A 909,656-nucleotide genomic window follows, 5' to 3' on the forward strand; every position below is an offset into this window, starting at 1 on the left:
GTGCAGCTCGAGGACTTCGGCGGCGAGATCACCTGCATGTTCATGGGCAAGGCGTACCAGGAGTTCGCGCCGGCCCTGCAGGGCGACACCGTCGTGGTGATCCGGGGCCGCGTGTCCACGCGCGACGACGGCATGAACATCCACGCCTTCTCGATGTTCCAGCCCGACCTCGGGCAGAGCCTCGGCTCGGGTCCGCTGCTCATCAGCCTCGCGGAGAACCGCGCGACGACGGAGACCGTGATGGGCCTCAACGACGTCCTCATCCGCCACTCGGGCGACACCGAGGTGCGGCTGCAGCTCGTGAAGGGCGACACGGGGCGGGTGTTCGAGATCCCGTTCCCGGTCACGGTGAGCGCGGACCTCTACGGCGAGCTGAAGTCGCTGCTCGGGCCGAACTGCCTGGGCTGATCCGCGGGGTCCCGTCCCCGGATGTCGGGGCCGGGGGAGCCGTCGCTCAGGCCTCGTCGCCCGGCCGCAGGTAGCGGCGGGCGTGGTAGACGAGCGGCTCGTCGTCGACGCCCGCCCCGCCGTCCTCGATGCGCACGATCACCACGATCGCGTCGTGCACGTGCACCCGCTCGACGATCCGGGCGACGAGGAGCGCCGTCCCGCCCGCGAGCACGGGCAGGCCGTGCGGGCCGGCGGACCAGTGGTCGCCGGCGAACCGCTCGGACGCCGGCCCGCTGAGCCGCTCCGCGAGGTGCCGGTCGCGGGCGCCGAGCACGTGGATCGCGACGTGGTCGGCGGTCGCGATGGCGGCGGCGCTCGACGCCGTACGGGCCAGGCTGAAGCTCGCGAGCGGCGGATCCGCGGAGACGGAGGCGAGCGACGTCGCCGTGAATCCCACGGGGGAGCCCTGGGCGTCGCGCGCCGTGACGACCGCGACGCCGGCGGCATGGCGCCGGAACGCGGCGCGGAAGGCGGCCTGGCCTGCGGCCTCGGCGAGCGTGGTGGCGGGGTGCGCGTCCATGCCAGGAGACGCTAGCCGCCGGATCCGCCCGACGCCCGATCGGTAGACTTCCGGAGTCATGATGCGCATCCAGGACCTCCGCGGCACCACGCCCAGCACCGCCGACCTTCTCGACCTCCTCCCGCGTCCGGTCACCGACGTGGCCGTCGCGCTCGACGTGGCGCGCGAGATGGTGGACGACGTGCGCACGCGGGGGAGCGCCGCGCTCCTCGACCAGGCCGAGCGGCTCGACCGGGTCCGTCCGGAGTCGCTCCGCGTCCCCGCCGGAGCCATCGCCGCGGCCGTCGACGCCCTCGATCCGGCCGTCCGCGCCGCCCTCGAGGAGGCCATCCGCCGTGTCCGCCTGGGCTCCGCCGCGCAGGTCCCGCCGGAGACCACCACCACGGTCGTCCCCGGCGGCACCATCGTCCAGCGCTGGCAGCCCGTCCGCCGCGTCGGCCTCTACGCGCCGGGCGGCAAGGCCGTCTACCCGTCGAGCGTCGTGATGAACGTCGTCGCGGCGCAGGTCGCCGGCGTCGCGAGCATCGCCCTCGCGTCGCCCGCGCAGGCCGCGCACGGCGGATCCGTGCACCCCGTCATCCTCGGCGCCGCGGGCCTCCTCGGCGTCGACGAGGTCTACGCCATGGGCGGCGCCGGGGCCATCGGCGCCTTCGCGCACGGCGTCCCGGATCTCGGCCTCGAGCCCGTCGACGTCGTCACGGGCCCCGGCAACATCTACGTCGCGGCCGCCAAGCGCGTCGTCCGCGGCGTCACCGGCATCGACTCCGAGGCCGGCACGACCGAGATCCTCGTGATCGCCGACGCGCACGCGGACGCGCGCCTGATCGCCGCCGACCTCGTCAGCCAGGCGGAGCACGACGAGATGGCGGCATCCGTCCTCATCACCGACTCGCCCGAGCTCGCGCGCGCCGTCGATGCCGAGGTCGAGGCGTCGGCCGCCACCACCCCGCACGCGGCCCGCGTCGGCCAGGCGCTCACCGGCCCGCAGTCCGCCATCCTCGTGGTCGACGACCTCCCCACGGCCGCGCGCTACAGCGACGCCTACGGACCCGAGCACCTCTCCGTGCAGACCGCCGACCCCGACGTGCTCCTCGCGCACCTGCACAGCGCCGGCGCGATCTTCCTGGGCCCGCACTCGCCGGTGAGCCTCGGCGACTACCTCGCGGGATCCAACCACGTGCTCCCCACGGGCGGCCAGGCGCGCTTCGGCTCCGGCCTCGGCGCGTACACGTTCCTGCGCCCGCAGCAGGTCGTGCGCTATGACGCCGACGCGCTGCGCGAGGCGGAGCCCATGATCGTCGCGCTCAGCCGCGCCGAGGACCTGCCCGCCCACGGCGACGCGGTGACGGCGCGCCTCACCCGCTGACGTATCCTGGCCATACGATGTTCTGCCCCTTCTGCCGCCACCCCGACTCCCGCGTCGTCGACTCCCGCACGAGCGACGACGGCCTGTCGATCCGCCGGCGTCGGCAGTGCCCCGAGTGCGGCCGCCGCTTCAGCACCACCGAGACCGCGAGCCTCAGCGTGATCAAGCGCAACGGCGTCGTCGAGCCGTTCAGCCGGGAGAAGATCGTCACGGGCGTCCGCAAGGCTTGCCAGGGCCGTCCCGTCACCGACACCGACCTCGCGGTCCTCGCGCAGCGCGTGGAGGAGGCGATCCGGGCCACGGGCGCGTCGCAGATCGAGGCGAACGACATCGGGCTGAGCATCCTGCCGCCGCTCCGCGAGCTCGACGAGGTCGCGTACCTCCGCTTCGCCAGCGTCTACCAGGGCTTCGACTCGCTCGACGACTTCGAGGCGGCCATCGCGCAGCTCCGCGTCGCGCACGCCGCGACCCCCGACGCCGACGCTCTCTGACCTGGCCGCCGAGCGGTCCGCGGCACCCGGCGGCACGTCACGCAGGCGCTAGCCTGGTGCCGATGTATCCCCTCCTCTTCCGCACGGTCCTGTCCCGCATGGACCCGGAGGACGCCCACCACCTCGCGTCCACGGCCATCGCCCTCCTCCCGTCGTCCGGCCTCGGCTGGATCGCCCGGCGGTTGACCGCACCGGATCCGGCGCTCGCGGTCGACGCGCTCGGCCTCCGCTTCCCGTCCCCGTTCGGCGTCGCCGCGGGCTTCGACAAGGACGCCCACGCCGTGCTCGGCCTCGGCCAGCTCGGCTTCGGCCACGTCGAGGTCGGCACCGTCACCGCCGAGGCGCAGCCCGGCAACCCGCGCCCCCGCCTCTTCCGGCTCATCGAGGACCGCGCGGTCATCAACCGCATGGGCTTCAACAACGGGGGAGCGGCAGCCCTCGCGGATCGCCTCCGTCGTCTGCGGACCCGGCGCGACCGGCCGCTGATCGGCGTCAACATCGGCAAGACCCGTGTGGTGGCGGTCGAGGACGCCGTGGCCGACTACGTCCGGTCCACGCGCCTGGTCGCCCCCGTCGCCGACTACCTGGCCGTCAACGTGAGCTCGCCGAACACGCCGGGGCTCCGCGGTCTGCAGGAGATCGAGCTGCTCCGGCCGCTGCTCACGAGCATCCGCGACGCGGCGGACGGCGTGCCCGTCCTCGTCAAGATCGCGCCCGACCTGCAGGACGCCGAGGTGGAGCGCATCGCCGGTCTGGCGACGGAGCTGGGCCTCGCGGGCGTCATCGCCACGAACACGACCCTCTCTCGCGCGGATCTCCGGACGGATGCCGCTGCGGTCGAGGCGGCCGGCGCCGGCGGGCTCTCCGGTGCGCCGCTCGCACCGCGCGCGCTCGAGGTCCTCCGGATCCTCCGCCGCGTGCTGCCGGCCGACGCGTGCATCATCTCCGTCGGCGGCGTCGACACGGCCGAGGACGTGCAGGCGCGACTCGACGCGGGCGCCACGCTCGTCCAGGGGTACACGGCGTTCCTGTACCGCGGCCCGCTCTGGGCCCGGTCGGTCAACGCCGGGCTCGCCCGGATGCGTCGACCACGCTGAACGGGTCCTGCTGACCGCCCGTCCGGGCGGGACGACGTCCGGTCAGCTGAAGGTGACGTCCTCGCGCCGCTTCACCTGCGGCTTGGGCAGGCGCATCGGCCGCATCTGGATGGTGCGCATGCCCGTGTACCAGCGGATCCCGCGCTCGACGCGGTCGGCACCGACGCGGGCGACGATCGCGGCCCGGACGCGACGACCGGTGAAGTAGGCATCGATGATCGCGGCGATGACGAACACGTAGATCGACAGCAGCGGGATGGCCGACAGGTTCGGCAGCACGAACGTGAGCACGACCACGACGCCCATCACGGGCAGCAGCAGCTCGCCGACGCTCCAGCGCGCGTCCACCACGTCGCGCGCGAACCGCTTCTGCGGGCCCTTGTCGCGGACGGGCAGGTAGCGCTCGTCCCCGGCGGCCATGCCGGCGTTGGCCCGGGCACGCGCCTCGCGTGCCTTCTCCTTGGCCTGCTGCGCCGCCAGCTTGCGGTCCTGGGGCACGAGCGGGCGGAGGTTCGCGGCCTCCCGCTCCCGACGGGTCGGGGTGGGGCCCTTCTTCCCGTCGGCCGTGCGGCCGTCGACGGGCGTCGGGACGCTCGTCTCGGAAGGGGTCTCTGCGGGGGTCTGCTGCTTCGCCACGTCTCTCGTCCTTGCCTGGAGTGAATCTAAGATTACCTGCATGACGCCTCCCGACACCTCCGCAGACGCCGTGACCGCACCGGACCAGGAGGCCGTCGACCGGCTCGCCGCCGCCGTCGCGGGCGGGCTGCCCACCACGATCGCCGACCTCTCGGCCCTCGTGCGCATCCCCTCCGTGTCGTGGCCGGCCTTCGACCCGACGCACGTCGTCGCCAGCGCGGACGCCGTCGCGGGCCTCCTCGCGGGGCTCGGCGTCTTCGACGACGTCTCCGTCCACCGCGCCACGACGCCGTCGGGCGACGACGGGCAGCCGGCCGTCCTCGCCACGCGCGCCCCGCGGAACGGCAAGCCCACGGTCCTCCTCTACGCCCACCACGACGTGCAGCCCCCCGGAGCGGACGAGCACTGGGAGACCCCGCCCTTCGAGCCCACCCTCCGCGGCGATCGGCTGCACGGCCGCGGCGCCTCCGACGACAAGGCCGGCATCATGACCCACGTCGCGGCCATCCGCGCGCTCGTCGAGGCGGAGGGCGACGACCTCGAGCTCGGCCTCGCCGTGTTCATCGAGGGGGAGGAGGAGGCCGGATCCCGCTCCTTCGCCGACTTCCTCGCCACGCACCACGACGCCCTCGCCGCCGATGTCATCGTCGTCGCGGACAGCGACAACTGGGATGTCGACACCCCCTCCATCACCATCGCCCTCCGTGGCAACGTCACCTTCCGCCTCACGGTGCGCACGCTCGACCACGCGTCGCACTCCGGCATGTTCGGCGGCGCCGTCCCCGACGCGATGATGGCGGCCGTCCGCCTCCTCGACTCGTTCTGGGACGCGGACGGGTCCGTCGCCGTCGCGGGCCTCACCTCGACGGAGATGGACACCCCCGCGTACGACGACGCCCGCCTGGCCGAGGAGGCCGCGCTCCTGACCGGCGTCTCCCCGATCGGCACCGGCCCGATCCTCACGCGCCTGTGGGCGCAGCCCTCCATCACCGTCACGGGGATCGACGCGCCCTCCGTCGCCAACGCGAGCAACACGCTCCTGCCGGAGGTGTCCGTGCGCATCAGCGCGCGCATCGCCCCGGGCCAGACGGCGGCGGACGCCTACCGCGCCCTCGAGGAGCACATCCAGGGCAACCGTCCCTTCGGGGCGCACGTGGAGATCAGCGACGTCGACCAGGGCGATCCGTTCCTCGTCGACACGACCGGCTGGGCGATGGCCGAGGCCACTGCCGCCATGACGGCCGGCTGGGGTCGCGCCCCCGTGCAGGCGGGCATCGGCGGATCCATCCCCTTCATCGCCGACCTCGTCGAGGCGTTCCCGTCCGCGCAGATCCTGGTGACCGGGGTCGAGGACCCGGACACGCGGGCCCACAGCCCGAACGAGTCGCAGCACCTCGGGGTGCTGCAGCGGGCGATCCTCAGCGAGGCCGTCCTCCTGTCGCGCATCGCCCGGCGCGCCTGACGGTCGTCGACGGGTCCTCGGAGCGCGTGGCGGACAGGGCCGGCCGACGGGAACACCCGGGTGACTCCCGCGGTTGCACGACGTAGACTCCACCGGAGTCGCCCGACCGCAGATCCCACCACCCGAGGAGTGCTCATGACCGACACCACGCTGACCGAGACCGCCCAGGCGGCCCACCGCGTCGGACTCACGGACACCGCGGCGAGCAAGGTCAAGAGCCTGCTCCAGCAGGAGGGCCGCGAGGACCTCCGCCTCCGCGTCGCCGTCCAGCCCGGCGGCTGCTCCGGCCTCATCTACCAGCTGTACTTCGACGAGCGCGAGCTCGACGGCGACGCCACGGTCGACTTCGACGGCGTCGAGGTCATCGTCGACAAGATGAGCGTCCCGTACCTCGACGGCGCGACCATCGACTTCGAGGACACCATCCAGAAGCAGGGCTTCACCATCGACAACCCGAACGCGGGCGGCTCGTGCGCGTGCGGTGACTCGTTCCACTGACACACGGAACGGTAAGCGGATCTGGGCCCGGAAACACGGGCCTCGAGCAGGGAGTCGTCCTTCGGGCGGCTCCCTGTCGCGTAGTGTGGAACCCGTCACATCCGGTTCTTCGAAGGGTCTGCACGTGCGCTTCACTCGCCGTCAACGTTGGCTGACGATCCCCGTCGCCCTGGGCATCTCGGTACTCCTCGCAGGGTGCACGCAGCAGCAGCTCCAGGGCTTCCTGCCGACGGAACCGGGCACGACCAACCACGTCGACTCGGTCATCGGCCTCTGGGTCACCGCCTGGATCGTCCTCCTCGCCGTCGGCGTCCTCACCTGGGGCCTCACCATCTGGGCCGCGGTCGTCTACCGTCGCCGCAAGGGCCAGACCGGCCTGCCGGTGCAGATGCGCTACAACATGCCGATCGAGATCTTCTACACGATCGTGCCGCTGATCCTCGTGCTCGGGTTCTTCGCGTTCACCGCCAAGGACCAGGCCGCGATCGAGGCGCGCTTCGACAAGCCCGAGGTCAAGGTCCAGGTCTTCGGCAAGCAGTGGGCCTGGGACTTCAACTACAAGGGCGGCGAGACCGAGGCGGGCCAGGCGCTCGAGGGCGGTGCCTACGAGCAGGGCGTCCAGGCGGTCGACGACCCGACCGGCCCCCAGGGCTCCATCGACAAGGACAAGCTCCCCACGCTCTACCTGCCGGTCAACACCAAGGTCGAGCTCGAGCTCAACACCCGCGACACGCTGCACTCCTTCTGGGTGGTGGACTTCCTCTACAAGAAGGACCTCATCTCCGGCAAGACGAACTACATGACGTTCATCCCGGAGAAGATCGGCACGTACAACGGCAAGTGCGCCGAGCTCTGCGGTGAATACCACTCCCTCATGCTGTTCCAGGTGAAGGTCGTGTCCATCGAGGACTACAACGCCTACATCGAGAGCCAGAAGGCGGCTGGATTCGCGGGCGACCTCGGCAAGGACTACGACCGCCTGCAGAACCTCCCCGGCACGGACGTGCCGGCCACCACCGAGTCGTCCGAGAAGTAGGGCACACATCGTGACATCGACACTGAATCGTCCCACCGCGATCCCCGCGGGTCAGGCGAAGGTCCTCGACGGTTCCGGCAAGGCCGAGCGTCGTGGGAACGTCGTGGTCAACTGGATCACCTCCACCGACCACAAGACGATCGGGTACCTGTACCTGATCACCTCGTTCCTCTACTTCTGCCTCGGCGGCGTCATGGCCCTCGTGATCCGCGCGCAGCTCTTCGAGCCGGGCCTGCACGTGGTGGAGACGAAGGAGCAGTACAACCAGCTCTTCACCATGCACGGCACGATCATGCTGCTCATGTTCGCGACGCCGCTGTTCGCCGGCTTCGCCAACGTGCTCATGCCGCTCCAGATCGGCGCTCCGGACGTCGCGTTCCCGCGCCTCAACGCGTTCGCGTACTGGCTGTTCAACTTCGGCTCGCTCATCGCGGTCGCCGGCTTCCTCACCCCCGCGGGCGCTGCCTCGTTCGGCTGGTTCGCGTACGCGCCATTGTCGAGCACGACGTTCTCGCCAGGTCTGGGAGGCAATCTCTGGGTGATGGGGCTCGCGCTCAGCGGATTCGGCACCATCCTCGGCGCGGTCAACTTCGTGACGACCATCATCACGATGCGCGCCCCCGGCATGACCATGTTCCGCATGCCGATCTTCACGTGGAACATCCTCGTGACGTCGATCCTCGTGCTGATGGCCTTCCCGGTGCTCGCCGCCGCGCTCTTCGGCCTCGGCGCCGACCGCATATTCGACGCGCACATCTACGACCCCGCCAACGGCGGCGCCATCCTCTGGCAGCACCTCTTCTGGTTCTTCGGGCACCCCGAGGTCTACATCATCGCGCTGCCGTTCTTCGGCATCGTGTCCGAGGTCTTCCCGGTGTTCAGCCGCAAGCCGATCTTCGGGTACAAGACGCTCGTCTACGCGACCATCTCCATCGCGGCCCTCTCGGTCACGGTCTGGGCGCACCACATGTACGTCACGGGTTCCGTCCTCCTCCCGTTCTTCTCGCTCATGACCATGCTCATCGCGGTCCCCACCGGCGTGAAGATCTTCAACTGGATCGGCACCATGTGGCGCGGCTCGGTCACGTTCGAGACGCCCATGCTCTGGGCGATCGGCTTCCTCATCACCTTCACGTTCGGCGGCCTGACCGGCGTCATCCTGGCGTCGCCCCCGCTGGACTTCCACGTGTCCGACACGTACTTCGTCGTGGCGCACTTCCACTACGTGGTGTTCGGCACCGTCGTGTTCGCCATGTTCTCCGGCTTCTACTTCTGGTGGCCGAAGTGGACGGGCAAGATGCTCAACGAGCGTCTCGGCAAGGTCCACTTCTGGCTGCTGTTCATCGGCTTCCACACCACGTTCCTCATCCAGCACTGGCTGGGCGTCATGGGCATGCCGCGTCGTTACGCGACGTACCAGCCCGAGGACGACTTCACGTGGATGAACCAGCTGTCCACGATCGGCGCCGGCATCCTCGCGCTGTCGATGATCCCGTTCTTCCTGAACGTCTGGATCACCGCGCGCACCGCGCCCAAGGTCACGGTCAACGACCCGTGGGGCTACGGCCGCTCGCTCGAGTGGGCGACGTCGTGCCCGCCGCCCCGACACAACTTCACGTCGATCCCGCGGATCCGCTCCGAGGCCCCGGCCTTCGACCTGAACCACCCCGAGGCGGGCATCCCCGTGGGAATCGGTCCGGCCAAGGACGCTCCCGATGCCGCGACCTACGACATCTCCAGCGACAAGGTGAAGTGACGTGCGCGCCAATAGGAACCTCTTCTACGTCCTCGCGGCCTTCTTCGTGGTCGCCGCGGCCGCCTATACGACCTGGCACCTCATCGACCAGGGCACGGTCGAGTGGGTCGGCACGCTGGCCATCGCCCTCTCGGGCGTCCTGGCCGCGTTCATCGGCTTCTTCGTGGCCCGCCTCTACGCCGCGCAGAACGGCGAGCTCCCCGAGGACCGCAGCGACGCCAACGTCGACGACGGCGACCCGGAGCTCGGCTTCTTCAGCCCCTGGAGCTGGTGGCCCGTGATCCTGGCGGCGGGCGCCGCTTCGGTGTTCCTCGGCCTCGCCGTGGGCATCTGGATCGCCATCATCGGCGGTGGGCTCGCGATCATCGCGCTCGTGGGCTGGACCTACGAGTACTACCGCGGCTACTTCGCGCGCTGATCCGATGGTCGACATCCGGCATGCCCAGGCCTCGGACGGCGATGCGGTGTTCGCGCTGTGCCAGCAGCTCGACATGATCAACGCCCCGGCGACGCGCGACGACTTCGACGTCACGTTCTTCCACATCCTGCGTGCCAACAAGGATGTGGGCCGCGACGTGCTCCTCGTCGCGGAGGACGGGGGCGAGGTCGTGGGCTACGCCTACCTGGTGGTGTCGAGGCTCCTCTACGCGGGTGGTCTCAGCGCGCATCTCGAGGAGCTGGTGGTGGACTCCACGTCGCGCAGCGCCGGCTCGGGGTCTGCCCTGGTCCGCGCGGTGGAGCGACTGTGCGGGGATCGCGGTGTCGGGCAGATCACCATGAGCACGCGTCGGGCCGGCGAGTTCTACAAGCGCCTGGGCTACGAGCGCACGGCGGAGTTCTACAAGAAGCTCCTGCGCTAGACGCTCGGTAGTCCGTCACGGATGCCCGGCCCCTGAGGTGGCCGGGCATCCGTGCGTTCGCGGGTGCGACGGGGTGGAGAGGAGGGCGGCGACGCGCACGGTGCGCACCGGGTCGCGAGACCGAGGAGCGCGGTGGCCGGGTCCAGGTGGGAGGGCGTGCCGGCCGGTTGTGAGCGCTCGGGTATCCGCCGACATGCACCCGCACAGGTCCCCGCGGACGCCTGACCGACGTCTGCGGATGGGCGACGGCTACGGCTGCGGAGGAGGGGCGCCGGCGGCCCCGCCACCGGCTTTCGCCGACGAGTCCGGCCGTCGGGCTTTGCTCCGTGCCCGGGCAGGCATCACGTGCCGCAGGCGGACCGGGGAGCCACCCCTGACGCGGGGGAACGTGGCCCTGCGCGGGCGGATGGCACGCTGATGCCGCGCCGCAGGCGGCGGCGTGAGCGGCCCGCGGGAGCCGCGTCAGGCCGGCGGATGTCCGGGGGCGCGCGCTGCAGGAGAAGCCCTGCCCCCTCGTCCGGGCACGCCGGGGGATCCGGAGGAACGGCTGCCCTCGGATCAGGCCGGGGCGTGCAGCTCGCGCCGCCGGAGGACGTGGATCATGACGTCGATCGTGACGCGCCGGCCCGTGGCGTCAGGCTCTGCCGTCCCGTCGATGGGGGAGGGCGGCGCGAGCTGATGCGCGCCGTCCTGGTGGTGGGCGGAGGGTCCCATGCCCAGAAGCGACTGGACATCCGTGCCCGACAGCTCCAGCACGCGGTGCACCCGCGACTCTGACACGCTGACGAAGAGCGGTGCGGCTGCCTCGAGGATCCGCTCGCGCTTGTCCTCCTGGACGCCCACGGCTCGTCCCTCTGCGCGGAGCTCGGAGAGGTGCTCCGGGCCGGCGGCGACGATGGCGACGTGCCCGCCGACGGAGAGCGCCCGGTGGAACTCGGGCAGGTTCCGCGGCGCGAAGACGTCGAGGATGACGTCGACCGCTCCGTCGCGCACGGGAAGCGCCGCCCACGTGTCGGTCACGAGGCCATCGACGTCAGGTCTCCCGCGTACGGCGATGGCGACGGCGGCGGGGGAGAGGTCGGCTGCGAGGCCGATGGAGCGGGGGAACCGGTCGAGGACGCGGTGGAGGTAGTGGCCCGTGCCACATCCCGCGTCGAGGACGCGGAGTCCCTCGGTCTCCGCCGGCATGGCACCCGCCAGCATCTCCCCGTCACCGCGCGTGGCTGCGACGATCGCGTGGATCAGCTCCTCGACGAGCGGTGCGTAGTGACCGCGCTCGAGGAACGCGTCGCGCGCCGCGAGCATGCCGGCCGAGTCGCCGGTGACACGGGTACCCGGCGCGAGCAGGGTGGCGTATCCGCGCTTGTTGACGTCGACGGCGTGACCGCGGTGGCACCGCAGCACGAGCGGCGGGACGGCGCCGAGGTCCGCACCGCAGGTGGGGCAGCGGAGCCACGATGCGAGCCGGACGAGATCCACGGGTGCTCCTCGAGCGGATGGCGGACGCGACAGGTGAACGTGCGAGAGCCGGCCCGGCATGGCGCCGGACCGGCTCTCGAACGGCGTCCGCTGGTCGACGCGGACGGGGTGAAGCCTAGTGGTGGTCTCCGTGGCTGCGCTCCACGTCCTTCGTGGTGACCGGGGAGATCCGGTCCTCGAAAAACCACTTGGACAGCGCCGCACGGGCCCGCTGGTTGACCGTGATGCGTCCACGGCTGTCCGGGCGGATCATGAGCGGCTTGTAGTCGTCGAAGCTCACCAGGCGCCAGCGCTCGTACTCGTCCAGCTGCTCGTGCACCTCGATGAACTCACCCCCGGGCAGCTTCACGATGCGGCCGGACTCGACGCCGTGGAGGGCGATCTCGCGGTCCTTCTTCATGAGCGCCAGGCAGATGCGCTTCGCGACCTGGTAGGCGATGACCGGTCCGAGGATCAGCAGCGCCTGGAGCGTGTGGATGACGCCCTCCATCGACACCTTGAAGTGCGTGGCGATGAGGTCGGAGCTCGCCGCGGACCAGAGGACCGCGTAGAACGTGACGCCGGCTGCGCCGATCGCCGTGCGCGTGGGGGCGTTCCGAGGGCGATCGAGGATGTGGTGCTCGCGCTTGTCTCCCGTGATCCACGCCTCGATGAAGGGGTAGAGCGCGACGAGCACGATGAACAGACCCAGGACCGTGATCGGCAGGATGATGTTGAACGAGAACGTGTGGTCGAACAGCACGAACTCGAGCCCCGGCGGCACGAGGCGCAGCGCGCCGTCCGCGAAGCCGATGTACCAGTCGGGCTGCGTTCCCGCCGACACCGGCGACGGGTCGTAGGGGCCGTAGTTCCAGATCGGGTTGATCGTGAAGAACGACGCCATGACGACGATCACGCCGAAGACGACGAAGAAGAACCCGCCGGCCTTCGCGGCGAACGTGGGGAGCACCGGAACGCCGACCACGTTCTCGTTCGTGCGGCCGGGGCCGGCGAACTGGGTGTGCTTGTGCACGACCACGAAGAGGAGGTGGAGCGCCAGGAACGCCACGAGGATCGCCGGCAGCAGCAGGATGTGCAGCGTGTAGAGCCTCGGGATGATGTGCGTGCCCGGGAACTCCCCGCCGAAGAGGAGGAAGGAGATCCAGGTGCCGATGACCGGGATGCCCTTCACCATGCCGTCGATGATGCGCAGGCCGTTGCCGGAGAGCAGGTCGTCGGGGAGGGAGTAGCCCGTGAAGCCCTCGGCCATCGCGAGGATGAAGAGCACGAAGCCGATGAACCAGTTGAGCTCGCGCGGCTTGCGGAACGCACCCGTGAAGTAGATGCGCAGCATGTGCAGGCCGATCGAGGCCACGAACAGCAGGGCCGCCCAGTGGTGGATCTGCCGCATGAGCAGTCCGCCGCGGATGTCGAACGAGATGTCCAGCGACGACGACATGGCCACGGACATCTCGACGCCCTTGAGGGGCGCGTACGAGCCGGCGTAGTGCGTCTCCGCCATCGACGGGTTGAAGAAGAAGGTCAGCCACGTGCCGGTGAGCAGGATGACGACGAAGCTGTAGAGCGCCACCTCGCCGAGCATGAAGGACCAGTGGTCGGGGAAGATCTTCCGCCCGAACTCCTTGACGGCGACGCTGACGCTGGTGCGCTCGTCGAGGTAGGTGGCGGCGGCGGCGGTGAGTCCGCCTCCGCTCTTGGCGGCGGGCGCGGTGGCACCCGTCGTGGTCGGATCAGCTGTTGTAGTCACCACGACGCTCCCAGAAACTCGCCCCTACGGGCTCGGTGAAATCACTCTGTGCAATGAGGTAGCCCTCGTCGTTGACGGCGATGGGCAGCTGCGGCAGGGGCCGCTTGGCCGGTCCGAAGATGACCTCGCAGTGGTTGGTCACGTCGAACTGGGACTGGTGGCAGGGGCAGAGCAGGTGGTGGGTCTGCTGCTCGTAGAGCGCCACCGGGCAACCCACGTGCGTGCAGACCTTGGAGTATGCGACGATCCCGTCGTAGGACCAGCCCTTGCGCTCCGGAGCCTCGACGAGGTCCTCGGGGCGGAGGCGCATGAGCAGCACCGCGGCCTTGGCCTTCTCCTCGAGCTTGCCCTCCTCGAGCTCCATCAGGGAGGCGGGGATGACGTGGAACGCGGACCCGATCGTGACGTCCGAGGCCTTGATGGGCGTGCCGGAGGGATCGCGGGTGAGGACCTCGCCCTTCTTCCACAGCGTGTGGCTCAGAGCGGAAGCGGGCTCCTCGGCGCTGCCCGGGTACAGGTCGCGGAACAGGATCACGGCCGGCAGCGGGAAGGCGACGAGGGCGCCGATCAGGCTGTTGCGGATGAGGGAGCGACGACCGAAGCCGGACTCCTCGTTCGCCTGGGCGAAGATCTCCACGGCGCGCGCCTGCGTGGCGGGCGAGCCGCCCTGCGGGTGGCGCTCGTCGATCAGCTCGTGGTCGCTCATGAGCGCCTTGGACCAGTGGATGGCGCCGATGCCGAGGCTCAGGAGCGCGAGGGCGATGCCGACGCCGAGGAAGAGGTTGTTCAGCCGCACGCTGCCCGGGTCGTCCGCGTAGATCGGGAAGCCGAAGTAGGCGCCGATCGCGAACACGCTGCCCACGATGGACAGGTAGAACCAGGTGTAGACGACGCGTTCGGCCGTCTTCGCCTTCTTCGGGTCCTTGTCGGTGACGCGGAGGCGGTGCTCCGGGAAGCCGGGGTTCTGGAAGCCGTCGCGCGTGGCGACGGCGGTGCCGCCGGCGAGGACGACGTCGCGACCGGCCGGCTCGAGCTCGCCGGCGTCGGAGCCCGCGGGGACGACGGCCGACTCGTCCTTATCGTCGTGTGCCATGTGCGTGCCTCTCCTGAGTTCTGGTGCGGGTCATCGATGCGGGCGTCAGTTGGACTTCGCCGTGAGCCACACGGTCAGGGCGACGATGCCGCCGAGGCCGAAGATCCACATGAAGAGACCCTCGGACACCGGGCCGAGCCCGCCGAGGTTCGCGCCGCCGACCGTGCTGTTCTCCTGGATGTACTGCAGCGACGTGATGATGTCGCGCTTGTCCTCGGGGGAGATGTTCGTGTCGTTGAAGACCGGCATGTTCTGCGGGCCCGTGACCATCGCCTCGTAGATGTGGACCGGGGCCACGCCCTCGAGGCTGGGGGCGAACTTGCCCTCGGTGAGGGCGCCGCCGGCCGCGGCCACGTTGTGGCACATGGCGCAGTTGATGCGGAAGAGCTCCGCGCCGTTCGCCGCGTCGCCCTTGCCGTCGAGGTACTGGCCGTCGGGGATGGCCGGGCCGGGGGCCAGGGAGGCGACGTACGCCGCGAGCTGCTTGACCTGGGTGTCGGTGAACTGCGCGGGCTTCTCCGGCGCCTGGACGGTGGTGCCCTGCAGCGGCATGCGGCCGGTGCCGACCTGGAAGTCGACGGAAGCGGCGCCGACGCCGATGAGGGTCGGGGCCACGCCGGTGCCGGTCGCGTCCATGCCGTGGCACGTCGCGCAGTTGGAGCCGAAGAGCTTCTGGCCCTCGTCGATGGTCTGCGCGGACTTCAGGTCGACCTCGGCCGACGCGCTGCCCGACTGGATCATCGAGTAGGCGGCGCCCGTCGTGATGAGGCCGATCGCGAGGAGGGCGATGGTGGTCAGGGGGCTGCGGCGACCGGTTCGACGGGCGCGTGCTGTCTTGGTGCTCATGCTGTGGTTGTTGCTCCCGCTCGGTGCTATTTGAGGACGTAGATGACCAGGAAGAGCCCGATCCAGACGACGTCGACGAAGTGCCAGTAGTAGGACACGACGATGGCGCTCGTCGCCTCCCTGTGCCCCATCGACCGGACGGCGAAGATGCGCCCGATGACGAGGAGGAAGGCGATGAGGCCACCGGTGACGTGCAGGCCGTGGAAGCCCGTGGTCATGTAGAACGCCGAGCCGTAGGCGTTTCCGGCGAGCGTGATGCCCTCGGTGACGAGGGTCGCGTACTCGAAGATCTGGCCGACGACGAAGATGGCGCCGAGGGCGTAGGTGAGGAAGAACCACTCGACCGTGCCCCACTGGCTGGGCTTCCATCCCGTGGCGCGCGCCTGCAGGCGCTCGGCCGCGAAGACGCCGAACTGGCAGGTGAACGAGCTCGACACGAGGATGAGCGTGTTCACGAGGGAGAAGGGCACGTTGAGGCGACCCGCCTCGAACTCCCAGAGGGCGCCGGACGTGGAGCGGAGGGTGAAGTAGATCGCGAAGAGACCCGCGAAGAACATCACCTCGCTGCCGAGCCACACGATGGTGCCGACGGCGACCGTGTTCGGCCGGTTCACCACCGGCGCGGTCGATACTGGGGAGATTGAGGTGGTCGTCACAGGTTCCATTATGACCTAGGCCGACGACACCCGACGCCCACCCGGGCCGCCCGTGAGATCCGATCCAGCCGCTCGTTAGGCTGATCGCCATGCCCTCCGCCCCGACCTGGCCCGCTCTCATCACCACGCTCATCGAGGGACGTCACCTGTCGGTGTCGGAGTCCACCTGGGCGATGCGCCAGGTGATGCGCGGGGAGGCCACCCCCGCGCAGCTGGGCGGCCTCCTGGTCGCGCTGCGCGCCTCGGGCGAGACGGTCGACGAGATCGTCGGCTTCCGCGACGCGGTGCTCGAAGAGGCGCTCCCGCTCGACGCGGATCCCCGTGCCCTCGACATCGTGGGGACGGGAGGCGACCCTTACGGCGCCGTCCTCAACATCTCGTCGGTGGCCTCCATCATCGCCGCCGCCTCCGGGGTGCCCGTCATCAAGCACGGCAACCGCGGGGCGAGCTCCTCCTCGGGGGCGTCGGACGTGCTGACGGCCCTCGGGGTCGACCTGACCATCGCGCCCGAGCGCGTCGCCGCCGTGCTCCGCGAGACGGGCATCACGTACGCCCACGCCGCCCTCTTCCACCCGGGCTTCCGCCACGCAGCGGCCACCCGGCGCGAGCTCGGCATCTCGACGCTGTTCAACGTGCTCGGCCCGCTCTGCAACCCGGCGCGCCCCGAGGCGTCGGCCGTGGGCGTCGCCGACCTCTCGCGCGTCCCGCTCATGGTCGGCGTGTTCCGGACCCGCGGTGCCACCGCGCTCGTGTACCGGGGCGACGACGGCATCGACAAGCTCACCACCACCGGGCACAGCCACATCTGGGAGGTGAGTCGGGGTGCGGTGACCGAGCACGATCTCGACCCGCTCGAGCTCGGGATCCCGAGAGCTCCCATCGAGGCGCTCCTCGGCGAGGGGATCGAGGAGAACGCGCAGGTGATCCGCCGCGTCCTCGCCGGCGAACCGGGTGCGCAGCGCGACGTCGTGCTGCTGAACGCGGCCGCGGGCCTCGAGGCCTTCGACCTGATGGGCGACCCGACGCGCGTCCAGCAGCCCATGGCGCGGCGGCTCCGCGAGAAGGTCGCCGTCGCGGCCGATGCCGTGGACTCCGGCCGCGCCGCCCGGAAGCTCGAGGAGTGGGTGGCCGCGACGCGCGCCTGATCCGCGCCGCCGCCGGCGATGTCCGGGGCGCGGCGGATGATGGACGCATGTGCGGGAGATTCGTGGTGGCGCGGGCGACGGGCGACCTCGTCGGCGACTGGTCGGTGGACGACGTGGAGGGCGACGATCCGTCCCCCTCGTGGAACGTCGCGCCCACGACCACGGTCCGCATGGTCGCCGACCGCCATCCGCGTGACGATGCCGCCGGCGCGGTCCGCCGCGTCCTCACCGGCGCCCGGTGGGGCATCGTCCCGCCGTGGGCGAAGGCCGTGCAGGGGGCTCCGCTCATCAACGCGCGCGTCGAGACGGTCACGGAGAAGCCGACGTTCCGCCGCGCCGTCCTCACGCGGCGTGCCGTCGTCCCGGCGGACGGGTACTACGAGTGGCAGGCCACCGCATCCGGCAAGCAGCCCGTCTACCTGCACGGCGCGGACGATCAGCCGCTGGCGTTCGCCGCCGTGTACGAGCACTGGCGTGATCCGGCGGTGCCGGACGGGGAGCCCGGCGCGTGGCTGCGGAGCCTCGCGATCATCACGTCCGCCGCGAGCGACGCGCTCGGGCACATCCACGACCGCACGCCCGTGATCGTCCCGCGCGAGCGACTGGACGACTGGCTGGACGCGGGCACGACGGCCGTGGACGACGTCCGGCACCTGCTCGGCTCGCTGCCGGAGCCGCACCTCGTGCCGCGGCTCGTGTCGACGCGCGTCAACAGCGTGCGGAACGACGGGCCCGACCTCGTGGCGCCCCTCGACGAGGGATCCATCGGCGACGGGCAGCCGACGCTGATCTGACGCGCCCCGCGGCCGCGGCCGCGGCCGCGGCGCCGGCGACGCGCCCCGCGGACGACGCACGCCCCGTCACCGAGGGCGACGGGGCGGGCGGATCGTGCGGTGCGGTCTACTGCACGTCGTCGTCGACCCAGTCGAAGGTCTTCGTGACGGCCTTCTTCCAGAGGCGCAGCTGGCGCTCGCGCTCGGCGTCGTCCATGTCCGGCGTCCAGCGGCTGTCCTCCTGCCAGTTCTGGCGGAGGTCGTCGAGGTCCTTCCAGAACCCGACGGCGAGGCCGGCGGCGTACGCGGCGCCGAGCGCGGTGGTCTCCGCGACGACTGGGCGGACGACGGGCACGCCGAGGATGTCGGCCTGGAACTGCATCAGCAGGTTGTTCGCGATCATGCCGCCGTCGACCTTGAGCTCGGTGAGGTCGACGCCGGAGTCGGCGTTGACCGCGTCGAGCACCTCGCGCGTCTGGAAGGCCGTGGCCTCCAGCGCGGCGCGGGCGATGTGGCCCTTGTTGACGTAGCGCGTGAGGCCCACGAGCGCACCGCGCGCGTCCGAGCGCCAGTACGGCGCGAACAGGCCGGAGAACGCGGGGACGAAGTACACGCCGCCGTTGTCCTCGACCGTGGCCGCGAGCGCCTCGATCTCCGCGGCGCTCGACACGAGGCCGAGGTTGTCGCGCATCCACTGCACGAGCGAGCCCGTGACGGCGATGGAGCCCTCGAGCGCGTAGTGCGGCTCCTGGTCGCCCAGCTTGTAGCCGAGCGTCGTGAGGAGGCCGTTCTGCGAGTGGATGATGTCGGTGCCGGTGTTGAAGATCAGGAAGTTGCCGGTGCCGTACGTGTTCTTCGACTCGCCCTGGTCGAAGGCCGCCTGGCCGAAGGTCGCCGCCTGCTGGTCGCCGAGGATGCCCGCGATGGGCACCTCGCGGAGGAGGCTGGACGACTCGACCTGGCCGTAGACCTCCGAGGAGCTCTTGATCTCGGGGAGCATCGAGCGCGGCACGTCGAAGGCCTTCAGGATCTCGTCGTCCCACTGGAGCGTCTCGAGGTCCATGAACAGCGTGCGGGAGGCGTTGGTCACGTCGGTGACGTGGACGCCGCCGTCGGTGCCGCCGGTGAGGTTCCAGAGGACCCAGGTGTCGGTCGTGCCGAACATGAGGTCGCCGGCCTCGGCCTTCTCGCGGGCGCCGTCGACGTTCTCGAGGATCCAGACGATCTTCGTGCCCGAGAAGTAGGTGGCGAGCGGCAGCCCGACGGTGGGCTTGAAGCGCTCGACGCCGCCGTCGGCCGCGAGGCGGTCGACGATCTTCTGGGTGCGCGTGTCCTGCCAGACGATGGCGTTGTAGACGGGCTTGCCGGTGGTGCGGTCCCAGACGACGGCGGTCTCGCGCTGGTTGGTGATGCCCACGGCCTCGACGTCGTGGCGCGTGATGTCGGCCTTGGACAGCGCCTGGCCGATGACCTCGCGCGTGTTGCGCCAGATCTCCATCGGGTCGTGCTCGACCCAGCCGGCGCGGGGGAAGATCTGCTCGTGCTCGAGCTGGCCGGTGGAGACGATGGATCCGCTGTGGTCGAAGACGATGGCCCGCGTGCTGGTGGTGCCCTGGTCGATGGCGACGATGTACTTCTCGCTCATGTGGTCTCTCCTATGAGGTGTGGGGGATCTAGAGGATGGGGAGCAGCGCGTAGGACGCGAGGCCGGCGAGCAGTCCGCCGATGGCGGGGCCGACGACGGGGACCCACGCATAGGACCAGTCGCTCGAGCCCTTGCCCTTGATGGGGAGGAACGCGTGCGCGATGCGGGGACCGAGGTCACGGGCCGGGTTGATGGCGTAGCCGGTCGGCCCGCCGAGGGATGCGCCGATGCCGACCACGAGGAGCGCGACGGGGATGGCGCCGAGGGCCGAGAGTCCGGCCGGGGTGGACGCGTCGGGGTCGGGGTTGTTCGCGAGGCTGAAGCCGAGGATCACGATGACGAGCACGAAGGTGCCGATGATCTCGGTCACGAGGTTCCACGCGTAGTTGCGGATGGACGGGCCGGTCGAGAACACGCCGAGCTTGGTGGCCGCGTCGGGCTCCTCGTCGAAGTGCTGCTTGTAGGCGAGCCAGCAGAAGACCGCGCCGATGATCGCGCCGACCATCTGGGCGAGGATGTAGACGGGGACGCTCGCGACGTCCTCGATCTTGCCGGCCGCGAGGAGGCCGAGCGTGACCGCCGGGTTGAGGTGCGCACCGGACGCGTACGAGACGGTGACACCGGCGAAGACCGCGAGGCCCCAGCCGAAGTTGACCATCAGGGTGCCTCCGGCGAGCCCCTTCGACTTGATGAGCGCGACGTTCGCCACGACTCCGCATCCGAGGAGGACGAGCAGGGCGGTGCCCACCGTCTCCGACAGGAATATGACTCCAAGATCCACTGCGTGGTGCTCCGATCGTTCGTCGAGGCGCGGGTACGACCTCTGCCGCATCATCGCGGTGGGTCCAATCTAGTGCCGGTGGAGGCGGCTGCCCTGTCGCGCCTGGCCGCTGTGCGACGCGGATCCCCGCTCGCGCGCGAGGGCCGGCCGGAGGCTGTCGGAACGCGTCGGGCCGGGCGTATGTTGGCGGCACACCCGAGTCGCCGCCGACCGAGTCCCGTCCTCGATCCGGCTCGGATGCGCGGCTGTCTTCCGGCCGCCCGAGACCCGCGAGGAGCCGGCCGTGAAGAAGCTGATCAACGACCCGAGGGCGGTGGCCGACGAGGCCGTCGCGGGCTTCGCCGCCGCCCACCCCGATCTGGTCGCGCTGAGCGCGGATCCGCTGTTCGTCCGGCGCGCGGAGCCCACCCGCGCCGGCCGCGTCGCCCTCGTCAGCGGCGGTGGCAGCGGTCACGAGCCGCTCCACGCCGGGTTCGTGGGCCACGGGATGCTCGACGCCGCCGTCCCCGGACCGGTGTTCACGAGCCCCACCCCGGATCCCGTCGTCGCCGCCACCCTGGCCGTGGACGGCGGGGCGGGCGTGCTCCACATCGTGAAGAACTACACGGGCGACGTCCTCAACTTCGAGACCGCGGCCGAGCTCGCGGAGGCGGAGGGCGTGCCGGTGCGGACCGTCGTGGTCGACGACGACGTCGCGGTCACCGACTCCCTCTACACGGCCGGGCGCCGCGGGGTGGCGGGCACCGTGCTGGTGGAGCGCATCGCGGGTGCCGCCGCGGAGCGCGGGGACGACCTGGACGCGGTCGCGTCGATCGCCGAGCGGGTGATCGGGCAGGTGCGGAGCATGGGCGTCGCCATCCGCGCCTGCACGGTCCCGCATGCCGGCGAGCCGAGCTTCGCGCTCGAGGACGACGAGATGGAGATCGGCATCGGGATCCACGGCGAGCCCGGTCGCGTCAAGCTGCCGCTCGAGCCCGTGGACGCGATCGTCGAACGACTCCTCGACCCCGTCCTGCAGGATCTGGCCGCGCCGGCCGGCAGCCGCGTGCTGCTGCTCGTGAACGGGATGGGCGCGACGCCGCTGTCCGAGCTCTACATCGCCTACCGCCGCGCTGCCGCCGTGCTCGAGGAGGCCGGTCTGACGGTCGCGCGCAGCCTCGTGGGAGACTACGTGACGGCCCTCGACATGGAGGGACTGTCCCTCACGGTGCTCCTGCTCGACGACGAGCTCGTCGACCTGTGGGACTCGCCCGTGCAGACCGCCGCGCTGCGGTGGGGGAGGTAGCTCATGGCACTCGGGACCGAGTGGGTCGTCGCCTGGATCACGGAGGCGGCGCGGGTCGTCGCCGACCAGCGCGGTGCGCTCATCACCCTCGACCGCGAGATCGGCGACGGCGACCACGGCGAGAACCTCGACCGGGGATTCGGCGCCGTCACGGAGAAGCTCCGGGTCATGGGGCCGGGCGCCGCTCCCGCCGACGTGCTGAAGACCGTCGCCACCACGCTCATCTCCACCGTCGGCGGCGCATCCGGCCCGCTGCTCGGCACCGCGTACCTCAAGGCATCGGCGGCGGTCGCGGGCCGCTCCGACCTCGACGCGTCCGCGATCGCCGACCTCCTCGAGGCGGCACTGGGCGGGATCGTCCTCCGCGGCAAGGCCGAGCGGGGCGACAAGACGATGGTGGACGCCTGGGGTCCCGCCGCCGAGGCCGCGCGCGCGGCCGCGGACGCGGGATCCTCGCCGGTCGACGCCCTGGAGGCGGCTGCGGACGCCGCCGCGCGCGGGGCGGAGGCGACGGAGCCGCTCGTGGCCCGCAAGGGACGCGCGTCCTACCTGGGCGACCGCGCCATCGGCCACCGGGATCCGGGTGCCCAGTCGTCCGCGCTCATCCTGCGCGCCGCGGCCACGACCGCCCGCGCCTCCGACGGGGCCGCCTCGTGAGCGTCGGCCTCGTCCTCGTCTCCCACAGCGCCCTCATCGCGCACGGGCTCGTCGACCTGGCGCGCCAGATGGCGCCGACGGTCGCGCTCGTGCCCGCGGGCGGATCGGGCGACGGCACGCGCGCCGACGCGGGCATCGGCACGAGCTTCGACGTGGTCTCCGCGGCTCTCGCGGAGGCGGAGGGCGGCGACGGGGTCGTCGTGCTCGCCGACCTGGGATCCGCGTACCTCACGGCCGAGACCGCCATCGACCTCCTCGACGAGGACGCCGCCGCGCGCGTGGTCGTCGTGCGCGCGCCGTTGGTGGAGGGCGCGGTCGCCGCGGCGGTCGCCGCCGAGACGGGCGGGTCGCTCGACGACGTGGCCGCGGCCGCCGCCTCGGCCGCGAGCGCGGACGCCGCGGAGGACGCCGATGCGGGCATCGCGCCGGATCCACGCGCCGACGGCACGGAACCCGCTCCCGCGTCGGGTGGGGGCACCGTCCGCGGCGAGGCCACCCTGGTCAACCGCGACGGCCTGCACGCGCGGCCCGCGGCCGACTTCGTCACGCGCGCGTCCGCCTACTCGGCGGCCGTCACCGTCAACGGACAGAACGCCGCGTCGCTCCTCGGCGTCATGGCCCTCGGCCTCACGCGCGGCGCGCACGTCGTCATCGAGGCGACGGGCGACGACGCCGAGGAGGCCCTCACCGCGCTGGTCGAGCTGATCGAGTCGGGGTTCGGGGAGGCCTGACGTCCGGCGCCCGGGGGCGCACCCGTCAGAGGGCGTCGAGGTAGACCCAGGATCCCTCGTGCCGGACGAAGCGGCTCGCCTCGCGCTGGCTGCCGCGCTCCCCGTCCTGCCGGTAGGCCGCCTCGAAGTCGACGACGCCCGTCGTGTCGTCGGGCCCGCCCCGCGACGTGCCGTGGATCGTGAGCCGGAACCAGCGCACGGACGGGTCGAGCTCGATCTCCTCGGGCCGTGTCGACGGATGCCAGCTGCGCGCCAGGTAGGCCGAGTCACCGCGGGAGTAGGCGGCGAAGCGGGAGCGCATCAGCCGCTCGGCGGTCGGCGCCCCAGCGCCCCGGTGCAGCGGACCGCAGCACGCGCCGTACGGATCGCCGCTCGTGCAGGGGCACCAGGAGTCGTCGTCGGGCGTCGACCACTGGGCGTCGGGGGAGAGGCGCGTCATCCTCCGAGCCTCCCACGCCGGGAACCGGAGCAGGATGGGGGAGCGGCCGCCCCGCGGACCCGCGCGACCCACGACCCGAGGAGCGCACCATGACCCCCGCCACCGACCTGCTCGTGGACGCCTACGGGCGCATCGCCGAGATCGTGCGCGACGCTCTCGACGGCCTCGACGCCGACGACCTCGCCTTCCGCCCGGATCCGGAGGCCAACTCCATCGGTTGGCTCGTCTGGCACCTCGCCCGCGTGCAGGACGCCCAGGTCGCCGATGTCGCGGGCCGGGAGCAGACCTGGTCGAGCGGCGGATGGGCGGAGCGCTTCGCCCTGCCGTTCGACGAGACCGCGACCGGATACGGGCAGTCGCCCGAGGACGTCGCGGCTCTGGGCGGCGTCACGTCCGAGTTGTTGATCGGCTACCTCGACGCCGTGCAGGCGGCCACTCTCGCCTCCCTGGCGGGGCTCGGCGACGCCGAGCTGGACCGCGTGGTCGACGCGGGCTGGACCCCGCCCGTGACGCTCGGCGCCCGCCTCGTCAGCGTGCTCTCCGACGACCTGCAGCACGCTGGGCAGGCGTCCTACCTCGCGGGTCTCCTCGCGCGTCGCCGCTGATCCGCAGCGGTCACCCGGTCGGCGCGGCCGCGGCCGCGGGCGCCGGCGGTGCGCTCAGGCGGGCAGCTCGGATTCGATGAGCGACACGATCTCGGGCGCGTCCGGCTCGACGGTCGGCCGGAAGCGGTGCACGGCACCCGACGGCGTGACGACGAACTTCTCGAAGTTCCACTTGACGCGGCCGGCCTTGCCGTCCGCGTCGGGCGTCTTCGTCAGCTCCGCGTAGACGGGGTGCGCGGAGCGGCCGTTGACCTTGACCTTCTCCATCATCGGGAAGGTGACGCCCCACGTGGTGGAGCAGTACTCGTCGATGGCCTCCGCGGATCCGAGCTCCTGCAGGAACTGGTTGCTCGGGAAGCCGATGACGGTGAACCCCCGCTCCCCGTAGGTGCGCTGCAGCTGCTCGAGCTTCTCGTACTGCGGCGCGAGGCCGCAGCGCGAGGCGACGTTGACGACGAGCACGACCTTGTCGGCGTACGCGCCGAAGGTGGTGTCCTCGCCCTGGAGGGTGGTCAGCGGGATCGGGTCGAGCCGGGGATGGGTCATGGCCCGAACCTAGACCCGTCCCCTGACAGCGGCTCCCGAGACGACGGGAGGCCGGCCGCCCCTCGGCGACCGGCCTCCGATGCGGATGCGCTCCGCGCGGCGTCTCGCTAGTTCGCGAACTCGGTGACGGTCGCGTCGGCCGCGACCTTCGTGGCGCCGACGTCGACGCCGTGGTACGTCCGCAGCGTGTCGACGGTGTCCTGGATCTCCGCGTCGCGCTCCTCGCCGGTCCAGCCGAGCGCGTCCTGGAGCACGTCCGCGATCTCCGCGAGCATCTCGTGGGTCACGCCGCCGACGAACGCGAGGTTCGTGCGACGCAGCACGACGTCGGCGAGGTGCACCGCGTCCTCGTGCGTGGCGAAGTACGCGATCTCGGCGCGCGTCAGCTGCGGGTCGGTCGCGAGCGGCGTCGACGGCTGTCCGGAGAGGACGTCGATGACGCTCGTGGCACGGGTGCCGTAGCGGTTCAGCAGGCGGTCGACCTGCTCGGTGCCGATGCCCTCCGCGCGGGCGGCCTGCGTGGCGATCCAGCGGGCGCGGGCGGTGCTGGAGGACGGGAAGTCCTTGCCGCCGCCGATGGGCATGCCCGTCGTGTCGACCGAGCGCTCCACGCCGAGGCGCGTGGTGGCCTCCGTGGAGAGGTGCGCGGACAGTGCGCGGAACGTCGTCCACTTGCCGCCCACGAGGCTCAGCACCTTGCTCCCGGTGAGACCCGCGATCTCGGTCTCGACGATGCGGTAGTCGCGTGACACGAAGCCGGGCGCCGTGTCCTCGTGGCGCGGAAGCGGGCGGATGCCCGAGTACCGGTACACGATGTGGTCGCGGCTCAGCTCGATCTGCGGGAAGACGTGCTTGACGAGGTCGAAGAAGTAGTCGACCTCCTCCTCGGTGCACACGGCCGGCTCGCTCGGGTCGGCGTCGATGTCCGTCGTGCCGATGAGCACGCGGCCCTTGAGCGGGTAGATGAGGACGATGCGGCCGTCGTTGTTCTCGAAGAAGATCTCGCGGCCCTTGGTGGCCTCGAGCAGCTCGGCGTTGTCGACGACGATGTGCGAGCCCTTGGTGCCGCCCATGAACTTCGTGTCGCCGCCCAAGGCCTCGTTGGTGAGGTCGGTCCAGGGTCCGGACGCGTTGACCACGACGTCCGCCTTCACGACGAACTCGGTGCCCGAGATCACGTCGCGCAGCTTCACGCCGCCGTCCGCGACGCCCACGGCCTCGAGGTAGTTCGCGCTGCGGGCGTGGTCGCCCGCGGCCAGGCCGTCCTTCAGCACGTCGAGCGCGAGGCGCTCGGGCTCGTGCACGGAGGCGTCGTAGTAGGTGCCCGTGAACTTGACGTCCTTGTTGAGCGCCGGCATGTCCTCGCGGGCCGCCTTGCCGATGCGGAAGCGGTGACGGGGGACCGAGCCGCCGTCGCGCGAGAAGGAGTCGTACAGCGTCATGCCGACGCTGATGAGCAGCGCGCCGCGCTCCTTGGTGGAGCGCTGCTTGTGGGTCAGCATGCGCAGCGGGGCGTTGAGGATGCCGGAGAAGGTGGAGAAGATCGGCATGGTCGTCTGCAGCGGCTTCACGTAGTGCGGCGCGATGCGGATCAGGCCGTTGCGCTCCTCGACGGACTCGCGGACGAGACGGAACTCGCCGTTCTCGAGGTAGCGGATGCCGCCGTGGATCATGTGCGAGCTGGCCGCCGAGGCGCCGGAGCCGTAGTCGGCGCGCTCGACGAGCACGACGTCGACGCCCTGGAGCGCCAGGTCGCGGAACGTCGCGATGCCGTTGATGCCGCCGCCGATGACGAGCACCTGCGCGCTCGGGCGGTCGTGGATGCGGGCGACGTTGTCCCGCAGGTCGGTCTTCTTCGACGTGGTCACGAGGAGGCTTCTCTCTGTTCGATGCGTGCGTGGTGCGCGTGCTGTGCGACCATCATCCGCCCGCGAACGGATCTCGCGAAGCCCGTGCACGGATGTGCAACCATGACCGGATGGTCGACGGCATCGCGCACGAGCGCACCCAGGACGCCCTGCGCGCGGCGCACCTCTACTACATGCAGGACCTGACGATGGAGGCCATCGCCCGGGAGCTCGGCAATAGCCGCTCGTCGGTCTCCCGGCTCCTCTCCTTCGCCCGGGAGACGGGGCTCGTCGACATCCAGATCCGCTCGCCGCTCGACCTCGCCACGGTCCTGGGGGAGCAGCTGCACGAGCGGTACGGCGTGGTCGCGCACGTCGTGCCGGTGCCCGACCAGACGAGCGACGTCGACCGCGTGGACCGGGTGGCCCTCTCGGCTGCACGGATGCTCACCCAGTACGTCGACTCGAACATGGTGGTGGGTGTCGCGTGGGGGTCGACCGTGAGCGCGGTGAGCCGCTACCTCGTGCCGAAGCCCACGCACAACACGCTCGTGGTGCAGCTGAACGGCGCGGGCAACGTGCGCACCACGGGGATCATGTACGCGAGCGAGATCCTGCGCCGCTTCGGACAGGCCTACGGCGCGACCGTGCAGCAGTTCCCGGTGCCGGCCTTCTTCGACGACCCGGCGACGAAGCAGGCGCTGTGGCGCGAGCGGAGCACGAAGAGGGTGCTCGAGCTGCAGGAGCGGATGGACATGGTGCTGTTCGGCGTCGGCTCCCCGGTCGCCCTCGTGCCGAGCCACGTCTACTCGGGCGGCTACCTGGAGAGGTCGGACCAGCGCGCGCTCGATGCCGACGGCGTGGTGGGCGACGTCTCCACCGTCTTCTTCCGGGAGGACGGGTCGTCCGCCGACATCGCCATCAACGCACGGGCGAGCGGCCCCGACCTGGCGACGATCCGCAGGGCTCCGCGGCGTGTGTGCGTGGTCGCCGGCGCGTCCAAGGCGCGCAGCGTGCGCGGGGCCCTGGCCGCCGGGCTCGTGACGGACATCGTGCTCGACGAGGGGACGGCGCGCGCGCTGCTCGCGTGACAGGAGGAACCCCGGACGCCGCGGGATGGACCTGCGCGGGGAGATGCAATGCTGCGGTGGGCGATACCGGACTCGAACCGATGACCTCTTCCGTGTGAAGGAAGCGCGCTACCAACTGCGCCAATCGCCCGTGCTCGCACCGCGGACGGTGCGGATCCATGATGCCATACCGCGGGGGCGCTCGCGGTCACGGGGCGGAGGTCGCGACGCCCCGTGATCGCTCCGTCGCGACACGCCCGGGTCGTCGAGGAGCGCGCCTCCACCCGATCCGCGTGAACACGGGGAGAACGACGCGCGAGCCGGCCGCCCGGGGTGCTCGCACGGGCGTCGTTTTGCACCGGCGACGGGAGATCGGCTAGAGTCATCGAGCACGCAGGGTTGCCGGGAAGCCGGGAGCAGGGCGCGAAATGCGGATGTGGCGCAGTGGTAGCGCATCACCTTGCCAAGGTGAGGGTCGCGAGTTCGAATCTCGTCATCCGCTCGAACAGGGGCCCCGAAGGGGGTCCCTTTCACAAGGTGGGAACCACCGGTGGTGGGGTGGCCGAGAGGCGAGGCAGCGGCCTGCAAAGCCGTCCACGCGGGTTCAAATCCCGTCCCCACCTCGAGCAAGAGCATGAGCGATTGGCGCAGCGGTAGCGCGCTTCCCTGACACGGAAGAGGTCGCTGGTTCGATCCCAGTATCGCTCACCACCAGAAGGCCCCGGGAGACCGGGGCCTTCTGCTTTTCCCGGCCCACCCGAGGCGTCGTCGGGGCCGGCCCATCGAGTGGATCCGCGCTCCTGGCGTCGAGGAGGCGCGGTCGCGCGCCGGTAGTCTGGGTCGGTTCCGTCCCCGTCCCGCAAGGAGCCCTCAGTGGTAGACGCCGCCCAGCCCGAGATCCATGACGAGGCCGCGCCCGCGGAGACGACCGGGCAGCCGGTCGAGGCGACGGAGGCGGGTACCGGGTTCACGCTGTTCTCCGACCGTGCCGTGGTCGCGATGCGCATCGGCGGGGAGCTGAAGGACCTCGCGGCCGAGGTCGCTCCGGGCGACGTCGTCGAGCCCGTCCGCATCGACTCGCCCGACGGCCTCGCGATCCTCCGCCACTCGGCCGCGCACGTCATGGCGCAGGCCGTGCAGCAGATCAACCCGGAGGCGAAGCTCGGCATCGGGCCGCCCGTCACCGACGGCTTCTACTTCGACTTCGACGTCGCGGAGCCGTTCACCCCCGAGGACCTCAAGGCCATCTCCAAGAACATGGAGCGCATCGTCCGCCAGGGGCAGCGCTTCACGCGCCGTGTGGTCACCGAGGACCAGGCCCGCGAGCTCATGGCCGACGAGCCGTACAAGCTCGAGCTCATCGGCCTGAAGGGCGGATCCAGCGAGGAGCTCGGCGAGGACGGCGAGTCCGTGGAGGTCGGCGGCGCCGAGCTCACGGTCTACGAGAACGTCGACGGCAAGACCGGGGAGGTGTTCTGGCACGACCTCTGCCGCGGCCCGCACCTGCCGAGCACGCGCATGGTCGGCAACGGCTGGGCATTGTCGCGCGTCGCCGCCGCCTACTGGCGGGGATCCGAGAAGAACCCGCAGCTGCAGCGCATCTACGGCACGGCGTGGCCGACCAAGGACGAGCTGCGTGCGTACCAGGGCCGCATCGAGGAGGCGCTCAAGCGCGACCACCGCCGCCTCGGCGCCGAGCTCGACCTCTTCTCCTTCCCGGACGAGATCGGATCCGGCCTCGCGGTCTTCCACCCCAAGGGCGGCATCATCCGCCGCGAGATGGAGGACTACTCGCGCCGTCGCCACGAGACGGCCGGCTACGAGTTCGTCTACTCGCCGCACATCACGAAGTCGAACCTGTTCGAGACGAGCGGCCACCTCGACTTCTACAAGGACGGCATGTTCCCCGCCATGCACCTCGACGAGGCGCGGAACGACGAGGGCGAGATCACCCGCCAGGGCGCGGACTACTACCTCAAGCCCATGAACTGCCCCATGCACGTGCTGATCTACCGGTCGCGCCAGCGCTCGTACCGCGAGCTCCCGCTGCGCCTGTTCGAGTTCGGCACGGTCTACCGCAACGAGAAGTCGGGCGTGATCCACGGCCTCACCCGCGTCCGCGGCATGACGCAGGACGACGCGCACATCTTCACGACCCGGGAGCGCATGGCCGACGAGCTGAAGGGCACGCTCGAGTTCGTGCTGTCGCTCCTGCGCGACTACGGCCTCGACGACTTCTACCTCGAGCTGTCGACGAAGGACCCGGAGAAGTTCGTGGGCTCCGACGAGGTGTGGGAGGAGGCGACCGAGACGCTGCGCCAGGTCGCGGTCGACACGGGCCTCGAGCTCGTGCCGGATCCTGCCGGCGCCGCGTTCTACGGCCCCAAGATCTCGGTGCAGGCCCGCGACGCCATCGGGCGCACGTGGCAGATGTCCACCATCCAGCTCGACTTCAACCTGCCCGAGCGCTTCGGCCTCGAGTACACGGCGAACGACGGCACGCGGAAGCAGCCGGTGATGATCCACCGCGCCCTGTTCGGGTCCATCGAGCGCTTCTTCGGCGTGCTCACCGAGCACTACGCGGGCGCGTTCCCCGTGTGGCTGTCGCCCGTGCAGGTCGTCGGGATCCCGGTGGCCGAGGACTACGAGGCGTACCTCGGCGGCGTCCTCGACCGGCTGCGGGAGGCGGGGGTGCGCACGCAGCTCGACACCTCGGACGACCGCATGCCGAAGAAGATCCGCACCCACACCAAGCTCCGCGTGCCCTACCAGCTGATCGCGGGCGAGGACGACCGGGCCGCGGGATCCGTGAGCTTCCGCTTCCGCGACGGAACCCAGGTCAACGGCGTGCCGGTCGACGAGGCCGTCGAGCGGATCACCGGCGCCATCGCGCGTCGCGAGCAGGTGGTGACCGCGTGGCCCGCCTGACGATTTCGGACCACGAGTCCGGGGGAGAGGACGAGCGGGCCGAGGTGCGCGTCGACGACCCCGGCCACCTCGCGGGTGTGCCCGACGAGTTCCAACGCCTCTGGACCCCGCACCGCATGGTGTACATCGAGAAGGGCCAGCAGCCGGACCGCGACGAGTGCCCGTTCTGCATCGCGCCCTCCATGTCGGACGAGGACGCGCTCATCGTCGCGCGCGGCGAGCGTGCTTACGTGCTGCTCAATCTCTTCCCCTACAACAGCGGTCACCTGCTCGTCTGCCCGTACCGTCACATCGCGACGTACGACCTCGCGACCCCCGAGGAGGTCGCCGAGATCGGGTCGCTCACGCAGACCGCCATGCGGGTCGTGCGCGAGGTGTCGCGGAACGACGGCTACAACATCGGCATGAACCAGGGGCAGGTGGCGGGCGCCGGCATCGCCGAGCACCTCCACCAGCACATCGTGCCGAGGTGGGGGCAGGACGCCAACTTCCTGCCGATCATCGCGAAGACCAAGGCGCTGCCGCAGCTGCTGGGCGACGTGCGCGCATCCATCGCCGCCGCCTGGCCCGCCCCGGCGGCCGAATAGGATAGGGACCACAATGACTGACACCAACACCACCGGACAGGTCGGCTCGAGCCGCGTCAAGCGCGGACTCGCGGAGATGCTGAAGGGCGGCGTCATCATGGACGTCGTCAACGCCGAGCAGGCGCGCATCGCGGAGGACGCGGGAGCGGTCGCCGTCATGGCCCTCGAGCGCGTGCCAGCCGACATCCGCTCGCAGGGCGGCGTCGCCCGCATGAGCGACCCCGACCTCATCGACCAGATCAAGGCCGAGGTCTCCATCCCCGTCATGGCGAAGGCCCGCATCGGCCACTTCGTCGAGGCGCAGGTCCTCCAGTCCCTCGAGGTCGACTACATCGACGAGTCCGAGGTGCTGAGCCCGGCCGACTACGTGAACCACATCGACAAGTGGGGCTTCACCGTCCCCTTCGTCTGCGGTGCCACGACGCTCGGCGAGGCGCTCCGACGCATCACCGAGGGCGCGGCGATGATCCGCTCCAAGGGCGAGGCCGGCACGGGCGACGTCTCCGAGGCCACCAAGCACATCCGCACCATCAAGTCCGAGATCCGCGCGCTCAGCGCCCTCACGCACGACGAGATCTACGTCGCCGCGAAGGAGCTCCAGGCGCCGTACGACCTCGTCCTCGAGGTCGCGAAGACGGGACAGCTGCCCGTCGTCCTCTTCACCGCGGGCGGCGTCGCCACGCCGGCGGACGCCGCGATGATGATGCAGCTCGGAGCCGACGGCGTGTTCGTCGGATCCGGCATCTTCAAGTCGGGCAACCCGGTCGCGCGCGCCAAGGCCGTCGTCACGGCGACCGCGCTGTTCAACGACCCCGACGCCATCGCCGAGGCGTCGCGCGGGCTGGGCGAGGCCATGGTCGGGATCAACGTCGCCGACGTCCCCGCCCCGCACCGCCTCGCCGAGCGTGGCTGGTAGCACCCCGGCTCCGCACGGCGACGGCCCGCTGGTCGGCGTCCTCGCGCTGCAGGGGGACGTCCGCGAGCACGTCCGCGTGCTCGAGGGCTTCGGCGCCCGGACGCGGCTCGTGCGCCAGCCGAAGGACCTCCCCGGCCTCTCCGGGCTCGTGATCCCGGGCGGCGAGTCCACCGTGATGGACAAGCTCTCCCGGCAGTTCGGGATCGCGGGGCCGCTGCGTGCGGCGATCGACGACGGCCTCCCCGTCTACGGCACCTGCGCGGGCCTCATCATGCTGGCCGACGAGATCGTCGACGCGATCCACGACCAGCGGAGCATCGGCGGGCTCGACGTGTCGGTGCGCCGCAACGCGTTCGGATCCCAGACCGCGTCCTTCGAGGTCGACCTCGACGTCCCGGCGCTGGGGGCCCCGCCCGTGCACGCCGTGTTCATCCGCGCGCCCGTGGTGGCCTCGGTCGGCCCCGCCGCGTCGGCGCTCGCCTCGCTCGAGGACGGCCGCGTCGTCGCCGTGCGGCAGGGGTCGCTCCTCGGCACCTCGTTCCACCCGGAGGTCACGGGCGACCTCCGGTTCCACCGCCTCTTCCTCGACATGGTCGAGGACGCGGGCCGCACCCTCTGACCTCTCCGGTCGTCGGCGGCGTGCCCCGATGGTCCATCATTGACAGCGAGCAGACGCCGCGTAAGGAGAACCACCCGTGTCCGGACATTCCAAGTGGGCGACCACGAAGCACAAGAAGGCGATCATCGACTCGCGGCGCGCCAAGTCGTTCGCGAAGCTGATCAAGAACATCGAGGTCGCCGCCAAGATCGGCGGCGCGGACATGTCCGGGAACCCGACCCTCGTCGACGCGGTGCAGAAGGCCAAGAAGACCAGCGTCCCGAACGACAACATCGACCGTGCGGTGAAGCGCGGCGCGGGCCTGCTCGGCGAGGTCGTCGACTACCAGACGATCATGTACGAGGGCTACGCCGCCAACGGCGTCGCGATGCTCGTCGAGTGCCTCACCGACAACAAGAACCGCGCCGCCGCCGAGGTCCGCACGGCCATGAGCCGCAACGGCGGCACGATGGCCGATCCGGGCAGCGTCGCCTACAACTTCCACCGCAAGGGCGTCATCGCGGTGCCGCACGCCGAGGCCCCCAGCGAGGACGACGTCCTCGCGGCCGTGCTCGACGCGGGCGCGGAGGACGTCACCGACCACGGCGAGGTCTTCGAGATCCGCTGCGAGCCGTCGGACATGGTCGCCGTGCGCCAGGCGCTGCAGGAGGCGGGGATCGACTACGACTCGGCCGACGTGGAGTTCGTGCCGCAGGTGAAGGTCGAGGTCGACATCGAGACCGCGCGCAAGGTGAACAAGCTCGTCGACGCCATGGAGGACCTGGACGACGTCCAGAACATCTACGTCAACAGCGACGTGCCCGCCGACGTGCAGGCCGCGCTGGACGACGAGGACGAGGAGTAGGACCCCATCGCCGGGGCGCGGGGGAGCGGCGCGGCGGTCTCCGGGCCGTCCGTGCGGATCCTCGGGATCGACCCCGGCCTCACCCGCTGCGGCGTCGGCGTGGTGGACGTCTACGCCGACCGGACCGCGCGGCTCGTCGACGTGCAGGTCGTGCGCACGAGCCCGACGGCCGAGCTGCACCACCGGCTGCTCGCGGTCGGCGACGGCATCGAGGAGCTCGTGGACCGGCACCGGCCGTCCGTCGTCGCCATCGAGCGCGTGTTCGCGCAGGACAACCTCTCCACGGTGATGGGCGTGGCCCAGATCACGGGTGTGGCCCTGGTGGGCGCGGCCCGGCGCGGGCTCGACGTCGCGCTGCACACGCCGAGCGAGGTCAAGGCCGCCGTCACCGGGTACGGGCAGGCCGACAAGAGGCAGGTCGCGACGATGGTCGCGCGGATCCTCGGCCTCGACGAGCTGCCCACGCCCGCCGATGCGTCCGATGCGCTCGCGCTCGCGATCTGCGCCGGCTGGCGCGCGGGGATGTCCCGGGCGGGCATCGCGGGGACCCCGGAGCCCGCGGCGCGCACGTCCGCGCCGGACGCCGTGGCGGGAGCGGGACCGACCGCGGCCCAGGCCGCGTGGCTCGCGGCCGAGCGTGCGCAGCGGGGTCGGCGCTAGCTCGTAGGGTGGGGGCGTGATCTCCTCCCTCCGCGGCACCGTGCTGTCCGTCTCCGGTCAGACCCTCCTGCTGGAGGTGCACGGGGTGGGCTACGGCGTCTCCGTGACGCCGCGGCACGCGCTCGAGCTGCGGCACGGATCCGAGGCCACGGTGCTCACGTCGCTCGTCGTCCGCGAGGACTCGCTCACCCTCTTCGGCTTCCCGGGCCCGGACGAGCTGCGGGCGTTCGAGCTCCTCTGCGGCGTCACGGGCGTCGGCCCGAAGTCGGCCCTCGCGGTGCTCGAGCACCTGGATCCGGAGGCCATGGCGCAGGCCGTCGCGACCGAGGACGACGCGGCCTTCCGCCGCGTCTCCGGGATCGGCCCCAAGACCGCCAAGCTCATCGTCCTCCAGCTCGCGGGCAAGCTGTTCGTCACGCAGCCGCGCGCGCGCTCGTCGGCATCGGCCGCGTCGACGGTCACGGCCGACGTCGTCACGGCCCTCATCGGCCTCGGCTGGTCGGAGCGCGTCGCCCGCACCGCGGTCGACGACGCCGTGGCCGCGGCGGCCGAGCAGGGCCAGCCCGCCGACATGCCCCGCTTGCTCCGCGTGGCGCTCGGGATGCTCGGGCCCCAGCAGCCCGCGGGCGCGACGGCCGACCGGTGAGCGACCTCGCGCACGGCGACGCGTCCAGCCCCGTCCCCGAGTCCGACGCGGAGCTCGCCTTCGAGGGCGCGCTCCGTCCGCGGTCGCTCTCCGAGTTCGTGGGCCAGGTGAAGGTGCGCGGCCAGCTGGAGCTGCTGCTCACGGCGGCCGCGATGCAGAACCGCTCGCCCGACCACATCCTGCTCGCGGGCCCGCCCGGGCTCGGGAAGACGACGCTCGCCATGATCGTGGCGGAGGAGAGCCGCCGCCCCCTGCGGCTCACCAGCGGTCCGGCGATCCAGCACGCGGGCGACCTCGCGGCCGTGCTGTCGGCGCTGGTGCCGGGCGAGATCCTGTTCGTCGACGAGATCCACCGCATGGCGCGCTCCGCGGAGGAGATGCTGTACCTCGCGATGGAGGACTTCCGCATCGACATCATGGTCGGCAAGGGCGCGGGTGCGACCTCCATCCCCCTGGAGCTGTCGCCGTTCACGCTGGTGGGCGCGACGACGCGCTCGGGCATGCTGCCGAGCCCGCTCCGCGACCGCTTCGGCTTCACCGCGCACCTGGAGTTCTACGAGACGCACGAGCTCGAGCAGGTGATCGAGCGCGCCGCGCGCATGCTGCACCTGGAGATCGAGCACGAGGCCGTCGCGGAGATCGCCGGACGCTGCCGGGGCACGCCCCGCATCGCGAACCGCCTGCTCCGCCGGGTGCGCGACTACGCGCTCGTGCACGGGACCGAGGCGGGCCTCGCATCCGTGCGCGCCGCGCTCGATCTGTACGACGTGGATCCGCTCGGCCTCGACCGCCTCGACCGCGCGGTCATGCGCGGCATCCTCACGCGCTTCGGCGGCGGGCCAGTGGGGCTCAACACCCTCGCCGTGTCGGTGGGGGAGGAGGCGGAGACGATCGAGTCGGTCGTCGAACCGTTCCTCGTCCGCATCGGATTGGTGACGCGCACGCCCCGCGGCCGCGTCGCGACGCCGGCGGCGTGGGAGCACTTCGGCCTCCAGCCGCCCGCCGCCCCGGGGCCCCACGCCCGCGGCGCCGGGCCGTCGGCAGCTGCCGGGGCCCTCTTCGGCGATGAACTATGATTCAAGCTGGCCTCCCGCGGAACGTCGCCGGTTCGTCGTGTCCGTCACCTCCCAGCACCTGAAAGGCCCGTCCCGCATGGACCCGTTCACCCTGATCATGTTCGCCGTCCTGGCGCTGCTCATCTTCTTCATGTTCCGCAACAGCCGGAAGCGCCAGAAGGACCTCGCCGCGCTGCAGACGCAGATGGTCCCCGGTGCCGAGGTCATGACCGCGTCGGGCGTCTACGGCACGCTGGTCTCCTTCGACGAGGAGAACAACCTCGCCTACCTCGAGGTCTCGCCCGGCACGGTGCTGAAGCTGCACCGCCAGACGATCGCCCGCGTGGTCGAGCCGACCGTCGCAAACGACGCGTCCGAGCTCGTGGACGACGCACCGGCCGCGGACGTGGTCGACGAGACCGGCGCGAGCGACGTCTCCCGCCGCAGCGACGAGGGCGACGCCCCCACCGCGCGCTCCTGATCCTCCGAGCGGGCGGCCACCGGTCGCCCGCTCCTCCCGGGCGGCTCCCCGCCCGGACCCGCTCACACCCCTCCATCCGGAGCGCCGCGCGGATCCCGCCGGCCCACCGCGAAGAAAGTCGAGTGTCCAGGTGGCCAAATCGCCCACACCGGTACGCAAGGCCAGGCGCAAGCTCATCTGGCTGCTGGTCATCATCGGCCTCCTGGCCGCCGGAAACGCCGCCAGCGTGGCGTTCAGCAACGGGTCATGGGCCCCGAAGCTCGCGCTCGACCTCGAGGGCGGGACGCAGATCATCCTCGCGCCCCAGCTCGACGGAGCGTCCTCCGGGCCCACGAGCGAGCAGCTCGCCCAGGCGGTGTCGATCATCCGCCAGCGCGTCGACGCGAGCGGCGTCTCCGAGGCGGAGATCACGACGCAGGGCGGCAGCAACATCGTCGTGAGCCTGCCGGGCGAGCCCGACGCGGCCACCATGCAGCGCCTGCAGTCCTCCGCGAAGCTCGAGCTGCGCCCCGTGCTCATCGGCGCGGCCGGCACGGCGTCGGTCGCCCCGACGCCGACGCCCACGCCCACCGACGGATCGGCGCCCGCTGACGGGTCCACCCCCGCGCCGGAGACGCCGGCGGCGGAGGCCACCCCGGATCCCTCGACCCTCTCCGACGAGCCGACCGCGGCGCCCACGGGCCCGAGCGACGTCTCGTGGGTCACGCCTCGCCTCCAGGCCCAGTTCGCCGCCTACGACTGCGCGACCGCCCCGGAGAGCGACGGCCAGGCTGCCCCGGCCGACCGGGCGATCATCGCCTGCTCCGACGACGGCGCCGCGAAGTACGTGCTCGGCCCGGTCGAGGTCGACGGCAGCACCATCTCCGACGCGACGAGCGGCCTGCAGCAGTCGAGCCAGGGCGTCAGCACCGGCACCTGGTCGGTCAACCTGGTCTTCGACGGCGACGGCACGAAGCAGTTCGGCGACATGTCGACCCGCCTCATCACGCTCGAGTCGCCGCGCAACCAGTTCGCCTTCGTGCTCGACAACGAGGTCATCTCCGCGCCCGTCACGCAGGGCGTCGTCACGAACGGCAAGCCATCCATCACGGGCAACTTCACGCAGGAGAGCGCCAAGGCGCTGGCCGACCAGCTCAAGTTCGGCGCCTTGCCGCTCAGCTTCACGCTGCAGAGCTCGGACGTCATCTCGGCGACGCTCGGGTCATCGCAGCTCACCAGCGGCCTGATCGCGGGTCTCATCGGACTCGTGCTCGTGGTGCTCTACTCGCTCGTGCAGTACCGGGTGCTCGGCACCGTGACCATCGCGTCGCTCGTGATCGCCGCGGTGATCACGTACCTCCTCATCACGCTGCTCAGCTGGCGGGAGGGGTACCGGCTGTCGCTCGCCGGGGTGGCGGGGCTCATCGTGGCCATCGGCATCACGGCGGACTCGTTCATCGTCTACTTCGAACGCATCAAGGACGAGCTGCGCGACGGCCGCGGGCTCGTCTCGTCGGTCGAGCAGGGGTGGAAGCGCGCGCTGCGCACGATCATCGCGTCCGACACGGTCAACTTCCTGGCCGCTGCCGTGCTGTTCATCCTCGCGGTCGGCAACGTCAAGGGCTTCGCGCTCACGCTGGGGCTCACGACGATCATCGACCTCATCGTCGTCTCGCTCTTCACGCACCCGATCCTCCAGCTCCTCGCCGACCGGCCGTTCTTCGCCGAGGGCCATCGCATGAGCGGGCTCGACCCGCGTGCGCTCGGCGCCGTGTACCGCGGCCGTGCGACGTTCCGCACCCCCACCGCCACGGCGGGGCGCAACGCCGCCGCGGCCAAGGAGGCCGCGCGCCGGCAGACCATCGCCGAGCGCAAGGCCACCCAGGGCCAGGCGACCGGATCCACGAAGACCGCGACGATCGACGCACCGCGGGCCGACGACACGAGCAGGGACGACTGATGGCTGGCTTCTCCGAGTTCGGCAACGACCTCTACACGGGCAAGCGCTCGTTCGACATCGTCGGCCGACGACGCCTCTGGTACTCCATCGCGGCCATCTGCATCCTCGTCTCCGTCCTCGGTCCCCTCGTGCGCGGCGGCTTCACGTTCGGCATCGAGTTCACGGGCGGATCCGAGTACACCGTGAGCGGGGTGCAGTCGCAGTCGCAGGACATCGCGAGCGAAGCCGTCGCCACCGTCACCCCGGTGCCCGCCCGCGTGTCGTCTGTCGGATCCGACGCCGTCCGCGTGCAGACCGACCAGCTGCAGCCCGACGCCAGCTCGGCCGTCCGCCAGGCGCTCGCGACGGCGTACGGCGTCGAGACGTCCAGCGTCACGGAGTCGTTCATCGGGCCGTCGTGGGGCCAGGACATCACACGCCAGGCGCTCTGGGGCCTCGTGGTCTTCCTCGCGCTGGCGGCGCTCGTCATGTCGGTCTACTTCCGCACGTGGAAGATGTCCGTCGCCGCGATCATCGCGCTCCTGCACGACCTCGTGCTCACCGCGGGCATCTACGGCATCACCGGCTTCGAGGTCACTCCCGCTGCCGTGATCGGCTTCCTCACGATCCTCGGCTACTCGCTCTACGACACCGTCGTGGTGTTCGACAAGATCCGTGAGAACACCGCGCAGGACGGGCAGGAATCACGACGCACCTTCGGGCAGTCGGTGAACCTCGCCGTCAACCAGACGCTGGTGCGCTCGATCAACACGTCGATCGTCGCCATCCTCCCGGTCGGCTCGATCCTCTTCATCGGCGCCGTGGTGCTCGGGGCCGGCACGCTGCGGGACATCGCGCTGTCGCTGTTCATCGGCATCATCGTCGGCACCTACTCGACGATCTTCATCGCGGCGCCCCTCTACGCGCACCTCCGCCAGGGCGAGCCGAAGGTCAAGCGCGGCGACCAGCTGGCCGCCGCGGCGGCCAGCCGGGCCCAGGCCGAGCGCGCCGCCGTCACGGTGGAGTCGTGACCAGCGCGCAGGGCTCCGGCGTCCCCGAGGACCTCGACGCTGCCACGGCCAAGGCCCGAGCCACCACGGGGGACTCCTGGCTCCTGGACGTACGCGAGCCCGACGAGTGGGAGGCGGGACACTCCGCCCTGGCGCACCACATCCCGATGGGCGAGCTCGAGGCCCGCGTCGGCGAGATCCCGACCGACCAGCACATCGCGGTCGTCTGCCGCTCCGGGCACCGTTCCTCGCTCGCCACGCAGGGGCTCCTGCGCGGCGGATTCGCGGCCTCCAACATCACGGGCGGCATGCACGCCTGGTCGGAGATGGGCGGCGACGTCGTCACCGACGACGGGCAGCCCGGCCGCGTCGCCTGACCCGGGCCGCCTGGGCCTCGCCGGCCGCGCCGCGCGTGCGCGGCTGCCGTGGTCCTCGGCGCGCCCCCCGGGTGCCCGCCGGCCGTCCGTGGTCGGGAGCTCTCGAGCGCGGTGATAATTTGGTCTCCAGCACACGCCTGGGAGGCTGAACGATGACGGAGACGACCTCGAGCACGGCTTCCCTCCGGCGCCTGGTGCCCCGCCTCTTCTCCCGGGCGCAGCCCGCCGGGGCCGTCGAGCAGCTCATCCGCACCGCCCGCCTGCACCACCCGAAGGCCGACATGAGCCTCATCGAGCGGGCGTACGCCGTCGCCGAGCGGGCCCACGAGGGGCAGAAGCGCAAGAGCGGCGAGCCGTACATCACGCACCCGGTCGCGGTGGCGCAGATCCTGGCGGACCTCGGCATCGGCCCCAAGACCCTCGCGGCGGCGCTCCTGCACGACACGGTCGAGGACACCGAGTACACGCTCGACATGCTCCGCCACGACTTCGGCGACGAGATCGCGATGCTCGTCGACGGCGTCACCAAGCTCGACAAGCTGAAGTACGGCGACAGCGCCCAGGCCGAGACGGTGCGCAAGATGGTCGTCGCGATGTCGAAGGACATCCGCGTGCTCGTGGTCAAGCTCGCCGACCGCCTGCACAACGCGCGCACGTGGGGCTTCGTCGAGTCGGCGTCCGCGGAGCGGAAGGCCAAGGAGACCCTCGAGATCTATGCGCCGCTCGCGCACCGCCTCGGGATCTCGACCATCAAGTGGGAGCTCGAGGACCTCTCGTTCGCGGTGCTCTACCCGAAGATCTACGTCGAGATCGAGAACCTCGTGAAGCAGCGCACGCCGCAGCGCGAGGAGTTCGTGCAGCAGGTGATCGACAGCGTCAACGACGACCTGCGTGCCGCGAAGATCCGCGGCAAGGTGGCCGGACGTCCCAAGCAGTACTACTCGATCTACCAGAAGATGGTCGTGCGCGGGCGCGAGTTCGACGAGATCTACGACCTCGTCGGGATCCGCGTGCTCGTCGACTCGCTCCGTGACTGCTACGCCGTGCTCGGCGCGATCCACGCCAGGTGGACGCCGGTGCCCGGGCGCTTCAAGGACTACATCGCCACGCCCAAGTTCAACCTGTACCAGTCGCTCCACACCACGGTCATCGGGCCCAAGGGCCGGCCGGTGGAGATCCAGATCCGCACGCACGAGATGCACCAGCGCGCCGAGTTCGGCGTCGCCGCGCACTGGAAGTACAAGGAGCGCATGAACGGCGGGCGCGCCGCCGAGGTGTCTCCGCAGGGGGACACCGACCTCGCCTGGCTCGCGCACATCTCCGACTGGCAGTCCGAGACGGCGGATCCCGGGGAGTTCCTCGACTCGCTCCGCTTCGAGATCGGTGCGAAGGAGGTCTACGTGTTCACGCCGCACGGGAAGGTCATCGGCCTGCCCGCGGGCGGGACGCCCGTCGACTTCGCGTACGCCGTGCACACGGATGTGGGCCACCGCACGATGGGCGCCAAGGTGAACGGGCGGCTCGTGCCGCTCGAGAACCCCCTCGCCACGGGGGACGTGGTGGAGGTGTTCACCTCGAAGAACCCCGACAGCGGTCCGAGCAAGGACTGGCTCGCGTTCGTGAAGAGCGCTCGCGCGCGCAACAAGATCAAGCAGTGGTTCACCAAGGAGCGGCGCGAGGAGGCGATCGAGCAGGGCAAGGACGCCATCGCCCGGGCCATGCGCAAGCAGAACCTGCCGCTGCAGAAGCTGATGAACCAGGACGCGTTCTCGGACGTGGCCCAGAGCATGAAGTACGACGACGTCGCGGCGCTCTACGCCGCCGTCGGCGAGGGCCACGTCTCCACGCAGTCGGTGATCGAGAAGGTGCTCTCGTCCATCCAGGGCGACAGCGGCGGGGAGGCCGAGGAGGTCTTCGCCGTCACGCAGCGCTCGCGCGTGTCGCGGAACAGCGACTCGGGCGTGCTCGTGCGCGGGGCGCCGGACATCCTCGTGAAGCTCGCCAAGTGCTGCACGCCGGTGCCGGGCGACGAGATCATCGGGTTCGTGACGCGCGGCGCGGGGGTCTCCGTGCACCAGGCCAACTGCCACAACGTGGACTCGCTGCGGGCGGAGCCCGACCGCATGATCGAGGTGGAGTGGGCCCCTTCGTCCAAGAGCCTGTTCCTGGTGCACATCCAGGTGGAGGCGCTCGACCGCTCCGGCCTGCTCAGCGACGTCACGCGCGTCCTGTCCGAGCACCACGTCAACATCCTCTCCGCGTCCGTGTCGACGTCGTCCAACCGGCTGGCCATCAGCCGGTTCGTCTTCGAGATGGGTGACGTGACGCACCTGGACCGCGTGCTCAACGCCGTGCGTCGCATCGACGCGGTGTACGACGTCTACCGCGTCAACGGCGGCTGACGGGAAGCGCGCGGCTCTCCGGCCGTGTCATCCGGCGACGCGGTGCGGCGGACCAGGGCGTCGAGCCGGGACAGGGCGCGGCGCTTGTCGGGCAGCGCACCGGAGGAGGCGAGCAGCTCGCGCGCAGCAGCGTCCGTGACGCCGGGCAGCGTGAGCAGTCCTTGGCACGCGGCCTCGTGGGACGGCGTGAAGTCGGCGACCGTGCGCGCGATGTCGCACAGCGTGCGCAGCGGGGTCGTGACTCGGAGGCCGGCCAGCGTGGTCGTGTCCCGCTCGTCGAGCACCACCTCGCGGATGCGCACGTTGCGCAGCGCCGGCGGATGGCAGCGCGCGACGCTGTCCACGCAGTACTCGTGCGTACGCGGGGGCGTGCGGATGGCTCCGTGCACCCACGCCGCCGTCGACCGCTCCGCGATGAGGCGGGACGGGACCTGCGCCGCGAGCGCCGCGGCACGGAGCCAGGGCGAGGCGAGCTCGTCGACGGGGGAGTAGCAGGCGTCGACCTCGTACACCTCGCCGTCGAGGCGGGCCGAGCAGAGCTCGGCGAGCGGGAGGTCGAGGACGGAGAGGACCGGGGCGAGGCGGGGAGACATGGGCGCACCATGCCATCGCCCGCAGCCGGACGGACGACGGCCCGGGATCCTGTGGAGGATCCCGGGCCGTCGCCGTGCTGCGCAGGGGGCGCGCTAGGAGCCGAGCGCGTCCAGCCAGACGCGTCGGGCGGCGAGGGCCTCCTCAGCGTCCTTGATGCGCCGCGCGTCGCCGTCGGCCTTGGCCGCGTCGAGCTCGCGCTGGAGCTTGTCGATGGCCGCGCCGAGCTGCGAGGCGAGGCCCTCGGAGCGCGCCTTCGTCTCCGGGTTGTTCTTGCGCCAGAACTCCTCGTCCAGGGTGCGCACGTGGGTCTCGACCTTGCGGAGGCGGTCCTCGACGGTCTTGACGCTGTCGCGCGGCACGCGGCCGATCGCGTCCCACCGCAGCTGGACGGCGGTGAGCTTGTCGCGCGCCGCGGTGCGCTCCGTGATCTGCAGGATCGGCTCGGCCTCGTCGAGGAGGGCGAGCTTGGCCTGGAGGTTGGCCTGCTGCTCCTCGTCGTCCGCGGCGTCGACCTCGGCCTTGGCGCCGTAGAGCACGTCGCCCGCGGCCTTGAACTGGGCCCAGAGCGCGTCGTCGTAGCGCTTGCCCGCGCGCCCGGCGAGCTTCCACTCGTCGAGGAGCCGGCGATAGGCGGGGATCCCGCCGACGCCCTGGGGCTCGAGCGCGCGCGCCTGCTCGACGATGGCCTGCTTCTTCGCGCGGGCGTCCTTGTGGGCGTTGTCGAGCTCGGCGAAGAACGCCTTGCGCTCGGTGTCGATGGTGGAGCGCGCGGTGCGGAAGCGCTTCCACAGCTCGTTGGCGTCGTTCTTGGGGAGGCGCGGGCCCGTCTGCTGGTGCTGCTGCCAGCGGCCGAACAGCGCGTCGACCTCGGCGGTCAGCTGCTTCCACTGGACCTTCGAGAAGTCCTGCGTCGCGAGGCGCTCGGTCTCCTCGACGATCGCGGTGCGCTCGGCGATGGCGCCCTGCACCACCTGGCGCTGCTCCTCGCCCTGCTTCTCGGTGAGCTCGCCCACGGTCGCGGCGAGGACGTCGAGCCGTGCACGGAGGGCGGCGAGGTCGCCGACGGCGTTCGCGCCGTCCACGGCCTCGATGAGGTGCGCGACGGCCTTGGACACGTCGGCGGCCGGGGCGCCGCGCTTGGCGCGCTGCTCGAGGAGCGTCACCTGCCCCGCGAGGTCGGTGAACTTGCGCTGGAAGTACGCCAGCGCCTCCTCGGGGGTCCCGTCGGGGTACTGGCCCACGGCACGTTCGCCGTCGCCCTCGCGAAGGAAGACGGTGCCCGTCTCGTCGACGCGGCCCCAGGGGGTCTGATCGTTGTCAGCCACGGATTTCACCTTGTTCGTAGGACCGGCCGGACCGGTGCGGAGACGTGCACGTCAGCCTAGAGCACGCCCTCAGCGGGGGATCGTCCCGTGACGGGCGCTGGCCGACCTGTCGATCATGCCCCAGGGCGGGGCGGGCCTGCGCGGCTCGGCGCCGATCGGCCTCGCCTCGCAGACGCTCGTGAGGACCGGCTGGCCGGATCGGCGGCTCAGGGCGTGGGGGTCGCCTCCGGCGCGGGGGCGGGGTCGGCGGTCGGGGTGGCGTCCGGCGTCGCGGGCGCGGGGGCGTCGGGGGAGGCGGGGGTGGAGGACGACGGCACGGGTGCGGGAGCGCCCGGGCCCGCCTCGTAGGCGAGCTGCGCCCCGACCGCGAGCGCGGCGACGAGGACCACGGCGACGATCGCGAGCAGGTCGTCGCGACGACGGCGTCGGACGGAGCGGGCGTGGAGCTCCTGGCGGGCCGCGTAGCGGCGGAGCCGGGCCTGCGCCTCACGGGCTGCGCGGTCGTTCTTCGGGGCCACGGCGTCCTCACGGTCGGTCCCGCCCGAGGCGGCGGTACGGGAACCCTAGCCGGTCGCGCCTACCATCGAGATCATGACCGACACGCGACCGGGCCTCCGTTCCGGGGCGACGCCCCTGGCCGTCCGGATGCGTCCCCGCAGCCTCGACGAGGTCACCGGCCAGCGGCACCTCCTGACGCCCGGCTCGCCCCTCGTGAGCCTCGCCTCGGACGTGGCCGGGGAGCAGGGATCGGTCTCGATCATCCTGTGGGGCCCTCCCGGGACGGGCAAGACGACGCTCGCGCAGGCCATCGCGCACGGATCCAGCCGCCGCTTCGTCGAGCTCTCGGCGGTGACCGCCGGCGTCCGCGACGTGCGCCAGGTGATGGAGAAGGCGCTGAGCGACCGCGACCTCTTCGGCGTCTCGACCGTGCTCTTCCTCGACGAGATCCACCGCTTCACCAAGGCCCAGCAGGACGCGCTGCTGCCGGGCGTGGAGAACGGCTGGGTGATCCTCATCGCGGCCACCACCGAGAACCCGTCCTTCTCGGTCATCTCGCCGCTGCTGTCACGCAGCCTGCTGCTGACCCTCGAGCAGCTCGACGACGACGACCTCGGCGTCCTCGTGGACCGCGCGGTCGCCGACGACCGCGGCCTCGGCGGGCGGTTCGCGCTCGACGACGATGCGCGGGCCATGATCATCCGCCTGGCGTCCGGGGATGCGCGGCGCGCGCTGACGGCGCTCGAGGCGGCGGCGGTCTCGGCCCAGGCGGACGCGTCGGGCAAGGCCCGCGCCACGGCGGCGGACGACGACGACAACGAGGACGACGACGAGGACGACGCCGGCGAGGAGCGCGCGGGCGGCGGGGTCGCGTCCGCCGAGGATCCCGCGCCCATCCCCATCTCCACCGAGCAGGTCGCGCTCGCGGTCGACCGGGCGCTGCTCCGCTACGACCGCAACGGCGACGAGCACTACGACGTCATCAGCGCCTTCATCAAGTCGATCCGCGGATCCGACGTCGACGCCGCTCTGCACTACCTGGCCCGCATGATCGAGGCGGGGGAGGACCCGCGCTTCATCGCCCGGCGGATCATCGTCTCGGCCTCCGAGGACATCGGGCTCGCCGACCCGCAGGCGCTCGTCGTGGCGGTCGCGGCGGCCGACGCGGTGCAGCTCATCGGCATGCCGGAGGGACGGATCCCTTTGGCCCAGGCGGTCGTGCACCTCGCGACCGCGCCCAAGTCGAACGCGTCGTACCTCGGCATCGACCAGGCCATCGCGGACGTGCGCGCCGGCGCATTCGGCCGCGTGCCCCTGCACCTGCGCGACGCCCACTACCCGGGCGCGAAGCGGCTCGGCCACGGCGCGGGCTACCGCTATCCGCACGACGCGGACATCGGCGTCGTGACGCAGCAGTACCTGCCGGACGAGCTCGTCGGCCGCACGTACTACTCGCCCACGCAGCACGGGCATGAGCGGGACCTGTCCGCCCGGCTGGAGAAGCTCCGCCGCATCGTCCGGGGCGGGTGATCCTCGCGCGGCGCGGCCCCGGGATCACGGCGATCCCGTGCTACGCTTGCTGACGCCTCAATCGGGTGTCGCGTGCGGCTGCGTCGACATCATGATCAAGGGACACGTCCTGTAGCCGGACGACCCGTGGCGAATCCCTCTACTTCCGCAGGACACCGCATCAGCGGTCTCGTGTCGTCGCGCGCCCATGCGTGTGCGCGGACGCCCTGCATCATCCGTAGTCAGAGACTTTCTCCCTGGAAGGAAAACGTGTCCACCAAGTCACGCACCCGTAGCAAGACCCGCCTCTCCCGCGCGCTGGGCATCCCGCTCACGCCGAAGGCGGCCAAGTACCTCGAGAAGCGCCCCTACGCGCCGGGCGAGCACGGCCGGTCCAAGCGCAAGCAGGACAGCGACTACGCCGTCCGCCTCCGCGAGAAGCAGCGTCTGCGCGCCCAGTACGGCATCCGCGAGGCCCAGCTCAAGATCGCCTTCCAGGAGGCGCGTCGCACCCAGGGCCTCACCGGTGAGAACCTCGTCGAGATCCTCGAGCAGCGCCTCGACGCGCTCGTCGTCCGCTCCGGCCTCGCGCGCACCACGGCGCAGGCCCGCCAGCTCGTCGTGCACCGCCACATCATGGTCGACGGCAAGATCGTCGACCGCCCCTCCTTCCGCGTGAAGGCCGGCCAGATGATCCACGTCAAGCCGCGCTCCGAGGGCACCGAGCCCTTCCAGGTCGCCGCCGCCGGCGGTCACGCCGACGTGCTGCCGAAGCTCCCCTCGTACCTCGAGGTCGAGCTCGACAAGCTGCAGGCCCGCCTGGTGCGCCTGCCGAAGCGCGCCGAGGTCCCCGTGACCTGCGAGGTCCAGCTGGTCGTCGAGTACTACGCGGCCCGCTAGAACCCGCATCACCGTCCGCGAGGCGGGTCGCCCATCCGGGCGGCCCGCCTCGCGGCGTATCCGGCCCCGGCGCGCACCGGCCGGGCCGGGGAGGCGCACGGCCCGGCCGGTAGGATCGCCCTCGGCCCCGAAGGCCGCCCGCCCGTCGCGTCACCTCCCGGAAGGGGAGAAGCATGAAGAACCTCGTCCTCATCGCCGTGGGGGTCGCCCTCGGCTTCGCCGTCGCCCACGTGGTCGACCGCACGCCGGCCGGGCACCGCCTCTTCCAGGACGTCGACGCCCGGGCCCGCCGCTTCGGCGAGGCCGTCGAGCACGGCTACCGCCGCCGCGAGGCCGAGCTCCGTTCCGCCGTGGGCGAGGCCGAGGACACCATCACCGAGCTGGGAAAGCAGTAGACCGCATGCAGACCGCAGACATCCGCAACGCCTGGCTGACGTACTTCGGCGACCGGGGGCACACCGTCGTGCCATCGGCGTCGCTCGTGAGCGAGGACCCCACGCTGCTGTTCACGGTGGCCGGCATGGTCCCGTTCGTGCCGTACCTCACGGGCGTCGTCCCCGCGCCGTTCGCGCGCGCCACGAGCGTCCAGAAGTGCATCCGCACCCTCGACATCGAGGAGGTCGGCCGCACGCCCCGCCACGGCACCTTCTTCCAGATGAACGGCAACTTCTCCTTCGGCGACTACTTCAAGGAGCAGGCCATCGCGTACGCGTGGGAGCTGCTCACGACGAGCGAGGCCGACGGCGGCCTCGGGTTCTCGCCCGACGACCTCTGGGTCACCGTCTACCACGAGGACGACGAGGCCCGGCAGGCGTGGAAGCGCGTCGCGGGCCTGCCGGACGAGCGGATCCAGGGCCTCGGCCGCGACACGAACTACTGGCACACCGGGCAGCCCGGCCCCGCGGGTCCCTGCTCGGAGATCTTCTTCGACCGCGGCCCCGCGTACGGCGCCGACGGCGGACCGGCGACGGACGACGACCGGTACGTGGAGATCTGGAACCTCGTCTTCATGCAGTACCTGCGCGGGGCCGGCACGGGCAAGAGCGACTTCGAGATCCTCGGCGACCTGCCGCAGCGGAACATCGACACCGGCATGGGGCTCGAGCGCGTCGCCTTCATCAAGCAGGGCGTCGAGAACATGTACGAGATCGACCAGGTGCGTCCGGTCCTCGACCGCGCGGCCGAGCTCGCCGGCCGTCGCTACGGCGCCGACCACGAGGACGACGTGCGCATGCGCATCGTCGCCGACCACGTGCGCTCCTCCCTCATGCTCATGTCCGACGGCGTGCGCCCGTCCAACGAGGGCCGCGGCTACATCCTCCGCCGCCTCATGCGCCGCACCGTGCGCGGCATGCGCCTCATGGGCGTGGACACCGCCACCTTCGGCGAGCTGTTCCCCGCGTCGCGCGACGCGATGAAGGCCGCCTACCCCGAGGTGTCGGACGACTTCGACCGCATCTCGCGCCTCGCCTACGCGGAGGAGGAGACCTTCCTGCGCACGCTCTCCGGCGGCACGACGATCCTCGACGTGGCCGTCGGCGAGACGAAGGCGGCCGGCGGCGAGCGCATCGCCGGCGACACCGCGTTCCTGCTGCACGACACGTTCGGCTTCCCCATCGACCTGACGCTCGAGATGGCCGAGGAGAACGGCCTCACGGTCGACCGCGAGGCCTTCGACCGGCTGATGCTGGAGCAGCGCACGCGCGCCAAGGCCGACGCCAAGTCCAAGAAGACGGCGCTGGCCGACCTCACCGTCTACAGCGCGTTCCGCGCGGCCGGCGAGACGCGCTTCACCGGGTACGACGAGCTGGAGACTGGGACGACGATCCTCGGCCTCATCGTCGGCGGCCACAGCGTCGACCACGCGGTCGCGGGCGACATCGCGGAGGTCATCCTCCCGGAGACGAGCCTCTACGCCGAGTCCGGCGGCCAGGAGGCCGACGCGGGCAGCATCGTCGGGAACGGCTTCGACCTCGAGGTGCTCGACGTGCAGAAGCCCGTGAAGGGCCTCATCAGCCACCGCGTGCAGGTCCGCTCCGGCGAGGTCGGGGTCGGCGCCGCCGCGACCACCGTCGTCGACGCCGACTGGCGCCGCGGCGCCACGCAGGCGCACTCCGGCACGCACCTCGTGCACGCCGCGCTCCGCCAGGTGCTCGGCCAGGACGCGCACCAGTCCGGCTCGTACAACCGGGCCGGGTACATGCGGCTCGACTTCGCGTGGAACCAGGCGCTGAGCCCGGAGACGCGCAGCGAGATCGAGGACATCGCGAACGGCGCGGTGCGCGACGACCTGCAGGTCGTCACGCGCGTCATGCCGATCGACGAGGCGAAGAAGCTCGGCGCCATGGCGCTGTTCGGCGAGAAGTACGGCGACACCGTGCGCGTCGTCGACATCGGCGGGCCGTGGTCGCGCGAGCTCTGCGCGGGCACGCACGTGTCGTCCAGCGCGCAGATCGGGCTCATCAACGTGGTGGGGGAGTCGTCCGTCGGATCCACCAACCGCCGCATCGAGTCGCTCGTGGGCCGCGAGGCGTTCCAGGACCTCGCGGTCGAGCGCGCCATCGTGTCGCAGCTCACGTCGAGCCTCAAGACGCCGCGCGAGCAGCTGCCCGACCGCATCGCCGACCTGATGCAGAACCTCAAGACGGCGGAGCGGCGCATCGCCGACTTCGAGGCGCAGGCGCTGCAGCAGCGCGTGCCGGCGCTCCTCGCGCAGGGGTCGCGCGTCGGATCCGTGACGCTCATCCAGGAGTCGCTCGGCAGCGTGCGGTCCGCCGACGAGGTGCGGCAGCTCGTGACGCTCGTGCGCGAGCGCGCCGGATCCGAGCCCGTGGTGGTCGCCCTCGCGGGCGACGCGGGCGGCAAGCCGACCGTCATCGTGGCCACGAACCAGGCCGCGCGGGACGCCGGCGCCCGGGCCGGGCAGCTCGCCCGCGCCGCGGCGGCCGTGCTCGGCGGCGGCGGAGGCGGCAAGGACGACCTCGCGCAGGGCGGCGGATCCGACGTGTCGGCCATCGGCGACGCGCTCGACGCGGTCCGCCGGTCCCTCGACTCCTGATGCGGATCGGCTCCCGGCTCGCGGTCGACGTGGGGAAGGCCCGGATCGGCCTCGCCCGGTCGGATCCGCACGGGTTGATCGCGACGCCCGTCGAGACGGTCCCGCGCGACGCCGGGGGCTCCGCGGACGTGCGGCGGATCCTCGAGGTGGCGGCCGAGATCGACTGCACCGAGCTCGTCGTGGGCCTGCCGCTCGCGCTCTCGGGCCGCGCGACCGCCTCCACGGACGACGCGGAGGGGTTCGCCCGGCGCCTCGCGGACGCCACGGCGATCCCCGTGCGGCTGGTGGACGAACGCCTCTCGACGGTCTCCGCCCAGGGCGCCCTGCGCGCATCGGGCAGAGGCTCCCGTAAGCAGCGGCCCGTGATCGATCAGGTGGCGGCGGTTATAATCCTTCAACACGCGCTCGAGACCGAGCGCGCCGCCGGCTCCCCACCCGGTGCTCTCGTCCCGAGGAACCGAGTCGATCCTGACCGACACGCCTGAGACCGATCCCACCCGACGCGCCACGGCGGCCGCGGGTGGCGGTGGCGACCCCTTCGAGAGCCTCTTCGGCGACCACGTCGGCGACTCCTCTGCACCTGCACCTGCGGCCGCGCCGGCACCTGCCCCGCGCGGCGACGGGCCCGGCATCGGCACCGGTGCGCCCATGACGCGACGCGAGCTCCGCGCGCTGCGGGAGGCGGCCGAGGCGCAGGCCGCGGCCTCCGCGCCCTCCGGGGTCGCTGCCCCGCGGCCGACGGCGTCCGACGAGCGTCCCGCCCCCCTCGCGACCACCCCCGTGCCCACGGCCGCCGCTCCGCGTCCCGCGTCCGACGAGCGGTCGCGGACCGCCTCGGCGACCGCGTCGAGCGCACGGGGTCCCGCGCGGACCGCCCCGACGCCGATCACGCCGACCCGCCCGGCAGCGGACGACGGGCGCGGGACGCCGCCGCGCCGGGAGGTCCTCGTCGCCCCGAAGCCGAAGCGCCGCCACCCCAAGTGGCCCTACGTCGTGGTCCTGCTCATCGCGCTGTTCGGCGGCGCGGGCGTCATCGCGACCTCGATGTTCGGCCCCGTGGTCGCGGCGCTCCTGACGCCCGCCGAGCCCACCGACTACGACGGCGACGGCTCCGGAGAGGTGCAGGTGGTCGTCAAGACGGGCGACACCGGGAGCACCATCGGCGACACGCTCGCCGCGGAGGACGTCGTGAAGACATCGAAGGCGTTCTACCGGGCCGTCGTCGCGTCCGGCGGCGAGATCGTCTTCCAGCCGGGCACCTACACGCTGCGGAAGCAGATGAGCGCGGCGTCCGCGCTCGCGATGCTGCAGGATCCGGCCAGCCAGATCCAGGCCAAGGTCACCATCCCCGAGGGCCAGACCGTCGCGCAGGCCTTCGAGCTCATCGCGGAGGGCACCGGAACCCCCGTGGCCGACCTCGAGGCCGCGGCCGCGGATCGCGCCGCCCTCGGGATCCCCGCCGAGGCGCCGAACATCGAGGGGTACCTCTTCCCGGCCACGTACGACTTCCCGCCCGGCACCTCCGCGACGGACATGGTCAAGGCGATGGTCAGCCGCACCTTCGAGGCGCTCGACCAGGCCGGCGTCGCGCCCGCCGACCGCCACCGCGTGCTCACGCTCGCCGCGCTCATCCAGAAGGAGGCCCGCTTCGAGGGCGACTTCTACAAGGTGTCGCGCGTGTTCCAGAACCGCATCGCCATCGGGATGCCGCTGCAGTCGGACGCGACCGTCGCCTACGGCGCGCAGTCGGTCGGCCGGGTCACGACCACCGACGCCGAGCGCGCCGACGACAACCCGTGGAACACCTACGTGCACCCGGGGCTCCCGGCCGGCCCCATCTCCAACCCCGGCGACCTCGCGATCAAGGCCGCGATCGCTCCCGCGGACGGGCCGTGGCTCTACTTCGTCACCGTCAACACCATCACGGGTGACACCGTCTTCTCCCAGACCTACGAGGAGCACCAGAAGGCCGTCGCCCAGTGGCAGCAGTTCATGAAGGACAACCCGGGCAATGGCTGATCCGCGGACGCCGGCCGTGCGGCTGGCGGTCCTCGGCAGCCCCATCGCGCATTCCCTGTCGCCGCGGCTGCACCGGGCGGCGTACGACGTGCTCGGGCTCGACTGGTCCTACGAGGCGGTGGAGTGCACGGGGGCGGACCTCGGCGCGTTCGTCGCGGGCCTCGGATCCGGCTGGCGGGGCCTGTCGCTCACGATGCCGCTCAAGCGGGACGTGCTGCCGCTCCTCGACCTGATCGACGACACGGCACGCCTCGCGGGCGCGGCCAACACGCTGCTGCTCGAGGAAGGCGACGACGGGGGGACGCGCCGTCGCGGCGCCAACACGGACGTCGCGGGCATCGTCCGCGCCTTCGCCAGGGCCGGCGTGGGGAGCGCGCAGCGCGCGGTCGTCATGGGCGCCGGATCCACGGCGCGCTCGGCCGTCGTCGCGCTGGCCCGCATGGGCGCCCGCGAGGTCGTGGTCGCGGCCCGGCGTCCCGCGCAGGGGCAGGAGCTCGCGCCCCTGGCCGACGAGCTGGGCCTGGCGCTCCGGACCGCGCCGCTCGCGGACGCGGCGGACGCGCTCCGCGACGCCGACACGGTGATCAGCACCCTCCCGGGCGACGCCGCCGCCTCCGTGCCGCTGCCCGCCGCATTGGCCGAGGCGACCGTGCTCCTCGACGTGACGTACGCGCCATGGCCCACCGGCATCGCCGCCGCGTGGCAGCGCGCGGGCGGTCGCGTCGTGCCGGGCATCGACATGCTCGTGCACCAGGCCCTCGACCAGGTGCGCCTGTTCGCGCACGGCGACGACACGCGGCCTCTGCCGGGCGAGGACCGCGTGCTGGCCGCGATGCTCGCGAGCGTGGGACGGGATCCCCGGAGGCCCTGGACGGGAGCCTGACCCGCGGGTCAGGTGCTTCCGCAGCGCGAGGCCGGAGGGGATCCTGCTCGCGGGTCCGACCCTGCCGCTGTGGGAGGATGGGGCCATGCTGCGTTGGCTCACCGCCGGGGAATCCCACGGCCCCGAACTCATCGCCGTCCTGGAGGGCCTGCCCGCGGGCGTCCCCGTCAGCCTCGACGGCATCCGCGCCGACCTCGCCCGTCGCAAGCTCGGCTACGGCCGTGGCGCGCGCATGGCGTTCGAGCAGGACGAGCTGAGCCTCTCGACCGGCGTGGTCCACGGGCGCACGCTCGGCAGCCCCATCGCCGTGCGGATCGGCAACACGGAGTGGCCCAAGTGGGTCGACATCATGAGCCCGGAGCCGGTGGATCCCGAGAAGCTGCGGGGCGCGCGCGCCGCGGCCCTCACGCGTCCCCGGCCCGGCCACGCCGACCTGGTGGGCATGCAGAAGTACGACTTCGACGAGGCGCGTCCCGTGCTCGAGCGCGCGAGCGCCCGCGAGACCGCCGCCCGCGTGGCGCTCGGCGCCGTCGCCCGCGCGTTCCTCGCCGAGCTGGGGATCACCCTCGTCAGCCACACGCTGGCCATCGGCCCCGTCCGCGTGCCCGAGGGCGCGCCGCTGCCGACGCCGGCCGACGTCGACGCCCTGGACGCGGATCCGCTGCGCTGCTTCCACCCCGAGACGAGCGCGCGCATGGTCGCGGAGGTCGACGACACGAAGCAGAGCGGCGACACGGTCGGCGGCGTCGTCGAGGTGCTCGCGTACGACCTGCCGCCGGGCCTCGGCTCGCACGTGCACTGGGACCGCCGGCTCGACTCCAAGCTCGCCGCGGCGCTCATGGGCATCCAGGCCATCAAGGGCGTCGAGGTCGGCGACGGCTTCCTCACGACGACGCGCCGCGGATCCGAGGCGCACGACGAGCTTTTCTCCACAGACGCCGGCATCGGCCGGTCCACGGACCGCGCTGGCGGCACCGAGGGCGGCATGAGCACGGGCACGGTCCTCCGCGTCCGCGCGGGCATGAAGCCCATCGCGACCGTGCCGCGCGCCCTCCGCACCATCGACACCGCCACGGGCGGCGCCGCCCCCGCCCACCACCAGCGCTCCGACGTGTGCGCGGTCCCCGCCGCGGGCGTGGTCGCCGAGGCCATGGTCGCGCTCACGCTCGCCGACGCGGTGCTGGAGAAGTTCGGCGGCGACTCCGTGGGCGAGACCCTGCGGAACCTCCGCGGCTACCTCGACGCGATCCCCGAGGGCCGCCGCACGGGCGCCGACCTCGTGGACGAGGCGGACGCCGCGCCGCCCGCGCCTCCCGAGTCCTGAGCATGCCGGTCGTCCTGATCGGTCCGCCCGGCGCGGGCAAGACCACGGTCGGCCGCCGCGTGGCGAAGGGCCTGGGGCTGCCGTTCACCGACACGGACCGGGCCATCGTCGAGGCCCACGGATCCATCGCCGACATCTTCCGCGAGCACGGCGAGCCGCGCTTCCGCGAGCTCGAGCGGGCCGCGGTGGCCGCGGCCCTGGCGGACGACGGCGTCGTCTCGCTCGGCGGGGGAGCCGTCCTCGACCCCGCGACGCGCGCCGACCTGGCACCGTGCACGGTCGTGCTGCTCACCGTGAGCGAGCCCGCCGTGCGCGCGCGGATCCGGGGGGACGACCGCCCGCTCGTCGACGGCCTCGACAGCTGGCGGCGCCTCGTCGCCGACCGCGAGGAGCTCTACCGCTCGCTCGCCGACCTGACCATCGACACCTCCGACCGCCCGCTCCCGCGCATCGCCCGCGAGATCGAGCGCTTCGCCCGGGAGAGGCAGCCATGACCGAACCGACCCGCACCGAGACCGACGCGCGCGCGACCGCCGCCGCCGAACCGGACGCGCCCTCCGTGATCCCCGTCTCCGGCACGCCCGGCTACGACGTGACCGTCGGCCGCGGCCTCGTCGCGGGCGTGGGCGCGCTGCTCGGCCCGCGCGTGCGCAAGGTGCTCATCGTGCACGCGCCCGCCCTCGCCGAGGAGGCGTCGCGGCTCCGCGAGCGCCTGCAGGGCGACGTCGAGGTGTACCTCGCCGAGGTGCCCGACGCCGAGGGGGCCAAGCGCGTCGAGGTCGCCGCGTTCTGCTGGAAGATCATGGGCACCACCGACTTCACGCGCTCGGACGCCGTGATCACGCTCGGCGGCGGCGCCACCACCGACCTCGGCGGCTTCGTCGCGGCGACGTGGCTGCGCGGCGTCATCCTCATCCAGATCCCGACGACGGTGCTCGCCATGGTGGATGCGGCCGTGGGCGGCAAGACCGGCATCAACACGTCCGAGGGCAAGAACCTGGTGGGCGCCTTCTACGCGCCGACCGCCGTGGTCGTCGACCTCGACCTGCTCGCGACCCTGCCGCGGAACGAGCTCGTCACGGGCTTCGCGGAGATCGTGAAGGCCGGGTTCATCGCCGTGCCCGAGATCCTGGACATCATCGAGCGGGACGTGGCGCGCGTCACGGATCCCACGTCACCGGAGTTCCGCCGCGTCGTCGAGCTGGCGATCGCGATGAAGGCCGAGGTCGTGGGGGAGGACTTCACCGAGAAGGGCCGCCGCGAGATCCTCAACTACGGCCACACGCTCGGCCACGCGATCGAGCACGCCGAGCGCTACCGCTGGCGGCACGGGTCGGCCGTCGCCGTCGGCATGGTCTTCGCGGCGGAGCTCTCCCGCCTCACGCGGTCGCTCTCGGACGAGGCGGTCGACCGGCACCGGCGGATCCTCGACTCGCTCGACCTGCCCACCAGCTACCCCGTCGGCCGCTGGCCCACGCTCGTCGCGAGCATGAAGCGCGACAAGAAGGCGCGCGGCGACATGATGCGCTTCATCGTGCTCGACGGCGTCGGCCGCGCCAGCGTGCTCAACGGGCCCGAGGAGGCGCTGCTGTTCGCGGCGTACCAGGAGATCGGGTCGTGACGGATCCCGCGCATCCGGATGCGCCGCGGCCCGTCGCCCTCGTCACGGGCGTCGGCCGGGTCGCGGGGCTCGGAGCGGCCATCGCCGAGGACCTGGCGCTCGGCGGCTGGGACGTCGCCTTCTCATACTGGTCCGCCTACGACGCGCGCATGGCCTGGGGCCCGCAGCCCGACGACCCCGAACGGGTCGCCGCGGCCGTCGCGCGCGCCGGCGGACGCGCGCACGCGATCGAGGCCGACCTCATGGACACCGACGCGGCCGAGCGGATCCTCGAGGCCGCCGAGCAGGCGCTCGGTCCCGTCACGGCGCTCGTGCTGTCGCACGCGGAGGCGGTCGACAGCTCGCTGCTGGAGACGAGCGTCGAGAGCCTCGAGCGGCACCTCGCCGTGAACGTGCGGGCGTCGCTGCAGCTGATCCAGGGCTTCGCGCGCCGCTACCGGGCGCTCCCGGGTGCCGGCCGCATCATCGCCCTCACGAGCAACCACGTCGTCGGCAACGTGCCATACGGCGCCAGCAAGGCCGCGCTCGACCGCATCGTCATCGCGGCGGCGCGCGAGCTCGAGGACGTGCGCATCACGGCGAACCTCGTCGACCCGGGACCCATCGACACGGGCTGGTTCACGCCCGAGATCCGGGCCCACCTGCAGGAGACGACGCCGCGCGGCCGTCTCGCCGAGCCCCGGGACGCCGCCGCGCTCGTCTGCTTCCTCGCCTCGGCCGAGGGCGGCTGGATCAACGGCCAGCGCATCCGCTCGGACGGCGGCCAGAGCGTCGGCTGACCCGCCCCTAGGCTGGGCGCATGTCACGCGTGCTCGTCCTCAACGGCCCCAACCTCGGACGGCTCGGCAGCCGCGAGCCCGACGTGTACGGCACCGGGTCGCTGGATGACCTCCGCCGGGAGCTCGTCGCGTTCGCGCCCGACGACGTCGAGATCGACCTCCGCCAGACGGACGACGAGGCGACCCTCATCGGTTGGCTGCACGAGGCCGTCGACACCGCGACCCCCGTGATCATGAACCCCGCCGCGTTCACGCACTACTCGTACGCGCTCCGCGACGCCGCGGCGCTCGTCACGAAGGCCGGCATCACGCTCCTCGAGGTGCACATCTCCAACCCGCACGCGCGCGAGGAGTTCCGGCACACCAGCGTCATCTCGCCCGTCGCGACGGGCGTCATCGCGGGGCTCGGGCAGGGGTCGTACCTCCTCGCCCTCGCGCACGTCGTGACCGGCACCCGATAGGCTGGTCCCTCAGGAAAGCCGCACGCGCCCACCGCGCCCCCGCGGCACCCCCTCGCGCCGGCACCTCTCGCCGCCGCCGCACCTCCCGCTCGTCGAACAGGCAAGGACCCTCCCCGCATGGCCTCTACCGCTGACATCAAGAACGGCGTCGTCCTCAACATGGACGGCCAGCTGTGGACCGTCATCGAGTTCCAGCACGTGAAGCCGGGCAAGGGCGGCGCGTTCGTGCGCACCAAGGTCAAGAACGTCATGAGCGGCAAGGTCGTCGACCGCACGTTCAACGCGGGCGCGAAGATCGAGACCGAGACGGTCGACCGCCGCGACTTCCAGTACCTCTACGCCGACGGCGAGAACTTCGTGTTCATGGACACGAGCGACTACGACCAGATCACGCTGTCCGCGGCGCAGGTCGGCGACGCGAAGAACTACATGCTCGAGAACCAGGACGTGACCGTGGCGCTGCACAACGGCGAGGGGCTCTACGTCGAGCTGCCCGCGTCCGTCGTGCTCACCATCACGTACACGGAGCCGGGCCTGCAGGGCGACCGCTCCACGGGCGGCACCAAGCCCGCGACGGTCGAGACCGGGCACCAGATCCAGGTCCCGCTCTTCCTCGAGCAGGGCACGCGCGTCAAGGTGGACACCCGCACGGGCGACTACCTCGGCCGCGTCACCGACTGACCCCGTGAGCGCACGCACCAAGGCGCGCAAGCGCGCCCTCGACGTCCTCTACGTCGCGGACATCCGCGGCGAGTCCATCCCCGCGACCCTCGCGGTCGAGCAGCAGCGCGCGGCCGCGGAGCCCGACCGGCAGGCTTCGTGGGCATACGCCCGCGAGATCGCCGAGGGGTTCGTGGAGCACCAGGACGAGATCGACGAGCTCATCGAGACGTACTCGGTGAACTGGACCCTCGCCCGCATGCCCGCGGTCGACCGCGCGATCCTGCGCATCGGCATCTGGGAGATCCTCTTCAACGCCGACGTGCCCGACGGCGTCGCGATCTCGGAGAGCGTCGACCTCGCGTCGTCGCTCTCGACGGACGAGTCGGCCTCGTTCATGAACGGCATGCTGGCGCGGATCGCGGCGACGCAGGCGTAGGCATCGCGCGGCGTGCGTCCCGCCAGCCCGTTACGTCGCGTGACGCCCCGCGACCGCGTGTGACGCGGGACGGTCCGAGTGTGCTCGGGCCGTCCTAGCGTCGGGTCATGCCCGTCACCGCATCCGCCCCGCGACCCGACCGGACGACGGCCGCGTCGCCTGCTCCCGCCCCGGATGCGGCCGCGGGCTCCGCCGGCGCGGTCGAGCTCCGCGGGGTCGGACGGTCGTTCGCCGGCGATGGATCCCGGGCTCGGCGCACGGTGCTGCGGGACGTGGACCTCGACCTCGCCGCGGGCGACGTCGTGGCGATCCTCGGGCCGTCCGGCTGCGGGAAGTCCACCCTCCTGCGCCAGGTGAGCGGGCTCGACCGCCCCGACGCCGGATCCATCCGCATCGACGGCACTGCCGTGCGCGAGGTCGACCAGCGCTCTGCGGTCGCGTTCCAGGAGCCGCGCCTGCTGCCGTGGCGCACGATCCGCGCCAACGTGCGTCTCGGCCTGCCGCGCGACGTGCCGCGCGCCGAGGGCGACGCCCGCGTGCGCGACCTCCTCGAGCTGACGGGCCTGGCCGAGGCGGCCGACCTCCGTCCCCGCCAGGTCTCCGGCGGCATGGCCCAGCGCGCCTCGCTCGCCCGCGCGCTCGCCCGGCGGCCCCGCATCCTCGTGCTCGACGAGCCGTTCGGCGCGCTCGACGCCCTCACGCGCCTCCGGATGCAGGACCTCCTCCTCGACGTGCACGCCGCCATCCCGACCACCGTCCTCCTCGTCACGCACGACGTGGACGAGGCCCTGCACCTCGCCGACCGCGTGGTGCTGCTCGGCCCGGATCCCGCGGAGGGCGCCGCACCCGGCGCGACCGTCCGACGCGTGCTCGAGGTGCCCGGCGCCCGGCCACGCGACCGCGGCGACGCCACCCTCGCCGCCCTCCGCGCCGAGCTGCTCGCGGGGCTCGGCGTGCCGGGCCACCGCGCCGCCGGCTGAGCCGGACCCCCGACCCCCACACCGCCCGCATCACCGACACCGCACCGAGGACCCACCGTGACCCGTCTCCTGCCCCGCAGATCCATCCCCGCCCTCGCGCTCGCGGGCGCCGCCGCCATGCTCCTCGCCGGATGCGCCGCGGGGGAGGGTTCGGCCGTCGCCCCCGCCGCCGGCGCGTCCGCGGATCCCGCCGGCTGGAGCGCCGACACCGTCACCCTGGACTGGGCCACTTACAACCCGCTCAGCCTCATCGTGAAGGACCAGGGCCTCGTGGAGAAGCGGCTCGGCTCGGACGTCACGGTCGACTGGGTGCAGAGCGCCGGATCCAACAAGGCCAACGAGCTGCTGCGCGCGGGGGCCGTCGACGTGGGATCCACCGCCGGATCCGCCGCGCTCCTCGCCCGCGCCAACGGCTCGCCGATCCGCACCATCGACGTGTACTCGCAGCCCGAGTGGACCGCGATCGTCGTGCCGAAGGGATCGCCCATCACGCGCGTCGACCAGCTCCGCGGCGCCGACATCGCCGCCACGAAGGGCACCGACCCGTACTTCTTCCTGCTGCAGACGCTGGAGGAGGCGGGCATCCCCGCCTCCGACGTCACCATCCAGAACCTCCAGCACGCCGACGGCCGCGCCGCCCTGGAGAACGGCTCCGTCGACGCGTGGGCCGGGCTCGACCCGCTCATGGCCGCGAGCGAGGCCGAGGCGGGATCCACGCTGCTGTACCGCAACGTGGACTTCGCGACCTACGGGTTCCTGAACGCCACGCAGTCGTTCCTCGACGCGTCGCCGGACCTCGCGCAGGCCGTCGTCGACTCGTACGAGGAGGCCCGCGCGTGGGCCGTCGACCACCCCGACGAGACCGCGGCGATCCTCGCGCAGGCCGCCGCGATCGACCCGGCCGTCGCATCCACCGTCATCGACCGCACGAACCTCGGCGTCGACCCCGTGCCCGGCGACGCGCAGCGCACCGTGCTGGAGCGCGTCGGCCCGATCCTCGTCGAGTCGGGCGACGTGCCGGACCAGGGGAAGATCGACGCCGCGCTCGACGAGCTGTTCGAGCCGCGGTTCGCCGAGGCCGCGGATCCCGCGTCCGGGTCGGCCCGATGACCGCGCTCCGGCCCGCGCGGGCGGACGTCCGCGGCGAGGGCCGCACGGGCGCCGCCGCCCCGGACCCCAAGGGCGCCCTCGCGCGGCGCACCCCCGCCCGCGCGACGGGCGGCGCGCTCCTCCGGGTCGCCGTCGGCCTCGTCGTCCCCGCCCTCGTCGTCGGCCTCTGGGCCGTGGTCACCGCGACGGGCGCCGTGCCCGCCCACCTCCTCCCCGCGCCGCTCGACGTGGTGCGCGCCGGGGTGCAGCTCGCCCAGCAGGGGATCCTCGGGCAGTACGTCGCCATCTCGCTGCAGCGCGTGCTGCTCGGCTTCGCCCTCGGCGCCACGGTCGGCCTCGTGCTCGGCGCCGTGGTCGGCCTGTCGCGCATCGGCCGGCTCCTGCTCGCGCCGACCGCGGGCGCGTTCCGCACGGTGCCCTCGCTCGCCTGGGTGCCGCTGCTGCTGCTCTGGATGGGGATCAACGAGGACTCCAAGGTCACGCTCGTCGCCATCGGCGCCATGTTCCCCGTGTACACGACCGTCGCCGGCGCGCTCCGGCACGTGGACCCGCACCTCGTGGAGGTCGGGCGCGCGTTCGGGCTCACGCGGATCCCGCTGCTCGTCACCGTGCAGCTGCCGGCCGTGCTGCCCGCCGTCGTCTCGGGACTGCGGCTGGCGCTCGCGCAGTCGTGGCTGTTCCTCGTGGCGGCGGAGCTGCTGGCCGCGTCGATGGGGCTCGGCTACCTGCTCACGGAGTCGTCGGCGAACGGGCGCGTCGACCGGGTGCTGCTCGCGATCGTGCTGCTCGCCGTGCTCGGCGCCGTGACCGACGCCGTCGTGGGCCTCGCGGAGCGGGTGCTCGTGCGGCGCTGGGGCTGACGCCGGCGTTCCGTGTCGTCGCGTGACATCCCGGTTCCGGATCGAGGCGGCGCCGCACGTAGCGTCGGCGCATGACCTCCGCGCGCACCGAGCAGGCCGCCACCGCCGTCCCCGAGGGCGACGCCGACACGACCGTCGAGCAGGCGCTCTTCCCGCCGCCGGCGTACCTCCAGGCGCAGGCGAACGTCACCGCCGAGGCGTACGCGCGCGCCGAGGCGGATCCGGTCGCCTTCTGGGAGGAGGCCGCCCGCCGCCTCGACTGGGAGACGCCGTGGGAGACCGCGCACACGTGGATCCCGCCGGTCGCCGCGGACGGCACCCCGCAGGTCCCCGCCGCCACGTGGTTCGCGGGCGGCCGGCTCAACGTCGCGGCCAACTGCGTGGACCGGCACGTCGCCGCGGGGCGGGGCGAGAAGGTCGCGCTGCACTTCGAGGGTGAGCCGGGGGACCGCCGCACGATCACCTACCGCGACCTCCAGGAGGAGGTGTCCCGCGCCGCCAACGCCCTCATCGCCCTCGGCGTCGGGCCGGGCGACCGCGTCGTGATCTACCTGCCCGTGCTCGTGGAGACGATCGTCGCGACGCTCGCGGTGGCGCGCATCGGCGCCGTGCACTCGCTCGTCTTCGGCGGCTTCTCCGCGGAGGCCCTGCGCTTCCGCGTCGAGGACACGGGCGCGAAGCTCCTCATCACGAGCGACGGCCAGAACCGGCGCGGGCAGGCCGTCGCGACCAAGCCGCAGGCCGACGAGGCCGTGGCGGGCGTCGCGTCGATCGAGCACGTGCTCGTCGTCCGCCGCACCGGGCAGGACGTGCCGTGGACCCCGGGACGCGACGTCTGGTGGCACGACGCCGTGGGATCCGCGTCCCCCGTGCACGAGCCGGCCGCCTTCGACGCCGAGCACCCCCTCTTCATCATCTACACGTCGGGCACGACCGGTCGCCCCAAGGGCCTCGTGCACACCTCGGGCGGCTACCTCGCGCACGCGTCGTGGGCGCACTGGGCGCACTTCGACGCGAAGCCCGACGACGTGCACTGGTGCACGGCCGACCTCGCCTGGGTCACCGCGCACACCTACGAGATCTACGGCCCGCTCTCCAACGGCCTCACGCAGGTGGTCTACGAGGGCACGCCCGACACGCCCCACCGCGGGCGGCACCTCGAGATCATCGAGCGGTACGGGGTGACGACGTACTACACGGCGCCCACGCTGATCCGCTCGCTCATGGGCTGGTTCCCCGACGGCGTCGCGGGGCACGACCTGTCGAGCATCCGGCTGCTGGGATCCGTGGGGGAGGCCATCAACCCGGCCGCGTGGCGCTGGTTCCACCGGGAGATCGGCGGCGGTCGCGCGCCCGTGGTCGACACGTGGTGGCAGTCGGAGACCGGGGCCGCCGTCATCGCGCCGCTGCCGGGCGTCTCGACGCTGAAGCCCGGCGCCGCCGGCCGCGCCCTGCCCGGGTTCCGCGTGGACGTGGTCGACGACGACGGCGAGCCCGCCGCGCCCGGGGAGTCCGGGCTGCTGGTGATCCAGCGCCCCTGGCCCGGCATGGCCCGCACCGTGTGGGGCGACCCGGCCCGGTACCGCAGCGCCTACTGGGAGCGGTTCGCCGAGCGCGGCTGGTTCCTCGCGGGCGACGGCGCCCGGCGCGACGCCGACGGCGACGTGGCCCTGCAGGGCCGGATCGACGAGGTCGTCAACGTGTCCGGCCACCGGCTCTCGACCATCGAGATCGAGTCGGCGCTCGTCGCGCACCCGCGCGTGGGGGAGGCCGGCGTCACGGGCGTCGCCGACGACCTCACGGGCCAGCGCGTGGTCGCGTTCGTCGTGCCGCGCGGCGACGACCGGCCCGCGGACGACGACGCGGAGGGCTGGGCGGCGCTCGCCGCGGAGCTGGGGCCGCTCCTCACGGCGCACGTCGCGCGCGCGATCGGGCCGGTCGCGAAGCCCCGCCGGATCGTCGCGGTGCCGGACGTGCCGAAGACCCGCTCGGGCAAGATCATGCGCCGCCTCCTCGCCGACCTCGTGGAGGGCCGCACCCTCGGCGACGCCACGAGCCTGCAGGACGCCGCCGTGCTCGGACGGATCCGCGCGGTGCTCGACGCGTCCGAGCGCTGAGGACACGCGCGGGCTGCGCGACGCACCCCGCGCACGGGGGACACCCGCTAGAGTGACCGGCGGAACAGACCACCTTTAACATCCGTCCCGAGAGGCGGGGAAGGAGGTCGGATTGCCTCAGCGCATCGTGCTGCAGCCCTCTGACATCACCCGTGCGCTCACGCGCATCGCCCACGAGATCCTCGAGTCGAACCGCGGCCCGCACGGCCTGCTGCTCCTCGGGATCCCCACCCGCGGCACCGTGCTCGCCGAGCGCATCGGCCGGATCATCGCCCGCCTCGAACCCGAGGCGCCCGCCGACCTGGTGGGCTCGCTCGACGTCACCATGTACCGCGACGACCTCCAGCGGAACCCCACCCGGGCGCCCGCCCCCACGCGCCTGCCCCCGGGTGGCGTCGACGGGCGCACCGTCGTGCTCGTCGACGACGTGCTCTTCTCCGGCCGCACCGTGCGCGCCGCCCTCGACGCGATCGGCGACCTCGGACGCCCGACGGCCGTGCGGCTCGCCGCGCTGGTCGACCGCGGCCACCGGGAGCTGCCCATCCGCGCCGACTTCGTGGGCAAGAACCTGCCGTCGAGCCTCGCCGAGCGGATCTTCGTGCGCCTCGAGGAGACCGACGGCGAGGACTCGGTGAGCATCGCCGGCCCGGACGGCGACCCCGCGACCGCGGCGGACGGGGCGACCCGATGAGGCACCTGCTCTCCACCCGCGACCTGTCCCGCGACGAGGCGATCCACATCCTCGACGTCGCCGAGGACATGGCCGACGTCGGCACGCGCGAGATCAAGAAGACCCCCGCGCTCCGCGGCCGCACGGTCGTCAACCTCTTCTTCGAGGACTCCACCCGCACCCGCATCTCGTTCGAGGCCGCCGCCAAGCGCCTGTCGGCCGACGTCATCAACTTCAGCGCGAAGGGGTCGAGCGTCTCCAAGGGCGAGAGCCTCAAGGACACCGCGCAGACGCTCCAGGCCATGGGCGCCGACGGCGTGGTCGTCCGGCACCCCGCCTCGGGCGCGCCGCACACGCTCGCCGGCAGCGGCTGGATCGACGCCGGCATCGTCAACGCGGGCGACGGCACGCACGAGCACCCCACGCAGGCGCTGCTCGACGCGTTCACCATCCGTCGCCGGCTGCACGGATCCGCCGCGCGCGGGACGGGCCTCGACGGCACGCGCGTCGTCATCGTCGGCGACGTCCTGCACTCCCGGGTCGCCCGCTCGAACGCGTGGCTCCTCACGACGCTCGGCGCCGAGGTCACGCTCGTCGCGCCGCCCACGCTCGTGCCGGTGGGCGTCGGATCCTGGCCCGTCACCGTCCGCTACGACCTCGACGCGACCCTCCGCGAGGGGAAGCCCGACGCCGTGATGATGCTCCGGATCCAGGCCGAGCGCATGCGCGCCGCCTTCTTCCCGAACCCGCGCGAGTACGCGCGCATCTGGGGCCTCGACGACGCGCGCCTCGCGCTCCTCGGGCCCGATACGATCGTCATGCACCCGGGGCCGATGAACCGCGGTCTCGAGATATCCGCCGCCGCCGCCGACTCGGAGAGGTCCACGGTGCGCGAGCAGGTCGCCAACGGCGTCTCGGTGCGCATGGCCGTCCTCTACCTCCTGCTGTCCGGCGACGGGAAGGCCGACCGATGACCCAGAACGCGAAGAGCGTGCACGACACCCACCTCATCCGCGGCGCGACCCTGCCATCGGGCGAGCGCGCCGACATCCTCGTCGCCGACGGGCTCATCCGCGAGATCGGCCCCGACCTCGTCGTGCCGGAGGGTGCGCGCGTCATCGAGGCCGCGGGGCTCATCGCGCTGCCCGGCCTCGTCGACCTGCACGTGCACCTCCGCGAGCCCGGCTACGAGCAGAGCGAGACCGTGCTCACGGGATCCCGCGCAGCGGCCCTCGGCGGCTTCACCGCGGTGTTCGCCATGGCCAACACGATGCCCGTGCAGGACACCGCGGGCGTGGTCGAGCAGGTCAAGGCCCTCGGCGACGCGGCCGGCTACGCCACCGTGCGCCCCATCGGCGCCGTCTCCGTGGGCCTCGCGGGCGAGTCGATGGCCGAGATCGGCGCCATGGCCTCCAGCCGCGCCGCCGTCCGCGTCTTCTCCGACGACGGCAAGTGCGTCTCGGACCCGCTGCTCATGCGCCGCGCGCTCGAGTACGTGAAGGCCTTCGACGGCGTCATCGCGCAGCACGCGCAGGACCCGCGCCTCACCGAGGGCGCCACCATGAACGAGGGGGAGCTGTCCGGCGAGCTCGGCATCACGGGCTGGCCCGCGGTCGCCGAGGAGTCGATCATCGCGCGCGACGTGCTGCTCGCCGAGCACGTCGGATCCCGCCTGCACGTCTGCCACGTCTCCACCGCCGGTTCCGTCGACGTGATCCGCTGGGCCAAGGCCCGCGGCGTCGACGTGACCGCCGAGGTCACGCCGCACCACCTCCTCCTCACCGAGGACCTGGTCGCCGGCTACGACGCGCGCTACAAGGTGAACCCGCCGCTGCGCCGCCGCGCGGACGTCGAGGCCCTCCGCGCCGCGCTCGCCGACGGCACGATCGACGTCGTCGCCACCGACCACGCGCCGCACCCGACCGAGGCCAAGGACTGCGAGTGGGACGCGGCCGCGTTCGGCATGGTCGGCCTCGAGTCCGCGCTCTCCGTCGTGCAGCTCGCCATGGTCGACACGGGCCTCCTCGACTGGCAGGGCGTCGCGCGGGTCATGTCGCACGCGCCCGCGCGCATCGGCCGGCTCGCCGAGCACGGGCACGCGCTGGCCGGCGGATCCCCGGCCGACATCACGCTGTACGACCCGTCCGCGTCGCGCGTCTTCGGCCGCGACGACCTCGGCGGGCTGAGCGGCAACTCGCCCTACCTGGAGATGACGCTGCCCGGCCGCGTCGTCGCGACCTTCCACCGCGGCTACCCGACCGTGCTCGACGGCGCGCTCGTCGACCGCGAGACCGTCGCCCGCGCCGCCGTCCTCCGCGACCGCGCCGACGCCGACGCGCGCGACGCCGCCACGGCCGCCCCCGGGAGCGTCGCGTGAGCGGCCGCCTCGTGCCCGCGATCACCGTGATCGCGCTCCTCGTCCTGCTGCTGGCGCTCATGGTGCTCGGCTGGCGCGCGCGCCGTCGTCGTCAGAGCGCGCTGCCCGAGCCGCCGCGTCCGCCCGCGGGGCTCGGTGCGCCGCGACTCGAGGTCGACGTGCTCTACGTCGCGACGACCACGGCCGGCCAGCCGCTCGACCGGCTGACGGTGGCGCCCCTCGGGTTCCGGGGCCGCGCCGCGGCCCGGGTGCACGACGCGGGCCTCGTGCTCGCGATCGACGGCGAGCGCGAGGTCCTCGTGCCCGCCGACCGCATCACGGGGTCCGGCCTCGCGACCTACGCGATCGACCGCGTCGTGGAGGAGGGCGGCCTCGTGGCCGTGACCTGGTTCCTCGACGAGGCCGCAGGCACCCCGGTCGACACGTACCTCCGGGTGATCGACCCGCGCGAGAAGACCGCGCTCGTCGACGCCCTCCAGCGGATCCCGCGCATCGCGCACGACGACGACGACAACGAAGGGAAGTGACCGACATGGCCCGACACGAACGAGCCGTCCTGGTGCTCGAGGACGGACGGAGGTACGTCGGACGCGCGTACGGCGCCCGCGGCGTGACCCTCGGCGAGGCCGTCTTCGCGACCGGCATGACCGGCTACCAGGAGACGATCACCGACCCGTCCTACGCGGGCCAGATCGTGCTCCAGACGGCGCCGCACATCGGCAACACCGGCATGAACGACGACGACATGGAGTCCCGCCGCATCTGGGTGGCCGGCTACGTCGTCCGCGACCCCTCCCGCGTGGTCTCCAACTTCCGCGGGCAGCGCACGCTCGAGGACGACCTGGTCGCCCAGGGCGTCGTGGGCATCTCCGGCATCGACACGCGCGCCGTGACGCGCCGGATCCGCGACGAGGGCGCCATGCGCGCCGGCGTCTTCTCCGGCGACGCCCTCGCGCTCGACGACGAGGAGCAGCTCGCGCAGGTGCGCCAGGCGCCCGACATGGCCGGCCGCAACCTGTCAGCCGAGGTCTCCACGCAGGAGACCTACACGATCCCGGCCGTGGGGGAGCGCATCGGTTCCGTCGCGGTCCTCGACCTCGGGATCAAGACCGCCACGGTGAAGCACCTCGCGGCCCGCGGGCTCGACGTGCACGTCGTCCCGCAGTCGATCACCACCGAGGAGCTCGCCGCCCTCGCGCCCACGGCCGTCTTCTACTCGAACGGCCCCGGCGATCCCGAGGCCTCGCAGTACCACGTCGAGCTCCTGCAGGACGTGCTCCGGAAGGGCATCCCGTTCTTCGGGATCTGCTTCGGCAACCAGCTCCTCGGCCGCGCCCTCGGCTTCGACACCTACAAGCTGCCGTTCGGCCACCGCGGGATCAACCAGCCCGTGCTCGACCGCCGCACCGGCCGCGTCGAGATCACGAGCCAGAACCACGGCTTCGCGGTCTCCGCGCCGCTCGACGGACCCGTGGACAGCCCCGCCGGCTTCGGCCGCGCGGAGGTGAGCCACGTGTCCCTCAACGACCAGGTGGTCGAGGGGCTCAACTGCCTCGACATCCCTGCCTTCAGCGTCCAGTACCACCCGGAGGCGGCCGCCGGCCCGCACGACTCGTCGTACCTCTTCGACCGGTTCGTCCAGCTGATCCACGACGCGTCGGGCACCGCCCCCGCATCCGCCGCGACCCCCCAGGAGACCGTGTAATGCCCAAGCGCGACGACATCAACAGCGTCCTCGTCATCGGCTCCGGGCCGATCGTCATCGGCCAGGCCGCCGAGTTCGACTACTCCGGCACGCAGGCCTGCCGCGTGCTCCGCGAGGAGGGCGTGCGCGTCATCCTCGTGAACTCGAACCCCGCGACGATCATGACCGACCCGGGCTTCGCCGACGCGACCTACATCGAGCCGATCACGAGCGAGGTGCTCGAGAAGATCATCATCAAGGAGCGCCCCGACGCGGTGCTCCCGACCCTCGGCGGCCAGACGGCGCTCAACGCCGCCATCCGGCTCGACGAGCTCGGCATCCTCGCCAAGCACGGCGTGGAGCTCATCGGCGCGAAGGTCGAGGCCATCCAGAAGGGCGAGGACCGCCAGCTCTTCAAGGACCTCGTCATCGAGTCCGGCGCCGACGTCGCCCGCTCGCACGTCGCCAAGACGCTCGAGCAGGCCGTGGAGTTCGCCGAGGACCTCGGCTACCCGCTCGTGATCCGCCCCTCGTTCACCATGGGCGGCTTGGGCTCGGGCTTCGCGCACACGCGCCAGGAGCTCGAGCGCATGGTCGCCGACGGCCTGCAGTCGAGCCCCACCACCGAGGTGCTCCTCGAGGAGTCCATCCTCGGCTGGAAGGAGTACGAGCTCGAGCTCATGCGCGACACGGCCGACAACACGGTCGTGGTGTGCTCCATCGAGAACGTCGACCCGGTCGGCGTGCACACGGGCGACTCGATCACCGTCGCGCCGGCGCTCACGCTCACCGACCGCGAGTACCAGCACATGCGCGACATCGGCATCGACATCATCCGCCGGGTGGGCGTCGACACGGGCGGCTGCAACATCCAGTTCGCGGTGGACCCGGCGGACGGCCGCCTCATCGTCATCGAGATGAACCCGCGCGTCTCCCGCTCGAGCGCGCTCGCGTCGAAGGCCACGGGCTTCCCCATCGCGAAGATCGCCGCGAAGCTCGCCATCGGCTACCGCCTCGACGAGATCCCCAACGACATCACCAAGGTCACGCCCGCGAGCTTCGAGCCCACGCTCGACTACGTGGTCGTGAAGGTGCCGCGCTTCGCGTTCGAGAAGTTCCCCGCCGCGGACGCCGAGCTGACCACCACCATGAAGTCGGTCGGCGAGGCGATGGCCATCGGCCGCAACTACTCCACCGCGCTGCAGAAGGCCCTGCGATCGCTCGAGAAGCGCGGATCCTCGTTCCACTGGGCCGCCGAGACGCGCTCGGTCGACGAGCTGCTCGAGGTGAGCCGCACGCCCACCGACGGCCGCATCGTCACGGTGCAGCAGGCGCTGCGCGCGGGGGCGACCGCGGAGCAGGTCTTCGACGCCACCAAGATCGACCCCTGGTTCATCGACCAGATCGTGCTCATCAACGAGGTCGCGGACGCCGTGCGCGACGCGGACTCGCTCGACGCCCTCACCCTCCGCGAGGCCAAGGACCACGGCTTCTCGGACGCGCAGATCGCCGAGATCCGCGGCCTCACGGAGCAGGAGGTGCGCGACGCGCGCCACGCGGCGGACATCCGCCCGGTGTTCAAGACGGTCGACACGTGCGCGGGCGAGTTCCCCGCCCTCACGCCGTACCACTACTCCAGCTACGACTCCGAGACGGAGATCGTGCCGTCCGACCGCCGCAAGGTGATCATCCTGGGCTCGGGCCCGAACCGCATCGGCCAGGGCATCGAGTTCGACTACTCGTGCGTGCACGCGTCCTTCGCGCTGTCCGACGCGGGCTTCGAGACGATCATGATCAACTGCAACCCGGAGACGGTCTCCACCGACTACGACACGAGCGACCGGCTCTACTTCGAGCCGCTCACGCTCGAGGACGTGCTCGAGATCGTGCACGCGGAGCAGCAGGCGGGCGAGCTCGTCGGCGTCGTCGTGCAGCTCGGCGGCCAGACCGCGCTCGGGCTCGCCAAGGGCCTCGAGGCCGCGGGCGTCCCGATCCTCGGCACGAGCCCGTCGGCCATCGACCTCGCGGAGGAGCGGGGCCTGTTCTCCGGCATCCTCGACGCCGCGGGCCTCGTCGCGCCGCGCAACGGCACGGCCGTCGCCATCGACGAGGCCGTGGTCGTCGCGGAGGAGATCGGCTACCCCGTCCTCGTCCGCCCGAGCTACGTGCTCGGCGGCCGCGGCATGGAGATCGTCTTCGACACCGCCACGCTGCACGACTACTTCCTGCGCATGGCCGACCAGGGGATCATCGGCGAGGGCAAGCCCCTCCTCATCGACCGGTTCCTCGACGACGCCATCGAGATCGACATCGACGCCATCTACGACGGCACCGAGCTGTACGTGGGCGGCGTCATGGAGCACATCGAGGAGGCCGGGATCCACTCGGGCGACTCGAGCTGCACCCTGCCGCCCGTGACCCTCGGCCGCGGCCAGATCCAGCAGGTCGTCGACGCCACGCGCGCCATCGCCGAGGGCGTCGGAGTGCGCGGCCTCCTCAACGTGCAGTTCGCGATCGGCGCGGGCGTGCTCTACGTCCTCGAGGCGAACCCGCGGGCGAGCCGCACGGTTCCGTTCGTCTCCAAGGCGCTCGGCATCCCGCTCGCGAAGGCCGCGTCGCTCGTCATGGTCGGCACCTCCATCCAGGAGCTGAAGGCCCAAGGCCTGCTGCCCGAGCGCGACGGATCCGACGTGCCGATGGACTCGCCCGTCGCCGTCAAGGAGGCCGTGCTGCCCTTCAAGCGGTTCCGCACGAAGGACGGCCTCATCGTCGACTCCGTGCTCGGCCCGGAGATGCGCTCCACGGGCGAGGTCATGGGCATCGACCGGGACTTCCCGCGTGCGTTCGCGAAGAGCCAGGAGGCGGCGTTCGGCGGCCTCCCGCTCTCCGGCACGGTGTTCGTGTCGGTCGCCGACCGCGACAAGCGCTCCATCGTGCTGCCGGTGCTGCGCCTCCAGCAGCTCGGCTTCGAGGTGCTCGCGACCGAGGGCACGGCGGAGATCCTCAGCCGCAACGGGATCCAGACGCGCGTCGTGCGCAAGTACAGCGAGACGCCGGCGGCGGGGGACTCACCCTCGATCGTCGACCTCATCAACCGCGACGAGGTGGACGTCGTGATCAACACGCCGTCGGGCCGCACCGCGCGCGCGGACGGCTACGAGATCCGCGCGGCGGCCGTCGCGGCGGACAAGCCGCTGTTCACGACCATCGCGCAGCTCACCGCAGCGGTGGCGTCCTTCGATGCCATCCGCGCCGGCTTCGACGTGACGAGCCTGCAGGACTACGCGATCGCCCGCGAGGCGCGCAGGTGACGACGGCCGACGGCGGGGCGGCCACGGTCGCCCCGCCGTTCGGCGCGCGCCTCGCCCGCGCGTTCCGCGAGCGCGGGCACCTGTGCGTCGGCATCGACCCGCACCGGTCGCTGCTCGACGCGTGGGGGCTCGCCGACGACGCGCGCGGCCTCGAGGAGTTCGGGCTGCGCGTGGTCGAGGCGACCGCGGGGCGCGCCGGGATCGTCAAGCCGCAGGTCGCGTTCTTCGAGCGCCACGGATCCGCCGGGTACGCCGCCCTCGAGCGCGTGCTCGCCGCCGCGCGCGACGCCGGCCTCCTCGTGATCGCCGACGCCAAGCGCGGCGACATCGGCTCCACGGTCGACGCGTACGGCGCCGCGTGGCTCGCGCCCGACAGCCCGCTGCGGGCCGACGCCGTCACGCTCACCGCCTACACGGGCGTCGGATCCCTCGACGGCGTGCGCGCCGCCGCCGACGGCTGGGGCGCGGGCGTCTTCGTCCTCGCCGCGACCTCGAACCCCGAGGCGCGCGACCTCCAGCGCGCCGTGCTCCCGGGCGCCGGATCCGCGTCCGCCGCCCGCACGGTCGCCCGCGGGATCCAGGACGCCGCGGTCGCCGCGAACGGGCCGGTCGACGACCCGTCGGCGGATCCCGGGTCCTTCGGACTCGTCGTCGGCGCGACGGTCGACCCGGCCGACGCCGGGCTCGACCTGGCGATGCTGACCCGCACCCCGATCCTCGCGCCCGGCTTCGGCCACCAGGGAGCGCTGCTCGGCGATGTCCGGTCGCTGTTCGGACCGGCCTCCGGCGTTGTGATCGCGGCCGCCTCGCGGAGTATCCTCGCGGCAGGGCCACGGCGTGTCGCGGAGGCCGTCACCGACCACGCCGGACGACTCGAAGAGGTGCTGCCATGAGGCCCGAACCACCCGAGGTCGACCGGGTCGCCGCGTCGCAGGCCGCCGTCGCCGCCCGCCGCGCGCGCGCCCAGGTGAAGCACGACATCGTCACGGGGGAGCGCACGCCGCTCGGCGTGCTCGACGCGTCCGCGGATCCCGCGCGCCGCGCCGAGAGCACCCTCCGCGTCACCGAGTTCCTCACGAGCATCCCGAACATCGGCCCCACCAAGCTCGAGCGGATCCTCGGCGAGCTCGGCATCTCCACCGCCAAGCGCCTCGGCGGCCTCGGCGTGCACCAACGCGTGCGGCTCACGCGCTTCCTCGAGGAGTGGCAGGCGGCGAAGCAGATCATCGAGCCGAGCCGGCTCGTCGTGCTCGCGGGCCCGACCGCGGTCGGCAAGGGCACCGTGTCCACCTTCATCCGCGAGAACGAGCCCGACGTGCTGCTCTCCGTCTCCGCCACCACGCGCGCGCCGCGCCCCGGCGAGGTCGAGGGCGTCAACTACTACTTCGTCTCCGACGCCGGGTTCGACCGCATGGTCGAGCACGGGGAGCTCCTCGAGTGGGCGACGGTGCACAACGCCCACCGCTACGGCACGCCGCGCGCGCCCATCGACGCCGCGCTGGCCGAGGGGCGCAGCGTGCTGCTGGAGATCGACATCCAGGGCGCGCGCCAGGTGCGGGCCGCGATGCCCGAGGCGCGGCTGGTGTTCCTGCTGCCGCCCACCTGGGAGGAGCTCGTGCGCCGCCTGGTCGGCCGCGGCACCGAGGGGCCCGAGGAGCAGCAGCGCCGGCTGGACACCGCGAAGGTCGAGCTGGCCGCCCAGGACGAGTTCGACCACCTCGTCGTCAACCGCGATGTCGCGGAGGCGGCGCGCGAGGTCGTAGACTTGATGAAATCCAGGAAGGCCGTCGGTCCATGACACGGACCCGTGCGGCCTTCTTCCATGCAATGAGGAAGCGGCACATCCATGGTTGACAAGACCCAGGGCATCATCGACCCGCCCATCGACGAGCTCCTCTCGAAGGTCGACTCGAAGTACGCGCTCGTGATCTTCGCCTCCAAGCGGGCCCGCCAGATCAACGACTACTACGCCGACCTGCACGAGGGCAGCCTGTTCGACAACGTCGGACCGCTCGTCGACTCCACCATCGACGACAAGCCCCTCTCGGTCGCCATGCACGAGATCAACGAGGACAAGCTCGTCGCCACGCCCATCGTGGAGCCCGCGGCCTCCTAGCCGCCCGCCGTCCCGGATGCCCCGCGCCGACCGCACGCCGCACGCCGCTCCCGCCTCCGGGCACCGGAGCGCCGCCGCATGATGGTGGTCGTGGGGATCACGGGCGGGATCGCGGCCTACAAGGCCGTCGGCGTGGTCAGGGGCCTCGTGCTGCTCGGCCACGACGTGCACGTCGTGCCCACCGAGGCGGCGCTCCGCTTCGTCGGGAAGCCCACCCTCGAGGCCGTGAGCCGGAACCCCGTCACGAGCGACCTCTACGACGGCGTCTCCGAGGTCCGCCACGTGGCGCTCGGCCAGAAGGCCGACCTCATCGTCGTCGCGCCCGCCACCGCGCACACGCTCGCGACCATGGCGCTCGGCCTCTCCGACGACCTGCTCGGCACCACCATCCTCGCCAGCCGCGCGCCCCTCGTCGTCGCCCCCGCGATGCACACCGAGATGTGGCAGCACCCGGCGACCCAGGCCAACGCGGCCCTCCTGCGCTCCCGCGGCGCCACCCTCGTCGGCCCCACGTCGGGCCGCCTCACCGGCACGGACTCCGGGCCGGGCCGCATGGCGGAGGTGGAGGACGTGATCGCCGCCGCCCTCGCCGCGGTGCGCCCCGGCGGGCGCGACCTCGAGGGGCGCCGCATCGTCATCTCCGCGGGCGGCACGCGCGAGCCGCTGGATCCCGTGCGCTTCCTCGGCAACCGCTCCTCCGGCCGGCAGGGGGTCGCCCTCGCATCCGCCGCCCGCGACCGGGGTGCCGACGTCGTGCTCGTCGCCGCGCACCTCGAGGTGCCCGCGCCCGCCGGCGTCCGCGTCGTGCCGGTCTCTACCGCGCTCGAGCTCTCCGACGCCATGGTGCGCGAGGCCGCGGACGCCGACGTCGTGATCATGGCCGCGGCCGTCGCCGACTACCGGCCCGTCGCCGTCTCCGCGGGCAAGATCAAGAAGGAGGAGGCGGGCGACGCGCTCTCCGTCGAGCTCGTCCGCAACCCCGACATCCTGCAGCGGCTCGCGGCCGACGCGGCGGCCGACGCCGCCGCCCGCCCGGACGGCTCGCGTCGCCTCGTCGTCGGCTTCGCCGCCGAGACCGAGGAGGACCCGGCCGAGCTGCTGCGGATCGGCCGCGCGAAGCTCGCCAGGAAGGGCTGCGACCTCCTCGTCCTCAACAGGGTGGGGTGGTCCGAGGGGTTCGCCACAGAGGGCAACACGGTCACGGTGCTCGGGATCGCCGGCGATACACTGGCGGAGGCCTCCGGCTCCAAGGAGCAGGTGGCCCATCGAATTCTCGACGTAGTGGGTCAGCCGGCTCCGCGGTAGCGACCGGCTGTCGACCACGCGATCCCCTGGAGCGACCCGTGACCGACCTGCGCCTGTTCACCTCCGAGTCCGTCACCGAGGGTCACCCCGACAAGATCTGCGACCAGATCTCCGACAGCATCCTCGACGCCCTCCTCACGCAGGACCCGACGAGCCGCGCCGCCGTCGAGACGCTCGTCACCACGGGCCTCGTGCACGTGGCGGGCGAGGTCACCACGAGCGGGTACGTCGACATCCCGCAGATCGTGCGCGACCGCATCCGGGACATCGGCTACGACTCCTCCGAGGTCGGCTTCGACGGCAGCAACTGCGGCGTCACGGTGTCCATCGGCGCGCAGTCGCCCGACATCGCGCAGGGCGTCGACCGGTCGTACGAGTCCCGCTCGGGATCCGCGTCCACCGACGCGCACGACCTCCAGGGCGCCGGCGACCAGGGCCTCATGTTCGGCTACGCGTCACGCGACACCCCCGTGTTCCTGCCGCTGCCCATCTACCTCGCGCACCGCCTCGCCGAGCGCCTCGCGGCCGTCCGCCACTCGGGCGAGCTCGCGTACCTGCGGCCCGACGGCAAGACCCAGGTCACCATCGGCTACGACGGCCTCGTGCCGCGCACGGTCGACACGGTCGTCCTGTCCACCCAGCACGGCCCGCAGGTCTCCCAGGAGGACCTCCGCCGCGAGGTCGAGGAGCACGTCATCCGCCCGGTGCTCGCGCAGGCGGCGGAGATCGGCATCGAGCTCGACTCGCGCGACGCGACCCTGCTCATCAACCCCACCGGCAAGTTCGAGATCGGCGGCCCGAAGGGCGACGCGGGGCTCACCGGCCGGAAGATCATCGTCGACACGTACGGCGGCTTCAGCCGGCACGGCGGCGGCGCGTTCAGCGGCAAGGACCCGTCGAAGGTCGACCGCAGCGCCGCGTACGCCATGCGCTGGGTCGCGAAGAACGCGGTCGCCGCGGGCCTCGCCGACCGGCTCGAGGTGCAGGTGGCGTACGCGATCGGGAAGGCCGCGCCCGTGGGCCTCTACGTGGAGACGTTCGGCACGGCGCACGTGCCCGAGGAGCGCATCGTGCGCGCCATCCGCGAGACCTTCGACCTGCGTCCCGGCGCCATCGTCGAACGGCTCGACCTGCTCCGTCCCATCTACGCGCAGACCGCCGCCTACGGGCACTTCGGCCGTGAGCTGCCGGACTTCACCTGGGAGGCGCTGGACCGTGTCGCCGACCTGCAGAGCGCCGCGGGCCTCTGACGCGCGCCGCCGCCCGGAACCCGGCATGACCGGGAGCGCCACGTGACCGCGGGGGATCCGCCGCCGCCGCCCTCCTCCGACGTCCCCGCGGGCACGCGCCCGCCCGTCGTGCGGGTCATGGTCGACTCCCCGCTGCCGCAGCTCGACCGCCTGTTCGACTACGCCGTGCCCGAGGCGCTGCGGGCGACGTGCGTGCCCGGCGTCCGCGTGCGCGTCCCGCTGCGCTCCGCGGGCCGGGTGGCCGACGGCTACGTCATCGAGGTCGGCGACGGCGGGGGATACGACGGCGCGCTCAGCGAGGTGGAGCAGGTCGTGTCGCCGCTGCCGGTGCTGCGCCCGGAGATCTGGACGCTCGCGCGGGAGGTCGCCGACCGGCAGGCCGGGACGGCGTCCGACGTCATCCGGCTCGCGGTGCCGCCGCGGCAGGTGCGCGTGGAGAAGGCGCACGTCGCGGCCCTCGCGGCCGCGGCGGAGGCGGATGCGGATGCCGCCGAGCCCGTCGCGGACGCCGCACCCGCCGCCGATCCCGCGGCTGCCGTCGTCGACCCCGCCGTGCTCCCGTCGATCGACGGCTACGCGCCCGGCACCCTCGACACCGCGGTCGACGCGTCCGGGCGCGTGGCGGTCGACGCCGTCCCCGAGGTCGTCGAGCTGCCGGGCGGCGTCTGGGCCGGCCGCTGGGCCGTCACGCTCGCGCAGGCCGCCGCGCGCGTGCTCGCGTCCGGTCGCAGCAGCGTCCTCGTGGTGCCCGACTACCGCGACCAGGACCAGCTGGAGGCGGCTCTCGCCGCGCACGCCCCCGACGGATCCGTGCTGCGCACCGACGCGCGCCAGTCCGGCCCCGACCGCTACCGCTCCTTCCTCGCGGGCCTCGGCGACGCACCCCGCATCGTGGTCGGCAACCGCTCGGCCGTCTACGCGCCCGCGCCGCGCCTCGGCCTCGTCGCGATGTGGGACGAGGGCGACCCGCTGCACGCCGAGCCGCTCAGCCCCTACGCCCACGCGCGCGACGTCGCCCTCCTCCGCAGCCGGCAACAGGGCACCGCGCTCGTGCTGCTCGCGCACTCCCGGAGCACCGAGGTCGAGCGCCTCGTCGCGATCGGCTACCTCGCGAGCGTGTCGCCCGCCGCCACCCGGACCCCGCGGGTGATCCCCACCACGTCGCAGACGGGCGACGAGGGGTTCGCCCGGCAGGCGCGGATCCCGTCGGGCGCGTGGCGCGCGGCGAAGGACGCCGTGGAGCACGGGCCGGTCCTCATCCAGGTCGCCCGCCCGGGCTACGCGCCGCTGGTCGCCTGCCGCGCCTGCCGGCAGGCCGCCCGCTGCACCGTCTGCACGGGTCCGCTCGGCATGTCCACCGCGACGAGCACGCCCACCTGCGGCTGGTGCGGGCACCTCGCGGGCGACTGGCGCTGCGCCAACTGCGGATCCGACGAGCTGCGCCTCGTCACCATCGGCGCGGGCCGCACCGCGGAGGAGCTCGGCCGCGCGTTCCCCGGCGTGCAGGTGGTGCTGGCCGACGGCGAGCGCCACGTGCAGGAGGTGGACGCCGAGTCGCGGCTCGTCGTGGCCACGCGCGGGGCCGAGCCCGTGGCGGCGGGCGGCTACCGCGCGATCCTGCTGCTCGACGGGGAGCGGATGCTCGCCCGCGAGAGCCTCCGGGTGGGGGAGGACGTGCTCCGCCAGTGGTCGAACGCCGCCGCCCTCGCCGCGCCCCGCGCGCCCGTGATGCTCGTGGGCGTCGGCGGGCAGGTCGCGCGCGCCCTCGCCACCTGGCAGCAACCGCGGTACGCGCGCGAGGAGCTGCTCGAGCGCCGGGCGCTGCGCTTCCCGCCGGCCGTGCGGGCCGCGAGCGTCGAGGGGCTCCCGGACGCGGTCGGCCAGGCGGTCGAGCGGCTCGGCGGGATCGACGGGGTCGACGTCCTGGGTCCGGTGCCGACCGAGCAGGGGCGCGTGCGGGCCATCGTCCGCCTCGACTACGCGAGCGGACCGGACGCCGCGCGGGAGCTCCGCGCGGCCGTCGTGCGCAACGCCTCGAGCCGCCGCAAGCCCGTCGCGGGCCGCACCGGGTTCCGGCCCACGGTCCCGCTCCGTGTACGGTTCGACGACACGGGGCTGTTCTGATCCCCGGCCGCCGCCCGGCCCGCGCGCCCGGCCGCGTCGCCCCGGCATCCGCCGCCCCCGCCCGCACCGTCCACCCGCACGCCGTCCCCGAGAGGGCTTTCGCAATGAGACTCGTCTTCGCCGGCACGCCCCTCGCGGCCGTGCCGTCGCTCCAGCTGCTCGCCGCGTCCGGCCACGAGGTCGCGCTCGTCGTCACGCGCGCCGACGCGCCGCTCGGCCGGAAGCGCGTGCTCACCCCGTCGCCCGTCGCCGCGGAGGCCGAGCGGCTCGGCATCCCGACGCTCCGCGTGAACCGCCTCGACGAGGAGGCGACCGCCCGGATCGCCGCGGTCGGGGCGGACCTCGGCGTCATCGTCGCCTACGGCGGGCTCGTGCGGGAGCCGCTGCTCTCGACGCCCGCGCACGGCTGGATCAACCTGCACTTCTCCCTGCTGCCCCGGTGGCGCGGCGCCGCGCCCGTGCAGCGGTCGATCATGGCGGGCGAGCGCGTCACGGGCGCGAGCGTGTTCCAGCTGGAGCGCGGCATGGACACCGGCCCCGTCTTCGCGATGGAGGAGCGGCCCACGGGCGACCACGAGACGGCCGGCCACGTGCTCGACGCCCTCGCGGTCCAGGGCGCCGGCCTCCTCGCGCGCACCGTCGACGCCATCGCCGCCGGCACGGCCGTCGCGCGCCCGCAGGAGGGCGAGCCGACGCTCGCGCCGAAGACGACGATCGACGACGGCCGGGTCGACTGGTCCCGGCCCGCCGACGAGGTGCTCGCGCGGATCCGCGGCGTCACGCCCGAGCCCGGCGCGCACACGTCCGTGGACGACGTGCGCCTCAAGATCCACCGCGCGGCCGCCCTCCGCGACGCCGCGACGCTCGAGCCCGGGGCGATCGCCGCCGTCGACGGCCGCGTCGCGATCGGCACCGCCAGCCACCCCGTCGAGCTCATCCAGGTGCAGCCGGCCGGCAAGAGCGCCATGCCCGCCGCCGACTGGTGGCGCGGCGTCACGAGGAAGGACGTCAGCGCACGATGAGCGAGAGCACCGGATCCCGCGCCCGCCGACCCGGCGGCCGCCGCCCCGCGGGAGGCGGCCGCCCCGACGTCGGCGGCCCGTCGTCCGTCAGCCCCGCGCGCCGCGTCGCCTACGAGGTCGTGAGCGCGGTCCGCGAGTCGGACGCGTACGCGAACCTGCTGCTGCCCGTGAAGATCCGCCGCGCGGCCCTCAGCGCCCAGGACGCGGCGCTCGCCACCGAGCTCACCTACGGCACGCTGCGCATGTCCGGGTACTACGACCGCGTGATCGAGCTGGCCGCCGGCCGCTCCGTCACCGCGATCGACGCGCCGATCCTCGACGTCCTGCGCCTCTCGGTGCACCAGCTCCTGAGCATGCGCGTCGCCACGCACGCGGCCGTGAACGAGGGCGTGGACATGGCGCGCGCGGTCGGATCCCGCTCGGCCACGGGCTTCGTCAACGGCGTCCTCCGCACCATCACCCGCTCGGAGCCCGACGCGTGGCGGCAGCGCGTCCTCGACAGCGCCGCGAGCGACGACGAGCGGCTCGCCCTCGAGCACTCCCACCCGCTGTGGGTGCTGCGCGCCCTCCGCCAGGCGCTCGCCCGCGAGGGCCGCGCCGACGAGCTCGAGGACCTGCTGCGCGCCGACAACGCCGCGCCCGCCGTCAGCCTCGTCGCGCTCCCCGGCCTCGCGACGGTCGAGGAGACGGGCGAGCAGCCGGCCGCCTTCTCGCCCGTCGGCGCCTACCTCGAGGGCGGCGACCCGATGGACGCGCCCGGCGTCGCCGCGGGCCGCGTCCGCGTGCAGGACGAGGGATCCCAGCTCGCCGCCCTCGCCCTCAGCCGCGCGCGTGCCGTCACCCCCGGCGAGCGCTGGCTCGACCTCTGCGCCGGTCCCGGCGGCAAGGCGGCGCTCCTCGCCGCCGAGGCGGGCCGCTCCGGTGCGCTGCTCACCGCGAACGAGCTCGTCCCGGCGCGCGCCGGCCTCGTCCGCGACGCGCTCCGCGCCGTCCCCGGGGACACCGAGGTGTGGGAGCTCGACGGCACGACCGTGGGGGAGAGCCACCCGGGGGAGTTCGACCGGATCCTCCTCGACGCGCCCTGCAGCGGCCTCGGCGCGCTCCGCCGCCGTCCCGAGGCGCGCTGGCGGAAGACCCCGCGCGACGTCGCGGGCCTCGGTGCCCTGCAGGCCGGCCTCATCGACTCCGCCATCGGCGCGCTCGCGCCCGGCGGGATCCTCGCCTACGTCACGTGCTCGCCGCACCTCGCCGAGACCCGCGCCATCGTGCAGGCCGCGCTCCAGCGGCACCCGGATGTCAGCGCGCTCGACACGGGCGCGGTGCTGCAGGAGGTGGCCGACGGCGACCTCGAGCTGCCGGCGGCCGACCCCGACGCCGGGGCCCGCGGATCCAGCGTGCAGCTCTGGCCGCACCGGCACGGCACGGACGCCATGTTCATCGCCCTGCTGACCCGCCGGTAGGGTCGGGAGCATGCCCGTCCGCATCGAACCGAGCATCCTGTCCGCCGACTTCGCGAACCTGGAGCGCGAGATCCAGCGCCTCGCCACCGCCGACCTCGTGCACGTCGACATCATGGACAACCACTTCGTGCCGAACCTCACATTCGGGCTGCCGATGGTCGAGCGCCTCCAGCAGGTGACCCCGGTGCCGCTCGACATCCACCTGATGATCGACGACGTCGACCGCTGGGCCCCCGGCTACGCGGAGGCCGGCGCCGCGAGCGTCACCTTCCACGCCGAGGCCACGCGCGAGCCCGTCGCGCTCGCCCGGCGCCTCCGCGACATCGGCGCGCGCGCCGGCATCGCGCTGAAGCCCGGCACGCCCGTCGACGACTACCTCGACCTGCTCGGCGAGTTCGACCAGGTGCTCGTGATGACGGTCGAGCCCGGCTTCGGCGGCCAGTCCTTCATGCCCGAGACCATGCCGAAGCTGCGGGCGCTCCGGTCGCGGCTCCGCGAGTCCGGCCAGGACGTCTGGCTGCAGGTGGACGGCGGCATCGACGTCGAGACCATCGGCCGCGCGGCCGAGGCCGGCGCCGACACGTTCGTCTCCGGATCCGGCGTCTTCCGCGGCGGCGACCCCGAGGCGGCGATCGCGGAGCTCCGCCGGGCCGCCGAGGCGCACACCCACGCGCACTGACGGAAGGCCCGCGCGGATCTGCTTGACTGGATCCATGACCGACACCACGAAGCCCGAGGTCGAGCCCGTCGACGGCCCGGCCCCCGCAGAGCTCACCATCTCCGACATCACCGTGGGCGACGGCCCCGAGGCCCAGCCCGGCGACACCGTCGACGTGCACTACCTCGGCGTCGACTTCGAGTCCGGCGAGGAGTTCGACTCCTCCTGGAGCCGCGGCCAGTCCGTGCGCTTCCCGCTGCGCAGCCTCATCGCCGGCTGGCAGCAGGGCATCCCCGGCATGAAGGTCGGCGGACGCCGCCAGCTCGTCGTCCCGCCGGAGCTCGCCTACGGCCCCGCGGGCGGCGGCCACCGCCTCTCCGGCCGCACGCTGATCTTCGTGATCGACCTGCAGGGCGTCGGCTAGCACCCCGTCCACCGCGCCAGCATCACCACCGGGAGGCCGGGAGCATCGCGCTCCCGGCCTCCCGTCGTCGTGCCGGGCGCCCGTCGTGCGGCTGTACCCTGGAGCACGTGAAGACCTTCGATGACCTGTTCGGCGAGCTGACCCGGATCGCCGCCGAGCGGCCCGAGGGGTCCGGCACCGTCCGCGAGCTCGACGGCGGCGTGCACGCCATCGGCAAGAAGGTCGTCGAGGAGGCCGCCGAGGTCTGGATGGCGGCCGAGCACGAGTCCGACGACCGCGCCGCCGAGGAGATCTCGCAGCTGCTGTACCACGTGCAGGTCATGATGATCGCGCGCGGCCTCACCCTGGAGGACGTCGGCCGACATCTGTGACGCTCCCCGTCACCCGTGTCGTCCCCTCCATCGGAAGAAGTGATCCCCATGCTCCGTGTCGCCGTGCCCAACAAGGGCTCGCTCTCAGAGACCGCCGCCCAGATGCTCGCCGAGGCCGGGTACGCCGGCCGTCGTGACCCGAAGGAGCTCTACGTCCTCGACGCGCGCAACGACGTCGAGTTCTTCTACCTCCGCCCGCGCGACATCGCGACCTACGTCGGATCCGGCGCGCTCGACGTCGGCATCACCGGCCGCGACCTGCTCATCGACTCCGCGTCCGAGGCCGCGGAGACCGCGGAGCTCGGCTTCGCGGGATCGACGTTCCGGTTCGCCGGCCCCGTGGGCCGCTTCGCGGACCTCGCGGACCTCGCCGGCGTGCGCATCGCCACCAGCTACCCCGTCCTCGTCGGCGGATTCCTCCGCGAGCACGGCGTCGAGGCGCAGCTCATCCGCCTCGACGGCGCGGTCGAGTCGGCCATCCAGCTGGGCGTCGCGGACGCCATCGCCGACGTGGTCGAGACCGGCACCACGCTGCGGAAGGCGGGCCTCGAGATCTTCGGCCCGGTGATCCTCCGATCCACCGCCGTGCTCATCTCGGGCGCCGAGGAGAAGCCGGGCGCCGCCACGCTCCTCCGCCGCCTCGAGGGCGTGCTCGTCGCGCGCCGCTACGTGCTCATGGACTACGACGTGCCGCTGTCGCTGCTGGACGCCGCCACGGCCATCACGCCGGGCATCGAGTCGCCCACCATCTCGCCGCTGCAGGATCCCGCGTGGGTCGCCGTGCGCTCGATGGTGCCGCGCGACGACACGAACCAGATCATGGACCGCCTGCACGAGGTCGGCGCGCGCGCCATCCTCGTCAGCCCCATCCACGCCGCCCGGATCTGACCGTGGCCCCCGCTGGATCCGCCGCCCCCGGCCACGCCGCGCAGCTCGCCGTCCGTGTCATCCCGTGCCTCGACGTCGCCGCCGGCCGCGTCGTCAAGGGCGTCAACTTCCTCGACCTGCAGGACGCGGGCGACCCCGTCGAGCTCGCGCGCCTCTACTACGAGCAGGGCGCGGACGAGCTCACGTTCCTCGACGTCACGGCCACGGTCGAGGACCGCGCGACGATGTACGACGTCGTGAGCGCCACCGCCGAGCAGGTCTTCATCCCGCTCACGGTCGGCGGGGGAGTCCGCAGCGCCGACGACGTGGCGCGGCTGCTCGCGAGCGGCGCCGACAAGATCGGCGTCAACAGCGCGGCCATCGCCCGCCCCGACCTCGTGGGCGAGATCGCCGACCGGTTCGGCGCCCAGGTGTGCGTGCTCTCGCTCGACGTGACGCGCGGCGACACGGAGTCCGGCTTCGTCGTCACCACGCACGGCGGCCGCACCCGGACGAGCATCGACGCCGTGGCCTGGGCCCGCGAGGCCGTGGAGCGCGGCGCGGGCGAGCTGCTCGTCAACTCCATCGACGCCGACGGCACGCGCGACGGCTTCGACCTCGAGCTCGTGGCCGCCATGCGCGCCGCCAGCCGCGTGCCCGTGATCGCCTCGGGCGGCGCGGGCGAGCTCGACCACTTCGCGCCCGCGATCGAGGCCGGCGCCGACGCCGTGCTCGCCGCGAGCGTCTTCCACTCCCGCCGGTTCACGATCGGCGACGTCAAGGGCGCCCTCGCGGACGCCGGTCAGGTGGTCCGACGATGAGCGCAGCCCCGCTCGACTCCCCGGTGCACGGCGTCCCCGACGTCGACGGCATCCTCGCCCGCGCGTCCTTCGCCGACGACGGGCTGCTCCCCGCCGTCATCCAGCAGCACGACACGCGCGAGGTGCTCATGCTCGGCTACATGGACCGCGAGGCCCTCCGCCGGACGCTCACCACGGGCCGCGTCACCTTCTGGTCCCGCTCCCGGAGCGAGTACTGGCGGAAGGGCGACACGTCCGGGCACGGCCAGTACGTGCGCGACGCGGCCCTCGACTGCGACGGCGACACGGTCCTCGTCCAGGTCGACCAGGTAGGAGTGGCCTGCCACACCGGCACGCGCACCTGCTTCGACGCCGACCACCTCCATCCCGTCGCGGGCGCGCGCCCCGCCGCCGACGAAGGGCCCACCCCATGACCGAGTCCCCGCGCGCCGCCGCGCCGTCCACCCCCGAGCCCGGCACCACGACGCGGGAGGCGTTCCGCGTCCTCGCCGCCGACCACCGGGTCATCCCCGTGCTCCGCGAGGTCTTCGCCGACGGCGAGACGCCCGTGGGCGTGCACCGCAAGCTCACCGCCGGCCGCCCGGGCAGCTTCCTGCTCGAGTCCGCCGGCCAGGGCGGCATCTGGACCCGCTTCTCGTTCGTCGGCGTCTCGTCCTTCGGCGTCCTCACGCAGCAGGGCGACGTCGCGCGCTGGCTCGACTACGGCATCGACGCGCAGCGCGCCCTCGGGGACGACGCGCCCGACGGCCCGCTGGCCGCCCTCGCCGCGCTCTACGCGCGCTGGGAGACGCCGCGCATCCCGGGTCTCCCGCCGCTCACCGGCGGCCTCGTCGGCTTCATCGGGTGGGAGGCCGTGCGGCAGATCGAGCGCCTGCCCGACCGCCCGCCGGCCGAGGTCCCCGTGCCCGGCCAGGCGCTCAGCTTCGTCTCCGAGCTCGCGGTGCTCGACCACCGCCGGGGCACCGTCACGCTCGTGGCCACCGCCCTCAACGACGGCGTGGACGACGCGGACGCCATGTGGGCCGACGCGCAGGCGCGCCTCGACCGCATGCAGGCCGACCTCGCCCGCCCGTCCGAGACGTTCCTCGCCGAGGTGGACCTCCAGGCGCAGCCGTCCGCGACGCTCCGCACCACGCCGGCCGACTTCCACGGGGCGATCGCGCGGAGCAAGCACCACATCCACGAGGGCGACGTCTTCCAGGTCGTGATCTCGCAGCGCTTCGACCAGCCGACCACGGCCGACCCCATCGACGTGTACCGCATCCTGCGCGTGCTCAACCCGAGCCCGTACATGTACCTGCTCACGCTCGAGGACGCCGACGGGAAGCCGTACTCCATCGTCGGATCCTCGCCCGAGGCGCTCGTCACGGTCACCGACGACCACGTCTACATGCACCCCATCGCCGGCTCCCGCCCCCGCGGCGCGACCGTCGAGGAGGACGTCGCGCACGAGGAGTCGCTCCTCGCCGACCCGAAGGAGCGCGCCGAGCACCTCATGCTGGTGGACCTCGCGCGCAACGACATGCTGAAGGCGTGCGCCCCGGGCTCCGTCGAGGTCACCGAGTTCATGCGGGTCGAGCGGTTCAGCCACATCATGCACCTCGTCAGCTCGGTCGAGGGGACGCTCCGGCCCGGCGTCTCGAGCATCGACGTCTTCCGCGCCACGTTCCCGGCCGGCACGCTCTCGGGCGCGCCCAAGCCGCGCGCGCTGCAGATCATCGACGAGCTCGAGCCCGCCCAGCGCGGCGTGTACGGGGGAGTGGTGGGCTACTTCGACTTCGCGGGCGACGCGGACCTCGCCATCGCGATCCGCACGGCCACCATCGTGGACGGCATCGCCCACGTGCAGGCCGGCGGCGGCATGGTCGCCGACTCCGACCCGGACGCCGAGTACCTCGAGTCGCAGAACAAGGCCGCCGCCCCGCTGCGCGCCGTGGCCGTCGCCGAGGCCATGCGGCGCGTGCGCTGATGCGCGTCACCCGCCGCACGAAGTCCCTCGCCCTCCTGCTCGTCCTCGCCACGAGCGCGGCCACCTTCCTCGGCTGGTCGCAGGACTGGTCGACGCTCCGCATCGGCGGCCAGGCGCCCGCGCTCGTGCCCGTCGCGGGCAGCGTCGCCGCCCCCGCGCTCAGCGCCCTCGCGCTGTCGAGCCTCGCCCTCGCCGGCGCGCTCGCCATCGCGGGCCGCGCGCTCCGGGTGGTCCTCGGGATCCTGGAGGCGCTCATCGGGGCGACGGTGGCGCTCACGGCGTTCGCCGCGACCGCGGATCCCGTCCAGGCGGGCGAGGCCGCGGTCACGACCGTGACGGGCGTCGCGGGCTCATCGGCCGTGGCGGGGCTCGTCGACGGATGGACCACGACCCCCTGGGGTCCGGTCACGCTCGTCGCGGGCATCGCGTCCGCGCTGACGGGCCTCTTCGTGGCGATCACCGGACCGCGCTGGCCGACCCGCCGGTCCCGGTACGACGCCCCCGACCCGGCGCCGACCCGCCGGATCGTCCCGCGCGAGGATCCCGTGGCCGCCTGGGACAGCCTGAGCGGCGGCGCGGATCCCACCCGCCGCGAGCCCGGCGACGCGGACGACGCCCCGACCGGCGGAGCCGCGTGAGGCTCACCTGACGGGCCCCGCCCGCCGTCCCCATCCCGACGGCCGCCCCGACGCCGCCCGGTAGACTCGATCCGTCCCGATCGCACGAACCCCGAGGAGCACGCATGTCCACAGAGTCCGCAGAACCCGGCCACGGCAACTCGCCGGCGGCCTGGACGGCTGTCGTCATCATGCTCGTCGCGTTCACCGTCGGCACCATCGCCTTCTGGTTCGCCATCGAGCCCGTCGTGTGGGCCTCCGCGGTCCTCGCGATCCTCGGCTGGATCACCGGCGGCGTCATGAAGAAGCTCGGCTTCGGCGTCGGCGGGCACCGCACGGTCCCCACCCACGCGAAGGCGCACTCCTAGATGCTGGGCGATCTGCTCGCCGGTGCCCTCGAGGACGCGGCCGCACGCCGCGAGACCCGTCCCCTCGCCCAGGTCGAGGCCGAGGCGCTCGCGCGTCCCGCCGCCCTCGACGCCCTCAGCGCCCTCGCGCCCGCCGACCGCGTGAAGATCATCGCGGAGGTCAAGCGCTCGAGCCCGTCGCGCGGCGCCCTCGCCGAGATCCCGGATCCCGCCCTCCTCGCGTCCCGCTACGAGACCGGCGGCGCCAGCGCCATCAGCGTCCTCACCGAGGGCCGCAAGTTCCGCGGCTCGCTGCACGACCTCGAGCAGGTGCGCGACACCGTGTCCATCCCCGTCCTCCGCAAGGACTTCATCGGCGAGCCCTACCAGGTGCTGGAGGCGCGCGCCTCGGGCGCCGACCTCGTGCTGCTCATCGTCGCGGCGCTCGACCAGAGGACGCTCGTCGAGCTGCACGCCCTCGTGAACGAGCTCGGCATGACCGCGCTCGTCGAGACGCACTCGGCGGAGGAGGTGTCGCGCGCGCTCGACCTCGGCGCGCAGGTCGTCGGCGTCAACGCCCGCAACCTCACCACCTTCGAGCTCGACCGCGACCTCTTCGGATCGCTGGCCGACTCCATCCCCGCCGGCGTCGTGCGCATCGCGGAGTCCGCGGTGAAGACCGCCGACGACGTGGCGCACTACCGCCGCGCGGGCGCCGACGTCGTCCTGGTGGGCGAGGCGCTCGTCACGGGCGATCCCGTCCGCACGCTCGGCGAGTTCCTGGACATCCGCGCATGACCGACCTGCGCAGCGCGACCGGTCCCTACTTCGGCGACTTCGGCGGGCGATACGTCCCCGAGTCCCTCGTCGCCGCCCTCGACGAGCTGGCCGAGGCGTGGGAGGAGCTCAAGGTCGACCCCGCGTTCATCGAGGAGCTGAAGGAGCTGCACCGCAGCTACACCGGACGCCCGTCCCTCATCACCGAGGTGCCGCGGTTCGCCGAGCACGCCGGCGGCGCCCGCATCATCCTCAAGCGCGAGGACCTCAACCACACGGGCTCGCACAAGATCAACAACGTGCTCGGCCAGGCGCTGCTCACGAAGAAGATCGGCAAGAAGCGCATCATCGCGGAGACGGGCGCGGGCCAGCACGGCGTCGCGACCGCGACCGCCGCCGCGCTCTTCGGGCTCGACTGCGTCATCTACATGGGCGAGGTCGACACCGAGCGCCAGGCGCTCAACGTGGCGCGGATGCGCCTGCTCGGCGCCGAGGTCATCCCGGTCCGCTCGGGGTCGCGCACCCTCAAGGACGCCATCAACGACGCCATGCGCGACTGGGTCACCAACGTCGAGACCACGAACTACGTGTTCGGCACGGTCGCGGGCCCGCACCCGTTCCCGGCCATGGTCCGCGACCTGCAGAAGGTCATCGGCGAGGAGGCGCGCGAGCAGGTCCTCGCGCTCACCGGGCGCCTGCCCGACGCCGTCGCGGCGTGCGTCGGCGGCGGGTCCAACGCCATCGGCATCTTCCACGCGTTCCTCGACGACGCCGACGTGGCCCTCTACGGGTTCGAGGCCGGCGGCGACGGCGCGGACACCCCGCGCACCGCCGCCACCATCACCAAGGGCCGGCCCGGCATGCTGCACGGCGCGCGCAGCTACCTCCTGCAGGACGAGGACGGCCAGACCATCGACTCGCACTCGATCTCCGCCGGCCTCGACTACCCGGGCGTCGGCCCGGAGCACTCCTGGCTGTCCGACCTCGGCCGTGCCACCTACCGTCCCGTCACGGACGACCAGGCCATGAGCGCGCTGCGCCTGCTGAGCCGCACCGAGGGCATCATCCCGGCCATCGAGTCCGCGCACGCCCTCGCCGGCGCGCTGGAGCTCGGCAAGGAGCTGGGCCCGGAGTCGATCATCCTGATCAACCTCAGCGGTCGCGGCGACAAGGACATGGAGACCGCCGGGAAGTACTTCGACCTCATCGACGCCGGGGCGGAGCAGTCGTGACCGCGGCAGCCCACGCCGCCGCGCCCGCGGGCAGCCCCGTCGAGCGGACCATCGCGCTCCGGCGCGAGCAGGGCTCTGGCGCCCTCGTCGGGTACCTGCCCGTCGGCTTCCCCGACCTCGCCACGAGCATCGAGGCGGCCGTCGCCCTCGTCGAGAACGGGGTCGACGTCATCGAGCTCGGCCTGCCGTACAGCGATCCGGTCATGGACGGCCCCGTCATCCAGCGCGCCACGCAGACGGCGCTCGCGCAGGGCTTCCGCCTCCGCGACGGCTTCGACGCCCTGCACGCGATCACCCAGCGCGTGGACGCGCCCGTGCTCCTCATGACCTACTGGAACCCCGTCGTCCAGTACGGCGTGGAGCGCTTCGCGGACGACATCGTCGCCGCGGGCGGCGCCGGCCTCATCACGCCCGACCTGATCCCCGACGAGGGCGGCGACTGGCTCGCCGCGTCGGAGCGCACGGGCCTCGACCGCGTGTTCCTGGCGGCTCCGTCCTCCAGCGAGGCCCGGCTGCACCAGGCGGTCGAGCGGAGCCGCGGCTTCGTGTACGCGGTGTCCACCATGGGCATCACGGGCGCGCGGCAGGACGTCGACCAGGCCGCGCGCGGCCTCGTGTCGCGCCTGCGCGACGCGGGGTCCACGAGCGCCTGCGTGGGCATCGGCATCTCCACCGGCGACCAGGTCCGCGAGGTGCTCGGCTACGCCGACGGCGCCATCGTCGGGTCCGCCCTCGTGGCGGCCCTCGCCGACGGCGGCGTGCCCGGCGTGGCCCGCGCCGCGGCCGATCTCGCGCGGGGAACCGCGCTACAGTAGCCCCGGCCCGCGGTCCCGCCGCGCCCGCCGATCCCCCTGCGAAAGTGAGCGCCATCCGTTGTTCGTCCCGATGAGCATCCCCAGCCCGGATCCGTCCGACACCCGGTTCGACGTCACGGCGTGGCTCCAGGGCTTCGGCATCGACCTGCCGCTCACCTTCGTCATCCACGCCTACGCCGTGTGCATCCTCGTCGGCATCCTCATCGCCGCGTTCCTCACGAACCGCCGCCTCGTGGCGCGCGGCGTCGAGTCGGGCACGGTCATCGACTTCACGCTGTGCGCGCTCGTGCTCGGCATCGTCGGAGCGCGCGCGTTCCACGTGCTCACCCACCCCGGCGACTACTTCTACGACGGCGCGGACCTCTGGCGCGTGCTCTACGTGTGGGAGGGCGGCATCGCCATCTTCGGCGCGCTCATCGGCGGCGCGCTCGGCGTGTGGCTCGGCTCCAAGTGGACGGGCGTCCGATTCTGGACCTTCGCGGACGCGCTCGCGCCCGGGCTCCTCCTCGCGCAGGCCGCGGGCCGCATGGGCAACTACTTCAACCAGGAGCTGTTCGGCACGCCGACCACGCTGCCCTGGGGCCTCGAGGTCGACCCGACCAACGCCGCGTTCCCTGCCGGCCTGCCGGCGGGCACGCTGTTCCACCCGACGTTCCTGTACGAGATCGTGTGGAACGTCGCCGGTGCGCTCGTCATCATGGCGCTGGGTCGCGCCGTGCGCCTGCAGTGGGGCCGCGGCCTCGCCGTGTACCTCATGTGGTACGGCCTCGGGCGCATGGTCTTCGAGTCGATCCGCATCGACCCGAGCGAGATCTTCTTCGGCGTGCGCACCAACGTCTGGGCCGCGTTCTTCGCGGTGGCCATCGGCCTCGTGCTCTTCCTCGTGCAGACCCGGCGCCACGTCGGCAGCGAGCCGAGCCCGTACCTGCCGGGTCGGACCCCGGATGACGTAAGCGCCCGCGCGAAGGCGGGCCGCGACGGCGAGGTAGCATCGGTCTACACGGATTCGGATTTCGCCGACGTCGACGACGATCGGGCATCCACCGGTTCGGACTCCCACGCTCTCCCCGCCACAAGCGGACGCGGCGCCTAGTTCCCAGCGCGGGCACCCCCGCGGTCACCGCCTCCTCTCGCGAGGCGGTCCTCACCACAGGGCCAGCGACGTCCCTCCGCAGTGCATCTAGGACGGTTCCCATGGCGTTCTCCTCCACCTCCCCTCCCGGCGGCTCGTTCCCCGCGAAGCAGGGCCTGTACGACCCGGCGTTCGAGAAGGACGCGTGCGGCCTGGCCATGGTGGCCACCCTGCGCGGCACCCCCGGCCACGACATCATCGTCAACGCGCTGGACGCGCTCCGGAACCTGGAGCACCGCGGGGCCATCGGCTCCGACGCGGGCACCGGCGACGGCGCCGGCATCATGACGCAGATCCCCGACGCGTTCCTCCGCGGCGTCGCCGGCTTCGAGCTGCCGCCGATGGGGGAGTACGCGGTCGGCATGGCGTTCCTGCCGACGGACGACGCCGAGCGCGAGGAGCTGCAAGCGGGCATCGAGCGGATCGCCGGCGACGAGCGCCTGCGCGTCCTCGGCTGGCGTGAGGTGCCCGTCGACGCGACGCACCTCGGCAACCTGGCGCGCAAGGCCATGCCCGCGTTCCGCCAGCTGTTCCTCGCGTCCGACGCCCGCGAGCCGTCCGACCGACCCGCGGGGCTCGCGCTCGACCGGCTGGCATTCCGGCTGCGCAAGCGCGCGGAGCGGGAGCTCGGCGCCTACTTCATCTCGCTGTCCTCGCGCACCCTGGTCTACAAGGGCATGGTCACCACGCTCCAGCTGGAGCCGTTCTACCCCGACCTCTCCGACGAGCGCTTCGCCTCGAAGCTCGCCATCGTGCACTCGCGGTACTCGACGAACACCTTCCCGTCCTGGCCCCTCGCCCAGCCGCTGCGGATGATGGCGCACAACGGCGAGATCAACACGGTCGCGGGCAACCGCAACTGGATGCGGGCGCGACAGTCCCAGCTCGAGTCGGAGCTGCTCGGCGACCTCTCGCCGCTGATGCCCATCGTCACGCCCGGCGCGAGCGACTCCGCCTCGTTCGACGAGGTCCTCGAGCTCCTCAGCCTCAGCGGCCGCAGCCTGCCGCACGCGATGATGATGATGGTCCCCGAGGCCTGGGAGAAGCAGTCCGACATCGACCCCGTCCGCCGCGACTTCTACGAGTACCACTCCATGGTCATGGAGCCGTGGGACGGTCCGGCCGCCCTGACGTTCACCGACGGCACGCTCGTCGGCGCGACCCTCGACCGCAACGGCCTGCGCCCGGGCCGCTACCTCGTCACCCACGACGGCCTCGTGGTGCTCGGCAGCGAGATCGGCGTGCTCGAGATCGACCCCGCCCGCATCGCGCGCAAGGGCCGCCTCCGCCCCGGGAAGATGTTCCTCGTCGACACCGAGGCCGGCCGGATCATCGAGGACGACGAGATCAAGGCGCAGCTCGCGGCGAGCGCGCCGTGGGGCGAGTGGCTCCGGAACCGCATCCACCTGGCCGACCTGCCCGAGCGCGAGCACGTCGTGCACACGCCCGCGTCGGTCGTCCGCCGCCAGCGCACCTTCGGCTACACCGAGGAGGAGGTGCGGATGCTCCTCATGCCCATGGCGAAGGTCGGCGCCGAGCCCCTCGGCGCCATGGGGTCGGACACGCCCATCGCCGTGCTCTCGCAGCGCCCGCGCCTCCTGTTCGACTACTTCACGCAGCAGTTCGCGCAGGTCACGAACCCGCCGCTCGACTCCATCCGGGAGGAGGTCGTCACCAGCCTCCGCCTCGGCCTCGGGCCGCAGCGCAACCTCCTCGACGCCGGGCCCGAGCACACCAAGCAGGTCGTGCTCGACTTCCCCGTCATCGACAACGACGAGCTGGCCAAGGTCATCCACATCGACCACCGCCCGGGCAGCCGCACCACCACGATCGTGAGCGGTCTCTACCGCGTCGACGATGGGCCGCTCGCGATGCAGAAGCGCATCGACGCCATGTGCGACGAGGTCGACCGCGCCATCGCCCACGGCGCGCAGTTCATCGTCCTCTCGGACCGCGACAGCACCCGCGACCTCGCGCCCATCCCGTCGCTCCTCATGATCGCGGCCGTGCACCACCACCTCATCCGCTCGCAGACCCGCATGAAGGTCGGCATCGTGGTGGAGGCCGGCGACGTGCGCGAGGTGCACCACGTCGCGCTCCTCATCGGCTACGGCGCCTCCGCGGTCAACCCGTACCTGGCGATGGAGTCCTGCGAGGACCTCGTCCGCAGCGGCATGCTCACGGGCGTGACGCCGGAGAAGGCGACGCGGAACCTCATCAAGGGGCTCGGCAAGGGCGTGCTGAAGATCATGTCCAAGATGGGCATCTCGACGGTCTCCTCGTACGCCGGCGCCCAGTGCTTCGAGGCGGTCGGCCTGTCGCAGCAGCTGGTGGACCAGTACTTCTCGGGCACCACCACGCGCCTCGGCGGCGTCGGGATCGACGTCATCGCGGCCGAGAACGCCGCGCGCCATCGCAGCGCCTACCCGACCGACGGCGCCGTGCTCTCGCACGAGCGCCTGCAGACGGGCGGCGAGTACCAGTGGCGTCGCGACGGGTCCCCGCACCTGTTCAACCCCGACACGATCTTCCGGCTGCAGCACGCCACGCGCACGCGCCGGTACGACATCTTCCGCGAGTACACCTCGATGGTCGACGCGCAGTCGAAGGACCTCATGACGCTCCGCGGCATGTTCCGGCTGCGCACCGGCACGCGTCCGCCCGTGCCGCTCGACGAGGTCGAGCCCATCTCGGACATCGTGAAGCGCTTCTCCACGGGCGCGATGAGCTACGGCTCCATCTCCGAGGAGGCGCACGAGACGCTCGCCATCGCGATGAACCGCCTGGGCGCGAAGTCCAACACGGGCGAGGGCGGCGAGAACGTGGAGCGCCTGCTCGACCCCGAGCGCCGCAGCTCCATCAAGCAGGTCGCCTCCGGGCGCTTCGGCGTCACGAGCATGTACCTGACGCACGCCGACGACATCCAGATCAAGCTCGCCCAGGGCGCCAAGCCCGGCGAGGGCGGGCAGCTGCCGCCCGGCAAGGTGTACCCGTGGGTGGCGCGCACGCGCCACGCGACCGCGGGCGTGGGCCTCATCTCCCCGCCGCCGCACCACGACATCTACTCGATCGAGGACCTCAAGCAGCTGATCTTCGACCTCAAGCGCGCGAACCCCTCCGCGCGGATCCACACCAAGCTCGTCAGCCAGTCGGGCATCGGCGCGGTCGCGGCGGGTGTCGCGAAGGCGCTGAGCGACGTGATCCTCGTCTCGGGCCACGACGGCGGCACGGGTGCGAGCCCGGTCAACTCGCTCAAGCACGCGGGCACGCCGTGGGAGCTGGGTCTCGCGGAGACGCAGCAGACCCTGCGCCTCAACGGCATGCGCGACCGCGTGGTCGTGCAGGTCGACGGGCAGATGAAGTCCGGCCGCGACGTCATCGTCGGCGCGCTGCTGGGGGCCGAGGAGTTCGGCTTCGCCACGGCGCCGCTCGTCGTGTCCGGCTGCATCATGATGCGCGTCTGCCACCTCGACACCTGCCCGGTCGGCGTCGCCACGCAGAACCCGGAGCTGCGCAAGCGCTTCCCCGGCAAGGCGGACCACGTCGTCAACTTCTTCGAGTTCATCGCCCAGGAGGTGCGCGAGCACCTCGCGGCCCTCGGGTACCGCTCGCTCGACGAGATCGTCGGCCGCAACGACCTGCTCGGCGTCGAGGACGCGGTGGACCACTGGAAGGCGTCGGGCCTCGACCTCACGCCGATCCTGGTCGGCCCGACCTTCGCCGACGACGAGCCGATGAAGCACGGCCGCTCCCAGGACCACGAGCTCGAGGCCCACTTCGACAACGAGCTGATCCGCCTCAGCCGCGACGTGCTCGACCACGGCGGCCGGGTGGAGATCGACCTGCCCGTGCGCAACACGGCGCGCGCGGTCGGCACGATGCTCGGCCACCTCGTCACGAAGGCCCACGGCGAGGACGGGCTCCCGACGGGATCCATCGACGTCACGCTGCGCGGTTCCGCGGGCCAGTCCTTCGGCGCGTTCATGCCGTCGGGCATCACGCTCCGCCTCGTCGGCGACAGCAACGACTACCTCGGCAAGGGCCTCTCGGGCGGCGACATCGTCGTCCGCCCCGACGAGAAGGCCGGCTTCCCCGCGGAGGAGAACGTCATCGCGGGCAACGTCATCGGCTACGGCGCCACCCAGGGCACCATGTTCATCCGCGGCATGGTGGGGGAGCGGTTCCTCGTCCGCAACTCCGGCGCCACCGCCGTCGTCGAGGCCGTGGGCGACCACGCGCTGGAGTACATGACCGGCGGGCTCGCGCTCGTGCTCGGCGGCACCGGCCGGAACATCGGCGCGGGCATGTCGGGCGGCACGGCGTACGTGATCGACCTCGACCGCGACCGCATCAACACCGACGCGCTCGCGTCGGGCGAGCTCGAGCTGCACCCCCTCGGGAGCGCCGACGTCGAGATCGTGCTCGACCTCCTCCGCCGGCACCTCGCCGAGACCGGATCCACCGTGGCCGAGCGCCTGCTCGCCGACCCGGAGACCTCCATGGAACGCTTCACCAAGATCCTGCCGCGGGACTACGCGGCCGTCCTCGCCACCCGCCAGACCGCGGTCGACGAAGGCATCGACCCCGACGGCGACGTAGCCTGGAAGCGCATCCTGGAGGTGACCGGTGGCTGACCCCAAGGGCTTCCTCAAGGTGACGGAGCGCGAGCTCCCCAAGCGCCGACCCGTCTCGGTGCGGCTCATGGACTGGAAGGAGGTGTACGAGCAGCAGGAGCGCGGCGAGCTCGTGCGCCAGGCCGGCCGGTGCATGGACTGCGGCATCCCGTTCTGCCACCAGGGCTGCCCGCTCGGCAACCTCATCCCGGAGTGGAACGACCTCACGTGGCGCGGCGAGGGCCGCCAGGCCATCGAGCGCCTGCACGCCACGAACAACTTCCCGGAGTTCACGGGTCGCCTGTGCCCGGCCCCCTGCGAGAGCTCGTGCGTCCTCGGCATCAACCAGCCGCCGGTCACGATCAAGCAGGTGGAGGTGTCGATCATCGACGACGCCTTCCAGAACGGCTGGGTCGAGCCGCACCCGCCCGAGCGTCTCACGGGCAAGACCGTGGCGGTCGTGGGATCCGGCCCCGCCGGCCTCGCCGCCGCCCAGCAGCTCACGCGCGCCGGGCACACGGTCGCGGTCTTCGAGCGCGACGACCGCATCGGCGGCCTGCTGCGCTACGGGATCCCCGACTTCAAGATGGAGAAGAAGCACCTCGAGGCGCGTCTGGCGCAGATGACCGCCGAGGGCACGCGCTTCCGCGCGGGCGTCGACATCGGGAAGGACATCACCTGGTCCGACCTGCGCCTGCGCTACGACGCGGTCGTGGTCTGCACGGGCGCGCTCGTGCCGCGCGACCTCGACATCCCGGGCCGCGACGTCGACGGCGTCCACTTCGCCATGGACTACCTGCGCCAGTCCAACCACGCGACGGCCGGCGACCAGGTGCCCGAGCAGATCCACGCCGAGGGCAAGCACGTCGTCGTCCTCGGCGGCGGCGACACCGGCGCGGACTGCATCGGCACCGCGCACCGCCAGAAGGCGGCCTCGGTCACCAACCTCGCCATCGGCCAGCAGCCGCCGTCGGAGCGCCGCCCCGACCAGCCGTGGCCGACGTACCCGACGCTCTTCGAGGTGTCGAGCGCGCACGAGGAGGGCGGCGAGCGCCAGTACCTCGCCACCACGGTGGAGTTCCTGAAGGACGACGACGGGCACGTGCGCGCCGTCCGCGTCGCCGAGACGGAGTTCCGCGACGGCCGCCGCGTGCCGAAGTCGGGCACCGAGCGCGAGATCCCCGCCGACCTCGTCCTCCTCGCCCTCGGATTCACCGGCCCCGAGAAGGCCGCCCTCGAGAGCCAGCTGGAGGTGCCCTTCGACGCGCGCGGCAACGTCGCGCGCGGCGAGGACTACCAGACCGACCAGGCCGGCGTCTTCGTCGCGGGCGACGCCGGTCGCGGCCAGTCGCTCATCGTGTGGGCCATCGCGGAGGGACGTTCAGCGGCCTCCGCCGTCGACCGGTACCTTGAGGGGGACACGGAGCTCCCGTTCCCGGTCCGGCCCACGGACCGCGCTCTCTCCATCTGACCCGGCCGCCGCGCCCGCGCGCGCGACCGCGACCACTCACCCGAACCGCGTCCGTGTGCGACGCAGAAACGCGAGACAGACAGAGCATGACCAGACGAGCGAAGATCGTCGCGACCCTCGGGCCCGCGACCAGCTCCTACGAGAGCATCCGCGCCATCATCGACGCCGGCGTGGACGTGGCCCGGATGAACCTGAGCCACGGCACCTACGACGTCCACGAGGGCATCTACTCCACCATCCGGAAGGCCGCCGACGACGCGGGCCGCGCGGTCGCGGTCCTCGTCGACCTGCAGGGCCCGAAGATCCGGCTCGGCAAGTTCTCCGACGGCCCGCACGACCTGGCGTTCGGCGACACCTTCGTCATCACCGTCGAGGACATCCTCGGCACGAAGGACATCTGCTCCACCACCTACAAGGGCCTCCCCGGCGACGTGAAGCCGGGCGACCCGCTGCTCATCGACGACGGCAAGGTCACGCTCCGCGTGGTCTCCACCGACGGCACGCGCGTCACGACCACGGTGGAGGTGGGCGGCGCCGTCAGCAACAACAAGGGCATCAACCTCCCGGGCGTCGCGGTCAACGTGCCCGCGCTCTCCGGCAAGGACGAGGCGGACCTCCGCTGGGGCCTCCGCCTCGGGGCCGACCTCATCGCGCTGAGCTTCGTCCGCGACGCGTCCGACATCATCCGCGTGCACGAGATCATGGACGAGGAGGGCCGTCGCGTCCCCGTCGTCGCCAAGGTCGAGAAGCCGCAGGCCGTGGACGCGCTCGAGGAGATCGTCGACGCGTTCGACGCGATCATGGTCGCCCGCGGCGACCTGGGCGTCGAGCTGCCGCTCGAGGCCGTCCCGATCGTGCAGAAGCGCGCGGTCGAGCTCGCCCGCCGCAAGGCGAAGCCCGTCATCGTCGCGACGCAGATGCTCGAGTCGATGATCACGAGCCCTCGCCCCACGCGCGCCGAGGCCTCCGACTGCGCCAACGCGGTGCTCGACGGCGCCGACGCGCTCATGCTGAGCGGCGAGACGAGCGTGGGCGAGTTCCCCGTCGTCACCGTGAAGACCATGGCCCGCATCATCGAGTCGACCGAGGAGCACGGGCTGGAGCGCATCCCCAAGCTCGGCACGCGTCCCTTCACGCAGGGCGGCGCGATCACGCTCGCGGCCGCCGAGGTCGCCGAGTTCGTCGAGGCGAAGGCCCTGTGCGTCTTCACCGAGTCGGGCGACTCCGTCCGCCGCATGACGAGGCTCCGGAACGGCATCCCGATCCTGGCGTTCACGCCGAACGAGGGCATCCGACGTCGCCTCGCGCTGTCGTGGGGCGTGCAGACCTACCTCGTGGAGCCCGTCACCCACACCGACCAGATGTTCCACCAGGTCGACGACGTGCTCCTCGCGGAGGGCCTCGCGGAGGTCGGCCAGAAGGTCGTCGTCATCGCCGGGTCCCCTCCCGGCATCGCGGGCTCCACCAACGAGCTGCGCGTCCACGTCGTCGGCGACGCCGTGAACGAGGCCGCTCCCGCGTACGAGAAGTAGCGGGAGCAGGCGGGGGTCCGGCCCCCGCCCCGACGCGGAGAGGGCGGGCGACCACGTGGTCGCCCGCCCTCTCCGCGTCCCTCGCGTGATGCGGTGCCGGATGTGGGACTCGAACCCACACGCCCTCACGGACAGAGCATTTTGAGTGCTCCGCGTCTGCCATTCCGCCAATCCGGCGCACCCCGGTGGACGTGGGGAACGGGCGGTGATCCGCCGTCCCGGCGCGCACCGGCCCGCCCGACGATACCGTAGGCTCCTATCCGTGAGTGACCAGGAAACAGCCCCCGCAGCCCCCCGCCGTGTCGTCGTCGCCGAGGACGAGTCGCTCATCCGCCTCGACATCGTGGAGACCCTCCGCGACAACGGCTTCGAGGTCGTGGGCGAGGCGGGAGACGGCGAGACCGCGGTCGCGCTGGCCACGGAGCTCCGGCCCGACCTCGTCATCATGGACGTCAAGATGCCCCAGCTCGACGGCATCTCCGCGGCCGAGCGGCTGAACCGCAACCACATCGCGCCCGTGGTCCTCCTCACGGCCTTCAGCCAGAAGGAGCTCGTGGAGCGCGCGGGCGAGGCCGGCGCGCTGGCCTACGTGGTCAAGCCGTTCACGCCGAACGACCTGCTCCCCGCCATCGAGATCGCGCTGGCCCGCTACGCCCAGATCATCACGCTCGAGGCCGAGGTGTCCGACCTCGTCGAGCGCTTCGAGACCCGCAAGCTCGTCGACCGGGCCAAGGGCCTGCTCAACGAGAAGATGGGGCTCACGGAGCCCGAGGCCTTCCGCTGGATCCAGAAGGCGTCGATGGACCGCCGCCTCACCATGCACGACGTGGCCCAGGCCATCATCGAGCAGCTGAGCGCCAAGAAGGCCTAGCCGCCGCACCGCCGCACCGCCCCCCGATCGGGGCGCCCGGGTCAGCGCCCGGAGCGCTCGCGGATGATGTTCGTGATGCGCACGGTCGAGAGGCGTCGTCCCTCGTCGTCGGTCATGACGATCTCGTGCGTCGTGAGCGTGCCGCCGAGGTGGATCGCGGTGCAGGTGCCGGTGATGGTGCCGGACGACGCCGAGCGCGTGTGGCTCGCGTTGAGCTCGATGCCGAAGGCGACGCGGTCGGCGCCGGCGTGGACGTTCGCGGACATGGATCCGAGCGACTCGGCGAGCACGACGTACGCGCCGCCGTGCACCACGCCGTAGGGCTGCGTGTTCCCCTCCGCGGGCATCGTCGCGACGGATCTCTCGGGGCTCAGCTCGTGGAAGACGATGCCCATCTTCTGGGCGAGCGCGCCCACGTCCTGGGGCTGGCGGAGCAGCCGCGCGCTGGCGGACGGCTCGGGTGCGGGCTGGGTCATGGGGGATCCTCCAGGGCCGGTCGGACGTCGGGAGCCCTCTATAGGCTGGACCCGTGCCGAACTCGGAAAAGCCTACCCTCCTCGTCATCGACGGCCACTCCCTGGCGTTCCGGGCCTTCTACGCCCTGCCGGCGGAGAGCTTCCAGAACCGCGAGGGCCAGCACACGAACGCCGTGCACGGCTTCATCGCCATGCTCATCAACCTCCTGCAGAAGGAGAAGCCCACGCACGTGGGCGTCGCGTTCGACATCTCGCGCTTCTCGTTCCGCACCCGCGAGTACCCCGAGTACAAGGGCACGCGCGGCGAGACGCCCGTGGAGTTCACCGGCCAGGTGCCGCTGCTCGAGCGGGCGCTGAAGACCATGAACATCCCCACCCTCACCAAGGAGGACCACGAGGCGGACGACATCCTCGCGACCCTCGCCACGCAGGGCCGTGAGCAGGGGTTCCGCGTGCTCGTGGTCTCGGGCGACCGCGACGCGATCCAGCTCGTCAACGACGACGTCACGCTGCTCTACCCGTCCACGCAGGGCGTCTCGCAGCTCACGCGCTACGACGCCGAGAAGGTGTTCGAGAAGTACGGCGTGCAGCCGGAGATGTACCCGGACATCGCGGCGCTCGTGGGGGAGACGAGCGACAACCTCATCGGCGTCGACAAGGTCGGCCCGAAGACCGCGGTCAAGTGGCTCAACCAGTACGGGTCGCTCGACGCCGTCCTCGAGCACCGGGACGAGATCACCGGCAAGGTCGGCGACAACCTGCGGGCGCAGTACGAGAACGTCATCCGCAACCGCCGCCTCAACCGGCTGCTCACCGACGTGGAGCTGCCGCTCGGCCCCCGGGACCTCGAGCGGAAGCCCATCGACGAGCCCGCCCTCCGCGAGGTGTTCCAGGTGCTGGAGTTCAAGCAGCTGCTGGACCGCGTGCTGAAGCTCGAGGGATCCGGGCCCTCGACGTCGAGCGAGGGCACGCCCGTGGGCGCGGTCGAGCGGGAGCCGTCGACGGCGCCCGCCGCCCCGCAGCCGCAGCAGCTGCTCGACGAGGAGCTGGAGAAGTGGATCCGCACCCAGAGCGCGGCGTCGCCCCACGGCCTCGGCCTCACGGTGGAGACGCAGGACGGCAGGCCCGTCGGATTCGGCATCGCCAGCGCCAGCGAGGCGGTGTCCCTGCCGTGGCAGGAGGGCCGTGCCGACTACGCGCCGTTCGAGCGGTGGCTCGCGAGCGATTCCCCGAAGATCATGGCGGACGCCAAGGTGCAGGTGAAGGCCATGCGCCGCGCGGGGCTCGCCGTCTCCGGGCTCGCGTTCGACGTGCTCGTGGCCGGGTGGCTGCTGCGTCCGGGCTTCACCGACAAGACCCTCGCCGCCCTCGTCAGCCGGTACCTCCTGGAGGACCTGCCCGAGCCCGACGCGAACCAGCTCGTGCCGGAGACCGAGGCGCTCACGTCGCCCGTCGAGGCCTGGTACACGCTCCGCGTCGAGCACGCGCTGCGCGATGTGCTCGACGAGCGCACGCTCGGCGTCATGGTCGACATCGAGATGCCGACGCTGCTCGTCCTCGTGGAGATGGAGCTGCGCGGCGTCGCGACCGACCGCGCCGGCCTCGCCGACCTGTCGGCGCAGCTCCAGGAGCGCATCACGGACCTCGCCCAGCGCGCGTTCGCGGAGATCGGCAAGGAGATCAACCTCGGGTCGCCGAAGCAGCTGCAGGAGGTCCTCTTCGACCAGCTGGGCATGCCGAAGACCCGCGCCAACAAGACCGGCTTCTCCACGGACGCCGGCGCCCTCGCCGACCTGCAGGCGTCGAACCCGCACGCGTTCCTCGACCTGCTCCTCGAGCACCGCGACGCGAGCAAGCTGCGGCAGATCATCCAGACGCTCGAGCGCGGCATCGGCGACGACGAGCGGATCCACACCACCTACGTGCAGACCGGCACCACCACCGGCCGCATCTCCTCGAACGACCCGAACCTGCAGAACATCCCCGTGCGCACGGAGGAGGGCCGCCGCATCCGCAGCGCCATCCGCGTCGGCGAGGGCTACGAGACGCTGCTCACGGCCGACTACTCGCAGATCGAGATGCGGATCATGGCGCACCTCTCCGGTGACGCGGGCCTCATCGAGGCCTTCGCGGCGGGGGAGGACCTGCACCGCTTCGTGGGATCCCGCATCTTCGGCGTCACGCCGGCCGACGTGAGCGCCGAGATGCGCACCAAGGTCAAGGCCATGAGCTACGGGCTCGCGTACGGCCTCAGCGCGTTCGGGCTGTCGAAGCAGCTGCGGATCCCGTCGTCCGAGGCGAAGCAGCTCATGACCGACTACTTCGCGCGCTTCGGCGCGGTGCGCGACTACCTGCGCCAGGTGGTGGAGGAGGCCCGCGCCGCCGGCTACACGGAGACGATCTTCGGCCGCCGCCGCCCGTTCCCCGACCTGAACAGCCCGAACCGCGTCCTCCGCGACAACGCCGAGCGCGCCGCGCTCAACGCGCCCATCCAGGGATCGGCCGCCGACATCATGAAGATCGCGATGATCCGCATCGAGGCCGACATGCGCGAGCGCGACATGGCGTCGCGCATGCTCCTCCAGGTGCACGACGAGCTCATCCTCGAGGTCGCCGCGGGGGAGTGGGACGCGCTCGAGGCCATCGTCACGGACCGCATGGCCCACGCGGCGGACCTCCGCGTGCCGCTCGAGGTGCAGGTGGGCCGCGGCGACTCGTGGGCCGCCGCCGCGCACTGACCGGCGGACCCGCCCTCCCCACCGACCCAGCACGAGGAGCACAGCGCATGACGACAGCACGACTCTCCGACCTCCTCGCGGAGGGCTCCATCCGCCTCGACGGGAAGGCAGAGGACCGCGAGTCCGCGATCCGCCAGGCGGGTGACGCGCTCGTCGCGGCAGGTGCCGTCGACACGGGCTACGTGGACGCCATGGTCGAGCGTGAGCGCTCCGTCTCCACGTTCGTCGGCGAGGGCGTCGCGGTCCCGCACGGCACGCTCGCCGCGGGCCGCGACCTCGTGCGCGCCGACGCCATCAGCCTGCTGCGCTTGCCCGACGGCGTCGACTGGGACGGCCACGACGTCCGCATCGTCATCGGCATCGCCGCCACCGGAGGCGGCCACATCGCGCTGCTGTCGCGTCTCGCCGAGATCCTGCTCGACCCCGTGCGCGCCGAGCAGCTGCGCGGCGCGACGGATCCCGCGACCGTCCGGTCCCTCCTGGGAGCAGGTACGGTCGAGGGATGACGACGACGCCGAAGGCCCCCCGACCGCAGACGGACATCGACCGGATCGCCGAGGGGTGGATCGACGCATCGCTCGACCTGCACCCCGAGGAGCGCGTCTACCTCGGTCGCGCCGGTCGCGAGGGCGAGTACGGCGACATGTCGCCCGCGGGCCACGCGGCGCACGCCGATGCGGCTCGCGCGGTCGTCCGGCAGCTCGCCGCCGCCACGCCCGTCGACGCGGTCGACGAGGTCACCCGCATGGACCTCACGCGCGAGCTGGAGCTCGACGTCGAGATGCACGACGCCGGCGTGCACCTCTCCGACCTCAACGTCATCGCCTCGCCCGCGCAGGGGATCCGCGAGGTGTTCGACATCTCGCCGACGGCGACCGAGGGCGACTGGGAGCACATCGCGACGCGCCTGGGCGCCGTCGCGGGCGCGGTCGACGGCTACATCGAGACCCTGCGGGAGGGCGTCCGCCGCGGACAGGTGCCGGCGAAGCGGCAGATCCGCGAGGTGCTCGGCCAGGTCGAGCGCCAGGCAGCGCCCGACGGCTTCTTCCGCTCCTTCGCCGGCGACGCACGGCCCGACGCCGGCGAGCTGCCCGCGTCGCTGCGCCAGGATCTCGGAACCCGGGCCGAGGAGGCCAGGTCCGCGTACGAGCGTCTCGCCGCGTTCCTCGGATCGGAGCTCGAGCCGGCCGGCCGCGACGCCGACGCCGTGGGACGCGAGCAGTACGCCCTCCGGTCGCGCTCCTTCCTCGGCGCCGAGGTCGACCTCGACGAGACGTACGAGTGGGGCGTCGGCGAGCTGGCCCGCATGGTGGAGGAGCAGGAGGCCATCGCCCGCGAGATCCTCCCCGGCGCGAGCGTGCTCGAGGCCATCGCGCACCTCGACGGCGACGCGTCCCGCAAGCTGCACGGCACCGACGCCCTGCGCGCCTGGATGCAGGAGACGAGCGACCGCGCGGTCGAGGAGCTCGGGCGCACGCACTTCGACATCCCCCAGGAGATCCGGGCGCTCGAGTGCATGATCGCCCCCACGCAGGAGGGCGGCATCTACTACTCCGGCCCCGCGGACGACTTCAGCCGCCCCGGACGCATGTGGTGGTCGGTGCCCGAGGGCGTCACCGAGTTCGACACCTGGCGCGAGCTGACCACCGTCTACCACGAGGGCGTCCCCGGCCACCACCTGCAGATCGCGCAGGCCACCTACAACAAGGCGGAGCTCAACACGTGGCGCCGCTTCGCCGGCACGTCGGGGCATGCCGAGGGCTGGGCCCTGTACGCCGAGCGCCTCATGCAGGAGCTCGGCTACCTCGACGACCCGGCCGACCGCCTCGGCATGCTCGACGGCCAGCGCATGCGCGCCGCCCGCGTGGTGCTCGACATCGGCGTGCACCTCGGCAAGACGCGCCCCGACGGGGAGGCCGCCTGGGACGCCGAGTACGCGTTCGCCTTCATGGGACGCAACGTCAACATGGATCCCTCGTTCGTGCGCTTCGAGGTCAACCGCTACCTCGGCTGGCCGGGCCAGGCGCCCTCCTACAAGGTGGGCCAGCGCATCTGGGAGGACCTCCGGGACGAGACCCGGCGACGCGAGGGCGACGCGTTCGACATCCGCGCGTTCCACCGCCGCGCGCTCGACGTCGGCGGCGTGGGCCTCGACACGCTGCGGGCCGCGGTCCTCCGCTGAGCCCGCTACGTCCGCGACGGGTGGCTGGCGCGTCGCGCGGTCGGCGCGCGCGGCGCGGTTGTCCCGCCTCCCGGGCCGGGTCTAAGATCGACTGTCGCACTTCTGCGACGACCCATCCGTCCGCCGCTCGACCGGTACCCGCGCGGGTCCGCGCCAGCGGCCTTATTCATGCCCATCCTGGAGCACTAACTACATGACAATCGCAACGACCGACAAGGCGCCCAAGCAGGTCGCGATCAACGACATCGGATCTGCAGAGGACTTCCTCGCCGCGGTCGAGAAGACACTGAAGTTCTTCAACGACGGAGACCTCATCGAGGGCACCGTCGTGAAGATCGATCGGGACGAGGTCCTGATCGACGTCGGCTACAAGACCGAGGGCGTCATCCCCTCGCGTGAGCTGTCCATCAAGCACGACGTCGACCCCACGGAGGTCGTCAAGGTCGGCGACACCGTCGAGGCCCTCGTCCTCCAGAAGGAGGACAAGGAAGGCCGTCTGATCCTGTCGAAGAAGCGCGCGCAGTACGAGCGTGCGTGGGGCGACGTGGAGAAGATCAAGGAGTCCGACGGCGTCGTCACCGGCACCGTCATCGAGGTCGTCAAGGGCGGCCTAATCGTGGACATCGGCCTCCGCGGCTTCCTCCCGGCCTCGCTCATCGAGCTGCGCCGCGTCCGCGACCTCACGCCGTACCTCGGCCAGGAGATCGAGGCCAAGATCCTCGAGCTCGACAAGAACCGCAACAACGTGGTCCTGTCGCGCCGCGCCCTGCTCGAGCAGACGCAGTCCGAGAGCCGCAGCACGTTCCTCAACAACCTCCAGAAGGGCCAGGTCCGCAAGGGCGTGGTCTCCTCGATCGTCAACTTCGGCGCGTTCGTGGACCTGGGCGGCGTCGACGGCCTCGTGCACGTCTCCGAGCTCAGCTGGAAGCACATCGAGCACGCCAGCGAGGTCGTCGAGGTGGGCCAGGAGGTGACCGTCGAGATCCTCGAGGTCGACCTGGACCGCGAGCGCGTCTCGCTGTCGCTCAAGGCGACGCAGGAGGACCCCTGGCAGGTCTTCGCCCGCACGCACGCCATCGGCCAGGTCGCGCCCGGCAAGGTCACCAAGCTAGTGCCGTTCGGTGCGTTCGTCCGCGTGGCCGAGGGCATCGAGGGCCTCGTGCACATCTCGGAGCTCTCCGGCAAGCACGTCGAGCTCGCCGAGCAGGTCGTGTCGGTCGGTGACGAGGTCTTCGTCAAGGTCATCGACATCGACCTCGAGCGTCGCCGCATCTCGCTGAGCCTCAAGCAGGCCAACGACGGCGTCGACCCCGAGGGCACCGAGTTCGACCCCGCCCTCTACGGCATGCTCACCGAGTACGACGACCAGGGGAACTACAAGTACCCCGAGGGCTTCGACCCGGAGACCAACGAGTGGAAGGACGGCTTCGAGTCGCAGCGCGAGACCTGGGAGCAGCAGTACGCCGCTGCCCAGGCCCGCTGGGAGGCCCACAAGAAGCAGGTCGCGGCGGCAGCCGAGGCCGAGGCGGCCGACACGGGCATCACGTCCGCCGGCCCCGGCTTCACGAGCGACTCGACGGGCGCCGGCACGCTGGCGGACGACGAGAGCCTCGCCGCCCTGCGCGAGAAGCTGTCCAGCTCGAAGTAGCACCACCCTGCACGACGCGGGCACCGCCCGCACCACGACGAGGCCGCTCTCCCTTCCGGGAGGGCGGCCTCCGTCGTCCCCGGGCACCCGGGCCCGCATCGACGGGCGGCGCGTCGCGCCTAGGCTGGATCCATGCAGCTGATCGGACTGACGGGCGGCATCGCCGCGGGCAAGACGGTGGTGGCCGACCGCCTGGCGGAGCTCGGCGCCGTGCGCATCGACGCCGACCGTCTCGCGCGGGAGGTCGTGGAACCGGGCACTCCCGCCCTCGCGGGGATCGCCCGGCGCTTCGGCTCCGACGTGATCGCCGCAGACGGGACCCTCGACCGGCCCGCGCTCGGCGCCGTCGTCTTCCAGGATCCGGACGCGCGCCGCGACCTGGAGGCCATCACCCACCCCGCCGTGCGTGCCCTGTCGGCGGCGCGCATCGCCGCGGCGGGGGAGGCGGACGCCGGCGCGGTCGTCGTCTACGACATCCCGCTCCTCGTGGAGTCGGGCCGCGTCGACGAGTTCGACCGGATCGTCGTGGTCCACGCGCCGCGCGAGGAGCGGATCCGCCGCCTCGTCGAGCTGCGCGGCATGTCGCCCGAGGAGGCCGCGCGTCGCATCGCGTCGCAGGCGACGGACGAGGATCGCCTCGCGGTCGCCGACGACGTCATCGACTCCGGCGTCTCGCTCGCGTCGACGCTGGCGCAGACCGATCGGCTCTGGGCGAACCTGGCCGGCGGTGTCGGAGGCCGCTCGTAGACTCGAGAGCATGCAACCCACACGGTCCGTGCGCCCGTTCAAGGTCGTCAGCGACTACTCCCCGAGCGGCGACCAGCCCACCGCCATCGCCGAGCTGGCGGGCCGGGTCAACGCCGGTGAGCCCGACGTCGTGCTCCTGGGGGCCACCGGGACAGGCAAGTCGGCCACGGCCGCCTGGCTCATCGAGCAGGTGCAGCGGCCCACGCTGATCCTGGCGCACAACAAGACGCTCGCCGCCCAGCTCGCCACCGAGTTCCGCGAGCTCATGCCGGACAACGCGGTCGAGTACTTCGTCTCCTACTACGACTACTACCAGCCCGAGGCGTACGTCCCGCAGACGGACACCTTCATCGAGAAGGACTCGTCGGTCAACGCCGAGGTCGAGCGCCTGCGCCACTCCACGACCAACTCGCTCCTCAGCCGCCGCGACGTCGTGGTGGTGAGCACGGTGTCGTGCATCTACGGCCTCGGCCAGCCCGAGCAGTACATGAACGCCATGGTGGCGCTGCAGGTCGGGATGCAGATCAACCGCGACACCCTCATCCGCAAGTTCGTCTCCATGCAGTACCAGCGCAACGACGTCGACTTCTCGCGCGGCAACTTCCGCGTGCGCGGCGACACCATCGAGATCATCCCGATGTACGAGGAGCTGGCCATCCGCATCGAGATGTTCGGCGACGAGATCGAGGCGCTGTACCAGCTGCACCCGCTCACGGGCGACGTGGTCCGCAAGATGGACTCCGTGTCCGTGTTCCCCGGCTCGCACTACGTGGCGGAGACCGAGGTCATGCGGCGGGCCATCGGCACCATCCAGCAGGAGCTGGAGGAGCGCCTCGCGGTCCTCGAGCGCGAGGGGAAGCTGCTCGAGGCCCAGCGGCTGCGCATGCGCACCAACTTCGACATCGAGATGATGCAGCAGATCGGGTTCTGCTCCGGCATCGAGAACTACTCCCGCCACATCGACGGGCGCGACGCGGGGGAGGCCCCGCACTGCCTGCTCGACTACTTCCCGGACGACTTCCTCGTCGTCATCGACGAGTCGCACGTCACCGTGCCGCAGATCGGCGCCATGTTCGAGGGCGACTCGTCGCGGAAGCGCACGCTCGTGGAGCACGGCTTCCGCCTTCCCAGCGCGCTCGACAACCGGCCGCTGAAGTGGAACGAGTTCACCGAGCGCGTGCCGCAGACGGTGTACATGTCCGCGACGCCCGGCAAGTACGAGCTCGGCATGGGCGACGGCGTGGTCGAGCAGATCATCCGCCCCACCGGCCTCATCGACCCGGCCATCGTGGTCAAGCCCACCAAGGGCCAGATCGACGACCTGCTGGAGCAGATCCGCATCCGCGTCGAGAAGGACGAGCGCATCCTCGTCACCACGCTGACGAAGAAGATGGCGGAGGAGCTCACCGACTACTTCGCGGAGGCGGGCGTGCGCGTGCGCTACCTGCACTCGGACGTCGACACGCTGCGCCGCGTCGAGCTGCTGAGCGAGCTGCGGGCCGGCGTGTACGACGTGCTGGTCGGCATCAACCTGCTCCGCGAGGGCCTCGACCTGCCGGAGGTGTCGCTCGTCGCGATCCTCGACGCCGACAAGGAGGGCTTCCTGCGGTCGTCCACGTCGCTCATCCAGACCATCGGCCGCGCGGCGCGCAACGTCTCGGGCGAGGTGCACATGTACGCCGACGTGCTCACGGACAGCATGAAGCGCGCCATCGAGGAGACCGACCGCCGGCGCGAGAAGCAGGTGGCCTACAACACCGAGCACGGCATCGACCCGACGCCGCTGCGCAAGCGCATCGCCGACATCACCGAGATCCTGGCCCGCGAGGGCGAGGACACGAAGAAGATGCTCGAGGGGCGCGGCGGCGGCAAGCGGTCGCCCACGCCCAACCTCCGCCGCGAGGGCAAGGCGGCCGCCGGGGCGAACGAGCTGGAGGCGATCATCTCCGACCTCAACGACCAGATGCTGCAGGCCGCGGGCGAGCTGAAGTTCGAGCTCGCGGCGCGGCTCCGCGACGAGCTGGGTGACCTCAAGCGCGAGCTGCGGCAGATGGAGAAGGCCGGCCACCTGTCCTGATCCCCGGCGCCGACGGGGGAGGCGGGTGCCGGCGCCCCGCCCCGTCGGCGCTGTCGGTGGCGACGCATACGATGGACAGGTGTCAATCTCCCCCGTCGAGTCCTCCTCCCTCCTCAGCGTGCGCGGCGCTCGCGTGCACAACCTCCGCGACGTCGACCTGGACATCCCGCGCGACTCGCTCGTCGTCTTCACGGGTCTGTCGGGGTCCGGCAAGTCGTCCCTCGCGTTCGACACGATCTTCGCGGAGGGCCAGCGCCGGTACGTCGAGTCGCTGTCCGCGTACGCGCGCCAGTTCCTCGGACAGGTCGACCGGCCCGACGTCGACTTCATCGAGGGCCTGAGCCCCGCGGTCTCCATCGACCAGAAGTCCACGAACCGCAACCCGCGCTCGACGGTGGGCACCATCACCGAGATCTTCGACTACATGCGCCTCCTCTGGGCGCGCATCGGCGTCGCGCACTGCCCCGTGTGCGGCGAGCGCATCTCGCGCCAGACCGTGCAGCAGATCGCCGACCAGCTCATGGAGCTCGAGACCGGCACCCGCTACCAGGTCGTCAGCCCGATCGTGTCGCAGAAGAAGGGCGAGTTCGTCGACCTGTTCGCGGAGCTCGCCTCCGGCGGGTACTCGCGGGCCATCGTCGACGGCGAGCTCATCCAGCTCAGCTCGCCGCCCAAGCTCAAGAAGCAGTACAAGCACGACATCTCGGTCGTGGTGGATCGCCTGGTCGCGAGCGATGACATCCTCGGGCGGCTCACGGACTCGCTCGAGACCGCGCTCCGGCTGACCGACGGCATCGTCATGATCGACTTCGTCGACGTCGACGGACCGGGTGGTCTCCGCACGTACTCGGAGAAGCTGTCGTGCCCGAACAACCACCCCATCCAGCTGACCGAGATCGAGCCGCGCACGTTCTCGTTCAACGCGCCCTTCGGCGCCTGCCCGGAGTGCTCGGGCCTCGGCACGCGCATGTCGGTGGACCAGGAGCTCCTCATCGGGGACGAGTCGCTGAGCATCGCCGACGGCGTCATCCTGCCGTGGACCACCCAGGGCAAGGGCCTCTTCCAGTACTACGAGAAGCTCCTGGCCGGCCTCGCGCGCGACCTCAAGTTCTCCCTCACGACGCCGTGGCGGAAGCTGTCCGAGGAGGTCCGCGAGGCGGTGCTCCGCGGCAACGACTTCGAGGTCCAGGTCAAGTGGAAGAACCGCTACGGCCGCGAGATGACCTACTCGTCCGGCTTCGAGGGCGTCATGCCCTACATCGAGCGGCAGTTCGCCCAGGCCGAGACCGACAACCAGCGCGCGCGCTGGGGCGAGTACCTGCGCGAGATCCCGTGCCCGGTGTGCGACGGCAAGCGCCTGAAGCCCGAGGTGCTCGCGGTGCTCGTGCACGGCGCGAACATCGCCGACGTCGCCGAGATGAGCCTCTCGGACGCGCAGGCGTTCATGGCCCAGCTCGAGCTCACCGACCGCGAGGCGCACATCGCCGCGCAGGTGCTGCGGGAGATCCGCGTGCGGCTCGAGTTCCTCATCGAGGTCGGCCTCAACTACCTCAACCTGGCGCGTGCGGCGGCATCGCTGTCCGGCGGGGAGGCGCAGCGCATCCGCCTGGCCACGCAGATCGGCTCGGGGCTCACGGGCGTCCTCTACGTGCTGGACGAGCCGTCCATCGGCCTCCACCAGCGCGACAACCGCCGCCTCATCGAGACGCTCGTGAAGCTGCGCGACCTCGGCAACACGCTCATCGTCGTCGAGCACGACGAGGACACCATCCGCACCGCCGACTGGATCGTCGACATCGGCCCCGGCGCCGGCGTCAACGGCGGCAGGGTCGTGCACTCCGGCTCGTACGAGGGCCTCATCGAGAACCGCGAGTCGCTCACGGGCGACTACCTCGCGGGCCGGCGCGCCATCGCGACGCCGGCGAAGCGCCGCAAGATCGACAAGAAGAGGCAGATCCAGGTCGTGGGCGCCCGCGCCAACAACCTGCAGAACGTCACCGCGTCGTTCCCGCTCGGCACGCTCACGGCCGTCACGGGCGTCAGCGGATCCGGCAAGTCGTCGCTCGTGAACGACATCCTCTACCGCGTGCTCGCCAACGAGCTCAACGGCGCCCGCAAGGTGCCGGGCAAGCACTCCCGCGTCACCGGGCTCGAGAACCTCGACAAGGTCGTCCACGTCGACCAGAACCCCATCGGCCGCACCCCGCGCTCGAACCCCGCCACGTACACGGGCGTGTTCGACCGGATCCGCAACCTGTTCGCCGAGACCACCGAGGCCAAGGCGCGCGGGTACCTGCCCGGCCGGTTCAGCTTCAACGTCAAGGGCGGGCGCTGCGAGGCGTGCTCGGGCGACGGCACCATCAAGATCGAGATGAACTTCCTCCCCGACGTGTACGTCGCCTGCGAGGTCTGCGGGGGAGCGCGCTACAACCGCGACACCCTGAGCGTGCACTACAAGGGGAAGAGCATCGCCGAGGTGCTCGACATGTCCATCAGCGAGGCGGCGGAGTTCTTCGAGCCGATCCAGGCCATCCACCGCTTCATGAAGACGCTGGTGGACGTGGGACTCGGCTACGTGCGGCTCGGCCAGAGCGCCACCACGCTCTCCGGCGGCGAGGCGCAGCGCGTCAAGCTGTCCACGGAGCTGCAGCGCCGGTCGAACGGCCGGAGCATCTACGTGCTCGACGAGCCGACCACCGGCCTCCACTTCGAGGACGTGCGGAAGCTCCTGCTCGTGCTGAACGGGCTGGTCGACAAGGGCAACACCGTCATCGTCATCGAGCACAACCTCGACGTCATCAAGTCCGCCGACTGGCTCATCGACATGGGCCCCGAGGGGGGCGCGGGCGGCGGGACCGTGCTCGCGACCGGCACTCCCGAGCACCTGGCCACCGTGCCCGAGAGCTACACGGGCGGCTTCCTCAAGGAGGTCCTCGACGCCGAGGCCGAAGCGACGGCCGTCGCGTCCCAGCGTGCGCGCGAGGAGCGCGCGGCGGGCTGATGGCGCGCACGGACACCGTCGGCTACCGCCCGGCCGCGGGGGAGATCCCCACGTCGCCGGGCGTGTACCGCTTCCGCGACGCCGCGGACCGCGTCCTCTACGTGGGCAAGGCGAACAACCTCCGCGCCCGGCTGGCCAACTACTTCGCGCCGCTCGAGAGCCTGCACGAGCGAACCCGGCGCATGGTCACGTCGGCGGCGGGCGTCGAGTGGACCGTGGTCGGCAGCGAGTTCGAGGCGCTCCAGCTCGAGTTCACGTGGATCAAGGAGTTCGACCCGCCGTTCAACGTCAAGTTCCGGGACGACAAGTCGTATCCGTACCTCGCGGTGACCCTCGGCGAGGACCACCCGCGGGTCATGGTCACCCGCAACCGCAAGATCCGCGGCGCCAAGTACTTCGGCCCGTACACCAAGGTCTGGGCCATCCGCGAGACGGTCGACCACCTGCTGAAGGTGTTCCCCATGCGGTCCTGCTCGGAGAGCACCTTCAAGCGCGCCCGGCAGACCAATCGGCCGTGCCTGCTCGGCGACATCGGACGCTGCGCGGCGCCGTGCGTCGGCCGCGTCTCGCAGGAGGAGCACCGCGAGATCGCAGACGACTTCGTGAGCTTCATGGCGGGCAACGACTCGAAGTACGTGGGCCAGCTCACGCAGCGGATGAAGGACGCCGCGGCGGAGATGGACTACGAGGCGGCCGCCCGGCACCGGGACGACATCGGCGCCCTCGAGGCGGCCCTCTCCAAGACCGCCGTCGTGTTCGACGACCGGGTCGACGCGGACGTCTTCGGCATCGCCGCCGACGAGCTCGCCGCGGCCGTGCAGCAGTTCATGGTCCGCGGCGGGCGCATCCGGGGCACCCGCACCTGGGTCGTCGACAAGGAGCTCGACATCGGCATCGGCGAGCTCGTCGAGACCGTGCTGCACAACGCCTACGAGGACGAGGCGCACCCGCCGCGCGAGGTCCTCGTCCCCGAGCTGCCCGCCGACGCCGCCGAGCTCGAGCTGTGGCTCAGCCAGCGGCGGGCGGCGGGGGAGGACGACGGGTCCGTGCGCCGCGGCCGCCCGAGCTCGTGGCAGGTCGACCTGCGGGTCGCCCAGCGCGGCGACAAGGCGGCGCTCGCGCACACCGCTGCCACCAATGCCCAGAACGCCCTCATGCTCTACAAGACGCGCCGCAGCTCGGACTTCACCACCCGGTCGAAGGCCCTGGCCGACATCCAGGAGGCGCTCGGCATGCCCGATGCGCCGCTGCGGATGGAGTGCTACGACGTCTCGCACCTGAGCGGCACCAACATCGTCGCGTCCATGGTCGTCTTCGAGGACGGCCTGCCGCGCAAGGACCAGTACCGCCGCTTCAACATCGCCGACTCCACGGACGACACGGAGTCGATCCACCAGGTGATCACGCGCCGCCTCGCCTACCTGGGCAAGGAGGCGGAGGTGCCGGCGGATGCCGCGCCGCCCGAGCTGGGGGAGGCGCCCCCGGTGAACAGGTTCTCGTACAGCCCCAACCTGCTCATCGTCGACGGCGGCCAGCCGCAGGTCGCGGCGGCGCAGCGGGCGCTCGAGGAGTCGGGCGTCACGGGGATCCAGCTGGCCGGCATCGCGAAGCGCCTCGAGGAGATCTGGCTGCCGGACTCCGACTACCCCATCATCCTGCCGCGCAACAGCGACGCCCTCTTCCTCATCCAGCGCATCCGCGACGAGGCGCACCGCTTCGCCATCACGCACCAGCGGGCCCGTCGGAAGCGCGACATCACGTCCGTGCTCAACGAGATCCCGGGGCTCGGGCCGTCGCGCGTGCAGCGGCTGCTGCAGCAGTTCGGCTCCGTCGCGAAGCTGAAGCAGGCCGAGGTCGAGGAGATCGCGGCGGTCCGCACCATCGGGCCGACGCTGGCCCAGGCCGTCTACGAGCGGCTGCGCTCGTGACCCGCGGCCGGTCGGCTGTCGCGGGTCCCGCCTAGACTGGGCCCATCGACCGGCGCGACGAGAGGTGCATGCCCGCATGAGCGTGGAGATCCCCCAGCAGGACGTCATGATCGTGACGGGGATGTCCGGCGCGGGCCGCTCCACCGTCGGCAACGCGCTGGAGGACCTCGGCTGGTACGTGGTCGACAACCTCCCGCCGCAGATGCTCAAGCCGCTCGTCGAGCTGGCCGGCCGCGCGGGCACCTCCCTGCCGAAGATCGCCGCGGTGGTCGACGTCCGTGGCGGCGACTTCTTCTCGGAGCTGCGCGACATCCTGCACACCTTCGGCACCGGCCCGCGCCTGCGGGTCCTGTTCCTCGAGGCCACCGACGCGGCGCTCGTGCGGCGGTTCGAGCAGGTCCGGCGCCCGCACCCGCTCCAGGGCAACGGCACGCTGCTCGACGGCATCGCGGCGGAACGGGCGCGCATGATCGAGATCCGCGAGGCCAGCGACCTCGTCATCGACACGTCCGAGCTCAACATCCACCAGCTCGCCACCACCATCACCGAGCAGTTCAGCGGCGCGGACGACGCCGGCGTGCGCGTCACCGTCATGAGCTTCGGCTTCAAGTACGGCACCCCGGCGGACGCCGACATGGTGGCCGACATGCGCTTCCTCCCGAACCCGTTCTGGACCCCGGAGCTGCGCCCGCTCACCGGTCGCGACAAGGCCGTCAGCGACTACGTGCTGGGCCAGGAGGGCGCCGAGGAGTTCGTCCACGCGTACGCCCGCGCCCTCGCCCCGGTGCTCGCCGGGTATCAGCGGGAGAACAAGAGACACGCTACGATCGCTATCGGCTGTACCGGCGGCAAGCACCGCTCGGTGGCCGTCTCCGAGGAGCTCACCAGCCTCCTCCGCGCCCTTCCCGGCGTCGCTGTCAGCACCAAGCACCGCGACCTCGGCCGGGAGTAGGGCACCCATCTCATCAAGGGAGTAAGCATTTGCCTCTGACCTCGGACGTCAAGGAAGAACTGTCACGCGTCGAGGTCAGCAAGACCACGGTGAGGGCCGCCGAGCTGGCCACCATCCTGCGCTTCTCCGGCGGGCTGCACCTCATCTCGAACCGCATCGCGGTCGAGTCGGAGCTGGACACCCCGCTCCTCGCGCGCCGCGTCCGCAAGGACCTCGCCGAGCTGTACGGCGTCCGCAGCGACATCTCCGTCATCCCCGCGTCCGGCATGCGCCGGGCCACGCACTACCTGGTCCGCGTGATGGAGGGCGGGGAGACGCTCGCCCGCCAGACCGGGCTGCTCGACGCGCGCCGCCGCCCGATCCGCGGCCTGCCGAACCGCCTCACCACGGGTTCCCGCGAGGAGATCGCGGCCGTCTGGCGGGGCGCGTTCCTGGCCGCGGGCACGCTCACGGATCCCGGCCGCTCGGCCGCGCTCGAGGTCACCTGCCCCGGCAACGAGGCCGCCATGGCGCTCGTCGGCGCCGCGGGCCGCCTCGACGTGAGCGCCAAGGCACGCGAGGTCCGCGGCGTCCACCGCGTGGTCATCCGCGACGGCGACGCCATCGGGCAGATGCTCCGCGTCATGGGCGCGCAGGGGACGGTCGTCAACTGGGAGGAGATGCGCCAGCGCCGCGAGGTGCGGGCCACCGCCAACCGCCTCGTCAACTTCGACGACGCCAACCTCCGCCGCTCCGCGCAGGCCGCCGTCGCCGCGTGCGCGCGCGTCGAGCGGGCCATGGAGATCCTCGGCCCGGACATCCCCGAGCACCTCAAGTACGCGGGCGACCTGCGCCTGCGCTTCCGCGACTCCAGCCTCGATGAGCTGGGCCACCACGCGGACCCGCCGATGACGAAGGACGCCGTCGCCGGCCGCATCCGTCGCCTGCTCGCGATGGCCGACAAGAAGGCCGTCGACGAGGGCCTGCCCGGCACCGACGCGAACCTCCCCGCCGAACTCGACGACGTCTGACCCGCCTCGCGTCCGTGGGCACCGCACGCCCGGCGGGGACGGGGATCGGCGCGACGTCGCGCGTCATCCGGCCAGGTGGCGCGGAGGGCCTCCGGACTAGACTCGATCCGTCACCCACCCCCGGCCTCTGGCCGGGAGCCCCCGGGCAATGAAGAGGAGATACACCTATGGCTGACTACACTCTCGTCGACCTCCCGTACGACTACTCGGCCCTCGAGCCGAGCATCAGCGGCCGCATCATGGAGCTGCACCACGACAAGCACCACAAGACCTACGTGGACGGCGCCAACACCGCCCTCGTGAAGCTGCAGGAGGCGCGCGACGCCGGCGACCTGACCTTCGTCAACAAGCTGCAGAAGGACCTCGCGTTCAACCTCGCGGGCCACGTCAACCACACGGTGTTCTGGAACAACCTCAGCCCCGACGGCGGCGACAAGCCCACCGGCGAGCTCGCCGCGGCCATCGACGAGTTCTTCGGCTCGTACGACAAGTTCCAGGCCCACTTCACGGCCTCCGCCCTCGGCATCCAGGGCTCGGGCTGGAGCATCCTCGCGTGGGACTCGCTCGGCCAGAAGCTCATCATCGAGCAGCTGTACGACCACCAGGGCAACCTCGCCGCGGCGACCGTCCCGATCCTGCTGCTCGACATGTGGGAGCACGCCTTCTACCTCGACTACGTCAACGTCAAGGCCGACTACGTGAAGGCGTTCTGGAACATCGTCAACTGGGCCGACGTGCAGGCGCGCTTCGACGCCGCCCGCACGAAGACGCAGGGCCTCTTCCTCCTCTCGTAGCCGCATCCGCGGGCGGCCGGCGGGGAGACCCCGGCCGCCCGCGGATCCCGCACGGCAGGACTCCCGCGCACCCCGAACCTCCCTCACCCACCGGCGCACGAAGCGCGCAGAACATCAGGAGAACACGTGACCGTCAAGATCGGCATCAACGGCTTCGGCCGCATCGGCCGCAACTACTTCCGCGCCGCGCTCGCCAAGGGCAGCGACATCGAGATCGTCGCGGTGAACGACCTCACCGACAACAAGGCGCTCGCCCACCTGCTCAAGTACGACTCCATCACGGGCCGCCTCGACGCGACCGTCGAGCTCGACGGCGACAACATCGTCGTCAACGGCAAGGCCATCCGCGTCCTCGAGGAGCGCGACCCCGCGAACCTGCCCTGGGGCGAGCTGGGCGTCGAGATCGTCATCGAGTCGACCGGCCGCTTCACGAAGGCGGAGGACGCGCGCAAGCACATCACCGCCGGCGCCAAGAAGGTCCTCGTCTCCGCGCCCGCCACGGGCGACAACGTCGCGACCCTGGTCCTCGGCGTCAACGAGGGCACCTACGACCCCGCCACGCACGACGTCATCTCCAACGCGTCCTGCACCACGAACTGCCTCGCGCCCCTCGCCAAGGTGTTCCTCGACGAGTTCGGCATCGAGCGCGGCCTCATGACGACGGTCCACGCCTACACGGCCGACCAGAACCTCCAGGACGGCCCGCACAGCGACCTCCGCCGTGCCCGCGCCGCGGCCGTCAACATCATCCCCACGTCGACGGGTGCCGCCAAGGCGCTCGGCCTCGTGATCCCCGAGCTCGTCGGCAAGCTCGACGGCTACGCGCTCCGCGTGCCCGTGCCCACCGGCTCGATCACCGACCTCACCATCGAGACCTCGGCCAACGTCACGGTCGAGCAGGTCAACGCCGCGTACAAGGCCGCGGCCGATGGCCCCCTCAAGGGCATCCTCAAGTACACCGAGGACCCCATCGTCTCGAGCGACATCGTCAACGACCCGCACTCCTCGATCTTCGACGCCGGCCTCACCAAGGTCATCGGCAACCAGGTCAAGGTCGCGTCGTGGTACGACAACGAGTGGGGCTACTCCAACCGCCTCGTCGACCTCACCGAGTACGTCGCCGACCGCCTCTAACCGGCCGTGGCACTCCGCACCATCGACTCCCTGGGGGATCTCCGGGGCCGCCGCGTCATCGTGCGCTGCGACCTCAACGTGCCCCTGAAGGACGGGGTCATCGGCGACGACGGTCGCATCCGCGCCTCGCTGGGGACCCTCTCGGGTCTCCGCGAGGCCGGGGCCCGCGTCATCGTGATCTCCCACCTCGGCCGCCCCGACGGCACGCCGGACGAGAAGTACAGCCTGCGTCCCGTCGCGGCGCGCCTCGGCGAGCTGCTCGGCGCGGCCGTGGCGTTCGCCGAGGACACGATCGGCGACGCCGCGCGCGCGGCCGTCGAGGCCCTCGGCGACGGCGACGTCGTCGTGCTCGAGAACCTCCGCTTCCACGCGGAGGAGACGAGCAAGGACGAGACCGTCCGTCGTGGCTTCGCGGCGTCGATCGCCGAGCTCGGGGACGCGTTCGTGTCCGACGGCTTCGGCGTCGTGCACCGCAAGCAGGCGAGCGTGTTCGAGCTCGCGTCGGCGCTCCCCAGCGCCGCCGGCTCGCTCATCGCGAGCGAGCTCGAGGTCCTCGACCGCCTGACGGAGAACCCGGAGCGGCCCTACACGGTCGTCCTCGGCGGATCCAAGGTGTCCGACAAGCTCGGCGTGATCGGCCACCTGCTGCCGCGCGTCGACTCGCTGCTCATCGGCGGAGGCATGCTCTTCACGTTCCTCAAGGCCCAGGGCCACGAGGTGGGCGCGAGCCTCCTCGAGGAGGACCAGGTGGAGACGGTCAAGGGCTACCTCGCCGAGGCGGAGGAGCGCGGCGTGAAGATCGTGCTCCCCACGGACGTGGTCGTGGCCGACGGCTTCTCCGCCGACGCCGCGCACGAGGTCACCCGCGCCGACGCCATCGAGGCGACGCCCGCGGGCGCGAAGGGGCTCGGGCTCGACATCGGCCCCGAGACCGCCGAGGCGTTCGCGACGATCATCCGCGGCTCGACGACGGTGTTCTGGAACGGCCCCATGGGCGTCTTCGAGCTGGAGCCGTTCGCGGCCGGCACGCGGACGGTCGCCGACGCGCTCACCCGCGTCGAGGGGCTGTCGGTGGTCGGCGGCGGCGACAGCGCCGCAGCCGTCCGCGCGCTCGGATTCGATGATGACCGCTTCGGTCACATCTCGACCGGAGGCGGCGCGAGCCTCGAGTTCCTCGAGGGGAAGCGCCTGCCGGGACTGGAGGTCCTCGGATGGCAGTGACCGATCGCCCGCAGGGGCGCACGCCCCTCATCGCGGGCAACTGGAAGATGAACCTGGACCACCTCCAGGCCATCGCGTTCGTGCAGAAGCTCGCGTGGAGCCTCAAGGACGCCAAGCACGACTACCAGGAGGCGGAGGTCGCGGTCTTCCCGCCGGCCACCGACATCCGCAGCGTGCAGACGCTCGTCTCCGCCGACAAGCTCGAGCTGGCCTACGGTGCGCAGGACGTGTCGGAGCACGAGTCGGGCGCGTACACGGGGGAGATCTCCGCCGCGTTCCTGGCGCAGCTCGCCTGCCGCTACGTCATCGTGGGCCACTCCGAGCGGCGCACCCTGCACGGGGAGACGGATGAGCAGGTGGCCGCCAAGTCCGTCGCCGCTGTCAAGCACGGCATCGTCCCGGTGATCTGCGTGGGCGAGACCGCGGCCGACCTCGAGGAGCACGGCGCCAGCGCCGTGCCCGTCGCGCAGCTGCGCGTCGCGCTCCAGGGCCTGGAGGAGGGCGCCGACGTCGTCGTCGCCTACGAGCCCGTGTGGGCCATCGGCTCCGGCCAGGCCGCGACGCCGGAGCAGGCGCAGCAGGTCGCGGCGCCGCTGCGTGCCGTCGTCGCGGAGCTCCTGGGCGACGAGGCGGCGAAGGCCACGCGGATCCTCTACGGCGGCTCGGTCAAGTCCGGCAACATCGCGGGGTTCCTCCGCGAGCCGGACGTCGACGGCGCGCTCGTCGGCGGCGCGAGCCTCGACGTGCAGGAGTTCTCCGCCATCGCGCGGTTCCGCTCGCACGTCGGGGTCTGATCCCCGCGGATCCACGAGCCGCTCGCGTCCATCCGGGCGCGGGCGGCTCACCGCATCCAGGCGCCCGCTATAATCGACAACGGCCCATCGGCCGTTCACCGGTCGGTCTCGGCCACAGCACCGCGCACCCGAAAGGCCGCACGTGGAAATCCTCCAGGTAGTCCTGCAGGTGGTTCTGGGAATCACCAGCCTCCTGCTGACCATGCTCATCCTCCTGCACAAGGGGCGGGGCGGCGGTCTCTCCGACATGTTCGGGGGCGGCACCACGTCGAGCCTCGGCTCGTCGGGCGTGGCCGAGCGGAACCTGAACCGCATCACCGTCATCCTCGGGCTCATCTGGGTCACGTGCATCGTGGTCCTCGGGCTCATCACCAAGTTCGACACCGGATTGTAGGGAGCAGCCACATGGCATCTGGAGGAAGCGCCATCCGCGGTTCGCGCGTCGGCGCGGGCCCCATGGGCGAGCAGGACCGCGGCTTCCACGCGGAGCGCATCTCGATCTCGTACTGGGACGCGCTCGGCAACGAGACCGTCCGTCACTTCGCGGCGAACCTGCCCGAGGAGGAGATCCCCGTCACGATCGACTCGCCCCAGTCGGGCCTGCCGGCCGGGCGCGACAAGGCCAACCCACCCTCGGTCGCGAAGCTCGAGCCGTACAAGACGCACCTCGCGTACGTGAAGGAGCGTCGCAGCGAGGAGGAGGCGAGCCAGCTCCTCGAGGAGGCGCTGGAGCAGCTCCGCGCCCGTCGCGGCACGGTCAAGGCCACCAAGTAGCCCCACCGCACCACCGCACCACCACGCAGAACGCCCCCGTCCTCTCGGACGGGGGCGTTCTGCGTGCGGTGACCCGTTCGGGGCATCGGAGCCGGGCAACGCGTCGGCGGGGGGACGACGAAGGGCGGGTCCCGGAGGACCCGCCCTTCGCGTCGTGCGCCGGTCGGCACCGGCACCGGGATCAGTACGAGGAGAGCCTGAGGTTCTCCGGCACATCCGCCGCGGCTTCGCGGTCGATGAAGAAGACCGTGCGCTTCCGGCCCTTGATGCCCGCGACGGGCACCTCGATGCGGTCGGCGCCCGCGAGGGCGAGACCCAGCGCGAACGCCTTGTCGGGGCCCGCGAGCACCATCCAGATGCGCAGCGACGAGTTGAGCACGGGCAACGTGAGCGAGATCCGCTCCGCCGGCGGCTTGGGCGAGTTGCGCACGGGGATCACGGCGGCGTCCATGGTGCGGATGCCGTCGCTGTCCGGGAAGAGCGACGCCACGTGCCCGTCCGGCCCGACGCCGAGGAACGTGATGTCGAACCGGGGGAGCTCGGTGTCGCCGTTCGCGTGCGCGGCGAGCTCCGCCGTGTACGCCGCGACGGCCTCGTCCAGGCTGAGGCCCGCGTCGCTCGCGCCCATGGCGTGGACGTTCTCCGCGGGCAGGTCGATGTGGTCGAGCAGGGCGGCGCGCACCGTGGTGTCGTTGCGCTCCGGGTCGCCCCGGGGCAGCCAGCGCTCGTCGCCGAACCAGAAGTGGACACGGGTCCAGTCGACGCTGTCGCGCGCCGCGGACTCGTTGACGGCCGCGAGGATGCTCGGGCCGACCGTCCCCCCGGTGAGGACGACGTTGGCGATCTCCTCCTCATCCAGGATGTCGACGAGCTTCGTGAGGAAGCGCGCGGCGACGGAGCCGGTCATGGCCTTCTTGTCGGGGTGCACGAGCACCCTGCGGTCGTTCGTCATCGGTCTCCCGAGTCCTTCCCTGCGGTCGTGGACCCCGTGACGTACCCGTGGCCGGCTGTCGAGCGCTCGAGCCCGTGACGGATCACGTCGCCGTAGAGCGCATCGGGGTCGAGGCGCCGGAGCTCCTCGGCCAGGCAGTCGCGGAGGCTCCGGCGGGGGAGGCTCACGTCGTGCGTCGGCTGGTTCGGCTGCTTGAGCGTCGCCACGTTCGCGATCGGCCGGTCGAGGTCGATGACGCCCGACGCGCGGTGGAGGCGCACGCCGTGGATCCCGCTCGAGCCGGTGGCCCGCGTGGTGACCTCGTGCAGCACCGGCACCTGCAGCTGCAGCCCGAGCCAGGCGGCGAGCAGCACGGTGGAGGGGGAGTCGGCGGCGCCGGACACCTCCACCTGCGTGACGGGCTCGTACGGCGGCTGGTCGAGCACCGCGGCGAGCAGGGCCCGCCAGAGCGTGAGGCGCGTCCAGGCGAAGTCCGTGTCACCGGGGGCGTACGTCTCCGCCAGGTGCTGCAGGGCCACGCGCGGGTTGCTGCTCGTGGACGAGTCCGTGATGCGGCGCTGCGCGATGCGGCCGAGCGGCGACTGGCTGATGACCGCGGGTGCATCGTGCGGCCACCAGGCGACGACGGGCGCGTCGGGGAGGAGGAGGCCCGTGACCAGGCTCTCCTCGTCCTCGGCGGCCGCGCCGTACACGCGGAGCACGACGACCTCGCTCGCGCCGGCGTCGCCGCCCACGCGGATCTCCGCGTCGACCCGGGCCTTCTCCGTGGTGGTCTCCGCAGCGACGCCGCGCTCGGTGGAGATCACGATGACGCGCATGGGGTGCTCCCGCGATGCGTCGTTGGCGGCCTCGATGGCCTCCTCCTCGCTGCCGAGCGAGGTGGAGATCACGAGCGTCAGGACGCGGCCGAGGGCGACGGCGCCGCCCTCCTCGCGGATCTTGACGAGCGCCTTCGAGATCTTGGCGGTGGTGGTGTTCGGCAGATCGACTCTCATGGCCGCCTCCAGGTCCGTCCGTCGCGGGCGAGGAGCTCGTCGGCCGAGGCCGGCCCCCAGGTGCCCGGACGGTACTGCTCGGGCTGGCCCTGCGTGCGCCAGAATTCTTCGATGGGGTCCAGGATCTTCCAGCTCAGCTCGACCTCCTGGTGGCGGGGGAAGAGCGGCGGGTCGCCGAGCAGCACATCCAGGATGAGCCGCTCGTACGCCTCCGGGCTCGCCTCGGTGAAGGCGTGGCCGTAGCCGAAGTCCATGGTGACGTCGCGCACCTGCATGCCGGCACCCGGCACCTTGGAGCCGAAGCGGATGGTGACGCCCTCGTCGGGCTGCACCCGGATGACGAGCGCGTTCTGCCCGAGGGCCGACGTCTGGTCCTCCGCGAACAGGTTCTGCGGCGCGCGCTTGAACACGACCGCGATCTCCGTCACGCGGCGGCCGAGGCGCTTGCCCGCCCGCAGGTAGAACGGCACGCCGGACCACCGACGCGTGTTGATGTCGAGCCGCATGGCCGCGTAGGTCTCGGTCAGGGACTCGGGGTCCATGCCGTCCTCGTCGAGGAAGCCCACGACCTCCTCGCCGCCCTGCCAGCCGCCGGCGTACTGCCCGCGGGCCGTGGCGGTGGAGAGGTCCTTCGGCAGGCGCACCGCGGACAGCACCTTCTCCTTCTCGTCCCGGAGGCTCGACGCGTCGAACGCGACGGGCTCCTCCATGGCCGTGAGGGCGAGGAGCTGCAGGAGGTGGTTCTGGATCACGTCGCGCGCCGCGCCGATGCCGTCGTAGTAGCCGGCCCGGCCGCCCACGCCGATGTCCTCGGCCATGGTGATCTGCACGTGGTCCACGTAGTTGGCGTTCCACAGGGGCTCGTAGAGCTGGTTCGCGAAGCGCAGCGCCAGGATGTTCTGGACCGTCTCCTTGCCCAGGTAGTGGTCGATCCGGAACACGGAGTCCGGCGGGAAGACCGACTCGACGACCGCGTTCAGCTCGCGCGCGGTCTTGAGGTCGCTCCCGAAGGGCTTCTCGATGACGACGCGGCGCCAGTGGCCCTCCTTCTGGTCCGCGAGGCCCGAGCGGCGGAGCTGCTCGGTGACCAGCGGGAAGGACTTCGGCGGGATCGACAGGTAGAACGCGTGGTTGCCCATCGTGCCCCGCTCGCGGTCGAGCTCCTCCGTGATGTCCTTCAGCGTCTGGAACGCCTCGTCGTCGTCGAAGGTGCCCTGCACGAAGCGGATGCCCTGCGCCAGCTGGCGCCAGACGTCCTCGTCGAACTTGGTGCGCGAGTACTGCTTGACGGCCTCGTACACGACCTGCTCGAAGTCCTGGTCCTCCCAGTCCCTCCGGGCGAAGCCGATGAGCGCGAAGCCGGGGGGCAGGAGCCCCCGGTTGGCGAGGTCGTAGACCGCCGGCATCAGCTTCTTGCGCGACAGGTCACCCGTCACGCCGAAGATGATGAGGCTGCTCGGCCCCGCGATGCGGTTCAGCCGTCTGTCCGACGGGATCCGCAGTGGATTGAATTCCGGGGTGATATCCACCGGCGACATGTAACTCCTCGATCTGCCGGACGGATCCGGCGATGCGGTCATTCGAGCGTCGAGAGCAGAGCCCGGGCGTCCGTGGTGGGATCGGTCAGGTTCAGTCGCAGGACGGGACGACCGTGCTCGGCGAGCACCGTGGCGTCGCCGGCGGCCTGCGCCTGGATGAGCTGCCCGAAGGTGAAGGGGCGGTCGGGGATCTCGAGATCCTCGGCCGCGTCCGCGGTGATCTGCAGGAACACGCCGACGGGGGTGCCGCCCTTGTGGAACTGCCCCGTGGAGTGGAGGAAGCGCGGGCCCCAGCCGAACGTGACGGGGCGGCCGACCTTGCGGGCCACCGCGTCGCGCAGGCGCTCGAGCTCGGGGAGCGCGAGGCGGTCGACGAAGGCCTGCACGGCGACGTAGCCCGTGGGGCCGACCTGCGCGAGCAGGGCGTCGATCGCGGAGGAGACGTCGGTCGCGCCGTCGGTGACCTCGCTCGTGCCGCGCACCTCGATGCCGTCCGTCGTGACGACGGGGGCCTCGGGCGCGGGACGGTCGTCGAGCAGTCCGCGCGCGGCGACCTTGGCGGCCTCCACGTCGGGCTGGTCGAAGGGGTTGATCTCGAGCAGGCGCCCCGCCACGGCGACGGCGTACTCCCACGTGAGGATCTGCGCGCCGAGCGTGCCGCTGATGACGATCTCGCCCTCGGCGGCGTCGTGCGCGTCGACGTCGGCGACGAGCCGCGCGATCTGCAGATCGGCGAGCCCGAGGCCCAGCTCGGGCGCGTCGGTCGGCAGCACCACGGGTAGGAGGCCCGTGCCGAGCTTGCCGGTGGACTCCGCGATGAGCTGCTCGACCCAGTCGCCGAAGCCCACGATGTGCGTGCCGTCGGAGACGATGCCGAGCTTGTCCTTCAGCGGCGAGGTGCCGGCGATGGCGGCGCCGAGCACGAGGCCCGGGTTCGACACGTCGTCGACGGCGAGCTGCGCGGACGCGGCCTCCGCCTCGTCCAGCAGGCCGCCGATGTCGACGCCGGCGAGACCGGACGGCACGAGGCCGAACGCGGTCAGCGCGCTGTAGCGGCCGCCGACGTCGGGGTCGGCGTTGAACACGCGGTACCCGTCGGCACGGGCCGACTGGTCGAGCGGGGAGCCCGGGTCGGTGACGATGACGATGCGCGTGGTCGGGTCGATGCCCGCCTCGCGGAACGACTTCTCGTAGACGCGCTTCTGGCTGTCGGTCTCGAGCGTGGATCCGGACTTCGAGGAGATGACGACCGCGGTGGTGGCGAGGCGGTCGCCGAGCGCGGCGAGCACCTGGCCCGGGTCGGTCGAGTCGAGGACCGTGAGCTCGACGCCCGCGGTGCGGGTGATGACCTCGGGCGCGAGCGAGGAGCCGCCCATGCCGCCGAGGACGATGTGGTCGACGCCCTGGCCGCGGAGCTCCTCGCGGAGCGCGGTGATCTCGGCGACGAGGGGACGCGAGACGGAGACCGCCTGCGTCCAGCCGAGGCGCTTGGTGGCCTCGGACTCGGCGTCCGGACCCCAGAGGGTGCCGTCGAGCCCCGTGATGCCGGAAGCGACGTGCGCCTCGACGAGCGCGGGGACGTGGGTCTCGACGGCCGTGGCCGCTGCGCCGCTCAGCGCGATGCGGACGCTCACTTGGCGCCGTCCAGGGCGGTGGTGACGGTCTCGATGAGCTCGCTCCACGACACCTTGAACTTCTGGACGCCCTCCTGCTCGAGGAGCTCGGTGACCTCCTTGTAGGAGATGCCGAGCGCGTCGACCCGGTTGAGGACCTCGTTCGCGGCCTCGTAGGAGCCCGTGATGGTGTCGCCCTCGAGACGTGCGTGGTCGAAGGTCGCGTCGAGCGTCTTCTCCGGCATCGTGTTGACGACGTCCGCGGCGACGAGCTGCGTGACGTAGAGCGTGTCCGGCAGGTCGGGGCTCTTGACGCCCGTCGACGCCCAGAGGGGGCGCTGCTTGTTGGCGCCGGCGCCGAGGAGGCCCTGGGCCCGCTCGGACGCGAAGGACTGCTCGAACGCCTGGTAGGCGAGCTGCGCGTTGGCGACGCCGGCCTTGCTCTTGAGCGCGGTGGCCTCGTCGGTGCCGATCGCGTCGAGGCGCTTGTCGATCTCGGTGTCGACGCGCGACACGAAGAACGACGCGACCGAGTGGATGGTCGACAGGTCGTGACCCGCCGCCTTGGCCTTCTCGAGGCCGGTGAGGTACGCGTTGATGACCTCGCGGTAGCGCTCGAGCGAGAAGATCAGGGTGACGTTGACGCTGATGCCGGCGCCGATGACCTCGGTGATCGCCTCGAGGCCCTCGCGGGTCGCGGGGATCTTGATCATGACGTTCGGCTCGGCGATCTTGTCCCACAGCTTGTGGGCCTCGTCGATGGTCGCCTTCGTGTCGTTCGCGAAGTCGGGGGAGACCTCGATGGAGACGCGGCCGTCGAAGCCGGCGGTGCGGTCGTAGACGGGGCGGAAGATGCGCGCGGCCTCGCCGACGTCGCGGGTGGTGATCTCGAAGACCGCGCGGTCGACGTCGGCGCCGTCGGCCGCGAGCTCGCGGACCTGGGCGTCGTACGCCTCGCCCTTGGCGAGGGCCGACGCGAAGATGGTGGGGTTCGTCGTGATGCCGACGACGTCGCGCTCGGCGATCACCTTCTCGATGCCCTTGGCATCGATGCGCTCGCGGGACAGGTCGTCGAGCCAGATGCTGACGCCCGCGGCGGAGAGCTGCGCGGTGGGGGAAGTGGTGTCGGTCATGTTGCCTTCTTCTCGCTGGTTGTGAGGTTCGGGGGAGGGGCGCACGCGTGCGCCCCTCCGGGTCCCCGGCCGACGCGCCGCGGGGGCGGTCGGTCGGGACGGGCCGGCGGGGAGCGGAGCAGCTCGGCCGCCCCGCTCCTCGTCAGCTTCTAGAGGGAGGCGATGGACTCCTTGGCCGCCTTCACGACGGCCTCCGTGGTGATGCCGAACTCGCGGTACAGGACCTCGTACTCGGCGCTGGCGCCGAAGTGCTCGATCGAGATGCTGCGGCCGTGGTGCCCGACGTACTGCTTCCAGGAGAGCGAGATGCCCGCCTCGACGGAGACGCGCGCGGCGACCGCCTCGGGGAGCACGTGCTCCTTGTACGCGGCGTCCTGCTCCTCGAACCACTCGAGGCTCGGGGCGCTGACGACGCGCGCCTTCACTCCCTCGGACGCGAGCGCCTCGCGCGCCTCGAGGGCGAACTGGACCTCGGAGCCCGTGGCGATGAGGATCACGTCGGGCGTGCCCTCGGTGTCCGCCAGGACGTACGCGCCCTTGGCCACGCCGGCGGCCGACGCGTACTCGGTCGCGGTGGCGTCGCCCGTGCCGCGCTCGACGACCGGCAGGTTCTGGCGCGAGAGCGCGAGGCCGGCGGGTCCCATGCGACGCGTGAGGATGGTCTTCCACGCCTGCGCGGTCTCGTTGGCGTCCGCGGGGCGGATGACGTCGAGGCCCGGGATCGCGCGGAGGCTGGCGAGCTGCTCCACCGGCTGGTGCGTCGGCCCGTCGCCGCCGAGGGCGACCGAGTCGTGCGTCCAGACGAAGATCGACGGCGCCTTCATGAGCGCGGCGAGACGGACCGCCGGGCGCATGTAGTCGCTGAAGATGAGGAACGTGCCGCCGAAGGGGCGGGTGTTGCCGTGGAGGACGATGCCGTTGAGGATCGCGCCCATGGCGTGCTCGCGGATGCCGAAGTGGAGGACGCGGCCGTAGGGGTCGCCCTTCCACATGTCGGTCGAGCGCTCGGCGGGGACGAAGGACGGCGCCGACTCGATGGTCGTGTTGTTCGACTCCGCGAGGTCGGCGGAGCCGCCCCACAGCTCGGGCATGACCTCGGCGATGGCGTTGATGACCTTGCCGGACGCGGCGCGCGTCGAGACGTCCTTGCCCGCGGGGAACACGGGGAGCGCCTCGTCGAGGCCCTCGGGGGCGTCGCCCGCGAGGACGCGGTCGAGGAGCGTCTTGCGCTCCGGGTTCGCCTCGGCCCACGCGGCGAGCTTCTCGTCCCACTCACGGTGCTGCTGCTGGCCGCGCTCGACGGCCTGGCGGGTGTGCTCGAGGACGCCGTCCGGCACCTCGAAGCTCTTCTCGGGGTCGAAGCCGACGATCTGCTTGACGGCGGCGAGCTCCTCGGCGCCGAGCGCCGAGCCGTGGATCTTGCCCGAGTTCTGCTTCTTCGGGGAGGGCCAGCCGATGATCGTCTTGAGGATGATCAGCGACGGCTTGCGCGTCTCGGCCTTGGCGGCCTCGAGGGCGTCGAACAGCTCCTGCACGTCCTCGACGTACTCGCCCGTCTTCTTCCAGTCGACGTGCTGCACGTGCCAGCCGTAGGCCTCGTAGCGCGCGGCCACGTCCTCGGTGAAGGCGATGTCCGTGTCGTCCTCGATGGAGATCTGGTTGCTGTCGTAGATCGCGATGAGGTTGCCGAGCTCCTGGTGCCCCGCGAGGGAGGAGGCCTCGGAGGTGATGCCCTCCTGCATGTCGCCGTCGCCGGCGATCACGTACACGAAGTGGTCGAACGGGCTCTCGCCCGCGGGCGTCTCCGGGTCGAACAGGCCGCGCTCGTAGCGGGCGGCGTAGGCGAAGCCGACGGAGGAGGCGAGGCCCTGGCCGAGGGGGCCCGTGGTGATCTCGACGCCGTCGGTGTGGCCGTACTCGGGGTGGCCCGGGGTCTTGGACTCCCACGTGCGGAGTGCCTGGAGGTCCTCGATCTCGAGGCCGTAGCCGCCGAGGAAGAACTGCGTGTACTGCGTGAGCGAGCTGTGGCCCACCGAGAGGATGAACCGGTCACGACCGATCCAGGTGCTGTCGGACGGGTCGCGGCGCATGACCTTCTGGAACAGGAGGTAGGCCGCCGGGGCCAGGCTCATGGCGGTGCCGGGGTGACCGTTTCCGACCTTCTCGACCGCGTCGGCGGCGAGGATTCGCGCGGTGTCGACCGCTGTGCTGTCGATGGGGTCCCATTGCAATGCTGCCACTTGGTTCTAGCCCTTCTGAAGATGGGGGGAGGCCCAGCCGGACCGCCTATCAGTATAGGGAACACCCACCTCGGCCCAGGTGTTCCGAGCCCGCCCCGACGGGCCCCGGCGGCTCGGCTCGCAGGGGGCGTGGCCTACCATGGGGAGGGAATGTCCGGCGAGTTAGAGGTGCGATGAACGTTGCGGTGCAGAGTCGGGTCGATCGGGAGACGATCGGCGTGGCGAGGAAGACCAAGGCGTACGTCGCACTGACGAAGCCGCGCGTCATCGAGCTCCTGCTCGTGACCACCGCGCCCGTCATGATCCTCGCCCAGGGCGGGTGGCCGAACCCGTGGCTGATCCTCGGCGTCCTCGTGGGCGGCACGCTCAGCGCGGGCAGCGCCAACGCCTTCAACTGCTACATCGACCGCGACATCGACCGCGTCATGAAGCGCACGCAGCGCCGCCCCCTGGTGACGGGGGAGCTGACGGACCGCGAGGCCCTCGTCTTCGCCTGGATCATCGGCGTCGCGAGCATCGTGTGGCTCGGCGTCATCTCCAACTGGCTCGCCGCCGCGCTCTCGCTCGCCGCGATCCTCTTCTACGTCTTCGTCTACACGCTGTGGCTGAAGCGCCGCACGCCGCAGAACATCGTTTGGGGCGGTGCGGCCGGCTGCATGCCCGTGCTCATCGGCTGGGCCGCCGTCACCGGCGACATCTCCTGGGCCCCCGTGATCCTCTTCATGATCGTGTTCCTGTGGACGCCGCCGCACTACTGGCCCCTGTCGATGAAGTACCGCGACGACTACGCGTCGGTCAACGTGCCGATGCTCGCCGTCGTCCGGGGTCGGGCGGCCGTCGGCCTGCAGACGATCCTCTACGCGTGGGCCACGCTCGCCTGCTCGCTGCTGCTCATCCCCGTCGCGGGCATGGGCCTCGTCTACACGCTCGCCGCGCTCGCGGGCGGCGGCTGGTTCGTCTACGAGACGCACCGCCTGTACGACCTCGCGGTGCGGCACGAGACCATCAAGCCGATGCGCGTATTCCACGCGTCCATCTCGTACCTCTCGCTGCTGTTCCTCGCGGTCGGCATCGACCCGCTCCTGCCCTTCTGATCCGCGGGATCGTGCGCCGGTCCGCCTGACGGCGGCGGCGCGCGAGCCGATCTCGAGCCGATCTCGAGCCGATCTTGAGGACGCCGCGGATGCCGCGGATGCCGCCGGCGCCCCGCCCCACGCGACGACGCCCGCCGCGAGCGCTGCTCGGGCGGGCGTCGACGGGACGGACGGGGATCAGCCCACGTGGGCGGAGCGCCGCACCTCCGCGGGCGTGAGCCGGAGCGTGTCGGCGCGTCGCGTGGTGCTCAGCAGCGTCGCCGTCATCGCGGACGCCAGCAGGCACGCCAGCACCATGTGGAGCCCGACGAGGAACTCGGGCAGGCCCGTGCGCGCCTGGATGAGGCCCACGGCGATCTGCGCGAGCTCGACCGCGAGCAGCACCCGGGTCCAGCGGGAGACGGCCGTCCACCTGTTGCGGGCGGCGATGACCACGAGGGCGATCGTGAGGGCGAAGGTCGTGTAGGCCGGCCAGCTGTGGACGTGCTGCAGCAGCTCCGGGTCGAGCCCGTTGCGCGCCGCCCCCTGGTCGCCCGCGTGGGGGCCGGATCCGGTGACGACGATGCCGACCAGGATCGTGACGCCCACGACGACCGAGGTGATGCGCGCGAGGACCACGAACGAGGACGGGACCGAGCGCTCGGCCTCGTCGAGCGGGTGGTAGGTGCGCCAGACGAGGACGGTCGACAGCACGACGAGCACCACCGACACGACGAAGTGCAGGCCCACGACGTAGGGGTTCAGCCCGGTCAGCACGGTGATGCCGCCGATGACGCCCTGCGCGGGGATGCCCAGGCCGATGGCGAGCGCGATCGAGAACAGCCCGCGCCCGCGGTTCCGGAGCCGGACGACGGCGAGGAAGGTGGCGAGCGCGACGATCACCAGCAGGAAGGTGAGCAGGCGGTTGCCGAACTCGATGATGCCGTGCACGCCCATCTCCGGCGTCGAGACGAAGGAGTCCGCGGTGCACCTCGGCCACGTGGGGCAGCCGAGGCCCGAACCCGTGAGCCGGACGAGCCCGCCCGTGCCGACGACGAGCGTCTGCACGACGAGCGTGGTCCAGACGAGGAGCCGCGTCGTGCGCGTGATCCCGTCCGGCAGCCGCTCCCGCAGCCTCCTCGCCACCAGGGTGGCCTGACCTAGCACGCTCCCACTGGGAGACTGCCCCGCATCGGTGCCGTGAGTCACTGCCTGCCTTCCGTGCCCGCTGGATTGCCCGTAGAATCGGGTGGTTCGTGGAACACGTCGGGTCTTGCAGCATCCGGCACGTCAGCGAGGACGGCGGGAACAAGTCCACCCGCGTTCCTGTTCATCCTAAGAGGGGTGCGAGGCGTGAAGTCGCCGCATCCCGGACACCCACAGTCTTCCTCTCGTCACCGAAGCGGCGTCGCCGTGCGGGGGGTACATGCCGATACGGCGCTGATACGCCCAGATCGTCAGGAAAGCAGGTAGCCATGTCAGATGTGCTCATCGACCGACCGGAGCTCGAGAGCCTGGGGCAGTACGAGTTCGGCTGGTCCGACTCGGACGTCGCCGGGGCGTCGGCCAAGCGCGGCATCTCCCCTCAGGTCGTCGCCGACATCTCGCGCCGCAAGGACGAGCCGGAGTGGATGCTCGCCAACCGCATGAAGGGCTACGAGCTCTTCGGCAAGAAGCCCATGCCGACCTGGGGTGCCGACCTGTCCGGCATCGACTTCGACAACATCAAGTACTTCGTGCGCTCCACGGAGAAGCAGGCCCAGACGTGGGAGGACCTGCCCGACGACATCAAGAACACCTACGAGCGGCTCGGCATCCCCGAGGCCGAGCGGCAGCGCCTGGTCTCCGGCGTCGCGGCCCAGTACGAGTCCGAGGTCGTCTTCCACTCCATCCAGAAGGAGCTCGAGGACCAGGGCGTCATCTTCATGGACACCGACACCGCGCTGCGCGAGCACCCGGAGCTCTTCAAGGAGTACTTCGGCACCGTCATCCCGGCCGGCGACAACAAGTTCGCGGCGCTCAACACGGCCGTCTGGTCGGGCGGCTCGTTCGTGTACGTGCCCAAGGGCGTCCACGTCGAGATCCCGCTGCAGGCGTACTTCCGCATCAACACCGAGAACATGGGCCAGTTCGAGCGGACGCTGATCATCGCCGACGAGGGCAGCTACGTCCACTACATCGAGGGCTGCACCGCGCCCATCTACAAGTCCGACTCGCTGCACTCCGCGGTCGTCGAGATCATCGTGAAGAAGGACGCCCGCGTCCGCTACACGACCATCCAGAACTGGTCCAACAACGTCTACAACCTCGTCACGAAGCGCGCGACGGCGGCGGAGGGCGCGACCATGGAGTGGATCGACGGCAACATCGGATCCAAGGTCACGATGAAGTACCCGTCCATCTACCTCATGGGCGAGCGCGCCAAGGGCGAGACCCTGTCCGTCGCCTTCGCCGGCCCCGGCCAGCACCAGGACGCCGGCGCGAAGATGGTGCACATGGCGCCGTACACGCAGTCGTCGATCGTCTCCAAGTCCATCGCGCGCGGCGGTGGCCGGGCCGGCTACCGCGGCGAGATCCGCGTGGACGCGGCCGCCCACCACTCCGCCAACACCGTCCGCTGCGACGCCCTGCTGGTCGACACCATCTCCCGCTCCGACACGTACCCCGCGATCGACATCCGGGTGGACGACGTCCAGCTCGGCCACGAGGCGACCGTCTCGCGCGTCAGCGAGGAGCAGCTGTTCTACCTGATGAGCCGGGGCATGCCCGAGGACGAGGCCATGGCCATGATCGTCCGCGGCTTCATCGAGCCCATCGCCCGAGAGCTGCCCATGGAGTACGCGCTCGAACTCAACAAGCTCATCGAGATGGGCATGGAAGGATCCGTCGGCTAGATGACGACCCCACTCGCCACCACAGAAGCCCCCGTCCCCGCCGACCAGCACGGCGCCCGGGCGCACACCGACGGAGGGTGGGCGACCGTCCCCATCCAGACGCGCTCCGAGCGCTTCACGTCCACGGACGTCGAGGCGTTCGAGGCCGTCACCGGCCGTGAGGCCGTCTGGAAGCTGACGCCCGTCCGCCGGCTCGACGACCTCATCTCGGGTGAGCTCGACGGCGCGCGCTACCCGGTCACCAGCTCCGAGGCCGCCGGCACGTCCGTGACCTGGATCGCCCGCGACGACGCCCGCATCGGCACCGCAGGCGCTCCCGAGGACCGCGCCCAGGCCAACGCCTGGTCGTCGTTCGGCGAGGCGCTCGCCATCGACGTGTCGGGGGAGGAGCGCGTCACCGTCACGGTCGGCCGCTCCGAGCTCGGGTCGAGCCCCCGCGCCGCGCACACCGTCATCACCGCGGCGCCCTTCAGCCGCGGCGTGGTCATCCTCGACAACGTCGGATCGGCGTCCCTCGTCGAGAACGTCGAGATCGTCGTCGGCGACCAGGCCGAGCTCACCGTCGTCACCGTGCAGCAGTGGGACGCGGAGGCGCGCCACCTGGCCGCCCACCAGGCGGTCGTCGGCCGCGACGCCAAGCTCAAGCACGTGGTGGTGACGCTCGGCGGATCCATCGTCCGGGTCAACCCCTCGGCGCACCTCTCGAACGAGGGCGCCGACGGCGAGCTGCTCGGCGTGTACTTCGCCGACGCGGGCCAGCACCTCGAGCAGCAGGTGTACGTCGACCACGACGCCCCGAACACCCGCAGCCGCGTCACCTACAAGGGGGCGCTGCAGGGGAAGGGCGCGCGCACCGTGTGGATCGGCGACGTGCTCATCCGCCGCTCCGCGCCCGGCACCGACAGCTACGAGCAGAACCGCAACCTCGTCCTCACGGACGGGACCCGCGCCGACTCGGTGCCGAACCTCGAGATCGAGACGGGCGAAATCGCCGGCGCCGGCCACGCGAGCGCCACGGGCCGCTTCGACGACGAGCAGCTGTTCTACCTGCAGGCACGCGGGATCACCGAGGAGGAGGCCCGACGCCTCGTCGTCCGCGGGTTCCTCAGCGAGATCGTGCAGCAGATCGGCGTCCCCGACCTCGAGGAGCGGCTCCAGGCCGCCATCGAGGCCGAGCTCGCCGCCAGCCCGTCCGCGGAGGTCGCACGATGACCGCCGTCCGCATCTGCGCCGTCGACGAGCTCGGCGAGAACGAGGCGCTCCGCATCGAGATCGAGGGCCTCGCCATCGCGCTCGTCAAGGACTCCTCGGGCACGGTGCACGCCATCGGCGACACCTGCACGCATGGCGACATCTCGTTGGCCGAGGGCTTCGTCGAGGGCGACACCCTGGAGTGCTGGGCCCATGGGTCCAAGTTCTCCCTCGAGACGGGCAAGCCGCGCACGCTGCCGGCCTACGAGCCCGTCCCCGTCTACCCCGTGTCGATCGTGGACGGCGACATCCACATCGACACCACCCCGAAGAGCTAGAGGAACCGCACGCATGTCAACTCTCACCATCACCGACCTGCACGTCAGCGTCGACACCGAGCAGGGTCGCAAGCAGATCCTCAAGGGCGTCGACCTCACGATCAACGAGGGCGAGATCCACGCGATCATGGGGCCCAACGGCTCGGGCAAGTCCACCCTCGCGTACACGATCTCGGGTCACCCCAAGTACCACGTCGACTCCGGCTCGATCACGCTCGACGGCGTCGAGGTCCTCGACATGACGGTGGACGAGCGCGCCCGCGCCGGCCTGTTCCTCGCCATGCAGTACCCGGTCGAGATCCCCGGCGTCACCACCACCAACTTCCTGCGTACCGCGAAGACCGCGATCGACGGCGAGGCCCCGGCCATCCGCGGCTGGATCAAGGACGTCCGCAGCTCCATGGCGGCGCTCAAGATGGACCCCGCGTTCGCCGAGCGCAACGTCAACGAGGGCTTCTCCGGCGGCGAGAAGAAGCGCAACGAGGTCCTCCAGCTCGAGCTGCTGAAGCCGAAGTTCGCGGTGCTCGACGAGACCGACTCCGGCCTCGACGTCGACGCGCTCAAGATCGTCTCCGAGGGCGTCAACCGCGCGAAGGCGAACACGGGCCTCGGCCTCCTGCTCATCACGCACTACACGCGCATCCTCCGCTACATCCAGCCCGACTTCGTGCACGTCTTCGTCGCGGGCCGGGTCGCCGAGCAGGGCGGCCGCGAGCTGGCCGACCGGCTCGAGGAGGAGGGCTACGACCGCTTCCTCCCGGCTGCGGGTCTCGCGCCCTCGACCACGGTGGACGCGTGAGCACGCAGAGCACGCTGACCCCGCAGAAGTTCGACGAGGTCGAGGAGGCGCTCAAGGACGTGATGGATCCCGAGCTCGGGATCAACGTGGTCGACCTCGGCCTCATCTACGACCTGGCGTGGGACGACGAGAACGACGCCCTCATCATCCACATGACGCTGACGTCGGCGGGCTGCCCGCTCACCGACGTGCTCGAGGAGCAGACGGCCGAGGCGCTCGACGGCGTCGTGGCCGCGTTCCGCATCAACTGGGTGTGGATGCCGCCGTGGGGTCCGGACCGGATCACCGACGACGGCCGCGACATGATGCGGGCCCTCGGCTTCTCCATGTGATCCCCGCTCCACCGCTCGTCGACGACGGCCCCACCCGCTCCCGGGTGGGGCCGTCGTCGCGTCGCCCGTCCCGCCCGGGGAGGCCCGCGGCGCCGACGTCTCGTACACTGGACCGGTCGGGTCCGATGGACGCCCTCGACCGACCGGGCTCGACCCCCTCTGCTGCGGGTCGCCCCTCTCCCACGGACCGTGGGACATCCGCTCAACAGAAGGACCCCTCACCGTGCTCGCTGTACACGACCTGGAGCTGCGCGTCGGCGCCCGCGTCCTCATGGAGGACGTCTCGTTCCGGGTGAGCCCGGGGGACAAGATCGGCCTCGTCGGCCGCAACGGCGCCGGCAAGACGACGCTCACCAAGATCCTCGCGGGGGAGGGCCAGCCCACCGGCGGCCGCATCGACCGGTCCGGCGAGATCGGCTACCTCCCGCAGGACCCGCGCTCCGGCAACCCAGAGGACCTCGCCCGCACGCGCATCCTCGACGCCCGCGGCCTCGGCACGCTCTCGCTCGACATGCAGCGGGCGATGATCGACATGGCCTCCACGGACGACAAGGTCTCCGCCAAGGCGATGAAGGACTACGGCCGGCTCGAGGAGCGCTTCGTCGCGCTCGGCGGGTACGCGGCCGAGGCCGAGGCGGCGTCGATCGCGAGCAACCTGAGCCTCCCGGACCGGATCCTCGACCAGCCGCTCAGCACCCTCTCCGGCGGCCAGCGCCGCCGCATCGAGCTCGCGCGGATCCTCTTCTCCGGCGCCGACACGATGCTCCTCGACGAACCCACCAACCACCTCGACGCCGACTCCGTCACCTGGCTGCGGGAGTTCCTCAAGGGCTACCAGGGCGGGCTGATCGTGATCAGCCACGACGTGGAGCTCGTCGGCGACACCGTGAACCGCGTCTTCTACCTCGACGCGAACCGCATGGTCATCGACATCTACAACATGGGCTGGAAGCACTACCAGCGCCAGCGCTCCGCCGACGAGGAGCGCCGCAAGAAGGAGCGCGCCAACGTCGAGAAGAAGGCGGGCGTCCTCCAGCTGCAGGCTGCGAAGTTCGGCGCCAAGGCGTCCAAGGCCGCCGCCGCCCACCAGATGGTGCGGCGCGCGGAGAAGATGCTGTCCGGCCTCGAGGAGGCGCGCGCCGTCGACCGCGTGGCCAAGCTGCGCTTCCCCGAGCCCGTCGCCTGCGGCCGCACGCCGCTCATGGCGAGCGACCTCAGCAAGAACTACGGCTCGCTCGAGATCTTCACGGCCGTCGACCTCGCGATCGACCGCGGCAGCAAGGTCGTCATCCTCGGCCTCAACGGCGCGGGCAAGACGACCCTGCTGCGGATCCTCGCGGGCGTCGACCAGCCCGACACCGGCAAGCTCGAGCCCGGCCACGGCCTGCGCGTCGGCTACTACGCGCAGGAGCACGAGACGATCGACGTGAAGCGCAGCGTGCTGGAGAACATGGTCTCCTCCTCGCCCGACATCTCGGAGATGGAGGCGCGGCGCGTGCTCGGCTCGTTCCTCTTCACGGGCGACGACTCGGCGAAGCCCGCCGGCGTCCTGTCCGGCGGCGAGAAGACGCGCCTCGCGCTCGCGATGATCGTCGTGTCCGGCGCCAACGTGCTGCTGCTCGACGAGCCCACCAACAACCTCGACCCCGCGAGCCGCGAGGAGATCCTCGGCGCGCTCAACACGTACTCCGGCGCCGTGGTGCTCGTGAGCCACGACTCGGGAGCGGTCGAGGCGCTCAACCCGGAGCGCGTCCTCATCATGCCGGAGGGCACCGAGGACCACTGGAGCCCCGACTACATGGACCTCATCGAGCTGGCCTGATCCTGGTCAGCGCGCCTCGTCGAGGATCCGGTCCTCGACGTCCGCGTCCGACGGCTGCTTCCGGGCGCGCTTGGCCTGCCGGCCCCGCTCGCGGTCCTGCTCCTCGGGGTCGTCCTGGTTGATGATGCGGTACTCGTTGCGGATCGCGACGCCGAGTCCGACGAACGCGATGACGGCGAACACCAGCCACTGGAACGCGTAGGAGAGGTGCGGCCCCTCGTCCTCCTCGGGACGCGGCGTCGCGAACGGCGCGGCGTCGACGGGTGCGGGGTCCTCGGAGATCAGCAGGCCGTAGGCGCCCGTGAACGTGGGCGACCCGACGCGCTCCGCGATGTCGGGCAGGTTGACGGTCGCGATCTGCCCCTCGGGCGCGGAGCGACCCGGCAGCTCCGGCTCGCCCGCCTTGAGGCGCGCCGTGATCGTGACCTCGCCGGCGGGCGGGGCGGGGACGGAGTCGGGGGAGTCCTGCGAGTTGCCGATGGGCACCCAGCCGCGGTCGACCACGAACACGCGGCCGTCGTCGAGGCGCAGGGGCGTGAGGACCTCGAAGCCGGGCTGGCCGTTGAAGGGCCGGTTGCGGGCGAGCAGCTGCTGGTCCACCAGGTAGGTGCCGGTCATCCGGACCGGGGTCCACTTCTGCGTGTCGACGTACGCCGACGTGTCGGCGAGGACCTGGTCGACCGGCTGGGCGGCGCGATCCCAGTTGTCCTCGACCTTGGCGATCTCGGCGAGGGCCTCGTCCCGGCGCGCGAACTGCCAGTGGCTGAGCAGGACGCACGCGATGGCGAAGACGACGGCGACGAGCAGATAGCCCGCCCACCTGCGGTTGAGCACGAAGCGCCAGCGGTTCACGCGATCGCCCCTGCGACGGGGGCGTCGATCCCGGCGACGCGCACGGGGAAGTCGCGCCCGGCGAGGAAGTCGCGCAGGAACTCCACGTGCTCGTCGCACGCGGTCCACGTCTTCACCCGGTCGGCCGCGTGGATGCGGGGGTTCCGCCACTCGACGCGCCACGCGGCGTCGAGGCGGCAGCCGGCGCGCGAGCACTCGACGACGTCGGAGGACGGCCCGGCCGATCCGAGGCCCCAGGAGGCGAGCCCGCTCACGCGTCGGTCGGGGTGTCGGGCGCGGTCGGTCCGCCCGCGGTCGTCGGACGAGCGGTGGGGTCCGGGGCGGCACCGGGCCCGCGACCGGTCTCGTAGGTCGTGAACGGCTCGGGCGTGGTGAACGGCTCGGACGCCTGGAACGGCTCCGACGGCACGTACGGTTCGGACGGCACGTACGGCTCCGCGGGCGGCGGGAAGCCGGAGTGGCGGGCGGACACGACGACCACGCCGCCGGGACGCTCGACCGCGGTGCCCTGGTTGCCGCCGACGTTCGCGAGGATGACGGCGAAGTACGGGAGCACGATGGCGCCGATGGCGGCGACGGCCAGCCACCAGCCCTGGAGGAAGAGGCAGGACAGGATGCAGACCATGCGGATGCTCATCGCGATGGTGTACTTCACCATGCGGGCATGGCGATCCTCCTGGGGCGACCGGGGGAGGCTGGTGACCGACTGCTGCGGAGCTGGCATGCGTGGATGGCGTCCTTCGGGGGAGCGACGCGCTCCCCATCGAGACCAGGGTACGCCCGGCCACCGATAGGCTCGTCCGCGTCCGCACGCCCCCTCCAAGCCGTAATGGAAGGTCCCCCATGAGCACCGCCCGCACCGTCGTCGTCACCGGAGGCAACAGGGGGATCGGGTACGCGATCGCCGAGGAGATGCTGCGCCGCGGCCACCGCGTCGCCGTCACCGCGCGCTCCGGCCAGGGCCCCGACGGCAGCCTCACGGTGCGCGCCGACGTGACCGACGCCGCGTCGGTCGACGCCGCCTTCACCGAGGTCGAGGCCGCGTACGGACCCGTTGAGGTGGTGGTCGCGAACGCCGGGATCACGCGCGACACGCTCATGATGCGCATGAGCGACGACGATTTCACCGAGGTCGTCGACACGAACCTGGGCGGGGCGTTCCGCGTCGTCAAGCGCGCCTCGAAGGGCATGCTCAAGGCGCGCTTCGGCCGCATCGTCCTCATCTCCAGCGTCGTCGGGCTGTACGGCTCCGGCGGCCAGGTCAACTACGCGGCGTCCAAGAGCGGCCTGGTGGGCCTCGCGCGCTCCGTCACGCGCGAGCTCGGCGCCCGGGGCATCACCGCGAACGTCGTCGCCCCCGGCTTCATCGAGACCGACATGACCGCCGAGCTGCCCGAGGCCACCGCGGCCGAGTACAGGAAGTCCATCCCGGCCGGCCGCTACGGCACCGCCGCCGAGGTCGCGGGCGTCGTGGCGTGGGTGTCCTCCGACGAGGCCGCGTACGTCTCCGGCGCCGTGATCCCGGTCGACGGCGGCCTCGGCATGGGCCACTGACCCCGCCCGTCGGGGAGCGCGTCGTGTCCGACCTCCTGGCGGCCTGGGACGTGGGTCCCGCCGCGCTCACCGAGCTGGGGGCCACGCACAACCACGCCTACCGCGTCGACGTCGACGGGGGATCCCGGTACCTGCTGCGCCTGCACGTCGCGCGCCGGAAGCAGCACGAGATCGACCTGGAGCTCGACTGGCTCGACGTGCTCGCGGCGCGCGGCTGGCCCTCGGTGCCCGGGCCGCAGCGCACGCGCGCCGGATCCTGGACGGCGACCGTCGAGGTCGCCGTCCCCGACGACGACGAGGTCGGCCTCCGCCGTGCCGTGGTCGGCGCGTCGGGCCAGCGCGTCGAGCGCCGCCTCGCGAGCCTGCTCACCTGGCACGACGGGGAGATGCTGAGCAGCCTCCCCGCCTCCTCGGACGCGGGGCCGTTCGCGGAGACGCTGGCCGCCCTGCATGCGGCCGGCGCGGATCCGGCCGCGGTCGCGCTCGCGGGCCAGCGCCGCCGCTACGACGCGGACTACGCGACCACGCGTCTCGAGCGCCTCGTCGAGGGCTTCCCCGGGATCATGGCCGACGGGTCGACGGCGGAGGCGCTGGCCGCCGCCATCGCGGAGCTCCGCGCCACGCTCGCCGAGGCCGGGCCGCCGATCATGGTGCACGGCGACTACCACCCGGGCAACCTGATCCAGGGGCCCGCCGGCGTCTCCGTCATCGACTTCGACCGCTGCGGGCTGGGGCCGGCCGGCCTCGACGTCGCCGCGGCGATCATGTACCTGGCGCCCCGGCAGCGCGCGCAGTTCCACCGGGCCTACACGGCGGCGGGCGGCAGCACGGGCGTCCCGGACGAGCGCTTCGGCGCGTTCATCTTCCTGGCGTACCTCGACAACGTCACGCACCTCGCGAGCCTGCCGTCGGAGCGGGAGCGCATGCCCGCCAACATCGCGCAGCTCGCGGCGATCGCGCGGGCGGTCGTCCGGGGCTGACCCGGGCCGATCTCGCGTCCGGGTCCGGGTCAGCGGGGGAGGCCGAGGAGCGCGAGCACCTGCGCGAGGTCACGGCGGTCGACGCACACGTCGGCGCGTCGGCGGACAGCGGGCTTCGCGTCGAACGCCACGGAGAGGCCGACCGCGGCCATCATCTCGAGGTCGTTGGCGCCGTCGCCCACCGCCACGACGCGGGCGAGCGGGATGCCGAGCCCGGCGCTCCACTCCTCGACGGCGGCGCGCTTGGCGGCTGCGTCGATGACCGGCCCCGTGACGCGCCCCGTGAGCCGTCCCTCGGCCGTCTCCAGGCGGTTGGCGCGCCAGAGGTCGAGCCCGAGGCGCTCGGCCAGCGGGTCCAGCAGCTCGTGGAAGCCGCCCGACACGACCGCCACGACGTGGCCCGCCTCGTGCAGCCCGGCGATCATGCGCTCGGCCCCGGGGGTGACGCGGATCCGTGCCCCGACGGCGGCGTGCACCGTGGTCGGCAGCCCGGCCAGCGTGGCGACCCGCGAGCGGAGGCTCTCCGCGAAGTCCAGCTCGCCGCGCATCGCCCGGTCGGTGACCGCGGCGACCTCGTCGAGCGAGCCGGCCTCGGCCGCCAGCAGCTCGATCGCCTCGTCCTCGATGAGGGTCGAGTCCACGTCGAGCACCACGAGCATGCGCGGGAGGGAGCGGGGGGCGGGCGACACCGACCGTGCGGCCAGCGTCACCGGGAGGACGGCGCTCACGGGGTGACGCGCACGCCCTTGCCCACGACGGTGATGCCGCCGTCGGTCACGGTGAAGCCCCGCGCGCGGTCGCGGTCGTGGTCGACGCCGACCGTGGCGCCGGGCTCGACCTCGACGTCCTTGTCGAGGATGGCGCGCGTGACGGTGGCGCCCGCCCCGATGTGGACCTTGTCGAACACGATGCTGTCGACGATGCGCGCGCCCGACTCCGCGATGACCCACGGGCCCAGCACGCTGCGCTCGACGTGGGCGCCGCTGATCACCCCGCCGAGCGAGGTGATCGAGTCGATCATGGTGCCCGTGTTCCCCTGCGCGTCGCGGACGAACTTCGCCGGGGGGCTGTTGAGCTGCTGGCTGAAGATCGGCCAGTCCTTGTTGTAGAGGTTGAACACGGGCAGGGCCGAGATGAGGTCCTGGTGCGCGTCGAAGAACGACTCGATGGTGCCGACGTCGCGCCAGTAGTAGCGGTCGCGGTCGTTGGCGCCGGGCACCTCGTTGCGGTTGAGGTCGTAGACGCCGGCGTTGCCCTGCTCCACGAACCACGGCACGATGTCGCCGCCCATGTCGTGCGCGGACTCCGCGTTCTCGCCGTCGCGCCGCACCGCGTCGATGAGCTGGTCGGTGTCGAAGACGTAGTTGCCCATGGACGCGAGCACCTCGCCGGGGGAGTCGTCGAGGCCCTGCGGATCCTTCGGCTTCTCGAGGAAGGCGCGGATCTGGTACGGGTTCGCGGGATCCACGTCGATGACGCCGAACTGGTCGGCGAGCTCGATCGGCTGGCGGATCGCCGCGACCGTCGCGCCGTGCCCGGAGGCGATGTGCGCCTCGATCATCTGGCTGAAGTCCATGCGGTACACGTGGTCGGCGCCCACCACGACGACGATGTCGGGCTTCTCGTCGTTGATGAGGTTGAGGCTCTGCAGGATCGCGTCGGCCGATCCGCTGAACCACCGCTTGCCGAGGCGCTGCTGCGCGGGCACCGAGGCGATGTAGGAGTTGAGCATCTGGTTGAGCCGCCAGGTCTGCGACACGTGACGGTCGAGCGAGTGCGACTTGTACTGCGTCAGAACCACGATCTGCGTGAGACCGGAGTTGATGAGGTTGGAGAGCGCGAAGTCGATCAGCCGGTACTGCCCGCCGAACGGGACGGCGGGCTTCGCCCGGTCCGCGGTGAGGGGCATGAGGCGCTTGCCCTCGCCGCCGGCGAGCACGATTCCAAAGATCTTCTTCGATGCCATTGGTCCAGCGTAGATGCACGTCGGGGCATGTACTAGCGTTCGACCAATGCGAGCAGACGTGATCACCAAGGAGTACCCGCCCGAGGTATACGGGGGTGCCGGCGTGCACGTGACGGAGCTCGTCAAGGCCATGAGGCAGAGGACCGAGGTCGTCGTCCGGGCATTCGGCGCGCCGCGCGACGAGCCCGGCGTCTTCTCCTATCCCGTCCCGGCGGAGCTGCGCGAGGCGAACGCGACCCTGCAGACGATGGCCGTCGACCTCGCGATCGCGAGCGACGTCGCGGGCGCCGACGTCGTCCACTCGCACACCTGGTACGCCAACCACGCGGGGCACGTCGCGTCGATGCTGCACGGGATCCCGCACGTCGTCACGGCGCACAGCCTCGAGCCGCTGCGCCCGTGGAAGGCCGAGCAGCTGGGTGGCGGCTACCGCGTCTCCAGCTGGATCGAGCGCACCGCGTACGAGGCGGCGGACGCCGTCATCGCCGTGAGCGACGGGATGAAGCGCGACATCCTGCGCTCGTACCCCGCGCTCGACGAGGCCCGGGTGCACACGGTCTACAACGGGATCGACCTCGAGGCGTGGTCGCCCGTGCACGACGACGAGCTCGTGCGCTCGCTCGGCATCGACCCGTCGCGGCCGTCGGTCGTGTTCGTCGGCCGGATCACCCGCCAGAAGGGCCTGCCCTACCTCCTCCGCGCCGCCGCGCTGCTGCCGGCCGACGTGCAGATGGTGCTGTGCGCGGGCGCGCCCGACACCCCCCAGATCATGGAGGAGGTCACGGCCCTCGTCCGCGGCCTGCAGGAGGAGCGCTCCGGCGTCGTGTGGATCGACCGGCTGCTGCCGCGACGCGAGCTGTCCGCCGTCCTCACGGCCGGCACGGTCTTCGTCTGCCCGTCCGTCTACGAGCCGCTCGGCATCGTGAACCTCGAGGCCATGGCGTGCGGCGCGCCCGTCGTCGGAACGGCCACGGGCGGGATCCCCGAGGTCGTCGACGACGGCGTCACCGGCCGCCTCGTCCCCATCGACCAGGCCACCGACGGCACGGGCACGCCCACCGATCCCGAGCGCTTCGTCCGCGACCTCGCGGACGCGCTGACCGAGGTCGTCGCGGATCCCGACGCCGCGCGGCGCATGGGGGAGGCCGGCCGCGTCCGCGCCGAGCGCGAGTTCGGCTGGGATCGCATCGCCCGCCAGACCGAGGCGATCTACGCGTCGATCCTGCGCTGACCGCGCCGCCCGGGTGCGCCCTCCGGCCCGCCCGGCGAACCGCACGGCCGGGAGGCGCAGGGGGCCCGGGCCGGTAGACTCGTGCGCATGAGCCACGTCCTCTCCCTGTCCGGAGTGTCCTTCGTCCGGAACGGGACGACCATCCTCGACCAGGTGGAGTGGACGGTGGACGGCGACGAGCGCTGGGTCGTCCTCGGGCCGAACGGCGCGGGGAAGACGAGCCTGCTGCAGATCGCCTCCGCCATGGCGCACCCGTCCTCGGGCACCGCGACGGTCCTCGACCACGAGCTCGGCCGCGTGGACGTCTTCGAGCTGCGCTCGCGCATCGGCTTCGCGTCGACCGCGATGGCACGCCGCATCCCGGCCGACGAGACGGTGCTCGATGTCGTGCTCACCGCGGCGTACTCGGTCACCGGCCGCTGGAACGAGGACTACGAGGACATCGACGTGCGTCGCGCGCAGCGCGTGCTGGCCGAGTGGCGCCTCGGTCACCTCGAGCAGCGCCGGTTCGGCACGCTGAGCGACGGCGAGCAGAAGCGCGTGCAGATCGCCCGCTCGATCATGACCGACCCCGAGCTGCTGCTCCTCGACGAGCCGGCCGCGAGCCTCGACCTCGGCGCCCGCGAGGAGCTCCTGCAGCTTCTCGGCGGCTACGCCTCGGCGCCCGAGGCGCCCGGCATCGTCATGGTCACGCACCACGTCGAGGAGATCCCGCGGGGATTCACGCACGGCCTGCTCCTGCGCGACGGCGCGGTCGTCGCGGCCGGGCCGCTCGCGGACGTGATCACGGCGGACAACCTGGGCCGCGCCTTCGGCCTCGCGCTCGAGGTCACCCACGACGACGGCCGGTTCACGGCCCGCGCCGTCCGCCCCTGACGTCGACGCGCCACCACCGGCGCGCCGACCCGTTCCCGGCACCCGTCTGGTAGGCTCGTCCACTGGTCCGGTGATCATCCCGGGCACCCACGCTTCCCGCGCACGATATCGAACCGACGAAGGACACTCCCCGATGAAGACCGACATCCACCCCCAGTACGCCCCCGTCGTCTTCCGCGACCTCGCCTCCGGTGCGACGTTCCTCACCCGCTCGACCGTCGGCAGCTCCAAGACCATCGAGTGGGAGGACGGCAACACCTACCCCGTCATCGACGTCGAGATCTCGAGCGAGTCCCACCCGTTCTACACGGGCAAGCAGCGCATCATGGACTCCGCCGGTCGCGTCGAGAAGTTCAACTCGCGCTACGCGGGCTTCGGCAAGAAGTAGCAGCTCTCCCGCTGCAGCACGAAGGGCGCCCGGCTCCGGCCGGGCGCCCTTCGTCGTCCCCGGCGCCGCCCTCGCGCGGAGGGCGACACCGGTCGGCGTCAGCTGCCGGCGTGACGCTCGGGCCAGGCGCCCGAGGTCGTGAACGCCGGATCCCGCGTGCGCCGCATGTAGTCCTGGAAGCTCTCCGCCTGCGCGCGCGACCAGTCGACCTGGCGGTCGTGCAGGTCGAGGACGGGGATGTCGAGCTGGTCGGCGTAGCGCCCGACGATGGCCTGGGCGACGCGGCCGGCCGCGATGGCGTCCGCGCCGGCGTCGTGCGCGTCGTCGAGGCGGACGCCGTAGTGCTCGGCCGCGACGGACAGCGTGCGCTTGCCGCGCCGGTAGGTGTCCACGGCCTTGTCGATGACGAGCGGGTCGATGACGGGGCCGGTGTCGCGCAGCGGCTCGACACCGTGCCGCACCGCCTCCCGGTTGAGGAGCGTGAGGTCGTAGGGCGCGTTGTAGACGACGAGCGCGAGGCCGCGGGAGAACATGTCGCGGATCGTGGTGACGATCTCGAGCACGACCGCGGCCGCGTCGCGGCCCTCGGCCCGGGCGCGCTCCGTGGTGACCCCGTGGATGGCGGCCGCGCCCGCGGGGATCTCGACGCCGGGATCCGCGAGCCAGTCGTGCCGTTCGACGACCTGTCCCTCCGGGTCGAGCACGACGATGCACGCCGTGACGATGCGAGCCGTCTCGACGTCCACCCCCGTCGTCTCGAGGTCGAACGAGGCCAGGGTGTCGTGCCAGCGGGAGCTCATCCTGTAGATGCTACGGGCGACCGCCGATGGCGGGCGCACCCATGTGCAGCCAGTAGAAGCTCTGCGTCGCGAGCGTCAGCGTGAGCCGGCCGTCGTCGCCGACGGTCGGGAAGACACCGCCGCCGAAGAGGTCGTAGAGCTGGGAGCCGGCGAAGTCGGACGCGTCGATGGTGACCGAGACCGGGTTGTGCGCGAACGAGAAGACGCACAGCACGTCCTCGGCGCGGTCGCCGAAGTGCGTGCCGCTGCCCTCGTAGGAGCGCACGAACGCGAGGACGCTCTCGTGGTCGGTCGGGAGCACGCGGATGGTGCCCTGGCCGAAGACCGGGTGGGCCTTGCGCACGTGGATCACGTTCCGCACCCAGTGCAGCAGCGAGCGCGACTGGGCGAGCTGCGACTCCACGTTGATCTGCGCGTAGTTGTAGACGAGCGACTGCACGACGGGCAGGTAGAGCTTGCCCGGGTCGGCCGTGGAGAAGCCGGCGTTGCGGTCCGGGGTCCACTGCATGGGCGTGCGGGACGCGTCGCGGTCCGGCAGCCAGATGTTGTCGCCCATGCCGATCTCGTCCCCGTAATAGAGGAACGGGCTGCCCGGGAGGGAGAACAGGAGCGCGTGCACGAGCTCGAGCTCGGCGCGCGAGTTGTCGAGCAGCGGCGCGAGGCGGCGGCGGATGCCGATGTTGACGCGCATGCGCGGGTCGTAGGCGTACCAGCCGTACATCGCCTGCCGGTACTCCTCGCTCACCATCTCGAGCGTGAGCTCGTCGTGGTTGCGGAGGAACACGCCCCACGCGGCGGCCTCGGGGATCTCGAACGTCTCGCTCATGATCCGCTTCAGCTCGTCCGCGGTCTGCGAGCGGAGGGAGTAGAAGATGCGCGGCATGATCGGGAAATCGAACGCCATGTGGCACTCGGGCTCCTCCTCGGTGCCGAGGAACGCGGAGACCTCGCGGGGCCACTGGTTCGCCTCGGCGATGAGGATGCGGCCCGGGTACTCCTCGTCGACCATGGCGCGCAGGCGCTTGAGGAACTCGTGCGTCGCGGGCTCGCCCTCGCCGTTGCCCTCCTCAGTCTCGTAGAGGTACGGGATCGCGTCGAGGCGCAGGCCGTCGACGCCCATGTCGAGCCAGTGGCGGATGACGCCGTAGATGGCCTCGTGCACCTTCGGGTTGTCGAAGTTGAGGTCGGGCTGGTGCGAGAAGAAGCGGTGGAAGAAGAACTGGCGGCGCACCGGGTCGAAGGTCCAGTTGGACTCCTCGGTGTCGACGAAGATGACGCGGATGTCCTCGTACTTCTCGTCGGTGTCGCTCCAGACGTAGAAGTCGCCGTAGGGGCCGTCGGGGTCCGACCGGGACTGCTGGAACCACTCGTGCTGGTCGGAGGTGTGGTTCATCACGAGGTCGATGACGATGCGCATGTTGCGCTCGTGCGACTTCGTGACGAGCTCCTTGAAGTCGTCGAGCGTGCCGAACTCGGGGAGGACGGACATGTAGTCGCTGATGTCGTAGCCGCCGTCACGGAGCGGCGACTGGAAGAAGGGCGGGATCCACAGGCCGTCGATGCCGAGCCACTGCAGGTAGTCGAGCTTGGAGATGAGCCCCTGGATGTCGCCCGTGCCGTCGCCGTTCGAGTCGACGAAGGAGCGGATCATCACCTCGTAGAACACCGAGCGCTTGTACCACTGCTTGTCGAGGGTGAGGCCGGGCAGGGTGATGGGGGCGGTGAAGCTCACGGTTCTCCTCATGGGCGCGACGGGGGCGTCGACTCGGGGCGGGAATGCTCGTCCGCAACTCTAGGCGCGGATGGCCGGGCGGACGGAGCCCGGCGCGCCCGGGGGCGGGGGTCGCTCCCGCTCGTAGACTCGTCCCCGATGACCGTCCCCTCGCCCTACGCCGCCCAGCTCGACCGCATCCCCGTGGTCCGCCGCACCGCCGACCTCCTCGGGAGCCGCACCGCCTGGTGGGAGTACGGGCCCTCCGACGCCCCGCTCGTGCTCGTCGTCGTGCACGGGTTCCGGGGCGACCACCACGGGCTGGAGCCCGTCGTCGCGCAGCTGCCGGGGGTGCGGATCCTCTCGCCCGACCTGCCCGGCTTCGGGGACTCGACGCCGCTCGTCGAGGCGCACCACGACATCGCGGGCTACTCCGCGTGGCTCCGCGCGTTCGTCGACGCGACCGGCACGCGCGACGCCACCGTGCTCGGCCACTCGTTCGGGTCGATCGTCGTCTCGGCCGCGCTCGCGGGCGGCCTGCCGAGCCCGCGCGCGATCCTCGTGAACCCGATCGCGGCGCCGGCGCTCGAGGGGCCGCGGGGGATCCTCACGCGGCTCGCCGTGCTCTACTACCGCGCCGCGGCCGTGCTGCCCGAGCGCGCGGGCTTCGGCCTGCTGCGCAACCGCGCCATCGTCCGCGTGATGAGCGAGGCCATGGCGAAGACGCGCGACCGGTCGCTGCGCCGGTGGATCAACGACCAGCACGACCGCTACTTCAGCGCGTTCAGCGACCGCCGCGTCGTGCTGGAGGCGTTCCGCGCGTCGGTGTCGTCGGACGCGAGCACCTACGCGCCCCGCGTGGGCGTCCCCGTGCTGCTCGTCGCGGCCGAGCGCGACGACATCACGCCCGTCGCCGCGCAGCACCGGCTGCAGCGCCTGTTCGCCGACGCCCGGCTCGAGGTGATCCCGCGGGTCGGGCACCTCATCCACTACGAGACGCCCCGGGAGGCGGCCGGTCCCATCCGCGCGTTCCTGGACGAGGGGAGCGCGTCATGAGGCTCGTGTTCGACTGCCGGTATACGCGCATCGGCCGGCACGACGGGATCAGCCGCTACGGCGCCGAGCTCGTCGCCCGGCTCGGCGCGCGCTTCGACGTGACCATGCTGATCAGCGACCACCGCCAGCTCGCGCTCCTGCCCGACCTGCCGTGGCAGCTGGTCAGCTCGCCGACCGGCCCGCGGGAGCCGTGGGTCGCGCGGCGCGTATCGCGGATGCGGCCCGACGTCGTCTACAGCCCCATGCAGACCATGGGCTCGCGCGGCCGCACCTACCCGCTCGTGCTCACGCTGCACGACCTCATCTACTACCGGCACCGGCGCCCGCCGCGGGACCTGCCCGCGCCCGTGCGCGCGCTGTGGCGCGCCTTCCACCTCGCGTGGTGGCCGCAGCGGCTCCTGCTCGACCGGGCCGACGCGATCGTGACGGTCAGCGAGACGACGCGCGGCCTCATCCGCGCGCACCGGCTGACGACGCGACCCGTGGTCGTCGTGCCGAACGCGGCCGACCTGACGCCCGCGCCCGACGGCAGCCCGGACGCGCCGCGCGACGCGCCCGGCGGGCGCACGCTCGTCTACATGGGCTCGTACATGCCCTACAAGAACGTCGAGACCCTCGTGCGCGCCGCCGACGACCTCCCCGAGCACGAGCTGCACCTGATGAGCCGCATCGGCGCGTCGGAGCGCGCGCGGCTGGAGGCGCTCGCGGACGGGGCGCGGCTCGTGTTCCGCGACGGCGCGAGCGACGGCGAGTACGCGTCCGTCCTCCGCAGCGCGACCGCGCTCCTCACGGCGTCCCGGGACGAGGGGTTCGGGATCCCCGTCATCGAGGCCATGAGCGTCGGCCTGCCCGTGGTGGTGAGCGACATCCCGATCTTCCGCGAGATCGGCGGCGACGCGGCGGTGTACGTGGATCCGGACGACGCCGAGGGGTTCGCGGCGGCCGTGCGCGCGCTGGAGGACCCGGACGAGTGGCGGCGGCGGTCGGCGGCGTGCATCGCCCGGGCCGCCGAGTACGACTGGGACAGGTCGGCGGAGGCGCTCGGCGACCTCCTCGAGCAGGTCGCGCGGACGGGGCGTCGCGGGGCCTGAGCCGCGCGATGCCCGCGTGCGCCCCGGGCGAGCGGCGTCGGGTCAGGCCCGGCGCGCCGGGTCGAGGTCGACGATCGCCCCCAGGTCGGCGATGCCGCCGAAGCGCAGCAGCGACAGCTCGCCGTCGACCACGCCGAACGTGTGCGCCGATCCGTTCTCGATCATCGGCCCCGGTCGTCCCACGAGCGTCGCGTCGAGGCTGCGGGCGAGCGCCGCGATGACGCCGCCGTGCGACACCGCGATGATCGAACCGCCCGGGTGCCGTTCCGCGAGGCGGAGGAGCGCCGCTCCCGCGCGCTCGGTGACGGACTCCACGGTCTCGCGGCCGGGCACGTCGCCGTCCGGGAACCGCGCCGCGATCTCGGTGTGCGTGAGCCCCTCCGCGAGCCCGTAGCGCCGCTCCGCCAGCGCCGGCTCCGGCAGCGGACCCGCCGCGGGCGCGCCGCCGAGCGCGAGGTGCTCCGCGATGATCGACGCGGTCTCGAATGCGCGGCTCAGCGGGCTCGCGTGCACCGCGTCCCAGCCCGCGCCGCCCGCGACGGCGGCGGCGAGCAGCGCGCCCGCGGTGGCGGCCTGCGCGCGGCCGGTGTCGTCGAGCGGGATGTCGCTGGATCCCTGCACGCGCCGCTCCACGTTCCACGCGGTGCGGCCGTGGCGGACGAGCACGATGCGCGTCACGACGCGAGCTCCGACGCGATGGCGCGGAGGATCTCGCTCGTGCCGCCCTCGAGGCGCACGGTCGCGCGGGTGTCGCCCTTCGTGGTGCCGCGGTTGAGGATCACGATCGGCATGCGGCTCCTCCGCGCGATCTCGAGCAGGCGGATGCCGGAGTTGACCGCGAGGGAGGATCCGGCGATGAGGAGCACGTCGGCGTCCTGGACGATGGCGCTCGCGTCGCGGAAGCGCTCCGTCGGCACGAGCTCGCCGAAGAACACCACGTCGGGCTTGAGCATGCCGCCGCAGACGCTGCAGACGGGGATCCGGAACCGGTCGACGTCGTGCACCTGCGCGTCGCCGTCCGGGTTCAGCTCGACCGCGTCCGGCTGGTCGAGCCACGGGTTCTCGGCGCTGATGCGGTCGGCGATCGACGAGCGCGCGTAGGCCTGGCCGCAGTCGAGGCACAGGACCCGGTCGAGCGAGCCGTGCAGGTCGACCACGCGACGGGATCCGGCGCGCTCGTGCAGGCCGTCGACGTTCTGCGTGACGAGACCGCCGACGACGCCGGCGGATTCCAGGTCGGCGAGCGCCCGGTGCCCGTCGTTGGGCCGCGCGGAGCTGAAGGCCTTCCAGCCGAGGTGCCCGCCCGCCCAGTAGCGGCGGCGGAAGTCGTCCCCCTCGCTGCGGAACTGCTGGAAGGTCATCGGGTTCCGCTTCGGGGCGCCCTCGCCGCGGTAGTCGGGGATGCCCGAGTCGGTGCTGAGGCCGGCGCCCGTGAGGACGGCGGTGCGACGGCCGCGCATCAGCTCGACCGCCTCGGCGATCGTGGACCCCGCGGGGGGTCGGGGATCGTCACGGAGAGCGGTGCTCATGGGGCCTCCCGGTGCCGAGCTGGCGCCCCGCCATGTCGGCGGGCGGCGACGGGGCAGGGCATCATTGTCCTGTTGAGTCTAGACAGCGCATCCCCGCGACGGCTCCGCGCGAAGTGGCTCCGCATCCCTCCCGGGCGGACCGAGAGAGGACCGGCGTGCACATCCACCGCATCGAGGACCTCTCCTCGCCGGGCCTCGAGGACTACTCGCGGCTCACCGACGTGGCCCTCCGCCGTGTGAGCGAGCCCGCGGGCGGCCTCTACATCGCGGAGTCGACCAAGGTCATGGGCCGTGCGCTCGCCGCGGAGCACGTGCCGCGCTCGGTCCTCGTGCAGGAGCAGTGGCTCGACGACGTCGCCCCGCTCCTCGCGGGCTTCCCCGACGTGCCCGTCTTCGTGGGCGCCGCCGCCGTGCTCGAGCGGCTCACCGGCTACAACCTGCACCGCGGGGCGCTCGCCGCCATGCACCGTCCGCCGCTCCCCGCGGTCGCCGACGTGCTGCGCGACGCGCGCCGGGTCGTCGTGCTCGAGGACATCGTCGACCACACGAACGTCGGGGCGATCTTCCGGGCGGTCGCGGGCATCGGCGCCGACGCCGTGCTCATCACCCCGCGCTGCGCCGACCCGCTCTACCGCCGATCCGTGCGCGTGAGCATGGGGACCGTGCTCCAGGTGCCGTGGACCCGCCTGCCCGAGTGGGACGAGGCCGCGCCCCTCCTGCACGAGGCCGGCTTCCACCTCGCGGCGCTCGCCCTGGAGGACGACGCGGTGACGCTCGACGCCTTCGCGGCGGACGCCCCGGAGCGGATCGCGCTCGTGCTCGGCACCGAGGGCGACGGCCTCAGCAGGCACGCGCTCCGGCACGCGGACTCGACGGTCGTGATCCCCATGCTGCACGGCGTCGACTCCCTGAACGTGGCCGCCGCGAGCGCCGTCGCCCTCTACGCGCTGCGGGTGCCCGCGTGAGCCGCACCCGCCGCCTCACGCTGGCCGGCGTCGCCGCGGCGCTCGTCGTCTCGGCGGGCGTGTACGTCCCCGTCACCCTCACGGCGGAACCGCCTGCCGCCGTCGCGCAGGTCGACGCGCCGTCGCCCGTCGTCAACGTCCCGACGCCCGAGACGTGGCCGGACGCGGGCGTCTCCGCCGTCGGCGCCGTCGGCTTCGACGGCGTGCTCGCGACGGACGACCAGGATCCGACGCCCCGGCCGATGGCGAGCATCACCAAGACCGTGACGGCCCTCGTCGTGCTGGAGGCCAAGCCGCTCGCGCCGGGGGAGGACGGGCCGCAGGTCACCTTCACCGCCGAGGACGAGGCGCTCCGCGGCGAGATCCTCAAGCAGGACGGCGTCGTCGAACCCGCCGTCCCGGGCACGAGCCTGTCCCAGCGCGACCTGCTCGAGGGCGCGCTGCTCGCGAGCGCGAACAACTACGCGGCCGCGCTCGGGGTCTGGGCGTACGGATCGAACGACGCCTTCGTGGCGGCCGCGAACGCGTGGCTCGCGGAGCAGGGGCTCACGGGCACGCACGTGGCCGACGCGATGGGGCTCTCGCCCGAGACCGTGAGCACGACGGCCGACCTCGTCCGCATCGGCGAGATGGTGCTCGCCGACCCCGTGCTGTCGGGCATCGTCGACCAGCGCAGCGCCGACGTGGCGGGCGTCGGCACGGTGGAGAACCGCAACCAGCTGGTCGGGGTCCCCGGGTTCCGGGGCATCAAGACGGGCACGCTGGAGCAGGCGGGCAAGTGCCTGCTCTGGGCGGTGGACACGAAGGTGGGCGACCGGGACGTGACGCTGGTCGGCGTGACGCTCGGCGCGAAGGACCACGCGGAGCTGGCCCGCCAGGTGACGGCGCTGCTGCCGACGGTCAGCGCGAACCTGCACGTGATCCAGGTGGCCACGGCGGGGGAGCCCTTCGCCGACTACACGACCGCGTGGGGCGCGACGGCCCGGGCCGTCGCCACCGAGGACGAGTCGCTGCTCGTGTGGGGCGACACGCCCGTCACCACGACCGTGGAGGCGTCCGGGTCCGGGGAGGCCGCCGCCGGCACCGAGGTCGGCGCGGCCACGGTCACGGCCGGCAAGGAGACGGTGCGGGTGCCGCTGGCGCTCGACCGCGCGATCCCGGGGCCCGACGGCTGGTGGCGCCTCGGCAACCCGGGCGAGCTGCTCGGCTGACTCCTCGCCGGGCGCTCAGCTCCCGGCGTCGACGCGCGTCCACGGCGACGCGTCCGGCCGCTTGGCCGTGCGCCCGTCGCCCGAGGACTGGTGGCGGAGGCGCCGCAGCACCCACGGCACGAAGTACGCCCGCGCCCAGTCGATGTCGCCGGCGCGCGCCTGGCGCCAGGTGCGCGGCGGAAGCGGCTCCGGCTTCAAGGGCTCGAGGTCGTTCTCGACGGCGAGCGCCTGCAGCACCATGCGCGCCACGGTGTGGTGCCCGAGCGGCGCGAGGTGGAGCCGGTCGACGTCCCACATGCGCGGATCCTGGATCTCGGTGAGCGACCACTGGTCGGCCACGATGCAGTCGTGCCGGGCGGCGACCGCCCGGATGTCCTCGTTGTAGATCGCGACCTTGCCGCGCAGCCGCCCGAAGACGGGGGAGAACTTGACGTCGGTGCCCGTGAAGAGCACCACGGTCGCGCCCGCGGAGGAGAGCCGGGCGACCATCTGGTCGAGGCGCTCGGCGAGGCGGTCGGGGTCGGCGCCGGGCCGGAGGATGTCGTTGCCGCCCGCCGAGACGGACACGAGGTCGGGGTGCAGCGCGAGCGCGGGCTCGACCTGCTCGTCGGCGATCTGCCCGAGGAGCCGCCCCCGGATGGCGAGGTTCGCGTAGGAGAAGCCCTCGACCTGGTCGGCGAGCACCTCGGCCACGCGGTCGGCCCAGCCCCGGTGCCCTCCCGGGCTCCCCGGCTCGGGGTCGCCGATGCCCTCCGTGAAGGAGTCGCCGAGGGCGACGTAGCGGCGCCAGGGGTGGGGCTCGGTCATGCGCTTCCTTCCGGGTGGGACGCTCCCATCATAGGAACGCCCCCGCGCGGCCCCGGGAATGCGGACGCGATGGCATTGGTTGAGCATTCAAGCAACTGGACGCACCACCCGAGGAACGAGGATCCATGCCCGACCTGCTCTCCGCCGACACGACCATGGGGCCCGTGACCCTGCTCGTCGGCGACCTCGACCGCATGACCGCCTACTACCGCGACGCGGTCGGCCTCGAGCAGCTCGACGAGGGCACCGAGTCCACGGCTCTCGGGCGCGCGGGCGTGCCCGCCGTGCTGCTCGAGCCGGCGCGCGGACTCGACCTCCCGAGCCCCGGGAACGCGGGCCTCTTCCACACGGCCGTGCTCTTCGACGAGCCCGCCGCGCTCGCCCGTTCCGTGGCCTCGCTCGCGCAGCGCGCGCCCGGCACCTACGCCGGCAGCGCCGACCACCTCGTGAGCCGCGCCTTCTACTTCACCGACCCCGAGGGCAACGGCGTCGAGCTCTACACCGACCGGCCCCGCGACGAGTGGACCTGGCAGGACGGGCGGATCGTCATGGACTCGCTCCGCCTCGACCCGAACGCGTTCCTCCGCGACGAGCTCGCGCCCGTCGGCGACGCCGCCTCCGACGCGGCCGGCATCGGGCACGTGCACCTCCAGGTGGGCGACACGGAGCAGGCGTCCGCGTTCTACGTCGACACGCTGGGCTTCGAGCTCGTCGCCGGCTGGCACGGATCCGCGATCTTCGTCTCGGCCGGCGGGTACCACCACCACATGGCCATGAACACCTGGAACAGCCGCGGCGCCGGGCGGCGGCCCGCGACGCTCGGGCTCGGCACGGTGCGCATCGAGGTGCCCACGCGCGACGAGGTCGTGGCGGTGGACGCGCGCCTCCGCGCCGCGGGAGTCGCCACGCGCGACGACGGCCGCGCGCTCGCCTTCGAGGACCCGTGGGGCAACGCGCTGGTGCTGTCCGCCGCCTGAGCGCCCCGCATCCGGCGGGCGGCGCGGCGGGCGCGCGGGGGAGGATGGGCGCATGACGCCCGCCTCCCCGGCCGACCCGCTCGCCCACCTCGACGCCGCGCTCCTCCAGCGGATCCGCTCGCGCGCGGCCGGGTACGACGCCCGCAACGCGTTCTTCACCGAGGACCTCGACGAGCTGCGGGACGCCGGCCACCTGCGCCTGCTCGTGCCGCATGACCTCGGCGGATCCGGCGCCTCGCTCGCCGACGCCGTGCGCGCGCAGCACCTCCTCGCGCAGGCGGCCCCCGCCACGGCGCTGGGGGTCGGCATGCACCTCGTCTGGACGGCCGTGGCCCGGATCCTCGCGGACCGCGGCGACGACTCGCTCCGCGGCGTCCTCGAGGACGCGGGCCGCGACGAGCTGCTGGCCTTCGCGATCAGCGAGCCCGGCAACGACCAGGCCCTCGCCGACGCGCTCACGGTGGCCGTGCCGGACGCGGACGGCGGGTACCGGTTCACGGGCACCAAGTCGACGTCGAGCATGGCGCCCGCGTGGACGCGGCTCGGCCTCTTCGGGCGTGACGACGCGGATCCCGAGCGGCCGCTCCTCGTCCACGCCTTCGTGGCGCGCGACGCGCCCGGCCTCGAGATCGTGCCCGACTGGGACACGCTCGGCATGCGGGCGACGCAGAGCCACACGGTGATCCTGCGCGACGTGCGCGCGGAGCCCGCCGACGTCGTCCGGCGCCGCGAGCACGGCCGCCGCGACGACCCGTTCGCGCTCGCCGTGCTGCAGGCGTTCGAGCTGCTCATCGCCGCCGTGTACGCCGGGCTCGGGCAGCGCGCGCTCGACCTCGCCGTGGACTCGGCGCTCCGGCGCACCTCCCGCGCGGCCGGTGGGGCGACGCTCGCGGCCGACCCGGGGATCCGGCACCTCGTCGCGGAGGCCGCGCTCGCGCAGGACGCGCTCCTCCCGCAGCTCACCGCGCTGGCGGACGACGTCGACCGCGGCGTCGACCACGGCGATCGCTGGGCGTCGCTCCTCGTCGGCGTCAAGGTGCGGGCGACGCGCACGGCGGCCGAGGTCGTGCGGCGGGCGGTCGAGGTCGCGGGCGGGGGATCCCTCCGCACGGGCGACGAGCTCGGCCGCCTGTACCGCGACGTGCTGGCCGGCGGGTTCCACCCCTCGAGCGACCGGCAGGCCGCGGAGACCATCGCGACCACGCTGCTCGGACCCGTGCCGCGCCGGTCCTGAGCACCGGCCGCACGGCCGGTGGGAGCGGAGCGCGCCGGCGTCGCGGCGACGCGCCCGGACCGTCGCGGAGGCCCGGATCCGCCCGCGTGCCGTGCCGCCGACGCGAGCCCGTGGACGGCGCGGATCCGCCCGCCGCGCGCCGCCCCGGCACCCCCGCGCTCGACGGGAGCGTCCCCGGGTGCGGGTATCGTGAGGTCGAGTGAGCACCCTGCCGACCCCTCCACCGCACGTCGGATCCGCCGCGGCCGAGCACCTCTCGCCGGCCTTCCCGGAGCGCGCCGCCTGGGGCACCGTCAGCAAGCTGCGGGCCTGGCAGGAGGAGGCCCTCACCGCGTACTTCGAGAACGAACCGCGGGACTTCCTCGCCAACGCGACGCCGGGCGCCGGCAAGACCACGTTCGCGCTCCGCCTGGCCTCCGAGCTGCTGCACCGCAAGACCATCGACAAGGTCACGGTCGTCGCGCCCACCGAGCACCTCAAGAAGCAGTGGGCCGACGCGGCCGCGCGCGCCGGCGTCCGCCTCGACCCCATGTACAGCAACGCGTCCGGCGCGCTCGGGCGGCACTACCACGGGGCCGCCGTGACGTACGCGCAGGTCGCCGCGAACCCCTACATCCACAAGACCATGACCGAGGCGAGCCGCACCCTCGTGATCCTCGACGAGGTCCACCACGGCGGCGACGCGCTCAGCTGGGGCGATGCGATCCGCGAGGCCTTCGAGCGCGCCACCCGCCGCCTGTCGCTCACCGGGACGCCGTTCCGCTCCGACACCGCGCCCATCCCGTTCGTCAGCTACCTCCGCGACCACCGCGGCGTCCGCCTCTCGCAGACCGACTACGACTACGGCTACGGGCGCGCGCTCGCCGACGGCGTGGTGCGGCCCGTGATCTTCCTCGCCTACGCCGGCAGCATGCGCTGGCGCAACAAGATGGGCGACGAGATGGAGGCCCAGCTCGCCGAGGGCAACACGAAGGACATCACCTCCCAGGCGTGGCGCACCGCGCTCGCGCCCGACGGCGAGTGGATCCCGCAGGTGCTCGCCGCCGCCGACCGTCGCCTCAGCGAGGTGCGGCAGTCGATCCCCGACGCCGGCGGCCTCGTCATCGCGACCGACCACACGACCGCGCGCGCGTACGCGGCGATCCTGCAGCGGATCAGCGGGCAGCCCGTGACGCTGGTGCTCTCCGACGACGTCGAGGCGAGCGCCAACATCGACCGCTTCTCCGCCGGGACGATGCGGTGGATGGTCGCGGTGCGCATGGTGTCCGAGGGCGTCGACGTCCCGCGGCTCGCCGTCGGCGTGTACGCCACCAGCGCGTCCACGCCGCTGTTCTTCGCGCAGGCCATCGGCCGCTTCGTGCGGGCGCGCCGCCGCGGCGAGACGGCGTCGATCTTCCTGCCGAGCGTCCCCAACCTCCTCGTGCTCGCCAACGAGCTCGAGCGGCAGCGCGACCACGCCCTCGACCGCGACTCCTCGAAGGAGGGCGACCTCTACAACCCCGAGGACGCCATGATGGGCGAGGCGAACCGCAGCGAGAAGGGGTCCGACTCCCTGCTCAGCGAGTTCTCGTTCGAGGCCATGGGATCCGAGGCCACCTTCGACAAGGTGCTCTTCGACGGCGCCGAGTTCGGGCAGATGGCCGACGTCGGCAGCCTCGAGGAGGAGGAGTTCATCGGGCTCCCCGGGATCCTCGAGCCCGAGCAGGTGCGCGAGCTCCTCGCCCAGCGGCAGCACCGGCAGTCGAAGCACGCCAGCGAGCGCGAGCGGAAGCAGGCCGAGAGCGGCGCCCCGAAGGACCCCGACGACATCCCGCTGTACCGCACGCTCAAGGAGCAGCGGCAGCTCCTCAACAGCCTCGTCGGGATGCGGGCCAAGCTGCACGGCGAACCGCACGGCCTCGTGCACGCCGAGCTCCGCCGCGTGTGCGGCGGACCCGCGGTCGGCCAGTGCAGCGTTACGCAGCTGCAGCAGCGCATCGACCAGCTCCGCAGGTGGATGCGCAGCTAGCGCGCTCGGGTGTACCGGGGCAGCTGCCCCGGTCCCCCCGAGCCGCATCCCTAGGGCGCGGTGACGAACCCGTGGTCGACCATGAACTGGAAGGCGACGTCCGCGGGCTCCTCGCCCTGGTCGTCGACCCGGAGGTTCATCTCGCGGAGGGCGTCGTCGGTGATGACCGGGGAGATCCGGTCGAACACGTCCTGGAGGCCCGGGTACTCGGCCAGCGTCGCCGAGTCGAGCACCGGCGCGACGTTGTACGCCGGGAAGAACCCGAGGTCGTCCTGGAGGATCGTCAGGCCGAGCTTGTCGATGCGGCCGTCGGTGGTGAAGACCTCGCCGAACTCGCACGAGCCGCGATCCGTGGCCGTGTAGACCGCGCCCGTGTCGAAGATCGACACGTTGCCCTCGGGCACGCCGTCGGCGGACCCGCGCGGGATCCCGTACGTCTCCAGCAGCGGCGACAGCCCGTCGGACCGGGAGTTGAACTCCGCCTCCACGCAGAAGGTGCGCTCGTCCACCGGCAGGTCCTTGATCTGCGACAGCTTCGTGATGCCGAGCTTGTCGGCCTCCTCGCTGCGGATCGCGAGCGCGTACGTGTTGTTGAGCGGCGCGGGGGTCAGCCAGGTGAGCCCGTTGGCCGCGTCGGCGTCGCGCACGGCCTCGTACTGGGCGCGCTGGTCGGGGATGCCCTTCGCCTCGCCCAGGTAGCTGAGCCACGCGGTGCCCGTGTACTCCCACGTCATGTCGGCGCCGTGGCTCGTCATGAGCTCGCGAGCCGGCACGCTGCCCGGAACGTTCGTCTGGTCGGTGACGTCGAACCCGGCGGCCTTCGCCGCGATCACGGCGATCTTGCCGAGGATCAGCTGCTCGGTGAAGTTCTTCGACGTGATCGTGAGGTGCGCGCCGGCCGGCAGGTCGAGGGGCTGGATGGAGCCCGGCGCGACGTCGGGGACGTAGGCCGTCGCGGGCTGCAGGCCGCAGCCCGTGAGGGTCGCGAGGGCCGCCGCCACGAGGGCGGGCACGCCGAGCGATCGGCGCAGGCGGGCGGAGCGGGGGAGGGTCGGCACGATCAGAGTCCCTTCGGGCGGGCGACGTGCTCGACGACGCGGCCGAGCCAGTCGATGGCGAGCGCGAGGAGCGCGATGAGCAGCGCCCCCGAGACCAGCACCGGGTAGAGGTACAGGCTGACGCCCGTGGTGATGAGGATCCCGAGCCCGCCGCCGTTGACGAACGCCGCGAGCGACGCGGTGCCGACGAGGAGCACGAGGGCGGTGCGGATCCCGGCGAGCATGACGGGGACGGCCAGCGGCAGCTCGATGCGGAACAGCACGGATGCCCGGCTCATGCCCATGCCGCGTCCGGCCTCGACGAGCCGCTCGTCGACGCCGCGGATGCCGAGCATGGTGTTGCGGAGCACCGGAAGCGCGGCGTAGAGCACGAGGGCGACGAGGCTCGCGAAGTAGCCGCTGCCCGTGAACACGATGCTCAGCAGCACGATGAGGCCGATGGCCGGGGCCGCCTGCCCGAAGTTCGCCACGGCGAGGACGGGCGCGGAGTAGCGGCGGAGGCGGCCGCGCGTCAGCAGCACGCCGAGCGGGATGAAGATGACGAGGACGATCGCCGCCGCGGAGAAGGTGAGCACGAGGTGCTCGAGCGTGGACTTCCCCAGCGCGGAGGGCGCGAGCGTCGTGCGCTCCACGGCGGTGAGCGGCGCGACGCCCAGCCAGACGAGGTACGCCGCGAGGACCGCCGCGATGGCGACGGGCTGCGCGACGAGGCCGCGCCAGCCCTGGGCGCCGCCGACGGCCTCGGTGCGCGCCTCGGTCACGGCGCTCATCCGTCCTGCCCGTCCTGCGCTGCGGAGGAGGCGGGGGCGGCGTCCGCCGCGGCCTGCTCGGCGCGCGCGGCGTCGGCGCCCACGGTGCCGATCGTGCCCGTGTTCGTGCCGACGGGCGCACCTGCGACACCCCCGGCGGCCTGGGCGCGGACGCTCGTGATGGCGTCCATCACCGTCTCGACGTCGATCACGCCGAGGAACGCGCCGGCGCGTCCCGTGACGAGCGCGGCGCCCGCGCTCGAGACGAGCATGGTGTCGAGCGCGTCGTTGAGGGTCGCGCGGTTGCCGATCACGGGCAGCCGCGGCTCGGGCACGGCGCCGACGACCTCGAGCCGGCCGAGCTGGCGGCGCGACGGCCACTGGATCGGGCGGTTCCGGGCGTCGACGACCACGGCGTGCTGGTGGCCGACCTCGTCCATGCGGGCGAGGACGTCGCGCGCGGCGTCGCCGGGGTGGGCGACGACGGCGTCGGCGAGCGGCACCTCGTCCACGCGGCGGAGCGTGAGCTGCTTGAGGCCCGCGCCCGAGCCGATGAACTCCTCGACGAACGCGTCGGCGGGCTCGGCGAGGATCCGCTCGGGCGTGTCGTACTGCACGATGCGGGCGCCCTCGGCGAAGACGACGATCCAGTCGCCGAGCTTCACGGCCTCGTCGAAGTCGTGCGTGACGATGACGATGGTCTTCTGCAGCTCGGCCTGGATGCGGATGAGCTCGTCCTGCAGGCGCTGCCGGGTGATGGGGTCCACCGCGCCGAACGGCTCGTCCATGAGGAGCACGGGCGGGTCGGCGGCGAGCGCACGGGCCACGCCGACACGCTGCTGCTGGCCGCCGGAGAGCTCCTTCGGGTAGCGGTCGCGGTACTGCTCGGGGTCGAGCGAGACGAGCTCGAGCAGCTCGTCGACGCGGGCGCGGATGCGCGCGGCGTCCCAGCCGAGCATCTTGGGCACGACGGCGATGTTCGCGGCGACGGTCATGTGCGGGAAGAGGCCGCCGGCCTGGATCACGTAGCCGATGCGGCGCCGCAGCTCGTCGCCGTCGATGCCCGTCACGTCCTCGTCACCGAGGACCACGCGGCCCTCGGTGGGCTCGATGAGCCGGTTGATCATCTTCAGCGTCGTCGTCTTGCCGCAGCCGGACGGGCCGACGAGCATCACGATCTTGCCCGCGGGGATCTCCAGCGTGATGCCGTCGACGGCGGGCTTCGCCTGTCCCGGGTACCGCTTGGTGACGCCGTCGAGCAGGATCGAGCGCCCGCTGATCTCGGGGGCGGTGGGGGTGGTGGTCTCAGACACGGATGCCTCTCGGAGTGGTGAGCCGGCCGATGCCGACGAGGACGAGGTCGAGCAGGAGGGCGAGCAGGACGACGCCGATGACGCCGGTGAGGACGGATTCGGTCGAGTTCGCGCCGCCGAGGCGGGAGAGCCCGGAGAAGATGAAGCCGCCGAGCCCGGGGCCGAGCACGTACGCGGCCACGGCGGCGATGCCCATGACCATCTGGGCGGACACGCGGATCCCGCCGAGGATGACGGGCCACGCGAGCGGCAGCTCGACGCGCAGCAGCGTGCGGACGCGTCCCATGCCGATGCCGCGCGCCGACTCCACGATCGCGGGGTCGATGCCCGTGAGCCCGACCACCGCGTTGCGCAGGATGGGCAGCACCGCGAAGAACGTGACGACCGCGACGGCCGGTGCGACGCCGAAGCCGAGCGGGGCGATGAGGAGCCCCACGAGCGCGAAGGCGGGGAGCGTGAGGCCGATCGCGGAGACGCTGTTGGCCAGCGAGCTGAGCGGGCGGCTGCGGTACACGAGCGCCGCCAGCCCCACGGCGATCACGGTCGCGAGCACCAGGCACTGCACCACGAGGCTGAGGTGCTGCCACGCGGAGAACGCGATCTGGTCGGCGCGGTCGCGCAGGAAGTCCCACATGTCGGTCTCCTCATGATGTGTCGGTCACCGGGAGGGGCATCGGCGGTGGCTCACCTTACGCATGCCACCCGGAAGCGCGAAGTTCGCCATGTGCCGCCCTCGGGTGGTATCACGCGCGCCGCGCGGGCGAGCGCGCGCGCTGTGGTGCGGTACCGACCGGCGCGGAGGCGCGCTCGGGCGTCGTCCAGGCGCGCTCGCCTACGCTCGTGATCCTGGGAGCCGCCCGACCGGTTCCCGCGAGGAGCAACCGATGCCCGTCCCGTCGCGCGACGCCCACGCCGACGCGTACGCCGTGCTCGGCGTCGCGCCGTCCGCGTCGCAGGACGAGATCCGCCGCGCCTACCGCCGGCGCGTGCGCGACGCGCATCCCGACATGGGCGGCAGCGCCGACGAGTTCCAGGCCGTGCACGACGCGTTCGAGGCGGTGGGGGACCCGGAGAGCCGCGCCCGCTACGAGCGCACGCTCCGCGACGCGCCCGTCCCCGAGGAGCCCGCCGGCCGCGCCCACCCGGCGTCCCCCGGCTCCACCTCGGCGGGCGAGGCGTGGGATCCGGCGTCGCGGCGCGGCCGTCCGGGCGCCCCGCGCGCACGCGGCGCCGCGCGCACCCGCAGCTTCGGCCACCCCGGCGGGTTCGCCCGGCTCCGCTACCTGTCGCTCGTGCGCGAATGGCTGGCGGATCCCGCGGAGCCGTCGGTGCCCGCTGCCCCCGAACCGCCGCGCGGCGGAGCCGCCCTGTCCGACCGACCGGAGCCCTACGTCCGTCGTGCCCGGGCCATCGCCCCGCCCGTGCTCGGCGTCCTGCTCGCCCTCGTCCTCCTCGTCTCGGGCATGGGCGTCGTGCCGGCGGTCGTCGGATTGGTCGTGGGCGCGGCCGCGGGCCTCGCTGCCGCGGGTCCGATCGGACGCGCCTGGCACCGTGCGGAGGAGCCCCGGCGTCGCGCGGCGGCGCAGCTGCAGGAGGACGCCATCGCCCACGAGCGCGCCCTGCGCGCCTACCCCGACCTCATGGCCGCCTACAGCGCGCGCCTCGCCCGCCTCGAGGGCCTGCGCCGGCGCTTCGAGGCCGACGCCTACGCGCCCGACCTCGTCGCCGAGGTGCCCGTCGCGGCGTCCGAGGCGCTCCGGGCCGCCGTCGCGCAGGAGGAGACGGCGCGCGAGCTGATGGAGCTCGGCCCGTCGTACGCGTTCTGGAACGGCGTCGCCGTGCCGCGCTCGGGCGACGCGATCGACCACCTCGTCCTCGGCCCGCAGGGTCTCGTCGCGGTCGAGTCCGTCCCCCGGGGATCCGCCGCCGCGACGGATCCGTCCGCGCGCGACGCCGCCCTCCGCGGCCTCGACGCCCGCGCCCGTGCGCTCGCCCGGGAGATGGAGGTGCCCGTGGTCGGCCTCGTGCTCTCGCTGCCGTCCGGGGTCCTCGGCGCGGCGCCGGTCGTCCTGCACGCGGCCGACGACCCGCACGCGCTGCCGGCCTACGCGGTGGCCCGGACGCTCCTCGCCGACCACGTCGCCGCGGGCCTGCCCGGCCTCCACGCGATGGACGCGGAGCGGTTGCTCGCGGTCCGCACCCGCCTGGTGCTCGACGCGCGCTTCGTCTGACGGCGCTGTTCGGGACGGGCGGCCGTCAGCGGGGGAGCGGCACGTCCAGCTCGCCCGCGCGCACCATCCACTCGACGGCCTCGCGGGCCGCCTCCTCGCTCGTGAACCGCGGCGCGTAGCCGAGCACGTCACGGGCCTTGTCGATGCTCGCGACGTGGCTGCGGCTGAGGTGCTGCCAGCTGGCGTCGGCGTGATCCGGTTCCGTACGGGCGCGGAACCCGCCCCAGTCGAGGTGCTCCAGCTCGGGCTCGCGGCCGAACCAGGAGGCCGCCGCCCGGGCGAACCCCCGCACCGAGAGCGCGCGCTCGGAGACGGCGTGGAAGCTCTCGCCGACGCTGGTCTCGCGGTTGGCGATCGCCAGCTGCACGACCTGCGCGACGTCGTCGGCGTGCACGTGGTGCATCGTCTCGCTGCCCGATCCCGGCACGGCGAGCGGGCCGCCGGTGGCGAGCGCGGTCCACACGGCGGGGTCGAGGTTGCCGACGGGGGTGATCACGGGCCACCCGCCGCCGCTGATGTGGCCCGGGTGGACCACCGTGCACGGCACGCCGCCGGAGCGCGACTCCGCGATGAGGTACCGCTCGATCTCGGCCTTCTGCACGCCGTACTCGCCGAACGGCTCCTTCGGGTCGTCCTCGCGCAGCGGGAGGGAGGAGCTGAGGCCGTGGGTCCAGATGCTGCCGATGTGGATGAGGTGCCGCACGCGGCCGCGCAGCCCCTCGACGAGGTGCCGCGCCGAGTCGGGCGTGAAGCAGACCAGGTCGACGACGACCTCGGGCGACAGGGCCCCGATCCGGTCCGCGAAGGTGCCCGCCGCGTCCTCGGCGTCGCGGTCGACGCGCACGCGCTCGACGCGGTCCCACAGGGGCGACTCCCGGTAGGGCTGGCGCGTGCCGCGGCTCACCGCCACGACGTCGTGCCCGGATTCGACGAGTCGGGGGACGAGGAAGGTCCCGATGTGGCCGGTGGCTCCGATGACGACGACACGCATCCCGTCACCCTATCCCCGCGCCGGACGCCCGACCGGCCCGGGGATCAGATCCAGCCGCGCTTCCGGAACGCCGCGTACAGGACGACGCCCATGAGGACCATGAGGCCGAGCGCGAGCGGGTATCCGTACGTCCACTTCAGCTCCGGCATGTCGACGAAGTTCATGCCGTAGATGGTCCCGACGAGCGTGGGCGCGAAGAGGATCGCCGCCCAGGAGGAGATCCGCTTCACCTGGTCGTTCTGGGCGAGGCTCGTCTCGGTGAGCTTCTTCATCTCGTCGTTCTGCCGTTGGCCGACGAGCGTCGTGTGCACCGTGAGCGCGTTCTGCAGCAGCGTGCGGAAGGCGTCCGCGCGCTCGGCGACGCGGATGACGTGGTCGTGCACGTCCCGGAAGCCGCGGCGGAGCTCGAGGTCCACCTCGTGCTCCTCGGCGCGCTGCCGCAGGTCGTCGAGCATCGCGCCGAGCGGCGCCGTGGCCCGCTGGAACGCGGTGACCTCGCGCATCAGCGCGTAGATGCGGCGGGAGACGTCGGGGTCGGCGCCGAAGATCTGGTCCTCGATCTCGTCGACGTCGTCCTCGAGGCCCGCGGCGACGGGCCCGTACTCGTCGGCGACCTGGTCGAGGATCGCGTACAGGACGGCGCGCGGCCCGAGGGCGAGGAGCTCGCGGTCCTCCTCGAGGCGGTGGCGGACCGCGGAGAGGTCGGGGGACTCCGCGTGCCGGATGGTGACCACGAAGTCGGGCCCGACGAACACGTGCAGCTCCCCGAACTCCACGCGCTCGTCGTCGTCGAGGTAGCGCGCGGGGCGCAGCACGACGAACCAGGTGTCGCCGTAGCGCTCCATCTTCGAGCGCTGGTGGCCGCTGAGGGCGTCCTCGACGGCGAGCGGGTGCAGGCCGAACTCGTCGGCGACGCGGTGCAGCTCCTCCGGGTCCGGCCGGTACAGGCCGATCCAGGCGATGCCCTGTCGCGCGCGCATGACCTCGAACGTCTCGTCGAGGCTCTCGGGATCCGCGGTGCGGACCCCCTGGACGTACACGGCGCTGTCGACGACGGTCATCGGTCCTCTTCTCTCGGGGCGGGACCCGCGCGCGGGCCGAGAGCGACTGTAGCCGGGCGCGCCGCGAGAGCGCGGAGGAAGCCGCGCCGGGAACGAGGAAGAGCCGGCCGGATCCTCGTGGATCCGACCGGCTCTCGTGTGTGTCCGAAGGGGGACTTGAACCCCCACGCCCTAATACGGGCACTAGCACCTCAAGCTAGCGCGTCTACCAATTCCGCCATCCGGACAGGATGTGCGGCCCGCCGTCTCCGGCTGCCGAGAGACGACATTAGCACGGCTCCGGAGGCGCCCCGACCACCTCGCGGCAGGACGCCCGCGTCCGGTCTCGATAGCGTTGACCCATGACCGACACGCTCCCCGACGACCTCGACGCCACCGCCCGGATCGCCCGCGACCTCATCCGGTTCGACACGACCAACCACGGCGAGGGCCGGTCGGAGGGGGAGACGGAGGCCGCGCAGTACGTCGAGCAGCACCTGAAGGACCTGGGCCTGGAGCCCGAGCTGATCGACGCCGCGCCCGGCCGCACGAGCGTCCTCGCGCGCATCCCCGGCCGCAACAGGGACAAGCCGGCGCTCGTCGTCCACGGCCACCTCGACGTCGTGCCCGCCGACCCCGCGAACTGGTCCGTCGACCCGTTCGGCGGCGTCATCAAGGACGGCATGCTCTGGGGCCGCGGCGCCGTGGACATGAAGAACATGGACGCGATGATGATCACCGCGCTGCAGGAGATCATCACCTCGGGCCGTGCCCCCGAGCGGGACCTGATCATGGGCTTCTTCTCCGACGAGGAGGCGGGCGGCGTGCTCGGCTCCGCCTACGTCGTCGAGAACCGGCCCGATTGGTTCGAAGGCGCGACCGAGGCCATCAGCGAGGTCGGCGGCTACTCCATCGACCTCGCCGGGAAGCGCGCGTACCTGCTCCAGACGGGCGAGAAGGCCCTCATCTGGATCCGCCTGGTCGCTACGGGCACCGCGGGCCACGGCTCGCAGGTCAACCGCGACAACGCGGTCACGCGGCTCGCGGGCGCCGTCGCGCGGATCGGCACGGAGGAGTGGCCGGTCCACCTCACCGACACGACCCGCCAGCTGCTCGACGAGATCGCCCGCATCGTGGGGGCCGACCCGACGCAGGTCACGCCGGACGACCTCGCGATCGCCACCGGCACGGCCTCGAAGTTCATCGCCGCGACGCTGCGCACCACCACCAACCCGACGCTGCTCCACGCCGGCTACAAGCACAACGTGATCCCCGACACGGCGGAGGCGCTCATCGACATCCGCGTCCTGCCGGGCGAGGAGGACGAGGTGCTCGCCCGGGTCCGCGAGCTCGCCGGCGAGGGCGTCGAGGTGCGCATCGTGCACCAGGACGTCGGCCTCGAGAACCCGTTCCAGGGACCGCTCGTGGACGCCATGGTCCAGACCCTCGGCGCGCACGATCCCGAGGCCGAGGTCCTGCCCTACATGCTGTCCGGCGGCACCGACAACAAGGCGCTCAGCCTCCTCGGCATCACCGGCTACGGCTTCGCGCCGCTGAAGCTCCCGGCCTCCATGGACTTCCCGTCGATGTTCCACGGCGTCGACGAGCGTGTCCCCCTCGACGCACTAGTCTTCGGAAGGCAGGTCCTCCGCGACCTCCTCCTGAACTACTAGATCCGAGCCCCAGGTGGGCCACCCGACACTTGGAGCACTCGTTTGAGCTATCTCGAGGCGATCATCCTGGGCCTCGTCCAGGGACTGACCGAATTCCTGCCCATCTCCTCGAGCGCGCACCTCCGCATCGCCGGGCTCTTCATGGGCGGGGACCCAGGCGCCACTTTCACCGCCATCACGCAGCTCGGCACCGAGCTCGCGGTCGTGGTGTTCTTCCGCCGGCGCATCGGCAAGGTCGTGTCGGCGTGGTTCCGCTCGCTCCGCGGCGGCATGCCGAAGGGCGACCCGGACGTGCGCATGGGCTGGCTGGTGATCATCGGCACCATCCCCATCGGCATCGCGGGCTACCTGTTCCAGGACACCATCCGCTCCACGTTCCGCTCGCTCTGGATCGTGGCGATCGTGCTCATCGTCTTCGGCATCCTGCTCGGCCTCGCCGACCGCTACAGCCGCAGCGACCGCCTCGAGAAGGACATGACGTACGGGCACGGCATCAGCATCGGCATCGCGCAGGCCCTCGCCCTCGTCCCCGGCGTCTCCCGCTCGGGCGCCACCACCACCGCGGCGCGCGCGTTCGGCTACGCCCGCCCGGTCGCGGCGGAGTACTCGTTCCTCCTCGCGGTCCCCGCGGTGTTCGGCAGCGGCCTCTACGAGCTGGTGAAGAGCTTCGACGAGACCGGCCAGGCCGGCGCGGGCCAGACCGCGGTCGCCACGCTCATCGCCTTCGTCGTCGGCCTCGCCGTCATCGCCGGGCTGATGCGGTACATCTCCACCCGCACGTTCATGCCCTTCGTGGTCTACCGCGTCGCCCTCGGCGTCGTGCTCCTGGTGCTCCTCGGCACCGGCGCGATCGCGGCCTGATCCCGTGCGCGCCTGGTCACGCCCCGTCGTCCCCGCCGTCGCGGGGGAGCCGCCCGTCCCGACCCTGTTCGACACGAGCGCGGGATCGGTCCGCCCCGCCGAGTGCACGGGCGACGGCCGCGTGGGCCTCTACGTCTGCGGCATCACCCCGTACGACGCCACCCACATCGGCCACGCGTCCACCTACCTCGCGTTCGACACGCTCCAGCGCGTCTGGCTCGACCGCGGCTACGACGTCGCGTACGTGCAGAACGTCACCGACGTCGACGACCCGCTGCTCGAGCGCGCGACCGCCACGGGCGTGGACTGGCGCGACCTCGCCGCGGAGCAGGTGGAGCTGTTCCGCACCGACATGGAGGCGCTGCGGATCCTGCCGCCTGACTCCTACGTGGGCGTCACCGAGGTCGTCGACGAGGTCGCGGCCGCGGTCGCGGAGCTCGTCCGGCGCGGCACGGCCTATTCGGTCGCCACGCCCGACGCCGCCCAGCCGGGCGCCACGGACCTCTACTTCGACGTGGCCCGCGCCGGCGAGGACGGCCCGTGGGTGCTCGGCGACGAGAGCGGCTACGACCGCGACACCATGGCCGCCCTCTCCGCCGAGCGCGGCGGCGACCCCGAGCGGCCGGGCAAGCTCGACCCGCTGGATCCACTGCTGTGGCGCGCCGAGCGCGCGGGCGAGCCGGCGTGGGACAGCGTGGTCGGTCGTGGTCGGCCCGGATGGCACATCGAGTGCGCCGTCATCGCGCTGCGGAAGCTCGACCGGCCGGTCACCGTGCAGGGCGGCGGATCCGACCTGATCTTCCCCCACCACGAGATGTCGGCCGGGCACGCCTCCGCCCTCACGGGCGAGGAGTTCGCGTGCGTCTACGCGCACAGCGGCATGGTCGCCTACCAGGGCGAGAAGATGAGCAAGTCGCTCGGCAACCTCGTGCTCGTGTCGCGCCTGCGGGCCGCGGGCGTCGATCCCCGCGCCATCCGCCTCGCGCTCCTCGCCCAGCACTACCGCGCGGACTGGGAGTGGACCGACGCGCTCCTCGCGGAGTCGGTGGCGCGTCTCGCCGCGTGGGATGCGTGGGCCTCCGAGGCCGCGCCCGACGCCGACGCCGACGCCGACGCCGGCTCCGCGGGGCCGGGCGAGCTCGTGCAGCTCGTCCGCGAGCGGCTCGCCGACGACCTCGACACACCCGGCGCGATCCTGCTGCTCGACCTCCGCGTCGCGACCGGCGTCCCCGCGACGCCCGTCGAGGTGGCCGCGATCGACGCGCTGCTGGGCGTCTCGCTCGGGAGCACGGCGGTCTGACCAGCGGGCACCGGTCATCCGGCGCCCAACGGCCATCGACCGTGGGGGCTACTGGTCCTAGGGGTCCTTGGGGTCCTTGGGACGCCACGGCTCCTCGGGCCGGTCGTCGCCGCGGCCGCGCGGCCCGTCCCCGCGGCGGAGGTACTTCTCGAACTCCTGCGCGATGGCCTCGCCGCTCGCCTCGGGGGAGTCCACCGTGTCGCGGGCCTGCTCGAGCTGCTGGATGTAGGACGCCATGTCCTCGTCCTCGCCCGCGAGCTGGTCGATGCCGGCCTCCCACGTGGCCGCCTCCTCGACGAGCTCGCCGCGCGGGATCACCACGTCGACCATCTCCTCGAGCTTGTCGATGAGGGCGAGCGTGGCCTTGGGGGACGGCGCGCTGTGCACGTAGTGCGGCACGGAGGCCCAGAGCGACACGGTGGGCATGCCCATCTCCTCGGCGCGCTGGGCGATGATGCTGAGGATCCCGACGGGGCCCTCGTACGTGCTCCGCTCGATGCCGAGCTCCGTGCGCACGGCGGCGTTCTCGCTCGTGGAGTAGACGGAGATGGGGCGCGTGTGCGGCACGTCGGCCAGCAGCGCGCCGAGCAGCACGACGCCCTCCACGCCGGCGGCGCGTGCCGCGTCGAGCACCTCGGCGGTGAACGCCGTCCAGTGCCGGGACGGCTCGACGCCGAGGAGGAGGTGGATGCTGCCGCCGTTGTCGCCGCTCACGCCGAGCTGCGCGTCGGCGGCCAGGTCCTGCGCGGGGCGGCGCGGGTCCTTCGGGCCGTAGAGCGTGGCGCCCGGCCACTCGAGCTCGCGGGTGCCGTCCTCGGCGAAGCCGATGGTGGGGCGGTTGAACTGGAAGTCGAAGTAGTCCTCGGGATCCACCGACGACACCGCCTCGAGGTCGAGCAGGTCCTTCAGCGCCCGGACCGCTCCGCTGGCGGCCTCGCCCGCGTCGTTCCAGCCCTCGAAGGCGACGACCAGCAGCCGTCCGCTCACGAACCTCTCGGCATCCGCCACGTGACTCCCGTTCCGTCTCGCCCTACGGCCGCCCGGCCGGCGGTCATCGTACGATCCTAGGACGCACCGCCCCGCCGGTAGACTCGCTCCCCGTGATCAGCAACAGACCCGCGGCCGTCCTCTGGGACATGGACGGCACGATCGTGGACACGGAGCCCTACTGGATGGTGGCGGAGGAGGCCCTGGTCGGCTCCTTCGGCGGCACGTGGACCCACGAGGACGGGCTCCGGCTCGTCGGCAACGGGCTCGACGACTCGGCGCGCATCCTCCAGGAGGCGGGCGTGGACCTGCCCGCCGCCGAGATCATCGACCGGTTGAGCGACCGCGTGATGGAGCAGATCCTCGTCGAGGTGCCGTGGCGCCCTGGCGCCCGGGAGCTCCTCCGCGCGATCCGCGAGGCCGGCATCCCCACCGCCCTCGTCACCATGAGCATCGGCCGCATGGCGCGGCAGGTCGCCGAGGCCGTGCCGTTCGACGCGTTCGACCACGTCGTCGCCGGCGACGACGTCACCCGCAGCAAGCCGCACCCCGAGGCGTACCTCGCGGCCGCCGACCTGCTGGGCGTCGACATCCGCGACTGCGTCGCCATCGAGGACTCGGTGCCCGGGGTCGCGTCCGCCGTGGCCTCCGGCGCCACGGTCATCGCGGTCCCGCACCACGTGCCGCTGCCGGCCGACGACGCCTACGTCCTCTGGGACACCCTCGCCGGCCGCACGCTCGCCGACGTCGAGGCCGCCCACGCCGATCGCCGGTCAGCGGCCCCCGTCCGCGACGAGGTGCGCGCGTGACCGTCGACACCGCAGCCGCGCGCTTCAGCGGGCCCTTCCGCGCGGGCGACCGCGTGCAGCTCACCGGCCCCAAGGGCCGCCTCAACACGATCCTGCTCGAGCCCGGCAAGGTGTTCCACACCCACCGCGGCATGCTCGACCACGACGACCTCATCGGCCTGCCCGACGGCAGCGTCGTGAAGAACAGCGCGGGCATCGAGTGCCTGGCCCTCCGGCCGCTGCTCTCGGACGTCGTCATGTCGATGCCGCGGGGCGCGGCGATCATCTACCCGAAGGACGCCGCGCAGATCCTCGGCCTCGCCGACGTCTTCCCCGGCGCCACCGTCGTGGAGGCGGGCGTCGGATCCGGGGCGCTCTCGATGTGGCTGCTGCGCGCGCTCGGGCCGACCGGCACGCTGCTCTCCTTCGAGCGGCGCGAGGAGTTCGCGGACGTCGCCCGCGGCAACGTCTCCAGCTACTTCGGCCACAGCCCGGAGAACTGGTCCATCACGCTGGGAGACCTGGCCGATGCGCTGCCGACCGTCACCGAGCCGCACTCCGTCGACCGGGTGGTCCTCGACATGCTCGCGCCGTGGGAGTGCGTCGACGCGGTCGCCGAGGCGCTCACGCCCGGCGGCGTGCTGCTCTGCTACGTCGCCACGGTCACGCAGCTCTCGCGCGTCGCCGAGGCGCTCCGCGACTCGGGTCTCTTCACGAACCCCGACGCGAGCGAGACCATGATCCGCGGCTGGCACGTCGAGGGCCTCGCCGTGCGTCCCGAGCACCGCATGATCGGGCACACCGGCTTCCTCATCACCGCGCGCCGCCTGGCGCCGGGATCCGTGCTGCCGCAGCTCAAGCGCCGCGCCTCGAAGTCCGACTTCAGCGACGAGGACATGGAGGCGTGGACCCCCGGGTCCCTGGGCGAGCGCAAGGTGAGCGACAAGGTCCTGCGCAAGCGGGTCCGCATCGCGGAGCACGGCGCCCAGCTCGCGGGCGCCCGGGACCAGGCAGAGGCGGGCGACCCGGTCGTCCCCGATGACGCGGCCGACGCGGCCGACGCGGCCGGCGCGGCCGATGCGCCGGAGCCCGGCGACCCCACCGCCTAGGATGACAGGGCCGATCACGCGGGTGCGTGCCGGCCGCCCCCACCATCGAAAGAGGAGTCACGTGCGCCGTTCCGCCGCGCTCACCGTCTGCGCAGGACTCGTCCTGACGCTCGCCGCCTGCAGCCCCTCCGGCTCCGGATCCGGTGCGGCGGCGGGCTGCACGCCCCTCGCCCAGGCCGGCACGTCGTCGAGCACGGTCACGGCCACGGGCGACGTCGGCAGCGCGCCCGCCTCGGTCGCGTTCCCCACGCCGCTCAAGCCCTCGGGCATCGAGGTCTCCACCCTCGTGCAGGGCGACGGCGCGCCCGTGCAGCCGCACCAGGGCATCACGGCCGCGGCCTCCATCGTCGACGGCAAGACCGGGAAGGACCTCGCGGACTACGCGCGCATCGCGCCGAACGCCCGCACCACCGGGTCGCCCCTGTTCACCCCCGCGTCGCTGCACGAGTCGCTGCCGTACCTCGAGGACGCGATGACGTGCATGCCCGTCGGCTCGCGTCTCGCGGTCACGGTGCCCGTGTCCACGGTCTTCCCCGGCCAGGACCTCTCGGCCCAGGGCCTCGACGCCACCGACGGCCTCGTCCTCATCGTCGACATCACGTCCTCCTTCCCCGAGAAGGCCACGGGGGAGCCACGGCCCGCCCAGGCCGGCTTCCCCTCCGTCGTCACGACGGACGACGGCGTCCCCGGCATCACCATCCCGCCGAGCACGCCGCCCACCGAGTACCGCGACGCGCTGCTCCGCGCGGGCGACGGCGCCGAGGTCGGCGACGGCGACACCGTCACGCTGCAGTACACCGGCGTCGTGTGGGGCACGAGCACGTCGGCGGAGAAGCAGGCCGTGTTCGGATCCAGCTGGACCGGCGGCGGCCCCCTCCAGGTGCCCGCCACCGCGACCACCACCGCGCCCTCCACGGGCGCCGCCTCCGCGCTGGTCGTCACGCCGGGCCTCGCGAAGGCCCTCGTCGGCAAGCACGTCGGCGACCAGGTCATCGCGGTCGTCCCGCCGGGTGACGGCTTCGGCGACCAGGGCTCGGCCAAGGTGCCCGCGGGATCCACCCTCGTCTACGTGGTGGATATCCTCGGGACGAGCACCACCAAGTAACGACGCATCGCCACCGGCCGGGGGCTGCACCGACGTGAGGACCACCGCGTGCCCGAGACATCCCGCCGACCGACCGTTCCCGTCGAGGAGCGCCTGTTCAGCCTCGTGCTGGCGCTGCTCGCCACCGAGCAGGGGCTGACCAAGAACGAGGTGCTCTCGAGCGTCCAGGGGTACCGCCAGCGGTACCGCGCCGGCGGGGACAACGCCAACCTGGAGCGCCAGTTCGAGCGCGACAAGGACGACATCCGCGACCTCGGAGTGCCGCTGGAGACCGTGGAGGCGCCGGGCCAGGAGGGCAACAACCAGCTCCTGCGCTATCGGATCCCGCGCGGCGCGTACGAGCTCCCGGCCGACCTGTCGTTCACGCCGGAGGAGACGACGCTCCTCAACCTCGCGGCCATGGTGTGGCGCGAGGGCTCGCTCTCGGGGGAGTCGCGGCGCGCCCTCATCAAGCTGCGCTCGCTCGGCGTCGAGTCCGACGACCCGGTCATCGGCTACGCCCCCCGGCTGCGGACGCGCGAGGCGGCGTTCGCGCCGTTGGGCGTCGCGTTGGAGCGGCACGTCCTCGTCTCGTTCGGCTACCTCAAGCCGGGCGAGCGGACGGCCCGGATCCGCACGGTAGCGCCCCTCGCGCTCGTCCAGCACCAGGGCCGCTGGCACCTGCACGGCATCGACCAGGACGCCGACGGACCGCGCACGTTCCTGCTCTCCCGCATCGTCGACCGCGTGCGCGTGACGAGCCGCGTCTTCGTCCCCGAGGGGGAGGACCACGCCGAGCGCGCCCTCGCCGACCTCGACCGCGTGTGGGCGAACGGCGTCGGGGAGGTCGCGGTGGCTCCCGGATCCGACGCGGAGATCCGCCTCCGTCGCCGCCGCGGCACGGAGGACCTCGGCGACGGGCGCCTCCGCGTGCACTACTCCGACACGAACCTCTTCGCCGACGAGGTCGCGGGCTTCGGCCCGGAGGCGCGGGTGATCGCGCCACCGCGCCTGCGGGACGCCGTCCGCGCCCGCCTCGCCGAGACCGTCGCCGCCCACCGGGAGGACGCATCATGACCGACCGCGCCGCGCCGCTCCAGGCGCAGGACAAGCTGGCGTTCCTGCTGGCGCTCGTGCCCTACCTCACCGACCACGGGCGCGTCAGCGTCAGCCAGGCGGCGGCGCACTTCCGGGTGCCGCCCGAGCAGATCCGGCAGGCCGTGCGCCTCATCGCGGTGTCGGGCGTCCCCGGATCCACCGCCTCCTACCAGCACGGCGACCTCTTCGACATCGCGTGGGACGACTTCGAGGACAACGACCAGATCGTCATCACGCACATGGTCGCCATCGACGACTCCCCGCGCTTCTCGGCGCGGGAGGCGGCCGCGCTCATCGCCGGCCTCCAGTACGTCTCGTCCCAGGCGGACGCCAGCGACCTCGACCTGGTCGGCCAGCTCATGGCGAAGCTCGCGCGCGGCTCCTCGGCGAGCCCCAGCCAGGTCGCCGTCGCGGCCGGCGCGGGCGACGGCACCCGCGCGGACCTGCGTCGCGCCATCGCGGACGAGCGGCGCGTCGAGTTCGACTACCGCAGCCCCCGGGGCGGTACGGAGCGCCGCGTCGTGGATCCGCTGCGCCTGGAGTCGATGGACGAGGACTGGTACCTGCGCGGCTGGGACCTGGCGCGCGGCGCCGTCCGCACGTTCCGCCTCGACCGCCTCGACGAGCTCGTCGTCACCGACCTCCCGCCGGAGCACCGGCCGCAGGACGTCGTGCTGGGCGACACCCTCTTCGAACCGAGCCCCGACGACCTGCGCGTCACCCTCGAGGCCCAGGAGTCGGCGCTGCCGCTCCTCGGCGACTTCGTGGGCGACGAGCGGCCCGAGCCCGTCGCGGGTCGACCCGGCCGCGTCGCCGTCACGGTGCGCGTCGCCCACTACCAGGGCCTCGTGCGCCTGGTCGCGGGCATGGCGGGCGTCGTGGTCGTCACGTCGCCGCCGGAGGCACGGGCAGCCGTGGCCGAGTGGGCCGCGCGCGCGGCGGCCGCGTACGACGACGCCGACTGAGCCGCGGCACCGACTGAGCCGTGGCACCGAGCGGCGCGCGCCCGGGCTCCGAACACCAGGTACCAGGAGGACGCCGCGCGGACCAGTGGTCGGCCCAGCGGAACTCCGGGTGAACCGCAATGCCGCGCAGGGTGTGCTGGCGGGTCGCGACGGTAGACTCATCGCGGATCCCGACAACGACTGTCCGGCCCCCCGACCTGAAGGAACGTGAACCACATGCTCGGAAACCTGACCGGATGGCACCTCGTCATCATCCTCGTCGTCATCGTGCTGCTCTTCGGTTCCACGAAGCTGCCCGCCCTCGCCAAGAGCGTCGGCCAGTCCATGCGCATCTTCAAGGGCGAGGTGAAGACCATGAAGGAGGAGAGCGGATCCGACCACCGCGACGACTCCCGCGAGGAGAACCGCCGTCGCGACGAGGAGCGCTACCGTGCGGACGACCGCGACGCCACCCCGCGCGACTACGTGCGCCCCGGTGAGTCCCGCGTCGACGAGCCCCGCTACGACGCCCCGCGCTACGACTCCCCGCGCGACGGCGGGGACTCCCGCCCTCGCGCCTGATCCGTGAGCACCACCGAGCGTCCCCGCCAGAAGAAGCGTGACGCGGAGGGGCGCATGTCCCTCGTCCAGCACCTGCTGGAGCTCAAGAAGCGCCTGTTCATCGCGGGCGTCGCCATCATCCTGGCCATGGTCGTGGGCTGGATCCTCTCGTCGTTCGTCCTGGAGGCGCTGCGCCAGCCCATCGAGACGATCAACGCGGAGCAGGGGCGGAACGCCAGCCTCAACTTCCCGACCATCACCTCGGCCTTCGACCTGCGCCTGCAGATCGCGCTCTACGTGGGCCTCATCATCTCGAGCCCCGTGTGGCTGTACCAGGTGTTCGCGTTCCTGGTGCCCGGGCTCACGAAGACGGAGCGGCGCTACACGTTCGGCTTCTTCTTCTCCGCCGTGCCGCTGTTCCTCGCGGGGTGCGCGGCCGGGTGGTTCGTGCTGCCGCACATCGTCGCGCTGCTGACGCAGTTCGCCGGCGCCGGCGACTCGTCCTTCATCACGGCCCGCGAGTACTTCGACTTCGTCCTGAAGCTCGTCTTCGCGGTGGGCATCGCGTTCGTGCTGCCGGTGTTCCTCGTGCTGTTCAACTTCATGGGGATCCTGACCGGCGCGACCATCATCAGGTCGTGGCGGATCGCCATCCTGCTGATCATCCTGTTCTGCGCCATCGCCACGCCGGCCGCCGACGTCATGTCGATGTTCCTGCTGGCCGTCCCGATGACGGTGCTGTACCTGGTGGCCGCGGGCATCTCGCTGCTCAACGACCGCCGTCGTGCCCGCAAGGCCGAGGCGATGACGGACGACCTGCTGTCCTGATCCACGCCGACCACGACGCCCGTCCCGGGAGGGGCGGGCGTCGTCGCGTCCGCGGCCGGCCGGCGCCCGGATCCGGAGCCTAGGATGGCGGCATCGTGACAGACCAGCTCTCGCCCGCGGAACGCTACGCGGCCTCCCGCAGCCGCCGCAGCCTCCCGCTCCTCGAGTCGTTCGCGAGCGGACTGCGCTTCGACCTCGACCCCTTCCAGCGCGCCGCGGCCGAGTCGCTGGAGAACGGGCGCAGCGTGCTCGTGGCGGCGCCGACGGGCGCGGGCAAGACGATCGTGGCGGAGTTCGCGGTGTACCTCGCCATGCAGCGGCCGAGCGCCAAGATCTTCTACACGGCGCCGATGAAGGCGCTCAGCAACCAGAAGTACGCGGAGCTCGTGGCCGAGTACGGCCCCGACGAGGTGGGCCTCCTCACGGGCGACACGAACGTCAACAGCCGCGCGCGCATCGTCGTCATGACGACCGAGGTGCTGCGCAACATGCTCTACGCCGACTCCGACCTGCTCCACGACCTCGCCTTCGTGATCATGGACGAGGTGCACTACCTGGCCGACCGCTTCCGCGGCGCCGTGTGGGAGGAGGTCATCATCCACCTGCCGCAGACCGTGCGGATGATCTCGCTGAGCGCCACCGTGTCCAACGCCGAGGAGTTCGGCGACTGGCTGCAGGCGGTGCGCGGCGAGACCGACGTGATCGTCTCCGAGGAGCGGCCCGTGCCGCTCGAGCAGCACGTCATCGTGCGGCACCGCATGGTCGACCTCTTCGACTCGTCCGGCCTCGCTGCCACGCACCGGGTGAACCCCGAGCTCGTCCGCATGACGCACGGCGGCGGGCGCGAGGCCGTGCGCGTGCGCGGCGGCCAGGGCCAGTCGCGCGGCCGGGCGGGCGCGGGCGGCGGATCCGGCCGACGGGCACCCGGCGCGTGGGACCGCGGCCGGATGGACAGGCCCGAGGTCGTCGCCCTCCTCGAGGAGCGGAACCTGCTCCCGGCCATCTTCTTCATCTTCAGCCGCGCGGGCTGCGACGCCGCCGTCACGCAGGTGCTCCGCGCGGGCGTCCGCCTCACCCACGCGCACGAGCGCGACGAGATCCGCGCCGTCGTGGAGGAGCGCTGCCGCACGCTCCGCGACGAGGACCTCGCCGTCCTCGGCTACTGGGAGTGGCTCGAGGGCCTCGAGCGGGGCGTCGCGGCGCACCACGCCGGCATGCTGCCCGCCTTCAAGGAGGTCGTCGAGGAGCTGTTCCAGCGGAAGCTCGTGAAGGCCGTGTTCGCGACCGAGACGCTCGCGCTCGGCATCAACATGCCGGCGCGCACCGTGGTGCTCGAGCAGCTGGAGAAGTTCAACGGCGAGGCGCGCGTGCCGCTCACGCCGGGGGAGTACACGCAGCTCACGGGACGCGCGGGCCGCCGCGGCATCGACGTCGAGGGCCACGCCGTCATCCAGTGGAAGGACGGGCTGGATCCGCAGGCCGTCGCCTCCCTCGCCTCCCGTCGCACCTACCCGCTCAACTCGAGCTTCCGGCCCACCTACAACATGGCCGTCAACCTCATCGACCAGTTCGGCCGGGAGCGCACGCGCGAGGTGCTCGAGTCGTCGTTCGCGCAGTTCCAGGCCGACCGCGCGGTCGTCGACCTCGCGCGCAAGGTCCGCACGCAGGAGGAGTCGCTCGCCGGCTACGAGAAGGCCATGGTCTGCCACCTCGGGGACTTCCGCGAGTACTCGGGGCTGCGGCGCGAGCTCAGCGACCTCGAGCGCGCGACCGCCGCCCGCGCCGACATGCAGCAGCCGGGCCAGCACGGCGAGCGCGACAAGCGGCAGCGCCAGCTGACCGACCTCCGCCGCCGGATGAAGGCGCACCCCTGCCACGCGTGCAAGGACCGCGAGTCGCACTCGCGCTGGGCGGAGCGGTGGTGGCGCCTCAAGCGGCAGACGGATGCGCTCGGGCAGCAGATCCGCACCCGCACCAACGCCGTGGCCAAGGTCTTCGACCGCGTCACCGAGCTGCTGCTCTCGCTCGGCTACCTCAAGCGCGCCGCCGACGGCCAGGTCGCGCCGACCCCCAACGGCCGGATGCTCAAGCGCATCTACGGCGACCGCGACCTGCTCGTCGCCGAGTGCCTGCGCACTCAGGTCTGGGTGGACCTCGATCCCGCCGCCCTCGCCGCCATGGCCGCCTCGCTCGTCTACCAACCCCGTCGCGACGAGGGCGACCGCAACGACCGCAACCTCCCGCGCGGACCGTTCCGCGCGGCTCTCGAACGCACGGAGGAGATCTGGTCGCGCCTCGACGACGTCGAGCGCGAACGTCGCCTGCCGACGACCGACCCGCTGTCCACCGGGCTGTGCGCCCCCATGCACCGGTGGGCGCGCGGCGGCAGCCTGGACGCCGTGCTCGACGAGGCCGACCTCGCGGCCGGCGACTTCGTGCGCTGGACGAAGCAGACGATCGACCTGCTCGACCAGCTCTCCATCGTGGCCGACGGACCGGTCTCCCGGAACGCCCGCACGGCCCTCGACAGCATCCGGCGCGGCATCGTCGCGTACTCGTCGGTGTGACCGCGCTCGCCCGCGCTCCCCGACGGGAGCGCCGCGTCCCCGCGCCGCCGACCCTGCTCGGCGCCGCGGGGGCTTCCCGTCCGCCGCTGCCCCTGTGGGGCGCGCTGCTCGCCGCCGCCGCGTCCGGGCCCGTCACGGATGCCGCGTTCCCCGACCGCGGGCTGTGGCCGCTCGTCTTCCCCGGGATCGCGCTCGTGCTCATCGCCCTGCGGGGACGGCGCGCGGGGCCAGCGTCCCTCATCGGGCTCGTGGCCGGGCTGGCGTTCTACCTCACCCACATCGAGTGGGCGTCGCTGTACCTGGGGCCGGTGCCGTGGATCGCGCTGTCGGCCCTGGAGTCGCTGTTCGTCGCCGTCGGGGCGGTCGCCATCGCGACCGCGACGCGCTGGATCCCGCGCACGTTCCCCACGGTCGCCGGGCGTGTGATCCTCCTGCCGGTCACGATCGCCGGGCTGTGGACCGCGCGCGAGGCGATCTCCGCGGTCTGGCCGTACGGCGGCTTCGCCTGGGGCCGGGTGTCGCTGTCCCAGTCGGAGAGCCCGTTCGCGCACCTCGTGACATGGCTCGGCCTCTCCGGGCTGTCCTTCGTCCTCGTCCTCCTCGTCGCGCTGCTGCTGGAGCTGTCCGCGGAGGGGCGTGTGCGGCGGTCGTCCCGCGCGCTCGTCGCGGGGATCGCGGTCGCGCTGGTGCTCGTCGTCCCCGCGTTCCCGGTCACGACGACGGGCACCACCCGCGTCGCCGCGGTGCAGGGGAACGCGAAGGCGGGGTACTTCGACGGCGCGCGTTACGGCGACATCCTCCGCGCGCACCTCGCCGCCACCGCGGAGATCCCCGCGGATGCCGGCGTCGACATGGTGGTGTGGCCCGAGAACGCGGCCGACGCGGATCCGCTGCGCGACCCGGGGTCCGCCGCCGCGCTCGACCGGGTCGTGGCGCGGCTCGGCGCGCCGCTCGTGGTGGGGACGGTCACCGAGCGCGACGGCCGCTACTACAACGAGTCGCTCGTGTGGACCGGGGGAGGCGCGACCGACCACTACGACAAGAAGCACCCCGTCCCGTTCGGCGAGTACGTCCCCGACCGCGCGTTCTGGGAGCCGTTCGCGCCCGACCTCATCGGCCTCATCCAGCGCGAGTACACGCCCGGCACGACCGACCAGGTGATGGACGTCGCGGGCGTGACCGCCGGCATCGCGATCTGCTTCGACATCGTCGACGACCAGCTGACGACCGACATGGTCCACGAGGGCGCCGGTCTCATCCTCGCCCAGTCCAACAACGCCGACTTCGGCCGCACGGACGAGAGCGTGCAGCAGCTCGCGATCGCCCGGATGCGCGCGCTCGAGACGGGCCGCAGCGTCGTCAACATCTCGACCGTCGGCACCAGCGCGATCGTCGGACCCGACGGCCGGGACCTCGACCGACTGCCGTGGTTCACCGCCGGCTCGATGGTGGTCGACGTGCCGACCGCCGACGTCGTCACCCCGGCGATCCTCGTCGGGCGCGACATCGAATGGCTCGTCTCCGGGCTCGGCCTCGGCGCGTTGACGGTGGCGGGCATCGCCCTCGGGCGCCGCGGCCGTCGCTCCGCCCGCTGACCGGCCACCGGCCTGCACGCAGAGGAGCACCCCCCGGCGATGCCGAGGGGTGCTCCTGCGTCCGTCTCGCGAGCGGAGGGGTCGGGTCAGGCGCCGATGCGGTGCTGACCGCGCCGCGCGCGGAGGGTGGCGAGGCGCTCCTCGAGGAGCTCCTCCAGCTCGGCGCGCGTCCGGCGCTCGAGCAGCATGTCCCAGTGGCTCCGGGGGACCTTCGCCTCGACCTCGTCGTGGGCGACGGGCGCGCCCTCGGCGTCGAGGAGGCGCCCCTCCAGGCCGCTCTTCGGCGACTCCCAGACCTCGGGGACCTCGGCGTCGGCCGAGAACACCACCTCGAACGTGGTGCCGTCGGTGGTGCGGTACGTCTTCCTCTGCCGGGGGGAGAAGCTGACGCCCTCCTCGCTCTGCAGGCTCGTGGATCCGAGCCGCATCCCGCGCAAGCTGCGATCTGCCATGGTGGTCTCCTCTCGCGATGCACTCCCCGTTGTAAACCGTTCGGCTGTGAGGATCCTTTCTCAGGACTGCCGGTTCCCAGGCGAATCCCAGTCCCTGTCGCCGAGGGCGGCGAGCGCGAGATCGGGCCGGTCCGTGACGATGCCGTGGATCCCGGCCCTGACCAGGCGGATCATCTCGCCGGGGTCGTCCACCGTCCAGACGTGCACCTCGCGGACGGCACGCGCGAGCCGCGCGACCATCGCGGGGGAGACGGTGCGGATCCCGAACACCCGACAGGGCATCTGGACGGCGTCGACGCCGCGGAGGGCGATGCGGACCACCGGCGCGAGGCCGAGCCGTGCGCCGAGGACCGCGAGGACGAGGCGACCCGCGTCGGCGGACGTGGCCGCGCCGGGGAGGAGGGCCAGAGCGCGCCGTCGCCGGGAGCCCGAGAACGACGTGACGAGCACGCGGTCGACGGCGTCGGCGTCGCGGATCGCCCGGGCCGCGGCCACCGGGGCGTCGCCGCCCTTCACATCGACGTTCAGCCGCGCGTCCGGCAGGGCCGCGAGCAGCTCCGGGAGCGTGGCGACGCGCGCGCCGGATCCGAGGTCGATCGCGCGCAGCTCCGCCAGCGTCGCGTCCCGGACACGGCCGCGGCGGCCGGTGAGGCGTCGGAGGTCGGCATCGTGCCAGAGCACGCACGCGCCGTCGGCCGTGACGTGCACGTCGGTCTCGAGGTGGGTGACGCCGAGCTCCCAGGCGGCGCGGAAGGCGTCGAGCGTGTTCTCCACCGCGCCGGATCCGGTCCAGCCGCGGTGCGCGAGGACGCGGGGGACGTCGCCGGCGAACCAGTCGCTCCGGGTCACGCGGGTCGCTCGTCGTCGGCAGGCGCCGTCGACGGGTCGCGTGCGTGGTCGTCGTCCGGTCGAGGGCCGTCGACCGGGAGCGCGCGGAGGAGCGCCGGGCGCGCCACCCGCAGCAGGGCGATCGCCGCCACGACGGCCACGAGCGCCTGGAGCCACCAGGAGGCGCCGACGAGGCCCGACAGCAGGCCCACCAGCGCCGCGACGCCGCCGCAGAGCCCCATCAGGTCGAGCCGCCGCATCTCCACGACCACCGCCGTGACGATGAGCGCGAGCCAGGCGATCCACGCGTGCTCGTCGAGGAGGACCGTCACCGCTGCTCCCTCGCTCCGTGGACCGGACGCCCCGAACCTAACCCACCGGCCGGACGACGGGCGATAGGCTCTCCTGGCCGTCCGCGTGTGTCCCGCCCGCGCGGCCCGACCCGCCCCGTCCCTCGCCGGACGACCCGTCGCGCGCGACCGGCGCGCACCCTTGGAGGAGTACCGCTGTGAGCACCGTCGACGAGATCCGCCCCTTCGCCCCCGACGAGCTCCGCGGACGCCGCGCGCTCGTCACCGGCTCCTCCCGCGGCATCGGCGCCGACACGGTCGCGTACCTCGCCGACGCGGGCGCGGACGTCGTCGTCAACTACCGCAACAAGGCCGCGCGGGCCGAGAAGCTCGTCGCCAAGCTGATCGAGGGCGGCACGAAGGCCATCGCCGTCGGCGCCGACCTCACGGATCCGGAGTCGGTCGACCGCCTCATGGAGACCGTCCGCGCCGAGCTCGGCGGCCTCGACGTCCTCGTGCTCAACGCCTCGGGCGGCATGGAGAGCGGCATGGCCGAGGACTACGCCATGACCCTCAACCGCGACGCGCAGCTGAACGTCCTGCGCAGCGCGCTGCCGCTGCTGTCCGAGGGCGGCCGGGTCGTCTTCGTCACGAGCCACCAGGCCCACTTCATCCGCACCACCGAGACGATGCCCGAGTACGAGGGCGTCGCCCGCAGCAAGCGCGCGGGGGAGGACGCCCTGCGCGAGCTCATCCCGGAGCTCGACGAGCGGGGCATCGGCTTCGTCGTCGTGTCCGGCGACATGATCGAGGGCACCATCACCGCGACGCTCCTCGGCCGCATGAACCCCGAGGCCATCCAGCAGCGCAAGGAGGCGTCCGGCGGCCTGTACAACGTCTCGCAGTTCGCGGCCGAGGTCGCGCGCGCGGTCGTCGACCCGATCCCCGCCGACCACACGCGCCTCGTGGGCGACACGGGCAGCTTCCAGCCCGAGTGACCCGAGGGCGGTCGATGCCCCGGGGCTAGGCTCGATCCGATGAAGACCACGGATCTCGACCTCCTCACCTCCGTCTCCCGCCCCGCCGTCGCGCCCGACGGCCGCGTCGCCGTCGTCTCGGTGACGCGCCCGCGGGTGCACGCCGACGCGTACACCGGCCAGCTGTGGGAGGTGACGACGGACGGGTCCGTGCCCCCGCGCCGCATCACGCGCGGCTTCCGCGACACGGCGCCGCGCCTCTCTCCGGACGGCAGCGTCATCGCGTTCCTCCGCGCGGAGCCGAAGGGGCCGCCGCAGCTGCACGTGGTCGGGGCGGGGGGAGGGGAGCCGGTCGCCCTCACCGACGAGCTCCTCGGGGTGGGCGCGTTCGACTGGGCGCCCGACGGCACGCGCATCGTCTACGCGTCGCGCGTCGCCGAGCCCGGGCGGTACGGGAGCGTCGACGGCGTGTCGGCGACGGCCGAGCCCGCCCGCCGGATCACCACCACCCGGTACCTCGCGAACGGCCTCGGCTGGTCCACGGACCGCCACACGCAGCTCTCCCTCGTGGACCTGCCCGCGCTGGACGCGGAGCCGTTCGTGGCCGCCGTCCCGTCGGGCTACGCCGACGCGGCGGACCCCGCGGTCCGCGGAGACGGTGCGGGCGACACCCCGTCGGCTGCCGAACGCGCGGGCGTGCCCCCGGTCGTCCGCCTCACCGACGAGCCCGTCGACCACGACGCGCCGCGCTTCTCCGCCGACGGATCCGAGGTGCTGTTCGTCGCCTCCCGCCACGAGGGTCGCGACGACGACCTGCTGTCCGGCGCCTACGCCGTCGCCGTCCCCGCTCCCGGCGCGTCGTCGACCGGCGTGCCCGAGGTCCGCACGGTCGTCTCGCACGAGGCCGGGCTCGGCGTCGCCGAGGTCGCCTCCGTCGCGGGCGGCCGGATCTTCCTGCTCGCGCAGGACCTGGGGGAGTCCGGCGTCGACTTCGTCGCCCGCAACACCGCGCTCTACGTCCTCGACGACGGCGACACCGCGCCGCGCGTCCTGACCGACGCCGAGACCGTCGACCTCGGCGGCAGCGGGATCACGGTCGAGGACCGCGACGCCGTACTCGTCCTCAACGGATCGCGCGGCACGGTGCAGCTCCTGCGCGTCACCGCGGACGGCTCCACCGAGGCGCTCGTCGACGACCAGGTGGAGATCACCGGCGTCGGCGTCGGGGGAGGGGCCGTCGTGGTCGCCCTCACCGATCCGCGCACCCACGGCGACCTCGCGCTCGTGCGCACCGACCGGGCGCCCGACGCGGGATCCGCGCTCGTGCCGCTCACCGACTTCTCCGCGCCGCTCCGGGAGACGGGGATCCGCCCGCTGCACGAGCTCGTCGTCGACGGGCGTGACGGGTACCCGGTGCACGGCTGGGTCGTGCTGCCGGAGGGGGAGGGGCCGCACCCCGTCCTCCTCGTGATCCACGGCGGACCGTACGCGGCCTACGGCGTGCACCTCTTCGACGAGGCGCAGGTCTACGCCGACGCCGGGTACGCGGTGCTCCTGTGCAACCCGCGGGGCGCGGCCGGCTACGGCCAGGCCCACGGCCGGGTCATCAAGGAGCGCATGGGCACGGTCGACATGCACGACGTGCTCGACTTCCTCGACGGCGCGATCGCCGTGCACGAGTCCATCGACGGATCCCGCGCCGGCATCATGGGCGGCTCCTACGGCGGCTACCTCACGGCCTGGACCATCGCGCACGAGCACCGCTTCCAGGGCGCGATCGTGGAGCGCGGCTTCCTCGACCCGGAGCTCTTCACGGGCACATCCGACATCGGCACGTTCTTCGGCGAGGAGTACACGGGTCACGACGAGGAGACGCGCCGCGCGCAGAGCCCGCAGGCGTTCGCGCACCAGGTGCGGACGCCGACGCTCGTCGTCCACTCCGAGGACGATCTGCGTTGCCCGCTGTCGCAGGCCGAGCGGTACCACCTGGCGCTCGTGCGCGCGGGCGTCGAGACGGAGATGCTCGTGTTCCCGGGAGAGGACCACGAGCTCAGCCGGTCCGGCCGGCCGCGCCACCGCGTGCAGCGCTTCGAGGCGATCCTCGACTGGTGGGCCCGGCACCTGCCCGTCGACGGCGGTGCGCGATGACCGACGGCGATGTGGTGCGGCACGTCCGCGACACCGCGCGGATCCTGCTGGTCGACGAGCGCGACCGGCTCCTGCTCTTCCTCACGAACTACTCGACCGACATCGACCTGCCGCCGCGCTGGCTGACGCCCGGCGGCGGGATCGACCCGGGGGAGTCGCCTGCCCAGGCCGCCCGCCGCGAGCTGTTCGAGGAGACCGGCCTGCGCGTCGAGTCCGTCGGCGAATCCGTCTGGGAGCACGACTACGCGCGCGAGCGCATCGACGGCGACCTCGACACCGGCCACTCGACGTTCTACCTCGTGCGCACGACGGCGTTCGCGCCGGTGTCCGACAACTGGATGCCCGACGAGTTCGACGACATCCACGCGCACCGCTGGTTCGGCCTCGACGAGCTGGCCGCGGCGCATGAGCCGTTCGAGCCGGCCGAGCTGGTGGAGGTCGCCCGCGAGGTGCTGTCGCGCCGCGGTTGATCCCGCGGAATGCCAGCCCTACTGGGTCGCAGCAGTGTGCCGATAATGCACATTATGTCATGTAACGTCTCGCGGAGACGCTCCCTGGTGAGGTCCGCCGCCCGCGCGCCCGCGCTCCGCCTGCGTGCGCCTCGGTCACCGCGAGCCCGCGCACCGGCGCCGTGCCGGCGCTGGTGGTCGTCTCACGCCGTGAGCGCCGTCCATCTCCACCAGAGCGCATGGTGCTCGCCCTCCTCGACACGGAACCGCCTGCCGCACACGGCGCATGCGCACTCGAAGGTCGCCGGCCACCCGGAAGGATCCCGTCGGAGGACGGTCGCATGCCCGCGCTCCTCCTCCCGGTCGGGGTCGAAGGCCAGGAGCCTCGGGTAGTCGTCGCACCAGCATCGCCAGCTCCGGTAGCCCCGCACCTTGCGGAGCGCGTGATCGAGGGCGTCGCGGTTGGGCCGGATCATCCCGCCGAGCTCGATGTCCACCGTAGCCCGCCGGATCCTCGGCAGCGCGATCCGGAGTTCCTCTAGCAGCACGGTGTCGCGGGAGCCGATGACCTCCCAGGTCGCCTGCCAGATGCGCTGCGGATCCGAGGAGAGCAGGTCGTCGAGCGTGTTCGTCACCACATCACCACCGTACGTCGCCCGGGAATGCCCCGAGCTGCCGTCGCGCGCTCCGCCTGGATCGTCCGAGGCGCACGGGCCGTCCCCGTTGCACCCGCAGCCATGCAGGAGTCCTGGTCATGAGCTCGACTCCCCCTGACGGTCCGGGGCGGTGGGTCTCACGAGATCCGCGCCCTCGCGGCCTCCCGCACCCGATCCCGGTCGCGACCCGGCTGCCCGCCTGGGTCGGGCGCCGGGAGCGCGCGCTCCCCCGTGTCCACGACGTCGGCGCCGTCCTCGGATCACGCGGTGCCAGCGGATCCGCTCGCGCCTCGCCCGGTGGCCGCCAGGAACTCCGCCAGGCTCGTGGCCCGGCGGCCGAGCACGCGCTCGACGTCGCCGCTCACGTGCTCCATCTCGCCGGCGGCCATGGCCGTGTACGTGCTGATCCACGCATCCAGCTGCCACTCCGGCGCCTGCCACACGGCGCGCGACGCGCGCGCCTCCTCGAGGGTCTCGGCCCGGTACGTGACGGGGCGCCCCTGGGCGGCGGCGACCGTCGCGGCGATCTCCCCCATCGTCAGCGCCTCCGGCCCGGTCAGCTCGTAGGCGGCGCCGGCGTGCGCCTCGGGACCGCGGAGGATCGTCGCGGCCACCTCGGCGACGTCGGCGCGCGTGACCGCGGCCACGCGCCCGTCGCCGGCGGGACCGCGGATCACGTCGTCCTCGCCGACGAGCTGGCTCACGAAGTCGATGTAGAAGGCGTCGCGCAGGAAGGTCCAGGCCATGCCGGACGCGCGGATCCGCTCCTCCGTCGCGTGGTGGTCGCGCGCCAGGGTGAACGTCGCGTCGGGAGCCGCGCCCTGGAACGACGTGTAGACCACGTGGCGGACCCCCGCCTCCGCCGCCGCGTCGACGAAGGCGATGTGCTGCGCCCGCCGGTGCTCGTCCTCGGCGGCGGACACCATGAGGAGCGTCGACACGCCCGTGAGCGCCGCGACGGAGGCCGCGTGGTCCCCGTAGGACACCTCGTGCACGGTGGCGTCGGGCAGCCGGGGCGCTCGAGCGGGCGTGCGCGCGAGGAGGCGCAGCGGGACGCCGGCGTCGGCGAGGCGGCGGGCCACCGCTCCCCCGACGGCGCCGGTGACGCCGGTGACGGCGATGACGCCGGTGACGGCGATCGAGCTGGTCGGCGTGGTCATGGTGGTCTCCCCTCCGCGCGGCGGGCGCCGCGGATGCGGGTGCGATCCGATGCGCCCCGCGATCGTCCGACACTATCCGGGCGAGCGCCGCGGAGGACGAGGTGAGCTGTCCCGACCGGCCGGGCGGCCCGGCACTCTACCCGTGACCGACGCTCGTCTCGACCCCTGCCCGGGCATTTGCCCATCCGCGGCCCTGCTCGTAGATTCGGCCGGATCCGATCCGAGGGCGAGCCGCATCCATGACCATCGCGCGAGACGACGGACCGGCGTGGTCGGGACACGACCGCGGCTCCCGCGAGTACCGCCGGATCCTCGTCGCGCTCCTCGGCGCCGGCCTGGCGACGTTCGCGCAGCTGTACTGCCCGCAGGGCGTGCTGCCGCTGCTGGCGAGCGACCTCCGCGTCGACGCCGCGCAGGCCAGCCTGTCGGTCTCCGGAGCCACGATGGGCCTCGCGCTCGGGACGCTGCCGTGGTCGCTGGTGTCCGACCGCATCGGCCGCATCGCCTCGATGCGCCTCTCGTTGACCGCGGCGACCGTCCTCGGGCTGGCGATGCCCTGGTCCCCCACCTTCGGGATCCTGCTGGTCGTCCGCGTCCTCGAGGGCCTCGCGCTCGGGGGCATCCCGGCCCTCGCCGTCACCTACCTCGGGGAGGAGATCCGGCCGAGCCGCGTGGCCGTCGCCGCGGGCACGTACGTCTCCGGCACCACGCTCGGCGGCCTCGTGGGGCGGCTGGTCGCCGGACCGGTGGCCGACGTCGGCGGATGGCGCGTCGGGACGTTCGCCGTGGCGATCCTCGGCGCCGCCGCCACGGCGGTCTTCTTCGCGGCGACCCCGCGCCCCCGGGGATTCACCGCCAGGGCGGTCTCGGCGACGCGGCTGATCCGATCCACCGGCCTCCTCCTCCGCGACCCGCGGCTGCTCGTCCTCCTCGCGCAGGGGGCGCTCCTCGCCGGGAGCTTCGTGGCCGTCTACAACTACCTCGCCTTCCGTCTGGAGGCCGCGCCGTTCGGCCTGGCGCCCGGTCTGGCGAGCCTGCTCTTCGTCGCCTACCTGTCCGGCACGGTCTCCGCGCGCGTCGCCGGAGGGCGCGTGCCGCGGTTCGGGCGGCGTCGCGTGCTCCTGGCCTCGACGCTCGTGATGGCCGCGGGGACGGCGCTGACCCTCAGCGACCTGCTCCCGGTCGTGATCGTCGGCCTCGTCGTCATGACCGGCGGCTTCTTCGGCGCCCACTCGATCGCCTCGGGCTGGTCGGGGATCCTCACCGCGCACGACCGAGCGCAGTCCGCGTCGCTGTACAACCTCGCCTACTACACCGGCTCGAGCGTCATCGGGTACGCGGGCGGCTTCGCCTGGACGGCGCTCGGATGGCCGGGCGTGGTGGGGATGGGCATGCTGCTCATGTCCGTCGCCGGCGCGTGGGCGATGCTGTCCGCGCGCGAGTGACGACCGTCGCCCACGTCCGACACGGATCCCACGCCCCGCGGGAGGGCGCGGGATCCGTCGACGCGGATGTCAGCGCATCACGAGCCCGCGCGCGTGACGACGACGTCGAACGTCGTCGTCCGGACGTTGCCCGCGCGGTCCTCCGCCGTGCACGTGACCGTGGTGGTGCCGACGGGGAAGATGCCGCTCCGCGCTGGCGCGCACACCACCCGCACGGTCCCGTCGCGCGTGTCCGCCGCCGACGGGAGCGCGTACGGCACGCGCACGCCGGTGGGCTTCGTCGCCACCGCCGTGATGTCGTCCACGTCCGCGATGCGCGGCGCCGAGAGGTCCGCGGGGCGCGCCGGGAGCCTCTTCGCGTCGACGATCCCCCAGTAGGCGGGAGCGGCCTGCAGGTCGTCGTCGAACGGCAGCGGCTGCTCCCACGGCCGCGCGATGGGCCACGTGCGCAGCCAGCTGCGCGCGTTGCCGACGCCCCAGAAGGTGACCGAGTCGATCGACGCGGCCTGCTGGCGGATCATCTGGAAGAGGTCGCGGTAGTAGTAGCCGACCTCGGCCGCCGCCTGCGCGTCGTCCGCGTACACGGGCGTGTACGGATCCTGCGGCGTGCCGCTCACGTCGGCGCCCTCGTCCTGGTTCGACGCGTTGACGTCGAGCTCCGTGATCGCCTGCAGCAGGCGCGGGTCGATGCGCTCGACCGCGCGGATGGAGTCGCGCAGCCAGGACACGGGCCGCGCGAAGTCGACGTGCGCCTGGTGGCCCACGCCGTCGATCGGCACCCCGCGGGTGACGAGGGCGGAGATCAGCTCGAGGTAGTCCGCGCGCTTCGTGGGCAGCTCCGTGTTGTAGTCGTTGATGAACAGCTTCACCCCCGGGAAGGCGGCGCGCGCCAGGCGGAAGCCCTCGTCGACGAAGCCCTCCCCCAGCACCTGGTACCAGCGGCTGTCGCGCATGTCGTGCGCGTTGGCGTTCGCGCCGTCGTCGATGACCTCGTTGACGACGTCCATCGCCCAGATGGGGCTGCCGCCGTCGGGGTAGCGCGCGGCGATGTGGTCGGCGATGCCCGTCACGTGCGCCGCCATGCGCGCCTTCAGCAGCGCCTGGTCGGCGGGGCTGTCGGTGAGCGGCCGGTCGCCGTCGAGGAAGAACCAGGCGGGCGTCTGCGAGTGCCAGAACAGCACGTGGTAGTAGACCTTCGTGCCGGTCCGGTCGGCGAAGTCGAGCAGCTGGTCGAGCTGCGTGAAGGTGAAGCGCCCCTCCTCCGGCTGGATGCTCTCGGGCTTGCCCGCGTTCTCCGGCGTGAAGGCGTCGAACTGGCGGCTGACGAGGTCCGCTCCGGCGCCGACGGTCTCGCGGCCGTCGATGGCGACGCCCACGTGCTCGATGCCGCGGGCGCCCAGGACGTCCTTCAGCGCCGGGATGCCGGTCTGCACCGGGGTGCCCACGGCGTCGCCGAGCTGGAAGTCGTCGAGGAGGAAGTCCGCGCCGACGGTGCCCTCCACGTAGATCTGCGCTCGGTCGACCGGGCCGCCCGACGTGTAGGTGCCGGTGAGCTCGGTCCACGCGTCGGCGGTGACGCGCGCGGCGGCGCCCGCCACCGCGTCGTAGCCGCTGCCGCCGCCGGTGTCGCGCTGCACGGAGACCTGGAGCGATGCGGGCTCCTCCCCCGGCGTCAGGCGCGCCCAGACGGTCACCTCGACCTCCTGGCCGACGGCGAGCGACGACGTGACGTCGAGGGCGGCGCCGTGCCACTCCTGCGTGCGGTCGGTCACGAGGAGGCTGCCGGATCCGGTGCGCGCCGTCGTGCTGGGCGCGATGGTCACGCCGTCGCCGCGCGGGGCCCACGCGCCGGTGCCGGACTCGAAGTCGGACCCGATCCCGGCGGGGGCGACGGCGTCCGTCGCCTCCGCCGCCTGCGCGGCCGGTGCGGCGAGGGCGCCCGCGCCCACGACCAGGCCGAGCGCGGTGAGGACGGAGATCCCCCGTCGGCGGGCGGGGCGGGTGCCGACGGTGCGGCGGCCGGCGGACCTGCTGCGGTCCGGGCTCGGAGGGCTGACGTCCGCGGGCGCGGACGGGCTGGTGCGGGGAATGCTCATCGTCGAACACCTCTCGTGTGTTCCGACTTCGCTGTCGGATGCTCGCACCGTAGGCACCCGAACCGGCGGGGAGCAAGGTATTCGAAAACCTTTGTTGCGTTAGGCAACGAACGCGACGCGGCCCCCGTCCTCGGTGAGGACGGGGGCCGCGGTCGTGCAGCGTGCGGTGATCAGCCCTTCGGCAGCGGCGGACGCGGCGGGAGCAGGTCCGGCCTCACGATGCCCCAGTACGCGGGCATGGCCTCCTGATGCGTCCCGAACGGGAGCGGCTGGTCCCACGGCTGGTCGATCGACGGGCCGTGCAGCCAGGTCCGCGAGTTGTCGGACCCCCAGAAGGTGACCGACTCGAGGTTCGCGGCCTCCTGCCGGATCATCGTGAACAGGTCCTTGTAGACCCAGCCCACTGCCGCGGCGGTGTCGTCCGGGTTCGAGTAGATCGGCGCCGTGTGGTTCCGGTTCTCGCTGTTGCCCGTCGCGGCGGCCTGCGACGCGCCGACGTCCAGCTCGGAGATGGCCTGGAGGAGGTTCGGGTCGAGGGCCTTCACCGCGTGGATCGTGTTCCTCAGCTCCTCGATGTTGCTGCGGAGGCCGATGTGGCTCTGCTGCGAGACGCCCTCGACCGGGATGTTCCGCTTCAGGAGGTCGGAGACGAGCCCGAGGTAGTCGGCGCGCTTGCTCGGCGAGTCGGTGTTGTACTCGTTGATGAAGAGCTTGACGCCCGGGAAGTACTTCTTCGCGAGCTGGAAGCCCTCGTCGACGAAGCCCTCGCCGAGCACCCGGAAGAAGGGCGTGTCCTTCATGTCGTGCGGGTTGCCGTTGGGGCCGTCGTCGATGACCTCGTTGACGACGTCCATGGCCCAGATGGGGCTGTTCCCCTTCGGGTAGCGGGACGCGATGTGGTCGGCGATCGCCTTCATGTGGGCGTCCATGCGCGCCTTCAGCAGCGCCTGGTCGGCCGGGCTGTTCGTCAGCGGCCGGCCGTGGTCGAGGAAGAACCAATAGGGCGTCTGCGGCTTCCAGTACGGGACGTGGAAGTACATCTTCATGCTGTGCGCGTCGGCGAAGTCGAGCAGCTTGTCGATGCCGGTGAAGTCGAACCGGCCCTCGACGGGCTGGATGGCGTCGGCCTTGCCCTCGTTCTCCGGGGTCATGGCGTTGAAGTGGCGGGCGATGAGATCGGCCGAGGCGCCCTGCACCTCGCCGCTGCCCATCGCCACGCCGACGTGCTCGATGCCGGCGTCGCCGAGGACGTCCTTGAGGGCGGGGACCTCCATGCCGGAGACGGGGGTGCTCGGTGCGGCCGCGGACGCGGACCCCACGGGGACGCCGACGGCGACCGCGGTGAGGACGGCGGCGGCCGAGGCGAGGGCGGCCAGGCCGCGACGGGGGCGACGGCGGGCGCCGGGGTTCGGGAGGGACGGCGTCGTGCGGACGGACGCCTCGGGACGGGGTGGGGTGAAGGTCACTGGTGCCTCTCGTACGGTGGATGGGACACCGCGACCCTAGGGAGGACCGGCAGCCCGCCGAGGAGGTTGTGGACAGGAGGCAACGAGATCCGCGGCAGCGTGCGGATCCGTGGTCGCGTCGCCGTGCCGTGCGACGAGGGTCAGCGCGGGCGTCTGCCGGTGACGACCCGGGTGCCGTCGTCCTCGTCGTCGCTCGCGTCGCTCGCGTCGCTCGGCTCGAGCTGCGCGTCCAGGCCGGCGGCCGCGAGGGCGTCGAGGGCGGCGTCGAGCTGCGCGTCCGCGACCTCGACGAGGAGCAGCCCGTCGGGTGCGAGCCAGGAGCAGCTGCCGCGCGCCACCCGCCGGAGCACGTCGAGGCCGTCGGCGCCGCCGTCGCGCGTGGCCTCCGGCTCGTGCAGGCGCGCCTCGGGCGGCATGAGGTCGATCGCGGAATGGGGCACGTAGGGCACGTTGGCGACGAGGACGTCTATCCGCCCGCGGAGGTCGTCGGGCAGGGCGTCGAGCAGGTCGCCGCGGTGCACGTCGACGCCGCGCGGCACGAGGTTCTCCGCGGCGCAGGCGACCGCGACCGGGTCCACGTCGGCCGCGTGCACGACCGCGCCCGGCACGTCGTCCGCGACCACGGCGGCGATGGCGCCCGATCCGCAGCATAGGTCGACGACGACCGGTGGGTCGGCCGTCCGCGCCGCGGCGACGGCGGCCCGGGCCAGGCGCTCAGTGCGTCGGCGCGGCACGAAGACGCCGGGACGCACGAGGATCCGCCGCCCGGCGAACGCCGCCCAGCCGAGGACCGTCTCGAGGGGCTCCCCGGCGACGCGGGCCGCCGTCATCCGCTCGAGCTCCTCCGCGCGAGCCTCTCCCCCGTCACCCGGGCCGGCAGGGGGATGCCGGTCCTCGGACTCGGCGACGAGCAGGGCGGCCTCCTCCTCGGCGAACACGCATCCGGCGGCCCGCAGGCGCGCGACCAGGTCGTCGCCGCGCAGACCACCGGTCGCGACCTGCCGATTCAGCGGGGCTCCGAGGCGCCGAGGTGCTCCAGCAGCGCCGCGGCCCGCAGGAGGTCGGCACCGTGCACGGGCGGGATCGCCTGGAGCGCGGCCTGCTCCAGCCACTCGGCTCGTGCGGCGCGGACGCCCAGCAGCAGTGCCCGACCGCCGTCGGAGAGGTGCAGGTACGAGCCCACCGGGTCCTCGGACTCGAGCACGAACCCCTTCTGGATGAGCGACGCGAGGCTCGGCACGGTGGCCGCGCGGGCGGTGCGGGTGTCGAGGGCGAGCGACGCCCGGTCCATCCGCTCGGCGCCGGAGAGCCGTCGGAGGATGAGGATCTGCACTCCCGTGAGGCCGTCCCAGCTCCCGTAGACGAACGCGTCCATGCGCTCGTACACGGCGCTGAGCGCGTCGGCGAGGCGGACATGCGGGACGGCGTGATCGGTCACGATGCTCCTGACGGTGGTCCGCGCCCCAGCCGGTCCGAGGCTCTGGCCCCCGGCCGGAGGGAGCGGCGTGTCGCTCACGCTAGCCCCCTCGCGGCTCCACGCACGAGCGTCGCGGGGCACGGGGGCGCCGACGCGACGACGCCCGCCAGGCGAAGGGCCGGACGGGCGTCGTGCTGCCGGCGTGCCGGCGGTCGGATCAGGACGGGAACTGCGTGAAGTCCGCCGTGGCCGGGTCGGCGCCGAGGCGCGTGCCGGTCTCGAGTGTGTCGATCTCCGCGAGCTCCTCGACCGAGAGCTCGACCGCGATGGCCTGGAAGTTGGCGACGATGCGCTCGGGCGTGACCGACTTGGGGATCACGATGCGGCCCTGCGCGAGGTGCCAGGCGAGCACGATCTGCGCGGGGGTGGCGTCGTGCTCCTTCGCCAGGCGGGTGACGATCTCGGACTCCAGGTCCGCGCCCTGCCCGAGCGGGCTGTACGCCTCGACCTCGATGCCGCGCTCGACCGAGAAGGTCGAGAGGTCGTGCTGCTGGAACGTCGGGTGCACCTCGATCTGGTTCACCGCGGGCACGACGTCGGACTCGGCGGCCAGCTTCTCCAGGTGCTCCGGGAGGAAGTTGGAGACGCCGATCGCGCGGATGAGGCCCTCGGCGTGCAGCGCCTCGAAGGTCTTCCAGGTCTCGACGTACAGGCCGTGCTTCGGGTAGGGCCAGTGGATGAGGTAGAGGTCCACCGCGTCGACGCCGAGCTTGCGCCGGCTGTCCTCGAACGCGCTGCGGGCGCTGTCCGCGCCCTGGTCGCCGTTCCGGAGCTTCGTGGTGATGAAGAGCTCCTCGCGCGGGATGCCCGTCGCGGCGATCGCGGCGCCCACGCCCTCCTCGTTGTAGTAGCCGGCCGCGGTGTCGATGTGGCGGTAGCCCGCCTCGAATGCGCGCTCCACGGCCTGCTGCGTCTCGGCGGGCGGGGTCTGGAAGACGCCGAACCCGAGCTGCGGGATGGTGACGCCGTTGTTCAGGGTGATGAGGGGGGATGCCATGTGCTCTCGTCTTCTTCGTCTCGATGGTCACGTCGGGGCGGGAGGTGTCGTCGTGCGCTCCTCACCGCCTCCGTCCACCGTACGCCCGGGCGGCATCCGACCCACCGGCTCCGGCGCTCGCTCCGCGCAGGGCGAACAGGGCTGGTCGCGCCCCGCGCGACGCGGCGACAGCGACACGACGGACGGGCGCCGCCCTCTCGCGAGGTGCGGCGCCCGTCGTGGTCGTGCAGCGGAGCGGGTCAGCGGCCGGAGGTCTCCAGCACGTAGCCCTCCTCGCCGTGGACGATCGTGTCGATGCCGGCGATCTCGTCCTCGTTCTTCACCCGGAAGCCCATGGTCTTCTGGATGATCGTGCCGATGACGTACGAGAGCACGAAGGAGTAGATCAGCACCGCGAACGCGGCGAGGGCCTGCTTGCCGAGCTGGTCGAGCGAGCCCGAGTAGATGAGGCCCACCTTCGTCGCGAAGATGCCGATGTACAGCGTCCCGATGAGGCCGCCGATGAGGTGGATCCCCACCACGTCGAGCGAGTCGTCGAAGCCGAGCTTGAACTTGAGCTCGATCGCGACCGCGCAGACGGCACCGGCGACGAGGCCGAGGACGATCGCCCAGGTCGGCGAGAGCGCGGCGCACGCCGGGGTGATGGCGACGAGGCCCGCGACCGCGCCGGACGCGGCGCCCACCGAGGTCGGCTTGCCGTCGCGGATCTTCTCCACGACGAGCCAGCCGAGGATGGCGGCGGCCGGAGCGGCGATGGTGTTGAGGAACGCGATGGCCGCGATGCCGTCGGCCGCGAGCTCGGACCCGGCGTTGAAGCCGAACCAGCCGAACCACAGGAGGCCGGCGCCGAGGAGGACGAAGGGCGGGTTGTGCGGCACGTGCATGCCCTTGGCGAAGCCGACGCGCTTGCCGAGGACCAGCGAGAGGGCGAGCGCCGCGGCACCCGCGTTGATGTGGACCGCCGTGCCGCCCGCGAAGTCGATGGCGCCGAGGTTGTAGGCGATCCAGCCGCCGTCGACGGTCGATCCGTCGGCGACCGTGAAGTTGAAGACCCAGCTGGCGACCGGGAAGTAGACGACCGTGGCCCACACGCCCGCGAAGACCATCCACGCGCCGAACTTGGCGCGGTCGGCGATGGCGCCGGAGATGAGGGCGACCGTGATGATCGCGAACGTGGCCTGGAAGGCCGCGAAGGCGAGCGTCGGGTACGCCGACGTCTGGTCGCCGAGGGCCGCGGTGTAGGCGTCGCCGAGGCCGAGCTGGCCGAGGTCGATGCCGAGGACGCCGTCGATGCCGACGAAGCGCGGGTTGCCCGCGGCGCCGTCGGGGCCGTTGCCGAACGCGATGGCGTAGCCGTACAGGACCCAGAGGAGCCCGATGAGGCCCATGGCCCCGAAGCTCATCATCATCATGCTGATGACGCTCTTGGCCTTGACGAGTCCGCCGTAGAAGAACGCCAGACCCGGCGTCATCAGGAGGACCAGCGCCGCGGCGATCAGGAGGAAGGCGGTGTTGCCTTGATCCATGGTGTTTCACCTCTCGTAGATCGTGCAGGGGTCGCACCGGACGGTGGCGAGCGGCCGCCCGTGTGGTCGGGTGGTTCGGCGCGAGCCGGATGCCGGGTACGCGTCCAGTGTCGGGGGGCGAGGTTTCGCCGGCTCGCCGGACGTGTTTCCGGCGCGTTACACGGATGGCGGGCGTGTGAACATCGTGTTTCCGCGCGCGGCGGGGATGCCGGCGACGGCCCCCGATCCAGGGACGGCGGAGCGCGGTGGGCTAGAGGTCGCGTCCGGCCGCGGTGAGCGAGATGAGCCGCGAGATCGCGCGCAGGTACTTCTTGCGGTAGCCGCCGGCGAGCATCTCGGCCGAGAACGCCTCGTCGAACGGCGTGCCGGAGGCGAGCAGCGGGATCTGCGCGTCGTAGACCCGGTCGACGAAGGCGACGAAGCGGAGCGCGTCGGTCTGGCCCTGCAGCTGGGTGACGTCGCGGAGCGCGATGGCGTCCACGCCCTCGATGACCTTCACGTACTTGGAGGGGTGCAGCCGCGAGAGGTGCGCGACGAGCTCGGGGAACCCGTCGACGGTCACGGCACGGCCGCCGGACTGCGCGGCAGCCGCCCGCGCGTCGAGGTCGTCGGCGTCCACCGTGACCGCGTGGCCCTCGAAGGCGCGGCGCCGGTAGTCGAGCCCGTCGATGCGGATGGTGTCGAACCGGTCGCTCATGGCCTGGATCTCGCGCAGGAAGTCCGCCGCGGCGAAGCGCCCCTCCCCCAGCGCGTTCGGCGGCGTGTTGCTCGTCGCGGCGATGCGCGTGCCGTCGGCGACGAGGTCGGACAGCAGGCGCGTCATCATCATCGTGTCGCCCGGGTCGTCCAGCTCGAACTCGTCGATGGCCACGAGCGTCGCGCCGCGGAGGATCCCCACGGCGCCGTGGTAGCCGAGGGCCCCGACGAGCGCCGTGTACTCGATGAACGTGCCGAAGTACTTGGGTCCCGGCATGGCGTGCCACAGCGACGCCAGGAGGTGCGTCTTGCCCACGCCGAACCCGCCGTCGAGGTAGACGCCGGGCTTCAGGGCGGGCGCCTTCCTCCGGGAGAACAGACCGCCGCGGGATCCGCCGCGGTCGCCCGAGAAGGACCGCAGCACCTCGACCGCCTGCGCCTGCGTGTCGTACTCGGGGTCGGGCCGGTAGGTGTCGAACCTGGCCTCGTCGAACTGGCGCGGGGGCACGAGGTGCGCGGCGATCTCGGCTCCCGTGATGCTCGGCGAGCGGCCGACGAGCGCGCCGGGTCCGGTGCCCTCCGCGTCGTGGCTCCGCGATCCGATGTCGGCGTTCGTCACAGGTGGGTCTCCGGCTGTCATGTGGCGGTGTCGGGAAGTCCCGCGCAGGGCGAACCGTTACCGTGGACGGTGGTCGACGCGCGGCGCTTGGTGCCCGCGGGACACCCACCAGACTAATCCGCGTCCCACCCAGCGCGGCCCCGCGGGCCGCGAGATCAGGAGAGCCCCATGGCCGTCGAACAGGACACCACCCCCAGGTTCGCCGAGTACGCCCACCCGGAGCGGCTCGTGAGCGGCGACTGGCTGCAGGAGCGCCTCGCCGACGGCGCGCTGACGCCCGGCCTCGTGGTCGTCGAGTCCGACGAGGACGTGCTGCTCTACGAGACCGGCCACATCCCCGGCGCCGTGAAGCTCGACTGGCACACCGACCTCAACGACCCCGTCCAGCGCGACTACGTCGACGGCGCGCGGTTCGCCGAGCTGATGTCCGAGCGCGGCATCGCGCGCGACAGCACGGTCGTCATCTACGGCGACAAGAGCAACTGGTGGGCCGCGTACGCCCTGTGGGTCTTCACGCTGTTCGGCCACGAGGACGTGCGCCTGCTCGACGGCGGCCGCGACAAGTGGATCGCCGAGGGCCGCCCGACCACGACCGACCGCCCCGAGGTCACGCCCGTCGAGTACCCCGTCGTGGAGCGCCGCGACGAGGAGATCCGCGCGTTCAAGGACGACGTGCTCGCGCACCTCGGCAACCCGCTCATCGACGTCCGCAGCCCCGAGGAGTACACGGGCCAGCGGACCACCGCGCCCGCCTACCCCGAGGAGGGCGCGCTCCGCGCCGGCCACATCCCCACCTCGCAGAACGTCCCGTGGGCCAGGGCCGCCGCCGAGGACGGCTCGTTCAAGACGCGTGCCGAGCTCGACGCGGTGTACCGCGACGGCGCGGGCCTCGCGGACGGTGACGACGTGGTGGTCCTCTGCCGCATCGGCGAGCGGTCGAGCCACACGTGGTTCGTGCTCACGCACCTGCTCGGCTTCGAGGGGGTCCGCAACTACGACGGCTCCTGGACCGAGTGGGGCTCCGCGGTCCGCGTCCCCATCGTGCAGGGCGCCGAGCCCGGGGAGCTGCCCGCCCGATGACCGCGTCCCCCGAGCTGCCGGCGGCGCTCGCCGAGATCCGCGACGACTTCCTCGCCCTCGAGCAGCGCGACCGGCTCCTGCTCCTCCTCGACTTCAGCAACGAGCTGCCCGAGCTGCCCGCGCGGTACGCCGAGCACCCCGACCTGCTGGAGCGCGTGGAGGAGTGCCAGTCCCCGGTGTTCATGTTCGTGGATGTGGTCGACGGCGACGTGCACGTGCACGCCCAGGCGCCCGCCGAGGCGCCGACGAGCCGCGGGTTCGCGTCGATCCTCGCGCAGGGCCTCGACGGGCTCCCCGCCGACGTGGTGCTCGCGGTGCCCGACGACTACCCGTCCACCATCGGGCTCGACGCGGCCGTGTCGCCGCTGCGCATGCGCGGCATGACGGCGATGCTGGGGCGGGTCAAGCGCCAGGTGCGCGAGCGGCTCGCCGGGTGAGGATCACCCGGGCCATCCCCGTCGCCGGGCCCGGCGACGACCCGGCCACCCGCGGGCTCGACGACGACGGCACCCGGGAGTGGCTCGAGGACCTCTACCGACCGGGATCCGCCGACCACGTGCGCCTCAACTTCGTGGCGTCCGTCGACGGCAGCGTCATCGGCGCGGACGGGACGTCCGACAGCCTCTCGAGCGTGGTCGACCGGCGGATCCTCGGGGTCATCCGCGAGCTCGCCGACGTCGTCCTCGTGGGCGCGGGCACGGTGCGCGCCGAGCGCTACGTCCTCCCCCGCCGCACCCTCCTGGCCGTCGCGACGTCCACGGGCGACCTGGAGGGGCACCGGTTCGACCCGGACGCCGCGCCCGGCCGCCTCCTCGTGCTCTGCCCGCCCGAGGCGCGCGACCGCGCCGTCGCGACGCTCGGGGGCGTGCCCGCCGAGATCGTCCCGGTGCCGCTGGGCGCCGCGGCCGCTGGGCGGATGGGCGGTGACGACGTCATCGACGCGCTCCGCGGCCAGGGGCTGACCCACGTCGTCTGCGAGGGCGGGCCCGCGCTCGCCGCCTCCCTGCTGTCGGCGGGCCGCGTCGACGAGCTCTGCCTCACGACGTCGCCCGAGCTCACGACGCCGCTGACACCGCTCGTGCCATCGGGATCCGGCGTCCACGCCGCGATGCGGCTCGACCAGCTGCTCGTGGACGACGACCACCGCACGTACGCGCGCTGGACGCTGCCGCGGGGCTGATCCCCTGGTCGTGCCGCCATCGGCGGCCGTGCCGCACGGCCCCGCCGCGGCGTGGCTCCCGGGCCGCGGCGCGCCGGAACGTAGTCTGCCCACGTGGTAGACACCCGTGACAGTGCCGAGGATCCGCCCGAGTTCCGCGCGGCGCTGGACGCGCTGCGGCGCGCGACCACGCGATCCGAGCTCGTGCTGACGGAGATCCCCTCGCCCTCGAGCAACCTGGCGCCGTACGCCGTGGCGCTCGCCGCGGACGTCTCGCCCTCGGGCCACGCCGCCGACTCGGAGCTCGGCACCGGCCGCTTCATCCTGCTGCACGACCCGGAGGAGCCGGAGGCGTGGGGCGGCGCATTCCGCGTCGTCTGCTTCGCGCAGGCGCCGCTGGAGACCGACATGGGGACGGATCCGTTCCTCGCCGACGTCGCGTGGTCCTGGCTCGTCGACGGCCTCGCGTCGCGCGGCGCCCGGTACTCCTCGCCGTCGGGGACCGCCACCCGGATCATCTCCACCGGCTACGGCGAGCTCGCCCGCCAGGGCAGCGGCGCCAAGATCGAGCTGCGCGCCTCGTGGACACCCGCGGACGCCGACGTGACCGCCCATGTGGAAGGCTGGGGGGAACTACTGTGCATGCTCGCAGGGCTCCCTCCCGCGGGCGAAGGAGTGACACTGCTATCAGCGCGACGCACCCGGACGTGAACGCCCCGTCCGACACCCCCGACCCCGACGCGACCACCGGCGACGTGCCTCCGCCGACGCCCGCCGCCCTGGGACGCCCGGCCATGGGGACGTCCCTGTTCTCCGACGTCCCGGGTTCGACGGCGACCGACGCCGTCGTGGCCCGCACCCGCACGCGCACCCGACGTGCCGCGTCGGAGCAGGTCGTCGCTCCCGCCGCGGCACCGGAGCCGCAGCCGGATGACCGCGCGGCACCGGCGCAGCGATCCTCCACCGACGACGCGCCCGCCCGCCCGCCGCTCCGCGAGGCCGCGGCGACCGGTGACCTCACCGTCATCGACACGCGCGAGGAGTACCTGCGCGCCGTCGCGGCGATCGCCGGCGGCACGGGTCCCATCGCCGTCGACGCCGAGCGCGCCTCCGGCTTCCGCTACAGCCAGCGCGCGTACCTCATCCAGGTGTTCCGCCGCGGCGCCGGCACGTTCCTCTTCGACCCGCCCGCCGTCGGCGACTTCTCGGAGCTCGACGAGGTCATCCGCGACGTCGAGTGGGTCCTGCACGCCGCCAGCCAGGACCTCGCGTGCCTCCGCGAGGTCGGCCTCGACCCGCAGCGCATCTTCGACACCGAGCTCGCCTCGCGCCTGCTCGGCCTGCCGCGCGTGGGCCTCGGCACGGTGGTGGAGGAGCTGCTCGGGATCCACCTGGCCAAGGAGCACTCGGCCGCCGACTGGTCGACCCGCCCGCTCCCCCGCGCCTGGCTCGTCTACGCCGCGCTCGACGTGGAGCTGCTCGTCGACGTGCGCGACGAGATCGCCCGCCGCCTCGACGAGCAGGGGAAGACCGGCATCGCCGAGCAGGAGTTCGCCGCGACGATCGCCAAGGAGGCGAAGCCCGCCCGGGTCGAGCCGTGGCGCCGGCTCAGCGGCCTGCACGGGGTGCGCGGAGGTCGGAACCTCGCGGTCGCGAAGGAGCTGTGGGAGGCCCGCGACGCGTACGCGCGCGAGGTCGACACGAGCCCCGGCCGCCTCGTCCCCGACGGATCCCTCGTCGCGGTCGCGCGCGTCCTGCCGCAGACCAAGCGGGACCTGGCTGCCGTGCGCGAGTTCTCCGGCCGGGCGAGCCGCAGCGAGATCGACCGCTGGTGGGCCGCCGTCGAACGCGGCCTCGCCGCGACCGAGTTCCCGCAGCTCCGCGGCACGGGCGAGACCATGCCGCCGCCCAAGGCCTGGGCCGACAAGGACCCGGCAGCCGATCGCCGGCTGAAGCGCGCCCGCGTCGCCGTGCAGGAGGTCGCGACCGGGATGGGCCTGCCGCAGGAGAACCTGCTGACCCCCGAGGTGCTGCGTCGCGTCGCCTGGACGCCGCCCGCCGACCTCGCGCCCGACGCGGTCGCGGAGGCCCTCGCGTCGTGGGGCGCCCGGCCCTGGCAGATCGAGGCGACGGCCGCTCCGGTGGCGGCGGCCTTTGTCGATGCTGGCCAAGCCGACGACGTGACCGACGACGAGGCCTCGTAGGAACAGTCAACGGATTCGGCGCCCGTCCGGCTTCTTCCTAGGGTGGGGGAAATCGATGCGAGGAGGCGTCAGTGGTCGAGAGAGCCGAAGTCCATTTCGTGGACGGGGTCCGCACCCCGTTCGGACGAGCGGGTGAGAAGGGCATGTACTGGCGGACCCGCGCCGACGACCTGGTGGTCAAGGCCATGATCGGGTTGCTCGAGCGGAACCCGGAGGTGCCGAAGGACCGGATCGACGAGGTCGCCATCGCGGCCACGACGCAGACGGGCGACCAGGGACTCACGCTCGGCCGCACGGCCGCCCTCCTGGCCGGGCTCCCCCGCTCCGTCCCCGGGTTCGCCATCGACCGGATGTGCGCGGGCGCCATGACGAGCGTCACCGCCACCGCGGGCGGCATCGCGTTCGGCGCGTACGACCTCGCGATCGCGGGCGGCGTCGAGCACATGGGCCGGCACCCGATGGGCTTCGACGCGGACCCGAACCCCCGCTTCCTCGCCGAGCGCCTGGTGAGCCAGGACGCCCTCAACATGGGGAGCACGGCCGAGCGGATCCACGACCGCTTCCCGGCGCTCACCCGCGAGCGCGCCGACCGCTACGCGCTGGCGAGCCAGCAGAAGACCGCCCTCGCGTACGCCAACGGCGACATCCAGCCCGACCTCGTGCCCGTCGCGACGCGGTCCGACCAGGGCTGGGGCCTCGCCACGCGCGACGAGGCGATGCGCCCCGAGACGACGCTGGAGGGCCTCGCCGGCCTCCGCACCCCGTTCCGCCCGCACGGCCGCGTCACGGCCGGCAACTCCTCGGGCCTCAACGACGGCGCCACGGCCGCCCTGCTCGCGAGCGGCGACGCCGTGAAGGAGCTCGGGCTCACGCCGAAGATGACCCTGGTGTCGTTCGCGTTCGCCGGAGTGGAGCCCGAGATCATGGGCATCGGGCCCGTCCCGAGCACGGAGAAGGCGCTCCGCAAGGCCGGGCTCACGATCGAGGACATCGGCCTCTTCGAGCTCAACGAGGCGTTCGCCATCCAGGTGCTCAGCCTCCTCGACCACTTCGGGATCGACGACGACGACCCGCGCGTCAACGAGTACGGCGGCGCGATCGCCGTCGGCCACCCGCTCGCGTCCAGCGGCGTCCGGCTGATGAACCAGCTCGCGCGGCAGTTCGAGCAGCACCCCGAGGTCCGCTACGGGCTCACGGCCATGTGCGTCGGACTCGGCCAGGGCGGCAGCGTCATCTGGGAGAACCCGCACTTCACCGGCAAGAGGAAGAGGAACACGTGACCGACACCAGCCGCTTCCGGGAGCTCGTCGCGCTCGATCCCGACGAGGTCGTCACGCACTCGTTCGTCCGCGACGTCCCGCTCCCCTCGGGCGGCGTGCTCGCGCTCGTCACGCTCGACAACGGACGCGACCACACGCGCCCCTCCACGCTCGGGCCGGCCACCCTGCTGGAGCTCGCCGACGCGCTCGACGGGCTGGCTGCCCGGGCGGCCGCCGGGGAGATCCGCGGCGTGGCCATCACGGGCAAGCCGTTCATCCTCGCCGCCGGCGCGGACCTCAGCAAGGTCGGCGAGATCCCGAGCCGCGAGGTCGGCCGCCAGATGGCGCAGCTCGGCCACGACACCCTCGGCCGGCTGCATCGCCTCGGCGTGCCGTCGTTCACGTTCGTCAACGGGCTCGCGCTCGGCGGCGGGCTCGAGATCGGCCTGAACTCGGACTACCGCACGGTCGACGAGTCCGTGCCCGCCGTCGCGCTGCCGGAGGTGTTCCTCGGGATCATCCCCGGGTGGGGCGGAGCGTGGCTGCTGCCGAACCTCATCGGCATCGAGAACGCCCTCAAGGTGATCATCGAGAACCCGCTCAAGAACAACCGCACGCTGAAGGCGGAGGACGTGATGGAGCTCGGCATCGCCGATGCGTCGTTCCCCTCCGCCTCGTTCCTCGAGCAGTCGATCCGCTGGGCCGACGGCGTCATCTCCGGCGCCATCGAGGTGAAGCGCCCGAACGCACCTGGTCGGCTCGAGCGCACGCTGAAGTGGGACATCGCCATCGGCATCGCCCGCAAGTCCCTCGAGCAGCGCATCGGCACGGTCGCCCACTCGCCGTACCGTGCGCTCGACCTGCTGAGGGCCGCCCGCAACACGACGCGCGAGGAGGGCTTCGCGGCCGAGGACGAGGCCCTGGCGGACCTGATCTCGGGCGACCAGTTCCGCGCCAGCATCTACGCGTTCGACCTGGTGCAGAAGCGCGCGAAGCGCCCGGCGGGAGCCCCGGACACGGCCCTGGCCCGCCCCATCACCAAGGTCGGCGTCGTCGGCGCCGGCCTCATGGCCTCGCAGTTCGCGTTGCTGTTCGTGCGCCGCCTCCAGGTCCCCGTGGTCATCACGGACCTCGACCAGGCGCGCGTCGACGCCGGGGTCGCCGGGATCCACGGCGAGATCCGGAAGCTCGCCGAGAAGGGGCGCGTGTCCCCCGACGAGGCCAACCGGCTCACCGCGCTCGTCACCGGCACGACGGACAAGGCCGACTTCGCCGACGCGGACTGGGTGATCGAGGCCGTCTTCGAGGAGCTCGGCGTCAAGCAGGCCGTCTTCGCCGAGATCGAGCAGCACGTCTCCGAGACCGCGATCCTCGCCACCAACACGTCGAGCCTCTCGGTCGAGCGCATCGCGGAGCGGCTGCGGCACCCGGAGCGCGTGGTGGGGTTCCACTTCTTCAACCCCGTCGCCGTGATGCCGCTCATCGAGGTCTTGCGCACGCCGCAGACCACCGACGCGACGCTGTCGACCGCCATGCGGGTCGCGAAGGAGCTCCGGAAGAACGCCGTCATCACCCGGGACACCCCGGGCTTCGTGGTGAACCGGATCCTCGCGAAGGTCCTCGGCGAGGCGATGCACGCGGTGGACACGGGCACGCCGTTCGAGGTCGTCGACCGGTCGCTCGCGCCGTTCGGGCTCCCCATGACGCCGTTCGAGCTGCTCGAGCTCGTGGGCCTCAAGGTCGGCGCGCACGTGCTCGACACGCATCACGCGGCGTTCCCCGACCGGTTCTTCGAGAGCCCGAACCTGCACCGGCTCGCCGATCTCGGGCGCATCTTCGCGCGCGACGCGAAGGGCCGGCCGACGGGCTTCGACAAGGAGGCCGTGCGCATCGTCAAGGGCGGCACGGAGCCGATGACGGCGGAGCAGATCCGCGAGCGGGTCGAGACGGGCCTCGCGGACGAGGTGCACCGCATGCTCGAGGACGACGTCGTGCACGCGGCGGAGGACATCGACCTGTGCCTCATCCTCGGCGCCGGCTACCCGTTCCAGATGGGCGGGCTCACGCCGTACCTCGACCGCGTCGGGGCGAGCGATCGCGCCTTCGGCGACACGTTCCACCACCCGCCGATCCGCGGCGTGGCGTAGGCCGCCAGGATGAGGGGAGGGCCCGGCCGATGCGGCCGGGCCCTCCCCGCGTGCGACGTGCGGTCAGGCCTGCTCGTCGTCCTCCGCGCGGATCGACACGCGCTCCTCGACCCCGGGCAGCGGACGTGCCGAGGGCACGCGGCTCCCGAGCACCTGGGCGACGACGTCCCGCGCGATGTGCTGCGGGGTGAGCCCGACGCGCTCGAGGATCTCCGAGCGCGTCCCGTGGTCGAGGAACTCGTCCGGGAGGCCCAGCTCCGTCACGCCGGTGTCGATGCCCGCCTCACGGAGGTCCTGGCGGATCCGCGTGCCGATGCCGCCGACCACGACGCCGTCCTCGATCGTCACGACCAGGCGGTGGGCGGCCCCCAGCTCCACGACGCTGCGCGGTACGGGCACGACCCACCGGGGATCCACGACGGTCGCGCCGATCCCCTGCGCGGCGAGGCGCTCGGCGACCTCGATGCCCATGGTCGCCATGGGCCCGACCGTGACGATGAGCACGTCCTGCGATGCCGACTCGTGCAGCACGTCGACGCCGTCGTCGAGGCGTCGCAGCGCCTCGATCTCATCCCCGACGTTGCCCTTGGAGAAGCGCACGACCGTGGGGCCGTCGTCGACCCTGACGGCCTCCCCCAGCTCCTCGCGGAGCCGCGTGGCGTCGCGCGGTGCGCTCAGACGGATGTGCGGCACGATCTGCAGCAGGGCGAGATCCCACATGCCGTGGTGGCTCGGCCCGTCGGGGCCCGTGACGCCCGCGCGGTCGAGCACGAAGGTCACCCCGGCGCGATGCAGCGCCACGTCCATGAGCACCTGGTCGAAGGCGCGGTTGACGAAGGTGGCGTAGAGGGCGACGACGGGGTGCAGGCCGCCGTACGCGAGTCCCGCGGCGCTCGTCACGGCGTGCTGCTCCGCGATGCCGACGTCGTGCACGCGCTCCGGGTGCTTCTCGGCGAACTTGTGCAGGCCCACCGGGCGCAGCATCGCGGCGGTGATGCCGACGATGCGGGGATCCTCGTCCGCGAGGGCCAGGATCTCGTCCGCGAAGACGCTCGTCCAGCTCACGGCCTGCGACGGATCGATGGGCTCCCCGGTCTCGGGATCGATCTGCCCCACCGCGTGGAACTGGTCGGCCACGTCCCGGCGGGCGGGCTCGTAGCCGCGGCCCTTCTCGGTGATGGCGTGGACGATGACGGGTGCGCCGTAGTCGCGGGCCTGCTGGAGCGCCTCCTCCATCGCCTGCTGGTCGTGCCCGTCGATGGGGCCCAGGTACTTGATGTCCAGGTTGGAGTACAGCGCCTCGTTGTCGGTGACGCGGGTGAGGAAGCCGTGGAGCCCGCCGCGCAGGCCGCGGTACAGGCTGTCCCCCGGCGCGCCGAACACGCCGAAGACGCGCTGGCTGGTCTCGTACAGCCCGCGGTAGGTGCGGCGGGTGCGCACGGTGTTGAGGAACCGGGCCATTCCGCCGATGGTCGGCGCGTAGGAGCGGCCGTTGTCGTTGACGACGATGATCAGCTTCCGCGTGTTGTCGTCGGAGATGTTGTTGAGGGCCTCCCACGTCATGCCGCCCGTGAGGGCGCCGTCGCCCACCACCGCGACCACGTGCCGGTCGGTCTGGCCGGTGATCCCGAACGCCCGCGAGATGCCGTCCGCCCAGCTCAGCGAGCTGGACGCATGCGAGCTCTCGACGATGTCGTGCTCGGACTCGGAGCGCTGCGGGTAGCCGGCGAGGCCGCCCGACTCGCGGAGCCGGGAGAAGTCCTGCCGGCCCGTGAGCAGCTTGTGGACGTACGACTGGTGGCCGGTGTCGAAGACGATGGGGTCCCGCGGCGAGTCGAAGACCCGGTGGATGGCGAGCGTCGTCTCGACGACGCCGAGGTTCGGCCCGAGGTGGCCGCCCGTCTTGGAGACCTCCGCGACGAGGAACTGCCGGATCTCGGCGGCGAGCTCGAGCATCTGCTCGCGGCTCAGCCTGTCGAGGTCCCGGGGTCCCGTGATCGTCTCGAGGATTCCCATGCTGACCGCCTTCCATCGGGAGCCATGTCGCGACCCCCGCCTCATCGAGTGTACGCAGGGCCCTGCATGCACGAAGGAGGCCGGGCGTCGCCGCCCGGCCTCCTCAGGTTGCTGTTACGCGACCAGGCTGCGCAGCACGTACTGCAGGATCCCGCCGTTGCGGTAGTAGTCCGCCTCGCCGGGGGTGTCGATGCGCACGACCGCGTCGAACTCGACCGTCTGCGCGTCCGCGGCCGAGTCGGCGGTGGGCGTCGCGACGACGTGCACCGTGCGCGGCGTCGTGCCGGAGTTCAGCTCCTCGAGCCCGGTGATGCTGATCTCCTCGGTGCCGTCGAGCCCGAGCGACGCCCAGGTCTCGCCGGCCGGGAACTGCAGCGGGACGACGCCCATGCCGATGAGGTTGGAGCGGTGGATCCGCTCGAAGCTCTCGGTGATGACCGCCTTGACGCCCAGGAGGCTCGTCCCCTTCGCCGCCCAGTCGCGCGACGAGCCGGAGCCGTACTCCTTGCCGCCGAGGATCACGAGCGGGGTGCCCGCGGCCTGGTAGTTCTCGGACGCGTCGTAGATGAACGACTGCGGGCCGCCCTCCTGCGTGAAGTCGCGGGTGTAGCCGCCCTCCACGCCGTCGAGCAGCTGGTTGCGCAGCCGGATGTTCGCGAACGTGCCGCGGATCATGACCTCGTGGTTGCCGCGGCGCGAGCCGTAGGAGTTGTAGTCCTTGCGGCCGACGCCGTGCTCGTCGAGGTAGCGGCCCGCGGGGCTGTCCGCCTTGATGGAGCCGGCGGGGCTGATGTGGTCGGTCGTGACCGAGTCGCCCAGCTTGGCCAGCACCCGCGCGCCCTGGATGTCGGAGACCGGCGTGGTCTCCATGGTGAGGCCATCGAAGTACGGGGGCTTCCGCACGTAGGTGGACTCCGCGTCCCACTCGAACGTGGCGCCCGTGGGCGTGGGGAGCGAGCGCCAGCGCTCGTCGCCGTCGAAGACGCCGGCGTACTGGTGCGTGAACATGCCGGTGTCGATCGAGCTGTCGATGGTCGACTGCACCTCGTCCGCGTCCGGCCAGATGTCCTTGAGGAACACGTCGTTGCCCTCGGTGTCGGTGCCGAGCGCGTCGGAGTCGAAGTCGAAGTTCATCGACCCGGCCAGCGCGTAGGCGATCACGAGCGGCGGGCTCGCGAGGTAGTTCATCTTCACGTCGGGGTTGATGCGGCCCTCGAAGTTCCGGTTGCCCGAGAGGACGGCCGTGACGGCGAGGTCGTTGTCCTGCACCGCGGTGGAGATCTCGTCGATCAGCGGGCCCGAGTTGCCGATGCAGGTCGTGCAGCCGTAGCCCACCGTGTAGAAGCCGAGGTCCTCGAGGTACGTGGTGAGCCCGGACTTCTCGTAGTAGTCCGTGACGACCTTGGATCCGGGCGCGAGCGTGGTCTTCACCCACGGCTTGGCCTTGAGGCCCTTCTTGCTGGCGTTGCGGGCGAGGAGCCCGGCCGCGAGCATGACCGACGGGTTCGACGTGTTGGTGCACGAGGTGATGGCCGCTATGGCGACGGCGCCGTGGTCCAGCGTGAAGTCGCTGCCGTCCGGGAGGGTGACGCGCGTGGGCTTCGTGACCGAGGTCGGGCTCTGCGACGCGTGGTGGTGCTCGTGCGACGAGTGCGCGTCCTCCGGCTGGAGCTCGCCCGGGTCGGACGCGGGGAAGCTCATCGCCGTCGTGAGCTCGACGATGTCGTGGTCGACCTGGGCGTAGTCGTTGAGGTCGCGCTCGAACTGCGACTTCGCGTCGGTCAGCTCGATGCGGTCCTGCGGGCGCTTCGGGCCGGCGATGGACGGGACGACCGTCGAGAGGTCGAGCTCGAGGTACTCGCTGAACGACGGCTCGACGTCCGCGTCGTGCCAGAGCCCTTGCTCCTTGGCGTAGGCCTCGACGAGCGCGACCTGCTCCTCGCTGCGCCCGGTGAGGCGCAGGTACTCGAGCGTGACGTCGTCGATGGGGAACACCGCGGCGGTGGAGCCGAACTCCGGGCTCATGTTGCCGATGGTGGCGCGGTTCGCGAGCGGCACGGCGCCGACGCCCGTCCCGTAGAACTCGACGAACTTGCCGACGACCCCGTGCGCGCGCAGCATCTGCGTGATGGTGAGCACCACGTCGGTCGCGGTGACGCCCGTGGGGATCTCGCCCGAGAGCTTGAAGCCGACGACCTTGGGGATCAGCATCGAGACGGGCTGGCCGAGCATGGCCGCCTCCGCCTCGATCCCGCCGACGCCCCAGCCCAGCACGCCCAGGCCGTTGACCATGGTGGTGTGCGAGTCGGTGCCGACGCAGGTGTCGGGGTACGCCTGGAGGGATCCGCCGACCTCGCGGGTCATGGTGACCCGGGCGAGGTGCTCGATGTTGACCTGGTGGACGATGCCCGTGCCGGGCGGGACGACCTTGAAGTCCTCGAACGCCGTCTGGCCCCAGCGCAGGAACTGGTACCGCTCGCCGTTGCGCTCGTACTCGATGTCGACGTTGCGCTCGAGCGCGTCCTCGGAGCCGAACAGGTCGGCGATGACCGAGTGGTCGATCACGAGCTCGGCGGGGGCCAGCGGGTTGATCTTGGTCGGGTCGCCGCCCAGCTCGCCGACGGCCTCGCGCATGGTGGCGAGGTCGACGATGCAGGGGACGCCCGTGAAGTCCTGCATCACGACGCGCGCGGGCGTGAACTGGATCTCGGTGTCCGGCTCCGCATCGGGCGCCCAGTCGCCGAGGGCGCTGATCTGGCTTCCGGTGACGTTCTTGCCGTCCTCGGTGCGGAGCAGGTTCTCCAGGAGCACCTTGAGGCTGAACGGGAGACGCTCGTGGCCCGCCACGGTGTCGATGCGGTAGATCTCGTAGTCGGTGTCCCCGACGCGGAGTGTGTCCTTCGCGCCGAAGCTGTTGATTGCAGACACGTGGCCCTCTTCCCTCGCTGGATGGGCGCGGAAAGTCCATTCCGCCCGTCATCCGATCTTGGTCGCCCGCCGCTGCCTGGTCCAGTAAGGCGACCCTGATCGGGCGCGCCGACACGAGGCGGGACGGCGCCGATGTATCTCGACGTCGAGATGAATCTAGCATCGCGTCGCCGTGCCGCACGCGACGGCGCGCGGCCAGGCGCGCGGCCAGGCGCGCGGTCGACGGGGCGATCCCCGGCTCAGTCGGTCGCGGCGGCCGCCGGGTCCTTCGCGTACACGGCCCGGACGAAGAGCCACGACAGGACCAGGAGCACGCCGTAGAGGGGCGTGCCCATAACCAGGCGTGCCACGCCGAGCGCGTCGATCGCGTCGGCGAGGTAGAGCGGGAGCTGCACGGCCAGGCGCAGGGCGAAGAAGGCGACCCAGACGAGGGTGAGGAGGCGCAACGCCCTCGCCTTCCTGCGGTCCTGCCGCCATGCCGTGCCGTCGCCCATGAGGAAGCCCACGGCGACGCCGACGAGCGGCCAGCCGACCACGACCGAGACCAGGAGCACCGCGAAGTACGCGCCGTTGGTCCAGAGGCCGAGCGCGTAGAAGTCGCGCCCCTCCCCCGAGCGCAGCGCCAGCACGGCGGAGATCACGATGCCGACGAGCCCGCCCACCGCGGGCGCGACGGCCGAGCGCTGCACGAGGCGGGCGACGACGGCCACGACAGCCACGACGACGGGCACGGCGACCGAGAGAACGATGTCGCGGGTGATGGTGAAGGCGACGAGGAAGAGGAGCCCGGGCACGATCGCCTCGAGGACGCCGCGGACGCCGCCCATCGCCGTGATCAGCGTCGCGGCGGTCATGGTCTCGCCGCGTGCGGCCTGCCCGAGGCCCGCGCGCTCGGCCGCCTGCGCCATGCTCGCGCCGAGCGCCTCGGAGGGTGCGGGGGCGGATCCGCGCTCCGGGACGTCGGGTGCCGACGGCCCGCCAGCGGGCATCGGGTGCTGGGGGCCCTCGCCGACCGGACCCTCCCCCGACACGCTCAGGATCCCAGCGCCGGTGCCGCCGGGCCCTCGCCGACCGGAGCGGCACCCGGGGCGGTGCCGACCTGGGCCGCGGGCATCTTCAGCGGGATGAGGTCGCGCGGGGGCATGGGCGAGGATCCGCGCACCACGACGACGCTGCGGAAGAGGTCCTCGACCGCCGCGGCGGCCTCGGGGTCGGACACGGCGCGGCCGGTGATGACGCCGCGCAGGAACCAGCGGGGGCCGTCCACGCCGATGAAGCGGGCCTCGCGGGTGCTCGCCGCGGGCTGGCCGGGCTGCTGCACGACCGGGATGACGGCGTGGAGCTCAGGGCCGAACGGACCGTCCGCCAGGCGCGTCGTGCCGCCCTGGCGCTGGATCTGCTCGCCGATGGTCGTGCGGATCTCGTGCCACAACCCGCTGGAGCGCGGCGCGGCGAACGGCTGCACCTGCAGGCTCGACTCCGCGAAGTCGAGGCCGATCGCGACGACCTGCTGCGTGCCCTCGGCCACCTCGAGACGCAGGTGGAGGCCCTCGCGCGGCAGGATCTTGATCCCGCCGAGGTCCACGTACGGACGGACGGGGTTCGCCTCGGTCTCGTCGAGAGGGCCCTCGTCGGCGCGGTCGTCGGGTGCGGACTTGGCGTCCAGGACGTGCTCGGCGTCGTCCGCGACGGCGGCGTCATCCGGCTGGTTCGCGTTCTCGTCGGTCATGTTCGGTCTCCTGGATCTCGGGCGGGGAGGGCGCCGGTGCCCGTGGAGCCGAAGCCCCCCGTGCCGCGGTGGCTCCCGGGCAGCTTCTCGACGGGCACGAAGCGCACCCGGCTGACCGGCATGACGACGACCTGCGCGATGCGGTCGCCGACCGCGACATCGTACGCGGCCTCGGCGTCGGTGTTGAGGAGGGTGACCCGGATCTCGCCGCGGTAGCCCGCGTCGACCGTGCCGGGCGCGTTGACGATCGTGATGCCGTGGCGCGCGGCGAGGCCGCTGCGGGGCAGGACGAAGGCGGCGAACCCGTCCGGCAGGGCGATCGACACGCCCGAGCCGATGGTCGCGCGCTGGCCGGGCTCGAGGCGCGCCGCCTCCGCGCTCACGAGGTCGGCGCCGGCGTCGCCGGGATGCGCGTAGGCCGGGATCGGGGCGTCGCCCGCGATGAGGACGTCGACGGGATCGGGCACGGTCCGAGGCTAGTGCAGGAATCTGATCGAATAGGCGCATGCCCGCATCCCCCTACGCCGAGCGGCTGTGGCCCGCTCCGTGGCTCTTCGTCTCCACCGCCCTCGTCATCCCCGCGAGCCTGCTCGTGTTCCTCCCCATCAGCGTCGTCGCCGGGGTGATCGTCGCGATCGTGCTCTACGCGGGCGTCGTCGCGACGCTGGTGCTCACGAGCCCGGTCGTCCGGGTCGTCGACGGGCGGCTGCAGGCGGGACGCGCGTCCATCGACGTCGACCAGCTCGGCGAGCCCGAGGGATTCCGCGGCGCGCAGGCGACGGCCGAGCGCGGCACGCGGCTGCACGCGCGCGCGTACCTCGTGATCCGCGGGTGGGTGGATCCGGTCGTCAGGGTGCCGCTCCTGGACGCGACCGACCCCGCTCCCTACTGGCTGATCTCCACGCGGACCCCGGAACGACTGATCGCCGCGATCCGGGGATCGCGGCGATCATGACGTGCGGTCGGGCGCGGGGCCCGTGGGGGGTGTCCCCGGCGTCGCTCTAGGCGGCGCACTCCTGGCAGATGGGCCCGAGCTTCTCCTGGTGGTCGATCTGCGAGCGGTGCTTCACGAGGAAGCAGCTCACGCAGGTGAACTCGTCCGCCTGGGGCGGGAGCACCACCGTCTCGAGCTCGAGGTCGGAGAGGTCGGCTCCGGCGAGGTCGAAGCTCCCGGGGTTGTCGGCATCGTCGACGTCCACGACCCCGGACATGCGGTCCGGGACGCGCTCCTTCAGAGCCTCGATCGAGTCGGAGTCGTCCTCCGTCTTGCGCGGGGCGTCGTAATCAGTTGCCATTCCTGTCCACTTCTCGAATAACCGCCGAACGGAATCGGCGGGCACAGTTTGCATGAATCGCATCCGGATAGCAAACCGTCCTCCTGACCCCTGTCGGGGCTCCTGATCGGCGGTTTGGATGCGGGGAGCCGGCCCGTCCCCGGGCCGCGGATGCGGACTCACACGGTACACCGTTCGCGCACGAACAGCCTGCGTCCGGGGCCCGCGATCCCGCCCTCCGGCGCTCTCGTCGGACCCAAGTCGCGGCGCGCCACGCGTATTCCCCGGAAGAGGGGTCGAGTCGTGCGATCGTGAATCGTCCAGTGAGCGCGAGAGGCGTGGAACCCATGCAGGATCTGAAAATCGTCGGAGTCGAGGACGGCGCCCTCGTCGTCGAGGCCATGGGCGGTGAGCGGCACCGTCTCGTGATGGACGACGCGTTCCGCTCGGCGCTGCGCCGCCAGTCCGCCGACGGCGGTGCCACGCGCAAGGCCGCGCCGCGCATCATCCAGTCCTTCATCCGCCAGGGCATGAGCGCCGAGGACGTCGCGCGGGAGACCGGCGCGTCCGTCGAGTACGTCCGGAAGTTCGAGGGCCCCGTCGTCGCCGAGCGCGAGCACGTCGTGCGCAGCGCGATGAAGGTGCCCGTCCACACCGCCATCGAGGTCGACCCGATGGGCCAGGGCACGCTGTTCGGCCAGGTCATCGAGGAGCGCCTCGAGTCCCTCGGCGCCCAGGCCGTGCGCTGGAGCAGCTGGAGGGAGCAGCTCGGCGGCTGGGTGGTGAAGGTCGCCTTCACGAGCGAGCAGATCGAGCACGACGCGCGCTGGTCGTACGACGCCAAGAAGCACGCGCTCTCCCCCGCCAACAACGAGGCGATCACCCTCTCGCAGCAGGGCGAGATCCGCGGCGCCCTCATCCCGCGGCTCCGGGCGCTGCCGCCCGAGGCCGTGGACACGCACGAGGAGGCCGGCGTCACGCGATTCGACAGCGGGGCGTTCCGCCTTCCCGAGCCGACCGCGTCGAGCTCGCAGGACACGGCTCCGCAGCCCTGGGAGGCGGCCCGCCGCGACGAGGGCGCCTCCGTGTCGCACCTCGGACGGCAGGGCAACCACCCCGCCGGCAGCCAGCAGCCGGCGCGCGTCGCGCAGGTCGAGCTGAACGAGACCGCCGATCTCCTGGAGGCCCTGCGTCGCCGCCGCGGCGAGCGGGAGTCCGTGCCGCGCGACGACGAGGGAGACGATCAGGTCGAGGACGCCCCCGCGCCCGCCGCCCGTCGTGACGAGCCGCTGTCCCGCCCGCGCGGCGGCCAGCGCTCCGTGCCGCCGCTGCGGTCCGCGGTGATCCCCGGCATCGGCCGCGTGGACCCCGCCCGCGACCGGTCGCGCGACGAATCCGAGGACGAGGGCCTGCGCACGCCCGGCAGCGGCGAGGGCCGCGGCTCCGGCAAGCCGTCCGGCCGACGCGGACGCACCGCGATGCCGAGCTGGGACGAGATCGTCTTCGGCGCCCGCAGCGACGACGACCACCTGGCCTGATCCCCCGGCGCCATCCGGCCGGGTCGCCCCGACGGCGACCCGGCCGTCGTCGTCCCGCGCGTCAGCCGCGCGCGAACGCGCCGGCGCGGATGAGCGGCACCAGGCGCTCCTCATCCGAGAACGACCCGTGCTGGCCGATCATGCGACGGGCGCCCTGGTCCCGCGGGCGGCCGTCGTAGTAGGCGATGAGCGCGCGGGTCGCGACGACCACGTCGCCGATGCGCGCCGCGACGCCCTCGCGCACGGGGCCGTACCAGCCGGCGGCGATCGCCTCCGCCCGCGTCGCGACGTGCGCCCTCGTCCCCTCCGAGGCGCGCCACGCCTCGGCCAGGGCGTCCGCGTCGAGGCCGGGCTCCAGATGGAGGTGGAGGCAGCGCGGCTCCCCCGCGACGTGCCGGACGCCGGCGACGAGCTCCGGCGCACGGTCGAACAGAACCTGGGATCCGGCGGGCACGTCGACGATGCCGTGGTCGGCCGTGATCAGCGCGCCCTCGCGCGGGCCGAGGCGGCCGAGGAACGGACCGGCCGCCTGGTCGAGCTCCTCCAGGGACCTCAGCCAGCGGTCCGACTCCCAGCCGTGCGAGTGGGCGACCTGGTCGAGCTCGGGCACGTAGAGGTACACGAGCGCCCGCGGCTCCCGGTCCAGGAGCGCGCGGGTGGTCGCGAAGCGGTCGGCGATGGACTCGGCGGCGACGTAGGTCGCACCGCGCAGCGCGGCGCGGGAGAACCCGGATCCGGCGTAGCGCGCGGATCCGACGACGAACGCCGGGACGCCCGCGGCGACCGCACGCTCGAAGACGGTCGGCACCGGCTGCCACTCCTCCGGCACGCTCCGGGCGTCCCATCCGGACAGCAGCTTGAGGACGCGGTCGTGGGCGGGGTCCAGCGCGGAGTAGCCGACGAGGCCGTGCTCGCCCGCGCGCACGCCCGTGGTCAGCGAGGTGATGCTGGCGGCGGTCGTGGTGGGGAAGCCCACGTCCACGACGTCCTTCTTGCGCCAGCCCTGGACGAGGTGGCGCGCGTGGCCGGCGCGGGCACGGAGGGCGGCGGCGCCGAGCCCGTCCACGAGGACGACGACGGCCCGGTCGACGGGCGGGAGGCCCGCCTCCGACTCCTCCCCCGCGAGGGCCGCGAGGCAACCCGGCATCACCGCGGTGAGGCTCATCCGGCTCGATCCGGGCGCCGGTAGCATGGGGGCCATCCGGCCCATCCTGCCACAGCGGTCGGGCGCGCATCCGCGTCACGACGCCGATCCGGCGCAGCGCCGAGACCGAGCCGATCCCGACCCAGAGAGTCCATGAGTCCCTCCACCACGAACACCACGCCCGACGAGCCCGCCGAGCGCATCGAGGACGTCGACGTCTCCACCGAGATGGAGAACTCGTTCCTCGAGTACGCGTACTCGGTCATCTACTCCCGTGCCCTGCCGGACGCGCGCGACGGGCTGAAGCCCGTGCAGCGCCGCATCCTCTACCAGATGAGCGAGATGGGCCTGCGCCCCGACCGCGGGCACGTGAAGTCCGCGCGCGTCACGGGCGAGGTGATGGGCAAGCTCCACCCGCACGGCGACTCGGCCATCTACGACGCGATGGTGCGCATGGCCCAGCCGTTCACGCTGCGGGTGCCGCTCATCGACGGGCACGGCAACTTCGGATCGCTCGACGACGGGCCGGCGGCGCCCCGCTACACGGAGGCCCGGCTCGCGGCGTCCGCGCTCGCGATGGTCGAGGGCCTCGACGAGGACGTCGTCGACTTCGTCCCGAACTACGACAACGCCTTCATGCAGCCGGCGGTCCTCCCCGCAGCGTTCCCGAACCTGCTCGTGAACGGCGCGAGCGGGATCGCGGTCGGCATGGCGACGAACATGGTGCCCCACAACCTCATCGAGGTCGTGGGCGCCGCGCGCCACCTCATCGACCACCCCGACGCCGGCCTCGACGACCTCATGGCCTTCGTGCCGGGACCGGATCTGCCCACGGGCGGCACGATCATCGGGCTGTCGGGCGTCAAGGACGCGTACCTCACCGGCCGCGGCAGCTTCAAGACCCGCGCGCGCGTCTCCGTCGAGAGCCTCACGCCGCGGAAGTCGGGGCTCGTGGTCACCGAGCTGCCGTACCTCGTCGGACCCGAGAAGGTCATCGAGAAGATCAAGGACGGGGTCCAGAACAAGAAGCTCTCCGGCATCACCAACGTCACCGACCTGACCGATCGCACGCACGGACTGCGGCTCGTCATCGAGATCAAGACGGGATTCAACCCCGAGGCGGTGCTCGAGCAGCTGTACCGCTACACGCCGCTCGAGGACGGCTTCAGCATCAACAACGTCGCGCTCGTCGACGGCAGCCCGCAGACGCTCGGTCTGAAGGAGCTGCTGCAGGTCTACGTGGCGCACCGGCTGGATGTCGTCACGCGCCGCACGCGCTACCGCCTCGCCCGCAGGCAGGAGCGGCTGCACCTCGTGCTGGGCCTCCTCATCGCGATCCTCGACATCGACGAGGTCATCCAGGTCATCCGCGGGAGCGACGACACCGAGCAGGCGCGCGCGCGCCTCATGGACGTGTTCGACCTGTCGACCCTGCAGGCCGACTACATCCTGGAGCTCCGCCTCCGCCGGCTCACGCGGTTCAGCCGCATCGAGCTGGAGGAGGAGCGCGACCGGCTGCAGGCCGAGATCGCGGAGCTCGAGGCTATCCTCGCCGACCCGCGCCGGCTCCGCGCCCTCGTCTCGACCGAGCTGCAGGAGGTCGCCGACCGCTTCGGCACGCCGCGACGCACGCTGCTCACCGAGGCCGCGCCGAGCGTCGCCGGGGCGGCGAGCCGCCGGTCGGCGCCCGTGCTCGAGATCGCCGACGTCCCCTGCCGGGTGCTGCTGTCGACCACGGGCCGCGCGGTCCGCGTCGACCTGCCGCCCGATGCTCCGGGGACGCCCCTGCAGACGGTCCGTCGCAGCTCGCACGACGCCGTCCTCACGGCGATCGAGACCACGAGCCGCACGCGCATCGGCGCCATCACGAACACGGGCCGGCTCATCACGATGACGCCCGTCGACCTGCCGGTGGTCCCCGTCGCGAGCGTGCAGCTGGGGGCCGGCGTCCGGATCCGCGACTACCTCGGCCTCACCGACAAGAAGGAGCGCGTCGTCGCGCTCGTGGCGCTCGGCACGGACGAGGCGATCGCCCTCGGCACGCGCCAGGGCGTCGTCAAGCGCATCGCGCCGTCCGCCCTCCCCGCGAAGCCCGAGTTCGAGGTCATCACGCTCAAGAAGGGCGACGAGGTCGTCGGCGCGCGTCAGGGCGCGGAGACCGACGAGCTCGTCTTCGTCACCAGCGAGGCGCAGCTGCTGCACTTCCCCGCGGTCTCGGTGCGGCCGCAGGGCGTCCAGGCGGGCGGTGTCGCCGGGGTCAACCTGGGGGCCGGCGCGCGCGTGCTGTTCTTCTCCTCCGTCGCCCCCGGGAGCGCCCAGGTCGTGACGATCTCGGCGTCGTCGGACACCATCGGCGGCGTGGATCCCGGCCGCGCGAAGGTCAGCGCCTTCGCCGACTTCCCGCGCAAGGGCCGCGCCACGGGCGGGGTCAGGGCGCACGCCTACCTGAAGGGCGAGGACCACCTCGCCCTGGCCTGGGTGGGTCCGGGGCCGGCCCTCGCGGTGGGGTCGGCTGGCGAGGTCAGGCAGCTGCCGCCCACGGGGATGAAGCGCGACGGATCGGGCATCCCGCTCGAGAAGGCCGTCAGGAGCGTCGGCCAGGCCGTCACGCCCGACGAGGTGCCCGATGCCGCGTCGGGCGCGGCGGCGGGTGTCGTGGAGGTCGCGGCCGAGGACGGCCAGGCGCCGCTCGAGACCTAGGCGCGCCAGCACGCGACATGCGGACGGCCGCGGACCCTGGTGGTCCGCGGCCGTCCGTGCGTCCGGCTCGTCGCCGCCCGATCACACGTCGATGCGGTCCCGCACGGATCCGGCGCCGTCGATGATGAACTCCTTGCGGGGCGCGACGTCGTTGCCCATGAGCAGCTCGAACATGCGGGTGGCCGCCTCGGCGTCGTCGACGCGCACGCGGCGGAGCGTCCGGTTGCGGCGGTCCATCGTGGTCGTGGCCAGCTGGTCGGCGTCCATCTCCCCCAGGCCCTTGTAGCGCTGGATGGGGTCCTGGTAGCGCTTGCCCTGCCTCTTCGCCTGGGCGAGCACGGCCGCGAGCTCGCGCTCGGAGTAGGTGTAGATCACGTCGTTGGGCTTCGAGCCCGGGTTCATGACGACCACGCGGTGCAGCGGCGGCACGGCGGCGAACACGCGGCCCTCGTCGATCATGGGCCGCATGTAGCGGAAGAAGAGCGTGAGCAGGAGCGTGCGGATGTGGGCGCCGTCGACGTCCGCGTCGCTCATGATGATGATCTTCCCGTAGCGCGCCGCCGACAGGTCGAAGGTGCGGCCGGATCCGGCGCCCAGAACCTGGATGATCGACGCGCACTCCGTGTTGGAGAGCATGTCGGGCAGGGAGGCCTTCTGGACGTTGAGGATCTTGCCGCGGATGGGCAGCAGCGCCTGGTACTCGCTGTCGCGCGCGAGCTTCGCCGTGCCGAGCGCCGAGTCGCCCTCGACGATGAAGAGCTCGCTGTTGGCGACGTCGTTCGACCGGCAGTCCACGAGCTTCGCCGGGAGGGACGAGCTCTCCAGCGCGTTCTTCCGCCGCTGGGTCTCCTTGTGGGTGCGCGCGGAGATGCGCGACTTCATCTCGCCCACGACCTTCTCGAGGAGCACGGCGGTCTGCGCCTTGTCCTCGCGGCGCGTCGAGGCGAAGCGCTCGGCCATGGCCTTCTGGACCACCTGCGACACGATGGCGCGGACGGCGGGCGTGCCGAGCACCTCCTTGGTCTGGCCCTCGAACTGCGGCTCCGGGAAGCGGACCGTGAGGACGGCCGTGAGACCGGCGAGCACGTCGTCCTTCTCGAGCTTGTCGGTGCCGACCTTCAGCTTGCGCGCGTTGGCCTCGACCTGCGCGCGCACGAACTTGAGCAGTCCCGCCTCGAAGCCCGCCTGGTGGGTGCCGCCCTTGGGCGTGGAGATGATGTTGACGAACGACTTGAACCGGGTGTCGTAGCCGGTGCCCCAGCGCAGCGCGATGTCGACGGCGCACTCGCGCGTCAGCTCGGTCGGCACCATGGCGCCGCCGTCGGTGAGCACGGGCACGGTCTCGGTGAACGTGCCCGACCCCTCGAGCCGCCACGTGTCCGTCAGCGGCGCGTCGACGGCGAGGTGGTCCACGAACTCCGCGATGCCGCCGTCGAAGCGGAAGGACTCGTGCACGGGCTGCTCGCCGCGCAGGTCCTCGATGTCGATGCGCAGCCCGGGCACGAGGAAGGCCGTCTGTCGCGCGCGGCCGAGGAGCTCCTCGGTGAGGAACGAGGCGCCGCGCGTGAAGATCTGCCGGTCGGCCCAGTAGCGGATCCGCGTGCCGGTCACGCCCTTCCGCACCTTGCCGACGACCCGCAGCTCGCTCCCGGACGTGAACGGACGGAACGGCGCGTCGGGGCTCGCCTCGCCCTCGTCCTCGAAGATGCCCGGCTCGCCGCGCCGGAAGGACATGGCGTACGTCTTGCCGCCGCGGTCGACCTCGACGTCGAGACGCTCCGACAGGGCGTTCACGACGGACGCGCCCACGCCGTGCAGGCCGCCCGACGAGGCGTAGGAGCCGGATCCGAACTTGCCGCCGGCGTGCAGCTTGGTGAACACGACCTCGACGCCGGAGAGCCCGGTCTTGGGCTCGATGTCGACCGGGACGCCCCGCGCGGTGTCCCGCACCTCGACGCTCCCGTCCGGGTGGAGCCGCACGTCGATCAGGTCGCCGTGCCCGCCGAGGGCCTCGTCGACGCTGTTGTCGATGATCTCCCAGAGGCAGTGCATGAGGCCGCGCGAGTCGGTGGATCCGATGTACATGCCAGGCCGCTTGCGCACCGCCTCGAGGCCCTCGAGGACGGAGAGATGGCGGGCGGAATAATCGGATGCTGCCACGTGCTGTCCTCCATGTACGTCCGGCGATCGCCGGACGCGAGCCGCATCGATCTTAACCGCCGCCCGCCGCCACCCCCTCCGAATCGCCGACAGCAGCCCCGCGCCCTACGCGCAGAGCGAAACAGGCGGCCGCGGTCGGGTCGACTGCCGGGAGCACGTGGTCTACTTGATCCATTCGGCTCGACCCAGACCCGACCCGGAGGGGAGCATCACATGACACCGACCGCGACCGAGCGTCCCGTGGACGAGCTCGACAACAACCAGCTCACCGCCAACGACCGCTGCGACAGCTGCGGAGCCCAGGCGTACATCCGCGTCGAGGTGAACAGCAGCGAGCTCCTCTTCTGCGCCCACCACGGCAAGAAGTACCAGGAGAAGCTGTCGGCCATCGCCACGAGCTGGCACGACGAGTCGAGCCGACTGCTCGACGAGCGCGCCTAGGACCACCCGCTCCGGTGCCGCCGGAGCACGACGAAGGGCGCATCCCCACGGGGATGCGCCCTTCGCCATGTCCGGATGGTCCGCGTTCGCGCGGATCCGCGTCAGTAGTGCGCGGGTCGCGCCATCACGGTCGCCCGCGCCTCGCGCGCCCACTCGTCGAGCCGCTCGAGCGTCCCCGAGATGTCCGCGGGCAGCTCACGGCCGTGTCGGGCGAGGGCCGTCGACAGCAGCTCGTCCGCGAGCCGCGGGTTGAGCGCGAGGACGGGGCCGCCGAGGTGCGTGCCGATGGACCCGCCCACGCGGACGCCCTCCCCCCCGCCCTGGCCGGCGTTGCCGAAGCCGGCGCGCACCGTCCCGAGGGGCGACGACGTGCCGATGTCGAGGGTGGATCCGTGGTTCTCGTAGCCGACGACATCGCCCTCCGGCGTGTCGAGCACGAGGTCGCCCACGCGCCGTTCGGCCGTCAGCGTGGTGCGCACCGGCAGGACGCCCGCGCCCACGAGCTCGCCGCCGTCGACGAGGCGGACGGACTCCCCCAGGATCTGCAGGCCGCCGCCGACCGCGAGAAGCGGGACGCCGGCCTCGTGCAGCGCGATGAGGCGCGGGGCATGCGCGACGAGGTCCGGCAGGACGGCGCGCTGCGCCGTGAGCGGTCCGGATCCGACGACGACCAGGTCGGCATCGCCCGGGTCGCCGCCGCCCGGGGCGTGCCGGACGACCTCGGTGCGGATCCCGCGGATGCGCGCGCGCTCGACGAGCACGGTCACGTTCCCGCGGTCGCCGTTGATGCCGAGCTCCTCGGGGTACAGGTGCAGGATGCGCAGGGCGTCGCTCACGCGGGTCCTCCCTCGAGGTCCGTGTACCCGAGGATGCGGCGGATCGCCATCATCTGCTCGTAGTTGACGATCATGGTCTTCACCCCGCGGGACGGCTTCCCCATCGCGAGGAACGCCTGCACCGCACGGCGCAGGTCGGGCTCGACCCGGCCGACCTCGAGGCCCTCGTACCCGAAGCGCACGGCCAGCTGGTAGCCCTTCGTGCCGGAGACGACGTCGGCGTGCGTGAGCGCGGAGAGGTCCGTGTCGTAGATCCACGAGGGGTCCGGCGTGCCGTCGTCCACCGCGAGCAGCACCTGCTCGGGCGGGTCGGCGAGCGCGTCGAGGTTCATCTGCAGGCTCGCCGGGTTCTTCATCATGATGATCTCGATGTCCTCGTCGCCGGCGCGCAGCACCTCGCCGCGCCCGTAGACGGCGGCGACGGACCCGAGGCCCTCGGCCGCGCGGGCCGGGTCGAATCGGTCGCCGAGCACACGGCGCGCGGTCGCCAGCGCCCCCGCGGCGTCGACCGCGTAGTGCAGGCCGCGCGACGGCAGCGTCACCGGGAGGTCGCCGGACGCCAGGCGGAACACGGCGTCGCGGCCCGAGAGCGCGACGGCCTCGACGCCCGCGGCCACATGCACCGGGTCGGGATCCTCGGAGCCGAACCGCGGTGCGGAGGCCAGCCCGTGCTTGCTGTCGCCGAGGAGCTCCTCCGACACGCCGAACCAGTCGACGGCGGCGCGGCCGGACCGTGCGGTGTGCGCGGCGATGGCGTTGACGTGCGCGTCGTCCCGGTTGGCGACGACCGCCTCGGTCGCCGTGGAGGCGATGCGCTCGAGCATGCCCACGACGCGGTCGGGCTCGTGGAACCGGTTGAGCTGGTCGATCTGGATGTTGAGCAGCAGCACCGTCCGCGGGGTGAGCAGAGCGGAGAGGGCGACGCCGTAGGCCTCGTCGATCTCGAGCACGGCCACGTCGGCGTCCAGGCGGCCCGACGCGTCGGCGTCCGCGAGCACCGCCGACGCGATGCCCTGCGGCAGGTTGCCGCCCGAGGGGTTCGTGAAGACGCGGAGGCCGTGGGCGCGCAGCACGGCGGTGAGCATGTGCGTGGTCGTCGACTTGCCGTTCGAGCCCGTGACCGCGACCACCCCGTGGGGCAGGTCGGCGATCGTGCGCTCGAGGAAGCGGGGATCGAGGCGGAGGGCGACGACGCCGGGCACGGCGGAGCCGCCCCCGCGGAGACGGGCGGCCCAACGGGCGGCCCGTCCCGCGGCGACGGCGAGGCGTAGGGGCACGGCCTACTCGAGGTAGTCGCGCAGCGACTGCGAACGCGACGGGTGGCGGAGCTTGGCCATGGTCTTCGACTCGATCTGGCGGATCCGCTCGCGCGTGACGCCGAACGTGTCGCCGATCTGGTCGAGCGTCTTCGGCATGCCGTCGCCGAGGCCGAAGCGCATGCGGATCACGCCGGCCTCGCGCTCGGACAGCGAGTCGAGGAGCGACTCCAGCTGCTTCTGCAGCATCGTGAAGCCCACCGCGTCGGCCGGGACGACCGCCTCGGTGTCCTCGATGAGGTCGCCGAACTCGCTGTCGCCGTCCTCGCCCAGGGGCGTGTGGAGCGAGATCGGCTCGCGGCCGTACTTCTGGACCTCGATGACCTTCTCGGGCGTCATGTCGAGCTCGCGCGACAGCTCCTCGGGCGTGGGCTCGCGGCCCAGGTCCTGCAGCATCTGGCGCTGCACGCGGGCCAGCTTGTTGATGACCTCGACCATGTGCACCGGGATGCGGATGGTGCGGGCCTGGTCCGCCATGGCGCGCGTGATGGCCTGACGGATCCACCACGTGGCGTACGTGGAGAACTTGAAGCCCTTCGTGTAGTCGAACTTCTCGACGGCACGGATGAGTCCGAGGTTGCCCTCCTGGATGAGGTCGAGGAACTGCATCCCGCGACCCGTGTAGCGCTTGGCGAGGCTGACCACGAGGCGGAGGTTCGCGCCCAGCAGGTGGCTCTTCGCACGCTGGCCGTCGCGCGCGACCCAGCGCAGCTCGCGCTCGAGCTCGCGGGAGATGCCGGTCGTGTTCGCGAGCTTGTCCTCGGCGAACAGGCCCGCCTCGATGCGCATGGCGAGCTCGACCTCCTCGGCGGCGTTGAGCAGCGCGACCTTGCCGATCTGCTTGAGGTAGTCCTTGACGGGGTCCGCCGTGGCGCCGGTGATGGTCGTCGAGTAGACGGGGACGTCCTCGTCCTCCTCCTTGTTCGACAGGACCATGGCGCCGGTGGGGAGCGGCTCGAGCACGACCGGCGGCTTGGCGACGCCGTCCTCGGTGGCCTCGTCGTCCGTGTCGTCCTCGGCGACGGGGACGACGACCTCCTCGGCGTCCTCCTCGGACGCCTCGCCCTCGCCAGCGGTCGCGGTCTTCTTGGCGGCCGTCTTCCGCGGCGCCTTGGCCGGAGCGGCGTCGCCCGACTCGGCGGCGGCCTTCTTGGCGGCGGCCGCCTTGGCGCGTGCCGTGGGCGCCTTCGCGGGGGCCGCAGGCGCGTCGGCGGACTCGGTCTGCTCGGCCTCGGCGGCCGCCTTGGCCGCCGCCGCCTTGGTCGGGGCCTTCGCGGTCGTCGCGGTCTTCGTCGCCGGCGCCTTCGCGGTGGCGGTCTTGCGGGCGGGGGCGCGCTTCGCGGGTGCCTTCGCCTCACCCGTCGCGGCGTCGTCGGCCGTGCCGGTCGCGGCAGCCGCGTCCAGGGTGGCGGACGGGGTGGAGGGGGTGGCCATGCGAACACCTTTCGTCCCCACGACGACCGGTCGTGCGCTCCGCGGTGATGCTGCGGGGTGACCTGCCGGAGGTGGGTCGGGGTTGTTTTCGGACATTGCTAGGACCCATGTCAAGTCCGCTGCTCACGCATCACAGATGTGATGCCACCACCGAGGTGGTGCGAGATGCAGGACATGAACGGGTCCGTACCTGATTATTGCACGGATGGGCGCGGAGGCGAGCCACTGCGCGCCCGTGGCGGCCGATGTCACGCGCGGCGTCGGCGTCGCCTGTCGAGGTAGGCAACCCAGAGGGGCCCCACCCGTATTCCCTCGTCGGCCATCCGGCGACGCGTCCGCCGCCGGGTGCGCACCAGCATCAGCGCGCCCGCGCCGACGACGAGGTACTGGACGGCGAAGGCGACGCGGAACGAATCGAACGCGTAGAGGTCGCTCGGCGCCCCGCCCGCGACCCGGATCGCGTCCTGCGCGTCGAGCGCGATGCCGATGAGCAGCATCATCGTGAAGCTCGCGGTGAACCCCCCGACGTTCACGATGCCGGACGCCGCGCCGAGGCTCCGGGGCGGGTTGAACGTGCGAGCGAAGTCCAGGCCGACCTGCGAACCGGGACCGCCGACGCCGATCGCCACCACGACGAGCACCACGACCGCGAGCGGCGGCACGCCCGGCCAGAGGAGCAGCAGGGCCCAGGCAGCGCCCATCATCGCGACGAGCCCGAGCACCAGGTTCGAGCGTCGGAACGGGAAGCGCCCGGTGAGGATGCCGATCACGGGCCCGACCACCATGCCGGACGCCACGATCGCGATGAGGAGGCCCGACGCGAGCGCCGGACCGTAGCCCAGGCCGTCGACGAGGAACGGGAAGCCCCAGAGCAGGCTGAACACCGAACCGGACGACTGCGTGACGAAGTGGGACCAGAAGCCGAGCTGCGTCCCGGGCCGACGCAGGCTCCGGCCGAGCTCCCGCATGGAGTCGACCCAGGGCACGCGCGGAGGTGGGGGATCCCCCGTGGGCCGATCGCGGACGGCCACGACGACCGCGATGAAGGCGACCACCGCGACGGAGGCGGAGCCGAGGAACGCGGGCGTCCAGCCCGCGATGTGCAGCACGAGCGAGAGCGGGATCGCCGAGAGCACCTGCCCGAGCTGTCCGACGTTGGCGAACCACTGCGACAGCACGGGCACGCGCGTGCCCGAGAACCAGGAGTTGATGAGGCGCAGACCCGACACGAACGTCATGGCGTCGCCGGCGCCCACGAGCATGCGACCCAGGATCGCGACCTCGAGCGAGGTGGAGAGGGCCAGGGTGACCTGCCCGGCCACCATGAGGAGCGCGCCGGTCGCGAGGAGGGCGCGCGGGCCGATCCGGTCGATGAGGACGCCGACCGGGATCTGCAGCGCCGCGTAGACGACGAGCTGGGTCACCGCGAGCGTCGAGAGCAGCGACGCCGAGACGTGGAACCGCTCCCCTGCCTCGACCGAGGCGATGCCGAGCGAGCCACGCTGCAGGACAGAGGAGAGGTACGCCACCATGGCGACGCCGAGGACGATGCGGGCGCGGCGGGTGCTCATCGGGACGAGGATACCGACCCCGCGGAGTCCTCCCCGCCGGCTCGAGCGGACCTCGCCGGGATCAGCTCGCGGGCGTCACGCCGCGTCGCCGTCGCCGGGACGGCGCCGTGCGAGGAACTTCTCCAGCTCCGCGGCGATCTCGTCCGCCGTCGGCAGCGCGCCGTCCTCGTCGGTGAGCGGCGACTTGAGGGGGGTGTCCTCCATGTAGCTGTCGTAGCGCTCCTCGAGGGTCGTGACGAGGCGTGCCAGCTCCTGGTTGCCCGCGACCTGCTCGTCGATGCGGCCCACGAAGTCACGGCCCTCCTCACGGAGCCGGTCGGTCGGGAAGATGAGGCCGGTCGCGGCGCTGATGCTCTCCAGCGCGGCGACCGCGGCGAGGGGGAACTCCGTGTCCGCGAGGTAGTGCGGGACGAGGAGCACGAAGCCGGCGACGGGGTGGCCGGCGTCGTGCAGGCGGTGCTCGACCAGGTGCAGCGCGTTCGCCGGCACCTGCGTGTGCGGCTTCCACACGCTGAGCGCATCGATGAGCTCCGCGCGGTTGCCGCTCACGGTGACGTTGATGTCGCGCGTGTGCGGCACGGGCATCGGGATGGCGTGCACCCACGTGGTGGTGGACACCCGGTAGCGGTCGACGATGCCCAGGACGGCCGCCGTGAACGCCTCCCAGCGGAAGTCGGGCTCGAACCCGGTGAGGAGGAGGAACGGCTGCCCGATCTCGTCGTGCGCGAGGTAGAGAGCCAGGCGCGCCGGACGGTAGTCGGCCAGGTGGTCCTGGTCGAAGTAGATCGTGGGTCGGCGCGCGCGGTAGTCGAGCAGGGTGTCGGTGTCGAAGCGGAGGACGTCACGGTGGCTCAGGGTGCTCAGCAGGTACTCGCTCACCTGGGACACGCCGGAGCCCGCATCGGAGAAGCCGGTGAGCCCGGCGACCAGGGGCAGGCCGGTCGGCACCTCGCCGATGTCGGTGTCGATCTCGTACAGTCCGTCCGCATCTGCCATGGATCAACTCTAAGCCGCGCCTCCGACGGCCCCTCCCGGGCCGGGCGCCGTCCGTGCCGCCGAGAGCGAACACGGATGCCGGGCCGGACGGGCTCGCGGTGTCGGCCGTCCTCGGGAGCGACGGCTCCCAGGCGTGGCGTCCGCGCGCGTCGCTAGGCTCGACGCCCATGACCCTCCCCCTTCTCTCCGTGTCCTCCGACCGCGCCGTCGACGTGGAGGCGGACGCGCTCGTCGTCGCCGTCTCCAGCGAGAAGGAGGGGATCCGGGTGCACGCGCCCGAGGGCCTCGAGCTCGACGCGGACGTGCTGTCCGCCGTCGGCGTCACCGGCGGTCGCGACGAGGTCGTCCGCGTCGCGGGGACGGGCACGGCCGCCCGCACGATCGCGCTGGTGGGCGTCGGCTCGGGACCGCTGGACGCCGTGGCGCTCCGCTACGCCGTCGGCAGCGCGACCCGCCAGCTGCGCGGCGTGGAGAGCGTGGCCGTCGCGGTCCCCGTGGACACCGTCGTGGAGCTCGCCGCCGTGCTCGAGGGCGCGGCCCTCGGCGTCTACTCCTTCGACTCCTACCGCCGCGACTCGCTCGCCGGACAGAAGCCGCGCGCCTCCTCCATCACCGTGCTCGCCTCGGGCGATTCGTGGACCGCCGAGGACGCCGACGAGGCCGTGGCACGGGCGGTCGCGGTCGCCGGCGCGGTCGCGGGGACCAAGGACCTCGTGAACACCCCGCCGCTCGACCTGTATCCCGCGACGTTCGTGGACGCGGTCCGGGAGCGCACGGCAGGTCTGCCCGTGGACGTCCGCGTCTGGGACGAGGAGGCGCTCGCGGCCGACGGCTTCGGCGGCATCCTCGGCGTGGGCCAGGGTTCGACGCGCCCGCCCCGCCTCGTGAAGGTCTCCTACTCCCCCGCCGGCGCGACGCGGCACCTCGCGCTCGTGGGCAAGGGCATCACCTACGACACGGGCGGCATCTCGCTGAAGCCCGCCGTTCCCATGATCGGCATGAAGTACGACATGACCGGCGCCGCGACGATCCTCGAGGTCGTCGTCGCGGCCGCGCGGCTGGAGCTGCCCGTCCGCCTCACGGCCTGGCTCTGTATCGCCGAGAACATGCCGTCCGGCTCCGCGATCCGCCCGGACGACGTCCTGCGCATGCGCGGCGGCACGACCGTGGAGGTCCTCAACACGGACGCCGAGGGCCGGCTCGTCATGGCTGACGGCATCGTCGCGGCCAGCGAGGAGCACCCGGATGCCATCGTCGACATCGCGACGCTGACCGGGGCGCAGGTCGTGGCTCTCGGCGAGCGGTACTCCGCCGTCATGGGCGAGGACGCCCTCGTGGCGCGTCTCCTCGACGCGGCCCGTGAACAGGGCGAGAGCATGTGGGGCATGCCGCTCCCCGAGGAGATGCGCGCGCTGCTCGCCTCCGACATCGCGGACATCGCCAACGTCAAGCCCGGAAATCCCGCCGGCGGCATGCTCGTCGCCGGCGTGTTCCTCAAGGAGTTCGTGGGCCGGACCGGCGACGCCGACGACGCCCCCCGCATCCCGTGGGCGCACATCGACATCGCGGGTCCGTCGCACAACAAGGGCGGCGGCCACGGCTTCACGGGGAAGGGCCCGACCGGCGTCGCGGTGCGCACGCTGCTGGCCCTGGCCTCCGGGTTTTCACGCGCGTAGTAGGCTCGGAGAGGCCTCCTGAGGGGGTCCCGCGCCCGCCCGGTCGGGCGGTCGCATGAGACGACCTTGATGCATACGAGGGAGATCCTGGGTGTCGGAACAGAACTTTGACGTGGTGGTGCTCGGCGGCGGGAGCGGCGGCTACGCAGCGGCGCTCCGTGCGGTGCAGCTGGGCAAGACCGTGGGCCTCGTGGAGAAGGGCAAGCTGGGCGGCACCTGCCTCCACCGCGGCTGCATCCCCACGAAGGCGCTCCTGCACTCGGCCGAGGTGGCCGACGTCTCGCGGGAGTCGGAGAAGTACGGCGTCAACGTCACGTTCGACGGGGTCGACATCGCGCGGGTCAACGCCTACCGCGAGGCCATCGTCGCCAGCAAGTACAAGGGCCTCCAGGGCCTCATCAAGGCCCGCGGCATCACCGTCATCGAGGGCGAGGGCCGCCTGACCTCCGGCACCACCGTGCAGGTCGGCGACCAGACCATCACCGGGAAGAGCATCGTCCTCGCGACCGGGTCGTACTCCCGGACCCTCCCCGGCCTCGAGATCGGCGGCCGCGTCATCACGAGCGAGCAGGCGCTCGAGCTCGACTACATCCCCAAGAAGGTCGCGATCCTCGGCGGCGGCGTCATCGGCGTCGAGTTCGCCTCCGTCTGGCGCTCCTTCGGCGTCGAGGTGCAGATCATCGAGGCCCTCCCCCACCTCGTGCCGAACGAGGAGGAGTCGATCAGCAAGCAGTTCGAGCGTGCGTTCCGCAAGCGCGGCATCGCGTTCTCCCTCGGCGTGCGCTTCAAGTCCGTGACGCAGGACGACCAGGGCGTCCAGGTCTCCCTCGAGGACGGCACGACCTACGACGCCGACCTCCTGCTCGTCGCCGTGGGCCGTGGCCCGGCGACCCAGGGCCTCGGCTTCGAGGAGGCGGGCGTCACGACGGACCGCGGCTTCGTGTTGACGGACGAGCGGCTGCAGACCAGCGTCCCCGGCGTCTACGCCGTCGGCGACATCGTCCCCGGCCTCCAGCTCGCCCACCGGGGCTTCCAGCAGGGCATCTTCGTCGCGGAGGAGATCGCGGGCAACAAGCCCGTGGTCGTCGAGGACATCAACATCCCCAAGGTCACCTACTCCGACCCCGAGGTCGCGAGCGTGGGCTACAGCGAGGCCAAGGCCGTCGAGAAGTTCGGTGCCGACAAGGTCTCCAGCTACGAGTACAACCTCGGCGGCAACGGCAAGAGCTCCATCCTGGGCACAGCCGGATCCATCAAGGTCGTCCGCGTCCAGGACGGCCCCGTCGTCGGCATCCACATGATCGGCGCCCGGGTCGGCGAGCTCATCGGCGAAGGCCAGCTCATCGTCAACTGGGAGGCCTACCCCGAGGACGTCGCCAACCTGGTGCACGCCCACCCCACCCAGAACGAGGCGCTCGGCGAGGCCCATCTGGCACTCGCCGGCACTCCGTTGCACGCCCTGTAGCACCCCGCCACCACCGACACACAAGCCGGGTCCGGAGTCGGGCCTGAAGGAGACAACAGCATGAGCGAATCCGTCAACCTGCCCGCACTCGGCGAGAGCGTCACCGAGGGCACGGTGACCCGCTGGCTCAAGAACGTCGGCGACCACGTCGAGGTCGACGAGCCCCTGCTCGAGGTGTCGACCGACAAGGTGGACACCGAGATCCCGTCGCCGGTCGCCGGCGTCATCGAGGAGATCCTCGTCCAGGAGGACGAGACCGTCGAGGTCGGCGCCGAGCTGGTCCGGATCGGCGACGGTTCGGGCGGGGGCGACGCTCCCTCGGAGGAGCCGGCCGCGACGCAGCCCGAGGAGCCGGCGGCCGATGAGGCCGTCGAGGACACCGTCACCCCCTCCACCGAGGCGGACGACGACGCCGAGGCGCCCGCGCCCGTGGAGCCCGAGCCGGCACCCGCCGCCGCGCAGGAGGCCCCCGCCGCCGCGGAGGCTCCCGCACCCGTACCCGCGCCGGCTACGCCGGCGCCCGCCGCCGCTGCGCCCGCGCCCGCCACCGCTCCCGCGCCTGCCCCGGCTCCCGCCGCATCCGGCAACGCCGGCTACGTGACGCCGCTCGTCCGCAAGCTCGCCAACGAGCGCGGCGTGGACATCGGCACGCTCACCGGCACCGGTGTGGGAGGACGCATCCGCAAGGAGGACGTCCTCGCCGCGGCCGAGGCGGCCGCGGCGACGAGCACCCCCGCGGCATCGGCTCCCGCCGCCCCCGCGGCAGCGCCCCTGGAGACGTCGCCGCTGCGCGGCACGACCGCGAAGATGTCCCGCATGCGCAAGCTCATCGCCGACCGCGCGGTGGTGTCGATGCAGTCGACGGCCCAGCTCACCTCGGTGGTGGAGGTCGACGTCACGAAGGTGGCTCGCTTCCGCGACCGCGTGAAGGGCGACTTCCTCGAGAAGACGGGCGTCAAGCTCTCGTTCCTGCCCTTCTTCGCCCTCGCCGCGGCCGAGGCGCTGAAGGCCTACCCCGTCGTCAACGCGACGGTCGACGGCGACAGCATCGTCTACCCGGACCACGAGAACATCAGCATCGCGGTCGACACGGAGCGCGGGCTGCTCACCCCCGTCGTCAAGAACGCCGAGGGCAAGAACCTGGCGCAGTTCGCGGCGGAGATCGCCGACCTGGCCGCACGCACGCGCGACAACAAGCTGTCCCCCGACGAGCTGGCCGGCGGCACCTTCACGCTGACCAACACCGGCTCGCGCGGCGCGCTGTTCGACACGCCCGTGGTGTTCCTGCCGCAGTCCGCCATCCTCGGCACCGGCATCGTCACGAAGCGCCCGGTCGTCATCACGGCAGACGGGCAGGACACCATCGCCATCCGCTCCACCGTCTACCTCGCGCTCTCCTACGACCACCGGATCGTCGACGGGGCCGACGCCTCGCGCTTCCTCGTGGCCGTGAAGAACCGTCTCGAGGCAGGTGCGTTCGACGCCGACCTGGGCATCTAGGTCAGTCCGGGTCCCGAAGGCGTCCCTCATCGGTCGTCCATCAGGTCCCTGATCCGCCATCCGGCCTCTCCCCTGACGATCAGGAGGGAGGCCGGTCGGCGTCCGGGGGTCGTCGAGCCGGCCGCGACCTCGGGGGTCAGGCCGATGAGGGCGCTGTCACCCATCCGCTGGGCAGCAGCCCGGGCATCGGCGACGTGGAGTGCGGCGTCGTCGAGGTCCGCCGCTGCTGTCGAGGCGAGGGCGGTGCGATCGGCGTCCTCCACTGCTGAGCCGGCCTCGTCCACCGCGTCCAGGCAGCCCATGTCGCCGTGCCGGAGGCAGGACGCACGCAGTCGGAGGAGAGCAGGGGCGGCCACGTCGGGATCCGGCGAGGACGTCGCATCGGCATCGGCATCGGCCGCGGCATCCGTCGCAGGCGTGACGTCGACGCCGGTCGACAGCGGCGCCGCTGTCGACGGAGTCGACGTGTTCGTCGGTGACGCCGTCGCGCCGTGCGCGGGTCCGGTGAGAGCGGGCACAGCGACCACGCCCGCCAGCAGGAGCAGGAGCGCGGAGGCCCCGAGCGCCCAGACGCGGGGGCGCACCGCTCCGAGCTCGCTCGTGAGCCGGGCCCGAGCAGCCGTTCCTCGTGACCCCTCTCCGCCCGCCCGGCGGGTGCTCTCCGCGCGATGCCGACGATGGCCCCTCCTCGTCGCGCGCGGGAAGAGCGAGCGCCCGCGACCGCTCGTGGCCGTCCCTGGGGCGGCGCCGTCGAGAGGACCGGAGCTGATGGCGCCGATCGCCACATTAGGCGGCATGACGGCACCGTGTTCGCGGGAGCGCATCGGTGCTCCCGCGTCGGCCAACGGGGCTGCATCCGCGACGTCGAGCAGACGGTCCGCCAGATCGTGCGCGGTGAGATCCGCCTCCCTGTGGACGGCGGCGTCGAGCAGCGCCAGCCAGCGGTCCCAGCGGTCCTCGGACGTGCGCCCCCGTGCGTCAGCCGGGTCGCGGAGGGCCTGCACGATGCGCGACACCCGCCCCAGGTCCTGCTCCACGGGGTCGACCCCCGGGGGCGCGTCCGCGGTCGTCTCCCCGGCGACGGCCCGGGAGGAGCCGAGCCCGCTCAGCATCGGACGTCCGGTGGCGTCGAGGACCACGTGGGTCAGGTCGACCGCGCCGTGCGCGATGCCCGCCTCATGGAGATCCCCCAGGCCGCGGAGCACGGAGGCGACGAGCGTCACGGTCTCGCCGGGCGTGATGCTGCCGCGTCGGGCGACCAGGGCCGACGCCGTCCCGCGCTGGCCGATCGACTGCACGATGCAGAGGCTGCCGTCGGCGAGCGTGGCGACATCCCGCAGCGCGACGACGTGCTCGGAGGTCACCGCCTGCAAGGCGACGATCTCCGCCTCCCCCCGGCTCCGCTCGGTCGCGGGCACGATCTTCACCGCGACGTTGCCCGCCGTGCCGCTCACGGAAGCCGCGGGGCGGGACGGGCGGGCCAGGTGCACCTCGCACCGGGTGCCCCGCCCGATCAGCCGGACGAGCCGATACCCCGCGACGGCGGTGCCGGGGGTGTCGATCCCGTCGTCGACCGAGCCCGTCCCCTTCCTCCGTCTCCGCGGCGCTCGCCCCGCAGCCGAGGCCGATCGACCCGGATCGGCCGCCGAGCCGAGCGACCCGGCGCCCCGCTCCCGGCCCGCGACCCGTCCCTCGTGCGCATGAGCGCGTCCCTCCGCCATCGACCCACGTCCTCTCCTCGTCCCGACCCGTCCACCGGTGGTCCGTCCATGCCCGTCGCCGGGAGTGTGCCGGTCATCGCGTCGGTGGACTGCCGCGAGGGTGATCGCGGGGGCATCGCGTCGGCGTGGAGCGCCTGTGAGGGGACGCGACGGGGCATCGACCCGCCGCCGTTCCGGCTGCCGCCCGCGCACCGGTATCCTGAGCACCATGGCCCGCAAGACAGCCTCGAAGAAGGCACCCAAGGAACCCGGCCGCATCAAGCAGATGTGGCAGGTCTTCCAGATGACCCGGCGCTACGACAAGAGCTCGGTCTGGTGGATGCTCCTGGCGCTGCTCGGCCCCATCGTCGTCGGCATCCTGCTCGCGGTGTTCGCGACCGGCGGCAACTGGCTGACCGCCATCCTCTTCGTCATCGCGGGCGTGTTCGCCGGCATCCTCGCCTTCCTGATCGTCCTCGGACGCAAGGCCGAGCGCGCGGCGTACCTGCAGATCAAGGGCCAGCCCGGCGCCGTCGGCGTCGTCCTCCGCAGCTCGTTGAAGCGCGGGTGGGTCGGCAGCGAGATGCCGGTCGCCGTCAACGGCAAGTCCCAGGACGCCGTGTACCGTGCCGTCGGACGTCCCGGCGTCGCCCTCATCGGGGAGGGCCCGAAGAGCCGCACCACGCGCATGCTCGAGGATGAGCGCCGCAAGATCGCGCGCGTCCTCCCGAACGTGCCCGTGCACTTCGTGTTCGTCGGCCCCGACGCCGACTCGGTCGAGCTCCACAAGCTGGCCGGTCGCCTGCAGCGGTTCCCGCGCACCATCACGAAGGCCGAGGTCCTGGCCGTGAACAACCGGCTCACCTCCCTCGGGCAGAACAGCATGCCCATCCCCAAGGGCGTCGACCCCTTCAAGGTCCGCCCCTCCCGGGCTCGCTGATCCTGCGCGCGCGGGGCGTTTGCGCGGGCACCGTGCCCGGCGCAGACTGAGCGCATGGATCCGGCCTCCGCTGCGGCGCTGCTCGGCGTCGCCGCGGACGCCGACCGCCCGGCCGTCAGCCGCGCGTACCTCCGTCAGGCGCGCGAGACGCATCCGGACCGCCTTCCCGGCGCGACCCCGCAGCAGCTGAGGGCCGCTCACGAGCGCTTCGTGCAGCTGACCCTCGCGAGGGACGCGCTGCTCCTCGGTCAGCGCACGGCGACCGGACAGCGGCATCCTGCTGCGGCCCCGGGATCTTCCCACCCGGGACGGACGGCCCCGCCGCCGCCCCGCGCGACGCCGGAGCGGCTGTCGCCGTACGGGCGTTCGCGACGTGAGCGCGCCCGACGGGGTCTCGGTCCGTCCATCGCCGCGGTCTGCGCACTGGCCGGGGTGCTGGTGGTGGTCGTCAGCTTCCAGGACTCGACGCGCGCGCGGTTCACCACGGTCGGTGCCGACCTCACGCAGGGGGCGACCGTCGTGCCCGTCGAGGATCCCGCCTCCCGGGCGAGCGAGTGCGTGGACACGACCTCGTGCACGCTCCTCGACATGACCGCGCCCGAGGACTGCAGCGCGGCGCTCGTCCGGTTCGAGGTCACGACGGGGCGGTCGGACGACGGGCGGGAGACCGAGAGCCGGGAGCTCGGCGCGGTCCGGGCGGGGTCCCCCGCCCGCGTGGTCCTCGGCGGGGTCGACCCGGAGCTCGTGTACCTCGGCTGCGAGCCCGGCTGATTCCTCCGTCGACGCACGGGGCCGGCTCAGGACGTGCGGACCAGGACCGTCCCCGAGAACACGTCGTGCAGCCCCCGCTGGTCGGCGTTCCACACGACCGCGGGGACCACCAGGCACAGGAGCACGGTGCGCAGGGCCGGACGCCACAGCGACACGTACCCGCCGCCGAGCGGGCGCACGCGCATCCCGAGCACGACGTGTCCGACGCTCCCCCCGAGGGTGACGATGAGGACGTACTGCATCACGGCGAAGATCGCGAGCGTCGCCGTCGGGTCGTACGAGAAGAAGGCCCAGGAGACGAGCACGGCGAGGGCCCAGTCGATGCAGATGCCCACGATGCGGCGGCCGGCGCGGGCGACGGATCCCCGCCCGCGCTCCGGCAGGCCGAGGCGCTCCCCCGGCCAGCGGTTGCGGCCGGGATCGCCGAGGTCGGGGTTCGTGGGGGTCGCGGACACCATGCGATCCTAGGCGCGCGCGACGCGGATCCCCTGGTCGCGACAGCCTGGGAACGGTCGCCGACTCGCCCGGGACAGCCCGCGTAACATCGCGGAAACACGGCGGTTATGGCGAGGTAACCCCTTCCCCCTAGGGTCGGAGAGGCTGAAACCGTCAGTCTCATCCGCTCCGGCCCCCTTTTGGAGACACCACATGTTCAGAGACTCATCCGAGGTGCTCGCGTTCATCAAGGACACCGACGTCAAGTTCCTCGATATCCGGTTCACCGACCTCCCCGGGGTGCAGCAGCACTTCAACATCCCCGCATCCACCGTCGACGAGGAGTTCTTCTCGGTCGGCCAGCTGTTCGACGGCTCGTCCATCCGCGGCTTCGCGAGCATCCACGAGTCGGACATGCAGCTCATCCCGGACGTGACGACGGCCTACATCGACCCGTTCCGCATCGAGCGCACCCTGATCATGGTGTTCGACATCTACAACCCCCGCAACGGCGAGATCTACGCCCGCGACCCGCGCCAGGTGGCCAAGAAGGCCGAGAAGTTCCTCGCCGCGTCCGGCATCGCCGACACCGCGTTCTTCGCGCCCGAGGCCGAGTTCTACATCTTCGACGACGTCCGCTACGAGGTGAACCAGCACACGAGCTTCTACTCGGTCGACTCCGAGGAGGGCGCCTGGAACTCCGGACGTGAGGAGGAGGGCGGCAACCTCGGCAACAAGACCCCGTACAAGGGCGGCTACTTCCCCGTCAGCCCCGTCGACAAGCAGGCCGACCTCCGTGACGACATCAGCCTCAAGCTGATCGACGCCGGCCTCATCCTCGAGCGCGCGCACCACGAGGTGGGCACGGGCGGCCAGGCCGAGATCAACTACCGCTTCGACACGATGGTCCACGCGGCGGACGACATCCTGAAGTTCAAGTACATCGTCAAGAACACGGCCGAGCAGTGGGGCAAGACGGCCACGTTCATGCCGAAGCCGCTGTTCGGCGACAACGGCTCGGGCATGCACACGCACCAGTCGCTCTGGAACGACGGCAAGCCGCTGTTCTACGACGAGGCCGGATACGGCGGACTCTCGGACGTCGCGCGCTGGTACATCGGCGGCATCCTCAAGCACGCGCCTGCCATCCTCGCCTTCACGAACCCGACGGTGAACTCCTACCACCGCCTCGTGCCCGGCTTCGAGGCGCCCGTCAACCTGGTCTACTCGGCGGGCAACCGCTCGGCGTCGATCCGCATCCCGATCACGGGCACGAACCCCAAGGCCAAGCGCATCGAGTTCCGCGCGCCCGACGCGTCGAGCAACCCGTACCTCGCGTTCGCGGCGCAGCTGATGGCCGGCATCGACGGCATCAAGAACCGCATCGAGCCGCACGAGCCCGTCGACAAGGACCTCTACGAGCTCCCGCCCGAGGAGGCGAAGGGCATCCCGCAGGTCCCCGCGTCGCTCGGCGCCGCGCTCGAGGCGCTCGAGGCCGACCACGAGTTCCTCACCGCGGGCAACGTGTTCACGCCCGACCTCATCGAGACGTGGATCGAGTACAAGCGCGAGATGGAGATCAAGCCCCTCGCGCAGCGCCCGCACCCGTTCGAGTTCGAGCTGTACTACGGCGTCTGATCCCGCCGGCACCCGCTAGGGGTGCGTGACGCACGGGCCGTCCTCCTCCGGGAGGGCGGCCCGTCGTCATGCGCGCCCGATGATGAGGGCGGCGTCAGGCCCCGCGCGGGTCGGGTTGCTCGTCGAGGCCGTAGAAGAGGCGCTCGAACACCGCGCGGGAGCGACGGGTCACGCCGAGGTACTCCTCCTCGAGCACGGACGCGGACCCGGGCGGGTACTCGAGGAGCCGCGCGATGGCGTCGAGCGCGGCGCGATCGGCGGGCAGCACGTCGGCCGTGCGATTGGTCCACAGGGTCATTGCCGAGCGGACCCGCGACGCGAGGAGCCAGGCGTCCCGGAGGCGGGCGGCGTCGCCCTCGGCGACGAGGCGCGACGCGACGGCGGCATCGAGCGCACCGAGGGTGGTCGGCGTCCGCAGGGCGGGGTGCGCGTGCGCGTGCTGCAGCTGGAGCAGCTGGACCAGCCACTCCACGTCGCTGAGCGACCCACGACCCAGCTTCAGGTGACGCGTGGGATCCGCGCCCTGCGGGAGCCGTTCGTTCTCCACCCGCGCCTTGATGCGCTTGATCTCGCGCACGGCGGCGTCCCCGATGCCGTCCGGGTAGCGGTAGCCGTCCGCGAGCGCCGTGAAGTCGGCGATGAGGCCGCTGTCGCCGACCACGCCGCGTGCGCGCAGCAGCGCCTGCGCCTCCCAGGTGAGGGACCAGCGCTCGTAGTACGCGCGGTAGGACGCGAACGAGCGCACGACGGGTCCGTTCCGGCCCTCGGGACGGAGACCGGTGTCGAGATCCAGCGGCAGGCGGGCGTCCTCCGTGAGGCGCGTCAGCTCGGTGACGATGAGCTGGGCGCGGCGCTGGGCGAGCTCGGGATCCATGCCGGCGATCGGGCGGAACACGTACATGACGTCGGCGTCGGATCCGAAGCCGAGCTCGGCCCCGCCGTAGCGGCCCATGGCGACCACGGCGAACTCGGGCCACGGGCCGTCCTCGCGGCGGATGGCGCGCATGACCCCGCGGAGCGTCGCGGTGGTGATGTCGGCGAGCGACGGTCCGAGCGTCTCGACGTGCGTGACGCCCACGATCGCGCCGATCGCGAGGCGCAGGACCTCCCGGCGGCGGAGCGTGCGCAGCGCGGAGGCCGCGGCGTCGGCGGTGGGGTGCCGGTTGACGGTGGCGACGGCCTCCTCCTCCAGGGCCGCCCAGGTGCGGGGGCGCAGGTCCTCGTCGCGCGCGAGCCACGCCGCGGTCTCGGGGACCCGGTCGAGGAGCTCCGAGACGAACCGGGATCCCGAGAGGACCTGCGCGAGGCGCTGCGCGGCACCCGCCGAGTCCCGGAGCATCCGGAGGAACCAGTTCGACTCCCCCAGCGCCTCGCTGAGCCGTCGGAACGCGAGCAGGCCGTGGTCGGGATCCGGGCCGTCGGCGAACCACTGCAGGAGCACGGGCAGGAGGTGGCGCTGGATGGCGGAGCTGCGCGAGACCCCCTGCGTGAGCGCGCGGATGTGCGCGAGCGCCCCGCGCGCGTCGACGAAGCCGATGGCCGAGAGGCGCGCGGCCGCCTGGTCGCTGGTGAGCGCGAGCGACTCCTCGGGGAGCGACGCCACCGCGGCGAGGAGCGGCCGGTAGAAGAGGCGCTCGTGCAAGGTGCGGACGGCGGTCTTCGTGGCGGTCCACCGCGCCGTCAGCTCCTCCGCCCGACCGTCGAGGCCCGTGCTGCGCGCGAGGATGCGCAACCGCTCCTCATCGGTCGGCATGAGGTGGGTGCGCCGCAGCTGATCCAGCTGCAGGCGATGCTCCAGCAGACGGAGGTAGCGGTAGTCCTTCGCGAACTCGCCGGCCTCCGTGCGGCCGATGTAGCCCCCGTCCGCGAGGGACACGAGCGCGGCGAGCGTGCTGCGGTCGCGGACGGCCTCGTCGCCCTGCCCGTGCACGAGCTGCAGGAGCTGCACCGTGAACTCGATGTCGCGGATCCCGCCCGGTCCGAGCTTGATCTGCTGGTGCAGCTCATCGGCGGGGATGTTGTCGGTGACGCGCGTGCGCATCCGCTGCACCTGCCCGACGAAGCCCTCCCGTGACGCGCTCGACCAGACGAGCGGCGCGACGGCGTCGGCGTACCGCTCCCCCAGCTCGACGTCGCCGGCCAGCGGCCGGGCCTTGAGCAGGGCCTGGAACTCCCAGTCCTTCGCCCACCGCTCGTAGTACGCGAGGTGCGAGTCGAGCGTCCGGACGAGCGCGCCGGCCTTCCCCTCGGGCCGCAGGTTGGCGTCGACCTCCCAGAGGGCCGGCTCGATCTCGTGCTCGTCGATGCCGCGCATGGTCAGCACGGCGAGGCGCGTCGCGAGCTCGACCGCTCGGGCCGGCTCGACCACGGTCTCGCCGTCGTCGTCGGTGGCGGCCTCGGCGACGAAGATGACGTCGACGTCGCTGACGTAGTTGAGCTCGCGGGCGCCGGCCTTCCCCATGCCGATGACCGCGAGGCGCGTCGCGGCGATCTCCCCGGGTCGTGCGCGACCGAACGTCCCGGGTGCCGAGAGCTCCGCGCGGGCGACGGCGAGCGACACCTCGAGGGCCGCGCCCGCGAGGTCGGCGAGGGCCGCGGTGACCGGGCGCACGGCCGCCAGAGGATCCGGGTGCACGAGGTCCCACGCCGCCACCCGGGCGACGAGCGCGCGGTAGCGGACCCGCAGGGCGGTCCGGGCGGCCGGACCGGTCATCGCGGCCACGCCGTCGACGGCGCCGACGGCGTCGAGCAGGCGGGCACGGACGTCGGCCGGAGCGGGCGCGCCCTCCAACGGGCGGGCGAACGCGTCGAGCTCGACGGTGTGCCGCGCGAGGAACTCGGCGAGACCGCGCGACGACCCGAGCACCCGCGCCAGGCGGTGGCACGCGTCGGGGTCGGCGAGGACCGCGCGCGTGCGCTCTGGATCCGCGCGGAGGAGCCGGACGAGGGCGTCGAGGGCCCCGTCCGGATCCGCGCTCGAGTGGAGCGCCTCCACGAGGTCCGCCTCCGCCCATCCGGACAGCGCAGCGGCCTCCTCGAGGGCCTCGCCGACCTCGCTCAGTCGCGCGAAGCCGGCGCGCGCCAGAGCGCCGAGCAGGGTCTGCCCACGTCTCATGGCGCGCTCCGGCCTCGTCGTCGGATATCGGTCGTGATGCTGCTGGCGGGCGTCCGGCTCAGAGCATCTCGAGGTTGGAGCGCAGCTCGTAGGGCGTCACCTGGGCGCGGTAGTCGCGCCACTCCTGCCGCTTGTTGAGCAGCACGTAGTTGAAGACCTGCTCCCCCAGCGTCTCGGCGACGAGCTCGGAGCGCTCCATGAGCTGGATCGCGTGGTCCAGGCTCGACGGCAGCGGCGCGTACCCGAGGGCGCGGCGCTCGGCGTCGCTCAGGGTCCACACGTTGTCCTCGGCCTCGGCCGGGAGCTCGTAGCCCTCCTCGATGCCCTTGAGGCCCGCAGCCAGCATGAGCGAGAAGGAGAGGTACGGGTTCGCGGCGGAGTCGATCGCGCGGTACTCGACGCGGGAGCTGTTGCCCTTGTTGGGCTTGTACAGCGGCACGCGCACGAGCGCGGACCGGTTGTTGTGGCCCCACGTCACGAAGCTCGGCGCCTCCCCGCCGCCCCAGAGCCGCTTGTAGGAGTTGACGAACTGGTTCGTCACCGCGGTGATCTCGGGCGCGTGCTTGAGCAGGCCCGCGATGAACTGCCGGCCGATGGTGGAGAGCTGGTACTCGGCGCCGGATGAGTAGAACGCGTTGACGTCGCCCTCGAACAGGGACATGTGCGTGTGCATCCCGCTGCCGGGGTGCGCGGCGAGCGGCTTCGGCATGAACGTCGCGTAGACGCCCTGCTCGATCGCCACCTCCTTGATGACCGTGCGGAACGTCATGATGTTGTCGGCCGTCGTGAGCGCGTCCGCGTAGCGGAGGTCGATCTCGTTCTGGCCGGGGCCTGCCTCGTGGTGGCTGAACTCGACGGAGATGCCGAGGTCCTCCAGCATGCGCACCGAGCGGCGGCGGAAGTCGTGCGCCGTGCCCCCGGGCACGTTGTCGAAGTAGCCCGCCGCGTCGACCGGCTCGGGCCCGTCGACGCCGAACTCGCTCGACTTGAGCAGGTAGAACTCGATCTCGGGGTGCGTGTAGAAGGTGAAGCCGCGGTCGGCGGCCTTCTCCAGCGTGCGCTTGAGGACGTTGCGGGGATCCGCGATGGCGGGCTGCCCGTCGGGCGTCGAGATGTCGCAGAACATGCGCGCGGTCGGGTCGATCTCGCCGCGCCACGGGAGGATCTGGAACGTCGTCGGATCCGGGTGGGCGAGCATGTCGGCCTCGTACGAGCGGGTGAGGCCCTCGATGGCCGACCCGTCGAACCCGAGGCCCTCCGCGAACGCGCCCTCGACCTCCGCCGGGGCGATCGCCACCGACTTGAGGGTGCCGGTCACGTCGGTGAACCACAGGCGCACGAACTTGATCCCGCGCTCCTCGATCGTCCGCAGGACGAAGTCACGCTGCTTGTCCATCCACCACCCTCTCGTCGGTGTCCAACCTACCGGCTGACCAGGGGTCGGGCGGAGCGCGCGCGGGGCCCGCCGTAGACTCCGAGGCATGCAGAGCCCCGACGCTGCCGTCACCCCGCCCGATCCCGCCCGCCTCCCGAGCGAGCCCGCCGGACCGCCCAAGCGGGTCCGGATCCGGCACTTCGCCCGGGCCAAGGAGCAGGGCCTCCCGATCACGGGGCTCACCAGCTACGACATGCTCACGGCCGGCATCTTCGACGAGGCCGGCATCGACTTCCTGCTCGTCGGCGACTCCGCCGGGAACACGGTGCTGGGCTACGACACGACCGTGCCGGTCACCGTGGACGAGCTGATCCCGCTCGCCCGCGCCGTCGCCGGATCCGCCGCACGGGCCCTCGTCGTCGCTGACCTGCCATTCGGGTCCTACGAATCGGGGCCGGACCAGGCGCTCGCGACCTCCGTGCGCTTCATGAAGGAAGCCCGCGCCCACGCCGTGAAGCTCGAGGGCGGGGTGCGCAGCGCCGAGCAGATCCGTCGCGTCGTCTCCTCCGGCATCCCCGTGATGGGCCACATCGGCTTCACCCCGCAGAGCGAGCACGGGCTGGGCGGACACATCATCCAGGGCCGCGGCGACGCCGCGGAGGCGCTCCTCGCGGACGCGCGCGCCGTCCAGGACGCGGGCGCCTTCGCCGTGGTGCTCGAGATGGTGCCGCAGGAGATCGCCCGGCGCGTGAGCGAGGAGCTGCGCATCCCCACCATCGGCATCGGCGCCGGGAACGGCACGGACGGTCAGATCCTCGTCTGGACCGACTTCGCCGGCCTCACGAGCGGCCGCGTGCCGAGGTTCGTCCGGCGCTACGCGGACATGCGCGCGGTGCTCCTCGACGCGGCGATCCGGTACCGGGAGGACGTCGTCTCGGGCGCGTTCCCTGCCGAGGAGGAGAGCTACTCCGACTGAGCTGGGGCTCAGCCGTCGTCGCGGTCCTCGGCGGCCCACTGCTCGGCCCGCTCGCGGAGCCGCTGCGGAGCCTTGGCCGCCTCCTCCGCCGTGGCGAAGGGGCCGATCCGATGGGCCGCAGGGGACAGCATCCCCTTCTCCACCTCGCCCGTGCGGTCGTCGTACCAGTACTGCTCGTCGCTGTCGCTCATGCTGCCGATGCTAGGCCCGTCCGCCCCGCGCGCGACGGCCGGACGGCGTCGGGCGAGCCGGTAGGGTCGCTTCCATGAGCGAGGACGCGACGACCGCAATCGGCATCGACATCGGCGGGACCGGCATCAAGGGCGCCATCGTGGACGTCGCCACCGGCGAGCTGCGCAGCGAGCGCGTGAAGCTGCCGACGCCCCAGGGCGGCGAGCCGGACGACATCGTCGCCACCGTGAAGCAGATCATCGACGCGCTCGGCGATGTGCCCGCGGGCACGCCGCTCGGCGTGTGCTTCCCCGCCGCGATCGTCCACGGCACGACCATGTCGGCCGCGAACGTCTCCCCCAGCTGGATCGGCCTCGAGGCCGAGAAGCTGTTCGAGGAGCGCCTGGGGCTCGAGATCACCTTCGTCAACGACGCGGACGCGGCCGGCTACGCGGAGGCCCGCTACGGCGCGGCCAAGGACGTGCGCGGCCTCGTCATCATGACCACGCTCGGCACGGGCATCGGCACGGCCCTCATCCACGACGGCGTCCTCATCCCCAACGCCGAGCTCGGCCACATGGACGTCGCGGGCCGCCGCGACTTCGAGCGCCGCGCCTCGTACGCGGCCAAGGAGCGCGCGCACCTGAACTGGAAGCGCTGGGCCGCCCGGCTGCAGGTGTACTACGGCCAGCTCGAGAAGCTGATGTGGCCGGAGCTGTTCATCGTCGGCGGCGGCGTGTCCAAGAACCACAAGCACTTCCTGCCGCTGCTGCGCCTGCGCACCCCGATCGTGCCGGCGGAGCTGCGCAACAACGCCGGGATCATGGGCGCGGCTGCTCTCGCGGCGCACGCGGCCGGGGCCATCACGCACGCCCCGGCGTCCGACCTGGTCGACAAGACCAAGCCCGAGGACTGACGCACCCCAGCCCGGACGACGGAAGCGGTCGGACCCCCGAGGGGATCCGACCGCTTCCGCGTCTGGCGCGTGGTGCGGATGGGCCGGCTGATACGCCGGGTTCTGTCCCGGTGCCTCAGGCACCATGGACGGCCATCTATCTCGGAGCTGCGTCGCCGCAGCCCTCCAGCGGTCTACCCGGGGACTGGACGAGCAGCCTGTGCGTCCCCTGTTCGACCTTGCTCCGGGCGAGGTTTGCATAGCCGACCCGATCACTCGGGCCGCTGGTGGTCTCTTACACCGCCGTTTCACCCTCACCCGCCGCTTCCGCGACGGGCGGTCTGCTCTCTGTTGCACTGTCTCGCGGGTCACCCCGGGTGGGTGTTACCCACCGCCCTGCTCTACGGAGCCCGGACGTTCCTCGACGCGGTCTCCCCCTCTCGGGATCCACCGCGGCGCGACCGTCTTGCCGACCCATCCGCGGGGTCGAGTCTAGGGCAGCGTGCGGGTGGCGCTCCCGCTAGAGGCCGGACTCGTCCGTCCGCACGAGGATCGCGTTGCTCTCGGGGTCGATGACGACGTCGTCGGGCGCGCGCTTGCGGAGCGCGTCCAGGTCGCTCTGGTGGAGGGCGATGTTGCTGCCGAGGGAGATCCCTCGATGCAGCATGGCGGCGCCCACGCCGTACCGTGCGCGCTGCTTCTCGTAGAGCGCGAGGAGGTCATCGGGGAACCGCGGCGCGAGCGCGTCCCGGTCCTTCCGCGCCTGCTCGGCCTGCGCGCGCAGCTCGACGGCCGCGGCGTCCCGCTCCGCCTCCACCGCGCCGAGGCGATCGGCGAGCGCGTCCCGTTCGACGGCCACCTCGGCCTGCGCGGCCTGGGCCTCCTCGAGACGCTGCATCACCTCGAGCTCGACCTCCTCGAGGGTGTCGCGGCGACGCAGCAGCGACTCGAGCTCGCGCTCCAGCGCCTGCACGTCCTTCGAGCTGCCGCCCGCCTCGATGCGGGTGCGGTCGCGGTCCATGCGCGCCTGCACGACCGCCACGTCGGACTCGATGCGCGAGAGCTCGGTCTGGGCGTCCTCCACGACGCCCGTCCTCTCCCCGAGCCGACGGCGGACGAGCTCCATCTCCCGCTGCAGCTCCTCGATCCTCTTCAGCTGCGGGAGCTGCGCGAGCTGGCGCGTGAGGTGCGTGAGCCGGGTGTCGATCTCCTGCAGGTCGAGGAGCTCCTTCTGGATGCTCGGATCGGCTTTCATGCTCTCCCTCTCGTGGTGCGGCTCCGCCGGTGTGGGGCGAGCACGCGATGCGTGTGTCGTGGATGCGCGGGACCGCCCGCGCGGCGGCCGCTCACTGCGTGACGGCGAAGTCCCAGGGGTCGGTGCGCATGTCGCTGACGGTGACCTCCACGTCGGGGAGCGCCGCCCGCAGCGTGCCGGCGGCCTGGTCGAGCCACAGCCACTCGCTCGCCCAGTGGGACGTGTCGATGAGGTACGGCGTGCCGCCGCGGAGGGCAGCGGACTCGCGCGCCTCGCTGGCCGGGTGATGGCGGAGGTCGGAGGTGATGTAGACGTCGGCGCCGACCACCTCGGGCGCGGCCAGCAGCGAGTCGCCGGCTCCCCCGCAGAGCGCCACGCGGGTCACGGGCGCGTCGTAGGGGCCCGCGACGCGGATCCCCGTCGCCGTGGGCGGCAGGATCCGGGCCAGCTCGCCGGCCAGGCGGCCGAGCGACGTCGGCGCGGGCAGGTCGCCGACGCGGCCGATGCCGCGCACGCCGTCCCCGGCCGGGTCGATCGGCCGCAGGGTCTCGGGCACGAGGCCGAGGAGCGCCGCGAGCCGACCTGAGGTGCCCTCCTCGACCACGTCGGCGGTGGTGTGCGCGGCGTGCAGGGCGCAGTCGGCGCGCACGAGGTCGGCGAGGAGCGCTCCCTTGTAGCCGGTCTCGGCGATGGTGGTGACGCCGCGGAGCAGCAGCGGGTGGTGCACGAGCAGCAGGTCGGCGTCGGCGGCGACGGCCTCGTCGACCGTCGCGCGGACGGCGTCGACGGCGAGGTGGATGCGGCGGACCGGCCGACGCGGATCCCCCGAGACGAGCCCGGAGGCGTCCCAGTCGGACGCGCCCGCGGGAGGCCATGCGTCCTCGACGACCCGGACGACGTCGGCGAGGGTGGGGATCACCTGCCCATCGTAACGAAGGGGCGACCGCCGCCCGTCCCGGGCCGCGCGCCCGTCAGCCTCGGCGCGTGTCGCGGCGGGTGCGTCCGTCGCCCCGCGCCGCGTCGGGCGCGACGCCCGGCGACGGCACGAGCGGCTCGAGCGGCCAGAGGCTCCGCTGGGCGGATCCGCGGTGGGTGCTCGACCCATGCGTCGCGGCGTCGACGACCGACCATGCGGCGGCGCCATCGGCCGTGTCGGAGCTCATGCGTGGATGCTACCGCGACACGCCCGCGACGACGCGGGCCGCGCGGCCCGTGGACATCGCGATCGGGCGGGTGCGGCCCGGCTCGTCACCTCACCCCGCGGGCGGTGAGCGCGTCGCCCAGCTGGTCGGCGTGCTTGAGGGCGACGACGAGGAAGGGGACGACGAAGGTCCGGAGTCCTGGACGTGCCCCCCGCGCGCGCTGCGCCTCGCGGACGTCGGCGGCCAGGCGTCCGAGGACCGGGACGGTGCCGGCGGTCACGGTGAGGAGCAGCGAGATCCGCTCCGTGTCGAGGCCGAGCCTCCGCAACGGACCCAGGCCGCGCTCGATGCCGTCGAGGAGCGCGGTCATGGAGGTCGTGAGGACGAGCAGTCCGGCGACGGCGATCGCCGACGTCACGCGCGCCGTGTTCGCCACCGCGGGCTCGGGCCCGAGCAGCACGAGCTGGCTGACGAGCGTGACGAGCATCAGCCAGCGCACCGCGCGCACCTGTTCGGCGAGGCGGCGGAGGCCGAGGAGGCCGTCGCCGAGCTGCGCGGCCGCGTAGGCGACGACGGCCACGGCGACCGCGGTGCCCGCCGCCCACCAGGTGGACGGCAGGAGCGAGACGCCGAGCACGACCACCATGAGCGCCACCAGCTCGGGTCCCGCCGCCATGCGCTCGAGGCGACCGGGTCGTCGCGGCTCCGTCGACGTCATCCGAGCATCGCCTCGTACTCGGCGATGACCGGGGCGGGAGCTCCCGTGCGGATGAGGCGGCCGTCGGCGAACAGGATGGCGGCGTCGCAGCGCGCGGCGGCCGCGAGGTCGTGGGTGACGAGCACGAGGCGGTGGCCCTCCTCGAGGAGGTGGTCCGCGACCCGGCGGGCGTTCCGGGCGTCGAGGTACGCGGTGGGCTCGTCGGCGATGACGAGCTCGGGGCGCCGGACGAAGGCCCCCGCCAGCGCGAGCAGCTGCTTCTGCCCGCCGGAGAGCTCGTGCGACGACCGGTCGGCGAGGTGCTCGATGCCGAGCCGGCGGAGGGCCTCGGCGACCCGGGCGTCCGACTCGGCGCGGGGCAGGCGCTCCGGCCGCAGGGAGAACGCGACGTCCTCGGCGACGGTGGGCATGACGATCTGCGCGTCGGGGTTGCTGAAGACGAGGGCGACGCGTCGCCGGAGCTCCCGGGATCCGCGCTCCGGGTCGATGCCCAGCACGGCGAGATCCCCCGTGGTGCGTCCGACGAGCCCCCCGACGAGGCGGGCGAAGGTGCTCTTGCCCGAGCCGTTCTCCCCGATCACGGCGAGGGTGCGCGCATCCGCGTCGAGCGTGACGTCGTGCAGCGCCTCGACGTCGCCGAGGCGCACGCCGACGCCGGCGAGGTGGAGGGCCGCCGCGCCGACCCCGTCCGTCGGGGTCACCTGGCGGTCGCCGCCGCGGCGTCCCGCCGTGCCGTGGTCCAGCCGGTCGGACGACGGAAGGCGCGGGGGTAGCCGCGCGCCAGCGTCATCACGATCCCCGTGGCGATGGCGGCCTTGATGAGGTCGCCGGGGAGGAAGACGAGGCTGGTGTAGGCGGTCTGCGTCAGCGGCAGGCGCGTGACGAGGCTCTGCACGGGGATCCCCACGGCGTAGATGACGAGGATCCCGCCGACCACCATGGCCGCGGCCGTGCGCCACACGGTGGGTCGTCGGCCGCCGAGGTGGACGAGGAGCCCGACCACGGCGGCTCCGGGGATCCAGCCCACGAGGTAGCCGGCGGACGGGCCGAGGAAGACGCCCAGGCCGCCGGTCCCTCCGGCGAGCAGCGGCAGCCCCACCGCGACCAGGACGAGGAGGACGGCGAGGGCGAGGGCCCCGAGACGCGGCCCGAGGACGGCGCCGGCCAGCATCACGCCGAGCGTCTGGGCGGTGATGGGCACGCTGCCGAGGACGCTGATGCTGCCCGGCAGCCCGAGCACCGCGACGACGGCGGCGAGCACGGCGACCCGCGCGAGGTCGGTCGCGTCGAGGTGGGCGCGCCGGTCGGCGCGCAGGGGCTGGGTGCGGGACGGGGTCATGGGCTTCCTTCAGCACGAGGCGGTCGACAACGACCTGAACGATGTTCACCTGAACGGCGTTCACTATAGTGGCGGCATGGCTCGAGCGCAGGCGACGGGGCGGCACAGCCGCGACGACGTCGCCCGCACCGCGCTGCGGATCCTCGACGAGCACGGCCTGCCGGACTTCACGATGCGACGCCTCGGGGCCGCGCTCGACGTCCAGCCGAGCGCGCTCTACTGGCACTTTCCCGACAAGCAGAGCCTCCTGGCCGAGCTGGCCGACCGCATCGTCGCCGAGGCGGTCATCGCGACGACGGTCCGCCCGCACGCCGACTGGCGGGAGCGGGTCCGGCGCACCGCGACGTCCCTCCGCGCTGCGCTGCTGGCCCATCGCGACGGCGCCGAGGTCGTGGCCAGCACCACGGCGATGGGGCTCGGGGCGACGGCGGCGCGCGATGCGCTGTCCGCGGCGGTCGCCGGCGGCGGCTTCGGCGAGGCCGACTGCGCCCGGGCCGCGTCGGCGCTCCTGCACTTCGTGCTCGGCCACGTCGCGCACGAGCAGCAGCGCATCCAGCTCGATCGGCTCGGCCTGCTGACCGTCCGCGCGCCGGCGCAGGAGTCCGCCGACGACTTCGCCTTCGGGGTCGACCTGCTGGTGCGGGGACTCGGCACCCGGGCTGATGCCGCGCGGTGAGGGGCGCGTCGTCGAGCGGATCGCGAGGTGGGCCCTGCCGGGCTCGAACCGACGACATCCACGGTGTAAACGTGGCGCTCTACCAACTGAGCTAAAGGCCCGCGACGCCCGGTCGCCGGGCGCCCGGCAATGCTAGCCGACCGCGTCGGCGCGCCACGGCAGCCCGGCCCGCACGCGCCGTAGCCTCTCCCCCGTGACCATCCACCCCTCCCGTCGCACCGTCGCGGAGCCGCGTTGGCCCGCCGCGGTCGGCCTCGTCGTCGCCGTCGTGCTCTACGGCATCGCCCCGACGGCCGTCCCGGCCGCCGTCCGCATCGCGGTGGCGGTGATCGCCATCGCCCTCCTCGTGCCGCTCGTCGCGCTGAACCCCCGCCGGTTCGTCCGCGAGACGCCGTGGTCGCGCGGGCTCGGCCTCGCGCTCGGCGGCCTGCTCGTGGTGGCCAACCAGGTGAGCCTCGTGGTCCTGGTCATCGCGTTGGTGGACGCCTCGGAGGCGGGACCGCAGCTGCTTCTCACGGCCCTGCAGGTGTGGGCGACGAACGTGCTGGCCTTCGCTCTCGTCTTCTGGGAGCTGGACCGCGGCGGTCCGGTGGCGCGTCGGACGCACGCCCGCGCGGCGCTCGCGCCCGCCGACTTCCGCTTCCCGCAGGACGAGGACTCCGGCGCCGTCTCGGAGGTCGCCCGTCGCTCGTCGGAGCACGCGGACTGGGTCCCGGGGTTCATCGACTACGCGTACTTCTCGCTCACGAACTCGATGGCGTACAGCCCCACCGACGTCATGCCGCTGTCCCACCGCGCCAAGGCGCTCATGGCGCTGGAGGCCTTCGCCGGGTTCGTGATCCTCGCGCTGGTCATCGCCCGCGCGGTGAACATCCTCAGCTGACGCCCGCGGCGGAGGGGCCCGAGGGCCGCCCGGTCGATCAGGCCGGGACGAGCGCCAGGTCGCGGATCGCGGTGCGGTAGGCCTCGAGCTCCCGGGCCTCGCCCGGAGCCGTGATGAAGCTGCCGCGGATGATGCCGCGCGTGTCGATGAGGAAGGTCGCCCGGTTGGCGAACCCCTTCTCCTCGAGGAACACGCCGTACTCCTTCGCCACCTGGCCGTGGGGCCAGAAGTCGGCCAGGAGCTGGAAGTCGATGCCCTGCTGCTGGGCCCACGCGCGCAGCGTGTGCTTGCTGTCGACGCTGATGCCGATGAGCTCCACGCGGCTGTCGGCGAAGAGGCCGAGGTTCTCCTCGAGCTGGCACATCTCGCCGGTGCACGTGCCCGAGAACGCGAGGGGGAAGAAGACGAGGGCGACCGCGCGGTGTCCGCGGTACTCGCTCAACCGGACCCGCTCGCCGAACTGGTTGGCGAGCTCGAAGTCGGGAGCCTGTGTGTCGTTGGCCAGGGCCATGGGGTGCGGATCCTTCCGTGCCGGCAGATGTCCCCTGTCTGGCACGAGGACCGAGCTTACGCCGGGGATCCGCGAAGTCCAGCTCCACGGGCGCCCCGGGACCGCCGACGGGCCGCGCCGGCGCTAGTCCTGCACCGTCGGTCGGCATGGGTAGGCTGGCCCTCGGCGTACGCGCGGTCTCGCACCCTTCGAGCCCCGTGGCACCGAAGACGATGTCTGCACACCACAGGAAGAGGTCGAGGGTGACTGTCAACGACCAGGATCCGTACTCGGTGAACCACACCGACCAGGATCCGGAAGAGACCGCCGAATGGAACGAGTCGCTCGACGGGCTCGTGGAGACGCAGGGCCGGGGTCGCGCGCGCGACGTCATGCTCAGCCTCCTCAAGCGCTCCAAGGAGCTCCACCTCGGCGTGCCGATGGTCCCGACCACGGACTACATCAACACCATCGCGCCGGAGAACGAGCCCGACTTCCCCGGTGACGAGGACCTCGAGCGCCGCTACCGCGCCTGGATCCGCTGGAACGCGGCCGTCACCGTGCACCGGGCCCAGCGCCCCGGCATCGCGGTCGGCGGGCACATCGCCACGTACGCCTCCTCCGCCGCGCTCTACGAGGTCGGCTACAACCACTTCTTCCGCGGCCAGGACCACCCGGGTGGCGGCGACCAGGTCTTCGTGCAGGGTCACGCCTCCCCCGGCACCTACGCCCGCGCCTTCCTCGAGGGACGCCTGAGCGAGCACCAGCTCGACGGCTTCCGCCAGGAGAAGAGCCACGCGGGCGGCGGCCTCTCGTCGTACCCGCACCCGCGCCTCATGCCGGAGTTCTGGCAGTTCCCCACGGTGTCGATGGGCCTCGGCCCGATCAACGCGATCTACCAGGCGCAGGCGAACAAGTACCTCACCAACCGCGGCATCAAGGACGCCTCCGACCAGCAGGTGTGGGCGTTCCTCGGCGACGGCGAGATGGACGAGGTCGAGAGCCGCGGCCAGCTCCAGGTCGCGGCGAACGAGAAGCTCGACAACCTCAACTTCGTCATCAACTGCAACCTGCAGCGCCTCGACGGCCCCGTCCGCGGCAACGGCAAGATCATCCAGGAGCTCGAGAGCTTCTTCCGCGGCGCCGGCTGGAACGTCATCAAGGTCGTGTGGGGCCGCGAGTGGGACGACCTGCTCGCCCGCGACACCGAGGGCGCGCTCCTCGACCTCATGAACCGCACTCCCGACGGCGACTACCAGACCTACAAGGCCGAGAGCGGCGCCTACATCCGCGAGAACTTCTTCGGGCGCGACGAGCGCACCGCGAAGCTCGTCGAGGGCTACACCGACGACCAGATCTGGAACCTCAAGCGCGGCGGCCACGACTACCGCAAGGTCTACGCGGCCTTCAAGGCGGCCAGCGAGCACACGGGCCAGCCCACGGTCATCCTCGCGAAGACCGTCAAGGGCTACGGCCTCGGCCCGAGCTTCGAGGGCCGCAACGCGACCCACCAGATGAAGAAGCTGACGCTCGACAACCTCAAGCAGTTCCGCGACGAGATGCGCGTGCCGATCACGGACGCCCAGCTCGAGGAGAACCCCTACCTGCCGCCGTACTACCACCCCGGACAGGACGACGAGGCCATCCAGTACATGCAGGAGCGCCGCCGTGCGCTCGGCGGGTACTCGCCCGAGCGCCGGACGTCGCACACGGCGATCACGCTGCCGGACGACTCCGCGTACCGCATCTCCAAGAAGGGATCCGGCACGCAGGAGATCGCCACGACCATGGCGTTCGTCCGGCTCCTGAAGGACCTGATCCGCTCGAAGGACTTCGGCAACCGCGTCGTCCCGATCATCCCGGACGAGGCCCGCACGTTCGGCATCGACGCCTTCTTCCCGACGGCGAAGATCTACAACCCGAACGGGCAGCACTACACGTCGGTCGACCGCGAGCTCCTGCTGTCCTACAAGGAGAGCCCGCAGGGCCAGATCGTGCACGTGGGCATCAACGAGGCGGGCGCCCTCGCGGCGTTCACGAACCTCGGCACGACGTACGCGACGCAGGGCGAGCCGCTGATCCCGATCTACGTCTTCTACTCGATGTTCGGGTTCCAGCGCACGGGCGACGCGATCTGGGCGGCCGGCGACCAGATGGCGCGCGGCTTCCTCATCGGCGCCACCGCGGGACGCACCACGCTCACGGGCGAGGGCCTCCAGCACGCCGACGGGCACTCGCTCGTCCTCTCGCAGACGAACCCCGCGGTCGTGTCCTACGACCCCGCGTACGCCTACGAGATCGGCCACATCGTGCGCTCCGGCCTCGAGCGCATGTACGGCGGCGAGCACGAGGACCCGAACGTCATGTACTACCTGACGGTCTACAACGAGCCGATCATCCACCCGAGCGAGCCCGAGGGCGTGGACGTGGACGGCATCGTCCGCGGCGTCTACAAGCTCAAGGACGGGTGGGTCGACGGACCGAAGGCGCAGCTCATGGCCTCCGGCGTCGCGGTCCCGTGGGCCCTCGAGGCGCAGCAGCTGCTGGCCGACGACTGGGGCGTGTCCGCCGACGTGTGGTCCGTCACCTCGTGGGGCGAGCTGCGTCGCGACGGCCTGGCCGCGGAGGAGCACAACATGCTCCACCCGCACTCCGAGACCCGGGTCCCGTACCTGGAGGAGAAGCTGCGCCACGCGGAGGGCCCGTTCGTCGCGGTCACCGACTTCTCGCACGCGGTCCCCGACCAGATCCGGCAGTTCGTGCCCGGCGACTACTCGACGCTCGGCGCCGACGGCTTCGGCTTCTCGGACACGCGTCCGGCAGCCAGGCGGTTCTTCGCGATCGACGGTCCGTCGATGGTCGTGAAGACGCTGCAGCGCCTGGCCAAGCAGGGCAAGGTCGACCAGGACGCGCCGAAGTGGGCGATCGACAAGTACCGCCTGCTCGACGTCAACGCCGGAACGACCGGATCGGCGGGCGGCGAGGCGTGAGCTGCGCCGACCTGACGTGACACCCAGCGACCGGCACGACACCGACGTGGAGACCGGGGAGACGAAGGCGGAGACGCTGACGTGGCTCCGGTCCCTGTCGGGCGAGCTCGCGAGCGCGACGCTCAAGCGGCTGGAGGACACGCTGCCCTGGTACGGCGAGATGCCGCCGGGGCGGCGGTCCGCCGTCGGGCTGGTCGCGCAGGCCGGCATCACCTCCTTCATCCACTGGTACGACGATCCCGACTCGACGCCGTGGATCGCGGCCGACGTCTTCGGCGCCGCGCCGCGCGAGCTCCTCCGCTCGGTGAGCCTGCAGCAGACGCTGCAGCTCATCCGCGTCACGGTCGAGGTGGTCGAGGACCGCGTCCGCGACCGGCACCGCACGGTGCGCGACGCGATCCTGCTGTACTCGCGGGAGATCGCGTTCGCCGCAGCCGACGTGTACGCGCGCGCCGCCGAGGCCCGCGGGCTGTGGGACGCCCGGCTCGAGGCGCTCGTCGTCGACAGCATCCTCTCAGGCGAGTACGACGACGAGCTCCCGTCCCGGATCGCGGCGCTCGGCTGGCACGGGCACGGCGAGGTCTCCGTGCTCGTCGGCACCGCACCTGCCGTGCTCGACGTCGACCAGCTGCGACGCACGGCGCGGCACCTCGAGGCCGACGTGCTCATCGGCGTCCAGGGCAGCCGCCTGGTGCTCGTCATCGGCCGCGCGTCGCCCGCCGTGGCGGACCCGGAGGCCACGGCCGCCGAGACGCCTCCTGTGACCTTCCTCGAGATCGCGACCCAGCTCGAGCCCGGGTTCGGGGCGGGGCACCTCGTCCTCGGCCACGAGGTGCCGAGCCTCGTCGAGGCGTCGCGGAGCGCCCGCGCGGCGCTGGCCGGATTCGCCGTCGCCCGCTCATGGCGGAACGCCCCGCGGCCCACGCTCGCCGACGACCTGCTCCCCGAGCGCGCCCTCGCCGGCGACCCGCTCGCGCGGTCCACGCTCATCAACCGCATCTACAAGCCGCTGCAGGCGCACTCGACCGAGCTGCTCGCGACGCTGTGGTGCTACCTCGACACCGGCCGCTCCCTGGAGGCGACCGCGCGGGAGCTGTTCGTGCACCCCAACACGGTGCGCTACCGCCTCAAGCGGGTCTCCGACGTGATCGGCTGGGATGCCACGGGCGCGAGGGAGGCCCTCATCCTCCAGGCGGCGCTCATCATCGGGAGCATCGCCGAGGCGGGCACCACCGTCCCCAAGCAGCAGGGCTCCGGCCGCGCCCGCCCGAAGCGCCAGGCGGCACGATGAGGCGCCCCCCGTGTGTCATCGTCACAATGTCCCGGCGGATCCTCTGTAGGACGTCGACTCCGACGCGCCTCGCCGCGGGCGGGAGGATGGACGGATGATCATCGTCGTCTGCCCGGGCCAGGGCTCCCAGAAGCCCGGCTTCCTCTCCCCCTGGCTCGAGCACCCCGAGCACGCACGACGACTGGGCGAGCTGGGCGAGGCGGCGGGCCTCGACCTCGTCACCCACGGCACCACGTCCGACGCCGACACCATCCGCGACACCGCCGTCGCGCAACCGCTCATCGTCGCCGCGGGCATCGTCGCCCTGCACGCGCTCCTCGCCGATGGCCGTGACGCGTACGTCGCCGGAATCGCCGGCCACTCGGTCGGCGAGATCACCGCGGCCGCCGGTGCGGGCATCCTCACGGACGACGAGGCGATGCGCGTGGTGCGCACCCGCGGCGACGCGATGGCCGAGGCCGCCGGCATCACCCGCACGGGCATGAGCGCGGTCGTCGGCGGCGACCAGGACGCCGTCCTCGCTCGGCTCGCCGAGCTCGACCTCGAGCCGGCCAACTTCAACGGCGGCGGCCAGATCGTGGTCGCCGGCGCTCCCGACGCCCTCGCCGCGCTGCAGGCCGAGCCCCTCCGCGGCACGCGCGTCATCCCGCTCCAGGTCGCCGGTGCGTTCCACACGCACCACATGGCGCCCGCCGTCGAGGCCCTGCGCGCCGCGGTCGCGCCGCTCGCTCCCCGCGACCCGCGCTTCCCGGTCTGGACCAACCATGACGGCACCCGCGTCGAGTCCGGCGCCGCGTACCTCGACCTCATCGTCGGGCAGGTGGCGAGCCCGGTGCGCTGGGACCTCTGCATGGAGGCCTTCGCCGCCGCGGGCGTCACCGGCCTCATCGAGGTCGCGCCCGCCGGAGCGCTCACGGGCCTCGCCAAGCGCGGCCTGAAGGGCCTCCCGACGCTCGCGCTCTCCACGCCAGACGACCTCCCGGCGGCGATCGACATGCTCGACGCGCACGCCTGATCCCGCCTCACCGACACCGAACAGGCACCCATGACCGACCAGCCCCGCCCCACCATCCAGACCGCGCCCGTGGTCGAGCGCTTCACCCGCATCTGGGGCCTCGGCGCCGCCCGCGGCGAGCTCGACGTGCCCAACGACGACCTCGTCGGCCCCATCGACTCCTCCGACGAGTGGATCCGCCAGCGCACCGGGATCATCACGCGCAAGCGCGCCGGCGCCGACGTCGACGCGGTCGACCTGGCGACCACCGCATCGCTCGAGGCGATCGCGAAGGCGGGCATCCGGCCGGAGCAGATCGGCATCGTCCTCGTCTCGACCGTCAGCAACACCGTGCAGACGCCCTCGATGGCCGCGCTCCTCGCCGACCGCATCGGCGCGAACCCCGCCCCCGCCTACGACATCTCGGCCGCGTGCGCCGGGTACACCTACGGCATCGCCCAGGCGGACTCCTTCATCCGCTCGGGCCTCGCGGAGTACGTCCTCGTGGTCGGCGCGGAGAAGCTGTCCGACATCGTCGACCCCACCGACCGCTCCATCTCCTTCCTGCTCGGCGACGGCGCCGGCGCCGCGATCGTCGGCCCGAGCGACACCCCCGGCATCTCGCCGACCGTGTGGGGATCGGACGGCTCGAACTGGGACGCGGTCGGCATGACCGGCACCCTGAAGAGCATGCGCGACGGATCCGCGTGGCCGACGCTCCGCCAGGACGGCCAGAAGGTCTTCCGCTGGGCCGTGTGGGAGATGGTCAAGGTCGCCAAGGAGGCGCTCGACCGCGCAGGGGTGGCACCCGAGCAGCTCGCCGCCTTCATCCCGCACCAGGCCAACATGCGCATCGTCGACGAGTTCGCGAAGCAGCTCGGCCTCCCCGAGTCGGTCGCCATCGCGCGCGACATCGCCACGACGGGCAACACCTCCGCCGCGTCGATCCCGCTCGCCACCCACCGCCTGCTCGAGGAGGACCCGTCGCTGTCCGGCGGCCTCGCCCTGCAGATCGGGTTCGGCGCGGGACTCGTCTTCGGCGCGCAGGTCGTCGTCCTGCCCTGAGCCCCGCCGCCCCATAAGCTGTTCCGGTCATCACGAACCACGAGGAGATACACATGGCACTGTCCACCGAAGAAGTCCTGGCCGGCCTGGCCGAGCTCGTCAACGACGAGACCGGGATCGCCACCGACACCGTCGAGATGGACAAGTCGTTCACCGACGACCTGGACATCGACTCGATCTCGATGATGACGATCGTCGTCAACGCCGAGGAGAAGTTCGACGTCAAGATCCCGGACGAGGAAGTCAAGAACCTCAAGACCGTCGGCGACGCGGTCACGTTCATCACCAACGCGCAGTCCTGATCGCGCGGAGCATGGCCGGTCCCGGATCCGGGGCCGGCCATCTCCCTCCCCCGTTCCCGACGTCGAGGAGACGCCACGCATGACCACCCCCAAGAAGATCGTCGTCACCGGCATCGGCGCGACGTCTCCGCTCGGCGGCACCGCCGAGGAGACCTGGCAGGCGCTCCTGCGCGGTGAGTCGGGCATCAGCACCCTCGAGCAGGACTGGGTCGCGAAGTGGGAGATCCCCGTCACCTTCGCCGGGCAGGCCAAGGTGCCGTCCTCCGAGGTCATGCAGCGCATCGAGACCAAGCGCCTCGACCCGTCGAGCCAGTTCGCGCTCACGGCCGCGCGCGAGGCTTGGGCCGACGCCGGATCCCCGGAGGTCGACCCCCTGCGCTTCGCCGTGGACTGGGCGACCGGCATCGGCGGCGTGTGGACCCTGCTCGACGCCTGGGACACCCTCCGCGAGAAGGGTCCCCGCCGCGTCCTCCCCATGACGGTCCCCATGCTCATGCCCAACGGACCTGCGGCCGCGGTCGGCATGGACCTCGGCGCGCGCGCCGGCATCCAGACGGTCGTCTCCGCGTGCGCCTCGAGCACCGAGTCCATCGCCAGCGCGTACGAGCACCTCCAGGCGGGACGTGCGGACATCATCGTCGCCGGCGGATCCGAGGCCTCGATCCACCCGCTGCCCATCGCCTCGTTCGCCGCGATGCAGGCGCTCTCGAAGCGCAACGACGACCCCCAGCGCGCCTCGCGCCCGTACGACATCGCACGCGACGGCTTCGTGCTGGGCGAGGGCGGCGCCGCCCTGGTGCTCGAGACCGAGGAGCACGCGAAGGCCCGCGGCGCGCGCATCTACGCCGAGCTCGTGGGCGGCGCGGTCACGAGCGACGCGTTCCACATCACGGCACCCGACCCCGAGGGGACGGCCGCCGCGCGCGCCATGATCCAGACCATCGAGGGCGCGGGCTACTCGCGGGGCGACGTCTCGCACATCAACGTCCACGCGACGAGCACGCCCGTCGGCGACATCGCCGAGTACAAGGCCCTCGAGCGCGTGTTCGGCGACGCCGTGCACGGGATCCCCGTGAGCGCCACGAAGGCGTCGACGGGCCACCTGCTGGGAGGTGCGGGCGCCATCGAGGCCGTCTTCACCGTGAAGGCGCTGGCGGAGCGCACCGCTCCCCCGACGATCAACCTCACGGAGCAGGACCCGGACATCCCGCTCGACGTCGTCACGTCGCCGCGGTCGCTCGGCGACGGCGACCTGCTCGCGATCAGCAACTCCTTCGGCTTCGGCGGGCACAACGCGGTCATCGCGTTCCGCAGCGTCTAGGCGCATCCACGACGAGAGGCCCCGACCGCATGGTCGGGGCCTCTCGTCGTGCGTGCGGGGAGGAGCCGCGCGCCGGGTGACGGGGTCGGCTCAGCCGACCTTGTGCAGCCAGACGACCGGGCTGAAGTCGCTCGCGTGGCGGAACGCCTCGAGCTCGTCGTCCCAGGCCTGGCCCATGGCGAGGCGCAGCTCGCGGTGGAGCTCCAGCGTGTTGGAGCCGGCGACGTCGAGGGCGTAGCGGATGCGGTCCTCCGGGATGACGGTGTTGCCGGCGGTGTCCGTCTGCGCGAAGAACACGCCGAGGTCGGGCGTGTGCATCCAGCGTCCGCCGTCGCGGCCGGGCCCGGCGTCCTCGGTCACCTCGTAGCGCAGGTGCTCCCAGCCGCGGAGTCCGCTGGCGATGGCGGCGCCGGATCCTTCCGGGCCCTCCCAGAAGTACTCGGCGCGCATCGCGCCCTTCAGGACCGGCTGCGGGTCCCACATGAAGTTCACGGCGTGACCCAGCGCACGACCGGCGGCCCATTCGACATGGGGGCAGAGCGCGCGAGGGGAGGAGTGCACGTAGAGCACTCCTCGAGCCGGTCTTGAGTTGGCGACGGGTGCTTCCATGGGTCTCCTCCATCCGATCAGATGCGTCTTCCCCAACGATCTGCGTGCGATGGATGAGCTCCACACCTGCCGGTGCGGCCGGCGCGGACGCCGACGTCCCCATCATGGCGGGTCATCCTGTGCGCGGGCAACATGCGGGTCACGACGCGCCGCGGCGGGATGCCCCTCACGGATCGCGGGTCGCGGCGGGTCTCCCCCGGCATGCATGCCGGGAATGCCTATGCTCCAGGTGTCGGCCCGTCGGGCCGGGAGACGAGGCGGGCATGTCGGTGCGGCACGCGCTCCTCGCGGTCCTCACCGAGGGCACCTGCTACGGGTACCAGCTCCGGACGGAGTTCTCGCGGCGGACGGGCACCGCGGTGCCGCTCAACGTCGGCCAGATCTACAACACGCTCGACCGGCTCGAGCGCGACGGTCTCGTCGTGAAGGGCGCCATGGACGATGCGGGCCACGTGCCGTACACGATCACCGCGGCCGGGACGGAGGAGGTGGAGGCGTGGCTCTCCGCGAGCATCGGCGCCGTCCCTGCCCGCGACGAGCTCGTGGTGAAGGTCACCCTGGCGCTGTCGCTCCCCGATGCCGACGCGCGCGAGGTCGTCCGGGTCCAGCGCGAGTGCTCGCTCGCCGAGGCGGCTGCGCTCGCGCGAGCGCGAGAGCGGCTCGAGGCGGACACCGGCGGACACGCGCTCGCGCGCCTGCTGTCCGTGGAGGCGCAGGAGGCGCAGCTGCGCGCGCGCCTGGCCTGGCTCGACGCCGCCGAGAGTCGGATCGGCGATGCGCGCGCGACGGGCGCGCGGCCCGCGGGACTGGCCGCCGCTCCCCGCCGGGGGCGCCCGGCGCGCGCTCCGGATGGGTCCGCCGACTGACCTAGTGCAGCAGCCCGCCGTCCTTCGCGAGCACGTTCTTCTCCCCCGCCTCGATGGGCACGGCGAAGCGGTTCTGCTTCGGCGGCATCGGGCAGTTGAAGTTGTAGCTGAAGGCGCACGGGGGCAGGTACGCGCGGTTGAAGTCCAGCGTGATCGTCCCGTCGGGCGAGGGCGCGACCATGAGGAAGCGGCCCACGCCGTAGGTCGACTCCCCGCTCGTGGCGTCGGAGAAGACCAGCAGGAGCGCTCGGCCCTCGCGGAAGGCGGCCAGCGAGTAGTCGACGCCGTCCTTGGCGAACGTGATCTCACCGGGCACGATCTTGTCCTTGGTGGCGCCGTCGTCCTTGAGGTGCTCGAAGCCCATCGCGCGTCCGCCCTCGATGGGCGTGAAGTCGGCCTCCACGACCCACTCCTCCGAGTACGGGAACGCGTCGATGCCGCCGAAGTCGCGGATGGCGTCCGACTGCGCGTCCCAGACGCGGAGCGCGTACGCTCCCTCCTCGCTCGCGATGACGAACGCCGAGACCGTGTCGCTCGCGACGACGGACGACGGCTGCGGGTCGTCGCGGCCGCGCACGATCGCCTCCCCGTCGACGAGGACGCCGTCGACGTGCAGGCCGTCGGCCGCGGTCGCCTGGACGCGGAGGCCGGAGGTCCCGGGCTCGAGGGGCGACCAGGTGCCGGGGATGCCGTAGACGGGCTGCGGAGCGGCGTCGTGCGAGATCCACTGCGTGTTGACGAGGGCCAGGTTGCCCTGGGGCAGGACCACCATCTGCTCGCGACGCGAGCGGTAGACGGCGAGCACCTCCGCCGGGTCGGTGGGAGCTGGGGCGGCGGGGGCGGGATCGGTCATGCGTACATCCTCGCCGCACGCGGGGCAGGGGCCAAGTCGGCGCGCGTCCGGCTGCGGGGTTCCCCGTCGAGCAGCGCGAGCGTACGGTCGGGGCATGAGCGCAGATCACGAGAGCACCCCGACCGACGACGACCGCACGACGACGAACATCGAGGAGCACGAGGAGTCGTCGTCCTCCTCGACCACGACGGGAAGCGCTTCGGACGGGTCCACCCCCGACGGCTCCGGGAGCAACACGGGCGAGGGTGACGACCACCAGGGCGACGTCGCATCCGGCGGCTGAGCCTCCCCGCGAGCAGACGACGCCCGGTCCCCCGAGGGGTCGGGCGTCGTCGTGTCCGGGCGCGGCTCACTTGGCCTGCGCGTAGTCGTCGACGACGGCGATGGTGACGGGGAAGTCGACGGGTGCGTCGCCGAACAGCAGGCGGCCGGCCTCCGCGGCGGCCTCGGCCACGGCACGGCCCACCTCGTCGACGCGGTCGTCGGGCGTGTGCACCATGACCTCGTCGTGCAGGAAGAAGACGAGGTGCGGACGTGATCCCGGCCGCTCCATCGCGGCGAGGCGGCGCCGGAGCCCGGCGAGCCAGCACAGCGCCCATTCGGCGGCGCTGCCCTGGACGACGAAGTTGCGGGTGAAGCGGCCCTGATCGCGAGCGGACGTGCGCGCTCGGGCGGCGTCAGCCGCGGACGCCTCCCCGGCGCGGCCGATCTGCTGCACGTCCACCCACGCGTCGCCGGGCGGCGGCGACGACCTCCCGAGCCGCGTGCTCACGACGCCCCCGCTCTCCCCCGCCCGCGCGGCGCGCTCCACGAATCCGGTCGCGCGCGGGTAGGCCCGGACGAGCCGGGGCATGAGGCGTCCGCTCTCGCCGGAGGTGGCGCCGTACATGGCGCCCAGCATCGCGACCTTGGCGTGCGCGCGGGTGTCGACGACGCCGGCGTCGACGAGGCCCTGGTAGAGGTCGGTGCCGCGACCCGCGTCGGCCATGGCGCGGTCCTCCGCGAGGGCCGCGAGGACGCGCGGCTCGAGCTGCGCGGCGTCGGCGACCACGAGCCGCCAGCCGGGATCCGCCCGGACGGCCGACCGGATCTGGCGCGGCAGCTGCAGCGCGCCCCCTCCGCTGGCGGCCCATCGACCGGTGACGACCCCGCCCGGCACGTACTCGGGGTGGAAGCGGCCGTCCCGGATCCACGTCTCCATCCACGTCCACCCGTTGGCCGTGAGGAGGCGGGACAGCTTCTTGTGCTCCAGCAGCGGTGCGATGACGGGATGGTCGATCTCCTGCAGCTCCCACTGCCGCGTGCTCGTCGCGTCGATGCCGGCGCGGCGGAGCGCCCGGAGCACGTCGGGCGGGCTGTCGACGTTGAGGTCGGGGGCGGCGAGGGCCTCCCGGATCCGCGTGGCGAGGCGCAGCAGCGCGGGCGGCGCGCCGCCGTGCGCGGGCCGTCCCCCGAGCAGGTCGACCAGGAGCGCGTCGTGGACGGCCGTGTCCCACGGCAGCCCGTCGGCCGACATCTCGGCGGCGACGAGGGCGCCCGCCGACTCCGCGGCGAGGAGGAGGCGCAGGCGGCCGGGTTCAGCGCTGCCCGCGACGGCGTCCAGCTGCCGCCGGAGCTCGGCGACGAGCTCGTTCGGTGAACGGCCCTCCGGTGCGTCGAGGTCGTCGAAGAGCGTCGCCGTGGCCGATGGCTCCCGTTCTTGCACGGCAGGTCGATCCCATGCGCCGACGGGGAGCCTGGCGAGGTCGCTGTCCGCGGTCTGCGTGGAGAGCCGGAGGATCGCGTGGCAGAGCCGGAGGTCGTGGCAGCGGGCGACGCGGACGCCCGCGGCGATCAGCCCCCTCGCCCACACCGCGGTGTCGTCCCACACCCACCGCGGCGCGGGCTCGGCGCGTTCACGCACGGCGGCGACCGCCGGCCATCCGGCGGACGGGACGTCCCGCGTCGCCGTGACGGTCCCGGTCGCATCGAGGTCGACGAGCCGCACGCCGGAGGGCGTCCGCGCGACCAGGATGTGCATGCCCTCATCATCGCGTGCGCGTCCGACGTCGGACGCGCCCGTCGGCCCCGCCGCTCCCCCTCACGGCGACTCGGAGGGAAACAACCGACGAGAATGTGCCCGCATCCCCCGCTGGCGCGGTTTCACCCGCTAGGGTTGGACACAAGTCGTCAGGTCCTCACGATCCGCCCGGTCCGCCGGAAGCATCACGAGGGGCAGACGACCCGCGGTCCCGGGTCCCGGGATCGATGCATCTCTTTTTGAAGGAAATTTCGTCATGGCAACAGGCACCGTCAAGTGGTTCAACGCTGAAAAGGGCTTCGGCTTCATCGCTCCCGACAACGGAACCGCGGATGTGTTCGCTCACTACTCCGCGATCGCGACGGGCGGCTACAAGTCGCTCGACGAGAACCAGAAGGTCGAGTTCGAGGTCGCCCAGGGCCCCAAGGGTCCCCAGGCTGAGAACATCCGCCCGCTCTAATGCCACCCGCTCGCCTCTGGTGAGCGCAGCACGCTGAGCTTCCGAGAACGGCTCCGACCATGTGGTCGGGGCCGTTCTCCATTTAACGCAGCACTCGTGCGTGCGGGACCATGGACCGTGCCCTCCTATCGCATCACCATGACCGTCGGCGCGCTGCGTCCCGGCGCCGACCCCGCCGCCGTCCTCCCCGCCGCCGCCGCCGAGGCCGCCCGGATCGCCACCCTCGAGGCGAACGACATCCAGGTCGTGCGCGGCGAGCCCCGCCTCACCGTCCGCTTCACCGCGGACGACGACGCCGCGGCCGAGCGCATAGCGGGTGCGGTCCGGTCCCGGGCGGGTGAGCTCGTCGACATCCCCCGCGCGAGCATCACGCGTCGCGACGGAGGTGCGTGGACACGGATCTGATCCGGGCGGGACGCTCCTGTCCCCCGCGGGTCCCGTGTCCCCCGACGGTCTCCTCACGGCCGCTTCCGACATGCGCAGCGGAGCATCGTCGGCAACGCCTGTAGTGTCGATCCCAAGAGCCGACGACGCCTCAGGGGGACGCACCATCGGCTTGGGGGGACGATGATCGAACAGAAGACCACGCAGGACACGGGAGCACGGGAGACCGGCACCCGTCGACGCATCATCGACAGGTCCGCGAAGGGCCTGCGCGCTGACGCCGGACCGCTCACCGAGGCGGACGGCCAACGGGCGCACGACTGGCGCCGCATCTACGCGGTGGGGCTCGCCGTCACCGATCTCCTCGTCCTCGTCTGGGTCGTCTTCGGCGTCCAGATCGCGTGGTTCGGCATGGAGACCTCGGACGTCGCCTTCAACGGGGACTACGAGGGGGCGGCCGTCAGCTACTCGCTCATCTCGGTCGTCATCGTCGCGAGCTGGATGGTGGCGCTCGGCCTGTACGGCACCCGCGGCTATCGCGTGCTGGGCACGGGGCCGCAGGAGTACCGGCTGATCCTCGACGCCACGGTCCGGCTGTTCGGGCTGGTCGCCATCGTGGCGTTCCTCGGACGCATCGACTTCGCCCGCGGCTACATCATCATCGCGCTCCCCCTCGGGCTCGTGACCCTCGTGCTCAGCAGATGGATGTGGCGGCAGTGGCTCAACGTGCAGCGCGCCAAGGGCCGGTACTCGTCCCGCGTGCTCCTGATCGGGTCCGAGGCGTCGACGGGCTTCCTGGCCCGCGAGCTCGCGCGCCAGCCCTACGCCGGCTACCACGTGGTCGGGGCCTGCATCCCGTCCGGCGTCATCGCGGCGACGTTGCCGGGCACCGGCATCCCCGTCCTCGGCAAGCTCGACGACCTGCAGGCCGCCATGCGCGCGGTCGACGCCGACACCATCGTCATCGCCAGCAACGACGAGCTGTCGCCCGAGCGGATCCGCGAGCTCAGCTGGTCGCTGGAGCCCGGACGCCAGCACCTCGTGGTGGCGCCCAGCCTGACCGACATCGGCGGGCCGCGGATCCACACCCGCCCGGTCGCCGGACTGCCGCTGATCCACGTGGAGACCCCGCGCTACGAGGGCACGAAGCTCTTCGCCAAGCGGGCGTTCGACATCGTCGCGAGCCTGCTGATCCTCGTCGTGGCCTCGCCCCTGTTCCTCGCCATCTCCATCACCATCCGGCTGAGCACCCCGGGTCCCGTGCTCTTCCGCCAGGAGCGCGTGGGCATCAACGGCCGCCCGTTCCAGATGCTGAAGTTCCGCACCATGGTGACGGACGCGGAGGCGCGGCTGCGGGAGCTCCAGCAGCAGTCCCGTGACGCGGGCAACTCCGTGCTCTTCAAGATGAAGGACGACCCGCGCGTCACCCCCATCGGCCGGTTCCTCCGCCGCTACAGCCTCGACGAGCTCATGCAGCTCGTGAACGTACTGAACGGCAGCATGTCCCTCGTGGGACCGCGGCCTCCGCTCGCCCGGGAGGTGGAGGAGTACGAGACGAAGGTGCACCGGCGCTTCCTCGTGAAGCCGGGCATCACGGGCCTCTGGCAGGTGAGCGGCCGCTCGAACCTCTCGTGGGAGGACAGCGTGCGGCTCGACCTGTACTACGTCGAGAACTGGTCGATCGTGGGAGACCTCGTCATCCTGTGGAAGACGGCGAAGGCCGTCCTGGCGCGCGAGGGCGCGTACTGAGCGGACGCCGGGGCGACTAGGCCGCGCGTCGTCGCCGCATGATCACGGCGAACGCGGCCACCGCGATGAGTCCGCCGATGCCGAGGTCGAGGATCGTCTCCACCAGGCTGGATCCGACGAACTCGCCGACCACGATGCAGACGAGGGCGGTCAGGCCGCCCAGTCCGACCGCCATGGGCAGCAGGCGCGCGAGGAACAGCCGACGGGGAACCGGGCCGAGCATGCACCAGGCGGTGATGGTGATCGCCGGCGAGACGATGAACGAGTTGATCACGAGGACGCCCGCCAGGCCGCCGGTCAGCGCGCCGACGACCACGCCGGCGAGCACGGTGTAGTTGAGGACGGCGTCGACCGTCAGGGCCCGCGAGTGGTGGCCGGCGACGAGGGCCCAGCGCGCGGGGATCGCCACGATCATCGACGCCGCGAGCCCCCAGGACAGCGGCATGAGCGCTCCGGCCGTGCGCCACTCGTCACCGAGCAGCACCTGGACGAGATGCGGGCCGCTCAGGGAGATCGCGAGCGCGAACGGCACGCCGACGGCGATGACGACCGCCGCCAGGCGCCGGAGCTGGTCGTCGGCACGACCCGCGAGGCGCGCCACCGCGAGGTCGCGGATGGCCATCGGGTTGAGCGCCTGCTGCGCCTGCTGGAGGGGGCCGATGAGGAACGAGTAGGCCCGGGAGTACTGCGCGAGGGCGATCGGTCCGAGCAGGATGCTGACGAGCAGGTTGTCGCCGTTGCGGGCGGCGAAGCCGGCGAGCTGGCTCTGGTACGTGCCGTGCATCGACGTGTAGAGCTGACGTGCCGCCGGGCGGATGGGGACGCGCGCGGGCAGGTCCGCCCTCCCCCGGCGGATCCAGGCGGCCTCGAACGCGAGCCAGCGGACGGCCGCGATGACGAGCTGGCTGCTCGCGGCGGCCCAGAGGCTGTCGGTGAGCACGAGCGCGCCGATGGCGATCACGTTGCCCACCAGCACGCTGGAGAGGTCGACGAGCGAGACGTACCGCAGCTGCCGCGCCGCGATCAGGAAGGCGCGGGGCGTCATCGACGCCATCGTGACGGGCAGGGCGGCGCACAGGATCACCCACATCACGTCCGCGTCGAGCGAGGTACCGACGACGAGCGCGACCGCGGCCGTGAGCGCCGCCGCACCCGCCGCGACGACGACGGCCATGCGCCGCCAGGTGCGCGCCGACTCGAGGTAGCCGGGGGTGTGCGTGAGCACGGCCTGGGGCACGCAGATGTCGAAGAGGACCGCGACGCACGCCGTGACCGTGAGGGCGAGGAAGTACACGCCGTAGTCCGACGGTCCCAGCAGCCGCGCGGCGAGGGTGGCGGCGACGAGGCCGACCGCGGCGATGATCGCCTGCGCCGCGAGCGGCCAGACCGAGGAGTCGCGGCTCCGGGCTCCCCGGGCCGCGCGGTCGTCGGCGCTCACCGCGCGCCCGGCCGGGCGGCGGTGCGGCGTGCGGTCACAGCACGCGTCCCGGGACGCCGACCACGGTGGCCCCGGCGGGGACGTCGCGGAGCACCAGGGTCATGGCGCCGACGGTGCTGCCGTCGCCCACGTGGATGGGACCGAGGATCTGCGCGAACGCGCCCACCTGCACGTCGTCGCCGATGACCGGCACGTCGTCGCCGTTCTTGGCGCCGATCGTGACGCCGTGCCGCATCGTGAACCGGGCGCCGATGCGCGCCTGGGGGTGGACGATGACCGTGCCGAAGTGGTGGATCATGATGCCCGGCCCGATCTCGACCGACCGCGGGATGTCGATGCCCGTCACGAGCCGGACCACGCTGTAGAGCGCGACGTACAGCACGTGGGCGGGCAGGCGCACGGCCCGCGAGCAGGTGCGCGTCCAGCGCCCGTACCGGTAGACGGACACCGCCCAGAACGACGGCTGGAGCAGCCAGGCGCCGCGGCCGTAGCGTGCCCGGTCGGCGGCCCAGCGGCCGCGCTCGTCGGCGGCGCTCACGACGTCTGCACCGTGCGTCGGATGCGGCTCGCCGTGTGCAGCGCCCGGCTCGCCCAGCGGACCGGCGCGGGCGTGCGCAGCGTCTCCGTCTGCACCCGGGCCGCCTCGACGGCGATCTCCTTGGCGCGCACCTGCGACATCCCGCCCGCGGCGAAGACCGCCAGCGGGACGTGGACCACGACCGGGCGGACACCGGATCGCAGCAGCCGGGCGGTGAGCTCGTAGTCGCCGACCACGCGGAAGCGGAGGTCGTAGCGCGCGCCGCGGATGCGGGATCCCGGGTAGAGGATCGCCTGGTGCGAGGTGGGCAGGCCGTGGTGGATGTAGAACGGCGGGCGGGCCTTCCGGAGGATCTCGCCGTGTCCGGTGTCGAGCAGGTAGTCGCCGAGGAGGAGCTCGTCGTCGCCCGCCGCGCGCAGGATGCCGGAGAGCAGCTCCCAGGACTCGACGTGGGACCGGTCGCCGCCGTTGAGGAACCAGACGAACCTGCCGGTCGAGCGCGCGATGCCCGCGTTCATGGCGTCGTAGATGCCGTCGTCGGGGCCGCTGGAGAGGTCGACGGGCACGCCGGAGCCGGTCACGACATCGTGCAGCCCCTCCCCCGTGCCGCCGTCCACGACGATGACCTCGATCGCGTCGCCCGCGTCATGGACGAGCTGGCGGACCGACCCGAGCGTGCTGCCGAGCCCCGGCAGGTCCCGGAAGGTGACCACGACGACGGACAGGAGCGGAGGGGGTACCGGCATGCGGAGCGACCAGGCTTTCGTTGCGGGCGACGAGCGTCGCGATGAGGAGGGCGGTCATGACGGCGTACTCCGGCAGCATGATCCCGCCGGAGAAGAATAAGGTGCCGAAGAGCCAGAGCGGAGCCACGGCTCCCCAGGTGGATCGTCCGCTGCGGATCATCGCCCGGAGCGCCATCACGGCGAGGGCCGCGATGAGCACCAGGCCGATCCAGCCGAAGTAGAACACCAGCACGTACAGGCCGTTGTCGAGCGAGGTGCCGAGCTCGGCGCCGTTGTAGAGGTCGTACCCCAGCAGGATGTTCGACACCGAGCCGAGCGCATGGCCGATGGGCGTGTGGAGCAGCGTGTCGCTGAGGACCTGCAGCGGCGCCACCAGCCGGTAGTTCGTGCTGGATCCGGACGTGCTGAAGCTCTCGAGCCGGGACTGCAGGTAGGTGCCGCTGGCGACGCCCACGACCGCGAGGCCGCTGAGGACGACGATGCTCGCGCCCGGTCGCGACCGGAGGGCGACGACGACGCCGATGATGAGCAGCAGGAGGAGCCCCGTCGCGGAGCGCGACATGAGGACGCCGAGGATGCCGACCGCGATCGTGCCGCGGAAGTGACGCCCGGTGAGCAGCGAGATCAGCGTGAGGGTCCCGATGACGAAGGCGTCGTAGGACGGCTCGAGGAAGAAGCCCTGCGCGCGCGGGATCGGATTGAACTGGAGGTAGGGCTGGTACTCGTACAGGTACTGGAACCGCCCGAACACGTTGAAGAAGGCCTCGCTGCCGAGCGTCCCCGCGGCGACCTGGAGGACGGAGAGGCCGACGACCAGCAGGAGCATGACCGAGATCGACGTGGAGAAGGCCCGCGAGGCGATGAAGCCGGGGTCGAGGCCCGCGGATCCGGCCACGATCACGATGACCGCGAGGATGAACAGGGCGAGCGTGCGGAGGAACGACAGCGGATCGCTGCCCTCCATGCCGGTCATGAGCGCCGCGGACGCGGTGAGCGCGACGACCGCGCAGAGCGCGAGGATGAGGCGGCGCGCGTAACCGCCGCGCGAGAGCAGGAGGATCAGGGGCACGCCCACCAGCAGGCCGAGCGTGACGGGGTAGCCGGCCGCCTGGACGATCATGAAGTGCTGGCCGATCACGGCGACGCCCATGAGCCACGCCTCGCGCCGATAGCTGCGGGTCACGCGGACACCAGCTCCTCGTACACCGCGCGGTACTCGTCGGCCATGCGCCGCGGGTCGAAACGGCGGACGTCGCGCGTCGCGCGATCCGCGCGGTCGCCCGCGCGCTCGTCCGCGAGGAGGGCCGCCGCGAGCTCGGAGCCCGTGCCCACCACGGTGACGTCGGGGTGGTCGCCGAACTCGCGGATCGCCGGCGAGTCGACGGCGAAGACCCGCATGCCCGCCGTCAGCGCCTCGGAGACGGTGAGCGGGAAGTAGTCGACCCGGGAGGTGAAGACGAGGCGGTCGTGGCGCCGCATCACGCGCGCCAGCTCGACGCGATCGCTCGTGGCCGGCAGGCGCGCGGCGCCGGGGGCGTCCTCGGGTGCGTCGTCTCCCATGATGGTGAGCCCTTCGGTCGTGCCCGCGGCGATGGCACGGAGCGCGTCCCAGTCGACCTTCGCCGGATCCCGGAGGTCGCGGCAGATGAACAGCGCCCCCGAGCGGGGTGCGTCCGATGGTACCCGGGCCGCCGTGGCCTCCGACCAGAACGCGCGGTCGACGGAGTTCGTGATCGTGCGCACGTCGTCGAAGCCGGCCGTCGTCGCCTCCGCCGCGAGCCAGTGCGCGCAGGCCACGACGGCCGAGGGCACGGCGCGCCGCAGGGCGGCGATGTCCTCGCGTCGCCGCGTGAAGACGCGCGCGGCGTTGTCGACGCGGGCGGGCGGGTAGGCCTGGAGGTCCGGGCAGCGCGGGCAGCCGTCCTCCCAGAGCCGGCACGTGCCGGGCTGGGCGCAGCGGCCCGTCATGATCCACTGGTCGTGCAGCGTCCACACCACGGGCGTGCCGGCCGCGGCGATCTCGCGGAAGAGCCAGCGCGGCGGCAGCCAGTAGCTGTGGACGATGTGCAGGTGCACCACGTCGGCGGCCGCGATGGCCGCGCGCAGCTCCTCGCGGCGGTCCGACGCCGGACGGACGACCTCGGTGCCGACGACGAGGTGCGCCGCCATGTTGAGGGCCGCGCGGGGCCGCGACGTGACGCGCAGCGACGCGCGGGCGTCCGCCCCGCCGGAATCGCGGCCGCCGGGCCCGTACCCGTAGGCGAACGACCCGGCGACGCCCAGCTCGCCCAGCTCGTGCATCAGCGTCCGCGCGACGCCGGCCGCGCCGCCCTCGCCGAGCCGCACGCTGAGGTGGAGGACGCGGAGAGGCGGAGCGGCGGCACCCGGCCCCGGGGCGGGCACGCCGCTCATCCGGCCACCGGGAGCTGGGCCTTCCAGGCGTGGATCTCGTCGTACGGCAGCCGCACGTCCAGGGGCGCGCGGCGCTCGACGGTGGCGCGGATCGCATCCCGCTCGCCGCGGGCGTGCACGGGGAGCCCGGTGTCGCGGCTGATCTCCAGCGCCCGGTTGTCGACGGCCACGATGACGCCCCACGCCCCCGTCTCGAGCGCGCGGACGCCGCCGTGGAGGCGCGTGCCGATGTAGTCGGAGTCGCCGACGGCGAGCAGCGCGTCGTACGCCGCGAGCGTCGGCTCCGCGATCGTGAAGTCGCCCGTCAGGGTGCGCGCGTAGGCCGCGTCGCGGATCGACTGCGGCCAGATCACGACGCGCTCGTAGTGCTCGGCGGCGAGGGCGATGAGCCACTCGTCCTCCGCGACGTCGCGGTTGTAGTCGGTGAGCGTCAGGATCGCCTGCGCGGGGCGCGGGCTCTCGACGCCGTTGTGCCGGTCGAGCCCCCACATGGTCGGGCAGGCGGTGTTCACGACCCGGAAGCCCATCCGCTCGAGGCGCACCTTGGTGTACTCGTCGCGGACCGAGTGCACGAGGTCCGGGGAGAGGACCTCCCGGAGCATGCGCGTCGTGTAGCGGTTGGGCTCGTCCTGGTACTGCCACCATCCGACGCCGAGCAGGACGACCTTGTGCTGGAGGCTGCGCGCCACGAGCGGGTCGAGCTTCCACTGGCGGTACCAGGGCATGTTCGAGGACAGGAGGTTCGTGCCGCCCACGATCGCGAGCTCCGCGTCGGACGCGGTCCGGCGCTGGCTGCGGGTCAGGCGGGTCTGCGTGGGCAGGGTGCCGGTGATCGGCACGACGCCGTCGAGCGCCCGGAGGACGTTCTCGCGGATGATCTGGTCGCCGATGTTGGCGGACGAGATGGAGGGATCGAGCAGGAGTCCGTTCATGATGCAGCCTTCGTTCGGGGCGGCGACGCGCAGGTGCGGTCGCCGGCGGGAAAGGTGGTGGGCGCGGTGCGCCGGGCGCGCCGGAGGCGCGGGGACGTGCGCGTCAGCGTCGTCCGGGGAAGCGGGACCCGACGACGGCGCACTCCGGGCCGGAGACGATCGCGCCCGCGGGCACGTCGCCCGCGACCACGGTCATCGGCCGGGCGAGCGCCGAGCGGCCCACGTGCGCGCCGCCGAGCACCAGGCAGCGCGACGTGATCCACGCACCCGGCTCGATGACGATGGGGCGCGTCAGGAGGGCCATGTCGCGCCGGTGCGCGTGGCTGCCCGTGGTGAGCATCGTCTCCTGCGAGAGGACGACGTCGTGGCCGACGGTGATGAGGTCCTGGTTGTGGAACCAGACGCCCTCGCCGATCCACGAGCGGTCGCCGATGCGGAGCTTCCACGGGAACTTGACGCGGGTGCGGGGCCGGAAGACCACGCCGTCGCCGATCTCGGCGCCGAACGCGCGGAGGGCCCTGACCCGGAGCGACGAGCTGATCTGCCACGGGTTCGTGACGAGGAGCAGCTCGACCACGGCCCAGAGGTAGACCGTGCCCTTCGGGCGGTCCCAGGCCTGGCGCTCGCCGGGAGCCAGCGACAGGTCGATCACCGGGACGTCGGTCGTGGGATCGGGCGCCGCCGTCACGCCCGCACCCCGGCGCCCATGGTCGCCAGCGACTGCGCGAAGCGCACGTACCTGGCGTGGGCGCTGACGGGCGAGTAGCGGTTCTGGTACATCCGCTGCGCGGCGGTCGTGAGCACCGCGGCGCCCTCGGTGTCCGCGCGCAGGTCCTGTGCCGCCTGCAGGAGCCGCTCGGGATCGCCCGGCGGGATGATGGCCGCCGCCCCGTGCTCGCGCACGACGCTCTCGGTGATGCCGCCGTCCTCGACCGCGGCGATGATCGGGCGTCGGCTGCTCGTGTACGACGTGAGCTTCGACGGCATGCTCATCTCGCGCACGCCGGGCTTCTCGTTGAGCAGGAGCGCGTCGGCCGCGGCCAGCGCGTACGGGTAGTCGTCGCCGTCGAGCGGCGGCACGAAGCGCAGCGAGCGGATCCCCGCGCCCTGCGCCTCGAGGGCGGCCCGCTGGTTGCCGTCGCCCACGAGCACGAACTCGATGCCGAGGTCGCGCGCGTCCGAGAGGCGCGCGGCCTCGACGACCGACTCCAACCCCTGCTTCATCCCCATGTTGCCCGTGTGGACGACGGTGAACGCGTCGCGGCTCCAGCCGAGACGGGTGCGGGCGGCCGCGGTGGAGACGTCCACCGGCGTGATGTGCGTGAAGTTCGGGAGCCCGGAGATGGATCCGTCGGGCAGGCCCTGCTGGATCAGCAGGTCGCCGAAGCGGGGCGTGATCACGCCGATCCGGTCGGCACGACGCAGGAGCGCGTACTCCCCCGACGCGATGAGCCGGGAGGCGCGGCCCCCCGTGGTGCCCGACTCGCCCGCGGCGTTGCCCGTGAGGTCCTGCACGAGGACGCCGAAGGGACGGCGTCCCCGCCCGAGCGCGCCGGCGGCGAGGCCGGCGAGCGACGGCGTGACCGCGATGACGATCTCGCTCGTGTCCCGGCGCACCTCGCGGAGCGCTCCGCGCAGGAAGCTCGCCTCCAGCTTGGCCCGGCCCACGAGGTCCGGCGTCTCCGGGATGGTGTGGCGGACGCGGGTGATGCGGACGCCGTCGCGCATCTCCTCCCAGCGCCTGCCCTCGGCGTACCGCTCGTCCTGCAGCTTCCACTGCGGATAGTGCGGTATCCCGGTGACCACGTGCACCGACGCCCCCGCGTCGGTGAGCGCCTCGGCCATCGCGGTCGTGTACGGCGCGATGCCCGTGGTCTCCGGCCAGTAGTTGATGCCGACCAGGCAGACCGTGAGGCCCCCCAGGTCCGCCGTCTGCGTGCGCGCAGCGTCGGTCATGCTCAAATCCCCCATGGCCCCATTCTGGTGCCTGCAGGTTTCGATGTCGTTAACGCACCGCGCGGCGCCGTACCCCGATTGCCGTCGAGCGCCGCCCTCACGTTAGATTCGAGCGGACGGACGGCCGCGCCGGGCGACTGCCCCGCCGCCGTCGCGTCGCATCGCATGAGAATCTGGGGGGATCCATGGCCAAGAAGGCTTTCATCACCGGCATCACCGGGCAGGACGGCTCGTACCTGGCGGAGCTGCTGCTCGCCAAGGGATACGAGGTCCACGGCCTCATCCGCCGCTCGTCGACGTTCAACACGTCCCGCATCGACCACCTGTACCAGGACCCGCACGAGGACGGCGCGAAGCTCTTCCTCCACTACGGCGACCTGAGCGACGGGTCGCGTCTCACGACGCTGATGATGCAGATCCAGCCCGACGAGGTCTACAACCTCGCCGCGCAGTCGCACGTGCGCGTGTCGTTCGACGAGCCGGAGCACACCGCGGACACGACGGGCACCGGCACCATCCGCCTGCTCGAGGCCGTGCGCCTCTCGGGCATCGACACCCGCTTCTACCAGGCCTCCTCGAGCGAGCTGTACGGGGCCACTCCCCCGCCGCAGAGCGAGACCACGCCGTTCTACCCGCGCTCGCCCTATGGGGCCGCGAAGCTCTACAGCTTCTGGATCACGAAGAACTACCGCGAGGCGTACGACATGTTCGCCGTCAACGGCATCCTCTTCAACCACGAGTCGCCCCGCCGCGGCGAGACGTTCGTGACGCGCAAGATCACGCGCGCGGTCGCCGCCATCAAGGCGGGCACGCAGGACCACGTCTACCTCGGCAACCTCGACAGCATCCGCGATTGGGGCTACGCCGCCGAGTACGTCGAGGGCATGTGGCGGATGCTGCAGGCCGACGAGCCGGACGACTTCGTGCTGGCGACCGGCGGGAACTTCACGGTGCGCGACTTCCTCGAGACCGCGTTCTCCCACGCGGGGCTCGACTGGAGCGAGCACGTCCGGTTCGACCCGCGCTACCTCCGCCCCACCGAGGTCGACGCGCTCGTGGGCGACGCCACGAAGGCGGAGGAGAAGCTGGGCTGGAAGGCGACGGTCGACACCACGATGCTCGCCCGGATCATGGTCGACGCGGACATCGCCGCGCTCGAGGCCGAGGGGCGCCCGTGGATCGACTCCGTGAAGCTCGCCAGCTGGGGCACGGCCGACGCGACCGCGGTCCAGGCGTGAGCGCGGCCCCCGCGTCCGGCGCGGACGAGCGGGACGCCGTCGCGTTCACGCCCGCGCCGCTCGACCGCTCGGCCCGCGTGTACGTGGCCGGCCACCGCGGGCTCGTCGGCTCGGCGATCGTCCGGCGGCTCGAGGCGGAGGGGTTCACCGACGTGATCGGCCGCACCTCCGCCGAGCTCGACCTGAAGGACCGCGACGCGGTCTTCGCGTTCTTCGCCGAGGAGGAGCCGGTGCACGTGGTGCTCGCGGCCGCGAAGGTCGGCGGGATCCTCGCGAACAGCACGTACCCGGTCGACTTCCTCAGCGACAACCTCCGGATCCAGGTCAACGTGCTCGACGCCGCGCTCGCGCACGGCGTCGACCGCCTGCTGTTCCTCGGCTCCTCGTGCATCTACCCGAAGCTCGCGCCGCAGCCGATCACGGAGGACAGCCTCCTCACCGGCCATCTCGAGCCCACCAACGACGCCTACGCGATCGCCAAGATCGCGGGCATCATGCAGATCCAGGCCGTGCGCCGCCAGTACGGCCTGCCGTGGATCTCGGCCATGCCGACGAACCTGTACGGGCCGGGCGACAACTTCTCGCCGCAGGGCTCGCACGTGCTGCCGGCGCTCATCCGCCGCTACGACGAGGCGCGCGCGTCCGGCGCGGAGTCGGTGACGAACTGGGGCACCGGCACCCCGCGCCGCGAGTTCCTGCACGTCGACGACATGGCCGCCGCGTGCCTCCACCTGCTGGAGCACTACGACGGGCCCGAGCAGGTCAACGTGGGCACCGGGAGCGACGTCACGATCCGCGAGATCGCGGAGACCATCGCCCGCGTCGTCGGCTACGAGGGCCGCACGGAGTGGGACGCCGCGAAGCCCGACGGCACGCCGCAGAAGCTGCTGGACGTCTCCAAGCTCGCCGACGCCGGGTGGACCTCGTCCATCGGCCTCGACGAGGGGCTGCGCTCCACGGTCGAGTGGTACCGGGAGCACATCACGACGCTCCGGGAGTAGCCGCTCCTGCTCGACCCGACGGCCGTCGCGCATCCGCGCGGCGGCCTCCGTCGTCCGCGGGGGCCTTCCGGGGAACGGGCCGCGCTCCCGCGGATCAGGCCGGTACGGCGGCCAGCGCCTCGTCGAGCATCTGCCGGAAGGCCGGCGTGATGACGGCCGCGTACTGCGGGGTGGTGTGCACGCTGTCGCGCTTGGTGGGCGTGCTGCCGACGAAGGACGGGCAGCGCTCCTCCCAGCAGAACAGCGAGGAGGTGTCGAGGTAGGCGATGCCCAGCGCGGTGGCCGCGTCGCGCTGGGAGCGGTCGCCCACCTTCCAGGCGCCGGGGATCGAGGCCTGGCAGTCGGCGGGCGTCGAGACCTTCGTCGCGCACGTCTCGAGCGGCTGGCCGGTGGGAGGGGACGAGACGAGGACGACCTTGCCGACGCTGTCGCGCACCTGGCCGACCGTGCTCTGCACGCCGGCCGACCACTCGGCCACGGCGTCGTCGCCGGTCGCCTTCGACGCGAGCTTGAGGATCTGCCCGTAGCTGTTGCTCACGAACAGGATCTCCGGCTTCTCCTCCTGGATGGCGGCGATCGCCTGCGCGCGGAAGTCCAGGCACCCGCTCTTCGTGGACGCGTCCGGGAAGTCCCACTTCACGTCCATGACGGCGCAGCCGGCGAAGGTGAGCCCGCGGATGTGGTGCGTCGCCTCGAACATGGCCCGCACGGTGGGCAGCAGGGTGATGCCGGTGGAGTCGCCGAGGACCATGATCGTCGGCTTCCGGCTGTCGCCGAAGGAGCACGAGCGCGGGTCCGCCACGTCGGTGCGGCCGCAGCCCTGGCCGTCCTCCACGGGGACGGCGGACTTCTCCAGGCCGTCGATCGCCGGGTCGAGCGCGGGCCAGCTGGTGGCCCCGAGGGCGTCGCGGATCTGCACCTGCAGCGCGCCGAGGTCGCCGGCCGCGAGCACGGCGGGGTCGGCGGGATCCTCCTCGCCGGACGCCACCGGTCCGGGCGCGATGCGCGAGGCCTCCTGGATCTCCTGCTGCCGCACGACGGCGAGGCTGATGAACGTGACCGTGAGCAGCGCGGCCGTGCCGAGGGCGGCGACCTTCGTCCCGGTCGACGCGCCGAAGCCGGGGCGGCGGCGCGCGCGCCCCTTCTTCCGGCGGGCGGCCGCGCCCGGCTCGAGCCAGAGCGAGCGGCGGATCGGGTCCTCGAGGCCGTGGTAGGAGAGCACCGAGAGGCCGAGGGTCAGCACGAGCACGATGACCGGGTAGCCGAGCTCGGTCGTGTCGGCGACGGCCGCGAGGATCACGATCACGGGGAAGTGCCAGAGGTACAGCGAGTACGAGATGTCGCCGAGGTAGCGGGAGACGGGGTTCGTCAGCGGCCAGAGGAAGCGCTGCGCGCCGCCCGTCCCGCCGGCGATGACGAGCGCGGCGCCGACGACGGGGATCGCGGATCCGGGTGCGGGGATGGGCGACGCGCTGCTCAGCGCGAAGAGGCCGTACGCGATGACGGCGAGGCCCGCGTACGCCATGACGGGTCGCGCGGCGTCCGGGATCCGGCGCAGCAGCGGCGTGGCGACGGCGAGGAGGGCGCCGATGCCCAGCTCCCACGCGCGGGAGAAGGTGGAGAAGTACGCGACCGCGGCATCGCCCGCGGTGTCGGCCATGGCCCACGCGAACGAGCCGGCCGTGACGACGACGAGGATCGCGGTGAGGATCCCGCGGTAGCGGCCCGGCCCGCGGAACCGCAGCGAGAGCGCGAGGCCGAGCGTGAGGAGGATCGGCCAGACGACGTAGAACTGCTCCTCCACGCCGAGCGACCAGTAGTGCTGCACGGGCGAGACGGCGCTGTCGGCGGCCCAGTAGTCGGTGTCGGTCGCGGCGAAGCGCCAGTTGGCGACGAAGAAGAGCGCGGCGACGCTGTCCCACGCGATCGCCGACGCCCGGCCGGAGAGGAACACCATCCAGCTCGCGAGCACGGTGACGAGGAGCACGGCGGTCGAGGCCGGGAGGATGCGCTTGACGCGCTTGCGGTAGAAGTCGACGAACGAGATCCGGCCGAGCTTGTCGTGCTGGCGCAGCAGCAGGGACGTGATGATGAAGCCGGAGATCACGAAGAACACGTCGACGCCGAGGAAGCCGCCGGACGGCCAGGCGAGCAGGTGGTCGAGGATGACGGCGATCACCGCCAGGGCGCGGAGGCCCTGGATGTCCCCGCGGAACGACCTCGTGCTCGCTCCCTCCGCCGCGACCGCGGTGGATCGGCTCGTGCGGGTGGGTCGCGTGCTCGTCATCGTGTCCTCGCGGGTGGCGGCGGGCCGGACGCGCGCGCGGGCGCCTCGTCGGCGGGTGGCCGGTGGCAGTCGTCGGCGGCCCTCGGGAGCCCCGCGACCGGGGTGATTTCGATACCCATGGTAATCCAGGGGACATCGCCGTGGCGCTCGGCTCGGCACCGTGATAGGGGGGTGAGCGCACCCCAGTCCGAGGGGTGACGCGCGGCCGACCGGTGGTCAGGAGCGCGGCGTGGGAGTAGGGCGGATGGGACTTGAACCCATGACCGACGGATTATGAGTCCGCTGCTCTGACCAGCTGAGCTACCGCCCCGAGGCGATGGGGCTAGGCGGCGCCTGAGCCGTCCGTCACGCCGCGTGCCTCGTCCGTGACCGGCGCGGCCACGGACTCGCCACGATACAGGCTCTCGAACGTCGAGATCGTGCGCTCGATGTCGTGCGTGGCGACCACCGCGAGGCTCTCGCGCTTCATGCGCTGCAGATCCTCCTCGGGGAGCTCCAGCACCTGGCGCAGCTTCGCCGCGAGGTCGTCCACGTCGCCGGGGCGGAAGAGGTAGCCGTTCTCGCCGTCGTGGACGAGGTGCGGGAGGGCCATGGCGTCGGCGGCCACGACGGGCAGCGCGGAGGCCATCGCCTCCATCGTGACGATGGACTGCAGCTCGGCGATGCTCGGCATGGCGAGCACGGTCGCCCGCGTGTAGGCGCGGCGCAGCTCCTCGTCGGACACGTAGCCGGTGAACGTCGTGCGGTCCGCGATGCCGAGGTCGACGGCGAGCTTCTCGAGCGCGGCCTTCTGGTCTCCTCCGCCGACGATCTCGAGATCGGCGTCGAGGGACGCGGGCAGGATCGCGAACGCGCGCAGGAGCACGTCGATCTGCTTCTCCCCCGTCACCCGGCCGACGAACACGATGCGGTTGCGGGTGCGCGGCGAGAAGTCGGGCGTGTAGTTCGCCGCGTCGATGCCGCAGGAGATGGCGATGACCCCCTGGAGCCCCGTGTAGCGCTCGAGGAACTGCGCGGCGCGGCGGGTGGGCGTCGTGACGGCCTCGGCGCGCCCGAAGGTGCGCCGCGCGGCCTTCCACGCCATCGTGATGGCCTTGTCCTGCCACGCGACCGGCAGCAGCGTGTGCTGGAGCATGTTCTCCGGCATGAAGTGGTTGGTGCCGATGATGCGGATGCCGCGCTTCTCGGCCTCGATGCTGAGGCCGCGGCCCGTGACGATGTGCGACTGGAAGTGCACGACGTCGGGCTGCACGGCGTCGAGGATCCGGGCGCTGTTCTGGTTCACGGTCCACGGCAGCGCGAACCGCAGCCAGTCGTGCGGGTACCAGCGCCAGCTGCGGAGGCGGTGCGCGGTCATCTCCTGGCCGTCGTGGACCTCGGTCCACGTGCCGTGCTTGCGGCTCGCCGCCGGCGCCACGATGTGCACCTCGTGGCCGCGGCGGACGAGGCCGCCGGCGAGGCGCTCGGCGAAGCGCGCGGCCCCGTTCACGTCCGGCGGGAAGGTGTCCGCGCCGATGAGGATGCGCAGGGGGCGACCGGAGGCGGTCGGCTCGCGCGGGGTCTGCCCTGAGGTGTTCGGCAAGAAGTGTCTCTCCAGTGGTGTCGGCGTCCGGGGCGCGTCACGTGGATCCGGGTGGCGCGGGCCGGGTGTCGCAGAGCAACGTATCGCACGGTCCCGGCGGCGGCCCGACGGCGCACCGGGCTCGCGGCACCCTCGGCCGCGGCGCGGTCACCGGCTCGGCGACCCGGCGGCGGGAGCCCTCAGGACGCGTGCGGGTGGTGCTTCGCGAGCTGGAAGACCCCCGCGACCGCGACGGCGCCCGCGACGAGGAAGGCCACCCCGGCGTAGAGCGGCGCGTCCGCGGCCTCCCCGAGGACGGTCACGCCGATGCAGACGGCGACCAGCGGGTCGACGACCGTGAGGCCCGCGATCACGAGGTCGGGCGGGCCGGACGAGTAGGCCGTCTGCACGAAGTACGCGCCGAGGAGGGTCGCGGCCACGAGGGCGACGATGCAGACCGCGGTGAGCACGTCGAAGTCCCCCGTGGTGAGGCGGTTGATGACGACCTTGGCGAGCGTCGCGACGAAGCCGTAGAGCACGCCCGCGCTGATGATGTAGAAGATCGCGCGCACGTGGCGGCGGAAGTAGAGGAACAGCCCGCCGAGCAGCGCGAGCACGAGGCCGAGGATCACCAGGATGGTGATGAGCTCGGGCGTGCGGATGGGCGTCTCCTTCGCGAAGACGGCCGCGAACACCACGAACAGGCCGACGCCGCCGATGCAGAGGCCGACCGCCCGCTTGGCCTTGCGGTCGAGGCGCTTCCCCGTGGCGCGGGAGTTGAGGATCGCCGTCACGACCAGCGCCACCGCGCCGAGCGGCTGCACGACGATGAGCGGCGCGAGGCGCAGGCTCGCGAGCTGGAACACGATGGCGAGGCCGAGCATCACGGTGCCGGCGACCCACGACGGGCGGCCGAGCAGCGCGCCGAGCTGGCGGAGGCTGAGGCCCGCCGTGCTCTTCTTCCCGCGCGCCTCCATCTTCGCCACGCCCTGCGACTGCAGCTGCGCGCCCAGGGACAGGAACACGGCGCCCACGAGCGCGATCGGGATCCCGAGCGCCTGGTACGGGGTCAACGAGGCGGCCTGGAGAACGGGGCTGGCGTCGAGGGGCACGACCCGACCCTACCCGGCGGCCCGCCTATCATCGGCAGCATGGCCGTCCTCCCCATCCGGATCACCGGAGACCCCGTCCTGCACGCCCCGGCCCGCGCGGTGGAGGTGTTCGACGACGACCTGCGCACCCTCGTGGCGGACATGTTCGAGACCATGGACGAGGCGCCGGGCGTGGGCCTCGCGGCTCCCCAGGTGGGCGTCCCGCTGCGCGTGTTCGTGTACTCCTACGAGACCGACGAGGGCGAGCCGCTGCGGGGCGTCGCCGTGAACCCGGACCTCTTCATCACGCCCGTCGCCGTGCGGGAGGCGGACGAGGACACCGAGGAGGAGGGCTGCCTGTCGTTCCCGGGCGAGCGCTTCCCGCTGGTCCGCGCCGACCGGGCGATCCTCCGCGCGGTCGACCTCGACGGACGGCCCTTCGAGATCGAGGCGGCCGGCTGGTTCGCGCGCATCCTGCAGCACGAGTTCGACCACCTCGACGGCCTGCTGTACACCGACCGGCTCGAGCACGAGCACGTGAAGCCCGTGGCGAAGATCATCCGGAAGAGCGGCTGGGGCGTGCCCGGGCAGTCGTGGCTGCCGGGGCGCGACCACCTCGAGGACTGAGGACGCGCCCGGGCGTCGTGCCCGGTGAGCGGAGCGACCCGAATTCTTTGCTACGCTTTCCAGGTTGCTCCACGTGATCCTCGATAGCTCAATTGGCAGAGCAGCCGGCTGTTAACCGGCAGGTTGTTGGTTCGAGTCCAACTCGGGGAGCGAAGGCCTCGCGGCTCCACCCGCGGGGCCTTTTCCTTTGCCCGCTGGTCCGTGCCCGCTGGCATGTGCCCGCTGGTCCGTGCCTGCGCCCGGTAGCGTCGGGCCATGGGCATGTTCCAGGTCGTGGTCGCGCGTCCGAACGACGCGGATCGGCTGTGGCCGCTGCTCGACGAGGACCTGCGCTCCCGCGAGGCGCCGGCGGACGACCCGGTGGCGGTGGCGATCCTCCCCCGCGCGGCCGACGGCCCCGCCGACACGTTGCCCGTCCTCGAGGCCCGGCGCGAGCGCATCGTGCGCCTCGTCGGGGATCCCCTCCGCCCCGTGCTCGTCGCCTACTCGGGGATCCGCGCGGTCGGCTTCGCCCTGATGGACCGCAACGGGGTCGACGGCCGGGCGTTCACAGCCGCCGGCTGGCGCGGACTCGGGGTCGAGGAGGAGATCCGGGCGGCCGCTCCCCTGCTGCTGCGCTGAGGCGCCCGACCGGCTACTCGACGGGCAGCAGGTACGTCGGGCTCGGCACGGCGATCACCGCGGGCGACGCGGTGGGGAGCCCGGTCGCCGGGTCGAGCCGGAACGCGGCGACCGTGCTGGATCCCTGGTTCGCGACGAGCAGCCGGTCCTCGACGAGCACGTGGTGGCGGGGCATCTCGCCGCCGCAGTCGAACGCGGCGACCGGGGCGAGCGCGCCGTCCTCGGCGATGCCGACCACCGCGATCCGCTCGGAGCCGCGGAGGCCGACGTAGGCGAGGCGCTCGTCGGCGGACACCCGTACCTCCGCGGCGGAGTCGCGCGCGTCGGGCTCTGCCGCGCACGCGGTGGACGACACGACGCGCCAGGAGACGTCCTGGCCCTCGAGGGCGTGCAGCGTGCCGTCGAGCTCGCCCACGAGGAGCACCCGGCCCGACGCGAGGAGGGCCATGTGCCGCGGCCCGGTGCCGGGCGGCAGGGCGAGCGCGCCGATGCGGTCGAGCCGACCCGCGCGGAGGGCATGGACGTGGACGGTGTCGGTCCCGAGGTCGGCGCTGAGGACGATGCCGCCGCCGACGTGGAGCGTGGCGTGCGCGTGCGGGCCGTCCTGCTGCGGGCGGGGGCCGGATCCCTCGGAGGCGAGCAGCTGCACGGCCTCGCCGAGGGTGCCGTCGTGCGCGATGTGGTGGACGGCGATCGTCCCGTCGCCGTAGTGCGAGGTGAGGAGCAGGTCGTCCACGATGTGCAGGTGGCAGGGCCCGGATCCCCCGCTCGGCCGCCCGCCCGCCCACTGGAGCGAGCCGCCGGGGCCGCGGCGGAAGGCCTCCACCCGATCGGCCGCCTCCCCCACCGCGTAGACCATGTCGCCGTGCGCGAGGAGGAAGGAGGGCGACGGCGTCTCGATCGCGGTGCCGATGACCGCGAGGTCGCCCGTGATGGGGTCGACCGCGAGGGCCGTGATGCCGACGCCGGATCCGCCGCCGTCTGCGGTGTAGCCGCCCGCCCACATCGAGACCTCGGGCACGGCGGCTTCCTCGGGCGTCATCACGCCGTCCACCCTACGGGGCCCGCGCGCCGCGGGGCGGGCCGCCGGGCCGGCGAGGAGGCGGGCGACGCGGCGGGCGTCAGTAGCCCGACGTCGGCTCGACGATGCCGACGAAGTCGCCGGTCCCGAGGAACGCCTCGGTGTTCCGGCGGATCCGCTCGGCCAGCAGGGGCCGCACCATGTCCGGGGTGTCGGCGGTGTGCGGCGTGACGATGCAGCGCGGCTCGGAGAACAGCGGGTGGCCGTCGGGCAGCGGCTCGGGCGACGTGACGTCGAGGCCGGCGCCGTGGAGCGTGCCCGAGCGGAGGGCATCGAGCAGCGCGTCGGGATCGACGAGCGCGCCGCGGGCGATGTTGACGAGGACGGCCGTGTCCTTCATGGCCGCGAGCTGCGCGGCGCCGATGAGCCCGGCGGTGTCGTCGGTGCTGGCCGCGGCGAGCATCACGACGTCGGCGCCCGCGAGCACCTCGTCGAGCCGCTCGGCCGTGACGGTGCGGTCGGCGCCCTCCACCGGATCGCCGCTGCGGCGGACGACCGTCACGGAGCAGTCGAACGGCGCGAGCAGCCGGATGTACTCCAGCGCGATGCCGCCCGCGCCGACCACGACGACCTCGGAGCGGTACAGCGAGAGGCCCGCGGAGGATCCCCAGGAGGTCGCCCGGGCGCGCTCCGGCAGCTGCCTGAGGGTCGCGAGGGTGAGCGCGAGGGCGTGCTCGGCGACCGGCTCGGAGTAGGCGCCCTTCGCGCTCGTCCAGACGAGGTCGGGTCGGTCGCACTCCCGGAGCGTGTCGGCGAAGGCGTCGACGCCCGCGAACGGCAGCTGCACCCACTGGACCTGCGGGTGGGCGGCGAGCGTGTCGGTGAGCTCGGCGGCGCGGCGGATGGAGAGCCAGACGATGCCGCGGGTCTCCTCCGAGAGCTCGGCGACCTCGCCGCCGGCCTCGCGGACGGCCTCGAGGTAGGCGTCCTCCGTGCGCGGCAGCATCGCGATGGGTCCGGGCGTGGGGCGCGCGTCGCCCGTGAGGCGGTGCGGGGTCGCGCCGTCGACCGCGCGGTGGACGCGGCGGGACGCGGATGCGCTGGTGTCGGTCATGCGAGGGGCCTCCGGGGGTGCGGGATGCGGGCGGGCGGTTCGGGCGATCGGAGCACGACGCCCGCGTCGGGATCGGGGTCGGTCGCGTCGGCAGCGGGCCCCGCCGCCGTGCGGGACTCCGCGAGCCCCCGCACGTACGGGTGCGTGGGATCCGCGAGCACGTCGTCGATCGCGCCGTAGCCGACCAGCGTGCCGCGGTGCAGCACCGCGAGGCGGTCGGTGAGGCGCTCGACGACGGCGAGGTCGTGGCTGACCACGAGGGCGGAGAACCCGCCGCGGGACTGCAGGTCGCGCAGCAGGTCGAGCACGGCGACGCGGCTCATGACGTCGACGCCCGAGGTCGGCTCGTCGGCGATGAGCAGGCGCGGCCCGAGCACGAGCGCGCGGGCGAGGGCGACGCGCTGGCGCTGACCGCTCGAGAGCTCGTGCGGGTAGCGGTCCTGGGTGCCGGGCGGCAGGTCGAGCGCCGTGAGCAGGGTGACGACGCGGCGTGCGGCCACCTGGCTGTCGAACCGGCGGTCGCGCGAGAAGATCGGCTCCGCGATGGCCTCGCTCGCGGTGAGCTGCGGGTGCAGCGTGGTGCCGGCGTCCTGGGGCACGTAGCCGATGCCGTAGGTGGTGCGGATGCGCGCGCGGCGGCCCATGCGGCGGAGCCCCTGGCCGAGGACGGAGGCGTCGCCGCCCGTGATCCGCGGCACGGCCGCGCCCTCGTCGCCCGACGGGACGAGACCCGCCAGGACGCGCGCGAGGGACGACTTGCCCGAACCGCTCGCGCCGACCACGCCGAGCACCTCGCCCGGCATGATGCGCAGCGTGATCCCGTCCGCGGCCGGCGGCGTCTCGGCACCGCGCCGGGCGGGGTACGCCAGCCGTAGGTCGCGGGCGTCGAGCACGGGCTCGAGGGGTCCGCCGTCCCCGTCGGCGTCTCGGGGGGTGTGCGTCATGCGCTGCTCCGTCCTCGGCGTGGTCGCGCGGCCGGCCGGCGTGACCGGCCGCACGAGGGATGCGGGTTCCGACCCATCATGCCCGGCGTCGGCCGGGAGATGCTCGGAGCCGCCTACCCGGCCGGCTCCTCGGCGGCCCGGAGCGCGTGCAGCCGGGCCCGGCGCTCGGCCTGCTCGGCCGGATCCGGCACGGGGAGCGACGCCAGCAGGCGCTGCGTGTACGGGTGCTGCGGGTTCCCGAGCACATCGGCGCCCGTCCCCTCCTCCACGAGCTCGCCGCGGTACAGCACGGCGATGCGGTCCGCGAGCAGGTCGACGACGGCGAGGTCGTGGCTGATGAACAGCGCCGCGAACCCGAGCTCGCGCTGCAGCTCGGCGAAGAGCTCCAGCACGCGCGCCTGCACCGACACGTCGAGCGCGCTCGTGGGCTCGTCGGCCACCAGCAGCGACGGCTCGAGCGCGAGTCCGCGGGCGAGGCTCGCGCGCTGGCGTTGCCCGCCCGAGAGCTCGTGCGGGTACCGGTCGCCGAACGCCTTCGGCAGCTGGACGGCCTCGAGCAGCTCGTCCACGCGGCCGCGGGCGGCCTGCGGCGACTTCGCGCGGCCGTGCACGATGAGCGGCTCGGCGACGCACTCGGCGATCGTGAGGCGCGGGTTGAAGCTCGTCGCCGGGTCCTGGAAGACGAACCCGATGTCGGCGCGGAGCGTGCGGAAGTCGCGCTCGCGGACGCCCAGCATCTCCGTGCCGAGCACCCGCAGCGACCCGCCGGTCACGTTGGTGAGCCCCGCGATGGCACGGCCGATGGTGGTCTTGCCGGAGCCCGACTCCCCCACCAGCCCGAGGACCTCGCCCGCCTCGATGCGCAGGTCGACGCCCTTCACGGCACGGAAGGCGGGTGAGCCCAGCCGGCCCGGGTACTCGATCTCGAGGCCGCGCGCCACGACGACGGGTGCCGCCTCGACGTCGGATGCCGCACGCGCCCGGGTGCGCACCGCGGCGCGCTCCACGGTCGCGGCGACGCCCTCGCCGAGCTTCGGGACGGAGGCCAGCAGGTTGCGCGTGTACTCCTCCTTCGGCGAGGCGAAGAGCGTGGCCACGTCGGCCTGCTCCACGAGCCGCGAGCGGTACATGACCGCCACGCGGTCGGCGAGGTCGGCCACGACGCCCATGTTGTGCGTGATGAGGATCACCGCGGCGCCGAACTCGTCGCGGCATCGCCGCAGCAGGTCGAGGATCTCGGCCTGCACCGTGACGTCGAGCGCGGTGGTCGGCTCGTCGGCGACGATGAGCCCGGGATCCAGCACGAGCGCCATCGCGATGACGACGCGCTGCTTCTGCCCGCCGGAGAACTGGTGCGGGTAGTGGTCGACGCGGGTCTCGGGGTCGGGGATGCCCACGCGGCGGAGGATGTCGATCGCCTTCGCGCGGCCCTCCTTCTTCGAGACGCGGCCGTGCGCGCGGAGGCCCTCGACGATCTGCCACCCCACCGTGTGCACGGGGTTCAGCGCCGTGGACGGCTCCTGGAACACCATCGCGACGTCGCGGCCGCGCGCCCGGCGCAGCGCGTCGGCGGAGATCGAGAGCACGTCGACCGCGCCCGCCCCCTTCCGGTCGCTGAGGAGGACGGCGCCGTCGGTGACGGCGGTGTCGGGCAGGAGGCCGAGGATCGTGCGGGCGGTGACGGACTTCCCCGACCCCGACTCCCCCACGATGGCGAGGATCTCGCCGGGCGACACCGTGAGGGACACCCCGTCGACCGCGCGGACGTCGCCGCCGTCGGTCGCGAAGGTCACCCCGAGGTCGCGGATCGAGACGACGTCGCTCATGCGGACACCTTCTTCTTGTCGGCGCGCTTGCGGGCGCGCAGCTTGGGGTCGGAGATGTCGTTCACGCTCTCGCCCACGAGCGTGAGCCCGAGGACCAGGAGCACGATGGCGACGCCGGGGAAGACGCCCGTCCACCACACGCCGCTCGCGGTGTCCGCGAGCGCGCGGTTGAGGTCGTAGCCCCACTCGGCCGCCGACGTCGGCGAGATGCCGAAGCCGAGGAAGCCGAGGCCCGCGAGCGTGAGGATGGCCTCCGACGCGTTGAGCGTGAGGATGAGCGGCAGCGTGCGGGTGGAGTTGCGCAGCACGTGCACGAACATGATCCGTGGCGTCGACGTGCCGATGACCTTGGCGCTCTCGACGAACGCCTCCGCCTTCAGCCGCACGACCTCGGCGCGGATGACCCGGAAGTACTGCGGGATGTAGACGACCGTGATGCTCACGGCCGCGGCGAGGATGCCGCCCCACAGGCTCGACTGCCCGCCGGTGAGCACGATGCTCACGACGATCGCGAGCAGCAGCGTCGGGAACGGGTAGATGGCGTCGGCGATGACCACGAGGATCCGGTCGAGCCAGCCGCCGAGGTAGCCGGAGACGACGCCGAGCAGCACGCCGGCGAACAGCGACAGGACCACGGCGATCACCACGACCGACAGCGCGGTCTGCGTGCCCCAGACGACCCGGGAGAACACGTCGTACCCGCCGACCGTGGTGCCCCAGATGTGCGCGGCGTCGGGGGCGGCCTGGCGGACGAAGGAGCCCTGGGCGTCCCGGTCCTGGTCGAAGCCGAACGGGGCGATGAGCGGTGCGAGGGCCGCCAGCAGGATGAAGATCCCCGTGATGACCATGCCGGCGACGAGCATGCCGCGCTGGAGGCCCACGCTCTGCCGCACGTGCGAGATGAGGGGCAGGCGCTGGAGGAGGGAGCGGCGCGGGGGGACGGGCGCCGTGGCGGGGGTGGTGTCGGTCATGTCAGTACCTCACTCGCGGGTCGATGAGCGCCGCGACGACGTCGACGATGAAGTTGGTGACCGCGACGATCACGGCCAGCAGGGCCACGATGCCCTGCACGGCCACGAAGTCGCGCGCCGCCAGGTACTGCGCGAGCTGGAAGCCGAGGCCCCGCCACTCGAACGTGGTCTCGGTGAGCACCGCGCCGCCCAGCATGACGGCGATCTGCAGGCCCACCACGGTGATGATCGGGATGAGCGCGGGCTTCAGGGCGTGCCGGGTGGTGAGCCGGAACTCGCCGACACCGCGTGAGCGCGCCGCGTCCACGTACTCGGTGCCGAGCGTGGAGATCACGTTGGTGCGCACGAGCCGCAGGAAGATGCCCGCGGTCAGGAGCCCCAGGGCGAGCGCCGGCAGCACCGCGTGCTCGAGCACGTCGCCCACGGCGGTGGGGCTGCCGAGGCGGAGGGCGTCGATCAGGTAGATGCCGGTCGGGTTCTCCAGCCGGCCGAGGGCGACCTCGACGCGGGTGTCCGCACGGCCGGACAGCGGCAGGATCCCGAGCCAGACCGAGAAGACGAGCTTCAGCAGGAGGCCCGCGAAGAAGACGGGCGTGGCGTACGCGAGGATCGCGAGGATCCGCAGCACGGCGTCGGGCGTGCGGTCCTTGAAGTAGGCGGCGACGAGGCCGAGCGGGATGCCGATGAGGAACGCGACGATGAGCGAGTAGATGACGAGCTCGAACGTGGCCGAGCCGTACTGCAGCAGCACCTCGCTGATGAGCCGGTTGTCGGTGAGCGAACGGCCGAAGTTCCCCGTCGCGATCTGGCCGAGGTACTCGAGGTACTGGACGATGAGCGGCCGGTCGAAGCCGGCGGTCGCGAGGCGCTCCTGCAGCTGCTCCGGGGTGAGGCGGTCGCCCACGGCGGCGGAGATCGGGTCGCCCACGATGCGCATGAGGAAGAAGACCAGCGTCACCAGGATGAACACGGTCGGGATGATGAGCACGGCGCGGATGAGGATGTACTGGCCGAGCCCGATCCCCTGCTTCCGGGCCTTGGGCTGCGCCCCGGGGGGCGCGGACGCGGGTACGGCGTCCGGGATGACGGTCACGGCGGATGGGCCTTTCGGGTCGTCGGAGGAACGGGGCGGAGCGGGCGTCTGCGCCACCGCGGTGACACAGGAGTGGGGCGTCCCGCCGCAGCGGGACGCCCCATCGGGGAGGGCGTCAGCCTATCGACCGCCCTCCCGTCGGATCGCTCAGCCCTTGCTGATCGGGGCGTAGCGGAACTTGAAGGACGCGTCGAGCGTCACGCCCTTCACGTCCTTGCCGGCCACCGCGACCTGCGAGCCCTGGAGCAGGGGCAGGGTCGGCAGGTCGGCGGCGACGTCGTCCTGGATCTGGCCGATGATCTCGGCGCGCTTCGTGGAGTCGGCCTCCGACAGCTGCTGCGTGATGAGGTCCGTCACGGTGGGGTTCTCGTAGTGGTTCTTCACGAAGGACTGCGGGGAGAAGAACGGCGTCAGGTAGTTGTCCGCGTCCGAGTAGTCCGGGAACCAGCCGAGCTGGTACGCCGGGTACTCGTCGTTGACGCGGGCCTTGCTGTACTGGTCCCAGATCGTGGACTGCAGGTTGACCTGGAACAGGCCGGTCGCCTCGAGCTGCTGCTTGATGAGCGCGTACTCGTCGTCCGAGCCGGCGCCGTAGTGGTCCGGGTTGAACTGGAGCTGCAGCGCGACGGGCGTCTGCACGCCGGCGTCGGAGAGGGCCTTCGCGGCCTTGTCCGCGTCCGGCCCGCCGTTCCCGTCGCCGTAGAGGCCCTTGAGCGCCTCGTTGGCGCCGGAGAGGCCGTCGGCCACGTAGGAGTAGAGCGGCGTGTAGGTGCCGTTGTAGACCTGGGTCGACAGCTCCTCGCGGTCGACGAGGTCGGCGGCCGCCTTCCGCACCGCGAGGGCCTTGGCCGCGTCGGCCTGACCCGTCGTCGTGCCGAAGGGCTGGGTGTTGAGGTTGAACGTGATGTAGCGGATCTCGCCGCCGGGGCCGTCGATGACCTGGACCGAGTCGTCCTTCTTGAGGTCCGCGATGTCGGTCGCGCCGAGGGAGCGGCCCGCGACGTCGATCTCGCCGTTCTGCACGGCGAGCTTCATCGTGGTCTCGTCCGCGTAGTAGCGCGCGGTCACGCCGCCGTTCGCGGCCTTCGGAAGGACGCCCTGGTAGTCGGCGTTCGGCGCGTAGGCGACGAGCTGGTTGAGCTGGAAGTCGGTGATCACGTACTGGCCCGCGAAGGCGTTCGCCGAGACGATGTCGGCCGGGTCGGCGAGCTTGTCGGCCGGGAAGACCTCCTCGTCGACGATGGGGCCGGCGGGGCTGGAGAGCACCTGCTCGAACGTCTGGTCGTTCGCGGTCTTCAGCGTGAAGACGACGGTGGTGTCGTCGGGCGCCGCGACCGACTCGACGTTGGCGAGGAGCGACGACGGGCCGTTGCCGTTGTCGGCGCCGTTGGCCGCGATGGTCGCGATGCGGTCGAACGTGAACTTGACGTCGCTCGCGGTGAGCGCGTGGCCGTTCGCGAACTTCAGGTCGGGCTTGAGCTTCACGGTGAAGTCGTTCGGCGACGTGTACTCGCCGGAGACGGCGAGGTCGGGCTCGACGTCCGGGCTGCCGTACGGGCTGTTGAACAGGAACGGGTAGACCTGGTTCTGCACCGCGAACGAGCCGTTGTCGTAGGAGCCGGCCGGGTCGAGCGAGATGACCTTGTCGGTCGTGCCGACGACGATGGACCCGCCGCCGGACGCGCCGTCCTCGGCGAGCGGGTCGCCGGATCCGCCGGAGCAGCCGGCGAGGACGAGGGCCGCGGCGGAGAATCCGGCTGCGGCGAGCAGGACGCGTGAGCGCCGGGGGAATGCGGACGTCATGTTCCGAGTGCCTCTTTCATGAAGGGGATTCGCGCCCGCGCATCGACGACGACACGGACGCTGTGCTGTGAATGATTTCTAACACACGGGAAACAGCAGCCCGGACCCCGGGGACGCGCGGAGGCGCTTCTTCACACGAATGAAACATGGGCACCGCGCGATGTCCGGGCCCGTGTCGCGCACCGCGCGGAGGGCGCCGGCGTCATTCGCGGAGCGCTCGGCGCTCGGCCTCGACCTGCATGAGCTCGCGCTGGATCTCCTGGTAGCGCTCGCGTTCGTGGGTCGCGTCCGTACGCTGCAGGCGCCCGATGAGGTCGGCCTTGCGGCGCAGCAGGTCGCGCCCGACCAGCTCCGCCGTGACGCCCTTCACGTACACGGCGAGCTTGTCGGCGTCGCCGCGGTTCGGCAGCGGCGCGACGCCGAGCTGCTTGACGAGCGTCGCGAACGACTCCGGCACCTCGAGGGCGACGCGCGACAGCCAGTCGGCGCCGCCGAGCGCCTCCATGCTCGCGATCACGCCGTCCCGCACCACGGCGAGGCTCTCGTTGACGAAGGCGACCTGGGCGGCGCGCATCACGAGGTCGTTCCCGACGAGCTCGGGGTGCTGCAGCATCGCCATGAGGGCATCGCGCTCGAGGCGCGTCGCGAGGTCGGTCGGCAGGTCCATGAGCGACATGGAGCGGGACGCGTCGAGGGCGCCGTCGTCGTCCGGGCCGTGCCCGCCCTGCGCGTGGCGGCCCTGCGGCGAACCGCCCGAGCGGTCGGCGCCGTCGGCGGGCATGCTGCGGCCGGCGGTCTGGACGGCGCGGCCGACCTCGGTGAGGTCCATGCCGAGCCATCCCGCGAGCTCGCGCGCGTAGCCGGGGCGCAGCGACGGGTCGCGGATGTCCGCGACCACGGGCGCGGCGGCGCGCAGCGCGGCGACCCGGCCCTCGACGGTGTCGAGGTCGTGGTCCGCGAGGATCTGCTTGATCGCGAACTCGAACATGGGCTTCTTGCCCTGGATCATGCGGCGCACCGCGTCGTCGCCGCGCGTGAGGCGGAGGTCGCACGGATCGAGCCCCTCGGGCCCGACGGCCACGTACGTCTGCGCGGCGAAGCGGCGCTCCTCGGAGAACGCGCGCATGGCGGCCTTCTGCCCGGCCGCGTCGGGATCGAACGTGAAGACGACCTCGCCGAGGCCGCTGTCGTCGCCGAGCACGCGGCGGAGGACCTTGATGTGGTCGACGCCGAACGACGTGCCGCACGTGGCGACGGCCGTGGTGACGCCCGCCAGGTGGCACGCCATGACGTCGGTGTAGCCCTCGACCACGACCACCTGGCGGCCGCGGCTCACGTCGCGCTTCGCGAGGTCGAGCCCGTAGAGCACGGAGCTCTTGTGGTACACGGGCGTCTCCGGGGTGTTGAGGTACTTGGGACCCTTGTCGTCCTCGCGGAGGCGGCGCGCGCCGAAGCCGACGGTGGCCCCGGTGAGGTCGCGGATCGGCCACACCAGGCGTCCGCGGAACCGGTCGTAGGCGCCGCGGTCGCCCTGGCTGAGGAGCCCGGCGGTGACGAGCTCGGCCTCCGTGTAGCCCTTCGCCTTCAGGTGCGAGGACAGCGCGTCCCAGCTCTGCGGCGCGAAGCCCACGCCGAAGCGCTGCGCCGCGCCCTGGTCGAAGCCGCGCTCCCCGAGGAAGGTGCGGCCGATCTCAGCCTCCTCGGATCCGAGCTGCTCGACGAAGAACTCCGCGGCCGCCTCGTTCGCCCCGAGGAGCCGGGAGCGGTTGCCCTGGTCGGTGGCGGCCTGGCCGTCCTCGTAGTGCAGCTGGTAGCCGATGCGCTGCGCCATGCGCTCGACGGCCTCGGCGAAGGCCACGTGGTCCATGCGCTGCAGGAACGTGTAGACGTCGCCGCCCTCGCCGCAGCCGAAGCAGTGGTAGAAGCCGACCTGCGACCGCACGTGGAAGCTCGGCGTGCGCTCGTCGTGGAAGGGGCAGAGGCCCTTCAGGGATCCGACGCCGGCGGACTTGAGGGTGACGTACTCCCCCACCACGTCGCCCAGGTTGACCCGGGAGCGGACCTCGTCGATGTCGCTCTTGCGGATCAGGGCCATTGGCTCATCCTACGGCCGGCGTCGCCGGCGCCCCCGGGGCCCCGGACCGTGCCGCACGGGCGTCAGAAGACGGGTCTGGCGCACAGGCGCTCGTACCAGGAGATGGCCGACTGGTCGGTGAGGCTGGCGACCTGGTCGACGATGACCCGCTTGCGCGCATGGTCGTCGGCGGCCTCTCGCCAGTCGCCCGCGAAGCCCGGGTCGAGCTCGTCGGCCCCGCGCGCGTGCAGCGCGTCGGCGAGGCCCGCCAGCACCTCGCGCTGGCGCGCGTAGATGGGCTGGCGCGTGTTCTTCGACATGACGAACGCGGCGACGATGCCCTTGAGCACGGCGATCTCCGCCTGGATGGCGCGGGGCACGACGACGTGCGCGCCGAAGCGGATGAGGCTGCGGTCGGTGTGCGTGGCCCGCGTGAGCTGCGTCGCGGCGCCCGCGAACCGGCCGATGAGCTGGCTGGTGAGGTCCTTGAGCGCCGCCTGGGCACCGCGGCCGCCGTCGTACTCGTCGACCCAGACGTCGAGGGAGTCGAGGCGGTCGAACGCCTGGATGAGCTCCTCGTGCGAGTGCGCCCCGCCGATCCACGCGACCATCGAGTCGACGAGCTCCTCGTGGTCGACGCGGGCGCCGAGCGCGCGGACGTCGACGTAGCCGCCCACGATGGCGTCCTCGAAGTCGTGCACGGAGTACGCGATGTCGTCGCTGAGGTCCATGACCTCGGCCTCGATGCAGCGGCGGCCCGTGGGCGCGCCCTCGCGCAGCCACGCGAACGCGGCCACGTCGTCGTCGTAGAACCCGAACTTGCCGCGGCCCGACGGGTCGGGCACGGACTGGGAGCTCGGCCACGGGTACTTGCAGCTCGCGTCGAGGCTGGCGCGCGTGAGGTTGAGCCCGTACGGCCGTCCCTCCGGGCCGATGACCTTGGGCTCGAGCCGGGTGAGCAGGCGCAGCGTCTGCGCGTTGCCCTCGAAGCCGCCGATGTCGGACGCCCAGTCGTTGAGGGCCCGCTCGCCGTTGTGGCCGAAGGGCGGGTGGCCGATGTCGTGCGCGAGGCACGCGGTGTCGACCACGTCGGGATCCAGGTCGAGGCTCGAGGCGAGCTCCCGGCCGACCTGCGCCACCTCGAGGGAGTGGGTGAGGCGGTTGCGCGCGAAGTCGAGCCCGGCCATGGGGCTGAGCACCTGCGTCTTGGCCGCCAGGCGGCGGAGCGCGCTGGAGTGCAGGAGCCGGGCGCGGTCGCGCGCGAAGTCGCTGCGGCGGGAGGAGTGCTGCTCGGGATACCAGCGCTCGGCGTCGGTCTCGCTGTACGTGGACCTCGTCGTCGTGCCCTCAGCCGCCACTGTTGTGGATCTCCCCGTCCGCGATGTCCATCGCATCCTGTGCGTCGATGTCGCGGCTCTCGAGCCAGCGGTCCGGCAGCGCCGTGCGCTTCATGCTGCCCTGGCGGCCGCGCGCGCCCTCCGCGCCCGCGCCCGGGTAAGGCTGGTCGCGGTCGAGCGTGGCGAGCAGGCCGTCGATCTCCTCCAGCGAGGACGCCGAGGCGAGCGCGGCGCGCAGGTCGCCGCCCACGGGGTAGCCCTTGAAGTACCAGGCGACGTGCTTGCGCGCGTCGCGGCAGCCGCGCTCCTCGCTCTCGAAGAACTCCGCGAGGAGCTCGACGTGGCGGCGGAAGGTGTCGGCGACCTGGCCCTGCGACGGGTGCGCCCGGGGCGTGTCCGACGGGTCGAGCCCGGCGGCGCGCGCGTGGAAGGCGGCGGCCAGGTCGCCGAAGAGCCAGGGGCGGCCGAGGCAGCCGCGGCCGACGACCACGCCGTCCGCCCCGGTCTCGTCCATCATCCGGATGGCGTCCTCCGCGGCCCAGATGTCGCCGTTGCCGAGGACGGGCACGCTGGCGATGGCCTGCTTGAGCTTCGCGATGGCCGACCAGTCGGCGTGGCCGCTGTAGTAGTCGCTCGCCGTGCGCGCGTGCAGCGCGATGGACGCGACGCCCGCGCCCTCGGCGGCGCGGCCGGCCTCGAGGTAGGTGAGGTGGTCGGCGTCGATGCCCTTGCGCATCTTGACCGTGAGCGGGATGTCGCCCGCGGCCTTCACCGCGCCCTCGACGATGTCGGTGAAGAGCCCCAGCTTCCAGGGCAGCGCGGCTCCCCCGCCCTTGCGCGTGACCTTCGGGACGGGGCAGCCGAAGTTCAGGTCGATGTGGTCGGCGCGGTCCTCGGCGACGAGCATGGTGACGGCCTCGCGCACGGTCTTCGGATCGACCCCGTAGAGCTGGATGGAGCGCACCTTCTCCGACGGGTGGTGCGTGATGAGCCGCATCGACTCGGGCGTGCGCTCGACGAGGGCGCGGCTCGTGATCATCTCGCTGACGTAGAGGCCGGCGCCGAACTCGCGGCACAGGCGCCGGAAGGCCGTGTTGGTGATGCCGGCCATGGGCGCGAGCACCACGGGGACGTCGAGCGGGATGCCGCCGATGCGGAGGGCCGGTTCGGCGGCGGGCGCCGGGGCGTCGGGCGCGTCCGCCGCGGACGGGACAGGGGCGAGGGTCGGAGAGGACATGACGGCTCGATTCTCCCAGACGGGACGGCGGGCGGCGGACGCGGGGCGCGATCCCCGGGGATGTCAGGCGACGGATGCCTGGGGAGGGCCGGTCAGATGGCCTGTCCGGCGTCGATCGCGTCGCGGACGCGGGCGAGGTCGGCGGCGGGGGACGCGTCGTCCGCGGTCGCCGTGTCCGCCGGGGCGGCCCCGGGCACGAGGCAGGCGTCGCCCTCGCAGGCGGCCGCATCCGCGGCACCGAGCATGGTGAAGGGACTCGCGGCGACGGGCAGCGCGCCGGTGGCGGGCACGGCGCTCATCGGGTCGCCTCCTCGCCCGCGACGACGCGGACCGTGTCGCCGTCGCGCGCGGCGAGGGCCTCGCCGAGCGCCGAGGCGAACACCGTCGGGTCCTGCGCGCCGGAGATGCCGAAGCGCTCGTCGATCACGAAGAAGGGCACGCCCTGGATCCCGTAGGCCACGGCCTGCGCCTGGTCGGCGCGCACGTCGTCGAGGTGCCGGTGCGACTCGAGCGCCTCGCGCACCTCGTCGCCGTCGAGGCCCACCTCGACCGCGAGGTCGACGAGGTCGGGCACCCGGCCCACGTGGCGGCCCTCGGTGAAGTAGGCCTTCAGCAGCCGCTCCACCATGTCGAGCTGCACGCCGCGCACGCGCGCCAGGTGCAGCAGCTCGTGCGCGAGGACCGTGTTGGTGTGCTGCAGCGCGTCGTAGTCGTAGGCGAGGCCCTCGGCGGCGGCGAGCCGGGTCATGTCCTCGAGCATCGTCGCGACGCGGTCGGCCGGGATGCCCTTGTGGCCCGCGAGGAAGTCGACCTCGGTGCCCTGGAAGTCGACCGGGGTGTCGGGGGCGAGCTCGAAGGACCGGTAGGTGACCTCGATCTCCGGGGCACCGGGGGTGCGGGCCTGGAAGTCGCGGGCGCCGCGCTCGAACCGCCGCTTGCCCACGTAGCACCACGGGCAGGCGATGTCCGACCAGACGTCGACGCGGATGGCGGGCAGGGCGGGGGCGGTGGAGTCGGTCACGGGTGGGCAACCGGTCGGGAAGGCCGGGCATTCCCGCGGTGTTGCCCGAGCATGGCCGACAGCTCCCCCTCCCCCGTCCCGCCCGCATCCGACGAGCCCGCGGCCCGCGGCCGCGACCGGGTGCTCGCCCACGCCGCGCGACTCGGCCTCCCCGTCGAGGTCGTCGACCGACCGGACGCCGGATCCCTCGAGGAGGCCGCGCGCGGGCTCGGGATCCCGCCATCGCACCTCGTGAAGTCCCTCGTGGTGAAGCGGCACGACGGCGCGCTGCTGATCGCGCTCGTGCCGGGCGACCGGCAGATCAGCTGGGCGAAGCTGCGTGCCATCGTGGGCGTCAACAAGCTCTCGATGCCCGCGCCCGAGGTCGCGCTCGAGGCGACGGGGTACGCGCGCGGCACCATCACGCCGCTCGGCGCAGACGGCGACCTGCCCGTCTACGCGGACGAGCGGATCGCCGGGCGGCGCATCGGCATGGGCGGCGGCGAGCACGGCGTCTCGGCGCTCGTGGACGCGGATGCTCTCGTGGCCGCGCTCGGCGCCACCGTCGGCGACATCACGGACGAACTGACGATCCGCCGCCCCTGACCCGCGCGAGGCGGGCCGGGACGGCGGATCGGCCGGGCGGCGGAGGTGCTCAGGCGCCGATGAGCTGCCCGGCCAGGTACCCCATGAGCTCGTCGAGCGGGATGCGCTCCTGCGCCATGGTGTCGCGCTCGCGCACCGTGACCGCCTGGTCGTCGAGCGTGTCGAAGTCGATCGTCACGCAGAACGGCGTGCCGATCTCGTCCTGGCGGCGGTAGCGGCGGCCGATGGCGCCCGCGTCGTCGAACTCGATGTTCCAGACCTTGCGCAGCTCGGCCGCGAGCTCCCGGGCCACCGGCGACAGCTTCTCGTTGCGGGACAGCGGCAGCACGGCGACCTTCACGGGCGCGAGCCGGCGGTCGAGGCGGAGGACAGTGCGCTTGTCGACGCCGCCCTTCGCGTTGGGCGCCTCGTCCTCGTGGTACGCGTCGACGAGGAACGCCATCATCGACCGGGTGAGGCCGGCCGCGGGCTCGATGACGTACGGGATCCAGCGCTCGTTCTTCGTCTGGTCGAAGTACGAGAGGTCCTGGCCGGACGCCTCGGAGTGCGTGCGCAGGTCGTAGTCGGTGCGGTTCGCGATGCCCTCGAGCTCGCCCCACGCGCCGCCGGCGAAGCCGAAGCGGTACTCGATGTCGACCGTGCGGGTCGAGTAGTGCGAGAGCTTCTCCTGCGGGTGCTCGAAGAGGCGGAGGTTCTCGGGGTCGATGCCGAGGTCGGTGTACCAGGCGTAGCGGGCGTCGATCCAGTACTGGTGCCACTCGGCGTCCGTGCCGGGCTCGACGAAGAACTCCATCTCCATCTGCTCGAACTCGCGCGTGCGGAAGATCCAGTTCTGCGGCGTGATCTCGTTGCGGAAGCTCTTGCCGATCTGGCCGATCCCGAACGGCGGCTTCTGGCGCGCGGCGCTCAGGACGTTCGCGAAGTTGACGAAGATGCCCTGCGCGGTCTCGGGGCGGAGGTAGTGCAGGCCCTCCTGGTTGTCGACCGGGCCGAGGAACGTCTTGAGGAGCCCGGAGAAGTTCTGCGGCTCGGTCCAGGATCCGGGCTGGCCGGTGTCGGGGTCCTTTACGTCCGCGAGGCCGTTCACGGGCGGGTGCCCGTGCTTCGCCTCGTACGCCTCGAGGAGGTGGTCGGCCCGGTAGCGCTTGTGCGTGTGCAGGGACTCCACCAGCGGGTCGCTGAAGACCTCGACGTGCCCGGAGGCCTCCCACACGCGGCGGGGCAGGATCACCGAGGAGTCGAGGCCGACGACGTCGTCGCGGCCGTTGACCATGGTCTGCCACCACTGGCGCTTGATGTTCTCCTTGAGCGCCACGCCGAGCGGCCCGTAGTCCCACGCGGAGCGGGAGCCGCCGTAGATCTCACCCGCCTGGAAGACGAACCCGCGCCGCTTGGCGAGGTTGATGACGGGGTCGAGACGCGAGGGGGTTGCCACGTTTGCTCCTAGGTGGGGCCGGACTGGGTGCCCGGTCGGCGGACGGCGACCGGCCGGCGGGATGCCGGCGTCGCCGGGAAAGGCGGCCCCCAGTCTACGGGCGCGGCTCGCTCAGTCCTCGTCGCCCGCGGTGCGCCGGTGCGCGAGCTCGACGATGCGGACGGTCTCCAGGGAGTCGCGCGGCGCGACGGGCACGGGCCCGCGGCCGCGCACGGCGTCGGCCATCGCGGAGTAGAAGTCGGCGTAGCGGCCGCGCTCGGTGGGCAGGCGCTCGCCCGCCGGATCGCCCGCGGCCTCGACGAGCGTGCCCCATTCGGACTCGGGCGCCTCGCCGAAGCCGGCGTCGGTCGGCGCCGCGCCCGCCTTGAGCAGCGGCTCCTGCGGGTCCAGCCCGTGCACGGCGTAGGCGCCCGCGGTGCCGAGCACGCGGAAGCGGGGACCGGCCAGCGCGGCGACGCGGCTGACGGTGATGTGGGACTGCACGCCCGACTCGTGCAGGAGCGAGTAGAAGGCGTCGTCGTCGCTCGCGGATCCCTCGCGCACGGTGGCGAGCTCGGCGGCGAAGTCGGCGACGGGACCGAACAGCTCCAGCGCCTGGTCGATCAGGTGGCTGCCGAGGTCGTACGAGATCCCCGCGGCATCCGCCGGCGTCTCGCGGTCCTGCCAGCGGTCGCGCACGGGCCCGCCCCAGCGCTCGAACGTCGACTCGAAGCGGTGGATCTCGCCCAGCCGGCCCGACGCGACGAGCGCCTTCACGGTGAGGAAGTCGCCGTCGAAGCGGCGGTTCTGGAAGACGGAGAACGGCACGCCGAGCGCCTCGGCGCGCTCGATGAGCATGAGCGCCTCGTCGACGGTCGCGACGAACGGCTTGTCCATCACGACGGCCAGGTGCGCGTCGAGCGCCTGGAGGCCCTGGCGGAGGTGCGCGGAGGCGGGCGACGCGATCACCACCATGTCGAGCTCGGCGGAGCGCGCGAACAGCTCGTCGGCGGACGCCACGACGTCGGCGCCGGGGTGGCGCTCGCGCACCTGGGCGGCGCGGTCCGGGTCGGAGGTCGCGACGAGGGCGATCCGGTACTCGGGGCTCGCCGCGAGGAACGGGGCGTGGAACACGCGGCCGGCGAGGCCGTAGCCGACGATCCCCACGCGGATGGGGGCGTCGGCGGCGGCGGCGGACGGGGCGGCGGGGGCGGTGTCGGGGGTGCTCACCCGACCGATGCTACTGAGCGCCGCGCTCCGGGTCGCCCGCCTCCGGGTCGCCCGCCTCCGGGTCGCCTGCCTGCGGGGCGTCCGGATCCTCCGCGGATCCCTCGTCGGCGTCCCCCGCGTGCGCGTCGACGGCGCCGCCGAACCTCCGGTCGCGGTGCACGTAGCTCTCGACCGCGTCCCAGAGGTCCTTGCGCCGGAAGTCGGGCCAGAGCCGGTCGAGGAACACCATCTCGGCGTACGCGGACTGCCAGAGCAGGAAGTTGCTCGTGCGCTGCTCGCCCGAGCTGCGGATGAAGAGGTCGACGTCCGGCACGTCGGGCAGGTACAGGTAGCGCTGGATCGTGCGCTCGTCGACGCGCGACGCCTTGAGCCGGCCCGCGTCCACGTCCTCGGCGATGCGCTTGACGGCGTCGCCGATCTCCGTCCGGCCGCCGTAGTTGATGCACATCGTGAGCGTCATCCCGGTGTTGTGCTTCGTCATCTCCTCGGCGACCCGCAGGTCGTCGATGACGCTGCGCCAGAGGCGGGGGCGGCGGCCGGCCCAGCGGATGCGGACGTTCCACGCGTTCAGCTGGTCGCGGCGGCGGTGGATCACGTCGCGGTTGAAGCCCATGAGGAAGCGCACCTCGGCGGGCGAGCGCTTCCAATTCTCGGTCGAGAAGGCGTAGACGGACAGGTGCGTGGCGCCCAGCTGCACGGCGCCCGCGACGGTGTCGAACCACGCCTCCTCGCCCGCCTGGTGCCCGGCGGTGCGCGGCAGCCCGCGCTGGTTCGCCCAGCGGCCGTTGCCGTCCATCACGACCGCGATGTGCTTCGGCACGAGGTCGGAGGGGATCGCGGGCGGCTGCTCGCCCGTCCAGTCGAGCGGGAGGTCGGTGCGGCCGGGGACCTCGGGGCGTCGGCTCATGGGGTCGTCTCCTGTGCTCGGGGGCGGTCGGCGGGGATCGCGTGCGGGGCGTCCGGGTCGGGATCCGCGGCGCGGGGCGTCGCGCGGACGAGGGCGGCGGTCGCGGCGGCGAGGGCGGCGGCGGGATCCGGGCCGGCCCCGTCGACGTCGGGTGCGTCGAGCGGCACGGGCCGCTCGGTCGCCGGCAGCAGCTGGCGCGCGTCGCTGCGGTCGACGAGGCCGAGCGAGCGGATCCCCCGGTCGAGGTGCCACTGCGCGTACGCCGCGACGACGCCGCTCGCGCGGGCCTGCGAGCGGAGCGTCGCCGCCTCGGCGTGCGGCCAGTCGCCCGTGAGGAGGGCGGAGAGGAGTGCGAGGGTGTCGGGGTCCAGCCGCGGCGATCCGGGCGGGGCGGCCGCGTCCGCGACCACGCCGCCCAGCTGCACGACGAACGCGGAGTGCGGTCCGGGGGCGCCCGTCACGGCGCAGTCCTGGAAGCTCGGCGCCCAACCGGCCATGGACAGGCTCCGCAGCAGGTACGAGTCGAGCGTGAGGCTCGCGCCGTGCTCCCGTCGGCTGAGCGAGCGGAGCGCGCCGACGAGCAGCAGGTACTGCTGCAGCGAGCCCTCGTCCTCCGTGACGCGGTCGGCCGTCTCGACCATGGCGCTGGCGGCCGTGTAGCTGCCGTAGTCGGACGCGATGAGGGCGCCGTAGGAGGCGATGGACTCGGCCTGCGTGATGATGTCGAGCGTCCGGCCCTCGAAGAACTGCGCGTCGGCGACCATGAACGGCTCGAGCCGGGCCCCGAACTTCGACTGCGTGCGCCGCACGCCCTTGGCCACCGCGCGGATCTTGCCGTGCTGCCGGGAGAGCATCGTGACGATCCGGTCCGCCTCGCCCAGCTTGTGGGTGCGCAGGACGACGATCTCGTCACGGTAGAGGGGCACTCCTCGATTATCCGCCCCGCGCCCGCGCTCCCCCGCCGCCGCGCGGTGCCGACGTCCGGCCGCCGGGCGTCACGCGGCCGGGCGCCGCACCCGCCCTGTGCTATCAAGGGGAGGCCATGGATCCCGTCCCCCTCACCATCCCGCTCTGGGCGGACCTCCTGGCGGTCAGCATCGGCAGCCTCCAGGGCGCCATGTTCGCGGCGGGCTTCCGCGACCGGCGGCTCGACCTGCTCGGCGTCGCCATCATCGGCACGGCCACGGGACTCGGCGGCGGCCTCCTCCGGGACGTGTTCCTCGACGTCACGCCCGCGGCGCTCTCGAGCAACTGGCTCATGCTCGTCGCGGTCGCCGCGGCCCTCGGCGGCATGCTCCTCGAGCGGATCTTCACCCGCCTCGACGTCGTCATCACCGCCCTCGACGCGCTCACCATCGGCCTGTTCTGCGCCATCGGCACGTCGAAGGCGCTGGCGGCCGGGGTGCCGGGGGTGCCCGCCGTCTTCATCGGCGTCGTCTCGGCGGTGGGCGGCTCGTTCGTGCGCGACCTCCTGCTCAACCTGCCCATCGCGATGATGCACGTCGGCTCGCTCTACGCGGTCGCCGCGGGCGTGGGCGCCGTCATCGTCGTCGTGCTCGCGGCGTTCGGCGTGCCCATGTGGGTCGCGGCCATCGTGTGCGTCGCCGTCACGGCCACGACGCGGCTCCTCGCGGTGCGCTTCGGCTGGAGCCTGCCGGAGCAGCGCGCGCTCAGCCGCCTGCGGTTCACGGCGCTGCGCCGCCCGCGCCCCCGTCGCTGACGCACCACGGCCGGGCGTCGCCGCCTGGCCGTGGTGCGTCCGCGACATCGCGCGGCGCGGATCAGACCGCGGCCAGCTCCGGCTCGCGCACGGTGCGGCGGATCGCCCGGTTGACCCCGGAGACGATCGCCTCGAGCGACGCGGTCGAGCTGTCCTCGTCGATGCCGACGCCCCAGAGGCGCACGCCCTCGACCTCGAGCTCCACGTACGACGCGGCCAGCGCGTCGCCGCTCGCGCTCAGCGCGTGCTCCACGTAGTCGAGGAGGCGCACGTCGACGCCCTGGTCGGCCAGCACCTGCAGGAACGCGGCGATGGGCCCGTTGCCGGACGCGGACGCCGCGCGCACCTCGTCGCCGTCGCGCAGCTCCACGTCGAGGGAGACGGATCCGCCCATGTCGCTCGACGTGCGCGTGGAGGTGAGCTCGAACCGGCCCCACTTCTCCTCGGCCCGGTCGAGCGGCGCGGGGAGGTACTCGTCCTGGAAGATCGACCAGATCTGCGCGCTCGTGACCTCGCCGCCCTCGGCGTCGGTCGTGGCCTGCACGACGCCGGAGAACTCGATCTGCAGGCGGCGCGGCAGGTCGAGCGAGTGGTCGGCCTTCAGCAGGTACGCGACGCCGCCCTTGCCCGACTGCGAGTTGACGCGGATCACGGCCTCGTAGGAGCGGCCGAGGTCCTGCGGGTCGACCGGCAGGTACGGCACGGCCCACGGTATCTCGTCCACGGTGACGCCCCGCGCCGCGGCGTCGGCGGCCATCGCCTCGAAGCCCTTCTTGATGGCGTCCTGGTGGGATCCGCTGAACGCCGTGTACACGAGGTCGCCCGCCCACGGGCTCCGCTCGGGCACCGCCAGCTGGTTGCAGTGCTCGGCCGTGCGCTTGATGCCGTCGAGGTCGCTGAAGTCGATCTCGGGGTCGATGCCCTGCGTGAACAGGTTGATGCCGAGCGCGACGAGGTCGACGTTGCCCGTGCGCTCCCCGTTGCCGAAGAGGCAGCCCTCGATGCGGTCGGCGCCGGCCAGGTAGCCGAGCTCCGCGGCGGCCACGGCCGTGCCGCGGTCGTTGTGCGGGTGCAGCGAGACGAGGACCTCGTCGCGGCGGTCGATGTGGCGGCACATCCACTCGATGGAGTCCGCGTAGACGTTCGGGGTCGCCATCTCGACGGTGGCCGGCAGGTTGAGGATCACCTTGCGCTCGGGCGTCGGGTCGAACACCTCGACGACGCGGTTGCAGATCTCCGCGGCGAACTCGAGCTCGGTGCCGGTGTAGCTCTCGGGCGAGTACTCGTAGTAGACGTCCACCTCGGGGATCGTCTCCTCGTACCGCTTGCAGAGGCGCGCGCCCTCGAGCGCGATGTCGATGATCCCCTGGCGGTCCGTGCGGAAGACGACGTCGCGCTGGAGGACGCTCGTCGAGTTGTACAGGTGGACGATGGCCTGCTTCGCGCCGCGCAGCGACTCGTAGGTGCGGGCGATGAGGTGCTCGCGCGCCTGCGTGAGGACCTGGATCGTGACGTCGTCCGGGATCGCGCCCTCCTCGATGAGGCTGCGCACGAAGTCGAAGTCGGTCTGGCTGGCCGACGGGAAGCCGACCTCGATCTCCTTGTAGCCCATGCGCACCAGCAGGTCGAACATGATCCGCTTGCGCTCGGGGCTCATCGGGTCGATGAGCGCCTGGTTGCCGTCGCGCAGGTCGACCGCGCACCAGCGCGGCGCCTCCGTGATGCGGCGGGTGGGCCACGTGCGGTCGGGCAGGTCGACCGCGATCTGCTCGTGGTACGGGCGGTACTTGTGGACGGGCATCCCGCTGGGGGTCTGCGTGCTCTTCATGGTCGTCTCCTCGTCGATCTCGGGTCAGCCGTGACGGGACTCCGCGACGAGGAGGGCCGGATCAGGCCTCGCCGCGGCGACTAAGGAGGAGGCGGCCGGACTGCATGGATCCACGGTACACCGGCTCCGCGGGGATCCGCACCCGTCGCGGCCATCGGTGCCGGGCGGCGCGCGCCGCTCAGCGGGCGGAGCGGAGCACGCGCGTGAGGTCGCGCACGGACGTCGACGGGAGGTACGCGCGCGTGAGCGCGAGGCCCACGGTCGGCAGGGCGGTCGCGTCCGGGTAGGCCATGATCAGCGGCACGAGCTCCGGCTGGAACTTGCGCTTGAACTCCAGCAGCGAGCGGAAGCCGTAGACGGGCTCGAGCGAGTCGGCGAGGAACTCGAGGATCCGCTCGACGGCGCCCTCCTGGCCATCCGCGCCCGCGCCGGCCTCCTCGTCCTCGTCCCGCGGCGACGCGGCGCGGGTCTGCGCGAGCGGCGCGGCGGACAGGCTCATGAACTCGATGCCGTCCTCCTTCATCCGCATGGCCGAGCGGGCGATGAGGAACTCCATCACGCCGTTGATGCCGTCCGGCCGGCGACGCATGAAGTCGAGCGTCCAGCCCACCACCTCGCCGTCACGCCAGGTGGGGAGCCAGCTCGTGGCGGCCTGGACGTGGTCGTCGGCGTCGATGGCGAGCATGAGCCGCACGGCGGGATCCCGCAGCTCCTCCACGCCGCCCAGCGTGAAGCCCATCTCGGGGAGCTCCTTCTCCGCGACCCACTCCTCGGACATCTGCTCGATCTGGCTCGCCCATGCGAGCGGCAGCTCCGCCCAGGTGGTCCACTCGGCGCGGATGCCGGCCCGGTCGGCCCGGTTGATGGACGTGCGCACGTCCTGCCACTTCTTGCCCGTGGTCTGCCAGGTGCCGGGTCGCACCACGGTCTCCTCGGCGACGACGAGCGTCTCCCAGCCCATGTCGCGGAACAGCGGGCTCATGGACGCGGGCACGCTGTAGAAGACGGGCGTCCACCCGTTGTCGTCGGCGAAGCGCGCGAACTGGCCGAGCACGTCGCGGAGCGCCGCGTCGTCGTCCGGCGGGCCGAGCGGCGCGGCCGTCGTGATGGCGACGCTGCCCACGACGCGGTAGGCCACGACCGTCTGCCCGTCGGCGGCGATCCAGTACGAGTTGCCCGGCCACGTCGCCATGTGCGACAGCGAGCCGATCGCGCCGCGGCGGAGGGCGGGCGCGACGCGCGCCTGCGCCCGCGGCACGGCGGCGATGCGGACGTCCGCGATCGCGCGCAGGCTCGCGATCACCAGGATGATCCAGAACACCGGGCCGACGCCGCGGTAGACGACGTCGGTGATGGGGTCGGTCGGCAGGAAGTCGAGCGACTCGCCGCGCAGGAACGACGCCGGGATGAAGCGGTCGGGCGCCTCGGCCAGCAGGTCGTTGAGGTCGACCGGCCGGGTGAAGGCGTCGGAGAGCGCCAGCCCGGTGGCCACGAAGAGCGCCATGAGCCCGGCCAGGGCGACGCCCGTGGTCACGAGGAAGCGCCGGATCGCGGGGGCCGTCGACAGGATCGTGAAGTGCCGGCGCAGGAGCACGAGGACGATCGCGCTGCCGAGCGGCAGCGTCACCGACGCCACGAGCGCGGCCACCGCCTCCGGGTGCGCGGACGGGGACGCGGACAGGCGCGGCGAGACCATGTCGCGGTGCACGAGCATGCCGAACGCGTACGCGGACAGCACGGCGAGGAGCAGGTTGACGCTCACCGCCAGCCACACGGCGAAGCGCCGCCCGCGGGCGAGGCCGTACGCGGCGACCAGCAGGGCGAGCAGCGGCGCCACCGAGAGCAGGATCGGGCCGACGCCGCCCCCGATGCGGGCGAGCATGATCTCCTGCAGGCAGTCGTGCGTGAAGTCGCTCGAGAGGCAGCGGGTGGAGATCGCGTCCCCCGGCACCCGGTCGTCGACGAACAGCAGCGCGATGGGCGCGAGCGGGCCGTAGCGGCTGCGGGACAGCAGGGCGATCGCGGGACCCGTGCCGAGGATGGCGACGACCGTCGCGAGGATGACGCGCACCTCGTGGTGGGAGCTGCGCTGCCAGCGCGCTCCGCCCGCGGGGCGGTGCAGCAGTCCGCCGAGGACGCCGCCGACGAGGATCGCGAGGAGGCGGTAGAGGTCGCTCGGCTGGCCCGAGTAGAGCAGGAACACGAGCACCACCACGACGAGCACGACGCGGATCCGCCTCCGCCACAGGACGCCGGCCCACGCGCTCGAGAGCGCGAGCACCCCCGCCACCGCCGTGAGGGGATCCGCCGTCGCCACGCCGCGCACGCCGTGCGACCAGAGCTCGCCGTCCACGAGCCCGAGCGCCTGCACGGCGATGCCGAGGAGCGATCCGACCGCGCCGGTCAGCACGAACCCGAGGAGCGTGCGCCACCAGCCCATGAGCCGCTCCGCGACGCCCACCAGCACGAGGATCGCGACGAGCGAGACGATCAGCTCCACCGGCCCGTCGGTGAGGAACGCGGCCGTCGCGGTGGTCCACCAGTGCCCGCGCTCGACCACGGCCATGTAGCCGGTCGCCAGCTGGTGGTGGACGACGCGGCGCCAGACGTCGGAGACGGCGGGCAGCACCGCCAGCACCAGGACCACGAGCGCGATGGCCAGCGTCACGCGCTGCGCGAGGAGCCGGGCGCCGATGGCGCGCGCGGCGCCCACGAGCGTGAACGGGCGCGATCCCGCCGTCATCGCGTGAGGCCCAGCCGCTGGCCGAGCGCGGGCAGCGCGTCCTGCGCGCACCAGTTCACGGTGCCCCAGTCGTGCGAGGTGCCCGGGGAGACGCTCAGGTGGGCCGTCATGCCGGACGCCCGCGCCGCCGCCTCCACCTGCTCCACCTGAGGACGGTACTGCTGGTCGTCCTCGCCCGCGCAGAAGAACCCGGCCATGTCGGCGTACGGGCTCCTCGCCTCCATGATCGCCGCGGGGAACGCGGCGGCGTACTGCGCCTGGGATCCGTTGAACGCGTCCTGCACGGTGTCGGCTCCGATGGTCGGGGCCATCTCGCCCGAGATGTCCACCAGGGAGCCGAACAGGTCGGGGTGGCCGGCCCCCAGCTGCGCGGCGCACGTGCCGCCCTGGGAGAAGCCGAGCACCGACCACGCGGTGCGGTCGGGGAGCACGCGGAGGTTCGCCTGGATCCACGCGGGGACGTCCACCGTCAGGTAGGTGGCCGATCGGCCGAGCGGTGAGTCCACGCACATGGGGTTGTCCTCGGGCGCGCCGAGCTGGTCGGGCACGACGACGATGGGGGCGAGGCCGCGGTGCGCGCTCGCGTACTGGTCCATCACCCTGTCGAGCCGGCCGGAGGCGAACAGGTCGACGGGCGATCCCGGCTGGCCGGACATGGCGACGACCACGGGGAGGGCCGGGGCGTCGGCGACCAGCGCGGCCGGGGGCAGGTAGACGAGGGCCTCCCGGGCGGCGAACCCCGACTGCGTCGCGGGGATGGTGGTCGTGCCCAGCCGTCCGCGCAGCGGGAGCGCCTCCGCCGGCTGCCAGCTGTCCTCGAGGGGACCCGTCGACGCGGGAGCGGCGCCGTCCGGCGACGGCAGCGCGGTCAGGTCGAGCGGGAGCACGCGCGTGAGGCCGAACGCGGCCGCGATGTTCGGGTACTCCTCCACGTCGGCGTTGATGCCGACGGCGGAGGCGAGGACGACGAGCGGCACCACGAGGACGCCGAGCGCCGTGTGCAGGACGCGCAGGCGTCGTGGCGGCGGCTGCGTCCCCCCGACGCCCGTGACGCTGCGTCCGGACCGGGCCAGCGTGATGGCGGCGAGGCCGAGGCCCATGCCGCCGATGGCCGTCCACCCCCGGGTGCCGGTCGACAGCACGACGCCGAAGAGGTCGAGCACGTCGCCGAGGACGAACGCGAGCGCGAGGCCGGCGAGGGCGCCGAGACCCGCGGCGAGGGCGGTCTCGGCGAGCGTGCGCCGCGGATCCGCCGCCCGGGCCCCGCGGCGCAGGCGCGCGCGACGGGCGACGACGGCGAGGAGGACCAGGAGGAACGCCGGCACGAGCGCCGCCGCGGTCACGAACGACGCGGAGATGATGGGCAGGTCGGCGAGATCGTGGAGCACGGTGGTCCTCTGGTGCGGAAGCGAAGGCGTTCGAATCTAGCCCACGCGCCCGAGGGCCCGCGGGGGGCGGGCCGGAACGGCTAGCCCTGCGGCTGCGTCCCCGTGAGCCGGTGCTCGAAGGCGAAGACCACGAGCTGCACGCGATCGCGGAGGCTCAGCTTCGCGAGGATGCGGCTCACGTGCGTCTTCACCGTCGCCTCGCTCAGGAACTCGGCCTGCGCGATCTCGGCGTTGCTGAGCCCCCGTGCGGCGAGGACGAAGATCTCCCGCTCCCGGGCGGTCAGCGCGGCGAAGGCGGGCGGCGCGACCCGCGGCCGGGAACCCGGGTCGAAGTGCTCGAGCAGCTGCCGCGTGGCCGACGCGGCGATGACCGAGTTGCCGGCGTGCACGGTGCGGATGGCGGCGAGCAGGAACTCGGGGTCGGCGTCCTTGAGGACGAAGCCGCTCGCCCCCGCCCGGATGGCGCGCGCGGCGCTCTCGTCGAGGTCGAACGTGGTGAGGACGAGGACGCGCGGCGGGCGATCGCCCCGCGCGTCGGCCGCGCGCAGGACCTCGGCGGTCGCCTGGATCCCGTCCATCACCGGCATGCGGATATCCATGAGGATCACGTCGGGGCGCTCGGTGCGCGCGAGCTCCACGGCCTCCTGGCCGTTGGCGGCCTCGCCGGCGAACTCCAGGTCGGGCTGCGAGGAGATGAGCATGCGGACGCCCGTGCGGAACAGGGCCTGGTCGTCGACCAGGGCGACGCGGATGGGTGGGGTGGGCACGGAGGGTCCTTCGATCGAGGTCGGCGGGGGGAGCGTATCGCGCGGGCGTTGCGGGTCAGGATCCGGCGGGCCGGTCGTCGCGGGCGCGACGTGCGGCGGCCGCGGCCCCGCGCGCCGCCGCGGTGCGGTGCGGGCTGAGGTGCGCGGCGGGCAGGCCGGGCGTCGCGGTTCCCGCGGCCGCGGCCTCCGGCGGGAACAGCTCGTCGAGGGTGAGGGCGCGGCTCGGCGCGTCCGCCCCCGTGCCGACGGACGCGCCGTCGACCGGCACGCGGGGCACGGGGCGCGTGGCCGGCGCGAACGGGATCCAGGCGGACACGGTCCACACGCCCTCGCGCACGCCCGCGGAGAAGCGGCCGCCGGACAGCGTGGCGCGCTCGCGCATCCCGGCGAGGCCGTGGCCGACGGGCTGCGCGGGGGTGACGGGGGCGGGAGGCAGCACGGGCAGGGCGATGATGCCGGTCGCGGTGCGTGGCGGGCGCACCGGATCCGGGAGCGTCCGGCTGCGCACCGACACCGAGACGCCGTCCGGCTCCCACGCGAGCTCCACCTCGACGGCGTGCCCGACGTCGCCGTGGCGCAGCACGTTGGTGAGCGCCTCCTGCACGATCCGGTACACGGCGAGCTGCTGCCCGGTGCCGAACTCTCCGGGCTGGCCCGTCTCCAGGAACTCGATCGTGAGGCCCGTGGAGCGCATCTGGTCGATGAGGTCGCTCAGCTCCTTGAGCTCGGGCTGCGGGGCGTCGTCCTCGCTGTGGCGGAGCTGCGCCAGCAGGATGCGCACGTCGCCGAGCGCCTGCCGCGCGGTGGTGGAGATGGTGCGCAGCGCCTCGTCCGCGGCCTCGGGATCCACCAGCCGGGCGTAGCGGGCGCCGTCGGCCTGGGCGATCACCACGGCGAGCGAGTGGGCGACCACGTCGTGCATGTCCCGCGCGATGCGGTTGCGCTCCTGCTCGACGACGACGTCCTGCAGCGCGCGGGCCTGGTCGCGCTCGGCGGCCTCCTGCGCGTCGCGGCTCGCGTGCGACGCGCGGGACGCGACGACGAGGCGGCCCGCCGTCCACGATGCGAGCAGCACGCTCCACGCGCAGAGGAGGAGGAACAGGAAGAGGGTGGCGAAGTCGGCCCACTCCCCCGTGCTGAACGCGAGCCGGCCGACGGGGACGCGGCCCGCGGCGTACGACAGGTACAGGGCGGCCACCACGCCGCCGACGATGGCGGACGTGAGGCCGAGGGCGCGGGTGATGCGGCCCCCGTACGCGGCGGTGCAGTAGACGACGCCGGCGATGGCGATGTCGCCGGGCTCGACGGCGGCTCCCGCCCCCATCTGGATGACCGCGCCCGCCCACGCGACGGCGAGCGAGAGCCCGGGCGCCAGCCGCCGCACGGCGAGGGCGGCGCCCATGAGGAGCACGAGGACCAGCGAGACCTCGGAGGTCGTGAACGAGAAGACCCCGAACGCGCTGGCGGCGGCGACGCCCACCGACCCGGGGGCGAGGAGGACGACGAAGGCCGCCGCGAGGACGACGTCGAGGACGAGCTGGTACCTCGGGATCCGTCGGAGCATGCGACCACCGTACGTGCCGCGCCCGTCCCGGGTGCCTCCGCGGGCCGAGGATCCCCGCGGAGGCGCCCCGATCTCATCCGCGGGATGTACGGCTCGGCGCCCCGCGGGTCAGAAGCCGAGGCGGCCGAGCAGCTTCGGGTCGCGCTGCCAGTCCTTCGCGATCTTCACGCGGAGCGACAGGAACACGCGCGTCCCGACGAGCGGCTCGATCTGCGCGCGCGCCACCTGCCCCACGTGCTTCAGCCGCGACCCCTGGGCTCCGATGACGATGCCCTTCTGGCTGTCGCGCTCGACGAAGAGGTTCGCGTAGATCTCGAGGAGCTCCTTGTCCTCGCGCTGGATCATGTCGTCGATGGTCACGGCGAGCGAGTGCGGCAGCTCGTCCTGCACCCCCTCCAGCGCGGCCTCGCGGATGAGCTCCGAGATGCGCGCCTCGAGCCCCTCCTCCGTGACGGCGTCGGACGGGTAGAGCTGCTCGGAGACGGGAAGCGCCTTCAGGAGCTCGCCCACCAGCGCGTCGAGCTGGATCGCCTCGACGGCCGAGACCGGCACGATGGCGTCCCAGTCGCGCAGCTCCTGCACGGCGAGCAGCTGCTCGGCGACGGCGTGCCGCGAGGCCGAGTCGGTCTTCGTGACGATGGCGATCTTGCGGGCGCGCGGGTACTCGTCGAGCTGCTCGTTGATGAAGCGGTCGCCCGGGCCGATCCGCTCGTCCGCCGGGATGCACAGGCCGATGACGTCGACGTCGCCGAGCGTCGTCTGCACCAGCGCGTTGAGCCGCTCGCCGAGGAGCGTGCGCGGGCGGTGGATCCCGGGGGTGTCGACGAGGATGAGCTGCCCGTCCGGCCGGTGCACGATGCCGCGGATGGCCTTGCGCGTCGTCTGCGGCTTGGAGCTCGTGATGGCGACCTTCTCGCCCACCAGCGCGTTGGTCAGCGTCGACTTGCCCACGTTCGGGCGGCCCACGAAGGACACGAAGCCGGCACGGTAGGCGGGCGCTCCCCCGCGCGGCTTGCGCTTCGCGCGCGACGGCTCGGCGTCGCGGTCGATGCCCCACGCCTCGTCCGACAGCGGGGCGGGCGCGGCGGTCGCCTCGACCATCGCCTCTGCCGCCGTCTCGTCGGGCATCCCGTCGTCCCGGGCATCAGTCATGGTCGTGTCCTCTGCTGGCGGCGGCGCCCGCGGGGGCCGCCTCGTTGTCGTCGTCGGCATCGCCCGCGCGGTCGCGCTCGACGAGGATCGTGCTGATGCGCGTGCGGCGCCCCTCGACCCGGTCGGCCGTGAGGACGAGCCCGCCGACGCGCACCACGGACCCCCGCTCGGGCAGGCGCCCCAGGGTCTTCGCGAGGAGTCCGCCTGCGCTGTCCACGTCGTCGTCGTCGAGCTCGAGGCCGAACAGGTCGCCCAGCTCGTCGATCGGCAGCCGGGCGCTCACACGGTACACGCCGTCGCCCAGGTCCTCGAACTCGGGGACGTCGCGGTCGTACTCGTCGCTGATGTCGCCCACGAGCTCCTCGATGAGGTCCTCGAGCGTGACGAGGCCGGCGATGCCGCCGTACTCGTCCACCACCATCGCGAGGTGGTTCGACTCGAGCTGCATCTGCCGGAGCAGCGCGTCGGCCTTCTGCGACTCGGGGACGAACACGGCGGGGCGCGCGAGCTGGTCCACCGTGGTGCGCTCCGCCTCCTCGGGCCGCTCGTAGACCATGCGCGCGAGGTCGCGGAGGTACAGGACGCCCTCGATCTCGTCGGAGTCGCGTCCCGTCACCGGCGCCCGCGAGATGCCGCGGGACAGGAAGAGGCCGAGCGCGGAGCCGACGTGCGCGGTCTGCTCCACGACCACCATGTCGGTGCGCGGGATCATCACCTCGCGCACGACCGTGTCGTTGAACTCGAAGATCGAGTGGATGAGCTCCCGGTCGTCCTCCTCGAGCACCTCGAGCTCGGTGGCCTCGTCCACCATGCTGAGCAGCTGCTCCTCGCTGGTGAACGTCGCGACGGTCTTGGGGCGGCCGGGCGTGACGCGGTTGCCGAGGGCGACGAGGGCGTCGGCGACGGGGCCGATGGCCACGCGGATCACCCGCACGAGCAGCGCCGTCCACGCGAGCAGCGGGCGGGCGTGCACCCGGCCCACCGAGCGCGGGCTGGCGCCCACGAGCACGAACGAGACGCCCGTCATGATCGCGGCGGCCACCAGCAGGGTGATCCACCACTCGTCGATCGCGGAGGCCAGCGCGAGCGTGACGAGCACCGCGGCGCCCGTCTCGGCGATGATCCGCACGAACCCGAGCGCGTTGATGTACGCGCCCGTGTCGACGGAGATGGCGAGCATGGAGCGGCGGGCGCGCGAGGTGGCCGCGAGCTCCTGGATGTCCGCCCGGGACAGCGACGAGATGGCGGACTCGGCGGCGGCGAAGAGGCCGCCGAGCACGACCAGGAGGAACGCGGGGACGAGGAGGGTGAGCATCGAGGCGGTCAGCGCCCGCGCTCGCTCATGGCGAACCCGATCAGGATGTCGCGCTGGAGGCCGAACATCTCGCGCTCCTCGTCGGGCTCGGCGTGGTCGAAGCCGAGCAGGTGCAGGATGCCGTGCGCCGTGAGCAGGAGGATCTCCTCCATCGTCGAGTGCCCGGCCGTGATGGCCTGCTCGGCCGCGACCTGGGGGCAGACCACGATGTCGCCGAGGAGGCCCGCGGGCGTCGGCCGGTCCTCGGTGCCGGGACGCAGCTCGTCCATGGGGAAGCTGAGGACGTCGGTGGGGCCCGGCTCGTCCATCCACTGCACGTGCAGCTGCTCCATCGCACCCTCGTCCACCATGACGATGGCGAGCTCCGCGTCCGGGTGCACGTGCAGCGTGTCGAGCGCGTACGTGGCGAGGCGCTGGATGAGGGGCTCATCGACCTCGACGGCCGACTCGTTGTTGATCTCGATGCTCATCGGGTGCTCCCTGGGGCGGTGCGGCGCTCGGCGCGGAGGTGGTCGGCGGCCTGGCGTTCCGCGTCGTAGCGCGTGTACGCGTCCACGATGCGGCCGACCAGGGTGTGCCGCACGACGTCGTCGCTCGTGAGGCGGGAGAAGTGGATGTCGTCCATCCCGTCGAGCACGCGCGTCACGAGCTGCAGCCCGCTGGAGCCCGTGGGCAGGTCGACCTGCGTGATGTCGCCCGTGACCACCATCTTCGAGCCGAAGCCGAGGCGGGTGAGGAACATCTTCATCTGCTCGGGCGTGGTGTTCTGCGCCTCGTCGAGCACGACGAACGCGTTGTTGAGCGTGCGGCCGCGCATGTAGGCGAGCGGGGCGACCTCGATGGTGTTGGAGGCCATGAGCTTCGGGACGAGCTCGGGATCCATCATCTCGTTGAGCGCGTCGAACAGCGGCCGGAGGTAGGGGTCGATCTTGTCGGTGAGCGAGCCGGGCAGGTAGCCGAGCCGCTCCCCCGCCTCGACGGCCGGGCGCGTCAGGATGATCCGCTCGACCTCCTTGCGCTGCAGCGCCTGGACGGCCTTGGCCATCGCGAGGTACGTCTTGCCCGTGCCGGCGGGGCCGATGCCGAACACGATGGTGTTCTCGTCGATCGCCTGCACGTACTGCTTCTGGCCCTGCGTCTTCGGCCGGACGGTGCGGCCGCGCGACTGCACGATGGCCTCGCTCAGCACGTCGGACAGGGTCCGCGCATCGTCCTCGCCGAGCCGGCGCGCGCTCGTCTCGATCTCCTGGGGTCCCACGTGCTGTCCGTCCTCCACCATCGCCACGACCTCGTCGATGAGCCGACGGGCCGAGGCCACGTCCGCCCGGGTGCCGACGAGCGTGATCTCGTTCCCGCGGACCCGGACGTCGACGTCCGGGTGCTCGCGCTCGATCTGCCGGAGCAGCCGGTCCTGCGGCCCGAGGAGGCGCACCATGAGCACGCCGTCCATCGTCGCCGTCTGCTCGACGCGGTCATCCTCCGTGGATGCGCCGCCCCGCGGGTCAGAGCCCGACATGGTCCCCCTGGGCGAAGCCGCCGAGCACGTGCGCGTGCACGTGGAAGACGGTCTGGCCGGCCTCGGCCCCCGTGTTGAAGAGGAGGCGGAACTGGCCGCCCGCGCGCTCGGCGGCGATGCGGGACGCGATCTCGACGACCTCCGCGAGGAGCGCCGGGTCGCCCGCGGCGAGCTCGACGACGTCGCGGTACGCGGCCGTCTTCGGCACCACGAGCACGTGCACGGGGGCCTTGGGCGCGATGTCCTCGAAGGCGATGACGCGGTCGGTCTCCGCGACGATCTCGGCCGGGATCTCGCGCGCCACGATGCGCTCGAACACGGTGGGCTCTGCGGTGCTGGTCATGCGCCCAGCCTACGCGGGACCCGCGACGTCACCAGCGCCCGAGGGCGGCGTTGACGAGCGCGAGGGCGGCCGGTCCCGCGGTGGACGTGCGGAGGATCCCGGACCCCAGCGCGACCGGGATCGCCCCTGCCGCCCGGAGCGCCTCGACCTCGGCCGGGCTGATGCCGCCCTCGGGTCCCACGACGAGCAGCACGTCCGCCGTGGCGTCGCGTCCGGACGCGGTGAGGTCGAGCCGGGACAGCCGCGCGTCCGCGGTCGGGTCGAGGACCAGCACGCGCGCGGCAGCCGCCATGCGCACGAGGTCCTTCGTGGACGCGAGCTCCCCCACCGCGGGCACGCGCGGCCGGATGGACTGCTTGACGGCCTCGCGCACGATGGCGCGCCAGCGGTCCCGGCCCTTGGCGACCTTCGCGCCCTCCCAGCGGGAGACGGAGCGCTGCGCCTGCCAGGGGATCACGGCGTCGACGCCCAGCTCGGTCGCGGCCTGCACGGCGAGCTCGTCCCGGTCGCCCTTGGCGAGCGCCTGCACGAGCACGACGCGCGGCGACGGCTCCTGGTGCTCCTCCACGGACTCCACGCGCAGCTCCAGGCGCTGCGGGTCCGCGGTCGTGACGACGCACGACGCGATCACGCCGCGGCCGTCCCCGACGAGCAGCCCCTCCCCCGCGCGGATCCGCCCGACCGTCACGGCGTGCCGCGACTCCTGCGGTCCGAGCGCGACGACGCGGCCGACGGCGAGGTCGGCCGCGTCGAGGTCGTCCGCGAGGTGGAAGTGCGCCACGGTCAGACGTTGAGGAAGCGGTCGCGGAGCTTCTGGAACAGGCCCTGCTGGAAGTGCGCGAGGTGCGGGGCCGGCGCCTTGTTGCGGCGCGCGAACTGCTGGATGAGGTCGCGCTCCTTGTGGTCGAGCTTCTGCGGCGTGACCACCTGGATCCCGATCTTGAGGTCGCCGCGCCCGGAGCCGCGGAGCTTCGTGACGCCGCGACCCCGGACCGTGATGATCTCGGCGCTCTGGATGCCGGGGCGGAGCTCGAGGTCCACGTCGCCGTCGAGGGTCTCGATGCGCGCGTCGCTGCCGAGGATCGCGTCGACCATGCTCACCTCGACGGTGGCGAGCAGGTCGTCGCCGTTGCGGCTGAAGACGTCGTGGTGCGCGACCTTGATCTCGAGGTAGAGGTCGCCGTTCGGCCCGCCGGCGGGTCCGACCTCGCCGGAGCCCGGCATCTGGAGGCGGAGGCCCGTGTCGACGCCGGCGGGGATGTCGACCGGCACGGTGCGGCGCGCGCGGACGCGGCCCTGGCCCTGGCAGGTGGGGCACGGGTGCGGGATGACGGTGCCGTAGCCGCGGCAGGTGCCGCACGGGCTCGACGTCATGACGTTGCCGAGGAGCGAGCGCACCTGGCGCTGGATGCTGCCGGAGCCGCGGCAGATGTCGCACGTGACGGCGCTCGTGCCGGGCTGCGCGCAGGATCCGTGGCACGTGTCGCACACGACCGCCGTGTCGATCTCGAGGTCGCGGTGCACGCCGAAGATGACCTCCTCGAGCTCGACCTCGACGCGCAGGAGCGCGTCCTGGCCGCGCTCCTGGCGCGAGCGCGGGCCGCGTCCGCCGCCGCCCTGCTGTCCGCCGAAGAACGTCTCGAAGATGTCGCCGAACCCGCCGAAGCCCTGGCCGCCGCCCCCGAAGCCCGCCTGCGGGCCGAGGTCGTACTGCTGGCGCTGCTGCGGATCGGACAGCACGTCGTACGCGTGCGTCACGAGCTTGAACCGCTCGGCGGCGTCCGGGGCGTCGTTGACGTCCGGGTGGAGCTGGCGCGCCTGCTTGCGGTACGCCTTCTTGATCTCCTCTGGCGTCGCCTCGCGGCTCACGCCGAGTACTTCGTAGTGGTCAGCCACGTCGGGCCCTTCGGTGGTGATGGTCGTGGGAACAGGGGGCGATGCGCCGGCGTGCGGCCGTCACCGCTCCTCGAGCAGGCGGGAGAGGTAGCGCGCGACCGCGCGCACCGACGCCATGTTGGTGGAGTAGTCCATCCGGGTCGGGCCCAGCACGCCGAGGCGCGCCAGCACCCCGCCGGACGAGCTGTATCCGCTGGTGAGCACGCTGGTCTCCCCGAGGCCGAACGGGGCGTTCTCCCGGCCGATGCTCACGGAGACGCCGTGCTGGTCGGCCTCCATCTCGCCGAGCAGGCGCAGGAGCACCACCTGCTCCTCGATGGCCTCGAGGACGGGCGAGATGCTGCCGGGGAAGTCCCGCTCCGTGCGGGCGAGGTTCGCGGATCCCGCGAGCAGCAGCCGCTCCTGCCGGTTCGCGAGCACCTGCTCGACGAGCGTGCCCGCGAGCACGGACGCCGCGGCGCGGTGAGCCGGCTCGACCTCGTCGGACAGCGTCTCGAGCCGGGTCGCCGCCTCCGCGAGGCCGAGCCCGCCGACCGCCTGGTTGATCCGCGCGCGCATGAGCGCGAGGAACGCGTCGTCCGGGTCGTCCACGAGCTCGACGACGCGCTGCTCGACGCGGCCCGTGTCGGTGATGAGCACCGTGAGCACGCGCGTGGTCGACAGCGCCACGAGCTCCACGTGCTTGACGTGGCTGGTGGCGAGCGAGGGGTACTGCACGAGCGCGACCTGGTTGGTGAGCTGCGCGAGGAGGCGCACGGTGCGCGCGAGCACGTCGTCGAGGTCGACGGACTCGCCGAGGAACACGTGGATCGCCTGCCGCTGCGCGGGCGTGAGCGGGCGCACGTCGGCGAGCTGGTCCACGAAGAGGCGGTACCCCTTGTCGGTGGGCACCCGGCCGGACGAGGTGTGCGGGGCGGCGATGAGCTCCTCCTCCTCGAGGAGGGCCATGTCGTTGCGGATGGTGGCGGCCGAGACCCCGAAGGCGTGGCGCTCCACGATGGACTTGGAGCCCACGGGCTCCCGCGAGGACACGTAGTCCTGCACGATCACCCGGAGGACGTCGAGTCCGCGTTCCGAGACCATGGCGCTCCCTCCTGGCACTCGTCGATCCTGACTGCCAATCGTACCGCGGGTCCGGAGATGGTCGGCATTGCCGGTCGCGCGTCGTCGGCGGTACCGTGGACGAGCCCGGTGCTGCCAGGCCACACCCACGATCCGTCCGCGTCCGCCGATCCCCGGTCGTCGCCCGGCACCGAGAGGCTCCCCGCGATGTCCGCACCCGATCCCCACCCCTACGGCGCGCCCGCTCCGCTCACCCCGAGCGAGGACCGCCTGTGGGCGTCGCTCACGCACTTCCTCGCGATCCTCATCGTGCCGTCGTTCATCGTGTGGCTCGTGTTCCGCGAACGCGGCCGGTTCACCGACCAGGAGGGCAAGGAGGCGACCAACTGGACCATCAACGTGGTGGGCGCGCTCGTCATCCTCAACGTGCTGCAGGTGATCTTCGGCTTCATCCCGGTCCTCGGGGTCATCATCGGCTTGTTCCTCGGCCTCGTGATCTTCGCGGTGGTCGTGGTCAACATCGTGTTCGCGATCATCGGCGGCACCCGCGTCCAGGCCGGACGTCCCTACCGCTACCCGCTCAACATCCGGTGGATCAAGTAGGCGGTCGCCCGTGAGCGCGCGGATCCGGCACGTCGCGATCGATTGCGGGGACCCGCACGCGCTCTCCCTCTTCTGGGCCGGCGTGACCGGCTTCGCGGAGGACCCGGACGAGCCGAACCTCCCCGGCGACGACGCCGCGTGGCTGGGCGATCCGGTCTCCGGGCTCGGCATCATCCTGCAGCGGGCGGACACCCCCAAGACCGCGAAGAACCGGCTCCACCTCGACCTGGCGCCCGACGACCGCACGCGCGACGAGGAGGTCGAGCGCGTGCTGGCCCTCGGAGCGTCGCTCGTCGCCGACCGGCGGAACGCCGACGGCAGCGGCTGGGTCGTGCTCGCGGATCCCGAGGGCAACGAGTTCTGCGTGGAGCGCAGCGACGCCGAGCGCGAGGCCGGCGACGAGGTCGGCGCGGTCGTCCTCTGACGGACGAGGCCGCCTAGTCCTCGAGGAGGCGGCGCACGACCGCGTCGGCCAGCAGGCGACCCGGCAACGTGAGCACGAGGGTGCCGGACAGCGCGGCGCGCGGATCCACCAGGCCGTCGGCGATGAGCCCGGCGACCTGGCGGCGGCCCTCGGCGGTGAGCGTCGGGATCGCGAGGCCGTCGCGGATGCGCGCCCCGAGGAGCACGCGCTCCACCTCGCGCGTCGCGTCGTCGAGCGACTCGCGTCCCGCGCCGGGCGAGGCGCCCGCGAGCACGCGGTCGGCGTACGCGGCCGGGTGCTTGACGTTCCACCAGCGGACGCCGCCCACGTGGCTGTGCGCGCCCGGGCCGACGCCCCACCAGTCGTGGCCCTGCCAGTAGGCGAGGTTGTGGCGGCTGCGGCGGCCGTCGCGCGCCCAGTTGCTCACCTCGTACCACGCGTAGCCCGCCTCGCCGAGCATGCGGTCGGCGAGCTCGTACATGTCGGCCTGCAGGTCCTCGTCCGGCTCCGGCACCTCGCCGCGGCGGATCTGCCGCGCGAGCTTCGTGCCCGGCTCCACGATGAGCGCGTACGCGGAGAGGTGGTCCGGCTCCTGCGCGATCGCCTGCTCGAGCGACGCGCGCCAGTCGTCGATGGTCTCCCCCGGCGTCCCGTAGATGAGGTCGAGGCTCACCTCGAGACCGGCGGCCCGCGCTCCGCGGACGACGGGGGCGATGCGCGCGGGATCGTGGGTCCGCTCCAGAGTGGCCAGCACGCGCGGCACCGCCGACTGCATCCCGAAGGACACGCGCGTGAAGCCGCCCGCGGCGAGGGCCGCGAGGTAGGCGTCGTCGACGCTGTCGGGGTTCGCCTCCGTCGTGACCTCGGCGCCCTCGGCGATGCCCCACGTGTCGCGCACGGCATCGAGCATCCGGACGAGGTCATCGACCGGGAGGAGCGTCGGGGTGCCGCCGCCGAGGAAGACGGTGGACGCGGGACGCGGGGGCACGCCGGAGTCCCGCAGCGCGGATCCGGCGAAGCGCACCTCCTGCACGGCCTGGGACGCGTAGTCGGACTGCTTCACGCCGCGCAGCTCGGGCGCCGTGTAGGTGTTGAAGTCGCAGTAGCCGCAGCGGACGCGGCAGAACGGGACGTGCAGGTAGACGCCGAAGGCACGGTCCTCCGCGCCGACCGACGCGGAGGCGGGGAGCAGGCCGTCGGCGGGGGCGGGATCGGCGAGGGGCAGGGCGGACGGCATCCGTCCATCATCCCCCGGCGCGGGCGCCCGCTCGCGCCGCGCGGAGCACCGGGGCGGGGCGCGCACCGGGATCCGCCAGGATGGGCGCATGACCGACGCCCCCTCGCCCCGGCCTCTGCACGTCCTCTGGGACGTCGACGGCACGCTCCTCCACAACAGCCCGCGCTCCGGCAGCATGTACCACCGGGCGATCGAGCTGGCGGCGGGCGAGCCGCTCGAGGACCGCACGGTCCACGCCCACGGCAAGACCGACGGGCAGATCATCTGGGAGACGCTCGACGTCTACGGCCTGCCGGAGTCGCTGCACGCGCCGGTGCGGCAGCACCTCGAGGAGCTGTCGCGCGTCGAGCACTACGGTCCCGGCCGCCGCACGGTGCCGGTCGGCGTCCCCGAGCTCGTGGCCGACGTCGCCGCGCGCGGATGGGTCAACGCGCTCCTCACGGGCAACTCGCCGCTGCGGGCCCGCTACAAGCTCGACGGCGCGGGCCTCGACGTGGGCCTGTTCGACTGGGACGCGTCCGCGTTCGGGCACGAGTCGCGGATCCGCAGCGACCTCACCCGCCGCGCCGCCGTCGAGCTGGCCGGCGCGCCCGTCGTCATCGTCGGCGACACCCCCGCGGACGGCGTGGCCGCCGAGGCGGCGGGGTTCCCGTTCGTCGCGGTCGCCACCGGCGCGTACGACGTCGCCGCGCTCACGGCGCCCGAGGCGCACGCCGCGCTCGTGGTGCCGGACCTCCGCGCGGGGCACGACGAGGTGCTCGCCTTCCTCGACGGCGTCGTCCGCGGCTGAGGCCGGGTACCGCGCCCGCTCCCCGCGACGGTCCGCAGGAGGCCGTCGGGGACGACCCGCGCCCGAGCCGGCGCGACGGCCGGATCAGGCCCCGGCGACCGCGGGGTGCAGCGCCTTGAGGTACCGGCGCGTGAAGATCCCCTGCACGACCCGGAGGACCGGGCCCGCGAGCCGCAGCGGCCAGGAGGAGGGCCGGGAGAAGACCCGGAGGGTGAGCCACACGCTGCCGTCGGGCTCGCGGGAGACCAGGAACGCCTCCTCGCCGCTGAACGGATGGCCGGGCAGCGTGCCGTAGGCGAAGCCGACGCGGTCGGTCTCCTGCACGGTGTAGACGACGCGGACCGGCGCCTCGGGGTGGAACGGCCCGAACGGCATGCGCAGCACGGCCGAGGTGCCCGACGTGATCCACGCGGTGCCGTCGTCCCCGTAGAGCGCCTCCCGTGGCCGGTCGACGGGCATCTGCGGCACGCCGTCCTCGTCGAACTCGAGGCCCGTGTAGCCCGGGTCGTCCGGCACCTCCTGCTCGATGCGCGTCACGTCGATCCCGCTGCCGCGCTGCACGCCCCAGGTCATCAGGAGGGCGACGGCCTGCTCGAAGCGCTCGTCGCCGCTGCCGAGGCGCGCGCTCGACTCCGTGGGGCGGTAGCCCTCCGGCGGGTAGGTCATGAGGTCGACGGCCTGGGTGCCTCCGACGGAGCCGTACGTGACGGCGGTCGCGGTGTAGGTGCTGCGGCGCATGGGATCCAGACTAGGGCGTCGGGCTGCGAGGGGGCCGCGCGCCTAGCACGCCGGACGACCCGGTGTCATCCCCCTGCAGCAGCCCTCTCCTCATCCTCGTCGATGCCGGGCGGATGAGATGTGACGGGCGTGATGAATCCGTGATCAGAAAAGCATTCCGGGGGCCTCCCGCGCCGATACGGTGAGCGCAATCCGACGCACGGACGGCCGATCGGCCGCCGAGCTTCGTCGGTACATCGCCTCCCATCCCGAGGAAACCATGCGCACGCGCGTCCGCCCCCACCGTCCCCTCGCCTCCGCCGTCGCCGCGACGGCCCTCACCGCCGTCCTGATCGCGAGCGGGCTCCCCGCCCACGCGGCGGACGCCGGCTCGATCTCCGGGACCCCGGCGGCCGCCGGATCCCCCGCGGCGGACGCCGCCACCGGCACCGCCACCGGCGCCGCCGCGGCCACCCCGTCGGTCGCCGACCCCTCCGCCGCGCAGCCCGCGGCCACCCCCGCGGCGTCGGCCGCCGCCGACTCCGCATCCCCCTCGACGTCCGCCGTCGACGCCGCCCTGACCCCGGCTCCCGCGGCGACGGCCGGTCCCGCCGCCGCGGCCGACCCCGCGGAGTCGAAGGCGCAGGCTCCGATCCCGGCCCCGGTGATCCTCGCACCGGCCGAGGGCGACTCGCAGGTGGAGGGCACGACGACGTTCTCCGGCACGGGCGTCGCCGGCGACGCCATCGACCTGTACGTCTTCGCGGCGGGCTTCCGCGGCGACGCAGGCGACGGCGCCGACTTCCTCCAGTACTCCACGGTCGTCCGACCGGATGGCAGCTGGAGCACCACGCAGCGCCTCCCCGTGGGGCGCTGGGTCGTCAAGGCCGACCAGTCGGACGACGACGGCGCCACATCGACCCCCGGCGACATCGGGTTCACCGTGGCTCCGGCCGCTCCCCGCATCACCTCGCCGACGCCGGACGCCCGCGTGGACGGGCGGCTGCACCTCGCCGGCACCGGGGCCGCCGGCTCCCGGGTCATCGTGGACGTCTCCGGCAGGGACGGGACGCGGAGCCACACGACGTCGGTCCGCGCCGACGGCACCTGGTCGACGGACGCGCTGGTCGCCGCGGGCACCTACTCCGTGACGGCCGTCGCCTCCCATCCGCTCCCCTACGAGCGCGACGAGCAGTACATCGAGTCGGCCCGCACGGCCCCGGTCTCCGTCACGGTGACCCGCGCCGCGGAGCCCGTCCGGCCGGTGCTCCTCACGCCCGCCGAGGGCGACAGCCAGGTGGAGGGGTCGACCACGTTCTCCGGGACCGGCGAGCCCGGGGCGGACATGTGGGTCTTCGTCTTCCCGGAAGGAGACCGTGGCTCCGACAGCGACGCGGGCGAGAGCCTCTCCTTCAGCACCCGGGTCGGCGAGGACGGTCGGTGGTCCACGACCGAGGTCCTGCCGATCGGGATCTGGATCATGAAGGCCGAGCAGTCGGCCGGCGACGACCTCACCGACGCCGACTCGCGGCCCGCGTTCACCGTCCTCCCCGCCGCACCGGTCATCACGGCCCCGACGGCCGACGCGCGGGTCACGGGTCGACTGCAGCTCGCGGGGACCGGCACCGCGGGATCCACCGTCCTCCTGACGCTCACGGGAGGCGGGAAGCCGCGCCAGCTGACCGCGCAGGTCGGCGCGGACGGGAGCTGGTCGACGGTGGCGGACGTCACCTCCGGCAGCCACTCCGTGTCCGCGGTCGGCTCGCACCTCCTGCCGTACGAGCGGTCGGCGCGCTACATCCGCTCCGATCCGTCGTCCGCGGTCGCGTTCACGGTCACCGGCGGCGCGGCCGTCGCGGTCTCGCACCGCACGGCGCTGCCGATGACGGGCTTCGACCCTGTCCCGCTCGTCGCGCTCACGGGATCGCTGCTCGCCGCCGGGCTCGCGCTGCTCGTGATCCCCGCGGTCCGTCGTCGTCGGGCGCCCGCCGGCCCGCGGCTCCCGCGCTGATCGGCGCCCGCCGCCCGGCGGCGGGCCGACTCCCCGGACACGACGCGCCCCCTGCCTCGCGAGGCAGGGGGCGCGTCGTGCGTGCGGGTGGCGGGACTACTTGGCCTTCTTCTCCGTGTCGCCCGACAGCGCGGCGATGAACGCCTCCTGGGGGACCTCGACGCGCCCGACCATCTTCATGCGCTTCTTGCCCTCCTTCTGCTTCTCGAGCAGCTTGCGCTTGCGGGTGATGTCGCCGCCGTAGCACTTGGCGAGCACGTCCTTCCGCATGGCGCGGATGGACTCGCGGGCGATGATCCGGGCGCCGATGGCCGCCTGGATCGGCACCTCGAACTGCTGGCGCGGGATGAGCTCGCGGAGGCGGCCGGTCATCAGGACGCCGTACGCGTAGGCCTTGTCGCGGTGCACGATGGCGCTGAACGCGTCGACCTGCTCGCCCTGCAGCAGGATGTCGACCTTCACCAGGTCGGAGTCCTGCGAGCCGGCGGGCTCGTAGTCGAGCGACGCGTAGCCGGCCGTCTTGCTCTTGAGGTTGTCGAAGAAGTCGAACACGATCTCGCCGAGCGGCATCGTGTAGCGGATCTCCACGCGGTCCTCGCCGAGGTACTCCATGCCGAGCAGGATCCCGCGCCGGGACTGGCACAGCTCCATGATCGTGCCGACGTAGTCCTTGGGCGCGAGGATCGCGGCCTTGACCACGGGCTCGGAGACGCTGACGATCTTGCCGCCCGGGAACTCGCTCGGGTTGGTGACCGTGACCGTCTTCTTGTCCTCGCTCGTGACCTCGTAGATCACGGACGGCGCCGTGGTGATGAGGTCGAGGCCGAACTCGCGCGAGAGGCGCTCGGTGATGATCTCCAGGTGCAGGAGGCCGAGGAAGCCGCAGCGGAAGCCGAAGCCCAGCGCGACGGAGGTCTCGGGCTCGTAGACCAGCGCGGCGTCCGACAGCTTGAGCTTGTCGAGCGCGTCGCGGAGGTCGGGGTAGTCGGATCCGTCGATCGGGTAGAGCCCGGAGAAGACCATGGGCAGCGGCTCGGTGTAGCCGGGCAGCGCCTCGGTCGCCGGGCGGGCGGCGGTCGTCACGGTGTCGCCGACCTTCGACTGGCGCACGTCCTTCACGCCCGTGATGAGGTAGCCGACCTCGCCGACGCCGAGCCCGTCGGACGGCGTGGGCTCGGGCGAGCTGACGCCGATCTCGAGGATCTCGTGGGTGGCGCGCGTCGACATCATCGAGATCTTCTCGCGCGGGCTGAGCTTGCCGTCGATCATGCGGACGTACGTGACGACGCCGCGGTAGGCGTCGTAGACGGAGTCGAAGATCATGGCGCGCGCGGCGGCGTCGGGGTCGCCGACGGGTGCGGGGATGGTGCGGGAGACGCGGTCGAGGAGGTCCTCGACGCCCGCGCCCGTCTTGCCGGAGACGCGCAGCACGTCGGACGGGTCGCCGCCGATGAGGGAGGCGAGCTCGGCGGCGTACTTGTCGGGGTCGGCGGCCGGCAGGTCGATCTTGTTGAGGACCGGGATGATCGTCAGGTCGTTCTCGAGCGCGAGGTAGAGGTTGGCGAGGGTCTGGGCCTCGATGCCCTGCGCCGCGTCGACCAGGAGGATCGCGCCCTCGCACGCGGCGAGCGAGCGGCTCACCTCGTAGGAGAAGTCGACGTGGCCCGGGGTGTCGATCATGTTGAGCGCGTACGTCCGCCCGTCGAGCTCCCACGGCATGCGGACGGCCTGGCTCTTGATCGTGATGCCGCGCTCGCGCTCGATGTCCATGCGGTCGAGGTACTGGGCGCGCATGGAGCGCGAGTCGACGACGCCCGTCATCTGCAGCATGCGGTCGGCCAGCGTCGACTTGCCGTGGTCGATGTGGGCGATGATGCAGAAGTTGCGGATGGACGCGGGGTCGGTCGCGGCGGGCCGGAGGGCCTTCGTTGCTAGGGGGCTCACGCGTTCCTTACGGGTCTTGTCGGTGGAGCGGAACCACGATCATCCCACGGGAGGCCCGTCGGGCCGCCCCCGCGGCGCGCGCCCGACCCGCCCGCCCACGCCGCGGGACGATCAGCGCCGCACGATGTCGGCGACGGCCGCGTCGAGCTCCGGCCACCGGAACCGGTAGCCGGCGGCCTCGAGCGTCTCCGGCACCACCCAGCGGCTCTTGAGGACGAGCTCCGGCTCCGTGCGGAACAGCCACATGCCGATCTCGAGCATCCACCGGTTCGCCGCGAGTCCCACGGGCATGCCGACGGCCCGGCGGAGGACCTTCATCAGCCGGCGGTTCGTGACGGGCGCGGGGCTCGACGCGTTGACCGGGCCCTCGAGCGACGGGGTGTCGCGCACGAAGCGGATGATGCCCACCAGGTCGTCGATGTGCAGCCAGCTGAAGACCTGGCGGCCGTGGGTGGGCTGGAACACGTGGTGGGCGCCCGCGCGGATCCGGGACGGGCGGCCCGGGAAGCGCCCGTCGAGCTGGGGGCCGCCGAGTCCGAAGCGCGCGAGGCCGAGGAGCGGCTGGAGCGCGCCGTCGCGGCCGAGCACGATCGCGATGCGGAGCGCGACGCGGCGGGTCGACGGAAGCTCGGGCGCGAAGAACGCGCGCTCCCAGGCGCGGCCGACCGAGGGCGAGAAGTCGTCGCCGAGCTCCCCCGTCGACTCGGTCTGCGGCCGGTCGGTCGCGTGCCGGTAGACGGTGGCGGTGGAGGCGTTGATCCACACGGGCACGGGCCGCGCGCTGTCGGCGACGGCGCGCGCGAGCTCGCCGGTCGTCTCCACGCGCGAGCGCAGGATCTCCCGGCGGTTGGCGACGCCGTAGCGGCAGTTCACGCTCTTGCCCGCCAGGTTCACGAGGAGGTCGGCGCCGTCGACGATGCGGCGGATCCCGTCCTCGTCGCCCCAGCGCGCGTCGGCCCCCGAGCGGCCGATCGTGAGCACGCGGTAGCCCTCGTCGGCGAGCTCGCGCACGAGCACCTGGCCGATGAAGCCCGATGCCCCCGCGACGACCGCGATGCGCGCGGCGGCCGTCCCCGGTGCGTCGCTCATGCGCCGAAGCGCGTGCGGCGCTCGACCGTCGTGCCCGTGCCGTCGGCCCAGGTGTAGACCGTGGACCCGCCGATGATGACGTGCTCGGCGCGGGACCGGACGTCGAGCGGATCGCCCGACCAGATCACGACGTCGGCGTCGAGGCCCGGGGTCAGCGCGCCGACGCGGTGGTCGAGGCGGAGGATCGCGGCCGGGTTCGCCGTGATCGCGCGGAGGGCGATGTCGGCGGGCAGCCCGTCCTTCACGGCGAAGGAGGCCTGGTGCACCAGGAAGTCGATCGGCACGACGGGCGCGTCGGTCGTGATCGCGACGAGCACGCCCGCGCGGTGCAGCGCCGCGAGGTTCGCGACCGCGCGGTCGCGCAGCTCGACCTTGGAGCGCGAGGTGATCATCGGGCCGAAGATGACCGGGATGCCGCGCTCGGCGAGCACGTCCGCGATCTTGTCGCCCTCGGTGCCGTGGTTGACGACCAGGCGGTAGCCGAACTCGTCGGCGAGGCGGATCGCGGTCGCGATGTCGTCATGACGGTGCGTGTGCTGGTCCCAGGCGAGCTCGCCGTCGAGCACGCGCACGAGCGTCTCCTTGCCGAGGTCGCGGGAGAAGGGCTTGCCGTCCTTCTCCGCGTGGTCGCGGGCCGCGCGGTAGTCCTCGGCGTCGCGGAAGGCCCGGCGGATCACCATGGCGACGCCCAGGCGCGTCGACGGCGTGCGGTCCTTGGCGCCGTAGACGCGCTTCGGGTTCTCGCCGAGCGCGCTCTTGACGCTCACCGAGTCGCTGACGACCTGCTCGTCGATGGTGCGGCCGCCCCACGACTTGATGGCGACGGACTGGCCGCCGATCGGGTTGCCGGAGCCGGGCTTCACGACGATGGTCGTGACGCCGCCCTTGAGCGCGTCGCGGAAGCCCTCGTCGTCGATGTCGATCGCGTCGATGGCGCGCACCGAGCTCATGTCGGGGTCGGTCATCTCGTTGGTGTCGTTGCCCGCGGGTCCGTTCGCCTCCTCGTGGATGCCGACGTGGCCGTGCGCCTCGACGAATCCGGGGAGGACCCAGCGGCCGGTCGCGTCGATGACGGTCGCGCCCGCGGGCACCTCGACATCGCCGCCCTGCCCCACCGCGGCGACGAGGCCGTCGCGGAGGAGGACGGTGCCGCCGGGGATCGGCGCGCCGTCGACGGGGACGACGTGGCCGCCGACGATGGCGGTGACGGAGGAGGCGGACGCGCGGACCGGGGCTGTGCTGTCGGAGAGGGGCATGCTCCGAGCCTAGGACGCGAGCGGGACGCGGGGGTCGGTGGCGGGGCTCTGCGGGGCTCCGCGGGGCGGGCATCCGACGTCGGGGGGAGGCCGCCGGGCGTCGGTACGCTCGATGGATGGGCATCCCCGACTTCATCGTCTCCCTCCGCGAGCGGATCGGCACCGCTCCCCTGTGGCTCTCGGGCGTGACCGCCGTGATCCTCGACGGCCCGCGCGTGCTCCTCGTCCGTCGCGGGGACACCGGCGCGTGGGCGCCCGTCTCGGGGATCCTCGAGCCCGGCGAGGAGCCCGCCGTCGGCGCCTGGCGGGAGGCCGAGGAGGAGACCGGCGTGACCGTGGAGGTGGAGCGGCTGGTGGCCGTCGGCACGACCGGCGAGATCACCTACCCGAACGGCGACCGCGCGAGCTACCTCGACCTCACCTTCCGCTGCCGCTACGTCTCGGGCGAGGCGCGCGTGAACGACGACGAGTCGCTCGAGGTCGCGTGGTGGCCGGTGGATGCGCTGCCGGACATGCCCGCGGACTTCCTGGGGCGGATCCGCGACGCGCTCGACGACGAGCCCGAGACCCGGTTCGTGCGACCCGGCGACGACGCCCCGCGCCCGTCCCGCGACGCGCGCGGCTCCGCGGCCTGATTTCCGGGCCGCGACCTGGTATCGTCGCCTGTTGGCTTGCGTGTGATCCTCCCCGATCACGCGGTATCGCCGCAGGCGCCCTCTCTCGCTGAGCGGCAACTCATACGACGACAACTCGAACGGAAGACATAACACGTGGCAAACATCAAGTCGCAGATCAAGCGCATCGGCACCAACAAGAAGGCCCAGGAGCGCAACAAGGCCGTCAAGAGCGAGCTGAAGACGGCCATCCGCTCCGTCAAGACCGCCATCACCGCGGGCGACAAGGACGCGGCCGTCAAGGCCGTCAGCCTCGCCGGCAAGAAGCTCGACAAGGCCGCCAGCAAGGGCGTCATCCACAAGAACCAGGCCGCGAACCGCAAGGGCGCGATCGCCAAGCAGGTCGCCAAGATCGGCTGACCTCCCCTGGTGCGATCGACGGGCCCCGCGCATCGCGCGGGGCCCGTCGTCATGTCCAGGCGCGGATCGCGGGCGCCGGGGTCCGGCGTCGTCAGTCGCGGCCGCGGGAGGCGATGGTGCGCACCATGCGCTCCAGCGCGTAGACGGGATCGCGCCCGCCGCCCTTGACCTGCGCGTCCGCCTCGGCGAGGGCCTCGATGGCCCGGCCGAGGCCCGGGTCGTCCCACAGCTGCAGGTCGCGCCGAGCGCGGTCGACCTGCCAGGGGGCCATGCCGAGCTTCGACGCCAGCTGGCCCGACGCCCCCGAGACGCCCGACACCTTCGCCATCGTGCGGATCTTCATGGCGAAGGCCGCGACGAGCGGCACCGGGTCCGCGCCCGAGGTGAGCGCGTGCCGGAGCAGCACGAGCGCCTCGCCGCCGCGGCCGGCGATGGCGGAGTCCGCGACCGCGAAGGCGTTGATCTCCACGCGGCCGCCGTAGTACTGGTCGACCGTGACCTCGGTGATCTCGTGCGCGGTGTCGGAGATGAGCTGCTGGCAGGCCGAGGCGAGCTCGCTCACGTCGTCCTGGAACGCCGCCACGAGCTGCCGCACCGCGCCCGGCGTGATGGAGCGCTTGGCGGCCCGGAACTCGGCGACGGCGAAGTCGTGCTTCTCGCTGTCCTTCTTGAGCTCGGCGCACACGACCTCGATGCCGCCGCCGGTGCCCGCGCGCACGGCGTCGAGCAGCTTCTTGCCCCGCACTCCCCCGGCGTGCCGGAGGACGACGTACGTGTCGTCCGCGGGCGAGTCGAGGTACGCGACGGCGTCCAGCAGGAACTGGTCGGAGCACTTCTCCACGTTCACGACGCGGATGAGCCTCGGCTCCGCGAAGAGGGACGGGCTCGCCAAGGTGATGAGCTCCCCCGGCGCGTAGGAGTCGGCCTCGATGTCGGAGACCTCGATGCGCGGATCCTCCGTCGTGAGGATGTCGCGGAGGCGACGCATCGCGCGGTCGGCGAGGAGGGCCTCGGTGCCGGACACCAGGACGACGGGCGCCGGCCGGACCGCGTCCCACGAGAGCTGCGGGATGGCCGCGGAGGGCTTCGCCGCCGTGCTGCGGGACGTCCTGGTCGCCATGCGGGTCCTTCCGGGAGGGTGCGGGTGGGGTGTCGGGTGTCGGGTGCTCGATCGTGTGCCGGGCGGACAGCTGCGCGAGCCGGCGGTCGGGCGGATCCAGGTTAGCCGTCGGGTGCGACGTCGACCGGCCCGGCGCTGGACGCCGGAGGACGCCGCGGCGCCGTCCGGCCGAGCGCGACCACCGCGACGACCAGGGCGATCGCCACCGCGAGGGCGATGATGCCCGCCGGACCCGACGCCCACGGCACCCGGCCCGCGGGGAGGCGGGACACGACGGAGGCGACCGCGGCGATCCAGGCGGCCGGCAGCCACGCCAGCCGCAGCACCAGCCCGCCCGCCGCCGGCCAGACCGGGAGGACGACGCAGGCGACGAGCCCGCCGATGGTGGCGGGCGCGGCCGCGGGCTCGGCGAGGACGTTGGCGAGCACCCCGTGCACGGGCAGGCCGGGCTGCAGGACGAGGAGGACCGGCTGGCACGCCACCTGGGCGGCGAGGGGGATCGCGAGCGCCTCCGCGAGGCGACGGGGCACGCGCCGCGAGAGGCGGTCCGCGAGCGGTGGAGCCAGCACCAGGAGGCCGGCCGTCGCCAGCACGCTGAGGGCGAAGCCGAGGTCGCGTGCCAGCCAGGGATCGCTCGTGAGCAGGACCACCACGGCGACGGCCAGCGCGGGCAGGCCGCGGGACGGCCGACCGGATGCGGTGGAGACGATGAGCACGGCGGCCATGACGGCGGCTCGGACGACGCTGGGCTGCGGGGTCACCAGCACCACGAACGCGCCGAGCGCTGTCAGCGCCGCGACCGCGCGCGCCGGTGGTCGGAGTCCGACGGCCGCCGCGAGCGCCAGCACGAGCCCCACGATGACCGCGCAGTTCGCCCCGGAGACCGCCGTGAGGTGCGTGAGCGAGCTGTCCTTCATGGTCTGCGCGAGGGCCGGCGTCACCGCCGACACGTCTCCGATCGCGAGGCCCGGCAGCAGCTGCGCCCCCGGGCCTCGGAGGTCGGCGGCGGCGTCGGCGAGGCCCGCACGGAGGTCGTCGGCGATCCCGAGGGGCCCGACGGGATCGCCCGCGGGCTCGGGTGCGCCGCGTGCGAGGAGCAGGTACGCCGTGCGATCACCCGGATCCGCGGCGCGGACGGCGGCGCTCAGCCGCACGACGGCACCCACGCCCAGGTCGCGGTGCGCGGATGCGGCGCCACGGTCGCCGGCACCCGTGGCGAAGACCACGACGGGCACCGGCCTCGGCAGCCGCACCGTGTCGTCGACCGTCCGGCCGTCCGCATCGCGGCCGACGTGGAGGGCGGTGAGGTGCGCGACGAGACGCACGCGCGCGGGGCGGCCGGATGCGCTCCCGGAGCGCGAGGCGACCGGGACGGGCGGCTCGTCGACGACGGCGTCCGCGACCACCATGCCGTCCGCCCGCGCCGCGATCTCCAGGATCTCCGGATGCCGCGACGGCTCGCGGGCGGCCGCGGCGCCGAGGAGCATGGCCGTCACCCCCGCGGCGACGGCCAGCGCGGCCGCAGCTCGGCGGGACCGGGCCGCCGACTCCGCTCCCGAGCGCCCCTGCCGCCGACGGGGGACGCGACATGCGACGTGCGCGGTCGCCGTCGCGGCGGCACGCGTCCGCGCATGCGCGGCCGACCGGGCGGCGACCCCGGCGGCCAGCAGCGCGAGCGCCGCGGCGGCCACGGCCGAGGGCGCCGATGCGCCACGCACGCCGATGGCGGCCGCCGCGCACGCCCACCCGACCGCTGCGGGGGTCGCGAGTCGGAGGTCGATGTCCGGAGCGCCCGTGCGCGACCACCCACGCGACGGTCTTCCGGAGCCGGGGGTCGCCCGTGGCCTCCGCGTCACACCCGCACCAGCGGGGTGAGGGAGGCGAGCGTGCGATCGCCGATGCCCGGGACGCGTCCCAGGTCGGCGACGCGCGCGAAGCGCCCGTGCGCGGAACGCCAGGCGATGATGCGCGCGGCCAGCGACGGGCCGACGCGCGGCAGCGTCTCCAGCTGCTCTGCCGTGGCGGTGTTGAGGTCGACCGGGGCGGACGGGCTCGCGGTCCCGCCAGCGGCGCCGGACGCCCCGGATGGAGCTGCCGAGGCGGCCGGCGTCTCCCCCTGGCGGGGGACGACGAGCTGCTCGCCGTCGGACAGGACGCGCGCGAGGTTCACGCCCGCGGTGTCCGCCCCGTCGGCGAAGCCGTGCGCGGCGGCGAGGGCGTCGACGACGCGGCTGCCCGGGGCCAGGGGGAACAGCCCCGGGGAGACGACCGCGCCGACCACGTGCACGTAGATGGGCGTGCGCGTCGCCGCGGTGGATCCGCCGGCCCCGCCGTCCGCATCGCCCCCGCCGTCCGATGCGCTCGCGCCGGCCGGACCGCCTCCTCCGGTGGACTCGACGGCCTCGCCGTCCCCGGGACCGTCTGTCGCGGCGGCACCGCGGCTCGCGTGCGCCGCCGAGCTGGGGCGCTCGGCGGCGGGTGCCGTCGAGGAGGCGACGCCGGCCGACTGGACGGCGGTGACGAGGACCGCGACCACGAGCGCCGCGGCGACCAGGACGACCGCCGCCCCGATGCCCACGCGGAGCCGGACGCGCCCCTTCTGGCCGGGCAGCGGACTCCCCTCCGCGGTCGCGCGGGGCGCCGGGGCGTCGTCGTCCGGCTCGTCGTCGTGCGCGCCGCTCCGGGTCGGCGCGGCGTCCGAGGGCCATGGCGCGTCGGGCGACCCGTCGTCGTCCGCCCATGCCGGGTGATCGGCGGCATCGGGTCCGGGACGAGGACGACGGAGGGGGCGCATGCGGGCACGGTAGGCGGCGCGCGGTGGTGCCCGGGCCGCGCGGCGGACTCTGGGGATCGCCGTCGCGGATCCGCCCTGGGATGGAGCGAGGGCGGCCCGTCGTCGGACCGCCCTCGTGTCGCCGCGACGCCGGGTCGCGGGCCGCCCCTCAGGGAGCGGGCGTGGTGGTGATGCTGACGATCTTCGGCGCGCGGACGATGACCTTGTCGATCGTGCGCCCCGCGGTGGAGCGCTTGACGCCCGCCGTCTCGCGCGCGAGCGCCTCCAGCTCCTCCGCACCGATCTTCGCGTCGACGTCGAGCTTGTCCCGCACCTTGCCGTCGACCTGCACGACCGCCGTGACCGTGCTCACGACGAGCAGGTTGCGGTCGGCCTTGCGCCAGCCGGCGAACGCGACCGAGCCCTGGTAGCCGAGGCGCTTCCACATGTCCTCGGCCGTGTACGGCGCGAAGAGGCTGAGCGCGATCGTGACGACCTCCGTGGCCTCGCGCACCGCCGCGTCGCCGCCGCCCGCGCCCTGGTCGATGGTCTTCCGGATGGCGTTGACGAGCTCCATCGTGCGGGCGATGACCACGTTGAACTTGAACGCCTCGAGGAGTCCGGGGCCCTCGGCGAGGAAGCGGTGCGTGACGCGGCGGAGCGCCTCGTCCCCCGTCTTCCACTCGACCTCGGGCGCGCTCGTGATGTCGCCGGTGAGGCGCCACGCGCGGGCCAGGAACTTGGCGGAGCCCGACGGGGAGACGTCCTCCCAGTCGATCGGGTCCTCCGGCGGGCCGGCGAACGCCATGGTGAGCCGGATCGCGTCGACGCCGTGGCGCTCGATCTCGGAGCCGAGGTCGACGCCGCCCTTGCTCTTCGACATCTTGACGCCGCCGGAGAGCACCATGCCCTGGTTCAGCAGCGCGCTGAACGGCTCGGTGAAGGTGACGTAGCCGAGGTCGAAGAGCACCTTGGTGATGAAGCGCGAGTACAGCAGGTGCAGGATCGCGTGCTCGACGCCGCCCACGTACTGGTCGATGGGCGCCCAGCGGTCGGCGTCGGCGGGGTCGAACGCCTTCTCGTCGTCGTCGGGCGAGAGGAATCGCAGCCAGTACCAGGAGCTGTCCATGAACGTGTCCATGGTGTCGGGGTCGCGCGTGGCGGGGCTGCCGTCCACCGGGCTCGGCACGTTCGCCCACTCCGTGGCGGCGGCCAGCGGCGACTTGCCCTTCGGCGTGAGGTCGAGCCCCTCGGTGTCGGGCAGGCGCACGGGGAGCTGGTCCTCGGGCACGCGGATCTCGTTGCCCTCGGCGTCGTAGACGATGGGGATGGGCGTGCCCCAGAAGCGCTGGCGCGAGATGAGCCAGTCGCGCAGGCGGTAGTTCTTCGCCGCGCGGCCGCGGCCCTCCGCCTCCAGCTGTTCGATGACGCGCTTGATCGCGGGCTGCTTGCTCAGCCCGTTCAGCGAGCCGGAGTTGATGAGGCGGCCCTCGCCGGGCAGCGCGACGCCCGTGCGACCGGGCAGCACCTCCTCGAGGTCGGGCAGCTCGCCGTCCTCGGGGATGATGCGGATGGCACCCGTGACGGGCTGCGTGGTGTCGACGACCACGCGCACCGGCAGGTCGAAGGCGCGCGCGAAGTCGAGGTCGCGCTGGTCGTGCGCGGGCACGGCCATGACCGCGCCCGTGCCGTAGTCGGCGAGGACGTAGTCGGCGGCCCAGACGGGGATCCGCTCGCCGTTGACGGGGTTGACCGCCGTGCGGCCGAGCGGGATGCCGGTCTTCGGACGATCGGTCGTGGAGCGCTCGATCTCGTTGAGGCGCTGCGTGCGCTCCAGGTAGCCGCGGAACTCCTCCCGCACCTCGTCGGACGCGCCCTCGACGAGCTCCGCCGCGAGGTCGCTGTCGGGCGCGACGACCATGAAGGTGGCGCCGTGCAGTGTGTCGGGCCGGGTGGTGAAGACGGTGACGGGCTCGTCGCGGCCCTCGACGACGAAGTCGACCTCGGCGCCCACGGAGCGGCCGATCCAGTTGCGCTGCATGTTCAGCACCTTGGAGGGCCACGTGCCCTCGAGCTGGTTCAGGTCATCGACGAGGCGGTCGGCGTAGTCGGTGATGCGCAGGTACCACTGGGTCAGCTTCTTCTTGACCACCATGGCGCCCGAGCGGTCGGACGTGCCGTCGGGCAGGACCTGCTCGTTGGCGAGGACGGTCTGGTCCACCGGGTCCCAGTTGACCCAGCTGTCCTTCCGGTACGCGAGGCCCTTCTCGTGCATCTTGAGGAACAGCCACTGGTTCCACTTGTAGTACTCGGGGTCGCTCGTGTGCAGCTCGCGCTCCCAGTCGAAGGAGAGGCCGTAGCGCTTCATGGACTGCTTCTGCGTGTCGATGTTCGCGTAGGTCCACTCGCGCGGGTCGACGCCGCGCTTGATGGCGGCGTTCTCCGCGGGCAGGCCGAAGGAATCCCAGCCGATGGGGTGGAGCACGTTGAAGCCCTGCTGACGCCAGTAGCGCGCGACCGCGTCGCCGATCGCGAACGCCTCGGCGTGACCCATGTGCAGGTCGCCCGAGGGGTACGGGAACATGTCGAGGATGTACTTGCGGGGGCGGGTGTCGCTCGCGTCCGGCGTGCGGAACGGCTGATCGCGCTCCCAGACCTCGGACCACTCGGCCTCGATGGCGCGGAAGTCGTAGGTCTCGCCGGGGGTGTCGGGGGTCTCGTGTGCCAAGGGCGCTCTCGATTCGATGCGGGGGTCGCGGCCGTGGAGGCCTCGACAAGACTAGTGAACGCGCGCGGCCCCTCCCGAACCCGGGGGATGGGCTGCGGGTCACGCCGGGTGGGGCGCCCTGGGGAGGGACGGGCCCGCCTCGCCGCGCCCGCCGGGCGGCATCGGGACGCGGGCCGCGCGGACGGCGGCCAGCAGCGGAGCGGCCTTCACCCGGACCTCCTCGAGCTCCTCCTCGGGGATGGAGAGCGCGGTGATCCCGCCCCCCGCGCCCACCGTGGCGTGGCCGTCCGTGACGACGACCGAGCGGATCACCATGGCGAGGTCGACGCGGCCGTCGTCGCCGAACCAGCCGAACGCGCCCGCGTAGACGCCGCGCCGACCGCCCTCGAGCGCGGCGAGGATGCCGACGGCCGCGGACTTCGGGGCGCCCGTCATGGAACCCGCCGGGAACAGCGCCCGCACCGCGTCGACGGCCGAGACGCCCGGGGCCAGCTCCCCCTCGACGCGGCTCACCAGCTGGTGCACCTGCGCGTAGGCCTCGACGGCGAACAGGCTCGTGACGCGCACGGATCCGAGGACGCAGACGCGGCTGAGGTCGTTGCGCATGAGGTCGACGATCATCACGTTCTCCGCGCGCTCCTTCTCGCTCGCCAGGAGCTCGGCGCGCGCCCGGGCGTCGGCGGCGGGATCCGCGTGGCGGGGGCGCGTCCCCTTGATCGGCAGGGTGCGGATCGTGCCGGCCGCGTCGACCTCGACGAACCGCTCGGGCGATGCGCTGACGAGGGCGGTGCCGCCCACGCGGAGGAAGGCGCCGTGGTGCGTGGGGCTGAGGGCGCGGAGCGCGAGGTGCACGCGGACGGGGTCCACCTCGCCGGCGATGTCCGCGCTGTTGGTGAGGCACAGCTGGTACGCGTCGCCGCGCCGGATGGACTCCTGGCAGGAGCGGATGAGGCCGAGGTAGGCGTCGTCGTCGTGCCGCCAGACGACGGACGCGTCGTCGTCGGTGGCGTCGTCGTCGGTGTCGGTGTCGGTGTCGGTGTCCGCCGCGCCCCGCGTCGGCCGCGTGCCGGAGGACGCCACGCGGGCGAGCTGCTCCTCGATCGCCCGCGGCCACGGATCCCCGGCTCGCGCCACGGCCCAGACCTCCCCCGCCCGGTGGTCGAAGGCGAGGAGGCGGTCCACGCGCATGGCGGCGGCCGGGACCGGGCCCACCGCGCCGGGCGCGCTCGGCGGGGCGTGGTGGAGCGGGACGGTCTCCGTCCAGGCGTCGTGCGGGATCCAGCCGATGAGGCCCAGCCGGAACGCGAGGCCGTCCGGGAGGTCGTCGTCTCCCACGGCGGGCGCGGCGGCGGGCGACGCGGTGGCCGCGGGCAGCAGCTCCGCCACCCCCGGGAAGACGCCGCGCGGCCACGCCGCGACGGTGCCGGCGGACGCCGCGAGGTAGCTCCAGCCCTCCCCCGCCGAGTCGTCGAGCCAGGCCACGTCGCCGGCGGTCTCGGCGGCGAAGAGCGCGAGGAAGGCCGCCTCCGGGTCGTGCCAGCGGCCCAGCCGTCGGCCGACGGCCGGCATCGCGGCGTGCGCGTCGCCCTCGTGCATGCGCGGCCTCCCGGTGTCGTGAGCGCACCCGGCGGCCGCCTAGCCTCAAGGGTATGAGTTCCGAGACGATCCTCCGGTGGAGCGCGGCCGGGTGGGCGACCACGACCACGGATCCCGCCGGTGGAGGAGCCGAGGAGGCGCGGCCGTCCGGCCACCGGGTGCTCGCGGCCGACTCGTTCCTCGTCGACGGGGGCCGCGTGCTCGCCCTCGACGTGCACCGGCAGCGGTTCCTCGCGTCGCTGCGGCTGCAGGCGGCGGCCGTGCCCGATCCCGCCGCGTTCCTGGATGCCGCGGTGGCGGCGATGCCCCGGGAGGGTGCCTGGTTCCCGCGCGTGGAGGCGCTCCGCGGGCCCGACGGCGACGTCGCGCGCCTCCTGGTGCGGCCGGCGCCGGAGCGCACGGCGTCGGTGGTGCTCCGCGACCACGACGGCCCGGATCCGCGCACGATGCCGCGGGTCAAGGGACCGGACCTGCACGCGCTCGGCGCTCTGCGGAGCCGCGCGGCCCGGTACGGCGCGGGCGAGGCGGTGATCCTCGCGGCCGACGGCACGATCGCGGAGGGCGCCTACAGCGCGATCCTGTGGTGGCACGGCGACGCGCTCGCGGTCGTCGAGGGCGACGTGCCGCGGATCCCGAGCGTCACCGAGCGCAGCATCGTCGCCCTGGCCACGGCCCTCGGCGTCGACGTGCTGCACGAGCGCGCGCGGCCGGCGGACCTCGACGGCCGCGAGGTGTGGGCGGTCAGCGCGCTGCACGGGATCCGCCTGGTGCGCGGCTGGATCGACGGTCCGTCCACCGCGGCCGAGCCCGGCCGCGTGCGCGCCTGGCGCACGCGCCTCGACGCGCTGCGGCGCGAGCTGCCCGCGGGCTGACGACCGTCGTCAGCGCGCGCGGACGTCGCCCGCCGCGACGCGGAGCTCCACCGTGCGGTCCACGAGATCGCCGGGCACCTCCGTGTGCGTGAGCAGGAGCACGCCGCGGCCGTGCTCCCGCGCGGCCACGAGCACGTCCCGCAGCACCGCCTGCGCGCGCTCGGCGTCCACGTCGGCCGTCGGCTCGTCGAGCACCAGCACCGGGAAGTCGGCGAGCAGCGCGCGGGCGAGGGCGATGCGCTGCGCCTGCCCGCCGGAGACGAGGCCGCCGCGGTCGCCGACGCGCGCGTCGAGGCCGCCCCGCTCGGCCGTCCACCCCGCGAGGCCCACGCGCGCGAGCACGCCGAGGAGCTCGGCGTCGGTCGCGTCCTCCCGGGCGAAGAGCAGGTTCTGGCGGATGCTCGCGTCGAAGAGGTGCGGCGCCTGCTCGCAGAGGCCGACGATCCGCCGCACGGCCGACGGCGCCAGGGACCGCGCGTCCCGGCCGTCCAGCTCGTAGGCGCCCTCCGACTCGAGGAACCGGGCGAGGGCGGCCGCGAGCGACGACTTCCCGGATCCGCTCGGGCCGCGCACGACGACCGTCTCCCCCGGCCGCACCACGAGCGACACGGGCGCGAGGGCGTCGTGCCCGGCGCCCGGCCAGCGCGTGACCAGGTCGCGGACCTCGAGCGTCGTGCCCATGGGCGACGCGGCGGGGAGGGGCTCTCCGCCGGCGTCCTCCGGCTCGCGCGGGATCTCCGGCGGCACCGTCTCCGGCACCACCCCCGCCACGCGCGCCGCGCTCGTGCGCACCCGCCGCCACGCCTGCACCGCGAGCGGCACGGCGGTCGCCTGCTCGACGAGCGCGAGCGGCACCAGCGCGGCCAGCGCGAGCCAGGCGGGATCCAGCGTCCCGGACGCGAGGCCGGGCACGCCCTGCAGCACGGTCCAGCCGGCGACCGCGCCCGTGCCGGCGAGCACGACGCCCGTGGTGACGCCCGCCGCCGCCGCGCTGCGCAGCTCCGCGCGTCGGAGGTCGGCGGCGGCGCGGTCGATCGCGGCGAGGCGCGCGTCCACCGCCCCGAACGCCGCGAGGACGTCGAGGCCGCCGACGAGGTCGAGCACGAGGTCCTGCAGCCGGGCGCGGAGCGGCGCGACGCGGGTCTCGGCACGGCCCGCGATGGCCGTGGTCGCGCCGATGCCGACGACGAGGCCGACCGCGAGCACGGCGAGGAGCGCGATCCCCGCCGCCGGCAGCACGGCGCCCACCACGGCGACGCTCGCCGCCTGCACGAGCACCGACACCGCGAGCGGCTGGACCACGCGCAGCGGCAGGTCCTGGAGCCGGTCGACGTCGCCGACGAGCCGCGTGAGGAGGTCGCCGCGGCGCGTGTCGCGGAGACCGGCCGGCGCGAACGGGAGGAGGCGCTCGAAGACGCCCACGCGCAGCGTCGCGAGCGCCCGGAACGCCGCGTCGTGGCTCGTGATGCGCTCGAGGTAGCGGAACGCGGCCCGCCCGAGCGCGAACGCGCGGACCCCCACGATCGCCATGCCGAGGAACAGGATCGGCGGCTGCTCGGACGCGCGGGTGATGAGCCAGGCCGACGTGGCGAGCAGCGCGACCGCGCCGACCGCGCTCGCCAGGCCCGCGGCGAGTCCGGGCAGGGCCCGGCGCGCGGGCGGCTGCGCGAGGCGGAGGACGTCGTCGCGGTTCACGGCGCCACCTGCGCGCGCCAGGCCGGCTCGGGCGCGATGCGGGTGCGCGCCGGCTCGGTGCGGGCGCCCACCTCGGGCCGGGTGGGTCCGTCGCCGGATCCCCCGCCCAACCGCAGCTCGGCGTCCGCGGCCCGCACGAGCGCCGCGCGGTGGGTCACGACCACGACCGCGCGCCCCTGGTCGGCGAGCACGCGGATCCCCGCGGCGAGCCGCTCCTCGGACGCCGCGTCGAGCGCGGAGCTCGGCTCGTCGAGCAGCACCAGCGGGCAGTCGAGGGCGAGAGCGCGGTGCACGGCGCGCGCGACGGCGACCCGCTGCGCCTGCCCGCCGGAGAGCCCCTGCCCGCCGACGCCGAGCACGAGGTCGGCGTCGATGCCGTCGGCCGCCGCCAGGTCGAGCGCGCGCCGGACGAGCGCGTCGTCGGGATCCGCGACGCCCAGCGCCACGTTCTCGCGCACGGTCCCCGCGACGAGCCCCGGCCGCTGACCCGCCCACGCGATCTCGGTCGCCGCGGGCGGACGCGGCGACGCGCCGGCGGCGCCGCCGACCCAGCCGACGGATCCGCCAGCGGGCAGCTGCCCGAGGACCGCCTGCAGGAGCGAAGACTTCCCGACGCCGCTCGGTCCGGTGACGGCCGTGACGCGGCCCCGCGCGAACCGCGCCGAGACGCCCGCGAGGACGGCCACGTCGCCGCGCACGACCGTGAGGTCGTGGATCGCGAGCGCGTCGCCGGCGGCAGGTGCCGCGGTCGCGTCACCCGGCACGGCGCGCCCCGCGCGCGTCGTCCGCTCCTCGTCGAGGATCCCGAGCACGTCGTCGGCGGCCGCGACCCCCTCGGCGGCGGCGTGGAACTGCACCCCCACCTGCCGGATCGGCAGGAACGCCTCCGGCGCGAGCAGGAGCACGAAGAGCCCGACCTCGAGGTCCAGCTGCCCGCCGATGAGGCGCACGCCCACCGACACCGCCACGAGCGCGACCGACAGCGACGCGGCGAGCTCCAGCACGAAGCCGGACAGGAACGAGATCCGGAGCACCCGCATGGTCTCGACGCGGTACTCCTCCGTCACGCGGCGGATCCGCGCGGTCTGCCGCCGGGCGCGCCCGAAGACCAGGAGCGTCGAGAGCCCGTCGACCACGTCGAGGAAGCCCGACGCGAGCTCCGTGAGCCGCGACCACTGCCGGCGCTGCACCTCCTGCGTCGCCCAGCCCACGAGCACCATGAAGACCGGGATGACGGGCAGCGTCAGGAGGACGGTCACGCCCGTGAGCGTGTCGGCGAGGAGGAGCACCCCCACGACGATCGGGGTGGCGAGCGCCGTGAGGATCAGCTGCGGCACGTAGCGCGCGAAGTACGGGTCGAGCGCGTCGAGGCCGGGCCCCACGATGGTCGCGAGGCGGCCGCGGCTCCGGCCGGCCGTCCACGCGGGGCCGAGGTCGGCGATCGCCCGGAGCGCGCGTCGGCGCAGCTCGGCGGTGACCTGCGCCGCGCCGCGCGCGCCCACCGTGTCGAGGAGCCACGACGCGGCGCCGCGCACGGCGGCGGATCCGATCGCGAGCGCCAGCACGGGCCCGAGCGAGCGCGCATCCGCCCCGCCGATCGCCCGCACGACGAGCTGGGTGAGCGACCAGCAGGAGGCCACGAGCGTGACGGTCTGCAGCACGCCGAGCAGGGCGCCGACCGCGAGCATCGTCCGCGCCGAGGCGGAGTGCCGCAGCAGCCGGGGATCCAGGGGCGTCACGGCGCGCCTAGTGCGCGGCCCGGGCGATCACGGCGCGCGTGATGCGCTTCCGGAACACCCAGTACGTCCACGCCTGGTAGGCGAGGATCAGCGGCAGCGCGAAGCCCGCGGCCCACGTCATGATCGTGAGCGTGTACGGCGACGAGGAGGCGTTCGCGAGCGTGAGCCCGAAGCCCGGGTCGTTCGACGCCGGCATCACGTACGGGTGCAGCGCCGTGAAGAGGCTGGCCACCGCGAGCGCGATGGTCGCGGCGAGCAGCCCGAACGCCCACCGCTCGCGACCGCGCACGTTGGCGAGGTACGAGCCCACGAGCGCGACGGCCGCGAGCGCCGACACGAGCCCGGACAGCGCCGACCCGTGCGCGAGGGTCGTCCAGACGAGGAAGGCGGACGCGATCACGATCGTCACCGCCCCGACGCGCATCGACAGCAGGCGGGCGCGCGCGCGGATCGGCCCGTCGGTCTTGAGCGCCGCGAACTGCAGCCCGTTGACGAGGAACAGCGACAGCGTCGTGAGCCCGCCGAGGAGCGCGTAGGGGGTCAGCAGGTCGAGGGTGGACCCCGTGTAGTCGTGGTTCGCGTTCATGGGCACCCCGCGCACCACGTTCGCGAACACGACGCCCCAGAGGAACGAGGGAACCACGGAGCCGATGACGATCATCGCGTCGAACCACCCGCGCCACCGGTCGGACGCCCCCTGGTGCCGGAACTCGAACGAGACGCCGCGGAGGATCAGGGTGATGAGGATCGCGACGAGCAGCAGGTAGAAGCCGCTGAACATGGTCGCGTACCACTCGGGGAACGCCGCGAAGAGCGCGGCGCCGGCGACGATGAGCCAGGTCTCGTTGAGGTCCCACACCGGCCCGATGGTGTTGATGAGCACGCGGCGGTCGGTGTCGTCCTTCGCCAGGAACGGCAGGCTCATGCCCACGCCGAAGTCGAAGCCGTCGAGCACGAAGTAGCCGACGAACAGGAAGGCGATGACGCCGAACCAGAGAGTGGGGAGGTCCATCAGTACACGCTCGCTTCCCGCGCGACCTCGCCCGTGACGGGATCCGGTTCCCGCTCGTCCTCTGGCCCCTTCTGGGCGGCCTTCAGGATGAGGCGGAACTCCACCACCGCGAGCGACCCGTAGACGACCGTGAACGCGACGAGCGAGAGCAGCACCTGGATCCCGGTGACGTTCGGCGAGACCGCGGAGGAGGTCTGCAGCAGGCTGAACACGATCCAGGGCTGGCGGCCCATCTCCGTGAAGATCCAGCCGACCGTCATGGCGAGCAGCGGCAGGGGCGCCGCCCAGATGGCGACCTTCCACATCCACGGCTTCGTGATGCTCCGGCCGCGGCGGGTGGCCCAGAGGCCCGCGACCGCGACGCCGATGGCGGCCATGCCGAAGCCCATCATCCAGCGGAACGCCCAGTAGGTGACCCAGATGGTGGGCGTGTAGTCGCCGGGCCCGTAGCTGGCCACGTACTGCGCCTGCAGGTCGTTGATGCCCTGCACCGTGCCGTCGAGCGTGTGCGTCGAGAGGAAGGACAGCAGGTACGGGATCCGGATGGAGAACAGCTCGCTCGACCCGTCGGGCGTGCCCCAGGTGAAGAGCGAGAACGACGCGGCGGCGCCGGAGGACGTGTCGTAGTGCGCCTCGGCCGCGGCCATCTTCATGGGCTGCGTCTGCACCATGGCCAGTCCCAGCTGGTCGCCCGACAGGATGGTGAGCGCGCCGGAGACGACCATGAACCACATGCCGAACTTGAGCGCCGGCATCATCGTCTCGAGGTGCTGGTTGCGCGACAGGTGCCAGGCGGCGACCGAGTTGATCACGGCGGCCGCGCACATGAAGGCCGCGAAGATCGTGTGGGGGAACGCGGCGAGGGCGACCTTGTTGGTGAGGAGCGCCCAGATGTCGGTGAGCTCGGCACGTCCCCTGGCCTCGTCGATGCGGTAGCCCACCGGGTTCTGCATGAACGCGTTGGCCGACAGGATGAAGTACGCCGACAGGATCGACGCGACCGACACCACCCAGATGGACGCGAGGTGCAGCCGCTTCGGGAGCTTGTCCCAGCCGAAGATCCACACGCCGATGAAGGACGCCTCGAGGAAGAACGCGAGGAGGCCCTCGAGCGCGAGCGGGGCGCCGAACACGTCGCCGACGAAGCGGGAGTACTCGGACCAGTTCATGCCGAACTGGAACTCCTGCACGATGCCGGTGACGGTGCCCATCGCGAAGTTGATGAGGAAGATCCTCCCGAAGAACCGCGTGAGGCGCAGGTAGTGCTGCTTCCCCGTGCGGACCCAGGCCGTCTGGTACAGCGCGCAGACGAAGGCCATGCCGATCGTGAGCGGCACGAAGAGGAAGTGGTAGACGGTCGTGAGGCCGAACTGCCAGCGCGACAGCAGGAGCGGGTCGAGGAGGTCGTTCACTCGGGGCGACCGCTCGGGCGGCGGCCGGCGGCGGCGGGATCAGCGGGGATGTCCGCTACGGGGATCTCCGCTACGGGGATCTTCGCTTCGGGAACGGGGTGCGGTGTCATGGCGACCGGATGCGCTTCCTGTGGAGGGCGGATCATGCGGGTGGTGAGGCTCCATCGCGACACCTGGATTCTACGACTTGTAGACGATCCGCGCGAGCCCGGCGCGAGGATCCCGGCCGCATCGCGTTGGCCGACCGGCGGCGCGCGCGACACCCGGCGTTCATCCGCCCGGGCGAGGGTCGGACCACGCATCCGGATCGGCGTCGACCCGGTGCGCCCACGCGCGTGGCCGCCACCGGCTCCGCGCCCGACGTCGGCACACGGATCCGGCACCGCACCCACCCGCACCGCGCACGTCGACCGAAGGGCCGCCGCCATGACCTCCTCCGCTCCCGCCTCGCCGGCGTCCGACCTCACCCGCGGGTCCGCCCCGACGAGCGCGCCCTCCGCGGCCGGCGCTCCCGCATCCACGTTCGTCGCCCTGCTGGTGGCCGACGGCGCGCACCTCACGGCCCGGGTCGCCGAGGCGGCCGATCGCCTCGAGGCCGGGGACGCCCAGGCGCGCTACGACGCCCGGTCGGCGTCCGCCGAGGACGCCGTCGTCGTGGCCCTCGCGCTCGTGGCCGGCGGGCTCGACGTCCGGGCCGCCGCGCAGCACGCCGTGGAGGGGGATCCCGCGCCCGTCATCCAAGCGCTCCACTCGCTGGCCGGTCGCGGCGGCGTGGAGCCGTACCTCCTCCGCAACGGCCTCACGGTCGACCAGTTCCACGCGCTCCGCGACGCGGTCGTCGCCGGCGGCGGACGCGAGCTCGACGAGTCCCAGGACTGACGCGGCGGGCGGCCGACCCGCTCGCCGGGCGCGCCCCTCCTTCTGGGGCCACCCCGGGGTGTCCGCATAAATGAGGACCCGGCTAGAGTCGTCCATGAGCGCACGGCCCTTACCCCCCCCTTGGGCCAGGCGCTCGCAACCCGACGAGCTCGTCCGTCCACCCCCCCCAGGATCGGACGGCTCCCGGACCACGGCGATCGCCCATCCCCCGAAGGACCGCGATCACCGGAGAGGCCCGGCACCCGTGGCGTTCCCGCGCCCCGTGCCGGGCCTCTCGATCGTCCGCCGTGCGGATCGGCCCGGGCGCGTCAGCCCGCGAGTCCCGCCGTGCCACCGTCCCCGTCGGCCGCGTCGGCTCCGTCGTCGACCAGCGGCAGATGCAGGATCGCGAGGTCGAGCGGTCGGCCGAACTTCCAGCCGATGCCGGGCAGCAGCCCCACCTGCCGGAAGCCGAGCCGCTCGTGCAACCGGATGGAGCCCGTGTTGCCGGCCTCGATGTCGGCGAACACGGCGCGCTTGCCGGCGGCTCGCGCGTGCGCGACGACGGCCTCGACGAGCGCGCGGCCGATGCCCCGCCCCTGGAAGGCGTCGTGCACGTAGACCGAGTCCTCCACCGAGAAGCGGTAGCCGGACATGCGTCGCCAGGGGCCGTACGTGCCGTAGCCCGCGAACGCGCCGTCGACCTCGGCGACGAGGATCGGGTCGCCCGCCGCCGTCGTCTCCCGGAACCACTCCTCGCGCTCGGCGCGGTCGACGGGCTCCTCCGTCCAGAGGGCGGTGCCGGTGAGGATCGCGTGGTTGCGGATCTCCAGCAGGTCGTCGACGTCACGGGGCTCGGCGGGGCGGATCCTCATCCCGGAAGGCTAGCGGAGCGGTCGGGAGGGGCCGGTCCGTGCGGCAGGATCGACGCATGGACCTCACCATCTCGCGGGTCGCGTGGGACGACGGCGCGGCCGTCTCCCTCCGCGCCGCCCAACGCGCCGAGCTCGACCTCCGCTACGGCGGCGACACGGAGCCGGGCACGAAGCCCACGGCCGCCGACGTGGCCGCGTTCCTCGTGGCGCGGGACGCGGCGGGCACGCCGATCGGCTGCGGCGGGATCCGGCCGCTGGGCGACCGCGGCGACGGGAGGCCGTGGGCGGAGCTCAAGCGCATGTACGTGGTGCCGGCGGCCCGCGGGACGGGCGTCGCGACGGCCCTCCTCCGCGCGCTCGAGGAGACGGCCCGCGAGCTGGGCGTGGCCGACCTCGTGCTCGAGACCGGCCCTGAGCAGCCCGATGCGATGCGGTTCTACGCGCGCGAGGGCTGGATCGAGATCCCCCGCTTCGGCGCCTACGCCGACTCCGAGGGCTCGCGCTGCTACGGGCTGACGCTCGCGTGATCCGCCGCCTCCGGCTCCTCGCGCTCTCCTCGCACCCGGGGCCGACGGCCACCGTCACGGTGCTCGCCGCCGTGCTCGCCGTCGCGCTCGGCTACGGGCCGGGGCGCGTGGTCGCGGTGGCGCTGGCGGTGCTCCTCGGGCAGCTGTCCATCGGGCTCTCCAACGACTGGATCGACGCCGAGCGCGACCGCAGCGTCGCCCGCGCCGACAAGCCCGTGGCGCGCGGCGAGATCACGGTCGGCCAGGTGCGCGCGGCGGCCCTCGCGACCGCGGCCGCGTGCCTCGTCGCGTCGGCGGCGCTCGGGCCCGCCTTCCTCCTCGCGCACGTCGTGCTGGTGGGCGCCGGCTGGGCCTACAACGCCGGGCTCAAGCGCACCGCCCTCAGCGTGGCGCCGTTCGTCGTGGCCTTCGGGATCCTGCCGACGGTGGTCGCCCTCGGCGCCGCGGATGCCGTGCCGGCGGCCGCCTGGGCGATGGCGACGGGCGCGGTGCTCGGCGTCTCCATCCACTTCACCAACGTGCTGCCCGACCTCGAGGACGACGCGCGCACGGGCGTGCGCGGCCTCCCGCACCGGCTGGGGCGCGTGCCGTCGGGCCTCGTGGCGTTCGGGGCGCTGGCGCTCGGCGCGGTCGTCGTCGCGGTCGGGCCGGTGCTCGCGGATCCGGCGCACGTCGTGACCCCGCTCGCCGTCGCCGGGTTCGTCGTCACGCTGGGCATCGCGGCGTGGGGCGCCGTGCGGGTCGTCACCCGGCCGCCCGGTCGCCTCCTGTTCCAGCTGATCATGGCGGCGTCGCTGCTGCTCGTCGCCCAGCTCGCGCTGAACGCGACGAGCCTCACCTGACGCGCGCGCCCGCGTCCCGGCCCATGGCGTAGACGGAGGCCAGCCCGGCCGCGGCGGGCGACGCGAGGACCGCACGGAGCCCCGCGTCGCGCACCATCCGGGTGAGCCCGCGGACGGGACGCCCGAGCGCCGTGTTGATCTCCGACTGCACCGCGGCGCGGCGCGCGCTGGCGAGCCGGTCGCGCTCCCAGCGTCCCAGGCGGGCGGCATCCGGCACCCCGCCGCGCGTGCGGACCGCGTCGATCAGGATCGGCGCGAGGGCATCCGCGTCGAGCCAGCCGAGGTTCATGCCCTGTCCGCCGATGGGGCTGATCTCGTGGGCCGCGTCGCCGATCACCACGCCGCGTCCGGCCACCATGCGGCGGGCGAGCCGCCGGCGCACCCCGAACCCGCTGACCGGATCCAGCTCCGCCGCCGCCACGACGTGCCCGGTGCGCTCGGCCACGGCACGGGAGAGGACGGTCGCCGGGTCCCCCTCGCGCTCCCCCGCGCGGAGGCCCACCACGAAGCGTCGCCGCCCACCCGGCAGCGGGAAGGACTCGACGACGCCGTCCGGGTGCAGGGTGACGACCGCGTCGTCGCCGCCGCCGGTGCGGTCGGGCGCGTCGCCCATGAGGAAGCGGTCGGGCAGCGGACGCTCGTCGACGCCGATCCCGAGGAGCCCGCGGACCGCGCCGCGGGTGCCGTCCGCGCCGATCACGAGGGACGCGGTGACCTCGATGGCGATGCCCGAGCCGTCCCGGCCGCGCGCGCGGACCACGCCGCCCGGCAGCCCGACGGGATCCGCGTCGAGGTCGGTGAGGGTCACGCCGCGACGGACGGCGTCGGGCGCGAGCGCGTCCAGGCGCCGGACGAGGATCGCCTCGGTGCGCCACTGCGGCAGCGCCGCGACGTACGGGTGCGTGGCCGAGGCCCCGGCGAAGGAGACGCGGCCGAGCTCCCCGCGGGGCCCCATCGCGATCCCCCGCCGGACGAGCACCGCCTCCGCGACCATCTCGCCCGCCACGCCGAGCCGGTCGAACGCGTCGAGCGACGGCGCGTGGATGCCGATGGCGCGCGACAGCAGGGCCGGCGTCGTCCGTGCCTCCCACACGCGCACGTCGAGCCCGGCCCGGGCGAGGAGCGCCGCGAGGTGGATCCCCACGGGGCCGCCGCCCACGACCAGCGCGTCGACGCGGGTCATCGGCCCGCGCGCCGGACGCGTCCCGCAGCGGCCGTCGCCGGGTCGCGCACCACGAGCACGCGGAACGGCACGGCGCCCTCGACGCGCCAGCCCACGGGCACGCGGAGGGCGAGCTCCGCGGGCGTCCAGCTGCGGCGGATCGACCGGAGCCCGTCGACGTGCACGAAGGAGCCGCGCGCGACGAGGCGGGACGCCGGCCCGTAGAGGGCGTACGCGAGCCGGCCGCGCGCGATGTCGCCGTGGATCGTCCGCGGCGCGAGCGCGGTGGAGTCGGCGAGGAGGGCGTCGAACGCGGCGTCGTCGAGGTGGTGCAGCACGTGGTTGCTCGTCACGATGTCGAACCGGCGGCCCGCGGCCACGAGCTCGGCGCTCGACGCGGGGAGGAACGCGACGTCCGGATCCGACGGCCGGGCGGACGCGAAGGCCGCCGCGCGCGGGTCCGGGTCGATGCCCGTGACGGTGAGCCGCAGCCCGTCGTGCCGGGCCCACCGCGCGAGCGCGAGCGGGACGTCGCCGCCGCCCGACCCGATGTCCAGCAGCGTCGTCTCCCGCTCCGCGGACAGCAGCGGCCGGATCCGCGACCGGTAGACCCCGCGCCACCCCGCGACCACGCGGTTGACGATCCCGAACCGCGCGTAGGTGCGGTCGAGCGCCACGGGATCGCAGTCCGGGTCGTCCATGAGCTCGGTGAGGCCGGTGTCGCGGCGGGAGAGGTCCATCACGCGGTCCGTCGCGTCATGAGCGCCGTCTCGACCGTGAGGCCGGGACCGAACGCCATCGCGCACACCCGCCCCGCGCCCGGGCCGGTCGCCGGGATGGGCGCGGCCTCCGCGACGTCGGGCCGACCGGGGACGTCCGCGGGCGGCGTCCGGTGCAGGATCCGCCGGAGCACGAACAGCACCGTCGCGCTCGACATGTTGCCGACCTCCGCGAGCGTCGACCGCGACGCCTCGAGCTGCGCGGGCGCGAGCTCCAGCCGGTCCTCGACGCGGTCGAGGATGCTGCGGCCGCCGGGATGGATGGCCCAGTCCTCGACGGCGGCGGGCGCCACGCCCGCGAGCGCGGGCACGTGCGCCCACAGCGGCTCGAGCGCGCCCGTGATGTGCTCGTGGATGATCTTCGGCACGTAGCTCGACAGGACCATGTCGAAGCCCTGGTCGCCGATGGTCCACGCCATGTCGTCCTCGCCCACGGGCGTGAGCACGGTCTCGAACGCGTCGAGGTCGAGCACGGTGGATCCGGCGGGCGCGGGTCGTGCGGTGACCACGGCGGCCGCGGCACCGTCGCCGAAGACCGAGGAGGCGACGATCGTGTCCGCGTCGTCCGACGAGTGCAGGTGCAGCGAGCAGAGCTCCACGCACACGACGAGGACGACGGCGTCCGGGTCCGCTGCACAGAACTGGGCGGCCATGCGGAGCGCGGGGAACGCGCCGTAGCAGCCCATGAAGCCGAGGTGGAAGCGCTGGGTGGAGGCGCCGAGGCCGAGGCCGCGGACGACCTGGTAGTCGGGTCCGGGCGCGTAGAAGCCCGTGCAGGACACGGTGACGACGTGCGTGACGTCCGACGCCTCGATGCCGGCGGCCTCCGCGACGGCCTGGCGCGCCGCGTCGAGCAGCAGCGCGGGCGCCTCGCGGATGTACGCGTCGTTGCGCGCACCCGTGCTGGGGCTCAGGATCCGCCCGCTGTCCCTGTCGTAGAAGACGGGCGCGCCGGCGGCGTGGTCCACGGGCGCGTCGGAGCCCGCCATGCCCGGCGCGGTGCCGAGCTCCTGGATCACCGTGTGCCGCGTGCGGATGCCCGAGGCTCCGAAGGCCGCGGACACGAGCCGCGTGCCGAGCCGGCCGAGCTCCGGCTGGCTCCCGAAGAGGTCGCGTACGCCGTCCTGGGCGAGCACGGTCGGCGGCACCGCCGTGGCGATGGAGCGGATGGAGGCGATCAGCGTCGGCTGCCGGAGACGACGGCGGCGCCGACCGCGAGCACGACGGCGACGGCTCCCGCGCCGACCGACGCGGCGACGGCCGGGTCCTTCTTCGTGAACGCGCGCGTGCGGCGCCCGACGTCCCGGCCGGTGGTGCGGACGCGCGTCGTGACGTCGTCGCGGATCGCGCGCGCACGGGACGAGACGTCGGCCTTCAGCTCCTGCGCGCGGGCCGGCACGTCGAGCGCGGTCTCGAGCTCGCGGACGGTGCGCGCGAGCTCGTCGCGGCCCGTCCGGATGTCGCGCTTCAGCTCCTCGGGGCTGCGCTTGGGCGCCGGCGGGGTGTTCGCGCCCTCGCCGTGCGGCGCCGACTCGGCGACGGCCTTGTGCTTGCGGACCTCGCGGGCCACCGTCGTCACGGCGCCCAGGACGCTCACCTCGCCGGTCGGGGACTTCTTCTTGGCCATGCGCGGGCTCCTGCCATCGGGTGCGTACGTGCGCTGGATCCATCATGCTCCGTCGTGCCCACGCGGGCACCCACGGCGCGAGGGGCCGGCGCTCGCGCGTCGACCCCTCGCGGGTGCCGGGCGTCGCCGCCCGGCCGGCGCCTCCTAGAAGAGGGCCTTCTCCTTCAGCCAGTCGGCGGCGATCGCGGCCGGCTCGGCCTTCTCGTCGCCCTGGTTGCGGCGGTTCATCTCGGTGAGGTCCTCGGTGGTGAGCGCGGCCGACACCTTGTCGAGGATCGCCGTGACGTCGGGGTTCATCTTCGCGGTGTTCACGAGCGGCACGACGTTCTGCGCCTTGATGAGGTTCTCCGGGTCGGTGAGCGTCACGAACGAGTTGTCGAGGATCGACGGCGTGGTCGAGTAGATGTTCGCCATGTCGACCTGGCCGTCGAGGAGCGCCTTGACGGTGTTGGGGCCGCCCTGGTCCTCGATGGTGACGAGGCTCGCGTCGATGCCGTACGTGCCCGTCAGCCCGCGGATCCCGTACTCGCGGTCGGTCAGCACCGCGCCGCCGCCGACGCGGACGGTCTTGCCCTTGAGGTCGGAGAGGCTCGTGACGCCGTTGGACTCCGAGTACGCCTTGGTGACGTTGTAGGAGTCCTTGTCCTCGGCGGGCGACTCGTCGAGCACCTCGAAGCCGGGCGGCAGGGCGCCGCCGAGCGCCGCGTAGACGTCGTCGCTGGAGGTGGCGGTCGAGTCGGCGTCGTACGCGGCGAGCAGGTTGCCCGTGTACTCGGGGATGAGGTCGATGGACCCCTCCTCGAGCGCCTTCAGGTACACCTCGCGCTCGCCGATCTGCAGGTTGCGCGTGACCTTCACGTCGTTGGCCTCGAGGGCCTGCGCGTAGACCTCGGCGAGGATGACGTTCTCGCCGAACGCGGCCGAGCCGACGGAGATCGTGTCGGTGGGGGCGGCCGAGGCGGACTGTCCACCGGTGGGGTCGGTGGGATCGCCGGACGCGCAGCCGGCGAGGGCCATCGCGGTGCCGACCGCGACGGTGCCGAGGAGGACCCGGCGGGAGATGCTGAGGGACATTGCTGTGTTCCTTTCAGGAGGTGGTGCTGACCGCCGGCCTCGACGAGGCACGGGCGGAGTCGGAGGGACGGCCCGCCGCGGCGACGACGCCTCGGGGGACGACGAGGCGCTGGACGATCGCGAGCACGCCGTCCACGACCAGCGCGAGGACGGTGACGAGGATGGAGGCGGACACCATGAGCGGGTAGTTCCGCGTGGTGAGGCCGGTGAAGATGTCGGGCCCGAGGCCGCCGAGCCCGAGGTAGGCGCCCAACGTCACGGTGCTGATGACCTGCAGGGTCGCGGCCCGGAAGCCGCTGATGATGAGCGGGAGGGCGAGCGGGATCTCGACCTTCCCGAGGATCTGCCACTCCGTCATGCCGACGGCGCGAGCGGCGTCGACGGTCGCCCGGTCGACGGCCTGCAGTCCCGCGTAGACGCCCGCGAGCAGCGGCGGGATGCCGAGGATCGCGAACGTGATGAGCGGGCCGGTCAGTCCGATGCCGAACACCAGCCCGAAGATGACGAGGACGCCGAGCGTGGGCAGGGCCCGGAACCCGCCGGAGAGCGAGACGGCGATCGTGCGTCCGCGCCCGGTGTGCCCGATGTAGAGCCCGGCGGGGACCGCCACGAGCGCCGCCAGGGATATCGCGAGGAACGTGTAGGAGAGGTGCTCCGCCAGCCGGACGCCCGTGCCGGTCGGTCCGCTCCAGCGGCTCGCGTCGAAGATGAGGCCGAACGCCTCGGCGAACAGGTTCACGGCAGGCCTCCGGTCACGGCGATGGCGGACGCCGCGGTGGAGCTGCGTCGACGGGCCCGGGCGGACGTCGCGCGCGACCAGGGCATGAGCGCGCGGCCGACGAGCACGAGGATCAGGTCGAACGCCAGGGCGATGACGAGGATCCCGACGACTCCGGTGAGGATCTCGGTGTAGAAGGACCTCCGGTAGCCGCTGAGGATCATGGTGCCGAGGCTCTGCACGCCGATGAGCGAGCCGACCGTCACCATGCTCACCGTGCTCACGGAGACGACGCGGAGCCCCGCGAGCAGCACGGGCCCGGCCAGCGGCAGCTCGACGCGCCAGAAGCGCGCCCAGCCGGCGTAGCCCATGGCGGTGGCCGACTGCTTCACGTCCGCGGGGACGGAGGCGAGCGCGTCCGTGGTGATGCGGACCATGAGCGCGACGGCGTAGACGGTCAGCGCGATGACGATGTTGCGGGGATCCAACAGCGTGGTGCCGACGATGCCCGGCACCACGAGGATCAGCGCGATGGACGGGATCGTGTACAGCAACCCGCCCACGGTGAGGACGACGCCGCGGACGCGCGTGTACCGGTTCGCGAGCCAGCCCAGCGGCAGGGAGAGGAGGAGCCCCAGGACGATGGGCGGCGCGGCCAGCGCCACGTGGGCGACGGACAGGTCCAGCACCGTCTGGATGTTGGCGATGACCCAGTTCACGCGGGTCCCGCACCCTGCGCCGGAGCACCGGGGGCGTGCGCGGCCCCCGCCTCGGTCGGAGCGGACGCGGATCGGGCGGCGCGCCCCTCGTCGTCGAGCACGCCCACGAGCCGGCCGTCGCGGTCGACGAGCACCCGGCCCGTGCCGGTCTCCTCGACGTGCAGCGCGCGCTTGCCCTTGTCGGCGCCCACGAAGTCGCGGACGAAGTCGTTCGCCGGGTTCGAGAGGATCTCCTGCGGCGTGCCCTGCTGGGCGATGCGGCCGCCCTTCTCGAGGATCACGACCTGGTCGCCGAGCAGGAACGCCTCGTCGATGTCGTGCGTCACGAACACGACGGTCTTGTCGAGCTGGGTGCGCAGGCGGATGAGCTCCTGCTGGAGGTCGTCGCGCACGAGCGGGTCGACGGCGCCGAACGGCTCGTCCATGAGCAGGATGTTCGGGTCGACCGCGAGGCCGCGGGCCACGCCGACGCGCTGCTGCTGGCCGCCGGAGAGCTGCGACGGGTAGCGGTCGGCCATCGACCTGTCGAGGCCGACGGTGTCCATGAGCGTCAACGCGCCCTCGCGGGCCGTGCGCTTGTCGACGCCGGTGAGGCGCGGCACGGTCGCGATGTTGTCGACGACCTTGCGGTGCGGGAGCAGGCCGGAGTTCTGCATCACGTAGCCGATGCTGCGGCGGAGCTTCACGGCGTCCTGGCTGGCGATGTCGGTGCCGTCGATCTCGATGCGTCCCGACGTGGGCTCGACCATGCGGTTGATCATGCGCATGAGGGTCGTCTTGCCGCAGCCCGAGGATCCGACGAGGACCGTCGTGGTCTGCGAGGGGACGACGAGGCTGAAGTCCTCGATCGCGAGCGTGCCGTCCGGGTACTGCTTGCGGACGTGGTGGAACTCGATCATGGTGGCTCATTCCTCGTACGCGCTACGAATCGACACTTGCCAGGTCCTCCAGCGAACCATGTCGGCGTCGGAACGACCGCACCCGCTCGTCCGCTGTCGCCACTTCGTAACAAATGGGCCTTCCGCGGACACCCCCCTGATGCCGCGTGCGGGTCGGTCGGCGTCGGACGCGTCCGCCAGGATGGAGGCATGACGCGCATCCTCGCCAGGTCCTCGACCGCCGACGACCTGGTCGGGCTGCTCGACGTGGATCACGCGGGCGCGACCGTCCCCGGCCCGTCCTGGCGCATCGTCCCCGGCCAGCGCGTGGCGGTCCTCGTCGACACGCTGCCGCGGCGGGCGGAGGGCGACACGGAGGACCAGGTGCCCGTGCGGCGCCTGGAGTCGGCCCGATGGGGGCTCGTGCCCGCGGGATCGCCCGGGCCGGACCAGGGCCCGCCGCTCGCGGAGGTGCCCGCCGAGCAGCTCGCCTCCCGGCCGGAGCTGCTGCAGGCGCTCGTGTCCCGGCGCGCGGCCGTCCCGGTGTCGGGCTACTACGAGCACCACGAGACCGACGACGGCCTGCGCACCCCGTACCTCGTGGGCGCCGGAGAGGGCACCGTCCTGCTCGCGGCGCTGTACGAGTGGTGGCGCGATCCGTCGCGCGCCGCCGACGACCCCGCCCGCTGGGTCCTCAGCTGCGCCGTGCTCACCCGCCCGGCGGCCGGCACGGTGGAGGCGCTGGCGGAGCGCATGCCCGTCGTGCTCTCCCCCGACGTCGTCGAGGAGTGGCTCGATCCCACGGCCGAGGGCTCCCCCGACCTGCTGCGGGCCGTCGCCGCGCAGGCGGAGGACGTGATCGAGGAGCTCGCGATGGACGAGGTCGGCCCCGGAATCGACCAGGACGCGCCCGACACGGCGGAGCTCGCCCGGCCGGTGTGACGACCGGCCGCCTCCCCCGCGTCTGGTTGACTGTGCCCGTGGCCCCCTCCTCGAAGAAGAAGAAGCACGCGACCCGCACGCTCCTCGAGTCACCTGCCGCCGCACCCGTGCTGCACCGGGCGGCGCGCATCGAGGACCGCATCCACGAGATCCGCGAGGGCCGTGCCCGCAAGCGCGGGCTCACGCCCACCGTCATCCCCTACGCCGGCTACGGATCCGTGCGCTGGGTCCGCGTCCTCTGCCGCGTCCTCCTCACCGACCCGAAGAGCAAGCGCGCGCTGGCCGGCGACAAGGTCGTCCGCGGCTGGCGGAGCTTCACGAGCGTGCCGCTCACCGACGTCGACGTGGTCGTCGAGATCGACGGGACCGAGCACCACGTGCGGGCCGACCGCGGCGGCGTCGTCGACCAGGTCGTGGAGGCGAGCCTGCCGAGCGGCTGGCACACGATCCGCATCCGGTCTGAGGGGTCGGACACCGTCGAGGCGCCCGTGTTCATCGTGGGCGACGACGTGCGCACCGGGATCCTCAGCGACGTCGACGACACCGTCATGGTCACCGCGCTCCCCCGGCCGTTCCTCGCCGCCTGGAACACGTTCGTGCTCGACGAGCACGCGCGCACGCCCACCCCGGGCATGGCGGTGCTCTACGAGCGGCTGCGCGTGCGGCACGCCGGCGCGCCCGTCCTCTACCTCTCGACCGGGGCGTGGAACGTGGCGCCGACGCTCTCGAGGTTCCTGTCGCGGAACCTGTACCCGCCGGGCCCGATCCTCCTCACCGACTGGGGCCCCACGGTCGACCGCTGGTTCCGCAGCGGGATGGAGCACAAGCGGCTGAACCTCCGGCGGCTCGCCGAGGAGTTCCCGCGCGTGAAGTGGATCCTCGCGGGCGACGACGGCCAGCACGACGAGCTCCTCTACGGCGAGTTCGCGGAGAAGCACCCGGACAACGTGAAGGTCGTGCTCATCCGGCAGCTCAGCGCGGGCGAGGCCGTGCTCGCGGGCGGCCGGGCCAAGGCCGAGAAGCGCGCGCTCGACAGCTCGATCCCCTGGGTCTACGCCCCCGACGGCGCGAGCCTCCTCGCGCAGCTCGACGACCTCGGGCTCGCGGACGACTCGGGCACCCGGATCGGCACCTAGCCCACGACGCACGAGGGCCCCGCAGGAGATCTCCTGCGGGGCCCTCGTCGTGCGGGTGGATCAGACGGCGTCGGTGAGCGCCTGGAACTCGTCGTCGGTGAGCTCGATGCCCGCCGCGGCGATGTTGTCCTCGACGTGCCCGACCGACTTGGTGCCGGGGATCGGCAGCATGACGGGCGAGCGGCGCAGGAGCCACGCGAGCGCGAGCTGCGAGGCGCGCGCGTCGTGCTGCTTCGCGAGGGCGTCGAGCGGGCCGCCGTCCTTCGCGAGCTCGCCGGTCGCGAGCGGGAACCACGGGATGAAGGCCAGGCCCTCGGCCTCGGCGTAGTCGAGCAGCGGCTCGGCGTCGCGCTTGGCGAGGTTGAACAGGTTCTGCACGGAGACGATCTCGGCGATCTCGCGCGCGGCCTTCACATCGTCGACCTGCACCTCGGAGAGCCCGATGTGGCGGATCTTGCCCTCGGACTGCAGGTCCTTGAGCACGCCGATCTGGTCGGCGAGCGGCACGGCCGGGTCGATGCGGTGCAGCTGGTACAGGTCGATGCGCTCGAGGCCGAGGTGGCGGAGGCTCAGCTCGGCCTGCTGGCGCAGGTACTCGGGGCGGCCGACGGGCTGCCAGTTCCCGGGGCCGGGGCGCGTGAGCCCGCCCTTGGTGGCGATGACGACGTCGTCGGCGTACGGGTGGAGCGCCTCCTTGAGGAGCTCCTCGGCCACGAACGGGCCGTAGGAGTCGGCGGTGTCGAAGAACGTGACGCCGAGCTCGGCGGCGCGGCGGATGACGCGCACGGCCTCGTGCGGATCCTCGGGGGCGCCCCAGACGCCCTCGCCGGTCAGCTGCATGGTGCCGTAGCCGAGCCGGACGACGGGCAGGTCGCCGCCGATGGTGAACGTGCCGGATGCGCCGGCGGGGCGGGTGGTGGTGTCGGTCATGTGGACCCTCCTCGGGTGTCGATGACGAGGGGGCGTCTGCCGCCCTCGGGACCCTGGTGCCAACGCGCCGACCCGCCGATCCATGCCCGATGCGCGCGACGGGGACGAGACCCTCAGGCTCCGGTCGAGGGTGAGGTGGATCCGCCCGCTCCCCTCGTGGATGTCGGCGGGCGTTCCTACACTCGGATCAGACGTTCGAACATCCGTTCGAACGCGGGAGCGTGGCCGGCGCGACGGGCGAGAGGAGCGGCACCATGCGGATCGACGAGGACGTGGAGGTCGAGCTCTCGGACGACGGGTCGCCGCTGCGGTTCACCTGGCGGGGCGTCGTCCACGGGGTGGTGAGCTCGCCCGAGCGGTGGATCGCGCGGGTCGACTGGTGGCAGCGCACGGGCCGCGCGCCCCGCGGCACGAGCGCCCACCTGCTGGAGCTGCGGATGTGGCGCGTCGAGGCCGTGCCGCTCACCACGGGCGCGCGCCGGGTCGACGGCTCGTTCGACCTGAGCGTCGACGCGCGCGGCCGCTGGTCGCTCGTCACCGCGTCGGACGAGGAGCTCGACACGCGCCTGTTCGCCTGAGGCCGCCCGGGCGCCGCACGCCTCCGGGGAATAGGCGGGGGCGTCCGCGCCTTCACCCCATCGGCGCCGCGCACGGCGTCCCGCACGGAGGTCACCCGGACCGCGGCGCACGGAGGGATCACGCATGGCGGCACTCGAGTGGCTGTTCGACGCGCAGCTCCGCATCGGCGACCAGACCATCCTCTGGCGCGAGATCGTCGGCAACCTCTTCGGCCTCGCCAGCGCGCTCGGCGGCATGCGCCGCAAGGTGTGGGCGTGGCCCGTCGGCATCGTCGGCAACGTGCTCCTGTTCACCGTCTTCCTCGGCGCGGTCTTCGGCACGCCGAACCCCGTCAACCTGCTCGGCCAGGCCGGCCGCCAGGTCATGTTCATCGCCGTGTCGGTCTACGGCTGGTACCGCTGGCAGCAGGCCAGGCACGGCGGCGCGCCCGTCGTCCCGCAGTGGGCGTCGGGACGCGAGCGGGTCCTGCTCGTGGTCGCGCTCGTCGGCGGCACCGCGATCCTCACGCCCGTCTTCCGCGCGCTCGGCTCCTACGAGCCCGTGTGGGCCGACGCCTGGATCTTCGTCGGCTCCCTCCTCGCCACCTACGGCATGGCCAAGGGCTGGGTCGAGTTCTGGCTCGTCTGGGTGGCCGTCGACCTGGTCGGCGTGCCGCTGCTCGTGAGCGCCGGCTACTACGCGTCCGCCTTCATGTACGTCTTCTACGGCGCATTCACGCTCACGGGCTTCTTCGTCTGGATGCGCGCCCGCGGCACCGGCGCGCCCGCGGTCGAGACGGCCTTCCCGGATCCGCGGATCGTCGAGGCGCCCGCCGAGCGCTGACCGCAGCCCGCCGACGCACGGTGTCGGCGTGCGGCCCCGGTGCCGTGCGCCTAGCGGCCCCGCCCGTTCGAGCAGGTCGCCTGCGCCGCGGTCTGCCCCGTGATGCTCTCGTCGAGCACCTCGGAGGTCGGCGTGGGCGCGGACGTCGCGCCGTCGGTCGGCGCCGTGCCGTCGGCGGGAGCGGTCGGATCCGCGGGAGGCGTCGTGGCGGTGCCGTCCGCCGGCACGCTGCCCGACTCGTCGGTCGGCGCCTTCTGGCCGAGCGTGAAGTCCGCGTCCGAGGCGAGGAGGCCCACGAGCTGCTGTGCCGCCGCCTCATCCGGCTGGACGCGGCCGTTGGCGAGCACCGTGCCCGGGTACTGCAGGAACACGACGTCGTCGAGCGGGATGTCCTTGAACGTGAGCGCGACCGAGACGAGCGTGTCGAGGTCGGCGAGCGAGGTGGACAGCTGCATGTTGTCGACCACGGCGCGCGCGATGCCGTAGAGCTTCGCCGGGTTGGTGAGCGTGTCCGCGCTCTTGATCGTGCGCACGAGCGCGCTGAGGAACACCTGCTGGTTGCCGATGCGCGAGATGTCGCTGGCGTCGCCGACGCCGTAGCGGGTGCGGAGGAACTGCACGGCCTCCTTGCCCTGCAGCGGGTGGATGCCCGGATCCAGCGACAGGTCCGTCTTCTTGTCGTAGATGCCGTTGGCCACGCAGACCTCCACGCCGCCGACCGCGTTGGACATCTCGACCACGCCGTTGAACTGGACGACGCCGCCGTACGGGATGTCGAGCCCGGTGAGGCCCTCGACCATCCGGACGGTGCACTCGAACCCGCCGCGCGACAGCGACTCGTTGAGCTGCGCGCGCGAGCTGGCGGCGTACTTCGTGCCGTCGGGGCCCTCGCATGCGGGGATGGGCACGAGCATGTCGCGCGGGAACGAGATGACCGTCGCGCGGCTGCTGTCCTGGCTGATGTGGAGCAGCATCGTCACGTCGTTGAGGGTGGCCGTGCCCACGTCCTTCGCGGCGCCGTAGCCGTCGCCCTGGCCGGCGCGGCTGTCGCTGCCGACGATGAGGATGTTCGCGCCGCCGTCGATGCCGCCGAGCGAGGGCGGCAGGCTCTGGCCGTCGGAGATGTCGACCGTGTTGTCGGCGACGGTGCTCGACAGGTCCCAGAAGACGATGGTGAGGAGCGAGGCGGCCGCGGCGACCGAGACCGCGGCGACCATGCCGATGCCCCTCATGACGGTGCGTCCGGCGCTCGGGGTGCGGAGGCGGCCGTGGCGGGCGATGCCGCGGATGCGCGCCCGGTCGGCGCGGGTCCTCTGGGGGGCGTGCTGCATGGGTGGATCTCTCGTCGCCGGGCGGGGAGCGCCGGGCGCGGGCACCCGGATCCTCCACAGGGTAGCCGAGGCCGGTGGAGACTCCCTTCGGCGCGCGGGCCGGATGCGCTATGCGCCCGGATGCTCCTCGCCGCGCAGGTGGTGGTCGAGGAACGCGTCGATCCGACGCCACGCGTCCGCCGCGGACGCGGGCTCCGGGCCCATGCCCACCGCGCGCAGCACCGGGCGGAGCGGCCGGGGACCCATCTCGGCGTCGTTGAGGAAGGAGTGCCCGGCGGCCGGGTACTCCCGCACGTCGTGGTCGATGCCGTGGGCCACGAGGGCGGCCTCGAGCCGGTCGGCGGATCCCGCGAGCTGCCGGTCGCGGCCGCCGTAGCTCGCGACGATCGGGCAGGCGCCCTCGAGCACGCCGTCGAGGTCGTCGGGGAGCATGCCGTAGTTGACGCTCGACGCGTCGAAGCCGCGGGAGGCCGCAGCCAGCGCGAACCCGCCGCCCATGCAGAAGCCGATGACGCCTACGCGACCCGTGCAGTCGGCGCGGGCGAGGAGCGCGCGGCGGGCGGACTCCACGTCCACGAACGCGCGGCCCTCGCCCGCGGCCAGCGTGCGGAACGTGGCGACCAGGCAGCGGCGCGCGCCGCCGGCGGAGAAGAGATCGGGCATGAGCGCCAGGAAGCCGGCCTCGGCGAGGCGCTCGGCCTGACGGCGCATCACGTCGGTGACGCCGAAGGCCTCGTGCACCACGACGACGGCGGGCCATGGCCCCTCGCCCGCGGGCACCGCCAGCACGCCGTGCAAGCCGGGCGACGCCCCGGGCGAGGCCGCGGGCAGGGGGATCTCGGTGAGGGTGACGGGCATGCCCTCACGCTAGGACGCGACGAGGGCGCCGCCGCCGGGTGGCGACGACGCCCAGGGAGCCGTCATGCGGCAGGGAGCCGTCATGCGGCGGGCGGCGCGGGCGGTCAGCGCCAGGCGGTCGGCCCCGCGGATCCGGCGCGGTACTCGGCCATGGGCACGCGGTCGCCCTTCCAGGCGCGCATGACGGGCGCGACGATGCGCCAGCACCGCTCGGCCACGTCGCCGCGGACGGAGAGGCGCGGATCGCCCGCGAGGATGCCGTCGAGCACCTCGCCGTAGGGCGTGAGCTCGGGCTGCGCGAACTCGGCCCGGAACGTGGCCTGCGTGAGGGTGAAGGGCTCGCCCGTGCCGTCCATCGTGACCTCGAGCGAGATGCCGTCGGGCTTGAGGCCGATGACCAGGCGGTCCGGCCGCGCCGAGCCGTGGAGGCCCCGCGGCAGGTGGGCGACGGGCTTGAAGGTCACGACGATGCGCTTGGACGCCTCCTTGAGGGCCTTGCCCGAGCGGAGGTGGAACGGGACGCCCGCCCAGCGCGCGTTCGCGACCCCGAACGTGACCTCGGCGAGCGTCTCCGTCTCGTTGGCCGGATCCACCCCGTCCTCCTTGGCGTACGCGGGGATGCGCGTGCCGTCGATCGTGGCACCCGTGTAGCGGGCCCGGCGGCTGTGGGCGATGGGGTCGTTGTCCCAGACCTCGGTGGCGCGGAGGACCGAGGCGATGTTCGAGCGCAGGTCGTCCGGGTCGATGCTCGCGGGCGGCTCCATGGCGAAGACCGCGAGCACCTGCAGCAGGTGGCTCTGGATCATGTCGACGAGCGCGCCCGACTTGTCGTAGTAGGCGGCGCGGCCCTCGAGCGCGAGCGTCTCGTCGTAGAGGATCTCGACCTTCTCGATGTCCTTCGCGCTCCACACCGACTCGAAGAACCGGTTGGCGAAGCGCAGCGACACGAGGTTGAGCACGGTGGAGAGCCCGAGGAAGTGGTCCGTGCGGTGGATGCGGTCCTCCGGCACGAGCTTCAGCAGCTGGCGGTTGAGCTGGGCGGCGCTGCGGCTGTTCGACCCGAACGGCTTCTCGAGCGCCAGCGTGGTGCCCTCCGGGAGGTCGAGCTTCGCCAGCTGCTCGCACACCGCGATGGAGATGGCCGGCGGCAGCGCGAAGTAGAGGGCGGGCGCGCCCTCGCACGCGTCGAGGATGCGCTTCAGGTCGTCGAGGTCCGTGGGGTCGGCCTGGATGTACGTCGTGGACGACACGATGCCCGCCGCGCGGCGCCCCGTGGCGTCCACCGAGTCGAACGCGGTCTTGACCGTCTTCGTCCACTCCTGGGGCGTGCGCGCGCTCCTGCCGGTGCCGATGAGCTGGATCCGCCGCCCTCGATCGCTCGCCACGAGGCTGCCGAGACCCGGCAGGAGCAGGCGTTCCGTGAGGTCGCCGCTGGCGCCGAGGATGACGAGGGTGGAGGGTTCGCTGGTCATCCTCCGAGACTACGGGTCGCGGCTGCCGGGCAGCCGACCTACACTGGGCGAGTCGAACATCCGTTCGAACATCGCGTCCGGGGAGGGCGCGGGCGGACATCCCGGGAGGCGCGCGTGAGCTTCACCCACCTGCACGTCGCGTCCGCGTTCTCCGCCCACTTCGGCACCACGGCGCCCGAGGCGCTCGTCGACGAGGTCGCGTCCCGGGGCGCGTCGGCCGCGGCCATCACCGACCGCGACGGGCTGTACGGCGCCGTCCGCCACATCCGCCGCTCCCTCGCCGCAGGGGTCTCCCCCGTGGTCGGGGCGGAGCTCGGGCTCACGGGCGAGCAGCCGGGCCGGATCACGGTGCTCGCGCACGGCGGCACGCGCGGCCAGGGGTGGGCGGCGCTCAGCCGGCTCATCAGCGCGAGCCACGGGCGGGGCACGGCGCGGAGCACCGCCCGGAGCGCCCAGGCCGGCATCGCGCGCACCCGGCCGCCCGCGTTCCTGCTCGGCGAGCATGGCCCCGTCGGCACCGTCATGCTCGGGCCCGACTCGGATGTCGGCCGCGCCGTCGCGGCGGGCGACCACGCCCTCGCGTCCCGGCACCTGGCCGAGTGGGCCCGGCTCCTGCCCGGTGCGATCGTCGTCGAGGTGGTCTGCCACTTCACCGAACCGGGCGAGTCCGCCAGCCTCCGCCACGCCGCCCGCATGCTCGAGCTCGCCGACGCCCACCGCGTGCCCGCGGTGCTCACCAACGCCGTGCGCTACCTCGAGCCCGACGACGCGCTCACGGGCGACGTGCTCGACTCCGCGGGCACGCTCCGGCCGCTCGGGTCGTTCCGCCCGCAGCCCAACGGGCAGGCCTGGCTCAAGACCCCGGGCGAGATGCAGGAGATCGCGCGGGAGGTCGCGGGCGCGTCCGCCCTCGACCGCCGCGCCGGCGAGGCGCTGCTGCGCGCCACCGAGGAGCTCGCCGACCGGTGCCGCCTGGATCCGGACGCCGACCTCGCCTGGCGGAAGCCGAAGCTTCCGGAGAAGGAGGTCATCGGGATCACGGGCGACCCGGACGAGGCGCTCTGGCGGAAGGCCGAGGCCGGCGTCACCGAGCGGTTCGGGCACGTCGACGAGTCGATGCGGCAGCGCGTGCTCGCCCGCATGCGCACCGAGCTCCAGACCATCACGGGCTTCGGCTTCGCCACCTACTTCCTCACGGTCGCCGACGTGTGCTCGCTCATGCGCGACATGGGCGTGCGCAACCAGGCCAGGGGGTCCGGCGCGGGCAGCCTCGTCAACTACCTCCTGCGCATCTCCAACGTCGACCCGCTCGAGCACGACCTCCTGTTCGAGCGCTTCCTCGGCAAGGTGCGCTCGACGCTGCCGGACATCGACATCGACGTGGAGTCCGCGCGCCGGCACGAGGTGTACCACCGCGTGTTCGAGAAGTACGGCAGCAACCGGGTCACGCTGCTGTCGATGCAGAACACCTACCGGGCGCGCGGCGCCGCGCGCGACGCGGGGCTCGCGCTCGACCTCGACGAGCAGCAGGTCGACTTCATCGCCAAGAACATCTGGCGCTTCGACGCGCGCGAGTTCCGGGCGGTGCTCGAGACGAAGCCGGAGCTGAAGCCCATCGCCGACCTCGTGCGCGACGACCCGAGCATCGACCTGCTGGTCGACCTCACCGAGCGGCTCGACCGGCTCCCCCGGCACATCTCCATGCACCCGTGCGGCGTGATCCTCGGCGACTCCGACCTGCTCAGCACGAGCCCCGTCCAGCCGAGCGGCATGGGCCTGCCCATGAGCCAGTTCGACAAGGACGACATCGACGACATGGGGCTGCTCAAGCTCGACATCCTCGGCGTGCGGATGCAGAGCACCATGGCGTACGCGCTCGACGAGATCCACCGCATCCACGGCACGCGCTCGGCGGTCGCGGGCGGCATCCCGGTGGACGCGCGCTACGTGCACCGCGACGGGCGCATCGAGCTCGACGAGATCCCGCACGACGACGAGGAGACGTTCGACGCCATCCGCACCACGCACACGCTCGGCATGTTCCAGATCGAGTCGCCCGGGCAGCGCGAGCTCATCGGCAAGATGCAGCCGGACGTCTACGAGGACCTCATCGCCGACATCTCGCTGTTCCGGCCGGGCCCCATGAAGGGCAACATGGTCGCGCCGTTCCTCGACACGAAGCACGGCATCACCCGGCCCGACTACCTCCACCCCCGGTTCGCGCCGTTCCTCGCGTCCACGTTCGGCGTCGTCATCTACCACGAGCAGGTCATCCGGATCTTCGCCGACTGCATGCAGGTCTCCCTCGCGGAGGCCGACGAGCTGCGCCGCAACATGGAGCGGAGGGACGGCGCCGTCGAGGCCGCGTTCCGGGAGCGCACGGCCGGCCACATCGACGCGCGCACGGGCGAGCGCGCGTTCACCGACGCCGAGCTCGAGCGGATCTGGAAGGCCCTCGTCGGCTTCGGGTCCTTCGGGTTCTGCAAGGCGCACGGCGCGGCGTTCGCCCTGCCCACCTGGCAGAGCGCGTGGCTGAAGACGCACTACCCGGCGGAGTTCCTCGCGGGGATCCTCACGCACGACCCGGGCATGTACCCCAAGCGCCTGCTCCTCACCGAGGCACGTCGCATGGGCGTGCCCGTGCTGCCGCTCGACGTGAACCGGTCGACCGGCGTCTACCGCGTGGAGCGCGTCGAGGGCGAGGGGACCACCGGGCGCACGCGCATCGGCGAGCTGGGCATCCGGCTGTCGCTGCAGGACGTGCACGGCATGAGCGAGGCGGAGCTGGAGCGCATCGAGCGGGGCCAGCCCTACGACTCCATCAGCGACTTCTACGCGAAGGCGCAGCCGTCGCGCGCGCTGCTCGAACGGCTGGCCGCGGTGGGCGCGCTCGACTCGCTCGCGACGTCCGCCGATGACGCCGCCCGCGGGGCCGCGTCGCGCGGGGACGTGATGGCGTTCGCGCGGCGGCTCACGGCGCGGGCGGCCCGGCCACCGGATCCGGCCGGCCAGCTGCCCCTGTTCGTCGACGACCGCGACCTCATCCCGCGCGGCTCGCCCGACCCCGACGGCCGCGCGCGGGTGGCCGCCGAGCTCGACATCCTGCAGATGGAGGTCACCGACCACGTGCTGGAGAGCTACCGGCCCATGCTCGACGAGCTCGGGGTCATCCCGGCGAGCCAGCTGCTCGAGGTGCGCAGCGGCTCCGAGGTGGTGGTCGCGGGGATCCGCATCGCCACGCAGACGCCGCCCATGCGCAGCGGCAAGCGCGTGGTCTTCATCAGCCTCGACGACGGCACGGGCTGCTCCGACTCCACCTTCTTCGACGAGGCGCAGCAGAAGGCCGGGCCCATGCTCTTCGGCACGCGGCTGCTCGTCATCCGGGGGCGCACCCGGCGCACGGGCGAGCGCGGCGTCTCCATCCAGGCGGAGGACGCGTGGGACCTCAAGGAGATGTGGGCGCGCTGGCAGGACGCGCGGCGACGGGGCGGCGCGGACGGCGGCGGGGACGACGGGATGGACGACGCGGCCCAGGTGGCCTGAGCGGCGGTCGCCGCCGCGCCCGCGCTCCGGGATGATGGAGGGACCCGAGACGGAAGCCCGAGGCCGCACGTGCGCATCACCACGACCGTCCGCACCACCACGCGGATCCCGTTCGTCCAGGTGGTCAAGACCTCGGTCGCCGCGATCATCGCCTGGTTCGTGTGCATCGCCGTGCTGCCCGCGCAGCTGCCCATCTTCGCGACCATCGCGGCGCTGCTCGTCGTGCAGCCGAGCATCAACCAGACCTTCGGCAAGGCGGTCGAGCGCAGCCTCGGCGTGATCACGGGCGTGCTGCTCGCGCTCGGGCTCGGCCTCGCGCTCGGCACGTCGAGCGGGGTGGTGCTGCTCGCGGTCGTCGTCGCGGTGCTGGTGGGCTGGGTGTTCCGGCTGACGCCCGGGTCGAGCACGCAGATCCCCATCAGCGCGATGCTCGTGCTCGCCATCGGGCAGCTCTCGCCCGTCTACGCGCTCGACCGCATCGTGGAGACGATCCTCGGCGCGGCCATCGGCGTCGTCGTCAACATCGCGATCGCGCCGCCCGTGCTGCACGAGGCCAGCCGTCGCGCGGTCATCGGCCTCGCGGGCGACTGCGCCGCGGCCCTCGACCGGCTGGCGGGCGCGCTGTCGGAGCCCGTCGACCGCGAGCAGCTCGACCTGATGCTCGCCCGCGCCCGCGAGCTCCGGCCGCGGCACACGAAGGCCGTCGCCGAGGTCGACCGGGGGCTCGAGAGCCTCACCCTCAACCCGCTGCGACGGCGGCACCGGGCGCTGCTCGAGGCCGACCGGGAGCTCCTCGCGACGCTCACGGTGCTCGTCAACCGGGTGGTCGGCATGACGCGCGCCGTGCACGACCGCTACGACCCGGCGCTCGGCGAGGAGCCCGTCGTCCGCGGGATCGCGACCGAGCTGACGCGCGCCGCCCACGACGTGCGGCTCCTCGCCGAGCACGCGCTGCCGGGCGACGGCCGCCCGGGCGGCGCCGACCCGCGGGAGGAGCCCGCGCTCACGGCCCCGCTCGTGGTGCTCCAGCCGAGCGAGGAGCACTGGATCCTCATCGGCTCGCTGCTGGAGGACATCCGCCGCATCCGCTCGGAGATCATCGGCGGCGCCGAGTGACCCGGCCCCTGCCCGGCTACAGCCCGCTCGAGCTCGACGCCGACCCGGCGGCGTCCGGCCTCGTGCGCGGCGACACGGCCACGGGGCTCGGCGTCGTGCGGCACCATCACGCGGCGGTCCGCGGGTCGGACACCGCGACGGTGCTGCTGCACGGCGCCGCCGGGTCGTGGACCACCTGGACGCCGCTGATCCGCACCGCGCGCGACGCGGGCGTCCCGTTCGCCGACGTCGTCGCGATCGACCTGCCCGGCTGGGGCGGCTCGGAGCTCGACGCGACCGATGCCGACGCCACGGTGGACGCCATCGCCGACGCGGTGCGCGCCGTCGTCGACGGTCTCGGCTACGCGCGCTGGCGGCTCGTCGGCCACTCGATGGGCGGCTTCATCGCGCTGCACCTGGCCGCGCGCGACCCCGCCCGCGCCGTCTCGGTCGCGCTCGTCTCGCCCACCACGTACTCGGTCATCGCGAGCGTCGCGCACCCGGTGCGGGAGTTCCGCCTCATCCCCGGCTTCACGATGATGCTCGGCGTGATGCGCGCCATGCGCCGGCTCGGACGTCCCGGCACGGCGCTCATCCGCGGCGTGGGCCGCATCCGGCTCATGCGGGCGATCGCCCTCCCGCTCTTCGCGCACGGCTGGCACGTGCGCCGGTCGATCGTCGACGCGATCGCCACCGAGGCGCGTCCCCGCGCGTTCTCCCTCGCCGCGGAGGTCACGCGCGGGTACGACGCCGACGGCCTCTGGGCGCGCATCGCGTGCCCGGTCGTCGCGGTGCGCGGCGACGACGACGTGTTCGTCTCCCCCGACGACCTCGACCTGCTGGCGCGCGCGGTGCCCGCGTTCCGGTCCGCGGTGATCCCCGACGCCGGCCACTTCGCCCACGTGGAGCGCCCGGCCGAGACGCTGCGCGCGCTCGGCCTCCTCGCCTGAGGCGTCCGGGACGCCGGATCCGCGCGGGACGCGCGGGACGCGGCGCGCGGCGCTGGGGAGAGGGCCCCCGGGACGCCGCCGTCGTCGGCCACGCTGTGCGGATCCCCGCCCCGTCCCGGAGGTCATCCGTGCGCGTCCCCCGCCCCTCATCCCCGCTGCCGCTCGGAGCGGAGCCCGCCGTGCACGACGTCGGGCGAGGCCGTCGCGCGGTGGACGGCTACAGCCCCTACGAGCTCGACACCGACCCTCGCGGATCCGGCCTGGTCGCCGGGACGACGGCGACGCCGAGCGGCGTGGTCCGGCACCACCACGCGCCCCGGCGCCGTACCGGGACGGCCACCGTCCTCCTCCACGGCGCGGCCGGGTCCTGGACCACCTGGACGCCCGCCCTCCGCGCGGCCCGGGACGCGGGCGCTCCGCTCGAGGACGTCGTGGCGATCGACCTCCCCGGCTGGGGCGGATCCCCGGCCGGGGACGGGGACGGCGCGCTCGGGCTCGACGCGGTGGCCGACGCCGTGATCCGGGTGGTCGACGACCTGGGCTACGACGGGTTCCGCCTCGTGGGGCACTCGATGGGCGGCTTCCTCGCCCTCGACCTCGCCGTCCGGCACCCGGACCGCGTGCGCTCCCTGGCCCTGGTGTCCCCGACCGTCTACGCCGTGATGCGCAGCGCCGCCCACCCGATCCTGCGCGTGGACGTGCTCCCGGGCTTCAGCATGATGCTCGGCGCGATGCACGTGACGCGGCTCCTCGGCCCCGCGGGTCTCACGTATGTCCGGTTCCTCCACCGCACGGGCGTCCTGCGCCAGCTCACCCGACCCCTCTTCGCGCACGGCGGGCGGGTGAGCGGGTCGGTCATCGCGGCGCTGGCCGACGAGGTGCGGCCGGGCGCCTTCCTCCGGGCCACGGGGATCGCCGCCGCCTACCCCGCGGGTGGGCTGTGGCCGCGGATCACCTGCCCCGTCGTCGCCGTGCGCGGCGTCAGGGACGTCTTCGTCGCGCCGGGCGACCTGGTCCGGCTGGCACGCGACCTCCCGGGCGCCTCGGCCGCGGTGATCCCCGACGCCGGCCACTTCGCGCACGTGGAGCGCCCCGTCGAGACGCTGCGCGCGCTCGGCCTCGTGCCCTGACGCGCGCCGCGGCACGACGACGCCCCCGGTCCCGGTGACGGGAACGAGGGCGTCGGATCCGCGCGAGGCGGAGGACGGCCGGCGGGTGCCGGCCGGTGCGCGCTAGGCCGCGGGGGTCGCGAGGACCGCCTGGATGTCGAGCGTGATGGTGACCTTGTCGCCGAGCAGCACGCCGCCGGTCTCGAGGGCCGCGTTGTAGGTGAGGCCGAAGTCCTCGCGGTTGATGACCGTGGTGGCCGTCGCGCCGAACTTGGTCTGGCCGTAGGGGTCGCCGCCGAAGCCGCCGAACTCGACGTCGAACGTGACGGGCTTGGTGACGCCGCGGACGGTCAGCTCGCCGTCGACCTTCGCGTCGCCGTCCGCCTCGACGCGCACGGCGGTCGAGACGAAGTCGATGGTGGGGTTGTTCTCGGCGTCGAAGAAGTCGTTCGTGCGGAGGTGCTGGTCGCGGTTCGGCTCGTTGGTGTCGATCGAGGCGATGGTCGCGTGGGCCTTCACGGAGCTCTGCTCGGGCGTGGCGCCCGTGACGATCTCGGCGTCGAAGTCCTTGAACGTGCCCTTGACCTTGCTGATCATGATGTGGCGGATGCTGAAGCCGACGGAGCTGTGGGTCTTGTCGATGGTCCAGGTGCCGGCGATGTAGCCGGGGACGGTGCTGGTGTCGCTCATGTGCGTGCCTTTCGTACAGGGGTCATGGGTCGGGCCGACGGCCTCGAAGGTATGCAAGCGCATGGACCTCGGCCCTATTCCCGGATTCAGTTGCGAGTTCATGTACTTCTGGGGCGGGTCGGTCGCGGCCCGCGGCGGGCGTAGCGTGGCGGGATGCGCGCCATCACCTTCCCCGCCCCCGGCTCCCCCGACGTCCTCTCCCTCACCGACCTCCCGGATCCCGTCGCGGGCGCGGGCGAGGTGCTCATCCGCGTGGCCGCGGCCGGCGTGAACCGGGCCGACCTCAGCCAGCGCGAGGGCGCGTACCCGCCGCCCGCCGGGGCCCCGACGCACCTCGGGCTCGAGGTGTCCGGGACGATCGCGGCGGTCGGCGCGGGCGCGACGCGCTGGAGCGTCGGCGACCGCGTGTGCGCCCTGCTCGCGGGCGGCGGCTACGCGGAGCTCGTCGCCGTCGACGAGCGGCACGTCCTCCCGGTGCCCGACGGGCTGGACCTCGTGGAGGCGGCTGGCCTGCCCGAGGTGGTCGCGACCGTGTGGTCCAACGTCGTGCTCGACGCCTGCCTCGCGCCGCGCGAGACCCTGCTGGTGCACGGCGGGTCGAGCGGCATCGGCACCATGGCGATCCAGCTGGCCGCCCGGCTCGGCGCCCGCGTGGCGGTCACCGCCGGCAGCCCCGCGAAGCTCGCGGCGTGCCGCGCGCTCGGTGCGGACATCCTCATCGACTACCGGGAGCAGGACTTCGTGGCCGCGCTCCTCGAGGCCACCGACGGTCGCGGAGCGGACGTGATCCTCGACGCGATCGGCGGCGACTACATCGACCGCGACATCCGCGCCCTCGCGCGCGACGGCCGGATCATGGTCATCGGCGCCCAGAGCGGCGCGCCCACGAGCATCGTGCTCGGCCAGCTCATGGCGCGCCGCGGCCGGATCTGGGGCACCACGCTCCGGGCCCGCGACGCGGACGACAAGGCCCGCATCGTCGCCGCGATCCGCGCCGACGTGTGGCCGGCGGTGGCCGACGGATCCGTGCGCCCGGTCGTCGACCGCGTCTTCCCGCTCGCCGATGCGGCCGCCGCGCACGCGCACGTCGCGTCGTCGCAGCACGTGGGCAAGGTGCTGCTGGCGGTCTAGCCCGCCGCGTCGCCGGCGGCGGGGACCGGGGCGTGGCGGGAGCGGATCCCGACGAGGGACACGAGCCCGCCCGCCACCAGCAGCGCCGCGGTCAGGAGCACCACGCGGTGGAACGCGGCCACGTCGAGGCCGGGCCCGGCGACCAGCCCGATCGCGGCGATCGCGACGAGGCCCGCGACGCGCGAGACGGCGTTGTTCACCGCCGACGCGATCCCCGCCTGCGCGGACGGCACGGCCTCGAGGATCGTCGCGGTCAGCGGCGCGACCGTCATCGAGAGGCCCAGGCCGAAGACGAGGATGCCGGGCAGCAGCTGGACCCCGTAGTCGACGGGCTCGGTGACCCGCAGCATCAGCAGGTAGCCGCCACCGGCGATGACGGGCCCCGCGCCCATCAGGAGCCGAGGCCCGATCCGCCCGGCCAGCGCGCCGAAGCGCGTCGACAGCAGCAGCATGATCACGGTGGTCGGCACGAGCGCGAACCCCGCCGCGGTCGCGGACAGCCCGCCGGTCTGCTGCAGGAAGACCGCGATCACGAAGCCGCCGAGCGACAGCGCGCCGTAGATCCCGACGGTCGCGATGTTGCCGACGAGGAAGTCCCGCTCCCGGAAGAGCGACAGCGGCAGCATGGGATGCGGGGTGCGCCGCTCGCGCACCACGAAGAGCACGAGGCACGCGACGCCGACCACGAGGCTGCCGACCACGAGCGGGTGGCCGATCCCGAGCCGCGACTGCTCGATGAGCGCGAAGACGGGGCCGCCGATCCCGAGGGCGCCGAGGACCGCGCCGGGCACGTCGACGCGCGTGCCATCGGCGACGGGCGCGTCGTGCGGGAGCCGGGCGAGGAGCACGAGGGTCACGGCGATGGGCAGCACGTTGATCCCGAACACGAGCCGCCAGTCGAGCGCGTCCACCAGCACCCCGCCGAGGACGGGCCCGACGAGCATCGCCGTGCCGGTCCACGCCGTCCACGAGCCGATGGCCTTCGCCTGCGCCGGGCCGCGGAAGGCCTGCGCGATGAGGGCCAGCGAGCTCGGCACGAGCAGCGCCCCGGCCGCGCCCTGGGCGGCGCGCGCGGCGATGAGGATCACGGCGGTGGGCGCGATCGCGCACACGAGCGACGTGACGCCGAAGCCGACGAGCCCCCACCGCAGCACGCGCACGCGGCCGAACGCGTCGGAGAGGGAGCCGGCCAGGAGGATCAGGGCGCCGAGCGTGATGAGGTACGCGTCGACGACCCACTGCTGCACGACGAGGCCGCCGCCGAGTTCCGCCCCGATCGCGGGCAGCGCGACGTTGACGACCGTGCCGTCGAGGAACGCCACGAAGGAGGCGAGCACCGCGACCGCGAGCACCGTGCGGCCGCGGCCGTCGGCGGTGCCGTCCGCGTGTCCGTCCGCGTGGCCGTCCGCGTGCGTCGGGGCGGCGGGGTCGGGCATGTGCCCAGTATGCGCCGCGCGCGGGGTCGGATCAGGCGGGCGGTGCCGGCGCCGACCCCGCCCGGTCGATCGCGGCCTCCACCCGGCGCAGCACGTCCTCGTCGCCCATGATCCGGAAGTGGCCGGACGCCTCGACGCGCTCGTCCGTCGCGCCGTCGAGCGCGCTCCCGCCCGGGATGTGCGGGTCGAAGCGCGCGAAGACGCTCGTGATCCGCGCATTGACCTCGCGCGCGCGACCGAGCTCCACGAGGGCGGCGTTCCGCGGCGAGAAGTCGCGGATCGCCGGGACCGGGATGAGGCGCGCGTACGAGGATCCGCCGAAGGGCGCGTTGATCGCGACCATGGCGCGGATCCGCCGATCGGGGTCGCCGAACGCCATGAGGTGCTTGCCGATGAGGCCGCCCTTGCTGTGCGCGACGATGACGACGTCGCGCAGGTCCTCGGCCTCGAGGTAGGCGCGGGCCCGGCGCGACATCTCGGCGACGCGGCCCACGTTCGCGCCGAGCGCGCCGACCACGTGCACGCCGTGGCCGCGCGCGTGCAGCCGCCGGATGATCGGCAGCATGAACTGCCAGCGCTCGTAGACGCCGGGGAGCACGAGGATGGTCGGCCGGTCGTCGCGGCCGTCCTCGAAGGAGCGGGCGTCGTCGCGGGAGAGCGTGGCGGCCGCCTGCCAGCGGAGGACGTACGCGTAGTCGAGGGCCCAGTCGAGCGCCTTGCCCAGCAGCGTGAGCGGCGGCAGGGGGTCGGGTCCGGCGGCGGTCACCGTCCCATCCTGCCCGCGGCCGCCGCGGACTCAGCCGACGCGCGCATGCGCGACGATGGCGCGGGCGACGCCGACCGGGTCGGTGAACATGACGACGTGCGGGCCGTGGGCCACGTGCAGCCGGCCGCGCGGGATCCGGTCGGCGAGGTGCCGCGCGAACGACGTGGCCACCACGGCGTCCCGGTCGCCCACGATGACGAGCGTCCGCGCGCGGATGCGGCCGGCCCGGTCCTCGACGCGGTCGGCGATGAGGTGCGGCAGCTGCGCGAGGTAGTACCGGATCCCGCAGCGCAGGAAGTAGTCGCCGAGCACGACCGCATTCGAGAGCAGCGGCTCGCGAAGGGTGTCGTGGCCGAGCGCGAGGGCGGCGCGGATCACGCCGCGCTTCCGCGGGTCGAGGGTCGGCGCCATGAGCACGATCCGGTCGGCGACCTCCGGGTGGTCGACGGCGAGCTGCGACACGATCTGCGAGCCCATGGAGTGGCCGACGACCACGGGGTCGACGAGGCCGTGCATCCGGATGACCTCCGCGACGACGGCCGCGTGGTCGGCGAGCGTCACGTCCCGGTGCACGCGCGGCGACTCCCCGTAGCCCGGCAGGTCGATCGCGTAGACGTCCCCGTGCTCGGCGAGGAGCGCGGCCACCGGGTGGTAGTAGCGCGAGGAGACGCCGATCCCGTGCACGAGGACGAACGACGGCCGGTCCGCCGTGGGACCCGCCGAGCCGACGCCGGCCGGGGCGCTGGAGAGGGTCCTGCCGGCGTTCGCCCCCGGCGACCGGAACACCTTGATCGCGATCCGGAAGCCGAGCACGGTGCGGCGCTCCAGGTCGTGGTCGACCGGGATCGCGCGGGAGCCGTAGCGTCGGGAGACGAGGAGCCAGCGCGGCGGCGCGGACTCGGTGCGGTGCACGTCCCCGGGCCGCCGCACGCGGGTGAGCCGGGCGAGGGGGGAGCGCATCCGACGACCCTAGCCGCCCGACCCCGGGCGGTCGCCGCGCGCGTCGATGGGAGGATGGGGGCCCGACGACTCCCGAGGAGACCCATGAGCCCCGACTGGTCCGAGACCACCCTCGCCGACCTGCCCCTGCGCGACGGGATCCGCGGCGAGGAGCCCTACGGCGCCCCGCAGCTCGACGTGCCCGTGCTCCTCAACGTGAACGAGAACCCGTACCCGCTGCCCGAGGAGGTCGCGGTCGCGGTGAGCGAGGCCGTGCTCGAGGCCGCGCGCGGGCTCAACCGCTACCCGGACCGCGAGTTCCTGGAGCTCCGCACCGAGCTCGCCGACTACCTCACGGCCGACAGCGGCCTCGCGCTCGGCCCGGAGAACGTCTGGGCGGCGAACGGATCCAACGAGGTGCTGCAGCAGGTGCTCCAGGCCTTCGGCGGCACCGACCGCGTCGCGCTCTCCTTCGCGCCGCACTACGCGATGTACCCGGAGTACGCGCGCAACACGCTCACCACGTGGGTCTCCGGCCGGCGCCAGGAGGACTTCACGCTGGACCTCGCGAACGTGACGGCGCTCGTGGAGCAGCACCAGCCGAACGTCGTGTTCCTCACCTCGCCGAACAACCCCACGGGCACCGCGCTCACGATCCCCGAGATCGAGCACGTGCTCTCCGTGGCGCCCGGCGTCGTGGTGATCGACGAGGCGTACGCCGAGTTCCGCCGCGAGGGCGTGCCGACGGCCATCTCGCTGCTGCCCGACCACCCGCGCCTCATCGTCTCGCGCACCATGAGCAAGGCGTTCGCGTTCGCGGGCGGCCGGCTCGGGTACCTCGCCGCATCCCCCGCGGTGGTCGACGCGCTCCGCATCGTGCGGCTGCCCTACCACCTGTCGCGGATCACCCAGGTGAGCGCGACCGCCGCGCTCCGGCACAGCCGGGTGCTGCTCGCCCAGGTCGCGTCGCTGCGCGAAGAGCGCGACGGGCTCGTCGCGTGGCTGCGCGGCCGCGGCTTCGAGGTGGCGCCGTCGGACGCGAACTTCGTGCTGTTCGGCCGCTTCCCCGACCGGCACGCGGTGTGGCAGGGGCTGCTCGACCGCGGCGTCCTGATCCGCGAGACCGGACCGGACGGCTGGCTGCGCGTGTCCGTCGGGACCCCCGCGGAGACGGCGGCGTTCCGCGACGCGCTCGACGACGTGCTCGGTACGCCGCGGGGCTGATCCCCCTCCGGCGCGTCCGCGTCCGCCCGCCGCGCGTCAGGGGCGGAAGCGGATCCCCGTCGCGTCCTCGGCGGCCGCCCACAGCTGCTCGGCGACGGCGCGCGAGCGCACGTGCTCCGCGACGAAGGCGGGTGCCGGGGGCCCCTTCAGCTCGAGCGGGCCGGCGGGTCCCCAGAAGGCGCCGCCCGTGATGCCGTCGGCGGCCGCCGCGTGCGCGACCGGCCACGCGCCGGCGTCCTTGCCCTGCACGAGCACGCCTCCCGCGCGGGCCAGGCGGTGCCGCACAGCCCGCATGCCCTGCGGGCGGATGGCCGGATCCTGCGGCGGCGTCAGCGCGTCGACCGCGTAGCCGGGGTGCGCCGAGAGCGCGACGTGGTCGGATCCCGCGGCCCGCCACCGCCGGTCGAGCTCGGCCGCGATCGTCATGCACGCGGTCTTCGACCGCCCGTAGCGCACGAGCGCGGGCATGCGCCGCTCCCCCGCGAGGTCGCCGAGGTCGAGCGGCGAGAAGCGGTGGGCGAGGGATCCGAGCATCACGACGCGTCCGCCGGCCCGCAGCCGCGGCGCCAGCCCCGCGACGAGCGCGAAGTGGCCGAGCGCGTTCGTGCCCATCATCTCCTCGAACCCGTCGACGGTCGTCCGGCGGTGACGTGCGCGACCGCCCGCGGGGGTGACGCCCGCGTTCGCGACGATCGCGTCGAGGTCCTCGCGGACGGCGGCGACGCACGCCTCCACGCTCGCGAGGCTCGCGAGGTCGAGGGCGACGACCTCCGCGTCGGCGCCCGGCACGCGGGCGCGGATCGCCCGGAGGGCGGCGTCCCCGCGCTCCGCGGAGCGGCAGGCCAGCAGCACCCGGGCGCCGGCGGCGGCGAGCTGCGCGGAGGTCCAGAACCCGATGCCGCCGTTCGCGCCGGTGACGAGGATCGTCCGCCCGGCGAGGTCGGGCAGCCCGGGTCCGGCGCTCACGAGAGGGTGCCCACCCGCGTCACGCGCACGACGGCCTCCCCGGCCTCGTTCGACGCGTCGAGGTCGACGGTCGCCTCGATCCCCCAGTCGTGGTCGCCCTCGGGGTCGTGCAGCGCCTGCCGCACGACCCACTCCGTCGACCGCTCCTCGATCGTCACGAGCGCCTGGCTGCGGGCGTCGCCGTCGGTGAGGATCCGGTCGTACTCGCCGAAGTAGCCGTCGAGCGCGTCGCCCCAGGTGTCCGCGTCGAAGCCGGATGCGGCGTCCAGCTCGCCGAGCGCCGTCAGGTCCTCGCGGGCCGCGAGCTGCACGCGGCGGAACAGCTCGTTGCGCACCAGGATCCGGAACGCGCGCGTGTTCGACGTGAGCAGCTTCGGCGCGGGCGGCAGCACGGGCGCGTCGCCGGGAGCGGCCGTGGGATGCGACAGCTCCTCCCACTCGTCGAGGAGGCTCGAGTCGACCTGGCGCACGAGCTCGCCGAGCCACTCGATCACGTCGAGCAGCTCCTCGGTCTTGGCCTCGTCGGGGATGGTCTGGCGCAGGGCGCGGAACGCGTCGGACAGGTAGCGGAGCACGAGGCCCTCGGAGCGCATGAGCCCGTAGAAGGAGATCAGCTCGCTGAAGCTCATCGCCCGCTCGTACATGTCGCGGACCACCGACTTGGGGCTGAGCGCGAAGTCGCCGATCCACGGCTGGCTCGCGCTGTACGTGGTGAACGACTGGTCGAGCAGCTCCTCGAGCGGCTTCGGGTGGGTGACGGTCTCCAGCAGCTCCATGCGCTGGTCGTACTCGATGCCCTCGGCCTTCATCGCCTGCACGGCCTCGCCTCGCGCCTTGAACTGCTGCTGCGAGAGGATCGGCCGCGGGTCGTCGAGCGTCGCCTCGACCACGCTCACCATGTCGAGCGCGTAGGTCGGCGACTCCCGGTCGAGGATCTCGAACACCGCGACCGCGAACGGGGAGAGCGGCTGGTTGAGCGCGAAGTCGGCCTGCAGGTCCACCGTCAGGGTGATCCGGGTGGGCCCGCCGTCGGGGTCCGCCTCCTGGCTCACGATGCCGGCCGTGCGCAGCGTGCGGTAGATCGCGAGGGCGCGACGCGCGAGCGCGAGCTGGCGGCTCCTCGGCTCGTGGTTGTCCTCCACGAGCGCGCGCATGTTCCCGAAGACGTCGCCGCCGCGCGCGATGACGTTGAGCATCATCGCGTGGCTCACCTGCATGCTCGAGGTCAGCCGCTCGGGCTCCGCGTCGATGAGCTTCCGGAAGCTCGGCTCGCCCCACGAGACGAAGCCCTCTGGCGCCTTCTTCCGCACGAGCTTCCGGCGCTTCTTCACGTCGTCGCCCGCGCGCTCGAGCATCTTGATGTTCTCTGTCTCGTGCTCGGGCGCCTGCGCGACCACGGTGCCCGCGGTGTCGTAGCCGGCCCGTCCGGCGCGTCCCGCGATCTGGTGGAACTCGCGCGCGTTGAGCTGCCGCATCCGGGTGCCGTCGTACTTGGTGAGGCCCGTGAACAGCACCGTGCGGATCGGGACGTTGATCCCGACGCCGAGCGTGTCGGTGCCGCAGATCACCCGGAGCAGGCCCTGCTGCGCGAGCTGCTCGACGAGCCGCCGGTACTTCGGCAGCATGCCCGCGTGGTGCACGCCGATCCCCGCCCGCACGAGCCGGGACAGCGTCTTGCCGAACGCGGTGCTGAAGCGGAAGCCGCCGATGATCTCCGCGATCTCGTCCCGCTGCTCGCGCGTCACGATCTTGATGCTGGAGAGCGCCTGCGCGCGCTCGAGGGCCGCCGCCTGCGCGAAGTGCACGATGTAGACGGGCGCCTGCTTCGTGTCGAGCAGCTCCTCGACGGTCTCCTGCACGGGCGTCACGGCGTAGTGGAAGAAGAGCGGCACCGGGCGCTCGATGCCCGTGATGCGCGCGGTCGGTCGACCGGTGCGCCGGGTGAGGTCCTCCGCGAGGTCGGTCACGTCGCCGAGCGTCGCCGACATGAGCACGAACTGGGCGTGCGGCAGGAGCAGGAGCGGCACCTGCCAGGCCCAGCCGCGCTGCGGATCCGCGTAGAAGTGGAACTCGTCCATCACCACCTGGTCGACGGGCGTGTCCGCGCCGCCGCGGAGCGAGCGGTTGGCGAGGATCTCGGCCGTGCAGCAGATGATCGGCGCATCGGGGTTCACGGACGAGTCGCCCGTGACCATGCCCACCTGGGCGGCCCCGAACAGCTCCACCAGCGCGAAGAACTTCTCGGAGACGAGCGCCTTGATGGGCGCCGTGTAGTACGAGCGGCGGCCGCGGGCCAGGGCCGCGAAGTGGGCAGCGACGGCGACGAGCGACTTCCCCGTGCCGGTCGGGGTCGAGAGGATGAGGTGCGCGCCCGATGCGATCTCCAGGGCCGCCTCGTCCTGCGCCGGGTAGAGCGCGATCCCCCGGGCGATGGTCCACGCGGCGAACGCGTCGTAGATGGCGTCGTCGGTCGCCCCGTCCACGGCGAGTCGGGCCGCCTCCTCGGTGAGCGTGGGGGCGAGGGCGGTGTCCGACATGATGCGTCCATCCTCCCCCACTCCTCCCGCCGGCGAGTTCTCCACAGGCAGCAGGGCGCTCCGGGCACCAGAGCGTACGGTCGCCGGATGCCGTCCCTCCCGCTCGACCCGCGTCCCGACCGCGCCCCGCACGACCCCGTCTCCCCGCCGTCCACCGACACGGATGCGCGGACGGCGACCGACCACCTCCTGGTCCCCGGGGCCACGGCCCCGGAGGCCGTCCCCGTCGATCCCGAGACGGAGCGGGCGCGCTGGCGCGACCGTCGCACCGGCCTCATCGCCCTCGTCGTCGTCACCATCGCGCTCTGGGCGGTCATCGCCGCCGCGGTGGGCTTCGCCACCACCATGTAGGCGACGCCCGGTCCCTGTCGGCCGTGCCGCTCGGCGCCCGGGAGCCGCCGAGGTCCCGGGTATCATCTCCTGTGCCCTCCGACGCCCTGCCCGACGACCCCGCCCGCCCCGCGGATCCCGTCACCCCCATGCCCGACGCCGTCGCCTCCCCCGACCGGTCGGCCGCCCCCGGATCGGCCATCGATCCCGCCGACCTCGCCGTCGCCCTCCGCGTGCTCGGCTCGCTGGCCGACATCGACGAGGAGCACCCCGACTTCGTCGCCGTCCGCCGCGCCACCGCCTCCATGTTCAAGCAGGTGAAGAAGGCCCGCCGGCTCGAGAAGCGCGAGGCCGTCGCCAGCGCCGACCGCGCCGTCGTCGCCGCCACCGCCACGGGCGCACCCGACCGCATCGACGACGAGACCCGCGGGATCCCGCTCGCCATCACGACCGCGAAGCCCACCGCCGGCACGCTCCTGCGGTCGCGCCCCTGCTACATCTGCAAGCAGCACTACACGCAGGTCGACGCGTTCTACCACCAGCTCTGCCCGGACTGCGCGCTCCTCAACCACGCGAAGCGCGAGGCCCGCACCGACCTCTCCGGGATGCGGGCGCTGCTGACGGGCGGTCGCGCCAAGATCGGCATGCACATCGCGCTGCGCCTGCTCCGCGACGGGGCGCACACCACCATCACCACGCGCTTCCCGCGCGACGCCGTGCGCCGCTTCGCGGGCCTCCCCGACGCGCACGAGTGGGTGCACCGGCTGCGCATCGTGGGCCTCGACCTCCGCGACCCGGCGCAGGTCATCGGCCTCACGGACGCGGTGGCGGCCGCGGGTCCGCTCGACATCCTCATCAACAACGCCGCGCAGACCGTGCGCCGCTCTCCCGGCTCGTACGCGCCGCTGTCGGAGGCCGAGGCGGCGCCGCTGCCGGACGGCGACCTCCCCGAGCTGCTCACCTTCGGCCACACGGCGGACGCGCACCCGGCGGCCCTCGCCGCCTCGGTCGCGGCGCACCCCATCCTCTCGACCGCCACCGGGATCACGGCCGCCGAGGTCACCGAGCTCGCGATGACGGCCGGCTCCTCCTCGCTGGCCCGCCTCGCGGCCGGCACCGCGATCGACGCGGGCGGCCTCGTGCCCGACCTGCACGACGCGAACAGCTGGACGCAGGTCGTGCACGAGGTGGATCCGCTGGAGATGCTCGAGGTCCAGCTCGCCAACGTCACGGCGCCGTTCCTGCTCGTCAGCCGGCTGCGCCCCGCGATGGCCGCGTCGGCGTCGCGCCGCAAGTACGTCGTCAACGTCAGCGCCATGGAGGGCCAGTTCGCCCGCGCCTACAAGGGCCCGGGCCACCCGCACACCAACATGGCGAAGGCCGCGCTGAACATGATGACCCGCACGTCGGCACGCGAGATGCGCGAGACGGACGGCATCCTCATGACGAGCGTCGACACCGGGTGGATCACCGACGAGCGCCCGCACCCCACGAAGGTGCGCCTCGCCGAGGAGGGCTTCCACGCCCCGCTCGACCTCGTCGACGGAGCGGCGCGCGTGTACGACCCCATCGTCATGGGCCAGGCCGGCGAGGACATCTCCGGCGTCTTCCTGAAGGACTACCGCGTCGCGGAGTGGTGATCGGCCGCGACGCCTCAGACGACGAGAGGCCCGGACCCCGCGATGCGGGTCCGGGCCTCTCGTCGTGGGCGGCTACTCGACGGCGTCGAGGTCGCTCGCGAGCAGGGCCGCCAGCTCGTCGAGCGCGGCGTCGGCGCCGTCGCCCTCGGCCGTGAGCACGACCTGGTCGCCGTTCGCGGCGCCGAGGCTCATGAGCGACAGGATGCTCGTCGCGTCGAGCGGCGTGCCGCCGGGCTTGCTGATCTTCACCGGCACGCCCGTGCGGCGCACGGCCTCGATGAAGAGGGATGCGGGTCGGGCGTGCAGGCCCACGCGGCTGCCGATGGTGGCGGTGCGCTCGGTCATGGACGTTCTCCTTCTGGTGGGGCGATCGGGATGGGGACGGGACAGGACGGGACGGGGTCAGGCCGCGACGGGGACGCCCTGGTCGACGGGCTCGGCGGCGACCGCGGCCTCCGGGCGCTTCGTCGTGAAGCGCTTGAGGAGCACGACGAGGAACGCGGAGACGACGGCGCCCACCGCGACGGACGCGAGGAAGCCGAGGAACGTGCCGTTCATCGCGAAGAGCACGAAGATGCCGCCGTGCGGGGCCTGCGACACGACGTCGAGCCCCATGATCATGGCACCCGTGACGGCACCGCCGACGATGCTCGCGGGGATCACGCGCAGCGGGTCGACCGCGGCGAACGGGATCGCGCCCTCGGAGATGAAGGCGGCCCCGAGGAGCCACGCGGCCTTGCCGTTCTCGCGCTCCGCCGGGCTGAACAGGCGGCGGTCGATCACGGTGGAGGCGAGCGCGAGGGCGAGCGGCGGCACCATGCCGGCGGCCATGACCGCGGCCATGATGTGCCACGGCGCCTGGTCGGTGATGGATCCGGCGCCGAGGCCGGCGACCGCGAACGAGTAGGCCACCTTGTTGATCGGCCCGCCCAGGTCGATGCACATCATGACGCCGAGGATGATGCCCAGGACGATGGCCGACGTGCCGGTGAGGCCGGAGAGGAAGCCGTTGAGTCCGCGCGTGAGCGCCGCGATGGGGCCGCCGAGCACCATGACCATGAGGCCGGAGGCGACGATGGAGGCGAGTAGCGGGATGATCACGACGGGCATGAGGCCCCGCAGCCAGCGCGGCACGTCGATGCGGCCGATCGCGTAGGCGATGCCACCCGCGAGGAGGCCTCCCACCAGGCCGCCGAGGAAGCCGGCGCCCATGATGACGGAGATGGATCCCGCGACGAACCCGGGGGCGATGCCCGGCCGGTCGGCGATGGCGTACGCGATGTAGCCCGCCAGCGCCGGCACGAGGAAGGCCATGGACGCGTTGCCGATGACGAACGCGACCGCGCCGAGGTACTGGCCGAGGCCGCCCGCCGGGAGGTTCGCGAGCGAGTTCTGCAGCACGACGTCGGCGGCGGTCTCGGTGATCCGGTATCCGCCGAGCAGGAAGCCGAGCGCGATGAGGAGCCCGCCGCCCGCGACGAACGGGATCATGTAGCTGACGCCCGTGAGCAGCCAGCGCTTGAGGCGCGCGCCCACCGACTGCGAGGACTGGGGCGAGGCCTGCTCGGATCCGGCGGACGACGACGCGCCGCCCGGCACGCGCGGCGCGCTCGGGTCCTTCGCGGCGGCGACGGCCTCGGCGACCATCTGGTCGGGCTGGTCGATGCCGCGCTTGACGGGCGACTGGATGACGGGCTTGCCGGCGAAGCGCGCGCGGTCGCGCACGTCCACGTCGACCGCGAAGATCACGGCCGTGGCCCGCGCGATGATCGCGGGGTCGACGGGCGTGACGGAGGAGGATCCCTGGGTCTCGACGTGCAGCTCGACGCCCGCGCGCTTGGCCGCGGCCACGAGCGAGTCGGCGGCCATGTAGGTGTGCGCGATGCCGGTGGGGCAGGCGGTGACGGCGATGAGCACGGGCGCGTCGGCGGGGGCCGCTGCGGGAGCGGAGGCCGATGACGCGGGTGCGGCGGCGGCCGGTGCGCCGGTCGAGGAGGCGGGCTCGTCCACGAGCGCGCCCTCCACGAGCGAGACCACCTGGTCCTCGTCGGTCGCCGAACGCAGCGCCGCGACGAACTCGGGCTTGATGAGCGACCGGGCGAGCCGCGACAGCAGCACGAGGTGCTCCTGGTCGGCGCCGTCGGGTGCGGCGATGAAGAACACGAGGTCGGCGGGGCCGTCCGGCGCGCCGAAGTCGACGGCGGGCGCCGGGCGCGCCATGACGAGCGTGGCCTCCGTCACCGCGGCGGAGCGGCAGTGCGGGATCGCGAGCCCGCCGCCCATGCCGGTGTCGGTCTTCGACTCGCGCTCCCACGCGTCGGCGAAGAGGGCGTCGGCGTCGGTGGCGCGGCCCTCGGCGACGACGCGCTCGGCCAGCGTGCGGACGGCGTGCTCGCGGTCGGCGCCGAGGTCGGCGTCGAGGAGCACGAGGCGGTTCGTGATGAGCGATGGCATGTTCTTCTCCAGGTGGGGCGGGTCAGCGATCGGCGGCGATCGGGAGGAGCGGCTGGACGGTGACGCTGCCCGGCCGGGTCTGTTCGGGGGACGGCATGGTGCTGCCGGGGAGGGACGCGGCGGCGGACCCGTGGGCGACGGCCTGCGCGAGCCGCCCCTCGGGTCCTGCGCCGCGGTGGTCGGCGAGCAGGTAGCCCGCGAGCGACGAGTCGCCCGCGCCCACGGTGCTCACCGGCACGATCGGGGGCATGGTGGCGAGCCACCCGCCCTCGGTCGTGGTGAGGACGGCCCCCCGCGCGCCGAGGGTCGCGAGGACCGCCCGGCAGCCGCGGGAGACGAGGGAGCGGGATGCGTCGTGGGCGAGCCGGGGGTCGGCCTCGAGCGCATCCGGGTCGGGGAGGCCGACGAGCTCCGCGAGCTCCTCGGCGTTGGGCTTGACGAGGTCCACGACCGCGCCGGACGCGACGAGCGCGGCCATCGGCGCCCCCGAGGAGTCCACGGCGATCCGCGGGGCGTCGTCGCCGAGCTCGGCGCGCACGGCCCGCACCACGCGGGCGTGGAAGTCGTCGTCGAGTCCGGGCGGCAGGGATCCCGCGAGCACGAGCCAGCTCGCCCGGCGCGCGTGCCGGATGACGAGCGCCACGAGCGCGTCGGCCTCGGCGGACGAGAGCACCGGCCCGGGCTCGTTGACCTTCGTGGTCGTGCCGTCGGGCTCGGTGAGCGTGACGTTCTGCCGCACGCGGCCGGCGATGTCCAGCTGGTCGAGCGGGATCCGCTCGGCGGCCAGCGCCACGAGCATGGGATCGTCGAGTCGGCCGGGCAGCAGGGCGATCGTGTCGAGGCCGGAGGCGATGAGCGCGCGGGAGACGTTGACGCCCTTGCCTCCCGGCTGCTCGGTGACGGCGCGGGCGCGCTGCACGGCGCCGCGCGCGAGCGCGCCGGCCAGGTCGATGGTGCGGTCGAGGCTCGGGTTGGCGGTGAGGGTGAGGATCACGCGACCATCACCTCCACCTCGGCGGCGGCCAGCGCCTCGGCCAGCGGGCCGTCGGGGGCGACGTCGGTGACGAGCGTGTCGAGGTCGTCGAGGGCGGCGAAGCCGACGAGCGCCTCCTCCCCCGCCTTCGACGCGTCGACGAGCGCCACCGCGCGTCGGGATCCTCGGGTCAACGCGGTCTTCACGGCCGCCTCCTCTTCGTCGGGGGTGCTGAGGCCGAACTCCGCGTGGATCCCGTTGGCGCCGATGAAGGCGATGTCCGGTCGCAGGCGCGACAGCTGGCCGAGCGTCGCGGGCCCGACCGCGGCGCTCGTGATCCCGCGGAGGCGGCCGCCGAGCAGCTGCACCTCCACGGCGGGGTTCCGGCTCACGGTCTGCGCGACCACCATCGAGTGCGTGACGACCACGAGGGTGCGCCCGGCGACGTCCGGCGTCCAGGCGGCGATGCGCTCGGCGACGAGGCCCGTGGTCGTGCCGGCGTCGACGGCGACGGATCCCTGGAACGTCGCGGGAAGGAGGGCCATCGCGGCGTCCGCGATGCGCGCCTTGGCGTCGGTGTTGCGCGTGCTCCGCGCGTCCAGGCTCTCCTCGACGCGCGTGGAGCGGCTCGCACGGACGGCGCCGCCGTGCACCCGGCGGAGGACGCCGCGGGACTCCAGCTGGGCGAGGTCGCGTCGGACGGTCTCCGTCGTGACGGCGAAGTCGCGCGCGAGGTCCATGACGGCCACGCGTCCCGTGCGCTCGAGGAGGTCGACCACCCGGTCCTGGCGTTCCTCGGCGTACACGGGCGGTCTCCTTCGACTCCGCGGGGCACGTGCGCCTCGCGTCCTCGCACTGTAGCCCCCATGCGCAGGAGAAGCAACATGAACCCACATGAATCCACAGGGCAGCCGGGTGGTCCTGCGACCGGTCAGCGCCCGAGCGCGGCGCCTTCCTCGCGCAGCACGTCGGCGATCGCGCCCGCCTCCCAGGCGAGCCCCGCCGCGTTCGGGTGCAGGGGCACGTCCCCGGCACTGCCCCCGACGCCCGCGACGTAGGGGTCGCCCGCGTCGCCCACGCACGACCCGTGCGCGGCGGTCGGCGTCTCCTGGTCGACGAATCGGATGCCCGCGGCGGCCGCCTCGCGCGCGATCGCGTCGTCGAGAGCCCTCTGGATGCCCGCGAGCCAGGGCGCGTCCCGGTCGGTCAGGAGCACACGGCCGTTGACGGTCGAGCCGGCGGTGGCGCGCAGGCACCCCTCCGGCGGCAGCGCGGCCGCATCCCCCAGGACGCTCAGGTACCCGAGCGCGACGATGCGCGCGTCCGGCGCCGCGGCCCGCATCCGCCCGAACGCGTCGGCGAGATGCGCCGACACCTCGCTGTCGATGCGGGCGCGGACGGCGTCCGTGCCCCCGTCCGGCGCGAGGGCGCCCACGCAGGTGGTCGGCCCGGCGGCGACGGGACCGTCCGGGTCGCGGGCCAGGCAGCCGCCGACGAGCGCCGGGAAGCCGAGGTCGTTGCCGCCGATGCGCACGAGGACGACGTCCGCGCCGCCGGACAGCGCGTCGATCTGCGCGGGGAGGGTCCGGCCGCTGCGCTCGCTCGGGCCGAGGAGGTCGGCCGTCGTGGATCCGTCGCACGCGACGTCCACGAGCTGGGCGCCCACGGCCGCGGCGGCGACGCGGATGGACGCGGCGACCGTGCGCCCGCACACGCCCGGATCACCCGGCAGCGGCGTCGCCGATCCGGTGCCCGTGGAGTACGAGTCCCCCAGCGACACGACGCGCAGAGGCGCCGCCGGCGGCGTGGGCGCGTCGGGCGGGGCTGTCGTGCACGCGCCGAGCCCGATCGCGAGGGCCGCTCCCACGAGGGCGAGCGTCAGGGGCCGGAACCGGGATCCGCGTGTGCCCGGGCCGCGGATCAGGGCGGACGGGAGGCGGCGGTCGGCGGTCACCCCCGCGACCCTACGCGCGAGCCGGACGGGCGTCCGGTCCGCTCAGTCCTCGGCGCCGCGCTGCCGCACGTAGACGACCACGGCGACGATGAGACCGACGACGAGTCCCGCGGCGAGCGGGAAGAGGAAGCCGCCCGGGCCGATCTGCGTGATGACGCTGCCGTGGTCGATGCGCGTGTCGACGACGCCCGGCACGTCGAGCCCCGGGTAGCCCTCGGTGCCCTGCGCGAACGACGTGATCAGGAGGGTCAGGATGACCGCCGCGCCCACCACGAACGCGGCCAGGAACCCGAGCACCGCGGAACCGACCACCGACGTCCGGTGCGGCTCGACGCTGTTCGGGTGATGCAGGCTCGCGTGCGACATTTCAGGGGCTCCAGGGGTCGATGACCTAGGCAACGGTACCCGCGTCCTCCATGTGGAGGACAGTCCCCCGATCGGGGAGCGGATCCGGCACGCGATCGGACGGGTCGGCGTCTCGATGGCGCGCCCGGCGCCGGGCGGATGACGTCGCCCGGGACGAGAAGAGCCCCGCACCTCGATGAGGTGCGGGGCTCGTGCGGTGGATCTGAGGGGATTCGAACCCCTGACCCCCTGCATGCCATGCAGGTGCGCTACCAACTGCGCCACAGACCCGTGCTCCGCTTCCCTGCGGAAGCGACTCGTCTACATTACTACACAATCCGACCGCCTCATGACCAGGGCATCCTCCGCCGGAACCGCCCCGAGGGCACGGCCGGCGTGGGCAGCCAGGCAGGCTACCGCCCCACGCGCACCACCTCGGCACGTGGCCGTCGGCGACGCCCGCGGAACCCCGAGCGGTCGATCCGGGGAGCGCGGAGCGCGGGGATCAGGACGCGGAGGCCGTCGGCTCGATCTCGAGGGCGACGACGGGGCAGTCCTTCCAGAGGCGCTCCAGCGAGTAGTACATGCGGTCCTCCTCGGTGAAGACGTGGGCGACGACGTCGCCGAAGTCGAGCAGGATCCAGCGACCCTCGCTCTTCCCCTCGCGGCGCAGCGGCTTGGCGCCGGCCTCGATCATCTTGTCCTCGATCTCGTCCGCCACGGCCTGCGCGTTGCGCTCGTTGCGGGCCGAGGCGATGAGGAAGACGTCGGTGAGGGGCAGGGGCCCGGAGACGTCGAGGGCGACCAGGTCGATGGCCTGCTTGGAGTCGGCAGCGAGGGCGGCGACCTTGAGCAGGTCGAGGGCGCGGGGAGAAGCGGTCACAGAGTCCTTCCGGGACGGGTGGGATGGTGCATCAGACGATCAGAATACATTCGTCATGAACGCGACGATGACGAGGCCCGCGCCGATGACGGCGACTCCCCCGGCCGCGACGGCCGCGACGACGGGCGCGGTGAAGCGCTTGCGGGGCGGCGGCTGCACGACGGCGCGCGTCGAGGTGTGGGTGCTGACGGCCCGGCTGGCGCGCACGGGCTCCGAGTCGGACCCGCCCGGCGCGTGGTCGTGGTCGTCGCCCTGCTCGAGGATGCGGTCCATGTCCGCGGTGTCGAAGCGATCCGGGTGCGTGCCCATGGAACCGAGGCTGCGGGGCAGGTCGATGGAGCCGGTGATGATGATCTCGCCCGTGCTGTTCAGCGCCTGCTGCATGTCGTTGGCGTGCGGCACGGTCGGGAGGATGAAGTGGTTGCCGGTGTGCGGCTGGTCCTCGTCGACCTGGTCCTGCACCGACCAGTGACCGGCCGGCGGGGTGAAGGGCGCGCGGGTGTCGGGCGCCTCGGGTGCGCGGGTGTCCGCGGCGGACGGCGCATCCGACGTCTCGGTCCGACCGTCCGGGAGGTCCTCCGCCGCCGTGGACGCGCGCGTGCCGAACGCCGGCTCGATCGACGGCTCGGCGGAGCCCGAGATCCACGGGGTGGGCTCGAGGGAGGGCGCGGGCCGCGGATCCTCGTCCCGGCTGGGGACGTGGGCCGCCAGGGGCGGGACCGTCGGCTGCTCGCCCGAGGCGTCCACATCGCGCCCGGCGTCGTCGCCCGACGGGACGATGGGCGCGAAGGGCCACGCGGACGGTGTCTCGGCGGCTGTCGCATCGCGGTCGGAGCCGCCTCCGGTCGCCGTCGCCTGGACGTCGTCCCCGGCGGCGGGCGGAGCAGCCTCCGTCGCATCCTCCTCCGCGACCGCGGCGCGACGGTAGGCGCTCCCGTAGGGCGCCCGCGGTCGCGGCGTCGCACGGGATCCGCGGCCGTAGCGCGCGTACGACGGCACGGACGCCTCGGAGGACGACGGGGGCGCGTCGTCGACGGCCGCGGTGCCCGGCTCGTCGGCGGTCGTCGATCCGGCCTCGGAGCCGGACGGCGTGGTCTCGGCGTCCTCGTGCTCGGATCCGCGCTGCTGGCGCGCGGCCTCCTCGGCCTCGCGGATGGCGCGCAGCTGGCGCCTCGTGAGCACGCCGCCGGAGAGCAGGATGGCGGACGTGTCGGGGCCCACGCCCGGAGCGGAGAGGGGGGCGTGCGTCGCCGGCTCGTCGGGGCGGGCATCGGCGGCGGCGCCGCTCGGGGTGGATGACTCGGGCTCGCGGTCCGGGTGGCCGGCGGCTTCCGACGTCGCGGGGGGCTCCGCGACGGACGCGCCCTCGTCCACGGGCGCGTCGTCCGCCTCGTCGATGCCCAGCGCCAGCGCGCGGGCACGCTCCGCGGCGCGCATCTCGCGACGGCTCAGCCCGAGGGTGGCGGGCGCGGGACCGTCGTCGAACGAGGTGGGCCCGGTGTCGGGCGCGTCGTGGGAGGGGGTCATTGCGGGCTCCGATACAGGTGGTGCTTGGAGATGTACTGGACGACTCCGTCGGGGACGAGGTACCACACGGGGAAACCGCGTCCGACTCGGATCCGGCAGTCGGTCGAGGAGATCGCCAGCGCCGGGACCTCCAGCAATCTTACGTCGGCATGCGGGAGGGCGCGCTCGGTGAGGTCGTGCCCGGGGCGGGTGACGGCGACGAAGTGCGCCAGGTCCCACAGCTCCGCGACGTCCTTCCATCCGAGGATCTGCTGGATCGCATCCGCGCCGGTGATGAAGAACAGCTCGGCGTCCGGGTGGGTGCGTCGGATGTCGCGGAGCGTGTCGATCGTGTAGGTGGTGCCCGCGCGGTCGATGTCGACCCGGCTGACGGTGAAGCGCGGGTTGGCCGCGGTCGCGATGACGGTCATGAGGTAGCGGTGCTCGCCGTCCGTGACGGTCTGCTTCTGCCACGGCTGGCCGGTGGGGACGAAGATCACCTCGTCGAGCTGCAGATGCTGCTGCACCTCGCTCGCGGCCACGAGGTGGCCGTTGTGGATGGGGTCGAACGTGCCGCCCATGACCCCGATGCGGAGGCGCGGGGTCGCGGCTGTCGTCATGTGGCGGGTGCTCGCGCTCAGTGGGTCGAGTCGGCCGTGCCGTGGCCCTGCTCGGCGACGGGGGGCTTGCCCCACTTCTCGGAGTGGCGGTTGCTCACGTCGCGGAAGCTGAACATGACCACCCCGAGCGCGAGGAACACGACCGCGGCGACGCCCGGGAACACCCAGATCGGAGCCGCGAGCTCCATGGCGTGCTCGGTCTCGGCGAGGATGGTGGTGGTCAGCGCGTGCATGGGATCTCCGTTCGTGGCACGCCCCGTCGAGCGGAGGCGGCGCCTGCCATCCTACCGGCGGGCCCCCGCACGGGGCGCACGCCGCATCGGGCGTGCCGTCAACCCCGGACCTGACCGCTGCCCCGCACGATCCACTTGGTGCTCGTGAGCTCCTGCAGGCCCATCGGCCCGCGCGCGTGCAGCTTCTGCGTGGAGATGCCGACCTCGGCGCCGAAGCCGAACTCGGATCCGTCGGTGAAGCGCGTCGAGGCGTTGACCATGACGACGGCCGAGTCCACCGCGGCGAGGAAGCGCTCGGCGACGGCCAGGTCGGACGTGACGATCGATTCGGTGTGCTGCGTCGACCAGCGGGAGATGTGCGCGATCGCGTCCTCCATGGAGTCCACGACGCGCACCGCCACGTCGAGCGAGAGGTACTCGGCCGCCCAGTCCTCGTCGGTGGCGGGGACGGCGTCGGGCCACAGCTCGCGGACGACGGCGTCGCCGTGGACCGTGACGCCGCGGTCGCGGAGGGCGTCGAGCACGCCGGGGAGGAGGCGGGGTGCGGCGTCCCGGTGCACGAGCAGCGTCTCCATCGCGTTGCACACGCTGGGCCGGCTGACCTTGGCGTCGACGGCGATGTCGATCGCCATGCGCTCGTCGGCCGAGGCGTCGAGGTAGACGTGCACCACTCCGGCGCCGGTCTCGATGACGGGCACGGTCGACTCCTCCACGACGGCGCGGATGAGCTCGGCGGAGCCCCGGGGCACGAGCACGTCGACGAGTCCGCGTGCCCGCATGAGCCGCCCGGCCCCCGCGCGACCGTGCGCATCGACGGTCTGCACGGCGTCCGCGGGGAGGCCGACGCGCTCCAGGGCGCCGCGCATGAGGTCGACGAGGACGGCGTTGGTCCGCAGCGCCGCGGAGCCGCCGCGGAGCACGACGGCGTTGCCGCTCTTCAGGGCGAGGGCGGCGATGTCGACCGTGACGTTGGGGCGGGCCTCGTAGATCGCCCCGACGACCCCGAAGGGCACGCGCACCTGCGAGAGCAGCAGCCCGTTCGGGAGGGTGCGGCCGCGGACCACGTGGCCGAGCGGGTCGTCGAGCGAGCGGATCCCGGTGACGGCGTCGGCCAGCGACGCCACGCGCCGGGCATCGAGGGTCAGGCGGTCGAGGAGGCCAGCGGCCAGCCCGGCTGCCCGGCCGGCGGCGAGGTCGTCCGCGTTGGCCGCGACGATGCGATCGGCGCCGGAGACGAGGGCCGTCGCGATGGCGTCGAGCGCGGCGTCACGTCGGCCGGCCGTGGTGGCGGCGAGGGAGGTCGACGCCGCCCGGGCGGCCACGAGGATCCCGTCGAGCGCGTCGCCGGCGGCCGCGTCGGCGGGTCGGGGCGGGACTGCGGGCACGGCGGCGGGTGCGCCGGGGACGGTCGAGGGCATGCACGGCAGCCTAGCCAGGCGTCGACGGCAGGGGAGGTCAGCAGGTGAGGTCGCGGTGCCGTTCAGCCGCGGGGCGCGAACCACGTGCCGACGGGCGCGCCGCCGAGTGCCTCGGCGACCTGCGCGGTCGACGTGAGGAGGACCCCGGTGCCCGACTCGGCGGCCAGGCGCGCGGCGGCGACCTTCGTCACGGCTCCTCCGGTGCCGACGCCCGTGCCGGTGCTGCCGATCTCGACGCCCGCGAGCTCGTCGCCGAACGCCACGTGCGCGATGCGCCGCGCGCCGGGTTCCTCGGGCGGTCGCGTGTAGAGCGCGTCCACGTCCGAGAGGAGGAGGAGCAGGTCGGCCTCGACCAGCTTCGCGACGAGCGCCGCCAGCCGGTCGTTGTCCCCGAAGCGGATCTCGTGCGTGGCCACCGTGTCGTTCTCGTTCACGACGGGCAGCAGCCGGAGTCCCAGCAGCCGCTCCATGGCGCGCTGCGCGTTCTCCCGGTGGTCGGGGGCGGCGAGGTCGCCGGCCGTCAGGAGAACCTGGCCCGCCACGATGCCGTAGCGGTCGAGGCTCTCCTGGTAGCGGAAGATCAGCACGCTCTGGCCCACCGCGGCCGCGGCCTGCTGCGTGGCGAGGTCGGCCGGACGGTCGTCGAGACGGAGGAAGGGCATCCCCGTCGCGATCGCGCCGGAGGAGACGAGGACGACCTCGGCGCCGCGGGCGTGCACGGACGCGATGGCGTCCACGAGCGGCGCGATCTGCCCGGCGTTCTCCCCGCTGATGGAGGACGACCCGACCTTCACGACGATGCGCCGTGCGGACGCGATGCCCGCGCGCGAGGCCGTGCCCACCCGCTAGGCCTTCGCGTCCGAGGACGCGTCCTCGTCCGTCCCGTCCTCGTCCGCCCAGAGGCCGGCCTCGCCCTCGCGCACGAGCTGGGCGCGTGCCTCGGCCTTCGCGTCCATGCGCGCGAAGTAGTCCTCGCGGCGCGCCTGGTTGGTGCGGCGGCTGATCGGGTCGACGCGGGCGTCCGCGCCGCGGGGGCTCGTGATGAGCTCCGCGGTGGAGGTGAGGGTGGGCTCCCAGTCGAAGACGATGCCGTCGCCCTCGCCGATGACGACGCTGGATCCGGCCACCGCGCCGGCCTTGAACAGGCCGTCCTCGACGCCGAGCTTCGCCAGCCGGTCGGCCAGGTATCCGACGGCCTCGTCGTTGGTGAAGTCGGTCTGCTGCACCCATCGCTCGGGCTTGGTGCCGATGACGCGGTAGATGTCGCCGTAGCTCCCGCCGTCGACGCGGATGATGAACGGCTTCTCGTTGACGGCCCGGGGACGCAGCACGATCCGCGGGGCCTCCGGCTCCTCGGCCGCCTTCGTGCGGGCGTCCTCGACGAGCTCGGCGAGGGCGAAGGACAGCTGGCGCAGTCCGTCATGGCTGACCGTGGAGATGTCGAACACGCGGTAGCCGCGGGCCTCCAGCTCCGGGCGCACGAGCTCGGCGAGCTCCCGGGCCTCGGGCACGTCGATCTTGTTGAGCGCGATGAGCTGCGGACGCTCGAGCAGCGGCACCTGCCCGTCGGGCACCGGGTACGCGGCGAGCTCGGTGAGGATGATGTCGAGGTCGGAGATGGGATCGCGTCCGGGATCCAGCGTCGCGCAGTCGAGCACGTGGAGGAGGGCCGAGCAGCGCTCGACGTGGCGGAGGAACTCGAGGCCGAGGCCCTTGCCCTCGCTCGCGCCCTCGATCAGGCCGGGCACGTCGGCGACGGTGTAGCGCGAGTCCGCCACCTCGACGACGCCGAGGTTCGGGTGCAGCGTGGTGAAGGGGTAGTCGGCGATCTTCGGCTTCGCGGCCGAGATGGCGGCCACGAGGCTCGACTTGCCGGCGGACGGGTAGCCCACGAGCGCCACGTCGGCGACGACCTTCAGCTCGAGGACGACGTCTCCCTCGTAGCCGCGCGTGCCGAGCAGCGCGAAGCCCGGGGCCTTGCGCTTGGTGGTGGCGAGCGACGCGTTGCCGAGCCCGCCCTGGCCGGCCTCCGCGGCGATGAAGCGGATGCCGGGCGTGGCCATGTCGGCGAGCTCGTTGCCGTCGACGTCCTTGACGACGGTCCCGACGGGGACGGGGAGCTCGAGCGCCTCGCCCAACGTGCCGTGGCGGTGGTCGCCCATGCCGGGTCCGCCGTTGCGGGAGGAGCGGTGCGGTCCGCGGTGGTAGGCCAGCAGCGTGGTGACCTGGGGGTCGGCGACGAGGACGATGTCCCCGCCGTTGCCGCCGTTGCCGCCGTCGGGCCCCGCGAGGGGCTTGAACTTCTCGCGGCGGACCGAGACGCAGCCGTTGCCGCCGTTTCCCGCCCGCAGGTGGAGGGTCACGGTGTCGACGAATGTCGCCATGGCTGTCGCTCGTTTCTTCTCGGAGGTGTTCCCCTGCGGAACGCACGCAAGGGCGGGCCCAGGAGGCCCGCCCTTGAGGTGCTGCGCGGCAGTGCCGCTGCAGGGTCCGTGCTGTCGGCCTGCGCTAGGCCGGGACGACGATGTTGACGACCTTGCGGCCGCCCTTGACGCCGAACTCCACCGAACCGGCGGAGAGGGCGAACAGCGTGTCGTCGCCGCCACGGCCGACGTTGACGCCGGGGTGGAAGTGCGTGCCGCGCTGGCGGACGATGATCTCGCCGGCGCCGACGACCTGGCCGCCGAAGCGCTTCACGCCGAGGCGCTGGGCGTTCGAGTCACGGCCGTTGCGGGTAGAGCTCGCGCCCTTCTTGTGTGCCATCTGTATCTCCCTGCGGTCTCGGTGCTAGTTGATCTCGGTGACCTGGACGCGCGTGAGGTCCTGGCGGTGCCCCTGGCGCTTCTTGTACCCGGTCTTGTTCTTGAACTTCTGGATGACGATCTTGGGACCGCGGAGGTCGTTCAGGATCTCGGCGCTGACGGTGACGTCGGCGAGCTTCGCGGCGTCCGTGGTGATGGTGTCGCCGTCGACGAGCAGGACCGCGGGGAGCACGACCTTGCCGCTCTGCTGGTTCTTGACCCGGTCCATCGTCACGATGGTCCCGACCTCGACCTTCTCCTGCCGACCGCCGGCGCGCACAACTGCGTAAACCACTTTTCCGTACCTGTTTTCTCTCGCGGGCTTGACTCACTGGGGACTTGACGCCCTGTGGCCCGAATCATTGGAGGAAGTCTGCCGCAGGCGCACGATCCCTGGGATCGGCGCATGCCAGCGACTCACGTTACCGGAACGCCGGACAGGGGTCAAACTCCGTGGACCCCCGGCGTCCTCGGTCGATCATACGCGACGGGGTCCGCGTCCCCGTGCATGCGTGTCGGGCGCGTCGCCGGCGCAAGCGGCGCCCGGCGCTCCATCGCCCGCGGGCCGGCGTGCCTAAGCTCGGAGGATGAGCGTGCTCCTGGATCGACCGGCCTGGCCGGCGCACGGCCGGCTCTGGGCGCACCTCGTGAGCGACGCGTCACTGGAGGAGCTGCACGCCTTCGCCCGTGCCGCGGGGATCCCCGAGCGCGCATTCGACCTCGACCACTACGACGTGCCCGAGGAACGGCACGCGGAGCTCGTGGCGCGCGGCGCCGTCGCCGTCTCGAACCGCGACCTCGTGCGGCGCCTGCAGGCGAGCGGGCTGCGGGTCACGCAGCGGGAGCGGCGCGCGCCCCGCCCCTGACGGCGGCATCCCCCGGGGACGGCGGGAGGGCCCGGAGCGGATGCTCCGGGCCCTCCCGCCGTGCAGCCGTCACGGGGACGGCCGGCCGATCAGCTCGCGTCGTCGGCCGGGGCCGGCGTCGTCAGCGTCGGGGTCGAGACCCGGCGGCTGCGTGAACGCCCCTGACCGGGCTCCTTGGGCTGCGGCAGCGCGTCGAGCACGGATCCGAGGAGCTGCTCCGCGTCGGCCGAGCTCACGCGGCGCGGGGCCGTGCGGGTGCTCGCGACGGGGATGTCGAGGATCTGCACCGGCTCGAGGCGGATGGCCTCGCGCGGCTCGAGCGTCGACAGCGCGGGCTCCTCCACGGCGGCGTCGGCGGGCGTCGGGTCCTCCACGGGGGAGGTCGGCTGCTCGTCGACCGGTGCCCGCGGCTCCTGGGGCTCCGGGGCCTCGGCGGTCGCGGACGACGCGCGTCCCCGGCCCCCGCGGCTCCGGCGGGGACGATCGCCGCGCGACTGGTCCGCGGCGGGAGCGGCATCGGCCTGCTGCGAGGCATCGGCGTGCTCGTCCGGCGTGCGCACGACGTCCTCGACCCGGTCGATCGCCTCGTTGACCGTCTGGATGGTGCTCGTGGCGATCTTGGCGAGGGCGGAGCGCGCGTCGTCGGTGATGCTGTGCGTGCTGGCCGCGGGGGTGCGAGCCGGCTGCGCCTGACCGCCGTTCCCGCGACCGCCGCCGTTGCCCGCGTTGCCGTTGCCGTGGTCCTGCTGGCCCTTGCCGCCGCGACGCCGGCCCTGGCCCTGCACGGGCTCCTGCGGCGTCTGCTTGTGGGCCATGAGCGGGTCGTGGTGGATGATGATCCCCCGCCCGGCGCACGTCTCGCAGTTCTCCGAGAACGACTCGAGCAGCCCGAGGCCGAGCTTCTTGCGGGTCATCTGCACGAGTCCGAGCGACGTGACCTCGGCGACCTGGTGCTTGGTCCGGTCGCGGCTGAGGCACTCCACCAGCCGGCGGAGCACGAGGTCGCGGTTCGACTCCAGCACCATGTCGATGAAGTCGACGACGATGATGCCGCCGATGTCGCGCAGGCGCATCTGGCGGACGATCTCCTCCGCGGCCTCGAGGTTGTTCTTGGTGACGGTCTCCTCGAGGTTGCCGCCGGATCCGACGAACTTGCCCGTGTTGACGTCGACCACGGTCATGGCCTCGGTGCGGTCGATGACGAGCGAGCCGCCCGAGGGGAGCCAGACCTTGCGGTCGAGCGCCTTCTCGATCTGCTCGCTCACGCGGTGCTGGTCGAACGAGTCCTTCTCGCCCGAGTACGTCTGCACCCGGTCGATGAGGTCGGGCGCCACCCCGCGGAGGTAGCCCTCGATGATCTCCTGGGCGTCGCCGCCGTCGATCACGAGCTCGCGGAAGTCCTCGTTGAAGACGTCGCGGATGATCTTCAGCAGCAGGTCCGGCTCCGAGTGCAGGAGCGCGGGCGCCTGCGCCTTCTCGACCTGCCGGCTGATCTCGGCCCACTGGGACGTGAGGCGCTCGACGTCGAGCTTCAGCTGCTCCTCGGTCGCACCCTCGGCGGCGGTGCGGACGATCACGCCCACGTTCTCGGGCAGCACCTCCTTGAGGGTCTTCTTGAGGCGCGCGCGCTCGGTGTCGGGGAGCTTGCGGCTGATGCCGTTCATGGATCCGTTGGGCACGTAGACGAGGTAGCGGCCGGGGAGGCTCACCTGGCTCGTGAGGCGGGCGCCCTTGTGGCCGACCGGGTCCTTCGTGACCTGGACGAGGACGCGGTCGCCGGGCTTCAACGCGACCTCGATGCGGCGGGCGTGGCTGCCGCCGCCCTTGTCGGCGTTGGCGGCCTCCCAGTCGACCTCGCCGGAGTAGAGCACGGCGTTGCGGCCGCGGCCGATGTCGATGAAGGCGGCCTCCATGCTCGGCAGCACGTTCTGGACGCGGCCGAGGTACACGTTGCCGATGAGCGACGCCTCGTCGGCGCGGGCGACGTAGTGCTCGACGAGCACCTGGTCCTCGAGGACGCCGATCTGGATCTTGCCGTCGCGCGAGCGCACGATCATGCTGCGGTCGACGGACTCGCGGCGCGCGAGGTACTCCGACTCGGTGAGGACCGGGCGGCGGCGTCCGGCGTCGCGGCCGTCGCGGCGGCGCTGCTTCTTCGCCTCCAGGCGCGTGGATCCCTTGATCCGCTGCGGCTCGGTGATGAGCTCGGGCTCGCGCGGGGTGCGGACCTTGACGACCGTGCCGGGCGCGTCGTCGCCGTCGCGGCCCTCCTCGCCGGAGCGGCGGCGTGCGCGGCGGCGCACCGACGGCGAGTCGTCCTCGTCGTCGTGGTCGTCGTCGCGGGTGTCGCGGCCGCGTCCGTCGCGGCTGACGCCGCGGTCCTGGCCCCGGTCCTGCCCGCGGCCGCCGCGGCGCGAGGAGCGCGAGGGGCGCTCGTCGCGGTCGACGTCGTCCTCCTCGTCGCGGGCGTCGTCGCGGCGGTCGTCCCTCTCGCGTCGGGGCGGCAGCGGCGCGATGTCCGGGGCCTGGAAGAACACGGAGAGGGACGGGACGGCACGCGCCGGAGGCGTGGGCGCCTCGGCGGCGGGCTCCGCGACCGGCTCGTCCGCGACCGGCTCGACGGCGACCGGCTCGTCCACTGTCGCGTCGTCGGCGGCGACGGATGCTGCAGGCGCCTCCTGGTCGACCGCGACCGCGGCCTTGCGGGGGGCGCGCTTCCGCGGCGCGCGGACGGCGGGCGCGGTGGGCGGCTCTGCGTCGTCCGCGGGGGCGGGTGCCGAGGCGGACGCGTCGACGCTGGCGTCGTCCGGCTGGGCGACCGCGGGCGCGGATGCGGCGGTGCTGGCGCGGCGGGAGCGTCGGACGACCGGCGCCTCCGTCTCGTCGGGCGTGGTCCGGGTGTCGTCGTTCTCGTTCAGGGTGTGGCCCTTCGCTTCGGAGGCGGCGGGCGTGCCGCTCGCCTCGGGGGTCGCGGACGCAGGGGTGGCGGGCGTGCCGCCCGCCCCCGTCGCCGCGGTCGTCTCGGCGCGGCGGCCCGTGAGCCGCTCGAAGAGGCTGGGTCGCCTCCTGCCGGTGTTCTCGTCTCTCTCCACCATCTCTGGTGCACTCCTCAACCGGTCGATACGGCCGCGCCGTATCCCGGTAGCTCTCCGAGTGGATCCCCGCGTACGCGGCTCTCCGTCGATCCTGGTCTGCGACGGCCGGCCCGAGGCTTCGGTCGTGCGCACTGGTACGGAACTGGCTATCCGCCGCCGGACGTGCCTGGCGGCCCGGGTCTGCCCCGGGAAAGACTCTTCATGGCGGTCGTCCCGCGCGGCGGGTCGACCTGCCTGCCAGTATCGCACGCCGACGCCCACCGGGCCGTCAGGGTCGGCGCTCCCCCGTCTGCCATGATCGCCGCATGACCGCCACCCGGGCCCCCGCGCATCCCCGTTCGCTGGCCGTCCTGCTCGTCGTGACGGGCGTCGTCGGCTGGATCGGCGCGTTCGTCCTCGTGCTGGACCGGCTGCACCTCCTGGAGAACCCGGGCGCGTCGCTCTCGTGCGACATCAACCCGTTCATCTCCTGCGCCACCGTCATCGAGTCGCGCCAGGGATCGCTGTTCGGCTTCCCCAACCCGCTCATCGGGGTCGCCGCCTTCGTGGTGCCGATCGTGATCGGCATGGCGCTGTTCGCCGGCGCCCGGTTCGCGCGCTGGTTCTGGACGCTGTTCGCGCTGGGGACCCTCGGCGGTTGGGTCTTCGTGACGTGGCTGTTCACCCAGAGCGTCTTCGTCATCGGCGCCCTCTGCCCGTACTGCCTGCTCGTGTGGAGCGCGATGATCCCGCTGTGGTGGGGCACGCTGTCCGCCACCGCGCGTGCCGGCCTCCTGCCGCTGCCGGCCGGGATCCGCCGGGCGGCGGATGCCGTGGCCCCGTACACGTGGGCCGTGGTGGTGCTCAACTACGCGATCATCGTCGTCGCGATCATCTCGACGTTCCCGGCCCTCATCCCGACGCTCCTCGGCTGAGGCGCCGGGACGACGAGAGGGGCCGACCGGGCATCCGGTCGGCCCCTCCCGTCGCGTGGGTCTAGAACCAGAGCGCGAGCTCGCGCGCGGACGACTCGGGCGAGTCGCTGCCGTGCACGAGGTTCTGGGCGACGGCGAGTCCCCAGTCGCGGCCGAGGTCGCCGCGGATCGTGCCGGGGGCCGCGCCCGTCGGGTCGGTCGTGCCGGCGAGCGAGCGGAAGCCCTCGATGACGCGGTTCCCGGCGACGCGCACGGCGACGACCGGGCCCGACTCCATGAACTCGACGAGCGGCTCGTAGAACGGCTTGCCCTGGTGCTCCTCGTAGTGCTGCTCGAGCAGGGCGCGCTCGGCCCGGACCATGCGCAGGTCGACGATCTGGTAGCCCTTGGCCTCGATGCGGCGGAGGATCTCGCCGGTGAGGCCGCGGGCCACGCCGTCGGGCTTGACGAGGACGAGGGTCTCCTGGACGGGAGCGGACATGGTGCCTCCTACGGGGTGGGAGCCGGCGGCTCGGTGGTCGGTCGGTGGTCGGTGGGGCGGTCGTCGCCCGGGGCGGGGCTGCCGCCCGCAGCGGCCTGCTCGTCGAGCATGGCCTGCTCCCATGCCCCGCGGGCGGCCGCCTTCTCGCGGTCGATGCGCGCGCCCTGGACCATGGCGTAGATCCACAGGAGCAGGAAGAAGCCGCCGACGGCGAACATGGCGGGGAGCACGAAGCCGGTGAGGACGACGAGCACCTGCACGACCCAGCCGGCGCGGAGGCCGAGCGGCGTGCGCAGGGTGCCGACGACGGCGAGCATGGCGATCACGAGGAGCGCGCCGCCGCCCAGGGCGGGAAGCGCGGGGAGCGCCTGGAGGCCGAAGGCGACGAGGCTGGCCAGGAACACGACGACGACCTGGAAGCCCATGACGATGGATCCGAGGATCTCGACCGTCGTGCGGGGCGGCCGCGGTCGCCGGGTGCGGGCCGGTCGGCCGTCGGCGCTCACGCGGTCTTCCAACCCTCGTCGGCGGCGTGCGCGATGGCCTCGCCGACGAGGAGGATCGAGCCGGTGACGAGCGCCGCGCCCTTCTCGGTCTCGCCCGCCGAGTCGCGCGCGTCCTCGAGGGCCGTGCGCAGGTCGGGCTCGACCGTGACGCGGTCCCGCCCGACGACGCCGACGACGATGCGCGCGAGCTCGTCGGGATCCACCGAGCGCTCGGACGTGGACCGGGTGACGATGAAGTGGTCGACGACGGGGGCGAGCTCGCGCACGATCCCCTCCGCGTCCTTGTCCGCGAGGACCCCGATGACGGCGGTGACCCGGTCGAACGTGAAGTAGACGGGCAGCGCCGCCGCGAGCGACGCGGCGCCGGCGGGGTTGTGGGCGGCGTCGACCAGCACGGTCGGCTCCGTGCCGACGACCTGCAGGCGCCCGGGGCTCGTCGCGGTGGCGAGGCCCTCCGCGAGCACGTCGTCGTGGATGGCGTGGTCGCCACCGCCGAGGAACGACTCGACCGCGGCGATCGCGACCGCGGCGTTCTGCGCCTGGTGCGCGCCGAAGAGCGGGAGGAACACGTCGCGGTACGTGCCCGCGAGGCCCTGCACGCTGATGACCTGGCCGCCGACCGCGAGGGTCGTGTCGAGGAGGCGGAACCGCTCGCCCTCGATCGACCACGTGGACTCCGTGAGCTCGGCGGCGCGCGTGAGCTCGGCCACGACCTCGGGCGCCTGGGCGCTCGACACGACGTCCGACGCGGGCTTCACGATGCCGGACTTCGTGCGCGCGATCTCCGCGACGGTGGATCCGAGCCGCTGCGTGTGGTCGAGCGAGACGGGCGTGAAGACGGCGACCTGCCCGTCGCCGACGTTGGTGCTGTCCCACTCGCCGCCCATGCCGACCTCGATCACGGCCACGTCGACGGGCGCGTCGGCGAACGACGCGAACGCGAGGACCGTGAGCGCCTCGAAGAAGGTGACGGGCTCCTCGCCCGCGGCGACGAGCTCCCGGTCGACCAGGTCGATGAACGGCTCGACGTCGGCCCAGTTGCGGCTGAGCGCCTCGTCGGTGATCGGCTGGCCGTCGACGACGATGCGCTCGTTGAAGCGCACGAGGTGCGGGCTCGTGAAGAGGCCCGTGCGGAGGCCGGCGGCGCGCAGGATGCTCTCCGTGATCCGGCTCGTCGACGTCTTCCCGTTGGTGCCGGTGACGTGCACGATCGGGTACGCGCGCTGCGGGTCGCCGAGGAGCTCGACGACGCGGCGGGTCGCGGACAGGCGCGGCTGCGGCGCCTGCTCCCCCATCCGCGCGAGGAGCGCCTGGTAGACGGCGTCGCCCTCGCGCTCGAAGTAGTTCTCGTCGTCGACCTCGCGGCCGGCGACGATCGACTGCTCGGCCTCGCGGCGGAGCTCTGCCGCGTCGTCGGCGAAGAGCTGGTCGTCGCTCAGGCCGTCGACGTCGGGGTCGAGGGCGCGCGCGGCGGCGTCGACGCCCTCGTCCGTCTCCGGCTCGAAGTCGTCGTCGCGGCGGATGTCGTCCGCGTCGTCGTCGAAGGGGCGTCCGCCCCGCTGGTCGCTCATGCTCGCTCCACCTCGATGTACAGGGGCGATCCGCCGCCGACGGTGATGCCGGCATCCGGATCCGCCGGTGCGTCCGCGTCGATCCGCAGCGCCACCGCCAGGGTCTCACGGGCGATGAGGTCGCGGAACCGCTCGGCCTGCTCGGCACCCGGGGCGTCCAGCCGGATCACGAGGGAGATGCGGTCGCTCACGTCGAGCCCCGCGCCCTTCCGCGCGTCCTGCACGTTGCGGACGACGTCGCGCGCGAGGCCCTCGGCCTCGAGCTCCGGGGTGAGCGCGGTGTCGAGCAGCAGGAACCCGCCGCCCGGCAGGAGCGCGAGCGCCTGGTCGGCGCGGTCGCCCGCCACCTCCAGCACGAGCTCGTACTCGCCGGCCACGAGCGGCACGCCGCCCGCGACGACCTCGCCGTCCGCCTCGGTCCAGTCGCCGGAGCGGGCCGCCTGGATCACCTGCTGCACGCCCTTGCCGAGGCGGGGCCCGGCGACGCGCGCGTTCACGGTGAGGCGACGGGTGATCCCGGCGTCGGCCGCGCTCGTGGCGGTCAGCTCCTCGACGGCGACGTCCTTGACGTTGAGCTCGTCGCGCAGGATGTCCTCGAACCGGGCGAGGCCGTCCGCGTCGTCGCTCACGACGGTGAGGCGCGCGAGCGGCTGGCGCACGCGGAGGCCCGACTGCTTGCGGAGCGAGAGCGCGGTGGACGCGACCTGGCGCACCCGGTCCATGACCTCGACCAGCCGGTCGTCGGCGGGCAGGTCCTCGGGCTCGGGCCAGTCCTCCAGGTGGACGCTGCGTCCGCCCGTGAGGTCCTTCCAGATGCGCTCGGAGACCAGCGGGAGGAGCGGCGCCGCGACGCGCGTCACCGTCTCGAGGACCGTGTGCAGGGTGTCGAACGCGCGCGTGTCGCCCGCCTCCGTGCCCGCCCAGAACCGGTCCCGGCTGCGGCGCACGTACCAGTTGGTGAGCACGTCGGCGAAGTCGCGGAGGGAGGCCGCGGCGAGCGTCGAGTCGAGCGCGGTCATGTGCTCCGTGACCTCGGTCACGAGGCGGCGCGTCCGGGCCAGGATGTAGCGGTCCAGCACGTCGTCGCTCGTCGTGTCGCGGTGCGCCTCGTAGCCGCCGGGCTGGGCGGAGTTGGCGTAGAGCGAGAAGAAGTACCAGGTGCTCCAGAGCGGGAGCAGCACCTGGCGGACGCCCTCGCGTATCCCTTCCTCGGTCACCACGAGGTTGCCGCCGCGGAGCACGGGGCTCGCGAGGAGGAACCAGCGCATGGCGTCGGATCCGTCGCGGTCGAACACCTCGTTCACGTCCGGGTAGTTCCGGAGCGACTTCGACATCTTCTGGCCGTCGTTGCCGAGCACGATGCCGTGGCTGACCACGCTCGAGAACGCGGGCCGGTCGAACAGCGCGGTCGACAGTGCGTGCAGGGTGTAGAACCAGCCGCGGGTCTGGCCGATGTACTCGACGATGAAGTCCGCCGGGCTGTGCGCGTCGAACCACTCGCGGTTCTCGAACGGGTAGTGCACCTGCGCGAAGGGCATGGATCCGGAGTCGAACCAGACGTCGAGCACGTCCTCGATGCGGCGCATGGTGCTCTTCCCCGTCGGGTCGTCGGGGTTCGGGCGCGTGAGCCGGTCGATGAACGGGCGGTGCAGGTCCGTCGGCCGCACGCCGAAGTCGGCCTCGAGCTCGTCGAGGCTGCCGTACACGTCGATGCGCGGGTAGGCGGGGTCGTCGCTCTTCCACACGGGGATGGGGCTGCCCCAGAACCGGTTGCGGCTGATCGACCAGTCGCGGGCGTTGCCGATCCACTTGCCGAACTGCCCGTCCTTGACGTTCTCGGGCGTCCACGCGATGTCCTGGTTGAGCCGCACCATGTCGTCGCGGAAGTCCGTGACGCGCACGAACCAGCTGGAGACCGCCTTGTAGATGAGCGGGTTCTTGCAGCGCCAGCAGTGCGGGTACGAGTGCTCGTAGCTGGCCTGGCGGATGAGGCGGCCCTGCGCCTTGAGCATGCGCGTGAGCGTCTTCCCGGCATCCGACCACAGCTCCCCCGCGACCTCGGGCACGGTGTCGACGAACCGACCGCCCTCGTCGAGGGAGAGGATCACGGGGATGCCGGCGGCCGCGCAGACCTGCTGGTCCTCCTCGCCGTAGGCCGGGGCCTGGTGCACGATGCCGGTGCCGTCGGTGGTGGTCACGTAGTCGGCGACGAGCACCTGCCACGCGTTCTGGGTGCCGAAGGCCTCCGTGTCGGCGTAGAAGTCCCAGAGGCGGTCGTAGGCGACGCCCTCGAGCTCGCGGCCGACGACGGTGCGGGAGACGGCGGCGCGCGCCTCGTCGGCGGACGCGTAGCCGAGGTCCTTGGCGTAGTTCCCCACGAGGTCCTGGGCGATGAGGTACTCGGATCCGAGCACCTCGGCGGCGAGCCGCACGGACGACGCCCGGGGCAGGGAGTCCGGCGCCTCGGCGTCGGGCGTGCCGGCGGGACCGGCGGGGACCACGGCGTAGACGATGTCGGGCCCGACCGCGAGCGCCATGTTGGTGGGCAGCGTCCACGGCGTCGTCGTCCAGGCGAGCGCGCGCACGGCGGTGAGGCCGAGCGACTCGGCCTTCGCGCCGACGAGCGGGAACGTGACCGTGACGGACTGGTCCTGGCGCATGCGGTAGACGTCGTCGTCCATCCGCAGCTCGTGGTTGCTCAGCGGGGTCTGGTCGTGCCAGCAGTAGGGGAGCACGCGGAAGCCCTCGTACGCGAGGCCCTTCTCGTGCAGCTGCTTGAAGGCCCAGATGACGGATTCCATGAAGTCGAGGTCGAGCGTCTTGTAGTCGTCCTCGAAGTCGACCCAGCGGGCCGAGCGGGTGACGTAGTCCTCCCACTCCCCCGTGTACTCGAGCACCGAGCGGCGCGCGACGGCGTTGAACGCCTCGACGCCCATCTCCTCGATCTCGCTCTTCTCGGTGATCCCGAGCTGGCGCATCGCCTCGAGCTCCGCGGGCAGGCCGTGCGTGTCCCAGCCGAAGCGGCGGTGGACCTGCTTGCCGCGCATGGTCTGGAAGCGCGGGAAGGCGTCCTTCGCGTACCCGGTGAGGAGGTGCCCGTAGTGCGGGAGGCCGTTGGCGAAGGGCGGGCCGTCGTAGAAGACCCACTCGTCGCATCCCTCGCGCTGCTCGACGGAGGCGCGGAAGGTGTCGTCGCGCTTCCAGAACGCGAGGATGCCCTTCTCGACGTCCGGGAACCGCGGGCTCGCGGCGACCTGGTCGGGGGCGCTCGGGTCGTCGGGGACGGGACGGGGGTAGGTCATGGTGGCTCCTGCGGCGATGGGGATCTCCGCGAGGACGCCCGGATCCCTCATGCTGATCCCCGAGCGCGGTACCACCCCGCTTGCCGCGGCACGCGCGACCACTCTGGTGAAGGCGATGACGGGCCCGACCCGTTCGGTTCTACTCGCCGCGCGTTCCGCGGCTTTCTTCCGAAGGCTCCCCGGTGATGGCCGGATCGGCGCCTGTGCCGTCGATCCTAGCGCTCCGTCGGGGCGGGATCGGGCCCGATGAACCGCCGGTCTATCCGCCGAGCTGGGCGCGGTACGCGTCGGCGCGGTAGGGCAGGTCGAGCACGTCGCGGCCTGCCGTGTCCGGGTGGCCGGCGAGGAGGGTGCGGATGTCGTCGAGGACGCGGGCGCGCTCGTCGGCCGGCAGCGTGCTGATCCGGCTGATGGATCCGCCGAGGCCCACCACCTCCTCGGGGGTCGTGCGGTGCACGTGGGCGAACGACGCGTGCTCGACCGGGCCGAAGCCGGGGAACGGGCCGGGCTCGGGCGCGCGTCCGCCGTGGCGCCGGCCCGCCTCGAGGATGGCATCGAGCTCGCGCACCCAGTCGACCTCGCCGTCCATCATGTTCCAGACGATGCCGAGGCGTCCGCCCGGTCGGAGGACGCGGGCGGCCTCGCGCGCCGCGGACCCCGCGTCCATCCAGTGCCAGGCCTGCGCGGCGAGGACGGCGTCCTCCTCGCCGTCGCCCAGCGGGATCGCCTCGCCTCTGCCCGCGCGGACGTCGATGTCCGGCGACGCCGCCTGGAGGACCTGCCGCATCGCCGCGTCGGGCTCGACGGCGGTGACGACGAGGCCGCGCGCGGCGAGCAGGCGGGTGAGCTTGCCGGTACCCGCGCCGAGGTCGACGACGCGGCGGGCGCCGGCCGGCAGCATCCACTCGAGGGCGGCGTCGGGGTAGCCGGGGCGCACCCGGTCGTACTGGTCGGCGACCGCGCCGAACGAGGAGGCGAGGGCGGCGCGGTCGATCGGGACGGGGACGTCGGAGGTCATGAGGCCATCCTCGCGCCGGGGATCGCGTCCGCGCAGCGCCTCACCGCACGGCCTCCCGCTCGCCCCTCCCGTCCGCTCAGCGGAGACGCGCGGAGGTGCGCTGCAGCCGCATCGGATCGAGCGCGATGCCCGGGACCGTGGCCGTGCGCCCGGTGACGTCGGTGACCCGCACCGCGTACGGGCCCGCGCCGAGCCCCGACGCGGCGAGCCAGTAGCCGTAGGCGGTCCGCGACAGCGGGTTCCAGCGCGCGCCCACGCGCACCTCGACCGAGCGGAGCTCCGTGCCGGCGTCGACGACCTGGATCGCCGCCCAATACGCGGACGAGCCGTCCTTCAATCGCAGCGCGAGCGGCGGGACCGCGGGCGCCGGGACGGGCGCCCAGGAGATCGGGATGATGCCGGCGTCGACGTCGCCGATGGCGCGGAACGCCTCCTCGCTGAGGTCGAGGTGGGTCGCGTCGCACTCGTGGCAGAGGTCGGCGACCTCGACCCGCACGGTCCGGCGGGGGCCGGTGACGTCGAGGTAGGTGCCGCACCCGGCGCTGCCCGCGTAGGCGGCCGGGCCGACGGCCACGTAGAGGCGGCCCGCGGGGATCGCCGGGAGCGAGCAGTTGCCGTTGGTCGTCCTGCCGTCGGGGCCGAGCGAGTAGTGCGTGGCACGGCCGGATCCCGCGGCGACCGCGGACGCCGACCCGGCCGGCGCGACGGCCACGAGCCCGGCGACCGCCACCAGGAGCGCGAGCAGCGCGGGGACGATCCGGTGGCGACGGGCGCGCCCGGGGACCGACGGGCCGACGATCCACGGCGTGCGGCGGGGGGATGCGGGCATGCGGGGCATGGCGTCTCTTCTCGTCGAGGGAGCGGACGCGGGCGCGCCGCGCGGCCAGGCTACGTCCCGATTCCGGGGACGCGGGCGATCCGCGCGCAGCGGGCGCCGAGGACGCGGGCGAAGGCGCCGGGCCGATCAGGCCAGCGTGCCCGAGAGCGCCGGGCGGAGCGGATCCAGCGCCCGGCGGACGGCGTCCTCGAGCGGGCCGCGGCCCACGCCGTCGCCCGCCCACGCGATGATCGCGGCGGCCGTCGCGGCCGCGATCACGGCGGCGGCGACCCGCACGGGCCCGGCGGACGCCCGGCAGCCGGACGCCCGGGCGAGGGCCTGCGCGACGGGATCCACGAGCGGCGCCGCGCGGGCCACGCCCTCCCCCTGCACGTCGGCGCCGAGGCCCATCACCTCGTGCTGCGTGAGGGCGAGCGGCAGCCACCCCTCGCCGCGGGAGCAGGCGGCCCCGATCAGCGCGTCGATCACGCCGTCGACGGGCGGGCCGGCGCGATCCACGGATGCGAGCGCCTCGCCGAGGGAGCGGAGCGTGTCGTCGAGGCCCGCCCAGAGCAGGTCGGCCTTGGAGGCGAAGTAGTTGAAGAACGTGGCGCGACTCACCCCGGCGCGCTGGGCGATCTGCTCCACGGTCGTGGCGGCGTAGGTGTTCTCCAGGAAGAGCTCGGCGGCGGCCTCCTCCAGGGTGGCGCGCGACGAGCGTCGCGGGCGGCCGGCGGGGCGGGCGGGTGTCATGCGCCCATCCTGGTGCACCGGCATGTCGGCGTCGGCGTATTGTTGGACGCGGTACAGAAACACCCGCACCAGCGCCGCACGCGGCGCGCCCATCGGAAGCACCCATGATCACCACCTCGCGCACCCGCGCCCTCGCGGGCCTCGGCGTCCTCGTCGCCACCGCCCTCGTCCTCACCGGATGCTCGTCCGCAGCTCCCGAGGCATCGACCGTGCCCGTCCAGGGCGGCACGCTCGTCTACGCGTCGGGCGACGCCGAGCCCGACTGCCTCGACCCCCACGTCGGCGGCAACTACCCGCAGGCGCTCGTGTCGTCCCAGTTCCTCGAGCCGCTCGTGTCGCTCGACGGGAAGGGCGGGATCACGCCCTGGCTCGCCGACGGCTGGACCTGGAGCGCCGACGGGCTCGGCCTCGAGCTAACGCTCCGCCAGGGCGTCACCTTCACCGACGGCACGCCGTTCGACGCGGACGCCGTGGTCGCGAACATCCGGCACGTGCAGGATCCCGCGACCCTCTCCTCCACCGGCTACCTCGCGCTGCAGGCGGTCACGGACGCGACGGCGGTCGACGCCGACACCGTGCGGCTCACCCTCTCCACGCCCGACAGCGCGCTGCTCGAGTCGCTCTCGCAGCCGTGGCTGGCCATGGAGTCGCCCGCGGGGATCGCCCGCGGCACCGACGCGAACTGCGCGGCGCCCATCGGCACCGGCCCCTTCCGCGTCGAGCGCTGGGACCGCCAGCAGTCGATCTCGCTCGTGCGCAACGACGCCTACGCCTCGCCGCCCACCGACGCCGCGCACACGGGGCCGGCGTACCTGGACCGCATCGACTGGCGCTTCCTGCCCGACGCGGCCTCCCGCTTCGCGGCGCTCCAGAGCGGCGAGGTCGACGTGATCGACAACGCGCAGCCCGACGCGATCACGTCCGCGACCGCGAGCGGCGCGCTCGGCGAGCTCGACGCTCCGCGCCCCGGCGCCGCCAACCGCATCGAGCTGAACTCGGGCCGGGCGCCCTTCGACGACGAGCGCGTGCGGGAGGCGTTCGTCCGCTCCGCCGACGTGGACGCGGGGATCACCGCCCTCTTCCAGGGCACCGCCGAGCGGTCGTACTCGCCGCTCGCCAGCACGGAGCCGGCCGCCGTGTCCGCCCCCGACCTCTTCGGCGTCGATGCCGACCGCGCGGCCGCCCTCCTCGACCAGGCCGGCTGGTCCGCCAAGGACGCCGACGGGATCCGCACCAAGGACGGGAAGCGCCTCACGCTCCGCTTCCCCGTGAGCACCAACCAGTCGATCCCGGCCGAGCAGTCGCTCTTCGAGCAGATCCAGGCCACCACCAAGCAGGTCGGCTTCGACGTGCAGCTCGAGCCCATGGACCTCGGCTCGTGGTACCAGGCGCTCGGCGACGACGCCTACGAGCTCGTCAGCGCGCCGTACACGAAGGCCGGACCCGACGTGCTGCGGATCCTCTACGACACCTCCGGCATCACCCCGGCACCGAGCGGCTACTTCGCGAACCACGCCAAGGTGTCGGTGCCCGAGATCGACCAGGCGCTCGCCGAGGCGCGCGCGACGACCGACCTCGACCGCCGCACCGCGCTCTACGCCGACGTGCAGCAGCGCGTGATGGACGGGTACTGGATCCTGCCGCTCTACGACCAGCAGAACCACTTCCTGCACGGCACCGCCGTCCAGGGCCTGCGCGCCCTGCCGTCGGTGGCGACGCCGACGCTGTACGACACCTGGCTCTCCCGGTGAGGCGCGGGCGCGCCGTTCGCGCGTCCGGTCCCGGTCGACCCGCGCTCCTCCGCGCCGTCCGGGCCGTCGGGGCCCGGATCGGCGGCGCGGCCCTCGTGCTCTGGGCCGTCGCGACCGTGACGTTCCTCGCCGTGCGGCTGATCCCGGGCGATCCCGCGCAGGCGATCCTCGGGGGCCCGGGCTCGCAGGCGCCGCCCGAGGCCGTCGCCGCCGTGCGCGCCGAGTACGGGCTCGACCAGCCCCTCCTCGTGCAGTACCTCGCGCAGCTGGGCCGCCTGGCGCACGGCGACCTCGGCCGCTCGTACGCGCTGCGCGAGGACGTCGTGGCGGTACTCGCCCGGCAGCTGCCCGGCACGCTGCTGCTGGCGGTGCTGGCGCTCACGGTCGCGTGGCTCCTCGCCCTCGGGCTCGCGCTCGTGTCCACGGGCGCGGGCCGCGTCGCGGGAGCGGTGGGCGCGGGCGTCGAGATCGTGGCGGCGTCGCTGCCGCACTTCTGGATCGGCGTGGTGCTGATCCTCGTGTTCTCCACCGGCCTCGGCTGGCTGCCCGCGGTGAGCGGATCCTCGCCCGCGGGGCTCGTGCTGCCGGTGCTCACGCTCGCGATCCCGCTCGCCGGCTTCCTCGGGCAGATCATGCGCGAGGCGCTGCTCGACGCGCTCGACTCCCCGTTCGCGCTCGCCGCACGCGCGCGCGGCGAGTCCGAGGCGGGGGTGCGGCTGCGGCACGCGCTCCGGCACGCGGCGGCCCCCGGGATCGCCCTGTCCGGCTGGGCGTTCGGCTTCCTCATCTCCGGCGCCGTCGTCGTCGAGCAGGTCTTCGCGCGCCCCGGCCTCGGCCGCACCGCGCTCGCGGCCGTGACGAGCCGGGACGTGCCCGTCATCGTCGGCGTGGTCCTCGTGGTGGCCGTGATCTACATCCTGCTCACGGCCGTGACCGACGTGCTCGCCCGGCTGGTGGACCCCCGGCTCGTCGACGCGCGCTCGGGGCCCGTGCCCGCCGCATCGGGTGCGCCGACCCCCGCGGTCGCGCCCGCGCACGACGTCCCGGCGGCCGCGCGATGAGCGACCCGCGCGCCGCGACGCTCCTCGCCGCCCCACCCGCCCGCCGACGCGCCCGCCTGCTCTCCGCCGCGGGCACGACGGGCGCCGCCATCGCGGTCGTCCTGCTCCTCGCCTCCGCCATCGCCCCGGGACTCGTCGCGCCCGGCGACCCGCTCGCCATCGCGCCCGCGGAGGCGTTCCGCGCGCCCGGCGTCGGCCATCTCCTCGGGACCGACGAGTCCGGCCGCGACGTGCTCACGCGCGTCGTGCACGGCGCCGGCCCGAGCCTCGTGATCGGCGTGAGCGCCACGGCCATCGGCCTCGGCCTCGGGGCGGTCCTGGGACTCGCCGCCGCCCTCCTCGGCCGGGTCGCCGACTTCACGGTGAACCGCGTGATCGAGGTGGTCTTCGCCTTCCCCGGCCTGCTGCTCGCCCTCTTCCTCATCGTGATCCTCGGGCCCGGCATCGGCAGCGCCACCCTCGCCGTCGGGATCTCGGCCGCCCCCGGCTACGCGCGGATCATCCGCGGGCGGGTCGTCTCGGTGCGCCGCTCCGCCTACGTGGAGGCCGCCACCGTGCTCGGCCGCCCCCCGCTCGTGGTGCTCGCGCGGCACATCCTGCCCAACACCGCCGCTCCCCTCTTCGTGCTCGGGACGCTCGGCGTCGGCCAGGCGATCGTGTGGGCGTCGTCGCTCAGCTACCTCGGGCTCGGCACGGTGCCGCCGGATCCCGAGTGGGGCGCCATGCTCGCGGCCGGCCGCACCTACATCGACCGGGCGCCGTGGCTCACCGTGGTGCCCGGCCTCATGATCGTCCTGACCGCCACCTCGTCGACCGTCGTCGGGCGGGCGCTCGAGCGACGGGTGCGCGGATCGTGAACGCCGGAACCGGGCGCGGGACCGACGCCGCGCCGCCCGCCCTGCGCGTCGAGGACCTCCGCGTCGCCTTCGACGGCGTCCCCGTCGTGCACGGGGTCTCGCTGCGGATCGCGCCGGGCGAGTGCCTCGCGCTCGTCGGCACGTCCGGCTCCGGCAAGAGCGTCACCGCCCGCAGCCTCCTCGGCCTCGCCGGCCCGGGTGCGGACGTCCGGGCCGAGGTCCTCGAGATCGCCGGCCGCGACCTCCGCGGCGCGGGGGCCCGCGAGTGGCGGCGCGTCCGGGGATCCGGCGTCGGTCTCGTGCTGCAGGACGCCCTCTCCTCGCTCGACCCGCTGCGCCCCATCGGCCGCGAGATCGGCGACGCGCTGCGCATCCACGGCATGCGGGACCCCCGCGCGCGCCGGGCGCGCGTCCTCGAGATCCTCGAGCGCGTGGGCATGCCGGATCCCGCGACGCGCGCGCACCAGCGCTCGGGCGAGCTCTCGGGCGGGCTCCGGCAGCGGGCGCTGCTCGCGGCGGCCCTGGCGCTGGATCCGCCGCTCCTCGTCGCCGACGAGCCGACGACCGCGCTCGACGCCACCGTGCAGGCGCGCATCATCGACCTGCTCGCCGACCTCCGCGCGCGCGGACAGGCCACCCTGCTCGTCAGCCACGACCTCCAGGTCGTCGCGCGCCTCGCCGACCGCGTCGCCGTGATGCACGACGGGCGCGTCGTCGAGGAGGGCCCGACCGCGGACGTGCTCCGCGCGCCCGCGCACCGACGCACCCGGGCCCTCGTCGCCGCCGTGCCGACGGGCGTGCCGCGCGGCACCCCGCTGTCGGAGGCCCGGATCGACGCGGCCGCCGCGACGCCGCCCGCCGCCGCGACGCCGCCCGCGGACGACCGGGTCGTCCTCCGGGCCACCGGCCTGACGCGCTCCTACCGCGGCCCGGCGGGATCCGCCCGCACGGCCGTCGACGACGTCTCCCTCGAGGTGCGCCGCGGGCGCACGGTCGGCCTCGTCGGCGGATCCGGCTCCGGCAAGACCACGGTCGCCCGCCTCCTGCTCGCGCTCGAGGAGCCGGACGCGGGAGAGGTGACCCTCTATGGCGAGCCGTGGAGCGGCGTCCCCGAGCGCGACCGCCGTGGCCGTCGCGCGCGCGTGGGCGCCGTCTACCAGGACCCGCTCGCGTCCTTCGACCCGCGGTGGCGCGTCGACCGGATCCTCCAGGACGCCCTCGCCGTCGCCGGCCTGCGCGGCGCGGAGGCGTTCGACTCCCCCGCCACGCTCCTCGCGCAGGTGGGCCTCGATCCGGCGCTCCTCCGCCGTCGCCCCGCGCGGCTGTCGGGCGGTCAGCGCCAGCGGGTCGCCATCGCGCGCGCGCTCGCGGCCCGACCCGACGTCCTCATCTGCGACGAGCCCGTCTCCGCGCTCGACATCGCCGTGCAGGCGCAGGTGCTCGACCTCCTCGACGAGCTGCAGCGCCGGCTGGGCCTCGGCCTCCTGCTCATCTCGCACGACCTCGGCGTCGTCGGGCACATGGGCGACGAGGTCCTCGTGATGAGCGAGGGCCGGGTCGTCGAGCGCGGATCCGCGGACGACGTGCTGACGCGCCCGACGCACCCCGTCACCCGGGCGCTCCTCGCGGCCGTCCCGCGGCTGGACCCGGACGCCGCGCCGCGCTAGGCGTCCGGCGTCCGGGCGCCCGCGTCAGGCCCCCGCGTGCCGGTCGAGGAACGCGTACAGCTCCCGGTCGTCGACCCCGGGGAACGACCCGCGCGGCAGCGGCGCGAGGATGTGCGCGTGCAGCCGCGCGCTCGGCCACGCGCGGTCGCGCCAGCGGCCGGCGTCCTCCGGATCCGCGCGGCGGCAGCACGACTCGTCCGGGCACCGCGACACGCTGCGCGCCGTGGTCTCGCGCCCCCGGAACCACTTCGCGTGCGCGAACGGCACGCCGAAGGAGATCGAGTACTCGCCCTCGGTCGTGGACCCGGTCTGCGTCGAGCACCAGAACGTCCCGGCGGGCGTGTCCGTGTACTGGTGGAACTCGGTCGTGCGGTTCGTGCGGTCGAACGCGCCGCGCGCCGCCCACTCGCGGCACACCGGCTGGCCCTCGACGGCGCCCGTGACGTCGACGGGCAGCGGGAGCCCGTCGTTCTCGTAGGCCTTGTAGACCGCGCCGTCGCCGCCGACGCGCAGGAAGTGCACGCGGAGGTCGAGGTGCGTGGTGCTGATGTTCGTGAGCCGGAGCGCGGCCGCCTCGTGCGTCACGCCGAACGCGTCGCGGAAGTCCTCCACCGCGAGGTCGCGGCGGGCCTTGGCCTCGGCGAGGAACGCGACCGACTGGGTGAGCGGCATGAGGCAGGCGGCCGCGAAGTAGTTGATCTCCAGCCGCTGGCGCAGGAAGTCGGCGTAGCTCGCGGGCTCCTCGTGGCCCAGCACGCGGTGCGCCATCGCCTGCAGCGCCATCGACCGGAGGCCGTGGCCGCCGGGGATGGACGCGGGCGGCAGGTAGATCCGCCCCTCCCCGAGGTCGGTGACCGAGCGCGTGGACCGCGGCAGGTCGTCGACGTAGATGAGCTCGAAGCCGAGGCCCTCGGCCATGCGGCTGACGCTGCGGTGCGACAGGGCGCCGCTGCGGTGGCCGACGTCGGCCAGCATCCGCTCGGCCAGCTCCTCGATGCCGGGCATGTGGTTGTGGCGCTCGCGCATCATCAGCCGCTGCTCGGTGTTCGCCCGCCTGGCCTCCTCGGGCGTCGCGATCGACTCGCGTGCGCGGCGGGCGAGCTCGCGATGCAGCCCCACGAGCGCCTCCAGCGTCTCCTGCGGGAGCGCCCTGCTCGCCGGGACCGCCGGGAGCCCGAGCGAGCCGTACAGCGACGAGCGCTGCGCGCGGTCGAGCTCGATCTCGAGGGCCGACCGCGCGTCCGGCGCGTCGGCCGCGAGCAGGTGGGTGACGTCCACGCCGAGCGCCGCCGCGATGCGCCCGAGGGTCGAGAGCCGCGTCTCGCGCCGGCCGTTCTCGATCATGCTGAGCTGGCTCGGCAGGATCCCCGCCCGCTCCCCCAGCGCCTGCAGCGTGAGCCCGGCGGCCTTCCGCGCGTGCCGGATGCGCCGGCCGATGACGAGCTGTTCCATGGATTCACCTCTCTGTGAACATCCGTCCTTCTTCACGCGCGCGGATCCCCGAACACCATCCTGACGGGTCGCAGGCTGGAACAACAGACCGATCGACGAGGACGGACCGACATGACCAGCATCCAGGACGCACCCCCGCTCACCGCCGACCGCCCCCGCGGCAGCCGGCCCGGCACCGGCACAGGGGCGGGCACCACGCCCCCCGACCCCCGACCGCTCCCGCCCGGCGCGGCCGCCCCCGCGCGCTGCCGCGACCCCCGCATCGCGGAGTGGGTCGCCGAGGTCGCCCGGCTCACGCTCCCCGACCGGGTGGTGTGGTGCACGGGCAGCGTCGCCGAGTACGACCGCCTCACGCGCGAGATGGTCGACGCCGGCACGCTCATCCGCCTCAACCCCGAGTGGCGTCCGCACAGCTTCCTCGCGCGCAGCGACCCGGCGGACGTGGCGCGCGTCGAGGACCGCACCTTCATCTGCTCGGAGGACCCCGCCGACGCGGGCCCCACGAACAACTGGCGCGACCCCGGTCGGACGCGCGCCGAGCTGGGCGCGCTCTTCGCCGGATCCATGCGCGGCCGCACCCTCTACGTCGTCCCGTTCTCCATGGGCCCGCTCGGCGGCGCGATCTCGCAGCTCGGCGTGCAGATCACCGACAGCCCCTACGTCGTCGCGAGCATGGCGCTCATGACGCGCATGGGCGACGACGCGCTCCGCCTGATCGGCCCGGACACCGCGTGGGTCCGCGCGCTGCACGGCCTCGGGGCGCCGCTCGTGGACGGCTCCGGGCGCCGCACGGCCGACGTCCCGTGGCCGCACAACGCCGACAAGCGCATCTGCCACTTCCCCGAGGAGCGCGAGATCGTCTCGTTCGGCTCGGGCTACGGCGGCAACGCGCTCCTCGGCAAGAAGTGCTTCTCGCTCCGCATCGCCTCCGTGATGGCCCGCGACGAGGGCTGGCTCGCGGAGCACATGCTGCTCATCCGGATCACGAGCCCCGAGGGCCGGCGCTTCCACGTCGCGGCCGCGTTCCCCTCGGCGTGCGGCAAGACGAACCTCGCGATGCTCACCCCGACGATCCCCGGGTGGACCGTCGAGACGCTCGGCGATGACATCGCGTGGCTCCGCCCGGACGTGCAGGGACGGTTGCGCGCCGTCAACCCCGAGCGCGGCCTCTTCGGCGTGGCGCCCGGCACCGGCGAGGCCACGAACCCCGTCGCCATGTCCACGATCTGGGGCAACGCGATCTACACGAACGTCGCCCTCCGCCCCGACGGCGACGTGTGGTGGGAGGGCATGACCCCGACGCCGCCCGCGGGGCTCGTCGACTGGCGGGGGCAGCCCTGGTCGCCCGGATCCGGGACCCCCGCCGCGCACCCGAACGCGCGGTTCACCGTGGGCCTGGAGCAGTGCCCGTCGCTCGCGGACGACTGGGACGACCCCGACGGCGTCGTCGTCGACGCGATCCTGTTCGGCGGGCGGCGCGCGACGAACGTCCCGCTCGTCGCAGAGGCGGACGACTGGGAGCACGGCGTCTTCGTCGGGGCCACGATGGCCTCGGAGCAGACCGCCGCCGCGGAGGGCCGGGTCGGCGAGCTCCGCCACGACCCCTTCGCGATGCAGCCGTTCTGCGGCTACGACATGGCCGACCACTGGCGGCACTGGCTGGAGGTCGGACGGGGACTCGGCGACGGCGCGCCCCGCGTCTTCCAGGTCAACTGGTTCCGGAAGGGCGAGGACGGCTCCTTCCTCTGGCCCGGATTCGGCGAGAACGCCCGCGTGCTCGAGTGGATCGCCCGGCGCCTGGAGGACCGCGTGCCCGTCCGGCCGACGCCGGTCGGCGGACTGCCCGTGCCCGAGGACCTCGACGTCGCCGGGCTCGACCTCGACGCGGGCGCGCTCGACGAGCTCCTGTCGCTCGATCCCGCGCCCTGGCTCGAGGAGCTCGACGCCGTGGACGCGCACTTCGCCCGCTTCGACGGCCGGGTGCCGGCGGAGCTGACGGCCCGGCTCGAGCGGATGCGCCGGGCGTTCCGCGAGGCCAGGGCGGGCGACACGGCCTAGCCCGCGAGGCCGGATGCGCGGGGCCCCGCCGCCCCCGCATCCGGCCTCCGCGCCCCCATCCGGTAGCGTGAACCCCGCACAGAAGGCACCTCACCATCGACACGGTGCCGTCCACATCGAGGGAACCGGAGCACGCATGGCTGACGAACGACGTCCGGACACCGCGCAGGGGGCGACTGGTCAGGTCGCCCGGGTCCCCGACAAGCCGGCCCTCGAGGGCCTCGAGGCCACGTGGGGCGCCCGTTGGCAGGCCGACGGCACGTACGAGTTCGACCGAGAGCGCGCGGCGGCCGGCACCGTCTTCTCCATCGACACCCCGCCGCCCACGGCGAGCGGATCCCTCCACATCGGCCACGTCTTCAGCTACACGCACACCGACGTCATCGCCCGCTACCGCCGCATGCGCGGCGAGAGCGTCTTCTACCCGCTCGGCTGGGACGACAACGGCCTGCCCACCGAGCGCCGCGTCCAGAACTTCTACGGCGTGCGCTGCGACCCGACGCTCCCCTACGACCCCGCGTACCAGCCGGCCGAGACCGGCGGCACCTCGAAGCCCGGCGACCAGCAGCCGATCTCGCGCCGCAACTTCATCGAGCTGTGCGAGCGCCTCACGGAGGAGGACGAGAAGCAGTTCGAGGACCTCTTCCGCACGCTCGGCCTCAGCGTCGACTGGCGCCAGAGCTACCGCACGATCGGCGCCGAGGCGCAGGTCGCCTCGCAGCGCGCGTTCCTCCGGAACCTCGCCCGCGGCGAGGCCTACCAGGCCGACGCCCCCACCCTGTGGGACGTCACGTTCCGCACCGCGGTCGCGCAGGCCGAGCTCGAGGACCGCGAGCAGCCGAGCGCCTACCACCGCCTCGCGTTCCACCGCGCGGGCGGCGACGACGTGATCATCGACACCACGCGCCCCGAGCTCCTCGCCGCCTGCGTCGCGCTCGTGGCGCACCCCGATGACGAGCGCTACCGGGGCCTGTTCGGCACGACCGTCACGACGCCCGTCTTCGGCGTCGAGGTGCCCGTGCTCGCGCACCACCTCGCCCAGCCCGACAAGGGATCCGGCATCGCCATGGTCTGCACCTTCGGCGACCTGAACGACGTCGTCTGGTGGCGCGAGCTGCAGCTGGAGAACCGCGCGATCGTCGGCTTCGACGGCCGCATCGTCTCCGAGGCGCCCGCCGCCATCACGTCGCACGCCGGCCGCGCGGCGTACGCCGCCCTCGCCGGCAAGACGGTCTTCTCCGCGAAGGCCGCCGTGGTCGAGCTCCTCACGGAGTCCGGCGAGCTCCTCGGCGAGCCGCGCAAGATCACCCACCCCGTGAAGTTCTACGAGAAGGGCGACAAGCCCCTCGAGATCGTCTCGACCCGTCAGTGGTACATCCGCAACGGCGGCCGCGACGAGGAGCTGCGCCAGGGCCTCATCGGCCGCGGCCGCGAGATCGGGTTCGTGCCCGACTTCATGCGCGTGCGCTACGAGAACTGGGTCGGCGGCCTCAACGGCGACTGGCTCGTCTCGCGCCAGCGCTTCTTCGGCGTGCCGCTGCCCGTCTGGTACCCGCTCGACGCCGACGGCAACCCCGAGTTCGCGAAGGCCATCACGCCATCGGAGGACCAGCTGCCCGTTGACCCGTCGTCCGATCCCGCCCCCGGCTACACCGAGGACCAGCGCGGCGTCCCGGGCGGCTTCCAGGGCGAGCTCGACGTCATGGACACCTGGGCCACCTCCTCGCTCACCCCGCAGCTCGCCGGCGGCTGGGAGCGCGACCCGGAGCTGTTCGACCTCGTCTTCCCGTTCTCCATGCGCCCTCAGGGCCAGGACATCATCCGCACGTGGCTCTTCTCCACGGTCCTCCGCGCCGAGCTCGAGCACGGCACCGCCCCGTGGAAGACCGCCGCCATCTCCGGCTGGATCCTCGACCCCGACCGCAAGAAGATGTCGAAGTCGAAGGGCAACGTCGTGACCCCGGCCGCCACGCTCGAGCAGTTCGGCTCCGACGCGGTGCGCTACTGGGCCGCGTCCGCGCGCCTCGGCGTCGACGCCGCCATGGACCCGCAGAACCCGACGCAGATCAAGATCGGCCGCCGGCTCGCGATCAAGGTGCTGAACGCCGCGAAGTTCATCCTCTCGTTCGAGGCGCCGGAGGGCGCGACGGCGACGCACGCCATCGACGTCGGCATGCTCGCCGCCCTCGCCGAGGTCGTCGAGACCGCGACGACGGCGCTCGAGGAGTACGACCACGCCCGGGCGCTCGAGGTCACGGAGAGCTTCTTCTGGACCTTCTGCGACGACTACCTGGAGCTCGTCAAGGACCGCGCCTACTCGGCCGACGCCGACCCGGCCGACCGGGGATCCGCGGTCGCCGCCCTCCGCGAGGCCCTCGACGTCCTCCTGCGCCTGTTCGCGCCCTTCGTGCCGTTCGCGGCCGAGGAGGCGTGGAGCTGGTCGCACGACGGCTCGATCCACACCGCCGCGTGGCCGACCCCGCCGGCCCCCGCCGCCCCGGCCACCGGCGGCATGGCCGACCCGCGGCTGCTGGCCCTCGCCGGCCGGGCGCTCGTGGGCATCCGCCGCGCCAAGACCGACGCGAAGGCCTCGCAGAAGACGCCCGTGGCGGAGGCCGTGGTCTCCGCTTCGCCCGAGGACATCCGCTCGCTCGAGCTCGTGGCGCGGGACCTCCGCGCCGTGGGCCGCATCACCGACCTGACCTTCACCGAGGGGGACGGACCCGCCGTCACCCGCATCACGCTCGCCCCCGCCGAGCAGCCCGAGGAGAACCGCGCATGACCATCTCGATCCGTCCCGTCCGCGACGGCGACTTCTTCCCCTGGTTCGACCTGTTCGCGGGCTACGCCGAGTTCTACGGCACCGAGCTCACGGACGAGGCGGCCGTGCTCGCCTGGAGCCACCTCACCGACGAGGGGCACGCGAGCTCCGCGCTCGTCGCCGTCGACGACGCGCACGAGGGCGCCCTCGTGGGCCTCGCGCACTTCCACCGCTTCGCGCGCCTGGCGCGCGGCACCGACGGCCTCCTCGTCGACGACCTGTACGTGCGCGAGGTCTCGCGCCGCCAGGGCGTCGGCGAGCAGCTCATCGCCGCCGTCGCCGAGGTCGGGCGTCGCGACGGCGCGAGCATGCTCAGGTGGATCACCGCCGAGGACAACGCGGACGCCCAGCGCCTCTACGACCGGGTCGCCCGCCGCACCACGTGGGTCACCTACGAGCAGGACGTCTGATGCAGCTCGGCACCCGCTGGCCCGTCGGCGGCTCCGCCCCGGTCGACCTGCCCGAGGTCGTCCTCCTCGCCGTGAAGACCGTCGAGTCCGACGTGGCGGCCCTCGAGGCCGACACGACCGCGTGGCGCTGGACGCTCACCTGGCTCGAGCGGAAGCCGGTCGTCGAGCTCGACGACGGCACCGTGATCCGCTACGACCCGATCGAGGACGCGGCGACCATCACGATCCCCGGCGAGTCGACGGACGACCCCTTCGACGACTGAGCGGTCACCGTCGGGCGAGGATCTCGCCGTGCGGCATCGCGAAGAAGCCGTCGACGTCCGCGGCCCACACCTGCCAGCCGGCGCGGATGGCCTGCAGGTCGTCGTCCGTCGCGAACCCGCCCTCGCGGGCCTGGCCGGCGAACGACGACGCGACCGCGCGGTCGGCCCAGGCACCGCCCCACCAGGCGCGCTCCTCGTCCGACGAGAAGCACCACACCGACGCGCTCGACGCGATCTCGGTGAAGCCGGCCTCCCGCGCCCACGCCTTGAGACGGGATCCCGCATCGGGCTCGCCGCCGTTCGCGCGGTGGACGGGCAGGTAGACGTCGGCCCAGAGCCGCAGCCCGTCGGACTCGGGGTGGAGCGCCACCTTCGAGTAGATGACGTCGCGCGCCGCCACGAGCCCGCCGGGGCGCGTGACGCGGCGCATCTCCGCCAGCGCGCGGACGGGGTCGCCGACGTGCTGGAGGACCTGGTGCGCGTGCACCACGTCGAAGGACGCGTCGGCGTAGGGGAGCTCGTAGACGGATCCCGTGACGAACTCGACGTTCGCCGTGCCCCGCGCCGCCGCCAGCTCACCGGCCTGGCGCACGACCTCCTCCGACATGTCGAGGCCGACCACGCGGCCGGGCGCGACGATGTCGGCGAGCTCCACCGTGATGGTCCCGGGACCGCTCCCCACGTCCAGCACGTCGAGCCCCGTATGGAGGTGGGGTTCGAGGTAGGCGGCGGAGTTCCGGACGGTCCGCGCGCTGTGCACGCGGAGGACGCTCTCGTGGTGGCCGTGGGTGTATCGCTCGCTCTTCACCCTCTGAGCCTAGGTCGGCGCCCGGCCTAGGCTCGCTGTATGACGACGCCCTCGAACCCCTTCCTCGAACCGAGTACCCTCCCGTACGGCATGCCCCCCTTCGACGACATCCGCGAGGAGCACTTCCGCCCCGCGTTCGAGGCGGGGATCGCCGAGCACCTCGCCGAGGTGCGCGCCATCGCGGACGAGACCGAGCCGCCGACGTTCGAGAACACGCTCGTCGCGCTCGAGCGGTCCGGCCGGATCCTCGACCGCGTCGGCCACGTCTTCTTCACCCTCACGTCCTCCGACAGCTCCCCCTTCACCCGCGAGCTCGAGGCCGAGATCGCCCCCGAGCTCGCCTCGCACGAGGACGCCATCCGCCTCGACTCCGCGCTCTACGCCCGCATCCGCGCCGTCCACGACGCGCGCCACGACTCTGGCCTGGACGCCGAGTCCGTGTACCTCGTCGAGCGCTACCTGGCCGAGTTCACGATCGCGGGCGCCGGCCTCGACGACGACGCGAAGGGCCGCCTCCGCGACCTCAACCGACGCCTGTCCGTGCTCACCACGCGCTTCGAGTCCCAGCTGCTCGAGGACACGAACGACCTCGCGGTCGTCGTGGACGACCCGGCGGAGCTCGACGGCCTCGGATCGGGAGCCGTCGCCGCCGCCGCGCAGGCGGCCGCCGACCGCGGGCTCGACGGGAAGCACCTCATCACCCTGGTGCTGCCGACCGGCCACCCGTACCTCTCGCAGCTGACGGACCGGGGCCTTCGCCAGCGGATCATGGAGGCGTCGCTCGCCCGGGGATCCCGGCCGAACGCGCATGACAACCGCCCGCTCGTGCTCGAGATCACCCGCCTCCGGGCCCAGCGCGCCGCCCTCCTCGGCTTCCCGAGCCACGCCGCCGCCGTGACCGCGGACCAGACCGCGCGGACCCCCGAGGCCGTCGCCGACATGCTCGGCCGGCTCGCGCCGGCGGCGGCCCGCAACGCCCGCGCCGAGGCCGTCGAGCTGCAGCGCGTGATCGACCGCACGCAGGAGGAGCGCGGCGAGCCGACGTTCGAGCTCGCCGCCTGGGACTGGGCGTTCTACAGCGAGAAGGTGCGCACGGAGCGGTACGACGTCGACACCGAGCGCATGCGCCCGTACCTCGAGGCGGAGCGCGTCCTCCGCGACGGCGTGTTCCGCGCCGCGACGGCGCTCTACGGCGTCACCTTCGCCGAGCGCGCCGACCTCCCGGCGTACCACCCCGACGCGCGCGTATTCGAGGTGCGCGACGAGGACGGGTCCGAGGTCGGCTTGTACGTGCTCGACCTCCACACGCGCGACTCGAAGCGGGGCGGGGCGTGGATGAACCCGCTCATCTCCCAGAGCGCCCTCCTCGACACGCCCACCGTCGTGCTGAACAACCTCAACGTGCCGAAGCCGCCCGTCGGCCAGCCGACGCTCCTCAGCTTCGACGAGACGACCACGCTGTTCCACGAGTTCGGCCACGCGCTCCACGGCCTCTTCGCCCGCGTGACCTATCCGCGCTTCGCGGGCACGAACGTCTTCCGCGACTTCGTCGAGTTCCCCAGCCAGGTGAACGAGATGTGGATGCTGTGGCCGGAGATCCTCGCGTCCTACGCCGTGCACCACGAGACGGGCGAGCCGATGCCCGCCGATCTCGTCGCCGCCGTCCAGGCGTCGTCCGCCTTCAACGAGGGCTTCCTCACCAGCGAGTACCTGGGCGCCGCGCTCCTCGACCAGGCCTGGCACCGGATCGGCGTCGACGACGTGGTCGAGGACGTCGACGCCTTCCAGGCGGAGGCCCTCGTCGCCGTGGGCCTCGACGTCCCGGCCGTCCTCCCCCGCTACGCGTCGAGCTACTTCCAGCACACCTTCGCGGGCGGCTACGACGCCGGCTACTACTCCTACATCTGGAGCGAGGTGCTGGACGCGGACACCGTCGAGTGGTTCCGGGAGAACGGCGGCCTCACGCGCGGGAACGGCGACCGGTTCCGCGCCCGGCTGCTGGGCGTCGGCGGATCGAAGGACCCCCTGGAGGCCTACCGCGACTTCCGCGGCCGCGACGCCGTGATCGAGCCGCTGCTCCAGCGGCGGGGCCTCGCCGACTGATCGGGTCCCCCGCACGACGAGAGCGCCGCGCCCCTCAGGGGTGCGGCGCTCGCGTCGTGAGCCGGTGGTCCGGTCGGCTCAGGCGGACCTCTCCGCGCGGAGCATGGAGGCGCGCGGCACGATGGTGGGCGCGGCGTTCTGCACGACCGACTCGCGGGTGATGACCACGCGGCCCACCTCGTCGTCCGAGGGGATGTCGAACATGATCGGCCCGAGCACCTCCTCGAGGATGGCGCGGAGCCCGCGGGCACCCGTCTGCCGGAGGACGGCCAGGTCGGCGATCGACTCCAGGGCGCCCTGCTCGAACTCCAGCTCGACGCCGTCGAGCTCGAACATGCGCTGGTACTGGCGCACGAGCGCGTTGCGCGGCTTGGTGAGGATCTCCATGAGCGCCCGCTGGTCGAGCTGCGTGACCGTGGTGACGACGGGGAGGCGCCCGATGAACTCGGGGATGAGGCCGAACTTGTGCAGGTCCTCCGGGAGGACCTCGCCGAACACGTCGGCGTTCACGTCCTTGCGGTGCAGCGGGGCGCCGAAGCCGATGCCCTTCTTGCCCGCGCGCTGGCTGATGATGTCCTCGAGCCCGGCGAAGGCGCCCGCGACGATGAACAGCACGTTGGTCGTGTCGACCTGGATGAACTCCTGGTGCGGGTGCTTGCGTCCCCCCTGCGGCGGGACCGAGGCGACCGTGCCCTCGAGGATCTTGAGCAGCGCCTGCTGCACGCCCTCACCCGACACGTCGCGCGTGATGCTGGGGTTCTCCGCCTTGCGCGCGATCTTGTCGACCTCGTCGATGTAGATGATGCCGGTCTCGGCGCGCTTCACGTCGTAGTCGGCGGCCTGGATGAGCTTGAGGAGGATGTTCTCCACGTCCTCGCCCACGTAGCCCGCCTCGGTGAGCGCCGTCGCGTCGGCCACCGCGAAGGGCACGTTGAGCCGCTTCGCCAGGGTCTGCGCGAGGTAGGTCTTGCCGCAGCCGGTGGGCCCGATGAGGAGGATGTTGCTCTTGGCGATCTCGATCTCGTCGCCCACGGTCTCCGCCGGCCCGATGGTGCTGACGGCCCTGACCCGCTTGTAGTGGTTGTAGACCGCGACGGACAGCGCGCGCTTGGCGGCCTCCTGCCCGATGACGTACTCGTCGAGGAAGCCGAAGATCTCCTTTGGCTTGGGCAGCTCGAACTCGCCCGTGGTCTCCTCGCTGGCCTCGGCCAGGCGCTCCTCGATGATCTCGTTGCAGAGCTCCACGCACTCGTCGCAGATGTAGACGCCCGGTCCCGCGATCAGCTGCTGGACCTGCTTCTGGCTCTTCCCACAGAAGGAGCACTTGAGCAGATCCGCGCTCTCGCCGATGCGTGCCATGGAACCCTCCCCGGATGTCGTGCGGTGTGCCACGAGCCTAACGCGTGCATGGGACATCGCCCGGACCACGGGGGCCACGGCCCGTCGCATGCCATCATGCGGCCATCCGCCGTCACACGGCGCAACACTCGGGGTCCGGCCCAGCGTGCGACCCCACCATGTCCGCATGACCGAGAACACCGCCACCGCATCCCCCGACGCGCTGTCCTTCGCCTACTGGGTCCCGAACGTCTCGGGCGGCCTCGTGACGAGCGACATCGAGCAGCGCACCCACTTCGACTTCGACTTCAACGTCCGCGTCGCGCAGCTCGCGGAGCAGCGCGGCTTCGACTACGCGCTGAGCCAGGTGCGCTACGCCGCGTCCTACGGCGCCGACCAGCAGCACGAGTCCACCTCGTTCTCCCTCGGCCTGCTGCTCGCGACCGAGCGGCTCAAGGTCATCGCCGCCGTGCACCCGGGGCTCTGGCACCCGGGCGTGCTGGCCAAGTGGATCATCACGGCCGACCACATGTCGCACGGCCGCGCGGCGGTGAACGTCGTGTCCGGCTGGCTCAAGGACGAGTTCGTGGGCTTCGGCGAGCCGTGGCTCGAGCACGGGGAGCGCTACCGCCGCACCGAGGAGTTCATCCGCGTGCTCCGCGGCCTCTGGACCGAGAAGGACTTCACGCATCTCGGGGACTTCTACCGGATCCACGACTTCACCCTCAAGCCGCCGCCCGTCGACGTCCCCGGGCGCGCGCACCCCGAGATCTTCATGGGCGGCAACAGCACCGACGCCCGCGAGATGGGCGGACGGGTCACCGACTGGTACTTCTCCAACGGCAAGGACTACGCCGGCTTCGAGGAGCAGCGCCGCGACGTCCTGGCATCCGCCCGTGCGGCCGGCCGCGCCGAGCGCGTCAAGTTCGGCCTCAACGGCTTCGTCATCGCGCGCGACACCGAGCAGGAGGCGCAGGACGTGCTCGAGGAGATCATCGCCAAGGCGAACCCCGACGCGGTCGAGGGGTTCCGCCAGGCCGTGAAGCAGGCGGGCGCGTCGACCGGCGACGGCAAGGGCATGTGGTCGGACTCGACCTTCCGGGACCTCGTGCAGTACAACGACGGGTTCCGCACGGGCCTCATCGGCACCCCCGAGCAGATCGCGCGCCGCATGGTCGAGTACCGCAAGCGCGGGGTCGACCTGCTGCTCCTCGGCTTCCTGCACTACCTCGAGGACATCGACCAGTTCGGCACGCAGATCCTGCCGATCGTGCGGGAGCTCGAGCGGGAGGCGGTCGAGCGCGGCGAGCTGGAGGCACCCGCCGCGTGATCTGACGGGCGCATGACGAAGGGGCGGTCGGCTGATGCCGACCGCCCCTCCGTCCGTGCGGGCCTAGCGCGCGGGGATCGCCGCCGTCAGGTTCTTGCGCGAGGTGAGCACCTGGTCGATGAGTCCGTACTCCAGCGCCTCGTCCGCGCCGAGGATCTTGTCGCGCTCGATGTCGCGGTTGATCTGGTCGCGGTCGCGGTTGGTGTGCGTCGCGAGGGTGTCCTCGAGCCAGGAGCGCATCCGCATGATCTCCGCCGCCTGGATCTCGATGTCGGACGCCTGTCCGCCGCTGGACTCGCCCGTGGCGGGCTGGTGGATGAGCACGCGCGCGTTGGGCAGCGCGAGGCGCTTCCCGGGGGCGCCGCCCGCGAGCAGGACGGCGGCGGCCGAGGCCGCCTGGCCGAGGCACACCGTCTGGATCTGCGGCGAGACGTACTGCATCGTGTCGTAGATCGCCGTCATGGCCGTGAACGAGCCGCCGGGCGAGTTGATGTACATGACGATGTCGCGGTCGGGGTCCATCGACTCGAGCACGAGCAGCTGGGCCATGACGTCGTCGGCCGACGCATCGTCGACCTGGACGCCGAGGAAGATGATGCGGTCCTCGAAGAGCTTGGCGTACGGGTCCTGGCGCTTGTAGCCGTAGGCCGTGCGCTCCTCGAAGCTGGGGAGGATGTACCGCGACGACGGGCTCGTGGCGGTGGAGCCGGCGCCGCGGGCGCCGCCGAAGGTGGGGAGTTCCATGTTCTTCTTCTCTGCCTGTCTCTTCTGTCGCGGGCTCTAGGAGGTCTCGGTGCCGCCGCCGCCGACGACGTCGGTCGCGGACTCGCGGATGTGGTCGACGAAGCCGTACTCGAGCGCCTCCTGGGCGGTGAACCAGCGGTCGCGGTCGCCGTCCTCGTTGATCTGCTCGACGGTCTTGCCGGTCTGGCGGGCGGTGATCTCCGCGAGCCGGTGCTTCATCGCGAGGATGAGCTGGGCCTGGGTCTGGATGTCGCTCGAGGTGCCGCCGAAGCCTCCGCTCGGCTGGTGCATGAGCACACGCGCGTTCGGCGTGATGTACCGCTTGCCCTGCGTGCCGCTCGTGAGCAGCAGCTGGCCCATGGAGGCGGCCATTCCGATCCCGACGGTGACGATGTCGTTGGGGACGAACTGCATGGTGTCGTAGATGGCCATTCCGGCGGTGACCGAACCGCCGGGCGAGTTGATGTAGAGGAAGATGTCCTTCTCGGTGTCCTCCGCCGCCAGCAGCAGGATCTTCGCGCAGATCTCGTTCGCGTTGTCGTCGCGGACCTCGGATCCGAGCCAGATGATGCGGTCCTTCAGCAGTCGGTCAAAAACACCGGGTACCAGTGTCGGTTCGGCCATTGTTCGAGCTCCCATTCATTCGTCGCTTCGAGTCATGAATCTATCGGAGCGGATCCGCCCCTACGCCCGTGTTCGCCGCGGGCGGAGTGCGCGGCCGCCACGCGCACGAGGGCCCGGGGAGCGTGCGCTCCCCGGGCCCTCGTGATGCCGACCGCGCAGGCGGTCGGCAGGTGGCGACTACTCGGAGTCGGCGGCCTTCTCGGCGGCCTTCTTCTTCGCCGGTGCCTTCTTCTTCGGCTTCTCGGCGGGAGCCTCCTCGGCAGCGGGTGCCTCGGTGGCCTCCTCCGCCGGGGCGTCGGCCGCGACGGCCTCGGCGTCCGCGTCCGCGGGCTCCTCGGACACGGCGTCCGCGTCGCGCACGACGGGCTGCGTGAACTCGGTCACGTCGACGACCTTGCCGTCCGCGTCCACGACCTTCGCCTTGTCGAGCACGACCGCGAGGGCCTTGTTGCGCGCGACCTCGCCGACCATGGCGGGGATCTGGTTGTTCTGCTGCAGCACCTGGACGAACTCGTTCGGCTCCATGTTGTACTGCTGCGCGCCCTGGATGAGGTACTGGGTCAGCTCGTCCTGGCTGACCTTCAGCTCCTCCTTCTCGGCGATGACGTCGAGGAGCAGCTGCTGGCGGAAGGCCTTCTCGCTGGACTCCTTGACCTCGGCGCGGTGCACGTCGTCCTCGAGGCGGTTCTCGTTCTCGAGGTGGCGGTGCACCTCGTCATCCACGAGCTTCTCGGGCACGGGGATCTCGACGCCCTCGAGGAGCTTGTCGACGATCTGGTCGCGGGCCTGGGTGACCTGGCCGAAGACCTTCGACTTGCCGACCTGGACCTTGAGGTCCGCGCGCAGCTCGTCGATGGTGTCGAACTCGCTGGCGATCTGCGCGAAGTCGTCGTCGGCCTCGGGCAGCTCGCGCTCCTTGACGGACTGGACGGTGACGGCGATCTCCGCCGTCTCGCCCTCGTTGTCGCCGCCGAGCAGCTTCGACTCGAACGTGGTGCTCTCGCCGGCGGTGAGGGACTCGAGGGCCTCGTCGATGCCGTCGATGAGGTCGCCGGAGCCGAGCTCGTAGGAGATGCCGCTCGCGGTGTCGACGGCGTTGCCGGCGATCGTGGCGGTGAGGTCGATCTGGACGAAGTCACCGGTCTTGGCGGGGCGGTCGACCGTGATCAGCGTGCCGAAGCGGCTGCGCAGGCTGTCGAGCTCGGTGCCGACCTCGTCGTCGGTGACCTCGACGGAGTCCACGGTGAGCTCGAGGCCCTCGTAGGCGGGCAGGTCGAAGTCGGGGCGGACGTCCACCTCGATCTCGAGGAGCAGGTCGCCGGTGAGGTCCTTGCCGGGCCACTCCTTGACGTCGGCCTCGGGGCGCCCGAGGGGACGGATGTCCGTCTCCTTCACGGCGGCCTGGTAGAAGCCGTCCATGCCGTCGTTGACGGCGTGCTCCAGCACGGCCTCGCGACCGACGCGCTGGTCGATGATGGGCGGCGGCACCTTGCCCTTGCGGAAGCCGGGGATGGCGACCTGCTCGGCGATGTGGCCGTAAGCGTGGTCGATGTGCGGCTTCAGGTCTTCGGGGGTGGCAGAGATCGCGAGCTTGACGCGCGTGGGGCTCAGCTTTTCGACCGTGGTCTTCACGTGTGGAGTTCTCCTGTAATCGCGGTACGCGCCTCGGCTGAGACGGCATTTCGTCGTCGGGGATGTGGTCGGGGCGACAGGACTCGAACCTGCGGTCTTCCGCTCCCAAAGCGGACGCGCTAGCCACTACGCTACGCCCCGGCTGCCACGCATTCCCTCGGTCGAGGCGGGCGCCGTGCCCCTTCTTCGTGCAGGCGCGCGGAAGCCGATCCGACCGTGGCACAGCCTATCCGACTCGTGCCGGGCCCTGGTCACCGGCCACGGGAGGCTGCGCTACGCTGGATCCCGCGCATCCGGCGCACGGCCCCTCGGGGGCGGTGGCTCCGGCGTCGCGGGGATGTAGCTCAATGGTAGAGCCTCAGTCTTCCAAACTGATCACGCGGGTTCGATTCCCGTCATCCCCTCCACCGCGGTCGTGCCGCGTCTTATCTCCTCCCTCCACATACGCGTCGTCGCGCGCTCCCTCCCCCGTTCGGGGCGACCTGTCGCATGCCGCCCGTCGGCCCGCTAGCGTCCTGGTCCGTGGATAGCCTGGGAGCTTCCGCAACGGGCGAGCTCGGGGGGCTGCATGGTCGAGGACGACGCACGGGGTCCGGGGATCGGTCCGCGGCACTGGGCCGAGCGACCGGACGACCTCCTGCGCACGGATCTGTGCCCCGACTGCTTCGCGCCGCTGGGCGCGCTCGTCTGCGGGCGCTGCGGCCTCGACGTCCGCGCGCCCGACGCCGCCGCGCTCCTGGACGCGTCGCATCGCGTGGTCGACGCGATCGCCGAGCGGGATCGCCTCCTCGACGAGATGCGGCGGTGGAGCGATGCCGCCGCGCGCAGCCGCGCGGCCGCCGGTGCCGCAGCCGCGGCGCAGGCGGCACGCGACGTGCTCGTCCCCCGGCTCCCGGACCCCGCGCCCGCTTCGACGCCCAGCGGCTCCACGGCGGCGCCGTCCGCGGTCGCGGCGCCGTCCCCGGTCGCTCCCCCGCCGCACGGGGAGCCGGCCCGGAACCCGACGCCCGTCCCGCCCGTCCCGCCCGTCCCTCGCGCGCCCGCGGCGGCCCGGCGCCGGATCAGCGTCCCCGCCGTGCTGCTCGCCGTCGGCGTCGTGCTGCTCTCGGTCGCGGCCGTCTTCTACGTGGTCTATGCCTTCGTCACCTACGGGCTGGTCGTCCGAGCGGCGATCACCGCGGCCGTCACCCTGGCCGCGCTCGCGGCGGCGGCTGTCCTCGCCCGGCGTCGGCTTCCCGGCACGGCGGAGGCCGTCGGCGTGGTGGGCGTCGTGCTGCTGCACCTCGACGTCTGGGCCGTGCGGTCCTACGACCTGGCGGGAGCGGGCTCCGACGACCCGTTCGTGCACTTCGGGGTCGGGACGCTCGTCGTCTCCGCGGCTCTCCTCGCGCTCCGGCCGCTCCTCCGGATCCGCGGCGCGGGCATCGCCGGCTGGGCGGGGCTCTCCGTGGGCGCCGGCCTGCTCGTCGGCGCCGTGCCGTCGTCGGACTCCGGCACCCGCACGGCGCTCGCGCTGGCGGCGGCCTCCGCCGTGGCCCTCGTGCACGCGGCGCCCCCGTCGCGATCACGCGCGCTCCCCGAGGCGCTCGAGCGCAGGATCCTGCGGGTGGTGGGAGTGGCCGCCGCGGCCGCCGCCCTCGTCGCCGGCGCCCTCAGCGCGCTCGCCCCCGACGCGGTCCCCGTGCTCCCGCTGCTCGTGGCCGCCCTGGCCAGCGGCGCCCACGCGTGGGCGCTCGCCCGACAGGGCTCCGGCGACGCGCTCCGCCTCGCGGATCCGGACGCAGCCGCCGCCGAGACCGGGGCCGCCGGCGACGCGCCGTTCCCATCGGCCTCCGACCGCACCGCGGACGCCCCGTCGGCCGGTGCCGACGCCGCGACGCCGGCGGAGCCGCATGCGCCGCCCTCGGATCCCCTGCGCGTCCTCGCCGCCGTCGTCGCGGGCGTGGCAGCCGCGGCCGCCCTGCCGGTGACGGCGCTCGCAGGGGGCCCCGCGCTCCTCACGGTCTGCGCGCAGCTCGTGGCGGCGGTGTGCGCCGCTGCCGCCCTCGACGTGGCCGCCTGTCGGCTGCCGGACCGCGCGGTGGCCGGGACGGCGCGCGTCGCCGCCATCGCCGCCCTGGCGGTCGCCGTCATCGCGGGACTGCCGGCCGCGATCGGCGGGCTCGGCGGGGTGACGGCCGCCCTCGTCGCGGGACTCCCCGCCTGGGAGCTGGGGCCGCTCGACGACACGGTGGTCGCCCTCGGCCGGACGAGCGACATCGACGATCTGCCCGGCATCGTCCGCGCGGCGGCGCTCGGGCTGGTGGCGGTCTGGGTCCTCGCCCTCGTCGCCGCGCTCCTCGGCCGCCGGCTCCCGGCCCGGCAGCCCCTCCTCGCCTGGACAGGAGCCGCCGCCCTGGTCGCCGCGATCCCCGCCCTCGGTCCCGTCGCCGTCGTGGTCGCCGCCTACCTCGTCGCCTCCGCGGGCACCCTCGCCTCGCGGGTCTCCTCCCGGCGGTCGGGCCTCTCCTCCGCGGTCCCCGCGGCGCCGCTCGTGGCCCTGTCCGTCGCGGCCGGCGCGCTCGGCTGGGCCGCCTCCTGGGCGGACACGGGCACGTGGTGGGCGGCCACGCCGGTCGTCGTGCTGCTCCTCGTCGTGGCGTCCCGCACGGCGCGCACCGACGGCGCGACGCGCCTCGCCACGGCCGCGGCGGCGGTCGCGGGCCTGGTCGCCGTGGGCGGCCTGGCGCCCTCGCTCACCGCCGCCCGCATCCTCCCCACCGCGCCCCTCACGAGCGCGCTCCACGCGGGCGCGGATCCCGTCGTGCTCGTGCTGCTGGCGTCCGCGCTCGTCGTCCTCGTGGCCGGTGCCCTCCCGGGGCGCCCGGGCGTGCGGCGACGGTCCCTGCTCGCGACGCTCCTGGTCCCCGCGTGCCTCGCGGCGGTCGTCGTCGCGGTCGTCGGCGCGGATCACGTGGGCGGGGCACTCACCGCAGCCCCCGTGTGGTCCATCGCCGCGCAGGCGCTCCTCGTGGCGGGGCTCGTGGCGTGGACCGTGGGCGGGGTCCGACGCGTCGCGCTGCCCCGGCGGGCGACGCACGATGACGAGGCGCCGGCCGCCCCGGTGCCTCCGGGAACGACTGCGCTGCGTCGGTGGCGGCTCACGACCGCCGCCCTGGTGACCCCGTCGCTGCTGCTCGCGGTCCTCACCGCCGGTGCCCTCGTCGAACGCGGCGAGGCACCACACGGCATCCTGCCGGCCGCGGTCGGGCTCCTCGCCGGCGTCGCCGCCCTCCTCGGCTACCGGATCGCGTCCCGTGCCCTGCGCGTCGCCCTCGACGCGGGCACGGTCTCGGTGGCGACCGGCGCGCTGCTCGTGGCCGTGTCCTTCGATCCCACCCGAGAGGCGCGCGAGCTCCTCTGGATCCCGCTCGTGCTCCTCGCGGGCACGGCGCTCGCCCTCTCCATCGCGCACGACGGGCTGCTCCTGTCGCGCAGCGCCCGCCGCGCATGGGGGTGGACGGCGCTCGCCCTTGGTGTCGCCGCGCTCTGGTCGCGGCTGCTGGCGGGAGGCACCACCTCGTCGGAGGCCTACTGGCTGCCGGTCGCGGGTGCGCTGCTCCTCCTCGCCGCGCTGCTGCACCGCGCGGCGGTGCGGGTCGACGGAGTCGCATCCGGGTGGGGATCGGCGCGCGGATCTGCCGTCGGGCCCCGGGTGCGCCGCGGCGTCTCGGCGCTGACCCTCGCGGGCATCCTGACGGCAGTCATCCCCCTCGCCGCCGTCGGTCGTCCCGACGACGTGCTCCGCCCCTACATCCTGACCGGGATCTGCGCGGCGCTGGCCCTGGGCGCCGCCGTGGTGCTGCGAGGTGCCGCCGCACCCGTGCGCCCGCTGCTGCGCGCCGTCGCGATCGGCGGCGGCATCGGTCTCCTGGTCGTCGGCGGCACGCGCGCGCTGCGCCTCGCCGCCGGGACCCTCGGCCGCGAATCCGCCATCGACCTGCAGCTCGCGATCTCGGCGGCGCTGCTCGTCGCGGGCGGCGTGCTCGTCCTGCGCGGTGCCCGCGGCCCGGCGGACGTGCGCGTCGCCGGATCCGCGTGGGTGGGCACCAGCGCGCTCGTCGCCGTCGTGCTCAGCGCGTCCGTCGGCTCCGGCGACGGCGTCGTCCGTCCGCTCGTCGCGAGCGTCGCCCTCGTGGCGGGAGCCGGCGTGCTCCTCGTCCTCCGCTCCGTGCACCGTCGCGTGCTCGCCGCATCCGCCGCGGTGGGGCTCCTCGGCGCCGTCGTGGTGGCGCTCCTCGCGCTGCGGGGCGGATACGCGTCCGTCGATCCCGCGACCCTGGCCGTCCCCGTGATCGTCGCCGTCCTCGTGTCCGCCGTGGGCGCCGCCGATCGCCTGAGGAACCCGGCTCCCACCGACGTCGCAGCGACGTCGTCCGCGACGGTGCACGGCCTCCTCCGGCACGCACCGGACGCCGCGACAAGCGTCCTCGTGGTCGTCACCATCGCGGTCGGAGCCGTCTCCGATGGCGCCGGGCTGCCCGTCGCCCTGCTCCTGTCCGGGGTGGCCGTGCTCGTCGCCTCCACCACGTCGGAGTCCCGCGCGCGGCGACACGTGGGCTGGCTCGCCCTCCTCCTCGGCTCCGCCGGCTTGTGGGTCGCGCTCGGCCGGGGCGGCGTCGATGCCGTCGAGCCGTACGTCCTCCCGCCGGCCGGCGTGATGCTCGTCGTGGCCGCGGCCCTCCACCGCGGGATGCTCGGTGGCCGCAACGGAGCGGCGCCGGTGACCGCCCGGGCCACCGGCGCGGCGCCCGTCCTCCTCGGCGCCCTCCTCCTCGCCGCCCTCCCCACGGCCGTCGCGTCGTGGACGGGGTCGCCCGTCCGCGCGCTCGCGCTCGGGGCCGCCGCGGGCGTCGCGCTGCTCGTGACGGCGGCCGCCCTGCGCGGCGCCGACTCCCCCGCGCGGCCCCTCCTCCTCGCGACTGCCGCGGCCGCGGGGATCGCCGTCCCGCTCGTCGGATTCGGGAGGACCGTCGGGCAGCTGGACGCGTTCGAGCCGGCCACCTTCGGGCGCACGGACCTCTGGACGCTCGCGGCCGCCGCCGTCCTCGTGCTCGCCGTGGGGCTCCTGCCCGCACGCGAGGCGGAGCCCCACGAGGGCCGTGGCGATGACGCGTCCCGGGGCACCGTGATCCCCGCCGCGGCCGTCACGGGCGACGCCGTCGTCCGCCTCCTGCCCCGTGTCGCAATGCTGGTCGCGCTGGCCGGTGCCGGGTCCGCGGGGGCGGCGGGCATCCTCCGCGCCCACGCCGAGGGCATGCACGACGCCGGTCCCCGCTCCGCCATCCTCGTCGGCCTCATCGCGGCGATCCACCTCGCCTGCTCGCCGTCCCGACGCACGTCGGCGATGGCCGATGCGGACACCGCCGTGATCCGCCGCGACACCGCACCCCCGCTGCACGACCGGGTGCTCGCGCTGGCAGCGATCATCATCGGCGGGGTCGTGGGCGTCGTCCTCGTCGCCACGGGCGCGGCCGCTCCGGTGGAGACCGTGAGCGTGCCCGTCGCCGCCGCGCTCCTCGTCGTCGGCGCCCGACGCCTCGTGCACGACCCGTCCGCCGGCAGCATGCCGCACCTCGCTCCCGGGCTCCTCGTCCTGCTGGTCCCCCCGCTTCTCGCGGATCTCGGGCCGAGCCCCGCCTGGCGCATCGTCGGCCTCGGGATCCTGGCGCTCGCGACGCTGCTCGCGGGAGCGCGCCTGAGGCTCCGCGCGCCGTTCCTCATCGGCGCCGTCGTGCTGCTCCTCCACGCGATCGCCCAGCTCTGGCCCTGGATCCGGGTCGCCTCCTCCACGGTGCCCTGGTGGGCGTGGGCGGGGATCGGCGGCGTCGTCCTCATCGCGGTCGCGGCCCGCTACGAGCAGCGCATCCGGGACGTGAAGGGCATGGCGGCCCGTGTCTCCTCGCTCCGCTGACCGGGGGACGCCGCGGGCCGATCCCCGCTCGCGACCCGGTAAGCCATGCCTCAGCTTGCTTGCGGGCCGCGTCGGTATGCGCGAGATTGGCGGCATCGTCCGCAGCCCGCAGACCCGCATCGCCGCTCGAGGAGAGAACCCATGACCGACACCGTCCACGTCCCCACCAGCTCCGCATCCGCCGACGTCGCCGCCGGGGTCGCGCAGTTCCTCAGCCCCGTCGTCGTCAACCTGCAGGCTCTCGCCGTCAACGGCAAGCAGGCCCACTGGCACGTCCGCGGCGCCAACTTCATCGGCGTGCACGAGTTCCTCGACGTCCTCGTCTCCCACGCGCAGGACTGGGCGGACACCGCCGCCGAGCGCGTCGTCGCCCTCGGCCTGCCGATCGACGCGCGCATCGAGACGGTCGCGGCGTCCACCACCACCGCCGCCCTCACGCCGGGCTTCCGCCCGTCGAGCGCCACCATCGCCGAGGTCATCGCCCAGATCGACGCGACCATGGAGCTCGTCAACCGCGCCGTGCAGGAGCTGGGCGACATCGACGTCAACAGCCAGGACGTCGCCATCGAGATCGCCCGCGGGCTCGAGAAGGACCGCTGGTTCCTCTTCGCCCACATCAGCGAGTAGCGCCACCCGCGACGCCCGCCGCGACGGTCGAGGGGCCCGGATCCGATCGGATCCGGGCCCCTCCGTCGTGCCGGCGGCGGGTCAGCCGTCGACGGCCGTTCCGTCCCCGGCGCGCGTCATGCCTGGCAGTACGGGCACCAGTACAGCTTCCGGCCGGCGGCCTCCTCCATCACGACGTTCGTGCCGCAGACGCGGCACGGCAGCCCCTCGCGGTGATAGACCCAGTGCCGGTCCGCGCGGTTGCGGAGCGCCGCGTCGAGCTTCGTGCCCCGCAGGCCGTCCATGGTCATCATCTGACCGACCTCGACGCCCTTGCGGAGGAGCTTCGACCAGTCGCGCCACAGGCCGCGCACGACGTCCTCGGGCACGTCGCGTCCCGGCGTGTGCGGGTTCTGCCGGGCCCGGAACAGCAGCTCGGCGCGGTACACGTTGCCGATCCCGCTGACGACGGCCTGGTCCATGAGCAGCAGGCCGATGGCGGTGGGCTTCTTCCGCACGGTCGCCGTGAACCGGTCCTCGGAGCGCTTGCCGCCGTCGACGAGCGGGTCCGGCCCCAGCTTGTCGATGGCCTGCTGCACCTCATCGGGGCTCGCGACGACGCACGCGGTCGGACCGCGGAGATCCGCCACCGCGCGTTCGGTGAGCAGGCGCACGCGCACCTGGCCCACGGGCTCCGGCGGCCACGCCTCGGCGGAGAACGGGTCGTGCACCTTCTCCTGCTCGGCCATGCGCAGGCGCGCGCGACGGGGCGCCCCGATGCTCGTGAGCGAGTCCTCCGCGTCGGAGTCGACGGGCGCGTCGTCGACGCGGTCGTCCACGGGCACGTCGCCGCGCATCCCGTTCTGCCCCATCCGGTTGAGCGTCGACACGTCGCCCGCGAAGTCCCACGCGCCGTAGAGGCCGAGGTGCACGCGCAGCCAGACGTCGCCGTCGAACTCGAGGAACATCTGCTTGCCCACCGCCTTCGCGGCGAGGAGCCGCCGGCCGTCGAGGACGGCGGCGCCCTCCGCGAACCGAAACTGCGGAGAGGACGCCTGCACGACGTCGCCCACGAAGTGCGCCTCGAACTGCTTCGCGATCCGGTGGATCGAATGCCCCTCGGGCACGGCGGCCTAGTCGGTGACGGGGTGACCGGCGATGGCCCCCGTCGTCTCGTACTCGGCGAGCTGGGCGATGCGGCGCGCGTGCCGCTCCTCGGCGGAGAACGGCTCCGCGATGAAGGCGTCGATGAAGGCCGTGGCCTCCTCGACCGTGTGCTGACGCGCGCCGATCGAGATCACGTTGGCGTCGTTGTGCTGGCGCGCGAGCACGGCGGTCGACAGGTTCCAGACGAGCGCCGCGCGCGCGCCCTCGACCTTGTTGGCGGCGATCTGCTCGCCGTTGCCCGATCCGCCGAAGACGACGCCCAGCGCGGTGGTGCCGTCGCGCTGGTCGGCGACGACGGCCCGAGCCGCGCGGATGCAGAACGACGGGTAGTCGTCGAGCGCGTCGTACGAGGTGGGGCCGTGGTCGACGACGTCGTGCCCGGCCTCGGTCAGGTGGTCGGTGAGGAACCTCGAGAAGTCGAGGCCCGCGTGGTCGGTCGCGATGTGGATGCGCATCGTGCACTCCTCCTGCCGCCCAGGCGGCGTCGTGCCCGCGGCGCGGGCGGTGCCGGACGCGCCGCGGCCGGACGCCCGTGAGCGTCCGGCCGCCGCGCGCGCGACGGGTGGGTCAGTCGAAGATGGGGCCGACGGTGCGCGAGCGCTTGATCTCGAAGAAGCCCGGGTAGCCGGCCACGGCGACGACGCCGTCCCACAGCTTCACGGCCTCCTCGCCCTTCGGCGCGGGCGAGATGACGGGGCCGAAGAAGGCCACGCCGTCGACCGCGATGACGGGCGTGCCGACGTCCTGGCCGACGCGCTCGATGCCGTCGAAGTGGCTGGCGCGCATCGGCTCGTCGTAGCGGTCGGTGCGGCTGGTCTCGGCGAGCTCGGCGGGGAGGCCGAGCTCGGCCAGCACCTCCGGGATCACGACGTCGGCGTCCTTCTGGTCGCGGAGGTGGATCCGCGTGCCGAGGGCGTCGTACAGCGGCTTGACGTGCTCGGCTCCGTGCTCGGCCTCGACCGCGGCGACGAGGCGCGTGAACCGGAGCGCGCGCGGGAGGAACGCGGCGAAGTTCGGGTCGTCGGCCTTGTCCTCGTTGAGGACGGCCAGGCTCATCACCCTCCAGGTGATGTCGAGGTCGCGATGGCGGGCGACCTCGTCGACCCAGCGGGAGGTCATCCACGCCCAGGGGCAGGACGGGTCGAACCAGAACTCGACGGCGGTGGTGCGGGGGCTGCTCTGAACGTCGGACATTCCTCAAGCCTAGGTCAGCCGACGCCATAGGATCGGCTTCGAATGCGGCGCCGCTCCGCCCGCCACCCGTGGTCCCCGACCGCCAGGTGCACCGTCGCGCGAGCGCGTCCGCCGATCGGCCCACCCATCTCACGGACGAGCAGGAGCACCATGCCAGGAGAGAACCTCACCCGCGTCGAGGCCGAGGAGCGCGCCACGCTCCTCGCCGTGTCCGAGTACGACGTGACGCTCGACCTCACCCGGGGCGCGGAGGTGTTCGGATCCACCACGACCGTGCGCTTCACCGCGACGGCGGGCGCGTCCACCTTCATCGACGCGATCAACCGCACGGTGCACGCGGTCACGCTCAACGGCCGCGAGCTCGACCCGGCCGACGTCAGCGACGGCGTCCGCATCCGCCTCGACGACCTCGCGCAGGAGAACGAGCTCACGGTCGTCGCCGACGCCATGTACACGAACACCGGCGAGGGCCTGCACCGCTTCGTGGATCCCGTCGACGACGAGGTCTACCTGTACTCGCAGTTCGAGGTGCCCGACTCCCGCCGCATGTTCGCGGTGTTCGAGCAGCCCGACCTCAAGGCGGTCTTCCGCTTCACGGTCACCGCGCCGTCGCACTGGGAGGTCGTGTCCAACTCCCCGACGCCCGAGCCGACGGCCGCAGCTGACGGCGCATCCACGTGGACCTTCGAGCCGACGCTCCGCATGTCGAGCTACATCACGGCGCTCATCGCGGGCCCCTACGGCGTCGTCCGCAGCGAGCTCACCTCGAGCGACGGCCGCACGATCCCGCTCGGCGTCTTCGCCCGCAAGTCGCTCATGGAGCACCTCGACGCCGACTACGTCTTCGAGAAGACCCGCGAGGGCTTCGCGTTCTACGAGGAGCGCTTCGCGTACCCGTACCCGTTCCCCAAGTACGACCAGCTCTTCGTCCCCGAGTTCAACGCGGGCGCGATGGAGAACGCCGGCGCCGTCACGTTCGTGGAGAGCTACGTCTTCCGCTCGAAGGTCACGGACGCGGTGAAGGAGCGCCGGGTCACGACGATCCTGCACGAGCTCGCGCACATGTGGTTCGGCGACCTGGTCACCATGAAGTGGTGGGACGACCTGTGGCTGAACGAGTCCTTCGCGACCTACATCTCGACCCTGGCGACCGCCGAGGGCACCGAGTGGACCGGCGCCTGGACTACGTTCAACGCCGGCGAGAAGTCCTGGGCCTACAACCAGGACCAGCTGCCGAGCACGCACCCCGTCTACGCGACCATCAACGACCTGGAGGACGTGCAGGTCAACTTCGACGGCATCACGTACGCCAAGGGCGCGTCGGTGCTCCGCCAGCTCGTCGCCTACGTCGGCCAGGACGAGTTCCTGGCGGGCGTCGCCGCGTACTTCCAGCGCCACGCGTTCGGCAACTCGACGCTCCGCGACTTCACCACGGAGCTCGAGGGCACGAGCGGCCGCGACCTCGAGCGCTGGACCGACCTGTGGCTGAAGACCTCCGGCGTCAACACGCTGCGCCCCGAGATCGAGACCGACGAGGACGGCGTCATCACGTCGTTCGCCGTGCTGCAGGAGGCGGCGGCGGACTACCCCACGCTCCGCCCGCACCGCCTGGCCATCGGCTTCTACGAGCTGCGGGACGCGCACCTCGTCCGCACCGAGCGCGTCGAGCTCGACGTCGACGGCGACCGGACCGAGGTCGCCGAGCTCGTCGGCCGCCAGCGCCCTGCCCTCGTGCTGCTGAACGACGACGACCTCACCTACGCGAAGATCCGCCTGGATCCCGCGTCGCTCGAGGTCGCGATGCGCCACCTCGCCGCGTTCGAGGACTCGCTCGCCCGCTCGCTCGTCTTCGCCTCCGTGTGGGACGCGACGCGCGACGGCGAGATCCGCGCCCGCGACTACGCGCGGCTCGTGCTCGACAACGTCGCGACCGAGGACGAGTCGACCGCGCTCCGCTACGCGCTCGGGCAGCTCACGGTCGCCGCGTCGTCGTACTCGGCGCCCGACCACCGCGACGAGCTGCTGGCGACGGTCGCATCCGAGCTGTGGGCGCTCACCGCGCAGGCGGCGCCCGGATCCGACAACCAGTTCCAGTTCCTGCGCACCTTCGCGCAGGTCGCCCAGGAGCCGGCCCAGCTGGATCACGTGCAGGCGCTCCTCGACGGCACCGAGACGCTCGAGGGCGTCGAGATCGACGCGGACCTCCGCTGGGAGCTGCTGACCGCGCTCGTCGCGGGCGGTCGCGCCGGCACCGCCGAGATCGACCAGGCCCTCGCGGCCGACCGCACGGCCACGGGCGCGCAGTCCGCGGCGCAGGCGCGCGCGGCGCTGCCGACGGCCGAGGGCAAGCGGGCGGCGTGGGCGTCGGTGTGGGAGGCCGACACCGCGCCGAACACGATCGTGCGCACGACGGGGCTCGGCTTCCGCCGCGCGGCGGACACCGAGCTGCTGCGGCCGTACGTGGGCGCCTACTTCGACGCGCTGCAGGGCGTGTGGGAGTCGCGCAGCTACGCGATCGCCGCGGCGCTCATCGGCGGCTTCTACCCGTCGCCGCTCGCCGACGAGGAGCTGCGCGACGCGACCGTCGCCTGGCTCGACGCGAACCCCGAGCCGCCGGCGCTCCGCCGTCTCGTCAGCGAGCTGCTGTCGGGCGTCGAGCGGGCGCTCCGCGCGCAGGCGAAGGACGCCGAGTAGGCACCATCGCCCCATCCGAGGGGGACGGTCGCGCACGCGGCCGTCCCCCTCGTCGTCCCTCCGGCCGCACCTGCGCACGGACCCAGGGCCGGCCGGGGAGGCCGCCGGTACACTCGGCCGGATGACCTCCCCTCTCCTCATCCCCCTCGGAAGCGCGTCGCGATGGACCTGAGCATGGTGTGCTGCGGCGACGGGTCGTTCTTCTCCACGTGGGGCGTGCTGATCCAGGTCGTCTCGATCGTCGTCGGCGCGTTCATCGCCCGCTGGATCCTCCTCGTGGTGATCCGCAACACGGTCGACCAGATCGTCTCGGGCGTGAAGAAGCGGCAGAACGTCGACGACACGCAGTCGATCCAGGCGTCTCCGCTGACGGCCGTCCGCGTCGTGCAGCGCACCCGGACGCTCGGCAGCGTCCTCAGCAACATCACGACGGTCGTCATCGTCGTCATCGCGCTGTCGCTCGCCATCACCGCGGTCAACCCGGACATCCTCAGCTCCCTCGCCCTCCTCACCGCCGCCCTCGGCGCCGGCCTCGGCTTCGGCGCGCAGAACATCGTCAAGGACATCCTCAACGGCCTGTTCATGGTCGTGGAGGACCAGCTCGGCGTCGGCGACGTCGTCGACGTGGGCCCCGCGACGGGCGTCGTCGAGACCGTCGGCATCCGCATCACCACCCTCCGCGACGTCAACGGCACGCTCTGGTTCGTCCGCAACGGCGAGATCCTCCGCGTCGGCAACATGTCGCAGGGCTGGGCGCGCGTGGTCATCGACCTCGCCGTCCCCTACGACGCCGACGTGCAGGCCGTGCAGGAGCGCATGCTCGCCACCGCGACGGAGCTCGCGTCCACCCCGAAGTGGCGCTCCCGCATCGTCGAGAAGCCCGAGCTCTGGGGCATCGAGTCGATCTCCGAGTCCGCCGTCGTGATCCGCGTGGTCGTCAAGACGCGCAGCAACGCGCGCGACGACGTCTCCCGCGAGCTCCGCGGCCGGCTCAAGGCGGCCCTCGATGCCATGGGCGTCACCCTGCCGTCGCTCACCGCCGTGGTGCTCACGGGCTTCGACAGCGCGGCGAGCGTCGGCGGCGCGCACCCCCCGCGCACCGCGTCCACGCCCGTGCAGCAGCCCGAGCAGCCGGCTCCCCGCAAGCGCGCCGCCCGGAAGGTCGCGCAGCGGCAGCCCGGGTCCCCGGCGGCCGGATCCGCGTCCCCCGTCGTCCGCGGCGCGGCCGGCTCCCGTCCCGACCCGCGATCGACGCAGATGATCCCCGCGCAGGACCCGGCGCCGGCGCGGGAGCCGGACGAGGACGAGGTCACCGCGACCTGGACCGTCCTCCCCGAGGACCCGGCGGCCGCGGCGCGGCCGGAGGACGACGCCGACGTGGAGGCCGCAGCCGAGGACGCCGCTCCCCCCAAGCCGCCCCGCGCGCCGCGCCAGCCCCGGAAGCCCGCGACGCCGCCCGAGGGATCCTGATGGCCGACCTGCTCGCGAGCTCGTTCTACGACGACGTCGGCGGCCGCCCCACGTTCGAGAGGCTCGTCCGCGAGTTCTACCGGGGCGTCGCCGAGGACCCCGTGCTCGTCGCGATGTACCCGGAGGAGGACCTCGAGGGCGCGATCCAGCGTCTCACCGGCTTCCTCGAGCAGTACTGGGGCGGCCCCACGACCTACAGCGACGAGCGCGGCCACCCCCGGCTGCGGATGCGGCACATGCCGTTCCGCGTCAACCCCGACGCGCGCGACCGCTGGCTCGCGCACATGCGCGTGGCCGTCGACTCGCTGGACCTGTCGCCGATGCACGAGGCGCAGCTCTGGGACTACCTCGAGCGCGCCGCCCACGCGATGGTCAACACGTTCGACGAGTCCTGACGGGCGGCGGCGGCACGGTGGCCTGCCGCCGACGCGGATGGGGACGCGCTAGAGGCGCCGCACCAGGACGTGGCCGCGCGTCGTGGTGAGGCGCGTCCAGGGTCCGGCGCGGAAGACGGCGACCGGAGCCTCCTCGTCGTCCCGCTCCGCGTCGGGGGCGGGATCCGGCCCGAGGAACCCGAGGCTGTAGGCCGCGAAGGCCCCACCCGCGACCACGTCGGGCGCTCCCTCCACGGCGCGGCCCCAGACCTCGCCGCGCACGCGGGAGACGATCTGCTCGCCGATGCCCGACGGCACGGCGGCGGCCACCTCGTCGATCCCCGCGCGCGCCGCAGCGCGGAGGGTGGACGCGGCGACGTCCGCCGCTCGCTCCCATCCGGCCCGAGGAGGCGAGATGCCGGCCCACGGCGCCGTGGCGGTGTCCGGCGGCACGAGCACGCCGACGGGTTCGCCCGGGGATCCGGTCGCCGGTCCCTCGAGGCGCGCGAGCCGGTCGAGGAGGGCGCGGATCGGCACGACGCTGTCGACGGGCGCCTGCGTCTCCGCGGCGAACGTGCGGAGCCCGAGCACGGTGGGCGACCGGTCGAGGAGGCCGGCGGGCTGCAGGACGGAGGTGTAGACGGCGAGGACGCCGCCGGATCCGATGAGGCGCACGGCCCCGTCGTCGACGCGGGCGGAGCGCCCGAGGAAGGTCTGCAGATCGCCGAGGGCGAGGGCGTCCCGGAGGGCGAAGGAGGGCGTCATGGCGTGTCTAAGCTACTGGATGCGCCCGCGCGATCCGCCGGGCGCCCGGCCACCCGAGACCGGCCCGCGACGCGGAGGACCCATGATCGACCACGCATCCGACATCCCGGACGACGGGCCGCTCGCCGGCCTCCTCACGGCCCTCGACCTCACCGACACGGGTGCGCGCACGAGCGAGGACATCTCCACGGGCCCGTCGCAGTGGATGCCGATGGGCCGCGTCTTCGGCGGTCAGGTGCTCGCGCAGTCCCTCGTGGCGGCCATGCGCGCCACCGACGCCGACCGTCGCCCGCACAGCATGCACGGTTACTTCCTGCGTCCCGGCGACGTCACGAAGCCCATCACCTTCTCGGTCGACCGGATCCACGACGGCCGCTCGTTCTCGACCCGCCGGACGCAGGCGTACCAGGACGGACGGCCGATCCTCTCGATGATCGCGTCGTTCCAGGACGCGGACGAGGGCCTCGAGCACCAGGCGCCCATGCCCGAGGGCATCCCCGAGCCGGAGTCGCTGCCGAGCGCGCGGGACGTGCTGTCCCGCATCGACCACCCGGTGGCCGCGCACTGGGCCAACGACCGCCCCTTCGACATGCGCCACGTCGAGCAGCCGGTCTACTTCGGCGCCGCGCCCGAGCGGGTCGCGCATCAGGCGGTGTGGATCCGCGCCATCGGCCGCCTCCCCGACGACCCGGCCGTGCACCTGGCCTCCCTCGCCTACGCGAGCGACTACTCGATCCTCGAGTCCATCTACCGCAGGCACGGGCTCTCCTGGGCCACGCCCGGCATCAAGGCCGCCAGCCTCGACCACGCGATGTGGTTCCACCGCTTCGGCCGCGCCGACGAGTGGATGCTGTACGTGCAGGAGTCGACGAGCGCGCAAGGGGGCCGCGGGCTGTCGCTCGGTCGCATCTACTCGCGCGACGGCGTGCTGCTCGCGAGCGTCGCCCAGGAGGGCATGGTCCGGGTCCCGGCGGACGCACGGGCCTGAGTCCGCGTCGCGCGACGCCGCGACCTCGAGGCGTCAGCCGCGACGCCCCAGGGCCACCGGCTCCTCCATGAGCGCGGACCACTCGGTGCGTTCCTCGTCGCTGATGCGCCGTGGCCGACCGCTCGCCGCGTCGACGAGCACGATCGTGGTCGAGGCGCGCGCGTAGAGGACCTGGGGCTCCGCGCCCGCGGGCGACCGCACCTCGTAGCACGCCTCGAAGCTGGAGCCGCCGAGCCGCCCCAGCCACACCTGCACGTCGAGCGGCTGCCTGCCGTAGGAGATGGGCAGCAGGTACTCGATCTCCTGGCGCGCGATCATCGTGAGAGTCGGTGCACCCGCGGACGCGTCGATGAGCGCGAGACCGGGATCCGCGTCCCCACCGCCCGGCTCGGTGAGCCAGAAGGCGCGGACGCGGGCCTCCTCGAGGAGGCGCACCACCTCCACGTTGTTGACGTGGTTGTAGGCGTCCAGGTCGGCCCACCTGAGGTGGATGGGGACGTGGATCCGGGTCATGGCGGCAGCCTCAGTCGCGCGTCAGCTTGCGGTACGCGGAGCGGTGGGGCTTCGCGGCGTCCGCGCCCAGGCGCTCGATCTTGTTCTGCTCGTACGACTCGAAGTTGCCCTCGAACCAGTACCAGTTCGCGGGATCCTCGTCCGTGCCCTCGTAGGACAGGATGTGGGTCGCGATCCGGTCGAGGAACCACCGGTCGTGGGTGATGACCACGGCGCAGCCGGGGAACTCGAGGAGCGCGTTCTCGAGGCTGCCGAGCGTCTCGACGTCCAGGTCGTTGGTGGGCTCGTCGAGCAGCAGGAGGTTGCCGCCCTGCTTGAGCGTCAGCGCGAGGTTCAGGCGGTTGCGCTCGCCGCCGGAGAGGATGCCGGCCTTCTTCTGCTGGTCCGGCCCCTTGAACCCGAAGGTGGACACGTAGGCGCGCGCGGGCACCTCCTGCTTGCCGACCTGGATGTAGTCCTGGCCATCGGAGACGACCTCGAAGAGCGACTTCTCGGGGTCGATGCCCCCGCGGCTCTGGTCGACGTACGAGATGTCGACCGTGTCGCCGACCTTCAGCTCGCCGGAGTCGAGCGGCTCGAGGCCGACGATGGTCTTGAAGAGCGTGGTCTTGCCGACGCCGTTCGGGCCGATGACGCCGACGATGCCGTTGCGCGGCAGCGTGAACGAGAGGTCGTCGATGAGGACGCGCTCGCCGAACTGCTTGTGCAGCTTGTTCGCGTCGATGACCTGCGAGCCGAGACGCGGGCCCACCGGGATCTGGATCTCCTCGAAGTCCAGCTTCCTCGTGCGCTCCGCCTCGGTCACCATCTCCTCGTAGCGCGCGAGGCGCGCCTTGGACTTGGCCTGGCGGCCCTTCGCGTTGCTGCGCACCCAGTCGAGCTCCTCGGCGAGGCGCTTGGAGAGCTTGGCGTCCTTCTTGCCCTGGACGCTGAGGCGCTCCTGCTTCTTCTCGAGGTAGGTCGAGTAGTTGCCTTCGTACGGGTAGAGGCGCCCGCGGTCGACCTCGGCGATCCACTCGGCCACGTGGTCGAGGAAGTACCGGTCGTGGGTCACGGCGAGGACGGCGCCCGGGTACTTGGAGAGGTGCTGCTCGAGCCAGAGCACGCTCTCGGCGTCGAGGTGGTTCGTGGGCTCGTCGAGGAGCAGCAGGTCGGGCTTCTGGAGCAGGAGCTTGCAGAGCGCGACGCGGCGCTTCTCCCCGCCCGAGAGGTTCGCGACCGATGCGTCGCCCGGCGGGGTGCGGAGCGCGTCCATCGCCTGCTCGAGCTGGGAGTCGAGCTCCCAGCCGTCGGCGGCGTCGATGGCCTCCTGGAGCGTGCCCATCTCGGCGAGCAGCGTGTCGAAGTCGGCGTCCGGCTCGGCCATGGCCGCGGCGATCTCGTTGTAGCGGTCGACCTGCGCCTTGAGCGGCCCGACGCCCTCCTGCACGTTCTCGAGGACGGTCTTCGACTCGTCGAGCTCGGGCTCCTGCATGAGGATGCCGACGGAGTAGCCGGGCGAGAGCTTGGCCTCGCCGTTGCTGGGGGTGTCGAGGCCCGCCATGATCTTCAGGATCGTCGACTTGCCCGCGCCGTTCGGCCCGACGACGCCGATCTTCGCGCCGGGGATGAACGACATGGTGACGTCGTCGAGGATCAGCTTGTCGCCGACCGACTTCCGGGCGCGGACCATCGAGTAGATGTATTCAGCCATGGGCACGAGTCTATTCAGTGCCGCGGGTGCCGGATGCCGCGCGCGGGTGCGGCGGCACGGCGGTCACCAGTCGATCGGGCGGGTCTGGCCGACGAGGCAGCGACCGGACGACAGCGCGGGCTCGACCTGCGCGCTGAACCCGTCCCGGGCGCGCTGCCCCACGAGGCAGGCGTCCGGCATGTGGACGGAGACGAGGATCGAGTCGACGGCGTTGCCCAGCGGCGTGGCGTCCGCGGTGACCTCCATGCGGTCCTTGGGGAATCCGGCGGCCACGAGCGCGTCCACGAGGGCGCGGCCCTGCGCGTTCGCGTCCGCGGCGACGACCCCGCCCGCCGTCGCCTCGAACACGGGGAGGGCGGCCTCGGCGGTGCCGTCCGGATCGAGGGGCGCGACGGTCGGCGCGGCTGATGCGGCACCGGGATCGCCGCTGTCCGCGACGGCGGTCGGGGTCGGCTCCGGCGCGGCGGGCGACTGCGTGCACGCCGAGAGGAGCAGCGCCCCGACGAGCGCAGGCGCCAGGAGGGCGAGGCGGGCGCGGATCATGCGGCGGACTCGTCCGCGCGGGCTGCGGCGGCGTCGGGTGCGGGTGCGGGAGGGATGGCGAGGTCGTCGCCTCGGGCGCTCCCCCGGCCGTCGTCGAGGGAGGATGCGCTCATGTTGGCGAGGATATCCCGCGCGATGGCCTCGAGCTGCGCCGTCTGGTCGACGGTCAGCGGGTCGAACACCGAGCGGAGCACCTCATCGGCGTGGCCGGGGGCCGCCGCCTGGAGGGTCGCCCGGCCCTCGTCGGTGAGCTCCGCGAGGAGGCTCCTGCCATCGTGCGGCGACCGCGACCGGCGGACCCAGCCCAGCTGCTCCAGGCGGGTGACCGCGTGCGAGGTGCGGCTCGCCGACGCCTGCAGCGCCCGGGCGAGGACGCTCATGGGGAGCGCCCCGTCCTCGGCCTCCGACAGGCGGACGAGGATCATGTAGTAGGCGTGCGGCATCGCCGAGTCGCGGAGGAGCTGCCGTTCGATGCGCTCGCTGACGTGGTTCAGCGCGACGATGACGGTCCGCCAGGCGCGCTGCTGGTCCGGCTCGAGCCACCGGGGGGATCCGCTCATGGTGCGATCCTAGGCTCCGCCAGCGTGGAGACGGCTGGTGGCCCGCGTCGGGCGAGCACCGCGTCGGGCGAGCACCGCGTCGGCCGCGAGCTCCATCGCGTCGTCCTCCGGGCGGGCGGCGCGACGTACGACCAGGCGCCCGAGGACGATCACCTCCTCCCCCACCGGCAGGCGCGTCATCACGGCGGCCGCCCCGGTCCCCGCGCACACCACGAGGACGGCAGAACCATGCGGGCGATGCGCCGTGTCCGCTCCGAGGACGACGCTCGCGACCTCCCACCCCTCGACCGTGCGGATGCCCCGCGGCCGCCGCGCGACGACGCCCCGCACCGCGACGCGCAGCCCGCGCTCGCACCGGTCGCCCTCGCGACCCCCGCACCCGTCGCCCACCTGGCCGCCCCTCCCGCGACCACGCGGTCGCGGGCCCAGGGTGGGTCATCGGACGCGCCGCACCGGAGCGACGGGCGATTCCGGCGCGCGACACGGCGCCTGGGCGCCTGGGGAGGGACGGCCGGGTCAGTGCTCCGCGATGCGGAGGTCGTCGTGGCCGGCTCGGAGCGCGGCCTTCGCGATCTCCAGGGTGGGGTACGTGCCGGTGACGACGCCGCGGTGCAGCGCCCGCACCTCGTAGCCGTCCTCGTGCGAGTGGATGGAGGCGAGCGCCCCCGTGGCCCCGAAGGCCACCCAGGTCTTGCCCGCGGTGCGCGGGAGTCCGGTCCTGGTCGTGCTGGTGGTCATCGACATCGTCGTCGTCTCTCCTCCCCGGGCTCCGTCGCCCGGACACGCCGATGGTACGCCGACGCCCCGCGGCCGTACAGGCCGCGGGGCGTCGGGACCGGTGTGGATCAGGCGGCGCGCACGTACTGCGCGAACGACTTCCGCACCTTGTTGACCTTGGGCACGGCGACCGCGTTGCAGTAGCCCTGTCCCGGGTTCTTGGCGAAGAAGTCCTGGTGGTACTCCTCCGCGTCGTACCAGGTGCCGACCGGCTCGATGGTGGTGACGGCGGTGCCGTCCCAGAGATCGCCTGCGCGCGCGATCGCGTCCCGGAACAGCTGCTCCTGCGCGGCATCCGCGGGGAACATGGCCGAGCGGTACTGGGTGCCGACGTCGGCGCCCTGGCGGTTGAGCTGACGCGGGTCGTGCAGCGTGAAGAACACGTCGAGGATGACGTCGGCCGGGATGACCTCCTCGTCGAAGACCACCTTCACCGCCTCGGCGTGCCCGGTCGCGCCCGTGCACACGGCGTCGTAGGAGGGGTGGGCGGTGTGACCGCCGATGTATCCGGAGATGACGTCCTGGACGCCGTCGAGCGTGCGGTAGACCGCATCGAGGCACCAGAAGCAGCCGCCGGCGAGGATGAATGTCTGCATGAGAGATGAACCTACTTCCCGTCGATGCGCGCGAGGTCCGCGGTGGTCGACAAGGAGGGGAACCGTCATCGGATGCCGCCCATTCCTGCCGGCCGCGATGTCGGTGGTCCCCCGTAGCTTCGGGGACATCGAGACACCGCCGGGCCGGCGGCACGCGGACGGAGGACACCATGCCCAGCATCACCTACACCCCCCTGGCGCGCTCGGCGGCCCAGGTGCGCGAGCTGCACGACGGGCTCCTGCGGGTCACGCGGCCGGACGGCGGCGTGCTCGGCTACGTGGAGCGCATGCACGAGCCGCAGGGCGAGCGCTTCCGCGCGAAGCGGCTCCGCAGGGACGCGCAGGGGTTCCTCCCCCTCGGCGACTTCTGGTCGCTGCAGGACGCGGTCGACTGCCTGCGGTTCTGAGCGGCAGCCGCCCATGACCGGGTGCGGCGACGCGCCCGCCCGGCCTCCCGGATCGGGCCCGGGCCCCGGGGTACGGTCGCCGCATGCAGTGGTGGAATGATCTCCTCGATGCCCTCGCGTCCGAGCGGGGCACGCAGCTCCTCTCCGGCGTCGTCGTCCCCTTCGTCGCCATCGTGGTGGCCGGCGTGCTCGCCGCCGTCATCGCGCGCGGTGCCACGCAGCGGATCCTCACGCGGCACGACCGCGAGGTCAAGGCCGCCGCCATCGGCGTGCTGGTGGACGCCGCGCGCCAGGCTTCCGTGTGGGACGGCCTCACGGCGCAGGAGCGCGTGCTCGCCGACCGCGCCGCGGGAGAGGCCGACATCCGCATCCGCCTCCTGCCGGTCAAGGGCGCGGCCACGGCCGCCACCTGGGCCGCGCACGAGATCTCCGAGTTCAAGCGCGGCAGCGGCAGCTTCGGCTTCCAGTTCGACGCGCAGCTCGCCGAGTTCCGCGACCGCATGGTCGAGTGGCAGCACCACCCCGGTCGCGCCCGCAAGATCTTCCAGGGCGACATCTCCCGCTGGCAGTTCGAGGACGACCAGCCGGTCACCGATGCGGCCGACGCATCCCGGCCCGCGGCCCGGCAGTCCGAGCCGACCGCCGTCGCTCCCGTCCCGGTGCCCTGGCGCAGCGGATCCGACGACCAGCCCACCGCCGAGCGCCGGGTCGAGTCCCCCGACGAGCAGTACAGCCCGCCCGTCCCCTCGTCGTCGGCCGCGAACTCGCGCACCGCGGAGGCCGAACGCCGCTGACCGCCACGCGCGTCACATGACGACGCCCCGCACCTCGATCGAGGTGCGGGGCGTCGTGCGTCGGGCAGGAGCCGTCGCCTCCGGTCAGAGGCGGCTCACTTCCACCAGTCGTCGAACATGCTGGCGGGCACCCGCCGCTTGTGCTCGGTGCTCTGATAGCGCGCCTCGATCGCCTCGGCCACCTCGTCGTCGACGTCGCGGCCCTCGAGGAAGTCGTCGATGTCGGCGTAGGTGAGGCCCAGGTTCGCCTCGTCGGTCTGCCCGGGGGTGTCGTCCAGGAGATCCGCCGTGGGGGCCTTGAGGTAGAGCCGCTCCGGCGCGTCGAGGTGCTCGAGCAGCGCCCGGCCCTGGCGCTTGGTGAGGCCGGTGAGGGGGAGCACGTCCGCCCCGCCGTCGCCGTACTTCGTGAAGAACCCCGTGACCGCCTCCGCCGCGTGGTCCGTGCCGATCACCAGCAGGCGGGCCTGCCCGGCCAGCGCGTACTGGGCGACCATGCGCGAGCGCGCCTTGACGTTGCCCTTGGTGAAGTCCGTCATCGCGTGCCCGGCCGCATCGGCGTACTCCGCCTGGAAGCCGTCCACGGCGCGCTTGATGTCGAACACCACGCTCGACTTCGGCTGGATGAAGGAGAGCGCCAGCTGCGCGTCCTCCTCGTCGGCCTGCACGCCGTACGGGAGGCGCACGGCGATGAACTCCGCGAGGAGGCCCTCCGCGGCCAGCTCCTCGACCGCGAGCTGCGCGAGGCGACCGGCGAGGGAGGAGTCCTGCCCGCCGCTCACGCCGAGGACGAAGCCCTCCGCGCCGGTGGACCGCAGGTAGGCCTTGAGGAAGTCGACGCGCTTGCGGACCTCGTCGGCGGGAACGATGGTCGGGCGCACCTCGAGGGCGGCGATGATCTGAGACTGGATGTCGCGCATGCGCCCAAATCTACGGCCGATCCGGCGCTTCCGACAGTCGGTCCCCCCGGCGCGACTCGAACGCGCAACCGTCGGATTAGAAGGCCGATGCTCTATCCATTGAGCTACAGGGGGTCGTGACGAGGGTACTACGCGGGATCCGGGCGCCCCGGGGCGTCGACGGGAGCGGCGGAGGTCGTCCCGTCCATGGCGCGCACGACCGCCTGCAGCACCTGCGGCGCGGTCGGCACGCCCTCCGCGCGGAGCACCTCGCGATCCCCGGCGCGCACGAGGATCGTGGGCGTCGACCGGATGCGCTCCGCCTCGGCGGTCTCCGGGTGCGCCGCGACGTCGAGCTCCTCGACCGGGAGCCAGGGCAGGAGCCGCTGCACCTCCTGGAGCGTGCGCCGGGTCGCCTGGCACGGCATGCAGAAGAGGGACGAGAACATGACGACGTGCACGCCCGCGGATCCCGCGGGGGCGGCGTCGGCCGCGGGCGGGACCTCTGCGGGGCTCAGGAGACGAAGGCCGCGACGGCGGCGATGATCGAGACGAGGGCGAGGAGCAGCGAGACCGAGACCAGCACGAGGTGCACGGTGAAGAACGCGGTGCGCGATCCGTCGGCGGCACGAGCGCGGGGGTCCTTCGCGACGCGCTTCAGGAACTGCGGCCACACGACGGCGTTCCAGACGCCGTTGACGATGAGGAGGACGGCGAGGAGGGTGATCACTCCCCCATGGTAGGCGGCGCGTCGGGGCGGTCCGGGCCCGCCGATAGGATCGGGGGATGGGCAACAACGCGGACCGGCTGGTGTGGATCGATTGCGAGATGACGGGGCTGGACCTCGCGATCGACGAGCTGGTGGAGGTCGCCGTGGTCGTCACGGACTTCGACCTCGTGCCCGTCGACGACGGCTTCACGATCGTGATCAACCCCGACCCCGCTGCGCTCGCCAACATGGGCGAGTTCGTCACCGACATGCACCGCTCCTCGGGGCTGCTCGACGAGATCCCCGCGGGCGTCAGCCTCGCCGACGCCGAGTTCGCGGTCCTCGAGTACCTGCTGCAGCACGTGCCGAACGGCGGCAAGGCCCCCATCGCCGGCAACACCATCGGCACCGACCGGGCGTTCCTCGCGAAGTACATGCCCCGCGTGGACGCGCACCTGCACTACCGCAGCGTCGACGTCTCCTCCATCAAGGTGCTCGCCAAGGAGTGGTTCCCCCGGATCTACTTCAACTCCCCCGCGAAGAACGGCGGCCACCGCGCCCTCGCGGACATCCTCGAGTCGATCCGCGAGCTCGAGTACTACCGCCGCGCCGCCTTCGTGCCGGCGCCCGGGCCCGCCACCGAGGACGTGCAGGCCATCTCCGCGGACGTGACGTCCGCGTGGGCACCGCGGCTGTAGTATCCTCATTCATGGCCGTCCGCGAGAGCGGGATCGGCCGCATGGTGGGCGTAGCTCAGTTGGCAGAGCGCTGGCTTGTGGAGCCGGAAGTCGCGGGTTCGAGCCCCGTCGTCCACCCCACCGGGAAGGGCCGGGATCCGAGAGGGTCCCGGCCCTTCCGTCGTCTCCCTCGCCGGACGGTCACCGCGGCCGGCTCCCGCCGACGCGCGCGTGGGAGGGTGGGAGCATGCTGCACTGCGATCCCGACGAGTTCGAGGAGCTGGTGGTCGACGAGCTCGACGACCTGCCGGATGAGATGGTGGACGGCCTCGAGAACGTCGTGTTCGTGGTCGAGGACCGGCCGGAGGACGGCTCGCTCGACCTGCTGGGCCTCTACGACGGCGTCGCCATGACCGAGCGCGGGCAGTACGGCTTCGGCGAGATGCCGGACCGCATCGTCGTCTACCGCGAGCCGCACCTGCACGAGGCCGAGGACATGGACGCGCTGCGTGACCTCGTGCACGTCACGCTCGTGCACGAGATCGCGCACTTCCACGGCATCGACGACGACCGGCTGCACGAGCTCGGCTGGGCCTGAGCCGGCGAGTCGGGCCGCCGAGGACGTCGGAGGCACGCACGCACGCACCCCTGCCGGACGCACGACGACCCCGGCAGCCGCGTCGCGGGCCGGGGTCGTCGGGGTCGGCGCCGAGGCGCCTGCCGTGCCGGGGATCAGAGCTCGAGGGACTCGTCGTCGCCCTCGCCGAGGACGTCGTCGCTGCCGTCGGCCACGAACGTGTAGGTGACGCGCTGCTCGCCCGCCACCTCGGAGACCTCGCCGGCGCGGTACTGGAAGAGCGACTCCTTGCCCTCCACAGCCGACATGGTGCTGATGGTCGCGTCGTGCTGGCCGTCGACGAGGACGCGGGTCTCGGTGGTGCCTTCGAGGGGGCCGTCGGCGTAGACGGCGAGGTAGCGGACGTCGGTGGGTGCGGAATCGGTCACGGCCTCAGGTTACCCGGCCGCCGCCACGGCGTCCGTGCGGACGACGACGTCGGCCAGGGCGCGCGGATCCTCCCGGTCGACGTGCGCGCGCCACTGCGCGTCCCAGCGCTCCCACTCCACCGCGAACGCCTCGCCGTCGCGGGCGATCGCCCGAGCTCGGCGCACGGCGTCGTCGGCCTCCACCCAGATGCGGTGCGTGGCGAGGCGCGCCGCGGCCCGGGTCAGGGATCCGCAGCCCTCGACCACGAGCGGGCGCCCCGGATCCAGGTCGTGCCACTCCGCGGGCGCGTCCGCGATCCAGTCCCAGCGGCGCCATCGCGGTCGTCCGCCCGGACGCATCGCGGGGAGCACGTGCCGCTCGAGGTGCCGGGAGGCCGCCTCGAGGCCGTCCCAGCCGGGGTAGACGTCATCGAGCCGCAGGAGCTGGGCGCCGGGCGGGAGGCCCGCGTCGGCGTCCCCCTCCCGGATGAGGGCGTCCGCCAGGGTGGACTTGCCGGACCCGGACGGGCCGTCGACGAGGACCAGCGCCGGGCCCCGCTCCCCCGCGTCAGGCCGCACCGGAGCCCCACGTCCCTGCCGCGACGGCGGCCGCCACCGCGCACGCGGCGACGAGCACCGCGACCCCGAGCACGAGCGCCTCGCGCCGACCGACGACGCTCGCCCTGGCCCAGGTGCGGGTGGTCGCGCCGCCGAAGCCGCGCGCCTCCATCGCGGTCGCCAGCTTGCTTCCGCGCCGGATGGAGAGCACGAGCAGCGCGAAGGCCTGGCCGGCGAACCGGCGGATCCGGCCGCGGTCGGCGACGCCGCGCGCCCGTCGGGCCAGCTCGAGGGAGCGCCAGTCGTCGAGGAGCAGGCCCACGAGGCGGACGCCCGCGAGCGCCCCGAGCACGAAGCGGGACGGCAGGCGGGCGACCTGGGCGAGGCCGTCGGCGAGGTCCGTGGGATCCACGTCCGCGAACAGGACGAGCGATGCCACGCCGATGGCCAGCACGCGCATCGTCGTCGCGACCGCGAGCAGCACCGACCCCTCGCTGACGACGACGAGCAGGAACTGGGCGTACACGTCGCCGGACGTGCGCCCGTAGAGCAGGATCGTCAGGCCGGCCCCGGGCGCCGCGATCCAGATCGGGATGCCGCGCACGAGGAACGCGCGCGGGCGGATCCCGGCGACGGGGAGGAGCAGCAGCTCCAGCGCGAGCGCCACGCCCGCGGAGACCACGTCGAGGCTCAGCACGAGGGCGAGCGTCAGGACGAGGGCCGCCGCGAGCCGCGCGACGGGATTGACGGCGGCGAGGCCGGTCGCACGTGCGGCGGGCACGACCTCGGTCGGGGCGGCGCTCATCGCACGACCTCCAATCGCGCGGCGGAGCCCGGGACGGCGTCGAGCCGGAGGACGTCGTCCGCCAGCGCGCGGACGAGGTCCGCGTCGTGGGTGACGGCGAGGACGCCGACGCCCTCGCGGTCGACGAGGTCGGCGAGGAGCGCGACGAGCTCGGCCCAGGTGCGGGAGTCCTGCCCGAAGGTGGGCTCGTCGAGCACGAGGAGGCGCGGTGCGGTCGCGAGCGCGGTGGCCACGGACAGGCGCCGCTTCTCCCCGCCGGACAGGGTGAAGGGGTTCGCCTGCGCGAGGGCGTCGAGGCGGAGGCGCACGAGCAGCTCGTCCACGCGGCGGGCGGCGTCGGCGGGATCCATGCCCACGGCGCGCGGACCCACCTCGAGCTCGGCGCGCACGGTGCCGGAGAGGAACTGGTGCTCCGGGTCCTGGAAGACGGTGCCGACGCGCGCCGCGAGCTCGCGCGAGCGCCAGGCCGCGGGATCCTCGCCCAGGCCGTCGGCCAGGGCCGCCGACGCCACGACCCGCCCGGACAGCGCAGGCAGGAGGCCGCCGAGCGTCAACGCGAGCGTGCTCTTGCCGCCGCCGTTCGGGCCCGTGAGGGCGACGACGCGACCCGAGGCGAGCGCGACGCCGACACCGTCGGCCACCGCGGCCCCGCGCGCGCCGCCCCGCCCGACGGCGAGGTCGTCCGCCCGGAGGAGCGGAGCGGGAACAGCCCGCGCCCGGACGGGAGCGGCCGGCTCGCGCCCGGGCACCCAGACGCCCGCGGCCGCGAGGGACGCGCCCTGGTCGCGGAGGACGTCGTCGGGCGCGCCGTCGGCGACGATCCCGCCGTCGGCCCCGAGCACCACGACCCGGTCGACGAGGTCGCGCCACACGGCGACGCGGTGCTCGATGACGACGAGGGTCGCGCCGCTCGCCTCGACGACGGACTCGACGGCGCGGCGGACCTCGCCGACGCCCTCGGGGTCGAGGTTCGCGGTCGGCTCGTCGAGGAGGAGGAGCCCGGGCCGCATCGCGAGCACGCCGGCGAGGGCGAGGCGCTGCTTCTGGCCGCCGGACAGCGCGGTCGTCGAGCGATCCAGGGCGACGTCGAGTCCCACCGCGTCGAGCGCCGCGCGGACGCGCGGCCAGATCTCCTCGCGCGGGACGCCGAGGTTCTCGCAGCCGAACGCCACGTCGTCGCCGACGCGGGAGAGGATCACCTGCGCGTCCGGATCCTGCAGGACGAGCCCGGCGCGACCGCGGCGGGCGGCCGGATCCTGGCCGTCGACGAGCAGGGTGCCCCGGGTCTCCCCCTCGTCGTCGCCGCCGAGGACGCCCGCGAGGGCGTGCAGGAGCGTGGTCTTGCCGGCACCCGACGCGCCCAGCAGCAGGACGCGCTCGCCCGGCTCGACGGCGAGGTCGACGTCGCGGACCGCCCAGGAGGCACGGCCGGCGTGGCGCCAGCCCCAGCCCTCGGCCCGGATGGAGGCCCCGCCCGACGGGTCGGCCGTCGCATCGGGCCCGGCGAGCGGGACGCGCGCCACGACGATCGGGGACGTGCGACGGCCCGGCCGCCGCACGGTCAGACGCGGGCCGCGGTGTCGCGGCCCGAGGCGAAGCGCGAGAGCGCGCCGGTGCGGGCGAGCGCGCGGGCGACGAGCCACGAGAGCAGGCCGGCGACGAGCCCGCCCGAGACGAGCGCCGCGACCGTGTAGATCGTGGCGAACAGCGGCGTGGATCCCGGGTAGTACGTGATGAGGTCCGTTACTGCCATGCCGAGCCCGGCGCCCATGCCCGCGAGCACGGCCACGTACGCGCGCCAGTTCGCGTAGAGGAAGACGAGGAGCACGAGCTCGGCGCCGAGACCCTGCGTGAGGCCGGAGAGCAGCGTGCTCACGCCCCACACGTTGCCGACGAGCATGGACACGAAGGCGGCGAGCAGCTCGCCGTAGAGGGCGGCGCCTGGCTTGCGGATGACGATGCCCGTGAGGACGCCGGCGAAGAGCCAGCCGCCGCCGGCCAGGGCCTGGAGGCCGGGCAGCAGCGGCTCGAAGAAGGCGCCGACGGGCACGGACGCCGTGTTCCAGATGACGAAGACGAGGCCGGATGCGACGCCGAGGACGCTCGCGACGACGATGTCGATGACCCGCCAGCGGGCGCGGAGACCCGATCGGGGGCTGCGGGCGCCGGTGTCGGCGCTCGCGGCGGATGCGGTGGACGTGGGTGATGCGGTCATTGACGTGCCCTTCGGAGGAGTGGAAGAGGGCACGGGTGCGAGATGGAAGCCTCCCTGCGCTGGCATGATCCAGATCAGGTACGACGGTCGAAGACTGGGTGTCTTCCTCTCAGCCCGGCTCACCGGACTCCCGTGTTCGAGGCGATCCTAGCGCGCGGTCGAGCATCCGGCGCGCCCGGGATCCGCAGGGGCCCGGACGCACGGGAGCGCGGATGCCCTCGGGCATCCGCGCTCCGCGGTGGTCGAGCGGGTGGCTACCTCAGCGTCTTGATGAGCTTGACGAGGACCTTGCCGGAGATCCAGATGACGGGCGTCGCCACCGCGAGCAGCGCGATGACGTTGGGCTGGAAGCGCACCTCGCCGTCCGTGGCGATGTAGGCGCCGATCGGCCAGGTGGCGCCGCCGCCGCCGCCACCGCCCGCGACGTTGCCGTCGGAGTCGGGGAGGTCGCTGCCCCCGCCGAAGCCGTACCAGGCGAATGCCACCGGCACGATGGTCGAGCCGTCGATGTCGAGGGGGTCGCCGTAGACCGTCCCCACTCCGGCGTTCTTCACGTTCTCTGCGAGCTGTGCGACGAGGTTGGTCATGCGACCCACCGTACCCCGCGAGCCCCTCCGGATGCCGGGCGATCCCCGTCCTCGCGGTACCCTCGCCCCTGGTGCGTCGCTGCGTCGCATCCGGCCTCCCCGCCGCTGCGGCCCCGCGGATCCACCGCATTGCCCCGCCCCCGACGGACCCCGCGCGCACGCGTGCGCGCCGCCGGCGGACGAGTCGACCCAACTGGAGGACCACTTGCACACCTGGCCCGGAAACCCCTACCCGCTCGGCGCGACCTTCGACGGGAGCGGCACGAACTTCGCGCTCTTCAGCGAGGTGGCCGAGAAGGTGCAGCTGTGCCTCATCGAGGAGGACGGCACCGAGACCCGCGTGGACGTGACGGAGGTCGACGCGCACGTCTGGCACTGCTACCTCCCCCACGTGCAGCCGGGTCAGCGCTACGGCTACCGCGTCACCGGGCCGTACGAGCCCGAGGCCGGGCACCGCTCGAACCCCGCGAAGCTGCTGCTGGATCCCTACGCCAAGGCCACCTGCGGCGAGTTCGACTGGGACCCGTCCCTGTTCGCGTACGACTTCGGCGACCCGTCGAGCCGCAACGACGAGGACTCGGGCCCGCACATGATGCTCGGCGTCGTGGTCAACCCGTTCTTCGACTGGGACGGCGACCGGCTCCCCCGCACGCCCTACAGCGAGACCGTCGTCTACGAGGCGCACGTGAAGGGGCTCACCCAGCTCAACCCGCGGATCCCCGAGGAGCTGCGCGGCACCTACGCCGGCATCGCGCACCCCGCGGTCATCGACCACCTGCAGAAGCTCGGCGTGACCGCCATCGAGCTCATGCCCGTGCACCAGTTCGTCCAGGACAACACGCTGCTGGAGAAGGGGCTCCGCAACTACTGGGGCTACAACACCATCGGGTTCTTCGCGCCGCACAACGCCTACTCGTCCACGGGCGAGCTCGGCCAGCAGGTGCAGGAGTTCAAGTCGATGGTGCGGGCGCTCCACGCGGCCGGCATCGAGGTCATCCTCGACGTGGTCTACAACCACACGGCCGAGGGCAACCACCTCGGGCCGACGCTCTCCTTCAAGGGCATCGACAACCAGGCCTACTACCGGCTCATGGAGGACGACCCCACCTACTACATGGACTACACCGGCACGGGCAACTCGCTCAACGTGCGCCACCCGCACGCGCTGCAGCTGATCATGGACTCGCTGCGCTACTGGGTCACCGAGATGCACGTCGACGGGTTCCGCTTCGACCTCGCCTCCGCGCTCGCGCGCGAGTTCTACGACGTCGACAAGCTCGCCACCTTCTTCGAGCTCGTGCAGCAGGACCCGGTGGTGTCGCAGGTCAAGCTCATCGCCGAGCCCTGGGACGTGGGCCCCGGCGGCTACCAGGTGGGCAACTTCCCGCCGCAGTGGACCGAGTGGAACGGCAAGTACCGCGACACCGTGCGCGACTTCTGGCGCGGCGAGGCGTCCTCGCTCGGCGAGTTCGCGGCGCGCATCACGGGCTCGGCCGACCTCTACGAGCACTCCGGCCGCCGACCCGTCGCGTCGATCAACTTCATCACCGCGCACGACGGCTTCACCATCGCCGACCTCGTCTCGTACAACGAGAAGCACAACGAGGCGAACGGCGAGGGCAACGCCGACGGCGAGAGCCACAACCGCTCGTGGAACATGGGCGTGGAGGGGCCGACCGACGATCCGACGGTGCTCACGCTCCGCGGCCGCCAGCAGCGCAACATGCTCGCGACCATGATCCTGTCCCAGGGCGTGCCGATGATCCTGCACGGCGACGAGCTCGGCCGCACGCAGCAGGGAAACAACAACACGTACGCGCAGGACAACGAGATCAGCTGGGTGCACTGGGACCAGGCCGACCAGCCGCTCGTCGAGTTCACCGCGTCCGTCGTGCGGCTCCGCAAGGAGCACCCGACGTTCCGACGCGGGCGCTTCTTCGACGGCCGACCCGTGCGCCGAGGCGAGGGCGAGCCGCTGCCCGACATCGTGTGGCTCGACGCCGACGCGACCCCGATGTCGGACGACGACTGGGAGTCCGGCCTCCGCGCGATCGGCATGTTCCTCAACGGGAACGGGATCCGCGGGCGCGACCGCCGCGGCGAGGACATCTACGACACCCACTTCCTCCTGTACTTCAACGCGCACGACGAGCCGGTGTCGTTCACGTTGCCGTCGGACGAGTACGCGGACGCGTGGGAGACCGTGATCGACACCGCGGGCGTCGGAGCCGACTCGACGGCCCTCCGCGCGAGTAGCGTCGTGGACGTGGCAGCCAAGGCGCTCGTGGTGCTGCGCGCCTACACGGAGCCCGAGGTGGAGCCCGACCACTCGGTCGCGGCGAGCCTCGCCGTCCTCACCCACGCGCAGGCCGACCGGCCCGCCGCAGACCCAAGGAGCGACATCAGTTGAGAACCCCCATCTCCACCTACCGGTTCCAGGTGCGGGAGTCGTTCGACCTCGCCGCCGTGGCCGAGCAGCTGCCGTACGTGAAGGACCTCGGCGCGGACTGGGTGTACCTCAGCCCGATCCTCGCGGCCGAGCCCGGATCCGACCACGGCTACGACGTGGTCGACCACTCCCGGGTGGACCCGTCCCGCGGTGGAGCGGCGGGGCTGCAGGCGGTCGCGGATCGCGCCCACGCGCTGGGCCTCGGCGTCCTGGTGGACATCGTCCCCAACCACGTCGGGGTCGCCACGCCCGTCGAGAGCCTCTGGTGGTGGGACCTGCTCACGCACGGCACGGCGAGCCGCTACGCCGACGCGTTCGACGTGGACTGGGACTTCGGGCAGGGCAAGGTGCGGATCCCCGTCCTCGGCGACGGCGAGTCCGAGCTCGACGAGCTGGCGCTGGTGCGCGGTGACGACGGCACGGTGGAGCTGCGCTACTACGACCAGCGGTTCCCGGTCGCGCCCGGCACCGCCGAGGACGACGGGGACGCCCGCACGGTGCACGAGCGCCAGTCCTACGAGCTGATCAACTGGCGCCGCGCGGACGCCGAGCTCAACTACCGCCGGTTCTTCGCGGTCAACACGCTCGCGGGCATCCGCGTGGAGCTGCCGCGCGTCTTCGAGGAGTCGCACGCGGAGATCTCGCGCTGGTGCCGCGACGGCCTCGCCGACGGCCTCCGCGTCGACCACCCGGACGGCCTGCTCGACCCGAAGGGGTACCTCGACGACCTCGCCCGCCTCACGGGCGGCGCGTACGTGCTCGTGGAGAAGATCCTCGAACCCGGCGAGACCCTGCCCACCGACTGGGCGACCGCCGGCACCACCGGCTACGACGCGCTCGCGGAGATCGACCGCGTGCTCGTCGACCCCGACGGCCAGGTCGAGCTCGACCACCTCGAGGCGTCGCTGCGCGGCCTGCCGCAGGGCGAGCTCACCAGCTGGGCCGACATGATCCGCGGCACCAAGCGCGGCATCGCCGACGGGATCCTCCGCAGCGAGGTGCTCCGGCTCGAGCGGCTCGTGGAGGACGCGCCCGCGGACGCCGCGGACGCGCTCGCCGAGCTCCTCGCCACCTTCCCCGTGTACCGGAGCTACCTGCCGGGCGGGCTGGCGCACCTCGAGGAGGCCGCCGAGGCCGCGCGCGCGAGCCGCCCCGACCTCCTCGCCACCATCGACGCGCTGATGCCGCAGCTCTCCGACCCGTCCACGCGCGTCGCCCAGCGCTTCCAGCAGACGAGCGGCATGGTCATGGCCAAGGGCGTCGAGGACACCGCGTTCTACCGGTACTCGCGGCTCGTCTCGCTCAACGAGGTCGGCGCCGACCCGTCGATCTTCGCCATCGACGTCGACGACTTCCACGCCCGCCAGCAGGAGCGGCACCGCATCGCGCCGCACGCCATGACGACGCTCTCCACGCACGACACGAAGCGCGGCGAGGACGTGCGCGCCCGCATCGACGTGCTCTCCGAGACGCCCGAGGCCTGGCGCGACGCGCTCGGCCAGCTCCGCGAGGTCGCGCCCACCGGCGACGGCCCGTTCGAGAACCTGCTCTGGCAGACGCTCGTCGGCACCTGGCCGGCGTCGCGCGAGCGCCTGCACGCGTACGCCGAGAAGGCGTCGCGCGAGGCCGGCGACTCGACCACGTGGACCGCGCCCGACGAGGCGTTCGAGGAGCGGATGCACGCGCTCGTCGACGCCGCGTTCGACGACCCGCGCGCCCGCACGATCGTCGCCGGGCTCTACGACCGGCTCTCCGGCCCCGGCTGGTCGAACTCCCTGGCGGCCAAGGCCATCCAGGTCACCGCGCCCGGCATGCCCGACGTGTACCAGGGCAGCGAGCTGTGGGAGACGAGCCTCGTGGATCCCGACAACCGCCGCGCGGTCGACTTCGGCATGCGCCGCGCCGCCCTCGACGCCGTGCTCACGGGCGCCGAGCCCGCGATCGACGAGACGGGGGCCGCCAAGCTCCTCGTCACGGCGCGCGCGCTCCGCCTCCGCCGCGACCACCCGGAGCTGTTCACGGGCTACGACCCCGTGCGCGCGACCGGCGACGCCGCCGCCCACGTGATCGCCTTCGACCGCGGCGGCGCGATCACCGTCGCGACCCGACTGCCCGTCGGCCTCGAGACCGGCGGCGGCTGGGGATCCACGGCGATCACCCTGCCCGAGGGCGAGCTCGTCGACCACGTGAGCGGCCGTCGCCTCGACGGCGGGCGCGTGTCCGTCGCGGCCCTCCTCGCCGACTACCCGGTCGCGATCCTCGCGCCCGCATCCACCGCATCCGACATCACCCCCGGGAGCCGAGCATGACCGACGACCGCTTCGACATCTGGGCCCCGAAGGCCCGCACCCTCGCCCTCTCCGTGGGCGACGAGCGCCTGCCGCTCTCGCCCGTGGGCGACGGCTGGTGGACCCTCGACGCCGACCGCGCCGAGGCCCTCCCCTCCGGCGACCTCGACTACGGCTACCTCGTGGACGACGGCGACACCGCCCTGCCCGACCCGCGCTCGCGTCGCCAGCCCGACGGCGTCCACGGCCGCTCGCGCACGTACGACCCGTCGTCGTTCGCGTGGACGGACCAGGCGTGGACCGGCCGCCAGCTCGCCGGCGCCGTCATCTACGAGATGCACATCGGCACGTTCACGCCCGACGGCACCCTCGACTCCGCCATCGACCGGCTCGACCACCTGGTCGCGCTCGGGGTCGACCTCGTGGAGGTGCTGCCGGTCAACGGCTTCAACGGCACGCACAACTGGGGATACGACGGCGTCCTCTGGTACGCGGTGCAGGAGACCTACGGCGGACCCGAGGCCTACCAGCGCTTCGTCGACGCGTGCCACGCGCGCGGCCTCGGCGTCGTGCAGGACGTCGTGTACAACCACCTCGGACCGTCCGGCAACTACCTGCCCGCCTACGGCCCGTACCTGCACGAGGCCTCGGCCAACACGTGGGGCTCCAGCCTCAACCTCGACGGCGAGGACTCCGGTCCCGTCCGCGAGTACATCATCGACAACGCGCTCATGTGGCTCGGCGACTACCACGTCGACGCGCTGCGACTCGATGCGGTGCACGCCCTCGTCGACCACACGGCGACGCACCTCCTCGAGGAGCTCGCGGTGCAGGTGGACGTCCTCTCCGCGCACGTCGGCCGGCCGCTCACGCTCATCGCGGAGTCCGACCTCAACGACCCGAAGCTGATCACCTCGCGCGAGGCGCACGGCTACGGGCTCGACGCGCAGTGGAGCGACGACTTCCACCACGCCGTCCACGTCGCCCTGACGGGTGAGACGACCGGCTACTACGAGGACTTCGCGTCGCTCGGGGCGCTCGCCAAGGTCATCACGCGCGGCTTCTTCCACGACGGCACGTGGTCGTCGTTCCGCGGCCGCGTGCACGGGCGCCCGCTCGACACCGAGCGGATCCCCGCGCACCGCCTCGTGGTCGCGAACCAGAACCACGACCAGATCGGCAACCGCGCCACCGGCGACCGCCTCTCGGCGACGCTCGACGAGGGGGGCCTCGCGCTGGCCGCGGTCCTCACCCTGACGTCGCCCTTCACGCCCATGCTCTTCATGGGCGAGGAGTGGGGTGCGACGACGCCGTGGCAGTTCTTCACCTCCCACCCCGAGCACGACCTCGGCGAGGCGACCGCCACGGGCCGCATCGCGGAGTTCGCGAAGATGGGCTGGGACGAGTCGGTCGTGCCGAACCCGCAGGACCTCTCGACCTTCCAGGACTCGAAGCTCGACTGGTCGGAGCTCTACGGGACCGAGGCCGCCGACTCGCCGCACGCGCGCCTCTTCGCGCTGTACGGCGAGCTGATCCGCCTGCGTCGGGCCCACCCGGACCTCACCGACCCCCGGTTCGCCGAGGTCGAGGTCGAGGTGCACGAGGAGGCGCGCCTGCTCGTGATGGACCGCGGCGAGCTGTCCATCGTCGTCAACCTGTCCGACGAGGAGCGGCGCGTGCCCGTCGTGGGCGAGCGTCCGGCGCTGCTGCTCGCGACGGCCCCGGCCGTCGCCCTGGGTGACGACGAGGTGGTGCTGCCCGCGCGCTCGGCCGCGATCCTCGGCCCGGTGGCCGACTCCGCCGAGGCGCTGCTGGCCTGATCGACCGCTCGGGGGCGGGTCGGACGCGGCGCGCGAGCGCACGCCCGGCCCGCCCCTGGCACGTCACATGCCCGTGATACGGTGCCGACGCCGCGGCCCGGCGGCCCTCCCCACCATGTGAAGGACACCCCTGTGCGCATCTCCGTCATCGGCTGCGGCTACCTCGGCACGGTCCACGCGGCGTGCATGAGCCGCCTCGGGCACGACGTGGTCGCGATCGACGTGGACGCCGCGAAGATCGCCTCGCTGCAGACCGGCGTCGCGCCGTTCTTCGAGCCCGGCCTGCCTGACCTCCTCACCGAGCAGCTGGCGACCGGCCGTCTCCGCTTCACCACCGACACGGCGGAGGCCGCCGGCGCGCAGGTGCACTTCATCGCCGTCGGCACGCCGCAGAAGCGCGGCGAGAACGCCGCCGACATGACCTACGTGGACGCCGCGGTCGACGCGCTGATCCCCCACCTGGCGCCCGGCGACGTCGTCGCCGGGAAGTCGACCGTGCCCGTGGGCACCGCGCGGCGGCTGGCGGAACGCATCGCCGCGCGCGTCCCCGGCGCGACGCTCGTCTGGAACCCGGAGTTCCTGCGCGAGGGCTTCGCGGTCGAGGACACGCTCACGCCCGACCGCTTCGTCTACGGCCTGCCAGCCGGCGAGGCCGGCGAGGCCGCCCGGTCGGCGCTCGACGAGGTCTACGGCGCGGCCCTCGGCACCGGCACCGCCCGCGTCACGACCGACTACGAGACCGCCGAGCTCGTCAAGGTGTCCGCCAACGCGTTCCTCGCCACGAAGATCTCCTTCATCAACGCCATGGCGGAGGTGTGCGAGGCCACCGGCGCCGACGTCACCCAGCTGGCGGACGCCATCGGGTACGACGACCGCATCGGCCGCCGCTTCCTCAACGCCGGCATCGGCTTCGGCGGCGGCTGCCTGCCCAAGGACATCCGCGCCTTCATGGCGCGGGCGGGCGAGCTCGGCGCCGACCAGGCGCTCACCTTCCTCCGCGAGGTCGACTCCATCAACATGCGCCGGCGCGTGCGCGCGGTCGACGTGGCGCGCGAGGTCTGCGGCGGATCGCTGCTCGGCCGCAACATCGCGGTGCTGGGCCTCGCCTTCAAGCCGGAGTCGGACGACGTGCGCGACTCCCCCGCGCTCAGCATCTCCGCGCAGCTGCAGCTGCAGGGCGCGCGCGTGCTCGCGACGGATCCGTACGCCAACGAGAACTCGCGCCGCCGCTTCCCGGAGCTCACCTACGTCGACACCTGGCAGGAGGCGGCGCGCGACGCCGACGCCGTCATGGTGCTCACGGAGTGGAAGCAGTACCGCGCGATCGACCCCGCCGAGCTCAAGGCCATCGTGACGACGCCCGTGATCGTCGACGGACGCAACTGCCTGGATCCCGTCGCGTGGCGCGCCGCCGGGTGGCGCTACCGCGGCATGGGCCGGCCCTAGCCCGCGCGCGGCGCCCGCGCCCCGGCGCGGCGGATCAGCGCGGGGTGGTGGCCGCGATGCCGAACAGCGTGCCGCCCGCGACGATGATCGAGAGCACGAACGCGACGGGGATGAGCAGCAGCAGGCCGTTGAGGACGAGTCCCGTGATGGCGAAGCCGCGGCCGGCCGGCTCCTTGCGGAACCCGACGATGCCGAACACGAGGCCGATGAGCGGGCAGAGGAACGTCCAGAAGAAGAACACCGAGACGAGGCCCAGGATCATCGACGTGAGGCTGAGGCCCTTGGGCGGCGCGACCGCGTAGACCGGCTGGCCCCAGGCGACCGCAGCCGGGGAGGGCGGGACCGGCGCGGGCGCGAGGCCGTAGGGAGCCGCGGCGGACGCCGACGGGTACGGGTGCTGCGCGACGGGAGGCGCCGGGGCGGCGGTCGCAGCGGGCGCCGGGACCGCTGCCTCCTCCCCTGCGGCTACGCGGTCGACGGGGACCTGGTCGTCGGGGGTGGGCGCGGCGGGATCGGTCATGGTGGTCCTCGTCAGTCGGGCGGGTGTCCGGCGAGGTTACCGCGCGCGGCCGCCTCGGTGCGCGGATCCGACACGGTCGCCCGCTTCGCTCCCGGCTTCCGGAGCAGCGACGCGGGGCCGATGGCGCCGCGCCCGAAGCGCTCCGCCGCCTGGTCGACCGTGCGCTCGGCCTCGCGCCAGCCCTCGTCGGCGTCCCACAGTGCGACGGCGCGGTTGTCGGCGTCGTCGAGCTGCTCCGCGCGCACGCCCACGAGCCGGATGCGGTCGCCGGGCCGGGCGACCTGCTCGTAGACGTCGCGGATCTCGTCGTAGATGCGGCGCGCGACGTCGGTGGGCTCCGACAGGGTGCGGGACCGGGTGATGGTGCGGAAGTCGGAGTAGCGGAGCTTGAGCGAGACGGTGCGCGCCGTGACCCCGGCGCGCCGCAGCCGCTCGGCGACGCGCGTCGCCTGGCCGAGGAGCTCGCGGCGCACGATCTCGGGATCCGTCACGTCGTCATGGAACGTGTTCTCGTGCCCCATGCTCTTCTCCTCGCGATGCGTGGTGACGCGCCGGGGATCACGCCCCCAGGAGAGGTCGTGCAGCCGGGCGCCCGCGGACTCGCCGAGCATCGACTGCAGCGCGGGCAGCGGCGTGTCCGCGATGTCGGCGACCGTGCGCAGGCCGCGCCGCACGAGGGCCTCCTCGGTGGTCCTCCCGACGCCCCACAGGGCGCCCACCGGCAACCCGTGCAGGAACGGCAGCGTCTCGGCGGCGGGGATGACGAGCAGGCCGTCGGGCTTGCAGCGGGTGCTCGCGAGCTTCGCGACGAACTTGGTGGACGCGGCGCCGACCGAGCAGGTGAGGCCGGTCTCGGCGTGCACGCGGCGCCGGATCATCGCGCCGATCTCGGCGGGCGAGCCGAAGAGGCCCCGTGCGCCCGCCACGTCGAGGAACGCCTCGTCGATGCTGAGCGGCTCGACGAGCGGCGTGACATCCCGGAAGACGCCCATGACGACGCGGGACCAGTGCGCGTACTTCTCCATGTGCCCGCCGATGACCGTGGCCTGCGGGCAGAGGCGCAGGGCCTGCGCCATGGGCATGGCCGAGCGGACGCCGAAGCGCCGGGCCTCGTAGGTGGCGCTCGTGACCACGCCGCGCCCCGACGACCCGCCGACGATGACCGGGGTGCCGCGGAGCTCCGGCCGCTCGAGCAGCTCGACGGCGGCGAAGAACGCATCCATGTCGACGTGGAGGATGGTGGCCTCGGAGTCGTCCGCGCTCGCGTCAGACGTGCGCCTGGTGGATCCGTCCTGCCTGCTCATCTCGTGTCCACGCTAGCCCGGGCCGCCGACATCGGCCGCGCGGGCGGATCCCGGCGGGTGCGCGCGATCAGGCCGCGGGCTGGGCGCGGTGGCCGGCGTCGCCGGACGACGACCCGCCGGGAGCGGCCTGCAGCCGCGCGATGCGCTTCAGCGCGGCCTGGTGGCTGGTGGACTGGTCGCCCATCACGCGCCCCGCGACGCCCAGCATCACGCGGGTCGAGGCGAGCGCCGGCAGCGGGAACGGGCCGAACGACGCCCGGTCCAGCCCGAGCAGCTCGCGGTACCGCGGCTCGAGCGACGCGACGGCGCCCGCGAAGAGCACGCGGTAGGCCGGCAGCATGGACGGCCGGAGCGGCGGCTCGCGGAGGAAGGAGATCGTCTCGCGGGTCCGCTCGTCCGCGCGGAGGAGGCCCTGGTCGTGGAACGCGTCGATCTGCGCGTGCAGCTCGGCGTGCGAGCGCGGCGGCGCCTCGACGCCCATGAGCTCGCCGGCCTTCGCCCACTCGGCGACGTAGCGGTCGGGTCCGCCGGGGATCGGCGGCCCCCACTGCATGTGCGTGCTGAGGAACGCGTCGGTGAAGACCATGTGCACCCAGGCGAGGAGGTCGGGGTCGTTCGCGCTGTAGGGGCGCTCCACGCCGCGGCCGTCGACGAACGTGCCCTGCACCTTGCGGTGGTAGCCGCGGACGCGCCTGCTGACGTCGACCGCCGTGTCCCGGTCGCCGAACGAGGTGGTGATGACCCAGCGCACGGTGCCGGCGAGGCGGCCGAGGGGATCCTCCCGGTAGCGCGACCAGTCGTGGACGCCCGCCATCGCGCCCGGGTGCAGCGTCTGCATGAGGAGGGCGCGGATCCCGGCGACGAGCGTCGGCATCCCGCCGTGCACGGCCCAGACCGCGGAGCCGGGGCCGAACCAGCCCGGGTCGTCACCGAGCTCGAGGTCCTGGATCCACTGGGGTCGCCCCTCGGAGTCCGCGGAGAACGTCTCCAGGATGTGGGACTTCCAGCGGTCCGCGAATCTGCTCACGTCCACGAACCTATCCCCCTGCCCGCGCGGTGAGGAGGCCGCGACGCCCCCGATGCCGAGCGGTCCGGGCCGGGCTCCCGGGCATCACCCCCGTACTGGGGGACGCGAGTCCCGTCGCCGCGGTCAGCCGTCGAGGAGCGCCACGAGCGCGGCCACCGTCCGGGCGTTCCTGGCCGTGACCGACGCCCCGAGCCCGCGCCAGAAGGCCGGAGGGACGCGCGAGGCCGACACGCCGTCGGGGTGCCAGGAGTAGACCGCGTCCGACGCGACCTCGACGAGGTCGGGGGCGATCGAGGCGGCGGGAGGCGCGGCGGGCAGCGGATCCAGGGGGCGGTCCAGGAAGGAGACGAGGAGACGGCTCGGGTCGTCGGCGACCGGGCCGAACGGGATGCCGGCGGCGATGCGGCGGAAGTCGGCAGCGGGCAGGAGGTGCACGTCGGCGGTCACGCCCGTGGCGAGCCGCACGGCGTCCTCGATGGCCACGGCGGCGCCCCGGCCGCTGGGCCGCTCGTGGTCGACCACGGCGTTCCCGCTCCGCAGGTGCGTGCGCACGCCCAGGTAGCCGAGCCCCGCGAGCACCGCGGCCAGCTGCGCCATCGGCACCTGCTTCGCCCGTCCGACGTTGATCCCGCGCAGCAGCACGACCGATCGCTCCATGCGGCACCCGCTCCCGGCGGCTCCGTCGCCGTCGGAACCAGTCTGGCCCGGCCGTGCGCCGGCGTCACTCCCCCGACGGGCCGAACTGCTCGATGCGGATCGTCTCGCGGCCGACCCCGGCGTCGAGCAGCAGGCGCGCGGCCCCGCCCGCGAAGGCGGTGGATCCGCACACGAACGCCATCCGCGCGCCCGCGGCGAGCTCCGCGACCTCGTCGGGGCGCAGGCGACCGAAACCGCGCGCGCCGTGCCGCTCGCGCGTGGTCACGACGAGGGCGCCGGCGGCCTCGAGCTCCGCGCGGCACGGGACGTCCGCCGCCGTGCGCGCGGAGACGGCCACGCGGACGAGGTGCGGGACGCCGAGGTGCCGCGCGTGACGGACCATCGACACGAGCGGCACGGCTCCCGTCCCGCCGCCCAGCGCGACCGTCGGCGTCGCGCCGTCCCAGACGAAGAATCCGCCGATGGGCAGCCGCATCTCGATCGCGTCGCCCACGCGGGCGACGTCGGCGAAGAACCCGCTCACCTCGCCGTCCTCGTAGCGCTCCATGAGCAGCTCCACGCCCTCCTCGTGCGGCGCGGACAGGATCGAGTACGAGCGCTGCGCGGTGTACCCGTCCTCGGCGCGCAGCCGCACGACGCAGTGCTGGCCGGGGAGGTGCGGGATCCGGTCGGGCACGTCGAAGCGCAGCAGGACGGTCGTGGGCGTCGGGTGCTCCAGCGCCGTGATCGTCGCCGTCCGCCACTCGCCGCCGACGGAGGCCGGCACGGCGGGCGCCGCCGCCTCGCTCAGCGGTCGCCCTGGTAGCGCTGCTCGCGCCACGGGTCGCCGCGGTCGTGGTAGCCGTTGCGCTCCCAGAAGCCCTGCTGGTCGCGGTCGAGCAGCGTGAGGCGGGCGATCCACTTCGCGCTCTTCCAGAAGTAGAGATGCGGCACGAGGAGGCGCGCGGGACCGCCGTGGTCGGGCGTGAGCGGGCGCCCGTCCGCCTCCCACGCGATCCAGGCGCGGCCGCCGCGGAGGTCGTCCAGCGGCAGGTTGGTCGTGTAGCCGGAGTGCGACGTGGCGAGCACGAAGCGCGCCTCCGGGAGCGGACCCGCGGCGTCGAGCAGCGTGTCGACGCTGACGCCCGCGAAGCGCGCGTCGAGCCGGGTCCACGTCGTGACGCAGTGGATGTCGCCCGCGTACTCGGAGCGCGGCAGCGCGTGCGCCTCGTCCCAGTCCCACGTCGTCGGCCGGTCGACGAGGCCGTCGACGGCGATGGACCAGCGCGACTCCGGCAGGTTGGGGACGGCCTCGGCGGTGAGGACGGGCCAGCCGCCCTCGGTGTCGTACTGGCCGGGCGGGAGCCGGTCGGCCGGGCCCCTGCGCGGGCGGCCGACGAAGCCGCGGGTGATGCCGGTCATGGGCGCCTCCTCGAGGGGCGGGTGGGGCGAGGTGTCCCGTCCATCATGGCGCGCCCGTCAGCCCGCGGACGGGTCGGACGGCTGCGGGGGCACGGGAGCGGACAGCATCGCGACCGCGTGCCGGCCGTCGGCGTCGACGACCTCGCCGAGGGGCACGAAGCCGAGCCGGCCGTGGAAGGCGAGCGATCCGGGGTTCGGCGGGAGCGTGTTGACCTCGCACGTCACCGCCCGGCGCCCGGTGCGCCGCGCCTCGGCGAAGACGCGCGCGTAGAGGACCTGCCCGAGCCGCCGCCCGCGCCGGCCGTCGCCGACGACGATCCGGTCGACGTAGAGGCCGTCGACGCCGTGCTCGGCGAACCAGCGGTAGTTCGGGCTGTCGTAGGCGCCGCCGGGCTGCATCGCGAGGAGCATGCCGACGGGCGTCGCGTCGGGCGCGTCCGCGTCCACGACGGCGATCGCGAGGTCGGCGTGGCCGAGCACCTCGCCGAGGGTCGCGGCGTCCATGGGCGGGACGGCGGGAACGGCCGCGTTGTTGAGCGGCACCATCCAGGCGAGGTCGGCGGGCACGAGGTCGCGGGTGGCGGGGATCACGCGATCGAGGCTACGGGAGCCGCCGGGCCGGTCGGCGCGCGCGGGAGGCGTCCGCGTACCGTGGACCGGGTGACCTCCTCGCTCGTGCTCCTCAGCGACACCCACCTCCCCCGCCGCGCGAAGGACCTGCCGCCGGCGCTGTGGCGCGCGATCGACGCCGCCGACGTCGTGGTCCACGCGGGCGACTGGGTCGACGAGCCCGCGCTCGACGCGCTCGCGGCGAGATCCGCCCGGCTCCTCGCGTGCTGGGGCAACAACGACCCCGCGGGACTGCGGGCGCGCCTGCCGGAGACGGCGCGCGCGGTGATCGAGGGGATCCGGTTCGCCGTCACGCACGAGACGGGCGCCTCCGCGGGTCGCGAGCGGCGGATGGACGCGGCGTTCCCGGAGGCCGACGTGCTCGTCTTCGGCCACAGCCACATCCCCTGGGACACCGTGACGCCCGCGGGCCTGCGCCTCCTCAACCCCGGCTCGCCCACCGACCGGCGTCGCCAGCCGGACTTCACCTGGATGACCGCGAGGGCCGACGCGGGACGGCTCGACGTGGTGCTGCACCGGGCGGCGACGCGCGACTAGGGAGCCGCGCGGCGGCTACTCCCGGGCGCTGCCGCAGAAGTCGCGGATCGCGCCCTCGAGCACGTCGGCCAGACGCCGGATCGAGTCGACCTCGGCCCACTCCTCGTCGGCGTGCGCGCCGCCGCCCGTGACGCCCAGGAGGATGCACGGGATCCCGGCCTCGTGCACGAGGCCGGCGTCGGTCCAGAACGGCTCGCCGCGGTGCGGGACGGGCGCGCCCGTGACGCGCGCCCCGCTGTCGAGCACGGCGCGCGCGAGCGGCCCGTCGACGTCGGCCTCGAAGGCGGCGCGGGCGACGAGCGGCACGAGCTCCGCGTCCATGCCCGGCGTCCGCGCGGCCACCGTGTCGAGCGCCCTGCGCAGCTCGGCCTCCACGTCGGCCGTCGACTGGCCGGGGAGGAACCGGCGCTCGAGGGTGATCACGCAGGAGTCGGCGACGGTCGCCGCGTCCGAGCCGCCGTGGATCCGGGAGACGCGGACCGCGCCCGTCCCCAGCAGCGGGTGGCGCGGCCCCGAGGCGAGGCGGTCGGCCAGCGCGTCCAGCTCGCGGAGCACGAGGCCGGCGTGGGCGATCGCGTCGACGCCCTGCTCGGGCATCGACCCGTGGGCGGCCCGCCCGCGCAGTCGGATCTCGTACCAGCCGAAGCCGCGATGGGCGACGATCGCCTCCGACTGGCTGGGCTCGGAGATCACGGCGCCGTCGATGCGCGCGCCGTCGGCGGCCAGCGCCCGGAGCGCCTCCTCGGTGCCGATGCTGCCGAACTCCTCGTCGGCGACGAGCGCGAGCACGATGTCGCCGCGCGTGCCGGCCCGGCGGGCCCGGTCGGCGGCGACCATCATCGCGGCGAGGCCCGCCTTCATGTCGAACGCGCCGCGCCCGAGGAGGCGGCCGTCCTCGATGCGGGGTTCGAGGCCGCCGCGCTCGGGGTCCCCGGGCGGCACGGTGTCGAGGTGCCCGTCGAGCAGCAGGGTGCGTCCGCCGCCCGTGCCGCGCGCGGTCGCGAGGACGGTCGGGCGCCCCGGCGCCTCCTCGAGCACGCGCACGTCGAAGCCGCGGGCGCGGAGCCATGCGGCGGCGAAGGCGGCGACCCGGGCCTCCCCTGCCGCGCCCGGCACGAGGTCGGGGTTGGTGGAGTCGATGCGGATCAGCTCGGCGGCGAGGTCGACGGGATCGACGAGGCCAGCGGCACCCGCGTCGGGTACCGGCACGCTGCTGCTCACGCGCGCGGCGGGCGGTCGTCGGCGGGCGGCGCGGATACGGCCTCGTCGGCGTCGTCCACCAGGCGCAGCGCGCTCTGCGGCACCACGACGCGGCGGCCGGCCGTGCCGTCGTCGTCCGAGCCCAGCTCCACGACCCACGCGCGGCCGCGGGCGGTCGGCACGGGGCTGACGCTGCGGAGTCCGTCGGACGCGGAGGCGACCACGAGGCCGACGGGCTCCCCGTCGAGGGCGGGGTCGCCCGTGGCGGCCGCGCCGTCGAGGACCACGACCACGGCCCCGACGCCGATCGCGTGCGTCCCGTCGCTCCCCCGCTCGCCTTCGGATCCGTCCCGGCCGCGTCTCATCCACATGCGGCGATCCTCCCATCGCCCGCTCCGGGAACCCGTCCGGCGCGCGGCCCCGCCCCGTCCGCACGGGCGACGCCCGGCCGACCTCGGTAGCGTGGGGATCCCACAGGCAAGAGGAGTCCGCGTGCCCCGTCCCACCGACATCATCATCAGCCCGCTCGACGGGAAGCGCGCCGTCGTCACGGGCGGCAACAGCGGCCTCGGCCTCGAGACCGCGCGCCGGCTCGCCGCGGCCGGCGCGTCCGTCGTGCTCACCTCCCGCGATCCGGAGCGCGGCGAGGACGCGGCCGGCTCCATCCGCGACCGCCACCCCGGCGTCCACGTGGAGGTCGGATCCCTCGACCTCGCCGACCTCGCCTCCGTGCGCGCCTTCGCCGACCGCGAGATCGAGCGCGGGCCGATCGACATCCTCGTCGACAACGCCGGCGTCATGGCCCCGCCGGACCGGCGCGAGACCGCGGACGGCTTCGAGATCCAGCTCGGCACGAACCACCTCGGCCACTTCGCCCTGACCGGCCTGCTCCTGCCCGCGCTCCAGGCCGCCGAGGCCCCGCGCGTGGTCGTCGTCTCGAGCCTCGCGCACTGGATGGGCCGCATCGCGTTCGGCGACCTCCAGTCGGAGCGGCGCTACAGCGCCTGGGCGGCCTACGGCCAGGCCAAGCTCGCCAACCTCCTCTTCATGCGCCGGCTGCAGGCCCTGTCCGACGAGCGGGGCTGGGGCCTCACGGCGGTCGCCGCGCACCCCGGCGTCACCTCCACGAACCTGGCGAAGAACGGCCCCGGATCCGGGCCCCAGGGCGTCGTGAGCGGCCTCACCGCCCGGTTCGGCCCGGCCGCGCTGGGCCAGGACGTGCGCGTGGGCGCGCTCCCGCAGATCCAGGCCGCGACAGGCCTCGGCGTGCACCCCGGCGACTACTACGGCCCCGGGGGCCTCGGCGGGATGAGCGGCATGCCGCACCTCGCCGCGTCGAGCCCGCGGTCGAAGGACGCCGAGCTCGCGCGCCGCCTGTGGGATGCGTCCGAGCAGCTGACCGGGGTCGTCTACCCCGCCTAGCCCGCCACCGCTCGAGGGCCGATGCGCCCGGGGATCCCCCGGGCGCATTCCCTATGGTGGGGACATGAGCATCGACGCCGACCGCCCCTGGGTACGCAGCTACGCGGACGGGGTGTCGGCCGACATCCCGCCCGTGATCGGGTCGCTGGTCGACATGGTCGAGCGCTCGATCCAGCGGCACGGCAAGGCCGTCGCGCTCGAGTTCTTCGGCCGCGAGACGACCTACCGGGAGCTGGGCGACCAGATCAGCCGCGCCGCGGAGGGCCTCCGCAAGCTCGGCGTCCGGAAGGGCGACCGCGTCGCCCTCGTGCTGCCGAACTGCCCGCAGCACGTCGTCGCGTTCTACGCCGTGCTGCGCCTCGGAGCGATCGTCGTCGAGCACAACCCGCTCTACACGCCGCGCGAGCTCCGCCACCAGTTCGAGGACCACGGCGCGCGCGTCGCCATCGCCTGGAACACGGTCGTCGGCACGATCCAGGACATGCCGCGCGACGTGCCCGTCGACACCGTCGTCTCGGTCGACCTGCCGGCCGCGATGCCGTTCGCGACCCGCCTGAAGCTCCGCCTCCCGGTGCCCGCCGCCCGCCGGGCCCGCGCCGCGATCACGACGGCGGTGAAGGGCACCGTGACGTGGGAGGAGCTCGTCGACCACCGCCGCATCGCCGCGTCCCGTCCCCGACCCGAGCTCGACGACGTCGCGATCCTCCAGTACACGAGCGGCACGACCGCGAGCCCCAAGGGCGCGATCCTGACCCACCGCAACCTGCACGCCAACGCCATGCAGGGCCGCGCCTGGGTGCCCGGGCTCTCCGACGGCGGCGAGACCGTCTACGGCGTGCTGCCGATGTTCCACGCCTACGGCCTCACGCTCTGCCTCACCTTCGCGATGGCGATCGGCGCCCGCCTCGTGCTGTTCCCGAAGTTCGACGTGGACCTCGTGCTCGCCGCCGCCCGGAAGCACCCGCCGACGTTCCTGCCCGCCGTCCCGCCGATCTACGAGCGCCTCGCACGCGCCGCGGAGCAGAAGGGGGTCGACCTCACGGGCGTGCGCTTCGCGATCTCCGGGGCGATGAACCTCCCGGTCTCGACCGTCGAGCTGTGGGAGGGGCTCACGGGCGGCTACCTCGTCGAGGGCTACGGCCTCACCGAGACGTCTCCCGTGGCGCTCGGCAACCCGATCGGCCCGTCGCGTCGGCCCGGCACCGTGGGCGTGCCGTTCCCGAGCACCGAGGTGCGCGTCGTGGATCCCGATGACCCGGCCGTCGACCGCGCGCCCGGCGAGGAGGGCGAGCTGCTCATCCGCGGTCCGCAGGTGTTCCAGGGCTACTGGCGCCGCCCGGACGAGACGCGCGCGGCGCTCCTCGACGGCGGCTGGTTCCGCACGGGCGACATCGTGCGCGTGGACGCCGGCGGCTTCACGACCATCGTCGACCGGATGAAGGAGCTCATCATCACCGGCGGCTTCAACGTCTCCCCCAGCGAGGTCGAGGACGTCGTGCGCGACGCGCCGGGCGTGCAGGGCGTCGCCGTGGTGGGGCTCCCGTCCGCCGACGGCGGCGAGGACGTCACGGCCGCGGTCGTGCTGGATCCGGGCGCGACGCTCGACGAGGCCGCGATCCGCGCCTACTGCCGCGCGCACCTCACCGCCTACAAGGTGCCCCGCCGGGTGGTCCGCGTGGATGCGCTGCCCACCTCGCTCATCGGCAAGGTGCTCCGCCGCCAGGTGCGCGAGGAGCTGCAGCGCGAAGGCTGACCGCCGCCTGGCAGGTCGGCGCCCGGCCGGGGCGGCGGCGCGGGACGGTCCTACGGTGGAGGAGCACGTTTCGTGCACCAATCATCGAAGGAGCCACATGACTCGAGGCATCGCCGTCGTCACCGGAGGATCGGCCGGACTGGGCCGCGCGACCGTGCGGGAGCTCGCGGACCGCGGCTGGGACGTCGCCGTCCTCGCGCGCGGCGAGGACGGGCTCGCGGGCGCGGTCGCCGACATCGAGGCACGCGGACGCCGCGGCCTCGGGATCTCCACCGACGTCGCCGACCGCCTGGCCGTCGAGGCCGCCGCCGACCGCGTCGAGGACGAGCTCGGCCCCATCGACCTCTGGGTCAACGACGCCATGGTCGGCGTCTTCGGCGAGTTCCTCACCACGGATCCGGCCGACTTCGAGCGCGCGACGGCCGTCAACTACTTCGGCTTCGTCAACGGCACGCGCGCCGCGCTCAGCCGCATGGTGCCGCGCGACCGGGGCCACGTGATCCAGGTCGGCTCCGCGCTCGCCCACCGCGGCATCCCGCTGCAGGCCGCCTACTGCGCGGCGAAGCACGCCGTGCAGGGCTTCACCGAGTCGGTGACGACCGAGCTGATCCACAACAAGAGCGCCGTCAAGATCTCCACCGTCGACATGCCCGCGCTGAACACGATCCAGTTCAACTGGGTGAAGTCGCAGCTGCCGCATCACCCGCAGCCGGTGCCGCCGATCTTCGAGCCCGAGGTGGGCGCGCAGGCCATCGCCGCCGTGGCCGAGAAGCCGAAGCGGCGCAACTGGGTCGGCGAGCCGACCGTGATGACGGTGCTCGGGAACCGCTTCGTCGCCAACTGGCTCGACGGCTACCTCGCGAAGACCGGCTACACCGGCCAGCAGGCGGAGGACAAGACGCAGCCCATGCTCACGACGAACCTCTACACGCCGACCGCGGGCGACCACGGCGCGCGCGGCATCTTCAGCGACCGGGCGCGCATGACGAGCCCGCAGGTGTGGATCATCCGCAACCGCGCCAAGGCCGTCGCGCTCGGCGCGGGCGCGCTCCTGTCGGGCGTCGTCGCCGGCACCGCCGCACTGCGTCGCCGATAGCCTCGACGCATGGGTGACATCGACGCGATCGTGGTCGGCTCCGGACCAAATGGGCTGGCCGCGGCGGTGACGATGGCCCGGGCGGGCCTCCGGGTGCAGGTGCACGAGCGGGCCGAGACGATCGGAGGCGGCAGCCGCACGGCGGAGCTCACGCTCCCCGGGTTCCACCACGACATCTGCTCGGCCGTGCACCCGATGGCGCTCGCATCCGGGTTCTTCCGGGCGTTCCAGCTCGACCGACGCATCGACCTCGTCGTGCCGGAGATCTCCTACGCGCACCCGCTCGACGGCGGCCGCTCGGGCATCGCCTACCGCGACATCGACCGCACGGCCGACGCGTTGGGCGTCGACGGGCGCGCGTGGCGGCAGCTGATGGGGCCGCTCGCCGCATCCGCCGACCGGGTCGCGCAGTTCACGAACGGTCCGCTGCTCCAGGTGCCGCGCCACCCGCCGACGGCTATCCGCCTCGGCCTCCGCGCCCTCGAGCAGGGCTCGCCCGCCTGGAACGCGCGCTTCCGCGGCGACGTCGCGCCGGCCATGTTCACCGGGGTCGCCGCGCACGCGATCCAGACCATGCCGAGCGTCTCGACCGCCGCCGCCGCGCTGTCACTCGGCGCCTACGCCCACGCGCGCGGCTGGCCGGTGCCGATCGGCGGCAGCCAGGCGATCGTCGACGCGATGGTCGCCGACCTGCGCGACCACGGCGGCGAGGTCGTCACGGGCTCGGAGGTGCGCCGGATCCGCGAGCTGCCCGCCGCCCGCGCGGTGCTCTTCGACACCAGCGCCCGGGCCCTCTCGCGCATCGCGAGCGACCGCCTGCCCGCCCGCTACCTCCGCGCCCTCCGCCGCTTCCGCTACGGCAACGCCGCGTCCAAGGTCGACTTCGCGCTCTCCGGCCCGGTGCCGTGGACGGATCCGGAGCTGCGCCGCGCGGGCACGCTGCACGTCGGCGGCACGCGCGCCGAGATCCAGCGGGCCGAGCGCGAAGTGGCCGCGGGCCGCCACAGCGACGACCCGTACGTGCTCGTCGCCCAGCCCTCCATCGACGACCCGGGCCGCGCGCCCGCGGGGAAGCACGTGCTCTGGGCCTACACGCACGTGCCCGCGGGATCCACGGTCGACCAGACCGAGGCGATCACGCGTCAGATCGAGCGCTTCGCCCCCGGCTTCCGCGACCTGATCCTCGCCTCGTCCAGCATCGACGCCGTCGGCATGGAGGAGCACGACCCCAACTACATCGGCGGCGACATCGCCGCGGGCGCCGCGAGCGTCTGGCAGCTGCTGGCGCGTCCGGTGCTCTCGCCGGATCCCTGGCGCACTCCCGCCCCTGGCGTCTACCTCGCGTCGAGCTCGGCGACCCCCGGCCCCGGCGTGCACGGCATGGCCGGGTACCAGGCGGCGCGCAGCGCGCTGCGGCACGAGTTCGGGATCGAGCGCGGGCCGGACCTCTCGCTCTAGGGGCGGCATCCCGCGCGGTCGCCCGGCCCGTGGTCACGACCGCCTGAGGGCGGGGCCAGACTGGATCCATGTCCGTCACCCGCCGCCGCATGCGGTGCTCCCCGTCCGACGTGGCCGACGTGGTGGCCGACGGCTGGCTGTTCCCCGCCTGGGTCGTCGGCGCATCCCGGATGCGGGCCGTCGACGCCTCCTGGCCCGCGGTCGGCGCCCGGCTGCACCACTCGTTCGGCTCATGGCCCGCGCTCATCGACGACGCGACGACCATGCTCGAGTGGGATCCGCCCCTCCGCATGGTCATGCAGCCGAAGGGCTGGCCGCTCGGCGAGGCGCGCGTGACCCTCGAGGTGCGGACGCTCCCCGACGGCTGCGAGGTCCGCATGACGGAGGAGGCCGTGCGCGGACCGGGACGTCTCGTGCCGGCCCCCGTCATGGACCTGCTGCTGCACGCGCGCAACGTGGAGACCCTCCGACGCCTGGCGTACCTGGCCGAGGGGCGGCGCGCGGGCCGCCGCTGATCCCCGCGCCGCCCGCCGCCCCGGGCCGTCGACTCCGCGTCACCGGCCCCGGCCCGCCCGCGGCCTAGGGTGGGAGGGGTGACCACCCCCACCGAACGGCCCTGGCTGGCCAGCTACGCGCCCGACGTCCCGCACGAGATCGATCTGCCGCAGGGATCGCTCGTGGACATCGTCGACCAGTCCGTGCTCCGCTTCCCCGGCGGCACCGCGCTCGACTTCCTCGGGGCGGAGACCAGCTACCGCGATCTCGGCGAGCAGATCGCGCGGGCCGCGCAGGGTCTGCACGACGCCGGCGTGCGCGCGGGCGACCCCGTCGCGATCGTGCTGCCCAACTGCCCGCAGCACGTCGTGGCCTTCTACGCGGTGCTGCGCCTCGGCGCCGTCGTCGTGGAGCACAATCCGCTCTACACGCCGCGCGAGCTGCAGCACCAGTTCGAGGACCACGGCGCCCGCACCGTGATCGCGTGGGACAGGTCGGTCGCCACCATCCAGGCGCTCCCCGACGGCGCCCGGCCCGAGCGCATCGTGTCCGTCGACGTGACGCGCGCCATGCCGCGGCGCACGCGCCTCCTCCTCCGCCTGCCCGTCCCGAAGGCGCGCGCCGCACGCGCGGCGATCGCCGCGAAGGTCACCGGCACGCTCACCTGGGAGAGGGTCGGCGCCGCCGCGCCCCTGCCGGTCGACCACCCGCGTCCGGCGGCGACCGACCTCGCGGTGATCCAGTACACGAGCGGCACGACCGGCGCGCCCAAGGGCGCCGAGCTCACGCACCTCAACCTCAGCGCGAACGCCGCCCAGTCGCGCGCGTGGGTGCCCACGGTGCCGCGCGGCACGAGCGTCGTCTACGCGGTGCTGCCGATGTTCCACGCCTACGGGCTGACCCTCTGCCTCACCTTCGCGATGAGCATGGGCTCGCGCCTCGTGCTCTTCCCGCGGTTCGAGCCCGACCTCGTGCTGCAGGCGATCCGCCGCCACCCGCCGACGTTCCTCCCCGCCGTGCCGCCCATCTACAAGCGGCTGCGCGAGGCCGCCGAGGCGGAGGGCGTGTCGCTCGCCGGCATCTCGATCTCCATCTCCGGCGCGATGGCGCTGCCGGAGTCGGTCGTCGTCCCGTGGGAGGAGCAGACGGGCGGCTGGCTCGTCGAGGGCTACGGCCTCTCGGAGTGCTCGCCCGTGCTGATGGCGAACCCCGTCGGCGACACGCGGCGCGCCGGCACGGTCGGGCTGCCGCTGCCGAACACCGAGGTGCGCGTCGTGGATCCCGACGACCCGTCGATCGACCGGCCCGCGGGCGAGCCCGGCGAGCTGCTCGTGCGCGGGCCCCAGGTGTTCCGCGGCTACCACGGCCGGCCGGAGGAGACCGCCGCCGTCCTGCTCGAGGGCGGCTGGTTCCGCACCGGCGACGTGGTCACGATCGACGAGGACGGCTTCGTGCGCATCGCCGACCGCATCAAGGAGCTCATCATCACGGGCGGCTTCAACGTCTCGCCGAGCGAGGTCGAGGACGCCGTGCGCGAGCTCCCCGGCGTGCGGGACGCCGCGGTCGTCGGGATCCCGCGCGACGACGGCGACGAGGAGGTCGTCGCCGCCGTGGTGCTCGAGGAGGGCGCGACGCTCGACGAGCAGTCCGCGCGCACGACCCTGCGCGGCGAGCTCGCGGCCTACAAGGTCCCGCGGCGGATCGTGGTGCTCGACGAGCTGCCGACGTCGCTCCTCGGCAAGGTGCTGCGGCGGAAGGTGCGCGAGGGGATCGTCGACGCGGGCTAGGCGCGCGGGCCGCTGCCCGCACTCCGGGGGGACCTAGAAGAAGTCCCCGCCGCCGAAGTCGCCGCCGCCCATGTCGGCGCCGCCCCCGAAGTCGCCGCCGCCGAAGTCGCCGCTACCGAAGTCGCCGCTACCCGCGTCGGGGCCGCCCGCGTCCGTCGTGCCCGCGTCCGCCGTGCCCGCATCCGCGCCGCCCGCGTCCGCGCTGCCGTCGGCACCGCCATCCGCGACGCCCGCGTCCGCCTGGTCCTGCCCGACCGCGTCCGGGATGAGCGCCTGCGCGATGGCCGATCCGACCACGACGCCCGCGATGGTGCCGAGCATGGATCCGGCGATCATGCCGCCCATGCCCATCCCGCCGCCCGGCCCGCCCGCGAGGCCGCCGCGCGGTCCGAGGGTCCGCTCGAGCGTGCCGGGCGCGCGCATCTCCGAGCGCGTCGCCGAGCGGGCGAGCGACTCCGGACGGTCGTCCACGGGCGCGTCGCCCTCGGCGGCGTCCGAGCTCAGCTGGCGGAAGAGGATCTCGCGCTGCTCGGGCGTCAGCTTCCGGAAGGCCTCCAGGTGCACCTCCTCGATCCTCTCCGGCGGCGCGGTGCGGAGGAGGTAGCGGTAGCGCTCGACGGCGACCTCGTCGGCGCTGCGCTCGCGCGGCGCGCCGCCCGTGGCGCCGTCGCGCCGTCCGTCGGGCTGCTCGTCGCGGCCCAGGAGCCTGTCCAGGAATCCCATGGTGGTGCCTCTCGCCGGGGCCGGATCGGCGCGTCTCGCCGACCTCGTCGGCCCGCGGCCACCGTACGGCCGGGGACAGGGAAGCCCGTGGGAGGCGGGTGCGCATCGCCCGCGTGCGGCGCGGCCCGCGCGCGTCAGCGGTCGCGTGCGGCCCGACCACGCTGGGCCCGACGGCGCACGGCGCGTCCCACCAGCAGGAGGAGCAGGAGCCCGAGCACCGCGTAGACCGCGTAGTCGAGGTACTGGGCGTACCGGTCGATCAGCTCGTACTGGCTGCCGAGCGCGGCGCCCAGGCCGATGAGCGCGCCGTTCCAGAGGGCGCTGCCGGCGATCGTGTAGGCGCTGAACGTGCCGAGGTGCATGCCCGACGCGCCCGCGGGCAGGGAGATCAGGCTGCGGACACCCGGCACGAGACGGCCGAAGAAGACGGCCGACCGGCCGTGGCGATGGAACCACGCGGCGGCGACCTCGAAGTCGTGGCGCTCCACGAGCGGCAGCTTCGCCAGCACGCGGATCGTCCGCTCCTCCCCGGCCCTCCGGCCGAGCCAGTAGAGCAGGAGGGCGCCGAGGTAGGCGCCGAGCGTGCTGGCGACGATGACGAGCACCAGGTTCATCCGGCCCGTGGCCGCGACGAAGCCGGCCAGCGGCAGCACCACCTCGCTCGGGATGGGCGGGAAGACCGTCTCGACGAACGTCATGGCGCCGACGCCCGCCTCGCCGAGCGCCTCGATCACCCGGGCCGCCGCGCCCACGAGCCCGTCGAGGCCCTGCAGCGGATCCCCCTCCGTCGCGGCGGGACGGACCCCGGCGGTCGTCGGCAGGAGGAGCGGCGGCAGGAGAGCGGTCACCCGACCACGGTACCCGGCCGGCCGGAGGGCGCCGGCGGCGGGCACGCCGGGCACATGACCGGTGCGCGGAGCCGTCCCGAGGACGGCCATGCCCTGTTCGCTCGCCCCCGCCGGGGGTCGCGTAGCGTGGTCGGGTGCCGTCCCCCCTCCGCCTCCCCCGGTCCCTCCGCGCCTCCGCCGCCCTCGTCACCGCCCTCTGCCTCATCGCGGGCCTCGGCGCCTGCACCGCGCAGCACGACGCGCCCGAGGGGCTCCGCCCGGAGACCGGCGTCCCCGACGCGCCGCTGACGGTCGTGGGCCAGGCCGACGACTCGGACGCGTCCGTCGCCATGAGCGGGACCCTCTTCCGCTCCGCGCCCGTCGCCGTGCTCGCGCCCGCGGGCGACGTCGCGGCCCAGGAGCTCGGCGCGGAGGCGGCGGTCGCGCTCGGCGCGCCCCTCATCGTCCAGGGCGCCGGGGCCGCGCCCGAGATCGCCCGTCTCGGATCCTCCGGGGTGCTCGCCGTCGGCGACCTCGGCGACGACGCCACGTCCGCGCTGCCCGGCTCGACCACGATCGTGCGCGCCGACCACGCCGCGGACGTCTCCCGCGTCACCGGGCTCGACGTCGCGGACGCCGCGGACGCGGATCCGTCCGCCGCCGTGACGCGCGTGGCCGCGCTCGCCGCGCCCGACGGCGACGCCGCCCCGAGGACCCCGCCCACGGGATCCGGCGACGACGCCCTCCCCGCCACCGCTCCCGCGGCCTCCCTCACCGGGGCGCACGCCCTCGCCACCGACGCCGGGTCCTCCCTCGCCGCGGTCGCGACCGCGCGCGCGGCCGGCGTGGGCGTGACCGTCGTGCCCGAGGCGACCCCGGATCCGCGAGCCTCGGCCGACGCGGTCACCGCCCTGCACGATGCGGGAGCGACGAGCACCATCGCCGTCGGCGCCGCCTACGCGGGCGACGCCTCGCTCGAGGGCCGCATCCGCACCGCGGCCACGGGCGACCAGCTGCCGGGCGGCGGGCAGCTCGTCCTGCCGGGCAAGCGCTACGTCGCGCTCTACGGCGCGGCGGGCACGGGCGCGCTCGGCGTCCTCGGCGAGCAGGGCCCCGCGGACGCCGTCGCGCGCGCGAAGGCGCAGGCCGCCGCGTCCCAGCCGTACTCCGACGAGCCCGTGATCCCCATGTTCGAGCTCATTGCGACGGTCGCCGCGGGCGACGCGGGCCCCGACGGCGACTACTCGTCCGAGGTCCCCGTGGAGACGCTGCAGCCGTGGCTCGACGAGGCACGGGACGCGGGGGTCTACGTCGTCATCGACCTCCAGCCCGGTCGCACCGACTTCCTCACACAGGCGAAGCGCTACGAGCAGGTGCTCGCGCAGCCGGGCGTGGGCCTCGCGCTCGACCCCGAGTGGCGGCTCGGCCCCGACCAGGTGCCGCTGAAGCAGATCGGCAGCGTCTCCGCCGCCGAGGTCGACGCCACGACCGACTGGCTCGCCGGCCTCGTGCGCGACAGCGGCCTCCCGCAGAAGATGCTCGTGCTGCACCAGTTCCGGCTGAGCATGATCCAGGATCGCGCGTCGATCGACATGGGCCACCCGGAGCTCGCGATGCTCGTCCACGCCGACGGCCAGGGCGGCCAGCCCGACAAGCAGTCCACCTGGCGCGCGCTGCACGCCGACGCGCCGGCGGGGATGGCCTGGGGTTGGAAGAACTTCATCGACGAGGACCACCCGATGCTCACGCCCGAGCAGACCATGCAGGAGGTCTCCCCCGTGCCGGACCTCATCACCTACCAGTAGCCGCGCCGGGCGGGCGGGTCAGGACTCGGTGACGACGCCCTGGTCCACGTGCCAGTGCCGGTCGAGGCGCACGGCCTCGAGCATCCGCCGGTCGTGCGTGACCAGCAGGAGCGTGCCGTCGTAGCTGTCGAGCGCATGCTCGAGCTGCTCGATGGCGGGCAGGTCGAGGTGGTTCGTCGGCTCGTCGAGCACCAGCAGGTTGACCCCGCGCGCCTGCAGGAGCGCGAGGCCCGCGCGCGTACGCTCGCCCGGCGACAGGCCGTCGACGGGGCGCGTGACGTGGTCGGCGCGCAGCCCGAACTTCGCGAGCAGCGTGCGGACCTCCGCGGCCGACATGTCCGGCACCTGCTCCGCGAACGCCTCGGCGAGGGGCAGCCCACCGCGCAGCGACTGGCGGGCCTGGTCGATCTCGCCCACCTGCACGCTGCGGCCGGGTGACGCGTCGCCCGCGTCCGGCGCGATGCGGCCGAGGATCAGCCCGAGGAGCGTCGACTTGCCGGCGCCGTTCGGGCCGGTGATCCCGATCCGGTCGCCGCCGTCGACCTGCAGCGACACGGGACCGAGCGTGAACCCGCCGCGCGTCACGGTCGCCTCGCGCAGCGTCGCGACCACCGCGCTCGACCGGGGCGCCTGCCCGATGGTGAAGGCGAGCTCCCACTCCTTGCGCGGCTCCTCGACCTCCTCGAGCCGCGCGATGCGGCTCTCCATCTGGCGGACCTTCTGGCCCTGCTTCTCGCTGGACTCGGCCGCGGCCTTCCGGCGGATCTTGTCGTTGTCGGGCGACTTGCGCATGGCGTTCCGGACGCCCTGCGACGACCACTCGCGCTGCGTGCGGGCGCGGGACACGAGGTCGGCCTTGGTGTCGGCGAACTGCTCGTACGCCTCGCGCGCGTGGCGGCGGGCAACCTGGCGCTCCTCGAGGAACGCGTCGTAACCGCCCTCGTAGACGCGGACGCTGTCCTGCGCGAGGTCGAGCTCGACCACGGTCGTGACGCAGCGCGCCAGGAACTCGCGGTCGTGGGAGACGAGGACGACGCCGCCGCGGAGGCCGCGCACGAAGGACTCCAGGCGCGCGAGGCCGTCGAGGTCGAGGTCGTTGGTGGGCTCGTCGAGCAGCACCACGTCGAAGCGGCTGAGGAGGAGGGCGGCGAGGGCGACGCGCGCCGCCTGCCCGCCGGAGAGGCCCGCGGTGGGGAGCGCGGGATCCAGGTCGAGGCCGAGCTCCGCCAGCGTGACGGGCAGGCGCTCGTCGAGGTCGGCCGCGCCGCTCGCCATCCAGCGGTCCAGCGCGGTGCCGTACGCGTCGTCGGCGCCGGGCAGGCCCTCGCCGAGGGCGACGGCCGTGCGGTCCAGCTCGGCCGACGCCTCGGCGCACCCCGTGCGGCGGGCGACGTAGCCCGCGACCGTCTCCCCCGGGATCCTCTCGTGCTCCTGCGGCAGCCAGCCGATGAACGCGTCGGCGGGCGAGAGCAGCACGCGGCCGTCCTGCGGCGCGTCGACTCCGGCGAGGAGCCGCAGCAGCGTGCTCTTGCCCGCGCCGTTCGCGCCGACGAGGCCGACCACGTCCCCGGGCGCGACCGTGAGGTCGAGCCCGGAGAACAGGGTGCGGTGCCCATGGCCTCCGGCGAGGCCGCGGGCGACGAGGGTCGCGGTCACGAGGCCTGCGCGCGCTCCAGCACGAGCTCGCGGACGCGGGCCGCGTCCGCCTGGCCGCGCATGGCCTTCATCACGGCGCCGATGACGGCGCCGGCGGCCTGCACCTTGCCGTCGCGGATCTTCGCGAGCACGTCGGGCTGCGCCCGGAGCGCCTCGTCGATGGCGGCGATGAGCGGGCCGTCGTCGGACACGACCGCGAGGCCGCGGGCGTCCACGACCTCCTGCGCCGTGCCCTCCCCGTCGATGACGCCCTCGAGGACGTCGCGGGCGAGCCGGTTCGTCAGCGTCCCGGCCTCGACCAGCTGGATCACCGACGCGACCTGCTCGGGCGTGATGAGCGTCGCCGCGTCCACGCCGCGCGCGTTGGCGATGCGGGCGATCTCGCCCGTCCACCACTTGCGCGCCGCCTGGGGCGCGGCGCCCGCCTCGACCGTGCCGACGAGCTCGGTGAGGAGCCCGGAGTTCACGACGTCCTGGAACTCGAGGTCGGTGAAGCCCCACTCGGCCTTGAGCCGGCGGCGGCGGATCGCGGGCGCCTCGGGGAGCGCTGCCCGCAGCTCCTCGATCAGCTCGGCGCTCGGCTGCACGGGCAGCAGGTCGGGCTCCGGGAAGTAGCGGTAGTCGTCGGCGTCGCTCTTCGGACGTCCCGCCGACGTGCGGCCGGTGTCCTCGTGCCAGTGCCGCGTCTCCTGCGTGATCGTGCCGCCGGCGGCGAGGATGGCCGCCTGGCGCTGGATCTCGTAGCGGATGGCGCGCTCGACCGAGCGGAGCGAGTTGACGTTCTTCGTCTCCGTGCGGGTGCCGAGCTTCCCGGATCCGCGCGGGCTCAGCGAGATGTTCGCGTCGCAGCGGAGGTTGCCGCGCTCCATCTTCGCGTCGGAGATGCCGAGCGCCACGACGATGTCGCGGATGGTCGACACGTACGCCTTCGCGAGCTCGGGCGCCTCGGCTTCCGCGCCGTAGATGATGTCGGTGACGATCTCCACGAGCGGCACGCCGGCGCGGTTGTAGTCGACCAGCGAGTGGTCGGCGCCCTGGATCCGGCCCGTCGCGCCGCCCACGTGCGTGAGCTTCCCGGCGTCCTCCTCCATGTGCGCGCGCTCGATCGGCACCGTGACGATGCGGCCGTCGGGCATCTCCACCTCGACGGAGCCGCGGAACGCGATGGGCTCGTCGAACTGGCTGATCTGGTAGTTCTTCGCGAGGTCCGGGTAGAAGTAGTTCTTCCGGGCGAAGCGCGAGCTGGGCGCGATCTCGCAGCCGAGGGCGAGGCCCAGGCTGATCGAGTGCTTCACCGCCTGCTCGTTCACCACGGGCAGCGAGCCCGGGAGACCCAGGTCCACCGGCGTGATGTTGGTGTTGGGCTCGCCGCCGAAGAAGTTCGGCGCGTCGGAGAACATCTTCGTGCGCGTGTTCAGCTCGACGTGCACCTCGAACCCGAGCACGGGCTCGAACATCTCGATGGCCTCGTCGTAGTCCATCAGGTCGGCCTTGGCCATCAGTGCGTGTCTCCGTCCGTGGTGCGGCGCGCGGCGCGCGCGAGCTCGGGTGCCTGGGCCAGCAGCGGCCCGCCCCACTGCCGCTCGAGGATCCCCTCGAGCGCGGCGCCGACCGTGTAGAGGCGCGCGTCCTCGCGGGCGGGCGCCATGAACTGGATCCCGACGGGCAGGCCGTCCTCGGGCGCGAGCCCGATGGGGAGGCCGATGCCGGGGACGCCCGCGAGGTTCGCGGGGATCGTGGTGAGGTCGTTGAGGTACATCGCCAGCGGGTCGTCGAGCTTCTCGCCCAGCTTGAACGCCGTGGTGGGCGCGCTCGGCGTGACCAGCACGTCGACCTGCTGGAACGCGGCGTCGAAGTCGCGCTGGATGAGCGTGCGGACCTTCTGCGCGCTGCCGTAGTACGCGTCGTAGTAGCCGGCGCTCAGCGCGTAGGTGCCGAGGATGATGCGGCGCTTGACCTCGGGGCCGAAGCCGGCCTCGCGGGTCGCCGCCATGACGTCCTCCACCGTTCCGCCGCCGGGCGGGTTCACGCGGAGGCCGAAGCGCACCGAGTCGAACTTCGCCAGGTTGCTCGACGCCTCCGCGGGGAGGATCAGGTAGTACGCGGCGATGGCGTGCTCGAAGTTCGGCGCGGACACCTCGACGATCTCGGCGCCGGCCCGCTCGAGCAGGTCGAGCGCCTCGCGGAAGCGCTGCGTGACGCCGGCCTGGAAGCCCTCGCCGTCGAGCTGCGTCACGACGCCGATGCGGAGGCCCTTCACGGATCCCTCGCGCTGCCCGGCGCGGGCGGCGTCGGCGAACGACGGCCACGCGTCGGTCAGCGACGTGGAGTCGCGCGGGTCGTGCCCGCCGATGACGTCGTGCACGAGGGCCGAGTCGAGCACCGTGCGGGAGACGGGGCCGACCTGGTCGAGGCTGGAGGCGAGCGCGATGGCGCCGTAGCGGCTGACGCCGCCGTAGGTGGGCTTGACGCCGACGGATCCGGTGACGGCGGCGGGCTGGCGGATGGATCCGCCCGTGTCGGAGCCGAGCGCGACGGGCGCCTCGAACGCGGCGACGGCGGCCGCGGATCCGCCGCCCGAGCCGCCGGGGATGCGGTCGAGGTCCCACGGGTTGTGCGTGGCGCCGAACGCGGAGTGCTCGGTGGACGAGCCCATCGCGAACTCGTCCATGTTGGTCTTGCCGAGCGGCACGAGGCCCGCGGCGCGGAGCCGCTGCACGACGGTCGCGTCGTACGGCGGGGTCCAGCCCTCGAGCATGCGCGAGCCCGCGGTGGACGGCATGTCGATGGTGCAGAGCACGTCCTTGATGGCGATGGGCACGCCCGCGAGCGGCCCGAGCGGGGCGCCGTCGGCGCGCTGCGCGTCGATCTCGGCGGCGCGCCCGAGCGCGCGCTCCCCGGAGACGTGGAGGAACGCGTGGACGTCGCCGTCGACGTGGTCGATGCGGTCGAGGTGCGCGCGCACGGCGTCGACGCTCGAGACCTCGCGGGAGGCGAGGCGGTCGGCGAGGTCGGCGGCGCTGAGGCGCGTGAGGTCGTCGGTCATGGTGCTCCTACTGCTCTTCGCCGAGGATCGCCGACACCTTGAAGCGGGATCCGTCGTGCTCGGGTGCGCCGGCGAGCGCCTGGGCGGTGGTCAGCGTCTCCCCCGGCACGTCGGGCCGGGAGACGTTCACGAGCGGGATCGGGTGGCTCGTGGCGGGCACGTCCGGTCCCGCCACCGCGGTGACCTTCGCGACCGACTCGACGATGAGGCCGAGCTCGGTCGTGAGCGTGTCGATCTCCTCCGCGCTCAGGCGGATGCGCGCGAGGCCGGCGAGGTGCTCCACCTGCTCCCGGCTGATCTGCTCCGTGGGGGTCGGCGCCTGGGGGGTCTCCTCCCCGCTGGTCGCGTCGGCGGGCTCGGGCCGGGTGTCGGGCATGCGTCTCCAAAGGACTGTGTGCGGGGGTACCGGGAGATTCTATTAGCGTGACCCCCATGCCCACCGCAGCCCGGATCCCCGCCCGCCGCCGATCCGGGGTGCCCCGCGGCGCCGCGGTCGCCGCCGTCGGGGCGCTCGCCATCGTCGCCCTGGCCGCATGCGCCCCCGTCAGCGACGTGCGTGGCAACTGGCACCTCGTCCGGGCATCCGACTCCGCGGGCGACCTCGACGTCGGCACGACGCTCATCACGATGCGCGTCGGCGGCGGGGAGGTCAGCGGTCGCGGCCCCTGCAACGACTACTCCGGCCCCATCGGCGAACGCGGCGACGGCATGCTCGGCGGGCTCGCCCCCGGCGCGCTCGCCTGCGAGGACGACGGCCTCGAGGCGCGCTACTTCCAGGACCTGGCGCGCGTGTCGTCGCTCCAGGTGGACGACGGCCACCTCGTCGCCACCGGACCGGACGACGTGCGGCTCGAGTACGCCGAGCGCAGCCGGGGCTGAGCGCGGCGGCCGCCTGCCTCGCGGGTCGGCCACCCGCGGTCGCGTCGGCTACCGGCCGCTCGCGTCGGAGACGACGTCCTGCGCCGTCGGGCGATCGATGCCGATGAGCGCGAGGTTCCGGAAGGACTCCGTGCCGCGGTCGAAGTAGCTGTTGTGGCCGACGACGCCGGCGAGGGATCCGTCGGCCGAGACGCCGGAGGCCGCGCCCGTGCCGCCGACCCCGAAGTGCTCGGCGCCGAACGACGCGCTGCCCGGGTCGGAGCCGAAGTACGACGACCCGACCACCGGATCCCACGGCGCCTCGCCCACGTACACGCGGCCGGCGGGCACGTCCAGCTCGCCCGCGTCGCGCACGGCGCCGCCCGGGGATCCCACCACGGCCAGGGCGTCGACGGAGGCCCGGCCGCTCGAGAGCGCGAGCAGCGCCGCCGTCGACCCGTAGGAGTGCGCGACGACGGTGAGGTAGGGCGGGTCGGCCCGGCGCAGGCCCTGGATCCCCTGGATCGCGTCCTCGAGGTACTGCGCGCCCTCGTGCGCGAGGTCGAGGGAGCCGATCCCCAGGAGGTCGGGCGTGCGGTAGCCGATCCAGGCGATGGTGGCGACGCCACCCGCGCCGGTGCCGGAGGCCGCGCCGGTGCCGGCGCCCGCCCCGCGCAACGTCGTCTGCTGCTGCTGGAGGCGCGCCGCGACGTCCGTCCAGTCGACCAGGCGGTCGGACACGGAGTAGAACATCCCGGGCACGACGATGGACACGTACGCCGCCGTGTCGAGGTCGCCCACCACCACGCCCGCGCGTCCCGGCCAGGTCGTGTCGAGCGTCAGCAGCGACCGCACGGGGCCGCCCGCCGCGGGCTCCAGCGCGCGACGCACCTCGGCGAGCATGGCCAGGTCGCGCCCGAGCGCCTGCTGCGCGCCGCGTCCCGGCGTCGTCGTCGCCCGCGCGTGCAGCTCGCGCTCGCGCTGGTCGAGGAGGCGGCGGTTGGCGGCGTCGCGCTCGACCACGGGGATCCCCTCCAGGTTGCCCACGAGCTCGGGCATCCCCTCGGCGAGGTCCCGCCGCTGCGCCGGTGCGAGGCCCGACCACCATGCGACCACGCCCGACACGGAGGGCGGCCGACGGACGAGCTCCCGGATCGTGTCCGGGATGGCGTGCGCGAGCAGCCGCAGCTCCGGCACGTCGAGCGCCGGCAGCGCGCCCAGGAGCGCGACGGGGGACGTGTCGCGCAGCGTCCGGTCGGAGACGTCCTGGTCGCGGAGCTGCTCGACCACGCGCGCGGGGCTCGGCAGGCGCGCTCCCGCGGTGGGATCCGCGGCATCCGGTCCGGCGAGGACCGCGGGAGGGCGCGTCACCGCGCCGGCCGCGGTCGCGGGCGCGACGAGCGCCACGACCGACGCGCACGCGATGGCCGAGGCGGCGAGCAGCGCGCGGAAGCGAGTCGTCACGGTACGAGGTCCCCCAGAATACGGCGGGGGAGGTCCGGCGCCTGCGGATGGCGCGCCCCGCGCCGACGCGTCGGTCCATGCTATCGGCGCCGGGTGTCGGGCGGGAGGCCTGATCAGGCTTTCTCTGCGGCCCCGCCCGACTCGGTGTCGGCCGCGTCCCCGGCCGGTGACGCGGACTCCCCCTCGGCGGGGGCCTTCCGCTTCCGTGCCCGCGCGGGCGTCGGCGCGGCGGCCGCGTCCGCGGACGCGCCCTCCGGGTCCGAGTCCGGATCCGGATCCGCGTCGGGCAGCGCGATCGCGTCGGGCCCCTGCTCCACGAGCAGGCGGAACTCGGCCGCGTCGATGATCCGCACGCCGAGCGCCTCCGCCTTGCCGAGCTTCGAGCCGGCGCCGGGACCGGCCGCGACGTAGTGCGTCTTCTTGCTGACGCTGGATCCGGCCTTCCCGCCGGCCGCCAGGATCGCCTCGAGCGCGCCCTCGCGCGTGTAGCCGTCGAGCGAGCCGGTGGCCACGACCGTGAGGCCCGCGAGCACGCCGCCCGCGGCCGCGGCGGCGCCGGGACCCGGGTGGCCGGGGACGGCCGTGACGACTCCCGCACGCTCCCAGCGGTCGACGATCTCGCGGTGCCAGTCGACCTCGAACCAGTCGAGCAGCGCGTCGGCGATGATCCCGCCAACGCCGTCGACCGCGGCCAGCTCCTCGCGGCTGGCGGAGCGGATGGCGTCGAGGGAGCCGAACCAGCCGGCCAGGGCGCGCGCGGCGACCGGGCCGACGTGCCGGATGCTGAGGGCCACGAGGATGCGCCAGAGGTCCTGGGTCTTCGCCTTCTCGAGGTTCTCGAGCAGCACCTCGGCGGACTTCGACGGCACGGAGTCCTCGTCGCCGACGGGCGCGGCCGGGTCGAAGGCGCCGTCGCGCTTCTGCCGGCGGCGGCGGAACGGCGTGACGCGCTTGGGCTCGCCGGTCTTCTCGTCGAGCTTGACCATGCCCGTCTCCGCGTCGCGCACGACGACCGTGATGGGCACGAGGTCGGCCATCGTGAGCTCGAACAGGCCCGCCTCGGTCTCGAGCGGCGGATCCTCCGGCTCGAGCGGCTGCGTGAGGGCGGCCGCCGCGACCTCGCCGAGGCCCTCGATGTCGAGCGCGCCGCGCGACGCCACATGCTCGACCCGCCCGCGGACCTGCGCCGGGCAGCTGCGCGCGTTCGGGCAGCGGAGGTCGATGTCGCCCTCCTTCGCCGGCTTGAGCGGCGTCCGGCACTCGGGGCACAGCGTGGGCATGACGAACTCGCGCTCGGTGCCGTCGCGGAGCTCGACGACGGGGCCGAGCACCTCGGGGATGACGTCGCCGGCCTTGCGCAGCACGACCGTGTCTCCGATGAGCACGCCCTTGGCCTTCACGACCTGCTGGTTGTGCAACGTGGCCTGGCGCACCTCGGATCCGGCGACCTCGACCTTCTCCATGACGGCGAACGGGGTGGCCCGGCCGGTGCGGCCGACGCTGACGACGATGTCGAGCAGCGTCGTGTTGACCTCCTCGGGCGGGTACTTGTACGCGGTCGCCCAGCGCGGCGCGCGGCTGGTGGCCCCGAGCTCCTCGTGGAGCCCCAGGTCGTCGACCTTGACGACGATGCCGTCGATCTGGTGCTCGACCTCGGCGCGGTGGGCGCCTTGGCGCCGCACGAACCCGGCCACCTCGGCGACGTCGTCGAACACGCGGAAATGCGTGGAGATGGGGAGGCCCCACCCCTGCAGCAGCCCGTAGACCTCGGACTGCGCGGACACGTGCGCGTCGCGCTCCAGCTCGCGGACGGGCCACGCGCCGATGCCGTGCACGAGCATCCGGAGACGGCGGATGCGCGCGTGCATGAGCTCGAGGCGCGCGGGGCTCTTGCCCTCCTCCTTCTGGCGCAGCGACCCGGCGGCGGCGTTGCGGGGATTGGCGAAGACGCGCTCCCCCACCTCCAGCTGCCGGGCGTTGAGCTCGTCGAACTCGGCGACGGGGAAGAAGATCTCGCCGCGCACCTCCACGAGCGGCGGGTGCCCGGTGCCCGCGAGGCGCTCCGGGACCGTGCCCATGGTGAGCACGTTCTGCGTGACGTCCTCGCCGACGACGCCGTCGCCGCGCGTGGCCGCCGTGACGAGCACGCCGTGCTCGTAGCGGAGGTTGATGGCGAGCCCGTCGATCTTGAGCTCCGAGAGGTAGCGGACGCGGCCGCTGCCGGCGTCGCGCTCGACCTTGGCCGCCCACTCGGCGAGCTCCTCCTCGCTGAACACGTTGTCGAGGCTGAGCATGCGCTCGGCGTGCGTGACGGGCGCGAACAGCGTGGTCTCCGCGCGGCCGCCGACGGTCTGCGTGGGGCTGTCCTGGCTGCGGAGCGTCGGATGCGCCTCCTCGAGCGCCGCGAGCTCGTGCACGAGCGAGTCGTACTCGGCGTCGCTGAGGGTGCTCGCGTTCGACGCGTAGTACTCGTCGCGGTGGCGCTCGATCTCGGCGCGGAGCGCGTCCACGCGTGCGGAGGCCGCCTCGAGGTCGGCGGGGGTCGTCGCGGGGACGTCGGCGGCAGCGTCGGATCCGGTCGTCGTGTCGCTCACGGTGCGCTCACTCCCCCGTGGCCGCGCCGACGAGGGCGGGGGCGGGGGCGGGGGCGGCCAAGGCGGCGTCGCGCATCGGCGGGCGGGACCCGGCCACGGCGCTCACCGTGCGGTCGATGGTGACCTGGCCGAGCACGCGCGTGCCCGCGTAGACGACGGCGGTCTGACCGGGGGCGACGCCGTGCAGGGGGTCTCGGGGGGTGATCACGAGCTGCATGCTGCCATCGACCTCCGACACCGCCGCCCGCGCGGGCACGGGGTCGGCGTGGGCGCGGATCTGCACGTCGCAGTCGAACGGCTGGTCCGGCCGCGTGGGCGGGGTGCCGGCCCACGTGAAGGAGGACCCGGCGATCTCGCGGATGGCGAGCGCCTCCTGCGGGCCGACGACCACCGTGTTGTCCTTGGGCCGGATCTCCAGCACGAAGCGCGGCCGGCCGTCGGGCGCCGGGGTCCCGATCGCCAGGCCCTTGCGCTGCCCGACCGTGAAGGCCGCGGCTCCCTGGTGCGTGCCGATCGCGATGCCCTCGCCATCGAGGATGTCGCCGGGCGCGGCTCCCACGCGGTCGGCGAGCCAGCCGCGCGTGTCGCCGTCGGGGATGAAGCAGATGTCGTGGCTGTCGGGCTTCTGCGCCACCTGGATCCCCCGCGCCTGCGCCTCGGCGCGCACCTCCGCCTTGGAGGGCGTCGAGCCGAGCGGGAAGTACGAGTGCGCGATCTGCTCGGCGGTGAGCACGCCGAGCACGTACGACTGGTCCTTGGCCCACGCGGCGGCGCGGTGCAGCTCGGGCTCGCCGTCCGGCCCGGGGAGCACGTCGGCGTAGTGGCCCGTGCAGACGGCATCGAAGCCGAGGTCGAGCGCCTTCTCGAGGAGCGCCGCGAACTTGATCCGCTCGTTGCAGCGCATGCAGGGGTTCGGCGTGCGGCCGGCCTGGTACTCGGCCACGAAGTCGTCGACCACGTCGGCGGCGAAGCGCTCGGAGAAGTCCCACACGTAGAACGGGATGCCGAGGAGGTCGGCCGTGCGGCGCGCGTCCATCGAGTCCTCGATGGTGCAGCAGCCGCGGGATCCGGTGCGGAGCGTCCCCGGCATGCGGCTGAGCGCGAGGTGCACGCCCGTCACGTCGTGCCCGGCCTCCACGGCGCGGGCGGCGGCCACGGCGGAGTCGACTCCGCCACTCATCGCTGCGAGGATCTTCACCCCGTGAGCCTACGCGCCGCGCGGCCCGCGAGGCCCGCCCGGGAGGCGCGCGCGACGGCGTCGGGCAGCGCCGCCAGGAGCGCGTCGACGTCGGCGTCCGTCGTCGTGCGGCCGAGCGTGACGCGGAGCGCGCCGCGGGCCGCGTCCTCGGGGATGCCCATGCCGATGAGCACGTGGGAGACCTCGGCCACGCCGGCCTGGCACGCGGATCCGGTGCTCACCGAGACGCCGGCCATGTCGAGCAGGAGCAGCAGCGAGTCGCCCTGGCACCCCGCGAAGGTCAGGTGCGCGTTGCCGGGGAGGCGGCCCCCGGGATCCGGGTCGCCGCGGAGGACGGCGCCGGGGACGTCGCGGAGCACGGTCTCGACGAGCCGGTCGCGGAGCGCCGCCAGCCGGAGCCGCTCGGCGTCGAGCTCGGCGACCGCGAGGGTGACGGCCGTCGCGAACGCCACGGCGGACGCGGCGTCCTGCGTGCCCGAGCGCACCTGCCGCTGCTGGCCGCCGCCGTGGATCTGCGGATCCACGGCGGCCTGCCGCGCGAGCACGAGCGCGCCGCTGCCGACGGGCCCGCCGACCTTGTGCGCCGACACGCTGACCGCGTGGACGCCCGCCTCGCGCCAGCGCCGGAACGGGACGGGCATGTGGCCGAGCGCGGCGACCGCGTCGACGTGCACGGGCACGCCGTGCGCCCGGGCGAGGGCGGCGAGCTCCTCGACGGGCTGGATCGTGCCGACCTCGTTGCTCGCGGCGAGGAACGTGAGGAGGGAGGCGGATGCGGGGTCGGCGGCGAGCGCGGCGGCGACCGCGTCGACCCGGATGCGCCCGACCGCGTCGATCGGGAGCCGCTCGACGACCGCGCCGCGGCGCTCGAGCCACTCGACCGTGTCGACCGTGGCGTGGTGCTCGCCGTCGGGCACGAGGATCCGCGTGCGACGCGCGTCGGAGGCCACCCGCGCGCCGTGCAGCCCCTTGATGCCGAGGTTCACCGACTCGGTGCCGCCGGAGGTGAGGATCACCTCGACGGGATCCGCGTCGAGGGCCCGCGCGATGGCCTCGCGGGCCTCCTCGAGCACGCGCCGGGCCTCCTGGCCGTGCGAGTGGATGGAGGACGGGTTCCCCACGAGCGTGAGCGCCCCGGCGAGCGCCGCGATCGCCTCGGGCCGCATCGGGGTCGTCGCCGCGTGGTCGAGGTAGACCGTCATGCCCCTACCCTAGGTCGCATGCCGCGCCCCGGACCGCCCGTGCCCCTGGGGCTGACGCTCCACGACCAGGGGGGCACGCTGCGCGTCGTGAGCCACGGCGCGTCCGCCGTGGAGCTCACCGTCTCGGCCGTCGACGATCCCCGCCGCGTGGCGCAGGTCGTCCCCCTCGATCGCGGCGACGCGGGCGTCTGGACGGGCTCCAGCGCCCTGCTCGTCCCCGGCACCGCGTACTCGGTGCGCGTCGACGGCGACCCCGCGCCCGGCGATTCCTTCGACCCGACGCGGCACCTGCTGGACCCCTACGCGCGCGGCCTGGTGCAGGTCGGCCCCGCCGCATGGCGCTCGGTCGCCACGCGCGAGGTGCCCGCCGGGGAGCGCGCCGCCCGCCGCGCCGCCCGTCCCGTCGTGCCGCGCGACCGGCAGGTCGTCTACGAGCTCCACGTGCGCGGCTTCACGAAGACCGACGAGCGGCTCCCGGAGGAGCTCCGCGGCACCTACGCGGGTCTCGGGCACCCGGCCACGGTGGCGCGCCTGGTCGACCTCGGGATCACGACCGTCGAGCTCCTGCCGGTGCACGCGTCCACGAGCGAGGAGCGGCTGCGCGCGCAGGGCCGGATCAACCACTGGGGCTACAACACGCTCGCGTACCTGGCGCCGCACGCGCCCTACGCCACGCGCGCGGCGCGCGACGCGGGGGCCGACGCGGTCGCCGCCGAGTTCCGCGGCATGGTCGACGCGCTCCACGCCGCGGGGATCCAGGTCGTGCTCGACGTCGTCTACAACCACACGGCCGAGGAGGGCGCCGACGGGCCGATCACGAGCCTCCGCGGGATCGACGGGTCCCGCTACTACCGGCACACGCCGGACGGCACCCCCATCGACGTCACGGGCTGCGGCAACACGGTCGACCTGTCCCGGCCCGACGCGCAGCGCCTCGTGCTCGACTCGCTCGAGCACTGGTCCGACGTGATGGGCGTGGACGGCTTCCGCTTCGACCTCGCCGTCACGCTCGGCCGCGACGAGCGCGTGGACTTCGACCCGGGGCATCCGCTGCTGCGCGCCATCGTCGAGGACGAGGCGCTCGAGGGGCTGCTCATGATCGCCGAGCCGTGGGACGTGGGCATGGGCGGGTGGCGCACGGGCGGGTTCGGATCCGGCTGGAGCGAGTGGAACGACGGCTACCGGGACGTCGTGCGCGACTTCTGGCTGACCGACGTCGCCCAGGCGAGGCGCACCGGCCACGCCCCGAGCGGCGTGGGCGCGCTCGCGTCCTGCCTCGCCGGCTCCTCGGGCACCTTCGCCGCCGACCGCGGCCCGCTCGCGTCCGTCTCCTTCGTCACGGCGCACGACGGCTTCACGCTCGCGGACCTCACGTCCTACGACCGCAAGCACAACAGCGGCAACGGCGAGTCGAACCGCGACGGCACGGACGCCAACCGCTCGTGGAACCACGGCGTGGAGGGGCCGACGCGCGACGCGGCGATCCTCGCGGCCCGCCGCCGCACGTCCCGCAACCTCCTCGGCACGCTGCTCGTCTCCGCGGGCATCCCCATGATCACGATGGGCGACGAGCGCGGCCGCACCCAGCGCGGCAACAACAACGGCTACTGCCTCGACAACGCGGCCACGTGGATGCGCTGGGACGAGGACGCGTGGCGGATGGACCTGGAGGCGACGACGCGCCACCTCCTCCGGATCCGGCGGGAGAACCCGGCGCTCCGGCCCTCGCGCTACGCGGAGCCCGACGCGCGCGTGCCGAGCGCATCCGTCCTCGCGTGGCGCGACGCCGACGGCGCGCCCATGACGGAGGCGGCCTGGGAGTCCACGGGCACGCGCACGCTGCAGTGGATCACCACGTCGACGCCCGAGACCGAGGACCCGAACCGCGTGCTCGTCGTCGTCCACGGGCAGGAGTCCCGGGCCGCCGTGACGCTGCCGGAGCAGGACGGCGTCGCGTGCTGGTGCCTGCTCTGGTCGAGCGAGTGGGAGCGGCCCGAGGTCGTGGCGACCGACGACGCGCCGGGGGACCGGGTCGAGGTCGACGGGCCGGCGCTGCGGATCTACCTGGCCTGCTGAGCGCTCCTCCCCCGTGCTGGCGCGGGGCGCACCCCGATGCGTCCCGGACGGGGGCCGAGCCGGGCTCGCGTCGCGCGCCGCTCGTGTGCTCTCCTGGAGTGACCCGCACGATCCGCCGCGCACCGTCGCGCCCCGAACGACGAGGACGCCGCCCATGACCGACGAGTCCCCCGCCCCGCCCGGCGGCCGCTCCCCCGGCCTGCCTCCCCTCGGCCGTCCGACCGATGCCCGACGGACGCTCACCCGCCGTGCGCTCGTCGCGGGCGGCGGCCTGGCCGCGCTGTCGGCGGTCGCCGCCGTCGCCGGCTGCACCACGACCCCGCGCCCGGCCCCGCCGACCGGGGACGCGACCGCGACCCCGTCGGCGGATGCCGGGGATCCCCCCGCGCCCGCCGTCACCGCGTCCGGCGGCCCGCCGATCGACGCCATGACCTACGCGCCCGACGACGCGCTCGCCGGCTTCTACGCCCTGCGGGACGCCGTGCGCGAACGGCGCCTCACGATCGGCGTGCTCGGCGACAGCATCACCGAGGGCCAGGGCGCCACCACGCTCCAGCACGCCTACCCCGCCCAGCTCCGCGACCGGCTGCGCGGCGCCTACCCGTCCGGCGCACGCGGCGGGCTCGACTACATCGCCTCCCGGCACCAGATCACCGTGCCCGCCGACCAGGGCTTCGCGTTCGCCGGGACGCCCGCAGCGGGCGGGCGGCACGGCTGGGGGCGGCGCGTCGTCGCGCTCACGGAGGCCGCGGGTCCCGGCACGTACCGGGCCCGCATGACCTCGGCGCGGGTGTGCTGGTGGGCGCCCGGGCTCGACGCCGCGATCACCGTGCAGGTCGACGACGGCGCGCCCGAGACCGTGCAGGCGGACGTCGGCGGATCCCTCACCTGGACGAGCCCGCCGCTCGAGTCCGCGGAGCACGCGATCACGGTCGCGTGGGCCGGCGGGAAGCCCGAGCTCGAGGGCGCGTGGCTCTTCGACGGCGACGAGACCCGCGGGATCCACGTCATCGAGGGCGGCAACTCCGGCTCGCAGCTCTGGCAGCTCTCGGAGAAGGCGCGACCCGACGGCGTGAGCACGTGGATACGCTCCGCCCCCCGCTTCGAGCTCGACCTCTGGATGCCCGAGCACCTCATCAACGACGTGGTCGTCCGCACTCCCGAGCAGGTGCGGTCGGACGCGGCCGTGCTCATCGAGCTGATCCGCACGACGAGCGAGGCGCCCATCCTCTTCACCCCGCCGTACGAGCGCACGACGCTGCCGATCCCCGGCACGACGTGGGCCGACTACATCGGGGCGCTGCGCGACGCGGCGTCCGCGGATCCGCTCGCCGACGTGTTCGAGATCGGCGCGTACATCCCCCGCATGGTGGGCGACGGCGCGTCGGACCCCTACGGCTGGATGGGCCCGGACAACCACCCGAACGACCGCGGCTACGCGCGCTTCGCCGAGGTGCTCGCCGCGAAGCTCTCCGCCACGCCGGCCTGACCGCCGACGGGCCCGACGCGGCGGCCGAGCGACGCCCCGATGGACGCCGCCCGGCCGCGTCAGCTCGCGACCGCGACCAGCCCCGGCTCCGCGCTCGAGGCCAGCAGCTCGTGCCGCGGCACCACGCGCACGGTGTAGCCGAACGGTCCCGCGCTCGCGAGCCGCACGGCGCCCGCGTACTCCTGCTGCCCGCCGGATCCGCCGACCGGCTCGAGCGCCTGCCGCACGACGTCCGCGAGCACGTCGCCCTCGCCCGTGCGCCCGTGCACGACCTCGACCGTGACGTCCTCCGCGCCGAGCCCGCCGAGCGCGACCCAGGCGCGCACCCGCAGCTCGTCGCCGACCTGCGCCTGGTGCTCGACGCCCTCCGACTCGACGTGCGCGACCTGCACGGACGGCCACGCGGCGGCGACGCGTCCGCGCCAGGCCGCCAGCTCGCGGGCGCGCGCCGCGCCGTCCGCCGCGACGACGGCCTGCGCGTGGCCCGCGGGCACGTACAGCCGCTCGACGTACTGGCGCACCATGCGGTCGGCGCTGAGCTCGGGTGACAGCGTGCGGAGCGTGTGGCGGATGTCGTGCACCCAGCCGACGGGCACGCCGTCCGCGTCCCGCTCGTAGAAGCGCGGCGCGATGCGGTTCTCGATGAGGTCGTAGAGCGCGGTCGCCTCCATCGCGTCGCGCTCGGCGCCGTCGTGCGCGCGGTCGGCCGAGGGGATCGCCCAGCCGTTGCCGCCGTCGAAGTACTCGTTCCACCAGCCGTCGAGGATCGACAGGTTGAGCGCGCCGTTGAGCGCCGCCTTCATGCCGCTGGTGCCGCACGCCTCCAGCGGCCGGAGCGGGTTGTTGAGCCACACGTCGGTGCCCGGGTAGAGCAGCTGCGCCATCCCGATGTCGTAGTCGGGCAGGAACACGAGCCGGCCGCGGATCCCCGGCTCGGCCGCGAAGCGCACGAGCTCCTGGATGAGGCGCTTGCCCTCGTCGTCCGCGGGGTGGGACTTCCCCGCGACCACGATCTGCACGGGCCGGTCGGGGTCGGTGAGGATCCGGCGGAGGCGCTCCCGGTCGTGGAGCATGAGCGTCAGCCGCTTGTAGGTGGGGACGCGCCGGGCGAAGCCGATGGTGAGGACCTCGGGGTCGAGCACGTCCTCGAGCCATGCGGGCTCGACGGCGCCGGGGTTCTGCTCGCGCCAGGCGCGGACGACCCGCCGGCGGGCGTCCTCCACGAGCTGGCGGCGCATCCGGCCGCGCACGTCCCAGAGGTCGCCGTCGCTCACGGCAGATGACGACCAGTCGGCCGCCGTGGTATCCCACGTGCCGAGGCGCTCGCGCGCGAGCGACATGAGCATCGGGTCCGTCCACGTCGGCGCGTGCACGCCGTTCGTCACGCTCGTGATCGGCACCTCCTCGGTGTCGAACCCCGGCCAGAGCCCCGCGAACATGCCCCGGCTCACCTCGCCGTGCAGCTGCGAGACGCCGTTGGCGCGCTGCGCGAGGCGGAGGCCCATGAGCGCCATGTTGAACACGTCGGGCGATCCGCCGTCGTGCGACTCCGCGCCCAGCCCGAGCACGCGCTCCGGCGGCACGCCCGGCAGCAGCCGATCCGTGACGTGCCGCCGCACGAGGTCCACGTCGAACCGGTCGATGCCCGCGGGCACGGGCGTGTGCGTCGTGAAGACCGTGCCGGCGCGCACCACCTGCAGCGCCTCGTCGACGTCGAGTCCGTCGGCCATGAGGGTCGAGATCCGCTCGACGCCGAGGAAGCCCGCGTGGCCCTCGTTGGTGTGGAAGACCCGGGGCACGGGCGCGCCGGTGACGCGGGAGTGCGCCGCGATGGCGCGCACGCCGCCGATGCCGAGCAGCAGCTCCTGGTGCAGCCGGTGCTCGCCGCCGCCGCCGTAGAGCCGGTCGGTGACGCGCCGCAGCTCGTCGTCGTTCTCGGGCACGTCGGTGTCGAGGAGGAGCAGCGGGATGCGGCCGACCCGGGCCACCCAGATCCGCGCGTGCAGCGTGCGTTCGGCGGGCAGCGCGAGGGACACGTGGACGGGCGCGCCGTCGGCGTCGCGGAGCACCTGGAGCGGCAGTCCGTCCGGATCGAACACGGGGTAGGTCTCCTGCTGCCAGCCGTCGGAGGAGATCCCCTGGCGGAAGTAGCCGGACCGGTAGAAGAGGCCGACGCCCACGAGCGGGACGCCGAGGTCGGAGGCGCTCTTGAGGTGGTCGCCCGCGAGGATCCCGAGGCCGCCGGAGTACTGCGGCAGCGCAGCCGCGATCCCGAACTCGGGCGAGAAGTAGCCGATCGACTCGGGCACGTCGTCGCCGAGCGACTGGTACCAGCGGGGCTCGTGGCAGTACGTGCGGAGGTCCTGCCGCTGCTCCTCCGCCCACGCGACGAATCCCTCGTCGGCCGCGAGCTCGCGGAGGCGCTCCTGGTCGACCGCGCCGAGGAGCGCCACCGGGTCGTGGCCCGTGCCCTCCCAGAGCTCGGGGCTGACGTGCGCGAACACGCGGCGGGTCGGCTCGTACCACGACCACCGGAGGTTCCCGGCGAGCTCGTCCAACGCGGACAGCTCCTCCGGGAGGACGGCACGGACGGTGAATCTGCGGATGGCCTTCACGGGACTCCCTCGGACCGGACGGCGGCGGGTGGACCCGCGCGGGTGGCCCCGAGCCTAGGGGCGCGGGGTGGTGCGCACCAGGGTCCCGGTCGGGCGTGGAGGGGCCGTGGACGCGGGGCGCACGGCCGGTGACGCGGGGGCGTCGGGGATCCGCACGGCGTGCGCCACCGCCGCGGCGAGCGACAGCCGGACGGCGCACGAGCTACGGTCGAACAGTGACCACACCCCAGGACGGACCCGATCCCCTCCCCCGCCCGGTGCGCGGCCGTGCAGCCCGCAAGGCCGCCAAGGCCCAGAAGCTCCAGGACGCCCAGAGGCCCCCGGAGCCCCGACCCCCGCTGATCCCGGAGGCCCCCGCTCAGGCGGCCGCCGCGACCCCCGAGCCGCAGCCGCCCGTGATCCCCGCGCCGCCCCTGACCCCGCCGGTCCCCGCGGCGCCGGAGCCCGCGCACGTCCCGGCGCCCGAGGACGCAGCTCCCGTCGAGCCCGCGCGCGAGGTCGCGCCGGCGCCCGAGCCCGCCGCACCCGTCGAGCCCGCGCTCGAGCCCGCCGCTCCCGTGCCGTCCGCGCCGCGCCACGCCGCTCCGGTCGCCGAGCCGACGCCCGATGCCGCGCCGGCGCGCTCCGCCTGGCCCCTCGAACCGGCGCCGGCCGACCGGACCCCCGCCGCGGCCCCCGCGGACGAGCCCGCCCCCGACGACGACGACGACTACCTCCCCGTCATCGGCCGCATCCCGATCCTCTCGCTCACCCCGCAGATCGAGGACGACCTCTGGCCCGTCACGAGCTTCGTCCACGACGTCGTGCCCTTCGGCGCGACGATCTTCCGCGAGGGCCACGACCTCATCGGCGCCGACGTGCTGCTCACCGACCCGACCGGCGCCGTCACCGGGCACCGCATGTCGCTCGACGCCACGAAGCCCGGCCTCGACCGCTGGATGACGACCGCCCAGCTCGAGACGCAGGGCGTCTGGACCTGGCGGGTCAGCGCGTGGTCCGACGACTTCGGCACGTGGCTGCACGACGCGGAGATCAAGGTGCCCGCCGGCCTCGACGTCGACGTGATGCTGGCCCTCGGCGCGGAGGCGCTCGAGCGCGCGGCCGCGGACGACGACCGCGATCCGGCCGACCGCGCCGTGCTCCGCGACGCCCTCGCCGGCATCGCGGACGCCGATGCCACGGCCGAGGCCCGCCTCGCCGCCGCCACGACCCCCGAGGTCCTCGCGGCGTTCGACCGCATCCCCCTCCGCAGCCTGGTCACGCTCTCCCCCGAGCGCACGATCGTCGTGGAGCGCGAGCGCGCCGCCGTCGGGTCCTGGTACGAGTTCTTCCCGCGCTCCGAGGGCGCGGTGGAGCACGAGGACGGATCCTGGACGAGCGGCACGTTCGCCACCGCCGCCCGCCGTCTCCCCGCGATCCGCGACATGGGCTTCGACGTCGTCTACATCCCGCCGGTGCACCCCATCGGCCGCACCAACCGCAAGGGCCCGAACAACACGCTCACCGCGGGCCCGCACGACCCGGGGTCGCCCTACGGCATCGGCTCGGAGGACGGCGGGCACGACTCCATCCACCCCGAGCTCGGCACCGAGGACGACTTCCGCGCGTTCGTGCAGGCGGTCGCCGACCACGGCATGGAGCTCGCGATCGACATCGCCCTCCAGGCGTCGCCCGACCACCCGTGGGTCACGACGCACCCGGAGCTCTTCACGACGCTGCCCGACGGCTCGATCGCGTACGCGGAGAACCCGCCGAAGAAGTACCAGGACATCTACCCCCTGAACTTCGACAACGACCCCGAAGGGGCGTACTGGGAGATGCTCCGCGTCATGCGGGTGTGGCTCGGCCTCGGCGTCAAGATCTTCCGCGTCGACAACCCGCACACCAAGCCGCTCGTGTTCTGGGAGCGCCTCATCCACCGGGTGATGCGCGACGAGCCCGACGCGATCTTCCTCAGCGAGGCGTTCACGCGCCCCGCGATGATGCGCACGCTGGCGAAGATCGGCTTCCAGCAGTCGTACACGTACTTCACCTGGCGCAACACGAAGAAGGAGCTCGAGGAGTACCTCACCGAGGTCAGCCACGAGACGAGCGACTACCTGCGCCCGAACTTCTTCGCGAACACGCACGACATCCTCACCCCGTACCTGCAGTTCGGCGGGCGGGCCGCGTACCGGATCCGCGCGGCCATCGCCGCCACCGCGTCGCCGTCGTGGGGCATCTACTCGGGCTACGAGCTGATCGAGAACGTCGCGCGCCCCGGCGCCGAGGAGAACATCGACAACGAGAAGTACGAGTACAAGCCGCGCGACTGGGCGCGCCAGGAGGAGCTCGGCGGATCCATCGCGCCGGAGATCACGCGCCTCAACGAGATCCGCCGCGAGCACCCGGCGCTCCGCCAGCTGCGGAACCTCGACGTGCACTGGAGCGACGACGACTCCATCCTCGTCTACTCCAAGCACCTCGCGGCCGAGCACACCGGCACGGGCGAGGCCGACACGATCCTCGTGGTCGCCAACGTCGACCCGCACTCCGCGCGCGAGACCCAGGTGCACCTCGACCCGACCCGCTTCGGCCTCGCCGAGGACGCCGTGTTCGACGTCGAGGACCTCCTCACGGGCGACGTCTACACGTGGTCGACCTCCAACTTCGTCCGGCTCGACGCGTTCACGCACCCCGTGCACGTGTTCCGGGTCCACCCGACCGCATCGAAGGGATGACGGACATGACCGACACCACCCCCGCGCACGACCCCCAGGACGAGCTGCCCGGCGCCGACGTGATCGTGCCGCCTGCCGCCGATGCCGACCTCGAGCAGGGCGCCGACGTCGTCGTGCCCGCGGCCGACGGGGACCCCGTCGACGAGGCACCCGCGTCGCCTTCCGATCCCATCCGCCTCCCCGAGGTCGCCGACCACGACCTGCGCGCCGTCGCCGATGGCGTCCACTCCGGACCGCACTCGGTCCTCGGCCAGCACCCCGTGGCGATCGACGGCGTCGGCGACGACCTCGTCGTCGTCCGCGCCCTGCGCCCGCTCGCGGAGGCCGTCTCGGTGGTCCTCTCCACGGGCGCCCGCGTCGCGCTCGCGCACGTGGGCCACGGCGTCTGGCAGGGCGCGCACGTGCTCGGCCTGCAGGACTACCAGGTCGAGGCGCGCTACTCCGACGGCGGCACCTGGACCAGCGACGACCCGTACCGCTTCCTCCCGACCGTGGGCGACCTCGACCTCCACCTGTTCGGCGAGGGCCGCCACGAGCGCCTCTGGGACGTCCTCGGCGCCCACCACCGCGAGCACTGGGGCGTCGCGCAGACGTACTGGGGCGTCTCCTTCTCCGTCTGGGCGCCGCACGCCCGGGCCGTGCGCGTCATCGGCGGCTTCAACGGCTGGGACGGCGTGCAGCACGCGATGCGCCGCCTCGACGGCAACGGCGTCTGGGAGCTCTTCGTCCCGGGCGTCGAGCCCGGCGTCTCGTACAAGTTCGAGATCCTCACGCAGACGCGGCAGTGGATCGAGAAGGCCGACCCCATGGCCCGCATGACCGAGGTCCCGCCCGCCACCGCGTCGCGCGTCGAGACGAGCGCCTACCAGTGGGACGACGCCGCCTGGCTCGAGGAGCGGGCCGCGCGCGACCCGCACGACTCCCCCATGAGCGTGTACGAGATGCACCTCGGGTCCTGGCGGCCCGGCCTCGGCTACCGCGAGGTCGCCGGCGAGCTGGTCGCCTACCTCCAGGAGCTCGCGTACACGCACGTCGAGTTCCTGCCGCTGGCGGAGCACCCGTTCGGCGGCTCTTGGGGCTACCAGGTCTCCGGCTACTACGCGCCCACCTCGCGCTTCGGATCGCCCGACGACCTCAAGTTCCTCATCGACGCGCTGCACCGGGCCGGCATCGGCGTCATCGTGGACTGGGTCCCCGCCCACTTCCCGAAGGACGCGTTCGCGCTCGCGCAGTTCGACGGCCAGCCGCTCTACGAGCACACGGATCCGCGCCGCGGCGAGCAGCAGGACTGGGGCACCCTCGTCTTCGACTTCGGCCACTCGCAGGTGCGCAACTTCCTCGTCGCCAACGCGCTGTACTGGTTCGAGGAGTTCCACATCGACGGCCTCCGGGTCGACGCCGTGGCCTCGATGCTCTACCTCGACTACTCCCGCGAGGAGGGCCAGTGGCTCCCCAACGTGCACGGCGGCCGCGAGAACCTCGAGGCGATCAGCTTCCTGCAGGAGGTCAACGCCACCGCGTACCGCACCCACCCCGGCATCGTGATGATCGCGGAGGAGTCCACGAGCTTCCCCGGCGTCACGCGCCCCACGAGCGACGGCGGGCTCGGCTTCGGGCTCAAGTGGAACATGGGCTGGATGCACGACACGCTCGACTACGCGGCCGAGGACCCGATGTACCGCTCCTACCACCACGGCCAGATCACCTTCTCGATGGTCTACGCGTACACCGAGAACTTCCTCCTCCCCATCAGCCACGACGAGGTCGTGCACGGCAAGGGCTCGCTCGTCGGCAAGATGCCCGGCGACCATTGGCAGAAGCTCGCCAACGTCCGCGCATACCTCAGCTTCATGTGGTCCCACCCCGGCAAGCAGCTGCTGTTCATGGGCCAGGAGTTCGGGCAGCCGTCCGAGTGGAGCGAGGAGCGCGGGCTCGACTGGTGGATCCTCGACCAGCCCGTGCACCGCGCCCTGTTCGACCTCGTCGGGTCGCTCAACCGCACCTACGTGGACACGCCCGCGCTGTGGGCGCTCGACAACGACCCGGCCGGCTTCGAGTGGATCGACGCGGGCGACGCCGGGCGCAACGTGCTGGCGTTCCTCCGCCGCGACCGGGAGGGCCACCAGGTCGCCGTCGTGCACAACTTCTCCGGGGCGCCCATCCAGGGCTACCGGCTGGGGCTGCCGCAGGCGGGCGTCTGGGAGGAGATCCTCAACACCGACGCCGAGCAGTTCGGCGGATCAGGCGTGGGCAACCTCGGCGCCGTGCACGCCGGCGACGAGGGCTGGCACGGCCGCCCGGCGTCGGCGGAGCTGACGCTGCCGCCGCTCGCGGGCCTCTGGCTGCGCCTCGAGCAGGATCCGGCCGACCTCCGCCCCGTCGAGGCGCCCGCGCACGCGGCCCCCGACGCGGACGAGTCGCGCGCCGACGGCACGCCGTACGCCGGCGAGACCGCGACGCCCGTCCTGCCGCAGTCGCCCGATGCGCAGCCGCCCGTCGAGGCGCTGTCCGCGACGGACGACGCCCCCGGCGCGGACGACGGCACCCCGCGGGTGCCGACCGTCTGACCCGACCGCCCGCACGACGACGGCGCCGCATCCCTCAGGGTGCGGCGCCGTCGTCATGCGGGCGGGACGCGCGTCAGTACAGCAGGCGCGTGAGGCGGCGTCGGGCGACCCCGACGCGCGGGTCCTCGAGGCCGACGACCTCGAAGTGATCGAGCAGGCGCTGCCGGATGGCCTCGCGCCCCTCGGCGTCCGCGGACGGGAACAGCTCCAGGAGGCGCGTGAACGCGTCCTCGACGTGCCCGCCGGACAGGTCGAGGTCCGCGACGAGCAGCTGCGCGTCGACGTCCTCGGGTGCGGACGCGGCGGCGCCGCGGATCTCGTCCGCCGCCCTCCCGTCGAGGCGGTGCAGGAGGCTCACCTGGGCGAGGCCGGCGACCGCGAGGGCGTCACGCGGGTTCTGCGCGATGGCGGTGCGGTACTCGGCGGCGGCGGACGCGTAGTCGCCCTGCTCGATGAAGGCGTAGGCCTCGGCGTGGTGCGGCGGCAGCGGCTCCTCGACCGGGGCGGCGGGCTCCGGGGATCCCGCCGGGGCGACGGCCTGGCCGGTGACGCCGTTCTGCTGCGCCAGCTCCAGCACCTGCTGGAGGACATCGCGGACCTGGTCCTCGGGGATGACGCCCGCGAACAGGCCGACGGGACGCCCGCCGATGAGCGCCGCGACCGTCGGGACGGTCTGCGCCTGGAAGGCCTGCCCCAGCTGCGGGCTCTGGTCGACGTCGATGCGCACGAGCAGCACGCGGCCGCCCTGCTCCGTGACCACGCGCTCCAGCACGGGCGACAGATCGCGGCTCGAGGCGAGCCCCGTCGACACCAGCTCGACGATGACGGGCACCACGGAGGAGATGTCGAGGAACCGGGTGAACGACGCGTCGTCCGCCGCGAGCACGAGGCCGGGGACGTCGACCGTCTGCGGAGCGCCCGCGGCGTCCGCGGGGGCTCCGGGCGCTCCGGGCGCTCCGGCGGCAGCCGGCCCGCCCGCGGGTGCGGCAGGCGCCTGAGCCCGGTTCACGAGCGAGGAGAGGTCGACGGCGCCGCGGAGGCTGGCGGCGGAGGGGGGCACGTTCGTCATGGGAGCTCCTTGGCCGAGGTGATGTGGGTGCTGGAGGCGTAGAGGCGGATCTTCTCGCCCGAGTTCACGGGCGGCACGTACATGAGCATCTGCGCCGTGCGGACGGTGTCGAAGCCCTTCGCCGAGTCCGTGAGCCCGGTGAGCGCCTGGACCTCCGGGTTCGCGTTGACCTTCGCGCCCTCGGCGGTCGGCTTCGCCACGATCCCGAGCTGGACGGTGACGCTCACGAGCGCCCCCGACTCGACCGTCGACATGGCGACGGGAGTGGCGGGGTCGGCGGTGGCCTGGAACTCGACCGTGCCCGTCTCGCCGATCGAGGTCGGGAAGTCGGCCTTGCGCTTCGCGTCCTGCGCCCGCACGCCGTCGTCGGTCGGGTCGAAGAGGTCGGCGTACTGGCTCGCGTCGCCGCTGTTGAGCACGTCCGCGTAGGCCGCGGAGAGCTGATCCGGCTGCACGGCGAGGAGCTTCACGTCCGGCGCGAGCCGCGCCGCGCCGATGGCGGCCGGCGCCACGTCCGGGAGCGCCGCCGTGGTGGAGATGGGCATGGCGTACCGGACGCGGTAGTTGTCGCGCGGGCTGTCCTGCACGAGCGTGAGGGAGAGCGTCGGCGCGTCCTGCGCGTCGGGGTCCTTGACGACCGCCGCGACGGTGCGCGGCCAGGTCAGCGTCGCCTGCGGGAGCGTCAGCTGGAGGTCGCCCGCGGGGATCGCGGGGAGGGCGGCGATGTCGGGCTTGGCCTTCCTGACCTGGTAGTCCGAGGTGCGCTCCTGCAGCGCCGGGCCGGCGAACCGGGGTGCCAGGGTGGCGGCGTCCAGGGACTGGTCCGCCGCGGACGCGACCTCGGACACGCGCGACAGGATCCGCGCGGCCTGGTCGTCGGTGACGACGGGCGGGTCCGCGTCCTCCGCCTCGCGGGCGGCGTCGAGCGACGACGTCGGGGTGGGCGTCGCGGTGGATCCCACGCCCGCGGCGAGGTCGGCCGGCGCGCCCTGCGCGGTGCAGCCGCTCAGCGCGAGCCCGGTGACGACGAGGACGGGCAGCGCGATGCGGCTCCGACGCCCGCGGCCGCGGGGCGCGACGGGCGCGGCCCCGGTGCCGGCGGTGAGGGCCGCGCGACGGGCGGCCGGGCCGATGCGCGGGATGCGCGGCCCGCCGCGCGGCGGCAGGTTGCGCCGCGGTCCGCGGCTACGACGCAGGTGACGGAGCGCCAGGAGGTAGAGGACGAGGCCGACCACGAGCAGCGCGATGCCCCCGACCACGAGCGGGACGACCCAGGGCGACTCGCCCTCGGACGGCCAGGAGATCTCGACGTCCGCGGGGGCGGCGGCCTGGCCGTCGGTGGCGACGATGAGGCTCACGTCGTCCGGGAGCCGGGTGCTGAGCGACACCTCGCCCTGCCCGGTCTGCTCGGAGAGCCACAGGTCGGATCCGCGGGGATCCGTGACCGTGGGCGTCGCCGCGGCCGCGGTGCTCGACGCGTCGGAGCCCGAGGCCCCCGCGGTGGGGCTCGGCGACGGCGTGGGGGTCGTCGCGGTCGCATCGGGCTGCACGACCTGGCTCGTGAGGGCGCCCTGGTCGTCCATCGCCACGCGCGTGTAGGGGCTGCTGCCGACCCACGCCTCCACGTCGGTCGCGGGGCCGTAGGCCACGAAGACCTCGCCGTCGCCGCGGACGACCGTGTCCTGCAGGCCGGGGTGCGCGTTGAGCGTCTTCCCGTCGACGATCGTGTAGGCGGCGCCGCCGGCGGAGGACGTGGCCGTGGTGATGCGGTCGGGTCCCGCCAGGAACGTGTGCTGGGCGATCCCCAGCCCGATCATGAGGGCCGCGACCACGAAGGTCGCGATCGCCAGGACGAATCGCACGGGTGTCTCCTCTCGTGTCGTCGCGGGAGGCGGCCTCATGAGCCGCGATCGGATGCGGATCGCGGCGGCCGACGAGCACGGGTGCTCTCGCGACGCTCCGCCGTGCTGCAGGCGGACCGGCGGCGGACGACGACATCGAAGGATACCGGACGACCCTGGGAGCGCCCGCCCCGGCGCCGCCGTCGCCGGGAGACGGACGCGGTCGCCGGCCCCCGACTCGGTAGGATCGGCTCCTGCTGCGCCCCGCCCGGCGTCCGCGAGCCGCCCGCGAAGGAGTCTCCCCGTGCCCCACGACGACACGCCGTTCAGCCCCGCGATGCGCGGCTACAACCGCGACGAGGTCGACCGGGCCGTCGCCGACCTGCGGCGCGAGCTCATCCGCTCGAACCAGCAGGGCGCGGAGCTCCGGGCCGAGGCCGAGCGCCTCCGCCGCAGCGAGCAGGAGCTGCGCGACGAGCTGGATGAGGTCGGCAGCCCCACGTTCGCCGGCCTCGGCAGCCGGCTCGAGGCCACCCTCCGCGTCGCCGAGGAGCAGTCGACGCGACTGGTCGCGCAGGCCGACGCGGACGCCGCCCGGCTCCGTCGCGCCACGCAGGAGGAGACGGACGCGCAGCGCGCCGAGGCCGAGGCGACCGCACGGCACCTCGTCGACTCGGCGCGGGCGCAGGCTGCGCAGATCCTCGACGCCGCGCGCCGGGAGGCGGACGACCTGCACGAGCGGGCGGACGACCGCGCCGAGGGCCTCCGCAGCGACGCCGAGCGCGAGGCCGCCGCCCTCCTCCTCCGCACGCGCACCGAGGTCGCCGACCTCCGTGCCACCGCGGAGCGGGACACCGACGCCCAGCGCGCCGAGGCGGCCCGCGAGGTCGCCGAGCTGCGGGCGCGTGTCGACCGCGAGACCGACGAGGCCCGCCGCGACGCCGCCGACCTCGCCCGCGACACCGTCCTCGCCCGCGGCGCGCTCGAGCGGGAGCTCGCCGACGCGCGTGCCCGGCACGACGAGTCCGTCGCCGAGGAGCGCGCCGAGCTCGACCGCGACGTGCGGGAGACCGAGGAGCGCCTGCGGCTCGATGAGGAGACCCGCCGCATCGCCCTCGCCCAGCTCGACGAGCAGACCCGCGCGGACCTCGACCGCGAGATCGAGCAGGCGCGCACCGACTGGGACCGCGAGCTGCAGGCCTCGCGCGACGACTTCGACCGCCGGATCCACGCGGAGCGCACGGCGTTCGACCGCGACGTCGAGGAGACCCGCGCCGCCCTCGAGCGCGAGATCGCCGAGACCCGGGAGGCGCTGGAGCTGGAGCTGGCGACCGCGCGGGGCGACCTGGCCCGCGACGTCGACGAGGCCCGCACGGATCTCGCCCGCGACATCGCCCAGGGCACCGAGCGCCTGGAGCGCGAGACGCGCGCGACGCGCGCCCAGCTGGAGCTCGAGGCCGTCACCGCCCGCGCCGCCCTCGAGCGGGAGATCGCCGAGGCCGAGGCCCTCGAGGCCGACCGTCGGGAGGCCGAGCGGCTCCGCCTCGAGCGCGAGGCCGCGGAGACCCGGCGCGAGATCCAGGCCGAGGCCGACGAGGCCCGTCTGACGCTCAGCCGCGAGATCGAGCAGGGACATCTCGACCTCGACGCCGAGATCACCGCCCGCCGCGACCACGACGCCCGCGACGCCGCCGAACGCCAGCGCGAGGCCGCCGAGCGCACCGCCGCGTACCTCGGCGAGGCGGAGGCGCGGCTGCAGGAGGTCACGGCGCTGCTCGCCTCCACGCGCGAGGAGGCCGAGGAGCTCGCGATCGAGAGCCGCGACTCCGCGCGGAAGGTGCGGGAGGACGCCGACCACGACGCGCGCGCCGCCATCGCCGACGCCGAGCGCCGCGCCCGCGAGACCGTGGCGGACGCGGAGCGCCGTGCGCGCGAGGCGGTCGCCGACGCGGAGGAGCGCCTCGACCGCATTAGGATCGAGCGCGAGGCGGTGGCCGCGTACCTCGAGAACGTCCGCGGCGTGCTGACCCAGGCGGACGACACCTCATCCTCCGACGACGACCCCGCACCGCGCGCTGAGCGCTGAGCCGACTCGGAAGACCTGAGACGTGAAGATCCAGAACCCCTACCGCCTCGGCCTCCTGGCCGGTCTCGGCGTGCTCACCGCCCTCGTCATCGGCGGCGCCCTCGTGTCGCTCGGCACCGTCCTCACCTACGTCGGCACGGCCATCTTCCTGGCACTCGGCATCGACCCGCTCGTCACGTTCCTCGAGCGCAAGGGCGTGCCCCGCCCGGTCGCCATCCTCGTGATCTTCCTCGTGCTCCTCGGAAGCCTCGCCGGCGTGCTGCTGGCGGTCATCCCCGTCGTCGTGAACCAGGCGAGCGCGCTCGTCACGCAGATCGTGCAGTACGCGCAGAGCGTGAGCGGCGACCAGTTCATCGAGAACCTGCAGTCGTTCGTGCCGCGCGAGGTATTCGACGTGCAGACCGGCGCCGACCAGCTCGTGCAGTACCTCTCCAACGCCTCGAACGTCGCGACCATCACGGGCAACGTGCTCACGGTCGCCTTCACCATCGGGAACTTCCTCTTCGGCCTCGTGATCGTCGTGATCCTCACGATGTACTTCACGGCGTCGCTCAACTCGTTCAAGAGCGGCCTCTACAAGCTCGTGCCGGCCACGCGCCGCGCGCGCTTCGCCGACATCGCCGAGCAGATCACGCAGTCGGTCGGCCGCTACGTCATGGGCCAGGTGGGCCTGGCGCTCTGCAACGGCGTGCTCAGCTTCGTCTACCTCAGCATCGTCGGCGCGGCGCTGCCGGCGGTCTGGGCCTTCATCGCGTTCCTGTTCTCGCTGCTGCCGCTGGTGGGCACGATCACCGGCTCGACGCTCATCGTGCTCGGTCAGATCGTGCTGCTGCCGGAGTCGATGAACACGTGGATCGCCGTGGCCATCTACTACCTCGTCTACATGCAGATCGAGGCGTACGTGCTGAGCCCGAACATCATGAACCGGGCGGTCAAGGTGCCCGGCGTCGTGGTCGTCATCGCGGCGCTCACGGGCGGCACCCTGCTCGGCGTGCTCGGTGCCCTCATCGCGGTCCCGGTGGCCGCGGCGGTCCTGCTCATCATCCGCCAGGTCGCGGTCCCGCTGCAGAACGAGCGCTGACCGCCTCGCGCGGGATCAGCCGGCGGTCGGCCACTCGGTCGGCAGCGGCAGCGCGTCGGGCGCGACCGCGCGCACGATCTCGGTGAGCACGCGCGAGACCTGCGCCTCCCCCACCCACAGGTGCTTGGCGCCGTCGACGGCGATGAGCTCCGCATCGGGCACGGACGCGAAGCGCTCGCGCGCCTCGGCCGGCCGCAGGAAGTCGTCGTGCTCGGGCACGAGGATCACCAGGCGGCGCGCATCGCCGTGCCACGCGGCCACCTCGTCGGCCGTCGCGCGGTGCAGCGGCGGCGAGAGCAGGATCGCACCCTCGATCGGGTGCGACCGACCGTGCTTCAGCGCGATCTCCGTGCCGAAGGACCAGCCGACGATCCACGGCGCGGGCAGGCCGCGCGCGGCCACGAGGTCCATGGCGGCGGCGAGGTCCAGGCGCTCCGCGTCCCCGCCGTCGAAGGCGCCCTCGCTCGTCCCGCGGGCGGACGTCGTGCCGCGCGTGTTGAAGCGGAGGACCGCGAGGCCGGTCATGGCCGGCAGGCGGAGGGCGGCCTTGCGCAGCACGTGCGAGTCCATGAACCCGCCGGCCGTGGGCAGCGGGTGCAGCGTCACGAGCGTCGCGACGGGATCCCGATCGGCGGGCAGCGCGAGCTCCCCCACGAGCCGCAGGCCGTCGGCCGTCACGAGCTCGACGTCCTCGCGCTGGGCGGGCAGCTCCGTCGAGCTCGTGATGGGGCGGGGCGCGGTATCCGTCATGAGACCTTCCAGCAGTGGGTGTGCCAGTGGCGCCGGGCGGCGAGGTCGCTCTGCTCGCCCATCATGCCGTCGGCTCGCCAGGCCACGACGTGCGCGTGGCCGGGCTCGATGTCGAGGGTGCAGCCGGGGCAGCGGTAGACCTTGAGGGCCCGGGCGGCCGAGACGGGCTGCACGTTCCAGACCCGTCCCCGGCGGGTCTCGGTGTGCTGCGAGCCGCTGAGGAGGCGCGTGAGCACGTCCTCGTCGTCGTCCTCGCGCGCGCGTCTCCCCCGGGGTCGATTGCTGCGCGGCATGATCCGATCCTAGGCGGCGCCGCGCACGGGTCCGGTCAGCCGGCGTCCGCCTGGCGTCCGAGGCGCGCCTCCTCCAGGTCGAGCATGCGCTGCGCCCGGGCGAGCACGCGGGACGGGTGCTCCCCCGTGCCGCGGGCCTCGAGCAGGGCCGCGCGCTCGGCGTCGAGGACGTGCCGCCGCAGCATCAGGTACGCGGCGCGCGGGCTGAGGGGCGCGTCGTCGTCCGCCGCCATGGCGTCCGCGCGCTCCGTCACCCACTCGGCCTTCAGGGCGGTGTCCCGGCGCACGCGCTCGACGACCTCGTCGTCCACGACCGTCCCCTCCGGCAGCTGCCGCACGCCCTCGTCGACGGCGCGGATCCCCGCGTCGGCCAGCTCGGAGACGAGCGCCGCGAGCTGCCGCTGGTCCTCGACGGCGTCGCTGCCGCGGATCCCGCTCAGCCGGATGACGAGCGGCAGCGTCCCGCCGTTGACGAGCAGCGAGACGATCGCGACCGTGAAGGCGATGAGCACGAGCTGGGCGCGGTACGGCGTCCCCGACGGCAGCGACTGCGCGGCCGCGAGCGTCACCACGCCCCGCATGCCCGCCCACCCGAGCACGAGCCCGCCGCGCCAGCCGAGCCCCTGCGAGCGGAGGGCCTGGAGATCGGCCCGGCGTCGACGGAGCACACGCGCGGCCGCACGCTCCCGACGCGATGGCCGGTCGTCGCCGCGCTCCCGGCGGAGCCGCTCCAGCCCGCGGCGCACCCGGCGCGTGCGCGCCGCGACGTGCTCCTCGTGGCGACGGAGGCCCAGCAGGAGCGGCACCAGGAAGCCGAAGCGGATGAGGGTCAGGACGACGAGCGTGAGGATCCCGTACGCCACCGCCGTACCCACGCCGAGGTCGGCCTCGTGCACCTCGTCGATGATGTCCCGGAGCTCCAGCCCCATCACGAGGAAGACGCCGTTCTCCAGCAGGAAGAGCACGGTGCGCCAATTCAACCGCTCGTTGATGCGCGACTGGGCCGACAGGGTCGACGCGCTCCGGTGGCCCGACCAGATGCCCGCCGCCACCACCGCCAGCACGCCGGACGCGCCGACCTCCTCCGCTGGGATGAAGGCCACGAACGGGACGGCGAACGAGATCGCGGTGTCGAGGACGGGGTCGTCGAGCCGCCGCCGCACCTCGGTGGTGATGATGCCGACGACCACGCCGATGGCGAGGGCGCCCACCGCGGAGAGCACGAAGCCCCCGGCGGCCTGCCACAGGTCGACGGAGGCGCCGACGGCGGCGATCGAGGTGCGCAGGAGCACGAGCGCCGTCGCGTCGTTGACGAGGCCCTCCCCCTCGAGGACGGTCACGAGGCGCGGCGGCAGGCCGAGCCGGCGGGCGATGCTCGTGGCGGCCACGGCGTCGGGCGGGCTGACGACGGCGCCCAGGGCCAGGGCGCCGGCGAAGGAGAGGTGCGGGAACAGCGCGTACAGGAGCAGGCCGATCCCGAAGGCCGACACGAGGACCAGCACCACCGAGAGGCTGACGATCGTGCGGAAGTTGCGGCGGAGGTCGACGAGCGGCACGGTCACTGCCGCCCCGTAGAGCAGCGGCGGGAGGACGCCCGCGAGGATCAGCTCGGGCGGCACCTCCACCGGGGGGACGCCGGGCAGGTACGAGATGCCGACGCCGACCAGGACCAGCACGAGCGGCGTGGCCACGCGGATGCGCCGCGCCAGGAGCGTGACGGCCACCAGGGTCGCGATCCCGGCGACGCCGAGAGCCGCGTAGTCCATGGTCCGAGGCTAGCCCGGCGGGACGACCACCCGGTGCCGCGTCAGCGTCCGGTCGTGGCCGACGCCGCGCTCAGTACCAGTTCTTGAGGACGCTGTGCGCCTTCGCGCCGCACGGCGAGCCGTAGCGCGAGTCGATGTAGCCGAGGCCCCAGGTGATCTGCGTGGCGGGGTTCGTCTGCCAGTCGGCGCCCGCGGACGCCATCTTGCTGCCGGGCAGGGCCTGCGGGATGCCGTAGGCGCCGCTGGGGTTGTAGGCGTTGACCCGCCACCCGGACTCCTTGGTCCAGAGGTAGTCGAGGCACGCGTACTCGTCATCGCCCATGCCCTGCGAGGCGAGGATGCTGCGGGCGATGCCCTTGGCGCTCCCCGGATCCGGGATGGCGATGGCGCCGCCGCCACCGCCGGAGCCGGGCGACTTGGCACCGGAACCCGAGCCGGTCGACGGCGCAGCGCTCGCCACGGGCGGCGGGGGCGGCGGCGCCGCGACGGACTCGAAGCCGGGCTCGATCTCCACCGCGGTGTCGGCCGTGGTCACCGTGATGGACTGCGCGTCGGCGCGGGCCAGCTGGGCGACCGTGGCCTGGTACTCCTGGTACTGCGGGTTCGCGACGGCGCCCGACGTGGGATCCACCACGTTCACGAGCATGAACGCGGCAGCCGCACCGAACGCGATCGTCGGGGCGGCCACGCGCGAGAACGCGGAGCGGCGTCGCGGGACGGCCCTCGGCGCGGTCGTGAGCGGCTGGCGAGGAGCGAGGTCGTTCGTGTGTCTACCCATGGCTCCGGATGACTTTACCCATTCGTTACCGAAATGGCGACTCACGGACCGGATCGGCGGCGTCCTGCCAGGCGGATCGGCTGGGGAGGAGCCGGAGTGCGATCAGCGAACGGCGTTCATGACGTCGATGACGGCGTCCAGGAGCAGGTCGACCTGCGCCTCGCGGTAGCCGCCACGACGGGGGTGGAACGCCACGGTGCGCACGTCGTCGACGCTCATGGGCTTGGTGCCGCGGAAGTACTTCGCGACGCGATCCGCGAAGCGGTCGACCTCACGGCGGTCGTAGCCCGTGGTGAGGAGACCGGCACGGTCGAAGCGCTCCCCTGCCGGCCGGCTGACCCGGTCGAGGATCTCCTGCGCCGCGCGCTTGGCCTCGGCGTTCCAGGCGTCGGCGCCGACGCGGGCGACCGTGCGGTCACGCTCACGGACCGCGAACGCGTCCTCCAGGCGCTCCAGGACGCGGTCGACGGCTGCGGCTGAGTAGCCCCCGCGACGCATGTCGAAGGACACCCGGCGGATGGTCTCGGAGGTCAGCGAACGGTCGGCCTCGTCGTCGTAGCAGCGGCGCGCGTCGCGCAGGAAGGCATCGACCTGGTCCGGGTCGTAGCCGCGTTCGCGTCGCCCGGCGCTCGGGAAGGTGGTGGTCATCCGGGACATCCTACGAGGAAGCGCCCGTGACGATGAGGAACAGCGCATAGGCCACCGCCGCGGACGGCAGCACCGAGTCGAGGCGGTCGAGGAAGCCGCCGTGGCCCGGCAGCCAGGAGCTGATGTCCTTGACGCCGAGGTCGCGCTTGATGAGCGACTCGGCGAGGTCGCCGAGGGTCGCGGTCACCACGATCACCAGACCGAGCACGATGCCGAACCACCAGGCCTGCTGGATCATGAAGAGCGAGAGCAGGATCCCGGCGAGGACCGCGGCGACGACGGCGCCGGCGAAGCCCTCCCACGTCTTCTTCGGGCTGATCGTGGGCGCCATGGGGTGCTTGCCGAAGTTGAGACCCGCGACGTACGCGCCCGTGTCGCTGCAGACCACGAGGATGAGGAACGCGAGGGTCCACCACTCCCCGCCGTCGCCCGCGGTGAGCAGCACGGCGAACGAGCCGAGGAGGCCGACGTAGGCGAGCAGGAAGACGCTCGACCCGATGTCGCCGACGACCGCGCGCGCGGCCGTCCGCCGGGACGGCACGACCTGCTCCACGATGCGCCAGAGCGCCACGAACGCCATGGCCCCGAGGAGCCCCAGCCACTGCCCGTCCGGACGTCCGTAGTAGGTGATGGGCACGAGCGCGACGACGGCGATCACCGAGCCGACGCGCGGGACGCGACGGCCCGCCTGGCGCAGCGCCGTGGCGAGCTCGTAGGCGGTGAAGGCCACGAGGGCGACGGCGATGAGCAGGAACAGCTGCTTCACCACGACGAGGCTGACGAGGACGACCCCGCCGAGGAGGAGGCCGACCGCGACGGCGAAGAGCAGGTTGCGCCCCGTCCGGGCGTTGATGCGGTCGTTCGTCGCCTCGAGCGACGCGCGCGTGGCACGCACCTGCGCGGTCAGGTCGGCACGCGTGGCCTGGACCTGCGCCTCGAACTCCGCGCGGGTCACGCGACCGCGGTGCCGCCGGATCCGCGGAGCGCCGTCGGGGCCCGACGCGGGCGGCACGACGGGCGCCCGCTCGACGGGATCCTCGGGGCTGGCCACCTAGACCTCGAGGAGTTCGGTCTCTTTGCGCTTCAGCGCGTCGTCGACCTGGTCGGTGTGCGTCTTGGTGAGGGCCTCGAGCTCCTTCTCGCCGCGCGTGACCTCGTCGTCGCCGACCTCGCCCTTCAGCGAGTCCAGCTCGTCCTTGGAGCGACGGCGGATGTTGCGGACGCTGACGCGCCCCTCCTCCGCCTTGCCGCGGACGATCTTGACGAACTCCTTGCGGCGGTCCTCCGTGAGCTCGGGGAGCGTGAGGCGGACCATCTCGCCGTCGTTGCCGACCGTGGCGCTGAGGTTCGGGACGTTGACGAGGGCCTTCTCGATCTCCTTGAGGGCCGTCTTGTCGTACGGCGTGACGATGAGGGTGCGCGCCTCGGGGTTGTTCATGCTCGCGAGCTGGCCGAGCGGCGTGGGGCTGCCGTAGTACTCGACCATGACCTTCTGGAAGAGGGCGGGGTTCGCGCGTCCCGTGCGCACGCTCCCGAAGTCCTCCTTCACCGCCTCGACGGCCTTGCCCATCCGGTCTCGGGCATCTGCGAGGACTTCGGCGACGGTCACGGGTTCTCCTTCGGTAGCGCGGGCGCGGTGAGCGCCCGGTCGATCTTAACGCGGATGGGGAGGCGGCTCCGGCCGCGACGCGGCTCGTCGGGTCGGTCGCGCCCGTCGGCGGAGCCCGCTCGTCAGTTGGAGACGATGGTGCCGATGCGCTCGCCCCGGATGGCGCGGGTGACGTTGCCGCCCGGCTCCATGCCGAAGACGACCATCTTCATGTCGTTGTCCATGCAGAGGCTGAAGGCGGTCGAGTCGACGACCTTGAGGCCCCGCTGCAGCGCGTCCTGGTAGGTGACGGTGTCCAGGAGCGTGGCGGAGGAGTCGGTGCGCGGGTCGCCCGTGTAGACGCCGTCGACGCCGTTCTTGGCGACGAGCACCTCGGTGGCCGAGATCTCGAGGGCACGCTGGGCGGCCACCGTGTCGGTCGAGAAGTAGGGAAGGCCGGCGCCGGCGCCGAAGATGACGATGCGGCCCTTCTCGAGGTGGCGCACGGCGCGCCGCGGGATGTAGGGCTCGGCGACCTGGGTCATGGAGATGGCCGACTGGACGCGCGTCGCTGCGCCGGCCTGCTCGAGGAAGTCCTGCAGGGCGAGGGCGTTCATCACCGTGCCGAGCATGCCCATGTAGTCGGCGCGTCCGCGGTCCATGCCGCGCTGCGACAGCTGGGCGCCGCGGAAGAAGTTGCCGCCGCCGACGACGATGGCGACCTCGACGGTCTTCGCGGCCTCGGCGATCTCGCGCGCGAGCGCGCTCACGACGTCGGGGTCCACGCCCATCTGGCCCCCGCCGAACGACTCCCCGGAGAGCTTGAGGAGGACGCGGCGGGTGGTGGTCTGATCGGTCATGTGGCTCTTCCCGTCCTCGCGTTCCGGTCGCCGGATCCGGCCCCGGTCCAATCTACTGTGACGCCCGGCGGGTGCGGCGGCGCATCTCGGCCGCCGGCTCCGGACATGGAGAAGGGAGCCCGGGTCGCATGCGACCCGGGCTCCCCGTGGTGGTGCTAGGCGCCGACCTTGAAGCGGGCGAAGCCCGTGACGGTGAGGCCAGCGGCCTCCACGACCTTCTTCACGGACTGCTTGTTGTCCTTGGCGTAGTCCTGTTCGAGGAGCGCGACCTGCTTGAAGTAGCCGGTGAGGCGACCCTCGATGATCTTCGGCAGGGCGGCCTCGGGCTTGCCCTCGTTGCGCGAGATCTCGGTGACGATCGCGCGCTCGGCCTCGACCTTGTCCGCCGGGACGTCCTCGCGGGCGAGGTACTCCGGGTTGGCGAACGCGATGTGCTGGGCGATGCTGCGCGCGGTCTCCGCGTCCGTGCCGGTGTAGTCGACGACGACGCCGACCTGGGGCGGGAGGTCCTTCGACGTGCGGTGGAGGTAGATCTCCTGGTGCTCGCCGGAGAGGCGGGCGACGCGGCGCAGCGCGATCTTCTCGCCGAGGATCGCGGCCTGGTCGCTGATCAGCTGGTCGACGGTCTGCTCGCCGGCGGGGGCCTGGAGGGCCTCCTCGACGGTGGACGCGCCGGCCGCGACGACGGCGGCGAGGACGGACTCGGACAGCGCGATGAACTTGTCGTTCTTCGCGACGAAGTCGGTCTCGCACGCGAGCTCGATGAGGGTGGCGGCGCCGTCCTTCTCGGACGCGGCCACGAGGCCCTCGGCCGTGGAGCGGTCGCCGCGCTTGGCGTTGCCCTTCTGGCCCTTGAGGCGCAGGATCTCGATGGCCTTCTCGATGTCGCCGTCGGCCTCGACCAGCGCGTTCTTGCTGTCCATCATGCCGGCGCCGAGGCGGTCGCGCAGCTCCTTGACGTCAGCGGCAGTGAAGTTCGCCATGCTCATGGACTCCTTCTGTAGGTGATGATCCGGGGGGCTCCCGGAGGTGAGTGCCCGACGGGCGGGCGCGGTTCCCCGCGCCCGCCCGTCGGGATGATGCGTGTGGTCGGACTACTCGGAGACCGTGGCCGTCGCCGCGGGCGCTGCCTCGGCGTCGGTCGCCTCGGCCTCGATCTTCGCCTCGGTGACGTCGTCGGACTCGGGGGCGTGCACGGGCGCGGCGACCTCGTCCTCGGACTTCGCCTCGTTCTTGGCGGAGACCTCGGCGTCGACGTCGTTCTCCTCGACGGGCAGCGCGGCCTGGGCGGCGTCGCCCTGCTCGAGCAGCTCGCGCTCCCAGTCGGCCAGCGGCTCGGCCGGGGCGGAGCCCTCGGCGTCGGGCTTCTGGTGGCGCTGGATGAGGCCCTCGGCGGCGGCGTCGGCGATGATGCGCGTCAGCAGCGCGACGGAGCGGATCGCGTCGTCGTTGCCCGGGATCGGGTACTGGACCTCGTCCGGGTCGCAGTTCGTGTCGAGGATGCCGATGACGGGGATGCCGAGCTTGCGCGCCTCGTCGATCGCGAGGTGCTCCTTCTTGGTGTCCACGACCCACATCGCCGACGGCGTCTTGGTGAGGTTGCGGATTCCGCCGAGGCTCTTCTCCAGCTTGTCGCGCTCGCGACGCTGGATGAGCAGCTCCTTCTTCGTGAAGCCGCGCGTCGTGTCGTCGAAGTCGACGAGATCGAGCTCCTTGAGGCGGTTGAGGCGCTTGTGCACGGTCTGGAAGTTGGTCAGCAGACCGCCCAGCCAGCGCTGGTTCACGTAGGGCTGGCCGACGCGCTGCGCCTGCTCGGCGATGGACTCCTGCGCCTGCTTCTTCGTGCCGACGAAGAGGATGGTGCCGCCGTGGGCGACCGTCTCCTTGACGAAGTCGTAGGCCTTGTCGATGAGGGCCAGCGACTGCTGCAGGTCGATGATGTAGATGCCGGAGCGCTCGGTGAAGATGAAGCGCTTCATCTTCGGGTTCCAGCGCGTCTTCGGGTGACCGAAGTGGACGCCGCAGTCGAGCAGCTGGCGGATGGTGACGACGGCCATGGCCGTACTCCTGTTCCGGCGCGCGCTGTCGCGGCGCGCCTCGTCGGTTCGCTCGGCGGTCGGGACGACCGCTGATCCTGGTGCCCGGCGCGCATCCGCTCCTTCGGCGACAGGGATCATCGCCACGAGGAGACCGAGTGGATGCGGCGGCCTGATGGGCACGCGTAGTCACCCGACCTGGATCGGGTGCTGGTCGATGCTATCACCCGCCGGACGACCGGCGGGGCGCGGGATCAGCCGCGCGCGGCCTTGGTGCGCTTCTTGGGCTTGTCGACGAAGAGCGTCTCCGCCTCCTCGAGCGACATGCCGTTCGTCTCCGGGATCTTCGTGAGCACGAACACGAAGGACAGCGCGGCGAACGCGGCGTACATGCCGTAGGTGAAGGGCAGCGAGAAGGCGGACAGCGCCGGGAACGAGACCGTGATGACGAAGTTCGCGATCCACTGGGCCATGGCGGCGACGCCGAGGGCCTTCGCGCGGATCCGGTTCGGGAAGATCTCGCCGAGCAGCACCCAGACGAGCGGACCCCAGGACGCGCCGAAGCCGATGACGAAGACGTTGGCCGCGATGATCGCGATGACGCCGAAGGGCTGGGGCAGCGAGACGTCGCCGCCGTCGGTCGAGGACTGGCTGAAGCAGATCGCCATCACGGCCAGGGACACGGCCATCGCGAGCGAGCCCGACAGGAGGATCGGGCGGCGGCCGATGCGGTCGACGAGCGCGATGGCGATGAACGTCACGGCGACGTTCGTGACGGCGGTGATGACCGAGGTGGTGAGCGACTGGTTCTCGTCGAAGCCGACCGCCTGCCAGAGCGTGGTCGAGTAGTAGAAGATCACGTTGATGCCGACGAACTGCTGGAACACGGACAGGATGATGCCGATCCAGACGATGCCCTGGAGGCCCAGCTTGTTGCCGCGCAGCGTGCCGGTGCGCTTGGCGACGCGGTCCTCCTCGATCTGGCGCTCGAGGTCGCGGCTCGCGCGGTCGATGTCCTCCTGCTTCCAGACGCTGGCGAGGATCTCCTGCGCCTCGTCCTTGCGGCCCTTCTCGACCAGGAAGCGGGGCGACTCCGGCAGGCGGTACGCGAGGAAGCCGTAGACGATGGCGGGGATCGCGCAGACGAGGAGCATCCAGCGCCAGGCCTCGAGGCCGAACCAGAACTCCTCGGACGCGCTGCCCGCCGCCCCGGCGAACACGGCGTCCGAGAGGAGGGCCGTGAAGATGCCGAGCGTGATGGCGAGCTGCTGCAGCGACGCGAGGCGGCCGCGGAGGAGCTTCGGCGAGATCTCGGCGATGTACGCGGGGGCGACGACGGAGGCGATGCCGATGCCGAGGCCGCCGATGACGCGCCAGATGGTCAGGTCCCAGACGCTGAACGCGAAGCCGGAGCCGAAGGCGCTGATGAAGAAGAAGAACGCGCCGGCGATCATGGTCCAGCGGCGTCCGAAGCGGTCGGCGATGCGGCCCGCGAGGTAGGCGCCCAGCGCGCAGCCGAGGAGCGCGCTGGCGACCGCGAAGCCGATGAGCGTCTCGCTGAGCTCGAAGCGACCCTGGATCGCGGAGACCGCGCCGTTGATGACCGAGGAGTCGAACCCGAAGAGGAAGCCGCCCACCGCGGCCGAGACGGCCAGGCCTATCGCACGTCGCTGGAGCTTCTTGTCATCCCGGGGGGTCGTCGTCTCATTCACAACGGACCACTCTGCCACTTCTCCGCCGCGGCGGGCGCCGGGCGAGGATGCGCGACCGCAGGGGGCATCATGCCCTCGACCGGAGGACGATGCGCGTCCGCGGGAAGGGAGGGGCGCGCATGCGGGGCGTGGACGCACGGCGGAGGACGGGCGCGGTCGCGCTCCTGATCGGGATCCTCGTCGGGGTGACGGCACCGGGGCCCGCGCGACCCGCGTCGGCCGATGGCCCGCACGCCGCGGAGACGGACACGACGGCGGCGCGGTGGGAGTGGCCGGTCGATCCGCCCCACGCGATCACGCGCCCCTTCGAGGCGCCCACCACGGCCTACGGACCCGGTCACCGGGGCATCGACATCCGGGCCGCGCCCGGTGCCGTGGTCCGCGCTCCCGCGGACGGCACCGTCTCCTTCGCCGGCGTGGTCGTGGACCGGCCGGTCGTGAGCATCCAGCATGCCGACGGGCTCGTGTCATCCGTCGAGCCCGTGATCCCCGCGGTCGGCGCGGGCGACGTCGTCCTCGCCGGGCAGGTCATCGGCGCCCTCGCCGCGGAACCCCGTCACGAGCCGGACGGCGGGCTGCACCTCGGAGCGCGCCTGCACGGCGCCTACGTGGATCCGTCCCTCCTGCTCACCGCCCTGCAGCACGCGGTGCTGCTGCCGCTGGATCCCTGACGCCCGTGCGCTCCCGCCGCCTCCGCGGCCTCCGCGGCCGACCTGAGCGAGGCCGTGCCACGTCACCGCTGACCTGGCACCGGTGCGCGTGACACGCCGGTCGTCCGAGCCGCACCGGTGCGCGTGACGCGCCTGTCGCCCGTGCGGCTCACGCGCGGGGGTGGGCGCCCTCGTAGCTCCGTCGCAGCCGCTCGATGGAGACGTGCGTGTAGATCTGGGTGGTCCCGAGGCTGGCGTGGCCGAGCATCTCCTGGACGGTGCGGAGGTCCGCTCCCCCGTCGAGGAGGTGCGTCGCCGCCGTGTGCCGCAGGGCGTGCGGTCCCTGGGGCCCCGATCCGGGGATGTCCGCGAGCACGGAGGCCACGAGGCCGTAGACGGCCCGCGACCCCAGCCTCCCGCCACGCGCCCCGAGGAACAGCGCCGTCCCGGTCCGCGGGGAGACGAGCGCCGGGCGGCCACGTGCGACGTAGGCGTCGAGCGCCTCGGCGGCGGGGACCCCGAACGGCACGACGCGCTCGCGATCGCCCTTGCCGATGACGCGCACGGTGAGGCGGGACGCGTCCACATCACCCAGGTCGAGGCCCGTGAGCTCGGACACCCGGAGGGCGGATGCGTAGAGGAGCTCGATGGCGGCGAGATCACGCAGCGCGCCGGGGTCGTCCTCCGCCGCTCGTGCGGCGAGGCCGGTGAGGATGGCGGACATCTGCTCACGTGCCAGCACCCGTGGGAGATGCGTTCCCGCCCGGGGGGCCTTCAGCCGCACGGCCGGATCGGCATCGACCCGGCCGGTGCGCAGGAGCCAGGTGCCGAAGCCCCGGACCGCTGCCGACCGGCGGGCGAGCGTCGCGGGCGCCAACCGCGCCTGGGACCCCCGCCACAGCCAGTCGCGCAGCACCTCCAGATCGAGGCCGGCTGAGGTCGTGACGCCCTGGCGGGCAGCGTGCGCGGCGAGGTCGCGCAGGTCGGCGGAGTACGCGCGGACGGTGTGCGCCGAGCTCCCCCGCTCCCGGTCCAGGGAGGTCCCGAACGCGGCGATGTCGTCCAGGAGCGGCGTGGCGCCACCCCGACCGGGCCACGACCGCGAGCGATCAGCGCCACCCTCGGCCTGCCCGCCGCCGACCGGCACCGTGTCCATCCCCGAAGGCTACGTGCATCGGCGCGCCACGCGGTGCCCGCTCGCCGTGGACACGCCCCGGTGCGCCGGAGGACCTGTGGCGTCAGCGCGATGCGGGTCGCCGTACCCAACCACCGTCCGGACGGGCCACCACGCCCTCGAGCTCGAGCATGCCCAGCACGGATGAGGTCTCCGCCACGCCCAGACCCGCTCGCGCCGCGACGTCCGCGGTCTCGCGCGCGCGGCGGACGGCCAGCGCATCGAGCACGCGCACGACGCGCGGGTCGGCCCGCACCTCACCGGTGGGCGCGCCCACGCGGATGACGTCAGCCGCGCCCGGCGGCGTCAGCGAGCTGCCATGCGCCGGTTCCGGCTCCCGCACCTGCGTCACCGCCCCGCTCCACCCGGGAAGGAGGTCCATGACGTCGTCGGCGGACGTGATGCACACGGCCTGTGACTCGCGGAGCAGGCGGTGGCACCCGGATGACGACACGCTCGTCACCGGGCCGGGCACGGCGCCGAGCGGCCTCTCCAGCGCGACCGCGTGGTTGGCCGTGTTCAGCGACCCGCTGCGCGCGCCCGCTTCGACGACGACGGTCGCGGCGCTGACCGCCGCGATGAGGCGATTGCGCAGGAGGAACCTCCAGCGAGTCGGCGATGCCCCGCACGGCAGCTCGGACACCACCGCACCGTCGCGTCGCATGCGCCCGAAGAGCTCCGCGTGGCCGGACGGGTAGAGACGGTCGACGCCGCCCGCGAGGAACGCCACCGTGCGCCCCGCCGATCCGACGGCCGCGCGGTGCGCCGCACCGTCGATGCCGTACGCGCCACCCGAGACGATCGCCACGCCACGATCCACGAGACCCGCGGCCAGCTCGGCGGTGACGTGCTCGCCGTAGCCGGTGGCCGCACGCGCTCCCACGATCGCCACCGACCTCGACAGCGCGGCCATCGCGTCCGGCGCTCCGGTGCACCAGAGGACGAGCGGCGCGTGCGGCCCCAGGTCGTCCGCGCCGACCGGCCAGAGGGCATCCCCGGGCACCAGGACGTGCGCCCCCACCGCGCGCGCGGCGTGGAGCCGTGCCAGCGCCTCTGTCCGCACCACACGCGGCCGCCACCGCTCCAACGCGCCGGCGACCTCGCCCGCGAGCGCAGCCCGCCCATCCGCCTCCAGGTCGAGCCCGGCCTCGACCATCTCCCCCACGATGGCGTCGGCCGAGCGCTCGTCGACCACCGCGGCCAGAGCAGCGCAGGCGCCGAGGACGCCGATGACCGCCCCGGCGACGCGATCACCGGGCTCGGCGATCCCGGACCACGTGCAACGCGCGGCCACCTCCTCCGCATCCACGTCGCACGCATCCTCTCCCGGTGACGCGATGTCGTAGCGGAGCGCCGTCATCAGCTCGCCGAGATCCCGTGCGGGGAGGCCGAGGCGGGAGACGGAACGCGCACGCGCCGAATGCGGTCCTCCCGCACCGCTCCGGAGCGCCTCCGCGGGTCGCGCGCGGCGTCCGGAGGGAGGGGGCGACGGAAGGCAGGTACCATCGGGCCCGGGGGGAGCGTCCGTGCCGCCGTCTGCGTCGCGAGCGATCACGAGGCACCTCGCAGCAGGAGCGCCCGGCCCAGGTGATCCGCGTCGGGGCTCGACGCGCCCTCCAGGTCCGCGAGCGTCCACCCGATCCGGAGCACCCGGTCGTAGCCGCGCATGGTGAGGAGCCCGCGGTCGAGCGCGCGGTCGAGGGAAGCCGTCGCCCCCCGTGCGACGCGCGCCTCGCGGCGGAGCCAGGTGCCCGAGACATGGGCGTTGGTGCGCCATGGAGTCGACGCCCATCGCTCAGCCGCCGCAGCTCGGGCAGCCGCGACGCGGACGCGGGCCGTCGACGTCGTGACACGTGGCGCATCGCCGACCGCCAGGTGCACGGCCGTCGTGACCCTGCGGACGCCGAGCCGGATGTCCATGCGGTCCATGAGGGGTCCGGAGAGGCGGGCCAGGTAGCGCCGACGCGCCTGGGGTGGGCACGAGCAGTCGGAACCCGCCACACCGTAGGAGCCGCACGGGCAGGGGTTGGCCGCCATCACGAGCTGGAAGCGCCCCGGGAAGTGGGCGACGCCGTTCGCCCGATGGATGCTGATGACCCCCGACTCGAGCGGCTGCCGCAGGCAGTCGAGCACCGCGCCGGCGAACTCCGGCGCCTCGTCCAGGAAGAGCACTCCGCCGCTGGCGCGCACGGCCGCACCCGGGCGGATCCGCCCGCTGCCGCCCCCGACGATGCCCGCCGCGCTCGCCGTGTGGTGCGGCGCCTCCAGCGGGGGCCGCACGGGCAGCTCGGGACCGAGCCGCTCCCCGCAGAGCGACCGGATGCAGCCGACCTCCAGCGCCGCTTCCTCGTCCAGGTCGGGCAGGAGGCCGGGCAGCCGTTGCGCGAGCATGGTCTTCCCCGCACCCGGAGGCCCGAGCAGGAACATGTGGTGCCCGCCCGCGGCAGCGACGACGAGCGCCTCCACGGCCTCCTCGTTGCCGACCACGTCGCCCAGGCAGGGCTCCGCCGGCTCCGGTGCGCTGGACGTCCGCGTCGATCCGCTGCCCGAGGACGTGGACGGACGGGTGTCGTCCTCCTCCGGCTCGGGCTCGAGCTCGGCACCGTGATGGATCGCGGCGTCCCGCAGTCCCGCCACCGGGATGACGCGCATGTCGGGGACGAGGGATGCCTCGTCGGCATGGCAGCGCGGCACCATGACCCGCCGGATGCCGGCGCGGCGCGCAGCCAGCACCGCGGGCAGGATGCCGTGCGTCGGCCGCAGCCTCCCGTCGAGGCCGAGCTCGCCGAGATGCACCGTGCCGGCCACGGACTCCGCCGACACGGACCCGCCCGCCACCAAGACCGCCAGCGCGATCGCGAGGTCGAATCCGGATCCGTGCTTCGGCAGCACGGCGGGCGAGAGGTTAACGGTGACGCGGCGGACCGGGAACTCGCATCCCGCGTTGCCGGTCGCGGCGCGGACCCGTTCGCGGGCCTGGCTGAGCGCGGCGTCCGGCAGGCCGATGAGCACGAACCCGGGGAGCTGGCTGGTGATGTCCGCCTCCACGTCCACGAGCGCTCCATCGAGCCCGGACAGGGCCACGGCGAGCGTGCGTCCGACGGCCATCAGCAGGCGCTCCGCACGATCTCGACCGACGGTCGCCCGCCTCGGGGCCAGACGACTCCCACCACATCGATCCGCACGGGGCCGCGCCGCTCCGGATGCGCCTGGCACCAGAGGCCCGCGAGCACCCGCAGCCGCGCGGCCTTCGCACGCGTGACCGCCTCCAGGGGATGCCCGTAGCCGAGGCCCGCGCGCGTCTTGACCTCCACGAGCACGGTGGTGCCCGCGTGCGTCATGACGAGGTCGATCTCGCCCTCGCGGCACCGCCAGTTGCGCTCGACGAGCGCGTAGCCGCGCTCGATCAGATGCCGTGCGGCGAGATCCTCGCCGCGTCGTCCCAGGTCCTGCTCGCGTGTCATGCGCACCTCCGCGAGGAGGATGCGGGACCGAGCCACCGCAGGCGGCCGCCCGGCGGCAGACCGTGCGATGGATCCCTCGCGGGGCCCTGGGGAGGGAGGCCGGCGGGAGCCCTACTCGTCGATGGCGAGCTCCTTGGGGAGCTCGAACTCCTTCGCCGACAGCTCCTCGACGTTGACGTCCTTGAAGGTGAGCACGCGGACGGACTTCACGAACCGGTCGGAGCGGTAGACGTCCCAGACCCACACGTCGGTCATGGTGAGCTCGAAGTAGAAGTCGTGCTCCGTGTCGCGTCGCACGAGCTCGACCTCGTTGGCGAGGTAGAAGCGCCGCTCGGTCTCGACCACGTACTTGAACTGGGACACGATGTCCCGGTACTCCCGGTAGAGCGCCAGCTCCACCTCGCGGTCGTAGTCCTCGAACTCGTCGTCATCCATGGTCCGTCGATCCTAACCGCCCGCGAGGCGGTCGCCCTCCGCCGGCGGGGTCGACCCCGCGGGTCCCGCCCGTGGAGTCAGGACGTCGCGTCCCCGAGCACCCCGGAGAGCCACGTGCGCCGATGGAGGGGCGAGGCGCCGCGTGCCCGGATGGCGTCGAGGTGCGCGGCGCTGCCGTAGCCCTTGTTGCCCGCCCATCCGTACTCGGGCCGGTCCTCATGCCAGACGGCCATCATCCGGTCGCGCTCCACCTTCGCGAGCACGGACGCGGCGGCGACGGAGGCGCAGTCACGGTCCGCCTTGACCCGCAGGCGCACGGGCACGGGATGCGCGAGGTGCGGGGTGAGCCAGTCGTGCGCGCCGTCGAGCAGCACCACGCTCGCGAGCAACGGGACCCCGGCGTGGTGGAGGTCGACGAGCGCGCGGCGCCCGGCGAGGCCGAGGCAGGCCGTGATCCCGAGCTCGTCCACCTCGGCCGCGGACGCCATGCCGATGGCGGAGTGCCGGACCCACCCGGCGACGACCGGGTGCAGCGCCTCGCGGCGCTTCTCGCTGAGCATCTTCGAGTCGCGGAGACCCGGCGGGAATCCCCGGGCGTCCGGTCCCACGACGGCCATGCCGACCGCGACCGGCCCGGCGAGCGCACCGCGGCCCACCTCGTCGCAGCCGATCACGAGGGCGGCACCCGCGCGGAGGAGCTCGTGCTCCAGCTCGAGCGTGGGATCCGCGACCGGCATCAGCCCGCGGGGACGGGGTCCGGCACGTCGCCGAACGTCTCGGGGTGGTCGCTGAGGATGGACCAGCGGTCGATGGGCCAGGTGATCACGAACGCGCGGCCGACCACGTGGTCGAGCGGCACGAAGCCGTGCGTGGGGCCGTCGACGTTGTAGCGGGAGTCGGCGGAGTTGCCCCGGTTGTCGCCCATGACCCACAGCGAGTCGGCGGGGACGGTGACGTCGAAGTCCATGTCAGAGGCGCGCGTGTCCCCGGGGACGAGCTTGAGGTACGGCTCGTCCAGCGGCACGTCGTTCACGCTCATCTGGCCGAGGCTGTTGCAGCAGACGACGTGGTCGCCCGGCAGCCCGATGAGGCGCTTGATGAGGTGGTCGTTGCTGTCCGACGCGGACAGGCCCACCGTGGTGAGCGCCCAGTCCACCGCGGCAGCGAGCGGCGGCTTGTCGACCTCGGGTGACGGCGTGAGCCACCCTCCCGGATCGCGGAAGACGACCACGTCACCGCGCTCCAGCGGCACCAGCCGCGGCGTGAGCTGGTTCACCACGATGCGGTCGTCGATCTGGAGCGTGTCCTCCATCGAGGAGGACGGGATGTAGAACGACCGGATCAGGAACGCCTTGATCAGGATCGAGACGAGGAGGGCCACCACGAAGATGACGAGGACGTCCCGGAGGAACGTCTTCCATCCACGCGACCCCTTGTCGCTGTGCCTGCCCGAGGATCTGGTCTCCACGGGCGTCGTGCCTTCTGTCATTTAACCGCCTGAGCTCCCGGCAAGTGTAGATGCCGGGAGCTCGGTGGGGTGACAGGTGGGGAGGCTCTAGGAGCGCTTCTCCTTGATCTTCGCCTTCTTGCCGCGCAGATCGCGCAGGAAGTACAGCTTCGCGCGGCGCACGTCGCCGCGCGTCACGACCTCGATGTGGTCGATGACCGGGGAGTGCACCGGGAAGGTGCGCTCGACGCCGACCTGGAAGCTGACCTTGCGGACGCAGAACGTCTCACGGACGCCCTCGCCCTGGCGGCCGATGACGATGCCCTGGAACACCTGGATGCGCGAGCGGCTGCCCTCGACGATGTTGACGTGGACCTTGACCGTGTCGCCGGCGCGGAAGTCGGGGATGTCCGACCGCAGCGACGCCTTGTCGACGGAATCGAGGATGTGCATGGTGTACCGCTCTCTGCAACCGCCACGGGTCGATTGCGCATCAATGTCTGGAAGGGGAACGGCCCGCATGGGTGGCCGACTCCCCCGTGGCAGGGTCGACGGCAGGCACGATCGCCCATTCTGTCACCTCGGGCGCGTCGAGCGCAAAGCGCGGAGCCCGCGCGCGCGGCGGATCAGTCCAGCCGGATCGTGCGCCCCGCGCCAGGACCCTCGGCGGCCTTCCACCCGGGCGGTCGCGGCTGGGCGTCCCGCTCGATGACGGCGATGACCTCCTGCATGCGCTGCCGCGTCTCCGCCAGCAGCTGGCGGATCCCCAGCACGACGAGCGCGACGGCCGCGAGGGCCGCCACGACGGCGCACCAGGTGCTCACGACGGAGTAGGTGCCCGTGCCGAGGACGGCGAGGGAGAGGACCACGACCGCCACCGCGTCCGTCGGGGAGACGGCCCGGGCCGTGCGGACCGATCGCCGGGCCAGGACGAGGCCGAGGCCGGCGAGCAGGGCGATCCCGAGGGCGCCGGCCGCGAGCATCACGAGGAGCAGCTCCCATCCACCGGACCCGAACGCCGCCCAGCCCACGAGGAGCCAGGCGGGGAGCACGACGACCGCGGCGAACTGCCAGCGGTAGAGCACGCGACGGAGGCCGAGGAGCGAGGACTGCTGCATGGGTCGATGGTACGAGCGGATCCTGGGCGCCACAGGGGCACCGCGGCCCGGCTCCCGTAGGATCCTCCGCGTGATGGAACTGCGAACGCCCGCCGAGATGGACCAGATGCGACCCGCCGGGGAGTTCGTGGCCTCCGTGCTCACCGCCCTCGCCGCGCAGGCGGCCGTCGGCGTCAACCTGCTCGACCTCGACCGCCAGGCGCATCGGATGATCCGCGACCGCGGCGCCGAGTCCTGCTACATCGACTACCACCCGTCCTTCGGCGCCATGCCGTTCGGCAAGGTGCTCTGCACGTCCGTCAACGACGGCGTGCTGCACGGGCTCCCCCACGACTACCGGCTCCAGGACGGCGACCTCCTGAGCCTCGACTTCGCGGCGTCCGTCGACGGCTGGGTCAGCGACTCGGCCGTCAGCGTCATCGTCGGCACGCCCCGCGCCGAGGACGTGCGCCTCATCGAGGTGACGACCGCGGCGCTCGAGGCCGGGATCCGCGCGGCGCAGCCCGGCGGACGCACGGGCGACATCTCGGCCGCGATCGGCGCCGTCGCGACGGAGGCCGGCTACGCGGTCAACACCGACTTCGGCGGGCACGGCGTCGGCCGCACCATGCACGGCGACCCCCACATCGCGAACCAGGGCCGGCCGAACCGGGGCGTGCCGCTCCGACCCGGGCTCGTCATCGCGATCGAGCCCTGGTTCCTGCAGAGCACCGACGAGATCTACACCGACAAGGACGGCTGGACGCTCCGCAGCGCCGACGGCTCGCGTGGGGCGCACATGGAGCACACGGTCGCCATCACCGAGGACGGGCCGCTCATCCTCACCGCGCGCGCCTAGCGGGCGCGGCGCAGGCCCAGGTCAGTCCGGCAGCAGGTCCGGGCGGACGCGGCGCGTGCGCTCGAGCTGCTGCTCGCGACGCCATTCCGCGATCGCGCCGTGGTTGCCGCTGCGCAGCACGTCCGGGACGGCGAGCCCGCGCCACTCGGGTGGCTTCGTGTAGCTCGGGTGCTCGAGCAGGCCGTCGGAGTGGCTCTCCTCCACGAGGCTCGCGGGGTTGCCCACGACACCGGGCACGAGCCGGCCGATGGCCTCGATCATGGCCATGACGGCGACCTCGCCGCCGTTGAGCACGTAGTCGCCGAGGCTGACCAGGCGCACCCGGGCGCGCGCGGCGGTGTGGTCGACGACGCGCTGGTCGATGCCCTCGTAGCGGCCGCAGCCGAACGCCAGGTGGGGCTCCGCGGAGAGCTCCTGCGCCATGGCCTGCGTGAAGACCTCGCCCGCGGGCGAGGGGAAGATGACGACCGGGTCCGCGTCGTCGGCCAGGACCTCGTCCATGGCCTCGCCCCAGGGCTCGGGGCGCATGACCATGCCGGCGCCGCCGCCGTACGGCGTGTCGTCGACCGTGCGGTGGCGGTCGTGCGTGAAGGCGCGCAGGTCGTGCACGCGGAGGTCGATGAGGCCGGACTGCCGCGCGCGTCCGAGCAGGGAGATGTCGAGCACCCCGAAGAACTCGGGGAAGATCGAGACGATGTCGATCCGCATGTCAGCGGGCGTCGTCGCCTTCGGGGGCGGGATCGGAGCCGACCTCGGACCCGGCGTCCGCAGCGGGCGTCGGCTTCTCGTCCGGGATCTCCTCGAAGAGGCCGAACGGCGGCGTGACGACGAGCGTGCCGGCCTCCACGTCCACCGACGGGACGATGGCCTGCACGAACGGGACGAGGACGGTGCCGGACGGGGTGTCCACGTGCAGCAGGTCCTGCGCCGGGAAGTGGTCCACGAGCGCGACGGTGCCGACCTCGACGCCGTCGCGGAGCACGCGGAGGCCCACGAGCTGGTGGTCGTACCAGGCGTCCGGCTCGGCGGGCTCGTCCGCGGGGGGCGTCATCCAGAGGATGGCCTTGGCGAGCGACTCGGCAGCGGTGCGGTCGGCGACGCCCTCGAAGAAGCCGACGGGGTGGCTGTTGTACCAGCGGAGCTCGGTGAGCGTGAGGGAGCGTCCGTGCCAGGGGGACGACTCGGGGACCTGGAGCGAGAACTCGGCTCCCGGGGTGAACCGCTTGTCGGGGTCGTCCGTGAACAGCTCGAGCTTCACGGCGCCCTTGAGCCCGTGCGCCTTGGTCAGCCGGCCCACGCGGAACGCCGCGGGGTCACGGACGATGTCCTCAGGAATCGGTGTCCACCACATCGACGCGGACGCGCTGGCCGTCGGCGAGAGCCGAGACGAGCGTCCGGAGGGCCTTCGCGGTGCGACCCGCTCGGCCGATGACCCGGCCGAGGTCCTCGGGGTGCACGCGCACCTCGAGGACCTCGCCGCGGGGGGATCCCTTGCTCGTCACGGAGACGTCGTCCGGGTGCTCGACGATGCCCTTGACCAGATGAGCGAGCGCGGGGGCGAGCATGGGCTAGGCCTGCTCCTCGGTCGCCTCGGCCTCAGCCGGAGCGGCCTCGGGCGCGGGGGCGGCCTTCTCGGTCTTGGGCTTGAGGACCGGCTTCTTCTTCTCGTCCGCGACGTACGCGGGCTTCGCCTCGCGGGTGCGGACGGTGGAGACGGCGTCCTTGTCGCCCTTGAAGCGACCCCAGTCGCCCGTGAGCTTGAGGAGGGCCTCGACCTGCTCGGTGGGCTGGGCGCCCACGGAGAGCCAGTACTGCGCCCGCTCCGACTGGATCTCGATGAACGAGGGCTCCTCGGTGGGGTGGTACTTGCCGATCTCCTCGATGACGCGGCCGTCGCGCTTGGTGCGCGAGTCGGCGACGACGATGCGGTAGTACGGCGCGCGGATCTTGCCCAGGCGCTTCAGACGGATCTTGACAGCCACAATTCTCCTGAATTTCTTTTGTGTGGGGTGAACTGACGGCCGTGAGCGTGGGGGCACACTCGGCATTGGTTCGATGGGGTCTCGCGGCGCCTGATTAGAGGGTCGGACGATCGCGGACTCGACAGATCATTATGGCAGACGCCGGGCCGGGCCGGGACCCCTCCGGTCGGCGCGCCGCACGCCGTCATCGCCCGGCCGCTCCGCGGGGTGCGTGGCATGATCGGACGACACCCGGCGCATGCGCCCCGAGACCCCGTGGACGGCAGGACCCGCATGCAGATCGACTTCGCCCGCCAGCCCCCGTCCCGCGTGGGCATCGAGTGGGAGCTCGCGTGCGTCGACCGCGGCTCGGGCGAGCTGGCGGGCGTCGCGCCGGAGATCCTCCGCTCCTTCCCCCACGACGACGCCCACCCGCACGTGACCGGGGAGTTCCTCACCAACACGGTCGAGGTCGTCAGCGCGCCGCATTCCCGCGTGGGGCACGCCGTCGACGACCTCGCGCGGCTCATCGAGCGGGTGGTGGACGTCGCGGATCCGCTCGGCATCGACCTCATGTGCGCGGGCACGCACCCCTTCAGCGCGTGGCCGGACCAGGACGTGACGCCCGACAACGAGCGCTACGCCACGCTCCTCGACCGCACCAGGTGGTGGGGGCGCCAGATGATGATCTGGGGCGTGCACGTGCACGTCGGCATCGACGACGCGTCGAAGGCGCTGCCGATCCTCAACGCGCTCCTCGTGCACCTCCCCCGGTTCCAGGCGCTCAGCGCGTCGAGCCCCTTCTGGTCCGGGCAGGAGACGGGCTACGCGTCCAACCGGGCGCTCATGTTCCAGCAGCTGCCGACCGCGGGGCTCCCGCCCGACCTCACGACGTGGGCCGACTACGAGCGGCTCGTCGGGGACATGACGCACGTCGGCGTCATCGACCACCACAGCGAGCTGCGCTGGGACATCCGGCCGGCGCCCAAGTGGGGCACCCTCGAGACCCGCGTGTTCGACGGCGTCTCGACGCTCCGGGAGATCGCGTCGCTCGCGGCCCTCGTGCAGTGCCTGGTGCACGACATGTCGGCCGCGCTCGACCGCGGCGAGCAGCTCCCGCGGATGCAGCCGTGGTTCGTGCGCGAGAACAAGTGGCGCGCGGCCCGCTACGGGATGGACGCCATCATCATCCAGGACGCCGCGGGCGAGGAGGCCCTCGTGGGCGACGACACCCGGGCGCTCGTGGAGCGCCTCTCCCCCACCGCCGACGCGCTCGGCTGCGAGGCCGAGCTCCGCGGCATCCTCGAGATCGTCGACCACGGCGCGAGCTACCAGCGGCAGCTGCGGGTCGCCGAGCGGGCCGACGGTGCGCTCGCCCCCGTGGTCACGCACCTCGTCGAGGAGCTGCGCTCAGGATTGGGTCGGTGACGCGGGGCAGACTGTGCTGGTGAGCCCCGCCGTCGACATCGTCATCCTCGTCGTCGCCGTGCTCGCGGCCCTCGCCGGCTGGCGCCGCGGAGCCATCGTGACCCTGGCCGGGCTCGCCGGCATCGTGCTCGGCGTCCTGCTGGCGCTCTGGATCACGCCGGCCTTCCTCGCGCTCCTCGACCAGTTCGGCGTCGCCACCGGGATCACCCGCACGCTGGCCGCCGCGGTGCTGATGCTCGTCACCACCTCGCTCGTGAGCGGGATCCTCGCGCAGGTCGCGAGCGTCCTCACGCGCCTGCTCCGCCCGCGCGGCGCCGCGCAGGGGCTCGACCGCGGGATCGGCGCCGTCGCCGGGCTCGCCGCCTGGGCCGTCTCGGTGTGGTTCATCGGCGGCTTCCTCGCCTCCAGCGGCGTGATCCCCGCGGTGCAGCTCGCGTCGTCGTCCCGCATCCTCCAGACCCTCGACCGGGTCAGCCCGATATCGAGCGGCACCGCGCTCTCCGCCCTCGACGACGCGCTCCACGACGTCGGCTACCCGCGCGTGTTCGCGAACGGCGAGGGGGCGATCGCCGACACGGCCGCACCCGATGCCGACGTCCCCGACGCGGTGCGCCGCTCCGCGTCGAGCGTCGTGAAGATCCTGTCGTCCGCGCCGGCCTGCGGCACCTCCTCCTCCGGCAGCGGCTGGGTCGTGCAGGGCGACCGCGTCGTGACGAACGCGCACGTCGTGACCGGATCCGACGAGGTCTACGTCCAGCAGGGCGGCACGGGCGAGCTGCTGAAGGCGGAGCTCGTGGTGTTCGACCCCGCGCGCGACGTCGCGATCCTGGCCGTCCCCGGGCTCACCGCTGCGCCGCTCGCGCTCGGCGATGAGCTCGCGGCGTCCGACGAGGCCGTCGTCGCCGGCTACCCGGGCGGCGGGCCGTACCAGGCCACCGGGGCGCGGATCCGCGAGGTCGTCGAGGCGCTCGGGACCGACATCCAGCACGAGCAGCCGGTCACGCGCGAGGTCTACTCCGTGCGCGGCACGGTCCGCCCCGGCGACTCGGGCGGCGCGCTGTTCGACGCGCAGGGGCGCGTGGTCGGCCTGGTGTTCGCGACCTCGACGGTGGACTCCCAGACGGGCTACGCGATGACCCTCGGCGAGATCGCGCCCGTGCTGCAGCAGGCCGGCGCGTCCACGCCCGTCGACTCCGGGCGCTGCTCCGTCTGACGCTCGGTCGTCAGGCCGCGACGACGGACAGCACGTTGCCGGCCGGGTCGCGGAACCAGGCGATGTCGGGGCCGTTGCCGCGCATGATGCCGCGAGAGTCCGTGGGCATCCCCGGGAAGACCGCCGTGTCCACGCCGCGGGAGTTCAGCTCGACGACCGCCTGCTCGACGTCGTCGACCTCGAGGTTGAGCACCGTGTACGTCGCGGGCTCGTGCCCGGGCTTCGGGTAGACGAGCACGCGCGCGCCGGACCCGGGGAGCACGAGCCGCAGCATCCCCATCTCGAGCACCTCCTCGACCTCGAGGCCGAGCGTGCCGCGGTAGAAGGCGAGGGCTGCGGGGACGTCGTCGACGCTGAAGCCGCTGAAGGCGGTGACGGGTGCGAACACGGGGAGCTCCTGACGCGCGGGACCGCTACGGGGTGCCGCGGTGCACGCCCCCACGCTGGCACGTCCGGGCGCGCGCGTCCAGGGACGCGACGAGGGCCCTCCCGCCTGCGCGGGAGGGCCCTCCGGTCGTGCGTCGGGTCAGCGCCCGAGGAACTTCTGCAGCGAGGCGAGCTCCTCCTCGCTCGGGGCGCCGGTCGCGCCGCCCTTCGCCGCGCCGGCGAGGCCGAAGCCGGACCCGGCGGGAGCCGTGGGACCGCCGATGCGCTGCCCGGACGCGAGGGCAGCGTTCTCCTGCGCCCGCTTGGCCGGGTTGCCCGACTTCGAGCCCTTCTTCTTCTGCTGCACGGGCTTGCGGCCCGAGTGCGCGCCGGGCATCGGTCCCATGCCGGGGATCTGCGGCATGCCGCCGCGCGCGACCGTGCGCATCATCTTCGAGGCCTGCTCGAAGCGCTGCACGAGGCCGTTGACGTCGGTGACGGTCATGCCGGATCCGCGGGCGATGCGGAGGCGGCGCGAGCCGTTGAGGAGCTTCGGGTTCTGGCGCTCGGCCTTCGTCATCGACTGGATGATCGCCTCGGTGCGGACGATCTCCTTCTCGTCGAAGTTCTCCAGCTGGTCCTTCATGGCGCCCATGCCGGGGAGCATCCCCATCATCTTCTTGAGGGAGCCCTTGCCGCGCAGCTGCTGCATCTGCTTGAGGAAGTCGTCGAGCGTGAACGTGTCGCTCGCGAGCTTCTGGGCGACCTCCATCGCCTCCTCCTCGTCGAAGGCCTGCTGGGCCTGCTCGATGAGGGTGAGGATGTCGCCGAGGTCGAGGATGCGGCTCGCCATGCGGTCGGGGTGGAAGGGCTCGAAGTCGTCGAGGCCCTCGCCCGTGGAGGCGAACATGATGGGACGGCCGGTGACGGAGGCGACCGAGAGGGCCGCTCCTCCGCGCGCGTCGCCGTCGAGCTTGGAGAGCACGACGCCCGTGAAGTCGACGCCGTCCTGGAAGGCCTTCGCGGTCGCGACCGCGTCCTGGCCGATCATGGCGTCGATGACGAAGAGGACCTCGTCCGGGTCGGTGGCCTTGCGGATGTCCGCGGCCTGCTTCATCAGCTCCGCGTCGACGCCGAGGCGGCCGGCCGTGTCGATGATGACGACGCTGTACTGCTTGTCGGCCGCGTGCTTCATCGCGTCCTTGGCGACGCGGACCGGGTTGCCCGTGCCGTTGCCGGGCTCGGGCGCGAAGACGGGGACGCCCGCCTGCTCCCCGACGACCTGCAGCTGCTGCACGGCGTTGGGGCGCTGGAGGTCGGCCGCGACGAGCATGGGCGTGTGCCCGTCCTTGGCGAGCCACTTGCCGAGCTTGCCGGCGAGGGTCGTCTTGCCCGCGCCCTGCAGGCCGGCGAGCATGATGACGGTCGGCGGCCTCTTGGCGAACTGGATGCGGCGCTGCTGGCCGCCGAGGATCGCCACGAGCTCCTCGTTGACGATCTGCACGACCTGCTGGGCGGGGTTCAGCGCCTGGCTGACCTCGCCGCCGAGGGCGCGTTCGCGGACGGACGCGGTGAACGCCTTGACGACGTCGAGCGCGACGTCGGCCTCGAGCAGCGCGCGGCGGATCTCGCGGACGGTGCCGTCGACGTCCGCGGCGCTGAGCTTGCCCTTGCCGCGCAGGTTCTTGAAGGTCTCGGCGAGGCGGTCCGAGAGTGTTCCGAAGGTAGCCATGGTGGGTCCAGCTTAACCGGCGGCGCGAGGGGGTCCGGTCAGGGAGCCCGGGTCGGAGGTCAGCCGACGAGGTTCTGCGCGAAGACGTGGGGCGTGAAGCCCGTGAGGTCGCCGATCCCCTCGCCCTGGCCGATGAGCTTGATCGGGATGCCGGTGCGCTCCTGCACGTTGAGGATGAAGCCGCCCTTCGCGGATCCGTCGAGCTTCGTGATGACGAGGCCCGTGACGCCGCCGTGCTCGATGAACGCCTGCGCCTGCGCGAGCCCGTTCTGGCCGGTCGTCGCGTCGAGGACGAGCAGCACCTCCGCGATGGGCGACTGCTTCTCGACCACGCGGCGGATCTTGGACAGCTCGTCCATGAGGCCGCCCTTGGTGTGCAGGCGGCCGGCGGTGTCGATGATGACCATCTCCGTGCCGGTGCGCATCGCGTGCTCGACGGTCTGGAAGGCGACGCTCGCGGGATCCTGACCGGGCTGCTGGGGGCGCACGATGTCGGCGCCGGCGCGCTCGGCCCAGGTCGCGAGCTGGTCCACGGCGGCCGCGCGGAACGTGTCGGCCGCGCCCACCACGACCGTGCGGCCGTAGTTGCGGAGGAACTTCGCGAACTTGCCGATGGTGGTGGTCTTGCCGACGCCGTTGACGCCGACCACGAGGATCACGGCGGGGCGGGCGCTGAGCTTCAGCGTCGGGTCGTGCTTGGCCAGGCGCTCCTCGATGCTCTCGCGGAGCATGCGCTGGAGGTCGCGCGGATCGGTCGTGCGGTAGCGCTCGACCTTCTCGCGGAGGTCGTCGATGGTCGCCTCGGTGACGTCGGGGCCGAAGTCCGCGGTGATGAGCGCGGTCTCCAGGTCGTCCCACGTGGTCTCGTCGATCGTCGGCTTCGCGAACATCCCGCGGAGCGCGCCGGAGAGGGACCAGGGGGTGCGGGCTGCCATGTGCCCAGCGTAGCCGCGGGTCAGGAGGCGGCCTGCTCCTCGCGGGCGGGCGCGGGCGCGCTGTCGGCCGCCGCGTCGGTGGCCGCGTCGGTGACCGGGTCGGTGGCGGGGTCGGCGTCGGGTCGGGCGTCGCGGGTCACGCGCTGGCCGACGACCGCGCTCACGCCGTCCTGCCGCATCGAGACGCCGTAGAGCGCGTCCGCGATCTCCATCGTGCGCTTCTGGTGCGTGATGACGATGAGCTGCGACGTGTCCCGGAGCTGCTCGAGGATCGTGAGCAGGCGGCCGAGGTTGGCGTCGTCGAGGGCCGCCTCGACCTCGTCCATGATGTAGAACGGGCTCGGCCGGGCCGTGAAGATCGCGATGAGCAGAGCCACCGCGGCCAGCGACCGCTCCCCGCCGGACAGCAGCGACAGGCGCTCGATGCGCTTGCCGGCGGGGCGGACGCTCACCTCGATGCCGGTCGTGAGCAGCTGCTCGGGATCCGTGAGGTGGATGCTGCCCGTACCGCCCGGGAAGAGGATCGGGAAGACGCGGTCGAAGGCCGCCCGGGTGTCCTCGAACGCGGCCGCGAACACGCCCTGCATGGTGCGGTCGATGTCGTCGATGATCGTGAGCAGGTCCTTGCGCGTGGCCGTGAGGTCGGCCAGCTGCTCGGTGAGGAAGAGGTGGCGCTGCTCGAGCGCGGCGAACTCCTCGAGGGCGAGCGGGTTGACGCGGCCGAGCTGCGCGAGCTTCCGCTCGGCGACCTGGAGCCTGGCGCGCTGCTCCTCGCGGTCGAAGGGGCGGGTGGGGACGGGCGGGGCGTCGTCGTCCCCGTCGTCGTCCGCCGCGCCTGCCTCGGACGGGACGCTGCGCTCGGGATCCACGTGGGCGTCCACCGGCCCCGCGCCGTCGGCGGTCTGGTCTTCGGCGTCCGGGTCCACAGCGTCCCGGTCCACGGCGTCCGCCTGCGGGCGCTGCCGCGGCGGCAGCGGCGCCTCCTCGGGGACGGGCACGTCGGGTCCGTACTCGGCGACGAGCACCTCCTCCCCCAGGCCGAGCTCGCTCGCGGCGCGCTCGAGGAGCTGGGAGACCTGGAGGCGCTTCTCGTAGATCTGCAGCTCCAGTCCGTGCACGTCCTCGGTGATGCCGTGCAGGCGCGTGCGCAGCTCGGCCTCCTCGCGGCGGAGCGCCACCAGCTCGGCGTTGCGGCCGGCCCGGGCCTCCTCCGCCCGGGCGAGCACGAGCCGCGCCTCCGCGGTGCTCCGATCGGCGGCACGGACCACGGCGGGCAGGGCGTCGGCGACGGACGCGGCACGGGCGATCTGGCGGCGGCGGATCACCTGGCGACGGGCGGCCTCCTCGGCGGCGGCGCGCTCCGCGGCGAGGCGGCGTTCGAGCGCCACAGTGCGCTCCTGCTCCGCCCGCACCCGCTCGCGCGCGGTCTCGACCTGCAGGCGGGCCTCGATCTCGGCCTCGCGCGCGGCCTCCCACTCGGCGACGAGCGCGTCGCGGCCGCTCGCGTCGAGCACGGGTCGCGGCCGGGAGCGCGCCTCGTCGAGCGCGCGGCGCGCGGCGTCGGACGCGGCGACGGCCTCGTCGACGGACGCGCTCGCGAGGTCGAGGCCGCGCTGCACGCGCGCGAGCTCGGCGGCGGCGGACTCCGCCTGGGCGCGCGAGCGGCTCAGGCGCTCGGCGTGGGCGGCGAGGCGCGCGTCGGCCTCGCGGAGGCCCCCGAGCGCGGCGGACGCGCGTTCCCGGGCGGCGCGGAGGCGCTCCCGGCCGGCCGCGAGATCCACCTGGAGGTCGTCGATGCGGGCGCGGACGCCGGTCAGGGTCGTCGCGGCGGCCTCGCGGGCCGCGACGAGCTCGAGCTTGGAGCGCGTGGCGCCGGATCCGCCCCGCAGCACGTGCGGCGACACGACCTCCCCCGCGCGGGTGATCGCCGTGGCGGGCGCGTCCGGTCCGCCGACGAGGGCGACGGCGTGCGCGAGGTCGTCGACGACGACGACGTCCGCCAGGATCCGCCGCACGCCGTCGGGTGCGTCGACCACGGAGGCCGCGGGGACGGCCCCGGCGGCCGGTGCTGCCGCGACGGGCACGTCGGCGGAACCGGCGACGACCACCTCGACGCGCCCCAGGTCGTCGTCGACCGCGCGCCGGAGGGCCGCGACGGCGTCGTCGTGCGACTCGGCGAGCACGGCGTCGGCGAGCGATCCGAGGGCGGCGGCGACGGCCGCCTCGTAGCCGGGCTGCACGTGCACGTGCTCGGCGAGGAGGCCGCGGATGCCGGGCAGGCCCGCGGCGACGAGGTCGCTGGATCCGTCGCGCTGGTCGAGCGCGCTCGCGAGGGCCTGCTCGCGCGCGGCCAGGGCGTCGCGCTCGCGCTCCTTGGCGTGCAGCTCCTCGCGCACGGCCTCGATGGCCGACTCCTCGCTCGCGACGTCGGCCTGGGCGTCCTCGTAGGCGCGGGTCAGCTCGGATCCGCCCTGCTCGTCGGCCTCGCCCTCCGCCTCGCCGCGCTCCCGCTCGGCCTCCGCGGCCGCCAGCCGGGCGCGCGCCGCGTCGAGCGCGTTCTGCTGGCGGAGGACCTCGCCGCGGACGGCCGCGAGCCGGGATCCCGCGGTCTCCGCGCGACCGGTGAGCCCGGCGATCTCGAGGTCGTGACGGGAGACGAGCGCGCTCTGGGCCTGGATCTCCTCGTCGAGGGCGTCGAGCGCCTGCCGGGCCGCCGCGGTCGCCTGGCGCGCGGACGCCCAGCCCGCCTCCGCCTCGGCGATGAGCGCGACCAGCCGGGCCGCCTCGTCGCGGGACTCCTGCACGTGCGCGGGGCTCGTGCCCGCCGCCGTCTCCGGCGCGTCGTCGGCGGATCCGAGGAGCGCGAGCCGCTGCTGCGCGAGCGAGAGCAGGTTCCGCAGCCGCTCCTGCACCTGCTCGAGCGCGAAGGCCGTGCGGCGGGCGCCGTCGACCTCGTCCCCCTCCTGCTCCTCGACGATGCGCTCCGAGCGGATGACCGCCCGGTCGAGCTTCTCCTGCAGCACCATGCGCTCGGTGGTGCGCTCCTCCTCGGTGCGCGTGTGCTCCGCGAGCGCGCGCCGGAGGGTCACGACGTCGTCGGCCACGAGCCGCGCGCGGGCGTCGCGGACCACGGCCGCCACGGTCTGGGCCTGGCGCGCGACCTCCGCCTGGCGCCCGAGCGGCTTCAGCTGGCGCCGGATCTCCCCCGCGAGGTCGTTGAGCCGCGTGAGGTTCGCCTGCATCCCCTCGAGCTTGCGGAGGGTGCGCTCCTTGCGACGCCGGTGCTTGAGGATCCCCGAGGCCTCCTCGATGAAGCCGCGCCGCTCCTCGGGTGTCGCGCGGAGCACGTTGTCGAGGCGACCCTGGCCGACGATGACGTGCATCTCGCGGCCGAGCCCCGAGTCGCTGAGGAGCTCCTGCACGTCGAGCAGCCGGCAGGACGTGCCGTTGATCGCGTACTCGCTGCCGCCGTTGCGGAAGAGCGTGCGGCGGATCGCGACCTCGGTGTAGTCGATGGGCAGCGCGCCGTCGGCGTTGTCGATCGTGAGCGTGACCTCGGCGCGGCCGAGCGGCCCGCGCGTGGAGGTGCCGGCGAAGATGACGTCCTCCATCTTGCCGCCGCGGAGGGTCTTGGCTCCCTGCTCGCCCATGACCCAGGCGAGGGCGTCGACGACGTTCGACTTGCCGGATCCGTTCGGCCCGACGACGCAGGTCACCCCGGTCTCGAACTGGAACGTGGTCGGCTGCGCGAACGATTTGAACCCCTTGAGGGTCAGGCTCTTCAGGTGCACGCCCGCCGCCCTCCTCGCGTGATGGTCTCGTTCACGGTACCGGACGCGCGGGCGGGCACCGGGAGCCGCGCGGGCGGCCGGGGACCGCGCGGCCGCCGCTAGCGTGGGAGGGCGCGAGCCGGTCCCGTCGGCGCGCCGACGAGGGAGCCGACCATGCCGCACGCCGACGACGTCCGCCCCTTCGCCGTGGAGGAGGTCCGCCCGCCCGCCGCGGTCGGCGCGGAGGGGTGGGAGGACTTCGCGGCCCTCACCGACGTCGTCAACCGGGCGCAGTCGCACGACCTCGGGCACGACGCGTTCATCTGGCTGCCGCAGGAGCTGATCGCCGACTACGCCGACGTCGCGCACGTGCGGAAGCGCCTCTTCGCCGCGCGCGTGGACGGCCGGATCGTCGGCCGCGGGCTCCTCTCCACGTGGCTCAACGACCCGACGACCTCGGACGTCGCCGTCTCCGTGCTCCCCGAGCACCGCCGAGGCGGGATCGGACGGGCGCTCCGGGAGCGCCTGGAGCGGATCGCCGTGGACGCGGGCTGCCGGACGCTCATGGGCTTCACCATGCACCGCGCGGAGGCGAACGGCTCACCCATCCCCTCGCCCACGGGCATCGGCGCGGTCGGCGCGGACGACCCGTCCGCCCGGTTCGTCGTCGACGCCGGCTACCGGCTCGGCCAGACCGCGCGGACGAGCTCCCTCGACACGGTCGCCACGGCCCCGACGCTGGCCACCCACCTCGCCGATGCGCGCCGCGCCGCCGGCGACGACTACCGCGTCCTCTCCTGGGTCGACGCGACGCCCGGTCACCTGCTCGACGACCTCGCCGTCCTGCACACGCGCATGTCGACCGACACCCCGCAGGGCGACCTCCCGCAGGCGGAGGACCCGTGGGACGCCGACCGGATCCGCGCGGCCGAGGTACGCCGCGCGTCCGCGGGCCGCACGGGCCTCACCACCGCGGTCCTGCACGTGCCGACGGGCCGGCTCGTGGGCTTCACGGAGATCGCCGTCTCCCCCAGCGGCCGGCGCTCCGACGGCCACGCGTACACGTACCAGCAGGACACGCTCGTGCTGGCCGAGCACCGGGGTCACCGCCTCGGCATGCTCCTCAAGGCCGAGAACCTGGGTCTGCTGGCGCGCGAGGCGCCCGAGGTCGACCGCGTCGTCACCTGGAACGCCGACGAGAACCGGCCCATGCTCGCGGTCAACGAGGCGCTCGGCTTCCGGCACGTCGGCACGAGCGGGAGCTGGCTGCGGGAGGTCGGACCGGCGCGCTGAGCACTCCCGGATCAGGCGACGGCGGCGTCCGGATCCGGCAGCGCCTGGCAGCGCGGGCACAGGTGCGAGCCGCGGTTCATGAAGGCCTCGCGCACGATCGCCGTGCCGCAACGCGGGCACGGCTTCCCCTGCTGCCCGTAGGCGTTGAGCGAGTGCGAGAAGTAGCCGGACGCGCCGTTGACGTTCACGTACTGCGCGTCGAAGCTCGTGCCGCCCTCGGCCAGCGCCCGGGCGAGCACGGTCCGCACCTCGGCGAGCAGCCGCAGGGCGCGTCCGCGGCCGAGCGCGTCGGTGGGGTGCGCGTAGTGGATCCGCGCCGCCCACAGCGCCTCGTCGGCGTAGATGTTGCCGATGCCGCTCACGAGCGTCTGGTCGAGCAGCGCGCGCTTGATCCCCGTGCGCCGCCGGCCGAGGCGCGCGAGCAGCTCCTCGTCGTCGAAGGCCGGGTCGAGCGGATCGCGCGCGATGTGGGCGACCTGCGTCGGCACGAGCGCCGCGGCGGATCCGCGTCCGCCCGCGCGCCCGTCCGGCGTCGCCACGAGGCGGTCGACGGCCATCGACCCGAAGATCCGCTGGTCGACGAAGGCGACCACGAGCTCGCCGTGCACCGCATGCTCGATGCCCAGGCGGATCCGCAGCAGGCCGTCCGGATCGGAGCCGGGCTCGCGGAGCAGCACCTGCCCGCTCATGCCGAGATGCGTGACGAGGGCGCGGGGTCCGGTGGCGTCGCGCGCGGCGTCGGGCTCGAGCGGCAGCCACAGGAACTTCCCCCGGCGGACCGCGGACGTGATCACGCGGCCGACCAGCAGGTCGACGAAGGCGCCCTCGAGCGGGTCGTGCCGCTTGAGCGACCGGGCGTCGAGGATCTCGACGCCCGTGACGCGCGCGCCGGCGACCGCGGGCTCGAGGCCGGCGCGGACGACCTCGACCTCGGGGAGCTCGGGCACCGCGGGTCAGGCCGTGGTGCGCGCCTCGAGGCGCGTCCACGCCTCGAGCGCGGCCGTCATCTCGGCCTGCTTCTTGCTGGATCCCTCGCCCGTGGTGCGCACGGCGTCGCCCACCGTGACGACGGCGTGGAAGCGCTTGCTGTGGTCGGGTCCGCTGTCGCTCACGTCGTAGACGGGGGTCGGCAGGCCCTGGCGCGCGGCGCTCTCCTGGAGCGCGGTCTTCGGGTCCATCGCGGCGCCGAAGCGCGCGGGATCCTCGAGCAGCGGCGCGATGAGGCGCAGCACCAGCCCGGTGGCGGCCTCTCCCCCGGCGTCGAGGTAGGAGGCGCCGATGATGGCCTCGACCGTGTCGGCGAGGATCGACGACTTGGCGCGACCGCCCGTGAGCTCCTCGCCACGGCCGAGGAGGAGGTGCTCGCCCAGCCCGATGCGGGTGGCGACCTCCGCGAGGGCGACGCTGGAGACGAGGCTGGCGCGCCGCTTGGCGAGCTCGCCCTCGTCGAGGTCGGGGTTCTCGAGGTAGAGCATGACCGTCACGGCCTGCCCGAGGATGGAGTCGCCGAGGAACTCGAGGCGCTCGTTGTGCGGGATGCCGCCGTGCTCGTACGCGTACGAGCGGTGGGTGAGCGCGAGCTCGAGGAGCTCGGGGCTCACGTCCACGGCGAGGAGGCGCCGGAGCGCGTCGCGGTCGCCGTGGACGCGGGATCCCGTGGTGTCGGTCATGTCCGACGTGCTGTGCGGGTCGCGACTAGACGTCGGCGACCTTGCGGCCCTTGTACTCCATGTACAGGGGCGTGCCGGCGGCGTCCTCGATCACGCGCGCACGGTGCGGCATGGAGTAGACGACCTTGCCGTTCTCGATGGTCTTGACGAGCGTGGGAGCCTCGGCCTTCCACTGCGAGCGACGCGCGCGCGTGTTGGATCGGGACATCTTCCTCTTGGGTACAGCCATGGCTAACTCTCATCTCTCTGCGTTTCGGTGTCGGCGTCTTCACGCGCCGCACCGCTGTCTTCGGAAGCTCGGAAGCCGGACAGGGCTGCCCAGCGCTGATCGATCACGGGCTCCGGGTCGGAGTCCGCCAGGACCAGGCTGATGCCGGGACCCAGATCGAGATCGAGGTCCTCGCCCGGCACTTCGGGCTGGAACGGCAGTGAAAGGACCACCGCATCCCGGATGACCGGCTCCAGGTCCACGTGCTCGTCCTGGACCTGGTAGTCGAAAGCTTCATCAAGACTGTACGCGAATAGCTCCGCGAAATCGACTCGGACACGCTCCTGCATGTCGGCGAGGGTGCGCGCCGACTGCCCGTCGGCCACGGTGTCGACCTCGCCGGTGGCCAGGATCCCGTCGTGCAGGGACTCCAGGCGCACGGTGACGCGCATCTCCCGACCGGCGGGGACGGCGATGAGGCCCTCCCCCATGTGCTCGGGGGTGACGATGGTCAGGTCGAGCTCGCGCATCTCCCCGGGGCGGTGCACGATGTCGTGGACGTGGACCGTGAATGGGGTCTTCTGGAACCTGGACACCCGTAGATCCTACGGGTCGTCAGCCGGCGCGCCGGACGGCCAGCGCCTCCGCGACCGCCGCCGGCACGTACGGCGCGACGTCGCCGCCGAGCGCCTCGACCTGGCGCACGAGCGAGCTGGAGACGTGGGCGTGCGCGGGATCCGGCAGCAGCAGCACGGTCTCCACGTCGGCCAGGTCGCGGTTGACGAGCGCCATGGGCGTCTCGTACGTCACGTCGAGCTGCGAGCGGACGCCCTTGACGAGCACGGTCGCGCCCACCTGCTGGCAGTAGTCGACGAGGAGGCCGGCGCCCCAGGAGTCGACGCGGACGCTGGCGGGCAGGCCTTCGTCGCGGATCACGCGCTCGATGAGGGCCACGCGCTCCGCGAGCGGCAGCATGGGCGTCTTGCCGGGGTTGTGCACGACCAGGACGACGAGCTCGTCGTACAGCCGGGCTGCCCGGCGGATCACGTCGAGGTGCCCGAGCGTGACGGGGTCGAACGATCCGGGGACGACGGCGATCCGCTGCATCCCTCCAGCCTAGGGCCGGGCCGTGGTCAGTTCTTGTCGAGGAAGGCGCGCTCCTCGTCGTCGAGCCGGCGGGCGAGCGCGCGGGCGAGCGCCGGGTGGCCCTGGAGGTCGGGCGACGCCTCGAGCACGTCGTGGGCGTGCTCGCGCGCGGACTCGATGAGGTCGCCGTCCTGGGCGACCCGCAGCAGGCGGAGGGAGGAGCGGCCGCCGGACTGGTTCGTGCCGAGCACGTTGCCCTCGCGGCGGAGCTCCAGGTCGACGCGCGCCAGCTCGAAGCCGTCGAGGGTGGCGGCCACGGCGTCCACCCGCTCGCGCGCGACCGTCTCGGGCTCGGCGTGCGTGACCATGAGGCAGAGGCCCGGCACGCCGCCGCGCCCCACGCGACCGCGCAGCTGGTGCAGCTGCGAGACGCCGAAGCGGTCGGCGTCGAGGATCACCATGGTCGACGCGTTCGGCACGTCGACGCCCACCTCGATGACGGTGGTGGCGACGATCAGGTCGATGTCGCCCGCGGAGAACGCGCGCATGACGCGGTCCTTCTCCTCACCCGTCATGCGGCCGTGCAGGACGGCGCGGCGGACGGATCCCAGGCGCGGGTGCGTCGCGAGGAGCGCGTCGACGTCGGTGACGGTCGCGATGGGCGGGCGCGCGGCCTCCGCGGCGTCGCCGTCCGCATCCTCGGCGTCCGCGTCCTCGGCGTCCGGGTCCTGCGGGTCGATGGCCGAGCAGACCACGAACGCCTGCCGGCCCTTCTGGATCTCCTCCGCCGTCCGTGTCCACACCCGCTCGATCCAGCCGGGGTGCTCGGTGAGCGGCACCACGAACGACTCGATGGGCTGGCGCCCGCTCGGCAGCTCGGCGATGGTGGAGACGTCGAGGTCGCCGAACACCGTCATCGCGACCGTGCGCGGGATGGGCGTGGCCGTGAGCACGAGGACGTGCGGCGGGGTGCCGCCCTTGCGCCGGAGCGCCTCGCGCTGGTCCACCCCGAAGCGATGCTGCTCGTCCACCACCACGAGGCCGAGGTCGAGGAACTCGACGCGGTCGCCGAGGAGCGCGTGCGTGCCGACGACGATGCGCGCCTGGCCGCTGACGATGCGCAGCAGGGCGCGCTTCCGCTCGGCGGTCGAGAGCTGGCCGGTGAGGAGGGTCGGCATCAGCTCCGCCGCGAGGTCGGGGCCGAGCGACGCCGTGAGCGAGCGGAGGTGCTGGCTCGCGAGCACCTCGGTGGGCGCGAGGAGCGCGGACTGGCCGCCGGAGTCGGCGACGGCGAGCATCGCCCGGAGCGCCACCAGGGTCTTGCCCGAGCCGACCTCGCCCTGCACGAGCCGGTTCATGGGCCAGGTGCGCGCCATGTCGGTCGCGATCTCCTCGCCCACGAGCCGCTGGTCGCCCGTGAGCTCGAACGGCAGCTGGGCGTCCAGGCGGTCGAGGCGGCCGCCCGGGGTCGGGATCCGCGGCGTGGCGGGCAGGGCGCGCGCCGCCTGCCGCCGCTGCAGCAGCGCGGTCTGGAGGACGAACGCCTCCTGGAAGCGGAGCGCGTCGCGGCCGCGCCGCCAGTCGACGTCCTTCTCGGGGCGGTGCACGCCCTCGAGCGCCTCGCGGTACGGGAGGAGGCCGCGCTCGGCGCGGACGTCGGCGGGGACGGGATCCTCCAGGTCGTCGACCGCGTCGAGCGCCAGCTCGACGGACTTCGCGACCTGCCAGCTCGCCATCGAGGCAGTGGCCGGGTAGATGGGGATGGGCATCTCGGCCCAGCGGCGCGCGGCCGCGTCGGGCTCGCCGCCGGAGAGCTCCGGCCCCTCGTGCGCGTCGAAGAGCTCGTAGTCGGGGTGGGCGAGCTGGAGGGCGCCGCGGTAGTCGCTGACCTTGCCCGCGAAGATCCCGCGGACGCCCGGCACGAGGTCCTTCGCGCGCCAGGCCTGGTTGAAGAAGGTGAGGGTGAGGAAGCCGCGGCCGTCGGTGATCCGCACCTCGAGGATGCTGCCGCGCCGGGCGCGCATGGGGCGCTCGCGGACCTCGCGCACCTCGGCGACGATGGTGGCCTGCTGGTCGACGGGCAGCTCGGCGAGGGCCGTGAGCTCGCCGCGGCGGGCGTAGCGGCGCGGGAGGTGCTCGAGGAGGTCGGCGACCGTGCGCAGGCCGAAGGCCTTCTGCAGCACCCCCGCGGTGCGGCCGCCCACGACGCCCGCGAGCGCGGCGTCGGATCCGGTCATCCTCCGAGTGTACGAGGGGCGTCCGACGCGGGCGGGCCGTCGGGGGGCCCGGCCGGGGGCGCGCCCGCCGTCGGGTCGTCGGATCCCGCGTCGGACCGCGGGCGGCGGCGGACGAGCGAGCGCGGGGCGACGAGGGCGAGGATCCGGTCGGCGCGGCCCGCGCGGGCGCGGAGGGCGTCGCCGAGCGCGACGAGCGCGGCCGCCTGCGCGGCACCGGCCGCGGCGTCGACCGGCACGTCGGCGCGGGCGAAGCGCTCCCGCTCGCGGGCGCCGACCAGGAGGGCGACCGGATCGACCAGCGACGCGTCGTCGCCCCGGAGGCGCCGCCCGAGCTCGCGCGGCGACTCGGTGTCCGGCACGCGGATCCCCAGGTCGACCGACACGTCCTCGACCTCGCGCCAGGCCGTGCCCGCCGGGGCGCCGCCCGCCTCGAGCGCGCGGAGGCGGCCGGCGCGACGGGCGCGACGCAGGAGCGCGGGCGCGGCGAGGAGGGCGAGCACGAGGACGACCAGGGCGGCCGTGCCGAGGGCCGCCCACGGGATCCGGACGCCCGAGGCGCCGCTCGCGCCGGGCGCCGCGGAGGTCGTGGGGGCGGGCGTCGTGGTCGGGGTGGCCTCGGTCGGCGCGCTCGGCGTCGCCGACGGCGTGGGCGCGGTGGTCGGCGCGGCCGACGGCTGGGCGTAGGGCGCGGCCTGTCCGCGACCGGGCGTGGGCTCGAACGCGATCCAGCCGATGCCGGAGAAGTACAGCTCCGGCCAGGAGTGCAGGTCGTGGGATCCGACGCGGTAGGTGATGAGGTCGCCGTCGCGCCCGATCTGATCGCCCGGGAGGTAGCCGACGGCCACGCGCGACGGGATGCCGGCCTCGCGCGCCATGATCGCCATGGCCGACGCGAAGTGCACGCAGTAGCCCGACCGCACGCGGAGGAACTCCCCCACCACGTCGACGCCGCTGCCGTCGTAGCCCTGCTGGACGGGCGCGTCCTCCGAGTAGCGGAACTGCCCGCCCGTGAAGAACTGCTGGAGCGCGAGCGCCTGGTCGTAGGGCGTGTCGATGCCGGCGAGCACGTCGGCGGTGGTCGAGGCGACGATGGCCGGGGTGCCGCTGGGGATCTGGAGGAACGGCGCGAGGTCGTCGTCGGTCATGGGGGCGACCCGCTCCAGCTGCGCGCGATCCGGGCGCGGCAGCTCGCTCGTGACGGTGTAGCTCTGGTCGCGGCTGTCGGAGTCCGAGGACCGGATCGCGAGGCCCTGCTCCGACCAGCGCCACGAGCCGTCGAGCCCGGTGACGCTGCGCGGCGCGTACGGCGCGGGCAGCCAGGCGCTCGAGGAGCCCTCGACCTGCACGCGCGCCTCGACCTCCTCGGCCGGCACGTCGGATCCGGCGCCGAGGTCGGGGCCGATGTCGTCGACGGTGTTCCCGTCCGGCGGGCGCAGCGGCGACGGCGCCCACTCGTCGCCCTCGAAGCGCGAGAGCGTGGTGACCTTGAAGTAGAGGGGCGTGAGGGACGTGGTCGAGTAGCGGAGGGCCTCGACGTCGACGGGGCGGCGGAGGTCGTCGCCGAGGTCGAGGATCGGGTTGACGATGCGCGAGCCGCCGGGGCCGGAGCCGGACGCGGTCGGGAACGTCGCCGAGGTGAGGCCGGGGACGATCGCCGGGGCCACGAGGGACAGGATGACCGCGCCGCCCGCGAGCGCACCCGCGGAGACGAGCGTCGTGCGCGCGGATCCTGCCGGGCGTCCGGGCGAGGAGCGGCGCGGGGCGGGCGGCGGGGCGGCGCGCGATCCGCCGAGGAGGCCGGATCCTCGCCAGCCGCCCTCGCGGTCGGTCTCGCGCGCGTCGGCGGCGAGCACCGCGAACCACGCGAGCGCCGTGACGGCGAAGGACGCGACGGAGAACTCCCCCACGAGCACCGCGCCGGGGACGGAGACGAGCACGAGGAGCGGGAGCCCGGTGACGGCGGGCAGCCGGAGCGCGTGCGCGAGCACGTCGAGCACGACCGCGAGCGCCCCGATCGAGGCCACGATCACGAACACGATGGAGGCGAGCGGGGGCACGGGCGCCGACCGCCGGTAGATCTCCTCCCCGGCCTGCCCGCCGACGGCGAGGAGCGTGCGGATGGTCTCCGGGGTGGGGATCACGCCGAGCACGGCGGTGCGACCCGCGAACACGAGCGTGACGAGGAGGACGAGGACGACGAGCCCGCCGAGCGAGGCGAGCAGGCGCGGCACGCCGAGGGAGCGCAGCAGGGCGGCGGATCCGAGGACGGCCGCGACGACCACGACGGCGAGCAGGAACCAGGCGCCCGGCTCGACGAGGAGATGGAGGCTGGCGGCGCCGGCGAGGAGGGCGACGCCGAGCGCGGCGGTGAGCGGCCAGCGGGCTGCGGCGCGCCCGGCGCCCGGTCCGCCGCCGCGACGACCGGGGCCGGACCCGTCGTCGCGGCCGCGACCGCGTCCTCCTGGTCCGCCGGCGCGCTCCCCCGGCAGCGGGCGCGGCTCGACCGTCCAGCGCTCGCGCCCCCCGAGGCCGACGGCGTCGAGGTCGGTCATCGGGCCATCTCCTCGGCGCGTGCGGCGCGCCACGCGTCGGCGGGGCGCGTGTCGTCGTCGAGGACGACGGTGCGCCAGCCGGACTCGCGGAGGATCCGCACGGCCTCGCGGTCGTCGTGGCCGTCGACGCGGCCCGGGAGCGCGAGGAACGCGACCGCGGGCCGGCAGGCGGCGCCGAAGCCGGCGAGCCGCCGGGCCGCGTCCTCGTCGAGGTGGCCGAGCACCGCGTGGATCGGCACCGCGCGCCGGCTCCGGCGCAGGTCGGCCAGGGCCTCCTCGACGCCATCGCGGTCGGGGTCGACGGCGGCCGGCCGCACCTCGGCGAGGTGGAGGAGGAGGTCGCCCTCCGCGGCCGCGTCGCCGGGGTGGACGGAGACGGGGGCCTGCCGGTCCGACCCGGCGGCCGTCTCCACGAGGTGCACCGCGTACCCGCCGCGCTGCAGGTGCACGCCGACCGAGGCCGCGAACGCCACCGCGCGCTCGAAGGCGCGGGCGCCCTCGCCGTCGTCGTCGGCGTGCTGCGGGAAGCCGTCGGCGCGCGTGTCGAGGAGCACGAGCGAGCGCGGGCTCGACCGCTGCTCCTCCTGCCGCACCATGAGCTCGCCGTGCCGGGCGGTGGCGCGCCAGTGCACGCGGCGGAGCGGATCCCCCGCGCGGTACTCCCGCGTGCCGAGGTCGTCCTCGCCGCCGTCCGCGCGGCGCTGGACCCGCTCGGACTCGCCCTCGGAGGACACCTGGCCGCCGGGCTCGGCCTCGAGGTCCGTGAGGCGCGGCGTCACGACGAGGCGCGAGGTGCGGCCCGCGACGTGCCGCAGTCCCATCAGGCGGAACGGGTCGTGCTCCTCGACGGCGAGCGGGCCCACCTCGTGGATGCCACGGCGCTCGGGCGTGAGGTCGTAGCGGAGGACGGGCCGGGCGGCGGAGCGGCGGGATCCGCGCGCGAGCCCCCGCAGCGACGGCAGCTCGGCCGGCGGCGTGGCGCCGTCGGATCCGGGCACCAGGTCGAGCACCCACGAGCGCGGCGTGGGCATGGTGCCCGCGTTCGCGACGGAGACGGTCACGGTCGTCGCGGTGCCGGACTCGACGACCGCCGACGTGAAGATGCGCTCCACGTGCAGCCGCACCCGCGCGATCACGAGCCAGGCGGCGGCGAGCAGAGGGAGGGCCAGGAGCGCGACCCCGATGAAGACGAACTCGCGCCGCCCCGCGATGAACGCGCCCGCGAACGCGGCCACGCCGGCCGCGAGCAGGGCGATGCCGCGGAGGGTCGGGTGCGGGACGGCCTCGATGCCGATCCGGCGCATCAGGCGCGCGAGGGGCGGCACGGGGTCAGCGCGTCCGTCCGGCGGCGCTCAGGGGCACGGCGGTGGAGGCGACGATGCGCTCGAGGATCTCGACCACGGCGGCCTGGCCCCGACCGCGCTGGCCGAGCGCCCGCCCGGTCGCGACGAGCCGGTGCGCGAGGACGGGCGCCGCGAGGGCGTCGACATCGTCGGGCAGCACGAAGTCGCGCCCGTCGAGCGCCGCCCGCGTCTTCGCGGCGCGGATGAGCTGGAGGGTGGCGCGCGGGCTCGCGCCGAGGCGGATGTCCTCGTGGCCGCGCGTGGCCTGCACGATGGCGACGGTGTAGCGCGAGACCGGATCGGAGACGTACACGCCGCGGGCCGCGTGCATCATGGCGTCGAGGTCCTCCGCGTCGACCACGGGCCGCAGCTCGTCGAGCGGGCTCACGGTGTCGCGCGAGCGAAGCATGGCGAGCTCCGCGGAGGCGTCCGGGTAGCCCATCGAGATGCGGGCCATGAAGCGGTCGCGCTGCGCCTCGGGGAGCGCGTACGTGCCCTCCATCTCGACCGGGTTCTGCGTCGCGACGACCGTGAAGGGCTGCTGCAGCGGATGCGTGACGCCGTCGACCGTGACCTGCCCCTCCTCCATGCACTCCAGGAGCGCCGACTGGGTCTTCGGGCTCGCGCGGTTGATCTCGTCGCCGATGACGATGTTGGCGAACACGGCGCCCGGCTGGAACTCGAAGCGGCGGTCGGCCTGGCTGTAGACGGAGACGCCCGTGACGTCCGAGGGCAGCAGGTCGGGCGTGAACTGGATCCGATTCACCGTGCAGTCGACGCTGCGCGCGAGCGCCTTGGCGAGCATGGTCTTGCCGACGCCCGGCACGTCCTCGATGAGGAGGTGGCCGCCGGAGAGGAACACGGTGAGCGCCATGCGGGTGGCGTCGTGCTTGCCCGACATGACCTGGTCGATGTTGCCGAGGATGAGGTCGGCGAGCCGGCGCACCTCCTCCAGCGGCATGGCGGTCGCGCCGTGGGCGCGGTCCGACGGGCGCGCGGCGGCGCGGATCCGGGCGGGGTGCGGGCCCGATCCGGCGTGCAGGGGAACGGACTCGGACTCGGGACTCGTCACGGAGGTCCTCCAGCGTCGTGGGCGTGTTGGCAGCATACGTCAGCGATCCAGGCGCGTCCGGCCCGCCTCCGGGGGCGGACAGGCCGGGTAGCGTTGTCGCCCGTGCACCCCGCCCCGAACGCCGCCGTCCCGCGCCCCGCCGGAGCCCGCCCGTGACCCGCATCGTCGCCGGGTTCGCCGGCTCGCTGGTCCTCCGCGTGCCCCGGACGGGCACGCGCCCCACGAGCGACCGCGTCCGCGAGGCCCTGTTCTCCGGTCTCGAGGCCCGGGACGCGCTCGACGGCGCGCGCGTCCTCGACCTGTACGCCGGATCCGGGGCCCTCGGCCTCGAGGCGGCCAGCCGCGGCGCGCGCGAGGTCGTCCTCGTGGAGCGCGCGGTGCCGGCCGCGGCCGTGTGCCGGTCGAACGCCGCCATCGTCGAGCGCGCGGCGCCGGGCGGGTCCGTGCCGCGGATCCGGGTGGCCGCGCAGAGCGTACGCGCCTTCCTCGCGGGCGACCGCGGCTCCTACGACGTCGCGTTCCTGGATCCGCCCTACGAGGTCGGCGACGCCGAGCTCGCCGAGGAGCTGGCCGCGCTCGTCCCGCGGCTCGTCGCGGGCGCCGTGGTGATGGTCGAGCGCAGCGCGCGCTCCGCCGAGCCCGCGTGGCCCGCGGGGATCGCGTCCGACCGCCGGAAGGCCTACGGCGACACCGTGGTGTGGTGGGCGGTCGCCGGATCGCCCGACGACGCCGATGCGGGCGACCGCGACGGCGACCGCGACGGCGACGCGTCCGTCGGCCCTCCGCCGGTCGCGTCCTAGCGCGCCCCGTCCCAGTCGGCGTACGGGTCCCAGCCGCCGAGCGGCGTGCGCGGCCCGGCGTACGGCGCGCCGTCGACCGTCACGGCCGGGCCGGCGGGACCCGGGGCGGCGACCACGCCGATCGCGCGGAACGGGTCGGGCAGCGTCGCGCCCGCGGGGAAGGCCGCGACCAGCGCGTGGTCCTCTCCGCCGGTGAGCACGAGGTCGAGCGCCGCCGGCGGCAGCGCCGGGTGCGCGGACGCGACCCGGCGGGCGTCGGCGGCGAGGGCGGCGGACCCGAGGTCGATGCCCACGCCGCTCGCGCGCGCCACGCGGCCGAGGTCGAGGAGGAGGCCGTCGGAGACGTCGAGCATCGCGGTCGCCCCGGCGCGCGCCGCGTCGACGCCCGCCGTCAGCGGAGCGACGGGCGCCAGCTGGGCCTCGACGGCGGCGGGGTGGGATGCCCGGAGCGCCCGGGCGAGCGCGGCGTCGGGGACGGGCTCGCCGCCGGGGCCCGGGCTCCTGGCGTGGTCGAAGAGGAGGCGGACGCCGGCGGCGGCCATGCCGAGCGTGCCGGCCACCGCGATCACGTCCCCCGGACGCGCGCCCGATCGGAGCACCGGCTCGCGCCCCTCGAGATCCCCCGTGGCGGTGACCGTGATCACCAGGGCGTCCGAGACGGAGAGGTCGCCGCCCACGACGCCGCAGCCGGGCGCCTGGAGCAGGCACCCCTCGCGCAGGCCGTCGGCGAGGGCCTCGAGGTCGGCGACGCGCGTGCCAGCGGGTGCCGCGATGGCCACGAGCAGCGCGCTCGGTCGGGCGCCCATGGCGGCCACGTCGGCCAGGTTCGAGGTCGCGGCGCGGCGTCCGAGGTCGTGGGGCGACGACCAGGCGAGGCGGAAGTCGGGGCCCTCGATCATCATGTCGGTCGTGATCACGAACCGGCCGTCGGGCGCCCGCACGACCGCGCAGTCGTCGCCCGGTCCCTCGTCGGCGGCGTCCGACGCGGGCAGGTGCGGGAGGATGCGGGCCAGCGTGGCCAGCTCCCCCGCGCTCCCGAGGGTGGCCGTGTCGGCGGCGGAGGGCGTCCCAGGAGTCGTCACGACTGCCACGGTAGCCTGATCCCGATGACTCCCCGCCGCCCCGCCCGCGCCCTGCTGCGCCCCGTCGCCGCCGCGGCCGCCGCCGTCGGCATCGCCCTCGCCGTCGCCGGCTGCGCCCCCACGGTCTCGCTGGAGGCGGCTCCCGGCGCGACCGATCCGCTGTGCGCCGACGTGGTCGTCCACCTGCCCGCCGAGCTCGGCACCGCGCCGCTGCGCGAGACCGACGCGCAGGGCACGGGCGCGTGGGGCGCCCCGCAGAGCACCGTGATCCTCCGCTGCGGCGTCGCGACGCCCGGCCCCACGACGGACGCGTGCATCAGCTACGACGACGTCGACTGGGTCGAGGACGACTCGCGCGCGCCGGACATCCGCTACACGACCTACGGCCGCACGCCCGCCGTCGAGGTCGTCATCGACTCCACGCAGGCCAGCTACACGGCGCTCACCGACCTCAGCGGGGTCGTCACGGTCATCCCCCAGACGGCCAAGTGCGTCAGCGCGCAGGACCTCGGGGACGCGCCGCCTCCCGGGAGCTGACCGGGAGCGATCCCGTGGGCACGGATCCCGCGCCCGACGCCCGTCGCCGCACGCTCGCCACCGCACGGCGCGCCCCGCGCTCGCGGATCACGCGCCGACCGGTGCGCCACCACCGCAGCCACGGCAGCTCCCGCGGCCAGTGCACCGTCAGCGACGCCATGCCGCGGCTCATCCGGAGCGGCAGGGTCGAGGGTCGCGTGAGCGGCCGCATGCTGATCCCCATCCCGAGGCGCGGGTCGAGCACGATGCGGTGCTCGGGGCCGAGGTGCACGGACAGGTCGATGTCGTCGTGCAGGTGCGTGCCCTCGCGGTGCACGTCGTCGCGCACGGCGAGCCAGGCGTCGCGGCGGAGCGCGAAGTTGGATCCGAACAGCGGCGGGTGCCCGAGCGCGAGCGTCACGGAGGCGAAGTACGCGCCGAGGTAGGCCACCGCCGCGATCCCGCGGATCGCCCGCGGACCGTCGAGGAAGCGCGCGGCGCCCGTGACCGCGGCGACGTCCGGCCGGACGGCGAGCACGTCGCCGAGCCGCTCGATCCAGTCGGCGGGCGGCACGCAGTCGGCGTCGAGCCGGGCGATGACCTCGTGGCGGGCGGCGTCGTAGCCGGCGGACGCGGCCGCGGGGATCCCCACGACGCCCTCGTGGACGACGCGCGCGCCGGCCTCGCGCGCCACCTCGGCGCTGTCGTCCCGCGAGGCGTTGTCGACCACCACGACCTCGTCGGGCGCCACGGTCTGCCCCGCGAGGGCCTGGAGGCAGGCGCGCAGGTGCCCCGCGTCGTCGCGCACGGGGATGACGACCGACACCGTCGGCCGCGCCGCCGCCGCGAGCCGGAGCGCCAGGTCGGCCCGCGGCTCCCCCGCGGCTCCGGCGACCTCACGGCCGACGGTGCGGCTCCACCTCCGCGCCCGGGAGCCGGATCGAGCCCCGGGAGCGAGGCGGGGTCGGGCGATGGACGGTCCTACGAGCATCCTCCGAGCCTAGGCTCCTCATCTGAGGAAGCTGACCCCGGGTCGCCGCGCGGACGGCCCGTCAGCGGCGGGCGGCGGAGGCCTCCCACGCGAGCGCGACGTCCAGCAGGCGCGAGATGAGCCCCGGGTACGCGAGACCCGAGGCCTCCCAGCACGCGGGGAACATCGAGATGGGCGTGAAGCCCGGCATGGTGTTGATCTCGTTGAGGACGAAGCCGTCGGCGGTGAGGAAGAAGTCCACGCGCGCGAGGCCGCGGCCGTCGACGGCGCGGAAGGCGCGGATCGACAGCTCCTGCAGCTCGGCCAGCTCCGCCTCGCTGACGTCGGCGGGGCAGACCAGGTCGATGCCGTCCGCGCCGAGGTACTTCGCGTCGAAGTCGTAGAACTCGCGGCCGGAGACCACGATCTCCCCCGCGACGGAGGCGCTCGGCTCCCGGCCAGGGCCCTCGTCGAGGATCGCGCACTCGACCTCGCGCCCGACGAGGCCCGACTCCACGAGCACGCGGTCGTCCTCGCGGAACGCGACCTCGAGGGCGGCGTCGAGCCCGTCGGCCGCGGCGACGCGGCTGACGCCCACGCTGGATCCGGCGCGCGCCGGCTTCGCGAACGCCGGCAGCCCCAGCGCCGCGGCCCGCTCCCGCACGCCCGCGGGATCGGCGGCCCACTCGCGGCGCGACACCGTGATCCACGGCGCCACCTGGATCCCCGCCGCGCGCAGCACGGTCTTCGCGTAGTGCTTGTCCATCCCGAGCGCCGACGCGAGGACGCCGGATCCGACGTACGGGAGGCCGGCGAGCTCGAGCATGCCCTGCACCGTGCCGTCCTCGCCCTGCGTGCCGTGCAGGATCGGGAACACGAGGTCGACCCGCCCGAGCGGTCGCTCGGCACCGTCCGCGTCGCGCACGGTGGGCTCGCGGCTGCCCGCGTCCTCGGGCCAGCGCACGCGCGTGCCGTTGTCGACGACCTCGGGCAGCGCGTCGGCGTCGAGGGCGAGCGCCGACGCGTCGTCCTCCTGCAGCGTGAAGGCCCCGGCCTTCGTGATGCCCACCGGGATCACCTCGAACCGCTCGCGGTCGATGGCGCCCAGCACGCCGCTCGCGGTCGCGCAGCTGATGGAGTGCTCGCTGGAGGTGCCGCCGAAGAGCAGCACCACCCGGATCCGTGCGGTCATGGTCACTCCCCCTGGGGCGTGTCGTCGTCGGTGGTCAGGTGCGGGGCGATGTCGCGCGGCGACAGCGTGCCCGCCAGCACCTGCGACACCTGCTCGACGATCGGCATGAGCACGCCGCGCTGGCGTGCGAGCTCGAGCACGGGCGCGACGGAGGAGAGCCCCTCTGCCGTCTGCTGCATGCTCTTCACGACGTCGGTGAAGCTGTAGCCCTGGCCGAGCAGGCGCCCCGCGGTGTTGTTGCGGGACAGCGACGACTCGCACGTGGCGATGAGGTCGCCGAGGCCCGCGAGGCCCGCGAGCGTCTCGGCGCGCGCCCCGTAGGCGACGGAGAACGCCGTCATCTCGGCGAGGCCGCGCGTGATGATCGACGCCTTCGTGTTCTCGCCGTAGCCGACGCCGTCGACGATGCCGACCGCCACCGCGATGAGGTTCTTGAGCACGCCGCCGAACTCGGTGCCGATCACGTCGGTGTTCACGAACGAGCGGAAGTACGCGCTGCGGGCGATCGTCGCCACGCGCTCGGCCGTCGCCTGGTCCGCGGACGACACCACGACCGCGGTCGGCTGCTCCCGCGCGATCTCCAGCGCGAGGTTCGGCCCCGACGCCACCGCGATGCGCTCCGGCCCGATCCCGAGCACCTCGGCGATCACCTCGCTCATCCGGAGGCCGGTGCCCTTCTCCACGCCCTTCATCAGGCTGACCACGACGGCGTCGGCGGGGATGAGGTCCCGCGCCGCCTCGAGGTTGGCGCGCAGCGTCTGGCTGGGCACCGACACGAAGACGTCGGTCGCGCCCCGGAGGACGCGCTCGAGCGACGGGTCGGCCGTCAGGCGCTGCGGCAGGTTGATCCCGGGCAGGTAGTCGCTGTTGCGCTTCGCCTCGGTGATCTCCCGGGCGAGCTCGGGCCGGCGGGCCCACATGACGACGTCGTTGCCGCCGTCGGCCATCACCTTGGCGAACGTGGTGCCCCAGCTGCCGGCGCCGAGGACGACGATGCGACGCCGCTCCCCCGCTCCGGGCTCGGGCGTCGATGCGGCGGGTGCGGGGGTCGGGCGCGCGGTCGCGTCACTCAAATCGGCCGGTCTCCTTCTGGTTCTTCGAGCGGGGATCCCACCGCTCGGTCGGGGCGGTCTCGCCGCGCAGCTCCTCCACGAGCCGGGTGATGGCGGCCATGACGACGGCGGTCGCCTCGGTGAGGGTCGCGGAGTCGAGGCTCCGGTCGCGGAATCGGTCGAGGTCCACGGGCTCGCCGATGGCGACGTGGATGGTCGTCCGCGGGAAGAGCCGCACGCGCTTCGAGTAGCGGCCCATGAGCTTCTGCGTGCCCCAGTGCGCGGCGGGGATCACGGGGATCCCGGCCTGGAGCGCGAGGCGCACGGCGCCGGTCTTGCCGCGCATGGGCCAGAGGTCGGGATCGCGCGTGAGCGTGCCCTCGGGGTAGACGACCACGATGCGGCCGTCGCGCGCGAGGTCGGACGCGGCCTCGATCGCCTTCCCGCCGCGGACGCCGCCGTCGCGCTGGACGGGGATCTGTCCGGAGCGGCGGAGGAACCAGCCGACCACCGGGACGTCGAAGAGCGACGCCTTCGCGAGGAAGCGCGGCAGGCGCCCGAGCTTCCAGGCCACGGCGCCCATCACCACCGGGTCGATCTCGCTGTGGTGGTTCGGGGCGAGCACGTACGAGCCCGTCCGCGGCAGCCGCTCGGGGTTCCGGATCTCGAACCGCACGGCCGTGTTCAGCACGGGCAGCACGAGGGCGGCCAGCACCCAGAAGATCGACGGTCGGGCCTTCTCGTTCGCCATGGATCCTCCGGTCGGGTCGCGGTCATCGTCGGTCGCCCGCCGGATGCGCCCGGCAGATGGCCGGGCGCGTCCGTCGTGGACGCGTCCGGCCGGCGTGGGCGGCGCGGGCACCGCCGGTGAGGCTATCCCTCGTAGGAGAAGTCCGCGCCCAGCTGGCGCAGCTTCCCGATGAAGTCCTCGTAGCCGCGCGAGATGATCCCGACGTTGCTGACGGTGGACCGGCCCTCGGCCGTGAGCGCGGCGATGAGGTGGCTGAACCCGCCGCGGAGGTCGGGCACCGTGATGTCCGCGCCGTGCAGGTGCGTCGGCCCGGTGATGACCGCGGCCTGCTCGAAGTCGCGACGCGCCACGCGGCGCTCGTGGCCCTCGAGGCCCTCCTTGTGCACGACGATGTCGGCGCCCATCTCGTTGAGCGCGTCCGTGAAGCCGAAGCGGTTCTCGTACACGGTCTCGTGGATGATCGAGACGCCGGGCGCCTGCGTGAGCGCGACGACGAGCGGCTGCTGCCAGTCCGTCATGAAGCCGGGGTGCACGTCGGTCTCGATGACCACGGGCTTGAGGTCGCCGCCCGGGTGGTAGAACCGGATGCCGTCCTCCTCGATGTCGAACGCGCCGCCGACCTTCCGGAACACGTTGAGGAACGTCATCATCTCGGCCTGGCGCACGCCGCCGACGAAGATGTCGCCTCCGGTCGCGAGCGCGGCGGAGGCCCAGCTCGCGGCCTCGTTGCGGTCGAAGAGCGCGCGGTGCGTGTAGCCCTCGAGGCGGTCGACGCCCTCGATGAGGATCACGCGGTTCGGCTCGACGGAGATGATCGCGCCCATCTTCTGCAGGATGGCGATGAGGTCCATGATCTCGGGCTCGATGGCCGCGTTCTTCAGCTCCGTGATGCCCTTCGCCCGCACGCCCGTGAGCAGCACCTGCTCGGTCGCGCCGACGCTCGGGTAGGGCAGCTCGACGTTCGCGCCCTTCAGGCCGTTCGGGGCCGTGAGGCGGATCCCGCTCGGGAGCTTCTCGACGACCGCGCCGAAGGCACGGAGGGCGTCGAGGTGGAAGTCGATGGGGCGGTCGCCGATGCGGCAGCCGCCGAGGTCGGGGATGAACGCCTCGCCGAGGCGGTGCAGCAGCGGGCCGCAGAAGAGGATCGGGATCCGGGAGCTCCCCGCGTGCGCGTCGATGTCCGCCATGTGGGCGCTCTCGACGTCCTTCGGGTCGAGGATGAGGTCGCCCTCCTGCTCGCCCTTGCGGAGCGTGACGCCGTGCACCTCCAGGAGGCCCGAGACGACGCGGACGTCGCTGATGTCGGGCACCGAGCGCAGGAGGCTGGGGCTCTCGCCGAGGAGCGAGGCGACCATGGCCTTCGTGGCCAGGTTCTTGGCCCCGCGGACCTCGATGCGACCGCGCAGCGGAATGCCGCCGTTGATCACGATGGAGTCGGACAGGAGGCCCACCCGCTCCCCCGCCTTCTTGGCGTCGCTGACTAGTGAGTTCATTCAGTTCTCCAGAGCTGCCGGCCGGGCCGGCAAGGTGCGCGGGCGCCATGAGGCCCGATTGTGTTCGAAGGTGGTGATGGCGTCCTCATCCCGGAGGGTGAGGGCGATGTCGTCGAGCCCCTCGAGGAGCCGCCACCGAGTGTATTCGTCGATCTCGAACGGGACCGTCAGGCCGGGTGCCGTGGCGATCCGCTCGACGAGGTCGACGGTGAGGTCGAGCCCGGGCTCCGCGTCCATCGCGGCCCACAGCCTCTCGACGTCGTCCTCCGTCACGATCCCCGTGAGGAGGCCCTGCTTCCCGGAGTTGCCCCGGAAGATGTCGCCGAACCTCGGGCTGAGCACGGCCCGGAAGCCGTAGTCGCGCAGCGCCCACACGGCGTGCTCACGGGACGAGCCCGTGCCGAAGTCGGGACCGGCGACGAGGACGGTGGCGCCCTCGTAGACCGGCTGGTTGACGAAGAAGTCGGGATCCTCGCGCCACTCGAAGAACAGCGTGTCCTCGAAGCCCGTCTTGGTGACGCGCTTGAGGAACTGGGAGGGGACGATCTGGTCGGTGTCGACGTTCGACTGCTTCAGCGGCACGGCGGTGCCGGTGACGCGGCGGATGGGCTCCACGGCTCAGGCCCCCTGTCCGACGGCGGCGGCCTGGCGGATCGACGCGGCATCGATGACACCGTCCGCCTGCAGGTCCCACGGGCTCGAGAGCGTGCCGCGGATGGCGGTGGCCGCGGCCACGAGCGGCGACACGAGGTGCGTGCGCCCGCCCTTGCCCTGGCGACCCTCGAAGTTGCGGTTGCTGGTGGACGCGCAGCGCTCACCGGGCGCGAGCTGATCGGGGTTCATGCCGAGGCACATGGAGCAGCCGGCGAAGCGCCACTCGGCGCCGAAGTCCGTGAACACCTTGTCGATCCCCTCGGCCTCGGCCTCGAGGCGCACGCGGGCGCTGCCCGGGACGACCATCACGCGGACGCCGTCGGCCTTGGTGCGGCCGCGCAGGATCTCGGCGGCGGCGCGCAGGTCCTCCACGCGGCTGTTCGTGCAAGAGCCGATGAAGACGGTGTCGACCGCGATCTCCTTCATGGGCGTGCCGGGGGCGAGGTCCATGTAGGCGAGGGCGCGCTCGGCGGCGGCGCGCTCGTTCGGGTCGGCGACGGTCGCGGGATCCGGCACGGGCTCGCTGAGGGAGACCCCCTGGCCCGGGTTCGTCCCCCAGGTGACGAAGGGCTCGAGCGTGTCCGCGTCGAGGATGACCTCGGCGTCGAACACGGCGTCGTCGTCGCTCGCGAGGGTCTCCCAGTAGGCGACGGCCTCGTCCCAGTCGGCGCCCGTCGGAGCGTGCGGACGGCCGCGCAGGTAGTCGTAGGTGGTCTGGTCGGGGGCGACCATGCCGGCGCGCGCGCCCGCCTCGATCGACATGTTGCAGATCGTCATGCGGCCCTCCATGGAGAGCGAGCGGATGGCGCTGCCGCGGTACTCGAGCACGTAGCCCTGCCCGCCGCCGGTGCCGATCCGCGCGATGACCGCGAGGATGATGTCCTTCGCCGTCACGCCCGGCCGGAGCGCGCCCTCCACCGTGACCGCCATGGTCTTGAACGGCTGGAGCGGCAGCGTCTGCGTGGCCATGACGTGCTCGACCTCGCTCGTGCCGATGCCGAACGCCATCGCGCCGAACGCCCCGTGGGTGGACGTGTGCGAGTCGCCGCACACGACCGTGATTCCCGGCATCGTGAGGCCGAGCTGCGGGCCGACGACGTGGACGATGCCCTGCTCGATGTCGCCGAGGGAGTGCAGGCGGATCCCGAACTCCGCGGCGTTCTTCCGGAGGGCGTGGATCTGCGTGCGGCTCGTGAGGTCGGCGATGGGGCGGTCGATGCCGACGGTCGGGGTGTTGTGGTCCTCGGTCGCGATGGTGAGGTCCGGGCGGCGCACGGGTCGGCCGGCGAGACGGAGCCCGTCGAAGGCCTGCGGGCTGGTGACCTCGTGCAGCAGGTGGAGGTCGATGTACAGGAGGTCGGGCTCGCCGTCCTCGCCCTGGGCGACGAGGTGGTCGGCCCACACCTTCTCGGCCAGGGTCTTCGCAGGCTGCACGGCTCTCCTCATGGCAGGGGCGCGAGGGTGGCCACGCGCATCATGGGAGTCTAACGCCGGGTGCCCGAGGCTATTCCTCAGGCGATGGGCGCGCCCGCGGACCCGTCGTCGGTCGGCTCCGCGTCCGCGGCGGCCTCGATGACCACGACGGTCACGTTGTCCCGGCCGCCGGATGCCAGCGCCTGCGCGACCAGGGCGTCCGCCGCCCGGTCGACGCCGCCGCCGTCCGCGCACGCGAGCTGGATGACGCCGGAGATCGCCTGGTCGTCGAGCTCCTTGGTCAGCCCGTCCGAGCAGATGAGGAAGACCTGGTGGTCGACGACGGGCAGCAGCCACTCGTCGGCGGCGACCTCGTCGTGGGATCCGACGGCCCGGGTGATGAGGTTCCGCACCGGGCTGCGCTCCGCCTCCGCGCGGGTCATGCGGCCCTGGTCGACGAGCTCCTGCACGGCCGAGTGGTCGATGGTCACCTGCTCGAGGCGGCCGTCGGTCCACGCGTAGACGCGCGAGTCGCCCACGTTGAAGACCATCCAGAGCGGGTCGCCGGCGTCCGAGCGCACGAGCGCGACGCCCGCGAGCGTCGTGCCGGCCACCGTGCCGGGCGGGTCGTCGCCCGTGATGAGGTCGCCGATCGCGTCGTTGGAGGCGTCGACCGCCTCGACGATGCGGTCGCGGGTGACGGGGGCGTCGCCGGAGAGGCCGCCGAAGGTCTCCACGAGGGTGGCGCTCGCGCGGTCGCCGAACGCGTGCCCTCCCATCCCGTCGGCGACGAGCCACACGGGAGGGTCGGCGAGGAGGCCGTCCTCGTTCACGGCGCGCACGCTGCCGACGTCGGTGCGGGCGGCCCAGCTGACGTGGATGCGACGCCCGCCGAGCGCGATGGTGCGTGCCTCGGTCATCGGGCGTCCCCGTCGTCGCCGCGCTCGACGGAGGAGGTCTCGGCGGCGGGCCCGGTGATGGGTGTGCCGTCCGCGCGCATCTTGAGGAGGCTGGCGACGGTCGCGACCACCATCGACGCGAGGATCACGACGAGGCTCACGACGGTCGGGATCTCGGGCGCCCACCCGATGCCATCGCCGCCGTTGACGAACGGCAGCGTGTTCTCGTGCATGGCGTGCAGCACGAGCTTCACGCCGATGAAGAAGAGGATGAACGCGATCCCGTACTTGAGGTACACGAGCCGGTCGAGCAGGCCACCCAGCAGGAAGTAGAGCTGGCGGAGGCCCATCAGCGCGAAGATGTTGGCGGTGAACACGATGAACGGCGACTCGGTGATGCCGAAGATGGCCGGGATCGAGTCGAGGGCGAAGATCAGGTCGGTGGTGCCGATCGAGACGAACACGATGACCATGGGCGTGAGCACCTTGCGGCCGTCGACGACGGTGCGCACCTTGGCGCCGTCGAAGTCGGGCGCGATCTTGAGGCGCCGGCGGAGGAACCGGATGAAGAGCGAGTCCTCGCTCTCCTCGTCCTCGTCGCCGACGGCCTGCTTGATCGCCGTGTAGAGCAGGAACGCGCCGAAGATGTAGAAGATCCAGCTGTAGCTCTCGATGAGCTCGGCGCCCAGCAGGATGAATATCCCGCGCAGCACGAGCGCGATGATGATGCCCACCATCAGCACCTCCTGCTGGTACTTCCGGGGCACGCTGAACCGGCTCATGATGATGACGAACACGAACAGGTTGTCGATGCTGAGGCTGTACTCCGTCAGCCAGCCGGCGAGGAACTGGCCCGCGTGCTCGCCGCCCGCGACGAACAGCATGATGACCGCGAACACCAGCGCGAGCCCCACGTAGAACGCGACCCACAGGGCCGACTCCTTCGTCGACGGGACGTGCGGGCGTCGATAGACGATCAGCAGGTCGGCGACGAGGACGAGGACGAGCACCGTCAGGGAGACGATCTCGAACGGGAGGGGGAGGACCAGGGGCACGCGGAGGCTTTCTGCAGCACGGGAGCGGCACGGACATGCCTCGACGAAACTACATGGCGGCCGACGGGTTGTTCACAATTCCCCCATCCGGGGCATCCGGTCGGCGGCCCGCGGTTACGGTGGTCGCTCATGACACGAGAGGGACGCCCCATGTCCGTACTGGCGAACGAGCTCGATGCATCCGCCCACGGCGGGGAGGACTCCGGACCCCGGCGTCGCGGGCCCCGCACCTCCGGCGACGCCCGGGCCAGCATCATCGAGGCGGCCCGCATGCTCTTCATCGAGTCCGGCGCCGACCGGGTGAGCGCCCGCCGCATCGCCGCGGCCGCCGGGGTGGACCCGAGCCTCGTCCGCTACTACTTCGGCTCGCTCGAGGCCCTGCTCGAGGAGGCGCTGCGCCCCTCGGACGACCTCACCGCCCCGTACCTCCGGCTGCGGGAGCTGCCCCTGGAGGAGCGCGGCGCCGCCCTCGTCTCCGCGGCGCTGCACACGTGGGAGCACCCGGTCGGATCCACGATCATGCGCTGGGTCACCGTCACGTCCGACCACGACAGCGCCGCCTACCGTCGGTTCGCCGAGGCCGCGCCGCAGCACTGGATGAGCGCCCTGCCCGAGGGCATCCCGCAGGACGAGGCCGACATCCGCAACTCGCTCGTCGCCGCGGCGCTCGGCGGGATCGCCATCACCCGATACATCTGGCGGAGCGAGCCCATCGCGAGCATGTCGCGCGAGACCGTGGTCGCGCTCCACGGGCCCGTGGTGCAGGGGTTCCTCACCGGCCCGCTTCCCGACGTGCCGGCGTCGGCGCCGCTGCCCGCGGCCTGACGGCGGCGGGCGGCCGGCTCCGGACCCCGGAGCGGATCCCGATCAGCCGCGGTCGGTCAGCTCCTCCCGCACCGCGAGCGGCGTGCGCACGAGCTTGTGCGGGGCCGCCTGCGCCACGGGCTTGAGGGTGAGGAGGTCGACGTTCACGTGCGGCGGGAGCTCCACGGCGTGGACGATCGCCTCGGCCACGTCCTCCGCCGTCAGGGGTCCGGGGACCCCGTCGTAGACCGCATCCGCCTTCGCCCGGTCGCCGCCGAAGCGCACGAGCGAGAACTCCTCCGTGCGCACCTGGCCCGGGGCGATCTCGATCACCCGGATCGGCTCCCCCGCGAGCTCCAGCCGGAGCACCCCGAGCATCGCGTGCGCCGCGGCCTTCGCCGCGTTGTACCCGCCCCCGCCCTCGTAGGGCACATGGGCGGCGATCGAGCTGACGGTCACGATGTCGGCGCTGCCGCCCGCGGGCACGCCGGCGCGCAGGAGCGGCAGGAGCGCGCTCGTCACGCGCTGCACGGCGAGCACGTTGATCTCGTACATCCAGGCCCAGTCCTCCGGCGACCCGCCCTCGACGGAGTCGGTGCCGACCGCTCCCCCGGCGTTGTTGACGAGCGCGTGCACGTCGCCCGTCTCGCGGAGGCGGTCGCGGAGAGCGTCGACGTCGGACTGCACGGTGAGGTCGGCGACCGCGTACGTGGCGCCGGTCTCCTCGGCGAGCGCGCGCAGCCGGTCCTCGCGGCGGGCGACGCCGACGACGTCCCACCCGCGGCTCCGGAACAGGCGGACGGTGGCGGCGCCGATCCCCGAGCTCGCACCCGTGACGACGACCCTCTTGGCTGTGGACATGACCCCAGCGTAGGGAACGCGGTCGCCGACGGATTACGCCCCGCGACCGCCCGCGTTGACCGGCCGCGGGGTGCTTCCTACTGTCGAGATGCGCCCGCACGGGCGGCAGCGACGCACGAGGGAAGGCACGACGATGAGCGACCACGACGACGACCGGGCGGCGAGCTGGCGCTTCGAGACGCAGCAGATCCACGCGGGCGCGGCACCGGATCCGGTCACCCACGCGCGCGCCACGCCCATCTACCAGACCACGTCCTACGTGTTCGACGACTCCCAGCACGCGCAGAACCTCTTCGCGCTGGCGCAGCCGGGCAACATCTACGGCCGCATGATGAACCCGACGCAGGCGGTGGTCGAGGAGCGGGTCGCGGCCCTCGAGGGAGGCACGGCCGCGCTCCTGGTCGCGTCCGGGCAGTCGGCCACCACGTTCGCGGTGCTGAACATCGCGCAGGCCGGCGACCACATCGTCTCCAGCTCCTCGATCTACGGGGGCACGTACAACCTCTTCACGTACACGCTCGCGAAGCTCGGGATCGAGACGACCTTCGTGGAGGACCAGGACGATCCCGCGGCGTGGGCGCGGGCCGTGCGGCCGAACACCACGCTCTTCTTCGCCGAGACGATCGGCAACCCGCGGATCAACGTCCTCGACATCCGGGCCGTCGCCGACGTGGCGCACGAGGCGGGCGTGCCGCTCGTCGTCGACAACACCATCGCGACGCCGTACCTCATCCGGCCGTTCGAGCACGGCGCCGACGTCGTGGTGCACTCGGCGACCAAGTTCCTGGGCGGCCACGGCACGGTCATCGGCGGCCTCGTGGTCGACGGCGGGCGGTTCCCGTGGTCCGAGCACGGCGACCGCTTCCCCGGCCTCACGACGCCCGACCCCTCCTACCACGGCGTGACGTTCACGGAGGCGGTCGGCGACGGCCTCGCGTACATCACCAAGGCGCGCGTGCAGCTACTGCGCGACCTCGGCGCGTCCATCGCCCCGGCGAGCGCCTGGCAGCTCATCCAGGGGATCGAGACGCTGAGCCTGCGGATCGAGCGGCACGTCCAGAACGCGCAGGCGGTCGCGGAGTGGCTCGACGCGCACGACGACATCGCGGACGTCTACTACTCGGGCCTCCCCACGAGCCCCTCGTACGCGGCCGCGAACCGGTACGCCCCGCGGGGCGTCGGCGCCGTCCTCTCCTTCGAGCTCAAGGGCGGGGTGGACGCCGGGCGCGCGCTCGTCGACTCGCTGCAGCTGTTCAGCCACCTGGCGAACATCGGCGACGTGCGGAGCCTCGTCATCCACCCGGCGTCGACGACGCACGCGCAGCTCACGCCCGAGCAGCAGCTGACGGCCGGGGTCACGCCCGGGCTCGTGCGCCTCTCGGTGGGCCTCGAGAGCATCGACGACATCATCGAGGACCTGGCCGCGGGTCTCCGGGCGGCCCGGGCCGTCAAGGACGGGGCCGCCCTGGCGCTGCCGGGCAGCCGCCCGAGCGGGGCGTAACACTCGGGCGCGCGCCCGCCGCGGGTGCTTCACTGATCGCGATGGACTGGCAGACACCCGAGGACACCGTCCCGTCGAGCCTCGTGACGGACGCGCAGATCCGCTCCCTGATCGGCCGGCCGCCCGCGTCGGGCGCATGGCGCGAGGGCGACCCCGTCGCCGACCGCCTCTTCGCCCACGTGGGGGGCGTCGACCTCGAGGCCGGCGGGCGGATCCCCTCCGTGCGGGTGGCGTACGAGACCTTCGGCGAGCGCGACGCGGACGGCGGCAACGCCGTGCTGGTGCTGCACGCGCTCACCGGCGACAGCCACCTCCGCGGGCCGGCGGGTCCGGGGCAGCCGACGGGCGGATGGTGGTCGGGCATCGTGGGGCCGGGCCTCGCGATCGACACCGACCGCTGGTTCGTGGTCGCCCCCAACATGCTCGGCGGCTGCCAGGGCACGACGGGGCCCGCGTCCGTCGCGCCCGACGGCGCCGAATGGGGCGCGCGGTTCCCCTACATCACCATCCGCGACCAGGTGCAGGTGCAGGCCGCCCTCGCGGACGCGCTCGGCATCGACGTGTGGGCCGCGGTCGTCGGCGGGTCCATGGGCGGGATGCAGGCGCTCGAGTGGGGCGTCGGGCACCCCGACCGGATGCGCCGGCTGGCCGTCCTCGCGGCCCCCGCGATCGCGAGCGCCGACCAGATCGCGCTCAACTCGGTGCAGGCCGAGGCGATCCGGATGGATCCCGCCTACCGCGACGGCGACTACCTCGACGCGGCGGACGGCGACGGCCCGCACCGCGGCCTCGCGCTCGCGCGCCGCATGGCGCTGCTCAACTACCGGAGCCCGGACGAGCTCAACCAGCGCTTCTCCCGCTCCTGGCAGAGCGGGATCAGCCCGATGGGGGACGAGGGCCGCTACGCCGTGGAGTCGTACCTCGACTTCCACGGGAACAAGTTCACGCGACGCTTCGACGCCACCAGCTACATCCGCCTCATCGACGCGATGAGCTCGCACGACGTGGGCCGCGACCGCGGCGGGGTGCAGGCTGCGCTCGGCCGGGTGCGGGCGGCGACCCTCGTGGTCGGCATCGACAGCGACCGGCTGTTCCCCGTCCCGGACCAGCGGCTCATCGCGCGGGCCGTGCCCGGATCCGTCGACGGCGGCGCGGCCGTGGTGATCTCCTCCGACTACGGCCACGACGGGTTCCTCATCGAGAACGAGGCCGTGGGCCGCGAGCTCGCGCGTCTGCTCGACACCGCCGTGTAGCAGCGCCCCAGTCCGGGGGTGAGTTCCGCGTGCGGCATCGCCCGCGAGATCATGCGTTCCTATGCTTCCCCTGGGAGCACGCCGCCACCTCCGGGCGCCGGCGACGAGGGGAGCACCGATGAGCAGCCGACGTCCGCTGCATGCGACGCGCCAGGGCCAACGGGTCCGCGTGGCGCTGGTCGACGACCACGTCCTCCTGCTGGACGGCTTGAGCGCACGTCTCTCCCGTCCCCGGACGGGCGTCGAGGTGGTCGCGACCTCCCCCACCTGGGCCGGTCTCGTGCGCGACGACAGATTCCCGGAGGCGTTCGACGTCGTCGTCCTCGACCTGGCGCTCCGCGACGAGATCCCGCTCGCGCAGAAGATCCGCACCCTCACGGGCGCCGGCCTCACGTCCGTGCTGCTCAGCACGCACGCCGACCCCTCGACCATCCATGGCGCCATGCGCGCGGGCGCGTCCGCCGTGGTGCCGAAGGCCGAGTCGTCGGAGGAGCTGATCGCCAGCATCCATGCCGCCGCCGACGGGACGCCCCGGCAGTCCGCCCTCGTGCAGCAGGCGATGCAGGACTTCCACGCCGAGGAGGATCCGCGGCTCGGCCAGCAGGAGCAGCGCGCGCTCGTGCTCTACGCGGGCGGACGGTCGATCCGCGACGTGGCGGACGCGATGAGCACGACGGAGGAGACCGTCAAGTCCTACATCAAGCGGGGACGCCGCAAGTACCTGCACGCGGGGACGGACCTCGGGACGAAGCTCCTGCTGCGGCGTCACGCGATCCGGCACGGCTGGATCGCCCCGGAATAGCAGGGGGAGCGACCGGATCCGTCCCTCGGGACGGCGGCGATCCTACGGCATGTGGACAATCACCCCGCGTGCTCACCTCGGCGTGCAAGGCGCGTGACGGACGCGCCTAGGATCGGAGCACACCGAGCGCACGCCTCCGGCGTCGGCGCACTCCGAGCGGGGACCCGATGGATCGCATGAAGCGCGAACGCGAGCGCCTGCTGCAGCGGACCGCGCGCGTCTACGGGCTCAGCTTCACCGCGGTCGCCGCCGCGTGCATCCTGCTTCCCGGCGAGGTCCCGATGCCCGCAGCGGCCGGCAGCGTCGCGCTCCTGGCCGTGCTCGCCGTCGCCCAGTGGCGGATCGGGACCGACGCGCGCGTCCGGTGGATGGTCGTCGTGATCGTCGCCGGCATCGCCGCCATGGTCGTCGCCCAGCTCGGCGGGCGCTCCCCGTCGTCCCTCACCGCGCTCACCCACGTCTCCGTGGGCGCCGTCGGGTCGCTCGCCCTCCTCGAGACGATCCGGCCGGGCCGCCTCCGCGTCGTGGCGGCCGCGTTCGCGCTCACCAGCGTCGTCGCCGTCGGCGCCTCCTGGACCACCGCGGCCTTCCCGTACGTCGTGCTCGTGCACGTGTTCGGCTGGCTGCTCGCCGGGATCCTCGGCTACTGGCTGAGCGTGGCCGTGCACCGGGTGGGTCGCCGCATCACCGACATCGGGCGCGCCCACCGCGCCGAGCGCATGGCGAGCGAGCTCGAGGCCCAGCGCCGCCAGGGAGCACGGCTCCTGCACGACACGGTCCTCGCCACCCTCACCCTCCTCGCGCACTCCGGCGTCGGCGTCACGCCGCAGGCCATGCGCCAGCAGGCCGCCGACGACGCGCGCCTCCTGCGCCAGCTCCGCCTGGGGGCGAACCCCACCCCCCAGGCATCGGGCGGCTACACCCTCGAGCCCGTGGAGCAGTCGGTGCTCGGCAACACGCTGGAGTCGGTCAAGCAGCGCTTCGGTCGGATGGGCCTCGAGGTGAGCTGGCACGGCACCGGGCAGGTCCTGCTGCCGAGCGACATCCTGGACGCCTTCCTGCTCTCGCTCGCGGAGTGCCTCGAGAACGTGCGGCGCCACGCGGGGGTCACCGAGGCGCACGTCACCATCACCGACGACGACACCACGGTCCGCGCCATGGTCACCGACGCCGGCGTCGGCTTCGACCTCGCGCACGTGGACCAGGCGAAGCTCGGATTCAAGGAGTCGGTCGTCGCACGCCTCACGGACGTGGGCGGCAACGCGCGCCTGTTCTCCTCCCCCGGCTCCGGCACGACGGTCGTCCTCGAGGTGCCGAAGTGAGCGGCCGGGTGGACGCCCCGGCGCCGCGCACGAGCCGGCGGATCCGGCTGCCGGAGGGCACGCCGGCGCAGCCCACGTCCATCGGCCTCGGGTACATGGGCGCCGGATCCGCGGTCGTGTGCGCCATCGCCATGGGCTACGGCCTCGTCCGCTTCGCGCTCGACTACAGGACCATGCCGTCGCCCGGGCTCACGGCGACCGCGTGGATCCTGCTGGTCGCCCTGCTCGCCGCGGTGGTCGTGGCCGTCCGCGCCCTCCGCGACCGGATGCCCGGCCCGCTCATGGCGGTCTTCGTCGGCGGCCTGGCCATCGTCGTCGCGCTCGACCTGGTGGCGGTGTGGCCCCTCGGCGACGTGATGCAGCACGCCACCGCGGGCATCGCCGCCGGGGCCGCGCTCCTCACGACCGTCACGTACCGACCGGCGCGCGAGGTGCTGGCCGTGGACGCCACGCTGGGCGTGGTGCTCCTCGCGGTGTTCCTCTTCTCGGATCCCGTGCGACCGGGCGACATCGCGCCCGAGATCTCCGCCATCGCCCGGGCGGTCGTGCCCGCGGCCTTCGGCGTGGCCGTCGTCCGCGGCTTCCGCCGCCTGACCGAGATGGAGCTGGACCGCGTGCTGGTGCAGAGCACCGTCTCCGCGCCGCGCTACGCCGTCGGCATGATGGCGTCGGAGGAGCTGGCGCGCCTCGACCTCGCGGCCGAGCAGCTCCTCGACGACGTCGCGAACTCCCGGGAGCCGCTCCCGCTGTCTCCCCTCGCGGCGTCGACGGCCGCGTCGCTCGCGACCGAGCTGCGGCTGCACCTCATCGAGGGCCGGCGCGAGACGTGGCTGCACCACGCCATCACGGAGTCCGAGTTCCTCGGGCCGGACGTCACCCTCAGCGACCCGAACGCCCTCGCCGGCCTCCTCGACCGTCGCCAGCGCGACGGGCTCCTCTCGGCGGTGTGGCTCCTGCTGACCTCCACGGAGCGCCGCAACGGCGTGCCCGAGGTCTCGGTGCAGCTCGCGCTCGGGCCTCTCCGCGGCCGGCCGGCCGGCGCGCAGCCCGTGCCGCTGCGCCGCGCCGTCGTGCCCATCGTCGTCACGACGACCGGGCTCCCCCGCACGCGACTGGATCCCTCGACGTGGGATGCTATCGACAAGGTCGGCACGCACACCGAGAGCACCCGCGGGTCGAGCCTCCTGATCACCATCGACTGCGTAGTGGACAACCCCGCCGACCGGTGAGGGCCAAGCACAAGGACCGGAGACCACGTGTCAGCTGAGAACCGACCGATCACCCTCGCCATCGTGGACGACCACAGGATGCTGCTCGGGGCCCTGACCGAGTGGATCCGCAACGCCGCATCCGACATCGAGATGGTCGCCGCGGTCTCCACCTGGCCCGACCTGCTGACGCATCCGCGCTTCCCCGTCGACGTCGTGCTCCTCGACCTCGACCTCAAGGACAACCTGCCGATCTCGCTGAAGATCGCCACGCTCAAGACCACCGGCGTCAAGACCGTGCTGATGAGCACGTACTCGGAGCCCAACGTCGTGCGCGAGGCGCTCGCCTCCGGCGCCCTCGGCTACCTCGTGAAGAGCGAGGACGCGAGCATGATCGTCGACGCGATCCGCCTCGCGGCCGACGGCCAGTCGTACATCTCCGCCGAGCTCGACCTCGCCATCAACAGCACCGACGTCGGCGGCGTGCCCAAGCTCAGCGCGCAGGAGCGCCGGGTCATGGCGCTCTACGGCGGCGGCGAGCCCGTGAAGTCGGTGGCGTACAGCCTCGGCATCTCCGAGGAGACGGCGAAGTCGTACCTCAAGCGGATCCGCGAGAAGTACCGCGTCGCGGGCTTCGACGTGGGCACCAAGGTGGCGCTGCGGAAGCGGGCGATCCAGGACGGGATCCTGCTGCAGGGCGAGTAGCCCGGGGAGCGCCGCCCGGCCGTCGGCTCAGCCGCCGATGCCGATCGGCTGCGTGGTCGGCCGCTGGCCGTCCGTCGCCGGGCGGGCTCCGCGCCGACGGCGGTCGAGCCCGAAGCTCGCCAGCGCGATGAGGAGCCCGGCGACGCTGAGCCCCACGCCCACGAGCGCGGGCGACGTGTAGCCGAGGCCCGCCGCGACGGTGACCCCGCCGAGCGCGGCACCGACGGCGTTGCCCGTGTTGAGGGCCGAGTGGTTGAGCGCGGCCGCGATGGACTGCGAGTCGTGCGCCACGTCCATCAGCCGGATCTGGATCCCGGGCGACAGCGCCGCAGCCGAGCCGCCGATGAGGAACAGGAACGCGAAGAGGCCGACGGGGTTCGACGCGGTGAGCACGAGGCCCACGAGCGACGCGATCAGCAGCCCGAAGAGGGAGAGCAGCGCGCTCCGCACGTCGCGATCGGCCCACCATCCGCCCACGAGGTTGCCGACCGTCATGCCGAGGCCGACGACCACGAGCGCGAGCGGCACCGACCACTCGGGCAGCCCGGTCACCTCCGTCACCATGGGCGACACGAACGTGTACACGGCGAAGAAGCCGCCGAAGCCGATCGCGCCGATGAGGAGGGCGAGCCAGACCTGCAGCCGCGTGAACGCACGGAGCTCGCGCCGGAGCGTCGCCTCCGGGTTCCCGTCCTGCGCCGGCACGGCCAGGAACACGGCGACGAAGGTGGCGGCGAAGATCGCGGCGACGACGAGGTAGGCGACGCGCCACCCGGCGTTCTGCCCGATCCACGTGACGATGGGCACGCCGATGACGTTGGCGATCGTGAGCCCGGCCAGCACGAAGGCGACGCCGCGGGCGCGCTTGCCCTCCCCCATGAGCTGCGCGGCGACCAGCGACGCGATGCCGAAGTAGGCGCCGTGCGGCAGGCCGGCGACGAAGCGGGCGACGACGACGAGGCCGAAGCTCGGGAGGATCGCGCTGAGGATCGTGCCGAGCGTGAACGCCAGGAGCAGCCACAGCAGCAGCTTCCGCCGCGGAGCCCGGGCGGACGCGGCCGCGATGGTCGGCGCGCCCACCACGACGCCGAGGGCGTAGGCGCTGATCAGCGTGCCGGCCTGCGCGTTGGCGGCCTCCGTCGAGCGCGCGGCCACCTCGGGCAGCAGGTCGGATGCGAGCTGCGGCAGCAGCCCCATGGCGACGAACTCGGTGGTGCCGATGGCGAACCCGCCCATCGCGAGGGCGAGCAGGGCGATGCGGACGCGGGCCGGCGACAGCGTCGCCCGCCCGGAGGAGGGGGGATTCACCCGACGAGCCTACCGGCGGTCGGGATCCGGCGCCCTCGTCGCACGCGCGGTCAGGCCCCGGTCCCGCGCGCCTCGATGGCCTGCTCGAGGCGGTCGAGCTTGCCCGTGAGCTCGCCCTGGTAGCCGGGGCGGATGTCGGCCTTCAGCACGAGCGACACGCGCGTGCCGAAGGGCGCGACGGCCTCGGTGGCACGGCGGACGACGTCGAAGACCTCGTCCCAGTCGCCCTCGATCGTGGTGAACATGGAGTCGGTGCGGTTCGGCAGTCCGGATGCGCGGACCACGGCGACCGCGGCGGCCACGGCGTCGTGCACGGAGGCGTCGGGCGCGTCGCCCCCGCTGGGGGCGACGGAGAAGGCGACGAGCATGGGGACCCCCGGGGTTCGACGGCGGCGGTTGTCCGGGCGGGCGCCCGGCCGGCGACCGGCTGTGCGCCCAGGGTACCGACGGCGGGGCGGGCTGTGGACGGCGGCCGACGTCGGCGCTCCCAGACCGCGAGACTCGCCAGGTACTTGAAAGTTCACAGAACGGGCGGGACGCAGCGCCCGCCCGCATCGCACGGAGGAGCAGCGCCATGGACAAGAAGACCAAGATCATCATCGGGGTGGCGGGCGGCGTGGTCGTCCTCGTGGGCGCCTTCGCGGCGTTCGGCGGCCCCGTCTACAAGCAGCTCGCGGGCACGCCGGACGCCGCGCCGTCCCTCGGGGCCACTGCCGCGGCGGGCGGCGCGCTCGGCGACCTGTCCGGCGACTGGAAGGCGGGCGGATCCTCCTACGCCGGCTACCGCGTCGACGAGGTGCTGAACGGCACGCCCGTGACCGTCAACGGCCGCACGGACGCCGTCACGGGAGACATCACGGTCGCCGGGACCCAGGTCACCAAGGGGACCATGACGGTCGACGTGACCCAGATCCACACGGACCAGCCCCCGCGCGACGCGTACTTCCAGAACGAGGCGATGAAGACGGGCGACTTCCCGACCGCGACCTTCACCATGACGCAGCCGATCGCGGCCGACGGCGTGGAGGCGGGCGTCCCGGCGACCTACGACGTGACGGGCGACCTCACCCTGCACGGCGTGACCAAGAGCGTGACCGCGCAGATGCAGGCGAGCTTCACGTCCGAGGGCGGCCAGATCGTGGGCTCCATCCCCATCACGTTCCAGGACTTCGGCGTGCAGGCGCCGAGCCTCGGCTTCGTGACGGTCGAGGACCACGGCTCGGTCGAGTTCTCGCTCGACGTCGCGAAGGCCTAGCCGCCGGATCCCGCGAGCGTCTCCCGCACGGCCCTCGGCATCGCCTCGGCGACGTCGAGGGCCGTGACCGGTCCGCCGGCGGAGGCGATCGCCCCCGCGCGCCCGTGCAGCCACGCGGCGGCCGCGGCGACCTCGGCGAGGACCGCGAGGGGATCCGCGGAATCCGCGATCCGCCCGGATGCGCCCGCCACGAGCGCGCCGAGCGCGCCGCCCAGCACGTCCCCCGAGCCCGCCGTCGCGAGCCACGGCGTCCCGGCGCGCACCGCGATGCGCGCGGACCCGCCGACCACGAACGTGGTCGCGCCCTTGAGCAGCACGCAGACGCCGAGCTCCCGCGCCGCCCGCACGGCCCACCCGGCGGCATCCGCCGCGATCTCCTGGGCGGTCGCCTGGATCCCGGCGTCGTCGAGCAGCCGCGACAGCTCGCGGAAGTGCGGCGTGACGACGACGGGGCCGGTGGCGCGCCCCACGAGGTCGAGGGCACCCGCGTCGATGACGGCGGGCAGGCCCTGGCCGAGCGCCGCGACGAGCGAGTCGGTCGCGGCGTCGTCGCGGTGCGCCCGGTCCATGCCGGATCCGACGAGCCATGCCTGCACCCGCCCGTCCGCGGTGACGACCTCGGGGCGGCGGGCGAGCACCGAGGCGGACGCGCCCGCGGGACCGAGGTAGCGGATCATGCCGACGCCCGTGCGCGCCGCGGCCTCGACGCCGAGGACGGCGGCGCCCGGGTAGCGGTCGGAGCCGGTGCGGACGCCGAGCACGCCGCGCGTGTACTTGTCGTCGTCGTCCCGCGGGAGGCGGATCGCCCGGCGCGTCCGCTCGGCGTCCTGCCGGATCCAGCCGTCGGGTGCGTGGTCGTCGGGTGCGTGGTCGTCGCGCGCGTCGCTCATGCCCTCACGATAGGCGCGCGGGAATGCCGCGGCCGCGCCGGGCCTTGGGACCATGAGGCCGCCGACGCCCTCCGCCCGTCCCCGTGCGCCGCGCCTCCCTCGAGGGATCCGCGCCGCCGCCCGCCTGGAAGGATCCCCATGACCACGTCCCCGCTCTTCGAGCCGATCACCGTCCGCGGCGTCACCGCGCGCAACCGCATCTGGGTCGCGCCGATGTGCCAGTACAGCATCGACGCGCGCGACGGCGTGCCGGGCGCCTGGCACCTCGCGCACCTCGGCTCGTTCGCCCGCGGCGGCGCGGGCCTCGTGATGGCGGAGGCCACGGGCGTCAGCCCCGAGGCGCGCATCACGCCGGAGGACACGGGCATCTGGGACGACGCGCAGCGCGACGCGTGGAAGCCGATCGTCGACTTCGTCCACGGGATGGGCGCGGTCGCCGCGATCCAGCTCGCGCACGCGGGGCGCAAGGCCTCCACCTACTCGTTCTCGGGCCGCGGCACCATGCCCGCCGAGGAGGGCGGCTGGGAGACGGTGGCCCCGTCGGCCGAGCCCTTCCCGGGCTACGGCGCACCCGTCGCGCTCGATGCCGACGGGATCCGCAAGGTCGTCGACGACTTCGCCGCCGCCGCCCGCCGCGCGGTCGACGCGGGCTTCGACGTGCTCGAGATCCACGCCGCGCACGGGTACCTCATGCACCAGTTCCTCTCGCCGCTCAGCAACCACCGCGACGACGAGTTCGGCGGCAGCCTCGAGAACCGGGCGCGCATCCTGCTCCAGGTGATCGACGCGGTGCGCGCCGAGGTGCCCGATGCGCCGCTCCTGGTCCGCTTCTCCGCCACCGACTGGGCGGGCGACGCCGGCTGGGACGAGCAGCAGACGGCGACGGTCGTCGGCTGGGCCGCCGAGCACGGCGCCGACTTCTTCGACATCTCCACGGGCGGCAACACCACGGGCGTCACGATCCCCGTCGCGCCCGGCTACCAGGTGCCCTTCGCCGAGTACGTGAAGGAGCACGCGAAGGTCGCGCTCAACGCCGTCGGCCTCATCACCGAGCCCGCGCAGGCCGAGGCGGTCGTCGCCGAGGGCCGCGCGGACGCCGTGATGCTCGGCCGCGAGATGCTGCGCGACCCGCACTTCGCGCTCCGGGCCGCGCACGAGCTGGGCGTCGAGATCGACTACTGGCCCAAGCAGTACGACCGCGCGCGCTGGGCCGCCTGACCCTCCGATCCCGACGATGACGGCCCGGCACCCCCGAGGGGCGCCGGGCCGTCGTCACGCGCCCGCGGGTCAGACGCGTCGGGTGGCGTCCTGCACCTCGCCGACGAGCTCCTCGATGATGTCCTCGAGGAACAGGACGCCCGTCGTCTCGCCGGCCTCGGTGAAGGCGCGCGCGAGGTGGGCGCCCGAGCGGCGCATCATGGCGAGGGCGTCCTCGAGCTCCGTGCCCTCGAAGACCGACACGAGCTGGCGGATGCGCTTGGCCGGCACGGGACGCACGAACTCGTCGGCCTCGTCGAGGTCGATGACGTCCTTGAGGTGGAGGTAGCCCGACGGCTCCCCCGCCTCGTCCACGATCACGTACCGCGAGAACCCGTGGCGGGCGACGGCGCGCTCGACCTCGGAAGGGCTCGCGGTCTCGGGCAGGCTGACCAGGGCGCCCAGCGGGATCGCGATGTCCTGCACCTTCTTGCCCGTGAACTCGAATGCGGCGGTGAGCGCGCCCGTCCGGTCCTCCAACAGCCCCTCGCGCGTCGACTGGTCGACGATGCCCTGCACCTCGTCGAGCGTGAACGCGCTCGCGGCCTCGTCCTTCGGCTCGACCCTGGCCACGCGGAGCACCGCGTTGGAGATCGCGTTGAGGGCCACGATGAGCGGCTTCACCACGCGGGCGATCCCGACGAGCGGCGGCGCGAGCAGCAGGGCCGCGCGGTCCGGCACGGAGAACGAGATGTTCTTCGGGACCATCTCGCCGAGCACCACGTGCAGGAACGACACGATGAGCAGCGCGATCACGAACGCGATGGTGGAGATCGCCTCCTCGGGCAGCCCCGTGGCGCCCAGCGGGATCTCCAGCAGGTGGTGGATCGCCGGCTCGGAGACGTTGAGGATCAGCAGCGAGCACACGGTGATGCCGAGCTGCGTGGTCGCGAGCATGAGCGTCGCGTGCTCCATCGCGAAGAGGGTGATGCGCGCGGCGCGGCTGCCCTCCTCCGCGCGGGGCTCGATCTGCGAGCGCTTCGCGGAGATGACCGCGAACTCGGCGCCGACGAAGAAGGCGTTGACGGCGAGCAGCACGACGAGCGCGATGATCCCCCCGGCGTACTCACCCACGGGACGGCTCCTTCCTCATGGCGGCGCGTTCCGCGTCCGCCTGTCGTCCGGCCTCGCGGTCGGCCTGCCGCTCGGCCTGCCGGTCCGCCTGGCGTTCGGCGCGCGAGGTGCCCACCGCGGTGGCGACGGGCACGGGGACGGGCGTGAAGCGGATCCGGTCGATGCGCCGGCCGTCGAGCCGCTCGACCCGCAGCGTGCCCGTCTCGAGCTCGAGCTCGTCGCCCACCACGGGCAGACGTCCGAGCTCGCTCATGACGAAGCCCGCCGCGGTCTCGTACGGGCCGTCGTCGGGGATCCGGAGCCCGGTGCGCTCGAGGAGCTCGTCGGGTCGGAGCATGCCGGGGAAGGTCAGCGAGTCGCGCGAGCGGACGACGCCGGCGCGCGTGCGGTCGTGCTCGTCGGCGAGCTCGCCGACCAGCTCCTCGACCAGGTCCTCGAGCGTCGCGACCCCTGCGGTGCCGCCGTACTCGTCCACGACGACGGCCATCTGGAACCCGCGGCCGCGCAGCTCGCCGAGGAGGTCGTCGAGCTTCATGGTCTCGGGCACGCGGATCGCCTCGGACTGCAGCGCGGTCACCGGAACGAGGGCGCGCTTCTCACGCGGCACGGCCACGGCCTGCTTCACGTGCACGAGGCCGATGACGTCGTCGACGCCGTCGTCCGTCACGGGGAAGCGGGAGTACCCGGTGGTCATGGCCAGCTCGATCACGGTCTGAGCGCTGTCGGTGCGCTCGACCGACTTCACGCGCAGCCGCGGCGTCATGACGTCGGACGCCGTCAGGTCGGCGAAGCGCAGCGTGCGGCTGAGGAGCATCGCCGTGTCGTCCTCGAGGAGGCCGGCGAGCGCGGAGCGGCGGACGAGCGAGGAGAGCTCCTCCGCGCTCCGGGCGCCGGACAGCTCCTCCTTGGGCTCGATGCCGACGAGCCGGAGGATGCCGTTCGCGCTGTTGTTGAGCAGCAGCACGGCGGGCTTGAACACCGTGGTGAACAGGGTCTGGAAGGGGATGACGAGCTTGGCCGTCTCGCGCGGCAGGGCGAGGGCGAAGTTCTTCGGCACGAGCTCGCCGACGATCATCGACAGCAGCGTCGCGACGACCAGCGCCACGACGGTGGACACCGGGGAGACGAGCCCCTCATCCAGGCCGGCGGACGTCAGCGGACCGGCGAGCAGGAGGCTGAGCGCGGGCTCCATGGTGTACCCGGTGAGCAGCGTCGTCAGGGTGATGCCGAGCTGGGCGCTGGAGAGGTGGGTCGAGGTGATGCGGAGCGCCCGGATGGGCGGACCGAGCCGCTTCTCGCCGCGCTCCTGGCGCTTCTCGAGGTCGGAGCGGTCGAGGTTGACGAGCGCGAACTCGCTGGCCACGAAGAGGCCGGTGCCGAATGTCAGGACGAGACCCGCGGCGAGGAGGAGCCATTCATGCACGGGGGCGGCTCCCGGGAGACCGGCGCACGGCCGGCCTCAGTCGGAGGGGCGCGCGCGGCGGGGGTCTATGAGCAGGAGGAGGGTCGTCCATCGTCCGTCGAGCATACCGGGGCTCACCAGCCGACCGGCAGGGGCTTGCCCTCCTCGTAGCCGGCCGCGGACTGGATCCCGACCGCGGCGCGCTCGGCGAACTCGGCCCTCGTGCGCGCCCCGGCGTAGGTGAACGCGCTGCGGACGCCGGACGTGATCGTGTCGAGCAGGTCCTCGAGCCCGGGGCGGAGCGGGTCGATCCGGATGCGGCTGGTGGAGATCCCCTCCGCGAACAGGGTGCGCCGCGCGAGCTCGAAGGCCTCGCGCCGGCCGAACCGCTCCTGCACGGCGCGCGTGGACGCCATGCCCCAGCTCTCCTTGGCGAGCCCGCCGTCGTCGTCGACGAGCAGGCGGCCGGGCGACTCGACGGTGCCCGCGAACCAGGATCCGATCATCACGCTCGCGGCGCCCGCGGCGAGGGCGAGGGCGACGTCGCGCGGATACCGCACTCCCCCGTCCGCCCAGACGAGGGCGCCGGCGGCGCGGGCCGCCTCTGCCGTGTCGAGCACGGCGGAGAACTGGGGCCGCCCGACGGCGGTCATCATGCGCGTGGTGCACATGGCACCGGGGCCGACGCCCACCTTGACGATGTCGGCGCCCGCCGCGACGAGGTCGCGCGCGCCCGCCGCGGTCACGACGTTGCCGGCGACGAGCGGCACGCGCGGGGCGAGGGCGCGCACGTCGCGGATCGCGCGGAGCATCGCCTCCTGGTGGCCGTGGGCCGTGTCGAGGACGAGCACGTCGACCCCGGCGGCCAGCAGCGCGCGGGCGCGCCCGACCGGATCGCCGGTGACGCCGACCGCGGCGCCCACCGCGAGGCGCCCGTGCCCGTCGAGCGCGGGGGCGTACACGGTGGACCGCAGCGCGCTGCGGCGGCTGAGCGTCCCGACCAGACGCCCGTGCGCGAGCACGGGCGCGAAGTCGATCCCGGCGGCGTGCATCAGGTCGAAGGCCGCGCGGCCCGTGGGGACGTCGTCCGCGTCGAGGGAGGCGAGCGCGCCGTGCGGGAGGTCGCCGAGCAGTGTTCCGTCGGGGACGCCGGCGAGCTGGGTGCCCTCCAGGCAGCCGACCATCTCCCCGTCCGCGTCGCGCAGCACGATGCCGTGGCCGGCGATGGGCGGCAGCAGCTCGCGCGCCTGGCCCGCGGTCGCGTCGGGCGGCAGCTCGAGCGGCGAGTCGTAGGCGACGGGCTGCTCCTTGACCCGGTGGATCGCGGCGTCCAGCTCCTGCGGGCGGAGGTCCTGCGGCAGGATCCCGATGCCCCCGCGTCGCGCGAGGACGGCGCCGAGCCGCGGGCCGGTGACGGATCCCATGTTGCTCGCGACGACCGGGATGGTGCACGGGGTGCCGTCGCCCGGGGCGAGGTCGACGTCCATCCGGCTCGCGACGTCGGACCGGCCGGGGCTCAGGAACACGTCCGAGTAGGTCAGGTCGTGGGCGGGAGCCTCTCCGGTGAACCTCATCCCCCGACGCTATCCCCGAGGTCCGGCCCCGCGCCAGGGCGGCGGCCCGGCTCCGCTCCCGACGCGCCGCTCCCGACGGCCCGACCGGGGGAAGGTTTAGGCTGGGTGATCGTGGACGCGCGGCACGCGAACGGGCCGCGCGAGGCAGACGACCAACAGCAAGAGAGCGGGCGATCAACTGTGTCGAGCCAGGTGACTGGTACGGGGACCGATGACGGTTCCACGGGCGACTTCGGAGCCAACGAGTGGCTCGTCGACGAGATGTACGAGAGGTTCGTGGTCGACAAGGACTCCGTCGACCGCAGCTGGTGGCCGATCCTGGAGAACTACCACACCACCGTGATCGAGGGCCGCCAGGCGGCGCCCGCGACCGGCGAGGCGCAGATCCCCGACGCGGCGACGACCACCGTCCCCGCGACGACCAACACCGGATCCCCCGCCGCGACGCCCGCCCCGGCATCCTCCGGCCAGCCCGACGCGCAGGCGCAGCAGCCCGCCACGGGATCCCAGCCGGCGGCGCGCACGACGAGCATCGCCCCGAAGCAGCAGCCGATCCCCGCGCAGGCCCCCGCCAAGGCCCCGGCGAAGAAGGGCGCCGAGCCCACGCCGCCCGGCGAGGACGAGGTCACCCCGCTCCGCGGCATGGCCAAGTCGCTGGCGACCAACATGGACGCGTCGCTCACCATCCCGACCGCGACGAGCGTCCGCACCATCCCCGCGAAGCTGATGATCGACAACCGCATCGTCATCAACAACCACCTGAAGCGCGCCCGCGGCGGCAAGGTCTCCTTCACGCACCTCATCGGCTGGGCGCTCATCCAGGCGCTCAAGGAGTTCCCGAGCCAGAACGTGCACTACGACGACGTCGACGGCAAGCCGAGCGTCGTCTCCCCCGCGCACATCAACCTCGGCATCGCGATCGACATGCCGAAGCCCGACGGCACGCGGGCGCTCCTCGTCCCGAGCATCAAGGGCGCGGAGGCCATGACCTTCGGCGAGTTCCTGCAGGCCTACGAGGAGCTGGTGAAGAAGGCACGCGGCAACAAGCTCGCGGCGGGCGACTTCGCCGGCACCACCATCTCGCTCACCAACCCGGGCGGCATCGGCACGGTCCACTCCGTGCCGCGCCTGATGAAGGGCCAGGGCGCCATCATCGGCGCCGGCGCCCTCGAGTACCCGGCCGAGTTCCAGGGCTCCTCCCCCAAGACGCTCGTCGAGCTCGGCATCGGCAAGACCATCACGCTCACGAGCACCTACGACCACCGCGTCATCCAGGGCGCGGGCTCGGGCGAGTTCCTGAAGATCGTGCACGAGCGCCTCATCGGCCAGCACGGCTTCTACGAGGACATCTTCGCGGCGCTCCGCATCCCGTACGACCCGATCCAGTGGGCCACCGACATCAACGTCGACCTCTCCGAGCGGGTCTCCAAGACCAGCCGGGTGCAGGAGCTCATCAACGCGTACCGCGTGCGCGGGCACCTCATGGCGGACATCGACCCGCTCGAGTACCAGCAGCGCACGCACCCGGACCTCGAGATCACGAACCACGGGCTCACCTTCTGGGACCTCGACCGCGAGTTCGTCACCGGCGGCTTCGGCGGCCGCCGCCAGGCTCTCCTCCGCGACGTCCTGGGGATCCTCCGCGACTCGTACTGCCGCACGATCGGCATCGAGTACATGCACATCCAGGAGCCCGAGGAGCGCAGCTGGATCCAGGGCAAGGTCGAGCAGCCCTACGCGAAGCCGACGCACGACGAGCAGATGCGCATCCTCTCCAAGCTCAACGAGTCGGAGGCGTTCGAGACGTTCCTGCAGACCAAGTACGTCGGGCAGAAGCGCTTCAGCCTGGAGGGCGGCGAGTCCACCATCTCGCTGCTCGACACCCTCCTCCAGGGCGCGGCCGACCACGGGCTCGACGAGGTCGCGATCGGCATGGCCCACCGCGGCCGCCTCAACGTCCTCACCAACATCGCGGGCAAGAGCTACGGGCAGATCTTCCGCGAGTTCGAGGGCACGCAGGATCCGCGCACCGTCCAGGGATCCGGCGACGTCAAGTACCACCTCGGCACCGAGGGCACGTTCCGCGGCGTCCACGGCGAGGAGATGCCGGTCTACCTCGCGGCGAACCCGTCGCACCTCGAGGCCGTCAACGGCGTGCTCGAGGGGATCGTCCGCGCCAAGCAGGACCGCAAGCCCATCGGCTCGTTCTCCGTCCTGCCGATCCTCGTGCACGGCGACGCGTCCATGGCCGGCCAGGGCGTGGTCTTCGAGACCCTCCAGCTGTCGCAGCTGCGCGCCTACCGCACGGGCGGCACGGTGCACATCGTCATCAACAACCAGGTCGGCTTCACCACGCCGCCGTCGGAGTCCCGCTCGTCGGTGTACTCGACGGACGTGGCCAAGAGCATCCAGGCGCCGATCTTCCACGTGAACGGCGACGACCCCGAGGCCGTGGCGCGCGTGGCGCACCTGGCATTCGAGTTCCGCCAGGAGTTCAACAAGGACGTCGTCATCGACCTCGTCTGCTACCGGCGTCGCGGCCACAACGAGGGCGACGACCCGTCGATGACGCAGCCGCTCATGTACAACCTCATCGAGGCCAAGCGCTCGGTGCGGAAGCTGTACACGGAGGCGCTCGTCGGCCGCGGCGACATCACGCAGGAGGAGTACGACGCGGCGCAGAAGGACTTCCAGGACCGCCTGGAGCGCGCCTTCGCGGAGACGCACGCCGCGCAGACCTCGTCCATCCCCATCCAGACCGACGACGCCGGCGCCGTCGCGGACCTGGAGCGCCCCGACTCCCAGCAGGACGACGGCCACGGCGAGCCGGAGACCACGGGCGTGTCCGAGTCCGTCATCCAGGCGGTCGGCGACGCGCACGACAACCCGCCGCAGGGCTTCTCGGTGCACCCGAAGCTGCAGGCGCTCATGCGCAAGCGTCTCGAGATGAGCCGCAGCGGATCCATCGACTGGGCCTTCGGCGAGCTCCTCGCCATCGGCTCGCTCCTGCTGGAGAACACTCCCGTCCGCCTCGCCGGCCAGGACTCGCGCCGCGGCACGTTCGTCCAGCGCCACGCCGTGCTGCACGACCGCGACAACGGCCAGGAGTGGCTGCCCCTCGCGAACCTGAGCGAGCGGCAGGCGAGGTTCTGGATCTACGACACGCTGCTCAGCGAGTACGCCGCGATGGGCTTCGAGTACGGCTACTCGGTCGAGCGACCCGATGCGCTGGTCCTCTGGGAGGCGCAGTTCGGCGACTTCGCCAACGGCGCGCAGACCATCATCGACGAGTTCATCTCCTCGGCCGAGCAGAAGTGGGGCCAGCGCTCGAGCGTCGTGCTGCTGCTGCCGCACGGCTACGAGGGCCAGGGACCGGACCACTCGTCCGCGCGCATCGAGCGGTTCCTCCAGCTGTGCGCCGAGCAGAACATGACCGTCGCGCGTCCCTCGACGCCCGCGTCGTACTTCCACCTGCTGCGTCGCCAGGCCTACTCCCGGCCCCGCCGTCCGCTCGTGGTCTTCACGCCGAAGGCGATGCTGCGGCTGCGCGGCGCGACGAGCGACGTCGACGCGTTCACCTCGGGTCGCTTCGAGCCGGTGATCGACGACGTGCGCGTCGAGGACCGCGGCGCCGTACGCCGCGTGCTGCTCCACTCGGGCAAGGTGCACTACGACCTGCTCGGCGAGCTGGAGAAGCGTCAGGACACCTCGATCGCCCTCGTGCGGCTCGAGCAGTTCTACCCGTTCCCCGAGGAGCAGGTGCGCCGCGTCGTCGAGTCGTACCCGGACGCCGAGGTCGTGTGGGTGCAGGACGAGCCGGAGAACCAGGGCGCGTGGCCGTTCGTGCACGTCGAGCTCAGCCGGGTCCTGCCCGACCGCGCCGTGCGCGTCGTGTCCCGACCGGCCGCGGCGTCGCCCGCCGCCGGCTCGAGCAAGCGCCACGCCACCGAGCAGACGGATCTGATCGCCCGAGCCACCGCGGAGTGACCCGGCCGGGCACGCGCCCGGCGACACGAGAGGCCCGGTCCCCAGGGGACCGGGCCTCTCGTCGTGCTGCGGGGATGTGGCCCTGCCGAGCGGGCCGCCCCCGCGTCAGCCGAGCTTGGAGTAGCGGATGCCGGAGGCGTGGTACCCGCGGCGCGCGTAGAAGCGCGTGACGTTGTCGCGTGCGGCCGCCGAGGTCGCGAGGAACCGCGTCGCGCCGTGCTCGCGGGCCCATGCCTCGTAGTGGCGGATGAGGTCGGAGCCGATCCCGCCGGCCTGGCGTCCCTCGCGCACGACCAGGATGATCAGCTGCGCGAGCGGCTCGTCGTCGGCGAGTCCCCACATGAGGTGGCCCCCCGCGAGGCCCGCGATCTCGCCGGCGTCGTCCCGCACGACCCACGTCTCGTGCCCCGCCGCGGTGGTCATGCGCGACAGGCGCGCGGCGACCCGATCCTCGTCCACCTCGTAGTCGAGCAGCCGCAGCAGCTCGACGATGACGGTGAGGTCGGAGGGAGAGGGCGTCCCGAGGGACTGGATCGCGTTGGTCACGTCCCGAGATTACCGGGACAGCGCCACCGCCCCGGTCAGTGGGTGGCCTGGATGGCCCGCAGCTTCTCCATCACCTGCGTGCGCAGGTCCTCCGGCGCCGCCTCCGTGCAGGCGCGGCGCACGGTGTCCCGCAGGACCACGCCGACGCGGTGCTCGCGCGCGCAGTCGGAGCAGTTCGCCATGTGCTCGCGGATGTCCGCGGCGTCCGCCTTGTCGAGCTCGTGGTGCAGGTACTCCTCGAGATCCTTCTTGGCCTTGTCGCAGCCGCAGTCGCTCATTTGGTCGCTCCAGTGAGGTGCGCGGTGGAGATGCCCCGCTCGCGCGCGTAGTCGGAAAGCAGGCTCCGCAGCATCCGGCGGCCGCGGTGCAGGCGGCTCATGACGGTGCCCACGGGGGTCTTCATGATGTCGGCGATCTCCTGGTAGGAGAAGCCCTCGACATCCGCGAAGTACACGGCCATCCGGAAGTCCTCCGGGATGGACTGCAGCGCGTCCTTGACGGTGCTGTCCGGGAGGTGGTCGATGGCCTCGGCCTCCGCGGAGCGCGTGGTGGTGGCCGTGGCGCTCGTCGCGCCGCCCAGCTGCCAGTCCTCGAGCTCGTCGATGGTGCCGTTGTAGGGGTCCCGCTGCTTCTTGCGGTAGTTGTTGATGAAGGTGTTCGTGAGGATCCGGTACAGCCAGGCCTTGAGGTTCGTGCCCTGCTTGAACTGGTGGAAGGCCGTGTAGGCCTTGACGAACGTCTCCTGGACCAGGTCCTGCGCGTCGGCGGGGTTGCGCGTCATCCGCAGGCCGGCCGCGTACAGCTGGTCGATGAACGGGAGCGCCTGCTCCTCGAAGAGCTCGCGGTTGTCGCCCGGCTGGGGCGCTCGGGGCTCCTCCGTCGGGGCCTCGTCCTGCACGCCCTGCTGCTCTCCCGAGGCCTCCTCGGTGGAGTGCACGACGGCCTCCACGAGCTCCGCGGGCGCGGCCGCTGCGGTGGGCGCGTCGCCCCCGGTGGTGTCGGCCGGCGCGTCGTGACTGGTGTTCCCTGAAGTGGCCATCAGGGCAGATTCTACGGCGCGCACGAGATCGGCGGACGGTGCCGCCGGTGCTGTCCTCGTGATCACGGGTGATCCTTCCCGGCCCGGGATCCGGGCCTGCCGGACGCCTGCCCGGTACTCTGGTGAACCCATGGAGATCTTCAGGTATTCCGGTCCCACCTTCAGCCCGTACGACGACGACCGGACGCACGCACCCGTCCCGACGGACGACGGGCCGTGGGCGGCGCCGGTGGCCGACGGACCGCTCGACGCGACCGTGCCGCTGCCGGGATCCAAGAGCCTGACGAACCGCGAGCTGGTGCTGTCCGCCCTCGCCGACTCCCCCTCCACGCTGCGTGCGCCGCTGCGCTCCCGCGACACGCGCCTCATGATCGAGGCGCTGCGGGCCCTCGGCACCGTCATCGAGGAGGTCGACGGCGATGGCGCCTTCGGGCCCGACCTGCGGATCACCCCGGCGGAGCTCGCGGGCGGGATCACCATCGAGTGCGGCCTCGCCGGCACCGTGATGCGCTTCCTCCCGCCCGTCGCCGCGCTCGCCCTCGGGCCGGTGTCCTTCGACGGCGACCCGAGCGCCCGACGACGCCCCATGTCCGGCACGATCGAGGCGCTCCGGGCCCTGGGAGTCGACGTCAACGACGACGGCCGCCGCGCGCTGCCGTTCAGCCTCTACGGGACGGGCGAGGTGCCGGGCGGCGAGATCGCCATCGACGCCTCCGCGTCCAGCCAGTTCGTGTCCGGGCTGCTGCTCGCCGCGCCGCGCTTCGCCCAGGGGCTGCGGCTCCGGCACACCGGGGAGAAGCTGCCGAGCATGCCGCACATCGAGATGACCATCCGCACGCTCGCCGAGCGCGGCGTCGTCGTCGGGAGCCCGGAACCCGGCCTCTGGATCGTCCCCTCCTCCCCCATCGCCGGCCGCGAGGTGCGCATCGAGCCGGACCTCTCCAACGCCGCGCCGTTCCTCGCCGCCGCGCTCGTCGCGGGCGGCCGCGTCGCGATCCCCGGCTGGCCCGCGGAGACGACTCAGGTCGGCGCCGACCTCGCGCACCTGCTGCCGCACTTCGGAGCGACCGTCACGCGCGAGGGCGACGCGCTCGTCGTCGACGGGGGCCGAGGGCTCGCCGCGGGCGGCCGCATCCCGGGCGTCGACCTCGACCTGAGCACGGGCGGCGAGCTCGCGCCCGCTCTGGTCGCGCTCGCGGCCCTCGCCGACGGCCCCAGCCGCATCACGGGCATCGGGCACCTGCGCGGGCACGAGACCGACCGGCTGGCGGCGCTGGCGGCGGAGATCACCGGGCTCGGCGGATCCGTCGCGGAGCTCGAGGACGGGCTCGCGATCTCCCCCGCCCCGCTGCACGGCGGCCCGTGGCGCGCCTACGAGGACCACCGCATGGCGACCGCGGGCGCGATCGTCGGCCTGGCCGTCCCGGGCGTCGAGATCGACGACATCGGCACCACCGCGAAGACGCTGCCCGAGTTCCCCGAGCTGTGGCTCGGCCCGCTCCTCGGCCGCGCGCCGCGCGCCGCCGTCGACCCGCTCGCCCTCGGCGGGATCACCGGGCCGGGGGCCGCTGGCGGGCTCGGCGGCCTCCTGTGAGCTGGCTCGCGGATCCCGAGCAGGACGACGGCGTCTGGGACGCCTACGACGAGTCCTCGGTGCGCGTCCGCCCGAACCCGAAGGGCAACAAGCCGCGCAGCAAGCAGCGGCCCGGGCACGCCGACTCCGTCGAGGGCCGCGTGCTCACGGTCGACCGCGGACGCTTCGGCGTGCTCGTGGGCGAGGACACCGCCGACGAGCACACGCTCATCGCGACGCGCGCCCGCGAGCTCGGCAAGAAGGCCGTGGTCACGAACGACCGCGTCGACATCGTCGGCGACACCTCGGGCGACGAGGGCAGCCTGTCGCGCATCGTCCGCATCGCCCCGCGACGCACGCTCCTGCGTCGCAGCGCCGACGACTCCGACGCCGTCGAGCGCGTCATCGTGGCGAACGCCGACCAGATGCTCATCGTCGTGGCCGCCGCGGAGCCCGAGCCGCGCGCGCGCCTCGTCGACCGGTACCTGGTGGCCGCGTTCGACGCCGGGATCCAGCCGATCCTCTGCATCACGAAGTCGGACGTCGCCGACCCCGCGCCGTTCGCCGCCCACTTCCGCGTGCTCGACGTGCCCGTCGTCCTGAGCCGCTCCGACGACGTGCCGCTCGAGGAGCTGCGGGCGCTGCTGGCCGACCGCACGACCGTCGCGGTCGGCCACTCCGGCGTCGGCAAGTCGACGCTCGTGAACGCGCTCGTGCCGGACGCGAAGCGCGCCACGGGCGTCGTCAACCAGGTCACCGGCCGCGGGCGCCACACGTCGAGCTCCACGGTCTCCATGCGCGTCGAGACCGGCGACGGCGGACACGGCTGGATCATCGACACCCCGGGCGTCCGCTCGTTCGGGCTGGGGCACGTGGATCCGGCGAACATCCTCCGCTCGTTCGCGAGCTACGCGCACCTCCCCGAGGGCGAGCCGCCGGGCGGGATCCCGCTCACGGAGGCGCATGACTGGGAGATCGTCGACCGGGTCGAGGCGGGCGAGCTGGGCGACGCCGGGCGCGAGCGCCTGCACTCCCTGCAGCACCTCGTCGCGAACCGGGCGGACGCGTCGAAGGGCGACCAGGCCGATCGCTAGGCTCGACCCCGTGGCCTCCGAACCCCTGCACTCCCTGTCGTCCGACCTGCGGCTCGCGCGGGAGCTGGCCGACATGGCCGACGCCATCTCGCTCGACCGATTCCGCGCGGCCGACCTCGCCATCGAGACGAAGGCCGACTCCAGCTGGGTCACCGACGCCGACACCTCGGTCGAGCGCGCGATCAGGGCCGGCATCGCCGACAGCCGCCCGCACGACAGCGTGCTCGGCGAGGAGTACGGCACGTCCGGGTCGTCGTCCCGGCAGTGGATCGTGGATCCGATCGACGGCACCTCGAACTTCGCGCGCGGCGTGCCCGTGTGGGGCACCCTCATCGCGCTCGCGGTCGACGGCGTCCCCGTGGTCGGCGTCGTCAGCGCTCCTGCGCTCGGGCGCCGTTGGTGGGGCGCGACCGGCCTCGGCGCCTACGTGGACGACACGCTCGGGCAGGCCACGACGTCGCAGGAGCGGCGGATCCGGGTGTCCGACGTCGAGCGGCTGGACGACGCCTCCATGAGCGTCGCGGGCGTGCAGCGCTGGCGCGACGCCGACCGGCTCGACGAGCTCCTCGACCTCTCCGGCCGGGTGAAGCGCTCGCGCGACTTCGGCGACATGTGGGCCTACATGCTGCTCGCCGAGGGCCTCATCGACATCGCCGGCGAGCACGACCTGAAGCCCTACGACATGGCCGCGCTCATCCCCGTGATCGAGGAGGCGGGCGGCCGCTTCACGTCGATCGACGGCGAGGCGGGCCCGTGGCACGGCTCGGCGCTCGCCACGAACGGGCTCCTCCACGACGCCGTGCTGGCGGTCGTCGCGCGCTGAGCCCGGCCCGGCGCGCGACGCCGACCGATCAGGCGGACGCGGCCTGCTGCCGGCGTCGACGGCGCTGGCCGAGGTCGACCAGGCCGAGCGTGAGGGCGACCGCGACCAGCGCGATCGTCACGAGGAAGCCGTTGCGGAACCCGTCGTGGTACACCGCGAGGCCCGCGTCGCCGCCGCCCGCGGCCTCCGCGTACAGCGTGCTGAAGAAGGTGGCCGACGCGGCCGCGACGCCCACGGCGGTGCCCACGCGCTGGCCGACCTGCGCCATGGACCCGGCGACGCCGCCCTCCGTGACGGGGATCTCGGCGAGGGTCAGCGTCTGGTTCGGCGAGATCACGAAGCCCGCCCCGACGCCCGCGACGAGCATGGCCGCGGCCATCGCCCACGGCGTCGCCCCCTGCGGCGTGAGCACCGCGGCGAGGAGCAGCAGCGTGATGCCCACCGCGACGATCGCGAGGCCGATCACCACGAGCTGACGGCCGAGCCGCGAGACGAGGCGCCCGCCGATCCACGCGGTGACGGCCGACGACAGCGCGAACGGGATGCTGACCATGCCGGCGACCACGGGCGGGAGGCCGAGCCCCTGCTGGAGGTACAGCGTCGTGAGCAGGAACACCGCGGGGATCGCGGCGAAGTACGCGGTGGCGATGAGGATCCCGTTGCGGTAGGAGGAGAGCTTGAAGAGCGCGAAGTGCACGACGGGCGACTTGCCGGACCGCTCGTAGCGTCGCTCCCACGCGACGAAGAGCGCCGCGGCGACGACGGCGCCGGCGAGCCAGATCCACCGGAGCGGATCGTCGTCGGGCCCGCCGGTCGTGAGCACGAACGGCAGCATGAGCGAGAACGTGGCGATCGCGAGGAGCACGACGCCGACGGGATCGAGGCCCGTCTTCTGCTGGGGCCGGGCCTGCTTCCGCGGCAGCAGCTTGAGCGCGAACGCGATGGCGACGATCCCGAGCGGGATGTTCATCCAGAACAGCAGGCGCCACCCGTCCTCGGGGCCGCCGAGCTGGATCAGCAGGCCGCCGAGCGTCGGCCCGAACGCGGTCGAGATGCCGACGACGGCGCCGAACAGGCCGAACGCGCGCGCCCGCTCCTCGCCCTGGAAGAGCTGCTGGATGAGGCCGAGCACCTGCGGCATCTGGATGCCGGCGGCGACGCCCTGCAGGATCCGGGCGACCACGAGGGTCTTCACGTCCGGCGCGATGGCGCAGAGCAGGCTCGCGATCGTGAAGGAGCTGAGGCCGACCACGAACATGAGCCGACGGCTGCGGATGTCGCCGAGGCGGCCGGCGGGCACGAGGGCGAGGCCGAACGCGAGGGCGTAGCCGGCGACGATGAGCTGCAGGTCGGTGGATCCGGCGCCGAGGGACTCCTCGATGGACGGGAGGCCCACGTTCACCTTCGAGAGGTCGAGGATCGTGAGCGCCGCGACGCCGACGCAGACCCAGAAGGCCTGCCAGCGGGTGCGTTCCTGGTCGTCGGTCGGGGTCGTGCCCGCTGTGGTGCGTCCGGTCATGAGGTATCGAATCCCATACACGGGCTATGTATTCCCGCTCCCGCGAGCGCGGGCGACATGCCCCGACCAGCCTGCTCCTCATCTGGGGGAATCGTCCGGCGTGTCCCGGCGCTGAACAGCGGGCCAACAGCGTCCGCCACGACGGGACGACGGCGTTCCCGCTCCTACCCTGGGGGCTTCGTGCCAGCCCGGCCCGACCGCCCGCGAGCACGCCGACGTGCTCAGCCCGAGAGGACACCATGCAGAATCGCGCCCGCCGTCTCACCGCCTCCGTCGCCGCCGTCGTCGCGGCCGGGCTCGCCCTCAGCGGATGCGGGTCGTCGACCGGCGGCAGCGCGGATCCGGCGGTCTCCCCCGCCTCGGGCGACACCCTCGTCGTGTACACGAACTCCAACGGCGACGGCCGCGGCGACTGGGTGACGGCGGAGGCGGCGAAGGCCGGCTTCGACATCCAGATCGTGGGCCTCGGCGGAGCGGACCTCGCGAACCGCATCGTGGCGGAGAAGAACAACCCCGTCGGGGACGTGGTGTTCGGCCTCAACAACATGTACTTCGAGGACCTCAAGGCCCAGGACGCGATCACCGCCTACACGCCCGCGTGGTCGGGCGAGGTCGACCAGGCCGCCGGCGACCCCGCCGACGGCGCCTACTGGCCGCTCGTGCAGCAGGCCATCGTCACCGTCCACGACGCGAAGCAGACATCCGGCGGCGACGTCCCGGGGGACGTCACGGATCTCTACTCGTCGAAGTACGACGGCAAGTACGAGGTCAACACGCGCCTCGGCGAAGCCACGCCGCAGCTCATCCTGGCGGGCCTCCTCGCGCCGTACGCGGACCCGGACGGCGACCTCGGCATCAGCGACGCCGGCTGGCAGGTCGTCAAGGACTACTTCGCGAACGGATCCCCCGCGGTCCAGGGCACCGACCTCTACGCGCGCCTCTCCCGCGGCGACGTCGCGTTCGGCACCCTCCCGTCGAGCGGCATCGCGGCGCGCGACGCGCAGTACGGCACCACCACCGCGATCGTCCCCGCGAAGGCCGGCGTCCCGTTCGTCACCGAGCAGATCGCGGAGATCGCCGGCACGAAGAAGGAGGAGCGCGCCCGCGCGTTCATCGACTGGTTCGGCAGCGCCGACGTCCAGGGGGCCTTCGCGGAGGAGTTCTCGAGCTATCCCGTCAACACGACCGCGCGCGAGAAGGCGCTGCCTGCCGTGAAGGAGCTCATCGAGTCGCTCGTCCAGCAGGACGTCGACTACGGCTTCGTGCGCGAGCACATCGCCGACTGGGTCGAGAAGACCGAGCTGGAGTACCTGCCCTGATGATCCGCTTCGACGACGTCGAGGTGCGCTTCGGCGACCAGGTGGCGATCCCGGGGCTCGACCTCGAGATCCACGAGGGCGAGTTCTTCACGCTCCTCGGGCCGTCGGGCTGCGGCAAGACGACCGCCCTCCGGACCCTCGCCGGCTTCGTCGACCCGAGCCGCGGCGACATCGTGATCGACGGGCAGGTCGCCACGCGGCTGCCCAGCGAGAAGCGCCGTGTGGGCATGGTGTTCCAGAACTACGCGCTCTTCCCGACCATGTCGGTGCGGCAGAACATCGCCTTCGGCCTCACGGTGCGGAAGGCGGGCAAGGCCGAGACCGACCGGCTCGTGCGCGCCATGGCCGACCAGGTCGAGCTGAGCGAGGCACAGCTCGACAAGGACGTGGCGGAGCTCTCCGGCGGACAGCAGCAGCGCGTCGCCATCGCGCGGGCGCTCGTGCTCGAGCCGCGGATCCTCCTGCTCGACGAGCCGCTGTCCAACCTCGACGCGAAGCTCCGCATGCAGCTGCGCGAGCAGCTGAAGGGCCTGCAGTCGCGCCTCGGCATCACGACGGTCTACGTGACGCACGACCAGGAGGAGGCGCTCACCATGAGCGACCGCATCGCCGTCTTCGACAAAGGGCGGATCGAGCAGGTCGGCACCCCGGAGGACGTCTACGACCGCTCGGCCACCGAGTTCGTGGCCACCTTCGTCGGCGCCATCAACGCCCTCGGCGCGTCCACGGCGGCCCGCCTCCGCGCCGCCGGGGCGACGGACCTCGACGCCGCGGAGCGTGCGTACGTGCGGCTCGAGCGCGTGTCCGTGGATCCGCGCGGGGCAGCCCCCACGGACACCCGCCGCATCCGGATCGACGGCGTGGTCGCGGAGCGGTCCTACCACGGCGCGCACAGCACCTACCGGATCGACCTCGGCGACCACGTGGTGACCGCCCTGGTCACCGAGACGGGCGCACCGCCCCTCGCTCCCGGAGCGGAGGTCGTCGTCGGCATCGACCCGGCCGCGATCCTGCGGTACCGGTCGTAGCCGTGCGCACCCCCGTCCGCGCGCTGCTGCGCTCGCCCCTCGGCGTCGTCGTGCTCATCGCGGCGCTCTGGTTCGTCGTCACGTTCCTGGTCTTCCCGAACGCGAACCTGCTCGTCACCACCTTCTTCCCCGACGGCGCGTTCAGCGGCCGCGCGCTCGAGAAGCTCCTGAGCTCCGACCGGGCGATGCGCAGCGTCGGCAACAGCCTCCTGCTCGCGGCGACCCTCGCGATCACCGTGAACGTGGTCGGCATCTTCATCGTGCTGGTGACCGAGTACTTCGTGGTGCGCGGATCCCGCGTGCTCTGGCTCGGCTACGCCACGACCCTCATCTACGGCGGCATCGTGCTGGCCGCCGGCTACGACTTCATCTACGGCCGCTACGGGTTCGTGACCGCCATCGCGCAGCGCGCGTTCCCGGACCTCGACCCCGACTGGTTCTCGGGCTATTTCGCGGTCGTCATCGTGATGACGTTCGCCACCACCACGAACCACATGCTCTTCCTCCGCTCGTCGCTCGCCGCGATCGACCACCAGACCATCGAGGCGGCGCGCAGCATGGGCGCAAGCACCGGGCGCATCCTCTTCCGCATCGTGCTCCCGGCACTGCGCCCGATGATCTTCGCGGTGACCGTGCTCACGTTCCTCACCGGCCTCGGGGCGCTCACCGCTCCCCTGGTGCTCGGCGGTACGGGCTTCCAGACGGTCGCGCCCATGATCGTGACGTTCTCGAAGAGCGCGAGCTCCCGCGACCTCGCGGCCCTGCTCGCCATCGTGCTGGGCGTCGCCACCATCGTGCTGCTCGCGATCATGAACCGCGTCGAGAGGACGGGCGTGCACTTCTCGGTGGCCAAGGTCGCGACGCCGCTGCAGAAGCAGCGCATCAGGAACCCGGTCGTGAACGGCGTCGTGCACGTCGTCGCCTACGCCCTGTTCGTGGTCTACGCCCTCCCCGTGATCCTCATCGTGCTGTTCTCGTTCCTCGACTCGAGGAGCGTGCAGACGGGCACGATCACGTGGGACTCGTTCACGCTGCGGAACTACGCGACCGTCCTCGGTTCGCCCGACGTGCTCCGGCCGTTCGTCGTGAGCCTCGTCTACAGCGCGCTCGCCGCCGTGATCGTCGTGACCGGGCTCCTGTTCGTCGCGCGCATGATCCAGCGGAACCGCAACTGGGTCACCGCGACGCTGGAGTACCTGCTGCACATCCCGTGGATCCTGCCCACCATCCTCATCGCGCTCGCCCTCCTGCAGACCTTCGACCGACCGCAGCCCCTCATCGGCGGCCAGGTCCTCACGGGCACGACGTGGCTGCTGCTCGTGGCCTACATCATCGTGAAGGTCCCCTTCACGCTGCGCCTCCTCAAGGCCGCGTTCGCGAGCGTGCCGCAATCCCTCGAGGAGGCGGCGCGGATCCTGGGCGCGAGGTCGCTCACGACGTTCCGTCGGGTGCTCGTGCCCCTCGTGATCCCCGCGGTCGCGGCCATCACGGCGCTCGACTTCAACAGCCTGCTCGACGACTACGACGCGGCGGTGTTCCTCTACCAGCCGCTGTACGAGCCGCTCGGCATCGCGATCAAGGCCAGCACCGAGGGCGAGGCGAACCTCGACTCGACGGGCATCACGTTCGTCTACACCGTGCTGCTCATGGTCATCATGGGGATCACGATGTACCTCGTGTACGGACGCGCGGGTGGCCGGAGGCGCCGTCGGGGACGCACCGCGGCGCCCGTCGTCCCCGCCCCCGCGCTCGCGACGAACGCCCCGGGCGTTCCCGCACCGGCGGCACCGCGCGCGCCCGTCCGCTGATCTGCCCCGCACGCACGAGAGGCCCCGTCCGGCTGGACGGGGCCTCTCATGCGTCCGGACGGATCCGGATGCTCGACGGGCGTGGAGCATGCGACGCGATGGTGGAGATGCGGGGAATCGAACCCCGGTCCACTGCTGTAATCCTGCGCCTTCTACGGGTGTATCCAGGAAAGACGTCCTGCTCGGCCCCGGAACTTGCTCCTGGCATCTGATCCGACGGGCCCAGCCTCAGTTCGAGTCCCGCGCGGCCCTGAGGCACGACCGCGCAGCGAGCTCCCTTTTCTGACGCCGACTTACCGGTTAGAGAGCATCACCGGGTCGACGGTCCTGTTAGTGCGCTCGCTTAGGCAGCGAGAGCGAAGGACGACTGCTTGTTATTGGCAGTTGTATTTTGCAGAGAGCGTTTACGAGATAGCCCTGCATCCTCGACCCGCTTCTCGCAGTCATTCAGGCAATGTCGAAACCGATCATCCCCATGAACGGCCCAGCGCCTCTGCGAGGCGCCCGAGCCGGGTCGCATGTTCCACGCTGTCGAGTTGTCAATCGCCGGTCGAATCCCTCGACGAGCCCTCCATGTTACCCGACGCGGGTCGGGCGCACCACCGGGAGGAGGGCTACTCGCCGAGGCGACGGTGGGACGACATCGCCCGGTCGGCCTCGCGCTTGTCCTGCCGCTCGCGCAGCGTCTGGCGCTTGTCGTACTCCTTCTTGCCCTTCGCGATGGCCAGCTCGACCTTGGCGCGGCCGTCGACGAAGTAGAGCTGCAGGGGGACGACGGTGTAGCCGCCCTCCTTCACCTTGGAGTGGATCTTGAGGATCTGCTCCTTGTGCAGGAGGAGCTTGCGCTTCCGCCTGACCGGGTGGTTGTTCCAGGTGCCCTGGTTGTACTCCGGGATGTGCACCGCATCCAGCCACGCCTCGCCGGCGTCGACGAAAGCGTAGCCGTCGACGAGCGAGGCCCGCCCCTGCCGGAGCGACTTCACCTCGGTGCCCGTGAGCACGAGGCCGGCCTCGTAGGTCGACTCGATGGTGTAGTCGTGGCGCGCCTTGCGGTTGGTCGCCACCACCTTCTCGCCACGTTCCCTGGGCACGGTGGACTCCTCGATGGTTCAGGTGGATGCGCCCGGATCCGGGCAGCCCATCAGCCTACCGGAGGATCAGATCCGCAGGTAGCGGCTGATGGCGAAGTTCGCGGAGACCGCCGCGAGCACGACGCCCACCCCCAGCAGGATCGGCACCACGAGCAGCGCGTCGTCCATGTTCACGAGCGATATCGACGTGAGCCGGGTGCTCAGGAACCCCTGGACGAAGAACTTCACGAGCGCCACCGTCGCGGCGCTGGCGAGCACCGACCCGATGAGCGCCGCGAACACGCCCTCGAGGATGAACGGGGTCTGGATGAAGCGGTTCGACGCCCCGACCAGCCTCATGATGCCCAGCTCCCGTCTCCGCGAGAACGCGGACAGGCGGATCGTGGTGGCGATCAGCAGGGCCGCGGCCACGAGCATGAGCCCCGCGATCCCCACGGCCGTGAGGCTGGCCGCGTTCAGGATCGAGAAGATCTGGTCGAGGTACTGCCGTTGGTCGGTGACGTTCTCGACGCCCGCGAGGCCGGAGAGGCTGTCGCTCAGGATGTCGGACTTCGACGGGTCCTTGAGGTTCACCCAGAAGGCCTCGTTGAGGAACTCGGGCTGCACCAGCTCGGTGACGGGATCGCCCTTGAACTGCTCCTGGAAGTTCTTGTACGCCGTGTCCTGGTCCTCGAAGTAGTACTTGTCGATGAACGGGGCCAGCGTGTCGCTGTCGAGCTGCTGCTTGACGGCGTCGATCTGCTCCTGGGTGGCCTTGCCGTTGACGCAGGTCTCGCTCGGCACCGACGTGTCGGTGCAGAAGTCGATCGCGACCTGCGCGCGGTCGTACCAGTAGTTCTTCATCTGGCCGATCTGCATCTGCAGGAGGACCGCGGCGCCCACGAACGTGAGCGAGATGAAGGTGACGAGCACGACCGAGACGACCATGCTGACGTTCCGACGGAGGCCGTGGCCGACCTCGGAGAGGACGAGTCCGAGTCTCATCGCGTGGGCCCCACATCCTGTGCGCCGGTGTCGTCCGGCGACTCTCCCCGGGCGCGGAGGCCCAGCTTCTCGGCCAGGCCGAGCTCGGCGAGCTCGGCGTCGTCGCGTCCGTCGGCGGGCGCGGTTCCCCCCTCGACGTCGGACAGGTCGGGCAGGCGGATCACGCCGGTGCCCTCGGGCAGGCGCCGGATGGATCCGGTGCTCGGGGCCGCGGGGGCGGCTCCCCCGCCGTTGCGCCTGCTCGGCGGCGTGGGCGCCGACCGCGGGCCGTCGTCCACGGGCGGTGCCTCGTCCCGGGTCACCGGGGTGGCACGCGACGGCGTGGGATCGACGGGTCCCGCAGCACGAGACGGCTCGGGATCGCGCGGCTCCGGACGCGAGGGCGCCGGCTCGCGGCGCTCCTCCGGGGACGGGACCGGCTGCTCGCGCACCGGCTCGCGCTCGGGGACGGGATCCACGCGCGCGGCCTCGGCGAACGCGGATGGGGCGTAGGCCGGGGCATCCGGGCGGGATGCGCGGTCGGAGCCGACATCGCGCGACGACTGCGCGGTGCCCGCGGGCCCGGCGACGCGGTCGGGCGAGGTGGCCGGCACGATCGGCACGGCCTCCGCGGCTGCGGCGGCAGGGGCGGGCGCGACAGCGGGAGCTGCAGGCGCAGCGGGCGCGGCGACGGCGGCCGGGGGCACGGCGTCCTTCGCGGGCTTCCGCGGCGCCTTCCTCGCGGCCTTGGCGGCGGCGGCCTGACGGGTCTCCTCCTCCTTGGCGCGCGCCTTCTCGTCGGCGCGGCGCTGCTTGTCGCGCTTGGCCTGCTCGCGGCGCTCCGCGGCGTTCGCGGGCTCCGCGGGAGCGGTCGGGCGCACGGGGGCCGGGAGCGGCGCGGCGGGCACGAAGACGGGCGTCGGCGCGGCGACGGGCGGGTGCTCGGGGTTCACGCCGACCGGGTTCTCGGCCGTGCGCGGCAGGTCGATCGCGGAGGTCTGGTACTGGCCGCCGACCTCGTCGCGGACGACCTCGCCGCCGATGAGCTCGATGACGCGCTTCTGCATCTGGTCGACGATGCCGGAGTCGTGGGTGGCCATGATCACCGTGGTGCCGTTGGCGTTGATCCGCTCGAGCACCTGCATGATGCCCGCGCTCGTCAGCGGGTCGAGGTTGCCCGTGGGCTCGTCGGCGAGGAGCACGGCGGGCTTGTTGACGACCGCGCGGGCGATGGCCACGCGCTGCTGCTCACCGCCGGACAGCTCGTGCGGCAGACGCTGCTCCTTGCCCTGGAGGCCCACCATGGCGAGCACGTCGGGGACCGCCTCCTGGATGAAGCCGCGCGACTTGCCGATCACCTGCAGCGTGAAGGCCACGTTGTCGAAGACCGACTTGTTCGGGAGCAGCCGGAAGTCCTGGAACACCACCCCCAGGCTGCGCCGGTAGTAGGGGACCTTGCGGCTCGACAGCTGGTTCAGCTGCTGGCCCAGGACGTGGATCGTGCCGTTGGTCGGCCGGTCCTCCTTGAGCACGAGACGCAGGAAGCTGGACTTGCCGGACCCCGATGCACCCACGAGGAAGACGAACTCCCCCCGCAGGATCTCGAGGTCGACGGAGCTCAGCGCCGGTCGGGGATTGCCGGGATACACCTTGGATACGTGGTCGAACCTGATCATGTCGGTACGACCCTAGGCACGGGAGGTGCCTTTCGCCGCATCGACTCACCGCGGCGGGCGGTCCTCCGGACTCTCTCAGGCGCGGTCGGGCGACTTGCGCCAGCGGATCCCCGCGGAGATGAAGCCGTCGAGGTCGCCGTCGAACACGTTGGACGGGTTGTTGACCTCGTGCTCGGTGCGGAGGTCCTTGACCATCTGGTACGGCGCGAGCACGTAGCTGCGCATCTGGTCGCCCCAGCTCGCCGTGATGTTGCCCGCGAGCTCCTTCTTGGTGGCCGCCTCCTGCTCGCGCTGCACGAGGAGCAGGCGCGACTGGAGCACCCGGAGGGCGGCGGCGCGGTTCTGGATCTGGCTCTTCTCGTTCTGGCAGGTGACGACGATGCCGGTGGGCAGGTGGGTGATGCGCACCGCGGAGTCGGTCGTGTTGACGGACTGGCCGCCGGGGCCGGACGAGCGGAAGACGTCGACCCGCATGTCGTTCTCGGGGATCTCGATCGACTCGGTCTGCTCGATGAGCGGCACCACCTCGACGGCCGCGAAGGACGTCTGGCGCTTCCCGGCGGAGTTGAACGGGCTCATGCGCACCAGGCGGTGCGTGCCGGCCTCGACGGAGAGCGTGCCGAACGCGTAGGGCGCGTCGATCTCGAAGGTCGCCGACTTGATGCCCGCCTCCTCCGCGTAGGAGGTGTCGAGCACGGTGGCGGAGTAGTCGTGCTGCTCGGCCCAGCGCAGGTACATGCGCATGAGCATCTCGGCGAAGTCGGCCGCGTCGACGCCGCCGGCGCCCGCGCGGATGGTGACGACCGCGGGCCGCGGGTCGAACTCGCCGTTGAGGAGCGTCTGCACCTCGAGCTCGTCCATGATCTTGGTGATGCCGGCCAGCTCGACGACCGCCTCCTCGGCGGACTCCTCGTCGTCCTTCGCCATCTCGACGAGCACGTCGAGGTCGTCGAGCCGGCGCTGCAGCTCGTCGATGCGCTTGAGGTCGGCCTGCCGGTGGCTCAGGTCGCTCGTGACCTTCTGGGCCTTCTCCGTGTCGTCCCAGAGGTCCGGCTCGCCCGCCTGGGCGCTCAGCTCCTCGACCTCCTGCTGCAGGCGCTCGACGCCGATCACCGAGCGGATGTTGGAGTAGGTGTCGCGCAATTCTGTGATCCGCGAAGAGAAGTCCTGGTCGATCATGGTGCCGCCCAGCCTACCGTCCGGGTCGCGGGCGACGTCCGGGGCGGGGCCCTGCCGCGCGTAGGCTCGGGGGCGATGTCGACCCCCGATGCCCCCTTCTCCCTCCGCGCGGTGGCGCTCCCGGCGCTCCTGCCCGCGCTCCTGTTCTCCATCGGCGAGGGGGCGATCATCCCCATCATCCCGATCGTGGCCGGCAGCCTCGGCGCCACCCTCGGGATCGCCGCGTTCATCGGCGGCATGATCATGCTCGGCGAGCTCGTGGGCGACATCCCGAGCGGCTCCGTGGTGAGCCGCATCGGCGAGCGGACCGCCATGATCGGCGCGGCCTTCGTCTCCATCGGCGGCCTGGCGCTGTGCCTCGTCGCGCCGAACCCGCTCGTGCTCGGCGTGGGCGTCTTCCTCATCGGCGTCTCGACCGCGGTCTTCGCGCTCGCCCGGCACGCGTTCATGACGAGCTTCGTGCCGCAGGCGTTCCGTGCCCGCGCGCTGTCGACGCTCGGCGGCACCTTCCGCGCCGGGTACTTCGTGGGGCCGTTCCTGGCCGCCGGCGTGATCCACCTGACGGGCGCCTCGCAGTCGGCGTTCGTGATCCACATCGTCGCGTGCCTCGCGGCCGCCGTGACGCTGCTCGTGCTGCCGGACCCGATGGACGTCGTGCGCCGCAACCGCGCGGCCGACCTGCAGAGCGCCGCCCCCGCGACATCCGGCGAGCCGCAGGACGACGAGTCCGTGGCCGCGACCGCGGGTTCCGCTCCCCCGGTCCGCGAGTCCGCGAACCTCGCGCAGACGCTGTGGCGGTTCAAGGGCGTGCTCGTGAAGCTCGGCTCCGGCGCGGCCCTCATCGGGGCGATGCGCGCGGGCCGCGGCGTGCTCCTCCCCCTGTGGGCGGTGAGCATCGGCATCTCGGACGCGAACACGGCCCTGCTGATCGGCATCGCGGGTGGTGTGGACTTCGCCCTCTTCTACGCGAGCGGCCAGATCATGGACCGCTTCGGCCGCCTCTGGAGCGCCGTGCCGTCGATGGTGGGGCTCGGCATCGGCTACCTCGTGCTCGCCTTCACGCCCGACCTGCCGACGAACGTGCAGTGGTTCATCGGCGTGGCCATGTTCATGTCGGTCGCGAACGGCGTGGGCTCGGGGATCCTCATGACCCTCGGCGCCGACCTCGCCCCGCGCGAGGACCCGGCCCCCTTCCTCGGCGCCTGGCGCTTCACGGGCGATGCCGGCAGCGCGGCGTCCCCGCTCCTCATCGCCGCGCTCACGTCCGCCGCGTCGCTCGCCGTCGCCAGCGGCGTGATGGGCGTGCTCGGGCTCATCGGCGCGGGCATCCTCGTGCGGTACGTGCCGCGGTACGTGCCGCGGAAGCCGCGGCCGACCGCCTGACGCTCGACGGCTCCCGCGCTGTCCGGGCCCTCGACGCCGAGCGCCCGAGGCCGCTCGGCCGATCCGCCGCTCAGCCGCCTCCCGCGGGTCCGACCTGCGCCGCGCCCGGCCCCACCAGCACGCTCCGGGCCGTGCTCGTGACGTCGATGCGCACGCCGTCGGGCGCGAACAGGGACGCCACCGGCGGGATCCACGTGGCGGACAGGGTGACGCGCGCGCTGCGTCCGTCCGGGGTCGTGGCGGCGTCGACGTGGAGGTCGCGGATGCCCGCCGTCGGCTCGTCGGCGAGGAACGCCGTGACCGTCGAGGCGACGCCGTCGTCCGTGAGGGCCGGGAGCGCGACCCCGTCGTCGTCGACCGCGACCGCCGTCGGGCCGTTCCCGTCGACGTCGAAGGACTCGGCGCCCGCCAGCGCCGCCGCGTCGGCCAGCGAGAAGAGCCGGACGCGCTCGAGGTAGAGCGAGGACGCGGCCGAGACCATGAGGATCACCGCGAGGCCCAGCGCGCACGAGGCGATCACGAGCGGCAGGATCGAGCCGTCGTCCCCGGCGTCGACGCCCGCGATCGCCGTCGGGCCGCGACGATGCCGCGACCGGCCGGCGATCACCGTCCGCCTCGCGCGAAGACCGAGACGCGCTCGTCCGCGTCGCCGTGCACCGCGACCGATCCGGGGGCGTCCGGCCCGGCGACGGGTGGCGCGAGGGGGAGCTCGGCCGCGACGCGGACGGAGACGTGGACGAGCGACCGCGGCGCGTGGCAGCGGACCGGATCCGGCGTGCACGTGATGTCGAGCGCGATCCCGTCGGGCGCGATCCCCTGGTCGGCGAGCGCGACCTCCACGGCCGACCGCGCCTCCCGCCGGCCGGACGCATCGTCCTCCGCGCGCACGTAGACGCGCGCAGCCTGGCGTGCCGCGCCCTCCGTGCCGAGCGCCGCCCCCTGGATCGCGGACAGGGCGAGGACGAGGTAGACGAGCGGGACGAGGAGGAGGACACCCGCCGTGATGAACTCCAGCGCCGCCGAGCCCCGGTCGTCAGCCCAGGCGCTCCACGGCCGCATGGCCCGTCACCTCCAACCCGCGATCGACGCCCAGGAGGCCAATGAGGGGCAGCGTCGTCCGCACGGTGACGCTGACGACCGCGTGGCCGAGCACGGTGCCCGTGCCCGCCGTCACGTCCTCCGCGTAGCGCGCCCCCACGGCCGTCGTGATCAGCTCGCGCGTCCGCTCGACGCCGTCCGCGCGGGTGGCCCCGGCGAGCGCGGCCGTGCGCGCCCCCTCCGCCGCGGCGTCGAGCACGGTCGTCCGCACGTGCAGCGCCAGCGCGAGCTGGACCACCGACAGGGCGAGGACGACGAGGAGGGCGCCGACCATGACGAACTCGGCGGGTGCCGAGCCGCGGTCGTCACGCCGCATCAGAACGACGTGACCCGGTCGATGGCCTGGGTGAACACGTTCTGCAGCAGGGGCCCCGCCACGCTCCAGAGGATGACGACGAGCCCGGCGGTCATCAGCGTGATGAGCACCCAGCCGGGCACGTCGCCGCGGTCGTCCTCCCACGCGGTGGCGGGTCGGGCGTCGGCGCCCTGGGCGCCTCGTTCGTCGGTCATGTCGTGCCTCTCGGTCGGTGTCGGATTCGTGATGGGTCGTCGGCGCCCGCCTACAGCCCGAGCTGCAGGACGACGACGCCGGGGAACAGGGCGAAGACGATGGTGAGCGGCAGGATGAGGAACACCAGCGGCACGAGCATCCCCACCTCCTTGCGGCCGGCGCTCTCGAGGAGCTCGCGCTTGGCGATCTCGCGGGCGTCCTGGGCCTGCGCGCGGAGGACCTCCGCCAGCGGGGTGCCGCGCTCCAAGGATCCGGCGAGCTGGTCGACGAGGCGGGACACGGCGGGCATCGCGAGGCGCCGGCCGAGGTCGTCGAAGGCGCGGGTGACGGGGATCCCCGTGCCGACGTCGGCGACCACGCGCCCCAACTCCCCCGCGAGCTCCCCCGAGCCGACGCGCGCCACGCGACGCAGGGCGTCGAGCAGGCCCTCCCCCGCGGCCAGGCTGAGAGCCAGGAACTCCAGCACGGTGGGCAGCTCCGCCTGGATGCGCGCGACCCGACGCGTGGCGCGCCGCTCGAGAGAGGTGTCGCAGGCGACGAGCCCGGCGATGCCAGCGACCACGGGCACGGCGACGAGCTGCGTCTGCGGCAGCCCTCCCGCCACGACCGCGGCGCCGCCCACCACGGCGGCGATCATGATGCCGGCCGCGGTGCCGAGGACGAGGCCGACGAGCTGTCGCGACCGATGCCGCTCGACGTCCTCGGTCGAGCCGGACTGGCCGAGCAGCCGCTCGATCCGCTCGGTGCCCCCGAGCACGCGCGCCAGTCCGCGCCGCAGCGGGACCACGGCGGGCGCTCCGAGCGTGCCGAGCACGGGCAGCGGGTGGACGGTCGTAAGGGCCAGGTGCCGACGTGCGCCCTCCGACACGTCGAGCACGTGCGGGGCCACGCGGTCCAGCAGGCGGGCGCGGCGGAAGCGGGGAACCGCGCCCATCATCGTCCAGAGCCCCACGCCCGCGACGAGCCCGAGGACGGCACCCCAGGACTCGACCGCCGTCACGCGAACCACCTCCGGTCCTCCGGCAGCCGCCCGAGGGCGAGCATCAGCCGGTACGCGACGGCGGACACGACGAGCCCGACGACGATCACGATGGTGCCCGTCGGGGTGTCGTACGCGGAGACGGCCTCCGATCGGGTGGAGAGCAGCGCCAGGATGATCCACGGGGCCGCGACGCCGAGCTTGGCCGCGTTGACGACCCAGGACTGCCGGGCCTCGGCCTCGCTGCGGATCGCCGCCTCCTCCCGGAGGAACCGGGCCAACCCCCGGAGCACGTCGGGCAGTTGCGTGCCGCCCACCTCGCGTGCCATCCGCAGCGTCTCCAGGATGCGGTCGGCCGTCGGATCCGCCAGCTGCTCCTTCAGCTCGTCGAGCGCCACGGCGAAGCTGCCCGTCGTGCGGTGCACCGAGGCGAACTCCCGGAAGGCGGGCCGGAGGACCGCGGGACCCGCGACGGCGAGCGACGCCACCGCGTCCGGCAGCCCCATGCCCGCGCGGACCGCGCTCACGAGGTGGTCGACGACGTCGGGCCACACCTCCCGATGGGCCCGACGGCGGGAGGCGGAGCGCGCCCCGACGATCGCCCACGGGAGCAGCAGACCCGTGGCCGCCGCGGCGAGCGCGGCGCCGTCCACGCGGAGGAGCGCCTCCACCAGGATCCCCGCCGCGAGCCCGACCAGCCCGGACACGGCGAGGAACGAGCTGACGGAGACCCGGCTGAGGCCGGCGTGCGTGAGCCGGTCGTGGACCGATGCGGTCAGCCCACGTCGTCGGACCGGTCCGTCGGCCGAGCTCGGCCACAGGCGCGGCGAGATCAGGAGCAGGAGGCCCGCACCGAGCACGAGCCCGAGGGCGACGCTCACGGCGCCCCCACCAGGACGCGGAGCGGATCGAGCCCCGCCGCCCGGAACTTCGCCAGGTGCGCCGGCTGTCCGCCGGTGGCCGTGAGCACCCCGTCCTCCAGCGTGAACACGGAGCTGGCCTCGATGACCATGCCCGCGTGCCGACCGCCGGGGGCGAGGATCTCGACCACCCGGCGGGCACCGGACGGCAGCACCTCCAGGTGCACGACGAGGTCGACCGAGGTCGCGACGGTCGGCACGACGAACGCGGAGTCGATGTTGCGGCCGGCCAGCAGCGGCAGGGTGCACAGCTTCACCAGCGCCTCCCGCGCGCTGTTGGCGTGGATGGAGCACATGCCCGGCACGCCCGAGTTGAGCGCGATGAGGAGGTCGAGGCACTCCGCCTCGCGCACCTCGCCGACCACGAGCCGGTCCGGCCGCATCCGGAGCGCCTCCTTGATGAGGCGCCGCAGCGTGATCTCGCCCGAGCCCTCGAGGCTCGGCTGGCGGCACTGCATGGCCACGACGTCACGACCCGCGGGATCGAGCTCGAAGGTCTCCTCGACCGTGACGATGCGATCCGAGGCGCGCGCCGCGGACAGGAGGGCGTCGATCATCGTCGTCTTGCCCGTGTGCGTCGCGCCGCTGACCACGATGGAGAGGCCGGCCCGGACGCTCATGCGCAGGAACTCCGCGGCCTGCAGCGGCAGGCTGCCGAGGGCGACGAGGTGGTCGAGGTCGCGGATGCGCCGGGAGAACTTGCGGATGTTGACCGCCCAGTGCCGTCGCGTCACGTCGGGGATCACCACGTGCAGCCGGGATCCGTCCGGCAGCGACGCGTCCACGAACGGCGTCGACAGGTCCACCCGCCTGCCGGACGACTGCAGCATCCGCTCGACGAGATCGCGGACCTCGGCGTCCGTGAGGACCAGCGGGGTCAGCTCGGGGACGCCCGATCGCGCGACGAACACGCGGGTGGGCGCGTTGATCCAGATCTCCTCGATCGAGTCGTCGTCGAGGAGGGGCTGCAGGGCGCCGAAGCCCGTGATGCGCGCGAGCACCTGCCGCTCGGTGGCGGCCTCGTCGTCGAGGAGCCGGGAGTCGGATCCGAGCGCCTGCTCCGCGAACCGCCGCACCTCCTCGCGCACGACCGCGGCTGTTCCCGCGGGATCCGCCACCGACCCGTCGTCCCGCAGTCGCTCGCGCACGCGTCCGGCGATGGTGTCGAGGGGGGTCCGCGTCTGCACCCGCACAGGATGCTGATCAGGGGGTCTCCCCGCCGAGCCCGTCCACAGGGCGACGAGGCAGCACCGACCGGCGCGTCAGTACCCCAGCTCCGCCTTCGCCGCCGCGTACGCCGCGCGCACTGCGGGCACGCCCGGCGCGTCGAAGACCTCGTCGCCCGCGAGGGGCCACTCGGGGACGCTGCCCGTGAGGATCCACGCGGCCTGCTTCGCGGCGCCGTCGGCGACGAACTCGCCCGCGTCCGGCACGTGGATCGGCACGCCGAAGACGGTCGGCGCGATCTCGCGGACGGCGCGGCTCTTCGCCCCGCCGCCGATGAGGAGCACGCGCTCCACCTCGACGCCCTGGCGCGTGATCGCGTCGAGGCCGTCGGCCAGGCCGCACAGCATGCCCTCGACGTGCGCGCGGGCCATGGTCGCGGGCGTCGAGTTGCGGAGGGTCATGCCGTGCAGGGATGCGGTCGCGTCGGGCAGGTTCGGGGTCCGCTCGCCCTCGAAGTAGGGCAGGAGCACGAGGCCGTCCGATCCCGCGGGCGCCTCGAGCGCGAGGTCGGACAGCCGCGCGTGGTCGACGCCGAGGAGGCGCGCGCCGCCGTCGAGCACGCGGGCGGCGTTGAGGGTCGCGATGAGCGGGAGGAAGTTGCCCGTGGCGTCCGCGAAGCCGGCGACCGTGCCGGACGCGTCGGTGATGGGATCCGCCGTGACGGCGAACACCGTGCCGGACGTGCCGATGGAGACGACCACGTCGCCCGGGACCGCGCCGAGGCCGAGCGCGGCGGCCGCGTTGTCGCCCGCGCCGGGGCCGACGGGGATGCCTGCCGGGACGCCGGGGATCCCGTCGCCCGTGACGCCGGCGGACTCGCCGGGGCCGAGTACCCGCGGCAGGCCCACGACGCGGCCGAGCGCGCGCTCCAGCAGATCGAGGCGGTACTCCCCCGTGACGCTCGACCAGTACGCGGTGCCGCTCGCGTCGGAGCGGTCGGTGGCGAGGGCGGCGAGGTCCGCGGATCCGACGCCGTGGCCGAGGAGGCGCCAGGTCAGCCAGTCGTGCGGGAGCGCGACGGCGCCGACGCGGGCGGCGTTCTCGGGCTCGGTGTCGCGCAGCCAGCGGAGCTTGGTGGCGGTGAAGGAGGCGACCGGGACGACGCCCAGGGCGCTCGCCCACGCCTCGGCGCCGAGCTCGTCGCGGAGGTCGGCGGCGGCTTGAGCGGACCGCGTGTCGTTCCAGAGGAGCGCGTCGCGGACCACGGCGCCCGACTCGTCGAGGCAGACCATCCCGTGCTGCTGGCCGCCGATCGAGATCGCGGCGACGTCGTCGAGGCCGCCCGCGTCGGCGATGGCGGCGAGGAGCGCGTCCCACCAGTGCGCGGGATCCACCTCCGAGCCGTCGGGGTGGGACGCGCGGCCCGAGCGCACCAGGGCGCCCGTCTCGAGGTCGCGGACGACCACCTTGCAGCTCTGCGTGGAGGAGTCGATGCCTGCTACCAGTGTCTTCGTTGTCACGATCAACATATTAGGGGGCGTCCTAAGCTGGTCGGGCACCCGCGGGAGTGGTGGAATCGGTAGACACGCAGGATTTAGGTTCCTGTGCTTTCGAGCGTGAGGGTTCAAGTCCCTTCTCCCGCACCACCGGCCTCGGCCCCTGATCGGCGCCGCGCCCCTCGACCGGGGGTGTCCCGGACTCGGCGCGCACGCGGCCGCTCCCGATATCCTGGGCTCTGCCAGGTCGCTCCGCTCACGTCGCGACCCACCACGACTGGAGCCACCACGTGCATCCCCTGCTCATCGACTTCCTCGATTCGACGACCCTCATCGAGTCGTTCGGGGGATTCGCCCTCATCGGGATCTGCCTCATCATCTTCGCCGAGACCGGCCTGCTCTTCGGGTTCCTCTTCCCCGGCGACACGCTCCTCGTCATCGCGGGGCTGACCCTCCCCGGGATCACCGGCATCGACATCTGGTGGGTCTGCCTCGCGGTCGCCTTCGCCGCCTTCGCCGGCGGCGAGGTCGGCTACCTCATCGGCCACAAGGCGGGACCGCGGGTCTTCGAGCGCAAGGACTCCGGCATCTTCAGCCGGCAGAACGTCGTGCGCACCAACGCGTTCTTCGCGCGCTTCGGCGGGCTCGCCGTCATCGCGGCGCGCTTCGTGCCCATCGTCCGCACGTTCGCGCCCATCGCGGCCGGCGTCGGCCACATGGACTACCGCAAGTACTCCCTCTACAACGCGATCGGCGCCCTCATCTGGGGCGCGGGCCTCACCTTCCTGGGCCACCTGCTCAACGGCTTCCCGCCCATCCGCGACTTCGTCACGCACTACATCGACTACGTGCTCCTGGGGGCCGTGTTCATCACCGTGGTGCCGGCAGCCATCCACTTCCTCCGCGCGCGCAAGCACGCGCACGACGAGGAGGCGGCCGGCGTCGCGCCCGAGGGCGAGGACCTCGCGCTGACCCCCGAGGAGTTCGACCAGGACCCCTCGAACGACCCGCGCCGCTGAGTCGCCCGGCCGCGGGCGCTGATCCGCGGATCCCGGCGCGACCGGCGCCGCGCGGCGTCGCGCCGCCCGATCAGACGTGGTGGCGGTGCTCGTGCCCGGCGTGCTCCTCGGGCTCCAGCTGGAAGGTGCTGTGCTCGACGTCGAAGTGGTCGTCGAGGCAGCTGGACAGCCGGTCGAGCAGCTCGCCGGTGCGTCCCTCCCGGAACACCTCCTGCTCCACGACGACGTGGGCGGTGAAGACGGGCGACCCCGACGTGATGGCCCAGACGTGCACGTCGTGCACCGCGGTGACGCCGGGCGTCTCCAGGAGATGCGCGCGGATCCGCTCGGGCTCGGTGCCCACGGGGGTGGACTCGTTCAGCACGCGCACCACGTCGCGGAGCAGCACGACCGCCCGCGGGACGATGAGCGCCGCGATGACGAGCGAGGCGATGGCGTCCGCGCGCCCGAAGCCGGTGACCGCGATCACGACGCCCGCGACGATGGTGGCGACGGACCCGAAGGCGTCGCCGAGCACCTCGAGGTAGGCGCCGCGCATGTTGATCGAGCGCCCCGCTCCCCCGCGGAGCACCAGGAGCGCCGCGATGTTCGCGACCAGGCCGATGCCGGCGGCGAGGAGCATGACGCGGGGATCCACCTCGGGGCCCTCCGGCGCGAGGAGCCGCTGGATCCCCTGCACGGCCACGTAGACGGCCACGCCCGCGAGGATCAGCCCGTTCACCAGCGCGCCGAGCACCTCGCCGCGCTGGAAGCCGAAGGTGTGCCGGTCGGTGGCGGGGCGCGCGGCCACGATGGTGGCGACCAGGGCGATGCCGAGGCCGAGCAGATCGCTCGTCATGTGGCCCGCGTCCGCCAGGAGCGCGAGCGACCCGGAGACGAGCGCGCCGACGACCTCGACCACGAGGACCGTGGCGGTGATCGCGATGGCGGCGACGAGGCGACGACGGTCGGTCGTACCCGCGCCGTGGTCGTGCGATCCGGAGCCCATGCGTCCACCGTACGGGCCCGCCGTCATGCGGATCCAGCCGAGAGCGCAGTCGGGAACGACTCCCGCTCTCACGAGCGCGGGGAGGGCGCCTCAGCCCTCGCCGAGGAGCTCGCGCCGCACGACCGGCATGATGGCGTCGAAGGCGAGCGCGCGGTGGCTGACGCGGTTCTTCTCGTCGGCGCTGAGGGCCGCGGCGCTCGCGCCGCCGGTGGCCGGTCGGAAGATCGGGTCGTAGCCGAAGCCGCCCTCCCCCGCCACCTCCCGGAGCACGGATCCCTCCCAGACGCCGACCGCCGTGCGCTCGACGAGGCCGCCAGCGGTGGGGACGGCGAGGGCCGCGGCGCACGTGAAGCGCGCGCCGCGATGGGCGTCCGGCACGTCGCCCAGCTGCCAGAGCAGGAGCTCGAGGTTCTCGCGGCTGTCGCGCGCCGGGCCCGACCAACGCGCCGAGAAGATGCCGGGCGATCCGCCCAGGATGTCGACGCCGATCCCCGAGTCGTCCGCCAGGGCCGCGTGCCCCGTGTGCATCGCGGCCGCGCGCGCCTTGATGAGCGCGTTCTCCTCGAACGTCGCGCCGTCCTCGACGGGCTCCGGGCCGTCGTACGCGACGAGGTCGATCCCGTCGAGGCGCGCCCCGAGGATCCGGCGCAGCTCCTCGACCTTGTGGGCGTTGTGCGTGGCGAGGACGAGCGGGATCACGGCCGGTGCCCTCAGCGCCCGAGCGCCTGCGCCTGCAGCGCCGTGAGCGTCGTGCCGCCGCCGAGCGCCAGGTCGAGCAGGGCGTCGAGCTCGGCCCGGTCGAAGGGCGCGCCCTCCGCGGTGCCCTGGACCTCGACGAAGGATCCGCTGCCCGTCATCACGACGTTCATGTCGGTCTCGGCGCGCACGTCCTCGACGTAGGCGAGGTCGAGGAGCGGCGTGCCGTCGACGATGCCCACGGATACCGCGGCGACGCTGTCCTTCAGCGGGGTGGCGCGTTGCGCGATGAACTTGCGCTCGCGGCCCCACTCGAGCGCGTCGGCGAGGGCGACGTAGGCGCCCGTGATCGCGGCGGTGCGGGTGCCGCCGTCGGCCTGCAGCACGTCGCAGTCGATGACGATCGTGTTCTCCCCGAGCGCCTTCATGTCGACGACCGCGCGGAGGCTGCGGCCGATGAGGCGCGAGATCTCGTGCGTGCGGCCGCCCACCTTGCCCTTGACGGCCTCGCGGTCCATGCGCTCGTTCGTCGCGCGGGGCAGCATCGCGTACTCGGCCGTGACCCAGCCCTGGCCGCTGCCGGCCTTCCAGCGCGGCACGCGGTTCGTGAAGGAGGCGGTGCAGAGGACGCGGGTGCGCCCGAAGGAGATGAGGGCGGATCCCTCGGCCTGCTCGCTCCAGTTCCGCTCGATGGTGATCTCGCGCAGCTGGTCGGCGGAGCGGCCGTCGTGGCGGGGGGTGTCGTCGGTCATGTGCGGCCTCAGCTCGGGTCGGGGGTGGTCGGGGTGATCTCGGTGACGGGACGCGTCGCCGCGTCCGACCGGGGCGGTCGGGGAAGCTGGATGGCGCCGGTCTCGACGAGCTCGACGTGGGTGACGCCCGACCCGAGCATGCGGTGGGCGAGGACCTCGAAGTCGGATGCGCTGCCTCCGGTGGCCTCGTACCGGATCACGGGAGGCGCGTCGGAGCGCCGCTCGAGGCCCGCGGACACCAGCTCCCGGTAGACGTCCTTGGCGGTCTCGGTGTCGCTCGACACGAGCGTCACGTCGGGGCCCATGAGCAGCGAGATCGCGCCCTCGAGGAACGGGTAGTGCGTGCAGCCGAGCACGAGCGTGTCGATGCCCGCCGCGCGGAGCGGCGCCAGGTACCCCTCGGCGGCGGCCATCAGCTCGGGGCCCGACGTCTCGCCGCGCTCCACGAAGGCGACGAAGTCGGGAGCCTCCGCGGAGGTGAGCTGCAGGTGCGGCGCGGCGGCGAACGCGTCGTCGTAGGCGCGGCTCGTGACCGTGGCGTGCGTGGCGATGACGCCCACGCGGTGGTTGCGCGTGACGCTGACGGCGGTGCGCACGGCCGGCTGGATCACCTCGACCACCGGGATGTCGTAGCGCTCGCGGGCGTCCCGGAGCATGGCCGCCGACGCCGTGTTGCAGGCGATGACGAGCATCTTCACGCCGCGTTCGACGAGGTCGTCGAGCACCGCGAGCGCGTAGCGGCGGACCTCCGCGATCGGCTTGTCGCCGTAGGGCGTGTGCGCCGTGTCGCCGATGTAGATGATCGACTCGCGCGGCAGGAGGGTCGCGACCGCCCGGGCCACGGTGAGGCCGCCGACGCCGGAGTCGAAGATCCCGATCGGCGCGTCGCTCATCCCGCCAGCCTACCGGCGGGCCCGGACGCGCCCGCAGCCGGCCGGTCGCGCCACGCGGTCACAGCGCTCGCCGCGCGTCCTCCTGCGCGACGAGCTCGGGCAGGTCCTTCAACCGCCCCAGCCCGGCGAGCGGCTGCGCCATGCGCGCGTTGCCGCGGAGCCTCTCCCGGTTGCGATCCAGGAACCACCAGTAGCCGGCGGTGAACGGGCACGCCGTGGGGCCGACGCGCACCTTCGGGTCGAACGGGCAGCCGCCGCAGTGATCCGACATGCGGTCGATGTACGCGCCGCCTCCCGCGTAGGGCTTCGTCGCCATCCGCCCCCCGTCCGCATGCAGCGCCATGCCGACGACGTTCGCCGGCATGACCCACGGCGTGCCGTCGACGAACGAGTCGATGAACCAGTCGTTCATCGCGGCCGGGTCGTAGCCGCGCTGGAGCGCGAGGTTGCCGAGGATCATCAGCCGCTCGATGTGGTGCGCCCACCCGTGCGTGCGGACCTTGTCGACGACATGCGAGAGGCACGCGGCCTCGATGCCGGACGCGTCGAGCTCGCGCAGCGCGGTCGGCACGCCGCGGCGCGCGTCGAGCCGGTTCTGGGAGGTGTAGTCGTCCTCGAAGGCCCAGTAGAGGTGCCAGACGTAGTCGCGCCAGCCCATGATCTGCCGCACGATGCCCTCGACGCTCTGGATGGGCGCCCGGCCGGCCGCGTGCTCCTGGACGATGCGCTCGATGACGTCCGCGGGATCCAGCACGCCCATGTTCATGGTGGCGCTCAGGAGCGAGTGCGCCATGGTCCAGTCGCCGGCGAGCGACGCGTCCTCGAAGGGGCCGAAGTCGTTGAGGCGGCTCGCCACGAAGTCGTCGAGCGCGAGGCGGCCCTCCTCGGGTGTCACGGCGAAGCGCCGCGGCCCGTCGTCGCCGACGAAGCGCACGATGCCCTTCCGCTCCCACTCATCGAGGTCGGCGCGCACCTCGGCGTCGATGTCGTCCTCCTCGGGCCACCACGGTTCGGGGAGGCCGAGGCTCGTCGCGCCCTTCGGCGGGCGCTCGCGGTTGTCGTGGTCGTAGTTCCAGCGGCCGCCGACCGGGTCGTCGCCGTCCATGAGGATGCCCGTGCGGGCGCGCGACCAGCGGTAGAAGTCCTCCATGACGAGCCGGTTCGACGTGCGCCCCGCCATCCACTCGGCGAACTCCTGCTCGCTCGTGACGAAGCCGCGGCTCGGCAGCACCTCCGCCCCGATCTCCGCGACGAGGCGCCGGAGACCGCGGGAGGTGGGATCGATGACCTCCAGGTCGTCCCGGCCCTCCACGACCTCGCGGTAGTGGTCCACCTGGTGGAACTCGACGCGGTCGCCCAGCGCGCGAGCGCGGTGCCGGATGCCGGAGAGGATGAGGTGCGCCTTCGCCCGGTGGTACGGCCTCCGCGCGAGCAGGCCGCGCGACTCGATGAGCAGCACCGGCCCGCCGTCGTCGAAGTGGTCGCCCAGCTGGTCGGCCAGGATCCATCGCGTGCGCTCCATGGCACGAACCTAGGCCGGACCCCCGGTCATCGTCCCGGCCGGTGCGCGATGCGGACGGCGTCCGCGACGGGCGCCGCCCTAGGCTGGGCGGGTGACCCCGGCGACCTCCCTCCTCACCGACCGCTACGAGCTGACGATGCTCGACGCCGCGCTGAAGGCGGGCACCCACGACCGGGACTGCGTGTTCGAGTGCTTCGCGCGGCGCCTCCCGAGCGGCCGCCGCTTCGGCGTCGTCGCGGGCACCGGCCGCCTGCTGGAGCTGATCCGCGACTTCCGCTTCGGCGACGCCGAGCTCGAGTACCTGCGCTCCGAGCGCGTCGTGGGCGACGAGGCGCTGGCCTGGCTCGCCGACTACCGGTTCCGCGGCCGCATCACGGGCTACCGCGAGGGCGAGGTCTACTTCCCGGGCTCCCCGCTGCTCACGGTCGAGGCGCCCTTCGCCGACGGCGTGATCCTCGAGACCCTCGTCCTCAGCGTCCTCAACTACGACTCCGCGGTCGCGAGCGCCGCCTCGCGCATGGTGCAGGTCGCCGGCGGCCGTCCGCTCGCCGAGATGGGATCCCGCCGCACGGGCGAGCGCTCCGCCGTCGCCGCCGCACGCGCCGCCTTCATCGCCGGGTTCAGCGCCACGTCGAACCTCGAGGCCGGCCGCACGTGGGGAGTCCCGACGATGGGCACCGCCGCCCACTCCTTCACGCTCCTGCACGACACCGAGGAGCAGGCCTTCCGCGCCCAGGTCGACGCCCTCGGCGCCGGGACCACCCTCCTCGTCGACACCTACGACGTGCGGCAGGGCGTGGAGACCGCGGTCCGCGTCGCGGGGCCCGGCCTCGGCGCCGTCCGGCTCGACTCGGGCGACCTGCCGGTGCTCGTCGGCGAGGTGCGCGCGCAGCTCGACGCGCTCGGCGCGACGGGCACGCGGATCACGGTCACGAACGACCTCGACGAGCACGGCATCGCGGGCCTGGCCGCCTCGCCGGTGGACTCCTACGGCGTCGGGACCTCGCTCGTCACCGGATCCGGGGCCCCCGCGGCCGGCATGGTCTTCAAGCTCGTGGCCCATCGCCACGCGGGTGGCGACGGCGAGTGGGTGTCCGTCGCGAAGCGGTCCACCGGCAAGCAGAGCCGCGGCGGTCTCAAGTCGGCGCTGCGCCGGCATGACGCGCAGGGCGTCGCCACGAGCGAGCTCGTCACCGTCGGGCCGCACCCGGCGCCGCTCCCCGGCGACCGCGGCCTCGTCGTCACGCTCGCCGAGGGCGGCGAGCCGGATCCGCGTTGGCTCGGCCGCGCGGGAACCGCGGCGGCCCGCGAGCACCACGCCCGGATCGTGCGCGACCTGCCGGTGCAGGCCTTCCGACTACGTGCCGGTGACCCGGCGATCCCCACCGAGGAGGGCGTCACCGCCTGATGCGGGTGGCGCGTCGGGTGGGGCCCTACTCGGGCTTCATGTTCTCGTAGATCCGCTTGCAGTCCGGGCAGACGGGGAACTTCTCCGGATCGCGGCCGGGCAGCCACTTCTTGCCGCAGAGCGCCTTCACGGGCTTGCCGCTGATCGCGGACTCGAGGATCTTGTCCTTCTTCACGTAGTGCGAGAAGCGCTCGTGATCGCCTGGCTCGATCGTCTCCTGCTCGAGGAGCTCCTCGAGCTCGCGGTCGAGGGTGTCGGTTCCGCCGCCCTGCGCGGGTCGGCCGGGGTCCTGTTCGATGCTGAGGATGACCATCCCCCCAGTCTACTTTTCCCGTGCGCACGGACCGGCGGCGCGGAACCCGGCGCTCAGTGGCGCTGCGCGAAGGCCAGGAGCTCGGGACCTCGGCGCTCAAAGAGGCGGCCTCCGCCGACGACTCCGGCGAGGAGCGTCAGCACGCCGATGCCGAGGCCCACCACGAGCGACCAGAGCGGGTACGCGCCGCCGTGGACGAGGCCCATCCAGCCGAGCCAGACGGAGGGCAGCGCGAACACGACCGTGGCGAGGAATGTGAGCGTGGGCACGGTGGATCCGCCGGCGCTCACGCTCTGCGGCGCGTGGAACGGGCTGTCCCCGGGGCGCGACGCGGGATAGGGGAATCGCGCCGAGAAGAGCGACGACAGGCCGACGCCCGCGAGCAGGACCCCGCCGCTGACCCCGATGACGGAGGGGAGGACCGACGGGTCGCCGAAGCCGAGCGCGCTGAGCGGCGCGCCGATCGCCACGAGCGGGATGCCGATGGCGAGCACGGGCACGAGGCGGCCGACGCGGTCCGCGACGCCGCGGATGCCCGACACGACGTGCAGCCACACCGCCGTGTGGTCGTGCGCGGTGTCGTTGTGCACGCTCCAGCCGAGGAAGAGCGCCATCACGGGCAGCGGCACCAGGGCGAGCACGTGCGCGTCGACGTCGACGATCACCAGCGGGATGAGGAGGACGAGCGGCAGCACCGGGATCAGGACGAGCGTGGCGCGGTAGCGCGGGTCGCGGATCCAGTAGGTGACGCTGCGCGCGGCCACCGCACCCGCGGGCGAGGCGCCGAAGCGGGCGAACCAGCCGAGGCCGGTCTGCGCGCGGCCGCCTCCGGTGCGATCCGGCGCGGTGAGCGCCCACGGCACGACGCGGACCCAGAGGAGCGCGAGCAGCGCGGCCGAGGCGAGGGCCACCAGGAGCATGCCCGCCGCGCCGACCGCGTCGCCGGAGACGGCGGCAGCGGGAGCGGCCCAGGCCGCGCCGAGCGGCGTCCAGGCGATCACGCCGAGCGCGCCGCTCACGGGGCGGAGGCCGTCGTCGAGGAGGTCCGCCTGGGCGAGGGCGATGACCGCGGGCACGAGCAGCACGGCGACGAGGCCCGCCGCGAGGCCGGTCGCCTCACGGGCCCGGCGCGTGCTGAGCAGCACGGACGCCAGGACGGTGCTGATGCGGGCGACGAGCACGCACGTGACCACGGCGGCGCACGCGGCGACCACCGCGACGAGGGCGGTCAGCGGATCGCGGGCCCACGTGATCACCGTGGTGAGCGCCACGACGACGAGGACGACGCCCGGGACGCTGACGACGGCCGCCGCGCCGAGCGCCAGGGCGAGTCGGCGGTGCTCGATGCCGTAGAGGGCGAACCGCCGCGGGTCCATGGCGTCCTCGGTCCCGAGCACGAGCGGCACGACGAGCGATCCGAGGACGACGAGGGCGCCACCGGCGACGACGACGTCCCGCGCCGCGGCGACGTCGGCGTCGCGGAGTCCCGCCAGCGCGCCCACGGCGAGCACCGTGACGAGGATCCCGTAGACGCCCGCCGCGACGAGCCCGAGGACCTGCCAGGGACTGCGACGGAAGGCGTTGGCGAGGAGGGCGAGCCTCAGTCGGAGAACGAGTGCAACCACGAGAACCCTTCCGCCGTGCGTCGACCGCCGGCCAGGGCGACGAAGCGCTCCTCGAGCGAGCGGCCCGCGCGGACCTCGTCCATGGTCCCCGCGGCGAGGACCCGGCCGTTGACGATGATGGCGACGTGGTCGCAGATGCGCTGGATGAAGTCCATGCCGTGGCTCGAGAGCACGACCGTGCCGCCGTGCGCCACGTAGTCCTGCAGGATCTCCACGACGTTCGCCGCTGACACCGGGTCGACCGACTCGAAGGGCTCGTCGAGGACGAGCATGCGCGGCGAGTGGATCATGGCGCAGGCCAGCGCGACCTTCTTGGTCATGCCCGCCGAGTAGTCGGTGACGAGCCGGCCGACGGCGTCCTCGAGCCCGAACGCAGCGACGAGGTCGGCCGACCGGCTGCGGATCTCCGCGTCGTCGAGTCCCCGGAGGGCGCCCGAGTAGTGCAGGAGCTGCGCGCCGGTGAGGCGGTCGAAGAGGCGGAGCCGGTCCGGCAGCACGCCGATGCTCCTCTTCGCGACGAGCGGCTCGCGCCAGACGTCGATCCCGTTCACCGTGACGGTGCCGGCGTCGGGTCGGAGGAGCCCGGTGACCATGGACATGGTCGTCGTCTTGCCCGCGCCGTTCGGCCCGACGATGCCGTAGAAGGATCCGGCACGCACGGTGAGCGCGATGTCGTCGACGGCGACCTTCTCGTCGAAGCGCTTGGTGAGCCCGTCGATGACCAGGACGTCCTCCCCCAGCTCGGGAGCGGCCGCGCGCTCGCCGCGCACGGAGGGCGTGAGCGCGGTCTCCGCCATCGCGGCGAGGCCGGGGCGCATGGAGCGCGGCGCGGTGAGGCTGTCGGTGCGGACGGTGGCAGCGCGGGCGGCCGGAGACGCGGGCGCGTCCTCCCGACCCTCCTGGGCTGCCGGCGGCGCTGCCGTCGCGGTCCCTCCGGACGCCTCGGCGGCGACAGGGGGCTGACCGCCGCCGTCGGTCCGGGTGTCGCCGTCCGCTTCCGGCACGGCAGGAGGATCCGGCACCGGGTCCTCCGCGATCTGCACGTCGGCGGCGACGGCGGTGTCGGACGCGGACGCCGGGTGATCGGCCGGTGCCGGTTCGAGGACGCTCGTCGCGTCCTCCTCGGGCCCGGGAGCGACGACCGGCTCAGCATCCGCGAGCGGCTCAGACTCCAGTTCCGCTCCGGGCTCGGGCTCGCGCTCGGGCTCGGGCTCGGGCTCGGGCTCGGGGTCACTCTCCGCCTGCGCCGTCTCCACGATCTCGTCGATGACCTGCTCAGCCTCCACCGACGACACCGTCGATCCGTCCTCCGGGTCGGGTGCCGCGACGTCGTCCTCCGGCGCAGCGTCCCCGTGCACCGGATCAGCGTGGCCGGCGTCCACGGCGGTCGTCGCGTCGTCCTCCGCGAACATCCCGCGGAGCTCCGACAGGCCCGCGTGGTCCTGCTGCGTCGCCGGGTCGCCGTCGGGCACGGCTCCGTCGGCCGCCTCGGAGCCATCGGCGCCCTCCGTGGAGGGGACCGTCTCCGCGCTCCCGGCGGCGCGCTGCACGCGCGTGCGCCGTCGGACCCGCGGGGGACGCACGGTCGTGGACGGGCTGTCCCCGCCGTCCTCGGCTGCGCCGACGGAGGGCCGCGACGCGGGCGCCACGACCGGCGCCGACTTGACCCGGGGTGGCGTCGGCGCGACGACCACGGCGGGCGCGGTCCGAGGGGACGGCGCGGTGGCACGACGCGGGACGCGCTGACCGGGGCGCGGAGGCCGCGGCACGGCGGCCACGGCCGTCACGTCGGATCGGTCCGCCCCGCCCGCGGCCGGGTCCGCGATCGGCTCCCCCGCCACGCCGGACGGGAGGCGATCGGCGTGTTCCCGGGGCTCCGTCGCGGAGTCGGACGTGGCGTCGGGGGAGGTCGTCTCGTCGGGGGCGTCGGTCACGGCCCCACGTTAGCAAGGCCGTCCTCCGTGCCCGATGCGCCGTCCTCGGAGGTCCCGCCGCCCGCCGCCGTCCAGGCCGGCGGAGGAGGCGGCAGCGCCGGGCCCTGGGCCCGCCCAGATCACGAAAGGGACACGAGCCCGCCCCTCGTCCCGCCCATTTCCCCACCTGCGGCCTACGATGGTCAAGGCATGACGGAGTGTCGAACAGGAAACCCGCGGGTGAAGTCCTGGCGAACTCCGGGCATCCGAGTGCTGCCGGACGCACTCGGCACCCCGCATCGAACGGAGATCACATGACGACGCAGGTAGTCATCCTGGCGGCAGGCATGGGCAGCCGTCTCGGGCGCAGCCTCCCCAAGCCCCTCACCGAGCTGAGCGACGGCCGCACGATCATGGCCCAGCAGTTCGACAACATCCGCTTCGGCCTCGGCGACGACGCCGAGGTCAGCATCGTCGTCGGCTACAAGCTCGACCACATCATCGACGCCTTCCCGGACGCCGACTACATCTACAACGAGCAGTACGACCAGACGAACACGTCGAAGAGCCTGCTCCGCGCCCTCCGCGCCTCGGGCCCCGGCGGCGTCCTCTGGATGAACGGCGACGTCGTCTTCGACCCGATGATCCTCCGCCGCGCCGCCGCGATGATCACGCGCGACAGGTCCTTCGTCACCGTCAACACCTCGCGCGTGTCCGACGAGGAGGTGAAGTACACGACCAGCTCGGAGGGCTTCATCCGCGAGCTGTCGAAGTCGGTGGAGGGGGGCCTCGGCGAGGCCGTCGGCATCAACTACGTCTCGAAGGCCGACAAGCCCGTCCTCATCCGCCAGCTGGCCCGCGTCGCCGATCAGGACTACTTCGAGCGTGGAATAGAGTTGGCCATCGAGCAGGACTCCCTGCTCGTCGAACCGGTAGACATCTCCGACCTGTACGCGGTCGAGGTCGACTTCGCGGAGGACCTCGAGAGGGCCAACCTCTTCGTCTAGACCGCCCGGGGATGCTGATGCAGAGGATCCCCGTCGTGCCCGATGCCGCCCGCCCCGGTCGCGCATCCCGCACCCCCGCTGCCCGGTACCGCAGGTCGCTCTGGCTCCTGACGACCCGGGATCTCAAGGTCCGCTACTCCACGAGCGCGCTCGGCTGGTTCTGGTCGATCCTCGACCCGCTCGTCATGTCGGGCATCTACTGGTTCGTCTTCACGGTCGTGTTCTCGCGCGACGTGGGCGAGGAGCCGTACATCGTCTTCCTCCTGTCGGCGCTGTTGCCGTGGATGTGGTTCACGGGCGCCACGAGCGACTTCACGAGGGCCTTCAGCTCCCAGGCCAAGCTCGTGCGCTCCACGCGGATCCCCCGGAGCATCTGGGTGCTGCGGCTCGTGCTCGCGAAGGGGTTCGAGTTCGTGGCGAGCCTCCCCGTGCTGGCCGTCTTCGCGATCGTCGCGGGTGCCCGCCTCGACGTCCACGTGCTGCTGTTCCCGCTCGCCGTGCTCATCCAGGCGGCGCTGCTCCTCGGCATCGGGCTGATCATCTCGCCGCTGGTGGTCTTCTTCCGCGATCTCGAGCGCGCCGTGAAGCTCGTGCTGCGCTTCCTCTTCTACGCCTCCCCCATCGTCTACTCGTCGCGCGACCTGCCCGACGACCTGCGCACCTGGGCCGCGCTCAACCCCCTCACCGGCGTCTTCGGCCTCTACCGGGCGGCCTTCTTCCCCTCCGAGCTCGACTGGTACGCGGTCGGGGTGAGCGCGGCCGTCTCGGCGGCGCTGGTCCTCGTCGGCGCGCTCGTCTTCCGCCGCTCGCTGCCTGCCGTGCTGAAGGAGATCTGATGGACCCGTCGCACCCGTCGCCGGACCCGCGCACCGTCCTCGCCGTCGAGGACGCCGGCATCCGGTTCCGCCGCAATCGCAAGGCCAGACGGAGCTTCAAGGACCTGTTCGCGGGATCCGCACGACGCGCCCGTCCCGGCGAGTTCTGGGCGCTGCGCCACGTCTCCTTCGAGGTGCGCCAGGGCGAGGCGATCGGCGTGGTCGGACGCAACGGCCAGGGCAAGTCGACGCTGCTCAAGCTCGTCGCCGAGGTGCTCATCCCCGACGAGGGGTCGATCGGCGTCCACGCGGGCGTCGCCCCGCTCATCGAGATCACGGGCGGGTTCGTCAACGACCTCACGGTGCGCGACAACATCTACCTCACAGCAGGTCTCCACGGCATGTCCAAGGCCGACATCGATGCGGCATTCGACGAGATCATCGCCTTCGCCGAGATCCCCGACTTCGTCGACACCCCGTACAAGCACCTCTCGAGCGGCATGAAGGTGCGCATCGCGTTCGCCGTGATCTCGCGACTCGACGAACCGGTGCTCCTCGTGGACGAGGTCCTCGCCGTGGGCGACCGGGCGTTCCGGGAGAAGTGCTACCACCGGATCGAGGAGATGCTCGCGGAGGGACGCACGCTCTTCTTCGTCTCGCACAACGAGCGCGACCTCCGCCGCTTCTGCACGCGAGGGCTGTACCTCGACACGGGCGCCCTCGTGCTCGACGGACCCATCGACCATGTGCTGGACGCGTACAACGCCGACCACGCCCCGCCGGCCCCGACCGGCGCCTAGCCCCCGGCTCTCCCCTCCTCCCCAACCCCGCCCTTCCACAGGCCGACGACCGCGCACGTCGCACGCCACCCCTACCGTGCACGCATGCTGCGACCGGTCCCGCCCCTGCCCATCCATCCCGATCCCGAGCCCGCGTACCGCGTGCCCTGGCACTTCGACCGCACGCTGGAGAGGCCGCGCTTCGCGCTGGTCAACGTCGGCGACGAGGTGCTGCACGCCATCTCGCTGCACCTGCTCGGTTCCGGCACGATGCTGTCGCGCGCACCCGTCACCGTGCGCCCCGGGGAGCGCCTCTCCACCACCATCCGCGGGGACGACCTGGCGCTCGACACGATCCTCGTGGTGCGCTGGTTCCGGCCGGACGGAGGCGAGTACCTGTGGCGGGTCAGCTTCTGACGGGCGTGGTGCCGCGGCGGTCGCGCTCGCGCTCGAGGCGGATCAGCTCGGCGGGCGAGTCCCCGTCGTCCTGCGGCAGCATGTCGGCCGTGAGGCCCGTCACGAGCAGCCCCGCATCCACGTCGAGACCGCTCGCGATCTTGATGATGTTGCGCAGGCTCGGGTTCCGCTGGCCACGTTCGATCTTGCCGAGCGCGGTCCAGTGGATGCCGGAGAGCTCCGCGAGCGTCTCCTGGCTGATGCCGATGCGCTGACGCTGCTCGCGCACTCGGGAGCCGAACTCGGCGGCGGCGTCGGAGACGGTGGTGACCATGGCACATGCTTATCCGCCACATGGAGGAATGACCAGAGCGCCGAAGCCCCATGCGCTTGTGCCCGTACCTGTGCGGATAGGTCGCGCTCGTGCCGCGCCGTCCGCTGGACGACGAGGGGACGAACGGCACAGGCGTCGCGCGTAGGCTCGGAGCATGAAGGACGCCTCCGAGCTCGACCCGACCGTGGCCACCGGCATCGATCGTCTCCTGTCCGTGCAGCGCCCCGTCGTGCTCGCACACATCCGGTCCATCCGCGCCCGCCACCCGGAGGCGTCCCCCGACCGCATCATCGCCATCCTCGAGAAGCGCTTCCTCGCCGCCGTCACCGCGGGGGGAGCCGCTGTCGGAGCGAGCGCCGTCATCCCCGGCGTCGGCACCGGCGTGTCCCTCGCGCTCACGGGCGTGGAGACCGCCGGCTTCCTCGAGGCGAGCGCCCTGTTCGCGCAGTCGATCACCGAGGTGCACGGCATCACCGTCGAGGATCCGGCCCGTGCCCGCGCCCTCGTCATGACGATGATGCTCGGCGCCCCGGGCGCGCAGGTCATCCAGCAGTTCACGGGGCAGTTCTCGGGACAGCCCGTCGACCGGAATGCCAACTGGGGCCGCGCCATCACGTCGGGCCTGCCGTCGTTCGCCATCGGGCCGATCGCCGACCGCATCAAGCGCGCCTTCATCAAGCGCTTCGTGGTGAACCAGAGCGCGAGCGCCATCGGCCGGGCGGTCCCGTTCGGCATCGGCGCGGTCATCGGCGGCGCCGGGAACCGCATGCTGGGCGGCAAGATCGTCGCCAGCAGCCGTCAGGCCTTCGGGCCCGCCCCCGCCGGGTTCCCCGACGAGCTGGCGGTGCCGACGCGGAAGCCGCGCGTGATCCGCGTCGCGGAGAAGAAGGCCGCCAAGGGCTGAGCGCCTTCCCCGCGCGACGGGACCTCCCGCCGTCCCGCGCTCAGGCCTCTTCGTCCTCGTCGTCGACCTGGTCGTCCGATGTCGGGCTGTCTGCGCCGTCACGCGCGTGGAGCGCCGCGTGGCGCTCCCACTCCCCCATGAGGCGCTCGATCGCCCCGTGGAAGCGCGCCGTCGCCGCACCGGGCGCGGCGTCGCCGAAGTAGTGGCGGACCCACGCCGCCAGCCGCCGATCCGCGGCCGCATCGTGCTGCAGCGCGTCCAGCCGCGTGACGATGTCGCGCGCGTCCTCCACGGTCAGCCACTCGCAGTCGGACAGGTAGCCGTCGGTGTCGATCTGCGCCTCGGGCCGCACGGGCCGCGTCACCAGGAGCGGACGCCCCGCGGCGAGGCGGTCGTAGACCATCGCCGAGATGTCGACGATGGCGAGGTCGGCCGCGGACAGCTGCCAGGCGAGCTCGCTCGAGCGGTCGACGACGTGCTGCGCCGACGGATCCTGCGCGTTCGCCCGCTCGAGCATCGCCGCGATCTCGCGGTTCGCGCGCGCGTACGCGGGATCGACGACGCCCGAACGCGGATGGGGCCGGTAGACCACGCGATGCCGCCCCGTGGCGAGGAGATCGCGGACGAGCGGCACCCCGTGCGAGGCGATCGACCCGTAGGCGGCGGCGGCGCGGTCGCCCTCCCAGGTGGGCGCGTACAGCACGACCGTGCGGTCGTCCGGCGCGTAGGGCAGGTCGCCGGAGTAGTGGTCCGCCTGCGGCCGGCCGATGGGGATGGCACGGCGATCGAGGTCGTAGTCCCAGAGGACCTTGCCGAGCCGGGCGCGCGCCGCGTCCCCGGCGATGAGGCTGTAGTCGTAGGCCTTGAACTGGTTGGTCGTCATGTACATCTTGTCGGACTCGCCGTGGTTGACGAAGACGTGCCAGCGGCGCCCGTACCGCATCATCTGGAAGTTCCGCGTGTTCTGGTTGACGTAGAGGACGATGCGGATGTCCTGCTCCGCGACGACCCGCTCGAGGTCCGCGACGCGGCGCACGTACTCCACGGGGAGGGGGCTCTCGTCGAGGAGCGCGTTCGCGCCGCTCGGGTGGCGGCTCAGGATCACGACCGGGTGCGTGCGCGCCAGCTCGACGAGCGGCCGGTACCACTGCCGGATCTGGTACATGTTCACGGCCGAGTCCGCGAAGTACACGGCGATGCGGTACGCGCCCCGCGGTGACGGCGTACGGAGTGCGAGCTTGCGCTGCAGGGTCCCGCGCGCACGGCGCTGATGGACCAGCGAGCGGACAGCGCGCGCGCCGAGGCGAGCGTCGTTCAGGAGACCCATGCATCCACCGTAGCCAGCGCTCCGGGCACCTCCGGACGAGCCCCGGGCGGGGGCGCGGAACGGTGTGCGATCGTGACCGGGCGGGAGCGGATCACGATCAGATGACGGGCGGCCTCCCCGCGCGTGCCATGCGGACGACGGTGCTCCACGACATCGGGCGACGCGGCCCGGGCGACGTCGTCCACCCCTCGCACCAGCCGCGCAGCCAGGTGCCGAGCCCGTCGCGGTCCCGGGCGCTGCGGATCAGCTGCACGGCGGTCCACGACCCGACGTACACGGGGATGAGCGGCAGCGGCAGGTTCCGGCGTGCGAGCCACACCCGGTTGCGCGCGGTGAGGCGGTGGTACTCCGCGTGCCGTGTGGGCGCGACGGCGGGGTGGTGCGCGACGAGGTCCCCCGCGTACCAGGCGCGGTGGCCCTGGTCCCAGATCCGCCAGGCCAGCTCGATCCCCTCGTGGGCGTAGAAGAACTCCCCCGCCCAGCCGCCGGCGGACTCGAACGCGTCGCGGCGGACCACGACGGCGCCCTCCAGCACGGACATGACCGGGCTCGAGCGCACGGGATCGCCCTTGCGGATGCGGGGGATCCAGCGTCGCGGCGTGGCAGCGCCGGTGGGGTCGATGATCCGCGGCTGGATGAGCGCGATGTCGGCGGTGCCGCGCATCAGCTCCAGGCAGTCCACGAGGAAGTCCGCGCTGGGCACGGTCTCGTCGTCGTCGAGGAAGAACAGCGTCTCCCCGGTGACGAACGGGACGCCCGCATTGCGGCCGGCGGGGATGCCGAGGTTCTCCACGAGGTGCAGTCCCCGTACGCCGTCGGGGAGGCCCTCCGGATCCCAGCCGTTGCCGACCACGACGACGTCGAGCGCGACGGCCCGCTGACGCAGCACCGATGCGAGCGACGCCGCCAGACCCTCCGGCCGACGCCCCTGGCTGAGGACGACGACGCCGACGCGCGGGACGGCGTCCGTCACGCGGACGTCAGCCGGCGCGAGGTGACGATCATCACGAAGTGCCCGACGAGGGCCAGCACCGCGAGCGGCACCAGGACGACGAGGTACACCCGGTCGGTCTCCGGCTGACCCGCGACGAGCCCGACGAGCGCGACGACGAAGGTCACGATGGTGAGCTCCACCGAGTGGAACATGCGATGGAAGGGCACGAACCGCACGACGCGGCGGGCGGTCGCGATCAGGGAGTGCTGGGATGCGACCGTGCCCGCGCCCACGGGCGCCTTCGGCAGGTCCGCCGACGCGCGCGCCACGCGCACCATGTCGTTCAGCGCCTTGTTGAGCACGATCACGAGCGCCAGGGCGAATGCGAGGGTCGTCCACGGCAGGTCGCCCGGCGCCTCGAACGGATGGGCGGCGGCGCGGACCCCGAGCGCGAGCGCGATCAGCGTCTCGGTGGAGTAGTGCCCCACGGCGTCGAGGAAGTGCCCGACCGGCGACGACGTCCGGCGCCAGCGCGCGACCTCGCCGTCGCAGCAGTCCACGAGCATCTGCAGCTGGCCGAGGACCAGCGCGAGGGCAGCCCCCGCGATGCCCGGGATGAGGAGCGCGGCGGCGGCGGCCCAGCCCGTGAGGATCATGACGACGGTGACGCCGTTCGCGCTGATCCTCGTGCGCAGCAGCAGCCAGGTGAGGTACGGCGACAGGTCGCGCAGGTACAGGTGCGCCGTCCAGTGCTCGGCGTTGGCACGCAGGCGCACCTCGGGCGGCTGGGTGACCCGCCGCAGCTCCGCGATGGACGCGGGCAGCCCGCGGTCGCCGGTGTCGGGAGCGGCGCTCATCGGCCCGTGTGCCCGTCGAGGTCGTCGGTGAGCTCGAGGAAGCCGAGCACGAAGCCGGTGCCCCAGCTGAAGTGGATGGACGGCAGGACCGCCGCGAAGCGCAGCATCGTGGCCGCGCCGTCCCGGGACGCGACCGACACGGTGCTCACCAGCACGAAGCCCGCGTAGACGCCCGGCACGAGGAACGCGCCGACGAGGCGACGGAGCCCGGGCATGCCGAGGGCCGCGCCTACGAGGCCCGCGGTGCCGAGCACGAGCCCCGCGGCCACGCCCGCGACGGCGACCGGCGGCACGAAGTACCGCACGGAGTTCTGCCGCGTGTAGCGTCGCGCGAGCTCGCCGCGCCAGAGGCCGGTGGCGAAGAACTGCCGGATGAGCGACCGGAACGTGGAGCGCGGACGGTAGGTGACCTTCATCCGCGGCGTGAACCAGACGAGGCCGCCGCTCTGCCGGAGCCGGCGGTTGAGCTCCCAGTCCTGGCCGCGACGCACTCCCTCGTCGAAGAGCCCGACCTCGACGAGGCGCTCGCGGCGGAAGGCGCCGAGGTACGCGGTCTCCGCCGGCCCCTCTTTGCCGCCCACGTGATGCGCGGTGCCGCCCAGCCCGACACGGGCGCCGTACGCGCGGGCGACGGCCTTCTCGAACGGGGTGCGGCCCTCCGCCGACATGAGCCCGCCGACGTTGTCGGCTCCCGTGGCCTGCAGCGTCTCCACGGCGATGCGCGTGTAGTCGCGCGGCAGGAGCGAGTGCGCGTCGACGCGGATCACGACAGGGTGGCGCGTGGCGCGGATGGCGGCGTTCAGCCCGCCCGGCGTGGATCCCGTGGGGTTGTCGACGCTGGTGATGCGCGGATCGGCCTGTGCCATCTCGCGCACGACCTCGGTGGTGCCGTCGGTGCTCGGGCCGAGGGCAAGCACGACCTCGACGTCGCCGGCGTAGTCCTGCTGCATCATGCTGTCGACGGCGACGCGCACGTGGGCAGCCTCGTTGAGGATCGGCATGACGTACGAGACGGCGGGCAGGTCGCCGGAGCTGCCGGCGACGGGGTCGCGTCGCGGGTGGTGCGCCATCTGAGCCGATCTCTTCGGGAGGTGCGGCCGAGGCCAGTCGGGGGCCGGGCCTCGCAGGAGTTTACCAGCCTCCCCGCGAGCCACCCGCCGGTCGCCGACGACGAGGGGCGGACCGGCATGCGCCGATCCGCCCCTCGAGATGAGCCCGGCTACTGCTGCAGCGTGCCGAGCTTCACGTCGATCTGCTGCTTCTGTCCGCCGCGGATCACCGTCAGCGCGACGTCGCTGCCACCCGCGAGGGCACGCACCTGAGCCGTGAGGTCGCTCGCCTTGCTGATCGGGGTGCCGCCGAACGAGGTCACGATGTCACCCTGCTTCAGCCCCGCCGATGCCGCCGCTCCCCCGCTCTGGACCTCGGCGATGAACGCGCCGCCGACCGGGGTGGAGGAGTCGCCGGTGGCGACGTCGCGGACGCTCGCCCCGAGGAGGCCGTGCGAGGCCTTGCCGTCCTGGATGATCTCCTGGCCGACGCGCTTCGCCAGGTTCGACGGGATGGCGAAGCCGACGCCGATGCTGCCGGCGGTGGAGCTGGTGCCGCCCGCGTTCGCGATGGCGACGTTGACGCCGATGAGCTTGCCGTCGCCGTCCAGGAGCGCTCCACCCGAGTTGCCGGGGTTGATGGCGGCGTCGGTCTGGATGACGGCGAGGTTGATCGTCGCCGCCGCCTGGCCCTGCGCGCCGGATCCGCCCTGCCCGCCGGATCCGCCCTGGCCGCCGGATCCGCCCTGGCCGCCGGATCCACCCTGGCCGCCCGATCCGCCCTGGCCCTCGTTGCCGAAGGGCCAGAAGTTGAACGGCGTCTCGTCGCTCTGGCTTCCGTCGCCCGGGGTCGTGGGCGCTGCCGAGGACGCCACCTGGATGCTCCGGTCGAGCGCGCTGACGATCCCGTCGGTGACGGTGCCGGACAGGCCGAGAGGGGCGCCGATGGCGATGGCCGTGTCACCCACGTTGAGCTTCGACGAGTCGGCGAACTCGATGGGGGTGAGTCCGCTCGCGTCGTCGAGCTTGATGACGGCAAGGTCGACAACGGGGTCCGTGCCGACGAGCTTGGCCGAGTACAGGGCCCCATCCGCGGTCTTGACCTGGATGGTGGCGTCTCCCGTCTGGCCGTCGAGCGTCACGACGTGCGTGTTGGTGAGCACGTAGCCGTCACTGGAGAGGACGACGCCCGAGCCCGTGCCGCCGGCCTGCGCGCCTGCCACGTCGATGGTGACGACGGAGCCCGATACCTTCGCCGCGACGGCCGTGATGGGCGTCGCGTTGTCCGGGTCGTTGACGGTGATGTTCGCGGGAGACTCGCTGACGGTCTGGGTCGACCCGTCGTCGTGGGCGATGGCCCAGGTGGTGAGTCCGCCTGCGGCACCTCCGATGAGGGCTCCGACGGCCAGCATGGCGACGAGCGGGAGCGCCTTGTTCGGCTTCTTGGCGGGCGGAGCGGTCGCGGCGGTGCCGACCTCCTCGGGCCCCATGGCCGCGGGGCCCGCGAGCGGCGCGGTCGCCGCGCGGTCCGTCGGCGACGCGGTCCCGTAGGCGACGGTGTCTTGCTGGTCGGGGCTCGTTGGCGCGGGGTGGGTTGAAGCCGCGGGACCGGCGGGCGCCGGCCAGGCGGATCCGTCGCTGGGGGCCTGGGGAGCAGGTGACGATGACGCCTCCGTCGAGGAGCCCTCGGCTCGGCCGGCGACCTCGCGGCCGCCCTCGTGCTCGTCGTCGCCGTGGCTTCTGTCGGTCATCGGTGGTGCTCCTCTCAGGTCGTGCCAGCATTCAGGGCGAGTCTGGGCGTTCCCTATGGCCGCCCTGACAGCGCACCGCCCGCCGGCCATGGATGCCACAGGGCGAGCGATCTCGGACAGGCGCCGCTCGCATGCTGGCTCGAGCGTACGGGGCCACGGCGTGCCTCCGCGGACGGTCACGCGATGTGACTGGTCATCCGCGACCCCGCGTCGGCTCAGACGGTGGTCATGGGCATCCGGGTCCGGCGTTCCGCTCCCCGCACGCACCCCCGACCAACACCGTCGACCCCTGCAGGACATGGATCGTGACCGGACCTATCTCCACCGGGAGCGTGCCCGGGATCGGCAGCCAGCCACCGCCATCGAACCGGTAGGCCGGCGAATACGCGATCGTCAACACCACCTGCCGATCCCCGACGCTCGAATACACGTGACTCGTGTCCGTCTGGGTGAAGTCCTGCTGCCCCAACTCCTTCCACGACGCACCAGCCCCCACCACCGTCGTAGTGGTCCCGTCGCCGTGATCCCACGAGAACGACACCGGCACGAACCGCACCTGCGCCGGCCGACCCAACAACACCCCGTCGACCACCTGCGTGGCCGCATCCGTTAACAGGTTCACCGGAGCCCCCACGATCGCCCACCCCTTCGGCTGCGACCGGATCCCCGCATCCCGCGGCACGAACTGCGCCACATCCTGAAGCGACACCCCCGGATCGGCCGCCACGACCGGCACCGGATCGGCGGGCTTCACCGGCGCCTTCGCCGGCGGCAGGAACGCATGATGACCGTCGAAGCAGGAACCGATCCCGGGCTGGCACGGAACATCGACATCCGCCGCCACGCGACCCCGCGGCACCGGAGGCGGCGAAACCGGCACCGCTGCACGATCCACTGGTGGCCTCGTCTTGTCTGCGAGAGTCGGGAATGGCGGCTGGGCGGGATGGTCCTCGTGCGCCTCCAACGAGACGCCGCTCCCGTCGATCTCACCGGACGCGCAACTGCCTACGCTTCCCGTCGACTGACCGCAAGAACCTGCAGCGGCTCGGGCGGGGGCTGGAGCCCCCAAAGCCAGGGCGACTGCGACCGCAGCTGCTGCGATTACGGGCGTCACCCGCACGCTCGGACCGCCTCGTTGCGGAGGGAATCGCTGATGCGCCATGAACCATCCGCCGACTTCTTGGCCTTCATCTGCAGCGAGAGCCGCGCATCGCGGCTAGGAGTGACGTCACTACCGGCATGGTCGAGGATGCGAATGCCGCTCACATCGAGACAGGCCTGGGCGACCATGAAGTCGCCCTCCGAGTCCGAGCCGTGGCTGGTGACCTCGAAGCCTGACTCCGTCGCCTTCCCCACGCTGTGCTGGTCCTTCTCCTGGGTATCGCGGACAGACGAAAGCTCGCCCTCGAGCGCGTCGCCGGTGAGTAGGCCTGACAGGACCTCCCCTGTCTCCTGACTCTGATCCAAGCTCACGTAGCGGGTGAACACATCACGGAAGGCCGCCTCGTCCTGCTGCTCCTGCGTCAGCGGGGGCGGCGGGGCGGGCGTCGGCGACGGCGACGAAGAGGACGCGCATCCCACGAGAGACGGGATGGAGACGAGCACGGCCAGCGACAGGACCGCCGCTCCCCCTCGTCGACGCAACGGACTGCGCGGTCGCTCGTGCAAGATCTTCTCCCCCCGGGCCGTGCGGACATCCCGCGAACGTGCGGACGCAGCAGCGCCGGGCATCGCGGGTCCAGGAAAGGTAGCCGGGGTCGGGAGGCGCGGACCCCATCGCTCCACACCACGCGCGGCCGGTCCGGTGCTGTCGCCTGTGGAGGACGAGGAGGCGCGCGATGATGGGCGCATGACGATTCCCGGCGCGTGGGCGCGAGCGGCACGTGGGGCCATGCTGCTGACGCCCGACGGGACGCCGGGCACGACCGTGTTCGCCGAGATGAGCGCGCTGGCGGCAGCGACCGGCGCGATCAACCTCGGTCAGGGATTCCCGGACGAGGACGGGCCTCGCGAGGTGCTCGACGCCGCCCGGGCCGCGATCTCGGCCGGGATGAACCAGTACCCGCCCGGCCGCGGCACCCCCGAGCTGCGGTCGGCGATCGCCGCGCATCAGGCGCGCTTCTACGGTCTCGTCGTCGATCCGGACGCCGAGGTCCTCGTCACCGCGGGCGCGACCGAGGCCATCGCCGCGACGCTCCTCGCCCTCGTCGAGGAGGGGGACGAGGTCGTGACGCTCGAGCCGTTCTACGACGCGTACGGGGCGCTCATCTCGCTCGCCCGCGGGATCCACCGGACCGTGCCCCTGCGCGCGCCCGACTTCCAACCCCGGCTCGACGACCTCCGCCGGGTGATCACGGACCGCACCCGCGTGATCCTCCTCAACGACCCGCACAACCCCACCGGGACCGTGCTCAGCCGCGAGGTGCGGGAGCTCGTGGTCGAGCTCGCCGTCGCCCATGACGCGGTGATCGTCACGGATGAGGTGTACGAGCACCTCGTCTTCGAGGCGCCGCACGTGCCCGTCGCGACGCTGCCCGGAGCTCAGGAGCGCACGGTGACGATCTCCTCCGGCGGCAAGACGTTCCGCACCACCGGCTGGAAGATCGGCTGGCTGACGGCGCCGGCGCCGCTCGTGTCGGCGATCCTCGCGGTGAAGCAGTTCCTGACCTTCGTGAACGGGGCTCCGTTCCAGCCCGCCATCGCGACGGGTCTCGCGCTCCCCGACGCGGTGTACGACGGCATCGCCGACGACCTGCGGCAGAAGCGCGACGTGCTCGCGGCCGGGCTCACCGACGCGGGCTTCCGGATCCACCTCCCGGCGGCCGGGTACTTCATCGTCGCGGACGCGGCGCCCCTCGGCTTCCCCGACGCCCGCGAGCTCTGCCTGCGCCTGCCGGAGCTCGCCGGCGTGGTGGGCGTGCCGCTCTCGGCCTTCTGCCATGCGCCCCTCGCCGCGGAGCACGCGTCCCTGGTGCGGTTCGCGTTCTGCAAGCGGATCGACGTGCTCGAGGAGGCGGCGACGAGGCTCGCCGCGCTGGGCGCCGGGCCCGCCTGAGGCGGCACCCTGGTACCAGCGTCCCCGTGCGACGAGGGGCCGGAGGGGGGACGCCCGCTCGAGGACCCCGCCCCTAACGTTGATCCCGCGGGCGCTGGGCCCGCGCACCCATCCTGAGGAGGCAGCGCGCATGATCGTCGCTGAGAACCTGACCAAGCGCTACGGCGCGAAGACCGCCGTGGACGGCGTGAGCTTCACCGTCCAGCCGGGCATGGTGACCGGATTCCTCGGTCCGAACGGCGCCGGCAAGTCCACCACGATGCGCATGATCGTCGGGCTCGACAGCCCCACGTCCGGCTCGGTGACCGTCAACGGCCACCGCTACCGCGACCTCCAGGCCCCGCTCCACGAGGTCGGCGCGCTCCTCGACGCGAAGGCGGTGCACACGGGCCGCTCCGCCTACAACCACCTGCTCGCCATGGCGGCCACGCACGGGATCCCGCGCTCGCGCGTGGACGAGGTCATCGAGATGACGGGCCTGCAGCCGGTCGCCAAGAAGCGCGTCGGCGGCTTCTCCCTCGGCATGGGGCAGCGCCTCGGGATCGCCGTCGCGCTCCTCGGGGACCCGCGCACGCTGATCCTCGACGAGCCCGTCAACGGCCTCGACCCGGAGGGCGTGATGTGGGTGCGCAACATCACCCGCTACCTGGCCGGCCAGGGCCGCACGGTGCTGCTCTCCTCGCACCTGATGAGCGAGATGGCGCAGACCGCCGACCACCTCATCGTCCTCGGCCGCGGCCGCGTGCTCGCCGACGCGCCCGTCGCCGCCGTCGTCGCCGGAGCCACGAGCGGCCTCGTCCGCGTCCGCTCACCGCACGCCGACCAGCTCGGCCAGGCGGTGGCGCGCCCGGACGTCGTGGTCACGAGCGTCGAGCGCGACGTCATCGAGATCACCGGGCTCACGGCCGCGCAGGTCGGCGACGCGGCGATGTCCGCCGGGGTCGTGCTGCACGAGCTCACGCCCGTCACCGCGTCCCTCGAGGACGCCTACCTGTCGCTCACGCAGGGCGACGTCGAGTACCACAGCGCCGCAGTCGGCACGACCGAGCAGGAGATCGCACGATGACCGCCACCAGCACGACCTACGCGCCCGCCCCGGTGACCACGGGCCGGCCGACCCTCCTCCGCCTCATGCGCTCCGAGTGGATCAAGCTGCGGACGCTGCGCTCCACCGTGTGGTGCTTCGCGCTCGTCTTCCTCCTGCTCGCCGGATTCTCGGCGCTCTTCACGCCGTTCGTCGTGGACCAGCTGCGCGACCAGCTGTCCCTCCCCGGCGTGCCCGCCTCCGACCTGCTGCTCTCGGTCGGCCTCAGCGGGGTGACCCTGTCGATGCTGGTCGCCGGCGTCCTCGGGGTGCTCGTCATCAGCGGCGAGTACTCGACCGGCATGATCCGCTCGTCCTTCAGCGCGGCGCCCCGTCGACTCGGCGTGATCGCGGCGAAGGCGATCGTCTACACGCTCGTCACCTTCGTCGTGACCGCCATCGCGGTGGCCGCCGCGCTCCTCATCGCCCGCGGGTACTTCACGTCGGTCGGCGCGAAGGTCGACATGCTGGACGGCGACTTCCTGCTCGCGGCCCTCGGCGCCGTGCTCTTCGTCGTGCTCATCGGCCTGATGGGGTTCGGCTTCGGCCTGCTGCTGCGCAACGGCGCGGCGGGCATCGGCGCCCTGGTCGGCCTCGTGCTGGTCGTCCCGATCGTCGGGCAGCTGCTCGGCGGGGTGATCGACTGGGTCGCGAAGCTCGGGCCGTACTTCCCCCTCAGCGCGGGCGGTCGGCTCTACAGCACGGCGAGCGGAGCACCCGGCGAGCTCGAGTTCTGGCAGGCGCTGCTCGTCATGGTCGGGTGGGTGGCCGTGATCCTCGTGCCCGCCCTGGTCCTCGCCCGCAAGCGGGACGCCTGATCGACGCGGGCAGGAGGGCGCCGTCGGGCGCGGCGGACACCGCCGCGCCCGACGGCGTCCGCCTGCCCACCCCGCCCGGCGCGATCCGAGGGTGGATGGCTCGGCACCCCCGGGTGGTCGACGCCGCCATCGCCATCGTCTTCACCCTGCTGTCGGTGAGCGCCGCCCCCGTCGTCGGCAGCAGATCGCTCGCCCTGCCCGGCGGGATCACGCTGGCCGTGCTCAGCATCCTGACGGGCGTCGCGCTGATGTTCCGTCGCAGCCGACCCGCGGCGGTCCTGGCCGTCTCCGCGGCGGCGGCGGCGGGAGCGGCCCTCGTGTCCGGCAGCTTCGACGGCGGGGCCATCCCCCTCGCGCTCTACGCGCTGGCCGTCTACGGGTCGTCCCGGCGCGCGTGGATCGGGTTCGGCGGCGTGGCCGTCGTCGTCGCGGTCGTCACGCCGGCGACGGCCGGCCAGGGCCCGATGGCCCTGTCGATCGCCACCATGCTGCTCGTCAGCATGATCCTCCCGCTCATCGCGACGCTCATCGGCGCGAACGTGGGCGGGCGGAAGCGCTACGTCGAGGCGCTGCGGGACCTCGCGGTGCAGCTCGCCCGTGAGCGCGACCAGCAGGCGCGGCTCGCGACGGCGGCGGAGCGGACGCGGATCGCGCGCGAGATCCACGACATCGTCGCCCACGGGATCACCGTCATGGTGACCCTCGCCGACGGGGCGGCCGCGAGCGCCGTCGCCCGGCCCGAGCTCGCGCGGGACGCGATGCGCGAGGTCGCCGAGACCGGCCGCACCTCTCTCTCCGAGATGCGCCGCATGCTGGGCGTGCTCGCCGAGGAGCCGGGCCCGGGCGACGAAGCGACGCCCTCGCTCCGCGCGCCGCAGCCCGGTCACGCCGACCTCCCCGCCCTCGTCGACTCGTTCCGCTCGACCGGCCTCCCGATCCGCTTCACGAGCACCGGCGGGCCGCCGGACGACCCGGGACGCCAGCTCGCCGTCTTCCGCGTCGTGCAGGAGTCGCTGACGAACGTGCTCCGCTACGCGCCGAACGCCGACCGGGTCGATGTGCGCGTCGACCACCGGCCCGAGGAGATCGTCGTCGAGGTCACCGACGACGACCTCACGGGACCCGTCGTGCCGCCCGTCCCCGGCAGCGGTCGCGGCCTCGTGGGAGTCGCGGAGCGCATGGCCGTGTACGGCGGCACCGCGACGGCCGGGCGGCGCGAGAACGGCGGGTGGCGCGTGCTGGCCACCATGCCCAGCGGGCTCCACGATGTCCGGCCGGGCGACGTGTCCCGAGCGCCCGATCCCACCGACACCCCCCGCGTCCAGGAGGACCGATGACCGACAGCAGCACCCCCGTCCGCGTGCTCATCGTGGACGACCAGGCGCTCGTGCGCATGGGCTTCCGCATGGTGCTCGACGCGGAGCCCGGGATCGAGGTGGTGGGCGAGGCCGCCGACGGCCACGGGGCCGTGGAGCGCACCGGCGCGCTCGCGCCCGACGTCGTGCTCATGGACGTGCGCATGCCCGGCATGGACGGGATCGAGGCCACCGCGGAGATCGTCGCGCGGCACCCGGCGACGCGCGTCATCGTGCTGACCACGTTCGACCTCGACGAGTACGCGTTCGCCGGGCTCCGCGCCGGGGCGAGCGGCTTCCTCGTGAAGGACACGCGGCCCGAGCACCTGATGGAGGCGATCCGCGCGGTGGCGGACGGCGACGCCGCCATCTCGCCCCGGGTGACGCGCCGCATGATCGAGCTGCTCGGTCCCGCGATGCCCCCGACGGGCGCGGCGGCCGGGACGGGCGAGGGCGCCGCCGACCCGCGCCTGCGCCCGCTGACCGCGCGCGAGCTGGAGGTGCTCACGGCGCTGGCCGAGGGGCTCACCAACCAGGAGATCGCCGGCCGCCTGTACCTGTCGGAGTCGACCGTGAAGACGCACGTGGGCCGGGTGCTCGCGAAGCTCGAGGTGCGCGACCGCGTGCAGGCGGTGATCCTCGCGTACGACTGCGGGCTCGTGCGGCCCGGTGCGTGACGATCGGCCAGCGGGGTCGCCGAGCGCCCGCGCGGCAGGAGAGGATGGATCCACCGGCCGCTCGCCGGGACGACCCCACGGGAGCGCGATGACCACCACCGCAGTCGACGCGCGCACCCCGCGTCCCCTGCCCGCCGCTCGCCGCGCCGCCGACCCGCCCGCGGGGGATCCCGGATCCGGCACGCGCACGGGATCCGACACGAGCCTGCTCGAGCGCGCCGCGACGCCGCCGGTCTGGAGCTGCGTGGTCTGGAACGACCCCGTGAACCTCATGACGTACGTCTCGTACGTGTTCCGCAGCTACTTCGGCTTCACCCGGGAGCGCGCCGACGAGCTGATGCTCCGCGTGCACGAGGACGGCCGGGCGGTCGTGGCGACGGGGATCCGCGAGGAGATCGAGCGCCACGTGCTCGCGATGCACGGCTACGGACTGTGGGCCACGCTCGAGCGGGTGGACGCGTGAGGGCCTTCCGCGCGCGTCCCGACGGCACGGTCGCCGCGCACCTCGAGCTGCACGAGGTCGCCATGCTGCGCGGCCTCCTCGGCGAGCTCCGCGGGATCCTGGACGAGGGATCCGCGCCCGGCGGCGCCACGGACGGCGCCGCCCCCTCCCCCGTCGTCGAGCGCCTGCTGCCCGACGCCTACCCGGACGACGCCGAGTCCTCCGCCGAGTTCCGGCGGTTCACGGCATCCGACCTCACCGAGGCCAAGGCCGCGAACGCCGCGTCCGTCGAGGCGACCCTCGCCGAGGCGGACGCGCGAGGTGCGGGCCGGCGCGGGCTGCTCGTGGTGCTGGACCCGACGGGCGCGCAGGCCTGGCTCCGCACGCTCAACGACCTCCGGCTCGCGATCTCCGTGCCGCTGCGCATCGACGAGGCCGACGGCTGGCGCGACCGCGCGCCGCAGGAGAGCGCGAGCCTCTACGACTGGCTGACGTTCGCGCAGGGATCGCTCATCGAGGCCGTCGACCGCTGAGCGCCGACGGGGCCCGCCGCCCGCGTGCTCCGCGACGGGCGTCGGCGAGCATGATGGAGGGGACCCGCGGACCAGCCGGCCCGACGGGTCCCGTCCGCAGGAGAGGAGCAGCATGCGCGTCGTCGTCATCGGAGCCACCGGGAACCTCGGCACCGGGGTGCTGCGCCGCCTCCACGCCGCGGGCGCGGAGGTCGTGGGCGTCGCGCGGCGCATGCCCGACGCCTCCCTCGAGCCCTACTCCCTCGTCACCTGGCGGCTCGCCGACATCGGCGCGGCGGGCGCGGTCTCCGGGCTCGCGGCGACCATGCGCGGCGCCGACGCGGTGATCCACCTCGGCTGGGCGCTCCAGCCGAACCACCGCGAGCGCGTGATGCACCGCACCAACGTCATCGGCACGGCCCACGTGCTGGAGGCGGTCGCGCGGGCGGGCGTGCCGCAGGTGGTCGTCGCGTCCTCGGTCGGCGCGTACAGCCCGGCGCCCAAGGACCGGCCGCGGGACGAGACCTGGCCCACCGGCGGGATCCACACCTCGCACTACTCACGGCACAAGGCGGAGAACGAGCGCGCGATGGACGCGTTCGAGGCCGCGCACCCGGGGATCGTCGTGACGCGCATGCGGCCCGGGCTCGTGATGCACGACGAGGCCGCGGCGGAGATCGCCGGGCTCTTCCTCGGGCGGTGGATCCCCACGCGCTGGCTCGGGCTCGCCACCCGCACCCCGCTGCTGCCGCTCCCCCGCGAGCTGGTGTCGCAGGTGGTGCACAACGAGGACGTGGCCGACGCGTTCTGGCGCGCGGTCGAGCGGCGCGCGCCGGGGGCGTTCAACGTGGCGGCGGATCCGGTCGTCGATCCGGCGCTCGTCGGCCGCCTGCTCGACGCGCGCGTCGTCACCGTGCCGCTGCCGGCGCTGCGGGCGCTCGTCTCGGTGAGCTGGCGGCTGCGCGTGCAGCGCACGGATCCGGGCTGGATCGACATCGCCGCCCACGTGCCGGTGATGTCGACGGCCCGGGCCCGCGAGGTGCTCGGCTGGGCGCCGACGCACACGGCGGAGGAGGTGCTCGCCGAGTTCGGCCGCGCCTTCGTGCACCGCACCGGGCGCGAGGGCTCGGCGCCGCTCGCCGGATGAGCGAGGACGCCGAGTTCGTCGCGGCGGCCCTCGAGCGGGAGGGCGCGTGGTACCGCGCCGATGCGGAGCGGGAGCGGCTCGGCTCCGACCTGGAGTTCGTGGGCGCGTCCGTCGGCGCCGTGCGCGGGACGGTGCGCGACCTCGGCCGGCGGCATCCGGGCATGACGCGGGACGAGGCGGCCGCGCTGGCGTCGGAGCTCTGGCGGTCGCGCGTCTACGAGCGCCGCCTCGCGGCCGTCGTGCTGCTGCAGGAGCACGTCGACGGGCTCGACAACGGCGACCTCACGCGCATCGAGGGCTTCGTGCGGGAGGCGCGGCTGCGGGCGCTCGTGGATCCGCTCGCCCTCGACGTCGTCGGGCCGCTCGTCGAGCGGCTGACCGGCACGGCGCGCGCCCGGGCCGACCAGGCGCTCGACCGGTGGGCGGGCGAGCACGACGTGTGGCTGCGGCGGGCCGCGCTGCTGGCGCCGACGCGGCCGCTCCGGGCGGGCGGCGGCGACTGGGACGGGTTCCTCCGCCGTGCCCGCAACGCGCAGGCGGGGCCGCGCGGCGGGCACGACGTGGTGCGCGAGGCGGTCGAGCGCGTACGCGACGTGGCGCGGGAGACGCGGCCCGATCTCGTCTGACGGGCCCGTCGGATCCACCGGAGGCGGCCGCCCGCGCGGTCCCTACTCCGCGGCGGGTGCGGGCGGATCCGTGCGGAAGCCGACCAGCCGGTGCGTGCCGTCGCAGTAGGGCTTGATGGACGAGACGCCGCAGCGGCAGAGCGCGACCGTGCTCCGCGTGCGCGGGACGGGCCGGCCGGCGGGATCCACGATCTCGAAGTCGCCGCGGACGAGGAGAGGGCCGTCGGGGTACGCGATGATGCGCGCCGGCTCCGAGCCGGACGACCGCTCCGGTGCGGGGACGGGGGCCCCGGCGTCGCCCGTCGGCGCGCTCACGCGGCGGCCACGACGACGGCCGTCGAGCCCGCGCGCAGCGACGACCGGCCCGCCTGCCAGCTGGCCAGCACGTGCGCCCCGACCCAGCCCTCGACCTCGAGGCACGCGGCCGCGCCGAACAGGACGTCGTCGAGGAGCGCGGGCTCCGACTCCACGAGCCCGCCCGCGAGGTCGTGCGCGGCGATCTGCTCGTGCACGGCGTCGGCCTCGACGTGCTCGTCGTAGTACCAGGCGACGTCGTCGCCGAAGCCGAGGCGGCGGATCCCGCTCGCGTAGAGGCGGCTGGGCACGCTCGAGGTCATCTCGAACGCGGCGAGGTGGCCGACGATCGCGCCGCGGAGGCGCCGGTGCAGGCCGAACAGCGACATCGCGTTGGAGGACGCGAGCGTGATCGCGGGCACGGCGTCGAGGTAGGCGCCGTAGCGGTCGTCGAGGCCCGTGCCGCGCAGGGTCGCGCCGAAGATCGTCGCGTGCACGCGCTCGGGCCGGCCGCCGCCGTACTCGTCGGCCTGGATCTCCACGAGCGCGGCCTTCGCACGACCCCGCAGGCGCGGGATCGCCCAGGAGTGCGGGTCCGCCTCCCCGAGCGTGTAGATCGACCGCTGCACGAGGAACTCGCGGAGCTGCTCGAGGCTGGCCTTCCGCGCGACGAACCGGGAGAGGGACGGCCCGGAGTCGGCCGAGGTCAGCGCGAAGAGCGCCGCCGCGACGCCGGCCGACGTCGGCTCGGGGCGCTCGGGGACGGGCACGCGGTCGCGCAGGGCGGCCTCGAACGCCCGCTCCAGGATCCCGCGGACGGCGAGGAGCCGCGGGTCCCACTCGCGGTCCTCGTCCACGCCGGCGAGCCCCGCGTGATGCAGCTCGTAGAGGCAGAAGAGGGCCAGCTGGACGTCGTCGTCGCGGACCACGTCGTCCGTCGCGGCGAGCGCCTCCGCGGCGAGCGCCGCGAGGTCGGGGACGGAGGCGATGGCGCGCGCGTCGGCCGCGGTGCTGACGGCGGCGTCGGATCCGGCCGGGGCCGACGCGGAGGATGCGCCGGCGAGGTCGGCGAGGAGCGCCGCGCTGAGCGGGCCGCGCGCGGCGGGGAGGGGCGACGGGAGGGTGCTGGCCGCTTCGTGGGCGGTCGCGAGCAGATCGGTCATGGATCCACCCTGCTCCGGCCCGAGCGGGCACGGCCGGGCGTGTCGCCCTCTCGCCCGGGCAGCGGCAAGGCCTCGTGCCGACGCAGGGCGGGGTGCGACCGCCGTGCGCGCATCCGGGATACTGCGAAGAGGCCCGCGCCCGGCGGGCGACGGCCGGTGCGAGGAGGTGCCCATGCGACGCGGCACCAACCTGCCCGCGATCGGCGGCTACAACCGCACGGTGGTGCTCGACGCGGTGCGCCGCGCGGCGGAGGGCGCCAGCCGGTCCGAGATCGCCGAGCGCACGGGCCTCAGCGCGCAGACCGTCACCAACGTGACGCGCCGCCTCATCGACGAGGGACTCGTGCGCGAGGGCGGCACCGTGATCCGCGGGCCCGGCAAGCCCCGCACGCTCCTGCACCTCGTCGCCGACGGCCGCTTCGCGGTGGGCGTGCACGTGGATCCCGCGGTCATCACCTCGGTGCTGCTCGACCTCGAGGGCACGGTGATCCGGCACGTCAGCAGCCCGACGCCGTCGGCGTCGCGCCCCGACGAGGTGGTGGCGCTCGTGGCCCGGCTCGTCGACGGGCTCATCGCCGACGCGGGGGTCGACCGCCAGGCCGTGCTCGGCGTGGGGCTCGCCGCCCCGGGGCCCATCGACGTGGGCGCTGGCCTCGTGCTGGATCCGCCGATGCTCCCCCGCTGGCGCCACGTGCCGCTGCGCTCGGCCCTCAGCACCGCGACCGGCCTGCCGGTGCTCCTCGAGAAGGACGTGACCGCGGCCGCCGTCGCGGAGCTGTGGTTCGGGCCCGGGGACCGCCGCCACCTCGCGTTCGTCTACTACGGCACGGGGTTCGGCACCGGGCTCGTGCTCGGCGGCGAGCCCGTGCGCGGCGCGAGCTCGAACGCCGGGGACTCGGGGCACATCATGGTCGCCTCCCGCGGGCGGCGGTGCACGTGCGGGCGCGTCGGATGCGTGGGCGAGCTCATCACGCCGCACGCGCTCGTGCGCCAGGCCGTCGAGGGCGGCGTTCTCGGCTCCGGGGACGTGTCCGACGCGGCGCTCGCGGAGGCGGCGGCGAGCGGCGACGCGGTCGACATGCGGCTCATCGGCGAGGCCTTCCACGCGCTCGCGGCCCGCGCGGACGGCGATCCCCAGGACGGGCCGGCCCGCCGGATCGTGGAGGCGGCGGCCCGGCACCTGGCGCGCGCCATCGTGATCCAGGTGAACCTGCTCGACCTCGACGAGGTCGTCTGCGGCGGACCGTTCTGGCACCCGATCGCGCGGATCGTGCTCGAGACGCTGCCGGAGGAGGTGCGGCGGTCCCCCGCGCTCATCGCGAAGCACCCCGTGCGGGTGGTCGAGTCGGCGATCGGCGAGGACGTCGCCGCCGTGGGTGCCGCGTGCCTCGTGCTCGACAACGCGTTCTCGCCGCGCCCGTCGGCGATGCTCATCCGCGGCTAGCGGCCAGCGGCCGGCACCCGGGAGCCCTCGGCCGCGCGCGTCCACGCCGCAGGATCGACACCAGAATGTCTTGACATGGATTAATCCATACGTTTGGCTAACCTTCGACGGGCGGCGACGACGCCGACCGTCCGAGCCAGTGGAGCAAGGGAGCACCATGACGAATCGCCGGACCCACCCGAGGACGCGAGCCCGCATCCTCCAGATCACGGCGGCATCCGTCGCCGCCCTCCTCCTCGCCTCCGGCTGCTCGGCCGGCGCGGGCGGAGGAGGCGACGGGAAGACCATCAAGGTCGCGTACCAGAAGTTCGGGACCTTCACCCAGATGGACGCCCACATGAAGGAGACCGCGGCGACCTTCGAGGCCGCGAACCCCGGCATGAAGGTCGAGTTCGTGCCCATCGCCGCGCAGAACGACGACTACTTCACCAAGCTCGCGCTGATGAACCGCTCCGCGTCCACCGCCCCCGACGTGATGTACGAGGACACGTTCAAGGTGAAGTCGGACGCGGCCGCCGGCTACCTCCTCCCCCTCGACGACCACGTCGCGAAGTGGGACGACTGGGCGCAGTTCTTCGACTCCGCCAAGCAGGCGGGCGTCGGCGAGGACGGCAAGGTCTACGGGATCCCGATGGGCACCGACACGCGCGCCCTCTGGTACAACGAGGACCTCTTCCGGAAGGCCGGCCTGCCGGTGCCGTGGGAGCCCAAGGACTGGGACGACGTGCTCGACGCCGCGAAGACCATCAAGGCGAAGCTGCCGGACGTCGTCCCCCTCAACGTCTACTCGGGGAAGCCCCAGGGCGAGGGCGCCACGATGCAGGGCTTCGAGATGCTGCACTACGGCACCCCCACCGGCACGCTCTACGACGACACGACGAGCAAGTGGATCACGGGCTCGCAGGGCTTCATCGACTCGCTCGGATTCATCCGCGACGTCTACCAGGGCGGCGTCGGCCCGAAGCCCGAGGAGGCGCTCGACACCAACATCTCCACCATCGTCGGCGGCGAGTGGCTGCCGCAGGGCAAGCTCGCGATCGACCTGGACGGGTCGTGGCTGAGCGGCACCTGGCTCGACTCGGGCACGAACCCGTGGCCCCAGTGGAGCGACGTCATGGGCCAGGCGCCCATGCCCACGCAGGACGGCGCGGCCCCCGGCGCGGTCAGCATGTCGGGCGGCTGGACCCTCGCGGCCGGGGCCAAGACGAAGAACCCCGACAAGGCGTTCGAGTTCATCGCCGACGCGCTCGACAAGGACGGGTCGCAGTCGTACGACATCGCGGCCAGCCAGATCGCGGTCCGCAGCGACGTGGCCGAGGATCCGGAGTACGTCGCCTCCAACCCGACGTTCGCGTTCTTCTCCTCCCTCGTCGACGACACGCACTTCCGCCCGGCGACCACCGACTACAGCCGCATCTCCAACGCGATCACCGTGGCGATGGAGTCGGTGATGACCGGCCAGCAGTCCCCCGAGGAGGCCGCGGCCGCCTACGACCAGGCCCTCGTCGGCATCGTGGGCGACGACGGGACGCAGAAGGCGGAGGGCTGACCCGTGGCCACCATCGCCCCCGTGCCGGTCGGCCCCGACACCGACGCGCGGAGCGCCGACCGGCGGGGCGCGGCCGGGTCGGGCCGGGGATCGGGCGGGCCGTCGCCGGTCCGCCCGGGCCGGGCCCGCGCCCGCGCGCTCCGCACCGGCGCGCGCACCGTCCCGCTGCTGCCCGCGATCGTCCTGCTCGCCCTGTTCCTCCTCGGCCCCGTGATCTCGAGCCTCTACGGCTCCTTCACCGACGCGTCCCTCACCGGGTACGCGGCCGGCGGCGCGCGGTTCATCGGCTTCGACAACTACACGGCGCTCTTCGCGGACCCCGACTTCCCGAAGTCGGTGCTCCTCACGCTCGCCTTCGTGTTCTTCTCCGCGGTCGTGGGACAGAACGTCGTGGGCCTCGGGCTCGCGCTCCTCATGCGGCAGGGCGACCGCGTCGTGCGGGCCGTCGTCGGCACCTTCGTCATCGCGGCCTGGGTGCTGCCGGAGATCGTGGCCGCGTTCGCCGCGTACGCGTTCTTCAACGACTCCGGCACGCTCAACACGGTCCTCGGGTTCTTCGGGATCCCGGGCGCGAACTGGCTCTACGGGCTGCCGCTGCTGTCGGTGATCCTCGCGAACGTGTGGCGCGGATCCGCCTTCTCGATGCTCGTCTACGCGGCCGCCGTGCAGGAGGTGCCGCCGGAGATCACCGAGTCGGCGGAGGTGGACGGCGCGACCGGCTGGCAGCGGCTCGTCTTCATCACGCTGCCGGTGATCCGCCGCAGCATCTCGACCAACCTGATGCTCACCACGCTGCAGACGCTCTCGGTCTTCACCCTCATCTTCGTGATGACGGGCGGCGGCCCCGGCACCAGCAGCGCGACCCTGCCGATCCTCGCCTACCAGGAGGCGTTCCAGTTCTCGCAGCTGGGCTTCGGCACCGCGATCGCGACGATCATGCTCCTCGTCGGAGCCGTGTTCAGCGTGATCTACATCAGGGCCCTGCGCCCGGAGGTGGATTGACCATGGCCGTGACCCCGACGGCGCCGGCACCCGCCCGCGCCTCCCGCTCGCCCCTGTCCCGCCGCGCGGCCCGCCAGCCGGGTTCCCGCATGACCTCGCCGAGCGGCCGCGTGATGCGCCAGGTGGCGAACGGCGTGCTCGTCGTCGTCGCCCTGTGCTTCGCCGTGCCGCTCGTGTGGCTCGTGCTCGCGGCCTTCGACCCGTCGGCCACGCTGTCGGCGAAGGTGCCGGCCGAGTTCACGCTGGAGAACTTCCGCGCCGTGCTGACGCCGGAGATCTCCTTCATCCCGCTGATGAACAGCCTCGTGCTCTCGGGCGGCTGCGCGATCGTGACGGTGGTGGTCGCGATCCTCGCGGCCTACCCGCTGTCGCGGTACCGGATGCGCATCAACAAGCCGTTCCTCTACGGGATCCTGTTCGGCACGTGCCTGCCCATCACCGCGATGATGGTGCCCGTCTACAGCCTCTTCGTCACGCTCGACCTCATCGACTCGATCGCCGGCACGGTCTTCTTCCTCGCCGCCACGAGCCTGCCGATGGCGATCTGGATGGCGAAGAACTTCATGGACTCGGTGCCCATCTCCCTCGAGGAGGCGGCGTGGACCGACGGCGCGTCGATGATGCGCACGCTCACCCACATCGTCGTGCCGCTCATGCGCCCGGGGATCGCGGTGGTGTTCATCTTCGTGTTCATCCAGGCGTGGGGGAACTTCTTCGTGCCCTTCATCCTGCTGCTGAGCCCGGACAAGCAGCCGGCCGCCGTCAGCATCTTCAACTTCTTCGGCCAGTACGGCAGCGTGGCCTACGGACAGCTCGCGGCGTTCTCGCTCGTCTACTCGGTGCCCGTCATCGCGCTGTACGTCCTCGTCTCGCGCACGCTCGGCGGGTCGAACGCGCTCGCCGGCGCCGTGAAGGGCTGACCCGCGCGCATCCCCTGCACCACCCCGCACCACCCGCCGCCGGACGCCGACGCCCGCGCGGCGCACGCTGGAGACACCCGCCCGCGGTCAGCCGCGCCACCGACTGGAGACGACCATGCCCCCCACCACCGCGCTCGCCGAGGCCCGCATCGAGCGGTTCGTCCGCGACCGGCTCACCCCCAACGTCCACCGGCGCCGGATCCCGCTCGCGATCGAGGCGTGGGACGCCCCCGGCGAGCCCGTGCCGTTCGCGGAGGCCGTGCGGCAGGAGCTCCGGCCGTTCGCGGTCGGCACCCCGTGGAGCCGCGCGTGGGGCACCACCTGGTTCCACGTCACCGGGACCGTGCCGGAGGACCCCGATGCCGAGGGGACCGCGCTCGAGGTGCTCGTCGACCTCGGCTTCAGCGACCGCCAGCCCGGGTTCCAGGCCGAGGGGCTCGTCTACCGGCCGGACGGCAGCGTCGTGAAGGCCATCGAGCCGTACAACGGCTACGTGCCGCTCGTGGGCGTCGGGGCGGGCACCGGGCCGGGCACGCGCATCGACCTCTGGATCGAGGCCGCGTCGAACCCCGACATCGGCGGCGACTCCTTCCACGGCGAGACGCCGCTCGGCGATCCCGCGACCGCGGGCGACGACCCCATCTACGCGCTCCGCACCATGGACCTCGCGTGGCGCGACCTGGCCGTCTGGGAGCTCGACCGCGACGTCTGGACGCTGCGGGGGCTCCTGGGCCAGCTGGATCCGGCGTCCTCCCGCCGCGCCGAGATCCTCGCGGCCCTCGAGCGCATGTGCGATGCGGTGGATCCCGACGACGTCGCCGGCACGGCCCCCGCCGGCCGACGGGCGCTCGAGGCCGTGCTCGCCGCCCCGGCGCACGCCAGCGCGCACCGCGTCACGGCGGTCGGGCACGCGCACATCGACTCCGCCTGGCTCTGGCCGGTGCGCGAGACGCGCCGCAAGGTCGCGCGCACCTTCTCCAACGTGCTCGCGCTCATGGACGAGGATCCGGACTTCGTCTTCGCCGCCTCCAGCGCCCAGCAGTACGCCTGGTTGAAGGAGGACCACCCGGGGCTGTTCGCGCGGCTCCGTCAGCGCGTCGCGGAGGGCCGGTTCGTGCCCGTCGGGGGCATGTGGGTCGAGTCGGACACGAACATGCCGGGCGGCGAGGCGCTCGTGCGGCAGCTCGTGCACGGCAAGCGGTTCTTCCTCGAGGAGTTCGGGATCGACTCCCGCGAGGTGTGGCTACCGGACTCGTTCGGCTACACGGGCGCGCTGCCGCAGATCGTGCGCGGAGCCGGGGCCGAGTACTTCTTCACGCAGAAGCAGTCGTGGAACGAGACGAACACGATGCCGCACCACACCTTCCTCTGGGAGGGGATCGACGGCAGCCGCGTGTTCACGCACTTCCCGCCGGTGGACTCCTACAACTCCGACCTCTCCGGCGAGGACCTCGCGCGCGCCGAGCGCCAGCACGCCGAGAAGGCCGTGAGCAACGCCTCCATCGTCCCGTTCGGCTGGGGCGACGGCGGCGGCGGGCCGACCCGCGAGATGACGGCCGCCGCCCACCGCACCCGAGACCTGGAGGGGTCGCCGCGCGTGACGCTCGGCACGCCGCTCGAGTTCTTCGACGCGGCGAAGGCCGAGATCCGGGATCCGCACGTGTGGTCGGGCGAGATGTACCTCGAGTTCCACCGCGGCACCTACACGTCGCAGGCGCGCACGAAGCAGGGCAACCGGCGCAGCGAGCACCTGCTGCGCGAGGCCGAGCTGTGGCTCGCGACCGCGGCCGTCCGCGACCTCGTCGCGTACCCGCACGACGAGCTCGACGCGCTGTGGCGCACCGTGCTGCTGCTGCAGTTCCACGACATCCTGCCGGGCACCTCCATCGCGTGGGTGCACCAGGAGGCCGAGCGCGAGCACGCCCGCGTGCAGGGGCGGCTGCGCGAGCTCGTCGCGGAGGCGCAGGGCGCGCTCGCGGGATCCGGCGACCGGCGCATCGCGTTCAACGCAGCACCCGTGGACGCGGAAGGCGTGGGCGCCCTGTCGGCCGCGGTCGTGGATCCCGCGCCCGCCTCCCCCGCGCCCGTCGCGGACGGCGACGGCTGGGTCCTCGACAACGGCCTCGTCCGCGCGCGGTTCGACGCCGACGGCACGGTGTCCTCGCTGGTCGACGCCGCCTCCGGCCGCGACCTCGTCGCCCCCGGTCAGCGCCTCGGCCTCCTGCAGCTGTTCCGGGACACCCCGAACCAGTGGGACGCGTGGGACATCGACGACGCCTACCGCCGCAACCGCACGGACCTCATCGACGTCGCATCGGTCCGGATCGACGGCGCGGCCCTCGTGGTCGAGCGCGCGTTCGGCGCCTCGCGCGTCACCCAGACGTGGACGCTGCCGGCCGGCGAGCCGGAGCTGCAGGTGGTAACCGACGTCGACTGGCACGAGCGGCAGAAGCTCCTCAAGCTCGCGTTCCCCCTCGACGTGCACGCCGACCGGGCCGCCTCCGAGGTGCAGTTCGGGCACGTCCAGCGCGTCACGCACGCGAACACGTCGTGGGAGACCGCGCGCTTCGAGACGGTCGCGCACCGCTGGGTGCACGTGGGCGAGCCCGGCTTCGGGGTCGCGGTCGCGAACGACGCGACGTACGGGCACGACGTGACCCGGATCCCCCGCCCCGACGGCGGCAGCGCGACCCTCGTGCGCCAGTCGCTCCTGCGGGCGCCCGTGTTCCCCGACCCGCACGCCGACCAGGGCCGGCACGTGCTGCGTTCCGCCGTCCGGGTCGCGCCGGATGTGCTCGACGCCGCCGACGCGGGCTACCGGCTCAACCTGCCGGTGCGCGAGGTCCGGGGCGACCACGGCGTCGCCCCGCTCGTCGCCTCGTCGAACGCGGCCGTCGTGGTCGAGGCCGTCAAGCTCGCCGAGGACCGCTCGGGCGACGTCGTCGTGCGGCTCTACGAGGCGCGCGGCGGCCGCGAGCGCACGGTCGTGCGGGTGGATGCGGCGGCCGGCCTCGGCGACGCCGTCCGCACCGACCTCCTGGAGCGGCCCCTCGAGGGTTCCGTGGCGGGGCCGTCCGCCGACGGGGTCGAGCTGACCCTGCGGCCGTTCGAGATCGCGACCCTGCGGTTCGCCCGCCGCTAGTCGCGCGTCGTGCGGTGGGGCGCCCGGTCAGTCGACCGCGGCCCGCCCCGCCGCGAGGCGCGCGACCCGCGCGGTCTCGGCGTGCTCGGCCCGCCAGAACGCGGCGTCGCCCTCGGGCAGGTTGCCGCTGTCCGGGCGGAGTCCCGCGGCTCCGTCCACGAGCTCGCGGAGGACGTCCGCGTGCCCCGCGTGCCGGTTCAGTTCCGCGATGAGGTGCACCGCGATCCGCTGCACCGTCACGACCCCGGCCTCCCCCGGCCACCAGGGCACGCGGCCGACGGCGTCGAGCGGCAGCGCCCGGAGCGTGGCCTCGGAGTGCGCGCCGACCCGCTCGGAGAGGCCCACGATGTCGGCGCGCGACTCCTCCGCGGTCGCGCGCATGTCGGCGTTCGGCGGCGCGTCCTCCTCCATCCACGGCAGCTCCTCGGGGAACGGCCGGCCGAAGACGGAGCCGAGGTAGCCCGCCTCCACGCCCGCCGCGTGCTTCACGAGCCCGAGCAGGTTGGATCCCGTCGGCACGAGCGGCCGGCGGACGTCGTGCTCGCCCAGGCCCTCGAGCTTCCAGACGAGCGCCTCCCGGGCCAGGCGGAGGTGGCGGATGAGGTCGTCGCGCACGGCGTCGTCGCCGTGCTCGGGCGGGAGGGTGGATGAGGGCTGCGCTGCGGTCATGCCGCGAGCCTCCCAGCCACCGCCGACGCGCGTCCAGCCCCGAGGGTCGATCCCCCGCGTCGATCGCGTGCCCCGGACAGGGGGCGCGCGACGGTCCGGCCCTGGCCCGGCCGCCCAGGAGGATGGACGGGGGCCGACGACCGACCCCGGACCGGGAGGCCCGCATGGACGCCGACGACACGACCGCCGATGGCGCGGCCGCCATCGACGCCGACGGTCCCGCCGACCCGGGCCATGGCAGGCGCTCGCTCGCCCGCATCGGCTCCCGCGCCGTCGTCGCCTGGATCGCCGAGGTCGTGACTCCGCGACGGCGTCTCGTGGCGCTCGGCGTCGCGCTGGTCGCGGGCGTCGCCATGGCGCTGCTGATCGAGCCCGTGCTCGCGCGCGTGGACGGCCCCGAGACCGCGCTCCCGGGAGCGATCGTGCTCGGAGCCGTGGTGGGCACCGCTGCGGCCGTGATCCCGGTGTCGATCTGGCTCGCGCGCGCTATCCGCCAGCACCCTACGGTCGCCGGGACGCACCCGGCGTGGCGGGACACGGCCCTCCTCGACGCCGCCGTGGACCCGCGCGGCCGGGTAGCCCTCGCCCCCGGGACAGCGGGACGCGTGGCCACGGAGTCCCGCCGGGCGATCGCGCAGGCGGCCGCGCCCGTGCCCGGCGCGCTCGTCCTCAGCGTCATTGCGCTCGTCGGGCTCCCCGCCTACGCCCTCGCGGGAGATCCCGGCACCCTGCTGTGGTTCGCGCCGATCTACCTGCTCATGTCCGCGTCGACGCTCTGGACCCAGTCCGTGGCGGCGGGCCGCATGGCACTCCTCCGCGACGCCGCCGACGCGGAGCTCGCCCTCCCCGAGTCCGAGCGCACCGTCGCGCCGCCCGTCGTGCCGCCGCACGGAAGCCGGCTCCCCTGACGAGCGCCGCGCACGGGAAGTTCCCTCGCGCGAGGAATACGCTGGTCCCATGAAGGCCCTCCAGTACACCCGCATCGGATCCCACCCCGAGGTCGCCGAGATCGAGAAGCCCGTCCCCGGGCCCGGTCAGGTCCTCCTCCGCGTCACCGCCGCCGGCGTCTGCCACTCGGACGAGTACGTGATGGGCCTCTCGGAGGAGGAGTACCGCGCCGCCGGCTACCCGCTCCCCCTGACGCTCGGCCACGAGGGCGCGGGCGTCGTCGAGGAGCTGGGCGCGGGCGTCGAGCACCTCGCCGTCGGCGATGCCGTCGCGGTCTACGGCCCGTGGGGCTGCGGCCGCTGCCACGCGTGCGCCGAGGGCCGGGAGAACTACTGCGAGAACGCCGCGGTCGAGGGGATCCAGCCTCCCGGGCTCGGCGCGCCCGGCGCCATGGCCGAGTACATGATCGTCGACGACCCGCGCCACCTCGTTCCCCTCGGTGACCTCGACCCCGTGGCCAACGTCTCGCTGACCGACGCCGGCCTCACGCCGTACCACGCGATCAAGACGTCGCTGCCGAAGCTCGGGGCGGGCACCTTCGCCGTCGTCATCGGCACGGGGGGCCTCGGGCACGTCGGGATCCAGATCCTCCGCGCCCTCAGCGGCGCCACCGTGATCGCCCTCGACGTGAACGAGGAGAAGCTCGAGCTCGCCCGCCACGTCGGCGCGCACCACACGGTGATCAGCGACCGGGACGCCGCCGACGGCATCCGCGCCATCACCGGCGGCCGCGGCGTGCAGGCCGTCTTCGACTTCGTCGGCGCGACCCCCACCATGGCGACGGCCCTCCAGGTCGTCGAGCCCGCGGGCGACGTGACGATCGTCGGCATCGGCGGCGGCAGCGTCGAGGTGGGCTTCGGGAGCATCGCGTTCGACGCCGCCGTGCGGATCCCCTACTGGGGCAGCCGCTCCGAGCTGATCGAGGTGCTCGACCTCGCGCGCTCCGGGCAGGTGACCGTCGAGACGCAGCGGTACGCGCTGGAGGACGGGCCGGACGCCTACGCCGCGCTCGCGGCGGGCGCCGTGCGGGGCCGCGCGGTCATCGTCCCGTAGCTCCCCAGCAGCTCGTAAGCCGCGGCTTCTCGGGGCGATGTGCGCCTCCGACAGCGACACGCCGTCCGCGCTGTGAGTATCCCTGGTGCGACGGCGCCGGTGCCATGACATTGTGGGTCGTGGTTGCCCCAGAACCCGGCGCCGCGTCGCATCCCCGTGTGACGACGACAGACAGCGGCTCGCCGAGGCGATCCGCTCCACCTGGCCGAGAGGCCACGGACGAACGAGCTGACCATGACTGACACCACCGCAGCACCCCGGATCGTGCTGACCCGACCCAAGCGCGGCGGCGGGACCAACCCCACCACCGAGTACTCGGGTCTCCTCAACACCGTGCGCGACGCCGGTCTCCTCAACCGCCGCGTCGGCTTCTACGTGCTCATGTTCGCCGGCATCACCGCGGCCCTGGTCGGCCTCGGCGTCGGCTTCGTGCTCCTCGGCCACAGCTGGTTCCAGCTCCTCATCGCCGCCGGGCTCGGCATCATCTTCACCCAGTTCGCCTTCCTCGCCCACGAGGCCTCGCACCGCCAGGTGTTCGAGTCCGGCAAGGCCAACGACATCGCGGGCCGCACGCTCGCCAACCTCTTCGTCGGCATCAGCTACTCCTGGTGGATGACGAAGCACTCGCGCCACCACGCCAACCCGAACGTCATGGGCAAGGACCCGGACATCGAGCGCGACGTCATCTCCTTCACCACGGAGGACGCCGCCCGGGCCAAGGGCATCTACGGCTGGTTCACCCGCCACCAGGGCTACGCGTTCTTCCCGATCCTCATGTTCGAGGGCCTCAACCTGCACGTCCACGGCTTCCGCACCGTCTTCGGCCGGGGCAAGGTCGACAAGCGCTGGCTCGAGATCTCCATGCTCTCCACGCGCATCATCGCCTACCTCGCGGTCGTCTTCTTCTTCCTCCCCCTCGGCATGGCGTTCGCGTTCGTGGGCGTCCAGCTCGCCGTCTTCGGCGTCTACATGGGCGCCTCGTTCGCCCCGAACCACAAGGGCATGCCGGTGCTGCCGAAGGACTCGAAGGTCGACTTCCTCCGCCGCCAGGTGCTCACGTCGCGCAACATCAAGAGCACGTGGCTGACCGACATCTACATGGGCGGCCTCAACTACCAGATCGAGCACCACCTCTTCCCGAACATGCCGCGGCCGGCGCTGAAGAAGGCGCAGATCATCGCCAAGGAGTACTGCGCGACGCACAACATCCCGTACACGGAGACCACGCTGCTGGCCTCCTACGGCATCGTCATCGCGTACCTCAACCGCGTGGGCCTCTCGGCCGGCGGCGACCCGTTCGACTGCCCCGCATCGGCGGCGTTCGGACGCTGATCCGCGCACTCCCGCACGACCCGACGCCTCCCGCTCGCGCCGCCCACCCGGGCCGCGACCGGGAGGCGTCGTCGTGCGGGCCGTGGGTCGCGCGCTAGCGCGAGCCCCAGTCCCAGGACGGCGCGCTGAGGAGCCCCTGACCCTGCAGCACGGTCTCGCCGAGCGGCTTCTCCAGCACGAGCTCGCCCGTCTCCGCGTGCTCCGACACGGCCGCGGCCAGGCCAGGCGCGTGCGTGACCACCAGGATCTGCACCTCCCGCGACGCCGCCGCGATGAGCTCGCCGAGGGCGGGGAGCAGGTCCCGGTGCAGGCTCGTCTCCGGCTCGTTGAGCACCATGAGCTCGGGCGGCTCCGTCGTGAGGAGGGCCGCCGTGAGCATGAGCATCCGCAGCGTGCCGTCCGAGAGCTCCGCGGCGTCGAGCACCCGCAGCATGCCCGGCTGCCGGAGCCCGAGCGACAGGACGCCGTCCTGGGAGCGGACCACGATCGTCGACCCGGGGAACGCGCGGTCGACGAGCGCGTCGAGCGCATCGCCGTTCCCCCACTCCCGGATGGTCTGCACGGCGGCCGCCAGGTCCGAGCCATCGCTGGCGAGGACGGGCGTGCGCGTGCCGACCCGGGGCCGGCGGGCCGGCGCGTCGACGTCCGTCCGCAGGTGGTCGTAGAAGCGCCAGCCGCTCATGCGCCGCCGGAGGATCATCGCCTCCGGGCTGGTGACCGCGTCGGCCACCTCGCTGAGGACGCTGAGGTGCGCAGGGACCAGCGCCGGCACGTGCATCCACTCGCCGGCCTCGTCGCGCACGCGGACGTCCTGCCAGCGGCGCTCCAGCACCAGCGAGCGGGGGCGCGCGACCGGCCCGCTGAACAGCAGCTCGCGCTTGATCTCCGGGTCGCGGGCGAACATGCTGGCTCGCGGGTCCCGCTGCGGGATGCCGAGGTCGACGAGGTAGCCGAGCTCGTCGCCCGCGAAGCCGAGCCGGAGGGCGATCGGCCCCTTCCGCATCGTGCCCTGCACCTCGTGGTCGCCGTCGCGCATGGCCCGGCTCAGCCCCTCGGGCCCGGCCCAGAGCACGGCCTCGAGGCCGCCCTCGCGGGCCAGCGCCCCCACGGCTCCGCCCTGCGCCATGTCGGCGATGAGGCGGAGCGCCCGGTACACGTTGGACTTGCCGCTGCCGTTGGCGCCCGTGACGACGTCCAGGCCGGTGAGGGGCAGGGCGAGGTCGCGGACGGAACGGTAGCCGGAGACGGCGAGGGTGCGGATCATGCCGCGACCCTCCCACGCACCGCCGACACGCGCCTGCGCGGCCGGGGGCGCGGGTCAGGAGCCCTGCGGGACCCGCACGGTCAGGCCGCCGGGCAGCACCTGGATCTTGAAGCCGACGGCGCGGCCGAAGGGATCGCCGTCGAGCTCGATGTCCTCCTCCTTCTCGAGGCGGACCACGACCTCCTCGGCGGTGCGGTACTCGAGCGCGCGCACCTCCTTCTCCGGGCCCATCAGGCGCCGACCCGCGGCGGTGCGGCGGACGACCCCGTTCTCCCACGCGACCTTGACCCAGATCTGGATCCAGCCGAACAGGCCCTCGGGGCGCATCAGCACGACGTCGAGGATGCCGTCGTCGACCGCCGCGTCCGGCAGCAGCAGGATGTTCGCGGGCAGCGATCCGCAGTTCCCGACGATGAGCGTGTGCGCGCGGCGACGGTGGACGCTGCGCCCGTCGAGGCGGTAGCGCAGGCGGAGCTGGTCCTTGTCGCGGAGCGCCTTGAATATCGCGTCGACGTAGGCGAGCCAGCCGACGCGCTTCTTCAGCTCCGAATCGGTGTTCGCGAGCATCTTCGCGTCGATGCCGACGCCCGCCATCACGACGAACACGTGCTTGTCGCGGGTCTCGTCCTCGCGGAGGATCTCGATCGACGCGAGGTCGACCGTGCGGTCGTGCCCGGAGAACGCGGCCTCGAGGGAGTGCTCGACGTCGTTGAGGGTGAGCTTGAGGTTGCGGGCCAGCAGGTTGCCGGTGCCGGAGGGCAGGAGGCCGAGCGAGACCCCGGACCCGGACATCCCCTCGGCGACCGCGCGGACGGTGCCGTCGCCGCCGGCCGCGATCACCATGTCGACGTCGTGCGACAGGGCCTCCTCCGCGGCGCCCTTGCCCGGGTCGTCCTCGCTGGTCTCGAACCAGAGGGTCTCCTGCCAGCCGGCCGCGCCCGCCGCGTGCGCGACCTTCGTCCGCAGCGACGGGAGGTCGACCTTGATGGGGTTGTAGACGATGGCGGCGCGGCGGCCCGACCCGTCGGTGGGCGCGGGCGAGGGTGCGGAGGCGGGGGTGGAGGTCGTCATCATGGTCACCCTACCGACGCGCGCGGTCGGCGAGGGGTCCGGGAGGCGCTGCGTGGGCCCGCTGTCCGGGAGACGACGATGCCGACCCGCGCGCGGGGCGCGGGTCGGCATCGTCATCGTGATCCGGTCGTCAGGAGCGCCGGGCCTCGTCCTCGTCGCCGAGGGGCTCGCGGACCTCCGCGTCGTCCGGGTCGACGGGGTCGACCGAGAGCTGGAAGTGGTCGCCGTGCTGCTCGACGCCGTTCACGACGGCGTCGCGCATCATCTCGACCGCGACCTGGCGGCGCACGATGAGCGGATCCGTGCGCAGCTCCTTCCAGAGCGCATAGCAGGCCACGAGCATCACGATCACGAACGGCAGCGAGGCCACGACCGTGAGGTTCTGCAGGCCGGTGAGGGCCTCCGTGCCTCCCCCTCCGATGGCGAGCATGATCGCGGCGACCGCACCCATGACGACGCCCCAGCAGATGACGACCTTCCGGCTCGGGTGGAGCGCGCCGCGCTGCGACAGCGTCCCCATCACGATCGACGCGGAGTCGGCGCCCGAGACGAAGAAGATCGCCACGAGCACCATCACGAGGACCGTGCTGACGCTGGCCAGCGGGTAGTGGTTGAGCAGCTGGAACAGCGTGTTGTCGCTGACCACGGCGCCGTCGACGGTCATGTCGCCGTCGGTCTGCTGCGCGTGGATGGCGGACCCGCCGAAGATCGAGAACCAGATGAGGGCCACGATGCTGGGCGCGAGGAGCACGCCGACCACGAACTCGCGGATGGTGCGGCCGCGGCTGATGCGCGCGATGAACATGCCGACGAACGGCGTCCACGAGATCCACCAGGCCCAGTAGAAGACGGTCCAGCTGGAGAGCCAGGCGCTCATCTCGTCGCCGCCGGTCGCCGCGGTGCGCGACGCCATCTCGGTCATGTCGCCGAGGTACGCGCCGAGCGTGGCGGGGATGAGGTTCAGGATCAGGAGCGTCGGGCCGACGACGAACACGAACACGGCCAGGACGACGGCGAGCACCATGTTGATGTTCGACAGCCACTGGATGCCGCGGGCGATGCCCGAGACGGCCGAGAAGATGAACGCGATCGTGAGGACGACGATGATGCCGATGAGGAGCGGGGCCGTCGCCTCGTCCACCCAGCCGTTGAACTCCAGGCCCGCGCCGATCTGCGTGGCGCCGATGCCGAGCGAGGCCGCCGAGCCGAAGAGCGTGGCGAAGATCGCGAGCATGTCGATGACGCGGCCCGCCCAGCCCTCGGTGCGCTTCGTGCCGAGCAGCGGCTGGAAGATGGAGGAGAAGAGCTGCTTGCGTCCCTTGCGGAAGGTGCCGTAGCCGATCGCGATGCCGGCGACCGCGTAGATCGCCCACGGGTGCAGGCCCCAGTGGAACATCGCGGTGGCCATGGCCGTGCGGATCGCCGCCTCCGACTCCGGCTGCGTGGTGCCGGGCGGCGGGCTGACGAAGAAGCTGAGCGGCTCGGCGGCGCCGAAGAACATCAGGCCGATGCCCATTCCCGCGCTGAACATCATCGCGATCCAGGAGACCGTCTTGAACTGCGGCTTCTCGTCGTCCGCGCCCAGCTTGATGCGGCCGTAGCGGCTCGCGGCCAGCCAGATGACGAAGATCACGAAGAAGCTCGCGGCGAGCACGAACAGCCAGCCGGTCTGGTTGATGACCCAGCTCTGCGCGGTGCCGGAGATCGTCGCGAGGCCGTCGGTGCTCACGATGCCCCAGACGACGAAGCCGACCGCGAGGACGGCCGTGACGCCGAAGACGAGGCGGTCGATCTTCGGGTGCTCGGGCTCGTACAGGTCGACGGACCCGGTGAACCTGGCCTCGAGGAGACGGTGGTCGGAGTGGTCGCGGCGCGGCGGCCGGGATCCGTCGGGACCCGATCTGCGCTTCGGGACCAGACGGTCGAGGAGGCGTTCTGCGGACGTGCGCGTGGAGGTCATGGAGGGGATGGGCTCCTGTGGGCTCGTATTCCTGGGCATCGCCCGCAGGGGTCCCGCGAGCGACCGGCCGAGTCTAGGCGGCGAGCGCCGAATCTGCCGATTCGCCCGTCGGCCTTGCCATCGGCTATGGCGAGGGCTAAGAAGCGGCCTCGTCGCGACCCGCCGGGAGGGTCGCGACCACTCGGGTGCCGTGGCCCAGGCGGCTCGCGATGCGCACGCGTCCGCCGTGCGCCAGGACGGTCCGCTCGGCGATCGAGAGGCCGAGGCCGATCCCCGGGATCGCCCCGTCCCGGGCCGTCTGCGCGCGGAAGAAGCGGTCGAACACGTGGCGCTGGTCCTCCTCGCTGAGGCCGACGCCCGTGTCGACGACGGAGATCACGGCGTCGTCCCCCTCGCGCGCGAGGACCACGTCGATGCGCCCGGACGGGGTGAAGAGGAGCGCGTTGGAGATGAGCGCCTCGACGACCTGCGTCAGCCGATCCGCGTCGCCGTCCAGCGTGATGCCGGGCTCCAGCCGCGCCTCGAGCACCAGCCCGCGGTCGGCCGCGCGCACCGCGGCCGGCGCCACGACGGCGTCGACCACGGCCGTCAGGTCGACGGGCCCGCGACGCAGGGCGGGAGCGTGGTCGGCGCCCTCGAGGAGCGAGCCGATGATGCTCGACAGCTGCGCCACGTTCCGCTGGATCACGGCGATCTCGGCCTGGATCCCGAGCTCGGCGGGGTCGTGCAGCTCGTCGAGGAGGTCGAGGTAGCCGACGATGCTCGTGAGCGGCGTCCGCAGCTCGTGCGACACGGTCGCCAGGAACTCGTCCCGCACCTGCACGGCCTGGGCCAGGTCGGTGACGTCGTAGGCGCCGAGCACCGTGCCCGCCAGCTGGCCGGGGCGGCGTCCGATCGGCCGCACGGAGAGCACGAGGGCGCGCTGGTTGCCGGGCTCCCCCACCCAGTAGACGGGGCCGTGCACCTTGTCGGCGTAGACGGCCTCGAGCAGGACCTTGCCCTCGCGGGCGACGGGCGTGACGCGGTCGGATCCGTAGACGGAGGTCGCCATGCCCGTCTCGTGGTCGTATCCCGCGATCTCGAGCAGCGTCCGGACCGCCGCGTTGCGGATCACGGGCCGGTCGTCGCCGTCGAAGAAGACGATGCCCACGTCGACGGCGTCCGCGACGTCGCGGATGGTCGCGGTCTGCTCGCGGGACTCGGCGAGGAGGCGCGCCTGCGCCTCCGTGGCCTCCGCGAGCTCGCGCTGGTCCCGGCGCTGCGTGAGCGCGGCCTGTGCCGCCGCGGCGACGAGCAGGGCGGTGAGCAGGAGTCCGCCGACGAGGTCGGCCCAGCCCGCGCTCGTGGCGGGGAAGCCGCCGTGGCGCAGGAGGGGGAAGACGGTGATCGCGAGCGCGCCCGCGATGGCGATGGGGATGCCGCCCGACGGGAAGCCGAACACGAGCCAGAGGAGAGGGAAGATCACGAGCAGCGACGCGGCGGGGAGGGATGCGGCCGTCGCGTCGCGGATGAACGCCACCGCGAGCAGGTCGAGCGCGGGCACGGCGATGAGGACGACCGACGGGATCCGGCTGTACGCGACCACCACGGCGAGCACGGAACCGACCAGCACCATGGCGATGGCCGCCGCGTACCACGGGTCCCGCTCCACGGCCGGCTCGACCACGGCGACGATGACGGCGACCACCGCGCAGCTGAGGAGGAACGGGATCTGCGCGCGGGTGGATCCGCGTCGACGCCGGTCGTCCGCCGACCACCGGGCGGAGAGGGCGGGAGGGGTCATGCGCGCTCCTCCTCCATCCGCCGTCGGGGGACGGCGTGGACCGAGCCTAGACCGGGCGGCCCGCGCAGCCCGGCGCGCGCCACGCTGAGGCTCCCGGCGGACCGTCCGCGGACAGCCCGCGTGCGCCCTTGAGCCGAAGCCGGGGCGGGCTTGCGGGAAAGCTCGGGGGGACTTGCGGATTGCCAGCGGGTGGCTTGAGACCGCTCCGTCAGAGTGATGCATGTCGAAGGAACACCGGGACGACACCGCGGGAGCGCCGCTGAGGCGCTGAAGCAGGACCGGAGACGACCGGCGGGACACCCACCCGCCGCCTCCCCATGAGCATGCGCGGCACACCGCGCGAAGAACAGGAAACCCCATGAACAAGATCGTCTCCGGTGCCGTAGCAGGTGCCGCTGGAATCGTCCTCCTCCTCGGCGGCGCCGGCAGCTTCGCGCTGTGGAACGCCAACGCCACGGTCGCGGCCTCCAGCGTCTCCTCCGGCAACCTGGCCATCGCCGCGGACAACGCGGGCGTCTGGACCGACATCACCAACGGCGGCAGCAAGGTCATCGACCCCGCCACCTACCGCATCGTCCCGGGCAACGTCCTCCAGTACACGAGCGCCCTGACCGTCACGGCGACCGGCGACTCGCTCGCCGCGGACCTCACCTACAACCCCGTCTCCATCACCGGCGACGCGGCGCTCAAGGCGGCCATCACCACCAAGCTCGACGTCACCTCGACCGACGCCAGCATCACCCCCGCCACCGCCGCGAACACCTTCACGGTCAAGCCCTCGACGGCCGCCTCCAAGGTGAACGTCGTCCTCACGGTGACCTTCCCCTCCGCCGCGACGACCGGCCAGAACGGCTCGCTCTCCTTCGACAAGCTCGCCTTCACGCTCACGCAGCGCGCGATCTAGTCCCGCGTCTCCCCTCCCCGCGGTGACGTCACCCGCGGGGAGGGGGCTCCACCGCATCCCCCGCACGACCCCATCACGCACGACCCCCATCACGAACCACCCGCATCACGGACCACCCGCGACACGAACCGGAGCGACACGACATGAGCACGAGGCAGGCACCCGCCCCCCGTCCCGCTCGTGGCCGTCGCTCCGCCGCGGCGCTCCCCCTCCACGGCCGCCGCTCGGCGCAGCCGGCCCGCCGCAGCCCCCTCCGCGCCGCCTGGCTCACCACCGGCCTCCTCACCGCGGTCGTCGTCGCCTCCCTCGCCGCCACCGGCGGCAGCTACGCCCTCTGGAACGGATCCGCGAAGGCCGCCCCGTCGGGCGTCACCAGCGGATCCAGCGGACTCGTCGTCACCCAGCAGGCCGCCCTCGACGTGACGAAGCTGCTCCCGGGCGACGGCACCGTCGGCGCCTTCACCGCGAAGAACACCGGCACGGTAGCCTTGGACGTGGCCATCTCCACGCAAGGCACCTCGTCGAACTCGGCCTTCCCGGGCGAGCTCTCGCTGCGCCTCGGACCCGTCGCGACGACGGCCGACTGCGTGCACGGCGCCACGACGTTCTCCGGCCGTCCCGGCCAGCTGCACACGCCCGCCGGATTCGTCCGCATCCAGCCCGGCGCCTCGTCGGTCGTCTGCACCGAGGTCGTGCTCGACAAGGACGCGCCCCAGTCCGTGCAGGGCTCCACCGCGCAGCTCGGGTTCACGCTCGTCGGGACCCAGGTGCAGCCGTGACCCGCGCACGGCGCCGCCTCGGTCGCGCGCACGCGGCGCTCCTCGTGGGCCTCACCGTCCTCCTCGTCGGGCTCGGCGCCACCGCGGGTCACGCGCTCTGGGCGTCGACGACCACCGCGAAGACGAACGTCGCGAGCGCCACCGTCGCCGTGACCGAGAGCGGCTTCGACCGCCTCGCGGGCGAGCTCACGGCGAAGAGCCCCAGCCGCACCGCGGCCGTCGTCGTGACGAACACGGGATCCACCCGCGCCGCCTGGACCGGCACGATGACGGCGCCCACCTCGGCGCAGGACGACCAGTACTTCGCGCGCAACGTGCGCGTCGTCGCCTGGACCGCCGTCGGATCCGGCTGCACGGCTTCCACCGCCATCGGCCCGGACGCCTCCACCGCCAACTGGGTGGTCCCGCCCACCCTCTCCGGGACCCTGTCGGCGGGTGCCGCCGTCACCTGGTGCGTGCGCACCACCGCGACCGCGTTCCCCACGGCCGCCGCCTCCGTCACGGCCACGCTCACGACGGTCCTCGGATCCGGCAGCTGGACCGGCCGCGACACCGCCTCCGCCCGGCAGACCACGCCCGCGCCCGCCGTCACGGGCGGCTTCAGCTGCCAGCCCACCGACGGCGACTGGTACGTCTTCGTGAGCTGGGACACCTCGGTCGCGCCCTCCTCCTCCAACTACGGCGTGATGGTCAACGGCACGCGCATCGCCACGTCGCAGGGCTCGTACGGCAAGGCCGCCATCACGCGCGACCAGGTGCCGTCGACGCTCGCGGCCGACGGCCAGGTGCCGGTCTCCGTCGACCTCCTCGACGGCAACGGCGCGAAGGTGCGCCAGGTCGCGAACGGCACGGTCGTCGCCTTCCCGCAGAGCGGCGCGCGCGGCTTCCGCTGCTCCTGACACCGACCACCCGATCCGGACCACCGACCATGCCCCGCCTCCTCCCCCGCCGCCGCGCACGGCACGGCGACGCCCTCGGGCGCCCCGCGGACGACCTCGCCCCCGTCGAGCTCGAGGCCGGCACCCGGCCGCGCGGCGGCGTCCGGCAGCTCGCCCGTTCGGCGGCCGTGGGGCTCAGCGTCGGGATCCTGCTGCTCGTCATCGGGCTCGCGGCCGTGCTGCTCGTGGTGCCGAAGGTCTCGGGATCCGTGCCGCTGACGATCCTCACGCAGTCGATGGAGCCGACGCTCCCGCCGGGCACGCTCATCGTGGTGCGGCCCGTCGACCCCGACGCGCTGGAGGTCGGCGACGTCGCGACGTACCAGATCCGCTCGGGCGACCCGGCGGTCATCACGCACCGCATCACCGCCATCTCGTCCGCCTCGGACGGCACGCGCTCCTTCACCTTCCAGGGCGACAACAACGCGTCACCCGACTCGCTGCCCGTCACCCCGGGACAGATACAGGGCGAGGTCTGGTACTCGGTGCCGCTCGTCGGCTGGGCGAACCAGGCCGTGAACGGGCAGGCCCGCAGCTGGATCATCCCGGCCGCGGCGGTCGCGCTCATCGCCTACGCGGCGGTCACGATCATCACGGGCGCCGTGCAGACCCGGCGCAGGCGCCGCGCCTCGGCCGCCGCGGACGTCGTGGCCGAGGGCGACCACGTGCACTCCGACGCGATGGCCGAGGGGGTAGCCGAGGCCGCCCGGGCCGATCCGTCGCACCCGGGCGTCGACGCGGCCCCGACCGCGGCCGCCACCCCGCGACCCCGCGGACGCCACCGCGGCTGATCAGATGCGGCGGCCCTCGGGCCCCTCGTCGAAGAGGAGGATCGGTCGACCGTCCTCCTCGCGCTCGACCACCTGAAGCGGTCAGCGGCACCGCCTCCGGCGGGCGGCCCGCCAGCCCCCGGACGACGGACGGCCCGACCGCCCCGCGTGGGGTCGGCCGGGCCGCGTGCCGTGCGCGTCGCGGGTCAGCGCCCGGAGCGGCGCTTGCTGTAGACGTCGAAGGCGACCGCGAGGAGCAGCACCAGGCCCTTGATGACCTGCTGCCATGCCGCGTCGACCGACAGGATCGACAGGCCCTGGTTGAGCACTCCCATCACGAGCCCGCCGATGACCGCGCCCACCACCGTGCCGACGCCGCCCTGCACGGCCGCGCCGCCGATGAACACCGCGGCGATCGCGTCGAGCTCGAAGCTCTGGCCGGCCGACGCCACCGCGGATCCGGCGCGCGCCGTGCTGACCACGCCCGCGAGCCCGGCGAGCAGGCCCATGTTCACGAAGATGAAGAAGTTGACCCACCGGGTCTTGACGCCCGACATCATCGCGGCGAACAGGTTGCCGCCCATCGCGTACACGTGCCGACCGAAGACCGTGCGCGTCAGGAGGAACGAGTAGAGCAGCACGAGCGTCGCCAGGATGATCAGGATGATCGGCGTCCCGCGGTTGTACGCCAGCAGGTAGCAGAGGTACATGATCGCGAAGACGGCGATGGCGGTGCGGATCCAGAAGGAGATCGCCCGCTCGCGCGGCAGCTCGAGCTTGCGGAGCGTGGCGCGGGTGCGCAGCTGCTGCACCACGAGCGCGATCGACACGAGCGCGCCGATCCCGAGCGTGAGGAGGTCGGGGGCGCCGGTGGTCGGCAGGTTCCCGGAGCCGATGGAGTTGAACTCCGCCGGGAGGCCCGAGATCGTGCCGCCCGTGAGGAGCACCAGCGCGACGCCGCGGAACACGAGCATGCCTGCCAGGGTGACGATGAACGCGGGGATCCCGACGAACGCCACCCAGAAGCCCTGCCACGCGCCGATCACGGCGCCGACCACGAGCGACAGCACCACCGCGGTCCCCCACGGCAGCCCCCACTCGTTCATGCTGAGCGCGGCCACGGCGCCGACGGTCGCGACGACCGAGCCCACCGACAGGTCGATGTGGCCCGCGATGATCACGATGACCATGCCCATCGCGAGGATCAGCACGTACGCGTTCTGCTGGATGAGGTTCGCGACGTTGCCCGGGTAGAGCAGCCGCCCCTCGGTGAGGATCTGGAACAGCAGGATGATGACGGCCAGCGCCGCGAGGATCCCGTACTGGCGCAGGTCGATGCGGCGGCGCTTGCGCGTCCTCACGCCGTCGGGCGCGGGCGCGTTGGGCGATGTGGCCTGCTCGGCGGTGACGGTCACTGGTCGACTCCTGACTTCCGGCTGGCGGTCATGTGCCGCATCAGCTCCTCCTGTGTCGCGTCGGCCCGGGAGACCTCGGCGGTGAGCCGCCCCTCGGCGATCGTGTAGATCCGGTCCGAGAGGCCGATGAGCTCGGGCAGCTCGGAGGAGATGACGATGACCGCCTTCCCCTCGGCCGCGAGCTGGTTGATGATGCTGTAGATCTCGTACTTCGCCCCCACATCGATGCCGCGGGTGGGCTCGTCGAGGATGAGCACGTCGGGACCCGAGTAGATCCACTTGCTGAGCACGACCTTCTGCTGGTTGCCGCCGGACAGCTTGCCGACCACCCCCGAGACGTCGGGCGTCTTGATGTTCATCCGCTTGCGGTAGTCGTCGGCGACCGCGTACTCGCGGTGCCGGTCGATCACGCCGAGCTTGACGAGCTTGGAGAGCGCGGCGGCCGAGACGTTCACGGTGATGCTGCCGATGAGGTTGAGTCCGTAGCGCTTCCGGTCCTCCGTCGCGTAGGCGATGCCGTTCTTGATCGCCTCGCTCACGGTGCGGGTGCGGATCTCCTTGCCGTCCTTGAAGATCCGCCCGGTGATCCCGGTGCCGTACGAGCGCCCGAAGATGCTCATCGCGAGCTCCGTGCGGCCCGCGCCCATGAGGCCGGCGAACCCGACGACCTCGCCCGCGCGGACGCTGAAGGACGCGTCGTGGACGACGACCCGGTCGACGTCCACGGGGTGGTGCACGGTCCAGCCCTCCACGCGGAGCTTCTCCTCGCCGATGTGCGGATCCCGCGGCGGGAACTGCGCGTCGAGCGGCCGACCGACCATGGCGCGGATGATGCGCGTCTCGATCTCGTCGGAGTCCGTGACGGGGAAGGTCTCGATGGTCTTCCCGTCGCGGATGACGGTGACGTCGTCCGCGATGGCCCGGATCTCGTTGAGCTTGTGGCTGATGATGATGCTCGTGATGCCGTCGTCGCGCAGCAGGCGGATGAGGCCCAGCAGGTGCGCGGAGTCGTCGTCGTTGAGCGCCGCGGTCGGCTCGTCGAGGATCAGGAGCTTCACCTCCTTGGACAGCGCCTTCGCGATCTCCACGAGCTGCTGCTTCCCGACGCCGAGCTCGAGCACGCGCGTCGCCGGGTTCTCGTCGAGGCCCACGCGCTTGAGGAGCTTGACGGCCTCGAGGTTCGTCCTGTTCCAGTCGATGACGCCGCCGCGCGACATCTCGTTGCCGAGGAAGATGTTCTCCGCGATGGAGAGGTAGGGGCTGAGCGCGAGCTCCTGGTGGATGATCACCACGCCGTCGCGCTCGCTGTCGTTGATGGATCCGTAGCGGACCTCGCGGCCGTCGATCGTGATGGTGCCCTCGTACGAGCCGTGCGGGTAGACGCCGCTGAGCACCTTCATCAGCGTCGACTTGCCCGCGCCGTTCTCGCCGCAGATGGCGTGCACCTCGCCGCGGCGGACGGTCACGTCCACGCCGTCGAGGGCGCGCACGCCCGTGAACTCCTTGACGATGCCGGTCATCTGCAGGATGACGTCGTCCATTGATGCTCCTGGTTCCCGTTCGGGTCGGTGGAGCGCGCCGGGAGGCGCGCGCCGGGTGGAGACGGATGCGCGGCCGACGGGCGCCCGGCGTGGTGCCGGGCGCCCGTCGGCCGCGGGGTCGGGCTACAGGCCGACGTCGGACGCCTTGAGGAAGCCGGAGTCGATGAGCACGGACTTCACGTCGTCCTTCACGACCACCTGCGGGTCGAGGAGGAACGACGGGACGACCTTCTTGCCGTTGTCGTACGACTTGGTGTCGTTGACGGTGACCTCTTCGCCCTTGACGATCTCGCCGATCATCTTCTGGACCTGGTCGCCGAGCGCCCGGGTGTCCTTCCAGACGGTCATGGACTGCTTGTCCTGGAGGATCGCCTGCACGTTGGCCTTGTCGGCGTCCTGGCCGGTGATGACGGGCCAGTCGGCGCCGGGCGCGTAGCCGGCGCTCGAGAGCGACGCCTCGATGCCGAGCGCGAGGCTGTCGTTGGGCGAGAGCACGACCTGGACCTTCTGGCCGCCCGTGTAGAAGGACTGCAGGCGGTTGTCCATCTCGGCCTGCGCGTCGTCGGATCCCCAGCCGAGGATGCCGATGGCCTGCCAGTCGGCGCTCGTGGCGGGCGCCTTGCCCGACGGCACCGTCAGCTTGCCGCTCGCGACGTAGGGCTGGAGGACGTCCCACGCGCCGCCGAAGAAGAAGCCGGCGTTGTTGTCGTCGGGGCTGCCGGCGAAGGGCTCGAGCGTGAAGGGCCCTGCCGCGTTGTCGAGGTCGAGCGTGTCCTTGATGAACTGGCCCTGCAGCGTGCCGACCTTGTAGTTGTCGAAGGTGGCGTAGTAGTCGACGGCGTCCGTGCCGTTGATGAGGCGGTCGTAGGCGATGACCGTGACGCCCTGCTTCTTGGCGTCCTCGAGGGCCGGGCCCAGCGTCTTGCCGTCGACGGCCGCGACCACGAGGATCTTGGCGCCGCCCGCGACCTGGTTCTGGATCTGGCTGATCTGGGCGTCGGTCTTGTTGTCGGCGTACTGGAGGTCGACGGTGCAGCTGTCGCCCTCGAGCTTGGTCTTCAGGCCCTCGCCGTCGTTGATCCAGCGCTCGAGGCTGCGGGTCGGCATCGAGATGCCGACGTTGCACTCGGTGCCGGCCGCGGCGTCGCCGCCGTCGCCGGAGCCGGTGTTCGTGGCGCCCTGCGGCGCGCACGCGGTCATGCCGACGGCGACGCCGGCGAGGAGGAGGAGGGAGCTGATCTTTCGTGCGTGTCGTCCGGATGCCATGGCGGCGGGTCCTCTCGGTGGCCCGTCCGGGTCGTGCGGGCACCGGGCGGTCGCGTCGTCGCGAGGGCCCGGGTGCTCCGACGCGTCCTCGGGTCGGGTGCTGATGCGGTGAGTGCTGGTGGTGGTGCGGGTTCGGTGCGGGCGACGCCCGGCGGAGCGGCCGGGTCGCGGCGGTCCGTGCGTTTGTCGTCGGTCAGAACTTATCCATTTCCGCAGCCGCCGATACGGCTTCCGGGAGACGTTATCCAAGCGTTACCGCCGTTGGCCTGCGGACGGGGGCGGCCCGGACGCGCGGCGGCGGGCGCGCGTCCGGCTCGCGGAGCGGACAGCCGCTCGCGTCCGGGCAGGACCTGGCGTAGACCGGGGTGATGACCACGTCCCGCCTCCCCACCCGGCTCCCCCTCCTGCTCGCGCCGCTGACCCTCGCCGCCGCCCTCGCGCTGGCCGGCTGCACCGGGTCGCCCGGTGGATCCCCGTCCACGCCACCCGCCGACCTGCCGGCCAGCATCGCCCCCACCACCACCGCCACCCCGGCGACCGACGCCTCCCCCACCGCCGCGGCGTCCGACGGCGCGACCGGCGACCCGGCCGCCTCCGGGGAGGCCGCGCGCTGCGCGGTCGACGCGCTCACCGGCTCGATCGCCCCGGCGTCCGGCCCCGGCGGCGACCCGGGCGAGGGCACGGGGATGAACCAGCAGCGCGTGACCGTCGTGCTCACGAACGCCTCCGCCGCGCCCTGCACGCTGCAGGGCTGGCCGGGCGTCTCCTTCGTCGGCGACGGGGACGGGACCCAGCTCGGGCTCCCCGCGACGCTGGACCGGGGCACGGATCACCCCACCGTCACGCTGCAGCCGGGAGCCTCGGCGCAGGCGCCCCTGCACTACACGGACGGGCAGGTCTACCCCGACGCGGAGTGCGGGCTGACCCCGGCGGACGGGCTGCGCGTGTACCCGCCCGGATCCACCGCGTCGCTCTTCGTCGCATGGCCGGAGCGCGCCTGCTCGACGACCGACCACGCGCTGCTCGAGGTCGGCGGGTTCGTGGCGTCCTGACCCGTCCGGGTCCCGGCGTCAGCGCGGGGCGGGGCGGGTGGCGGGCGGCAGCAGGCCGAGCTCCATCGCGAGCGTGACCGCGCGGGTCCGGTCGCCGACGCCGAGCTTCTCGAACACGTGCAGCAGGTGCGTCTTCACGGTCGCGGGCGTCACGTGCAGCTCCAGGGCGATGCGCGCGTTGGTGCGGCCGGCCGCCACGAGCGCGAGCACCTCGGTCTCGCGCGGGCTGAGGGCGGGAGCCGGCGGGGCGGGCTCCGCGGCGGGGCGACCCACCTGGCGGACCAGGGCGGCGGCGATCGCGGGCGCGAGGGCGACCTCGCCGCGGGCCACGGCCCGGACGCCCGCGAGGATCTCCTCCTCGGGCGCCGCCTTCAGCAGGTAGCCGCTCGCGCCCGCCTCGATGGCCGTGAGGATGCTCGCGTCGGTCTCGTAGGTCGTGAGCACGAGGACGCGCACCTCCGGCGTCTCCTCGCGGATCCGCGCGGTGGCGCCGACGCCGTCGAGCCCGGGCATGCGGAGGTCCATGAGGACCACGTCGGGGCGCTCGGCGCGGGCGAGCGCGACCGCCGCCTCGCCGTCGGCCGCCTGGCCGACCACGTCGATGTCGTCGGCGGAGGCGAGCAGAGCCGCGAGCCCGCCGCGGACGACGGGGTGGTCGTCGACGACGGCGACGCGGATGGGCGCGGGCGTCATGCGCGCGCCCGCGCGGGGGTCGCGGGCGGGGCCGGCGTGGCCGTCGGGTCGGCTCCGCGCGGGTCCACGGGGGTCGCGGCGGACGACACGGGCGTGGCGCGCGCCGGGATGCGCGCCGTGAGCCGGGTGCCGCCGGCGCCGCTGGTGACGTCGAGGCGCCCGCCGGCCGCGTCGAGCCGGCGGCGCATGCCGTCGAGGCCGTAGCCGCCCGACGCGCGCGCGGGGTCGAAGCCGCGGCCGTCGTCGCGGATCGCGAGCACGAGGTCGGCGCCGTCGCGGGTGAGGACCAGCTCCACGGCCGCGGCGGCCGCGTGCCGGCGGACGTTGGCGAGGCCCTCCTGCGCGCAGCGGAGAAGGACCACCTCGGCGTCGCGGTCGACGGATCCGACACCCGCGTCCGCGCGGACGTCGACGGGGATGCCCGCCTCCCGCTCCAGGCGCGCGCCGAGCCGGGCGAGGGCCGCCCCGAGGCCGTCCGTCAGCTCGACGGGTGCCGTGGCGGCGACGATCGCGCGGGTCTGGGTGAGCGCGTCGCGCGCGCCGTCCTCGAGCTGGGCGAGGGTCTGGTCCATCGCGTCCGTCTCGCCGCCGCGGAGCTCCCGCCGTCCGCGCTGGGCGAGCATCACGAGGCCCGTGAGGTCCTGCGCGACCGTGTCGTGGATGTCCGCGGACAGCCGCTCCCGCTCGCGGGCGGCACCCGCCTCGCGACCGAGCTCCGCGACCTGCGCCTGCGCGGCCCGGAGCCCCTCCAGCAGGTGCAGGCGCTCGTGGCTGAGGTCGGCGATGCGCGTGATCCAGAGCCCGAGGGCGATGCTCCCGCCGAGGCTCAGCCCCTGCGACACCGCCATGGTCGGGATCGCGCCGGGCAGGTCGCCGAAGCTGATGACGAAGCCCACGGCGACGGATCCGGTGAGCACGAGGGTGCCGATCACCGCGTCGCGCACGCGGTCCAGCAGCAGCCAGACGAGCGGGCACAGCACGCACTGCACGACGGCGAACGACGGCAGGCTCGCGACGCCCCAGGTGGCGGCCGGGATGACGAGCGCGAGGAAGACGAGCGCGGACGGCAGCGGGGACACGGGCTCGGCCTTGGCCGCCGTCGCCGCCGCGGAGGCCTCGAGCGCACGGCGGCCGACCAGCAGGTAGAGGGCGGACATCGCCGCGATCGCCCCCCACGCGCCCCCGCCGGCGTCGCTCCCGGCGCCGATGGTCAGCACGACCAGCAGCGCCATCGTCACCGCGTAGGCGACGTGGACGGTGCGGGTGGGGATCATCCCCTGAGCCTGCCATCCCGTCCGCTGGTCGCGCACGATCAGGAGTCCCGGCGGATCCAGCGGAAGGTGGCGACCGCGGCGATCGTGCCGCCCACCAGCCAGATCGCGAGGACGACGGCGACGCCCGGGAGGTCCCACGTGCCACCCCGCTCGGACGCCGCGAGCGCGTCGGGCAGGAAGACGGCGCGCATGCCCTGCGCCATCCACTTCAGCGGCAGGAAGGCCGCGACGTCCTGCAGCCAGGTCGGCAGCATCGTGAACGCCAGGTACACGCCGCTGATGAACTGCAGCACGAGCACGATCGGCGTGATGACGGCCGTGGCCGAGGCCCCGGAGCGCGGGACGCGGCTGAGCGCGATGCCGAGCACGGCCGACGACGTGATCCCGAGCGCGTACACCCAGGCGAACGTGGCCCAGCGGCCGGCGTCGGTCGGCAGCTCCACGCCGAACGCGAACCGCGCGACGACGAGCAGCACGACGACCTGCAGGAGCGAGGTGACGATCACCTGCCCGGCCTTGCCGATGAAGTACGAGAGCACGGGCAGCGGGGATCCGGCGAGCCGCTTGAGCGTGCCGTCGCTGCGCTCCATCGCGATGTCGACCGCGAGGTTCTGCACGCCCGAGAGGAGGATGCCCGCGGCGATCATGCCCGGCAGGTAGTACGCCGCGGCGCTCACGCCGCCGGATCCGTCGGGCGCGGTTCCGAGGTTGCCGGACGAGCCGAACGCCACCGAGAAGATCGACAGCATGATGACCGGGAAGAGGAACGTGAAGATGATCGTGTCGGTCTGCCGGAAGTAGCGGCGCACCTCGTAGCGGACCCGGTGGATCCCGAGCGGGAGGACGCCCGGCAGGGCGACGGCGCGGTCCGGGACGGCAGGCGCGGGGCGGACGCCGGTCATGCCGCCACCTCCTCGGCGGATGCCGGGGCGACGGCCGGGGCGGCGGTCGTGACGCCGGCCGCAGCCGGGGCGCCCGCCTCGGCGAGCAGCCCGAGGTACACGTCCTCGAGGCTCGGCCGCACGATGCGCAGGTCGCGCGGCTCGCCGCCGGGCGTGGCCTCGGACAGGCGGGAGACGAACGCGCCGGGCGTGCGCGTGCGCTCGTCGTGGGATCCGTCGTCGTCGCGCCAGAGCACCCGCGGGACCCGCGCCTCCTCTCCCCCGATCTCGTCGAGCCGGCCGATCGCCACCAGGCTCCCGCCCGCGATCACCGCGGCCCGGTCGCCCAGCTGCGCGGCCTCGTCGAGGTAGTGCGTCGTGAGGAGGATGGTCGTGCCCTCCGCCTTGAGCTCGCGGATGAGGTCCCAGAACCGGTGCCGGGCCTCGGGGTCGAAGCCCGTCGTGGGCTCGTCCAGGAAGAGCAGCTCGGGGCGGCCGATGATCCCGAGGGCCACGTCCACCCGGCGCCGCTGCCCGCCGGAGAGCGCGCGCAGCAGCGTGCCGGCCTTCTCGGTGAGGCCCACGGCCTCGATGGTCGCGTCGACGTCGCGCGGTCGCGGGTACATCCGGGCGAAGTGCGCGACCTGCTCGCGCACGGTCATCGCGCCGCTCTCGGAGCTCGACTGGAGCACCATGCCGATGCGGGCGCGCCAGGCGCGGCCGCCGGTCGCCGGATCCACGCCGAGCACGGTCGCGGATCCGCCGGTGCGGAGCCGGTACCCCTCGAGGATCTCGATGGTCGTGGACTTCCCGGCGCCGTTCGGGCCCAGGAGCGCGAACGTCTCGCCGCGGTGGATGTCGAAGGTGACGCCCCGGAGGGCGGTGGTCGTGCCGTACGTCTTCTCGAGGTCGCGCACGCGGACGTGCTCCTCGACGGCTGCTGTGGTCATGGGTCCAGCCTCGCGCGCACCGGTCGGGATCGGAACGGCCGAGCGGTCGATCCGCCGCATCGGCCGATCGGTGGATGCCGCCGCCACGCGGGACGACGGCACCGGACGGATCAGCGCGGGATGAGCCCCTCGGCGCGATAGCGCTCGAACAGCCCGAGGAAGCTGTCGAGCGTGCGGTGGTGCGTGGCGAAGCCGGCGAGCCGGCTCTTGCTGATGTCGGTGACGACCTCGATGTCGCGGCCGAGGTCGGCGTCGGTGTGCCACCACGAGGCGATGCGGCCGAGGTCCGACTCCGCGAGCCCCGCCTCGCGGGCGATGCGCGCCCACTCGTCCTCGTAGCCCGCCATCTGCTGCTCGAGCGGACGCGGCGCGTCCTCGAACCCGACCGGCTCCACGCCGAAGTACGCGGCGAGGCGCGGCCACATCCAGCGCCAGCGGAACACGTCGCCGTTGACGACGTTGAACGCCTCGTCGCGGCCGGCCTCCGCGGTGGACGCCCAGATCATCTGGTCGGCGAGCACGGTCGCGTCCGTGACATCGGTGAGCCCGTCCCACTGGGTCGCGCTGCCGGGGAACACGAACGGCAGGCCGAGGTCGCGGCAGATGGATCCGTACACCGCGAGCGTCAGCCCCATGTTCATCTGGTTGCCGACCGCGTGGCCGATGACCGTGTGCGAGCGGTGCACCGACCAGGAGAAGCCCTGGCGCGCGGCCGCGGCGAAGAGCTCGTCCTCCTGCGCGTAGTAGAAGTTCGGCGCGTCGAGGCGCTCCTCCTCCTCGTGGAACGGGGTGTCGGGCATCGTGCCCTGCCCGTACGCCTCGAACGGGCCGAGGTAGTGCTTGAGGCCGGTGACGAGCGCGGCGTGCTCGACGGGCGCGCCGTCGAGGGCGGCGAGGAGGTCGCGGACCATGCCGCCGTTGACGTCGATGTTCTCCTGCTCGGTGGCCTGGCGCGACCACGCCGTGAAGAACACGTGCGTGGGCTGCTCCCCGGCGAGCGCGCGGCGGAGGTCGTCGGCGGAGCGGAGGTCGGCGCTGATCCAGCGGACGCCCGGGCGGTCGGCGCCCGCGCGGCGGCTGAGGGCGAGCACGTCCCAGCCCTCGGCGGTGAGCTGGTCGACCAGCGCGGATCCGCTGATGCCGGTGGCGCCGACCACGAGGGCCGTGCGGCCGGTGCCGTCGGAGCGTGGGGACGCGGCGGGGGCGGGCGTGCGGGCGGGGGTCACTCGGTTCTCGGTCATCCCCTGCCCCAACGGCGAGGAGCCGCCCGGGCATTCCGGGCGGCTCCTCGCGGGCGTGTCGGGCGGATCAGGCGGGGTGGGGCCCGTCGACCTCGGCGTCGGCCTCGCCGGCGACGCCGTCGCGGCCGGTGGAGATCGCCTGCGTCGCGGCGGGATCCGCCGGTCCGTCGCCGAGGCCCGCGTCGGCGGTGCGGCGCTCGAGGTCGGCGGCCATGGCCTCGGATCCGCTGTCGCGGTGGTCGTAGGCGACCTGCTCGGCGAGCCCGGCGCGCTTCTCGTCCGCGGTGGCCTCGCCGGCGCCGTCCATGATGGGCTGGTCCTGCTCGTGGGTGCTCATGGTCCGACGGTACGCCGTCGCGCCGGGGTGCAGATCCGCCGGACGCTTGTCGGCTGCCCGCCCGCCTGCCACGCTCCAGGGACACCACCACGCGAGGGAGCGGACATGACCGACGGCGGTTTCTCCAAGGACGAGCGCGACGCGATGAAGCAGCGCGCCCGCGAGCTGCGCGAGGAGGCCAAGCAGCAGAAGGCCGCCGACAAGCAGGCGGCCGCGCTGCAGGGCGTGCTCGACGCGTTCGCCGCGATGCCGTCCGAGGAGCGCGCGATCGCCGAGTGGCTGCACGGGATCGTGCTCGAGCACGCGCCCGATCTCGCGCCCAAGACCTGGTACGGCTTCCCGGCCTACGCGGACGCGGACGGCAAGCCCGTCGTGTTCTTCCAGCCGGGATCGAAGTTCGGCACCCGGTACTCGACGCTCGGCTTCCAGGATCCGGCGCAGCTCGACGAGGGCACCATGTGGCCGACCGCGTACGCGCTGACCGCGGTGGATCCCGCGAACGAGGAGCGCGTGGCGGAGCTGGTGCGGCGGGCCGTCGGGGGCTGAGCGCGTCCCGATCGGGGGCTGCCGCTCGTCGTCGCGCGTCCGTGGATTGATGACATGTCATCGATCCCGTCCTCGCCCGTCCTCGTCGGCGTCCCCTGCTTCTCCGGTGCGCCGTGGGACTTCGCTCCCCTCCGCGCGCTCCACGGGCACCCGACGCGCACGCTGCGGCTCCCGGACGACGCCCGGACCGTCGAGGAGACGGCCGACGCCCTCGAGGACGCCGTCGCCGACCTGCCGCGGTACGTGCTCGTCGGCGACTCCTTCGGCGCCGTGGTGAGCCTCGCCCTCGCGCTCCGCCGACCGCGCGGGCTCGCCGGGCTCGTGCTCTCGGGCGGCTTCGCGGCGGATCCGACCCCCGCCTGGAAGACGCGCGCCGCGTCGCTCGCCCGGCACGTGCCGCGCGTCGTCTACGAGCAGGGCGTGCTCCGCTTCCACGCCGCCCAGCTCGCCTCACGGCTGGACGCGGCGGCACCGCACCCGCTCACGCCGCGCGACTACCGCGAGCTGTTCCGGATCCACACGCCCGCGGCCGCGTACTCCGCCCGCGTCGGCGCGGTCGTCGGGTTCGACGTGCGCGCGCGGCTGCGCCGGGTCGACGTGCCGACGCTGCTCCTCACGCCGGAGGACGACCGGCTCGTGGGCCCCGCCGCGGCTGCCGCGCTGAGAGACGGGCTGCCGCACGCTCGCGAGCAGGTGATCGACGGCACCGGGCACATGCTGCGCTTCACGCATCCGGAGGAGTACGCGGCCGCGGTGGCCGCGTTCGTCCGGGACGAGGTCGGCGTCGCCGTCGGAGCGGGGATCGCGGCAGGCACAGCATGAGCCCGGCCGAGGAGCTCCGCTACCTGATCCTCGGGGCGCAGCGCGAGGGCGCCCGCGCGTACGCGGCGGCGCTCGCGCCCACCGGCCTGACGCCCGCGCAGGCGGAGGCCGTCGTCGTGCTCGCCGAGGCGCCCGGGATCAGCCTGGCCGGCCTCGGCGCCCGGCTGGTCTGCGAGGCCGGCTCGCCCAGCCGCCTCGTCGACGCGCTCGTGCGCCAGGGCCTCGTGCACCGCGATCCGGATCCCCGCAGCCGCCGCAGCGTCGTCCTGCGCCTGACCGCGGAGGGGTCGCGCCGCGTGGCCGACGTGCGCGCCGCCGAGGCCGCCGTGCACGACGCGATCGGCGGGGCGCTCCCCGCGCGTGAGATGGAGGCCGCGATCAGCGCGCTCCGCCTGCTCCTCGACCGGCGTCCGGCGCTCGACGCCCTGACGCTGCGCCGGGCGGATCGCGCGTCCGCGACCCGCTGACGCCCGCCCGCGAAGTGGGGGTGCGCCGCCCGCGTACTGGGGGTGCGGCCGCGGCCCTCTCGGCGTCCTGACGATCCGCCGCGCTGACAGGCTGCGGGCATGACCGCACCCGACCAGCCGGGACACCCGTCCCCGGACCCGCACCAGCCCCCGCCGCCCAGCCCCTACGGGCCGCCCGCCCCGAATGGCACCGCCACGATGCCGCCACCCCCGCCGCCGTTCGGCGTCCGCCCGAAGGGCCTCGCGATCGCGGCGCTGGTCGTCGGCATCGTCGCCTTCCTCTCGGGTCTCGTCCCCTTCTTCGGGCTGCTGGCCGGAGCTGCGGCCGTGGTGCTCGGGATCCTCGCCCTCCGTCGCGCGCAGAGCAAGGGCATGGCGATCACCGGCCTGTCGCTCGGCGCCCTCGGCGCCGTCACGTCGCTGGTCGTCACCCTCGTGTTCGCCGCCGCCCTCGGCTCCGTGGGCAGCTCGACGGGCGCGGCCGAGGTCGCGGAGTCCTCCGCTGAGGCCGAGGCCCTGCCGACCGCCGCACCGGAGACGAGCGCGCCGAGCGCGCCGAGCGCGCCGGCCGTCGAGGAGACGACTGCCCCCGCGGAGCCCGCCGCACCCGCCGTCCCGGCCGAGAGCGCGACCGCGCTCATCAAGGCCGGGACGTACGCGAACAGCCTCGACATGAGCAAGGCCGGTCTCTACGACCAGCTCACGAGCGAGTACGGCGAGCAGTTCACGCCGGAGGCCGCGCAGTATGCCGTGGACAACGTGCAGGCCGACTGGAACGCGAACGCCCTGGCGAAGGCGAAGACGTACCGGGAGATGGCCGCCATGTCGCCCTCCGCGATCCGCGACCAGCTCACCAGCGCCTACGGGGAGAAGTTCACCGCCGAGGAGGCGGACTACGCCATCGCGCACCTCGACGACTGACGCGTGCGCACGACGGAGGGGAGGTGGCGCCGCCGCCTCCCCTCTCGCGTCCCCCGGGAATGATCCGCCGTCCCATGCGTTTGCATGGACATGGCCCGACCGGGCCGCGCGGAAGGAGCGCCTCATGACCGCCAGCACCCAGGGACTGCACCACGTGACCGCCATCGGCGGCGACCCGCAGCGGAACGTCGACTTCTACGTGCGCGCGATGGGCCTCCGGCTCGTCAAGCGCACCGTCAACTTCGATCAGCCGGGCAGCTACCACCTCTACTACGGCGACACCGAGGGCCGGCCCGGATCCCTCCTCACCTTCTTCCCGTGGAAGGGCGTGCCCGCGGCCCGCGTCGGCGCCGGCCAGTCCACGACGACCGCGTTCTCCGTGCCCGCCGGCAGTCTCGGCTGGTGGGCCGAGCACCTGCGCGGCGTCGGCGTCGCCTCGTCGATCTCGTCGACCGGATCCGAGGAGGAGCGCCTCTCGCTCCGCGACCCCGACGGGCTGCAGATCGACCTCGTGGCCTCCTCCGTCGACGACCCGCGCGCGCCGTGGGACTCGGCAGACGTCCCCGCCCCGCACGCGATCCGCGGCCAGCACTCCTCGGTGCTCACCGTGCGGGATCCCGCGGGCACGGCGTCCGTACTCGCCGACGACCTCGGGCTCCGGCTCGTCGACGAGCGCGACGGCCGCTTCCGCTTCGCCGCGGGCGACGGCGGACCCGGCGCGATCGTCGACCTCGTCGCCGACCCGCGCGCGCAGCGGGGCCTCACCGCCGGCGGCACCATGCACCACGTGGCGTTCCGCGTGCCGGGCCGCGTCGAGCAGCAGGCGTGGCGCGACGAGCTGGTGGACCGCGGGCACCAGGTGACGCAGATCCTCGACCGGCAGTACTTCACCTCCATCTACTTCCGGGAGCCCGGCGGCGTGCTGTTCGAGATCGCGACGGACACCCCCGGCTTCGACATCGACGAGCCGCTGCTCGAGCTCGGCCGCAGCCTCCGCCTCCCGCCGTGGCTGGAGCCCAGCCGCGCGGACATCGAAGCCGCGGTGCCGCCGCTGCGCCTGCCCGACGAGGAGCCCGCGCCGGCCGACGGCGCTGCCGCGTGAGCGCGCTCCTCGACCGCACGCCGCACGAGTTCCTGCCGGGCGCCGACACCGGGCCCGTGATCCTCGGCCTCCATGGCACGGGCGCCGACGAGCGGCAGGGCCTCGAGCTCGCCCGGCTCCTGGCGCCCGGGCAGCCGGTGCTCGCGCCGCGCGGCAGCGTGCGCGAAGGATCCGCGGCCCGTTGGTTCCGCCGGCACGCGGAGGGCGTCTTCGACGTCGACGACGTGGTCGCCCGCGCGGCCGAGCTCGCCGACCTGGTCGCCGAGGCGCGATCGGCCTACGGTCTCGACGGGCGCGCGATCCTCGCGGTCGGCTTCTCGAACGGGGCGAACATGGCGCTGGCGACCACCTTGCTGCACCCGTCGGCGCTGCCGGAGACGATCGCCTTCTCCGCGCGCTGGCCGCTCGGCGACCGGGCGCCGGCCGCCGACCTGGCGCACGCCCGGATCACGCTCCTCAACGGCGACGCGGACGTCATGGCGCCGCTCGTCGACGTGGAGCGGACCGTGCGCGAGGCCGTCGACCGCGGCGCCGACGTCTCCTCCCACGTCCGAGTGGGCGGGCACGGGCTCGACGCGCGCGACCTCGACGCGGCCCGCGCGCGGATCCGCATCGGCTGATCGCGCCGCGGCCCGACCCGTGCCGCCTGGCGACCCGCACGACTCCCCCCGGGGGATGAGGGGCGGGGTCCGCCAGGAGGACGCGCGCGCGCCCGCGGTCCGCGAACCTGGGTGCACCGCCCGCCTGGGCGCTGAGATCAGGAGGATCCCATGTCCGTGTCCGTCTCCCCCACCACCTACCCCGTCCGACCCGTCGCGGCCGTCGCCAGCGCCCCGCTCCCGGGCGATCCCGCCTGCGTCGCCTTCGCGGGCAGCGACGACGGCTTCCGCCACGCCGGCACGCGCAGCCTCGAGGTCGACCTCGCGCCGCTCCTCGTGGCGACCGGCGCCGGGGCCGCGGCGGCCGGCTCCCCGCTGGCCGCCTGACGCCCGTCGCGACGCCCCTGATTGGGGGTGCGGGAGGAGGGCCGGCCCGGCGTCCGGGCTTCCCGGCCGGCCCGAGCGCCGCCTAATCTGGGCGGAGGAGCAGTTCCCCCACCTGGGGAACGCTCTCTTGAGGAGCACCATGTCGTCGACCCCGCCGCCCGCGTCCCCGACGTCGGTCACCCCGTCGTCCGACGAGCCCGGCTGGTTCGGCGACGGCGAGGGCAACCAGCGCTTCTGGGACGGCACCCGTTGGACGTCGCTCGTCTCCACCCGCCGCGTGTTCCCGGGCCGGGCATCGTCGACGCCCGAGCCGCGCCTGATCAGCGAGTCGCCGCTGCCCGATGACTACGCCCCCGAGGCCGCACCGCTCGCCCCGCCGGCGGGATCCGCCGTCGACGCGTCCGTGGACGCTCCTCTCGGCGCACCGCTGGCACCGCCCACGGGCGCTCCCGTCGCGCCGCCCGCCGGCTATCCGATGGCACCGCCCACGGGCGCCCTCGCCGACCCTCCCGCCGGACTCCCGATGGAGCCGCCGACCGGTGCGGCCCGGGATGCCTCGGATCCCGCCCCGCGCACCTCGTCCGCGGCCGGCCGCTTCGCGCCGCCGCGGCCGGCCACGAGCGCCGCCTCCGCCCCGGTCGCGCGCACCACCGCCTCCGCCACCGCGCCCGCCCTGCGCGGCCGCAGCACCTGGCCGTGGGCGGCGCTCGCGGTCGCCGCGGTGCTCGTCGTGGCCGCCGCCCTCATCGCCGGGATCCCCGGCCTCCTCATCGCGCTCGGCGTCGTCGTCCTCGTCGCGGGGCTCATCCCGCTCATCCGCAGCGGCGCCGCCTGGATCCCCGGGTCCGCACCCGCGCGGCCGGCGGCGTCGCGGCCGGCCTCGCCCTCGTGCTCATCGCGGGCGGCGCGGTCGCCTCCGCCCTCCCCTCGGCGCGCGACGACGTCGCGGACGCCGACGCCATCGAGATCTCCGACTCCCGGCCGGTGCCGAACGCCACGGATCCGGCCAACCCGCTCCCCGTCTCGGCCGACGGCCTGGTCGAGATGGTCGACGTGACGCGCATGAGCGGCGCCGACGCCGGCGACACGCTCGCCGCGTCCGGCTTCGGGATCGCCTTCGCGGGCGCCAGCGGCGGCGGATTCGTCCGCCAGGACGTCGGCATCGTCGCCAGCCAGGATCCCGCCCCCGGCACGCGCGTCGCGCCCGGCACGGTCGTGACCCTCACGCTCGCCACCCCCGCCCCGGACCGCATCGCGCTCCCGGTGGTCCCGAAGGCGCCGAACATCCCGTCGCGACCCGGCACGCGACCGGGGACGGGGACGTTCACCCCGGGAGGCGGCAGTGGCACCGGCGGCGGCACCGGCGGTGGCACCGGCGGTGGCGGCACCGGCGGATCCGACGGCGGAACGGGCAGCGACCCCGGGCCGACGACCGATCCCCAGCCGACGACGGATCCGGTGCCGACGACCGACCCGGTGCCGACGACCGATCCCGTGGACCCCGCGCCCACCGATCCGCCCGCGACCACCGATCCGGTCGACCCCGCGCCCACGGATCCGCCCGCGACCACCGATCCGGTCGACCCCGGCCCCGACCCGAGTCCCGCCCCGACCGACGCCCCGACCCCGGAGGGCTAGGGTCCCGACACCGGAGGGCTAGGCCTCCGACGCCGCCGCGGCCGACGCATCAGCCGGCTCGGCGGCTCCGGCGAGGGCCGCCGTCCCCGTCGTCCGCAGGTGCGCGCGCTGCCCGTCGCGGTCGAGGATCGTGAGGATCTCGACGATCCCGCGGTGGGCGCCGATGGCGTGCGGCACCATGGTCGAGAACTCGGCCGCGTCGCCCGCCTCCACCAGGATCGTCCGCTCCCCCAGCTGGAGCCTCGCCGTGCCGGAGAGCACCGTGAACCAGTCCCGGCCGGGGTGGACGCCGAGCTGGTCCACGGGGACGGGCCGCGTCGGCGTCATGCGCATCTTCGCGACGAAGGAACCCGAGCCGCTCGCCCCGCCGCGCGACAGGATCCACGTCGTGCGCCCCGCCTGCGCGTCCTCCTGCGGGCGGATGACGACGTCGGCGTCGTCGCCCGACTCCATGAGCGCGTCGAGCGACGTCTCGAGGGCCCGGGCGATGGGCACGAGCTGGTCGAGCGCGATGCGCCGGTGACCGGTCTCGATGCGGCTGAGCGTCGACGGGCTGAGGAAGCAGCGGGCCGCGAGCGCGTCGAGCGACCAGCCGCGGGCCTCGCGGAGGCTGCGGATGCGCTGGCGGACGAGGGCGTCGAGGTCGGGCTCTTGCGTCATGGGCAAGATCGTATGCGCCTGGGGCAGGAGTGCGCCACCCTGGATCCATGACGCACCCGCACCACGCCCCCGCCGCCGCCGACCCCTCGCTCGCCCGCATGCTCGACCTCGACGCGCGGATCCTGCACCGCCACCAGCTCGAGCTGACCACCTGGGTCCGCCGCCTCGCGCGCGACACCGCCGGCCGCGTGGTCGTCGACCTCGGCGCGGGGACCGGCACCGGGACGGTGGCGCTCGCGCGGCGCTTCGACCGGGCCGAGGTGCACGCCGTCGACGCGAGCGCGGCCATGCTCGACCGGGTCGCCGAGCGCGCCGTCGTCGACGGGCTCGCCGACCGGATCCGCCCCGTGCGCGCCGACCTGGACGCGGGCTGGCCCGCGCTGCCGGCAGCCGACGTGGTATGGGCGTCGCTCATGCTGCACGAGGTCGCCGACCCCGCTCGGCTCCTCGCGCGCGTCCGCGACGGCCTCGCGCCGGGCGGGATCCTCGTCGTCGTCGAGATGGACGGCCCGCCGCGCTTCCTGCCCGATCGGCTCGATCCCGCCCTCGGCCGGCCCGGCCTCGCCGACCGCCTCGACGACGCGGTCACGCACGGCGGCGCCGGCGGGCCGTCGCATCCGGACTGGGCGCCGTGGCTGCGCGACGCGGGTCTCGTCGACGTCGCGACGCGCGCGTTCCGCATCGATCCGGACCCCGCGGATCCGATCGCCGCCGCCGCGACGCTCCCCTATGCCCGCGCCTGGCTGGCCCGCGTCCGCGAGCGCGCCGCCGACCGCTTGGACGCCGACGACCTGGCCGCCGTCGACGCGCTCCTCGACGACGACGGCCCGCACGCTCTGGCGCGGATCCCCGACCTGCGGCTGCGCGGATCCCGCACGGCGTACGTCGGGCGCCGGCCGCGGTGACCCCGCCTGTCCGCCGATCCGCCCGCCGTGGGGCCCGGGGCGTCCCCGACCCCCTACCGTTGAGGCATGAGCACTGACGACACCGCATCCACCCCCGACGCGGACGCCGCCCCCCGCACGACCTTCAGCGACCTCGGTCTCTCCGACCAGGTGCTGAAGGCACTCAAGGACGTGGGCTACGAGACGCCCTCCGCGATCCAGGCGGCCACGATCCCCTCCCTCCTCTCCGGCCGCGACGTCCTCGGCGTCGCCCAGACCGGCACGGGCAAGACGGCCGCGTTCGCGCTGCCGATCCTCTCCAACCTCGACGTCTCGCAGAAGACCCCGCAGGCCCTCGTGCTCGCGCCCACGCGCGAGCTCGCGCTCCAGGTGTGCGAGGCGTTCGAGCGCTACGCGTCCGGCATGCGCGGCGTCCACGTGCTCCCCGTCTACGGCGGCCAGGGCTACGGCGTGCAGCTGTCGGCGCTCCGCCGCGGCGTGCACGTGGTCGTCGGCACCCCGGGCCGGATCATGGACCACCTCGACAAGGGCACCCTCGACCTCTCGCAGCTGAAGTTCCTCGTGCTCGACGAGGCCGACGAGATGCTCAAGATGGGCTTCGCGGAGGACGTGGAGACGATCCTCGCGGACACCCCGAAGTCGAAGCAGATCGCGCTGTTCTCGGCCACGATGCCCGCGCAGATCCGCCGCATCTCGGGCAAGTACCTGCAGGATCCCGAGGAGATCACGGTCAAGAACAAGACCACGACCTCGGCGAACACCACGCAGCGCTACCTGATGGTGTCGTACCCGCAGAAGGTCGACGCCCTCACGCGCATCCTCGAGACCGAGAACTTCGAGGGCATGATCGTGTTCGTCCGCACGAAGAACGAGACGGAGACGCTCGCCGAGAAGCTGCGGGCCCGCGGTTACGCGGCGGCGGCCATCTCGGGCGACGTCGCGCAGGCGCAGCGCGAGCGCACGGTCGAGCAGCTGAAGTCGGGCAAGCTCGACATCCTCGTCGCCACCGACGTGGCGGCCCGCGGCCTCGACGTCGACCGGATCAGCCACGTCGTCAACTACGACATCCCCATCGACACCGAGTCGTACGTGCACCGCATCGGCCGCACCGGTCGCGCGGGACGCAGCGGCGCGGCGATCAGCTTCGTCACGCCCCGCGAGCGCCGCCTCCTCACCGCGATCGAGCGGGCCACGCGCCAGCCGCTCACCGAGATGCGCATGCCGAGCGCGGAGGACGTGAACGTCACGCGCCTCTCCCGCTTCGACGACGCGATCACCGCGGCCCTCGCCGACCGCGAGCGCCTGGACGCGTTCCGCGACATCGTGGGCCACTACGTCAACCACCACGATGTCGTCGAGTCCGACGTGGCCGCCGCGCTCGCCATCGTGGCGCAGGGCGACACCCCGCTCCTCCTCTCGGCCGACGACCTCCGTCCGCCGCGCGTCGAGCGCGAGCGCCGCGACGACCGCCCCTCCCGCGACGGTGACGACCGCGGCGAGCGTCGCGCCCGTCCCGCGCGCGGCAGCGGCAACATGGCGACGTACCGCATCGACGTCGGCCGACGCCACCGCGTGGAGCCCCGCCAGATCGTGGGCGCGCTCGCCAACGAGGGCGGCTTCAGCCGCGAGGACTTCGGCCACATCGACATCCGCCCGGACTTCTCGCTGGTCGAGCTGCCGGCGGGCCTGCCGCAGGACAAGCTCGACAAGCTCGCGAGCACGGTCATCAACGGCCGGCCGATCGACATCCGGCCCGACCGCGGCGGCCCCCGTGCCGCCGAGCGCGGCGCGGCCCCGGAGCGTCGCGGGCGGAAGCCGCGCGACTGATCCGCTGATCGCCACGACGGCCCGTCCCCTTCCGCAGGGGGCGGGCCGTCGTCGCGTCCGGCCGTGGACCGCGGGTGCGCTGCCGGTAGCGTGGCGCGATGGACCCCGTGACCCTCCGCACCCCGCGCCTGACGCTCCGCCCGCCCGTGCTCGACGACGTCGACGCCATCACGACCGCGTGCCAGGACCCGGCGATCCAGGGCTACGTGCCCGTCCCCGTGCCGTACGCGCGCGCGGACGCGCTCTCCTACGTCTCCGGGTTCTGCCCCGACGGCTGGGCCTCGGGCGAGCGCCTCACCTGGGCCGTGCTCGAGGGCGACGAGCTGGTGGGCACGGTGGGTCTGCACGCCCTCGCGGACGGCGCTGCCGAGATCGGGTACTGGCTGGCACCCGGGGCGCGCGGCCGCGGGATCATGCGCGAGGCGGCCGCGGCGGTCGTCGACCACGGGTTCGACGCGTCCACGGGCCTCGGCCTCGCCCGGATCGGCTGGCGCGCGTACGCCGGGAACGCCGGATCCGCCGCCGTCGCCCGCGCGCTCGGATTCCGCTTCGAGGGGATCGCGCGCCTCGGCGCCATGGGTCGCGCCGGCCGCGAGGACGACTGGCTCGCGGGACTCCTCGCGACCGACGACCGCACGCCTCAGCCGTGGCCGGTGCTCGCGTGACGTCCGGTCTCCTCGGGCGCGACATCACGGTCACGGCTCCGGACGGCCGCCGCCTCCGCGCGATGGCCTCCGGGACCGGCGACGACCTCGTGGTCCTGGAGGCGGGCCTCGGCGGGAGCGGCCTCACGTGGGGGCTCGTGCACGGGATCCTCGCGCCGCGCTCCGAGCCCATGGTGCCCTTGACGGACCCGGATCTGGTCGCCGCCACGATCAGCGCCCTGCTCTGACGTCGGCTAGCCGCCTCAGCGACCGCGCACGCGCCGCAGCTCCAGCACGCCCGGGATCAGCTGCCGCGTCGGGATCCGTCCGCGCGCGAAGTCGCCCCACACCTGGCGCACCCGGCGGGCGTCGCGCTGGAGCCCCTCCCAGTCGGCGCCCGCGAGGAGACCGGCGCCGCGCCAGGCCTCCTCGTCGCCGAAGAGCAGCGGCAGGTCCACGGTGTGCGCGGCGCCGAACGGGCTGCCGGGCGCGGACCAGCGGATGACGTAGCGGTGCGCCGTGCCTCCCGCCCGCGCGTGGCGGCGGGCGAAGCGGCGGGCGGGGATGCCGTAGACGATGCCGGTGACCGCGGCGACGGCCGCGCGGCGCATGAGCGGGCCGACGAGCGGGAGCCGCGTGACGCGCGCGAGCCGCGGTATCCCCGGCAGGAACAGGCGCGCCTCCTCGGCCGTGTTGCCGATCAGCACCTCGACGCCGGGTGCGGCGGCGTCCCACGCCGCGTCGATCCCGGACTCGCGCGGCAGCGGCGCGTGCCCGTACTGGGTGCCGAACGGCATCGCGCCGGGCAGCCCGAAGGCCGCGGCCACGCGCTGCACCTCGCCCTGGCGGGCGAGCACGTCCGCGACGGGCGTGTCGGCCGTGAGCCCGCGGGACGCGCGCGCCATGGCGGCGCTCATCCGCCGCCTCCCCCGCGAGATGCCGAGCGGCGCGCTCTGGACGATCGCCCGGCGGAAGAGGCCCGCCGCCTCGGGCACGGCCATGAGGTGCGCGACCGCGTCGCCGCCCGCCGACTGCCCGAACGCGGTGACGCGGTCCGGGTCCCCGCCGAACGCGCGGATGTTGCGCGCCACCCAGCGGAGCGCCTCGAGCTGGTCGAGGAGGCCCAGGTTCGCCGGCCGTCCCCGTCCGTCGCCGAGGTAGCCGAGGAGCCCGAGCCGGTAGGTGACCGTGACGACGACGACGCGCTGCTCGGCGACGAGCGGCGCCGGATCCATGATCGGCACGTCCCCCGCGCCCGAGACGTACGAGCCGCCGTGGATCCAGACCATCACGGGCAGCGCGTCGTCGCAGGTCACGTCGTGCGGCATCGTCACGGAGACGCGCAGGCAGTCCTCGTCCACGGCGAGGCCGGAGAAGCTCCCGAGGACCGCGTCGAGCTCCTCCATCGGCGGCTGCGGGCACGCGGGCGCCCAGGCGGTCGCGTCCCGCGGCACGGTCCAGTCGGGGTGCGGGGCCGGCGGCGAGAAGCGGTCGGCCGTGGCGTACGGGATGCCGGTCGCGCGGACGACATCGCCGTCCCGCCAGCCGACGACGGGGCCGCAGGGCGGCGAGAAGGCGCTCATCCGATCGACGTTACCGTTCGGGAGGCGTTCGCCGGCACGTCCGGGGCGGCGCCGGATCCCGGTGCTACCGTGACGCCATGCCCCGCCTGATCGACCACGCGCGTCGCGAGGACGAGCTCGCCGAGGCGGTCTGGCGCGTCATCCGGCGCGAGGGCGCGAGCGGCGTCTCGGTGCGCACGGTCGCCGCCGAGGCGTGCCTCTCCACCGGATCCCTGCGCCACAGCTTCCCCAGCCGCATCGACCTCGTGGCCCACGCGACCGGGTTGGTCGCCCGGCGGATCGACGCGCGCATCCGGGCGCGGCGTGCCGACCCGGACGCGCGGCGCCGGGCCGTGCGGATCCTCGCGGAGCACCTGCCGCTGGACGACGCGCGGCGGGCCGAGGCCGAGGTCACCGCGGCGCTCCTCGCGGATGCGGCCTCGCACCCGCGGCTGCGCGAGGTGCGCGCGGCCGCCCACGCGGCCGCGCGGGAGACGTGCCTCGAGCAGCTCGCGCAGCTGCGCGCGGCGGGCCTGCTGCGCCCCGACGCGGATCCCGACGCCGAGGCCGACCACCTGCAGGCGCTGCTCGCGGGCCTCGCGCTGCAGCTGCTGGTGGACGAGCCCGATCCGGCCCGCAGCGCCCGCGCGCTCGGCGTGCTGGAGCGGCACGTGGACGCGCTCATCGCCCGCCGCGTCGAGCGACGGGCCTCCGTCGACGCCTAGCGCGCAGCCGGGTCGCCGGCGACGCCGCCGAGGCGGCCACGCAGCTCCTCGACGCGCGCCCGGATGTCGTCGCGCACCAGCCGCATCCGCTCCATGCCGTCGATGCCGCGCTCGGACGGCTCGTCCGTGATCCACGTCTCGATCGCCACGTCCTGGTCGCCGTCCACGTGCGCCTCGGCGCCGAGCACGACCACGAGGTCGGCCTGGCGGACCATGTCGTCCGTCAGCGGCTTCGGGCGCTCGTCCGCCACGTCGATGCCGAGCTCCGCCAGCGACGTGACGGCGAGCGCGTTGAGCGAGGCGCCGGGATCCGTCCCCGCCGACGTGACGGCGACCGCGTCACCCGCCGCGTGGCGCATCAGGGCCGCCGCGAGCTGGGACTTGCCGCCGTTGCGGGCGCAGACGAAGACGACGTGCGGGATGCGCTCGGCCATGGATCCTCCGGTCGGGTGTCGGGACGTCGGTCGCGCATCGGCGCCCGTGCCCGTGCCCTCGATCCTGCCATCCGCGCGACCGGGCATCGCGCCCGGCCGCGCCGCGTCTACCTCGACAGCTGCACCGCTCCCGTCGCCCGCTGGTAGGCGGCGAAGTACTTGTCGCCCATGGCCCGCGCGCCGGCGGCCGTGTAGTGGATCGAGTCCTCGGCCCTGCTGTACCCCGCGGCTCCCGGGATGTACGACACGTTGGCCCGCAGCGCGGGCATGCCCTGCTGCGCCGTGTCGATGGCCTGGCGGAGCGACGACACGTTCAGCCACTCGGGCACCATGCCGCCGATGAGGAACGGCACCGTGCCGTAGCGCGTGTTCAGCCGGTCGACGAGGTCGAGCAGCATCGACTGGTAGCCGGCCGCGTTCGTCCGGGTCGCGTCGGACTCGCCCTGGGCCCAGACGACCGCGACGAGGCGGTTGTCGGGATCCTGCGCGAGCGCGGCGTCGATCTGCCCGAGCGCGCGCGTGAACAGGTTGATGCGCGACCGGGTGTCCGCGGGGTTCCAGGCGTACGTGCCGTCGCCCGTCAGCGACGTGGACGCCATCGCCGCGGGGACGAGCAGCACCTTCCGGCCCGGTCGCGCGTCGGCGAGCATGTGCCGGCCGAGCTCCATCCCGGGGCCGACGGCCTGCACCCCGCCGGAGGTCGTCCAGGTGGTCACGTGGCTCAGCGAGTCCTTGGCGGGAATGATCTGCCCGGCCTTGGCGCCGCTGCCCGCGAGCTGGTCGAGACCCGGCACGCTGACGTCGATGGACGGATCCCACCCGGTGCCGACGCCCTGCGCGTTCGACTGGCCGAGGATCACGACGACGTCGTAGCCCTCCCCGGTCGAGGCGATCTGGCGCGGGACGGAGGTGCGGGACGTCGGCGCGTAGCCGTCGGCCCGTCCGGTGACGGTCACGGTGATCTGCGACCCGGCGTCGCGCGGCGCCGGCACGTAGGTCGACGCGGTGCGGCCGGGCACCACGACGCCGTTGCGCTGCCAGACGTAGGTGAACGCGGTGGCCTCGGGGGTCCAGGCTGAGGTCTCCGCCGTGAGGGTGGATCCGACGGTCGCGTCGCCCGTGATGGTCGGGCTCGGCGCGTCCGTGAACGGCTGGTCGTCGGGCGACGGCGCGGGCTCGGCGGGCGGGACGTCGAGGGCGTCGACCACGACGGCGGTCGGGTCGCTCGCGCGGCTCGTCGCCTTGTAGCCGGAGCGCGTCCCGGTGACGGTCACGGTGATCCGCGACCCGGCGTCCGCGCGGCGCACGGTGTAGATCGCGTCGGTCGCGCCGAGCACCGTGACGCCGTCCCGGGCCCACGCGTAGGAGTAGGCGGTGGCCTCCGGCGTCCACGCGGGCGTCTCCACCCGCAGGGGGCTGCCGGCGATGGGCGATCCCTGGATCACGGGCGCCGTCGTCGCCTCGAACGGGACGGACGGCGCGGGCGGCGGCGGGGTGACGGGCGTGGCGACCACGGCGACGGGCTCGCTCGTCGCGGTCTGCGTGACGTAGCCCGTCTTCGTGCCGGTGACGGCGACGGAGATGCCCGTGCCGACGTCGCCCGCGACCACGCGGTAGCTCGGGCCGGTCTGGTCCGGGATCACGACGCCGTCGCGCAGCCACGCGTAGGAGAAGGACGGCCACGGCGACCAGGTGCCGGACTTGGCGTTCAGCGTGTAGTCCACGCGACCGAGGCCCGTGATGGACGGGGTGCCCACCGCCGCGAACGCGATGTCGGGCGCGGGCGTCGGGTCGGGCGTGGGCGCGGTGGGCTCCGGCGTCGGCTCGGGCAGCGGCACGAGGAGCCCGCCGCTCGCGAGCGACTGCGTGACGTAGCCGGTCTTCGTGCCGGTGACGACCACGGCGATCGTGGCGCCCTGGTCGCCCTCCTGCACGCGGTAGGTGACCGCGGTCTGGCCGTCGATCGCGACGCCGTCGCGGGTCCACTGGTAGGTGAAGGTCGGCCAGGGGGTCCAGACGCCAGCGCGCGCGGACAGCGTGAAGCCGACGCGGGCGGTCCCGGCGATGGTCGGGGTGGCGGCGGCCGAGAACGGCGCGTCCTGGGGCGGGGCCGTGGGATCCGGGGTCGGGACGGGCGTCGTCGGGGTCGGCTCCGGCGTGCCGGGCGTCGCGGTGGGAGCCGGGGTCGGCTCCGGCGTGCCCGGCGTCGCCGTGGGCGTGGGGGTCGGCGCGGGCGTGCCCGGCGTCGCCGTGGGCGTCGGCGTGCTGGCGCCCGGCACCTGGAGCTCCGCGCTCGTCAGGGACTGCGTGGTGTAGCCGGTCTTCGTGCCGGTGACGGTGACGCTGATGCGGGATCCCGCGTCCCCGGCCTGCACGCGGTAGGTCACGCCGGTCTGCCCGGCGATCGCGACCCCGTCGCGCAGCCACGCGTAGGAGAACGTGGGCCACGGGGTCCACACCCCGGCGCGCGCGGACAGCGTGAAGCCGACGCGCGCGGTGCCCGCGATGGTGGGCGTCGCGGCGGCGGTGAAGGACGCGGGAGCGGGCGTCGTCGGCTCGGGGGTGGGCGCGGTCGTGGGGGCGACCGTCGGGGTCGGGGTGGGTGCCTGCGTCGGGGCGACCGTGGGGGTGGGCGTCGGCGTGGGAGCCTGCGTCGGCGCGACCGTCGGCGTCGGCGTCGGCGCGACCGTGGGCGTCGGCGAGGGAGCCGTCGTCGGGGCGGCTGTGGGGGTCGGCGTGGGTGCCGTCGTCGGCGCGACCGTCGGCGTCGCCGGCGGGGAAGCCGTGGGGCTGGGCGTCGGGGTCACCGGCGCGCCCGGCACGGTCACCGCGTCGCTCGTCCGGGGCGTCGTCGAGTACCCGGTCTTCGTGCCGGTGACCGTCACAGCGAGCGCCGTGCCGCGGTCCGCCTCGGTGACGCGGTACGTGACGCCGTTCTGGCCGCCGATCAGCACGCCGTCGCGGGTCCAGGAGTAGGAGAAGGTCGGCCACGGGGTCCAGGTGCCGGCGCGCGCGGTGAGCGTGAAGCCCACCTGCGGGGATCCGCCGATCGTGGGCGTCGGGGCCGCGGTGAACGGCGTGACGACGGGCGTCGGGACGGTCGCGGTCGGGGCGCTGGTCTGCGTGCTGGTGTCGTAGCCGGAGCGGCTGCCCGTGACGGCGACGGTGATGACGGATCCGGCGTCGGCGGCGCGCACCGTGTACGCGGTGCTCGTCTGCCCGCTCACGGGGACGCCGTCGACGAGCCACGCGTACGTGCTGCTCGTCGCCGCGGGGGTCCAGCGCGCGGTGGTGGCGACCAGGCGCTGCCCGATGACCGCCGTCCCGGTGATCACGGGCGCGGGCGTCGCGGTGAACGGCGTCGCGGCCGCGGTGGCCTGCAGCAGGCGCATCATCGACGCGGCGGTCGGCGTGCCGTCGGCGGCGGCCGGAGGGACCACGCTGCTGGCGGGGGCGATCACGCGCGCCGACGACGCGGCGGTGCCCGACGTCGCGGCCTCGGCCGGAGCCGCGGACGGCTCGACGGCGACGAGCAGCGTCACGCCGAGGCTGAGCCCCGTGATGGCGGCGATGAGACGTGCGCGTGCGGCTGCGGTGCGCATCCCCCGTGTCGAGGCACGGCGGACGGCAGAGTGGTGCTCCCCCAATTGATCCCCCCAGATCGTCGAGGTGAATTCCACCTCATGTGGAAATGCTTGCACATCGCGACGGTGATGCGTGACACGTGTCCGGTGAGGACCCCGCGCACGCCCGGCTCCCAGGCGATGCACATGCCACGTGCACGGGAGATGTACCCCATGCGCGGTCGCCGGCACCCGCGCCGAGGTCCCGGCCACAGCTCCCGCCCACAGCTCCCGCCCGACGGCGCCGCGTAGCGTGGGCGGCGACCTGCCCCGCCCGTCGGATCCCCGTGGATCCCCCTGCCCCGGAAGGCCCCATGACGAACGCCCCGCACCCCGACGCCGCCCCGCCCGCCGAGACGGGGGTCCGCCCCGCGGGGTCGCCTACCTCCCCCGCCGCTGCCAGCTCAGCGCCGGCCGCCGGGCTCGCGGCGCTCGTCCGCGGCACGCGCCACCGCTCCGACCGTCCGTCCCGCCTCGGCCGCCTCTTCGCCGTCGTCGCGGTGGTGGAGGCGGTCACCTGGACCGGCCTCCTGGTGGGCATGTTCCTCAAGTACGTGACGGAGACGACCGAGCTCGGCGTCTACGTCTTCGGCCGCCTGCACGGCGCCGCGTTCGTGCTCTACGTGATCGTCACGGCCGTCGCCGCGATCCGCCTCCGCTGGGGGTGGAAGCCGGCGCTCCTCGCGGGCGTCGCGGCGATCCCGCCGCTCGCGACCCTCCCGCTCGAGGTCGGGCTGCGCCGCCGCGGGTTCCTGCGGCAGCCGGTCGACGCCGTCGACGGGGGGCCGAGCCGGGCCCCTGCCGCGGCTCCCTCGCCCGACGGCGCGACCGCGCGGCGCTGACCGCCGCGGGCTGACCGCCGCGGATCGCGGCCCGACCCGGATCAGATCCCGGTGTAGCGCCCCGGCCGGTGGTTGAGCGCGAGCACCAGGTTGAGAAGCACCGCGCCGAGCGCCGACATCACGACGCCGCCGACGGACACGACCGTGAGGCCGAGCAGGATCACGATCACGTCGAGGATCATCTGCGCGTACCCGGCCCGGAAGCCGAACCGCTCCTGCGCGATGAGCGCGACGATGTTGAAGCCGCCGAGGCTGGATCCGTGGCGGAACACCACGAGCAGGCCGATGCCCACGAGCAGGTTCCCCGCGAGCACGCCGTAGACGGGCTGCAGGTCGAGGCTCGTGACCATCGCCGGGTGGAGCGTCGAGAACAGCGAGACGAGCGCGACCGACACGGCCGTGCGGATCGTGAACCGCCACCCCTTCTTCCACACGGCGAGCGCGAAGAACGGCGCGTTGACCACGAAGAACAGCACGCCGAACGGCAGCACGCCCGTGTAGCTCAGCAGCAGCGCGAGCCCGGCGGTGCCGCCCGTGACCGCGCCGCTGTCCCGTAGCAGGAAGAGCCCGAACGACGCGACGAAGGTGCCGGTGAGGATCCCGAGCACGTCCTCCGCCACGGAGTGCGGGATGCCGGCGGTGGTCGGCTCGCCGGGAGCGACGACGGGCGGCGCGGGAAGGGGCTCGGATGCGGAAGCGGTCATGGCGGTCTCCGGGGTGGGGGGACGGGATCCGCGCGGGCGGTCGTGCCGCATCACGCGCAGGGACCAGCATGGCGGATCGGCGGGGTGCCGGAGGACGGGGGCCGGTGCGTCGTGCCGCCCGCGCCCCTCGAACGCTGCGGCCTCAGGCGAAGGGCTCCTCGAAGGGCCCCACGTCGAAGAACGCCAAGGACCCCTTCCCCCGCCGACCGGAGATCGAGCCGAAGGACAGGCGCTGCCATCGCGTCAGGCGCTCCCACGACCGGTCGGACTGGCGGACGAACCACGCCCTCGCCTCCTCCCACGCCTCGGGGGACGCGTCCCTCCGGACGTCGAGCGCGGTCGTCACGACGTCGATAAGACTGCCCTCCGGGCCCGGCAGGACCGACGACTCGGGCATCGACACCATCCACTCGTCCTCGCCGTCGCCATACCGGAGCTCGTGCTCGGGGAGCATCAGACGGTAGGCGTCGGGACCGAGCTCGTCGTCTCCGTACATGCGCCGCGCGATCACGAACGGATGCGGGTATCCGGGCAGCCGGATGCGCCCCGCGATCCCGGCCGGCAGCCAGTCCTCGTAGGGCGGGACCGCGGTGTTGCGCAGGAAGGAGCGGGGGGCGTACGGCGCCACTTCGACGTGGATGCGAGGGCGGCGGCGGCAGAGGCGCATCATGACAGCCGCCTGCGCCCGAGCCTGAGCAGGGAACCGCGCTCACGCGAGGTGACGCGGCCACCGAGCCGACGCACCCGAGAGCCGACGCCGCGCCGCTCCCGGCTCACGGTGCTGACGATGTCCCAGCAGGCGCCCGCCGCGTCGAGCCGCCACTGCGGGTCGATGTCGTGCGGCAGGTGGATCAGCTCGTGGCTCACCTCGATGAAGGTCGTCGCGCGCGAGATCGGCGCCAGGAGCTCCACCGGGATGGGCTCCTCGACGAAGGACGACTGTTCGCCCCACGCCGCCACCTCGTGCAGTCGATCGCTCACGTCGGAGAACGTGTCCATCACGTCCCGCATGAGGGCGCGGCAGGCGGCACCCGGCACCCGGTGCAGCGCGCGCGATGCCTCGTCCGAGAGCAGGTCGCGGGCGCCCCACAGGTACTCGACGTGGAACAGCCCGCCATCAGCGACCCACAAGCGCGTTCCTCCCATCCGGCGAGGGCTGATGCGTGGCGACGCGTCGATCACGACTCATGCAGATACTCCAGGAAATCCTCGACCAAACCGGCCCTCAGCTCCTCGTTGCAGATGCGGGCATCCGCTGACATCAGCAGATCGCGAAGGGACAGATCGGATCCGCGAAGGAATACGTAGACACACACTTCCCTCGGGTCGAGCACCTCTGCGCGGTCCCTCGGGAGAGGCGGTTGATCAGCCCGGTGAGCATCAGCGCACCCGTCTTCGGATCCTCGACCTGACCGAACGGGTCGTAGGCCGCACGGCTCGGAGCACGAGCCCCGGCCTGATCCGCCGTCACGAGGATGTCGCCGTGGATGCGATGAAGCAAACATATTCAGAGGCGCGAAACCCGGACAGCGACACTATGTCTTCGCAGGATTCTAGGGTGCAGCGCGGTGCCTATGCCCGGGGCTGCAGTGTTTGCCTGATCCCCAGCCCCCTCATCATTCGCGACTTGATCGTGGCTCGCCGTGCCGAAGCCAGCGCCACGATGTCGACTCCCAGCATTGATGCGTCCATGCGCCATTGGAGTGGAACCGCCCAGGGAAGCGTGACGAGTTCCTGTCGTAACTCCTCCATCGTAGATGGCTCTCGGATGGAATCGACGAAGGACTCCGGTAGAGCCCGCTCGACATATTCCCCTTGGTCCCCCCACTGATCGACTTCGAGCAGCGCGTCGACCACGTTCCCACTGACGTGCTGGACGTCACGCCTCAATGCGCCGAAGGCCTTCGCCGGCGCCGATGCGAGCTCTGATGACAGTGAATCCGAGAGCAGCTCCATCACCCCCCACACGTGGATGGTGTGAAACTGCCCCTCGTCATCTACCCACATCTCAATTCCCTTCCCTTATTTCGGACACGGCGCCTTCATGCAAAATATGCTGGTCACTTCGACGCACCTGTGAATACGAGCGCGCCCGCTAGTCGAGGTCAGACACGGGACAGCATGATCGTCGCTCCTCATTGGATATGGCCCCATGATGCGAATTCCCCGCCAGCCAATACCATTTTGGGCAGTATCACGACAGTGAATCGAATGACGAGTCATCGCTGCCCGTTGTAATTGCGCGGAAAATAAACATGATGTGTGCCCACTGGCCGCCCCGCCCTAGTCGTGACGTCGACGTGATAGTGATCACCTCGTTTGCACATGTTTCGGAATATTCTACACAAAGGACCTTTGTCATTGTTCTTCTTGCCCGCCAGAGCCCTGGCTCGTGCTTCTGCCGCCGCTCGCGAGGGGGCACTCTCGTGCGAATGCCGGGGCGGCACGTTGGATGCAGGAGGCTTCGGCTTCGGCTTCGCGAAGAGGTGAGTTATCACCTCGGGGTTCGCCACGAGCTGCGAGATCCCCCAGCCGACCAGGACCCCGATCCCTATACCGAGCAAGACACCCCATCCCGCAGGATTCCAAATGTCCGCGAGCCCGAAAGCGAGCAGGGGCACCAAAGCTGCGGCAATGGATCCCGTCAGGTCGAACGCGTTGATCGGGTCGTTCGCATACGCGTAGTCGTCATCCGTCCCGCCCTCGACCGGATCCACCTGCAGGAACCGCCCCAGCGCCGCGACGTACTGCCGCGCACCCATCTCGATGGTCGCGATGCCGCCCAGGTGCTCCGAGAGCTTCTGGTGCTGACCCAGCCACCCGTAGTCCGCGTTGCCCTGCTGCGTGTCCGGACCCGACTGGTTCGCCGACACCGTGCCCAACGCACACGTCTTCGGATCCTCGACCTGGCCGAACGGGTCGTAGACCGCGAGGCCCGGAGCACGTGCCCCGGCCTGATCCGCCGTGACGAGGATGTCGCCGTGGATGCTCGGGTACGACCACACGGCGCGCAGGGTGCCGATAGGCCTTACGCGCCACGGTGACAATCCGCATGTGGAAAGGTAATCATTGTCACTGTTTATAAACACCTTGCATCAAGATCAGATCACAACGTCATACCTGACTCAGACAGGGTATATGGCAACTCGAGCCGATTCGCTGCCGCGAGCCGATCGGAGAAGGAGACGCCCGGACCGCAGCCGCGCGAGCCATTGCCCGTGCAGCTATTGCACGAAAGTGCCCACTATGCGCGCGTATCTTCTTCTGAATTTTGCCGAGTACAGTCGGGCGCCAATGTCACATACAATCAGCGATGCATCCCATTGCCATTCGATAGGCACAGTATCGCACCAGCCCCGCATGAAGTCTTTGGCCTCCCGCCAGGATCCTAGTCGCCCAAAATCATGCAGATAGGCCGTCGGCATTGATTGCCCGGGATGCCCCTTCACCACACCCCGCCTCAATAGCTCCTCGGCCTCCTTCGACTTCACACCCTCAACCTCCATAGCACTTTGCAGGAACTCTAGACAGTCTTCTCGCGGCGCAGCATATCCTTCCCGCACCGTTCTACGTGAAAGGAGCTTCATGGGATTGGAGAACACCTCCGACGCCAACTCCCCATTTGCCTCAAGCCACATCATCGCCTCCATCGTATGTGCCACGTTGCATGGTGAACACCGCGCCTGAACACCTCTACATGATAATGATCCCCGTCACCACACAGCTTTCTATACTCCGCGCAGTATGGCCCTTTGCCGCTATTGATGCGCCTGACCATTTGCAGTGCCAATGCCTTTGCCGCACGCTTGGTTTTAGCGTACCGGCTTTTCATCTGGGCAAAGAGGATTGCGCCTGAAGCAGCGGCGGCAGCCGTGGCGGTCGTCGTCTGTCGCCCTACCCATTGGGCGGCGTTGGAGATGGCTCCTGCTGCCGTCCGGATGCCTTGCGAGATCTGAGGCCAGAACAGGATTACACCCGCGACGAGCGCACCGACCCCTATGACAGGCAAGCTAATCTCAGGGAAGGCTATGGCCAAGCCGCCGAGGATCGCCTCAAAGAAGTTACCCGTAATGTCCGCACCGTTGATCGGGTCGTTCGCATACGCGTAGTCGTCATCCGTCCCGCCCTCGACCGGATCCACCTGCAGGAACCGCCCCAGCGCCGCGACGTACTGCCGCGCACCCATCTCGATGGTCGCGATGCCGCCCAGGTGCTCCGAGAGCTTCTGGTGCTGACCCAGCCACCCGTAGTCCGCGTTGCCCTGCTGCGTGTCCGGACCCGACTGGTTCGCCGACACCGTGCCCAACGCGCCCGTCTTCGGATCCTCGACCTGGCCGAACGGGTCGTAGACCGCGAGGCCCGGAGCACGTGCCCCGGCCTGATCCGCCGTGACGAGGATGTCGCCGTGGATGCTCGGGTACGACCACACGGCCGACCCGGTCCGGAACTCCGCGGTCACGCCACCCGGCAGCGGCAGATCCCACTCCGTCGCCGCGCTCGACACGTCCAGCACGAAGTCCGGCGCATCGCCGCTCCCCGTGAAGCCGTACCGCGTGACCGTCTTGACGCCCGCCGCGGTCGTCTCCGTCCGCTGCACGATGCGATCCGTCGCATCGCGCAGGTACGTCACCGACGAGCCGTCGGCGAGCTTCGTGCCCGTGTGCCGGTCCCCGCCGTCGTACGACAGGGTCTCGTCCGCGAGCTGCACGGTGTTGCCGTGCGCGTCGTAGGCGAGCTGGGCCGCGGTCAGCGAGCGGTTCACCGGCGAGGCGTCCGCGGGGGCGTTCGCCACCGTGGTCCCGATGAGGCGGTCCGCTCCGTCGTAGCAGGACGCGACCGTGGTCGGGGTCCCGCCGTCGAGCACGTCCGACGAGGAGGTGCGGTTGCCGTTCCGCCCAGCGGCGGCGACCGCGCCGGCCTGGGTGCAGGCGGCGGATCCGGCGAGCGCGTCGAACCCGTAGGTCAGGCGGTGGTGCGGGATCACCGCGGTGACGAGGCGGCCGGCCGCGTCGTACGAGTACGTCGAGACGTTGCTCGTGCTCCCGTCGCCCGTGGTGTCCTGCAGCACGTCGCCCGCCTGCGAGCGGACGACCCGATCGGTGACTGCGGTCTGCTTGCCGGGGAACGACCAGCCGATCCCGGTCACCGCGCCTGCGCCGTTCCGCGTGATCTCGGAGAGCGACGAGCCGTTGCCCGCGCCGGTCGCACCGCTGGGATAGGTGATCCCCGTGAGCTCGCCCTTCGCGTACGTCGGATCGGCGACGACCTTGCCGTCCACGCGCATCACGTCGACCCGGGAGTCGATGTCGTACTCGTAGGAGGTGGTGTGCGCCGCGCCGGAGGGCGGCGTCGCGACCGTCGAGGCGACCCGGCCGGCCACGTCATAGGACATGGTCGTGACCGTGCCCCAGACGTCGGTGTATGTGACCGCCTGCCCGAGGAGGTTCGCCGTCGTGGTGACCGTGCCGCCGCTGGTGGACCCGGTGACGGCGCCGTCCGAGACCGCCCCGGTGAGAGGATCCCCGCCGACCGCGTAGTCGGTCTTCTCCGTGCGCGCCGCGACGGAGCCGAAGGCGGCCGTGGTGCTCGAGGTGGCGCGACCGCGGGCGTCGTAGGTCGTGCACGACCAGTCGGCGTCGCCGGAGCGCTTCGATCCGACCGCGCGCCCCATGACGTCGTAGACGAACGAGGTGACGATGGCGTCGCCGGTGGCCGGCTTCGCTCCCGTCGTGGCCTTCGTCGCCCCGTACTGCGGCGTGGCCGCGTCGACGCCGCAGATCTTGCCGCTGGCGCCCCACGCGGAGGCGATGGTCTCCGTCGGGCCGTAGTACGCGCTCGTGGTGGCCACGTTGGCTTGCGCGGGCAGCGTGCGGGTGAGGCGCCGGAGGTATCCGGAGCCGCGCGCTTCGTGGGTCATCGAGTGCGTGAGCGCCAGGCCCTTCGGATCCACCACCGACGCGGTCGCGATGCCCAGCCACGGCTCGTCGTACTGCGTCACCGACGAGGCCGACGAGATCTGCGACGCGCTGATGCCCGCCACCCCCGTCGGCGCCTGGTCGGCGGCCGTCACGCTCGTCTGCAGCCCGTAGTCGGGCGTGAGCGCGCTGCCCGGCACCACGACCATGGCTCCGCTGCCGATCTGCCACTCCAGCTTCAGCGACGCGGACACCTGGCCCTCGTTGTACTGCAGCCGGATGCGCGCGGTCTGGCCGGCTGCGAGGTGCACGGCGTGGTTCGCCCGGATCTCGTTGCCGGGGTTCGCGCCCCACGCGTCGATCAGCGGGATGTCGTCGACGAAGAGCTGCGTGCCGTCGTCCGCCTTGGTGGCGAAGGTGTAGTCGCCGTCCTGCGGAGCCGTGACGAGACCCGTGAGCCGCAGCGAGAAGCCGTCGGACGGGAAGCCGTCGCCGGCCGCGGGCGGGCTGCCGTTCCCCCAGTCCTGGTCGACGCTGCCGTCGGCGTTGCCGATGCCCAGGCCGTACGCACGCGGCGCGCCCGTCAAGCTGCCGTTGTCGTACCAGACGGCGTCGAGGCCGTGCAGCCCGCCGTCGTAGCCGGTCGACGAGTGCGCCGTGGTCGCGGCGCAGGCCGCCGTGGGGACGCGGTCGGAGCCGAAGCACGACGCGGGCGCCGGACCGTAGGAGTCCGTCGGCCGGTCCTGCGCGTCGTAGAGGGTGGTGGACTTCCGACCCTGCGCGTCGACGGACGCGAGGGGCAGGTCGTTCTGGTTCCACTCGGAGGAGGCGGTGAGACCCGACGGACCGGTGATGCTCGTCTGCCGCCAGGCGTCGTCGTAGGTCACGGTCGAGGCGTGCGTGCCCGCGGGCAGGCCGAGCGCCGGCACGTCGACGGAGGTCGTGCCGGATCCGTAGACGTACGACTTCGTGGGCCGCTTCGCCGCCGTGACGCCGTCGGGCGCGGGGAGCGTGACCGTCGTCGCGCGACCGGAGGCGTCGTAGGCGATGGTGGTGGCGACGTTCGCGTCGGCCGTGCGCCGCGCGTCCGCCGCGAGCCAGTCGTCCGCGAGCGCGTCGCGGATGGTGGTCAGGCGGCCGCCGTCGTAGGCGAGGTCGGTGATCTCGTCGCCCGGATCGGTGATGCGCACGAGGTTGCCGTGCGCGTCGTAGGAGAGGCGCGTGGTGTCCGTCGCTCCCGCCATGTGTCCCGGGTAGACGATGCGGCAGAGCATGTCCGCGGGCGGCGCGGAGAACCCGGCGGCGACCGGGCATGCCGACCCCGTGGAGTCCGTGTCCTTCGCGTCGAGGCCCACGGACGCGGCGGTGTCGCCGGCGTACGCGAAGCGGACCTCGCGGCCGTACGTCTCGGGCGACGTGCCGAGCGCGGAGAGCGGATCCGAGACGCGGTCGACGAGGCCCGTGCCGGGCCGACGCGTCGACAGGGGCGTCGCCCGCTTGAGGGCGTCACCGGGTCCCGTGACGCCCTGCACCCGTCCCGACGGGTCGAACGTGGTGATCGTGCCGTCGTCGCCGGTGACGACGACCTGCCGCGACTGGTCGAGCGAGACGCGGTCGTGCTCCCCCGTCGGCGCGGTGTAGCCGGTGCCGGATCCGTCGCCCGCGGTGCGCGTGTAGGTGTGCGCGGTGCCGGAGGCGTCGGTGAGGATCACGGCGGAGTCCGTGACCTGGGCGCGCGACCAGTCGCCGGCGTCGCCCTCGAGCGCGGTGGTCGACGACCATCCCGCGGGGAGCGTGTCGACGGTGCGGGTGAACCAGTCGGCGGGGACCACGTACTGGGCGCCCGTCGGATCCGTGACCCACAACGAGACGCCGGCCTCACCCGCGTGCTCGAAGTAGTCGACCTCGAGCGGAAAGGGTGTGCCCTGCGTGAGGGCGGTCGGCGTGGACCCCGTGGTGTCCTGCGCGACGTGGTCGTCGCGCCACCCGGAGTACACGGTGGATCCCCCGACGCGCACGCAGCCGCCGTCGTCCCGGGTCATGCCGAACGTGTAGGTGCCCGTGGTGGGCACGTGGAGGAAGCCCGTCCACTTGGCGGAGAAGTTGTCGGCGTCGACTCCCGGGGCGGGCGAGCCGTCGCCCCAGTCGAAGGAGATCGACGGATCGGTGCGGGTCGTCGCGAGCGTGCCGGCGTCCGCGTGGCACGCGTCGCCGTCACCGAGCGGCGCGGCACCGTCGTAGTAGCGGCCGAGGAGCCCGCCGCTGCCCGCCTGGAGCGAGTTGTAGCTGAAGCCGAGCCCCATGCTGCCGCCGAGCGCCTGGACCGTCGGCGACGCGAAGCGCAGCCCGACGTTGCCGTTCGCGAGGTTGACGCTGACGGGACCCGCGGTGTCCGTGGGCGCGGGCCCGGCGTCGCCGACGCGGCGGTCGACCCGGATCTTGTCCGTCCACGTCACCGGCGGCTCGTCGTACCCGTCGGACGCGCGCACCGACCAGGTGTAGCGGCCGCCGTCCTGCAGCGAGTTCGCCGGGACCGTCCACGTGGTGCCCGCCTGCCAGCCGGACGTCGCGACCGCTCCGGTCGTGCCGTCCGCGCCGGAGGCGATCTGGAACCGGTACTTGACGGGGTCGCCGTCGGGATCCGTGATGGTCGGCGCCGTGAGCGTCGGGGTCGTCGTGGTGATCACGGACCCGTCCACCGGCGCGGAACCGGCCTGCGCCGTCATGGCCGGGGTGTTCGTGGTGAAGGCCCACGTGGAGGAGATGCCGAGCGTCGAGGTGCCGCGCACGCCGTCGTACCCGTCCTTGACGTAGCCCTTCCAGTGGTACCTCGTGCCGGGCTTCAACGCGCCGAACGGCACCTTCACCTGCTGGGCGCCCCAGCCCGACTCCCACACCGGGTTCACCTCGGGATCGTCGCCCGCGCTGACCCGGTAGAAGTACTGCAGCCCGGTGTTCTCCGGGTCCGTCCCCGAGATCGCGAGCGTGGGCATGAAGGGACCGCGTGCCCCGTCGGCCGGAGAGGGGGCGATGGCGGGTCCCGCGGTGGGCATGTCCTTGTAGGTCACGACGAGCGCCACCGCGATCGACTTGTACGTGTAGACGCCGGGGCGCTCATCGCCGCCGATGATGAGGTACGCGCCGCGCGAGCCGTCCCGCACGTACTTCGCGATCTCGTCCGAGAGCCGGTCGTCCTGCGCGGACCCGTTGTCCGACATCGCGAACTGGCTGAGCCGGTCCCCGACGCCGTTGTAGGAGAAGGACGTCGCCGAGCTGATGGATCCGCCGAACAGCGCCTTGGTGCCGCCGTTGTAGTACGAGCCGTCGATGCGGGCGCTCAGGACCTGCTTGCCGAAGAGCTGCTCGTAGTCGAAGTGCTCGACCGTGCGCCAGTACTTGTCGCCGTGGTCCCGCGAGTTGCCGATGCGGACGCTGCCGTCGGTGAGCCGCGTGCCGTCGGACTTGTACGCGTGCTGGTCGTTCGACCAGGACGCGACGGAGGAGGGGTCCACGTGCACGGGGTACGCGCGGTCGGCGCTGCGGAGCCACGCCGGGTCGGGCGCCATGCGGATGGACCAGCCGTCGCCGTCGGCGGCGAGGGTGGTGGCGACGGGCGCGTCGGCGGGCTCCTGGACGTCCGGGATGCCGCTCGAGTCGTACATGCGCGGGGCGGGGATGCCGAAGACGACGGTGCCGTCGTGGTCGGTGAAGAGGATCGCGCCGTCGGCGTCCTGCGCCGCGTGCAGGCCGGGCGCGCTGACGTGCCAGGTCCAGGAGGGAGCCGCCTCCGTCGGCGGCGCCGCGAGGACCAGCTCCTCCTTCACCTGGCCCGCGGTGACGGCGTAGTGCAGGTCGGTCTGCGGGAAGACGCCGCGATACTGCACCTCATCGGCGCTCGGCCGCTCCAACCGGCTGTCGGCCGCGCCCTTCAGCGTGTACCGGAGCACGTGCCCGTCGTGGTGGATGGTCAGCACGCCCGGGTCGGCGGCGGAGTCGGCGAAGCGGGGAGCGAGGGGGTGGTCGGCGACCGCCGCGGATCCCGACGGGCGGACGCTGACGTCCGTGTTCACGGGCACCCAGTCCCCCGCCGTGTCCTGCACGTTCAGCGGCGTCTGCGACAGCACGGCGGAGGACGTGCCGTCCCCGTTCGCGTAGGTGTCCGCGAACTGCGACCGGTCCGTCAGCTGCGCCGAGGCCTGGAGCTGGGTCGCCGACACGGTCCGACGCCGGACCGTCGCGGACGCCGAGAGGGACGCGTCGGCCGTCGCCGCCGGAGCAGCCGGAGCCGTCGGGTCCGCGGGGGCCTGCTCGTACGCGGGCGCCGGCGCGTCGACGGTCCCGGCGGGGATCGTCGGGGTGGCGACGTCGACGTCGTCCGACGCGAGGGCGGGGATCGAGGCGACGGGCCGCGTGGGCGTGGTCGCGGCCTCGGCGGGGAGGGCCACGAAGATCTCGGCGACCAGCGCGAGGGCGACGAGGACGGCGGTGGAGGTGAGACGGCGTGCAGGACGCATCCGAGTGCTCCCTTTCGAGCAGACGGATCAGGCACCCGCATCCGCGACCACCGAGCGGACGCGAAGCTGAGAATAGGGTCACAGCTCCGCAAGAATCCGCTGGCTTTCCACAGGCTGCGTCGTGAGAGCCGGCTCGGCCCCCGCGCCCCCGCACGGGGGCGCGGTCAGTCGGCGAAGATCGCCCCCACAGGCTCGCGCTTCTCGGCCTGGAAGCGGTCCTCCGCGCGGCCGAGCGCCCAGTACGCGGAGAGCGAGAGGGCGCGGCGGTCGATGCCCCAGCCGTCCTGCAGCAGCGCGCGCAGCTGCTTCATCGCGCCGCGCTCGCCGTGCGCGAAGACCTCCACCTCCCCGTCCGGCCGCGCGAGCGCGCGGGCGGCGTCGACGAGGAGCGCGCCCGGCACGGCGTCGGGCGTACGCGAGCGGTGGATCCAGCGCAGGTCGATGCCGGCGGGGTGCGCGAGCGGGAGCTCGTCGGCGGGACCCTCCACCTCGAGGAGCGCGACACCGGTCGCGTCGGCGGGCATCGCGGCGAGCGCGGCGGCGATCGCGGGCACGGCCGAGTCGTCGCCGATCAGCAGGCGCGCGACCTCCGGGTCCGCGCTCGGCCGGAACAGCCCGCCGGGGCCGCTCGCCGCGAGCAGGTCGCCCGGCTGCGCGGATGCCGCCCAGGGGCCCGCGAGCCCGTCGTCGCCGTGCACCACGAAGTCGATCGCGCACGTGCCCGCGGCCGGATCCGCGTGGCGCAGCGTGTAGGTCCGCACCGCCGGCAGCGCCTCGGGCGGCAGCGTCTCCCGGAGGGCGGGCAGGTCGAACGGCGGGACCAGGCCGGATCCTGGCTGCGGCAGCATCAGCTTCACGTAGGCATCGGTCGCGGCGAGACGCTCGGGGACCGCCTGCCCCAGCAGCGCGCGCGTCCCCTCGCCTCCGAGGTGCACGCGGACGAGGTGCGGGCTGAGGCGCTCCGTGCGGATCACCTCGAGCACGTGCTGGGCGCGCGCGGCGCGGACGGGTCGGTCCGGCACGAGAGGAGCGAGAGGAGCGGGCGAGGCGGGAGGGACGGGCAGGGCGGCGGGTGCGGCGGAGTCGGTCATCGAGGGTCCATCCTCCGCTCCCGCGCGCCCCCGGGCAACGCCGTGTCCTCGCCCGCGCCGACACGGGCCGCGGCACCGGCGGGACGTGCGCCTATGCTGGCCGCGTGGTCGACATCGTCGTCACGGGGCTAAGCGCCAACTCCGTGCCGTACATCGAGGCCCTCGAGCGTCAGCGTGCCCTGCATGCCGACGTCGTCGCGGGCCGGGCGCAGGACACCGTCATCCTCCTCGAGCATCCCAGCGTGTACACCGCGGGGAGGCGCACGGAGCCGGAGGACAGGCCGCGCGACGGCACGCCGGTGATCGACGTCGACCGCGGCGGCCGCATCACCTGGCACGGGCCGGGCCAGCTGGTCGGCTACCCGATCGTGCGGCTGCCGGAGCCGCTCGACGTCGTGGCCCACGTGCGCCGCCTCGAGGACGCGCTCATCGCCCTCCTCGCCGACCTCGACGTCGCGTCGTGCCGCGTCGACGGCCGCTCCGGCGTGTGGATCCGCGGGGCCGCGCCCGACGGCAGCCCCCGCGACGAGAAGGTCGCCGCCATCGGCGTCCGCGTCGCCGAGCGGGTCACCATGCACGGCTTCGCGCTCAACTGCAGCAACGCGTTCGACGCCTACGACCGCATCGTCCCCTGCGGGATCCGCGACGCCGGCGTCACCTCGATCAGCCGCGCCCTCGGGCGCACGGTCACCCCGGCCGACGTCGTCCCCCTCCTCCGCCCGCACCTCGTGCGCGCCCTCGCATCGAACGGATCCGCCATGCCCTCGACCGCTCCCCTCTCGCCCGTCGCCGGAGCCCGCGCATGAGCGCCGCCGCGCCCATCTCGGAGCCCGCCGCCACGGGAGCCCGCGCATGACCGCCGCCGCCGCGCCCGACGGCCGCCGCATGCTCCGCCTCGAGGTGCGGAACGCCGAGACGCCCATCGAGAGGAAGCCGGAGTGGATCAAGACGACGGCGCGCATGGGGCCCGAGTACCAGGCGCTGCAGCAGCTCGTGAAGACGGAGGACCTCCACACCGTCTGCCAGGAGGCCGCGTGCCCGAACATCTACGAGTGCTGGGAGGACCGGGAGGCGACGTTCCTCATCGGCGGATCCCAGTGCACGCGCCGCTGCGACTTCTGCCAGATCGACACCGGCAAGCCCGCCGACTACGACACCGACGAGCCGCGCCGCGTCGCCGACTCGGTGCGCCGGATGGGCCTCCGGTACGCGACCGTCACGGGCGTCGCGCGCGACGACCTGCCCGACGAGGGCGCGTGGCTGCACGCGGAGACCGTGCGGCGGATCCACGCCGACAACCCCGGCACGGGCGTTGAGATCCTCGCGACCGACTTCTCCGGGAACCCGGATCTCCTCGCCGAGGTCTTCTCCTCCCGCCCCGAGGTCTTCGCGCACAACGTGGAGACGGTGCCGCGCATCTTCAAGCGGATCCGCCCGGCGTTCCGGTACGAGCGATCGCTCGACGTGATCACGCAGGGTCGGGACGCGGGCCTCATCACGAAGTCGAACCTGATCCTCGGCATGGGCGAGACGCGCGAGGAGGTCTCCGAGGCGCTCGTCGACCTGCACGACGCGGGCTGCGACATCATCACCGTCACGCAGTACCTGCGTCCGAGCCCCCGGCACCTGCCGGTCGCGCGCTGGGTGCGGCCGGAGGAGTTCGTTGAGATCAAGGAGGAGGCCGAGGCGATCGGCTTCCTCGGCGTGCTCGCCGGCCCGCTCGTGCGCTCGTCCTACCGCGCGGGCCGGCTGTGGGCGCAGTCGATGGCCGCCAAGGGCCGGGCGCTCCCCGCCGGGCTCGAGCACCTCGCCGACCCGACGCGCGGGTTCGCGCAGGCCGTCGGCTGACGCCCGGCGATCCCTCGCCGGCCGCGGACCTGTCGGGTCGCTGACGAACAGCCCCCTCCCGGGTCCGCGGCCAGGTGCGCGGCCTATCGTCGGAGGCACCGCGCACATCCCACAGCAAGGAGCTCGTCATGGCCGCATCGTCCCCCACCGCAGGATCCGCGTTCGGCGACGCCGCCGACGGCGTGTGGCAGGCGATGGAGTCGCTCCGCGCCCGCTTCGAGAAGCGCGACGGCGCCCCCGCCGGGCACGGGACCGGCGCCCACGACGTGCGCCATGCGGTCCTCGCGCTGCTCGCCGAGGAGCCCATGCACGGCTACCGCATCATCCACGAGATCGAGGAGCGCACCCAGGGCGCATGGACCCCGAACGCCGGGGCCGTCTACCCGACGCTCCAGCTCCTCGCCGACGAGGGCCTGATCGCCGCGGAGACCACCGACGGACGCAAGGTCTACGCGCTCACGGAGTCGGGCCGCGCCGCGGTCGCCCGCGACGGCATCACCGCACCGTGGGCTCGCTCCGCCGACGCGCACGGCCACGAGGGGCACGACCGCCACGACCGCTCCGCGCTCCCGAAGGCCGGCCTGTCGCTCGCCCAGGCGGCGGCGCAGGTGCAGCGCACCGGCACGACCGCGCAGGTCGCCGAGGCCGTCGCCGAGCTCGACGCGGCCCGCCGCCGCCTCTACGCGATCCTCGCCCGGGAGTGACCTCGGCCACGGCCGGCGCCGCTCCCGGGGTGGATCCCGAGGCCGACGCCCCGGAGACGCGCGCCCGCTACCGCCGCATCCTCCGCTTCGCCGCCTGGAACCTCGCGGTCACGTGGTGGTACGAGCTGTTCCTCCCCCGCGTCGGCCTCCGTCGCATCGCCGACCGCACGCGCACCCGGCGCATGAAGCTGTTCGCCCGACGCTTCCGCGTCCTCGCGGTGGAGCTCGGCGGGCTCATGATCAAGGTCGGCCAGTTCATGTCGTCGCGCCTCGACGTGCTGCCGCCGGAGATCACGGCCGAGCTCGAGGACCTGCAGGACGAGGTGCCCGCGGTCCCGTTCCCCGAGATCCGCGCGCTCGCGGAGCGCGAGCTGGGCATGCCGCTCGCCGACGCGTTCGCCTGGGTCGACGAGACGCCCGTCGCGGCCGCGTCGCTCGGCCAGGCGCACCGCGCGATCCTCGGCGCCGTCGACTCCGCCGACACGGGCCTGACGGGCGCCGTCATCAAGGTGCAGCGGCCGGGCATCGACGACATCGTCCGCATCGACCTCGCCGCCCTCCGCCGCATCGGCGGCTGGCTCACGCACGTGCGGCTCGTGTCCGACCGCGTGGACGCGCCCGCGCTGGTCGAGGAGTTCGCCGAGACGAGCCTCGAGGAGATCGACTACCTGCACGAGGCCCGCAGCTCCGCCCGCTTCCAGGAGATGTTCGCCGCGGACGAGCGCGTGGCCGTGCCCGAGATCGTGTGGGAGCGCAGCACCCGGCGGGTGCTCACGCTCGAGGACGTGACGGCGATCAAGATCACCGACCACGCGGGGCTCCTCGCCGCCGGCATCGACCCGGTGGAGGTCGCGCCCGTCTTCGCCGCCGTCATGTTCGACCAGCTCTTCGCGGACGGCTTCTTCCACGCGGATCCGCACCCCGGCAACGTCTTCGTCACGCCCGTGACGGACGGCTCCGTCGAGCAGGGCTGGACCCTCACCTTCATCGACTTCGGGATGATGGGCGAGGTCCCGCCGAGCACGCGCAGGGGGCTGCGCAAGATGCTCATCGCCGCGGCGTCTCGCGACGGCAAGGGCCTCGTCGACGCGGCCCGCGACATCGGCGTGCTTCTCCCCTCCGCGGACACCACGCAGCTCGAGCTCGCCATGACCCGCCTCTTCGCCCGCTTCGGCGGCCTGGGCTTCGCGGAGCTGCGCGAGGTGGATCCGCGGGAGTTCCGCGCCTTCGCGAACGAGTTCCAGGAGGTGGTGCGCACCCTGCCGTTCCAGCTCCCGGACGACTTCCTGCTCATCATCCGCGCCATGTCGCTGACGTCGGGCGTGTGCAGCGCGCTGGATCCCGCGTTCAACCTCTGGGACTCCGTCGAGCCGTACGCGCAGCGCCTCATCCGCGAGGAGCGCGGCAACGTCGTGCGGGACCTCGGCACGCGCGTCTCCGACACGGCGGGCACGATCGCCCGCCTCCCGGGCCGCCTCGACGCGCTGCTCACGCGCATCGACGACGGCGCCCTCCCCATCAGCGACCCCACGCTCGAGCGTCGCGTCGGCGCCCTCGAGCGCACCCTGCGCCGCGCGATCTCGGCGCTCGTCTTCGCCGGCCTCCTCGCCGGCGGCGTGCTCGTGCGCCCCGACGACGAGGTGCTCGGCACGGTGCTGCTCGTCGTCTCCGCGATCCCGCTGGCGCAGGCGCTCCTCCCGGGCCGCCGCGGCCGCTGAGCGGCCCCGCCCCGTCGCCCCGCCTGTCCGCTCGGTGTCGGTCGTGACGCCGTGTGACGCTCCTCCCGCGCCGCTCGCGGACCGCCTGCCTACGGTGAGCGGACCGACCCGACGGACCGAGGAGACACCATGACGGACACCACCATCCAGGCGCAGATCGCCCGGTTCGACCGCGGCTTCGCCGAGCAGATCGGGCCGGATCTCTCGGCCGTGTTCGCGGCGGAGCAGGAGGCGCTCCGCGCGGGTGGCGTGCCGGACGACGCGGTCGCCGCCGGAGACGTGCTGCCGCCGGCGTCTCTCGTGGATCCCGACGGCGTTCCCGTCGACCTCCATGCGGCACTCGGCTCGGGTCCCGCCGTGGTGGTGCTCTACCGCGGCGCCTGGTGTCCCTACTGCAACCTCACCCTGCGCCACTACCAAGCCGAGCTGCTGCCGGGCTTGCGGGAGCGGGGAGCGACGCTCGTGGCCGTGAGTCCCCAGACGCCGGAGGGCAGCGCCCAGGCGGTCGCCGGCGGTGGGCTCGACTTCGCCGTCCTGTCGGACCCGTCCAACGCATTCGTGCGCGCGCTCGGCCTCGTGACGGAGCCGAGCCCCGCGGCCCGCGTCGCCCACGCGCAGCTCGGGTTCGACGTGGCCGACAGCAACGCCGACGGCACCGGCGACATCCCGTTCCCGACGGTGCTCGTCGTGGGGGCCGACCGCCGCGTGGCCTTCGCCGACGTGCACGTCGACTACACGACCCGCACCGAGGTGCCGGAGATCCTCGCGGCCGTCGACGCGCTCATCGCCCGCTAGCCGTCGCGACCGCCTCCGGAGGCTGCGCCCGGGGAACGCAGAAGGCCCGGTCTCGAGGAGACCGGGCCTTCATCTTGTTGCGGGGGCAGGATTTGAACCTACGACCTCTGGGTTATGAGCCCAGCGAGCTACCGAACTGCTCCACCCCGCGCTACGAGGAATACATTACCAGACCTCCGGGGTGCTCATGACCACCCGAGCGGCGCCGGCCCGACGCGACCGGGCGGATCCCCTCCCCGCACGAGGACGGCCCCGGTGGCACCCGCATCGCGGGGCCGCCGGGGCCGTCCTGGTGAGGATCCGGGCTACTGCTTCTGGCTCAGCTCGTACGCGCGCTGCACGGCCTCGGTGAACCGCTGGTCCGCCTGCGCGGCGGCCACGAGGTCGCCGGACGCGTACGCGGCCTGCCGCTCCTGGAGCGCGGTGTTGGCCGCCGCGAGCGCCGCCTGCACGTCCTGCGCGGGAGCCGCGGGCAAGGTAGTGGGGCTGGGCGTGGGCGTGGATCCCGTGCCCCCGTCCGTCCCGCCGTCCGTGGACCCGTCTCCCGTGCCGCCGTCGACCGGCGTCGTGGGCACGACGTCCTCGTCACCGGCGGTGGCTCCCGAGTCACCCCCGAAGATGCTGTCGAGGGCCGCGTCCAGCGTGTCCTCGAACGCGATCTTGTCGCCGAAGGCCACCAGCACCTTGCGGAGCAGCGGGTAGCTCGTGTCGCCCGTCGACCGGACGTACACGGGCTGCACGTACAGCAGTCCGCCGCCGACCGGCAGGGTCAGCAGGTTGCCGCGCACGACGCTCGTGCGACCGCCGCGCTCCAGCAGGTTCAGCTGGTTCGCCACGTTCGTGTCCGAGTTGAAGTTGTTCTGGATCTGCGTCGGCGCCGGGATGGTGTCGTCGTTCGGCAGCGTCAGCAACCGCAGCTTCCCGTAGTCCGACGCCTTCTGCCCCGCCGTGCTGCCGGCGTCCGAGTCGACCCCGAGGTAGCCCGTGAGCACGCTCCGGGAGGTGTCCTGCGTGGCGGGTGGGATGAAGGTCGAGTACAGCGAGAACCTCGGGGCGTCCTGACCCGGCATCTGCATGGTCAGGTAGTACGGCGGCTGGAGGCTCGCCGGCGTGCCCGCCTCGGTGGTGGCCGTCGGGTCGTTCGGCGTGGTCCAGAGGTCCTGGTTCGAGTAGATCGAGCCGGGATCGGTCACGTGGTACTTGCCGAGCACGAAGCGCTGGACCTTGAACATGTCGGCCGGGAAGCGCAGGTGGCTCATGAGCTCGCCCGAGATGTCCGCGATCGGCTTGAGGGTCGAGGGGAAGACCTTCTGCCACGTCTTGAGGATCGGGTCGTCGGTGTCCCACGCGTAGAGCGTGACCTTGCCGTCGTACGCGTCGACCGTCGCCTTGACCGAGTTGCGGATGTAGTTGATCCGGTCCGTCGGCACGAGCGGCTGGGTCTGCTGCGAGTCGGCGATCAGGCGGCTCATGTCGTTGTGCTGCGAGTACGGGTACTGGTCGCTCGTCGTGTAGCCGTCGACGATCCACACCACGCGGCCGTCGACCACGCTGGGGTACGGGTCCTTGTCGACCGTGAGGTACGGCGCGACCTTGCCGACGCGCTCCGCCGGGTCGCGGTCGTAGAGGATCTGCGACTGGTCGTTGATCTGGTTGGCCAGGAAGATCTGCTCCGACTGGAACTTCAGCGCGTAGATGAGCCGCTTGAAGACGTTGTCGACCTTCGGCCCGCCGTCGCCCTGGAACGTCGTGTACGTCTCGTCGGCGCCGTCGACGCCGGACGGGTAGTCCAGCTCCACCTTGTCGCCCGAGTCGGGTCCGCCGACGATCGAGTAGTCGGGCGAGTTCTCGCCGAAGTACACCCGCGGCTCGAAGTCGCCCAGGTCGCCCGAGGCGGGGATGCCCGACTCGAGGAACACGGGCTGCCCGTCGGAGGTGCGCTGCGTGCCGTACGCCGCGACGAGCGAGTAGCCGTGCGTGTAGACGAGGTGCTGGTTGACCCACGAGGTGCCCGTGTTGGTGGGGCTCAGCTCGCGGACCGCGACGACCGTGTCCTGCACGCGGCCGTCGATCTGGTACCGGTCGACGTCGAGGTTGTTCCCGAACTGGTAGTACTGCCGGAACTGCTGGAGCTGGCTGAACGCGTCGCCCACGACCGCGGGGTCGAGGATGCGGATGTTCGCGGTGGTCGCGGCGTCCTCGCGGAGCGCGCCCGGCGTGGTGTCCGTGGTCGCGTCGTAGGGGATCTCCTCGATGTCGGCCAGGCCGTAGGCCTGCCGCGTCGCCTCGATGTTGCGCTCGTAGAACGGCGACTCCAGCGAGCGCTCGTTCGGCTCGACCTGGAAGCGCTGCACGATGGCCGGGTAGGCCGTGCCGATGAGGATGCTGGCGACGATGAGCCCGGCCGTGCCGATGATGGGCAGGCGCCAGCGGCCGATGGCCGCGGTGATGAGGAACAGCACCGCCACCACGATGGCGATGCCGGCGAGGATCGTGCGGCCGGGGATCACGGCGTTGACGTCGGAGAAGGCGGCACCCGTGAAGAGCCCGCCGGTGGCCGTGTTGACCACGGACGAGTACTGGTCGAGCCAGATGCTGACGCCCTGCAGCAGGAAGTAGACGCCCGCGGTGATCGCGATCTGGATGCGGGAGCTCTTCGAGATGCGCACCTCGCGGCCCGAGAACCGCACGGCCCCGTAGAGGTAGCTGGTGGCCAGCACGCCGAGCATGGAGATGATGACCACGGCCGAGGCGAAGCCGACGACCGCGTGGTAGAAGGGCAGCTCGAACAGGTAGAACGACGTGTCGAGCTGGAACTGCGGATCCACCGTGCCGGAGGGCGTGCGGTTCAGCCAGAGCAGCGTGCGCTGCCAGCCGCTCGACGCGGAGACGCCCGCGAACAGCCCGAACACCGCGGGGATCGCGACCATCGCGAGGCGGCGCAGCGGCTCGATGACCTGCTGGTAGCGGTCGAGCTGCGAGTTGAGCTTCGCGTAGACGGGCCGCGAGCGGTACGCGACCTGGATGCTGACGAACACCGGGACGGCCATGGCGAGGAACCCGATGAAGAACAGGGCGATGCCCGCGCCCCACTGCGTGAGCAGCACGCCCAGGTAGCCCAGCTGGTCGTACCAGAGGACGTCGGCGTAGAAGCCGGCGAAGATGAAGAACGCGATCACCAGGGCCGCGATGATGGCCGCGGTGATGGCGAGGGGGGCTCGGCTCCGTCTGGCGGGCCGGGCGGATGTGCTTGTCACGTTGTGTGCCTCAGAGTCGGGGACAGCGGAGTCCTCATCCTAGGCGGGGCTGTTGCCAGGGACCTGCGAGCGATCGGGCGTCCCCGTCTGGTAAGGGCGCCCTCGCGACAGCCCGGCTGCCGACCGTGCTCAGCAGGTCGGGAGCGCGTCCAGGTCGCCGCCCGATGAGATGGCCTTCAGCGCCGTGAGCGAGTCGTCGAGCTTCGAGACGGCGAAGACGCGGAGGCCGTCGGGCACGTGCCCGCGCACCTCGTCGCAGTTGTCGGCGGGCGCCAGGAAGTACTGGGCCCCGGCGCGCTCGGCGCCGAAGAGCTTCTGCCGGATGCCGCCGATGGGGCCGACGTCGCCCCCCGCGTCGATCGTGCCGGTGCCGGCGATGGACGCGCCGCCGGTGAGCGAGCCCTCCTCGAGCTTGTCCATGATCCCGAGCGCGAACATCATGCCGGCGCTCGGACCGCCGACGTCGTCGAGCTGGATGTCGACCTCGAAGGGGAACTCGTACGAGGTGGAGGTGACGACGCCGATGACGGGGCGGCCGTCGCGCTCGGCGGGCGTCACGTCGACCGTGCTGTCCTGCCCGTCGCGCGTGATCCCGAAGGACAGCGCCGTGGTCGTGCCGGCGGCCGCGACGCGCGCCTGCAGGTCGGCGAGGTCGACGACGTCGGCGCCGTCGACCGTGCGGATCGCGTCGCCGGGGCGGAGGGGGCCGTCGGCCGGGGATCCGTCGACGACGCTCTGGACCTGGAGGGTGCGCGGGACGTCGATGCCGAGCTCGGTGAGGGCCGCGGCGACGGCGTCCTGCTGGGAGTCGGTCATCTGGACCTGGTTCTCGGCGTCGCGCTGCTCGGCCGTCTGGTTCGCGGGGAACACCGCCTCCATCGGCACGACGCTGCGGCTCGGGTCGAGCCAGGCGGACACGACCGCGAACCAGTCGGGGCGCTGAGCGGGGTTGCCGACGACGCTGACCGTGAGCATGTCGAGCGAGCCGTCGGTGGGGTACGTCGTGCGGTCGGGGATGGAGATGAGGGGACGTTCCGTGCCCTCGTGGTCGCTCGTGCCGAGGGTGTCGAACACGGGGCCCGGCTGCTCGATGACGTACGGCGACGGCATGAGGCCGAGCGCGAGGGCGAGCACGGCGCCCACGCCGGCGAGCACGCGACCGACGCGGCGGCGGCGCGGGGGCCGGGGTGCGCGGGGGGCGTGCTGGGCGAACAGGCTCATCCGGATGTCCTCGGTGTCGGGGCGCGCGGGGCCGGGAAGCGGCCGGGCGACGGGTGTCGGGGCGGCCCGCTGGCCGCTGTTCGCGGCGGGCGGAAGCCGCGAGGGCTCAGCCTAGGCGAATGCGGATGGGTTTCCCGTGGGCGCGGGCTAGCGTGGATCCACCGGCCGCGGCACCGCGATCCGGACCCCCTCGACCCCCGGGAGACCCTCCATGGCCGACGAGCCCACCCCGAACCCCGAGGACGAGTTCCGGCGCATGCTGGAGCGGTTCCTCGGCGCCGACGGGCAGATCGACCCGGACAAGCTCGCGGGTGCCGCCGGCCTCCCGCAGGACCCGGAGATGGTCCGCCAGCTCCTCGCGCAGCTCCAGGGCGCGCTCGCCAACACCGGCGACGGCGTCGACTGGAAGGTGGCCCGCGAGGGTGCCCGGCAGCTCGCCGCGGCCGAGCAGACGCAGGTCACCGCCGCGGCGTCCGCGCCCCTGGACCAGGCGTTCCAGGTCGCCGCGCTCTGGCTCGACGAGGTCACCTACGTCAGCCAGCTCACGGTCGCCCCGCGCCTCATCACGCGCGCGCAGTGGACCGAGCTGACGATGCCGGTGTGGACGCAGCTCGCCGAGCCCGTCGCCCTCAGCATCGCCGATTCGCTCACCGAGGTGCTCCAGCAGAACGCGCCGGAGGAGATGCAGGGCATGGTCGCCGGCGCCGGCCGCATGATGCGGAACCTCGGCGGCACGCTCTTCGCCATGCAGCTCGGCCAGGTGGTCGGGCAGCTGTCCACCGAGGTCGTCTCGGGCGGCGACGTCGGCATCCCGCTCCTCGACGACCAGCTGGCGGCGCTCCTGCCGCAGAACGTCCAGGCGTTCGGCGAGGGGATCGACGTCTCCGACGACCAGGTGCAGATCTACCTCGCGGTCCGCGAGCTCGCCCACGCGCGCCTGTTCCGCCACGCCCGCTGGCTGCGGCTGCAGCTCATCTCCTCCATCACGGAGTTCGCGAAGGGCGTGCACATCGACACCGAGCGGCTCGAGTCGCTCGCGGAGGGCTTCGACCCCTCGAACCCCGAGGAGCTCCGCCAGGCCATGGTCGACGGATCCCTCATCCCGCCGAAGACGGACGCGCAGCTCGCCGCCCTCGCGCGCCTCGAGACGATGCTCGCGCTCATCGAGGGCTGGGTGGACGTGGTCACGGCCGCCGCCACCGTGCGCCTCCCCCGCGCGTCCGCGATCGCCGAGACCGTCCGCCGCCGTCGCGCGACGGGCGGTCCCGCCGAGTCGGCGTTCGCGACGCTCGTGGGCCTGGAGCTCCGACCCCGCCGGCTGCGCGAGGCCGCGGCCATGTGGCAGGCGGTCACCGACGGCGTGGGAGCGGAGCAGCGCGACGCGCTGTGGTCGCACCCCGACGTCCTGCCCGCCTCCGAGGACATCGACGCGCCGCACGCGCTCGTCGCGCGCCTGACACAGGGCGAGCCCGAGCCCGACGAGGTCGACCAGGCGCTCGAGGACCTGCTCAGCGGATCCGACGCCGGTCGCCCCGTCGAGGACGGCCAGGGCCGGGCGACCGAGCCGGGCGAGACGCCGGGCGACGGTCCCGACGACGCGCCGGGCTCGGATCCGCGCCCCGTCTGACGCACGACCCGCTCCCCCGCCGGGCCGGCGCCGCACCCGCGGCGTCGGCCCGGCGCCTGTGGACGCGGCCCGCGGGCGACCGACGCGTCGGGCACTGTGCGCGCCCATGGCCATCCGACTCGATCCCCGTCTCCCGCTCGTCTGGCGCACGCCGGACTCCCTCCAGCTCGGCGTCGACCGCCCGCCCGTGGTGCTCAGCGCCGTGTCGCGTCTCGACGAACGCCTGCTCGACGCGCTCCGTCGCGGCATCAGCCGCGGAGGCCTCGACATGATCGCGACGACGGAGGGCGCCGTCCCCGCGCACGTCACGCAGCTGCTCGACCTGGTGCGGCCGGCCCTCCTCCCGCCCCGCGACGCGGGCCCCGAGTCCGACGTCGACGCCGACCGCCGCGACCGCACCCGCAGGGGCCCGGTCGCGCTCGTCGGCGGCGGACCGACCGCCGACCGCATCGCCGACGCCCTGGCCCGCGCCGGGCACGACGTGACGCCGCGGCCGATGTCCGCCGACGCGGATCCGCGCACCGCCCTCGCCGTGATCGTCGCGCACTTCGCCATCGCCCCCGCCGTCTACGGACGCTGGGCCCGGGAGGACGTGCCGCACCTACCGGTGGTCGTCGGCGACCGGCACGCCGTCGTCGGGCCGCTCGTGGAGCCCGGGCGGACGGCCTGCTGCTACTGCCTCGACCTCGGTCGGCGGGACGCGGATCCGGCCTGGCCCGCCCTCGCGACCCAGCTGCTCGGGCGCGACAGCGGATCCGAGGCGGGACTCGTGCCCGCCGAGCTCGCGGCCCTCGCCGCGCGGCCCGTCGACCGCCTGCTGGCGACGGGCGAGAACGCGCTCCAGGCCCACCAGGCGGTGCTCGACGTGCGGACGGGGCGGATCACGCGCCGCGCGTCGCGCCCCCACCCGCTATGCGCGTGTCGAGCTCTGCCAGGAACCGCGACGGCTCCCGCTGACCGGATCGGTGCGGTCCGCTCCGGCTCCAGGAGAGCCGCAGCCCGGATCGCGCGCGCGTGATCCCGACGTAGAGGAGGCGCCGCTCCTCGTCCACCGCCTCGAGCGTCTGCGCGTAGCTGATGGGCACGAGCCCCTCGCTGAGGCCCATGAGGTAGACGTGCTCCCACTCGAGGCCCTTGGCGGAGTGCAGCGTCGCGAGGGTGACGGCGGAGACCGTCGGCTCGTGCTGGCCGGCCTGGCGCTCGAGCAGCTCGTCGGTGAAGGCGCGGAAGGTGCTGCCGGCGGGCATGCGCTCGGCGAGGCCCATGATCGCGTCGAGGGACTCCCAGCGGTCGCGCACGGCGCCCGGCTGCTCGGGCGGCTGCTGGCTCCAGCCGAGGCCGCGGAGCACGTCGCTCACCGACTTGAACAGCGGCTCGCCGGAGATGGAGACGGATGCGCCGCGGAGCGCGAGGAGCGCCTGCTTGATCTCGGGGCGGTCGAAGAAGCGCTGGGATCCCCGCACCTGGTAGCTGACGCCCGCGTCGCCGAGCGCCTGCTCGAGCACCGCCGACTGGCCGTTCATGCGGTACAGCACGGCGATGTCCTCCGGCGCGATGCCCGCGGCGATCTGCTGCGCGATGGCGCCGGCGATGGCGCGCGCCTCGGCGCCGTCGGACGGGAACGCGCTCACCTGCGGCGCGCGGAAGCCCTCGCCGCGGCCGGGCACGGCGGCGGATCCGCGGCCCGTCGCGGCGCGGGCGGAGGCGGTGCCCGTGCCGTCGCCGTCGGGATCCGCGTCCGCCGACACGAGCGTCAGCGCCCCCGGCCGGCCGCGCATCAACCGGTTCGCCGCCTCCGTGATGCCGGACGTCGACCGGTAGTTCCGCTCCAGCCGCACCACGGTCGCCTCGGGGAAGCGCGACGCGAAGTCGAGGAGGTACGCGCTCTTCGCGCCCGCGAAGGAGTAGATGGTCTGGCTGGCGTCGCCGACCACGCAGAGGTCGCGACGGTCGCCCATCCAGAGGTCGAGGATCGTCTGCTGCAGCGGCGAGACGTCCTGGTACTCGTCGACCACGAAGAAGCGGTACTGCTCGCGCACCTGCTGCGCGACCCACGGCTCCGCCTCGATCATGCCCGCGGTGGCGAGCAGCACGTCCTCGAAGTCGAGCTGGCGGCGCTGGTCCTTGATGTCCTCGTACGCCTGGAGGAGCGCGACGGCCTGGTCGGCGTCGAGCTGCGGCGGCAGCGTGCGGGTGGTGCGCGCGGCGAGGCCGTACTGCTCGATGGAGATCATCGAGACCTTGCGCCACTCCACCTCGGCCGCCATGTCGCGGAGGGCGGCCGTGTCGAGGCGGAGGCGGAGCGACTCGGCGGCGTGGCCGAGCATCCGGCCCTTGCTCTCGATGAGGCGCGGCATGGTGCCGCCCACCACCTGCGGCCAGAAGAAGTTGAGCTGCTTGAGGGCCGCGGCGTGGAAGGTGCGCGCCGCCACGGGTCCGGCGCCGAGCTCGCGCAGGCGGCCGCGCAGCTCGGCCGCGGCGCGCGACGTGAAGGTCAGCGCCATGACGCGGTTGGGCGGGTAGACGCCCGCCTGGATCCCGTAGGCGATGCGGTGCGTGATGGCGCGCGTCTTGCCCGTGCCCGCGCCCGCGAGCACGACGACCGGGCCGAGGAGCGCCTCCGCGGCGAGGCGCTGCTGGTCGTCGAGGGCCTCGAGCAGGGACTCCGCCGTGCGGACGTCCTCGACGGGTTCGTCCGCGGTCGCGGGGCCGAGGGCGACGGGCGCCGGGAGGGCGCCGGGCGCGGCCGACCCGTAGGGGTCGCGCCCGGGCGTGCCGGGGACGAGCTGGTCGGTCACGATCGGCGGATCACCACTCCCGCTCGCCGTCCTCGAGGGGTCCGCCGTACCACTCCTCGATGATGGCGCGCGCGATGGACGACGGCCCGGGCAGCGCGATCTCGCCGAGCGACGCCCGCAGCTCGTCGCGGCTGAACCAGCGCAGGTCGACGATCTCGACACCGTCGGGCGTCGCGGGCCCGCTCGACGCGCTGACGCGCGCGAGGAACCCGACCATGACGGACGCGGGGAACGGCCACGGCTGGCTGCCCAGGTAGCGCGGATCCTCGACGGTGACGCCGGACTCCTCGAGCACCTCGCGCTTCACGGCCGCCTCGAACGACTCCCCCGGCTCGACGAAGCCCGCGAGCAGCGAGTACCGGTCGCCGCCCCACATGGCGTTGGCGCCGAGGAGCAGGCGGTCGTCCTGGTCGACGACGCCCATGATCACGGCCGCGTCGGTGCGCGGGAAGACCTGCGAGCCGTCGGAGGGGGCGCGGCGCACCCAGCCGCCCTGCTCGACGACGGTGGGCTCGCCCGTCTTGGGCGAGAAGGGGTGCGAGGCGTGCCAGTTCGCGGTGGCGAGCGCGCCGGTGAAGAGCGCGGCGTCGCGGTCGTCGAGCTGCGTGGCGGTCGTGCGCAGCTCCAGCCAGCGCCCCTCGGCGGGCTCCAGCTCGGCGGCCGCGGCGTCGGTGAGGACCGCGGCGACGACGGGCGTCCCCACGGGCTCGCCCTCGTGCGCGATGGTCGTGCGACCGAGGTAGATCCGGACGGTCGCGGCGGTGACGCGGTCGACCGGCAGCAGGTCGAGGGCGGCACGGCCGTCGGCGGCGGAACCCAGCGCGCGGTGGCCGTGCAGCGCGAGGACGCGCGTGGCCGGATCCGCCCACAGCTCGTCGAAGAGGGCCGGCGAGTCGCGGTGCAGGCCGTCGCGGTCGACGCCCTCGCGGGACAGGGGCAGGCGGGAGAGGAAGCTGTCGAGCACGGGGGACCAATCGACTTCGAGGGCGGACGGGCCGAGGGGCGGGACGTCTTCCGTCGTGGTCCGCCCACGGTGCGCGTGTGGGGCCGGAAGCGCGTGGCGCGGTGAGACGGAGGGCTCCCAGCGACCTAACCTGTAAGGCATGGCCAGATCCCACCTCACTCTAGCCGCGTTGGCGACCTCGGCCGTCTCGGGGCTCGACGTGGTCCGCAGCACCCCGTTCACGGCCGGCGGCGCGGGCGACTTCGACTCCGCGCTCCTCTCCACGCGGGACGGCCGCGCGCTCCTCGTGCGCGTCCCGACCACGCAGGCCGCCGAGTCCGAGCAGTCCGCCGACCTCGTGGCGCTGCGTGCGCTGAGCACCGGGATCCGCTCCCGGCTGCCGTTCCAGGTGCCGGAGTTCCTGGGGCAGGCGCCCATCAAGCCCACCCGCGGGTTCGTCTACGGGTACGTGCCCGGCCGCGTCATCTCGCTCGACGAGATCCCCGCGGGCGACGGCCTCGCGCGCTCCATCGGCGCCGCCGTCTCCGCCGTGCACAGCCTGCCGACCGGGTTCGTCGCCGACGCGGGGCTGCCCGTGCTCTCGGCGGCGGAGATCCACAGCCAGACCGCCGCGCTCATCGACCGGGCCGCGGCCACCGCGCTCGTGCCGAGCCTCCTGCTCAGCCGCTGGGAGGAGGCGCTCGACGACGCGTCGCTCTGGCAGTTCCAGCCCGCGGTCGTGAACGGCGCCGTGCAGGCGTCCTCGTTCCTCGTCGACGGCGACGACGTGACCGGGATGATCGGCTGGTCGGAGCTGCGCGTCGCCGACCCCGCGCACGACCTGCACTGGGTGCTGGGCGCGCGCGCCGAGCACGTCGCCGAGAGCGTCTTCCGCGCCTACAACGAGGCGCACCACGTCACGGTCGACCGCCAGCTCAAGCAGCGGGCGCTCCTCTACGCCGAGCTGGAGATCGCCCGCTGGCTGCTGCACGGCACCGAGACGCGCAACCCGGGCATCGTCGACGACGCCGTCAACATGCTCAGCGCGCTCGTGGACACGGTGCGCGCCGACGAGGGGCAGCGCATCGCGCACGAGACGCTGCCCGTGATGGACGTCGACCAGGTCGAGGAGATGCTCGACTCCCGGCCTCAGCCCACCGTCTCCCCCGACGGTGCCCGCGACGGCTCCGGCGTGCGCGCGCCCGACCAGAGCGCCACGAGGTCCTCCTCGGAGTAGAGCCGCTCGGGCTTCAGCGACCGGTCGTCCGCCACGAAGTAGAACTCCGCGTCGATGAGGTCGGGGTCGATGCCCCGCCACTTCGCGAACGCCAGGCGGTAGAGCGCCAGCTGCAGCTGCTTGAGCTCGAGGTCGGCCGCGTCCTTCGGGGTGCGGCCGGTCTTCCAGTCGACGACGCGGTATCTCCCGTCGATGAGGAACACCGCGTCGATCTTGCAGATGACGACCTGGCCGGCGAGCTCCATGTGGATCTCGACCTCCACCTCCTCCGGCTTCCGGCTCGCCCACTCGCTCGCCTCGAAGGTCGCGCGCAGCCGGTCGAGGTCCTCCGTCTCCACGGGCGGCTCGGTCGGATCATCGTCGAGCTCCACGCCCGACGCGTCGATGACGTCGGCCGTGCCCGCGGGCCCGTAGCGCGCCTCGACCCAGCCGTGGAACAGCGTGCCGAGTCGGGTCTGCCGGTAGGGGCGCTCGGGCATGGGGCGGCGCAGGCGCGCGGCGACGCCCGCGGGGTCGCTCACGAAGTCCTTGAAGCGGGACGCCGGGATGCGCGTGGGCAGGTCGACGAGCTCGGCGTCCCGGGCGCGGGCGTCGCGCTCGGCGAGGAGCAGGTCGATGTCGCGGGTCCAGACGGTCTCCGCCTCCGGGTCCGCGACCGCGACGGCCTCGGCAGCCGCCCGCACGCGGGCCTCGCGCGGCCCGAGCGGGGGCAGCGGCCAGGCGACCCGGGCGGATCCTGGCTCGAGCGGGTTCTCCTCGAGCTCGGGCGCCTCGGGGAGCGCGTCGGGCGCGATGAGGCCCACCTGCTGGATCTCGCGGAGGAACGCGCCCGGCCCGCGCGGCTTCTGCTGCGTCGACCAGAACGAGCCGCTCAGCAGCAGGTCCGATCGCGTGCGCGTGATGGCGACGTACGCGAGGCGTCGCTGCTCGGCGGCGTTGCGCTCCTCGAGCTCCTCGCCGAACGCCTCCATCGCCTCGGCGAACTCCTTCTGCGTCTCCACGCCGCGCCAGGCCAGCGACGGCAGCTCGGCGGAGTCGCCCCGGAACTCGAACGGCAGGGCGCCGAACGCGACCCAGCCCCGCTTCTCGCGGAGCGTGCCGGGCAGCTCGCCCTCGACCATGCGCGGCACCGCGACCACGTCCCACTCGAGGCCCTTCGACCCGTGGATCGTGAGGATCTGCACCGTGCCGGGCTCCGGCTCCTCGGTGCGCGGCGCGAGGTTGTCGCGGCGCTCGGCCTCGGCGAGCCAGGCGAGGAACGGGCCGAGCGTGCCGGCGGAGTCGCCCTGGAGGTAGCCGGCCACCTGCTCGGTGAAGGCCTCGAGGCTCGCGCGGCCGAGCGGATCCGTCTCGTTCGCGGCCACCTCGATGTCGAGCAGCAGCTCCTGCTGGACGACGGTGACGAGGTCGACGAGGTCGAGCCCGACGCGGGAGCGCAGCACCTGGAGCTGGCGGCCGGCGGCCCGGAGGCGCGCGAGGCCCTCCGCGCTGAAGCCCGCGAGCGCGCTGTGGCCGTCGCGGGCATCGACCACGAAGTCGAGGGCGTCGACGACCGATCCCACCTCGTCCGGCACCACGGAGGCGCGGAGGCCGTCGCGCACCTCGTCGGCGAGCGGCTTCTGCGCGTGATCCCGCGACATCAGCCAGGAGGCGACGCGGGATAGCGCATGGACGTCCTTCGTGCCGATGCGCCAGCGCGCGCCCGTGAGGAGCCTGACGAGCTCGCTGCCCGCGGTGGGGTCGTGCAGCACGCGGAGGACGCACACCAGGTCGACGACGGCGGGCTGGTCGAGGAGGCCGCCGAGCCCGAGCACGCGGAACGGCACGCCGCGGTCGGCGAGCGCCGTGGTGAACGGCTCGATGGTCTTGAGCGAGCGGCAGAGCATCGCGGCCGAGCGCGGACGCCCGTCGGATCCCCGCTGCCGGAGCCGGTCGGCGAACCACGCGGCGACGCTCGCGGCCTCGTCCGCGATCGTCTCCTCGTAGGCGACGTCGAGGCGCCCGTCGCCCGCGTCGGGCCGGGGCTCGAGCCGGGCGACGGGGATCCGCGACGCGGCGGTGAGCGGCTCGACGATGCGGTTCGCGGCGCCGAGCACCGCGCCCGGGTTCCGCCAGCTGGTGGAGAGCGCGTAGACGGGCACGTCCGCCGCGGCGGCGCCCGCGGGAGCGAAGTCGGCGCCGAAGCGCGCGAGGTTCGCGGCGCTCGCGCCGCGCCAGCCGTAGATGGACTGGTGCGGATCCCCCACCGCCATGACGGGGGTGCCGCCGAAGAGCGTGGAGAGGAGCCGGGTCTGCACCACGGAGGTGTCCTGGTACTCGTCGAGCAGCACCACGCGGAAGCGCTTCCGGTGCTCGGCGACGACCTGCGGCACGCGCTCGCAGATGGCGAGCGCGAAGGCGACCTGGTCGCTGTACTCCACGAGCCCGCGCCGGGTCTTCTCCTCCTGGAACCGCACCGCCAGGTCGGCGAGCGGCGGCAGCGCGCCCACGGCGGCGACCGCCTCTGCGGCCGGCGCCTTCCTGATGCGGGCGGATCCGAACGGCAGCTCCGCGAGGCCCGTGAACGATCCCGCGAGGCGCACGACCTCGGCGGGGTCCGCGACGTTCTCGCTCATCGCCCGGCTGAGCGAGATGACGGCCTGGGTGATGGGATCCACCCCGCGCCCGAGCTCGAGCAGCCGCGGGTCGGTGCTCTCGACCACGAGCCGACGCGCCAGCTGCCACGCCGACGCCTCCGTGAGCACCACGGACTCCGCCTCGCGGCCGATGAGCGTCGCGCTGTCGCGGAAGATGCCGTTCGCGAACGCGTTGTAGGTCTGCACGGTAGGGGTCGCGAAGGCGTCCGCGGGGACGGCCGCGAGGCCCGCCTCCTGCAGCTGCTCGATGCGCGCGCGGATCCGCACGCCCAGCTCCCCCGCGGCCTTGCGCGTGAACGTGAGCCCGAGGATCTCCTCGACCCCCACGTGCCCGTTGGCCAGCAGCCAGACGACGCGGCTCGCCATCGTCTCCGTCTTGCCGCTGCCGGCGCCCGCGACGACGAGCCCGGGCTCGAGCGGCGACTCGATGACGCGCCGCTGCTGCTCCGTGGGGCTCGGCAGGCCGAGCGTCTCCGCGATGCGCCGCGCGCTGACCTTGCCGCCGCCCGCCGCATCGGTCGTCCCGACGCCGCTCACGCCGACACCGCCCGCACGAGGTGGATGCGGTACCGCCTGGCCGATCCCGGATCCCGCTCCCCCAGGTCCGGCGTGCCGTCGAAGGTCGCGCCCGCCATGCCCGTGGCCGCCTCGGCGATGCGCGCCCTGAACCCGTCGAGCTCCTCGCGGGTCAGCGGCTCCTGCGGCAGCTCGCGGTACGGCAGACCGCGCGTGCCGCCCGAGACGTACAGCAGCTTCGCGCCGCCGGACGGGGCGCCCGCGGGCACGTCCTCGAGCGAGCCCTCCACGAAGGCGAGCTGGTACGAGCCGAGCTGCGCATGCGCGGGGATCTCGGCGCGGGTCGGGAAGTGCCGGCCGGTCTTGAGGTCGACGATGACCACCTGCCCCTCCTCGGTCAGCTCGATGCGGTCGATCTTCCCGCGCAGGCGCGCGACGCCCACCTCGAGCTCGAAGCCGCCCTCGGCCGCGAGCATGCGCCCGCCGTCGGCGGCGAAGTCGCGCAGGTAGCCGCTGACGCCCGCGATGAGCTCGCCCGCCTGCCGCCGCTCGCGCTCGCCCACCCAGGGCGACTCGAAGGGCAGCTCGCCCCAGCGCGCGTCGAGGCGGGCCTCGAGTGCGGGCGGGCGGAGGTCGGCGTCGGGATCGAGGCTGGCCTCCTCCATGACCGCGTGGACGATGGTGCCGATGCCCATGGCCGTGCTGGTGGATCCGCCGGACGCCTGGTCGATGAACCAGTTGAGCGGCGAGCGCTCGAACGCCTCGAGCCGCGACGGGGAGACCGGCACGCGGGCCTCCGGATCGGTCAGGTCGACGACGGGCTCGGTGGTGGACGGCGCGCGGAGGCCGTACCACTCGGCCGGATCCGCGCCCGTCACGCCCTCCGCGGCGAGGCGAGCGAGCGCGGACGCGGCGGCGAGCCCCCGCTCCCGGGTCGCGTCGGCGGGTCGGCGGGCGGTGCGGTCGCCGGAGACGACGCGGCCGTCGTCGAGGAGCACGGCGTCGCGGTGCACGACGGCCAGCTCGCGCCGGAGCGCGCCGACGAGCCCGCGCAGCGACAGCGGGTGGTCCGGGCGGATCCGCAGTGCGGCGGGCGCGTCCTCCGCGACCCGGCCCGCCTCGGCGCCGGCCTCCGCCTCGGCGCGGCCGGGCGCGGGCGGCACGAGGCGCAGGAACGGCGACGGCGCCTCCTCGTCGTTGGCGGTGGCGCTGAGCACCACGACGCGCGACGCCCGGGAGACGGCGAGCGCGAGCATCCGCAGCTCGTCGCCGAGGACCTCGGCGCGCTCGTCGACGTCGGCCCGGTCGAGGCCGCGCGCGACCGCGGAGAGGCGCTGGGGGTGCAGCAGGGATCCGCGCAGCCGGAGGTTCGGCCACACGCCCTCCTGGAGCGCGGCGACCGCGACCACCTCGTAGCCCGCGCCCACGACCGCGGACGGCGTGGCCACGAGCACCGTGTCGGCGAGGGGCTGGGGCGAGAGCGTGTCCTCCGGCACCTCGGCGCCGAGCAGCTCCTCCACGAAGTCGGACGCGGGACGGCCGGGGTTCCGCTCGACGAAGCGCCGGGCCGCGGTGAACAGCGCGACGACGCCGTCGAGGTCGCGGTTCGCCTGATCCGCGACGATTCCCGTCTGCAGCGCCTGCTCGAACCACGGCGACGCGAGCCGCGAGCCCTCCCACAGGTGCCAGAGCAGCTCCTCGATGGTGCCGTCGGACGACGCCAGCTCGCGCGCGCCCTGCAGCGTGCGGGCGAGCCGCGCGAGGCGACGCGCGGGCGCGAGGTCGAGCGTCTCGAGGCGGCCGGGCGCGGCGAGCGCCTCGACCAGCAGCTCGTCGCTCGAGCGGTGGCCGTCGCCCGCGAGCTCCTCCTGGCGCATCGCCAGGCGGAGCCGGCGGAGGGCGACCCCGTCGAGGCCGCCGAGCGGACCCGTGGCGAGCTCCGCCGCGATGTCCGGCGTGAGCGGCACGCGGCCGAGCACCACGTCGACGGCGCGGATGAGGGCGAGCGCGGCGAGGTCGTCGCGGAGGGCGCGCCCGGCGACGGCCGTGCGCGTGGGCACCTCGGCGGTCGCGAGGCTGCGGGCGACCTGGGGCACGAGGGATCCGGACCGCACGAGCACGACCATGCGCGCCCACGGCACGCCGCCGAGCAGGTGCTCCTCGCGGAGCCGGCGCGCGAGGCGGGCGAGCTCGAGGGCGCGCGTGGGCGCCTCGATGACCTGGATGGGGTCGGCGTCGTCGACGAGGCCCGGCGCGGATCCCGCCTGCCGCTGCCGCCCCGCGCCGGCCGCGCCGATGCGGGCCGTGACGGCCGAGGTGAGCGCCCGCAGCGCCGGCGGCTGTCGGTGCACGCGGTCGAGCACGAGCGTGCGGACGCCGGGCAGGTCGAGCACGGTGGAGAGGCGCCCGAGCGCGGACGCCTCCGCCCCGCGGAAGGTGGCCGCCGCGACGTCGGGGTCGCCGAACGCGATGACGTCCGCGCCGCGGGCCGCGAGGACGCGCAGGAGGGAGAGGGTCGCGACGGTGGCCTCGTGCAGGTCGTCGGCGACGACCAGCCGGATCCCCGTGAGCGCCTCCCCCCGCGACACGAGGAGCACGGCCTCGGCGAGCAGCTCCGCGCTGTCGAGGTGGTCGCCGCGGAAGGAGTCGACGACGTCCTCGTACTCGCGGGCGAACTCCGCCGCCGCGATCCACTCGGGCACGTCGTGCGCGCGGCCGAGCTCCGCCAGCGCGTCCGGACGCACGCCCTCCTCCGTCGCGCGCATGAGCAGCTCGCGGAGCTCGGTGCGGAAGGCACGCAGCCGCCGCACCTCGACGCCCAGCGGATCGGGCCACGCGGGCCCCGTGCCCCGCTCCTCGTGCCCGGTGAGGAGGTCGGCGATGATCTGGTCCTGCTCGGCGCCCGTGAGCAGCCGGGGCGGCTCGGTGCCCGTCTCCGCGGCGCGCCGCGCGAGCACCTCGAACGCGACGGACGTCGCCGTGCGCGCGAGCGGGCCGAGCGTGGGCACCCCGACCCGGAGCGCGAGCTCGTCGCGCAGGCGCGTGGCGGCGGCGCGGGACGGGGCGAGCACGAGGACCTCGGCGGGGTCGAGCCCCCGCGCGAGGATCCGGTCGGCGACGAGCTCGCGCAGCGTCGTGGTGCGGCCCGAGCCCGGCGCGCCGATGACCGCGGCGCTCACCCCGACGGGCAGCTCCACGACGGCGCGCTGCGACGGGTCGAGCGTGACCGCGGGGACCCCGCCGTCGGCGGCGGAGACGGGCGGCTGGCGGAATCCCCTGATGGTCACGTGCCCACGCTACCGGCGGCCCCCGACGGCGGCGGATCCGCGGATCGACCGCGGCCGACGACCCACCCGTCCGCCCTCAGTGAACGCCGCGGGGCCGCGCATCCGGGTGCCCTAGCCTGAGGGGGCACCGTCGCATCCGACGCATCGAAAGGCACCTCCCGTGGAAATCCGTATCGGCCTCGTCAACACCGCCCGCGAGCTCTCCTTCACCACCAAGCAGACGCCCGAGGAGGTCCAGCGGACCGTCACGGACGCCGTCCGCGACTCCTCGCCCTTCCTCTCCTTCACCGACGACAAGGGCGCCACGCACCTCGCCGTCACCGCCCACCTCGCCTACGTGGAGCTCGGCAGCGCCGACGCCCCGCGCATCGGCTTCGTCCGCTAGCCCGACGCTCGTGGAGCTCCTGTTCGTCGCCCTCTTCGGCGCCCTCATCGGCCTCGTCGCGCGCTACGCGCTGCCCCACCGCGCCACGCACGGCGCGCTGCTGATCCCGGCGGTCGGCGCGACGTCCGCCATGGTCGCGTGGGTCGTGCTCACGTGGGCCGGCCTCCGCTGGGACCAGGGCGTCATCTGGATCGCGACGCTCGCGATCTCCGCGCTCGTCGCGGCGGGCGCCGACCTGCTGGTGGGACGTCGGCGCTCCTCCGCTGATGCCCGCGACCTGGCGGCGATCGGCGGCTGACGACCCACCGCTCAGCGCGATGCCCGGTCCCTCGAGGGATCGGGCATCGTCACGTGCGGGCCGACCCGCGGCGCGCGTCAGGCCGTGAGGCCGAGCGCGTCCATCCGACGGGTGTGCGCGGTGATGATGCCGGCGAACACGGGCTCCAGGTGCACACGGGCGTCGTCCGGGTCGGCGAGCGACGCGCGCATCGCGGTCCCCGCGACGAGCAGCGTGTCGCCGACGAGGCGTCGGCCCCACATGGCGAGGCGCGAGGCGAGGCGCGGGTCGCGGCGGATCCCGGCGCGCACGGCGTCCACGATCCCCTGCTGCCCCACACCCGAGGAGAGCAGGACCACGACGCGCTGGCGCTGGTCCGACGGCAGCCCGGAGGCGAGACGCACGAAGAAGTCGTCGAGCAGGCCCGTGGTGATGTACGCGGAGAGCAGGCACTCGTACCAGTCGGCGCCCGCGACGGTCGCGGTGAACCGGTCGAACGCGGCGCGGTGCGGTTCCATGACGACGCTCGGGTCGCCGTCCTGCCGCTTGATCTCCGCCGCGAGCGCCTGGTGCTTGCCGAGCGCGATCCCGGCGGCCGTCGAGACGGCCTCCTTGCCGGCGAGGTCGGGCGCCTCGGTGACCGCGCGCGACAGCGTCTCGAAGACCGTGAGCTGCAGGTACGCGACGGCGCCGAGGAAGCGGAGGGTGTCGGGCGAGAAGTCGTCCACGCTCACGGTCGTCGCCGGCGAGCGACGCTTCGACTCGCCGCGGGACCTGACCCGGGGCGCCTCGATCGTCGTCGACCGGCGTCCGAACATCTTGAGCACGTGGCCAGCGTATAGGGCGGCGGAGGCGGCCATCGGGCGCCCGCCCGCTAAACTCGCCCGTGGTCCCTCAACGGAAGGGCCCCATCGCGCCCGCAGAGCAGCAGTCCGGGCGTGGACCGCACCGCTAGACAGGGCACAACGTGACTTTCACCGAACTGAACATCGACGAGGACATGGTGCAGGCGCTCGCCGACCACGGCATCCTCGAACCCTTCCCCATCCAGGAGCAGACCATCCCCCTGGCGCTCGCCGGCCAGGACATCATCGGCCAGGCCAAGACGGGCACCGGCAAGACCTTCGGCTTCGGCCTCCCGCTCATCCAGCGGCTCGGCCTCACCCCGGAGCCCGGCGTGCAGGCGCTCGTGGTCGTCCCGACGCGCGAGCTCGCCGTCCAGGTCACCGAGGACCTCCAGATCGCCACCAAGCACCGCGCCACCACCGTCGTCTCCATCTACGGCGGCAAGGCGTACGAGGGCCAGATCGAGCAGCTGAAGGCCGGCGCGCAGATCGTCGTCGGCACGCCGGGCCGTCTCCTCGACCTCGTGGGCCAGCGCCTGCTCTCGCTCCAGAACGTGCGCGAGATGGTCCTCGACGAGGCCGACAAGATGCTCGACCTCGGCTTCCTCTCGGACATCGAGAGGCTGTTCGCGCAGACCCCGGCCGTCCGCCACACGATGCTGTTCTCGGCCACCATGCCGGGCCCGATCGTGGCGCTCGCCCGCCGCTTCATGACGAAGCCGATCCACATCCGCGCGACGGACCCCGACGAGGGCCTCATGCAGGCCAACATCCGCCACCTCGTCTACCGCGCGCACAACATGGACAAGGACGAGGTCATCGGCCGCATCCTCCAGGCCGAGGGCCGCGGCAAGACCGTCATCTTCACGCGCACCAAGCGCGCCGCCGCCCGCCTCGTCGAGGAGCTCAACGACCGCGGCTTCAACGCCGCCGCCGTGCACGGCGACCTCAACCAGGAACAGCGCGAGCGCGCCATGGCCGCGTTCAAGGCCGGCAAGAAGGACATCCTCATCGCCACCGACGTGGCGGCGCGCGGCATCGACGTGCTCGACGTCACCCACGTGATCAACCACACGATCCCCGAGGACGACAAGGCGTACCTGCACCGCGTCGGCCGCACGGGCCGCGCGGGCAAGACCGGCATCGCGGTCACGTTCGTCGACTGGGACGACCTGCACAAGTGGGCGCTCATCAACCGCGCCCTCGAGTTCGGCCAGCCGGAGCCCACCGAGACGTACTCCTCCTCGCCGCACCTCTTCACGGACCTCGACATCCCGGCCGGGTCGAAGGGCCGCCTGCGCGCGACCCCCACGGTGAACCCCGACGGCACCCCCCGGGAGCGCCCGGGCAGCCGCGGATCCGACTCCGGTCGCGACGGCGGACGCGGCGGCAGCCGTGACGGCGGACGCGGCGGCGACCGGGGCGGCGACCGCTCGGGCAGCCGTCCCGCCGGCGGCGACCGCGACCGCTCGCGCAGCCGCAGCACCTCGACCGCGTCTGCCACCGCCACCGCGCCCGCGGACGCCACCGCGACGATCGGCAGCGAGCAGCCCAACACGGCCGGCGGCCACGACGCGCCCCACGCCGACGGCCAGACCCGCCCGCGCTCGCGCAACCGCCGTCGCCGCTCGGGCGGCGAGCGCCCCACCGCGACGTCCTAGCGCCGCGCGCACGGAGCGCACGAGAGGGGCCGCATCCATCGGATGCGGCCCCTCTCGCGTGCGGGCCCCGCGCCGACCGGGCCGCGGATCAGGCGGCGGGCACCGGCACGACGGGCGCCCAGCCGGTGGCGCGCTCCACGATGCGCGCGAGCACCGCGGGATCCGTGGTGTTCTCCGCGAGGCGGTTCGGCTTGCCCGCGCCGTGGTAGTCGCTCGACCCCGTGATCTCGAGCCCGAACCGCGCCGCCAGCTCCGTGAGGTGCACGCGCGACGCGGGCGGGTTGTCGCGGTGCCGCACCTCGACGCCGAAGAGCCCGGCGGCGACGAGCGCGGTCATGCGCGAGTCCGACAGCACGCGCTCGGGCCCGCGGGCGCCCGGGTGGGCGAGGACGGCGAGGCCGCCCGCCGCCGTGATCAGCTCGACGCCGAGGATCGGATCCGGCGCGTAGTGCGGACGGTAGTAGCCGCCCTGCCAGTGCAGGATGCTCTCGAACGCGGCCGTGCGCGTCGGCACGTGCCCGCGGGCGACGAGCGCGTCGGCGATGTGCGGCCGGCCGATGGTGCTGCCGGGCGTCGTCTGCGCCAGCACGTCGGCCCAGGTGAGGTCGTAGTCGCGGGAGATGCGGCCCACCATCGCCTCGGCGCGGGTCATGCGCTCCGAACGGACGCGCGCGGTCATCGCCGCGAGGTCCGCGTCCTCGGGATCGAAGAGGTACGCGAGCACGTGGACGCTGGCGTACTCCAGCTGGGTGCTCATCTCCATCCCGGGGACGAGCGTGATCCCGTGCACGAGCGCCGCGGCCGAGGCATCGTCCCAGCCCGCGGTGGAGTCGTGGTCGGTGAGCGCCACGGCCGAGAGGCCCTGGGACGCGGCCTGCGCGACGAGCTCGACGGGGGTCTCGGTGCCGTCCGAGACGGAGCTGTGCGTGTGCAGGTCGATGGGACCTGGCTGCTCCTCCGGCATCCCTCCATCTTAGGTCGCGGTCCGCGAAGGCCCGTCCAGCCGGGCCTCGCGGCGGCGCTCTCCCAGAGAGCCGCCATAGTGTGGAGGACGTCATGGGTCGGGTCGTCGGAGCAGCAGTCATCCTCATCACGGCCGCAGGACTCCTCCTCGTCACCTGGCCGCAGCTGCTCGGACTGGAGCAGACCTACCTCGTCGCCCACGCCGTCGCCATCCGCGGCGGCCTCGTCGCCGCGACGGCCGCCGTGCTGGTGCTCACCCTCGTCCTCGGCCTCGTGATCCGCCCCGGCCGTCGCCTCCTCGGGAGCGTCGCCGTGCTGCTCGTGCTGTTCATCGGCGCCAACTCGGCCGTGCTCGCCACGCGGGGACTCGGCGACTCGGCCTTCCAGGAGGCGCAGGACGACGACGTCACCGTGCTCTCGTGGAACACGCTCGGCGGCGCGACGGGTGCGCGGGCGGTCGCCGACCTGGCCATCGAGTCCGGGGCCGACGTGATCACGCTCCCGGAGACGCGCGAGGAGACCGGCGCGGAGATCGCCGTGCTCATGCGCGAGGCCGGACGGCCGATGTGGGTCCGGACCGCCGCCTTCGACGACGTGGCCGCGGCCCGCTCCACCACCATCCTCATCAGCGCGGCCTACGGCGACTACCGGATGGACGAGTCGCGCGGCACCACGAGCGTGCTGCCCACCGTCATCATGGAGCCGGTGGACGGGAAGGGCCCCGTCATCATGGCCGTGCACCCCGTCTCCCCCGTCCCCGAGCAGATGGACAACTGGCGGGCCGACCTCGCCTGGCTCGGGAAGCGCTGCGACGAGGGCAACGTGATCATCGCGGGCGACTTCAACGCGACGCTCGACCACATGAGCCGATACGGCGGCACCCCCACCGAGCGCGACCAGGTCACCGACCTCGGGAAGTGCGTGGACGCCGCGCGCGCCTCCGGCAACGGCGCGGTCGGCACCTGGCCCACCGGGATCCCCGCGCTCCTCGGCACGCCCATCGACCACATCATGGCCACGCCGGGCTGGGCGGTCACGGGCTTCCGCGTCGTCGAGGACCGCGACGGCGCGGGGAGCGACCATCGCCCGATCATCGCCCAGCTGACCCCCCTCCGCTGACCCGCACGGAGCAGGAGGGCATCGCGCAGCTGACCCCTCTCCGCTGACCCGCACGGAGCACGTGGGCATCGCGCAGCTGACCCCTCTCCGCTGACCCGCACGGAGCAGGAGGGCATCGCGCGACTCGCACCCCGGCGCTGACCCTGGCGTCCCTCCTCGGCGGCGCGCGCAGGTGGGATGATCGTCGGATGGCCGAGAACACCGACACCGCGTCCGAGACAGCCCCCGCCAAGAGCGCCGCCGACCCGGCCGCGCTCCTGGCGACGACCGAGACCGCGGCCCCCGTGACGTCCGCGCCCGGATCCGGAGACGCCCCCGTCCCGCGCGCCACCTCCAACCGCAGCACCACGCCCGCGAGCACCGCGTTCAGCGACTTCGTCTCCACGAACTGGGCCGACCGCGAGGAGGTCGACCCGCGGGCCCGGGAGCAAGCGCCCTACGCCGCCGACCGCCGCCGGCGCCTCTCCGCCCTCCACGTCGGCACGCGCCTCGTGATCCCCGCGGGCCGCCTCCGGCAGCGGAGCAACGACACCGACCACCCGTTCCGCGCCCACTCCGCCTTCGCGCACCTCACCGGCTGGGGCGCCGACAGCGAGCCCGGCGCCGTGCTCGTGCTCGAGCCCGTGGCCGAGGGATCCGCCGCCGACGGCTCCGCGCACGAGGCCACCCTCTACTTCCGCGAGCGCGCCGGCCGCGACAGCGACGAGTTCTACGCCAACGCCGAGATCGGCGAGTTCTGGATCGGCCCGCGCCCCTCGCTCCGCCAGGTCGCGGCCGACCTGGGGCTCGCCACCGCGCCCCTCGCCGACGTCGACGCCGCCCTCGCCGCCGGGGGTCCCGTGCGCGTGATCCGCGAGGCCGACGCCGCCCTCGCCGCGCGCGTGGACGCTGCCCGCGCCGCCGCGGACGCCGCAGCCGACGACGAGCAGGCCGACCCCGCCGACGGCGACGCCCTCCTCGCGCGCGACGTGTCCGAGCTCCGCCTCGTCAAGGACGACTACGAGATCGCCCAGATGCGGGAGGCCGTGGACACCACGGGCCGCGGCTTCTCCGACGTCATCTCCGACATGCCCGCCGTGATCGCGCACGCACGCGGCGAGCGCGTCGTCGAGGGCGTCTTCAACGCCCGCGCCCGGGCCGACGGCAACGCGGTCGGCTACGACACGATCGCGGCGTCCGGCCCCCACGCCTGCATCCTGCACTGGACCCGCAACGACGGCCGCGTGCTCCCCGGCGACCTGATCCTCATCGACGCCGGGGTCGAGCTCGACAGCTACTACACGGCCGACATCACCCGCACGCTCCCCGTCTCGGGCACGTTCACCGACGTGCAGCGCGAGGTCTACGAGGCCGTGCGCGAGGCGGCCGACGCCGCCCTCGCGATCGTGCGCCCGGGGATCCGCTTCCGCGAGGTGCACGCCGCCGCGATGCAGGTCATCGCCCGGAAGGCCGCCGACTGGGGCATGCTCCCGGTCACGGCGGAGGAGGCGCTCGAGGCCGACAACCAGCACCACCGCCGCTACATGGTGCACGGCACGAGCCACCACCTCGGCCTCGACGTGCACGACTGCGCGCAGGCGCGCCGCGACATGTACATCGACGGCATCGTCGAGGCCGGCATGGTCTTCACCATCGAGCCGGGCCTGTACTTCCAGCCCGACGACCTCACGGTGCCGCAGCGCTTCCGCGGCATCGGCGTCCGCATCGAGGACGACATCCTCGTGACGCGCGACGGCGCCGAGAACCTGTCCGCGGGCATCCCGCGCACGGCCGACGAGGTCGAGGCGTGGATGGCCGGGCGGGCCTAGCCGCCCTGCGGCGGGCGGGCGCGCGGGCTCAGGCCCCGGGGGCGCCCTGCTCGCCGACGGGCCGATCGGTCGAGGTCGGCGGCGCGGTCGGCTCGGGGGCGTCGGATCCGCCCGGCTCGGGCAGGCGCTCCCCGTAGGGACCCGCGGGACCCGAGACCGGCGCCGCGGCGGGCGCCGGCGTGGTGACCACGGGCTCGCCGTAGACCGACGTGCCGGCTCCCCCGATGCCGAGCACGTTGCGCGCGCGGTGCATCGAGTCGGGCTCGACGACCACGGAGTAGCTCGTGGCGGTGACCTGCATCACCGAGGTGAAGTCGCGACGGCGGCGCGTGACGCTGTAGCTGACGATGCCGTAGATGGCGCCGAAGCCGACGCCGATGATGACGGCGCCGACGACGAACGAGATGTTCGGGACCGGCGAGAACAGGAACGTCACGAGGCCGAGGAAGAGCCCGAGCCAGGCGCCGCTCGCCGCTCCCGCGACCGCCGCGCGGGCGGAGGTGAGCTTGCCCGTGACCCGCTCGACGCTCGTCAGCTCGTTGCCCACGATGCTCACCTGGGTCACCGGGAAGTCGGCCTCCGCGAGCGTGACGACGGCCTTCTGCGCCTCGTCGTAGGTCTCGTAGGTGGCGACCGGCTCCCCCTTCGGGAGCTTCGGCATGCGGGCACGGGAGGGGCGTCCGAGGAAGGGGTTGGTCACCTGTCCAGTGTTCCACGCCGGTGCCGGGCGGGCGCTGGGCGAGCGACTAGATTGACTCTGTGAGCGCCTCCCGAGTCTTCGTCGCCCGGCTCGCCGGGTGCAGCGTGTTCGACCCCGCAGGAGACCGCGTCGGACGCGTCCGCGACGTGCTCGTCGTCTACCGCAAGGACGATCCGCCGCGCGTCGTCGGCCTCATCGTCGAGATCCCCGGCAAGCGCCGCGTGTTCCTCTCCATCGGCCGCGTCACGAGCATCGGCTCGGGGCAGATCATCACCACGGGCCTCATCAACCTGCGCCGGTTCGAGCAGCGCGGCGGCGAGGTGCGCGTCATCGCCGAGATCCTCGGGCGTCGCGTCAGCATGCGCGACGGATCCGGCACCGCCGTCATCGAGGACGTCGCCATCGAGGAGTCCGGCCAGGCGGAGTGGGAGGTCTCGCAGCTCTTCTGCCGCCGTCCCCGCACGAGCCCCTCCCCCTTCGCGAAGGGCGCCACCATCTTCGCCACGTGGGAGGAGGTGGCGGAGCTCCAGGACGACGGCGTCGCCCAGTCCGCGTCGCAGTTCCTCGCCGCGTACTCCGACCTGCTGCCCGCCGACCTCGCCAACACCCTCCTCGACCTGCCCCAGGCGCGTCGCCTCGAGGTCGCGGAGGAGCTTCCGGACGCGCGGCTCGCCGACGTGCTCGAGGAGATGCCCGAGGCCGAGCAGGTCGAGATCATGGCCACGCTCGACGACGACCGCGCGGCCGACGTGCTCGACCAGATGCAGCCGGACGACGCGGCCGACCTCATCGCGCAGCTGTCGGACGAGCGCGGCGAGACCCTCCTCGAGCTCATGCAGCCGGAGGAGGCGGACGACGTCCGCATGCTCCTCAGCTACGCGCCCGACACCGCGGGCGGCCTCATGACCACGGATCCCGTCATCGTCTCGGGCGACGCCACCGTCGCCGAGGGCCTCGCGCTCATCCGCCGGCACGAGCTCGCGCCCACGCTCGGCGCCGCCGTCTGCGTCACGCTCCCGCCGTACGAGCCGCCCACGGGCCGCTTCCTCGGCATGGTGCACTTCCAGCGGATGCTGCGCTACCCGCCGCACGAGCGCCTCGGCACGCTGCTCGACCAGGGCCTCGAACCGGTGCGCGCGGACACGAGCGCGGCCGAGGTGTCCCGCATCATGGCGAGCTACAACCTCGTCTCCGTGCCCGTGGTGGACGAGAACCACCGCCTGGTCGGCGTCGTCACCATCGACGACGTGCTCGACCACCTGCTCCCGGACGACTGGCGCAGCGCCGACGCGGAGCGCGAGACCCGCAAGCGCGCGACCGCCCGCTTCCACGGCACGGCCACCGCCGCCATCCCCACCGCAGGACCCGTACGAGGACGGAGGATCCCCCGTGGCACGGCAGAGTAACCGCGACGTCCGCCTGGACGCGCCCAAGGGCCTGCGCGCGAGCGTCCTCCCGATGCGCAACCGCGCGAGCCGCGACCGGTTCGGCCGCTTCACCGAGTCCATCGCCCGCGGCATGGGCACGCCGTGGTTCCTCGTGGGCCTCACGCTCTTCTGCGTCGCGTGGATCGGCTACAACACCTACGGGCCCGAGGGCGCGCGCTTCGACTCGGCGGCGCTCGGCTTCACGGCGCTCACGCTGATCCTGTCGCTGCAGGCCTCGTACGCCGCGCCGCTCATCCTGCTCGCGCAGAACCGCCAGGACGACCGCGACCGGGTGCAGATCGAGCAGGACCGGCAGCGTGCCGAGCGCAACGTGGCCGACGTCGAGTACCTCGCCCGCGAGGTCGTGTCGCTCCGCCTGCAGATGAAGGACGTCGCCTCGAAGGACTTCATCCGCGCCGAGCTCCGCCAGCTCCTCGAGGAGCTCGACCGCCGCGACGACCCCGACGCGGACGACGCCGAGGGCGCAGGCGCCGGTACCCGCAGGACGCATGGCCGCTGAGTCCGCGGGCCTCGGGCCGCTGACGGAGGACGACGTCCGACGGGCGCTCGCGCGCGTGGTGGATCCCGAGATCCGCCGCCCGATCACGGAGCTCGACATGGTCTCCGACGTCCGGATCGCCGACGCCGGCGTGGCGCACGTGGACATCGCGCTGACCATCGTCGGCTGCCCGGCCGCGACCTCCATCGAGCGCGACGTGCGGGAGGCCGTCGAGTCCGTCCCCGGGGTCGCGCGGCTCGAGCTCACGGTCGGCGTGATGAGCCCCGAGCGGCGCCGCGCGCTCACCGAACGGCTCCGCGGTCCCGCGGCGCAGCGGGGCATCCCCTTCGGACCGGACAGCCTCACGCGCGTGTACGCCGTCACGAGCGGCAAGGGCGGCGTCGGCAAGAGCACGCTCACGGCCAACCTGGCGGTCGCTCTCGCGGCGAAGGGCCTCGCGGTGGGCCTCGTCGACGCGGACGTGCACGGCTTCTCGATCCCGGGGATCCTCGGGCTCGTCGACGCGCACGGACGCACGGCCCAGCCCACGCGCGTCGGCGACATGATCCTGCCGCCCGTCGCGCACGGCGTGAAGGTGATCTCCATCGGCATGTTCCTGGATCCGGACGCCACCGGGGGCACGGCGGTCTCCTGGCGCGGGCCGATGCTGCACCGGACGATCCAGCAGTTCCTCACGGACGTCTTCTTCGGCGACCTCGACGTGCTGCTGCTCGACCTGCCGCCCGGCACGGGCGACGTGGCCATCACCGTCGGGCAGCTCCTCCCCCACGCCGAGGTGCTCGTCGTCACCACGCCGCAGCCGGCCGCCGCCGACGTCGCCGAGCGCAGCGGACTCGTCGCGCGGCAGACGGGCCAGCGCGTGGCAGGCGTGGTCGAGAACATGGCCGGGTTCGTCCAGCCGGACGGATCCGTGCTCGAGCTCTTCGGCGCGGGCGGCGGCGCGGAGGTCGCGCGCCGGCTGTCCAGCGGGCAGGACGCGCCCGTGCCGCTGCTCGCGAGCGTGCCCCTCAGCCTCGCGCTCCGCGAGGGCGGCGACACGGGGGCGCCGCTCGTGCTGGCCGCGCCGGAGGATCCGGCCGCCGTGCAGATCCTGCGCGTCGCGGACCACCTGTCCACGCGCGGCCGGGGCCTCGCTGGGCGGCGACTGGGGCTCTCCGTCTCCTAGGCGCGACAGCATCCCGGGGACGGACGACGACCCCGTGACGCACGAGGAGGACGGCAGCCCGCGGGCCGCCGTCCTCCTCGTGCGTGGTGCGCGTGCTGCCTACACGTGGCTGCGGTGCGTGCGCGTCGGCATGGCGCGGTAGCCGTCACGCGCGGTGACGACGACGGTGCCGGCGATGGCGGAGACGGAGAGGGCGGCGACGGCGATGAGGAAGACGGTCATGGTGGTGCTCCTGCGGGAAGGCGGATGGCGGATGGCGGATGGCGACGCATTCCGCCGCACCTCCATGGGAACATCGCCGACCGTTCAGGACAAGCTCATTGTCCTTGCCTGGCTGTGTAGCCTGCCTACATGGACATCCGACGCCTCGAGCTCCTCCGCGAGCTGGCCGACCGCGGCAGCGTGGGCGCCGTCGCGCGCGCCGCCGGCCGCACCCCGTCGGCCGTCTCCCAGCAGCTCAAGGTGCTCCAGCGCGAGGCGGGCGTGCCGCTCACCGAGCGTTCCGGGCGCGGCGTCGTGCTGACCGACGCGGGCCGTGCCCTCGCCCGGACGGCGACCGACATCGCCGTCGCCGTCGCCCGCGCGGAGGCCCTCTGGGAGGACTTCCGGCACCAGCCGTCGGGAGAGGTCACGCTCGCCACGTTCCCCACCGCCGCCCGGATGCTGCTGCCCGGCCTGCTCGACCGGGTGGCCGCGATCCCGGACCTCACGCTGCGGGCGAGCGACCGGGATCCGGCCTCGCGCGCCTTCGCCGACCTCACCGCGGACTTCGACGTCGTCATCGCCCACTCCCTCGCGGGCGCGGGCACCTGGCGCGGGCTCGGACTCGTGATCGTGCCGCTCATGGTGGAGCCGCTGGACGTCGCGATGCCGTCGGACCACCGCCTCGCCGGTCGGGCGTCGGTCAGCCCCGCCGACCTCAGCGGCGAACCGTGGATCGGGGTGCCGCAGGGCCTGCCGTTCGACCGGATCCTCCTCGACATCGAGCAGGCCGTGGGCGCACCGGCGCGCGTGGTGCAGCGCCTCAGCGACACGCGCATCACGGAGGCGCTCGTCGCCTCCGGGCACGGCATCGCGCTGCTGCCGCGCTACACGGCCGACGGGCACGACGGCGTCGTGGTCAAGCGCCTGTCAGGCGTCGCGTCGAAGCGGCACCTGCACGTGCTCCTGCGCCCGGATCGCGCGGAGCGGCCGTCGGTGCGGGCCGTCGTCGACGCGCTCCGCGAGGAGGCGAAGGCGGTGGACGCGCGGTTCAGCGGGAACGGCTGAGGAGGTGCGATCGGGCGACGCGCGTCAGGTGGCCTCGGCGTCGAAGGGCGCGGGCTGGGCGGATGCGGCCGCCGCCTCGCGCTCCAGCCGTTGCCGGCGGGCGATCGTGGTCTCGACGGGGACGCGCGGCTTCGTCACGACCGGCTCGTCGTCGAACAGCGCCTCCTTGATGATGCGGCGCGGGTCGTACTGGCGCGGGTCGAGCTTCTTCCAGTCGACCTCGTCGAACTCCGGACCCAGCTCGTCGCGCATGCGCTCCCGCGCACCGGTGGCCATGCGTCGCGCGGCCTTCACCAGGTCCGCGAGCTTCTGGGTGTACCCCGGCAGCCGCTCGGGGCCGAGCAGGAACACGGCGATGATGCCGATGAGCATCAGCTTCTCGAACGTCAGGCCGAACATGATCACAGGCTAGTCGGTCGATCCGCGATCTCCGCCCGCCCGCAGCATCCGGTCAGCGGACGGGGCGCATCGGATCCCCACCGGACACCGCCCGGTCGGGCGCCCGCCGCCGGGCCGATACCCTGGGGACCCGGAAGAGGGAGGTGCCGCGTGTCCGACCAGGAGACCGGGTGGAAGTTCGCCGAGGACGTCGTCGTCGAGGACGAGCACATCGCGCTGGCGCGCCAGCACTCCCGCGAGCTGGGCATCGAGGCCGTCTCCCCCGCCGTCGGCGCGCAGCTGTCGCTCCTCGCCGCGGCCACGCGCGCCACCAGCGTCATCGAGATCGGCACGGGCGCGGGCGTCTCGGGCCTGTGCATCTTCCGCGGCGCGCCGCGCGCGGTGCTCACGAGCATCGACGTCGAGTTCGACCACCAGCAGGCCGCGCGCGAGATCCTCGCGGACGCCGAGGTGCCCGCCAACCGCGTGCGCCTCATCACGGGACGCGCGCTCGACGTGCTGCCCCGCATGAGCGACGCGAGCTACGACCTCGTGCTGGTCGACGCGGATGCGGCCCAGGTCATCGAGTACGTCGAGCACGGCCTGCGCCTCGCGCGCACGGGTGGGCTGGTGCTCGTGCCGCACGCCCTCTGGCGTGGCCGCGTGCAGAACCCGGCGGCGCGGGATGCGCAGACGGCCGCGTTCCGGACGCTCGTGCAGGAGACGGCGGGCTCGGGCGCGGTGGTCGCGTCGCTCTCGCCCGCGGGCGACGGCCTGCTGCAGATCGCCAAGACCGGGCGCTGAGCCGTCCGGGCCGCAGCCCGGACACAGCATCGCCCGCCCCGTCGACGACGGGGCGGGCGATGTCGCGTGATGCGCGTTCCGACTAGCTCGCGCTGGTGACCGCGGCGAGGGCGTCGTGAAGCTCCTTCGCTTCGGCGTCGTTGACGGAGACGACCAGACGGCCGCCACCCTCCAAGGGCACGCGCACGATGATGAGCCTGCCCTCCTTCACGGCCTCCATCGGTCCGTCGCCGGTCCTGGGCTTCATGGCTGCCATTCGGCTCCCCTTTCGTGGATGTGCCTCCATTATCCCGCATGGATACGCCCCCCGATGAACGCGCGGCTCCGTGCTACGCCCCGGGCGCCCCCGTCCGGGCGCTGCGGGGGCGCGGACGACCGGCTCCCCGCGTCACGGCGGCGTCCAGTCGGCGGGCGTCATCCGCCAGAGCCCGTCGATCCACAGCCACTGCCCCGCGACCAGGAGCAGCATCAGCGCGACCCGGTAGACCCGCGAACGCGGCAGCGCCAGGGCCCCCGCGAGCGGCAGCATCGGCAGGAGCAGGCGGAACAGGCTGGACTGCGGGAAGAACACCGCGAAGAGGTACAGGCCGTACGCCGCGATCCAGATCCGGAGGTCCGGGCCGAGCGCCCGGACGGCGGGGAGCAGGAGCATGCCCGCGAACCCCGCCACCACGAGGAGCACGGCCAGCACGCCCGGCACCCCGCCGATCCAGAACCGGGCGCCGTCGAACCACCCCTCGAACGGCACGAGCGGGCGGTAGCCCGTGTAGCCCGCCCGCCAGGAGAGCTCCGTGTCCGTGTAGGCGGTGAGGGAGCCCGTGCGCGCGGCGGCGATCAGGGGCCAGGCCAGGGCGGCGCCGCCGGCGGCGAGCACGGCGACGAGGACGCCCGCCCTCTCTGGCCCCGGGAACGGGTCCCGGCGCGCGGTGGCGAGCCGGTGGATCCCGTGCAGCACGAGCGCGAGCGCCACGGCGACGCCGAGCGGTCGGGTGAACGCGAGCAGCACGGCGACGATCGCGAGCGCGCCGTAGCGGCGGTCGACGAGGAGCAGCAGGGCCGTGAGGAGCAGGAGCGTCGCGAGGGACTCCGCGTAGCCGACCTGGAACAGCGGGGAGAGCGGCGCGACGCACGCGATGACGACGGCCGTCATGGCCGCGGACGGCGGCAGCACGCGGCACAGCAGGCGGTGCAGCACGAGGACGGCGCCTGCGCCCGCGATGACGGAGACGCCGACGGCGGCGACCTCGAACGACGCGCCCGTGACGACCTCCGCCGCGCGGATGACGGCCGGGTACACCGGCATGAACGCCCAGGCGTTCTGCTGCACGTGGCCCGCCGCGTCCACCGGCAGCACGGACGGGTAGCCGCGCTGGAGGATCGTGCGGTACCAGCCGGTGTCCCAGAAGGTCGCGTACTGCAGGAGCGACGGCAAGGCGGGGCCCCAGGGCGAGGCGATCTGGGTGCGCGCGGCGAGGAGCATGAGCGCCGTGGTCAGGAGGCGGCTCACCGCGTAGACCGCCAGCACGCGGATCCACCACGGGCCCCGCGACCACCACGGTGCGCTCTGCCCCGACGTCGGGGACGCCGACGCGCGCGGTGCGGCGTCGGCGCCCGGTCCGTGCGCGACGGACGGCGGTGCGGCCTCGTCCGAGGGCGGGCGCGAGGACGGCGTCAGCGCGCCGTCAGCCACGCCCGCAGCCCGCGCTCGCACGAGGTGATCTGGTCGACGTCGACGCGCTCGTCGTCGTGGTGGGCGAGGAGCGGATCCCCCGGGCCGTAGTTCACGGCGGGGATGCCCAGCGCGCTGAATCGGGCGACGTCGGTCCAGCCGTACTTGGGGCGCGCCTCCCCGCCCACCGCCGCGAGGAAGGGCTGCGCGATCTCGGCGTCGAGGCCGGGGCGCGCGCCCTCCGCGAGGTCGACGACCGTCACCTCGAATCCGGGGAACAGGCTCGTGACGTGCTCCACGGCCTCGGCGCCGGACCGGCTGGGGGCGAAGCGGTAGTTGACGTGGACCATGGCCTCGTCGGGGATGACGTTGCCCGCGATGCCGCCGGAGACCCCGACGGCGTTGAGGCCCTCGCGGTAGACGAGGCCGTCGACCTCCACCTCGCGCGCCTCGTACGCGGCGAGGGTGTCGAGCACGGGGGCGATGCGGTGGATGGCGTTCTCGCCCACCCAGGAGCGGGCCGAGTGCGAGCGCTTCCCGAAGGCCCGGACCTCGACGCGCAGGTTGCCGTTGCAGCCGCCCTCGATCTCGGCCCGCGTCGGCTCGCCGAGGATCGCGAAGTCGCCCTCGAGCAGCTCCGGGCGGGTGCGGGCGAGGCGGCCGAGCCCGTTGAGGCTGTCGGAGACCTCCTCGTGGTCGTACCAGATCCAGGTGATGTCGTACGCGGGATCGACGAGCTCGGCGGCCAGCACGAGCTGCACGGCGACGCCCGCCTTCATGTCGACCGTGCCGCGGCCCCAGAGGTACTCGACGCCGTCCTCGTGCTCGGTGCGCGTCGGCAGGTTGCGGTTGAGGGGCACGGTGTCGATGTGGCCGGCGATGACCACGCGGCGGTCGCGGCCGAGGTCCGTGCGGGCGACGATCGCGTCGCCGTCGCGCTCCAGCTCGAGGTGCGCGCAGCCGGCGAGCGCCCGCTCGATGGCGTCCGCGAGGGTGCCCTCGTCGCCGGAGACCGACTCGATGTCGCAGATGGCGCGGGTGACCTCCACGCTCCCCGCGGCGAGGTCGAGCTCGGGCACGGGAGGCGTGTCGGTCGGCATGCGGAACATCCTAGGTCGGCGCCGGGGCGCGGTCCTGGGGAGGACCCGGGACGGCCGTCGGCGATCGGTACGCTGGCCGCATGGCCTCCCCCGCTTCGCCTCCGTCCACCGCGCCCGTCACCGGATCCGCCTGGGGCTACGGGCTCGCGACCGTCGCCTCCGACGGCACCGTGCTCGACACCTGGTTCCCCGCCCCCGAGCTCGGATCCCTGCCGGCCGGCCGCGACCGCTGGATCGCGCCGGCCTGGATCGAGGAGCTCGCGGTGGCCGACCCGCGCCGTGGCGTGACGGTCGACATCGTGACGGTCGAGATCGACCTGCAGGCGCCTCCCGCGACGACCCCCGACGCGTACCTGCGGCTGCACCTGCTCAGCCACCTGCTCGTGGCGCCGAACACGATCTCCCTCGAGGGGATCTTCGCGCAGCTCCCCATCGTCGTCTGGACCAACGCGGGGCCCGTGCACCCCGACGACTTCGACCGGCTGCGTCCGTCGCTCCAGCGGGCCGGCATCGCCGCGCACGGCGTGGACAAGTTCCCGCGCCTGCTCGACTACGTCACGCCCGACCGCGTGCGCATCGCCGACGCCTCGCGCGTGCGGCTCGGCGCCCACCTCGCGCCCGGCACGACGGTCATGCACGAGGGCTTCGTCAACTTCAACGCCGGCACGCTCGGCTCCTCGATGGTCGAGGGCCGGATCACGCAGGGCGTCGTCGTCGGCGACGGCTCGGACGTGGGCGGCGGCGCGTCCATCATGGGCACGCTCTCGGGCGGCGGCACGCAGCGCGTCGAGATCGGCGCGCGGGCGCTCCTCGGCGCGAACTCGGGCGTGGGCATCTCCATCGGCGACGACAGCGTCGTCGAGGCTGGCCTCTACGTGACGGCCGGCACCAAGGTGCGGCTCGCGGGCGAGGCGCCCCGCGCGGACGGGACCGTGCCGCAGGTGAAGGCCGTCGAGCTGTCCGGCCGGCCCGGGATCCTGTTCCGCCGCAACTCGCTCACGGGCGCCGTCGAGGCGGTGCCGCGGCAGGGCGGCGGGTCGATCCTCAACGACGCGCTGCACGCGTAGCGCGGGCCGCGCAGTCCGCTCCGTCCGCTCCGGAGGCGCCGGCGGGCGCCGTCCCGGTCAGCGGCGGAGGCCGAACCGACGCGGGGTCTCCGATGCGGCGGCGGGCGGATCGATCCGCAGCACGTCGACCACGATCGCCGTCACGTTGTCGCGCCCGCCGTTCTCCAGCGCGTGCACCACGAGGTCGCGCACGGCGGTGGCCGCGTCGTCGGCGCGCAGCATGTGCCCGCGGATCTCGGCGTCGGACAGCTCCTTCGTCAGCCCGTCGGAGCAGACCAGCAGCCGCAGGCGCGCGGTCACGGGCAGCAGCCAGTAGTCCGCCTCGGCGGCGTCGCCGACGCCGACGGCGCGCGTGATGATGTTGCCGTCCGGGTGCCGGTCGGCCTGCGCGCGCGTGATGCGGCCCGCGTCCACCATCTCCTGCACGACGGAGTGGTCGACGGTGACCTGCTCGAGCACGTCGCCGCGGAGCTGGTAGACGCGCGAGTCGCCGACGTTGAAGACCGCCCAGTACGGGCGGTCGGACACCAGGGTGAGGCACGCGCCCGTGACGGTCGTGCCCGCGTGGAGCTCGAGGTCGCCCGTCTCCTCCCGGATGTCGTCGACGGCCAGGTCGAGGGCCGGCTCCAGGCCCTCGGGATCCGCGAACCCGGACTCGGCGCGCTCCCGCTCCTCGGCGAGGCGGCGGATGACGGCGTCGCTGGCCACGTCGCCCGCGGCGTGCCCCCCCATGCCGTCCGCGACGGCGAAGTACGGGACGGCCGCCAGCACGCTGTCCTCGTTGTGGTCGCGGCGGAGGCCGCGGTCCGTCATGGACGCCCAGCCGAGCACGAGCGTCCGGCCGTCGGGCAGGGCGAGGGAGGTCTCCGGGACGTCCGCTCCGATGGCGGTCATCGGGCGGACAGGATCTCGAGGACGACGCCGTCGCCGATGTCGATGCGCGTGCCGGGCACGACCACGAGCGACTCCCCGGGTCGGAGCACGAGGCGCTCGGCCCCGGGCGCGAGCACGGCGGTGCCGTTCGTGGAGTCGAGGTCGCTGACCACGACGACGCCCGATTCCTGCCGGAGCCCGAGGTGCGTGCCGGAGATCTCGCCGAGCGGGGACGGCACGGCCACGAGCCGCGGCGCGAGGCCCCGGACGACACGCGGCGGCCGGGGTCGGCGCCCGACGATGGCGGGGGCGTCGAGCGGGATACGCTCGGGGGCGTCCGCGTCCACGTGCGGCGTGCCGTCGCGCAGGACGCGGAACGCGTGGACGACGCGCGGGGCGGCATCGTCCTCGACCGCGGACGGCATGGCCGGCATGGCGACGGTGGGCACGCCGGCCGAACCGGCGCGGGCGGCGTCGGCTCCGCGCGGATCCGCCGGCGTCGGCGCATGACGGGGACCGTCGTCCTCGCCCTGCGGGGCCCCCGCGCCGTCCGGCCCGTCGAGGACGGTGGCGACGAGTGCCGGGTCCACGGGCGCCGCGTGGTCGAGGCGCCATCCCACGGCGTCGGCGGCGACGACGCCCGCCCGGAGCGGAAGGCCGTCCGCCGGCGTCGCGGCCGTGTCGTGGCCGGCGTCGGCGCGCCCGGCCCGGTACGCCCGCACCCGGTCGAGGGTGGCGAGGTAGAAGGGCTGGGCCTGCCGCGCGTCGACCCGGCGGGGATCCCCGACCCCGTCGACGTCGGCGTCCACGACGGCATCGCCCCGCAGCACGACTTGGAGGCGGGCGCCCCGCGTCCCGGTGGCCTCGTGCACGATCACGGCGAAGGACGCGACCTCGTCGGGGCCCCGCAGCGGCAGGGCGCCGACGAGCGCCTCCGCCGTGACGGCCGGATCCGCGACCGCGCGCCAGAGGTCCTCCACGACCCGCCTGGGCGCGCCCGCGGGCAGGAGGACGACGGCGTGGGGCGTCACGACCGCGATGCCGGCCGATCCCGGGCCGGCGGGGGAGGAACGGTGGGAGCCCTCGCTCACGTCATCGGCTCCATCGAGGGTCGGCGCCCGGTCGGGCGGTCGGCGCCGGGCCTCGGGCGGCCGGACGCGCTGACGGCGATCCTATCGCGCGGGCGCGCCCGGGCCGAGGGGTGCGCGGTCCGTCGGACAGCGGGCCCGCCGCGGGTCGTGGAGGGGCATCCGGACCGTCGGGGTGGACGGTCGCCGCGGATCCGGTTGCCCGGTCCCCGCCGGACTGCCATGCTCGGACGATGAGCACGCCGCAGCGCCCCTCCGCCCGCGGGCTCCCCGTCGACGCGATCTCCCGCTCCATCGTGGACCAGCTGCGGGAGGACGGGCGCCGGTCGTACGCCGAGATCGGCAAGGCGGTGGGCCTCAGCGAGGCCGCCGTCCGGCAGCGCGTGCAGAAGCTCACCGACGCCGGCGTGATCCGCATCGTCGCGCTCACCGACCCTCAGCAGCTGGGGCTCACCCGGCAGGCGATGATCGGCGTCACCGTGAGCGGGGACGTGCGCGTGGTCGCGGACGCCCTCGCGGCCATCCCCGCGGTCGACTACGTGGTGATGACGGCGGGCACGTTCGACCTCCTCGCGGAGGTGGTCTGCGAGGACGACGAGGAGCTCGTGGAGCTGCTCAACGCGCGGATCCGCGCACTGGACGGCGTCGTGAGCACGGAGACGTTCGTGTACCTCAAGGTCCACACCCAGGACGGGCACGGGCGCTCCCGGTGACGGCGGCGCGCTCCTCCGCCTCCTCCCCCGGCCGCGCCCCGCACGGGCCCTCCCCTGACCGGGACGCCGCAGGGCCGCTCCCCACGACCCGTCGTACCTTCGCCGCATGATCCCCGTCTCCGCTCCCGCTCCCGCTGCCGCTCTCGCGCGTCGACCCGCTCACCCGTCCCCGCATCGGCGCCCCGGATCCCCTGGGCCCGAGGCCCATCCGACGCGTCCGCTCCCGCCCGCCCCGGGCCTCCTGCCCGCCGGCGCCGCGCTCCTGCGGATGGCGTCCCCCGTCGGCCGCCTGGAGCTCGTGGCCGAGGGCGACCGGGTCGTCTCCCTCTCGATCGCGACCGCGGGCGCCCTGCCACTCGACCACCTGGACGACCGTCCGAGCCCCGTGCTCGCCGAGGCCGCACGGCAGCTGGACGAGCACTTCGCCGGTCGCCGCACGTCGTTCGACGTCCCGGTGCGGCTCACGGGGACGCCGTTCCAGGTCGCGGTCTGGGAGGCGCTCAGCCGCGTGCCCCACGGCGGCGTCACCACGTACGGCACCCTCGCGCACGCGGCGGGTCGTCCGGGTGGAGCGCGCGCGGTCGGCGGCGCCGTCGGGGCGAACCGGCTCTGCATCCTCATCCCCTGCCATCGCGTGCTCGGCTCCGACGGGCGGGTCACGGGCTTCAGCGCGGGCGACGGGGTCGCCACCAAGGTCCGCCTGCTCGCGCTCGAGGGCTCGGTGCTGTCGTGACGCGGCCCTCCCTCGTGCGCGGCGAGGACGGCCTCGCGCGCTGCGCCTGGTCCGCGGCCGACCCGGAGTACCGCAGGTACCACGACGAGGAGTGGGGCCGCCCGCTGCACGGCGACCGTCCGCTGTTCGAGAAGCTGTGCCTCGAGGGGTTCCAGGCGGGGCTGTCCTGGATCACCATCCTCCGCAAGCGCCCGCGCTTCCGCGAGGTCTTCCACGGCTTCGACGTCGACGCCGTCGCCGCCATGGACGAGGACGACGTCGAGCGGCTCATGGGCGACGCCGGCATCATCCGCAACCGCGCCAAGATCCTGGCGGCCGCCGGCAACGCGCGCGCCGTGCGGGCCCTCCTGGACGAGCACGGGGAGGGAGCGCTCGACCGCCTGGTCTGGGCGCACGCCTCGGATCCCCGGGTCCGCCCCCGGCCGACCACGGCCGACGAGATCCCCGCCGTCACGCCGGAGTCCACCGCGCTCAGCCGGGAGCTGAAGGCGCGCGGCCTCCGCTTCGTGGGCCCCACCACCGTGTACGCGCTCATGCAGTCATCGGGGCTCGTCGACGACCACGTCGTCGGCTGCCATCGGGCCGCCTGACCCGCCGTCGGCGCCTGCGCCTGCGTCAGTGCGGTGCGGCGACCAGGACGAGCTCGCCGGCGCCTCCGCGCGTCAACTCGATGCCCGCGTCGTCGGCCCAGTCCAGGAGCTCCTCCACGGATCCGAGGTCGCGCCCGGCGAGGATCAGCGCCCGCACGAGCTCGCCCTTCGCCTTCTTGTTGAAGTGGTTGAGCGCGCGCACGGTGCCGTCGGCGCCGCGGGCGACCACGCGCACCACGGCGGAGTCCGCGTGGCCCGGTCGCGGCCCGAGGGCCGCGTACCCCTCGGAACGCAGGTCGAGGACGAGGCCGGGGATCCCCTCGAGCACCCGGCGCACCGAGGAGGCCCAGTGCGCCTTCATCTTCAGGCCCGGCAGGCGGCTGTCGTGCGAGAGCCGGTAGGCGGGGATCGGGTCGGTCGCCCGGACGGGTCCGAGGAGCGCGGAGTGCACGGCGACGTGACGACCGGCGAACGCGATCTGCGCCGCGTCCAGGGAGTCGGCGCCGATCGGGTCGTAGAGCACGCCCGTGTAGCGGCGGAGCGCCGGCATGGTCGGCGAGGACTCGAGCAGGCGGTTCCGCTCCACCTCGGCCGACTGGCGCGGACCGAGCTTGAGGGCGCGTGCGGCGGCGTCGGGATCCCGGGCGAGGTCCGCGACGGCCCGCACGACCGTGCGGCGTTCCCCCGTCAGCTCCGGGAACGCGAGGAGGCCGAGATCGAGACGCGATCCCTCCGTCCCGCCGTCGCGCTTCGTCTCGGACGGGGGCAGCAGGACGAGCACGGGACCTCCGGGATCGGGTGACCGGGAAAGGACAGGACGGGGGCCGGACAGGACGGACGAGCGCAAGCGCGCAGGCGGACGCACGACGGCGGACGGCCCCCGAAGGGACCGCCCGCCGTCGGACCGACGTGATGCTACGCGACCAGTGCGGCCTTGCGCGCGACCACGGTGACGTTGTCGTTCTCCACCGAGAGGAAGCCCTCGTCGGCATCGGCCGTGATCACGGCGCCGCCGTCCTGCGTGATGCGGACGTTGCCGGTCGCGAGGATCGCCAGCAGGGGCTCGTGACCGGCCAGGATGCCGATCTCGCCCTCGCTGGTGCGCGCGACGACCATGGAGGCCTGGCCGGACCAGACCTGCTGGTCGGCCGAGACCACGGTCACCGTGAGATCAGCGCGGGCCATGTCAGCCGTTCTCCTTCTGGATCTCGGACCAGCGGCGCTCGACGTCGTCGAGGTCGCCGACGTTGAAGAACGCCTGCTCGGCGACGTGGTCGTAGTCGCCGTCGGCGATCTTCGAGAACGACTCGATGGTGTTCTTCAGCGGGACGGTCGAGCCCTCGACACCCGTGAACTTCTTCGCCATGTACGTGTTCTGCGAGAGGAACTGCTGGATGCGGCGGGCACGCGACACCGTGACCTTGTCCTCCTCGGAGAGCTCGTCGACGCCGAGGATCGCGATGATCTCCTGCAGCTCCTTGTTCTTCTGCAGGATCGCCTTGACGCGGGTGGCCGTGTCGTAGTGCGCCTGGCCCAGGTACCGCGGGTCGAGGATGCGGCTGGTGGACGTCAGCGGGTCGACGGCCGGGTAGAGACCGCGCGACGCGATCTCGCGGCTGAGCTCCGTGGTCGCGTCGAGGTGCGCGAACGTGGTGGCCGGTGCCGGGTCGGTGTAGTCGTCCGCGGGGACGTAGATGGCCTGCAGCGACGTGATGCTGTGGCCGCGGGTCGACGTGATGCGCTCCTGGAGCACGCCCATCTCGTCCGCGAGGTTCGGCTGGTAGCCCACCGCGGACGGCATGCGGCCGAGCAGCGTCGAGACCTCGGAGCCGGCCTGCGTGAAGCGGAAGATGTTGTCGATGAAGAGCAGCACGTCCTGGTTCTTCACGTCGCGGAAGTACTCCGCCATCGTGAGCGCGGACAGGGCCACGCGCAGACGCGTTCCCGGCGGCTCGTCCATCTGGCCGAAGACCAACGCGGTCTTGTCGAAGACGCCGGCCTCCTCCATCTCCATGATGAGGTCGTTGCCCTCGCGGGTGCGCTCGCCGACGCCGGCGAACACGGACACGCCGCCGTGGTCCTGCGCGACGCGCTGGATCATCTCCTGGATGAGGACGGTCTTGCCGACGCCCGCGCCGCCGAACAGGCCGATCTTGCCGCCCTGCACGTACGGGGTGAGGAGGTCGATGACCTTGATGCCGGTCTCGAACAGCTGCGTCTTGGACTCGAGCTGGTCGAACATCGGGGGCTTGCGGTGGATGGGCCAGCGCTCGGTGATCTCGATCGGCTCGCCACCCTCGTTGTTGAGGATGTCGCCGGTGACGTTGAAGACCTTGCCCTTGGTGATGTCGCCGACGGGCACCGAGATGGCGGCGCCCGTGTCGCGCACCTCCTGGCCGCGGACGAGGCCGTCCGTGGGCTTGAGGGCGATGGCGCGCACGACGTCGTCGCCGAGGTGCAGCGCGATCTCGAGCGTGATCTCCGTCGACTCCTCGCCGATGGTGATCGTGGTCTTGAGGGCGTTGTAGACCGGGGGGATCGAGTCGTGCGGGAACTCGATGTCCACGACCGGGCCGGTGACGCGGACGATGCGTCCGACGCCGGCCACGCTGTCGCTGGCGACCGGCCGAGTGGCGGTGTCAGTCATTGATGTCTCTCTTCTTCATTCGTGGAGCAGGAGTGTTACTTGCTGGAGGCGAGCGCGTCCGCGCCGCCGACGATCTCGGAGATCTGCTGCGTGATCTCGGTCTGGCGCGCGTTGTTCCGCAGCCGCGTGTAGGTGGTCACGAGCTTGTCGGCGTTGTCGCTCGCCGACTTCATGGCCTTCTGACGCGCGGCGTGCTCGGACGCCGCCGACTGGAGCATCGCGTTGAAGATGCGGCTCTCGATGTAGACGGGCAGCAGCGCGTCGAGCACGTCTCCCACCTCGGGCTCGAACTCGTAGAGCGGCAGGACGGCGCCCTCGCCGGGTGCCTCCACCCCCTCGACGACCTCGAGCGGCAGCAGCCGGACGACCTCGGGCTTCTGCGTCGCGATCGACACGAAGCGGTTGAAGACGATGTGGATCTCGTCCACCCCGCCCTCGGACGCCGGCGTGACGAACTTCTCCACGAGCGCGTCGCCGATCGACTTCGCCGTCTCGAACTCGGGCTTCTCGGTGCTGCCGGTCCAGATGCGCTCCGAGTCCCGCTTGCGGAACTTGAAGTACCCGACGGCCTTGCGGCCCACCAGGTAGTAGACGATCTCCTTGCCCTGCGAGCGGAGGAGCTCGGCCAGCTGCTCCGACTCCTTCAGGACACTGGAGCTGAACGCGCCGGCGAGGCCGCGGTCGGAGGCGAAGATGACGATCGCCGCCCGCTCCACCTTCTCGGGCTCGGTCGTGAGGATGTGGTCGACGTTGGAGAACGTCGCCACCGCCGAGACCGCGCGCGTGACGGCGCGGGAGTACGGCGCGGATGCCGCCATCCGCTGCTGCGCCTTCTGGATGCGCGACGCGGAGATCAGCTCCATCGCGCGGGTGATCTTCTTCGTCGTCTGCGCGGACTTGATCTTCTGCGTGTAGACCCGGAGTTGCGCTCCCATGAGTCTCCCTATCGGTCTCGGTCGGTGGCGGATCGGTGGGGCGAGCGCGTCAGCGCTTGCCCTTGACGATCTGCTCCTGGTTGACGTCCTCGGCCTTGGCGGGCTCGAACTTCTCAGTGCCCACGGAGGCGAGCTGCTTGCCCTCGCCCGTCTGGAACTCGAGCTTGAACGCGTCCACGGCCTTGTCCATCGCGTCGACGATGTCGTCGGTGAGGACGTTCTTCTCCTTGAGCTGCGACAGCACCTCGGTGTTGCGGTGGAGGTGGTCGAGCAGCTCCCGCTCGAAGCGGAGGATGTCCTCGACGGGCACCTCGTCGAGCTTGCCCTTCGTGCCCGCCCAGATCGAGACGACCTGCTCCTCGATGGGGAACGGCGAGTACTGGGGCTGCTTGAGCAGCTCGGTGAGGCGCGCGCCGCGGGCGAGCTGGCGACGGCTGGCCGCGTCGAGGTCGGACGCGAAGATCGCGAACGCCTCGAGCGAGCGGTACTGCGCGAGCTCGAGCTTGAGCGTGCCGGAGACCTTCTTGATGCTCTTCACCTGGGCGTCGCCGCCGACGCGGGACACCGAGATGCCGACGTCCACCGCGGGACGCTGGTTCGCGTTGAACAGGTCCGACTGGAGGAAGATCTGGCCGTCGGTGATCGAGATCACGTTGGTGGGGATGTACGCCGAGACGTCGTTCGCCTTCGTCTCGATGATGGGCAGGCCCGTCATCGATCCGGCGCCCAGCTCGTCCGAGAGCTTGGCGCAGCGCTCGAGCAGGCGGGAGTGCAGGTAGAACACGTCACCGGGGTACGCCTCGCGTCCCGGCGGACGGCGCAGGAGCAGCGAGACGGCGCGGTAGGCCTCGGCCTGCTTGGACAGGTCGTCGAAGATGATGAGGACGTGCTTGCCGCCGTACATCCAGTGCTGGCCGATGGCCGAGCCCGTGTAGGGCGCGAGGTACTTGAAGCCGGCGGGGTCGGACGCGGGGGACGCGACGATGGTCGTGTACTCCATGGCGCCGGCCTCCTCGAGGGCGCCCTTCACCGAGGCGATGGTGGAGCCCTTCTGGCCGATGGCGACGTAGATGCAGCGCACCTGCTTGTTCGTGTCGCCGGACTCCCAGTTGGCCTTCTGGTTGATGATCGTGTCGATCGCGATGGCCGTCTTGCCGGTCTGGCGGTCGCCGATGATGAGCTGGCGCTGGCCGCGGCCGATCGGGATCATGGCGTCGATGGCCTTGATGCCGGTCTGCATGGGCTCGTGCACGCTCTTGCGCTGCATGACGCCGGGCGCCTGGAGCTCGAGGGCGCGGCGGCCCTCCGTCGCGATCTCGCCCTGGCCGTCGATGGGGTTGCCCAGCGGGTCCACGACGCGGCCGAGGTAGCCGTCGCCGACGGGGACGGAGAGCACCTCGCCGGTGCGGCGCACCTCCATGCCCTCCTCGATGCCGGCGAACTCGCCGAGCACGATGACGCCGATCTCGCTCTCCTCGAGGTTCTGGGCGAGGCCCAGGGTCCCGTCGGCGAACGTGATGAGCTCGTTGGCCATGACGCCGGGCAGGCCCTGCACGTGGGCGATTCCGTCGCCCGCGTCGAGCACGTAGCCGACCTCGGTGGTCGAGGCCTTGCCGGGCTCGTAGGACTGCACGAAGTCCTTGAGCGCGTCCCGGATCTCGTCGGGGCTGATCGAAAGTTCTGCCATCTTCTTTCCCTTTGCATTCACGAGAGCGGACGGCTCCCGAGGTGACGCCCGCCGGTCAGGCGAACTGGAGTCTCAAATCGTTGATCCTGGTGGCGACGCTGCCGTCGATGACGTCGTCGCCGATCTGGACGCGGAGGCCGCCGACGAGGTCGCGGTCCACGACCTGGTTCAGCTCGATCCGCCGGGAGTATCGACGGCTCAGTGCCTGCGCGAGCCGCTCCGACTGCTCGGGCGACAGGGGCGATGCGACGCTGACCGTGGCGATGGTCAGTCCCGCCTGGTCGGCCACGAGGCTGGCCGCGTGACGGACGAGCTCCCCGATGCGGCGGCCGCGGGGCTGCTGCACGAGCTGCTCGACGATCACGACCGTCTGCTCCGACGCCCGGCCGTCGAGGAGACGGTGGACGAGCGTCGACTTGGCCTCGGGGTCGCCCAGCTTGTCGCCGAACGCCAGCTCGAGGCCGTCGGCGGTGGACACGGCGCGGCCGAACGTGAACAGCTCGGACTCGATGGGCGTGCCCTCGGGCGCCGAGATCGCCACGGCACGGATGCCGAGCTCCTCGATGCCCGCCAGCAGCTCGTCGTGCGACGACCAGCGGCCGTCGACGACCGCGCGGATGACGCGGAGCGCCGGCTCCTGCACGGTGGCGCCGAAGACCCGGTCCACGATGCTGTGCTTGACCTCCGGCGCGATGCCGGTGTCCGCCAGCGCGGAGAGCAGGTGCGTGGATCCGCCGATGGCACGGCCGGCTCCGAGGAGCTGACCTGCCGTCGACAGGTCGACGCCCCCGAGCTCCGCGAGGACGCGGCGTGCGGAGTCGAGCGATGCGCGCGATGCACTGCCCATCAGCTGGCGGATCCCGTCCTGCCGGAGGCCTCGCTGGCCTCCAGGTCGGCGAGGAAGCGGTCGACGAGCGCGGTGGAGCGCTGGTCGTCCGTGAGGCTCTGGCCGATGACGCCCGACGCGAGGTCGATCGCGAGCGACCCGACCTCGGAGCGGAGCGAGACGACCGCCTGCTGGCGCTCCGCCTCGATCTGCTGCTGCGCGCTCGCGGTGATCCGGGCGGCGTCGGCCGTGGCCTGCTCCTTGATCTCCGCGGCGATCGCCGTGGCGTCGGCGCGGGCCTGCTCGCGGATGCGGCCGGCCTCGACGCGTGCCTCGGCGAGCTGCGCGGTGAGCTCGGCCTTCGCGGCGTCGGCTTCCGCCTGCGCGCGCTCGGCCTTCTCGATGCCGCCGGCGATGGCCTCGGTGCGTGCATCGAGCATCGTGTAGACCCGCGGGAGCACGAGCTTCCACACGACGACGAGGAGGACGACGAACACCAGCGCCGACCAGACGATGTCGTAGATCTCGGGGATGAGGATCTGAGGCATCTTCTCGCCTTCGGCCGCCATCACGTTGTGGGGCGTGAGCATCTAGGTGTCCTTTACTGGAAGATGTAGAACGTCGCGATGCCGATGAGCGCGAGCGCCTCGGTGAACGCGATGCCCAGGAACATCGTGGTGCGGAGGCTGCCGGCCATCTCGGGCTGGCGGGCCATGGCCTCGACGGTCTTGCCCGCGACGATGCCGACGCCGATGCCGGGGCCGACCGCCGCGAGGCCGTAGCCGACGGTCGCGATGTTGCCGTTGATCTCGGCGAGAATGATGGGGTCCACTGGGGTTTCCTTCCGGTTGGGTGATCTCGTTGGTCGACGAGATCGCTTAGTGCTCCTCCGCCACGGCCATCTGGATGTAGACGGCGGTGAGGAGGGCGAAGATGTAGGCCTGCAGCACGGTCACCAGCAGCTCGAAGAGCGTGAAGCCGAAGCCGAGCACGAGCGTCCCGGCGCCCAGGAAGCGCAGCGCGCCCTGGGACTCGACGAGGAAGAACCACGTCGCCGAGAAGCAGAGGACCAGGAGGAGGTGGCCGACGACCATGTTCATCAGCAGTCGGAGGGTCAGCGCGACCGGCCGGATGATGAACGTCGAGAGGAACTCGATCGGGGTCAGCAGGATGTAGATGGGCCACGGGGCGCCGGGCGGGAACAGCGTGTTCTTGAAGAACCCGATTCCGCGGTCCTTGATGCCGGCGTAGATGAAGGTGATGTACGCGACGAGCGCGAGCACCAACGGCATGCCGATGACCGAGGTGCCGGCGATGTTGAGGAAGGGGATCACGCCCGTGAGGTTCATCCCGAGGACGAGGAAGAAGATCGTCATGATGATCGGCAGGAAGCGCCGGCCGTCCTTCTTGCCGAGGATGTCCTCCGCGATGTTGACGCGGACGAAGTCGACGCCCATCTCCAGGAGGTTCTGTCCGCGGCCGGGGACCAGCGCGAGCCGGCGGGTGCCGACGATGAACAGCACGACGAGGACCGCCATGACCAGCAGCCGGATGATCATGATCCGGTTGAGGTCGAAGCCCGTGCCCTCGAAGAAGGCGATCGGCGGGAAGAACTCCGAGATGTCGGGAGCGTGGAACCCCTCACCCGAGTCTTCAGCGGCGAGGGTGATGATGCTGGGTGCAGCGGTGGCTAACAGCGCTATCTCCTGTTTCGGGGCGTGGAGCGCGAGCTCTCGCGGCGACGAACGGATGGGGTGAGAAGACGCCGGCGTGAGGTGGATCTGGGCACGGCCCGACGGGAATCGTCTCGAGAGAGACTATCAACAATGAGGGTGCCCTGACTAATCGCGTCCGACAGGGGACGGGCCCTCGTCGCCTCAGTCGTGGGGCAGGCGGACGTCGCTGACGTAGCCCACGCGAGCACGGGAGATCACGATCATGTCCAGCGCGAGAGCGCCCACGACGCCGACCACGATGGTCACGTAGAGCACGACCAGGTTGATCCACGGCTGCTCCTTGAGGAGGAACAGCGCGGCGAGGAACACGACGAACTTGAGCAGCCAGGCGCCGAGGACCGTCCCGAAGAACAGGGTGGGATAGATCGGCGACGACTGGAAGCGGTTCGTGAGCACGATGCTCCCCGCGGTCAGGCCGAGGAAGAACAGCGTGAGGGCGCTGCCGATGACGGCGCTGAGGAGGCCCCGACCGCCGTCGACCGCGAAGCCGACGACGCCGCCGACGACCGCGATGGCCAGGGCGAGCACCGCTCCCCCGATGAGGATGCGCGTGAAGACGTCCTTCTTCGCGGGGCGCTCCGCCTCGGCGGGGGCGCTCGGGCTGTCGGTCATGTCGTCTCCTTGGCTGTCCCCGGATGCGGGGCGTCGGTGGGGCGGGTCGCGATGCCTCCCGTGGCGAGCTCGGCGTGCTCGCGCTCCACGGTCTCGAGCTCGGACTCCGTGAGGCGCGCGAGCGGCCGATCGGCTCCGGCCTCGTCGAGCGGGTCGAACGTGGCCGCGTCGTCGGACTCCGCGTCGGCGGGCACGAGCTGCGCGGCGGCCTCGAGGCGCTTGCGGCGGCTGAGCGGGGCGAGGGTGACGACGGCGCAGGCGACCATGCCGACCGCGATGAAGGCGACGCCCCACGCGTACGGCTGCACGACGAACATGAGCAGGCAGCCGACGGACACCACGCCCGTCCACGCGTAGAAGATCAGCGTCGCGTGCAGCCGCGAGTGGCCCATGTCGAGCAGCCGGTGGTGCAGGTGCTTGCGGTCGGCGCTGAAGGGCGACTTGCCGGCCTTCAGCCGCCGGAAGACCGCCAGGGCGAAGTCGAGGAGCGGCACGATGAGGATCGCGAACGGCAGGAGGATCGGCAGGAACGCGGGCAGCAGCTGCGAGCGGCCGAAGGTCTCCGGGTTCGGGTCGATCTCGCCCGTGACGGCGATGGCGCTCGTGGCCATGAGGAGGCCGACGAGCAGCGCGCCCGCGTCGCCCATGAAGAGCTTCGCCGGGTGCCAGTTGAACGGGAGGAAGCCGAGGCACGCGCCGATGAGGATGGCGCTGATGAGGGACGCCAGGTTGAAGCGCTCGGTCTGGCCGGTGGCCGTGTCCGAGAGCAGGAAGCTGTAGAGGAAGAAGGCGCCGTTGGCGATGATCGCGACGCCCGCCACCAGGCCGTCGAGGCCGTCGATGAAGTTGACGGCGTTCATCACGAGGACGACCGCGAAGATCGTCAGCATGATCGACATCTGCGAGGAGCCGACCGTGAGGCCGCCGATGGGGAGCGAGGAGATCGCGACGCCCTGCCACGCGAGGAGGCCGGCGGCGAGGATCTGGCCGGCCAGCTTGATCATCCAGTCGAGGTCGTAGATGTCGTCGAGGACGCCGATGACGACGATCATGAGCGCGGCGCCGAGGATCGCGAACACCGGGCCGGGGCTCTCGAAGACGAGGCTGAACCAGGAGACCTGCGATGCCACGGCGAACGCGACCAGGATCCCCGCGAACATCGCGACGCCGCCGAGCCGGGGCGTCGGGCGCGTGTGCACGTCCCGGGCGCGGATGGCCGGGTAGAGCCGGTACCGGTAGCCGAGCTTCATGACGACCATCGACAGGACGAGCGTGATGACCGCCGAGACGACCGCCATCGCGGCGTAGTAGGTCACCGGGGGTGCGCGGGCGGATCCGCGGGGGGCTCGGGCGCGGCCGGGTCGGCGGGCACGGGCTCGGCGGGCGCGGGCTCGCCCGGCTCGACGAACTCGGGGTAGGTCGGGCCTGCGTCGGTCGTCGCCTCGGCGGCCGGGGTCGCCTCGGCGGCCGGGGTCGCCTCCTGTGCCGCGGTCGCCTCGTGCGGGTCGGCGGAGCCGTCGACGCGCTCGGCGCCGCTCGCCGTGCCGCGCGGGGCCTCGGGCGCGTCGGGGACGGGCGCGGCCTCGGCCTCCGGCTCCGGCTCCGTGGGCGCCGCGACGACGGGCTCGAGCTCGTCGCCGATGAGCTGCTGGATCTGCGCCCGCGTGATGGCGCCCTCGCGCACGATGCGGACGCGGCCGCCGGCCTGGGTGACGCGCGAGGCGTCGACGATGGTGGATGCGGCTCCCCCGGCGGCGCCGCCGTCGAGGAAGACGTCGACCGACTCCCCGAGCTGGTCGACGGCCTCCTGGGCGGTCGCGGCGGCGGGCTGGCCGGTCTTGTTCGCGGAGGAGACCGCGAGCGGCCCCGTCTCGGCGAGGAGCTCGAGGGCGTACGAGTTCGCGGGCATGCGCAGCGCGACGGTGCCGCGCGTCTCGCCGAGGTCCCAGACGAGCGACGGCTGCGCCACGAGGATCACCGTGAGGCCGCCCGGCCAGAACTCGTCCACCAGGCGGCGGACCACGTCGGGGACGAAGTCGGCGAGGGCGTCGAGCGTGGACTGCCCGGGGATGAGCACGGGCGGCGGGGCGTCGCGCCCGCGGCCCTTCGCGTCGAGCAGCCGCTGGACGGCCTCGGGGTTGAAGGCGTCGGCGGCGATGCCGTAGACCGTGTCCGTGGGGATGACGACGACCTCGCCGCGGCCCACCGCCTGTCGGGCGAGTCTCATGCCGGTGAGGAGGTCGGTGTCGACTGAGCAGTCGTAGATGCGCGCCATGTCGTCGCCCATCGTAGCCGAGCCCGGGCCCGCGGCCCTGAGCGGAGGATCCGCGTGGCGCCCGCGCCCGCATACTGGGCGTGATGACCTCCGCGCCCCGCTCCCCCGGCCCCCACGGGCTCCTGTTCGTGTTCGACATGGACGACGTGCTGTACGACCACGACTGGCGGGGGCCCGCGGACCGCATCACGGCCGCGACCGGGCACGACCTGGCCGAGCTGCGCCGCCGCTGGTACAACGACGAGGGCGAGTGGGCGGCCGAGGCGGGCCGCTTCGACGCCGACGCCTACCTCCCGGCGTTCTGCGCCGCGGTGGGCGTCGAGATGGACGAGGAGGAGTGGGTGCGCCGTCGCCGCGCGTCGATGGTCGTCCGCCCCTCGGCCCTCGAGGCCGTGGCGCGGGCGCGCGAGGCCGGCCGGATCACCCTGCTGACGAACAACAACGCGCTCGCGGCCCGCCACCTCCCGGAGCTCGCGCCCGAGCTGGTGCCGCTGTTCGGCGTCGAGCACCTGCGGACGTCGAGCGCGTACGGGGCCAGGAAGCCGGATCCGGCCGTGTTCCGCGGGGTCCTCGCCGCGTACGGGCACCCGGCCGAGCGGACGTTCTTCGCCGACGACCGGGCGGACAACGTCGCGTCGGCGCGCGGCCTCGGCATCACCGGCCACCACGTGCGGGGAGCCGGCGACCTGCTGCCCGCGGTCGAGGGGTTCATCCGGGCGCAGGCGCTCGCGATCTGACGCGGCGCCGGCCGGGCCGTCCGCGGGCATCCGCGGGGATCCGCGTCAGCGCAGCGCGGTCGTCGCGCGGTCGCGCCGCGTGAGGTCCTGGTGCGTCGCGGTCGCGCGCCAGCCGTCGGCGTCGAGCAGGGCGCGGATCGCGTCGCCCTGCAGCTCGCCGTGCTCGATCACGAGCGCGCCGCCCGGGTGGAGCAGCCGCCGCGCGGTCGTCGAGACGAGGCGCACCACGTCGAGCCCGTCGACGCCGCCGTAGAGCGCGAGCGCCGGGTCGTGCAGCCGCACCTCGGGGTCGCGCGGCACGGCGTCGACCGGGATGTAGGGCGGGTTCGAGACGACGACGGAGACCGTGCCGTCGAGCTCGGGGAAGGCGTCGACGAGGTCGCCGAGGACGAGGTCCACGTGGGGCGCGAGGCGCGCCACGTTGCGCGCCGTCCAGGCGTGCGCGTCCGGCGACACTTCGACGGCGTGCACGCGGGCGTGCGGCACCTCGGTCGCCAGCGCGAGCGCGAGGGCACCGGATCCCGTGCCGAGGTCGACCGCGACGGGCGCCTCCCCGGGCGCGGCGGTGAGCGCGTCGATCGCGAGCTGCGCCACGTGCTCCGTCTCGGGCCGCGGCACGAACACGCCGGCACCCACGAGGAGCTCGAGCGAGCGGAAGTGCGCGACGCCCGTGATGTGCTGCAGCGGCTCGCGGCGGGCCCGCCGGGCGGCGAGCTCCAGGACGCGCGCGGCGTCTCGGGCGTCGACGGCCGCGCGCGTGATGGCGCGCGACTGCACCTGCCCGCGCGAGAGGCCGAGGACGTGGCCCACCAGGAGCTCGGCGTCGACCGCGGGATCCTCGATGCCGGCGGCCGCGAGCGCCTGGCCGACCCGCATGCGGAGGGCGTCCACCGTGGCGGGGACGCCCTCCCCGTCAGCCACGGGCGAGCGGGACGCGCGGGTTCGTCACGCGTCCGTCCCGAGCGCGTCGAGACGCGCCTCCTCGTCGGCCTGGATGCAGGACTCCACGACCGGGTCGAGGGCGCCGTCCATCACGGCGTCGAGGTTGTACGCCTTGTACCCAGTGCGGTGGTCCGCGATGCGGTTCTCGGGGAAGTTGTACGTGCGGATCCGCTCGGACCGGTCCATCGTGCGGATCTGGCTGCGGCGCACGGCCGAGGCCTCCGCGTCGATCTCCTCCTGCTGCTTCGCGAGGACGCGCGCGCGGAGCACGCGCATGCCGGCCTCGCGGTTCTGCAGCTGGCTCTTCTCGTTCTGCATCGCGACCACGATGCCCGTGGGCAGGTGGGTGATGCGGACGGCGGAGTCGGTCGTGTTGACCGACTGGCCGCCGGGGCCGGACGAGCGGTAGACGTCGATCTTGAGGTCGTTCGGGTCGATGGCGACCTCCTCGACCTCCTCGACCTCGGGGATCACCAGCACGCCCGCGGCGGACGTGTGGATGCGCCCCTGCGACTCGGTGGCCGGCACGCGCTGCACGCGGTGCACGCCGCCCTCGTACTTGAGGTGGGCCCACACGCCGAGCGCGGGGTCGTCCGACGTGCCCTTGATGGCGACCTGAACGTCCTTGTAGCCGCCGAGGTCGCTCTGCGTCTGGCTGAGGACCTCGGTCTTCCAGCGGCGCGACTCGGCGTAGTGCAGGTACATGCGGAGCAGGTCGGCGGCGAACAGCGCGCTCTCGGCGCCGCCCTCCCCCATCTTGATCTCCATGATGACGTCGCGCGCGTCGTCGGGGTCGCGCGGGATCAGGAGCCGCCGGAGCTTCTCCTGCGCCGCATCCAGCGCCTGCTCGAGGCCGGGGATCTCGTCGGCGAACGCCGGGTCCTCCTCGGCCAGCTCGCGGGCGGCGGCCAGGTCGTCGCCGAGCTGGGTCCACTCCGCGTGCGCGGCGACGATCCGGCTGAGCTCCGCGTAGCGGCGGTTGACCTTGCGGGAGCGCGACGCGTCGGCGTGCAGCTCGGGGTCGCCCAGCTGCTGCTGGAGCTCCTCGTGCTCCTCCAGCAGCTGGACGACGGACTCGAACACGCGTCAGCCCTTCTCGTGCGCGCCGTGCCCGTGGCTCTGGTGGGACACGCCGTTGCCGGTGTTGGGCATGGAGGCCTGGACCTTCATGAGGAACTCGACGTTGGACGTCGTCTCCTTGAGGCGGCTGAGGACGATCTCGAGGGCCTGCTGCTGCTCGAGCCCGGCGAGGGCGCGGCGCAGCTTCCAGGTGACCTTGACCTCGTCGGCGCCCATGAGCATCTCCTCGCGGCGCGTGCCGGAGGCGTTGACGTCGACGGCGGGGAAGATCCGCTTGTCGGCGAGGGCGCGCGAGAGGCGGAGCTCCATGTTGCCGGTGCCCTTGAACTCCTCGAAGATGACCTCGTCCATCTTGGACCCGGTCTCCACGAGCGCCGTGGCGAGGATCGTGAGCGATCCGCCGTGCTCGATGTTGCGCGCCGCGCCGAAGAAGCGCTTCGGCGGGTAGAGCGCCGACGAGTCGACGCCGCCCGAGAGGATCCGGCCCGACGCGGGAGCCGCGAGGTTGTAGGCGCGGCCGAGGCGGGTGATGGAGTCGAGCAGCACGACCACGTCGTGGCCGAGCTCCACGAGGCGCTTGGCGCGCTCGATGGCGAGCTCGGCGACCGTGGTGTGGTCCTCGGCGGGACGGTCGAAGGTGGAGGCGATGACCTCGCCCTTCACCGTGCGCTGCATGTCGGTGACCTCCTCGGGACGCTCGTCGACCAGCACGACCATGAGGTGGACCTCGGGGTTGTTGGTGGCGATGGCGTTCGCGATGGCCTGGAGCACGAGCGTCTTGCCGGCCTTGGGCGGCGAGACGATGAGGCCGCGCTGGCCCTTGCCGATCGGCGAGACGAGGTCGATGATCCGCGTCGTGAGCTTGTTGGGCTCCGTCTCGAGGCTCAGGCGATCCTGCGGGTACAGCGGCGTGAGCTTGCCGAACTCGACGCGGTTCGCGGCCTCCTCGGGCGGCAGGCCGTTGACCGAGTCGATCTTCACGATGGCGTTGTACTTCTGGCGGCTCTGGCTGTCGTTCTCGCGCGGCTGGCGGATGGCGCCGACGATGGCGTCGCCCTTGCGCAGCGAGTGCTTCTTGACCTGGCCGAGGGAGACGTAGACGTCGTTCGTGCCGGGCAGGTAGCCGCTCGTGCGCACGAACGCGTAGTTGTCGAGCACGTCGAGGATGCCGGCGACGGGCAGGAGGACGTCGTCCTCGGTGACCTCGGGCTCGAAGTCGTCGCTGCCCTGGCCGCGGCCGCGCTTGCGGTCGCGGTACCGGCTGCGGCCGCCGCGGTCGTCGTCGCGGCCGAGGTCGGCGCGGGCCTGGTCGGCGCGGACGTCCTGCGTGCGATCGCCCTGGCCCTGGCCGCGGCCGTTCTGGCGCTGGCGGCCGGTGCGGGCCTCCTCCTGCGCCTCGTCGTCGGCGTCGGGCTCACGGGGGGCCTGCTCGCGGGGGGCCTGGTCGCGGCCGCCCTGCTGCTGGTCGTCCTGGTCGCGGCCGCCGCGGTCGCGGTTGCGCCGGTTGCGGCTGCGGTTGCGCCCGCCCTCGCGACCCTCACGGCCCTGGTCGTCGCGGCGTCCGCCCTGGTCGTCGGCGTCGCGGTCGTCGCGCTGCCGGTCGGTCGGCTCGGACGAGGCGGGGGCCTCGTCGGCGGTGTCCTGCGCGGGAGCGTCCTGCGCGGCGCCGCGGTCGGCGCCGTCCTGGGCGTCGCGTCCGCCGCGACGACGGCCGCGGCCGGAGCGCTGCTGGGGGGCCTGCTCCTCGGTCGGCGCGTCGGCGGAGGTCGCCTCGGCGGAGGTCGCCTCGTCGGCGGCGGGGACGAGCTGGTCGGCGGTCTGGCCGCTGTTCACGTGCTGGACGGCCTGGCGCGGGGCCTCGGCGGCGGGGTCGACGACGCCGGAGCTCGTGGCGCGGCGGGATCCGCGGGCGGCGCGCGCGGGTGCCTCGGTGCGGGGCGCCTCGGTGCGGCCGCCCGTGGCCTCGGCGATGCGCGCCTCGAGGCCGGTGCCCGCGGGCTCGGCGGCGGGCGCCTCGACGGTCTCGGCGATGCGCTCGGGGACGATGCGGGCGGTGCTGGCGCGGCGGGATCCGCGGCCGGCGCGTGCGGGCTGCTCGGCCGGGGCGTCGGCGGCGGAGGTCTCGGCGACGGGCGCCTCGACGGGGGTCGCCTCCGGGGCCGGGGCGGCATCCGCGGCCGGGGCGGCGTCGGCGACGACGGGCTCCGAGGCGGGGGCCTCCTCGACGACGGCCGCGGCGGCCGCGGCGTCCGCGGGAGCGGGGGTCGCGTCGCCGGATTCGGCGGGCGCGGCGGCCTCGGGGGCCGCCTGGTCGGCGGGGGCGGTGAGCCCCCGGGCTGCCTGGAGCTCGGAGATCGCGGTCACGAGCTCGCCCTTCCGGAGCTTGGAGCCGCCCGGGATCCCGAGCTCGGAGGCGATCGCCTGGAGCTGGGAGACGCGGAGCGCGCTCAGGTCCGCGGTGGTGGCGCGGGTGTCGACATCGGTCATGTGCGTGGGTCCTTTCCCCGATCCGGCGGGACGAAGCCCGTGCGGAGGAGAGCCGATCGCGTGTGTCTCTGCGAAAGCGGCGGACGGTCTGATTCCGTCCGGAGCTGCTGTCGGGCACGAAGGCACGGGATCTTGCAGAGACGACAGCGGGTGAGTGGTGAGAACGACCACCGGGACCGGATCTCCGACGCGCATGCGTGGATCCGTTGATTCCGGGGTCGCGACGAGCCTAGCACCCGGCGCCCCGCCCGCGGGGGGAACGGCGCGCCGGGTCGCGGGGTCGCGCGATCCGGCTAGGCGGCGGGCGCGGATCCCTCGGCGACGACCTGGACGGTCGAGCCCTTGACGTCGACCGCGAGCATGAGCGCCGTCCACGGCGTCGCGCTGCGCTCCGCGACGAGCTCGGCGGCCGTGAGGCGCTGGCCGGGGTCGCTGCCGAGCACCAGGAGCGACGGCCCCGCGCCCGAGACGACGGCCGCGTAGCCGCGCTCGCGCAGCAGGTGCACGAGCTCGTTCGTCTCGGGCATCGCGGCGGCGCGGTAGTCCTGGTGCAGGCGGTCCTCGGTGGCGGCGAGCAGCAGCTCGGGGCTCTGGATCAGCGCCGCGATGAGCAGCGCCGAGCGGGACACGTTGAAGATGGCGTCCTCGTGCGGCACGGACTCGGGCTGGAGGCTGCGGGCGAGCGCCGTGGACATGGTCGCGACCGGCACGAGCACGAGCGGCGAGACGCCGCGGTGCACGGCGAGCTTCTTGTGCTGCGGGCCCTGGCCGTCGACCCACGCGATGGTGAGGCCGCCGAAGAGCGCCGGCGCGACGTTGTCGGGGTGGCCCTCCATCTCGGTGGCGAGGCGGAGGAGCGCGTCGGCGTCGATCTCGACCGTGCCCGCGAGCAGGCCCTGGGCCGCCATGATGCCGGACACGATGGCGGCGCCCGACGACCCGAGGCCGCGGCCGTGCGGGATCCGGTTCTCCGCCACGAGGTCGAGGCCCGGCATGGGCTGGTCGAACGCGGCGAACGTGTGGGCGATGGCCGTGACCACGAGGTTCGTGTCGTCGGTCGGCACCTCGGCCGCGCCGACGCCGCGGACGTCGACCGTCGCGCCGGGCGCCTCGCGCACCGTCACCGTCAGGTCGTCGTAGAGCGCGAGCGCGAGCCCGAGCGTGTCGAAGCCGGGGCCGAGGTTGGCGCTCGTCGCAGGCACGCGCACCTGCACGCGGCGGCCCGTGGGGAGCGCCCGGCGCATCGGACCGTCGGTCACGACGCGACCAGGTCGAGCACGCCCGCGATCTCGGCGACGTCGACGCCCACGCTCGTCGGGGCGACGTCCGAGCCGTCGGCGGTGCGGAGCGCCCACTGCGGGTCCTTGAGGCCGTGGCCCGTGACCGTGAGGACGACCGTGGCGCCCTTGGGGATCTGGCCGGCCTCGGCGCGCTCGAGGAGCCCGGCGACGCTGATGGCCGACGCGGGCTCGACGAAGATGCCCACCTCGGCGGAGAGGATGCGGTGCGCCTCGAGGATCTTCGCGTCGGAGATCGCGCCGAAGTAGCCGTCCGTGAGCAGCTGCGCCTCGAGGGCGAGCTTCCACGAGGCGGGGTTGCCGATGCGGATCGCGCTGGCGATCGTGTCGGGGTCCTTGACGATCGCGCCGTCGACGATGGGCGCGCTGCCGGCGGCCTGGAAGCCGAACATGCGCGGGAGCTTCGTGGCGTTGCCCGCCTCGAGGTCCTCGCGGTAGCCGCGCGTGTACGCCGTGTAGTTGCCCGCGTTGCCGACGGGGATGAGGTGGAAGTCGGGCGCGTCGCCGAGCACCTCGACGACCTCGAACGCGCCCGTCTTCTGGCCCTCGATGCGGTCGTTGTTGACGCTGTTGACGAGGTGCACGGGGTAGTTCGCGCTGAGCTCGCGGGCGATGTCGAGGCAGTCGTCGAAGTTGCCGCGCACCTGGAGCAGCTGCGCGTCGTGGGCGACGGCCTGGCTGAGCTTGCCCATCGCGATCTTGCCCTCGGGCACGAGGACCGCCGCGGTGATGCCCGCGTGCGTCGCGTAGGCCGCGGCCGACGCGGACGTGTTGCCCGTCGACGCGCATATGACGGCCTTCGCGCCGTGCTCGACGGCCTTCGAGATCGCCATGGTCATGCCGCGGTCCTTGAAGGATCCCGTCGGGTTCATGCCCTCGTACTTGACCCACACCTTCGCGCCCGTGCGGGCCGACAGCGCGGGGGCGGGGATGAGCGGCGTGCCGCCCTCGCCGAGCGTGATGATGGGGGTCGCGTCGGTGACGTCGAGGCGGTCGGCGTATTCGCGGAGGAGTCCGCGCCATTGGTGGGCCATCAGGCTCCTTCTACTCGGAGGACGCTCGCGACTGCCGTCACGGCGTCGAGGTCCGCGACCGCGTCGACGGTGGCCCGGAGGGCCGCGTCGGTGGCGCGGTGCGTGCCGATCACCAGGCTAGCGGTGGGCCGGGCGCCCGCCCCTCCCGCCACGGGGGCCTGGTGCGTGGTCTGCTCGAGCGTCTCCACGGAGACGCCGTGCTCGCTGAACAGCTGCGCGATCCGGGCGAGCACGCCCGGCTCGTCCGCCACCTGCAGCGTGATCTGGTACTGGGTCGTGATCGCGCCGACGGGCAGCGTCTCGAGGTCTGCGTGCGTCGACTCGGCGACGCCCGGACCGCCCACGACGTGCCGGCGCGCGGCGGAGACGACGTCGCCGAGGACGGCGGACGCGGTCTGGACTCCCCCGGCGCCCGCGCCGTAGAACATGAGGTCGCCGGCGGCCTCGGCCTCGACGAAGACGGCGTTGTTGGCGCCGTGCACCGCGGCGAGCGGGTGGTCGCGCGGCACGAGCGCCGGGTAGACGCGGGCCGAGACGGCGTCGCGGCCGGTGGCGGGATCCGTGAGGCGCTCGCAGATGGCGAGCAGCTTGATCACGTAGCCGGCCTTGCGGGCGGAGTCGAACTGCCCGGAGGACAGGCCCGTGATCCCCTCGCGGTGCACGGCCTCGACGGGCACGCGCGTGTGGAAGGCGAGGCTCGCGAGGATGGCGGCCTTCTGCGCGGCGTCGTAGCCCTCGATGTCGGCCGTGGGATCCGCCTCCGCGTAGCCCAGCTCCGTGGCGGTCGCGAGGGCCTCGTCGAAGCCGAGCCCGTGCGTGTCCATCTCGTCGAGGATGTAGTTCGTCGTGCCGTTGACGATGCCGAGGATCCGCTCGACCCGGTCGCCCGCGAGGCTGTCGCGCAGGGGCCGGATGATCGGGATCGCGCCCGCCACCGCGGCCTCGTAGTAGAGCTGGGCGCCCACCTGCTCCGCCGCCTCGAAGAGCTCGGGGCCGTGCGTCGCGAGCAGCGCCTTGTTGGCCGTCACGACGTCGGCGCCGGAGGAGATGGCCGCGAGGATGTGGGTGCGCGCCGGCTCGATGCCGCCCATGAGCTCGATGACGATGTCGGCGCCGAGGATGAGCGACTCCGCGTCGGTGGTGAGGAGCTCCCGCGGCACCGACGGGTCGCGCGGGGCCTCCGCGTCGCGCACCGCGATGCCCACGAGCTCCAGCCGCGCGCCCACGCGCTGCGCCAGCTCGTCGCCGTGCTCCCGCATGAGGCGCGCCACCTGGGTGCCGACCGAGCCGCAGCCCAGCAGGGCGACGCGCAGGTTCCGGTACTCGATCATCGTGCTCCGTTCACGTCGGGGGAAGCGGCCGCGGGCGTGCCCGCGTCGCGCGCCAGGAGGTCGGCCTCGGTCTCGCCGCGGACGATGACGCGCGCCTCGCCGTCGCGCACGGCGACGACGGGCGGGCGCCCGATCCAGTTGTAGTTGCTCGCCAGCGCCCAGCAGTAGGCGCCGGTCGCGGGGACGGCGACGAGGTCGTCGGGGCGCACGTCGCCCGGGAGGTAGTCGGCGAGGACCACGAGGTCGCCGCTCTCGCAGTGCATGCCGGCGATGCGCACGAGGGCCGGATCCGCCTCGGAGGAACGACCCGCGATCCGCACGGAGTAGTCCGCGCCGTAGAGGGCGGGGCGCGCGTTGTCGCTCATGCCGCCGTCGACGCTCACGTAGCGGCGGACGGCGGTCTCCGCCTCCTCCGCGATGCGGGGGTCCTCGACGTCGCCCGTCGCCGACGCGGCCTCCGCGACCGCGCCGTCGACGCCGCCGACGGTCACCAGCACGTCCTTGACGGTCCCGACCGCGTACAGCGTGACGGTCGAGGGGCCGACGATGCTGCGCCCGGGCTCGACCGCGATGACAGGGACCGCGATCCCCCGGCGACCGCACTCGTCGCCGACGATGCGCGTGAGCCGGCGCGCGATCTCGGGCACCGGCACGGGCCGGTCGACCGACGTGTACGCGATGCCGAAGCCGCCGCCGAGGTTGAGCTCGGGGACGGGCCCGTCGGCGAGCAGCCGCTCGTGCAGGTCGAGGAGCCGGCGGGCGGACTCGACGAAGGCGTCGGTCTCGAAGATCTGGCTGCCGATGTGCGCGTGCAGGCCCGTGAAGGAGAGGGACGCGTGCGACCGGATCCGCGCGACGAGGGCGGGTGCGTCGGCCAGCGTGATGCCGAACTTCTGGTCCTCGCGGGCCGTGGCGAGGTACTCGTGGGTGTGGGCGTGCACGCCGCTGTTCACGCGCAGGCGCACGGGCTGGACGCGGCCGTGCGCGGTGGCCGCCGCGGCGACGCGCTCGACCTCGATGGCGCTGTCGATGACGATCTGCCCGATCCCCGCGCCGACCGCGCGGTCGATCGCGGCGACCGGCTTGTTGTTGCCGTGGAACCCCAGGCGGGCGGGATCCGCGCCGGCCGCGAGCGCGACGGCCAGCTCCCCGCCGGAGCAGACGTCGATGTGGAGGCCCTCCTCGACCATCCACCGGGCGACCTCGATGCTGAGGAACGCCTTGCCCGCGTAGTAGACGCGCGCCGTCGTGCCGACCGCCGCGGCCTCCCGCGTGAACGCCGCGAGGGTCTCCGCCGCGCGGGAACGGACGTCGTCCTCGTCCATGACGTACAGGGGGGTGCCGAAGCGGGCGGCGAGCGCGGTCGCGGGCACGCCGGCGATGCGGATGACGCCGTCGTCGCCGCGGGCCGCGCCGCGCGACCAGACGGCCGGATCCAGCGCGTTCGCGTCGTCGGGCGGCCGCAGCCAGGACGGGGCCAGCGGGTTCGCGGTCACTCGGGTCACCTCTTCGGGCGCGGGGCGGACGTGCGGGATGGCGAGCGGACCCGGTGTGGTCCCTGGAGCCGAGGGGGGCGGTGCGAGCCATCCTACCGAGGCGCGACGGGGCCCCCGGCGCATGTGACGGCGGCCGTCGGCGCCCGGCGGATGCCCCGCGCCAGCAGCTAGCCGCAGCTGCCGGTGACGCCCAGCGAGTCGCGCGTGAGCTTCAGCGTGGACGACTGCACGGTCATCGACGCGCGCCCGTCGGCGATGGTCACGTCCTGCACCTGGACGCCCGCGGGCAGGTACTGCGCGACGCACACGGGGTAGGTGATGTCGCGGATCCCCTGGATGGTCTGCGCGAGGTCGATCTTCAGCGACCCCGCCTGCAGCTGCACCTCGGCGGGCGTGATGACGATCGTGGAGCCGTCGCGGAGCACGGGCTGCGCGGCCACGGTGTAGCCGAGCGTGAGGCCGAGCACCCGCGTGGAGCCCGCGTAGCCGAGCGTGCCGTCGCCGAACCGCAGGTCGGGCGGCGTGCCGGCGGTCTTGGCGAGGAGGGCGCTCGCGGGATCCTGGTCCATCGACACGGTCGCTACCACGTCCCCCACGGTGCGCTCCTGGTCCGTCGGCACGTCGGTCGCGACGATGTGCGCCTGGAACGGCGTGCCGTCCGCCTGGAGGTTCGGCCCGTCGAGCACGACGCGGTCGAGCCTCCCCCGGATGAGCTGCGGGATGACCCAGTCGCCCTCGATCGAGACGTCGACGCGCCCGGTGATCTGCCCGGGCAGCTGGTCGGCGATCTGCTTCTCGGCCTGGTCCTCCGCGACCCCGCGCACGGTCTGGTCGATGATCCGCAGGCCGAACGCGAGCCCGACCCCGATGACGGCGAGCACGAGGATCCAGATGAACACCGTGCCGCCGCGCGGGCCCCGGCGACGGCGCCTGGCCTCCCGCGGGTCGCGGCGCTCGGGCGCCTCGAAGACCTCCGTGCCCAGGAACCGTCCCGCCATGATCCGCTCCCCTACATGCGCTCGGGGGCCGAGACGCCCACGAGGTCGAGTCCGTTGGCGACGACCTGCCGCACCGCGTCGTTGAGCCACAGGCGCGTGCGATGCAGGTCGGCGACCTCCTCGTCGCCGCGCGGCACCACCCGGCAGCTGTCGTACCAGCGGTGGTAGGAGCCCGCGAGCTCCTCGATGTAGCGCGCCACCCGGTGCGGCTCGCGCAGCTCGGCGGCCTGGGCGACGATGCGCGGGAACTCCTGCAGCAGGCCGAGGAGCGCCGACTCGGTCGGGTGCGTGAGCAGCTCGGGCGCGAAGGCGGAGCGGTCGACGCCCGACGCCTCGGCGTTGCGGTCCACCGCGCAGGTGCGCGCGTGCGCGTACTGCACGTAGAAGACGGGGTTGTCGTTGGTGCGCTTGCCGAGCACCGCGAGGTCGATGTCGAGGTTCTGGTCGGCGGACGAGCGCACGAGCGCGTAGCGGCCCGCGTCCACGCCCACCGCGTCGACGAGGTCGTCGAGGGTCACGATGGTGCCGTTGCGCTTGCTCATCTTCACGGGCTCGCCGTCGCGCAGCAGGTTGACCATCTGGCCGATGAGGATCTGCAGGTTGACGCCCGGGGTGTCGCCGAACGCCTCGACCATGGCCATCATGCGGCCGACGTAGCCGTGGTGGTCGGCGCCCAGCATGATGATGTTCTGCTCGAAGCCGCGCTCGCGCTTGTCGAGGTAGTAGCCGAGGTCGCCCGAGATGTAGGCGGGCTCGCCCGTCGAGCGGATGACCACGCGGTCGCGGTCGTCGCCGAACGTCGTGGTGCGGAGCCACACGGCGCCGTCCTCCTCGAAGACGTGGCCGAGCTCCGTCAGGCGCGCGACGGCGCGGTCGACGGCGCCGGACTCGTGCAGCGAGTCCTCGTGGAAGAACACGTCGAAGTCCACGCCGAAGTCGTGCAGCTTCTGCTTGATCTCGCCGAACATCAGCTCGGTGCCGCTCTTGCGGAACACCTCCTGCTGCTCCTCGCGCGACAGGGCGTCGATGTCGCCCGCGTACCCCTCCACCACGCGGACAGCGATCTCGCCGATGTAGGCGCCGCCGTAGCCGTCCTCGGGGGTCTCCTCGCCGAGGTGGCTCGCGAGGAGGCTCCGGGCGAAGCGGTCGATCTGGGATCCGTGGTCGTTGAAGTAGTACTCGCGCGTGACGTCGGCGCCCTCGGCCTGGAGGATGCGGGCGAGGCTGTCGCCGACCGCGGCCCAGCGCACGCCGCCCAGGTGGATGGGCCCCGTCGGGTTCGCCGAGACGAACTCGAGGTTGATGCGGATCCCCTCGAGCGTCGCGCCCCGACCGTACGCGGGGCCGGACTCGACGATGGTGCGCGCGAGGGCGCCCGCGGCGGCCGCCTCGAGCGTGATGTTGATGAAGCCGGGACCCGCGACGTCGACCTTCGCGACCTGCGGCAGCTCGCCGAGCGCCTCGGCGATGTCGGCCGCGATGGTGCGCGGGCTCTCGCCCAGCGGCTTCGCGATGCGCATGGCGATGTTGGTGGCCCAGTCGCCGTGATCGCGGTTGCGCGGGCGCTCGAGCACGACCATGTCGGGGCTGAGCGCGAGGGCGTCGCCACCCGGTCGTCGTCCTGCCGTCCGGGCCACGATGTCGAACAGGGCGCCGGTCAGGTCAGGGGTCGTCATGGGGATCGATCCTACCGGCGGGCGTGACCCCTCCCGCCCGTCCCGCGCGCCCGCGCGAGCCGTCCCCGGCGCCGAGGCGGCGTCCCAGCGAGGGACCGCCCGGGCTCGGTAGGGTGTCGATCCCGCCTCCCGCTCGTGGCACCATCGCCGCGCGCCGAGCGTCGCACCCCGCGGCGCGCCCGGATCCGAAGGAGCACCGCCATGCCCGTCCGCCTCCCCGCGCCCACCCGCTCCCGCCGCGCGCGCACCGTCCCGGCCGCCGCGGCCGCCGGACTCGCGGTGGCCATGCTCCTCTCGGGCTGCTCCAACCCCGCTCCCCTGCAGCCCGCGACGCCGGACCCGTCGGCGAGCGCGGGCGGCGGCGAGGCCCAGGGCGGCGGATCCGGCAGCGGGCCCACCGCCTCCCCCACGCCCGCGCCGCCCAAGGGCACGCCGGTCAGCACCACGTGCGCCCAGCTCCTGCCCGACCTCGCCGAGTTCGGCACGGGGTTCGCGAGCGAGGCCCTCCCGTCCGACACCTCCACGGACGGCCTGCGCGCCGACGTCCTCACGATGCAGGGCATCGCCTGCGCCTTCCGGTCGTCCGACGGCACGGAGGTCGAGATCGACGTGGCCCAGCCGGTCGCGGCGGAGCTCCAGTCGCGGCGCGACGCCGCCATCCTCCTGGCGGACCCCATCGCGGGCTACCCGTCCGGCGTCGAGGCCTACTTCGAGCTCGAGGACGCCATCGGCGTCGCCACCATCTACTCCTCGAAGCACATGGTGGTCATGCGCTCCGCGTCGTTCTACGAGCCGGGCGACCACGCCGACCTCGGCAACGCGGTGCTGAAGACCGTCGGCGGCTGATCCGGCGGTCAGCCCAGGCGCACGGCCGCGGCCGCGTCGTCCACCGGCAGCTCGTCGACCGTCGCCAGGACCTCCATGCGCGAGATGGTCACGAGGCTCCGCGTGTTGGTGAGGAACGCGGTGTCCGAGGCGTCGCGACCCGTGGAGATCCGCAGCAGGCTCTGCCGCGGCGCGAGCCCGGTGGCGTCCACCACGTGCCACGCGCCGTCGACCCACGCCTCGGCGACCGCGTGGAAGTCCATGGGGCTGAGGCCCGGCGCGTACACGGCCGCGAGGCGCGCGGGCACGTCGAGCGCGCGGAGCATCGCGATCACGAGGTGCGCGTAGTCGCGGCAGACGCCGCGGCGCGCGAGCAGCGTGCGGACGGCGCCGTCGGTCGGGAGGCTGGATCCCGGCGCATATCGGAGCGACCCCGCCACGAAGGCGCGCACGGCCGCGAGCAGGGGCAGGCCGTCGAGGCCGCGGAACTCGCCGCGGGCCGTGGGGAAGAGCGTGTCCGACTCGCAGTAGCGGCTCGGGCGGCGGTAGATCCACAGGTCGACGTCGTCGACGGGCGCGGGGTCGCGGCGACCCGTCACGGTGGCGCGGTACTCCATCGTGAGCACCCCCGCGCCGGTCGTCAGCACGTGGAGGCGGGTGTCGTGCCGGTCGACCACCTCGGTCGCCTCGATCGGGCGGCCGTCGAGGGCGAAGGAGAGGTGCTCGGACGCGACCTCGGCGCCTCGGGCGACGGCGACCGCGAAGGCCATCTCGCTCTCGCCGGATACCTGCAGCTCGAGCATGGAGGAGACGTCGCGGCGCATGCGTCCATCGTGGCATCGGATCCGCCCCGCCTCGTGCGCGGGACCGCGTGGCCCGCTCAGCGCGCGAGCGGCCCCGTCGACGCGCGGGCGACGAGCGACGGCTCGAGCATCCGGGAGGCGGCCTCGCGGCCGTCGACGAGCGCGAGGAGCGTCTCCAGCGCGAGCCGACCCATCTCGTGCACGGGCGAGCGCACGCTCGTCAGCCCGATGGATCCGGATGCCGCGAGCGCGGTGTCGTTGTAGCCGACGAGCGCGACGTCGTCGGGCACCGAGAGCCCTGCGTCCCGGAGGGCCCCCATCGCGCCGATCGCCGCGAAGTCGTTGGTCGCGAAGAGCGCGTCCGGCGCGTGCCCGTCGCGCAGCACCGCCTCGGTCGCCTCCCGGCCGGCCGCCGCGTCGAAGCCCCGCTGGGTCACGCGCTCGGGCGGCACGGGCATCCCGGCCTCGGCGTACGCCTCGAGGAATCCGCGCGTGCGGTCGACCGCCGTCGACGCGAAGGACATGCCCGCGAGCACGGCCGGCCGGGTGCGCCCCTGCGCGATGAGGTGCTCGGCCGCGAGCCGGCCGCCCGCCACGTCGTCGCACGTGACCGCCACGTGGTCGCCGCGGCGCCGGGAGACGAGCACGAAGGGCACGCCCTCCTCGGCGAGCTCGTCGAGCAGCGGGTCGTCGAGGTGCGCGTCACCGAAGATCATGCCGTCGACCCGGCGGTCGAGCATGCTGCGGGTGCGGCTGCGCTGGAGGTCCGGCCGGTCGAGGCTGTTCGTGACGAAGGTGGAGATGCGGCGCTCGGTGGCCGCCTCGTCGATGCCCTCGTAGACGGTGGCGAGCACGTAGTCCTGGAGGCGCGGGACGAGGACGCCGACGAGGTCGGAGCGGGAGGTGCGCAGGCTCGCCGCGTGCGGGTTCGGCCGGTAGCCGCTGCGCTCGGCGATGTCGAGGATGGCGGCGACGGTCTCGGGGCCGGCCCACCGGCCGGGGTGCTCCTCGCGGGAGTTGAGCACGCGGGACACGGTCGTGATGCTGACGCCGGCGAGCTCCGCGATCATGCGCTGCGTGGTGGGCGGCTGGCGCTTCCGGGTCACTCGTGGCTCCTCACCCGGATCAGCATGGCACAGCGCCCCGCACCGGCAGCGGGCGACCCGCGGGTGGCCGTCGGGCCGCCGGCGGGGAAACATCCCCGCAACAGGACGGCAACGTGATCGTTCGACGCAAACCATTGACGCAATCGTTTGTGCACCGCAGGATCGACCGCATGCCCCACGTCCTCGTGCTCGCCACCGGCGGGACCATCTCCTCGCGCGCGCGCCCCGACGGGTCCGCGGTCGCCGCCGATCCCGCCGAGCGCCTGCTCGGATCCGTGCCCGCCCTCCCTCCCGGCGTCACCGTCGCCACGCGCGACGTCCTCCGGGTCAACTCGTTCGCGCTCACGCACGGCGACCTCCGCACGATCGCGGACGCGGTCGCCGAGGCGCTCGCCCGCGACGACGTCGACGGCGTGGTGGTGACGCACGGCACGGACACCCTCGAGGAGACGGCGTTCCTCCTCGACCTGGTGGTCGACGACGCGCGGCCCGTCGTGCTCACGGGCGCCCAGCGCTCGGCCGACGACCCGGAGGGCGACGGCCCCGGCAACCTGCGGGACGCCATCGTGGTGGCCGCGTCGCCGGAGGCCCGTGGAGCCGGCGTGCTCGCCGTCTTCGCCTCGCGGGTCCTCGCCGCCGACGGCCTCGTGAAGGCCCGCACGCTGGATCCCGACGCCTTCGCCGCCCGCGACGGCGCGCCCCTCGGCCGCGTGGCCGGCGACGCCGTCCGGATGACCCGTCGGCCGCGCGCGCTCCCCGTCCTGCCCGCGCCCACCCCCCGGTTCGACCGGATCCGCGTGGACTGCGTCAGCGTCCACCCCGGCGCCGACGCCGTGCTCTTCCGGGCGGCGATCGCCGCGGGCGCGGCGGGCCTCGTCGTCGTCGGCACGGGCGCCGGCAACGCGAACCTGGCGCTCGTGCCGGAGATCCGCGCGGCCGTCGACGCGGGCGTCCTCGTCGCGCTCGGCACGCGCGTGGCCGAGGGGCCGGTGGCCGGGATCTACGGCGACGGCGGCGGGGCCGACGCCGTGCGCGCCGGCGCCGTGCCGATCGGCCGGCTCTCCGTCGCGCAGGCCCGGATCCTCGTTGCCCTGCTCCTCGACCACCACCCCGTCGACGAGGCGCGCCGCCTGCTGGCCGCCGCCGCCGACGCCGCGACCCCCATCCACACCCCGGCCGGCGCCCTGCCTGCCTGACCCATCACCCGAAAGGATCCCCATGGCCAAGGACATCATCATCGCGTTCGGCATCGACGTCGACGCCGTGAGCGGCTGGCTCGGCTCGTACGGCGGGCAGGACTCCCCCGGCGACATCTCCCGCGGCCTGTTCGCGGGCGAGGTCGGCGTGCCGCGCCTCAACGCGCTGCTCGCCAAGCACGGCCTCCCCTCCACCTGGTTCTGGCCGGGACACTCCATCGAGACGTTCCCGCGCGAGTTCGACCAGGTCGTCGCCGCCGGGCACGAGATCGGCGCGCACGGCTACAGCCACGAGAACCCCATCGAGATGTCGCGCCAGCAGGAGGCGGACGTGCTCGACCGCTCCATCGAGCTCATCGAGTCGCGCGCGGGCCGCCGTCCCACGGGCTACGTGGCGCCGTGGTGGGAGTTCTCGCGCGTGACCAACGAGCTCCTCATCGAGCGCGGGATCCGCTACGACCACTCCCTCATGCACCGCGACTTCGAGCCGTACTACGTGCGCGTCGGCGACACGTGGCAGGGCATCGACTACACGAAGGACGCCGCCAGCTGGATGCACCCGCTGGTGCGCGGCGAGGAGACCGACCTCGTCGAGATCCCCGCGTCGTGGTACCTCGACGACCTGCCTCCCATGATGTTCGTCAAGGGCAGCCCGAACAGCCACGGCTTCGTGAACCCCCGCCACCTCGAGGAGATGTGGCGCGACCAGTTCGACTGGGTCTACCGCGAGCAGGACTACGGCGTCTTCACGTTCACGATCCACCCCGACGTCTCGGGCCGGCCGCAGGTGCTCCTCATGCTCGAGCGGCTCATCGCCCACATCAACTCGCACGAGGGCGTCCGCTGGGCGACCTTCGACGAGATCGCCCAGGACTTCCAGCGACGCTCCCCGCGCACCCCGCGCGTCCCCTGATCCGCGCCACGACCGACCGCAGGAGACCACCACCATGAGCACCGACACCTCCCGTCCCGACGCCGCGTCCGCGGGCGTCGCACCCGCATCGGGTCCCGCCCCCGCGGGCGCCCTGCCCTCCGGCCTCGAGCGGGTCAGCGTCCGCCAGACCCGCCGGGTCACGGGCATCGCCTTCCTCGCGTGGACCATCGCGGTCTACGACTTCATCCTGTTCGGCACGCTGCTGCCCGACATCTCGCGCGACTTCGGCTGGGACACGAGCGAGTCGCTGCTCGTCTCGACCCTGGTGAGCGTGGGCACGGCCGTCGTCGTGCTGCTCGTCGGCCCCATGGTCGACCGGCTCGGCCGCCGTGTCGGCATGGTCGTCTCGGTCACCGGCACGGCGCTGTCGTCCGGCGCGACGGCGCTCAGCGCCGGGGCGGTCTCGCTCGTCGGGATCCGCAGCATCAGCGGCCTGGGCCTCGCCGAGCAGTCCATCAACGCCACGTACCTCAACGAGATCTACGAGCAGACCGAGGACGAGCGGATCCGCCGCAACAAGGGCTTCGTGTACGCGATGGTGCAGACGGGGTGGCCGCTCGGCGCCCTGCTCGCCGCCGCGTTCGTGGGCCTGATCACGACGGCGTTCGGCCCGGGGAGCTGGCGCATCGCGTTCGGCCTCGCGACCGTGCCGGCGCTCGTCGTCGCGGCGATCTGCCTCACGCTCCGCGAGAGCCCGCAGTTCGTGGCGCAGCAGCGGATCCGCCGGCTGCGCGCCGCGGGCCTGCACGACGAGGCCGCCGCGTTCGCGCGCGCCACCGGGCTCGACGTGCAGAAGTCCGCCCCCATCGCGCGCATCTTCCAGGGCAAGCACCTGCGCAGCACGATCGTGCTGAGCCTGGCGTGGCTGCTCAACTGGTTCGGGATCCAGACCTTCTCGGTGCTCGGCACGACGGTGCTCGAGTCGGGCAAGCACATCGACGCGTCCAACGCGCTGCTGCTGATCATCGCGTCGAACTGCGTGGGCGTGCTCGGCTACCTCGCGCACGGCTGGCTGGGCGACCGGCTCGGCCGCCGCAACGTCATCGTGGGCGGCTGGCTCGTCGCCGGGATCGCGTTCGCGGTCATGCTGCTGGGGCCCGACGACCCGACGTTCGTCATGGGGGCGTACATGGTCGGTCTGTTCTTCCTCCTCGGGCCGTACGCCGCGATCCTGTTCTTCCAGGCCGGCTGCTTCGACAGCGACTGCCGGGCGACCGGATCCAGCTTCATCGGCGCCATGAGCCAGCCCGGCGCGATCATCGGCGGCTTCCTCCTCACCGGGCTCACGGCGAGCGCGATGTCGTTCGGCCAGGCGGCGCTGTGGGTGGGCGCGGGCGGGATCCTCGCCTCGGCCCTCGTGATGCTGCTCGCGAAGCCCTCGGGCGAGACGCGCGAGGCGACCGCGTGACGGGCACCGCTCCCGTCGCGCTCGTCACGGGCGGGGCGTCGGGCATCGGCCGCGCCACCGCCGTGCGCCTCGCCGCGCGGGGCGACCGCGTGGTCGTCGGCCGCTTCCCCGGCGACCCGCACGACGCGGGCGCGACCCTCGAGGCCGTGCGCGCGGTCGGCGGCGCGGGCATCGCCGTCGACCTCGACGTGGCCTCCACCGCATCGGTCGACGCCTTCGTCCGGGCCGCGCTCGAGGAGTACGGCCAGGTGGACCACGTCATCGCGGCCGCCGGCATCCTCCGCCGCGCGCCCCTCGGCGCGATGACGGACGAGCGCTGGGACGAGGTGCTGGGAGTGGACCTCGGCGGCGTGATGCGCGTGATCCGCGCGGCCGAGCCGCTCCTCGGCCACGGCTCCTCCATCGTGGCGGTCTCGTCCATCGCGGGCGGCGTCTACGGCTGGGGCGACCACGCGCACTACGCGACGGCCAAGGCCGGGGTCGTCGGCCTCGTGCGGAGCGCGGCCGTGGAGCTCGCGTCGCGCGGGATCCGGGCGAACACCGTGATCCCGGGCCTCATCGAGACTCCGCAGTCGCTCGACGCGGTCAACTCCCTCGGCGCCGACGGGCTCCGGCGCGCGGGCGACCGCATCCCGGCAGGACGGGTCGGACGGCCCGACGAGGTCGCGTCGGTCATCGCCTTCCTCGCCTCCGAGGACGCGGCCTACGTCACGGGCCAGACGCTCACGGTCGACGGCGGCCTGACGATCCGGATGCAGGAGTGAGCGCGGAGCCGCACGGCGCCGTGGCCCGCAGCGACCGGCTCCGCGGGCGCACCGCGCTCGTCACGGGCGCGGCCAGCGGGATCGGCGCGGCCATCGCGCGCCACTTCGTGCTCGCGGGCGCGGACGTCGTGCTGCTCGACCTCGCGCCCGCCGTGCACGAGGAGGCGCGCCGCATCGGGGCGGTGGGCGCGGTCACGGCCGACGTGTCCGACGAGGCGCGCGTCGCGGACGCCGTCGCGGAGGCCGGGCGGCTGCTCGGCCGGATCGACGTGCTCGTCAACTCGCACGGCATCCTCACCGAGGCGCCCGTCGCGGAGATGGACCTGGCGACGTGGCAGCGCACCATCGACGTCGACCTCACGAGCGTCTTCCTCCTCACGCGCGCCGTGCTGCCGGGGATGCTCGAGCGGCGCGACGGCCGGATCATCACGGTCGCGTCGCAGCTCGGCCAGAAGGGCGGCGTGGGGCTCGCGCACTACGCGGCCGCGAAGGCCGGGGTCATCGCGTTCACCAAGTCGCTGGCGCTCGAGGTGTCCGGCGCGAACGTGCTCGCGAACGTGATCGCCCCCGGCCCCATCTCCACGCCGCTCGTCGACGCCATCTCGGAGGACTGGAAGGACGCCAAGCGCAAGGAGCTTCCGCTCGGCCGCTTCGGGACGGTCGACGAGGTCGCGCCGACCGCGGTGCTGCTGGCGGCGGATCCCGACGGCAACCTCTTCGTCGGCCAGACGCTCGGGCCCAACAGCGGCGACGTGATGCCCTGACCCGGGCGGCGTCGCGACGCGCGCCGCGGTCGTCGGGGCCGGATCGGCTCAGGCGGCCGCGGTGCGTGCGGCGTCGGCGGGCTCGCGCAGCGCGCAGGCCTCGGCGAGCGCGTCGAGCAGGGCGGGCAGCTGGTCGCGCGCGGCGCCCGCGTCCTCCGGGTGCCACTGCACGCCGATGACGGGCGCGCTCTCGTGCTCGACGGCCTCCGGCACGCCGTCCGGCGCGACCGCGACCACGCGCAGGCCCGTGCCCGGGCGGTCGACCGCCTGGTGGTGGGCGCTGCGCACGACGACATCGGTGGATCCGAGCACGCGGGCGAGCCGGCTGCCGGCGGCGACGCGCACGTCGTGGTCGCGCATGACGGCCGTGATCTCGGCCGCGTCGTTGCGGTGCTCCCCCACGCCCTCGATGTGCTGCTGGAGGGTGCCGCCGAGCGCGACGTTGACGATCTGCGCGCCGCGGCAGATGCCGAGGAGCGGCGTGCCCTCGGCGACCGCGCGACGGACCAGCGCGATCTGCCCGGCGTCGGCGACCTCGCGGTGCGTCGAGCGGCCCTCGTACTCGGCGGACCCGCCGTAGAAGCGCGGGGCGACGTCCTCGCCGCCCATGATGACGACCGCGTCGGCCTCGCGCGTGCGGGCGAGCAGCGACTCGACGCCCTCGTCCTCCGCGGCGATGTTCTCGACCAACCAGCCGGCCCGGTCGGCGACCTCGGCGACGCGCGAGTTGAGGCCCTGCACCAGCGTGTTGTACGCGGCGGCCTCGGGGCGGGAGCGGGTCACCTGCACGACGGCGAGGCGGCGGAGGGGGGCGGGCATGGATCCAGTGTGCGGCGTCGCCCGCGGGATCGCACGTCGCGCGTCATGTTCCGCAACACGCGTCGGCGTCGCCGGGCCTCACGGCCAGACGAGCGTGTGCGACCAGGTCCCGTCCGGCCCCGACCGGTACATGATCCGCAGCTGCCCGTGGTCCTCGGTCGCCTGCCAGAACTCGACGACCGTCGGCGGGAGCACGTAGGCGCGCCACGACTCGGCGACGAGCTCCGGATCCGCGTCCACCGCCTCCCGGGCCTGGGCGATCCGCGCGTCGCGCTCGGCGGCATCCGGCATGGGCTCGCTCTGGTCGCCCGCGATGACCTCGGCGCGCGACGACGGGTGCCGCGCGAGGAAGTCCCGCTCGCTCACGTCGCGGTCGCCGTGGAAGACGGGTCCGGTCGCGCGGATCTGGCGCCCGCGCTCCCGCCAGTACGCGACGAGCGCCGCGCGCGGGTTCGCCTCGAGGTCGCGCCCCTTCGGGCTGTCGGCGAGCGAGGAGAACCACAGCGCACCGGGCTCGTCGTCGACGGTCGGCGTCACGTCCTTGAGCAGCAGCGTGCGCGCGCTCGGGCGCCCGTCCGCGTCGGCGGTCGCGAGGACGACCGCGTTCGGCTCGGCGGCGTCGTGCGCGACGGCGTCGCGGATCCACGCGATGACGAGGTCGATCGGGTCGTCCGGCAGGTGCGCCGGGTCGAGCTCGGGGAAGTCGTGGGGCGTCGGCTTCGCGCGCTTCAGGAGGTCGCGGACCGGGGTGGAGTCGTCGTCGTCTGCCATGCGCCGAGCCTAGGCCGACACACCGCGCGCGCCCCGGGTGCCGGGACGCCCGCCCGGCGGGATCGTGGGGCGGAGCGCGTCATGCCCATGGGGGAAGCGCGTTCGACGCCGTGACGGGTTCGGTTTGGTCGGACCCGCACTGGGTTTTTCCAGTACCGGTGCGCGTCGCCGTCGCATCCGGCCTCCGCTACCGTCGAACCCAGGCCCGCTCCCCCAGTTGGGCCCAGCACCACGCGGCGGGAACCCGAGACCCGTCTCGGGCCCCGCCGCGTGTGTTCACGCGTCCTCCGCCCCAGCCGCTCCGCGAGCGTGCGTCGAGTCGATGCGCTGCGCTGCGATGCGATCCCCGCCGCGGCCGCGCGCACGACCACGGACGGCCCGCACGACCACCGACCACCGACGGCCCGCGCGACGGCGGAAGGCGCGCACCCCCGACGCACGAGAGGCCGGCCCCGAAGACGGGACCGGCCTCTCACCGCACCAACACGGGATATGGGAAGGTGTGCCCCCAGGAGGATTCGAACCTCCGCCCCTGCCTCCGGAGGGCAGTGCTCTATCCCCTGAGCTATGGGGGCCAGGGTGCGCGCGAGCGCGGATCCAGGGTAGCACCGGCGACGACGCCCGCCGTGCCGCCGCCGCCGGTCGGCGAGCGCCACAGCATTCCCTCTCCCGAGGAGACTCCCCGCTCCGGCACAGGCGCGGCACGCCAGGATGGACCCAGGACGACCGCCGCGCCGCCCGGGCACGGCGGCCCACCCGATCCCCTCCAGAGGAGACCACCCGTGAAGCTGTCCCGCATCGCCGCCGCCGCCACCGGCTTCCTGCGCACGTCGAAGGGCCAGGACGTCGGCCGCACGGCCATCGACAAGGTGTCCGGCATCGCCGACAGGGCCACCGGCAGCAAGCACGCCGACACGATCCAGAAGGCGCGCCAGGCCGCCGACGACCAGCTGCGGAAGCTCGGCCCCGACGGCGGTCGCGGCCAGGGCCACACGCCGCCCCCGACCCCGCCCCGCCCCTGAGCGCCGGCAGCGTCGAGCTCACGCTGGACGCGGCGTCCGACGCCGCGGTCCGCGCATCCTGGCGCGCCCTCGCCGACGCCGGGCTGCCGAGCCTCGCCGACCACGCCGGGGAGACCAACCGCCCGCACGTCACGCTGCTCGCGGCCGACGGCCTCGACGGATCCGCGGACGACGCCGTGCGCCGGGTCGCCGCCTCCGCTCCCCTGCCGACGCTGCGGCTCGGCGGGCTCGTGGTGTTCGGCGTGCCGCCGCGCGGCCTCGTGCTCGCGCGGCAGGTGGTCGTCGACCGGCCGCTGCTCGACCTGCACGCGCGGATCCACGCGGCCGTCGACCCGGCGACCGACAGCCCGGACCCGGACGCCGCGCCCGTCGAGGTCGTCCCCCACACCCGCCCGGGCGCGTGGACGCCGCACGTCACCCTCGCCCTGCGGCTGACGACCGAGCAGCTCGGCGCGGCGGTCGCGGCGCTCGGCCGCATCGACCCGCTCGACGCCCCGGCCGCGGGCCTCCGCCGCTGGGATCCGCGCAACCGCACCGTGACGGAGCTGGCGTGACCCGCGCGGCCCGGATCCTCACGGCCACCGCACGCACCCGCGCCACTAGCCTGGATGGAGCACGCCCTTGAGACGACGGAGGAGTCGCATGCCGCGATCCGCGAGATTGCTGGGGGCCGCGCTCGCGCTCGGCCTGGCCGGGGCCCTGGTGCCCTCGATGGCGCAGGCGACGGAGCCGGTGCAGTTCGGCGGGGCCTCGATCCTCGACCCGGTCGGCGCCGTCACCTCCGCGCAGGAGCAGCAGATCCAGCAGGCGATCGACCAGCTTCAGCAGCAGACCGGGGTGACGCTCCACGTCGCGTACGTGGACACGTTCACCGGGGCGTCCGGCGCGAAGGCCTGGGGTCAGGAGACGAAGCAGGCCAACGGCTTCGGCAGCAGCGACGCCCTGCTCGCCGTCGCGGTCGACGGCCGCGAGTACGCCTTCCCCGCCGGGCAGGTGTCCGGGGACCAGGAGTCGTTCGAGAACTCGGTCATCGTGCCCCACCTGAAGGCCGACGACTGGTCGGGGGCCGCCGTGGCGGCCGCGCAGGGCATGGAGTCGGTCGCACGCACGGGGAGCGTCGCCGACACCCGCACCACCCCGTCCGCCGGGAACGGGTCCGGCGTCGACTTCGGCCTCGTCCTCCTCTACGTGCTGGGCGCGATCCTCTTGGCCGCCGTGGTCACGACGCTCGTCGGGCGACGCAAGAAGAAGAAGGCCCTCGCGCAGAAGCGGCAGGCGGTGCTGGAGGAGATGCGCACCGCCGAGCAGCGCGCCGGCAGCATGCTCGTGCAGCTCGACGACGCGCTCGAGACCAGCGAGCAGGAGGTGGGCTTCGCCGAGGCGGAGTTCGGATCCGGCGCGGTCGGCTCGTACAGAGAGGTGCTCGTGTCCGCGGGCGGCAAGGTCCGCGAGGCCTTCGCCCTCAAGCAGAAGCTCGACGACACGATCGAGGACACCGACGAGGAGCGCCGCACCTGGGCGGCCCGCATCGTCGACCTGTGCGAGGAGGCGCGGGCCGAGCTCGACGCCCAGGCCGAGTCGTTCGAGGAGCTGCGCGCGCTCGAGAAGAACGCGCCGCAGACCCTCGCCGCCATCGTCACCGACGCGGAGGCGCTGAAGACGCGGATCGAGCGGACGCAGGAGGCGGTGGACCTCCTCGGTCGCCGCTACGCCGGTCCGTCGATGACGACCGTCACCGGCAACGTCGACCAGGCCCGCTCGCTCCTCTCCTTCGCGACCGACACCGCGCAGGAGGCGGCCGAGGCGATCCGCGCGGGCGACAGCGTCTCCGCGGGCGAGATCGCGGTGAAGGTGCGCGCCGCGCAGCAGGCGGTCGGCCAGGCCGGCAAGCTCCTCGACGGCGTCGACCGCGTCTCGTCCGACCTCGAGCACGCGTCCACGCGCGTGCAGGAGGAGATCGCCGACGTCCGCAGCGACATCCAGGACGCCCGGGCCGCCCAGCGAGGCGGACGCATGCCGGAGCTGACCCGTCTGGTGGATGCGGCCGAGCAGGCCATCGCCGACGCGAAGCCGCTGCAGGGCCGGCTCGCGGATCCGCTCACGAGCGTCACGCTGCTGCAGGAGGCGGAGGCCCGGCTCGACGAGGCGCTCGCGCCCGTGCGTGAGCAGCAGGAGCAGGTGCAGCGCGCGATCGGCTACCTGCCCCGGGCGCTGTCGACGGCCGAGAGCCAGGTGGCGACCGCGCGCGACTTCATCTCCACGCGCCGCGGCGGCGTCGGCGAGGAGGCGCGCACGCGTCTCGCCCACGCGCAGCGCGCGCTCGACGACGCGCACGAGGCCGCCCCGCGGGATCCCGTGCGCGCCGTCGCCGCGTCGCAGGCCGCGACCTCGTACGCGGCGCAGGCCATCGAGGCCGCGCAGCGCGACCTCGACCAGGGCGGAGGATACGGCGGCTACGGCGGCGGCATGATGGGCGGCCGCGGCGGCGGCGACGCGTTCGGCGGCGCGATCATGGGCGGCATCATCGGCGGCCTGCTGAGCGGCGGCGGTGGAGGCGGCGGCTGGGGTGGTGGCGGCGGCTTCGGCGGCGGCGGCAGCTTCGGCGGCGGGGGCGGCGGCTTCGGTGGCGGCGGTGGCGGCGGCTTCGGCGGGGGCGGCGGAGGCGGCAGCTTCTAGCGGCCCGATGCCCCACCCGCGTCACGCGGACGACCAGCAGGACGACGAGAACGAGAGCGACCCATGATCAACCCATTCCGACGAAGCACCAGACGAGAAGGAGCAGCACCCATGTCCAAGCAGTCCATCCTCGGCCGCATCACGCAGCTCGCGAAGGCCAACATCAACAACCTCATCGACCAGGCCGAGGACCCGCAGCTCATGCTGGACCAGATGGTCCGCGACTACACGGAGAGCATCCGCGAGGCCGAGAGCGCCGTCGCCCAGACCATCGGCAACCTCCGGATGATCGAGGACGACCACCGCGAGGACGTCCAGGCCGCGGGCGACTGGGGACGCAAGGCCCTCGCCGCGAGCCAGAAGGCGGACGAGTACCGGAACGCCGGCAACACCCCCAACGCCGACAAGTTCGACGCGCTCGCCCGCGTCGCGCTGCAGCGCCAGATGCAGTCGGAGAGCGAGGCGAAGGGCGCCGAGCCCACCATCGCGTCGCAGACCGAGGTGGTCGAGAAGCTCAAGCAGGGCCTCGACACGATGCGCGGCAAGCTCCAGCAGCTGTCGTCGAAGCGCGACGAGCTGAACGCCCGCCAGAAGACCGTGCAGGCGCAGTCGCAGGTCCAGGACGCGATGAAGAGCATCGACATCATGGACCCGACCAGTGAGGTCAGCCGCTTCGAGCAGAAGATCCGCCGCGAGGAGGCCCGCGTGCGCGGCGCCGAGGAGCTGCAGGCCTCGAGCCTCGACGCGCAGTTCGAGGAGCTCGAGGACCTCGGCGAGCTGACCGAGGTCGAGGCGCGCCTCGCCGCGCTCAAGTCCGGCGGATCCACGCCCAAGCAGGTCACCTCCGGCGAGTAGCCCCCGACCGGATCCACGGGCGCCGTCCTCCGGGGCGGCGCCCGTCGTCGTGCCGGCGGGGAATTCCGCCCCCGTGGATCCGGTTCCCCTCAGCATGACCAACATCGGAATCATCGGCGCCGGACTCATCGGCAGCCAGCTCGCCCGCCTCTTCACCTCCACCGGCCACGACGTGGTGATCGCCAACTCCCGCGGCCCCGAGACCCTCACCGACCTGATCGACGAGCTGGGCGAGCACGCCCGCGCCGCCACGGTCCAGGAGGTCGCGGAGGCCGGCGAGATCGTCGTCGTCACCATCCCGCTGAAGAACATCGACAGCGTCCCGGTCGCGCCCCTCGCGGGCAAGGTCGTGATCGACACCGACAACTACTACCCGGAGCGCGACGGCCACATCGCCGAGCTCGACGACGAGACCACGACGACCGCGGAGATGCTGCAGCGGCACCTGCCCGAGTCGAAGGTCGTCAAGGCGTTCAACCACATCTACGCCGCCGACCTCACCACCGACGGCACCCCCGCCGGCACGCCGGACCGCCGCGCTCTCGTGATCGCGGGCGACGACGCCGAGGCGAAGGCGACCGTCACCGCGATCCTCGACTCCTTCGGCTTCGACGCCGTCGACGCGGGACCGCTCGCGGAGGGATGGCGCATCCAGCGCGACACCCCCGGCTACGGCCCGAAGCTCGACGCCGCGGGCCTCCGCGCCGCGCTCGCCGAGGCGAAGCGCTACCGCGACATGGAGTGACCCCGCTCCTCCCCATGACGATGCCCGCCCTGCCCGCTACCACGGCCAGGGCGGGCATCGCCATGTCCGCCCGCCCACGCGATACTGGGGTGTGCCCGCCTCCTTCGTCGTCGTCCCCCAATGGCAGGGCTCGGGCTCGTCCCGCGCCATGAGGCTCGCGGACGGGGCCGAGGCGATACGCGGCGACCTGCCGGCGTCGGCCACGCACGTCGTCGACGTGCCCGTCGAGGCGGGCGAGTCGCTCGGCACGGGAGTGCTCCGGTACGCGTCGCTGCTCGCGGTGCGCACCCGCCAGGAGGCGGCGCTGCAGGCGGCGTCCGGATCCGGGGCGTCGCCCGTCGTCACCATCGGCGGCGACTGCGGGGTGGAGATCGCGTCCATCGGGCACGCGGCCGCCGCGCATCCCGGGCTCGCGGTCGTCTGGCTCGACGCGCACGCCGACCTCAACTCCCCCGCGTCGTCGCCGAGCGGCGCATTCCACGGCATGGTGCTGCGCGCCGTCATCGGCGAGGGCGTCGACGGGCTCGAGCTGCCCGCGGGCGCCGTCACCGCCGACCGCGTCGTGCTCGCGGGCGTGCGCGCCCTCGACGACGCCGAGAGCGACCTCGTGGACGCGCGCGGCATCGCGCTCGTCGGCGCCGACGCGGTGACGCCCGAGGCGCTCGTGGCGGCGGTCGCCGCGACGGGCGCCACCGACGTGTACGTCCACGTCGACCTCGACGTGCTCGACCCGGGCGGCATGTCCGGCGTCGGCCACCCGGAGCCGTTCGGGCTCGACGTGCAGGCCGTCACCGAGTCGATCAAGGCGCTGCGGCGGTCGTTCGGGCTGGCGGGCGCCGGGATCACCGAGTTCGCGCCCTCCTCGCCCGCGGCCGCCGTGGACGACATGGGCACCATCCTGCGGATCATCGGGGCGCTGACCGGGCCCGTGTGACCCGACCGGGAGGTCGCGCCGCCCGCCCGCCCCTGCGAGGCTGGGCGGACGACCGAAGGAGGCCGCCGTGAGCGACGACGCCCGCACCGCATCCCCCGCAGACCCGCGTGCCGACGACGCGCCCCGGGTGCGCGTCGAGCGCCGCGGGCACCTGCTGCTCATCGGCCTCGACCGGCCCGCCAAGCGCAACGCCGCCGACATGCGGATGCTCCGGGAGCTCGCGAGCGCGTACGGCCTGCTCGACCGGGACCCCGAGCTGCGGGTCGGCGTGGTGCACGCCATCGGCGACCACTTCACGGGCGGGCTCGACCTCGCGGACGTCGCCCCGCACATCGGCCGGGGGCCCGGCGGCGGCCTCGACACCGTGCCGGACGACGGGGTCGACCCGTGGCGGATGACGGGCGACGGCGTCGGGAAGCCCGTGGTCCTGGCGGTGCAGGGCACGTGCCTCACGCTCGGCATCGAGCTGGCCCTCGCGAGCGACGTCGTGGTGGCTGCGGCCGGCACGCGGTTCGGGCAGATCGAGGTCGCGCGCGGGATCCTGCCCTTCGGCGGCGCGACCCTGCGCTTCCCCGCGGCCGCGGGCTGGGGCGACGCCATGCGCTGGATCCTCACGGGCGACCTCTTCGACGCGGAGGAGGCCAGGCGGATGCGCGTCGTGCAGCTCGTCGTGCCGGACGGCGAGCAGCTGGAGGCCGCGATCGCGATCGCCGAGCGCATCGCCGCGCAGGCCCCGCTCGCCGTGCAGGCGGCCCTCCGCAACGCCCGTGCCGCGCTGCGCGACGGGACCGGGGCGGCGGCGGCCGCGCTGCCCGCGGAGCTCGTGCGGCTGGCCGGATCCGAGGACGCGGCGCGCGGGATGCGGGCCGCTGCGGAGCGCCGGCCCGCGGACTTCGTCGGGCGCTGATCCGTCGACCGAACCCGCCGGGCCGATGCCCGGTGGGCCGGGCGTAGGGTCGGCAGCATGACCTCCTACGACCTCATCGTCATCGGTGCCGGCCCCGTCGGCGAGAACGTGGCCGACCGCGCGAAGCAGGGCGGGCTCTCCGTGCTCGTCGTCGAGTCCGAGCTCGTGGGAGGCGAGTGCTCCTACTGGGCGTGCATGCCCAGCAAGGCGCTCCTCCGCTCGGGCAGCGCCCTCCGCGCGGCCCGCGCCGTGGCCGGCTCGACGGAGGCCGTCACGGGCGACCTCGACGTCGCCGCGGTGCTGGAGCGCCGCGACTCCTTCACCAGCTCCTGGGACGACCAGGGCCAGGTGAGCTGGCTCGAGGGCATCGGCATCGACCTGGCGCGCGGCCACGGCCGCATCTCCGGGCCGCGCCGCGTCACGGTCACCGCGCCCGACGGATCCGTCACCGAGCACGAGGCGACGCACGCGGTCGCGGTCTCCACCGGCACCGCCGCGCTCCTCCCCGACATCCCGGGCCTCGCCGAGGCGCGGCCGTGGACGAGCCGCGAGGCCACGAGCGTGGAGGTCGTGCCGACCTCCCTCGTCGTCATCGGAGGAGGCGTGGTCGCGGCCGAGATGGCCACGGCGTTCGCGTCGCTCGGCAGCGCCGTCACGATCGTCGCCCGCAGCGGCCTGCTCACCGGGCAGGAGCCGTTCGCGGGCGAGCTCGTCGCCGGCAGCCTGCGCGACATGGGCGTCGACGTGCGCCTCGGCGCCTCGCCCTCCCGCGTGGCCCGCGACGGCGACGAGGTCACCGTGGAGCTGTCTGACGGATCCACCGTCACGGCCGCCGAGGTGCTCGTCGCCACCGGCCGGACGCCGCGCACCGAGGACCTGGGGCTCGACACCGTCGGCCTCGAGGCCGGCGCCTACCTCGACGTGGACGACACGATGCTCGTCACGGGCGAGGTCAACGCGGAGACGCCGTGGCTGTACGCCGTCGGCGACGTCAACCACCGCGCGCTCCTCACCCACCAGGGCAAGTACCAGGCGCGGGCGGCCGGCGAGGTCATCGCCGCGCGCGCGACCGGCGGCACCGTCGACGACTCCCCCTGGGGCGTGCACGTCGCGACCGCCGACCACCGCGCCGTCCCGCAGGTCACGTTCACCGACCCGGAGGTCGCGAGCGTCGGCCTCACCGCGAAGGCCGCGGAGGACGCCGGGATCCGCGCGCGCGTCGTCGACTACGACCTCGGATCCGTCGCGGGCGCGAGCCTGCACGCGGACGGGTACGCCGGGAAGGCGCGCATGGTCGTCGACGAGGACCGGGGCGTGATCGTCGGCGTCACCTTCGTCGGCCCGGACGTGGCCGAGCTGCTGCACTCCGCCACCATCGCGGTCGTCGGCGAGGTGCCGCTCACGCGCCTCTGGCACGCGGTGCCCTCGTATCCCACCATCAGCGAGGTGTGGCTGCGCCTGCTCGAGACGTACGGGCGGCCGACCGCGTGATCCGGTCCGGCCTCGGCGCCGTGGCGGGGACCGTGCGCGGGATCGTGCTCGACTCGCCGCTCTCCCGGGCGGGCAGCGGCGTCGCCACCGCGGTGGCCCTCGCCATCGGCCTGCCCCTCAGCACGGGCGAGGTGCGCCGCCACGGCGACCTCATCGTCCTCCAGGGCCTGCCCGCGTGGGCGTTCGGCCGCGGCGGCACGTGCGTCGGCCGCGTCTACCTCACGCGCGACAACGCGGGGCCCGCTGTGCTCGAGCACGAGGCCGTGCACGTCGTGCAGTGGCGTCGCTACGGCCTGCTGATGCCGCTGCTCTACTGGTGGGCGGGGCGGGATCCGCTGCGCAACCGGTTCGAGGTCGAGGCGGGCCTGGAGAAGGGCGGCTACCGGTGACGGGGCCGCTCGACGGCCGCACCGTCGTCATCACGGGCGCGAGCTCCGGCATCGGGCGCATCGCCGCCCGCGAGCTGCATGCACGCGGCGCCGACGTCGTCGTGGTCGGGCGTGATCCCGAGCGCACGCGCGGCATCGCCGCCGAGCTGGGCGCGCGGCACGTCCTCGCCGACATGGACCGGCTGGAGGAGGTGCGCGCGCTGGCCGCGACGCTCCTCGAGACGTGCCCGCGGATCCACGTGCTGGCCCTCAACGCCGGCAGCCTCGTGCCGCGCCGCGCCATGACGGTCGACGGCCACGAGACGACGTTCCAGCGGAACGTCCTCGCGCCGTTCCTCCTCACGCGCCTCCTGCTGCCGCGCCTCGAGGAGACGCAGGACGCGCTCGGCACCGACGAGAGCCCGGTGCGCGTCATCGGCACCGCGAGCCGCGCGAACCTCTGGGGCCGGGTGCGCCTCGACGACCTCGACTGGCGCCGGCGGCCGTGGCTCGGCGGCTGGCAGGCGTACGGCACGTCGAAGGCGATGATGATCCTGATGATGCGCACGCTCGCGGAGCGCGTCGGCCCGCGCGGCATCGAGGCCTGCTCGTTCCACCCGGGCCTCGTGCGCACCTCGTTCGGATCCGACAGCACCGTGATGAAGGCGCTGCTCGCGCTCTCCATGGGGGCGTACGGCATCTCCGCGGAGGCCGGCGCCGTGCCGCTCGTGCAGCTCGCGTCGGTGCCCGACCTGGCCGCGCCGAACGGCACCTACTTCGACCAGCTCACGCCCGACGGGAAGACGACCGCGCAGGCCGCCGACCGGCAGCTGGGCCGCGACCTGTGGGCGGCGCTGGAGCGGGCCGCCGGGACCGACGAGCCCGCGCGCAGCTGAACCGGATCCGGGTCAACGGGTCAACGGGTCGCGAGCAGGTGCAGCAGGTCGTCGTGCCCGCCCACGTGGCCGCCGAGCAGCACGCTGACCTCGGTGACGGGGTGATCGTCGGAGGTCGGCGCGGCGAAGACCATCATCTCGCTGGCCCACGCGCCGACGGCCCGGGCGACCGCGGCCATGGGCGCGGCGGGCGCGCCGTCGATCCCGCGGCCCGCGCGGGAGATCACGGTGACGACCATGCGCGGCGGGTGCGCGAGCGCGACCTCGACGGTCGCGTCCGGCACCTCGACGAACACGCTGCCGCGCGTGCACAGGGGCAGCGCCGTCAGCGCGGCCTGCGTCTCGGCGAGGCCGGTCTCGTCGGTGACGAGAAGGACCTGGCGCTTCGTGCCCTTCGCGGCGCGGGTGCGGGTGGATCCGGCCATGGTCAGGCGCCCTCGGCCGCGCCGCGGCGCCAGTAGCCCATGAACGCCACCTGGCGTCGGTCGATCCCGGTGTCGCGCACGAGGAAGCGGCGGAGCGCCTTGATGCAGCCGGATTCGCCCGCGAGCCACGCGTACAGCGTGGAGCCCTCGTGGACGACGGGCGCGTCCCAGACGATGGCATCCGCGTCGTCCTCGGCGAGCGCCTGCGCCTCGTCGGCGAGGGCGACCTCGGGGGCCGCGATGGCGCCGACCTTCACGTGGCAGTCGACCCAGTGGCGCACGGCCTCCTCCAGGCGGGATCCGTTCGGGCGGCCGTCGCGCGGCAGCCAGGTGAGGTTCACGCCCTTCGGGACGCGCACGTCGAGGCGGTCGCCCGTGACGGGCACCTCGATGAACGCGCAGCCGACGGCGTCGTCCGGCAGGGAGGAGAGGATGTTGCAGATGGCGGGCGCGGCCGTCTCGTCGCCCGCGAGGAGCAGCGAGCGGGCGGCGCCCGGGTGCCATTCGATGCCGAGGCCGCGCGCGGGGCTCCGGGCGTCCGGGCCGATGAGGACGAGGGGGTCGCCGACCTCTGCGGCGCCGGCCCAACGGGAGGCGGGACCCATGTCGCCGTGGAGAGCGAAGTCGACGTCGACCTCGCCGAGCTCGCGGCGGACCGCGCGGGACGTGTAGGTGCGCAGCGGGTTGCGCTCGGCGTCGGGCAGCGCGCGCCACCAGGCGAACCAGTCGTCGCCGCCGACCCCGGTGAGGTCGGGCAGGCCGTGCTCGGCGACCGGGAGCAGCAGCTTGATGCGCTGGTCGAGGCACTCGTCGCCGAAGTCGCGGAGGTCGTCGCTCTGGAACGTGATGCGCACGAAGGTGGGGCTGACCCGCTCGGTGCGCGCGACGCGGGCCGCGAACGGGCGGTAGGCGGGGCGCTCCGCCTCGGGTTGCTCCACGACCACGGCCTCGGCGTCTGCCGTGCTGCTGGCGAGGGTCGCGGTGGAGGTAAGCACAGCCTAAGTATGGCATGCCTTACCTCCGGCGGCGAGGTCCGGCGGCGGATCGGGGCCGGGATCCACGGGAGGATGTCAGGGTGATCACCCCCGTCCTCGTCGCCGTGTTCGTGGGCGCGGTCGCGCAGCGCGTGACGGGTCTCGGCTTCGCGCTCGTGGTGGCGCCGGTGCTCGTGATCCTGCTCGGGCCCTTCGACGGCGTCATGATCGTCAACCTCTGCAGCGTGCTCTCCGCGTCCCTGATCCTCGCGGGCGTCCGCCGCGACGTGGAGTGGCGCCGCTACCTCCTGCTCGCCGGGCCCGCGGTCGTCGGCATCGTGCCCGGCGCGCTGCTCGCCTACCTGCTGCCGGAGCCGGCGCTCGAGATCGGCATCGGGCTGCTGCTCGTCGCCGCGCTCACGACCTCGCTCGCCCTGCGCCGTACGACCCGGGTGATCGACGGCCCGGGCGTGATGGCCGGCTTCGGCTTCGCGGCGGGCGTGATGAACGCGGCAGCGGGCATCGGCGGCCCGAGCGTGAGCGTCTACGCGGTGGTGAGCCGATGGGATCAGCGCGGCTTCGCGGCGACCCTGCAGCCGTTCTTCCTCACCACGGGCGCCGTGTCGCTCCTCACGAAGCTCGTGCTGGCGCCCGACCGCTGGCCGGACCTGGGCCCGGCCGCGTGGGTCGGCATCGTGGTGACGCTCGTCGCGGGCGTCGGCGCGGGCACGCTGCTGGCGCCGCGGATCCCGGCCCGCGGGGCGCGCGCCGCCGTCGTGGTGCTCGCCTTCGCGGGCGCGGTGACGGCGATCGTCAAGGGCGTCGGCGGACTCGTCTGATCCGCCCGCTCACCACTGCGGCGGGTGCCGGCGCTGCCACGGCAGGCGCCGCTCGAGCTGCCGTCCGATCGCGAGGAGGGTCGCCTCGCCGCCCGGCTTCCCGACGAGCTGCACGCCCATCGGGAGGCCGTCGTCGGTGAGGTGGACGGGCAGCGTGATCGCGGGCAGGCCCGTGACGTTCGCGAACGACGTGTACGGCGTGTACCGCACCTGCTGGGCGAAGTTCCGCTCGCCGTCCTCGGCGTCGTACCAGCCGATCGGCCGCGGCTCCTGCGCGAGCGCGGGCGTGAGCACGGCGTCGACGTGCGCGAACTGGGCGATGACGCTGCGCTCGAAGGCCGTGAGCTGCGCGAGCGCGCGGGCGAGGTCGCGCGCGGAGAGGGCCCGGCCGCGCTCGACGAGCCAGCGGGTGAGCGGCTCGAGGAGCTCCAGCTGGTCGCCCTCGGCGGGGATCCCCGCGGCACCGGCCTGCCAGATGGTGCGGAACGCGGGCGCGTAGGTGGGGTCGGGGCGGAGCGCGAGGTCCTCGAGGCCGTGGCCCATGGTCGCCAGCTCGCGCACGGCGAGCGCGAGCGCGTCGTCGGCGGAAGCGTCGCGGACGATCTCGTACGCGTCGTCCCACGGCGTCGTGGTCATCACGCCGATCTGGAAGCGGCCCTCGCCGCGGACGGCGGCGCCGAGCAGGTCGCCGTCGCCGTCGTCGGGCGCGCGCAGGGTGAAGGGGTGGGCGATGCGGCCGTTGACCCGGCCGATCATCGCGTCGAGCAGCATGGCGGCATCCGCGACGCTGCGCGCGAGCGGGCCGGGCACCACGAGGCCCGCGAGCGACTCCTGGCCGGAGCCCGCGGGCACCAGCCCACGCGACGGCTTCAGGCCGACGAGCCCGGTGGCCGCCGCGGGGATGCGCACGGAGCCGCCGCCGTCGGATCCGGGGGCGAACGGGAGGAGGCCCGCGGCGACCGCGACGGCCGCTCCCCCGCTGGATCCGCCGGCGCCGCGCGTCGTGTCCCAGGGCGTGCGCGCGGGCGGGGCGACGAGGCTCTCGGTGTACGACGGCAGGCCGAACTCGGGCGCGCTGGTCTTGCCGAGGCTGATGCCGCCCGCGTCGTCGAGCGCCTGCGGGATCGCGTCGGTGCGCTCGGACACGTGGTCGCGGAAGAGGCGCGAGCCGAACGTCGTGCGGACGCCGGCGCGCTCGGAGAGGTCCTTGTCGCCGAACGGCAGCCCCCAGAGCGGCGCGGTGCGCGGCACCTCGCGCTCGACGTACCGGGCGCGCGCGAGGGCGCGGTCGGCGGTGACGGTCGTGAAGGCGCCGAGGCCCGGATCCAGCCGCTCGATGCGCTCGAGGTAGTGCGTCACGAGCTCGGTCGGGGTGACCTCGCCGCGCTGGAGCTGGTCCCACTGGTCCTGGGCGCTGAGGTGGTGGAGTTCGAACACCGCTCCAGCGTAGGCCGGGGTCGGGAGGGGGCGACCGGCCGCGGATGAGCGGACGGGGCGGGCGCCGGTCGTCCCGGCAGCCGCCCCGTCCGTCACGGGTGCGCTCGTCAGCGGCGCGCGGCCCCCGACATGCGGCGGCGGAAGGCGACGAGCGCGAGGCCCAGCGCGAGCGCGGCGAGCGAGGTGCCGAGGACGGGGCCCGCCTCGGATCCGGTCGCGGCGAGCGTCGGCTCCGAGCTCGGCGCGGCCACCGTGCCCGTGCCGGACGGGACGACGGATCCCGCCGACGTGTCGAGCGCGTAGAGCACCGAGGCGCCCGTGCTCGGCAGCAGGAACGCGAGCTGATGCGGTCCCGCGGCGAGGTCGGCCGGGACGGTGAACCGGACGCTCGCGCGCCCCTGCTCGTCGGTCGTGTCGACCACCGCGGCGTCGATCGGGGTGCGCGCGACCTCCTGGCCGTCGATGAGCGTCACGACCTCGGTGTCCTGCACGGGCGCGTTCGAGACGAGCAGCGAGGAGAGCGCGTAGCTGCGCTCCTGGCCCGCCCGGGGAGCCTGGCCCGTCGTGTCGACGACGCCGACGGAGCGCGTCGCCGAGTCGGGCTCGACGGGCGAGAACTCGGTGATGTAGTCGACGAACGCGGTGAGGTCGATGCGACCCGAGTCGCTCTGCCCGGTCGTGTTCGCGAGCTCCGTGAAGTTGTCGCCGCCCTCCGCGAGGAAGCTGTTCGCCACCATCGTGAAGACGCGCGCGGGATCCACCGGCGCGCCCTGGAAGAACACGCCCGTGATCCGCTCGCCGCGCGCGGCCGTCGGGTCGTACGTGTAGGTGAGGTCGCGCGAGAGGCCGAGCTTGAGGAACGGCCGCGACGAGCCCTCGGGCTGCCACTGCTGCTCGAGCACGGCCTTGATGCCCGCGCCCGTGATCTTCGCGGTGGTGAGCGTGTTGGCGAACGGCTGCACGATGGCGGCCTCCTTGTAGGTCACCTCGCCCTCCGCGTCGCCGGTGCCGGAGGACGCGACGGTGAGGTCCTGGCGGACGCCTCCCGGGTTCATGAAGGCGATCTCGGTGCCGAGGTCGGCCTGCGTCGCCCACAGCTGCGCGTCGGCGACGAGGTTGCCGATGGTGGACTCGCCGCCGCGGTTCTCGGAGCCGTCCGCCTGGCGGGCGCGCGTGATGTCGCCCGTGATCTCGCCGACGGTGCGGCTGCCGATGACCTCGGCCTTCGCGACCGCGGCGTCGACGATGCGCTGCACCGCGGGATCCGCCGGGAACGCCGGCTTGCCGTCGGCGGTGAGCAGCGGCACGAGCTCGCTCGAGATGGAGGTCAGCGCCTTGGTGGCGGGGTCCACCGTGAGCGACAGGTGCCCGAGGTTGGTCCCGTAGCTGCCGGTCTGCAGCACGGGGAGCGGCAGGGCCTTGCCCGGGACGGGGAGGTCGTAGTCGTAGCCGAGGTGGGTGTGGCCCGAGATCACGGCGTCGACGTCGCTCTGGACGCCCGTGACGATGCGGCCGAACACCGAGTCGTCGGTGAGGGACGACTCGTCGGAGGTGGACGCGCCCTCGTGCACGACGAGGACGACCACGTCGGCCTCGCCGTTCGCGTCGTCGCCGTCGCGGAGCGCGCGAGCGGTGGCGGTGGAGGCGTCGACGACGCCGCCGACGTCGAGCGTCGCGATCCCGGCCGGGCTCACGAGCTCCGGCAGCGCCTCCGTGGTGGCGCCGACGAACGCGACGCGCACGCCGTCGATGTCCTGCACGTCGTACGCGGCGTAGGCGTGCTCCTTCGTGCCCTTCTCGTAGAGGTTCGCCGAGATGTAGGGGAAGTCGGACGCGGGGACGACGCGGCCGTCGACGTCGTCGCGGCCCTGGTCGAACTCGTGGTTGCCGAGCGTGGAGACGGAGACGCCCATGGCGTTCAGCGCGTCGAGGGTCGGCTGGTCCTGCTGCGACAGCGAGGTGAACGTCGACGCGCCGATGTTGTCGCCCGCGCTGATGAGCGTGCTGTTGGGGTTGGCGGCCTTCGCCTGCTGGAAGGCGCCGGAGATGACGGCGGCGCCCGCGGTGGACGACGTGGTCTCGAGGCGGCCGTGGAAGTCGTTGATCGAGTAGACGTCGATCGCGACGTCGCCCTCCGCAGCGGAGGCGGGCGCGGCGCCGAGGCCGAGGACGGCGGTGGCGGACAGTCCCACCACGAGGGCGAGGGCGCCGGAGCGCCGGGCTCCGGACGGGCGGCGGGTGGGAGCAGGGCGCATGCGGGGACATCCTCGTTCGGGCGGGCGGCGGTGACCATTACCTTACGGAGCTGAGGTTTCCGTGGGGTTAACACCGGCGTCCGCTGCGAGCGCCGCCCTGCCGCGGAGCCATCGCATCCGGTCGGCTCAGCCCCGCACGAGCCCGGCGAGCTCGGCGCGCGTCGACGCGCCCATCTTCCTCAGCAGGTTCGCGACGTGGAACTTCACGGTGTTCTCGCTGATCCCGAGCGAGGTCGCGATGGCGCGGTTGCGGGATCCCCCGGCCACGAGCGCGAGCACCTCCCGCTCGCGCGCGCTCAGCCCCGCATCCCCCGCGGCGTCGAGGCCGGCCGCGGGCGCATCGAGCGGCAGGCGCACCGCGATCTCGGAGCCCCAGCCGGGCGTCGCCGTCACGTCGAGCGTGCCGTCGAGCGCGGCCACGCGGTCGGTGAGGCGGCGGAGCGCGTCGAGGTCGGCGGTGGTGGCCCCTGCGCCGTCGTCGCGGATCCCGACGAGCAGGTTGCTGCCGTCGCAATCCCACTGGATGCGCACGCGCGTCACGTCCGGCTGCTCGACGAGCGCGAGCACGGCGCCGCGCACGATGGCCCGACCCGCGTGCGCGACCTCGCCGGGGAGCGCGCGGCCGTCGACGGGCGGCTCCACGAACTGCACGTCGAGGTCGCGGAAGCGCACGAGCGGCCGCAGGTCGTCGCGGAGCCGGGCGAAGGCGCGCGCCACGGGCTCCTCGCCGAGCGAGCGGTCGCGGTCGCTCGCGGCGCGCAGCTCGACCATGGCGTTGGTCGCGAGGTCGGCCGCGGTCTGCCGGGCGGCCGCGTCGCCGGTGCGCGAGGAGCGCAGCACGGCGAGGAGCGACTCGAGGGTGGTGGCGTGCGCGTCGCCCAGCTCGGAGACGACGCGGGCGCGCTCGGAGGAGACGGCCCGCGCCTCCGCGAGGTAGGCGGGTGGCGCGGCGGCCACCTGCTGCCGGATCCCGTGGGCGACGCTCCGCCACAGCGCCCGCACCAGCTCGCGGGCGGCGGGCACGTCGTCGCCCGCGGCGACGGGATCGACGAGCACGAGGAGCGCGCCGGTGTCGGCGCGCCAGGCGGCGATCGTCCGCGGCCGGCCGCCGACGCGGTGCGCGACGGCCCAGGCGGAGCCCGCGTCGGCGGCGTCCCCGGCGGCGGATCCGTCGGCGAGGCTCGCGAGGATCCGGTCGAGCTCGGCGATGGTCACGTTCTCCACCACCTCCGCCTCGCCCGCCTTCTTGCGCGGGCGGCCGGTGCAGTCCTCGGTGAAGATCACGAGGGCGCGGTGCGCGACCACGGGCTGCAGCAGCGCGGACAGCGCCTCCGCGACCTCCTGCAGTGGGGCGGCGAGCGCGTCGTGCAGAGCGTCGAGGAGCGCGACCTGGTCGGCGGCGGAGCGGGCGGAGGGATCGGCGGGGTGGGTCCGGGACGGCATCCCGCCACCGTACGCCCACCCGATCCGCCGCTCCGGCGACGGCGACCTGCTCGGACGGGTAGGTGGATCCACCCATCGGGTGGGCCGCACGGACGGGCCGCGAGGAGCACCCTCGACAGGTGACGAACACGACGCCCGACCCCCATCCGACCGGCGACGCCTCCGTCGACGTGGCCGCCGCGCTGACCCTCATCTCGGAGGAGAACGCCCGCGTCGCCCGCGCGCTCACCGACCCGGACCTCGCCGCGCGCCTCGACGAGGCCGCCCGCGTGATCCGCGACGGCCGCCGCGTCTTCGCGCTCGGCGCCGGCCGCTCGGGCCTGGCGCTCCGCATGACCGCCATGCGGTTCATGCACCTGGGGCTCGACGCGCACGTCGTCGGCGAGGCCACGTCGCCCGCCATCGAGGACGGCGACGTCCTCCTGGTCGCGAGCGGGTCCGGCACCACGGCCGGCATCGTGAGCGCCGCCGAGACCGCGCACGAGGTCGGCGCCCGGATCGTCGCGCTCACGACGGCCGACGAATCGCCGCTCGCCGACCTCGCGGACGTGACCGTGCTGATCCCCGCGGCCGCCAAGCAGGACCACGGCGGCACGGTCTCGGCGCAGTACGCGGGTGGGCTCTTCGAGCTCTCGGTCGCGCTCGTCGGCGACGCCGTGTTCCACGCGCTGTGGCAGGCGTCCGGCCTCACGGCCGACGAGCTGTGGCCGCGTCACGCGAACCTCGAGTGACCGTCGGTCGCTCGATCCCCCACCACCACGACACGCATCACGACAGGAAGAGGAACCGCATGAAGCTCCAGGTAGCCATGGACGTGCTCACGACGAAGGACGCGCTCGAGCTGGCCGGCAAGGCCGCGCCGCACGTCGACATCATCGAGCTGGGCACCCCGCTCATCAAGGCCGAGGGCCTCTCCGCGATCACCGCGATCAAGGAGGCCCACCCCGACAAGATCGTCTTCGCCGACCTGAAGACGATGGACGCCGGCGAGCTCGAGGCCGACATCGCGTTCTCCGCGGGCGCCGACCTCGTCACCGTCCTCGGCGTCGCGGGCGACAGCACCATCGCGGGCGCCGTGAAGGCCGCCAAGAAGCACGGCAAGGGCATCGTCGTCGACCTGATCGGCGTCGCCGACAAGGCGACCCGCGCGAAGGAGGTCACCGAGCTCGGGGCCGAGTTCGTGGAGATGCACGCGGGCCTCGACGAGCAGGCGGAGGACGGCTACACGTTCGGCGACCTGCTGGAGGCCGGCAAGGCGTCCGGCGTCGCGTTCTCGGTCGCGGGCGGCGTGAAGCCCGGCACCATCGGCGACGTGCAGGACGCGGGCGCCGTGGTCGCCGTCGCGGGCGGCGCGATCTACTCGGCCGACGACCCGGCCGCGGCCGCCGCCGAGCTGCGGGCCGCGATCCGCTGATCCCCCGCCTCATCCCGAGCGCCGCGCTCCCGTCCTCGACGGGGGCGCGGCGCTCGTGCGTGGGGCGCTTGTGCGCCTCTCCGCTCAGCCGAGCGTCGCCAGCACCTCGAGCTCCTCGTCGCGCGTGAGGCCGGAGAGACGCGGCCGGTCGAGCCCGCGCTCCCGCTCGTCGGCGAGCACGTCGCGCATCGTCTCGGGGAGCGGTCGCCGCCGGACCCCGAGCGCGCGGATCCCCGCGTCGCTGCGCGCCAGCATCCCGGCGGCCGTGCCCGGCAGCCACAGCGGCAGAGAACGCGGTCCGGCCCAGCGCCGGACGTCCGCGTGCGCCAGCTGGGCGTCGGTCGCGACCACCCGCTCGCCCGTGGATCCCGCCGCCTCCGCCGCGAGGTCCAGCACGTCCGCCAGCGGAACGCTCTCGCCCACCGCGTCCACCACGCCGTCGAGCCCGCGGACGCCGACGTCGACGATCAGGTCGGCCAGGTCGCGCGCGTCGATCACCTGGGATCGGCGGTCGGCGGCGTCCGGCACGAGCACCGGCGCGTCGCCCGCGAGCGCGAACCGGGCCGGCCAGTAGCCGAACCGGTCGCTGTCGTCGTCGGGTCCGGTGATGAGGCCGGGGCGCACGATCATCCGCCTGCCGGCGAGCGCCGCGGTCACCGCGCGCTCGGCCGCGACCTTCGCCTGGCCGTACTCCGCGAGGTCGACCGGATCCACGAGCGCCGCCGTCTCGTCGTCGCCGGGATGCGCGAACGACGCGTACACGGACACGGTGCTGACGAACGTCCAGTGCCGGGCGCGTTCGCTCAGCGCGGCCACGGCGGAGCGCGCGTGCTCGGCCGAGGAGGTGAGGTCGACGACCGCGTCCCATTCCGCGTCGGCGACGGCCGCGTACGCGTCGGGCAGGTCGCGGTCGGCCGCGACGAAGCGCGTGAGGTCGGGTGCGGATCCGCCCGTGCCGCGCGCGAGGCACGTCACCCGGTCGCCGCGCGCCGCCAGCCGCTCCGCGACGAGCCGGCCGATCCACGCGGTGCCGCCGAGGACGAGCACGTCGCGCGGGGCCGCCCCGCCGGCCTGCGCGTCACCCACGATCTGCGCGTCTCTCACGACTCGCGGGCCGGGGTCGTCTTCCCGGGCCGCACCGACGCGGTCTCCGCGACGTCGACGCGCGTGACGCCGCCCTCCTGCTCGGTGACGTCGACGCGCGGCGCCGCATCCGACTCCACCGCCTTCGGCGCCGTCGTCAGCTGCTCGTGCCGCTTCTCCGCGAAGTCGGCGTCGCGGGCCTCGTCGTGCCCCTGGTCCTCGTGCCGGTCCTGCTGCATGGGTGCGCCTCTCGTCCCGTCCACCGTACGCGGGACCGCGACGGCGCCCCCGCGCCGTCCGCCGCCCGCCCTCCGCCATCGGGTGGATCCGCGTCCCGACCACCCCGCGTACCGTGGCGGCATGAGCGCACAGGAGCCGACCGTCCCCGATCCCGTCCCGCCCTCCGCGCCGCCGATGGCCCCGCCCGTCGACCCGGTCGCGCCCGCGGCGCTCGGGATGCCCGCCGGGTTCCCGCCGGAGCTCCCGCCGCTGCCCGAGCGCCCGCCGGTCCCGTACCACCACGGCCTCCGCGACACCGGCGGCCCGTGGCGCGGGATCGTCGCGCTCGTCCTGTTCGGCGTCGCGTTCTTCGCCCTCTCGCTCGTGTTCGGCGGCGTCGCCATCCTCATCGAGATCCTCACGGGCCGGATGGACCCCTCCGACGAGGCGTCCCTCACCACCATGACGCCCGTCGTCCTGCTCGCCACGAACCTGTCGCTCGCCGCCCTGATCCCCGTCTCGATGCTCCTGCAGCGCTGGCTCTTCGGCGTGCGGATGGGCGCGATGTCCTCGATCGCCGGCCGCTTCCGCTGGCGCTGGCTCGGCCGCGTCGCGCTCGTGATGGTGCCCGTCTTCCTCGTGTACATCGGCGTCACGTTCGCGCTCGACCCGTCGGGCGAGGTCCGCTTCGACGGCGAGGTCTGGCTCTACCTGGCCATCGTGCTGCTCACCACGCCGCTGCAGTCGGCCGGCGAGGAGTACGGGTTCCGGGGCCTCATCCAGCGCTCGGTCGGATCCTGGTTCCGCAGCACGCGCGTCGCCCTCGTCGTCGGCGCCGTGGTCTCCAGCTCCCTCTTCGCCCTCGCGCACCTCGCCGAGGACCCGTGGCTCATCGCCTACTACTTCGTCTTCGGCCTGTCGGCGACCCTCTCCGCGCGGCTCACGGGCGGGCTCGAGGCGCCCGTCCTCATCCACGCCCTCAACAACACGCTGCTGTTCATCCCCACGGTGATCCTCGGCCAGATGTCGCAGAGCTTCGATCGCAGCGACGGCACCGGCGGCCCGTTCATGCTCCTGCCGATGGCGGTCGTGCTGGGATCCGCGCTCCTCACCGGCTGGTGGGCGCGCCGTCACCGGGTGGAGACGGTGGCGCCCCGGCCCCTCACCGCAAAGGAGGAGCGGCGGGAGCGGGAGCGGGAGTGGTGGGACCAGGAGCGGCAGCGGCAGGCGTCGATCGCCGCATGGTCCGCGCCCACCGGCCCGGCTGCGCCGTCGGCCGGAGCGTCAGCTGCATCGTGACGGTGCCGAGCCAGCGCCCGAACTTCCAGCCGACGCGCCCCATCCGCCCGCTCTCCGTGAAGCCGAGCGACGCGTGCAGCCGGATGGAGGCGTCCGCGCCCTGGTCGGCGATCACGGCGATGACCTCGCGGATCCCCGCCTCGCGGCACGCCTCGACGAGCGCCTCCAGGAGCGCGCGGCCGAGCCCCTTGCCGGTGGACGCCGCTCCGAGGTAGATCGAGTCCTCCACGGTCGTGCGCGACGACCGACGCGCGGACACGGGCTCGACGAGCGCGTAGCCGAGCACCTGCCCTGACGGCGAGACGGCGACGAGGAACGGCATGCCCATCCGCTCCAGCTGGCTGAAGCGCCCGCGCCACCTGGCGAGCGTCATGCGCGTCTCGTCGAAGGTGACGGTGCTGTTCATCACGTAGTGGTTGTAGACCTCGCGGATGTCCGGGAGGTCGGACGTCGCGGCCTGCCGGATCTCGTAGGAGAAGACGGGCAACGGCGGCGCGGGCTTCCGGAGGTGGGCGGGCAGGCGGCGCCTCGTCTGGTATTCCTCCTCGAGCATGCCGCGATCCTACGGGGAGCGCCGCGCCGGTCGCCGGATCCGGCGGGGCGAGCTCAGAGCCGCCAGTCGACGGGACCGGCGCCCTGCTCGGCGAGCAGCGCATCCGCCCGGCTGAAGGGCCGGGAGCCGAAGAACCCGCGCGACGCGGACAGCGGGCTCGGGTGCACCGAGGTGATCGACGGCACGGGCGCGAGCAGCGGCGCGAGGGTCCCCGCGTCCTTGCCCCAGAGGATCGCGACGAGCGGGCCCCCGCGCGCGGCCAGACCGCGGATCGCGCACTCCGTCACGGCCTCCCAGCCCTTCCCGCGGTGCGAGGCGGGCGCGCCCGGCCGCACCGTGAGCACGCGGTTGAGCAGCAGCACGCCGCTGCGGGTCCACGCCGTGAGATCGCCGTGCTCGGGCGTCGGGATCCCGAGGTCGTCCCGCAGCTCCCGGTGGATGTTGACGAGGCTCCGCGGCACGGGTCGCACGTCGGGCTCGACCGAGAACGACAGACCCACGGGGTGGCCGGGCGTGGGATAGGGATCCTGCCCGACGATGAGCACGCGCACGTCGGCGAGGGGCTGCTGGAACGCCCGCAGCACGCGGTCGCCCGCGGGCAGGTAGGGGCGACCCGCGGCGACCTCGGCGCGCAGCCACTCCCCCATCCGGGCGATGTCGTCGGCGACCGGCGCGAGCACCTCGGCCCAGCCGGCGTCCATGAGGCCGCGCTCGACGAGCTCGGGCAGGGTCAGCGCCACGGGCGGTGGATCAGGACGCGCCGGCAGAGCTGACGGTGACGCCGGTCTCCGAGCCGATGACGGACCAGACGCTGCCGCGCCCCTCCACGACGAGCTGTCCCTCGCCCACGATGAGGACGGTGCGCTCGTCGATGGCGACGCCGCCCTCCACGAGCCCCGCCTCGGTCGCGGCGATGAGCCGGGTGAGGGTGCCCCACTGGGCGGCGTGCACGTCGACCGCGACGTCGATGAGGCCGATGCCCTGCTCCACGGTGACCTCGTCGAGGTCCTCGCTCGCGGACTCCGGCACGACCTCGACGTCGCCGATGCGCCAGCCGCCGACGATGGCGGTCTCGGCGGCGACCGCGGCACCCGCGGAGAAGCCGAGGTACGGCACGCCGGCGGTGACCTGGCGGCGGATCTCGCCGAAGACCGGCTCGAGCGCCTGGCGGTACGCGGGGGTGAGCCCGCCGCCGACGACGATGCCGTCCACGTCCTGCAGCTGCGCGACCTCGAGGGATCCGCCCTCGGGCGCGAGCACGGCGACCGGCTCGCAGGCGCCCGCGGCACGGAGCGCGGCGGCGTACTGGTCGAACCACTCGGCGCCGAGGCCGTCGTGCACGAGCACCACGGCGATGCGGGCCGGCTCCAGCCGGGCGGCAGCGGTCGCCCTCGTCGTCGCCTCGGACAGGAACCGCGCGAGGAGGGGGGTGTCGTCATCCGACAGGCCGCCTCCGACCAGGTGCACACTCACCCCTCGACGGTACAGGCCCGAGCCGCGCACCTGAGCCCCGAGGGCTCGGCGGGAAGAAGAAAGCCCGGCACCTCCGTGAGGAGGAGCCGGGCGGGATGATGCGGTGGTGACCCCAACCGGATTCGAACCGGTGTTACCGCCGTGAGAGGGCGGTGTCCTAGGCCGCTAAACGATGGGGCCGTTTTTGCAACTCGTCGAGTATGCCACAGCGCGCACAGCCCGACCAAATCGAGCCCCGACCGGGCGGATCCGCCCGACACCGCGGGCCACGCACGCCCCCGTTCCCCGCGCGCGGACGCCCCCGCGCGCCGGTTTGCCCTGCCCGCCCGGACGGTGTTGGCTCCTCTCATGCGATTGACGAAGCTCGAGCACGCGGCCCTTGTCCTGGAACTGTCGGGGCGCAAGCTCTTCATCGACCCGGGCTCGTTCACCACCCCCATCACGGAGGCGATGAACGCCGACGCCATCGTGATCACGCACGAGCACGCCGACCACTGGACCCCGGAGCAGCTCAAGCGGATCCTCGACAAGAACGAGGGCGTGCCCGTCTACGCGCCCGAGGGCGTCGCCGCCGCCGCGGCCGACTTCGACGTCACGGTCGTGCACGCGGGGGACACGATCGAGGTCGGCCCCTTCACGCTGCGCTTCTTCGGCGGCACGCACGCCGTCATCCACGAGTCGATCCCCGTGGTCGACAACCTCGGCGTCCTGGTGAACGACACGCTCTACTACGCGGGCGACTCGTTCGTCGTCCCGGAGGGCGTCGAGGTCGACCTGCTCGCGGCCCCCGCGGGCGCGCCGTGGATGAAGATCAGCGAGTCCATCGACTACGTGCTCGCCGTGAAGCCCCGCCGCGCGTTCTCCACGCACGAGATGGTGCTCTCCACGGCGGGGAAGGCCATCTCGAACGGGCGCCTCCAGTGGGCGACCGAGCAGGGCGGCGGCGAGTTCCACGCCCTCGAGCCCGGCGATAGCATCGACCTCTAGGCCCTGTTCGGGCTCTCGGCGAGCGGACGCGGGGTCATGAGGATGGACGGTCTCGCCGCGGCGTCGCTCATCGTCGAGTTCCTCACCTGGATCGCGCTCGTCCCCGGCGTCCTGCTCTACGTCGCCGGTGTCTCGGTGCGCGTCCTGGGCCGGCGGTGGACGGCGACCGAGGGCATCGTCGCGGACGCGCCCGCCGACGACGACGGCCCCGCGTCGCGCGTCCTGCGCTGGTTCGACGGCGAGGGCGACGTGCACGAGGCGCCGGCCGACACCCCGGAGACCCACGACCTCCCGGCCGGATCCGACGCGCCCGTCTGGTTCGCGCCGCGCGCTCCATGGCGCGTCCGCACCCACGCCCCCGAGCTCGACGGCCGCGCGCTGCGGGTGACCGGGCTCGTGCTCATCGGCATCGGCGTGCTCGCGGCCGTCGCCGGCATCGTGCTGCTCTTCCTCGAGTAGGGGCCTCCGCACCGGCGGACCGGCCAGCTGGGGATCCGCCGTCCGGGTCGAGCGCGGTCCATGCGGCCGTATAGGCTGTTCCCTCGAAGGGGAGTACTCCCATCCGGCGGTCGTGTCGTCAATACGGTCGGACCACTCCGACCCGTGCGGCCGGTTCCGCGAGAAGCAGCTCGCGGGGTGGAGGAGACCTTCAGTACCCCACCGGACCGTCAGCGGTCCGAGTACTGGAGAACCCACAATGGATGTCCCCTTCTGGCTCTGGGCCGCGACCATCGCGGCCGTCCTCGGCCTGCTCGTCTTCGACTTCTTCGCGCACGTGCGGAAGGCGCACGAGCCGACGCTGAAGGAGTCCGCGACCTGGTCGGTCGTCTACATCGTCATCGCGCTCGTCTTCGGCGTGGGCGTCGGCGTCTTCTCGAACTGGACCTTCGGCGGCGAGTACTTCGCCGGCTACGTGACGGAGAAGGCGCTGAGCGTCGACAACCTCTTCGTCTTCCTCATCATCATGTCGAGCTTCGCCGTGCCGCGGGCCTTCCAACAGAAGGTGCTGCTCGTCGGCATCGCGATAGCCCTCGTGATGCGCGGCATCTTCATCGCGATGGGCTCCGCCATCATCGACAACTTCTCCTGGGTCTTCTACCTGTTCGGCGCCCTGCTGCTCGTCATGGCGTACAAGCAGATGAAGGAGACGCACGACGAGGACGGGTCGGACTCGAAGCTCATCCGCGTGCTCCGCCGCGTCATCCCCACCTCGGACCACTACGACGGCGACAAGCTCACGACCCGCGTCGACGGCAGGAAGCTCTTCACCCCGATGTTCCTGGTGATGCTCGCCATCGGCCTCACCGACGTGCTCTTCGCGCTCGACTCCATCCCCGCGATCTTCGGCCTGACGCAGGAGGCGTACATCGTCTTCACTGCCAACGCCTTCGCGCTGCTCGGCCTCCGCCAGCTGTACTTCCTGATCTCCGGGCTCCTCGAGCGCCTCGTGTACCTCTCGCAGGGCCTCGCGGTGATCCTCGGCTTCATCGCCGTGAAGCTCGTGCTGCACGCCATGCACGTCAACGAGGTGCCCTTCATCAACGGCGGCGAGCCCATGCTGTGGGCCCCCGAGATCCCCATCTGGTTCTCGCTGTCGTTCATCCTGCTCACCATCACGGTGGCGACCGTCGCGAGCCTCGCGAAGACGAAGCGCGACGCGTCCGCCGTCGAGGGCACCGATGCGGCGGCCTCCGGCGCAGGAGAGCAGGCGCCGGCCGACGCGGACGACGACGCGGCCCGCGGCTCCGGCCGCAGCGCGGACGCGGACGCCCCGCGCCGCTAGCGCTCCCCCGCACGACGACGACGCCCGCCCCGGATCCGGGGCGGGCGTCGTCGCGTCGGCGCGCATCCGCGCGTGTCCGCCCGTCAGCCGAGGCGCGTGCTGCTGACCCCGCCGTCGACGTCCAGCAGCGCACCGTGGACGAATCCGGCCTCGTCCGAGACGAGGAAGCGCACCGCGAACGCGATGTCCACGGGACGCACCGGGACGCCGGCGACGGTCGTGGCGGCCATCGCCGCGAGCACGTCCGCATCGGCCGCGTTGCCCGGCGTCGAGGTCGCACCCGGCGCCACCGTGTTCACGTGCACGCCGCGCGGCCCGTACTCGGCCGCCCACGTCCGCGTCATCTGCTCGACGGCGGCCTTCGACGCCGTGTACGCCGCGCCGAACGGGATGCCCACGCGCGACATCCACGAGCCGACGTTCACGATCGCACCCTTCCCGCGCTCGGCCATCGCGGGCGCGAGCTCGGCGACGAGCACGTGCGGCGCGCGGACGTTGACGGCGAGGATCGCGTCGAGGTCGGCGTCGGCGAGGCCCGCGGTCGCGCCGACGGGATAGACACCCGCGTTGTTCACGAGGATGTCGACGCGCCCGCCGAGCGCCGCGGTCGCATCGCGGGCGAAGGCGCGGATGCCGTCGTAGCCGCCGGCGAGGTCGGCCGGGACGGCATGGGCGGTGCCGCCCGCCACGGTGATCGCGGCGACGACGGCACGGGCGCGATCGACGTCGCGGCCGCTGACGACGACCTCGGCGCCGGAGGAGGCGAGCACGCGGGCGACCGCCTCGCCGATGCCGCTGGTGGATCCGGTGACGACGGCCGTGCGGCCGGCGAGCCGGGTGTCGGGGACGAGGGACTGGAGGACTTCTTCATTGGACTGCATGGTCCAATTGATAGCACGTGTTGGACCATCCGGTCCACAAAGGTAGGATCGGGGCATGGCGGAGCCCAAGATCACCGAGCGCGGACGCCGCACCCGCCAGCGGATCATCGAGGCGACGGGCGAGCAGATCCTCGCCACCGGCATCGGCGGCACCACCCTCGACGACGTGCGCGCCGCGACGCTGACGAGCAAGAGCCAGCTGTTCCACTACTTCCCCGGCGGCAAGATCGAGCTCGTGCGCGAGGTCGCGGAGTGGGAGGGCCGGCAGCTGCTCGAGGCGCAGGAGCCGCACATCCACGACCTGGGCTCCTGGGAGTCATGGGAGGCGTGGCGCACCGGCCTCGTCGACTACTACATCGGCCGCGGGCGCTGGGTCTGCCCCATCGGGTCGCTCGCCACGCAGGCCGCCGCCGTCGACGCCGAGCTCGAGCGCACCATCGCCGCGTCGATGCGGGCGTGGCGCGCGTTCCTCGCCCGCGGCGTCGCGCGCATGCGGGAGGCGGGCCTCGTGGCCGCGACGGCGGATCCCGAGCGCATCGCCACCGTGATCCTCGCGGCCATCCAGGGCGGCCTGGTGCTCAGCCAGCCGGAGCGCTCGGCCTGGCCGCTGGAGGCGGCGCTCGACACGGCGCTCGCGCCCCTGCACGTGATCCGCTCCCCCGCCGCCTGACTCCCGCCACCCGACCCGTCGCACACTTTCGTGCGGGGCCGCGGAGGCTGCCGGCGTACGGTCGACGCATGGAATTCAGATACCTCGGCAACTCCGGCTTCAAGATCTCCGAGATCACCTACGGCAACTGGCTCACCCACGGATCGCAGGTGGAGAACGACACCGCGACCGCGTGCGTGAAGGCCGCACTCGAGGCGGGGATCACCACGTTCGACACCGCGGACGTCTACGCCAACACCAAGGCGGAGACCGTGCTCGGCGAGGCGCTCAAAGACGAACGACGCGCCTCGATCGAGATCTTCACGAAGGTCTTCGGCCCCACCGGGCCCAAGGGCCACAACGACGTGGGGCTCTCGCGGAAGCACATCATGGACTCGGTGGACGCGTCGCTCACGCGCCTCCAGACCGACTACATCGACCTCTACCAGGCGCACCGCTTCGACTACGAGACGCCCCTCGAGGAGACGATGCAGGCGTTCGCCGACGTCGTCCGCCAGGGCAAGGCGCTGTACATCGGCGTCAGCGAGTGGACGAGCGAGCAGCTGCGCGCCGGCCACGCCCTCGCCGACCAGCTGGGCTTCCAGCTCATCTCGAACCAGCCGCAGTACTCGGCCCTCTGGCGCGTCATCGAGGAGGAGGTCGTGCCCACGTCGAAGGAGCTCGGCATCTCGCAGATCGTGTGGTCCCCCATCGCGCAGGGCGTGCTGACGGGCAAGTACAAGCCCGGCCAGGAGCTGCCGTCCGGATCCCGTGCGACCGACGACAAGGGCGGCGCGAACATGATCAAGCGGTACATGAACGACGACACGCTCTCCCGCGTGCAGGACCTCCAGCCCGTCGCCGACGAGCTCGACCTGTCGCTGGCCCAGCTCGCCGTCGCGTGGGTGCTGCAGAACGAGAACGTGGCCTCCGCGATCATCGGCGCCTCGCGTCCCGAGCAGGTGCACGAGAACGTGAAGGCGTCGGGCGTGAAGATCCCCGCGGAGCTCCTGACCCGCATCGACGACGCCCTCGGCGACATCGTCGAGAAGGACCCGCGCAAGACCGAGGACAGCTCGCCGAAGACCCGCGAGGCCTGATCCGTCGCCTCGCCCGCACGACCGCGCGGCCCCGCCCGAGACGATCGGGCGGGGCCGCGCGTGCATCTCCCGGACACCCCGCGGACAGACCCCGCTCGGGCCTCCCCCAGCGCCCTCGGCGTAGGCTCGGAGGATGGAATTCCGCTACCTAGGCAACTCAGGCTTCAAGATCTCCGAGATCACGTACGGCAACTGGCTGACCCACGGGTCGCAGGTCGAGAACGACACCGCCACGCAGTGCGTGCAGGCGGCCCTCGAGGCCGGCATCACCACGTTCGACACGGCCGACGGCTACGCGAACACCGTCGCCGAGAAGGTCCTCGGCGACGCGCTCAAGGGCGAGAACAGGGACGGCCTGGAGATCTTCACGAAGGTCTACTTCCCGACCGGCGCCAAGGGCCACAACGACACCGGCCTCTCGCGCAAGCACATCATGGCGTCGATCGACGGCTCGCTCGAGCGCCTCCAGACCGACCACGTGGACCTCTACCAGGCCCACCGCTACGACTACGAGACCCCGCTCGAGGAGACGATGCAGGCGTTCGCCGACGTCGTCCGCCAGGGCAAGGCGCTCTACATCGGCGTCAGCGAGTGGACCCCCGAGCAGCTCCGCGAGGCGCACGGCCTCTCCCGCGAGCTCGGCTTCCAGCTCATCTCGAACCAGCCGCAGTACTCGGCCCTCTGGCGCGTCATCGAGGAGGAGGTCGTCCCGACCTCGAAGGACCTCGGCATCTCGCAGATCGTCTGGTCCCCCATCGCCCAGGGCGTCCTCACCGGCAAGTACAAGCCGGGTCAGGACCTGCCCGCCGGCTCGCGCGCCACGGACGACAAGGGCGGCGCCGACATGATCAAGCGCTACATGAACGACGACACGCTCTCCCGCGTGCAGGAGCTCCAGCCCGTCGCCGACGAGCTCGACCTCTCGCTGGCCCAGCTCGCCGTCGCGTGGGTGCTCCAGAACGAGAACGTCGCCTCGGCGATCATCGGCGCCTCGCGCCCCGAGCAGGTGCACGAGAACGTCAAGGCCTCGGGCGTGAAGATCCCCGCGGAGCTCCTCACCCGCATCGACGACGCCCTCGGCGACGTCGTGGAGAAGGACCCGTCGAAGACGAGCGACAGCTCCCCGAAGGGGCGCCTCGCCTGATCCGCACCACCTGAACGCGACGACGGCCCCGCTCGAGCAGTTGCTCGGGCGGGGCTGTCGTGGTTCTCAGGGCAGCAGGTCCAGCATCTGCTTCCGCGCGGCCATGGCGTGGATGACGAGCTCATTGCCGCTGTCGAAGACCAGCACCACCGTCTCCAGCAGACGCCCGGAGTGATCGAATCCGAGACGCAACTGCCGCGCAGGGCTGTCGTCGTCCAGATCCTCGATCCAGATCGCCCACGATGCCGCCTGGATGGCATCCTCGGGTTCGATCCCGTGCTTCCGCGCGGAGGGGTGGACCCTCACGCCGCCGAGTCGTGGAGGGCCTGTCGGATCACCTCGGATCGCGACGTGCCCTCCCGCGTCGCTCGCGCGTCCACCGCGGCGAGCTCCTCGTCGGTGAGGCGCACGGCGACGACCTGCGATGGGCGCGCTCCGCGACCGGGACGTCCGCGGCCCCGCTTCGTGAGCGCGTCCACGTCGTACCCGACCTCGGCCTCATCAGCCCACGCCTGGATCTGCTCCTCCGTCACGGGGACGCCGTCGATGGTCTCGTCGCCTGTCATGCGGATAACGTAATACGCCGGAGGCCGGGTGTCGAGAGACGTCCGGCAACGGCGCTCGGCACGCACGGAGCTCCGGCAGGCGTCACCTGACACGACCGGGAGAGGGAAAAGGAAAAGGCCCGGATATCCGGGCCTGTCATTTCCTGCGTATTCAGTGCTGGGGTACCTGGACTCGAACCAAGAACAAAAGAATCAGAATCTTCCGTGTTGCCAATTACACCATACCCCACGACCCCGATGCGCGATCGGGCCTCGTCGAGTGTAGCCCATCGGCCGGATCCGCGCCAAACCGGCCGCGGCCCGACGGGCCCCACCCGTCAGATCACGGGCAGCAGATCCCGGTTGATCGCGCTGGCCGCGCGCGCGCCGAAGCCGGCCGCGATGATCAGCTGCTGCGGGCCCGGCTGCGAGCTGTCGCCCGCCGCGTAGACGCCCGCGTGCGAGGTGCGGCCCTCGGCGTCGACGGCGATGTGGCCGTCGTCGTCCGTGTCGAGGTCGAGCCCGGCGAGGAAGTCGAGCGCGGTCGAGTAGCGCGGGCGCACGAAGCCGCCGGAGCGCGGGACGACCGAGCCGTCCTGCATGCGGATGCCCGTGACGGCCGCGCGCTCGCCCTCGATGTCGGCGACGAGCCGGCGGTCGACGCGGATCCCGAGGGACGCGAGCCCGCGCTCCCCCGCCTCGTCGATCACCGCGACGCCGTTCGTGAAGACGATGATGTCGCGCGACCACTGCGAGAGCAGCAGCGCGCGCTCCACGAGGTCGTCCGTCTCGCCGATGAGGAAGAGCGGCTCGTCGGCCTTCTCGTAGCCGTCGCACTCCATGCAGCTGTGCACGGCGGTGCCGTAGTAGGCGCGGATGCTCGGCAGGTCGGGCAGGGTCTCCACGAGGCCCGTGGCGATGAGGATCCGGCGCGCGTGCACCTCGCGGTCGGGCGCGCGGCGCACGCCCGTCGCGCGGATGGTGAAGCCGCCCTCGGCGGGCTCCGCGGACTGCACGACGGCGAGCTGGAACTCGCCCTCGTCGTAGCCCTCGACCTCGACCTGGCCGAGCTTGCGCAGCTCGAGCGGGGAGATCCCGTCGCGGGTGACGAAGCCGTGCGACATGAGCGTCGCGGCGTTGCGCGGCCGGCTGCTGTCGAGCACGAGCGTGCGGCGCCGGGCGCGCACGAGGTTCAACGCGGCGGAGAGGCCAGCGGGGCCCGCGCCGATGACGACGACGTCGTACGAGTCACCGGTCGCGGTGGATCCCGCGGCCCCGGGATCACTCACCGAGCATCCCCGCGAGGCGGTCGAGGCGCGCGACGGTCTCGTCCTTGCCGAGCAGCACCATCGACTCGAACAGCGGCGGCGAGATGCGACGCCCGGAGACGGCGACGCGAAGCGGCCCGTAGGCGAGACGCGGCTTCATGCCCATGCCGGTGATGAGGGTGTTCTGCAGCACCTCCTGCACCAGGTCGACGTCCCACTCCGTGTGCGGGACCCCGGCGAGCGCGCCACGGGAGGCGGCGAGCACCGCGGGGGCGTCGTCCTTGAGCGCCTGGACCGCCGCGTCGTCGTAGGGCAGCGCGTCGGCCGTGGTGAAGAGGAACGACAGCAGGTCGGGCGCCTCGCCGAGGAGCTGCATGCGCTCCTGCACGAGCGGCGCGGCCGCGTCGAGCATCCGTCGCTCGTCGTGGGTGAGCTCGGCGCCGACGACGCCCGCCGCCTGCAGGTACGGCACGAGGCGCTCGGCGAAGTCCTCGAGCGGGAGGAGGCGGATGTGGTCGCCGTTCAGCGACTCCGCCTTCTTGAGGTCGAAGCGCGCCGGGGCGGGCGTGACGTCGGCGACGTCGAACGCGGTGATCATCTCCATCCGCGAGAACACGTCGCGGTCGTGCGTGAGCGACCAGCCGAGGAGCGCCAGGTAGTTGATGAGGCCCTCGGGGATGAAGCCGCGGTCGCGGTGGTGGAACAGGTTCGACTCGGGATCGCGCTTGGAGAGCTTCTTGTTCCCCTCCCCCATCACGTAGGGCAGGTGGCCGAAGCGCGGGATGGCGTCGGCCACGCCGATGTCGATGAGCGCGTGGTACAGCGCGATCTGCCGGGGCGTCGACGAGAGGAGGTCCTCGCCGCGGAGCACGTGCGTGATCCCCATGAGCGCGTCGTCGACGGGGTTCACGAGCGTGTACAGCGGGGCGCCGTTCGGGCGCACGAGCACGAAGTCGGGGAAGGACCCGGCCGGGAAGGTGACCGTGCCGCGCACGAGGTCGTCGAAGGAGAGGTCGGTGTCCGGCACGCGGAGGCGGAGGGCGGGTGAGCGGCCCTCGTCACGGAACGCCTGTCGCTCCGCCTCGGTGAGGTCGCGCTCGAAGTTGTCGTAGCCCATCTTCGGGTCGCGGCCGGCGGCGCGGTTGCGCGCCTCGATCTCCTCGGCCGTCGCGTAGCTCTCGTAGAGGTGGCCGGATGCGGTGAGCTTCCGGATCACGTCGAGGTACAGCTCGGTGCGCTGCGACTGGCGGTACGGCGCGTGCGGGCCGCCGACGCCCTCGCCCTCGTCCCAGTCGATCTCGAGCCAGCGCAGCGCCTCGATGAGCTGCTCGTAGCTCTCCTCGCTGTCGCGCGCGGCGTCGGTGTCCTCGACGCGGAAGATCAGCTTGCCGCCCGTGTGCCGGGCGTACGCCCAGTTGAACAGCGCCGTGCGGATGAGCCCGACGTGCGGCGTCCCGGTCGGGGACGGGCAGAACCGGACGCGGACGTCGGTGCCGGAAGCGGTGGTCACGGGGTGGGTCGTTGCGTCAGTCATCCTGGTCACGATTCTAGGGCTCGGGCTGCGGCTCCCCGTCGGTGCCGGGCGCGCTGTCCGCGCAGTACGGCTCCAGGAGGTCCCACCGGTCGTACTGGTCGCCGGGCGGTACCCCGCACTCGAGGACGACGGCGCCGGCGTAGCGCGTCGGGTCGAGCCCCTCGAGGGTGCCGGATCCGCGGAAGGCGCCGTCGCATCCCGTCACCGTGACGTGCGCGGACTGCGCGGAGCCCAGGTACCCGATGACGTAGCGCGCCGCGCGATCGAGCACCGGGTCGAACGACGTGATCTGCAGCGGCCGGCCGAACCGCGGCCCGACGAGGTCCCGGTCACGGAGGTCCGCCCCGAGGAAGGCCGCCCAGGTGTCCGGCGGGGCGAGGCCGTCGGCGACCGGCGTCGCGGAACCGTCCCGCTTGTCGAGCTCCAGGCGGAGGGCCGGGCGCAGCGCGATGTCGTTCCGGGTGACGCGCTGGGTCGTGGATCCGAGGCCGGGCTGCTCCCCCGCGCTCGGGATCCGCACCTGCATCACGCGCACGGCGAGCAGCTCGTCGGCGGGCCCCGCCTGCGGCTCCGCCCAGTCGATCGAGAGGTCGGCGGGCGTGCAGCCGGCCGGCAGACCGAGCTCCGCCGCGCCCGGGGTCGGTGACGCGGTCGGCGTGGCCGCGTCCGTCGGCCCCGCCGTCTCCAGCCCGTAGTCGGACACGTCGTACACGCAGCCCGAGAGCAGCGCCACCGCCGCGGCCGCCAGCGCGAGGCGCGCGGGACGGCCGGGGCGGATCACGGTCAGGCGCGGGCGCGCGCGGGGTTGGAGAGGGTGCCGATCCCCTCGATCGACACCTCGACGACCTGGCCGTCGGTGAACGGGCCGACGCCCGCGGGCGTGCCGGTGAGGATCACGTCGCCGGGCAGCAGGGTCCACACCCGGGAGGCGAACGCGATGAGCTCGGGCACCGAGTGCACCATCTCGCTCGTGCGGCCGGACTGGCGCAGCTCGCCGTCCACGCGCGTCTCGATGAGCGCGTCCTCGAACGAGCCCTCGGTCTCGATGACCGGGCCGAGCGGGCAGAACGTGTCGTAGCCCTTGGCGCGGGCCCACTGGCTCTCGGAGTGCTGGATGTCGCGGGCGGTGACGTCGTTGCCGATCGTGTAGCCGAAGATCGAGCGCGCCGCGTCCTCCACGGACACGTCGCGCGTGATCCGGCCGATGACGACCGCGAGCTCGCCCTCGTGCTCGACCCGCTCGCTGTCGGCGGGCAGGCGGATCACGTCGTCGGGGCCGACGACCGAGGTGTTCGGCTTCAGGAAGATGAGCGGCGTGGTGGGCGCCTCGCTGCCGTGCTCGGCGGCGTGGGCGGCGTAGTTGCGGCCCACCGCCACCACCTTGGAGCGCGGGATCACGGGCGCGAGCAGCCGGGCGTCGGCGAGCGGCACGCGCTCCCCCGTGGTCTGGTAGCCGCTGAACATGGGGTCGCCGGAGAGGACGACCAGGTGGCCCTCCTCCTCGTCGAGGATGCCGAAGCGGGGGTCGTCACCGGTGCTGAATCGCGCGATCTTCACGCTCACGACCCTAGTCGTGCCGGGCGGCGGGATCCGAGGTGGCGATGCGCAGCAGGGCGCCGTTGACCGCGTCCCCGGTCGCCTGGTCGACGCCGAAGCCGGAAAGGTCGTTGGTGGCGAGGACCGGACCCCACACCTCGCGCAGGAGCGCGAGGCCCGCATCGGTGAGCGTCACCGGGTTGCGTCGCCCGCGCCCGCGCTCGGCCGACCGCGCGACGAGGCCGCGGGCCTCGAGGCCGGCGAGGAGCGGATCCGCGCTCTGCGGGCGCACGTGCACCTCGCGCGCGATGGCCGCCTGCGTCATCGCGGGGCGGACGGCGAGGTGCACGAGCACCCCGAACTGCACCGGCGTGAGGTCCCAGGCGGCGAGCACCTCCGTGAGGATCCGCTCGAGCCGCCGGGCCGCGCGCACCGCGCTCCAGGTGATGACGCTCCCGAGGTCGTCCTCGGTGAACTCGTGCGGGTGGGCCATGCCGCCACTCTAGGTGCTACGTTGCCACTTATCAGCTTTCTGATATCAATGGGAGGAGACAGCATGGGCGGATCGAGCATCCTCGTGACCGGGGCGACGGGAGAGGTGGCGGGGCGCGTGGTGACGCTGCTCGCCGAGCGGGGCGACCCGGTGCGCGCGCTCTGCCGCCGGCCGGAGCAGGTGGAGGCGTTCCGGGCGCGTGGCATCGACGCGGTCCTCGGCGACCTGGGCGACACGGGGAGCCTCCGGCGGGCGATGGAGGGCTGCGATCGCGTGTTCCTCCTCACGCCCGTCACGCCGCGGCAGGCGGCGCTGGGCCGGAACGCCGTCGAGGCCGCGACGGCCGTGGGGATCCGCCGGGTCGTCCACCTCTCGGGCGGCGACGCGGCCCTCGACTCGCCGCTCCCCTGGGCGAAGGCGTGCGCGGAGACCGACGCGCTCCTCCGCGCATCCGATCTCGACTGGACGCTCGTCCGTCCGTCCGCCTTCATGCAGAACGTCCTGGAGTCCGCGCCGGCCATCCGCCGCGGCGTCTACCCGCAGACGACGGGGGCGAGCGCGATCGGCTGGATCGACCCTGCTGACATCGCGCGCGTGGTCGCGCAGGTGCTCACGGAGGACGGCCACGTCGGCCGCGACCACGTGCTGACGGGACCCGAGGCGCTCACGTCCCGGCAGATCGCGGAGCGACTGTCGACCGCGCTCGGGCGCCGCATCCGCTACGTGCACCTGCCCGGACCGGTGTTCGGCCTGGCTCTGCGCGCAGCGGGAGCGGACGCGTGGCTCGCGCGCGGGCTCGTGACGCAGTACGCCCGGGTCGTGCGGGACGGGCTCGACGAGGTGCGGGCGATGACCGACACCGTGCAGGAGATCACGGGCACGCCGCCACGGTCGTTCCTCGAGTTCGCCCGGGCGCACGCCGAGGAGCTCCGGCGCGGCTGACCCCGCCCCGGAGACGCCGACGGCCGGCCCCCGTGCAGGACCGGCCGAGGAGGTCGAGGCGCCCGCTACGCGTCGAGGCGCGTGAGCCAGCCGTGGCGGTCCGGGATGCGGCCGTACTGGATGTCGGTGAGCTCCTGGCGCAGCGACATGGTCAGCTCGCCCGCGGGCGCGTCGATGTCGCCGACGTCGAGGCCGTCGCCGAGCAGCCGGCCGATGGGCGTGATGACCGCCGCGGTGCCGCACGCGAACACCTCGGTGATCTCGCCCGACGCGACGCCGTCGACCCACTCGGACAGCTCCACCCGGCGCTTCTCGACCGTGAGGCCGCGATCGCGCGCGAGCTCCAGGATCGAGTCGCGCGTGATGCCCTCGAGGATGCTCTCCGAGTCGGGCGTGACCAGGCGGCCGTCCGCGTAGACGAGCACGATGTTCATCCCGCCGAGCTCCTCGAGGTAGCGGCCCTCCTCGGAGTCGAGGAAGAGCACCTGCGCGCAGCCGTGCGATGCGGCCTCGGCCTGCGGGAGGAGCGACGCGGCGTAGTTGCCGCCGCACTTCGCGGCGCCCGTGCCGCCCTTGCCCGCGCGGGAGTACTGCGTGGACAGCCAGATCGACACCGGGGCGACGCCGCCCGTGAAGTACGCGCCCGCGGGGCTCGCGATCACGTAGTAGCCCACGCGCTGGGCCGCGCGCACGCCGAGGAAGCTCTCGTTGGCGATCATGAACGGCCGGAGGTAGAGGCTCTGCTCGGCCGCGCGCGGCACCCACTCGATGTCGGTCCGCACGAGCTGACGCACGGACTCGACGAAGTCCTCCGTCGCCAGCTCCGGCAGCGCCAGGCGGCGGGCCGAGCGCTGGAGGCGCGCGGCGTTGCGGTCGGGGCGGAAGGTCCAGACGGATCCGTCGGCGTGGCGGTACGCCTTCATGCCCTCGAAGATCTCCTGGCCGTAGTGCAGGACGCTCGCGGCGGGATCCAGCTGGAGCGGGCCGTAGGGGACGACGCGCGCGTCGTGCCAGCCGGCGTCGAGGGTCCAGTCGATCTGGACCATGTGGTCCGTGAAGTGCTTGCCGAAGCCCGGGTCGGCGAGGATCGCCTCCCGCTCGGCGTCCGCGCGGGCGGTCTCCGAGGGGGTCTGCTCGAAGGAGAGGGGGAAGGCGGTGGCTGCCGTGCTGCTGGTGGTGCTCATGGGGTCCTTCAGCGGTTCGTGGAGAGGGCGCGGATGACGGCGTCGCCGACCTCCGCGGTGGATCGGGATGCGGTGCCGCCGTCGGCGCGCGCGGCGAGGTCGGCCGTGACAGCGGCCGTGACGCGTGCGGCGGCCTCGGGGAGGCCGAGGTGGTCGAGCAGGAGCGCGACCGAGAGGATCGCCGCGGTCGGGTCGGCCTTCTGCTGGCCGGCGATGTCGGGCGCGGATCCGTGCACCGGCTCGAACATGCTCGGGAACGCGCCCGTGGGGTTCACGTTGCCGGACGCGGCGAGGCCGATGCCGCCCGAGATGGCCGCGGCGAGGTCGGTGATGATGTCGCCGAAGAGGTTGTCGGAGACCAAGACGTCGAAGCGGGACGGGTCGGTGACCAGGAAGATCATCGTCGCGTCGACGTGCAGGTAGTCGACCGTCACCCCCGGGTGCTCGGCGGCGACGCGGTCGACGGTGCGCTGCCACAGGGATCCGGCGAAGGTCAGCACGTTGGTCTTGTGCACGAGCGTGACGCGCTTGCGGTCGCGCCTCTCGGCCAGCTCGAACGCGAACCGCACCGTGCGCTCCACGCCGTGCGCCGTGTTCACCGACACCTCGGTCGCGATCTCGTGCTCGGTGCCGCGGCGCAGCACGCCGCCGTTGCCCGCGTACGGGCCCTCGGTGCCCTCGCGGACGACGACGAAGTCGACCTCGCCGGGCGCGGCGAGCGGCGAGGCGACACCGGGCAGCAGGGCGGTGGGCCGCAGGTTGATGTAGTGGTCGAACGCGAAGCGCAGCTTCAGCAGCAGCCCGCGCTCGATGATGCCGCCGGCGAGGCGCGCGTCGCGTGGGTCGCCGCCGACCGCGCCGAGGAGGATCGCGTCGTGCTGCGCGAGGGCGGCGAGGTCGGAGTCGGTGAGGATCTCCCCCGTCTCGAGGAAGTGGCCCGCGCCGAACGGGTACTGCGTGGTGTCGAGCGACACGTCCGCGGGGACCGCCTCCCGGAGCACGCGCAGGGCCTCGTGGACGACCTCCGGGCCGATGCCGTCCCCGGGGACGACGGCGAGCGAGATGGTGCGGGGCATGGATCCTCCCGGGCTCGGTGGGTGTCGGGCCAGGTTACCCGTCCGCCGCGGGCACCCGCGCGCTACGGTGGACCCACCCGGCGCCCTCCGACGGGCAGGACCCGAAGGACCACCATGAGCATCGGACTCGGCATCTTCCTCGTCATCGTCGGCGCGATCCTCGCCTTCGCCGTCGACATCACCGTCCCGGGCGTCGACCTGCAGCTCGTCGGCTACATCCTCATGGGCGGCGGCGCGCTGGTGATCATCATCGGCGTCGCGCTCCTCGCCCGCCGCCGCACGGCCGTCAGCGAGACGCGCACGCGCATCGACCCCGCCACCGGCCAGCGCATCACGCGCAGCGAGCGCTCCGACGACAACGTCGTCTGATCCGCCGGGCGGGCCGACCCGCCCGCTCAGTCGTGCGAGCTGGCGCGGCGCAGGCTCGTGAGCGAGATGACGATGGCGCCGACCATGAGCAGCGCGCCGATGATCGACGTCGTCACGACGCCGCCGTCGAACGCGCGGTGCGCCGAGTCGAGCAGCGCGGCGCCCACGTCGGCCGGCACGCGCTCCGCGACGGAGGCCGCTCCCCCGAGCGTCTCCCGGGCCGCGGACGCGTCCCCCTCCGAGAGGCCGGCGGGCACCACGAGCCCCGTGCGGTAGCTGGCCGTCAGGATGCTCCCGAGCACGGCCGTGCCGAGCACCGCGCCCACCTCGTACGCCGTCTCGGACACCGCGGACGCCGCGCCCGCCTTCGCCGGCGGGACGGCCGCGATGATCAGGTCGTTGGAGATGGTCTGCGATGCGCCGATGCCCGCGCCGAGCAGGCAGAACGCGAAGACCAGGAGCCCGACCGAGGCGCCCTTCCCGGTGACCGCGAGGATCACGTAGGCGACCGCCGAGAACGCCAGCGCGATCGCGACCACGCGAGACGGCCGGGCGCGCGCCACGATCGGCACGATCACGAGCCCCGAGACGATGACCACGACGGATCCGGGGATCAGCGCGAAGCCGGCCGCCAGCGGATCCAGCCCCGCGACGAGCTGCAGGTGCTGCGTGACGAAGAAGAGGAAGCCGACGAGCGAGACGACGCTCAGCAGGTTGACGAGCACCGCGCCCGTGAAGACCGGCTCGCGGAAGAGCGCGACGTCGAGCATCGGGTTCCGGGCGCGCGACATGCGGCGCACGAACAGGATCCCCGCGACCACGCCCACGACCGGCGCCGCGACGGCGAGCGGCGTCACGCCCTCGGTCGCGAACGTCTTGATCGCGTAGACGAGGGGCGCGACGGTCGCGAGCGACAGCAGGATGGCGACCCCGTCGATCGGGCCCGGCGCCGGGTCCTTCGACTCGGGCACGAGCAGGGGCGTGAGGATCACGAGCGGCAGCATCACCGGCACGGCGACCAGGAACACGGAGCCCCACCAGAAGTGCTCGAGCAGCACGCCGCCCACGAGCGGGCCGAGCGCGGACCCGCCGGAGAAGCCGGACGCCCAGATCGCGATCGCGAGGCGGCGCTGCTTCCGGTCGGTGAAGATCGACCGGAGGAGCGACAGCGTGGAGGGCATGAGCATCGCCCCGAAGAAGCCGAGGGCGGCGCGTGCGGCGATGAGCTGCGAGGCGTCGGTCGCGAAGGCGGCGAGGGCGGAGACGACGCCGAACCCGGCCGCGCCGATCATGAGGAGGCGCCGGCGTCCGTAGCGGTCGCCCATGTTGCCCATCGCGACGAGCAGCCCGGCGAGCACGAGCGGGTACGCGTCGATGACCCAGAGCTGGGCGGCGCCCGAGGGCTCGAGGTCGCGCGCGATGGACGGCATCGCGAAGCTCAGCACCGTGTTGTCGATGGACACGAGGAGCACCGGGAGCATCAGCACCACGAGCGCGGCCCACTGGCGTCGCCCGGCGCGGCCGGTCGCGGCGGTCTCGGGGACGGATGCGGTGCGGGGCGTGGACATGACGGGCTTCCTGACGTCGGGAGGCGCGGGGCGCGCGGACGGGGCCGCGACGGCGACCGAGATCACTGTACCGTCCGGTCGGTACAGCGGGCAAGCCGGCGCTACGCTGGATCCATGCCCGCGACACCGCCCGACGACCCCGCTCCCGCGCCCGACGCCGCTCCCGACCCGACCGCGTCCCCCGCCGGCACCGCGCGCGACCGCATCCTCGACGCCTTCGAGGAGCTGCTCGTGCAGCAGGGCGAACGCGGCACGACCCTCGAGGCCGTCGCCGCGGCGGCCGGCGTCTCCAAGGGCGGGCTGCTCTACCACTTCGGCGGCAAGGAGGCGCTCGTCGAGGGCCTGCTCGCCCGCATGGCGGCGCTCGCGCGCGAGGACGTCGAGCGCCTCCGGAAGGCCGAGCGCGGGCCCGTCGACCGGTGGATCCGCGGATCCCTGTCCACCGCCACGCCCTTCGACCGCGCCTACGTCGCGACCTCCCGCCTCGCGCAGGGCAACCACCCGCGCGCCCGCGACACCCTCACGCACCTCCAGGACGAGTGGGCCGCCGTCATCCTCGAGGCCGTGGGCGATCCGGCCGTCGCGCGGGCCGTGCTCCTCATCGGCGACGGGCTGTACTACAACAGCGCGCTGCAGCCGTGGCTGGGCGGATCCGCCCCCGCGGACGAGGCGCTCGACGAGCTCATCCGCGTGGTCGACGACCTGGTGCGCATCCGCTCCGCGCGCGGCTGACGCGCACGGACGCGCCGCGAGGGCGGCCGCCGCAGCAGCCGCCCTCGCGGTGGATCCCTCGGACCGGCGTCAGTCGGCGATGTCGATCTCCCGCAGCGACGTGGCCTGGATCGCGCGGCGCACGTTCTCCAGGACGCCGTCCGGCACGGGCGAGTCGACGCTCAGGACGCTGAGCGCGCGCCCGCCGGCCTCCTGGCGGGCGATCTGCATGCCGGCGATGTTGACCTGCGCGTCGCCGAACTCCTTGCCGTAGACCGCGACGATGCCGGGACGGTCCTCGTACTTCATGACGATGAGGTGGCGGCTGAACGGCACCTCGACGTCGTAGCCGTCGATCTCGACGAGCTTCTCGATCTGCTTGGTGCCCGTGAGCGTGCCCGAGACCGACACCTGCGTGCCGTCGGACAGGGCGCCGCGGATGCTGAGCACGTTGCGGTACTCCTCCGAGACGGCGTCCGTGATGAGGCGCACCTCGAGCCCGCGCTGCTCGGCGAGCAGCGGCGCGTTGACGTAGGAGACGTTCTCGCTCACCACGTTCGTGAACACGCCCTTGAGCGCCGCGAGCTTGAGCACGCTGACGTCGAAGCCGGCGATCTCGCCGCGGACGACCACGTCGATGCTCGTGAGCGCCTCGTGGGCGAGACCCGAGAACACCTGGCCGAGCTTCTCCATCAGCGGGATGCCGGGGCGCACGTACGGGTCGATGACGCCGCCGGCGACGTTCACGGCGTCCGGGACGAGCTCGCCGCCGAGCGCGAGGCGCACGCTCTTCGCGACCGAGACACCGGCCTTCTCCTGGGCCTCGTCGGTGGAGGCGCCGAGGTGCGGCGTGACGATGATGTTGTCGAGCTCGAGCAGCGGGGATCCCGTGGGCGGCTCGCTCACGAACACGTCGAGGCCGGCGCCCGCGATGCGCTTCGACTTGAGCGCCGTGTAGAGCGCGTCCTCGTCGATGATGCCGCCGCGGCTGGCGTTCACGATGCGCAGGGACGGCTTGGCGAGCGCGAACTGCTCGGTGGAGATGAGGCCCGTGGTGTCGGGCGTCTTGGGGATGTGGATGGTGATGAAGTCGGAGGCCGCCATCAGCTCGTCGAGCGGGAGGAGCCGCACGCCGAGCTGCTGGGCGCGGGCGGGCGTGACGTAGGGGTCGTAGGCCACGAGCGTGGCGCCGAAGCCGGCGAGGCGCTGCGCCACGAGCGTGCCGATGCGGCCGAGGCCCACGATGCCGATGGTCTTCTCGTAGAGCTCCACGCCCGTGAAGGACGAGCGCTTCCAGAGGCCCTGCTTGAGCGACGCGCTGGCGTCCGGGATGAAGCGCGCGAGCGAGAGGATGTGGCCGATCGCGAGCTCGGCGGCCGAGATGACGTTGGAGGTCGGCGCGTTCACGACCATGACGCCCGCGGTGGTCGCGGCCTTGATGTCGACGTTGTCGAGGCCCACGCCCGCGCGGGCGACGACCTGGAGGCGGGGGGCGGCGGCGATGGCCTCCGCGTCGATCCGGGTCGCGGACCGGACGAGCACGGCGTCCGCGTCCGCGAGGGCCGCGAGCAGCGCAGGGCGGTCGGTGCCGTCGACGGATCGGACGTCGAAGTCGGGCCCCAGGGCGTCGACGGTGGCGGGCGAGAGTTCTTCGGCGATGACGACGACGGGCTTGGTCACGTGCGGTCCTTCGGGCGGGGGCGGCTGGGACCCTCACATGCTAGTGGCCCCAGAATGGGGCGATGGACGATGTGACATGGGCTGCGATCCAGCTCGCCGTGCGGATCCTGCTGGCCCTCGTCTTCGTCGGGATGGGCGTGAACCACTTCGCGCCGAAGGCCGCCCGGGTCATGGCGGAGATCATCCCGCCGTCGTTCCGGCGGCGCGGCGTCCCCTCCCCGCTGGTCCTCGTGCGGTTCACGGGGCTCTGCGAGATCGCGGGTGGGATCGGCCTCGTGGTGGAGCCGCTGCGGCTGGCCGCGGGCATCGCGCTGGCCGTCTTCCTGGTCGCGGTCTTCCCGGCCAACGCCTACGCGGCCCGGCATCCGGAGCGCTTCGGCCGCATCGCGAGCCCGCTGGTGCCGCGCCTGGTGGCGCAGGTGGTCCTGATCGCGCTCGTGCTGTTCGCCGGGTGGCCGCTCTAGCCCTCCGACACCAGACAAGCGGCAGCAGGGCCAGACGAGCGGCAGCGGGGCTAGACGAGCGGCAGCAGGGCCGCGAGGCCGACCGTGAGCGCACTCGCCGCGGCGAGGCCCGCGAGCATGACGAGGACGCGCGCGGCGACCGGCCGCCCGCGCGTGGCGAGGGCCGCGACGACGAACGCGACGACGGGCACGAGGATCGCGCCGACGAGCGTCGCGAGGGTGCCGGGCCGGAGCGAGCCGCCGAACGCCGTGGCGATGTCGCGGAAGGCGGTGTACTGGTCCACGGCCTGCCAGACCAGGATGCCGTGGGCGAGCCCGCCGAGGATCCCGACGACCCAGCCGGCGCGCGTCGGCCGGCCGCGACCCGTCCGGGCGGGCGCCGCGACGGCGCTGACCGCGGGCTGCTCGGCGCTCACCTGGCCACCACCCAGGGCCACGGGAAGAGGACGACGGCGCCGGCGGCGAGGACCAGCATGCGCCGGCCGACGCGCATCCCGCGGAGGGCGGCGACGACGGCGGCCAGCCACAGTGGCGGCGCCAGGACCGTGAGCGCCTCGGTCGCCTGCGCGACGACGACCTGGAACGCGGATCCGACGCTCGACGGGTTGTCGCGCACGACGAAGAACCAGGCGATGGCCTCGAGGACCGCGACGGCGCCGAAGAAGGCCAGGCCCACCACCTCGGGCGAGGCGTCGGGGACGGTGCCGTCGTCGTCGATCGCGCGGCCGGGCGATTCCTCGGATCCGGCGGTCGCGGTGGATCCGGACGCGGCGGCCCGGCGCGCGGCCGTGGCCCCGAGGGCCGACCCGCGGCCGCCCGCGGTCGAGGGGGCGGCGTCCGGGCGGCGCCGCGGCACCGCGCGCTGCGGCTCGGGCGAGCGGGCGAGCGTGGGATCCGCCTCCTCGCCGGCCCAGCTCAGGGCGTCGTCGTCGGGGGTGCGGGGCATCCCCCGATCGTACGTGCTCCGATCCGGGCACCCGCCGCACGCTCCCCGGCCCGGCCCGAGCCCGGTCCCGCCCCGGACGCACGGACGCCCGGCCGCGCGAGGCGACCGGGCGTCCGGCGGTGCGGGCGGGGCGTCGGCTAGCGCGCGACCGAGCCGTCCGTGTAGTCGTCGTCGGCCTTGTTCCACGCGAAGAGCTTGCGCAGCTCGCGGCCGGTCGACTCGATCGGGTGCTCCTCGCCCTTCTTGCGGAGCTCGAGGAACTCGGGCGCGCCGGCGTCCTGGTCCTTGATGAAGCGGTCGGCGAACGCACCGGACTGGATGTCCGCGAGGACGGCCTTCATGTTCTCCTTGACGTCCGGCGAGATGACGCGCGGGCCGGAGACGTAGTCGCCGTACTCGGCCGTGTCCGAGATGCTCCAGCGCTGCTTCGCGATGCCGCCCTCCCACATGAGGTCGACGATGAGCTTGAGCTCGTGCAGCACCTCGAAGTACGCGATCTGCGGCTGGTAGCCCGCCTCGATCAGCGTCTCGAAGCCGTACTGCACCAGCTGCGAGGTGCCGCCGCAGAGCACGGCCTGCTCGCCGAAGAGGTCGGTCTCGGTCTCCTCGGTGAAGGTGGTGCGGATGCCGCCGGCGCGGAGGCCGCCGATGCCCTTGGCGTACGACCACGCGAGGTCCCACGCCTTGCCCGACGCGTCGACCTCGACGGCGACGATGACGGGGACGCCGCGGCCGGCCTCGAACTCGCGGCGCACGGTGTGGCCCGGGCCCTTGGGGGCGACGAGGACGACGTCGACGCCCTCGGGCGCCTCGATGTAGCCGAAGCGGATGTTGAAGCCGTGCGCGAAGACGAGCGTCTTGCCCTCGGTGAGGTTGTCGCGCACGCTGTCGGCGTAGAGGCCGCGCTGGTGCTGGTCGGGCGCGAGGATGACGATCACGTCGGCCCACGCGGACGCGTCGGACGGCGTCTTCACCGTGAAGCCCTGCTCCTCGGCCTTGGCGCGGCTCGTCGAGCCCTCCTTGAGGCCGATGACGACCTCGACGCCGGAGTCGCGGAGGTTCAGCGCGTGCGCGTGGCCCTGCGAGCCGTAGCCGATGACGGCGACCTTGCGGCCCTGGATGAGCGAGAGGTCGGCGTCCTTGTCGTAGACGATGTCAGTCACGTGATGGATCTCCTTGTTCTGTCGTCCCCGCGAGGAGCGAGGGGCGGTCGTGCCTGGCTGCCCCGCGCTCGGGCGGGGCGTGGTCGTGCGGCGGAACGTGCAGGGGCGGCGGGCCGATGCGCGAGGAGCCTAACGGCTGTCCCCACGGCCCGACGCGGCGTCGCTAGGGGGTGCGGAAGACGCGGTCGGTGATCGACTTGGATCCGCGTCCCATGGCGAGGAGCCCGGACTGGGCGAGCTCCTTGATGCCGAAGGGCTCCAGCACCCGGAGGAGGGCCTGGACCTTGCCCGAGTCGCCCGTGACCTCGATGATCAGCGCGTCGGTGGCCACGTCCACCACGCGGGCGCGGAAGAGGTTCACGGCCTCGAGCACCTGCGAGCGGGTGGTGTTGTCGACGCGGACCTTGACGAGCAGGTGCTCGCGCTCGACGGCCTGGCCCGGGTCGAGCTCCACGATCTTGATGACGTTGATGAGCTTGTTGAGCTGCTTCGTCACCTGCTCGAGCGGCAGCGCCTCCACGTCCACGACGACCGTGATGCGCGACAGCCCGTCGATCTCGCTCGCGCCGACCGCGAGCGACTCGATGTTGAAGCCCCGACGGGCGAAGAGTCCCGCGACGCGGGTGAGGAGGCCCGGCTTGTCCTCCACCAGGAGGCTCAGGATGTGGCTCACTTCTCGGTCCTCCCGGTCTCGGCGAGGTCGTCGTCCCAGTCGGGCGCGTGGTCGCGGGCGTACTGCACGGCGCTGTTGCTGAGGCCCTGCGGCACCATCGGCCAGACCATGGCGTCGCGGCTGACCACGAAGTCGATGACGACGGGGCGGTCGTTGGTGGCGAGCGCGAGCCGGATCGCGTCGTCCACCTCCTCCGGCTTCGTCACGCGGATCCCGAGGGCGCCGTACGCGTCCGCCATCTTCACGAAGTCGGGCACCATGCGGGTGCCGCCGCCCGTGTTGAGGTCGGTGTTCGAGTAGCGGCCCTCGTAGAACAGGGTCTGCCACTGGCGCACCATGCCGAGGGAGGAGTTGTTGATGATCGCGACCTTGATGGGGATGTCGTTGATCGTGCAGGTGGCGAGCTCCTGGTTGGTCATCTGGAAGCAGCCGTCGCCGTCGATGGCCCACACGTGCCGGTCGGGCTGGGCCACCTTGGCGCCCATGGCGGCGGGCACCGAGTAGCCCATGGTGCCGGCGCCGCCGGAGTTGAGCCACGAGTTGGGGCGCTCGTACTTGATGAACTGCGCGGCCCACATCTGGTGCTGGCCGACGCCCGAGGCGAACACGCCCTCGGGTCCCGTGATCTCGCCGATGCGCTGGATGACGTACTGCGGCGCGAGCTGGCCGTCCGCGGGCTCCGCGTAGCCGAGCGGGAACTCCTCGCGGAGCCCGTCGAGGTAGGTCCACCAGTCGGCGATGTCCTGCTCCACGGCGGACGCGGCCTTCGCCTCGCGGAACGCGACCACCAGGTCGGCGATGACGTCCTTCGCGTCGCCCACGATGGGGACGTCCGCGATGCGGATCTTGGAGATCTCGGCGGGGTCGACGTCGACGTGCACCACCTTGGCGTGCGGCGCGAACAGCGACGCCTTGCCGGTGACCCGGTCGTCGAAGCGCGCGCCGAGCGACACGAGCAGGTCGGACTCCTGCAGCGCGAGCACCGCGGGGACCGTGCCGTGCATCCCGGGCATGCCGAGCTGCTGCGGGTGGGAGTCGGGGAACGCGCCGCGCGCCATGAGCGTCGTGACGACGGGGGCGCCGACCGCCTCGGCGAGCGCCAGCAGCTCCTCGTGGGCCTTCGCGCGGATCACGCCGCCGCCCACGTACAGGACGGGCTTCTTCGCCTCGACCAGCAGCTGCGCGGCGGCCTGGATCTGCTTGCCGTGCGCCTTGACGACCGGCCGGTAGCCGGGCAGGTCGATCTTCGGCGGCCAGTGGAACGGCGCCTCGAGCTGCTGCGCGTCCTTCGTGATGTCCACGAGGACGGGACCCGGGCGGCCGGTGGAGGCGATGTGGTACGCCGACGCGATGGTGGACGGGATGTCCTCGGGCCGCGTGACCAGGAAGCTGTGCTTCGTGATGGGCATCGTGATGCCCACGATGTCGGCCTCCTGGAAGGCGTCGGTGCCCATCAGCGTGGAGAAGACCTGGCCGGTGATGGCGAGGAGCGGCACCGAGTCCATGTAGGCGTCCGCGATGGCCGTGACGAGGTTCGTGGCTCCGGGACCCGAGGTCGCGATGCAGACGCCGGTGCGTCCGCTCGAGGACGCGTAGCCCTCGGCGGCGTGGCCGGCGCCCTGCTCGTGGCGGACGAGGATGTGGCGCAGCTTCGTCGAGTCCATGAGCGGGTCGTACGTGGGGAGGATGGCGCCGCCGGGCAGGCCGAAGATGTCGTCGACCCCGAGGAGCTCGAGGGTGCGGACGACGGCCTCGGCGCCCGTGAGGATCTCGTCGCCCTGGTGGGCGTTCGGCGCCTGCGGCGTGGGGGGCGGGGTGGGCAGAGCTGGCATGGGTGCGCGATTCCTGGGAGAGGGTGCTGGAGGTGAGGAGGGGGTCATCCCGTGATCGCGCCCTCGGCGGCAGAGTGCACGAGCTTGGCGTACTTGGCGAGGACCCCGCGCGTGTAGCGCGGCGGGAGAGGTGCCCACCCCTCACGTCGGGCGGCGAGCTCGGCCTCGTCGACCAGTAGGTCGAGCGTGCGAGCGGCGATGTCGACACGGATCCGGTCTCCATCGCGCACGAAGGCGACGGGACCTGCGTCCACCGCTTCGGGAGCCATGTGGCCGATGCACAGTCCGGTTGTGCCGCCTGAGAATCGACCGTCCGTCAAGAGTAGTACATCCTTGCCCAGGCCGGCGCCCTTGATGGCGCCCGTGATGGCGAGCATCTCGCGCATCCCGGGGCCGCCCTTGGGGCCCTCGTAGCGGATGACGATGACGTCGCCCTTCGAGATGCGGCCCTCGGTGAGCGCGTCCATCGCGGCCCGCTCGCGCTCGAACACGCGGGCGGGACCCTCGAACACGTCGAGGTCGAAGCCGGCCGTCTTGACGACCGCGCCCTCGGGGGCGAGGGAGCCGTGCAGCACGCTGATGCCGCCCGTGGCGTGGATCGGGTCGTCGAGCGTGCGGATGACCGTGCCGTCGAGCGCGGCGAGGTCCATCGACTCGAGGTTCTCGCGCATGGTGCGGCCGGTGACCGTCATGACGTCGCCGTGCAGGAGGCCCGCGTCGAGCAGGGCCTTCATGACCACGGGGACGCCGCCGACGCGGTCGACGTCGTTCATGACGAACCGGCCGAACGGCTTCAGGTCGCCGAGGTGCGGGACGCGGTCGGCGATGCGGTTGAAGTCGGACAGCTGGAGGTCGACCTCGGCCTCGCGCGCGATGGCGAGCAGGTGCAGGACCGCGTTGGTGGATCCGCCGAACGCCATGACCACGGAGATGGCGTTCTCGAACGCCTCCTTCGTCATGATGTCGCGCGCGGTGATGCCCTTCGCGATGAGGTTGACGACGGCCTCGCCCGACCGGTGCGCGAAGTAGTCGCGGCGGCGGTCGGCGCTCGGCGGGGCGGCGGATCCGGGGAGGCTCATGCCGAGGGCCTCCGCGACGCTCGCCATGGTGTTGGCGGTGTACATGCCGCCGCAGGCGCCCTCGCCCGGGCAGATGGCCTTCTCGATGCGGGTCAGGTCCTCCTGGCTCATCGTGCCGGCCTTGCACGCGCCGACCGCCTCGAAGGCGTCGATGATGGTGACCTCCTTCTCGGTGCCGTCCGAGAGCTTCACCCAGCCGGGGGCGATGGATCCCGCGTAGAGGAACACCGAGGAGAGGTCGAGGCGGGCCGCGGCCATGAGCATGCCGGGGAGCGACTTGTCGCAGCCGGCGAGGAGCACGGATCCGTCGAGGCGCTCGGCCATCATGACGGTCTCGACGCTGTCGGCGATGACCTCGCGCGAGACGAGGGAGAAGTGCATGCCCTCGTGGCCCATGGCGATGCCGTCGCTGACGGAGATGGTGCCGAACTGGAGCGGATAGCCGCCGCCGGCGTGCACGCCCTCCTTCGCGCCCTGCGCGAGGCGGTCGAGGCTGAGGTTGCAGGGGGTCACCTCGTTCCACGAGCTGGCGACGCCGATCTGGGGCTTGTCCCAGTCCTCGTCGCCCATCCCGACGGCGCGGAGCATGCCCCGCGAGGAGGTGGCCTCGATCCCGTCGGTGACGTCGCGGCTCCGGGGCTTCATGTCGATCTCAGGCATGGCATGAGTTTATGTCCTGCCGTCGAGCAGTCCCGGCTCCCCTGGGGGCGGACGGCCGAGGACGGGTCAGCCGAAGCCCGGGGGCAGCCGGCCTGCGTCCGCGTCGCCGGCGCGACGGGGATCGGGCGGCGTCGCCGCGGCCGCCGTCGGCGCGTCGTCCCGGGGCCCCGCGCCGCCGGCGACGTGGCCGGCCTCCTCGGCGGCGATGTTCTCGGCGGATCCGACGGGGAGCGTCGACGCGTCCACCTCGTCGGCCGCGCGCAGCTCGTCGTGCGCCCGGTCGATGGCCTCCTCGAGCTCGTCGACGAGGAGGTCCTCGCGCAGGAAGTGGCGGAGGCGGTAGCCCGCGCGGCCGACCATGTGCGCGGAGATGGGCGCCGTCAGCATCTGGAAGAGGAGCACGGGGACGAGCATCGCGACCGTGCTGAGGCTCTGCGACTGCAGGGCCAGCGCGAGGAGCACCAGGATCACGCCGAGGATCTGCGGCTTCGTGGCCGCGTGCATGCGGGCGAGCGGATCCGGGAAGCGGAGGAGGCCGACGCCCGCCGCGACCGAGAGCACGCCGCCCAGGATGAGGAGCACGAGGCTCACGACGTCGAGGGCGTCGGCCAGCGGGCCGGACGCGAGGACGTCGTTCACGACGGGTCCTGCTTCGAGACGTAGCGGGCGACGGCGACCGTGGCGAGGAACGCGGTCATGGCGAGCACCAGCATCACCGGCACCGTGCGGGTGTGGTGGTTGTAGATCATCTCGGCGCCGAGCACGCAGATGAGCGTGGTGAGCAGCACGTCGGACGCGATGATCCGGTCGAGGATGCTCGGACCGCGCACGATGCGCACGAGCGCCATCGCCGCCGTCGAGAAGAAGAGTGCGCCGACGACGACCCAGCCGACCTGCATCACGATGCTCATGCGAGCTCCTCCCCCGTGGTCGAGATGAGCCCCGCCTCGAGGTCGCGATCGCGCACCTGCTCGTGGGCGCGCTGCCTGCGGGTCTGCAGCAGCGGCTCGCGGCCCGTCTCGCGCCGCTCGCGGTTCACGCGCCACACGTCGTCGGCCGTGCCCAGCGTGAAGACGATGCGGCTCTCGACCTGCAGGGTCGTCTCGCGGACGCGCTCGACCTCCTCAGGGGTGGAGGTGCCGAGCGCGTGCAGGTAGAGGATCGAGCGCTCCCGGTCGGCCTCGACGACGATGGACCCCGGGACGAGCGAGACGAGCTCGGCCGTGAGCGTCATGACGAAGTCGCTGCGCGTGTGCAGGTGCACCGCGATGACCGAGTTGACCGGCACGCGGCGCCAGTCGAAGGCCATGGCCGCGACCTGGAAGGACGCGAGCACGAGGTCGAGCGCGAAGCGCCCGAGCAGGATGATCGCCCAGCGGATGTCGAACCGCCCGGACAGCTCCACCGGCGGCAGGTAGAACACCCGCGTCACGAGGAGCGCGAGCACGACGCCGGTGACCACCGAGATGACGGTGACGTGGCCCCAGAGGAGGAGCCAGAGGATCACGAGCCAGACGAGCAGCGGCAGCTGCACGAGGAGCGAGAGCCGCTCGGCGCGGGCCCGGGCGCGACGCGGGGTCATCGGACGCCTCCCGGGAAGACGGTCTCGACGTAGCCGAGCTCGCCCGAGCCGATGCCGGACCCCGGACCCGTGAGGCTCTCGCCCGCGCGCTCGGCGAGGGCGTAGACGGGACCCGCGAACACGGTGAGCGCGACGCTCACGACGACCATGCCGGCCGTCGCGCCCGTCATGAGCAGGGGGGTCTTCCGCACGGTGGTCGTCGCCTCGCCGCCCGGCCGCTCGGAGAGCTGGTCGAGCAGCGGCGACTCGTAGTCCTGGACCTCATCGGCGCCGCGCCAGAACGCCATGTTCCAGACCCGGGCGAGGGCGTAGAGGGTGAGGAGGCTCGTCGCCGCGCCCGCCGCGATGACCGCGTACGTGAGCCAGCCGCCGACGTCGGCGCCCGCGTCGAACAGCGCGACCTTGCCGATGAAGCCGGAGAACGGCGGGATGCCGCCGAGGTTGAGCGCGGGGATGAAGAACAGGATCGCCATGACCGGCGCCGCCTTGAGCAGGCCGCCGAGCTTGTTGATGGACGTGCTGCCGCCCGTCCGCTCGATGAGCCCGGAGGCGAGGAACAGCGTCGTCTGCACGACGATGTGGTGGATCACGTAGTAGATGGTCGCGGTCATGCCGGCCACGGTGTTGAGCGCGATGCCGAAGACCATGTAGCCGATGTGGCTCACCAGCGTGAACGACAGCAGCCGCTTGATGTCCGCCTGCGCGACCGCGCCCAGGATGCCGATCACCATCGTGAGCGCCGCGACGACCATGAGCGCCGTGGAGAGCTGGTCGGTGGGGAACATGACCGTCTCGGTGCGGAGGATCGCGTAGACGCCGACCTTGGTGAGGAGCCCGGCGAACACCGCGGTGACGGGTGCGGGCGCGGTCGGGTAGGAGTCCGGCAGCCAGAACGACAGCGGGAACACGGCCGCCTTGATGCCGAACGCGACGAGCAGCATGATGTGCAGGATCAGCTGCACGTCCGGCGGGATCTCGTCGAGCCGCACCGAGATCTGCGCGATGTTCACCGTGCCGAGGGCGCCGTAGATCATCGCGATGGACGCGAGGAACAGCATCGACGAGACGAGGCTCACGACGATGTAGGTGACGCCCGCCCGGATCCGGGCCTCCGTGCCGCCGAGCGTCAGCAGCACGTAGCTCGCGACGAGCAGGATCTCGAACCCGACGTAGAGGTTGAAGAGGTCGCCCGCCACGAAGGCGTTGAAGACGCCCGCCGCGAGGATCAGGTACGTCGGGTTGTAGATGGAGACCGGCGTCTCGCCGTCGCCGTCCTCGAGGCCCTGGCCGATCGAGAACATGAGGACCGCGAGCAGCACGATCGACGAGATCAGCAGCATGAGCGCCGAGAGGCGGTCGACCACGAGCACGATGCCGAAGGGCGCGGCCCACCCGCCGACCTCGACGGACTGGCCGCCCTGCTGGTCCACCAGCACGAGCAGCACGGCGCTGATCGCCACGACGGCCACGAGCGCGAGCACCGAGACGGCGACCTGCAGGCGGCGCTGGCGCGCGGCGACGAGGGCCGCCGCGGCGCCGAGCAGGGGCACGAGCACGACGAGCGGGATGAGGGTCTGGAAGATCGTCACGAGCCCTCCCCCTTCTCCTTCTCGGCGCGCTTCGTGCGGAAGTCGCGGTCGTCGTCGTCATCGGCGGAGTCGTCGATGGCCTCCTCCAGGTCGGACCGGTTGTCGCGGAGCTTGCGCGCGGACGCGATGGCGGCCTCGGCGTTGGTGCCGAACTCGGTGTCGTCGTCGTCGGGCACCGTGGGCTCCTCGCCGAGGCCCGTGCGGGGGCCGCGCATCGCGAGGTCGTCCTCGTCGTCCGTGACCACGTCCGCGTTCGCGAGCCGCCAGGAGCGGTAGATGAGCGCCATGAGGAACGCCGAGACGCCGAAGGTGATGACGATGGCCGTGAGGATGAGGGCCTGCGGCAGCGGGTCGGCGTACTCCGCCGGATCCACGTCCGCGTCGTAGATGGGCGCGAGGCCCACGCGGCCGGACATGATGAGGATCAGGATGTTCGTCGCGTTGCCCACCAGCAGGAAGCCCAGGAGCACCCGCGTCATGCTCCGCTCGAGCATGAGGTAGATGCCCGTCGCGTACAGCGCGGCCATGATCACGATGAGGGTGACGGAGACGCTCACACGCTCACCCCCTGCTCGGTCTCCATGCCGTCAGCTCCCTGCTCGACCGTGCGGTCGCTCTCCTCCTGGCGGTCGACCTCCGCGCCGAGGCTGCGGAGCACGTCGAGCGTGAGGCCGACGACGACGAGGTAGACGCCGACGTCGAAGAAGGTGCTCGTGACGAACTCGACGTGGCCGACGAGCGGCACCTCGGTGTCGATCCACGTGGATGTGAGGGCGTCGGCACCGAAGACGAGCGGGACGATCGCGGTGCCGACCGCGAAGACGAGGCCCGTGCCCAGGACGCGCCCCGCGTCCACCGGGGCCGCGGCCCCGAGCTCGTAGCGGCCGCCCGCGAGGTAGCGCGCGACGAGCGCCATGCCCGCCATCAGGCCTCCCGCGAATCCGCCGCCCGGCAGGTTGTGGCCCGAGAAGAGCAGGTACACGGACACCACGATGAGGCTGTGGAAGAGGAGCCGGACGACGACCTCCAGGAGGATCGACCGGTTCTGGGGCGCGAGCGTGCGGCCGGCGAGGAGCCACGGGCTGCGCTCGGTGCGTCCCTGGTCCTTGATCGCCTGCCGGGCCTGGATCCGCGGACCGTCGGCGCCGCGCTCCACCTCGAGCGGCGCCTGCGGCGACGGGTCGTGCCGGCCGGAGAGGCGCGCGAGCAGGCTGCGGCGCGACGGCGCGGTCAGGCGCGGCAGCGAGTCGGTGCGGCGGTTGAGGAAGATGAGGCTCGCCACGCCCGTGGCCGCGACGATGAGCACCGAGATCTCGCCCATCGTGTCCCAGCCGCGGAGGTCCACGAGCGTGACGTTGACGACGTTGCTGCCGTGGCCCTGCTCGTAGGCGAGGCGCGGGAACTCGAGCGAGATGGGCGACGCGACCCGGGCGCCGAGCGCCACGACCGCGACGGTGGACATGAGGACGGCGACCGCGATGCCGATGGTCGCCCGCCAGATCGGGTGCACCGAGCGGTTGCGCTCCCCCAGCCGCACCGGCAGGCGGCGGAGCACGAGGACGAACGCGACCAGCGTGATCGTCTCGATGAGCACCTGCGTGAGCGCGAGGTCGGGCGCGCCGTGCAGGGCGAAGAGCGCGGCCATGCCGTAGCCCGTGACGCCGACGAGCACCACGGCCTGGAAGCGCTTGCCGGCGCGCGCGGCCGCGATGGCGGCGACGATCATCACGACGCCGATCACGGGCTGGGCCGGGTGGTCGAACGGGACCGCGGTGGTCGGCCACGAGCGGTTGAGCGCGAGCGCGGATCCGACGGAGCCGATGAGCACGAGCAGGATCACGCCGAGGTAGAACGGCAGCGAGCCGCGCTGCGTGGTGGCGGTGGTGCGCGCGGCGACCCGGTCGATGAGGCGCATCGACGCCCAGTAGATGCGGGCCGCGTCGATCCACGACGGCACCCGCGACTGGAGCGCGAAGACGCCGTCCCGCAGGCGGAACATCGTGAGGCCGACCACGAGCGTGCCGATGGAGATGAGGAGGGCGGGCTCCACGCCGTGCCAGAGCGCGAGGTGGTACGTGTGGTCGGGCTCCCCCGCGGCGCCCGCGCTCGCGGCCGGGAGCGTGTCGGCGTAGCCCGCGATCCACCCGTCGACGGACGACGCGAGGAACCCGAGCACGAGGCCCGCGACCGCGAGCACGGCGGGGGGCACGAGGAAGTCGAGGTGCTCGTGCACGGGCTGGACCTCGTCCACCCCGCGCTTGCGGGCGAACGCGCCCCACATGAAGCGCGCGCTGTACGCCACGGTGAGGCAGGAGCCGACGGAGACGCCGACGAGCGCGACCCAGCCGAGCCCGCCCCCGAGCTCCGCGTCGGTGAGGAGCGCCGTGAGCACGGCCTCCTTCGCGACGAAGCCGAGGAAGGGAGGCAGGCCCGCCATCGAGGCGAGGGCGAGCGCCGCGACCACCGCGAGCACGGGCGCCTTGCGGCCGAGCCCGCTGATCTTCCGCAGGTCGCGCGTCCCGGCCCGGTGGTCGACGACGCCGACGACGAGGAACAGGGTCGCCTTGAACAGCGCGTGCGCGAGGAGCAGGGCGACCCCCGCGAGCGCGCCGTCGCGGGTGCCGTAGCCGACGATGACGGTGAGGAAGCCGAGCTGGCTGACCGTGCCGTAGGCGAGGACGAGCTTCAGGTCCATCTGCTTGAGCGCGCGCCAGCCGCCGACGAGCATCGTCGCGACCCCGAGCGCGACGAGCAACGCGCGCCAGCCGGGCACGTCGGCGTACCCGGGCGCGAGTCGGGCGATGAGGTAGATGCCGGCCTTCACCATCGCCGCGGCGTGCAGGTAGGCGCTCACCGGGGTCGGCGCCGCCATCGCGGCGGGGAGCCAGAAGTGGAAGGGCACGAGGGCGGACTTCGAGAGCGCGCCGAGGAGGATCAGCACGACCGCGACGGGGATCAGCGGCCCGCCGGGGGGATCCGCGACCAGCGCCGCGAGGCTCGTGGTGCCGCCGGCGACCGAGAGGATCACGAGGCCGACGAGCATGGCGAGCCCGCCCGCCGTGGTGACGAGGAGCGCCTGCAGCGCCGCGCCGCGGCTCGCCTTCTTGCCCGTGTAGTGCCCGATGAGCAGGTACGAGAGGACGCTCGTCGCCTCCCAGAAGGTGAAGAGCACGAACACGTCGTCGGCGAGGACGAGGCCGAACATGACGCCCGCGAAGGCGACGAGCAGCCCCGCGAACCGGCCGAGCCCCTCCTCGCTGGAGCGGAAGTAGCGGGCGCAGTAGAGGAGCACGAGCGCGCCGACGCCCGTGACCACGAGGGAGAGGAGCCACGAGAGCGCATCCATCCGCATGTCGAGCGTGATGCCGAGCGACGGGATCCACTCCAGGCGCTCGACCACCTCGCCGTCGGGCAGCACGGCCGGGGCCTGCGCGACCGTGTAGGCGAAGGCGGCGGCCGGCACGAGGGCGGCGACCACGAACGCGCGCACGCCGAGAACACGGGCGAGCAGCGGGATGCAGACGGAGGCGACCAGGAACACCGCGAGGAGGACGATCACGTGCGGTCTCCTCTCGCGAGTCGGCTATTTCCCCAGTCTACCTGAGCCCTACCTGAGAGGCCGGGGTGGCCGGGGTGGCCGCCTCAGTCGGGATGGACGGCCGGCTCGGCGCGGAGGTCGGCGAGGACCTGGAGCACGCGCGCGACGTCGTGCGGGCCGTCGACCCGGAAGTCCGCCGCCGTGGCGCCCGTGCCGCTCTTGAGGCCCAGGTCGCCGGCCTGGAGCGCGGCGAACGCGTCCTCGTCGGTGACGTCGTCGCCCGCGTAGAAGACGGCGGTCGCCTCGGCGTACCGGCGCAGGTGCTCGACGGCCTCGCCCTTGGTCGCGTGCCGGACGCTGAACTCCAGCACGTCCTTGCCGGAGCGGACCTTGAGGCCCTCGACCTCCGCGTGCGCCTCCTGCGTGGCGACGAGGTGCGCGATGCGGCTGTGCTTCTCGGTCGCGAGGCGCGTGTGGAGGGCGAAGCCGGCGGGCTTCTCCTCGATCCACACCTCGTCGAGCGAGTCGGCGACCTGGCCGAGCACGTCCGAGAGCACACCGCGCTGGGCGAGCTCGCCCTCGTCGAGGGTGAGCTCGATGTCGTCGGTGTCGAGGCGGATCTCCACCCCGTGCGACCCGACGAGCAGCACGTCGTCCGGCAGGTCCGCCACGGCCTCGAGGCTCCGGAGCGCCCGGCCGGACACGAGCGCGACGCGCGTCTCCGGCAGGGCCAGCAGCGCGAGCACCGCGGAGCGGGCCTCGGGGACCGCGCGCGCCTTCTCGGGATCGTCGACCTCCGGCGCGAGCGTGCCGTCGAAGTCGAGCGCGACGAGCAGGCGCGGCGTGCGCGCGAGCTCGGTGAGCGCCTCGAACAGGCGGCCCGGGAATCCGCGGCCGCCCTTGGCCTGGATGTCGGTGGTCAGCTCGGCCACGTGCGCTACCAGCCCTCGTCGAGAGCCGGCGCGACGACCTCTTCGTCGGGTCCCTCGTGGATCGAGGCGGCGTGCGTGCGCCCGAGGTCGGCCAGGAACGCGCTCGACCAGGCGGCCACGTCGTTCTCGAACACGCGCTTGCGGAGCGACCGCATGCGCTTGCGCTGCTCGGCCTTCGGCATCTCGATGGCGCGGAGGATCGCCTCCTTGAGGCCCTCGATGTCGTGCGGGTTCACGAGGAGCGCGGCCTTCAGCTCGTCCGCGGCGCCCGCGAACTCGCTCAGCACCAGCACGCCCTCGTTCGAGTGCTTGGTGGCCACGTACTCCTTGGCGACGAGGTTCATCCCGTCGCGGAGGGCCGTGACGAGCATGACGTCGGCCGCGAGGCACAGCGCCACCATCTCCTCCTTCGGGTACCCGTGGTGCAGGTAGCTGATGGCGGTGTGGCTGATGGAGCCGTAGTCGCCGTTGATGCGGCCGACCGTCAGCTCGATCTCGTCGCGCAGCTGCCGGTACGTCTCGACCCGCTCGCGGCTCGGGCTCGCGACCTGCACGAGCGTGGCGTCCTCGACCGAGACGCGGCCGTCGGCCAGCAGCTCGCCGAACGCCTTGAGGCGGTGGCCGATGCCCTTCGTGTAGTCGAGCCGGTCGACGCCCAGCAGGATCGTCTTCGGGTCGCCGAGGTCGGCGCGGATCTGGCGTGCGCGCTCCTGGATGGCCGGGTCCTTGGCCATCTCCTCGTAGCTGCGGGCGTCGATCGAGATCGGGTAGTGCTTCGCGACGACCTGCCGGGTGCGGAGCTCGCGCACGGGCTTCGACGGCTTCGTGCCGGGGATGGTGAGCGGGACGCCGCCGCGCACGGGCACGTCGACGGTGGATCCGCGGGTCGTGTACCCGAAGAGCCGCCGGACCGCGCGCGTGAAGTTGCCCGCGTCGGCGACGCGCTGGAAGCCGATGACGTCGGCGCCGAGGAGCCCCTCGATGATCTGCGTGCGCCACGGCAGCTGCGAGTAGATGCCGTAGGGCGGGAACGGGATGTGGTTGAAGAAGCCGATCGTGAGGTCCGGCCGCTGCTCGCGGAGCATCTTCGGCACGAGCTGCAGCTGGTAGTCCTGCACCCACACGGTGGCGCCGGGCGCCGCGGCCTTCGCGGCGGCGTCGGCGAAGCGCTGGTTGACGGTGACGTAGGTGTCCCACCACTCGCGGTGGTAGCTCGGCTGCGCGATGACGTCGTGGTACAGCGGCCACAGCGTGTCGTTGGAGAAGCCCTCGTAGTACTCGGCGAGGTCCTGCTCGGTGAGCGTGACGGGGATGATCGAGATGCCGTCGTCGACGAAGGGCTCGACGTCGTGGTCGGCGATGCCCGGCCAGCCCACCCACGCGCCCTCGTTGGCGCGCATCACGGGCTCGAGCGCCGTGACCAGGCCGCCCGGCGAGTGCCGCCAGGAGGTGGTGCCGTCGGGGGCGACGACGCGGTCGACCGGGAGGCGGTTCGACACGACGACGAGGTCGTAGGCGCCGGGCTCGACGTCGGCGCCGTCGTGCGCGGCGGCCGTCGTCGGCTCGGTCGCGGAGGGCGTGGATGAGGGTGGCGGAGTCACGGTTCCCGTCTCGGTTGCGCAGAGCTCTGTGGTACCTGCTCGGTGGGTCGAGGCTACCAGTCCGACCGCGGCGCGACCGGGGGTCGCGCGTCCGCCCGCGTCACATGCGGAGCACCGCGCGGGCCGCGTCGTGCAGCGCGTCGGCGTACGCCGGGCCGTGCGACGCGGCGTGCACGGCGAGCGGATGCAGCTGGTGCAGCGGCACGCGTCCCCGCCAGCCCGCGGCGAGGGATCCGGTGTCCGCGTAGGCGCCGAGCAGGTCGTCGAGGCCCGGGCAGCCGAAGAGCGCGAGCATGGCGAGGTCGGTCTCGCGGTGTCCGCCGTGCGCGGCGGGGTCGATGAGGACCGCGCCGGCGTCCGTCCACTGCACGTTGCCCGCCCAGAGGTCGCCGTGGATCCGCGCGGGCGGCGCACCGTCGTCGAACCGCCCGTGGGCGACGAGGTCGCACGCGCGCTCCACGTCGGACGCCTGCGCGGCGGTCGCGTTCCCGGCGTCGACCGCGCGGCGGAGGTACGGCAGCACGCGCTCGCGGGCGTACCAGGCGCCCCAGCCGTCCCCCGCGCCGTCGGCGGCGCGCACCGACAGCGGCTGACGGCCGATGAACGCCGGGCCGTCGAGACCCCGCGGCGGCGCCCCGAAGGCCGGCGCGCCGGCGGCGTGCGTGACGGCGAGCGCCGTGCCGAGCGCACGGGCGGCCGACCGGGTGGGACGCGCGGTGGCGAGGCGCTCCAGGTCGATGCGGACGGGCGCCACGTCGAGGACGCGGACCACGCGCGCTCCCCCGTCGGGCTCCGCCTCCGCCAGCCAGGCGAGCCCGGCCGCCTCGGCCTCGAAGAACCCGCGCGGCGCGTCGGCCCGCTCCTTCCGGAACGCGCCGGCGCTCCCGATCCCGCCTGATGCCGCAGCCGCCATGCCCGCTCCCCGCCTCGCGGGCGCCACGTGCGGGCACCCTCCCGTCCCGACCAGCATGCCGATCCCCGGTGTCCGCGTCGCGTACCCGACACGCGCCGGACCGCGCGCGTACCCCGCGGGCACAGGGCCGGCAGGTAGGGTCGCCGACGTGATCCGAGTAGGCATGAGCACGACCTGCGTGTACCCCCAGCCCGTCGAGAACGCCTTCATCATGGCGAAGCGCGCCGGCTTCGACGGCGTCGAGATCATGGTGACGAACGACGAGGTCACCCAGGACGCCGTCGCCCTCCGCGCCCTGTCGGAGAAGCACGGCCTGCCCATCCTCTCCATCCACGCGCCCGTGCTGCTGCTCACGCACTTCGTGTGGGGCCGGGATCCGAAGGTGAAGCTGGAGCGGTCCGCCGAGCTCGCGCGGGCCGTCGGCGCCCCCGCCGTCGTGGTGCACCCGCCGTTCCGGTGGCAGGCCGGCTACGCCGAGTCGTTCCTCGACATCGTGCGCTCCATCCAGACGGAGACGGGCGTCGAGATCGCGGTCGAGAACATGTTCCCGTGGCAGGTCGCGGGCCGCAGCATGAAGGCGTACGCGCCCGGCTGGGATCCGCGCGACATGGACTGCGACGCCACCACCCTCGACTTCTCGCACGCCTCGCTCTCCGGCCAGGACGCGCTCGAGATGGCCAAGGCCCTCGGCCCGCGCCTGCGCCACGTCCACCTGTGCGACGGCTCCGGCTCGCAGGACGACGGCCGCATCCTCGACGAGCACCTGCTGCCCGGCCGCGGCACGCAGCCCGTCGCCGAGACGCTCCGCTGGCTCGCCGAGCAGGGCTGGCAGGGCGGCGTCGTGGCGGAGGTCAACACCCGGAAGGCCAAGACCGAGGAGCAGCGGCTCGCCCTGCTCGTCGAGACGCGCGAGTTCGCGCAGCGGCAGCTCCGGCTCGACATGGCTCCCGAGAAGACGCCCGTCGCGCCGCCCGTGGTCTCCGGGTACCAGCGGCTCCGCACCGCGCTCCGTCGGGACAGGTGAGTCGCGGGGCGTCCGACCGGGCGCCCGCCCCTTCCTCCCGACACGCCCGCGCGTGCCCGTCGGGACTGCCGCGCACCCGCGCGGGGTTGGATGGACGAGGGGAACGTCCCCGCACATGATCGACGTCGCGCGCGGCACCGCCCGCCCGCCGTCGGGACCGGAGACACCATGAGCACCACCGTGCACCTCGAGATCCAGGTCGACGAGAGCCGCCTGGCCGACGTCGCCGACGTCCTCGCCGAGACCCTGCAGGCCACCCGCGCGTTCGCCGGCAACGAGGGCCTCGAGGTCCTGGTCGACGACGCCGACCCGGCCCGCATGATCGTCGTGGAGCAGTGGGCGTCGACCGCCGACCACGACGCGTACGTCGCCTGGCGCGCCACCCCGGAAGGTGTCGCCCGCCTCGGCGAGGTGCTGGCCGCGCCGCCCGTGACCCGCGTGTTCAGCGGGCGCATCGCGCTCGCGCTGTAGCGGCGCGGGCACGACGCGCGACGAGGGCCGCCCGGGCATCCGGGCGGCCCTCGTCGCGCGCGGGGACTGATTCCGCCGTCACCGCCCGCTGAGGTCGTAGGGGCGCTGGTGCGGGTCCACGGTGGCGAGGTAGCCGCCGTCCGCGAGGGCGGACGGGACGGCGATCGTGCCGCGGACGGTCGCCCTCGTGCCCGCGACGTCGATCTCGAGGACGGATCCGGTGCCGGCCCGGGACAGGAACAGCTCGGAGCCGTCGTCGGACGCGGCGAGGAAGCGCGCCGAGGATCCGGCGCCCGGCGCCTGCCCGAGGGCCGGCAGCCGCACGGTCGTCACCGCGCCGTCGTACAGGCCCGCGCGTCCGCGGGCGACGAGGGACAGCGTGTCCACGCCGCCCGCGGTCACGACGGCGGCCGCGTACCCGGGCGTGACGACCGCGCGGGTGGACGTGCCCGACCCGAGGGCCACGCTCGCGACGCCCGCGCCGCGCATCGAGGACGACGTCAGCAGGGTGGGCGCACCCGGCCCGGTCCCGGTCTGCGTGCCCACGGCGGTCTCGCCGTCCGGCGCCATCCGGGGACGGTAGCTCTGCACGGCGGGCTCGGGGTAGGGCCGGGCGAGGGACGCGCCGAAGCCGCCGCGCGTCAGCGGCACCGTCTCGATCCCGTCGTGCAGGGTCGAGCCGATCACTGTCCCGCGCGCGTCGGCGACCGGACCGTGCGGGTACGCGCCGAGCGGGGTGGTCGCCACGGGCGTCGGGGACGCGTCGCCGCCGAGGATCGCCGCCACGTCGTACGCGTCGAGGCGGCCGCCCGCGGTCACGACGAGCCGCAGCGGCGAGCCGACCAGGAACGTCTCCATCTCCTCGGTCCCGCGCTCCCCCGTGGTGGCGAGGGTGACCTCGCTCGTGCGGATGGTCGCGGTGCGGGCCAGCTGCCTGCGCGTGTCGAGCACCGTGACCTGCTGCGTGGTGGATCCGTCGAGGTCCGAGCCGACCGCGACGAACCGGTGGCCGGGGTCGTCCGCGATCCAGCCGGCCCGGGTCCATGCGCCCGCGGCATCGGGGATCGGCGTGGCGGACGCGACGCGCGGGACGCCCGACGAGGTGATGTCGACCACGTCGAGCCGCGGCCCGGACTCGTCGACGAAGGCCACGCGGCCGTGGCCCATCTGGATCACGCCCGCGTGCGTGCCGAGCACGGCGTCCGGCAGCGCGCCCGTGATGCGGCCGGTGGACGCGTCGACGACGGACACCGCGTGGGCGGCCGCATCGGCGACCAGCAGCCATCGGGCCCGGGGCGCCGCCTCGGCGGCAGGTGAGGGCGCCGCGATCGAGCCGGCGAGGAGGCCGAGGGCGGCGGCGCCGGCCGCGAGGAGGGAGGGGATGCGCATGGTGCCCGCTTTCTGAGAATGGTTCTCAACAGAATACGGGCACCGGATCGAGCGCCGGACGCGCTGTGCACGGTCCCGCCCCGGCGACCGGCCGACGCGCGCGGCCGCCGAGGCAGGACGTCAGACGGCGACGGCGACCGAGGACGGCGTCGTCCCGGGCACGAGTCCGAGGCTCCTCGCACGGCGGGAGCGCCGGGTCACGAGGTACGACACCGCGAGGCTCAGCAGCAGGAACAGCGCGAGCACGCCGGCCGCGCCCCACGCGACGCCCGGGGCACCGCCCGCGATGATCGCCTGCATGCCCGAGGCCGCGTACGTGAGCGGCAGGAACGGGCTGATCGCCTGGAACGGCCCGGCCATGAGCTGCAGCGGGATCACCCCGCCCATCGCTGCCGCCTGGATGGCCAGGAGGATGAGCGACACCACGAGCCCGGCGCGGCCGAACGCCTGCCGGAGCAGGTGGTGGATCGCCGTGAAGGCCGCCGCCGTGACGACGGCGAACCCGAGCGTGGCCGGCAGCAGCGCGAGGGACAGGCCGAGGGCCGCGTGCACGAGCGCGACGAGCAGCACGACCTGGGCGAGCGCGATGAGGCCGGCGCGCGCGAGCACGCGGCCCATCACGCGGCCGGTCGCGGCCGAGGAGGCGAGGAGCCGGCGAGCGGCGGGGCGCAGCACGAGGAACGTCGCGAACGCGCCGAGCCACAGGCCGATGGGCACGAAGATCGCGGCGATGGCGTCACCCGGGCTGCCGATCTCGTTCTCGCGCTCGACCGTGAGGCCGACCGGATCCGCGACGACGCCCGACGCCTGGGACGCCTGGTCGGCGTCGAGCGAGGGGATCTGCTCGGCGCCCTGCGTGAGGCCGGTGCCGAGGTCGGTCGCGCCGGACGACAGCGACGTGGCGCCGGTCGCGAGGTCGCCCGCGCCCGTCGCCGCGGACGTCGTGCCGGTGCGCAGCTGACCGAGGCCGTCGCTCAGCTGGCGGGCGCCGGAGACGAGCGCCGGCCCGTTGGCCGCGAGCTGCGACGCACCGGACGCGCTCTGCCCGATGCCCTGCTGCACGCCCTGGATCCCGGCGGCCGTCTGCGACGCGAGCGCCTGCCCCTGCGCGGCGTACTGGTCGAGCCCCTGCTCGAGCGGCTCGAGCTGGGCCGCGATGGGCGCGCTCTGCGGGTTCGCGGCGAGCTGCTGCCGGAGCCCCGCCACCTGCGCCGCGATGGTCCCGGCACCGCCCGCGTACTGCCCGACGCCGTCGGAGACCCGCGACAGCCCCGCGGCCCCGGTCTGCAGGCGGTCGAGTCCGGAGGAGAGCTGCGAGACGCCGCCCGTGTACGTGCCGAGGCCGTCCGCGAGCTTCGACGCGCCCTGCTGGGACTGCCCGACGCCGTCGCCGAGCCGCGTGATCCCGTCGCCGAGCGTCGTCGCCCCCGAGGAGAGCTGCGTGGCCCCGTCGGCCAGCTTGTCGGCCCCCGCGCCCGCGTCCGTGAGCGACCCCTTGAGGCCGCCGAAGGTCGTGTAGATGCCGGAGACGAACTGCGAGGTGATGGCGTTGCCGAACACGCTCGTCATGCCGACGCCGACGGCCTGGGTGGCCGCCCCCGTCAGGTAGCCGTGGGCGTCGTCCGTCTTCACGCTGATCTGCGCGCGCTGCGGGGCGTCCGTCGACAGCGACACGATCGAGGAGGAGAAGTCCTTCGGCACCGTGAGCACCGCGTAGACCTCGCCGTCGTCGAGCATCCTCTGGGCCTCGTCGGCGTTCGTGATGGTCCAGTCGAAGGCCTGGTTGTCGTCCGAGGTCAGCTGGGTGACGAGCAGGCGGCCGGCGAGCACGGGCGACTCGGTGCCGTCCTGGGCCTTCTGCTGCACGATCTCGTCCTGGTTGACGATGGCCGCCGGCACGCGCTCGACGCCCTTCGCGACGTCCGAGAGCGAGCCGATGAAGAGGCCGGCGACCGCGAGGGGCACGATCGCGACGAGGGCGACGGCGAGGCGTCGGCGTACGGAGCGGGTGGTCATCGGCGGGTCTCCTTGCCGGTCGTGACGGGCTGGTCGATGTCGGGGCGCTCGACGACGGCGGGTGCGTCGTCGGCGGCGAGGCGGAGGCGCACGGTCGGCCTCCCCGGGAGGCCGTGGTCGTCCGGGAACCACGGCGCGCCCACGAGGACGGTCGTGCTCTCGTGGACGAGCACGAGCAGGGCCGCGAGGAACGCGCGCTCGGCGGCGGCGTCCGGGAACGGATCCACCACGTCGAGCACGAGCACGGGCGCGCGTCCCGCGGCGGCGACGGCCGTCAGCGCGATCGCGCGCTCGAGCGGCAGGAGCGACCCCACCGGATCGTCGGCGCCGATGGGCCGGGCGCCCGCCGCCTCCGCGGCCCGGTCGATGCGGTCGAGCCACTCCTCCTGCCGGGCGCGGGCACCGCGGCGGCGGCCCATCGGCTCGGACAGGTCGATGCGCTCGGCGAGGAGGTCCCCCACGGTCAGCCCGGAGTCCACCCGGTCGACGCGGCCGAGGTCGGCCATCGCGACGCTCGTGAGCACGCGGCCGGACTCGGAGGCGAGCGGGTGGCCGGCGACGTGCGCGCGGCCGGACAGCGGCGCGAGCCGGGCCCCGAGCGTGGCGCCGAGGAGGCGCCGGTCGGCGACGTCGCCCTCGACGAGCACGAGGGATCCGGCCGGGGCGCTGAGGTCGACGGGCGCGAGACGGCGGCCCGGCACGCCCGCCACGAGCCGCTCCGCCGCGACGGCGGCGCCCGACGCGCGGGCCCAGTCGACGTCGTCCTGGTGCTCGCGGAGGCCCTCGCCCTCGATGTCGACGTCCGGGAGGATGCGGTCGAGCCAGCGCGGGATCCACCAGGCGCGCTTCCCGAGGAGCGCCATGGCGGCGGGCACCAGGGTCATGCGCACGAGGAAGGCGTCGAAGAAGATGCCGACCGCGAGCCCGAGGGCGATGGTCTTGATGACGCCGGCGCCCTCCGGCACGAACGCCGCGAAGACGAAGAACATGATGAGCGCGGCGGCCGTCACGACGCGCGCGGCGCCCGAGAAGCCCGTGACGATGGCGCGCCTCGCGTCGCCGTGGTGCACGAAGTCCTCGCGCATCCCGGAGACGAGGAACACCTCGTAGTCCATGGCGAGCCCGAAGAGGATCGCCATGAGCAGGATCGGCATGAAGCTGAGGATGGGGCCCGGCGTCACGCCGAGCGCGTCCGCGAAGAGGCCCTGCTGGAAGATCAGCACCACGGTGCCGAACGAGACGACGACGCTCAGCAGGAAGCCGACCGCGGCCTTCACGGGCACGAAGATCGACCGGAACACGATCATCAGCAGGATGATCGACAGCCCCACCACCACGATCCCGAACGGCACGAGCGCCTGGTCGAGCCGCTGCGAGATGTCGTTCTGCACGGCCGTGGTGCCCGTGACGGACACGCGCGTGTCGTAGCGGTCCCGGAGGCCGGGCGCGAGGTCGCGGATGGACTGCATGAGCGCCGTCGTCTCCGCCGACTCGGGCGGGCTGTCCGGCACGACCTGGATGATCGCGGTGTCGACGGACGGGTTCGGCGTGCCGGTGCCCACGAACGCCACGTCGTCGAGGCCGCGGATCTCGTCGCCGATCTTCCCGAGCACCCCGATCGGGTCGGTGGTCTGCGTGATGTCGACGAGCACGACGAGCGGTCCGTTGTGACCCGGCCCGAAGGCGTCGGAGACGGTGTCGTACGCGACGCGGCTGGTGGATCCGGCGGGCGAGGTCGCCCCGCTCGGCAGCCCCAGCTGCAGCTGCGACGCGGGCACGGCGAGGAGGCCGGCGATGCCGATGACGATCACGACGGGGATGATCGGCACCTTCGTGACGATCGCCACCCAGCGCGCGCCGAGGGTGCGCTGCGTCCCCTCCGCCTGGGCCTTCGCGCGGCGGGCGGCGCGTGAGCCCTCCTTCGGCCGGAGCCGCTCGCCCGCGAGGCCGAGCATGGCCGGCAGCAGCGTCGTCGCGACGCCCATGGCCAGCAGCACCGCGAACGCCGCGCCGAGCCCCATCACGGTGAGGAACGGGATCTGCACCACGAGCAGGCCCAGCAGCGCGATGATCACCGTCACGCCCGCGAAGATCACGGCGCTGCCGGCCGTCGCCACGGCGGTCGCCGCCGACCGCTCGACGGGCATCCCGTTGGCGAGCTGCGTGCGGTGCCGCATGAGGATGAAGAGGGCGTAGTCGATTCCGACGGCCAGGCCGATCATCACGGCCAGCAGCGGCGAGGCGCTCGACACCGTGACGAACTTCGAGGCGGCGAGCAGCGCGCCCGCGGACGCCGCGACGCCGACCAGCGCGCCGACGAGCGGCAGCCCCGCCGCGAGCATCGACCCGAAGGTGAGCACGAGCACAAGTCCCGCGAACAGCACGCCGAACGCCTCCGTCACGGTGACGCCGTAGTGGATGTCCTGGAAGAGCTGGCCGCCGAACGACACCGTGAGGCCCGCGTCGGTCGCCGCCTGCGCGGACGCCTTCAGGGCGTCGAGCGTCGCGGTGGTCACCTGGTCGCTCTGCCCGGCGAACTGCACCGTCGTGATCGCCACGGTGCCGTCGTCGGAGACCGCGTCGGTCGCGTACTCGGAGAACGGGGAGAGCGCGGTGGTGATGCCGGGGACCTCGCCCGCGGCCGTCGCGACCGCCTCGATGGCCGCCTTCGGGGCGTCGTCGGTGACCTTCTCGCCCGCGGGCGCCTCCGTCACGATCTGGGCGCTCGCGCCCGCGGCCTGCGGGAACACGGCGGCCAGCCGGTCGATGGCCTCCTGCGACTCGGTGCCGGGGATCGAGAACGACTCCTGGGTCTTCCCGCCGAGCGCGAGGCCGCCGCCCAGGAGGATGCCGAGGACGAGGATCCACGCGGCGATGACGCGCCACGGGTGGAGGAACGAGATCCGGCCGAGCCGGTACAGAAGCGTGGCCATGGGCGGGTGGCTCTCCTTGCGTGGGACGTGCGCGTGGGGACGTGCGGGGGCGGAGCGGGATCAGGCGGAGCGGGTGCCGAGGGGGGCGAGGAGCTCCCCCACGACCACGACGAGAGCGGCCCTGATCTCGTCGTCGGGCAGCGGTTCGTTGGTGGACCAGTCGTCGCTCGCGGCGAGGATGTACGCCGCGCCGCCGAGCGCCACGCCGAAGCGCAGCTGGTCGAGCGTGCTGTCGAGCGCGCCGGCGGTCTCGCCGAGCGCGCGCACGAGGTCGTTGGCGCGCTCGATCACGGCGAGGTGCCCGAGCGAGCGGCCCTGCGTGATGAAGAGGGCCACCTCGTGCCGGTGCAGCAGGAGGAAGTCGATGAAGCGCTCGACGAACTGGCGCCGGGCGTCGTCGTCGCCGCGGATGGAGTCGGCGCGCTCGATGACCTCGGCGAGCGCGTCGATCGTCGGCTCGAGCAGGGCGTCCAGCAGCGCCTCCTTGGAGGCGAAGTGGTACAGCACGCTCGACTTGGAGTAGCCCGCCTCGTCCGCGATCTGCTGGAGCGACGTGGCCTGGAATCCGTCGCGGGCAAAGCGCGCCGCCGCGATGGTGCGCAGCTCGTCGCCGGCGGAGGCGCGGGGGGTTCGGGTCACGCGGAGAGCCTATGTCGACCGATCGGTCAGTCCCTGCACGATCGGTCAGACTGCCAGTCGTCTGCCAGGCGCGGGCGGCCGATCAGCGCGTGAGGACGAAGGCGAGCATCGCGAGGCCGGCCGTGAGGGGCGCGACCACGAGCCCCAGCAGCATGTAGCGCGACCACTTGATGTGGACCCCCATGCTCACGAGCCGCTCGTGCCAGAGCAGCGTCGCGAGCGAGGCCCACGGCGTGATGAGCGGGCCGGCGTTCACGCCCACGAGGATCGCGACGAGGCGCTCCGGGGATCCCGCGACGGGCTCGAGCGCGAGGTACGCCGGGAGGTTGTCGACGGCGTTGGCGCTGAGCGTCGCCACGCCCGCGAGCCGGAAGAGCGCTCCGGCGTCCTGCCCCTGCCCCGAGACCGCGGCCATGACGGCGGTGAGCCCGAGCGACTGCGCGGCCTCCATCACGATGAACAGGCCCGACGCGAACACCACGAGCTGCCACGGCAGGAGGCCGAGCCGGAGCACCCGCGGACGGCGGACGGCCGTGAGGATCGCGAGGACCAGGGCCGCGGCGAGAGCGGGGATCCAGACCTCCACGCCCGAGACGAGCGCCGGCACGAGGAGCCCCACCACGACGGCGCTGCCCACGAGGAGCACGCGGTCCGTCGGCGCGGTCGGCGGTCCGACCTCGTACCGCGTGAAGAGGTCCTTGCGGTGGATCACGAGGATCGCGAGCACGGGCACCGCGATGGCGACGAGCGCGGGCGCGACCGTGAGCGCCGCGAAGCCGGCCGGGCCGAGCCCGCCGAGCTCGTGCTCCGCGAGCAGGTTCGTGAGGTTGGAGACGGGCAGCAGGAGCGAGGCCGTGTTCGCGAGCCACACCGTCGTCAGCGCGAACGGGAGGGGCGGGAGCCCGCAGTGCCGGGCGAGCACGACGACCACGGGCGTGAGCAGCACGGCGGTCGTGTCGAGCGACAGGAAGATCGTGCAGAGGCAGGCGAGCACGACGGTCGCGAGCCACAGCGCCCACGTGCGGCCGCGGCCGAGGCCCGCCGCCCGCTCGGCGATCCAGGTGAACAGGCCCGCCTCGCTGGCGAGCTCGGTGACCACGGTGATCGCGACCACGAAGAGGAGGATCGGCCAGACCCGCTCGTACAGGACGCCGAGGTCGTCGAGCGGGAGGGCTCCGGTGGCCACGGCGACGGCGCCGACGACGAGGAGCACCACCCCGATGAGGGCTGTGCGCACGGGCGCCTCCTGTCTGATCCGCGATCACTGTACTCACCGCCCACCGGGAGTCCGCACCGGCTGCGGAAAGGGGACGCCGCCCGGCCGGCGCGCGACGGCCGGCCGGCGGCCAGCCGGCGGACGCGACGGCCGGATCCCGGTACCGTGGAAGCACACTGGGAGGTGTCATGCGCAAGTACATCCTGAACGGCAGCGTCCTCAGCGCCCTCGTCGGCGGCTGGAGCACCATGCAGACGACCCGTCGGGGTCCGCGCGACTGGAAGCTCGGGCTCATGTGGCTCAGCTGGGGCATCACGGTGGCGATCGCCATCGGCACGGTCATCGAGGACTCGCGCGACGGGCAGATCGGCAACTAGCCGCCCACCCCACGACGCGCACGCTGCCCGGGCGTGCGCGTCGGTCGCGCCGGGGCGTCAGTCGCGCGTGCGCCAGCGGTCGCCGTCGACCTCGAGGTCGATGCGCTCCTCCGCGGGCACCGTGGAGATCGGCCCGGTGAACAGGCCCGCCCGCGTGTCCGCCTGCGCGGTGCCGGAGAACAGCCCCGTCGGCTCGGGCTCGGCGGCTCGCCGTGCCCCGCGGGGCGCGTCGTCGCCGTGCTCGGCCGGATCCACCATCTGGACGCGCGTCCGCGGCAGCGACTGCGGGCTGTGCTCGTGCAGGAACGCGACGAGGCGCTCGCGCACCAGGCAGCGCAGGTCGAACAGCGTGGGCGCGTCGACCGCCGAGACGAGCACCCGGATCCGCACGTAGCCGCCGACCGCGTCCGTCACCTGCAGCACGGAGACGCGCCCGTCCCAGAGGTCGGTCGTGGCCAGCACCCGGTCGAGCTCCTCGCGCATGCTCGCGGGCGTCGCGCGCCAGTCGAGGTCGAGCTCCACCGCGCCGAGGAGCTCCGACTTGGTGCGGGTCCAGTTCTGGAACGGCGTGGTGGTGAAGTAGGTGGACGGCAGCACCATTCGGCGGTCGTCCCAGATGTGCACGACCACGTAGGTCAGCGTGATCTCCTCGACGCGCCCCCACTCCGTCTCCACGATCACCACGTCGTCGACCCGGATGGCGTCGCTGAAGGCGAGCTGCATCCCGGCGAACACGTTGGCGAGCGTCGACTGCGCCGCGAGGCCCGCGACGATCGAGACGAGGCCGGCGGACGCGAGGACGCTCGCGCCCGCGGCCCGCGCGCCCGGGAACGTCAGCAGGATCGCGCCGATGGCGACCACCACGATCGCCACCACGGTGAGCCGCCGGATGATGAGCACCTGCGTGCGCACGCGGCGGGCGACCCGGTTGTCCGCCACGTCCACCCGGTAGCGCGCGAGCCCGAGGTCCTCGAAGAAGATCGCGAGGGAGCACACGAGCCAGGCGGCCGCGACGATCGTCAGCACGTGCAGCAGGTGGTCGAGGCCGTCGCGGACGTCGCCCGGCGCGACCGAGGAGCGGAGCGCGATCCACACCGCCACCACCACGAGCAGCACGCGGAACGGCCGACGGGCGCGGCGGACGAGGCGGGCCGCCCACTCGCGGCGGCGCGCGATGAGGCGGACGACGAGGGCGACGACCGCGGTGACGAGCAGGGCGGCGGCCACCGCGGCGAGCAGCGTGACGGTCACGGCGACGGCGGGCACGGCGAGCAGGGCGGGCAGGTCCACGGATCCTCCAGGTGGTCGGGCGGACCGCGCTGTCCCGGGCGTCCAGTCTCGCAGGCGCTCCCCGGGGCGGTCCGCCCGTCGACGTCGGGCGGGGGCGCGTCCCGGCGCCCCCGCCCCGGGATCACCGGCGTGTCGCGGGTCAGCCCGGGCGTGTCGCACACGATGATGGTCCCGATCGTCGCTGGTGCGATCGGGGAGGCCGTGGATCATGTTCCGGTGGCGCAGAGGCAAGTCCGTCCCGACCGAGGCCGCGCCCGCGGCGTCCGATCCGAGGCCCGAGGCGCGCGTACCCGTCGGCGCGCCGACCGCTCCCCCGGCGCCCGTCGTCTCGACCGCCACCGGCGAGCTGGCGGCGATCGCCGCACGGCTGCACGGCGGTCCCGTGCGGCCGACCCACGTCCCCGCGCACAAGGCCGTGCCGGAGGACCCGTCGGCGGGCGCCGCGGACGCCGACGCCCGTGATGCCGCCGACCGCGAGCCGGACCTCCGCCCGCTCGCCCTCATCGTGCAGGCCGCGCTCGCCCACCACTTCGGCCCCGCCGGCGCGTGGGCGCTCGTCCGCCGCACGCCCGACACCACGGCCGGCTTCTTCGACGAGCTGATGACGGCGCACATCGCCCGTGACGTGGCGCTCGCGCTCGGCGCCTCCCCCGCGGCCGCCGAGCTGCCGCTCGAGGACGCCCGGGCCGCCGGATCGGACGTGCGCGACGCCTCGGGGCGCGACGCCACGGGGCGCGACGCCACGGCGCATCAGGACGCGGTCGCCCGCGAGCTCGCGGTCTTCGACGAGGATCCGCTCGACGGCTCGCTCGCCGAGCTCGCCGGGGACCCGCGCCGCGTCCCCGCCGCGCTCCGCGCCGCCCTGCGCGCGTAGCCGGCCGCCGCGCAGGCGGCTCAGCCCTTCGGCGCCACCTGCGGACCGTCCCACGGACCCGCGGATCCGGCGGGGTACTCCTCGAGCGGCACGTCGCCCGCGCGCCACGCGGCGATCACCGGCTCGACGATGCGCCAGCACTCCTCGGCCGTGTCGCCGCGCACCGACAGGCTCTCGTCGTCCGCGAGGATCCCGTCGATCACCTGGCCGTAGGGCGGCAGGTCGCCGGCGTCGAAGGCCGTGACGAGGTCGGCGCGGTCGAGGACCTCGGGGTCGGCCGGGCCGTTCACGTTGAGCTCGAGGTGCAGCTCGTCGGGGGCGATGAGGATGCGGATCCGGTCCGGCTCCTCCGCGCCTGTGAGCCCGGTGGGCATGTGCGGCGCGGGCTGGAAGGTCACGACGATCTCGCGACGGTGGTCCGCCATCGCCTTGCCGGAGCGCAGCCGGAACGGCACGCCCGCCCAGCGCCAGTTCGCGATCTCGACCGTCATCTCCGCGAGCGTCTCGGTGCCGCGGGCCGGGTCGACGCCCGCCTCGTCGGCGTAGGCCGGCAGCTGGCGCCCCTCGACGTCGCCCGCCGAGTAGCGGGCGCGGCGCGATGAGGCCACCGGGTCGCCGCCCCATGGCCTCGTCGCGCGGAGCACGAGCGCCTTCTGGTCGCGGATGTCGCGGGCGCCGGTGGTGGCGGGCGGCTCCATCGCGAACACGGCCATGACCTGCAGCAGGTGGCTCTGGATCATGTCGGTGAGCGCCCCGGCGGTGTCGTAGTAGCGCGCGCGGCCCTCGAGCGCGAGCTGCTCGTCGTAGACGATCTCGACGCTCGCGACATGCCGCGCGTTCCAGACGGGCTCGAGGATCCGGTTGGCGAAGCGGAGCCCCAGGAGGTTCCGCACGGTCGACCGGCCGAGGAAGTGGTCCACGCGGTGGGTGCGCTCCTCGGGCACCAGCGTCGCGAGGAGGCGGTTGAGCGCCTCGGCGCTCGCGAGGTCGGTGCCGAACGGCTTCTCGAGCGAGAGCGACGTGCCCTCGGGCAGCGTCATCCCGGTCATCGCCTGGCACGCCCTCTCGGTGACGGCCGGCGGCAGCGCGAAGTACACGGCGGGTGCCGCGTCGCACGCCGCGAACAGGCGCTCGAGGTCCGCCTGCGCGGTGACATCGGCCGGCAGGTAGGTCGTGCCGGCGAGCACGCGGTCGACCGCGGGCCCCTCGGCGCCGAGCGAGGCGAACGACGTGCGGACCACCTCGCGCCAGCGGTCGTCGTCCCACTCCTCCGTGCCCGCGCCGACGAGCTGCAGGTCGAGGTCGGGGCGGTGGGCGAGGAGCTCGCCGAGGCCGGGGAGGAGGAGGCGCGCGGAGAGGTCGCCGCTGGCGCCGAGGATGAGGAGCGTGGAGGTCGCGGGCATGCGGTCAGGCTACGCGGCGCGGGCGGGAACGCAGGCGACGCGTGGGAGCATGGCGCATGGCCATGCGCATCGAGGACTACGCACTCATCGGGGACTGCCACACGGGAGCGCTGGTCGGCCGCGACGGCTCCATCGACTGGCTGTGCCTGCCGCGGTTCGACTCCGCGTCGATGTTCGGGGCGCTCCTCGGCACCGACGAGCACGGATCCTGGCGCCTCGCCCCCGCGCACCCGGACGCGACCGTCTCCATGCGCACCTACCTCGGCAACACGTTCGTGCTCTGGACCAGGTGGGAGACGCCCGACGGCGCCGTCGAGGTCACCGACTTCATGTCCATGGGCAACCGCCGGGCCGACGTCGTGCGCCGCGTCCGCGGCATCAGCGGCACCGTGCGGATGCAGGGCGACCTCCGCCTCCGCTTCGGCTACGCGACCGCGCTGCCGTGGATCCGCAAGCTCGACGGCGACGACCCGCGCCTCGTCGCCGTGGCCGGCCCCGACGCCGTCGTCGTCCGCGGCCCCGAGCTCACCGCCACGAACCGCCACCACGGCGTGGCCTTCGACGTCGAGGCCGGCGAGACCGTGGACCTCACGCTCACCTGGTTCCCCTCGCACCGCAGCGCGCCGCCCGCGTTCGACGTGGACGCCGCGCTCGAGCACACGACCGAGTGGTGGGAGAGCTGGGCGAGCTCCATCGAGCACTCCGGCCCGCACCAGGCCGCGGTCCGCCGGTCGCTCCTCGTGCTGCGCGCGCTCACCCACGAGGACACCGGCGGCATCGTCGCGGCTGCGACCACGAGCCTCCCGGAGCAATTCGGCGGCCCGCGGAACTGGGACTACCGCTACGTCTGGCTGCGCGACGCGTCGCTGACCCTCGAGGTGCTGCTCGCGCACGGCTTCGACGACGAGGCCGACGAGTGGCGCACCTGGCTCCTGCGGGCCATCGCCGGGGATCCGGGCGACGTGCAGATCATGTACGGCCTGAGCGGCGAGCGGTACCTCCCCGAGCGCGACCTCGAGAGCCTGCCCGGCTACCAGGGGTCGGGCCCGGTGCGCGTCGGCAACGGCGCGTTCGAGCAGTACCAGGCCGACGTCATCGGCGAGGTGATGCTCGCCCTCCAGGCCGCGCGCGACGCCGGCGTCGGCGAGACCGAGTTCTCGTGGCCGCTGCAGCGCGCCCTCATCGGCTTCGTCGAGGAGAACTGGGAGCGGCAGGACAGCGGCATCTGGGAGATCCGCGGCGCCGAGCAGCACTTCACGCACTCGCGGGCCATGATCTGGGCGGCCCTCGACTGCGCGGTGCAGGGCGTCGAGCGGCACGGCCTCGACGGACCGGTGGAGCAGTGGATCGAGCTGCGCGACCGGGTGCGCGACGAGATCCTCGACCGGGGCGTGGATCCCGCGACGGGCGCCTTCCGCCAGCACTACGGCACCACCGAGGTGGACGCCTCGCTGCTGATCCTCGCCCAGGCCGGCTTCTGCGCCTACGACGACCCGCGCATGCTGGCGACCGTCGAGGCGATGGAGAGGACGCTCATGCACGAGGGCTTCCTGCTCCGCTACGACACGAGCGCCGGGGTCGACGGCCTGCCCGCCGGCGAGTACCCGTTCCTCGCCTGCTCGTTCTGGCTCGTCGAGCAGTACGCCCGGTCCGGCCGCGAGGCCGACGGCCGCGCGCTGATGGACCGGCTCGTCGCCCTCTGCAACGACGTCGGGCTCCTCTCGGAGGAGTACGACCCCGTCGGGCAGCGCCAGGCGGGCAACGTGCCGCAGGCGCTGTCGCACCTCGCCCTCGTGCGGGCGGCGGACGCGCTGGAGGCCGCGGCGGCCGCGCATCCGGCCGACCTCGACCGCGCGCACCGGGACGGGAACCCCGCGAAGGCCCACGCCGAGGCGGCGCGCGGCGGGTCGTCGACGGCCGCCTGATCCGGCGCGCGCCGGCCCGCCGTCAGAGCGCGTCGAGGAACCGCGCCACCGCCGGCAGCGCGTCGGGGTGCCGCGGGGTGTCGGCGTGCGACGCGCCCGCGAGCTCCACGAGCGGCGCGTCCGGGCGCAGCGCCTTCACGTGGTGCGCGGCGCGGAGGCGCTCGGGATCCCGCGTGCCGGCGACGAGCAGCAGCGGCACCGTGGATCCGGCGACCACCCCGTCGGGCACGCCCGCGTCCCGCTCCGACTCGCGCATGTAGGCGGCGAGCGCGCGGGCGTCGTCCGCGAGGAAGGCGCCGCGCGTGGCGGCGTCCACGGGATGCCCGGTGTGCCGCTCCCAGGCCTCGAGGAAGCCGGGCATGCCGCCCTCCTCGAGCGCCGCGATGCAGCCGGGGAAGAACACGCGGTCGAAGACGCCGACGCCGCTCCGCGGGGATCCCCCGAGGCTCGACGTGGACGCGAGGCGGTCCGGGTGCGCGGCCGCGAGCGAGAAGCCGACCCGCGCGCCGAGGCTGTAGCCCACGTGGTGCACCACAGGAGCGCCGACCGCGTCCAGCACGGCGACGACGTCGGCGACCATCAGGTCCATCGCGTACGCGGCGGGCTCGTGCGGGACGCCGCTGCGCCCGTGGCCGCGGAGGTCCAGCGTGATCACCGGTCGCGTCGGCGAGAGCGCGCGCACCCAGCCGAACCCGCGCCAGATCGCCTGCGACAGGGCCGTGCCGTGCACCAGGACGACGGGCACGCGGTTCCGGTCGTGGGGATCCCCGTCGGCCGGTCGGACGCCGAAGGCCCGGTAGGCGATGCGCGTGCCGTCGAGGGGGTTGGTCGCGGTGTCCACGGGGATCCAGGCTACGCGGAGCCCGGGCACGCCCTACCGGGCGCCCGACGGACCGCGGGCGTCGGGCGTCGGGCGTCGGGCGTCGGGCGTCGGGGCGCGGGCTAGGCGGAGGCGCCGTCGCCGTCCTCGTCCGCGGGGTGCGGCGTGTCCTCCTCGGGCTCGAAGTGGTCGTTCCCGCCGTCGTGGCCGGCCGCGACGCCCGCGGCACCGGCGGGGATCGTGCCGTCGCCGCCGAGCCCCGCGTCGTCGTCGTCGTGCGCGTCGGCCGTGCCGTCGTGGTGGGTCATGTCCGTGCCTCCTCCGGTCGCGCGGCCCGTGCCCGCGTCGTCGCGGGAGCATCGCGGCCGGCGATGTCCTCCCATCCTGCCCGGACGCGTGACCGGCGCCCGCGTGCCTGTCCGCTCGCGGCGCTCAGAGGATCCCGTCACACTCCGACGATTCGTTAGCCTGTCTAATGAGCTAGCCTAAGCACATGCCCGATGCCCCCGACCTGAGCCAGAGCCTGCGCGCCGGCGTCATGCGCCTCGCGCGCCGCCTGCGCGCCGAGAAGGCCGACCACGAGCTGAGCGACAGCCAGTTCGTCGTGCTCGCCCTGCTCCTCCGCGACGGGCCGACGAGCCCCGGCCGCCTCGCCGAGGTGGAGCGCGTCACCGCCCCGAGCATGAACCGCACGGTGAACTGCCTGGTCGAGGCCGGCTACGCCGAGCGCTCCCCCGCCCCCGACGACGGCCGCCGCGTCACGGTCTCCATCACGGATGCCGGCCAGGGGGTCGTGCAGGAGACCCGCCGTCAGCGCAACGCCTGGCTCTCCCTCCGCCTCGGCGAGCTCACGGCCGCCGAGCGCGCCACCCTCGGCGAGGCCGCCGCCCTCCTCGGCCGCATGGCCGCCGCGTGAGCGCCGTCTTCCGGAGCCTGCGCGCCCCGAACTACCGCATCTGGTTCGCCGGCGCGCTCGTCTCCAACGTCGGCACGTGGATGCAGCGCACCGCCCAGGACTGGATCGTCCTCACCGAGCTCACCCGCTACGACGCGACCGCGGTCGGCATCGTCATGGCGCTGCAGTTCGGCCCGATGCTCCTGCTCTCCCCCTACGCCGGCCTCATCGCCGACCGGTACGACAAGCGCCGCGTGCTGATGATCACCCAGGGCACGATGGCCGTCCTCGGCCTCGGGCTCGGCCTCGTCGTGCTCTCCGGGCGCGCCGAGCTCTGGCAGGTCTACCTCTTCGCCCTCCTGCTGGGCATCGCCTCGGCGCTCGACGCGCCCGCCCGCCAGTCCTTCGTCTCCGAGCTCGTCTCCGACGACGACCTCTCTAACGCCGTCGCCCTGAACTCGGCCTCCTTCAGCGCGGCGCGCATGATCGGGCCGGCCGTCGCCGGCGTGCTCATCGCGGGGGTCGGCACCGGATGGGTCTTCCTCATCAACGCCGTGAGCTTCATCGCCGTGCTCTTCGCGCTCACACGCCTCCGCGTCGGCGAGCTCCGCCGCCCGGAGCGCGTCGCGCGATCCCGCGGCCAGCTGCGCGAGGGCTTCCGCTACATCGGCGGGCGACCCGACATCATGGTGATCCTCGTGATCGTGTTCCTCGTCGGCGCGTTCGGCTACAACTTCCCGATCTTCACCTCCACCATGGCGAGCGTCGAGTTCGGCAAGGGCGCCACCGAGTTCGGCCTGCTCTCCTCGAGCCTCGCCGTGGGATCCGTCGCGGGCGCCCTGCTGTCGGCCCGCCGCGAGCGGCCCCGCATCCGCCTGGTCTTCGTCGGCGCCGCGCTCTTCGGCATCGCGACGGGACTCGCCGCGATCGCCCCCACCTACCTGCTCTTCGCCGGTGCCCTCGTGATCGTGGGCGTCGTCTCGCAGACCCTGATGACGAGCGCCAACAGCACCGTCCAGCTCACCGTCGAGCCGCGCATGCGCGGCCGCGTGATGGCCGTCTACATGGCGATCTTCGTCGGCGGCACGCCGCTCGGCGCGCCCATCGTGGGCTGGGTCGCGAACACCTGGGGCCCGCGCGCCGCCGTCATGGTGGGCGCGGCCAGCGGCATCGTCGCCGCCCTCATCGCGATCGCGTGGCTGGTCCTGCACCGGCACCTGCGCGTCTCGTACCGGATCCACCGCACGCCGCACCTCGTGGTCACGCACGACGGCGACGGCCGCGACCGCCGCGAGGACGCGCGCGAGGACATCGAGGCGGACGAGGCGGTCGCGCGCCGCACCTGACGCGCGGAGCGGCGCGCGGCCCGGCGTCAGGGAGCAGGCGTCGGCGTCGCGGTCTGCGGCACGTAGCCGACGTCGTCGAGGCAGTAGTCGAGGAACGCGCTCGTCGCGCGCAGGTACTGCCCGGTGTCGAGCGAGGCCCCGTCCGTGTCGGCGCCCGAGCGCAGCGCCTCCAGCTCATCCACGATGGTCGAGAACGAGGCGACCAGCGGCTTCATGTTCTCGGGCGCCATGCCGGCGAGCGCGGCGTCGCCCTGCTTGACGCGGTCGAGGAGGGTGGGATCCACCTGCTTCCCGTCGCCGAGCGCCTGCACGAGCTTGGTGGAGTCGGGCAGCACCTGCGCGAGCGTCGAGCACGTGGCGAGCTCGTCCTCGGTCGGCGGACCGGGGGCGCGCGTCACGGTCGGCTCGGGGCTCGCGGTGCCGCCGGGGGCGGCGCCCGCATCCGGGGCCCCGCTCGATGCGGGCGCCGTGGTCGCGGGGGCGGGCGCGTCCGCCCCCGTCGTGCAGCCGGCGAGCACGAGAGCTCCCGCCGCGGCCACGACGACCGGCGCCCACGATCGATTCCGGCGAGCCGGACGGTGCGTGCGGGCCATTCCGGGCCTCCTCGGCGCGTATCACAGGTGGTCTGCCCCGCGGAAGTCGATCGACGCGGGTGTCCGGGCGAATGCCCCGTACCACTACCGTATTCGGATGACACGAAGCGAGAGCGACCGCAGCACCGTCACGCCCGATCCGGACTTCGTGGCGCAGGACTTCAGCCACGAGCAGGAGGGCTACCAGCACGGGTTGAAACCCCGTCAGCTCCAGATGATCGCCATCGGCGGCGCGATCGGCACCGGCCTCTTCCTCGGGGCGGGCGGCCGGCTGGCCTCCGCGGGCCCCGCCCTCGCCATCGTCTTCTTGATCTGCGGCGTCTTCGCCTTCTTCATCCTCCGCGCGCTCGGCGAGCTGGTGCTGCACCGCCCGAGCTCCGGGTCGTTCATCTCCTACGCCCGCGAGTTCTACGGCGAGAAGTTCGCGTACGCCGCCGGCTGGATGTACTTCCTCAACTGGGCCACCACCGCCATCGTCGACGTCACGGCCGTCGCCCTCTACATGCACTACTGGTCCGCGTTCACGGCGGCGCCGCAGTGGCTGCTCGCCCTCATCGCCCTCGCGATCGTCCTCGCGCTCAACCTCGTCGCGGTCAAGGTCTTCGGCGAGATGGAGTTCTGGTTCGCGCTGGTCAAGGTGGCCGCGCTCGTGATCTTCCTCATCGTCGGCATCGTGTGGCTCGCCTGGAGCTTCCCCGTCACGGTCGGCGGCGCCGAGGTGCAGACCGGCTGGACCGTGCTGCAGCAGAACGGCGGCATCTTCCCGCAGGGACTCGTCCCCGTCGTGCTGGTCGTGCAGGGCGTCGTGTTCGCCTACGCGGCGATCGAGCTCGTGGGCACCGCGAGCGGCGAGACGCAGGACGTGGAGAAGGTCATCCCCCGCGCGATCAACTCGGTCGTGTTCCGCATCGCGATCTTCTACGTCGGATCCATCGTGCTGCTCTCGCTCCTGCTCCCCTACACGGCGTACAGCGCCGACCAGAGCCCGTTCGTCACGTTCTTCTCCAGCCTCGGCTCGCCCGAGGTCGGCGCCATCGCGGGATCCGTCATGAACTTCGTCGTCCTCACGGCCGCCATGTCGAGCCTCAACGCGGGTCTCTACAGCACGGGCCGCGTGCTGCACTCCATGGGCATGAACGGCTCGGCGCCGAAGTTCACGACGGTCATGTCGAAGGGCGGCGTGCCGTTCGGCGGGATCCTGCTCACGGGCTCGATCACGCTGCTCGGCGTGGCCCTCAACGCGGTCGTGCCCGACCAGGCCTTCGAGATCGTCCTGAACGTCGCGGCGCTCGGCATCGTGGCCGGATGGGCGACCATCATCCTGTGCCAGATGCGCCTGCGCACCTGGGCGAAGCAGGGCAAGGCGAAGGAGCCCACGTTCCGTCTGCCCGGCGCACCCGTCACGTCGTGGCTGACGCTCGCGTTCCTCGTCAGCGTGCTCGTGCTGATGGCGATCGACTGGCCGATCGGCACCCTCACGGTCGCATCGCTCGTGATCATCATCCCGCTGCTGGTCGTGGGCTGGTACCTGCAGCGCGACCGGATCCTCGAGATCGCCCGCGTGCGCGAAGGCGTCACCGGACCCTTCCCCGTGACCGGGCGCGACGCGGCCGACCAGCGGAAGCGCTGACCGGCGCCGATCAGCCCGACCCGACGCCGCCGTCCCCGACCCCGGGGGCGGCGGCGTCCTCGTCCGCTCGCACGGCGGGCTGCGTCGGATCCGGCCGCAGCCGCCTCCCGAAGGCCAGGAGCTCGGCGTCGTGCTGCATGACCCACGCGACCGCGGAGTCGAGGCTGTCCCTCCGCTGGACCCACACCCGCAGCCCGTCGGATCCGAGGCCGCACGCGTAGACCTCGTAGGAGAACGGGGCCGCGAGGTCGGCCCGATGCCGCAGCACCCATCCGAGCGCCGGCCCGTCGCCCACGCGGACGATCCACGCGCCGCGCACGGGGTGGGCGTGCGGATGCCCCGGCACCGGGCTGATCGCCCCGGTCGCGTCGCCGCTCTGCTTGCTCCACATGCGGATCCCCTCGGGTTCGCCCGACGCGTGCCCCGTGCCCGCGCCGACGCCCGGCCGCGTCGACCCGAGCGTACGCGCGCCCACCGACGCCGCCCGGGGATGCGCCTCAGGAGCACGCCGTGAGGACGCGGTCGACGGCACCCCGATCCGCGTCGTCGATCGAGAGGCCGTACCTGCTCGCGACGAAGGCGAAGCGGGTCACGTAGAGGCACCGGTACGCCGGATCCGGCGGGAGCCACGTGCCCGGCCCCTGATCCGACTTGTCCTGGTTGCTCGGGCCGTCGACCGCCTGCAGCTCGTCGAGGTCGGTGGCCAGGCGCTCGCGTCGCTCGTCGGACCACGACCACGCCCCGTGCTGCCACGCCCAGGACAGCGGCACGAGGTGGTCGATCTGCACGGCCGCGCTCGTGCGCGGACCGCGCGCGAAGTCGATCCCGTGCCCCGTGTACACGTCGTCGAGGTGGCCCGCGACCACCGTGCAGCCCGGGTCGGACGGCGCGAAGGCGACGCGGGCGAGGTCGCGGACGAGCACGTCGTCGCGCTGGTCGCAGCCGTTCCCGTCCGCGTCAGCCCACGCCGGGCCGAAGGCGTCGCGGTCGTAGCGCGGGTGCCGCTCGCGTCCGTCGCCGGGGATGGCATCGGTCATCCGACGCGCGGCTGCCACGTCGATCCGGCCATCCCGCACGAGTCCCGCCTCCGCGAGCGTGCGCACGACCGCGCCATCGACGACCGTGGCGCTGAGCTGGCCGCCGCCCGCGTCCGGCCCGAGGACAGCCTCGCGCACCCCCGTGACCACCGCGACGAGGACGATTGCTGCGGCCACCGCCGCCATGAGGACGCGCGCCGCCCCTCGCCTGTCCGACAGGACCCGCGCGAACAGGCGGCGCGTCACGCGCCGTCGCCCTCCGCGCCGCAGCGTCCGTCCGCCCATGCCGCCCCCGTCCCGAGGGCATGGCTACACCGGCGATCCGCCTCGGTCATCGGAGAGGACGCGGCAGGCGGCGGACGGCGGCGGCGCCCCCATGGGGAGGGGGTGACGGACGCGATGACGCGCCGGACCGGGGAGGGACCGACGGCGCCGGATCAGATCAGCGCGCGCACGGCTCCGGCGAGCGGGAGCACCGCGCCCAGGGACGACGGACCCGGGGTGTTCTGCCCGGCGGTCGCGAGGCGCACGAGCGCGAAGGCGACCACGGCGACGATGACGACCGCGGCGATCACGTAGATCCAGATGCGCAGCCCGCGGCCTGCCGGCTGGAGGGGATTCTGCTCGAGGGGGCCGTCGTGGTCGGGTCGTTCGGGGTGATCGCGCATGATCGCACCCTACGCCGGGGCGGACGTCGTCCGACGGCCGCCCGGAAGCGCCGACGGGCGGTCCCCCGGGTCGGGGGACCGCCCGTCGGCGGCGATGCGCCCTCGCGGGCGCGTCGGAGGGTCAGGCGGAGATGCTCTGCGCGAGGACGCCGTCGAGGACGACGGAAGCCTCCTCGTCGGTGGACTTCTGCGCCAGCGCGAGCTCCGAGACGAGGATCTGGCGGGCCTTGGCCAGCATCCGCTTCTCGCCCGCCGAGACGCCCGAGTCCTGATCGCGGCGCCACAGGTCGCGGACGACCTCGCTGACGCGGCGCACGTCGCCGGAGCCCATCTTCTCGGTGTTGGCCTTGAAGCGGCGCGACCAGTTGCCGGCCTCCTCCTCGACGTCGCCGCGGAGGACGTCGAACACGGCCTCCACGCCGGAGCTGTCGATGACGTCGCGCAGCCCGACGAGCTCGGCGTTGTCGACGGGCACGTCGATCACCAGCTCGCTCTGGTGGATCTGGAGGGTGATGTACTTCTTGTCGACCCCCTTGATGGTGCGGGTCTTGACCGCGGTGATCGTGGCGGCGCCGTGGTGGGGGTACACGACGGTCTCCCCTACTTCGAAAATCATGCAGTGCTGTCCTTCGATACCTCGAGATGTGTGCCGGAGATGTCGCGCACGCGCATGCACAGCCGCGTGGGCGCCGACGTCCCGCTCCGCGTCCGACGCCGTGGGCGTGGCCGAGGTGCGTGGCCGGTGCACCGAGATCACCGGCCGCCGCGGCGCTCGGCTAGGGGCGTCCGCGGTGATGGTCCGACCGGTATTCTCTCACGGTTCTCCCCCGCCGCAGGACGCGGGCGAGCGGGGCAGCCGGAGAGCCGCGGGACGAGCCACTCCCATGCGGAGCGTGTGGTGCACCCCCTCGGACTTGAACCGAGAACCCACTGATTAAGAGTCAGTTGCTCTGCCAATTGAGCTAGAGGTGCAGGTGAGGACCCTGTCGTGCGGGGTACCGGACCGAGAGATGACACTAGCACCACGGTGCGGGCGGACGCGAATCGGCGCCGTGGAGCGCCCGGTCGAGCATCACGCCGGCGGCCCTAGCATGGTCCTCGACACCCGCGAACGAGAGGCTCCCCCATGACCGAGACCACCCGCCTCGAGAAGGGGCAGATCGCCCCCGACTTCACCCTGCCCGACCAGGACGGCTCGCCCGTGAGCCTGTCGTCGCTCCGCGGCCAGGACGTCATCGTGTACTTCTACCCCGCCGCCGGCACCCCCGGCTGCACCACCCAGGCATGCGACTTCCGCGACAGCATGGACTCCCTCCAGGCGGCCGGCTACCGCGTGCTGGGCATCTCGAAGGACCCCCAGGAGGACCTCGCCCGCTTCCGCGAGGAGCAGGGCCTCGGCTTCACGCTCCTGTCGGACCCCGATCTCGAGGTGCACCGCGCCTACGCGGCGTACGGCGAGAAGTCCCTGTACGGCAAGAAGGTCACCGGCGTGATCCGCTCCACCGTCGTCGTGGACGGCGAGGGGCGGGTCGCCCTCCCCCTCTACAACGTCAAGGCGACCGGACACGTGGCATCGCTGCGGAAGAAGCTCGGCGTCGACGCCTGACCCCCGGGGCTGGCGCGGCGGCGTCGGATCAGTCGCGCCGGCGCGTGGCGACGAGCACCGACCGCGTGAACAGCAGGACGACGACGAGGACGGACGGCACGATGAGACCCCACCCGAGGTCCTGACGGGCGTCCGCGCCCTGCAGGCTGCCGACCCCGACGGCGATCTGCAGCACCTGCCACGTCACGGCCGCAGGACGGATCCAGCTCCGGCCCCGCAGGATCCCCCGCACGACGCCGCCCAGGAACACCGCGGCGAGCGCTGACAGGGCGATCAGCGCGACGGCGCTGGCGAGCGACGCAGGCGTCGAGGTGAGCAGGTCGACGACGAGGAGGGCCGTGACGCCCGCCATGCCCAGCGCCTCGAGCGCGATGAGCACCACGAGGACGATCACGGCAGGAGATCGGCGAGGCGCATCCGCGTGCTCGCGCGGATCGAGGACATCACCGGTTCCGGTCACAGCACGTTCCCATACAAAGCTATTGATAGATCGTTGGCTCTATGCGACGATATTCGAGGTCGAGTTGGTTCACAGGGTGGTGAGCAGATCCGGAACCGAGCTTACAAGGGACGAATTCCTGAAGCTGAGCATCTCACGAGGAGGGGCCACGCGCCCCGTCCCGATGCGGTTCCCGGACGCCTCGCCCCACCCCCATCCCGCGGCAGATCTGCCGTGCAACGAGTACCGACCCGAGGAGCACCCCTATGGACTGGCGTGACAAGGCAGCCTGCCTGACTGTGGACCCCGAGCTGTTCTTCCCCGTGGGGAACACCGGCCCCGCTGTGGACCAGATCGACAAGGCCAAGGCCGTCTGCGGCCGCTGCTCCGTCACCGAGATGTGCCTGCAGTACGCCCTCGAGACCGGCCAGGACTCGGGCGTCTGGGGCGGGCTCAGCGAGGACGAGCGCCGCGCCCTCAAGCGCCGCGCCGCCCGCGCCCGCCGCGCCAGCTGACGCACGCACCCCGCACCGCCGACGAGAGAGCCGGGCCGCCCACGGGCAGCCCGGCTCTCTCGTCGTCCGGGCACCCGGATCGACCGGGACCCCGGCTCAGGTCGTGGCGGGCGCCAGCCAACGCAGCGGCACCTCGATGGTCACCTCGGTGCCGCTGCCCATGAGCGTGTGCCAGTCGATCGTGCCGCCCAGCTCCCCCTGGATGAGCGTCCGCACGATCTGCGTGCCCAGCCCCGTCCCGACCTTGCCCTCGGGCAGCCCCACGCCGTCATCGCGGACGCTGACCGTGAGCGTCTCCTCGGTCCGCGCGGCCTCGATGGCCACCTCGCCCGAGCGCCCGGCCAGGCCGTGCTCGACCGCGTTCGTCACCAGCTCGGTGAGCGCGAGGGCGAGCGGCGTCGCGTAGGCGCTCGGGAGCACGCCGAAGCTGCCCACTATCTTCGGATGCACGCGCGTGTTGTGCGCGGAGGCCACCTCGGCGATGAGCAGCAGGACGCGGTCGAACACGGCGTCGAAGTCGACGTTCTGGTTGAGCCCCTCGCTGAGCGTGTCGTGCACCACGGCGATGGCGCCCACCCGGCGCTGCGCGTGGCCCAGCGCCTCGCGCGCCTCCTCCGTGTGCGACCGGCGTGCCTGGATACGCAGGAGGCTCGCGACCGTCTGCAGGTTGTTCTTCACCCGGTGGTGGATCTCGCGGATCGTCGCGTCCTTGGTGATCAGCTCGCGCTCCTGATGGCGCAGCTCCGTCACGTCGCGGCAGAGGACGACGGCGCCGACCCGCTCGCCGTGGCTGCGGATCGGGATCGCGCGGAGCGACACGGTGACACCCCGCGACTCGATGTCCGTCCGCCACGGCGCCCGGCCGGCGACGATGAGCGGGAGCGACTCGTCGACGGTCAGCCGCTTGCCGGTGAGCAGGCTGGACGTGGCATCCGCGAGGGACTCGCCCTCGAGCTCCTCGGAGAAGCCCATGCGGTTGAACGCGCTCAGGGCGTTGGGGCTCGCGAAGGTCGTGATGCCGTCCACGTCGAGGCGCAGGAGGCCGTCGGACGCACGAGGCGCCCCGCGTCGAGGGCCGGTCGGTGACCCGAGGTCGGGGAAGTCGCCGTCGGCGATCATCGCGAAGAGGTCGTTGGCGCACTCGTTGAACGTCAGCTCCTGGCGGCTCGGGGTCCGGGTCTCGCTGAGGTTGGTGTGGCGCGTGATCACGGCGATGGGGGTGTCCGTGACCTCGGGGCTGCCCTGGGCCAGACGACGCAGCACCGGGACGGCCCGCACGCGGGTGGGCGTCTCCTCGTACCAGTCGGGCGCGGACGAGTCGATGATGCGGGCGGTCTCGTGCGCATCGGTGACCTGCTTGCGCCACTCCGCCTTGATGGGTTGACCGACGAAGTCGCGGTAGAACAGCGTGGCCGAGCTCGACGGCCGAGCGTGCGCGACGGCGACGAAGCTGCCGCTCACGGTCGGGACCCACAGCACGATGTCCGCGAAGGCCAGGTCGGCGAGGAGCTGCCAGTCGCCGACGAGGAGGTGCAGCCACTCGACGTCCGCGTCGGATGACAGACCCTGGGCATGCACGAGATCGCTGAGCGTGGACACGGCTACAGCCTATGCGGGCCGGGCACGCTCCTCCCTCGCCCCATCGCCGCCTCGACGTCGGGAGGCGGCCGCGCGACGGACCCGCCGGGACGCGTCCTCGGGAGGCAGGAGCGTGGTGCGCGTGAATCGCGACCACTCGACGAGCGCGGGCGATCGCGGAGCGATGTCGCGGAGCGTCGCCCCGGCCAGCACCGCGGCGTCGAGCGAATCCCGATCCTCGGGGACGTACGCCGCGGCCTCCACGCTCCCGAACCGGAAGAGGGTGCGTCGCACCTGGCTGGCGGCGTCCCAGCCCCCGGCGCTCGGGCGGACCCGGTTGACGAGCACGGAGACCCGCGACGGGTCCACGATCTCGAGGAGCTGCACGTACGCGCGGAAGAAGCGCGACAGCCCGACCGTGTCCGCCGCGACGACGGCGACCACATGGTCCGCGCCACGGAGCACCGCGTGCGTGGCCGCGTTGCGACGGGGCGCGAACATGTCGCTCGAGATCTCCTCGTCGTCCTCGAGGTTGAACGACGCGTCGACCACGGTGCAGTCCCGCCAGCCTCGGCAGGCGTGCAGCACGGCGGAGACCCGCCCCTCCGCGAGCTCCGGCCACCTGTCCGGGCGCGAGATGCCCGTGAGCACCGAGAACCCGGGGGCCCGCGTGGACGGGTGGTGCTGCGCGATCCGCTCCAGCTCCTCCACCGTGAGGCTGTCGGCAGCGGCGAGACGACAGGCGGCGGCGAAGCCCGGGGCCTCGTCCAGCAGGCCGAGGGTGGCGGCCACCGTGCCGCCGTGGACGTCCGCATCGACCAGCACGACCGATCGGCCCGCCGCCGCGAGCTCGCCCGCGATGGCCAGGGCCGTCGCGGTCCGCCCGGGCGCTCCCTGCGGGCCCCACACGGCGATCACGCGGCCGACCCGCTCTCCCCGGCCGACCTCGCCGTCGTCCCGCTCCTCCTCCGGGAGCACGGGAGCCGGCACGCGCGGGCGTCGCACCAGCCCGAGACGATCTCGCAGGGGCCGAGCTCGGCGGTCCCTCGCCGACCGCGCGCGCGGGCTGCCGTCGGATGGCGAGGAGCTGACCGATCCCTCCCTGCCGCCGAGCGGGTCAGCGCGGACGTCGGAGCCGCGGGAGGTCCGCCGGGTCCCGGCGTCGGCGATCCGGGCACGGTCGGGTGCGTCGCCCGACCCGAGGGGCTCGGGCGCATCGATCTCCAGGTGCGCCGCGACGGCGTCCGCACGGCGGACGCCCGCCGCCATGCCGCCGGCCGCCCCGAGCGGGCGGACCGAGAGCAGCAGCTCCTCGATCTCGGGCCAGGTGGCGCCCTCGTCCACGACCTCGTGGTGTCCGAGCGACTGGGCATTGCGACGATCGACCTCGCTCGACGCCACGGCGACCGCTCGTGCGCCCCGTTCGTCGAGTGCCGCGAGCACGTCCCGGTCGAGGGTCGCGGGAGACGCAGAGATGACCAGGTGCAGGGGGTCGATCGACGTCCCCCGGACCGCGGAGATCACCTCCGCCCCGCCCGTGACGCGCGCGAGGACCGTGTGACCGGCCTCGACGACGTCGCGGAGGAGCGCGTCCTCCACGCGAGGCGGGAGGGCGAGGATGAGGGTGGCCACCCTCAGGCCCCCGCGTCGCCGACGGGCACGAGCGTCATCTGGTCGCGCGCGTCGGTGGAGGAGAGGACGGCCGCCACGTCCTCACGCGGCACGGTCAGCTGCACCTGCGTGTGGTCCTGGTCCGCGACGAAGCCCTCGGGGCGGATGACCTGCGTGACGGTGGCCCCCGAGACGATGACGCGTGGCGCGTCGTAGGCGTTCGTCCCGGAGCCCTTAGCCGCTGCCGCCCAGATGTCCACCACCGTGCCCGCTGCGACGAGGTGGTCGGCGCCCGCGGACGTGGGGATGACGACGGATGCCGTGGTGCGCGCGTCCGCCGACGAGAGCGATGACCGCGGTACGAGCTCGCCGGCGCCCACGAAGCGCGTGACGACGAGCCCGTCCGCGGATTCCGGGGAGACGTAGAGGTCGGCGGCACCGTCGATGCGGACGCGCACGGGCACGAGGTCGGAGGCGTGGATCGTCGTCCCCGCGTCGAGCGCGGACCCCGCGGCCATGACGACCACCGAGGAGTCCGCGGAGCGCAGGAGCGCTACCACTCCTCCCGTCGACACGAGGACCAGCACCAGCCCCACGACGAAGCGGGGATCCAACCAGACGGGACGGCGCGCCGGACGCGCGGGACGAGGGGTGGGAGGCATGCCGGTCAATGTCGGGGACGAGGCTCGCCCGCGTCGCGCGTTGTCCACATGCTGCCGTGACGCGGACGATCAGACGCGGACGAGGACGATCGCTGCCAGGGGGACCAACCGATACCCCGAGACGGCCGACTCACGGCGAGGGGCGCCGGCCTCGTGGACCGCGACGTCGACGTGATCGCGCGCCACGCGATCCAACGTGCCACCGACCACGGTGTCACGGAGCCGCAGCTCGACACGGGCACGACGCCGACAGAGGTCACGGAGGACGAACGACAACCCGATCCGATCGACGATGCCGCGCTCGGGCGGGAGCTCCGCGACGGGCGCGAGGCTCGCCCGCACCTGCTCACGGTCCAAGGCCAGCGTGTGGATGGAGGCGAGGGGCAGGATGCACGCCCGCTCCTCCTGCGGCGACGGATCGCCCGGGACGGCGAGCTCCCCCGACAGCCAATCCCGTCCGAGCACCTTGGCGCGGAGGTCGATCCACGTGCCGTCCGACAGCGACAGGCGAAGCGGCCGCGCATGGCCGGACGAGGCGAGCGCCCTCAGGCGGTCGCGCATGACGGTGCGCGCGACGCGCACGCGCTCCTCCTCGGCGCGCTGGTCCCGTTCTTCGGCGATCCGCGCCGTCTCCCACTGGCCCTCGAGGTCGTCGAAGAGGTTCTCCCACCTCATCGGTCGCCGGTTCCCGGCGTTCGGAGGGCACGGCGCGGCGGCGGGGACGGCTGGCACATCCGGCTCACCTTGGGTCCCTTCCTTGAGATCCGCTCTCAGTTCTCCACATCTTGTGCGCTGAGCGTGCGCAGAGCCTCTCGCACTGTCACAGTTGACCAGTCATCGTGGTCCCCCCGATCGGGGGGGGAGCACCGGGATGGGAGTGACGCATGAGTGAAGCAGTGCCACGGGAGGATCTCCCGGACCGCCGGAGCACCGTCGCCGGGAATGCCGAAGGCACCCCGCCCCGTCGGCACGGTGATCGGAAGCACACAGCAGCACCATCGCAGGCGACGAGCGCGGCGGTCGGTTCGTCCTCCGCGGCTGCTCCTGCGGCGACCGCCACCGTCCGGGGCACGGTCCGCAAGCGCTTCGACGTCGACGACTTCTTCGGACGCCAGCCCTGCAGCAGCCAGGACCTCCCCCCGTCGGGTCCGCTGCTCGAGAACCTCACCCGCTGCGTCATCGAGATCCTCGCCGGAGCGCGTGAGCTCGACCAGATCGCCCGCTGGGTCAGCGACGACGTCTACCGCCACCTCCTCAAGCGCGTGGTCCTCAGCGCGCGGGCCCGACGCACGAAAGGCCAGTCGGTGACCCGTCCGGTGTTCACCATCGGCACGGTCACCTCGTTCTCCCCCCGAGACGGCGTCATCGAAGCGGTCATCGTGGTGCACGGTCGCGCACGAGCACGTGCGGTCGCCATCCGGCTCGAGGGCCTCGACCGACGCTGGCGCGCGACGGCCATCAACGTCCTCTAGCCACCCGTCGCACGACGAAGGGCGCACCTCCTGCGGGAGGTGCGCCCTTCGTCGTGACCTCGACCCTCGGGGTCGGCCCCGGGCCGACAGATCCCTGTCGGCCCGGACGGGAGCTACTTGCGCCGGTCGGCCTTCCGACGCTCCTCGCGGTTCTGCGGAGCGGACGACGGCGAACCGGTGGCCTGACCGAAGGCGCCACGTGCGGGCGGGCCCTGCGGGGCCTCCGGCTCCTCCTCGCCGACCAGGACCGCGTCCTCCGCCTGCTGGTCCTTCTGCGCCTTCGCCGTCGCGGCCTTCTCGATCTGGCCGCGCTGGTTGCGGACCTCGACACCGCCGTCATCCGTCGGAGCGGTGTAGCGGAGCTTGTCCGCCGTGGCCTGGTTCGCGGCGAGGCCCTTCGCCTGGATGCGGGGACCCACGGACTCGGCATCCGCCGGGGCCTGCACCTCGACCTCCAGGTTGAACAGGAAGCCGACGGTCTCCTCGCGGATGGCGCCCATCATCTGCTGGAAGAGCGCGAAGCCCTCCCTCTGGTACTCGACCAGCGGATCGCGCTGGGCCATGGCACGGAGGCCGATGCCGTCCTTCAGGTAGTCCATCTCGTAGAGGTGCTCGCGCCAGCGGCGGTCGATGACCGAGAGGACCACGCGGCGCTCGAGCTCGCGCATCGCGGCCTCGCCGAGCTGCTCTTCGCGCTTCGAGTACGCGAGCTTCGCGTCGGAGAGGATCTCGCGGCGGACGAAGTCGCGGTTGACGCGGCCCTTGCTCCCGGCCTCCGTGATGACCTCGTCGATCGTGATCGAGATCGGGTACAGCGTCTTGAGCTCGGTCCACAGGGCGTCGAAGTCCCAGTCGTCGCCGTTGCCCTCGCCGATGTGCGAGTCGAGCACGTCGTCGATGACGGCCTCCAGGAAGCGCTGCGAGCGCTCCTGGAGGTCGTCGCCCTCGAGGATGTGGCGGCGATCGCCGTAGATGGCCTCGCGCTGGCGGTTCAGGACGTCGTCGTACTTGAGCACGTTCTTGCGGATCTCGGCGTTGCGCGCCTCGACCTGGCCCTGCGCGCTGCGGATGGCGCGGCTGACGACCTTGGACTCGATGGCCACGTCGTCCGGCACGCTGTCGCGCCCCATGAGGCTGGCGGCGGCGCCGTTGTTGAACAGGCGCATGAGGTCGTCGGTGAGCGACAGGTAGAAGCGGCTCTCGCCGGGGTCGCCCTGACGGCCGGATCGACCGCGGAGCTGGTTGTCGATGCGCCGCGACTCGTGGCGCTCGGTGCCGAGGACGTAGAGGCCTCCGGCCTCGATGACCTTCGCCGCCTCCTCGTCGACCTCGCCCTTGACCTCGGCGAACACGTCGTCCCACTCGGTCTCGTACTGCTCGGGGGTCTCGACGGGGCTCAGCCCGCGGGCGTTCATCGCGGCGACCGCGAGGAACTCCGCGTTGCCGCCGAGCATGATGTCGGTGCCGCGGCCGGCCATGTTGGTGGCGACCGTGACGGATCCCAGGCGGCCGGCCTGCGCGACGATGGCGGCCTCGCGTGCGTGGTTCTTCGCGTTCAGGACCTCGTGGCGGACGCCCTTCTTCGCGAGGAGCTTGGAGAGGTACTCGCTCTTCTCGACGCTCGTGGTGCCGACGAGGACGGGCTGGCCGGCCGCGTGGCGCTCCGCGATGTCCTCGACGACCTGCTCGAACTTCGCCTTCTCGTTCTTGTAGATGAGGTCGGACTGGTCCTTGCGCTGCATGGGCCGGTTCGTGGGGATGGGGACGACGCCGAGCTTGTAGGTGCTCATGAACTCGGCGGCCTCGGTCTCGGCCGTTCCCGTCATGCCCGAGAGCTTCTTGTAGAGGCGGAAGTAGTTCTGCAGCGTGACGGTGGCGAGGGTCTGGTTCTCGGCCTTGACCGCGACGCCCTCCTTGGCCTCGATGGCCTGGTGGATGCCCTCGTTGTAGCGGCGGCCCATGAGGATGCGTCCGGTGTGCTCGTCGACGATGAGCACCTCGCCGTTCATGACGACGTAGTCCTTGTCCTTCTTGAACAGGGCCTTGGCCTTGATCGAGTTGTTGAGGAACGAGATGAGCGGCGTGTTCGCCGACTCGTAGAGGTTGTCGATGCCGAGGTGGTCCTCGACCTTCTCGATGCCGGTCTCGAGGACGCCGACCGTGCGCTTCTTCTCGTCGACCTCGTAGTCGACCTCGGGCACGAGGCGCTTGGCCACGTTCGCGAACTCCGTGAACCAGCGGTTCGCGTCGCCCGCGGACGGGCCGGAGATGATGAGCGGCGTGCGGGCCTCGTCGATGAGGATCGAGTCGACCTCGTCGACCACGGCGAAGAAGTGGCCGCGCTGGACCATGTCGGAGGCCTGCCACGCCATGTTGTCGCGCAGGTAGTCGAAGCCGAACTCGTTGTTCGTGCCGTAGGTGATGTCGGCGGCGTACTGCTCGCGGCGCTCCTGCGGGGTCTGACCCGCGAGGATCACGCCGGTGGTCATGCCGAGGGCGCGGAACACGCGGCCCATGAGCTCGCTCTGGTAGCTCGCGAGGTAGTCGTTGACCGTGATGACGTGGACGCCGCGCGAGGCGATGGCGTTGAGGTACGCGGGCAGCGTGGCGACGAGGGTCTTGCCCTCGCCCGTCTTCATCTCGGCGATGTTGCCCAGATGGAGAGCCGCGCCGCCCATGATCTGGACGTCGAAGTGGCGGAGGCCGAGCGTGCGGCGGGAGGCCTCTCGGACGGCGGCGAAGGCCTCGGGGAGGAGGTCGTCGAGGGACTCGCCGTTGGCGTGGCGCTCGCGCAGCTCGACGGTCTCGTTCTTCAGCTCCTCGTCCGTGAGGTGCGTGAAGTCCTCCTCGAGCTGGTTCACGGCCTTCGCGTAGTTCTGCAGCTTGCGGAGCGTGCGCCCCTCGCCGACGCGAAGGACCTTCTCGAGTACTGAGGCCATCGGTGTCTCCCTGCGTAGATGGACGGGCGCCGGATGACGACGACCGCCGTGACGGCGCGCGGATGTCGCCGCCGTCGAGCTTCGCCATAGTACCGGCTCGTCCGGCGCCCTTGCCGGGAGCGACCTGACCCGGTGCCCGGCCCCACGCGCGAGGCCCCGCGCGCCGGAGCGCGCGGGGCCTCGTCGGGTGGGTGCAGGTCAGCGGCGGAGCGACCGGGATCCGGCGCCCGCCCCGGCGAGCTCCTGCTCGCCGTCGGCCAGCCCGATGACGCCGTAGTCCCAGCCCTTGCGGCGGTAGACGACGCTCGGGCGGTCGGTCTCCGCGTCGATGAAGAGGAAGAAGTCGTGGCCGACGAGCTCCATGTGCTCGAGGGCCTGGTCGACCGTCATGGACTGCGACGGGAAGACCTTGGTGCGGATGACCACGGGGCAGTAGTCGTCCTCGTCGACGGGCTGGTCGACGGGGGCGACGCTCTTCCCGTTGACGCGCTCGATGAGCTCGGCGTCGGCCGGGTCGAGGTCGATCTGCGCGAACCCCCCGGTGGCGGCCTCCTGCAGCGACACGGGTCGGTGGTTGCCGCGGTGGATCTTCTTCTTGTCCTTGGCGCGGCGCAGCCGTTCGAGCATGCGACCGAGGGCGAGGTCGAAGGCCGCGAACTTGTCGGCGGCGCTGCTCTCGGCGCGGATGACGGGGCCGGGGCCCACGAGCGTGATCTCCACGCGGTCGTCCCCGGCGGATCCGCCGGACTTCTCGCTGTGGCGCGAGACCTTGATGTCGAGAGAGATGGACTTCTCGGCGAGCTGGACGATCTTGTCGGCCTTCTCGGTGGCGTAGACGCGGAATCGGTCCGTGATCTCCGCGTTGCGGCCGGTGATGTTGATGTCCATGACGTACCTCCAGATCATGACGCGTCGCCCGCTGGAAGAGGGCGATCACTTTCACGCCTTTCGGGCGAGCCTAGACCTCGGGCTCCTGCCGGCGCGAGGCATCCGGCAGGTGGACCGCGAGCGCATCGGACATGCACAGGGAGCGACGGGTCGGTCAGCGGATGCGCGGCCCTCCGCCGCTCGACCGGGCGGGGACGGCGGTGAGGACCGCGCACGCGACGACCTCGCCTCCCGCGGCGCGGACGGCGCGGCAGGTCTCGCGGAGGGTGGCCCCGGTGGTGAGCACGTCGTCGACCACGAGGATCCGTCGGCCGGTGAGGTCGATGCGCGCTGCGAGGCAGCCGTCGACGTTGGCCGCGCGCGCCGCCACCCCGAGGCCGGCCTGGTCGGCGGGCCGGCGGGTGAAGCGGAGCGGGTGGCGCCGCAGCCCGGGCGCGCCCGGCGTCCGGAGCGGGACCATGCCGGCACGGGCGAGCAGGACCTCGACGGGCGCGTAGCCGCGCCGGCGGAGAGGGGCGGGCGGCGAGGGGACGGGGATCACGTCGAGGGGCCGCGCGGGGGCGTCGGCCGGGTCGGCCGAGTCGGCCCCGCGCCCGGCGGCCGCGACGGCCGCGCGGACCGCGCCGACCAGGGTGGCCGCGATCGCCCGCGCGGCGTCCGTGCGGCCGTCCTCCTTGAAGCCGGACAGGAGCGCCGGCCAGGGCGGGGCGTACGCGCTCCCGCAGCCGACCGGGACGACGCGGGCCGGGATGCGACCGCGGGGCGAGGGGACGGCGGGCAGCGCGAGCGCCCGCACGACGGGCGGGCACGGGAGGGCGGCCCGGCAGGCCGGGCACACGGCGCGGTCGGGGGCCCCGCATCCGGCGCAGGCCACCGGGGCGACGACCGCGAGGGCGTCGAGCAGGGCGGAGTGGAACGCGGACGCCCGGCCGGACGACGGCAGGCGGGCGGACGGGGAGGGGGCGGGCTGCCCGGGCACGGGGATCACGCGCGCAGGGTGGCACGCGCCCGACCGCCGGCCGGCGCGGGGGACGGATCCGTGGAGGACGTCAGCGCTTGGTCGCCACGAAGGAGACGCCGGTGGCCGTCTGCTGCCAGGTGCTGCCCCGCGGCGTGAGCAGGGCGCCCGCGCTCGTCAGGACCCGCAGTCCGCTCTCGTCGTTGGCGCCGGTGATGGACACGCCGTCGGCCGCCGACCCCATGTCCTTCGACGGACCGCCCACCTGGTGCAGCTCGACCTGGCGCTCGCCGTCGGGCGCGAGCGTCAGGGTGGCCACGTCGAGCTCGTCGACCCATGTCGCGTCCAGCGGCGTGCCGGGCGATGCCAGGAGCTCCAGCGGGGCAGTCGTGAGGGAGGTCGGGACCCCGCCGTCGCGCACGATCGACGCCACGAGCAGCTGCGGACCCGCGCCCGTCTCGAGCTGGACGAGGACGCGGGCGCCGTCGCGCGCGACCTCGAGGGAGACGACGCGTCCGGTGGCGGTCCAGCTCACGGCGACGGGGTGGCCGACGCCGTCGGGGCCCCACGCGACGAGCCCGCGGGGATCCGAGGCGGGCGTGGACCAGACGTAGCCCTGGGAGTCGAGGGACGGCGCGACGAGCCCGGGCCGAGTGTCGAGGAGCACCGCGTCGCGGTCGCCGTCGCCGACCGACCAGACGCCGGACGCGTTCCGCACCGCCGCCTGCTGGCCGTCCGCGCTGAGCGTCGCGGCATCGGCCGAGAGGACCGTGACGCGCGTGCCCAGCGTGCCGAGCGGCGCGACCTCTCCCCCGCCGAGGTAGCCGAACTGGCCCTGCGCGAGGACCAGCGGACGCGACTCGGCCTGCGGGTCCTTGACCGGGCCGCGGCCGCCGAGGTCCGGCACGGTGAGGGGCGTGCCGTCGACGAGCATCTGCACGTCGAGCACGGACGGGATGTTGGACAGGCTCTGCCGCAGCTGCAGCTTCATCCGCTGCTGCGTGGCGGAGTCCGCCGCTCGCGCCTCCGTCGACAGGTCCACCTGCGGCGTGCCGCCCACCGTCGTGACGGACGAGGACGCCAGCCGGGTCCCCTCGGGGAAGGCCGTGACGACCGCGGGCTGGGACAGCCACGGCGACGGTCCCTGGAGGAGCGACTTGACGATGCGCGTGCTCACGCTCTGGGACGCGCGCGTGACGAAGAACCTCAGATCCGGCACGAGGAAGGAGAACGTGGGATCGAAGAAGTAGAGGGCGTGCGCGCTGAAGATCTCGCGGAAGTACGTGGAGCGCAGCGCGATGCCGTCGGGCGCCTTCGCGATGCGCCACTCGCCGCGCTCCTGCACGAGCTGGAAGGACAGGCGGGTCTCCTGGTCGCTGCCGACCTCGCGGTAGTGGCCCTGCCCGTCGACCGTCGCGATGGTCGTGACGGAGTAGCTGTAGGTGCCGTCGACCTCCTCCGACGTGCCGGCCTGGCCCTCCCAGACGACGACGCTCGCGAACGGGTCCCAGCGCGACGCGAAGTCGGAGGAGAGGAACTGGCGCGCGACGCCGTACTGGTCGGCGGAGCTCGTGGCGGCGTCGACGAACCCGGCGATGACGTCATCCGGGCCGTCGCCCGCCTGCGGGCCGTCGGGCTGGTAGCTGACGCCGGACTCGTCCGTGACGGCGGCGGGATCGCCCGCGGAGACGGGGCCGCCGGACGGGATCGAGACGCAGCCGGAGAGGAGGACGGCGCACGCGGCGACCAGCGCGACGGCGGCCGCGCGGGCGGAGCGGCGCGCGGAGCGGCGCGGACGGGGATCAGGTGCTGGGGACACGGGCGTCCTCCTCGTCGGCGCGGTCGTCCGCGGGGTCGTCGGGCGGCAGCGCGACGGGCGAGCCCTCGAGGGGGACGTCGGGGCGCCGGGGCAGGGTCAGGCGGAAGCAGGATCCCTCGCCGGGCCGCGACCACAGCTGCAGCCAGCCGTGGTGCAGGTTCGTGTCCTCCAGCGAGATGGCGAGGCCGAGGCCCGTGCCGCCCGTGGTGCGCTGGCGCGACGGATCCGCGCGCCAGAACCGGTCGAAGACGTGGCCCATCTCCTCGTGCGTCATGCCGACGCCGTAGTCGCGGACGGCGAGCGCGACGGCGTCCCTGTCGCTGTCGACGGTGATGACGATGGGCCGCCCCTCGCCGTGGTCGACCGCGTTGCCGACGAGGTTCGTGACGATGCGGCGCACCCGGCGCGCGTCCATCTCGGCGTCGAAGTAGCCGCCGGGGGCGACGAGCTTGAGCTCCGAGCCCTTCTGGGCGGCGAGGCCCTCGAACTCCTCGATGGAGTCCTCGACGAGCCGCACGAGGTTGGTCGGCTCGGTCACGAGGTCCACCGCGCCCGCGTCGAACCGGCTGATCTCCAGCAGGTCGGCGAGCAGCGTCTCGAACCGCTCCACCTGCGTGTGCAGCAGCTCGGCGCTGCGGGCGGCAGGCGGGCTGAAGTCCTCGCGGAGGTCGTAGAGCACGCCGCCCGCGAGCCGGATCGTGGTGAGCGGGGTGCGCAGCTCGTGCGAGACGTCGGAGACGAAGCGCTGCTGCAGCTGCGAGAGGTCGGCGAGCTGCGTGATCTGCGACTGCAGCGAGTCGGCCATGCCGTTGAACGACCGGGCGAGGGTCGCGATCACGTCCTCGCCCTTCACCGGCAGGCGCTCCTCGAGCTGCCCCGCCGCGAGCTTCTGGCTGGTGTCGGCGGCGACGCGGATGGGCGCCACCACCAGGCGCACCACGAGCCACGCGATGGCCCCGATGAGCACGATGAGGAAGAGGAACGCGAGGAGGATCGTCCCGGCGACGAAGTCGAGGGTCTGCTGGATGTCGCCCAGGTCGTAGACGAGGTACAGCTCGTAGCGGCCCGCCGACGGGATGTCGATGCTCGAGCCGACGACGATGCCGGGGCTCGTGGCCCCCTGGTCGCCCACCGGGATCGCCACCGACTGCCACTGCTGCGTGCCCGTTCCCGCGCCGACCGCGCGGCGGAGGTCCGCGCTCAGGAGGCTGTCGACGTAGTCGGCGGTGGACGCGTTCTGCAGCACGTTGCGCGCCTCCGTGCCGGGCGTGCGGCGGAAGGCGAAGTCGGAGAGGTTGATGGCGCTCCCGCGCAGCTCGTCGAAGACCTGCGTGCGGAGCTGCTCGAGCTCGGTCTGGTCCGAGGCGTCCGAGGAGGTGAACTGCTCCTGCATCCGGCTGGTGGCGCTGTTCGACTGCTGCAGCACGGTGTCGAGCCGCTGGCGGAAGAGGTCGCTCGAGATGCTCTGGGTCATGAGCACGCCGATGAGCAGGACGGTGATGCCGGAGAGCGCGACCGTGATGAGGACGGTGCGGAACTGGAGGGACACCGACCAGATCCGGGTGAGGCGGCGCGGCCACGACCTCCAGTCGACGAGCCACACGGGCAGCGGGCGCACGGGGCTAGGCCGCTGCCCCCGCGCGGTAGCCGACGCCCCGGACGGTCATGACGATGCGCGGGTTGTCCGGGTCGTCCTCGACCTTCGCGCGCAGGCGCTGCACGTGGACGTTGACGAGGCGCGTGTCGGCCTTGTACTGGTAGCCCCAGACCTGCTCGAGGAGCATCTCGCGCGTGAAGACCTGCTGCGGGCGGCTGGCGAGCGCGTGCAGGAGGTCGAACTCGAGTGGCGTGAGGTTGATCCGCTCCTCGCCGCGGCGCACCTCGTGGCCCTCGACGTCGACCACGAGGTCGCCGACCTGGAGGAGCCCGGGCGACGCGGCGGCCGCGGGGCGCAGGCGCGTGCGGATGCGGGCGACCAGCTCCTTGGGGTTGAAGGGCTTGACGATGTAGTCGTCCGCGCCGGACTCGAGGCCCTTCACGACGTCGGCCGTGTCGGACTTCGCCGTGAGCATGATGATGGGGATGCCCGACTCGGCGCGGATGAGGTCGCACACCTGGATGCCGTCGAGCCCCGGGAGCATGAGGTCGAGGAGCACCAGGTCCGGCTTCGCCTCGTGGAACGCGGCGAGCGCCTGGCCTCCGTCCCCGCAGAAGGAGGGCTCGAAGCCCTCGGTGCGCAGGACGATGCCGATCATCTCGGCGAGCGCGGTGTCGTCGTCGACCACCAGGATCCGTGCTGTCATCTGACCGTGTTCCCTGTCCTCGGAACCCCCAGGGTAGCCGGTGGATCCCGGGCATCGGCGGGCGACCCGGCGCGGGACATCGCGCGCGCCCTGTGGGAGGCTGGCGGACGTGACCGATGACCAGAGCTGGCAGGCCCCCGGCGGCGCACCGTCCGGTCGGGGAGGGTCCCCGGATCCGGATCGCGAGCAGGGCCACGCGGGGCGCGCGGCCCCGCCGGCGGCCGGGACGCCCGGCGCTCTGGCGTACGGTCCCCCGCCCGTCGCGGCCTCCCCGCCGCCGCCCGGCTGGGGCGCCGCGCCCGGCTGGACCCCGCCGCCGAAGCCCGGCCTGCTGCCGCTGCGGCCGATGGGCCTCGGCGCGATCCTCGCGGGCTCGTTCCAGACGCTGCGTCGGAACCCCGGCGCCACGGTCGGCAGCGCCCTCCTGATCCAGGGGCTGGTCGGCGTGATCACCCTCGTGATCGTCGGCGGCGTGACCGGCTTCGTCGTGACACGCGTCCTCTCGGCGCGCGAGGCGGACCAGGGTCCGCTCATCGCCGGCGGCGTGGCGGCGGTCGTGGTCGCCGCCCTCGTCACGATCGTGCTGTCGATCGTCGCGTCCGCGTTCCTCCAGGGCGTCGTCGCGAGCGAGGTCGCGCGCGGCACGCTCGGCGAGCGCCTGCGCATGCGGGCGCTGTGGCGCCTGGCCCGCCCGCGGATCGTGCCGCTCGTGCTCTGGAGCCTCTCCCTCACGGCGGCGTGGACGCTCGTGTTCGGCGCGCTCGTCGGCATCGTGGTGCTGCTGGTGCTCGCCGGGGGCGCCGGCATCGTCGCGGGGATCCTCGTGGGCGTGCTCGGCGTCATGGGCCTCGTGGTCCTCTCCGCCTGGGTCTCGACGCGCCTCGCCCTGGTGCCGAGCGCCATCGTCATCGAGCGGCTCCGGCCGCTGGCGGCGGCCCGGCGGTCGTGGTCGCTCACCCTCGGCTCGTTCTGGCGGGTGCTCGGGATCCTGCTGCTCACCACGGTGATCGTGTCCACGGCCGCCAACGTGGTGACGGTGCCGCTGACGCTGCTCACCTCAATCCTGCAGACGGTGCTCTTCCCGAACGGCGAGCTCGACTTCCAGACGTTCGACGCATCCGTCGTCTTCTACATCGGCGCCCAGCTGGTGACGCTCGTGGTGAGCGTGGTGGTGGGGAGCATCGGCGCGGTCGTGACGTCCGCGAACGCGGCCATCCTCTACATCGACCTCCGGATGCGGCGCGAGGGGCTCGACCTCGAGCTCGCGCGCTTCGCCGAGGAGCGTGCGGCGGGCGCCGCGTCGGCCACGGGGCCGGATGCGCGCGACCCGTACGCGGCCCCCGCGGCGCCCGCGGGCGCCGCGGGCCCGGGACGCGCGTGATCGCCTCCCCCCTCCTCACCGCGGTCGCCCACGTGGTCGCGCGCGCCGCCGACGTGCCGCTCGACCCGGACGCCGACGACGCGCGCCGCCTCCTCGTCGACGAGCTCGCGAAGCCGGAGTACGAGGCGGCCCGGCCGAACGCGCTGGACCTCGCCGCGCAGGCCGTGGGCGACTGGATCGCCCGGCTGCTCGGCGGGGCGGGCGGCGGACTCGCCGACCTCGCGCCCGTGGTGATCGCGGTGCTCGCGCTCGCGGTCGTCGTGGTGGCCTTCCTCGTCTTCGGGGCGCCGCGGCGGGACAGGAGGCGGGCGGCCGCGCGCGGCGACGGGCTCTTCGGCTCCGACGACCGGCGATCGGCCGAGGAGCTGCGCCGGGCGGCCGAGGCGTCACGGCGCGCGGGCGACCTCGCGGCGGCCGCGTCCGACCTCTTCCGGGCCATCGCCAGGGAGCAGGCCGAGCGCACGATCGTGGCCGTGGATCCGGGCACCACCGCCCGCGGGTTCGCCCGGCGCGCGGGATCCGCGCATCCGGCTCACGCCTCCCGCCTCCTCGTGGCCGCCGACGACTTCGACGCCGTCCGCTACCTCGGCCGGCCCGGCACCGAGGGGATGCTCGATCGGCTCTCCGCGCTCGACCGCGACCTCCGCACGGCCGTTCCCGTGCTGCACGAGCCCATGGGCGCGGGCATCCGGTGAGCGCGCCCGCGCAGGCGCCCGCCGCCGGCCTCGCGACGCCCGAGACCCGGACGCCGCGGGAGGCGCTCCGCCGGGCCGGCACGTGGATCGCGCTGGCCGCCCTCGCCGTGATCGTCGCGCTGGCCTCGCTCGCGGTCTCCGGCGCCGCCCGGCAGGGCGACGCGCTCGCGCCCGACAACCCGGCGCCCGGCGGCACGCAGGCGCTCGCCCGGGTCCTCCAAGCGCAGGGCGTCGAGGTCACGCTCGCGACGACGCTCGCCGCGGCCCGGGCCGCCGTCGGGGACGGCGACGACGCGACGCTCGTGCTCGGCGCGACCTCCGACCGCCTCGACGACGAGCGGCTGGCCGAGGTCGGCCGCCTCTCCACCCGGACGGTGCTGCTGGCCCCCGACTTCCGCACCCTGCAGGCCATCGCGCCCGACGTGGCGGCGGGCGGCGCGGCCGAGTCCGCCGACCGGGCGCTCGACGCCGCGTGCGCGCTGCCGGCCGCGCGGGCCGCCGGCTCCGTGCCCGACGACGCTCCCGTCTTCCGCTACCTCGGCGACGACGCGGCGGACGCGGTCACGTGCTTCCCGGACGACACGGGCGACGCGTTCGCGCTCCTCCAGGTGCCGGCGACGCTCGCGGCAGGCGGCACCGTGACCGTGCTCGGCGCGGATCCGATCCTCACCAACGACCGCATCGCCGAGCAGGGATCCGCCGCCCTCGCCCTGGGCGTGCTCGGCGAGCGGCCGCGCCTCGTCTGGTACACGCCGTCGCCCGACGACGCCGCGGCCGACGCGCCGCCCACGCTCGGCGAGCTCACGCCCGGATGGGTGACCCCGGCGATCCTGCTGCTGGGCGCCGCCGCCCTCGCCGCGGCCGTGTGGCGCGGCCGCCGGTTCGGCCCGCTCGTGGTGGAGCGGCTGCCCGTCGTGGTGCGCGCCGACGAGACCGCGGAGGGCCGCGCGCGGCTCTACCAGCGGGCGGATGCGCGCGGCCACGCCCTCGACGCGCTGCGCGTGGGCACGGTCGACCGGATCGCGACGGCGCTCGCGCTCGGCCGCCTCGCGTCCGTCGACGACGTGGTGGCCGCGTCCGCCGCCGTCCTCCGCGAGGACCCCGCCGGGATCCGCGCCCTGCTCCTCGACGACGCCCCCCGCACCGACCGCGACCTCGTCGACCTCGCCGGGCGCCTCGCCGCCCTCGAGCGCCGCGTCGCCCGCGCCGCCGACCCCCGAGACCCCGCAGACCCCGCCGACCGCTCCAGGAGAATGGATCCATGACCGACGACCTCCGCACCAGCCTGCTCGCCGTCCGGACCGAGGTCGGGAAGGCCGTCGTCGGCCAGGACGGCGCCGTGACCGGCATGATCATCGCCCTCCTCGCGCGCGGCCACGTCCTCCTCGAGGGCGTGCCCGGCGTCGCGAAGACGCTGCTGGTCCGCGCGCTCAGCGAGGCCCTCCGCCTCGACACCGCGCGCGTGCAGTTCACGCCCGACCTCATGCCGGGCGACATCACCGGATCCCTCGTCTACGACTCCCGCGAGGGCGCGTTCTCGTTCCGTCGCGGTCCGGTGTTCACGAGCATCCTGCTGGCCGACGAGATCAACCGCACGCCGCCCAAGACGCAGTCGGCGCTGCTCGAGGCGATGGAGGAGCGGCAGGTCACGGTCGACGGCGAGAGCCATGCGCTGCCCGACCCGTTCCTCGTCGCGGCCACGCAGAACCCCGTCGAGTACGAGGGCACGTACACGCTGCCCGAGGCGCAGCTCGACCGCTTCCTGCTGAAGCTCGTGCTCGACCTCCCGGAGCGCGCGGCCGAGGTGGAGGTGCTGCGCCGGCACTCCACGGGCTTCGACCCGCGCGACCTCCACGCGGCGGGCGTGCGTCCCGTGCTCGACGCCGACGGGCTCCGCCGGGCGCAGGCCGCGGTGCGCGAGGTGCGCGTCGGCGCCGACGTGCTCGCGTACATGGTCGACCTGGCCAGGGCGACCCGGCGCTCGCCGTCGGTGCAGCTCGGGGTGTCGCCGCGCGGATCCACGAGCCTCCTGGCCGCGAGCCGCGCGTGGGCGTGGCTGAGCGGCCTCGACGCCGTGACCCCCGACCACGTGCAGGAGATGGTGCTGCCCGTGCTCCGCCACCGCATCGCGCTGCGGCCCGAGGCGGAGCTCGAGGGCGTGTCCGTCGACGCCGTGCTCCGCGGGGTCATGGCGCAGGTGCAGGTGCCGATCTAGTGGCGCGCCGCTAGATGGCCCTCACCGGACGCACGGTCGCGCTCCTCCTCCTGGGGATCGCGCCGCTCGTCGCGCTCGGCGACGGGTCGGACGCGGCCTACGCGCTCCTCGCGGGGTGGATCCTCCTGGTCGCCCTGCTCGTGGGGCTCGACCTGGCTGTCGCCGCGAGCCCGCGCGCGGTGGCGCTCGAGCGGGTCCTGCCCGCGCGGATCCGCCTCGACGAGACCGGCGAGAGCGTGCTGCTCGTGACGAACCGCGGATCCCGGACCCTGCGCGGCGTGGTGCGCGACGCCTGGCAGCCGTCCGCGGGCGCCTCCTCCACGCGCGACCGGGTGCGGATCCCCGCCGGCGAGCGCCGCGCGATCCGCCTGACGCTCACCCCGACGCGCCGCGGCGAGCGCCGCACCGAGCGCGTGACCATCCGCGCGCACGGACCGCTCGGCCTCGCCGCGCGCCAGGCCACGCTCCTCTCCCCGGGCGCCGTCCGGGTCCTGCCGCCGTTCCGGTCGCGTCGCCACCTGCCCTCGCGGCTCGCCCGCCTGCGCGAGCTCGACGGCCGGACCGCGCTCATGGTGCGCGGGCAGGGCACCGAGTTCGACAGCCTGCGCGACTACGTCCGCGGCGACGACGTCCGCTCCATCGACTGGCGCGCGACCGCCCGGCGGCAGGACGTGGTCGTCCGCACCTGGCGGCCCGAGCGCGACCGGCGCGTGGTGCTCGTGCTCGACACCGGGCGCACGGCCGCGGGCCGGATCCGCGACGAGAGCCGGCTCGACACCGCGTTCGAGGCGTCGCTGCTGCTCGCGGCGCTCGCGACGCGCGCGGGCGATCGCGTCGACCTCGTGGCCCACGACCGCCGCGTCCGCGCGCGCGTGCGGGCCGGATCCGGCGGCGACGTCGTCTCCCGCATGGTCGACGCGCTCGCGCCCGTGGACCCGGAGCTCCTCGAGACCGACTGGACGGCCGTGCCCGCGCTCGTGCGCCGCATCGTGTCGCAGCGCTCGCTCGTGGTGCTGCTCACCGCCATCGACTCCCCCGGCAGCGCGCGCGCCCTGCTGCAGGTGCTGCCGCAGCTGACGCGGACGCACCACGTGCTGGTGGCCGCGGTCGTGGATCCCGGCCTCGCCGAGCGCGCCGCCGACCGCTCCGGCCGCGCCGCCGTCTACCGCGCCGCCGCCGCGGAGCGCGCGCTGCTCGACGTCGCGCGCGTGGAGGCCGCGGCGCGCCGGCTCGGTGCGGACGTCGTCACGGGCGCGCCGGCCGACCTGCCGCCCACGTTGGCCGACCGCTACATCCGGCTGAAGGCCACCGGGCGGCTCTGAGGCGGAGGCCGTCGCTCAGGCGGTCGCCGCCGCGGGCTCCGCGGGCGGCAGCGGGAGCGCGCCGCCGCTGAGCGCGCGGATCGCCCGCTCGAGCGCGTCCCGCATGTCGGCCTCGGGCCGGTAGCTCCACTGGAGCTGGAGGCCGTCGCTGACGGCGACCGCGACGCGCGCGAAGGAGTCGGGGTCGAGGCCGGCGGGGAGCTCGACGCCGAGGGCGCGCACCTGGTCGGCCACCGCGCCCACGACGCGCGCGTACCGGCCCGCGATGTACGCGTGCGCCGGGTGCTCGACGCCGGCGGCGTCGACGACGACGCGCGAGTACAGCGCGACGAGGCCGGGCGTGTCGGCGTTCCGCGAGCTCGCGCGGAGGAGCATGCCCACCATGTCCCCGGGATCTCCGTCGGGCAGCGTCTCGAGGTAGTCGGCCGCGGAGTGGGCGTCGCGCTCCTCGAGCACGGCGGCGATGAGCGCCTCGCGCGAGTCGAAGTAGTGCAGGACGCCGGCCTTGCTGATGCCGACGGCGTCGGCGATCTCCTGCAGGGACGACGCCGAGTAGCCGCGCTCGGCGATGAGGGCGAGCGCCGCCTCGAGGATCTCGCGGCGCCGGGCCGCGCCCTTGGCGTAGCGGCGGGGCCCCTCGTCGACTGCCATGGATCGACCCTAGCGATCGATGGGGGCACCCAATACCTACCGCGGGTCGGTTTCGCGTGCTACCGTCGTGCCGTTCCGCCGACGAGGGCGGACGGGAACTTGGAGGCACCGTGGCCGACGCAGTCCGAGACCGGCAGACCGGGGGCGCGTCGCGCGCCCGCGCAGGAGACCCGGACGGCGCCCGTCCCCCCGGGTCGCGCCGCGCCGAGATCGGGATGCCCATCGCCCTCCTCGGCCTCTTCGTCGCCCTGCTGCCGCCGATCATCGTGTCGCTCGCGCTCAAGGTCGCGGAGATCGCGCCCGGGAGCACGGCCGGCACCCTGAGCCTCGTCCTCGGCCTCGGCGCGCTCGTCGCGCTCGTCGTGAACCCGCTCGCCGGCCGCCTCTCCGACCGCACGCCCGGCCGCTTCGGCATGCGCCGCCCGTGGATCATCGGCGGCGTCGTGCTCGGCTACGGCGCGCTCTTCCTGCTCACCCAGGCGACCACCGTGCTCGCGCTCGTGGGCGCCTGGATGCTCGTGCAGGGCTGCTTCAACGCCGCCATCGCCGCCCTCATCGCCGTCATGGCCGACTCCGCCCGCCCGCGCCACCGCGGCCGGGTGGCCGCCGCCATCGGCGTCGCGCAGAACGGGTCGCTCGTGGTCGGCACCTTCATCGTGCAGCTGTTCACGACCACGACGCAGCAGGTGCTCGTGCCGGGCGCGATCGGCGTCGCCGTGGTCGTCGTCTTCGCGCTCGTCTTCCGCGACCGCGTGCTCACCGAGCGCCCCACGTCCCGCCTCGGCGTGAGGGAGGTCCTCGGGTCCTTCGTGTTCGACCCGCGCAGGAACCCCGACTTCGGCTGGGCCTGGCTCATGCGCTTCCTCCTCACGGCCAGCGCCGTGACCGCCACGAACTACCTCGCCTTCTACCTCATCGACGATCTGGGGGTCGCGCAGGCCGACGTCGCGAACGCCGTGTTCGTCTCGACGCTCTTCAACGTGATCGGCGTCGTCGCCACGACCTTCGTGGCCGGCTGGCTGAGCGACCGGCTCGGCCGCCGCAAGGTCTTCGTGGCCGCGGCGGCGCTCGTCGCCGTCGTGGGGCTCGTGATCCTCGCCCTCGCGCCCAGCCTCGCCGTCGTCTACGCCGCGCAGCTCGTCATCGGCGCGGGCATCGGCTCGTTCTACGCGGTCGACCTCGCGCTCATCACCGACGTGCTGCCGAGCGACCAGGACAACGGCAAGGACCTGGGCGTCGTCAACATCGCGCAGGCGCTGCCGCAGTCGCTCGTGCCCACCGCCGCGAGCGGCGTGGTGGCCGTGGCCGGCTACCCCGGCCTCTTCCTCGCCGGCGCCGCGGCCGGCGTCCTCGGCGCGGCGGCGGCCTTCCGCGTGAAGGGCGTCCGGTGACCGCCGGACGCGAGCAGGATCGACCGGACGCCGACGTCACCCGAGGAGCACCCATGGACCCGCACGACACCACCCCGCCCGCCCCCACCGCGCTCGACCCCGACGGCGCCCGCCTCGCGGAGCTGGCCGGCCGCCTCACGCTCGAGCAGAAGGTGCGGCTGATCACCGGCCGCGACTTCTGGACCACCTGGCCCGTCGAGGGCATCGGCCTCCGCCGCATGCTCGTCTCCGACGGCCCCAGCGGCGTGCGCGGCGAGGTCTGGGACGAGCGCTCCCCGTCGCTCAACCTGCCGTCGGCGTCCGCCCTGTCCTCCAGCTGGGACACCGGGATCGCCGCGCGCTACGGCCGCGCCTCCGCGGTGGAGGCGCGCCGCAAGGGCGTCGACGTCGTGCTCGGCCCGACCATCAACCTGCACCGCTCGCCCTACGGCGGCCGGCACTTCGAGGCCTTCAGCGAGGATCCGCTGCTCACCGCCGACCTCGCGGCCGCCTACGTGCGCGGCGTCCAGGAGAACGGCGTAGGCGCGACGCCCAAGCACTACGTCGCCAACGAGTACGAGACCGACCGTTTCACGGCCGACAGCGTCGTGTCCGAGCGGGCGCTGCGCGAGCTGTACCTCGCCGCGTTCGAGAAGGCCGTCGTCGAGTCGCGCGCGTGGCTCGTGATGAGCTCCTACAACTCCATCAACGGCACGACCTCGACGGAGAACGACCTGCTCGAGACCCCGCTCAACTCGGAGTGGGGCTTCGACGGCGTGGTCGTCAGCGACTGGACGGGCGTGCGCAGCGTCGACGCGGCGCGCGCGTCCCAGGACCTCGAGATGCCCGGCCCGGTCGGCGCGTGGGGCGACGCCCTCCTCGACGCCGTGCGCGACGGCCGCGTGCCCGAGGCCGACCTCGACCGCAAGGTGGTCCGCCTGCTGCGCCTCGCCGCCCGCGTCGGCGCCCTCGAGGGCTTCGACGCCGTCGTGCCCGCGCCCGTCGAGGTGGAGGACGGCGTCGCGTTCGCGCGCGCGGCGGAGGCGGCAGGCACGGTGCTCGTCCGCAACGAGGACGCCGCCCTGCCGCTGGACGCGTCCGCGCTCCGCACCGTCGCCGTCATCGGCCACAACGCCGTCGAGGCGCGCACGCAGGGCGGCGGCAGCGCGACCGTCATCCCGGAGCGCGTGGTGACGCCGCTCGACGGGATCCGCGATGCGCTCGGCGACGGCGTCGAGGTGCGGTACGCGCGCGGCGCGGTCGTGCAGAAGGGGATCCAGGAGCTGCCGCTCGCGGAGATCGTCAACCCGCGCACGGGCGAGCCCGGCGCCCTCGTGCGCTTCCTCGACGCCGACGGCCGGGAGATGTTCGCCGAGGACCGCCGCGCGACCACGCTCATGTACTTCGGCGGCGACGCGCCCACGGGCACGGCGGCCGTCATCGAGATCACCACGCGCTGGACCCCGTCGGCCACCGGCGAGGTGCTCGTCGGCTTCAGCGCCACCGGCCGCGGCCGCGTCTACGCCGACGGCTCGCTCCTCCGCGAGGACGGCGCCGCGCCCGTGGGCATGGACCTCGGGGCGAGCCTCATGTCCCCGCCCTCGATCTCCGCGCCGCTCCCGGCGACGGCGGGCACGCCCGTGGACCTCCGGATCGAGTTCGAGCTCACGAGCATGCCGGGCGGCCTCGCGGGCATCCTCGGCATCACGGTGGGCCTCGAGGCCGACGAGTCGGAGCCCGAGCGCCTGCTGGACGAGGCCGTCGAGGCGGCGACCGGCGCGGACGTCGCGATCGTCGTCGTCGGCACCAACGCGCAGGTCGAGTCCGAGGGCTTCGACCGGGAGACGCTCGCGCTGCCCGGCCGCCAGGACGAGCTGGTGCGCCGCGTCGCCGCCGCGAACCCGCGCACGATCGTGGTCGTCAACTCCGGATCCCCGGTGCTCCTCCCCTGGCGCGACGACGTGAGCGCCCTGCTGCTCGCCTGGTTCGGCGGCCAGGAGTTCGGCGGCGCCCTCGCCGACGTGCTGTTCGGCGCTGTCGAGCCGGGCGGCCGCCTCCCCACGACCTGGCCCGCGACCGAGGAGGACGTGCCCGTCCGCTCCGTCACGCCGGTGGACGGGAAGGTGGTCTACGACGAGGGGATCCACGTCGGCTACCGGGCGTGGCTCCGCTCGGGCGCGACCCCCGCCTACCCGTTCGGCCACGGCCTGGGCTACACCACGCACGCGCTCGACGACCTGCGGGTGGCCGAGGACGGCACGGGCGGGATCACCGCGACGGTCACCGTGACGAACACGGGCGACCGCGCCGGCAAGCAGGTCGTGCAGGCCTACCTGTCGCGCGCGGGATCCGCGGTCGACCGCCCCGTGCGCTGGCTCGCGGGCTTCGTGGCCGTCGAGCTCGCGGCCGGCGCGTCCGCCGAGGTCGACGTCCCCGTCGGAGCGCGGGCCTTCGCGCACTGGGACGGCGGCTGGCAGCGCGAGCCCGGCGCGTTCCGGCTGCACGTGGGCACGTCGGTGGCGGCGACGCCGCTGGAGGCCGACGTGGATCCGGCGGCCTGACCCGCGCCGTCCGCACGACGCGGGCGGCGGGCGGCGGGCGGTGCGGCTGATCCGCGGGCTCAGCCCGCGACGATCCGCCGGCCGCCCGCCTCGAACTCGTCGAGGTCGCCCGTCGCGCCCGCGCGCACGGCCCGGCCGCCGACGACCACCATGTAGAAGAGGAACGCGCCGAGCGCGACGGCCCCGATGCCGATCTTGAGCGGCACGGGCCACGGCTGCGGCGTCACGAAGCCCTCGATGATCCCGGAGACGAGCAGCACGAGCACGAGCCCCATCGCCACGGTGATGAGCGCGCGCCCGTCCTCGGCGAGCGCCTGGCCGCGCGTGCGGGCGCCGGGCGCGATCCACGCCCACGAGATGCGCAGGCCCGCGGCGGCGGCCACGAAGATCGCCGTCAGCTCCAGCAGGCCGTGCGGGAGGATGTAGGAGAAGAACGTGCCGCCCTCGCCGTAGGAGAACATCACCGCGGTCGTCGTGCCGATGCCCTGCGCGTTCTGCAGGATCACGTACGGCACCCACAGGCCCGTGATCCCGAAGGCGACGCACTGCGCGGCGATCCACGCGTTGTTCGTCCAGACCTGGCCCGCGAACGAGGCCGCGGGGTTCTCGCTGTAGTAGTCGATGAAGTCGTCGTCCACGTACTTGCGCAGGTCGGCGTCGCTGCCGAGGCTCGCGATCATCGCGGGGTCGCGGAGGATCCAGGTGGCGTAGAGCGCGACGATCGCGACCGTGACGAGGGCGACGGCCAGCGTCAGCCAGCGGATCCGGTACAGCGCCGCCGGCAGGTCGACGGCGAAGAACGCGGGGATGCGCGACGCGACGTTCGTCGTCTGCCCGGTGAAGCGCATGCGGGCCCGCGAGAGCGCCACCGAGAGCCGGTCGCCCTGCGCGGTGGATCCGGCCGACGCCTGGATCGCGGACAGCTCCGCCGCGCCCGCCTGGTACCGGTCGACGAGCTCGTCCGCGTCGGGTCCGCTGAGCCGGCGCCGGCCGGCGAGGCGGGCGAGCCGGTCCCAGTCGTCCCGGTGGGCGGCGGTGTAGGCGTCGAGGTCCATCTGCTTGACTATATGCATGGCGGCAGCCGACGCGCACGACCCGATCCTCTCGGACGGTCCCGACGCGCTCGTGGTCGGCGAGGCCGTCGCCCTCGACGTCCGCCCCGCGGGCTTCGTCCTCCGGGCCGCGGGCGCCGCCATCGACGTGGTCGCCTCCCTGGTCGTCGGCCTCCTGCTGCTGCTCCTCATCGGGCGGCTCGGCGAGGCGGGCCTCCTCGACGGCGCGTCCGGCGCCGCCGCGGCCATCGCCGCCATCGTGCTCGCGATCGTCGTGCTGCCCGTGGTCGTGGAGGTCGCCTCGCGCGGCCGCTCGCTCGGGCGCTGGGCCGTCGGCGCGCGCATCGTGCGGGCGGACGGCGGCGGCATCGGGCTCCGGCACGCGGTCGCCCGCGCGCTCGTCGGGATCCTCGAGCTCTACCTCACGTTCGGCGGGCTGGCCGCGCTCGTGGGCCTCCTGAGCCCACGCGCCCAGCGCCTCGGCGACCTCGTGGCCGGTACGCGCTCGCAGCACGAGCGCGTGCCCGCGTACCCCGCGCCCCTGCCGCCCGTCCCTCCGCACCTCGTCGCCTGGGCATCCGAGGCCGACGTCGGGCGCCTGCCGGACGCGCTCGGCCGCCGCCTCGCCCGCTTCCTCGCCCAGCGCTCCGCCATGACGCCGGCCTCCCGCGCGCGCCTCGCCGCGGAGCTCGCGAACGAGGCCGCCGTGCACGTGTCGCCGCTGCCGGCCACGGATCCCGAGTCGTTCGTCACGGCCGTCGGCGCCGTCCGCCGGGAGCGCGAGCACCGCGCCCTCATGCTCGAGCGCGACCGCATGGCCTCGCTCGAGCCGATCCTCGCGGGGCTGCCGCACGGGTTCCCGGTGCGCGGCGGATCCACGACCGGCTGAGCCGCTCCGCCCCCGCACGCGACGACGCCGCCCGCCCCGAGGTGGGGACGGACGGCGTCGGCGTGACCCGCGCGGATCAGTACCGGTAGTGGTCCACCTTGTACGGCCCCTCGACCGGGACGCCGATGTAGGCGGCCTGCTCCGGGCGCAGCTCGGTCAGCTCCACGCCGAGCGCGTCGAGGTGGAGGCGCGCGACCTTCTCGTCGAGGTGCTTGGGCAGCACGTACACGCCGATCGGGTACTGCTCGTTGCGCACCCACAGCTCGATCTGCGCGAGCACCTGGTTCGTGAACGAGTTGCTCATCACGAACGACGGGTGCCCGGTGGCGTTGCCGAGGTTCATCAGGCGGCCCTCGGAGAGCACGAGCACGCTGCGGCCCGACGGCAGGCGCCACTCGTGCACCTGCGGCTTGATCTCGACCTTCTCCGCGCCGGGGAGGCGCTCGAGCCCGGCCATGTCGATCTCGTTGTCGAAGTGGCCGACGTTGGCGATGATGGCCTGGTGCTTCATGCGCTGGATGTCGTCCACGCGCACGACGTCGACGTTGCCCGTGCCGGTGACGAGGATGTCGACGGTCTCGATGACCGACGAGAGCTTCGCGACCTGGTAGCCGTCCATCGCCGCCTGGAGCGCGCAGATCGGGTCGACCTCGGAGACGATGACGCGCGCGCCCTGGCCGCGCAGCGCCTCCGCCGCGCCCTTGCCCACGTCGCCGTAGCCGACGACGAACGCGACCTTGCCGCCGATGAGCACGTCGGTGGCGCGGTTGAGGCCGTCGGGCAGCGAGTGGCGGATGCCGTACTTGTTGTCGAACTTGCTCTTGGTGACCGAGTCGTTGACGTTGATGGCCGGGAACAGCAGCTCGCCGTCGCGCGCCAGCTCGTACAGGCGGTGGACGCCCGTCGTGGTCTCCTCGGTGACGCCCTGGATGTCGGCGGCGCGTCGGGTCCAGCGGTCGGAGGACGCGGAGAGGCTGCGGCGGAGCGTGTCGAGGATCACGCGGTACTCGTGGCTCGCGTCCTCGGGCGTCTCGGGCACGACGCCCGACAGCTCGTACTCGCGGCCCTTGTGCACCAGGAGCGAGGCGTCGCCGCCGTCGTCGAGGATCATGTTCGGGCCCGTCCAGTCGGCGCCGGCGGCCTGCGCCTCGCCCGACCAGTCGAAGATCTGCTCGGTGCACCACCAGTACTCCTCGAGCGTCTCGCCCTTCCAGGCGAAGACGGGGACGCCCGCGGGCGCCTCCGGGGTCCCCACGCCGACGGCGACGGCCGCGGCCGCCTCGTCCTGCGTGGAGAAGATGTTGCAGCTCGCCCAGCGCACCTGCGCGCCGAGGGCGGTGAGGGTCTCGATGAGCACGGCCGTCTGCACGGTCATGTGGATGGATCCGGCGATGCGCGCGCCCGCGAGCGGCTGCGACGCGCCGAACTCCTCGCGGAGGGCCATGAGGCCGGGCATCTCGTTCTCGGCGAGGCGGATCTGATGGCGGCCGGACTCCGCGAGGGAGAGGTCGGCGACGCGGAAGGGCAGAGCGGTGGAGGTGGCGTCCGGGAGCAGGGTCATGCGTCCAGTCTCGCATCCGACGCGTGACGGCCGCCCGTGGATGACGGGCGGCCGCGAGACGGCTAGCGGAACGACCGCAGGCGCAGGCTGTTCGTGACGACGAAGACCGACGAGAGCGCCATCGCGAGCCCCGCGACGAGCGGGTTGAGCAGGCCCAGCATGGCGACGGGGATCGCGGCGGCGTTGTACGCGAAGGCCCAGAACAGGTTGCCGCGGATCGTGCCGAGCGTGCGCCGCGCCAGCCGCACGGCGTCGGCCACGAGCACGAGGTCGCCCCGGACGATCGTGATGTCGCCCGCCTCGATGGCCGCGTCGGTGCCCGTGCCCATCGCGATGCCGAGGTCGGCCTGCGCGAGGGCCGCGGCGTCGTTCACGCCGTCGCCGACCATCGCGACCACGCGCCCCTCGGCCTGCAGGCGGCGCACCGCGTCGAGCTTGCCCTCGGGAAGGACGCCCGCGACGACCTCGTCGATGCCGACCTCCGCGGCGACGCGGTGCGCGGCGCCCGCCGCGTCGCCCGTGAGGAGGACCGGCCGGAGCCCGAGCGCGCGGATGCGGCGGACGGCCTCGGCGCTCGTGGGCTTCACGGTGTCGGCCACGGCGAGGATCCCGCGGACGGCGCCGTCCCACGCGATGGCCACGACGGTGGATCCTTCCGTCTCGGCGTCCCGCAGCGCGTCGGCGAGCGTCACGTCGGGCTCCGCGGACCAGGCGTCGGCGAGCCACGACGGTCGCCCGACCGCCACCGCCCGGCCGTCGACCACGCCGTGGACGCCGAGGCCCGGGGTGGCGACGAAGCCGTCGACGTCGGGGAGGGATCCGGCGCCGGCGGCCTCGACGACGGCGCGGGCGACCGGGTGCTCCGACCGCGCCTCGAGGGCGGCGGCGACGCGCACGAGCTCGTCGGCGTCGACGCCGGCCGCGGGGATCGCCCGGACGAGCGCCATCACGCCCGTCGTGACCGTCCCGGTCTTGTCGAGGAGCACGGTGTCGATGCGCCGGGTCGACTCGAGCACCTCGGGGCCGGTGATGAGGATCCCGAGCTGCGCGCCGCGGCCCGTGCCCACGAGGAGCGCGGTCGGCGTCGCGAGGCCGAGGGCGCAGGGGCACGCGATGATGAGCGTCGCGACCGCCGCGGTGAACGCGGCCTCCGCGGGGAAGCCGAGCAGCAGCCAGCCGACGAGCGTGCCGACGGCGAGGACGAGCACGACGGGCACGAAGACGGCCGACACGCGGTCGGCGAGGCGCTGGATCCGGGCCTTGCCGGTCTGCGCCTCCTCGACGAGCGCGGCCATGCGGGCGAGCCGGGTCTCCTCCCCGACGCGCGTGGCGCGCACGAGCAGGCGCCCGCCGGCGTTGAGGGTCGCGCCCGTCACCTCGTCCCCGGGGCCCACCTCCACGGGCAGGGACTCGCCCGTGAGGAGTGACCGGTCGACCGCGCTGGAGCCGTCGACGACCACGCCGTCGGTCGCGATCCGCTCGCCCGGCCGCACGACGAACTCCGCGCCCAGGCGCAGGTCGCGGATGGGGATCCGGGTCTCGACGCCGTCGCGCACCACGGCGACGTCCTTGGCGGCGAGGTCGAGGAGCGCGGCCAACGCGGCCCCGGACGCGCGCGCGGCCCGCGCCTCCAGGTAGCGGCCGCCGAGGAGGAACACCGTGATGGCCGCCGCGACCTCGAGGTAGACGTCGCCGGATCCGCCGCCGGGCTCGGAGACGAGGCTCATGGTCATGCGCATGCCCGGCTGGCCCGCGTCGCCGAGGAAGAGCGCGTACAGCGACCACAGGAACGCGGCCGCGACGCCGATGCTGACGAGCGTGTCCATGCCGACTCCGCCGTGGCGCGCGCTGACGGCGGCGGAGCGGTGGAACGGCCAGGCACCCCAGACCGCGACGGGCGCGGCGAGCGCGAGCGACAGCCACTGCCAGTCCCGGAACTGCAGCGCGGGGATCATCGCCATGAGGAACACGGGCACCGTGAGCGCCGCGGACACCAGGAGGCGCTGCCGGAGCGCGAGCTCGTCGGCCTCGGGGCGGCGGGCGGCGACCACGTCGCGGACCGGAGGATCCGCCGGCGCCGGCGCCGGGGCGGGAGCGGGAGCCGACGCGACGGGAGCGGCCGCGACGTCGTCCCCCGCCGCGCTCCCCCACCCGGGGCGCTCGGAGGCGCGGTACCCGGTCCGCTCGATGGTGCGGATCGCGTCCTCGACGCTCGTGCCCGCGGGCAGCTGCACGCGCGCCCGGTGGGTGGCGTAGTTGACGGCCGCCTCCACCCCGGGCATCCGGCCGAGCTTCCGCTCGATCCGCATCGCGCACGACGCGCACGTCATGCCCTGCACGTCGAGGTCGACGCGCGTGAGCACCGCGCCGCCGTCGGGCGCGGGTCCGGACGCGGGGTCGGCCATGTCAGAGCCCCGCGACGTACCCGGCCTCGTCGACCGCGGCGCGCACGGCCTCGGGGTCGAGCGGCGCATCGCTCTCGACGGTGACGGTGGATGCGCCGCCCACGACGAGTTCGACCGCCACGGACGCGACGCCCGGGAGCTCGCCGACCTCCTCGGTGACGCTCGCGACGCAGTGCGCGCAGGTCATGCCGGTGACGGGGAAGATCGTGGTGGTCATGGGGTCTCCTTCGTGTCGTGCGATGTCGATGGGCGTCGGCGGATCAGGACCGGACGAGGCGCGCGATGGCCGCGGAGGCCTCGCGCACCTTGTCGTCCGCGACCTGGCCGCCCGCGCGCGCCGCCTCCGCGAGGCAGTGGGCGAGGTGGTCGTCGAGCAGCTTGAGCGCGACGGTCTCCATGGCGCGCGTGACGGCGGAGACCTGCGTGAGCACGTCGATGCAGTAGGTGTCGGACTCGACCATGCGCTCGATCCCGCGCACCTGGCCCTCCGCGCGCCGCAGCCGCTTGAGGATGTCGTCCTTGCTATCGCCGTACCCGACCATGGCGGCCACCTCCCGTTCCCGTCCACGATACCCCCTGGGGGTACGCGATGGAACCCCCCGGGGGTATGACCGGGACGCCCGCACGCGACGACGCCGCGCCCCTCGCGGAGGGACGCGGCGTCGGATGGCGCGGGTGGCGGGTGCCGGGTGCCGGGCTCAGGCCCCGCGGATCAGCCCCAGGAGCTCGTCGCGGAGCGCGGCCATGCGCTCCTCGGTCGACGCCTCGACGTTCAGGCGCAGCAGCGGCTCGGTGTTCGAGGGCCGGACGCTGAACCACCAGAAGGAGCCGTCGTCGCCCGCGGGGCCGTCGACCGTGAGGCCGTCGAGCTCGTCGAACTCGCCGCGTCCGCGGAAGGCCTCGACGATGCGCTCGTAGGCGGCGGGCACGTCGTCGACCGTGCTGTTGATCTCGCCCGACAGCGCGTACGGCGTGTAGCGGGCCGAGAGGTCCGACATGAGGCCGTCCGTCTGGCCGAACTCGGCGAGCAGGTGCATCGCGGCGAGCATGCCGTTGTCGGCACCCCAGAAGTCGCGGAAGTAGTAGTGCGCGGAGTGCTCGCCGCCGAAGACGGCGCCGGTCGCGGCCATCTGGTCCTTGATGAGGGAGTGGCCGACGCGCGTGCGGACCGCCGTGGCTCCCGCCGCCTCGATCGTCTCGGGGACGATGCGCGAGGTGATGAGGTTGTGCAGCACCGTCACGTCCTCGTCCGGCGCCTGCGCCTTCACGCGGGAGATCTCGCGGAGCGCCACGATGGCCGCGACGGCGCTGGGCGTGACCGCCTGCCCCTTCTCGTCCACGACGAAGCAGCGGTCGGCGTCGCCGTCGAACGCGAGGCCGAGGTCGGCGCCGTGCTCGACGACCGCCTTCTGCAGGTCGACCAGGTTGGCGGGCTCGAGCGGGTTCGCCTCGTGGTTCGGGAAGGTGCCGTCGAGCTCGAAGTACAGCGGGATGATCTCGATGGGCAGCTCGGGGAGGCCGGCCGCGGTGCCGAGCACGGCGGGGACGGTCATGCCGCCCATGCCGTTGCCCGCGTCGACCACGACGCGCAGCGGGCGGATGCCCGAGAGGTCGACGAGCTGGCGGAGGTACCCGGCGTAGTCGGCGAGCACGTCGCGCTCCCGCACCTCGCCCGCCGGCTCGACGGGCGCGATGCCGTCCGCCAGGAAGCCGATGGCGCGGTCGCGGATGGCGGCGAGGCCCGTGTCGAGGCTGATGCCCTGGGCACCCGCGCGGGAGAACTTGAGGCCGTTGTACGTGGCCGGGTTGTGGCTCGCGGTGAACATGACCGCGGGGGCGGCGAGGGATCCCGATGCGAAGTAGGTCTCGTCCGTCGAGCAGAGCCCGATGAGGAGGACGTTCCCGCCGCGGGCCGTGGCGCCGCGGGCGAACGCCTGGGCGAACGACGGCGAGGAGTCGCGCATGTCGTGGCCCACGACGATCTCGCCGCCGGCGGCTCCGAGCTCGTCGACGAAGCCGGCGCCGAGGGCTGTGACCAGCTCTTCGGTGAGCTGGCTCCCGACGAGACCTCGCACGTCGTAGGTCTTCACGATGGCGGTCAGCGTCTGGGCGGCAGTCGTCGTCATGCTCAGGAACCTACCTCACCGAGCACGCCGTGCCGCACGATCTGCCAGCCCTGCGGGGCCGAGAGGCGGGCCGCGTGGCGGTCGCAGAGGTCGTAGCTGTGCGGCTCGGAGTCGTGGCTGAGCGGACCGAGGACGGCCATGGAATCCGCGTAGACGTAGGTGAGCGTGGTCGTGGCGCCGCCGGTGCAGCCGACGCGGGAGCAGGGCCTGTTCGTCATGTCGGGCCCACACTACCGCCGAGGCCGGCCGGTACGATGGGGCCATGCCACGATCGCGCCGCCGGGGAGGCCACGTCTCCATCCGGGGCTCCTGGCGGGATCGGCACGGCCGCGGCCTCCGCTCCCCCGTCACCGGGCCCGAGCTGCCGGTGCTGCGCACGCGCGCCGACGTCTTCGACCAGACCATCGCGTCCGCCGCCGAGTACCTCCGCGGCCTCTGGCCCGACGAGCTCGACCGCGTCTCGTTCGAGGTCGCCGCCCTGCCCGCCGAGAACAGCGAGCGGGACGGCATCGACCGCTGGAGCGTCCTCGCCGACGAGCGCCGCGTCATCTTCTACCGGCTGCCCATCGAGCGCCTCGCCCACCTCCACGAGGACGACGAGTACCACCAGCGGGCGCTCGTGGAGGGGTGCGTGTACCGGGCGGTCGCCGAGCTCCTCGGCAAGGACCCGTGGGACCTCGCGCCCGACAGGTACGACCCGCACTAGCGGCGGATCCCGAACGGATGCCAGGCATCCGCCCTCCGCGCGCGTCGCGGCCAGGCGGACGCGGCGCCCGGCGTCAGGGGTGGACGCGCAGGGGGTCCGCGGCCGGCAGGACCGGCACGACGGGGAGCGCTGCGGATCGGCCCGGCTCGGCGAGCGTCACGGTCGCGGTGAGGCCGCTGGTCCCCTCGAGCAGGTAGGTGCGCCCGGCCTCGACGGCGGCGGAGACCTCGGATCCCGCGGGCACGTCGATCGACACGGCCGCGGAGCCGTCGGTCGGCCGGGCCGTGACCGCAGCCGCCTGGTCCCCGGCGTTCCGCAGGTGCAGGAGGGGCGCCGGACCCGCGGGAACCGACACGAGCGCGTCCCGCGTGAGCTGCTCGGCCGACGGCAGCCAGGCGAAGTCGGTCGCGCCGCTCTCCGCCGCGCCGGACACGCTGCGCACGGCCGCCGTGACCGGGACCGAGCTCTGCACGGTCACCGAGTAGCGGCCGTCGGGGAGGGCGCTGACCGGGACGTCGATCGTGCGGCCCGCGTCGACCTGCACCGTGAAGGTGGTGCCCGTGCCGTCGGTGCCCTCCTCGGGGGTGACGCTCACGCTGACGTCGGCGTCGTCGGATCCGGGGACGAGGACGCGCACCGCCGTCTCGCGGTCGGGGTCGGTGCCGGGGTCCGAGCCCGCTCCGGACGCGGATCCGCCCTCGTCGGCGGCGGGCGCGTCCTGGCCGTCGACGGGCGCGACGGGCGCGGCCTGCGAGTCGATGCGGAGGCCGGTCATGGTGAGCGCGGTGGACGGGGCGGCGGCCGGCCCGATCCAGTCCACGCCGCCCGCGAGGAGCCCGCGGACCGTGCTCTGCTCGAGCCGGGCGACGACCTGGCCGCCGCGGCTCTGCACGTGCACGGCCGGGGAGGAGAGGTCGGGGGCGAGTCCCGCGAGGCTGAGCACGCGGCGGCCGCCGGCCGGGACCGAGATCCCGCTGGCGCCCGGGGCGCTGACGGCCCCGTCCTCGCCCGTGATGGCCAGGTCGACCGTGGAGGAGACGCCGGACGGGTTGTCGAGCACGACGAACGTGGTGCGGCCGGTGGTCGTCGCGCCGCCCACGAGCCACGCGTCCGCGGTGGCCTCGGAGCACGACGCGGCGGCGAGCCCCGCGAGGTCGGCCTCCGTCGCGATCTCGGACGCCGCGCCCGCGAGGTCGGTGGGCGCGTCGTCGACGGCGCCCGCGGCGGCGAGTACGGACGGCGCGCTCGACGCCGCTCCCTGCACCTCGGGGGCCTGGATGCGCGAGGTGCGGACCGCGGGGGCGGCGCCGGTCGACCCGGTCGTCGCGGATCCGCTCGTCACGGCCGCGCTCCCCACCGCGACCGCGGTCGTCGGAGACGCGGCGTCGGCCGCGGGCGGGCGGAGGAGCGATCCGGGGCAGACGCGCTGCTGGTCGGTCGCCACGGGGGTCACGAGCACCGAGGGGGCGCTCGCGTCGACCGCGGCGGGCGGGAGCAGGAGCGCGCCGGTCACGACGACCCCCAGCACGGCGACGCCGACGATCCCGGTGGTCACGCGCGTCGCGATGCGCACGGCGTCACGCCTGGCCATCTGTCCTCCTACGGTCGTCGTCGGTGGCGGGGTCGCGGTCGGGGTCGCTGTCGGCGGGCGGCGCGGATCCGTCGTCATCGCCCTCCCCGTCGTCGCCGGAGCGGCGCTCCCCCGCCTGCGGGATGTCGCCGAACGGCACCGACTCCGCGGCCTGCCCCGTCGGCTCGTCGAGGTACGCGGGGGTGCCGCGGTCGTCGTGCACGGCCCGCGGCTCCTCGGCGTCCGCCGGGCGCGCGTCCGTGGCCGCGACGGGCTCGCGGTACGCGGGCAGCGGCCGGCTGCGCGCCGCGAGCCCGCCGGTGGGGATTGCGAGGAGCAGGGTCAGCGCGAACACGAGCGCCTGCGCCGCCAGGACGCCCGCGCGTCCCGGGTCGTCGAGGTTGCCGGGACCCGCGACCTGGGCGACGAGGTCGTCGCTGCCCACGAAGCGCCAGAGCAGACCGGCCTCGGTCTGCCCGACGGCGGTGAACACGGGATCGTCGTCGAGCGCGGCCCGGGCGCGGTCGTGCACGGCGGCCTCCGCGTCCCCCGCGGGCGTCGCGAGGAGCACGTAGCTGACGCCGAGCGCCCGGAGGTCGTCGGTCGCGTCGAGGCCGGAGCGGGAGGAGACGTTGCCCGCGAGCTCGGCGACGCGGCTCTGCGTGTCGGACAGCGGTCCGATGGTCGAGTCGACCGTGGACACCTGCTCGAGCGTGCGGCCGGCGCCCCGCTCGACGTCGGCGGAGAGCGAGCCGTCGTCCCCGGCGCGCAGCAGGAGCGTGCCGACCGCGGGATCCGTGGCGGCCTCGGCCACCACGAGCCCGGGCAGGGAGGTGTCCGAGGTGGCGCGCACCACGGTGGATCCGGCGACGGCGGCGGAGACGAGCGGCAGCGCGAGCACGACCAGGGTGACGGCGGCGACGAGCCCGGGCACGACCGAGCGGCGGCCGAGCGTCGCGAAGCCCAGCACGAGCGCCCCGGCGAGGCCGAGCCAGAGGAGGCTGAGGCCGGATCCGGGCCAGACGGCCACGACGTCGGATCCGGTCGACTGCACCACCGTCCGGGCGGCGAGCACGGCGGTCGCGAACCCAAGCACCGTCACGCCGAGCGCGAGGGCGGCGCGGTGCGACCCGCGGAGGAAGAGCGCCGCGACCGCGCCCAGCACCAGCGGCGCGACGAGCACGGCGACGACGACGAGCGGGACCGCGGCGGGCAGCCCCGCGCCCAGCCCCTCGACGAAGGAGGCCCAGCCTCCGAGGCCGGACGTGGGGAAGCCCAGCGCGAGGCCGGGCACGTCGGCGGGCGCGAACCCCGCGGGGACGGCCGGGTCGGCGGCGAGCGCCAGCGGCTGGCCCTGCATCACGCGGTGGACGACGAGGGGCGCGACCAGGGCGACCAGCGGCACGGGGATCGTGATGAGCCGACCCGCGTCGCGTCCCGCGCGCACCGTGGCGACGAGCCAGAGCACGAGGACGGCGGGGACGAGCGACGGGGCGGACGCGCCGACGGCCGCCATCAGGATCCCGGCCACGGCGGACGCGGACCACGAGCGCGGCGCGCGCAGCACCGCGAGCGCGAGCCACGGCAGGAGCAGGTGCGCGAGCACGGCGGGCAGGCGTCCGTCGCCGAGCGCGACGAGCAGGGTGGGCGCGAGGGTCCAGACGAGGGCGGCCAGCGCGCGCAGCCACGCGTTCCGGGTCAGCTGCGCGGCGCACAGCCAGGCGGCGAGGGCCGCGAGCGGCAGGGCGGCCACGAAGAGCCCGAGGACCGCGAGCGACGGCTCCCACGCCGTGACGCTGCCGAGCACGGCGAGCACGTACGCGAACGGGTCGGAGGGGGCGACGGGTCCCGCTCCGGATCCGCGGACGCCGATCCCGACCTGCGCCCACAGCGCCCCGGCGCTCGGACCGAGCGGCAGGAGCTGCCCGCCGACGATGGCCGTGCCGGTCAGCCGCGGCAGCCACATGAGGGCGGAGAGGAGGAGCGCCGCCACCACGGTCCAGCCCCCACCCGTCGCGAGGAACTCCACGCCGTCGGAGACGCCCATGTGCTCGACCCGGTACTGCTCGCGCGCCAGCGACCTCCGTCGGCGGCCGACCGCGAGCGGCTGGCGGAGCGACGCGATGCTCGACCACGGCGCCGTGCGCGCCGCCGCGACCCGACGACGGCTGGCGCGGATCCGCCCGGGCGCCACGGCCACGCGCACCGCGGCGGCGATCTCGCCGGGCGCGGCGGTCGGCCGCTTGCGCAGCATCTGCAGCAGGGCGCGCAGGATGGCGAGCGGCACCAGCGAGAGCCAGTGGAACGGGACGGCGGCCGCGGGCGCGTACGCGAGGCGGCGGTGCAGCTGGGCCTGCCGGCGCAGGCGACGGCGGCGGCGGCGCGGCGTGCGCTTCCCCAGGAACGCCGTGCCGGGGGCGGCGTCGCCCGCGGAGGCGACGCGCGCGGCGGGCACGACCACGACGCGGTGCCCGGCGAGGCGGGCCCGGACGCAGAGGTCGAGCGCGTCGTCGATGACGGGCAGCGCGTCATCGAACCCGCCGAGCTCGTCCCAGAGGCGATGGCGCACGAGCATGCCGCCCGCGGCCACGCCGAGGACGTCGCTCATGTCGTCGTACTGGGCCTGGTCGAGCTCGACGTCGACCACGGGCACCGCCGCGCCGAGCGTGGTGAGCGTGGTCCCGAGCTCGTGGATGTAGCCGGGGTGGTCCCACTCCATGAGCTTCGGGCCGGCGACCGCGACGCTCGGCGAGGCCTCCACGGCGGCGAGGAGGCGTTCGAGCGCGTCGGGCGCCGGCGCGTTGTCGGCGGAGAGCAGCCAGAGCAGCTCGTGGTCGCCCTCCGGCGCGGGGATGACGCGCACGGCCTGCTCCACCGCCTGCCCGAAGGTCATGCGGGCCGGAGCCTGCACCATCCGGGTGGGGTCGGACGCCGCGAGGAGGGCAGCGGATCCGTCGCGGGAGCCGAGGTCGACCGCGACCACCTGGTCGGGGCGCCGGGTCTGCGCCGCGAGGGCCTCGAGGGTCCGGTCGAGGAACGGCGCGCCCTCGTGGGCGACGAGGATCGCGGTTACTCGTGGCTGCATGACAGGGAGACCCTACGTGGTGCGTGATGGGGATCCGCCGCAGCGGGACGGCGCGCCGGAAGCCGGACACCGCGGGCCTCGGGCGGCCGGGTCAGACCGCGCGCTTGCGGAGCTTGCGGCGCTCGCGCTCGGAGAGGCCGCCCCAGATGCCGAAGCGCTCGTCGTTCTCCAGCGCGTACTCGAGGCACTCGCTGCGCACCTCGCACGAGCCGCAGATCTTCTTGGCGTCGCGGGTGGAGCCGCCCTTCTCGGGGAAGAAGGCCTCGGGGTCGGTCTGCGCGCAGAGCGAGTCCGCCTGCCACGCGAGCGGGTTGCCGTCGTCGACGCCGCGGACGCCGGGGACCCCGAGTCGGACGGGGTCGACGAACCAGTCGTCGGGGACTCCGGCGTGGTGCTCAGGTAGTGCCATGTCACGATCTCCCCACGCGGCCGGGGCGCCCGGCCGGCCCCAGCTCATCGTCATAATTACACCGGTGTAACTCGCTCCCGTCAAGCCGCGGAGCGTAAACCCTCAGCCGCTCCTCGAGGGTTGCGACGCGCCGCCGCTCGCCGCCGGCGCTAGGCCGGGGTGCCGGCCTGGCGCGCGTGCCACGCGCTCGTGACCATGTCGTCCAGGGAGTGCCGCATGGCCCAGTCGATGTCGCGCGCGGCGAGCGCGCCGGAGGCCACGATGCGGGCCGGGTCGCCGGGCCGGCGGTCGTGCAGCTCGGGCTCGAACGCGATGCCGGTGGCGCCGGCGATCGCCGTCATGATCTCGCGCACGCTGACCCCCGCGCCGCTGCCGAGGCAGTAGACGGGCTCGACGGGCTCGCCCGCCTCGAGGCGGCGGGCGGCGGCCACGTGCGAGGCCGCGAGGTCGACCACGTGGATGTAGTCGCGCACGCACGTGCCGTCGGGCGTCGGGTAGTCCGCCCCGTAGATGCGCGGGGTCCGCCCGTCGAGCAGGGCGTCGAAGACCAGCGGGAACAGGTTGTGGGGGCTCGTGTCGAAGTAGCCCTCCTCGCCGGATCCGACGACGTTGAAGTACCGCAACGACGCGTGGCGGAGGCCCTTCGCGACACCCTGGTCGCGCAGCAGCCACTCGCCGATGAGCTTGGACTCGCCGTAGGGCGACTCGGGGGCCTTCGGCGTCCGCTCGTCGACGAGGTCGACGTCGGTCGTGCCGTACACCGCGGCGGACGAGGAGAAGACGATGCTGTCGACGCCCGCGCGCTCCATCTCCTCGAGCAGGACGGCCGTGGCCGTCACGTTCTGCTCGTAGGTGTGCAGGGGGCGCTGGACGGAGACCCCGGCGTACTTGAAGCCCGCGACGTGGACGACGCCGCGGATGTCACCGCGGCCGAGGATGCTCGCGACGAGCTCCCGGTCGAGGACGGACCCGCGGTGGAAGGCCACGCCCTCGGGCACGAACGCCTCGTGGCCGCTCGAGAGGTCGTCGAGGACGACCGTCTCGATGCCGGCGCGTGCGAACGCGGAGACGATGTGCGAACCGATGTAGCCGGCGCCGCCGGTGACCAACCATGTCATGCGCCAACCCTATCGACGGCGCTCCGGCCGCCGGTCACGCGCCGGCGCCGCGGTCCGAGTCGTCGGCGGGTGCGGGCGCGGGGGTCGTCGCGAGGAAGGCCTCGCCCTCCCCGGTCACCACGAGGCGACCCTCGTCGGGGGTCACGAACACGGCGTCGCCGCGACCGACGACGACCGTCGACACCTCGCCGCGGACGGTCATCCGGCCCGAGGTGCAGAGGAGGACGGCCGGCCCGTCGACCACCACGACGCTCGCGCCCGCGTCGCCCGCGGCCTGGTCGCGCGTGGCCGGGCAGACGTGCGCCAGGAGGAAGTCGGGCACGTCCGGCCGATACAGGTCGACGCCGGGCGCCGCGTGCTCCGGCGCGAGGTACGGGACGGGCAGCGCCTGGAACTCGAGCACGTCGAGGAGCTCGGGCACGTCCACGTGCTTCGGCGTGAGGCCGCCGCGGAGCACGTTGTCCGAGGCCGCCATCAGCTCGATCCCGAGCCCGTGCAGGTACGCGTGGATGTTGCCGGCCGGCAGGTACAGCGCCTCGCCGCGACGGAGGGTGACGCGGTTGAGGAGGAGCGACGTGACGATGCCGGGGTCCCCCGGGTACGCCTCGGCGAGCTCCCGCACGGTGCGCATCTCGGTCGAGAACTCGCCGCACTGCCGTTCGGAGGCGAGGCTCGCGAGCAGCGTGACGCGGTCGACGAGGCGCCGCACCTCGGGTCCGCCGCCCATGAGGAACGCGAAGGCGTCGCGCAGGACGTCTGCCTCGGCGCCCATGAGGCGCGACAGCACGGAGCGGATCACCGCGGGGTCGGAGTCGGGCCCCGACGCGTCGAGCGTGAGGAGCAGCGTGAAGACCTCCCGCACCTCCGCGAGCGGCCGGAAGCCGCAGAGCGCGTGGAACTCGTCGCTGAGGGCGAAGACCAGCTCGGGCTTGTGCAGCGGGTCCTTGTAGTTGCGGTGCGGCGCGTCGATCGGGATGCCGCGCTCCTCCTCGTCGCGGAACCCGAGGCGCGCGCGATGCAGGTCCGGGTGCGCCTGCAGCGAGAGCGGGCCGTCGGCGGCGAGCACCTTGAGGAGGAACGGGAGGCCGGGCCCGTCGCCCGGGCGCAGGCCCGCCGCGAGCGGGCCGAGGGTGGTCGCGGGGTCGCGGCGGATCCACTCGGCCAGCGTGGTCGCGCCGCCCGCCGACGCCGGGTCGACCACGCGGGTGGGCGAGCCGTCGTGCGCCCCGAGCCACAGCTCGGCCTCGGGGCCGCCGGACGGCTCGCCGCCGAGGAGCCCGGCGATCGCGGTGCGGGACCCCCAGGCGTAGTCGCGGGGGATGTTGGCGATGGCAGTGAACACGGGCGATCCTGTCGGGCTTGGCGGCTACCTACAACGCCCGGGCGGGCGCGTCCTGTCCGGACGCGACCAAAGTACCAACCGATGACGACGCGGCCGGGACGCCGACCTAGGCTCGGCCGCAGGCGCCCGTCCCCGAGGGCGCCGACGAACCGCAATGGAGCATCGTGTCCCTCACCCCCCTCATCGGCGACTTCTACGGCTACGAGTCCCGGCTCGGCGACCGGGAGAAGGAGTCCCTCGCCGACCTGCGCGCCTACCTCGAGGCCGAGGTCCGGCCGCACGTCAACGGGC

823 protein-coding genes, 20 tRNA genes, 2 other RNA genes, 3 pseudogenes and 1 riboswitch (1 of these 849 running past the window's edge) are annotated in these 909,656 nt (G+C 73.3%); of the genes and pseudogenes, 380 read left to right on the plus strand and 468 right to left on the minus strand.

The annotated features are described in order from the left end of the window. Positions 1–408, plus strand: a 408-nt coding sequence (locus ITJ44_RS00005) for an OB-fold nucleic acid binding domain-containing protein (RefSeq protein ID WP_228494447.1), incomplete at its 5' end; no start/stop codon positions are given. 46 nt (positions 409–454) lie between these two features. Here ITJ44_RS00005 and ITJ44_RS00010 read toward each other — a convergent pair. After that, entirely contained in the window at positions 455–970 is a 516-nt protein-coding gene (locus tag ITJ44_RS00010; RefSeq protein WP_194632773.1) for a flavin reductase family protein, read from the minus strand. A 61-nt stretch (positions 971–1,031) separates the two neighbouring features. On the opposite strand from ITJ44_RS00010, the gene hisD reads away from it, so the two are divergent. The 3 genes from hisD (at position 1,032) to ITJ44_RS00025 (ending at position 3,924) form a co-directional block, all read left to right on the plus strand. After that, complete coding sequence (gene hisD, locus ITJ44_RS00015; protein ID WP_194633994.1) at positions 1,032–2,336, plus strand: histidinol dehydrogenase; 1,305 nt, start codon at positions 1,032–1,034, stop codon at positions 2,334–2,336. A gap of 17 nt (positions 2,337–2,353) precedes the next feature. Then, positions 2,354–2,827: a transcriptional regulator NrdR gene (gene nrdR / locus ITJ44_RS00020; RefSeq protein ID WP_012298763.1), complete on the plus strand. Its 474-nt coding sequence runs from the start codon at positions 2,354–2,356 to the stop codon at positions 2,825–2,827. Positions 2,828–2,889: 62 nt separating this feature from the next. Beyond that, positions 2,890–3,924: a quinone-dependent dihydroorotate dehydrogenase gene (locus ITJ44_RS00025; protein WP_194632774.1), complete on the plus strand. Its 1,035-nt coding sequence runs from the start codon at positions 2,890–2,892 to the stop codon at positions 3,922–3,924. A gap of 42 nt (positions 3,925–3,966) precedes the next feature. Here ITJ44_RS00025 and ITJ44_RS00030 read toward each other — a convergent pair whose 3' ends face one another. Beyond that, entirely contained in the window at positions 3,967–4,560 is a 594-nt protein-coding gene (locus ITJ44_RS00030; protein ID WP_194632775.1) for a DUF3043 domain-containing protein, read from the minus strand. Between the two features lie 40 nt (positions 4,561–4,600). Between ITJ44_RS00030 and ITJ44_RS00035 the strand changes: the two genes are divergently transcribed. The 6 genes from ITJ44_RS00035 (at position 4,601) to ITJ44_RS00060 (ending at position 10,172) form a co-directional block, all read left to right on the plus strand. Beyond that, complete coding sequence (locus tag ITJ44_RS00035) at positions 4,601–6,022, plus strand: dipeptidase (protein ID WP_194632776.1); 1,422 nt, start codon at positions 4,601–4,603, stop codon at positions 6,020–6,022. Between the two features lie 135 nt (positions 6,023–6,157). Continuing rightward, entirely contained in the window at positions 6,158–6,520 is a 363-nt protein-coding gene (gene erpA / locus ITJ44_RS00040; protein ID WP_012038530.1) for an iron-sulfur cluster insertion protein ErpA, read from the plus strand. A gap of 124 nt (positions 6,521–6,644) precedes the next feature. After that, positions 6,645–7,556, plus strand: coding sequence for a cytochrome c oxidase subunit II (gene coxB / locus ITJ44_RS00045; RefSeq protein WP_194632777.1), 912 nt, complete (start codon positions 6,645–6,647; stop codon positions 7,554–7,556). A gap of 10 nt (positions 7,557–7,566) precedes the next feature. After that, positions 7,567–9,312, plus strand: coding sequence for a cytochrome c oxidase subunit I (gene ctaD, locus ITJ44_RS00050; protein ID WP_194632778.1), 1,746 nt, complete (start codon positions 7,567–7,569; stop codon positions 9,310–9,312). A gap of 1 nt (position 9,313) precedes the next feature. After that, positions 9,314–9,730 (plus strand): cytochrome c oxidase subunit 4, encoded by a 417-nt coding sequence (locus ITJ44_RS00055; protein ID WP_194632779.1) that lies wholly within the window; start codon positions 9,314–9,316, stop codon positions 9,728–9,730. A gap of 4 nt (positions 9,731–9,734) precedes the next feature. Then, complete coding sequence (locus ITJ44_RS00060; protein ID WP_194632780.1) at positions 9,735–10,172, plus strand: GNAT family N-acetyltransferase; 438 nt, start codon at positions 9,735–9,737, stop codon at positions 10,170–10,172. A gap of 558 nt (positions 10,173–10,730) precedes the next feature. Here the strand turns inward: ITJ44_RS00060 and ITJ44_RS00065 are convergent. The 5 genes from ITJ44_RS00065 to ITJ44_RS00085 form a co-directional block, all read right to left on the minus strand. Then, on the minus strand, positions 10,731–11,651 hold the full coding sequence (locus ITJ44_RS00065; protein WP_194632781.1) for a methyltransferase domain-containing protein: 921 nt from the start codon (positions 11,649–11,651) through the stop codon (positions 10,731–10,733). Positions 11,652–11,766: 115 nt separating this feature from the next. Beyond that, positions 11,767–13,401, minus strand: a complete 1,635-nt coding sequence (locus ITJ44_RS00070) for a cytochrome bc complex cytochrome b subunit (RefSeq protein WP_370551589.1) — start codon at positions 13,399–13,401, stop codon at positions 11,767–11,769. After that, positions 13,382–14,491 carry a ubiquinol-cytochrome c reductase iron-sulfur subunit gene (locus tag ITJ44_RS00075; protein WP_194632783.1) on the minus strand — a complete coding sequence of 370 codons (1,110 nt, stop codon included), beginning with the start codon at positions 14,489–14,491 and terminating at the stop codon, positions 13,382–13,384. The genes ITJ44_RS00070 and ITJ44_RS00075 overlap by 20 nt, the downstream gene beginning before the upstream one ends. A 45-nt stretch (positions 14,492–14,536) precedes the next feature. Continuing rightward, positions 14,537–15,337 (minus strand): c-type cytochrome, encoded by an 801-nt coding sequence (locus ITJ44_RS00080; protein ID WP_194632784.1) that lies wholly within the window; start codon positions 15,335–15,337, stop codon positions 14,537–14,539. Between the two features lie 26 nt (positions 15,338–15,363). After that, on the minus strand, positions 15,364–16,002 hold the full coding sequence (locus ITJ44_RS00085) for a heme-copper oxidase subunit III (protein ID WP_194632785.1): 639 nt from the start codon (positions 16,000–16,002) through the stop codon (positions 15,364–15,366). Between the two features lie 80 nt (positions 16,003–16,082). On the opposite strand from ITJ44_RS00085, the gene trpD reads away from it, so the two are divergent. Together trpD and ITJ44_RS00095 are read left to right on the plus strand one after the other, a co-directional pair. Next, the gene (trpD, locus tag ITJ44_RS00090; protein WP_194632786.1) at positions 16,083–17,138 is read left to right on the plus strand and encodes an anthranilate phosphoribosyltransferase; all 1,056 of its coding nucleotides are present in this window, start codon (positions 16,083–16,085) and stop codon (positions 17,136–17,138) included. Between the two features lie 47 nt (positions 17,139–17,185). After that, a complete protein-coding gene (locus tag ITJ44_RS00095) occupies positions 17,186–17,932 on the plus strand; it encodes an SOS response-associated peptidase (RefSeq protein WP_194632787.1) in 747 nt (248 codons plus the stop codon). 106 nt (positions 17,933–18,038) lie between these two features. Here ITJ44_RS00095 and glpK read toward each other — a convergent pair whose 3' ends face one another. Next, a complete protein-coding gene (gene glpK / locus ITJ44_RS00100) occupies positions 18,039–19,556 on the minus strand; it encodes a glycerol kinase GlpK (RefSeq protein ID WP_194632788.1) in 1,518 nt (505 codons plus the stop codon). A gap of 28 nt (positions 19,557–19,584) precedes the next feature. Then, on the minus strand, positions 19,585–20,391 hold the full coding sequence (locus ITJ44_RS00105) for an MIP/aquaporin family protein (RefSeq protein ID WP_194632789.1): 807 nt from the start codon (positions 20,389–20,391) through the stop codon (positions 19,585–19,587). 229 nt (positions 20,392–20,620) lie between these two features. Between ITJ44_RS00105 and dhaK the strand changes: the two genes are divergently transcribed. The 3 genes from dhaK to dhaM are packed head-to-tail and all read left to right on the plus strand — an operon-like array spanning position 20,621 to position 23,010. Then, positions 20,621–21,622, plus strand: a complete 1,002-nt coding sequence (gene dhaK / locus ITJ44_RS00110) for a dihydroxyacetone kinase subunit DhaK (RefSeq protein WP_194632790.1) — start codon at positions 20,621–20,623, stop codon at positions 21,620–21,622. 3 nt (positions 21,623–21,625) lie between these two features. After that, positions 21,626–22,279: a dihydroxyacetone kinase subunit DhaL gene (gene dhaL / locus ITJ44_RS00115; RefSeq protein WP_194632791.1), complete on the plus strand. Its 654-nt coding sequence runs from the start codon at positions 21,626–21,628 to the stop codon at positions 22,277–22,279. Continuing rightward, positions 22,276–23,010, plus strand: coding sequence for a dihydroxyacetone kinase phosphoryl donor subunit DhaM (gene dhaM, locus ITJ44_RS00120; protein ID WP_194632792.1), 735 nt, complete (start codon positions 22,276–22,278; stop codon positions 23,008–23,010). The genes dhaL and dhaM overlap by 4 nt, the downstream gene beginning before the upstream one ends. A gap of 25 nt (positions 23,011–23,035) precedes the next feature. Here dhaM and ITJ44_RS00125 read toward each other — a convergent pair whose 3' ends face one another. Continuing rightward, complete coding sequence (locus ITJ44_RS00125) at positions 23,036–23,449, minus strand: YchJ family protein (RefSeq protein WP_194632793.1); 414 nt, start codon at positions 23,447–23,449, stop codon at positions 23,036–23,038. An 89-nt stretch (positions 23,450–23,538) separates the two neighbouring features. On the opposite strand from ITJ44_RS00125, the gene ITJ44_RS00130 reads away from it, so the two are divergent. Further along, on the plus strand, positions 23,539–24,054 hold the full coding sequence (locus tag ITJ44_RS00130; RefSeq protein WP_194632794.1) for a DinB family protein: 516 nt from the start codon (positions 23,539–23,541) through the stop codon (positions 24,052–24,054). 54 nt (positions 24,055–24,108) lie between these two features. Here the strand turns inward: ITJ44_RS00130 and ITJ44_RS00135 are convergent, their stop codons facing one another. After that, the gene (locus ITJ44_RS00135; protein ID WP_194632795.1) at positions 24,109–24,600 is read right to left on the minus strand and encodes a glutathione peroxidase; all 492 of its coding nucleotides are present in this window, start codon (positions 24,598–24,600) and stop codon (positions 24,109–24,111) included. A gap of 107 nt (positions 24,601–24,707) precedes the next feature. Further along, positions 24,708–26,468 carry a glycerol-3-phosphate dehydrogenase/oxidase gene (locus ITJ44_RS00140; RefSeq protein WP_194632796.1) on the minus strand — a complete coding sequence of 587 codons (1,761 nt, stop codon included), beginning with the start codon at positions 26,466–26,468 and terminating at the stop codon, positions 24,708–24,710. 110 nt (positions 26,469–26,578) lie between these two features. On the opposite strand from ITJ44_RS00140, the gene ITJ44_RS00145 reads away from it, so the two are divergent. Beyond that, positions 26,579–27,538, plus strand: a complete 960-nt coding sequence (locus ITJ44_RS00145) for a sugar-binding transcriptional regulator (RefSeq protein ID WP_194632797.1) — start codon at positions 26,579–26,581, stop codon at positions 27,536–27,538. Between the two features lie 57 nt (positions 27,539–27,595). Here ITJ44_RS00145 and ITJ44_RS00150 read toward each other — a convergent pair. After that, positions 27,596–27,668, minus strand: a tRNA-Val gene (locus ITJ44_RS00150). A gap of 279 nt (positions 27,669–27,947) precedes the next feature. Here ITJ44_RS00150 and ITJ44_RS00155 point away from each other — a divergent pair. From ITJ44_RS00155 to ITJ44_RS00230, 16 genes are all read left to right on the plus strand, one after another. Further along, positions 27,948–28,019: transfer RNA gene (locus ITJ44_RS00155), tRNA-Gly, on the plus strand. A 50-nt stretch (positions 28,020–28,069) separates the two neighbouring features. Then, a tRNA-Cys gene (locus ITJ44_RS00160) sits at positions 28,070–28,140 on the plus strand. A gap of 13 nt (positions 28,141–28,153) precedes the next feature. Continuing rightward, positions 28,154–28,228 (plus strand) — tRNA-Val (locus ITJ44_RS00165). Positions 28,229–28,390: 162 nt separating this feature from the next. After that, positions 28,391–30,445, plus strand: a complete 2,055-nt coding sequence (gene thrS, locus ITJ44_RS00170) for a threonine--tRNA ligase (RefSeq protein WP_194632798.1) — start codon at positions 28,391–28,393, stop codon at positions 30,443–30,445. A 44-nt stretch (positions 30,446–30,489) separates the two neighbouring features. Continuing rightward, positions 30,490–31,032 carry an HIT domain-containing protein gene (locus ITJ44_RS00175; RefSeq protein ID WP_194633995.1) on the plus strand — a complete coding sequence of 181 codons (543 nt, stop codon included), beginning with the start codon at positions 30,490–30,492 and terminating at the stop codon, positions 31,030–31,032. Between the two features lie 13 nt (positions 31,033–31,045). Then, positions 31,046–31,948, plus strand: coding sequence for a pyridoxal 5'-phosphate synthase lyase subunit PdxS (gene pdxS, locus ITJ44_RS00180; RefSeq protein WP_104234828.1), 903 nt, complete (start codon positions 31,046–31,048; stop codon positions 31,946–31,948). Continuing rightward, complete coding sequence (pdxT, locus tag ITJ44_RS00185; RefSeq protein WP_194632799.1) at positions 31,938–32,567, plus strand: pyridoxal 5'-phosphate synthase glutaminase subunit PdxT; 630 nt, start codon at positions 31,938–31,940, stop codon at positions 32,565–32,567. The genes pdxS and pdxT overlap by 11 nt, the downstream gene beginning before the upstream one ends. A 76-nt stretch (positions 32,568–32,643) precedes the next feature. Beyond that, entirely contained in the window at positions 32,644–33,411 is a 768-nt protein-coding gene (locus ITJ44_RS00190) for a YebC/PmpR family DNA-binding transcriptional regulator (RefSeq protein WP_194632800.1), read from the plus strand. 51 nt (positions 33,412–33,462) lie between these two features. Next, positions 33,463–34,071: a crossover junction endodeoxyribonuclease RuvC gene (gene ruvC / locus ITJ44_RS00195; RefSeq protein WP_194632801.1), complete on the plus strand. Its 609-nt coding sequence runs from the start codon at positions 33,463–33,465 to the stop codon at positions 34,069–34,071. Between the two features lie 16 nt (positions 34,072–34,087). Further along, on the plus strand, positions 34,088–34,717 hold the full coding sequence (gene ruvA, locus ITJ44_RS00200; RefSeq protein ID WP_194632802.1) for a Holliday junction branch migration protein RuvA: 630 nt from the start codon (positions 34,088–34,090) through the stop codon (positions 34,715–34,717). Next, positions 34,714–35,793, plus strand: coding sequence for a Holliday junction branch migration DNA helicase RuvB (ruvB, locus tag ITJ44_RS00205; RefSeq protein ID WP_194632803.1), 1,080 nt, complete (start codon positions 34,714–34,716; stop codon positions 35,791–35,793). The genes ruvA and ruvB overlap by 4 nt, the downstream gene beginning before the upstream one ends. A gap of 76 nt (positions 35,794–35,869) precedes the next feature. After that, positions 35,870–36,253 carry a preprotein translocase subunit YajC gene (gene yajC / locus ITJ44_RS00210; RefSeq protein ID WP_228494449.1) on the plus strand — a complete coding sequence of 128 codons (384 nt, stop codon included), beginning with the start codon at positions 35,870–35,872 and terminating at the stop codon, positions 36,251–36,253. 130 nt (positions 36,254–36,383) lie between these two features. Further along, the gene (secD, locus tag ITJ44_RS00215) at positions 36,384–38,192 is read left to right on the plus strand and encodes a protein translocase subunit SecD (RefSeq protein ID WP_194632805.1); all 1,809 of its coding nucleotides are present in this window, start codon (positions 36,384–36,386) and stop codon (positions 38,190–38,192) included. After that, positions 38,192–39,202 carry a protein translocase subunit SecF gene (gene secF / locus ITJ44_RS00220; RefSeq protein WP_194632806.1) on the plus strand — a complete coding sequence of 337 codons (1,011 nt, stop codon included), beginning with the start codon at positions 38,192–38,194 and terminating at the stop codon, positions 39,200–39,202. The genes secD and secF overlap by 1 nt, the downstream gene beginning before the upstream one ends. Further along, complete coding sequence (locus ITJ44_RS00225; protein ID WP_194632807.1) at positions 39,199–39,558, plus strand: rhodanese-like domain-containing protein; 360 nt, start codon at positions 39,199–39,201, stop codon at positions 39,556–39,558. Before secF ends, ITJ44_RS00225 begins: the two co-directional genes overlap by 4 nt. Before the next feature lie 152 nt (positions 39,559–39,710). Beyond that, on the plus strand, positions 39,711–41,960 hold the full coding sequence (locus ITJ44_RS00230) for a bifunctional (p)ppGpp synthetase/guanosine-3',5'-bis(diphosphate) 3'-pyrophosphohydrolase (protein ID WP_194632808.1): 2,250 nt from the start codon (positions 39,711–39,713) through the stop codon (positions 41,958–41,960). Here the strand turns inward: ITJ44_RS00230 and ITJ44_RS00235 are convergent. The 3 genes from ITJ44_RS00235 to ITJ44_RS00245 all read right to left on the minus strand — a co-directional run bounded on the left by ITJ44_RS00235 (position 41,939) and on the right by ITJ44_RS00245 (position 44,397). After that, on the minus strand, positions 41,939–42,553 hold the full coding sequence (locus ITJ44_RS00235; RefSeq protein WP_194632809.1) for a type IV toxin-antitoxin system AbiEi family antitoxin: 615 nt from the start codon (positions 42,551–42,553) through the stop codon (positions 41,939–41,941). The two genes, ITJ44_RS00230 and ITJ44_RS00235, sit on opposite strands and share 22 nt — an antisense overlap. Before the next feature lie 93 nt (positions 42,554–42,646). Then, a complete protein-coding gene (locus ITJ44_RS00240) occupies positions 42,647–43,879 on the minus strand; it encodes a DUF349 domain-containing protein (protein ID WP_194632810.1) in 1,233 nt (410 codons plus the stop codon). A 206-nt stretch (positions 43,880–44,085) separates the two neighbouring features. Beyond that, positions 44,086–44,397, minus strand: a complete 312-nt coding sequence (locus ITJ44_RS00245; RefSeq protein ID WP_194632811.1) for a dioxygenase — start codon at positions 44,395–44,397, stop codon at positions 44,086–44,088. A gap of 73 nt (positions 44,398–44,470) precedes the next feature. On the opposite strand from ITJ44_RS00245, the gene ITJ44_RS00250 reads away from it, so the two are divergent. The 48 genes from ITJ44_RS00250 (at position 44,471) to pyk (ending at position 98,062) form a co-directional block, all read left to right on the plus strand. Then, a complete protein-coding gene (locus ITJ44_RS00250; RefSeq protein WP_194632812.1) occupies positions 44,471–45,907 on the plus strand; it encodes a replication-associated recombination protein A in 1,437 nt (478 codons plus the stop codon). Positions 45,908–46,156: 249 nt separating this feature from the next. Continuing rightward, on the plus strand, positions 46,157–46,786 hold the full coding sequence (gene rpsD / locus ITJ44_RS00255; protein ID WP_012038492.1) for a 30S ribosomal protein S4: 630 nt from the start codon (positions 46,157–46,159) through the stop codon (positions 46,784–46,786). A gap of 173 nt (positions 46,787–46,959) precedes the next feature. Beyond that, positions 46,960–47,181: a hypothetical protein gene (locus tag ITJ44_RS00260; protein ID WP_194632813.1), complete on the plus strand. Its 222-nt coding sequence runs from the start codon at positions 46,960–46,962 to the stop codon at positions 47,179–47,181. 5 nt (positions 47,182–47,186) lie between these two features. Further along, entirely contained in the window at positions 47,187–49,844 is a 2,658-nt protein-coding gene (gene alaS / locus ITJ44_RS00265; RefSeq protein ID WP_194632814.1) for an alanine--tRNA ligase, read from the plus strand. Continuing rightward, entirely contained in the window at positions 49,844–50,329 is a 486-nt protein-coding gene (ruvX, locus tag ITJ44_RS00270; protein ID WP_194632815.1) for a Holliday junction resolvase RuvX, read from the plus strand. Before alaS ends, ruvX begins: the two co-directional genes overlap by 1 nt. 163 nt (positions 50,330–50,492) lie before the next feature. Continuing rightward, complete coding sequence (gene mltG / locus ITJ44_RS00275; protein WP_228494450.1) at positions 50,493–51,863, plus strand: endolytic transglycosylase MltG; 1,371 nt, start codon at positions 50,493–50,495, stop codon at positions 51,861–51,863. Then, the gene (locus ITJ44_RS00280) at positions 51,856–52,746 is read left to right on the plus strand and encodes a shikimate dehydrogenase (protein ID WP_194632816.1); all 891 of its coding nucleotides are present in this window, start codon (positions 51,856–51,858) and stop codon (positions 52,744–52,746) included. Before mltG ends, ITJ44_RS00280 begins: the two co-directional genes overlap by 8 nt. Positions 52,747–52,831: 85 nt before the next feature. Further along, positions 52,832–54,070: a chorismate synthase gene (aroC, locus tag ITJ44_RS00285; protein WP_194632817.1), complete on the plus strand. Its 1,239-nt coding sequence runs from the start codon at positions 52,832–52,834 to the stop codon at positions 54,068–54,070. Positions 54,071–54,072: 2 nt separating this feature from the next. After that, entirely contained in the window at positions 54,073–54,564 is a 492-nt protein-coding gene (locus tag ITJ44_RS00290; RefSeq protein ID WP_194632818.1) for a shikimate kinase, read from the plus strand. After that, on the plus strand, positions 54,561–55,691 hold the full coding sequence (aroB, locus tag ITJ44_RS00295; RefSeq protein ID WP_194632819.1) for a 3-dehydroquinate synthase: 1,131 nt from the start codon (positions 54,561–54,563) through the stop codon (positions 55,689–55,691). The genes ITJ44_RS00290 and aroB overlap by 4 nt, the downstream gene beginning before the upstream one ends. Beyond that, the gene (locus tag ITJ44_RS00300; protein WP_194632820.1) at positions 55,688–56,470 is read left to right on the plus strand and encodes an SDR family oxidoreductase; all 783 of its coding nucleotides are present in this window, start codon (positions 55,688–55,690) and stop codon (positions 56,468–56,470) included. Before aroB ends, ITJ44_RS00300 begins: the two co-directional genes overlap by 4 nt. Before the next feature lie 20 nt (positions 56,471–56,490). Further along, positions 56,491–56,931, plus strand: coding sequence for a type II 3-dehydroquinate dehydratase (locus ITJ44_RS00305; RefSeq protein WP_194632821.1), 441 nt, complete (start codon positions 56,491–56,493; stop codon positions 56,929–56,931). A 117-nt stretch (positions 56,932–57,048) separates the two neighbouring features. Next, positions 57,049–57,612, plus strand: coding sequence for an elongation factor P (gene efp, locus ITJ44_RS00310; RefSeq protein WP_194632822.1), 564 nt, complete (start codon positions 57,049–57,051; stop codon positions 57,610–57,612). Between the two features lie 4 nt (positions 57,613–57,616). Beyond that, positions 57,617–58,030 (plus strand): transcription antitermination factor NusB, encoded by a 414-nt coding sequence (nusB, locus tag ITJ44_RS00315; protein WP_194632823.1) that lies wholly within the window; start codon positions 57,617–57,619, stop codon positions 58,028–58,030. 107 nt (positions 58,031–58,137) lie between these two features. Further along, positions 58,138–59,010: an ABC transporter ATP-binding protein gene (locus tag ITJ44_RS00320; RefSeq protein ID WP_194632824.1), complete on the plus strand. Its 873-nt coding sequence runs from the start codon at positions 58,138–58,140 to the stop codon at positions 59,008–59,010. A 57-nt stretch (positions 59,011–59,067) separates the two neighbouring features. Beyond that, entirely contained in the window at positions 59,068–60,120 is a 1,053-nt protein-coding gene (locus tag ITJ44_RS00325; protein ID WP_194632825.1) for an aliphatic sulfonate ABC transporter substrate-binding protein, read from the plus strand. After that, the gene (locus ITJ44_RS00330) at positions 60,117–60,980 is read left to right on the plus strand and encodes an ABC transporter permease (RefSeq protein WP_194632826.1); all 864 of its coding nucleotides are present in this window, start codon (positions 60,117–60,119) and stop codon (positions 60,978–60,980) included. The genes ITJ44_RS00325 and ITJ44_RS00330 overlap by 4 nt, the downstream gene beginning before the upstream one ends. Positions 60,981–61,051: 71 nt before the next feature. Beyond that, the gene (gene acs, locus ITJ44_RS00335; protein ID WP_194632827.1) at positions 61,052–63,097 is read left to right on the plus strand and encodes an acetate--CoA ligase; all 2,046 of its coding nucleotides are present in this window, start codon (positions 61,052–61,054) and stop codon (positions 63,095–63,097) included. Positions 63,098–63,209: 112 nt separating this feature from the next. Next, positions 63,210–63,788, plus strand: coding sequence for a bifunctional pyr operon transcriptional regulator/uracil phosphoribosyltransferase PyrR (pyrR, locus tag ITJ44_RS00340; protein WP_194632828.1), 579 nt, complete (start codon positions 63,210–63,212; stop codon positions 63,786–63,788). Next, positions 63,785–64,741 carry an aspartate carbamoyltransferase catalytic subunit gene (locus ITJ44_RS00345; protein WP_194632829.1) on the plus strand — a complete coding sequence of 319 codons (957 nt, stop codon included), beginning with the start codon at positions 63,785–63,787 and terminating at the stop codon, positions 64,739–64,741. The genes pyrR and ITJ44_RS00345 overlap by 4 nt, the downstream gene beginning before the upstream one ends. Further along, complete coding sequence (locus ITJ44_RS00350) at positions 64,738–66,144, plus strand: dihydroorotase (RefSeq protein WP_194632830.1); 1,407 nt, start codon at positions 64,738–64,740, stop codon at positions 66,142–66,144. Before ITJ44_RS00345 ends, ITJ44_RS00350 begins: the two co-directional genes overlap by 4 nt. Further along, entirely contained in the window at positions 66,141–66,671 is a 531-nt protein-coding gene (locus ITJ44_RS00355; protein WP_194632831.1) for a hypothetical protein, read from the plus strand. The genes ITJ44_RS00350 and ITJ44_RS00355 overlap by 4 nt, the downstream gene beginning before the upstream one ends. Before the next feature lie 5 nt (positions 66,672–66,676). Beyond that, the gene (gene carA / locus ITJ44_RS00360; protein WP_194633997.1) at positions 66,677–67,849 is read left to right on the plus strand and encodes a glutamine-hydrolyzing carbamoyl-phosphate synthase small subunit; all 1,173 of its coding nucleotides are present in this window, start codon (positions 66,677–66,679) and stop codon (positions 67,847–67,849) included. Then, positions 67,849–71,139 carry a carbamoyl-phosphate synthase large subunit gene (carB, locus tag ITJ44_RS00365; RefSeq protein ID WP_194632832.1) on the plus strand — a complete coding sequence of 1,097 codons (3,291 nt, stop codon included), beginning with the start codon at positions 67,849–67,851 and terminating at the stop codon, positions 71,137–71,139. The genes carA and carB overlap by 1 nt, the downstream gene beginning before the upstream one ends. After that, a complete protein-coding gene (pyrF, locus tag ITJ44_RS00370) occupies positions 71,136–72,032 on the plus strand; it encodes an orotidine-5'-phosphate decarboxylase (protein WP_194632833.1) in 897 nt (298 codons plus the stop codon). The genes carB and pyrF overlap by 4 nt, the downstream gene beginning before the upstream one ends. Next, the gene (gene gmk, locus ITJ44_RS00375) at positions 72,029–72,937 is read left to right on the plus strand and encodes a guanylate kinase (RefSeq protein ID WP_194632834.1); all 909 of its coding nucleotides are present in this window, start codon (positions 72,029–72,031) and stop codon (positions 72,935–72,937) included. The genes pyrF and gmk overlap by 4 nt, the downstream gene beginning before the upstream one ends. Before the next feature lie 48 nt (positions 72,938–72,985). Continuing rightward, a complete protein-coding gene (rpoZ, locus tag ITJ44_RS00380) occupies positions 72,986–73,255 on the plus strand; it encodes a DNA-directed RNA polymerase subunit omega (RefSeq protein ID WP_012038467.1) in 270 nt (89 codons plus the stop codon). Between the two features lie 78 nt (positions 73,256–73,333). After that, positions 73,334–74,560: a bifunctional phosphopantothenoylcysteine decarboxylase/phosphopantothenate--cysteine ligase CoaBC gene (gene coaBC / locus ITJ44_RS00385; RefSeq protein WP_194632835.1), complete on the plus strand. Its 1,227-nt coding sequence runs from the start codon at positions 73,334–73,336 to the stop codon at positions 74,558–74,560. A 38-nt stretch (positions 74,561–74,598) separates the two neighbouring features. Continuing rightward, on the plus strand, positions 74,599–75,810 hold the full coding sequence (gene metK / locus ITJ44_RS00390) for a methionine adenosyltransferase (RefSeq protein ID WP_194632836.1): 1,212 nt from the start codon (positions 74,599–74,601) through the stop codon (positions 75,808–75,810). Positions 75,811–75,852: 42 nt separating this feature from the next. Beyond that, entirely contained in the window at positions 75,853–77,934 is a 2,082-nt protein-coding gene (locus tag ITJ44_RS00395) for a primosomal protein N' (RefSeq protein ID WP_194632837.1), read from the plus strand. A gap of 104 nt (positions 77,935–78,038) precedes the next feature. Further along, a complete protein-coding gene (gene fmt, locus ITJ44_RS00400) occupies positions 78,039–78,956 on the plus strand; it encodes a methionyl-tRNA formyltransferase (RefSeq protein ID WP_194632838.1) in 918 nt (305 codons plus the stop codon). Continuing rightward, entirely contained in the window at positions 78,953–80,416 is a 1,464-nt protein-coding gene (locus ITJ44_RS00405; protein ID WP_194632839.1) for an RsmB/NOP family class I SAM-dependent RNA methyltransferase, read from the plus strand. The genes fmt and ITJ44_RS00405 overlap by 4 nt, the downstream gene beginning before the upstream one ends. Before the next feature lie 10 nt (positions 80,417–80,426). Further along, entirely contained in the window at positions 80,427–81,095 is a 669-nt protein-coding gene (gene rpe / locus ITJ44_RS00410; RefSeq protein WP_194632840.1) for a ribulose-phosphate 3-epimerase, read from the plus strand. Between the two features lie 34 nt (positions 81,096–81,129). Next, the gene (locus ITJ44_RS00415) at positions 81,130–81,498 is read left to right on the plus strand and encodes an FKBP-type peptidyl-prolyl cis-trans isomerase (RefSeq protein WP_012038460.1); all 369 of its coding nucleotides are present in this window, start codon (positions 81,130–81,132) and stop codon (positions 81,496–81,498) included. Positions 81,499–81,605: 107 nt separating this feature from the next. After that, a complete protein-coding gene (locus ITJ44_RS00420; protein WP_012038459.1) occupies positions 81,606–81,869 on the plus strand; it encodes a phosphoribosyl-ATP diphosphatase in 264 nt (87 codons plus the stop codon). A 48-nt stretch (positions 81,870–81,917) separates the two neighbouring features. After that, positions 81,918–82,757 (plus strand): ATP phosphoribosyltransferase, encoded by an 840-nt coding sequence (gene hisG, locus ITJ44_RS00425; RefSeq protein WP_194632841.1) that lies wholly within the window; start codon positions 81,918–81,920, stop codon positions 82,755–82,757. A gap of 2 nt (positions 82,758–82,759) precedes the next feature. Further along, entirely contained in the window at positions 82,760–83,557 is a 798-nt protein-coding gene (gene hisF, locus ITJ44_RS00430; protein ID WP_194632842.1) for an imidazole glycerol phosphate synthase subunit HisF, read from the plus strand. Beyond that, the gene (gene hisI / locus ITJ44_RS00435; RefSeq protein ID WP_194632843.1) at positions 83,554–83,970 is read left to right on the plus strand and encodes a phosphoribosyl-AMP cyclohydrolase; all 417 of its coding nucleotides are present in this window, start codon (positions 83,554–83,556) and stop codon (positions 83,968–83,970) included. The genes hisF and hisI overlap by 4 nt, the downstream gene beginning before the upstream one ends. Beyond that, positions 83,967–85,526: an anthranilate synthase component I gene (locus ITJ44_RS00440; protein ID WP_194632844.1), complete on the plus strand. Its 1,560-nt coding sequence runs from the start codon at positions 83,967–83,969 to the stop codon at positions 85,524–85,526. The genes hisI and ITJ44_RS00440 overlap by 4 nt, the downstream gene beginning before the upstream one ends. After that, entirely contained in the window at positions 85,526–86,164 is a 639-nt protein-coding gene (locus tag ITJ44_RS00445) for a Trp biosynthesis-associated membrane protein (protein WP_194632845.1), read from the plus strand. The genes ITJ44_RS00440 and ITJ44_RS00445 overlap by 1 nt, the downstream gene beginning before the upstream one ends. Before the next feature lie 104 nt (positions 86,165–86,268). Then, entirely contained in the window at positions 86,269–86,511 is a 243-nt protein-coding gene (locus ITJ44_RS00450; protein WP_194632846.1) for a DUF6704 family protein, read from the plus strand. Continuing rightward, positions 86,512–87,288: an indole-3-glycerol phosphate synthase TrpC gene (gene trpC / locus ITJ44_RS00455; protein ID WP_194632847.1), complete on the plus strand. Its 777-nt coding sequence runs from the start codon at positions 86,512–86,514 to the stop codon at positions 87,286–87,288. Continuing rightward, entirely contained in the window at positions 87,285–88,499 is a 1,215-nt protein-coding gene (trpB, locus tag ITJ44_RS00460; protein WP_194632848.1) for a tryptophan synthase subunit beta, read from the plus strand. The genes trpC and trpB overlap by 4 nt, the downstream gene beginning before the upstream one ends. Beyond that, the gene (gene trpA, locus ITJ44_RS00465; protein ID WP_194632849.1) at positions 88,496–89,314 is read left to right on the plus strand and encodes a tryptophan synthase subunit alpha; all 819 of its coding nucleotides are present in this window, start codon (positions 88,496–88,498) and stop codon (positions 89,312–89,314) included. The genes trpB and trpA overlap by 4 nt, the downstream gene beginning before the upstream one ends. Positions 89,315–89,384: 70 nt before the next feature. Then, positions 89,385–90,407 carry a prolipoprotein diacylglyceryl transferase gene (lgt, locus tag ITJ44_RS00470; protein ID WP_194632850.1) on the plus strand — a complete coding sequence of 341 codons (1,023 nt, stop codon included), beginning with the start codon at positions 89,385–89,387 and terminating at the stop codon, positions 90,405–90,407. Positions 90,408–90,508: 101 nt separating this feature from the next. Continuing rightward, on the plus strand, positions 90,509–95,080 hold the full coding sequence (gene gltB / locus ITJ44_RS00475; protein WP_194632851.1) for a glutamate synthase large subunit: 4,572 nt from the start codon (positions 90,509–90,511) through the stop codon (positions 95,078–95,080). Then, positions 95,073–96,530, plus strand: coding sequence for a glutamate synthase subunit beta (locus tag ITJ44_RS00480; protein ID WP_194632852.1), 1,458 nt, complete (start codon positions 95,073–95,075; stop codon positions 96,528–96,530). The genes gltB and ITJ44_RS00480 overlap by 8 nt, the downstream gene beginning before the upstream one ends. A gap of 86 nt (positions 96,531–96,616) precedes the next feature. Then, the gene (gene pyk, locus ITJ44_RS00485; RefSeq protein WP_194632853.1) at positions 96,617–98,062 is read left to right on the plus strand and encodes a pyruvate kinase; all 1,446 of its coding nucleotides are present in this window, start codon (positions 96,617–96,619) and stop codon (positions 98,060–98,062) included. A 94-nt stretch (positions 98,063–98,156) separates the two neighbouring features. Here the strand turns inward: pyk and ITJ44_RS00490 are convergent. After that, positions 98,157–98,239 (minus strand) — tRNA-Leu (locus tag ITJ44_RS00490). A gap of 85 nt (positions 98,240–98,324) precedes the next feature. Here ITJ44_RS00490 and ITJ44_RS00495 point away from each other — a divergent pair. Further along, positions 98,325–98,933: an ANTAR domain-containing response regulator gene (locus ITJ44_RS00495; protein WP_015490426.1), complete on the plus strand. Its 609-nt coding sequence runs from the start codon at positions 98,325–98,327 to the stop codon at positions 98,931–98,933. Between the two features lie 41 nt (positions 98,934–98,974). Here ITJ44_RS00495 and ITJ44_RS00500 read toward each other — a convergent pair whose 3' ends face one another. Then, positions 98,975–99,409 carry a PaaI family thioesterase gene (locus ITJ44_RS00500; RefSeq protein WP_194632854.1) on the minus strand — a complete coding sequence of 145 codons (435 nt, stop codon included), beginning with the start codon at positions 99,407–99,409 and terminating at the stop codon, positions 98,975–98,977. A 53-nt stretch (positions 99,410–99,462) separates the two neighbouring features. On the opposite strand from ITJ44_RS00500, the gene polA reads away from it, so the two are divergent. The 16 genes from polA to ITJ44_RS00580 all read left to right on the plus strand — a co-directional run bounded on the left by polA (position 99,463) and on the right by ITJ44_RS00580 (position 120,409). After that, positions 99,463–102,147, plus strand: a complete 2,685-nt coding sequence (gene polA / locus ITJ44_RS00505) for a DNA polymerase I (protein WP_194632855.1) — start codon at positions 99,463–99,465, stop codon at positions 102,145–102,147. Positions 102,148–102,194: 47 nt separating this feature from the next. Further along, positions 102,195–102,653: a PTS sugar transporter subunit IIA gene (locus tag ITJ44_RS00510; RefSeq protein WP_194632856.1), complete on the plus strand. Its 459-nt coding sequence runs from the start codon at positions 102,195–102,197 to the stop codon at positions 102,651–102,653. Then, positions 102,650–104,329: a DUF885 domain-containing protein gene (locus ITJ44_RS00515; RefSeq protein WP_194632857.1), complete on the plus strand. Its 1,680-nt coding sequence runs from the start codon at positions 102,650–102,652 to the stop codon at positions 104,327–104,329. The genes ITJ44_RS00510 and ITJ44_RS00515 overlap by 4 nt, the downstream gene beginning before the upstream one ends. A 193-nt stretch (positions 104,330–104,522) precedes the next feature. Then, positions 104,523–105,977, plus strand: a complete 1,455-nt coding sequence (gene rpsA, locus ITJ44_RS00520) for a 30S ribosomal protein S1 (protein ID WP_045528136.1) — start codon at positions 104,523–104,525, stop codon at positions 105,975–105,977. Positions 105,978–106,109: 132 nt separating this feature from the next. Then, the gene (gene coaE / locus ITJ44_RS00525; RefSeq protein ID WP_194632858.1) at positions 106,110–106,724 is read left to right on the plus strand and encodes a dephospho-CoA kinase; all 615 of its coding nucleotides are present in this window, start codon (positions 106,110–106,112) and stop codon (positions 106,722–106,724) included. A 10-nt stretch (positions 106,725–106,734) separates the two neighbouring features. Further along, positions 106,735–108,801 (plus strand): excinuclease ABC subunit UvrB, encoded by a 2,067-nt coding sequence (gene uvrB, locus ITJ44_RS00530; protein WP_194632859.1) that lies wholly within the window; start codon positions 106,735–106,737, stop codon positions 108,799–108,801. A 79-nt stretch (positions 108,802–108,880) separates the two neighbouring features. Then, positions 108,881–111,802 (plus strand): excinuclease ABC subunit UvrA, encoded by a 2,922-nt coding sequence (gene uvrA / locus ITJ44_RS00535; RefSeq protein WP_194632860.1) that lies wholly within the window; start codon positions 108,881–108,883, stop codon positions 111,800–111,802. After that, entirely contained in the window at positions 111,802–113,730 is a 1,929-nt protein-coding gene (gene uvrC / locus ITJ44_RS00540) for an excinuclease ABC subunit UvrC (protein ID WP_194632861.1), read from the plus strand. Before uvrA ends, uvrC begins: the two co-directional genes overlap by 1 nt. Positions 113,731–113,806: 76 nt before the next feature. Beyond that, positions 113,807–114,682 (plus strand): RNase adapter RapZ, encoded by an 876-nt coding sequence (gene rapZ / locus ITJ44_RS00545; RefSeq protein ID WP_194632862.1) that lies wholly within the window; start codon positions 113,807–113,809, stop codon positions 114,680–114,682. 29 nt (positions 114,683–114,711) lie between these two features. Then, complete coding sequence (gene whiA, locus ITJ44_RS00550) at positions 114,712–115,692, plus strand: DNA-binding protein WhiA (protein WP_194632863.1); 981 nt, start codon at positions 114,712–114,714, stop codon at positions 115,690–115,692. 167 nt (positions 115,693–115,859) lie between these two features. Further along, positions 115,860–116,486 (plus strand): superoxide dismutase, encoded by a 627-nt coding sequence (locus ITJ44_RS00555; RefSeq protein ID WP_012038433.1) that lies wholly within the window; start codon positions 115,860–115,862, stop codon positions 116,484–116,486. Positions 116,487–116,612: 126 nt separating this feature from the next. Then, the gene (gene gap, locus ITJ44_RS00560) at positions 116,613–117,620 is read left to right on the plus strand and encodes a type I glyceraldehyde-3-phosphate dehydrogenase (protein ID WP_012038432.1); all 1,008 of its coding nucleotides are present in this window, start codon (positions 116,613–116,615) and stop codon (positions 117,618–117,620) included. A gap of 6 nt (positions 117,621–117,626) precedes the next feature. Beyond that, the gene (pgk, locus tag ITJ44_RS00565; RefSeq protein WP_194632864.1) at positions 117,627–118,841 is read left to right on the plus strand and encodes a phosphoglycerate kinase; all 1,215 of its coding nucleotides are present in this window, start codon (positions 117,627–117,629) and stop codon (positions 118,839–118,841) included. Further along, positions 118,832–119,635: a triose-phosphate isomerase gene (gene tpiA / locus ITJ44_RS00570; protein WP_194632865.1), complete on the plus strand. Its 804-nt coding sequence runs from the start codon at positions 118,832–118,834 to the stop codon at positions 119,633–119,635. Before pgk ends, tpiA begins: the two co-directional genes overlap by 10 nt. Before the next feature lie 142 nt (positions 119,636–119,777). Beyond that, positions 119,778–120,029 (plus strand): preprotein translocase subunit SecG, encoded by a 252-nt coding sequence (gene secG, locus ITJ44_RS00575; protein WP_012299313.1) that lies wholly within the window; start codon positions 119,778–119,780, stop codon positions 120,027–120,029. 11 nt (positions 120,030–120,040) lie between these two features. After that, positions 120,041–120,409, plus strand: a complete 369-nt coding sequence (locus ITJ44_RS00580; protein WP_012038428.1) for an RNA polymerase-binding protein RbpA — start codon at positions 120,041–120,043, stop codon at positions 120,407–120,409. Positions 120,410–120,590: 181 nt separating this feature from the next. On the opposite strand, the gene pgl is transcribed toward ITJ44_RS00580, so the two are convergent. The 6 genes from pgl to tkt form a co-directional block, all read right to left on the minus strand. Next, positions 120,591–121,361, minus strand: a complete 771-nt coding sequence (gene pgl / locus ITJ44_RS00585; protein ID WP_194632866.1) for a 6-phosphogluconolactonase — start codon at positions 121,359–121,361, stop codon at positions 120,591–120,593. Then, the gene (locus ITJ44_RS00590; RefSeq protein WP_194632867.1) at positions 121,358–122,356 is read right to left on the minus strand and encodes a glucose-6-phosphate dehydrogenase assembly protein OpcA; all 999 of its coding nucleotides are present in this window, start codon (positions 122,354–122,356) and stop codon (positions 121,358–121,360) included. Before ITJ44_RS00590 ends, pgl begins: the two co-directional genes overlap by 4 nt. Further along, a complete protein-coding gene (gene zwf, locus ITJ44_RS00595; RefSeq protein WP_012038425.1) occupies positions 122,353–123,894 on the minus strand; it encodes a glucose-6-phosphate dehydrogenase in 1,542 nt (513 codons plus the stop codon). The genes ITJ44_RS00590 and zwf overlap by 4 nt, the downstream gene beginning before the upstream one ends. A 38-nt stretch (positions 123,895–123,932) precedes the next feature. Then, entirely contained in the window at positions 123,933–125,528 is a 1,596-nt protein-coding gene (locus tag ITJ44_RS00600) for a glucose-6-phosphate isomerase (protein WP_194632868.1), read from the minus strand. Then, on the minus strand, positions 125,525–126,640 hold the full coding sequence (gene tal / locus ITJ44_RS00605) for a transaldolase (RefSeq protein ID WP_194632869.1): 1,116 nt from the start codon (positions 126,638–126,640) through the stop codon (positions 125,525–125,527). The genes ITJ44_RS00600 and tal overlap by 4 nt, the downstream gene beginning before the upstream one ends. 149 nt (positions 126,641–126,789) lie before the next feature. Beyond that, on the minus strand, positions 126,790–128,880 hold the full coding sequence (tkt, locus tag ITJ44_RS00610; RefSeq protein ID WP_194632870.1) for a transketolase: 2,091 nt from the start codon (positions 128,878–128,880) through the stop codon (positions 126,790–126,792). Positions 128,881–129,053: 173 nt separating this feature from the next. On the opposite strand from tkt, the gene ITJ44_RS00615 reads away from it, so the two are divergent. Beyond that, positions 129,054–129,974, plus strand: coding sequence for a heme o synthase (locus tag ITJ44_RS00615; RefSeq protein ID WP_194632871.1), 921 nt, complete (start codon positions 129,054–129,056; stop codon positions 129,972–129,974). A 177-nt stretch (positions 129,975–130,151) separates the two neighbouring features. Here the strand turns inward: ITJ44_RS00615 and ITJ44_RS00620 are convergent, their stop codons facing one another. Then, positions 130,152–131,162: a COX15/CtaA family protein gene (locus ITJ44_RS00620; protein ID WP_194632872.1), complete on the minus strand. Its 1,011-nt coding sequence runs from the start codon at positions 131,160–131,162 to the stop codon at positions 130,152–130,154. Between the two features lie 266 nt (positions 131,163–131,428). Between ITJ44_RS00620 and sufB the strand changes: the two genes are divergently transcribed. From sufB to ITJ44_RS00650, 6 genes are all read left to right on the plus strand, one after another. Next, on the plus strand, positions 131,429–132,847 hold the full coding sequence (gene sufB, locus ITJ44_RS00625) for a Fe-S cluster assembly protein SufB (RefSeq protein WP_045528109.1): 1,419 nt from the start codon (positions 131,429–131,431) through the stop codon (positions 132,845–132,847). Beyond that, complete coding sequence (sufD, locus tag ITJ44_RS00630; protein ID WP_194632873.1) at positions 132,848–134,059, plus strand: Fe-S cluster assembly protein SufD; 1,212 nt, start codon at positions 132,848–132,850, stop codon at positions 134,057–134,059. Beyond that, positions 134,056–134,376, plus strand: coding sequence for a non-heme iron oxygenase ferredoxin subunit (locus ITJ44_RS00635; RefSeq protein WP_045528105.1), 321 nt, complete (start codon positions 134,056–134,058; stop codon positions 134,374–134,376). Before sufD ends, ITJ44_RS00635 begins: the two co-directional genes overlap by 4 nt. Before the next feature lie 13 nt (positions 134,377–134,389). Further along, positions 134,390–135,175 carry a Fe-S cluster assembly ATPase SufC gene (gene sufC, locus ITJ44_RS00640; RefSeq protein WP_194632874.1) on the plus strand — a complete coding sequence of 262 codons (786 nt, stop codon included), beginning with the start codon at positions 134,390–134,392 and terminating at the stop codon, positions 135,173–135,175. Beyond that, on the plus strand, positions 135,172–135,507 hold the full coding sequence (locus ITJ44_RS00645) for a metal-sulfur cluster assembly factor (RefSeq protein ID WP_012299299.1): 336 nt from the start codon (positions 135,172–135,174) through the stop codon (positions 135,505–135,507). Before sufC ends, ITJ44_RS00645 begins: the two co-directional genes overlap by 4 nt. Before the next feature lie 223 nt (positions 135,508–135,730). Then, entirely contained in the window at positions 135,731–137,329 is a 1,599-nt protein-coding gene (locus tag ITJ44_RS00650) for an ABC-F family ATP-binding cassette domain-containing protein (protein ID WP_194632875.1), read from the plus strand. 6 nt (positions 137,330–137,335) lie between these two features. On the opposite strand, the gene ITJ44_RS00655 is transcribed toward ITJ44_RS00650, so the two are convergent. From ITJ44_RS00655 to ITJ44_RS00665, 3 genes are read right to left on the minus strand one after another with little or no spacing between them, the layout of a single operon-like run. Continuing rightward, the gene (locus tag ITJ44_RS00655; RefSeq protein WP_194632876.1) at positions 137,336–138,181 is read right to left on the minus strand and encodes an SURF1 family protein; all 846 of its coding nucleotides are present in this window, start codon (positions 138,179–138,181) and stop codon (positions 137,336–137,338) included. Beyond that, positions 138,178–138,435 (minus strand): hypothetical protein, encoded by a 258-nt coding sequence (locus tag ITJ44_RS00660; RefSeq protein ID WP_194632877.1) that lies wholly within the window; start codon positions 138,433–138,435, stop codon positions 138,178–138,180. Before ITJ44_RS00660 ends, ITJ44_RS00655 begins: the two co-directional genes overlap by 4 nt. Beyond that, a complete protein-coding gene (locus ITJ44_RS00665) occupies positions 138,432–138,905 on the minus strand; it encodes a DUF3099 domain-containing protein (protein WP_194632878.1) in 474 nt (157 codons plus the stop codon). Before ITJ44_RS00665 ends, ITJ44_RS00660 begins: the two co-directional genes overlap by 4 nt. Before the next feature lie 119 nt (positions 138,906–139,024). On the opposite strand from ITJ44_RS00665, the gene fabG reads away from it, so the two are divergent. Continuing rightward, positions 139,025–139,735 carry a 3-oxoacyl-ACP reductase FabG gene (gene fabG / locus ITJ44_RS00670; RefSeq protein WP_194632879.1) on the plus strand — a complete coding sequence of 237 codons (711 nt, stop codon included), beginning with the start codon at positions 139,025–139,027 and terminating at the stop codon, positions 139,733–139,735. 23 nt (positions 139,736–139,758) lie between these two features. Then, on the plus strand, positions 139,759–140,715 hold the full coding sequence (locus tag ITJ44_RS00675; protein ID WP_194632880.1) for an aminoglycoside phosphotransferase family protein: 957 nt from the start codon (positions 139,759–139,761) through the stop codon (positions 140,713–140,715). A gap of 29 nt (positions 140,716–140,744) precedes the next feature. Here the strand turns inward: ITJ44_RS00675 and serB are convergent, their stop codons facing one another. Next, complete coding sequence (gene serB / locus ITJ44_RS00680) at positions 140,745–141,443, minus strand: phosphoserine phosphatase SerB (RefSeq protein WP_194632881.1); 699 nt, start codon at positions 141,441–141,443, stop codon at positions 140,745–140,747. Then, a complete protein-coding gene (locus ITJ44_RS00685; protein ID WP_194632882.1) occupies positions 141,440–142,681 on the minus strand; it encodes a glucose-1-phosphate adenylyltransferase in 1,242 nt (413 codons plus the stop codon). Before ITJ44_RS00685 ends, serB begins: the two co-directional genes overlap by 4 nt. 46 nt (positions 142,682–142,727) lie before the next feature. Between ITJ44_RS00685 and glgA the strand changes: the two genes are divergently transcribed. From glgA to ITJ44_RS00700, 3 genes are all read left to right on the plus strand, one after another. Continuing rightward, entirely contained in the window at positions 142,728–143,912 is a 1,185-nt protein-coding gene (glgA, locus tag ITJ44_RS00690) for a glycogen synthase (RefSeq protein WP_194632883.1), read from the plus strand. An 87-nt stretch (positions 143,913–143,999) separates the two neighbouring features. Then, positions 144,000–144,788 carry an ABC transporter ATP-binding protein gene (locus tag ITJ44_RS00695; RefSeq protein ID WP_194632884.1) on the plus strand — a complete coding sequence of 263 codons (789 nt, stop codon included), beginning with the start codon at positions 144,000–144,002 and terminating at the stop codon, positions 144,786–144,788. 133 nt (positions 144,789–144,921) lie between these two features. After that, complete coding sequence (locus ITJ44_RS00700; protein WP_015490388.1) at positions 144,922–145,176, plus strand: type B 50S ribosomal protein L31; 255 nt, start codon at positions 144,922–144,924, stop codon at positions 145,174–145,176. Between the two features lie 98 nt (positions 145,177–145,274). Here ITJ44_RS00700 and ITJ44_RS00705 read toward each other — a convergent pair whose 3' ends face one another. Next, positions 145,275–145,976: a 3'-5' exonuclease gene (locus ITJ44_RS00705; RefSeq protein WP_194632885.1), complete on the minus strand. Its 702-nt coding sequence runs from the start codon at positions 145,974–145,976 to the stop codon at positions 145,275–145,277. A 10-nt stretch (positions 145,977–145,986) separates the two neighbouring features. After that, positions 145,987–147,720, minus strand: coding sequence for a maltose alpha-D-glucosyltransferase (gene treS, locus ITJ44_RS00710; RefSeq protein WP_174239530.1), 1,734 nt, complete (start codon positions 147,718–147,720; stop codon positions 145,987–145,989). A 126-nt stretch (positions 147,721–147,846) separates the two neighbouring features. On the opposite strand from treS, the gene ITJ44_RS00715 reads away from it, so the two are divergent. Next, positions 147,847–148,743: an alpha/beta fold hydrolase gene (locus tag ITJ44_RS00715; protein WP_194632886.1), complete on the plus strand. Its 897-nt coding sequence runs from the start codon at positions 147,847–147,849 to the stop codon at positions 148,741–148,743. Next, positions 148,740–149,834 carry a glycosyltransferase family 1 protein gene (locus ITJ44_RS00720; RefSeq protein WP_194632887.1) on the plus strand — a complete coding sequence of 365 codons (1,095 nt, stop codon included), beginning with the start codon at positions 148,740–148,742 and terminating at the stop codon, positions 149,832–149,834. Before ITJ44_RS00715 ends, ITJ44_RS00720 begins: the two co-directional genes overlap by 4 nt. A gap of 42 nt (positions 149,835–149,876) precedes the next feature. Here ITJ44_RS00720 and ITJ44_RS00725 read toward each other — a convergent pair whose 3' ends face one another. Next, positions 149,877–150,512 (minus strand): histidine phosphatase family protein, encoded by a 636-nt coding sequence (locus ITJ44_RS00725; RefSeq protein ID WP_194632888.1) that lies wholly within the window; start codon positions 150,510–150,512, stop codon positions 149,877–149,879. After that, complete coding sequence (locus tag ITJ44_RS00730) at positions 150,509–151,363, minus strand: Sir2 family NAD-dependent protein deacetylase (protein ID WP_194632889.1); 855 nt, start codon at positions 151,361–151,363, stop codon at positions 150,509–150,511. Before ITJ44_RS00730 ends, ITJ44_RS00725 begins: the two co-directional genes overlap by 4 nt. Before the next feature lie 155 nt (positions 151,364–151,518). On the opposite strand from ITJ44_RS00730, the gene ITJ44_RS00735 reads away from it, so the two are divergent. Together ITJ44_RS00735 and ITJ44_RS00740 are read left to right on the plus strand one after the other, a co-directional pair. Further along, on the plus strand, positions 151,519–152,328 hold the full coding sequence (locus tag ITJ44_RS00735) for an RNA methyltransferase (RefSeq protein WP_194632890.1): 810 nt from the start codon (positions 151,519–151,521) through the stop codon (positions 152,326–152,328). Beyond that, a complete protein-coding gene (locus ITJ44_RS00740; protein ID WP_194632891.1) occupies positions 152,325–153,539 on the plus strand; it encodes a D-alanyl-D-alanine carboxypeptidase in 1,215 nt (404 codons plus the stop codon). Before ITJ44_RS00735 ends, ITJ44_RS00740 begins: the two co-directional genes overlap by 4 nt. Positions 153,540–153,554: 15 nt before the next feature. Here the strand turns inward: ITJ44_RS00740 and ITJ44_RS00745 are convergent, their stop codons facing one another. Continuing rightward, the gene (locus ITJ44_RS00745; protein WP_194632892.1) at positions 153,555–154,346 is read right to left on the minus strand and encodes an SGNH/GDSL hydrolase family protein; all 792 of its coding nucleotides are present in this window, start codon (positions 154,344–154,346) and stop codon (positions 153,555–153,557) included. 125 nt (positions 154,347–154,471) lie between these two features. Between ITJ44_RS00745 and ITJ44_RS00750 the strand changes: the two genes are divergently transcribed. From ITJ44_RS00750 to ITJ44_RS00760, 3 genes are all read left to right on the plus strand, one after another. Beyond that, entirely contained in the window at positions 154,472–155,323 is an 852-nt protein-coding gene (locus ITJ44_RS00750; protein ID WP_194632893.1) for a VOC family protein, read from the plus strand. A 52-nt stretch (positions 155,324–155,375) separates the two neighbouring features. Then, positions 155,376–156,557 (plus strand): acyl-CoA dehydrogenase family protein, encoded by a 1,182-nt coding sequence (locus tag ITJ44_RS00755; protein WP_194632894.1) that lies wholly within the window; start codon positions 155,376–155,378, stop codon positions 156,555–156,557. A gap of 199 nt (positions 156,558–156,756) precedes the next feature. After that, on the plus strand, positions 156,757–158,565 hold the full coding sequence (locus ITJ44_RS00760) for a DEAD/DEAH box helicase (RefSeq protein WP_194632895.1): 1,809 nt from the start codon (positions 156,757–156,759) through the stop codon (positions 158,563–158,565). A gap of 50 nt (positions 158,566–158,615) precedes the next feature. Here ITJ44_RS00760 and ITJ44_RS00765 read toward each other — a convergent pair whose 3' ends face one another. The 4 genes from ITJ44_RS00765 to ITJ44_RS00780 are packed head-to-tail and all read right to left on the minus strand — an operon-like array spanning position 158,616 to position 162,319. Beyond that, the gene (locus tag ITJ44_RS00765) at positions 158,616–159,623 is read right to left on the minus strand and encodes a glycine betaine ABC transporter substrate-binding protein (protein WP_194632896.1); all 1,008 of its coding nucleotides are present in this window, start codon (positions 159,621–159,623) and stop codon (positions 158,616–158,618) included. 2 nt (positions 159,624–159,625) lie between these two features. Beyond that, positions 159,626–160,393: an ABC transporter permease gene (locus ITJ44_RS00770; RefSeq protein WP_194632897.1), complete on the minus strand. Its 768-nt coding sequence runs from the start codon at positions 160,391–160,393 to the stop codon at positions 159,626–159,628. Further along, complete coding sequence (locus tag ITJ44_RS00775; protein ID WP_194632898.1) at positions 160,390–161,685, minus strand: ABC transporter ATP-binding protein; 1,296 nt, start codon at positions 161,683–161,685, stop codon at positions 160,390–160,392. Before ITJ44_RS00775 ends, ITJ44_RS00770 begins: the two co-directional genes overlap by 4 nt. Further along, the gene (locus tag ITJ44_RS00780) at positions 161,678–162,319 is read right to left on the minus strand and encodes an ABC transporter permease (RefSeq protein WP_194632899.1); all 642 of its coding nucleotides are present in this window, start codon (positions 162,317–162,319) and stop codon (positions 161,678–161,680) included. The genes ITJ44_RS00775 and ITJ44_RS00780 overlap by 8 nt, the downstream gene beginning before the upstream one ends. Before the next feature lie 250 nt (positions 162,320–162,569). Between ITJ44_RS00780 and ITJ44_RS00785 the strand changes: the two genes are divergently transcribed. Further along, complete coding sequence (locus ITJ44_RS00785; RefSeq protein ID WP_194632900.1) at positions 162,570–163,916, plus strand: J domain-containing protein; 1,347 nt, start codon at positions 162,570–162,572, stop codon at positions 163,914–163,916. 25 nt (positions 163,917–163,941) lie between these two features. Here ITJ44_RS00785 and ITJ44_RS00790 read toward each other — a convergent pair whose 3' ends face one another. From ITJ44_RS00790 to ITJ44_RS00800, 3 genes are all read right to left on the minus strand, one after another. Next, positions 163,942–164,907 (minus strand): NAD(P)-dependent oxidoreductase, encoded by a 966-nt coding sequence (locus ITJ44_RS00790; protein ID WP_194632901.1) that lies wholly within the window; start codon positions 164,905–164,907, stop codon positions 163,942–163,944. A 44-nt stretch (positions 164,908–164,951) separates the two neighbouring features. Further along, on the minus strand, positions 164,952–165,968 hold the full coding sequence (locus ITJ44_RS00795) for a magnesium and cobalt transport protein CorA (RefSeq protein ID WP_194632902.1): 1,017 nt from the start codon (positions 165,966–165,968) through the stop codon (positions 164,952–164,954). A gap of 141 nt (positions 165,969–166,109) precedes the next feature. Continuing rightward, positions 166,110–166,195: transfer RNA gene (locus ITJ44_RS00800), tRNA-Leu, on the minus strand. Positions 166,196–166,309: 114 nt separating this feature from the next. On the opposite strand from ITJ44_RS00800, the gene ITJ44_RS00805 reads away from it, so the two are divergent. Genes ITJ44_RS00805 through mshC form a run of 3 tightly spaced genes read left to right on the plus strand, consistent with a single transcriptional unit; the run spans position 166,310 to position 169,781 of the window. Beyond that, entirely contained in the window at positions 166,310–167,620 is a 1,311-nt protein-coding gene (locus tag ITJ44_RS00805) for a M20/M25/M40 family metallo-hydrolase (RefSeq protein WP_194632903.1), read from the plus strand. A 42-nt stretch (positions 167,621–167,662) separates the two neighbouring features. After that, positions 167,663–168,481: an undecaprenyl-diphosphate phosphatase gene (locus ITJ44_RS00810; protein WP_194632904.1), complete on the plus strand. Its 819-nt coding sequence runs from the start codon at positions 167,663–167,665 to the stop codon at positions 168,479–168,481. 4 nt (positions 168,482–168,485) lie between these two features. Beyond that, positions 168,486–169,781 carry a cysteine--1-D-myo-inosityl 2-amino-2-deoxy-alpha-D-glucopyranoside ligase gene (mshC, locus tag ITJ44_RS00815; protein ID WP_194632905.1) on the plus strand — a complete coding sequence of 432 codons (1,296 nt, stop codon included), beginning with the start codon at positions 168,486–168,488 and terminating at the stop codon, positions 169,779–169,781. Between the two features lie 57 nt (positions 169,782–169,838). On the opposite strand, the gene ITJ44_RS00820 is transcribed toward mshC, so the two are convergent. After that, entirely contained in the window at positions 169,839–170,789 is a 951-nt protein-coding gene (locus ITJ44_RS00820) for a PAC2 family protein (protein WP_194632906.1), read from the minus strand. A gap of 92 nt (positions 170,790–170,881) precedes the next feature. Between ITJ44_RS00820 and ITJ44_RS00825 the strand changes: the two genes are divergently transcribed. From ITJ44_RS00825 to lnt, 9 genes are all read left to right on the plus strand, one after another. After that, positions 170,882–171,577: an HAD family phosphatase gene (locus ITJ44_RS00825; RefSeq protein ID WP_194632907.1), complete on the plus strand. Its 696-nt coding sequence runs from the start codon at positions 170,882–170,884 to the stop codon at positions 171,575–171,577. Then, the gene (locus ITJ44_RS00830) at positions 171,574–172,665 is read left to right on the plus strand and encodes a tRNA (adenine-N1)-methyltransferase (protein ID WP_194632908.1); all 1,092 of its coding nucleotides are present in this window, start codon (positions 171,574–171,576) and stop codon (positions 172,663–172,665) included. Before ITJ44_RS00825 ends, ITJ44_RS00830 begins: the two co-directional genes overlap by 4 nt. Positions 172,666–172,726: 61 nt before the next feature. After that, on the plus strand, positions 172,727–173,770 hold the full coding sequence (locus ITJ44_RS00835) for an FKBP-type peptidyl-prolyl cis-trans isomerase (protein ID WP_194632909.1): 1,044 nt from the start codon (positions 172,727–172,729) through the stop codon (positions 173,768–173,770). A 48-nt stretch (positions 173,771–173,818) separates the two neighbouring features. Next, positions 173,819–174,826, plus strand: a complete 1,008-nt coding sequence (locus ITJ44_RS00840) for a WYL domain-containing protein (RefSeq protein ID WP_194632910.1) — start codon at positions 173,819–173,821, stop codon at positions 174,824–174,826. Then, positions 174,823–175,812 carry a YafY family protein gene (locus ITJ44_RS00845; protein WP_194632911.1) on the plus strand — a complete coding sequence of 330 codons (990 nt, stop codon included), beginning with the start codon at positions 174,823–174,825 and terminating at the stop codon, positions 175,810–175,812. Before ITJ44_RS00840 ends, ITJ44_RS00845 begins: the two co-directional genes overlap by 4 nt. Before the next feature lie 216 nt (positions 175,813–176,028). Beyond that, the gene (gene tatA, locus ITJ44_RS00850) at positions 176,029–176,373 is read left to right on the plus strand and encodes a Sec-independent protein translocase subunit TatA (protein ID WP_194632912.1); all 345 of its coding nucleotides are present in this window, start codon (positions 176,029–176,031) and stop codon (positions 176,371–176,373) included. 54 nt (positions 176,374–176,427) lie between these two features. Further along, positions 176,428–177,180, plus strand: coding sequence for a twin-arginine translocase subunit TatC (gene tatC / locus ITJ44_RS00855; RefSeq protein ID WP_194633999.1), 753 nt, complete (start codon positions 176,428–176,430; stop codon positions 177,178–177,180). Positions 177,181–177,275: 95 nt separating this feature from the next. Next, positions 177,276–179,747: a DEAD/DEAH box helicase gene (locus tag ITJ44_RS00860; protein ID WP_194632913.1), complete on the plus strand. Its 2,472-nt coding sequence runs from the start codon at positions 177,276–177,278 to the stop codon at positions 179,745–179,747. Next, positions 179,744–181,342 carry an apolipoprotein N-acyltransferase gene (gene lnt / locus ITJ44_RS00865; protein ID WP_370551590.1) on the plus strand — a complete coding sequence of 533 codons (1,599 nt, stop codon included), beginning with the start codon at positions 179,744–179,746 and terminating at the stop codon, positions 181,340–181,342. Before ITJ44_RS00860 ends, lnt begins: the two co-directional genes overlap by 4 nt. Positions 181,343–181,428: 86 nt before the next feature. Here lnt and ITJ44_RS00870 read toward each other — a convergent pair whose 3' ends face one another. Genes ITJ44_RS00870 through ITJ44_RS16085 form a run of 3 tightly spaced genes read right to left on the minus strand, consistent with a single transcriptional unit; the run spans position 181,429 to position 182,954 of the window. Further along, entirely contained in the window at positions 181,429–181,794 is a 366-nt protein-coding gene (locus tag ITJ44_RS00870) for an RNA polymerase-binding protein RbpA (protein WP_012038371.1), read from the minus strand. Positions 181,795–181,854: 60 nt separating this feature from the next. Next, positions 181,855–182,643: a glycerophosphodiester phosphodiesterase family protein gene (locus tag ITJ44_RS00875; protein ID WP_194632914.1), complete on the minus strand. Its 789-nt coding sequence runs from the start codon at positions 182,641–182,643 to the stop codon at positions 181,855–181,857. Next, positions 182,640–182,954, minus strand: coding sequence for a hypothetical protein (locus tag ITJ44_RS16085; RefSeq protein ID WP_194632915.1), 315 nt, complete (start codon positions 182,952–182,954; stop codon positions 182,640–182,642). The genes ITJ44_RS00875 and ITJ44_RS16085 overlap by 4 nt, the downstream gene beginning before the upstream one ends. Positions 182,955–183,130: 176 nt before the next feature. Between ITJ44_RS16085 and ITJ44_RS00885 the strand changes: the two genes are divergently transcribed. Genes ITJ44_RS00885 through ITJ44_RS00895 form a run of 3 tightly spaced genes read left to right on the plus strand, consistent with a single transcriptional unit; the run spans position 183,131 to position 186,507 of the window. Continuing rightward, on the plus strand, positions 183,131–183,910 hold the full coding sequence (locus ITJ44_RS00885) for an SDR family oxidoreductase (RefSeq protein WP_194632916.1): 780 nt from the start codon (positions 183,131–183,133) through the stop codon (positions 183,908–183,910). Positions 183,911–183,949: 39 nt separating this feature from the next. Next, on the plus strand, positions 183,950–186,037 hold the full coding sequence (locus ITJ44_RS00890) for a S9 family peptidase (RefSeq protein ID WP_194632917.1): 2,088 nt from the start codon (positions 183,950–183,952) through the stop codon (positions 186,035–186,037). After that, a complete protein-coding gene (locus ITJ44_RS00895) occupies positions 186,034–186,507 on the plus strand; it encodes an NUDIX hydrolase (protein WP_194632918.1) in 474 nt (157 codons plus the stop codon). Before ITJ44_RS00890 ends, ITJ44_RS00895 begins: the two co-directional genes overlap by 4 nt. Before the next feature lie 182 nt (positions 186,508–186,689). Here ITJ44_RS00895 and ITJ44_RS00900 read toward each other — a convergent pair whose 3' ends face one another. Together ITJ44_RS00900 and ITJ44_RS00905 are read right to left on the minus strand one after the other, a co-directional pair. Then, positions 186,690–187,121, minus strand: a complete 432-nt coding sequence (locus ITJ44_RS00900; protein ID WP_194632919.1) for a hypothetical protein — start codon at positions 187,119–187,121, stop codon at positions 186,690–186,692. A 281-nt stretch (positions 187,122–187,402) separates the two neighbouring features. Beyond that, a complete protein-coding gene (locus ITJ44_RS00905) occupies positions 187,403–188,302 on the minus strand; it encodes an SDR family oxidoreductase (RefSeq protein ID WP_194632920.1) in 900 nt (299 codons plus the stop codon). Between the two features lie 239 nt (positions 188,303–188,541). Here ITJ44_RS00905 and ITJ44_RS00910 point away from each other — a divergent pair, with 239 nt between their 5' ends. Then, entirely contained in the window at positions 188,542–189,747 is a 1,206-nt protein-coding gene (locus ITJ44_RS00910; protein ID WP_194632921.1) for an MFS transporter, read from the plus strand. Positions 189,748–189,824: 77 nt separating this feature from the next. Here ITJ44_RS00910 and ITJ44_RS00915 read toward each other — a convergent pair whose 3' ends face one another. The 7 genes from ITJ44_RS00915 to zapE all read right to left on the minus strand — a co-directional run bounded on the left by ITJ44_RS00915 (position 189,825) and on the right by zapE (position 198,624). Beyond that, positions 189,825–191,843, minus strand: a complete 2,019-nt coding sequence (locus tag ITJ44_RS00915; protein ID WP_194632922.1) for an endo-1,4-beta-xylanase — start codon at positions 191,841–191,843, stop codon at positions 189,825–189,827. Between the two features lie 170 nt (positions 191,844–192,013). Beyond that, positions 192,014–193,309, minus strand: coding sequence for an endo-1,4-beta-xylanase (locus tag ITJ44_RS00920; protein WP_194632923.1), 1,296 nt, complete (start codon positions 193,307–193,309; stop codon positions 192,014–192,016). Positions 193,310–193,449: 140 nt separating this feature from the next. Further along, on the minus strand, positions 193,450–194,292 hold the full coding sequence (locus tag ITJ44_RS00925) for a putative protein N(5)-glutamine methyltransferase (protein ID WP_194634002.1): 843 nt from the start codon (positions 194,290–194,292) through the stop codon (positions 193,450–193,452). Between the two features lie 23 nt (positions 194,293–194,315). Continuing rightward, positions 194,316–194,747 (minus strand): MarR family transcriptional regulator, encoded by a 432-nt coding sequence (locus tag ITJ44_RS00930; RefSeq protein ID WP_194632924.1) that lies wholly within the window; start codon positions 194,745–194,747, stop codon positions 194,316–194,318. 196 nt (positions 194,748–194,943) lie between these two features. Continuing rightward, positions 194,944–195,783: an aldo/keto reductase gene (locus tag ITJ44_RS00935; RefSeq protein ID WP_194632925.1), complete on the minus strand. Its 840-nt coding sequence runs from the start codon at positions 195,781–195,783 to the stop codon at positions 194,944–194,946. 239 nt (positions 195,784–196,022) lie between these two features. Next, positions 196,023–197,309 carry an ammonium transporter gene (locus ITJ44_RS00940; RefSeq protein WP_194632926.1) on the minus strand — a complete coding sequence of 429 codons (1,287 nt, stop codon included), beginning with the start codon at positions 197,307–197,309 and terminating at the stop codon, positions 196,023–196,025. Between the two features lie 250 nt (positions 197,310–197,559). Beyond that, positions 197,560–198,624: a cell division protein ZapE gene (gene zapE / locus ITJ44_RS00945; RefSeq protein WP_194632927.1), complete on the minus strand. Its 1,065-nt coding sequence runs from the start codon at positions 198,622–198,624 to the stop codon at positions 197,560–197,562. A 168-nt stretch (positions 198,625–198,792) separates the two neighbouring features. On the opposite strand from zapE, the gene ITJ44_RS00950 reads away from it, so the two are divergent. From ITJ44_RS00950 to ITJ44_RS00980, 7 genes are all read left to right on the plus strand, one after another. Further along, a complete protein-coding gene (locus ITJ44_RS00950) occupies positions 198,793–199,704 on the plus strand; it encodes a sulfurtransferase (RefSeq protein ID WP_194632928.1) in 912 nt (303 codons plus the stop codon). Beyond that, entirely contained in the window at positions 199,701–200,141 is a 441-nt protein-coding gene (locus ITJ44_RS00955) for a SufE family protein (RefSeq protein ID WP_194632929.1), read from the plus strand. The genes ITJ44_RS00950 and ITJ44_RS00955 overlap by 4 nt, the downstream gene beginning before the upstream one ends. Next, a complete protein-coding gene (locus ITJ44_RS00960) occupies positions 200,138–200,884 on the plus strand; it encodes a dihydrofolate reductase family protein (protein ID WP_194632930.1) in 747 nt (248 codons plus the stop codon). Before ITJ44_RS00955 ends, ITJ44_RS00960 begins: the two co-directional genes overlap by 4 nt. A gap of 93 nt (positions 200,885–200,977) precedes the next feature. Further along, on the plus strand, positions 200,978–201,574 hold the full coding sequence (locus ITJ44_RS00965; protein WP_194632931.1) for a DUF3000 domain-containing protein: 597 nt from the start codon (positions 200,978–200,980) through the stop codon (positions 201,572–201,574). After that, the gene (locus ITJ44_RS00970; RefSeq protein ID WP_194632932.1) at positions 201,571–203,067 is read left to right on the plus strand and encodes an HRDC domain-containing protein; all 1,497 of its coding nucleotides are present in this window, start codon (positions 201,571–201,573) and stop codon (positions 203,065–203,067) included. The genes ITJ44_RS00965 and ITJ44_RS00970 overlap by 4 nt, the downstream gene beginning before the upstream one ends. Before the next feature lie 71 nt (positions 203,068–203,138). Then, positions 203,139–204,347, plus strand: a complete 1,209-nt coding sequence (locus tag ITJ44_RS00975) for a thiolase family protein (protein WP_194632933.1) — start codon at positions 203,139–203,141, stop codon at positions 204,345–204,347. Beyond that, positions 204,344–206,473 (plus strand): 3-hydroxyacyl-CoA dehydrogenase NAD-binding domain-containing protein, encoded by a 2,130-nt coding sequence (locus tag ITJ44_RS00980; protein ID WP_194632934.1) that lies wholly within the window; start codon positions 204,344–204,346, stop codon positions 206,471–206,473. The genes ITJ44_RS00975 and ITJ44_RS00980 overlap by 4 nt, the downstream gene beginning before the upstream one ends. Positions 206,474–206,536: 63 nt before the next feature. On the opposite strand, the gene dxs is transcribed toward ITJ44_RS00980, so the two are convergent. The 5 genes from dxs to dut form a co-directional block, all read right to left on the minus strand. Then, on the minus strand, positions 206,537–208,489 hold the full coding sequence (dxs, locus tag ITJ44_RS00985; RefSeq protein ID WP_194632935.1) for a 1-deoxy-D-xylulose-5-phosphate synthase: 1,953 nt from the start codon (positions 208,487–208,489) through the stop codon (positions 206,537–206,539). A 114-nt stretch (positions 208,490–208,603) separates the two neighbouring features. Next, a complete protein-coding gene (gene acnA, locus ITJ44_RS00990) occupies positions 208,604–211,417 on the minus strand; it encodes an aconitate hydratase AcnA (RefSeq protein ID WP_194632936.1) in 2,814 nt (937 codons plus the stop codon). A gap of 239 nt (positions 211,418–211,656) precedes the next feature. Further along, positions 211,657–212,448: a DUF3159 domain-containing protein gene (locus ITJ44_RS00995; RefSeq protein WP_194632937.1), complete on the minus strand. Its 792-nt coding sequence runs from the start codon at positions 212,446–212,448 to the stop codon at positions 211,657–211,659. 2 nt (positions 212,449–212,450) lie between these two features. After that, positions 212,451–213,146: a DUF3710 domain-containing protein gene (locus ITJ44_RS01000; protein WP_194632938.1), complete on the minus strand. Its 696-nt coding sequence runs from the start codon at positions 213,144–213,146 to the stop codon at positions 212,451–212,453. Further along, positions 213,143–213,613, minus strand: a complete 471-nt coding sequence (dut, locus tag ITJ44_RS01005) for a dUTP diphosphatase (protein ID WP_194632939.1) — start codon at positions 213,611–213,613, stop codon at positions 213,143–213,145. The genes ITJ44_RS01000 and dut overlap by 4 nt, the downstream gene beginning before the upstream one ends. A gap of 38 nt (positions 213,614–213,651) precedes the next feature. On the opposite strand from dut, the gene ITJ44_RS01010 reads away from it, so the two are divergent. After that, positions 213,652–214,101 (plus strand): DUF3093 domain-containing protein, encoded by a 450-nt coding sequence (locus ITJ44_RS01010; RefSeq protein ID WP_194632940.1) that lies wholly within the window; start codon positions 213,652–213,654, stop codon positions 214,099–214,101. A 46-nt stretch (positions 214,102–214,147) separates the two neighbouring features. On the opposite strand, the gene ITJ44_RS01015 is transcribed toward ITJ44_RS01010, so the two are convergent. After that, complete coding sequence (locus ITJ44_RS01015; RefSeq protein WP_012038342.1) at positions 214,148–214,441, minus strand: DUF4193 domain-containing protein; 294 nt, start codon at positions 214,439–214,441, stop codon at positions 214,148–214,150. A gap of 326 nt (positions 214,442–214,767) precedes the next feature. On the opposite strand from ITJ44_RS01015, the gene sepH reads away from it, so the two are divergent. After that, on the plus strand, positions 214,768–215,958 hold the full coding sequence (sepH, locus tag ITJ44_RS01020; RefSeq protein ID WP_194632941.1) for a septation protein SepH: 1,191 nt from the start codon (positions 214,768–214,770) through the stop codon (positions 215,956–215,958). Positions 215,959–216,019: 61 nt separating this feature from the next. Here sepH and ITJ44_RS01025 read toward each other — a convergent pair whose 3' ends face one another. Continuing rightward, positions 216,020–217,123 (minus strand): alkaline phosphatase family protein, encoded by a 1,104-nt coding sequence (locus tag ITJ44_RS01025; protein WP_228494453.1) that lies wholly within the window; start codon positions 217,121–217,123, stop codon positions 216,020–216,022. A 132-nt stretch (positions 217,124–217,255) separates the two neighbouring features. Between ITJ44_RS01025 and ITJ44_RS01030 the strand changes: the two genes are divergently transcribed. After that, positions 217,256–219,802, plus strand: coding sequence for a DNA topoisomerase (ATP-hydrolyzing) subunit A (locus ITJ44_RS01030; RefSeq protein ID WP_194632943.1), 2,547 nt, complete (start codon positions 217,256–217,258; stop codon positions 219,800–219,802). Positions 219,803–219,883: 81 nt separating this feature from the next. On the opposite strand, the gene ITJ44_RS01035 is transcribed toward ITJ44_RS01030, so the two are convergent. Continuing rightward, on the minus strand, positions 219,884–221,962 hold the full coding sequence (locus tag ITJ44_RS01035; RefSeq protein WP_194632944.1) for a DNA topoisomerase IV subunit B: 2,079 nt from the start codon (positions 221,960–221,962) through the stop codon (positions 219,884–219,886). A gap of 213 nt (positions 221,963–222,175) precedes the next feature. Between ITJ44_RS01035 and ITJ44_RS01040 the strand changes: the two genes are divergently transcribed. Beyond that, positions 222,176–222,403 (plus strand): hypothetical protein, encoded by a 228-nt coding sequence (locus ITJ44_RS01040; protein ID WP_194632945.1) that lies wholly within the window; start codon positions 222,176–222,178, stop codon positions 222,401–222,403. Positions 222,404–222,504: 101 nt separating this feature from the next. On the opposite strand, the gene ITJ44_RS01045 is transcribed toward ITJ44_RS01040, so the two are convergent. The 5 genes from ITJ44_RS01045 to ITJ44_RS01065 all read right to left on the minus strand — a co-directional run bounded on the left by ITJ44_RS01045 (position 222,505) and on the right by ITJ44_RS01065 (position 228,556). Continuing rightward, a complete protein-coding gene (locus ITJ44_RS01045) occupies positions 222,505–223,239 on the minus strand; it encodes a glutamine amidotransferase (protein WP_194632946.1) in 735 nt (244 codons plus the stop codon). Continuing rightward, positions 223,236–224,516 (minus strand): Mur ligase family protein, encoded by a 1,281-nt coding sequence (locus tag ITJ44_RS01050; RefSeq protein WP_194632947.1) that lies wholly within the window; start codon positions 224,514–224,516, stop codon positions 223,236–223,238. Before ITJ44_RS01050 ends, ITJ44_RS01045 begins: the two co-directional genes overlap by 4 nt. Before the next feature lie 3 nt (positions 224,517–224,519). Beyond that, positions 224,520–225,989: an RNA polymerase sigma factor gene (locus ITJ44_RS01055; protein WP_194632948.1), complete on the minus strand. Its 1,470-nt coding sequence runs from the start codon at positions 225,987–225,989 to the stop codon at positions 224,520–224,522. Between the two features lie 248 nt (positions 225,990–226,237). Further along, on the minus strand, positions 226,238–227,560 hold the full coding sequence (locus ITJ44_RS01060) for a nitrate/nitrite transporter (protein ID WP_194632949.1): 1,323 nt from the start codon (positions 227,558–227,560) through the stop codon (positions 226,238–226,240). A 75-nt stretch (positions 227,561–227,635) separates the two neighbouring features. Beyond that, positions 227,636–228,556 (minus strand): proteasome assembly chaperone family protein, encoded by a 921-nt coding sequence (locus tag ITJ44_RS01065; RefSeq protein WP_194632950.1) that lies wholly within the window; start codon positions 228,554–228,556, stop codon positions 227,636–227,638. 167 nt (positions 228,557–228,723) lie between these two features. On the opposite strand from ITJ44_RS01065, the gene ITJ44_RS01070 reads away from it, so the two are divergent. The 3 genes from ITJ44_RS01070 to sucB all read left to right on the plus strand — a co-directional run bounded on the left by ITJ44_RS01070 (position 228,724) and on the right by sucB (position 233,197). Beyond that, positions 228,724–230,232: a leucyl aminopeptidase gene (locus ITJ44_RS01070; RefSeq protein WP_194632951.1), complete on the plus strand. Its 1,509-nt coding sequence runs from the start codon at positions 228,724–228,726 to the stop codon at positions 230,230–230,232. A 91-nt stretch (positions 230,233–230,323) separates the two neighbouring features. Continuing rightward, positions 230,324–231,697 (plus strand): dihydrolipoyl dehydrogenase, encoded by a 1,374-nt coding sequence (gene lpdA / locus ITJ44_RS01075; protein ID WP_194632952.1) that lies wholly within the window; start codon positions 230,324–230,326, stop codon positions 231,695–231,697. A 60-nt stretch (positions 231,698–231,757) separates the two neighbouring features. Then, positions 231,758–233,197 (plus strand): 2-oxoglutarate dehydrogenase, E2 component, dihydrolipoamide succinyltransferase, encoded by a 1,440-nt coding sequence (sucB, locus tag ITJ44_RS01080; RefSeq protein ID WP_194632953.1) that lies wholly within the window; start codon positions 231,758–231,760, stop codon positions 233,195–233,197. 26 nt (positions 233,198–233,223) lie between these two features. Here sucB and ITJ44_RS01085 read toward each other — a convergent pair whose 3' ends face one another. After that, on the minus strand, positions 233,224–234,918 hold the full coding sequence (locus ITJ44_RS01085) for a protein kinase (protein ID WP_194632954.1): 1,695 nt from the start codon (positions 234,916–234,918) through the stop codon (positions 233,224–233,226). Positions 234,919–235,126: 208 nt separating this feature from the next. On the opposite strand from ITJ44_RS01085, the gene ITJ44_RS01090 reads away from it, so the two are divergent. Together ITJ44_RS01090 and ITJ44_RS01095 are read left to right on the plus strand one after the other, a co-directional pair. After that, positions 235,127–235,837, plus strand: coding sequence for a DUF4191 domain-containing protein (locus ITJ44_RS01090; RefSeq protein WP_194632955.1), 711 nt, complete (start codon positions 235,127–235,129; stop codon positions 235,835–235,837). 54 nt (positions 235,838–235,891) lie between these two features. After that, positions 235,892–236,608: a DnaJ family molecular chaperone gene (locus tag ITJ44_RS01095; RefSeq protein WP_194632956.1), complete on the plus strand. Its 717-nt coding sequence runs from the start codon at positions 235,892–235,894 to the stop codon at positions 236,606–236,608. A gap of 26 nt (positions 236,609–236,634) precedes the next feature. Here the strand turns inward: ITJ44_RS01095 and ITJ44_RS01100 are convergent, their stop codons facing one another. After that, positions 236,635–237,063 (minus strand): RDD family protein, encoded by a 429-nt coding sequence (locus ITJ44_RS01100; RefSeq protein WP_194632957.1) that lies wholly within the window; start codon positions 237,061–237,063, stop codon positions 236,635–236,637. 193 nt (positions 237,064–237,256) lie between these two features. On the opposite strand from ITJ44_RS01100, the gene glnA reads away from it, so the two are divergent. Beyond that, complete coding sequence (glnA, locus tag ITJ44_RS01105; protein WP_079533154.1) at positions 237,257–238,681, plus strand: type I glutamate--ammonia ligase; 1,425 nt, start codon at positions 237,257–237,259, stop codon at positions 238,679–238,681. 94 nt (positions 238,682–238,775) lie between these two features. On the opposite strand, the gene ITJ44_RS01110 is transcribed toward glnA, so the two are convergent. Further along, on the minus strand, positions 238,776–241,796 hold the full coding sequence (locus tag ITJ44_RS01110; RefSeq protein ID WP_194632958.1) for a bifunctional [glutamine synthetase] adenylyltransferase/[glutamine synthetase]-adenylyl-L-tyrosine phosphorylase: 3,021 nt from the start codon (positions 241,794–241,796) through the stop codon (positions 238,776–238,778). A gap of 58 nt (positions 241,797–241,854) precedes the next feature. Next, positions 241,855–243,192: a glutamine synthetase family protein gene (locus tag ITJ44_RS01115; RefSeq protein ID WP_194632959.1), complete on the minus strand. Its 1,338-nt coding sequence runs from the start codon at positions 243,190–243,192 to the stop codon at positions 241,855–241,857. A gap of 85 nt (positions 243,193–243,277) precedes the next feature. On the opposite strand from ITJ44_RS01115, the gene panB reads away from it, so the two are divergent. Continuing rightward, entirely contained in the window at positions 243,278–244,147 is an 870-nt protein-coding gene (gene panB, locus ITJ44_RS01120; RefSeq protein WP_194632960.1) for a 3-methyl-2-oxobutanoate hydroxymethyltransferase, read from the plus strand. Positions 244,148–244,155: 8 nt separating this feature from the next. Here panB and ITJ44_RS01125 read toward each other — a convergent pair whose 3' ends face one another. Beyond that, the gene (locus tag ITJ44_RS01125) at positions 244,156–244,338 is read right to left on the minus strand and encodes an SPOR domain-containing protein (protein WP_194632961.1); all 183 of its coding nucleotides are present in this window, start codon (positions 244,336–244,338) and stop codon (positions 244,156–244,158) included. A 74-nt stretch (positions 244,339–244,412) separates the two neighbouring features. On the opposite strand from ITJ44_RS01125, the gene ppgK reads away from it, so the two are divergent. Next, the gene (ppgK, locus tag ITJ44_RS01130) at positions 244,413–245,234 is read left to right on the plus strand and encodes a polyphosphate--glucose phosphotransferase (protein ID WP_194632962.1); all 822 of its coding nucleotides are present in this window, start codon (positions 244,413–244,415) and stop codon (positions 245,232–245,234) included. Positions 245,235–245,309: 75 nt separating this feature from the next. Here the strand turns inward: ppgK and rnpB are convergent. The 7 genes from rnpB to ITJ44_RS01165 all read right to left on the minus strand — a co-directional run bounded on the left by rnpB (position 245,310) and on the right by ITJ44_RS01165 (position 249,667). Further along, positions 245,310–245,690, minus strand: an RNA gene (gene rnpB, locus ITJ44_RS01135) — RNase P RNA component class A. A gap of 43 nt (positions 245,691–245,733) precedes the next feature. Beyond that, entirely contained in the window at positions 245,734–246,468 is a 735-nt protein-coding gene (locus tag ITJ44_RS01140) for a zinc ribbon domain-containing protein (protein WP_194632963.1), read from the minus strand. A gap of 91 nt (positions 246,469–246,559) precedes the next feature. Further along, on the minus strand, positions 246,560–247,387 hold the full coding sequence (locus tag ITJ44_RS01145) for a Nif3-like dinuclear metal center hexameric protein (RefSeq protein WP_194632964.1): 828 nt from the start codon (positions 247,385–247,387) through the stop codon (positions 246,560–246,562). A 52-nt stretch (positions 247,388–247,439) separates the two neighbouring features. Continuing rightward, positions 247,440–247,631: a hypothetical protein gene (locus ITJ44_RS01150; protein WP_194632965.1), complete on the minus strand. Its 192-nt coding sequence runs from the start codon at positions 247,629–247,631 to the stop codon at positions 247,440–247,442. Between the two features lie 85 nt (positions 247,632–247,716). Next, positions 247,717–248,328 (minus strand): energy-coupling factor transporter transmembrane component T, encoded by a 612-nt coding sequence (locus tag ITJ44_RS01155; protein ID WP_194632966.1) that lies wholly within the window; start codon positions 248,326–248,328, stop codon positions 247,717–247,719. Further along, positions 248,325–249,029, minus strand: a complete 705-nt coding sequence (locus ITJ44_RS01160; protein ID WP_194632967.1) for an ABC transporter ATP-binding protein — start codon at positions 249,027–249,029, stop codon at positions 248,325–248,327. Before ITJ44_RS01160 ends, ITJ44_RS01155 begins: the two co-directional genes overlap by 4 nt. After that, complete coding sequence (locus tag ITJ44_RS01165; RefSeq protein WP_194632968.1) at positions 249,026–249,667, minus strand: biotin transporter BioY; 642 nt, start codon at positions 249,665–249,667, stop codon at positions 249,026–249,028. Before ITJ44_RS01165 ends, ITJ44_RS01160 begins: the two co-directional genes overlap by 4 nt. Before the next feature lie 76 nt (positions 249,668–249,743). On the opposite strand from ITJ44_RS01165, the gene ITJ44_RS01170 reads away from it, so the two are divergent. Continuing rightward, entirely contained in the window at positions 249,744–250,343 is a 600-nt protein-coding gene (locus ITJ44_RS01170) for a TetR/AcrR family transcriptional regulator C-terminal domain-containing protein (RefSeq protein WP_194632969.1), read from the plus strand. Between the two features lie 28 nt (positions 250,344–250,371). Here the strand turns inward: ITJ44_RS01170 and ITJ44_RS01175 are convergent. Then, positions 250,372–250,444, minus strand: a tRNA-Val gene (locus ITJ44_RS01175). Positions 250,445–250,536: 92 nt separating this feature from the next. Here ITJ44_RS01175 and ITJ44_RS01180 point away from each other — a divergent pair. Further along, entirely contained in the window at positions 250,537–251,226 is a 690-nt protein-coding gene (locus ITJ44_RS01180) for a hypothetical protein (protein WP_194632970.1), read from the plus strand. 37 nt (positions 251,227–251,263) lie between these two features. On the opposite strand, the gene ITJ44_RS01185 is transcribed toward ITJ44_RS01180, so the two are convergent. Continuing rightward, a complete protein-coding gene (locus ITJ44_RS01185; RefSeq protein ID WP_012038310.1) occupies positions 251,264–251,737 on the minus strand; it encodes a peroxiredoxin in 474 nt (157 codons plus the stop codon). Positions 251,738–251,979: 242 nt separating this feature from the next. Here ITJ44_RS01185 and aceE point away from each other — a divergent pair, with 242 nt between their 5' ends. The 6 genes from aceE (at position 251,980) to ITJ44_RS01215 (ending at position 259,679) form a co-directional block, all read left to right on the plus strand. After that, positions 251,980–254,706, plus strand: a complete 2,727-nt coding sequence (gene aceE, locus ITJ44_RS01190; RefSeq protein WP_194632971.1) for a pyruvate dehydrogenase (acetyl-transferring), homodimeric type — start codon at positions 251,980–251,982, stop codon at positions 254,704–254,706. 16 nt (positions 254,707–254,722) lie between these two features. Continuing rightward, entirely contained in the window at positions 254,723–255,997 is a 1,275-nt protein-coding gene (locus ITJ44_RS01195; RefSeq protein WP_194632972.1) for a helix-turn-helix domain-containing protein, read from the plus strand. 94 nt (positions 255,998–256,091) lie between these two features. Further along, positions 256,092–257,012: an ACP S-malonyltransferase gene (locus ITJ44_RS01200; protein ID WP_194632973.1), complete on the plus strand. Its 921-nt coding sequence runs from the start codon at positions 256,092–256,094 to the stop codon at positions 257,010–257,012. 30 nt (positions 257,013–257,042) lie between these two features. After that, a complete protein-coding gene (locus tag ITJ44_RS01205) occupies positions 257,043–258,056 on the plus strand; it encodes a beta-ketoacyl-ACP synthase III (RefSeq protein ID WP_049791911.1) in 1,014 nt (337 codons plus the stop codon). Positions 258,057–258,109: 53 nt separating this feature from the next. Next, positions 258,110–258,358, plus strand: coding sequence for an acyl carrier protein (locus ITJ44_RS01210; protein WP_012038305.1), 249 nt, complete (start codon positions 258,110–258,112; stop codon positions 258,356–258,358). A gap of 79 nt (positions 258,359–258,437) precedes the next feature. Continuing rightward, positions 258,438–259,679: a beta-ketoacyl synthase gene (locus ITJ44_RS01215; protein ID WP_194632974.1), complete on the plus strand. Its 1,242-nt coding sequence runs from the start codon at positions 258,438–258,440 to the stop codon at positions 259,677–259,679. Positions 259,680–259,769: 90 nt separating this feature from the next. Here ITJ44_RS01215 and ITJ44_RS01220 read toward each other — a convergent pair whose 3' ends face one another. Further along, on the minus strand, positions 259,770–260,288 hold the full coding sequence (locus ITJ44_RS01220; RefSeq protein WP_194632975.1) for a DUF3145 domain-containing protein: 519 nt from the start codon (positions 260,286–260,288) through the stop codon (positions 259,770–259,772). A 263-nt stretch (positions 260,289–260,551) separates the two neighbouring features. Between ITJ44_RS01220 and ITJ44_RS01225 the strand changes: the two genes are divergently transcribed. Next, on the plus strand, positions 260,552–261,154 hold the full coding sequence (locus ITJ44_RS01225) for a PadR family transcriptional regulator (RefSeq protein WP_194632976.1): 603 nt from the start codon (positions 260,552–260,554) through the stop codon (positions 261,152–261,154). Between the two features lies 1 nt (position 261,155). On the opposite strand, the gene ITJ44_RS01230 is transcribed toward ITJ44_RS01225, so the two are convergent. Further along, positions 261,156–262,007 carry a DUF1684 domain-containing protein gene (locus tag ITJ44_RS01230; protein ID WP_194632977.1) on the minus strand — a complete coding sequence of 284 codons (852 nt, stop codon included), beginning with the start codon at positions 262,005–262,007 and terminating at the stop codon, positions 261,156–261,158. 94 nt (positions 262,008–262,101) lie between these two features. Here ITJ44_RS01230 and ITJ44_RS01235 point away from each other — a divergent pair, with 94 nt between their 5' ends. Beyond that, positions 262,102–262,290, plus strand: coding sequence for a hypothetical protein (locus ITJ44_RS01235; protein WP_194632978.1), 189 nt, complete (start codon positions 262,102–262,104; stop codon positions 262,288–262,290). Between the two features lie 66 nt (positions 262,291–262,356). Here ITJ44_RS01235 and ITJ44_RS01240 read toward each other — a convergent pair whose 3' ends face one another. Continuing rightward, complete coding sequence (locus tag ITJ44_RS01240; RefSeq protein ID WP_194632979.1) at positions 262,357–264,027, minus strand: bifunctional 3'-5' exonuclease/DNA polymerase; 1,671 nt, start codon at positions 264,025–264,027, stop codon at positions 262,357–262,359. Positions 264,028–264,283: 256 nt separating this feature from the next. Between ITJ44_RS01240 and ITJ44_RS01245 the strand changes: the two genes are divergently transcribed. The 3 genes from ITJ44_RS01245 (at position 264,284) to ITJ44_RS01255 (ending at position 266,620) form a co-directional block, all read left to right on the plus strand. Next, on the plus strand, positions 264,284–264,487 hold the full coding sequence (locus tag ITJ44_RS01245) for a cold-shock protein (protein WP_012038298.1): 204 nt from the start codon (positions 264,284–264,286) through the stop codon (positions 264,485–264,487). 117 nt (positions 264,488–264,604) lie between these two features. Next, the gene (locus ITJ44_RS01250) at positions 264,605–264,892 is read left to right on the plus strand and encodes a hypothetical protein (RefSeq protein WP_194632980.1); all 288 of its coding nucleotides are present in this window, start codon (positions 264,605–264,607) and stop codon (positions 264,890–264,892) included. A gap of 162 nt (positions 264,893–265,054) precedes the next feature. Continuing rightward, entirely contained in the window at positions 265,055–266,620 is a 1,566-nt protein-coding gene (locus tag ITJ44_RS01255; RefSeq protein ID WP_194632981.1) for a sugar transferase, read from the plus strand. A 16-nt stretch (positions 266,621–266,636) separates the two neighbouring features. Here ITJ44_RS01255 and ITJ44_RS01260 read toward each other — a convergent pair whose 3' ends face one another. From ITJ44_RS01260 to ITJ44_RS01295, 8 genes are all read right to left on the minus strand, one after another. Beyond that, entirely contained in the window at positions 266,637–268,058 is a 1,422-nt protein-coding gene (locus ITJ44_RS01260; protein WP_194632982.1) for an oligosaccharide flippase family protein, read from the minus strand. A gap of 34 nt (positions 268,059–268,092) precedes the next feature. Further along, complete coding sequence (locus ITJ44_RS16090) at positions 268,093–268,596, minus strand: serine acetyltransferase (protein WP_194632983.1); 504 nt, start codon at positions 268,594–268,596, stop codon at positions 268,093–268,095. Further along, positions 268,593–269,309: a glycosyltransferase gene (locus ITJ44_RS01270; protein ID WP_370551591.1), complete on the minus strand. Its 717-nt coding sequence runs from the start codon at positions 269,307–269,309 to the stop codon at positions 268,593–268,595. The genes ITJ44_RS16090 and ITJ44_RS01270 overlap by 4 nt, the downstream gene beginning before the upstream one ends. Next, complete coding sequence (locus ITJ44_RS01275; RefSeq protein WP_194632985.1) at positions 269,242–270,525, minus strand: putative colanic acid polymerase WcaD; 1,284 nt, start codon at positions 270,523–270,525, stop codon at positions 269,242–269,244. Before ITJ44_RS01275 ends, ITJ44_RS01270 begins: the two co-directional genes overlap by 68 nt. Then, on the minus strand, positions 270,522–271,754 hold the full coding sequence (locus ITJ44_RS01280; protein ID WP_194632986.1) for a glycosyltransferase: 1,233 nt from the start codon (positions 271,752–271,754) through the stop codon (positions 270,522–270,524). Before ITJ44_RS01280 ends, ITJ44_RS01275 begins: the two co-directional genes overlap by 4 nt. Beyond that, a complete protein-coding gene (locus ITJ44_RS01285) occupies positions 271,751–272,686 on the minus strand; it encodes a polysaccharide pyruvyl transferase family protein (RefSeq protein ID WP_194632987.1) in 936 nt (311 codons plus the stop codon). The genes ITJ44_RS01280 and ITJ44_RS01285 overlap by 4 nt, the downstream gene beginning before the upstream one ends. A 103-nt stretch (positions 272,687–272,789) precedes the next feature. Next, positions 272,790–273,374: an acetyltransferase gene (locus ITJ44_RS01290; RefSeq protein ID WP_194632988.1), complete on the minus strand. Its 585-nt coding sequence runs from the start codon at positions 273,372–273,374 to the stop codon at positions 272,790–272,792. Beyond that, positions 273,371–274,642 (minus strand): glycosyltransferase family 4 protein, encoded by a 1,272-nt coding sequence (locus ITJ44_RS01295; RefSeq protein WP_228494455.1) that lies wholly within the window; start codon positions 274,640–274,642, stop codon positions 273,371–273,373. Before ITJ44_RS01295 ends, ITJ44_RS01290 begins: the two co-directional genes overlap by 4 nt. 185 nt (positions 274,643–274,827) lie before the next feature. On the opposite strand from ITJ44_RS01295, the gene gmd reads away from it, so the two are divergent. Both gmd and ITJ44_RS01305 read left to right on the plus strand, forming a co-directional pair. Continuing rightward, positions 274,828–275,880 carry a GDP-mannose 4,6-dehydratase gene (gene gmd / locus ITJ44_RS01300; RefSeq protein ID WP_194632990.1) on the plus strand — a complete coding sequence of 351 codons (1,053 nt, stop codon included), beginning with the start codon at positions 274,828–274,830 and terminating at the stop codon, positions 275,878–275,880. Next, positions 275,877–276,881, plus strand: coding sequence for a GDP-L-fucose synthase family protein (locus ITJ44_RS01305; RefSeq protein WP_370551592.1), 1,005 nt, complete (start codon positions 275,877–275,879; stop codon positions 276,879–276,881). The genes gmd and ITJ44_RS01305 overlap by 4 nt, the downstream gene beginning before the upstream one ends. A 94-nt stretch (positions 276,882–276,975) precedes the next feature. On the opposite strand, the gene ITJ44_RS01310 is transcribed toward ITJ44_RS01305, so the two are convergent. The 4 genes from ITJ44_RS01310 to ITJ44_RS01325 form a co-directional block, all read right to left on the minus strand. After that, positions 276,976–279,168: an acyltransferase family protein gene (locus tag ITJ44_RS01310; RefSeq protein WP_194632991.1), complete on the minus strand. Its 2,193-nt coding sequence runs from the start codon at positions 279,166–279,168 to the stop codon at positions 276,976–276,978. 236 nt (positions 279,169–279,404) lie between these two features. Then, positions 279,405–279,478, minus strand: a tRNA-Ile gene (locus tag ITJ44_RS01315). Positions 279,479–279,490: 12 nt separating this feature from the next. Beyond that, positions 279,491–280,750 carry a glycosyltransferase gene (locus tag ITJ44_RS01320; RefSeq protein WP_194632992.1) on the minus strand — a complete coding sequence of 420 codons (1,260 nt, stop codon included), beginning with the start codon at positions 280,748–280,750 and terminating at the stop codon, positions 279,491–279,493. 179 nt (positions 280,751–280,929) lie between these two features. Further along, positions 280,930–281,841, minus strand: coding sequence for a DMT family transporter (locus tag ITJ44_RS01325; RefSeq protein WP_194632993.1), 912 nt, complete (start codon positions 281,839–281,841; stop codon positions 280,930–280,932). A 39-nt stretch (positions 281,842–281,880) separates the two neighbouring features. Between ITJ44_RS01325 and def the strand changes: the two genes are divergently transcribed. The 3 genes from def to ITJ44_RS01340 all read left to right on the plus strand — a co-directional run bounded on the left by def (position 281,881) and on the right by ITJ44_RS01340 (position 283,068). After that, complete coding sequence (def, locus tag ITJ44_RS01330) at positions 281,881–282,447, plus strand: peptide deformylase (protein ID WP_194632994.1); 567 nt, start codon at positions 281,881–281,883, stop codon at positions 282,445–282,447. A gap of 77 nt (positions 282,448–282,524) precedes the next feature. Then, a tRNA-Asn gene (locus tag ITJ44_RS01335) sits at positions 282,525–282,597 on the plus strand. Between the two features lie 105 nt (positions 282,598–282,702). Next, positions 282,703–283,068, plus strand: coding sequence for a hypothetical protein (locus tag ITJ44_RS01340; RefSeq protein ID WP_194632995.1), 366 nt, complete (start codon positions 282,703–282,705; stop codon positions 283,066–283,068). Positions 283,069–283,081: 13 nt separating this feature from the next. Here ITJ44_RS01340 and ITJ44_RS01345 read toward each other — a convergent pair whose 3' ends face one another. From ITJ44_RS01345 to ITJ44_RS01400, 12 genes are all read right to left on the minus strand, one after another. Then, on the minus strand, positions 283,082–284,110 hold the full coding sequence (locus ITJ44_RS01345) for a beta-propeller fold lactonase family protein (protein WP_194634004.1): 1,029 nt from the start codon (positions 284,108–284,110) through the stop codon (positions 283,082–283,084). A 79-nt stretch (positions 284,111–284,189) separates the two neighbouring features. Next, complete coding sequence (locus ITJ44_RS01350; RefSeq protein ID WP_194634005.1) at positions 284,190–285,095, minus strand: D-isomer specific 2-hydroxyacid dehydrogenase family protein; 906 nt, start codon at positions 285,093–285,095, stop codon at positions 284,190–284,192. A 104-nt stretch (positions 285,096–285,199) separates the two neighbouring features. Next, a complete protein-coding gene (locus ITJ44_RS01355; protein WP_194632996.1) occupies positions 285,200–286,147 on the minus strand; it encodes an ATP-binding cassette domain-containing protein in 948 nt (315 codons plus the stop codon). A 113-nt stretch (positions 286,148–286,260) separates the two neighbouring features. After that, positions 286,261–287,973, minus strand: coding sequence for an ABC transporter ATP-binding protein (locus ITJ44_RS01360; protein WP_194632997.1), 1,713 nt, complete (start codon positions 287,971–287,973; stop codon positions 286,261–286,263). Further along, the gene (locus ITJ44_RS01365; protein WP_194632998.1) at positions 287,970–288,944 is read right to left on the minus strand and encodes an ABC transporter permease; all 975 of its coding nucleotides are present in this window, start codon (positions 288,942–288,944) and stop codon (positions 287,970–287,972) included. The genes ITJ44_RS01360 and ITJ44_RS01365 overlap by 4 nt, the downstream gene beginning before the upstream one ends. A gap of 1 nt (position 288,945) precedes the next feature. Then, a complete protein-coding gene (locus ITJ44_RS01370; protein WP_370551637.1) occupies positions 288,946–290,028 on the minus strand; it encodes an ABC transporter permease in 1,083 nt (360 codons plus the stop codon). Positions 290,029–290,184: 156 nt separating this feature from the next. After that, on the minus strand, positions 290,185–291,840 hold the full coding sequence (locus ITJ44_RS01375; RefSeq protein WP_194633000.1) for an ABC transporter substrate-binding protein: 1,656 nt from the start codon (positions 291,838–291,840) through the stop codon (positions 290,185–290,187). Between the two features lie 202 nt (positions 291,841–292,042). Beyond that, positions 292,043–293,935: a DNA primase gene (gene dnaG, locus ITJ44_RS01380; protein ID WP_194633001.1), complete on the minus strand. Its 1,893-nt coding sequence runs from the start codon at positions 293,933–293,935 to the stop codon at positions 292,043–292,045. Between the two features lie 62 nt (positions 293,936–293,997). Then, a complete protein-coding gene (locus tag ITJ44_RS01385) occupies positions 293,998–295,272 on the minus strand; it encodes a deoxyguanosinetriphosphate triphosphohydrolase (protein WP_194633002.1) in 1,275 nt (424 codons plus the stop codon). Then, positions 295,262–296,488: a tRNA dihydrouridine synthase DusB gene (dusB, locus tag ITJ44_RS01390; protein WP_194633003.1), complete on the minus strand. Its 1,227-nt coding sequence runs from the start codon at positions 296,486–296,488 to the stop codon at positions 295,262–295,264. The genes ITJ44_RS01385 and dusB overlap by 11 nt, the downstream gene beginning before the upstream one ends. A gap of 92 nt (positions 296,489–296,580) precedes the next feature. Next, a complete protein-coding gene (locus ITJ44_RS01395) occupies positions 296,581–296,787 on the minus strand; it encodes a hypothetical protein (protein WP_194633004.1) in 207 nt (68 codons plus the stop codon). After that, a complete protein-coding gene (locus ITJ44_RS01400) occupies positions 296,784–297,509 on the minus strand; it encodes a DsbA family oxidoreductase (protein WP_194633005.1) in 726 nt (241 codons plus the stop codon). Before ITJ44_RS01400 ends, ITJ44_RS01395 begins: the two co-directional genes overlap by 4 nt. A gap of 51 nt (positions 297,510–297,560) precedes the next feature. On the opposite strand from ITJ44_RS01400, the gene ITJ44_RS01405 reads away from it, so the two are divergent. Then, positions 297,561–298,094 carry an aminoacyl-tRNA deacylase gene (locus tag ITJ44_RS01405; RefSeq protein ID WP_194633006.1) on the plus strand — a complete coding sequence of 178 codons (534 nt, stop codon included), beginning with the start codon at positions 297,561–297,563 and terminating at the stop codon, positions 298,092–298,094. A gap of 49 nt (positions 298,095–298,143) precedes the next feature. Here the strand turns inward: ITJ44_RS01405 and ITJ44_RS01410 are convergent, their stop codons facing one another. From ITJ44_RS01410 to recO, 4 genes and pseudogenes are all read right to left on the minus strand, one after another. Further along, positions 298,144–299,529, minus strand: a complete 1,386-nt coding sequence (locus tag ITJ44_RS01410) for a glycine--tRNA ligase (RefSeq protein ID WP_194633007.1) — start codon at positions 299,527–299,529, stop codon at positions 298,144–298,146. A gap of 111 nt (positions 299,530–299,640) precedes the next feature. Continuing rightward, on the minus strand, positions 299,641–300,738 hold the full coding sequence (locus ITJ44_RS01415) for a Gfo/Idh/MocA family oxidoreductase (protein WP_194633008.1): 1,098 nt from the start codon (positions 300,736–300,738) through the stop codon (positions 299,641–299,643). 10 nt (positions 300,739–300,748) lie between these two features. Further along, positions 300,749–301,645: an isoprenyl transferase gene (locus ITJ44_RS01420; protein WP_228494456.1), complete on the minus strand. Its 897-nt coding sequence runs from the start codon at positions 301,643–301,645 to the stop codon at positions 300,749–300,751. Between the two features lie 212 nt (positions 301,646–301,857). Then, positions 301,858–302,571 (minus strand): annotated as a pseudogene (recO, locus tag ITJ44_RS01425) (DNA repair protein RecO); the annotation flags it as partial. A 116-nt stretch (positions 302,572–302,687) separates the two neighbouring features. On the opposite strand from recO, the gene ITJ44_RS01430 reads away from it, so the two are divergent. Further along, positions 302,688–303,365, plus strand: coding sequence for a trimeric intracellular cation channel family protein (locus ITJ44_RS01430; protein WP_104294084.1), 678 nt, complete (start codon positions 302,688–302,690; stop codon positions 303,363–303,365). 61 nt (positions 303,366–303,426) lie between these two features. On the opposite strand, the gene leuA is transcribed toward ITJ44_RS01430, so the two are convergent. From leuA to hrcA, 13 genes are all read right to left on the minus strand, one after another. Next, positions 303,427–305,193 (minus strand): 2-isopropylmalate synthase, encoded by a 1,767-nt coding sequence (gene leuA / locus ITJ44_RS01435; RefSeq protein ID WP_194633010.1) that lies wholly within the window; start codon positions 305,191–305,193, stop codon positions 303,427–303,429. A 178-nt stretch (positions 305,194–305,371) separates the two neighbouring features. Further along, complete coding sequence (locus tag ITJ44_RS01440) at positions 305,372–307,936, minus strand: phosphatidylglycerol lysyltransferase domain-containing protein (protein WP_194633011.1); 2,565 nt, start codon at positions 307,934–307,936, stop codon at positions 305,372–305,374. After that, positions 307,933–309,324, minus strand: a complete 1,392-nt coding sequence (locus tag ITJ44_RS01445; protein WP_194633012.1) for an alpha/beta fold hydrolase — start codon at positions 309,322–309,324, stop codon at positions 307,933–307,935. The genes ITJ44_RS01440 and ITJ44_RS01445 overlap by 4 nt, the downstream gene beginning before the upstream one ends. An 80-nt stretch (positions 309,325–309,404) precedes the next feature. Then, positions 309,405–310,091 (minus strand): response regulator transcription factor, encoded by a 687-nt coding sequence (locus ITJ44_RS01450; protein WP_194633013.1) that lies wholly within the window; start codon positions 310,089–310,091, stop codon positions 309,405–309,407. 55 nt (positions 310,092–310,146) lie between these two features. Beyond that, a complete protein-coding gene (locus tag ITJ44_RS01455) occupies positions 310,147–311,655 on the minus strand; it encodes a sensor histidine kinase (protein ID WP_194633014.1) in 1,509 nt (502 codons plus the stop codon). A gap of 108 nt (positions 311,656–311,763) precedes the next feature. Then, positions 311,764–312,807 carry a GTPase Era gene (gene era / locus ITJ44_RS01460; protein ID WP_228494457.1) on the minus strand — a complete coding sequence of 348 codons (1,044 nt, stop codon included), beginning with the start codon at positions 312,805–312,807 and terminating at the stop codon, positions 311,764–311,766. After that, positions 312,800–314,122 (minus strand): hemolysin family protein, encoded by a 1,323-nt coding sequence (locus ITJ44_RS01465; protein WP_194633015.1) that lies wholly within the window; start codon positions 314,120–314,122, stop codon positions 312,800–312,802. Before ITJ44_RS01465 ends, era begins: the two co-directional genes overlap by 8 nt. An 8-nt stretch (positions 314,123–314,130) precedes the next feature. Beyond that, positions 314,131–314,592: an rRNA maturation RNase YbeY gene (gene ybeY / locus ITJ44_RS01470; protein ID WP_194633016.1), complete on the minus strand. Its 462-nt coding sequence runs from the start codon at positions 314,590–314,592 to the stop codon at positions 314,131–314,133. Continuing rightward, on the minus strand, positions 314,589–315,638 hold the full coding sequence (locus ITJ44_RS01475) for a PhoH family protein (RefSeq protein ID WP_194633017.1): 1,050 nt from the start codon (positions 315,636–315,638) through the stop codon (positions 314,589–314,591). Before ITJ44_RS01475 ends, ybeY begins: the two co-directional genes overlap by 4 nt. Further along, on the minus strand, positions 315,625–315,981 hold the full coding sequence (locus tag ITJ44_RS01480; RefSeq protein ID WP_194633018.1) for a histidine triad nucleotide-binding protein: 357 nt from the start codon (positions 315,979–315,981) through the stop codon (positions 315,625–315,627). The genes ITJ44_RS01475 and ITJ44_RS01480 overlap by 14 nt, the downstream gene beginning before the upstream one ends. A 28-nt stretch (positions 315,982–316,009) precedes the next feature. Beyond that, on the minus strand, positions 316,010–316,762 hold the full coding sequence (locus tag ITJ44_RS01485) for a 16S rRNA (uracil(1498)-N(3))-methyltransferase (protein ID WP_194633019.1): 753 nt from the start codon (positions 316,760–316,762) through the stop codon (positions 316,010–316,012). A 2-nt stretch (positions 316,763–316,764) separates the two neighbouring features. Continuing rightward, positions 316,765–317,877 (minus strand): molecular chaperone DnaJ, encoded by a 1,113-nt coding sequence (gene dnaJ, locus ITJ44_RS01490; RefSeq protein WP_194633020.1) that lies wholly within the window; start codon positions 317,875–317,877, stop codon positions 316,765–316,767. Between the two features lie 60 nt (positions 317,878–317,937). Continuing rightward, complete coding sequence (gene hrcA / locus ITJ44_RS01495) at positions 317,938–318,960, minus strand: heat-inducible transcriptional repressor HrcA (RefSeq protein WP_194633021.1); 1,023 nt, start codon at positions 318,958–318,960, stop codon at positions 317,938–317,940. A 186-nt stretch (positions 318,961–319,146) separates the two neighbouring features. Here hrcA and ITJ44_RS01500 point away from each other — a divergent pair, with 186 nt between their 5' ends. Both ITJ44_RS01500 and ITJ44_RS01505 read left to right on the plus strand, forming a co-directional pair. After that, positions 319,147–319,542, plus strand: a complete 396-nt coding sequence (locus tag ITJ44_RS01500) for a DUF4870 domain-containing protein (RefSeq protein ID WP_194633022.1) — start codon at positions 319,147–319,149, stop codon at positions 319,540–319,542. Between the two features lie 10 nt (positions 319,543–319,552). Next, the gene (locus ITJ44_RS01505; RefSeq protein ID WP_194633023.1) at positions 319,553–319,966 is read left to right on the plus strand and encodes a VOC family protein; all 414 of its coding nucleotides are present in this window, start codon (positions 319,553–319,555) and stop codon (positions 319,964–319,966) included. 13 nt (positions 319,967–319,979) lie between these two features. On the opposite strand, the gene hemW is transcribed toward ITJ44_RS01505, so the two are convergent. Continuing rightward, positions 319,980–321,203, minus strand: a complete 1,224-nt coding sequence (hemW, locus tag ITJ44_RS01510) for a radical SAM family heme chaperone HemW (protein ID WP_194633024.1) — start codon at positions 321,201–321,203, stop codon at positions 319,980–319,982. An 88-nt stretch (positions 321,204–321,291) separates the two neighbouring features. On the opposite strand from hemW, the gene ITJ44_RS01515 reads away from it, so the two are divergent. Then, positions 321,292–321,993 carry an HAD family hydrolase gene (locus tag ITJ44_RS01515; RefSeq protein WP_194633025.1) on the plus strand — a complete coding sequence of 234 codons (702 nt, stop codon included), beginning with the start codon at positions 321,292–321,294 and terminating at the stop codon, positions 321,991–321,993. An 84-nt stretch (positions 321,994–322,077) separates the two neighbouring features. Here ITJ44_RS01515 and ITJ44_RS01520 read toward each other — a convergent pair whose 3' ends face one another. Continuing rightward, positions 322,078–322,731, minus strand: a complete 654-nt coding sequence (locus tag ITJ44_RS01520; protein ID WP_194633026.1) for a DUF1990 family protein — start codon at positions 322,729–322,731, stop codon at positions 322,078–322,080. A gap of 259 nt (positions 322,732–322,990) precedes the next feature. Here ITJ44_RS01520 and ITJ44_RS01525 point away from each other — a divergent pair, with 259 nt between their 5' ends. Continuing rightward, positions 322,991–324,721, plus strand: coding sequence for a hypothetical protein (locus ITJ44_RS01525; protein ID WP_194633027.1), 1,731 nt, complete (start codon positions 322,991–322,993; stop codon positions 324,719–324,721). A gap of 96 nt (positions 324,722–324,817) precedes the next feature. Here ITJ44_RS01525 and lepA read toward each other — a convergent pair whose 3' ends face one another. From lepA to ITJ44_RS01540, 3 genes are all read right to left on the minus strand, one after another. Further along, a complete protein-coding gene (gene lepA / locus ITJ44_RS01530; protein ID WP_194633028.1) occupies positions 324,818–326,665 on the minus strand; it encodes a translation elongation factor 4 in 1,848 nt (615 codons plus the stop codon). A 111-nt stretch (positions 326,666–326,776) separates the two neighbouring features. Further along, positions 326,777–327,754, minus strand: a complete 978-nt coding sequence (locus ITJ44_RS01535) for an epimerase (protein ID WP_194633029.1) — start codon at positions 327,752–327,754, stop codon at positions 326,777–326,779. Continuing rightward, complete coding sequence (locus ITJ44_RS01540) at positions 327,751–329,010, minus strand: amidohydrolase (protein WP_194633030.1); 1,260 nt, start codon at positions 329,008–329,010, stop codon at positions 327,751–327,753. Before ITJ44_RS01540 ends, ITJ44_RS01535 begins: the two co-directional genes overlap by 4 nt. Before the next feature lie 116 nt (positions 329,011–329,126). Between ITJ44_RS01540 and ITJ44_RS01545 the strand changes: the two genes are divergently transcribed. After that, positions 329,127–329,645 carry an NUDIX domain-containing protein gene (locus ITJ44_RS01545; protein ID WP_194633031.1) on the plus strand — a complete coding sequence of 173 codons (519 nt, stop codon included), beginning with the start codon at positions 329,127–329,129 and terminating at the stop codon, positions 329,643–329,645. A 135-nt stretch (positions 329,646–329,780) separates the two neighbouring features. After that, positions 329,781–330,044 (plus strand): 30S ribosomal protein S20, encoded by a 264-nt coding sequence (gene rpsT / locus ITJ44_RS01550; RefSeq protein WP_012038238.1) that lies wholly within the window; start codon positions 329,781–329,783, stop codon positions 330,042–330,044. Positions 330,045–330,135: 91 nt separating this feature from the next. Here the strand turns inward: rpsT and holA are convergent, their stop codons facing one another. From holA to ITJ44_RS01575, 5 genes are all read right to left on the minus strand, one after another. After that, positions 330,136–331,164 carry a DNA polymerase III subunit delta gene (gene holA, locus ITJ44_RS01555; RefSeq protein WP_194633032.1) on the minus strand — a complete coding sequence of 343 codons (1,029 nt, stop codon included), beginning with the start codon at positions 331,162–331,164 and terminating at the stop codon, positions 330,136–330,138. Positions 331,165–331,265: 101 nt separating this feature from the next. After that, positions 331,266–332,651, minus strand: a complete 1,386-nt coding sequence (locus ITJ44_RS01560; protein ID WP_228494458.1) for a ComEC/Rec2 family competence protein — start codon at positions 332,649–332,651, stop codon at positions 331,266–331,268. 365 nt (positions 332,652–333,016) lie between these two features. Continuing rightward, positions 333,017–333,958, minus strand: a complete 942-nt coding sequence (locus ITJ44_RS01565) for a helix-hairpin-helix domain-containing protein (protein ID WP_370551593.1) — start codon at positions 333,956–333,958, stop codon at positions 333,017–333,019. Between the two features lie 148 nt (positions 333,959–334,106). Further along, a complete protein-coding gene (leuS, locus tag ITJ44_RS01570) occupies positions 334,107–336,665 on the minus strand; it encodes a leucine--tRNA ligase (RefSeq protein ID WP_194633034.1) in 2,559 nt (852 codons plus the stop codon). Positions 336,666–336,764: 99 nt separating this feature from the next. Beyond that, complete coding sequence (locus ITJ44_RS01575) at positions 336,765–338,261, minus strand: anthranilate synthase component I family protein (protein ID WP_194633035.1); 1,497 nt, start codon at positions 338,259–338,261, stop codon at positions 336,765–336,767. Positions 338,262–338,314: 53 nt separating this feature from the next. On the opposite strand from ITJ44_RS01575, the gene ITJ44_RS01580 reads away from it, so the two are divergent. Beyond that, positions 338,315–339,133, plus strand: a complete 819-nt coding sequence (locus ITJ44_RS01580) for an aminotransferase class IV (protein WP_194633036.1) — start codon at positions 338,315–338,317, stop codon at positions 339,131–339,133. Positions 339,134–339,142: 9 nt separating this feature from the next. Here ITJ44_RS01580 and cydC read toward each other — a convergent pair whose 3' ends face one another. Genes cydC through ITJ44_RS01600 form a run of 4 tightly spaced genes read right to left on the minus strand, consistent with a single transcriptional unit; the run spans position 339,143 to position 344,991 of the window. Next, a complete protein-coding gene (gene cydC / locus ITJ44_RS01585) occupies positions 339,143–340,828 on the minus strand; it encodes a thiol reductant ABC exporter subunit CydC (RefSeq protein ID WP_194633037.1) in 1,686 nt (561 codons plus the stop codon). Further along, the gene (gene cydD, locus ITJ44_RS01590; protein WP_194633038.1) at positions 340,825–342,567 is read right to left on the minus strand and encodes a thiol reductant ABC exporter subunit CydD; all 1,743 of its coding nucleotides are present in this window, start codon (positions 342,565–342,567) and stop codon (positions 340,825–340,827) included. Before cydD ends, cydC begins: the two co-directional genes overlap by 4 nt. Positions 342,568–342,574: 7 nt before the next feature. Further along, positions 342,575–343,579, minus strand: a complete 1,005-nt coding sequence (gene cydB, locus ITJ44_RS01595; protein ID WP_194633039.1) for a cytochrome d ubiquinol oxidase subunit II — start codon at positions 343,577–343,579, stop codon at positions 342,575–342,577. Further along, positions 343,579–344,991 (minus strand): cytochrome ubiquinol oxidase subunit I, encoded by a 1,413-nt coding sequence (locus tag ITJ44_RS01600; RefSeq protein WP_194633040.1) that lies wholly within the window; start codon positions 344,989–344,991, stop codon positions 343,579–343,581. Before ITJ44_RS01600 ends, cydB begins: the two co-directional genes overlap by 1 nt. A gap of 426 nt (positions 344,992–345,417) precedes the next feature. Here ITJ44_RS01600 and ITJ44_RS01605 point away from each other — a divergent pair, with 426 nt between their 5' ends. Further along, entirely contained in the window at positions 345,418–345,870 is a 453-nt protein-coding gene (locus ITJ44_RS01605) for a hypothetical protein (protein WP_194633041.1), read from the plus strand. Positions 345,871–346,178: 308 nt separating this feature from the next. Here the strand turns inward: ITJ44_RS01605 and ITJ44_RS01610 are convergent, their stop codons facing one another. Continuing rightward, positions 346,179–346,724: a GNAT family N-acetyltransferase gene (locus ITJ44_RS01610; protein WP_194633042.1), complete on the minus strand. Its 546-nt coding sequence runs from the start codon at positions 346,722–346,724 to the stop codon at positions 346,179–346,181. A 56-nt stretch (positions 346,725–346,780) separates the two neighbouring features. Here ITJ44_RS01610 and ITJ44_RS01615 point away from each other — a divergent pair, with 56 nt between their 5' ends. Both ITJ44_RS01615 and ITJ44_RS01620 read left to right on the plus strand, forming a co-directional pair. Then, complete coding sequence (locus ITJ44_RS01615) at positions 346,781–347,251, plus strand: GNAT family N-acetyltransferase (protein ID WP_194633043.1); 471 nt, start codon at positions 346,781–346,783, stop codon at positions 347,249–347,251. Next, positions 347,248–348,093 carry a UbiA family prenyltransferase gene (locus ITJ44_RS01620; RefSeq protein ID WP_194633044.1) on the plus strand — a complete coding sequence of 282 codons (846 nt, stop codon included), beginning with the start codon at positions 347,248–347,250 and terminating at the stop codon, positions 348,091–348,093. The genes ITJ44_RS01615 and ITJ44_RS01620 overlap by 4 nt, the downstream gene beginning before the upstream one ends. On the opposite strand, the gene ITJ44_RS01625 is transcribed toward ITJ44_RS01620, so the two are convergent. From ITJ44_RS01625 to ITJ44_RS01660, 8 genes are all read right to left on the minus strand, one after another. Beyond that, entirely contained in the window at positions 348,086–349,276 is a 1,191-nt protein-coding gene (locus ITJ44_RS01625; protein WP_194633045.1) for an NAD(P)/FAD-dependent oxidoreductase, read from the minus strand. The two genes, ITJ44_RS01620 and ITJ44_RS01625, sit on opposite strands and share 8 nt — an antisense overlap. Then, the gene (locus ITJ44_RS01630) at positions 349,273–349,995 is read right to left on the minus strand and encodes a class I SAM-dependent methyltransferase (protein WP_194633046.1); all 723 of its coding nucleotides are present in this window, start codon (positions 349,993–349,995) and stop codon (positions 349,273–349,275) included. Before ITJ44_RS01630 ends, ITJ44_RS01625 begins: the two co-directional genes overlap by 4 nt. Beyond that, complete coding sequence (locus ITJ44_RS01635; RefSeq protein ID WP_194634010.1) at positions 349,995–351,215, minus strand: type III polyketide synthase; 1,221 nt, start codon at positions 351,213–351,215, stop codon at positions 349,995–349,997. Before ITJ44_RS01635 ends, ITJ44_RS01630 begins: the two co-directional genes overlap by 1 nt. Continuing rightward, on the minus strand, positions 351,212–351,661 hold the full coding sequence (locus ITJ44_RS01640; protein ID WP_228494576.1) for a DUF3618 domain-containing protein: 450 nt from the start codon (positions 351,659–351,661) through the stop codon (positions 351,212–351,214). The genes ITJ44_RS01635 and ITJ44_RS01640 overlap by 4 nt, the downstream gene beginning before the upstream one ends. 144 nt (positions 351,662–351,805) lie before the next feature. Next, positions 351,806–352,735: an ABC transporter substrate-binding protein gene (locus ITJ44_RS01645; protein WP_194633047.1), complete on the minus strand. Its 930-nt coding sequence runs from the start codon at positions 352,733–352,735 to the stop codon at positions 351,806–351,808. A gap of 13 nt (positions 352,736–352,748) precedes the next feature. Next, complete coding sequence (locus tag ITJ44_RS01650; RefSeq protein ID WP_194633048.1) at positions 352,749–353,474, minus strand: ABC transporter permease; 726 nt, start codon at positions 353,472–353,474, stop codon at positions 352,749–352,751. Then, a complete protein-coding gene (locus ITJ44_RS01655) occupies positions 353,471–354,172 on the minus strand; it encodes an ABC transporter permease subunit (protein ID WP_194633049.1) in 702 nt (233 codons plus the stop codon). The genes ITJ44_RS01650 and ITJ44_RS01655 overlap by 4 nt, the downstream gene beginning before the upstream one ends. Then, positions 354,169–355,071, minus strand: coding sequence for an ABC transporter ATP-binding protein (locus ITJ44_RS01660; RefSeq protein WP_194633050.1), 903 nt, complete (start codon positions 355,069–355,071; stop codon positions 354,169–354,171). Before ITJ44_RS01660 ends, ITJ44_RS01655 begins: the two co-directional genes overlap by 4 nt. A 189-nt stretch (positions 355,072–355,260) precedes the next feature. Between ITJ44_RS01660 and ITJ44_RS01665 the strand changes: the two genes are divergently transcribed. Further along, on the plus strand, positions 355,261–355,992 hold the full coding sequence (locus tag ITJ44_RS01665; RefSeq protein WP_194633051.1) for an SOS response-associated peptidase: 732 nt from the start codon (positions 355,261–355,263) through the stop codon (positions 355,990–355,992). Between the two features lie 38 nt (positions 355,993–356,030). Beyond that, on the plus strand, positions 356,031–357,128 hold the full coding sequence (locus ITJ44_RS01670; RefSeq protein WP_370551594.1) for an App1 family protein: 1,098 nt from the start codon (positions 356,031–356,033) through the stop codon (positions 357,126–357,128). Between the two features lie 60 nt (positions 357,129–357,188). On the opposite strand, the gene ITJ44_RS01675 is transcribed toward ITJ44_RS01670, so the two are convergent. Then, positions 357,189–358,058: an aldo/keto reductase gene (locus tag ITJ44_RS01675; RefSeq protein WP_194633052.1), complete on the minus strand. Its 870-nt coding sequence runs from the start codon at positions 358,056–358,058 to the stop codon at positions 357,189–357,191. 254 nt (positions 358,059–358,312) lie between these two features. Between ITJ44_RS01675 and ITJ44_RS01680 the strand changes: the two genes are divergently transcribed. Together ITJ44_RS01680 and pnuC are read left to right on the plus strand one after the other, a co-directional pair. Then, positions 358,313–358,636 (plus strand): DUF6504 family protein, encoded by a 324-nt coding sequence (locus tag ITJ44_RS01680; protein ID WP_194633053.1) that lies wholly within the window; start codon positions 358,313–358,315, stop codon positions 358,634–358,636. 124 nt (positions 358,637–358,760) lie between these two features. Next, the gene (pnuC, locus tag ITJ44_RS01685; RefSeq protein ID WP_194633054.1) at positions 358,761–359,459 is read left to right on the plus strand and encodes a nicotinamide riboside transporter PnuC; all 699 of its coding nucleotides are present in this window, start codon (positions 358,761–358,763) and stop codon (positions 359,457–359,459) included. Between the two features lie 50 nt (positions 359,460–359,509). Here pnuC and ITJ44_RS01690 read toward each other — a convergent pair whose 3' ends face one another. The 3 genes from ITJ44_RS01690 to ITJ44_RS01700 all read right to left on the minus strand — a co-directional run bounded on the left by ITJ44_RS01690 (position 359,510) and on the right by ITJ44_RS01700 (position 363,120). Next, on the minus strand, positions 359,510–360,790 hold the full coding sequence (locus ITJ44_RS01690) for an LCP family protein (RefSeq protein WP_194633055.1): 1,281 nt from the start codon (positions 360,788–360,790) through the stop codon (positions 359,510–359,512). Between the two features lie 108 nt (positions 360,791–360,898). Continuing rightward, a complete protein-coding gene (locus ITJ44_RS01695; RefSeq protein ID WP_194633056.1) occupies positions 360,899–361,648 on the minus strand; it encodes a dienelactone hydrolase family protein in 750 nt (249 codons plus the stop codon). A 104-nt stretch (positions 361,649–361,752) separates the two neighbouring features. Beyond that, positions 361,753–363,120: a glucose-6-phosphate dehydrogenase gene (locus tag ITJ44_RS01700; protein WP_194633057.1), complete on the minus strand. Its 1,368-nt coding sequence runs from the start codon at positions 363,118–363,120 to the stop codon at positions 361,753–361,755. A gap of 114 nt (positions 363,121–363,234) precedes the next feature. Here ITJ44_RS01700 and ITJ44_RS01705 point away from each other — a divergent pair, with 114 nt between their 5' ends. The 4 genes from ITJ44_RS01705 (at position 363,235) to ITJ44_RS01720 (ending at position 369,838) form a co-directional block, all read left to right on the plus strand. After that, complete coding sequence (locus ITJ44_RS01705; protein ID WP_194633058.1) at positions 363,235–366,663, plus strand: DNA polymerase III subunit alpha; 3,429 nt, start codon at positions 363,235–363,237, stop codon at positions 366,661–366,663. A 69-nt stretch (positions 366,664–366,732) separates the two neighbouring features. Continuing rightward, entirely contained in the window at positions 366,733–367,779 is a 1,047-nt protein-coding gene (locus ITJ44_RS01710) for an FUSC family protein (protein WP_194633059.1), read from the plus strand. Continuing rightward, a complete protein-coding gene (locus ITJ44_RS01715; RefSeq protein ID WP_194633060.1) occupies positions 367,776–368,708 on the plus strand; it encodes an alpha/beta hydrolase in 933 nt (310 codons plus the stop codon). The genes ITJ44_RS01710 and ITJ44_RS01715 overlap by 4 nt, the downstream gene beginning before the upstream one ends. A gap of 128 nt (positions 368,709–368,836) precedes the next feature. Then, positions 368,837–369,838: an alpha/beta fold hydrolase gene (locus ITJ44_RS01720; RefSeq protein ID WP_370551595.1), complete on the plus strand. Its 1,002-nt coding sequence runs from the start codon at positions 368,837–368,839 to the stop codon at positions 369,836–369,838. A 102-nt stretch (positions 369,839–369,940) separates the two neighbouring features. Here the strand turns inward: ITJ44_RS01720 and ITJ44_RS01725 are convergent, their stop codons facing one another. Beyond that, complete coding sequence (locus tag ITJ44_RS01725) at positions 369,941–370,507, minus strand: YceI family protein (RefSeq protein ID WP_194633061.1); 567 nt, start codon at positions 370,505–370,507, stop codon at positions 369,941–369,943. A gap of 153 nt (positions 370,508–370,660) precedes the next feature. On the opposite strand from ITJ44_RS01725, the gene ITJ44_RS01730 reads away from it, so the two are divergent. Further along, complete coding sequence (locus ITJ44_RS01730; RefSeq protein WP_194633062.1) at positions 370,661–371,638, plus strand: NAD(P)H-quinone oxidoreductase; 978 nt, start codon at positions 370,661–370,663, stop codon at positions 371,636–371,638. Here the strand turns inward: ITJ44_RS01730 and ITJ44_RS01735 are convergent. The 3 genes from ITJ44_RS01735 to ITJ44_RS01745 are packed head-to-tail and all read right to left on the minus strand — an operon-like array spanning position 371,635 to position 374,800. Then, positions 371,635–373,074, minus strand: a complete 1,440-nt coding sequence (locus tag ITJ44_RS01735; protein WP_194633063.1) for an MFS transporter — start codon at positions 373,072–373,074, stop codon at positions 371,635–371,637. The two genes, ITJ44_RS01730 and ITJ44_RS01735, sit on opposite strands and share 4 nt — an antisense overlap. 31 nt (positions 373,075–373,105) lie before the next feature. Then, positions 373,106–373,840: an alpha/beta hydrolase gene (locus ITJ44_RS01740; protein ID WP_194633064.1), complete on the minus strand. Its 735-nt coding sequence runs from the start codon at positions 373,838–373,840 to the stop codon at positions 373,106–373,108. Positions 373,841–373,870: 30 nt separating this feature from the next. Then, on the minus strand, positions 373,871–374,800 hold the full coding sequence (locus ITJ44_RS01745) for an alpha/beta fold hydrolase (protein ID WP_194633065.1): 930 nt from the start codon (positions 374,798–374,800) through the stop codon (positions 373,871–373,873). An 84-nt stretch (positions 374,801–374,884) separates the two neighbouring features. Here ITJ44_RS01745 and ITJ44_RS01750 point away from each other — a divergent pair, with 84 nt between their 5' ends. After that, positions 374,885–376,003, plus strand: a complete 1,119-nt coding sequence (locus tag ITJ44_RS01750; protein ID WP_194633066.1) for a histidinol-phosphate transaminase — start codon at positions 374,885–374,887, stop codon at positions 376,001–376,003. Between the two features lie 36 nt (positions 376,004–376,039). Here the strand turns inward: ITJ44_RS01750 and ITJ44_RS01755 are convergent, their stop codons facing one another. Both ITJ44_RS01755 and ITJ44_RS01760 read right to left on the minus strand, forming a co-directional pair. Continuing rightward, positions 376,040–376,969, minus strand: a complete 930-nt coding sequence (locus ITJ44_RS01755; protein WP_194633067.1) for an SDR family NAD(P)-dependent oxidoreductase — start codon at positions 376,967–376,969, stop codon at positions 376,040–376,042. Beyond that, a complete protein-coding gene (locus ITJ44_RS01760) occupies positions 376,966–379,506 on the minus strand; it encodes an RNA helicase (RefSeq protein ID WP_194633068.1) in 2,541 nt (846 codons plus the stop codon). Before ITJ44_RS01760 ends, ITJ44_RS01755 begins: the two co-directional genes overlap by 4 nt. Before the next feature lie 87 nt (positions 379,507–379,593). Between ITJ44_RS01760 and ITJ44_RS01765 the strand changes: the two genes are divergently transcribed. Both ITJ44_RS01765 and ITJ44_RS01770 read left to right on the plus strand, forming a co-directional pair. Beyond that, entirely contained in the window at positions 379,594–379,857 is a 264-nt protein-coding gene (locus tag ITJ44_RS01765; protein ID WP_194633069.1) for a hypothetical protein, read from the plus strand. A 128-nt stretch (positions 379,858–379,985) separates the two neighbouring features. After that, positions 379,986–381,476: an SDR family oxidoreductase gene (locus ITJ44_RS01770; protein ID WP_158207215.1), complete on the plus strand. Its 1,491-nt coding sequence runs from the start codon at positions 379,986–379,988 to the stop codon at positions 381,474–381,476. A 72-nt stretch (positions 381,477–381,548) separates the two neighbouring features. Here ITJ44_RS01770 and ITJ44_RS01775 read toward each other — a convergent pair whose 3' ends face one another. The 16 genes from ITJ44_RS01775 to rplU all read right to left on the minus strand — a co-directional run bounded on the left by ITJ44_RS01775 (position 381,549) and on the right by rplU (position 394,958). Beyond that, positions 381,549–381,821 (minus strand): HPr family phosphocarrier protein, encoded by a 273-nt coding sequence (locus tag ITJ44_RS01775; protein WP_194633070.1) that lies wholly within the window; start codon positions 381,819–381,821, stop codon positions 381,549–381,551. Positions 381,822–381,878: 57 nt separating this feature from the next. Then, positions 381,879–383,930, minus strand: coding sequence for a fructose-specific PTS transporter subunit EIIC (locus ITJ44_RS01780; RefSeq protein WP_194633071.1), 2,052 nt, complete (start codon positions 383,928–383,930; stop codon positions 381,879–381,881). A 22-nt stretch (positions 383,931–383,952) separates the two neighbouring features. Then, positions 383,953–384,924, minus strand: coding sequence for a 1-phosphofructokinase family hexose kinase (locus ITJ44_RS01785; RefSeq protein ID WP_194633072.1), 972 nt, complete (start codon positions 384,922–384,924; stop codon positions 383,953–383,955). Continuing rightward, the gene (locus ITJ44_RS01790) at positions 384,921–385,709 is read right to left on the minus strand and encodes a DeoR/GlpR family DNA-binding transcription regulator (RefSeq protein ID WP_194633073.1); all 789 of its coding nucleotides are present in this window, start codon (positions 385,707–385,709) and stop codon (positions 384,921–384,923) included. The genes ITJ44_RS01785 and ITJ44_RS01790 overlap by 4 nt, the downstream gene beginning before the upstream one ends. Before the next feature lie 125 nt (positions 385,710–385,834). Next, entirely contained in the window at positions 385,835–386,857 is a 1,023-nt protein-coding gene (locus tag ITJ44_RS01795) for an SGNH/GDSL hydrolase family protein (protein ID WP_370551596.1), read from the minus strand. 42 nt (positions 386,858–386,899) lie between these two features. Further along, entirely contained in the window at positions 386,900–387,223 is a 324-nt protein-coding gene (locus ITJ44_RS01800) for a hypothetical protein (protein ID WP_194633074.1), read from the minus strand. Positions 387,224–387,420: 197 nt separating this feature from the next. Then, positions 387,421–387,493: transfer RNA gene (locus ITJ44_RS01805), tRNA-Ala, on the minus strand. Positions 387,494–387,707: 214 nt separating this feature from the next. Further along, on the minus strand, positions 387,708–388,085 hold the full coding sequence (gene rsfS, locus ITJ44_RS01810) for a ribosome silencing factor (RefSeq protein WP_012038183.1): 378 nt from the start codon (positions 388,083–388,085) through the stop codon (positions 387,708–387,710). A 39-nt stretch (positions 388,086–388,124) separates the two neighbouring features. Beyond that, positions 388,125–389,612: a hypothetical protein gene (locus ITJ44_RS01815; RefSeq protein WP_194633075.1), complete on the minus strand. Its 1,488-nt coding sequence runs from the start codon at positions 389,610–389,612 to the stop codon at positions 388,125–388,127. Continuing rightward, positions 389,609–390,211 carry a nicotinate-nucleotide adenylyltransferase gene (gene nadD, locus ITJ44_RS01820; protein WP_194633076.1) on the minus strand — a complete coding sequence of 201 codons (603 nt, stop codon included), beginning with the start codon at positions 390,209–390,211 and terminating at the stop codon, positions 389,609–389,611. The genes ITJ44_RS01815 and nadD overlap by 4 nt, the downstream gene beginning before the upstream one ends. Before the next feature lie 17 nt (positions 390,212–390,228). Continuing rightward, positions 390,229–390,444 carry a hypothetical protein gene (locus ITJ44_RS01825; RefSeq protein WP_194633077.1) on the minus strand — a complete coding sequence of 72 codons (216 nt, stop codon included), beginning with the start codon at positions 390,442–390,444 and terminating at the stop codon, positions 390,229–390,231. A gap of 98 nt (positions 390,445–390,542) precedes the next feature. After that, complete coding sequence (locus ITJ44_RS01830) at positions 390,543–391,862, minus strand: glutamate-5-semialdehyde dehydrogenase (RefSeq protein ID WP_228494459.1); 1,320 nt, start codon at positions 391,860–391,862, stop codon at positions 390,543–390,545. A 62-nt stretch (positions 391,863–391,924) separates the two neighbouring features. Continuing rightward, positions 391,925–392,704 carry a glutamate 5-kinase gene (gene proB, locus ITJ44_RS01835; protein ID WP_194633078.1) on the minus strand — a complete coding sequence of 260 codons (780 nt, stop codon included), beginning with the start codon at positions 392,702–392,704 and terminating at the stop codon, positions 391,925–391,927. A 3-nt stretch (positions 392,705–392,707) separates the two neighbouring features. After that, positions 392,708–394,246 (minus strand): GTPase ObgE, encoded by a 1,539-nt coding sequence (gene obgE, locus ITJ44_RS01840; RefSeq protein WP_194633079.1) that lies wholly within the window; start codon positions 394,244–394,246, stop codon positions 392,708–392,710. A 124-nt stretch (positions 394,247–394,370) separates the two neighbouring features. After that, complete coding sequence (gene rpmA / locus ITJ44_RS01845) at positions 394,371–394,625, minus strand: 50S ribosomal protein L27 (protein ID WP_012299161.1); 255 nt, start codon at positions 394,623–394,625, stop codon at positions 394,371–394,373. Positions 394,626–394,649: 24 nt separating this feature from the next. After that, on the minus strand, positions 394,650–394,958 hold the full coding sequence (gene rplU, locus ITJ44_RS01850; protein WP_012038175.1) for a 50S ribosomal protein L21: 309 nt from the start codon (positions 394,956–394,958) through the stop codon (positions 394,650–394,652). A gap of 292 nt (positions 394,959–395,250) precedes the next feature. Between rplU and ITJ44_RS01855 the strand changes: the two genes are divergently transcribed. Beyond that, positions 395,251–395,529 (plus strand): DUF4031 domain-containing protein, encoded by a 279-nt coding sequence (locus tag ITJ44_RS01855; protein ID WP_194633080.1) that lies wholly within the window; start codon positions 395,251–395,253, stop codon positions 395,527–395,529. 89 nt (positions 395,530–395,618) lie between these two features. Here the strand turns inward: ITJ44_RS01855 and ITJ44_RS01860 are convergent, their stop codons facing one another. Further along, the gene (locus ITJ44_RS01860) at positions 395,619–398,624 is read right to left on the minus strand and encodes an Rne/Rng family ribonuclease (RefSeq protein ID WP_194633081.1); all 3,006 of its coding nucleotides are present in this window, start codon (positions 398,622–398,624) and stop codon (positions 395,619–395,621) included. 305 nt (positions 398,625–398,929) lie between these two features. Here ITJ44_RS01860 and ITJ44_RS01865 point away from each other — a divergent pair, with 305 nt between their 5' ends. Further along, complete coding sequence (locus ITJ44_RS01865; RefSeq protein WP_194633082.1) at positions 398,930–399,538, plus strand: vitamin K epoxide reductase family protein; 609 nt, start codon at positions 398,930–398,932, stop codon at positions 399,536–399,538. Between the two features lie 61 nt (positions 399,539–399,599). Here the strand turns inward: ITJ44_RS01865 and ndk are convergent, their stop codons facing one another. From ndk to ITJ44_RS01900, 7 genes are all read right to left on the minus strand, one after another. Continuing rightward, complete coding sequence (gene ndk / locus ITJ44_RS01870) at positions 399,600–400,019, minus strand: nucleoside-diphosphate kinase (RefSeq protein WP_194633083.1); 420 nt, start codon at positions 400,017–400,019, stop codon at positions 399,600–399,602. 8 nt (positions 400,020–400,027) lie between these two features. Next, positions 400,028–400,525 (minus strand): DUF4233 domain-containing protein, encoded by a 498-nt coding sequence (locus ITJ44_RS01875; protein ID WP_194633084.1) that lies wholly within the window; start codon positions 400,523–400,525, stop codon positions 400,028–400,030. Beyond that, complete coding sequence (locus tag ITJ44_RS01880; protein WP_194633085.1) at positions 400,522–402,096, minus strand: folylpolyglutamate synthase/dihydrofolate synthase family protein; 1,575 nt, start codon at positions 402,094–402,096, stop codon at positions 400,522–400,524. The genes ITJ44_RS01875 and ITJ44_RS01880 overlap by 4 nt, the downstream gene beginning before the upstream one ends. Then, the gene (gene ileS, locus ITJ44_RS01885; RefSeq protein ID WP_194633086.1) at positions 402,093–405,398 is read right to left on the minus strand and encodes an isoleucine--tRNA ligase; all 3,306 of its coding nucleotides are present in this window, start codon (positions 405,396–405,398) and stop codon (positions 402,093–402,095) included. The genes ITJ44_RS01880 and ileS overlap by 4 nt, the downstream gene beginning before the upstream one ends. Before the next feature lie 259 nt (positions 405,399–405,657). Further along, positions 405,658–406,416, minus strand: coding sequence for a class I SAM-dependent methyltransferase (locus ITJ44_RS01890; RefSeq protein WP_194633087.1), 759 nt, complete (start codon positions 406,414–406,416; stop codon positions 405,658–405,660). A 76-nt stretch (positions 406,417–406,492) separates the two neighbouring features. Then, complete coding sequence (locus ITJ44_RS01895; RefSeq protein ID WP_194633088.1) at positions 406,493–407,245, minus strand: expansin EXLX1 family cellulose-binding protein; 753 nt, start codon at positions 407,243–407,245, stop codon at positions 406,493–406,495. A 135-nt stretch (positions 407,246–407,380) separates the two neighbouring features. Beyond that, positions 407,381–407,986 carry a TetR/AcrR family transcriptional regulator gene (locus ITJ44_RS01900; protein ID WP_194633089.1) on the minus strand — a complete coding sequence of 202 codons (606 nt, stop codon included), beginning with the start codon at positions 407,984–407,986 and terminating at the stop codon, positions 407,381–407,383. A gap of 104 nt (positions 407,987–408,090) precedes the next feature. Between ITJ44_RS01900 and ITJ44_RS01905 the strand changes: the two genes are divergently transcribed. The 4 genes from ITJ44_RS01905 to ITJ44_RS01920 are packed head-to-tail and all read left to right on the plus strand — an operon-like array spanning position 408,091 to position 413,322. Continuing rightward, positions 408,091–409,737 (plus strand): ABC transporter substrate-binding protein, encoded by a 1,647-nt coding sequence (locus ITJ44_RS01905; protein ID WP_194633090.1) that lies wholly within the window; start codon positions 408,091–408,093, stop codon positions 409,735–409,737. Next, positions 409,734–410,798 (plus strand): ABC transporter permease, encoded by a 1,065-nt coding sequence (locus ITJ44_RS01910; RefSeq protein WP_194633091.1) that lies wholly within the window; start codon positions 409,734–409,736, stop codon positions 410,796–410,798. Before ITJ44_RS01905 ends, ITJ44_RS01910 begins: the two co-directional genes overlap by 4 nt. Further along, on the plus strand, positions 410,795–411,655 hold the full coding sequence (locus ITJ44_RS01915) for an ABC transporter permease (RefSeq protein ID WP_194633092.1): 861 nt from the start codon (positions 410,795–410,797) through the stop codon (positions 411,653–411,655). Before ITJ44_RS01910 ends, ITJ44_RS01915 begins: the two co-directional genes overlap by 4 nt. Next, positions 411,652–413,322, plus strand: a complete 1,671-nt coding sequence (locus ITJ44_RS01920; RefSeq protein ID WP_194633093.1) for an ABC transporter ATP-binding protein — start codon at positions 411,652–411,654, stop codon at positions 413,320–413,322. Before ITJ44_RS01915 ends, ITJ44_RS01920 begins: the two co-directional genes overlap by 4 nt. 24 nt (positions 413,323–413,346) lie before the next feature. Here ITJ44_RS01920 and ITJ44_RS01925 read toward each other — a convergent pair whose 3' ends face one another. Then, positions 413,347–414,774 carry a helix-turn-helix transcriptional regulator gene (locus ITJ44_RS01925; RefSeq protein WP_194633094.1) on the minus strand — a complete coding sequence of 476 codons (1,428 nt, stop codon included), beginning with the start codon at positions 414,772–414,774 and terminating at the stop codon, positions 413,347–413,349. 111 nt (positions 414,775–414,885) lie between these two features. Here ITJ44_RS01925 and ITJ44_RS01930 point away from each other — a divergent pair, with 111 nt between their 5' ends. The 4 genes from ITJ44_RS01930 to ITJ44_RS01945 all read left to right on the plus strand — a co-directional run bounded on the left by ITJ44_RS01930 (position 414,886) and on the right by ITJ44_RS01945 (position 420,326). Further along, positions 414,886–416,832 carry a phosphoenolpyruvate carboxykinase (GTP) gene (locus tag ITJ44_RS01930; RefSeq protein ID WP_194633095.1) on the plus strand — a complete coding sequence of 649 codons (1,947 nt, stop codon included), beginning with the start codon at positions 414,886–414,888 and terminating at the stop codon, positions 416,830–416,832. A 136-nt stretch (positions 416,833–416,968) separates the two neighbouring features. Then, positions 416,969–419,614 (plus strand): valine--tRNA ligase, encoded by a 2,646-nt coding sequence (gene valS / locus ITJ44_RS01935; RefSeq protein ID WP_194633096.1) that lies wholly within the window; start codon positions 416,969–416,971, stop codon positions 419,612–419,614. Then, the gene (locus ITJ44_RS01940) at positions 419,611–420,063 is read left to right on the plus strand and encodes a GNAT family N-acetyltransferase (RefSeq protein ID WP_194633097.1); all 453 of its coding nucleotides are present in this window, start codon (positions 419,611–419,613) and stop codon (positions 420,061–420,063) included. The genes valS and ITJ44_RS01940 overlap by 4 nt, the downstream gene beginning before the upstream one ends. Next, a complete protein-coding gene (locus ITJ44_RS01945) occupies positions 420,063–420,326 on the plus strand; it encodes a hypothetical protein (RefSeq protein WP_194633098.1) in 264 nt (87 codons plus the stop codon). Before ITJ44_RS01940 ends, ITJ44_RS01945 begins: the two co-directional genes overlap by 1 nt. Positions 420,327–420,330: 4 nt before the next feature. Here the strand turns inward: ITJ44_RS01945 and ITJ44_RS01950 are convergent, their stop codons facing one another. Then, positions 420,331–421,134 carry a methyltransferase domain-containing protein gene (locus tag ITJ44_RS01950; protein ID WP_194633099.1) on the minus strand — a complete coding sequence of 268 codons (804 nt, stop codon included), beginning with the start codon at positions 421,132–421,134 and terminating at the stop codon, positions 420,331–420,333. Positions 421,135–421,173: 39 nt separating this feature from the next. Between ITJ44_RS01950 and ITJ44_RS01955 the strand changes: the two genes are divergently transcribed. Next, positions 421,174–423,237, plus strand: coding sequence for a M3 family metallopeptidase (locus ITJ44_RS01955; RefSeq protein WP_194633100.1), 2,064 nt, complete (start codon positions 421,174–421,176; stop codon positions 423,235–423,237). A gap of 78 nt (positions 423,238–423,315) precedes the next feature. Here ITJ44_RS01955 and clpX read toward each other — a convergent pair whose 3' ends face one another. Next, positions 423,316–424,596 (minus strand): ATP-dependent Clp protease ATP-binding subunit ClpX, encoded by a 1,281-nt coding sequence (gene clpX, locus ITJ44_RS01960; protein ID WP_194633101.1) that lies wholly within the window; start codon positions 424,594–424,596, stop codon positions 423,316–423,318. Between the two features lie 166 nt (positions 424,597–424,762). Between clpX and sfnG the strand changes: the two genes are divergently transcribed. Beyond that, positions 424,763–425,905, plus strand: coding sequence for a dimethylsulfone monooxygenase SfnG (sfnG, locus tag ITJ44_RS01965; RefSeq protein WP_194633102.1), 1,143 nt, complete (start codon positions 424,763–424,765; stop codon positions 425,903–425,905). 63 nt (positions 425,906–425,968) lie between these two features. Here the strand turns inward: sfnG and ITJ44_RS01970 are convergent, their stop codons facing one another. The 4 genes from ITJ44_RS01970 to ITJ44_RS01985 form a co-directional block, all read right to left on the minus strand. Beyond that, entirely contained in the window at positions 425,969–426,649 is a 681-nt protein-coding gene (locus ITJ44_RS01970) for an ATP-dependent Clp protease proteolytic subunit (RefSeq protein WP_194633103.1), read from the minus strand. Positions 426,650–426,685: 36 nt separating this feature from the next. Beyond that, positions 426,686–427,273 (minus strand): ATP-dependent Clp protease proteolytic subunit, encoded by a 588-nt coding sequence (locus ITJ44_RS01975; RefSeq protein ID WP_194633104.1) that lies wholly within the window; start codon positions 427,271–427,273, stop codon positions 426,686–426,688. 177 nt (positions 427,274–427,450) lie between these two features. Continuing rightward, the gene (tig, locus tag ITJ44_RS01980) at positions 427,451–428,905 is read right to left on the minus strand and encodes a trigger factor (RefSeq protein ID WP_194633105.1); all 1,455 of its coding nucleotides are present in this window, start codon (positions 428,903–428,905) and stop codon (positions 427,451–427,453) included. 65 nt (positions 428,906–428,970) lie between these two features. Then, positions 428,971–429,046, minus strand: a tRNA-Pro gene (locus tag ITJ44_RS01985). 192 nt (positions 429,047–429,238) lie between these two features. Here ITJ44_RS01985 and ITJ44_RS01990 point away from each other — a divergent pair. From ITJ44_RS01990 to ITJ44_RS02000, 3 genes are all read left to right on the plus strand, one after another. Beyond that, positions 429,239–429,312 (plus strand) — tRNA-Gly (locus ITJ44_RS01990). 161 nt (positions 429,313–429,473) lie between these two features. Next, complete coding sequence (locus ITJ44_RS01995; protein WP_194633106.1) at positions 429,474–434,858, plus strand: SCO7613 C-terminal domain-containing membrane protein; 5,385 nt, start codon at positions 429,474–429,476, stop codon at positions 434,856–434,858. A 141-nt stretch (positions 434,859–434,999) separates the two neighbouring features. Next, positions 435,000–435,485, plus strand: a complete 486-nt coding sequence (locus ITJ44_RS02000; protein WP_194633107.1) for a Dps family protein — start codon at positions 435,000–435,002, stop codon at positions 435,483–435,485. Between the two features lie 116 nt (positions 435,486–435,601). Here ITJ44_RS02000 and ITJ44_RS02005 read toward each other — a convergent pair whose 3' ends face one another. The 3 genes from ITJ44_RS02005 to ITJ44_RS02015 form a co-directional block, all read right to left on the minus strand. Next, entirely contained in the window at positions 435,602–436,591 is a 990-nt protein-coding gene (locus tag ITJ44_RS02005; RefSeq protein WP_194633108.1) for a DNA-formamidopyrimidine glycosylase family protein, read from the minus strand. Between the two features lie 6 nt (positions 436,592–436,597). Further along, entirely contained in the window at positions 436,598–437,086 is a 489-nt protein-coding gene (locus ITJ44_RS02010; RefSeq protein ID WP_194633109.1) for a ribose-5-phosphate isomerase, read from the minus strand. Between the two features lie 112 nt (positions 437,087–437,198). After that, positions 437,199–437,825 carry a DsbA family protein gene (locus ITJ44_RS02015; RefSeq protein WP_194633110.1) on the minus strand — a complete coding sequence of 209 codons (627 nt, stop codon included), beginning with the start codon at positions 437,823–437,825 and terminating at the stop codon, positions 437,199–437,201. 150 nt (positions 437,826–437,975) lie between these two features. Between ITJ44_RS02015 and pepN the strand changes: the two genes are divergently transcribed. The 3 genes from pepN (at position 437,976) to ITJ44_RS02030 (ending at position 442,384) form a co-directional block, all read left to right on the plus strand. Further along, the gene (pepN, locus tag ITJ44_RS02020; protein ID WP_194633111.1) at positions 437,976–440,519 is read left to right on the plus strand and encodes an aminopeptidase N; all 2,544 of its coding nucleotides are present in this window, start codon (positions 437,976–437,978) and stop codon (positions 440,517–440,519) included. A 162-nt stretch (positions 440,520–440,681) separates the two neighbouring features. Beyond that, on the plus strand, positions 440,682–441,989 hold the full coding sequence (locus tag ITJ44_RS02025) for a mechanosensitive ion channel family protein (RefSeq protein ID WP_194633112.1): 1,308 nt from the start codon (positions 440,682–440,684) through the stop codon (positions 441,987–441,989). Continuing rightward, complete coding sequence (locus tag ITJ44_RS02030) at positions 441,989–442,384, plus strand: globin (RefSeq protein WP_194633113.1); 396 nt, start codon at positions 441,989–441,991, stop codon at positions 442,382–442,384. Before ITJ44_RS02025 ends, ITJ44_RS02030 begins: the two co-directional genes overlap by 1 nt. Positions 442,385–442,432: 48 nt before the next feature. On the opposite strand, the gene ITJ44_RS02035 is transcribed toward ITJ44_RS02030, so the two are convergent. After that, complete coding sequence (locus ITJ44_RS02035) at positions 442,433–443,128, minus strand: hypothetical protein (RefSeq protein WP_194633114.1); 696 nt, start codon at positions 443,126–443,128, stop codon at positions 442,433–442,435. Positions 443,129–443,210: 82 nt separating this feature from the next. On the opposite strand from ITJ44_RS02035, the gene ITJ44_RS02040 reads away from it, so the two are divergent. Continuing rightward, the gene (locus ITJ44_RS02040) at positions 443,211–444,116 is read left to right on the plus strand and encodes an acyl-CoA thioesterase II (protein WP_194633115.1); all 906 of its coding nucleotides are present in this window, start codon (positions 443,211–443,213) and stop codon (positions 444,114–444,116) included. Positions 444,117–444,149: 33 nt separating this feature from the next. On the opposite strand, the gene ITJ44_RS02045 is transcribed toward ITJ44_RS02040, so the two are convergent. The 6 genes from ITJ44_RS02045 to msrA form a co-directional block, all read right to left on the minus strand. Then, positions 444,150–444,629, minus strand: a complete 480-nt coding sequence (locus ITJ44_RS02045) for a thioesterase family protein (protein ID WP_194633116.1) — start codon at positions 444,627–444,629, stop codon at positions 444,150–444,152. Positions 444,630–444,639: 10 nt separating this feature from the next. Then, a complete protein-coding gene (gene ettA / locus ITJ44_RS02050; protein WP_194633117.1) occupies positions 444,640–446,322 on the minus strand; it encodes an energy-dependent translational throttle protein EttA in 1,683 nt (560 codons plus the stop codon). 63 nt (positions 446,323–446,385) lie between these two features. After that, positions 446,386–446,865: a hypothetical protein gene (locus ITJ44_RS02055; RefSeq protein WP_194633118.1), complete on the minus strand. Its 480-nt coding sequence runs from the start codon at positions 446,863–446,865 to the stop codon at positions 446,386–446,388. Next, on the minus strand, positions 446,862–447,425 hold the full coding sequence (locus tag ITJ44_RS02060) for a MarR family winged helix-turn-helix transcriptional regulator (protein ID WP_194633119.1): 564 nt from the start codon (positions 447,423–447,425) through the stop codon (positions 446,862–446,864). The genes ITJ44_RS02055 and ITJ44_RS02060 overlap by 4 nt, the downstream gene beginning before the upstream one ends. A gap of 516 nt (positions 447,426–447,941) precedes the next feature. Beyond that, positions 447,942–448,163 (minus strand): hypothetical protein, encoded by a 222-nt coding sequence (locus ITJ44_RS02065; protein ID WP_228494460.1) that lies wholly within the window; start codon positions 448,161–448,163, stop codon positions 447,942–447,944. Between the two features lie 107 nt (positions 448,164–448,270). After that, the gene (msrA, locus tag ITJ44_RS02070; RefSeq protein ID WP_194633121.1) at positions 448,271–448,798 is read right to left on the minus strand and encodes a peptide-methionine (S)-S-oxide reductase MsrA; all 528 of its coding nucleotides are present in this window, start codon (positions 448,796–448,798) and stop codon (positions 448,271–448,273) included. A gap of 170 nt (positions 448,799–448,968) precedes the next feature. Here msrA and ITJ44_RS02075 point away from each other — a divergent pair, with 170 nt between their 5' ends. Further along, positions 448,969–449,205 carry a hypothetical protein gene (locus ITJ44_RS02075; RefSeq protein ID WP_194633122.1) on the plus strand — a complete coding sequence of 79 codons (237 nt, stop codon included), beginning with the start codon at positions 448,969–448,971 and terminating at the stop codon, positions 449,203–449,205. Positions 449,206–449,288: 83 nt separating this feature from the next. Then, entirely contained in the window at positions 449,289–449,999 is a 711-nt protein-coding gene (locus ITJ44_RS02080) for a hypothetical protein (protein ID WP_194633123.1), read from the plus strand. 95 nt (positions 450,000–450,094) lie between these two features. Here the strand turns inward: ITJ44_RS02080 and nadE are convergent, their stop codons facing one another. The 4 genes from nadE to ITJ44_RS02100 form a co-directional block, all read right to left on the minus strand. Next, positions 450,095–450,916: an ammonia-dependent NAD(+) synthetase gene (gene nadE, locus ITJ44_RS02085; RefSeq protein ID WP_194633124.1), complete on the minus strand. Its 822-nt coding sequence runs from the start codon at positions 450,914–450,916 to the stop codon at positions 450,095–450,097. A 41-nt stretch (positions 450,917–450,957) separates the two neighbouring features. Beyond that, positions 450,958–451,030: transfer RNA gene (locus ITJ44_RS02090), tRNA-Arg, on the minus strand. A gap of 14 nt (positions 451,031–451,044) precedes the next feature. Next, a complete protein-coding gene (locus ITJ44_RS02095) occupies positions 451,045–451,356 on the minus strand; it encodes a thioredoxin family protein (protein ID WP_194633125.1) in 312 nt (103 codons plus the stop codon). Between the two features lie 53 nt (positions 451,357–451,409). Next, the gene (locus ITJ44_RS02100; protein ID WP_194633126.1) at positions 451,410–451,625 is read right to left on the minus strand and encodes an SCO4848 family membrane protein; all 216 of its coding nucleotides are present in this window, start codon (positions 451,623–451,625) and stop codon (positions 451,410–451,412) included. A 56-nt stretch (positions 451,626–451,681) separates the two neighbouring features. On the opposite strand from ITJ44_RS02100, the gene orn reads away from it, so the two are divergent. The 3 genes from orn to ITJ44_RS02115 all read left to right on the plus strand — a co-directional run bounded on the left by orn (position 451,682) and on the right by ITJ44_RS02115 (position 452,879). Then, complete coding sequence (gene orn / locus ITJ44_RS02105; RefSeq protein ID WP_094115674.1) at positions 451,682–452,302, plus strand: oligoribonuclease; 621 nt, start codon at positions 451,682–451,684, stop codon at positions 452,300–452,302. Positions 452,303–452,346: 44 nt separating this feature from the next. After that, positions 452,347–452,422, plus strand: a tRNA-His gene (locus tag ITJ44_RS02110). A 106-nt stretch (positions 452,423–452,528) separates the two neighbouring features. Next, positions 452,529–452,879 (plus strand): metallopeptidase family protein, encoded by a 351-nt coding sequence (locus ITJ44_RS02115; protein WP_194633127.1) that lies wholly within the window; start codon positions 452,529–452,531, stop codon positions 452,877–452,879. A gap of 134 nt (positions 452,880–453,013) precedes the next feature. Here the strand turns inward: ITJ44_RS02115 and ITJ44_RS02120 are convergent, their stop codons facing one another. From ITJ44_RS02120 to ITJ44_RS02145, 6 genes are all read right to left on the minus strand, one after another. Further along, the gene (locus ITJ44_RS02120) at positions 453,014–453,286 is read right to left on the minus strand and encodes a hypothetical protein (protein WP_194633128.1); all 273 of its coding nucleotides are present in this window, start codon (positions 453,284–453,286) and stop codon (positions 453,014–453,016) included. Between the two features lie 9 nt (positions 453,287–453,295). Next, positions 453,296–453,844 carry an ATP-binding protein gene (locus ITJ44_RS02125; protein WP_194633129.1) on the minus strand — a complete coding sequence of 183 codons (549 nt, stop codon included), beginning with the start codon at positions 453,842–453,844 and terminating at the stop codon, positions 453,296–453,298. Then, a complete protein-coding gene (locus ITJ44_RS02130; RefSeq protein WP_194633130.1) occupies positions 453,834–454,628 on the minus strand; it encodes an energy-coupling factor transporter transmembrane protein EcfT in 795 nt (264 codons plus the stop codon). Before ITJ44_RS02130 ends, ITJ44_RS02125 begins: the two co-directional genes overlap by 11 nt. Beyond that, entirely contained in the window at positions 454,625–456,187 is a 1,563-nt protein-coding gene (locus ITJ44_RS02135) for an ATP-binding cassette domain-containing protein (protein ID WP_194633131.1), read from the minus strand. The genes ITJ44_RS02130 and ITJ44_RS02135 overlap by 4 nt, the downstream gene beginning before the upstream one ends. Before the next feature lie 2 nt (positions 456,188–456,189). Continuing rightward, positions 456,190–456,843, minus strand: a complete 654-nt coding sequence (locus ITJ44_RS02140; RefSeq protein WP_194633132.1) for an ECF transporter S component — start codon at positions 456,841–456,843, stop codon at positions 456,190–456,192. 34 nt (positions 456,844–456,877) lie between these two features. Beyond that, positions 456,878–456,978: riboswitch (TPP riboswitch) on the minus strand. A 119-nt stretch (positions 456,979–457,097) separates the two neighbouring features. Beyond that, a complete protein-coding gene (locus ITJ44_RS02145) occupies positions 457,098–457,430 on the minus strand; it encodes a hypothetical protein (RefSeq protein ID WP_043587919.1) in 333 nt (110 codons plus the stop codon). Between the two features lie 205 nt (positions 457,431–457,635). Here ITJ44_RS02145 and glgX point away from each other — a divergent pair, with 205 nt between their 5' ends. The 4 genes from glgX to ITJ44_RS02165 all read left to right on the plus strand — a co-directional run bounded on the left by glgX (position 457,636) and on the right by ITJ44_RS02165 (position 465,433). Beyond that, positions 457,636–459,840: a glycogen debranching protein GlgX gene (gene glgX, locus ITJ44_RS02150; protein ID WP_194633133.1), complete on the plus strand. Its 2,205-nt coding sequence runs from the start codon at positions 457,636–457,638 to the stop codon at positions 459,838–459,840. After that, positions 459,837–462,188 carry a malto-oligosyltrehalose synthase gene (treY, locus tag ITJ44_RS02155; protein ID WP_194633134.1) on the plus strand — a complete coding sequence of 784 codons (2,352 nt, stop codon included), beginning with the start codon at positions 459,837–459,839 and terminating at the stop codon, positions 462,186–462,188. Before glgX ends, treY begins: the two co-directional genes overlap by 4 nt. After that, positions 462,185–463,987, plus strand: a complete 1,803-nt coding sequence (treZ, locus tag ITJ44_RS02160; protein ID WP_194633135.1) for a malto-oligosyltrehalose trehalohydrolase — start codon at positions 462,185–462,187, stop codon at positions 463,985–463,987. The genes treY and treZ overlap by 4 nt, the downstream gene beginning before the upstream one ends. Before the next feature lie 132 nt (positions 463,988–464,119). Next, entirely contained in the window at positions 464,120–465,433 is a 1,314-nt protein-coding gene (locus tag ITJ44_RS02165) for a UDP-glucose/GDP-mannose dehydrogenase family protein (protein ID WP_194633136.1), read from the plus strand. 34 nt (positions 465,434–465,467) lie between these two features. Here the strand turns inward: ITJ44_RS02165 and ITJ44_RS16060 are convergent, their stop codons facing one another. From ITJ44_RS16060 to ITJ44_RS02200, 7 genes are all read right to left on the minus strand, one after another. Beyond that, positions 465,468–465,953, minus strand: a complete 486-nt coding sequence (locus ITJ44_RS16060) for a DUF4190 domain-containing protein (RefSeq protein ID WP_194633137.1) — start codon at positions 465,951–465,953, stop codon at positions 465,468–465,470. Positions 465,954–465,964: 11 nt separating this feature from the next. Beyond that, positions 465,965–467,257 (minus strand): DNA polymerase IV, encoded by a 1,293-nt coding sequence (locus ITJ44_RS02175; RefSeq protein ID WP_194633138.1) that lies wholly within the window; start codon positions 467,255–467,257, stop codon positions 465,965–465,967. A 67-nt stretch (positions 467,258–467,324) separates the two neighbouring features. Further along, positions 467,325–468,290 carry an oxygenase MpaB family protein gene (locus ITJ44_RS02180; RefSeq protein ID WP_194633139.1) on the minus strand — a complete coding sequence of 322 codons (966 nt, stop codon included), beginning with the start codon at positions 468,288–468,290 and terminating at the stop codon, positions 467,325–467,327. A 117-nt stretch (positions 468,291–468,407) separates the two neighbouring features. Continuing rightward, positions 468,408–468,941 (minus strand): DUF1697 domain-containing protein, encoded by a 534-nt coding sequence (locus ITJ44_RS02185; RefSeq protein WP_194633140.1) that lies wholly within the window; start codon positions 468,939–468,941, stop codon positions 468,408–468,410. Between the two features lie 64 nt (positions 468,942–469,005). Further along, a complete protein-coding gene (locus ITJ44_RS02190; protein WP_370551597.1) occupies positions 469,006–469,707 on the minus strand; it encodes an FAD-binding oxidoreductase in 702 nt (233 codons plus the stop codon). Between the two features lie 20 nt (positions 469,708–469,727). Further along, positions 469,728–470,342: a sulfite oxidase-like oxidoreductase gene (locus ITJ44_RS02195; protein ID WP_194633142.1), complete on the minus strand. Its 615-nt coding sequence runs from the start codon at positions 470,340–470,342 to the stop codon at positions 469,728–469,730. Positions 470,343–470,399: 57 nt separating this feature from the next. Next, positions 470,400–470,933 carry a GNAT family N-acetyltransferase gene (locus tag ITJ44_RS02200; RefSeq protein WP_194633143.1) on the minus strand — a complete coding sequence of 178 codons (534 nt, stop codon included), beginning with the start codon at positions 470,931–470,933 and terminating at the stop codon, positions 470,400–470,402. Positions 470,934–471,002: 69 nt separating this feature from the next. Here ITJ44_RS02200 and ITJ44_RS02205 point away from each other — a divergent pair, with 69 nt between their 5' ends. Further along, positions 471,003–471,509 carry a YfcE family phosphodiesterase gene (locus tag ITJ44_RS02205; protein ID WP_194633144.1) on the plus strand — a complete coding sequence of 169 codons (507 nt, stop codon included), beginning with the start codon at positions 471,003–471,005 and terminating at the stop codon, positions 471,507–471,509. Between the two features lie 15 nt (positions 471,510–471,524). On the opposite strand, the gene ITJ44_RS02210 is transcribed toward ITJ44_RS02205, so the two are convergent. Beyond that, positions 471,525–472,718 carry a M20/M25/M40 family metallo-hydrolase gene (locus ITJ44_RS02210; RefSeq protein ID WP_370551598.1) on the minus strand — a complete coding sequence of 398 codons (1,194 nt, stop codon included), beginning with the start codon at positions 472,716–472,718 and terminating at the stop codon, positions 471,525–471,527. A gap of 8 nt (positions 472,719–472,726) precedes the next feature. After that, a complete protein-coding gene (locus tag ITJ44_RS02215) occupies positions 472,727–473,080 on the minus strand; it encodes a hypothetical protein (RefSeq protein ID WP_194633146.1) in 354 nt (117 codons plus the stop codon). Between the two features lie 121 nt (positions 473,081–473,201). Between ITJ44_RS02215 and ITJ44_RS02220 the strand changes: the two genes are divergently transcribed. The 6 genes from ITJ44_RS02220 (at position 473,202) to ITJ44_RS02245 (ending at position 480,720) form a co-directional block, all read left to right on the plus strand. Next, the gene (locus ITJ44_RS02220) at positions 473,202–474,131 is read left to right on the plus strand and encodes an oxidoreductase (protein WP_194633147.1); all 930 of its coding nucleotides are present in this window, start codon (positions 473,202–473,204) and stop codon (positions 474,129–474,131) included. Positions 474,132–474,195: 64 nt separating this feature from the next. Continuing rightward, the gene (locus ITJ44_RS02225; protein ID WP_194633148.1) at positions 474,196–475,884 is read left to right on the plus strand and encodes a long-chain-fatty-acid--CoA ligase; all 1,689 of its coding nucleotides are present in this window, start codon (positions 474,196–474,198) and stop codon (positions 475,882–475,884) included. A 97-nt stretch (positions 475,885–475,981) separates the two neighbouring features. Continuing rightward, positions 475,982–476,980: an SDR family oxidoreductase gene (locus ITJ44_RS02230; protein WP_194633149.1), complete on the plus strand. Its 999-nt coding sequence runs from the start codon at positions 475,982–475,984 to the stop codon at positions 476,978–476,980. 9 nt (positions 476,981–476,989) lie between these two features. Further along, entirely contained in the window at positions 476,990–478,438 is a 1,449-nt protein-coding gene (locus ITJ44_RS02235; protein ID WP_194633150.1) for an NAD(P)/FAD-dependent oxidoreductase, read from the plus strand. Positions 478,439–478,506: 68 nt separating this feature from the next. Beyond that, the gene (locus tag ITJ44_RS02240) at positions 478,507–478,953 is read left to right on the plus strand and encodes an SRPBCC family protein (RefSeq protein WP_194633151.1); all 447 of its coding nucleotides are present in this window, start codon (positions 478,507–478,509) and stop codon (positions 478,951–478,953) included. 78 nt (positions 478,954–479,031) lie between these two features. Continuing rightward, a complete protein-coding gene (locus ITJ44_RS02245) occupies positions 479,032–480,720 on the plus strand; it encodes a long-chain-fatty-acid--CoA ligase (RefSeq protein ID WP_194633152.1) in 1,689 nt (562 codons plus the stop codon). 33 nt (positions 480,721–480,753) lie between these two features. Here ITJ44_RS02245 and ITJ44_RS02250 read toward each other — a convergent pair whose 3' ends face one another. After that, entirely contained in the window at positions 480,754–481,443 is a 690-nt protein-coding gene (locus ITJ44_RS02250) for a hypothetical protein (RefSeq protein ID WP_194633153.1), read from the minus strand. A 134-nt stretch (positions 481,444–481,577) separates the two neighbouring features. Beyond that, positions 481,578–482,291, minus strand: a complete 714-nt coding sequence (locus ITJ44_RS02255) for a DedA family protein (protein WP_370551599.1) — start codon at positions 482,289–482,291, stop codon at positions 481,578–481,580. A 134-nt stretch (positions 482,292–482,425) separates the two neighbouring features. On the opposite strand from ITJ44_RS02255, the gene ITJ44_RS02260 reads away from it, so the two are divergent. Then, positions 482,426–484,075 (plus strand): hypothetical protein, encoded by a 1,650-nt coding sequence (locus ITJ44_RS02260; protein WP_194633154.1) that lies wholly within the window; start codon positions 482,426–482,428, stop codon positions 484,073–484,075. Between the two features lie 18 nt (positions 484,076–484,093). Here the strand turns inward: ITJ44_RS02260 and ITJ44_RS02265 are convergent, their stop codons facing one another. Genes ITJ44_RS02265 through gatC form a run of 4 tightly spaced genes read right to left on the minus strand, consistent with a single transcriptional unit; the run spans position 484,094 to position 489,153 of the window. After that, a complete protein-coding gene (locus tag ITJ44_RS02265) occupies positions 484,094–485,731 on the minus strand; it encodes an ABC-F family ATP-binding cassette domain-containing protein (RefSeq protein ID WP_194633155.1) in 1,638 nt (545 codons plus the stop codon). Beyond that, positions 485,728–487,230, minus strand: a complete 1,503-nt coding sequence (gene gatB / locus ITJ44_RS02270) for an Asp-tRNA(Asn)/Glu-tRNA(Gln) amidotransferase subunit GatB (protein ID WP_194633156.1) — start codon at positions 487,228–487,230, stop codon at positions 485,728–485,730. Before gatB ends, ITJ44_RS02265 begins: the two co-directional genes overlap by 4 nt. Further along, positions 487,230–488,777, minus strand: a complete 1,548-nt coding sequence (gatA, locus tag ITJ44_RS02275) for an Asp-tRNA(Asn)/Glu-tRNA(Gln) amidotransferase subunit GatA (protein ID WP_194633157.1) — start codon at positions 488,775–488,777, stop codon at positions 487,230–487,232. The genes gatB and gatA overlap by 1 nt, the downstream gene beginning before the upstream one ends. A gap of 7 nt (positions 488,778–488,784) precedes the next feature. Further along, positions 488,785–489,153 carry an Asp-tRNA(Asn)/Glu-tRNA(Gln) amidotransferase subunit GatC gene (gene gatC / locus ITJ44_RS02280; RefSeq protein WP_194633158.1) on the minus strand — a complete coding sequence of 123 codons (369 nt, stop codon included), beginning with the start codon at positions 489,151–489,153 and terminating at the stop codon, positions 488,785–488,787. A gap of 56 nt (positions 489,154–489,209) precedes the next feature. On the opposite strand from gatC, the gene ITJ44_RS02285 reads away from it, so the two are divergent. Next, positions 489,210–489,656: an META domain-containing protein gene (locus ITJ44_RS02285; RefSeq protein ID WP_228494461.1), complete on the plus strand. Its 447-nt coding sequence runs from the start codon at positions 489,210–489,212 to the stop codon at positions 489,654–489,656. Positions 489,657–489,704: 48 nt separating this feature from the next. Here ITJ44_RS02285 and ITJ44_RS02290 read toward each other — a convergent pair whose 3' ends face one another. The 4 genes from ITJ44_RS02290 to ITJ44_RS02305 all read right to left on the minus strand — a co-directional run bounded on the left by ITJ44_RS02290 (position 489,705) and on the right by ITJ44_RS02305 (position 496,093). Next, positions 489,705–491,099: an alpha/beta hydrolase gene (locus tag ITJ44_RS02290; RefSeq protein ID WP_194633160.1), complete on the minus strand. Its 1,395-nt coding sequence runs from the start codon at positions 491,097–491,099 to the stop codon at positions 489,705–489,707. 113 nt (positions 491,100–491,212) lie between these two features. Continuing rightward, positions 491,213–493,693 carry an NAD-dependent DNA ligase LigA gene (gene ligA, locus ITJ44_RS02295; RefSeq protein WP_194633161.1) on the minus strand — a complete coding sequence of 827 codons (2,481 nt, stop codon included), beginning with the start codon at positions 493,691–493,693 and terminating at the stop codon, positions 491,213–491,215. A gap of 7 nt (positions 493,694–493,700) precedes the next feature. After that, complete coding sequence (gene mnmA / locus ITJ44_RS02300; RefSeq protein ID WP_194633162.1) at positions 493,701–494,891, minus strand: tRNA 2-thiouridine(34) synthase MnmA; 1,191 nt, start codon at positions 494,889–494,891, stop codon at positions 493,701–493,703. After that, a complete protein-coding gene (locus ITJ44_RS02305) occupies positions 494,888–496,093 on the minus strand; it encodes a cysteine desulfurase family protein (protein WP_194633163.1) in 1,206 nt (401 codons plus the stop codon). Before ITJ44_RS02305 ends, mnmA begins: the two co-directional genes overlap by 4 nt. 18 nt (positions 496,094–496,111) lie before the next feature. On the opposite strand from ITJ44_RS02305, the gene ITJ44_RS02310 reads away from it, so the two are divergent. Further along, entirely contained in the window at positions 496,112–498,169 is a 2,058-nt protein-coding gene (locus ITJ44_RS02310; protein ID WP_228494462.1) for a glycogen-debranching protein, read from the plus strand. Between the two features lie 154 nt (positions 498,170–498,323). Continuing rightward, entirely contained in the window at positions 498,324–499,658 is a 1,335-nt protein-coding gene (locus ITJ44_RS02315; RefSeq protein ID WP_194633164.1) for an SGNH/GDSL hydrolase family protein, read from the plus strand. A gap of 59 nt (positions 499,659–499,717) precedes the next feature. Here the strand turns inward: ITJ44_RS02315 and glgP are convergent, their stop codons facing one another. Next, a complete protein-coding gene (gene glgP, locus ITJ44_RS02320; RefSeq protein ID WP_194633165.1) occupies positions 499,718–502,273 on the minus strand; it encodes an alpha-glucan family phosphorylase in 2,556 nt (851 codons plus the stop codon). 557 nt (positions 502,274–502,830) lie between these two features. On the opposite strand from glgP, the gene ITJ44_RS02325 reads away from it, so the two are divergent. Together ITJ44_RS02325 and glgB are read left to right on the plus strand one after the other, a co-directional pair. Then, positions 502,831–504,993: an alpha-1,4-glucan--maltose-1-phosphate maltosyltransferase gene (locus ITJ44_RS02325; protein WP_370551638.1), complete on the plus strand. Its 2,163-nt coding sequence runs from the start codon at positions 502,831–502,833 to the stop codon at positions 504,991–504,993. Next, complete coding sequence (gene glgB, locus ITJ44_RS02330; RefSeq protein WP_194633166.1) at positions 504,990–507,560, plus strand: 1,4-alpha-glucan branching protein GlgB; 2,571 nt, start codon at positions 504,990–504,992, stop codon at positions 507,558–507,560. The genes ITJ44_RS02325 and glgB overlap by 4 nt, the downstream gene beginning before the upstream one ends. Positions 507,561–507,633: 73 nt before the next feature. On the opposite strand, the gene ITJ44_RS02335 is transcribed toward glgB, so the two are convergent. Beyond that, positions 507,634–508,629 (minus strand): tetratricopeptide repeat protein, encoded by a 996-nt coding sequence (locus ITJ44_RS02335; RefSeq protein ID WP_194633167.1) that lies wholly within the window; start codon positions 508,627–508,629, stop codon positions 507,634–507,636. Then, a complete protein-coding gene (locus ITJ44_RS02340; protein WP_194633168.1) occupies positions 508,626–510,491 on the minus strand; it encodes a hypothetical protein in 1,866 nt (621 codons plus the stop codon). Before ITJ44_RS02340 ends, ITJ44_RS02335 begins: the two co-directional genes overlap by 4 nt. A 283-nt stretch (positions 510,492–510,774) precedes the next feature. On the opposite strand from ITJ44_RS02340, the gene ITJ44_RS02345 reads away from it, so the two are divergent. Further along, positions 510,775–512,556: a hypothetical protein gene (locus ITJ44_RS02345; protein WP_194633169.1), complete on the plus strand. Its 1,782-nt coding sequence runs from the start codon at positions 510,775–510,777 to the stop codon at positions 512,554–512,556. A gap of 22 nt (positions 512,557–512,578) precedes the next feature. Beyond that, positions 512,579–513,637: an AI-2E family transporter gene (locus tag ITJ44_RS02350; protein ID WP_194633170.1), complete on the plus strand. Its 1,059-nt coding sequence runs from the start codon at positions 512,579–512,581 to the stop codon at positions 513,635–513,637. A 15-nt stretch (positions 513,638–513,652) separates the two neighbouring features. On the opposite strand, the gene ITJ44_RS02355 is transcribed toward ITJ44_RS02350, so the two are convergent. The 11 genes from ITJ44_RS02355 to ITJ44_RS02405 form a co-directional block, all read right to left on the minus strand. Continuing rightward, positions 513,653–514,387, minus strand: a complete 735-nt coding sequence (locus ITJ44_RS02355; protein ID WP_194633171.1) for an alpha/beta hydrolase — start codon at positions 514,385–514,387, stop codon at positions 513,653–513,655. Continuing rightward, entirely contained in the window at positions 514,384–514,680 is a 297-nt protein-coding gene (locus ITJ44_RS02360) for a hypothetical protein (protein WP_194633172.1), read from the minus strand. Before ITJ44_RS02360 ends, ITJ44_RS02355 begins: the two co-directional genes overlap by 4 nt. 35 nt (positions 514,681–514,715) lie before the next feature. Next, the gene (locus ITJ44_RS02365; RefSeq protein ID WP_194633173.1) at positions 514,716–516,446 is read right to left on the minus strand and encodes a sodium:proton antiporter; all 1,731 of its coding nucleotides are present in this window, start codon (positions 516,444–516,446) and stop codon (positions 514,716–514,718) included. Between the two features lie 70 nt (positions 516,447–516,516). Then, positions 516,517–517,224 carry a hypothetical protein gene (locus tag ITJ44_RS02370; protein ID WP_194633174.1) on the minus strand — a complete coding sequence of 236 codons (708 nt, stop codon included), beginning with the start codon at positions 517,222–517,224 and terminating at the stop codon, positions 516,517–516,519. A gap of 102 nt (positions 517,225–517,326) precedes the next feature. Continuing rightward, positions 517,327–517,872, minus strand: a complete 546-nt coding sequence (locus ITJ44_RS02375; RefSeq protein WP_194633175.1) for a DivIVA domain-containing protein — start codon at positions 517,870–517,872, stop codon at positions 517,327–517,329. 10 nt (positions 517,873–517,882) lie between these two features. Next, positions 517,883–518,923, minus strand: a complete 1,041-nt coding sequence (locus tag ITJ44_RS02380) for a phosphatidate cytidylyltransferase (RefSeq protein ID WP_194633176.1) — start codon at positions 518,921–518,923, stop codon at positions 517,883–517,885. Next, positions 518,924–519,442 carry a ribosome recycling factor gene (gene frr / locus ITJ44_RS02385; RefSeq protein ID WP_228494610.1) on the minus strand — a complete coding sequence of 173 codons (519 nt, stop codon included), beginning with the start codon at positions 519,440–519,442 and terminating at the stop codon, positions 518,924–518,926. A gap of 161 nt (positions 519,443–519,603) precedes the next feature. Continuing rightward, positions 519,604–520,320 (minus strand): UMP kinase, encoded by a 717-nt coding sequence (pyrH, locus tag ITJ44_RS02390; protein ID WP_043672556.1) that lies wholly within the window; start codon positions 520,318–520,320, stop codon positions 519,604–519,606. Positions 520,321–520,475: 155 nt separating this feature from the next. Beyond that, positions 520,476–521,303: a translation elongation factor Ts gene (gene tsf, locus ITJ44_RS02395; RefSeq protein ID WP_194634018.1), complete on the minus strand. Its 828-nt coding sequence runs from the start codon at positions 521,301–521,303 to the stop codon at positions 520,476–520,478. Positions 521,304–521,414: 111 nt separating this feature from the next. Next, the gene (gene rpsB, locus ITJ44_RS02400) at positions 521,415–522,377 is read right to left on the minus strand and encodes a 30S ribosomal protein S2 (RefSeq protein ID WP_194633178.1); all 963 of its coding nucleotides are present in this window, start codon (positions 522,375–522,377) and stop codon (positions 521,415–521,417) included. 233 nt (positions 522,378–522,610) lie between these two features. Continuing rightward, positions 522,611–524,068, minus strand: coding sequence for a sugar porter family MFS transporter (locus ITJ44_RS02405; protein ID WP_370551600.1), 1,458 nt, complete (start codon positions 524,066–524,068; stop codon positions 522,611–522,613). 119 nt (positions 524,069–524,187) lie between these two features. On the opposite strand from ITJ44_RS02405, the gene ITJ44_RS02410 reads away from it, so the two are divergent. Then, positions 524,188–524,739, plus strand: a complete 552-nt coding sequence (locus ITJ44_RS02410; protein ID WP_194633180.1) for a murein hydrolase activator EnvC — start codon at positions 524,188–524,190, stop codon at positions 524,737–524,739. Between the two features lie 148 nt (positions 524,740–524,887). Here the strand turns inward: ITJ44_RS02410 and ITJ44_RS02415 are convergent, their stop codons facing one another. From ITJ44_RS02415 to ITJ44_RS02455, 9 genes are all read right to left on the minus strand, one after another. After that, on the minus strand, positions 524,888–525,865 hold the full coding sequence (locus ITJ44_RS02415) for a tyrosine recombinase XerC (protein ID WP_370551639.1): 978 nt from the start codon (positions 525,863–525,865) through the stop codon (positions 524,888–524,890). Between the two features lie 91 nt (positions 525,866–525,956). Beyond that, positions 525,957–527,252, minus strand: coding sequence for a DNA-processing protein DprA (gene dprA, locus ITJ44_RS02420; protein ID WP_194633181.1), 1,296 nt, complete (start codon positions 527,250–527,252; stop codon positions 525,957–525,959). Between the two features lie 191 nt (positions 527,253–527,443). Then, positions 527,444–529,000, minus strand: coding sequence for a YifB family Mg chelatase-like AAA ATPase (locus ITJ44_RS02425; RefSeq protein ID WP_194633182.1), 1,557 nt, complete (start codon positions 528,998–529,000; stop codon positions 527,444–527,446). Then, a complete protein-coding gene (locus ITJ44_RS02430) occupies positions 529,000–529,356 on the minus strand; it encodes a YraN family protein (protein WP_194633183.1) in 357 nt (118 codons plus the stop codon). Before ITJ44_RS02430 ends, ITJ44_RS02425 begins: the two co-directional genes overlap by 1 nt. Before the next feature lie 111 nt (positions 529,357–529,467). Further along, the gene (locus ITJ44_RS02435) at positions 529,468–529,791 is read right to left on the minus strand and encodes a DUF2469 family protein (protein ID WP_012038062.1); all 324 of its coding nucleotides are present in this window, start codon (positions 529,789–529,791) and stop codon (positions 529,468–529,470) included. 77 nt (positions 529,792–529,868) lie between these two features. Then, positions 529,869–530,528, minus strand: coding sequence for a ribonuclease HII (locus ITJ44_RS02440; protein ID WP_194633184.1), 660 nt, complete (start codon positions 530,526–530,528; stop codon positions 529,869–529,871). Beyond that, positions 530,528–531,280, minus strand: a complete 753-nt coding sequence (lepB, locus tag ITJ44_RS02445) for a signal peptidase I (RefSeq protein ID WP_194633185.1) — start codon at positions 531,278–531,280, stop codon at positions 530,528–530,530. Before lepB ends, ITJ44_RS02440 begins: the two co-directional genes overlap by 1 nt. A 66-nt stretch (positions 531,281–531,346) precedes the next feature. Next, a complete protein-coding gene (gene rplS / locus ITJ44_RS02450; RefSeq protein ID WP_012298189.1) occupies positions 531,347–531,691 on the minus strand; it encodes a 50S ribosomal protein L19 in 345 nt (114 codons plus the stop codon). A 173-nt stretch (positions 531,692–531,864) separates the two neighbouring features. After that, on the minus strand, positions 531,865–532,356 hold the full coding sequence (locus ITJ44_RS02455; RefSeq protein WP_194633186.1) for a hypothetical protein: 492 nt from the start codon (positions 532,354–532,356) through the stop codon (positions 531,865–531,867). Between the two features lie 70 nt (positions 532,357–532,426). Here ITJ44_RS02455 and map point away from each other — a divergent pair, with 70 nt between their 5' ends. Then, positions 532,427–533,194 carry a type I methionyl aminopeptidase gene (map, locus tag ITJ44_RS02460; protein ID WP_194633187.1) on the plus strand — a complete coding sequence of 256 codons (768 nt, stop codon included), beginning with the start codon at positions 532,427–532,429 and terminating at the stop codon, positions 533,192–533,194. A 21-nt stretch (positions 533,195–533,215) separates the two neighbouring features. On the opposite strand, the gene trmD is transcribed toward map, so the two are convergent. From trmD to rpsP, 4 genes are read right to left on the minus strand one after another with little or no spacing between them, the layout of a single operon-like run. Further along, entirely contained in the window at positions 533,216–533,902 is a 687-nt protein-coding gene (trmD, locus tag ITJ44_RS02465; protein ID WP_194633188.1) for a tRNA (guanosine(37)-N1)-methyltransferase TrmD, read from the minus strand. Position 533,903: 1 nt separating this feature from the next. Then, positions 533,904–534,545: a ribosome maturation factor RimM gene (gene rimM, locus ITJ44_RS02470; protein WP_194633189.1), complete on the minus strand. Its 642-nt coding sequence runs from the start codon at positions 534,543–534,545 to the stop codon at positions 533,904–533,906. Beyond that, on the minus strand, positions 534,523–534,759 hold the full coding sequence (locus tag ITJ44_RS02475) for an RNA-binding protein (protein WP_012038054.1): 237 nt from the start codon (positions 534,757–534,759) through the stop codon (positions 534,523–534,525). Before ITJ44_RS02475 ends, rimM begins: the two co-directional genes overlap by 23 nt. Positions 534,760–534,762: 3 nt before the next feature. Further along, positions 534,763–535,176, minus strand: a complete 414-nt coding sequence (gene rpsP / locus ITJ44_RS02480) for a 30S ribosomal protein S16 (RefSeq protein ID WP_194633190.1) — start codon at positions 535,174–535,176, stop codon at positions 534,763–534,765. 273 nt (positions 535,177–535,449) lie between these two features. On the opposite strand from rpsP, the gene ITJ44_RS02485 reads away from it, so the two are divergent. After that, positions 535,450–536,583: a glutamate--cysteine ligase gene (locus tag ITJ44_RS02485; protein ID WP_194633191.1), complete on the plus strand. Its 1,134-nt coding sequence runs from the start codon at positions 535,450–535,452 to the stop codon at positions 536,581–536,583. Between the two features lie 19 nt (positions 536,584–536,602). After that, positions 536,603–537,796 (plus strand): MarP family serine protease, encoded by a 1,194-nt coding sequence (locus tag ITJ44_RS02490; RefSeq protein ID WP_370551601.1) that lies wholly within the window; start codon positions 536,603–536,605, stop codon positions 537,794–537,796. Positions 537,797–537,806: 10 nt separating this feature from the next. On the opposite strand, the gene ITJ44_RS02495 is transcribed toward ITJ44_RS02490, so the two are convergent. The 4 genes from ITJ44_RS02495 to ITJ44_RS02510 form a co-directional block, all read right to left on the minus strand. Continuing rightward, positions 537,807–538,184, minus strand: coding sequence for a VOC family protein (locus ITJ44_RS02495; RefSeq protein ID WP_194633193.1), 378 nt, complete (start codon positions 538,182–538,184; stop codon positions 537,807–537,809). 138 nt (positions 538,185–538,322) lie between these two features. Further along, positions 538,323–539,894, minus strand: a complete 1,572-nt coding sequence (gene ffh / locus ITJ44_RS02500; RefSeq protein WP_194633194.1) for a signal recognition particle protein — start codon at positions 539,892–539,894, stop codon at positions 538,323–538,325. 59 nt (positions 539,895–539,953) lie between these two features. Continuing rightward, a complete protein-coding gene (gene ftsY / locus ITJ44_RS02505) occupies positions 539,954–540,829 on the minus strand; it encodes a signal recognition particle-docking protein FtsY (protein WP_194633195.1) in 876 nt (291 codons plus the stop codon). Between the two features lie 20 nt (positions 540,830–540,849). Next, complete coding sequence (locus ITJ44_RS02510) at positions 540,850–544,620, minus strand: AAA family ATPase (protein ID WP_194633196.1); 3,771 nt, start codon at positions 544,618–544,620, stop codon at positions 540,850–540,852. Between the two features lie 153 nt (positions 544,621–544,773). On the opposite strand from ITJ44_RS02510, the gene ITJ44_RS02515 reads away from it, so the two are divergent. Continuing rightward, positions 544,774–545,892, plus strand: coding sequence for a GNAT family N-acetyltransferase (locus tag ITJ44_RS02515; protein WP_194633197.1), 1,119 nt, complete (start codon positions 544,774–544,776; stop codon positions 545,890–545,892). A gap of 11 nt (positions 545,893–545,903) precedes the next feature. Here ITJ44_RS02515 and mutM read toward each other — a convergent pair whose 3' ends face one another. The 9 genes from mutM to ITJ44_RS02560 are packed head-to-tail and all read right to left on the minus strand — an operon-like array spanning position 545,904 to position 555,949. Further along, positions 545,904–546,839 carry a bifunctional DNA-formamidopyrimidine glycosylase/DNA-(apurinic or apyrimidinic site) lyase gene (gene mutM, locus ITJ44_RS02520; protein ID WP_194633198.1) on the minus strand — a complete coding sequence of 312 codons (936 nt, stop codon included), beginning with the start codon at positions 546,837–546,839 and terminating at the stop codon, positions 545,904–545,906. Between the two features lie 6 nt (positions 546,840–546,845). After that, a complete protein-coding gene (gene rnc, locus ITJ44_RS02525) occupies positions 546,846–547,562 on the minus strand; it encodes a ribonuclease III (RefSeq protein ID WP_194633199.1) in 717 nt (238 codons plus the stop codon). Between the two features lie 25 nt (positions 547,563–547,587). Next, positions 547,588–547,791, minus strand: coding sequence for a 50S ribosomal protein L32 (gene rpmF, locus ITJ44_RS02530; RefSeq protein WP_012298174.1), 204 nt, complete (start codon positions 547,789–547,791; stop codon positions 547,588–547,590). A gap of 2 nt (positions 547,792–547,793) precedes the next feature. Beyond that, a complete protein-coding gene (locus tag ITJ44_RS02535) occupies positions 547,794–548,366 on the minus strand; it encodes a DUF177 domain-containing protein (protein ID WP_194633200.1) in 573 nt (190 codons plus the stop codon). Positions 548,367–548,385: 19 nt separating this feature from the next. Beyond that, a complete protein-coding gene (coaD, locus tag ITJ44_RS02540; protein WP_194633201.1) occupies positions 548,386–548,877 on the minus strand; it encodes a pantetheine-phosphate adenylyltransferase in 492 nt (163 codons plus the stop codon). 26 nt (positions 548,878–548,903) lie between these two features. Further along, the gene (locus ITJ44_RS02545; RefSeq protein ID WP_194633202.1) at positions 548,904–551,093 is read right to left on the minus strand and encodes an ATP-dependent DNA helicase RecG; all 2,190 of its coding nucleotides are present in this window, start codon (positions 551,091–551,093) and stop codon (positions 548,904–548,906) included. Further along, entirely contained in the window at positions 551,090–553,645 is a 2,556-nt protein-coding gene (locus tag ITJ44_RS02550; RefSeq protein ID WP_194633203.1) for a DUF3488 and transglutaminase-like domain-containing protein, read from the minus strand. Before ITJ44_RS02550 ends, ITJ44_RS02545 begins: the two co-directional genes overlap by 4 nt. Continuing rightward, positions 553,642–554,970, minus strand: a complete 1,329-nt coding sequence (locus ITJ44_RS02555) for a DUF58 domain-containing protein (RefSeq protein WP_370551602.1) — start codon at positions 554,968–554,970, stop codon at positions 553,642–553,644. Before ITJ44_RS02555 ends, ITJ44_RS02550 begins: the two co-directional genes overlap by 4 nt. A gap of 4 nt (positions 554,971–554,974) precedes the next feature. Further along, positions 554,975–555,949, minus strand: a complete 975-nt coding sequence (locus tag ITJ44_RS02560; RefSeq protein WP_194634023.1) for a MoxR family ATPase — start codon at positions 555,947–555,949, stop codon at positions 554,975–554,977. A gap of 263 nt (positions 555,950–556,212) precedes the next feature. Here ITJ44_RS02560 and ITJ44_RS02565 point away from each other — a divergent pair, with 263 nt between their 5' ends. Further along, complete coding sequence (locus ITJ44_RS02565) at positions 556,213–556,860, plus strand: RsmD family RNA methyltransferase (RefSeq protein ID WP_370551603.1); 648 nt, start codon at positions 556,213–556,215, stop codon at positions 556,858–556,860. Here the strand turns inward: ITJ44_RS02565 and ITJ44_RS02570 are convergent. Next, a complete protein-coding gene (locus ITJ44_RS02570; protein ID WP_194633204.1) occupies positions 556,857–557,942 on the minus strand; it encodes a thiamine-phosphate kinase in 1,086 nt (361 codons plus the stop codon). The genes ITJ44_RS02565 and ITJ44_RS02570 overlap by 4 nt on opposite strands. A 24-nt stretch (positions 557,943–557,966) precedes the next feature. Between ITJ44_RS02570 and ITJ44_RS02575 the strand changes: the two genes are divergently transcribed. Beyond that, positions 557,967–558,479, plus strand: a complete 513-nt coding sequence (locus tag ITJ44_RS02575) for a DUF3515 family protein (RefSeq protein ID WP_194633205.1) — start codon at positions 557,967–557,969, stop codon at positions 558,477–558,479. On the opposite strand, the gene ITJ44_RS02580 is transcribed toward ITJ44_RS02575, so the two are convergent. From ITJ44_RS02580 to ITJ44_RS02620, 9 genes are all read right to left on the minus strand, one after another. Continuing rightward, the gene (locus ITJ44_RS02580) at positions 558,436–559,449 is read right to left on the minus strand and encodes a glycosyltransferase family A protein (protein WP_228494464.1); all 1,014 of its coding nucleotides are present in this window, start codon (positions 559,447–559,449) and stop codon (positions 558,436–558,438) included. The genes ITJ44_RS02575 and ITJ44_RS02580 overlap by 44 nt on opposite strands. Positions 559,450–559,510: 61 nt before the next feature. Next, positions 559,511–560,620 (minus strand): D-alanine--D-alanine ligase family protein, encoded by a 1,110-nt coding sequence (locus ITJ44_RS02585; protein ID WP_194633206.1) that lies wholly within the window; start codon positions 560,618–560,620, stop codon positions 559,511–559,513. Positions 560,621–560,622: 2 nt separating this feature from the next. Further along, entirely contained in the window at positions 560,623–561,693 is a 1,071-nt protein-coding gene (locus ITJ44_RS02590; RefSeq protein ID WP_194633207.1) for an NAD(P)H-dependent glycerol-3-phosphate dehydrogenase, read from the minus strand. Then, the gene (locus ITJ44_RS02595) at positions 561,686–562,423 is read right to left on the minus strand and encodes a 1-acyl-sn-glycerol-3-phosphate acyltransferase (protein WP_194633208.1); all 738 of its coding nucleotides are present in this window, start codon (positions 562,421–562,423) and stop codon (positions 561,686–561,688) included. Before ITJ44_RS02595 ends, ITJ44_RS02590 begins: the two co-directional genes overlap by 8 nt. Before the next feature lie 122 nt (positions 562,424–562,545). Continuing rightward, a complete protein-coding gene (gene murA / locus ITJ44_RS02600) occupies positions 562,546–563,916 on the minus strand; it encodes a UDP-N-acetylglucosamine 1-carboxyvinyltransferase (protein ID WP_015490031.1) in 1,371 nt (456 codons plus the stop codon). After that, positions 563,917–564,531, minus strand: coding sequence for a 3-isopropylmalate dehydratase small subunit (gene leuD, locus ITJ44_RS02605; protein WP_194633209.1), 615 nt, complete (start codon positions 564,529–564,531; stop codon positions 563,917–563,919). It abuts the gene before it with no gap. Between the two features lie 3 nt (positions 564,532–564,534). Next, positions 564,535–566,016, minus strand: coding sequence for a 3-isopropylmalate dehydratase large subunit (gene leuC, locus ITJ44_RS02610; RefSeq protein ID WP_194633210.1), 1,482 nt, complete (start codon positions 566,014–566,016; stop codon positions 564,535–564,537). Between the two features lie 65 nt (positions 566,017–566,081). Continuing rightward, the gene (locus ITJ44_RS02615) at positions 566,082–566,903 is read right to left on the minus strand and encodes a PP2C family serine/threonine-protein phosphatase (RefSeq protein WP_194633211.1); all 822 of its coding nucleotides are present in this window, start codon (positions 566,901–566,903) and stop codon (positions 566,082–566,084) included. Then, entirely contained in the window at positions 566,900–567,937 is a 1,038-nt protein-coding gene (locus tag ITJ44_RS02620; RefSeq protein ID WP_194633212.1) for a TerC family protein, read from the minus strand. Before ITJ44_RS02620 ends, ITJ44_RS02615 begins: the two co-directional genes overlap by 4 nt. A gap of 150 nt (positions 567,938–568,087) precedes the next feature. Between ITJ44_RS02620 and ITJ44_RS02625 the strand changes: the two genes are divergently transcribed. Continuing rightward, positions 568,088–568,762 (plus strand): TetR/AcrR family transcriptional regulator, encoded by a 675-nt coding sequence (locus tag ITJ44_RS02625; RefSeq protein WP_194633213.1) that lies wholly within the window; start codon positions 568,088–568,090, stop codon positions 568,760–568,762. Positions 568,763–568,804: 42 nt separating this feature from the next. Here ITJ44_RS02625 and ITJ44_RS02630 read toward each other — a convergent pair whose 3' ends face one another. After that, on the minus strand, positions 568,805–569,602 hold the full coding sequence (locus ITJ44_RS02630) for an SDR family NAD(P)-dependent oxidoreductase (protein WP_194633214.1): 798 nt from the start codon (positions 569,600–569,602) through the stop codon (positions 568,805–568,807). A gap of 133 nt (positions 569,603–569,735) precedes the next feature. Between ITJ44_RS02630 and ITJ44_RS02635 the strand changes: the two genes are divergently transcribed. The 6 genes from ITJ44_RS02635 (at position 569,736) to ITJ44_RS02660 (ending at position 576,393) form a co-directional block, all read left to right on the plus strand. Continuing rightward, positions 569,736–571,103: a bifunctional o-acetylhomoserine/o-acetylserine sulfhydrylase gene (locus ITJ44_RS02635; RefSeq protein ID WP_194633215.1), complete on the plus strand. Its 1,368-nt coding sequence runs from the start codon at positions 569,736–569,738 to the stop codon at positions 571,101–571,103. Between the two features lie 41 nt (positions 571,104–571,144). Next, positions 571,145–572,356: a homoserine O-acetyltransferase gene (locus tag ITJ44_RS02640; protein WP_194633216.1), complete on the plus strand. Its 1,212-nt coding sequence runs from the start codon at positions 571,145–571,147 to the stop codon at positions 572,354–572,356. Between the two features lie 118 nt (positions 572,357–572,474). Further along, a complete protein-coding gene (locus tag ITJ44_RS02645; RefSeq protein ID WP_194633217.1) occupies positions 572,475–573,158 on the plus strand; it encodes a response regulator transcription factor in 684 nt (227 codons plus the stop codon). 167 nt (positions 573,159–573,325) lie between these two features. Then, on the plus strand, positions 573,326–574,480 hold the full coding sequence (locus ITJ44_RS02650; protein ID WP_194633218.1) for an ATP-binding protein: 1,155 nt from the start codon (positions 573,326–573,328) through the stop codon (positions 574,478–574,480). Then, positions 574,477–575,709 (plus strand): hypothetical protein, encoded by a 1,233-nt coding sequence (locus ITJ44_RS02655; RefSeq protein ID WP_194633219.1) that lies wholly within the window; start codon positions 574,477–574,479, stop codon positions 575,707–575,709. Before ITJ44_RS02650 ends, ITJ44_RS02655 begins: the two co-directional genes overlap by 4 nt. 27 nt (positions 575,710–575,736) lie before the next feature. After that, positions 575,737–576,393: a response regulator transcription factor gene (locus ITJ44_RS02660; RefSeq protein WP_012038017.1), complete on the plus strand. Its 657-nt coding sequence runs from the start codon at positions 575,737–575,739 to the stop codon at positions 576,391–576,393. Positions 576,394–576,420: 27 nt separating this feature from the next. Here ITJ44_RS02660 and ITJ44_RS02665 read toward each other — a convergent pair whose 3' ends face one another. Further along, a complete protein-coding gene (locus ITJ44_RS02665; protein ID WP_194633220.1) occupies positions 576,421–577,701 on the minus strand; it encodes an MFS transporter in 1,281 nt (426 codons plus the stop codon). A 50-nt stretch (positions 577,702–577,751) separates the two neighbouring features. Continuing rightward, positions 577,752–578,069 carry a thiamine-binding protein gene (locus tag ITJ44_RS02670; protein ID WP_194633221.1) on the minus strand — a complete coding sequence of 106 codons (318 nt, stop codon included), beginning with the start codon at positions 578,067–578,069 and terminating at the stop codon, positions 577,752–577,754. A 206-nt stretch (positions 578,070–578,275) separates the two neighbouring features. Here ITJ44_RS02670 and ITJ44_RS02675 point away from each other — a divergent pair, with 206 nt between their 5' ends. After that, a complete protein-coding gene (locus ITJ44_RS02675) occupies positions 578,276–578,956 on the plus strand; it encodes a YceI family protein (protein WP_194633222.1) in 681 nt (226 codons plus the stop codon). On the opposite strand, the gene ITJ44_RS02680 is transcribed toward ITJ44_RS02675, so the two are convergent. Then, positions 578,953–579,846, minus strand: a complete 894-nt coding sequence (locus ITJ44_RS02680; RefSeq protein ID WP_370551604.1) for an NAD(P)H-hydrate dehydratase — start codon at positions 579,844–579,846, stop codon at positions 578,953–578,955. The two genes, ITJ44_RS02675 and ITJ44_RS02680, sit on opposite strands and share 4 nt — an antisense overlap. 138 nt (positions 579,847–579,984) lie before the next feature. On the opposite strand from ITJ44_RS02680, the gene ITJ44_RS02685 reads away from it, so the two are divergent. Further along, entirely contained in the window at positions 579,985–581,064 is a 1,080-nt protein-coding gene (locus tag ITJ44_RS02685) for an NADH:flavin oxidoreductase/NADH oxidase (RefSeq protein WP_194633224.1), read from the plus strand. 69 nt (positions 581,065–581,133) lie between these two features. Here ITJ44_RS02685 and ITJ44_RS02690 read toward each other — a convergent pair whose 3' ends face one another. The 3 genes from ITJ44_RS02690 to ITJ44_RS02700 form a co-directional block, all read right to left on the minus strand. Beyond that, positions 581,134–582,177 carry a hemolysin family protein gene (locus tag ITJ44_RS02690; protein WP_194633225.1) on the minus strand — a complete coding sequence of 348 codons (1,044 nt, stop codon included), beginning with the start codon at positions 582,175–582,177 and terminating at the stop codon, positions 581,134–581,136. Beyond that, a complete protein-coding gene (locus ITJ44_RS02695) occupies positions 582,170–583,600 on the minus strand; it encodes a hemolysin family protein (RefSeq protein ID WP_194633226.1) in 1,431 nt (476 codons plus the stop codon). Before ITJ44_RS02695 ends, ITJ44_RS02690 begins: the two co-directional genes overlap by 8 nt. A gap of 113 nt (positions 583,601–583,713) precedes the next feature. After that, positions 583,714–585,153, minus strand: coding sequence for a GuaB1 family IMP dehydrogenase-related protein (locus tag ITJ44_RS02700; protein WP_194633227.1), 1,440 nt, complete (start codon positions 585,151–585,153; stop codon positions 583,714–583,716). A 180-nt stretch (positions 585,154–585,333) separates the two neighbouring features. On the opposite strand from ITJ44_RS02700, the gene ITJ44_RS02705 reads away from it, so the two are divergent. Continuing rightward, positions 585,334–589,140, plus strand: a complete 3,807-nt coding sequence (locus ITJ44_RS02705; RefSeq protein ID WP_194633228.1) for a multifunctional oxoglutarate decarboxylase/oxoglutarate dehydrogenase thiamine pyrophosphate-binding subunit/dihydrolipoyllysine-residue succinyltransferase subunit — start codon at positions 585,334–585,336, stop codon at positions 589,138–589,140. A gap of 105 nt (positions 589,141–589,245) precedes the next feature. Here ITJ44_RS02705 and ITJ44_RS02710 read toward each other — a convergent pair whose 3' ends face one another. Genes ITJ44_RS02710 through ITJ44_RS02720 form a run of 3 tightly spaced genes read right to left on the minus strand, consistent with a single transcriptional unit; the run spans position 589,246 to position 590,725 of the window. Continuing rightward, positions 589,246–589,686 carry a GNAT family N-acetyltransferase gene (locus ITJ44_RS02710; protein ID WP_194633229.1) on the minus strand — a complete coding sequence of 147 codons (441 nt, stop codon included), beginning with the start codon at positions 589,684–589,686 and terminating at the stop codon, positions 589,246–589,248. A gap of 35 nt (positions 589,687–589,721) precedes the next feature. Beyond that, positions 589,722–589,964 (minus strand): mycothiol system anti-sigma-R factor, encoded by a 243-nt coding sequence (rsrA, locus tag ITJ44_RS02715; protein WP_194633230.1) that lies wholly within the window; start codon positions 589,962–589,964, stop codon positions 589,722–589,724. Continuing rightward, the gene (locus ITJ44_RS02720; protein ID WP_228494466.1) at positions 589,961–590,725 is read right to left on the minus strand and encodes a sigma-70 family RNA polymerase sigma factor; all 765 of its coding nucleotides are present in this window, start codon (positions 590,723–590,725) and stop codon (positions 589,961–589,963) included. The genes rsrA and ITJ44_RS02720 overlap by 4 nt, the downstream gene beginning before the upstream one ends. 130 nt (positions 590,726–590,855) lie before the next feature. On the opposite strand from ITJ44_RS02720, the gene aroA reads away from it, so the two are divergent. Genes aroA through ITJ44_RS02735 form a run of 3 tightly spaced genes read left to right on the plus strand, consistent with a single transcriptional unit; the run spans position 590,856 to position 594,215 of the window. Beyond that, positions 590,856–592,319: a 3-phosphoshikimate 1-carboxyvinyltransferase gene (gene aroA, locus ITJ44_RS02725; RefSeq protein WP_194633231.1), complete on the plus strand. Its 1,464-nt coding sequence runs from the start codon at positions 590,856–590,858 to the stop codon at positions 592,317–592,319. Then, a complete protein-coding gene (rsgA, locus tag ITJ44_RS02730; RefSeq protein ID WP_194633232.1) occupies positions 592,316–593,392 on the plus strand; it encodes a ribosome small subunit-dependent GTPase A in 1,077 nt (358 codons plus the stop codon). Before aroA ends, rsgA begins: the two co-directional genes overlap by 4 nt. Before the next feature lie 10 nt (positions 593,393–593,402). Further along, positions 593,403–594,215, plus strand: a complete 813-nt coding sequence (locus tag ITJ44_RS02735; protein WP_194633233.1) for an inositol monophosphatase family protein — start codon at positions 593,403–593,405, stop codon at positions 594,213–594,215. A 28-nt stretch (positions 594,216–594,243) separates the two neighbouring features. On the opposite strand, the gene ITJ44_RS02740 is transcribed toward ITJ44_RS02735, so the two are convergent. Continuing rightward, positions 594,244–595,734, minus strand: a complete 1,491-nt coding sequence (locus ITJ44_RS02740) for an MFS transporter (RefSeq protein WP_194633234.1) — start codon at positions 595,732–595,734, stop codon at positions 594,244–594,246. Positions 595,735–595,973: 239 nt separating this feature from the next. Between ITJ44_RS02740 and ITJ44_RS02745 the strand changes: the two genes are divergently transcribed. Genes ITJ44_RS02745 through ITJ44_RS02755 form a run of 3 tightly spaced genes read left to right on the plus strand, consistent with a single transcriptional unit; the run spans position 595,974 to position 599,889 of the window. Continuing rightward, positions 595,974–597,053, plus strand: coding sequence for an extracellular solute-binding protein (locus ITJ44_RS02745; RefSeq protein WP_194633235.1), 1,080 nt, complete (start codon positions 595,974–595,976; stop codon positions 597,051–597,053). Further along, positions 597,053–598,081, plus strand: a complete 1,029-nt coding sequence (locus ITJ44_RS02750) for an ABC transporter ATP-binding protein (RefSeq protein ID WP_194633236.1) — start codon at positions 597,053–597,055, stop codon at positions 598,079–598,081. The genes ITJ44_RS02745 and ITJ44_RS02750 overlap by 1 nt, the downstream gene beginning before the upstream one ends. 2 nt (positions 598,082–598,083) lie before the next feature. Beyond that, the gene (locus tag ITJ44_RS02755) at positions 598,084–599,889 is read left to right on the plus strand and encodes an iron ABC transporter permease (protein ID WP_194633237.1); all 1,806 of its coding nucleotides are present in this window, start codon (positions 598,084–598,086) and stop codon (positions 599,887–599,889) included. A gap of 99 nt (positions 599,890–599,988) precedes the next feature. Here ITJ44_RS02755 and ssrA read toward each other — a convergent pair. From ssrA to prfB, 5 genes are all read right to left on the minus strand, one after another. Further along, positions 599,989–600,364, minus strand: a transfer-messenger RNA (tmRNA) gene (gene ssrA, locus ITJ44_RS02760). 139 nt (positions 600,365–600,503) lie between these two features. Next, a complete protein-coding gene (gene smpB / locus ITJ44_RS02765) occupies positions 600,504–600,980 on the minus strand; it encodes an SsrA-binding protein SmpB (protein WP_012037997.1) in 477 nt (158 codons plus the stop codon). A 66-nt stretch (positions 600,981–601,046) separates the two neighbouring features. Then, complete coding sequence (gene ftsX, locus ITJ44_RS02770; RefSeq protein ID WP_012037996.1) at positions 601,047–601,964, minus strand: permease-like cell division protein FtsX; 918 nt, start codon at positions 601,962–601,964, stop codon at positions 601,047–601,049. After that, positions 601,961–603,619, minus strand: coding sequence for a cell division ATP-binding protein FtsE (ftsE, locus tag ITJ44_RS16095; RefSeq protein ID WP_194633238.1), 1,659 nt, complete (start codon positions 603,617–603,619; stop codon positions 601,961–601,963). The genes ftsX and ftsE overlap by 4 nt, the downstream gene beginning before the upstream one ends. A gap of 75 nt (positions 603,620–603,694) precedes the next feature. Beyond that, positions 603,695–604,798 carry a peptide chain release factor 2 gene (gene prfB, locus ITJ44_RS02780; RefSeq protein ID WP_086520513.1) on the minus strand — a complete coding sequence of 368 codons (1,104 nt, stop codon included), beginning with the start codon at positions 604,796–604,798 and terminating at the stop codon, positions 603,695–603,697. Between the two features lie 75 nt (positions 604,799–604,873). On the opposite strand from prfB, the gene ITJ44_RS02785 reads away from it, so the two are divergent. Continuing rightward, entirely contained in the window at positions 604,874–606,181 is a 1,308-nt protein-coding gene (locus tag ITJ44_RS02785) for an MFS transporter (protein ID WP_194633239.1), read from the plus strand. Between the two features lie 70 nt (positions 606,182–606,251). Here the strand turns inward: ITJ44_RS02785 and ITJ44_RS02790 are convergent, their stop codons facing one another. The 8 genes from ITJ44_RS02790 to xylB form a co-directional block, all read right to left on the minus strand. Then, on the minus strand, positions 606,252–606,788 hold the full coding sequence (locus ITJ44_RS02790) for a pilus assembly protein TadG-related protein (RefSeq protein WP_194633240.1): 537 nt from the start codon (positions 606,786–606,788) through the stop codon (positions 606,252–606,254). Beyond that, a complete protein-coding gene (locus ITJ44_RS02795; protein WP_194633241.1) occupies positions 606,785–607,240 on the minus strand; it encodes a hypothetical protein in 456 nt (151 codons plus the stop codon). The genes ITJ44_RS02790 and ITJ44_RS02795 overlap by 4 nt, the downstream gene beginning before the upstream one ends. Continuing rightward, entirely contained in the window at positions 607,215–607,595 is a 381-nt protein-coding gene (locus ITJ44_RS02800; RefSeq protein WP_194633242.1) for a TadE/TadG family type IV pilus assembly protein, read from the minus strand. Before ITJ44_RS02800 ends, ITJ44_RS02795 begins: the two co-directional genes overlap by 26 nt. Then, positions 607,595–607,789, minus strand: a complete 195-nt coding sequence (locus ITJ44_RS02805) for a hypothetical protein (RefSeq protein ID WP_194633243.1) — start codon at positions 607,787–607,789, stop codon at positions 607,595–607,597. Before ITJ44_RS02805 ends, ITJ44_RS02800 begins: the two co-directional genes overlap by 1 nt. A 50-nt stretch (positions 607,790–607,839) precedes the next feature. After that, positions 607,840–608,790 (minus strand): type II secretion system F family protein, encoded by a 951-nt coding sequence (locus ITJ44_RS16100; protein WP_194633244.1) that lies wholly within the window; start codon positions 608,788–608,790, stop codon positions 607,840–607,842. Further along, entirely contained in the window at positions 608,787–609,650 is an 864-nt protein-coding gene (locus ITJ44_RS02815; protein ID WP_194633245.1) for a type II secretion system F family protein, read from the minus strand. Before ITJ44_RS02815 ends, ITJ44_RS16100 begins: the two co-directional genes overlap by 4 nt. After that, the gene (locus ITJ44_RS02820) at positions 609,647–610,882 is read right to left on the minus strand and encodes an ATPase, T2SS/T4P/T4SS family (protein WP_194633246.1); all 1,236 of its coding nucleotides are present in this window, start codon (positions 610,880–610,882) and stop codon (positions 609,647–609,649) included. Before ITJ44_RS02820 ends, ITJ44_RS02815 begins: the two co-directional genes overlap by 4 nt. Before the next feature lie 69 nt (positions 610,883–610,951). Continuing rightward, a complete protein-coding gene (gene xylB / locus ITJ44_RS02825) occupies positions 610,952–612,385 on the minus strand; it encodes a xylulokinase (RefSeq protein WP_194633247.1) in 1,434 nt (477 codons plus the stop codon). A 32-nt stretch (positions 612,386–612,417) separates the two neighbouring features. Here xylB and ITJ44_RS02830 point away from each other — a divergent pair. After that, positions 612,418–612,502: transfer RNA gene (locus ITJ44_RS02830), tRNA-Leu, on the plus strand. 140 nt (positions 612,503–612,642) lie between these two features. Then, positions 612,643–613,371 carry a VTT domain-containing protein gene (locus tag ITJ44_RS02835; protein ID WP_194633248.1) on the plus strand — a complete coding sequence of 243 codons (729 nt, stop codon included), beginning with the start codon at positions 612,643–612,645 and terminating at the stop codon, positions 613,369–613,371. 70 nt (positions 613,372–613,441) lie between these two features. Here the strand turns inward: ITJ44_RS02835 and ITJ44_RS02840 are convergent, their stop codons facing one another. The 5 genes from ITJ44_RS02840 to ITJ44_RS02860 all read right to left on the minus strand — a co-directional run bounded on the left by ITJ44_RS02840 (position 613,442) and on the right by ITJ44_RS02860 (position 618,222). Next, the gene (locus tag ITJ44_RS02840; RefSeq protein WP_194633249.1) at positions 613,442–614,359 is read right to left on the minus strand and encodes a cation diffusion facilitator family transporter; all 918 of its coding nucleotides are present in this window, start codon (positions 614,357–614,359) and stop codon (positions 613,442–613,444) included. 90 nt (positions 614,360–614,449) lie between these two features. Continuing rightward, positions 614,450–615,058 (minus strand): non-canonical purine NTP pyrophosphatase, encoded by a 609-nt coding sequence (locus ITJ44_RS02845; RefSeq protein WP_194633250.1) that lies wholly within the window; start codon positions 615,056–615,058, stop codon positions 614,450–614,452. An 11-nt stretch (positions 615,059–615,069) separates the two neighbouring features. Then, a complete protein-coding gene (gene rph / locus ITJ44_RS02850) occupies positions 615,070–615,807 on the minus strand; it encodes a ribonuclease PH (protein ID WP_194633251.1) in 738 nt (245 codons plus the stop codon). 8 nt (positions 615,808–615,815) lie between these two features. Further along, entirely contained in the window at positions 615,816–616,700 is an 885-nt protein-coding gene (gene murI, locus ITJ44_RS02855) for a glutamate racemase (protein ID WP_194633252.1), read from the minus strand. 58 nt (positions 616,701–616,758) lie between these two features. Further along, positions 616,759–618,222 (minus strand): cryptochrome/photolyase family protein, encoded by a 1,464-nt coding sequence (locus ITJ44_RS02860; RefSeq protein ID WP_194633253.1) that lies wholly within the window; start codon positions 618,220–618,222, stop codon positions 616,759–616,761. 91 nt (positions 618,223–618,313) lie between these two features. Between ITJ44_RS02860 and ITJ44_RS02865 the strand changes: the two genes are divergently transcribed. Then, the gene (locus ITJ44_RS02865; protein ID WP_194633254.1) at positions 618,314–619,630 is read left to right on the plus strand and encodes a nicotinate phosphoribosyltransferase; all 1,317 of its coding nucleotides are present in this window, start codon (positions 618,314–618,316) and stop codon (positions 619,628–619,630) included. Between the two features lie 25 nt (positions 619,631–619,655). Here the strand turns inward: ITJ44_RS02865 and ITJ44_RS02870 are convergent, their stop codons facing one another. The 3 genes from ITJ44_RS02870 to ITJ44_RS16105 are packed head-to-tail and all read right to left on the minus strand — an operon-like array spanning position 619,656 to position 623,502. Beyond that, positions 619,656–619,943: a DUF3039 domain-containing protein gene (locus ITJ44_RS02870; RefSeq protein ID WP_086514608.1), complete on the minus strand. Its 288-nt coding sequence runs from the start codon at positions 619,941–619,943 to the stop codon at positions 619,656–619,658. Positions 619,944–619,996: 53 nt separating this feature from the next. Continuing rightward, entirely contained in the window at positions 619,997–621,568 is a 1,572-nt protein-coding gene (locus ITJ44_RS02875; RefSeq protein ID WP_194633255.1) for an ABC transporter permease, read from the minus strand. Continuing rightward, positions 621,544–623,502: an ATP-binding cassette domain-containing protein gene (locus ITJ44_RS16105; protein ID WP_370551605.1), complete on the minus strand. Its 1,959-nt coding sequence runs from the start codon at positions 623,500–623,502 to the stop codon at positions 621,544–621,546. The genes ITJ44_RS02875 and ITJ44_RS16105 overlap by 25 nt, the downstream gene beginning before the upstream one ends. 293 nt (positions 623,503–623,795) lie before the next feature. Between ITJ44_RS16105 and ITJ44_RS02885 the strand changes: the two genes are divergently transcribed. The 4 genes from ITJ44_RS02885 (at position 623,796) to ITJ44_RS02900 (ending at position 626,499) form a co-directional block, all read left to right on the plus strand. Beyond that, complete coding sequence (locus ITJ44_RS02885) at positions 623,796–624,488, plus strand: NTP transferase domain-containing protein (protein ID WP_194633256.1); 693 nt, start codon at positions 623,796–623,798, stop codon at positions 624,486–624,488. A gap of 17 nt (positions 624,489–624,505) precedes the next feature. Then, entirely contained in the window at positions 624,506–625,324 is an 819-nt protein-coding gene (locus ITJ44_RS02890) for an ABC transporter permease (RefSeq protein WP_194633257.1), read from the plus strand. Continuing rightward, the gene (locus ITJ44_RS02895; protein WP_194633258.1) at positions 625,324–626,103 is read left to right on the plus strand and encodes an ABC transporter ATP-binding protein; all 780 of its coding nucleotides are present in this window, start codon (positions 625,324–625,326) and stop codon (positions 626,101–626,103) included. The genes ITJ44_RS02890 and ITJ44_RS02895 overlap by 1 nt, the downstream gene beginning before the upstream one ends. An 84-nt stretch (positions 626,104–626,187) precedes the next feature. Next, positions 626,188–626,499, plus strand: a complete 312-nt coding sequence (locus ITJ44_RS02900; RefSeq protein ID WP_194633259.1) for a hypothetical protein — start codon at positions 626,188–626,190, stop codon at positions 626,497–626,499. On the opposite strand, the gene ITJ44_RS02905 is transcribed toward ITJ44_RS02900, so the two are convergent. Further along, positions 626,489–626,812 carry a helix-turn-helix domain-containing protein gene (locus ITJ44_RS02905; protein ID WP_012299425.1) on the minus strand — a complete coding sequence of 108 codons (324 nt, stop codon included), beginning with the start codon at positions 626,810–626,812 and terminating at the stop codon, positions 626,489–626,491. The genes ITJ44_RS02900 and ITJ44_RS02905 overlap by 11 nt on opposite strands. Before the next feature lie 154 nt (positions 626,813–626,966). On the opposite strand from ITJ44_RS02905, the gene ITJ44_RS02910 reads away from it, so the two are divergent. Next, positions 626,967–627,716 carry a hypothetical protein gene (locus ITJ44_RS02910; protein ID WP_194633260.1) on the plus strand — a complete coding sequence of 250 codons (750 nt, stop codon included), beginning with the start codon at positions 626,967–626,969 and terminating at the stop codon, positions 627,714–627,716. Between the two features lie 40 nt (positions 627,717–627,756). Here the strand turns inward: ITJ44_RS02910 and ITJ44_RS02915 are convergent, their stop codons facing one another. From ITJ44_RS02915 to ITJ44_RS02945, 7 genes are all read right to left on the minus strand, one after another. Then, a complete protein-coding gene (locus ITJ44_RS02915) occupies positions 627,757–629,043 on the minus strand; it encodes a hypothetical protein (RefSeq protein ID WP_194633261.1) in 1,287 nt (428 codons plus the stop codon). A 97-nt stretch (positions 629,044–629,140) separates the two neighbouring features. Next, positions 629,141–630,016, minus strand: a complete 876-nt coding sequence (locus ITJ44_RS02920; protein ID WP_194633262.1) for a glycosyltransferase — start codon at positions 630,014–630,016, stop codon at positions 629,141–629,143. Then, positions 630,013–630,834 carry a CDP-alcohol phosphatidyltransferase family protein gene (locus ITJ44_RS02925; RefSeq protein ID WP_194633263.1) on the minus strand — a complete coding sequence of 274 codons (822 nt, stop codon included), beginning with the start codon at positions 630,832–630,834 and terminating at the stop codon, positions 630,013–630,015. The genes ITJ44_RS02920 and ITJ44_RS02925 overlap by 4 nt, the downstream gene beginning before the upstream one ends. Continuing rightward, positions 630,831–631,904 (minus strand): glycosyltransferase family 2 protein, encoded by a 1,074-nt coding sequence (locus tag ITJ44_RS02930; RefSeq protein WP_194633264.1) that lies wholly within the window; start codon positions 631,902–631,904, stop codon positions 630,831–630,833. The genes ITJ44_RS02925 and ITJ44_RS02930 overlap by 4 nt, the downstream gene beginning before the upstream one ends. A 149-nt stretch (positions 631,905–632,053) precedes the next feature. Then, positions 632,054–633,634: a trypsin-like peptidase domain-containing protein gene (locus ITJ44_RS02935; protein ID WP_194633265.1), complete on the minus strand. Its 1,581-nt coding sequence runs from the start codon at positions 633,632–633,634 to the stop codon at positions 632,054–632,056. Between the two features lie 226 nt (positions 633,635–633,860). Continuing rightward, complete coding sequence (locus tag ITJ44_RS02940) at positions 633,861–634,529, minus strand: hypothetical protein (RefSeq protein WP_228494467.1); 669 nt, start codon at positions 634,527–634,529, stop codon at positions 633,861–633,863. Positions 634,530–634,744: 215 nt separating this feature from the next. After that, positions 634,745–635,239, minus strand: coding sequence for a hypothetical protein (locus ITJ44_RS02945; RefSeq protein ID WP_370551606.1), 495 nt, complete (start codon positions 635,237–635,239; stop codon positions 634,745–634,747). 244 nt (positions 635,240–635,483) lie between these two features. On the opposite strand from ITJ44_RS02945, the gene ITJ44_RS02950 reads away from it, so the two are divergent. From ITJ44_RS02950 to ITJ44_RS02990, 9 genes are all read left to right on the plus strand, one after another. Then, positions 635,484–636,689 (plus strand): aminotransferase class I/II-fold pyridoxal phosphate-dependent enzyme, encoded by a 1,206-nt coding sequence (locus tag ITJ44_RS02950; RefSeq protein ID WP_194633267.1) that lies wholly within the window; start codon positions 635,484–635,486, stop codon positions 636,687–636,689. Positions 636,690–636,819: 130 nt separating this feature from the next. Then, a complete protein-coding gene (locus ITJ44_RS02955) occupies positions 636,820–637,755 on the plus strand; it encodes an ABC transporter ATP-binding protein (RefSeq protein WP_194633268.1) in 936 nt (311 codons plus the stop codon). Continuing rightward, entirely contained in the window at positions 637,752–638,591 is an 840-nt protein-coding gene (locus ITJ44_RS02960) for an ABC transporter permease subunit (RefSeq protein WP_194633269.1), read from the plus strand. The genes ITJ44_RS02955 and ITJ44_RS02960 overlap by 4 nt, the downstream gene beginning before the upstream one ends. Before the next feature lie 95 nt (positions 638,592–638,686). Next, on the plus strand, positions 638,687–639,928 hold the full coding sequence (locus ITJ44_RS02965) for a sensor histidine kinase (protein ID WP_194633270.1): 1,242 nt from the start codon (positions 638,687–638,689) through the stop codon (positions 639,926–639,928). Beyond that, the gene (locus tag ITJ44_RS02970; RefSeq protein ID WP_194633271.1) at positions 639,925–640,623 is read left to right on the plus strand and encodes a response regulator transcription factor; all 699 of its coding nucleotides are present in this window, start codon (positions 639,925–639,927) and stop codon (positions 640,621–640,623) included. Before ITJ44_RS02965 ends, ITJ44_RS02970 begins: the two co-directional genes overlap by 4 nt. 88 nt (positions 640,624–640,711) lie before the next feature. Next, positions 640,712–641,086, plus strand: a complete 375-nt coding sequence (gene clpS, locus ITJ44_RS02975; protein ID WP_194633272.1) for an ATP-dependent Clp protease adapter ClpS — start codon at positions 640,712–640,714, stop codon at positions 641,084–641,086. Beyond that, a complete protein-coding gene (locus ITJ44_RS02980) occupies positions 641,083–641,598 on the plus strand; it encodes a DUF2017 family protein (protein ID WP_194633273.1) in 516 nt (171 codons plus the stop codon). Before clpS ends, ITJ44_RS02980 begins: the two co-directional genes overlap by 4 nt. Before the next feature lie 112 nt (positions 641,599–641,710). Next, positions 641,711–642,724 carry an NAD-dependent epimerase/dehydratase family protein gene (locus ITJ44_RS02985; protein WP_194633274.1) on the plus strand — a complete coding sequence of 338 codons (1,014 nt, stop codon included), beginning with the start codon at positions 641,711–641,713 and terminating at the stop codon, positions 642,722–642,724. Further along, the gene (locus tag ITJ44_RS02990; protein WP_194633275.1) at positions 642,721–643,350 is read left to right on the plus strand and encodes a DNA alkylation repair protein; all 630 of its coding nucleotides are present in this window, start codon (positions 642,721–642,723) and stop codon (positions 643,348–643,350) included. The genes ITJ44_RS02985 and ITJ44_RS02990 overlap by 4 nt, the downstream gene beginning before the upstream one ends. A 42-nt stretch (positions 643,351–643,392) precedes the next feature. On the opposite strand, the gene ITJ44_RS02995 is transcribed toward ITJ44_RS02990, so the two are convergent. Beyond that, the gene (locus ITJ44_RS02995; protein WP_370551607.1) at positions 643,393–643,665 is read right to left on the minus strand and encodes a CDGSH iron-sulfur domain-containing protein; all 273 of its coding nucleotides are present in this window, start codon (positions 643,663–643,665) and stop codon (positions 643,393–643,395) included. Continuing rightward, positions 643,662–644,807, minus strand: coding sequence for an iron-containing redox enzyme family protein (locus ITJ44_RS03000; RefSeq protein WP_194633276.1), 1,146 nt, complete (start codon positions 644,805–644,807; stop codon positions 643,662–643,664). Before ITJ44_RS03000 ends, ITJ44_RS02995 begins: the two co-directional genes overlap by 4 nt. Before the next feature lie 172 nt (positions 644,808–644,979). On the opposite strand from ITJ44_RS03000, the gene ITJ44_RS03005 reads away from it, so the two are divergent. From ITJ44_RS03005 to ITJ44_RS03025, 5 genes are all read left to right on the plus strand, one after another. Then, a complete protein-coding gene (locus ITJ44_RS03005) occupies positions 644,980–646,251 on the plus strand; it encodes an ROK family protein (RefSeq protein WP_194633277.1) in 1,272 nt (423 codons plus the stop codon). Positions 646,252–646,408: 157 nt separating this feature from the next. After that, a complete protein-coding gene (locus ITJ44_RS03010) occupies positions 646,409–647,800 on the plus strand; it encodes an extracellular solute-binding protein (RefSeq protein WP_194633278.1) in 1,392 nt (463 codons plus the stop codon). A 3-nt stretch (positions 647,801–647,803) separates the two neighbouring features. Next, entirely contained in the window at positions 647,804–648,802 is a 999-nt protein-coding gene (locus tag ITJ44_RS03015; RefSeq protein WP_194633279.1) for a carbohydrate ABC transporter permease, read from the plus strand. An 89-nt stretch (positions 648,803–648,891) separates the two neighbouring features. After that, complete coding sequence (locus ITJ44_RS03020) at positions 648,892–649,722, plus strand: carbohydrate ABC transporter permease (RefSeq protein ID WP_194633280.1); 831 nt, start codon at positions 648,892–648,894, stop codon at positions 649,720–649,722. Positions 649,723–649,837: 115 nt separating this feature from the next. After that, complete coding sequence (locus tag ITJ44_RS03025) at positions 649,838–652,864, plus strand: glycoside hydrolase family 38 C-terminal domain-containing protein (protein ID WP_194633281.1); 3,027 nt, start codon at positions 649,838–649,840, stop codon at positions 652,862–652,864. Between the two features lie 27 nt (positions 652,865–652,891). Here the strand turns inward: ITJ44_RS03025 and ITJ44_RS03030 are convergent, their stop codons facing one another. After that, positions 652,892–653,533 (minus strand): DinB family protein, encoded by a 642-nt coding sequence (locus ITJ44_RS03030; protein WP_194633282.1) that lies wholly within the window; start codon positions 653,531–653,533, stop codon positions 652,892–652,894. Between the two features lie 164 nt (positions 653,534–653,697). Here ITJ44_RS03030 and ITJ44_RS03035 point away from each other — a divergent pair, with 164 nt between their 5' ends. The 3 genes from ITJ44_RS03035 (at position 653,698) to ITJ44_RS03045 (ending at position 656,866) form a co-directional block, all read left to right on the plus strand. Next, a complete protein-coding gene (locus tag ITJ44_RS03035; RefSeq protein ID WP_194633283.1) occupies positions 653,698–654,441 on the plus strand; it encodes a hypothetical protein in 744 nt (247 codons plus the stop codon). 49 nt (positions 654,442–654,490) lie between these two features. Beyond that, a complete protein-coding gene (locus ITJ44_RS03040; protein ID WP_194633284.1) occupies positions 654,491–655,534 on the plus strand; it encodes an NAD(P)-dependent alcohol dehydrogenase in 1,044 nt (347 codons plus the stop codon). A 234-nt stretch (positions 655,535–655,768) separates the two neighbouring features. Continuing rightward, positions 655,769–656,866 (plus strand): acyl-CoA desaturase, encoded by a 1,098-nt coding sequence (locus ITJ44_RS03045; protein WP_194633285.1) that lies wholly within the window; start codon positions 655,769–655,771, stop codon positions 656,864–656,866. A gap of 94 nt (positions 656,867–656,960) precedes the next feature. Here the strand turns inward: ITJ44_RS03045 and ITJ44_RS03050 are convergent, their stop codons facing one another. The 4 genes from ITJ44_RS03050 to ITJ44_RS03065 form a co-directional block, all read right to left on the minus strand. Further along, complete coding sequence (locus tag ITJ44_RS03050; protein WP_194633286.1) at positions 656,961–658,130, minus strand: AAA family ATPase; 1,170 nt, start codon at positions 658,128–658,130, stop codon at positions 656,961–656,963. Between the two features lie 54 nt (positions 658,131–658,184). Next, a complete protein-coding gene (locus tag ITJ44_RS03055) occupies positions 658,185–659,201 on the minus strand; it encodes a diacylglycerol kinase family protein (RefSeq protein ID WP_194633287.1) in 1,017 nt (338 codons plus the stop codon). Positions 659,202–659,331: 130 nt separating this feature from the next. Further along, positions 659,332–661,161, minus strand: coding sequence for a BCCT family transporter (locus tag ITJ44_RS03060; protein WP_194633288.1), 1,830 nt, complete (start codon positions 661,159–661,161; stop codon positions 659,332–659,334). A gap of 136 nt (positions 661,162–661,297) precedes the next feature. Then, a complete protein-coding gene (locus tag ITJ44_RS03065) occupies positions 661,298–662,944 on the minus strand; it encodes a cell wall metabolism sensor histidine kinase WalK (protein ID WP_194633289.1) in 1,647 nt (548 codons plus the stop codon). Between the two features lie 358 nt (positions 662,945–663,302). Between ITJ44_RS03065 and ITJ44_RS03070 the strand changes: the two genes are divergently transcribed. The 4 genes from ITJ44_RS03070 to ITJ44_RS03085 all read left to right on the plus strand — a co-directional run bounded on the left by ITJ44_RS03070 (position 663,303) and on the right by ITJ44_RS03085 (position 666,356). Continuing rightward, a complete protein-coding gene (locus tag ITJ44_RS03070) occupies positions 663,303–663,848 on the plus strand; it encodes an alternate-type signal peptide domain-containing protein (RefSeq protein WP_194633290.1) in 546 nt (181 codons plus the stop codon). Between the two features lie 143 nt (positions 663,849–663,991). Then, complete coding sequence (locus tag ITJ44_RS03075) at positions 663,992–664,627, plus strand: TasA family protein (protein ID WP_194633291.1); 636 nt, start codon at positions 663,992–663,994, stop codon at positions 664,625–664,627. Beyond that, positions 664,624–665,526, plus strand: a complete 903-nt coding sequence (locus ITJ44_RS03080; protein ID WP_194633292.1) for a hypothetical protein — start codon at positions 664,624–664,626, stop codon at positions 665,524–665,526. Before ITJ44_RS03075 ends, ITJ44_RS03080 begins: the two co-directional genes overlap by 4 nt. Positions 665,527–665,555: 29 nt before the next feature. Further along, positions 665,556–666,356 carry a signal peptidase I gene (locus ITJ44_RS03085; RefSeq protein WP_194633293.1) on the plus strand — a complete coding sequence of 267 codons (801 nt, stop codon included), beginning with the start codon at positions 665,556–665,558 and terminating at the stop codon, positions 666,354–666,356. A 185-nt stretch (positions 666,357–666,541) separates the two neighbouring features. On the opposite strand, the gene mmsB is transcribed toward ITJ44_RS03085, so the two are convergent. The 3 genes from mmsB to ITJ44_RS03100 form a co-directional block, all read right to left on the minus strand. Next, positions 666,542–667,750, minus strand: coding sequence for a multiple monosaccharide ABC transporter permease (mmsB, locus tag ITJ44_RS03090; protein WP_194633294.1), 1,209 nt, complete (start codon positions 667,748–667,750; stop codon positions 666,542–666,544). Beyond that, positions 667,747–669,291 carry a multiple monosaccharide ABC transporter ATP-binding protein gene (gene mmsA / locus ITJ44_RS03095; protein ID WP_194633295.1) on the minus strand — a complete coding sequence of 515 codons (1,545 nt, stop codon included), beginning with the start codon at positions 669,289–669,291 and terminating at the stop codon, positions 667,747–667,749. Before mmsA ends, mmsB begins: the two co-directional genes overlap by 4 nt. Positions 669,292–669,414: 123 nt before the next feature. Then, positions 669,415–670,557, minus strand: a complete 1,143-nt coding sequence (locus ITJ44_RS03100) for a sugar-binding protein (protein ID WP_194633296.1) — start codon at positions 670,555–670,557, stop codon at positions 669,415–669,417. 368 nt (positions 670,558–670,925) lie between these two features. On the opposite strand from ITJ44_RS03100, the gene ITJ44_RS03105 reads away from it, so the two are divergent. After that, complete coding sequence (locus tag ITJ44_RS03105; protein WP_194633297.1) at positions 670,926–671,609, plus strand: DUF4232 domain-containing protein; 684 nt, start codon at positions 670,926–670,928, stop codon at positions 671,607–671,609. Positions 671,610–671,627: 18 nt separating this feature from the next. On the opposite strand, the gene ITJ44_RS03110 is transcribed toward ITJ44_RS03105, so the two are convergent. From ITJ44_RS03110 to ITJ44_RS03135, 6 genes are all read right to left on the minus strand, one after another. Further along, the gene (locus tag ITJ44_RS03110; protein WP_194633298.1) at positions 671,628–672,302 is read right to left on the minus strand and encodes a response regulator transcription factor; all 675 of its coding nucleotides are present in this window, start codon (positions 672,300–672,302) and stop codon (positions 671,628–671,630) included. Continuing rightward, positions 672,299–673,576, minus strand: coding sequence for a sensor histidine kinase (locus ITJ44_RS03115; RefSeq protein ID WP_228494468.1), 1,278 nt, complete (start codon positions 673,574–673,576; stop codon positions 672,299–672,301). The genes ITJ44_RS03110 and ITJ44_RS03115 overlap by 4 nt, the downstream gene beginning before the upstream one ends. A 38-nt stretch (positions 673,577–673,614) precedes the next feature. Beyond that, positions 673,615–674,478 carry an ABC transporter permease gene (locus ITJ44_RS03120; protein WP_194633300.1) on the minus strand — a complete coding sequence of 288 codons (864 nt, stop codon included), beginning with the start codon at positions 674,476–674,478 and terminating at the stop codon, positions 673,615–673,617. Further along, positions 674,475–675,407 (minus strand): ABC transporter ATP-binding protein, encoded by a 933-nt coding sequence (locus ITJ44_RS03125; protein ID WP_194633301.1) that lies wholly within the window; start codon positions 675,405–675,407, stop codon positions 674,475–674,477. The genes ITJ44_RS03120 and ITJ44_RS03125 overlap by 4 nt, the downstream gene beginning before the upstream one ends. A 110-nt stretch (positions 675,408–675,517) precedes the next feature. After that, positions 675,518–676,648, minus strand: coding sequence for an SDR family oxidoreductase (locus ITJ44_RS03130; RefSeq protein ID WP_194633302.1), 1,131 nt, complete (start codon positions 676,646–676,648; stop codon positions 675,518–675,520). Between the two features lie 67 nt (positions 676,649–676,715). Beyond that, positions 676,716–676,985 (minus strand): hypothetical protein, encoded by a 270-nt coding sequence (locus tag ITJ44_RS03135; RefSeq protein ID WP_194633303.1) that lies wholly within the window; start codon positions 676,983–676,985, stop codon positions 676,716–676,718. 105 nt (positions 676,986–677,090) lie between these two features. On the opposite strand from ITJ44_RS03135, the gene ITJ44_RS03140 reads away from it, so the two are divergent. The 7 genes from ITJ44_RS03140 (at position 677,091) to ITJ44_RS03170 (ending at position 681,829) form a co-directional block, all read left to right on the plus strand. Continuing rightward, positions 677,091–677,531, plus strand: a complete 441-nt coding sequence (locus ITJ44_RS03140) for an iron chaperone (RefSeq protein ID WP_194633304.1) — start codon at positions 677,091–677,093, stop codon at positions 677,529–677,531. A gap of 54 nt (positions 677,532–677,585) precedes the next feature. Next, entirely contained in the window at positions 677,586–678,353 is a 768-nt protein-coding gene (locus ITJ44_RS03145) for an alpha/beta fold hydrolase (protein ID WP_194633305.1), read from the plus strand. Beyond that, positions 678,350–678,820 (plus strand): MarR family winged helix-turn-helix transcriptional regulator, encoded by a 471-nt coding sequence (locus ITJ44_RS03150; RefSeq protein ID WP_194633306.1) that lies wholly within the window; start codon positions 678,350–678,352, stop codon positions 678,818–678,820. The genes ITJ44_RS03145 and ITJ44_RS03150 overlap by 4 nt, the downstream gene beginning before the upstream one ends. Positions 678,821–678,919: 99 nt before the next feature. Next, positions 678,920–679,741, plus strand: coding sequence for an Ltp family lipoprotein (locus ITJ44_RS03155; protein WP_228494469.1), 822 nt, complete (start codon positions 678,920–678,922; stop codon positions 679,739–679,741). A gap of 124 nt (positions 679,742–679,865) precedes the next feature. Beyond that, entirely contained in the window at positions 679,866–680,843 is a 978-nt protein-coding gene (locus tag ITJ44_RS03160) for a ring-cleaving dioxygenase (protein ID WP_194633307.1), read from the plus strand. After that, positions 680,840–681,463, plus strand: a complete 624-nt coding sequence (locus tag ITJ44_RS03165; protein ID WP_194633308.1) for a carboxylesterase — start codon at positions 680,840–680,842, stop codon at positions 681,461–681,463. Before ITJ44_RS03160 ends, ITJ44_RS03165 begins: the two co-directional genes overlap by 4 nt. Before the next feature lie 150 nt (positions 681,464–681,613). Then, positions 681,614–681,829: a hypothetical protein gene (locus ITJ44_RS03170; RefSeq protein ID WP_194633309.1), complete on the plus strand. Its 216-nt coding sequence runs from the start codon at positions 681,614–681,616 to the stop codon at positions 681,827–681,829. A 468-nt stretch (positions 681,830–682,297) separates the two neighbouring features. Here the strand turns inward: ITJ44_RS03170 and ITJ44_RS15775 are convergent, their stop codons facing one another. Then, positions 682,298–682,576, minus strand: a complete 279-nt coding sequence (locus ITJ44_RS15775; protein WP_228494470.1) for a hypothetical protein — start codon at positions 682,574–682,576, stop codon at positions 682,298–682,300. Between the two features lie 141 nt (positions 682,577–682,717). On the opposite strand from ITJ44_RS15775, the gene ITJ44_RS15780 reads away from it, so the two are divergent. Next, positions 682,718–683,467, plus strand: coding sequence for a PASTA domain-containing protein (locus ITJ44_RS15780; protein WP_370551608.1), 750 nt, complete (start codon positions 682,718–682,720; stop codon positions 683,465–683,467). Positions 683,468–683,485: 18 nt separating this feature from the next. On the opposite strand, the gene ITJ44_RS03180 is transcribed toward ITJ44_RS15780, so the two are convergent. Continuing rightward, on the minus strand, positions 683,486–684,127 hold the full coding sequence (locus tag ITJ44_RS03180) for a helix-turn-helix transcriptional regulator (protein WP_194633310.1): 642 nt from the start codon (positions 684,125–684,127) through the stop codon (positions 683,486–683,488). A gap of 47 nt (positions 684,128–684,174) precedes the next feature. Between ITJ44_RS03180 and ITJ44_RS03185 the strand changes: the two genes are divergently transcribed. The 4 genes from ITJ44_RS03185 to ITJ44_RS03200 all read left to right on the plus strand — a co-directional run bounded on the left by ITJ44_RS03185 (position 684,175) and on the right by ITJ44_RS03200 (position 687,751). Next, positions 684,175–685,032 (plus strand): trans-aconitate 2-methyltransferase, encoded by an 858-nt coding sequence (locus tag ITJ44_RS03185; RefSeq protein ID WP_194633311.1) that lies wholly within the window; start codon positions 684,175–684,177, stop codon positions 685,030–685,032. A gap of 66 nt (positions 685,033–685,098) precedes the next feature. Continuing rightward, positions 685,099–686,859, plus strand: coding sequence for a DEAD/DEAH box helicase (locus ITJ44_RS03190; protein ID WP_194633312.1), 1,761 nt, complete (start codon positions 685,099–685,101; stop codon positions 686,857–686,859). 98 nt (positions 686,860–686,957) lie between these two features. Next, positions 686,958–687,524, plus strand: a complete 567-nt coding sequence (locus ITJ44_RS03195) for a GNAT family N-acetyltransferase (protein ID WP_194633313.1) — start codon at positions 686,958–686,960, stop codon at positions 687,522–687,524. Beyond that, positions 687,521–687,751: a hypothetical protein gene (locus ITJ44_RS03200; RefSeq protein ID WP_228494471.1), complete on the plus strand. Its 231-nt coding sequence runs from the start codon at positions 687,521–687,523 to the stop codon at positions 687,749–687,751. Before ITJ44_RS03195 ends, ITJ44_RS03200 begins: the two co-directional genes overlap by 4 nt. A 15-nt stretch (positions 687,752–687,766) precedes the next feature. On the opposite strand, the gene ITJ44_RS03205 is transcribed toward ITJ44_RS03200, so the two are convergent. Further along, the gene (locus tag ITJ44_RS03205; RefSeq protein ID WP_194633314.1) at positions 687,767–689,086 is read right to left on the minus strand and encodes a carboxylesterase family protein; all 1,320 of its coding nucleotides are present in this window, start codon (positions 689,084–689,086) and stop codon (positions 687,767–687,769) included. Between the two features lie 77 nt (positions 689,087–689,163). On the opposite strand from ITJ44_RS03205, the gene ITJ44_RS03210 reads away from it, so the two are divergent. Next, the gene (locus ITJ44_RS03210; protein ID WP_194633315.1) at positions 689,164–689,790 is read left to right on the plus strand and encodes a TetR family transcriptional regulator C-terminal domain-containing protein; all 627 of its coding nucleotides are present in this window, start codon (positions 689,164–689,166) and stop codon (positions 689,788–689,790) included. Here the strand turns inward: ITJ44_RS03210 and ITJ44_RS03215 are convergent. Both ITJ44_RS03215 and ITJ44_RS03220 read right to left on the minus strand, forming a co-directional pair. After that, positions 689,787–690,224: a low molecular weight phosphatase family protein gene (locus ITJ44_RS03215; protein WP_194633316.1), complete on the minus strand. Its 438-nt coding sequence runs from the start codon at positions 690,222–690,224 to the stop codon at positions 689,787–689,789. The two genes, ITJ44_RS03210 and ITJ44_RS03215, sit on opposite strands and share 4 nt — an antisense overlap. Positions 690,225–690,331: 107 nt before the next feature. Continuing rightward, a complete protein-coding gene (locus ITJ44_RS03220; RefSeq protein ID WP_228494472.1) occupies positions 690,332–693,826 on the minus strand; it encodes a sialate O-acetylesterase in 3,495 nt (1,164 codons plus the stop codon). A gap of 335 nt (positions 693,827–694,161) precedes the next feature. On the opposite strand from ITJ44_RS03220, the gene ITJ44_RS15785 reads away from it, so the two are divergent. Further along, positions 694,162–694,689 carry a DUF3817 domain-containing protein gene (locus ITJ44_RS15785; protein WP_228494473.1) on the plus strand — a complete coding sequence of 176 codons (528 nt, stop codon included), beginning with the start codon at positions 694,162–694,164 and terminating at the stop codon, positions 694,687–694,689. Between the two features lie 41 nt (positions 694,690–694,730). Here the strand turns inward: ITJ44_RS15785 and ITJ44_RS03230 are convergent, their stop codons facing one another. The 7 genes from ITJ44_RS03230 to ITJ44_RS03260 all read right to left on the minus strand — a co-directional run bounded on the left by ITJ44_RS03230 (position 694,731) and on the right by ITJ44_RS03260 (position 706,913). Further along, complete coding sequence (locus ITJ44_RS03230; RefSeq protein WP_194633317.1) at positions 694,731–695,393, minus strand: YitT family protein; 663 nt, start codon at positions 695,391–695,393, stop codon at positions 694,731–694,733. A 142-nt stretch (positions 695,394–695,535) separates the two neighbouring features. Continuing rightward, the gene (locus ITJ44_RS03235) at positions 695,536–696,021 is read right to left on the minus strand and encodes a hypothetical protein (RefSeq protein WP_370551609.1); all 486 of its coding nucleotides are present in this window, start codon (positions 696,019–696,021) and stop codon (positions 695,536–695,538) included. Positions 696,022–696,059: 38 nt separating this feature from the next. Next, positions 696,060–696,575: a hypothetical protein gene (locus ITJ44_RS03240; RefSeq protein WP_370551610.1), complete on the minus strand. Its 516-nt coding sequence runs from the start codon at positions 696,573–696,575 to the stop codon at positions 696,060–696,062. Positions 696,576–696,965: 390 nt separating this feature from the next. Further along, positions 696,966–697,400, minus strand: a complete 435-nt coding sequence (locus tag ITJ44_RS03245) for a hypothetical protein (protein WP_194633319.1) — start codon at positions 697,398–697,400, stop codon at positions 696,966–696,968. A gap of 212 nt (positions 697,401–697,612) precedes the next feature. Further along, on the minus strand, positions 697,613–698,398 hold the full coding sequence (locus ITJ44_RS03250; protein WP_194633320.1) for an RHS repeat-associated core domain-containing protein: 786 nt from the start codon (positions 698,396–698,398) through the stop codon (positions 697,613–697,615). 632 nt (positions 698,399–699,030) lie between these two features. Further along, entirely contained in the window at positions 699,031–705,822 is a 6,792-nt protein-coding gene (locus tag ITJ44_RS03255) for a PA14 domain-containing protein (RefSeq protein ID WP_194633321.1), read from the minus strand. Positions 705,823–705,986: 164 nt separating this feature from the next. Further along, complete coding sequence (locus tag ITJ44_RS03260; RefSeq protein ID WP_194633322.1) at positions 705,987–706,913, minus strand: siderophore-interacting protein; 927 nt, start codon at positions 706,911–706,913, stop codon at positions 705,987–705,989. A gap of 104 nt (positions 706,914–707,017) precedes the next feature. Between ITJ44_RS03260 and lipB the strand changes: the two genes are divergently transcribed. The 5 genes from lipB (at position 707,018) to ITJ44_RS03285 (ending at position 711,978) form a co-directional block, all read left to right on the plus strand. Beyond that, on the plus strand, positions 707,018–707,719 hold the full coding sequence (lipB, locus tag ITJ44_RS03265) for a lipoyl(octanoyl) transferase LipB (RefSeq protein ID WP_194633323.1): 702 nt from the start codon (positions 707,018–707,020) through the stop codon (positions 707,717–707,719). Positions 707,720–707,765: 46 nt separating this feature from the next. Beyond that, a complete protein-coding gene (gene lipA / locus ITJ44_RS03270) occupies positions 707,766–708,761 on the plus strand; it encodes a lipoyl synthase (protein WP_194633324.1) in 996 nt (331 codons plus the stop codon). A gap of 128 nt (positions 708,762–708,889) precedes the next feature. Continuing rightward, positions 708,890–709,465, plus strand: a complete 576-nt coding sequence (locus ITJ44_RS03275; protein ID WP_194633325.1) for a PadR family transcriptional regulator — start codon at positions 708,890–708,892, stop codon at positions 709,463–709,465. Continuing rightward, positions 709,462–711,183, plus strand: a complete 1,722-nt coding sequence (locus ITJ44_RS03280; protein ID WP_194633326.1) for an AarF/UbiB family protein — start codon at positions 709,462–709,464, stop codon at positions 711,181–711,183. Before ITJ44_RS03275 ends, ITJ44_RS03280 begins: the two co-directional genes overlap by 4 nt. Before the next feature lie 129 nt (positions 711,184–711,312). Further along, a complete protein-coding gene (locus ITJ44_RS03285; protein ID WP_194633327.1) occupies positions 711,313–711,978 on the plus strand; it encodes a peroxiredoxin-like family protein in 666 nt (221 codons plus the stop codon). Between the two features lie 77 nt (positions 711,979–712,055). Here the strand turns inward: ITJ44_RS03285 and ITJ44_RS03290 are convergent. The 3 genes from ITJ44_RS03290 to ITJ44_RS03300 all read right to left on the minus strand — a co-directional run bounded on the left by ITJ44_RS03290 (position 712,056) and on the right by ITJ44_RS03300 (position 716,456). Beyond that, a tRNA-Met gene (locus ITJ44_RS03290) sits at positions 712,056–712,129 on the minus strand. A gap of 154 nt (positions 712,130–712,283) precedes the next feature. Beyond that, positions 712,284–715,235: a UPF0182 family protein gene (locus ITJ44_RS03295; protein ID WP_194633328.1), complete on the minus strand. Its 2,952-nt coding sequence runs from the start codon at positions 715,233–715,235 to the stop codon at positions 712,284–712,286. Positions 715,236–715,364: 129 nt separating this feature from the next. Then, positions 715,365–716,456 (minus strand): PDZ domain-containing protein, encoded by a 1,092-nt coding sequence (locus ITJ44_RS03300; protein ID WP_194633329.1) that lies wholly within the window; start codon positions 716,454–716,456, stop codon positions 715,365–715,367. Between the two features lie 211 nt (positions 716,457–716,667). On the opposite strand from ITJ44_RS03300, the gene ITJ44_RS03305 reads away from it, so the two are divergent. Together ITJ44_RS03305 and ITJ44_RS15790 are read left to right on the plus strand one after the other, a co-directional pair. Further along, positions 716,668–718,083 (plus strand): zinc-dependent metalloprotease, encoded by a 1,416-nt coding sequence (locus ITJ44_RS03305; protein ID WP_194633330.1) that lies wholly within the window; start codon positions 716,668–716,670, stop codon positions 718,081–718,083. A 496-nt stretch (positions 718,084–718,579) separates the two neighbouring features. After that, positions 718,580–718,981 (plus strand): annotated as a pseudogene (locus ITJ44_RS15790) (TOMM precursor leader peptide-binding protein); the annotation flags it as partial. Here ITJ44_RS15790 and ITJ44_RS03315 read toward each other — a convergent pair. Together ITJ44_RS03315 and nudC are read right to left on the minus strand one after the other, a co-directional pair. Further along, positions 718,965–720,881: an ATP-dependent helicase gene (locus tag ITJ44_RS03315; RefSeq protein WP_194633331.1), complete on the minus strand. Its 1,917-nt coding sequence runs from the start codon at positions 720,879–720,881 to the stop codon at positions 718,965–718,967. The pseudogene ITJ44_RS15790 and the gene ITJ44_RS03315 sit on opposite strands and share 17 nt — an antisense overlap. A 10-nt stretch (positions 720,882–720,891) precedes the next feature. Further along, complete coding sequence (gene nudC / locus ITJ44_RS03320; RefSeq protein WP_194633332.1) at positions 720,892–721,845, minus strand: NAD(+) diphosphatase; 954 nt, start codon at positions 721,843–721,845, stop codon at positions 720,892–720,894. A 139-nt stretch (positions 721,846–721,984) separates the two neighbouring features. Between nudC and ITJ44_RS03325 the strand changes: the two genes are divergently transcribed. Next, positions 721,985–723,061 (plus strand): phosphotransferase, encoded by a 1,077-nt coding sequence (locus ITJ44_RS03325; RefSeq protein WP_194633333.1) that lies wholly within the window; start codon positions 721,985–721,987, stop codon positions 723,059–723,061. Here ITJ44_RS03325 and ITJ44_RS03330 read toward each other — a convergent pair. Both ITJ44_RS03330 and ITJ44_RS16110 read right to left on the minus strand, forming a co-directional pair. Continuing rightward, the gene (locus ITJ44_RS03330) at positions 722,974–726,234 is read right to left on the minus strand and encodes an ATP-dependent DNA helicase (protein WP_194633334.1); all 3,261 of its coding nucleotides are present in this window, start codon (positions 726,232–726,234) and stop codon (positions 722,974–722,976) included. The genes ITJ44_RS03325 and ITJ44_RS03330 overlap by 88 nt on opposite strands. Further along, positions 726,231–729,500: an ATP-dependent DNA helicase gene (locus tag ITJ44_RS16110; protein WP_194633335.1), complete on the minus strand. Its 3,270-nt coding sequence runs from the start codon at positions 729,498–729,500 to the stop codon at positions 726,231–726,233. The genes ITJ44_RS03330 and ITJ44_RS16110 overlap by 4 nt, the downstream gene beginning before the upstream one ends. Before the next feature lie 160 nt (positions 729,501–729,660). On the opposite strand from ITJ44_RS16110, the gene ITJ44_RS03340 reads away from it, so the two are divergent. Both ITJ44_RS03340 and ITJ44_RS03345 read left to right on the plus strand, forming a co-directional pair. Next, the gene (locus tag ITJ44_RS03340; RefSeq protein WP_194633336.1) at positions 729,661–729,885 is read left to right on the plus strand and encodes a DUF3107 domain-containing protein; all 225 of its coding nucleotides are present in this window, start codon (positions 729,661–729,663) and stop codon (positions 729,883–729,885) included. A 10-nt stretch (positions 729,886–729,895) separates the two neighbouring features. Continuing rightward, entirely contained in the window at positions 729,896–730,183 is a 288-nt protein-coding gene (locus ITJ44_RS03345) for a hypothetical protein (RefSeq protein ID WP_194633337.1), read from the plus strand. A gap of 77 nt (positions 730,184–730,260) precedes the next feature. Here ITJ44_RS03345 and ITJ44_RS03350 read toward each other — a convergent pair whose 3' ends face one another. Beyond that, positions 730,261–730,980, minus strand: a complete 720-nt coding sequence (locus ITJ44_RS03350) for a ferritin-like fold-containing protein (RefSeq protein WP_228494651.1) — start codon at positions 730,978–730,980, stop codon at positions 730,261–730,263. A gap of 149 nt (positions 730,981–731,129) precedes the next feature. Between ITJ44_RS03350 and ITJ44_RS03355 the strand changes: the two genes are divergently transcribed. After that, the gene (locus ITJ44_RS03355; RefSeq protein WP_194633339.1) at positions 731,130–732,668 is read left to right on the plus strand and encodes a DEAD/DEAH box helicase; all 1,539 of its coding nucleotides are present in this window, start codon (positions 731,130–731,132) and stop codon (positions 732,666–732,668) included. Positions 732,669–732,756: 88 nt separating this feature from the next. Here ITJ44_RS03355 and ITJ44_RS03360 read toward each other — a convergent pair whose 3' ends face one another. Next, positions 732,757–733,632, minus strand: a complete 876-nt coding sequence (locus ITJ44_RS03360) for a PHP domain-containing protein (protein WP_194633340.1) — start codon at positions 733,630–733,632, stop codon at positions 732,757–732,759. A 92-nt stretch (positions 733,633–733,724) separates the two neighbouring features. Here ITJ44_RS03360 and ITJ44_RS03365 point away from each other — a divergent pair, with 92 nt between their 5' ends. Together ITJ44_RS03365 and ITJ44_RS03370 are read left to right on the plus strand one after the other, a co-directional pair. Next, a complete protein-coding gene (locus tag ITJ44_RS03365) occupies positions 733,725–734,750 on the plus strand; it encodes an endonuclease/exonuclease/phosphatase family protein (RefSeq protein ID WP_194633341.1) in 1,026 nt (341 codons plus the stop codon). A 188-nt stretch (positions 734,751–734,938) separates the two neighbouring features. Beyond that, complete coding sequence (locus tag ITJ44_RS03370; protein WP_194633342.1) at positions 734,939–736,558, plus strand: aminopeptidase P family protein; 1,620 nt, start codon at positions 734,939–734,941, stop codon at positions 736,556–736,558. A 28-nt stretch (positions 736,559–736,586) separates the two neighbouring features. Here ITJ44_RS03370 and ITJ44_RS03375 read toward each other — a convergent pair whose 3' ends face one another. After that, the gene (locus ITJ44_RS03375; RefSeq protein ID WP_194633343.1) at positions 736,587–737,258 is read right to left on the minus strand and encodes a general stress protein; all 672 of its coding nucleotides are present in this window, start codon (positions 737,256–737,258) and stop codon (positions 736,587–736,589) included. A gap of 59 nt (positions 737,259–737,317) precedes the next feature. Between ITJ44_RS03375 and ITJ44_RS03380 the strand changes: the two genes are divergently transcribed. The 3 genes from ITJ44_RS03380 to ITJ44_RS03390 are packed head-to-tail and all read left to right on the plus strand — an operon-like array spanning position 737,318 to position 740,370. Next, positions 737,318–738,664 (plus strand): magnesium transporter MgtE N-terminal domain-containing protein, encoded by a 1,347-nt coding sequence (locus ITJ44_RS03380; protein ID WP_045527244.1) that lies wholly within the window; start codon positions 737,318–737,320, stop codon positions 738,662–738,664. Then, positions 738,648–739,205, plus strand: a complete 558-nt coding sequence (locus ITJ44_RS03385; protein ID WP_194633344.1) for a DUF1003 domain-containing protein — start codon at positions 738,648–738,650, stop codon at positions 739,203–739,205. Before ITJ44_RS03380 ends, ITJ44_RS03385 begins: the two co-directional genes overlap by 17 nt. Then, the gene (locus tag ITJ44_RS03390; RefSeq protein WP_194633345.1) at positions 739,195–740,370 is read left to right on the plus strand and encodes an Mrp/NBP35 family ATP-binding protein; all 1,176 of its coding nucleotides are present in this window, start codon (positions 739,195–739,197) and stop codon (positions 740,368–740,370) included. Before ITJ44_RS03385 ends, ITJ44_RS03390 begins: the two co-directional genes overlap by 11 nt. A 99-nt stretch (positions 740,371–740,469) precedes the next feature. Here the strand turns inward: ITJ44_RS03390 and ITJ44_RS15990 are convergent, their stop codons facing one another. After that, a complete protein-coding gene (locus ITJ44_RS15990; RefSeq protein ID WP_255524360.1) occupies positions 740,470–740,592 on the minus strand; it encodes a hypothetical protein in 123 nt (40 codons plus the stop codon). A 129-nt stretch (positions 740,593–740,721) separates the two neighbouring features. Here ITJ44_RS15990 and ITJ44_RS03400 point away from each other — a divergent pair, with 129 nt between their 5' ends. Continuing rightward, on the plus strand, positions 740,722–741,639 hold the full coding sequence (locus ITJ44_RS03400) for a LysR family transcriptional regulator (RefSeq protein ID WP_194633347.1): 918 nt from the start codon (positions 740,722–740,724) through the stop codon (positions 741,637–741,639). A 24-nt stretch (positions 741,640–741,663) separates the two neighbouring features. Here ITJ44_RS03400 and ITJ44_RS03405 read toward each other — a convergent pair whose 3' ends face one another. After that, positions 741,664–742,038: a Sec-independent protein translocase TatB gene (locus ITJ44_RS03405; RefSeq protein ID WP_194633348.1), complete on the minus strand. Its 375-nt coding sequence runs from the start codon at positions 742,036–742,038 to the stop codon at positions 741,664–741,666. A gap of 150 nt (positions 742,039–742,188) precedes the next feature. Between ITJ44_RS03405 and ITJ44_RS03410 the strand changes: the two genes are divergently transcribed. After that, complete coding sequence (locus ITJ44_RS03410) at positions 742,189–742,821, plus strand: O-methyltransferase (RefSeq protein ID WP_086513678.1); 633 nt, start codon at positions 742,189–742,191, stop codon at positions 742,819–742,821. A gap of 82 nt (positions 742,822–742,903) precedes the next feature. On the opposite strand, the gene ITJ44_RS03415 is transcribed toward ITJ44_RS03410, so the two are convergent. The 3 genes from ITJ44_RS03415 to dapE form a co-directional block, all read right to left on the minus strand. After that, the gene (locus ITJ44_RS03415; protein ID WP_012037866.1) at positions 742,904–743,077 is read right to left on the minus strand and encodes a DUF3117 domain-containing protein; all 174 of its coding nucleotides are present in this window, start codon (positions 743,075–743,077) and stop codon (positions 742,904–742,906) included. A gap of 132 nt (positions 743,078–743,209) precedes the next feature. Continuing rightward, positions 743,210–744,346, minus strand: coding sequence for a hypothetical protein (locus ITJ44_RS03420; protein WP_370551611.1), 1,137 nt, complete (start codon positions 744,344–744,346; stop codon positions 743,210–743,212). A 146-nt stretch (positions 744,347–744,492) separates the two neighbouring features. Further along, complete coding sequence (dapE, locus tag ITJ44_RS03425; RefSeq protein WP_194633349.1) at positions 744,493–745,590, minus strand: succinyl-diaminopimelate desuccinylase; 1,098 nt, start codon at positions 745,588–745,590, stop codon at positions 744,493–744,495. A gap of 80 nt (positions 745,591–745,670) precedes the next feature. On the opposite strand from dapE, the gene dapD reads away from it, so the two are divergent. Beyond that, entirely contained in the window at positions 745,671–746,657 is a 987-nt protein-coding gene (gene dapD, locus ITJ44_RS03430; protein ID WP_194633350.1) for a 2,3,4,5-tetrahydropyridine-2,6-dicarboxylate N-succinyltransferase, read from the plus strand. Between the two features lie 57 nt (positions 746,658–746,714). Here dapD and ITJ44_RS03435 read toward each other — a convergent pair whose 3' ends face one another. Together ITJ44_RS03435 and ITJ44_RS03440 are read right to left on the minus strand one after the other, a co-directional pair. After that, positions 746,715–747,551 (minus strand): PP2C family serine/threonine-protein phosphatase, encoded by an 837-nt coding sequence (locus tag ITJ44_RS03435; RefSeq protein ID WP_194633351.1) that lies wholly within the window; start codon positions 747,549–747,551, stop codon positions 746,715–746,717. After that, complete coding sequence (locus ITJ44_RS03440; RefSeq protein ID WP_194633352.1) at positions 747,548–748,621, minus strand: FHA domain-containing protein; 1,074 nt, start codon at positions 748,619–748,621, stop codon at positions 747,548–747,550. The genes ITJ44_RS03435 and ITJ44_RS03440 overlap by 4 nt, the downstream gene beginning before the upstream one ends. Before the next feature lie 230 nt (positions 748,622–748,851). Between ITJ44_RS03440 and ITJ44_RS03445 the strand changes: the two genes are divergently transcribed. The 3 genes from ITJ44_RS03445 (at position 748,852) to ITJ44_RS03455 (ending at position 750,654) form a co-directional block, all read left to right on the plus strand. Next, positions 748,852–749,331 (plus strand): Lrp/AsnC family transcriptional regulator, encoded by a 480-nt coding sequence (locus ITJ44_RS03445; RefSeq protein WP_194633353.1) that lies wholly within the window; start codon positions 748,852–748,854, stop codon positions 749,329–749,331. Positions 749,332–749,437: 106 nt separating this feature from the next. Next, a complete protein-coding gene (locus tag ITJ44_RS03450; RefSeq protein ID WP_194633354.1) occupies positions 749,438–750,064 on the plus strand; it encodes a methylated-DNA--[protein]-cysteine S-methyltransferase in 627 nt (208 codons plus the stop codon). Then, positions 750,061–750,654, plus strand: a complete 594-nt coding sequence (locus tag ITJ44_RS03455) for a DNA-3-methyladenine glycosylase I (RefSeq protein ID WP_194633355.1) — start codon at positions 750,061–750,063, stop codon at positions 750,652–750,654. Before ITJ44_RS03450 ends, ITJ44_RS03455 begins: the two co-directional genes overlap by 4 nt. Before the next feature lie 25 nt (positions 750,655–750,679). On the opposite strand, the gene yaaA is transcribed toward ITJ44_RS03455, so the two are convergent. From yaaA to ITJ44_RS03515, 12 genes are all read right to left on the minus strand, one after another. Then, the gene (yaaA, locus tag ITJ44_RS03460; RefSeq protein WP_194633356.1) at positions 750,680–751,435 is read right to left on the minus strand and encodes a peroxide stress protein YaaA; all 756 of its coding nucleotides are present in this window, start codon (positions 751,433–751,435) and stop codon (positions 750,680–750,682) included. A gap of 134 nt (positions 751,436–751,569) precedes the next feature. After that, positions 751,570–751,839, minus strand: coding sequence for a F0F1 ATP synthase subunit epsilon (locus ITJ44_RS03465; protein WP_012037856.1), 270 nt, complete (start codon positions 751,837–751,839; stop codon positions 751,570–751,572). A 1-nt stretch (position 751,840) separates the two neighbouring features. After that, the gene (atpD, locus tag ITJ44_RS03470; RefSeq protein WP_194633357.1) at positions 751,841–753,301 is read right to left on the minus strand and encodes a F0F1 ATP synthase subunit beta; all 1,461 of its coding nucleotides are present in this window, start codon (positions 753,299–753,301) and stop codon (positions 751,841–751,843) included. A 35-nt stretch (positions 753,302–753,336) separates the two neighbouring features. Further along, a complete protein-coding gene (locus ITJ44_RS03475) occupies positions 753,337–754,236 on the minus strand; it encodes a F0F1 ATP synthase subunit gamma (protein ID WP_104236113.1) in 900 nt (299 codons plus the stop codon). A gap of 49 nt (positions 754,237–754,285) precedes the next feature. Then, a complete protein-coding gene (gene atpA / locus ITJ44_RS03480) occupies positions 754,286–755,923 on the minus strand; it encodes a F0F1 ATP synthase subunit alpha (protein WP_194633358.1) in 1,638 nt (545 codons plus the stop codon). Positions 755,924–755,978: 55 nt separating this feature from the next. After that, positions 755,979–756,770: a F0F1 ATP synthase subunit delta gene (locus ITJ44_RS03485; protein WP_194633359.1), complete on the minus strand. Its 792-nt coding sequence runs from the start codon at positions 756,768–756,770 to the stop codon at positions 755,979–755,981. Then, the gene (locus tag ITJ44_RS03490; RefSeq protein WP_194633360.1) at positions 756,770–757,339 is read right to left on the minus strand and encodes a F0F1 ATP synthase subunit B; all 570 of its coding nucleotides are present in this window, start codon (positions 757,337–757,339) and stop codon (positions 756,770–756,772) included. Before ITJ44_RS03490 ends, ITJ44_RS03485 begins: the two co-directional genes overlap by 1 nt. An 11-nt stretch (positions 757,340–757,350) precedes the next feature. Beyond that, positions 757,351–757,581, minus strand: a complete 231-nt coding sequence (locus ITJ44_RS03495; RefSeq protein ID WP_194633361.1) for an ATP synthase F0 subunit C — start codon at positions 757,579–757,581, stop codon at positions 757,351–757,353. 46 nt (positions 757,582–757,627) lie between these two features. Beyond that, positions 757,628–758,452, minus strand: coding sequence for a F0F1 ATP synthase subunit A (atpB, locus tag ITJ44_RS03500; protein ID WP_370551640.1), 825 nt, complete (start codon positions 758,450–758,452; stop codon positions 757,628–757,630). A gap of 174 nt (positions 758,453–758,626) precedes the next feature. After that, the gene (locus ITJ44_RS03505; RefSeq protein ID WP_194633362.1) at positions 758,627–759,097 is read right to left on the minus strand and encodes a hypothetical protein; all 471 of its coding nucleotides are present in this window, start codon (positions 759,095–759,097) and stop codon (positions 758,627–758,629) included. Next, positions 759,094–760,413 carry an MraY family glycosyltransferase gene (locus tag ITJ44_RS03510; RefSeq protein WP_194633363.1) on the minus strand — a complete coding sequence of 440 codons (1,320 nt, stop codon included), beginning with the start codon at positions 760,411–760,413 and terminating at the stop codon, positions 759,094–759,096. Before ITJ44_RS03510 ends, ITJ44_RS03505 begins: the two co-directional genes overlap by 4 nt. Next, positions 760,410–761,372: an L-threonylcarbamoyladenylate synthase gene (locus tag ITJ44_RS03515; RefSeq protein WP_194633364.1), complete on the minus strand. Its 963-nt coding sequence runs from the start codon at positions 761,370–761,372 to the stop codon at positions 760,410–760,412. The genes ITJ44_RS03510 and ITJ44_RS03515 overlap by 4 nt, the downstream gene beginning before the upstream one ends. Before the next feature lie 83 nt (positions 761,373–761,455). Here ITJ44_RS03515 and ITJ44_RS03520 point away from each other — a divergent pair, with 83 nt between their 5' ends. Continuing rightward, positions 761,456–762,109, plus strand: coding sequence for an HAD family phosphatase (locus ITJ44_RS03520; protein ID WP_194633365.1), 654 nt, complete (start codon positions 761,456–761,458; stop codon positions 762,107–762,109). Positions 762,110–762,154: 45 nt separating this feature from the next. Here the strand turns inward: ITJ44_RS03520 and prmC are convergent, their stop codons facing one another. The 9 genes from prmC to argS all read right to left on the minus strand — a co-directional run bounded on the left by prmC (position 762,155) and on the right by argS (position 774,451). Continuing rightward, positions 762,155–763,030: a peptide chain release factor N(5)-glutamine methyltransferase gene (prmC, locus tag ITJ44_RS03525; protein ID WP_194633366.1), complete on the minus strand. Its 876-nt coding sequence runs from the start codon at positions 763,028–763,030 to the stop codon at positions 762,155–762,157. Positions 763,031–763,054: 24 nt separating this feature from the next. Next, positions 763,055–764,134, minus strand: coding sequence for a peptide chain release factor 1 (gene prfA / locus ITJ44_RS03530; protein WP_012037843.1), 1,080 nt, complete (start codon positions 764,132–764,134; stop codon positions 763,055–763,057). A 3-nt stretch (positions 764,135–764,137) separates the two neighbouring features. After that, positions 764,138–766,618, minus strand: coding sequence for a transcription termination factor Rho (gene rho / locus ITJ44_RS03535; protein ID WP_194633367.1), 2,481 nt, complete (start codon positions 766,616–766,618; stop codon positions 764,138–764,140). A gap of 293 nt (positions 766,619–766,911) precedes the next feature. Next, positions 766,912–767,862: a homoserine kinase gene (gene thrB / locus ITJ44_RS03540; protein ID WP_194634040.1), complete on the minus strand. Its 951-nt coding sequence runs from the start codon at positions 767,860–767,862 to the stop codon at positions 766,912–766,914. A gap of 11 nt (positions 767,863–767,873) precedes the next feature. After that, complete coding sequence (thrC, locus tag ITJ44_RS03545; protein WP_194633368.1) at positions 767,874–768,950, minus strand: threonine synthase; 1,077 nt, start codon at positions 768,948–768,950, stop codon at positions 767,874–767,876. Next, entirely contained in the window at positions 768,950–770,281 is a 1,332-nt protein-coding gene (locus ITJ44_RS03550) for a homoserine dehydrogenase (RefSeq protein ID WP_194633369.1), read from the minus strand. The genes thrC and ITJ44_RS03550 overlap by 1 nt, the downstream gene beginning before the upstream one ends. Further along, entirely contained in the window at positions 770,278–771,777 is a 1,500-nt protein-coding gene (locus ITJ44_RS03555; RefSeq protein WP_194633370.1) for a diaminopimelate decarboxylase, read from the minus strand. Before ITJ44_RS03555 ends, ITJ44_RS03550 begins: the two co-directional genes overlap by 4 nt. 167 nt (positions 771,778–771,944) lie before the next feature. Continuing rightward, positions 771,945–772,775 (minus strand): DUF2993 domain-containing protein, encoded by an 831-nt coding sequence (locus ITJ44_RS03560; RefSeq protein WP_194633371.1) that lies wholly within the window; start codon positions 772,773–772,775, stop codon positions 771,945–771,947. A gap of 11 nt (positions 772,776–772,786) precedes the next feature. Then, positions 772,787–774,451 (minus strand): arginine--tRNA ligase, encoded by a 1,665-nt coding sequence (gene argS, locus ITJ44_RS03565; RefSeq protein WP_194633372.1) that lies wholly within the window; start codon positions 774,449–774,451, stop codon positions 772,787–772,789. Positions 774,452–774,652: 201 nt separating this feature from the next. Between argS and ITJ44_RS03570 the strand changes: the two genes are divergently transcribed. Further along, on the plus strand, positions 774,653–775,297 hold the full coding sequence (locus tag ITJ44_RS03570) for a hypothetical protein (RefSeq protein ID WP_194633373.1): 645 nt from the start codon (positions 774,653–774,655) through the stop codon (positions 775,295–775,297). 8 nt (positions 775,298–775,305) lie between these two features. On the opposite strand, the gene ITJ44_RS03575 is transcribed toward ITJ44_RS03570, so the two are convergent. Both ITJ44_RS03575 and ITJ44_RS03580 read right to left on the minus strand, forming a co-directional pair. Continuing rightward, positions 775,306–776,100 (minus strand): transglutaminase family protein, encoded by a 795-nt coding sequence (locus ITJ44_RS03575; RefSeq protein WP_194633374.1) that lies wholly within the window; start codon positions 776,098–776,100, stop codon positions 775,306–775,308. A 56-nt stretch (positions 776,101–776,156) separates the two neighbouring features. Then, positions 776,157–777,185: a LacI family DNA-binding transcriptional regulator gene (locus ITJ44_RS03580; RefSeq protein WP_194633375.1), complete on the minus strand. Its 1,029-nt coding sequence runs from the start codon at positions 777,183–777,185 to the stop codon at positions 776,157–776,159. A gap of 170 nt (positions 777,186–777,355) precedes the next feature. On the opposite strand from ITJ44_RS03580, the gene ITJ44_RS03585 reads away from it, so the two are divergent. Genes ITJ44_RS03585 through ITJ44_RS03605 form a run of 5 tightly spaced genes read left to right on the plus strand, consistent with a single transcriptional unit; the run spans position 777,356 to position 782,251 of the window. Beyond that, complete coding sequence (locus tag ITJ44_RS03585) at positions 777,356–778,381, plus strand: asparaginase (RefSeq protein ID WP_194633376.1); 1,026 nt, start codon at positions 777,356–777,358, stop codon at positions 778,379–778,381. 22 nt (positions 778,382–778,403) lie between these two features. Then, positions 778,404–779,294, plus strand: a complete 891-nt coding sequence (locus ITJ44_RS03590) for a polysaccharide deacetylase (RefSeq protein ID WP_194633377.1) — start codon at positions 778,404–778,406, stop codon at positions 779,292–779,294. Between the two features lie 34 nt (positions 779,295–779,328). Then, on the plus strand, positions 779,329–780,723 hold the full coding sequence (locus tag ITJ44_RS03595) for an MFS transporter (RefSeq protein ID WP_194633378.1): 1,395 nt from the start codon (positions 779,329–779,331) through the stop codon (positions 780,721–780,723). Then, complete coding sequence (locus tag ITJ44_RS03600) at positions 780,720–781,487, plus strand: SDR family oxidoreductase (protein WP_194633379.1); 768 nt, start codon at positions 780,720–780,722, stop codon at positions 781,485–781,487. Before ITJ44_RS03595 ends, ITJ44_RS03600 begins: the two co-directional genes overlap by 4 nt. Next, positions 781,484–782,251 carry an SDR family oxidoreductase gene (locus ITJ44_RS03605; RefSeq protein WP_370551612.1) on the plus strand — a complete coding sequence of 256 codons (768 nt, stop codon included), beginning with the start codon at positions 781,484–781,486 and terminating at the stop codon, positions 782,249–782,251. Before ITJ44_RS03600 ends, ITJ44_RS03605 begins: the two co-directional genes overlap by 4 nt. Before the next feature lie 48 nt (positions 782,252–782,299). Here the strand turns inward: ITJ44_RS03605 and ITJ44_RS03610 are convergent, their stop codons facing one another. From ITJ44_RS03610 to ITJ44_RS03620, 3 genes are all read right to left on the minus strand, one after another. Next, the gene (locus tag ITJ44_RS03610; RefSeq protein ID WP_194633380.1) at positions 782,300–783,070 is read right to left on the minus strand and encodes a gamma-glutamyl-gamma-aminobutyrate hydrolase family protein; all 771 of its coding nucleotides are present in this window, start codon (positions 783,068–783,070) and stop codon (positions 782,300–782,302) included. A 78-nt stretch (positions 783,071–783,148) separates the two neighbouring features. Further along, positions 783,149–783,841 (minus strand): pyridoxal 5'-phosphate synthase, encoded by a 693-nt coding sequence (locus ITJ44_RS03615; protein ID WP_194633381.1) that lies wholly within the window; start codon positions 783,839–783,841, stop codon positions 783,149–783,151. A 503-nt stretch (positions 783,842–784,344) separates the two neighbouring features. Further along, positions 784,345–784,416, minus strand: a tRNA-Arg gene (locus ITJ44_RS03620). Between the two features lie 207 nt (positions 784,417–784,623). Here ITJ44_RS03620 and ITJ44_RS03625 point away from each other — a divergent pair. From ITJ44_RS03625 to ITJ44_RS03670, 10 genes are all read left to right on the plus strand, one after another. Then, positions 784,624–784,863 (plus strand): antitoxin, encoded by a 240-nt coding sequence (locus tag ITJ44_RS03625; RefSeq protein ID WP_194633382.1) that lies wholly within the window; start codon positions 784,624–784,626, stop codon positions 784,861–784,863. A gap of 23 nt (positions 784,864–784,886) precedes the next feature. Continuing rightward, positions 784,887–785,417, plus strand: a complete 531-nt coding sequence (locus ITJ44_RS03630; RefSeq protein ID WP_194634043.1) for a 2'-5' RNA ligase family protein — start codon at positions 784,887–784,889, stop codon at positions 785,415–785,417. Positions 785,418–785,505: 88 nt separating this feature from the next. Next, positions 785,506–787,539, plus strand: coding sequence for a TPM domain-containing protein (locus ITJ44_RS03635; protein WP_194633383.1), 2,034 nt, complete (start codon positions 785,506–785,508; stop codon positions 787,537–787,539). A gap of 111 nt (positions 787,540–787,650) precedes the next feature. After that, a complete protein-coding gene (locus ITJ44_RS03640) occupies positions 787,651–788,394 on the plus strand; it encodes a PspA/IM30 family protein (RefSeq protein WP_194633384.1) in 744 nt (247 codons plus the stop codon). A gap of 94 nt (positions 788,395–788,488) precedes the next feature. Continuing rightward, entirely contained in the window at positions 788,489–789,139 is a 651-nt protein-coding gene (locus ITJ44_RS03645) for an NADPH-dependent F420 reductase (RefSeq protein WP_194633385.1), read from the plus strand. Positions 789,140–789,230: 91 nt separating this feature from the next. Then, a complete protein-coding gene (locus ITJ44_RS03650; protein WP_194633386.1) occupies positions 789,231–790,073 on the plus strand; it encodes an arginase family protein in 843 nt (280 codons plus the stop codon). Between the two features lie 67 nt (positions 790,074–790,140). Then, complete coding sequence (locus tag ITJ44_RS03655; RefSeq protein ID WP_194633387.1) at positions 790,141–790,980, plus strand: crotonase/enoyl-CoA hydratase family protein; 840 nt, start codon at positions 790,141–790,143, stop codon at positions 790,978–790,980. A gap of 57 nt (positions 790,981–791,037) precedes the next feature. Further along, on the plus strand, positions 791,038–792,471 hold the full coding sequence (locus tag ITJ44_RS03660) for an NAD(P)/FAD-dependent oxidoreductase (RefSeq protein WP_194633388.1): 1,434 nt from the start codon (positions 791,038–791,040) through the stop codon (positions 792,469–792,471). Then, on the plus strand, positions 792,468–792,860 hold the full coding sequence (locus ITJ44_RS03665) for a Fe-S oxidoreductase (RefSeq protein WP_194633389.1): 393 nt from the start codon (positions 792,468–792,470) through the stop codon (positions 792,858–792,860). Before ITJ44_RS03660 ends, ITJ44_RS03665 begins: the two co-directional genes overlap by 4 nt. Further along, positions 792,857–793,735, plus strand: a complete 879-nt coding sequence (locus tag ITJ44_RS03670) for an SDR family NAD(P)-dependent oxidoreductase (RefSeq protein WP_194633390.1) — start codon at positions 792,857–792,859, stop codon at positions 793,733–793,735. The genes ITJ44_RS03665 and ITJ44_RS03670 overlap by 4 nt, the downstream gene beginning before the upstream one ends. Before the next feature lie 20 nt (positions 793,736–793,755). Here the strand turns inward: ITJ44_RS03670 and ITJ44_RS03675 are convergent, their stop codons facing one another. Both ITJ44_RS03675 and ITJ44_RS03680 read right to left on the minus strand, forming a co-directional pair. Then, positions 793,756–794,160 carry an SIP domain-containing protein gene (locus tag ITJ44_RS03675; protein ID WP_194633391.1) on the minus strand — a complete coding sequence of 135 codons (405 nt, stop codon included), beginning with the start codon at positions 794,158–794,160 and terminating at the stop codon, positions 793,756–793,758. A gap of 2 nt (positions 794,161–794,162) precedes the next feature. Then, positions 794,163–795,104, minus strand: coding sequence for a siderophore-interacting protein (locus tag ITJ44_RS03680; RefSeq protein WP_194634045.1), 942 nt, complete (start codon positions 795,102–795,104; stop codon positions 794,163–794,165). 131 nt (positions 795,105–795,235) lie between these two features. Here ITJ44_RS03680 and ITJ44_RS03685 point away from each other — a divergent pair, with 131 nt between their 5' ends. Further along, positions 795,236–795,973: a sulfite exporter TauE/SafE family protein gene (locus ITJ44_RS03685; protein WP_194633392.1), complete on the plus strand. Its 738-nt coding sequence runs from the start codon at positions 795,236–795,238 to the stop codon at positions 795,971–795,973. A 9-nt stretch (positions 795,974–795,982) separates the two neighbouring features. Here the strand turns inward: ITJ44_RS03685 and ITJ44_RS03690 are convergent, their stop codons facing one another. From ITJ44_RS03690 to ITJ44_RS15795, 3 genes are all read right to left on the minus strand, one after another. Continuing rightward, entirely contained in the window at positions 795,983–797,410 is a 1,428-nt protein-coding gene (locus ITJ44_RS03690) for an amidase (protein ID WP_194633393.1), read from the minus strand. 107 nt (positions 797,411–797,517) lie between these two features. Next, positions 797,518–799,665 (minus strand): bifunctional UDP-sugar hydrolase/5'-nucleotidase, encoded by a 2,148-nt coding sequence (locus ITJ44_RS03695; RefSeq protein ID WP_194633394.1) that lies wholly within the window; start codon positions 799,663–799,665, stop codon positions 797,518–797,520. Between the two features lie 126 nt (positions 799,666–799,791). Beyond that, positions 799,792–801,108: a LuxR C-terminal-related transcriptional regulator gene (locus ITJ44_RS15795; protein ID WP_228494476.1), complete on the minus strand. Its 1,317-nt coding sequence runs from the start codon at positions 801,106–801,108 to the stop codon at positions 799,792–799,794. Between the two features lie 119 nt (positions 801,109–801,227). On the opposite strand from ITJ44_RS15795, the gene hxlB reads away from it, so the two are divergent. Then, on the plus strand, positions 801,228–801,839 hold the full coding sequence (hxlB, locus tag ITJ44_RS03705; RefSeq protein WP_194633395.1) for a 6-phospho-3-hexuloisomerase: 612 nt from the start codon (positions 801,228–801,230) through the stop codon (positions 801,837–801,839). A gap of 59 nt (positions 801,840–801,898) precedes the next feature. After that, complete coding sequence (hxlA, locus tag ITJ44_RS03710; protein ID WP_063072862.1) at positions 801,899–802,522, plus strand: 3-hexulose-6-phosphate synthase; 624 nt, start codon at positions 801,899–801,901, stop codon at positions 802,520–802,522. Between the two features lie 84 nt (positions 802,523–802,606). On the opposite strand, the gene ITJ44_RS03715 is transcribed toward hxlA, so the two are convergent. Both ITJ44_RS03715 and ITJ44_RS03720 read right to left on the minus strand, forming a co-directional pair. After that, a complete protein-coding gene (locus ITJ44_RS03715) occupies positions 802,607–803,608 on the minus strand; it encodes an NAD-dependent epimerase/dehydratase family protein (protein ID WP_194633396.1) in 1,002 nt (333 codons plus the stop codon). A gap of 14 nt (positions 803,609–803,622) precedes the next feature. Beyond that, a complete protein-coding gene (locus tag ITJ44_RS03720) occupies positions 803,623–803,844 on the minus strand; it encodes a hypothetical protein (protein WP_194633397.1) in 222 nt (73 codons plus the stop codon). A gap of 601 nt (positions 803,845–804,445) precedes the next feature. Between ITJ44_RS03720 and ITJ44_RS15800 the strand changes: the two are divergent. Next, positions 804,446–804,754 (plus strand): annotated as a pseudogene (locus tag ITJ44_RS15800) (CPBP family intramembrane glutamic endopeptidase); the annotation flags it as partial. 232 nt (positions 804,755–804,986) lie between these two features. Here ITJ44_RS15800 and ITJ44_RS03730 read toward each other — a convergent pair. The 4 genes from ITJ44_RS03730 to ITJ44_RS03745 form a co-directional block, all read right to left on the minus strand. After that, entirely contained in the window at positions 804,987–805,676 is a 690-nt protein-coding gene (locus tag ITJ44_RS03730) for a GNAT family N-acetyltransferase (protein WP_194633398.1), read from the minus strand. Positions 805,677–805,729: 53 nt separating this feature from the next. After that, the gene (locus tag ITJ44_RS03735) at positions 805,730–806,416 is read right to left on the minus strand and encodes a uracil-DNA glycosylase (protein ID WP_194633399.1); all 687 of its coding nucleotides are present in this window, start codon (positions 806,414–806,416) and stop codon (positions 805,730–805,732) included. A 10-nt stretch (positions 806,417–806,426) separates the two neighbouring features. Further along, a complete protein-coding gene (locus tag ITJ44_RS03740; protein WP_194633400.1) occupies positions 806,427–807,149 on the minus strand; it encodes a Type 1 glutamine amidotransferase-like domain-containing protein in 723 nt (240 codons plus the stop codon). A 104-nt stretch (positions 807,150–807,253) separates the two neighbouring features. Next, a tRNA-Glu gene (locus ITJ44_RS03745) sits at positions 807,254–807,329 on the minus strand. Positions 807,330–807,497: 168 nt separating this feature from the next. Here ITJ44_RS03745 and ITJ44_RS03750 point away from each other — a divergent pair. The 3 genes from ITJ44_RS03750 to ITJ44_RS03760 all read left to right on the plus strand — a co-directional run bounded on the left by ITJ44_RS03750 (position 807,498) and on the right by ITJ44_RS03760 (position 809,919). After that, positions 807,498–808,136, plus strand: coding sequence for an MBL fold metallo-hydrolase (locus tag ITJ44_RS03750; protein WP_194633401.1), 639 nt, complete (start codon positions 807,498–807,500; stop codon positions 808,134–808,136). 36 nt (positions 808,137–808,172) lie between these two features. Then, positions 808,173–808,595: a DUF3592 domain-containing protein gene (locus tag ITJ44_RS03755; protein WP_228494477.1), complete on the plus strand. Its 423-nt coding sequence runs from the start codon at positions 808,173–808,175 to the stop codon at positions 808,593–808,595. A gap of 238 nt (positions 808,596–808,833) precedes the next feature. Then, on the plus strand, positions 808,834–809,919 hold the full coding sequence (locus ITJ44_RS03760; protein ID WP_194633402.1) for a TerC family protein: 1,086 nt from the start codon (positions 808,834–808,836) through the stop codon (positions 809,917–809,919). A gap of 83 nt (positions 809,920–810,002) precedes the next feature. Here the strand turns inward: ITJ44_RS03760 and ITJ44_RS03765 are convergent, their stop codons facing one another. After that, complete coding sequence (locus ITJ44_RS03765; protein ID WP_194633403.1) at positions 810,003–810,800, minus strand: SDR family NAD(P)-dependent oxidoreductase; 798 nt, start codon at positions 810,798–810,800, stop codon at positions 810,003–810,005. A 55-nt stretch (positions 810,801–810,855) separates the two neighbouring features. Between ITJ44_RS03765 and ITJ44_RS03770 the strand changes: the two genes are divergently transcribed. The 3 genes from ITJ44_RS03770 (at position 810,856) to ITJ44_RS03780 (ending at position 813,693) form a co-directional block, all read left to right on the plus strand. Continuing rightward, the gene (locus ITJ44_RS03770; protein WP_194633404.1) at positions 810,856–811,470 is read left to right on the plus strand and encodes a TetR/AcrR family transcriptional regulator; all 615 of its coding nucleotides are present in this window, start codon (positions 810,856–810,858) and stop codon (positions 811,468–811,470) included. A gap of 68 nt (positions 811,471–811,538) precedes the next feature. Continuing rightward, positions 811,539–812,549, plus strand: coding sequence for an aldo/keto reductase family protein (locus tag ITJ44_RS03775; protein WP_194633405.1), 1,011 nt, complete (start codon positions 811,539–811,541; stop codon positions 812,547–812,549). Between the two features lie 133 nt (positions 812,550–812,682). After that, complete coding sequence (locus ITJ44_RS03780) at positions 812,683–813,693, plus strand: aldo/keto reductase family protein (protein WP_194633406.1); 1,011 nt, start codon at positions 812,683–812,685, stop codon at positions 813,691–813,693. Positions 813,694–813,759: 66 nt separating this feature from the next. On the opposite strand, the gene ITJ44_RS03785 is transcribed toward ITJ44_RS03780, so the two are convergent. The 8 genes from ITJ44_RS03785 to ITJ44_RS03820 all read right to left on the minus strand — a co-directional run bounded on the left by ITJ44_RS03785 (position 813,760) and on the right by ITJ44_RS03820 (position 819,069). Further along, entirely contained in the window at positions 813,760–813,999 is a 240-nt protein-coding gene (locus ITJ44_RS03785; protein ID WP_194633407.1) for a toxin, read from the minus strand. Continuing rightward, positions 813,996–814,259: a CopG family transcriptional regulator gene (locus ITJ44_RS03790; RefSeq protein ID WP_194633408.1), complete on the minus strand. Its 264-nt coding sequence runs from the start codon at positions 814,257–814,259 to the stop codon at positions 813,996–813,998. Before ITJ44_RS03790 ends, ITJ44_RS03785 begins: the two co-directional genes overlap by 4 nt. Positions 814,260–814,416: 157 nt before the next feature. Beyond that, positions 814,417–814,488, minus strand: a tRNA-Gln gene (locus ITJ44_RS03795). An 88-nt stretch (positions 814,489–814,576) separates the two neighbouring features. Next, the gene (locus ITJ44_RS03800) at positions 814,577–815,527 is read right to left on the minus strand and encodes an NAD(P)/FAD-dependent oxidoreductase (protein WP_194633409.1); all 951 of its coding nucleotides are present in this window, start codon (positions 815,525–815,527) and stop codon (positions 814,577–814,579) included. Beyond that, positions 815,520–817,040, minus strand: coding sequence for a glutamate--tRNA ligase (gene gltX, locus ITJ44_RS03805; RefSeq protein ID WP_194633410.1), 1,521 nt, complete (start codon positions 817,038–817,040; stop codon positions 815,520–815,522). The genes ITJ44_RS03800 and gltX overlap by 8 nt, the downstream gene beginning before the upstream one ends. Before the next feature lie 13 nt (positions 817,041–817,053). Continuing rightward, a complete protein-coding gene (locus tag ITJ44_RS03810; RefSeq protein WP_194633411.1) occupies positions 817,054–817,821 on the minus strand; it encodes a hypothetical protein in 768 nt (255 codons plus the stop codon). 2 nt (positions 817,822–817,823) lie between these two features. Further along, entirely contained in the window at positions 817,824–818,597 is a 774-nt protein-coding gene (locus ITJ44_RS03815; protein WP_194633412.1) for a fumarylacetoacetate hydrolase family protein, read from the minus strand. 10 nt (positions 818,598–818,607) lie between these two features. Then, complete coding sequence (locus ITJ44_RS03820; RefSeq protein ID WP_194633413.1) at positions 818,608–819,069, minus strand: MarR family winged helix-turn-helix transcriptional regulator; 462 nt, start codon at positions 819,067–819,069, stop codon at positions 818,608–818,610. Positions 819,070–819,132: 63 nt separating this feature from the next. Here ITJ44_RS03820 and ITJ44_RS03825 point away from each other — a divergent pair, with 63 nt between their 5' ends. Further along, entirely contained in the window at positions 819,133–820,011 is an 879-nt protein-coding gene (locus ITJ44_RS03825) for an SDR family oxidoreductase (protein ID WP_194633414.1), read from the plus strand. A 65-nt stretch (positions 820,012–820,076) separates the two neighbouring features. Here ITJ44_RS03825 and ITJ44_RS03830 read toward each other — a convergent pair whose 3' ends face one another. Beyond that, the gene (locus tag ITJ44_RS03830; protein ID WP_194633415.1) at positions 820,077–821,195 is read right to left on the minus strand and encodes a branched-chain amino acid aminotransferase; all 1,119 of its coding nucleotides are present in this window, start codon (positions 821,193–821,195) and stop codon (positions 820,077–820,079) included. A gap of 8 nt (positions 821,196–821,203) precedes the next feature. Beyond that, a complete protein-coding gene (locus ITJ44_RS03835; RefSeq protein ID WP_194633416.1) occupies positions 821,204–822,271 on the minus strand; it encodes a 3-isopropylmalate dehydrogenase in 1,068 nt (355 codons plus the stop codon). Positions 822,272–822,385: 114 nt separating this feature from the next. Here ITJ44_RS03835 and ITJ44_RS03840 point away from each other — a divergent pair, with 114 nt between their 5' ends. Continuing rightward, positions 822,386–822,640: a DUF6458 family protein gene (locus tag ITJ44_RS03840; protein WP_194633417.1), complete on the plus strand. Its 255-nt coding sequence runs from the start codon at positions 822,386–822,388 to the stop codon at positions 822,638–822,640. 26 nt (positions 822,641–822,666) lie between these two features. Here ITJ44_RS03840 and ITJ44_RS03845 read toward each other — a convergent pair whose 3' ends face one another. Beyond that, positions 822,667–824,208, minus strand: a complete 1,542-nt coding sequence (locus tag ITJ44_RS03845) for an MFS transporter (RefSeq protein ID WP_194633418.1) — start codon at positions 824,206–824,208, stop codon at positions 822,667–822,669. Positions 824,209–824,322: 114 nt separating this feature from the next. Between ITJ44_RS03845 and ITJ44_RS03850 the strand changes: the two genes are divergently transcribed. After that, complete coding sequence (locus tag ITJ44_RS03850; protein WP_194633419.1) at positions 824,323–824,940, plus strand: TetR/AcrR family transcriptional regulator; 618 nt, start codon at positions 824,323–824,325, stop codon at positions 824,938–824,940. Between the two features lie 69 nt (positions 824,941–825,009). On the opposite strand, the gene serA is transcribed toward ITJ44_RS03850, so the two are convergent. Beyond that, the gene (gene serA, locus ITJ44_RS03855; RefSeq protein ID WP_194633420.1) at positions 825,010–826,599 is read right to left on the minus strand and encodes a phosphoglycerate dehydrogenase; all 1,590 of its coding nucleotides are present in this window, start codon (positions 826,597–826,599) and stop codon (positions 825,010–825,012) included. A gap of 62 nt (positions 826,600–826,661) precedes the next feature. Here serA and ITJ44_RS03860 point away from each other — a divergent pair, with 62 nt between their 5' ends. Continuing rightward, positions 826,662–827,063 carry a DoxX family membrane protein gene (locus ITJ44_RS03860; RefSeq protein WP_194633421.1) on the plus strand — a complete coding sequence of 134 codons (402 nt, stop codon included), beginning with the start codon at positions 826,662–826,664 and terminating at the stop codon, positions 827,061–827,063. 50 nt (positions 827,064–827,113) lie between these two features. Here ITJ44_RS03860 and ITJ44_RS03865 read toward each other — a convergent pair whose 3' ends face one another. The 15 genes from ITJ44_RS03865 to ITJ44_RS03935 form a co-directional block, all read right to left on the minus strand. Beyond that, the gene (locus ITJ44_RS03865; protein ID WP_194633422.1) at positions 827,114–827,479 is read right to left on the minus strand and encodes a hypothetical protein; all 366 of its coding nucleotides are present in this window, start codon (positions 827,477–827,479) and stop codon (positions 827,114–827,116) included. Continuing rightward, positions 827,476–828,009, minus strand: a complete 534-nt coding sequence (locus tag ITJ44_RS03870) for a hypothetical protein (RefSeq protein WP_194633423.1) — start codon at positions 828,007–828,009, stop codon at positions 827,476–827,478. The genes ITJ44_RS03865 and ITJ44_RS03870 overlap by 4 nt, the downstream gene beginning before the upstream one ends. A 137-nt stretch (positions 828,010–828,146) precedes the next feature. After that, positions 828,147–829,172 carry a ketol-acid reductoisomerase gene (gene ilvC, locus ITJ44_RS03875; RefSeq protein ID WP_012298794.1) on the minus strand — a complete coding sequence of 342 codons (1,026 nt, stop codon included), beginning with the start codon at positions 829,170–829,172 and terminating at the stop codon, positions 828,147–828,149. 163 nt (positions 829,173–829,335) lie between these two features. Next, positions 829,336–829,845, minus strand: coding sequence for an acetolactate synthase small subunit (gene ilvN, locus ITJ44_RS03880; protein ID WP_194633424.1), 510 nt, complete (start codon positions 829,843–829,845; stop codon positions 829,336–829,338). Next, positions 829,842–831,677 carry an acetolactate synthase large subunit gene (locus ITJ44_RS03885; RefSeq protein ID WP_228494478.1) on the minus strand — a complete coding sequence of 612 codons (1,836 nt, stop codon included), beginning with the start codon at positions 831,675–831,677 and terminating at the stop codon, positions 829,842–829,844. The genes ilvN and ITJ44_RS03885 overlap by 4 nt, the downstream gene beginning before the upstream one ends. 44 nt (positions 831,678–831,721) lie before the next feature. Then, on the minus strand, positions 831,722–833,416 hold the full coding sequence (gene ilvD, locus ITJ44_RS03890; protein WP_194633426.1) for a dihydroxy-acid dehydratase: 1,695 nt from the start codon (positions 833,414–833,416) through the stop codon (positions 831,722–831,724). A 66-nt stretch (positions 833,417–833,482) separates the two neighbouring features. Next, positions 833,483–834,055, minus strand: a complete 573-nt coding sequence (mnhG, locus tag ITJ44_RS03895; protein ID WP_194633427.1) for a monovalent cation/H(+) antiporter subunit G — start codon at positions 834,053–834,055, stop codon at positions 833,483–833,485. Continuing rightward, positions 834,052–834,327: a monovalent cation/H+ antiporter complex subunit F gene (locus tag ITJ44_RS03900; RefSeq protein ID WP_194633428.1), complete on the minus strand. Its 276-nt coding sequence runs from the start codon at positions 834,325–834,327 to the stop codon at positions 834,052–834,054. Before ITJ44_RS03900 ends, mnhG begins: the two co-directional genes overlap by 4 nt. Continuing rightward, positions 834,324–834,998 (minus strand): Na+/H+ antiporter subunit E, encoded by a 675-nt coding sequence (locus ITJ44_RS03905; protein ID WP_194633429.1) that lies wholly within the window; start codon positions 834,996–834,998, stop codon positions 834,324–834,326. The genes ITJ44_RS03900 and ITJ44_RS03905 overlap by 4 nt, the downstream gene beginning before the upstream one ends. Beyond that, positions 834,995–836,587: a Na+/H+ antiporter subunit D gene (locus ITJ44_RS03910; RefSeq protein ID WP_194633430.1), complete on the minus strand. Its 1,593-nt coding sequence runs from the start codon at positions 836,585–836,587 to the stop codon at positions 834,995–834,997. The genes ITJ44_RS03905 and ITJ44_RS03910 overlap by 4 nt, the downstream gene beginning before the upstream one ends. Beyond that, complete coding sequence (locus ITJ44_RS03915; protein WP_194633431.1) at positions 836,584–837,144, minus strand: Na(+)/H(+) antiporter subunit C; 561 nt, start codon at positions 837,142–837,144, stop codon at positions 836,584–836,586. The genes ITJ44_RS03910 and ITJ44_RS03915 overlap by 4 nt, the downstream gene beginning before the upstream one ends. Then, positions 837,141–840,146, minus strand: a complete 3,006-nt coding sequence (locus ITJ44_RS03920) for a Na+/H+ antiporter subunit A (protein ID WP_194633432.1) — start codon at positions 840,144–840,146, stop codon at positions 837,141–837,143. Before ITJ44_RS03920 ends, ITJ44_RS03915 begins: the two co-directional genes overlap by 4 nt. Before the next feature lie 83 nt (positions 840,147–840,229). Then, positions 840,230–841,057, minus strand: a complete 828-nt coding sequence (gene otsB / locus ITJ44_RS03925; RefSeq protein WP_194633433.1) for a trehalose-phosphatase — start codon at positions 841,055–841,057, stop codon at positions 840,230–840,232. Positions 841,058–841,062: 5 nt separating this feature from the next. Further along, positions 841,063–842,658: a trehalose-6-phosphate synthase gene (locus ITJ44_RS03930; RefSeq protein ID WP_194633434.1), complete on the minus strand. Its 1,596-nt coding sequence runs from the start codon at positions 842,656–842,658 to the stop codon at positions 841,063–841,065. A 100-nt stretch (positions 842,659–842,758) separates the two neighbouring features. Continuing rightward, positions 842,759–843,571 (minus strand): fructosamine kinase family protein, encoded by an 813-nt coding sequence (locus ITJ44_RS03935; RefSeq protein WP_194633435.1) that lies wholly within the window; start codon positions 843,569–843,571, stop codon positions 842,759–842,761. Between the two features lie 148 nt (positions 843,572–843,719). On the opposite strand from ITJ44_RS03935, the gene ITJ44_RS03940 reads away from it, so the two are divergent. Together ITJ44_RS03940 and ITJ44_RS03945 are read left to right on the plus strand one after the other, a co-directional pair. Next, positions 843,720–844,595, plus strand: coding sequence for a sugar phosphate isomerase/epimerase family protein (locus ITJ44_RS03940; protein WP_194633436.1), 876 nt, complete (start codon positions 843,720–843,722; stop codon positions 844,593–844,595). 168 nt (positions 844,596–844,763) lie between these two features. Then, the gene (locus tag ITJ44_RS03945; RefSeq protein ID WP_194633437.1) at positions 844,764–845,066 is read left to right on the plus strand and encodes a putative quinol monooxygenase; all 303 of its coding nucleotides are present in this window, start codon (positions 844,764–844,766) and stop codon (positions 845,064–845,066) included. 78 nt (positions 845,067–845,144) lie between these two features. On the opposite strand, the gene ITJ44_RS03950 is transcribed toward ITJ44_RS03945, so the two are convergent. From ITJ44_RS03950 to ITJ44_RS03970, 5 genes are all read right to left on the minus strand, one after another. Further along, positions 845,145–846,455, minus strand: a complete 1,311-nt coding sequence (locus ITJ44_RS03950) for a hypothetical protein (RefSeq protein WP_194633438.1) — start codon at positions 846,453–846,455, stop codon at positions 845,145–845,147. A gap of 120 nt (positions 846,456–846,575) precedes the next feature. Next, positions 846,576–848,471, minus strand: coding sequence for a YhgE/Pip domain-containing protein (locus tag ITJ44_RS03955; protein WP_194633439.1), 1,896 nt, complete (start codon positions 848,469–848,471; stop codon positions 846,576–846,578). Further along, positions 848,468–851,404: an MMPL family transporter gene (locus tag ITJ44_RS03960; protein WP_194633440.1), complete on the minus strand. Its 2,937-nt coding sequence runs from the start codon at positions 851,402–851,404 to the stop codon at positions 848,468–848,470. Before ITJ44_RS03960 ends, ITJ44_RS03955 begins: the two co-directional genes overlap by 4 nt. Before the next feature lie 60 nt (positions 851,405–851,464). Further along, positions 851,465–852,043, minus strand: coding sequence for a TetR/AcrR family transcriptional regulator (locus ITJ44_RS03965; protein WP_194633441.1), 579 nt, complete (start codon positions 852,041–852,043; stop codon positions 851,465–851,467). 82 nt (positions 852,044–852,125) lie between these two features. Beyond that, positions 852,126–853,280, minus strand: a complete 1,155-nt coding sequence (locus tag ITJ44_RS03970; protein ID WP_194633442.1) for an SLC13 family permease — start codon at positions 853,278–853,280, stop codon at positions 852,126–852,128. 167 nt (positions 853,281–853,447) lie between these two features. Between ITJ44_RS03970 and ITJ44_RS03975 the strand changes: the two genes are divergently transcribed. Next, a complete protein-coding gene (locus ITJ44_RS03975; protein ID WP_043560687.1) occupies positions 853,448–853,636 on the plus strand; it encodes a hypothetical protein in 189 nt (62 codons plus the stop codon). 57 nt (positions 853,637–853,693) lie between these two features. Here the strand turns inward: ITJ44_RS03975 and ITJ44_RS03980 are convergent, their stop codons facing one another. After that, positions 853,694–854,926 carry a mechanosensitive ion channel domain-containing protein gene (locus ITJ44_RS03980; protein ID WP_194633443.1) on the minus strand — a complete coding sequence of 411 codons (1,233 nt, stop codon included), beginning with the start codon at positions 854,924–854,926 and terminating at the stop codon, positions 853,694–853,696. 208 nt (positions 854,927–855,134) lie between these two features. Here ITJ44_RS03980 and ITJ44_RS03985 point away from each other — a divergent pair, with 208 nt between their 5' ends. Further along, on the plus strand, positions 855,135–855,800 hold the full coding sequence (locus tag ITJ44_RS03985; RefSeq protein ID WP_228494480.1) for a hypothetical protein: 666 nt from the start codon (positions 855,135–855,137) through the stop codon (positions 855,798–855,800). 20 nt (positions 855,801–855,820) lie between these two features. Here the strand turns inward: ITJ44_RS03985 and ITJ44_RS03990 are convergent, their stop codons facing one another. Beyond that, positions 855,821–857,203 carry a glucose-6-phosphate dehydrogenase gene (locus ITJ44_RS03990; protein WP_194633444.1) on the minus strand — a complete coding sequence of 461 codons (1,383 nt, stop codon included), beginning with the start codon at positions 857,201–857,203 and terminating at the stop codon, positions 855,821–855,823. 41 nt (positions 857,204–857,244) lie between these two features. On the opposite strand from ITJ44_RS03990, the gene ITJ44_RS03995 reads away from it, so the two are divergent. Beyond that, entirely contained in the window at positions 857,245–859,128 is a 1,884-nt protein-coding gene (locus tag ITJ44_RS03995) for a glycoside hydrolase family 15 protein (protein WP_370551613.1), read from the plus strand. Between the two features lie 22 nt (positions 859,129–859,150). On the opposite strand, the gene ITJ44_RS04000 is transcribed toward ITJ44_RS03995, so the two are convergent. Beyond that, positions 859,151–859,969: an alpha/beta fold hydrolase gene (locus tag ITJ44_RS04000; protein WP_194633446.1), complete on the minus strand. Its 819-nt coding sequence runs from the start codon at positions 859,967–859,969 to the stop codon at positions 859,151–859,153. A gap of 101 nt (positions 859,970–860,070) precedes the next feature. Continuing rightward, positions 860,071–860,256: a hypothetical protein gene (locus tag ITJ44_RS04005; protein WP_194633447.1), complete on the minus strand. Its 186-nt coding sequence runs from the start codon at positions 860,254–860,256 to the stop codon at positions 860,071–860,073. Positions 860,257–860,441: 185 nt separating this feature from the next. Between ITJ44_RS04005 and ITJ44_RS16065 the strand changes: the two genes are divergently transcribed. After that, positions 860,442–860,864: a MarR family winged helix-turn-helix transcriptional regulator gene (locus ITJ44_RS16065; protein ID WP_194633448.1), complete on the plus strand. Its 423-nt coding sequence runs from the start codon at positions 860,442–860,444 to the stop codon at positions 860,862–860,864. Continuing rightward, complete coding sequence (locus ITJ44_RS04015; protein ID WP_194633449.1) at positions 860,861–862,189, plus strand: MFS transporter; 1,329 nt, start codon at positions 860,861–860,863, stop codon at positions 862,187–862,189. The genes ITJ44_RS16065 and ITJ44_RS04015 overlap by 4 nt, the downstream gene beginning before the upstream one ends. Positions 862,190–862,215: 26 nt before the next feature. Here the strand turns inward: ITJ44_RS04015 and ITJ44_RS04020 are convergent, their stop codons facing one another. Next, positions 862,216–862,782: a hypothetical protein gene (locus tag ITJ44_RS04020; RefSeq protein ID WP_194633450.1), complete on the minus strand. Its 567-nt coding sequence runs from the start codon at positions 862,780–862,782 to the stop codon at positions 862,216–862,218. Between the two features lie 97 nt (positions 862,783–862,879). On the opposite strand from ITJ44_RS04020, the gene ITJ44_RS04025 reads away from it, so the two are divergent. Then, the gene (locus tag ITJ44_RS04025; protein WP_194633451.1) at positions 862,880–864,412 is read left to right on the plus strand and encodes an amino acid permease; all 1,533 of its coding nucleotides are present in this window, start codon (positions 862,880–862,882) and stop codon (positions 864,410–864,412) included. A 10-nt stretch (positions 864,413–864,422) separates the two neighbouring features. Here ITJ44_RS04025 and ITJ44_RS04030 read toward each other — a convergent pair whose 3' ends face one another. From ITJ44_RS04030 to ITJ44_RS04050, 5 genes are all read right to left on the minus strand, one after another. Further along, entirely contained in the window at positions 864,423–864,803 is a 381-nt protein-coding gene (locus ITJ44_RS04030) for a hypothetical protein (protein WP_194633452.1), read from the minus strand. A gap of 106 nt (positions 864,804–864,909) precedes the next feature. Next, positions 864,910–865,734 carry an HNH endonuclease family protein gene (locus ITJ44_RS04035; RefSeq protein WP_194633453.1) on the minus strand — a complete coding sequence of 275 codons (825 nt, stop codon included), beginning with the start codon at positions 865,732–865,734 and terminating at the stop codon, positions 864,910–864,912. 152 nt (positions 865,735–865,886) lie between these two features. After that, a complete protein-coding gene (locus tag ITJ44_RS04040; protein WP_194633454.1) occupies positions 865,887–866,117 on the minus strand; it encodes a hypothetical protein in 231 nt (76 codons plus the stop codon). 121 nt (positions 866,118–866,238) lie between these two features. Then, positions 866,239–866,733, minus strand: coding sequence for a CarD family transcriptional regulator (locus tag ITJ44_RS04045; protein WP_012298114.1), 495 nt, complete (start codon positions 866,731–866,733; stop codon positions 866,239–866,241). A 280-nt stretch (positions 866,734–867,013) separates the two neighbouring features. Continuing rightward, positions 867,014–867,089, minus strand: a tRNA-Lys gene (locus ITJ44_RS04050). Between the two features lie 154 nt (positions 867,090–867,243). Between ITJ44_RS04050 and bcp the strand changes: the two genes are divergently transcribed. After that, positions 867,244–867,723, plus strand: coding sequence for a thioredoxin-dependent thiol peroxidase (gene bcp / locus ITJ44_RS04055; RefSeq protein WP_194633455.1), 480 nt, complete (start codon positions 867,244–867,246; stop codon positions 867,721–867,723). 28 nt (positions 867,724–867,751) lie between these two features. On the opposite strand, the gene ITJ44_RS04060 is transcribed toward bcp, so the two are convergent. Then, positions 867,752–868,117, minus strand: coding sequence for a hypothetical protein (locus ITJ44_RS04060; RefSeq protein ID WP_370551614.1), 366 nt, complete (start codon positions 868,115–868,117; stop codon positions 867,752–867,754). Positions 868,118–868,428: 311 nt separating this feature from the next. Here ITJ44_RS04060 and ITJ44_RS04065 point away from each other — a divergent pair, with 311 nt between their 5' ends. Next, positions 868,429–868,677, plus strand: a complete 249-nt coding sequence (locus tag ITJ44_RS04065) for a WhiB family transcriptional regulator (RefSeq protein ID WP_012037746.1) — start codon at positions 868,429–868,431, stop codon at positions 868,675–868,677. A gap of 96 nt (positions 868,678–868,773) precedes the next feature. On the opposite strand, the gene ITJ44_RS04070 is transcribed toward ITJ44_RS04065, so the two are convergent. From ITJ44_RS04070 to ITJ44_RS04085, 4 genes are all read right to left on the minus strand, one after another. Then, positions 868,774–870,276, minus strand: coding sequence for a PAS domain-containing sensor histidine kinase (locus ITJ44_RS04070; protein ID WP_194633457.1), 1,503 nt, complete (start codon positions 870,274–870,276; stop codon positions 868,774–868,776). 9 nt (positions 870,277–870,285) lie between these two features. After that, positions 870,286–871,887, minus strand: coding sequence for a septum formation inhibitor-activating ATPase (locus ITJ44_RS04075; RefSeq protein WP_194633458.1), 1,602 nt, complete (start codon positions 871,885–871,887; stop codon positions 870,286–870,288). 2 nt (positions 871,888–871,889) lie between these two features. Then, positions 871,890–872,528: an SAF domain-containing protein gene (locus ITJ44_RS04080; protein WP_194633459.1), complete on the minus strand. Its 639-nt coding sequence runs from the start codon at positions 872,526–872,528 to the stop codon at positions 871,890–871,892. 69 nt (positions 872,529–872,597) lie between these two features. Beyond that, positions 872,598–873,110 (minus strand): hypothetical protein, encoded by a 513-nt coding sequence (locus tag ITJ44_RS04085; RefSeq protein WP_370551615.1) that lies wholly within the window; start codon positions 873,108–873,110, stop codon positions 872,598–872,600. A 302-nt stretch (positions 873,111–873,412) separates the two neighbouring features. Between ITJ44_RS04085 and ITJ44_RS04090 the strand changes: the two genes are divergently transcribed. After that, positions 873,413–874,000, plus strand: a complete 588-nt coding sequence (locus ITJ44_RS04090; protein ID WP_194633461.1) for an Rv3235 family protein — start codon at positions 873,413–873,415, stop codon at positions 873,998–874,000. A 113-nt stretch (positions 874,001–874,113) separates the two neighbouring features. Here ITJ44_RS04090 and secA read toward each other — a convergent pair whose 3' ends face one another. From secA to mtrA, 6 genes are all read right to left on the minus strand, one after another. Continuing rightward, positions 874,114–876,939: a preprotein translocase subunit SecA gene (secA, locus tag ITJ44_RS04095; RefSeq protein ID WP_194633462.1), complete on the minus strand. Its 2,826-nt coding sequence runs from the start codon at positions 876,937–876,939 to the stop codon at positions 874,114–874,116. A gap of 198 nt (positions 876,940–877,137) precedes the next feature. Then, a complete protein-coding gene (gene hpf / locus ITJ44_RS04100; protein ID WP_194633463.1) occupies positions 877,138–877,827 on the minus strand; it encodes a ribosome hibernation-promoting factor, HPF/YfiA family in 690 nt (229 codons plus the stop codon). A 154-nt stretch (positions 877,828–877,981) separates the two neighbouring features. Further along, the gene (locus ITJ44_RS04105) at positions 877,982–878,815 is read right to left on the minus strand and encodes a phosphoribosyltransferase family protein (protein WP_194633464.1); all 834 of its coding nucleotides are present in this window, start codon (positions 878,813–878,815) and stop codon (positions 877,982–877,984) included. Positions 878,816–878,876: 61 nt separating this feature from the next. Next, positions 878,877–880,604 carry a lipoprotein LpqB gene (lpqB, locus tag ITJ44_RS04110; protein WP_194633465.1) on the minus strand — a complete coding sequence of 576 codons (1,728 nt, stop codon included), beginning with the start codon at positions 880,602–880,604 and terminating at the stop codon, positions 878,877–878,879. After that, positions 880,588–882,222 (minus strand): MtrAB system histidine kinase MtrB, encoded by a 1,635-nt coding sequence (gene mtrB, locus ITJ44_RS04115; protein ID WP_194633466.1) that lies wholly within the window; start codon positions 882,220–882,222, stop codon positions 880,588–880,590. Before mtrB ends, lpqB begins: the two co-directional genes overlap by 17 nt. A 4-nt stretch (positions 882,223–882,226) precedes the next feature. Then, positions 882,227–882,907 carry an MtrAB system response regulator MtrA gene (gene mtrA / locus ITJ44_RS04120; RefSeq protein ID WP_194633467.1) on the minus strand — a complete coding sequence of 227 codons (681 nt, stop codon included), beginning with the start codon at positions 882,905–882,907 and terminating at the stop codon, positions 882,227–882,229. A 109-nt stretch (positions 882,908–883,016) separates the two neighbouring features. Between mtrA and ITJ44_RS04125 the strand changes: the two genes are divergently transcribed. The 5 genes from ITJ44_RS04125 to ITJ44_RS04145 are packed head-to-tail and all read left to right on the plus strand — an operon-like array spanning position 883,017 to position 888,520. Beyond that, entirely contained in the window at positions 883,017–884,288 is a 1,272-nt protein-coding gene (locus ITJ44_RS04125) for a hypothetical protein (protein ID WP_194633468.1), read from the plus strand. After that, complete coding sequence (locus ITJ44_RS04130) at positions 884,285–884,983, plus strand: DUF4129 domain-containing protein (RefSeq protein WP_194633469.1); 699 nt, start codon at positions 884,285–884,287, stop codon at positions 884,981–884,983. The genes ITJ44_RS04125 and ITJ44_RS04130 overlap by 4 nt, the downstream gene beginning before the upstream one ends. Beyond that, complete coding sequence (locus ITJ44_RS04135) at positions 884,980–886,248, plus strand: DUF4350 domain-containing protein (protein WP_194633470.1); 1,269 nt, start codon at positions 884,980–884,982, stop codon at positions 886,246–886,248. The genes ITJ44_RS04130 and ITJ44_RS04135 overlap by 4 nt, the downstream gene beginning before the upstream one ends. Then, complete coding sequence (locus tag ITJ44_RS04140; protein WP_194633471.1) at positions 886,245–887,198, plus strand: MoxR family ATPase; 954 nt, start codon at positions 886,245–886,247, stop codon at positions 887,196–887,198. The genes ITJ44_RS04135 and ITJ44_RS04140 overlap by 4 nt, the downstream gene beginning before the upstream one ends. A 14-nt stretch (positions 887,199–887,212) precedes the next feature. Continuing rightward, the gene (locus ITJ44_RS04145; protein WP_194633472.1) at positions 887,213–888,520 is read left to right on the plus strand and encodes a DUF58 domain-containing protein; all 1,308 of its coding nucleotides are present in this window, start codon (positions 887,213–887,215) and stop codon (positions 888,518–888,520) included. Between the two features lie 15 nt (positions 888,521–888,535). On the opposite strand, the gene ITJ44_RS04150 is transcribed toward ITJ44_RS04145, so the two are convergent. Beyond that, positions 888,536–889,171, minus strand: coding sequence for a TetR/AcrR family transcriptional regulator (locus ITJ44_RS04150; RefSeq protein ID WP_194633473.1), 636 nt, complete (start codon positions 889,169–889,171; stop codon positions 888,536–888,538). Positions 889,172–889,386: 215 nt separating this feature from the next. Between ITJ44_RS04150 and ITJ44_RS04155 the strand changes: the two genes are divergently transcribed. Together ITJ44_RS04155 and ITJ44_RS04160 are read left to right on the plus strand one after the other, a co-directional pair. Beyond that, a complete protein-coding gene (locus tag ITJ44_RS04155) occupies positions 889,387–890,562 on the plus strand; it encodes an MFS transporter (RefSeq protein ID WP_228494481.1) in 1,176 nt (391 codons plus the stop codon). Positions 890,563–890,615: 53 nt separating this feature from the next. Then, positions 890,616–893,102, plus strand: a complete 2,487-nt coding sequence (locus tag ITJ44_RS04160) for a glycoside hydrolase family 3 C-terminal domain-containing protein (RefSeq protein WP_194633475.1) — start codon at positions 890,616–890,618, stop codon at positions 893,100–893,102. Between the two features lie 59 nt (positions 893,103–893,161). On the opposite strand, the gene ITJ44_RS04165 is transcribed toward ITJ44_RS04160, so the two are convergent. Then, positions 893,162–894,157, minus strand: coding sequence for a stage II sporulation protein M (locus tag ITJ44_RS04165; RefSeq protein ID WP_194634048.1), 996 nt, complete (start codon positions 894,155–894,157; stop codon positions 893,162–893,164). 16 nt (positions 894,158–894,173) lie between these two features. Here ITJ44_RS04165 and ITJ44_RS04170 point away from each other — a divergent pair, with 16 nt between their 5' ends. Further along, entirely contained in the window at positions 894,174–895,043 is an 870-nt protein-coding gene (locus ITJ44_RS04170) for an RDD family protein (RefSeq protein WP_194633476.1), read from the plus strand. A 76-nt stretch (positions 895,044–895,119) separates the two neighbouring features. Here the strand turns inward: ITJ44_RS04170 and ahcY are convergent, their stop codons facing one another. From ahcY to ITJ44_RS04200, 6 genes are all read right to left on the minus strand, one after another. Next, positions 895,120–896,604 (minus strand): adenosylhomocysteinase, encoded by a 1,485-nt coding sequence (gene ahcY, locus ITJ44_RS04175; protein WP_194633477.1) that lies wholly within the window; start codon positions 896,602–896,604, stop codon positions 895,120–895,122. Positions 896,605–896,666: 62 nt separating this feature from the next. Further along, positions 896,667–899,009, minus strand: coding sequence for a cation-translocating P-type ATPase (locus tag ITJ44_RS04180; RefSeq protein ID WP_194633478.1), 2,343 nt, complete (start codon positions 899,007–899,009; stop codon positions 896,667–896,669). A 1-nt stretch (position 899,010) separates the two neighbouring features. Continuing rightward, positions 899,011–899,226, minus strand: coding sequence for a heavy-metal-associated domain-containing protein (locus ITJ44_RS04185; RefSeq protein WP_194633479.1), 216 nt, complete (start codon positions 899,224–899,226; stop codon positions 899,011–899,013). Between the two features lie 43 nt (positions 899,227–899,269). After that, positions 899,270–899,551, minus strand: coding sequence for a metal-sensitive transcriptional regulator (locus tag ITJ44_RS04190; protein ID WP_194633480.1), 282 nt, complete (start codon positions 899,549–899,551; stop codon positions 899,270–899,272). A 156-nt stretch (positions 899,552–899,707) separates the two neighbouring features. Further along, the gene (locus ITJ44_RS04195; RefSeq protein ID WP_194633481.1) at positions 899,708–901,135 is read right to left on the minus strand and encodes a phosphomannomutase/phosphoglucomutase; all 1,428 of its coding nucleotides are present in this window, start codon (positions 901,133–901,135) and stop codon (positions 899,708–899,710) included. 2 nt (positions 901,136–901,137) lie between these two features. Then, positions 901,138–901,353: a DUF3499 family protein gene (locus tag ITJ44_RS04200; RefSeq protein ID WP_012037719.1), complete on the minus strand. Its 216-nt coding sequence runs from the start codon at positions 901,351–901,353 to the stop codon at positions 901,138–901,140. A 44-nt stretch (positions 901,354–901,397) separates the two neighbouring features. On the opposite strand from ITJ44_RS04200, the gene ITJ44_RS04205 reads away from it, so the two are divergent. Next, on the plus strand, positions 901,398–901,841 hold the full coding sequence (locus ITJ44_RS04205) for a metallopeptidase family protein (protein ID WP_045527045.1): 444 nt from the start codon (positions 901,398–901,400) through the stop codon (positions 901,839–901,841). Positions 901,842–901,914: 73 nt separating this feature from the next. On the opposite strand, the gene ITJ44_RS04210 is transcribed toward ITJ44_RS04205, so the two are convergent. The 5 genes from ITJ44_RS04210 to manA all read right to left on the minus strand — a co-directional run bounded on the left by ITJ44_RS04210 (position 901,915) and on the right by manA (position 909,365). Then, positions 901,915–903,432, minus strand: coding sequence for a DUF5719 family protein (locus tag ITJ44_RS04210; protein WP_194633482.1), 1,518 nt, complete (start codon positions 903,430–903,432; stop codon positions 901,915–901,917). Next, positions 903,419–906,496, minus strand: coding sequence for a glycosyltransferase family 2 protein (locus ITJ44_RS04215; RefSeq protein WP_194633483.1), 3,078 nt, complete (start codon positions 906,494–906,496; stop codon positions 903,419–903,421). The genes ITJ44_RS04210 and ITJ44_RS04215 overlap by 14 nt, the downstream gene beginning before the upstream one ends. A gap of 91 nt (positions 906,497–906,587) precedes the next feature. Then, on the minus strand, positions 906,588–906,905 hold the full coding sequence (locus tag ITJ44_RS04220) for a WhiB family transcriptional regulator (protein ID WP_194633484.1): 318 nt from the start codon (positions 906,903–906,905) through the stop codon (positions 906,588–906,590). A gap of 149 nt (positions 906,906–907,054) precedes the next feature. Continuing rightward, positions 907,055–908,023, minus strand: a complete 969-nt coding sequence (gene galE, locus ITJ44_RS04225; protein WP_194633485.1) for a UDP-glucose 4-epimerase GalE — start codon at positions 908,021–908,023, stop codon at positions 907,055–907,057. Positions 908,024–908,057: 34 nt separating this feature from the next. After that, positions 908,058–909,365: a mannose-6-phosphate isomerase, class I gene (manA, locus tag ITJ44_RS04230; RefSeq protein ID WP_194633486.1), complete on the minus strand. Its 1,308-nt coding sequence runs from the start codon at positions 909,363–909,365 to the stop codon at positions 908,058–908,060. Between the two features lie 164 nt (positions 909,366–909,529). On the opposite strand from manA, the gene ITJ44_RS04235 reads away from it, so the two are divergent. Beyond that, a protein-coding gene (locus ITJ44_RS04235; RefSeq protein ID WP_194633487.1) for an acyl-CoA dehydrogenase family protein crosses the window boundary here: on the plus strand, positions 909,530–909,656 show its start. 1,052 nt of this gene lie beyond the right edge of the window; only the first 127 of its 1,179 coding nucleotides appear in the window; it begins with the start codon at positions 909,530–909,532; its stop codon lies beyond the right edge, outside the window.

The organism is Clavibacter sp. VKM Ac-2873, from assembly GCF_015351075.1.
Classification (GTDB): Bacteria; Actinomycetota; Actinomycetes; order Actinomycetales; family Microbacteriaceae; genus Clavibacter.

What these genes read in the sequence shown, in the direction of transcription:
- ITJ44_RS00010 (WP_194632773.1), bottom strand. Translation starts at nt 970, where the DNA reads ATGGACGCGCACCCCGCCACCACGCTCGCCGAGGCCGCAGGCCAGGCC.
- hisD (WP_194633994.1), top strand. Translation starts at nt 1,032, where the DNA reads ATGCGCATCCAGGACCTCCGCGGCACCACGCCCAGCACCGCCGACCTT.
- nrdR (WP_012298763.1), top strand. Translation starts at nt 2,354, where the DNA reads ATGTTCTGCCCCTTCTGCCGCCACCCCGACTCCCGCGTCGTCGACTCC.
- ITJ44_RS00025 (WP_194632774.1), top strand. Translation starts at nt 2,890, where the DNA reads ATGTATCCCCTCCTCTTCCGCACGGTCCTGTCCCGCATGGACCCGGAG.
- ITJ44_RS00035 (WP_194632776.1), top strand. Translation starts at nt 4,601, where the DNA reads ATGACGCCTCCCGACACCTCCGCAGACGCCGTGACCGCACCGGACCAG.
- erpA (WP_012038530.1), top strand. Translation starts at nt 6,158, where the DNA reads ATGACCGACACCACGCTGACCGAGACCGCCCAGGCGGCCCACCGCGTC.
- ITJ44_RS00060 (WP_194632780.1), top strand. Translation starts at nt 9,735, where the DNA reads ATGGTCGACATCCGGCATGCCCAGGCCTCGGACGGCGATGCGGTGTTC.
- ITJ44_RS00075 (WP_194632783.1), bottom strand. Translation starts at nt 14,491, where the DNA reads ATGGCACACGACGATAAGGACGAGTCGGCCGTCGTCCCCGCGGGCTCC.
- ITJ44_RS00080 (WP_194632784.1), bottom strand. Translation starts at nt 15,337, where the DNA reads ATGAGCACCAAGACAGCACGCGCCCGTCGAACCGGTCGCCGCAGCCCC.
- ITJ44_RS00085 (WP_194632785.1), bottom strand. Translation starts at nt 16,002, where the DNA reads ATGGAACCTGTGACGACCACCTCAATCTCCCCAGTATCGACCGCGCCG.
- trpD (WP_194632786.1), top strand. Translation starts at nt 16,083, where the DNA reads ATGCCCTCCGCCCCGACCTGGCCCGCTCTCATCACCACGCTCATCGAG.
- ITJ44_RS00095 (WP_194632787.1), top strand. Translation starts at nt 17,186, where the DNA reads ATGTGCGGGAGATTCGTGGTGGCGCGGGCGACGGGCGACCTCGTCGGC.
- glpK (WP_194632788.1), bottom strand. Translation starts at nt 19,556, where the DNA reads ATGAGCGAGAAGTACATCGTCGCCATCGACCAGGGCACCACCAGCACG.
- ITJ44_RS00105 (WP_194632789.1), bottom strand. Translation starts at nt 20,391, where the DNA reads ATGATGCGGCAGAGGTCGTACCCGCGCCTCGACGAACGATCGGAGCAC.
- dhaL (WP_194632791.1), top strand. Translation starts at nt 21,626, where the DNA reads ATGGCACTCGGGACCGAGTGGGTCGTCGCCTGGATCACGGAGGCGGCG.
- ITJ44_RS00125 (WP_194632793.1), bottom strand. Translation starts at nt 23,449, where the DNA reads ATGACGCGCCTCTCCCCCGACGCCCAGTGGTCGACGCCCGACGACGAC.
- ITJ44_RS00130 (WP_194632794.1), top strand. Translation starts at nt 23,539, where the DNA reads ATGACCCCCGCCACCGACCTGCTCGTGGACGCCTACGGGCGCATCGCC.
- ITJ44_RS00135 (WP_194632795.1), bottom strand. Translation starts at nt 24,600, where the DNA reads ATGACCCATCCCCGGCTCGACCCGATCCCGCTGACCACCCTCCAGGGC.
- ITJ44_RS00145 (WP_194632797.1), top strand. Translation starts at nt 26,579, where the DNA reads ATGGTCGACGGCATCGCGCACGAGCGCACCCAGGACGCCCTGCGCGCG.
- pdxS (WP_104234828.1), top strand. Translation starts at nt 31,046, where the DNA reads ATGACTGACACCAACACCACCGGACAGGTCGGCTCGAGCCGCGTCAAG.
- yajC (WP_228494449.1), top strand. Translation starts at nt 35,870, where the DNA reads ATGGACCCGTTCACCCTGATCATGTTCGCCGTCCTGGCGCTGCTCATC.
- secF (WP_194632806.1), top strand. Translation starts at nt 38,192, where the DNA reads ATGGCTGGCTTCTCCGAGTTCGGCAACGACCTCTACACGGGCAAGCGC.
- ITJ44_RS00230 (WP_194632808.1), top strand. Translation starts at nt 39,711, where the DNA reads ATGACGGAGACGACCTCGAGCACGGCTTCCCTCCGGCGCCTGGTGCCC.
- ITJ44_RS00235 (WP_194632809.1), bottom strand. Translation starts at nt 42,553, where the DNA reads ATGTCTCCCCGCCTCGCCCCGGTCCTCTCCGTCCTCGACCTCCCGCTC.
- ITJ44_RS00250 (WP_194632812.1), top strand. Translation starts at nt 44,471, where the DNA reads ATGACCGACACGCGACCGGGCCTCCGTTCCGGGGCGACGCCCCTGGCC.
- ITJ44_RS00260 (WP_194632813.1), top strand. Translation starts at nt 46,960, where the DNA reads ATGAAGAACCTCGTCCTCATCGCCGTGGGGGTCGCCCTCGGCTTCGCC.
- alaS (WP_194632814.1), top strand. Translation starts at nt 47,187, where the DNA reads ATGCAGACCGCAGACATCCGCAACGCCTGGCTGACGTACTTCGGCGAC.
- ruvX (WP_194632815.1), top strand. Translation starts at nt 49,844, where the DNA reads ATGCGGATCGGCTCCCGGCTCGCGGTCGACGTGGGGAAGGCCCGGATC.
- mltG (WP_228494450.1), top strand. Translation starts at nt 50,493, where the DNA reads ATGACGCGACGCGAGCTCCGCGCGCTGCGGGAGGCGGCCGAGGCGCAG.
- ITJ44_RS00280 (WP_194632816.1), top strand. Translation starts at nt 51,856, where the DNA reads ATGGCTGATCCGCGGACGCCGGCCGTGCGGCTGGCGGTCCTCGGCAGC.
- aroC (WP_194632817.1), top strand. Translation starts at nt 52,832, where the DNA reads ATGCTGCGTTGGCTCACCGCCGGGGAATCCCACGGCCCCGAACTCATC.
- ITJ44_RS00290 (WP_194632818.1), top strand. Translation starts at nt 54,073, where the DNA reads ATGCCGGTCGTCCTGATCGGTCCGCCCGGCGCGGGCAAGACCACGGTC.
- aroB (WP_194632819.1), top strand. Translation starts at nt 54,561, where the DNA reads ATGACCGAACCGACCCGCACCGAGACCGACGCGCGCGCGACCGCCGCC.
- ITJ44_RS00305 (WP_194632821.1), top strand. Translation starts at nt 56,491, where the DNA reads ATGTCACGCGTGCTCGTCCTCAACGGCCCCAACCTCGGACGGCTCGGC.
- efp (WP_194632822.1), top strand. Translation starts at nt 57,049, where the DNA reads ATGGCCTCTACCGCTGACATCAAGAACGGCGTCGTCCTCAACATGGAC.
- ITJ44_RS00320 (WP_194632824.1), top strand. Translation starts at nt 58,138, where the DNA reads ATGCCCGTCACCGCATCCGCCCCGCGACCCGACCGGACGACGGCCGCG.
- ITJ44_RS00330 (WP_194632826.1), top strand. Translation starts at nt 60,117, where the DNA reads ATGACCGCGCTCCGGCCCGCGCGGGCGGACGTCCGCGGCGAGGGCCGC.
- acs (WP_194632827.1), top strand. Translation starts at nt 61,052, where the DNA reads ATGACCTCCGCGCGCACCGAGCAGGCCGCCACCGCCGTCCCCGAGGGC.
- ITJ44_RS00345 (WP_194632829.1), top strand. Translation starts at nt 63,785, where the DNA reads ATGAGGCACCTGCTCTCCACCCGCGACCTGTCCCGCGACGAGGCGATC.
- ITJ44_RS00350 (WP_194632830.1), top strand. Translation starts at nt 64,738, where the DNA reads ATGACCCAGAACGCGAAGAGCGTGCACGACACCCACCTCATCCGCGGC.
- carA (WP_194633997.1), top strand. Translation starts at nt 66,677, where the DNA reads ATGGCCCGACACGAACGAGCCGTCCTGGTGCTCGAGGACGGACGGAGG.
- carB (WP_194632832.1), top strand. Translation starts at nt 67,849, where the DNA reads ATGCCCAAGCGCGACGACATCAACAGCGTCCTCGTCATCGGCTCCGGG.
- gmk (WP_194632834.1), top strand. Translation starts at nt 72,029, where the DNA reads ATGAGGCCCGAACCACCCGAGGTCGACCGGGTCGCCGCGTCGCAGGCC.
- rpoZ (WP_012038467.1), top strand. Translation starts at nt 72,986, where the DNA reads ATGGTTGACAAGACCCAGGGCATCATCGACCCGCCCATCGACGAGCTC.
- coaBC (WP_194632835.1), top strand. Translation starts at nt 73,334, where the DNA reads ATGATGGTGGTCGTGGGGATCACGGGCGGGATCGCGGCCTACAAGGCC.
- fmt (WP_194632838.1), top strand. Translation starts at nt 78,039, where the DNA reads ATGAGACTCGTCTTCGCCGGCACGCCCCTCGCGGCCGTGCCGTCGCTC.
- ITJ44_RS00405 (WP_194632839.1), top strand. Translation starts at nt 78,953, where the DNA reads ATGAGCGAGAGCACCGGATCCCGCGCCCGCCGACCCGGCGGCCGCCGC.
- rpe (WP_194632840.1), top strand. Translation starts at nt 80,427, where the DNA reads ATGCCCGTCCGCATCGAACCGAGCATCCTGTCCGCCGACTTCGCGAAC.
- ITJ44_RS00415 (WP_012038460.1), top strand. Translation starts at nt 81,130, where the DNA reads ATGACCGACACCACGAAGCCCGAGGTCGAGCCCGTCGACGGCCCGGCC.
- hisG (WP_194632841.1), top strand. Translation starts at nt 81,918, where the DNA reads ATGCTCCGTGTCGCCGTGCCCAACAAGGGCTCGCTCTCAGAGACCGCC.
- hisI (WP_194632843.1), top strand. Translation starts at nt 83,554, where the DNA reads ATGAGCGCAGCCCCGCTCGACTCCCCGGTGCACGGCGTCCCCGACGTC.
- ITJ44_RS00440 (WP_194632844.1), top strand. Translation starts at nt 83,967, where the DNA reads ATGACCGAGTCCCCGCGCGCCGCCGCGCCGTCCACCCCCGAGCCCGGC.
- ITJ44_RS00445 (WP_194632845.1), top strand. Translation starts at nt 85,526, where the DNA reads ATGCGCGTCACCCGCCGCACGAAGTCCCTCGCCCTCCTGCTCGTCCTC.
- ITJ44_RS00450 (WP_194632846.1), top strand. Translation starts at nt 86,269, where the DNA reads ATGTCCACAGAGTCCGCAGAACCCGGCCACGGCAACTCGCCGGCGGCC.
- trpC (WP_194632847.1), top strand. Translation starts at nt 86,512, where the DNA reads ATGCTGGGCGATCTGCTCGCCGGTGCCCTCGAGGACGCGGCCGCACGC.
- trpB (WP_194632848.1), top strand. Translation starts at nt 87,285, where the DNA reads ATGACCGACCTGCGCAGCGCGACCGGTCCCTACTTCGGCGACTTCGGC.
- lgt (WP_194632850.1), top strand. Translation starts at nt 89,385, where the DNA reads ATGAGCATCCCCAGCCCGGATCCGTCCGACACCCGGTTCGACGTCACG.
- gltB (WP_194632851.1), top strand. Translation starts at nt 90,509, where the DNA reads ATGGCGTTCTCCTCCACCTCCCCTCCCGGCGGCTCGTTCCCCGCGAAG.
- pyk (WP_194632853.1), top strand. Translation starts at nt 96,617, where the DNA reads ATGACCAGACGAGCGAAGATCGTCGCGACCCTCGGGCCCGCGACCAGC.
- ITJ44_RS00500 (WP_194632854.1), bottom strand. Translation starts at nt 99,409, where the DNA reads ATGACCCAGCCCGCACCCGAGCCGTCCGCCAGCGCGCGGCTGCTCCGC.
- ITJ44_RS00510 (WP_194632856.1), top strand. Translation starts at nt 102,195, where the DNA reads ATGACGACAGCACGACTCTCCGACCTCCTCGCGGAGGGCTCCATCCGC.
- ITJ44_RS00515 (WP_194632857.1), top strand. Translation starts at nt 102,650, where the DNA reads ATGACGACGACGCCGAAGGCCCCCCGACCGCAGACGGACATCGACCGG.
- rpsA (WP_045528136.1), top strand. Translation starts at nt 104,523, where the DNA reads ATGACAATCGCAACGACCGACAAGGCGCCCAAGCAGGTCGCGATCAAC.
- coaE (WP_194632858.1), top strand. Translation starts at nt 106,110, where the DNA reads ATGCAGCTGATCGGACTGACGGGCGGCATCGCCGCGGGCAAGACGGTG.
- uvrB (WP_194632859.1), top strand. Translation starts at nt 106,735, where the DNA reads ATGCAACCCACACGGTCCGTGCGCCCGTTCAAGGTCGTCAGCGACTAC.
- uvrC (WP_194632861.1), top strand. Translation starts at nt 111,802, where the DNA reads ATGGCGCGCACGGACACCGTCGGCTACCGCCCGGCCGCGGGGGAGATC.
- rapZ (WP_194632862.1), top strand. Translation starts at nt 113,807, where the DNA reads ATGAGCGTGGAGATCCCCCAGCAGGACGTCATGATCGTGACGGGGATG.
- ITJ44_RS00555 (WP_012038433.1), top strand. Translation starts at nt 115,860, where the DNA reads ATGGCTGACTACACTCTCGTCGACCTCCCGTACGACTACTCGGCCCTC.
- tpiA (WP_194632865.1), top strand. Translation starts at nt 118,832, where the DNA reads ATGGCAGTGACCGATCGCCCGCAGGGGCGCACGCCCCTCATCGCGGGC.
- ITJ44_RS00580 (WP_012038428.1), top strand. Translation starts at nt 120,041, where the DNA reads ATGGCATCTGGAGGAAGCGCCATCCGCGGTTCGCGCGTCGGCGCGGGC.
- pgl (WP_194632866.1), bottom strand. Translation starts at nt 121,361, where the DNA reads ATGACGAACGACCGCAGGGTGCTCGTGCACCCCGACAAGAAGGCCATG.
- ITJ44_RS00590 (WP_194632867.1), bottom strand. Translation starts at nt 122,356, where the DNA reads ATGAGAGTCGATCTGCCGAACACCACCACCGCCAAGATCTCGAAGGCG.
- zwf (WP_012038425.1), bottom strand. Translation starts at nt 123,894, where the DNA reads ATGTCGCCGGTGGATATCACCCCGGAATTCAATCCACTGCGGATCCCG.
- tal (WP_194632869.1), bottom strand. Translation starts at nt 126,640, where the DNA reads ATGACCGACACCACTTCCCCCACCGCGCAGCTCTCCGCCGCGGGCGTC.
- ITJ44_RS00615 (WP_194632871.1), top strand. Translation starts at nt 129,054, where the DNA reads ATGAACGTTGCGGTGCAGAGTCGGGTCGATCGGGAGACGATCGGCGTG.
- sufB (WP_045528109.1), top strand. Translation starts at nt 131,429, where the DNA reads ATGTCAGATGTGCTCATCGACCGACCGGAGCTCGAGAGCCTGGGGCAG.
- sufD (WP_194632873.1), top strand. Translation starts at nt 132,848, where the DNA reads ATGACGACCCCACTCGCCACCACAGAAGCCCCCGTCCCCGCCGACCAG.
- ITJ44_RS00635 (WP_045528105.1), top strand. Translation starts at nt 134,056, where the DNA reads ATGACCGCCGTCCGCATCTGCGCCGTCGACGAGCTCGGCGAGAACGAG.
- sufC (WP_194632874.1), top strand. Translation starts at nt 134,390, where the DNA reads ATGTCAACTCTCACCATCACCGACCTGCACGTCAGCGTCGACACCGAG.
- ITJ44_RS00665 (WP_194632878.1), bottom strand. Translation starts at nt 138,905, where the DNA reads ATGCCAGCTCCGCAGCAGTCGGTCACCAGCCTCCCCCGGTCGCCCCAG.
- fabG (WP_194632879.1), top strand. Translation starts at nt 139,025, where the DNA reads ATGAGCACCGCCCGCACCGTCGTCGTCACCGGAGGCAACAGGGGGATC.
- ITJ44_RS00685 (WP_194632882.1), bottom strand. Translation starts at nt 142,681, where the DNA reads ATGGCATCGAAGAAGATCTTTGGAATCGTGCTCGCCGGCGGCGAGGGC.
- glgA (WP_194632883.1), top strand. Translation starts at nt 142,728, where the DNA reads ATGCGAGCAGACGTGATCACCAAGGAGTACCCGCCCGAGGTATACGGG.
- ITJ44_RS00695 (WP_194632884.1), top strand. Translation starts at nt 144,000, where the DNA reads ATGAGCCACGTCCTCTCCCTGTCCGGAGTGTCCTTCGTCCGGAACGGG.
- ITJ44_RS00700 (WP_015490388.1), top strand. Translation starts at nt 144,922, where the DNA reads ATGAAGACCGACATCCACCCCCAGTACGCCCCCGTCGTCTTCCGCGAC.
- ITJ44_RS00705 (WP_194632885.1), bottom strand. Translation starts at nt 145,976, where the DNA reads ATGAGCTCCCGCTGGCACGACACCCTGGCCTCGTTCGACCTCGAGACG.
- treS (WP_174239530.1), bottom strand. Translation starts at nt 147,720, where the DNA reads ATGAGGAGAACCGTGAGCTTCACCGCCCCCATCACCCTGCCCGGCCTC.
- ITJ44_RS00715 (WP_194632886.1), top strand. Translation starts at nt 147,847, where the DNA reads ATGACCGTCCCCTCGCCCTACGCCGCCCAGCTCGACCGCATCCCCGTG.
- ITJ44_RS00720 (WP_194632887.1), top strand. Translation starts at nt 148,740, where the DNA reads ATGAGGCTCGTGTTCGACTGCCGGTATACGCGCATCGGCCGGCACGAC.
- ITJ44_RS00730 (WP_194632889.1), bottom strand. Translation starts at nt 151,363, where the DNA reads ATGAGCACCGCTCTCCGTGACGATCCCCGACCCCCCGCGGGGTCCACG.
- ITJ44_RS00745 (WP_194632892.1), bottom strand. Translation starts at nt 154,346, where the DNA reads ATGACCGAGCCCCACCCCTGGCGCCGCTACGTCGCCCTCGGCGACTCC.
- ITJ44_RS00750 (WP_194632893.1), top strand. Translation starts at nt 154,472, where the DNA reads ATGCCCGACCTGCTCTCCGCCGACACGACCATGGGGCCCGTGACCCTG.
- ITJ44_RS00755 (WP_194632894.1), top strand. Translation starts at nt 155,376, where the DNA reads ATGACGCCCGCCTCCCCGGCCGACCCGCTCGCCCACCTCGACGCCGCG.
- ITJ44_RS00770 (WP_194632897.1), bottom strand. Translation starts at nt 160,393, where the DNA reads ATGAGCGCCGTGACCGAGGCGCGCACCGAGGCCGTCGGCGGCGCCCAG.
- ITJ44_RS00780 (WP_194632899.1), bottom strand. Translation starts at nt 162,319, where the DNA reads ATGTGGGACTTCCTGCGCGACCGCGCCGACCAGATCGCGTTCTCCGCG.
- ITJ44_RS00785 (WP_194632900.1), top strand. Translation starts at nt 162,570, where the DNA reads ATGCCCGTCCCGTCGCGCGACGCCCACGCCGACGCGTACGCCGTGCTC.
- ITJ44_RS00790 (WP_194632901.1), bottom strand. Translation starts at nt 164,907, where the DNA reads ATGCGTGTCGTCGTCATCGGAGCCACCGGCCACATCGGGACCTTCCTC.
- ITJ44_RS00795 (WP_194632902.1), bottom strand. Translation starts at nt 165,968, where the DNA reads ATGACCGTCGTCGACAGCGCCGTGTACGTCCAGGGGGTCCGCACCGCG.
- ITJ44_RS00805 (WP_194632903.1), top strand. Translation starts at nt 166,310, where the DNA reads ATGACCGACACGCTCCCCGACGACCTCGACGCCACCGCCCGGATCGCC.
- ITJ44_RS00845 (WP_194632911.1), top strand. Translation starts at nt 174,823, where the DNA reads ATGACCGACCGCGCCGCGCCGCTCCAGGCGCAGGACAAGCTGGCGTTC.
- tatA (WP_194632912.1), top strand. Translation starts at nt 176,029, where the DNA reads ATGCTCGGAAACCTGACCGGATGGCACCTCGTCATCATCCTCGTCGTC.
- tatC (WP_194633999.1), top strand. Translation starts at nt 176,428, where the DNA reads ATGTCCCTCGTCCAGCACCTGCTGGAGCTCAAGAAGCGCCTGTTCATC.
- ITJ44_RS00870 (WP_012038371.1), bottom strand. Translation starts at nt 181,794, where the DNA reads ATGGCAGATCGCAGCTTGCGCGGGATGCGGCTCGGATCCACGAGCCTG.
- ITJ44_RS00890 (WP_194632917.1), top strand. Translation starts at nt 183,950, where the DNA reads ATGAAGACCACGGATCTCGACCTCCTCACCTCCGTCTCCCGCCCCGCC.
- ITJ44_RS00895 (WP_194632918.1), top strand. Translation starts at nt 186,034, where the DNA reads ATGACCGACGGCGATGTGGTGCGGCACGTCCGCGACACCGCGCGGATC.
- ITJ44_RS00905 (WP_194632920.1), bottom strand. Translation starts at nt 188,302, where the DNA reads ATGACCACGCCGACCAGCTCGATCGCCGTCACCGGCGTCATCGCCGTC.
- ITJ44_RS00910 (WP_194632921.1), top strand. Translation starts at nt 188,542, where the DNA reads ATGACCATCGCGCGAGACGACGGACCGGCGTGGTCGGGACACGACCGC.
- ITJ44_RS00915 (WP_194632922.1), bottom strand. Translation starts at nt 191,843, where the DNA reads ATGAGCATTCCCCGCACCAGCCCGTCCGCGCCCGCGGACGTCAGCCCT.
- ITJ44_RS00935 (WP_194632925.1), bottom strand. Translation starts at nt 195,783, where the DNA reads ATGGCATCCCCCCTCATCACCCTGAACAACGGCGTCACCATCCCGCAG.
- ITJ44_RS00940 (WP_194632926.1), bottom strand. Translation starts at nt 197,309, where the DNA reads ATGGATCAAGGCAACACCGCCTTCCTCCTGATCGCCGCGGCGCTGGTC.
- ITJ44_RS00950 (WP_194632928.1), top strand. Translation starts at nt 198,793, where the DNA reads ATGGCCGTCGAACAGGACACCACCCCCAGGTTCGCCGAGTACGCCCAC.
- ITJ44_RS00955 (WP_194632929.1), top strand. Translation starts at nt 199,701, where the DNA reads ATGACCGCGTCCCCCGAGCTGCCGGCGGCGCTCGCCGAGATCCGCGAC.
- dxs (WP_194632935.1), bottom strand. Translation starts at nt 208,489, where the DNA reads ATGGGAATCCTCGAGACGATCACGGGACCCCGGGACCTCGACAGGCTG.
- ITJ44_RS01000 (WP_194632938.1), bottom strand. Translation starts at nt 213,146, where the DNA reads ATGACCGACGAGAACGCGAACCAGCCGGATGACGCCGCCGTCGCGGAC.
- ITJ44_RS01010 (WP_194632940.1), top strand. Translation starts at nt 213,652, where the DNA reads ATGCCCGCATCCCCCTACGCCGAGCGGCTGTGGCCCGCTCCGTGGCTC.
- ITJ44_RS01015 (WP_012038342.1), bottom strand. Translation starts at nt 214,441, where the DNA reads ATGGCAACTGATTACGACGCCCCGCGCAAGACGGAGGACGACTCCGAC.
- sepH (WP_194632941.1), top strand. Translation starts at nt 214,768, where the DNA reads ATGCAGGATCTGAAAATCGTCGGAGTCGAGGACGGCGCCCTCGTCGTC.
- ITJ44_RS01025 (WP_228494453.1), bottom strand. Translation starts at nt 217,123, where the DNA reads ATGAGCCTCACCGCGGTGATGCCGGGTTGCCTCGCGGCCCTCGCGGGG.
- ITJ44_RS01030 (WP_194632943.1), top strand. Translation starts at nt 217,256, where the DNA reads ATGAGTCCCTCCACCACGAACACCACGCCCGACGAGCCCGCCGAGCGC.
- ITJ44_RS01040 (WP_194632945.1), top strand. Translation starts at nt 222,176, where the DNA reads ATGACACCGACCGCGACCGAGCGTCCCGTGGACGAGCTCGACAACAAC.
- ITJ44_RS01055 (WP_194632948.1), bottom strand. Translation starts at nt 225,989, where the DNA reads ATGGCCACCCCCTCCACCCCGTCCGCCACCCTGGACGCGGCTGCCGCG.
- ITJ44_RS01060 (WP_194632949.1), bottom strand. Translation starts at nt 227,560, where the DNA reads ATGAGCACCCGCCGCGCCCGCATCGTCCTCGGCGTCGCCATGGTGGCG.
- ITJ44_RS01065 (WP_194632950.1), bottom strand. Translation starts at nt 228,556, where the DNA reads ATGGCAGATGCGGACGGACTGTACGAGATCGACACCGACATCGGCGAG.
- ITJ44_RS01070 (WP_194632951.1), top strand. Translation starts at nt 228,724, where the DNA reads ATGACCCTCCCCCTTCTCTCCGTGTCCTCCGACCGCGCCGTCGACGTG.
- sucB (WP_194632953.1), top strand. Translation starts at nt 231,758, where the DNA reads ATGAGCGAATCCGTCAACCTGCCCGCACTCGGCGAGAGCGTCACCGAG.
- ITJ44_RS01085 (WP_194632954.1), bottom strand. Translation starts at nt 234,918, where the DNA reads ATGGCGGAGGGACGCGCTCATGCGCACGAGGGACGGGTCGCGGGCCGG.
- ITJ44_RS01090 (WP_194632955.1), top strand. Translation starts at nt 235,127, where the DNA reads ATGGCCCGCAAGACAGCCTCGAAGAAGGCACCCAAGGAACCCGGCCGC.
- ITJ44_RS01095 (WP_194632956.1), top strand. Translation starts at nt 235,892, where the DNA reads ATGGATCCGGCCTCCGCTGCGGCGCTGCTCGGCGTCGCCGCGGACGCC.
- glnA (WP_079533154.1), top strand. Translation starts at nt 237,257, where the DNA reads ATGTTCAGAGACTCATCCGAGGTGCTCGCGTTCATCAAGGACACCGAC.
- ITJ44_RS01110 (WP_194632958.1), bottom strand. Translation starts at nt 241,796, where the DNA reads ATGAGACGTGGGCAGACCCTGCTCGGCGCTCTGGCGCGCGCCGGCTTC.
- ITJ44_RS01115 (WP_194632959.1), bottom strand. Translation starts at nt 243,192, where the DNA reads ATGGACAAGCAGCGTGACTTCGTCCTGCGGACGATCGAGGAGCGCGGG.
- panB (WP_194632960.1), top strand. Translation starts at nt 243,278, where the DNA reads ATGCAGAGCCCCGACGCTGCCGTCACCCCGCCCGATCCCGCCCGCCTC.
- ITJ44_RS01125 (WP_194632961.1), bottom strand. Translation starts at nt 244,338, where the DNA reads ATGAGCGACAGCGACGAGCAGTACTGGTACGACGACCGCACGGGCGAG.
- ppgK (WP_194632962.1), top strand. Translation starts at nt 244,413, where the DNA reads ATGAGCGAGGACGCGACGACCGCAATCGGCATCGACATCGGCGGGACC.
- ITJ44_RS01140 (WP_194632963.1), bottom strand. Translation starts at nt 246,468, where the DNA reads ATGAAAGCCGATCCGAGCATCCAGAAGGAGCTCCTCGACCTGCAGGAG.
- ITJ44_RS01150 (WP_194632965.1), bottom strand. Translation starts at nt 247,631, where the DNA reads ATGAGCTCCGACACGGCCGATGGCGCCGCCGCATGGTCGGTCGTCGAC.
- ITJ44_RS01155 (WP_194632966.1), bottom strand. Translation starts at nt 248,328, where the DNA reads ATGACGTCGACGGAGCCGCGACGACCCGGTCGCCTCGAGCGCATGGCG.
- ITJ44_RS01165 (WP_194632968.1), bottom strand. Translation starts at nt 249,667, where the DNA reads ATGACCCCGTCCCGCACCCAGCCCCTGCGCGCCGACCGGCGCGCCCAC.
- ITJ44_RS01170 (WP_194632969.1), top strand. Translation starts at nt 249,744, where the DNA reads ATGGCTCGAGCGCAGGCGACGGGGCGGCACAGCCGCGACGACGTCGCC.
- ITJ44_RS01185 (WP_012038310.1), bottom strand. Translation starts at nt 251,737, where the DNA reads ATGGCCCTGGCCAACGACACACAGGCTCCCGACTTCGAGCTCGCCAAC.
- ITJ44_RS01200 (WP_194632973.1), top strand. Translation starts at nt 256,092, where the DNA reads ATGATCATCGTCGTCTGCCCGGGCCAGGGCTCCCAGAAGCCCGGCTTC.
- ITJ44_RS01205 (WP_049791911.1), top strand. Translation starts at nt 257,043, where the DNA reads ATGACCGACCAGCCCCGCCCCACCATCCAGACCGCGCCCGTGGTCGAG.
- ITJ44_RS01210 (WP_012038305.1), top strand. Translation starts at nt 258,110, where the DNA reads ATGGCACTGTCCACCGAAGAAGTCCTGGCCGGCCTGGCCGAGCTCGTC.
- ITJ44_RS01215 (WP_194632974.1), top strand. Translation starts at nt 258,438, where the DNA reads ATGACCACCCCCAAGAAGATCGTCGTCACCGGCATCGGCGCGACGTCT.
- ITJ44_RS01220 (WP_194632975.1), bottom strand. Translation starts at nt 260,288, where the DNA reads ATGGAAGCACCCGTCGCCAACTCAAGACCGGCTCGAGGAGTGCTCTAC.
- ITJ44_RS01225 (WP_194632976.1), top strand. Translation starts at nt 260,552, where the DNA reads ATGTCGGTGCGGCACGCGCTCCTCGCGGTCCTCACCGAGGGCACCTGC.
- ITJ44_RS01230 (WP_194632977.1), bottom strand. Translation starts at nt 262,007, where the DNA reads ATGACCGATCCCGCCCCCGCCGCCCCAGCTCCCACCGACCCGGCGGAG.
- ITJ44_RS01235 (WP_194632978.1), top strand. Translation starts at nt 262,102, where the DNA reads ATGAGCGCAGATCACGAGAGCACCCCGACCGACGACGACCGCACGACG.
- ITJ44_RS01240 (WP_194632979.1), bottom strand. Translation starts at nt 264,027, where the DNA reads ATGCACATCCTGGTCGCGCGGACGCCCTCCGGCGTGCGGCTCGTCGAC.
- ITJ44_RS01245 (WP_012038298.1), top strand. Translation starts at nt 264,284, where the DNA reads ATGGCAACAGGCACCGTCAAGTGGTTCAACGCTGAAAAGGGCTTCGGC.
- ITJ44_RS01255 (WP_194632981.1), top strand. Translation starts at nt 265,055, where the DNA reads ATGATCGAACAGAAGACCACGCAGGACACGGGAGCACGGGAGACCGGC.
- ITJ44_RS01280 (WP_194632986.1), bottom strand. Translation starts at nt 271,754, where the DNA reads ATGAGCGGCGTGCCCGCCCCGGGGCCGGGTGCCGCCGCTCCGCCTCTC.
- ITJ44_RS01285 (WP_194632987.1), bottom strand. Translation starts at nt 272,686, where the DNA reads ATGAACGGACTCCTGCTCGATCCCTCCATCTCGTCCGCCAACATCGGC.
- ITJ44_RS01295 (WP_228494455.1), bottom strand. Translation starts at nt 274,642, where the DNA reads ATGACCGACGCTGCGCGCACGCAGACGGCGGACCTGGGGGGCCTCACG.
- gmd (WP_194632990.1), top strand. Translation starts at nt 274,828, where the DNA reads ATGGCCAAGAAGGCTTTCATCACCGGCATCACCGGGCAGGACGGCTCG.
- ITJ44_RS01310 (WP_194632991.1), bottom strand. Translation starts at nt 279,168, where the DNA reads ATGACGAGCACGCGACCCACCCGCACGAGCCGATCCACCGCGGTCGCG.
- def (WP_194632994.1), top strand. Translation starts at nt 281,881, where the DNA reads ATGGCCGTCCTCCCCATCCGGATCACCGGAGACCCCGTCCTGCACGCC.
- ITJ44_RS01340 (WP_194632995.1), top strand. Translation starts at nt 282,703, where the DNA reads ATGGGCATGTTCCAGGTCGTGGTCGCGCGTCCGAACGACGCGGATCGG.
- ITJ44_RS01345 (WP_194634004.1), bottom strand. Translation starts at nt 284,110, where the DNA reads ATGACGCCCGAGGAAGCCGCCGTGCCCGAGGTCTCGATGTGGGCGGGC.
- ITJ44_RS01350 (WP_194634005.1), bottom strand. Translation starts at nt 285,095, where the DNA reads ATGCTGCCGCGCACGGAGGACGCCTACCTCGAGGCCGTCCGCGAGGCC.
- ITJ44_RS01355 (WP_194632996.1), bottom strand. Translation starts at nt 286,147, where the DNA reads ATGACGCACACCCCCCGAGACGCCGACGGGGACGGCGGACCCCTCGAG.
- ITJ44_RS01360 (WP_194632997.1), bottom strand. Translation starts at nt 287,973, where the DNA reads ATGAGCGACGTCGTCTCGATCCGCGACCTCGGGGTGACCTTCGCGACC.
- ITJ44_RS01365 (WP_194632998.1), bottom strand. Translation starts at nt 288,944, where the DNA reads ATGACCGACACCACCCCCGCCACGGCGCCCGTCCCCCCGCGCCGCTCC.
- ITJ44_RS01375 (WP_194633000.1), bottom strand. Translation starts at nt 291,840, where the DNA reads ATGACGTCCGCATTCCCCCGGCGCTCACGCGTCCTGCTCGCCGCAGCC.
- dnaG (WP_194633001.1), bottom strand. Translation starts at nt 293,935, where the DNA reads ATGGCCCTGATCCGCAAGAGCGACATCGACGAGGTCCGCTCCCGGGTC.
- dusB (WP_194633003.1), bottom strand. Translation starts at nt 296,488, where the DNA reads ATGTCCTCTCCGACCCTCGCCCCTGTCCCGTCCGCGGCGGACGCGCCC.
- ITJ44_RS01395 (WP_194633004.1), bottom strand. Translation starts at nt 296,787, where the DNA reads ATGAGCGCCGTGCCCGCCACCGGCGCGCTGCCCGTCGCCGCGAGTCCC.
- ITJ44_RS01405 (WP_194633006.1), top strand. Translation starts at nt 297,561, where the DNA reads ATGGCCGACAGCTCCCCCTCCCCCGTCCCGCCCGCATCCGACGAGCCC.
- ITJ44_RS01420 (WP_228494456.1), bottom strand. Translation starts at nt 301,645, where the DNA reads ATGAGCCGACGCCCCGAGGTCCCCGGCCGCACCGACCTCCCGCTCGAC.
- ITJ44_RS01430 (WP_104294084.1), top strand. Translation starts at nt 302,688, where the DNA reads ATGGATCCCGTCCCCCTCACCATCCCGCTCTGGGCGGACCTCCTGGCG.
- leuA (WP_194633010.1), bottom strand. Translation starts at nt 305,193, where the DNA reads ATGAAGAGCACGCAGACCCCCAGCGGGATGCCCGTCCACAAGTACCGC.
- ITJ44_RS01440 (WP_194633011.1), bottom strand. Translation starts at nt 307,936, where the DNA reads ATGACGGCGGGATCGCGCCCGTTCACGCTCGTGGGCGCCGCGCGCGCC.
- ITJ44_RS01455 (WP_194633014.1), bottom strand. Translation starts at nt 311,655, where the DNA reads ATGCTCCGACGGATCCCGAGGTACCAGCTCGTCCTCGACGTCGTCCTC.
- era (WP_228494457.1), bottom strand. Translation starts at nt 312,807, where the DNA reads ATGACTGATGCCCGGGACGACGGGATGCCCGACGAGACGGCGGCAGAG.
- ITJ44_RS01465 (WP_194633015.1), bottom strand. Translation starts at nt 314,122, where the DNA reads ATGCTCACCCTCCTCGTCCCCGCGTTCCTCCTGGTCGTGCTCGGCGGC.
- ybeY (WP_194633016.1), bottom strand. Translation starts at nt 314,592, where the DNA reads ATGAGCATCGAGATCAACAACGAGTCGGCCGTCGAGGTCGATGAGCCC.
- ITJ44_RS01475 (WP_194633017.1), bottom strand. Translation starts at nt 315,638, where the DNA reads ATGTCGGGCTCTGACCCGCGGGGCGGCGCATCCACGGAGGATGACCGC.
- ITJ44_RS01480 (WP_194633018.1), bottom strand. Translation starts at nt 315,981, where the DNA reads ATGACCAGCACCGCAGAGCCCACCGTGTTCGAGCGCATCGTGGCGCGC.
- hrcA (WP_194633021.1), bottom strand. Translation starts at nt 318,960, where the DNA reads ATGGTCTCGGAACGCGGACTCGACGTCCTCCGGGTGATCGTGCAGGAC.
- ITJ44_RS01500 (WP_194633022.1), top strand. Translation starts at nt 319,147, where the DNA reads ATGTCCGCACCCGATCCCCACCCCTACGGCGCGCCCGCTCCGCTCACC.
- hemW (WP_194633024.1), bottom strand. Translation starts at nt 321,203, where the DNA reads ATGCCGTCCGCCCTGCCCCTCGCCGATCCCGCCCCCGCCGACGGCCTG.
- ITJ44_RS01515 (WP_194633025.1), top strand. Translation starts at nt 321,292, where the DNA reads ATGACCGACGCCCCCTCGCCCCGGCCTCTGCACGTCCTCTGGGACGTC.
- ITJ44_RS01520 (WP_194633026.1), bottom strand. Translation starts at nt 322,731, where the DNA reads ATGCGCCGCAGCACCTACACCGCGACCGCCGTCACGTACGGCTCCGTC.
- ITJ44_RS01525 (WP_194633027.1), top strand. Translation starts at nt 322,991, where the DNA reads ATGCGCACGCGCGTCCGCCCCCACCGTCCCCTCGCCTCCGCCGTCGCC.
- ITJ44_RS01535 (WP_194633029.1), bottom strand. Translation starts at nt 327,754, where the DNA reads ATGAGCGACGCACCGGGGACGGCCGCCGCGCGCATCGCGGTCGTCGCG.
- ITJ44_RS01540 (WP_194633030.1), bottom strand. Translation starts at nt 329,010, where the DNA reads ATGCCCCTCTCCGACAGCACAGCCCCGGTCCGCGCGTCCGCCTCCTCC.
- ITJ44_RS01545 (WP_194633031.1), top strand. Translation starts at nt 329,127, where the DNA reads ATGGGCATCCCCGACTTCATCGTCTCCCTCCGCGAGCGGATCGGCACC.
- holA (WP_194633032.1), bottom strand. Translation starts at nt 331,164, where the DNA reads ATGGCGACCAGGACGTCCCGCAGCACGGCGGCGAAGCCCTCCGCGGCC.
- ITJ44_RS01560 (WP_228494458.1), bottom strand. Translation starts at nt 332,651, where the DNA reads ATGCTCCTCGGCGCCGCGGCCGCCCGCGAGCCGTCGCGGCATCCGGAG.
- ITJ44_RS01565 (WP_370551593.1), bottom strand. Translation starts at nt 333,958, where the DNA reads ATGCGCCCCCTCCGTCGTCCTCGTCCCGGACCCGATGCCGCCGATCAC.
- ITJ44_RS01575 (WP_194633035.1), bottom strand. Translation starts at nt 338,261, where the DNA reads ATGCACGAGGGCGACGCGCACGCCGCGATGCCGGCCGTCGGCCGACGG.
- ITJ44_RS01580 (WP_194633036.1), top strand. Translation starts at nt 338,315, where the DNA reads ATGAGTTCCGAGACGATCCTCCGGTGGAGCGCGGCCGGGTGGGCGACC.
- cydB (WP_194633039.1), bottom strand. Translation starts at nt 343,579, where the DNA reads ATGGACCTCCCCACTCTCTGGTTCGGCGTCATCGCCTTCCTGTTCGTC.
- ITJ44_RS01605 (WP_194633041.1), top strand. Translation starts at nt 345,418, where the DNA reads ATGACCTCCTCCGCTCCCGCCTCGCCGGCGTCCGACCTCACCCGCGGG.
- ITJ44_RS01610 (WP_194633042.1), bottom strand. Translation starts at nt 346,724, where the DNA reads ATGAGGATCCGCCCCGCCGAGCCCCGTGACGTCGACGACCTGCTGGAG.
- ITJ44_RS01615 (WP_194633043.1), top strand. Translation starts at nt 346,781, where the DNA reads ATGGACCTCACCATCTCGCGGGTCGCGTGGGACGACGGCGCGGCCGTC.
- ITJ44_RS01625 (WP_194633045.1), bottom strand. Translation starts at nt 349,276, where the DNA reads ATGACCCGCGTCGACGCGCTGGTCGTGGGCGGCGGCCCCGTGGGGATC.
- ITJ44_RS01630 (WP_194633046.1), bottom strand. Translation starts at nt 349,995, where the DNA reads ATGGACCTCTCCCGCCGCGACACCGGCCTCACCGAGCTCATGGACGAC.
- ITJ44_RS01640 (WP_228494576.1), bottom strand. Translation starts at nt 351,661, where the DNA reads ATGGCCAAGAAGAAGTCCCCGACCGGCGAGGTGAGCGTCCTGGGCGCC.
- ITJ44_RS01645 (WP_194633047.1), bottom strand. Translation starts at nt 352,735, where the DNA reads ATGTCCCTCAGCATCTCCCGCCGGGTCCTCCTCGGCACCGTCGCGGTC.
- ITJ44_RS01660 (WP_194633050.1), bottom strand. Translation starts at nt 355,071, where the DNA reads ATGATCGAGTTCCACCACGTCCGCAAGCAGTACCCGGACGGCACGCTC.
- ITJ44_RS01665 (WP_194633051.1), top strand. Translation starts at nt 355,261, where the DNA reads ATGACGCGCATCCTCGCCAGGTCCTCGACCGCCGACGACCTGGTCGGG.
- ITJ44_RS01675 (WP_194633052.1), bottom strand. Translation starts at nt 358,058, where the DNA reads ATGACCGACACCACCACCCGCCCCGCCGGCGCATCCGGCACGTTCACC.
- ITJ44_RS01680 (WP_194633053.1), top strand. Translation starts at nt 358,313, where the DNA reads ATGCGGATCGACGAGGACGTGGAGGTCGAGCTCTCGGACGACGGGTCG.
- pnuC (WP_194633054.1), top strand. Translation starts at nt 358,761, where the DNA reads ATGGCGGCACTCGAGTGGCTGTTCGACGCGCAGCTCCGCATCGGCGAC.
- ITJ44_RS01690 (WP_194633055.1), bottom strand. Translation starts at nt 360,790, where the DNA reads ATGCAGCACGCCCCCCAGAGGACCCGCGCCGACCGGGCGCGCATCCGC.
- ITJ44_RS01695 (WP_194633056.1), bottom strand. Translation starts at nt 361,648, where the DNA reads ATGCCCGTCACCCTCACCGAGATCCCCCTGCCCGCGGCCTCGCCCGGG.
- ITJ44_RS01700 (WP_194633057.1), bottom strand. Translation starts at nt 363,120, where the DNA reads ATGACCAGCGAACCCTCCACCCTCGTCATCCTCGGCGCCAGCGGCGAC.
- ITJ44_RS01725 (WP_194633061.1), bottom strand. Translation starts at nt 370,507, where the DNA reads ATGAGCGACACCAGCACCGTCCCCGGCTACATCGCCGGCACCTGGACC.
- ITJ44_RS01730 (WP_194633062.1), top strand. Translation starts at nt 370,661, where the DNA reads ATGCGCGCCATCACCTTCCCCGCCCCCGGCTCCCCCGACGTCCTCTCC.
- ITJ44_RS01735 (WP_194633063.1), bottom strand. Translation starts at nt 373,074, where the DNA reads ATGCCCGACCCCGCCGCCCCGACGCACGCGGACGGCCACGCGGACGGA.
- ITJ44_RS01745 (WP_194633065.1), bottom strand. Translation starts at nt 374,800, where the DNA reads ATGCGCTCCCCCCTCGCCCGGCTCACCCGCGTGCGGCGGCCCGGGGAC.
- ITJ44_RS01750 (WP_194633066.1), top strand. Translation starts at nt 374,885, where the DNA reads ATGAGCCCCGACTGGTCCGAGACCACCCTCGCCGACCTGCCCCTGCGC.
- ITJ44_RS01760 (WP_194633068.1), bottom strand. Translation starts at nt 379,506, where the DNA reads ATGTCGGACACCGCCCTCGCCCCCACGCTCACCGAGGAGGCGGCCCGA.
- ITJ44_RS01765 (WP_194633069.1), top strand. Translation starts at nt 379,594, where the DNA reads ATGCCGTCCCTCCCGCTCGACCCGCGTCCCGACCGCGCCCCGCACGAC.
- ITJ44_RS01770 (WP_158207215.1), top strand. Translation starts at nt 379,986, where the DNA reads ATGCCCGACGCCGTCGCCTCCCCCGACCGGTCGGCCGCCCCCGGATCG.
- ITJ44_RS01775 (WP_194633070.1), bottom strand. Translation starts at nt 381,821, where the DNA reads ATGACCGAGCGCACCGCCACCATCGGCAGCCGCGTGGGCCTGCACGCC.
- ITJ44_RS01780 (WP_194633071.1), bottom strand. Translation starts at nt 383,930, where the DNA reads ATGCCATCGCTCATCACGAACCGCCTCGTGCTCCTCGACGCCGACCTC.
- ITJ44_RS01800 (WP_194633074.1), bottom strand. Translation starts at nt 387,223, where the DNA reads ATGTCGCACGCGAGCCTGCATCACCCGAACAGCGTCGAGCCGCACCGG.
- ITJ44_RS01815 (WP_194633075.1), bottom strand. Translation starts at nt 389,612, where the DNA reads ATGACCCCCTCCCACGACGCGCCCGACACCGGGCCCACCTCGTTCGAC.
- nadD (WP_194633076.1), bottom strand. Translation starts at nt 390,211, where the DNA reads ATGACGACAGCCGCGACCCCGCGCCTCCGCATCGGGGTCATGGGCGGC.
- ITJ44_RS01825 (WP_194633077.1), bottom strand. Translation starts at nt 390,444, where the DNA reads ATGCACGCGCTGACCACCACCATCCTCGCCGAGACCGAGCACGCCATG.
- ITJ44_RS01830 (WP_228494459.1), bottom strand. Translation starts at nt 391,862, where the DNA reads ATGCCCTCGACCGTCCCCGGCGCACCCGCCGCCGTGCCCGCAGTCCCG.
- obgE (WP_194633079.1), bottom strand. Translation starts at nt 394,246, where the DNA reads ATGGCGACATTCGTCGACACCGTGACCCTCCACCTGCGGGCGGGAAAC.
- rpmA (WP_012299161.1), bottom strand. Translation starts at nt 394,625, where the DNA reads ATGGCACACAAGAAGGGCGCGAGCTCTACCCGCAACGGCCGTGACTCG.
- ITJ44_RS01855 (WP_194633080.1), top strand. Translation starts at nt 395,251, where the DNA reads ATGAGCGTGCTCCTGGATCGACCGGCCTGGCCGGCGCACGGCCGGCTC.
- ITJ44_RS01860 (WP_194633081.1), bottom strand. Translation starts at nt 398,624, where the DNA reads ATGGTGGAGAGAGACGAGAACACCGGCAGGAGGCGACCCAGCCTCTTC.
- ITJ44_RS01865 (WP_194633082.1), top strand. Translation starts at nt 398,930, where the DNA reads ATGACCGCCACCCGGGCCCCCGCGCATCCCCGTTCGCTGGCCGTCCTG.
- ndk (WP_194633083.1), bottom strand. Translation starts at nt 400,019, where the DNA reads ATGTCCGCTCCCGTCCAGGAGACCCTCGTCCTCGTCAAGCCCGACGGC.
- ITJ44_RS01880 (WP_194633085.1), bottom strand. Translation starts at nt 402,096, where the DNA reads ATGAGCGACCAGCGGGGCGGACGCCCCTTCGACGACGACGCGGACGAC.
- ileS (WP_194633086.1), bottom strand. Translation starts at nt 405,398, where the DNA reads ATGACCTACCCCCGTCCCGTCCCCGACGACCCGAGCGCCCCCGACCAG.
- ITJ44_RS01890 (WP_194633087.1), bottom strand. Translation starts at nt 406,416, where the DNA reads ATGACCTCCGACGTCCCCGTCCCGATCGACCGCGCCGCCCTCGCCTCC.
- ITJ44_RS01895 (WP_194633088.1), bottom strand. Translation starts at nt 407,245, where the DNA reads ATGCCCGCATCCCCCCGCCGCACGCCGTGGATCGTCGGCCCGTCGGTC.
- ITJ44_RS01900 (WP_194633089.1), bottom strand. Translation starts at nt 407,986, where the DNA reads ATGACACCCGCCCGCCCCGCCGGCCGCCCGCGACGCTCGTCGCGCGCC.
- ITJ44_RS01905 (WP_194633090.1), top strand. Translation starts at nt 408,091, where the DNA reads ATGATCACCACCTCGCGCACCCGCGCCCTCGCGGGCCTCGGCGTCCTC.
- ITJ44_RS01915 (WP_194633092.1), top strand. Translation starts at nt 410,795, where the DNA reads ATGAGCGACCCGCGCGCCGCGACGCTCCTCGCCGCCCCACCCGCCCGC.
- ITJ44_RS01925 (WP_194633094.1), bottom strand. Translation starts at nt 414,774, where the DNA reads ATGGAACAGCTCGTCATCGGCCGGCGCATCCGGCACGCGCGGAAGGCC.
- ITJ44_RS01930 (WP_194633095.1), top strand. Translation starts at nt 414,886, where the DNA reads ATGACCAGCATCCAGGACGCACCCCCGCTCACCGCCGACCGCCCCCGC.
- valS (WP_194633096.1), top strand. Translation starts at nt 416,969, where the DNA reads ATGGCTGACGAACGACGTCCGGACACCGCGCAGGGGGCGACTGGTCAG.
- ITJ44_RS01940 (WP_194633097.1), top strand. Translation starts at nt 419,611, where the DNA reads ATGACCATCTCGATCCGTCCCGTCCGCGACGGCGACTTCTTCCCCTGG.
- ITJ44_RS01945 (WP_194633098.1), top strand. Translation starts at nt 420,063, where the DNA reads ATGCAGCTCGGCACCCGCTGGCCCGTCGGCGGCTCCGCCCCGGTCGAC.
- ITJ44_RS01955 (WP_194633100.1), top strand. Translation starts at nt 421,174, where the DNA reads ATGACGACGCCCTCGAACCCCTTCCTCGAACCGAGTACCCTCCCGTAC.
- clpX (WP_194633101.1), bottom strand. Translation starts at nt 424,596, where the DNA reads ATGGCACGCATCGGCGAGAGCGCGGATCTGCTCAAGTGCTCCTTCTGT.
- sfnG (WP_194633102.1), top strand. Translation starts at nt 424,763, where the DNA reads ATGACCGAGAACACCGCCACCGCATCCCCCGACGCGCTGTCCTTCGCC.
- ITJ44_RS01970 (WP_194633103.1), bottom strand. Translation starts at nt 426,649, where the DNA reads ATGGAACTCCCCACCTTCGGCGGCGCCCGCGGCGCCGGCTCCACCGCC.
- ITJ44_RS01975 (WP_194633104.1), bottom strand. Translation starts at nt 427,273, where the DNA reads ATGGCCGAACCGACACTGGTACCCGGTGTTTTTGACCGACTGCTGAAG.
- ITJ44_RS01995 (WP_194633106.1), top strand. Translation starts at nt 429,474, where the DNA reads ATGGTCGAGGACGACGCACGGGGTCCGGGGATCGGTCCGCGGCACTGG.
- ITJ44_RS02000 (WP_194633107.1), top strand. Translation starts at nt 435,000, where the DNA reads ATGACCGACACCGTCCACGTCCCCACCAGCTCCGCATCCGCCGACGTC.
- ITJ44_RS02010 (WP_194633109.1), bottom strand. Translation starts at nt 437,086, where the DNA reads ATGCGCATCCACATCGCGACCGACCACGCGGGCCTCGACTTCTCGAGG.
- ITJ44_RS02015 (WP_194633110.1), bottom strand. Translation starts at nt 437,825, where the DNA reads ATGTCCGACGTTCAGAGCAGCCCCCGCACCACCGCCGTCGAGTTCTGG.
- pepN (WP_194633111.1), top strand. Translation starts at nt 437,976, where the DNA reads ATGCCAGGAGAGAACCTCACCCGCGTCGAGGCCGAGGAGCGCGCCACG.
- ITJ44_RS02025 (WP_194633112.1), top strand. Translation starts at nt 440,682, where the DNA reads ATGGACCTGAGCATGGTGTGCTGCGGCGACGGGTCGTTCTTCTCCACG.
- ITJ44_RS02030 (WP_194633113.1), top strand. Translation starts at nt 441,989, where the DNA reads ATGGCCGACCTGCTCGCGAGCTCGTTCTACGACGACGTCGGCGGCCGC.
- ITJ44_RS02035 (WP_194633114.1), bottom strand. Translation starts at nt 443,128, where the DNA reads ATGACGCCCTCCTTCGCCCTCCGGGACGCCCTCGCCCTCGGCGATCTG.
- ITJ44_RS02040 (WP_194633115.1), top strand. Translation starts at nt 443,211, where the DNA reads ATGATCGACCACGCATCCGACATCCCGGACGACGGGCCGCTCGCCGGC.
- ITJ44_RS02045 (WP_194633116.1), bottom strand. Translation starts at nt 444,629, where the DNA reads ATGACCCGGATCCACGTCCCCATCCACCTCAGGTGGGCCGACCTGGAC.
- ettA (WP_194633117.1), bottom strand. Translation starts at nt 446,322, where the DNA reads ATGGCTGAATACATCTACTCGATGGTCCGCGCCCGGAAGTCGGTCGGC.
- ITJ44_RS02055 (WP_194633118.1), bottom strand. Translation starts at nt 446,865, where the DNA reads ATGATCCGCGCCCGCCTCGCCCTCCTGGCGCCTGCGCTCGTCGGGGCG.
- ITJ44_RS02060 (WP_194633119.1), bottom strand. Translation starts at nt 447,425, where the DNA reads ATGAGCGGATCCCCCCGGTGGCTCGAGCCGGACCAGCAGCGCGCCTGG.
- ITJ44_RS02065 (WP_228494460.1), bottom strand. Translation starts at nt 448,163, where the DNA reads ATGACCACCAGCACGACCAGGACCGGACTCCCGCGCACCGCGGGCAAG.
- msrA (WP_194633121.1), bottom strand. Translation starts at nt 448,798, where the DNA reads ATGCAGACATTCATCCTCGCCGGCGGCTGCTTCTGGTGCCTCGATGCG.
- ITJ44_RS02075 (WP_194633122.1), top strand. Translation starts at nt 448,969, where the DNA reads ATGCCCAGCATCACCTACACCCCCCTGGCGCGCTCGGCGGCCCAGGTG.
- ITJ44_RS02080 (WP_194633123.1), top strand. Translation starts at nt 449,289, where the DNA reads ATGCAGTGGTGGAATGATCTCCTCGATGCCCTCGCGTCCGAGCGGGGC.
- nadE (WP_194633124.1), bottom strand. Translation starts at nt 450,916, where the DNA reads ATGCGCGACATCCAGTCTCAGATCATCGCCGCCCTCGAGGTGCGCCCG.
- orn (WP_094115674.1), top strand. Translation starts at nt 451,682, where the DNA reads ATGGGCAACAACGCGGACCGGCTGGTGTGGATCGATTGCGAGATGACG.
- ITJ44_RS02115 (WP_194633127.1), top strand. Translation starts at nt 452,529, where the DNA reads ATGCTGCACTGCGATCCCGACGAGTTCGAGGAGCTGGTGGTCGACGAG.
- ITJ44_RS02130 (WP_194633130.1), bottom strand. Translation starts at nt 454,628, where the DNA reads ATGAGCGCCGCCCCGACCGAGGTCGTGCCCGCCGCACGTGCGACCGGC.
- ITJ44_RS02140 (WP_194633132.1), bottom strand. Translation starts at nt 456,843, where the DNA reads ATGACCGCATCACCCACGTCCACCGCATCCGCCGCGAGCGCCGACACC.
- ITJ44_RS02145 (WP_043587919.1), bottom strand. Translation starts at nt 457,430, where the DNA reads ATGACCAACCTCGTCGCACAGCTCGCAGAGAACGTGAAGAACGCCGGA.
- treZ (WP_194633135.1), top strand. Translation starts at nt 462,185, where the DNA reads ATGACCGACGACCGCTTCGACATCTGGGCCCCGAAGGCCCGCACCCTC.
- ITJ44_RS16060 (WP_194633137.1), bottom strand. Translation starts at nt 465,953, where the DNA reads ATGACCGATCCCGCCGCGCCCACCCCCGACGACCAGGTCCCCGTCGAC.
- ITJ44_RS02175 (WP_194633138.1), bottom strand. Translation starts at nt 467,257, where the DNA reads ATGAGCAGGCAGGACGGATCCACCAGGCGCACGTCTGACGCGAGCGCG.
- ITJ44_RS02185 (WP_194633140.1), bottom strand. Translation starts at nt 468,941, where the DNA reads ATGGAGCGATCGGTCGTGCTGCTGCGCGGGATCAACGTCGGACGGGCG.
- ITJ44_RS02195 (WP_194633142.1), bottom strand. Translation starts at nt 470,342, where the DNA reads ATGACCGGCATCACCCGCGGCTTCGTCGGCCGCCCGCGCAGGGGCCCG.
- ITJ44_RS02215 (WP_194633146.1), bottom strand. Translation starts at nt 473,080, where the DNA reads ATGTGGATGAGACGCGGCCGGGACGGATCCGAAGGCGAGCGGGGGAGC.
- ITJ44_RS02225 (WP_194633148.1), top strand. Translation starts at nt 474,196, where the DNA reads ATGAGCATCGACGCCGACCGCCCCTGGGTACGCAGCTACGCGGACGGG.
- ITJ44_RS02230 (WP_194633149.1), top strand. Translation starts at nt 475,982, where the DNA reads ATGACTCGAGGCATCGCCGTCGTCACCGGAGGATCGGCCGGACTGGGC.
- ITJ44_RS02235 (WP_194633150.1), top strand. Translation starts at nt 476,990, where the DNA reads ATGGGTGACATCGACGCGATCGTGGTCGGCTCCGGACCAAATGGGCTG.
- ITJ44_RS02240 (WP_194633151.1), top strand. Translation starts at nt 478,507, where the DNA reads ATGTCCGTCACCCGCCGCCGCATGCGGTGCTCCCCGTCCGACGTGGCC.
- ITJ44_RS02250 (WP_194633153.1), bottom strand. Translation starts at nt 481,443, where the DNA reads ATGGGATTCCTGGACAGGCTCCTGGGCCGCGACGAGCAGCCCGACGGA.
- gatB (WP_194633156.1), bottom strand. Translation starts at nt 487,230, where the DNA reads ATGGCCAAGGCCGACCTGATGGACTACGACGAGGCCATCGAGATGTTC.
- gatA (WP_194633157.1), bottom strand. Translation starts at nt 488,777, where the DNA reads ATGACCGACGACCTCACGCGCCTCAGCGCCGCCGACCTCGCCGACCGC.
- gatC (WP_194633158.1), bottom strand. Translation starts at nt 489,153, where the DNA reads ATGCCCGACACCCGGCCCGAGCCCGCCGACGCGACCAGCGGGGAGGAG.
- ITJ44_RS02285 (WP_228494461.1), top strand. Translation starts at nt 489,210, where the DNA reads ATGCCCACCGCAGCCCGGATCCCCGCCCGCCGCCGATCCGGGGTGCCC.
- ITJ44_RS02305 (WP_194633163.1), bottom strand. Translation starts at nt 496,093, where the DNA reads ATGACGGTCTACCTCGACCACGCGGCGACGACCCCGATGCGGCCCGAG.
- ITJ44_RS02310 (WP_228494462.1), top strand. Translation starts at nt 496,112, where the DNA reads ATGCCGCGCCCCGGACCGCCCGTGCCCCTGGGGCTGACGCTCCACGAC.
- ITJ44_RS02315 (WP_194633164.1), top strand. Translation starts at nt 498,324, where the DNA reads ATGACCGACGAGTCCCCCGCCCCGCCCGGCGGCCGCTCCCCCGGCCTG.
- glgB (WP_194633166.1), top strand. Translation starts at nt 504,990, where the DNA reads ATGACGGACATGACCGACACCACCCCCGCGCACGACCCCCAGGACGAG.
- ITJ44_RS02335 (WP_194633167.1), bottom strand. Translation starts at nt 508,629, where the DNA reads ATGACGAACGTGCCCCCCTCCGCCGCCAGCCTCCGCGGCGCCGTCGAC.
- ITJ44_RS02355 (WP_194633171.1), bottom strand. Translation starts at nt 514,387, where the DNA reads ATGACGGATACCGCGCCCCGCCCCATCACGAGCTCGACGGAGCTGCCC.
- ITJ44_RS02360 (WP_194633172.1), bottom strand. Translation starts at nt 514,680, where the DNA reads ATGCCGCGCAGCAATCGACCCCGGGGGAGACGCGCGCGCGAGGACGAC.
- ITJ44_RS02365 (WP_194633173.1), bottom strand. Translation starts at nt 516,446, where the DNA reads ATGGACTACGCGGCTCTCGGCGTCGCCGGGATCGCGACCCTGGTGGCC.
- ITJ44_RS02370 (WP_194633174.1), bottom strand. Translation starts at nt 517,224, where the DNA reads ATGGGTAGACACACGAACGACCTCGCTCCTCGCCAGCCGCTCACGACC.
- ITJ44_RS02375 (WP_194633175.1), bottom strand. Translation starts at nt 517,872, where the DNA reads ATGACCACCACCTTCCCGAGCGCCGGGCGACGCGAACGCGGCTACGAC.
- frr (WP_228494610.1), bottom strand. Translation starts at nt 519,442, where the DNA reads ATGGGCAAGGCCGTCGAGGCGGTGAAGGAGGACTTCGGGAGCGTGCGC.
- pyrH (WP_043672556.1), bottom strand. Translation starts at nt 520,320, where the DNA reads ATGACCGATCAGACCACCACCCGCCGCGTCCTCCTCAAGCTCTCCGGG.
- tsf (WP_194634018.1), bottom strand. Translation starts at nt 521,303, where the DNA reads ATGGCGAACTTCACTGCCGCTGACGTCAAGGAGCTGCGCGACCGCCTC.
- rpsB (WP_194633178.1), bottom strand. Translation starts at nt 522,377, where the DNA reads ATGGCCGTCGTCACCATCCGCCAGCTGCTCGACTGCGGCGTCCACTTC.
- ITJ44_RS02410 (WP_194633180.1), top strand. Translation starts at nt 524,188, where the DNA reads ATGCGGGGCGTGGACGCACGGCGGAGGACGGGCGCGGTCGCGCTCCTG.
- dprA (WP_194633181.1), bottom strand. Translation starts at nt 527,252, where the DNA reads ATGACGGCGCTCCGCTACGACATCGCGTCACCGGGAGAGGATGCGTGC.
- ITJ44_RS02425 (WP_194633182.1), bottom strand. Translation starts at nt 529,000, where the DNA reads ATGGCCGTCGGACGCACGCTCGCCGTGGCCCTGTCCGGGCTCGATGGA.
- ITJ44_RS02430 (WP_194633183.1), bottom strand. Translation starts at nt 529,356, where the DNA reads ATGACACGCGAGCAGGACCTGGGACGACGCGGCGAGGATCTCGCCGCA.
- ITJ44_RS02435 (WP_012038062.1), bottom strand. Translation starts at nt 529,791, where the DNA reads ATGGATGACGACGAGTTCGAGGACTACGACCGCGAGGTGGAGCTGGCG.
- ITJ44_RS02440 (WP_194633184.1), bottom strand. Translation starts at nt 530,528, where the DNA reads ATGCCGGTCGCGGATCCCACGCTCGAGCTGGAGCACGAGCTCCTCCGC.
- lepB (WP_194633185.1), bottom strand. Translation starts at nt 531,280, where the DNA reads ATGACAGAAGGCACGACGCCCGTGGAGACCAGATCCTCGGGCAGGCAC.
- rplS (WP_012298189.1), bottom strand. Translation starts at nt 531,691, where the DNA reads ATGCACATCCTCGATTCCGTCGACAAGGCGTCGCTGCGGTCGGACATC.
- ITJ44_RS02455 (WP_194633186.1), bottom strand. Translation starts at nt 532,356, where the DNA reads ATGCAGCAGTCCTCGCTCCTCGGCCTCCGTCGCGTGCTCTACCGCTGG.
- trmD (WP_194633188.1), bottom strand. Translation starts at nt 533,902, where the DNA reads ATGCGGATCGACATCGTCTCGATCTTCCCCGAGTTCTTCGGGGTGCTC.
- rimM (WP_194633189.1), bottom strand. Translation starts at nt 534,545, where the DNA reads ATGTGGTGGACACCGATTCCTGAGGACATCGTCCGTGACCCCGCGGCG.
- ITJ44_RS02475 (WP_012038054.1), bottom strand. Translation starts at nt 534,759, where the DNA reads ATGCTCGCCCCCGCGCTCGCTCATCTGGTCAAGGGCATCGTCGAGCAC.
- ITJ44_RS02485 (WP_194633191.1), top strand. Translation starts at nt 535,450, where the DNA reads ATGCAGATCGACTTCGCCCGCCAGCCCCCGTCCCGCGTGGGCATCGAG.
- ffh (WP_194633194.1), bottom strand. Translation starts at nt 539,894, where the DNA reads ATGGCTACCTTCGGAACACTCTCGGACCGCCTCGCCGAGACCTTCAAG.
- ftsY (WP_194633195.1), bottom strand. Translation starts at nt 540,829, where the DNA reads ATGGCAGCCCGCACCCCCTGGTCCCTCTCCGGCGCGCTCCGCGGGATG.
- ITJ44_RS02515 (WP_194633197.1), top strand. Translation starts at nt 544,774, where the DNA reads ATGCCGCACGCCGACGACGTCCGCCCCTTCGCCGTGGAGGAGGTCCGC.
- rnc (WP_194633199.1), bottom strand. Translation starts at nt 547,562, where the DNA reads ATGACCGACACCACGGGATCCCGCGTCCACGGCGACCGCGACGCGCTC.
- rpmF (WP_012298174.1), bottom strand. Translation starts at nt 547,791, where the DNA reads ATGGCTGTACCCAAGAGGAAGATGTCCCGATCCAACACGCGCGCGCGT.
- coaD (WP_194633201.1), bottom strand. Translation starts at nt 548,877, where the DNA reads ATGCAGCGGATCGCCGTCGTCCCCGGATCGTTCGACCCCGTCACGCTC.
- ITJ44_RS02545 (WP_194633202.1), bottom strand. Translation starts at nt 551,093, where the DNA reads ATGACCGGATCCGACGCCGCGCTCGCGGGCGTCGTGGGCGGCCGCACC.
- ITJ44_RS02550 (WP_194633203.1), bottom strand. Translation starts at nt 553,645, where the DNA reads ATGACCGACCTCGACGCCGTCGGCCTCGGGGGGCGCGAGCGCTGGACG.
- ITJ44_RS02560 (WP_194634023.1), bottom strand. Translation starts at nt 555,949, where the DNA reads ATGCCGCTGGAGGAGGTGCGCCGGCTCGCCGACCTCATCCTCGGCAAC.
- ITJ44_RS02575 (WP_194633205.1), top strand. Translation starts at nt 557,967, where the DNA reads ATGACTCCCCGCCGCCCCGCCCGCGCCCTGCTGCGCCCCGTCGCCGCC.
- ITJ44_RS02580 (WP_228494464.1), bottom strand. Translation starts at nt 559,449, where the DNA reads ATGCTCGTAGGACCGTCCATCGCCCGACCCCGCCTCGCTCCCGGGGCT.
- ITJ44_RS02585 (WP_194633206.1), bottom strand. Translation starts at nt 560,620, where the DNA reads ATGACCGCACGGATCCGGGTGGTGCTGCTCTTCGGCGGCACCTCCAGC.
- ITJ44_RS02595 (WP_194633208.1), bottom strand. Translation starts at nt 562,423, where the DNA reads ATGGCGAACGAGAAGGCCCGACCGTCGATCTTCTGGGTGCTGGCCGCC.
- murA (WP_015490031.1), bottom strand. Translation starts at nt 563,916, where the DNA reads ATGAACTCACTAGTCAGCGACGCCAAGAAGGCGGGGGAGCGGGTGGGC.
- leuC (WP_194633210.1), bottom strand. Translation starts at nt 566,016, where the DNA reads ATGAGGAGAGCCGTGCAGCCTGCGAAGACCCTGGCCGAGAAGGTGTGG.
- ITJ44_RS02615 (WP_194633211.1), bottom strand. Translation starts at nt 566,903, where the DNA reads ATGACCGAGGCACGCACCATCGCGCTCGGCGGGCGTCGCATCCACGTC.
- ITJ44_RS02625 (WP_194633213.1), top strand. Translation starts at nt 568,088, where the DNA reads ATGTCCGTACTGGCGAACGAGCTCGATGCATCCGCCCACGGCGGGGAG.
- ITJ44_RS02630 (WP_194633214.1), bottom strand. Translation starts at nt 569,602, where the DNA reads ATGTCCACAGCCAAGAGGGTCGTCGTCACGGGTGCGAGCTCGGGGATC.
- ITJ44_RS02635 (WP_194633215.1), top strand. Translation starts at nt 569,736, where the DNA reads ATGAGCGACCACGACGACGACCGGGCGGCGAGCTGGCGCTTCGAGACG.
- ITJ44_RS02640 (WP_194633216.1), top strand. Translation starts at nt 571,145, where the DNA reads ATGGACTGGCAGACACCCGAGGACACCGTCCCGTCGAGCCTCGTGACG.
- ITJ44_RS02645 (WP_194633217.1), top strand. Translation starts at nt 572,475, where the DNA reads ATGAGCAGCCGACGTCCGCTGCATGCGACGCGCCAGGGCCAACGGGTC.
- ITJ44_RS02650 (WP_194633218.1), top strand. Translation starts at nt 573,326, where the DNA reads ATGGATCGCATGAAGCGCGAACGCGAGCGCCTGCTGCAGCGGACCGCG.
- ITJ44_RS02670 (WP_194633221.1), bottom strand. Translation starts at nt 578,069, where the DNA reads ATGCTCGTCGCCTTCTCCGTCGCCCCCAGCGGGGGCGACGCGCCCGAC.
- ITJ44_RS02675 (WP_194633222.1), top strand. Translation starts at nt 578,276, where the DNA reads ATGGACAAGAAGACCAAGATCATCATCGGGGTGGCGGGCGGCGTGGTC.
- ITJ44_RS02680 (WP_370551604.1), bottom strand. Translation starts at nt 579,846, where the DNA reads ATGAGCGACGCGCGCGACGACCACGCACCCGACGACCACGCACCCGAC.
- ITJ44_RS02685 (WP_194633224.1), top strand. Translation starts at nt 579,985, where the DNA reads ATGACCACGTCCCCGCTCTTCGAGCCGATCACCGTCCGCGGCGTCACC.
- ITJ44_RS02700 (WP_194633227.1), bottom strand. Translation starts at nt 585,153, where the DNA reads ATGAGGTTCACCGGAGAGGCTCCCGCCCACGACCTGACCTACTCGGAC.
- rsrA (WP_194633230.1), bottom strand. Translation starts at nt 589,964, where the DNA reads ATGAGCGACTGCGGCTGCGACAAGGCCAAGAAGGATCTCGAGGAGTAC.
- ITJ44_RS02720 (WP_228494466.1), bottom strand. Translation starts at nt 590,725, where the DNA reads ATGGCCACTTCAGGGAACACCAGTCACGACGCGCCGGCCGACACCACC.
- aroA (WP_194633231.1), top strand. Translation starts at nt 590,856, where the DNA reads ATGGAGATCTTCAGGTATTCCGGTCCCACCTTCAGCCCGTACGACGAC.
- ITJ44_RS02740 (WP_194633234.1), bottom strand. Translation starts at nt 595,734, where the DNA reads ATGACCGGACGCACCACAGCGGGCACGACCCCGACCGACGACCAGGAA.
- ITJ44_RS02745 (WP_194633235.1), top strand. Translation starts at nt 595,974, where the DNA reads ATGCAGAATCGCGCCCGCCGTCTCACCGCCTCCGTCGCCGCCGTCGTC.
- ITJ44_RS02750 (WP_194633236.1), top strand. Translation starts at nt 597,053, where the DNA reads ATGATCCGCTTCGACGACGTCGAGGTGCGCTTCGGCGACCAGGTGGCG.
- ftsX (WP_012037996.1), bottom strand. Translation starts at nt 601,964, where the DNA reads ATGAGACTCGGACTCGTCCTCTCCGAGGTCGGCCACGGCCTCCGTCGG.
- ftsE (WP_194633238.1), bottom strand. Translation starts at nt 603,619, where the DNA reads ATGATCAGGTTCGACCACGTATCCAAGGTGTATCCCGGCAATCCCCGA.
- prfB (WP_086520513.1), bottom strand. Translation starts at nt 604,798, where the DNA reads ATGATCGACCAGGACTTCTCTTCGCGGATCACAGAATTGCGCGACACC.
- ITJ44_RS02785 (WP_194633239.1), top strand. Translation starts at nt 604,874, where the DNA reads ATGTCGACCCCCGATGCCCCCTTCTCCCTCCGCGCGGTGGCGCTCCCG.
- ITJ44_RS02795 (WP_194633241.1), bottom strand. Translation starts at nt 607,240, where the DNA reads ATGCGGCCGTGGAGCGCCTGGGCTGACGACCGGGGCTCGGCGGCGCTG.
- ITJ44_RS02800 (WP_194633242.1), bottom strand. Translation starts at nt 607,595, where the DNA reads ATGCGGCGTGACGACCGCGGCTCGGCACCCGCCGAGTTCGTCATGGTC.
- ITJ44_RS02805 (WP_194633243.1), bottom strand. Translation starts at nt 607,789, where the DNA reads ATGACCGACGAACGAGGCGCCCAGGGCGCCGACGCCCGACCCGCCACC.
- xylB (WP_194633247.1), bottom strand. Translation starts at nt 612,385, where the DNA reads ATGTTGATCGTGACAACGAAGACACTGGTAGCAGGCATCGACTCCTCC.
- ITJ44_RS02840 (WP_194633249.1), bottom strand. Translation starts at nt 614,359, where the DNA reads ATGGGCTCCGGATCGCACGACCACGGCGCGGGTACGACCGACCGTCGT.
- rph (WP_194633251.1), bottom strand. Translation starts at nt 615,807, where the DNA reads ATGACCGACGACACCCCCCGCCACGACGGCCGCTCCGCCGACCAGCTG.
- murI (WP_194633252.1), bottom strand. Translation starts at nt 616,700, where the DNA reads ATGAGCGACGCGCCGATCGGGATCTTCGACTCCGGCGTCGGCGGCCTC.
- ITJ44_RS02860 (WP_194633253.1), bottom strand. Translation starts at nt 618,222, where the DNA reads ATGGAGCGCACGCGATGGATCCTGGCCGACCAGCTGGGCGACCACTTC.
- ITJ44_RS02870 (WP_086514608.1), bottom strand. Translation starts at nt 619,943, where the DNA reads ATGGTCATCCTCAGCATCGAACAGGACCCCGGCCGACCCGCGCAGGGC.
- ITJ44_RS02885 (WP_194633256.1), top strand. Translation starts at nt 623,796, where the DNA reads ATGACGACGCAGGTAGTCATCCTGGCGGCAGGCATGGGCAGCCGTCTC.
- ITJ44_RS02890 (WP_194633257.1), top strand. Translation starts at nt 624,506, where the DNA reads ATGCAGAGGATCCCCGTCGTGCCCGATGCCGCCCGCCCCGGTCGCGCA.
- ITJ44_RS02895 (WP_194633258.1), top strand. Translation starts at nt 625,324, where the DNA reads ATGGACCCGTCGCACCCGTCGCCGGACCCGCGCACCGTCCTCGCCGTC.
- ITJ44_RS02900 (WP_194633259.1), top strand. Translation starts at nt 626,188, where the DNA reads ATGCTGCGACCGGTCCCGCCCCTGCCCATCCATCCCGATCCCGAGCCC.
- ITJ44_RS02905 (WP_012299425.1), bottom strand. Translation starts at nt 626,812, where the DNA reads ATGGTCACCACCGTCTCCGACGCCGCCGCCGAGTTCGGCTCCCGAGTG.
- ITJ44_RS02910 (WP_194633260.1), top strand. Translation starts at nt 626,967, where the DNA reads ATGAAGGACGCCTCCGAGCTCGACCCGACCGTGGCCACCGGCATCGAT.
- ITJ44_RS02915 (WP_194633261.1), bottom strand. Translation starts at nt 629,043, where the DNA reads ATGGGTCTCCTGAACGACGCTCGCCTCGGCGCGCGCGCTGTCCGCTCG.
- ITJ44_RS02925 (WP_194633263.1), bottom strand. Translation starts at nt 630,834, where the DNA reads ATGAGCGCCGCTCCCGACACCGGCGACCGCGGGCTGCCCGCGTCCATC.
- ITJ44_RS02930 (WP_194633264.1), bottom strand. Translation starts at nt 631,904, where the DNA reads ATGGCGCACCACCCGCGACGCGACCCCGTCGCCGGCAGCTCCGGCGAC.
- ITJ44_RS02935 (WP_194633265.1), bottom strand. Translation starts at nt 633,634, where the DNA reads ATGACCGACAGAAGCCACGGCGACGACGAGCACGAGGGCGGCCGCGAG.
- ITJ44_RS02950 (WP_194633267.1), top strand. Translation starts at nt 635,484, where the DNA reads ATGACGATTCCCGGCGCGTGGGCGCGAGCGGCACGTGGGGCCATGCTG.
- ITJ44_RS02955 (WP_194633268.1), top strand. Translation starts at nt 636,820, where the DNA reads ATGATCGTCGCTGAGAACCTGACCAAGCGCTACGGCGCGAAGACCGCC.
- ITJ44_RS02960 (WP_194633269.1), top strand. Translation starts at nt 637,752, where the DNA reads ATGACCGCCACCAGCACGACCTACGCGCCCGCCCCGGTGACCACGGGC.
- ITJ44_RS02965 (WP_194633270.1), top strand. Translation starts at nt 638,687, where the DNA reads ATGGCTCGGCACCCCCGGGTGGTCGACGCCGCCATCGCCATCGTCTTC.
- ITJ44_RS02970 (WP_194633271.1), top strand. Translation starts at nt 639,925, where the DNA reads ATGACCGACAGCAGCACCCCCGTCCGCGTGCTCATCGTGGACGACCAG.
- clpS (WP_194633272.1), top strand. Translation starts at nt 640,712, where the DNA reads ATGACCACCACCGCAGTCGACGCGCGCACCCCGCGTCCCCTGCCCGCC.
- ITJ44_RS02985 (WP_194633274.1), top strand. Translation starts at nt 641,711, where the DNA reads ATGCGCGTCGTCGTCATCGGAGCCACCGGGAACCTCGGCACCGGGGTG.
- ITJ44_RS02990 (WP_194633275.1), top strand. Translation starts at nt 642,721, where the DNA reads ATGAGCGAGGACGCCGAGTTCGTCGCGGCGGCCCTCGAGCGGGAGGGC.
- ITJ44_RS03000 (WP_194633276.1), bottom strand. Translation starts at nt 644,807, where the DNA reads ATGACCGATCTGCTCGCGACCGCCCACGAAGCGGCCAGCACCCTCCCG.
- ITJ44_RS03005 (WP_194633277.1), top strand. Translation starts at nt 644,980, where the DNA reads ATGCGACGCGGCACCAACCTGCCCGCGATCGGCGGCTACAACCGCACG.
- ITJ44_RS03010 (WP_194633278.1), top strand. Translation starts at nt 646,409, where the DNA reads ATGACGAATCGCCGGACCCACCCGAGGACGCGAGCCCGCATCCTCCAG.
- ITJ44_RS03020 (WP_194633280.1), top strand. Translation starts at nt 648,892, where the DNA reads ATGACCTCGCCGAGCGGCCGCGTGATGCGCCAGGTGGCGAACGGCGTG.
- ITJ44_RS03025 (WP_194633281.1), top strand. Translation starts at nt 649,838, where the DNA reads ATGCCCCCCACCACCGCGCTCGCCGAGGCCCGCATCGAGCGGTTCGTC.
- ITJ44_RS03030 (WP_194633282.1), bottom strand. Translation starts at nt 653,533, where the DNA reads ATGACCGCAGCGCAGCCCTCATCCACCCTCCCGCCCGAGCACGGCGAC.
- ITJ44_RS03035 (WP_194633283.1), top strand. Translation starts at nt 653,698, where the DNA reads ATGGACGCCGACGACACGACCGCCGATGGCGCGGCCGCCATCGACGCC.
- ITJ44_RS03040 (WP_194633284.1), top strand. Translation starts at nt 654,491, where the DNA reads ATGAAGGCCCTCCAGTACACCCGCATCGGATCCCACCCCGAGGTCGCC.
- ITJ44_RS03045 (WP_194633285.1), top strand. Translation starts at nt 655,769, where the DNA reads ATGACTGACACCACCGCAGCACCCCGGATCGTGCTGACCCGACCCAAG.
- ITJ44_RS03050 (WP_194633286.1), bottom strand. Translation starts at nt 658,130, where the DNA reads ATGATCCGCACCCTCGCCGTCTCCGGCTACCGTTCCGTCCGCGACCTC.
- ITJ44_RS03055 (WP_194633287.1), bottom strand. Translation starts at nt 659,201, where the DNA reads ATGACGACCTCCACCCCCGCCTCCGCACCCTCGCCCGCGCCCACCGAC.
- ITJ44_RS03060 (WP_194633288.1), bottom strand. Translation starts at nt 661,161, where the DNA reads ATGACCTCCACGCGCACGTCCGCAGAACGCCTCCTCGACCGTCTGGTC.
- ITJ44_RS03065 (WP_194633289.1), bottom strand. Translation starts at nt 662,944, where the DNA reads ATGACCCCTCCCGCCCTCTCCGCCCGGTGGTCGGCGGACGACCGGCGT.
- ITJ44_RS03070 (WP_194633290.1), top strand. Translation starts at nt 663,303, where the DNA reads ATGAACAAGATCGTCTCCGGTGCCGTAGCAGGTGCCGCTGGAATCGTC.
- ITJ44_RS03075 (WP_194633291.1), top strand. Translation starts at nt 663,992, where the DNA reads ATGAGCACGAGGCAGGCACCCGCCCCCCGTCCCGCTCGTGGCCGTCGC.
- ITJ44_RS03085 (WP_194633293.1), top strand. Translation starts at nt 665,556, where the DNA reads ATGCCCCGCCTCCTCCCCCGCCGCCGCGCACGGCACGGCGACGCCCTC.
- mmsA (WP_194633295.1), bottom strand. Translation starts at nt 669,291, where the DNA reads ATGGACGACGTCATCCTGCAGATGACCGGCATCGTCAAGGAGTTCACG.
- ITJ44_RS03100 (WP_194633296.1), bottom strand. Translation starts at nt 670,557, where the DNA reads ATGGCATCCGGACGACACGCACGAAAGATCAGCTCCCTCCTCCTCCTC.
- ITJ44_RS03105 (WP_194633297.1), top strand. Translation starts at nt 670,926, where the DNA reads ATGACCACGTCCCGCCTCCCCACCCGGCTCCCCCTCCTGCTCGCGCCG.
- ITJ44_RS03110 (WP_194633298.1), bottom strand. Translation starts at nt 672,302, where the DNA reads ATGACGCCCGCGCCCATCCGCGTCGCCGTCGTCGACGACCACCCCGTC.
- ITJ44_RS03115 (WP_228494468.1), bottom strand. Translation starts at nt 673,576, where the DNA reads ATGATCCCCACCCGCACCGTCCACGTCGCCTACGCGGTGACGATGGCG.
- ITJ44_RS03120 (WP_194633300.1), bottom strand. Translation starts at nt 674,478, where the DNA reads ATGACCGGCGTCCGCCCCGCGCCTGCCGTCCCGGACCGCGCCGTCGCC.
- ITJ44_RS03125 (WP_194633301.1), bottom strand. Translation starts at nt 675,407, where the DNA reads ATGACCACAGCAGCCGTCGAGGAGCACGTCCGCGTGCGCGACCTCGAG.
- ITJ44_RS03130 (WP_194633302.1), bottom strand. Translation starts at nt 676,648, where the DNA reads ATGACCGAGAACCGAGTGACCCCCGCCCGCACGCCCGCCCCCGCCGCG.
- ITJ44_RS03135 (WP_194633303.1), bottom strand. Translation starts at nt 676,985, where the DNA reads ATGAGCACCCACGAGCAGGACCAGCCCATCATGGACGGCGCCGGCGAG.
- ITJ44_RS03140 (WP_194633304.1), top strand. Translation starts at nt 677,091, where the DNA reads ATGACCGACGGCGGTTTCTCCAAGGACGAGCGCGACGCGATGAAGCAG.
- ITJ44_RS03145 (WP_194633305.1), top strand. Translation starts at nt 677,586, where the DNA reads ATGTCATCGATCCCGTCCTCGCCCGTCCTCGTCGGCGTCCCCTGCTTC.
- ITJ44_RS03150 (WP_194633306.1), top strand. Translation starts at nt 678,350, where the DNA reads ATGAGCCCGGCCGAGGAGCTCCGCTACCTGATCCTCGGGGCGCAGCGC.
- ITJ44_RS03155 (WP_228494469.1), top strand. Translation starts at nt 678,920, where the DNA reads ATGACCGCACCCGACCAGCCGGGACACCCGTCCCCGGACCCGCACCAG.
- ITJ44_RS03160 (WP_194633307.1), top strand. Translation starts at nt 679,866, where the DNA reads ATGACCGCCAGCACCCAGGGACTGCACCACGTGACCGCCATCGGCGGC.
- ITJ44_RS03170 (WP_194633309.1), top strand. Translation starts at nt 681,614, where the DNA reads ATGTCCGTGTCCGTCTCCCCCACCACCTACCCCGTCCGACCCGTCGCG.
- ITJ44_RS15775 (WP_228494470.1), bottom strand. Translation starts at nt 682,576, where the DNA reads ATGAGGGCGGCGGCCACGACGAGCACCGCGGCGACCGCGAGCGCCGCC.
- ITJ44_RS03180 (WP_194633310.1), bottom strand. Translation starts at nt 684,127, where the DNA reads ATGACGCAAGAGCCCGACCTCGACGCCCTCGTCCGCCAGCGCATCCGC.
- ITJ44_RS03185 (WP_194633311.1), top strand. Translation starts at nt 684,175, where the DNA reads ATGACGCACCCGCACCACGCCCCCGCCGCCGCCGACCCCTCGCTCGCC.
- ITJ44_RS03190 (WP_194633312.1), top strand. Translation starts at nt 685,099, where the DNA reads ATGAGCACTGACGACACCGCATCCACCCCCGACGCGGACGCCGCCCCC.
- ITJ44_RS03195 (WP_194633313.1), top strand. Translation starts at nt 686,958, where the DNA reads ATGGACCCCGTGACCCTCCGCACCCCGCGCCTGACGCTCCGCCCGCCC.
- ITJ44_RS03205 (WP_194633314.1), bottom strand. Translation starts at nt 689,086, where the DNA reads ATGAGCGCCTTCTCGCCGCCCTGCGGCCCCGTCGTCGGCTGGCGGGAC.
- ITJ44_RS03210 (WP_194633315.1), top strand. Translation starts at nt 689,164, where the DNA reads ATGCCCCGCCTGATCGACCACGCGCGTCGCGAGGACGAGCTCGCCGAG.
- ITJ44_RS03215 (WP_194633316.1), bottom strand. Translation starts at nt 690,224, where the DNA reads ATGGCCGAGCGCATCCCGCACGTCGTCTTCGTCTGCGCCCGCAACGGC.
- ITJ44_RS03220 (WP_228494472.1), bottom strand. Translation starts at nt 693,826, where the DNA reads ATGCGCACCGCAGCCGCACGCGCACGTCTCATCGCCGCCATCACGGGG.
- ITJ44_RS15785 (WP_228494473.1), top strand. Translation starts at nt 694,162, where the DNA reads ATGACGAACGCCCCGCACCCCGACGCCGCCCCGCCCGCCGAGACGGGG.
- ITJ44_RS03230 (WP_194633317.1), bottom strand. Translation starts at nt 695,393, where the DNA reads ATGACCGCTTCCGCATCCGAGCCCCTTCCCGCGCCGCCCGTCGTCGCT.
- ITJ44_RS03245 (WP_194633319.1), bottom strand. Translation starts at nt 697,400, where the DNA reads ATGTGGGTAGATGACGAGGGGCAGTTTCACACCATCCACGTGTGGGGG.
- ITJ44_RS03255 (WP_194633321.1), bottom strand. Translation starts at nt 705,822, where the DNA reads ATGCGTCCTGCACGCCGTCTCACCTCCACCGCCGTCCTCGTCGCCCTC.
- ITJ44_RS03260 (WP_194633322.1), bottom strand. Translation starts at nt 706,913, where the DNA reads ATGACCGACTCCGCCGCACCCGCCGCCCTGCCCGTCCCTCCCGCCTCG.
- lipA (WP_194633324.1), top strand. Translation starts at nt 707,766, where the DNA reads ATGACCGCCGCCGCCGCGCCCGACGGCCGCCGCATGCTCCGCCTCGAG.
- ITJ44_RS03275 (WP_194633325.1), top strand. Translation starts at nt 708,890, where the DNA reads ATGGCCGCATCGTCCCCCACCGCAGGATCCGCGTTCGGCGACGCCGCC.
- ITJ44_RS03285 (WP_194633327.1), top strand. Translation starts at nt 711,313, where the DNA reads ATGACGGACACCACCATCCAGGCGCAGATCGCCCGGTTCGACCGCGGC.
- ITJ44_RS03300 (WP_194633329.1), bottom strand. Translation starts at nt 716,456, where the DNA reads ATGAGCCTGTTCGCCCAGCACGCCCCCCGCGCACCCCGGCCCCCGCGC.
- ITJ44_RS03305 (WP_194633330.1), top strand. Translation starts at nt 716,668, where the DNA reads ATGGCCGACGAGCCCACCCCGAACCCCGAGGACGAGTTCCGGCGCATG.
- ITJ44_RS03325 (WP_194633333.1), top strand. Translation starts at nt 721,985, where the DNA reads ATGGCCAGATCCCACCTCACTCTAGCCGCGTTGGCGACCTCGGCCGTC.
- ITJ44_RS03350 (WP_228494651.1), bottom strand. Translation starts at nt 730,980, where the DNA reads ATGTTCGGACGCCGGTCGACGACGATCGAGGCGCCCCGGGTCAGGTCC.
- ITJ44_RS03360 (WP_194633340.1), bottom strand. Translation starts at nt 733,632, where the DNA reads ATGCCGGAGGAGCAGCCAGGTCCCATCGACCTGCACACGCACAGCTCC.
- ITJ44_RS03365 (WP_194633341.1), top strand. Translation starts at nt 733,725, where the DNA reads ATGGGTCGGGTCGTCGGAGCAGCAGTCATCCTCATCACGGCCGCAGGA.
- ITJ44_RS03370 (WP_194633342.1), top strand. Translation starts at nt 734,939, where the DNA reads ATGGCCGAGAACACCGACACCGCGTCCGAGACAGCCCCCGCCAAGAGC.
- ITJ44_RS03390 (WP_194633345.1), top strand. Translation starts at nt 739,195, where the DNA reads ATGGCCGCTGAGTCCGCGGGCCTCGGGCCGCTGACGGAGGACGACGTC.
- ITJ44_RS15990 (WP_255524360.1), bottom strand. Translation starts at nt 740,592, where the DNA reads ATGACCGTCTTCCTCATCGCCGTCGCCGCCCTCTCCGTCTCCGCCATC.
- ITJ44_RS03400 (WP_194633347.1), top strand. Translation starts at nt 740,722, where the DNA reads ATGGACATCCGACGCCTCGAGCTCCTCCGCGAGCTGGCCGACCGCGGC.
- ITJ44_RS03405 (WP_194633348.1), bottom strand. Translation starts at nt 742,038, where the DNA reads ATGTTCGGCCTGACGTTCGAGAAGCTGATGCTCATCGGCATCATCGCC.
- ITJ44_RS03415 (WP_012037866.1), bottom strand. Translation starts at nt 743,077, where the DNA reads ATGGCAGCCATGAAGCCCAGGACCGGCGACGGACCGATGGAGGCCGTG.
- dapE (WP_194633349.1), bottom strand. Translation starts at nt 745,590, where the DNA reads ATGCCGACCGACACGCCTCCCGTGCCCGAGCTCGACCTCGCCGCGGGG.
- dapD (WP_194633350.1), top strand. Translation starts at nt 745,671, where the DNA reads ATGGCCTCCCCCGCTTCGCCTCCGTCCACCGCGCCCGTCACCGGATCC.
- ITJ44_RS03435 (WP_194633351.1), bottom strand. Translation starts at nt 747,551, where the DNA reads ATGACCGCCATCGGAGCGGACGTCCCGGAGACCTCCCTCGCCCTGCCC.
- ITJ44_RS03445 (WP_194633353.1), top strand. Translation starts at nt 748,852, where the DNA reads ATGAGCACGCCGCAGCGCCCCTCCGCCCGCGGGCTCCCCGTCGACGCG.
- ITJ44_RS03450 (WP_194633354.1), top strand. Translation starts at nt 749,438, where the DNA reads ATGATCCCCGTCTCCGCTCCCGCTCCCGCTGCCGCTCTCGCGCGTCGA.
- ITJ44_RS03465 (WP_012037856.1), bottom strand. Translation starts at nt 751,839, where the DNA reads ATGGCCCGCGCTGATCTCACGGTGACCGTGGTCTCGGCCGACCAGCAG.
- atpD (WP_194633357.1), bottom strand. Translation starts at nt 753,301, where the DNA reads ATGACTGACACCGCCACTCGGCCGGTCGCCAGCGACAGCGTGGCCGGC.
- ITJ44_RS03475 (WP_104236113.1), bottom strand. Translation starts at nt 754,236, where the DNA reads ATGGGAGCGCAACTCCGGGTCTACACGCAGAAGATCAAGTCCGCGCAG.
- atpA (WP_194633358.1), bottom strand. Translation starts at nt 755,923, where the DNA reads ATGGCAGAACTTTCGATCAGCCCCGACGAGATCCGGGACGCGCTCAAG.
- ITJ44_RS03485 (WP_194633359.1), bottom strand. Translation starts at nt 756,770, where the DNA reads ATGGGCAGTGCATCGCGCGCATCGCTCGACTCCGCACGCCGCGTCCTC.
- ITJ44_RS03490 (WP_194633360.1), bottom strand. Translation starts at nt 757,339, where the DNA reads ATGCTCACGCCCCACAACGTGATGGCGGCCGAAGGCGAGAAGATGCCT.
- ITJ44_RS03505 (WP_194633362.1), bottom strand. Translation starts at nt 759,097, where the DNA reads ATGACCGACAGCCCGAGCGCCCCCGCCGAGGCGGAGCGCCCCGCGAAG.
- ITJ44_RS03515 (WP_194633364.1), bottom strand. Translation starts at nt 761,372, where the DNA reads ATGGCGCGCATCTACGACTGCTCAGTCGACACCGACCTCCTCACCGGC.
- ITJ44_RS03520 (WP_194633365.1), top strand. Translation starts at nt 761,456, where the DNA reads ATGACCTCCGCGCCCCGCTCCCCCGGCCCCCACGGGCTCCTGTTCGTG.
- rho (WP_194633367.1), bottom strand. Translation starts at nt 766,618, where the DNA reads ATGACCGATGTCGACACCCGCGCCACCACCGCGGACCTGAGCGCGCTC.
- thrB (WP_194634040.1), bottom strand. Translation starts at nt 767,862, where the DNA reads ATGCGCCGGGCGCTCCCCACGGGCCGCCGCGTGCAGGTGCGCGTGCCT.
- thrC (WP_194633368.1), bottom strand. Translation starts at nt 768,950, where the DNA reads ATGGCCCACCAATGGCGCGGACTCCTCCGCGAATACGCCGACCGCCTC.
- ITJ44_RS03550 (WP_194633369.1), bottom strand. Translation starts at nt 770,281, where the DNA reads ATGATCGAGTACCGGAACCTGCGCGTCGCCCTGCTGGGCTGCGGCTCG.
- ITJ44_RS03560 (WP_194633371.1), bottom strand. Translation starts at nt 772,775, where the DNA reads ATGGCGGGACGGTTCCTGGGCACGGAGGTCTTCGAGGCGCCCGAGCGC.
- argS (WP_194633372.1), bottom strand. Translation starts at nt 774,451, where the DNA reads ATGACGACCCCTGACCTGACCGGCGCCCTGTTCGACATCGTGGCCCGG.
- ITJ44_RS03570 (WP_194633373.1), top strand. Translation starts at nt 774,653, where the DNA reads ATGCCCGTCCGCCTCCCCGCGCCCACCCGCTCCCGCCGCGCGCGCACC.
- ITJ44_RS03575 (WP_194633374.1), bottom strand. Translation starts at nt 776,100, where the DNA reads ATGCGCCGCGACGTCTCCTCCATGCTCGAGCTGCAGGTATCCGGCGAG.
- ITJ44_RS03585 (WP_194633376.1), top strand. Translation starts at nt 777,356, where the DNA reads ATGCCCCACGTCCTCGTGCTCGCCACCGGCGGGACCATCTCCTCGCGC.
- ITJ44_RS03590 (WP_194633377.1), top strand. Translation starts at nt 778,404, where the DNA reads ATGGCCAAGGACATCATCATCGCGTTCGGCATCGACGTCGACGCCGTG.
- ITJ44_RS03595 (WP_194633378.1), top strand. Translation starts at nt 779,329, where the DNA reads ATGAGCACCGACACCTCCCGTCCCGACGCCGCGTCCGCGGGCGTCGCA.
- ITJ44_RS03610 (WP_194633380.1), bottom strand. Translation starts at nt 783,070, where the DNA reads ATGCCCGCCCCCCTCCGCCGCCTCGCCGTCGTGCAGGTGACCCGCTCC.
- ITJ44_RS03615 (WP_194633381.1), bottom strand. Translation starts at nt 783,841, where the DNA reads ATGGCAGACGACGACGACTCCACCCCGGTCCGCGACCTCCTGAAGCGC.
- ITJ44_RS03635 (WP_194633383.1), top strand. Translation starts at nt 785,506, where the DNA reads ATGCCGCGATCCGCGAGATTGCTGGGGGCCGCGCTCGCGCTCGGCCTG.
- ITJ44_RS03640 (WP_194633384.1), top strand. Translation starts at nt 787,651, where the DNA reads ATGTCCAAGCAGTCCATCCTCGGCCGCATCACGCAGCTCGCGAAGGCC.
- ITJ44_RS03645 (WP_194633385.1), top strand. Translation starts at nt 788,489, where the DNA reads ATGACCAACATCGGAATCATCGGCGCCGGACTCATCGGCAGCCAGCTC.
- ITJ44_RS03660 (WP_194633388.1), top strand. Translation starts at nt 791,038, where the DNA reads ATGACCTCCTACGACCTCATCGTCATCGGTGCCGGCCCCGTCGGCGAG.
- ITJ44_RS03675 (WP_194633391.1), bottom strand. Translation starts at nt 794,160, where the DNA reads ATGGCCGGATCCACCCGCACCCGCGCCGCGAAGGGCACGAAGCGCCAG.
- ITJ44_RS03695 (WP_194633394.1), bottom strand. Translation starts at nt 799,665, where the DNA reads ATGCGCCCTGCTCCCACCCGCCGCCCGTCCGGAGCCCGGCGCTCCGGC.
- ITJ44_RS15795 (WP_228494476.1), bottom strand. Translation starts at nt 801,108, where the DNA reads ATGCCGTCCCGGACCCACCCCGCCGATCCCTCCGCCCGCTCCGCCGCC.
- hxlA (WP_063072862.1), top strand. Translation starts at nt 801,899, where the DNA reads ATGAAGCTCCAGGTAGCCATGGACGTGCTCACGACGAAGGACGCGCTC.
- ITJ44_RS03720 (WP_194633397.1), bottom strand. Translation starts at nt 803,844, where the DNA reads ATGCAGCAGGACCGGCACGAGGACCAGGGGCACGACGAGGCCCGCGAC.
- ITJ44_RS03730 (WP_194633398.1), bottom strand. Translation starts at nt 805,676, where the DNA reads ATGCTCGAGGAGGAATACCAGACGAGGCGCCGCCTGCCCGCCCACCTC.
- ITJ44_RS03750 (WP_194633401.1), top strand. Translation starts at nt 807,498, where the DNA reads ATGCGATTGACGAAGCTCGAGCACGCGGCCCTTGTCCTGGAACTGTCG.
- ITJ44_RS03755 (WP_228494477.1), top strand. Translation starts at nt 808,173, where the DNA reads ATGAGGATGGACGGTCTCGCCGCGGCGTCGCTCATCGTCGAGTTCCTC.
- ITJ44_RS03760 (WP_194633402.1), top strand. Translation starts at nt 808,834, where the DNA reads ATGGATGTCCCCTTCTGGCTCTGGGCCGCGACCATCGCGGCCGTCCTC.
- ITJ44_RS03765 (WP_194633403.1), bottom strand. Translation starts at nt 810,800, where the DNA reads ATGCAGTCCAATGAAGAAGTCCTCCAGTCCCTCGTCCCCGACACCCGG.
- ITJ44_RS03770 (WP_194633404.1), top strand. Translation starts at nt 810,856, where the DNA reads ATGGCGGAGCCCAAGATCACCGAGCGCGGACGCCGCACCCGCCAGCGG.
- ITJ44_RS03775 (WP_194633405.1), top strand. Translation starts at nt 811,539, where the DNA reads ATGGAATTCAGATACCTCGGCAACTCCGGCTTCAAGATCTCCGAGATC.
- ITJ44_RS03780 (WP_194633406.1), top strand. Translation starts at nt 812,683, where the DNA reads ATGGAATTCCGCTACCTAGGCAACTCAGGCTTCAAGATCTCCGAGATC.
- ITJ44_RS03790 (WP_194633408.1), bottom strand. Translation starts at nt 814,259, where the DNA reads ATGACAGGCGACGAGACCATCGACGGCGTCCCCGTGACGGAGGAGCAG.
- gltX (WP_194633410.1), bottom strand. Translation starts at nt 817,040, where the DNA reads ATGACTGACGCAACGACCCACCCCGTGACCACCGCTTCCGGCACCGAC.
- ITJ44_RS03820 (WP_194633413.1), bottom strand. Translation starts at nt 819,069, where the DNA reads ATGGCCCACCCGCACGAGTTCACCGAGGACGACCTCGGGAGCGTCATC.
- ITJ44_RS03825 (WP_194633414.1), top strand. Translation starts at nt 819,133, where the DNA reads ATGGGCGGATCGAGCATCCTCGTGACCGGGGCGACGGGAGAGGTGGCG.
- ITJ44_RS03830 (WP_194633415.1), bottom strand. Translation starts at nt 821,195, where the DNA reads ATGAGCACCACCAGCAGCACGGCAGCCACCGCCTTCCCCCTCTCCTTC.
- ITJ44_RS03835 (WP_194633416.1), bottom strand. Translation starts at nt 822,271, where the DNA reads ATGCCCCGCACCATCTCGCTCGCCGTCGTCCCCGGGGACGGCATCGGC.
- ITJ44_RS03840 (WP_194633417.1), top strand. Translation starts at nt 822,386, where the DNA reads ATGAGCATCGGACTCGGCATCTTCCTCGTCATCGTCGGCGCGATCCTC.
- ITJ44_RS03845 (WP_194633418.1), bottom strand. Translation starts at nt 824,208, where the DNA reads ATGTCCACGCCCCGCACCGCATCCGTCCCCGAGACCGCCGCGACCGGC.
- ITJ44_RS03850 (WP_194633419.1), top strand. Translation starts at nt 824,323, where the DNA reads ATGCCCGCGACACCGCCCGACGACCCCGCTCCCGCGCCCGACGCCGCT.
- ITJ44_RS03860 (WP_194633421.1), top strand. Translation starts at nt 826,662, where the DNA reads ATGGACGATGTGACATGGGCTGCGATCCAGCTCGCCGTGCGGATCCTG.
- ITJ44_RS03870 (WP_194633423.1), bottom strand. Translation starts at nt 828,009, where the DNA reads ATGCCCCGCACCCCCGACGACGACGCCCTGAGCTGGGCCGGCGAGGAG.
- ITJ44_RS03885 (WP_228494478.1), bottom strand. Translation starts at nt 831,677, where the DNA reads ATGCCAGCTCTGCCCACCCCGCCCCCCACGCCGCAGGCGCCGAACGCC.
- ilvD (WP_194633426.1), bottom strand. Translation starts at nt 833,416, where the DNA reads ATGCCTGAGATCGACATGAAGCCCCGGAGCCGCGACGTCACCGACGGG.
- ITJ44_RS03900 (WP_194633428.1), bottom strand. Translation starts at nt 834,327, where the DNA reads ATGAGCATCGTGATGCAGGTCGGCTGGGTCGTCGTCGGCGCACTCTTC.
- ITJ44_RS03905 (WP_194633429.1), bottom strand. Translation starts at nt 834,998, where the DNA reads ATGACCCCGCGTCGCGCCCGGGCCCGCGCCGAGCGGCTCTCGCTCCTC.
- ITJ44_RS03935 (WP_194633435.1), bottom strand. Translation starts at nt 843,571, where the DNA reads ATGGCGGCTGCGGCATCAGGCGGGATCGGGAGCGCCGGCGCGTTCCGG.
- ITJ44_RS03945 (WP_194633437.1), top strand. Translation starts at nt 844,764, where the DNA reads ATGAGCACCACCGTGCACCTCGAGATCCAGGTCGACGAGAGCCGCCTG.
- ITJ44_RS03950 (WP_194633438.1), bottom strand. Translation starts at nt 846,455, where the DNA reads ATGCGCATCCCCTCCCTCCTCGCGGCCGGCGCCGCCGCCCTCGGCCTC.
- ITJ44_RS03955 (WP_194633439.1), bottom strand. Translation starts at nt 848,471, where the DNA reads ATGACCACCCGCTCCGTACGCCGACGCCTCGCCGTCGCCCTCGTCGCG.
- ITJ44_RS03960 (WP_194633440.1), bottom strand. Translation starts at nt 851,404, where the DNA reads ATGGCCACGCTTCTGTACCGGCTCGGCCGGATCTCGTTCCTCCACCCG.
- ITJ44_RS03975 (WP_043560687.1), top strand. Translation starts at nt 853,448, where the DNA reads ATGCGCAAGTACATCCTGAACGGCAGCGTCCTCAGCGCCCTCGTCGGC.
- ITJ44_RS03985 (WP_228494480.1), top strand. Translation starts at nt 855,135, where the DNA reads ATGTTCCGGTGGCGCAGAGGCAAGTCCGTCCCGACCGAGGCCGCGCCC.
- ITJ44_RS03990 (WP_194633444.1), bottom strand. Translation starts at nt 857,203, where the DNA reads ATGCCCGCGACCTCCACGCTCCTCATCCTCGGCGCCAGCGGCGACCTC.
- ITJ44_RS04005 (WP_194633447.1), bottom strand. Translation starts at nt 860,256, where the DNA reads ATGACCCACCACGACGGCACGGCCGACGCGCACGACGACGACGACGCG.
- ITJ44_RS16065 (WP_194633448.1), top strand. Translation starts at nt 860,442, where the DNA reads ATGCCCGATGCCCCCGACCTGAGCCAGAGCCTGCGCGCCGGCGTCATG.
- ITJ44_RS04020 (WP_194633450.1), bottom strand. Translation starts at nt 862,782, where the DNA reads ATGGCCCGCACGCACCGTCCGGCTCGCCGGAATCGATCGTGGGCGCCG.
- ITJ44_RS04025 (WP_194633451.1), top strand. Translation starts at nt 862,880, where the DNA reads ATGACACGAAGCGAGAGCGACCGCAGCACCGTCACGCCCGATCCGGAC.
- ITJ44_RS04030 (WP_194633452.1), bottom strand. Translation starts at nt 864,803, where the DNA reads ATGTGGAGCAAGCAGAGCGGCGACGCGACCGGGGCGATCAGCCCGGTG.
- ITJ44_RS04035 (WP_194633453.1), bottom strand. Translation starts at nt 865,734, where the DNA reads ATGGGCGGACGGACGCTGCGGCGCGGAGGGCGACGGCGCGTGACGCGC.
- ITJ44_RS04040 (WP_194633454.1), bottom strand. Translation starts at nt 866,117, where the DNA reads ATGCGCGATCACCCCGAACGACCCGACCACGACGGCCCCCTCGAGCAG.
- ITJ44_RS04045 (WP_012298114.1), bottom strand. Translation starts at nt 866,733, where the DNA reads ATGATTTTCGAAGTAGGGGAGACCGTCGTGTACCCCCACCACGGCGCC.
- bcp (WP_194633455.1), top strand. Translation starts at nt 867,244, where the DNA reads ATGACCGAGACCACCCGCCTCGAGAAGGGGCAGATCGCCCCCGACTTC.
- ITJ44_RS04065 (WP_012037746.1), top strand. Translation starts at nt 868,429, where the DNA reads ATGGACTGGCGTGACAAGGCAGCCTGCCTGACTGTGGACCCCGAGCTG.
- ITJ44_RS04080 (WP_194633459.1), bottom strand. Translation starts at nt 872,528, where the DNA reads ATGCCTCCCACCCCTCGTCCCGCGCGTCCGGCGCGCCGTCCCGTCTGG.
- ITJ44_RS04090 (WP_194633461.1), top strand. Translation starts at nt 873,413, where the DNA reads ATGAGTGAAGCAGTGCCACGGGAGGATCTCCCGGACCGCCGGAGCACC.
- secA (WP_194633462.1), bottom strand. Translation starts at nt 876,939, where the DNA reads ATGGCCTCAGTACTCGAGAAGGTCCTTCGCGTCGGCGAGGGGCGCACG.
- hpf (WP_194633463.1), bottom strand. Translation starts at nt 877,827, where the DNA reads ATGGACATCAACATCACCGGCCGCAACGCGGAGATCACGGACCGATTC.
- mtrA (WP_194633467.1), bottom strand. Translation starts at nt 882,907, where the DNA reads ATGACAGCACGGATCCTGGTGGTCGACGACGACACCGCGCTCGCCGAG.
- ITJ44_RS04140 (WP_194633471.1), top strand. Translation starts at nt 886,245, where the DNA reads ATGACCGACGACCTCCGCACCAGCCTGCTCGCCGTCCGGACCGAGGTC.
- ITJ44_RS04145 (WP_194633472.1), top strand. Translation starts at nt 887,213, where the DNA reads ATGGCCCTCACCGGACGCACGGTCGCGCTCCTCCTCCTGGGGATCGCG.
- ITJ44_RS04150 (WP_194633473.1), bottom strand. Translation starts at nt 889,171, where the DNA reads ATGGCAGTCGACGAGGGGCCCCGCCGCTACGCCAAGGGCGCGGCCCGG.
- ITJ44_RS04155 (WP_228494481.1), top strand. Translation starts at nt 889,387, where the DNA reads ATGCCCATCGCCCTCCTCGGCCTCTTCGTCGCCCTGCTGCCGCCGATC.
- ITJ44_RS04160 (WP_194633475.1), top strand. Translation starts at nt 890,616, where the DNA reads ATGGACCCGCACGACACCACCCCGCCCGCCCCCACCGCGCTCGACCCC.
- ITJ44_RS04165 (WP_194634048.1), bottom strand. Translation starts at nt 894,157, where the DNA reads ATGGACCTCGACGCCTACACCGCCGCCCACCGGGACGACTGGGACCGG.
- ITJ44_RS04170 (WP_194633476.1), top strand. Translation starts at nt 894,174, where the DNA reads ATGGCGGCAGCCGACGCGCACGACCCGATCCTCTCGGACGGTCCCGAC.
- ahcY (WP_194633477.1), bottom strand. Translation starts at nt 896,604, where the DNA reads ATGACCCTGCTCCCGGACGCCACCTCCACCGCTCTGCCCTTCCGCGTC.
- ITJ44_RS04180 (WP_194633478.1), bottom strand. Translation starts at nt 899,009, where the DNA reads ATGGCCGACCCCGCGTCCGGACCCGCGCCCGACGGCGGCGCGGTGCTC.
- ITJ44_RS04185 (WP_194633479.1), bottom strand. Translation starts at nt 899,226, where the DNA reads ATGACCACCACGATCTTCCCCGTCACCGGCATGACCTGCGCGCACTGC.
- ITJ44_RS04190 (WP_194633480.1), bottom strand. Translation starts at nt 899,551, where the DNA reads ATGGTCGGGTACGGCGATAGCAAGGACGACATCCTCAAGCGGCTGCGG.
- ITJ44_RS04195 (WP_194633481.1), bottom strand. Translation starts at nt 901,135, where the DNA reads ATGACGACGACTGCCGCCCAGACGCTGACCGCCATCGTGAAGACCTAC.
- ITJ44_RS04200 (WP_012037719.1), bottom strand. Translation starts at nt 901,353, where the DNA reads ATGACGAACAGGCCCTGCTCCCGCGTCGGCTGCACCGGCGGCGCCACG.
- ITJ44_RS04205 (WP_045527045.1), top strand. Translation starts at nt 901,398, where the DNA reads ATGCCACGATCGCGCCGCCGGGGAGGCCACGTCTCCATCCGGGGCTCC.
- ITJ44_RS04210 (WP_194633482.1), bottom strand. Translation starts at nt 903,432, where the DNA reads ATGGCCAGGCGTGACGCCGTGCGCATCGCGACGCGCGTGACCACCGGG.
- ITJ44_RS04215 (WP_194633483.1), bottom strand. Translation starts at nt 906,496, where the DNA reads ATGCAGCCACGAGTAACCGCGATCCTCGTCGCCCACGAGGGCGCGCCG.
- ITJ44_RS04220 (WP_194633484.1), bottom strand. Translation starts at nt 906,905, where the DNA reads ATGGCACTACCTGAGCACCACGCCGGAGTCCCCGACGACTGGTTCGTC.
- galE (WP_194633485.1), bottom strand. Translation starts at nt 908,023, where the DNA reads ATGACATGGTTGGTCACCGGCGGCGCCGGCTACATCGGTTCGCACATC.